The organism is Leisingera aquimarina DSM 24565, from assembly GCF_000473165.1.
In the GTDB taxonomy this organism is placed as follows: Bacteria; Pseudomonadota; Alphaproteobacteria; order Rhodobacterales; family Rhodobacteraceae; genus Leisingera; species Leisingera aquimarina.
In genome coordinates this window covers 3,375,862-4,250,010 of sequence record NZ_KI421504.1, presented here as the reverse complement: position 1 = coordinate 4,250,010, position 874,149 = coordinate 3,375,862, and the positions used below count along the sequence as shown (strand labels likewise).

Annotated in this window: 828 protein-coding genes, 12 tRNA genes, 3 rRNA genes, 1 other RNA gene, 28 pseudogenes and 3 riboswitches (1 of these 875 only partly in view); of the genes and pseudogenes, 443 read left to right on the top strand and 429 right to left on the bottom strand. The window is 61.6% G+C overall.

Translation table 11 applies throughout. From position 1 onward, the window contains the following. From AQUI_RS28885 to AQUI_RS0125345, 7 genes are all read left to right on the top strand, one after another. The coding region (locus AQUI_RS28885; protein ID WP_035920507.1) for an IS481 family transposase at positions 1 to 625 on the top strand (625 nt) is incomplete at its 5' end. Positions 626 to 1,592: 967 nt separating this feature from the next. Beyond that, a 16S ribosomal RNA gene (locus AQUI_RS0125370) occupies positions 1,593 to 3,054 on the top strand. A 170-nt stretch (positions 3,055 to 3,224) separates the two neighbouring features. Beyond that, positions 3,225 to 3,300: transfer RNA gene (locus AQUI_RS0125365), tRNA-Ala, on the top strand. 25 nt (positions 3,301 to 3,325) lie between these two features. Next, positions 3,326 to 3,402, top strand: a tRNA-Ile gene (locus AQUI_RS0125360). Positions 3,403 to 3,815: 413 nt separating this feature from the next. Next, positions 3,816 to 6,646 (top strand): 23S ribosomal RNA (locus tag AQUI_RS0125355). Between the two features lie 127 nt (positions 6,647 to 6,773). Then, positions 6,774 to 6,888, top strand: a 5S ribosomal RNA gene (rrf, locus tag AQUI_RS0125350). The 16S, 23S and 5S rRNA genes sit together here with 3 tRNA genes alongside, the layout of an rRNA operon. Positions 6,889 to 6,934: 46 nt before the next feature. Then, positions 6,935 to 7,011, top strand: a tRNA-Met gene (locus tag AQUI_RS0125345). A gap of 138 nt (positions 7,012 to 7,149) precedes the next feature. Here the strand turns inward: AQUI_RS0125345 and AQUI_RS0125340 are convergent. Next, the gene (locus tag AQUI_RS0125340; RefSeq protein ID WP_156916916.1) at positions 7,150 to 7,566 is read right to left on the bottom strand and encodes a hypothetical protein; all 417 of its coding nucleotides are present in this window, start codon (positions 7,564 to 7,566) and stop codon (positions 7,150 to 7,152) included. A gap of 153 nt (positions 7,567 to 7,719) precedes the next feature. Between AQUI_RS0125340 and AQUI_RS28880 the strand changes: the two genes are divergently transcribed. The 11 genes from AQUI_RS28880 to AQUI_RS0125285 all read left to right on the top strand — a co-directional run bounded on the left by AQUI_RS28880 (position 7,720) and on the right by AQUI_RS0125285 (position 17,318). Then, positions 7,720 to 8,607, top strand: a complete 888-nt coding sequence (locus AQUI_RS28880; protein WP_084294522.1) for an AAA family ATPase — start codon at positions 7,720 to 7,722, stop codon at positions 8,605 to 8,607. Next, complete coding sequence (locus AQUI_RS29535) at positions 8,555 to 9,412, top strand: hypothetical protein (protein WP_027260012.1); 858 nt, start codon at positions 8,555 to 8,557, stop codon at positions 9,410 to 9,412. Before AQUI_RS28880 ends, AQUI_RS29535 begins: the two co-directional genes overlap by 53 nt. A gap of 6 nt (positions 9,413 to 9,418) precedes the next feature. After that, a complete protein-coding gene (locus AQUI_RS0125325) occupies positions 9,419 to 9,787 on the top strand; it encodes a hypothetical protein (protein ID WP_027260011.1) in 369 nt (122 codons plus the stop codon). Between the two features lie 174 nt (positions 9,788 to 9,961). Continuing rightward, on the top strand, positions 9,962 to 10,408 hold the full coding sequence (locus tag AQUI_RS28870; RefSeq protein WP_051371990.1) for a DUF2141 domain-containing protein: 447 nt from the start codon (positions 9,962 to 9,964) through the stop codon (positions 10,406 to 10,408). A gap of 1 nt (position 10,409) precedes the next feature. Further along, positions 10,410 to 11,003, top strand: coding sequence for a TetR/AcrR family transcriptional regulator (locus AQUI_RS0125315; RefSeq protein ID WP_035920202.1), 594 nt, complete (start codon positions 10,410 to 10,412; stop codon positions 11,001 to 11,003). After that, positions 11,000 to 11,251, top strand: a complete 252-nt coding sequence (locus AQUI_RS0125310; RefSeq protein WP_051371989.1) for a hypothetical protein — start codon at positions 11,000 to 11,002, stop codon at positions 11,249 to 11,251. Before AQUI_RS0125315 ends, AQUI_RS0125310 begins: the two co-directional genes overlap by 4 nt. Before the next feature lie 12 nt (positions 11,252 to 11,263). After that, a complete protein-coding gene (locus AQUI_RS0125305; RefSeq protein ID WP_084294520.1) occupies positions 11,264 to 12,418 on the top strand; it encodes an aromatic ring-hydroxylating oxygenase subunit alpha in 1,155 nt (384 codons plus the stop codon). Continuing rightward, positions 12,415 to 13,476 carry a 2Fe-2S iron-sulfur cluster-binding protein gene (locus AQUI_RS0125300; RefSeq protein ID WP_027260007.1) on the top strand — a complete coding sequence of 354 codons (1,062 nt, stop codon included), beginning with the start codon at positions 12,415 to 12,417 and terminating at the stop codon, positions 13,474 to 13,476. Before AQUI_RS0125305 ends, AQUI_RS0125300 begins: the two co-directional genes overlap by 4 nt. Beyond that, complete coding sequence (locus AQUI_RS0125295) at positions 13,469 to 13,996, top strand: hypothetical protein (protein WP_027260006.1); 528 nt, start codon at positions 13,469 to 13,471, stop codon at positions 13,994 to 13,996. Before AQUI_RS0125300 ends, AQUI_RS0125295 begins: the two co-directional genes overlap by 8 nt. Positions 13,997 to 14,639: 643 nt before the next feature. After that, complete coding sequence (locus AQUI_RS0125290; protein ID WP_027260005.1) at positions 14,640 to 16,307, top strand: ABC transporter substrate-binding protein; 1,668 nt, start codon at positions 14,640 to 14,642, stop codon at positions 16,305 to 16,307. 117 nt (positions 16,308 to 16,424) lie between these two features. Further along, complete coding sequence (locus tag AQUI_RS0125285; protein ID WP_245596970.1) at positions 16,425 to 17,318, top strand: sterol desaturase family protein; 894 nt, start codon at positions 16,425 to 16,427, stop codon at positions 17,316 to 17,318. A gap of 74 nt (positions 17,319 to 17,392) precedes the next feature. On the opposite strand, the gene AQUI_RS0125280 is transcribed toward AQUI_RS0125285, so the two are convergent. Continuing rightward, positions 17,393 to 18,322: a LysR substrate-binding domain-containing protein gene (locus tag AQUI_RS0125280; protein ID WP_027260003.1), complete on the bottom strand. Its 930-nt coding sequence runs from the start codon at positions 18,320 to 18,322 to the stop codon at positions 17,393 to 17,395. A 234-nt stretch (positions 18,323 to 18,556) separates the two neighbouring features. Between AQUI_RS0125280 and AQUI_RS0125275 the strand changes: the two genes are divergently transcribed. From AQUI_RS0125275 to AQUI_RS0125245, 6 genes and pseudogenes are all read left to right on the top strand, one after another. Next, positions 18,557 to 20,161, top strand: coding sequence for a long-chain-fatty-acid--CoA ligase (locus AQUI_RS0125275; protein ID WP_027260002.1), 1,605 nt, complete (start codon positions 18,557 to 18,559; stop codon positions 20,159 to 20,161). Then, positions 20,158 to 20,844, top strand: a complete 687-nt coding sequence (locus tag AQUI_RS0125270; protein ID WP_027260001.1) for a dimethylsulfonioproprionate lyase family protein — start codon at positions 20,158 to 20,160, stop codon at positions 20,842 to 20,844. Before AQUI_RS0125275 ends, AQUI_RS0125270 begins: the two co-directional genes overlap by 4 nt. Before the next feature lie 11 nt (positions 20,845 to 20,855). Then, the gene (locus AQUI_RS0125265) at positions 20,856 to 22,976 is read left to right on the top strand and encodes a 3-hydroxyacyl-CoA dehydrogenase NAD-binding domain-containing protein (protein WP_027260000.1); all 2,121 of its coding nucleotides are present in this window, start codon (positions 20,856 to 20,858) and stop codon (positions 22,974 to 22,976) included. Beyond that, positions 22,973 to 24,157 (top strand): acetyl-CoA C-acyltransferase, encoded by a 1,185-nt coding sequence (locus AQUI_RS0125260; protein ID WP_027259999.1) that lies wholly within the window; start codon positions 22,973 to 22,975, stop codon positions 24,155 to 24,157. The genes AQUI_RS0125265 and AQUI_RS0125260 overlap by 4 nt, the downstream gene beginning before the upstream one ends. A 137-nt stretch (positions 24,158 to 24,294) precedes the next feature. Continuing rightward, positions 24,295 to 25,422, top strand: a pseudogene (locus AQUI_RS28865) (IS3 family transposase). 111 nt (positions 25,423 to 25,533) lie between these two features. After that, entirely contained in the window at positions 25,534 to 25,944 is a 411-nt protein-coding gene (locus AQUI_RS0125245; protein WP_027259998.1) for a hypothetical protein, read from the top strand. 293 nt (positions 25,945 to 26,237) lie between these two features. Here AQUI_RS0125245 and AQUI_RS31025 read toward each other — a convergent pair whose 3' ends face one another. Then, the gene (locus AQUI_RS31025) at positions 26,238 to 26,471 is read right to left on the bottom strand and encodes a hypothetical protein (protein WP_156916915.1); all 234 of its coding nucleotides are present in this window, start codon (positions 26,469 to 26,471) and stop codon (positions 26,238 to 26,240) included. A 593-nt stretch (positions 26,472 to 27,064) separates the two neighbouring features. On the opposite strand from AQUI_RS31025, the gene AQUI_RS30370 reads away from it, so the two are divergent. Continuing rightward, positions 27,065 to 27,694 carry a hypothetical protein gene (locus AQUI_RS30370; RefSeq protein WP_245596969.1) on the top strand — a complete coding sequence of 210 codons (630 nt, stop codon included), beginning with the start codon at positions 27,065 to 27,067 and terminating at the stop codon, positions 27,692 to 27,694. 38 nt (positions 27,695 to 27,732) lie between these two features. Here AQUI_RS30370 and AQUI_RS0125235 read toward each other — a convergent pair whose 3' ends face one another. Next, positions 27,733 to 30,291: a DUF3131 domain-containing protein gene (locus tag AQUI_RS0125235; protein WP_027259997.1), complete on the bottom strand. Its 2,559-nt coding sequence runs from the start codon at positions 30,289 to 30,291 to the stop codon at positions 27,733 to 27,735. Next, positions 30,288 to 33,707: a trifunctional glycoside hydrolase family 18/polysaccharide deacetylase/glycosyltransferase family 2 protein gene (locus tag AQUI_RS0125230; protein WP_027259996.1), complete on the bottom strand. Its 3,420-nt coding sequence runs from the start codon at positions 33,705 to 33,707 to the stop codon at positions 30,288 to 30,290. The genes AQUI_RS0125235 and AQUI_RS0125230 overlap by 4 nt, the downstream gene beginning before the upstream one ends. 624 nt (positions 33,708 to 34,331) lie before the next feature. Between AQUI_RS0125230 and AQUI_RS29530 the strand changes: the two genes are divergently transcribed. The 4 genes and pseudogenes from AQUI_RS29530 to AQUI_RS32125 form a co-directional block, all read left to right on the top strand. Further along, entirely contained in the window at positions 34,332 to 35,243 is a 912-nt protein-coding gene (locus AQUI_RS29530; protein ID WP_027259995.1) for a calcium-binding protein, read from the top strand. A gap of 122 nt (positions 35,244 to 35,365) precedes the next feature. Continuing rightward, positions 35,366 to 35,869: a DUF995 domain-containing protein gene (locus tag AQUI_RS30365; RefSeq protein ID WP_084294516.1), complete on the top strand. Its 504-nt coding sequence runs from the start codon at positions 35,366 to 35,368 to the stop codon at positions 35,867 to 35,869. Positions 35,870 to 36,226: 357 nt separating this feature from the next. After that, a protein-coding gene (locus AQUI_RS0125215; RefSeq protein WP_156916806.1) for an IS3 family transposase occupies positions 36,227 to 37,353 on the top strand; the annotation gives its coding sequence in 2 pieces (ribosomal slippage) (positions 36,227 to 36,491 and positions 36,491 to 37,353; 1,128 coding nt in all). 58 nt (positions 37,354 to 37,411) lie between these two features. Beyond that, positions 37,412 to 37,549, top strand: a pseudogene (locus AQUI_RS32125) (IS91 family transposase); the annotation flags it as partial. A 387-nt stretch (positions 37,550 to 37,936) separates the two neighbouring features. Here AQUI_RS32125 and AQUI_RS0125210 read toward each other — a convergent pair. Beyond that, positions 37,937 to 39,568 carry an arylsulfatase gene (locus tag AQUI_RS0125210; RefSeq protein ID WP_027259994.1) on the bottom strand — a complete coding sequence of 544 codons (1,632 nt, stop codon included), beginning with the start codon at positions 39,566 to 39,568 and terminating at the stop codon, positions 37,937 to 37,939. Between the two features lie 20 nt (positions 39,569 to 39,588). Then, positions 39,589 to 40,425 (bottom strand): TauD/TfdA dioxygenase family protein, encoded by an 837-nt coding sequence (locus AQUI_RS0125205; RefSeq protein WP_027259993.1) that lies wholly within the window; start codon positions 40,423 to 40,425, stop codon positions 39,589 to 39,591. Positions 40,426 to 40,515: 90 nt separating this feature from the next. Between AQUI_RS0125205 and AQUI_RS0125200 the strand changes: the two genes are divergently transcribed. The 9 genes and pseudogenes from AQUI_RS0125200 to AQUI_RS0125160 all read left to right on the top strand — a co-directional run. Next, positions 40,516 to 41,454 (top strand): LysR family transcriptional regulator, encoded by a 939-nt coding sequence (locus AQUI_RS0125200; RefSeq protein ID WP_027259992.1) that lies wholly within the window; start codon positions 40,516 to 40,518, stop codon positions 41,452 to 41,454. 394 nt (positions 41,455 to 41,848) lie between these two features. Next, positions 41,849 to 42,604 (top strand): tyrosine-type recombinase/integrase, encoded by a 756-nt coding sequence (locus tag AQUI_RS28855; RefSeq protein ID WP_084294554.1) that lies wholly within the window; start codon positions 41,849 to 41,851, stop codon positions 42,602 to 42,604. Positions 42,605 to 42,649: 45 nt separating this feature from the next. After that, positions 42,650 to 43,929: pseudogene (locus AQUI_RS28850) on the top strand (IS91 family transposase). A 124-nt stretch (positions 43,930 to 44,053) separates the two neighbouring features. Beyond that, a complete protein-coding gene (locus tag AQUI_RS31630; protein ID WP_027259991.1) occupies positions 44,054 to 44,326 on the top strand; it encodes a hypothetical protein in 273 nt (90 codons plus the stop codon). Between the two features lie 223 nt (positions 44,327 to 44,549). After that, positions 44,550 to 46,073, top strand: coding sequence for a sensor histidine kinase (locus AQUI_RS28845; RefSeq protein WP_156916914.1), 1,524 nt, complete (start codon positions 44,550 to 44,552; stop codon positions 46,071 to 46,073). Continuing rightward, positions 46,070 to 46,678 carry a response regulator transcription factor gene (locus tag AQUI_RS0125175; RefSeq protein WP_027259990.1) on the top strand — a complete coding sequence of 203 codons (609 nt, stop codon included), beginning with the start codon at positions 46,070 to 46,072 and terminating at the stop codon, positions 46,676 to 46,678. Before AQUI_RS28845 ends, AQUI_RS0125175 begins: the two co-directional genes overlap by 4 nt. Positions 46,679 to 46,768: 90 nt before the next feature. Beyond that, positions 46,769 to 47,248 carry a GlcG/HbpS family heme-binding protein gene (locus AQUI_RS0125170; RefSeq protein ID WP_027259989.1) on the top strand — a complete coding sequence of 160 codons (480 nt, stop codon included), beginning with the start codon at positions 46,769 to 46,771 and terminating at the stop codon, positions 47,246 to 47,248. Positions 47,249 to 47,304: 56 nt separating this feature from the next. After that, entirely contained in the window at positions 47,305 to 47,979 is a 675-nt protein-coding gene (locus AQUI_RS0125165) for an ankyrin repeat domain-containing protein (RefSeq protein ID WP_027259988.1), read from the top strand. 320 nt (positions 47,980 to 48,299) lie between these two features. Beyond that, positions 48,300 to 48,572, top strand: a pseudogene (locus AQUI_RS0125160) (ABC transporter permease subunit); the annotation flags it as partial. A 468-nt stretch (positions 48,573 to 49,040) separates the two neighbouring features. Here AQUI_RS0125160 and AQUI_RS0125155 read toward each other — a convergent pair. The 9 genes and pseudogenes from AQUI_RS0125155 to AQUI_RS0125110 form a co-directional block, all read right to left on the bottom strand. Next, complete coding sequence (locus tag AQUI_RS0125155; RefSeq protein ID WP_211236073.1) at positions 49,041 to 49,223, bottom strand: hypothetical protein; 183 nt, start codon at positions 49,221 to 49,223, stop codon at positions 49,041 to 49,043. 95 nt (positions 49,224 to 49,318) lie between these two features. Further along, positions 49,319 to 49,977 (bottom strand): annotated as a pseudogene (locus tag AQUI_RS31625) (transposase family protein); the annotation flags it as partial. A gap of 77 nt (positions 49,978 to 50,054) precedes the next feature. Then, on the bottom strand, positions 50,055 to 50,969 hold the full coding sequence (locus tag AQUI_RS0125140; protein ID WP_211236049.1) for a DMT family transporter: 915 nt from the start codon (positions 50,967 to 50,969) through the stop codon (positions 50,055 to 50,057). 22 nt (positions 50,970 to 50,991) lie between these two features. Beyond that, a complete protein-coding gene (locus AQUI_RS29525) occupies positions 50,992 to 51,615 on the bottom strand; it encodes a TetR/AcrR family transcriptional regulator (RefSeq protein ID WP_051371987.1) in 624 nt (207 codons plus the stop codon). A gap of 61 nt (positions 51,616 to 51,676) precedes the next feature. Then, a complete protein-coding gene (locus tag AQUI_RS0125130) occupies positions 51,677 to 52,417 on the bottom strand; it encodes an SDR family NAD(P)-dependent oxidoreductase (RefSeq protein WP_027259982.1) in 741 nt (246 codons plus the stop codon). Between the two features lie 2 nt (positions 52,418 to 52,419). Beyond that, positions 52,420 to 52,842: a hypothetical protein gene (locus tag AQUI_RS28835; RefSeq protein WP_051371986.1), complete on the bottom strand. Its 423-nt coding sequence runs from the start codon at positions 52,840 to 52,842 to the stop codon at positions 52,420 to 52,422. Between the two features lie 91 nt (positions 52,843 to 52,933). Then, complete coding sequence (locus AQUI_RS28830; protein ID WP_051371985.1) at positions 52,934 to 53,929, bottom strand: ornithine cyclodeaminase family protein; 996 nt, start codon at positions 53,927 to 53,929, stop codon at positions 52,934 to 52,936. Continuing rightward, positions 53,926 to 54,792, bottom strand: coding sequence for a PhzF family phenazine biosynthesis protein (locus tag AQUI_RS0125115; RefSeq protein ID WP_027259981.1), 867 nt, complete (start codon positions 54,790 to 54,792; stop codon positions 53,926 to 53,928). Before AQUI_RS0125115 ends, AQUI_RS28830 begins: the two co-directional genes overlap by 4 nt. Positions 54,793 to 54,892: 100 nt before the next feature. After that, positions 54,893 to 55,831 carry a LysR family transcriptional regulator gene (locus AQUI_RS0125110; protein ID WP_027259980.1) on the bottom strand — a complete coding sequence of 313 codons (939 nt, stop codon included), beginning with the start codon at positions 55,829 to 55,831 and terminating at the stop codon, positions 54,893 to 54,895. An 83-nt stretch (positions 55,832 to 55,914) separates the two neighbouring features. Here AQUI_RS0125110 and AQUI_RS28825 point away from each other — a divergent pair, with 83 nt between their 5' ends. The 3 genes from AQUI_RS28825 to AQUI_RS0125095 are packed head-to-tail and all read left to right on the top strand — an operon-like array spanning position 55,915 to position 58,170. After that, a complete protein-coding gene (locus tag AQUI_RS28825; RefSeq protein ID WP_084294515.1) occupies positions 55,915 to 56,955 on the top strand; it encodes a PhzF family phenazine biosynthesis protein in 1,041 nt (346 codons plus the stop codon). Next, a complete protein-coding gene (locus AQUI_RS29520) occupies positions 56,948 to 57,556 on the top strand; it encodes a glutathione S-transferase family protein (protein WP_051371984.1) in 609 nt (202 codons plus the stop codon). The genes AQUI_RS28825 and AQUI_RS29520 overlap by 8 nt, the downstream gene beginning before the upstream one ends. A 20-nt stretch (positions 57,557 to 57,576) precedes the next feature. Further along, positions 57,577 to 58,170, top strand: coding sequence for a carbonic anhydrase (locus tag AQUI_RS0125095; protein ID WP_027259979.1), 594 nt, complete (start codon positions 57,577 to 57,579; stop codon positions 58,168 to 58,170). 369 nt (positions 58,171 to 58,539) lie between these two features. Here AQUI_RS0125095 and AQUI_RS0125080 read toward each other — a convergent pair whose 3' ends face one another. Both AQUI_RS0125080 and AQUI_RS0125070 read right to left on the bottom strand, forming a co-directional pair. Next, entirely contained in the window at positions 58,540 to 58,833 is a 294-nt protein-coding gene (locus AQUI_RS0125080; protein WP_027259978.1) for a hypothetical protein, read from the bottom strand. 816 nt (positions 58,834 to 59,649) lie between these two features. Next, positions 59,650 to 59,937, bottom strand: coding sequence for a plasmid mobilization protein (locus tag AQUI_RS0125070; protein ID WP_027259977.1), 288 nt, complete (start codon positions 59,935 to 59,937; stop codon positions 59,650 to 59,652). Positions 59,938 to 60,526: 589 nt separating this feature from the next. Here AQUI_RS0125070 and AQUI_RS32120 point away from each other — a divergent pair. Next, a pseudogene (locus AQUI_RS32120) lies at positions 60,527 to 61,053 on the top strand (DDE-type integrase/transposase/recombinase); the annotation flags it as partial. Between the two features lie 90 nt (positions 61,054 to 61,143). Here AQUI_RS32120 and AQUI_RS28815 read toward each other — a convergent pair. From AQUI_RS28815 to AQUI_RS31620, 10 genes and pseudogenes are all read right to left on the bottom strand, one after another. Continuing rightward, positions 61,144 to 61,998 (bottom strand): annotated as a pseudogene (locus AQUI_RS28815) (BCCT family transporter); the annotation flags it as partial. A gap of 498 nt (positions 61,999 to 62,496) precedes the next feature. Further along, positions 62,497 to 63,492 carry an Ldh family oxidoreductase gene (locus AQUI_RS28810; protein ID WP_051371983.1) on the bottom strand — a complete coding sequence of 332 codons (996 nt, stop codon included), beginning with the start codon at positions 63,490 to 63,492 and terminating at the stop codon, positions 62,497 to 62,499. A gap of 61 nt (positions 63,493 to 63,553) precedes the next feature. Beyond that, positions 63,554 to 63,973 carry a cupin domain-containing protein gene (locus tag AQUI_RS28805; RefSeq protein ID WP_281172032.1) on the bottom strand — a complete coding sequence of 140 codons (420 nt, stop codon included), beginning with the start codon at positions 63,971 to 63,973 and terminating at the stop codon, positions 63,554 to 63,556. A gap of 57 nt (positions 63,974 to 64,030) precedes the next feature. Beyond that, positions 64,031 to 65,065, bottom strand: a complete 1,035-nt coding sequence (locus AQUI_RS28800) for a mandelate racemase/muconate lactonizing enzyme family protein (protein ID WP_342665622.1) — start codon at positions 65,063 to 65,065, stop codon at positions 64,031 to 64,033. A 149-nt stretch (positions 65,066 to 65,214) separates the two neighbouring features. Continuing rightward, a pseudogene (locus AQUI_RS32115) lies at positions 65,215 to 65,700 on the bottom strand (nitrilase-related carbon-nitrogen hydrolase). After that, the gene (locus AQUI_RS32585; RefSeq protein ID WP_169730831.1) at positions 65,639 to 66,049 is read right to left on the bottom strand and encodes a nitrilase-related carbon-nitrogen hydrolase; all 411 of its coding nucleotides are present in this window, start codon (positions 66,047 to 66,049) and stop codon (positions 65,639 to 65,641) included. Before AQUI_RS32585 ends, AQUI_RS32115 begins: the two are co-directional and overlap by 62 nt. A 1-nt stretch (position 66,050) precedes the next feature. Beyond that, positions 66,051 to 67,361, bottom strand: coding sequence for a TRAP transporter large permease (locus AQUI_RS0125020; RefSeq protein ID WP_027259974.1), 1,311 nt, complete (start codon positions 67,359 to 67,361; stop codon positions 66,051 to 66,053). A 2-nt stretch (positions 67,362 to 67,363) separates the two neighbouring features. Further along, positions 67,364 to 67,870 carry a TRAP transporter small permease gene (locus AQUI_RS28790; RefSeq protein ID WP_051371981.1) on the bottom strand — a complete coding sequence of 169 codons (507 nt, stop codon included), beginning with the start codon at positions 67,868 to 67,870 and terminating at the stop codon, positions 67,364 to 67,366. A gap of 50 nt (positions 67,871 to 67,920) precedes the next feature. Then, complete coding sequence (dctP, locus tag AQUI_RS28785; protein WP_211236069.1) at positions 67,921 to 68,736, bottom strand: TRAP transporter substrate-binding protein DctP; 816 nt, start codon at positions 68,734 to 68,736, stop codon at positions 67,921 to 67,923. Next, positions 68,737 to 68,913: a hypothetical protein gene (locus AQUI_RS31620; protein WP_211236047.1), complete on the bottom strand. Its 177-nt coding sequence runs from the start codon at positions 68,911 to 68,913 to the stop codon at positions 68,737 to 68,739. It lies immediately after the preceding gene. Positions 68,914 to 69,009: 96 nt separating this feature from the next. Between AQUI_RS31620 and AQUI_RS0125005 the strand changes: the two genes are divergently transcribed. Together AQUI_RS0125005 and AQUI_RS0125000 are read left to right on the top strand one after the other, a co-directional pair. Next, complete coding sequence (locus tag AQUI_RS0125005) at positions 69,010 to 70,017, top strand: LysR family transcriptional regulator (RefSeq protein WP_084294513.1); 1,008 nt, start codon at positions 69,010 to 69,012, stop codon at positions 70,015 to 70,017. A gap of 481 nt (positions 70,018 to 70,498) precedes the next feature. Beyond that, positions 70,499 to 71,620, top strand: a complete 1,122-nt coding sequence (locus tag AQUI_RS0125000; protein WP_027259972.1) for an alcohol dehydrogenase family protein — start codon at positions 70,499 to 70,501, stop codon at positions 71,618 to 71,620. 120 nt (positions 71,621 to 71,740) lie between these two features. Here the strand turns inward: AQUI_RS0125000 and AQUI_RS28780 are convergent. The 3 genes and pseudogenes from AQUI_RS28780 to AQUI_RS0124985 all read right to left on the bottom strand — a co-directional run. Next, positions 71,741 to 72,478: pseudogene (locus AQUI_RS28780) on the bottom strand (IS3 family transposase); the annotation flags it as partial. Position 72,479: 1 nt separating this feature from the next. Beyond that, positions 72,480 to 72,701 (bottom strand): annotated as a pseudogene (locus tag AQUI_RS30345) (IS481 family transposase); the annotation flags it as partial. Positions 72,702 to 72,842: 141 nt separating this feature from the next. Further along, the gene (locus tag AQUI_RS0124985) at positions 72,843 to 73,049 is read right to left on the bottom strand and encodes a hypothetical protein (protein WP_027259969.1); all 207 of its coding nucleotides are present in this window, start codon (positions 73,047 to 73,049) and stop codon (positions 72,843 to 72,845) included. 124 nt (positions 73,050 to 73,173) lie between these two features. Here AQUI_RS0124985 and AQUI_RS0124980 point away from each other — a divergent pair, with 124 nt between their 5' ends. Genes AQUI_RS0124980 through AQUI_RS0124955 form a run of 6 tightly spaced genes read left to right on the top strand, consistent with a single transcriptional unit; the run spans position 73,174 to position 78,058 of the window. Beyond that, the gene (locus AQUI_RS0124980) at positions 73,174 to 73,626 is read left to right on the top strand and encodes a c-type cytochrome (RefSeq protein WP_027259968.1); all 453 of its coding nucleotides are present in this window, start codon (positions 73,174 to 73,176) and stop codon (positions 73,624 to 73,626) included. 12 nt (positions 73,627 to 73,638) lie between these two features. Then, a complete protein-coding gene (locus AQUI_RS0124975; RefSeq protein ID WP_027259967.1) occupies positions 73,639 to 74,982 on the top strand; it encodes a cbb3-type cytochrome c oxidase subunit I in 1,344 nt (447 codons plus the stop codon). 3 nt (positions 74,983 to 74,985) lie between these two features. Continuing rightward, complete coding sequence (locus AQUI_RS0124970) at positions 74,986 to 75,780, top strand: CbbQ/NirQ/NorQ/GpvN family protein (protein ID WP_027259966.1); 795 nt, start codon at positions 74,986 to 74,988, stop codon at positions 75,778 to 75,780. A gap of 4 nt (positions 75,781 to 75,784) precedes the next feature. Then, positions 75,785 to 77,662, top strand: a complete 1,878-nt coding sequence (locus AQUI_RS0124965) for a nitric oxide reductase activation protein NorD (protein ID WP_027259965.1) — start codon at positions 75,785 to 75,787, stop codon at positions 77,660 to 77,662. Position 77,663: 1 nt separating this feature from the next. Further along, complete coding sequence (locus AQUI_RS31385; protein WP_169730829.1) at positions 77,664 to 77,837, top strand: hypothetical protein; 174 nt, start codon at positions 77,664 to 77,666, stop codon at positions 77,835 to 77,837. Then, positions 77,834 to 78,058 carry a hypothetical protein gene (locus tag AQUI_RS0124955; RefSeq protein WP_027259964.1) on the top strand — a complete coding sequence of 75 codons (225 nt, stop codon included), beginning with the start codon at positions 77,834 to 77,836 and terminating at the stop codon, positions 78,056 to 78,058. Before AQUI_RS31385 ends, AQUI_RS0124955 begins: the two co-directional genes overlap by 4 nt. Positions 78,059 to 78,177: 119 nt before the next feature. On the opposite strand, the gene AQUI_RS0124950 is transcribed toward AQUI_RS0124955, so the two are convergent. The 9 genes from AQUI_RS0124950 to AQUI_RS0124905 form a co-directional block, all read right to left on the bottom strand. After that, entirely contained in the window at positions 78,178 to 78,426 is a 249-nt protein-coding gene (locus AQUI_RS0124950) for an EF-hand domain-containing protein (RefSeq protein WP_027259963.1), read from the bottom strand. A gap of 426 nt (positions 78,427 to 78,852) precedes the next feature. Next, positions 78,853 to 79,995 (bottom strand): M56 family metallopeptidase, encoded by a 1,143-nt coding sequence (locus tag AQUI_RS0124940; RefSeq protein WP_027259962.1) that lies wholly within the window; start codon positions 79,993 to 79,995, stop codon positions 78,853 to 78,855. Further along, positions 79,985 to 80,401, bottom strand: coding sequence for a BlaI/MecI/CopY family transcriptional regulator (locus AQUI_RS0124935; RefSeq protein ID WP_245596968.1), 417 nt, complete (start codon positions 80,399 to 80,401; stop codon positions 79,985 to 79,987). The genes AQUI_RS0124940 and AQUI_RS0124935 overlap by 11 nt, the downstream gene beginning before the upstream one ends. A gap of 326 nt (positions 80,402 to 80,727) precedes the next feature. Then, positions 80,728 to 81,006: a DUF2160 domain-containing protein gene (locus AQUI_RS0124930; protein ID WP_027259960.1), complete on the bottom strand. Its 279-nt coding sequence runs from the start codon at positions 81,004 to 81,006 to the stop codon at positions 80,728 to 80,730. Further along, positions 81,006 to 81,803 (bottom strand): carbohydrate ABC transporter permease, encoded by a 798-nt coding sequence (locus AQUI_RS0124925; protein WP_027259959.1) that lies wholly within the window; start codon positions 81,801 to 81,803, stop codon positions 81,006 to 81,008. Before AQUI_RS0124925 ends, AQUI_RS0124930 begins: the two co-directional genes overlap by 1 nt. Positions 81,804 to 81,815: 12 nt before the next feature. Next, positions 81,816 to 82,679 (bottom strand): carbohydrate ABC transporter permease, encoded by an 864-nt coding sequence (locus tag AQUI_RS0124920; protein WP_027259958.1) that lies wholly within the window; start codon positions 82,677 to 82,679, stop codon positions 81,816 to 81,818. Next, entirely contained in the window at positions 82,679 to 83,773 is a 1,095-nt protein-coding gene (locus AQUI_RS0124915) for an ABC transporter ATP-binding protein (protein WP_027259957.1), read from the bottom strand. Before AQUI_RS0124915 ends, AQUI_RS0124920 begins: the two co-directional genes overlap by 1 nt. 7 nt (positions 83,774 to 83,780) lie before the next feature. After that, positions 83,781 to 84,857, bottom strand: a complete 1,077-nt coding sequence (locus tag AQUI_RS0124910; protein ID WP_027259956.1) for an ABC transporter ATP-binding protein — start codon at positions 84,855 to 84,857, stop codon at positions 83,781 to 83,783. Positions 84,858 to 85,025: 168 nt separating this feature from the next. Then, the gene (locus AQUI_RS0124905) at positions 85,026 to 86,759 is read right to left on the bottom strand and encodes an ABC transporter substrate-binding protein (protein WP_027259955.1); all 1,734 of its coding nucleotides are present in this window, start codon (positions 86,757 to 86,759) and stop codon (positions 85,026 to 85,028) included. Between the two features lie 277 nt (positions 86,760 to 87,036). Between AQUI_RS0124905 and AQUI_RS0124900 the strand changes: the two genes are divergently transcribed. Beyond that, a complete protein-coding gene (locus AQUI_RS0124900; RefSeq protein WP_027259954.1) occupies positions 87,037 to 88,155 on the top strand; it encodes a THUMP domain-containing class I SAM-dependent RNA methyltransferase in 1,119 nt (372 codons plus the stop codon). Between the two features lie 71 nt (positions 88,156 to 88,226). Here AQUI_RS0124900 and AQUI_RS29505 read toward each other — a convergent pair whose 3' ends face one another. Further along, complete coding sequence (locus AQUI_RS29505; RefSeq protein ID WP_027259953.1) at positions 88,227 to 89,561, bottom strand: hypothetical protein; 1,335 nt, start codon at positions 89,559 to 89,561, stop codon at positions 88,227 to 88,229. 362 nt (positions 89,562 to 89,923) lie between these two features. Here AQUI_RS29505 and AQUI_RS0124890 point away from each other — a divergent pair, with 362 nt between their 5' ends. Both AQUI_RS0124890 and AQUI_RS0124885 read left to right on the top strand, forming a co-directional pair. Then, complete coding sequence (locus AQUI_RS0124890; RefSeq protein ID WP_027259952.1) at positions 89,924 to 90,937, top strand: hypothetical protein; 1,014 nt, start codon at positions 89,924 to 89,926, stop codon at positions 90,935 to 90,937. A gap of 91 nt (positions 90,938 to 91,028) precedes the next feature. Then, positions 91,029 to 91,829 (top strand): TIGR03084 family metal-binding protein, encoded by an 801-nt coding sequence (locus AQUI_RS0124885; RefSeq protein ID WP_027259951.1) that lies wholly within the window; start codon positions 91,029 to 91,031, stop codon positions 91,827 to 91,829. A gap of 201 nt (positions 91,830 to 92,030) precedes the next feature. Here AQUI_RS0124885 and AQUI_RS0124880 read toward each other — a convergent pair whose 3' ends face one another. Continuing rightward, positions 92,031 to 92,873, bottom strand: coding sequence for a 2-dehydro-3-deoxygalactonokinase (locus AQUI_RS0124880; RefSeq protein WP_027259950.1), 843 nt, complete (start codon positions 92,871 to 92,873; stop codon positions 92,031 to 92,033). A 361-nt stretch (positions 92,874 to 93,234) separates the two neighbouring features. Here AQUI_RS0124880 and AQUI_RS29500 point away from each other — a divergent pair, with 361 nt between their 5' ends. The 5 genes and pseudogenes from AQUI_RS29500 to AQUI_RS0124845 all read left to right on the top strand — a co-directional run bounded on the left by AQUI_RS29500 (position 93,235) and on the right by AQUI_RS0124845 (position 98,964). After that, the gene (locus AQUI_RS29500; protein ID WP_051371978.1) at positions 93,235 to 94,251 is read left to right on the top strand and encodes an AraC family transcriptional regulator; all 1,017 of its coding nucleotides are present in this window, start codon (positions 93,235 to 93,237) and stop codon (positions 94,249 to 94,251) included. 123 nt (positions 94,252 to 94,374) lie between these two features. Next, positions 94,375 to 95,399 (top strand): annotated as a pseudogene (locus AQUI_RS30340) (IS5 family transposase). 403 nt (positions 95,400 to 95,802) lie between these two features. Then, positions 95,803 to 96,570, top strand: a complete 768-nt coding sequence (locus tag AQUI_RS0124855; RefSeq protein WP_084294511.1) for a sugar transferase — start codon at positions 95,803 to 95,805, stop codon at positions 96,568 to 96,570. 150 nt (positions 96,571 to 96,720) lie between these two features. Further along, positions 96,721 to 97,581: a CpsD/CapB family tyrosine-protein kinase gene (locus AQUI_RS0124850; RefSeq protein WP_245596967.1), complete on the top strand. Its 861-nt coding sequence runs from the start codon at positions 96,721 to 96,723 to the stop codon at positions 97,579 to 97,581. 132 nt (positions 97,582 to 97,713) lie between these two features. After that, positions 97,714 to 98,964, top strand: coding sequence for a GumC domain-containing protein (locus tag AQUI_RS0124845; protein ID WP_027259946.1), 1,251 nt, complete (start codon positions 97,714 to 97,716; stop codon positions 98,962 to 98,964). A gap of 2 nt (positions 98,965 to 98,966) precedes the next feature. On the opposite strand, the gene AQUI_RS0124840 is transcribed toward AQUI_RS0124845, so the two are convergent. Continuing rightward, positions 98,967 to 100,337 carry an oligosaccharide flippase family protein gene (locus tag AQUI_RS0124840; protein WP_027259945.1) on the bottom strand — a complete coding sequence of 457 codons (1,371 nt, stop codon included), beginning with the start codon at positions 100,335 to 100,337 and terminating at the stop codon, positions 98,967 to 98,969. A gap of 235 nt (positions 100,338 to 100,572) precedes the next feature. Here AQUI_RS0124840 and AQUI_RS0124835 point away from each other — a divergent pair, with 235 nt between their 5' ends. After that, entirely contained in the window at positions 100,573 to 101,781 is a 1,209-nt protein-coding gene (locus tag AQUI_RS0124835; protein WP_027259944.1) for a glycosyltransferase family 4 protein, read from the top strand. Positions 101,782 to 101,958: 177 nt separating this feature from the next. On the opposite strand, the gene AQUI_RS0124830 is transcribed toward AQUI_RS0124835, so the two are convergent. The 8 genes from AQUI_RS0124830 to AQUI_RS0124795 form a co-directional block, all read right to left on the bottom strand. Then, the gene (locus tag AQUI_RS0124830) at positions 101,959 to 102,795 is read right to left on the bottom strand and encodes a glycosyltransferase family 2 protein (protein ID WP_027259943.1); all 837 of its coding nucleotides are present in this window, start codon (positions 102,793 to 102,795) and stop codon (positions 101,959 to 101,961) included. Further along, positions 102,792 to 105,308, bottom strand: coding sequence for a hypothetical protein (locus AQUI_RS0124825; RefSeq protein ID WP_027259942.1), 2,517 nt, complete (start codon positions 105,306 to 105,308; stop codon positions 102,792 to 102,794). Before AQUI_RS0124825 ends, AQUI_RS0124830 begins: the two co-directional genes overlap by 4 nt. Continuing rightward, positions 105,305 to 106,243, bottom strand: a complete 939-nt coding sequence (locus AQUI_RS0124820) for a hypothetical protein (RefSeq protein ID WP_027259941.1) — start codon at positions 106,241 to 106,243, stop codon at positions 105,305 to 105,307. The genes AQUI_RS0124825 and AQUI_RS0124820 overlap by 4 nt, the downstream gene beginning before the upstream one ends. Beyond that, positions 106,240 to 106,929 carry a 4'-phosphopantetheinyl transferase family protein gene (locus AQUI_RS0124815; protein WP_027259940.1) on the bottom strand — a complete coding sequence of 230 codons (690 nt, stop codon included), beginning with the start codon at positions 106,927 to 106,929 and terminating at the stop codon, positions 106,240 to 106,242. Before AQUI_RS0124815 ends, AQUI_RS0124820 begins: the two co-directional genes overlap by 4 nt. Next, the gene (locus AQUI_RS0124810; RefSeq protein ID WP_027259939.1) at positions 106,926 to 111,503 is read right to left on the bottom strand and encodes a MupA/Atu3671 family FMN-dependent luciferase-like monooxygenase; all 4,578 of its coding nucleotides are present in this window, start codon (positions 111,501 to 111,503) and stop codon (positions 106,926 to 106,928) included. Before AQUI_RS0124810 ends, AQUI_RS0124815 begins: the two co-directional genes overlap by 4 nt. Beyond that, positions 111,500 to 112,516, bottom strand: coding sequence for a glycosyltransferase family 2 protein (locus AQUI_RS0124805; protein ID WP_027259938.1), 1,017 nt, complete (start codon positions 112,514 to 112,516; stop codon positions 111,500 to 111,502). Before AQUI_RS0124805 ends, AQUI_RS0124810 begins: the two co-directional genes overlap by 4 nt. Positions 112,517 to 112,521: 5 nt before the next feature. After that, positions 112,522 to 118,953 carry a type I polyketide synthase gene (locus AQUI_RS0124800; protein WP_027259937.1) on the bottom strand — a complete coding sequence of 2,144 codons (6,432 nt, stop codon included), beginning with the start codon at positions 118,951 to 118,953 and terminating at the stop codon, positions 112,522 to 112,524. Positions 118,954 to 119,214: 261 nt separating this feature from the next. Then, positions 119,215 to 120,678 carry a membrane protein gene (locus tag AQUI_RS0124795; RefSeq protein ID WP_027259936.1) on the bottom strand — a complete coding sequence of 488 codons (1,464 nt, stop codon included), beginning with the start codon at positions 120,676 to 120,678 and terminating at the stop codon, positions 119,215 to 119,217. A 193-nt stretch (positions 120,679 to 120,871) separates the two neighbouring features. Here AQUI_RS0124795 and AQUI_RS0124790 point away from each other — a divergent pair, with 193 nt between their 5' ends. Further along, positions 120,872 to 121,624, top strand: a complete 753-nt coding sequence (locus tag AQUI_RS0124790) for a WecB/TagA/CpsF family glycosyltransferase (RefSeq protein ID WP_027259935.1) — start codon at positions 120,872 to 120,874, stop codon at positions 121,622 to 121,624. 151 nt (positions 121,625 to 121,775) lie between these two features. Here the strand turns inward: AQUI_RS0124790 and AQUI_RS0124785 are convergent, their stop codons facing one another. Together AQUI_RS0124785 and AQUI_RS0124780 are read right to left on the bottom strand one after the other, a co-directional pair. Beyond that, on the bottom strand, positions 121,776 to 122,726 hold the full coding sequence (locus AQUI_RS0124785; protein WP_027259934.1) for a glycosyltransferase family 2 protein: 951 nt from the start codon (positions 122,724 to 122,726) through the stop codon (positions 121,776 to 121,778). Beyond that, entirely contained in the window at positions 122,723 to 123,715 is a 993-nt protein-coding gene (locus AQUI_RS0124780) for a glycosyltransferase family 2 protein (RefSeq protein ID WP_051371977.1), read from the bottom strand. The genes AQUI_RS0124785 and AQUI_RS0124780 overlap by 4 nt, the downstream gene beginning before the upstream one ends. 197 nt (positions 123,716 to 123,912) lie before the next feature. Here AQUI_RS0124780 and AQUI_RS0124775 point away from each other — a divergent pair, with 197 nt between their 5' ends. Beyond that, positions 123,913 to 124,863, top strand: coding sequence for a glucokinase (locus tag AQUI_RS0124775; RefSeq protein ID WP_027259932.1), 951 nt, complete (start codon positions 123,913 to 123,915; stop codon positions 124,861 to 124,863). 21 nt (positions 124,864 to 124,884) lie between these two features. On the opposite strand, the gene AQUI_RS0124770 is transcribed toward AQUI_RS0124775, so the two are convergent. Continuing rightward, positions 124,885 to 128,511, bottom strand: coding sequence for a translocation/assembly module TamB domain-containing protein (locus AQUI_RS0124770; protein WP_027259931.1), 3,627 nt, complete (start codon positions 128,509 to 128,511; stop codon positions 124,885 to 124,887). Further along, the gene (locus AQUI_RS0124765; RefSeq protein WP_027259930.1) at positions 128,508 to 130,310 is read right to left on the bottom strand and encodes an autotransporter assembly complex protein TamA; all 1,803 of its coding nucleotides are present in this window, start codon (positions 130,308 to 130,310) and stop codon (positions 128,508 to 128,510) included. The genes AQUI_RS0124770 and AQUI_RS0124765 overlap by 4 nt, the downstream gene beginning before the upstream one ends. 563 nt (positions 130,311 to 130,873) lie before the next feature. Between AQUI_RS0124765 and AQUI_RS0124760 the strand changes: the two genes are divergently transcribed. Beyond that, positions 130,874 to 131,140, top strand: coding sequence for a hypothetical protein (locus AQUI_RS0124760; RefSeq protein ID WP_084294553.1), 267 nt, complete (start codon positions 130,874 to 130,876; stop codon positions 131,138 to 131,140). A 66-nt stretch (positions 131,141 to 131,206) separates the two neighbouring features. Continuing rightward, positions 131,207 to 131,815 (top strand): hypothetical protein, encoded by a 609-nt coding sequence (locus AQUI_RS0124755; protein ID WP_027259928.1) that lies wholly within the window; start codon positions 131,207 to 131,209, stop codon positions 131,813 to 131,815. Positions 131,816 to 131,867: 52 nt separating this feature from the next. On the opposite strand, the gene AQUI_RS0124750 is transcribed toward AQUI_RS0124755, so the two are convergent. The 3 genes from AQUI_RS0124750 to AQUI_RS0124740 form a co-directional block, all read right to left on the bottom strand. Next, positions 131,868 to 132,851, bottom strand: coding sequence for a type I glyceraldehyde-3-phosphate dehydrogenase (locus AQUI_RS0124750; protein WP_027259927.1), 984 nt, complete (start codon positions 132,849 to 132,851; stop codon positions 131,868 to 131,870). A 120-nt stretch (positions 132,852 to 132,971) separates the two neighbouring features. Further along, entirely contained in the window at positions 132,972 to 133,286 is a 315-nt protein-coding gene (locus AQUI_RS0124745; RefSeq protein WP_027259926.1) for a hypothetical protein, read from the bottom strand. Positions 133,287 to 133,366: 80 nt separating this feature from the next. Continuing rightward, positions 133,367 to 134,143: an IclR family transcriptional regulator domain-containing protein gene (locus tag AQUI_RS0124740; RefSeq protein ID WP_027259925.1), complete on the bottom strand. Its 777-nt coding sequence runs from the start codon at positions 134,141 to 134,143 to the stop codon at positions 133,367 to 133,369. Positions 134,144 to 134,355: 212 nt separating this feature from the next. Here AQUI_RS0124740 and AQUI_RS0124735 point away from each other — a divergent pair, with 212 nt between their 5' ends. Continuing rightward, positions 134,356 to 135,804, top strand: a complete 1,449-nt coding sequence (locus tag AQUI_RS0124735) for a glutamine synthetase family protein (RefSeq protein ID WP_027259924.1) — start codon at positions 134,356 to 134,358, stop codon at positions 135,802 to 135,804. Between the two features lie 219 nt (positions 135,805 to 136,023). After that, positions 136,024 to 136,383: a glycine cleavage system protein GcvH gene (gene gcvH, locus AQUI_RS0124730; RefSeq protein WP_027259923.1), complete on the top strand. Its 360-nt coding sequence runs from the start codon at positions 136,024 to 136,026 to the stop codon at positions 136,381 to 136,383. 124 nt (positions 136,384 to 136,507) lie between these two features. Here gcvH and AQUI_RS0124725 read toward each other — a convergent pair whose 3' ends face one another. From AQUI_RS0124725 to truA, 3 genes are all read right to left on the bottom strand, one after another. Beyond that, positions 136,508 to 137,443 (bottom strand): 2-hydroxyacid dehydrogenase, encoded by a 936-nt coding sequence (locus AQUI_RS0124725; protein WP_027259922.1) that lies wholly within the window; start codon positions 137,441 to 137,443, stop codon positions 136,508 to 136,510. Positions 137,444 to 137,544: 101 nt separating this feature from the next. Further along, a complete protein-coding gene (locus AQUI_RS0124720) occupies positions 137,545 to 138,285 on the bottom strand; it encodes an NYN domain-containing protein (protein WP_027259921.1) in 741 nt (246 codons plus the stop codon). Positions 138,286 to 138,423: 138 nt separating this feature from the next. Beyond that, the gene (gene truA, locus AQUI_RS0124715; RefSeq protein WP_027259920.1) at positions 138,424 to 139,191 is read right to left on the bottom strand and encodes a tRNA pseudouridine(38-40) synthase TruA; all 768 of its coding nucleotides are present in this window, start codon (positions 139,189 to 139,191) and stop codon (positions 138,424 to 138,426) included. A 112-nt stretch (positions 139,192 to 139,303) separates the two neighbouring features. Here truA and AQUI_RS0124710 point away from each other — a divergent pair, with 112 nt between their 5' ends. The 3 genes from AQUI_RS0124710 to AQUI_RS0124700 are packed head-to-tail and all read left to right on the top strand — an operon-like array spanning position 139,304 to position 142,157. After that, positions 139,304 to 140,719 carry a YcjX family GTP-binding protein gene (locus AQUI_RS0124710; protein ID WP_027259919.1) on the top strand — a complete coding sequence of 472 codons (1,416 nt, stop codon included), beginning with the start codon at positions 139,304 to 139,306 and terminating at the stop codon, positions 140,717 to 140,719. Then, positions 140,716 to 141,171, top strand: a complete 456-nt coding sequence (locus tag AQUI_RS0124705; protein WP_027259918.1) for a GNAT family N-acetyltransferase — start codon at positions 140,716 to 140,718, stop codon at positions 141,169 to 141,171. Before AQUI_RS0124710 ends, AQUI_RS0124705 begins: the two co-directional genes overlap by 4 nt. Continuing rightward, on the top strand, positions 141,168 to 142,157 hold the full coding sequence (locus tag AQUI_RS0124700) for a YcjF family protein (RefSeq protein ID WP_027259917.1): 990 nt from the start codon (positions 141,168 to 141,170) through the stop codon (positions 142,155 to 142,157). The genes AQUI_RS0124705 and AQUI_RS0124700 overlap by 4 nt, the downstream gene beginning before the upstream one ends. 104 nt (positions 142,158 to 142,261) lie before the next feature. On the opposite strand, the gene AQUI_RS0124695 is transcribed toward AQUI_RS0124700, so the two are convergent. Next, a complete protein-coding gene (locus AQUI_RS0124695; RefSeq protein WP_027259916.1) occupies positions 142,262 to 142,684 on the bottom strand; it encodes a group III truncated hemoglobin in 423 nt (140 codons plus the stop codon). Positions 142,685 to 142,844: 160 nt separating this feature from the next. On the opposite strand from AQUI_RS0124695, the gene AQUI_RS0124690 reads away from it, so the two are divergent. From AQUI_RS0124690 to AQUI_RS0124660, 6 genes are all read left to right on the top strand, one after another. Beyond that, positions 142,845 to 144,152, top strand: a complete 1,308-nt coding sequence (locus AQUI_RS0124690) for an SDR family oxidoreductase (protein ID WP_027259915.1) — start codon at positions 142,845 to 142,847, stop codon at positions 144,150 to 144,152. Between the two features lies 1 nt (position 144,153). Then, the gene (locus tag AQUI_RS0124685) at positions 144,154 to 144,642 is read left to right on the top strand and encodes a DUF2269 family protein (protein ID WP_027259914.1); all 489 of its coding nucleotides are present in this window, start codon (positions 144,154 to 144,156) and stop codon (positions 144,640 to 144,642) included. Positions 144,643 to 144,890: 248 nt separating this feature from the next. Then, complete coding sequence (ileS, locus tag AQUI_RS0124675) at positions 144,891 to 147,833, top strand: isoleucine--tRNA ligase (RefSeq protein WP_027259913.1); 2,943 nt, start codon at positions 144,891 to 144,893, stop codon at positions 147,831 to 147,833. 233 nt (positions 147,834 to 148,066) lie between these two features. Then, the gene (locus tag AQUI_RS0124670) at positions 148,067 to 148,870 is read left to right on the top strand and encodes a hypothetical protein (RefSeq protein ID WP_027259912.1); all 804 of its coding nucleotides are present in this window, start codon (positions 148,067 to 148,069) and stop codon (positions 148,868 to 148,870) included. A 146-nt stretch (positions 148,871 to 149,016) separates the two neighbouring features. Next, complete coding sequence (locus AQUI_RS0124665) at positions 149,017 to 150,096, top strand: transporter substrate-binding domain-containing protein (RefSeq protein ID WP_027259911.1); 1,080 nt, start codon at positions 149,017 to 149,019, stop codon at positions 150,094 to 150,096. A gap of 11 nt (positions 150,097 to 150,107) precedes the next feature. Then, a complete protein-coding gene (locus AQUI_RS0124660; protein WP_027259910.1) occupies positions 150,108 to 151,133 on the top strand; it encodes a transporter substrate-binding domain-containing protein in 1,026 nt (341 codons plus the stop codon). A 2-nt stretch (positions 151,134 to 151,135) separates the two neighbouring features. Here AQUI_RS0124660 and AQUI_RS0124655 read toward each other — a convergent pair whose 3' ends face one another. Both AQUI_RS0124655 and AQUI_RS29495 read right to left on the bottom strand, forming a co-directional pair. Then, positions 151,136 to 151,501 (bottom strand): hypothetical protein, encoded by a 366-nt coding sequence (locus AQUI_RS0124655; RefSeq protein WP_156916912.1) that lies wholly within the window; start codon positions 151,499 to 151,501, stop codon positions 151,136 to 151,138. 103 nt (positions 151,502 to 151,604) lie between these two features. Next, positions 151,605 to 151,991, bottom strand: a complete 387-nt coding sequence (locus AQUI_RS29495; protein ID WP_027259908.1) for a hypothetical protein — start codon at positions 151,989 to 151,991, stop codon at positions 151,605 to 151,607. A 195-nt stretch (positions 151,992 to 152,186) separates the two neighbouring features. Here AQUI_RS29495 and AQUI_RS0124645 point away from each other — a divergent pair, with 195 nt between their 5' ends. After that, positions 152,187 to 152,639 (top strand): methylated-DNA--[protein]-cysteine S-methyltransferase, encoded by a 453-nt coding sequence (locus tag AQUI_RS0124645; protein ID WP_027259907.1) that lies wholly within the window; start codon positions 152,187 to 152,189, stop codon positions 152,637 to 152,639. A gap of 112 nt (positions 152,640 to 152,751) precedes the next feature. On the opposite strand, the gene AQUI_RS0124640 is transcribed toward AQUI_RS0124645, so the two are convergent. Genes AQUI_RS0124640 through AQUI_RS32625 form a run of 3 tightly spaced genes read right to left on the bottom strand, consistent with a single transcriptional unit; the run spans position 152,752 to position 153,974 of the window. Further along, positions 152,752 to 153,462: a CDP-alcohol phosphatidyltransferase family protein gene (locus tag AQUI_RS0124640; RefSeq protein ID WP_027259906.1), complete on the bottom strand. Its 711-nt coding sequence runs from the start codon at positions 153,460 to 153,462 to the stop codon at positions 152,752 to 152,754. Positions 153,463 to 153,501: 39 nt separating this feature from the next. Then, positions 153,502 to 153,714: a hypothetical protein gene (locus tag AQUI_RS0124635; protein WP_027259905.1), complete on the bottom strand. Its 213-nt coding sequence runs from the start codon at positions 153,712 to 153,714 to the stop codon at positions 153,502 to 153,504. A 47-nt stretch (positions 153,715 to 153,761) separates the two neighbouring features. Then, positions 153,762 to 153,974 carry a GDCCVxC domain-containing (seleno)protein gene (locus AQUI_RS32625; protein WP_483805652.1) on the bottom strand — a complete coding sequence of 71 codons (213 nt, stop codon included), beginning with the start codon at positions 153,972 to 153,974 and terminating at the stop codon, positions 153,762 to 153,764. Positions 153,975 to 154,229: 255 nt separating this feature from the next. On the opposite strand from AQUI_RS32625, the gene AQUI_RS28750 reads away from it, so the two are divergent. From AQUI_RS28750 to AQUI_RS0124615, 4 genes are all read left to right on the top strand, one after another. After that, entirely contained in the window at positions 154,230 to 155,246 is a 1,017-nt protein-coding gene (locus tag AQUI_RS28750; protein ID WP_211236001.1) for a tyrosine-type recombinase/integrase, read from the top strand. Then, positions 155,231 to 155,458, top strand: a complete 228-nt coding sequence (locus AQUI_RS32330; protein ID WP_211236021.1) for a tyrosine-type recombinase/integrase — start codon at positions 155,231 to 155,233, stop codon at positions 155,456 to 155,458. The genes AQUI_RS28750 and AQUI_RS32330 overlap by 16 nt, the downstream gene beginning before the upstream one ends. Then, positions 155,452 to 156,477 (top strand): tyrosine-type recombinase/integrase, encoded by a 1,026-nt coding sequence (locus AQUI_RS28745; protein WP_156916911.1) that lies wholly within the window; start codon positions 155,452 to 155,454, stop codon positions 156,475 to 156,477. The genes AQUI_RS32330 and AQUI_RS28745 overlap by 7 nt, the downstream gene beginning before the upstream one ends. Next, on the top strand, positions 156,363 to 157,352 hold the full coding sequence (locus tag AQUI_RS0124615) for a tyrosine-type recombinase/integrase (protein WP_027259904.1): 990 nt from the start codon (positions 156,363 to 156,365) through the stop codon (positions 157,350 to 157,352). Before AQUI_RS28745 ends, AQUI_RS0124615 begins: the two co-directional genes overlap by 115 nt. A gap of 146 nt (positions 157,353 to 157,498) precedes the next feature. Here AQUI_RS0124615 and AQUI_RS0124610 read toward each other — a convergent pair whose 3' ends face one another. The 3 genes and pseudogenes from AQUI_RS0124610 to AQUI_RS30330 all read right to left on the bottom strand — a co-directional run bounded on the left by AQUI_RS0124610 (position 157,499) and on the right by AQUI_RS30330 (position 161,063). Continuing rightward, positions 157,499 to 158,419: a tyrosine recombinase XerC gene (locus AQUI_RS0124610; protein WP_027259903.1), complete on the bottom strand. Its 921-nt coding sequence runs from the start codon at positions 158,417 to 158,419 to the stop codon at positions 157,499 to 157,501. After that, on the bottom strand, positions 158,416 to 159,114 hold the full coding sequence (locus AQUI_RS0124605; protein ID WP_027259902.1) for a DUF484 family protein: 699 nt from the start codon (positions 159,112 to 159,114) through the stop codon (positions 158,416 to 158,418). The genes AQUI_RS0124610 and AQUI_RS0124605 overlap by 4 nt, the downstream gene beginning before the upstream one ends. A gap of 703 nt (positions 159,115 to 159,817) precedes the next feature. Beyond that, positions 159,818 to 161,063 (bottom strand): annotated as a pseudogene (locus tag AQUI_RS30330) (IS3 family transposase). Between the two features lie 125 nt (positions 161,064 to 161,188). Between AQUI_RS30330 and AQUI_RS0124585 the strand changes: the two are divergent. After that, entirely contained in the window at positions 161,189 to 162,727 is a 1,539-nt protein-coding gene (locus AQUI_RS0124585; RefSeq protein ID WP_027259900.1) for a hypothetical protein, read from the top strand. A 176-nt stretch (positions 162,728 to 162,903) separates the two neighbouring features. On the opposite strand, the gene fsa is transcribed toward AQUI_RS0124585, so the two are convergent. Then, the gene (fsa, locus tag AQUI_RS0124575) at positions 162,904 to 163,557 is read right to left on the bottom strand and encodes a fructose-6-phosphate aldolase (protein ID WP_027259899.1); all 654 of its coding nucleotides are present in this window, start codon (positions 163,555 to 163,557) and stop codon (positions 162,904 to 162,906) included. Positions 163,558 to 163,638: 81 nt separating this feature from the next. On the opposite strand from fsa, the gene AQUI_RS0124570 reads away from it, so the two are divergent. Next, a complete protein-coding gene (locus tag AQUI_RS0124570; RefSeq protein WP_027259898.1) occupies positions 163,639 to 165,834 on the top strand; it encodes a primosomal protein N' in 2,196 nt (731 codons plus the stop codon). A 453-nt stretch (positions 165,835 to 166,287) separates the two neighbouring features. Here the strand turns inward: AQUI_RS0124570 and AQUI_RS31605 are convergent. Beyond that, a pseudogene (locus tag AQUI_RS31605) lies at positions 166,288 to 167,414 on the bottom strand (IS3 family transposase); the annotation flags it as partial. A 330-nt stretch (positions 167,415 to 167,744) separates the two neighbouring features. On the opposite strand from AQUI_RS31605, the gene AQUI_RS31370 reads away from it, so the two are divergent. After that, positions 167,745 to 167,903 (top strand): hypothetical protein, encoded by a 159-nt coding sequence (locus AQUI_RS31370; RefSeq protein WP_169730826.1) that lies wholly within the window; start codon positions 167,745 to 167,747, stop codon positions 167,901 to 167,903. 608 nt (positions 167,904 to 168,511) lie between these two features. On the opposite strand, the gene AQUI_RS0124545 is transcribed toward AQUI_RS31370, so the two are convergent. Next, positions 168,512 to 169,573 (bottom strand): YeeE/YedE family protein, encoded by a 1,062-nt coding sequence (locus AQUI_RS0124545; protein WP_035920192.1) that lies wholly within the window; start codon positions 169,571 to 169,573, stop codon positions 168,512 to 168,514. Positions 169,574 to 169,738: 165 nt separating this feature from the next. Between AQUI_RS0124545 and AQUI_RS0124535 the strand changes: the two genes are divergently transcribed. The 3 genes from AQUI_RS0124535 (at position 169,739) to AQUI_RS0124525 (ending at position 172,431) form a co-directional block, all read left to right on the top strand. Then, the gene (locus AQUI_RS0124535; protein WP_027259895.1) at positions 169,739 to 170,974 is read left to right on the top strand and encodes an MFS transporter; all 1,236 of its coding nucleotides are present in this window, start codon (positions 169,739 to 169,741) and stop codon (positions 170,972 to 170,974) included. A 136-nt stretch (positions 170,975 to 171,110) separates the two neighbouring features. Further along, entirely contained in the window at positions 171,111 to 171,983 is an 873-nt protein-coding gene (locus AQUI_RS0124530) for a 50S ribosomal protein L11 methyltransferase (RefSeq protein ID WP_027259894.1), read from the top strand. Between the two features lie 103 nt (positions 171,984 to 172,086). Beyond that, positions 172,087 to 172,431: a hypothetical protein gene (locus AQUI_RS0124525; RefSeq protein ID WP_027259893.1), complete on the top strand. Its 345-nt coding sequence runs from the start codon at positions 172,087 to 172,089 to the stop codon at positions 172,429 to 172,431. A gap of 170 nt (positions 172,432 to 172,601) precedes the next feature. On the opposite strand, the gene AQUI_RS0124520 is transcribed toward AQUI_RS0124525, so the two are convergent. Next, positions 172,602 to 172,820, bottom strand: coding sequence for a DUF1127 domain-containing protein (locus AQUI_RS0124520; protein WP_027259892.1), 219 nt, complete (start codon positions 172,818 to 172,820; stop codon positions 172,602 to 172,604). Between the two features lie 326 nt (positions 172,821 to 173,146). Between AQUI_RS0124520 and ruvC the strand changes: the two genes are divergently transcribed. The 18 genes from ruvC (at position 173,147) to folD (ending at position 189,963) form a co-directional block, all read left to right on the top strand. Continuing rightward, positions 173,147 to 173,644 carry a crossover junction endodeoxyribonuclease RuvC gene (ruvC, locus tag AQUI_RS0124515; protein WP_027259891.1) on the top strand — a complete coding sequence of 166 codons (498 nt, stop codon included), beginning with the start codon at positions 173,147 to 173,149 and terminating at the stop codon, positions 173,642 to 173,644. 13 nt (positions 173,645 to 173,657) lie between these two features. Continuing rightward, positions 173,658 to 174,347 carry a Holliday junction branch migration protein RuvA gene (ruvA, locus tag AQUI_RS0124510; protein WP_027259890.1) on the top strand — a complete coding sequence of 230 codons (690 nt, stop codon included), beginning with the start codon at positions 173,658 to 173,660 and terminating at the stop codon, positions 174,345 to 174,347. 106 nt (positions 174,348 to 174,453) lie between these two features. Then, positions 174,454 to 175,485: a Holliday junction branch migration DNA helicase RuvB gene (gene ruvB, locus AQUI_RS0124505; protein WP_027259889.1), complete on the top strand. Its 1,032-nt coding sequence runs from the start codon at positions 174,454 to 174,456 to the stop codon at positions 175,483 to 175,485. Between the two features lie 361 nt (positions 175,486 to 175,846). Further along, a complete protein-coding gene (locus AQUI_RS0124500; protein ID WP_027259888.1) occupies positions 175,847 to 176,515 on the top strand; it encodes a hypothetical protein in 669 nt (222 codons plus the stop codon). Next, positions 176,515 to 177,057, top strand: a complete 543-nt coding sequence (gene thpR, locus AQUI_RS0124495; RefSeq protein WP_051371975.1) for an RNA 2',3'-cyclic phosphodiesterase — start codon at positions 176,515 to 176,517, stop codon at positions 177,055 to 177,057. The genes AQUI_RS0124500 and thpR overlap by 1 nt, the downstream gene beginning before the upstream one ends. 61 nt (positions 177,058 to 177,118) lie before the next feature. Next, positions 177,119 to 177,502 carry a tol-pal system-associated acyl-CoA thioesterase gene (gene ybgC, locus AQUI_RS0124490; RefSeq protein ID WP_027259886.1) on the top strand — a complete coding sequence of 128 codons (384 nt, stop codon included), beginning with the start codon at positions 177,119 to 177,121 and terminating at the stop codon, positions 177,500 to 177,502. A 105-nt stretch (positions 177,503 to 177,607) separates the two neighbouring features. Next, positions 177,608 to 178,303 carry a protein TolQ gene (gene tolQ / locus AQUI_RS0124485; protein ID WP_027259885.1) on the top strand — a complete coding sequence of 232 codons (696 nt, stop codon included), beginning with the start codon at positions 177,608 to 177,610 and terminating at the stop codon, positions 178,301 to 178,303. 3 nt (positions 178,304 to 178,306) lie between these two features. Further along, positions 178,307 to 178,798, top strand: a complete 492-nt coding sequence (gene tolR, locus AQUI_RS0124480; RefSeq protein ID WP_027259884.1) for a protein TolR — start codon at positions 178,307 to 178,309, stop codon at positions 178,796 to 178,798. A gap of 15 nt (positions 178,799 to 178,813) precedes the next feature. Further along, entirely contained in the window at positions 178,814 to 179,947 is a 1,134-nt protein-coding gene (locus AQUI_RS0124475) for a hypothetical protein (protein ID WP_027259883.1), read from the top strand. Then, positions 179,944 to 181,269 carry a Tol-Pal system beta propeller repeat protein TolB gene (tolB, locus tag AQUI_RS0124470; protein WP_027259882.1) on the top strand — a complete coding sequence of 442 codons (1,326 nt, stop codon included), beginning with the start codon at positions 179,944 to 179,946 and terminating at the stop codon, positions 181,267 to 181,269. The genes AQUI_RS0124475 and tolB overlap by 4 nt, the downstream gene beginning before the upstream one ends. A 91-nt stretch (positions 181,270 to 181,360) precedes the next feature. After that, entirely contained in the window at positions 181,361 to 181,870 is a 510-nt protein-coding gene (gene pal, locus AQUI_RS0124465; RefSeq protein ID WP_027259881.1) for a peptidoglycan-associated lipoprotein Pal, read from the top strand. Between the two features lie 4 nt (positions 181,871 to 181,874). Continuing rightward, a complete protein-coding gene (ybgF, locus tag AQUI_RS0124460; RefSeq protein WP_027259880.1) occupies positions 181,875 to 182,702 on the top strand; it encodes a tol-pal system protein YbgF in 828 nt (275 codons plus the stop codon). Beyond that, positions 182,699 to 183,952, top strand: a complete 1,254-nt coding sequence (gene tilS / locus AQUI_RS0124455) for a tRNA lysidine(34) synthetase TilS (RefSeq protein WP_027259879.1) — start codon at positions 182,699 to 182,701, stop codon at positions 183,950 to 183,952. Before ybgF ends, tilS begins: the two co-directional genes overlap by 4 nt. Positions 183,953 to 184,030: 78 nt before the next feature. Next, complete coding sequence (gene ftsH / locus AQUI_RS0124450) at positions 184,031 to 185,944, top strand: ATP-dependent zinc metalloprotease FtsH (RefSeq protein WP_027259878.1); 1,914 nt, start codon at positions 184,031 to 184,033, stop codon at positions 185,942 to 185,944. 274 nt (positions 185,945 to 186,218) lie between these two features. Then, the gene (locus AQUI_RS0124440) at positions 186,219 to 186,794 is read left to right on the top strand and encodes an MOSC domain-containing protein (RefSeq protein ID WP_027259876.1); all 576 of its coding nucleotides are present in this window, start codon (positions 186,219 to 186,221) and stop codon (positions 186,792 to 186,794) included. A 188-nt stretch (positions 186,795 to 186,982) separates the two neighbouring features. After that, positions 186,983 to 188,659, top strand: a complete 1,677-nt coding sequence (locus tag AQUI_RS0124435; RefSeq protein ID WP_027256635.1) for a formate--tetrahydrofolate ligase — start codon at positions 186,983 to 186,985, stop codon at positions 188,657 to 188,659. A 59-nt stretch (positions 188,660 to 188,718) separates the two neighbouring features. Then, positions 188,719 to 189,024 (top strand): chorismate mutase, encoded by a 306-nt coding sequence (locus AQUI_RS0124430; protein WP_027256634.1) that lies wholly within the window; start codon positions 188,719 to 188,721, stop codon positions 189,022 to 189,024. A gap of 48 nt (positions 189,025 to 189,072) precedes the next feature. After that, on the top strand, positions 189,073 to 189,963 hold the full coding sequence (folD, locus tag AQUI_RS0124425; protein WP_027256633.1) for a bifunctional methylenetetrahydrofolate dehydrogenase/methenyltetrahydrofolate cyclohydrolase FolD: 891 nt from the start codon (positions 189,073 to 189,075) through the stop codon (positions 189,961 to 189,963). Between the two features lie 152 nt (positions 189,964 to 190,115). On the opposite strand, the gene AQUI_RS0124420 is transcribed toward folD, so the two are convergent. The 18 genes and pseudogenes from AQUI_RS0124420 to AQUI_RS0124330 all read right to left on the bottom strand — a co-directional run bounded on the left by AQUI_RS0124420 (position 190,116) and on the right by AQUI_RS0124330 (position 207,913). Continuing rightward, positions 190,116 to 190,523, bottom strand: a complete 408-nt coding sequence (locus tag AQUI_RS0124420) for a PaaI family thioesterase (protein ID WP_027259875.1) — start codon at positions 190,521 to 190,523, stop codon at positions 190,116 to 190,118. Between the two features lie 74 nt (positions 190,524 to 190,597). Next, positions 190,598 to 191,248, bottom strand: coding sequence for a ligase-associated DNA damage response endonuclease PdeM (gene pdeM / locus AQUI_RS0124415; RefSeq protein WP_027259874.1), 651 nt, complete (start codon positions 191,246 to 191,248; stop codon positions 190,598 to 190,600). A 33-nt stretch (positions 191,249 to 191,281) separates the two neighbouring features. Continuing rightward, a pseudogene (locus AQUI_RS0124410) lies at positions 191,282 to 192,486 on the bottom strand (IS3 family transposase). A gap of 115 nt (positions 192,487 to 192,601) precedes the next feature. Beyond that, positions 192,602 to 195,019 carry a ligase-associated DNA damage response DEXH box helicase gene (locus tag AQUI_RS0124400; protein ID WP_027259872.1) on the bottom strand — a complete coding sequence of 806 codons (2,418 nt, stop codon included), beginning with the start codon at positions 195,017 to 195,019 and terminating at the stop codon, positions 192,602 to 192,604. A 96-nt stretch (positions 195,020 to 195,115) separates the two neighbouring features. Then, positions 195,116 to 196,423: an ATPase gene (locus tag AQUI_RS0124395; RefSeq protein ID WP_027259871.1), complete on the bottom strand. Its 1,308-nt coding sequence runs from the start codon at positions 196,421 to 196,423 to the stop codon at positions 195,116 to 195,118. A 152-nt stretch (positions 196,424 to 196,575) separates the two neighbouring features. After that, positions 196,576 to 197,073: a prepilin peptidase gene (locus AQUI_RS0124390; RefSeq protein ID WP_027259870.1), complete on the bottom strand. Its 498-nt coding sequence runs from the start codon at positions 197,071 to 197,073 to the stop codon at positions 196,576 to 196,578. A gap of 3 nt (positions 197,074 to 197,076) precedes the next feature. Next, positions 197,077 to 197,925 carry a tetratricopeptide repeat protein gene (locus tag AQUI_RS0124385; protein ID WP_027259869.1) on the bottom strand — a complete coding sequence of 283 codons (849 nt, stop codon included), beginning with the start codon at positions 197,923 to 197,925 and terminating at the stop codon, positions 197,077 to 197,079. Between the two features lie 29 nt (positions 197,926 to 197,954). After that, positions 197,955 to 198,545 (bottom strand): tetratricopeptide repeat protein, encoded by a 591-nt coding sequence (locus AQUI_RS0124380; RefSeq protein ID WP_027259868.1) that lies wholly within the window; start codon positions 198,543 to 198,545, stop codon positions 197,955 to 197,957. 12 nt (positions 198,546 to 198,557) lie between these two features. Then, positions 198,558 to 199,529: a type II secretion system F family protein gene (locus AQUI_RS0124375; protein ID WP_027259867.1), complete on the bottom strand. Its 972-nt coding sequence runs from the start codon at positions 199,527 to 199,529 to the stop codon at positions 198,558 to 198,560. 10 nt (positions 199,530 to 199,539) lie between these two features. Next, complete coding sequence (locus AQUI_RS0124370) at positions 199,540 to 200,508, bottom strand: type II secretion system F family protein (protein WP_027259866.1); 969 nt, start codon at positions 200,506 to 200,508, stop codon at positions 199,540 to 199,542. Next, positions 200,508 to 201,944 carry a TadA family conjugal transfer-associated ATPase gene (locus tag AQUI_RS0124365; protein ID WP_027259865.1) on the bottom strand — a complete coding sequence of 479 codons (1,437 nt, stop codon included), beginning with the start codon at positions 201,942 to 201,944 and terminating at the stop codon, positions 200,508 to 200,510. Before AQUI_RS0124365 ends, AQUI_RS0124370 begins: the two co-directional genes overlap by 1 nt. A gap of 23 nt (positions 201,945 to 201,967) precedes the next feature. Continuing rightward, positions 201,968 to 203,197, bottom strand: a complete 1,230-nt coding sequence (locus AQUI_RS0124360) for a CpaE/TadZ family protein (RefSeq protein WP_027259864.1) — start codon at positions 203,195 to 203,197, stop codon at positions 201,968 to 201,970. A gap of 154 nt (positions 203,198 to 203,351) precedes the next feature. Next, positions 203,352 to 203,981, bottom strand: a complete 630-nt coding sequence (locus tag AQUI_RS0124355) for an OmpA family protein (RefSeq protein ID WP_027259863.1) — start codon at positions 203,979 to 203,981, stop codon at positions 203,352 to 203,354. A gap of 15 nt (positions 203,982 to 203,996) precedes the next feature. Continuing rightward, positions 203,997 to 205,403: a type II and III secretion system protein family protein gene (locus AQUI_RS0124350; RefSeq protein ID WP_027259862.1), complete on the bottom strand. Its 1,407-nt coding sequence runs from the start codon at positions 205,401 to 205,403 to the stop codon at positions 203,997 to 203,999. A gap of 215 nt (positions 205,404 to 205,618) precedes the next feature. After that, entirely contained in the window at positions 205,619 to 206,476 is an 858-nt protein-coding gene (gene cpaB, locus AQUI_RS0124345) for a Flp pilus assembly protein CpaB (RefSeq protein WP_027259861.1), read from the bottom strand. A 139-nt stretch (positions 206,477 to 206,615) separates the two neighbouring features. Continuing rightward, positions 206,616 to 206,792 carry a hypothetical protein gene (locus AQUI_RS31365; protein ID WP_164982748.1) on the bottom strand — a complete coding sequence of 59 codons (177 nt, stop codon included), beginning with the start codon at positions 206,790 to 206,792 and terminating at the stop codon, positions 206,616 to 206,618. 344 nt (positions 206,793 to 207,136) lie between these two features. After that, positions 207,137 to 207,328: a Flp family type IVb pilin gene (locus AQUI_RS0124335; protein WP_027259860.1), complete on the bottom strand. Its 192-nt coding sequence runs from the start codon at positions 207,326 to 207,328 to the stop codon at positions 207,137 to 207,139. Positions 207,329 to 207,721: 393 nt separating this feature from the next. Then, positions 207,722 to 207,913, bottom strand: a complete 192-nt coding sequence (locus AQUI_RS0124330) for a Flp family type IVb pilin (protein WP_027259859.1) — start codon at positions 207,911 to 207,913, stop codon at positions 207,722 to 207,724. A 355-nt stretch (positions 207,914 to 208,268) separates the two neighbouring features. Between AQUI_RS0124330 and AQUI_RS0124325 the strand changes: the two genes are divergently transcribed. After that, on the top strand, positions 208,269 to 209,078 hold the full coding sequence (locus AQUI_RS0124325) for a lytic transglycosylase domain-containing protein (RefSeq protein ID WP_027259858.1): 810 nt from the start codon (positions 208,269 to 208,271) through the stop codon (positions 209,076 to 209,078). Positions 209,079 to 209,085: 7 nt separating this feature from the next. Here the strand turns inward: AQUI_RS0124325 and AQUI_RS0124320 are convergent, their stop codons facing one another. Then, positions 209,086 to 209,655, bottom strand: coding sequence for a TetR/AcrR family transcriptional regulator (locus AQUI_RS0124320; RefSeq protein WP_027259857.1), 570 nt, complete (start codon positions 209,653 to 209,655; stop codon positions 209,086 to 209,088). Between the two features lie 244 nt (positions 209,656 to 209,899). Here AQUI_RS0124320 and AQUI_RS0124310 point away from each other — a divergent pair, with 244 nt between their 5' ends. Then, on the top strand, positions 209,900 to 210,370 hold the full coding sequence (locus AQUI_RS0124310) for a hypothetical protein (protein WP_245596966.1): 471 nt from the start codon (positions 209,900 to 209,902) through the stop codon (positions 210,368 to 210,370). 72 nt (positions 210,371 to 210,442) lie between these two features. Here AQUI_RS0124310 and AQUI_RS0124305 read toward each other — a convergent pair whose 3' ends face one another. The 5 genes from AQUI_RS0124305 to tldD form a co-directional block, all read right to left on the bottom strand. Beyond that, complete coding sequence (locus AQUI_RS0124305; protein WP_027259855.1) at positions 210,443 to 211,072, bottom strand: 3-oxoacid CoA-transferase subunit B; 630 nt, start codon at positions 211,070 to 211,072, stop codon at positions 210,443 to 210,445. After that, positions 211,072 to 211,794 carry a CoA transferase subunit A gene (locus AQUI_RS0124300; RefSeq protein ID WP_027259854.1) on the bottom strand — a complete coding sequence of 241 codons (723 nt, stop codon included), beginning with the start codon at positions 211,792 to 211,794 and terminating at the stop codon, positions 211,072 to 211,074. The genes AQUI_RS0124305 and AQUI_RS0124300 overlap by 1 nt, the downstream gene beginning before the upstream one ends. Positions 211,795 to 212,238: 444 nt before the next feature. Next, entirely contained in the window at positions 212,239 to 214,866 is a 2,628-nt protein-coding gene (gene topA, locus AQUI_RS0124295) for a type I DNA topoisomerase (protein WP_027259853.1), read from the bottom strand. Between the two features lie 195 nt (positions 214,867 to 215,061). Beyond that, complete coding sequence (dprA, locus tag AQUI_RS0124290; protein ID WP_027259852.1) at positions 215,062 to 216,243, bottom strand: DNA-processing protein DprA; 1,182 nt, start codon at positions 216,241 to 216,243, stop codon at positions 215,062 to 215,064. A gap of 239 nt (positions 216,244 to 216,482) precedes the next feature. Next, positions 216,483 to 217,904 carry a metalloprotease TldD gene (gene tldD / locus AQUI_RS0124280; protein ID WP_027259851.1) on the bottom strand — a complete coding sequence of 474 codons (1,422 nt, stop codon included), beginning with the start codon at positions 217,902 to 217,904 and terminating at the stop codon, positions 216,483 to 216,485. Between tldD and AQUI_RS31360 the strand changes: the two genes are divergently transcribed. The 12 genes from AQUI_RS31360 to AQUI_RS0124225 all read left to right on the top strand — a co-directional run bounded on the left by AQUI_RS31360 (position 217,903) and on the right by AQUI_RS0124225 (position 228,182). Further along, positions 217,903 to 218,199, top strand: a complete 297-nt coding sequence (locus AQUI_RS31360) for a hypothetical protein (RefSeq protein WP_169730768.1) — start codon at positions 217,903 to 217,905, stop codon at positions 218,197 to 218,199. The genes tldD and AQUI_RS31360 overlap by 2 nt on opposite strands. Continuing rightward, on the top strand, positions 218,102 to 218,947 hold the full coding sequence (gene coxB, locus AQUI_RS0124275; RefSeq protein WP_027259850.1) for a cytochrome c oxidase subunit II: 846 nt from the start codon (positions 218,102 to 218,104) through the stop codon (positions 218,945 to 218,947). The genes AQUI_RS31360 and coxB overlap by 98 nt, the downstream gene beginning before the upstream one ends. A 96-nt stretch (positions 218,948 to 219,043) precedes the next feature. Next, positions 219,044 to 219,985, top strand: a complete 942-nt coding sequence (gene cyoE, locus AQUI_RS0124270; RefSeq protein ID WP_027259849.1) for a heme o synthase — start codon at positions 219,044 to 219,046, stop codon at positions 219,983 to 219,985. Position 219,986: 1 nt separating this feature from the next. Beyond that, positions 219,987 to 220,151 (top strand): hypothetical protein, encoded by a 165-nt coding sequence (locus AQUI_RS0124265; RefSeq protein WP_027259848.1) that lies wholly within the window; start codon positions 219,987 to 219,989, stop codon positions 220,149 to 220,151. Continuing rightward, the gene (locus AQUI_RS0124260; RefSeq protein ID WP_027259847.1) at positions 220,151 to 220,738 is read left to right on the top strand and encodes a cytochrome c oxidase assembly protein; all 588 of its coding nucleotides are present in this window, start codon (positions 220,151 to 220,153) and stop codon (positions 220,736 to 220,738) included. The genes AQUI_RS0124265 and AQUI_RS0124260 overlap by 1 nt, the downstream gene beginning before the upstream one ends. A gap of 24 nt (positions 220,739 to 220,762) precedes the next feature. Further along, positions 220,763 to 221,572, top strand: coding sequence for a cytochrome c oxidase subunit 3 (locus AQUI_RS0124255; protein ID WP_027259846.1), 810 nt, complete (start codon positions 220,763 to 220,765; stop codon positions 221,570 to 221,572). Positions 221,573 to 221,691: 119 nt separating this feature from the next. Beyond that, the gene (locus AQUI_RS0124250; RefSeq protein WP_027259845.1) at positions 221,692 to 222,360 is read left to right on the top strand and encodes an SURF1 family protein; all 669 of its coding nucleotides are present in this window, start codon (positions 221,692 to 221,694) and stop codon (positions 222,358 to 222,360) included. Between the two features lie 19 nt (positions 222,361 to 222,379). Further along, positions 222,380 to 223,768, top strand: a complete 1,389-nt coding sequence (thrC, locus tag AQUI_RS0124245; protein WP_027259844.1) for a threonine synthase — start codon at positions 222,380 to 222,382, stop codon at positions 223,766 to 223,768. Further along, positions 223,765 to 225,027 carry a M16 family metallopeptidase gene (locus AQUI_RS0124240; RefSeq protein WP_027259843.1) on the top strand — a complete coding sequence of 421 codons (1,263 nt, stop codon included), beginning with the start codon at positions 223,765 to 223,767 and terminating at the stop codon, positions 225,025 to 225,027. Before thrC ends, AQUI_RS0124240 begins: the two co-directional genes overlap by 4 nt. Continuing rightward, positions 225,027 to 225,617: a GNAT family N-acetyltransferase gene (locus AQUI_RS0124235; protein WP_027259842.1), complete on the top strand. Its 591-nt coding sequence runs from the start codon at positions 225,027 to 225,029 to the stop codon at positions 225,615 to 225,617. Before AQUI_RS0124240 ends, AQUI_RS0124235 begins: the two co-directional genes overlap by 1 nt. A gap of 280 nt (positions 225,618 to 225,897) precedes the next feature. Beyond that, positions 225,898 to 226,722, top strand: coding sequence for an MBL fold metallo-hydrolase (locus AQUI_RS0124230; protein ID WP_035920191.1), 825 nt, complete (start codon positions 225,898 to 225,900; stop codon positions 226,720 to 226,722). Positions 226,723 to 226,763: 41 nt separating this feature from the next. Then, on the top strand, positions 226,764 to 228,182 hold the full coding sequence (locus tag AQUI_RS0124225; protein ID WP_027259840.1) for an FAD-binding oxidoreductase: 1,419 nt from the start codon (positions 226,764 to 226,766) through the stop codon (positions 228,180 to 228,182). Between the two features lie 212 nt (positions 228,183 to 228,394). Here the strand turns inward: AQUI_RS0124225 and AQUI_RS0124215 are convergent, their stop codons facing one another. The 4 genes from AQUI_RS0124215 to AQUI_RS0124200 form a co-directional block, all read right to left on the bottom strand. Next, positions 228,395 to 228,934 carry an adenine phosphoribosyltransferase gene (locus tag AQUI_RS0124215; protein ID WP_027259839.1) on the bottom strand — a complete coding sequence of 180 codons (540 nt, stop codon included), beginning with the start codon at positions 228,932 to 228,934 and terminating at the stop codon, positions 228,395 to 228,397. Positions 228,935 to 229,110: 176 nt separating this feature from the next. Next, on the bottom strand, positions 229,111 to 230,121 hold the full coding sequence (locus AQUI_RS0124210) for a DUF418 domain-containing protein (protein ID WP_035920190.1): 1,011 nt from the start codon (positions 230,119 to 230,121) through the stop codon (positions 229,111 to 229,113). A 128-nt stretch (positions 230,122 to 230,249) separates the two neighbouring features. Further along, positions 230,250 to 231,113, bottom strand: coding sequence for an S-methyl-5'-thioadenosine phosphorylase (locus tag AQUI_RS0124205; RefSeq protein WP_035920469.1), 864 nt, complete (start codon positions 231,111 to 231,113; stop codon positions 230,250 to 230,252). A 477-nt stretch (positions 231,114 to 231,590) separates the two neighbouring features. Beyond that, a complete protein-coding gene (locus tag AQUI_RS0124200; RefSeq protein ID WP_027259836.1) occupies positions 231,591 to 232,193 on the bottom strand; it encodes an imm11 family protein in 603 nt (200 codons plus the stop codon). 300 nt (positions 232,194 to 232,493) lie between these two features. Between AQUI_RS0124200 and AQUI_RS0124195 the strand changes: the two genes are divergently transcribed. Continuing rightward, positions 232,494 to 234,134 (top strand): SulP family inorganic anion transporter, encoded by a 1,641-nt coding sequence (locus tag AQUI_RS0124195; protein ID WP_027259835.1) that lies wholly within the window; start codon positions 232,494 to 232,496, stop codon positions 234,132 to 234,134. Between the two features lie 229 nt (positions 234,135 to 234,363). On the opposite strand, the gene AQUI_RS0124190 is transcribed toward AQUI_RS0124195, so the two are convergent. Beyond that, positions 234,364 to 235,005, bottom strand: coding sequence for a CatB-related O-acetyltransferase (locus AQUI_RS0124190; RefSeq protein ID WP_027259834.1), 642 nt, complete (start codon positions 235,003 to 235,005; stop codon positions 234,364 to 234,366). An 8-nt stretch (positions 235,006 to 235,013) separates the two neighbouring features. Next, on the bottom strand, positions 235,014 to 235,619 hold the full coding sequence (locus AQUI_RS0124185; RefSeq protein ID WP_027259833.1) for a flavin reductase family protein: 606 nt from the start codon (positions 235,617 to 235,619) through the stop codon (positions 235,014 to 235,016). 90 nt (positions 235,620 to 235,709) lie between these two features. Here AQUI_RS0124185 and AQUI_RS0124180 point away from each other — a divergent pair, with 90 nt between their 5' ends. From AQUI_RS0124180 to AQUI_RS0124165, 4 genes are all read left to right on the top strand, one after another. Next, positions 235,710 to 236,228 carry a GNAT family N-acetyltransferase gene (locus AQUI_RS0124180; RefSeq protein WP_425411829.1) on the top strand — a complete coding sequence of 173 codons (519 nt, stop codon included), beginning with the start codon at positions 235,710 to 235,712 and terminating at the stop codon, positions 236,226 to 236,228. 48 nt (positions 236,229 to 236,276) lie between these two features. Next, positions 236,277 to 237,050 carry an EcsC family protein gene (locus AQUI_RS0124175; RefSeq protein WP_027259831.1) on the top strand — a complete coding sequence of 258 codons (774 nt, stop codon included), beginning with the start codon at positions 236,277 to 236,279 and terminating at the stop codon, positions 237,048 to 237,050. A gap of 68 nt (positions 237,051 to 237,118) precedes the next feature. Next, entirely contained in the window at positions 237,119 to 237,631 is a 513-nt protein-coding gene (locus AQUI_RS0124170) for a DUF1178 family protein (RefSeq protein WP_027259830.1), read from the top strand. A gap of 14 nt (positions 237,632 to 237,645) precedes the next feature. Continuing rightward, complete coding sequence (locus AQUI_RS0124165) at positions 237,646 to 238,287, top strand: SDR family oxidoreductase (RefSeq protein ID WP_027259829.1); 642 nt, start codon at positions 237,646 to 237,648, stop codon at positions 238,285 to 238,287. Between the two features lie 243 nt (positions 238,288 to 238,530). On the opposite strand, the gene AQUI_RS0124160 is transcribed toward AQUI_RS0124165, so the two are convergent. Beyond that, positions 238,531 to 240,303: a trypsin-like peptidase domain-containing protein gene (locus AQUI_RS0124160; protein WP_027259828.1), complete on the bottom strand. Its 1,773-nt coding sequence runs from the start codon at positions 240,301 to 240,303 to the stop codon at positions 238,531 to 238,533. Positions 240,304 to 240,560: 257 nt separating this feature from the next. Here AQUI_RS0124160 and AQUI_RS0124155 point away from each other — a divergent pair, with 257 nt between their 5' ends. From AQUI_RS0124155 to glmM, 9 genes are all read left to right on the top strand, one after another. Beyond that, entirely contained in the window at positions 240,561 to 241,502 is a 942-nt protein-coding gene (locus tag AQUI_RS0124155; protein WP_027259827.1) for a glycine--tRNA ligase subunit alpha, read from the top strand. Between the two features lie 16 nt (positions 241,503 to 241,518). Beyond that, on the top strand, positions 241,519 to 242,046 hold the full coding sequence (locus AQUI_RS0124150; protein WP_027259826.1) for a DUF6446 family protein: 528 nt from the start codon (positions 241,519 to 241,521) through the stop codon (positions 242,044 to 242,046). Positions 242,047 to 242,079: 33 nt separating this feature from the next. Then, the gene (gene gltS, locus AQUI_RS0124145; protein ID WP_027259825.1) at positions 242,080 to 243,288 is read left to right on the top strand and encodes a sodium/glutamate symporter; all 1,209 of its coding nucleotides are present in this window, start codon (positions 242,080 to 242,082) and stop codon (positions 243,286 to 243,288) included. Between the two features lie 9 nt (positions 243,289 to 243,297). After that, entirely contained in the window at positions 243,298 to 245,538 is a 2,241-nt protein-coding gene (gene glyS, locus AQUI_RS0124140; RefSeq protein ID WP_027259824.1) for a glycine--tRNA ligase subunit beta, read from the top strand. Between the two features lie 179 nt (positions 245,539 to 245,717). After that, positions 245,718 to 248,294, top strand: coding sequence for a putative PEP-binding protein (locus tag AQUI_RS0124135; RefSeq protein ID WP_027259823.1), 2,577 nt, complete (start codon positions 245,718 to 245,720; stop codon positions 248,292 to 248,294). Between the two features lie 171 nt (positions 248,295 to 248,465). Beyond that, entirely contained in the window at positions 248,466 to 249,119 is a 654-nt protein-coding gene (locus AQUI_RS0124130) for a cell wall hydrolase (RefSeq protein WP_027259822.1), read from the top strand. A 130-nt stretch (positions 249,120 to 249,249) separates the two neighbouring features. Beyond that, complete coding sequence (locus tag AQUI_RS0124125; RefSeq protein ID WP_027259821.1) at positions 249,250 to 250,170, top strand: dihydroneopterin aldolase; 921 nt, start codon at positions 249,250 to 249,252, stop codon at positions 250,168 to 250,170. Continuing rightward, a complete protein-coding gene (folP, locus tag AQUI_RS0124120; protein ID WP_027259820.1) occupies positions 250,167 to 251,162 on the top strand; it encodes a dihydropteroate synthase in 996 nt (331 codons plus the stop codon). Before AQUI_RS0124125 ends, folP begins: the two co-directional genes overlap by 4 nt. Positions 251,163 to 251,184: 22 nt before the next feature. Continuing rightward, complete coding sequence (gene glmM / locus AQUI_RS0124115) at positions 251,185 to 252,531, top strand: phosphoglucosamine mutase (protein ID WP_027259819.1); 1,347 nt, start codon at positions 251,185 to 251,187, stop codon at positions 252,529 to 252,531. Positions 252,532 to 252,542: 11 nt separating this feature from the next. Here glmM and AQUI_RS0124110 read toward each other — a convergent pair whose 3' ends face one another. The 3 genes from AQUI_RS0124110 to ilvC form a co-directional block, all read right to left on the bottom strand. Continuing rightward, on the bottom strand, positions 252,543 to 253,448 hold the full coding sequence (locus tag AQUI_RS0124110; protein ID WP_027259818.1) for a DMT family transporter: 906 nt from the start codon (positions 253,446 to 253,448) through the stop codon (positions 252,543 to 252,545). A 91-nt stretch (positions 253,449 to 253,539) separates the two neighbouring features. Next, positions 253,540 to 254,448 carry a DMT family transporter gene (locus AQUI_RS0124105; RefSeq protein ID WP_027259817.1) on the bottom strand — a complete coding sequence of 303 codons (909 nt, stop codon included), beginning with the start codon at positions 254,446 to 254,448 and terminating at the stop codon, positions 253,540 to 253,542. Between the two features lie 90 nt (positions 254,449 to 254,538). Next, entirely contained in the window at positions 254,539 to 255,561 is a 1,023-nt protein-coding gene (gene ilvC / locus AQUI_RS0124100; protein ID WP_027259816.1) for a ketol-acid reductoisomerase, read from the bottom strand. 132 nt (positions 255,562 to 255,693) lie between these two features. Here ilvC and AQUI_RS0124095 point away from each other — a divergent pair, with 132 nt between their 5' ends. The 3 genes from AQUI_RS0124095 to AQUI_RS0124085 all read left to right on the top strand — a co-directional run bounded on the left by AQUI_RS0124095 (position 255,694) and on the right by AQUI_RS0124085 (position 257,927). Next, positions 255,694 to 256,149 (top strand): Lrp/AsnC family transcriptional regulator, encoded by a 456-nt coding sequence (locus AQUI_RS0124095; protein WP_027259815.1) that lies wholly within the window; start codon positions 255,694 to 255,696, stop codon positions 256,147 to 256,149. After that, the gene (locus AQUI_RS0124090; RefSeq protein WP_027259814.1) at positions 256,146 to 256,604 is read left to right on the top strand and encodes an Lrp/AsnC family transcriptional regulator; all 459 of its coding nucleotides are present in this window, start codon (positions 256,146 to 256,148) and stop codon (positions 256,602 to 256,604) included. Before AQUI_RS0124095 ends, AQUI_RS0124090 begins: the two co-directional genes overlap by 4 nt. Before the next feature lie 198 nt (positions 256,605 to 256,802). Continuing rightward, positions 256,803 to 257,927 (top strand): aminotransferase class V-fold PLP-dependent enzyme, encoded by a 1,125-nt coding sequence (locus tag AQUI_RS0124085; RefSeq protein ID WP_027259813.1) that lies wholly within the window; start codon positions 256,803 to 256,805, stop codon positions 257,925 to 257,927. Here AQUI_RS0124085 and AQUI_RS0124080 read toward each other — a convergent pair. The 4 genes from AQUI_RS0124080 to AQUI_RS0124065 all read right to left on the bottom strand — a co-directional run bounded on the left by AQUI_RS0124080 (position 257,924) and on the right by AQUI_RS0124065 (position 260,962). Beyond that, a complete protein-coding gene (locus AQUI_RS0124080; protein WP_027259812.1) occupies positions 257,924 to 258,628 on the bottom strand; it encodes a M50 family metallopeptidase in 705 nt (234 codons plus the stop codon). The genes AQUI_RS0124085 and AQUI_RS0124080 overlap by 4 nt on opposite strands. Position 258,629: 1 nt before the next feature. Further along, a complete protein-coding gene (locus tag AQUI_RS0124075) occupies positions 258,630 to 259,826 on the bottom strand; it encodes a UbiH/UbiF family hydroxylase (RefSeq protein ID WP_027259811.1) in 1,197 nt (398 codons plus the stop codon). 79 nt (positions 259,827 to 259,905) lie between these two features. Continuing rightward, positions 259,906 to 260,154 (bottom strand): hypothetical protein, encoded by a 249-nt coding sequence (locus AQUI_RS0124070; RefSeq protein ID WP_027259810.1) that lies wholly within the window; start codon positions 260,152 to 260,154, stop codon positions 259,906 to 259,908. A gap of 163 nt (positions 260,155 to 260,317) precedes the next feature. Next, positions 260,318 to 260,962 carry a pyrimidine 5'-nucleotidase gene (locus tag AQUI_RS0124065; protein ID WP_027259809.1) on the bottom strand — a complete coding sequence of 215 codons (645 nt, stop codon included), beginning with the start codon at positions 260,960 to 260,962 and terminating at the stop codon, positions 260,318 to 260,320. 142 nt (positions 260,963 to 261,104) lie between these two features. Here AQUI_RS0124065 and AQUI_RS0124060 point away from each other — a divergent pair, with 142 nt between their 5' ends. Beyond that, positions 261,105 to 261,749, top strand: coding sequence for a GntR family transcriptional regulator (locus AQUI_RS0124060; protein WP_027259808.1), 645 nt, complete (start codon positions 261,105 to 261,107; stop codon positions 261,747 to 261,749). Here AQUI_RS0124060 and AQUI_RS0124055 read toward each other — a convergent pair. Continuing rightward, a complete protein-coding gene (locus tag AQUI_RS0124055) occupies positions 261,709 to 263,574 on the bottom strand; it encodes a glycosyltransferase (protein WP_342665615.1) in 1,866 nt (621 codons plus the stop codon). The two genes, AQUI_RS0124060 and AQUI_RS0124055, sit on opposite strands and share 41 nt — an antisense overlap. A gap of 205 nt (positions 263,575 to 263,779) precedes the next feature. Next, on the bottom strand, positions 263,780 to 264,940 hold the full coding sequence (gene carA, locus AQUI_RS0124050; protein ID WP_027259806.1) for a glutamine-hydrolyzing carbamoyl-phosphate synthase small subunit: 1,161 nt from the start codon (positions 264,938 to 264,940) through the stop codon (positions 263,780 to 263,782). A gap of 179 nt (positions 264,941 to 265,119) precedes the next feature. On the opposite strand from carA, the gene AQUI_RS0124045 reads away from it, so the two are divergent. After that, a complete protein-coding gene (locus tag AQUI_RS0124045) occupies positions 265,120 to 265,593 on the top strand; it encodes a GatB/YqeY domain-containing protein (protein WP_027259805.1) in 474 nt (157 codons plus the stop codon). A gap of 92 nt (positions 265,594 to 265,685) precedes the next feature. Here AQUI_RS0124045 and AQUI_RS0124040 read toward each other — a convergent pair whose 3' ends face one another. After that, positions 265,686 to 266,168, bottom strand: a complete 483-nt coding sequence (locus tag AQUI_RS0124040) for a DUF2244 domain-containing protein (RefSeq protein WP_027259804.1) — start codon at positions 266,166 to 266,168, stop codon at positions 265,686 to 265,688. Positions 266,169 to 266,322: 154 nt separating this feature from the next. Further along, positions 266,323 to 267,996 carry a cytochrome c oxidase subunit I gene (locus tag AQUI_RS0124035; protein WP_027259803.1) on the bottom strand — a complete coding sequence of 558 codons (1,674 nt, stop codon included), beginning with the start codon at positions 267,994 to 267,996 and terminating at the stop codon, positions 266,323 to 266,325. A 235-nt stretch (positions 267,997 to 268,231) separates the two neighbouring features. Between AQUI_RS0124035 and AQUI_RS0124030 the strand changes: the two genes are divergently transcribed. Further along, a complete protein-coding gene (locus AQUI_RS0124030; RefSeq protein WP_027259802.1) occupies positions 268,232 to 268,657 on the top strand; it encodes an HIT family protein in 426 nt (141 codons plus the stop codon). A 351-nt stretch (positions 268,658 to 269,008) separates the two neighbouring features. Beyond that, positions 269,009 to 270,703 carry an alpha/beta hydrolase gene (locus AQUI_RS0124025; RefSeq protein WP_027259801.1) on the top strand — a complete coding sequence of 565 codons (1,695 nt, stop codon included), beginning with the start codon at positions 269,009 to 269,011 and terminating at the stop codon, positions 270,701 to 270,703. Here AQUI_RS0124025 and lipB read toward each other — a convergent pair. Then, entirely contained in the window at positions 270,700 to 271,350 is a 651-nt protein-coding gene (lipB, locus tag AQUI_RS0124020) for a lipoyl(octanoyl) transferase LipB (RefSeq protein ID WP_027259800.1), read from the bottom strand. The two genes, AQUI_RS0124025 and lipB, sit on opposite strands and share 4 nt — an antisense overlap. Before the next feature lie 128 nt (positions 271,351 to 271,478). On the opposite strand from lipB, the gene AQUI_RS0124015 reads away from it, so the two are divergent. The 7 genes from AQUI_RS0124015 (at position 271,479) to AQUI_RS0123985 (ending at position 281,838) form a co-directional block, all read left to right on the top strand. Next, a complete protein-coding gene (locus tag AQUI_RS0124015; RefSeq protein ID WP_027259799.1) occupies positions 271,479 to 273,089 on the top strand; it encodes a peptidoglycan-binding domain-containing protein in 1,611 nt (536 codons plus the stop codon). Positions 273,090 to 273,296: 207 nt separating this feature from the next. Next, positions 273,297 to 274,898 carry a caspase family protein gene (locus AQUI_RS0124010; protein ID WP_035920185.1) on the top strand — a complete coding sequence of 534 codons (1,602 nt, stop codon included), beginning with the start codon at positions 273,297 to 273,299 and terminating at the stop codon, positions 274,896 to 274,898. A 172-nt stretch (positions 274,899 to 275,070) separates the two neighbouring features. Next, a tRNA-Leu gene (locus tag AQUI_RS0124005) sits at positions 275,071 to 275,157 on the top strand. Positions 275,158 to 275,403: 246 nt separating this feature from the next. Then, the gene (locus AQUI_RS0124000; protein ID WP_027259797.1) at positions 275,404 to 277,671 is read left to right on the top strand and encodes a glycosyltransferase family 2 protein; all 2,268 of its coding nucleotides are present in this window, start codon (positions 275,404 to 275,406) and stop codon (positions 277,669 to 277,671) included. A 109-nt stretch (positions 277,672 to 277,780) separates the two neighbouring features. Then, a complete protein-coding gene (locus AQUI_RS0123995) occupies positions 277,781 to 279,349 on the top strand; it encodes a class I SAM-dependent methyltransferase (RefSeq protein ID WP_027259796.1) in 1,569 nt (522 codons plus the stop codon). Between the two features lie 143 nt (positions 279,350 to 279,492). Continuing rightward, on the top strand, positions 279,493 to 280,863 hold the full coding sequence (locus AQUI_RS0123990) for a hypothetical protein (RefSeq protein WP_245596965.1): 1,371 nt from the start codon (positions 279,493 to 279,495) through the stop codon (positions 280,861 to 280,863). A 72-nt stretch (positions 280,864 to 280,935) separates the two neighbouring features. Next, the gene (locus AQUI_RS0123985; RefSeq protein WP_027259794.1) at positions 280,936 to 281,838 is read left to right on the top strand and encodes a hypothetical protein; all 903 of its coding nucleotides are present in this window, start codon (positions 280,936 to 280,938) and stop codon (positions 281,836 to 281,838) included. Here AQUI_RS0123985 and AQUI_RS0123980 read toward each other — a convergent pair. The 7 genes and pseudogenes from AQUI_RS0123980 to AQUI_RS0123955 form a co-directional block, all read right to left on the bottom strand. Further along, the gene (locus AQUI_RS0123980; protein WP_027259793.1) at positions 281,822 to 282,760 is read right to left on the bottom strand and encodes a hypothetical protein; all 939 of its coding nucleotides are present in this window, start codon (positions 282,758 to 282,760) and stop codon (positions 281,822 to 281,824) included. The genes AQUI_RS0123985 and AQUI_RS0123980 overlap by 17 nt on opposite strands. 4 nt (positions 282,761 to 282,764) lie before the next feature. Then, a complete protein-coding gene (locus tag AQUI_RS0123975; RefSeq protein WP_027259792.1) occupies positions 282,765 to 284,075 on the bottom strand; it encodes a TRAP transporter large permease in 1,311 nt (436 codons plus the stop codon). Between the two features lie 5 nt (positions 284,076 to 284,080). Continuing rightward, entirely contained in the window at positions 284,081 to 284,605 is a 525-nt protein-coding gene (locus AQUI_RS32105; protein WP_027259791.1) for a TRAP transporter small permease, read from the bottom strand. 210 nt (positions 284,606 to 284,815) lie between these two features. Then, positions 284,816 to 285,406, bottom strand: a pseudogene (locus tag AQUI_RS32100) (class I SAM-dependent methyltransferase); the annotation flags it as partial. 47 nt (positions 285,407 to 285,453) lie between these two features. Then, positions 285,454 to 286,431: a TRAP transporter substrate-binding protein gene (locus tag AQUI_RS0123965; protein ID WP_027259790.1), complete on the bottom strand. Its 978-nt coding sequence runs from the start codon at positions 286,429 to 286,431 to the stop codon at positions 285,454 to 285,456. 49 nt (positions 286,432 to 286,480) lie between these two features. Then, complete coding sequence (locus tag AQUI_RS0123960) at positions 286,481 to 287,734, bottom strand: NAD(P)/FAD-dependent oxidoreductase (RefSeq protein ID WP_027259789.1); 1,254 nt, start codon at positions 287,732 to 287,734, stop codon at positions 286,481 to 286,483. Further along, positions 287,731 to 288,858 carry an enolase C-terminal domain-like protein gene (locus AQUI_RS0123955; RefSeq protein WP_027259788.1) on the bottom strand — a complete coding sequence of 376 codons (1,128 nt, stop codon included), beginning with the start codon at positions 288,856 to 288,858 and terminating at the stop codon, positions 287,731 to 287,733. The genes AQUI_RS0123960 and AQUI_RS0123955 overlap by 4 nt, the downstream gene beginning before the upstream one ends. A gap of 102 nt (positions 288,859 to 288,960) precedes the next feature. Between AQUI_RS0123955 and AQUI_RS0123950 the strand changes: the two genes are divergently transcribed. From AQUI_RS0123950 to AQUI_RS0123940, 3 genes are all read left to right on the top strand, one after another. Next, positions 288,961 to 289,863: a LysR family transcriptional regulator gene (locus tag AQUI_RS0123950; RefSeq protein WP_027259787.1), complete on the top strand. Its 903-nt coding sequence runs from the start codon at positions 288,961 to 288,963 to the stop codon at positions 289,861 to 289,863. A gap of 95 nt (positions 289,864 to 289,958) precedes the next feature. Continuing rightward, positions 289,959 to 290,651: a GntR family transcriptional regulator gene (locus tag AQUI_RS0123945; RefSeq protein WP_027259786.1), complete on the top strand. Its 693-nt coding sequence runs from the start codon at positions 289,959 to 289,961 to the stop codon at positions 290,649 to 290,651. 9 nt (positions 290,652 to 290,660) lie between these two features. Further along, entirely contained in the window at positions 290,661 to 291,395 is a 735-nt protein-coding gene (locus AQUI_RS0123940; protein ID WP_027259785.1) for an aspartate/glutamate racemase family protein, read from the top strand. A 69-nt stretch (positions 291,396 to 291,464) separates the two neighbouring features. Here AQUI_RS0123940 and AQUI_RS0123935 read toward each other — a convergent pair whose 3' ends face one another. The 7 genes from AQUI_RS0123935 to AQUI_RS0123895 form a co-directional block, all read right to left on the bottom strand. After that, positions 291,465 to 292,397 (bottom strand): AEC family transporter, encoded by a 933-nt coding sequence (locus AQUI_RS0123935; RefSeq protein ID WP_027259784.1) that lies wholly within the window; start codon positions 292,395 to 292,397, stop codon positions 291,465 to 291,467. A gap of 153 nt (positions 292,398 to 292,550) precedes the next feature. Continuing rightward, positions 292,551 to 293,348, bottom strand: a complete 798-nt coding sequence (locus AQUI_RS0123930; protein ID WP_027259783.1) for an MBL fold metallo-hydrolase — start codon at positions 293,346 to 293,348, stop codon at positions 292,551 to 292,553. Then, positions 293,348 to 294,157, bottom strand: a complete 810-nt coding sequence (locus tag AQUI_RS28720; protein ID WP_035920181.1) for a TatD family hydrolase — start codon at positions 294,155 to 294,157, stop codon at positions 293,348 to 293,350. Before AQUI_RS28720 ends, AQUI_RS0123930 begins: the two co-directional genes overlap by 1 nt. 41 nt (positions 294,158 to 294,198) lie before the next feature. Further along, positions 294,199 to 295,317 (bottom strand): DNA polymerase III subunit delta', encoded by a 1,119-nt coding sequence (locus AQUI_RS0123910; RefSeq protein ID WP_027259781.1) that lies wholly within the window; start codon positions 295,315 to 295,317, stop codon positions 294,199 to 294,201. Beyond that, positions 295,314 to 295,961: a dTMP kinase gene (gene tmk, locus AQUI_RS0123905; RefSeq protein WP_027259780.1), complete on the bottom strand. Its 648-nt coding sequence runs from the start codon at positions 295,959 to 295,961 to the stop codon at positions 295,314 to 295,316. Before tmk ends, AQUI_RS0123910 begins: the two co-directional genes overlap by 4 nt. Then, positions 295,958 to 297,178, bottom strand: coding sequence for a D-alanyl-D-alanine carboxypeptidase family protein (locus AQUI_RS0123900; RefSeq protein WP_245596994.1), 1,221 nt, complete (start codon positions 297,176 to 297,178; stop codon positions 295,958 to 295,960). Before AQUI_RS0123900 ends, tmk begins: the two co-directional genes overlap by 4 nt. Continuing rightward, entirely contained in the window at positions 297,156 to 298,091 is a 936-nt protein-coding gene (locus tag AQUI_RS0123895; RefSeq protein WP_027259778.1) for an SPOR domain-containing protein, read from the bottom strand. Before AQUI_RS0123895 ends, AQUI_RS0123900 begins: the two co-directional genes overlap by 23 nt. 241 nt (positions 298,092 to 298,332) lie before the next feature. Between AQUI_RS0123895 and AQUI_RS0123890 the strand changes: the two genes are divergently transcribed. Further along, a tRNA-Ser gene (locus tag AQUI_RS0123890) sits at positions 298,333 to 298,422 on the top strand. Between the two features lie 210 nt (positions 298,423 to 298,632). Here the strand turns inward: AQUI_RS0123890 and AQUI_RS31005 are convergent. Together AQUI_RS31005 and AQUI_RS30305 are read right to left on the bottom strand one after the other, a co-directional pair. After that, positions 298,633 to 298,911, bottom strand: a pseudogene (locus tag AQUI_RS31005) (site-specific integrase); the annotation flags it as partial. A 199-nt stretch (positions 298,912 to 299,110) separates the two neighbouring features. Continuing rightward, positions 299,111 to 299,851 (bottom strand): annotated as a pseudogene (locus AQUI_RS30305) (transposase). A 424-nt stretch (positions 299,852 to 300,275) separates the two neighbouring features. Between AQUI_RS30305 and AQUI_RS31000 the strand changes: the two are divergent. Next, positions 300,276 to 300,476, top strand: a pseudogene (locus tag AQUI_RS31000) (IS5/IS1182 family transposase); the annotation flags it as partial. A 402-nt stretch (positions 300,477 to 300,878) separates the two neighbouring features. Here the strand turns inward: AQUI_RS31000 and cobF are convergent. From cobF to AQUI_RS0123805, 10 genes are all read right to left on the bottom strand, one after another. Further along, on the bottom strand, positions 300,879 to 301,631 hold the full coding sequence (cobF, locus tag AQUI_RS0123850) for a precorrin-6A synthase (deacetylating) (protein ID WP_027259776.1): 753 nt from the start codon (positions 301,629 to 301,631) through the stop codon (positions 300,879 to 300,881). A 73-nt stretch (positions 301,632 to 301,704) separates the two neighbouring features. Continuing rightward, positions 301,705 to 302,208 carry a hypothetical protein gene (locus AQUI_RS0123845; RefSeq protein WP_027259775.1) on the bottom strand — a complete coding sequence of 168 codons (504 nt, stop codon included), beginning with the start codon at positions 302,206 to 302,208 and terminating at the stop codon, positions 301,705 to 301,707. Positions 302,209 to 302,275: 67 nt separating this feature from the next. Next, positions 302,276 to 302,974 carry a CbtA family protein gene (locus tag AQUI_RS0123840; protein ID WP_027259774.1) on the bottom strand — a complete coding sequence of 233 codons (699 nt, stop codon included), beginning with the start codon at positions 302,972 to 302,974 and terminating at the stop codon, positions 302,276 to 302,278. Between the two features lie 4 nt (positions 302,975 to 302,978). Further along, complete coding sequence (locus AQUI_RS30300; RefSeq protein ID WP_084294506.1) at positions 302,979 to 303,149, bottom strand: CbtB domain-containing protein; 171 nt, start codon at positions 303,147 to 303,149, stop codon at positions 302,979 to 302,981. A 34-nt stretch (positions 303,150 to 303,183) separates the two neighbouring features. Next, a riboswitch (cobalamin riboswitch) is annotated at positions 303,184 to 303,400 on the bottom strand. A gap of 133 nt (positions 303,401 to 303,533) precedes the next feature. Beyond that, complete coding sequence (locus tag AQUI_RS0123830) at positions 303,534 to 303,869, bottom strand: DUF1636 family protein (RefSeq protein WP_027259773.1); 336 nt, start codon at positions 303,867 to 303,869, stop codon at positions 303,534 to 303,536. After that, the gene (gene cobA / locus AQUI_RS0123825; protein ID WP_027259772.1) at positions 303,866 to 304,588 is read right to left on the bottom strand and encodes a uroporphyrinogen-III C-methyltransferase; all 723 of its coding nucleotides are present in this window, start codon (positions 304,586 to 304,588) and stop codon (positions 303,866 to 303,868) included. The genes AQUI_RS0123830 and cobA overlap by 4 nt, the downstream gene beginning before the upstream one ends. Beyond that, positions 304,585 to 305,904, bottom strand: a complete 1,320-nt coding sequence (locus AQUI_RS0123820) for a cobyrinic acid a,c-diamide synthase CobB (protein ID WP_027259771.1) — start codon at positions 305,902 to 305,904, stop codon at positions 304,585 to 304,587. Before AQUI_RS0123820 ends, cobA begins: the two co-directional genes overlap by 4 nt. Beyond that, positions 305,897 to 306,691 carry a precorrin-4 C(11)-methyltransferase gene (cobM, locus tag AQUI_RS0123815; RefSeq protein WP_027259770.1) on the bottom strand — a complete coding sequence of 265 codons (795 nt, stop codon included), beginning with the start codon at positions 306,689 to 306,691 and terminating at the stop codon, positions 305,897 to 305,899. The genes AQUI_RS0123820 and cobM overlap by 8 nt, the downstream gene beginning before the upstream one ends. Beyond that, the gene (locus tag AQUI_RS0123810; protein ID WP_027259769.1) at positions 306,688 to 307,065 is read right to left on the bottom strand and encodes a cobalamin biosynthesis protein; all 378 of its coding nucleotides are present in this window, start codon (positions 307,063 to 307,065) and stop codon (positions 306,688 to 306,690) included. The genes cobM and AQUI_RS0123810 overlap by 4 nt, the downstream gene beginning before the upstream one ends. After that, entirely contained in the window at positions 307,062 to 308,246 is a 1,185-nt protein-coding gene (locus AQUI_RS0123805; RefSeq protein ID WP_027259768.1) for a bifunctional cobalt-precorrin-7 (C(5))-methyltransferase/cobalt-precorrin-6B (C(15))-methyltransferase, read from the bottom strand. The genes AQUI_RS0123810 and AQUI_RS0123805 overlap by 4 nt, the downstream gene beginning before the upstream one ends. On the opposite strand from AQUI_RS0123805, the gene AQUI_RS0123800 reads away from it, so the two are divergent. After that, positions 308,245 to 308,985 carry a cobalt-precorrin-6A reductase gene (locus AQUI_RS0123800; RefSeq protein ID WP_027259767.1) on the top strand — a complete coding sequence of 247 codons (741 nt, stop codon included), beginning with the start codon at positions 308,245 to 308,247 and terminating at the stop codon, positions 308,983 to 308,985. The two genes, AQUI_RS0123805 and AQUI_RS0123800, sit on opposite strands and share 2 nt — an antisense overlap. Before the next feature lie 3 nt (positions 308,986 to 308,988). Here AQUI_RS0123800 and cobJ read toward each other — a convergent pair whose 3' ends face one another. The 7 genes from cobJ to AQUI_RS0123765 form a co-directional block, all read right to left on the bottom strand. After that, positions 308,989 to 309,753 carry a precorrin-3B C(17)-methyltransferase gene (gene cobJ / locus AQUI_RS0123795; RefSeq protein WP_027259766.1) on the bottom strand — a complete coding sequence of 255 codons (765 nt, stop codon included), beginning with the start codon at positions 309,751 to 309,753 and terminating at the stop codon, positions 308,989 to 308,991. Continuing rightward, the gene (gene cobI / locus AQUI_RS0123790; RefSeq protein WP_027259765.1) at positions 309,750 to 310,466 is read right to left on the bottom strand and encodes a precorrin-2 C(20)-methyltransferase; all 717 of its coding nucleotides are present in this window, start codon (positions 310,464 to 310,466) and stop codon (positions 309,750 to 309,752) included. Before cobI ends, cobJ begins: the two co-directional genes overlap by 4 nt. 3 nt (positions 310,467 to 310,469) lie before the next feature. Continuing rightward, positions 310,470 to 311,099, bottom strand: a complete 630-nt coding sequence (locus tag AQUI_RS0123785) for a precorrin-8X methylmutase (RefSeq protein ID WP_027259764.1) — start codon at positions 311,097 to 311,099, stop codon at positions 310,470 to 310,472. Between the two features lies 1 nt (position 311,100). Next, positions 311,101 to 312,264 carry a precorrin-3B synthase gene (gene cobG / locus AQUI_RS0123780; RefSeq protein ID WP_027259763.1) on the bottom strand — a complete coding sequence of 388 codons (1,164 nt, stop codon included), beginning with the start codon at positions 312,262 to 312,264 and terminating at the stop codon, positions 311,101 to 311,103. Further along, a complete protein-coding gene (gene cobN / locus AQUI_RS0123775) occupies positions 312,261 to 315,506 on the bottom strand; it encodes a cobaltochelatase subunit CobN (protein WP_027259762.1) in 3,246 nt (1,081 codons plus the stop codon). The genes cobG and cobN overlap by 4 nt, the downstream gene beginning before the upstream one ends. Before the next feature lie 137 nt (positions 315,507 to 315,643). Next, the gene (cobW, locus tag AQUI_RS0123770) at positions 315,644 to 316,678 is read right to left on the bottom strand and encodes a cobalamin biosynthesis protein CobW (RefSeq protein WP_027259761.1); all 1,035 of its coding nucleotides are present in this window, start codon (positions 316,676 to 316,678) and stop codon (positions 315,644 to 315,646) included. A gap of 2 nt (positions 316,679 to 316,680) precedes the next feature. Further along, the gene (locus AQUI_RS0123765) at positions 316,681 to 317,091 is read right to left on the bottom strand and encodes a DUF1636 family protein (protein WP_027259760.1); all 411 of its coding nucleotides are present in this window, start codon (positions 317,089 to 317,091) and stop codon (positions 316,681 to 316,683) included. A 95-nt stretch (positions 317,092 to 317,186) separates the two neighbouring features. Continuing rightward, positions 317,187 to 317,392: riboswitch (cobalamin riboswitch) on the bottom strand. A 50-nt stretch (positions 317,393 to 317,442) separates the two neighbouring features. Here AQUI_RS0123765 and cobO point away from each other — a divergent pair. Continuing rightward, the gene (cobO, locus tag AQUI_RS0123760) at positions 317,443 to 318,078 is read left to right on the top strand and encodes a cob(I)yrinic acid a,c-diamide adenosyltransferase (protein ID WP_027259759.1); all 636 of its coding nucleotides are present in this window, start codon (positions 317,443 to 317,445) and stop codon (positions 318,076 to 318,078) included. A gap of 120 nt (positions 318,079 to 318,198) precedes the next feature. On the opposite strand, the gene glpD is transcribed toward cobO, so the two are convergent. The 11 genes from glpD to hemP all read right to left on the bottom strand — a co-directional run bounded on the left by glpD (position 318,199) and on the right by hemP (position 328,293). Beyond that, on the bottom strand, positions 318,199 to 319,776 hold the full coding sequence (gene glpD, locus AQUI_RS0123755) for a glycerol-3-phosphate dehydrogenase (protein ID WP_027259758.1): 1,578 nt from the start codon (positions 319,774 to 319,776) through the stop codon (positions 318,199 to 318,201). Continuing rightward, positions 319,769 to 320,554, bottom strand: a complete 786-nt coding sequence (locus AQUI_RS0123750; protein ID WP_027259757.1) for a DeoR/GlpR family DNA-binding transcription regulator — start codon at positions 320,552 to 320,554, stop codon at positions 319,769 to 319,771. The genes glpD and AQUI_RS0123750 overlap by 8 nt, the downstream gene beginning before the upstream one ends. Positions 320,555 to 320,693: 139 nt before the next feature. Continuing rightward, entirely contained in the window at positions 320,694 to 321,773 is a 1,080-nt protein-coding gene (locus tag AQUI_RS0123745) for a DUF1513 domain-containing protein (protein ID WP_027259756.1), read from the bottom strand. Between the two features lies 1 nt (position 321,774). Next, positions 321,775 to 322,770: an imelysin family protein gene (locus tag AQUI_RS0123740; RefSeq protein WP_027259755.1), complete on the bottom strand. Its 996-nt coding sequence runs from the start codon at positions 322,768 to 322,770 to the stop codon at positions 321,775 to 321,777. Beyond that, entirely contained in the window at positions 322,770 to 324,332 is a 1,563-nt protein-coding gene (locus tag AQUI_RS0123735) for a di-heme oxidoreductase family protein (RefSeq protein ID WP_051371971.1), read from the bottom strand. The genes AQUI_RS0123740 and AQUI_RS0123735 overlap by 1 nt, the downstream gene beginning before the upstream one ends. Further along, positions 324,289 to 324,777, bottom strand: a complete 489-nt coding sequence (gene bfr / locus AQUI_RS0123730; protein WP_027259753.1) for a bacterioferritin — start codon at positions 324,775 to 324,777, stop codon at positions 324,289 to 324,291. The genes AQUI_RS0123735 and bfr overlap by 44 nt, the downstream gene beginning before the upstream one ends. Continuing rightward, a complete protein-coding gene (locus tag AQUI_RS30295; protein WP_084294505.1) occupies positions 324,725 to 325,018 on the bottom strand; it encodes a (2Fe-2S)-binding protein in 294 nt (97 codons plus the stop codon). Before AQUI_RS30295 ends, bfr begins: the two co-directional genes overlap by 53 nt. Before the next feature lie 211 nt (positions 325,019 to 325,229). Further along, positions 325,230 to 326,243, bottom strand: coding sequence for a porin (locus tag AQUI_RS0123725; protein ID WP_027259752.1), 1,014 nt, complete (start codon positions 326,241 to 326,243; stop codon positions 325,230 to 325,232). Positions 326,244 to 326,335: 92 nt separating this feature from the next. After that, positions 326,336 to 327,604, bottom strand: coding sequence for an imelysin family protein (locus AQUI_RS0123720; protein WP_027259751.1), 1,269 nt, complete (start codon positions 327,602 to 327,604; stop codon positions 326,336 to 326,338). Between the two features lie 28 nt (positions 327,605 to 327,632). Next, on the bottom strand, positions 327,633 to 328,112 hold the full coding sequence (locus AQUI_RS0123715; protein WP_027259750.1) for a hypothetical protein: 480 nt from the start codon (positions 328,110 to 328,112) through the stop codon (positions 327,633 to 327,635). A 10-nt stretch (positions 328,113 to 328,122) separates the two neighbouring features. Further along, positions 328,123 to 328,293, bottom strand: a complete 171-nt coding sequence (hemP, locus tag AQUI_RS30290; RefSeq protein WP_024089159.1) for a hemin uptake protein HemP — start codon at positions 328,291 to 328,293, stop codon at positions 328,123 to 328,125. A gap of 478 nt (positions 328,294 to 328,771) precedes the next feature. Here hemP and AQUI_RS0123700 point away from each other — a divergent pair, with 478 nt between their 5' ends. Next, the gene (locus AQUI_RS0123700; RefSeq protein ID WP_027259749.1) at positions 328,772 to 329,158 is read left to right on the top strand and encodes a VOC family protein; all 387 of its coding nucleotides are present in this window, start codon (positions 328,772 to 328,774) and stop codon (positions 329,156 to 329,158) included. Between the two features lie 128 nt (positions 329,159 to 329,286). Here the strand turns inward: AQUI_RS0123700 and metG are convergent, their stop codons facing one another. From metG to AQUI_RS0123665, 6 genes are all read right to left on the bottom strand, one after another. Beyond that, positions 329,287 to 331,005 (bottom strand): methionine--tRNA ligase, encoded by a 1,719-nt coding sequence (gene metG / locus AQUI_RS0123695; protein ID WP_027259748.1) that lies wholly within the window; start codon positions 331,003 to 331,005, stop codon positions 329,287 to 329,289. A gap of 211 nt (positions 331,006 to 331,216) precedes the next feature. Further along, positions 331,217 to 332,440: an MFS transporter gene (locus AQUI_RS0123690; RefSeq protein WP_027259747.1), complete on the bottom strand. Its 1,224-nt coding sequence runs from the start codon at positions 332,438 to 332,440 to the stop codon at positions 331,217 to 331,219. Between the two features lie 108 nt (positions 332,441 to 332,548). Then, positions 332,549 to 333,154, bottom strand: a complete 606-nt coding sequence (locus AQUI_RS0123685; RefSeq protein ID WP_027259746.1) for a YceI family protein — start codon at positions 333,152 to 333,154, stop codon at positions 332,549 to 332,551. 616 nt (positions 333,155 to 333,770) lie between these two features. Continuing rightward, positions 333,771 to 334,004, bottom strand: coding sequence for a hypothetical protein (locus AQUI_RS32370; RefSeq protein WP_027259745.1), 234 nt, complete (start codon positions 334,002 to 334,004; stop codon positions 333,771 to 333,773). Positions 334,005 to 334,060: 56 nt separating this feature from the next. Continuing rightward, the gene (locus AQUI_RS0123670; RefSeq protein ID WP_027259744.1) at positions 334,061 to 334,855 is read right to left on the bottom strand and encodes an alpha/beta fold hydrolase; all 795 of its coding nucleotides are present in this window, start codon (positions 334,853 to 334,855) and stop codon (positions 334,061 to 334,063) included. Positions 334,856 to 334,876: 21 nt separating this feature from the next. Further along, complete coding sequence (locus AQUI_RS0123665) at positions 334,877 to 335,278, bottom strand: rhodanese-like domain-containing protein (protein WP_027259743.1); 402 nt, start codon at positions 335,276 to 335,278, stop codon at positions 334,877 to 334,879. A 122-nt stretch (positions 335,279 to 335,400) separates the two neighbouring features. On the opposite strand from AQUI_RS0123665, the gene AQUI_RS0123660 reads away from it, so the two are divergent. Continuing rightward, positions 335,401 to 336,444, top strand: a complete 1,044-nt coding sequence (locus AQUI_RS0123660) for an aldo/keto reductase (protein ID WP_027259742.1) — start codon at positions 335,401 to 335,403, stop codon at positions 336,442 to 336,444. A 125-nt stretch (positions 336,445 to 336,569) separates the two neighbouring features. Here the strand turns inward: AQUI_RS0123660 and AQUI_RS0123655 are convergent, their stop codons facing one another. Further along, positions 336,570 to 337,553, bottom strand: a complete 984-nt coding sequence (locus tag AQUI_RS0123655) for a GlxA family transcriptional regulator (RefSeq protein WP_027259741.1) — start codon at positions 337,551 to 337,553, stop codon at positions 336,570 to 336,572. A gap of 133 nt (positions 337,554 to 337,686) precedes the next feature. On the opposite strand from AQUI_RS0123655, the gene bcoG reads away from it, so the two are divergent. The 3 genes from bcoG (at position 337,687) to AQUI_RS0123640 (ending at position 340,939) form a co-directional block, all read left to right on the top strand. Beyond that, the gene (gene bcoG, locus AQUI_RS0123650; RefSeq protein WP_027259740.1) at positions 337,687 to 338,604 is read left to right on the top strand and encodes a 3-dehydrocarnitine:acetyl-CoA trimethylamine transferase BcoG; all 918 of its coding nucleotides are present in this window, start codon (positions 337,687 to 337,689) and stop codon (positions 338,602 to 338,604) included. 107 nt (positions 338,605 to 338,711) lie between these two features. Continuing rightward, complete coding sequence (locus tag AQUI_RS0123645) at positions 338,712 to 340,184, top strand: carnitine 3-dehydrogenase (RefSeq protein WP_027259739.1); 1,473 nt, start codon at positions 338,712 to 338,714, stop codon at positions 340,182 to 340,184. Then, the gene (locus tag AQUI_RS0123640) at positions 340,181 to 340,939 is read left to right on the top strand and encodes an SDR family oxidoreductase (protein ID WP_027259738.1); all 759 of its coding nucleotides are present in this window, start codon (positions 340,181 to 340,183) and stop codon (positions 340,937 to 340,939) included. Before AQUI_RS0123645 ends, AQUI_RS0123640 begins: the two co-directional genes overlap by 4 nt. 144 nt (positions 340,940 to 341,083) lie before the next feature. On the opposite strand, the pseudogene AQUI_RS28695 reads toward AQUI_RS0123640, so the two are convergent. Then, positions 341,084 to 342,149 (bottom strand): annotated as a pseudogene (locus tag AQUI_RS28695) (IS30 family transposase). 114 nt (positions 342,150 to 342,263) lie between these two features. Beyond that, positions 342,264 to 343,124, bottom strand: coding sequence for a helix-turn-helix domain-containing protein (locus AQUI_RS0123630; protein ID WP_027259737.1), 861 nt, complete (start codon positions 343,122 to 343,124; stop codon positions 342,264 to 342,266). A 114-nt stretch (positions 343,125 to 343,238) separates the two neighbouring features. On the opposite strand from AQUI_RS0123630, the gene AQUI_RS0123625 reads away from it, so the two are divergent. Genes AQUI_RS0123625 through AQUI_RS0123615 form a run of 3 tightly spaced genes read left to right on the top strand, consistent with a single transcriptional unit; the run spans position 343,239 to position 345,273 of the window. Continuing rightward, the gene (locus tag AQUI_RS0123625) at positions 343,239 to 343,445 is read left to right on the top strand and encodes a DUF2061 domain-containing protein (protein WP_027259736.1); all 207 of its coding nucleotides are present in this window, start codon (positions 343,239 to 343,241) and stop codon (positions 343,443 to 343,445) included. Next, positions 343,438 to 344,352, top strand: a complete 915-nt coding sequence (locus tag AQUI_RS0123620; RefSeq protein ID WP_027259735.1) for a fatty acid desaturase — start codon at positions 343,438 to 343,440, stop codon at positions 344,350 to 344,352. The genes AQUI_RS0123625 and AQUI_RS0123620 overlap by 8 nt, the downstream gene beginning before the upstream one ends. Before the next feature lie 18 nt (positions 344,353 to 344,370). Continuing rightward, positions 344,371 to 345,273, top strand: a complete 903-nt coding sequence (locus AQUI_RS0123615) for a DMT family transporter (protein ID WP_027259734.1) — start codon at positions 344,371 to 344,373, stop codon at positions 345,271 to 345,273. A 93-nt stretch (positions 345,274 to 345,366) separates the two neighbouring features. Here the strand turns inward: AQUI_RS0123615 and AQUI_RS0123610 are convergent, their stop codons facing one another. Together AQUI_RS0123610 and AQUI_RS0123605 are read right to left on the bottom strand one after the other, a co-directional pair. After that, positions 345,367 to 346,098, bottom strand: coding sequence for an NUDIX hydrolase (locus AQUI_RS0123610; RefSeq protein WP_027259733.1), 732 nt, complete (start codon positions 346,096 to 346,098; stop codon positions 345,367 to 345,369). 4 nt (positions 346,099 to 346,102) lie between these two features. After that, positions 346,103 to 346,525, bottom strand: coding sequence for a DUF983 domain-containing protein (locus AQUI_RS0123605; RefSeq protein WP_027259732.1), 423 nt, complete (start codon positions 346,523 to 346,525; stop codon positions 346,103 to 346,105). Positions 346,526 to 346,725: 200 nt separating this feature from the next. On the opposite strand from AQUI_RS0123605, the gene AQUI_RS0123600 reads away from it, so the two are divergent. The 4 genes from AQUI_RS0123600 to AQUI_RS0123585 all read left to right on the top strand — a co-directional run bounded on the left by AQUI_RS0123600 (position 346,726) and on the right by AQUI_RS0123585 (position 348,700). Further along, the gene (locus tag AQUI_RS0123600) at positions 346,726 to 347,196 is read left to right on the top strand and encodes an EF-hand domain-containing protein (RefSeq protein ID WP_027259731.1); all 471 of its coding nucleotides are present in this window, start codon (positions 346,726 to 346,728) and stop codon (positions 347,194 to 347,196) included. Between the two features lie 67 nt (positions 347,197 to 347,263). Further along, positions 347,264 to 347,845, top strand: a complete 582-nt coding sequence (locus AQUI_RS0123595; protein ID WP_027259730.1) for an RNA polymerase sigma factor — start codon at positions 347,264 to 347,266, stop codon at positions 347,843 to 347,845. Continuing rightward, positions 347,838 to 348,212, top strand: a complete 375-nt coding sequence (locus tag AQUI_RS0123590; protein WP_027259729.1) for a hypothetical protein — start codon at positions 347,838 to 347,840, stop codon at positions 348,210 to 348,212. Before AQUI_RS0123595 ends, AQUI_RS0123590 begins: the two co-directional genes overlap by 8 nt. Further along, positions 348,209 to 348,700 carry a periplasmic heavy metal sensor gene (locus AQUI_RS0123585; RefSeq protein ID WP_027259728.1) on the top strand — a complete coding sequence of 164 codons (492 nt, stop codon included), beginning with the start codon at positions 348,209 to 348,211 and terminating at the stop codon, positions 348,698 to 348,700. Before AQUI_RS0123590 ends, AQUI_RS0123585 begins: the two co-directional genes overlap by 4 nt. 92 nt (positions 348,701 to 348,792) lie before the next feature. Here AQUI_RS0123585 and AQUI_RS0123580 read toward each other — a convergent pair whose 3' ends face one another. Next, positions 348,793 to 350,187, bottom strand: coding sequence for a diguanylate cyclase domain-containing protein (locus AQUI_RS0123580; RefSeq protein WP_027259727.1), 1,395 nt, complete (start codon positions 350,185 to 350,187; stop codon positions 348,793 to 348,795). A 115-nt stretch (positions 350,188 to 350,302) separates the two neighbouring features. Here AQUI_RS0123580 and AQUI_RS0123575 point away from each other — a divergent pair, with 115 nt between their 5' ends. The 5 genes from AQUI_RS0123575 (at position 350,303) to AQUI_RS0123555 (ending at position 355,193) form a co-directional block, all read left to right on the top strand. Next, the gene (locus AQUI_RS0123575) at positions 350,303 to 350,587 is read left to right on the top strand and encodes a DUF3572 domain-containing protein (RefSeq protein WP_027259726.1); all 285 of its coding nucleotides are present in this window, start codon (positions 350,303 to 350,305) and stop codon (positions 350,585 to 350,587) included. A 57-nt stretch (positions 350,588 to 350,644) separates the two neighbouring features. Then, positions 350,645 to 351,334, top strand: a complete 690-nt coding sequence (locus AQUI_RS0123570; protein WP_027259725.1) for an HAD family hydrolase — start codon at positions 350,645 to 350,647, stop codon at positions 351,332 to 351,334. 235 nt (positions 351,335 to 351,569) lie between these two features. Beyond that, positions 351,570 to 353,129: a trimethylamine methyltransferase family protein gene (locus AQUI_RS0123565; RefSeq protein WP_027259724.1), complete on the top strand. Its 1,560-nt coding sequence runs from the start codon at positions 351,570 to 351,572 to the stop codon at positions 353,127 to 353,129. Between the two features lie 430 nt (positions 353,130 to 353,559). Further along, a complete protein-coding gene (locus tag AQUI_RS0123560) occupies positions 353,560 to 354,147 on the top strand; it encodes a heme NO-binding domain-containing protein (RefSeq protein WP_027259723.1) in 588 nt (195 codons plus the stop codon). Next, complete coding sequence (locus AQUI_RS0123555; protein ID WP_027259722.1) at positions 354,144 to 355,193, top strand: GGDEF domain-containing protein; 1,050 nt, start codon at positions 354,144 to 354,146, stop codon at positions 355,191 to 355,193. Before AQUI_RS0123560 ends, AQUI_RS0123555 begins: the two co-directional genes overlap by 4 nt. Before the next feature lie 435 nt (positions 355,194 to 355,628). Here the strand turns inward: AQUI_RS0123555 and AQUI_RS0123550 are convergent. Beyond that, positions 355,629 to 355,703 (bottom strand) — tRNA-Glu (locus tag AQUI_RS0123550). Positions 355,704 to 356,042: 339 nt separating this feature from the next. Here AQUI_RS0123550 and AQUI_RS30285 point away from each other — a divergent pair. Beyond that, a pseudogene (locus tag AQUI_RS30285) lies at positions 356,043 to 357,170 on the top strand (helix-turn-helix domain-containing protein). Positions 357,171 to 357,385: 215 nt separating this feature from the next. Here AQUI_RS30285 and AQUI_RS0123535 read toward each other — a convergent pair. The 5 genes from AQUI_RS0123535 to AQUI_RS0123515 all read right to left on the bottom strand — a co-directional run bounded on the left by AQUI_RS0123535 (position 357,386) and on the right by AQUI_RS0123515 (position 362,212). Then, positions 357,386 to 357,460: transfer RNA gene (locus AQUI_RS0123535), tRNA-Glu, on the bottom strand. Between the two features lie 104 nt (positions 357,461 to 357,564). Continuing rightward, positions 357,565 to 359,304, bottom strand: a complete 1,740-nt coding sequence (gene recJ / locus AQUI_RS0123530) for a single-stranded-DNA-specific exonuclease RecJ (RefSeq protein WP_027259720.1) — start codon at positions 359,302 to 359,304, stop codon at positions 357,565 to 357,567. Positions 359,305 to 359,411: 107 nt separating this feature from the next. Further along, positions 359,412 to 360,398 carry a class II fructose-bisphosphatase gene (gene glpX, locus AQUI_RS0123525; RefSeq protein WP_027259719.1) on the bottom strand — a complete coding sequence of 329 codons (987 nt, stop codon included), beginning with the start codon at positions 360,396 to 360,398 and terminating at the stop codon, positions 359,412 to 359,414. A gap of 156 nt (positions 360,399 to 360,554) precedes the next feature. After that, a complete protein-coding gene (locus AQUI_RS0123520) occupies positions 360,555 to 361,841 on the bottom strand; it encodes a homoserine dehydrogenase (RefSeq protein ID WP_027259718.1) in 1,287 nt (428 codons plus the stop codon). Between the two features lie 116 nt (positions 361,842 to 361,957). After that, positions 361,958 to 362,212: a hypothetical protein gene (locus AQUI_RS0123515; RefSeq protein WP_027259717.1), complete on the bottom strand. Its 255-nt coding sequence runs from the start codon at positions 362,210 to 362,212 to the stop codon at positions 361,958 to 361,960. Positions 362,213 to 362,390: 178 nt separating this feature from the next. Between AQUI_RS0123515 and AQUI_RS0123510 the strand changes: the two genes are divergently transcribed. Continuing rightward, complete coding sequence (locus AQUI_RS0123510) at positions 362,391 to 362,978, top strand: TetR/AcrR family transcriptional regulator (protein WP_027259716.1); 588 nt, start codon at positions 362,391 to 362,393, stop codon at positions 362,976 to 362,978. After that, positions 362,975 to 363,454 (top strand): GNAT family N-acetyltransferase, encoded by a 480-nt coding sequence (locus AQUI_RS0123505; RefSeq protein WP_027259715.1) that lies wholly within the window; start codon positions 362,975 to 362,977, stop codon positions 363,452 to 363,454. The genes AQUI_RS0123510 and AQUI_RS0123505 overlap by 4 nt, the downstream gene beginning before the upstream one ends. Before the next feature lie 14 nt (positions 363,455 to 363,468). Here the strand turns inward: AQUI_RS0123505 and AQUI_RS0123500 are convergent, their stop codons facing one another. Then, the gene (locus tag AQUI_RS0123500) at positions 363,469 to 363,771 is read right to left on the bottom strand and encodes an antibiotic biosynthesis monooxygenase family protein (RefSeq protein WP_027259714.1); all 303 of its coding nucleotides are present in this window, start codon (positions 363,769 to 363,771) and stop codon (positions 363,469 to 363,471) included. Between the two features lie 71 nt (positions 363,772 to 363,842). Next, entirely contained in the window at positions 363,843 to 364,754 is a 912-nt protein-coding gene (locus AQUI_RS0123495) for a pirin family protein (protein WP_027259713.1), read from the bottom strand. A gap of 216 nt (positions 364,755 to 364,970) precedes the next feature. Between AQUI_RS0123495 and AQUI_RS0123490 the strand changes: the two genes are divergently transcribed. Beyond that, a complete protein-coding gene (locus AQUI_RS0123490) occupies positions 364,971 to 366,167 on the top strand; it encodes an adenylate/guanylate cyclase domain-containing protein (protein ID WP_027259712.1) in 1,197 nt (398 codons plus the stop codon). A gap of 31 nt (positions 366,168 to 366,198) precedes the next feature. Here AQUI_RS0123490 and AQUI_RS0123485 read toward each other — a convergent pair whose 3' ends face one another. Next, a complete protein-coding gene (locus tag AQUI_RS0123485; RefSeq protein WP_027259711.1) occupies positions 366,199 to 367,371 on the bottom strand; it encodes a 4Fe-4S double cluster binding domain-containing protein in 1,173 nt (390 codons plus the stop codon). Between the two features lie 47 nt (positions 367,372 to 367,418). Continuing rightward, complete coding sequence (locus AQUI_RS0123480; RefSeq protein ID WP_027259710.1) at positions 367,419 to 368,294, bottom strand: LysR family transcriptional regulator; 876 nt, start codon at positions 368,292 to 368,294, stop codon at positions 367,419 to 367,421. 121 nt (positions 368,295 to 368,415) lie between these two features. Between AQUI_RS0123480 and AQUI_RS0123475 the strand changes: the two genes are divergently transcribed. Together AQUI_RS0123475 and AQUI_RS0123470 are read left to right on the top strand one after the other, a co-directional pair. Further along, positions 368,416 to 369,372, top strand: coding sequence for an NAD(P)-dependent oxidoreductase (locus AQUI_RS0123475; RefSeq protein ID WP_027259709.1), 957 nt, complete (start codon positions 368,416 to 368,418; stop codon positions 369,370 to 369,372). Positions 369,373 to 369,475: 103 nt separating this feature from the next. Further along, a complete protein-coding gene (locus AQUI_RS0123470) occupies positions 369,476 to 369,949 on the top strand; it encodes a hypothetical protein (RefSeq protein WP_027259708.1) in 474 nt (157 codons plus the stop codon). Positions 369,950 to 369,996: 47 nt separating this feature from the next. Here the strand turns inward: AQUI_RS0123470 and AQUI_RS0123465 are convergent, their stop codons facing one another. Genes AQUI_RS0123465 through AQUI_RS0123455 form a run of 3 tightly spaced genes read right to left on the bottom strand, consistent with a single transcriptional unit; the run spans position 369,997 to position 372,707 of the window. Next, entirely contained in the window at positions 369,997 to 370,623 is a 627-nt protein-coding gene (locus tag AQUI_RS0123465; protein ID WP_027259707.1) for a pilus assembly protein, read from the bottom strand. 3 nt (positions 370,624 to 370,626) lie between these two features. Then, positions 370,627 to 371,163, bottom strand: a complete 537-nt coding sequence (locus tag AQUI_RS0123460) for a TadE/TadG family type IV pilus assembly protein (protein ID WP_027259706.1) — start codon at positions 371,161 to 371,163, stop codon at positions 370,627 to 370,629. Beyond that, on the bottom strand, positions 371,160 to 372,707 hold the full coding sequence (locus AQUI_RS0123455; protein WP_245596964.1) for a pilus assembly protein TadG-related protein: 1,548 nt from the start codon (positions 372,705 to 372,707) through the stop codon (positions 371,160 to 371,162). Before AQUI_RS0123455 ends, AQUI_RS0123460 begins: the two co-directional genes overlap by 4 nt. 385 nt (positions 372,708 to 373,092) lie before the next feature. Between AQUI_RS0123455 and AQUI_RS0123450 the strand changes: the two genes are divergently transcribed. The 18 genes from AQUI_RS0123450 to ribD all read left to right on the top strand — a co-directional run bounded on the left by AQUI_RS0123450 (position 373,093) and on the right by ribD (position 390,008). Next, positions 373,093 to 374,523, top strand: a complete 1,431-nt coding sequence (locus tag AQUI_RS0123450) for a Glu/Leu/Phe/Val family dehydrogenase (protein WP_027259704.1) — start codon at positions 373,093 to 373,095, stop codon at positions 374,521 to 374,523. Between the two features lie 270 nt (positions 374,524 to 374,793). After that, complete coding sequence (locus tag AQUI_RS0123445; RefSeq protein ID WP_027259703.1) at positions 374,794 to 376,047, top strand: sarcosine oxidase subunit beta family protein; 1,254 nt, start codon at positions 374,794 to 374,796, stop codon at positions 376,045 to 376,047. A gap of 72 nt (positions 376,048 to 376,119) precedes the next feature. Beyond that, complete coding sequence (locus AQUI_RS0123440; RefSeq protein WP_027259702.1) at positions 376,120 to 376,389, top strand: sarcosine oxidase subunit delta; 270 nt, start codon at positions 376,120 to 376,122, stop codon at positions 376,387 to 376,389. Continuing rightward, entirely contained in the window at positions 376,386 to 379,331 is a 2,946-nt protein-coding gene (locus AQUI_RS0123435; RefSeq protein ID WP_027259701.1) for a sarcosine oxidase subunit alpha family protein, read from the top strand. Before AQUI_RS0123440 ends, AQUI_RS0123435 begins: the two co-directional genes overlap by 4 nt. After that, positions 379,324 to 379,869: a sarcosine oxidase subunit gamma gene (locus tag AQUI_RS0123430; protein ID WP_027259700.1), complete on the top strand. Its 546-nt coding sequence runs from the start codon at positions 379,324 to 379,326 to the stop codon at positions 379,867 to 379,869. Before AQUI_RS0123435 ends, AQUI_RS0123430 begins: the two co-directional genes overlap by 8 nt. A gap of 37 nt (positions 379,870 to 379,906) precedes the next feature. Beyond that, positions 379,907 to 380,245, top strand: a complete 339-nt coding sequence (locus tag AQUI_RS0123425; protein ID WP_027259699.1) for a hypothetical protein — start codon at positions 379,907 to 379,909, stop codon at positions 380,243 to 380,245. A 1-nt stretch (position 380,246) separates the two neighbouring features. Then, positions 380,247 to 382,244: a DNA primase gene (gene dnaG / locus AQUI_RS0123420; protein ID WP_027259698.1), complete on the top strand. Its 1,998-nt coding sequence runs from the start codon at positions 380,247 to 380,249 to the stop codon at positions 382,242 to 382,244. A 134-nt stretch (positions 382,245 to 382,378) separates the two neighbouring features. Further along, the gene (gene rpoD, locus AQUI_RS0123415; RefSeq protein ID WP_027259697.1) at positions 382,379 to 384,364 is read left to right on the top strand and encodes an RNA polymerase sigma factor RpoD; all 1,986 of its coding nucleotides are present in this window, start codon (positions 382,379 to 382,381) and stop codon (positions 384,362 to 384,364) included. 44 nt (positions 384,365 to 384,408) lie between these two features. Beyond that, positions 384,409 to 384,762 carry a hypothetical protein gene (locus AQUI_RS0123410; RefSeq protein WP_027259696.1) on the top strand — a complete coding sequence of 118 codons (354 nt, stop codon included), beginning with the start codon at positions 384,409 to 384,411 and terminating at the stop codon, positions 384,760 to 384,762. 38 nt (positions 384,763 to 384,800) lie between these two features. After that, positions 384,801 to 385,208 (top strand): DCC1-like thiol-disulfide oxidoreductase family protein, encoded by a 408-nt coding sequence (locus AQUI_RS0123405; RefSeq protein ID WP_027259695.1) that lies wholly within the window; start codon positions 384,801 to 384,803, stop codon positions 385,206 to 385,208. Beyond that, positions 385,205 to 385,750, top strand: coding sequence for a DUF4166 domain-containing protein (locus AQUI_RS0123400; protein WP_027259694.1), 546 nt, complete (start codon positions 385,205 to 385,207; stop codon positions 385,748 to 385,750). Before AQUI_RS0123405 ends, AQUI_RS0123400 begins: the two co-directional genes overlap by 4 nt. A gap of 85 nt (positions 385,751 to 385,835) precedes the next feature. Then, positions 385,836 to 386,132, top strand: coding sequence for a hypothetical protein (locus tag AQUI_RS0123395; protein WP_027259693.1), 297 nt, complete (start codon positions 385,836 to 385,838; stop codon positions 386,130 to 386,132). Between the two features lie 106 nt (positions 386,133 to 386,238). Continuing rightward, positions 386,239 to 386,640, top strand: a complete 402-nt coding sequence (locus AQUI_RS0123390) for a hypothetical protein (RefSeq protein WP_035920176.1) — start codon at positions 386,239 to 386,241, stop codon at positions 386,638 to 386,640. A gap of 321 nt (positions 386,641 to 386,961) precedes the next feature. Next, complete coding sequence (locus tag AQUI_RS0123380) at positions 386,962 to 387,369, top strand: hypothetical protein (protein ID WP_035920174.1); 408 nt, start codon at positions 386,962 to 386,964, stop codon at positions 387,367 to 387,369. A 49-nt stretch (positions 387,370 to 387,418) separates the two neighbouring features. Next, complete coding sequence (locus AQUI_RS0123375; RefSeq protein ID WP_027259689.1) at positions 387,419 to 387,844, top strand: hypothetical protein; 426 nt, start codon at positions 387,419 to 387,421, stop codon at positions 387,842 to 387,844. 60 nt (positions 387,845 to 387,904) lie between these two features. Next, a complete protein-coding gene (locus AQUI_RS0123370; RefSeq protein WP_027259688.1) occupies positions 387,905 to 388,321 on the top strand; it encodes a secondary thiamine-phosphate synthase enzyme YjbQ in 417 nt (138 codons plus the stop codon). 122 nt (positions 388,322 to 388,443) lie between these two features. Further along, positions 388,444 to 388,911 carry a transcriptional regulator NrdR gene (gene nrdR / locus AQUI_RS0123365; protein ID WP_027259687.1) on the top strand — a complete coding sequence of 156 codons (468 nt, stop codon included), beginning with the start codon at positions 388,444 to 388,446 and terminating at the stop codon, positions 388,909 to 388,911. Beyond that, positions 388,911 to 390,008 carry a bifunctional diaminohydroxyphosphoribosylaminopyrimidine deaminase/5-amino-6-(5-phosphoribosylamino)uracil reductase RibD gene (ribD, locus tag AQUI_RS0123360; RefSeq protein WP_084294504.1) on the top strand — a complete coding sequence of 366 codons (1,098 nt, stop codon included), beginning with the start codon at positions 388,911 to 388,913 and terminating at the stop codon, positions 390,006 to 390,008. The genes nrdR and ribD overlap by 1 nt, the downstream gene beginning before the upstream one ends. A 99-nt stretch (positions 390,009 to 390,107) precedes the next feature. Here the strand turns inward: ribD and AQUI_RS0123355 are convergent, their stop codons facing one another. The 3 genes from AQUI_RS0123355 to AQUI_RS0123345 form a co-directional block, all read right to left on the bottom strand. Then, positions 390,108 to 392,120: a capsular polysaccharide biosynthesis protein gene (locus tag AQUI_RS0123355; protein ID WP_027259685.1), complete on the bottom strand. Its 2,013-nt coding sequence runs from the start codon at positions 392,118 to 392,120 to the stop codon at positions 390,108 to 390,110. Positions 392,121 to 392,126: 6 nt separating this feature from the next. Next, entirely contained in the window at positions 392,127 to 393,260 is a 1,134-nt protein-coding gene (locus AQUI_RS0123350) for a polysaccharide biosynthesis/export family protein (protein WP_027259684.1), read from the bottom strand. A gap of 95 nt (positions 393,261 to 393,355) precedes the next feature. Beyond that, positions 393,356 to 394,648, bottom strand: coding sequence for a capsule biosynthesis protein (locus AQUI_RS0123345; RefSeq protein WP_027259683.1), 1,293 nt, complete (start codon positions 394,646 to 394,648; stop codon positions 393,356 to 393,358). A gap of 163 nt (positions 394,649 to 394,811) precedes the next feature. On the opposite strand from AQUI_RS0123345, the gene AQUI_RS0123340 reads away from it, so the two are divergent. Next, the gene (locus AQUI_RS0123340; protein ID WP_027259682.1) at positions 394,812 to 395,399 is read left to right on the top strand and encodes a riboflavin synthase; all 588 of its coding nucleotides are present in this window, start codon (positions 394,812 to 394,814) and stop codon (positions 395,397 to 395,399) included. 166 nt (positions 395,400 to 395,565) lie between these two features. Here the strand turns inward: AQUI_RS0123340 and AQUI_RS0123335 are convergent, their stop codons facing one another. Further along, positions 395,566 to 396,618, bottom strand: coding sequence for a proline racemase family protein (locus tag AQUI_RS0123335; protein ID WP_027259681.1), 1,053 nt, complete (start codon positions 396,616 to 396,618; stop codon positions 395,566 to 395,568). 194 nt (positions 396,619 to 396,812) lie between these two features. Between AQUI_RS0123335 and ribB the strand changes: the two genes are divergently transcribed. From ribB to AQUI_RS0123310, 5 genes are all read left to right on the top strand, one after another. Continuing rightward, positions 396,813 to 397,940: a 3,4-dihydroxy-2-butanone-4-phosphate synthase gene (gene ribB / locus AQUI_RS0123330; protein ID WP_027259680.1), complete on the top strand. Its 1,128-nt coding sequence runs from the start codon at positions 396,813 to 396,815 to the stop codon at positions 397,938 to 397,940. A gap of 1 nt (position 397,941) precedes the next feature. Next, positions 397,942 to 398,493: a 6,7-dimethyl-8-ribityllumazine synthase gene (locus AQUI_RS0123325; RefSeq protein ID WP_027259679.1), complete on the top strand. Its 552-nt coding sequence runs from the start codon at positions 397,942 to 397,944 to the stop codon at positions 398,491 to 398,493. Next, positions 398,490 to 398,972: a transcription antitermination factor NusB gene (nusB, locus tag AQUI_RS0123320; RefSeq protein ID WP_027259678.1), complete on the top strand. Its 483-nt coding sequence runs from the start codon at positions 398,490 to 398,492 to the stop codon at positions 398,970 to 398,972. The genes AQUI_RS0123325 and nusB overlap by 4 nt, the downstream gene beginning before the upstream one ends. A 168-nt stretch (positions 398,973 to 399,140) precedes the next feature. Further along, positions 399,141 to 399,470: a hypothetical protein gene (locus AQUI_RS0123315; RefSeq protein WP_027259677.1), complete on the top strand. Its 330-nt coding sequence runs from the start codon at positions 399,141 to 399,143 to the stop codon at positions 399,468 to 399,470. Between the two features lie 353 nt (positions 399,471 to 399,823). After that, on the top strand, positions 399,824 to 400,306 hold the full coding sequence (locus tag AQUI_RS0123310; protein ID WP_035920460.1) for an MmcB family DNA repair protein: 483 nt from the start codon (positions 399,824 to 399,826) through the stop codon (positions 400,304 to 400,306). Positions 400,307 to 400,478: 172 nt separating this feature from the next. Here AQUI_RS0123310 and AQUI_RS0123300 read toward each other — a convergent pair whose 3' ends face one another. Then, positions 400,479 to 400,664: a DUF6324 family protein gene (locus AQUI_RS0123300; protein ID WP_027259675.1), complete on the bottom strand. Its 186-nt coding sequence runs from the start codon at positions 400,662 to 400,664 to the stop codon at positions 400,479 to 400,481. Positions 400,665 to 400,753: 89 nt separating this feature from the next. On the opposite strand from AQUI_RS0123300, the gene AQUI_RS0123295 reads away from it, so the two are divergent. Beyond that, on the top strand, positions 400,754 to 401,260 hold the full coding sequence (locus AQUI_RS0123295; RefSeq protein WP_027259674.1) for a GNAT family N-acetyltransferase: 507 nt from the start codon (positions 400,754 to 400,756) through the stop codon (positions 401,258 to 401,260). A 171-nt stretch (positions 401,261 to 401,431) separates the two neighbouring features. Further along, positions 401,432 to 401,508: transfer RNA gene (locus tag AQUI_RS0123290), tRNA-His, on the top strand. Between the two features lie 346 nt (positions 401,509 to 401,854). On the opposite strand, the gene AQUI_RS0123285 is transcribed toward AQUI_RS0123290, so the two are convergent. Further along, on the bottom strand, positions 401,855 to 402,214 hold the full coding sequence (locus tag AQUI_RS0123285) for a hypothetical protein (RefSeq protein ID WP_027259673.1): 360 nt from the start codon (positions 402,212 to 402,214) through the stop codon (positions 401,855 to 401,857). Here AQUI_RS0123285 and AQUI_RS31595 point away from each other — a divergent pair. Together AQUI_RS31595 and AQUI_RS0123275 are read left to right on the top strand one after the other, a co-directional pair. After that, the gene (locus AQUI_RS31595; RefSeq protein WP_156916909.1) at positions 402,213 to 402,365 is read left to right on the top strand and encodes a hypothetical protein; all 153 of its coding nucleotides are present in this window, start codon (positions 402,213 to 402,215) and stop codon (positions 402,363 to 402,365) included. The genes AQUI_RS0123285 and AQUI_RS31595 overlap by 2 nt on opposite strands. Before the next feature lie 4 nt (positions 402,366 to 402,369). Further along, positions 402,370 to 402,951: a hypothetical protein gene (locus tag AQUI_RS0123275; protein ID WP_027259672.1), complete on the top strand. Its 582-nt coding sequence runs from the start codon at positions 402,370 to 402,372 to the stop codon at positions 402,949 to 402,951. A 10-nt stretch (positions 402,952 to 402,961) separates the two neighbouring features. Here AQUI_RS0123275 and AQUI_RS0123270 read toward each other — a convergent pair whose 3' ends face one another. Next, positions 402,962 to 403,267: a DUF6476 family protein gene (locus tag AQUI_RS0123270; RefSeq protein WP_027259671.1), complete on the bottom strand. Its 306-nt coding sequence runs from the start codon at positions 403,265 to 403,267 to the stop codon at positions 402,962 to 402,964. On the opposite strand from AQUI_RS0123270, the gene AQUI_RS0123265 reads away from it, so the two are divergent. The 3 genes from AQUI_RS0123265 (at position 403,266) to AQUI_RS0123250 (ending at position 406,127) form a co-directional block, all read left to right on the top strand. Beyond that, entirely contained in the window at positions 403,266 to 404,291 is a 1,026-nt protein-coding gene (locus tag AQUI_RS0123265) for an RluA family pseudouridine synthase (protein ID WP_027259670.1), read from the top strand. The genes AQUI_RS0123270 and AQUI_RS0123265 overlap by 2 nt on opposite strands. Before the next feature lie 161 nt (positions 404,292 to 404,452). Continuing rightward, positions 404,453 to 405,349, top strand: coding sequence for an RNA polymerase sigma factor RpoH (gene rpoH, locus AQUI_RS0123260; protein WP_027259669.1), 897 nt, complete (start codon positions 404,453 to 404,455; stop codon positions 405,347 to 405,349). A gap of 508 nt (positions 405,350 to 405,857) precedes the next feature. Beyond that, a complete protein-coding gene (locus AQUI_RS0123250) occupies positions 405,858 to 406,127 on the top strand; it encodes a DksA/TraR family C4-type zinc finger protein (protein ID WP_027259667.1) in 270 nt (89 codons plus the stop codon). A 12-nt stretch (positions 406,128 to 406,139) separates the two neighbouring features. On the opposite strand, the gene AQUI_RS29480 is transcribed toward AQUI_RS0123250, so the two are convergent. From AQUI_RS29480 to AQUI_RS0123225, 5 genes are all read right to left on the bottom strand, one after another. Beyond that, positions 406,140 to 406,601, bottom strand: a complete 462-nt coding sequence (locus tag AQUI_RS29480; protein ID WP_051371968.1) for a DUF995 domain-containing protein — start codon at positions 406,599 to 406,601, stop codon at positions 406,140 to 406,142. Positions 406,602 to 406,717: 116 nt separating this feature from the next. After that, the gene (locus AQUI_RS0123240; protein ID WP_027259666.1) at positions 406,718 to 407,197 is read right to left on the bottom strand and encodes a GNAT family N-acetyltransferase; all 480 of its coding nucleotides are present in this window, start codon (positions 407,195 to 407,197) and stop codon (positions 406,718 to 406,720) included. Beyond that, a complete protein-coding gene (locus AQUI_RS0123235) occupies positions 407,197 to 409,017 on the bottom strand; it encodes a M3 family oligoendopeptidase (protein WP_027259665.1) in 1,821 nt (606 codons plus the stop codon). The genes AQUI_RS0123240 and AQUI_RS0123235 overlap by 1 nt, the downstream gene beginning before the upstream one ends. A gap of 162 nt (positions 409,018 to 409,179) precedes the next feature. After that, complete coding sequence (locus AQUI_RS0123230) at positions 409,180 to 410,142, bottom strand: alpha/beta fold hydrolase (RefSeq protein WP_027259664.1); 963 nt, start codon at positions 410,140 to 410,142, stop codon at positions 409,180 to 409,182. Further along, positions 410,142 to 410,432: an SCP2 sterol-binding domain-containing protein gene (locus tag AQUI_RS0123225; RefSeq protein ID WP_027259663.1), complete on the bottom strand. Its 291-nt coding sequence runs from the start codon at positions 410,430 to 410,432 to the stop codon at positions 410,142 to 410,144. The genes AQUI_RS0123230 and AQUI_RS0123225 overlap by 1 nt, the downstream gene beginning before the upstream one ends. Positions 410,433 to 410,533: 101 nt before the next feature. Here AQUI_RS0123225 and AQUI_RS0123220 point away from each other — a divergent pair, with 101 nt between their 5' ends. From AQUI_RS0123220 to AQUI_RS0123200, 5 genes are all read left to right on the top strand, one after another. Then, entirely contained in the window at positions 410,534 to 411,100 is a 567-nt protein-coding gene (locus AQUI_RS0123220; protein WP_027259662.1) for a tetratricopeptide repeat protein, read from the top strand. A 26-nt stretch (positions 411,101 to 411,126) separates the two neighbouring features. Then, positions 411,127 to 414,054, top strand: coding sequence for a helicase-related protein (locus AQUI_RS0123215; RefSeq protein ID WP_027259661.1), 2,928 nt, complete (start codon positions 411,127 to 411,129; stop codon positions 414,052 to 414,054). Between the two features lie 7 nt (positions 414,055 to 414,061). Beyond that, positions 414,062 to 414,436: an RNA-binding S4 domain-containing protein gene (locus AQUI_RS0123210; protein ID WP_027259660.1), complete on the top strand. Its 375-nt coding sequence runs from the start codon at positions 414,062 to 414,064 to the stop codon at positions 414,434 to 414,436. 62 nt (positions 414,437 to 414,498) lie between these two features. Beyond that, positions 414,499 to 414,837 carry a ferredoxin FdxA gene (gene fdxA, locus AQUI_RS0123205; protein WP_024090808.1) on the top strand — a complete coding sequence of 113 codons (339 nt, stop codon included), beginning with the start codon at positions 414,499 to 414,501 and terminating at the stop codon, positions 414,835 to 414,837. Between the two features lie 301 nt (positions 414,838 to 415,138). Then, on the top strand, positions 415,139 to 415,651 hold the full coding sequence (locus AQUI_RS0123200; protein WP_024090807.1) for a CarD family transcriptional regulator: 513 nt from the start codon (positions 415,139 to 415,141) through the stop codon (positions 415,649 to 415,651). Positions 415,652 to 415,722: 71 nt separating this feature from the next. On the opposite strand, the gene cobS is transcribed toward AQUI_RS0123200, so the two are convergent. Then, a complete protein-coding gene (gene cobS / locus AQUI_RS0123195) occupies positions 415,723 to 416,481 on the bottom strand; it encodes an adenosylcobinamide-GDP ribazoletransferase (RefSeq protein WP_027259659.1) in 759 nt (252 codons plus the stop codon). A 101-nt stretch (positions 416,482 to 416,582) separates the two neighbouring features. On the opposite strand from cobS, the gene cobT reads away from it, so the two are divergent. Then, positions 416,583 to 417,599 (top strand): nicotinate-nucleotide--dimethylbenzimidazole phosphoribosyltransferase, encoded by a 1,017-nt coding sequence (gene cobT, locus AQUI_RS0123190; RefSeq protein WP_027259658.1) that lies wholly within the window; start codon positions 416,583 to 416,585, stop codon positions 417,597 to 417,599. Positions 417,600 to 417,659: 60 nt separating this feature from the next. Here cobT and AQUI_RS0123185 read toward each other — a convergent pair whose 3' ends face one another. The 3 genes from AQUI_RS0123185 to AQUI_RS0123175 all read right to left on the bottom strand — a co-directional run bounded on the left by AQUI_RS0123185 (position 417,660) and on the right by AQUI_RS0123175 (position 421,429). Next, the gene (locus AQUI_RS0123185; protein WP_027259657.1) at positions 417,660 to 419,552 is read right to left on the bottom strand and encodes a cation:proton antiporter domain-containing protein; all 1,893 of its coding nucleotides are present in this window, start codon (positions 419,550 to 419,552) and stop codon (positions 417,660 to 417,662) included. Positions 419,553 to 419,686: 134 nt separating this feature from the next. Further along, on the bottom strand, positions 419,687 to 420,907 hold the full coding sequence (locus AQUI_RS0123180; RefSeq protein ID WP_027259656.1) for a PAS domain-containing protein: 1,221 nt from the start codon (positions 420,905 to 420,907) through the stop codon (positions 419,687 to 419,689). A gap of 66 nt (positions 420,908 to 420,973) precedes the next feature. Beyond that, the gene (locus tag AQUI_RS0123175) at positions 420,974 to 421,429 is read right to left on the bottom strand and encodes an Lrp/AsnC family transcriptional regulator (protein WP_027259655.1); all 456 of its coding nucleotides are present in this window, start codon (positions 421,427 to 421,429) and stop codon (positions 420,974 to 420,976) included. A gap of 153 nt (positions 421,430 to 421,582) precedes the next feature. On the opposite strand from AQUI_RS0123175, the gene hppD reads away from it, so the two are divergent. Further along, positions 421,583 to 422,683, top strand: a complete 1,101-nt coding sequence (gene hppD / locus AQUI_RS0123170) for a 4-hydroxyphenylpyruvate dioxygenase (RefSeq protein WP_027259654.1) — start codon at positions 421,583 to 421,585, stop codon at positions 422,681 to 422,683. 141 nt (positions 422,684 to 422,824) lie between these two features. Here hppD and AQUI_RS0123165 read toward each other — a convergent pair whose 3' ends face one another. Continuing rightward, a complete protein-coding gene (locus AQUI_RS0123165) occupies positions 422,825 to 425,464 on the bottom strand; it encodes a hypothetical protein (RefSeq protein ID WP_027259653.1) in 2,640 nt (879 codons plus the stop codon). Positions 425,465 to 425,640: 176 nt separating this feature from the next. Here AQUI_RS0123165 and AQUI_RS0123155 point away from each other — a divergent pair, with 176 nt between their 5' ends. Next, positions 425,641 to 426,357 (top strand): SIMPL domain-containing protein, encoded by a 717-nt coding sequence (locus tag AQUI_RS0123155; protein ID WP_027259652.1) that lies wholly within the window; start codon positions 425,641 to 425,643, stop codon positions 426,355 to 426,357. 63 nt (positions 426,358 to 426,420) lie between these two features. On the opposite strand, the gene AQUI_RS0123150 is transcribed toward AQUI_RS0123155, so the two are convergent. Both AQUI_RS0123150 and AQUI_RS0123145 read right to left on the bottom strand, forming a co-directional pair. Then, complete coding sequence (locus AQUI_RS0123150; protein ID WP_027259651.1) at positions 426,421 to 427,713, bottom strand: O-acetylhomoserine aminocarboxypropyltransferase/cysteine synthase family protein; 1,293 nt, start codon at positions 427,711 to 427,713, stop codon at positions 426,421 to 426,423. Between the two features lie 201 nt (positions 427,714 to 427,914). After that, positions 427,915 to 428,904: a hypothetical protein gene (locus AQUI_RS0123145; RefSeq protein WP_027259650.1), complete on the bottom strand. Its 990-nt coding sequence runs from the start codon at positions 428,902 to 428,904 to the stop codon at positions 427,915 to 427,917. A 141-nt stretch (positions 428,905 to 429,045) separates the two neighbouring features. Between AQUI_RS0123145 and AQUI_RS0123140 the strand changes: the two genes are divergently transcribed. Next, on the top strand, positions 429,046 to 429,561 hold the full coding sequence (locus AQUI_RS0123140) for a hypothetical protein (RefSeq protein ID WP_027259649.1): 516 nt from the start codon (positions 429,046 to 429,048) through the stop codon (positions 429,559 to 429,561). A 117-nt stretch (positions 429,562 to 429,678) separates the two neighbouring features. Here AQUI_RS0123140 and AQUI_RS0123135 read toward each other — a convergent pair whose 3' ends face one another. After that, positions 429,679 to 430,554, bottom strand: coding sequence for a hypothetical protein (locus AQUI_RS0123135; protein ID WP_027259648.1), 876 nt, complete (start codon positions 430,552 to 430,554; stop codon positions 429,679 to 429,681). A 359-nt stretch (positions 430,555 to 430,913) separates the two neighbouring features. Between AQUI_RS0123135 and AQUI_RS0123130 the strand changes: the two genes are divergently transcribed. Further along, a tRNA-Thr gene (locus tag AQUI_RS0123130) sits at positions 430,914 to 430,989 on the top strand. On the opposite strand, the gene AQUI_RS32575 is transcribed toward AQUI_RS0123130, so the two are convergent. Genes AQUI_RS32575 through AQUI_RS0123115 form a run of 4 tightly spaced genes read right to left on the bottom strand, consistent with a single transcriptional unit; the run spans position 430,952 to position 433,236 of the window. Next, positions 430,952 to 432,094, bottom strand: a complete 1,143-nt coding sequence (locus AQUI_RS32575; protein ID WP_425411842.1) for a recombinase zinc beta ribbon domain-containing protein — start codon at positions 432,092 to 432,094, stop codon at positions 430,952 to 430,954. The two genes, AQUI_RS0123130 and AQUI_RS32575, sit on opposite strands and share 38 nt — an antisense overlap. Next, positions 431,989 to 432,528: a recombinase family protein gene (locus tag AQUI_RS0123125; protein ID WP_027259647.1), complete on the bottom strand. Its 540-nt coding sequence runs from the start codon at positions 432,526 to 432,528 to the stop codon at positions 431,989 to 431,991. Before AQUI_RS0123125 ends, AQUI_RS32575 begins: the two co-directional genes overlap by 106 nt. Next, positions 432,525 to 432,989 (bottom strand): recombinase family protein, encoded by a 465-nt coding sequence (locus AQUI_RS0123120; RefSeq protein WP_027259646.1) that lies wholly within the window; start codon positions 432,987 to 432,989, stop codon positions 432,525 to 432,527. The genes AQUI_RS0123125 and AQUI_RS0123120 overlap by 4 nt, the downstream gene beginning before the upstream one ends. A gap of 22 nt (positions 432,990 to 433,011) precedes the next feature. Next, positions 433,012 to 433,236 (bottom strand): hypothetical protein, encoded by a 225-nt coding sequence (locus AQUI_RS0123115; protein ID WP_156916908.1) that lies wholly within the window; start codon positions 433,234 to 433,236, stop codon positions 433,012 to 433,014. A gap of 401 nt (positions 433,237 to 433,637) precedes the next feature. On the opposite strand from AQUI_RS0123115, the gene AQUI_RS0123110 reads away from it, so the two are divergent. Genes AQUI_RS0123110 through AQUI_RS0123090 form a run of 4 tightly spaced genes read left to right on the top strand, consistent with a single transcriptional unit; the run spans position 433,638 to position 440,336 of the window. Then, positions 433,638 to 436,568: a type I restriction endonuclease subunit R gene (locus AQUI_RS0123110; RefSeq protein ID WP_211236044.1), complete on the top strand. Its 2,931-nt coding sequence runs from the start codon at positions 433,638 to 433,640 to the stop codon at positions 436,566 to 436,568. Further along, complete coding sequence (locus AQUI_RS0123100) at positions 436,565 to 438,043, top strand: restriction endonuclease subunit S (RefSeq protein ID WP_156916907.1); 1,479 nt, start codon at positions 436,565 to 436,567, stop codon at positions 438,041 to 438,043. Before AQUI_RS0123110 ends, AQUI_RS0123100 begins: the two co-directional genes overlap by 4 nt. Further along, positions 438,040 to 438,897 (top strand): hypothetical protein, encoded by an 858-nt coding sequence (locus tag AQUI_RS0123095; RefSeq protein ID WP_156916906.1) that lies wholly within the window; start codon positions 438,040 to 438,042, stop codon positions 438,895 to 438,897. The genes AQUI_RS0123100 and AQUI_RS0123095 overlap by 4 nt, the downstream gene beginning before the upstream one ends. Further along, positions 438,894 to 440,336 carry a type I restriction-modification system subunit M gene (locus tag AQUI_RS0123090; protein ID WP_027259640.1) on the top strand — a complete coding sequence of 481 codons (1,443 nt, stop codon included), beginning with the start codon at positions 438,894 to 438,896 and terminating at the stop codon, positions 440,334 to 440,336. Before AQUI_RS0123095 ends, AQUI_RS0123090 begins: the two co-directional genes overlap by 4 nt. Before the next feature lie 40 nt (positions 440,337 to 440,376). Here AQUI_RS0123090 and AQUI_RS30275 read toward each other — a convergent pair whose 3' ends face one another. After that, positions 440,377 to 441,492 (bottom strand): phosphoadenosine phosphosulfate reductase domain-containing protein, encoded by a 1,116-nt coding sequence (locus AQUI_RS30275; protein WP_084294502.1) that lies wholly within the window; start codon positions 441,490 to 441,492, stop codon positions 440,377 to 440,379. Next, entirely contained in the window at positions 441,489 to 442,109 is a 621-nt protein-coding gene (locus AQUI_RS0123080; RefSeq protein ID WP_027259639.1) for a hypothetical protein, read from the bottom strand. The genes AQUI_RS30275 and AQUI_RS0123080 overlap by 4 nt, the downstream gene beginning before the upstream one ends. 247 nt (positions 442,110 to 442,356) lie before the next feature. On the opposite strand from AQUI_RS0123080, the gene AQUI_RS28680 reads away from it, so the two are divergent. Further along, positions 442,357 to 442,734, top strand: coding sequence for a hypothetical protein (locus AQUI_RS28680; RefSeq protein ID WP_156916905.1), 378 nt, complete (start codon positions 442,357 to 442,359; stop codon positions 442,732 to 442,734). Between the two features lie 91 nt (positions 442,735 to 442,825). Beyond that, the gene (locus AQUI_RS0123070) at positions 442,826 to 443,230 is read left to right on the top strand and encodes a hypothetical protein (RefSeq protein WP_027259638.1); all 405 of its coding nucleotides are present in this window, start codon (positions 442,826 to 442,828) and stop codon (positions 443,228 to 443,230) included. A gap of 822 nt (positions 443,231 to 444,052) precedes the next feature. Here AQUI_RS0123070 and AQUI_RS31590 read toward each other — a convergent pair. Both AQUI_RS31590 and ygfZ read right to left on the bottom strand, forming a co-directional pair. Beyond that, positions 444,053 to 444,295 carry a hypothetical protein gene (locus tag AQUI_RS31590; protein ID WP_211236043.1) on the bottom strand — a complete coding sequence of 81 codons (243 nt, stop codon included), beginning with the start codon at positions 444,293 to 444,295 and terminating at the stop codon, positions 444,053 to 444,055. Positions 444,296 to 444,659: 364 nt separating this feature from the next. Then, positions 444,660 to 445,403 (bottom strand): CAF17-like 4Fe-4S cluster assembly/insertion protein YgfZ, encoded by a 744-nt coding sequence (gene ygfZ / locus AQUI_RS0123060; RefSeq protein WP_027259636.1) that lies wholly within the window; start codon positions 445,401 to 445,403, stop codon positions 444,660 to 444,662. Between the two features lie 88 nt (positions 445,404 to 445,491). Here ygfZ and AQUI_RS0123055 point away from each other — a divergent pair, with 88 nt between their 5' ends. Continuing rightward, a complete protein-coding gene (locus AQUI_RS0123055) occupies positions 445,492 to 446,172 on the top strand; it encodes a TIGR04283 family arsenosugar biosynthesis glycosyltransferase (protein WP_027259635.1) in 681 nt (226 codons plus the stop codon). A gap of 80 nt (positions 446,173 to 446,252) precedes the next feature. Here AQUI_RS0123055 and AQUI_RS0123050 read toward each other — a convergent pair whose 3' ends face one another. Then, complete coding sequence (locus AQUI_RS0123050; protein WP_027259634.1) at positions 446,253 to 448,112, bottom strand: ABC transporter ATP-binding protein; 1,860 nt, start codon at positions 448,110 to 448,112, stop codon at positions 446,253 to 446,255. A 205-nt stretch (positions 448,113 to 448,317) separates the two neighbouring features. On the opposite strand from AQUI_RS0123050, the gene AQUI_RS0123045 reads away from it, so the two are divergent. Then, entirely contained in the window at positions 448,318 to 449,526 is a 1,209-nt protein-coding gene (locus AQUI_RS0123045) for a pyridoxal-phosphate-dependent aminotransferase family protein (RefSeq protein ID WP_027259633.1), read from the top strand. A gap of 30 nt (positions 449,527 to 449,556) precedes the next feature. Here the strand turns inward: AQUI_RS0123045 and AQUI_RS0123040 are convergent, their stop codons facing one another. Together AQUI_RS0123040 and AQUI_RS0123035 are read right to left on the bottom strand one after the other, a co-directional pair. After that, on the bottom strand, positions 449,557 to 449,751 hold the full coding sequence (locus tag AQUI_RS0123040) for a hypothetical protein (RefSeq protein WP_027259632.1): 195 nt from the start codon (positions 449,749 to 449,751) through the stop codon (positions 449,557 to 449,559). Between the two features lie 103 nt (positions 449,752 to 449,854). Continuing rightward, the gene (locus tag AQUI_RS0123035) at positions 449,855 to 450,964 is read right to left on the bottom strand and encodes a pyridoxal phosphate-dependent aminotransferase (RefSeq protein ID WP_027259631.1); all 1,110 of its coding nucleotides are present in this window, start codon (positions 450,962 to 450,964) and stop codon (positions 449,855 to 449,857) included. A 93-nt stretch (positions 450,965 to 451,057) separates the two neighbouring features. On the opposite strand from AQUI_RS0123035, the gene AQUI_RS0123030 reads away from it, so the two are divergent. From AQUI_RS0123030 to AQUI_RS0123015, 4 genes are all read left to right on the top strand, one after another. Then, complete coding sequence (locus AQUI_RS0123030) at positions 451,058 to 452,122, top strand: SMP-30/gluconolactonase/LRE family protein (protein ID WP_027259630.1); 1,065 nt, start codon at positions 451,058 to 451,060, stop codon at positions 452,120 to 452,122. 77 nt (positions 452,123 to 452,199) lie between these two features. Further along, positions 452,200 to 452,985, top strand: coding sequence for a crotonase/enoyl-CoA hydratase family protein (locus tag AQUI_RS0123025; RefSeq protein ID WP_027259629.1), 786 nt, complete (start codon positions 452,200 to 452,202; stop codon positions 452,983 to 452,985). Between the two features lie 447 nt (positions 452,986 to 453,432). After that, positions 453,433 to 453,630, top strand: a complete 198-nt coding sequence (locus AQUI_RS0123020; RefSeq protein ID WP_027259628.1) for a hypothetical protein — start codon at positions 453,433 to 453,435, stop codon at positions 453,628 to 453,630. Between the two features lie 47 nt (positions 453,631 to 453,677). Continuing rightward, a complete protein-coding gene (locus AQUI_RS0123015) occupies positions 453,678 to 453,893 on the top strand; it encodes a hypothetical protein (RefSeq protein WP_027259627.1) in 216 nt (71 codons plus the stop codon). 94 nt (positions 453,894 to 453,987) lie between these two features. Here the strand turns inward: AQUI_RS0123015 and AQUI_RS0123010 are convergent, their stop codons facing one another. From AQUI_RS0123010 to AQUI_RS0123000, 3 genes are all read right to left on the bottom strand, one after another. Continuing rightward, positions 453,988 to 454,890 carry a fructose bisphosphate aldolase gene (locus tag AQUI_RS0123010; protein ID WP_027259626.1) on the bottom strand — a complete coding sequence of 301 codons (903 nt, stop codon included), beginning with the start codon at positions 454,888 to 454,890 and terminating at the stop codon, positions 453,988 to 453,990. An 80-nt stretch (positions 454,891 to 454,970) separates the two neighbouring features. Then, positions 454,971 to 455,303, bottom strand: coding sequence for a DnaJ family domain-containing protein (locus tag AQUI_RS0123005; RefSeq protein ID WP_027259625.1), 333 nt, complete (start codon positions 455,301 to 455,303; stop codon positions 454,971 to 454,973). A gap of 42 nt (positions 455,304 to 455,345) precedes the next feature. Next, entirely contained in the window at positions 455,346 to 456,716 is a 1,371-nt protein-coding gene (locus AQUI_RS0123000; protein WP_027259624.1) for an aminotransferase-like domain-containing protein, read from the bottom strand. A gap of 145 nt (positions 456,717 to 456,861) precedes the next feature. Between AQUI_RS0123000 and AQUI_RS0122995 the strand changes: the two genes are divergently transcribed. After that, positions 456,862 to 457,242, top strand: a complete 381-nt coding sequence (locus tag AQUI_RS0122995; protein ID WP_027259623.1) for a DUF983 domain-containing protein — start codon at positions 456,862 to 456,864, stop codon at positions 457,240 to 457,242. A gap of 162 nt (positions 457,243 to 457,404) precedes the next feature. Here the strand turns inward: AQUI_RS0122995 and AQUI_RS0122990 are convergent, their stop codons facing one another. Next, positions 457,405 to 459,048, bottom strand: coding sequence for a CTP synthase (locus AQUI_RS0122990; protein WP_027259622.1), 1,644 nt, complete (start codon positions 459,046 to 459,048; stop codon positions 457,405 to 457,407). 172 nt (positions 459,049 to 459,220) lie between these two features. Continuing rightward, positions 459,221 to 459,583: a preprotein translocase subunit SecG gene (secG, locus tag AQUI_RS0122985; protein WP_027259621.1), complete on the bottom strand. Its 363-nt coding sequence runs from the start codon at positions 459,581 to 459,583 to the stop codon at positions 459,221 to 459,223. A 170-nt stretch (positions 459,584 to 459,753) separates the two neighbouring features. Here secG and nthA point away from each other — a divergent pair, with 170 nt between their 5' ends. The 5 genes from nthA (at position 459,754) to AQUI_RS0122960 (ending at position 463,562) form a co-directional block, all read left to right on the top strand. After that, entirely contained in the window at positions 459,754 to 460,368 is a 615-nt protein-coding gene (nthA, locus tag AQUI_RS0122980; RefSeq protein WP_027259620.1) for a nitrile hydratase subunit alpha, read from the top strand. Then, positions 460,365 to 461,042: a nitrile hydratase subunit beta gene (gene nthB / locus AQUI_RS0122975; protein ID WP_027259619.1), complete on the top strand. Its 678-nt coding sequence runs from the start codon at positions 460,365 to 460,367 to the stop codon at positions 461,040 to 461,042. Before nthA ends, nthB begins: the two co-directional genes overlap by 4 nt. After that, positions 461,039 to 461,371 (top strand): nitrile hydratase accessory protein, encoded by a 333-nt coding sequence (locus tag AQUI_RS0122970; protein ID WP_027259618.1) that lies wholly within the window; start codon positions 461,039 to 461,041, stop codon positions 461,369 to 461,371. The genes nthB and AQUI_RS0122970 overlap by 4 nt, the downstream gene beginning before the upstream one ends. Before the next feature lie 641 nt (positions 461,372 to 462,012). Beyond that, the gene (locus tag AQUI_RS0122965; protein ID WP_027259617.1) at positions 462,013 to 463,326 is read left to right on the top strand and encodes an adenylosuccinate synthase; all 1,314 of its coding nucleotides are present in this window, start codon (positions 462,013 to 462,015) and stop codon (positions 463,324 to 463,326) included. Further along, positions 463,326 to 463,562: a DUF2842 domain-containing protein gene (locus tag AQUI_RS0122960; RefSeq protein ID WP_027259616.1), complete on the top strand. Its 237-nt coding sequence runs from the start codon at positions 463,326 to 463,328 to the stop codon at positions 463,560 to 463,562. The genes AQUI_RS0122965 and AQUI_RS0122960 overlap by 1 nt, the downstream gene beginning before the upstream one ends. A 134-nt stretch (positions 463,563 to 463,696) precedes the next feature. Here the strand turns inward: AQUI_RS0122960 and AQUI_RS31355 are convergent, their stop codons facing one another. Next, complete coding sequence (locus AQUI_RS31355; RefSeq protein WP_245596963.1) at positions 463,697 to 465,817, bottom strand: chemotaxis protein CheA; 2,121 nt, start codon at positions 465,815 to 465,817, stop codon at positions 463,697 to 463,699. A gap of 119 nt (positions 465,818 to 465,936) precedes the next feature. On the opposite strand from AQUI_RS31355, the gene AQUI_RS0122950 reads away from it, so the two are divergent. Beyond that, entirely contained in the window at positions 465,937 to 466,599 is a 663-nt protein-coding gene (locus AQUI_RS0122950; protein WP_027259614.1) for a thiamine diphosphokinase, read from the top strand. Here AQUI_RS0122950 and AQUI_RS0122945 read toward each other — a convergent pair. From AQUI_RS0122945 to AQUI_RS0122930, 4 genes are all read right to left on the bottom strand, one after another. After that, positions 466,586 to 467,500 (bottom strand): DMT family transporter, encoded by a 915-nt coding sequence (locus AQUI_RS0122945; RefSeq protein WP_027259613.1) that lies wholly within the window; start codon positions 467,498 to 467,500, stop codon positions 466,586 to 466,588. The two genes, AQUI_RS0122950 and AQUI_RS0122945, sit on opposite strands and share 14 nt — an antisense overlap. A 185-nt stretch (positions 467,501 to 467,685) precedes the next feature. Beyond that, complete coding sequence (locus AQUI_RS0122940; RefSeq protein WP_027259612.1) at positions 467,686 to 469,059, bottom strand: L-serine ammonia-lyase; 1,374 nt, start codon at positions 469,057 to 469,059, stop codon at positions 467,686 to 467,688. Further along, positions 469,059 to 469,766, bottom strand: coding sequence for a glutathione S-transferase family protein (locus tag AQUI_RS0122935; RefSeq protein WP_027259611.1), 708 nt, complete (start codon positions 469,764 to 469,766; stop codon positions 469,059 to 469,061). The genes AQUI_RS0122940 and AQUI_RS0122935 overlap by 1 nt, the downstream gene beginning before the upstream one ends. 131 nt (positions 469,767 to 469,897) lie before the next feature. Then, entirely contained in the window at positions 469,898 to 470,674 is a 777-nt protein-coding gene (locus AQUI_RS0122930) for a methyltransferase domain-containing protein (RefSeq protein ID WP_027259610.1), read from the bottom strand. A gap of 143 nt (positions 470,675 to 470,817) precedes the next feature. Between AQUI_RS0122930 and rpiA the strand changes: the two genes are divergently transcribed. From rpiA to AQUI_RS0122900, 6 genes are all read left to right on the top strand, one after another. After that, complete coding sequence (rpiA, locus tag AQUI_RS0122925) at positions 470,818 to 471,606, top strand: ribose-5-phosphate isomerase RpiA (protein WP_027259609.1); 789 nt, start codon at positions 470,818 to 470,820, stop codon at positions 471,604 to 471,606. 185 nt (positions 471,607 to 471,791) lie between these two features. After that, the gene (gor, locus tag AQUI_RS0122920) at positions 471,792 to 473,147 is read left to right on the top strand and encodes a glutathione-disulfide reductase (protein ID WP_027259608.1); all 1,356 of its coding nucleotides are present in this window, start codon (positions 471,792 to 471,794) and stop codon (positions 473,145 to 473,147) included. 81 nt (positions 473,148 to 473,228) lie between these two features. After that, entirely contained in the window at positions 473,229 to 474,383 is a 1,155-nt protein-coding gene (gene hflK / locus AQUI_RS0122915) for an FtsH protease activity modulator HflK (RefSeq protein ID WP_027259607.1), read from the top strand. Further along, positions 474,383 to 475,264, top strand: coding sequence for a protease modulator HflC (gene hflC, locus AQUI_RS0122910; RefSeq protein ID WP_027259606.1), 882 nt, complete (start codon positions 474,383 to 474,385; stop codon positions 475,262 to 475,264). The genes hflK and hflC overlap by 1 nt, the downstream gene beginning before the upstream one ends. Further along, positions 475,264 to 475,458, top strand: coding sequence for a DUF2065 domain-containing protein (locus tag AQUI_RS0122905; RefSeq protein ID WP_027259605.1), 195 nt, complete (start codon positions 475,264 to 475,266; stop codon positions 475,456 to 475,458). Before hflC ends, AQUI_RS0122905 begins: the two co-directional genes overlap by 1 nt. A gap of 259 nt (positions 475,459 to 475,717) precedes the next feature. Continuing rightward, a complete protein-coding gene (locus AQUI_RS0122900; RefSeq protein ID WP_027259604.1) occupies positions 475,718 to 477,211 on the top strand; it encodes a Do family serine endopeptidase in 1,494 nt (497 codons plus the stop codon). 75 nt (positions 477,212 to 477,286) lie between these two features. Here the strand turns inward: AQUI_RS0122900 and AQUI_RS29475 are convergent, their stop codons facing one another. The 4 genes and pseudogenes from AQUI_RS29475 to AQUI_RS28670 all read right to left on the bottom strand — a co-directional run bounded on the left by AQUI_RS29475 (position 477,287) and on the right by AQUI_RS28670 (position 479,860). After that, positions 477,287 to 477,799 (bottom strand): class I SAM-dependent methyltransferase, encoded by a 513-nt coding sequence (locus AQUI_RS29475; RefSeq protein WP_051371966.1) that lies wholly within the window; start codon positions 477,797 to 477,799, stop codon positions 477,287 to 477,289. A 262-nt stretch (positions 477,800 to 478,061) separates the two neighbouring features. Beyond that, positions 478,062 to 478,730: a Crp/Fnr family transcriptional regulator gene (locus AQUI_RS0122890; RefSeq protein ID WP_027259603.1), complete on the bottom strand. Its 669-nt coding sequence runs from the start codon at positions 478,728 to 478,730 to the stop codon at positions 478,062 to 478,064. Between the two features lie 88 nt (positions 478,731 to 478,818). Continuing rightward, the gene (locus tag AQUI_RS0122885; RefSeq protein ID WP_027259602.1) at positions 478,819 to 479,340 is read right to left on the bottom strand and encodes a peptidoglycan-binding domain-containing protein; all 522 of its coding nucleotides are present in this window, start codon (positions 479,338 to 479,340) and stop codon (positions 478,819 to 478,821) included. A gap of 73 nt (positions 479,341 to 479,413) precedes the next feature. Continuing rightward, positions 479,414 to 479,860, bottom strand: a pseudogene (locus tag AQUI_RS28670) (OB-fold nucleic acid binding domain-containing protein). Positions 479,861 to 480,025: 165 nt separating this feature from the next. Here AQUI_RS28670 and AQUI_RS0122875 point away from each other — a divergent pair. The 3 genes from AQUI_RS0122875 (at position 480,026) to AQUI_RS0122860 (ending at position 483,145) form a co-directional block, all read left to right on the top strand. Beyond that, positions 480,026 to 480,349, top strand: a complete 324-nt coding sequence (locus tag AQUI_RS0122875) for a 2Fe-2S iron-sulfur cluster-binding protein (protein WP_027259601.1) — start codon at positions 480,026 to 480,028, stop codon at positions 480,347 to 480,349. Further along, the gene (locus AQUI_RS0122870) at positions 480,349 to 481,155 is read left to right on the top strand and encodes an FG-GAP repeat domain-containing protein (RefSeq protein ID WP_027259600.1); all 807 of its coding nucleotides are present in this window, start codon (positions 480,349 to 480,351) and stop codon (positions 481,153 to 481,155) included. The genes AQUI_RS0122875 and AQUI_RS0122870 overlap by 1 nt, the downstream gene beginning before the upstream one ends. A gap of 226 nt (positions 481,156 to 481,381) precedes the next feature. Next, positions 481,382 to 483,145, top strand: coding sequence for a DUF1217 domain-containing protein (locus AQUI_RS0122860; RefSeq protein ID WP_027259599.1), 1,764 nt, complete (start codon positions 481,382 to 481,384; stop codon positions 483,143 to 483,145). A gap of 62 nt (positions 483,146 to 483,207) precedes the next feature. On the opposite strand, the gene AQUI_RS0122855 is transcribed toward AQUI_RS0122860, so the two are convergent. Continuing rightward, positions 483,208 to 483,675 carry a GNAT family N-acetyltransferase gene (locus AQUI_RS0122855; protein ID WP_027259598.1) on the bottom strand — a complete coding sequence of 156 codons (468 nt, stop codon included), beginning with the start codon at positions 483,673 to 483,675 and terminating at the stop codon, positions 483,208 to 483,210. Positions 483,676 to 484,019: 344 nt separating this feature from the next. Further along, on the bottom strand, positions 484,020 to 485,285 hold the full coding sequence (gene purD / locus AQUI_RS0122850) for a phosphoribosylamine--glycine ligase (RefSeq protein WP_027259597.1): 1,266 nt from the start codon (positions 485,283 to 485,285) through the stop codon (positions 484,020 to 484,022). 135 nt (positions 485,286 to 485,420) lie between these two features. On the opposite strand from purD, the gene xseA reads away from it, so the two are divergent. Next, a complete protein-coding gene (xseA, locus tag AQUI_RS0122845; protein WP_027259596.1) occupies positions 485,421 to 486,914 on the top strand; it encodes an exodeoxyribonuclease VII large subunit in 1,494 nt (497 codons plus the stop codon). 29 nt (positions 486,915 to 486,943) lie between these two features. Here xseA and AQUI_RS0122840 read toward each other — a convergent pair whose 3' ends face one another. After that, positions 486,944 to 487,330, bottom strand: coding sequence for a hypothetical protein (locus tag AQUI_RS0122840; RefSeq protein WP_035920454.1), 387 nt, complete (start codon positions 487,328 to 487,330; stop codon positions 486,944 to 486,946). 174 nt (positions 487,331 to 487,504) lie between these two features. Here AQUI_RS0122840 and AQUI_RS0122835 point away from each other — a divergent pair, with 174 nt between their 5' ends. The 4 genes from AQUI_RS0122835 (at position 487,505) to AQUI_RS0122820 (ending at position 491,015) form a co-directional block, all read left to right on the top strand. After that, positions 487,505 to 488,140 carry a lysoplasmalogenase gene (locus tag AQUI_RS0122835; RefSeq protein WP_027259594.1) on the top strand — a complete coding sequence of 212 codons (636 nt, stop codon included), beginning with the start codon at positions 487,505 to 487,507 and terminating at the stop codon, positions 488,138 to 488,140. Between the two features lie 77 nt (positions 488,141 to 488,217). Next, a complete protein-coding gene (gene ftsY, locus AQUI_RS0122830) occupies positions 488,218 to 489,393 on the top strand; it encodes a signal recognition particle-docking protein FtsY (protein ID WP_027259593.1) in 1,176 nt (391 codons plus the stop codon). A gap of 78 nt (positions 489,394 to 489,471) precedes the next feature. Next, positions 489,472 to 490,374: a DMT family transporter gene (locus AQUI_RS0122825; RefSeq protein WP_027259592.1), complete on the top strand. Its 903-nt coding sequence runs from the start codon at positions 489,472 to 489,474 to the stop codon at positions 490,372 to 490,374. Between the two features lie 29 nt (positions 490,375 to 490,403). Continuing rightward, positions 490,404 to 491,015 carry an inner membrane-spanning protein YciB gene (locus AQUI_RS0122820; RefSeq protein WP_027259591.1) on the top strand — a complete coding sequence of 204 codons (612 nt, stop codon included), beginning with the start codon at positions 490,404 to 490,406 and terminating at the stop codon, positions 491,013 to 491,015. Between the two features lie 115 nt (positions 491,016 to 491,130). On the opposite strand, the gene AQUI_RS0122815 is transcribed toward AQUI_RS0122820, so the two are convergent. Continuing rightward, the gene (locus AQUI_RS0122815; RefSeq protein WP_027259590.1) at positions 491,131 to 491,814 is read right to left on the bottom strand and encodes a glutathione S-transferase N-terminal domain-containing protein; all 684 of its coding nucleotides are present in this window, start codon (positions 491,812 to 491,814) and stop codon (positions 491,131 to 491,133) included. 239 nt (positions 491,815 to 492,053) lie between these two features. Continuing rightward, positions 492,054 to 492,710, bottom strand: a complete 657-nt coding sequence (locus AQUI_RS0122810) for a GntR family transcriptional regulator (RefSeq protein WP_027259589.1) — start codon at positions 492,708 to 492,710, stop codon at positions 492,054 to 492,056. Between the two features lie 171 nt (positions 492,711 to 492,881). Here AQUI_RS0122810 and AQUI_RS0122805 point away from each other — a divergent pair, with 171 nt between their 5' ends. Further along, positions 492,882 to 494,324 carry an NCS1 family nucleobase:cation symporter-1 gene (locus tag AQUI_RS0122805; RefSeq protein WP_027259588.1) on the top strand — a complete coding sequence of 481 codons (1,443 nt, stop codon included), beginning with the start codon at positions 492,882 to 492,884 and terminating at the stop codon, positions 494,322 to 494,324. Positions 494,325 to 494,781: 457 nt separating this feature from the next. Further along, a riboswitch (SAM riboswitch) is annotated at positions 494,782 to 494,861 on the top strand. A 59-nt stretch (positions 494,862 to 494,920) separates the two neighbouring features. Further along, on the top strand, positions 494,921 to 496,111 hold the full coding sequence (gene metZ / locus AQUI_RS0122800; RefSeq protein ID WP_027259587.1) for an O-succinylhomoserine sulfhydrylase: 1,191 nt from the start codon (positions 494,921 to 494,923) through the stop codon (positions 496,109 to 496,111). A gap of 97 nt (positions 496,112 to 496,208) precedes the next feature. On the opposite strand, the gene AQUI_RS0122795 is transcribed toward metZ, so the two are convergent. Next, positions 496,209 to 497,459, bottom strand: a complete 1,251-nt coding sequence (locus AQUI_RS0122795; protein ID WP_027259586.1) for a M24 family metallopeptidase — start codon at positions 497,457 to 497,459, stop codon at positions 496,209 to 496,211. Next, positions 497,456 to 498,244: a HalD/BesD family halogenase gene (locus tag AQUI_RS0122790; protein ID WP_027259585.1), complete on the bottom strand. Its 789-nt coding sequence runs from the start codon at positions 498,242 to 498,244 to the stop codon at positions 497,456 to 497,458. Before AQUI_RS0122790 ends, AQUI_RS0122795 begins: the two co-directional genes overlap by 4 nt. 110 nt (positions 498,245 to 498,354) lie before the next feature. Here AQUI_RS0122790 and AQUI_RS28665 point away from each other — a divergent pair, with 110 nt between their 5' ends. From AQUI_RS28665 to AQUI_RS0122730, 12 genes are all read left to right on the top strand, one after another. Further along, positions 498,355 to 499,209: a LysR substrate-binding domain-containing protein gene (locus AQUI_RS28665; protein WP_051371965.1), complete on the top strand. Its 855-nt coding sequence runs from the start codon at positions 498,355 to 498,357 to the stop codon at positions 499,207 to 499,209. Positions 499,210 to 499,319: 110 nt separating this feature from the next. Next, positions 499,320 to 500,423: a GTP cyclohydrolase FolE2 gene (gene folE2 / locus AQUI_RS0122780; RefSeq protein WP_027259584.1), complete on the top strand. Its 1,104-nt coding sequence runs from the start codon at positions 499,320 to 499,322 to the stop codon at positions 500,421 to 500,423. 292 nt (positions 500,424 to 500,715) lie between these two features. Then, the gene (locus AQUI_RS0122775; protein WP_027259583.1) at positions 500,716 to 501,507 is read left to right on the top strand and encodes a hypothetical protein; all 792 of its coding nucleotides are present in this window, start codon (positions 500,716 to 500,718) and stop codon (positions 501,505 to 501,507) included. A gap of 47 nt (positions 501,508 to 501,554) precedes the next feature. After that, a complete protein-coding gene (locus tag AQUI_RS0122770; protein ID WP_027259582.1) occupies positions 501,555 to 503,003 on the top strand; it encodes a TrkH family potassium uptake protein in 1,449 nt (482 codons plus the stop codon). Positions 503,004 to 503,182: 179 nt separating this feature from the next. After that, entirely contained in the window at positions 503,183 to 504,421 is a 1,239-nt protein-coding gene (locus tag AQUI_RS0122765; RefSeq protein WP_027259581.1) for an aspartate kinase, read from the top strand. A gap of 271 nt (positions 504,422 to 504,692) precedes the next feature. Then, a complete protein-coding gene (gene ptsP / locus AQUI_RS0122760) occupies positions 504,693 to 506,933 on the top strand; it encodes a phosphoenolpyruvate--protein phosphotransferase (protein ID WP_027259580.1) in 2,241 nt (746 codons plus the stop codon). A gap of 177 nt (positions 506,934 to 507,110) precedes the next feature. Next, complete coding sequence (locus AQUI_RS0122755; RefSeq protein ID WP_027259579.1) at positions 507,111 to 509,405, top strand: bifunctional salicylyl-CoA 5-hydroxylase/oxidoreductase; 2,295 nt, start codon at positions 507,111 to 507,113, stop codon at positions 509,403 to 509,405. Next, the gene (locus AQUI_RS0122750) at positions 509,402 to 510,127 is read left to right on the top strand and encodes an SDR family NAD(P)-dependent oxidoreductase (RefSeq protein WP_027259578.1); all 726 of its coding nucleotides are present in this window, start codon (positions 509,402 to 509,404) and stop codon (positions 510,125 to 510,127) included. The genes AQUI_RS0122755 and AQUI_RS0122750 overlap by 4 nt, the downstream gene beginning before the upstream one ends. Beyond that, positions 510,124 to 510,576 carry a MarR family winged helix-turn-helix transcriptional regulator gene (locus AQUI_RS0122745; RefSeq protein WP_027259577.1) on the top strand — a complete coding sequence of 151 codons (453 nt, stop codon included), beginning with the start codon at positions 510,124 to 510,126 and terminating at the stop codon, positions 510,574 to 510,576. The genes AQUI_RS0122750 and AQUI_RS0122745 overlap by 4 nt, the downstream gene beginning before the upstream one ends. Then, positions 510,573 to 511,379: an enoyl-CoA hydratase family protein gene (locus AQUI_RS0122740; protein ID WP_027259576.1), complete on the top strand. Its 807-nt coding sequence runs from the start codon at positions 510,573 to 510,575 to the stop codon at positions 511,377 to 511,379. Before AQUI_RS0122745 ends, AQUI_RS0122740 begins: the two co-directional genes overlap by 4 nt. Before the next feature lie 85 nt (positions 511,380 to 511,464). After that, positions 511,465 to 512,625 (top strand): acyl-CoA dehydrogenase family protein, encoded by a 1,161-nt coding sequence (locus tag AQUI_RS0122735; protein WP_027259575.1) that lies wholly within the window; start codon positions 511,465 to 511,467, stop codon positions 512,623 to 512,625. 1 nt (position 512,626) lies between these two features. Further along, positions 512,627 to 514,240, top strand: a complete 1,614-nt coding sequence (locus AQUI_RS0122730) for an AMP-binding protein (protein WP_027259574.1) — start codon at positions 512,627 to 512,629, stop codon at positions 514,238 to 514,240. 3 nt (positions 514,241 to 514,243) lie between these two features. On the opposite strand, the gene tnpB is transcribed toward AQUI_RS0122730, so the two are convergent. After that, entirely contained in the window at positions 514,244 to 514,672 is a 429-nt protein-coding gene (tnpB, locus tag AQUI_RS30260) for an IS66 family insertion sequence element accessory protein TnpB (protein WP_169730824.1), read from the bottom strand. Positions 514,673 to 514,808: 136 nt separating this feature from the next. Here tnpB and AQUI_RS0122720 point away from each other — a divergent pair, with 136 nt between their 5' ends. Then, entirely contained in the window at positions 514,809 to 515,126 is a 318-nt protein-coding gene (locus AQUI_RS0122720; protein ID WP_027259573.1) for a hypothetical protein, read from the top strand. A gap of 34 nt (positions 515,127 to 515,160) precedes the next feature. Here the strand turns inward: AQUI_RS0122720 and AQUI_RS30980 are convergent. Further along, positions 515,161 to 515,295 (bottom strand): annotated as a pseudogene (locus tag AQUI_RS30980) (IS3 family transposase); the annotation flags it as partial. A gap of 86 nt (positions 515,296 to 515,381) precedes the next feature. Between AQUI_RS30980 and AQUI_RS0122715 the strand changes: the two are divergent. Further along, the gene (locus tag AQUI_RS0122715; protein WP_027258110.1) at positions 515,382 to 516,401 is read left to right on the top strand and encodes an IS110 family RNA-guided transposase; all 1,020 of its coding nucleotides are present in this window, start codon (positions 515,382 to 515,384) and stop codon (positions 516,399 to 516,401) included. Between the two features lie 94 nt (positions 516,402 to 516,495). On the opposite strand, the pseudogene AQUI_RS32090 reads toward AQUI_RS0122715, so the two are convergent. Further along, positions 516,496 to 517,762, bottom strand: a pseudogene (locus AQUI_RS32090) (IS3 family transposase). Positions 517,763 to 518,331: 569 nt separating this feature from the next. On the opposite strand from AQUI_RS32090, the gene AQUI_RS0122700 reads away from it, so the two are divergent. The 4 genes from AQUI_RS0122700 to AQUI_RS0122685 all read left to right on the top strand — a co-directional run bounded on the left by AQUI_RS0122700 (position 518,332) and on the right by AQUI_RS0122685 (position 521,480). Further along, positions 518,332 to 518,937, top strand: coding sequence for a hypothetical protein (locus tag AQUI_RS0122700; RefSeq protein ID WP_027259572.1), 606 nt, complete (start codon positions 518,332 to 518,334; stop codon positions 518,935 to 518,937). 192 nt (positions 518,938 to 519,129) lie between these two features. After that, entirely contained in the window at positions 519,130 to 519,438 is a 309-nt protein-coding gene (locus AQUI_RS30965; RefSeq protein WP_156916902.1) for a hypothetical protein, read from the top strand. 271 nt (positions 519,439 to 519,709) lie between these two features. Continuing rightward, complete coding sequence (locus AQUI_RS28640) at positions 519,710 to 520,246, top strand: tyrosine-type recombinase/integrase (RefSeq protein WP_245596962.1); 537 nt, start codon at positions 519,710 to 519,712, stop codon at positions 520,244 to 520,246. A gap of 370 nt (positions 520,247 to 520,616) precedes the next feature. After that, positions 520,617 to 521,480 carry a hypothetical protein gene (locus AQUI_RS0122685; protein ID WP_027259570.1) on the top strand — a complete coding sequence of 288 codons (864 nt, stop codon included), beginning with the start codon at positions 520,617 to 520,619 and terminating at the stop codon, positions 521,478 to 521,480. A 74-nt stretch (positions 521,481 to 521,554) separates the two neighbouring features. Here the strand turns inward: AQUI_RS0122685 and AQUI_RS0122680 are convergent, their stop codons facing one another. Further along, positions 521,555 to 522,562, bottom strand: coding sequence for a nucleotidyl transferase AbiEii/AbiGii toxin family protein (locus tag AQUI_RS0122680; protein WP_027259569.1), 1,008 nt, complete (start codon positions 522,560 to 522,562; stop codon positions 521,555 to 521,557). A 2-nt stretch (positions 522,563 to 522,564) separates the two neighbouring features. Continuing rightward, entirely contained in the window at positions 522,565 to 523,161 is a 597-nt protein-coding gene (locus tag AQUI_RS0122675; RefSeq protein WP_051371964.1) for a DUF6088 family protein, read from the bottom strand. Between the two features lie 244 nt (positions 523,162 to 523,405). Here AQUI_RS0122675 and AQUI_RS0122670 point away from each other — a divergent pair, with 244 nt between their 5' ends. Continuing rightward, entirely contained in the window at positions 523,406 to 523,660 is a 255-nt protein-coding gene (locus AQUI_RS0122670; protein WP_027259567.1) for a helix-turn-helix domain-containing protein, read from the top strand. Between the two features lie 299 nt (positions 523,661 to 523,959). Next, positions 523,960 to 524,157: a hypothetical protein gene (locus AQUI_RS0122665; RefSeq protein ID WP_027259566.1), complete on the top strand. Its 198-nt coding sequence runs from the start codon at positions 523,960 to 523,962 to the stop codon at positions 524,155 to 524,157. 58 nt (positions 524,158 to 524,215) lie between these two features. On the opposite strand, the gene AQUI_RS0122660 is transcribed toward AQUI_RS0122665, so the two are convergent. From AQUI_RS0122660 to AQUI_RS0122625, 8 genes are read right to left on the bottom strand one after another with little or no spacing between them, the layout of a single operon-like run. Then, on the bottom strand, positions 524,216 to 525,352 hold the full coding sequence (locus AQUI_RS0122660; RefSeq protein ID WP_027259565.1) for a DUF4268 domain-containing protein: 1,137 nt from the start codon (positions 525,350 to 525,352) through the stop codon (positions 524,216 to 524,218). A gap of 39 nt (positions 525,353 to 525,391) precedes the next feature. Further along, entirely contained in the window at positions 525,392 to 527,467 is a 2,076-nt protein-coding gene (brxL, locus tag AQUI_RS0122655) for a BREX system Lon protease-like protein BrxL (RefSeq protein ID WP_027259564.1), read from the bottom strand. A gap of 9 nt (positions 527,468 to 527,476) precedes the next feature. Then, positions 527,477 to 529,972 carry a BREX-1 system phosphatase PglZ type A gene (pglZ, locus tag AQUI_RS0122650; RefSeq protein WP_027259563.1) on the bottom strand — a complete coding sequence of 832 codons (2,496 nt, stop codon included), beginning with the start codon at positions 529,970 to 529,972 and terminating at the stop codon, positions 527,477 to 527,479. Beyond that, the gene (pglX, locus tag AQUI_RS0122645; RefSeq protein ID WP_027259562.1) at positions 529,969 to 533,466 is read right to left on the bottom strand and encodes a BREX-1 system adenine-specific DNA-methyltransferase PglX; all 3,498 of its coding nucleotides are present in this window, start codon (positions 533,464 to 533,466) and stop codon (positions 529,969 to 529,971) included. Before pglX ends, pglZ begins: the two co-directional genes overlap by 4 nt. Further along, a complete protein-coding gene (gene brxC, locus AQUI_RS0122640; RefSeq protein WP_027259561.1) occupies positions 533,466 to 536,984 on the bottom strand; it encodes a BREX system P-loop protein BrxC in 3,519 nt (1,172 codons plus the stop codon). Before brxC ends, pglX begins: the two co-directional genes overlap by 1 nt. A 4-nt stretch (positions 536,985 to 536,988) precedes the next feature. Then, positions 536,989 to 537,591 carry a DUF1788 domain-containing protein gene (locus AQUI_RS0122635; RefSeq protein ID WP_027259560.1) on the bottom strand — a complete coding sequence of 201 codons (603 nt, stop codon included), beginning with the start codon at positions 537,589 to 537,591 and terminating at the stop codon, positions 536,989 to 536,991. Between the two features lies 1 nt (position 537,592). Next, complete coding sequence (locus tag AQUI_RS0122630) at positions 537,593 to 538,207, bottom strand: DUF1819 family protein (protein ID WP_027259559.1); 615 nt, start codon at positions 538,205 to 538,207, stop codon at positions 537,593 to 537,595. Then, a complete protein-coding gene (locus tag AQUI_RS0122625; RefSeq protein WP_027259558.1) occupies positions 538,204 to 539,076 on the bottom strand; it encodes a BrxR family transcriptional regulator in 873 nt (290 codons plus the stop codon). The genes AQUI_RS0122630 and AQUI_RS0122625 overlap by 4 nt, the downstream gene beginning before the upstream one ends. Positions 539,077 to 539,646: 570 nt before the next feature. Between AQUI_RS0122625 and AQUI_RS0122620 the strand changes: the two genes are divergently transcribed. The 8 genes from AQUI_RS0122620 to AQUI_RS0122580 all read left to right on the top strand — a co-directional run bounded on the left by AQUI_RS0122620 (position 539,647) and on the right by AQUI_RS0122580 (position 546,592). Beyond that, positions 539,647 to 540,525, top strand: coding sequence for an ArdC family protein (locus AQUI_RS0122620; protein WP_027259557.1), 879 nt, complete (start codon positions 539,647 to 539,649; stop codon positions 540,523 to 540,525). A 624-nt stretch (positions 540,526 to 541,149) separates the two neighbouring features. Next, on the top strand, positions 541,150 to 541,458 hold the full coding sequence (locus AQUI_RS0122610; protein ID WP_027259556.1) for a hypothetical protein: 309 nt from the start codon (positions 541,150 to 541,152) through the stop codon (positions 541,456 to 541,458). Beyond that, positions 541,455 to 541,658: a hypothetical protein gene (locus AQUI_RS0122605; RefSeq protein WP_027259555.1), complete on the top strand. Its 204-nt coding sequence runs from the start codon at positions 541,455 to 541,457 to the stop codon at positions 541,656 to 541,658. Before AQUI_RS0122610 ends, AQUI_RS0122605 begins: the two co-directional genes overlap by 4 nt. Beyond that, positions 541,655 to 541,879 carry a hypothetical protein gene (locus tag AQUI_RS28635; protein ID WP_035920167.1) on the top strand — a complete coding sequence of 75 codons (225 nt, stop codon included), beginning with the start codon at positions 541,655 to 541,657 and terminating at the stop codon, positions 541,877 to 541,879. The genes AQUI_RS0122605 and AQUI_RS28635 overlap by 4 nt, the downstream gene beginning before the upstream one ends. Then, positions 541,866 to 542,147: a hypothetical protein gene (locus AQUI_RS0122595; protein ID WP_027259554.1), complete on the top strand. Its 282-nt coding sequence runs from the start codon at positions 541,866 to 541,868 to the stop codon at positions 542,145 to 542,147. Before AQUI_RS28635 ends, AQUI_RS0122595 begins: the two co-directional genes overlap by 14 nt. Positions 542,148 to 542,321: 174 nt before the next feature. Beyond that, positions 542,322 to 542,912 (top strand): hypothetical protein, encoded by a 591-nt coding sequence (locus AQUI_RS0122590; RefSeq protein ID WP_027259553.1) that lies wholly within the window; start codon positions 542,322 to 542,324, stop codon positions 542,910 to 542,912. Beyond that, complete coding sequence (locus AQUI_RS0122585) at positions 542,899 to 544,707, top strand: relaxase/mobilization nuclease domain-containing protein (RefSeq protein WP_027259552.1); 1,809 nt, start codon at positions 542,899 to 542,901, stop codon at positions 544,705 to 544,707. Before AQUI_RS0122590 ends, AQUI_RS0122585 begins: the two co-directional genes overlap by 14 nt. Beyond that, positions 544,700 to 546,592 carry a type IV secretory system conjugative DNA transfer family protein gene (locus tag AQUI_RS0122580; protein ID WP_027259551.1) on the top strand — a complete coding sequence of 631 codons (1,893 nt, stop codon included), beginning with the start codon at positions 544,700 to 544,702 and terminating at the stop codon, positions 546,590 to 546,592. The genes AQUI_RS0122585 and AQUI_RS0122580 overlap by 8 nt, the downstream gene beginning before the upstream one ends. Positions 546,593 to 546,685: 93 nt before the next feature. On the opposite strand, the gene AQUI_RS32570 is transcribed toward AQUI_RS0122580, so the two are convergent. The 3 genes and pseudogenes from AQUI_RS32570 to AQUI_RS0122570 form a co-directional block, all read right to left on the bottom strand. Then, on the bottom strand, positions 546,686 to 547,186 hold the full coding sequence (locus AQUI_RS32570) for an E2 domain-associated cysteine-rich protein (RefSeq protein ID WP_425411841.1): 501 nt from the start codon (positions 547,184 to 547,186) through the stop codon (positions 546,686 to 546,688). A gap of 6 nt (positions 547,187 to 547,192) precedes the next feature. Beyond that, positions 547,193 to 547,309: pseudogene (locus AQUI_RS32565) on the bottom strand (E2 domain-containing protein); the annotation flags it as partial. A 179-nt stretch (positions 547,310 to 547,488) separates the two neighbouring features. Continuing rightward, the gene (locus tag AQUI_RS0122570) at positions 547,489 to 549,093 is read right to left on the bottom strand and encodes a hypothetical protein (RefSeq protein ID WP_027259549.1); all 1,605 of its coding nucleotides are present in this window, start codon (positions 549,091 to 549,093) and stop codon (positions 547,489 to 547,491) included. A gap of 128 nt (positions 549,094 to 549,221) precedes the next feature. On the opposite strand from AQUI_RS0122570, the gene AQUI_RS0122565 reads away from it, so the two are divergent. The 3 genes from AQUI_RS0122565 to AQUI_RS0122555 all read left to right on the top strand — a co-directional run bounded on the left by AQUI_RS0122565 (position 549,222) and on the right by AQUI_RS0122555 (position 551,861). Beyond that, positions 549,222 to 550,097, top strand: a complete 876-nt coding sequence (locus AQUI_RS0122565; RefSeq protein ID WP_051371963.1) for a BrxR family helix-turn-helix transcriptional regulator — start codon at positions 549,222 to 549,224, stop codon at positions 550,095 to 550,097. After that, entirely contained in the window at positions 550,076 to 550,960 is an 885-nt protein-coding gene (locus tag AQUI_RS0122560; protein ID WP_027259547.1) for a cyclic nucleotide-binding domain-containing protein, read from the top strand. The genes AQUI_RS0122565 and AQUI_RS0122560 overlap by 22 nt, the downstream gene beginning before the upstream one ends. A 190-nt stretch (positions 550,961 to 551,150) precedes the next feature. Continuing rightward, the gene (locus AQUI_RS0122555; protein WP_027259546.1) at positions 551,151 to 551,861 is read left to right on the top strand and encodes an adenylate/guanylate cyclase domain-containing protein; all 711 of its coding nucleotides are present in this window, start codon (positions 551,151 to 551,153) and stop codon (positions 551,859 to 551,861) included. A gap of 172 nt (positions 551,862 to 552,033) precedes the next feature. On the opposite strand, the gene AQUI_RS0122550 is transcribed toward AQUI_RS0122555, so the two are convergent. From AQUI_RS0122550 to AQUI_RS28625, 13 genes are all read right to left on the bottom strand, one after another. Beyond that, positions 552,034 to 553,032, bottom strand: a complete 999-nt coding sequence (locus AQUI_RS0122550) for a TrbL/VirB6 family protein (RefSeq protein WP_027259545.1) — start codon at positions 553,030 to 553,032, stop codon at positions 552,034 to 552,036. Between the two features lie 20 nt (positions 553,033 to 553,052). After that, entirely contained in the window at positions 553,053 to 553,229 is a 177-nt protein-coding gene (locus AQUI_RS30250; protein ID WP_169730823.1) for a DUF4177 domain-containing protein, read from the bottom strand. Continuing rightward, entirely contained in the window at positions 553,222 to 554,217 is a 996-nt protein-coding gene (locus AQUI_RS0122540) for an ATPase, T2SS/T4P/T4SS family (protein ID WP_027259544.1), read from the bottom strand. The genes AQUI_RS30250 and AQUI_RS0122540 overlap by 8 nt, the downstream gene beginning before the upstream one ends. 2 nt (positions 554,218 to 554,219) lie before the next feature. After that, the gene (locus AQUI_RS0122535) at positions 554,220 to 555,533 is read right to left on the bottom strand and encodes a TraB/TrbI/VirB10 family type IV secretion system protein (protein WP_027259543.1); all 1,314 of its coding nucleotides are present in this window, start codon (positions 555,531 to 555,533) and stop codon (positions 554,220 to 554,222) included. Next, complete coding sequence (locus AQUI_RS0122530; RefSeq protein WP_027259542.1) at positions 555,526 to 556,221, bottom strand: TrbG/VirB9 family P-type conjugative transfer protein; 696 nt, start codon at positions 556,219 to 556,221, stop codon at positions 555,526 to 555,528. The genes AQUI_RS0122535 and AQUI_RS0122530 overlap by 8 nt, the downstream gene beginning before the upstream one ends. 3 nt (positions 556,222 to 556,224) lie before the next feature. Beyond that, positions 556,225 to 556,875: a VirB8 family type IV secretion system protein gene (locus AQUI_RS0122525; RefSeq protein ID WP_027259541.1), complete on the bottom strand. Its 651-nt coding sequence runs from the start codon at positions 556,873 to 556,875 to the stop codon at positions 556,225 to 556,227. 4 nt (positions 556,876 to 556,879) lie between these two features. Further along, entirely contained in the window at positions 556,880 to 557,659 is a 780-nt protein-coding gene (locus AQUI_RS0122520) for a type IV secretion system protein (RefSeq protein WP_027259540.1), read from the bottom strand. Continuing rightward, entirely contained in the window at positions 557,656 to 558,804 is a 1,149-nt protein-coding gene (locus tag AQUI_RS0122515) for a lytic transglycosylase domain-containing protein (protein WP_027259539.1), read from the bottom strand. Before AQUI_RS0122515 ends, AQUI_RS0122520 begins: the two co-directional genes overlap by 4 nt. 143 nt (positions 558,805 to 558,947) lie before the next feature. Further along, on the bottom strand, positions 558,948 to 561,314 hold the full coding sequence (locus tag AQUI_RS0122505; RefSeq protein ID WP_027259538.1) for a VirB4 family type IV secretion/conjugal transfer ATPase: 2,367 nt from the start codon (positions 561,312 to 561,314) through the stop codon (positions 558,948 to 558,950). Next, on the bottom strand, positions 561,304 to 561,582 hold the full coding sequence (locus tag AQUI_RS0122500) for a VirB3 family type IV secretion system protein (protein ID WP_027259537.1): 279 nt from the start codon (positions 561,580 to 561,582) through the stop codon (positions 561,304 to 561,306). The genes AQUI_RS0122505 and AQUI_RS0122500 overlap by 11 nt, the downstream gene beginning before the upstream one ends. 7 nt (positions 561,583 to 561,589) lie before the next feature. After that, the gene (locus AQUI_RS0122495; RefSeq protein WP_027259536.1) at positions 561,590 to 561,880 is read right to left on the bottom strand and encodes a TrbC/VirB2 family type IV secretion system protein; all 291 of its coding nucleotides are present in this window, start codon (positions 561,878 to 561,880) and stop codon (positions 561,590 to 561,592) included. Then, positions 561,880 to 562,458 carry a lytic transglycosylase domain-containing protein gene (locus AQUI_RS0122490; RefSeq protein ID WP_027259535.1) on the bottom strand — a complete coding sequence of 193 codons (579 nt, stop codon included), beginning with the start codon at positions 562,456 to 562,458 and terminating at the stop codon, positions 561,880 to 561,882. The genes AQUI_RS0122495 and AQUI_RS0122490 overlap by 1 nt, the downstream gene beginning before the upstream one ends. Positions 562,459 to 562,522: 64 nt before the next feature. Continuing rightward, a complete protein-coding gene (locus tag AQUI_RS28625; protein ID WP_051371962.1) occupies positions 562,523 to 562,849 on the bottom strand; it encodes a hypothetical protein in 327 nt (108 codons plus the stop codon). A 163-nt stretch (positions 562,850 to 563,012) separates the two neighbouring features. Here AQUI_RS28625 and AQUI_RS0122480 point away from each other — a divergent pair, with 163 nt between their 5' ends. Further along, positions 563,013 to 563,300 (top strand): hypothetical protein, encoded by a 288-nt coding sequence (locus AQUI_RS0122480; protein WP_245596961.1) that lies wholly within the window; start codon positions 563,013 to 563,015, stop codon positions 563,298 to 563,300. A gap of 147 nt (positions 563,301 to 563,447) precedes the next feature. Here AQUI_RS0122480 and AQUI_RS0122475 read toward each other — a convergent pair whose 3' ends face one another. Together AQUI_RS0122475 and AQUI_RS0122470 are read right to left on the bottom strand one after the other, a co-directional pair. Continuing rightward, the gene (locus AQUI_RS0122475; RefSeq protein WP_156916901.1) at positions 563,448 to 564,530 is read right to left on the bottom strand and encodes a hypothetical protein; all 1,083 of its coding nucleotides are present in this window, start codon (positions 564,528 to 564,530) and stop codon (positions 563,448 to 563,450) included. 337 nt (positions 564,531 to 564,867) lie between these two features. Then, positions 564,868 to 565,080 carry a helix-turn-helix domain-containing protein gene (locus AQUI_RS0122470; protein WP_035920163.1) on the bottom strand — a complete coding sequence of 71 codons (213 nt, stop codon included), beginning with the start codon at positions 565,078 to 565,080 and terminating at the stop codon, positions 564,868 to 564,870. Between the two features lie 158 nt (positions 565,081 to 565,238). Here AQUI_RS0122470 and AQUI_RS0122465 point away from each other — a divergent pair, with 158 nt between their 5' ends. After that, positions 565,239 to 565,880 carry a hypothetical protein gene (locus AQUI_RS0122465; protein ID WP_027259530.1) on the top strand — a complete coding sequence of 214 codons (642 nt, stop codon included), beginning with the start codon at positions 565,239 to 565,241 and terminating at the stop codon, positions 565,878 to 565,880. On the opposite strand, the gene AQUI_RS28620 is transcribed toward AQUI_RS0122465, so the two are convergent. Both AQUI_RS28620 and AQUI_RS28615 read right to left on the bottom strand, forming a co-directional pair. Continuing rightward, positions 565,877 to 568,585 (bottom strand): UvrD-helicase domain-containing protein, encoded by a 2,709-nt coding sequence (locus tag AQUI_RS28620; protein ID WP_051371961.1) that lies wholly within the window; start codon positions 568,583 to 568,585, stop codon positions 565,877 to 565,879. The two genes, AQUI_RS0122465 and AQUI_RS28620, sit on opposite strands and share 4 nt — an antisense overlap. 21 nt (positions 568,586 to 568,606) lie before the next feature. Next, positions 568,607 to 568,945, bottom strand: a complete 339-nt coding sequence (locus AQUI_RS28615) for an Arc family DNA-binding protein (RefSeq protein ID WP_035920161.1) — start codon at positions 568,943 to 568,945, stop codon at positions 568,607 to 568,609. A gap of 84 nt (positions 568,946 to 569,029) precedes the next feature. Here AQUI_RS28615 and AQUI_RS32560 point away from each other — a divergent pair, with 84 nt between their 5' ends. The 3 genes from AQUI_RS32560 to AQUI_RS0122445 are packed head-to-tail and all read left to right on the top strand — an operon-like array spanning position 569,030 to position 570,467. Beyond that, on the top strand, positions 569,030 to 569,224 hold the full coding sequence (locus AQUI_RS32560) for an Arc family DNA-binding protein (protein WP_082995993.1): 195 nt from the start codon (positions 569,030 to 569,032) through the stop codon (positions 569,222 to 569,224). Positions 569,225 to 569,247: 23 nt separating this feature from the next. Continuing rightward, positions 569,248 to 569,439: a hypothetical protein gene (locus AQUI_RS0122450; RefSeq protein ID WP_027259529.1), complete on the top strand. Its 192-nt coding sequence runs from the start codon at positions 569,248 to 569,250 to the stop codon at positions 569,437 to 569,439. Then, complete coding sequence (locus tag AQUI_RS0122445; RefSeq protein ID WP_027259528.1) at positions 569,436 to 570,467, top strand: site-specific integrase; 1,032 nt, start codon at positions 569,436 to 569,438, stop codon at positions 570,465 to 570,467. Before AQUI_RS0122450 ends, AQUI_RS0122445 begins: the two co-directional genes overlap by 4 nt. A 68-nt stretch (positions 570,468 to 570,535) precedes the next feature. Here AQUI_RS0122445 and AQUI_RS0122440 read toward each other — a convergent pair. Both AQUI_RS0122440 and AQUI_RS0122435 read right to left on the bottom strand, forming a co-directional pair. Continuing rightward, positions 570,536 to 570,609: transfer RNA gene (locus AQUI_RS0122440), tRNA-Cys, on the bottom strand. Between the two features lie 105 nt (positions 570,610 to 570,714). Continuing rightward, positions 570,715 to 571,428 carry a CbiX/SirB N-terminal domain-containing protein gene (locus tag AQUI_RS0122435; protein WP_027259527.1) on the bottom strand — a complete coding sequence of 238 codons (714 nt, stop codon included), beginning with the start codon at positions 571,426 to 571,428 and terminating at the stop codon, positions 570,715 to 570,717. Between the two features lie 173 nt (positions 571,429 to 571,601). On the opposite strand from AQUI_RS0122435, the gene AQUI_RS0122430 reads away from it, so the two are divergent. From AQUI_RS0122430 to AQUI_RS0122415, 4 genes are all read left to right on the top strand, one after another. After that, positions 571,602 to 571,675: transfer RNA gene (locus AQUI_RS0122430), tRNA-Gly, on the top strand. 167 nt (positions 571,676 to 571,842) lie between these two features. Next, the gene (locus AQUI_RS0122425; RefSeq protein ID WP_027259526.1) at positions 571,843 to 573,642 is read left to right on the top strand and encodes an ABC transporter transmembrane domain-containing protein; all 1,800 of its coding nucleotides are present in this window, start codon (positions 571,843 to 571,845) and stop codon (positions 573,640 to 573,642) included. A gap of 209 nt (positions 573,643 to 573,851) precedes the next feature. Next, positions 573,852 to 575,744 (top strand): acyl-CoA synthetase, encoded by a 1,893-nt coding sequence (locus AQUI_RS0122420; protein ID WP_027259525.1) that lies wholly within the window; start codon positions 573,852 to 573,854, stop codon positions 575,742 to 575,744. A gap of 116 nt (positions 575,745 to 575,860) precedes the next feature. Beyond that, positions 575,861 to 576,787: an alpha/beta hydrolase gene (locus AQUI_RS0122415; protein ID WP_027259524.1), complete on the top strand. Its 927-nt coding sequence runs from the start codon at positions 575,861 to 575,863 to the stop codon at positions 576,785 to 576,787. A gap of 5 nt (positions 576,788 to 576,792) precedes the next feature. Here the strand turns inward: AQUI_RS0122415 and AQUI_RS0122410 are convergent, their stop codons facing one another. The 9 genes from AQUI_RS0122410 to dtd all read right to left on the bottom strand — a co-directional run bounded on the left by AQUI_RS0122410 (position 576,793) and on the right by dtd (position 585,981). Continuing rightward, positions 576,793 to 577,350 (bottom strand): DUF4453 domain-containing protein, encoded by a 558-nt coding sequence (locus AQUI_RS0122410; RefSeq protein WP_027259523.1) that lies wholly within the window; start codon positions 577,348 to 577,350, stop codon positions 576,793 to 576,795. A gap of 68 nt (positions 577,351 to 577,418) precedes the next feature. Beyond that, the gene (locus tag AQUI_RS0122405) at positions 577,419 to 578,255 is read right to left on the bottom strand and encodes an alkaline phosphatase family protein (protein ID WP_027259522.1); all 837 of its coding nucleotides are present in this window, start codon (positions 578,253 to 578,255) and stop codon (positions 577,419 to 577,421) included. 147 nt (positions 578,256 to 578,402) lie between these two features. After that, a complete protein-coding gene (locus tag AQUI_RS0122400) occupies positions 578,403 to 579,227 on the bottom strand; it encodes a DUF2182 domain-containing protein (RefSeq protein ID WP_027259521.1) in 825 nt (274 codons plus the stop codon). A 7-nt stretch (positions 579,228 to 579,234) separates the two neighbouring features. Further along, entirely contained in the window at positions 579,235 to 579,876 is a 642-nt protein-coding gene (locus AQUI_RS0122395; RefSeq protein ID WP_027259520.1) for a DUF1326 domain-containing protein, read from the bottom strand. A 223-nt stretch (positions 579,877 to 580,099) separates the two neighbouring features. After that, on the bottom strand, positions 580,100 to 581,737 hold the full coding sequence (locus AQUI_RS0122390) for an ABC transporter ATP-binding protein (protein WP_027259519.1): 1,638 nt from the start codon (positions 581,735 to 581,737) through the stop codon (positions 580,100 to 580,102). Further along, entirely contained in the window at positions 581,734 to 582,549 is an 816-nt protein-coding gene (locus tag AQUI_RS0122385) for an ABC transporter permease (RefSeq protein WP_027259518.1), read from the bottom strand. Before AQUI_RS0122385 ends, AQUI_RS0122390 begins: the two co-directional genes overlap by 4 nt. Then, the gene (locus tag AQUI_RS0122380) at positions 582,546 to 583,502 is read right to left on the bottom strand and encodes an ABC transporter permease (protein WP_027259517.1); all 957 of its coding nucleotides are present in this window, start codon (positions 583,500 to 583,502) and stop codon (positions 582,546 to 582,548) included. The genes AQUI_RS0122385 and AQUI_RS0122380 overlap by 4 nt, the downstream gene beginning before the upstream one ends. After that, positions 583,503 to 585,086: an ABC transporter substrate-binding protein gene (locus AQUI_RS0122375; RefSeq protein WP_027259516.1), complete on the bottom strand. Its 1,584-nt coding sequence runs from the start codon at positions 585,084 to 585,086 to the stop codon at positions 583,503 to 583,505. A gap of 448 nt (positions 585,087 to 585,534) precedes the next feature. Further along, positions 585,535 to 585,981 (bottom strand): D-aminoacyl-tRNA deacylase, encoded by a 447-nt coding sequence (dtd, locus tag AQUI_RS0122370; protein ID WP_027259515.1) that lies wholly within the window; start codon positions 585,979 to 585,981, stop codon positions 585,535 to 585,537. 207 nt (positions 585,982 to 586,188) lie between these two features. On the opposite strand from dtd, the gene AQUI_RS0122365 reads away from it, so the two are divergent. Next, positions 586,189 to 586,608, top strand: a complete 420-nt coding sequence (locus tag AQUI_RS0122365; protein ID WP_027259514.1) for an Hsp20/alpha crystallin family protein — start codon at positions 586,189 to 586,191, stop codon at positions 586,606 to 586,608. Positions 586,609 to 586,701: 93 nt separating this feature from the next. Here the strand turns inward: AQUI_RS0122365 and AQUI_RS0122360 are convergent, their stop codons facing one another. The 6 genes from AQUI_RS0122360 to AQUI_RS0122335 all read right to left on the bottom strand — a co-directional run bounded on the left by AQUI_RS0122360 (position 586,702) and on the right by AQUI_RS0122335 (position 593,375). After that, a complete protein-coding gene (locus AQUI_RS0122360) occupies positions 586,702 to 587,823 on the bottom strand; it encodes a TFIIB-type zinc finger domain-containing protein (RefSeq protein ID WP_051371960.1) in 1,122 nt (373 codons plus the stop codon). A gap of 84 nt (positions 587,824 to 587,907) precedes the next feature. Further along, positions 587,908 to 589,095 (bottom strand): SPFH domain-containing protein, encoded by a 1,188-nt coding sequence (locus AQUI_RS0122355; RefSeq protein WP_027259512.1) that lies wholly within the window; start codon positions 589,093 to 589,095, stop codon positions 587,908 to 587,910. Positions 589,096 to 589,121: 26 nt separating this feature from the next. Further along, on the bottom strand, positions 589,122 to 589,997 hold the full coding sequence (locus tag AQUI_RS0122350; protein WP_035920441.1) for a DUF2927 domain-containing protein: 876 nt from the start codon (positions 589,995 to 589,997) through the stop codon (positions 589,122 to 589,124). 71 nt (positions 589,998 to 590,068) lie between these two features. After that, on the bottom strand, positions 590,069 to 591,259 hold the full coding sequence (locus AQUI_RS0122345; protein WP_027259510.1) for a toxic anion resistance protein: 1,191 nt from the start codon (positions 591,257 to 591,259) through the stop codon (positions 590,069 to 590,071). Between the two features lie 18 nt (positions 591,260 to 591,277). Next, entirely contained in the window at positions 591,278 to 592,171 is an 894-nt protein-coding gene (locus tag AQUI_RS0122340; protein WP_027259509.1) for a 5-bromo-4-chloroindolyl phosphate hydrolysis family protein, read from the bottom strand. Between the two features lie 175 nt (positions 592,172 to 592,346). Next, positions 592,347 to 593,375: a pseudouridine synthase gene (locus AQUI_RS0122335; protein ID WP_027259508.1), complete on the bottom strand. Its 1,029-nt coding sequence runs from the start codon at positions 593,373 to 593,375 to the stop codon at positions 592,347 to 592,349. Between the two features lie 61 nt (positions 593,376 to 593,436). On the opposite strand from AQUI_RS0122335, the gene AQUI_RS0122330 reads away from it, so the two are divergent. The 4 genes from AQUI_RS0122330 to AQUI_RS0122315 all read left to right on the top strand — a co-directional run bounded on the left by AQUI_RS0122330 (position 593,437) and on the right by AQUI_RS0122315 (position 595,499). Further along, positions 593,437 to 593,886 (top strand): nucleoside deaminase, encoded by a 450-nt coding sequence (locus tag AQUI_RS0122330; RefSeq protein ID WP_027259507.1) that lies wholly within the window; start codon positions 593,437 to 593,439, stop codon positions 593,884 to 593,886. 96 nt (positions 593,887 to 593,982) lie between these two features. Further along, positions 593,983 to 594,564, top strand: a complete 582-nt coding sequence (locus AQUI_RS0122325; RefSeq protein ID WP_027259506.1) for a TetR/AcrR family transcriptional regulator — start codon at positions 593,983 to 593,985, stop codon at positions 594,562 to 594,564. A gap of 21 nt (positions 594,565 to 594,585) precedes the next feature. Further along, positions 594,586 to 594,879: a YciI family protein gene (locus tag AQUI_RS0122320; RefSeq protein ID WP_027259505.1), complete on the top strand. Its 294-nt coding sequence runs from the start codon at positions 594,586 to 594,588 to the stop codon at positions 594,877 to 594,879. After that, positions 594,876 to 595,499 carry a DNA-3-methyladenine glycosylase I gene (locus tag AQUI_RS0122315; protein ID WP_027259504.1) on the top strand — a complete coding sequence of 208 codons (624 nt, stop codon included), beginning with the start codon at positions 594,876 to 594,878 and terminating at the stop codon, positions 595,497 to 595,499. Before AQUI_RS0122320 ends, AQUI_RS0122315 begins: the two co-directional genes overlap by 4 nt. Positions 595,500 to 595,619: 120 nt before the next feature. Here AQUI_RS0122315 and AQUI_RS0122310 read toward each other — a convergent pair whose 3' ends face one another. Further along, positions 595,620 to 596,312, bottom strand: a complete 693-nt coding sequence (locus tag AQUI_RS0122310; protein WP_027259503.1) for a metal-dependent hydrolase — start codon at positions 596,310 to 596,312, stop codon at positions 595,620 to 595,622. Positions 596,313 to 596,488: 176 nt separating this feature from the next. On the opposite strand from AQUI_RS0122310, the gene gatC reads away from it, so the two are divergent. From gatC to AQUI_RS0122270, 7 genes are all read left to right on the top strand, one after another. After that, complete coding sequence (gene gatC, locus AQUI_RS0122305; RefSeq protein WP_027259502.1) at positions 596,489 to 596,776, top strand: Asp-tRNA(Asn)/Glu-tRNA(Gln) amidotransferase subunit GatC; 288 nt, start codon at positions 596,489 to 596,491, stop codon at positions 596,774 to 596,776. 5 nt (positions 596,777 to 596,781) lie between these two features. After that, positions 596,782 to 598,269: an Asp-tRNA(Asn)/Glu-tRNA(Gln) amidotransferase subunit GatA gene (gene gatA / locus AQUI_RS0122300; RefSeq protein WP_027259501.1), complete on the top strand. Its 1,488-nt coding sequence runs from the start codon at positions 596,782 to 596,784 to the stop codon at positions 598,267 to 598,269. A 41-nt stretch (positions 598,270 to 598,310) separates the two neighbouring features. Continuing rightward, a complete protein-coding gene (locus tag AQUI_RS0122295; RefSeq protein ID WP_027259500.1) occupies positions 598,311 to 599,087 on the top strand; it encodes an excalibur calcium-binding domain-containing protein in 777 nt (258 codons plus the stop codon). Beyond that, a complete protein-coding gene (locus AQUI_RS28610) occupies positions 599,087 to 599,788 on the top strand; it encodes an N-acetylmuramoyl-L-alanine amidase (protein WP_035920160.1) in 702 nt (233 codons plus the stop codon). The genes AQUI_RS0122295 and AQUI_RS28610 overlap by 1 nt, the downstream gene beginning before the upstream one ends. 173 nt (positions 599,789 to 599,961) lie before the next feature. Beyond that, positions 599,962 to 600,389, top strand: an RNA gene (rnpB, locus tag AQUI_RS29540) — RNase P RNA component class A. Between the two features lie 107 nt (positions 600,390 to 600,496). Next, positions 600,497 to 600,664, top strand: a complete 168-nt coding sequence (gene rpmG / locus AQUI_RS0122280) for a 50S ribosomal protein L33 (protein ID WP_008554190.1) — start codon at positions 600,497 to 600,499, stop codon at positions 600,662 to 600,664. Between the two features lie 222 nt (positions 600,665 to 600,886). Then, positions 600,887 to 601,288 carry a hypothetical protein gene (locus AQUI_RS0122270; protein WP_027259498.1) on the top strand — a complete coding sequence of 134 codons (402 nt, stop codon included), beginning with the start codon at positions 600,887 to 600,889 and terminating at the stop codon, positions 601,286 to 601,288. Between the two features lie 15 nt (positions 601,289 to 601,303). Here AQUI_RS0122270 and AQUI_RS0122265 read toward each other — a convergent pair whose 3' ends face one another. The 3 genes from AQUI_RS0122265 to AQUI_RS0122255 form a co-directional block, all read right to left on the bottom strand. Continuing rightward, entirely contained in the window at positions 601,304 to 601,753 is a 450-nt protein-coding gene (locus tag AQUI_RS0122265) for a GNAT family N-acetyltransferase (RefSeq protein ID WP_425411828.1), read from the bottom strand. Positions 601,754 to 601,863: 110 nt separating this feature from the next. Next, positions 601,864 to 602,640 (bottom strand): Bax inhibitor-1/YccA family protein, encoded by a 777-nt coding sequence (locus AQUI_RS0122260; RefSeq protein ID WP_027259497.1) that lies wholly within the window; start codon positions 602,638 to 602,640, stop codon positions 601,864 to 601,866. A gap of 197 nt (positions 602,641 to 602,837) precedes the next feature. Next, positions 602,838 to 603,074 (bottom strand): DUF1127 domain-containing protein, encoded by a 237-nt coding sequence (locus AQUI_RS0122255; protein WP_027259496.1) that lies wholly within the window; start codon positions 603,072 to 603,074, stop codon positions 602,838 to 602,840. Positions 603,075 to 603,199: 125 nt separating this feature from the next. On the opposite strand from AQUI_RS0122255, the gene AQUI_RS0122250 reads away from it, so the two are divergent. Continuing rightward, complete coding sequence (locus tag AQUI_RS0122250; RefSeq protein ID WP_027259495.1) at positions 603,200 to 604,081, top strand: LysR family transcriptional regulator; 882 nt, start codon at positions 603,200 to 603,202, stop codon at positions 604,079 to 604,081. A gap of 55 nt (positions 604,082 to 604,136) precedes the next feature. Here AQUI_RS0122250 and AQUI_RS0122245 read toward each other — a convergent pair whose 3' ends face one another. After that, positions 604,137 to 605,105, bottom strand: coding sequence for an NADPH:quinone oxidoreductase family protein (locus tag AQUI_RS0122245; protein ID WP_027259494.1), 969 nt, complete (start codon positions 605,103 to 605,105; stop codon positions 604,137 to 604,139). A 351-nt stretch (positions 605,106 to 605,456) separates the two neighbouring features. Here AQUI_RS0122245 and AQUI_RS0122240 point away from each other — a divergent pair, with 351 nt between their 5' ends. The 3 genes from AQUI_RS0122240 to AQUI_RS0122230 all read left to right on the top strand — a co-directional run bounded on the left by AQUI_RS0122240 (position 605,457) and on the right by AQUI_RS0122230 (position 608,176). Beyond that, positions 605,457 to 605,828: a helix-turn-helix domain-containing protein gene (locus tag AQUI_RS0122240; RefSeq protein ID WP_027259493.1), complete on the top strand. Its 372-nt coding sequence runs from the start codon at positions 605,457 to 605,459 to the stop codon at positions 605,826 to 605,828. 97 nt (positions 605,829 to 605,925) lie between these two features. Continuing rightward, entirely contained in the window at positions 605,926 to 606,717 is a 792-nt protein-coding gene (hisN, locus tag AQUI_RS0122235) for a histidinol-phosphatase (protein WP_027259492.1), read from the top strand. A gap of 118 nt (positions 606,718 to 606,835) precedes the next feature. Beyond that, the gene (locus AQUI_RS0122230; protein WP_027259491.1) at positions 606,836 to 608,176 is read left to right on the top strand and encodes an 8-oxoguanine deaminase; all 1,341 of its coding nucleotides are present in this window, start codon (positions 606,836 to 606,838) and stop codon (positions 608,174 to 608,176) included. Between the two features lie 40 nt (positions 608,177 to 608,216). On the opposite strand, the gene guaD is transcribed toward AQUI_RS0122230, so the two are convergent. Further along, positions 608,217 to 609,503, bottom strand: a complete 1,287-nt coding sequence (gene guaD / locus AQUI_RS0122225; protein ID WP_027259490.1) for a guanine deaminase — start codon at positions 609,501 to 609,503, stop codon at positions 608,217 to 608,219. Positions 609,504 to 609,647: 144 nt separating this feature from the next. Here guaD and mgtE point away from each other — a divergent pair, with 144 nt between their 5' ends. From mgtE to AQUI_RS32320, 5 genes are all read left to right on the top strand, one after another. Next, positions 609,648 to 611,036 (top strand): magnesium transporter, encoded by a 1,389-nt coding sequence (mgtE, locus tag AQUI_RS0122220; RefSeq protein ID WP_027259489.1) that lies wholly within the window; start codon positions 609,648 to 609,650, stop codon positions 611,034 to 611,036. 9 nt (positions 611,037 to 611,045) lie between these two features. Beyond that, the gene (locus AQUI_RS0122215) at positions 611,046 to 611,609 is read left to right on the top strand and encodes a 5-formyltetrahydrofolate cyclo-ligase (RefSeq protein ID WP_027259488.1); all 564 of its coding nucleotides are present in this window, start codon (positions 611,046 to 611,048) and stop codon (positions 611,607 to 611,609) included. Between the two features lie 114 nt (positions 611,610 to 611,723). After that, the gene (locus tag AQUI_RS0122210) at positions 611,724 to 612,536 is read left to right on the top strand and encodes a TIGR00282 family metallophosphoesterase (RefSeq protein ID WP_027259487.1); all 813 of its coding nucleotides are present in this window, start codon (positions 611,724 to 611,726) and stop codon (positions 612,534 to 612,536) included. Between the two features lie 209 nt (positions 612,537 to 612,745). Next, positions 612,746 to 614,524 (top strand): SLC13 family permease, encoded by a 1,779-nt coding sequence (locus AQUI_RS0122205; RefSeq protein ID WP_027259486.1) that lies wholly within the window; start codon positions 612,746 to 612,748, stop codon positions 614,522 to 614,524. Between the two features lie 112 nt (positions 614,525 to 614,636). After that, positions 614,637 to 614,768 (top strand): hypothetical protein, encoded by a 132-nt coding sequence (locus tag AQUI_RS32320; protein ID WP_281172020.1) that lies wholly within the window; start codon positions 614,637 to 614,639, stop codon positions 614,766 to 614,768. Positions 614,769 to 614,810: 42 nt separating this feature from the next. Here AQUI_RS32320 and AQUI_RS0122195 read toward each other — a convergent pair whose 3' ends face one another. Continuing rightward, positions 614,811 to 616,586, bottom strand: a complete 1,776-nt coding sequence (locus AQUI_RS0122195) for an SLC13 family permease (protein ID WP_027259485.1) — start codon at positions 616,584 to 616,586, stop codon at positions 614,811 to 614,813. 122 nt (positions 616,587 to 616,708) lie between these two features. Between AQUI_RS0122195 and AQUI_RS0122190 the strand changes: the two genes are divergently transcribed. Continuing rightward, complete coding sequence (locus AQUI_RS0122190) at positions 616,709 to 617,449, top strand: YebC/PmpR family DNA-binding transcriptional regulator (protein WP_027259484.1); 741 nt, start codon at positions 616,709 to 616,711, stop codon at positions 617,447 to 617,449. A 150-nt stretch (positions 617,450 to 617,599) separates the two neighbouring features. On the opposite strand, the gene AQUI_RS29470 is transcribed toward AQUI_RS0122190, so the two are convergent. The 4 genes from AQUI_RS29470 to AQUI_RS0122170 form a co-directional block, all read right to left on the bottom strand. Next, entirely contained in the window at positions 617,600 to 618,601 is a 1,002-nt protein-coding gene (locus AQUI_RS29470) for a DUF1036 domain-containing protein (protein WP_051371959.1), read from the bottom strand. 88 nt (positions 618,602 to 618,689) lie between these two features. After that, a complete protein-coding gene (locus tag AQUI_RS0122180; RefSeq protein WP_035920437.1) occupies positions 618,690 to 619,526 on the bottom strand; it encodes a COG3904 family protein in 837 nt (278 codons plus the stop codon). A gap of 88 nt (positions 619,527 to 619,614) precedes the next feature. Next, complete coding sequence (locus AQUI_RS0122175) at positions 619,615 to 620,307, bottom strand: nitroreductase family protein (protein WP_027259482.1); 693 nt, start codon at positions 620,305 to 620,307, stop codon at positions 619,615 to 619,617. 16 nt (positions 620,308 to 620,323) lie between these two features. After that, the gene (locus AQUI_RS0122170) at positions 620,324 to 621,208 is read right to left on the bottom strand and encodes a LysR family transcriptional regulator ArgP (RefSeq protein WP_027259481.1); all 885 of its coding nucleotides are present in this window, start codon (positions 621,206 to 621,208) and stop codon (positions 620,324 to 620,326) included. Between the two features lie 89 nt (positions 621,209 to 621,297). Between AQUI_RS0122170 and AQUI_RS0122165 the strand changes: the two genes are divergently transcribed. From AQUI_RS0122165 to AQUI_RS0122150, 4 genes are all read left to right on the top strand, one after another. Further along, positions 621,298 to 621,900 (top strand): LysE/ArgO family amino acid transporter, encoded by a 603-nt coding sequence (locus AQUI_RS0122165; RefSeq protein WP_027259480.1) that lies wholly within the window; start codon positions 621,298 to 621,300, stop codon positions 621,898 to 621,900. 84 nt (positions 621,901 to 621,984) lie between these two features. Then, complete coding sequence (locus AQUI_RS0122160) at positions 621,985 to 622,929, top strand: pirin family protein (RefSeq protein ID WP_027259479.1); 945 nt, start codon at positions 621,985 to 621,987, stop codon at positions 622,927 to 622,929. Between the two features lie 110 nt (positions 622,930 to 623,039). Continuing rightward, entirely contained in the window at positions 623,040 to 623,900 is an 861-nt protein-coding gene (locus AQUI_RS0122155; protein WP_027259478.1) for a DMT family transporter, read from the top strand. Between the two features lie 66 nt (positions 623,901 to 623,966). Further along, positions 623,967 to 624,995 carry a DUF1036 domain-containing protein gene (locus tag AQUI_RS0122150; protein WP_027259477.1) on the top strand — a complete coding sequence of 343 codons (1,029 nt, stop codon included), beginning with the start codon at positions 623,967 to 623,969 and terminating at the stop codon, positions 624,993 to 624,995. Between the two features lie 3 nt (positions 624,996 to 624,998). Here AQUI_RS0122150 and betI read toward each other — a convergent pair whose 3' ends face one another. Further along, a complete protein-coding gene (betI, locus tag AQUI_RS0122145) occupies positions 624,999 to 625,574 on the bottom strand; it encodes a choline-binding transcriptional repressor BetI (protein WP_027259476.1) in 576 nt (191 codons plus the stop codon). A gap of 159 nt (positions 625,575 to 625,733) precedes the next feature. Here betI and AQUI_RS0122140 point away from each other — a divergent pair, with 159 nt between their 5' ends. The 5 genes from AQUI_RS0122140 to AQUI_RS0122115 all read left to right on the top strand — a co-directional run bounded on the left by AQUI_RS0122140 (position 625,734) and on the right by AQUI_RS0122115 (position 632,386). Continuing rightward, a complete protein-coding gene (locus AQUI_RS0122140) occupies positions 625,734 to 626,942 on the top strand; it encodes a choline transporter (RefSeq protein WP_027259475.1) in 1,209 nt (402 codons plus the stop codon). A gap of 125 nt (positions 626,943 to 627,067) precedes the next feature. Then, positions 627,068 to 628,576, top strand: a complete 1,509-nt coding sequence (gene betC, locus AQUI_RS0122135) for a choline-sulfatase (protein WP_027259474.1) — start codon at positions 627,068 to 627,070, stop codon at positions 628,574 to 628,576. A gap of 61 nt (positions 628,577 to 628,637) precedes the next feature. Next, positions 628,638 to 630,095, top strand: coding sequence for a betaine-aldehyde dehydrogenase (betB, locus tag AQUI_RS0122130; RefSeq protein ID WP_027259473.1), 1,458 nt, complete (start codon positions 628,638 to 628,640; stop codon positions 630,093 to 630,095). Between the two features lie 211 nt (positions 630,096 to 630,306). Beyond that, complete coding sequence (betA, locus tag AQUI_RS0122125) at positions 630,307 to 631,962, top strand: choline dehydrogenase (RefSeq protein ID WP_027259472.1); 1,656 nt, start codon at positions 630,307 to 630,309, stop codon at positions 631,960 to 631,962. A gap of 184 nt (positions 631,963 to 632,146) precedes the next feature. Further along, the gene (locus tag AQUI_RS0122115; RefSeq protein ID WP_027259471.1) at positions 632,147 to 632,386 is read left to right on the top strand and encodes an HP1242/YdcH family protein; all 240 of its coding nucleotides are present in this window, start codon (positions 632,147 to 632,149) and stop codon (positions 632,384 to 632,386) included. A gap of 33 nt (positions 632,387 to 632,419) precedes the next feature. On the opposite strand, the gene AQUI_RS30960 is transcribed toward AQUI_RS0122115, so the two are convergent. The 3 genes from AQUI_RS30960 to AQUI_RS0122105 all read right to left on the bottom strand — a co-directional run bounded on the left by AQUI_RS30960 (position 632,420) and on the right by AQUI_RS0122105 (position 635,306). After that, complete coding sequence (locus AQUI_RS30960; RefSeq protein WP_156916900.1) at positions 632,420 to 632,605, bottom strand: hypothetical protein; 186 nt, start codon at positions 632,603 to 632,605, stop codon at positions 632,420 to 632,422. 25 nt (positions 632,606 to 632,630) lie between these two features. After that, a complete protein-coding gene (locus tag AQUI_RS0122110) occupies positions 632,631 to 634,019 on the bottom strand; it encodes a helix-turn-helix domain-containing protein (RefSeq protein WP_027259470.1) in 1,389 nt (462 codons plus the stop codon). A gap of 75 nt (positions 634,020 to 634,094) precedes the next feature. Beyond that, the gene (locus AQUI_RS0122105) at positions 634,095 to 635,306 is read right to left on the bottom strand and encodes a multidrug effflux MFS transporter (protein WP_027259469.1); all 1,212 of its coding nucleotides are present in this window, start codon (positions 635,304 to 635,306) and stop codon (positions 634,095 to 634,097) included. A gap of 182 nt (positions 635,307 to 635,488) precedes the next feature. On the opposite strand from AQUI_RS0122105, the gene AQUI_RS0122100 reads away from it, so the two are divergent. From AQUI_RS0122100 to AQUI_RS0122065, 8 genes are all read left to right on the top strand, one after another. Next, complete coding sequence (locus AQUI_RS0122100) at positions 635,489 to 638,263, top strand: hypothetical protein (protein WP_027259468.1); 2,775 nt, start codon at positions 635,489 to 635,491, stop codon at positions 638,261 to 638,263. After that, the gene (locus AQUI_RS0122095) at positions 638,260 to 638,643 is read left to right on the top strand and encodes a hypothetical protein (protein WP_027259467.1); all 384 of its coding nucleotides are present in this window, start codon (positions 638,260 to 638,262) and stop codon (positions 638,641 to 638,643) included. Before AQUI_RS0122100 ends, AQUI_RS0122095 begins: the two co-directional genes overlap by 4 nt. Positions 638,644 to 638,665: 22 nt before the next feature. After that, entirely contained in the window at positions 638,666 to 639,901 is a 1,236-nt protein-coding gene (locus AQUI_RS0122090; protein ID WP_027259466.1) for a hypothetical protein, read from the top strand. A 167-nt stretch (positions 639,902 to 640,068) separates the two neighbouring features. After that, positions 640,069 to 641,601: an acyl-CoA carboxylase subunit beta gene (locus AQUI_RS0122085; RefSeq protein ID WP_027259465.1), complete on the top strand. Its 1,533-nt coding sequence runs from the start codon at positions 640,069 to 640,071 to the stop codon at positions 641,599 to 641,601. A 79-nt stretch (positions 641,602 to 641,680) separates the two neighbouring features. Continuing rightward, the gene (locus AQUI_RS0122080; RefSeq protein ID WP_035920158.1) at positions 641,681 to 642,109 is read left to right on the top strand and encodes a hypothetical protein; all 429 of its coding nucleotides are present in this window, start codon (positions 641,681 to 641,683) and stop codon (positions 642,107 to 642,109) included. A 128-nt stretch (positions 642,110 to 642,237) separates the two neighbouring features. Continuing rightward, on the top strand, positions 642,238 to 642,609 hold the full coding sequence (locus tag AQUI_RS0122075; RefSeq protein WP_342665611.1) for a DUF6497 family protein: 372 nt from the start codon (positions 642,238 to 642,240) through the stop codon (positions 642,607 to 642,609). A gap of 214 nt (positions 642,610 to 642,823) precedes the next feature. Next, entirely contained in the window at positions 642,824 to 642,964 is a 141-nt protein-coding gene (locus AQUI_RS31340) for a hypothetical protein (protein WP_024089507.1), read from the top strand. Positions 642,965 to 643,033: 69 nt separating this feature from the next. Further along, positions 643,034 to 643,378, top strand: a complete 345-nt coding sequence (locus AQUI_RS0122065; protein WP_027259462.1) for a hypothetical protein — start codon at positions 643,034 to 643,036, stop codon at positions 643,376 to 643,378. A 95-nt stretch (positions 643,379 to 643,473) separates the two neighbouring features. On the opposite strand, the gene AQUI_RS0122060 is transcribed toward AQUI_RS0122065, so the two are convergent. Next, entirely contained in the window at positions 643,474 to 644,616 is a 1,143-nt protein-coding gene (locus AQUI_RS0122060) for a DcaP family trimeric outer membrane transporter (RefSeq protein WP_027259461.1), read from the bottom strand. A 677-nt stretch (positions 644,617 to 645,293) separates the two neighbouring features. On the opposite strand from AQUI_RS0122060, the gene AQUI_RS0122055 reads away from it, so the two are divergent. The 3 genes from AQUI_RS0122055 (at position 645,294) to AQUI_RS0122045 (ending at position 648,325) form a co-directional block, all read left to right on the top strand. Further along, positions 645,294 to 645,497: a hypothetical protein gene (locus AQUI_RS0122055; RefSeq protein WP_027259460.1), complete on the top strand. Its 204-nt coding sequence runs from the start codon at positions 645,294 to 645,296 to the stop codon at positions 645,495 to 645,497. Between the two features lie 131 nt (positions 645,498 to 645,628). Continuing rightward, positions 645,629 to 647,674, top strand: a complete 2,046-nt coding sequence (locus AQUI_RS0122050; RefSeq protein WP_027259459.1) for an acetyl-CoA carboxylase biotin carboxylase subunit — start codon at positions 645,629 to 645,631, stop codon at positions 647,672 to 647,674. 147 nt (positions 647,675 to 647,821) lie between these two features. Beyond that, positions 647,822 to 648,325, top strand: coding sequence for a hypothetical protein (locus tag AQUI_RS0122045; protein WP_027259458.1), 504 nt, complete (start codon positions 647,822 to 647,824; stop codon positions 648,323 to 648,325). A gap of 22 nt (positions 648,326 to 648,347) precedes the next feature. Here AQUI_RS0122045 and AQUI_RS0122040 read toward each other — a convergent pair whose 3' ends face one another. Continuing rightward, positions 648,348 to 648,782, bottom strand: a complete 435-nt coding sequence (locus AQUI_RS0122040; RefSeq protein WP_027259457.1) for a DUF4174 domain-containing protein — start codon at positions 648,780 to 648,782, stop codon at positions 648,348 to 648,350. A gap of 177 nt (positions 648,783 to 648,959) precedes the next feature. Between AQUI_RS0122040 and AQUI_RS0122035 the strand changes: the two genes are divergently transcribed. Together AQUI_RS0122035 and scpA are read left to right on the top strand one after the other, a co-directional pair. Next, complete coding sequence (locus tag AQUI_RS0122035) at positions 648,960 to 649,892, top strand: hypothetical protein (RefSeq protein ID WP_027259456.1); 933 nt, start codon at positions 648,960 to 648,962, stop codon at positions 649,890 to 649,892. Beyond that, positions 649,858 to 651,987 carry a methylmalonyl-CoA mutase gene (scpA, locus tag AQUI_RS0122030; protein WP_027259455.1) on the top strand — a complete coding sequence of 710 codons (2,130 nt, stop codon included), beginning with the start codon at positions 649,858 to 649,860 and terminating at the stop codon, positions 651,985 to 651,987. Before AQUI_RS0122035 ends, scpA begins: the two co-directional genes overlap by 35 nt. Positions 651,988 to 652,111: 124 nt before the next feature. Here scpA and AQUI_RS0122025 read toward each other — a convergent pair whose 3' ends face one another. Next, complete coding sequence (locus AQUI_RS0122025; RefSeq protein WP_027259454.1) at positions 652,112 to 652,552, bottom strand: hypothetical protein; 441 nt, start codon at positions 652,550 to 652,552, stop codon at positions 652,112 to 652,114. Between the two features lie 654 nt (positions 652,553 to 653,206). Here AQUI_RS0122025 and AQUI_RS0122020 point away from each other — a divergent pair. The 6 genes from AQUI_RS0122020 to AQUI_RS0121995 all read left to right on the top strand — a co-directional run bounded on the left by AQUI_RS0122020 (position 653,207) and on the right by AQUI_RS0121995 (position 657,414). Further along, positions 653,207 to 653,815: a VOC family protein gene (locus AQUI_RS0122020; RefSeq protein ID WP_027259453.1), complete on the top strand. Its 609-nt coding sequence runs from the start codon at positions 653,207 to 653,209 to the stop codon at positions 653,813 to 653,815. Continuing rightward, a complete protein-coding gene (locus AQUI_RS0122015) occupies positions 653,812 to 654,333 on the top strand; it encodes a GNAT family N-acetyltransferase (RefSeq protein WP_027259452.1) in 522 nt (173 codons plus the stop codon). Before AQUI_RS0122020 ends, AQUI_RS0122015 begins: the two co-directional genes overlap by 4 nt. A gap of 9 nt (positions 654,334 to 654,342) precedes the next feature. Further along, positions 654,343 to 655,041, top strand: a complete 699-nt coding sequence (locus tag AQUI_RS0122010) for a molecular chaperone DjiA (RefSeq protein WP_027259451.1) — start codon at positions 654,343 to 654,345, stop codon at positions 655,039 to 655,041. Continuing rightward, entirely contained in the window at positions 655,022 to 656,017 is a 996-nt protein-coding gene (locus tag AQUI_RS0122005) for an endonuclease/exonuclease/phosphatase family protein (RefSeq protein ID WP_027259450.1), read from the top strand. The genes AQUI_RS0122010 and AQUI_RS0122005 overlap by 20 nt, the downstream gene beginning before the upstream one ends. Before the next feature lie 182 nt (positions 656,018 to 656,199). After that, on the top strand, positions 656,200 to 656,847 hold the full coding sequence (locus AQUI_RS0122000; protein ID WP_035920157.1) for a glutathione S-transferase family protein: 648 nt from the start codon (positions 656,200 to 656,202) through the stop codon (positions 656,845 to 656,847). A 186-nt stretch (positions 656,848 to 657,033) separates the two neighbouring features. Beyond that, complete coding sequence (locus AQUI_RS0121995) at positions 657,034 to 657,414, top strand: hypothetical protein (protein ID WP_027259448.1); 381 nt, start codon at positions 657,034 to 657,036, stop codon at positions 657,412 to 657,414. A gap of 33 nt (positions 657,415 to 657,447) precedes the next feature. Here AQUI_RS0121995 and AQUI_RS0121990 read toward each other — a convergent pair whose 3' ends face one another. From AQUI_RS0121990 to AQUI_RS0121970, 5 genes are all read right to left on the bottom strand, one after another. Further along, a complete protein-coding gene (locus tag AQUI_RS0121990; protein ID WP_027259447.1) occupies positions 657,448 to 659,004 on the bottom strand; it encodes a Ppx/GppA family phosphatase in 1,557 nt (518 codons plus the stop codon). A gap of 52 nt (positions 659,005 to 659,056) precedes the next feature. Continuing rightward, entirely contained in the window at positions 659,057 to 659,764 is a 708-nt protein-coding gene (locus AQUI_RS0121985) for an HdaA/DnaA family protein (protein ID WP_027259446.1), read from the bottom strand. Positions 659,765 to 659,769: 5 nt separating this feature from the next. Then, positions 659,770 to 660,858: an AI-2E family transporter gene (locus AQUI_RS28600; RefSeq protein WP_035920155.1), complete on the bottom strand. Its 1,089-nt coding sequence runs from the start codon at positions 660,856 to 660,858 to the stop codon at positions 659,770 to 659,772. Between the two features lie 176 nt (positions 660,859 to 661,034). Next, positions 661,035 to 662,009: an isopenicillin N synthase family dioxygenase gene (locus AQUI_RS28595; RefSeq protein WP_035920153.1), complete on the bottom strand. Its 975-nt coding sequence runs from the start codon at positions 662,007 to 662,009 to the stop codon at positions 661,035 to 661,037. After that, complete coding sequence (locus tag AQUI_RS0121970; RefSeq protein ID WP_027259445.1) at positions 662,009 to 663,373, bottom strand: FAD-dependent oxidoreductase; 1,365 nt, start codon at positions 663,371 to 663,373, stop codon at positions 662,009 to 662,011. The genes AQUI_RS28595 and AQUI_RS0121970 overlap by 1 nt, the downstream gene beginning before the upstream one ends. A 240-nt stretch (positions 663,374 to 663,613) precedes the next feature. On the opposite strand from AQUI_RS0121970, the gene AQUI_RS0121965 reads away from it, so the two are divergent. Next, positions 663,614 to 665,215 (top strand): BCCT family transporter, encoded by a 1,602-nt coding sequence (locus AQUI_RS0121965; RefSeq protein WP_027259444.1) that lies wholly within the window; start codon positions 663,614 to 663,616, stop codon positions 665,213 to 665,215. A gap of 233 nt (positions 665,216 to 665,448) precedes the next feature. After that, the gene (gene proS / locus AQUI_RS0121960) at positions 665,449 to 666,804 is read left to right on the top strand and encodes a proline--tRNA ligase (RefSeq protein ID WP_027259443.1); all 1,356 of its coding nucleotides are present in this window, start codon (positions 665,449 to 665,451) and stop codon (positions 666,802 to 666,804) included. An 83-nt stretch (positions 666,805 to 666,887) separates the two neighbouring features. Here the strand turns inward: proS and AQUI_RS0121955 are convergent, their stop codons facing one another. Beyond that, positions 666,888 to 667,376, bottom strand: coding sequence for an HPP family protein (locus AQUI_RS0121955; RefSeq protein WP_027259442.1), 489 nt, complete (start codon positions 667,374 to 667,376; stop codon positions 666,888 to 666,890). A 356-nt stretch (positions 667,377 to 667,732) separates the two neighbouring features. Between AQUI_RS0121955 and AQUI_RS28590 the strand changes: the two are divergent. The 4 genes and pseudogenes from AQUI_RS28590 to AQUI_RS28580 form a co-directional block, all read left to right on the top strand. Then, a pseudogene (locus AQUI_RS28590) lies at positions 667,733 to 668,212 on the top strand (IS91 family transposase); the annotation flags it as partial. Positions 668,213 to 668,719: 507 nt separating this feature from the next. Beyond that, a complete protein-coding gene (locus AQUI_RS28585; protein ID WP_084294548.1) occupies positions 668,720 to 669,541 on the top strand; it encodes a tyrosine-type recombinase/integrase in 822 nt (273 codons plus the stop codon). Positions 669,542 to 669,586: 45 nt separating this feature from the next. Beyond that, a pseudogene (locus AQUI_RS32085) lies at positions 669,587 to 669,826 on the top strand (transposase zinc-binding domain-containing protein); the annotation flags it as partial. Positions 669,827 to 669,950: 124 nt separating this feature from the next. Next, positions 669,951 to 670,814, top strand: coding sequence for an IS91 family transposase (locus AQUI_RS28580; protein ID WP_245596959.1), 864 nt, complete (start codon positions 669,951 to 669,953; stop codon positions 670,812 to 670,814). A 313-nt stretch (positions 670,815 to 671,127) separates the two neighbouring features. On the opposite strand, the gene AQUI_RS0121935 is transcribed toward AQUI_RS28580, so the two are convergent. Further along, positions 671,128 to 671,322: a spondin domain-containing protein gene (locus AQUI_RS0121935; protein ID WP_027259441.1), complete on the bottom strand. Its 195-nt coding sequence runs from the start codon at positions 671,320 to 671,322 to the stop codon at positions 671,128 to 671,130. A gap of 384 nt (positions 671,323 to 671,706) precedes the next feature. Between AQUI_RS0121935 and AQUI_RS0121930 the strand changes: the two genes are divergently transcribed. The 3 genes from AQUI_RS0121930 to AQUI_RS0121915 all read left to right on the top strand — a co-directional run bounded on the left by AQUI_RS0121930 (position 671,707) and on the right by AQUI_RS0121915 (position 674,198). Further along, the gene (locus AQUI_RS0121930; RefSeq protein WP_027259440.1) at positions 671,707 to 672,993 is read left to right on the top strand and encodes a lipoprotein-releasing ABC transporter permease subunit; all 1,287 of its coding nucleotides are present in this window, start codon (positions 671,707 to 671,709) and stop codon (positions 672,991 to 672,993) included. Next, on the top strand, positions 672,986 to 673,669 hold the full coding sequence (locus AQUI_RS0121925; RefSeq protein ID WP_027259439.1) for an ABC transporter ATP-binding protein: 684 nt from the start codon (positions 672,986 to 672,988) through the stop codon (positions 673,667 to 673,669). Before AQUI_RS0121930 ends, AQUI_RS0121925 begins: the two co-directional genes overlap by 8 nt. Before the next feature lie 208 nt (positions 673,670 to 673,877). Next, the gene (locus AQUI_RS0121915; RefSeq protein ID WP_027259437.1) at positions 673,878 to 674,198 is read left to right on the top strand and encodes a bactofilin family protein; all 321 of its coding nucleotides are present in this window, start codon (positions 673,878 to 673,880) and stop codon (positions 674,196 to 674,198) included. A 71-nt stretch (positions 674,199 to 674,269) separates the two neighbouring features. Here AQUI_RS0121915 and AQUI_RS0121910 read toward each other — a convergent pair whose 3' ends face one another. The 6 genes from AQUI_RS0121910 to parE form a co-directional block, all read right to left on the bottom strand. Then, complete coding sequence (locus tag AQUI_RS0121910) at positions 674,270 to 674,704, bottom strand: DMT family transporter (RefSeq protein ID WP_027259436.1); 435 nt, start codon at positions 674,702 to 674,704, stop codon at positions 674,270 to 674,272. 150 nt (positions 674,705 to 674,854) lie between these two features. Then, positions 674,855 to 675,535 (bottom strand): hypothetical protein, encoded by a 681-nt coding sequence (locus AQUI_RS0121905; RefSeq protein WP_027259435.1) that lies wholly within the window; start codon positions 675,533 to 675,535, stop codon positions 674,855 to 674,857. An 18-nt stretch (positions 675,536 to 675,553) separates the two neighbouring features. Next, positions 675,554 to 676,210, bottom strand: a complete 657-nt coding sequence (locus tag AQUI_RS0121900; RefSeq protein ID WP_027259434.1) for a DNA-3-methyladenine glycosylase I — start codon at positions 676,208 to 676,210, stop codon at positions 675,554 to 675,556. 27 nt (positions 676,211 to 676,237) lie between these two features. Next, entirely contained in the window at positions 676,238 to 677,002 is a 765-nt protein-coding gene (locus tag AQUI_RS0121895) for a hypothetical protein (RefSeq protein ID WP_027259433.1), read from the bottom strand. A gap of 914 nt (positions 677,003 to 677,916) precedes the next feature. Next, entirely contained in the window at positions 677,917 to 678,633 is a 717-nt protein-coding gene (locus tag AQUI_RS30955; protein WP_156916899.1) for a hypothetical protein, read from the bottom strand. A gap of 10 nt (positions 678,634 to 678,643) precedes the next feature. Then, positions 678,644 to 680,602 carry a DNA topoisomerase IV subunit B gene (parE, locus tag AQUI_RS0121890; protein WP_027259432.1) on the bottom strand — a complete coding sequence of 653 codons (1,959 nt, stop codon included), beginning with the start codon at positions 680,600 to 680,602 and terminating at the stop codon, positions 678,644 to 678,646. A 354-nt stretch (positions 680,603 to 680,956) separates the two neighbouring features. On the opposite strand from parE, the gene AQUI_RS0121880 reads away from it, so the two are divergent. The 3 genes from AQUI_RS0121880 to AQUI_RS0121870 all read left to right on the top strand — a co-directional run bounded on the left by AQUI_RS0121880 (position 680,957) and on the right by AQUI_RS0121870 (position 684,118). Further along, positions 680,957 to 682,372, top strand: coding sequence for a pyridoxal phosphate-dependent decarboxylase family protein (locus AQUI_RS0121880; protein ID WP_027259430.1), 1,416 nt, complete (start codon positions 680,957 to 680,959; stop codon positions 682,370 to 682,372). Positions 682,373 to 682,575: 203 nt separating this feature from the next. Continuing rightward, positions 682,576 to 683,211, top strand: a complete 636-nt coding sequence (locus tag AQUI_RS0121875) for a DUF1007 family protein (protein ID WP_027259429.1) — start codon at positions 682,576 to 682,578, stop codon at positions 683,209 to 683,211. Position 683,212: 1 nt separating this feature from the next. Beyond that, a complete protein-coding gene (locus AQUI_RS0121870; protein ID WP_027259428.1) occupies positions 683,213 to 684,118 on the top strand; it encodes a nickel/cobalt transporter in 906 nt (301 codons plus the stop codon). Between the two features lie 4 nt (positions 684,119 to 684,122). Here AQUI_RS0121870 and AQUI_RS0121865 read toward each other — a convergent pair whose 3' ends face one another. Next, positions 684,123 to 684,773 carry a TIGR02453 family protein gene (locus tag AQUI_RS0121865; RefSeq protein WP_027259427.1) on the bottom strand — a complete coding sequence of 217 codons (651 nt, stop codon included), beginning with the start codon at positions 684,771 to 684,773 and terminating at the stop codon, positions 684,123 to 684,125. 123 nt (positions 684,774 to 684,896) lie between these two features. Here AQUI_RS0121865 and AQUI_RS0121860 point away from each other — a divergent pair, with 123 nt between their 5' ends. Then, positions 684,897 to 686,279 carry an MATE family efflux transporter gene (locus AQUI_RS0121860; RefSeq protein ID WP_035920431.1) on the top strand — a complete coding sequence of 461 codons (1,383 nt, stop codon included), beginning with the start codon at positions 684,897 to 684,899 and terminating at the stop codon, positions 686,277 to 686,279. Here AQUI_RS0121860 and AQUI_RS28575 read toward each other — a convergent pair. Then, the gene (locus AQUI_RS28575) at positions 686,251 to 686,655 is read right to left on the bottom strand and encodes a DUF1428 domain-containing protein (RefSeq protein ID WP_051371956.1); all 405 of its coding nucleotides are present in this window, start codon (positions 686,653 to 686,655) and stop codon (positions 686,251 to 686,253) included. The genes AQUI_RS0121860 and AQUI_RS28575 overlap by 29 nt on opposite strands. Before the next feature lie 166 nt (positions 686,656 to 686,821). Here AQUI_RS28575 and AQUI_RS0121850 point away from each other — a divergent pair, with 166 nt between their 5' ends. Both AQUI_RS0121850 and AQUI_RS0121845 read left to right on the top strand, forming a co-directional pair. Further along, positions 686,822 to 687,268: a nucleoside deaminase gene (locus AQUI_RS0121850; protein WP_084294494.1), complete on the top strand. Its 447-nt coding sequence runs from the start codon at positions 686,822 to 686,824 to the stop codon at positions 687,266 to 687,268. A gap of 143 nt (positions 687,269 to 687,411) precedes the next feature. After that, positions 687,412 to 688,395, top strand: coding sequence for an NAD(P)H-binding protein (locus tag AQUI_RS0121845; protein WP_027259424.1), 984 nt, complete (start codon positions 687,412 to 687,414; stop codon positions 688,393 to 688,395). A 127-nt stretch (positions 688,396 to 688,522) separates the two neighbouring features. Here the strand turns inward: AQUI_RS0121845 and AQUI_RS0121840 are convergent, their stop codons facing one another. Beyond that, entirely contained in the window at positions 688,523 to 689,386 is an 864-nt protein-coding gene (locus tag AQUI_RS0121840; RefSeq protein WP_027259423.1) for a delta-class carbonic anhydrase, read from the bottom strand. 349 nt (positions 689,387 to 689,735) lie between these two features. On the opposite strand from AQUI_RS0121840, the gene AQUI_RS28570 reads away from it, so the two are divergent. Next, positions 689,736 to 690,386, top strand: a complete 651-nt coding sequence (locus AQUI_RS28570; RefSeq protein WP_156916898.1) for a hypothetical protein — start codon at positions 689,736 to 689,738, stop codon at positions 690,384 to 690,386. A gap of 21 nt (positions 690,387 to 690,407) precedes the next feature. Here the strand turns inward: AQUI_RS28570 and AQUI_RS0121830 are convergent, their stop codons facing one another. Together AQUI_RS0121830 and AQUI_RS0121825 are read right to left on the bottom strand one after the other, a co-directional pair. Further along, positions 690,408 to 690,821, bottom strand: coding sequence for a hypothetical protein (locus AQUI_RS0121830; RefSeq protein WP_027259422.1), 414 nt, complete (start codon positions 690,819 to 690,821; stop codon positions 690,408 to 690,410). Between the two features lie 14 nt (positions 690,822 to 690,835). Beyond that, positions 690,836 to 692,038 (bottom strand): pyridoxal phosphate-dependent aminotransferase, encoded by a 1,203-nt coding sequence (locus AQUI_RS0121825; protein WP_027259421.1) that lies wholly within the window; start codon positions 692,036 to 692,038, stop codon positions 690,836 to 690,838. Between the two features lie 98 nt (positions 692,039 to 692,136). Between AQUI_RS0121825 and AQUI_RS0121820 the strand changes: the two genes are divergently transcribed. From AQUI_RS0121820 to AQUI_RS0121810, 3 genes are all read left to right on the top strand, one after another. Then, entirely contained in the window at positions 692,137 to 692,553 is a 417-nt protein-coding gene (locus AQUI_RS0121820) for a helix-turn-helix domain-containing protein (protein ID WP_027259420.1), read from the top strand. A 7-nt stretch (positions 692,554 to 692,560) separates the two neighbouring features. Beyond that, positions 692,561 to 692,818, top strand: coding sequence for an FAD assembly factor SdhE (locus AQUI_RS0121815; RefSeq protein ID WP_027259419.1), 258 nt, complete (start codon positions 692,561 to 692,563; stop codon positions 692,816 to 692,818). 76 nt (positions 692,819 to 692,894) lie between these two features. Further along, positions 692,895 to 693,392: a MarR family winged helix-turn-helix transcriptional regulator gene (locus AQUI_RS0121810; RefSeq protein WP_027259418.1), complete on the top strand. Its 498-nt coding sequence runs from the start codon at positions 692,895 to 692,897 to the stop codon at positions 693,390 to 693,392. A 290-nt stretch (positions 693,393 to 693,682) separates the two neighbouring features. Here the strand turns inward: AQUI_RS0121810 and AQUI_RS0121805 are convergent, their stop codons facing one another. From AQUI_RS0121805 to AQUI_RS0121795, 3 genes are all read right to left on the bottom strand, one after another. Beyond that, a complete protein-coding gene (locus AQUI_RS0121805) occupies positions 693,683 to 694,111 on the bottom strand; it encodes a VOC family protein (RefSeq protein WP_027259417.1) in 429 nt (142 codons plus the stop codon). A 77-nt stretch (positions 694,112 to 694,188) separates the two neighbouring features. Beyond that, on the bottom strand, positions 694,189 to 695,451 hold the full coding sequence (locus AQUI_RS0121800) for a surface lipoprotein assembly modifier (RefSeq protein ID WP_245596958.1): 1,263 nt from the start codon (positions 695,449 to 695,451) through the stop codon (positions 694,189 to 694,191). Between the two features lie 174 nt (positions 695,452 to 695,625). Then, positions 695,626 to 696,510 (bottom strand): thymidylate synthase, encoded by an 885-nt coding sequence (locus AQUI_RS0121795; RefSeq protein WP_245596957.1) that lies wholly within the window; start codon positions 696,508 to 696,510, stop codon positions 695,626 to 695,628. A gap of 454 nt (positions 696,511 to 696,964) precedes the next feature. Between AQUI_RS0121795 and AQUI_RS0121790 the strand changes: the two genes are divergently transcribed. Beyond that, positions 696,965 to 697,861, top strand: a complete 897-nt coding sequence (locus AQUI_RS0121790) for a thymidylate synthase (RefSeq protein WP_027259414.1) — start codon at positions 696,965 to 696,967, stop codon at positions 697,859 to 697,861. Between the two features lie 451 nt (positions 697,862 to 698,312). Here the strand turns inward: AQUI_RS0121790 and AQUI_RS30950 are convergent, their stop codons facing one another. Next, positions 698,313 to 698,840 carry a hypothetical protein gene (locus AQUI_RS30950; RefSeq protein WP_156916897.1) on the bottom strand — a complete coding sequence of 176 codons (528 nt, stop codon included), beginning with the start codon at positions 698,838 to 698,840 and terminating at the stop codon, positions 698,313 to 698,315. Between the two features lie 277 nt (positions 698,841 to 699,117). On the opposite strand from AQUI_RS30950, the gene AQUI_RS0121765 reads away from it, so the two are divergent. Next, positions 699,118 to 699,597 carry a dihydrofolate reductase gene (locus tag AQUI_RS0121765; protein WP_027259411.1) on the top strand — a complete coding sequence of 160 codons (480 nt, stop codon included), beginning with the start codon at positions 699,118 to 699,120 and terminating at the stop codon, positions 699,595 to 699,597. A 55-nt stretch (positions 699,598 to 699,652) separates the two neighbouring features. On the opposite strand, the gene AQUI_RS0121760 is transcribed toward AQUI_RS0121765, so the two are convergent. Further along, complete coding sequence (locus AQUI_RS0121760) at positions 699,653 to 699,859, bottom strand: cold-shock protein (RefSeq protein WP_027259410.1); 207 nt, start codon at positions 699,857 to 699,859, stop codon at positions 699,653 to 699,655. Between the two features lie 188 nt (positions 699,860 to 700,047). Between AQUI_RS0121760 and AQUI_RS0121755 the strand changes: the two genes are divergently transcribed. Both AQUI_RS0121755 and AQUI_RS0121750 read left to right on the top strand, forming a co-directional pair. Beyond that, positions 700,048 to 700,365, top strand: a complete 318-nt coding sequence (locus AQUI_RS0121755) for an arsenate reductase family protein (RefSeq protein ID WP_027259409.1) — start codon at positions 700,048 to 700,050, stop codon at positions 700,363 to 700,365. Positions 700,366 to 700,407: 42 nt separating this feature from the next. Beyond that, positions 700,408 to 700,776 carry a hypothetical protein gene (locus AQUI_RS0121750; protein ID WP_027259408.1) on the top strand — a complete coding sequence of 123 codons (369 nt, stop codon included), beginning with the start codon at positions 700,408 to 700,410 and terminating at the stop codon, positions 700,774 to 700,776. Positions 700,777 to 700,854: 78 nt separating this feature from the next. Here AQUI_RS0121750 and AQUI_RS0121745 read toward each other — a convergent pair whose 3' ends face one another. The 5 genes from AQUI_RS0121745 to thrS form a co-directional block, all read right to left on the bottom strand. Further along, on the bottom strand, positions 700,855 to 701,418 hold the full coding sequence (locus AQUI_RS0121745) for a DoxX family protein (protein ID WP_027259407.1): 564 nt from the start codon (positions 701,416 to 701,418) through the stop codon (positions 700,855 to 700,857). Between the two features lie 4 nt (positions 701,419 to 701,422). After that, the gene (locus AQUI_RS0121740; RefSeq protein WP_027259406.1) at positions 701,423 to 702,178 is read right to left on the bottom strand and encodes an HvfC/BufC N-terminal domain-containing protein; all 756 of its coding nucleotides are present in this window, start codon (positions 702,176 to 702,178) and stop codon (positions 701,423 to 701,425) included. Beyond that, complete coding sequence (gene bufB, locus AQUI_RS0121735) at positions 702,175 to 703,029, bottom strand: MNIO family bufferin maturase (RefSeq protein WP_027259405.1); 855 nt, start codon at positions 703,027 to 703,029, stop codon at positions 702,175 to 702,177. The genes AQUI_RS0121740 and bufB overlap by 4 nt, the downstream gene beginning before the upstream one ends. Positions 703,030 to 703,097: 68 nt before the next feature. Then, positions 703,098 to 703,403, bottom strand: coding sequence for a BufA1 family periplasmic bufferin-type metallophore (locus AQUI_RS0121730; RefSeq protein ID WP_027259404.1), 306 nt, complete (start codon positions 703,401 to 703,403; stop codon positions 703,098 to 703,100). A 221-nt stretch (positions 703,404 to 703,624) separates the two neighbouring features. After that, a complete protein-coding gene (thrS, locus tag AQUI_RS0121725) occupies positions 703,625 to 705,571 on the bottom strand; it encodes a threonine--tRNA ligase (RefSeq protein ID WP_027259403.1) in 1,947 nt (648 codons plus the stop codon). 280 nt (positions 705,572 to 705,851) lie between these two features. Between thrS and AQUI_RS0121720 the strand changes: the two genes are divergently transcribed. Further along, positions 705,852 to 706,100, top strand: a complete 249-nt coding sequence (locus AQUI_RS0121720) for a hypothetical protein (RefSeq protein WP_027259402.1) — start codon at positions 705,852 to 705,854, stop codon at positions 706,098 to 706,100. A gap of 137 nt (positions 706,101 to 706,237) precedes the next feature. Here the strand turns inward: AQUI_RS0121720 and AQUI_RS0121715 are convergent, their stop codons facing one another. Beyond that, positions 706,238 to 707,245 (bottom strand): Lnb N-terminal periplasmic domain-containing protein, encoded by a 1,008-nt coding sequence (locus tag AQUI_RS0121715; protein ID WP_027259401.1) that lies wholly within the window; start codon positions 707,243 to 707,245, stop codon positions 706,238 to 706,240. Positions 707,246 to 707,377: 132 nt separating this feature from the next. Here AQUI_RS0121715 and AQUI_RS0121710 point away from each other — a divergent pair, with 132 nt between their 5' ends. The 3 genes from AQUI_RS0121710 to AQUI_RS0121695 all read left to right on the top strand — a co-directional run bounded on the left by AQUI_RS0121710 (position 707,378) and on the right by AQUI_RS0121695 (position 709,483). Beyond that, positions 707,378 to 708,127 carry an alpha/beta hydrolase gene (locus tag AQUI_RS0121710; protein ID WP_027259400.1) on the top strand — a complete coding sequence of 250 codons (750 nt, stop codon included), beginning with the start codon at positions 707,378 to 707,380 and terminating at the stop codon, positions 708,125 to 708,127. Between the two features lie 82 nt (positions 708,128 to 708,209). Beyond that, a complete protein-coding gene (locus AQUI_RS0121700) occupies positions 708,210 to 708,635 on the top strand; it encodes a VOC family protein (protein ID WP_027259399.1) in 426 nt (141 codons plus the stop codon). Between the two features lie 122 nt (positions 708,636 to 708,757). Continuing rightward, positions 708,758 to 709,483, top strand: coding sequence for an alpha/beta fold hydrolase (locus AQUI_RS0121695; RefSeq protein WP_027259398.1), 726 nt, complete (start codon positions 708,758 to 708,760; stop codon positions 709,481 to 709,483). On the opposite strand, the gene AQUI_RS0121690 is transcribed toward AQUI_RS0121695, so the two are convergent. Next, on the bottom strand, positions 709,480 to 710,052 hold the full coding sequence (locus tag AQUI_RS0121690) for a DUF6151 family protein (protein WP_027259397.1): 573 nt from the start codon (positions 710,050 to 710,052) through the stop codon (positions 709,480 to 709,482). The two genes, AQUI_RS0121695 and AQUI_RS0121690, sit on opposite strands and share 4 nt — an antisense overlap. A 4-nt stretch (positions 710,053 to 710,056) precedes the next feature. Beyond that, entirely contained in the window at positions 710,057 to 711,331 is a 1,275-nt protein-coding gene (gene phaZ / locus AQUI_RS0121685; protein WP_027259396.1) for a polyhydroxyalkanoate depolymerase, read from the bottom strand. A 133-nt stretch (positions 711,332 to 711,464) separates the two neighbouring features. On the opposite strand from phaZ, the gene AQUI_RS0121680 reads away from it, so the two are divergent. Together AQUI_RS0121680 and AQUI_RS0121675 are read left to right on the top strand one after the other, a co-directional pair. Next, complete coding sequence (locus AQUI_RS0121680; RefSeq protein ID WP_027259395.1) at positions 711,465 to 713,270, top strand: PHA/PHB synthase family protein; 1,806 nt, start codon at positions 711,465 to 711,467, stop codon at positions 713,268 to 713,270. 132 nt (positions 713,271 to 713,402) lie between these two features. Then, on the top strand, positions 713,403 to 713,852 hold the full coding sequence (locus AQUI_RS0121675) for a phasin family protein (protein WP_024089573.1): 450 nt from the start codon (positions 713,403 to 713,405) through the stop codon (positions 713,850 to 713,852). Between the two features lie 98 nt (positions 713,853 to 713,950). On the opposite strand, the gene AQUI_RS0121670 is transcribed toward AQUI_RS0121675, so the two are convergent. Next, on the bottom strand, positions 713,951 to 715,699 hold the full coding sequence (locus tag AQUI_RS0121670) for an adenylate/guanylate cyclase domain-containing protein (RefSeq protein WP_084294491.1): 1,749 nt from the start codon (positions 715,697 to 715,699) through the stop codon (positions 713,951 to 713,953). Between the two features lie 116 nt (positions 715,700 to 715,815). After that, positions 715,816 to 716,685 carry an NAD-dependent epimerase/dehydratase family protein gene (locus tag AQUI_RS0121665; RefSeq protein ID WP_027259393.1) on the bottom strand — a complete coding sequence of 290 codons (870 nt, stop codon included), beginning with the start codon at positions 716,683 to 716,685 and terminating at the stop codon, positions 715,816 to 715,818. Between the two features lie 196 nt (positions 716,686 to 716,881). Between AQUI_RS0121665 and phaR the strand changes: the two genes are divergently transcribed. Then, positions 716,882 to 717,436 carry a polyhydroxyalkanoate synthesis repressor PhaR gene (gene phaR, locus AQUI_RS0121660; RefSeq protein ID WP_027259392.1) on the top strand — a complete coding sequence of 185 codons (555 nt, stop codon included), beginning with the start codon at positions 716,882 to 716,884 and terminating at the stop codon, positions 717,434 to 717,436. 184 nt (positions 717,437 to 717,620) lie between these two features. Here phaR and AQUI_RS0121655 read toward each other — a convergent pair whose 3' ends face one another. From AQUI_RS0121655 to AQUI_RS0121570, 17 genes are all read right to left on the bottom strand, one after another. Continuing rightward, positions 717,621 to 717,815 carry a hypothetical protein gene (locus AQUI_RS0121655; protein ID WP_027259391.1) on the bottom strand — a complete coding sequence of 65 codons (195 nt, stop codon included), beginning with the start codon at positions 717,813 to 717,815 and terminating at the stop codon, positions 717,621 to 717,623. Between the two features lie 53 nt (positions 717,816 to 717,868). Continuing rightward, positions 717,869 to 718,390, bottom strand: a complete 522-nt coding sequence (locus tag AQUI_RS0121650) for a hypothetical protein (RefSeq protein WP_027259390.1) — start codon at positions 718,388 to 718,390, stop codon at positions 717,869 to 717,871. A 92-nt stretch (positions 718,391 to 718,482) separates the two neighbouring features. Then, positions 718,483 to 719,688, bottom strand: a complete 1,206-nt coding sequence (locus tag AQUI_RS0121645) for a DegT/DnrJ/EryC1/StrS family aminotransferase (protein WP_027259389.1) — start codon at positions 719,686 to 719,688, stop codon at positions 718,483 to 718,485. 137 nt (positions 719,689 to 719,825) lie between these two features. Further along, positions 719,826 to 721,136 (bottom strand): NAD(P)/FAD-dependent oxidoreductase, encoded by a 1,311-nt coding sequence (locus AQUI_RS0121640; protein ID WP_027259388.1) that lies wholly within the window; start codon positions 721,134 to 721,136, stop codon positions 719,826 to 719,828. Positions 721,137 to 721,241: 105 nt separating this feature from the next. Continuing rightward, a complete protein-coding gene (locus tag AQUI_RS0121635) occupies positions 721,242 to 722,600 on the bottom strand; it encodes a glutamine synthetase family protein (RefSeq protein ID WP_027259387.1) in 1,359 nt (452 codons plus the stop codon). Then, the gene (locus tag AQUI_RS0121630) at positions 722,600 to 723,280 is read right to left on the bottom strand and encodes a type 1 glutamine amidotransferase (protein ID WP_027259386.1); all 681 of its coding nucleotides are present in this window, start codon (positions 723,278 to 723,280) and stop codon (positions 722,600 to 722,602) included. Before AQUI_RS0121630 ends, AQUI_RS0121635 begins: the two co-directional genes overlap by 1 nt. 83 nt (positions 723,281 to 723,363) lie before the next feature. Continuing rightward, on the bottom strand, positions 723,364 to 724,683 hold the full coding sequence (locus AQUI_RS0121625; protein WP_027259385.1) for a glutamine synthetase family protein: 1,320 nt from the start codon (positions 724,681 to 724,683) through the stop codon (positions 723,364 to 723,366). A 195-nt stretch (positions 724,684 to 724,878) separates the two neighbouring features. After that, the gene (locus AQUI_RS0121620) at positions 724,879 to 725,745 is read right to left on the bottom strand and encodes an ABC transporter permease (RefSeq protein ID WP_027259384.1); all 867 of its coding nucleotides are present in this window, start codon (positions 725,743 to 725,745) and stop codon (positions 724,879 to 724,881) included. Then, the gene (locus AQUI_RS0121615; RefSeq protein WP_027259383.1) at positions 725,742 to 726,626 is read right to left on the bottom strand and encodes an ABC transporter permease; all 885 of its coding nucleotides are present in this window, start codon (positions 726,624 to 726,626) and stop codon (positions 725,742 to 725,744) included. Before AQUI_RS0121615 ends, AQUI_RS0121620 begins: the two co-directional genes overlap by 4 nt. Before the next feature lie 108 nt (positions 726,627 to 726,734). After that, a complete protein-coding gene (locus AQUI_RS0121610) occupies positions 726,735 to 727,442 on the bottom strand; it encodes a transporter substrate-binding domain-containing protein (RefSeq protein WP_027259382.1) in 708 nt (235 codons plus the stop codon). A gap of 46 nt (positions 727,443 to 727,488) precedes the next feature. Continuing rightward, positions 727,489 to 728,268, bottom strand: a complete 780-nt coding sequence (locus AQUI_RS0121605; RefSeq protein ID WP_027259381.1) for an ABC transporter ATP-binding protein — start codon at positions 728,266 to 728,268, stop codon at positions 727,489 to 727,491. Between the two features lie 134 nt (positions 728,269 to 728,402). Continuing rightward, the gene (locus tag AQUI_RS0121600; RefSeq protein WP_027259380.1) at positions 728,403 to 729,176 is read right to left on the bottom strand and encodes a phosphate/phosphite/phosphonate ABC transporter substrate-binding protein; all 774 of its coding nucleotides are present in this window, start codon (positions 729,174 to 729,176) and stop codon (positions 728,403 to 728,405) included. Then, entirely contained in the window at positions 729,173 to 729,613 is a 441-nt protein-coding gene (locus AQUI_RS0121595) for a tellurite resistance TerB family protein (protein ID WP_027259379.1), read from the bottom strand. The genes AQUI_RS0121600 and AQUI_RS0121595 overlap by 4 nt, the downstream gene beginning before the upstream one ends. Next, positions 729,613 to 730,074, bottom strand: a complete 462-nt coding sequence (locus tag AQUI_RS0121590) for a tellurite resistance TerB family protein (protein ID WP_035920426.1) — start codon at positions 730,072 to 730,074, stop codon at positions 729,613 to 729,615. The genes AQUI_RS0121595 and AQUI_RS0121590 overlap by 1 nt, the downstream gene beginning before the upstream one ends. Before the next feature lie 42 nt (positions 730,075 to 730,116). After that, positions 730,117 to 730,410 (bottom strand): DUF1330 domain-containing protein, encoded by a 294-nt coding sequence (locus AQUI_RS0121585; RefSeq protein ID WP_027259377.1) that lies wholly within the window; start codon positions 730,408 to 730,410, stop codon positions 730,117 to 730,119. A gap of 184 nt (positions 730,411 to 730,594) precedes the next feature. Further along, positions 730,595 to 733,651: a valine--tRNA ligase gene (locus tag AQUI_RS0121580; protein WP_027259376.1), complete on the bottom strand. Its 3,057-nt coding sequence runs from the start codon at positions 733,649 to 733,651 to the stop codon at positions 730,595 to 730,597. 355 nt (positions 733,652 to 734,006) lie between these two features. After that, on the bottom strand, positions 734,007 to 735,008 hold the full coding sequence (locus tag AQUI_RS0121570) for a sterol desaturase family protein (RefSeq protein WP_027259375.1): 1,002 nt from the start codon (positions 735,006 to 735,008) through the stop codon (positions 734,007 to 734,009). Positions 735,009 to 735,146: 138 nt separating this feature from the next. On the opposite strand from AQUI_RS0121570, the gene AQUI_RS0121565 reads away from it, so the two are divergent. Beyond that, positions 735,147 to 736,028 (top strand): LysR family transcriptional regulator, encoded by an 882-nt coding sequence (locus AQUI_RS0121565; protein WP_027259374.1) that lies wholly within the window; start codon positions 735,147 to 735,149, stop codon positions 736,026 to 736,028. Positions 736,029 to 736,031: 3 nt separating this feature from the next. Here AQUI_RS0121565 and AQUI_RS0121560 read toward each other — a convergent pair whose 3' ends face one another. Further along, positions 736,032 to 736,469: an Lrp/AsnC family transcriptional regulator gene (locus AQUI_RS0121560; RefSeq protein WP_027259373.1), complete on the bottom strand. Its 438-nt coding sequence runs from the start codon at positions 736,467 to 736,469 to the stop codon at positions 736,032 to 736,034. A gap of 106 nt (positions 736,470 to 736,575) precedes the next feature. Between AQUI_RS0121560 and AQUI_RS0121555 the strand changes: the two genes are divergently transcribed. Genes AQUI_RS0121555 through AQUI_RS0121545 form a run of 3 tightly spaced genes read left to right on the top strand, consistent with a single transcriptional unit; the run spans position 736,576 to position 741,127 of the window. After that, positions 736,576 to 737,727 (top strand): type III PLP-dependent enzyme, encoded by a 1,152-nt coding sequence (locus tag AQUI_RS0121555; protein ID WP_027259372.1) that lies wholly within the window; start codon positions 736,576 to 736,578, stop codon positions 737,725 to 737,727. A 48-nt stretch (positions 737,728 to 737,775) separates the two neighbouring features. Then, positions 737,776 to 740,073 (top strand): xanthine dehydrogenase family protein molybdopterin-binding subunit, encoded by a 2,298-nt coding sequence (locus AQUI_RS0121550; protein WP_027259371.1) that lies wholly within the window; start codon positions 737,776 to 737,778, stop codon positions 740,071 to 740,073. Beyond that, complete coding sequence (locus AQUI_RS0121545) at positions 740,051 to 741,127, top strand: DUF2235 domain-containing protein (protein WP_027259370.1); 1,077 nt, start codon at positions 740,051 to 740,053, stop codon at positions 741,125 to 741,127. Before AQUI_RS0121550 ends, AQUI_RS0121545 begins: the two co-directional genes overlap by 23 nt. Positions 741,128 to 741,189: 62 nt before the next feature. On the opposite strand, the gene AQUI_RS0121540 is transcribed toward AQUI_RS0121545, so the two are convergent. The 3 genes from AQUI_RS0121540 to AQUI_RS0121530 all read right to left on the bottom strand — a co-directional run bounded on the left by AQUI_RS0121540 (position 741,190) and on the right by AQUI_RS0121530 (position 743,217). Continuing rightward, entirely contained in the window at positions 741,190 to 741,705 is a 516-nt protein-coding gene (locus AQUI_RS0121540) for a DUF2867 domain-containing protein (protein ID WP_027259369.1), read from the bottom strand. A 92-nt stretch (positions 741,706 to 741,797) separates the two neighbouring features. Further along, positions 741,798 to 742,283, bottom strand: coding sequence for a PaaI family thioesterase (locus AQUI_RS0121535; RefSeq protein ID WP_027259368.1), 486 nt, complete (start codon positions 742,281 to 742,283; stop codon positions 741,798 to 741,800). Between the two features lie 64 nt (positions 742,284 to 742,347). Then, positions 742,348 to 743,217, bottom strand: a complete 870-nt coding sequence (locus AQUI_RS0121530; protein ID WP_027259367.1) for a methylenetetrahydrofolate reductase — start codon at positions 743,215 to 743,217, stop codon at positions 742,348 to 742,350. A gap of 98 nt (positions 743,218 to 743,315) precedes the next feature. Between AQUI_RS0121530 and AQUI_RS0121525 the strand changes: the two genes are divergently transcribed. After that, positions 743,316 to 744,221, top strand: coding sequence for a LysR family transcriptional regulator (locus tag AQUI_RS0121525; protein WP_027259366.1), 906 nt, complete (start codon positions 743,316 to 743,318; stop codon positions 744,219 to 744,221). 83 nt (positions 744,222 to 744,304) lie between these two features. Here AQUI_RS0121525 and AQUI_RS0121520 read toward each other — a convergent pair whose 3' ends face one another. Then, positions 744,305 to 745,324, bottom strand: coding sequence for an NADP-dependent oxidoreductase (locus AQUI_RS0121520; RefSeq protein WP_027259365.1), 1,020 nt, complete (start codon positions 745,322 to 745,324; stop codon positions 744,305 to 744,307). Between the two features lie 190 nt (positions 745,325 to 745,514). Here AQUI_RS0121520 and AQUI_RS0121515 point away from each other — a divergent pair, with 190 nt between their 5' ends. Further along, positions 745,515 to 746,300, top strand: a complete 786-nt coding sequence (locus tag AQUI_RS0121515) for an inositol monophosphatase family protein (protein WP_027259364.1) — start codon at positions 745,515 to 745,517, stop codon at positions 746,298 to 746,300. A 182-nt stretch (positions 746,301 to 746,482) separates the two neighbouring features. Here AQUI_RS0121515 and AQUI_RS0121510 read toward each other — a convergent pair whose 3' ends face one another. From AQUI_RS0121510 to putA, 3 genes are all read right to left on the bottom strand, one after another. Beyond that, the gene (locus AQUI_RS0121510) at positions 746,483 to 746,863 is read right to left on the bottom strand and encodes a GFA family protein (RefSeq protein WP_027259363.1); all 381 of its coding nucleotides are present in this window, start codon (positions 746,861 to 746,863) and stop codon (positions 746,483 to 746,485) included. A gap of 341 nt (positions 746,864 to 747,204) precedes the next feature. Then, on the bottom strand, positions 747,205 to 747,975 hold the full coding sequence (locus AQUI_RS0121505; RefSeq protein WP_027259362.1) for a rhomboid family intramembrane serine protease: 771 nt from the start codon (positions 747,973 to 747,975) through the stop codon (positions 747,205 to 747,207). A gap of 53 nt (positions 747,976 to 748,028) precedes the next feature. Then, entirely contained in the window at positions 748,029 to 751,442 is a 3,414-nt protein-coding gene (gene putA / locus AQUI_RS0121500; protein ID WP_027259361.1) for a bifunctional proline dehydrogenase/L-glutamate gamma-semialdehyde dehydrogenase PutA, read from the bottom strand. A 125-nt stretch (positions 751,443 to 751,567) separates the two neighbouring features. Between putA and AQUI_RS0121495 the strand changes: the two genes are divergently transcribed. The 4 genes from AQUI_RS0121495 to AQUI_RS0121480 all read left to right on the top strand — a co-directional run bounded on the left by AQUI_RS0121495 (position 751,568) and on the right by AQUI_RS0121480 (position 753,816). After that, a complete protein-coding gene (locus AQUI_RS0121495) occupies positions 751,568 to 752,038 on the top strand; it encodes an Lrp/AsnC family transcriptional regulator (protein WP_027259360.1) in 471 nt (156 codons plus the stop codon). Between the two features lie 133 nt (positions 752,039 to 752,171). After that, a complete protein-coding gene (locus tag AQUI_RS0121490; protein ID WP_051371955.1) occupies positions 752,172 to 752,708 on the top strand; it encodes a tetratricopeptide repeat protein in 537 nt (178 codons plus the stop codon). Positions 752,709 to 752,816: 108 nt separating this feature from the next. Further along, positions 752,817 to 752,902, top strand: a tRNA-Leu gene (locus AQUI_RS0121485). Positions 752,903 to 753,084: 182 nt separating this feature from the next. Then, positions 753,085 to 753,816: a helix-turn-helix domain-containing protein gene (locus tag AQUI_RS0121480; protein WP_027259358.1), complete on the top strand. Its 732-nt coding sequence runs from the start codon at positions 753,085 to 753,087 to the stop codon at positions 753,814 to 753,816. Here the strand turns inward: AQUI_RS0121480 and AQUI_RS0121475 are convergent. The 6 genes from AQUI_RS0121475 to AQUI_RS0121450 all read right to left on the bottom strand — a co-directional run bounded on the left by AQUI_RS0121475 (position 753,793) and on the right by AQUI_RS0121450 (position 758,081). Next, entirely contained in the window at positions 753,793 to 754,479 is a 687-nt protein-coding gene (locus tag AQUI_RS0121475) for a hypothetical protein (RefSeq protein ID WP_027259357.1), read from the bottom strand. The genes AQUI_RS0121480 and AQUI_RS0121475 overlap by 24 nt on opposite strands. Before the next feature lie 239 nt (positions 754,480 to 754,718). Continuing rightward, entirely contained in the window at positions 754,719 to 755,183 is a 465-nt protein-coding gene (queF, locus tag AQUI_RS0121470) for a preQ(1) synthase (RefSeq protein ID WP_027259356.1), read from the bottom strand. Positions 755,184 to 755,201: 18 nt separating this feature from the next. Further along, the gene (gene queE / locus AQUI_RS0121465) at positions 755,202 to 755,909 is read right to left on the bottom strand and encodes a 7-carboxy-7-deazaguanine synthase QueE (RefSeq protein ID WP_027259355.1); all 708 of its coding nucleotides are present in this window, start codon (positions 755,907 to 755,909) and stop codon (positions 755,202 to 755,204) included. Next, positions 755,906 to 756,259 (bottom strand): 6-carboxytetrahydropterin synthase QueD, encoded by a 354-nt coding sequence (gene queD / locus AQUI_RS0121460; protein WP_027259354.1) that lies wholly within the window; start codon positions 756,257 to 756,259, stop codon positions 755,906 to 755,908. Before queD ends, queE begins: the two co-directional genes overlap by 4 nt. After that, positions 756,259 to 756,960 (bottom strand): 7-cyano-7-deazaguanine synthase QueC, encoded by a 702-nt coding sequence (gene queC, locus AQUI_RS0121455; protein WP_027259353.1) that lies wholly within the window; start codon positions 756,958 to 756,960, stop codon positions 756,259 to 756,261. The genes queD and queC overlap by 1 nt, the downstream gene beginning before the upstream one ends. A gap of 230 nt (positions 756,961 to 757,190) precedes the next feature. Continuing rightward, entirely contained in the window at positions 757,191 to 758,081 is an 891-nt protein-coding gene (locus tag AQUI_RS0121450) for a LysR family transcriptional regulator (RefSeq protein ID WP_027259352.1), read from the bottom strand. Positions 758,082 to 758,193: 112 nt separating this feature from the next. On the opposite strand from AQUI_RS0121450, the gene AQUI_RS0121445 reads away from it, so the two are divergent. The 4 genes from AQUI_RS0121445 (at position 758,194) to AQUI_RS0121430 (ending at position 760,780) form a co-directional block, all read left to right on the top strand. Continuing rightward, entirely contained in the window at positions 758,194 to 758,952 is a 759-nt protein-coding gene (locus AQUI_RS0121445) for a class II aldolase and adducin N-terminal domain-containing protein (protein WP_027259351.1), read from the top strand. A gap of 104 nt (positions 758,953 to 759,056) precedes the next feature. After that, positions 759,057 to 760,085: a fatty acid desaturase gene (locus AQUI_RS0121440; RefSeq protein WP_027259350.1), complete on the top strand. Its 1,029-nt coding sequence runs from the start codon at positions 759,057 to 759,059 to the stop codon at positions 760,083 to 760,085. A 36-nt stretch (positions 760,086 to 760,121) separates the two neighbouring features. Next, positions 760,122 to 760,433, top strand: a complete 312-nt coding sequence (locus AQUI_RS0121435) for a non-heme iron oxygenase ferredoxin subunit (protein ID WP_027259349.1) — start codon at positions 760,122 to 760,124, stop codon at positions 760,431 to 760,433. Positions 760,434 to 760,591: 158 nt separating this feature from the next. Further along, a complete protein-coding gene (locus tag AQUI_RS0121430; RefSeq protein ID WP_027259348.1) occupies positions 760,592 to 760,780 on the top strand; it encodes a hypothetical protein in 189 nt (62 codons plus the stop codon). Here the strand turns inward: AQUI_RS0121430 and AQUI_RS0121425 are convergent. Next, the gene (locus tag AQUI_RS0121425; RefSeq protein ID WP_156916896.1) at positions 760,777 to 761,535 is read right to left on the bottom strand and encodes an alpha/beta fold hydrolase; all 759 of its coding nucleotides are present in this window, start codon (positions 761,533 to 761,535) and stop codon (positions 760,777 to 760,779) included. The genes AQUI_RS0121430 and AQUI_RS0121425 overlap by 4 nt on opposite strands. 103 nt (positions 761,536 to 761,638) lie before the next feature. On the opposite strand from AQUI_RS0121425, the gene AQUI_RS0121420 reads away from it, so the two are divergent. The 4 genes from AQUI_RS0121420 (at position 761,639) to AQUI_RS0121405 (ending at position 763,789) form a co-directional block, all read left to right on the top strand. Beyond that, on the top strand, positions 761,639 to 762,004 hold the full coding sequence (locus tag AQUI_RS0121420) for a hypothetical protein (RefSeq protein WP_027259346.1): 366 nt from the start codon (positions 761,639 to 761,641) through the stop codon (positions 762,002 to 762,004). A 65-nt stretch (positions 762,005 to 762,069) separates the two neighbouring features. Beyond that, positions 762,070 to 762,666, top strand: coding sequence for a TetR/AcrR family transcriptional regulator (locus tag AQUI_RS0121415; RefSeq protein WP_027259345.1), 597 nt, complete (start codon positions 762,070 to 762,072; stop codon positions 762,664 to 762,666). A 91-nt stretch (positions 762,667 to 762,757) separates the two neighbouring features. Then, complete coding sequence (locus AQUI_RS0121410; RefSeq protein WP_027259344.1) at positions 762,758 to 763,435, top strand: PspA/IM30 family protein; 678 nt, start codon at positions 762,758 to 762,760, stop codon at positions 763,433 to 763,435. A gap of 66 nt (positions 763,436 to 763,501) precedes the next feature. Further along, entirely contained in the window at positions 763,502 to 763,789 is a 288-nt protein-coding gene (locus AQUI_RS0121405) for a YiaA/YiaB family inner membrane protein (protein WP_027259343.1), read from the top strand. Between the two features lie 35 nt (positions 763,790 to 763,824). On the opposite strand, the gene AQUI_RS0121400 is transcribed toward AQUI_RS0121405, so the two are convergent. Then, entirely contained in the window at positions 763,825 to 764,700 is an 876-nt protein-coding gene (locus AQUI_RS0121400) for a DUF817 domain-containing protein (protein ID WP_027259342.1), read from the bottom strand. A 285-nt stretch (positions 764,701 to 764,985) separates the two neighbouring features. Further along, positions 764,986 to 766,281, bottom strand: a complete 1,296-nt coding sequence (glyA, locus tag AQUI_RS0121395; RefSeq protein ID WP_027259341.1) for a serine hydroxymethyltransferase — start codon at positions 766,279 to 766,281, stop codon at positions 764,986 to 764,988. A gap of 169 nt (positions 766,282 to 766,450) precedes the next feature. Here glyA and AQUI_RS0121390 point away from each other — a divergent pair, with 169 nt between their 5' ends. Beyond that, a complete protein-coding gene (locus AQUI_RS0121390; RefSeq protein ID WP_027259340.1) occupies positions 766,451 to 767,212 on the top strand; it encodes an NAD kinase in 762 nt (253 codons plus the stop codon). Between the two features lie 409 nt (positions 767,213 to 767,621). Here AQUI_RS0121390 and AQUI_RS0121385 read toward each other — a convergent pair whose 3' ends face one another. Then, positions 767,622 to 769,067, bottom strand: coding sequence for an amidase family protein (locus AQUI_RS0121385; protein ID WP_027259339.1), 1,446 nt, complete (start codon positions 769,065 to 769,067; stop codon positions 767,622 to 767,624). 628 nt (positions 769,068 to 769,695) lie between these two features. Between AQUI_RS0121385 and prpE the strand changes: the two genes are divergently transcribed. Further along, the gene (prpE, locus tag AQUI_RS0121375; RefSeq protein ID WP_027259337.1) at positions 769,696 to 771,585 is read left to right on the top strand and encodes a propionate-CoA ligase PrpE; all 1,890 of its coding nucleotides are present in this window, start codon (positions 769,696 to 769,698) and stop codon (positions 771,583 to 771,585) included. A 95-nt stretch (positions 771,586 to 771,680) separates the two neighbouring features. Here prpE and AQUI_RS0121370 read toward each other — a convergent pair whose 3' ends face one another. Together AQUI_RS0121370 and AQUI_RS0121365 are read right to left on the bottom strand one after the other, a co-directional pair. Continuing rightward, complete coding sequence (locus AQUI_RS0121370) at positions 771,681 to 772,082, bottom strand: GFA family protein (protein ID WP_027259336.1); 402 nt, start codon at positions 772,080 to 772,082, stop codon at positions 771,681 to 771,683. A 61-nt stretch (positions 772,083 to 772,143) separates the two neighbouring features. Beyond that, positions 772,144 to 774,417 (bottom strand): NADP-dependent malic enzyme, encoded by a 2,274-nt coding sequence (locus AQUI_RS0121365; RefSeq protein ID WP_027259335.1) that lies wholly within the window; start codon positions 774,415 to 774,417, stop codon positions 772,144 to 772,146. Between the two features lie 207 nt (positions 774,418 to 774,624). On the opposite strand from AQUI_RS0121365, the gene AQUI_RS0121360 reads away from it, so the two are divergent. From AQUI_RS0121360 to AQUI_RS0121325, 8 genes are all read left to right on the top strand, one after another. Beyond that, positions 774,625 to 774,903 (top strand): hypothetical protein, encoded by a 279-nt coding sequence (locus AQUI_RS0121360; RefSeq protein WP_156916895.1) that lies wholly within the window; start codon positions 774,625 to 774,627, stop codon positions 774,901 to 774,903. Between the two features lie 180 nt (positions 774,904 to 775,083). After that, entirely contained in the window at positions 775,084 to 775,476 is a 393-nt protein-coding gene (locus tag AQUI_RS0121355) for a cytidine deaminase (RefSeq protein WP_027259333.1), read from the top strand. Next, positions 775,476 to 776,780: a thymidine phosphorylase gene (locus tag AQUI_RS0121350; protein WP_027259332.1), complete on the top strand. Its 1,305-nt coding sequence runs from the start codon at positions 775,476 to 775,478 to the stop codon at positions 776,778 to 776,780. The genes AQUI_RS0121355 and AQUI_RS0121350 overlap by 1 nt, the downstream gene beginning before the upstream one ends. Further along, positions 776,780 to 777,991 carry a phosphopentomutase gene (locus AQUI_RS0121345; RefSeq protein WP_027259331.1) on the top strand — a complete coding sequence of 404 codons (1,212 nt, stop codon included), beginning with the start codon at positions 776,780 to 776,782 and terminating at the stop codon, positions 777,989 to 777,991. The genes AQUI_RS0121350 and AQUI_RS0121345 overlap by 1 nt, the downstream gene beginning before the upstream one ends. A 76-nt stretch (positions 777,992 to 778,067) precedes the next feature. Then, entirely contained in the window at positions 778,068 to 778,700 is a 633-nt protein-coding gene (gene upp, locus AQUI_RS0121340; RefSeq protein ID WP_027259330.1) for a uracil phosphoribosyltransferase, read from the top strand. Positions 778,701 to 778,884: 184 nt separating this feature from the next. Next, positions 778,885 to 780,237, top strand: coding sequence for an SPOR domain-containing protein (locus AQUI_RS32315; RefSeq protein ID WP_027259329.1), 1,353 nt, complete (start codon positions 778,885 to 778,887; stop codon positions 780,235 to 780,237). Positions 780,238 to 780,459: 222 nt separating this feature from the next. Then, the gene (locus AQUI_RS0121330) at positions 780,460 to 780,891 is read left to right on the top strand and encodes a MarR family winged helix-turn-helix transcriptional regulator (RefSeq protein ID WP_027259328.1); all 432 of its coding nucleotides are present in this window, start codon (positions 780,460 to 780,462) and stop codon (positions 780,889 to 780,891) included. A gap of 73 nt (positions 780,892 to 780,964) precedes the next feature. Beyond that, the gene (locus AQUI_RS0121325) at positions 780,965 to 781,366 is read left to right on the top strand and encodes a hypothetical protein (protein WP_027259327.1); all 402 of its coding nucleotides are present in this window, start codon (positions 780,965 to 780,967) and stop codon (positions 781,364 to 781,366) included. A 49-nt stretch (positions 781,367 to 781,415) separates the two neighbouring features. Here the strand turns inward: AQUI_RS0121325 and AQUI_RS0121320 are convergent, their stop codons facing one another. Together AQUI_RS0121320 and AQUI_RS0121315 are read right to left on the bottom strand one after the other, a co-directional pair. After that, on the bottom strand, positions 781,416 to 782,426 hold the full coding sequence (locus AQUI_RS0121320; protein ID WP_027259326.1) for a hypothetical protein: 1,011 nt from the start codon (positions 782,424 to 782,426) through the stop codon (positions 781,416 to 781,418). 104 nt (positions 782,427 to 782,530) lie between these two features. Next, positions 782,531 to 784,159: an AMP-binding protein gene (locus AQUI_RS0121315; protein ID WP_027259325.1), complete on the bottom strand. Its 1,629-nt coding sequence runs from the start codon at positions 784,157 to 784,159 to the stop codon at positions 782,531 to 782,533. A gap of 76 nt (positions 784,160 to 784,235) precedes the next feature. Between AQUI_RS0121315 and AQUI_RS0121310 the strand changes: the two genes are divergently transcribed. From AQUI_RS0121310 to AQUI_RS0121300, 3 genes are all read left to right on the top strand, one after another. Then, positions 784,236 to 785,159, top strand: a complete 924-nt coding sequence (locus tag AQUI_RS0121310; RefSeq protein WP_027259324.1) for a DMT family transporter — start codon at positions 784,236 to 784,238, stop codon at positions 785,157 to 785,159. Between the two features lie 126 nt (positions 785,160 to 785,285). Continuing rightward, the gene (locus tag AQUI_RS0121305) at positions 785,286 to 785,951 is read left to right on the top strand and encodes a sulfotransferase family protein (RefSeq protein ID WP_027259323.1); all 666 of its coding nucleotides are present in this window, start codon (positions 785,286 to 785,288) and stop codon (positions 785,949 to 785,951) included. 180 nt (positions 785,952 to 786,131) lie between these two features. Continuing rightward, complete coding sequence (locus AQUI_RS0121300; RefSeq protein WP_027259322.1) at positions 786,132 to 786,812, top strand: Hint domain-containing protein; 681 nt, start codon at positions 786,132 to 786,134, stop codon at positions 786,810 to 786,812. Positions 786,813 to 786,888: 76 nt separating this feature from the next. On the opposite strand, the gene AQUI_RS0121295 is transcribed toward AQUI_RS0121300, so the two are convergent. The 8 genes from AQUI_RS0121295 to AQUI_RS0121260 all read right to left on the bottom strand — a co-directional run bounded on the left by AQUI_RS0121295 (position 786,889) and on the right by AQUI_RS0121260 (position 795,422). Next, positions 786,889 to 789,090 carry a 3-hydroxyacyl-CoA dehydrogenase NAD-binding domain-containing protein gene (locus tag AQUI_RS0121295; protein ID WP_027259321.1) on the bottom strand — a complete coding sequence of 734 codons (2,202 nt, stop codon included), beginning with the start codon at positions 789,088 to 789,090 and terminating at the stop codon, positions 786,889 to 786,891. Continuing rightward, positions 789,087 to 789,572, bottom strand: a complete 486-nt coding sequence (locus AQUI_RS0121290) for a cupin domain-containing protein (protein ID WP_027259320.1) — start codon at positions 789,570 to 789,572, stop codon at positions 789,087 to 789,089. The genes AQUI_RS0121295 and AQUI_RS0121290 overlap by 4 nt, the downstream gene beginning before the upstream one ends. Then, positions 789,572 to 790,783 carry an acetyl-CoA C-acetyltransferase gene (locus AQUI_RS0121285; protein WP_027259319.1) on the bottom strand — a complete coding sequence of 404 codons (1,212 nt, stop codon included), beginning with the start codon at positions 790,781 to 790,783 and terminating at the stop codon, positions 789,572 to 789,574. The genes AQUI_RS0121290 and AQUI_RS0121285 overlap by 1 nt, the downstream gene beginning before the upstream one ends. A 10-nt stretch (positions 790,784 to 790,793) precedes the next feature. Then, complete coding sequence (locus AQUI_RS0121280; protein WP_027259318.1) at positions 790,794 to 791,426, bottom strand: glutathione S-transferase family protein; 633 nt, start codon at positions 791,424 to 791,426, stop codon at positions 790,794 to 790,796. Positions 791,427 to 791,698: 272 nt separating this feature from the next. Beyond that, the gene (locus tag AQUI_RS0121275; protein WP_027259317.1) at positions 791,699 to 792,847 is read right to left on the bottom strand and encodes an acyl-CoA dehydrogenase family protein; all 1,149 of its coding nucleotides are present in this window, start codon (positions 792,845 to 792,847) and stop codon (positions 791,699 to 791,701) included. A 28-nt stretch (positions 792,848 to 792,875) separates the two neighbouring features. After that, complete coding sequence (locus tag AQUI_RS0121270) at positions 792,876 to 793,088, bottom strand: hypothetical protein (RefSeq protein WP_027259316.1); 213 nt, start codon at positions 793,086 to 793,088, stop codon at positions 792,876 to 792,878. Between the two features lie 77 nt (positions 793,089 to 793,165). Next, positions 793,166 to 794,947 (bottom strand): acyl-CoA dehydrogenase C-terminal domain-containing protein, encoded by a 1,782-nt coding sequence (locus AQUI_RS0121265; RefSeq protein ID WP_027259315.1) that lies wholly within the window; start codon positions 794,945 to 794,947, stop codon positions 793,166 to 793,168. 73 nt (positions 794,948 to 795,020) lie between these two features. Continuing rightward, positions 795,021 to 795,422, bottom strand: a complete 402-nt coding sequence (locus AQUI_RS0121260; protein WP_027259314.1) for a MerR family transcriptional regulator — start codon at positions 795,420 to 795,422, stop codon at positions 795,021 to 795,023. A gap of 149 nt (positions 795,423 to 795,571) precedes the next feature. On the opposite strand from AQUI_RS0121260, the gene AQUI_RS32310 reads away from it, so the two are divergent. After that, positions 795,572 to 795,706, top strand: coding sequence for a hypothetical protein (locus AQUI_RS32310; RefSeq protein ID WP_281172019.1), 135 nt, complete (start codon positions 795,572 to 795,574; stop codon positions 795,704 to 795,706). Between the two features lie 180 nt (positions 795,707 to 795,886). Here AQUI_RS32310 and AQUI_RS0121250 read toward each other — a convergent pair whose 3' ends face one another. Beyond that, positions 795,887 to 796,255, bottom strand: coding sequence for a MerR family transcriptional regulator (locus AQUI_RS0121250; RefSeq protein ID WP_027259313.1), 369 nt, complete (start codon positions 796,253 to 796,255; stop codon positions 795,887 to 795,889). 124 nt (positions 796,256 to 796,379) lie between these two features. Between AQUI_RS0121250 and AQUI_RS0121245 the strand changes: the two genes are divergently transcribed. Genes AQUI_RS0121245 through AQUI_RS0121235 form a run of 3 tightly spaced genes read left to right on the top strand, consistent with a single transcriptional unit; the run spans position 796,380 to position 798,643 of the window. After that, the gene (locus AQUI_RS0121245) at positions 796,380 to 796,802 is read left to right on the top strand and encodes a PaaI family thioesterase (protein ID WP_027259312.1); all 423 of its coding nucleotides are present in this window, start codon (positions 796,380 to 796,382) and stop codon (positions 796,800 to 796,802) included. After that, positions 796,799 to 797,317: a PaaI family thioesterase gene (locus tag AQUI_RS0121240; protein WP_027259311.1), complete on the top strand. Its 519-nt coding sequence runs from the start codon at positions 796,799 to 796,801 to the stop codon at positions 797,315 to 797,317. The genes AQUI_RS0121245 and AQUI_RS0121240 overlap by 4 nt, the downstream gene beginning before the upstream one ends. Before the next feature lie 6 nt (positions 797,318 to 797,323). Further along, positions 797,324 to 798,643 carry an MATE family efflux transporter gene (locus AQUI_RS0121235; protein WP_027259310.1) on the top strand — a complete coding sequence of 440 codons (1,320 nt, stop codon included), beginning with the start codon at positions 797,324 to 797,326 and terminating at the stop codon, positions 798,641 to 798,643. Between the two features lie 84 nt (positions 798,644 to 798,727). On the opposite strand, the gene arsC is transcribed toward AQUI_RS0121235, so the two are convergent. Genes arsC through AQUI_RS0121220 form a run of 3 tightly spaced genes read right to left on the bottom strand, consistent with a single transcriptional unit; the run spans position 798,728 to position 800,459 of the window. Beyond that, a complete protein-coding gene (gene arsC, locus AQUI_RS0121230) occupies positions 798,728 to 799,069 on the bottom strand; it encodes an arsenate reductase (glutaredoxin) (protein WP_027259309.1) in 342 nt (113 codons plus the stop codon). Next, positions 799,066 to 800,124, bottom strand: a complete 1,059-nt coding sequence (locus tag AQUI_RS0121225) for a quinone-dependent dihydroorotate dehydrogenase (RefSeq protein ID WP_027259308.1) — start codon at positions 800,122 to 800,124, stop codon at positions 799,066 to 799,068. The genes arsC and AQUI_RS0121225 overlap by 4 nt, the downstream gene beginning before the upstream one ends. Beyond that, positions 800,121 to 800,459 carry a DUF952 domain-containing protein gene (locus AQUI_RS0121220; RefSeq protein ID WP_027259307.1) on the bottom strand — a complete coding sequence of 113 codons (339 nt, stop codon included), beginning with the start codon at positions 800,457 to 800,459 and terminating at the stop codon, positions 800,121 to 800,123. The genes AQUI_RS0121225 and AQUI_RS0121220 overlap by 4 nt, the downstream gene beginning before the upstream one ends. Positions 800,460 to 800,621: 162 nt before the next feature. Here AQUI_RS0121220 and AQUI_RS0121215 point away from each other — a divergent pair, with 162 nt between their 5' ends. From AQUI_RS0121215 to AQUI_RS0121205, 3 genes are all read left to right on the top strand, one after another. Beyond that, positions 800,622 to 802,202: a bifunctional metallophosphatase/5'-nucleotidase gene (locus AQUI_RS0121215; protein ID WP_027259306.1), complete on the top strand. Its 1,581-nt coding sequence runs from the start codon at positions 800,622 to 800,624 to the stop codon at positions 802,200 to 802,202. Between the two features lie 188 nt (positions 802,203 to 802,390). Next, the gene (locus tag AQUI_RS0121210) at positions 802,391 to 802,999 is read left to right on the top strand and encodes a glutathione S-transferase family protein (protein ID WP_027259305.1); all 609 of its coding nucleotides are present in this window, start codon (positions 802,391 to 802,393) and stop codon (positions 802,997 to 802,999) included. A gap of 135 nt (positions 803,000 to 803,134) precedes the next feature. Further along, positions 803,135 to 803,443 carry a DnaJ family domain-containing protein gene (locus AQUI_RS0121205; RefSeq protein WP_027259304.1) on the top strand — a complete coding sequence of 103 codons (309 nt, stop codon included), beginning with the start codon at positions 803,135 to 803,137 and terminating at the stop codon, positions 803,441 to 803,443. A 6-nt stretch (positions 803,444 to 803,449) separates the two neighbouring features. On the opposite strand, the gene AQUI_RS0121200 is transcribed toward AQUI_RS0121205, so the two are convergent. Further along, positions 803,450 to 805,198 carry a tetratricopeptide repeat-containing sulfotransferase family protein gene (locus tag AQUI_RS0121200; RefSeq protein ID WP_027259303.1) on the bottom strand — a complete coding sequence of 583 codons (1,749 nt, stop codon included), beginning with the start codon at positions 805,196 to 805,198 and terminating at the stop codon, positions 803,450 to 803,452. A gap of 91 nt (positions 805,199 to 805,289) precedes the next feature. On the opposite strand from AQUI_RS0121200, the gene AQUI_RS0121195 reads away from it, so the two are divergent. Then, on the top strand, positions 805,290 to 805,979 hold the full coding sequence (locus tag AQUI_RS0121195) for an SOS response-associated peptidase (protein WP_035920148.1): 690 nt from the start codon (positions 805,290 to 805,292) through the stop codon (positions 805,977 to 805,979). A gap of 2 nt (positions 805,980 to 805,981) precedes the next feature. On the opposite strand, the gene AQUI_RS28565 is transcribed toward AQUI_RS0121195, so the two are convergent. Then, on the bottom strand, positions 805,982 to 806,473 hold the full coding sequence (locus tag AQUI_RS28565; protein WP_035920146.1) for a MarR family winged helix-turn-helix transcriptional regulator: 492 nt from the start codon (positions 806,471 to 806,473) through the stop codon (positions 805,982 to 805,984). A gap of 175 nt (positions 806,474 to 806,648) precedes the next feature. Here AQUI_RS28565 and mnmH point away from each other — a divergent pair, with 175 nt between their 5' ends. Beyond that, positions 806,649 to 807,701 carry a tRNA 2-selenouridine(34) synthase MnmH gene (gene mnmH, locus AQUI_RS0121185; protein ID WP_027259301.1) on the top strand — a complete coding sequence of 351 codons (1,053 nt, stop codon included), beginning with the start codon at positions 806,649 to 806,651 and terminating at the stop codon, positions 807,699 to 807,701. Positions 807,702 to 807,940: 239 nt separating this feature from the next. On the opposite strand, the gene selD is transcribed toward mnmH, so the two are convergent. From selD to AQUI_RS0121150, 7 genes are read right to left on the bottom strand one after another with little or no spacing between them, the layout of a single operon-like run. Continuing rightward, the gene (gene selD / locus AQUI_RS0121180) at positions 807,941 to 810,103 is read right to left on the bottom strand and encodes a selenide, water dikinase SelD (RefSeq protein WP_027259300.1); all 2,163 of its coding nucleotides are present in this window, start codon (positions 810,101 to 810,103) and stop codon (positions 807,941 to 807,943) included. A 31-nt stretch (positions 810,104 to 810,134) separates the two neighbouring features. After that, positions 810,135 to 810,536 (bottom strand): Na+/H+ antiporter subunit G, encoded by a 402-nt coding sequence (locus tag AQUI_RS0121175; protein ID WP_027259299.1) that lies wholly within the window; start codon positions 810,534 to 810,536, stop codon positions 810,135 to 810,137. A 9-nt stretch (positions 810,537 to 810,545) separates the two neighbouring features. Continuing rightward, complete coding sequence (locus tag AQUI_RS0121170) at positions 810,546 to 810,815, bottom strand: K+/H+ antiporter subunit F (protein ID WP_027259298.1); 270 nt, start codon at positions 810,813 to 810,815, stop codon at positions 810,546 to 810,548. Continuing rightward, positions 810,812 to 811,309, bottom strand: coding sequence for a Na+/H+ antiporter subunit E (locus AQUI_RS0121165; RefSeq protein WP_027259297.1), 498 nt, complete (start codon positions 811,307 to 811,309; stop codon positions 810,812 to 810,814). Before AQUI_RS0121165 ends, AQUI_RS0121170 begins: the two co-directional genes overlap by 4 nt. Further along, positions 811,306 to 812,844 carry a monovalent cation/H+ antiporter subunit D gene (locus tag AQUI_RS0121160; protein ID WP_027259296.1) on the bottom strand — a complete coding sequence of 513 codons (1,539 nt, stop codon included), beginning with the start codon at positions 812,842 to 812,844 and terminating at the stop codon, positions 811,306 to 811,308. The genes AQUI_RS0121165 and AQUI_RS0121160 overlap by 4 nt, the downstream gene beginning before the upstream one ends. Continuing rightward, positions 812,844 to 813,197 carry a Na+/H+ antiporter subunit C gene (locus AQUI_RS0121155; protein ID WP_027259295.1) on the bottom strand — a complete coding sequence of 118 codons (354 nt, stop codon included), beginning with the start codon at positions 813,195 to 813,197 and terminating at the stop codon, positions 812,844 to 812,846. Before AQUI_RS0121155 ends, AQUI_RS0121160 begins: the two co-directional genes overlap by 1 nt. Before the next feature lie 2 nt (positions 813,198 to 813,199). Continuing rightward, on the bottom strand, positions 813,200 to 816,061 hold the full coding sequence (locus AQUI_RS0121150) for a monovalent cation/H+ antiporter subunit A (protein ID WP_027259294.1): 2,862 nt from the start codon (positions 816,059 to 816,061) through the stop codon (positions 813,200 to 813,202). Positions 816,062 to 816,338: 277 nt separating this feature from the next. Here AQUI_RS0121150 and AQUI_RS0121145 point away from each other — a divergent pair, with 277 nt between their 5' ends. Both AQUI_RS0121145 and AQUI_RS0121140 read left to right on the top strand, forming a co-directional pair. Beyond that, positions 816,339 to 816,815 carry a rhodanese-like domain-containing protein gene (locus AQUI_RS0121145; RefSeq protein ID WP_027259293.1) on the top strand — a complete coding sequence of 159 codons (477 nt, stop codon included), beginning with the start codon at positions 816,339 to 816,341 and terminating at the stop codon, positions 816,813 to 816,815. Continuing rightward, on the top strand, positions 816,815 to 817,651 hold the full coding sequence (locus AQUI_RS0121140) for a CE1 family esterase (RefSeq protein WP_245596956.1): 837 nt from the start codon (positions 816,815 to 816,817) through the stop codon (positions 817,649 to 817,651). Before AQUI_RS0121145 ends, AQUI_RS0121140 begins: the two co-directional genes overlap by 1 nt. A gap of 264 nt (positions 817,652 to 817,915) precedes the next feature. Here AQUI_RS0121140 and mdoH read toward each other — a convergent pair whose 3' ends face one another. The 8 genes from mdoH to AQUI_RS0121100 form a co-directional block, all read right to left on the bottom strand. After that, the gene (gene mdoH / locus AQUI_RS0121135; RefSeq protein WP_027259291.1) at positions 817,916 to 819,793 is read right to left on the bottom strand and encodes a glucans biosynthesis glucosyltransferase MdoH; all 1,878 of its coding nucleotides are present in this window, start codon (positions 819,791 to 819,793) and stop codon (positions 817,916 to 817,918) included. Next, on the bottom strand, positions 819,790 to 821,298 hold the full coding sequence (locus AQUI_RS0121130; RefSeq protein WP_027259290.1) for an OpgD/OpgG family glucan biosynthesis protein: 1,509 nt from the start codon (positions 821,296 to 821,298) through the stop codon (positions 819,790 to 819,792). The genes mdoH and AQUI_RS0121130 overlap by 4 nt, the downstream gene beginning before the upstream one ends. Continuing rightward, on the bottom strand, positions 821,295 to 822,554 hold the full coding sequence (locus AQUI_RS0121125) for an OpgC family protein (RefSeq protein WP_027259289.1): 1,260 nt from the start codon (positions 822,552 to 822,554) through the stop codon (positions 821,295 to 821,297). Before AQUI_RS0121125 ends, AQUI_RS0121130 begins: the two co-directional genes overlap by 4 nt. A gap of 24 nt (positions 822,555 to 822,578) precedes the next feature. After that, complete coding sequence (locus AQUI_RS0121120) at positions 822,579 to 823,940, bottom strand: tetratricopeptide repeat protein (protein ID WP_027259288.1); 1,362 nt, start codon at positions 823,938 to 823,940, stop codon at positions 822,579 to 822,581. Positions 823,941 to 824,200: 260 nt separating this feature from the next. Further along, positions 824,201 to 825,400, bottom strand: coding sequence for a CaiB/BaiF CoA transferase family protein (locus tag AQUI_RS0121115; RefSeq protein WP_027259287.1), 1,200 nt, complete (start codon positions 825,398 to 825,400; stop codon positions 824,201 to 824,203). Then, entirely contained in the window at positions 825,387 to 827,000 is a 1,614-nt protein-coding gene (locus AQUI_RS0121110) for a thiamine pyrophosphate-binding protein (protein ID WP_027259286.1), read from the bottom strand. The genes AQUI_RS0121115 and AQUI_RS0121110 overlap by 14 nt, the downstream gene beginning before the upstream one ends. Positions 827,001 to 827,160: 160 nt before the next feature. Further along, positions 827,161 to 827,631: a DUF302 domain-containing protein gene (locus AQUI_RS0121105; protein ID WP_027259285.1), complete on the bottom strand. Its 471-nt coding sequence runs from the start codon at positions 827,629 to 827,631 to the stop codon at positions 827,161 to 827,163. Between the two features lie 154 nt (positions 827,632 to 827,785). Beyond that, positions 827,786 to 829,819, bottom strand: a complete 2,034-nt coding sequence (locus tag AQUI_RS0121100; protein WP_027259284.1) for a PhoX family protein — start codon at positions 829,817 to 829,819, stop codon at positions 827,786 to 827,788. A 271-nt stretch (positions 829,820 to 830,090) separates the two neighbouring features. Here AQUI_RS0121100 and AQUI_RS30240 point away from each other — a divergent pair. Further along, positions 830,091 to 831,047: pseudogene (locus tag AQUI_RS30240) on the top strand (IS5 family transposase). Between the two features lie 55 nt (positions 831,048 to 831,102). Here the strand turns inward: AQUI_RS30240 and AQUI_RS0121090 are convergent. The 3 genes from AQUI_RS0121090 to AQUI_RS0121080 form a co-directional block, all read right to left on the bottom strand. After that, positions 831,103 to 832,161, bottom strand: coding sequence for a YeeE/YedE family protein (locus AQUI_RS0121090; RefSeq protein WP_027259283.1), 1,059 nt, complete (start codon positions 832,159 to 832,161; stop codon positions 831,103 to 831,105). A gap of 20 nt (positions 832,162 to 832,181) precedes the next feature. After that, positions 832,182 to 832,520, bottom strand: a complete 339-nt coding sequence (locus tag AQUI_RS0121085) for an ArsR/SmtB family transcription factor (protein WP_027259282.1) — start codon at positions 832,518 to 832,520, stop codon at positions 832,182 to 832,184. A gap of 61 nt (positions 832,521 to 832,581) precedes the next feature. Beyond that, positions 832,582 to 832,965, bottom strand: coding sequence for a thioredoxin domain-containing protein (locus AQUI_RS0121080; RefSeq protein WP_027259281.1), 384 nt, complete (start codon positions 832,963 to 832,965; stop codon positions 832,582 to 832,584). Between the two features lie 110 nt (positions 832,966 to 833,075). Between AQUI_RS0121080 and AQUI_RS0121075 the strand changes: the two genes are divergently transcribed. From AQUI_RS0121075 to AQUI_RS0121035, 9 genes are all read left to right on the top strand, one after another. Next, a complete protein-coding gene (locus AQUI_RS0121075; RefSeq protein ID WP_027259280.1) occupies positions 833,076 to 833,813 on the top strand; it encodes a cytochrome c biogenesis CcdA family protein in 738 nt (245 codons plus the stop codon). A gap of 19 nt (positions 833,814 to 833,832) precedes the next feature. Continuing rightward, the gene (locus tag AQUI_RS0121070; RefSeq protein WP_156916892.1) at positions 833,833 to 834,414 is read left to right on the top strand and encodes a thioredoxin family protein; all 582 of its coding nucleotides are present in this window, start codon (positions 833,833 to 833,835) and stop codon (positions 834,412 to 834,414) included. 128 nt (positions 834,415 to 834,542) lie between these two features. Continuing rightward, on the top strand, positions 834,543 to 835,019 hold the full coding sequence (soxX, locus tag AQUI_RS0121065) for a sulfur oxidation c-type cytochrome SoxX (protein ID WP_027259278.1): 477 nt from the start codon (positions 834,543 to 834,545) through the stop codon (positions 835,017 to 835,019). 58 nt (positions 835,020 to 835,077) lie between these two features. Further along, positions 835,078 to 835,494 carry a thiosulfate oxidation carrier protein SoxY gene (gene soxY / locus AQUI_RS0121060; RefSeq protein ID WP_027259277.1) on the top strand — a complete coding sequence of 139 codons (417 nt, stop codon included), beginning with the start codon at positions 835,078 to 835,080 and terminating at the stop codon, positions 835,492 to 835,494. Positions 835,495 to 835,538: 44 nt separating this feature from the next. Further along, positions 835,539 to 835,868: a thiosulfate oxidation carrier complex protein SoxZ gene (soxZ, locus tag AQUI_RS0121055; RefSeq protein ID WP_027259276.1), complete on the top strand. Its 330-nt coding sequence runs from the start codon at positions 835,539 to 835,541 to the stop codon at positions 835,866 to 835,868. Between the two features lie 75 nt (positions 835,869 to 835,943). Then, positions 835,944 to 836,795 carry a sulfur oxidation c-type cytochrome SoxA gene (soxA, locus tag AQUI_RS0121050; protein ID WP_027259275.1) on the top strand — a complete coding sequence of 284 codons (852 nt, stop codon included), beginning with the start codon at positions 835,944 to 835,946 and terminating at the stop codon, positions 836,793 to 836,795. A 99-nt stretch (positions 836,796 to 836,894) separates the two neighbouring features. After that, positions 836,895 to 838,592 carry a thiosulfohydrolase SoxB gene (soxB, locus tag AQUI_RS0121045; protein ID WP_027259274.1) on the top strand — a complete coding sequence of 566 codons (1,698 nt, stop codon included), beginning with the start codon at positions 836,895 to 836,897 and terminating at the stop codon, positions 838,590 to 838,592. Positions 838,593 to 838,683: 91 nt separating this feature from the next. Further along, positions 838,684 to 839,955, top strand: a complete 1,272-nt coding sequence (gene soxC, locus AQUI_RS0121040; protein WP_027259273.1) for a sulfite dehydrogenase — start codon at positions 838,684 to 838,686, stop codon at positions 839,953 to 839,955. Beyond that, the gene (locus AQUI_RS0121035; protein ID WP_027259272.1) at positions 839,939 to 840,970 is read left to right on the top strand and encodes a c-type cytochrome; all 1,032 of its coding nucleotides are present in this window, start codon (positions 839,939 to 839,941) and stop codon (positions 840,968 to 840,970) included. The genes soxC and AQUI_RS0121035 overlap by 17 nt, the downstream gene beginning before the upstream one ends. A 121-nt stretch (positions 840,971 to 841,091) precedes the next feature. On the opposite strand, the gene AQUI_RS0121030 is transcribed toward AQUI_RS0121035, so the two are convergent. Then, positions 841,092 to 842,099, bottom strand: coding sequence for a GlxA family transcriptional regulator (locus AQUI_RS0121030; RefSeq protein WP_024089761.1), 1,008 nt, complete (start codon positions 842,097 to 842,099; stop codon positions 841,092 to 841,094). 251 nt (positions 842,100 to 842,350) lie between these two features. Here AQUI_RS0121030 and AQUI_RS0121025 point away from each other — a divergent pair, with 251 nt between their 5' ends. The 7 genes from AQUI_RS0121025 to AQUI_RS0120990 all read left to right on the top strand — a co-directional run bounded on the left by AQUI_RS0121025 (position 842,351) and on the right by AQUI_RS0120990 (position 846,890). Continuing rightward, positions 842,351 to 842,983, top strand: a complete 633-nt coding sequence (locus tag AQUI_RS0121025) for an ATP-dependent Clp protease proteolytic subunit (RefSeq protein WP_027259271.1) — start codon at positions 842,351 to 842,353, stop codon at positions 842,981 to 842,983. 149 nt (positions 842,984 to 843,132) lie between these two features. Next, complete coding sequence (gene clpX, locus AQUI_RS0121020; RefSeq protein WP_024089763.1) at positions 843,133 to 844,401, top strand: ATP-dependent Clp protease ATP-binding subunit ClpX; 1,269 nt, start codon at positions 843,133 to 843,135, stop codon at positions 844,399 to 844,401. A gap of 135 nt (positions 844,402 to 844,536) precedes the next feature. Next, a complete protein-coding gene (locus AQUI_RS0121010) occupies positions 844,537 to 844,899 on the top strand; it encodes a RidA family protein (RefSeq protein ID WP_027259270.1) in 363 nt (120 codons plus the stop codon). 44 nt (positions 844,900 to 844,943) lie between these two features. Then, positions 844,944 to 845,453 carry a hypothetical protein gene (locus tag AQUI_RS0121005; RefSeq protein ID WP_156916891.1) on the top strand — a complete coding sequence of 170 codons (510 nt, stop codon included), beginning with the start codon at positions 844,944 to 844,946 and terminating at the stop codon, positions 845,451 to 845,453. 208 nt (positions 845,454 to 845,661) lie between these two features. After that, positions 845,662 to 846,048, top strand: coding sequence for an NADH:ubiquinone oxidoreductase subunit NDUFA12 (locus AQUI_RS0121000; RefSeq protein ID WP_027259268.1), 387 nt, complete (start codon positions 845,662 to 845,664; stop codon positions 846,046 to 846,048). Between the two features lie 24 nt (positions 846,049 to 846,072). Next, a complete protein-coding gene (gene mlaD, locus AQUI_RS0120995; RefSeq protein ID WP_027259267.1) occupies positions 846,073 to 846,528 on the top strand; it encodes an outer membrane lipid asymmetry maintenance protein MlaD in 456 nt (151 codons plus the stop codon). Continuing rightward, positions 846,528 to 846,890 carry a DUF2155 domain-containing protein gene (locus AQUI_RS0120990; protein ID WP_027259266.1) on the top strand — a complete coding sequence of 121 codons (363 nt, stop codon included), beginning with the start codon at positions 846,528 to 846,530 and terminating at the stop codon, positions 846,888 to 846,890. The genes mlaD and AQUI_RS0120990 overlap by 1 nt, the downstream gene beginning before the upstream one ends. Here the strand turns inward: AQUI_RS0120990 and aat are convergent. From aat to AQUI_RS0120970, 4 genes are all read right to left on the bottom strand, one after another. Continuing rightward, entirely contained in the window at positions 846,854 to 847,486 is a 633-nt protein-coding gene (aat, locus tag AQUI_RS0120985; RefSeq protein WP_027259265.1) for a leucyl/phenylalanyl-tRNA--protein transferase, read from the bottom strand. The genes AQUI_RS0120990 and aat overlap by 37 nt on opposite strands. A 74-nt stretch (positions 847,487 to 847,560) precedes the next feature. Then, entirely contained in the window at positions 847,561 to 848,910 is a 1,350-nt protein-coding gene (gene accC / locus AQUI_RS0120980) for an acetyl-CoA carboxylase biotin carboxylase subunit (RefSeq protein ID WP_027259264.1), read from the bottom strand. Positions 848,911 to 848,919: 9 nt separating this feature from the next. Continuing rightward, positions 848,920 to 849,408 (bottom strand): acetyl-CoA carboxylase biotin carboxyl carrier protein, encoded by a 489-nt coding sequence (accB, locus tag AQUI_RS0120975; RefSeq protein WP_027259263.1) that lies wholly within the window; start codon positions 849,406 to 849,408, stop codon positions 848,920 to 848,922. Positions 849,409 to 849,564: 156 nt separating this feature from the next. Continuing rightward, positions 849,565 to 850,101, bottom strand: a complete 537-nt coding sequence (locus AQUI_RS0120970) for a PAS and helix-turn-helix domain-containing protein (protein ID WP_027259262.1) — start codon at positions 850,099 to 850,101, stop codon at positions 849,565 to 849,567. A gap of 94 nt (positions 850,102 to 850,195) precedes the next feature. Between AQUI_RS0120970 and AQUI_RS0120965 the strand changes: the two genes are divergently transcribed. Then, positions 850,196 to 851,692: a class I adenylate-forming enzyme family protein gene (locus AQUI_RS0120965; protein ID WP_027259261.1), complete on the top strand. Its 1,497-nt coding sequence runs from the start codon at positions 850,196 to 850,198 to the stop codon at positions 851,690 to 851,692. A gap of 8 nt (positions 851,693 to 851,700) precedes the next feature. Here AQUI_RS0120965 and AQUI_RS0120960 read toward each other — a convergent pair whose 3' ends face one another. From AQUI_RS0120960 to AQUI_RS0120925, 8 genes are all read right to left on the bottom strand, one after another. Further along, the gene (locus tag AQUI_RS0120960) at positions 851,701 to 852,255 is read right to left on the bottom strand and encodes a helix-turn-helix transcriptional regulator (RefSeq protein ID WP_027259260.1); all 555 of its coding nucleotides are present in this window, start codon (positions 852,253 to 852,255) and stop codon (positions 851,701 to 851,703) included. 2 nt (positions 852,256 to 852,257) lie between these two features. Next, positions 852,258 to 852,794: a cytochrome b/b6 domain-containing protein gene (locus tag AQUI_RS0120955; RefSeq protein ID WP_027259259.1), complete on the bottom strand. Its 537-nt coding sequence runs from the start codon at positions 852,792 to 852,794 to the stop codon at positions 852,258 to 852,260. A gap of 63 nt (positions 852,795 to 852,857) precedes the next feature. Beyond that, positions 852,858 to 853,121 carry a PepSY domain-containing protein gene (locus AQUI_RS0120950; protein ID WP_027259258.1) on the bottom strand — a complete coding sequence of 88 codons (264 nt, stop codon included), beginning with the start codon at positions 853,119 to 853,121 and terminating at the stop codon, positions 852,858 to 852,860. A gap of 285 nt (positions 853,122 to 853,406) precedes the next feature. After that, on the bottom strand, positions 853,407 to 854,162 hold the full coding sequence (locus tag AQUI_RS0120945; RefSeq protein ID WP_027259257.1) for an ABC transporter ATP-binding protein: 756 nt from the start codon (positions 854,160 to 854,162) through the stop codon (positions 853,407 to 853,409). Between the two features lie 12 nt (positions 854,163 to 854,174). Continuing rightward, positions 854,175 to 854,930, bottom strand: coding sequence for an ABC transporter ATP-binding protein (locus AQUI_RS0120940; protein ID WP_027259256.1), 756 nt, complete (start codon positions 854,928 to 854,930; stop codon positions 854,175 to 854,177). Between the two features lie 12 nt (positions 854,931 to 854,942). Next, the gene (locus tag AQUI_RS0120935; protein WP_027259255.1) at positions 854,943 to 856,145 is read right to left on the bottom strand and encodes a branched-chain amino acid ABC transporter permease; all 1,203 of its coding nucleotides are present in this window, start codon (positions 856,143 to 856,145) and stop codon (positions 854,943 to 854,945) included. A gap of 4 nt (positions 856,146 to 856,149) precedes the next feature. Next, on the bottom strand, positions 856,150 to 857,172 hold the full coding sequence (locus AQUI_RS0120930) for a branched-chain amino acid ABC transporter permease (RefSeq protein ID WP_027259254.1): 1,023 nt from the start codon (positions 857,170 to 857,172) through the stop codon (positions 856,150 to 856,152). Positions 857,173 to 857,314: 142 nt separating this feature from the next. Next, complete coding sequence (locus AQUI_RS0120925) at positions 857,315 to 858,661, bottom strand: substrate-binding protein (RefSeq protein WP_027259253.1); 1,347 nt, start codon at positions 858,659 to 858,661, stop codon at positions 857,315 to 857,317. Between the two features lie 231 nt (positions 858,662 to 858,892). Between AQUI_RS0120925 and AQUI_RS0120920 the strand changes: the two genes are divergently transcribed. The 5 genes from AQUI_RS0120920 to AQUI_RS0120900 all read left to right on the top strand — a co-directional run bounded on the left by AQUI_RS0120920 (position 858,893) and on the right by AQUI_RS0120900 (position 865,118). Then, positions 858,893 to 860,191, top strand: a complete 1,299-nt coding sequence (locus tag AQUI_RS0120920) for a helix-turn-helix domain-containing protein (RefSeq protein ID WP_027259252.1) — start codon at positions 858,893 to 858,895, stop codon at positions 860,189 to 860,191. A gap of 92 nt (positions 860,192 to 860,283) precedes the next feature. Then, on the top strand, positions 860,284 to 860,664 hold the full coding sequence (locus AQUI_RS0120915) for a response regulator transcription factor (protein WP_027259251.1): 381 nt from the start codon (positions 860,284 to 860,286) through the stop codon (positions 860,662 to 860,664). 7 nt (positions 860,665 to 860,671) lie between these two features. Beyond that, positions 860,672 to 861,004 (top strand): hypothetical protein, encoded by a 333-nt coding sequence (locus AQUI_RS0120910; protein WP_027259250.1) that lies wholly within the window; start codon positions 860,672 to 860,674, stop codon positions 861,002 to 861,004. Beyond that, positions 861,004 to 863,682 carry an ATP-binding protein gene (locus tag AQUI_RS0120905; protein WP_027259249.1) on the top strand — a complete coding sequence of 893 codons (2,679 nt, stop codon included), beginning with the start codon at positions 861,004 to 861,006 and terminating at the stop codon, positions 863,680 to 863,682. Before AQUI_RS0120910 ends, AQUI_RS0120905 begins: the two co-directional genes overlap by 1 nt. An 83-nt stretch (positions 863,683 to 863,765) precedes the next feature. Then, on the top strand, positions 863,766 to 865,118 hold the full coding sequence (locus AQUI_RS0120900) for a FliM/FliN family flagellar motor C-terminal domain-containing protein (RefSeq protein ID WP_027259248.1): 1,353 nt from the start codon (positions 863,766 to 863,768) through the stop codon (positions 865,116 to 865,118). A gap of 265 nt (positions 865,119 to 865,383) precedes the next feature. Here AQUI_RS0120900 and AQUI_RS0120895 read toward each other — a convergent pair whose 3' ends face one another. Genes AQUI_RS0120895 through AQUI_RS0120880 form a run of 4 tightly spaced genes read right to left on the bottom strand, consistent with a single transcriptional unit; the run spans position 865,384 to position 867,566 of the window. Then, on the bottom strand, positions 865,384 to 865,809 hold the full coding sequence (locus AQUI_RS0120895; RefSeq protein WP_027259247.1) for a protein tyrosine phosphatase family protein: 426 nt from the start codon (positions 865,807 to 865,809) through the stop codon (positions 865,384 to 865,386). Positions 865,810 to 865,820: 11 nt separating this feature from the next. Next, the gene (locus tag AQUI_RS0120890) at positions 865,821 to 866,255 is read right to left on the bottom strand and encodes a YeeE/YedE family protein (protein ID WP_211236041.1); all 435 of its coding nucleotides are present in this window, start codon (positions 866,253 to 866,255) and stop codon (positions 865,821 to 865,823) included. Next, positions 866,255 to 866,680, bottom strand: a complete 426-nt coding sequence (locus AQUI_RS0120885; protein WP_027259245.1) for a YeeE/YedE family protein — start codon at positions 866,678 to 866,680, stop codon at positions 866,255 to 866,257. The genes AQUI_RS0120890 and AQUI_RS0120885 overlap by 1 nt, the downstream gene beginning before the upstream one ends. Positions 866,681 to 866,702: 22 nt before the next feature. Continuing rightward, entirely contained in the window at positions 866,703 to 867,566 is an 864-nt protein-coding gene (locus AQUI_RS0120880; protein WP_027259244.1) for an MBL fold metallo-hydrolase, read from the bottom strand. 293 nt (positions 867,567 to 867,859) lie between these two features. Here AQUI_RS0120880 and AQUI_RS0120875 point away from each other — a divergent pair, with 293 nt between their 5' ends. Beyond that, the gene (locus tag AQUI_RS0120875) at positions 867,860 to 868,075 is read left to right on the top strand and encodes a hypothetical protein (RefSeq protein ID WP_027259243.1); all 216 of its coding nucleotides are present in this window, start codon (positions 867,860 to 867,862) and stop codon (positions 868,073 to 868,075) included. Positions 868,076 to 868,104: 29 nt separating this feature from the next. Here the strand turns inward: AQUI_RS0120875 and AQUI_RS0120870 are convergent, their stop codons facing one another. Beyond that, positions 868,105 to 868,323 carry a hypothetical protein gene (locus tag AQUI_RS0120870; RefSeq protein WP_027259242.1) on the bottom strand — a complete coding sequence of 73 codons (219 nt, stop codon included), beginning with the start codon at positions 868,321 to 868,323 and terminating at the stop codon, positions 868,105 to 868,107. A gap of 193 nt (positions 868,324 to 868,516) precedes the next feature. Here AQUI_RS0120870 and AQUI_RS0120865 point away from each other — a divergent pair, with 193 nt between their 5' ends. Then, positions 868,517 to 868,780 (top strand): DUF2312 domain-containing protein, encoded by a 264-nt coding sequence (locus AQUI_RS0120865; protein ID WP_024089791.1) that lies wholly within the window; start codon positions 868,517 to 868,519, stop codon positions 868,778 to 868,780. Between the two features lie 94 nt (positions 868,781 to 868,874). On the opposite strand, the gene AQUI_RS0120860 is transcribed toward AQUI_RS0120865, so the two are convergent. Next, positions 868,875 to 870,281 carry a carbon-nitrogen hydrolase family protein gene (locus AQUI_RS0120860; protein WP_027259241.1) on the bottom strand — a complete coding sequence of 469 codons (1,407 nt, stop codon included), beginning with the start codon at positions 870,279 to 870,281 and terminating at the stop codon, positions 868,875 to 868,877. A gap of 197 nt (positions 870,282 to 870,478) precedes the next feature. Here AQUI_RS0120860 and AQUI_RS0120855 point away from each other — a divergent pair, with 197 nt between their 5' ends. The 5 genes and pseudogenes from AQUI_RS0120855 to AQUI_RS30235 all read left to right on the top strand — a co-directional run. Further along, positions 870,479 to 870,790, top strand: coding sequence for a hypothetical protein (locus tag AQUI_RS0120855; RefSeq protein WP_027259240.1), 312 nt, complete (start codon positions 870,479 to 870,481; stop codon positions 870,788 to 870,790). After that, positions 870,787 to 871,206, top strand: coding sequence for a GtrA family protein (locus tag AQUI_RS0120850; RefSeq protein ID WP_027259239.1), 420 nt, complete (start codon positions 870,787 to 870,789; stop codon positions 871,204 to 871,206). The genes AQUI_RS0120855 and AQUI_RS0120850 overlap by 4 nt, the downstream gene beginning before the upstream one ends. After that, positions 871,203 to 872,531, top strand: a complete 1,329-nt coding sequence (locus AQUI_RS0120845) for an FAD-binding oxidoreductase (protein WP_027259238.1) — start codon at positions 871,203 to 871,205, stop codon at positions 872,529 to 872,531. The genes AQUI_RS0120850 and AQUI_RS0120845 overlap by 4 nt, the downstream gene beginning before the upstream one ends. Continuing rightward, positions 872,528 to 873,265 (top strand): SDR family oxidoreductase, encoded by a 738-nt coding sequence (locus tag AQUI_RS0120840; RefSeq protein WP_027259237.1) that lies wholly within the window; start codon positions 872,528 to 872,530, stop codon positions 873,263 to 873,265. Before AQUI_RS0120845 ends, AQUI_RS0120840 begins: the two co-directional genes overlap by 4 nt. 150 nt (positions 873,266 to 873,415) lie before the next feature. Beyond that, positions 873,416 to 874,149 (top strand): annotated as a pseudogene (locus tag AQUI_RS30235) (IS5 family transposase) (it continues 223 nt past the right edge of the window).

The following is an 874,149-nucleotide window of genomic DNA, read 5'->3' as shown; positions in this document are numbered from 1 at the left end:
CAGCCAGGGCACCTATTACCTGGGCACGATGAAGGGAGTGGGACGCATCTGCCAGCAGACCTTCATCGAGACCTATGCGCGGGTGGCGGCCGGTAAGCTCTGCACCGGGAAAACGGCGATCACCGCCGCCGGCCTGCTGAATGACATGGTTATCCCCTTCTTTGCCGGACACGGCATCAGCCTGTTGCGCATCCTGACGGGCCGCGGCACCGAATATTGCGGCAAAGCCGGAAGCCATGCCTATCAGCTCTACTTGGCCGTCGAGGACGTGGACCACACGAGAGCCAAGGCGAACAGCCCCCAGAGTGAGACCGTAAGGCAATCGATCCAGTTGATCGATTGCAGGGCGAACGGGATCTGCGAGCGCTTCCACCGGACCATCAAGGATGAGTTCTGCGACATCGCCTTCCGCAAGAAGCTCTACCGGCCGGTGGAGGAATTGCAGGTGGACCTGGACGCCTGGCCGGCCAGATACAACGAGCAGCGGCCGCATTCGGGAAGATACTGCTATGGCAAGACGCCTATGCAATCCTTCCGCGAAACGCTGCATATTGCCAGGGACAAGACGATCATGGCTTCCGATCCATCGGACAGTCGGCAACCCATTCTCAGCACAGAGAACTGAGATGCCTGTCAGATCAAGTCTGAAGTTTTACAGATAATGAAAGGCGGCCTGATTGGCCGTCCTTTTTTGTTTTGGTCTGTTTCCGCCGCTGTTTTGCGGCGTCTTTCATTTTGACGCGGGTTTGGCCTGCCGTTCTTTCTGGCTGTTGGGCTTTTTTTGTCTGGTTTGGCGTGATTCCGTGCGGGGTGACTCGTTTCCTTGCGGGGTGATTTTCTGTGATTCCGGGCGGTGGGGTTGTGGATAAGCGGGGTTGTTCTGTGGGTAAGTTGTGTTGCGGGGCGTTTTGGGTGTTCTGCGGTGTTTGCGGTTGCGGCATCCGGGTCAGGATTGCTGACTTTTTCGACATGTAAGTCATTGATTTTGTTTTGTTTGTATCTTTTCTTTTCGGAAAGTTCGGTTTTTGCTGTTTTTTGGCTTGCGGGTTGTTGGGAGTAACCTTAGAACCCCCTTCACCGGCAGCGACGAGATGCTGCTGAGACACACCGGACGGGACGGCGGGAACGCAGGACGGGACGGGAAACGCGGCGGAGAGACGCCGGGACGCCTGGAAAGACGGGAGACGGGCCGGAGAGACGGCTGGACGCTCAGGAGAGACTGGGGCNCTTTGATAGATCTGACAGGCGGGCGCGCTGGGGAATACTGGCGCATCGGTCTTGTTTTTGGCCTCTGAGTGTTGCTCTTTGACATTGATGGATAACTGAAGAGATATGTGGGCGGTTTGGTTCATTTCGATGGATCAACGTCTGTATATCAACACTTTTAGGGTTTCGGCCCGATGATGGAGTGTCAGCTTCACTGTTTGAACGGCTCGCGGTTTTCTGATGAAAANTGTGTGCATCAAACAGATGACTTTCAATACGTGCTCAATCCTTAGCCGGGTGGGCATAGGGATCAGCCCCCAAAGCGGTCCTGAGTATTGAAGATGTGCAGAGGTTCGAACGTCAAGGATAAGCTGGCAACAGCTTTTCAACTTGAGAGTTTGATCCTGGCTCAGAACGAACGCTGGCGGCAGGCCTAACACATGCAAGTCGAGCGCTCTCCTTCGGGAGGGAGCGGCGGACGGGTTAGTAACGCGTGGGAACGTGCCCTTCTCTAAGGAATAGCCACTGGAAACGGTGAGTAATACCTTATACGCCCTTCGGGGGAAAGATTTATCGGAGAAGGATCGGCCCGCGTTAGATTAGATAGTTGGTGGGGTAACGGCCTACCAAGTCTACGATCTATAGCTGGTTTTAGAGGATGATCAGCAACACTGGGACTGAGACACGGCCCAGACTCCTACGGGAGGCAGCAGTGGGGAATCTTGGACAATGGGCGCAAGCCTGATCCAGCCATGCCGCGTGAGTGATGAAGGCCCTAGGGTCGTAAAGCTCTTTCGCCAGAGATGATAATGACAGTATCTGGTAAAGAAACCCCGGCTAACTCCGTGCCAGCAGCCGCGGTAATACGGAGGGGGTTAGCGTTGTTCGGAATTACTGGGCGTAAAGCGCGCGTAGGCGGACCAGAAAGTAAGGGGTGAAATCCCAGGGCTCAACCCTGGAACTGCCTCTTAAACTCCTGGTCTTGAGTTCGAGAGAGGTGAGTGGAATTCCGAGTGTAGAGGTGAAATTCGTAGATATTCGGAGGAACACCAGTGGCGAAGGCGGCTCACTGGCTCGATACTGACGCTGAGGTGCGAAAGTGTGGGGAGCAAACAGGATTAGATACCCTGGTAGTCCACACCGTAAACGATGAATGCCAGTCGTCGGGTAGCATGCTATTCGGTGACACACCTAACGGATTAAGCATTCCGCCTGGGGAGTACGGTCGCAAGATTAAAACTCAAAGGAATTGACGGGGGCCCGCACAAGCGGTGGAGCATGTGGTTTAATTCGAAGCAACGCGCAGAACCTTACCAACCCTTGACATCCTCGGACCGGCCCAGAGATGGGTCTTTCACTTCGGTGACCGAGTGACAGGTGCTGCATGGCTGTCGTCAGCTCGTGTCGTGAGATGTTCGGTTAAGTCCGGCAACGAGCGCAACCCACATCCTTAGTTGCCAGCAGTTCGGCTGGGCACTCTAGGGAAACTGCCCGTGATAAGCGGGAGGAAGGTGTGGATGACGTCAAGTCCTCATGGCCCTTACGGGTTGGGCTACACACGTGCTACAATGGCAGTGACAATGGGTTAATCCCAAAAAACTGTCTCAGTTCGGATTGTCGTCTGCAACTCGGCGGCATGAAGTCGGAATCGCTAGTAATCGCGTAACAGCATGACGCGGTGAATACGTTCCCGGGCCTTGTACACACCGCCCGTCACACCATGGGAGTTGGGTTTACCCGAAGGCCGTGCGCTAACTTTTGAGGCAGCGGACCACGGTGAGCTCAGCGACTGGGGTGAAGTCGTAACAAGGTAGCCGTAGGGGAACCTGCGGCTGGATCACCTCCTTTCTAAGGATGATCCTAGTCAGATAAGCTTGCTTATCTCGTGGATCACTTAGCATGGACAGCAAACAAAGCTGTCCGCATTCGGTTGGATTTGCGTGCAAATTCAACTTGGACCGGACCGTCCTCATATCTCTTCAGACATATCGGATCCTGGCGCTGCCGGGGTTCAGCAAGGGGCCTTAGCTCAGCTGGGAGAGCGCCTGATTTGCATTCAGGAGGTCAGGAGTTCGATCCTCCTAGGCTCCACCACTTATGCAAACGGCCCGCACAATATGGGTCGGTAGCTCAGGTGGTTAGAGCGCACGCCTGATAAGCGTGAGGTCGGAGGTTCAAGTCCTCCTCGACCCACCATCCCCTGGCAGGGATGGCCATATGGAAGAACATATCTTCAAGCAGTTTTTGACTGTTTGAACGTCTGTTCTTCAGACGGCAAATTGACATCGTAAAGAGAGATACAATCAACAAGACTGTTGGTCGCCCGAGTGTGGGACTGACCTCAGTCAGGTGCTGATCCTTCTCCGGAAGGGGATGCGAGCTTCAGAATACGTCATGTTTCCTCAGACGTCCTGAAGTCTGCCTGATTGAAAAGACAGTGTTGTCCAAGTCAAGTACACTAACCCGCGCAATCGCACGATTGCGCAATAAGTTCCTGGTCGCAAATGTGGCTGGGAGCGGGATAGTTTGCTTTTTGGTTCAGAATAAAGGCGCCGGTTTCTTACCAGCTTCCGGTGCCGCGGAAGGTAACACTTTCTTTTTCTGGATCAAATCAAGCGCGAGAAGGGCGTTTGGTGGATGCCTTGGCAGTAAGAGGCGATGAAAGACGTGATACCCTGCGATAAGCTTGGGGGAGCCGGGAATAGGCTTTGATCCCAAGATCTCTGAATGGGGGAACCCACCTGAAAGTTTGTTATAATAGCCTTACGGCTGCTTATAATGGGCTTAACCAGGTACTTATAGACTGAATACATAGGTTTATAAGAGCAAACCCGGGGAACTGAAACATCTAAGTACCCGGAGGAAAGGACATCAATAGAGACTCCGTTAGTAGCGGCGAGCGAACGCGGACCAGCCGAGCCTGATGAGTGAGAAGAACATGTTGGGAAACATGGCCATAGCGGGTGACAGCCCCGTATTCTAAGCTCTGAGGGACGTATTAAGTAGGGCGGGACACGTGAAATCCTGTTCGAAGATCGGAGGACCACCTCCGAAGGCTAAGTACTCCTTACTGACCGATAGCGAACCAGTACCGTGAGGGAAAGGTGAAAAGCACCCCGGCGAGGGGAGTGAAACAGTACCTGAAACCGAACGCCTACAATCAGTTGGAGGCCCCTTGAGGGCTGACAGCGTACCTTTTGTATAATGGGTCATCGACTTGGTCTCACGAGCAAGCTTAAACCGTTAGGTGTAGGCGCAGCGAAAGCGAGTCTTAATAGGGCGCATGAGTTCGTGGGATCAGACCCGAAACCGAGTGATCTAGGCATGGCCAGGTTGAAGGTGCGGTAACACGCACTGGAGGACCGAACCCACATCCGTTGAAAAGGATCGGGATGAGCTGTGCCTAGGGGTGAAAGGCCAATCAAACTCGGAGATAGCTGGTTCTCTGCGAAATCTATTTAGGTAGAGCGTCATCCGAATACCCCGGGGGGTAGAGCACTGGATGGGTAATGGGGCCCCACAGGCTTACTGATCCTAACCAAACTCCGAATACCCGGGAGTACTGGATGGCAGACACACGGCGGATGCTAACGTCCGTCGTGGAGAGGGAAACAACCCTGACCTCCGGCTAAGGCCCCCAATTCATGGCTAAGTGGGAAAGCAGGTGAGACGTCCAAAACAACCAGGAGGTTGGCTTAGAAGCAGCCATCCTTTAAAGATAGCGTAACAGCTCACTGGTCTAATCAAGATGTCTTGCGGCGAAGATGTAACGGGGCTCAAGCCATGAGCCGAAGCCGAGGATGCACATAGTGCATGGTAGCAGAGCGTAGTGTGACATAGTTCCATGCGTCCTTATCTTCCTCCGGGAAGAATTGGACGCAAGGAGCTTTCGATGAAGCCGGGGCGTGAGCCATCCGGTGGAGAGATCACTAGTGAGAATGATGACATGAGTAGCGACAAAGAGTGTGAGAGACACTCTCGCCGAAAGTCCAAGGGTTCCTGCTTAAAGCTAATCTGAGCAGGGTAAGCCGGCCCCTAAGCCGAGGCCGAAAGGCGTAGGCGATGGGAACCACGTTAATATTCGTGGGCCAGGAGGATGTGACGGATTGTGAAGGTAGTTCATCCTTATCGGATTGAATGGGCTGCTGATCAGTCCCTGGAAATAGCCCTCCATCAGACCGTACCCTAAACCGACACAGGTGGACTGGTAGAGAATACCAAGGCGCTTGAGAGAACGATGTTGAAGGAACTCGGCAAAATACCTCCGTAAGTTCGCGAGAAGGAGGCCCGGGTCCTACGCAAGTGGAATCCGGGGGCACAAACCAGGGGGTGGCGACTGTTTATTAAAAACACAGGGCTCTGCGAAGCCGTAAGGCGACGTATAGGGTCTGACGCCTGCCCGGTGCCTGAAGGTTAAAAGGAGGGGTGAGAGCTCCGAATTGAAGCCCAGGTAAACGGCGGCCGTAACTATAACGGTCCTAAGGTAGCGAAATTCCTTGTCGGGTAAGTTCCGACCTGCACGAATGGCGTAACGACTTCCCCGCTGTCTCCAACATCGACTCAGCGAAATTGAATTGCCTGTCAAGATGCAGGCTTCCCGCGGTTAGACGGAAAGACCCCGTGCACCTTTACTACAGCTTCGCACTGGCATCAGGATTGTGATGTGCAGGATAGGTGGTAGGCATCGAAACCGTGACGCAAGTCGCGGTGGAGCCTCCCTTGAGATACCACCCTTCGCACTCTTGATGTCTAACCGCGGTCCGTTATCCGGATCCGGGACCCTGCGTGGCGGGTAGTTTGACTGGGGCGGTCGCCTCCTAAAGAGTAACGGAGGCGCGCGAAGGTTGGCTCAGAGCGGTCGGAAATCGCTCGTTGAGTGCAATGGCAGAAGCCAGCCTGACTGCGAGACTGACAAGTCGAGCAGAGACGAAAGTCGGCCATAGTGATCCGGTGGTCCCGAGTGGAAGGGCCATCGCTCAACGGATAAAAGGTACGCCGGGGATAACAGGCTGATACTGCCCAAGAGTCCATATCGACGGCAGTGTTTGGCACCTCGATGTCGGCTCATCTCATCCTGGGGCTGGAGCAGGTCCCAAGGGTACGGCTGTTCGCCGTTTAAAGAGGTACGTGAGCTGGGTTTAGAACGTCGTGAGACAGTTCGGTCCCTATCTGCCGTGGGTGTAGGATACTTGAGAGGAGTTGCCCCTAGTACGAGAGGACCGGGGTGAACGAACCACTGGTGGACCTGTTGTTGCGCCAGCAGCAGTGCAGGGTAGCTATGTTCGGACAGGATAACCGCTGAAGGCATCTAAGCGGGAAGCCCCCCTCAAAACAAGGTATCCCTGAGGGCCGTGGAAGACCACCACGCCGATAGGCCGGAGATGTAAGTGCAGCAATGCATTCAGTTGACCGGTACTAATCGCCCGATAGGCTTGATTTGATCCAGTAACAGACAGTGTTACGGAAAACACCAAACAAGCAAACATCCCTTAATACTAACACTTGGACACGTTGATTGTGACCGGCGCCATTGCTTCGCAACAGCGCCGGAGTTGGATTTTTCTCGGTTTGGTGGCAAAAGCGCAAGTGAAACACCCGGTCCCTTCCCGAACCCGGAAGTTAAGCACTGCAGCGCCGATGGTACTTGGGCTCAAGCCCTGGGAGAGTAGGTCACCGCCAAACCTAGTAAAATCCAATATCTCTCAATACGATCTCAAATAAACCCTGACGCGGGATGGAGCAGCCAGGTAGCTCGTCAGGCTCATAACCTGAAGGTCGCAGGTTCAAATCCTGCTCCCGCAACCAACTTCCGCGAACTTTCCGCATCGTCAATGCCCGCCTCTTCGGCGGGTTTTGCTTTTTTAAGCATGGCGATCAAATTGCCCTGCATGTACAGGATGTGGTTCTTGGCGTCTTGATCATATGACACGACAACACGATCCATCAGTTCGTGAAGCTCATCGCTCGCTCTGCCAGAACACCTTCGTCTGTAAGGGTTGCCACCAGGTTGTCGATATGCCTTCGATACAGCGATGGCATATCATCAGGCAGCGTGATGGGCGTTGGCACCAGCTGATCCCTTGTTGCCTGCAACGTTTTGAGTTCCTGTTCATATGAATTGAGACACTCAACAATCACGTTTGAATGCTGACCGTTCTCTATTGCATCCATCAGGTTCGAGATCTTCTTCTCAAGCTCTCTGGTCCTTTGGTCATGCAGGCGGAGGGCTTCCCCGTTATCCTTCTCCCGGTGTTGCAGGTGATGGAGATACCGCGTTTTGAATTCCTGGAATGCTTCATCTCTCATCAAGTGCTCACGAAGGCTGCTGAGGATGGTCTCTGCGGCAAGATCTTCCCTCATGCGGAGGGTCTGCTTGGCCTGGTCCAAGCAGACCCGTGTTTGAGGAGTTGGTTAGCTCATGACAGGGTAGCTTTCAGAGCTGATCAAGAGCTTTGACATTGCAAGTATTGATAGCTTTCTGTTCGCCGAAGGCCCTAAACGAGGATTGGGAAATTGACCTTCAACTTTACCGTTCCAACCGCAACTGAGTCGAAGCTGTTTCAGTTGGAAACTGGCGAGACGATCATTTTTGTGGGAGCTAATGGCGGCGGGAAAACACGACTGACCGTTCATATTGAAAATGTTCTGGGGATTCAGTCTCATCGGATTTCAGCTCATAGAGCACTTAACCTGAACCCCGGAGTGGCGAAGATCGCGGAGAAGAAAGCTCTGGCTGGCTTGCGAACCGAGCATCCGGACGAGTCATCCCTGCAAAACCCCGGTCGAAGAGCTGGCAGCAGATGGGGGAATAAGCACGCGACGCATTTGCTGAATGACTTTGAATACCTGATACAGGCACTTTTTGCTGACCAGTCAAATACGGCTTTGCAGGCATATCAGCGTCACAAACCGGGTGCAGAGGCGACCGACGAACCATTCCGGACAACGAAATTTGATAAGCTCGAGGAGATTTGGAGAGCTCTTCTTCCTCACCGCAAGCTCCACATTTCCGGCGACGATATCCTTGTCTCAATACCTGGCAGGGACGAAAAATACACCGCCTCAGAAATGAGTGATGGTGAGCGGGCGATTTTCTACATGATTGGCCAAGCTCTCGTCGCGGCAGAAAACACTGTTTTGATCGTCGATGAACCAGAGCTTCATGTTCATAGGTCAATTATGTCCAAGCTTTGGGACGCTATCGAAGCAGCCAGACCTGATTGCGGCTTTGTCTTCATCACCCATGATTTGGAGTTTGCTGCGTCGCGGGCGGCGCAAAAGTTTGTCATCAAGGATTACTCTCCAGTCCCGACATGGGACATTGAAGCTGTGCCTGAAAACACTGGTTTTGCCGATCTTCTTCTTCATAGTCATCGCCATCCACAACGCCGGAACAGGTGATCCGGGTTGGACCGAGAAACCATCCGCCAACCGCGGGCATCAGATCCTGCTGCAGCCTTCGGAAAACCCGCTCATCAAAAGCTATGAGCTTGCCCAGGATCTGGCCGGTGAGGCGTTCGAAACAATTGGGCTCGCCAGGGGAGAGCGCCGTGCCGAGGCCCGGCGCCAGGCGCGGGGAGAGGGAAAACCTCTGCCCGAGAAGCGGCAGCATGTGCCGCCGTCAAAGTGGCGTGCCGAAGAGCGCCGAAAGGCGCAAGCAGAGAAGAAACGCACCCTGGGCGATGCCCAGGATGAGGCAAAGGCGGCCGTTGAAAACGGCCGAGACCTGGCCAAGGCCACGGTTAAAAAATCGCGCAAACGCGCGGTGAAAGAGGCGCGGGCCCGCAAACAGCGGACCGCGCGGGAAACTGCAAAGATGATCCGCCGCCGTGAAACGGCGGAGGCAGAGGCTGTGCAGCATGAAAAAGCGGCTGACGCCGCGAATGCTCTGAAAAGGGAAATTGTGGCTGAGGTCGCGGCATTGGAGCCGACAGTGAAGGGGTATGAGGTAAGGGCAGAGGAAGCTGCAGAAAAGTACCGGGCCGAAACGGCAGCGCGGAAGGCCGAAGAGGAAAAACGCGCGCGGATTATCCAGGAAAGGCAACAGGCCGAGCAGGTGCTGAACGCCACGAAGGCGGAAAAATCTGATCTGGCCGCTCAGCTGCGGCAGATGGTTCAGCACCGCGGCCAGGAAGAGAAAGCCGCTGCTGAGGCTCAGGCTGCCCGGCTGACTGAGGAGAAGAGGCTGCAGGAGGCAGAAGAATAGGTCCGGTTGAAGGCAACGGAGGCAGAAGTCATCACAGATGCGATTGAAAGTGGATTAGACTTGGTTGCTGATGGGGCGGTCTTCTGGCGGGAGGCGTCTGCGGATCAGCAGGCAGGCCTGGCTTGGGGCGCGACCGCTCCCAAGACCAAGGGCGTGCGGGATGAAACGCTAAAAGAAATCCGCCCAGCGATGCGGATGGTCACGCGCATTGCTCAACTGGTGGCCCGGACCGTGAAACGCGTCCTCGCCAAGGAGCGGCAAAAGCTGAAAAGTGACGCGGATTACGTTCGCGGCCTGCGCGAGAAATGGGAGCCGGAAGATGATGCGCGGCTGTCCGGGATCTCGCTTGGTGGGATAGACAGCGGACCGAAATAGGACCGATTGCTGCCTTTCGTTGGGTGACAAGCCAAGGTTTGCTGTGCGGACAAAACTGCCTTTGATGATTTTTCGACGAAAGGCTGCTCATCATGAAGCAATTTAACTGTCACTATTGACAGTTAAATACGCTATCCCTATTTGCTGTCACACTTGACAGTTAAGGAGCGCGCGATGCTTCCCCGAAAGTTAATGATCACCGCTGCAATCGGTTTGTCTTGCACTCTGAGCGCATCTGCCTTGGCAGCTGAAACCGGTGCTCTAACCGCAAGCATTGACGGCATACGCAACTCCAACGGTGTATTGGTCGTTGCGGCCTTTGATGACGCGACCGCGTTTGAAGCGATGGGCGTCATGAACGCTGCGGCCTTGGCCATCGTTCCCGCAAACGAAGGTCGCGTGTCAGTGGCATTCCATGATCTGCCAACCGGTTCATACGCAATTGCGGCTTTGCATGACGAAGATAGTGACGGCGATTTCGACCTCGAAGGAGGGGTCCCGACCGAAGGTTACAGCTTCGCTTCCATGGGCAGGAGCGGTCTTCCACCAAGGTTCGGCGATGCTCTGACAGTCGCGGGACCGAATGCGTCGAGAACGCTCACGCTTCGCTATTGGAACTGAGATGGCTGGTCGTCCGTCAAACCGCGATGATCGCTATGAGCAGGTCATGCAAGCTCTCATTCACTGCGTGGCTCGCTATGGTGTAGAAGGCGCGTCGCTTGCACAGATTGCTGAGGAAGCGGGATTGAAGCGCCCGTTGGTGCGCCACCATCTTGGCAACCGTGAAGACATGATCGCCGCGTTGCAGGACTATGTTTTTCGCGGTTTTACTGAGCAAACTGAATCCATGATTGCCGCGGCGCCCCCGACCCATGGGTCCAAATGGCTTGTTGATATCCTGTTTTCGGAGGCCGGTACGTCGTCACCTGAATACGTTTTGGTTTTTGCGGCGCTGACGGCACGGGCCGCCGAGGACGCTGATCTCCAAGCTGAATGTCGAAGTGTTGTTCTCGATTTCGAAGACGCGGTTTCCACCATTCTACGATCTGATTTCCCTGACGCTGACAATGACCAGTTGCAGGCAACAGCGCATGGCATCGTAGCCGTCTATTTCAACGCAACATCACTAGCTTCATTGAGCATGTCTGTGGGGTGGCAAGCGCGCGCAAAAACCACGGCTCGGATGCTTCTCAACACTTTGAAAGACATGAAATGACCCGCTCTCGACTGCTGAACTACGCAACCTTCGTGATCCTGATGGTCTCAACGGCCCTCGGCTATCAAGCGCTCTGGGGGCTCCTGTTTCTCTATTGGACGATCCCAAACTTCTACTCGGGCCATGCGTTTCTGCTGTCCGATGTGACCCGCGATGAAGACCCGATCCTGTTTTGGCTGATCCAGATTGCTTGGGTGGTCTTAGGCCTTTTGTTGTTCATTCTCGACTTCTTGCCGCAAACTACCTGAGGAGGTCCAGACATGAAACCCATGCTGCATCTTTTGCCCGTCGAAGCCTATACCTCGCAAGCCTGGTATGACCGCGAGATGCGCGACATCTTCTCAAAGACCTGGCGCTATGCCGGTTTCATGGAAGATGTGAGCGAACCGGGCCAGTACATCACCGTTCAAGCCGGTCTGAACAACATCTTCGTGGTGATGGGCCGGGATCGCCGTCTGCGCGCATTCCACAACATATGCCGTCACCGCGGCACACAACTGATCCGTGCAGTTGGTAAGACGCAAAAGGCTTTAACCTGCCCATACCATGACTGGACATACGATCTGGAAGGCAACCTGGTCTCTGTTCCGGAGGAAGAGGAGGAGTTCGGACAGGTGGACAAATCTTGCCTCGGCCTAAAGCCCGCCAAAGTGGATATCTGGAAGTCGATGATCTTCGTGCATCCCGATCCAGATGCGCCGTCAATTGCTGAATGGTTCGGACCCACTGAGCCGCATATCGGACCACATGTTCCTGAGGAGCTTGTCGAATACGAAGAGCTGAACACGAGCTATGAGATCAAGGCCAACTGGAAGGTTGTCGTTGAGAATTACATTGATGTCTATCACCTGAGTCATCTGCATTCGAACACGCTGCAGATGTATGACCACAAGGCGGCCAAGTACCATTGGGAAGGCCCGCACTACATGTTCTGGGAACCACCAGTCGAAGCGTTTCTAAAAGATCAGGAAAGCAAGCTGATCGCTCCGCGTGTGATCCCAAAAGACATGAATGGCGCCTGGGTGCCGATGCTGTTTCCCGGTATTGGGCTGGCGGGGTCGGAAGACGGCTGGAACATCTTCATCATCGAACCGCTTGGTCCCGAATTGGCGCGCGTGACCAATCGCGGGCGTGTGTTCAACAGTTCTGGATGGGAGTTTGCTAAGCAATCCATGAAGTCGTCGAACTTCTGGACCAAGTTCGGCTTGAGCGGCAAATACGAGGCTCATGACGCCGTGGGTGAGGACGATCCGATGGTCGCTGGCGACTTTACCAGAGAGGACATTTACGCCTGCGAACAACAGCAGAAATCGCTGAAGTCGCCTTATTTCGAAACCGGCCCGGCCGCGGTTGGGGAAAGCCCTGTCATTGACCATCAAAAAGTGGTCCTGAAATGGTTGGGAGAGAAAGCATGACCCGTCACTTCCATCCCCTTACAGTTCTAGACACCCGCGAAGAAATCGGCGGCTTGGCCAAGACGGTAATGTTCGACGTGCCAGAAATCTTGCGGGAAACCTTCGCGTGGCGACCAGGTCAGCACCTTTCGTTTCGCTTTGTTGTTGAAGGTGAAGAACAGCGCCGCAGCTACTCTATCTCGTCTTCTCCCTTCACAGGCGATCCGCTGCGGATCACCGTAAAGCGCGTCAAAGGAGGCATCGTCAGTAACCACATCAATGAAAATGTGAAAAAGGGGGACGTGATCGATGTCATGCCCCCGTTCGGCGGGTTTTGCCTTGACCCTGCGCAGGGCGCGCGCCGGACGCACTATTTCTTTGGTGCAGGTTCAGGCATCACTCCCCTCTACGCAATGCTCAGTTCGGTCATGGCTGCGGAACCCAACTCGGCCGCGCATCTGGCGTATGGCAACAACAACGAAATGAGCATCCTGCTTGACGATGAATTGAATGGTATCTGGACAGCCCACCCGGAAAGGATGTCCATACATCATGTCTTCTCAAAGCCGAGTTGGTGGACCAGCGCCGGGTACTGGCGTAAGGGCATTGTAGACAAGGACGCTATCGAAGCTCTGATCACGGAAAACCCGCCTTACGCACAGGACGCTCAGTATTATGTCTGCGGCCCAGGCGGCATGAATAAAGCCGTGAAAACGGCGCTGATGTCGCTGGACGTGCCAACCAACCGCATCCACATGGAAAGCTATGGAGGTACTGCCGACCTCGACACTAGCGTCGAGGGCATTGCATCGTCGATGGAGCTGACGCTCGGCGGTGCCCAACAAACCGTGAGCATTTCACCGGGTCAGACCATATTGGAAGCGGCCAAGGCCGCAGGTTTGAAACCGCCGTTCTCTTGCCAATCAGGGGTGTGCGGAGCATGTCGCGCCAGGCTGGTCTCTGGCGACGTTCACATGCGCGCCCGCATGGCGCTTGAAGACAAAGACATCGCAAACGGTGCGATCCTGACATGTCAATCTTTGCCAACGACCGACAAACTGTCGGTCAGCTATGACTAGAGCGTTCTCCGGTGAAGAAGCCGGGACGTTCTTTCTGGCGAGTATCGGTCTCAGTCTTGTCACGTGGCGCATCAGTTTCACACTCGGTGCTTATGGTGAGGTGTTTTATACAGACTTCTTGTCGATCTGGTTTGTATCCCTTGCCTCTCTCGTCGCTATTTTCGTTGTCGGAAGAACTGCGGACGGAACGCGATATCTGACTTGGTGGGGGACGCTACTTTTCAGTCTGCCCACGGTCGTCATGACCTCCGCCATCTGGTCCACCACTCCGCAGGCACTGTCTTACTTGGCTCTTCTGTTGCTTCCGGCAATTCCGTACACCGCATACATTCTGGTATCTGTCGCCGTGCCCGAGGCCGCGGAGCTTCACAGCAAGCGGCTTTTTCGATGGCTGGTCGTCATCGTCGTTTTCGTCAACGGCGTCAGCTTCTTGGTCGGGAAGTACAATTTCGCCTTTATGACATGCGTTGATTTCAGCATCGCGGGGGACCATTTACCCGAGAACTGCTGGCGCGGTTAGGAAAACTAAATGCACAGAATTACGTTTTCAATGTAGCTGAGATCGCCATAACCGACATTCAAGCATAGCGCGGCATAGGTCGAAATGGGCTCTGACCAAGATTTCGCCGCCACCAGGCCGAACCTCGGCTTTTGGGACGCGGGTGGCAGCACTTCACCGGAAACGTCGCAGGATCAACCCCTTGGCCAGACCTATCGATGGCCGGTCCCTGTACACGCATACCAAGGGTCGTGCTGCGTCGGCATTCGGCGGCTGAGAGCCCAAGTCGGTCAATGTTGCAGTAAGCATGAATAAGTGTGAACGGCGCAAAACAGACATTCACAGGAAGGATGACACCTCCCACAGGTTCTCGGCAGCAGTCGTGCCGGTGCTTATATTCGCCAACTTTGGAACGAGATTACCTGTGCATAAGTTCGCCTCCAACCCGGCACCGGTTACTGATTGTACATGATCTAAAAATCTTTTCAGTTCTTCGAACGCGGGCCTGCCGATACATATTGCCATTACAAATAAGGCATAACTTGGCTTGGACTTTGTTTCACCCCAGGCGTGCCAACGACAATGGGAAGTAAGCGTTCATGATTCCAGAAGCCCTTCCGGCTCTGGTCACGGCGTTTGCCTCCTGCCAACCCGGGAGGAAATCATGAAACTTTACAAGTCCGGCTGTGACATACTGCCCACAACCCTCGAAGACTCTGCTCACAATGCGAAGCGTCGGAATGACGAAGTCAGCCGGCGTGAATTTCTTGCCATGGCGACAACGTTCGGGGCCACTACCGCAACAGCCTACGCCATGCTGGGCATGAATGCGCCGGCGTTCGCGTCAGAAACACCAAAGACCGGCGGAACGCTGCGGATCGGGATGGTTGTTCGGGAAGGCAAGGATCCGCGGTCTTATGATGACAGCCCGCAAGCTAACATCAGCCGGGGCTGGCTTGAGTATCTGGTGCGCTACACTCATCAGTTCACCTTTGAGCCGATGCTTCTGGAAAGCTGGGAAATCAGCGAAGATGCAAAGACCTACATTCTGAATGTGCGCCCCGGGGTGACCTGGCACAACGGCGATCCACTTACCGCGGAGCATGTCGCATACAATATTGAACGGTGGTGCGATAAGGGGGCCGAAGGCAATTCCATGGCGGGCCGGTTCGGGACATTGATTGATCCCGATACCTCAAAGGCGGCTGAGGGAACCATCGAAGTGGTCGACGCCTCGACCGTACGGCTGAACCTGCCGAACCCGGATATTACACTGATCGCCGGCATGGCGGACTATCCCGCAGCTATCGTGCATCCAGACGCCGGCAGTGCAGATCCTTTCAAGGCGCCACTGGGGACAGGTCCCTACACCCTGGAAAGCCATGAAGTCGGCGTTAGAGCCGTGCTGGTCCGCAAAGACGGCCATACTTGGTGGAACGAGGGCCAGGGGGCCTATTTGGACAGGATCGAATACCTGGACGTGGGAACCGACCCGACCACCATCCTGTCTTCCTATGAAGCGGAAGAAATCGACGCCAACTACGAATCCAGCGGTGATTTTGTCGCGGTGCTGACCGGGCTGGGCCTGCAGCAAAACGAAGCCGTGACGGCCGCGACAATTGTCATCCGCCCCAATCAGGTCGCCACGGTGAATGGCAAAAAACCCTATGCAGACGCACGTGTCCGTCGCGCCCTGTCAATGGCGGTGGACAACTCAGTATTGCTCGAGTTGGGGGTCAACGGGTTGGGGATACCGGCGCAGAACCATCATGTCTGTCCTATTCATCCCGAGTATGCCGAAGTGGACCGGATACCTCACGATCCTGCCGGGGCCATGGAGCTTCTCAAAGAAGTCGGCATGGAAGACTATGAGCATGAGCTGATTTCGATCGACGATGACTGGCGCCGTAACACAACCGACGCCATGGCTGCGCAGTTGCGGGGGGCTGGGATCAAGGTGAAGCGAACAGTTGTTCCTGGAGCATCTTTCTGGAATGACTGGGCGAAATTTCCCTTCAGCTCGACCAATTGGAACATGCGCCCGCTCGGCGTGCAAATTCTGGCCCTGACCTACCGGTCCGGAGAAAACTGGAACGAAACCGGGTTCAACAATCCTGAGTTCGACCGTTTGCTGGCAGAGGCACTGGCAACCCCTGATGCGGACAAGCGCAGGGGAATCATGGCCAAACTGCAGAGGATCTTGCTGGACGAAGGTGTTGTGACGCAGCCCTATTGGCGTTCCCTTTACAATCACTGCCGTGAGAATGTGAAAGGAATGGGCATGCATCCGACCTTTGAAATTCACATGGATAAGATCTGGTTGGACCGATAGGAGGCGCCCATGTCGGCCACTGAAAAGCACCTGAAAGCCGGCACAAGCAAGGAATGGAATTGGCATCCAGACTTGCCTGTCGCCGTAACGCCGCTTTTCTCGTGGCCGCCAAGGCCAATGGCCACACTCCGGTGGTTTGCGACCAACTGGCTGCCGATCACCGAATACCTGATCTACGCGCTGATGGCCTGGGCCATCTGGGCTTGGCTGGTGCCACCCTTGGAGCAGATGCAGCGTTTAAGCTGGGGATGGGTTTTGCAGCTTTGGGCGCGCAACCTGATCCTGATGACCTTCTTTGCCCAAGGGCTGCATCTGTGGCTTTACGGATGGAAGAAGCAGGGCGACGACTACAAGTTCGACCGGCGCGGACCAGCCAAGAATGCACGCATCTTCCTGTGGAACGATCAGTATTGGGACAATGTCACCTACGCGCTCCTGTCTGGCGTGACCGTCTGGACATTCTATGATGCCATCGTTTGGACGGCTTACGCCAATGGATGGGCGCCGATGATTACGGCCCGGAGCAATCCGATCTGGTTCTTTGCCCTGTTCCTGTTGTTGCCTGTTGTACAGTCCTTCCATTTCTACTGGCTGCACCGCGCACTGCACATTCCATGGATCTACAAGCGTGTGCATTCTGTTCATCACCGTAGTGTTTCAGTTGCACCGTGGTCAGGCTTTTCCATGCATCCGATCGAGCATGCCGGCTACATGAGTCTTTTGCTGATCTTCCTGGTTGTGCCCGCGCATCCGATCCACTTCCTCTTCATCGGATATTCGTTGGCGCTTGCTTCAGCCACGTCGCATGCCGGGTTTGAAAACCTGGTGCTGGGGGACAAGGCCCACCTGAAGATCGGGTCGTTCCACCACCAACTGCATCACCGGTATTTCGAATGCAATTATGGCGGCCCGGAAATGCCCTGGGACAACTGGTTCGGCAGCTTTCACGATGGCAGCCCGGAGGCAATGGAACGTGTGCGCGAAACCAAAAAACGCATGCACGCCAAATGAGTGGCGTGGTGACAATCCAGGACGGTCAGTGTTGATCTGGAACGCGTTGACCGGTGGTTCCTGAATGACGACGCCTAAACGTCTGCCGGGATGCTTCTCATTGTCGGGTCAGCTTCGATTTCCTCTTCAAGCCACTTGGTGAACAGAGCCAGTTTCGGGTTCGCTGCACTGTTTTTTGGCGTTGCAAGGTACCATTGACTCGGCTCTGGCACGGAGAGACCGAACGGCCGTACCAAGCGCCCTCTCTCAAGGTCACGGACGCAGAACGGCGCTCTTGCCATTCCAATCCCATGGTTTTTCAGGACTGCCTCACGAACCAGCGGATAATTGTCAAAAACGGACCCGAATTTCATGTCGTCGCGGCTGAGGCCTGCCGCCTCCAGCCAGCAAGTCCAGTCATCCACATCTGATGGCGTGGTTGGGACGCCCAGCAGCAAGAAGCTCTCTAATTCATCAAGTGTCATGCCCATGTCCGGATCACTCAAAGCCTCGGGAGCGCACACCGGGTAAATGTCGGTTTCAAACAACGGGCTGTAATTGAATCTCTTGTCAAAAGGCGGGGCATTGAAGATACCCGCGTCAAATCTGTGCGCATCATAGTCACCGTCTTCAAAGGTTGAGATTATGCGCACGCGGGTGTTCGGATTGTCCTGAAGGAAATCAGCAAGCCTGGGCTGCAGCCACATTGTATTGAAACTCGCATAAGACTGAACGAGCAGCACATCGGGCTCGTCCGGCGCCTGTATGCGCCTGGTGGCTTTGATTATCCCCTGAATGTGTTCACGGATTGGCGGATAATACTGTTCACCGGCTGGCGTCAGTTCGACGGACCGGCTTGTGCGTTCAAGAAGTTGAACTCCGATTGACGTCTCCAGCGCCTTGATCTGATGGCTGACGGCCGCGTGCGTCACGCAGCTTTCGTCAGCTGCCTTACGAAAGCTCTTGTGACGCGCCACGGCTTCAAAGGCGCGCAGAGAAACCAATGTTGGCATATGAGTCGTCACCGGCGGGTCTCCTCGATGGTTGCAGCCCGACATCCTTTAGCTTGCCTAACTGGCGGAAAAAATTACGGCGGCGGGTGGCATTGAATATTTGCCCAACTTTACATGCGGTCAAACGGTATTTTCACGCTCAACGCACTGGTTAGAAATCCTTGATGAATGCAAAAATCTTTCAATTCTTCAGCTCGTTGAGAGATGGCAGATTGGCAAGTGAAGAAAGCCAAGGATTCCTTCTGTATGTCCGCCACGTCACCTTCGCTGAATGCATATGGCTACCCCTTGCTGATCAAGCAGCTGCTGGCGCGTTCCAGGCTGGTCTCCGCCAGGCAAGAGATCGTCAGTGGCTCCAATATGCGGCTGACCTATGCTCAGCTCAACGAACGCATCGGCCAGCTTGCCAATGCGCTCAAGGCCAGCGGTATTGGCGAGGGCATGCGTGTTGGTGTCATGGACTGGGATACCCACCGCTATCTTGAATGTTTCTTTGCGGTTCCGATGATGGGCGCTGTGCTGCACACGATCAACGTGCGTTTGTCGCCTGCGCAGGTTCTTTACACGATCAACCATGGGCAGCCGGATCTGATCATCGTGCATCAGGATTTCATGCCGCTTATTGATGAGATCAAATCGGATATTGACCGGGACATCACCATTGTCCCCATCGGAAACGGAGACGGTTACGAAGACTGGATCAGGGGTGCTCCAACCGGGTTTGAGTTTCCTGATTTTGACGAAAGCCGGACCGCAACACTGTTGTATACGACTGGAACCACTGGCAACCCCAAGGGGGTGAGCTATTCCCATCGCCAGCTGGTGCTTCACACTTTGGGCCTGATCGCTGGTTTTGGCGCATTCCCCGGAAACGCCGGGTTTCACCGCGGCGACGTCTACATGCCGCTGACACCTCTGTTTCACGTCCATGGATGGGGGTTTCCATATGCCGCGACGATGATGGGCGTGCGCCAAGTCTATCCCGGCCGCTACACGCCAGACGAAGTTCTGCGGCTGATTGCTGCTGAAGGCGTCACTTTCTCCCATTGCGTGCCCACCATTCTGTCCATGGTGCTCGACCATCCCGGCTGCCCGCAGACAGACCTGAGCCAGTGGAAAGTAATCATTGGCGGGGCCGCTTTACCGCGCGGCCTGCAGGACCGCGCTGCTGCGGCTGGCATATCATTGCATGCGGCTTATGGAATGTCCGAAACCTGTCCGTTTCTGACGGTGGCAGATCTGTCCAGCGATGATTCGGAGAGACAGGCGCAAACCGGCTTTCCCGGCCCGCTTGTCGACCTTCGTGTTGTGACGCCAGATATGAAGGACGTCCCGCATGACGGTGAAACAACCGGCGAAGTTGTTGCCCGGGCACCCTGGCTGACCCAGGGTTATTTCGGTAACGAGCAAGCCTCTGACGAACTGTGGGCTGGCGGGTATCTGCACACCGGGGATGTTGGCTATATCCGTGAGAATGGATCGTTGCAGATCACTGACCGGCTCAAGGATGTGATCAAAACCGGCGGCGAATGGATTTCGTCACTGGCATTGGAAAACATAGCCTCCGCTTGTGCCGGCGTCGAAGACGTGGCCGCGATTGGCCTGCCACATGCCAAGTGGGGCGAAAGGCCGGTGCTGGTTGCTCAGCTTGCAAAGAATGCCGAACCGGATCAGGTGCGCCAAGGCATCCTGGAAGAATTCCAGTCGCGCGCTGACATCGGCGACCTGTCGAAGTGGGCAGTGCCAGACCGAATATTCTTTGTCGAACGGCTTCCCAGGACCAGTGTTGGCAAGCTCGACAAGAAGCTCTTACGGCAAGAGATTTCTACAGGCACGGATGTGAAATCATGACAGACAAGCAGCACCGTATTCAGGCCCTCATCCGAGCCATTGTCGCGTATTTGGAGACCCACCGAAGCGATGCGCCCGGTGTTGATCTGACGCTGGACAAGCTTGCAGCCATGGATCTTTCCTGCAGGCGGCAGCGTGATGTCCCTTCCCAGGGAACCCGTCATGATCAGGTGCTGTCTCAAGCCATCGCTGGCATCACCGAGCCCAAACTGCTTGAAATCGCAAAATGCCTGTCTGCGGCTAAGGATGACCTGGTCTGGCGCGAGGACAACGCGCAGTTCTATCCGCCCGGCGCCGACCTGGGAGAGGGTTATATCAAGTGCAACTTGCATTCCTTGCTGATTGGCGCCGACGCCTGCGGGCATCACCACCCGGACTTTAGCCTGGGTATCTTCATGCTGGGTCCGCGGACGTTGTACCGCGACCATAACCACGACGCGCCTGAGCTTTATCTGAACCTGTCCGAGAGATCCGGCTGGCGGTTCAGATCCGGCGAATGGCAGGACTATGCTGCTGGATCGCTTATCTGGAACGCCGCGGGCGAGCCCCATGCCACCCGGGTCTATGATCAGCCGTTCATCTCGGTCTTTGTCTGGCTTGAGAACGTGAGTTCGCGCTGCAATGTCATCCACTTCGACGACTGGGCCGAGATCGAACAAGGTCTTGCCCAAAAGTTCATCTGAGGTTTCCCAAAATGTTTTCTATAGAACGCAGCGGTAGCGTTGCAGTCATCGAGCTGAACGCCCCGCCAGTGAACGCACTTGGCCTGAAGATGCGGCAAGCGCTCTCTTCGGCCGTTCATGAGTTGGAAGCTGACGAGCAGGTCAAAGCTATTGTTTTATGTTCGGCACTGCCGCTTTTTTGCGGCGGCGCCGACATCGCCGAGTTCCGCACAGGGGCAGTCTGGGACAAACCGGATCTGCCAGACCTGTGCGTAACGATTGAAACCAGCAGGAAACCTGTTGTCGCGGCTATTGCAGGCCCTGCGATGGGTGGCGCACTGGAGATCGCACTTGCCTGTGACTACCGTGTTGCCGCGCCGGAGGCATTGATGGGCCTGCCCGAAATCAAACTGGGGCTGCTGCCCGGTGCAGGCGGGACCCAACGACTGCCACGGATTGCCGGGCTGGAAGCGGCGACACGGATGATCCTTTCCGGTGACCCCGTGAAAGGCGATTATGCTCTGTCCTGCGGGCTGGTCGACGCACTGTTCGAGAGCGGCCAGGGTTTTCGCACACATGTTTTGGAGTTCGCCACCAGGATTGCGCGTGAGGGGGGCCCGAACCGCAGTTGTGCGGATGTAACTGTCGCACACCCTGATCCGAAGGGTTTTCTCGCGGGTTTCCGGATCGAGATCGCGCCAAGATCCAAAAACCTTGTCGCCCCTGAACGATGCCTGAAATCGCTTCAAGCCGCCTGCGAATTGCCGCTGCCCCAGGGGCTGGCACAGGAAAAGGCAGGATTTGCCGAATTGCTCAACACATCTCAATCACGCGCGGGCCGTCACCTGTTCTTTGCAGAGCGTGAATGCACCAAGGTTCCCGGCGTTTCGCGCGGGCAGCGGCCACGTGACATTGCATCGGTCGCCGTGATCGGCGCGGGAACAATGGGGCGCGGCATCGCCATCGCCTTTCTTCAGGCGGGGTTTCCGGTCACGCTTTTGGAAACCACACAGGGGGCGCTGGAACAGGGGCTGGATCAGGTTTCAAAACACTTCCAGCGTGCAGCTGACAAGGGACGGCTCAGTCCCGATCAGGCAGAGGCTTTTGCATCCCGCGCCACCGGGACACTCAGCTTTGCTGACCTTGCAGAGGCTGACCTGATCATCGAAGCAGCGTTTGAAAACATGGATGTCAAACGCCAGATTTTCGAAGCGTTGGACCGGCATGCGAAACCTGGCGCGATACTGGCCTCGAACACCTCGACCTTGGACCTCGATGAAATCGCCGCGTTCACGTCCCGCCCGGAGGATGTGATTGGTCTTCATTTCTTCAGTCCAGCAAATGTCATGCGCTTGCTGGAGGTGGTGCGCGGCGCCAAGACCGCACCCGATGTCATTGCGACGGCCGTTACGGTTGCAAGGAAGATCCGAAAGCTCCCTGTCACGGTTGGCGTGTGCTACGGCTTTGTTGGGAACCGGATGCTGGAACCATACTTCCGCGAAGGGTCCCGTTTGCTACTTGAGGGAGCGACGCCGAAACACGTGGACGATGTCCTTGAGACCTTCGGTATGGCGATGGGCATTCACGCGATGGCAGATCTGGCAGGGATCGATGTGGGCGCCCGCGTGCGTCAGGAGCGGCGAAGTGAAATCGTGCATGATCCGGCATACCAGGCAGTCCAGGACAGGCTTTTTGAATTGGGACGACTGGGTCAGAAGACCGGGCGAGGCAGCTATATCTACGAGGGCCGGACACGGGTTGGAGATCCCGAGGTTGTTCAAATCAGCGAAGAACTGGCCACGCGGCATGGTGTAGCGCACCGGCACATCGACGATCAGGAAATCCTTGAGCGGTGTCTGTACCCCTTGATCAACGAAGGCTTTCTGATCCTAGAAGAAGGCATCGCAACGCGCTCTGGCGACTGCGACCTGATCTGGGTCAACGGCTATGGCTTTCCCAACTGGCGCGGTGGCCCGATGCAGTATGCGGATGAAATCGGATTGCCCCGCATTCTGGACCGCATGAACCACTACCGGCAATCGCTGGGCGCCTATGGCGAGATGTGGTTCACACCCGCGCCTTTGCTGGAGGAACTCGCAAACACGGGAGTGACGCTTGCAGAACACTTTGAGGCCAAAAAGGAAAAATTATGAGAGAAGCCGTTATCGTCTCTACCGCACGAACCCCTATTGGGGTTGCCTTCAAGGGTGCGCTGAACAACATCAAATCCCCAACCATGATGGGGCACGCCATTCAGCACGCGGTTGAACGTGCAGGAGTGGACCCCGGATTGATCGAAGATGTTGTGATCGGATCGGTCCTGACTGCCGGAACAGGAGGGCTGAATGTCGGCCGCTTATCCGCGCTGGCGGCTGGACTTCCTGTCACTGTGTCAGGTCAGACGATAGACAGGCAATGTTCATCGGGATTGATGGCCATTGCGACGGCCGCAAAACAGATCATCGTGGATCGGCAGAACGTTGCGGTTGCTGGCGGGCAGGAGAATATTTCCGCGGTGCAGAATGCCTATCTGAAGTGGGCAGGTGATGAGAAGGACCCAAGCGTTACCGCCCAGTGCGAACATGCCTATATGCCGATGCTGATGACGGCTGAGAATGTGGCCCGGGTATATGGGATAAGCCGCGACACTCAGGATGAATACGCAGCACTTTCGCAAAAGCGGACTGCACGGGCACAAGCCGCTGGCGCCTTTGACGACGAGATTGTCCCGATCACCGCCACCAAGCGGGTCAGGAACCGCGAAACCGGGGAGGAGACCCTGGAAGAGGTGACTTTGTCCAAGGATGAAGGCAACCGGCCAGGCACGACAGCCGAAACACTTGGCCAATTGAATCCTGTTTTGGAAAGGGGCGTCATCACAGCCGGCAATGCAAGCCAGCTTTCCGACGGGGCCTCGGCCTGTGTCCTGATGGAACGGAAAATGGCTGACCAGCATGGCCTTACACCCCTTGGCATCTATCGCGGCATGGCAGTCGCAGGCAATGCACCGGAAGAGATGGGGATCGGCCCAATCCATGCCATACTGAAATTGCTAAAGAATGCAGGTCTCGGTATCGATGACATCGGGCTTTGGGAGTTGAACGAGGCATTCGCTTGCCAGGCGCTCTATTGCCGCGACCATCTTGGCATTGATCCCGAGCTCTACAACGTGAACGGCGGTGCTATATCGATTGGCCACCCCTACGGCATGACAGGCGCGAGACAAGTCGGGCATGCTTTGCTTGAGGGCAAGCGTCGTGGCGAAAAATACGTGGTTACGTCCATGTGTGTCGGCGGAGGCATGGGGGCCGCAGCGTTGTTCGAAGTCACCTGACGCCACTGAAGTAAAATTAAGCGGAGCGTTATCTGACCGAGACATCAACGACCTGTCATCTGCGACGGTCGCCTTCCGCCTGAGCCTCCCCCAATGAAGTGGTCCGCCCCTATGATTAGGAAAGCGGAGGACCATAGATGGCGATTAAGAGACCCAAGCCTGAAGAGATTGTCGTGAAGTTACGGCAGGTTGAAGTGCTGATGGGGCAAGGCATGCCCCGAATAGACGCCATTCGGCAGATCAGTGTGACGGAACAAACCTATTGCCGTTGGAAGAAGAAGTACGGCGGAATGGGCACAGAACAACTCAAGGAACTGAAGCGGCTCCAGAAGGAGAACGAGCGCCTTCGCCGTGCCGTTTCAGATCTTACACTCGACAAACTGATCCTGTCAGAGGCCGCAAAGGGAAACTTCTGAGCCCCTCGCGCCGCCGTGCCTGCATCGATCATGTGCGTAGCCAAATCAAGATTTCCGAACGCCGTGTATGCCGCGTCCTGGGCCAGCACCGATCCACGCAGCGCCGGTTGCCACTTGGGCGTGCTGACGAAGACCGCTTGGTCGAGGACATGATCGAGCTGACACGTCAGTATGGTCGATATGGCTACCGTCGGATTGCCGCTCTGCTGCGAGACGCAGGCTGGCAGGTGAACGACAAGCGCGTCGAACGTTCTATGGCGGCGAGAGGGGCTAAAGGTTCCCATGAAACAGCCCAAGAAAGGGCGGCTCTGGCTCAACAATGGTTCGTGTGTTCGGCTGCGGCCAGAGTATCGCAATCACGTCTGGTCGTACGACTTCGTGCATCATCGAACAGACGATGGTCGAGCGTTCAGGACATTGAATATTCTGGACGAACACAGTCGGGAATGTTTGGCGACCCGGGTGAGGCGGCAGCTGAACTCGACCGAGGTCATTGATGTTCTGACCGACCTGTTCATTCTTCGGGGCGTGCCTGCTTACATCAGGTCTGACAACGGCCCCGAATTCATAGCTGAGGCCGTCAGAGGCTGGATCAAAGCAGTTGGGGCTAAGACCGCATTCATCGAACCCGGGTCACCGTGGGAGAACGGATATTGCGAAAGCTTCAACGGGCGCATGCGCGACGAGCTGCTGAACGGTGAGGTCTTTTACTCGCTGCGGGAAGCCCAGATCATCATCGAAAGTTGGAGAAAACACTACAACACCAGACGACCACACAGTGCTCTGGGCTACCGCCCACCGGCTCCAGAGGCCATTGTTCCGGTAGACCAAAGGCCAACCATGCACTAACTTTCAACTTGGACCACTCAAGCGGGGCCGCTCAACTCCGTTAAGAGCGGACACTTTCCAGCTGCAATAAATGCAAACTTCACAGATCGAGATTTTTTGAAGCGTAGGGTTATGGCAGGCGCTGCGTTAACTAACACCTATAAGATGATGCATGCCAGAAATGGAGCAAGAGATTTAGTTACCAGAGACCTCATATCTGAAAGTGAGTATCTTGCGAACACTTCGACCGCGCAGTTTCATTCCATCCTGTCTAAAAGAGAAATCTCTGAATCTCTCGACGGAGAGTTCTTCTCAGCGAAGTTGTATTCAAACTGTCTACTTCAGAGTTTCGCCTCTCTTGAAAGAAGTGAAGATTTAGCTGAATTAGTTCGGAAAAGATTAAAAACAGGTGATGTTCAAGTTTTGGAAAGCCAGTTCATTCCGGAAAGTGCGGCTCAAGCACTCGTGGAGGGGAATCACCTGAAGTTTCTAATGGATCGAGCGAATGCGATATACACATTCGGGCTAGGGCTTGTTGGGTAACGGTCTCAGTGATGGGAATATGTGGTAGAAGCAGGATGGGACATTCAGTTAGTCAACCGATAGCATTCTGCGCTTTGCGGACGTAATGGGTTGCCCTAGCTGCATGTGCAGCGAAGGGCAACTCTGTCCCGCTGTGTGTGAATTCACTAGGTCCAACATCTCGCAGTCGCTGCGAACGGCAAGAACGGCGGGCTGCAACGCAGCACAAAACCTCGGCTGATTGCGTCAAACCGCCGAGGTTGCAAAGGGCGCTTCCTGCGCAGACTTGCCGTTAGCTGTGCGCTATCATACGTTTATATGACTGCGGAGAGGGCAGGTAGGATACGGCGGTTGCCTGCTCCCGCAACCAACTTTAGCGAACTTTCCGCATCGTCAATTCCCGCCTCTTCGGCGGGTTTTGCTTTTTTAAGCATGGCGATCAAATTGCCCTGCATGTCCAGGATGCTGAAGCGTGTCCAGGAAATAGCTGTTCCCTGCCACGCCTGGAATGCCGAACGTGCGCGGCTCGCTTCCCAGTGCCAGAACAAGGTGATCGTAACCCGGTCAGCAGGGGCAGAGAGTAGCTTAAATTACGCCAGATCCTGTCCAACGATTGGGGAGTAGCTCACTAGGAAGTTTTTGGGAATGTGATGAAAACACCTATTCCGGCTTCTGAAGTAGCTTTCTTCGCTAAAACACTCGTACAAATTGTTGACATCGTGGGGAAATGTCTTTCTGATGATCGAAGTTAGATGTTTACCAGAGCATCTAATCTCCCCCCCCCCCCCCAAAAAAAAAAAGGGGGGGTCAGCGGCTCTGTTCGAATTTGCAACTAAGTTGCAGCTTTTCGATTATCCGCAATCCCTATTTTCCTGTGTTTGGAAAAATGAAAAGCATTCTAGTTGAATGCTCTATGACCGATGGAATTAGAAGCTTTCCATCGAGCCTGCCGGCATCTCTTTCAAGTTGGTTGGATTTCTCTGCGACAGACGCTATGTCGCAAAAGATTTTGAGAATGATAAAACTTTCCCTTTTTATTTAGTGGTTTATTTCCCTTTTGCAGTCATGCTGCATTGGAAGGCAGCTGCGATTTCCAAGTTTTTTGCGGCTTCCTGAGTACCCAGTTAATCAGGATGATATTATGGCTTACAAAGTAACCAGACTTACGCTCATGTTTGGAGCATTGCTTACTGCAGCAGCTTGCAGTGTTAAAGAAAGGGCAAGCGGCGGCGGCGACGGGGTTTATAGTACTCGGCTCGAAGTTGATGAAAGGTTTGCTGGTGAAATTGGTGCAAACTCCAGATATTTAGAAGAACAAAACATGAACATTTTTCTCACTGGCTATAGCTACTGGGACAATACTCCGCGCGGCTCTGCCCAAATTGCCAGGCCAGTGATCCACCGGCGGGCAGGCGGATCCGGGACTTACGAGAATCCGGTTACACTCGCTGTAGGGCATGTAAAGCGAAATGGCCGTAGCTACATGGATTACCCTGCAGGTACCAGATTCTACATAAGAAACCTGCAAAGATACGCGATTGTCGAGGATCTGTGCGGGGATGGGCCGAAACCTCAGTCAGGTCCGTGCCATAGCGGCTATCAGGGGCATGACTGGCTGGACATTTATGTGGGCGGCAAAGGGATCGACGAAAGCTGGGTCGACAGCTGCATGAACCAAATCACCGGAATCCAGACAGTCATTCTGAACCCCCGACCGGGTTACCCGGTTTCCCCAGGGGAAATTGCAGCAAGTGGATGCCTCACTTTCTAGGGCTGTCGCGTAGTCTAGCTTTACCGCGCCTTGTCTGTTCAGAGCTTCCCGCCTGAGCTGACAAGGCGGTGGGCAATCGCCTGTAGAATGACACCATTTGTGTTTAAGTCGGTATAGGTCTCGGTTGGTTGCTCGTTCTTCAAATAGATACTTGAGGCAAAACCATTTTCGGTTCTAGCGACATTTCTGGTGAAGCTTGTGAGTTTTTCTGAGTACTCATGAGGTTGATAAGCGGACCAGAGAAAGGCGGCCTTACTACTGATAGCAAGGTTCTCCTCGCGGAACTCGGGAGTTCGGTACTCCGGCTCTTGGCCGACGGTGTCAAACGCCCAAGTGCGCTTGGGAGCATCGAGCTGCAGCCCCTGATAGAGAAACCAGGGAGATTTATCGATCGGACCTTCGGATACGCAGATCAGCCGACCAGTCTCCTGGAATTCTTCCAGTTGCGCAGCAAACAGCACATCGGCAAGAAAGGCGCTTTCCCTCGACATCCCCAGCTCCATGGCTTCAAGCAAAAGCGGTTCGGCCCCAAATGGTCCGATCCTGGACGCAGCTTCAAGCAGCGCCATGCGGCCGTCGGCTGGAGAGCGGTCGGAAAGTACTTCATAAGGAGATTTGGCTGCCAGCCCCCACCGTCGGAAGGCCAAGGCGGAATAGTGGGCGCTATGCGATACATAGGATGATTGCAGCTCGCCGTTTACCACTGAGTGGACTTCGCCGCCGATGATCACCTTTTGAAGGTCCCAGGAGGCAACAAGTTCCTCCAGCTGATCACCGAAATTGCTGTGCCGACGCAGGTTGTCCAAGGCAGCGAGCAACCGGCCTGCGTCGGAGCCGTCGAAGTTCTTGTTGCCCCACTTGCGGCGGTCAGTGCGTATCCACCCCTGTGGCAGGTGGCGGTTTTGGGACGTCCGGCCCGCGATATTGGGCAGGATTTTGCGGATTGCGGTTTCAAAACCTTGTTGACTTATCAAACTGATCTGCCGAGCTGCTACCAAGCCGTTGATGTGGCTGCCAACATCCCACATGGTGACGGCCTTGTGGTAGCGTCCGCCCGGTGCAAAATTCACTGTTGCCGGACAAAGTCCGGTGGCGGGATCCGAGAACTTTTCAAAGTACTGCCAGGCCACTCGGGCATCTTCAAGCAACTCTTCCCGACCAAGGACAGCAGGATGGCGGCGTTTCTTCAGCAGTTCCGGAGCAGCTGCGGAGGTTTTCCTCTGACGGGAGGGCAGGGGGCCGGCGGGAACGAGAGCGCGGACAAACTGTTCCAGATGCAAAATCTGGGTCCCCTCGTCAATGTGCAAGCCGCGCAACCGGTCCTGCAAGGCTCGCCGATCCGGCGGAAAGGTGAAAGCGTCTGGATGCAAGAATATGGCTGCATCTGCGGTACCGGCCACCGCTTCATTAAATGCCTGAACCGCGCCACCGCCGCTGACAACATGTTTTGGAATCTGCAAAATTCCCGTGCTGCCTAATCCCTGTCTTCCGGCGTCAGTGACCGGGAATGTAACACCAATGCCTGGAATAGCCTGCTGAATCGTACGAAGTGCTGCGTCGCTTGGGCTTCCGGCTCTGATAGGCGACATACCGGGCAGGCTGCCGCCGGAACCGGTTCTTTTCAGAGGCAGTTCCGTTGGAACCCAAAACCCGGCTTCGCGCCCTTTTTCCGAAGGTCTCCCGGTGGAATGGGGGACCCCGGTTTCTTGGAGAAAGGCAGTAAATGCGGAATAGGCTGAAACTTGCGGTTGAATTTGCTTTTGCGGATGCAGCACATGCAAGCAAATCGTTTTCTTGAACCGGTAGTTGTCGCGCAACTGAATATCCGGAACCGGTAGCAAACTCAGATCCCCGTCGAGCTCCCGCTCTGCAAGTGCGCGGGTAAATTGACCGGCAATTTTTTTTAGCCGGTTCAGTGGCTGTTGCGCGAATTCTTTAGCGGACAGGTAAAGTAGATTCTGGCCTGAGCCCTGTTCTGTGAATTTTGCCGGACCTGTGGTCTCCTGAAGTATTTGCAGGCTGCCGCCGAACAGCCTCACAACACCATTATCCCAGGTTTCCGAGCGGACCGGGCCGGGCTCGGCAGGCAGGGTCAAAACGTTGAGAATACCTGCAGAGCGCACACCGCGGGGTGGGTTCGGGTTTGCATATTCGGCACATGCAATGCTTTGCACGGGCAATCCGGATTTTCGAACCAAAAGCGCAGGGCGGAGCATGCTTTTTATCGCGGATACAGCTTCAAAAACTGCCCGGGCCTGAAAATGCTCGGACAGCAGCGATAAATCGTGGACGTAAGGCACGATGTCGAGACCGCTGTTGCCCAGCAGATAGCCGTTCATAACTTGTGCCAGTTTGCTTTCCGGGGACAACGGGTGTCCATCTTTTCCGAAAGGGTCGACCACACATGCAAGAGGAATGCTGCGGTCGACAAAGGCATCGAGGACCGCAATGAGATGAGGTATGGAGAGGTCTTCGTTGAGGATTGCGGCAACCTGAAACGCCTGTGCAGGAGGCCCCCGCAGCAATGAGGCCGTTCCGGGTACTGGGAAAAGGGCCGCGCTTGCGGCTGCTAATTTCAGGAAAGTTCTGCGTTTCATGTGCTTCCAGCTGCCAAACTGTAACTCCGGCCTTGCCGTTTTTGTATACCCCAGCTGGCTAAGTGTCCGGTTACGGCACGCAGGATAGAGCGGATCACCGAAAAATACAGCAGGGGGCGGTAAACCAGCCGTTGCAACGGGAAGAGGCACAGAGACCACATGCTTTCATCCTCATCTGACGAGATGGCAATCGCGGCAATCAGCAGCTCCATTGCCGGCAGGGTCAGATAGGCCCAGAGATACTGCGTTGATTGCACCGTCTGCGAGTTGCCAACCTCTGCAGCCCATCCGCCTGCAGCGAGATTGTAAAGCATTATGACTACAAAGAGATCAGCAATGGGAGCCAGAAGAGGAAAAACATAGCCGAACACAAACATGTCGGTAATGGAGATCAATCCCACCGACCGGCCATCAATGATTGCCCCTTTGTGCTTCCAGGCGCTTTGGAACATGCCGAAGGACCAGCGTAATCGCTGCTTCAGAAGCTGACCCACCTTCTCGGGAACCTCTGTATAGGCCTTTGCCTTGGGTTCAAAGACCACGGCGTAGCCCGTGCGGTTCACCTGGATCGTTAGGTCGGTGTCCTCGGTCAGAGTCTCATCACTGAACAGTCCCGCCTTTCTGAGAGCCTCAACCCGCCATGCGCCGATAGCTCCGGGAACCACCAAAATGCCGTTGATCAGGTCAAACGCCTTTCTTTCGATATTCTGGGCGGTTGCATACTCAAAAGCTTGCAGGCGGGTAAGGAGATTCACCCGGTTGCCCGCGATGATCTTGCCCGCCACGGCGCCGACTTTCGGATCCGTGAAATGCTTCACCAGATGAGTTATCGCGTTCTTATGGATCTGCGTATCTGCATCGATACACACAACAAATTCAGCGTCGCAACTGAGGATCGCGCGGTTCAGGGCGCTCCATTTTCCCTGGTTCGGCTGCGAGATGAGGCGCACTTCGCTTTTGTGCCCAAACTTGAGAACTTCAATGAGCGTGTCATCCGTCGATCCGTCGTCCACGACGATGACCTCAAGGTTTTTGTATCCGGATGCACGGACGCTTTCGACGCTCTGGGCAATCACTTTTGCTTCGTTGTGAGCCGGGATGATCACAGCGACCTTGGGCTGCCGCTGCAACGGTGTGAACCTTTCACGGCGGTTCATGAGTGCGAGAACCAGAATGCCTGTGGAGCGGAGGAGGCCGATTGCGAGCACCGTCCAGAACACAAAGACCAGTGATTTCTGCGCAAACCACACCATTGAAAACGACACACGGTCAAAGGCGGGTGAACCGCCCTCGGCCACCGGCATCAATGCCGCCGGGGTGGTTCCCAATAGATCGGCCAGCGTGGTGAATTCATAGCCTTTTTCCTTCAAGGAGCGGATAATTGGGCGGACCGCGTTGACAGAGGCGGTGCGGTCCTGCCCGCCATCATGCAGTAGAATGACATTGCCATTTCCCTGTTCGACTTGGTCGATCACGAAGTTTGCAATTTGGCTGCTGTCCCAGCCTTCCCAGTCCTTTGGTACGATTTCCATGCCGGCAATAACGAAACCGCGGTCTTCGGCTGCTTCCAGAGAGGCGACCCGCTCGGCGCTGATCGGACCGCCGCTGCGCTGAAAAGGTTCCCGATACAGCATTGTTTTCCGCCCTGCCGCTCCAGCTAGGATTTTGTCCAAGAGGGAGAATTCCAGGTCGACGCGGGTTTGGGAAATCAGATCCATTCTGGGATGGGAGAAACTGTGGGCTCCGATTTCATGGCCTTCGTCCATCATCCGGGCGACCAGATCGGGAGAATCCATGATACTTGTGCCAACGACGAAGAAGGAGCCTGGAACATCTTCCTGCTGTAGAATGTCCAGAATGTCCTTGGTGTATTTTTCGTGCGGTCCATCATCGAAAGTCAGTACCAGCTTTCGGGTGTCGGGCTTGCCGTATCGCTCGATGGAGTAGGGTTTGGGCAACAGGCTGTAGGTCTGGTTGCTGATCCGGCCGGTCCCGGTCTCGAATGCAAGCTGGCGCACGCCGCCCGATGCCCGCTGATCAATGCGGAACATTGCACCCTGGCCTTGATAGTTCACGTAGTTGTTGAGCTCTACAATTTTCAGAGCAGTGTCCAGAACTTCTTTGCCGTCATTCTGATGCTGTAGAATTTTCCAGATCCCCGGGTCTTCCATGCCAAGAGACCAGATTGCGACATTGGCGATGCCAAGCTCTTTAAGGCGGATCAGCTGATTATACGCGGACGCGGCATCCTGCATCCAGATCTTGCGCTGGCGCCCTTGCGCGTCACGGTAGCGGCTCATGCTGTTTGAAGCCTTGGCACTGAAACGCAGGTCTGCACCGGCCGTCCCGATCCTGTGCATAGTTTCTGCAAAGGAGAGAGTTTCCGGATTGCTCACCCCGGACGTCCATTCGACTGAAAAACTGCCAATGGCGACAACGAGCTTGTCCACTCCAATGAATTTGACGGCTTGCGCAGCGGTGTCTTCAAACCAGCCATAGGGAGAGACCGGCCCTGGGACGGATTCTGTCCAGGGCTGATGAAAGAGTTTCAGTATGACCTGGTCAAAAAGCGCCGTCAGATCCGTGTCCTTCCAGACAGTTTGGCTACCGTCGAAAACGGTGCAGGCCGTCAGCTCGCGGGCACGGAATACCCCGGACACACGCGACATCAATGGTTCAAGGCGCCGGAATTTCTCAGGCTTCAGGCCCGTGAAGTCGAGGCAGGCGCCCTGCGCGTTCAAATCCGCCACTGCGTTTGCCAGCCCTTCAGCAAGTGCCTCGGCCTGTTCCGGGGCGGAAATCCCTTCAAGGAATTCATCGTTCTGCCCGCCGCCAACGAGCCGCACGGCGGGCAGCAGCTGCGGGCGGGAAGCCGCGCCTGCAATGTATTCCTCAACAGCAATCCGGGTGTCTTTGCTGATCAGAGAGACTGCGGGGCGGCCCTGCTCTTCAATAATGCTGATCCATTCAGGCACGATGACCCCAGCTTGGCCGCAGCTGTCATCCAGAGATAAGAAAGCCCATTCCGCGGACACAGGCACATGTGCGTATACCCGGGGTACGGATGTATCTGCCATTGCTGAGAAATAAGGCTGTTTGCGGTCCGCACTGCAGTCAGCACTTGCCTGGGGGGAGGGCACCGTGGATGCCAGATGTGCCAAGTTGCGGTAATCGTATGCGTCTACGGAGGCAGGCTGTTGGCTGCTGCCGCTGAGAAACGGGTTCAGCTCACGGATGGCCGATTGCAAAGAGAACGATCCATTCAGAAAAAGTATGGCCCAGCAGAGGATGGCCGTGCTTACAGCGATCAGAACGGCTCTTACACGGCGGATTCTGATCCGCTTGGGATCATCGAACACCCTTGCTGACGACGCGCGGAGTTCCAGCTTGTCCTGATGAAAGGAAAAACGCTTCAAATTCCGGTCCCCCGAGAGAAGCTGGACTGTTTATAAATGGCGGGCAGGCACACACCTGCCAAGCGCCTAAAGACACTGTTGTAAGCCACGGTCCCCCGACCCCCAAGAACGCCAACACCGCCGTCAAATGTGCGCGGGACCTGTCCCCACAATTCCCCAGCGCACATCAAGCAGATCTGGCAATACTGAAGACAATTTCAGCGCTGCTGACTTGCTTGTCAAAATTTTCTCAAATTTTCGTCGAATTTCCCAAATTCAGTCCGAATGGGGGTGACAATTCCCCGTGCTTCGGCGGATTGTTGAGTAGAATACCTAAAGATTGGGCGCGCTCTGGAATTTTAACTGATTCCTGCCTGCCGTCAGAACGTTTGCGAGCCCAGGCCTGAGACCGCAGCGCGTTCGCGTTCTCACCGGTTGTCAGGCCACGCGAATCTTGTCCGCAGGCAGCGCGGGCTAAGTGCAGTTCAGGTATTGGAGACAGTGCGCGTCCAGCGGCCGCTTTATTCAGGAGGTTGGAACAATAAACTTAGTTATTGTGAAGTTTATTAAAAATAGGTTGTTTCTCTGATCAGGGACCCTATCGGTTTAGTCAACCAAGGTTCATCCAGATGAAAGACCCATTCTATGGCAAATGCATATATTGGCAGCTTGAACGGAGCGTCGTCACTGATCAGACTTCTGGCTTTTGAGGACTTCGCCGAGCCTGTAAGCAGTGAGCAGGATAGCTCCAGAATCGAGATGACTGCGCTCGATGGGTCCATACTGTCTTTGACTGGCAACTTTGCTAGCGCAGATCAGGGTGACTGGGAAATCTTTTCCATATCTTATGTTCACAACGAGGTGCCGCTCATCTCGATTTCAGGATTCTCGCTGCCGTTTTCGGATTTCGAGACGATGACTGGACGGCAGCTTTCGCAAAGCCTGTTTTCCGGGGATGACAATATCTCAGTGAATGTGAGTACTGGGTTGGCGATCAAAACTTTTGCCGGAGATGACGTTGTGAGCCTAGGCGCGGGTAACGACACCGCACTCGGTGGTGCCGGCAGTGATACGTTGCAGGGACGCAGTGGAGACGATGAACTGCGAGGCGGCACCGGTGGGGATTTACTGACGGGCGCCGACGGTCAGGATGTCCTTTACGGTGAAAGAGGGAATGATACGCTAAAAGGCGGCTCTGAAGATGACATCTTGTCGGGAGGTAAAGGTAACGACAAGCTAATCGGAGGGGCGGGCAATGATACTTTGATTGGCGGCAATGGCAAAGACACCCTGAGGGGCGGGCAAAGCGATGACGTTTTCACCGGAGGCGGTGGCGAAGACATCTTTGTATTCAAATCGAACGACCACACTGACGTCATTACAGATTTCGAAGTTGGTGTTGATATGATCAGGGTGAAAAGCGGCGCCACCAGCATGGATCAAGTGGATTTTGATCAGCAAGGGGATCACGTGCTCGTCTATTTCGGAAATGTCACGATCACTGTGCAAAATATGACCGTGGAGCAGTTGGACGACGGAGCCAACTTTCTTTTCTGAAGGTAGGTGCCCCTGTTACTGCGCGAGCCTGGGCAAACAATGAGGGGCGTGTGAGAACAGGAAAAATACGCGTAAATGGTCTACGTGGTATTCCACATCGGTCTTACCTTAGGAGGTTTTACATGAAGCTAGCTGCGAAATTAACGGCCGCTGCCCTTTTGGGCGCAATCCCGTCACTTGTTTTGGCAGATCCAAAACCTCGTAGTGCCAAGCCTGTAGACCCGCAAAAGATAGCGGAAATCTACGCTGGAAACACGGATATTTGGGCCAACAACTGCACCGGAGGCATTTATTATGCTCCCAATCAACAAGCCCGCGCCTGGTGTGGCGAAAACAGTGAAAACCTAGGGGCAGGCACGTGGAAAATCGACTCTCAGGGAAGAATGTGCCATCAGCTGTCCTGGTATTGGCCCGATGGAGACGGTGCGGGGGAAAGTCCAGGAGATGAAACGTGTATTTCCCATGTAATCGATCGCTGGGGCACAATTTGGCGCAGCTGGCCTGATGAATCGGAATGGTGGCAATTAGCAGGAAAATTTTCCGGATTAAAGCCGTATTCTGGGATGAAGGAGGGGTACAAGTTTCACAGCAATGTGTTGGAAGTGCGATCCAGGTTGGGGTTGTAGTTAATATTAAAATTCCCGAATAAGGTGGAATTTCACTTTTCTAGTGAAATTTCGGTAATAACCGCACTGCAGAATGACTCGGCTTTCTTTTCTTATGAAAGCAGGCGTATTGGGACAGTGCATGGCAAACAGTACTTTCTGTTTGGCTAACTGTAGCTGGCGAATACGGATCTAAAGAATGCCTCGGAAGTTCTCTAAAACTGCATTTATCGCTCTTCATCCACAGCTGCCCAGCAGTGTTGATCAACTGTCAGTCGCCCATGAGTGGTGTCTGCGTGAAACAAAAGAAAGTGGTGAGCCTGAGCCTCCCCCAATGAAGTGGTCCGCCCCTATGATTAGGAAAGCGGAGGGCCATAGATGGCGATTAAGAGACCCAAGCCTGAAGAGATTGTCGCGAAGTTACGGCAGGTTGAAGTGCTGATGGGGCAAGGCATGCCCCGAATAGACGCCATTCGGCAGATCAGTGTGACGGAACAAACCTATTGCCGTTGGAAGAAGAAGTACGGCGGAATGGGCACAGAACAACTCAAGGAACTGAAGCGGCTCCAGAAGGAGAACGAGCGCCTTCGCCGTGCCGTTTCAGATCTTACACTCGACAAACTGATCCTGTCAGAGGCCGCAAAGGGAAACTTCTGAGCCCCTCGCGCCGCCGTGCCTGCATCGATCATGTGCGTAGCCAAATCAAGATTTCCGAACGCCGTGTATGCCGCGTCTTGGGCCAGCACCGATCCACGCAGCGCCGGTTGCCACTTGGGCGTGCTGACGAAGACCGCCTGGTCGAGGACATGATCGAGCTGACACGTCAGTATGGTCGATATGGCTACCGTCGGATTGCCGCTCTGCTGCGAGACGCAGGCTGGCAGGTGAACGACAAGCGCGTCGAACGTCTATGGCGGCGAGAGGGGCTAAAGGTTCCCATGAAACAGCCCAAGAAAGGGCGGCTCTGGCTCAACAATGGTTCGTGTGTTCGGCTGCGGCCAGAGTATCGCAATCACGTCTGGTCGTACGACTTCGTGCATCATCGAACAGACGATGGTCGAGCGTTCAGGACATTGAATATTCTGGACGAACACAGTCGGGAATGTTTGGCGACCCGGGTGAGGCGGCAGCTGAACTCGACCGAGGTCATTGATGTTCTGACCGACCTGTTCATTCTTCGGGGCGTGCCTGCTTACATCAGGTCTGACAACGGCCCCGAATTCATAGCTGAGGCCGTCAGAGGCTGGATCAAAGCAGTTGGGGCTAAGACCGCATTCATCGAACCCGGGTCACCGTGGGAGAACGGATATTGCGAAAGCTTCAACGGGCGCATGCGCGACGAGCTGCTGAACGGTGAGGTCTTTTACTCGCTGCGGGAAGCCCAGATCATCATCGAAAGTTGGAGAAAACACTACAACACCAGACGACCACACAGTGCTCTGGGCTACCGCCCACCGGCTCCAGAGGCCATTGTTCCGGTAGACCAAAGGCCAACCATGCACTAACTTTCAACTTGGACCACTCAAGCGGGGCCGCTCACAGACCCCGGCCGAACAGGAAACGCAGGAGACTGCTGAGACCGTACCGCTCACCCTGCGCGAGCCGTGCCCTTGCTGCGGCGGCCCGATGCGCATCGTCGAAATCTTCCGGCGCGGGCAAAAACCGATGAGCCGCGCGCCACCCAGGGAGCAGGCCGCATGACGAAACGCCCGTCCACGCCGCGAAGACTGCCCCGGTTCCAATTCGTGCTCCGGAACGCCCCCGGTACGCCCGGTCCTGTGGCTGGCCCGCAATCACCCGGTCAACGGCTCCGCCGGCACACGGAACGCATGATCACACCCCGCTGGACAACCTTTCTAAACCGGCGCTTCCTGCCTGGCTGGCGCTCAGAACCGGCTCTCGCAATCACCCGCAGCATACTTTCCCCATAGACGCCGCCCAGCCTCCCGCAGCTTCCTCCTTGTCAGGTTATTCAACGCGGGCCGGGTTGCACACGAACGCCACCGATGCGCCGCGGCCCGCATCGAAAAACCTTCGACAAAACTGTCTTTTGCTAGGGGCGCAGCAGTAGCCGCTTAGCCATCAGTTTCAGCCATTTGCGGTTTCCATCTTCCATGCCGCCAGCAGTTTCGGCAGCGCTTCGGTCCAGTCCAGCACGCCGACGGCTTGCGCCCAGGCCTGGTACTGGCGGATCAGATCCTTCTCAAAGGCGGGGTTACGGCCTGCAAGGTCGGTTAGCTCGGTGCGGTCCGCCTCAATGTCGTATAGCTCCCAGGGGTAACCATGCAGCCGCACCAGCTTGAACTGGCCCAGCCGGATCGCGGCGTTGCCCTCGTGCTCCCAGAAGATCGGTTGCTCGCGCTGCCAGTTCTTGCCTTGAAAGAGACCCAGCAGCGATTCCCCCTGCAGCGGCTGAATTTCATGTCCGCCCACCTCGGTCTGGTAGCCAGCGCCGGCGGCTTCCAGGATAGTCGGCAGGATATCGACCACATGGCAGGCCGCATGGGCATTGCCGCGCGGTTTGAACCCCTTTGGCCAATGGGCGACCAGAGGGGTCGAGATGCCGCCCTCATGCACATAATGCTTGTAAAGGCGGAACGGCGCATTGGAGACATTGGCCCAGGGCTTGTCATAGCTCTGGAAGGTCTGGGCATCGCCCGGGCGCAGGCCGGTCACATTGCCCATAGTGATCTGCTTTCCGTCGTGTGTTTTGTCCGGGTAGAACTTCGCCCAGCCGTCCTCGGCCATGAACTCGGCGCAGCCGCCGTTGTCGCTGAGGAAGAGGATCAGCGTGTTGCCGAACTGCCCGAGCCGTTTCAGGGCTGTGATCAAAGTACCAATCGACTGGTCCATGCGGTCCACCATCGCTGCATAGGTGGCCATCTTGCTGGCCTCCCAGTCCGGGTTCTTTTCCTGCTCCCAGCCATGCACAGTGCTGTCGCGCCGGGAGATGTCCCAGCTGCACTGGAACACGCTTTGGCCGTTCATCGTTTCGTGGCGCGCGGTGCGGATATGGTCCCAGCCCTTGGCATAGACGCCATCGTATTTTGCGATGTCCTCGGGGTGGGCATGCAGCGGCCAGTGCGGCGCGGTGTGGGCGAGGTAAAGGAAGAAGGGTTTCTCCTCAGCCACCGCACCTTCTATCATGCCGATGGCCTTTTGGGTGATGGCATCGGTGAAGTAGAAATCATCCGGGAAGGTTTCGACTCGGCTGTCATCTTCCAGCATGTAATGCGGCGAGAAGAAATGCGTGGCCCCGTCCATGATCCCGTAGAACCGGTCAAAGCCGCGTTGGCGCGGGGTCGGGTGCTCGACGTCTCCGACCCGCCAACTGTCCACGCTGCGCGGCTCGAAATCACCGGCTACATGCCATTTCCCGGACATCAGCGTGGCATAGCCGTTGGCGCGCAGATGCTCGGCGATTGTGGCGCTGTCGTTGCGCAGGAACCCCTGGTAGGCAGGGGTGCCCAGATTGGCGCCCATATGTCCGACACCGGCGTTATGAGGATACAGGCCGGTGAGGAGCGAGGCGCGCGTGGGGCAGCAGCGGGCACAATTGTACATCGCAGACAGCATCACACCGCCCCGCGCGAGGGCGTCGATGTTGGGAGTCTGGATTTCCGACCCGGTGCAGCCGAGATCGGCAAATCCCATGTCGTCCGCCAAGATCAGGATGACATTGGGCCGGCTGGTTCCTGTCTGGGGGCTGTTGTTGGTCATAACTGTGCTTTCATCAGGGGTCAGGCTGCGGGGGCGGACGCAAGCGGGCCGCCCTCGACGGTGACCCGGTGCATCAGGCGGCGGAAACCGTGATAGTCGTTGATCGCCTTGTGCCAGGTGGCACGGTTGTCCCACATGGTGATGTCACCGGCCCGCCAGCGCACGCGGCATTGAAACTCGGGTTGCTGGCAATGGGCATAGAGCATGGCCAGAAGCGCCGAGGATTCGTCCGGGGTCAGCCCTTCAATGCGGGTGGTGAAGACCGGGTTCACAAAAAGGCCGCGCCGTCCGCTCAATGGATGGGTGATGACAACCGGATGCCGGGCGTCCTGGGTGGCGGCCTCTGTATTGCTCAGACGTCCGGATTTCACGGCCTCGCTGCCCATCGCGGCGGCGCCGAACACATGGCGCGAGGAATGCACGGCCGTCAGACCACCAAGAAACCGGCGCATCGGCTCTGAGAGCGCCTCATAGGCGGCACCCATGGAGACAAACAGCGTGTCGCCGCCATAGGGCGGCATCTCGATGGCGTGAAGAATAGAGCCCATCGCCGGTTCCTGATCATAGGAATGATCGGTATGCCATCCTTCACCAACGGCCTCTGTCTGGTCCTTCTCTTTCAGCACCATGGCAATTTCCGGGTGCCCCTCGACCGGTCGGAAGAACCGGTTGACATTCACCGGTCCAAAACGGCGGGCAAAGGCCAGGTGATCCCCCGGTCCGGCGGTCTGCCCCCGCAGCACGATCACCGAGTATTCCGCAAATGCGTCCCGAATGGCGCTGAAATCCTCGCTGCGGCGGATATCCGCCCCCAGGATTTCAGCGCCCGGCCCACCGGTCATTGGCAAAATGTCCATGATATCCTCCGCTGTCACCTGCAGGCAGCATAGGGTCTGTCCCAAGACTGGAAAAACTGATTTATTCTCCCTCAAAGAAAGATTTTTCCCATGGTTCGCTTCACCCTTCGCCAACTCACCTACCTGACGGAAACCGCGCGGCAGGGCGGTATTGCCCAGGCGGCGCGGCAGCTGAATGTCTCTGCCGCAGCCATCGCCTCGGCACTGGACAAGCTGGAGGCCGCCACTGGTCTGACCCTGTTCGACCGCTTTCCGGCACAGGGCATGCGGCTGACCCGCGCTGGCGAGACGTTTGCCACCCAGGCCGAGGCCTTGCTGGCGCAGGCCGACGCTCTGGACAGGCAGGCCGCGGATCTCGTATCAGGCGGCGCTGGCAGGATCCACATCGGCACCCATCACGCACTGGCACAGCGGATCGTCCTGCCTGCAGTGCTTGCCTTCCGCGAAAGCCATCCCGGCGTCCGTATCGAAGTAAAGGAAGCCGACTATCCAGCATTGGTAGATTCGCTGGATGCTGGCGAAGTGGATGCGCTGGTGGTTTTTGACCAGGGGGAAGACTCCCGCCGGCATGAGTCTGAAATCCTTTTGGAGCTGCCACCCCTGGTTCTGTTGTCAGCGTCACACGCCCTGGCGGTGAAAAGCCGGATCAGCCTGTCCGAACTGACCGGTCTGCCTTACGTTGCGGTTTCACCCGCTGGCCCCGGCCCCAGTTACTTGCAACTGCTGCAGGCCGCGGGCGTCCACCCCGAAGTGCCGTTCCAGTCCCAATCGCGCGAGCTGGTTCAGGCTTACGTCGGCAAGGGGTTCGGGTTCACGCTTGCGGGCTTCCCGCCCAAGCAGGACCGCACTATTGAAGGCGACACCATCGTTGCGCGGCCGCTCAAGGAAAACATTGGGCATTACAGGGTGGTGATTGCTCGCTCGCGCCAAGTAGTGCAGACAGGGCTGATTGACCGGTTTCTAGAGATGTGCAGGTTGTCGAGCTCGACCTCCGGCACCACAGGTGTCCAAGGATCCGTAATTCTGTAGTGCCGTCGTTCGTCTATTCTGTAGCATCGGTCAAAATGGGCTCGAAGCCCGATTTCACCGCTTGTAACGCAAAAGTCCGGCCCTACGATGCGAACGACAGCACATCGAACAAGACAGTGAAAGATCAGAGGCTTGACCTATTCTGCCGATGACTGGTTCCGTTCCATCTGCGCCAAGGTGCCTGCTGCATTAGCCTTCGGCGGCTGAGAACCCTATTTTCCGAATGCCGCAATAAGCATGAACGGGTGCTTTGTGCGCTTGCACTAAATCGCTCCGCGATAGGGGCTCTGCGTGGCCGGTGTTGGACTGAAGCGGGATGTGTTTCGCGGTTTTCGATGTCGGGTGTGTGCTGTTGGCCGAGGTGATTTTGCCTCGGTTGACAGAGGGTTTTGCCATGACCAAGCAGCCTCCTGCACCGGCGGCATCCCTTCGGGCGCGCATGATCGCGGATAGGCCGGCACGCAATCTCGGACCGGCATCGCCGACCAGCCGCCTGCGGGCCTGCAAGCGGTTTGCCTCCTGGCTCGGGCGATCTCTGGAGACAGTCTCACCGGATGACGTGAAGCACTTACAGCTGCATCTGATCGAGACCGGGACCAGCATTTGCACCCGCAACCAAACCATGACCGGGGTGAAGTTTCTGTTCCGGGTCACCCTGCGGCGGCATGATCTGGCAGCCGAGGTTTTCCGCCTGAAGGAACCGGTGAAAGTGCCGCTTGTGCTGAGCCGCAACGAGGTCAGGCGCATCCTCGCCATGGCGCCCGGCCTGAAGGTCGGCGACAGCGTGCCGGAGGCGCGTCTTCGACACGGCGGGGAACAGAAGATCATCCGCATTGTGCAGGCCAAGGGCCGCAAGGACCGCAACATGATGCTGCCCGGGGACATTCTGGGTTTGTTGCGCGAGTGGTGGACCGAACGCCCCGCGAGCCAGAACACGGGCGTGCCCGGACCCGAGCGGGTTCTCTTCCCCGGCTATCGCGGCAAACACCTCTCGGCCCGCCAGATTTCGCGGCTGTTCAAGCAGGCGGCCCGGGCCGCAGGGATTACCAAGCCGGTGACGCTGCACACTTTGCGCCATTCCTTTGCGACGCATCTGCTGGACGATTTGAGGCCGGCCAAGCACAAGAAGGGCAAGAAATGCGCGTCATAGCGCGCCTTGCCCCCATCACATTTGGACGTCGCGGATATCTTCCGCATGCATGGTGCTGCCTGGCGGGCGGCCAATGCGGGCCATATCAGCCTCGATCAGTTGAAGGTGATGAACGCCATCGAGCGCTGCCGCACGGTGGCGCTTGGCGGTCATGCCGCGCGATGTGAAGACTGCGGGCATAAACACATCGCCTACAATTCGTGCCGGAACAGGCACTGTCCCAAATGCCAGGCGGGTGCGGCCAAGGCCTGGCTGGCGGCGCGCGAGGCCGAGCTGCTGCCCGTGCGGTATTTCCACCTGGTCTTCGCGCTGCCGAAGCCAATCGCCGGCATCGCCCGGCAGAGTGAGCCAATGGAACGCCAATGGTCCGAGAGACATTGGCGAACGCGGGAGATCTGCAATCTGCTGATGCGATCAAGCGCGGACACGGTGATCCGGATCGCCGCCGGCCCCAAGCACCTTGGCGCCCGGGCCGGCCTCACATCCGTCCTGCACACATCGTGCCGGAAGCGCGTCTTCGACACGACGGGCTCGGCGATGACGCACCACCCGCATGTCCACATGATCGTGCCCCCCCCTCTCGGCAGATTGCTGCGCAATCGCCTGCCAGGCAGTGGGACGGCGGCCTGTCTGCGGATGGCACCGGTTGGATCGCCTGCCGCGGGAACTTCTTCCTCTCCGTCCGGGTGCTGTCACGCCTGTACCGCCGCCTCATCCTGGACGGGCTGGCCGGGCTGCACAAAGCCGGGAAGCTGCACTTCTTCGGCGATCATGCCGGGCTTGTGGATCGCGCAGCCTTCGACGCGTTTCTGCAACCGCTGCGCAGGATCGATTGGGTCCTGTATGCCAAGGAACCCTTCGCCGGACCCAGGGCAGGGCTGGCATACCTGTCGCGCTACACCCACCGTGCCGCGATCTCCAACAGCCGCCTGATCCGCATGGACGGCCGGGGCCTCACCTTCCGCGTCAAGGATTACCGCGTCCACGGCCCCGGGCGGCAAACCAGCATGACCCTGAAGGCCGGCGAGTTCATCCGCCGGTTCCTGATCCATGTCCTGCCCAAGGGGCGGCATCGCATCCGCCACTACGGCTTCTTCGGGAATGGCAACCGTGCCGCCAATATCGCCAGGATCCGGGAACGGCTCGGGGCCGGGCAGTCAGATCCGGGTCTCGCGCACGATGGCACGGCCGGTGACGCCGATGCACTTGCCCAGGTCCTCGCGCTGCCATGCCCCTGCTGCGGCGGGCGGTTGATCATCGCCGAAACCATCACGCCAGAACGACGCCCCAGGGCGCCGCCAGGAACAGCGAGGGCTGCCGCATGACATGCGCGCCAAAGACCGGAAGTCCAATTGCCGCTGTTCACGATACCGCTTGCGGCCAATCCGGCATGCCTGCAGCCCGGATAGGAGAGGTGCGAAGGTTGCCGAGCCCCGCGAGAGGCGGCGCATGCCCCTCAAAGCTCACAAAATCCGTGCCGAAGCTGCCTGCAACGAGCGCAGTTGGCCCAACCTGCAGAACAAGAACCAAGGCAATCAACCGCTTCAAACCCCCATGGAGCCAGCTGGCCTGCCCAATTCCAGCACTGCGATTTCCCGCTTGCGCGCTTCTCCGACGCCAGGCAAGGCCGCGCATCACTCAAACGTCGCGCGTGGCGTCCGAGAAACCTGCAGCTTTGCCGTCATTGATCGCGGGTGGATTGCACCGACGCAGCCGGATTAGACGGTGTCGTAAAGTGGCAGAGTTGTCATTTGCTCTGGTAGAGGACGGTTACGGGGTAGTCCAGAAATATTCCCATGGTTGCCGCGGGCTAAATCCTCGTGTTGGAGCAGAAATGCCGCAGTGACCGCCGACAGTGCTCAGAAGCAGTCGGCATTCTGGTATGAGCTTATAGCCTTGGAGTTCAAGCGCGCCATGTTAGCCTTGCCCAATGAGCACAACGCAGATGATATCACTCTTCGGGAGCAAGGCAACGCGGCGGGCTTTGTCCACTCTGATGGCGGGGGTTATGGGGCTGGCAGGCCTCGCGGTGATACAGTTTTGGCTTCATTCCGCCCGGCTCGACAGCGAAAGCGCCACACTTCAACGGCTTGCCTCGCAACGGGCTGGTCAACACGATGCACACCTGACGGCTTTGTCGGCCATTGCCGTAGCCGGCGCGGGACAGCGCAACGATCTTTTCCTCGACGTCGCAGCAACAATTTCAAGGTTCTACCCGCGGATCGGCGACGTGCAGCTTGTGCCGTTGGATCCCGCTCGGGACATCGTCGGTGCGATGGTCATTTCGGCCGACACCGCCGAGCAAATCCGCGCTGCCGCCGCGCGCTCCACCGGTGTCCCGGTGATGTTGCCGCACCCGGAAAAAACGCAGCATTACCTGCTGATCAAACGCAGCCCGAACTCGGATCAGGCACTCTATGCCCTGGCGCTCAGCGTCGATGCCGCCCAACTGTTCGACAGCAACGCCGCGTTTTGGGCGCAGGACAAGGCCAGCTTCCGGGTGTCCCTGCCGGATGGCACGGTGCTGGTCCAATCCTCGGGTATGAGCGCGGCGCGGTTCGCAAAATCTCTTGGAAGCGGCTCGCAACCCCTGCTTTTGGAAACTGCAATGCGGACGCGCCCGGCCGATCTCCTGCCGCCCGCGCAGGTCGCGCTTGTGCTGTTGCTGACCGGGCTTCTCTATGCTGCAGTCACCGCTGCATCCCGGCAACGCCGCCGGGTGCGCGCGGCCGAACAACAGGCCAGCCTCAGCCGGATGGAAGCCCAGCTCAGCCATGCTGCGCGGGTCAACGCGATGGGAGAAATGGCCAGTGGCATGGCGCATGAACTGACCCAACCCCTGACCGCGATCCTGGCCCAGGCCCAGGCCGGCAAGCGCCTGTTGGCGCGAGGCGACAGCGATGCCGTGGCCTCGGCGCTCGATGGCACCATCGCCCAAGCCCGGCGCGCCTCGACGATCCTGGAACGGCTGCGCAACTGGTCGCGTCCGCAGCGCGCCGGCACCGCACCGATTGACCTGCGCGATGCAATCGCCAATGTCCGCGCGCTATTGTCGGCCGAGGCGCACCGCCGGGGTGTCACCCTCGAGGCCGCCCCAACAAACCACCCAGTCACGGTGACAGTGAATCAGGTGGAAATCGAACAGGTGATCCACAACGTCTTGCGTAATGCACTCGAGGCGCTTGAGGGTACGCCCCAGGCACGCGTCAAGATCACGCTGCGCAGCAGCGGTGATACTGCTACCCTCGATATTGCCGACAACGGCCCCGGCGTCGCGGCCGGCATGGTGCCCCAGCTGTTCATGCCCTTCATGACAACCCGCGCCGAAGGCACCGGGTTGGGGCTGGCGCTTAGCCAGCGCCTGATCGAACGCGCGGGCGGCACGATTTCCTATGGCGGAGGCAACCCCGGAGCGGTCTTCCGGATCGACCTGCCGTTGACGGCTCCCATTGCGGAGGCCGCGCAATGACACATCCGGTTTATCTGGTCGACGATGACGAGGCAGTGCGCGATGCGCTGACCCTGCTGCTGTCGACCGTCGGCGTGGACGTAACGCCCTTTGCCGATCCTCAGGCATTTCTGGCGCGGCTCGACGGGCTTGCCCCCGGTTGCTTGATCTTCGACATTCGGATGCCGCTGATCTCGGGTCTGAAGCTTCAGGAAAAGCTGGCAGAACGGAACATCGGCTGGCCAACTGTCGTCGTCTCCGGCCACGGCGATATCGAAGCCTGCCGGCAGGCTTTTCGCAACGGCGCAGTCGATTTTCTGTCGAAACCCATCGATGAACAGGACCTGATCGACGCCATTCAGAAAGGCAATGAAATCCTGGAACGGCGCCTGCTGGCGGAGGCTGAAAAGGCTGAGGCGCGCAGCCTCTTGCAATCGCTTACCCCGCGCGAGGCACAGGTGCTTGACCGCATCGCCGAGGGCTTCACATCGAAACAGATCGCTGAGGGCCTCGGCCTGTCGCCGCGCACCATCGAAAGCCACCGTGCCGCGATTTGCGCCAAGCTGGGCACCACCTCGCAGGCCGAACTGACCCGTATATGGCTCGAAGGCCGCGACAGTCCGTAGAACTACGGAGATGCGTGCAAGGTCTACGAATACCGCGCCGGCCCTTCGCGCCATAGTCTCTCTAAATCGATTTTGACAAAGAGACACGCCATGATCCGCAAACTGATCCTCGCCTCCCTTCTGGCCCCCGCCACCCTGGCCGCGCAAGAGCTACCCACTGCCGCCTATCTGCCGCTCGACATGGCCACCAAGGCCGCCCAGGCCGCGCTTGGGGCCTGTGCCGCTGACGGCTACAATGTCAGCGTCGCCATCGTCGCCCGTGACGGTGCAACCAAGGTGCATTTGAAAGCCGACAATTCCGGGCCGCACACCGTAGGCAGCGCCCAGGGCAAGGCTTTCACCTCGGCCTCGATGGGCCGCGACACCGCCGGTCTGGCCAATTTCATCGGTGAAAACCCGCAACATGACGGCCTGCGCTACATGGACCGCCGCATGGTGATCCAAGGCGGCGGCCTGCCGATCAGGATTGGTGGCGCGCTGGTCGGCGGCATCGGTGTCGGCGGCGCCCCCGGAGGCCACCTGGACGAGGCCTGCGCCCGCGCCGGGCTTGATGCCATCGGCGCAAAATGATCCCGTCGGGCGGCCGGTCATCCCTTCGGACTGCCTATCCACATCGGAGACATTAAATGCTCAAATTCCTCCTGTTTTCCGCCATTCTGACCCTCGCGTCGCCCGCCTTGGCCCAAACCGCACCCTCGGCCGCGGAAATTGCCGCTTACGACGGGCTGCACCGCGCAGCCCAGACCGGCGATGTCGCCGGGATTGACCGCCTCGCCGCTGGCGGCGCCGATCTCAATGCACGCGACCGGCGTGGCCGCACCCCCGCCCACGTGGCTGCCTTCGCCTCGCAGGACGCCACCCTGCGCGCCTTGGCCAAGGCCGGGGCGGATCTCAACGCACTCGAAGGGCAGGCCTATGACGTAGTCACCATCGCCGCCGTGGCCGACGACCCCGAATTGATGTCGCTGGCCATCGAACTGGGCAACCACCCCGGCCTGACTACCAGCCCGTATGACGGCACCGCCTTGATCGCCGCCGCGCATCTGGGCTATGTCGAGGTGGTGCGCCGTCTAATCAACGCCGGGGCGCCGCTCGATCATGTCAACAACCTCGGCTGGACCGCGCTGATCGAGGCGGTGATCCTGGGGGACGGTGGCCCGGATCACCAGGCCGTGGTCGAGCTTTTAGTCGCGGCGGGTGCAGATCAAACAATCGGAGACCGTGACGGTGCCACTCCGCGTGACCATGCAGAAGACCGTCAATACCTCGAGATACTGTCCCTGTTGGGCAACCAGAATTGACCCGTGCGAACAAGCGGCAGGTGCTTCAATCCGCTGGTTGTTGGCAATGCCCAGATCCTGCCGCGTCAACGCCTGTACCGCCGCGACCGGCGGCGAGGCACAGTCTCATGTATTGTCCCTCCTGCACCGTTCTGCTGCGAAATTGTGATTCGCACGCCGCGCTATGATCCTGGCTTGCGACCGCCTTCAAAACCCCTGAGAGGCGACTGTCGATGGCAATCGACCAAGGCAGGCTTTCAGTTCTGCGATCCAGTATTTCACTGCCTCATAGAGTGCTGCTCCCGGCCAAACTCACTATCGTGACCGGTGCTTTGCGCCGATATGGGGCAAGCAAAGCACAAATGTTGAAGGATGTAGAAGTGCCGTTGGCTCTGCCATCTATAATGGCGGGCGTTAACCAGACGATCCTTATGTGTCTGTCTATGGTTGTGATGATCTCGCTGATTGGTGGAGGCGGGCTCCGCAAATCAATCCTTGAGGCACTGCAGCATGCGGCCAAGGGCCCAGGCATTCTAGGCGGCTTTGCCATCCTTTTCTGCGCAATCACTATCGACAGGATTGTTCAGGGGGCTTTCTCGGGCAAGCGGCGTTGAACCATTTCGCAAGGCGTATCTTTGGAAAAGGAGAAATGATTGCCTGGATCCTCCGCAACTACTCCGACCGGCGGCCGAGCAGGCGGCCGCCGTGAGCGCCTGAAATCTCGCGCAAATGCGCGCTCCCGGACAGATATGAAACACGGCACAGCAATCCGGCCGCAGTTCAAGGTCCCGGCGGATACCAAATCCATCTGCCAGCCTTTGGGTCACAGATCAAGGGTAACTAAATGCACCCCTAGTGCATCTGACAGTCGAAATTTCTCAAAACAAGCGAGCACCAATGTCTAGGTATTCAGTCCCGGCACCTGGTGGATCGGATTCAAACTGCTTCTCAAGTTCGAGGCGGTATCGGCAGGAATGCTTTTTTCATTCTACAGGTTAAAAACACTCAGCGGGACGTGCTAGTATAAAACGCTGTCCGGCATTTTCGCAATCTGCCTTCAGCTTTGCGCCCATTTGTGCCGTTCATACAGCGGTAACCAACTGCGGTAGGAAACGGCGGTTGCCTGCTCCCGCAACCAACTTTAGCGAACTTTCCGCATCGCCAATGCCCGCCTCTTCGGCGGGTTTTGCTTTTTTAGGCATGGCGATCAAATTGCCCTGCATGTCCAGGATGTGGTTCTTGGCATCATGATCGTATGAAACCACAACCCGATCCAGCAGCTCGTGAAGCTCATCGCTCGCTCTGCCAGCCACACCTTCGTCTGTAAGGGTTTGAACCGCCTCCGGCAAACCCGGGGCGGTTCATAGCCACGGTCCCCAAGCAGCCAACCGGCTTTTGGCAAGCTGCTTAGCAGCGCCCGCGCGCCGATGTCGTCGCTGACCCGCCGCCTGACAGGCGATGTTTGCATCGCCGAGAAGGGGCCCGGCGGTGATAAACAGGCTGAGCGGCCGGCCCTGGCGGTCGCAGATGGCATGCAGCTTCGTGTTCATGCCGCCTTTGGTCCGGCCCCTCTCGGGACATTGCTGCGCAATGCCCTGCCGGGCAAGGGATCAGGCGTCCACTGCCCGGCAGTCGAAACGCAGTTTCGATGAGAGGGGATCATCACAGTCTTCTCTTCCCTGTGACCGGAGGCCGGCCCGGCCATCATTCGAGCGAAGATGCCATTCTCGCTCCAGCGCTTCCACCGGCTGTAAAGCGTTCACCGGGCTGACGCCGCCCCGCTGGGGCGACGGTCCCGCCTCACTGTGCGGACCGTATTCAGCAGGAGCGTCCCGCCAGCGCAATCCATTGCGGTTGATGAAGGTTCGTCGGGAAAACGATTCACTGGATCGTTTTCTGATCCTCCTCACTCCCGCTCAAAACGCGCCGGTCATCGACGCGAGGCTTGCCGGGGGACCTGGGAAAGAAGGGTTCAAGACGCGCCATCTGCGCGTCGCCCAGCCAGAAAAGATCAGACATGTACACCGCTCGTTTTCGAGCTCTGAATCACACGGCGAATCATCACACGGCAAATCGGAAATCAATGCATCCTGACCTTAACGGTTGAAACTATCGGCGATATCCAACCCTTGTCTCTGCTGTGACCGAGGCTGCACCAACCCGACCCCCAACACCATCAGTCCTAAGGAAACAATCAGGGCGGGCGGCGCTGTCTCGTTCAGGAACAGAGTTCCGGACAAGAAACCGCCAATTGTCACGAAATAGGCCACCTGACTGGCAAAGACCGCGCCGGTCCGGGCGAGGATTGCGAAATAAGCTGCGTAGCACAGAACATGCAGCAGGCCGGAGAGTATGAGTGCTGTAAAGGACAGCGAGAGGGTGGCAAGGGCCAGCGGATCGGTGCCGATGCCAAGGACCAGGGGCAGAGCAAGAAGGCAAGACAGGCCGGACGCATAGAGCAGCGTTTCGACAGGGTCGAAGCGGTCGCGAGTGCGGGCGGCAATCACGTTGCTCTCGGCCGCGTAGCACAGCCCGGGCAGCAAGGCGATGGCTATGCCCCAGGCTGCCTGCTGGCCCAGCAGCGTGAGCGAAATGCCCAGCAGCAGGAGGATCGACGTGGCACCTAGGAGCAGACCGGAGCCGCGCCGGAGACTGAGCGTTTCCCGGTCCAGGCCGAGGGCGATCAGGTAGGCTGCCATCGGGGTGACGGCGATGCCGATGGACATCATGTTCGCCTGCACCATGCTGACGGCCGCAAAGCTCAGCCCGTGCGGCAGCAGCGTACCCAGCGACGCAACAATGAAATAGAGACCCCATTGAGATCTGGCTCCTCTGCGCTGCCCTTTCAGCCGCCGGAAAGACTGCCAGGCCAGCAGCAGGGCAAACCCGGCCAGCTGCTGCCAAAAGACCAGGGCAGCAGTGGAATGCCCGCCCGCCACGGCGAGCTTGTTTAGTGGTATGGTTGCTCCCCAGGCCAGCCCCAGGAAGATCAGAAACAGTGTCCAGCGCATCGTGGTTTCTTCCTTAAACACATCAATCATTAAGATGCAGGCTGCTGCTGCTGCCTGCCTGGCAGCGTGCGGCGGGACGGATCAGGGCGCAGAGGCCGCTGAGGTGATCCAGGATGAGGGGTTCCGGGCTGCGCGACCGGATGAGCAGGCCGAGAGTGTACATGCCATTGGCCAGTAGCCCCGCCTTTGCGCGGCGCGCGGGTTCCGTGTCCTCAGGCGCTGCCCGCTGCAAGAACCTGGCAAATCCCTGCGACAGTATCCGGCGATTGCGGGCTGCCAGTTCAGCAGCCTTCTCATCGGTTCCGGACATTTCGACCATGCTGGTGCAGACGAAGCAGCCCAGCGGCTCGCCGCCTGGGGTCAGCCGCTCTCTTGCTCCTTGCAAGGCGCCGCGCAGCCCTTCGGGGCTGGCGCCTGCCCGGGCGATGCTGCGGACCAGCGGGCCGGTTACATCCCGGTTGTAGTGCTCAATAGCGGCCAAGTATAAACCGTGTTTGGAGCCGAAGACTGAATAAAGCCCGTAGTTGTTGACACCGGTGCCGGCGATCAGATCCTTCAGAGAGGCATCATGGTAGCCTTTGCGCCAGAACACCTTGAGCGCAGCTTCCACGGCATCGTCCGGGTCGAATTCCTTGTGCCTTCCCATGAGGCCCTTCCTGTTGATTGAGGCCGCGGCAGGCTGAGGCCGCCCACCGCGGCTGCGGGGATCACCACTTTTCCGCAAAGGGGCGGATTGTGGTCTCAAAGGACCAGGTGGTCCGGTGCTGGTGGGTGAGGTGATAGATTTCCTCTGCGATGCCGTCGGGGTGGGCGAAGAAATCCTCCCGCGCTTGCGGCCAGTCTGCGGGCGGCACCAGCCAGCTGGGGCGCTCTGCGTCGCTGGCGCCCAGCCAGGCCGCGTCGATGGCGGCGTCCACCGACAAGTAGCAGACATGGATACCTTCCGGACCCAGGTCACGTGCCAGTGCTTCGCACAGATTGCGCTGCGCGGCCTTGGTCGGGGCAAACAATGCGTAGTTCGGCACACCGCGGTGCGACGCGGTATTGCCAGTGGCCAGGATTGCCCCGCCGCCGCTGGCGGCCATCTTGTCCGCAAAGAAGCGGGCAAAGACCAGCAAGGCAGTAGTGTTGACCCGGAAGTTCCGTTCGATCTCCAGCGGATCCAGCTCGCGGAACCGTCCAAAACTGTGTGACACCGCATTATGCACCAGTACCCGGGGCACGCCCATGTCCGCCTCGATCCTTGCCAGGCAGGTTTCGAAGGCATGCAGGTCGGAGATGTCGCAGGCATAGGCCTGCGCGCCGGGGAGCTGGTCTGCCAGCGCCTGCAAGCGCTCAGCTTTGCGGGCAATCATGGCAACCCGGTAGCCTTGCGAGAGGAACTTGCGCACGGTGGCGCTGCCAGTGGCGTCGCCGACGCCGGTGATGATGCAAAGAGGCCCGGCCATGGTCAGGCCCACTGTTTTTTGCGGATTTCGGTATAGGGCGCGCCGTATTTTCCGTTCTCCTCACCGGCGGTGATGACGGTCATTATCGCGGGATCGTACTCGTAGGTCCGGATCCACTGGCGGTCGCCCTTTTCCATCAGCATGCGAGAATGAGTCGAGCGCGCACGGCGCGTGTATTCCACCTCCACCATCCGGCAGGACTGGCCGCCAAAGCCATAAGAATATTCATCGGCGCCGGGCTGCACAAAGCGGGCATGATACAGTTTCCAGTACTGGCCATCGTGTTTGTAGATGGCGAAGGTCATCTCGTGGGTGTCGTACTGCCAGTGCCAGGTGCTGTCCTGGTAGATCTTTTCCCAATCTGCCAGCAGGCTGCCGTCCCGGAACGAATGGCCTTCGATTTTCCAGCCTAGAGTGTCGGTCATTTTCGTGTTTCCTTAGGTTTTCACATCGATCATTGTGAAAAGGCGGCGGCAGGTCCCGCTCTCAGCGGCGGGTTCCTTAAGGCCGCCGCCTTTATCCGGTCTTTTGCGCGGGTGCGGAGTTCGTCCGGGGTGTTTCCCAGTTGAATAAGGTTGAAACCGCAGCAAGGTCCTGCACGCCCAACCCGGTTAGGCTGCAGACGATGACTTGGCCTTCGCTGCTGCGCAGCCGGTCATACTTGGCCCAAACAGAGCCCAATTCCTGCATCCCAAGTTCTGCCTCCGGCAGGCCCGAAGACAGGGCTCGGGCTGCATTGCCATAGGCGCGGGATTGTCCGAGGCTGTCGGTAAAGACCCTGTCGGCCTTGGCGAGCAGCTGCGGGGGCAGCTCGCATTTTGTTTCGTCATCGGCGCCGATGCTGATAACTGTCTGGCCGGGCTCCACATCTGCGGCCTGAAACAATGGGTCTGACGCGGCGGTGGCGCACACCACCAGCCTGGCTCCGCGCATTGCCCCGGACGGGCTGCTTGCAGTTGAAACCCGGCTTCCCGGAAGCTCAGCCCGCAAAGCCGCCGCCAGCGAATTGGACGCCCCAGGCCGGCGCGCCCAGATGCGGAGGCTTCGGACCTCCCGCAATTGGGCAAGTGCCTGTATCTGATGGCGCGCCTGCGTGCCGGCACCCAGCAACGCTGCATCCACTGGTCCGGCAGACAGGCAGCTATGCGCGGCCAAAGCGCCGGCGGCGCCGGTCCGGTAGTCGGAAATCAGATGGCCGTCGTGAAGCAATGCAAGCGGTTGGCAGCTCTTGGAATCACAGACCAGAATCAGCCCGCTATGGCCGCTGCCGGTGTCTGCTTTCAGGCTTTCCGACCAGCCCGCGAGCTTGACGGTGAAAATGGGGGTGCCAGGCAGAGCCGCGCTTTTGACATGCACATCGGCGCCCGGCGCAGGGAACAGCACCTGAGCCGCCGACGTTGCCTTTCCTGCGCTGTAGGCGATCATCGCCTGGCGCACTGGAGATAGCAGGGCCGCGTGGGACAGCCGGGCGGAGATTTCTTCGCGGGTGATATGGCGCAGGGCAGGTGTCATGGCAGCACCCCGAACCGGCCGGTGCCCAGGATTGTTACCCGACCACCAACATGGATAGCACTGATCCCATCGGGTCCACTGACGACCTGTACAGAAATACGGCTGGGGCGGCCTGCATACTGCCCCTGCTTAAGTTCCAACGTGTTGGCCGCGTTCAGCAGCCCGTGCTTATGGGCATAAGCGCCGATGACGCCTGCGGCGCTGCCGGTTGCGATGTCTTCGATCTGTCCGTCGTTGGTCCAATGGCGCCCTTCGGTCCGGTGGACGTCGTACAGATAAGCAAACTGAGCGCCTACGTCCGCAAGCCGCTGCTCTAGCTCGGGAACGCGGATAGCCGCCCTGTCCAAACCCTGCCGGACCGGTACCACCAGATAACGCAGCCCGGTCGAGATGACTTCCAGCGGCAGGCCCGGGGCAAGATCCTCAAGCGCCAGCGAGAAACAGCTGGCAAGTTGTCGGGCGGCGGGGCCGTTCAGCTCTGCCAAATACAGAGGCTTTCCCTGATCCATCCAAACGTCAAACCCAGCTGCGCGGCGGGCAGAACGCAGAGTCACCCGGCGTTCTCCTAAGGCAAAGGCAATCTTTGCCGTTACAGCGGGTTGCTCAAGGTCATGCAGCACGGCCGCAGCACCGAGCAGCGGGTGTCCAGCAAACGGCAGCTCCTCTTCCAGGTCGAAAACACGCAATGGCCGGCTTCCGTCCGCGAGTGCCTGCCCGGTTAGGAAAGCGGATTCAAAGTGCTTGAGCTCCCGGGTCAGCTGCAGCATCTGCCGGCCGTCCAGCGCCAGCGCGTCGGGGAATACTGCCAGGCTGTTGCCGGTGAACGGGCCATCCGAGAAGGCATCGCAAAGGACATAGTGCATGCCGCACCCCCGCTGAATTGAGCATCTGCCTGCTGGTTAGCTCAGAAACAGGGCGCGGGGTGAGCCATATGTACATGAGGCTGCCTCATGAATGTGGAGATCAGCCCATGCTGAACATCTTTGATTGCTGTGCGCGAATTACTGAAATTTCCTCATGCATCCACTGCCGCAGGGCCTGATACCCGTCGGTGGCGGCATTGGCCGGCGTGGTGACCAGCCAGTAGCGGGCGCGGGATTTTACCGGCTTGCCGACAGTTTCCAGGAATCCGGCCTCAAGATCATTTTCCACCAGCAGGCTGCGCCCCAGCGCAATACCCATGCCGCCGATGGCGGCCTGAATGGCAAGATCGGCGCGGGCAAAGGCGTTGACCGAGCGCTCGAACTCAATATCCCAGCTGCGGCCGGCGAAATACTCCTGCCAGCTGAAACCGGTGCCGTCGCTTTCGCCGAAGCGATCCACCAGAAGCCGGGCGCCGGGCTGGCGGCAATAGTCCTGCAGAGGCACCGGCCCCAGGTAACCGGGCCGGCTGACTGGCAGCAGAACCGCCTGCAGCAGAGGCTCGGAATGCAGCCCGGGATAAGGGCCCAACCCATAGCGGATTGCGGCTTTGGCCTCGCCTGCGTGCAGATCGACCAGCCGGTCATCCACGTCGACCAGAAGATCCAGCCCGCTGTCCTGCGCGCGCTGCAGGGCGGGCACAACCCATTTCATCGCCACCGAGGAAGAAACCGACAGGCGCAGGCTGCGGCTGGTCTTGAGGTCATGCAGCCGGGTGAGAGCAGCGCGCCAGGCGCTGCCGCTGTGCTGCGCGGCGTCACACAGGATACGGCCGGCTTCAGTCGGCATGATCCGGCGGGTTGTGCGGTCAAACAGCGGCACCCCGAGCGCGTCCTCCAGGGCCTTGATCCTGTGGCTGACCGCCGATTGCTCGATGCCGAGGCGCTCCGCGGCGCGGGTGAAGTTCTGCTCCTCGGCTATTGCCTCCAGCAAGGGCGAGCTCTGGATCAGCTTGGGCAGAAGGGTGTCGATCTGTTTCATGAATCTGGATCATAGTTATATCAATGTATTCCTGGCAAGGGATGGATCATGCTGAAGGCAATTCATGAAAAGGAACCGAAAGCATGACCCGCACTGAAGCCACAGTCACCGCCCGTATCGTCAACGGTTTCGTCACCCTCAAGGATCATGGCGACCCTGAGCTTCTGGAGGCCGGGCGCGACGGGTTGAGCGACGAAGACCTGAAGCGCCTTGGCGAAGGCGGGGCCGCCCGGCCGTACGCAACTGGTGGCAATCCTGCTGGCGTTGTGCTGGATGCGGACGGTCTGAGCGATGCCCAAATGCTTGAAATTGCGCAGAAAGTCGGCCTGTCCGAAACCGCCTTTGTGTCTCTTTCCGAAACCGAAGGCTTCAAACTGGATTTCTTCACCCCGACTCGCCGCATTGCCCATTGCGGCCATGCAACCATCGCCGCCTTCAGCTATCTTGCCGAGCTCGGACGGGTGAGTGAGGGGGAGGCCTCGAAAGAGACCGTGGACGGCCCGCGCAAGATTATCATCCGGGATGGCGCCGCCTATATGGAGCAGCTGGCACCGCGGTACGAAGACCCGTCTGAGTGGGCGGACCGGGGCGTTCAGGAACAGGATGTGCTGAACGCACTGGGGCTGACGCTAGTGGATCTGGATCCGCGCTTCTCTCCCAAGCTGGCCAATACCGGCAACAGTTTTGTGCTGGTTGCAGTCAAAGACGGTGCCGCGCTCAAGGCGGTGAAACCCGACTTTGCGCAGCTCGAGGCCATCAGCGAAGCCTTGGATCTGATCGGCTTTTACGTGTTCACGACGGATCCCGGTGCTACCTCTGCTGACGCCACCGCTCGCATGTTTGCGCCGCGTTACGGCATCAGCGAAGAATCGGCCACCGGCATGGCAGCGGGCCCGTTGGCCTGCGCGCTCTATGACCACCTGGGTGCGCGCAAGCCAAGGCTGCTGATTGAGCAGGGCCACTTCATGGAGCCCGCTTCCCCAAGCGAAATCACCGTTGAGCTGGACCTCAGCGCCGGCCGGATCACCGGCCTGATGGCAGGCGGCCACGGCGCGGTGATGAAGGAGATGCAGATCAGTCTGGACCGCAGCTGGGCCTCAACCGCAGGAGGGGGAAGTGATTGATCTCTACGGCTGGACCACCGGTAACACCTACCGGGTGCTGATCGCGCTGGAAGAAACCGGGCTGCCCTACCGGACGGTTCCTGTGAATCTGCGCGAGCGGGACCAGGACAGGCCGGGGTTCCTGGCGCTCAACCAGATGGGACAGGTGCCGCTGATCATCGACAACGAAGGCCCTTGCGGCCGCAAGATTACCCTGAGCCAGTCCATGGCGATTCTCCAGTATTTGGCCGAAAAGTCCGGCCAGCTGATACCAGCCGCCCGGGCGGAGCGCGCCCGCGCGCTCGAAGCCCTGAGCCTAGTGATGACTGACCTGGTGGCACCCGTCAATTTCGGGCTCAGCCTGGAGCGCGAAGAGGGTAGCAGCGCTGGACTGGCCTTTGGCGAGGCGCGGGCAATGCGCGCGCTCGCTGGCATCGAGCAGCGACTCGGCGCATGCAGCTTTCTAAGCGGCGGCCGTTTCGGTGCAGCTGACTGTGCCGCTTTTCCCATGATCCACCTGCTGGGCGCCGGCCGCCTGAAGGACTTGCCGGCCACCCTGCGCTGGTACCGCGAGGCGCAGGAGCGCGCATCGGTGCAGCGCGCGCTTGCAGCCATTTTCTGACCTGATGAAAGGAGATCAACATGTGTGGCAACCATCAGAACTTCGACGCTTATGCCTTTTCCAAGCAGCCCGGCTTTGACGAAGCGGCGGTGCGCAAGGAATTCGCCAAGGCGGTGCCGCTGAAAACCGTGGTCGTCTATTGCTATGACCCGCGCATCGCCCAAGTGCCGCGGCTGGTGGCCGAAGAGTTCGGCCAAACACACCCCGGGAACATCGTCACCGACGGCAGCGGCAACAAGATCGCTTCGACCACAAATGTCTTCGAGGTTTGCGTGGCCGGCGGCCGGGCCTATGACGCCCTGCGGTCCGTCACAGTGGCGCAGCATCTGTTCGGGATCGAGAACATCGTCATCGTTCACCACACCCATTGCGGCGCCACTTCGTTCACCAAAGAGGGGATCATTGACGCCTACAAGCAGGAACATGAGGCCGAAATTGAACAGCTTTACCCGGCAGAAAGCATTTGCATCAGCGACTACATTGCCTCCCTTGAGCATGATGTCCAATTGATGCGGGACTCCGCCGGAACCCCCAAACACACCAATATCTACGGCTATATGTACGACATCGATGAGGAAAAGCTGATCAAGGTCACGCAATCGCTGGCCGCTTGACTTTTCGGGCCGGCGGCCTGCTGCAGCGCGTGAAGGGTATTGCGTCAGCCACTTGAAAAAATTGGAGGCCGGCATGAGAGAACAGGATGTTGAAGACTAGCTGAAGGCCTATGGCAGGGCCTGGATCGAAGGCGACCCGCGCCCTGTTCACGGTAGCGGCAGAATACCATGAGACCCCTTTCAGAGAACCGCTGATGGGCCGGGATCAGATCAGGCAGTATTAGGAAGCCCTGCGGGGTCCGGCGGCAGCAAAGCTGCCATCGCCGAACATGATGCGCAGCGGGAATCTCCCGTCCTGGCGGGCAATCTGCCAAGAACCGCGACTTGCGCCGATGCAGGCGACGACATGCCACAAGAGGATGCCAAACTTCACTCCAGGGGCAGGTTCTGGATGGTCAGCACGCTGTCGAGCTTTCGTTCGAGGGCGGCCATCTGCTGCTGGTCGGCTTCCTGCTGCTGACGGCCAAGGCGCAGGTCTTCGGAGATCTGGAGAAGCGCTGACAGAAGCCCTTGCGCCAGGGTCTTGGTGTCCCGCTCGGGCGTTTCCAGAAGCGCGAGCAGTGGGTGCAACACTCTGATGTGTTCCTCGTTCCGGATCAATTGGTCGAGAAGCACCTGATGGTCCTGGGGCAGGTGAAGCGTTTTCGGTACGGATGTGGTCATCTATGAACTCCGTGAATTCGGGTCTGTATTGGTTAAGGGCATTGAAAAAACTAGCGGCTTCCAGAAACCTCCGTGCTTCGTCCAATTTGCGGGCGAATTCGAGGCGGCTGCGCAGGTGCCGCGGTTCCCAAGCCGGACCGAGACTTCCGCCTAGCACGCTGCCTGCACCATTCACCCAGAGATCGCTTTTGGTCCTGTGCGTGTTCAGGATCCGGGTGCGCCGAAACTCACCGGGGGCAAGACCCATGGCGGCGTCGAGCTCGGGGAGGGACCGTGGCTGCAGGTGCCGGAACACTGAGTCGAGGTCGGTATGTAACTGGCGGCGGAGGTCGGTGGTCAGGTTCCGCAGCGGCACTGGCGGGGTCAGGTCGGGAATCTTCGGGTCGAAATACACAGGCTTTTCGAGGCCCAGATGCCGTGCCAGCATCCCATGCACCCGGTCGGTGTTTTTTCGGGACACCCGGGGCCTGACCCCCGAACCTGAAAAGGTCCGGGATGCGATGGCCGAATGGACATGGTCGCAACTCTTGCCGGGGTGACGCGCGGCCAGCCACGGGGTTGCGAATTCCGGGAAACCTGTTTCGCGCAGCGTCGTCAGGAAAATCCGGGTCCATTGGCCGCTGCTTGCGCGCAAGCCTTCGGGCAAGGACAGCGTCATATGAATGATGTCATGACCCGCCGCGAGATGTTCGAGATACTGACTAAGCCGACGCCGGGGCAGCACCGGGATCGTGCCGCCAATAATTTCCGCGCCATCGTCGAAGATATAAGCGGCGGCGGCTTGGGCGGTTTTGTGGAAGGTCACGTATGGGCGCATCAGCGTTCCGCCCCGCGCATGGCCAAAGCCTCGGCCAGCTGGCAGACTGCTTCGGCGAGACGGCCGATCCGGGAGGCGGGAACGCGGCCATGCAGCGCGTTGACCGCCAGACCGAGTTTCCCGATCTCCTCTGCAAGGGCCGCATCACCACCGTCTGCCTCCAGTGCTGCATGGCGCAGATAACTTGCTTTTGTTGCAAAGCCGCTCTGCCTGGCAAGCTGTTCCAGCTGCTGATTCTCAGTCTCGCTCAAGCGGAACTTGACCATGTGGGTCCTGAGTTCGGTCATGACCCGTCCTTCTGTTCCCAGGGCAAGCCTTTCCAGTTCGCGCAAACGCGTGTTCAGGCCCTGTCCTGCTGATCTCCGGCATCTGGACAAATATAGGCCAGGAAGGTGAAAATCGGGATGGCCGGAGACAACTGTAATGTGGAAAACCCCATACAAATGTTTCTGCGCCGTGCTCCTTGCCGATGCGGCCAGCTGGCATTCGGCGCGGAGAAATAGGGCCCTGATGCTTAGGTCCTAACTAACGCACGGGAGAAATCCTGAGCTCGATAATACGCCTGACGCAACCGGGACAATCATGCGCTTCCGCATCTGGTCACGGCACACCCATGAATCCGGCTGCGGCCCCAAGTTTGCGTCCCAGGCGACCCGGAGCTGGCTCGAGAAGGTCGGCGTGACCCCAATCCGGATCTTTCCGGGATCAACCTAGGAGAACGAATACAGCGAACGTTTCAATGGAACGCTTCGCCGTGAGATGCCCAATGCCGAAAGGTTGAAGACCACAAAACAGACGCAGATCGTCATTGATTGATGCGTCAGGCAATACAACCACACACGTTCGCATCAAGCGCTCAACATGTGCCCGCCGGTGACGCAGCGGCATCGTCCAAGGGTCCGGGAAGACCAGGCCCGGCTGGTTGCCGAAATGACCGAGCTGGCCCGGCAATATGGCAGCTACCGCTATCGGGGGGCGCCGTGCAGCTGCGAGATCCAGTCTGGCAGGTCAGTTTCAGTTGGATCGAGCGGCTGTGGCGACGGGAGCGGCTGAAGGTGCCGCCGAAACAACCGAAGTCTGGCAGGCTTTGACTTAACGATGGAACATGCATCCGGTTGCAGCCCGAGATCGTAACCATGTTTGGTCGTATTTTCGTGCATTGCCGAACCGGCGATGGGAAGGCATTCCGCGCACTGAATGTCTTGGATGAGTTCAGCCGTGGATGCCCGCCGATCCAAGTGAAGCGGAAACTCAATTCGACTGACGTTATTGATGCCGTGACAGATCTGCTCATCCTGCGCGGGCCGCCAGCACGCGTCAGAAGCGACAATGGGCCGGAGTGTGTTGCCAATGCGTGCGGACCTGGTGTGGGGCTGTCGGGGCAAAAATCCGCCTTCATCGAGCAGGCAGCCTGACAAAACCCTCCTGTGGATTGATTGCAGGAAGAGTGCCCGCAACAGGTCATGCGGGCGCTCCGGGAGCATTGGGTGCCGCTACTCGGCTGGTAACGGGTCCTCATCGTCCACTGTCGATGCGACTCCGGCCGCTTTCCGGCGGCTATCTTTGATGATCGCCTTGATCAGAGCAAAGCCTATCAGCACCATTGCAAAGCTGAACGGCAATGCGGCGATGACCATCGCGGTTTGAATAGCTTTCAGGCCACCGACAACGAGCAAGGCGCCAACGGCCAATGCCAGCGCAACACCCCAAAAGATGATATGGGCGCGCGCCTTGGGACCATCATCACCGGCTGCGTTGATGGTGTTGATGATCAACACGGCCGAGTCCGCTGATGTCAGCAAATAGGTCAGCAGCAAAACGACTACGATGACCGGGAACACCCAGGTCAACCCGTCGCTGAGCAGGACCGAAAGCGTGGCATAGAGCTGATCCGAAATCCCTACGCCAAGGATCGCGTTATCGGCGCCGCCGCTCAGTTCCAGATCAATGGCTGTGCCGCCGATAAAGGCGAACCAGATAAAGCACATGATCGACGGAATGATCATCGCGCCCAGAATGAATTCACGCTCGGTTCTGCCGCGTGAAATCCGTGCCGGGAACGGGCCGACAAACGGCGTCACGGCAATCCACCAGGCCCAGTAGAACACGGTCCAGCCGCCTTGCCAGCCAGCCAGGGCAGCGCCCTGTTCGGTGCCGTCATCGGACCAGACGGTAAAGCTGATGCCGGGCAGCGCGCGCAGGTAGTCTCAGATGCCGACGAAAAACACTTCGAGAGCGAACATCGTGGATCCGAAGATCAGGAAGAACGCTAGCAGGAAGAAGCTCAGTCCCATATTCAGGTTCGACAGCCATTTGATCCCGCGTCCGACGCCGGATACCTGCGCCAGAGGCCATAGTCCCGATGGACCAAAGGCCAACCATGCACTAACTTTCAATTTGGACCACTCAAGTGGGGCTGCTCAATGCGCGGCTGATGCGGATCTCGCTTGGGTGATGGGCAGCGGGCCGAAATAGGACGGATTGCTGCCTTTCGTTGTGTGACAAGCCAAGGTTTGCTGTGCGGGACAAAACCGACCTTGAGTTTCCCAACTTCGCTGACGCAGCATTCTTTCGCATATGCGGCACATTCATTGCTGCGTTGCAGTCGATGTGGCCAGACCGGTAATTGAAAGCCAGTCTGAGGGCGAAATTCAAACCGTCCTTTCGCCGCAACCGGGACCGACCATCGAGACGCGGGACAAAGTGAAAATTCGCTGTAATCTGCTTCAATGGCGGCAAACTGCGCTCATTCCCACCGGCGCTCAGCTGGAAGGCGGGAAGCAGTCGCCCGTCGCGAGCGCGAGCCAACCATACCGGAAATCTGGAAGCCGCCATTCAAGCAGCCCTTAAAATGAGCTGCCCTCTGCGCTGCCAAAAGTAAGTTCCGCGGCCGCAACCACTGAATGATGCCTCCACCCGATTGGAATGCATTTCAGGCTGTCGTAAGGCCGGGAAGGAGCTATTGAAATGCTCATCCAGATGGAATTTCTCCTATGACAGTCAGTCCATATTTGCAGAAAGCTCTTTCCAAAGAGCATCGTTGATGGCGATCTTTTGGGTCTTTTCTGCGTGATCGCGCTTCCGGTGACTTGCCCGGGAAACCGCAGGCCGGTACGGCCAAAATGCGTTTCCAGTTCTTTGAGCGAATTTGTGAAGACCTCAGCGGCAAAATGCGCTGGATTGATTGCCAGGAGAAACTGTCCGATGTTAGGTGTTCCTGCATCCTGACCGGAGAAGGATGGAGCTGATATGCTCAGGTTGGAACCGGTCAGAACGGCGGACAGAATTTCGACAAGCAGCCCGATGTTGGCTCCTTTCTGCTCGCCAAAGGGAAGCAGAGACCCGCGCAGCCCAACCTCCGGATCAAGTGTGGACTGGCCTTCTCCATCCTGCGCCCACCCGGGTGGAATGGTTTCCTGTGCATTCGAGCAGCAGATCCCAATCAGCCCGGCTTCGGCCAAAGGGATCACATGATGAGCCAGGGAAAGCGCATTGTACGAATTGGTGATCCCCGCAGCGGAGACACCGTTTTTTCGCGCGGCCATTTTCAGCGCTTGTGTTGCCAGCTCTATCGCCGGATGGGCAAATCCATGCCGGGCATCGACCACGATCAAGCCGTCCTTGGCCTTCAGGATTTCGGGCAGCGCCTTCCCGTCGACTTTCCCAAGCAGCAACTGTTCCCGGAAAACGGGCAGGTAGAACAATCCGCAAACGAGGTTTCCCTCGGCTTCAGCTTGGACAACAGCCCGGGCAACTGGCGCTGCGGTCTCTGTGATGCATCCGGCGTCAACAAGATAGCGCCGGACCAAAAGCTCCAGTTGATCGCGTGCTATTTCGGGCATCTGCCTCTCCCCTGCACCTTTATTGGTTCTGCCGACCGGCGGCGAGTACTTCCGATCCTGCTCAGTTCGATGGCTCAGTCTCTAGTGCATCAGCGGAGTTTGCGGCTTGCATTAGCTCTTTCCAGTTGCCGGGGTAGACTGTGTAGAACAGCTTGGCTCCTTCGCCGCCGTATTTCAGGGATGTCCCTTTCGGGATCCACATGATGTCCCCGGCCTTGGCTTGGTGAACCTGGCCGCCGCTGGTAAGCGTGAATGTCCCTTCGATGACGTAGATGATTTCATCATAAAGCACGCGCCAGCTGCTCGAACACTTGTCGAATTGCGCGATACCCGCGCCCATAGACGGGCTGAGGTCGGATGAAATCGCCCGCCCGACACGGGCAATGCCAGGAGGTCCGCCGCGATCCCGCAGTTGCAATTCGTTAGATCGTATGACCGTAACGCTCATGGTGTTTTCCCGGTTTTGGTTCGTTGAGAAGATGTTGCGGCAAGAGCTTGTCCTGCCGCAGCCTTGGCCAATGAAAAAAGCGCCATGCTGTTAGGCGTTGCCCTTGGTAAATTGTTCGTGACGCTCCGCAGCCTTGGCGACCATGTCGTGATCAAGGTCGAATCCCAGACCCGGCCGGGGTTCAAATGACAGTTTTCCTTTGATGGGTGTGAGGCCCGGGTTGGACACGATATTGTCCTGCAGCAGCTGCCACATCAGCTGGTTGCCATCATCCAGGTTCGGAATGGCGCGGGCGATATGGTGTTCGGCGCAGGTGGTGATCCCGGTCGTCATGCTGGAATGGATGCAGATATTGAGCCCGGCCCCCTCGGCAATGGCTGCGGCTTTCATCATGGCCCGCAGCCCGCCCACTTCGCGCGGGCCAACGGCGATCATGTCGGGGGCACGGGTGGAGCAGGCCTGATAGACGTCATGAATGGTGAAAACGCTCTGGTCGGCACCAAGCGCGATCGGCGACCGTTCTTTCAGGTGCTTCAGGGCCGGGATGGACCAGCTGGGGGTCGGCTGCTCGACATATTCGATGTTGTAGGGCGCAAAGGCGTTCAGCATGCGCAGCGCCGTGGCTGGATCCCAGGCCTCGTTTGCATCAAGACGCAGGCGGGTGCCGCCGATGGCCTCGCGCACGGCCTTCACCGCAGCCATGTCATGCGCTTCGCCGACCCCAACCTTGAGGTAGATGATCGGATTGCCAGCCGCGACCGCAGCTTTTGCGTCTTCGGCCAGCGCCTCAACCGTTTTACCCTGGAGGAAGTAGAAATAGCCGACCTCGCTGCGTTTGGCCCCGCCCAGCAGATCCCAGACCGGACGGCCGAGGGTTTTGCCCTGCAGATCCAAGGCGGCCATTTCGAGGCCGCAGAACAACTGGTTTGCAAAGCGGGGCATGTTGCCGCCAAAGGTCAGGAAGTTGCCGCGGAAGGCCTCCATTTCGCACATCGCATAGTCGAACACCGAGCGCCCGACGAAGCTGCGTGCCAGCTTTTGCAGCACCAGTTTCTGGCCGTCCGCATCCGGTGCGGTTGTGGTTTCACCATAGCCGATGGTGCCGTCCTCGGCCTCGATCTCGATCAGGTTGATGGTGAAGGAATCTTCGACCCCCTGGGATCAGATGTAGGGGGTTTTGAGTGGCATGCGCATTGGGATGACGCGGATTTCTTTGATGTTCATGGTCGGACCTTCAGATTTCCAAGGGTAATTGTACGGGCGGGAGGCTGGTTTCAGCGTCGCGGGATTTTTGCACTGTCGCTCAGATACGGGATCCGGGAGCGCGCGGCCGCTACTGCGGCAATATCAAGCGCCGCTGTGATGATCTCTTCTTGCCCGCCGGCGCGGGCAAGGTCGCAGCCCAGCGGATCCACGATGCAGCTGTCACCAGCGTAGTCAGAGCTGCTCTCGGCGCCGGCATGGTTTGCCTAGACCATGAAAACCCCGTTTTCGAAGGCCCTCGCCGGGATCACTTGACGCGGCACCAGGCGGTAGCGTTTCACCGTGGCGGTCGGGACCAGCACCACTTCGGCGCCAAGGTTGCAGACATTGCGCACGGCTTCCGGGAATTCGGATTCATAGCAGATCAGGAGGGCGATGCGGATGGACTTGAGAGTGAACAGGGTCAGGCGGCTGCCTGTCTTGTAATAGCTTTCCTCAAAGCCCGGCGGCAGGATCGACTTGCGATGATTGGCAAGCGTGGCGCCATCCGCACCGATGCAGATCGCGGAATTGAAGATCTCCGTGCCGTGCCGTGCCGTTCCGTTCGGGGTAGCCGTAGGCGATTGCAATTTCGGTCTCCTTGGCCAGCGCCCGGACGCGGGAGGCAAAGACGCCATCCGCGGCCTGGGCGTGTTTCGTGATCCGGTCGCCGATATTGTAGCCGGACATGAAGGCTTCCGGACACAGGATCAGATCGATGCTCCGGCCCTGCAAGCCGCGCGCCTGTTGTTCCAGCCACTTGAAACGCTGGCCGGGGCCGGTGAGGGCGGCATCATGCTGCAGCACCGCGACATGAAGGGAGCCTGTGGTGCCGGTCCTGTCCCGGTGTTCTGTCTGATCATTCATCTCAGCCACCATAGATCCCCAAGATTTTCGGGAAAGCCAGGGAGATGGCAGGCACGAATGTGACCAGCAGCATCACCGGAAGGGCCGCAAACAGGATCATGTAGATCGCCGGCATGACCGAATGGTGGATCGACACCTTGCCGATGCGGCAGGCCATGTAGAGGATTGGAGCAACCGGCGGGCTGTTTGCGCCGATCACCACCGAACAGGCAACGATAGAGGCATAGTGAACCGGATCGACGCCATATGCTGCCATGAGCGGCATCAGAAGCGGTGCAATCACGACGGTCACCGAAACGTCATCCATGATCATGCCCACAAAGATCAGGAACGCATTCACCAGCAGCAGGATCAGGATCGGGCTCTCGGTCAGGGCGCTGACGCTTACGGTGACTTGCTGCGGCACCCCCTCGGACACCATGATCCGGCCAATCATGAAAGAGAACAGCAGGATCAGCACGATGGTGCCGGTGGTTTCGCCGGCATCAAGCGGGCTTTGTTTGAATTTGGCAAGCGTCAGATCCTTGTAGACGAAGAAGCCAATCAGGATCGCATAGCCAAGGGCAACAGCGGCCGCTTCCGTGGGGGTGAACACGCCGCCGTAGATGCCGCCCAGAATGATGACCGGCATGAACAGGGCGGGCAGCGCGCGGATCATCGCCTTTGGCGCGGCTTCCGTGGAGGCCTGGGCGCGCAGGGCCGCAAGCCGTTCGGGCGTTTCGTGCAACAGCCGCGCCGTCATGATCTTGTTATAGATCAGCAGGCCGAACATCAGCAGCAGGCCGGGCACCAGGGTTGCCGCAAACAGCGCCGTGATCGACTGCCGGGTCACGACTCCGAACAGGATCAGGGTGATCGAGGGCGGAATGAGAATGCCAAGCAGCGAAGACAATCCCAGCAGCGAGCTGGAATAGCCCCTGGGATAGCCGCGCTCGGCCAGCGGATCGATCATGATGGTGCCGATAGAGGCCACGGCAGCGGTGGCGGTGCCGGAAATCGCGCCAAAGATGCCCGATGACATCACCAGCGCCCCGCCAAGGCCGCCCTTGCGGCCTTTGAGCATGAGTGTCATGAAACCGATGAGCCGGGTGGCGACGCCACCGCTTTGCATCAGGTAGCCGGCAAGAACAAACAACGGCAGGGCCAGCAGGATCACCGAGTCCAAGGACCGGAACCCCTGCAGCAGCAAGGTGCTGCTGCCCACATCGTAAGCCCAGACAAGATAGACATGCACGCCGGCGAAGCTCCAGGCCACCGGGATCCCGATGATCATCAGAAACAGGAGAAGCAGGATTGCAAAGACCGGTTCCATCGTCAGTGAACCTCCGTGTTGCGAATTCGGGAGAAGGCCCGGCACGCGCGAATCGCATCCCGCAGCGCGTAGATTGTTGTGAAGACGGCGGCGGTGACGATGGCGCTTTGCGGGATCAGCAGCGGCAGGGACAGCGCAGGCGTGGTCTGCGGCCTGCGGGTGGCGAATTCCAGCATCCCGCTGGCCAGGAAGATGAAGAAGAAGCCGATTGCAAGCACGATCACCGATGTCACGGCTTCGTGGATGACCTGCAATTTCGGCGATAGGCTTTGGGTCAGGAAATCGACCACCAGATGCTCGCGGTTGCGCATGGCGATGATCGCGCCGGCCATATAAAGCCACATCGCGGAAATCGTGGCCAGTTCGAGCATGCCGACGACCGACCATCCGAACATCCTTGAGGCGACGAGTAACAGGATCAGCGCCATAACCGCCAGGTTTGCGAACACGACAACCGCGTTGAGAAGATGCATCAGCACCCTGTCCGCTATCGAAAGAAGCTTTGTCATTATTGCCCTCCCTGAAAGTGCCCGGAAGGAGCTTCCAGGCACGCTTAGGCTTATTTCGCGCGTTCGCGGATGAGGTTCATGATCTCTGCGCCGACCTCCGGCTCCATCTGGGGCCAGACTTCCGCCCGGACTTTCGCGATGACCGGGCTGAGCTGCGTGTCGTCGAGTTCGAAGTATTGCATTCCGGATTTCACGGCCAGATCGACATATTTCTGGTCCTCCGCGCGGGCGGATTCAAAGCGGGCAGCCATGATCTCGATGGCGGTGCTCTCCACGAGCGCCTGCTGCGCGCCGGTCAGCTCTGCAACCGTTTCGGAATTGGCCAGCAGGTTGCCGGTCACGAATGTGTGCTTGGTGCGCACATAATAGTCCAGGACATCGCGGAAGTACTCGTAGTTCCAGTAGATGACGTTTCCGGCATCGCCATCGACAACACCGGTCTGGATCGAGGTGTATACCTCGCCCCAGTCGATCGAAGCAGTCTGGTAGCCCATGGACTGCAGGATCTGGGGGAACGGAAACAGCGGCGGTGTCCGCACTTTGACGCCGTCGGCGCCGGCCAGGTCGAGCGCATAAGAACTGCGGGTCGCAACGCCGCTGAAGCCTTCCGGCCAGGCGCCATAGTAGGAGAGGCCCAGATCGTTGAACACGACGTTCAGGGTTTCGTTGACCCATCCGCCGGGTTTGTAGGCCTCAAACGCTTCTTCCCACGAGGTGACTATGTAAGGCGTGTTCAGAACGCCGATCCGCTTGTCGTAGGACGTCGAGGGCCAGCTGATCATCATGTCGACTTCGCCGGCGACGAACAGGTCAAAGACCTCGAGCTGGCCGCCCAGTTCGTTCTGATAGAAAAACTGTGCTTTGATCTAGCCGCCGGAGCCGTCTTCGATGGCTTTCGCCCAGGCGGCCAGCGCCATGCCTGACGGTGAGTCACGGTCCCCGGAGTCGGTGGCAAATTTCAGCGTGGTTTCCGCCAGTGCCGGTCCCGCCAGCCCAACGGCGAGCGCGCCCGCCGTCAGAATAGGTTTCAAAGCCCCGTGCATTTCATCCTCCTTTTCGCACAAATTCGTTGTCAACAGCTCCCCGGTCCGACGCTTGCAACCAGCTGTGTGAGCCGGTTTGCGGTGAGTCCCTATTGCATGAAAAATCATCAATCATCACTAAAGCCACATCTAATAATGAATTGTTATAACTTAGAAGGAGGGCTTATGCAGCGTCACAACCTGTCCTCAAACCTGGTGATCAGCTTCCTGACCGTGCTCAGAATGCAGAGCCACACCAAAGCGGCCCAAGTGCTCAACCTGACTCAGCCGGCTGTGTCACAGCATATTTCGAAGCTTGAAGACCTGCTGGACGTGAAGCTGATCGAGCGGAGCCGGGGGGCCATTGTCCCCACCAAGGAAGCGCGTCTGCTCCTGCCGGATTTTGAGCGCCTGGAGCGGTCGGTTGAAATGATGTTCGACAAGGCCCGGACCGCCGCCCGCAAGAGCCCGCACTCGGTCCGGATCGGTGCGCCGACGTCAATGGTGTCGTTCCTGCTTGCTCCGGCTGTGGCCGCCATGCAGTCAGAGAACGACAAGGTGTTTCCGGTGATCCGGGAAGTGGACGATTTCCATGTCTACGACATGATGCGCTCCGGAGAGGTTGACTTCGCGCTGACCTCAATGACCGGGAATGACGCGGAGCTGACGCAGACCATGCTTGTCAAGGATCGCACCTGTGTCGTTTTCCCTGCGGGGCATGAACTGGATCAGAACGGGCACGCCGGGCTTGACTTGGAAGAGATCTTTGACTTCAGCTTCATCCGCCCGTCGGCCGGCACCGCAGCCAACCGGATCCTGGAGGCGTGCGAAAAATCCGCGGGCAGGGAGTTTTCCTATGCGGCGGAGACATCGCGCCTGATGACGATGGAGGTGCTGGCCGGGAGCGGTATCGGCCTTTTGGTCCTGCCGGGGCTGTCGGCGCGGATGATCGCCCGGCAAAACCTGAAGTTCCGCCCTTTGAAAATCGATGCCGCCCACCGTACGTGCAATTTGATCAAATCAAGAAGGAAGCGGTTGTCCCCCGTAGCGCAGAAGCTGGTAGACGGTATTAGGAAACGAGCCAAAGTACTGGCGTCAGAATTCCCCCAGTTGGTAATGACGTGAGACTGACATTCCTTTCACATGATGTGAAAAAACTTGAGTACCAGGCAAAAGCGCGGTTGCAAGGAAATACCGGGTTCTGGCCGATGATCCGACCCTTGTTCCAGGCTCTTCGTTTCGGGGTAACAGCGGGAAGTTGGACTCTTGGCATAGTTTGCCCTCCAATCCTCCCGCCAAGCCCAGACATCAGCACCGCGCTGACGCCTGAATCTTACTGGCGGTTTGAATGGCCGTTGTCCGGTTGCGTGTTCTTTGGGAAACGCCGCGGATGCATTGGGCCGGTCTGAGCCCAGCTTCACCTAATTTTGCACAGTGCGCGAATGCCGACTTTGGCGCCGTTTAAAGCATGACTGCAACGGCAATGGACGTCTCTGGAAAGGACTAACGCGACCGTCTGACATATGTCTAGAATGCTTTTAGACGCTTGGCTTGTGCGGGGAAGTCTGGCACACCCGAAGCGTCGAATGTCATGGAAGGACAGCGAATGACCCGTCATGATACTCTCGATTTGAAAAAGACAATGATGGCCGTCGAGACGACAGGCAACGGGGGATATGACAAGCTTGTCTATCGCGAGGTTCCGACCCCGGTACCCAGCCATGGCGAGGTTTTGATCCGCGTATTGGCAGCGGGCGTGAACAACACCGAAATCAACACCCGCCTTGGCTGGTATTCCTCCAGTGTCACGACTGACACAAGTGCGACCGCACAGGAGCAGAACGTAACCCCTGAGCAAAAGGGGGATGGCGGGTGGAGCGCCGCGACACCGTTTCCCTTGATCCAAGGCACGGATTGTTGCGGGCAAGTCGTTCAGGCGGCTGATGATGCTGGCGCTGCACTCATCGGCAAGCGCGTGCTGGTGCGCGCCTGCATGCGACCCAATGGTTTTGACGATATGGAAAACGTCTGGATGGCTTCGGACTTTAATGGGGCCTTCGCGCAATACGTTAAGGTCCCTGCAAGCGAGGTTTTCGCTGTCGACTGTGATTGGTCCGATGCGGAGTTGGCGACAATTCCATGTGCTTACGGGACGTCCGAAAACATGCTCCAGCGTGCAAACGTGACAGCGAGCGATCTTGTGCTGGTCGCGGGCGCATCGGGCGGTGTCGGATCTGCGACGGTTCAGTTGGCCAAGCGGCGCGGCGCACGTGTCGCTGCCATCACGCGTGCGGACAAAGCCGACGTTTTGCGGAAACTGGGCGCGGATATCATCCTTGATCGGGGGGCCGATCTGGTAGGCGAGCTGGGCGAAATGGCAGTCGATGTGGTGGTCGATAATGTGGCGGGTGACGGATTTCCGAACATGCTGAAGGTGCTGAAACGGGGTGGTCGGTTCGTGTCATCGGGCGCGATTGCTGGCCCGATCGTTAGCCTTGATATGCGGGACATGTATCTGAAGGACCTGACCCTGATCGGCAGCACAGCATGGGACGCGCCGGTCTTTCCCAACCTCATTTCCTATATCGAACGCGGCGAAATCCGCCCGCTACTTGCGAAAGTCTTTCCGCTCGACCAAATCGCTGAGGCGCAGCAGGAGTTTTTGAAAAAAAGCCATATCGGCAATTTCGTTCTAGTGCCTGCGACGCCCGAAACAGCTCTGGTGTGACCAAATAGGATCGGCCAACGGTGCGGTGAAGTGGTCCTGCTTTTCTGGACAGCTTTGCGGCTCAGCTAAGATGTAATCTGGTTGGTTTCATGCCGCCTTTTGAGATCGTTCTGTGTTGAAGAATGCGTCGTCGGGGGATCGTTTGTCGAGGGCCGTTTGGGGCCGCTCCGTGTTGTAGAAGCTGATCCAATCTTTGATCACCCGTTTGGCCTAGAAGCCGTCTTGCATTTCATGCAGATAAACGGCCTCCTGTTTCAGGGATCGCCACAGCCGTTCGATGAAGATGTTGCCGAGGTGGCGGCCCCGCCCATCCATCGAGATTTTGACATCAGCTTCCGTCAAAGTGGTGATCCATGCCGCACCAGTGAACTGCGATCCTTGGTCCGTATTCATGATCTCTGGTTTACCGTATTTGGCGTTGGTCTCATTCAATGCCTCCACACAAAAACTAGCGTCCAGCGTGTTCGACAGCCGCCGGGACAGCACCTTGCGCGTTGCCCAATCCATGATCGCGACCAGATAATGGCAGCCACGTCTGACTGGAATGTAGGTGATGTCACTGCACCAAACATGATTGGGTCGCGTGATTGGCAGCTTTCTCAGCAGGTAAGGGTAAATGCGATGTTGAGGATGCTTCTTGCTCGTGTTTGGACCTTTATAGATGGCCTGCAGCCCCATGATACCCATCAGACGGCGTACACGATGGCGGCCTGCGTGGAGACCATTTCTAGGCAAGTAGGCCGCGGTTTGGCGACTGCCGAAGAACGGGTACTTCGTGAACACCCGGTCAATCTCATTCATCAGTTCCAGCGTCTCAGCATTCACACCAACCGGCGTGTAATACAGCGATGATCGGCTGGTCCACGTCCTCGACGGCCAGGTAGAGCTGATAGGCATGGGTTCCGGCTTTGCCGTAATATTCGGTGCCGCGGTCCGTCAGGATGCGCAACAGGCTGATGCCGTGTCCGGCAAAGAAGGGGATAACCCTGTCATTCAGCAGGCCGGCGGCGGTGACCGCCGTTTTCCCGGTGTAGAGCTTACCGGCCGCCACCCGCGCATAGGTATCGATGAAGGTCTGCTGCTTGCGCTCCAGAAGAGCAGAAATGTCAGATCAAGTCGCGTGTTCTACAACTGAGCTTTAGCTACATTCTTGTCCAATAACCGCTTCAGTGCATTCGCCAATGTTTGCAGATGTCGCTATCTGCGCCAAGTGATCCGCACCTCACCCCATCACCCCTTTCAACTGCTCCCGGAACGCCATCTCCTCAAGCCCGTATTCCTCGCAGGCGTCAATCACCGTGTGGAACGGCGCGATCGGGCAGCCGGGGCAGATCATCTGGCGGCGCATGAACTCGCCCGCGCAGGCGGGCCAGTGGTGGAACAGATCGGATAAGGGCAGGTCGGGATCGTCGAAATCGGGGCGGCGCATGGGGCATCCTCCTTTTCCTGCATCTTGCGTGCAGCAATGCGCGCGGTCTTTGCGCTTGGACAATATCCATGGCGGTGCGGGGGGTTAGGCAGAACCCATCCGCAACTGTACTCAGGACCGCGATATGTCAGAGATACTTACCAAGTCGCGGGCCAGGAACGTGTTCTACGGGGGCTCCTTGTTCTTCGTTGTCGTGTTCGTGGCCATGACCGCGCACAGCCACCGCTACATCGTCAAGACCTCCACCGCTGGCATGGAACTGACCGACGCGGTGCGGCTGGGAAAACATGTGTGGGAGCGACACTCCTGCATCAACTGCCACACCCTGCATGGCGAGGGCGCCTATTTCGCCCCGGAAGTCGGCAACGTGATGACCCGCTGGGGCGTGCTGGACGACGCTGAGGGCGCCTATGAAATGCTGAATGGCTGGATGGAAGCCCAGCCGTCCGGCGTCGAGGGCCGCCGCCAGATGCCGCATTTCGAGATAACCGAAGAAGAAATGCGCGGCCTTGCTGAATTCCTGCGCTGGGCGGATCAGACCGATACCCAGAACTGGCCGCCGAATGACGCGGGCTGAGGGAGAAAAACAATGAAATACCAATCACAAAAGGTGGCCTATGCCTATTTCATGGTGGCAATGGGCCTGTTTGCAATCCAGGTTCTCGGCGGGCTGCTGGCGGGGTGGATCTATGTCTGGCCCAATACGCTGAGCGAGCTGTTGCCGTTCAACATCGTGCGGATGCTGCACACCAACGCGCTGATCGTCTGGCTGCTTTTGGGCTTCTTCGGTGCTGCCTATTATCTGGTGCCTGAAGAATCCGAGCGCGAGCTGTTCTCAGTCAAACTCGCCTATATCCAGCTGGCAATTCTCGTCGTCGGCACTTTGGGCGCGGTCGGCTCCTATCTCGTCGGCATCCACGGCGGGCGGGAGTTCCTGGAACAGCCCCTGTGGGTCAAGTTCGGGATTCTGGTTGCGGCAGTGATATTCCTCGTGAACATCTCGCTAACTGTGCTGGCTGGCCGCAAAACCGCGATCACCAACATCCTGCTGATGGGCCTGTGGCTGCTGTCGCTCCTGTGGGTGTTTGCCTTCATCAACCCCGACAACCTCAGCCTTGATAAGATGTACTGGTGGTTCGTCGTGCACCTGTGGGTGGAAGCCACCTGGGAGCTGGTGATGGCCGCGATCCTTGGCTACCTGATGCTGAAGCTGACCGGTGTTGACCGCGAAGTGGTGGAGAAATGGCTCTATGTCATCGTTGCCCTGGCGCTGTTCTCCGGCATCCTCGGCACCGGTCACCACTTCTTCTGGATCGGCACACCGGGATACTGGCAGTGGATCGGCTCGATCTTCTCGACCCTCGAAGTGATCCCCTTCTTCGCGATGATGAGCTTTGCCTTCGTCATGGTCTGGAAAGGCCGCAAGAACCACCCCAACAAGGCCGCACTGCTGTGGTCGCTTGGCGCCTCCACCGTAGCCTTCTTCGGGGCTGGCGTCTGGGGCTTCCTGCATACGCTGCACGGGGTGAACTACTATACCCACGGCACCCAGATCACCGCCGCCCACGGGCACCTGGCCTTCTACGGCGCCTATGTGGCGATGAACCTGGCGATGTTCACCTATGCGATGCCGCATCTGCGCAACCGCGATCCTTATAACCAGGTGCTGAACATGGCGTCCTTCTGGCTGATGACCGGCGGCATGGCCTTCATGACCTTCGTGCTGACCTTTGCCGGCACCATCCAGACCCACATGCAGCGCATCGTCGGCGACTACTACATGGATGTGCAGGACCAGCTGGGACTGTTCTACCTGATGCGTCTCGGTTCCGGCGCAGTGGTGGTCCTTGGCGCACTGCTGTTCATCTACGCAACTGTGGTGGTCCGCCGCGAAGTCATCAAACCCGGCCCCGCGGCCGTACCGGGAGAGTAAGCCATGAACGCAATGAACATGCCTTCCGTGCCCTTCTACCGTCCCGCTGGCGATGAATGCACCGTCTTCGAGATGGCCCAAGCCAACGGTCTGCCCCTTCTTTTGAAGGGGCCCACCGGCTGCGGCAAGACGCGGTTCGTGGAACATATGGCAGCCCGGCTTGGGCTGCCCCTCCACACCGTTGCCTGCCACGATGATCTGTCCGCCGCCGACCTGATCGGGCGCTACCTGCTGAAAGGCGGAGAAACGGTCTGGGTCGACGGCCCGTTGACCCGCGCGGTGCGCGAGGGCGGCATCTGTTACCTGGATGAGGTGGTCGAAGCCCGGAAGGACGTGGCCGTGGTGCTGCACCCGCTGACCGACGATCGCCGCCGTCTGGTGATCGACCGCACGGGTGAGGAACTGGCGGCCCCCAAGCCCTTCATGCTGGTGGCCAGCTACAATCCCGGCTACCAGAACATCCTGAAGAAGCTGAAGCCCTCGACCCGGCAGCGCTTCCTGTCGATCAGCTTCGACTTCCCCGAAGCCGCTGCTGAGACCGCCGTGGTTGCCGCCGAGAGCGGGCTGGACGAGGGCCGCTCCGCCGCGCTGGTGCGACTGGCGGGCCATATCCGCAAGCTCTCCGGCATGGATCTGGAGGAAGGCGTCTCTACCCGCCTCTTGATCTACGCCGCGACGCTGATCGCCAAGGGCATGAGCGTTGAGCGGGCGGTGGAGGCCGCCATCATCGAACCCCTCAGCGACGAGGCTGACGTGAGCCAGGCGCTGCGCGACCTCGCGGCCAGCGTCTACGGGTGATGCCATGATCCACGCTCTCGACCTTCTGGAACCCGAAGAAACGGTTGGCAACCTGTGGCACGGCATGGCCACACGGATCGGTGCCGCAGAGGACGGAACCGAACATATCGTTCGGTTCGAGGACATGCGCGCCAGCGTGGCGGCGCTGTTCCGGGCGCTGGGCGGGGCCGGGGGCGTGGAAATCCAACCGGCACCCGCGGTGCTGTCGGACCACCGCCCGGACCGGCTGCGCCGCATCGGCACGCCGCGGGAGATAGTGAATATGGCCAGTTTCGACGGCGAGCGTTTGCGTCTGCCGCCGGAAATGGCTGCCTTTCCCAGCCGCGAGCTGAACCGCAAGGCCTATCTGTGGCTGGCTGCAATGGCTGCCACGATTGAACTGCCGGATCGCAACGAGGACCGCTATCAGGCGGACCAATTGGAAATCGCGGCCAATGCCCGCGCAGCCGATCAGGTGTTTGCCGCCTGTCCGGGGCTGCGGTCTGCCTATGGCGCGTTCTGCGCCCATACCGCCGAGACCCGCAACCGCAGCGGCCTGCCGCGGTCCGAGGCGCGGATTGAGCAGATGGTGCTGGACCAGATCGGTTCCGACTGCCGTATTGCCGAGCCCTGCACCTGCACCGAACCGCGCGGCTACCGGACCTATCAGCCGGTGCCGTTCTGGCTGCGCCTGCCGGTGCCGCAGGCGGGCAGGGGGGCCGCTCCCGATGCCGAGGAGATGAAAACCCCCGGCCTCGCGGTCTCCACCCGCAAGACGGCCAAGCGGCAGGACCAGGACCAGACCACCCGCAAGGACAGCTTCATCGTCCACCGGTTCGAATCCATTCTGTCCTGGGCCGAAAGCCTGAACATCAACCGGATGGTCGATGACGACGACAACGAAAACGCTCAGAAGGCGGCAGAGGATCAGGATAACCTCACCCTCTCGCAGCATATGAAGCGGGCGGCGTCCCGGTTGCGGATCTCGCTGGACCTGTCACCACAGGACGCCGAACACGAGCGGCTGGCGGGGCAGTTCACCTATCCCGAATGGAACCACCGCCTGGCCAAACACATGCCCGATCACACTTGTGTACTGGAGGCCGAAGGCAAGCCCGCCGGCAGCTTCCTGCCAGACCCCAAACTGGTCGCCCGCGTGCGCCGCCAGTTCGCGCCGCTGCACCCGCGCCGGGTGATGCTGCCGCGGCAGCTGGACGGCGACGAGCTGGATCTGGAAGCGGTGGTGAAATCCCACGTTGACCTCGCTTGCGGCCACCAGGGCAGCGACCGGGTCTGGCAGGCCAGCCGCCCGATGGCGCGCGATCTCAGCGTTGCAGTGCTGATGGATTGCTCCCGCTCGACCGAGGCCACGGTCGGCGACCGCCCGGTGATTGAGACCGCCCGCGAGTCGCTTGCAGCCCTCGCAGGCGGCATTGCCACCGCGGGCGACCGGCTGGGTATCTGGGGCTTTTCCTCCCTGCGCCGCGACCGGGTGTTCCTGACACGCGCCAAGGGGTTCGAGGACCCGATGTCAGAGGCGGTCACTGCCCGCATCGGCGGCTTCAAACCCGGCCACTACACAAGGCTCGGCGCCGCAATCCGCCATGCTTCCGCCCAGCTGGCCGAGGAAGGCTCTGAACGCCGCCTGCTCCTGGTGCTGACCGATGGCAAGCCGAACGATCTGGACCATTACGAAGGCGTGCACGGCATTGAGGACAGCCGCATGGCGGTGCGCGAGGCCCGCGCCCTGGGCCAGTCGGTGCATGGCGTGGTGATCGACGCCGACGGGCAGGACTGGTTTGCCCGCATCTTTGGCCGTGCCGGTTTCACCCTGCTGCCTGACCCGGCCCGGCTGCCGCGCGCGCTGCCGGAAATCTATCAATCCCTGACCATGGAGCACTGAGATGAAACGCTTCTTTGCCCTCGCCCTGCTTGCCCCCTCCAGCGCCTTTGCCGCCAGTTTCGAGCGGCCGATCCCGCAGCCGCAGACCGAAGCCGCCGAGTTCTGGTTCCTGGCCGCCTCCATCGCGCTGATCATCAGCCTGGGCCTGGTGCAATACCTGGTGAGCCGGCGATGACACCGCAGCCCTCCTGGCGCCTGTTGGCAGCGCTTTACCCCTTTGGCGCGGGGGCTGCAGGGGTCAACATATTCTTTGCCTCGCTGATAAGCAGCTGGATCGGCTGGCGGGTGCTCAGCCCCTATGAAGCTGTCGCCTGGGGGCTGCTGCTGGGCCTGCCCGCCACATTTGTTTTCGCCCGCCACATTGCCCGGCTGATGCAACAGGCTGACAAAGGCTAAGCAGCATTATCACACGTAAAAGGCCCCGCAACGCGGGGCCGTGGCACCATTTAACAGTGGGGGAGGCACAAAGTGGCAAGGCGGCCCGGTTTCGGGGGGAGAGCCGCCTTGCCGCGGGTTCAGCCGGCCGCTGCCAGCAGGCCGGCATCCGCCGCTGCCTTCACCTCGGCCAGGTCAGCCTCGCCATCGGCATTGGCGTCGATGGTGGCAAAGGTTTCTGCTGTCAGATCAGGAAAGGCCGCCTGCAGCTCTTCCAGCGAATAGGTGCCGTTGCCGTCCACGTCGGCCTCGGTGATGGATTCCATTGCGGCCAGCGGCGCAGCGGTCAGAACAGCAAAGGCGGCGGCAGTCAGCGCGAATTTTTTCATGTGAGACACTCCATTCGTTTGTTTGGTTCGTTACCAGCGGCCACGGTGTTCCGTGTGCCGTGGCATAGAGCTAGGCTGCCGCAGAGCCAGGTTCTATCCCCTTGAGCCATAGGCGCAATTTCCGGCGCCGGACTGCCTGAACATGCCTGTCTCCTAGGCGCTTTGCCGCCCTGGATTTTTCCTGGTCCTTTCTCCGCTCAAGCCCTGGGGCCCGGCCTGCAGAACTCTGCCTGTACCGGCTGCGATCCCTGGCCGCGTCTTGAAACCTGAGGGCGGGGAACTGCTGTGCCCTGCCTTGGGGACTCGGACAGCAAACTGGCCTTAAGGCGGCATCAAGCAACCGTTGCCGGGTGCTGAAGGCCGGGCGGGCGGTGTATTTCTGAAAGGTTGGGACGGCTGTACCGGCCGGTTCCGGGAACTGCCTGCTTACTGGGAGGGAACGGCAAAGCCACCGTTCAGCGCGCTGACGGCAAGCGCGGGCGAGGTGCTGCGGCTGGCCATGCGTTCCAGGTTGACGATGGTCGACAGCATGATGCGGTCATGGCTCCAGTCGCTGGGCCGCTGCAGCAGCATGGCTGTGGCCAGCACCACCCCGGCCATGGCCAAAGACACCAAGCCCCAGCCCAAGGAGTTCTTCCCCTGCGGCTGTGCGGCTGTTACCGCGATGATACGGCGCTGCAGGGCAGCGCCGCGGCGGGTTTCGCGGCGGTCCACCAGGGCGACTGCCGGGCTGCGGCGGGTGAACAGCGCGGGCCCGCGGGCGGCATGGGCGCAGGCGCGGATCAGGCATTCGCAATAGGCCCGGACATCGAACTCGGGCCGCGCCATCAAGGCCTGGTCGCAGGCAAATTCGCGCAGCAGCCGCACTTCGTGCCGCCACAGATAAAACGCCGGATTCCAGAACAGCAGCGGGCGCAGCATCTCCAGCAGGAATTCGCATTCGATATCGCGCTGGCGGAAATGCTGCAGTTCATGCGCAACGGTCAGGCGCAGATCGCGCGGATCGCTCAGCAGTGCCGAAGGCAGCACCACATAGCGGCAAAACAGCCCGCGGGTGGAATAGGCAACGCGGACTGTGTCAGAGACCATCAGCTGCACCCGCCCGATCCGTTTCCAGACAAAGGCGCAGCTCAGGTTCTGGCGCAGGCGGAAAATGGAGACAGCCACATGGGCCAGGCAGATCAGCGCCCCTGCGGCAAAACCCGCGGCAAGGACCTGCGCCCAGAGCGGTTGCAGGCTGGTGAGGCCGCGCACGGCATCCTCGCGCAGGCCCAGCAGCGTCTCGAACGTGCCCGCGCTCATGCTGACATTGCCTTGCAAGTATTGCGAGACCAGCATGTCGGAGAAATTCGGCGGATGGGGGAGGACGAAATGCGTGAAGGCAATGATCAGCACCGGCGTCGCCGCCAGCAGTACCGTCATCCCGTTCAGCAACCGCAATTGCGGGCGGTATGCGCGGCCAAGTTTGCTGCGCGCCAGCAGCTTGCGCGCTGCAAGCCACAGTACAGCCCCTGACAGCAGCAGGATATTCAGGTCAAAATAGGCATTCAGCAGAGCATCAGTTGGCATTGTCCCCCAGCCTTTCCTCCAAGAGCGCCCGCATCTCTTCGAGCATCTCGTCGGTCACATCCTCATCATCGACCAGCCGTGCCACCAGGGCCGCCGGCGCGCCGTTGAAAAGCTTGCTCGAAAGGTTTTTCAGAGATGTTTTTTGATACTCTGCCTTGGGAACGACGGGGCGGTAAACCAAAGAGCGGTCCTTGCGCTCGCTGGTGAGGAAGCCCTTTTGCTCCATGATTTTAAGAACCGTTGCCACCGAGGTATAGGCGCGTTCCTGTGCCTTGTTCAGTTCGGCCAGGATATCGCGCACGGTGCCGCCGCCCATGTCCCAGACGGCGGTCATAAACTCCAGCTCCACTTCGGTGAGCAGGGAATGGTCGTGTTTCTTGCGCATTGCCTCGGCTGTCCGGCTCATTTGTTGGTTCCAGTCATGCTAGGGGAAGGGGGCTCCCATGAAAACTATTTTTTTAAGAGACGCGCAGCGGCTGAGGCCGGGGGTGTCAAATTGTGCGCTTCCGCGCGCTCTTATTCTGTGTGCTGAGACGTGACGTACCGGCCTTGGGAGCGGGGCTTGGCGTATCCGTTGGTGTTTTGGCTGAGAAGGCCTTGAAGGGCAGGTTTGCCTTCAAGGCCTGTCCCGATTGTGTTTGGGTTTCGCGCGTCAATGGCAAGCCGCCTGCGGCGGGGCCTTCGGCCCCCTTGACCCGCAGGGGCAGTATCAGAACTGACCCGCAGGGGCCGTCAGACCTTCCAGAAGCAGAAGACGCCCCAGGCGATTGCCAGTCCCAACGGCCACCAAAGCGGCATTCCCACCAGGCCCAGCCAGGCCAGGAAGATGTAGGAGGTGCCCAAGAGGCTGATGAACAGCCGGTCGCCGCGGGTGGTTGTGAGGCCGAGCACCCCCTTGCGGGCGGCGCCGCCGGGGTGGCGGATTTCCACGGCGATCAGCACGCCGATGGCGCTGAAGATGCCGATGAACAGCAGGGCTGTGGGCCAGGTCCAGGCCATCCATGAAAACATTACACCCTCCCCATCGCGAAACCCTTCGCGATGTAGTTGCGGACAAACCAGATCACGATGGCGCCCGGAATGATTGTCAGAGTTCCCGCAGCCGCCAAAAGGCCAAGTTCATAGCCCGCAGAGGACGCGGTTTTGGTCATGGTGGCGGCAATCGGTTTTGCGGCGACGGCGGTCAGGGTCTTGGCCAGCAGCAGTTCCACCCAGGAGAACATGAAGCAGAAGAAGGCTGCCACCCCCACGCCCGCCTTGATCGACGGGATGAAGATCGTGGCAAAGAAGCGCGGGAAGGAATAGCCGTCGACAAAGGCCGTCTCGTCCAGTTCTTTCGGAATGCCGCCCATGAAGCCTTCAAGGATCCAGACCGCAAGCGGGATGTTGAACAGGCAGTGCGCTAGAGCTACCGCCAGGTGGGTGTCGAACAGCCCCACCGCGGAATAGAGCTGGAAGAACGGCAGCGCAAACACCGCGGCCGGCGCCATCCGGTTGGTCAGCAGCCAGAAGAACAGCTGCTTGTCGCCCAGGAACCGGTAACGGCTGAAAGCATAGGCCGCAGGCAGGGCAACCGCGATGGAGATCACCGTGTTGATCGACACATAGGCAATCGAGTTTATGTATCCCCAGTACCAGCTGGGATCGGTGAAGATGGTCGCGTAATTCTCCAGCGTGAAGGTCTGCGGGAACAGCGAGAAGCCCGACAGGATTTCGTTTGTGGTCTTGAAGCTCATCGCTACCAGCCAATAGATCGGCAGCATGAGGAACAGGATATAGATAATGGGGACGATGGATCGTTTCTGCATGTTCCCCTCCCTTTAGTTCAGATCGTCCTTGGTCATCAGCGTGTAGAACAGCCAGGAGACCAGGAGCGTGATTGCGAAATAGATGAGCGACATGGCGGCGGCAGGGCCGAGATCGAACTGGCCAAGCGCGATTTTCACCAAGTCGATGGACAGCAGCGTGGTGGAGTTGCCGGGGCCGCCGCCGGTGAGCACGAAAGGCTCGGTGTAGATGTTGAAGCTGTCCATGAAGCGCAACAGGATGGCGATGGTCAGCACCGTCTTCATCTTCGGCAGCTGGATGAACCGGAATACCGCCCAGCTGGAGGCTCCGTCGATCTTGGCCGCCTGATAATAGGCGTCAGGGATCGACACCAGGCCGGCATAGCTCAGCAGCACCACCAGCGAGGTCCAGTGCCAGACATCCATGGTGACAATCGTCACCCAGGCCGCAACCGGATCCTGCGTCATGTCATAGTTGATGCCCAGCGTGTGGTTCAGAAAATAGCCCAGCAGGCCGATGTCGGGCAGGGTGAAGATGTTCCACATCGCGCCCACCACGTTCCACGGGATCAGCATCGGCAACGCCATCAGCACCAGGCACACCGGCACCCAGAAGCCGCTGCGCGGCATCGACAGGGCAATGGCGATGCCCAGCGGCACCTCGATGATCAGGATCAGGAAGGTGAACATGAACTGGCGGCCAAGGGCTGCGTGGAACCGGTCCGAGCGCAGGATCTGCTGGAACCAGTCCAGCCCCTGCCAGAAGAACACATTGTCGCCAAAGGTTTCCTGCACCGAGTAGTTGACCACCGTCATCATCGGAATCAGCGCGTTGAAGGCCACCAGCAGCAGCACCGGCAGCACAAAGAACCAGGCTTTCTGGTTTTCGGTTTTCATCAGGCTGCTCCTTGTTCGTCTGCAGCGGGGGAGGTGGCAAGCCAGCCATCCACGTAAAGCCGGGTCATGTCCTGGCGGAAGGCAAGATGCACAGCGCTGCCCTTGGCCGGGGCGTTGGCTTCTACAACGGCATTGACGCGCTGGCCGCCGGCCTCGCATTCCACCACCGTATGGCGGCCCACGTCGGAAACTTTGGTGACCGTGGCGGGCAGGCCGTGGTCCGCCAGCGCGACAAATTCCGGACGGATGCCGATTTCAGTCTTGCCGTTTGCAGCACCCTGAATGGGGCCTTCCAGCGCAACAGCCTGGCCCGCAAACATCGCAGTACCCTGCTGCAGCTCACAGGGCAGGATGTTCATCCCCGGAGAGCCGATGAAATGGCCGACAAACGTATGGGCGGGGCGTTCGAACAGCTCCACCGGCGTGCCGATCTGGACCACCTCGCCCAGCTCCATCACCACCACCTGATCGGCGAATGTCAGCGCCTCGGTCTGGTCGTGGGTGACGTAGATCATCGTCGCCTTCACCCGCTGGTGCAGTTCTTTCAGCTTGGAACGCAGCTTCCACTTCAGGTGCGGGTCGATCACGGTGAGGGGTTCGTCGAACATCACCACGTTGACGTCCTCGCGCACCAGCCCGCGGCCCATTGAGATCTTCTGCTTGTTGTCCGGTGACAGGCCGGCGGCCTTCTGATCCAGCATCTCGGTGACTTCCAGCATTTCGGCAATTGCCATCACGCGTTCGTGCACTGTTGCCTCGTCCCGGCCGCGGTTGCGCAGCGGGAAGGCCAGATTGTCGTAGACCGTCATGGTGTCGTAGATCACCGGGAACTGGAACACCTGGGCAATGTTGCGCTGGTCCGGCGGCAGGGCGGTCACGTCGTTTCCGTCAAACAGGATCTGACCCTCGGAGGGCACCAACAGCCCCGAGATGATGTTGAGCAAGGTGGATTTGCCGCAGCCCGAAGGACCCAGCAGCGCATAGGCGCCGCCATCGTTCCAATCCAGATCGATTTCCTTCAGCGCGTAGTCCGAGTCGGATTTTGGCGCTGACAGATAGCTGTGGCGCAGTTTTGAGAGTGTTATTTTAGCCATTGATGCCTCACGCCGCGCGGCTGCCGTCAGGGGCAAAGAAGTATGCCTGCGCGGGGTCCATGTAAAAGTCGTGCGCCTCACCCACGCGGTAGGGGTGAACGCCGTGGGCCAGCGATACCCAGCTGCCAGTATCCGTTCCTGTGCCCATATCGAAATGGGCTGAGCTTTCAGAGCCGGAAAGTTCGGTTACCTGCACCTGTCCCGACAGCTGCACCTGGGCGCCGTTTTTCGCCACAGGCAGCACATGGTGCGGACGGATGGCGATGGTGTAGGTGCCGTCTGTCAGACCGGCAGCGTCGCCGCTCAGCTCCCAGGTGACGCCAGTGCCCAGGCGGGCCATGCTGCCCTGCTTGGTAATCTCGGCGGTGTTTATCGGCGGGTCTGAGAACACCCGCGCCGCATCGACATTGCCGGGGTTGCGGTAGATCTCGGCGGTGGGGCCGAACTGGGTGACGCGGCCGTCACGCATCAGCGCGGTCTTGCCACCCAAGAGCAGCGCCTCTTCCGGTTCGGAGGTTGCGTAGACCACCACCGCGCCGCGCCCTGCAAACAGCTCGGGCAGTTGGTCGCGCAGCTCCTCGCGCAGTTTGTAGTCGAGGTTCGCCAGCGGCTCATCCAGGAACACCGCGCGGCTTTCCTTGGCAATCGCACGGGCCAGCGCGCAGCGCTGCTGCTGGCCGCCGGACAGCTCATGCGGGCGGCGGTGCAGCATTGGTTTCAGCTGCAGGATATCTGCGGCTTCCTCAACCCGGCCGGCGATTTCCGACTTGGCCATCCCGGCCACTTTCAGCGGCGATGCGATGTTCTCGTACACCGTCATATGCGGGTAGTTGATGAAGAACTGATGCACCAGGCTGATGTTGCGTTTCTGGGTGCTGAGACGGCTGACATCCTCGCCGTCCATGATCACCTGGCCGCTGGCCATCGGGTCGAGGCCCGCCATCAGTTTGATCAGTGAGGTCTTGCCGGAGCCGGTGGCGCCGAGAAGGACGTTGAAGTGACCGGGTTCCAGCACCAGCGAGGTGTCCTTGATGTGCTGAATAGCGCCGACGCGCTTGGTCACACCCTTAAGTTCGAGTGCCATCTTGCTTTGACTTTCTGGCAGGCGGCCTGTTTGCGCCCAGGTGCATGCGGGGGGGCGGGGGCGCGCAGTCTTTTGGGGAAGAAGGCCCCGAAGACGGGAAAGTGTCTCCGGGGCCCTGCAAAGCCCGGCCAATTGATGGGGATCGTTGGCCGGACCGGGAGGAGAAGTTTACTCAGTCGCCCAGCGGGCTACCAGCTCGTCATAGTTGACGGTCTGGCCTGCGGGCTTCTCGTTCTCCAGCGGGGGCTTGGCGCCGCCATTGGCGTACCACCACTCCGCGTCCTTTTCTTCGTTCAGGCGCGGGCCGCAGCCGCCATAGACGCTGGCCTGCTCGTCCGCACGTTGCATCCGGGCCATGGTGATGTCCATTTCCTCGGCCAGACGGTTCATCGCTTCCTGCGGGGTGAAGGCGCCCGAGTTAACGTCACCGATCTGCTGCCACCAGATCTGGGCCAGCTTCGGATAGTCAGGCACGTTAACGCCGGTCGGCGACCATGCCACACGGTCGGGCGAGCGGTAGAACTCGACCAGGCCGCCCAGCTTGGGGGCACGCTCGGTGAAGCTTTCGTGGTTGATCGAGCTGTCGCGGATGAAGGTCAGACCCACATGCGATTTCTTCACGTCCACGGTTTTCGACACCACGAACTGGGCATAAAGCCAAGCTGCCTGCGCGCGGTCGACGGGCGTGGACTTCAGGAAAGTCCAGGACCCCACGTCCTGATAACCGACCTTCTGGCCTTCTTCCCAGTAGGGGCCATGCGGCGAGGGGGCCATCCGCCACAGGGGCGTGCCGCTCTCGTCTACGGTGTTGTTGCCTTCGGACTGCGGTTTTACCATATCGGCGGTGAACGCAGTGTACCAGAAGATCTGCTGCGCCACGTTGCCCTGTGCCAGTGCCGGCAGCGACTGGTAGAAGTCATAAGACGCAGCACCCGGAGGCGCGTATTTGCGCAGCCACTCGTCCCACTTGCGAATCGCATAGACAGCAGCCGGGCCGTTGGCAGCACCGCCGCGGCTGACGCTGGCGCCCTGCGGGTTGCAGGTGCCGGCTTCCATGCGGATGCCCCATTCGTCGATCGGCACTCCGTTCGGCTCACCCTTCGATCCCGCGCCGGCCATCGACAGCCAAGCATCGGTCATCCGCCAGCCCAGGTCCGGCGCGCGTTTGCCGTAATCCATGTGGCCATAGATCGCGGTGCCGTCGATTTCCTTCACCTGCGTGCTGAAGAACTCGGCGATGTCCTCATAGGCGGACCAGTTGACCGGCACACCCAGGTCATAGCCGTATTTTTCCTTGAACGCGGCCTGCAGGTCTTCGCGGTCGAACCAGTCCTTGCGGAACCAGTAGAGGTTCGCAAACTGCTGGTCGGGCATCTGGTACAGATCGCCATCCGGGCCGGTAGTGAACTGGGTTCCCATGAAGTCGCCCAGGTCCAGACCGGGGTTGGTCACGTCCTTGAAGTCGCCTGCCATCATGTCGGTCAGGTTATAGGCCAGCTGCAGACGCGAATGGGTGCCGATCAGGTCGGAATCATTGACATAGGCGTCATAGAGGTTCCGCTTGGTCTGCATCTGAGTTTGCACGGCCTGAACCACTTCGCCCTCGCCGAGGATCTGGTGGTTCACCTTGATGCCGGTGATTTCCTCAAAGGCTTTGGTCAGCACTTCGGATTCATACGAATGCGTTGGAATGCCTTCCGACAGCACGTTGATTTCCATGCCGCTGAACGGCTGGGCTGCCTGAATGAACCACTGCATCTCAGACAGCTGTTCATCCTTGGTCAGCACCGACGGCTGGAATTCTTCATCAATCCATTTTTTGGCCGCCATTTCGTCGGCATAGCCATTTGATCCGGCAACCATCGCGCAAACGGCAGCTGCGGACAAAAGATACTTACGCATCTTTTCCTCCCTGAAAGTCGCTTAAGGCCAGTTGTGCATGCACTGCACCTGACTGCTATAGAGCTTTCATAGGTTGGAATATGTTGTCAAACTAATTTTTTAGTAATGCATATGCGTCTGTTTTTAATTGGAAATTATTACTCTCCGCGGCCGGAATTGATGCGCGGAAAGCATGCCGCATTGCAGCATCAACGGTTGTGGCGCCACGGTACTTTCCGCTTATGCGGTTGCGGAAAAAACAGTCGCCGCGCGCAGGCTTTGCAGCTAAGGAGGCGGCATGACGCAAGAAAGCACATTCGAGATTTTCCTGACCGCAGCGCCGGGACTGGAACAGGCGCTGCTGGCCGAGGCCAAGGAACTGGGCTTTGCCGCCCCCAAGGCGGTTCCGGGCGGGGTCACGGTGCAGGGGGGCTGGCCCGAGGTCTGGCGCGCTAACCTGTCGGTGCGCGGCGCCGCCCGTGTGCTGGCCCGGATCGGCGAATTCCGCGCCTTCCATTTGGCCCAGCTCGACAAACGCGCGCGCAAGTTTCCCTGGGGCGACGTGCTGCGCCCGGATGTGCCGGTGAAGGTGGAGGTCGCCACCAACAAGAAGTCCAAAATCTACCACGCCGGCGCTGCTGCCCAGCGGGTGGAAAAAGCAATTTCCGAAACCCTCGGCACGCCTGTCGCCAAAGACGCGGAGGTGACGGTCAAGCTGCGGATCGAGGACAACCTCTGCGTCTTCAGTGTCGATACCTCGGGTGAGGGGCTGCACAAGCGCGGCCATAAATCTGCTGTCGGCAAAGCCCCGATGCGCGAAAACCTTGCGGCCATGTTCTTGCGGGAATGCGGCTATACCGGGGATGAGCCGGTGGTGGACCCGATGTGCGGTTCCGGCACCTTTGTGATCGAGGCGGCAGAGATCGCCAAAGGCCTGATGCCTGGCCGCAGCCGCAGCTTTGCGTTCGAAAAGCTGGCCACGTTTGACGTCGGCGCCTGGTCCGCGCTGAAGCAGCAAGGTGAAGCTAGCGAGACAGATCTGTTTTTCCACGGCTCCGACCGCAATGAAGGCGCGGTTGAAATGGCCGCGGCCAATGCGGGCCGCGCCAGCGTGGCGGATTGCACCCGGTTTCTGCAGGCGGCAGTCAGTGATCTGCAACGCCCGGACGGCCCGCCCGGCCTGGTCATCGTCAACCCGCCTTATGGTGCGCGGATCGGCAACAAAAAGCTGCTGTTTGCCCTTTATGGCGCATTGGGACAGGTGCTGAAGGAACGGTTCTCCGGCTGGCGTGTGGGCATTGTCACCTCGGAAACCGGGCTGGCCAAGGCGACCAATCTGCCGTTTCTGCCCTTTGGCGCCCCGGTCGCGCATGGCGGCTTGAAAATCCGCCTGTTCAAGACGGATCCGCTGCCCTGATAATGTTTTAAACGTCAAGAGGGCGCCCTGCTGCGCCCTCTTGCTGGATGTGCGGCACAGGTCAGGCCGGTTCAAGCGATCTCATAAAGATCTTCCGCACCGCCCTCGGTTCCGTTGCCGGGCATGGTGCCGCCCACCGGCTGGTTCATCAGCGCCATGACATCCTCGGTGCCGGCCTCGGTGCCGTTGCCCTGGAACTGGCCGGTCAGGTTGGCGTCATACCAGTTGCTCAGTCCGTCACCGGTCACCCCGCCATTGGCATAGGATGCACCGCTGCTGGCCGCCGCCGCCGGATCGTACCCGCCCTCCAGCACCTGCTGCGAGCCGTCCGGGTTGCTGACTACCAGCGACATGCTGCTAAGGTCGATATCCTCCAGCGTCAGCCCGGCGTCGGACCACAGGGTAAAGTTGGCATTGTTGACGGTGCCGTCGGTGCTGTCCGGCGTCTGGCCGAATTGCACCATGCCGTCAAAATTGCCGGGCACGGTAGTGCCGGTGTCCAGCGCATTGACTGCGTTGGCATTGGCCGCATGGCCTGTGACCGGCAGCGCGTTTTCATCCGGGAAGAAATTCAGCCCGTCGACGCTGGCGTCATCCGCCATGTTGAAGAACAGCCCGTCGATATCGGCAACTTCGCCATTCCAGGACGTCGGCTCCATCTTGATGAACAGCTGCCCCTGCGGGGTCTGCAGCACCTCGACAGAGACTCTGGGGTCGCCATTGCCGCCGATCTCAAAGGTGACAGAGGTTTTGCCGGTATCGCCACCGCCATCTCCGGTGCCCTTGGTTCCGCCAGTTCCCTTAGTCCCGCTGCTCCCTTTGGTGCCGCCTGTGCCCGAGCCGCCTGTTCCCGAACCACCAGTGCCCGAACCGCCCGTGCCAGTGCCCTTTGTGCCGGAGCCGCATCCATGCGTGCCACCGGAACCTCCGGTGCCGCCAGATCCACCGCTTCCATGGCCGTTCCAATCGTCTTCTTCACGGTGCCACCAGTGTTTCTTGCCGTGGTGGCCCTTGCCGCCCCAGCCCTTGGTTCCACCGCAGCCTTTGGTGCCGCCGGAGCCTTTTGTGCCATCGGACCCTTTGGAGCCGCCGGAGCCTTTTGTGCCATCGGACCCGTTGGAGCCGCCGGAGCCTTTGGTGCCACCGGACCCATTGGAGCCGCCAGAACCCTTAGTCCCACCGGATCCCTTGGTGCTTCCGGTTCCGTCCTGGTCCTTGTCTTGCCACCAGGCTTTGCTGTCCTTGCCTTTCCAGCCATAGCGGTCAGAGAGGTTGCTGTTGTACCAGCGTCCGAAATGCCCGCCTTGCACGCCGCCGTTGTAATAGCTGTTGCCGCCGCAAGCCTGCTTGCCGCCCCAGGACGCATTCCCGCGCCCCCAGCCATATGAAGAATGTCCCCGGCCCATGTTTTTCTACCCCCAGAAGAATCTTGAATCACAGTGGCGCTGCAGCTTTTCGCGAGCTGCAAACGCGGATTGAATGAGAGTAGGGAAACCGGCAGGAGAGGCCAAACTTACGCCGCATTTTAGTCAATATTTCAAAGAACGGGGTGGCGCGCGGAAACAAACAGCCTGATGGGGGCGCCATTGTTTTAATCTCGCCGCTAATTGACCCGTGCGGGCCAGCCGCCGCCGTCCGAATCGGCCATCCAAGCACGGGAATTGCCCAAATCTGTCCCGAAAAGCGCCGCCTTTTGCTGCCAGGGTGTTAACTCTCAAAGGGGAATCCGCACCGGTTTCGGGCGGCAGGCTGGAAAAGGGTGCCAGGGATGGCTGATGGCAGATTTGACAACCGCTCTGCATATATCACGGGGGCGGCCTGGGAAGTTCTGGGCGAGGAGCCGCAGGATATCTCGGCGCCGGGCGGGAAGTCGCGGTCCTCCTTGCGGCTGCATTTCAAGGACCGCACCGTGATCGCCACCCTGCGCGCCAATTTCCGCCGCACCCATCTGGAGGCCTTCGTGCTTGAGCAGCTGGCCCCCCATTGCGATGACATTCCGCAGGTGCTGGGTGTTCACAACGATGTGCTGTTCCAATCAGACACCGGTCAGACCCGGCTCAGCGAAGAGATCATCGAACATGAGCCGGGCGACCAGCTGGAACTGGCGGCAGAGGCCTGCGCCGCAATCTTCCGCATCCAGGCAGCAGCCCGCAAAACGGACCTGCACAGCGTCCTGCCGCATCTTGGCGCCAACCGCAGCTGGATCCGCAATTTTGTAAGCTCAGTCGGGGCACTGGAAGCCTTTTCCATGGGCATCCCCGATTCATTCGACTATCCGGCAGTGGCCGAATTCATGGAACAGCCCGGAGTTCAGTTTCTGAAATGGGACTGCCGTGCAGGCAATGCCGCGATCGGGGACGACGGGTTCGTGCGCTGGTTTGATTTCGAATATGCGGGCCTGCGCCACGGGGCCGAGGATTTCGCCTGGCTGATCGGCGACGAGACCTGGCCGGTCGCGCCTGACAAGATGGCCGATGTGATGATCGAGACTTTTGACCCAGGCTGCGGCCATGAGATCGGCGCGTATTTGGAGTATCTTTCGGCCTACACCGCCTTGCATTGCATCCAGCGGCTGGAGCTGATTCGGAAAGAGGTCAAGAGCCGCGGCTGGCTCAGCCAGGAGCGGGTGCGCAAGTATGATGACGCCGGCGTGCATCCGGAGTTCGCCGCGCAGCTGTGCCGCACCGGCGCCTATTATGCCGCGCAGTCCAAGCTTACCGCGCCGCTCTGCCGCAACTTCGAGGCTGCCGGGCGCGCATTCCGGTCAATGTCCGGGGTCTGAACGCCTTTCTTCCGTTTGTGACGTGTAGTCCAGGGTTCTGGCCTGATGGCCCTGCCGCTAGTCTGCCGCTGAACGCAACCGGGGAACAGACATGCAGCAGGCCGAAGATTTCCGTGCCGAAAGCCGCGCATTGGCGGCCATTCTGGAGGATCTGCCAGAGGCGGGCTTCCACCGCGCGACCCAGTTCAAGGGGTGGACCATTGATCATGTGTTGGGGCATCTGCATCTGTTCAACGCCGCGGCGGAGGCGGCGTTGCAGGGAGACGAGGCCTTTGCCGCCTTTATCGCTCCGGTGCTGCGGGACATGCAGGAGGGAAAGCCCATCCTGAACTGTCAATTTCCCTGGCTGAACGGCCTGTCGGGCCGGGCGCTGTTTGAAGTCTGGCGGCTCGGGGCGGAGACTTGTGCCGATGCGTTTGCCAAGGCGGATCCCAAACAGCGGTTGAAATGGATCGGGCCGGACATGAGCGCGCTCAGTTCGGTCACTGCCCGGCAGATGGAGACCTGGGCGCATGGACAGGAGGTGTTTGACCTGCTGGGGCGGGAGCGGCAAGAGCAGGACCGCATCCGCAACATCGCGCATCTGGGGGTGGCAACCTACGGCTGGAGTTTCCGCAACCGCGGGCTGGAGGTGCCGGAGCCTGCGCCGTTTGTGCAACTGACCGGGCCGTCCGGGGCGGTCTGGGACTGGAACGCGCCGCAGGAAACGGGATTTGTCAAAGGCACGGCGGTGGAGTTTGCCCGGGTGGTCACGCAGGTGCGCAGTCTTGCCGACACCGGTCTGCAGCTGTCAGGCGAGGCCGCCGCCAGCTGGATGCGCATCGCCCAGTGTTTTGCGGGCCCGCCGGAAACTCCGCCCGGCAAGGGAAACCGTTATAAGGCAGAAACTTGAATAGTCCCGGTAGCCGCGGCGCGCTCCCGCCCGGCTCCGGCCTTCCTGACGGAAAGCCTGTGCCCGTTGGGCGTGGCACAGCCGGCACATCTGCAGGCGCGGGAGGGCTTCGGTGTGTCTTGGAACTTCCGGGTTTTCTGCCTTGATGAAACAGTCTTGGACGCTGACTGCCGCGGCGGCGAAGGCTGGCAGGCGGTACATTTAACCTGGCCAGGCGCCGATCAGCCCTTGCAGCGTCATGCGGCCAGGGTCCGCCAAGGTGACCGGCAGCGCTTGCGCACCCAAAGCCGCGGTATAGAAAGCCTGCAGAGACGGATCGGCAATCAGGGTCAGGTTCTGGCCCAGCCAGTAAGGCCGGGCAGCTGCCAGTTCGGCTCCCAGAAGATGGCCCCAGATCTGCGCCCGCGCAGCTTCATCAGGCATCTGCCTCAGCGCCGCTGCCGCCTGAACCGAAGCCAGCCGCGCCGCCAGCTGCTCGGGTTTGGCAATGCCGTCTGCCACCGCCTCTGCCAATACTGCCCTGTCCCAGGCTCCTGCCGCCTCCAGCGCCATGCCCTGTATCGAAACTTGTGCCAGTTGAGCGGTCAGAGCACTTTGAAAACTGACAGCTTCGCGCGCGCTCACCTGCACCCAATGGGTCACCATGCCCGGCAGGCAGATGACCCCGTCCCAATCCGGGTTCAGCCGCAAGAAGCCGCTGACAGCAGCCACGGGGCCCTGCATCAGCCCGCAGGGTGCGGCCTGGCTCAGCCCTGGCAGGACATGAACCGGCATGCCGTCTAACACCGTTTTGGCCACATGCAGCTCCGCCGGCCGCACCGGTGCCGGATGCGGCGCCGCCAGGGCAGTGCCGCCCAGCAGCACCGGGCGCGGCGTGCCGCCCAGGACCTGCCGCAACGCTGCCGCCAGCGCAGGCGGGTGGCTGTCCTGCAGGCGCAGCACTTGGGCCGGCCCCGCTTTGCTGCCGGCCATTTCCCAGGCCGAAAGCGTGTCTCCGTCCAGATTTGCGGCCAGCCAGCCGGTGCCGTTGCGGGGAGACTGCATGATGCCCTCACTTCCTGTGCCATTGCGTTGCCGGGCTTATGGCGCTGATTCTCTGTTCCGGCAAGCGGGCACCCCGCCCGCCGGTATCGGCCTGAATACCCGTATGGCGAAGGTGCTATCCGCAAGTATACGCGCCATAGGCTAACGCGCCCGGGATTTATGCAAAAGACAGGGTGTCCAGCTCTGCGCCCGGTCCGCAAAATCCATTAGTGTTAAGGCATCGTCGGCCTTGCACTCTGTCAATCCCGTACAGCCCCGGCCAGGGGCGGCGGTGCGAATCGCGGGAACCGGAAGCCCGGTGGCTTGTGCCGCGCCGGACACAGGCGGCGCACGCGTAATAGTGACAGGAGGTACTGCCAAGATGTCCGCCACTCCGGCACCGCATAATGCCATTTTTGCCCAGCTGGCCGCGCGCCATCTTCTGGCCCGCGACTATACGCCTGCGGCAGTTTTTGCCGGAACCGGTTTTGGCCAGGCGCTGCTGAACCAGGAAGATCCCGCAGCGCCTTTTGCCGCAATTGCGGGTTTTTTCGAACGGGCGGCGGAACTGACCGGCGACCCCTTATTCGGATTCCGCCTCGGCAGTGCAACGGATCTGCGCCAGGCCGGGCTCTTGGGCTACATCGCGCGGAGTTCGCCGACTGCCGGCTGCTTTTTGCGCAACATCGCGCGTTATGCCGGCGTCATGAGCGATGTCTGGGAATTGGATACATCCCGCCTTGCCTCGCACGGCGAGTTCACCTGGACGTGCAGGGCGGAGCCTGGTTTGCAAGCACATCAGTATATCGAATTTCTGGCAGCGGTGTTCTTTGCTGCCCTTCGTGATGGAACTGAAGCCCGGATTGAACCGCAAAAGGCAGCCTTCAGCCATCAGCGCAACGGCGGAAGGGATGAAGTCTCGGCATTCTACGGCTGCCTGGTGGAGTTCGGCGCCCCGGCCAGCCGGTTTGTCTTCAGACCGGAAGATCTGGAGCTGCCGCTGACCAGCGCCGACCGTGTTCTGCTGCGCGTGCTGCGGTCCTATGGGGATCAGCTTCTGGATGGGCAGGCGCGGGGCCGCAAAAACACAGGTCTTGCAGCACAGGTCGAAGACGCAGTTTCTGCGCGGTTGTCCAGCGGATCGGCCACGCTTGGCGCTGTGGCAGCGGATCTGGGGATGAGCCCGCGGACTCTGTCGCGCAAACTGGCGCAATCGGGGACCAGCTACTTCACCATTCTTGAGGACCTGCGCAAGGCGCTGGCAATACGTTATCTGCGGGAAAGCGGCCTGGCCTTGGCCGAAATCGCCTTTCTCCTAGGTTACTCCGGGCTGAATAGTTTCAGCGACGCCTTCCGGCGCTGGACAGGCCAAAGCCCGGGGCAGTTCCGGGGTAAATAACCCGGCCTGTGGCGCCGCAGATCCTCGGTTTCCCAAACCGGTATCTCACTCCCATGTGGCGTTGTTGCAGAACTCTGACTTCTGAGGATTCACATCAGGAATCCATGCGCTTGCACGGTCCGCATGAGCAAACCATCCCCTCCCGCGATCGCACAACGAACTGGTCCAGCCACAACGCTGCGTTGCGCAAGCGGGGCTCACTGCTGATCTGGGTGGACAAGGACATGACTTGGCGCGCGCCGCAGGAATGCCGCCCGGGCCCCCCTGCGGTCTTTTCCGACGCGGCGATCCAGTTCTGCCTGTCGATCAAAGCGCTGTTCAAGCTGCTCTTGCGGCAGACCGCCGGGATGGCGTCGAACCTGCTCCGGCTGGCAGGTCCGGATTGGCCCGTGCCCGGCTCCTCCACCCTCTGCCGCAGGCAGAAGACACTGGCGGTGCAGATCCCGTATCGCCGCATGGACGGCCCGCTCAACCTGCTGGTCCCCTCTCGGGGCATCACTCTGTGATGCCCTGCCGGGCAATGGACAGCACCGGGATCAAGTTGCTTGGGGATGGCGAATGGCAGGCCCGCAAGCACGGGGTGCAGGGCCGCCGCCAATCCCTGCCCGGCAGTTGATTGCAAAGCAATCAATGAGAGGGGCGCAAGGTGCATCTGGCCATGGACACGGCGACCTCCGGCATGCGCGCTGTGGAATTCACTCCAAGCCGCGACGGCGACAGTCCTGTGCTGCCGGCCTGTGCTGCCGGACCTGCTCGGTCAGATCCCCGAGGCCGAGCAGATCGGCACCGTGACCGCTGACCGGGCATATGACACGCGCCGCTGCCACACCGCCATCATCGGCCGGCAAGCCACCCCGGTCATCCCGATCCGCAAGAACGGGCGCGCGCGGAAAGAGGATTGCCCGGCTGCGCGGGTCCGCGACGAGACACTGCGTGCCACCCGCCACTACGGCCGGGCGTTCTGGAAGCGCTGGACCGGATACCACGCCCGAAGCCGCATCGAAGCCAAGATGCGCCGCCTCAAGGCTTTCGGCGAGCCCATCGCCGCAAGAGACCCCGAGCGCCAGGCCGCCGAGATCCACATTCGCATCGCTCTTATGAACCGCTGCAACGCGCTCGGCACCGACGAGACCGTCCGCGTGGCATGAAGTCAGTGGGGAAAGGGGAAGTCACACCTCACGTGTGAGTTCTGCAACAATGCCCCCTCCGTGTAAACAATGACTTGCCAAAAGCGTGAATTGTCTCCGGCCAATCTGTATTTAAATGGGGTTTTAGGGATTTTTCAGCCGTTTTTCATATTTTGCGCCGAATTTCTAAAAATTGCTTTAAATAGGACGGGCTGCAGAAAGGTGCAGCACAGAACTGCCGCCGGGGAATTGGGCGGTTTCCAAAAATGAGGCGGGCGCGTGGGGGCGTGCCCGGTTCTCAATCTGAAAATCAGTAATGGCATTGCGCGGTCAAAGATTTGCGGAATGCGGGGTTGAGTTTGAGCGGCCGCCTGTTGAGGCGGCGGTCCAGCAGGATTTGAGGCTGGAGAGCGGGGGTTCTTAAATGAAAGATATGGTTCCCGGAGGGGCGGGGCTGTCTTTTATGCAGGCTGAAATCGAACGGCAGCGGCCAGCAATGACCGCGCGTCCGATGCAAACAGCCAACATAAATGCGGCTTTGAAGGGCATCGCGCAGGCGGGACGGTCCAGGCGGAATTCAGGCGGGGCCTATGCAGCAGCCGGCAAGCGGGGGCTGGATCTGCTGTTGGTGTTTCTAAGCCTGCCGTTGGTGCTGCCGCTGATTGCGCTGTGTGCGGCAGCGCTTTGGCTGGAGGGCGGCCGGCCTTTTTACACACAGGTCCGCCTGGGCCGCGGCGGGCAGGTTTTCCGTATCTTGAAGCTGCGCACCATGGTGCGTGATGCAGACCGGCTGCTGCAGTATTATCTTGAGACCAGCCCGGCGCTGCGGCAGGAATGGGACGAGACCCAAAAGCTGAAGAACGACCCGCGTATCACAGGGGTTGGCCGTTTTCTGCGCGCGGCCTCGCTGGACGAGCTGCCGCAGCTGTGGAACGTGGTCGTTGGCGACATGAGCCTGGTCGGCCCGCGCCCGATGATGCCAGAACAGCTGTCGCTGTACGGTGATGCCAGCGCTTATAACGAGCTGCGCCCGGGCATCACTGGCATCTGGCAGGTTTCGGTCCGCAATGAAGCCGGCTTTGCCAGCCGCATGCGCGCAGATACCGAGTACCGGCGCAACCTGTCGCTGGGCCGGGATCTGGGGCTGATCTGGCGGACGGCGGGCGTGGTGCTGAAAGGGACGGGATATTAATCATTGCCTGATCCGCTGCAGGCCTCAGCCCGAGTGCCCGCTGCAGCCCGGTCAGCCATTGCGGGGAACGCGGTTGTGAAGCATTTTGCACTATCAGGGGCATGTGCTGCCGGTCCGGCAGCCAGCCCGCAGGAGGGAGAACAGAACGGCATGAGCGAGCAGGGCTTCAGACGGTTCCGCCGCCGCAGCGCTCCTGCGGATGCCATGCCTTTTGCTGCTGACGATGGTGGCCGCCAGCCTTCAGCGGCGCCTCTCGCGGCCACTGCCTCTGCTGCTGCGGCGCCTGCACAATTGCCCGCTACCCTGCCAGAATCCTGGGACAGGATCCGCCAAGTGCCATTTGACGCTGCAGCACAGGTTCAGGCGCGTCTGCCTCTGGTCAGCCGGTTCCGCGCAGATCCTGCGGCCAAGTCTTTTGACCTTCTGCGCACCCGGCTGTTGCACACGCTGAAGGCCCGCGGCTGGAAACGGGTAGCGGTTACGGCGCCCGTTGCCGGGTGCGGCACCACCTTTACGGCGGTGAACCTGGCGCTGAGCCTGGCGCGGGTGCCGGACAGCCGCACGGTGCTGATGGATATGAACTTCCGCCGCCCCGGTGCCGCGCAGGCCTTGGGAATGACCGCGCCAGGGGAACTGGCGGGCTTTTTGTCCGGCCAGGTGCAAATGGAGGATCAGCTGCTGCGCCCGCTGCCGTCGCTGGCAGTCGGGCTGAACAGCGCCGCGGATCAAGATGCCGCCGAAATCCTGCATGGCCGCAGCTGTGCCGGGGTGCTGGAAGACATGATGCTGCGCTTGGGCGCCGATACCGCTCTGTTCGACCTGCCGCCGGTGCTGGAGCATGACGACACTGCCGCCCTCCTGCCGCAGGTGGATGGGGTGCTGCTGATTGCGGACGGCACCCGCACCACTGCCGCCCAATTGGCCGCCTGCGAGAAGATGCTGGTGGGCCATACGCAAATGCTGGGTGTGGTTTTGAACCGGGCACGCAAGACGGACAGCCCGCTGAACTGACGGCCAGGGCAGCCGGGGGTCATAGTTTTGCCCGGTTGCTGTGGTCAAAATCCGGGCAACGGCGGCCGGAGGGCTGCCCGAAGGCATGGATGGTAACCGGCTGGCAAGCACCGGCCGCTAGAGAGCAGACAGATGGGCCCGATTTATTCGCTTGGCGATTTCCTGGACATGGTGCGGCGCAGGCTGTTCACCATCGCTTGCGTCTTTATTCTGGGCTGCTTGCTGTCGCTTTGGTTTGCCGCCCGGCAGCAGCATGAATTTGAAACCGCTGAAGTGCTGCAGATCACCCAGCCGCAGATTGCCGGTGATCTGGCCAAGTCAACGGTCGAAGGCTCCTCTGCCCGCCGGATGCAGCTGATCGAACAACGGCTGATGGCGCGCGGCACGGTGCTGGAAATCATAGAAAAATTCGACCTGTACGCAGATATGGGCGCGCTGACCCCCTTGCAGAAGGTGGCACTGCTGCGGGACTCGGTCCGCATCACCGGCGTCGCCGCTGCCCGCGAAGGCTTTGCCGATGACGGCACCATTTCGGTGCTGACTATCTCCGCCCGGATGCCCGCCGCCGTGCAGGCGCAGCAGGTCGCCAGCGAATTCGGCCGCCGCACCATCGAACTCAGCGTTGCCACCCGCATTGACCAGGCCCGCGAAACCCTCAGCTTCTTTGCCGAAAAGGAGGCCGCACTTGCGGATCAGGTTGCGGCCCTGGAAGACGAAATCGCGGCCTACCGGAATGAAAATGACGTGACCTTGCCCGGCACCATCGAATTCCGCAGGGCCGAGATCGCCACGATGAACGAGGGCCTGCTGGAGATCGCCCGCGAACGCATCGAAATCCGTCGCGGCGCTGACCAGGCCCAGGCCACGGAACGCCCTGCCACTGCCCGCCGATTGCTGGCGGAGGCTGAACAGCAGCTGGCCACGCTGAACGCCCAGGAGCAGCTATTGTCCCAGCGCAAGAGGGGGCTGGAAGCCTCCTTGCAAACCACTCCTGAGGTTGAACGCCGGCTGGGCGCTTATGACCGCCGCCTGGAGCAGGCGCAGGGGGAACTGGCGCAAATGACTGCCCGTCTTAACGAAGCCGAGGTCGGCTTTCGCCTGGAAACCGGCCGCAAGGCCGAGCGGCTGACGGTGATCGAACCCGCACCGCTGCCGGACTTTCCTGTAACTGGTGCCCGCAAGACCAAGGCCCTTCTGGGCGCCGCGGCCAGTGTCATCGCGGCGCTTCTGGCGGCTTTCCTGCAAGAGCTGCGCCACCCGGTTTTGCGCACTGCCGCGCAGATGGAGCGGGAAACCGGGTTGATGCCAGTGGTCTCAATTCCGGTAATGGACGTCCGGCGGCCCCAACGCGGGCTGTTCAGACTGTTCAGGCGCGGAGGCTGAGGTCAGGAAGAGCTCATCGCGGCTGCCATGGCCGTTACAGCATCCCAGTGCCAGTGCAGCGCGGCACCGCCGGCCGCAAGGGTCAGCAGCCCATAGACCGCATCATGCAGCGGGTCCCAGACATGGTGCCGGCGCGCCAGCCGCACCAGCACCGGATAGGCCGCCAGCATCGCCAGCCCAAGCGCCGCAATGCCGCCTGCCAGCCCGAACCAGGCCACGCCGCCCAGGAACATCCCCGTTTGCAGGCAGGCCCGGGCAGCCGAAAACATAAAGAACCCGCGGCTGTCGCCTGTTGCCAATGCCGCCTGATCATAGGTCATCGTGATCACCGCAGGCGCCAGTGCCAGTGCGATCAGCACGATCATCGGCCCCGCTTGCAGGTACCGGTCATCATACAGGAACTGAACCAGCCAGGGTCCGGCCCAGGCCATTGCGATCAGCGCTGCCAGGATCCCCGCCGTCAGCCCCGTGCGCAGCTGCCGCTGCCGCCGCAGGTTTGCCGGCCCTGCCTGTGCGGGCTTGTCGCGGTAAACCGGGATCATCAACCGCTGGTTCACGGCATGGCCCAGCAGCATCGGAAAGCTCGCCAGGAAATAGCCGATGTTATAGATGCCCAGCACCTCCAGCGGGACGAACTTGCCCAAGATCGCCCGGTCCCCCTGCGAAGTCAGGAACCAAAAGGCTGTCGACAGGAAAATCCACTTGCCGAAATGGATCAGCTCGCCCGCCGCAGCCCTTTCCCAGCGGAACCGGTTTGCAGCGCCGGGCAGCCCGTAGTGGCACAGCAGCAGCTTGGCTGCCGCCTGGATCACCCCGCCCAGAACCAGCGCAATTACCGACTGGGTGGCCAGCGCCAGCGCAATCACCGCAGTCAGCCCGATGACCTGGCCCGCCAGATCCAGCGCCGTGACACGCCCCGCCAGCAGATGCCGGTGTGCGGTTTCGATCCGGGTCGGGTTGAAGCCCGCAATGGCCAATCCGGCACCTGCAATGGGCAGATAGATCAGCAGCTCCGGCGCGCCATAGAACTGCGCCGCAGGCCAGGCCAGCAGCGCTGTCAGCACCCACAAGCCAAAGCCGCGGACCACTTGGATGGTCCAGGCCGTGTTCAGAAACCCCGGATCATCGCCGCGTGTGTTCTGGGCAATCGATGGCCCGATCCCTACGTCCGAAAACAGCGACAGCCCCACCGTTACCACCGAAACCAGCGCCATCAGGCCAAAAGCTTCGGGGAACAGGATGCGGGTCAGGATCAGGTTGGAGGCCAGCCGCAACGCCTGGCTGCCGCCGTATCCGATCATCAGCCAAGAGGCCGAGCGCAGCACCCTTGCCATCATCCCCTGGCCGGTAAAAAGCGAAGCAACCCGCTGCATGTCAGCGCCAATCCCCAAACGTCCGGTTCCGCAGGCTAGGCGGCAGGGCAGGGGGCGTCAATCGCAGGGTCGTTTGCAGCTGAAATGCGGGGTGCAGGGGCGAAAATTCCATAACAATCATGACGCCCACACCGTATTCTCCACGCCTGCGGGACAAGCGCGACAGGATGCTGGGCAAGCCGCTCAACCGCCGCTAACCTGCCGGGGAACCAAGACTTGAACGGAATTTACCGCGTTGAAAATTGCCTATGTCCTGAACACTTATCCGCAGCCCTCGCACAGTTTCATCCGGCGTGAGCTGCAGGCGCTGGAGCATGAGGGTGTGGAGGTCCTGCGCCTGGCGATGCGCCCCTCGGCCGCGGCTTTGGTGGACCCCAAGGATCAGGCTGAGGCCGCGCGCACCGGATATGTGCTGCGGGTCGGCGCCGGGCGCCTGCTTGCTGCCCTAGCCAGGGAGCCAGCCGCAGCCCCCGGCCGCTTCGCCCAAACGCTGCGGCTGGCGGCGATATTGGCCCGCGCATCGGACAAGGGCCTCCTGCGGCACCTGATCTATCTGGGTGAGGCTGCCTATGTGAAACAGCGGTGCGCCGCGGAAGGCGTGCAGCATATGCACGCCCATTTCGGCACCAACGCTGCCGCTGTGGCGATGCTGGCCCATGCGCTGGGCGGGCCTGGCTACAGTTTTACCGTGCACGGGCCGGAAGAGTTTGACGCGCCGCACACGCTGTCGCTGGGCGAAAAGATCAACCGTGCGGCTTTTACTGTGGCGGTCAGCAGTTTTGGCAAAAGCCAGCTGAGCCGCTGGGCTGCCTTTGGCAAGTGGGACAGGCTCAAGGTGGTGCATTGCGGAATTGAGCCGAAGCGGTTTGCCGATCTTGCGCCGTTGCCGCAGGGGCCGCTGCGGCTGGTGGCGATCGGGCGGTTTGTGGAGCAAAAAGGCCAGATGGTGCTGGTGAAAGCCATGGCGCGGCTGGTGCGGGACATTCCGGATTTGCATCTGTCGCTGATTGGCGACGGCGATATGCGGCCTGCGCTGGAAGCCGCTATTGCGGCGCATGGCCTGCAGGACAGTATCACGCTGACCGGCTGGCTCGCCGAAGACCAGGTGCAGGCAGAGCTGGCAAGTTCCCACGCGCTGGTGATGCCGTCATTTGCCGAAGGCCTGCCGATGGTGGTGATGGAGGCAATGGCCGCGGCGCGCCCGGTGATTGCAACATACATCGCAGGCACGCCCGAACTGGTGCTGCCGGGGCAAACCGGCTGGCTGCTGCCGGCCGGGGATGAAGACGCCCTGGCACAGACCGTCATCACCCTTGCGCAGACCCCGCATTCGCAGCTGACCGCCATGGGCCAGGCGGGCCGCAGGCGTGTGCTGGAGCGTCATGACAGTGCTGCAGAGATTGCCAAACTCATCGCGCATTTCCGCAAGGCCATCACCGGATAAAACCGGCGCACTCCCGCCCGTCGCCGGCGCATCTGCAGATGCGCCGCTTCCGTTGGGCGTGGCCCGGCGCAAAGGCGCCGGGCCACGCCCAAGGCTGCCAAGGGTGCGCTGGCGCAGCCTGGGCACCCTGCGAGCGCGGGAGCACCACCGGGACAGGCCAGCAGCAATACTCAGGGCTCAGCGGCCGCGGGTCCAGCGGCTGGCTGAGGCAAACAGCGGTGTTTTTGTGGCCAGACCGACCAACGCATAGATCACAAAACCGGTTGGATCCGCCAGCAGCAGCTTCCGCACGGCGCCGGCGCTTGGCGGGATTTTGTCCTCGTTCTGCAGTAAGCCCGGGAATTTGGCTGCCACCTCGGCCACGCCTGCGTTTTGCCGCCGCCGCACCCGGACCAGGTTGCGGAAGCCTTCCACCATCGGCCAGCTGTAAGCAGCAGGCGCTTTGACCCGTTCGGACGGGGCGAAATTCAGGCGGGCGAAAACGTCATCGGCGATGATATCAGGCCAGTCCCCCCAGCGCTGCCGTCCGGCCCGGTTCATGGCGAACACGCCAAATCCGGGAACACCGCCGGTGACAAACGGCAACCGGGTCCAGAGCCGTGCATAGGCACGGGTCACCGCACTGCGCGCCAGCGCCACCTGCGGACAGCCGCTGGCGTAACGCGGCGCATTTTCCGCCAGTGCTGCCGTGATTTGCGGGATCAGCGCCGGGCTGACCGCCACATCCGCATCCAGATAGATCAGTATATCGCCGCAAGCCGCCGCATCGCCGGCATTCAGCGCGCCAAGCTTGCCGCCCTCCGGCAATTCCAGCACTCGCAGTTTCCAGCCCGCAGATGGTTGCTGCGCGCGGGCCAATGCGGCCGTTTCATCGCGGCAGCCATTTGCCAGCACCAGAACCTCGGCCGCCATGCCCGCAGGCAGCGGATCCGAGGCAAAAACCGCTTGCAGGCACCCCGCGATATACTCCGCTTCATCATGGGCCGGGATCAGAACCGAAACACCTGTGGTCACTTCACGGCCTCCAGCGCATCCCAGCGCGGGTTCTCGTCGCTCAGAACCCGCAAGGCGCCCCAACTGCCCCACTTTCCAGGCGCCCCGACGTCGGCATAGGCGGCGAACAAGCCCCCGCCAAGGGCGCTCCAGCCTGCCAGAAGTTCCCGGTACAGCCTGCCCATCTCGGGCGTATAGTTGAAATGGGTGAAGAACCGGGTCAGAGTCTCATCCTCCACCAATGGGCCGATACCGACCACATGGCTGCCGCCCTCATACATGATCAGCTCCAGCCCGTGTTTCTGCGCAATTCTTGCATGATAGGGCAGCACACGCCCCAGCAAGTCGGTCAATGTATCGGTGCCGTCTCCCGAGATCAGCCCGTCGCGCAGCTCCGCTCCGGCCTGGGCTGTCGCTGCATCATATTGATGTTCCTTTGCAAATGCGCTTGCCGCCGGGCCTGCCAGCCCGCGTTCTGCCGCCACCGCCCGGGCCTGCTCTTTGCTGTCCGCGATCCAAGCGCGGACGTGTCCGGCACGGTCTGTGACGCCAAGGATGCCGCCGAAATAGCCGGTCACCGCATAGGCATCGAAGTAGGCCGCCGGGCCTTGGCGCCCCGCCTGTTCTGCTTTCCACAGCGGCGCTGCCAGAACCTGCTCTTCCAGTCCCAGCCAACCGGTCTGCGAAGAAATCACCCGCACCAGCCGCCGGCTTTCCTCGCCAAAAATTTGCGTCCAAATCTGCGCAATCTCCGCTGCGCGGCCGCCGTAGAACTGCATCCACAGACCCTCGCCGCCCCAGCGTGCCTGCGCCTGCGCATCTGCCCAGGCGGCCTGCTGGAACTGCCAGTTCCAAACCTCGTTGGAATATTCCACATAGGCGCGCAGATCCTCGTCCAAGCCGCGCTCTGCCAGCCGGGCGAATTGCCGGACATAGCTGTCGTCCGCCATATGCGGCATGGTGAACCAGGGATCAGCCCCCAGCGTGTTGGCCAGCTCCAGCATGATCTCTGCCGGAACGCCCTTCAGCGCCCAAGTATACTCCGGAACCCGCGGCCGGTCTTCCCAGCCGGTTTGGGCGGAGTCATTGGTGGCCATCCAATCCATGAACCGCAGCGCGGCAAATCCATCCAGCCGGTCCAGCCACAGCGGGTTGAACAGTGCACCTTGCTCATAGGCCTCCAGGTGCTCTTCCTTCATCACCCGGATGTTGCGCACATAGTCATCGCCGTTCCCGCTGCGCCGCCCTGTCCGCTGGATGCGGATTTCCACCGGGCCGGGGCCGGGGGTGAAGTCAAACCGCACTTCGCCCTTACCATAGCGCACATTCTCTGCCCGGCCCGCAACCTCGACAATGCCCTGACCGTCGAACCGCAGCACATAGCGGCCCGCAAGCGAGACGGCCTCCTCCGGCAAATCGGTCAGGATCACCGTGCCGATAGACGTCAGCTCAGACGGGATTGCGGTGGGCCAGCCCTCCGGATCCAGATACCCGGCGGCCAGAAGATCCTGGTGATTCGCACCGCCCCAGCGTTTCGGCAGATGCCCGATCCAGGGGCGCGCGGATTTGAAATGATCCAGGAACGGCGCCTGGGTGCTCCAATCCGCGATTGCAGCCAGATTGATGGCGACGGGCTGCCGGGCGGGGCTGGACAGCGGCGCGGTTCTGTCCGCAGTCTTTACCGTGTTAAGCGCGGGCAGGGCAGGCTCACGCGGACGCGCGGCAGGCTCCGGCGGCAATGCAGCGGTGCGCACCTCTGTGCCTTGGGCCGCAGCCCAGGCAATGTCCTGCAGCCGTGCCGCCAGTTCAGGGGACGGCGCGGGATAGGGCTTGCCCCAGCGGTCGCTCAGCTGATGCGGCAGGCCTGTTGGGTTCTGTCCGGTCAGCACCGCATATTGCAGCAGCGCCAGGAAATAGAACCCAGTGGCGTTGGGGTGGATATCATCGGCGAACACGTCGTGGATACTGCCGAGTCCGGGCATGGTGCCCGCCAGAATCGCATCTTCCAGCCGCGCCATGGCTTGCCCCGCGGGCAGCAGTTTCACGGCGCCGCTGGTGGCCGCATTAACCTCTTCGACCACCGCTTGCCAGCGCAGCAGGTCCTGGCTGATCCTCTCGCGCCAGGGCACATCCGCCCCCTTGTCAAAGGGCACCTCGGCCCCGGTGCCGCTGTCCAGGCTGTGCCAGGTTTCCTGCAGGTAAAAGTCCACATCCGGGTTTGCGGCCCGCGCCAGCTCGTAGAATTGGGTGACAGCGCCTTCGGTATCGCTCCACTTCAGGTGATTGGCCAGCGGAATGGCTTCGGTCACAATCACCGCATCCGCCGGCCGGCGCAGTCTTTCACGTGAATCAACGCCCTCGGCGGTACTGCTGTGCTGCCAGTTATAGCTCAGCGGCGCGCCATTGATAATCTGCGCCTCCACCGTGGCCCGTCCGCGCGCATCCAAAAGCTGGTCCAGCATCTGCGGGTTGTCCGTCCCGAACAGCGAATGGCCGATCACGACAACCGATGTAATCAGCGCCTCCAGCGTCATGCCGACGCTCCTGCGGCGGCAACACCGGTGCGGGGCAGGGCGCGCACCACGTCCCAGACGATCTGCTGCACCTTGGCGGCGGCTTCTGCCGGAAACGCCTGGGCCGGGATGCCATCGGCGCGGGTCAGCTGATGCGGCAGGCCCAGGGGGGAGCGCTGGTACAGAACCGCGTAATGGGTCAGCGCAACCGCATAGGCCCCCAGATCATTGATATGTATCGTGTCCAATTCCCCCGCGGGCGTGCGGGCAAACAGCGATTCACGTGAAGCCAGGCCAGCGATTTTCCCTGCCTCCGCTGCCCGCGCCACCGCCGCCAGAACCTGTCCGCCGGGGATCAGATAGACCGGATGCTGCGGGTTGCGGCGGCTGTCCGGACCCAGCAGTTTGTTCACCCACAGCGTTTCCAGATCGCCGTCGATCCGGTCCAGCCAGCCATCCGGGTCGTCCAGCCTGTGCCAGGTCTCATACAGATATATACGTGTGCCGGGTGACGCCGCCCGCGCAAGCCCGGCCCAATTCGCGACGTATTCAGCAGCGCCGAAATAGCGGAGGGCGTCGCGCAGCTCAACCATCTCGGTCAGCACCACAGCAGTGTAGTCACCGGTCCCGACGGCCTCCCGCGCGTCCCGGTAAACGGGCGGCTGGTTGGCGGTTGCGAAATCGAGGATGTCTTCATCCGGTTCCCAATGCGCCCGCAGCGATGTGCCCGAGCCCAGCTGGCTGTTGTACCCATGCCCCGCAGGCGCCAGCTGCGTCAGCATGTGCGGCATATCCGGGCCGACCAGAGAATGGCCCAGATGAAACACCTTCAAAGGGGCATCAGGCGGCGAGAGAGGCGGCGGAACCGGCACGCTGCGGCTGCGTGTTGCAAAGGCCATAAGCCCCAGCGCTGCACTCAGCGCGCCACACACCAGAAACCCGCGCCGCCCCATCATCCGCGCCCCCGGATTTCCGCCGTAGTGATGATCAGCCCGGCACCAATCACGAAGCGCCCGCAGACCGCCTCGCCGCGTGCAAACGGCGGCCGGCCGGCAGTGAACACGGCCTGATACGCGCCTGCCGCCAGTTCGAACTCCAGCTCCATCCCGTCGAACCCATAGAAGGCCCGGCTCAGCGTGTACTGGCATTTGTAGGCGGCTTCCTTGGCGGAAAAGATCACCTTGGCCATCTGTCCGGGATTATCCTGCCGCTTCAGCCAGGCCCGTTCGCGGTCCGAACAGATCGCAGGCAGCAGCTCGTCCTTCAGCGGCGTGTCCTCTTCCACGTCGATCCCCAGACCCTGAACATTGCCCTCTTGCGCCAGCACCGCCATGGCGCAGCTCTTGGTATGGGTGATCGAGCCGGCCAGCCCCGCGGGCCAGACCGGCGCCCGGTCGCGGCCCACGGGCACCGGAGCGGCGGGCAGGCCCAGTTGCCGCATCGCCTGATGCGCGGCACTGCGCCCCGCGGCAAATTCGTTGCGCCGCTTGGCGACCGCACTGGGCGACAGGCCCGCGGCTTCCTCTGCCAGCGGTACGGGCAGGGCACCCAACGGATCCGCCCCCGCTAGCGCCACATCGGCGGCAAAAAGCGGCCGGACCAATGCCAGCCGCTCTGCCAGTTTGTTTTCGGCCTCTGTCATCCGGTCCTTGCTCTGCGGTTTGCACGCATTGCCCGCCGCTTCGACATGGTGCCGGCGCGGTCGGGTCCTTCGCTGTCCTGCGGCTGTTCTTCCGCATTTGCCGGGGTGCCTGCAAGCCCTTCGATATGGGCTGCCAGCCCGGCCAGCGTCGGAAAGCGGAAGATATCCGTGATCGACAGGCTCGCATTGCCCAGCGCCTCGCCCAGTTCTTCGCGCAGCTCCCTGTGCGCCTGCACCGCCAGCAGCGAATGGCCGCCAAGTGCAAAGAAGTTGTCCTGCGCACCAATGCCGCTGACACCCAGAATGCGGCTCCAAACCGTGGCGATCCTGGCCTGCGCGCCGGCATCAAGCGGAGCAGTCTTCGCGGCTTCGGCCCGCGCCGGCTGCGGGTCCGGCAGCGCCTTGCGGTCGATTTTCTTGTTTGGGGTCAGCGGGAAGGCCTCCAGCGTGACGATATGGGCGGGCACCATCACCTCTGCCAGCCTCGCGGTCAGCGCCTGTTTCACGAGGGTCTCTGAAACAGGTGCGGAGGCCGTGACATAACCTGTCAGTTGCTCGCTGCCGGCATCGCCGCGGGGCACCACCACAGCCCCTGTCACACCAGGGCAGGCTGTCATCGCGGCCTCGATCTCGCCCAGTTCGATCCGTTGGCCGCGGATCTTCACTTGATGGTCGGTGCGGCCCAGGAAGGCCAGGGTGCCGCCTGCCGTCCAGCGCACCAGATCCCCGGTGCGGTAAAGGGGGGTGTCAGCGAACAGAGTGTTCACGAAGCGTTCAGCAGTCATCTCTTCCCGTTGCCAGTAGCCTGCGGTGACTCCCGCTCCACCGATATACAACTCGCCGGGTGTCCCCGCGGGGACAGGCCTTTGTTTTTCGTCCAGAACGTAAACCTGCGTGTTGGCAATCGGCGTGCCAATCCCGGCTGTCCCCGCAGGGGCAGCGCTGATTTTTTCCACCGTCGACCATATCGTCGTCTCGGTCGGGCCGTACATGTTGAGGATCTCGGCGTTGGTTATCCCCTGCAGCGCCTGCACCAAATCGCCCGGCAGTGCCTCGCCGCCTACAAGCAGATGCTGCAACCGGCCCAGACAGGCCCTGGCGTCTTCATCAGCGGCAATCATCCGCGCCATCGACGGGGTGCACTGCATATGGCTGACCCCATGACGCACGATCTGGGCGGCCAAAGAGAAGTCATCCGCCGCCAGCTGCTGCGGGGCGTTCGACAGGCGCAGAACCTCAGCCAAGGGTTTCAGCCCCTCCAGCACCACGTCCGGCGCGATGCCGTAATCGATCAGGCAGGCGATCTCATCCACACCGATGCGTTTCAGCTGCTCCACCCGCTGGCAGGCGTTCTGAATGGTGCCGAACAGCCCGGAGTCCTCAAAATACCGTTCGAATGCGAAGTCGAGGATGGCCTCCAGCTCCTCCTCTGACAGGGACCCCAGGTCCATCTCAAACGGGTTCTTCACCCCTTCGGGCTTCTTGAAGGCCGGGAAGGCCCAGGCGTATTGCTTGATCAGTCCGGCGGCGGATCGCAGGTAATCCTTCATCGGCTCCCGTGCCACCCGGCGGGCTTCCTCGCGGGTTCCGGCCAGATAGCTGTGCAGCATCAGCGTGACCTTGAAATCCGCGGGGTCATGGCCGGCCTCGCGCAAGGCGTCGTGGTAGAGACGGATCTTGCCCGCGACCTCGTCAACGCTTTGGCCCAGAAGATGGGTCAGCACATTTGCCCCAATTGCGCCGGCCTCGCGCCAGGTTTCCGGGTTGCCTGCAGTGGTGACCCAGACCGGCAGTTCCTTGGAGACGGGGCGAGGCTGTGTGACTACACTGTGTTCGCTGCCGTCCTTGCGCGGGAAGGCAACCTCCTCGCCGCGCCAAAGCTTGCGCACGGTTTCAATGCTTTCAAACAACGCGGGCTTGTTGGCAGGCGGTGTGTTTTCCGGCCGCAGGACAAAGTCGTCCGGCTGCCAGCCCGAGGCAAAACCGATCCCGGCGCGTCCTGCGGTCAGGTTGTCGATCACCGCCCATTCCTCGGCAATCCGCGCGGAATGGTGCAAGGGGGCTACGCAGGAGCCGGCCCGCACACCGATGTTCTGCGTCACCGCCGCGACCGCGGCACCGGTTACCGAGGGGTTCGGGTAGGGGCCGCCAAAGGCGTGAAAGTGCCGTTCCGGCGTCCAGACTGCGTTGAAACCATGCTGGTCGGCGAACTTGGCGCCTTCCAGCAGCAGGTGGTATTTCTGCTGCCCCGGCCCATCGTCATTGCCCCAGTAGAACAGGTTGAAATCCATCTTGCGGCTGCTGAGGGCCACCGGCCCCTTGGACAGCTCCAGCCGGCTTTCGTCGCTGGACAGCACCAGCTTGAAGCCGCGCGACAGGGTCCAGAACAGCTCCAAAACCGAAATGTCAAAGCTAAGGCTGGTGACCGCCAGCCAGGCATCGCCGGGTTGATGCGGGATGCGGGCGTCCATACCGGTGAAGAAATTCGTCACGTTGGCATGGGTGACCATCACCCCCTTGGGCAGGCCGGTGGAGCCGGAGGTATAGATCATATAGGCCAGATCGTTGCCGGCAGCACCGCCATAGGTGTTTTCTGCGTCTGTCCCCGCGGGGACCATTTCGATTTCCAGCACCTTGGCGTCTAAGGCGGGCAGGCTGCCGGCCAGTGCGGATTGCGTCACAATCACCTGCGCCCGGCTGTCACTGATGTAATGCGCAATCCGGTCAGCAGGGTAAGCGGGATCCAGCGGCACATAAGCGCCGCCGGCCTTCATGACACCTAGGGCGGCAAAGACCAGCTCGGGCGTGCGGCGGATATGGATGCCCGCATGCGTGCCAGGTTTCACGCCCATTTCACGCAGACGTGCGGCCACAGCATTGGCGCGAGCGTTCACTTCGGCGTAGGTGAAGCACTGGTCCTCGAACACCAGCGCCGCGGCGTTCGGGGTGCGGGCTGCCTGGGCTTCAAACGCGGCGTGGATGGTCAGATCCGCGGGGGCGTCCGCAGCGGTCTGGTTCCAGTCCTCCAGCAGCAGCTTGCGCTCGGCCTCGGGCAGAATGGGTAGGTCTGCGACCAGTTGGTCTGAATCATCGGCCAGGGTGTTCAGAACCAGAGCCAGCCGGGCGGCCAGCAATTCAGCGGTCTGTTCGTCCAGCCGGGCGTTGTCTGTATGCAGCGCCAGTGTGCCATCACAGAGTGTGACGGTAGCGGTGCAGCCCTGAACTGGGCCGTCCTTATCCAGAGACAGACCTATGGCCGGGTGAGAGAAGGCGGAGATCTCCGGGGCGCGGGCTGCCAGGTCTTCGGCGAATCCGCCGTATTTTCTTGCTGTTTCAATATCCTGAACGGTTCTCGCCTGGAGGCCGGAGACCGTCTCCTCCCGCCGCGCCTGCAGCGGTACCCAATCGGAGATCAGCCCCGGCAGCGCGATCGTGCCATCAAACGAAAGCGCCACATCGGCAGCGCTTTCGCCGCTGCTGAGCAAGGCCCAAGCCAGAACCCTGGCGGCCGCCTGTTCTTCGCTGAGGGCGGCGGGTAAGGCAATCTGCTGGCGGGTAATTCCTGCGCCCCGGGTATCTGTGGCAAGCGGCACTTGGACCGGCTGCATCGCGGCAAGCGTCTTGCGCCAGTGGCTATCACCGCGCTGTGCGGCGGCCATCTGTGCGGTGATGGTCCGGGCGTCTTCCGGCGGCAGCGCCGGCAGCATGTCCCCGGCTTTGAACAGACTGGTTGCGTCCAGCGGCTTGCCTGTCGGCGTGGTCAGCCGGGACAGCGCCAGCGCGCCATCCGCGGTGGCAATTGCCACGCTGTCTTTACGGACGTCCAGCACTGTGCCAGGGGCGCCGGAGCCAACGGCCACCTCTGCAGCGCCAGTCAGTACAATTGCCCTGTCCGCGCGCAGCTTGGCGGCGCACAGCGGGTTCCAGTAGCCGCCGGTGTCCAAGGCACGGACCAACCGTGCCAGTTCGGCAGCGGGGCGGGAGAAGTCCAGCAACCCGCCTGCGGCAGGGCGGTCGGATTTGGCGAACACGCGGCGCTGCCTCAGGTCCTGCGGTTGCCGGTTCAGGTCGCCAGTTTCCAGCTGCGCGATCACCTCGCCAAAGCTGTCCATCGCGGCGGCGTAGCATTTGGAGTTCAAGCTGAAGGCGGTTTCGTCCGCGGCCACATCGAACATCCGCTGGGAAAGGATATCGCCCTCGTCCACGCCGCCTTCGATCAGGTGCCAGGTGATGCCGTGCTGCGCTTCGCCGTTGATCAGCGCCCAGTTCGGGGTGTTGAGGCCCGCGTAACGGGGCAGGGGGCCGTCGTGGAAGTTCACCGCGCCTTGGTCGGCCAGTGTCAGAACGTCCTGCGGGATCACCGTCAGGTTGGCGATTGACAGCAGCCAGTCGAACCCGTCTTGCAACTGCTGCTGGGTGTCCAGCAGGGGCAGCCCCTTGGATTTGGCCCAGCTGCGGATATCAGGGTCTTGCGACACCACGGCCCGGATCTGGTGACCTCGCGCCAGCAAGGCATCGGCGCAGCCGATCAAAAGGGATTCATTGCCAATCAGGGCACATGTGAAGGACGTCATTTCTGCTCCTTTGCAATCGGAGAGGGCGCGCGCGTTTCTTGTAAGGGTTTTGGCCGCGGCGCGGCCATCGCACGCAGGCCGTGCAGGACCAGATCGCGCAGGAAATGCGGCGGATCCACCTGCGGCTTATTCTGGATAAGGCGGCGCAGGCCATAGATCAGGCTGCCGGCGGTCCGTGCCAGCGTGGCGGCGGCGGCGTAGGCGCGCCCGTGGTGTTTCACGAAGTAATGCCGCCGCGAGTCGAACCAGTATTGCGGCGTGCGCTGCCAGCCTTTCATCCCAGTGGAGGCCGAGCCGACGTGGGCGATTTTGCTGGCAGGCACATAGTGGGTGCGCCAGCCTGCGCGGGCGGCACGGCGGCAGAGATCGGTTTCCTCGAAGTAGAGGAAAAATGTTTCATCAAAGCCGCCAACGGCCTGGATGACTTCGCGGCGGATCATCAGGCTGGCGCCGGCGGTCCAGTCGACCTGCACCTCATCCATGGGCATATCCATGGCGACCACCCAGGGTTTCAGCAGCCGGGTGAAAATGCCGGTGCGCACGCTGGCCTCGAATTCCCCCGCAATTGAAGGAAAGCGGAAGGCGGTGCGATGAGGCACACCATCGGTGCCGCGCACGTAAGAGCCGGCCAGACCTGCGCCGGGGCGTTCCAGCAGGAAATCGCGCAGGGTGCGGATGGTGCTGCCCTGCACAAAGGCGTCGGAGTTCAGCAGATAGTAGAGTTCCGGCGCGCTGCCGTCGGAGAGGCCAGTCTTCAACCCCAAGTTCATGCCCGCTCCAAAGCCGCCGTTCACCGGTGAGGCGACCACCCGGAGCCGCCCGCTGCCGAGCCAGCCGCGCGAGTCCGCTGCCGCGCGGATCTGCTCATAGGAGCCATCGCCGGATCCATTGTCGATGATCAGCAGCTCGCCCGGCAGGCCCTCCATTTCGCGCAGTGCGGCCTCGGCGGCCTGCAGGGTCATCTCCGGCGTGCGGTAGTTGAGGACGATGGTGAGAATGCGCTGCGGGTTCATGGGCGTCACTCCGCGGCCGTGGCATAGCGGGGCCGGCCTGCCGCCGCATCGGCAGCGTCCAGCCGGGCTTTGACACCGGCGGCCAGCACGCTGACGTTCGGCACCAGCACCATGCTGTCATGATCGCCCGGCACTTCGGCCACCTCTGTCTGCGCGGCCCAGCGGGTCCATTCGTTGTCATCAAACACATATTCGCGCGCTGCGCTGACCCAATTGCCGCTACTGACCTGCCATTTGCGGTCCAGCGGCGGGCGGAACAGGGTGAGGGGGCCGGTCCAGGGGCGCAGAGCATAGCTTTCAACGGCGGTGCGGAAGGCCAGTTCGATCTTGCGGTTGTTGAATTCAGGCAGGGCGCCGGTCTCTGCCGGGGCGGCACGGCGTTTCTCAACCTCCCAGGCGATGCGGTTCTTGGCCCATTCGCCAATGTAGCCAGCCCCCTTGCTGCGCAGCTCTGCCAGTTTGATCAGAGCCTTGTCGCGGCGGCTGAGCGGCGGGCGCACAGGCAGAGGCGTGTCCAGCAGGATCAGCGCGGCGGTATCCTGGCCCTGATCCTTCAGCTGCTGCGCCATTTCATAGGCGGTAATGCCGCCGCCGGAGAAGCCGCCGAGCAAATAAGGGCCTTCGGGCTGGATCTGGCGGATCTCATCCAGGCAGCTTTGGGCGGCGTCCTCAATCCGGCTGTGCGGGGCGTCATTGCCGACCAGCCCCTTGGCCTGCAGGCCATAGACCGGACGGTCCTTGCCCACCAACAGGGCCAGTTGGCGCAGGTTCAGCACATTGCCGAACATGCCCGCCACCAGGAAGAACGGCCGCCGTCCGGTACCTTCGCCCGGATGCAGCTGCACCAGATGGGTGTATTGCGGTTTGTCTTCCGCCGCGGCGGCGGGACTGCCCGGTTCCGTGGCGACTCCGCCGCCTGTGCGCTCGATGATCCGCTCCGCCAGTGCGGCGACGCTGGGGGCCTCGAACAGAACCGACAGGGGAAATTCCACGCCAAAGCCGCGTTTGACCTGCGCAAACAGCCGGACTGCAATCAGGGAATGGCCGCCGAGATCAAAGAAACTGTCCTCGATCCCCACTTGCGACACCCCTAGGAGGGCGGCAAAGAGCTTGGCCAGTTCCTCCTCCACCGGGTTGCGGGGGGCAACATAGTCGGTGTCGAGCTGCGGGCGTTCAAACGCCTGGGCCTCCTCCACGGCGGCGGCGGTTTGCCCCGCCTGAGCAATCAAGGCGGGCAGGTCCAGAGAGGAGACCACCACCTGCGGCAGGCCGGTGGCCAGGGCACGGGCCAGCGCCTCGCCGCCTTCCGCGGACGTGATGCCATTGGAGATGTTCAGCTGAAGGCGGCGTTCTTCGGGCGACAGGGGCTGGATGCCGGCGGCGGGTTCCAGGCCCAGCTCTGCGGCGGTGGCGTCGGCTTGCCCTTCGGCCGCTGTGGCGTCGAACCCGGCGGCCAGGCGCTGCATCCGGAAGCCTTCGATCTGAACCAGTACAATGCCTTCGGGATCGGTCAGCGTGATGTCAAAGGCGGCAGAGCTGCCATCCGGCGCATCAGCCAGCCGCACATGGCTGCAGATGCTGGAGGTGAGCGGCGCGAAAATCCGGATCAGCCGGTAAGACACCGGCACCCAAAGCGCGCTGGCGTGATAACCTGGGATCAGACCCATCGCCCAGCCGGTGGCCAGGTCCAGCAGACCGGGATGAAGCAGACAGCCGTCCTGTGCCGCGATGTCCGGGAGTGAGAGAGAGGCGAGGCCTTCACCGTTTCCCAGGGCCGCGCGGTTCAGCACATGCCAGCGCGGACCAAAGCGCAGATGCGCCTCCTGCGCGGAGCGCAAGCGCCCGTTGAATGGCGCCTGCTGCTCCGGGCATCGGGCGGAAATCGTCTGGAGGTTGAGTGCGGCGGGGCGTTCTGCCGCCGCCGCGGAGGCCAGCATAGCCTGACTATTCAGAGAGTAACCTTTTGTACATTCCGAGTAAACAAACAGTTCATAACCATTTTCATTAGCTTCAAGTTTTGCCGCAACCTTTGCCGGGGTACTGTCTTTTGCAATCAGGGGGTGCATGAAATAAAGGTCGCGGATTTCGACGGGCCCTTCGAAGCCGGTTTCGGCCAGCGCCTCGGCTGCCATTTCGATATAACCGGTGCCGGGCACCAGAGCGGTTCCATCGGCGGTGCGGTGTTCGTCCAGCAGCCAGTCAGCGGTTTCAAAGCGCGGTCTGAAGATGCGGTTGCCGGCAGAGTCATACCCGCACTCCTGCAACAGCGGCTGCTGGCAGGGTTCCGGCGTGCCGGCGACGGTGGCTCCGTTACGGCTGGCCATGGCGTCGGCAGCCATGCCGGTATCGGACCAGACGCCCCAATCCACTGCCATCACACGGGTGAGGCCGCCAGCGCAGTGCTTGGCCCAGGCGTTGAGGAATTCATTGGCTGCGATGTAATCCACCTGACCCGCAGGCCGGATCACCGCGGAGGAGGAGGAAAACAGCACCATCAGCTCCAGGCTGCCATCGGGGAAGACCGTATCCAGCGCCCGCAACCCGCTGACCTTGGGGGCCAGAACCCGGGCGATCTGATCCTCATCCTTGGCCAGCAGCGGGCCGTCATTGATGACGCCGGCGCCGTGGATCACGCCAGTGACGGGGCCCAAGGCAGCCTCGGCCTGTTCGCGCGCCGTGCGCAGATCGCCGCTGTTGCAGACGTCGGCGGCCAGCGGCAGCACCTGGCCCTTGCCACCTGTCTCCAATGCCATGACTGCACGTATGCGCTGGGCGGTTCGGTTGGCTGGGCTGTGACTGCTGAGCCAGCGAGCCCAGGCATTGCGCGGCGGCAGGCCTTCGCGGGAAATCAGCGAGACCTTCGCGCCGTATTCGCGCATCAGGTAGCCCGCGATGCTCAGGCCGATGCCACCGTATCCGCCGGTGATCAGATAATGCCCGCCTTGTTTGAAGGGTGGGGTCTCCGGTTCGGGCAGCGGCTGCGGGCGCCAAGTGAGTTCAAACCGTTTTTCACCGCGCCAGGCGGCGGAGGCGTTTGCGGGTTCCGCCATCAGGTCTTCCAGCAGGCGCGGCGTGATGTCCGGGGCCTCAGCCGGTTTCCGGAATGCAAACAGTCCTTGCGGTATTGGCGGCAGTTCAATGTCGATGGTGGCGCATGTCAGCCCTGGCAGTTCACGCGGGATGACCCCGGCGGGGCCTGCAATCATCGCTTTTTCCGGGTAGAGCAGTGCTTCGCTGCGCACCTGGGCGGCGCCGGTGGTGAACACGCTGATATGCGCGGGGCCGGGCAGATCGGCATTGCCCAGTTCCTGAGCCAAAGCGGTGAGGGAATGAAACCCCATTTCAAGATTGCGGTCAAAGAAGGAGGAGCCGGGGCGATAGGTTTCGGCGTCCGTTACCAGCCAGAAATGGGCGATGCGGTCCGGCAGCAACGCGGCCTCTGCCAGATCACCTAGCAGCATGCCATAAGCAGCGCGGCCCTGTTCAGGCGGCAGTAAGTAGGAGGTTGGGGACAGCTGCGCATAGGTGTCCCCGGCGCGGACGCGGACGACTCTGTGGCCTGCGGCCTGCAACTGGTCCGCGGTGCGGGCGGCATGGCCTGTTTCATCCTCGAAAATCAGCCAGGCATGCGGCTCCTGGTCCAGTTCCAACATCACATCCAGCGCGCAATCGGCCAAGCGTGGACGCCAGGCTGGGCGGTAGCCCCAATCTGCCAGGTTTTCATGCCGGGCCGGGGCGGTGTCTTCCTCAACTGCGGGTTTGCCGGGTTCAATGAAATAGCGGCTGCGCTGGAAGGCATAACCGGGCAGGGGCAGGCGGTTGCGCCGTGCTTCGCCCCAGATCTGTTCCCAATCAGCCTCGACTCCGCAGGCCCAAAGGCGGCCGATGACGCCGAAGAAGTAGCTGTCATCCATCACGTCCTGATCCGGGTGGCGCAACGAGCTGAGCACCTGGCCCGACTGCACGGCGGGCGACATTTGCGCCAGCGCGCTGAGCGCCTTGCCGGGGCCGACCTCCAGGAACACGCGGTTCGGAGCTTTGGCGAGGGTCTCGATGCAATCGGCGTAGCGCACGGTGTTGCGCAGCTGGCCGACCCAGTAATCTGCATCGGTGGCCTGATCCGCCGTCAGCGGTGCGCCGGTACGGTTGGAGATCACCGGCAGGTTCGGGGCCGACAGGGTCAGCGAGCGGATGAAATCGCCGTATTGCTGCAGGATGCCGTCCAGCATCCGCGAATGGGCGGCAATGTCGATCTGGATGCGCTGATGCTCGACCTCGCGCGCAGTAAGATCTGCCGAAAGACGGTCCAGTGCGTCTTGCGGCCCGGACACGGCGGTGAGCGCGGGCGCGTTGACGCTGGCAATGTCCAGATCCTCGGTGAGAATGGCCTCAACCTCTGGCAGGGGAAGGGCGATGGACAGCATGCCGCCGGCGGGCACGGTATCAAACAGCCGCCCGCGCAAGAGGACCAGATCAATGCAATCCTCAAATGACATGACACCGGCCAGGCAGGCTGCGGTGTTTTCGCCCATCGAATGGCCCGCCATCGCGGCGGGGTTCACACCCCAGCTGATCCACAGCTGCGCCAGCGCGTATTCAACGATCATGATCAGCGGCAGTTGCACCGATGGTTGCTGGAGGCTAGCGTTGGCCGCGTCCTCTTCGCCGTCTTCCGGCAGCCAGATGGCGCGGATATCATAATCCAGGCTCTGTTGCAGGTGGTCCAGCCCGCTGTCCATCCAGTCGGCAAAGACCGGCTCGGTCTCGTAAAGATCACGCGCCATGCCTGCGTACTGCGCGCCGCCGCCGGGGAACATGAAGACCACCTCGGGCGCATCGCCGAGGCGGTCATGGGTGAAGACCTTGCGCGGATCGTTTTCTGTCAGCAATGCAGCGGCTTCCGCGGCGGTTTCCGCCACCAGAACGCGGCGTTTGGCAAAGCCCCGGCGGCCCTCCTTCAGCGTATAGGCCACGTCGGCCAGTTCGGCATCGGGGTTTGCTTTCAGATACGCCGCCAGTTCTTGCGCATTTGCGTCCAGCGCAGGTTTGGACTGGCCGGAGACACAAAGGATCTGGAACGGGAAGTCGCTTTCTTCTGACGGGGCACGCTCCGGCGCTTCCTCAAGGATCACATGGGCATTGGTGCCGCCGACGCCCAGTGAGTTGATGCCGGCCCGGCGCGGCCCCTTATGCGGCTGCCATGGCATGAGGGCGGCGTTCACGCGGAATGGCGAAGTCTCAAAATCAATCGCGGGGTTCGGCGCCTCATAGCCCAGCGAGGGCGGGATTTCCCTGTGGTGCAGCGCCAGCGCGGTTTTGGTCAGGCTGGCGACCCCCGCTGCGGTGTCCAGATGGCCGATGTTGGTCTTGACCGAGCCGATGCTGCAATAGCCGCGGTCGGTTGTGCCGGTGCGGAAAGCATCGGTGAGCGCGGAAACCTCGATCGGGTCGCCCAGATAAGTGCCGGTGCCGTGGCACTCGACGTAATCAATGGTCTCCGCCGGGGTGCCTGCGGCCTGCAGCGCGGCCTGCACCGCTGCCGATTGGCCGCCGACCGAGGGCGCCAGGTAACCGGCCTTGTCCGCGCCGTCGTTGTTGATGGCGGAGCCTTTGATAACGGCCCAGATGTGGTCGCCGTCGGCCACTGCATCCTCCAGCCGGCGCAGCGCCACGGCACCGGCGCCAGAGCCAAAAACCGTTCCTTGCGCCCGGTGATCAAAGGCGTGGCAATGGCCGTCCGGGGACAGGATCTCGTTTTCCTTGTAAAGGTAGCCGCGGCCCTGCGGCAGCTCGATGGTGACGCCGCCTGCCAGTGCCATATCGCATTCACTTTCGCGCAGGGCCTTGCAGGCATAGTGCACGGCGACCAGCGAGGTGGAGCAGGCGGTCTGCACGTTGACTGAAGGCCCATGCAGGTCAAAGACATGGCTGACGCGGGTCGACAGGAAATCCTTGTCGTTGCCGGTATGGCGCAACAGGAACATGCCGACGTCATCGACCAGCGCGGGGTTCGAGCAGATGTTGAAGTAGAAATAGCTGCCCATGCCGCAGCCTGCATAGACGCCGACGGGGCCAGCGATGCTTTCGGGCGGATGGCCCGCATTTTCCATCGCGCCCCAGGCGACTTCCAGGAATTTGCGGTGCTGGGGGTCGAGGATGGCGGCTTCCTTGGGGCTGAAACCAAAGAATTCGGCGTCGAATTCATCAAACTTCTGCAGCCTGGCGGAGGCAGGCACGTAGTTCGGATCGGCCAGCACGGAGGCCCGTTCGCCAGCCGCCAGCAGGGTGTCGCGGTCCAAAACCTCAATCGATTCAATGCCGTCGCGCAGGTTCTGCCAGAAGACCTCGGCAGAGTTTGCGCCGGGGACTGTCACTGACAACCCGACAATTGCTATATCTCCGGCAGCGCCCCCCGCTGCGGGTTTCCCATCCTGCATCGCCAATACCTGACCCCACTGACCCTTCAAAGACAGCCCGGCGCACTGCGGCCAGTCTGCTTTGCAGAGCTGGCAGCCGTCCGCCGGACGGGTTGATTTATGGTGCCAGGGTTTTCCCCGGCGGTTTGTCCCGGCCTGTCTGCACCAGATCCCCATCTGTGCTGCAACCCGGTTTCAATCTGTTTATTCTCGTCAACCCATAGGGCCAGCCTGTGGACGCATTGTGTTGAATTGAGCCTGAAAAGCGGAAAGATTGCGGCATCACAGAATACTGCGCCTCTCTGGTCCCGCGGTGTCAGGCATCAGTACTTGCGCCCCGCCGAACAGGGCTGGTTTCCTGCCGAATAAGCCCGGGAAAAGCAACCGCTCGGCGTAGCCCAGCACCGAGCCTGCGCACATCCAGGTGATCGGAATCAGGGTGGCGTTGAGCAGCATATCCACCATGGTGGCCGCAAGGATGAGGGCAATAGGTGCGGCATACGGCGAGATGCTGCCCCGCGGCGCGCGCCGCGCGGCTTGTGCCAGAAGAACCAGGGGCGCTGCCAGCAATCCCATTTCGGCGGCATAACCCAGCCAGCCGAAGGTGCCGAAAACGATGATCCATCGCCCGTCAGGGATCGACAGGATCTGCCCGGTCTCGGCGTGGCGCACCAGGTTGCGGCCCCAGCCGCCCCAGCCGAACCAGGGTTTCTCCGCCGCCCGCACCAGCAGTTGTGTCTCGTTTTCGAACCTGTAGTTCAGCGAATGCGCCCGCTCGGCGCTGATTGCCTCGGCCTGGGCCACCAGCGCCTCTGTCGGCACCAGCCCGGTATTGCGCAGCATCGGATAAACCACTGCGATCAGCGCCAGCAGCAGCGCGGCCCGCAGCTGCCATCGCAGGGGCGCCAGCGCCACCACTGGTGTGAAGGCCAGCGCATAGGCAAGCGAGGCGAGGCTCTTGCACAGCACCAGAACAGCAAACAGGTAAACCGCTGCCAGGATCAGGCGAAGCCTTTGGCCGGTTGCGGCCGCCCGCGCCAGGGCCGTGGCGGCCAGCAGCGCCGACATCATGAAAAACGCCAGCCACAGGGCATGCGGCAGGAATACGATCGGGCGGAAGCCGCCCTGGCGGATCATCTGGCTGAAGTCATGCTGAAAGAAGCCGTAGATCCAGACGTTCATCTGCGGGCTGAGCCGGATTTCAATGAGGGACGGGACGGTATAGGCCAGCCCGCCGATCATCAGCGCCAGCAGCAGCTCGCGCTGCGTTTCGGGGGTGGACAGGTAACGCCGTGCCAGCAGAAAAGGTATCAGCACGATCATCTGGTTGATGATCACTGATCCCAGGTCACGCCAGCGCAGCCCCGGCAGCTGATTGGTCAGAAAGATGATCGGTTCGGAATTGGCGATGCTGCGGAACAGGACCGGTTCGCCATTGGTCAGCACCGTCGGGATGACGCCGAATACAAACAACAGCACTAGAACCCGCACCGCCGGATGCCGCGGCAGCAGCGGCACCGGCCGGCGCAGCAGCAGCAGGCACAACAGGAACGCCATCACCGAAGGAATGGCAAACTTGTCCATATCCGGCACCAGCGGCAAGTCGAACTCGGCCAGCGGCGGCAGCAGCAGGTACCCTGCGATGAGGCACCACAGGATCGCCCGCTCCAGCGGCAGGCGCCGGAACAGGATCAGGCTGGCCAGCGGCCAGGCCAGCAGCATGAGATAAGCCAAAGCGTTGGGCAAAGCCCTGGTGCCCCCTCAATTCCCCGGATTTGCATCAAAGTTTACCGGTTGCGGACGGCCCTGTCCCGCGGAATTGCAAGAAGAGGTAAACAGCGTGCAGCTTTGCCACGCTCAAGGGGCAGCGGACGCGAGGCCGCTGGCCTGGCCGCCGTGCCGGCGGTATGAGGAGACGGCATTGTCGTTGGAGGCAGCATTGTATTTCGAATTTCATGGCCGCCGGGTTGCGGTGAACATGCCGGCGCGTTCCATGCTTGAAGCCGAGGTCCGGGCCCGGTTCAAGGCCTCGCAGGGGTTTGCGCTGGCCACGGTCAATCTGGACCACCTGGTCAAGATGGCGGAGTCTCCGGGCTTCCTGGCTGCTTATCAGGCGCAGGATCTGGTGGTCGCAGACGGGCGTCCGGTTGTCTGGCTGTCGCGGCTTGCCCGCCGCCCGGTGGCGCTGATGCCTGGCTCGGACATGGTGCTGCCCTTGTGCCGCCTGGCGGCAGAGGCCGGGGTTCCGGTGGCCCTCGTGGGCAGTACGGATGCGGCGCTGCAGGATGCCAGGGCCGCATTGCTGGCAAAGGTGCCGGGACTGAACATTGCCTGGATACATGCGCCATCGGGCCGGTTTAACCCGGACGGGCCAGAAGCGGATCAAATCCTGCATCGCCTGGAAGGGACCGGCATCGGCTTGTGTTTCCTGGCGCTGGGTGCGCCAAAGCAGGAACGCTTCGCCCAACGCGGCCGCCGGATGACGCCGTGCACGGGGTTTGCCTCCGTCGGTGCCGGGCTGGATTTCCTGGGCGGCCACCAGAAACGGGCGCCTGCCTGGGTCAGGGCAATTGCAATGGAATGGCTGTGGCGGGCGCTGTCCAGCCCGGCGCGGCTGCTGCCGCGCTATGCCAAATGCCTGGCGATCCTGCCTGGCCAGATGCTCAGGGCTTGGCGCATCCGGGCGCGGTGACGGCCGGCAATGCCCAGTCTTTTGGCGAGGCTATGCCGCGTGCCCAGGGAAATTTAAAGGCCAGATGAAGACTGGATCCTTTATTCTTCTGGCCGTAAATATCCTGGGGTGAATTGGCCGCGAGGCCAAGAGGGGCAAAGCCCAGCCGGCGCTACTTATACTCGAGAATGCCGCGAGCCCTGCCACGCCAGCGACGCCAGTAGAACTCCGCAGCGCCGGCAGCTTCGGCGAATTTTCCGATGACGGCAAACAGCGCTTGCGTGTATCCCATGCGACTGGCCAGGCGCAGAAACTGCGCCGGATAGATCAGTATAGCAATCATCAAGAGCGGGTTCACCAGACCAGCTATGATGATACCCGCCGGCAGCGCCGCCCCCCAGAACAGCGCGCGGCGGGTTTCGGCCACCCAATGGCGTTCCGGCCCCGCCCCATGCAAGGCGGCGCCTTCGGCGAATGCATGGCCGGCCCGGCGGCTGCGCCGCCACCACTGGCCAAAGTGCTGCATCTGCGCGTCATGCAGGGTCATCTCCGCATCAATCCGCCAGATCTGCCACCCGCCCCGCCGCAGCCGCAGGCACAGTTCCGGCTCTTCCCCGGCGATCAGGCTTTCGCGGTATCCGCCCGCCGCCCGGACAGCCGCAACCCGCATCAGCGCGTCGCCGCCGCAGGCCTTGGCCTCGCCAAGGGGCGTGTCCCATTCCGTATCGCACAGCCGGTTATAGACCGAGGCATCGGGAAACCGCTCGCGCCGCCGCCCGCACACCACGGCTGCCCTGGGGCGGGCCTGCAGGACGGCCGCCGCGGTGGCGATCCAACCCGGGTTCACCTCGCAATCGCCGTCCACGAACTGCACGTAGCCGGCTCGCTCACCCAAAGCTGCCAGCCCGGCATTGCGCGCCCGTGCCGCAGTGAACGGCCTGGCGAGGTCCAGATCCACTACCTCGGCGCCAAGCGCCCGGGCTGCAGCTGCCGAGCCGTCGCTGGAGCCGCTGTCCACATAGATCAGCGGCTGCGCCTGACCTTGCAAGGAGCGCAGACAGCGGATCAGGCGCTCGCCCTCGTTGCGGCCGATGACCACTGCAGCGACGGAGGGCGCGGTCATGCGCCGCCGCCCGCCAGAAAGGCGCTATAGTCAGCCGCCCGGCGCAGGAAACCGCGCTGCTGGAGGCTTTCTATACCGGGGTTTTCCAGAGCTGCATCCGACCACAGGCTCAGGTCAGGCTGGACCTGCAGCAGACCGGCGCGCAGCCTGTCTTCTCCGTGTTCGGACACGGCTTCGGCCTGGGTTTGCAGATCACGCGCCAGGCTGTCACCGGCAAATTTGTAATGGCGGATCAACCCGTCCATATCCGCCAGCCGCACACCGGCAGAGAGATGCGGATGCACTGCCGCTTGCACCTCTGGCCCGTTGAACACTAGCGGATGCTTGCTCAGGCAGCAGTTCTCGCCGAAAACCTTGCCGCGCACGCCGCCGTACAGCATCTTTGCGTCGCCTGGCGGCAGGCGGTTCTGGCGCAAGTAATAGGACAGCCCCGTATCCTTAGACCCGTAGTCCGCCGCCCGCACCGCACTGATGTCGGCATAGCGGAAGACGTCCACAGCCTCGGCGTAGTTGAGACTTCGGGCCGCCGCCAGCGGGCCTTTGGGAAACATCTCCAGCATCTGTGCCTGCAAGGCGGTATAGTTTTGCGATGCCATGTAGCGGGTCAGGCCGGCCAGCCCCGCGGTGCTGCTGCCTTCGAAATCAAACAGCTCGTCCATGTCGGCAAACAGGCACCAGCGGTCCCGGCCATAGCGGTTGGCGGCATAAGCGCGGAAGGTGTTTTCATAGTCCAGCCAGGGCCGGGCCGAGCGCAGCACCGCCGTGTCCGCTTCCTGCCGGATGCGGTTCAGCGTGCCATCGGTTGAGCCATTGTCGAAGAACACAAAAGACGAGACGCCCAGCCGCCGGTAATGCTCAAAGAACACATCAAGGTAGAAGGCGCCGTTGCGCACCAGGGCAATCAGCACCACCTGATCCGCTGCGGCAAAGCGGCGGGCAGGCCCATGCAGATGGCGCAGCGACACGCGGAACCTTGCGGCATGTGCCATGCGCCCGCTGCGGGCTGCCAGCCTTTGGCCGAATGATCTTTGCACACTGCGTTCCGTCTTGCGGTTGCCTGGAATTTCCCTGTTAAAGTGCAGACTTCCGCCGAGGGCCGCAAGCACTGCAGGTGCGCTCAATTGTAATTGCGGCTGGAATGCTGCAGTCTTGATGGCACGAAAATGATCAGAAAGGACCGCGGCACATGGCGGCTGAGCTGACCGTTTTGGCTGGCGATGTTGGTGGCAGCCGGACCCGGCTGGCCCTGGCGGCCCCTGGCATCGGGGTCACCGCACTGCAGAGCTTTGCCAATGACAGTTTCACCAGTTTGGAAGATGTGCTGAAGGCCTATTGCGCGCAGCCGGGATTTCCGCCCTTGCAGGGGGCATGCCTGGCGGTGGCGGGACCGGTCCGGGAGGGGCAGTTTCACCTCAGCAACCGCAATTGGCAGGGGGATGCAGACAGCATAACAGCCGCATTGCAATTGCCAGCAAGTGCCAAGGCCAATGTAGTTAACGACCTTGCAGCCCTGTGCCATGCCTTGCCTGCGCTGATCCCGGGGCAGCTGTCCTGTCTGCAGCCGGGGCAGCACGGCGGCGGCCAGGCACTGGTTGCAGGCATCGGTACAGGGTTCAATGTCTCAGCCTCGCTGAACGGCGGGGTGCTGGCGGCCGAACTGGGCCGGGCCAGCCTGCCGCAAGCCGTGTACCGCCGCCTGCAGGAACTGCTGGACCATGAGCCGGAGAACGCGGCCAGCATAGAAATGCTGTTCTCAGGTGCTGGCTTGGTGCGGTTTCACCAAGCCCTGACCGGCTCGGCAGCCAGCAGTGCAGAGGGGATCGTCGCCACCTGTCTGGCAAGCCCGGACTCGCCGGAGGCACGGACGGTCTGCGAATGGGCGCATTTGCTGGGCCTGATGGCGCGCGAGCTGACAGCGGCCTACCTGCCGGCGCAGGGTCTGTTCTTTGCCGGCAGCGTAGCGCGCGGCGTTTTGAACACCCCCGCGCGGTCCCGTTTCCTGGAGAGTTTTACGGCGCCGGGCGGCCAGTTGGGGGCTGTCTGTGCCGGTACGCAGTTGTGGCTGATCACGGATGATGCTGCAGGTGTCGGCGGAGCTGCGCGCGTAGCGCTGGCTGCCGCCGGGGCAGATGTGTGAAACACGCCGCCGGGCCGCCCGTCAGTAGTCGCGTTTGAAGAACAGGCCGAATCCGGTTTCGCCCTCGCTGTCCACCGTGCCTTGCACCGTCAGGCTGTCCGTCATGTCGAGGTTGATGCTCAGCTCGCTGTCGCCGCGGGTGTTGACGTTGAAATCGGTATAGACGTTCTCGGCCACATAGCCGCCGAGGCCAAGCTGCCCGGCGCCCAGATTGTCGGCGCCGATATCGACGTCATCCGCCCCGGTGGCGTTGCGCAGCTTGTTTTGCGCACCGCCGCCGCGTCCGCTGAGGGTCAGCGCCGAGCCGGCCAGACGGGCCAGCGCCAGCGGTGAGATGTCCTGGATATTGTCGCCGAACAGCAGCAGCGCCAGGGCTTCCTCGCTGGGGCGGGGCGGGTCCGAGGTGACCTTGATCTCGGGCGCATCGACCCGGCCCGAGATTTCCAGCGTTGCTGTGCCCTGGTCGGTCGCAGCAGAGGATTTGAACTCCAGATAGGGTTTCAGGTCGCCCAACAGGGTAATCCGGCCTTCATCCAGTTCCAGCCGCCGGCCGAGGATATCAAAGGTGCCGCGGATCAGGCTGATCTGGCCGGAGGGCGACAGCCGTGCGGTGGTGCCGCGCAGGCGGATTTCGCCGCCCAGTTCCGAGCGCAGCCCGCGGCCGCGGGCAAAGATCCTGGAGGGCGCGCTGATCAGGATGTCCAGTTCGGTTCTGCCGGACCCGCTGGCGCCGCCGCTGCTGCCAGTCAGCCCGGCGCGCGCCAGGGTCCGCCGCACATCGCGCGGCGCGCCCGTATGGCGGATCGGCGGGATCGGGGCAGCGGAGACCGAACCGCCGGCGGTGTTGAGGTTGATATTGGTCTCGCCCACATCGATCCGTCCCTCGATCCGGTTGCTGCCGGCCATCGCACCCGACATTGCCAGGCTGCCGTTCAGCAGGGTTTCGTAAGAAAGGTGGTCGGTCACCACCACGCTGCCGATGGCAATCTGCAGATTGCCGTTGAAGGGCGGCAGCAGCCCCACCGGGCCGCTGATCCGCACCGTGCCGCCGTCGCGCGGGCGGGCTGAGACCTGCAGCTGCGCGCTGGAACGGGCGATGGAAACGGTGGCGTTGATATCATCCACCCGCTGCGCTGCCGCCGGAATGGCCAGCGAGGCGCCGGGCACCGAGATGGTGCCGCTCACACCGTCCAAGGCCGGAGTGCCTTTCAGCGCGAGGTCAAAGTTTGCAGGCCCCTGCAACAAGTTGGGAGAGATGAACGGGTTAAGCCCCTCCAGCCGCAGCGTGCCCTTGGCGGTCACATCGGCGGTGCCTTTGGCCTCGCTCCAGCTGCCGGCAACGCGGCTGTCGATGCCAGCGGGGCCGCTGGCCGTGCTGTCGATGGTCCAGATGCCGTCCCGCCGGGCCGCAGTGCCCTTGGCGGCGAGGCGGCCGGGCAGGTCGGGGACCAGCCGCTGCAACAGGCCGATCGCGGCATCAAAGCGCAGATCGGTGCTGCCGTTGCTTTCGGTAAAGCGGCCTTCGATATCCGCGGCGATGGCGGCAGGACCCGCCGCCTGACCCGCAATCTGCCATTCTCCGTTGCGGCGCGCGGCGGTGCCTTGGGCAGTCAGCTTGCCCGCCAGCTGCGGCACAAACCGCTCCAGCTCGTTCAGGGCTGCGGCAAAGGTGAAGTCGGCGTCGCCCTCCAGCGTCACCGATCCGTCCAGTTTGGCGCTTGAGGTGTGCGGACCATTCAATTCTGCCACCCCGCTGAGGATGTCGCCATTGCGGGTGAGGGTGGTGGCCAGCTCCAGCGTGCCGGGGGTTTGCGGCAGCAGCACCTCTAGCCGGTTCAGCTTGGCGCCGATCTCCATCCGTCCGGCATCGCTGTTGAGCGTGCCTGCGGCGCGGGCCTCCAGCGTGCTGCCAGCCAGTTCGAAATGGTCGATGGAGATGCCGGTCTCATCGCGCGCCGCCTTCAGCGCCAGTGTGGCGGTCCCGGCCAGCAACTCATCCGCCTGGGCAATGCCTGCCGACAGGTCCTGCGCCCGCATCGACAGGTCGGTGTCAAACGCACCCGAAAGCGGCGTGAAGGAGCCTTTGACCGCAGCCTGCACCGCGCCGCCCAGCGGACGCCCGGCCAGGTCCGAAAACCGGGCCAGATCCGCCAGGCCCGCGGTCAGGTCAGCGCTGACTTTCAGGCCGTCTTCCAGACCGTCAAAACCCACGTCTCCTGCGGCTTGGTAGCCGCTGCCGCGCAGTTCCATATCCGTGATCCGTAGAGCGCCGCGGCCTTCGGTGCCGAGCGTGCCTTCAAAGCGGATTTCGTTGCCGATGGCCTTGGCCAGCGCCGGATCGCGGAGCTGGAAACCACTGAGGCCGGCGGACAGCCGCCCTTCCAGCGCAAAGCCGCTGTTCTGATCCAGCGTGCCCCGGCCGGCAATCTTGGCCCGGTCCACCAGGGCTCCGGGGTGGCTCAGCTGGTCCAGCACCCCGTCCAGGGTCCAATTGCCCCCGGTGGTCTTTTTCAGTTGCAGATCCGCTGCCGTCAGTGTCGTCAGCCCGCCTCCAAAGGGCAGGGCGACGGCGGCCTGGCCTGGGGGCGGGCTGATGGCGGTTTTCAGATTTGCAGTGTCCAGCTTGCCGCCCGCATCCAGCGCCGCGGCGCCGGTGACCTGCAGCGCATTGCTGCGCAAGACCAGTGTATCCAGCGCCACCGCGCCGCTGCCTGCGCGTGTGCCTTTGACGTTGAGCCGCAGACCGGGGCCAAAGAACGGCCGGTGCACCGGCGGCAGCAGAACGTCGATGTTACCGCCCATGTCGGCGGAAAAGCCGATATCGCGGGAGGTGTCCGGTGCGGCGCCGGCGGGCAGAGGCTGGGCGGCCAGCACCACCTGGCCTGCCAGCCGTTCCTTACCATTGGTGCTGAAGCGGATATCAGCGTTGAAATCGCTGACCGGGCCGTTGCCTTTGGCGGTCAGTTGCAGGTCCGGGCGGCCTGGCAGATCCAGGCTGCGCGAGATCAGACCGCCCGCAGCCTCATCCACGGCCAGATCCAGGGTGATCTGCTGGGTCTCGTTGGCATAGCCCGCCTCCAGCCGGAAGTGATCGCCTGGCTTGTCCAGCCGGGTCGCGGCGAGCTTGGTATCCAGCGTCCCGCCTGCCAGCATCAGCGAGCCTTCGACCGACAGGCTGGCTGCGGTGCCGGCCAGGTCCCTGCCCAGTTCGATCCGGGCTGCCTTGATTTGGCCCAGCTCAATCGCCACCGGCAGTTCCGGCAGGGCAAAAGGCGTGGCCTCAGGCTCTGGCAGTTCGGGGTCTGGCGGCAGCGGTTTGGGCGCGCGCGCCACCGCGATGCGTTCTGCCGACAGTTCATTGACCGAAAACCGCCCGCTCAATAGCGCCAGCCGGTTCCAGTCCAGCTCGGCGCCCTCAACGGTCAGCCAGATGCCGTCTTCATCCGCCACCGTGATCTGCTTGATCTTGGCCTGCGAGGAAAACGCGCCCTCAAGACCTGTCACACTTATATAGCGGCTGTCGCCGGACAGGGTATCCTCCAGAAATTCCACCAGCAGCCCGCCGGCATCTGCCGTTGTGGTGTCCTGCGCCGCTGCCGGTGCAACCGTCAGCCCAAGGGCAAGGGCAAGGCCAAGAAACTGTCTCAAAATGCCTGTCCTATCCCGATATAGAATTGCAGCCCGTCTTCGGACCCGCCGTCCACCGGATAGGCGAGGTCAAGCCGGATCGGGCCGATGCCTGCCACATCATAGCGCAGGCCAAAGCCCGCGCCGGCATGGCGCGCTGAAGAGCCGGAAACGAAACTGTCCGCATCGACAAAGCCAAGGTCGTAAAACCCGACCAGGGAAATCTTGTCGGTGACCTTGCCCCGGACTTCGCCAGAAAGCGCCAGAAAGCCGCGCCCGCCGGCGGTGCCGCCGTTTGCAGGTACGCCCAGAGACTGGAATTCATGCCCGCGCACCGATCCCGCACCGCCTGAGAAGAACAGCAGGGTGGGGGCGGTTCCGCTCAGGGACGGTCCGATCACCGATCCCATCTGCAGCCGCCCGGCCAGCACGATCCGGTCATCAGCGCCCAGCCCGTAATAGGCACGTCCGTCCGCCTTAAGCTGCAGGCCGGTGTCGCTGCCGTCAATGCCGATGAAAGGGATTGCGCCGCCCCGCAGGAAATAGCCGCTGCTAGGGTTCACCCGGCTGTCGCGGCCGTCGTATTCCGCACGGATCCGGCCCGCCAGGTATTTGAAGCGCCGCTTGCCGAATACATCCTCTGCCAGGATGGACGTTACGCCCAAAGCAGCCTCGGCATAGAACTGGTCCGAAAACGTCCGCCGCACGCCGACGGCCCCCAGCACCTGGGTGGCGCTGTAGTGTTCCTCGTCCAGGCGTTCGGCCTCGGCCAGATAGAAGATGCTGTCATCCGGCCCCAGTGCTGCGGGCCGGTCCAGACGCACCGCAATGCGTCCGTCAATGTCATTGCTGCTGCCGATGCCGCTGAGCCGCGCCTCGATCCGTAGCTTTTCCGCGGCACCGAACAGGTTGCGGTGCATCCAGCTGCCCGACAGCTCAACCCCGTCGGAGGAGCTGATCTCGGCCCCGAAGGTCAGGCGGCGCGGCGGCAGATCCTCGACCCGGGCCACAAAATCCAAGGTGCCGTCCGCATTCGGCTGCTCGGCCTCGCGCAGGACCACGGTGGAAAACGTGCCGGTGCGGCGCAACCGGGTTGAGGATTTGGAGACCAGATCGGGGTGGAACGCTTCGCCTTCCGGGAAGCCGGCGATCCGGCGGATGGCATCCTCACGGACGTTGGTTTCGCCTGTGATCCGCAATTGCCCGAACCGCAGCTGCGGCCCCGGCGCCAGCCGCAATTGCGCATCAAGCCGCGCTTGCACATGGTTGGCGGTGATTTTCTGATCTGCCACCGTTGCCTTGGCATGGCCGCTGCGGCGCCAGGCGCTCACACCGGCAATAGCCGCGTCGCGGATCACTCCGGTGCTGGCGGGCTGCCCAGGGGCAAAGCCTGCGGGGATCTCCACTTCACTGGTTCGCGGCAGCGGCGCCAGATCTGCCGTGCCAAAGTTGAACCGCGGGCCGGGCTGTACGGTGATTTCCACCTTGCTGACGTTCTTCGGCGGGTTCAGCGGCTGGATCCGCGCCGCCTCGCGCCCGTCCAGACGGATATTCACCACCGGCGAAAAATGACCCGCATCATACAGCACCTGCACCAGTGTGCGGTAATCCGACAGGGCCGCTGCCAACAGCTCCTGCACATTGGTTTCACCGCTGGCGGCCACCGAAGAGGAGGCGCTGCGCAGCCGCCCGGCCAGGGCCTCGTCCGCACCGGGCGCTTGCAGCGTCGCCTCGGCGCCAATGGCGGCAGGCGGCAGAAAGGTCAGCAGGTTGAAGGCAATGATGCCCGCCGAAAGTCGCGGGCGGAAAGGAAAATCCATGTCTGCTCCCGGCGGCGGGCGGAAAAATCTGCCTCTAAGCCCGGTAGGGCCGCAGGCGGCTGGGTCAAAGCCTAACACGGGAAAATTGCAGGATGGAACCGGCAAAGCAGCAGCTTTCCGCCGGGGGCCGGCCTCCACCGGCCGGCGGCGGATTGCCGCGCATGGCAGCGGCTGGCAGGCGGCGGCACTGGAGGGGGAGTGCAAAGCCGCGGGCACAATCCCGCCGGTTTGGCGTATGCACAGTAAAATTGGCTGCAAAGGTGATTGGAAACCGGTAAAGAAACTGTACTATTTAGTTCAGCTCCGGCAGTTGAATCTGCCGGAGCTGGCACTGGTTAACAAAACTACTTCGAGTAAACGTCAGGCGCTGCCACCACTCACATGCAGCCTCGCCTGTCGGGAATGATACCACGCGGAATTGAACTGTCCAGATAATTGTCGGATTGATAATTTTCGCGTGGTGTCATCTTATACTGGCAGATTAAATGGTGCTGGAGCAGCAGTTTGGGTTCCCCGGAGGTGCAATTGTGGATCGGTTAAAGTCAATTTTTGAACTTCGGGATATGCTCCATATTATGGAACGCGACATCGGTCTGGATCGGCTAAGCAGAGCCGAGAGGGATGTGCTGCTGGCCGCGCATGCGCTGACCTGCGTGCCCGGCGCCCCGGTTCAGTCCGAGCAGATCCGCAGCCACCGGCTGGTGAGGGAAATTGCCCAGGCGACCTTTCACCGGACACTGAAGTCGCTGCTAGACCTGGGGCTGCTGGAACGGGCGGGCGGCAGCAAGGCCAAGCATTATGTGGTCTGCTTTGACCCCGCGGCAAAGTGACAGCGCAGCGTAATCAGCACACTCACGCGATTGCAGGTGCCGCCGCTCCTGTCTAAGGGGGGCGGCATGATACGAGTTTTGCAGTTCCTGCCCGGGTTTCAGAGTTTTGCGGTGATCACCGCGGCCTATGTCATTTGCCATGGTCTGACGGCCTGGGCCGTCACGCCGGTGCAGAAATTGTTTCTGCCGGAGATCACCGTCTTTGCCAGCCTGATCTACTTGCCGCACGGGGTGCGGGTGCTGAGCGTCTGGCTGCTTGGCTGGAAAGCGGTTCCGCCCCTTGCGGCCGGTGCGCTCCTGTCGGAGCTGATTTTCACCTCGGCAAATGTGCGCCAACTGATGGAGCCGGTGCTGCTGGAATCCATCGCGGTTGGCGCCTTTTCCGCATATGCGGCCTTTGAAATCGCATGGCTATTCGGCTGGAACCTTTATGCCGGCCAGGCGCGCCGGATCGCCTGGACCGGGTTGCTGGCCCTGGGCGCGCTGGCCTCGGTGATCAATTCGCTGGGGCAGTCGGTGGTGTTCTCCGGTCTGATCTTTCCCAGTGATCAACTGCCGATCATGGTAGTTTATGCGGCTGGCGATTTGATCGGGCTAGCGGTCTGCATGGTAGCACTGATGCTGATTTTCCGCTGGATCCGACTGACCGGAACGGGGCGGAAACCGCAGGAATAGCAAAGCCCGCCAGCGGCGGGCTTGCAAACCGGTCTTCGGACAAGGGCGGACTTTATCCCGCCATCAGCCTGGCCACATCCAGCATCCGGGCCGAAAAGCCCCATTCATTGTCGTACCAGCCGAACACCCGCGCCTGATGCTCGCCGGCCATGCGGGTTTCCGGTCCGGCAATCACCAGCGATTCAGGCCGTGCCCGCAGGTCCGAGGAGACCAGCGGCATATCGGTCCAGCCCAGCACCTTGGAAGCTGCCACGCCTTCGCGCAAGGCAGCGGTGAATGCGTCTTCGCTCATCGGGGTCTTCAGTTGCGCCACCAGATCCACCGCCGACACGCTGGCCGTCGGCACCCGCACCGCGGCGCCGCTGACCCGACCTTTCAGATGCGGCAGCACCTCGTGGATCAGATGCATCGCCGAGGTGGTGGTCGGCACCATTGATTGCGCGCCGCCGCGCGAGCGGGCAAAATCACCGCGCGGTGCGTCCACCATCGGCTGCGAGTTGGTGTAGCAATGGATCGTGGTCATATGCGCAGTATCAATGCCGGCGATCCGGTCCAGCAGCTTAACCAGCGGAGTGAGGCCATTGGTGGTACAGGAGGCGTTGGAGACGATGCGCGCATCCCCTAGGCTTTCCTCATTGGCCCCCAGTACCACAGTCAGCTCTGCCGCCGGGGAGGGGCCGGAGATCAGCACCTTGGACGCACCCGCCTTGATGCCGCGTTCCGCCACATCAGAACTCCGCGCGATGCCCGTGCATTCCAGCACCAGGTCGACGCCGGACAGGTCTACCGATGTCAGGTCCGGTTCATGACTGACGGGGATCGAGCGCCCCATTACCTGCAGCGCCCCGCCGCCATGCTCCACCGGGTGGGCAAAGGGGCCGAATGTACTGTCGTACTGGAACAGATAGGCGCACATGTCCAAGGGTGCGATGTCGTTGATCCGCACCACTTCGATGCCGTCGCCGCGCGCGGTGGTCAGAATCTGGCGCAGGATGGCGCGGCCAATGCGGCCGAATCCGTTGATAGCAAGTTTCATGCGCAATCTATGGCAGGCGCGCCGGGGCCGCTCAATCCATCGCTTCCCGGAAAATGATCACATTTCCCAAGGGGATGTTTCAGAAAAACGCTGCAAACCGCAGAGCCGTCAGGCGCGTTCTTATTTGCGGCAGATCACTTGGGCGTAATAGGTGCTGTTGATGCTGCGCACCATCGTGTCCATGTTGACGCTGCAGCCGGTGGCCGCGCGCAAGGCCCGCACCGCCTGGCGCGCGGTCAGCACCGCAGGCGGGCGGAAGGGCAAATGCTCCAGGTTCATCCGCGTGGCGCTGTAGCGGCCCGGAACGTCCGCGACCGGGAAAACCGCCCAGTCGCGGCCCAGAACGGAAACCATGGTGCCTTCGGCGTCTTTGGCCGATGCGGCCGGGGCAAGCGCGGCGCACAGGGCCGCCGCCAATGCAGTCTGTTTCATCATCGAAATGCTCCTGCGGAAATATCTGGTTTCAGCCTAGCAAGGGCAGGCTGCAATGCAAGGATGGGATTCCGCCAGAGGGGTTAAAGATGATCCACCGCCTCAACCTGGCGCAGTTCTGCGGCGCAAAGTTGCAGCCCGCGCAGCAGCCGCTCTGCGTCCGCCTCCGGCTGCAGCCCGCGCGGCGCTGAACAGCCGGCGACAATCGGTGTCTGGCCGGGACGCGAGACGGGCACGGCATAACCGGTGATCCCGGCCTCGAACTCGCCGCTGGTCAGGCAATAGCCCTGCGTGCGGGCCTCGGCCACGCGGTCCAGAATGCTGCCGGGATCTGTGAGCGAGGCTTCGGTATGGCGTGGAATTTCTGTTCCGGTCAGCACCGCAGCCGCCTCGGCCTCCGGCAGCCCGGCCAGCAGCATCCGCCCCAGGCTGGTATGGGCCAGCGGAATATGGGAACCCGCGGTGAAGCCATAGGTGATATGGCCGTGCTCGACGGTGGATTGCGCTAGCAGCAGCACCCTGCCCTGATCCAGCATTGCCAGCGTCACCTCGATTTGCATCTGCCGCGCGTGGCGGTTCAGAACCGGTTGCACCCGGCGGCCGAACTGATTGGCTTGCAAAAAACCGCCCGCCAGCGCCAGCACCCGCGGGGTCAGTGACAGCATCCGCCCGTCCTGGCGCAGATAGCCCGCCTGCACCAGCGTCAGCGCCCCGCGCCGGGCGGTGGCCCGGTCCTGGCCGGTGCGCCGGGCGATTTCGGCCAGGGTCATGCTGGGGGAGGCCGCGTCAAACACCGCCAGAACTGCCAGCCCTTTGGCAAAGCTCGACGAAATATTCCTGTCCTGTTCAACTGCCGTCATCTGAAACCGCTGTCCTGATCTTGTCTGGCACCGCTTGGGGCCGTGGTCTTGTGCGAATGTTCGACACAATGTTCGCTCTGCGAATGCTGTCAAGGCGCAAATCCCCCGCAATATCCAGATTGCGCATCGGTTTGCGTCAAAATCCGCCGTGGACTGGACGCTGGGGTAATTCCGGTGCAATTTCAATCAGCTCGCTAGCCAAGAGGCCGCCCATGGCACAAGACTTCACATCCGGCAAACTGGCCCGCCTGGGGCTGCTCGGCGCCGAAGAATGCCGCAAGGCAGCCGAGATCACATCCCGCGCGCAATTCGACGGGATAGAAACCGTGCGGGTGCTGTTTCCCGACCAGCACGGGATCCTGCGCGGCAAGACAATGATGGCCGAGGCCTTCGCCAGTGTTTTTGACCGCGGTCTCAACATGCCGGCGACCCTGCTGCTGAAGGACACGTCCCACCGTACCGCCGTATCAGTATGGGAACACGGCACCGGCCTGTCTGGCCCGATGCAGGGCGCCGGCGACGTGCTGCTGGTACCACGCCCCGAAACCTTCCGCGCGCTGCCCTGGTCCGGCCATTCCGCCTGGATTTTCTGCACGCCGGTCTATCCGGATGGCAGCCCGGTCCCCTTTGCCTCTGACGGCGTGCTGCAGCGGGCAGCCGGCGCACTGGAAGGACAGGGGATGGCGGTCAACTTTGGCTTGGAGGTGGAATTCCACATTTTCGAGCTGGCGGACAAGGCATCGGCCCATGATCAGGCCACCCGTCCCGGCGGGCCGGTTCAAACCCGCAACCTGACGCAAGGGTATCAGTACCTGAGCGAAACCCGCTATGGCGAAGTTGAGGGCGTGCTGGACCTGTTGCGCCGCAACGCCCAGAAACTGGGTCTGCCGGTGCGGTCCGTGGAAATTGAAATGGGTCCCAGCCAGGTTGAATTCACCTTTGCCCCGGATGGCGCCATGGCCCAGGCGGACGCGATGGTGATGTTCCGTACCATGGTCAAGGAGGTTTGCGCCCGCAACGGGTTGCACGCCAGTTTCATGGCCAAACCGCGGCTGGCGGGTGCCATGGCAAACGGCTGGCACGTGCATCAGTCGCTGCTGGATTTGGCCTCGGGGCGCAACCTGTTCATGCCGGAAACCGCCGGGCTGCTGTCTCCGCCTGCCAGCGCGTGGATGGCGGGCCTGCTGAAATACGCCCCTGAGACCTCGTTGATGATCGCGCCGACGGTGAACAGCTACAAACGCTATCTGCCCTATCAACTGGCCCCCAGCCGCATCGGCTGGGGCGAAGACAACCGCGGCGCCATGCTGCGGGCGCTGATGCAGCCGGGTGATACTGCCAGCCGGATCGAGAACCGCGCGCCGGACAGCACTGCCAATCCTTATTACGCGCTGGCCGCCCAGATCATCGCAGGCATGGCCGGGATCAATGAAGGGCTGGAGGCGCCCAAGCCCACATTGTCGCCCTACAGTGAAAACGCGGACCGCCTGCCGCGCTCGCTGGGCCAGGCGCTGGAGGGGTTCGGCGGCTCCCAGATGTGCCGTGCAGCGCTGGGGGAAGAGACCGTCAGCTACCTTCTGCAGCTCAAGCAGTTCGAATGGGAACGTTACCTGGACACTGTCAGCGAATGGGAGCAGGCGGAGTATTTCAATCTGTTCTGACTGCACAGGGCATCAGGGACTTGCGCCCCAAAAAACGCAGGAAACCCATGATTTGCCATCTTGATCGGAGACCGGCACCGTTGATAGCGTATGCCTGCGTATACAGGGCCCGGCAGGACCGGCTTTCTTCTTTCCGCGGTATCCGTTACGGCGGCAAAATCCGCACTGAATACCGTCCCGTACTGAAAACCCAAGCCTCTTCCAAGGGAACAAACGATGATGAAATACACCGAAGAACACGAGTGGCTGCTGCCCGAAGACGATCTGATCACCGTTGGCATCACCGCCCATGCCGCGGAACAGCTGGGCGAAGTGGTCTTTGTGGAGCTGCCGGAAGTCGGCACCGAGGTCTCCAAGGATGAAGAAATCGTGGTGATTGAATCGGTCAAGGCGGCCTCCGACATCCTGGCGCCGCTGGACGGTGAAGTGGTCGAAGTGAACGAGGCGCTGACCGATGATCCCGGCAAGGTGAACGAAGACCCCGAAGGCGGCGCCTGGTTCTTCAAACTCAAGCCCTCGGATCTGTCGCCGATGGACGATTACATGGATGACGCCGGCTACAAGGATTTCATCAGCTGATCCGCGAGCGGCCCAATCGGGGCTGCCGCTGAATTCCGCCTTGTTCCCTGCTGGGAACAAGGCGGTGCCTCCGGCGGGAGGTATTTGTAACCAGAAAGAAGCCGGGGGGCTGCCCCGGTCCGGCTCAATAGCCGCGCTGCCGGTCCACTTCGTGCAGCAGCTCTTCGCCGGCCTCCAGCCGCCGGTAATTCTCCACCACGTCCCGAAGCGCATCGCCCAGATGCCAGCCTGACACATGCGGCGTGACCGTTACCTGCGGATGCGTCCACAGCGGGCTGTCTGCGGGCAGGGGTTCCTGGCTGACCACATCCAGCACCGCATGGCCCGGCGTACCCTTGTCCAGAGCGGCAGCAAGCGCGGCTTCATCCACCAGATCGCCGCGGCCTGCATTGATCAGCGTCGCGCCCGGCTTCATCGCTGCCAGCATCCGGGCTTCCATCAGCCCGCGGGTGGCCGGGGTGGAGGGCAGAATGGCGCAGACATAGTCGCATATCCCCAGCATCTGCGGCAGCGCCGCCTCGCCGTGGCGGCAATCCACACCGGTGATCTCCTTGGGGGAGCGACTCCAGCCTAGCACCCGGAACCGCATATCGCGCATCAGCCGCGCGGACATGCCGCCGATATGGCCGAGGCCCAGCACGCCCACTGTGGTTTCTGCGGCGCGTTTCGGCGCCTGCGGCGCCCAGGCGCTGCGGGATTGGGATGCTGCGTGTTCCGCCATGTTCCGCTGGCTGCGCAGCACATAGGCGAGGCAGTATTCGGCGATCTCCTGCGCGGGCTCCAGCGGCTTCAGCCGGGTGACGCGCACATGCGGCGCAACGCTGGGGTGTGCGACGATGCTGTCTACCCCCGCACCCAGCTTTTGCACCAGTTGCAGGTTCGGCAGCTGCGCGGCCAGATCGCCCTTCAGCGCCGAGACCGCCAGCATGGTGATGTCTTCCAGGTTTCCGGGGGCGGATATCGGCCGGATATCGGCGCCTGGGTCTATGGCCCGCAGTTCTTCTGCCAGCTGTTCCTCGGTGTACCATCCGTCGTGGCCGATGCTGATCAGTAATGCCATGCGCGTTCTCCCTGTCCGCGTCCCTTTTGCCGGACTAAGCCACGGTTCAGGACCAAGGGAAAGCGGTATTCGCACAGGTATTCTGCCCGCGCTGCTGCGCTTCAGTCCAGACGCCGCACCAGGATCTGGTTGCCGTCTCCGCGTTTGGTCTCAAACAGTTTAAGCGAGGCAATCAGGTCGCTCAGCTTGCGCTTGCCATAGCTGCGGGTGTCGAAGTCCGGTGCGGCTGCGGTGATATACTGGCCGATCTGGCCCAGCGTGAACCATTCGTCATCCTGATCGATCGCATCCATCGCCCGGACCACCAGCTTGGTCGGATCCGCTAGCCCTGCCGGTGCGTTTCCGTTGCCGCCGCCATCCTCTTTCTTGGGTTTCGGCTTGGGTTTGCCCGGCTCCTCCAGCAGGTTTTCCACATAGATGAACCGCTTGCAGGCCTGCACGAATGCCGCCGGTGTTTTGCGCATGCCCATGCCGAAGACATCCACGCCTTGTTCGCGGATACGGCTGGCCAGCCGGGTGAAATCGCTGTCCGAGGAGATCAGCACAAAGCCGTCAAAGCGCCCTGAATGCAGTATGTCCATCGCGTCGATCACCAAGGCTATGTCCGAGGCATTCTTGCCAGTGGTATTGGCGAACTGCTGATGCGGTACAATTGCCAGCGCTGCTAGCTTCTCCTTGTTCCACCCTTGCGGGCTGCCGCCGGCAAAATCGCCATAGATGCGGCGGATGCTGGCCTCGCCGAAAGAAGCGATCTCCTCGAACATCGCTTCGGCATATTTGGCCGAGATATTGTCGGCGTCGATCAGGACGGCCAGAAGGGGAGGTTTGGTTGGGTTCGCCATAGGGGGTCTGCCTGTGTGTTCTACGGGCAGGCCGCCAGCGTCTGAGCTGCCGAAAGGCCCTGAAGGGGTGGGTGCGCCGATTATGCGGTGTGCCCGCGGTTATGCAAGCGGGCTGCGGCTGCCGGTGCCGGTGGCGGTTCAGGCAAAAGGGTCTTCCGGGTAACCCACCCGTTCCAGGTAGAGGCCGTGTCCCGGACATACCGGCCCGCAAGCGGCGCGGTCGCAGGCCTCCAGCGCGGCCTTCACCTCCGCTGGCTTCCAGGCACCGGCGCCAACCCGTTCGAGCGTGCCGACAAAGCTGCGGACCTGATTGTGCAGGAAGCTGCGGGCGCGGACGTGGAAATGGATCTCCGGCCCCGAGAACCCCTGCACGCGTTCCACCGTCAGCTCATCCAGCGTCTTGACCGGGCTCGCCGCCTGGCAGATCGAGGAGCGGAAGGTGGTGAAATCATGGTTGCCGATCAGATAGTCGGCGGCTTCCTGCATGGCGTCCGCGTCCAGGTCATGGCTCAGCTGCCAGACTTGGCCCGCCTCATGGGTTGCAGGCGCACGGCGGATCAGGATGCGGAACAGATATTGCCGCTCCACGGCTGAGAACCGGGCGTGCCAGCCGCCGCCCACCCGCGCGCAGTCCACAATCGCAACCGGATCGGGTTTTAGGTGATAATTCAGCGCCTCTGACAGCCGGAACGGATCCCAGTCCTTGGCCATGTCGCAATGCGCCACTTGTCCCAGCCCATGCACGCCGGTGTCCGTGCGCCCGGCGGCAGCAATCGTGTGCTCACCCGGCTCCAGCCGCGCCAGCGCAGCCTCGATCGCGCCCTGCACCGAGGGCTGATCCTTCTGCCTTTGCCAGCCGGCAAAAGGCTTCCCGTGATATTCGACTTTTAAAGCAAAACGCGGCATGGGCGGGCAACTAGCAACAGGGCCGGGCCGGGGCAAGCCCCGCGTGCGCTCTGGTATCTCAGCAACATGCTGCCTATCTTGTCAGCAGCAAGAACAGAGCAGGATCAGGGCCTTGGTGATAACCTCCCTCGCAGACGGGGTGATGAGCAGCGTGGAGCGTGCTGCCAGCGGTGTCTCCGCGGCTCTGTTCGACCGGCCCTTGCGGCTGGGGGTCACCGGCCTGGCGCGCTCCGGCAAGACCGTGTTTATCACCTCGCTGGTCGCCAACCTGATGGACCGGGGACGGATGCTGCAACTGGGCGCCGCGCGTGAAGGGCGGGTTGAGGCCGCATTTCTGCAGCCCCAGCCTGACGACACCGTGCCGCGGTTCGACTATGAAAACCACCTCGCGGCGCTGACCGGGCCGTCACCCCATTGGCCGGACAGCACAAGGGCGGTGTCTGAGCTGCGTCTCAGTCTGAAGGTGCGGCCCGCCGGCCTTCTGTCGGGGCTGCAAGGGCCGCGCACGCTGCATCTGGATATTGTCGACTATCCGGGCGAGTGGCTGCTGGATCTTGCGCTGCTGGATAAATCCTACGGCGAATGGTCTGCCGATGTACTTTCCCGCATTGCCAGCCGCCCCCAGGCGCAGGCGTTTCTGACGGAGAAATCACAGGCTGTCCCCGCGGGGACACATGACGAGCCGCAGGCCCAGGCGCTTGCTGCCGCCTTCACGGACTATTTGACCGCCGCCCGCGCCGCCGGGTTCTATGACTGCACCCCGGGCCGTTTCCTGCTGCCCGGTGACCTTGAAGGCTCGCCGGTGCTGACGTTTGCGCCGCTGCCGCCTGCGGCTAGCCCGCCGCGCGGCTGCCTGTGGCGCGAGATGGAGCGCCGCTTTGACGCCTATAAATCCAAGGTCGTCAAACCCTTCTTCCGTGACCACTTCGCCCGCATCGACCGGCAGGTGGTTCTGGTGGATGCGCTATCGGCAATCCATTCCGGCCCGCAGGCCGTGGAGGATCTGCGCCGCGCGATGACCGATATCCTCAGCGCCTTCAAGCCGGGCCGCAACCGCTTCCTCACCCGGCTTCTGGGCGGAAAACGGGTGGAGAAGATCCTTTTTGCCGCCACCAAGGCCGACCACTTGCACCACGCCCAGCACCCGCAAATGACCGCCATCATCGAGGCACTGACCCGCGAAGCGCAGGACCGCGCCCGATTTGCCGGGGCGGAAACCGCAGCGCTGGCGATGGCTTCGCTGCGCACCACAACCGAAGAAATGCGCGCCCATAACGGAACTGATCTGCCCTGCGTGCGCGGAACCTTGCAGGAGAACGGCAAGCAGGCGGCGTTCTATCCCGGAGCCTTGCCCGAAGATCCCGCGCAGCTGCTCACCCCTGCGCGGCAGGGGGCTGAGAAATGGCTGGAAGGCGACTATCAGGCGATGGCCTTTGCGCCGGCACCGCGTACCCTGAAACACGGCAGCGGCCCGCCGCATATCCGGCTGGACCGCGCCGCAGAATTTCTGATCGGAGACGCCCTGTGACACTCTCCTTGCGCCCCGCAACACCCCTTGACGCCGGCGCCGTTGGCGAGATCCTCTACCGTTTCCAGCAGGGCACGGAATGGATGCCTGAACTCTATACTTGGGCCGAGGTGATCGCCTTCTGCGGCGTCATGATTGACCGGGGCTGGGTCACAGTGGCCGTGCGGGATAACGGCGTGCAGGGCTTTCTGGCTCGTGACGGCGCGGAGGTCTGCGCGCTTTACCTGGCGCCGGGCGCCTGCAGGCAGGGGGCGGGCAAGGCGCTGCTGGACACTGCCAAGGCGGCGGTGCCGCGGCTGACGCTGCGGACCTTCGCAGCCAACGAAATGGCGCAGCGGTTCTACCGGCGCGAGGGCTTTGCCGAGACAAGCCGCGGCGACGGCACAGACAACGAGGAAGGCTTGCCCGACATCGCCTATGAATGGCACAGCAGCCAGGAGGCGGCAGCATGAGCAAGAAGCCGGTTCTGTTCGATCTGGAAGAGGAGGTCGAGGCGCCCTCTGTAGCCGAAGCGCCGCCGGTGCCGGACCCGGTTTCCCCATCCGCGCAGCCCTCTGCCATGGAGCAGGCAGCCCGGATAGCCGCCCGCCGCCCCTCGCGCCTGGCGCGCTGGTTCTGGGCGTTGCTGGCAGCGGTCATTGGTGCCATGACCTCGGTTGCAGCCTGGGATTTTGCCGCTGGGCTTATTGCGCGGGTGCCGGTGCTGGGCTGGGTGGTTACCATCGGGCTGACGGTGCTGGCTATGCTGGCGCTTTCGATGGCTTTGCGTGAACTTGCGGCGCTATCGCGGCTGCGGCGCGTCGATGCGTTGCGCCACCAGGCAGAGGAGGCCGCAGACCTCGCCACGGCCCGCGCTTTCACAGCCCGGCTGGAAAGCTTCTACAAGACCCGCGAGAATCTGGCCTGGCATCAGGCCCGGCTGACGGAGCGCAAGTCAGAAGTAATGGACCCCGATGCCCTGTTGATGCTGGCCGAGGAAGAGCTGCTGGTGCCGCTTGACGCTTTGGCCCTGCGCGAGGTGGAGGCTGCCACCCGGCAGGTGGCGACGGTGACGGCGCTGGTACCTATGGCGCTGGCGGATGTCCTGACGGCGCTGGTCTCCTCCCTGCGGATGATCCGCCGGGTGGCCGGGATCTATGGCGGGCGGCCCGGATTCTTCAGCTCCTGGCGGCTGACCCGCGCGGTGCTGGCGCATCTGGCCGCCACCGGCGCGGTGGCTGCGGGTGATGACCTCTTGGAGCCGGTGCTGGGCGGATCGGTGCTGTCCAAACTCTCCCGCCGCTTCGGCGAGGGGCTGGTCAATGGGGCGCTGTCCGCGCGCGTCGGCATAGCGGCCATGGAGGTCTGCCGACCGATGCCGTTTTCACCGCGCCACAGACCCGGGACGCGCAAAGTGATTCAGCGGGCGCTGACGGGGCTGTTTTTCAAGGAGAAGTAGCGCGCTTCCAGGCTCATGCGCAGCATGAGCTATGCCCAAGGCTGCTGAGGTGTTCTGGCATGGCCAGGACACCAGCAGGCACGGGAGCGCCCCGCTGGCGGTGCTCAGAACAGTTTCGGCGGCTGGTCTGCTGGCTGGCGCATCGCCACGATGCCGGTGCGGAAACCCTCGCCGATCCGGTCCGCCAAAGCGCCCCACTGCAGCGCGGTGCGCTCCGGCAGTTCGCCGCGCAGCACCTCGTGGAACAGGCTCAGCCACAGCGGAAAATGCTCTGCCTTCACATCCGGGCGGGAGACATGCACCCGCATCGGATTGCCGCTGTAGCTCCGCTCCCGCAGGATCGCATTGCGCCAGAAGCCCGCAATCTTTTGCTCATGCTCCACCCAGTCGGTGACATGGGCGGCAAAGACCGGCCCCAGCACCTCATGGGTTCGCACTTGGGCATAGAAGACGGCCACCACGCGCGAGATTTCCTTTGCGGTGATGTCAAACCGCGCCAGCGGATCTGCGGTATTTGCGTCGGTCATCGGATGCTCCGGTCTGAGTGGCCAGAGACAAAAATAGGCGCAAGCCGGGGAAAGAGGAAGAGGCCGGGCGCATCTGTCGCAGAAACGGGAGACGGCCTCACTGGCGCTGGGCGGCATTGGCACTATGGTGGGCGGGAGATTTGCCAAAAGGTATTGAATTATGGCGGAGAAAATCGGGCGGGTTCTGGTTCTCGGCGCCTATGGTTTTATCGGCGCTGAAGTGGTCCGGACCTTGCAAGCCTCTGGGTTTGCGGTGACGGGCCTTGGCCGCAGTGTTGAACAGGCGGCGAGGGTTTTGCCGGGCGTGCCGTTCGTGGAAGGCAATTTGCTGCAACTGCCGAAGCCCGAAGACTGGACGCCGCTGCTGCTGGGTATGGACGCGGTAGTGAATTGCGCGGGCGTCTTGCAGGACATGGCGCCGGGAGAGCTGGAGGCTGTGCATCACTCAGCTATTGCCGCCCTTGCTGCAGCTTGCGCTGACCGTGGCACAAAGGTGGTGCAGGTCTCCGCTGCCGGGGCAGGGCCGGGGGCTGCAACGGAATTCATGTGCAGCAAGGGTCGGGGCGATGCCGCCTTGCGGGCCTCCGGTGCAGCGGCCTGGATCCTGCGCCCCGGGCTGGTGATCGGGCAGGGCGCCTTTGGCGGCACCCGGCTGTTGCGGATGCTGGCAGCGGTGCCTCCGGTGCAGCCGGTGGCGTTGGGCCAGGCACCGGTCCAATGCACCGGGATGGCGGATTTGCCGGCCGCGGTGGTTGCGGCACTCGGCGGCAAGCTGCCTCAAGGCACCTATGATTTGGTGGAGGATCAGGTGAATACGCTGGAAGAGGTGCTGACAGAGACCCGCAAGTGGCTGGGGTTTGCACCTGCCCGGATGGCACTGCGGGTGCCGGATTGGCTGCTGCCGCCGATTGCAGCCTGCGCCGATGCTCTGGGCCGCCTCGGCTGGCGCTCGCCAATGCGCAGTACAGCGATTGCTGAAATCCGGAGTGGCGTGTGCGGTGACCCGCAACCCTATCGCGCGGCGATGGGGGTGGGGTTGGCCCCTTTGCAGGCTATTTATCACTCGCTGCCTGCGGGCCGGGAACAGCGGTTGGATGCGCGGATGGCACTGATGATGCCAATTGCCGTGGCAGTGCTGTGCCTGTTTTGGCTGGCGTCGGGCCTGATTGGCCTTTGGCAGCTGGAGGCGGCGGCGAATGTGCTGCTGGCCAAGGGCTGGGGAAGTTTCCCGGCCAAGACAAGTGTTGTATTCTGGTCGCTCGCAGATATTGCCTTGGGGCTGGCGATTCTCTGGCGGCCCTGGGCGGCGCGGGCCTGCCTGGGGATGGCAGGGGTCTCGCTTTTCTACATGCTGGCAGCAAGCGTCTTTACACCGCAGATGTGGGCGGATCCGCTGGGACCTCTGGTCAAGGTGCTGCCAGGCATCGTTCTGGCGCTGATCACCCATCAATTGCTGCAGGAGCGCTGAGATGGATGCGGATCTGATCCTGCGCTGGCTGCATGTGACCGGTGCCTGTGTGCTGCTGGGCACCGGGGCAGGGATCGCCTTTTTCATGCTGATGGCGCACCGCACCTGTGATACGCGACTGATTGCCCATACCGCAGGCGTGGTGGTTCTGGCGGACCTGCTGTTCACCGCTACGGCGGTGATTGCGCAGCCCATCACCGGCGGTTTTCTGGCCTGGCGGTTGGGTTGGCCGTTCAGCGAAGGCTGGCTGGCGTTGTCGCTGGGGCTATACGTGCTGACAGGAGCGTTCTGGCTGCCCGTGGTCTGGATCCAGCTGAAGCTGCGCGACCTGGCCCGGGCAGCCGCAGCGGCAGGCGAGGAACTGCCTGCGCGCTATCACCGCTTGTTTGCGATCTGGTTTGCTTGCGGCATTCCTGCCTTTGCGGCAGTGCTGGCAATTCTGTGGCTGATGCTGGCGCGGCCGGATCTGGGCGTCTGGCTTGTGCGCTGACGGTGCCGCGGCCGGCAGAATGGGCGTTTCCGCCCGCTGCCGCCCTCGCCAAAATGCGGCACATCTGCCGCTTTACCCTCCGGCGGGACCACCCTATAAGGCCTTACATGTCCCTATTCGCGGCCATCATTATTCGAATTATATCCCCGGCGCTCTGAACACGTGAGCCGCCGGGCAAAGGCGCTTGAGCCATCGCGCCGAACCGAATATCCCCATTTCCGACCTTGATCATCCAAAGGACGCCCCCGATGTGCGCCGACACGCCTCAGACGCCTGACTACAAAGACACCCTGAACCTGCCCAAAACCAACTTCCCAATGCGCGCGGGCCTGCCCAAGCGCGAGCCTGCCTGGCTGCAGCGCTGGGCGGAGATCGGGGTCTATGACCGCCTGCGCGACAAGGCCGCCGCAGCCAAGGGCTCTGATGAAGCGCGCCAGCCCTTCACCCTGCATGACGGCCCGCCCTATGCCAACGGCCACCTGCACATCGGCCACGCGCTGAACAAGACCATCAAGGACATGATCGTCCGCAGCCACCAGATGATGGGTTTCGACAGCCGCTATGTGCCGGGCTGGGACTGCCACGGCCTGCCCATTGAATGGAAGATCGAGGAGCAGTACCGCAAGAAGGGCAAGAACAAGGATGCGGTGCCGGTAGTCGAGTTCCGCCAGGAATGCCGCGCCTTTGCCGACAGCTGGGTTGATATCCAGCGCGAGGAGTTCAAGCGGCTGGGCATCACCGGCAACTGGGATGATCCGTACCTCACCATGAACTACCACGCCGAGGCGGTGATCGCGGATGAGTTCATGAAATTCCTGATGAACGGCACGCTGTATCAGGGCTCGAAACCCGTGATGTGGTCGCCGGTTGAGAAAACCGCGCTGGCCGAGGCCGAGGTTGAGTATCACGATAAAGAGAGCTTCACCATCTGGGTGAAGTTCAAGGTGGCTGAGCCTGCGGACCACAAGCTGGCGGGAGCCAATGTGGTGATCTGGACCACCACCCCCTGGACCATGCCGTCGAACAAGGCTGTCGTGTATGGCGAAGAGATTTCCTATGGCCTTTATGAAGTGACCGGCACCCCGGATGAATGCTGGGCCGCGGAGGGCGAGAAGTACATCCTGGCCGACAACCTGGCGGCGGATGTGTTCAAGCGCGCGCGCCTGGGCGAGGGCCAGTACACCCGTGTGGCTGACGTGCCTGCCGCTGATCTGGCGGGCATCGGCCTGACCCACCCGCTGGCGGGCGCCGAGGGCGGCAATGGCGAATGGGACGATATCCGCGACTTCCGCGCGGCGGATTTCGTGACCGACACCGAAGGCACCGGCTTTGTCCACTGCGCGCCGTCGCACGGGATGGAGGAATTCGAGCTCTACCGCGATCTGGGAATGCTGGAACAGGTCATCACCTACAACGTGATGGATGACGGCGGCTTCCGCGCCGATCTGCCTTTCTTTGGCGGCAAATACATCCTCAACCGCAAGGGCGGCGAGGGCGATGCCAACAAGGCGGTCATCGACAAACTGACCGAGGTCGGCGGTCTCTTGGCGCGCGGCAAGATTAAGCACAGCTACCCGCATTCCTGGCGCTCCAAGGCGCCGATCATCTACCGCAACACACCGCAGTGGTTTGCCTCTGTCGACCGCAAGATGGACGACGGCATGGATCAGATGGGCGACACCATTCGCGAACGCGCCCTGCGCTCGATCGATGAGCTGGTGAAATGGTGGCCGCAAACCGGCCGCAACCGCCTGCATTCGATGATCGAAAGCCGCCCCGACTGGGTGCTGAGCCGTCAACGCGCCTGGGGTGTGCCGCTAACCTGCTTCACCAAAAAGGGTGCACTGCCGACCGATGCGGACTTCCTGCTGCGCAATGACGAGGTGAACAAACGCATCGTTGCCGAGTTCGACGCGCATGGTGCGGATGTGTGGTATCAGGACGGCTTCAAGGCCAAGGTGCTGGACGGCATCGTCGACGCCGGCGCCTATGACCAGGTGTTCGACGTGCTGGACGTGTGGTTCGATAGCGGCTCGACCCATGCATTTGTGCTGCGCGACCGCGAGGACGGCACTGGGGATGGTATCGCCGACGTCTATATGGAAGGCACCGACCAGCACCGCGGCTGGTTCCACTCGTCCTTGCTGCAGGCCTGCGGCACCAAGGGCCGCGCGCCCTACCGCAATGTGGTGACCCACGGTTTCACGCTGGACGAGAAGGGCATGAAAATGTCCAAATCGCTGGGCAACACCATTGTGCCCGAGAAGATCGTGCAGCAGTATGGCGCGGATATCCTGCGCTTGTGGGTGGCGCAGACCGATTACACCTCGGACCAGCGGATCGGGCCGGAGATCCTGAAAGGCACCGCTGACAGCTACCGCCGCCTGCGCAATACCATGCGCTATATGCTGGGGTCGCTGGGGGATTTCAGCGAGGATCAGCGGGTCGCGCCCGCCGACATGCCGGAACTGGAGCAGTGGGTGCTGCACCGCCTGGCCGAACTCGATCACCGGGTGCGCAGCGGCTATCAGTCGTTCGACTTCCAGGGCGTGTTCTCGGCGGTGTTCAACTTTGCCACCGTGGACCTGTCGGCCTTCTACTTCGACATCCGCAAGGATGCGCTGTACTGCGACGGCGACACCCTGAACGCCCGCGCCGCGCGCACCGTGCTGGACATCCTGTTCCACCGGCTGACCACCTGGCTGGCGCCGATCCTGGTGTTCACCATGGAAGAGGTCTGGCTGGAGAAATACCCGGGCGAGGGCAGCTCTGTCCACTTGCAGGATATCCCCGACACGCCTGCCGACTGGCTGAACGAGCCGCTGGCCGCCAAGTGGTCCAAAATCCGTCAGGCGCGCCGGGTGGTGACCGCGGCGCTGGAGGTGCAGCGCACCGACAAGGTGATCGGCGCCTCGCTGGAGGCCGCCCCGGTGGTGCATGTGCGCGACGCCGAGGCGCTGGCGGCGCTGAACTCGGTGAACTTTGCCGATGTCTGCATCACCTCGGACATCCTGCTGACCGGTGATCCGGCACCAGCTGAAGCTTTCCGGATGCCGGAGGTGGATGGCGTCTCGGTGGTGTTTGAGAAGGCCGACGGCGGCAAGTGCCAGCGCTGCTGGAAAATCCTGCCGGATGTGGGCAATCACGTCCATGAGGGTGTTTGCGGCCGCTGCGATAGCGCGCTGGGATAATCCGGCTTTCAACTTTGACTTGTGCATGGCGCCCGGTTTAATTGCCGGGCGTTATCATTTTTGCGCTATTGTTGCGGGATTTCCTGCACTTTTCCGGGTGCGGCCTTGTGTATTGGCAAATTGAATTCCTCTAGATGTTGACCGGTTTTATACAATTGGTTAAGAATTCGTTAATTCCATGTAGGTTTTCAGCCGACTTAAAAATATGGCATGGGGCAGGGGAGCAGTTTATTATGCTGAAGCGGAAAGCGGACGCGCAACCGGTAGGCGAGCCGGGCAAGCCGCGCGGTGCATCTATCCGGATTGACGGGGTATCGGCACCAAAGAATATGAAAATCGGGCTGGTCGCGGACAGCTCCGGGTTCAAACCGGAACCCGCGGCGGCAATTGCAAAGCCTGCCTCTTCAAAAACTGCTGCCGTCAAAACGGCCAAATCTGCCATGGCGGCGAAACCCGCCAGTGCAGCAGCGGATGAGCAGAAAATTGTTCCAGGTCCGCAGCCCGTTGCGCCGGTGCAGGCGGACGGTGGCAGCGCGCTGCCGAAACTGGGCTTGGCCGCAGCGGGTCTGGCAGTCGCTGCGGCGATGCTTTTGTATTTCCAGTTCAGCGGCGGAACCCCGGCTGAACCGGCTGAAAGGGCTGAGCAGGCCAGCCTGCAAACACCGGCAGCAGCGGATGCCTCTGCCGGCACCGTGCAGCCGGCCGGTGCCGCCGCGGCGGCCGGCCTGCAAAAGGACGGCGCCAGCGGCGAAGACGCGATGGTCGCCCGTATCACCGCCGGAACCCTGGCCGCGCTGCGCAGCAGGCGGGCAAATCCTGAAAGCCTCAATCAGGCGGCAGCTGCGGCCCCGGCCGAAGGAACCGCGCTTTACAAAATGGTGCTGACTGCCGCGGCGCAGGGCCAGTCCGAGGCCTATATCGACCAGCTGGTGAACGGTGCCTACGAACGTAAGGAAATCACCTTGCCTGCCAGCCTGATCGGGGCTGACGGACGGGTCGACACGGCCACCTTGCTGGCGCTGTTCGTCGGCAACTGATCTCGGCTCCGGTATCCGCGCCGGAGCCGTTCCCGTTTGAGCAGCCGGCAGGATGCCGGCGCCGGCCGGGGACTACCCATAACAACCAGAACACGGGCGCTGCAGACCGGAGCCGGCTGCGGTGCAGACTATTTCCCGGGGGGACTATGAAGAATTACATTGCAGCCGCTGCCATGGGCCTTTTTGCCCTTGCAGCCAATTCCGCTGCGGCCGAGACCTGCGGCGGGGTCTATGCCGTGCAGCCGGGCGACAGCCTGTCGGTGATCGCTGACAAACTGTACAAGGATGCGGGCAAATGGAGCGCGATCCACAGCCGCAATATCGGCACCATCGGCCCCAAGCCCAGTGCCCTGCGCGTCGGCATGAAGCTGTCGCTGGCCTGTCTTGAGGGCCTCCCCCTGGGCCTGGAAGGCGGCAAGGAAATCTCTGCCAGCGTGCCTGTGGCTGCCAAACCGGTGCGGATCGCCTCGGGCAGCGCCGAGGTGCGTCACCGCATCAACCTGCTGACGGCGGATGATTTTGCCCCCTTCACCGGCAAGGATCTGCACAACGGCGGCATGATGACCGACGTGCTGAACGCCGCAATGCGCCACGCCGGCCCTGAGCAGGGCTACGCGGTCCATTGGGTCGACCTGTGGACGGCGCATGAAGAGCCGCTGCTGTCGAATGCGCTGCTGGATGCGGGTTTCCCCTGGTACAAGCCCGACTGCGAAAACAGCCCCGAAGAACCGCGCTGCAAGAACTTCCTGTTCTCGGATTCGCTGTTCGAAGTGCTGGTGCTGATGTTCACCGACAAGGCGCGGCCATTGACCTTCACCAAGGAAGAAGACCTGTTCGGCAAGACCTTCTGCCGCCCGCAAGGCTATGAGACGTATCTGTTCGAGCAGCAGGGCCGCCACTGGCTGCGCGATGGCAAGGTTGAGGTGGTGCAGCCGCTGACCACTGCCGAATGCTATGAGATGGTGCTGGAAGGCAAGGCGGATGCGGTGGTGATGAATGAATTCACCGGCCGCGCGCAGATCAAGGAACTGGGCCTGTCGGGCCGCTTTGACGCGGTGCCCGAACCGATCTCGATCCAGGCGCTGCACGTGATCGTGCACAAGACGCATCCCGAGGCGCAGCAGATGATGGACATGGTCAACGCCGCATTGCGCGGCATCCGCGAAGATGGCACCTATCAGGCGATCATCGAAGACCACATGGCCAGAGTGTGGGCCGGATATTGAGGGGGAAGAGCATGCTGAACAGCTTCTGCCGCCACTTGCTGGGCCTGGGGCTGCTGCTGGGGCTGCTGCCCTCGGCGGCCCAGGCGATCTGTGACGTGGAATATGTCGTGCAGCCGGGGGACAACCTGTTTTCGATCGCCGAGACTCATTACGGCGACCGCGAGCGCTGGACCATGATCTACTACCGCAACCAGGATGTTCTGGTCGGCTCGTCGGTGGTGCCGGGACGCAAGCTGCAGATCCCCTGCATCAAACAGGCGACCGCCCCGGACGCCACCCCGCTGCGCAGGCAGGAAGCCGAGATGACGCTGCTGACCGGCGGCGGCTATGCGCCCTTTACCGACAGGAGCCTGCCGGGCCAGGGCATGGTGACCGAACTGGTCAATGCGGCGCTGGAATTGGCACCCTCGCCAGTGTCTTATGCGATCAGCTGGGAGGACGATTGGTCCAAGCATCTGTTTCCGATGCTGGACCAAAAGGAGTTCGATATGGGCTTCCCTTGGTTCAAGCCCGATTGCAAGGCGGAACCCGGCAATGAGCGCTGCGTGAATTTCCACTTCTCCGAACCGGTGATGGCGCTGCCGATCATGCTGTTTGTGCGGGTGGAGGATCAGTTCGCCTTTGCAGATGACACCGACGTCGAAGGCAAAACCCTGTGCCGCCCCAAGGGCTATTTCACCCACGATTTGAACCGGCAGGGGCGCCGCTGGCTGGATGACGGCAAGATCACCCTGGTGCAGCCGCATTCACCGGCCGACTGTTTCCGCATGGTGTCCGAGGGTCAGGTGGATGCGGTGGCGGTGAACTTGTTTCTGGGCGCCAGCACCATCGTCCGGGAAGGTCTGCGCGACACCGTTCTGCCGTTGGAAAAACCGCTGTCCGAGGAAGGCCTGCATGTGGTGATCTCCAAGCGCCACTGGCGCGGCACCTCGCATCTATACCGGATCAACGCAGGCCTGAAAAAGCTGCGTGAAAGCGGCCGCTTCGAGGAAATCATGTCACGCCATCTGGAGCTGTTCTGGGCTCAGCTGCAGTAACTTCAGGCCTGCCAGGCCGACGCGGTCCTGGCAGCCTCATAGCCATGGCAGGCAGCTTCGGATCCCATCTCGGGATCCGGGCCTTTGCGCTTCGCACGTTGCAGCAGCAGATACGCAGACAGGACGGCGTTTTCCTGAAACAGGGTCGGCCTCCGGTCTGTATCGCGCTGATACTCTCCCGCCCGGGCACGGCGGCTGCCCTGATCGCCGGAGGGGGCTCGCGAGTGGCTGTCCGGGTCCCGTTCACGCGGGCTGGTGCTGGCGGATTCGCTGCGCTCCGGATCGTCCGAGCGGACAACCGGGCGGGCGGTCAAGAGACCGCGGTTCGGTTTGGCAGGATCTACCCGTCCTGAAACTGGTATAAACATTGAGCGGAACCTTCGCGGTGGCTGAGAACCGGTCTTGCAGGAAGGTTAACATAACGCGCTTAACGGCGGGTTAATGCAGTCCGCAGCGCGCCGGCAGGGCGGATCAGCCGGTGATGCGCCGGGCCTTGGCATACAGGTTTTCCGCCTCAAGGGCACTGACCGGCTTGGGGCCTGCCTGGCAGCCGCTGGCCAGATCCAGGAAATAGGCGGCCATGTCGATACCATTTATCTGCCTGAGGTCCAGCGCCGCGGAGCGGGCTGCTGCGCGGGCAGGGCCGACGTACTGGGCTGTCAGGGCATCCGGGCGTTCGCCGCTCAGCGCCTGTTCCCGGGCAGCGGCCCGGGCCAGCCCTTGGGCAGAGCCCTCGATCAGCGGTGCATCCACGGGCTGGCCGCCTGCTTGCGCGACTGCCGGCTGGCGCTGATAGGCGGCCTGCATCTGTTTCATGCTGTTGTACAGGCTGGCGGTGCTGGAAACTGCAGTAATCATCTTGCTGACCTTTAGGATCGTTCTTGAAACTCACTTTATTACAATTTGATGCAATGTGGCGGCGAAACCTTAACACTGGTTAATATAGTGTTAATGCGGTGCGGCGGGGGTGCGGCCGGCCGGGCAGAGGCGCCCTTGCCTCTGATGCCATTCCTGCAGAAGATGCGCAGGCAGAAGACGCTCCGGGGAGGACCCATGATTTCAGCGAGCCTTGATTCACCCGTGGGTGCGCTCAGCGTGACAGAGCGGGACGGCGCGATTGTGCGTCTGGCCTGGTCAGCTCAGGCGGACGGGCAGTCAGCGCTTCTGGACAGCGCTCTGGCGCAGTTGCGCGCCTACTTTTCCGGAGAGTTGACGGTCTTTGATCTGCCGCTGCATGTGGAGGGCTCGGACTTTCAGCGCGCGGTCTGTGATGCGATGCTGGCAATCCCGCTTGGCGAAACCCGCACTTATGGAGAAATCGCCAAGGATCTCGGCGCCCCGCCGCAGCCGGTTGGCAATGCTTGCGGCGCCAATCCGATCCCGGTGATCATTCCCTGCCACCGGGTGCTGAGTGCCACTGGCTTGGGTGGCTTCTCGGGCCATGGCGGGGTGGAAACCAAGGTCGCGCTTTTGAAACATGAAGGCGCTGCGGGCCTGCTGATCTGAACGCACGGTCCGGCCTGCAGCGCTCCTGCAGCTTCTTCTGGCCGGAAGTATCCCGGGGTGATTGCGTCCTGCCAAGGACGCAGAGGGGCAGCGCCCCTCTATCAGCTAAGCATCAAACCGCTGTGGATTTACGCTGCCGTTCCGGCACGATCTGCTGGGCAATGCCGACAAACAGCAAGTAGACCGAGGTTACCACCAGCCCCCAGTGCGCCCAGCTGGCGGGGTGGAAATCGACCCAGGCGGCCCAGCCGGCAAAGAAAGTCCAGGCCAACGCCATGGGCAAAGACACCTTGCGCCAGCGCACTGTGCGCACCGGATGAATGAATTTCAGCGGCAGGAACATTGCCAGGGACAGCAGCGTCACCAGAACCAGGCTGGTCCAATGGCTCGGCTCCAGCGCAAAGATCACCAGCACCAGCATATTCCAGCAACCGGGAAAGCCGGCAAAGGAATTGTCCTTGGTCTTCATCCTTGTGTCAGCAAAATACATCGCGCTGCCAAAGGTGATAACGATGATTGCAAACCAGCCGGTCCAGCCCGCCATCAATCCTGATTGGAACAGCGCAAAGGCCGGGATGAAGACATATGTCAGATAGTCGATGATCAGGTCCAGCAGCACCCCGTCGAATTCCGGCGAGTAGCGTTTGACATGGTAGTGGCGGGCCAGCGGACCATCAACGCCGTCAACGGCAAACGCGACCACAAGCCAGACAAACATAAGGCTCCACTTGCCATCCGCGGCGGCCAGCATCGCCAGCATGGCGAACACGGCGCCGGTTGCAGTCAGCAGATGAACGGAAAGGGCGCGGATCTGAGGTGTCATGCGCCCCTGATGGCGAATTTGGCCGAATCCCGCAAGTATTCAATGCAGCTTTGGGCGGAATTCCGTACCCTTGGAGAACTGGATGCGGGCCATGCGCTGGCCAAAGGGTGCTGGGTCGGTGATGTCAGGCGAGGAGAAGGGCGCTTTGGAAGGCAGATCGCGTGCCCGCTCCCAGGGGGGCGTCCCGGGCGGCGGAGCAGGAGCGGCAGGGGCGCCATCGGCAAACAAGGCAGAAATGCCGTTACAGGTCATAGCAGAATCCTTTCTGGATCGGTTTCTGCCATCAAGCCCGCAGCGCCTTAACAGCAGCTTTCCCGCTGTCGTAAAAATTGAGCGCATTTTAACAAAAGCAGGTGCACCGCAGCGCTAGCCGCAACAGTTGCTTCCGGTCTGCACCGGCGGGCAGGGATGCTGCCGTAGGAGCAGAAAACGCAGCAATCTCCGGGTTTTGGCCGCAACAGGGTGCGGCAGGCCGGGCATTCATGAAACCATTGGCAGGCGTTTTGCGGCATCTCTTCTGCGGCCTCATGCCCGCAAGAAGGACAGGTGAGGACACTGGTCAGGGCGGGTATTGCGGGTTCAGTTGCAGACATGCGGCAGGCCTCCCTGATTTCCGCAACTATGTGGCGACGATTATTATGCGGAGCCGTGTACATCGCCTCTTGGATTGTGGCTTTTTTACAGCCGGTTAGGCAGAACAAACAGGCACATGCGCCCCGCATAACTATGCTCTCCCGCGATGGTTTCACACCTTGAGGAGAGAGAAGATGACTGACCAATACCGTAATCGCTGGTTCCTGGATCCGGGGCCGGTTTCGTTGTGGATCGATCAGTTCGCGGACGAGCTTGGCGCTCAGAGGTATTCGCCGCTGACCATTGAAGGCTACAGGGCATCGGCACGCCATTTCGCGGTTTGGCTGGAAAGCACCGGCATACCGATGGTCAGCGTCGATGATGGAGTTGTTCGTCGCTTCGCCGAACACCAGTGCCAATGTCCCGGCGGGCGGCGATGGCAGCATGTCTCACCAAAGTATGCGCGACGTGCCAGAAGGTTTGTTGTTTTCCTACAAGGTGCGGGCGTCGCACCTCCGCCGTTGAAGGCCGCGCCAGAATTTCCCTTGCTTGACGACTATCAGCACTGGCTGCGTTTGCATCGGGGTTTGGCGGAACGGACAGTTTCCCGTCATCTCCGCATCCTCAATAAGCTGTTGCCGGAACTCGGTACAGCGACCCACGATTATGATGCTGCCCGGATACGTTTTGTTGTCCGCAAATGGCGGGGGCAAACCGGTCCGGCCGGCCTGAGAACCATAACAAGCGCCTTGCGAAGCTATCTTCGCTTTCTCGCCGGCGCGGGCTTGTGCCGTCCCAACCTCGATCACGCCATTCCGCCGGTCATACAATGGCGTCTTTCGTCGTTGCCGCGGTATCTGGCAGCCGCAGATGTGGAACGTGTCATTGCATCCTGCGATCAGCTTGCCCGGGGGCGCCTGCGGGACCGGGCGATCCTGCTCCTTCTGGCGCGCCTGGGGGTGCGGGCCGGGGATGTCGCTGGTCTCAGACTGGGCGATATCGACTGGAACGCCGGTATCCTGAAGTTGAGTGGCAAGGCGCGTCGCCAGGTTCGGCTGCCGTTGCCGCAAGATGTAGGCGATGCGCTTCTCGCGTATATCGAACAGGAACGCCCGCGCATGCCTCAGGACGCGGTCTTTCTCATGATGGTCGCCCCTACCGCTCATTTGAGCAATCATGCCACGTCTCGGCCATTGTGGCGCTGGCATTAAAGCGCGCCGGCATTTCCGATCCGCCATCGAGCGGAGCGAGCTTGCTGCGCCACTCCGCGGCAACTTCGATGCTGCGGTCGGGGGCCACATTGGAAGCTGTCGGCACGGTTCTGCGCCACCGCTCGCTTGATATGACTGCGCATTACGCCAAGGTCGGTATCGCGATGCTGGAACAGATCGCTCAACCCTGGCCGGGAGAATTGACATGCTGAGTCAACTCCTCGCCGATCATGTCGCGCTGCACCAGGCGCTGGGGTTGAAATTCCGTACCCAAGGCAGTCTTCTACGCAACTTCGTTGCCTTTGCCGAGAGCCGCAGTGAGCATGTCGTAACAACAGCCACCGTGCAAGAATGGGCACTACAGGCATCTTCTCCAGAACAACGTCGCAACCGGCTTTTGACAGTACGTCGCTTCGCGCGCGCGCTTAATGCCGAAGATCCGAGCCATGAAGTTCCCTCCGCCGATCTCTTCGGCCGTGCCAGCCGCAAGCGGCGCACGCCTTACATCTACAGTCCCAGTGATATCCAACGGCTGATCGACGCCGCCCAGAGGCTTGGCCCCGCTGGCTCGATCCGGCCGCTCACCTACGCCACGATGTTCGGGTTGATTGCGGCAACAGGCATGCGCGTTTCAGAGGCCATCGCCATTCGATTGCCGGACGTGACCGATGACGGCCTGATCATTGCCCAGACCAAGTTTAAGAAGAGCCGGCTGTTGCCACTGCATCCAACGACTCGACGCGCTCTTGACGGGTATCTTACGATGCGTCTGAAGGCGGCCAGCCCGAGCGGCACACTTTTCCTTTCGCATCAGGGCACGCCGCTCGCCTATTCGACAGTCGCAACGGTATTCCTCCAGATCACGCGGTCAATCGGCTTGCGCGGTGCGGCAGGAACACCGGGCCCCAGGATTCATGATCTGCGCCACACATTTGCTGTTCGCTCCCTTGAGGCCTGTGCGCACGATTCCAAAGCCGTGGCGCGGCATATCACGGCCCTCAGTACCTATTTGGGGCATGCCCATGTCACCGATACATACTGGTATCTCGAGGTAACACCCGAGCTGATGACACACATGGCAGCTGACGGCGAGAGGCTGCATTGCGGGGNGACGGCATGGCCCAGCTTGCCCAGCNCCTCGCCGCCTTCCTGCGCAACCATCTTCCCAATGAAAGACGCGCAAGCGTTCATACCTGCGATGCCTATGCCTACAGCTTCCAACTGCTGGTGACATTCGCCGCCGGGCGATTGAGAAAGCGGCCGTGCCTGCTGCAGATCGAAGACATCGACGTGCCCACGATCCTTGCCTTTCTCGAGCACATCGAACAGACGCGAGGCAACAAGGCCCGTACGCGCAACGCAAGGCTGGCAGCCGTAAAGTCCTTCTTTCGCTATCTCGAGCACCGAGTACCTGCCGTGCTGGACCAGGCGCTTCGGGTGCATGCCATTCCGATGAAGAAGGTTGATCAGAGGCTTGTAGCGTCGCTTTCGAGGACAGAAGTACAAGCGCTGCTCGATACTCCGGATCGGAGGACAGCATCGGGCATCCGTGATCGAGCCATGCTGCATCTGGCTTTTGCCGGAGGGCTGCGCGTTTCCGAACTCATCAGCGCCGGGCTCAACCAGTTTGACGGGCGGTCCCCTGCCAGCATCCATATCATTGGCAAAGGACGAAGGGAGCGCGTGCTGCCGCTCTGGCAGGAAACCGCTGCCGCAATTCGCGCCTGGATCGCGATCAGACCCGAAGTCGGCGACACCGCGCTCTTCCTGAACAATGCCGGTCGAATGATGACGCGTGCCGGTTTCGAATACATTCTCGAGAAACATGCCAATACGGCTGCCCGCATCGCGCCCACCCTGGCGGCCAAATCGATAACGCCCCATGTTCTGCGGCACAGCTGCGCAATGCACATGCTTCAGGCGACCCGGGACATTCGCAAGGTCGCACTGTGGCTTGGTCACGCCACGCTCCAGAGCACCGAGATCTACTTGCGCGCCGGCCCAACCGAAAAACTCGAGATGCTTGACGCTCTGGAGCCGCTCGGCATCAAGCCGGGCAAGTTCCGGCCACCGGACAAACTGCTCGCGATGCTTTCCGCGCGGTAGAATAGTTATGCGGAGTCAATGTAGGCGGAACCGTCCGAAAAAGTGCCGGTCTGCTTCTTCGGCTCCGCATAATAATCGTCGCCACATAGTTGCGGTTATGCAGAGGACTGCATAACCGCAAAGGCCAGCCAGGACCTTGGATCAAGTCATGCCTTGGGGTGCGCACGCATGTAGACGTCCATCAGATGCGTGGTGTCGACCGCTGTATAGGCCTGGGTGGTCGACAGGGACGCGTGTCCCAGCAATTCCTGAATGGCCCGCAGATCGCCGCCTGCCTCCAGAAGATGGGTGGCAAAGCTATGCCGCAGCGCGTGCGGCGTTGCAGTCGCGGGCAGCCCCAGCTGGACCCGGGTTCGGGCCATCACCGCTTGGATTTGGCGCGGGTTCAGCGCGCCGCCCCGCACTCCGCGGAACAGCGGTGCTTGCGCCTCCTGCGGATGCGGGTTCAGCGCAAGGTAGCGGTCCACCGCGTCGCGCGCGGCCGGCAGCACCGGCACCACGCGTTCTTTTTTGCCCTTGCCCAGGATACGCAGGACCGGCGGCAGCGGCGCGTCGGCGCCCGTCAGCCCCAGCGCCTCAGAAATCCGCAACCCGCAGCCGTAAAGCAGCGTCACCACCGCCACGTCGCGCGCCGCCACCCAATCGGTTTGCGATTGCAGCTCCACCGTTTCCAGCACCGCCTTGGCGGCATCCGGCGCCAGAGGGCGGGGCAGTTTCTTTTGGAACTTCGGCGCCTTGGCAGAAAGCACCGCGGCAGGCTCAAACCCTTCCCGATCCGCCAGCCAGCGGTAAAAGGTCTTTACCGCGGACAGCTTGCGCGCCAGCGAGCGGGCACCAGTGCCAGAGCCGCGCTCCGAGGCCATCCAAGCGCGCATATCCGCGGTGGTGATCCGGGCCAGCGCACCCAGTCCCTGGGGGCCGCCTGAATGCGCTGTCATAAAGGCCAGAAAGGCGCTGACATCGCTGCGGTAGGCGGTCAGGGTATTGGCAGAGGCATCCTCCAGCCCGCCCAAGCGCTCCAGCCAAAGCTGCAGGGCATCACGGCAGGCCGGGGAGATCAGGGTCATGACAGCCAGCAGCGCATCGCGCGTTCAAAGACACCGGCGAAGAAAGCCAGCAGATCCGTGCCTTGCATCGGCGAGAACTGATGGGGGTCTTCGGACCCCATCACCAGCATGCCGGGCAGGCGGCCGTCGCCCAGGTCCAGCATCAGGCAGGCCTCGGAGCGGATCCATTCGGCCTTTTGCCCATAGACGCGCGGGCTGCCGCCCTGGGTCTGGCGCAGAGTCACAATGCGCTGGCTGCCGGGCTGGCCGGCATAGCTTTCGGTGAAGCCGGGGCCGGACAGCTTCAAGGTGCCGGACTTGCGTTCTATCTCGGCGCCGCCGGGCTGGGCGGTCTCGAGCACCAGCGCCAGGGACTGCACGCGCAGGATCTCCGGCATCTCCTGTTCCAGGCAGGCCAGAAAGGCGGCGAAATCCTGCGGCTCCAGCAGCCGCAGCACGGCGCGATGGATCAGGTTGGTGCCAGCCAGATTGTCATAAGCCGCAGCAATCACCGAACGGTGGGTATCTTCCAGCCGGTCGAGCCGCGCGGCCATCCGTTCCATCGCGATACCGCGCAGGTCAACGACATTGGAACCCATCGCACGCTCATTGGCGGCGACAAGCGCATTCATCAGGTGCTGGTCTTGCAGCACGGCATCGGGTTTGGCGAGGATCGCCTCGCGCAACTGGTCTTCCAGGCTGGCTGAACTGCTCATGTTTGAAACTCTTGCGGGTCCGGACCTCTGACGGGTTTGGACCGTGTATAGCATGGGAACCGGGCTTTGCTGCGGAAAAATGCAGTTGCAGCGGAAATTGCAGCGGCGGCGCGCCGCAGGCGCGCTGCCGGGCCCAAGCCCCCATGCGGTCCGGCGTCAGCCGGGCAGTGCAGGGACGCGGGAGTGCTTCGCTGCAGTTATGAAGGTGCTGGTAAAGACACTGGCAGTAACGGTCGCAAAGAAAAAGGCGCCTTGATCAGGTGACGCATTCCGCCCTGTGGGACATAGCCACCATCAAGCCTGTCGCGGAAACGCGTCAGGCTATTGATTTGTTCTGAGATTTTAGTCGCGTCCGGGATGCCGCAATTGAAACAAGTGCGAGAAAATAGTCTCGCACGCATCGGGCAGCATCCTGCCCGAAAAAAAACGAGCCGTTTCGGAACTTTTTTCTTCTGATCCAGAACATAGAGCCAATATTCTTGCCCTGCAAGCTTGACCGTTCTCTTCGGAGAACACGCGGAGATTTCCGCATTGTGAGACTCCTAACCCCGCGGAAAATCTGTTCTTTAGTCAGAAAAACGACTCTAGGCGGAACCGCGAAAGACGAGGTTCCGAATGGCAGGTTTGGCAACATTCAATTTTAGGCTCTCCCAGCTTTACCCAGGGGTAATCCCCCGTTTTGCGGGGGGCTTGGTCGTAGAATTTACGCGACCATCTTCAGTTTCTGTGCAGGTGTCATCCCGCCGTTGCCCATGTTGGGGCGTTCATGGTTGTAGGACCACAGCCACCCGGTGGCAATCTGCTGCACCTCCTCGATGCTTTCGAAGATGTAGAGGCCAAGCCATTCGTGCCGGACCGTCCGGTTGCAGCGCTCGACATAGGCGTTCTGCTGGGGCTTTGCGGGCTGGATGTAGGCCAAGGCAATGCCCCTGTTCTCAGCCCATTCCATGAGGGTGCCACTGACGTATTTCGGGCCGTTGTCGACTCGAATTGTCCCAGGGGCACCACGCCATTCGATGATCTGGTTCAGGGCTCGAACAACCCGTTCCGCAGGCAGTGAAAAGCCGATCTCAATGCCCAACCCTTCGCGGTTGAAGTCGTCCAGAACGTTCAGCAGCCGGAATTGCCGTCCATCCTCCAGCCTGTCGGCCATGAAGCCCATCGACCGGACCTCATTCGGGGCCTCAGGCACAGCCAGTTCGTCCGGCTTTTCCCGCTTCAGACGCTTGCGCGGCTTGATCCGCAGGTTCAGCTCCAGCTCGCGGTAGATCCGGTAGACGCGCTTGTGGTTCCAAGCGTGGCCCTGCACGTTGCGCAGATACAGGAAACACAGGCCAAAGCCCCAAGTCTTCCTTGCAGCCGCCAGGCCGCGGAGCAAGTCGGCGATTTGCTCGTTCTCCTCGTCCAGCTCCGGGCTGTACCGATAGCACGTCTCACTGACATCGAACGCCCGGCATGCCAGCGCAATGCTGACGCCCTTCATCGCCACCGCTTTCACGGCCAACTCTCGGCGTTGACCCTCTCGGGACATTGCTTCGCAATGCCCTGCCGGGCAATGGATGGCCGGATCGTTCGATCCTTCTCTCGAACCAGTGGCGTTCAGGATCTTACTTATCCGAGCGCCTCCTTCAGCAGGTCGTTCTGCATGCTGACGTCAGCGTACATGCGCTTCAGCCGCCGGTTCTCCTCGGCCATCGCCGCTCGCCATTGCCCTCGGATCAATGGCGGACAAAGGCTCGCTCTCACTGATGAGACTGGCGTCCATGCCGCCGTACTTCGCTCGCCACTTGTACAGCGTGGCGCTGGTTCGGCGGGGAATTGATCCACTGGATCAATTCCTATTCCACCTCACTCCCGTGCTCGCGGCACAGCTCGGCGGCAGGCACACCGCCCTCCATCTGGCGCAGCACACCCATGATCTGGGCTTCTGTGAATCGGGTCTTCTTCATCGGAATCTCCTCGTTCATCCTGCCGAGAAAATTCTACTTCCGCATCCCCTTAAAATCGGGGGGGATGACCCGCGCAGCTCAACTGCGCCATCACGGCGGACGCAAAGAGCGGGTATGTATATCGCATGGATGTCGACTTCGACCCACGGGTAAAACCGCTCGATCTTTTCAACAACACCTACACCGGCGGCCAAGGAAACCCGCAGAACTTGTTCCAGAGCTACCCCGGGAGCAAGTTCGGATCTGCGCCGAAGTTCTCCTGGCAGCGACCAACCGGCCGCCTACATGAACCTCAGTTCTTCGCGGCGTGCATCAATGAGCTGGATGCCTTCCGCGTGAGGGCGCAGCGCCGAATGCCGAAGAAACTAAAGGCCGACGCCAAGGCCAGAAACGATCTCACCGTCCGCCTAAACGGAATGAAAGAAGACATTCGCGTCATTGCCGAAGACTGGTTCGGTTTTCCTGCTGACACCGATGCGGAACGCGGTTCCTTCGGGGGAATGACCACAAACGACTTCTACGCGAAGGCCGCGCACTTTGTTCTTCTCAAAGAGATGCTGCCGAAGGGGCGGATTGTCCTGACGACGGAACAGGTGGCCATGCTCCCAAATATCCTTCCGCACGTATTCGAAGAGGAAATCTTGGCGGACCGCTTCGTTTGGCTGGCGATGAAGTTCAAGGAAAAGACGACAAAGCCAGAAAAGCTCGGAAAAGTGAAGGTATACAAGAAGTCGCGCCGTCAGTTTCACAACGACGGCATGTATGCCGGTCGCTTCTCTCCTGAGACTGATGCCCGCACCGTCACGGAAGCCTACATCGCGGACCATATGGCACCCGCAATGCACGGGACCCGGCCGTATCCCGGATCGAACTACCAGATCCCCACATTTCCAAAGCTCTGGATTTCTGCGCCGACGCAGGCGAGCGGAGAGCTCGACAAGGTCGTCGGATTCCCGATCCTGCCGGGGCATCTGCGTCAGAAGGTGAAGAACATCCCGTTCGATGGTCCTCTTGACACCGATATTCGCGAGGAACTGGCACCCTGGGTCTACAAGGCGACCCTGCAACCGGCGAGCACCTTCATGAACTCGCTACGAGAACGCCTCAGCCTGGCGGACAGAGCAGGCAGCGGAGGCGCCCGGATTGGAGGTTCCTATGTTCAGGGGGCTATCTTCAATCCTGCGATGTTGATCTCGATCATCAACATCTTCCGGATCAAATACAACTTCTTCGAACCGAGGGTCTATACGGCGCCATACGAAGAAATCGACGGCTTCGGGAAAGCGGCGAAACTGATGCCGCGCTCCCTCCGCATCCCGGGGACAGACGAGTTTATCCAGCGAGCGCCTCGCGCGCGGCGCTCGCCGCAGAAGCGCATTCCAGCAATGCGCCACGGCCTGGATGCGCGCAAACTCCGAAAGGGCGGAGACGAAGATATGCCTGATCTCTACCGCGTACTCTATCGACCCTGGCTCAATGCCGGCGCGAAAGTGGGTGCCAAGCTGGACCGGTCATGGAAAGCTCCCGCAAGCAAAGCGGAAGTCCCGCCGACGGATCAGGCGGAAATCGTCGCCCCGAACCCGGAAGTCGTAGCGATTCCCGATAAATTGAGCGTGCGGCCCGACTTGCAGCGCCATGAGGAGCCGGGGCCGGGTCAAACATGATCCTGCCAGAACTCATCATATTGTGCGGCGCGTATTTCGCACCACAAGAAATGGCCGCGATGAAACTCATCGCGGCCACTCTTTGCCAAGGCGGCCCTCTATGATGCGTGTCCCACCAAGCGGAATGCGTCATCGATCAGGGGCACCTTTCACTGTCCTGGATCCGCTAAGCGGGATCAGAGGATCTTGATCTCTGCCGCCTTGATATCGGCGAGGAACGCATCCAGGCCTTTGTCGGTCAGCGGGTGGTTCACCATCGATTTGATCACGGCCGGCGGCGCGGTGATCACATCGGCGCCGATGCGGGCCGACTCCAGCACGTGGTTCACCGAACGGATCGAGGCGGCCAGGATCTGGGTTTCAAAGCCATAGTTGTCATAGATGGTGCGGATGTCCTCGATCACCTCCATGCCGTCCAGGTTGATATCATCCAGACGCCCGATAAAGGGCGAGATGAAGGTGGCGCCTGCCTTGGCCGCCAGCAGCGCCTGGTTGGCCGAAAAGCACAGGGTGACGTTCACCATTTGGCCATCGTCGGACAAGGTTTTACAGGCTTTCAGCCCGTCCCAGGTCAACGGCACTTTCACCGCGATGTTCTCGGCGATCTCCACCAGCTTGCGGCCTTCGGCGATCATGGTTTCCGCGTCCGTGGCGGTGACTTCCGCCGACACCGGGCCGTCGACGAGATCGCAGATTTCCTTGGTTACTTCGATAATGTCGCGGCCGGATTTCTTGATCAGCGACGGGTTGGTGGTGACACCGTCCACCATGCCCAGATCGTTCAGCTCGGCAATCGCGTCGATCTCGGCGGTATCTACGAAGAATTTCATGGGGCAGTCCTTTGGATGGGTTGGCCTCGGTCGCCACAGCCTTTACCTCATGGGATTACGGGCGGCAACATGGGCAGCAGCATGAGCGGGCAGGAGTTCTATCAGGCAGGCGAACGGGTCGGGGTTCTGACCACGCAACCCCTTGACCGGCTTCTGGATTACCGGGCGCCGGAAGGCGGCTGTTTCCTTGGCGCTTATGTCGAGGTGCCGCTGGGTCCGCGCAAGGTGCTGGGCGTGGTCTGGGGGCCGGGCGCCGGTGATTTCGATTCGGCCAAGCTGCGCGCTGTGATCCGGGTGCTGGACGTGGCCCCGATGCGCACCGAGATGCGCCAGTTTTTGGGCAAAGCGGCTGATTACACCTTGACGCCGATGCCCGCAATGCTGCGGCTGGCGACCCGCGCGCCGGGGCTCAGTGATCCGCCGTCGATGCGCAAGATTCTGCGCCAGGGCGAGGGCGTACCGGACCGGATGACCGAGGCCCGCACCCGGGTGCTGGAGGTGCTGGAGCAATATGGCGGCCTCGCCTTCACCCCGCGCGAGCTGGCGGATATGGCCGATGTGACGCCTTCGGTGGTGAAGGGGCTAGTGAAGCAGGGCGCCCTGCGCGAGGAGGAAGCGCCGCGTGACACGCCCTATCCGCATCTAGACCCTGAGCTGCCCGGCAAACAGCTGACCGAGGATCAGGCAAATGCCGCCACCGCCTTGGCCGAAGGCGTCCACAGCGGGTGCTACGGCACCACGCTGCTGAAGGGCGTTACCGGTTCCGGCAAGACCGAGGTCTATTTGGAAGCGGTCGCCGCCGCCTTGCGCGCCGGGCGGCAGGCGCTTGTTCTCTTGCCGGAGATCGCGCTGACAGCTGAGTTTCTCACCCGCGTTGAGGCCCGGTTCGGCGCCAAACCCGCTGAATGGCATTCTGGCGCGACGATGACCGAACGCCGCCGGGTGTGGAAAATGGTCGGGCAGGGGGCGGCGCAGCTGGTGATCGGCGCGCGTTCGGCCCTGTTCCTGCCGTTCCGCGACCTCGGCCTGATTATCGTCGATGAGGAACACGATACCTCCTACAAACAGGAAGACGGCGTTCTGTACAATGCCCGCGACATGGCGGTGCTGCGGGCGGCGATGTGCTCGGCGCAGGTGGTGCTGGCCTCCGCCACACCCAGCCTGGAAAGCTGGGTCAACGCTGAGGCGGGCAAATACAAACGTCTGGATCTGACGGCTCGCTTTGGTGCCGCGGTGCTGCCGGAGATGCGCAGCGTCGATATGCGGTCAGAGGAACTGCTGCCCTCTACTTGGATCTCGCCAACGCTGAAGCAGGCGATGAAACTCAGGATGGAGCGGGGCGAGCAGTCGCTCTTGTTCCTGAACCGCCGTGGCTTTGCGCCAGTCACCATCTGCCGCGCCTGCGGCGCCCAGGTGGCTTGCGATCATTGCGACGCGCGGATGGTCGAACACCGCTTCATGAAGCGGCTGATGTGCCACCAATGCGGTGAGACCAAGCCGGTGCCCGAGGCCTGCCCGTCCTGCGAGGTGGAGGGCAAGATGGCGCCTGTCGGTCCTGGCATTGAACGGCTGGCGGAGGAAGCCTCCGCCCTGTTCCCCGAGGCCCGGATAGCGGTTCTCAGCTCCGACCTCTTCGGCTCCGCCCGCGCCCTGAAGAGCCGGATCGAGGAAATTGCGAAAGGGGAGGCCGACATCATCCTCGGCACCCAGCTGGTGGCCAAGGGGCACAACTTTCCGCTGCTGACGCTGGTGGGGGTGATCGACGCCGACCTTGGTTTGCAGGGCTCCGACCTGCGCGCGGCGGAGAGGACGTTTCAGCTGATGCGGCAGGTGGCAGGCCGGGCGGGGCGTGCCGAACGGCCGGGCAAGGCCTTGATGCAGACTTTTCAGCCGGAACATCCGGTGATCCGGGCGATTCTGTCGGGGGACGAGGAGAGCTTCTGGAAAGCCGAGGCTGCTGAGCGCCAGGCCGCAGGCGTGCCGCCTTATGGGCGGATGGCGGGCATCATTCTGTCGGGGCCGGACTTGGCAGCAGTCTTTGATCTGGGCAATGCGATGGCCCGCAATGACGGCCCGCTGCGCCGGGTTGGCGCCCAGCTGTTCGGCCCGGCGCCCGCACCGATTGCCCGCGTTCGGGGCCGCCACCGGGTGCGGCTGCTGATCAAGGCGGCAAAGGGCGTGCCGCTGCAGGACGCCATCGCCCGCTGGACCGCGCCCCTGCGGCTGAAAGGCGACTTGCGGCTGAGCATTGATATTGATCCTCAGAGTTTCTTTTGATGAAGGGATGAAGGGGGCTCTGCCCCGGCCTGCGGCTTCCCCCGGGATATTTGGGGCCAGATGAAGAGCGGGTCCTTTATTCATCTGGCCCCAAATATCTACCGTGCTGCTTCGGTCAATACATTGCACACCTTGAGCCTGGGCAAGGAGCGTGAAGACCTCAGATATCGGAACGCTCTTTGGTTCAGATGATTTCTGTAGAGCTGTCGTTCGTCTCTTGCGCGGAGAATGCCGACGAAGAGCCCAACCCGGACTTAGCGACTTCTCGCTGCGCGCTCTAGGGTCAGGATTCATAACCAGTAGATTACTAGAGCTGCGAGGACGATGGCTGACAGGAAGACCTATGTATGATCTACTTCCCAATCGCTGGACAGTTTCCGGCGTAGATTGAGCTACTCTCTGCCCCTGCTGACCGGGTTGGGTTTCGTCTTTTCTCAGCCAATGGACCACGGCTGGCGGTCTGCCGCCAAGGGCGGAATGCGGGCGCTTCCGATTGTAGAATCCCACCCACTTTCCGACGCCCGCCCTTGCCTCAGATCCGGTTTCCCAAGCCTGCAGGTAGACGCATTCGTATTTCAGGGTGCGCCACAGCCTCTCGATGAAGATGTTGTCGAGGAACCGGCCTTTTCCATCCATCGAGATGCGCACGCCAGCTCTGCGCAGCCGGTCCGTCCAGGCGAAGGAGGTGAATTGCGAGCCCTGATCGGTGTTCATGATGCCGGGCGGGCCGAAGCGGTGGATTGCCTCGTTCAGCGCCTCGACGCAGAAGCCGGCTTCCAGCGTATTCGAGATGCGCCAGGCCAGCACCTTGCGCGTGTGCCAGTCAAGGACCGCCACCAAATACAGGAACCCCTTGCGCATCCATTGCCCGGCAGGCGATTGCGAAGCAATCTGCCGAGAGGGGCAGGTAGGTGATGTCGGCCGCCCAGACTTGGTTTGGGCGGGTCACGCTCAGACCGCGCAACAGATAGGGGTATGTCTTGCGTCCCTTTGCCGCCTTGCTGGTGTTGGGCTTCTGATAGATCGGCATCAAGCCCATGAGGCGCATCAACCGTCTGATCCGCTTCTCATTCACCAGATGGCCCTCGTTCCGCAGATGCCACGTCATCTGCCGGACACCGAAGAACGGCGTTTCCAGAAACCGCTCGTCGATCAGACGCATTAGCGCCAGGTTCAGCGCCGTCTCGCCCTTGGGCGTGTAATAGAACGACGACCGCAGGATCGACAGCAGCCTGCATTGCTTGCCGATAGACAGCTCAGAATTGGCAGGTTCGACCATCTTGCGCCTCACTTGCCGATCCACGGCTTGCGCTTTCGTGGCAAAAAATCGTTGGCAACTGCCAGCTCCCCGATCTTGGCGTGCAGTTCTCTACACTGCTCTTCTTCGATCTCCGGGCCTTTCTTGCTGCCACGCTCGAACACACCGGATGCCCCTCCAGTAGCGCCCGCTTCCAGCTGTGGATCATCGTTGGGTGACCGCCAAACTGGCTTGCCAGCTCAGCGACAGTCCGTTCGCCTTTCAAAGCCTCAAGCGCGACCTTGGCCTTGAACTCAGGCGAATGGTGCTTCCGTTTCGACATCTCTGATCTCCTCTTCGTCGAAGATCAGCAGACAGCAAATCGTAGCTCACGTCAGTGTCCGAAACTCGGGGGAGGGTAGCTCACATGCCTGTGCCCCCGCAGGGTGCTGGAATCCCGTGCAAAGGGCGCAGGCCCAACGATGGATGCAGCCTCTCCCTTCGTCAGGTCGCCCAGTTCCGGCACATACGCCAGACAGGCCGCCGCTGTCTTCGGCCCGATCCCCTTGATGGATTGCATCAGCCTGGATTTGTGCCGGGATGCCGGCGTTGCGGCAATGAGGTCTTTAATCCGTTTGCCCAGGTCATCCATTTCGCGCGACCTGGACCGGACATGACACTGCAGAGAAAGGCGTATTGCTCTGATTTTGGCATGCTCCAAGCGGTTTTGTTCTACCCTGGCAATCTTCGCGAGGTCATCCCGGCGGCGGCGCAGCGCGCGCAATTCCTCGGCTTCCGGGTCAACGGGTTTCCAGAGCCGCACCCCGTCTGATTTCTGAGCAAGCAACGCAAGCATCCAAGCATCTGTTTTGGACGCAAGTCCAAGATATCATGCGAAGTTGCGGGTTCGGGCGCCATGTGACCGATACGGGGGCAACCCGGCATCCGCGCAACGCGAAAGCACATGCCGTTCATAGCCGCCGGATGCCTCGCAGATGGCGAAAGATGCTTCCAGCTTGCCGGCTTGCCGCGGCAGTTTCCTGATTGCGGCAGGAGTGTTGTTAATCATCACTTGCCGGTCATCCGGCGGGGCATGCACCGTCAAACTGGCTTTAGAGGCTTCAAATGCGATGATACGCTCTGGTGCGGGTGGGATGCCTTGTCCATATGGGTATCCTGTTCCTCGATTATGTTCGGCTGCGAAGACCCTTCTACCCTTCTACCCTTCCACCGTTCGGATGGGCGGCTATATGGTGTGGCGGGTGGCAAGATATTTGACCGCCGTAAGCTATCCGCTCAGGTCATCGGAGCGCCCGCCACCGCTGCCCCGGTCGGCCAACTGGAGCAGCGACCGCCCCAGCTTCCTTGCACGGGAAAATTGGGGCAATAGCAAACACATAACCCCGGAGCGCGAGGCAGAGCCTCGCATGAGACATTGGCTCAGGCCGCTGCGGGTTCAGCTGGAGCGCGGGTCAGGATGCTGGTGGCCATGGCGCCGGTCCACATGCAGAACAGCGCCGCCCAGGCAGTGCCAACAAAGATCGAGCCGCCAGTAACCCCGGCGCCAATGGCGCAGCCGCCGGCCAGCATGCCGCCAAAGCCCATCAGCGCGGCGCCGGTCATTGCCTTGCGCATGGTGGCGGCATCGTCGAATGCCTGCAGCCTCATCTCTCCGGCCAGCGTCGCGGCCAGCATCGCGCCGATGAACACGCCGGGCACCAGGCCGATGTCGAACTCCAGCACCGCATCGCGGTCCAGGAAATACATCAGGGTATGCGCAGAAGGCCCGGTGAAGGTGGCGCTTTCAATTTGCACCGGGTCAAAGGCCACCTGGCTGAGCGCATAGGTCAGCACCCATCCCAGAGCCACCGCAAAGCCAACGCCGGAGGCAAAGACCAGCCGCGCAGCACCAATGCGGTTGCAGCGTGCCAGCACCAGCGCCAGGGCCGCCGTAACCGCTCCCAGGATCAGCCCGCCCGCTTGCGTCAGGCCTAGGGCGGCCAGCAAATCCAGGTTGCGCCCGCCGTCGGTGATCCAAAGCCTGGCCAGCCAGTCCCGTGCGGGCGACAACAGGCCGGAGAGGCTCATCTGCGCCACCACGGCAAAGATCAGCCCGGACACCACCGACCGCAGGTTTCCTGTGGCGGCCAGCACCAAGAGCCGCCCGGAACAGCCGCGCGCCAGTACCATGCCGCAGCCGAACATCAGCCCGCCGAGAGTAGCACCGGACCAACTGCCGGGCACTGCCATCATCCGGGCATCGGCGCTCTCCATCAGACCCGCGAGCTGTGCCGCCTGCACCCAGACAACCGCGGTGGAGAAGGTCAGCAGCCAGACCGCGACCTTGTCCCCCAGCCGGCCGGAGGCGAACTCCACCGTGGCAGCCCGCAGGCAAAAGCGGGACCGCTGCGCCGCCACCCCGAACAGGATGCCGGTCACCAGGCCCAGCAGCGCCGCTGCCGGGGCTTCGCCAATACGTTCAACCAGGGGAACCAGATCCATCACGCATCTCCAAATTCGCTAAGTTGCATATGTGATGGCGGGAGAGTCTGTCTTGATGCAGATCAGAAACCGCCAGGCCGTCGGCTTCTGCGCGCTGATGCGAGGGTCCATGTGCAAGCGCTCTTTGCGCTCGCCAAACCCGCTGCACAGGCGTAGATGCTGAATATGTTCAAACCCATGCCCCTACTTGAGGCGCAAGGCCTCCCGTTCTGGCGCCGTCCCACGGTGCTGCTGTTTGTGATGGCGCTGGCGATGCCGATCGCCTTCAACGCCTGGAGCGCGCTGCTCAACAACTTTGTGATCGAGGCGGCGCAATTCGACGGCGCCGACATCGGCCTGCTGCATACGGTGCGGGAAATTCCCGGTTTCCTGGCGGTAGGCGTGATTGCGGTGATCCTGTTTGTGCGGGAGCAGGTGCTGGGGCTGATCTCGCTCATCCTGCTGGGGATGGCCACGGCTGTCACCGCCTGGTTCCCGTCGCTGGGCGGCCTGCTGATGGTGACGCTGCTCAGCTCGATCGGGTTTCACTACTATGAGACGGTGAACCAGTCGCTGCAGCTGCAGTGGCTGTCCAAGGAGAAAGCGCCGCAGACGCTGGGCTGGCTGGTGGCGGCGGGGTCAGCGGCGACGCTGGTGGTCTATGGCCTCATTGTGCTGACCTGGGACCGGTTTGATCTGGCCTATAACACCGTCTTTCTGGCTGCAGGCGGAGCGACGGCGCTGATTGCCCTTTTTGCGCTGTTTGCCTATCCGCAGTTCGATGCGCCGCATCCGCAGACCAAGAAGCTGATCCTGCGCAGACGTTACTGGCTGTACTACGCGCTGCAATTCATGGCCGGTGCACGGCGGCAGATCTTTGTGGTTTTTGCCGGTTTCATGATGGTCGAGAAGTTCGGTTTTGACGTGCATGAGCTGACCGGGCTTTATCTGATCAACCTGGTGATCAACATGATAGCAGCGCCAATGCTGGGCAAAGCCGTGGCCATGTTCGGCGAGCGCCGCACGCTGATCCTGGAATACACCGGACTGGCGATTGTCTTTGCGGCCTATGGCGGGATCTACTGGTTCGGCTGGGGCGTGGCGGTTGCGGCGGTGCTCTACGTGATCGACCATGTGCTGTTTGCTCTGGCGCTGGCGCTGAAAACCTATTTCCAGAAAATCGCCGATCCGGGCGATATTGCACCGACGGCGGCAGTGGCCTTTACCATTAACCATATTGCAGCGGTGTTTCTGCCGGTGCTGCTGGGTCTATTGTGGGTCTTTTCGCCCGGAATGGTGTTTGTCCTGGCGGCGGCTATGGCGCTGGTGTCGCTGTGCCTGTCGCTGCTGATCCCGCGACATCCTGAACCTGGGAACGAGACCATCTTCAGCAAATACGCAAGCCCGGCGCCGGCCGAGTAACCCGGCAGCCCCTTCGGGGCGAGCGCCCGCGCACAGTGTGAGCGCGGGCGCTGCCTGGCCGTGAGGCCAGGCGCTGGCGCTTGACGCGGGCGGCGCGGCGGCCTAGGCGCTTGCCAACAGTTTCAGGAGAGACGCCATGCCCACATTCACCGCCCTCACCACGCTCACCGGAAAAACCCAGGCCGAAGCGCTGGGCGAGGCAATGGAGCGTTTGAACCCGGAACCCAGCGGCGTGGGCGTCTTCGAGATGGAGGACGGCTCGGGCCTGTGGGAAGTCGGAGGCTACTTTACGGATGCTCCTGATGCAGCCGGCCTTGCCCTGCTGGCCTCGATGCATGACGCCAAGCCTTTTGTTGTCTCGGAACTGCCGGAAACCGATTGGGTCGCCCATGTGCGCCGCGAACTGGCACCGGTCGAAGCGGGCCGCTTCTTTGTTTACGGCTCGCACGATGCTGACAAATTGCCTGCAGACCGCATCCCGCTGCTGATCGAAGCGGCGATGGCATTCGGCACCGGCCACCACGGCACCACCCTGGGCTGCCTCAAGGCGCTGGATCACCTGCTGGACCAAGGCTTTCGTGGCGAAAAAGTGGCCGATATCGGCTGCGGCACTGCGGTGCTGGCAATGGCGGCAGCGCGGGTCTGGGACGGCACCATTCTGGCCAGTGACATCGACCAGGTGGCGGTCGAAGTGGCCGAAGCAAATCTTAAGGCCAATAGCATGGAGGGGCAGGTTGCCTGTGTGGAAGCCGCCGGTTTTGATCACCCGGATCTGCAGGCGCAGGCGCCATTTGACCTTATTTTCGCTAATATTTTGAAGGGGCCTCTGGTGGCTTTGGCTCCGGATGTTGCCGCGAATCTGCGCACCGGCGGCTATGCGATTCTCTCCGGAATCCTGAACGAACAGGCCGAGGACGTGGTCAGCGTTTATACACAGAACGGCATCAATCCCGAGCGCCGGGATGAAATTGGTGAATGGACAACGTTACTTCTGCGTAAAGCGGCGTAATTAAAACAACTTTGCGGCGAATTTTAGAGGCTTGCCGCATTTTCGCCCCAATTCGAGCCAAAGATGGGCCATCCGCTGGTGGGGGCCAGTTCGGAGGCTCGTAATGGGCGAATATCGTGATCAGTTCCAGGCGCGTTTGAAGCACATCAACCGCAAACATGAAGCCCTGTCTGCGGGCTATTCCGCAAAGCTGCGGCCGGACGGGCTGCTGGTGGTGAAGCCGCACAGGCTGCAGTCCCGGGTTTCGGGGCGCTCCATTGTTTTCTTTGTTGCGGCGTTCCTGCTGTTCAAGGGCTTCCTGATGGCCGCGCTTGGCTTTGGCAGCTATGACGAGCGGGTGCAGACCCTGGCCGGCGGCAGCGGCATTGAACGCGCGGGCGCCTTCCTGATGCAGGCTGACCCGGTGTCGGTTTTCCTGGCTCAGAAAATCGGACCCGTTCTGCGCTGACGCTTTAGCAGGGCAGGGTGTAAAAGGCCGTTGGCAGGGGGAGCCGGCGGCCTTTTTCTATGGCGCGGTGCTTCGGCGCCATCCAGCAACAAAAAACGCCGCGGCCTTGTAAGGTCCGCGGCGTTTCCCTAGTCGCCCCGAGGGAGGAGGCAGGGCGTTAAAAGGGGGTCTCAGTAAACAGTTTTGCCGGCGGCAACGGTCTCGATGTCGCCGCGCGACATGCCGATGTCGGCCAGCTCGCGGTCGGTCAGGCCCGACAGTGCGTTGCGGGTTGCGCGGGCATCATTCCAGGCAGCAAACATGCCGGTTGCGGTTGCAACCAGCGCGCCGAAGCGGCCAAACAGGCCGGTGGAACCATAGGTGGTGCGGGTGGTGTCAAATGCGGCCATATCCGTGTCCTCTGATCTGGTGTTGGCTTTCGTCGCGTCGTTGCGATGGCGGGCATCTAGTGAGGAAAATCCGGCACGGCAAGGCCCGAAAATGCATGTGTCATATGCGCTGCGCGCATAGCTTTGCGCCTTATAAACAAGGGGAAAGCACTCGGTTGCCAAATTGCGGCAAAAGTGTCGGTGCAGCGTAGGCAACAGGTCGGTTTCAGACTTCAGACGGGCCGCTGAGCAAGTGCTGGATGTGTGAAAGCAATTGGACATGTTCGCGTTTTGTGCTAGCCGTGAGAAAAATAATACTGAACCAGCGGGCAGGGACCGGGCACATCATGCGGATTTTGGGAATTGATCCGGGGTTGCGGAACCTCGGATGGGGCGTGATCGAATCAAATGGCTCCCGGCTGAGCCACGTGGCCAACGGCGTCTGCACCTCCGATGGCGATGATTTGGGGGAGCGGCTGCTGTCGCTGCACAATCAGGTCACCGAGATTATCGAGGCCTATGCCCCGGACCAGGCCGCGATCGAACAGACCTTTGTGAACAAGGACGGTGCCGGCACCCTGAAGCTGGGCCAGGCGCGCGGCGTGGCGCTTTTGACGCTGGCCAAGGCCGGGCTGCCGGTGGGGGAATATGCGCCGAACCGGGTCAAGAAAACGGTGGTGGGAGTCGGCCACGCCGAGAAGGAACAGGTCATGCATATGGTCAAGCTGCAGCTGCCTGGATGCCTGCCTAAAAATGCCGATGCCGCCGATGCGCTGGCGATTGCGATCTGCCACGCCTATTACGGGGGCACGCAGCAGAAACAACTGAGGGAGAAACGCGCATGATCGGCAGGCTGGCATGATAGGCAAATTGACAGGCCGCCTCGACTACCGGTCGCAGGATCACGTGCTGATCGACGTGCGCGGTGTCGGTTACATCGTCTATTGCTCCGAGCGCACCATGGCGGTACTGCCGGGCACAGGCGAGGCGGTCGCGCTTTATACCGAGATGGTGGTGCGTGAAGACCTGATGCAGCTTTATGGTTTCACGTCATTGGTAGAGAAGGAATGGCACCGGCTGCTGACCTCGGTGCAGGGAGTCGGGGCCAAGGTCTCGCTGGCCATCCTCGGCGCGCTGGGGCCGGACGGGGTGAGCAGGGCGATCGCTTTGGGCGATTGGGCCTCGGTTAAGGCGGCCAAGGGCGTCGGCCCCAAGACCGCGCAGCGCATCGTGCTGGACCTCAAGGACAAGGCGCCGGGTGTGATGGCCATGGGAGGAGCTGTGGCGGATGCGATGGACGGCCCCGGGCTGGAGGTGCTCGAGGACGCCGGGCCGGCATCTGCGGCCAAGCCTGCCCGCAAGGCGCCGCCAAAGAAACCCACAGGCGCGGCTGCAGCTTCCGCGGGGGCGCTGTCGGCTTTGGGTAATCTCGGCTATGGTCCGTCAGATGCGGCGGCAGCGGTGGCAGAGGCGGCGGCGACCTATCCGGATGCGGATGAAGCAGAGCTGATCCGCGCCGCGCTGCGGTTGCTGGCGCCGAAGGGATGATCGGGATGGCGAACAATCATGAAGGGCAGCGCCCGCCGGTCAAACCGTGGGTTTGCCTTTGGCAAAACGGGGCGGGCCGCCGGAACTCTGCTGCGGGGTGGTCGAAATGATTGACGCCGATCCGGCCCTCCGCCCTGATCCTATGCCGGAAGACAGTTCAATTGACGGCGACCGTGCCCTGCGCCCGCAGGGCCTTGGCGAATTCATCGGGCAAGCCGAAGCCCGGGCCAACCTGAAGGTCTTTATTGAATCCGCCCGCCGCCGCGGCGAGGCGATGGACCACACGCTGTTCCACGGTCCGCCTGGCCTCGGCAAGACCACATTGGCCCAGATCATTGCCCGCGAGCTGGGGGTGAACTTCCGCATGACCTCCGGCCCGGTTCTGGCCAAAGCCGGAGATCTGGCAGCGATCCTTACTAACCTCGAAGCCAGCGACGTGCTGTTCATCGACGAAATCCACCGGTTGAACCCTGCAGTCGAGGAAGTGCTTTATCCGGCGATGGAGGATTTTGAGCTGGACCTGGTGATCGGCGAGGGGCCGGCCGCACGCACCGTGCGGATCGAGCTGCAGCCCTTTACTCTGGTCGGGGCCACCACCCGCATGGGTCTGCTGACCACCCCGCTGCGCGACCGCTTCGGCATTCCGACCCGCCTGCAGTTTTATACAATTGACGAGCTGTTCGAGATTGTCCGCCGCAATGCCCGCAAGCTGGGGGCACCTGCGGATGATGCAGGCGCCCGCGAGATCGCGCGGCGCGCCCGCGGCACCCCCAGGATCGCCGGGCGGCTCTTGCGCCGCGTTGTGGACTTTGCGGTTGTGGAGGGCGATGGCACGATCACCCGCGAACTGGCCGATGGAGCACTGACCCGCCTGGGAGTGGATCAGCTGGGGCTGGATGGCGCTGACCGGCGGTATCTGACTCTGGTGGCCGAGAATTACGGCGGCGGACCAGTGGGGATCGAGACCATCTCGGCCGCCTTGTCCGAAAGCCGTGACGCGCTGGAGGAAGTGATAGAGCCCTACCTCTTGCAGCAGGGCCTGATCCAGCGCACCCCGCGCGGACGGATGCTGGCGCAAAAGGCCTGGACCCATCTTGGCATGGCGCCGCCGCGCTCACGGAACGATTTGTTCGGGTAGATAGCGGACAATCTACTATAAGTGTGTCATCATTCCTGACGCAATGTTTCGCGCGCGAAACATTGCGTCAGGAATGATGACCTATACTGCGGGGGCGGAAGGCAGAGGCGATGCCTCTGTGATGCTCGGGCCGGACGCTGCGTTGCAGCGCGGCGTTGCCTCCGGCGGGGGTGTTTTTGACCAGAAAGAAGCCGGGCCGCATCCGCTTGACGCGATGCTGGATGCGCCGCGCAAGCGGCGCCCGGCCCAAGGTTGTTTCCGGCCCTCTGGCGCAGCCAGGGGGCCGGACAGGCGCGGGAGCCTTCCCCTTGCCGCCGCGCGGCACAGACGGCATAGACTAGGCAGGATCAAGGAGACGTATATGACCACCCAGCTGCCAGACCTGACGCCCGAACAGATCGAAGCCCTGTTCACCCGCCATGACGGCTCATACGCCTGTGCCCGCTGGGGCCGGCCGGTGGCGCCGATCGTCTTCGGGGTTCAGGACGAGACGCTGAAAACCGTAAAGGGCGCGTTGGAGGCGGTGATGATGCTGGCGGGCCATCAGATGGCCGAGACGGACCCTGAGCTGGGTTCGAACCTGATGTTCTTTTTCTTTCTGGACTGGGATGAGTTGCTGGAGGTGCCGGATCTGGACAGGCTGATCCCCGGGCTTGCGCCTTTGGTTGCCCGGCTGAAGGATGCGGAGGCCAACCAGTACCGCGCCTTCCGGTTTGATGATCAGGGCGGCATCAAGGCGGCGTTTGTGTTTCTGCGGATGCAGGGGGCGATGGCGCAGATGCCCGCCGAGACATTGGCGCTCACCCAAGCGGTGCAGGTGGTGCTGATGTGGGGCGATGCGGCCTTTGCCGAGGCCTCGCCGCTGGCGGTGCTGCCGGAGACCGGCGCCACCATTCTGCGGCCGGAGGTTGCGGGCGTGATTGCCGCAGCATACGACCGGATGATGCCGGTGGCGGCTGACGACAAGTCGCACGCCCTGCGTCTGTTCGCGCGGCTGCAGGCGCCGGCGGCGGAACCGCCGCAGTCCTGATGCGCGCCTTCGTGGGCCTGCCGCTGCCAGATGAGGCCTTGGAGACGCTTGAACACGTGCAGGAGGGGCTGACCGTGGGCCGGCATGTCCCCGCGGAAAACTTGCACCTGACGCTGGCTTTCTTGGATGACCAGCCTGAACCGGTGCTGCAGGCCCTGCATCAAATTCTGGCAGAGATCAGTGCTCCTCCGTTGCAGTTATCCTTTCGCGGGCTTGATACTCTTGGCGGCAAGCTGCCGCGAGTGTTGGCGGCGGAGGTGCAGAAGACACCGGAGCTGGGCCATTTGCGCGACCGTGTCCGCAGCGCCTGCCGGACTGCCGGGATCGAGTTGTCCCGCGAGCGATTCCGCCCGCATGTGACGCTGGCACGCTTTCCCAGGCATTTGGAGGCGGGGCAGGTGGAAAAGATTGCCCGTTTCCTGGCCGCGGCAGCGGGTTTCGGGCTGGGGTGGGAGGCGGACAGTTTTGCGCTGTTCCAGTCCACTTTGGCGCCGGAAGGCGCGCGCTATGACGTGCTGGCGGAGTACAGGCTGCAAGGGTGAACCGCTTGCAGCGGTTGGGCACCGCCCATAGGGTGCGCGAGCAAAAGCAGGAGCGCAGGTAATGAACCATCATTTCCCTGTCCGGGTCTATTACGAGGACACCGACATGGGCGGGATCGTCTATCACGCCAATTACCTGCGCTTCATCGAACGTGCGCGCAGCGACTGGGTGCGTGGCATCGGCGTTGATCAGAACGCCATGCGCGAGGCCGGGCTGATCTATGTGGTGCGCCGGATCGAGGCGGATTATCTGGCGCCCGCCAAATTCGACGAGGAACTGCTGGTCATAACCTCAGTGCACAATGTGACTCCGGCCCGGATGACCCTGATCCAGGAGGTGACCCGCGGCGGCCAGCCACTGTTCCGGGCCCAGGTCACCATTGTCTGCATCACCATAGGCGGCAAGCCTGCGCGGCTTCCGGCAGAGATTCGCGCATTGCGGTAACATTTGGCGCCGTGGCGGCTGTTTTAATGGCCTTTGACATTGAACTGGGCTAGCCTTTGGCCAAATAAGGCCGGAGAAACGGCCGGGAAATCGTAGAGCAGGCGAATGGAAGCAGAAACTCTGGCGCTGGCGCAGGAGATTGATTTCTCCATGTGGGGCCTTTTCGCGCGGGCCACCGTAACCGTGAAACTGGTGATGCTGATGCTGGTCGGGGCCTCGATCTGGTCTTGGGGCATCATCGTTCAGAAGATGATCAACTACCGTCTTGCCCGCAGGGAAGCCGATGCCTTTGACCGCGCCTTCTGGTCGGGCAATCCGCTGGATGCGCTGTTTGATCAGATCGGCGCAGAACCCCCTGGGCAGGCGGCCCGGATCTTTTCCGCAGGGATGACGGAATGGCGGCGCAGCCACCGCAGCGACGGCGGGCTGATCCCCGGCGCGCAGGCGCGCATCGACCGGTCGATGGATGTGGCCATCGCCAAAGAGACCGAGGGGCTGCAAAGCGGCTTGTCGATCCTGGCCACCGTCGGCTCTACTGCGCCCTTTGTGGGGCTGTTCGGCACCGTCTGGGGCATTATGACCGCCTTTATCGAGATTGCAGAGCAGCAGAACACCAACCTGGCCGTAGTGGCGCCGGGCATTGCCGAGGCGCTGATGGCGACCGGTCTGGGCCTGCTGGCGGCGATCCCGGCCGTGGTTTTCTACAACAAGCTGAGCGCGGACAGCGACCGTATCATCGGCGGCTATGAGGCCTTTGCCGATGAGTTTGCAACCATTCTTAGCCGTCAGTTGGATTCCTGAGTTATGGGCGCCGCTGTCCAGCAGCCGCAGGGAGGCGGCAACCGCCGCCGGGGCCGCCGCCGCGGACGCGGGCGGCCAATGTCGGAAATCAATGTCACGCCCTTTGTGGACGTGATGCTGGTGCTGCTGATCATCTTCATGGTGGCTGCACCGCTGATGACTGTCGGCGTGCCGGTGGAGCTGCCCAAGACCGCTGCGGGTGCATTGTCCGGTGATGAGGAAGAGCCGCTGACCGTCACTATGACCGCCGAGGGCGGGGTGGAAATCCAGACCACGCCGGTGGCGCGCGATGAACTGGTGCCCAAGCTGCGGGCAATTGCAGCCGAGCGCAACTCGGACAGGGTGTTCCTGCGCGCCGACGGGCGGATTGCCTATGCGGATGTGATGCAGGTGATGGGTGCGCTGAATGCAGGCGGGTTTTCCAATGTTGGGCTGGTGACGGACACCGGCGGACCGGCCCTGGACGGGCAGCCGTCTGAGGGCGCAGGGCAATAAGCGGGGACGCGGGCGGTGCAGACCGGAACCAGGATCTCTCTTGCCGGACACGGGCTGTTGATGGGATGGGTTGTCTTTGGCGCCTGGTTCCCGTCCGAACCCTTGCCGTCCCGTGTGCAGCAGGTCGCGCTGATTTCGGCAGAGCAGTTTGAAAAGCTCAGTCAGCAGCGTCAGGCGCCGCAAGTCGCGCCCGAACCTGCGCCGTTGGATGAACCTGCCGAAGTGCAGCCCGCGCCCGAGCCAGCACCGCAGCCGGATCCTGAGCCGGAAACCGTTCAGCCCGAACCGGTCGCGCCGGCGGCGCCGGATCCGCAGGTGACAAAGATCCCAGAGCCGCAGCCCGAGCCGGATGTGCCGGCTACTCCGCCTGCAGCGGTTGAGGCGCCGGAGATTGCGGCGCTGGTGCCGCAGCTGCGCCCTGAGACCGCGCCGCGCCCGGTGGACCGGGTCGCGCCTGAGCCTGTCGCGCCGCCTGAGCCGGACACCCGTGTGGATGACATCGCCCAGCCGGAAGTGTCGCCAGAAGAAGGTACGGAAACCGAGCAGGAGGCGCAGGAAGCGACCGCGCCTGAGGCTGCCAGCGACAGGATCGTGACCGAAGAGAATGAAGGCGAGGAGGTTGCAGCCTCTGCTGCGCCGGAAGTGTCTGTGCGGCCCAAAACACGGCCCGCGCGCCCGCAGCCGCAGCCGGAAGAGGCCGTGGAAGCGGCCCAGCCGGCAGAACAGGAGCAGCCGGAGACGGCGGATACGCCCTCCGCGGTGGAGGATGCTTTGGCAGAAGCCCTGGCAGGGGGGGCCGATGTCGAGGCGCGGGAACCTTCGGGGCCGCCGCTGACGCTGGGCGAAAAGGATGCCTTGCGCGTTGCGGTCTCGCAGTGCTGGAACGTGGGCTCGCTGTCGACTGATGCGTTGAACACCACGGTGGTGGTGGCGGTGTCGCTGGCACAGGATGGCAAGCCGGACAGCGGCAGCATCCGGATGCTGTCCAGCACCGGCGGCTCGTCGTCGGCGGCACAGCAGGCCTTTGGGGCCGCCCGGCGGGCAATAATCCGCTGCGGAGCCAAGGGGTTTCAGCTTCCCCCTGAAAAATACGCGCAATGGCGTGATATTGAGATGACATTCAATCCTGAAAGGATGCGGATCAAATGAGGAAAATTCTGGCAGCTCTGCTGATCGGGGCTTCGGCACTGGCCGGGGTGGGCGCCGTTGCGGCGCAGACCGGCCCGCTCCGCATCGAGATCGATCAGGGTGTGATTGAGCCATTGCCCTATGCGGTGCCGGATTTTGTGCCGGAGACCCCTTCGGCTGCTGAACATGCGGCGCAGATCGCGCGGGTGGTGGCGGCGGACCTCAGCGGCACCGGGCTATTCCGCGAAGTGCCCGCCAGCGCCCATATCTCCAAGGTGACCGGCTTTGACAATCCGGTGAAATACGCGGACTGGAAGGCGGTGAACGCGCAGGCGCTGATCACGGGCGCCGTCAGTGTCACCGGCAACCGGCTGACGGTGCGGTTCCGCGGCTATGACGTGTTTGCGGAAAAGGAGCTGGAAAGCGCGCTGCAATTTTCCGGCACCACTGGCGGATGGCGGCGGATGGCGCATAAGGTGGCTGATGCCATCTACAGCGAGATCACCGGCGAGAGCGGTTATTTCGACAGCCGGGTGGTTTATGTCTCTGAAAGCGGCCCCAAGAACGACCGCCGCAAGCGGCTAGCGATCATGGACTACGACGGCGCCAACGTGCAGTACCTGACCAACAGCGCCGCGCTTGTGCTGGCACCGCGGTTTTCGCCCACCGGCGACCGGGTGCTTTACACCAGCTATGAAAGCGGTTTTCCGCAGATTCATGTGCTGGACGTCGGCCAGGTGCAGCGCAAGATTCTGTCTAGCGGCGATGGCATCATGAGCTTTGCGCCGCGGTTTGCCCCGGACGGGCGCACGGTGGTCTATTCGCAGACCCAGGGCGGCAATACGGACCTGTTCTCGATGGATATCGGGACCGGAGCCAAGACCCGGCTGACCTCGGCGCCCTCGATCGAGACCGCGCCATCGTTTTCGCCTGACGGGTCACAGGTTGTCTTTGAAAGCGACCGCTCGGGCAGCCAGCAGCTATATGTGATGCCCGCCAGCGGCGGCGAGGCGCGCCGGATCAGTTTCGGCCAGGGGCGCTATGGCACCCCGGTGTGGTCGCCGCGCGGTGATATGATTGCCTTTACCAAACAGAACAAGGGCCGGTTCCATATCGGTGTTATGCGCACCGACGGCAGTGAAGAACGTTTGCTGACGGCTTCGTTCCTGGATGAGGGGCCGACCTGGGCGCCAAATGGCCGGGTGATCATGTTCACCCGTGAAAGCCAGGGCAGCACCGGGCGGGCGCTGCTCTATTCGGTGGACATCACGGGGCGCAATCTGAAGCCGGTGAGGACGCCGGACGGGGCCTCGGACCCGGCCTGGTCGCCGTTGCAAAGGTAAAAGGGCCGTTAAGGCGGGGATACCCGCATAGAACCACCCCCGGGCTTATGCTAGTTTCGGGTCAAGAAACGCAAAGGGATAGGCAGACGATATGAGCGGATTGAAATTGGCAATGGCGGCGGTGGCCGTTCTGGGGCTGACAGCCTGCAGCAGCAACCCATGGAACGACGATTTGAACGGCGGCGGGGCCGGGGCAGGCGGTGCTGGCGCCGGCGCTGGCGCGCTGGATCCGGCCAGTCCGGCCTATTTCCAGCAGACCGTGGGCGACCGGGTGCTGTTTGCAATCGACCAGTCCACCCTGTCGCCTGCGGCCCAGGCAACGCTGCAAGGCCAATCGCAATGGCTGGCCCGCAACGCCGATTATGTGGTCACTATCGAAGGGCACGCGGACGAGCAGGGCACCCGCGAATACAACCTAGGCCTGGGGGCGAAACGCGCCAATGCAGCCCGCGAATACCTGATGTCCCAAGGAGTCGCCGGCAGCCGCATCAAGGTGGTAAGCTTCGGCAAGGAACGCCCGCTGGAAATCTGCTCGGACGAGGTCTGCTATTCCAAGAACCGCCGCGCGGTGACGGTGCTGGCAGGCGGGTTGACGGGGTAACGCCATGAAACCTTTGCGCATTGCGCTTTTGGCCACTGTACTGCTGCTGCCGTTGCCGCTGGCCGCCCAGGATCCGCAGACCCTCGCGGACATCCGCCAGGAGCTGACAGTTCTGCATATCGAGATCCAGCGGCTGAAGCGGGAACTGTCGACCACTGGTGCGCCCTCGGCGGAACTTTCGGGCAATACCGTTCTGGACCGGGTCGGTGCGATTGAAAGCGAGCTGCAGCGGCTGACCCTGCAGACCGAGGAGATGGGCCACCGGATCGACCGGATTGTCACCGATGGCACCAACCGGATCGGCGATCTGGAATTCCGGCTGGTCGAGCTGGAAGGCGGCGACATCGGCGCCTTGGGCGAAACAACAACCCTGGGCGGCGGCGAGCTGCCGATTGCCGGTGCAGGCGCTGTTGCAGCTGCTGAGGACAGCCCGGCCAGCGGCGAGCTGGCAATTGGCGAGCAGGCGGATTTCGATGCCGCTGAAAAGCTGCTGTCCGAAGGGCTGTATCAGGATGCGGCGGAGAAGTTCGCGGCGTTCAATCAGGTCTATCCGGGCAGCCCGCTGGCGCCGGCCGCCGAATTCAGCCGCGGCAAGGCACTGGATGGTCTCGGTGACACCCGCGAGGCGGCGCGGGCCTATCTGGCGGCCTTCACCGGTAATTCTGCCGGTCCGGTGGCCCCCAAGGCGCTGCTTGAGCTGGGCTCGGCGCTGGGCCGCCTTGGTCAGACCGATCAGGCCTGCGTCACGCTGACCGAGGTCGGTGTGCGCTTTCCGGGTGCTGCAGAAGAGGCCGAGGCCTCGGCGGAAATGGCCAAGCTGGGCTGTTCTTGACGGGCGCGCGGCAAAATATCCTGCCCCTGGTGCGGAGCCAGTTCCGCTCCGCCCTTCCTGACCGGCTGGGGATTGCGATTTCCGGCGGCGGTGATTCGATGGCGCTGATGCATCTGCTGCACGATTGTTTCACCAACGGCGAAGTGGCGCTGTTTGCCGCCACTGTGGACCACGGGTTGCGCCCGGAATCAGCGGCAGAGGCCGAGGCCGCGGGAGCGGCAGCAGCCCGGCTTGGCATCAGTCACGAGGTGTTGCGCTGGGAGGACGGCCCCCAGGAAGGCAATTTGCAGAATCAGGCCCGTGACGCGCGGTACGACCTGCTGACCGGCTGGGCGCAGCGCCACTGCATTCCGGTGCTGGCACTGGGCCACACCGCCGATGATCAGGCTGAAACGGTGCTGATGCGGATGGCGCGCGCCTCGGGTGTGACCGGGCTGTCGGGCATGGCAGAGCGGCGTACGCACAACGGTGTGACGCTGCTGCGGCCGCTGCTGGATGTGACCCGCTGCGAATTGCGCGACTATCTGCAAACCCGCGGCATCGCTTGGTCTGAAGACCCGAGCAACGAGGATACCAGGTTCGAGCGGGTCAGGGTGCGCCGGGCGCTTGAGGAACTTGCGCCGCTGGGGCTGACCGCTGCTGTTTTGGCTAAGATTGCCCGCAATATGGCCAAAGCCCGTGAAGCACTGGATTGGTATGTGTTTCTTGCCGCCCGCGACCTGGCCCATGTGCAGGCGGGGGCGGTTGTTCTGTGTCAGCGCAAATTTCGCACTTTGCCCAGTGAAATCAGCCATCGGCTGCTGGTGCGGGCCTTTCAGTGGATTTCCGGCACCGCTTACCCGCCGCGGCGGGTCCCGATGGAAAAAGCCGTTCTGGCGGCCCGCAGCGGCGGATCGGCCACATTGGCGGGCTGCCGTCTGGTCACTACCAGCAAACAGATATGGATCTGCCGTGAATATAATTCCGTGCGCGGGGAGGCGTCCCGGCCGGGGCAGGCCTGGGACAGAAGATGGGAAGTTTATGGCGCCGACGCAAAGGGTTGCGAGGTTCGTGCGCTAGGCCAAAAGGGGCTGCAACAGTGCCCGGACTGGCGTGCCACCGGGGTGCCGGGTGCCGTTCTGCAGGCCACTCCCGCGGTATGGCAGGGCCGGGAATTGGCGGCTGCACCAGCGGCTGGATTCGCCAATGGCTGGTCAGCGGAATTGGCTGGAACCGAAGAAGAGTTCTTTGCATCCCTTTTATCGCATTGAACCTGCCCGAATGATCCTTATTTTAAGCACAACGCAGGCGGCCCGTGTGGCGCGCCTATCTGATAGGGAGAACTTTCCTTGGGCAACGCTCGCAATATCGCCTTCTGGGTTGTTCTGTTTCTGCTGATTCTGGCGCTGTTCAATTTGTTCAGCGGTTCCGGCAGCACGATGCAGAGCCGTGAACGCACTTTCTCGGACTTCGTCAGCTCGGTTGAGACCGGCAAGGTCAGCACCGTCACTTTGGACGGGGAGCAGGTGCGCTACACCACGACCGATGGGCAGAATTATGTCACCATCAAACCGGCCGATGCTGAAGTCACTGCGCTTCTGATCGACAAGAACATTCCGGTACGCGCCGAAAAACAGCAGCAGTCGGGCTTTCAGTCCTTCCTGATCACGCTGCTCCCTTTCATTCTGTTGATTGGCGTCTGGATCTATTTCATGAACCGGATGCAGGGCGGCGGCAAAGGCGGCGCCATGGGCTTTGGCAAGTCCAAGGCCAAGATGCTGACCGAAAAGCATGGCCGGGTGACCTTTGACGATGTGGCCGGCATCGATGAAGCCAAGGAAGAGCTGGAAGAGATCGTGGAATTCCTGCGCAACCCGCAGAAATTTTCGCGCCTCGGTGGCAAGATCCCCAAGGGCGCGCTGCTGGTGGGCCCTCCGGGCACTGGTAAAACGCTTCTGGCCCGCGCCATCGCAGGCGAGGCCGGGGTGCCGTTCTTCACCATTTCAGGTTCCGACTTTGTGGAAATGTTTGTCGGCGTTGGTGCCTCCCGTGTGCGCGACATGTTCGAGCAGGCGAAGAAAAACGCGCCCTGCATCGTCTTTATCGACGAGATCGACGCCGTCGGCCGCCATCGCGGCGCAGGCTATGGCGGCGGCAACGATGAACGCGAACAGACGCTCAACCAGCTGCTGGTCGAAATGGACGGCTTTGAGGCCAATGAGGGCGTGATCATTCTGGCGGCGACCAACCGCAAGGACGTTCTGGACCCGGCGCTGCTGCGCCCTGGCCGCTTTGACCGCAACGTGACTGTTGGCAACCCCGACATCAAAGGCCGCGAAAAGATCCTGGGCGTGCATGCCCGCAAGACTCCGCTGGGCCCGGATGTGGACCTGCGCATCATCGCTCGCGGCACGCCTGGTTTCTCGGGTGCGGATCTGGCCAACCTGGTCAACGAGGCCGCGCTGATGGCCGCCCGTGTCGGCCGCCGCTTTGTGACCATGGAAGATTTCGAATCGGCTAAGGACAAGGTGATGATGGGGGCTGAGCGCCGCTCGATGGTGCTGACCCAGGATCAGAAGGAAAAGACCGCCTATCATGAAGCTGGCCACGCGGTTGTCGGCCTGAAACTGCCGGAATGCGATCCGGTCTACAAGGCGACAATCATTCCGCGCGGTGGCGCGCTGGGGATGGTTGTGTCCCTGCCGGAAATGGACCGGCTGAACTGGCACCGCGATGAATGCCAGCAGAAGCTGGCCATGACGATGGCGGGCAAGGCGGCTGAAGTGATCAAATACGGCGAAGATCATGTGTCCAATGGCCCGGCCGGCGATATCCAGCAGGCCAGCCAATTGGCCCGCGCCATGGTGATGCGCTGGGGGATGTCCGACAAGGTTGGCAATATTGATTATGCAGAAGCGCATGAAGGCTACTCGGGCAATACGGCCGGCTTCTCGGTCTCGGCCCATACCAAGGAGATGATCGAGGAAGAAGTCAAAAGCTTCATCCAGTCAGGCTATGACCGCGCCTTTCAGATCCTGACCGACCATCACGATGAATGGGAACGCTTGGCGCAGGGGCTGTTGGAGTACGAGACGCTGACCGGTGACGAGATCAAACGCGTCATGAACGGTGAACCTCCGCAGGCGGGCGATGACGAGGACAACGGTGAGGACCCGGGCAATGCTTCGGTCACCGCAATTCCCAAGGCCAAGCCGAAAAAATCCCCGCCGGAAGGCGGCATGGAGCCTGAGCCGACGGCTTAAGGATTCAGATCTGAAAATGAAACGTCCCGGAAGCCGGTTGCGGTTTCCGGGACGTTTGTTTTTTGGAAGGGAGGCGGGGGCCGCGGCAGGCAGCAAAGCTGCCTGCCGCGGCCCCCGCCTGGATCGGATCGCATTGGCGATCCGATCCTTTGGCCGGCTGCGCCATTCCCTCGTCCGGAAACAAAGGGGTAGCAGGCGCTTTCGCGCTGGCAACCTTTGCCAAAGCGTGTAGCCTCCGCCGGGATTGATTAAATTTCAGCAGGAGAAACAGGCAATGCCGGTATTACGGGACAGCGGGTTCAAGGGCGAAATCACATGGCTGGGCATGGTTCTGGCCGGCGATAGTCTGCAGTCCGAGCCGTCTGACCGGTTGCGCTTGGGGTTTTGCGGCATTGCCGGTGAACGCCACGAAGGGGAGAACCGCGCCTCCTGCGTGCGGGTCCGTAATCTCTATCCGGAAGGCACCGAAATCCGCAATGTCCGCCAGCTGACAATTTTGTCCGAGGAAGAGATGGCGCTGATCGCGGCGGATATGGGAATGGAGCGTCTCGATCCTGCTTATTTGGGCGCCACAATCATCCTTCGCGGCATCCCGGACTTTACCTTTGTGCCGCCTGGATCCCGGTTGCAAGGACCGGACGGAGTGACCTTGACTGTTGACATGGAAAACCGGCCTTGCGTTCTGCCAGGGCGGGAGATTGAAAATGATCACAGCGGATATGGCGTCCGGTTCAAGCCGGCCGCAAAGAATCGCCGGGGAATCACCGCCTGGGTAGAACGGCCGGGAAGTCTGTCTCTGGGCGGCGAATTCACCCTTTTTGTGCCGGATCAACGTGCCTGGGCGCCGTGAGTTCCTTCTTTTAGGGGAAAGCGTTTCCTTTAAGGAACCGTGCTGGGGGCTGCGAGTGGCCCTACGCCGCTTCAAGGCAGGATAATGTCGGAAATCAAGCGCGTGATTTGCCGCATATTGGCTAAGTCTATCGCGAAACCGGCATTTGTTTGCCGGCGATCGTATGCAAACTCAGCAGGAACTTTGCCATGAGCTACAAGAGTGACATCGAGATTGCGCGTGAAGCGCAGAAGAAGCCGATCCAAGAGATTGGTGCGAAGATCGGGATTTCGGACAGCGATCTGCTGCCCTACGGCCACGACAAGGCAAAGGTGTCTCAGTCCTTCATCAACTCGGTGCAGGGCAAAGAAGACGGCAAGCTGATCCTGGTGACTGCGATCAACCCGACGCCTGCGGGCGAAGGCAAGACCACCACCACCGTGGGTCTGGGCGACGGTCTGAACCGGATCGGCAAGAACGCGATGATCTGTATCCGCGAGGCGTCCTTGGGCCCGAACTTCGGCATGAAGGGCGGCGCGGCCGGCGGCGGTTATGCGCAAGTGGTGCCGATGGAGGAAATGAACCTCCACTTCACCGGCGACTTCCACGCCATTACCTCGGCGCATTCGCTGCTGTCGGCAATGATCGACAATCACATCTACTGGGGCAATGAGTGCGAGATCGACACCCGCCGCGTCGCATGGCGCCGTGTGGTCGACATGAACGACCGCGCCCTGCGCACCATCACCGCGTCCCTGGGCGGCGTCTCCAACGGGTTCCCGCGCGAAGCCGGTTTTGACATCACCGTGGCCTCGGAAGTGATGGCGATCCTGTGCCTCGCGAACGACCTCAAGGACCTGGAAAAACGCCTGGGCGACATCATCGTGGCCTACCGCCGCGACAAGACCCCGGTCTACTGCCGCGACATCAAGGCAGAGGGCGCAATGACCGTTCTGCTGAAGGACGCGATGCAGCCGAACCTGGTGCAGACCCTGGAAAACAACCCGGCGTTTGTGCATGGCGGCCCGTTTGCCAACATCGCCCACGGCTGCAACTCGGTTATTGCCACCAAGACCGCGCTGAAAGTCGCTGACTATGTGGTGACTGAGGCAGGCTTTGGCGCCGATCTGGGTGCCGAGAAGTTCATGAACATCAAATGCCGCAAGGCAGGCATTGCTCCTTCGGCGGTGGTTCTGGTTGCCACCGTGCGGGCGATGAAAATGAACGGCGGCGTGGCCAAGGCGGACCTCGGCGCCGAGAACGTCGACGCGGTCAACGCAGGCTGTGCCAACCTCGGCCGCCACATCGAGAACATCAAATCCTTCGGGGTGCCGGTGGTGGTTGCGATCAACCACTTTGTCACCGACACCGATGCCGAAGTGGACGCTGTCAAAGCCTACGCCGCCACCCATGGCGTCGAGGCGGTTCTGTCGCGCCACTGGGAGCTGGGCTCGGAAGGTTCTGCTCCGCTGGCCGAGAAAGTTGTGGAAATCGTCGATGCAGGCCAGGCCAACTTTGCGCCGATCTACCCGGACGAGATGTCGCTGTTCGACAAGATCGACACCATCGCCAAGCGCATCTACCGCGCCGACGAGGTGCTGGCGGACAACAAGATCCGCAACCAGCTGAAGGAATGGGAAGATGCGGGCTACGGCAACCTGCCGGTCTGCATGGCGAAGACCCAGTATTCCTTCTCGACCGACCCGTCCCTGCGCGGCGCACCCACCGGCCATTCGGTTCCGGTGCGTGAGGTCCGCCTGTCAGCGGGTGCCGGCTTCATCGTCGCGGTCTGCGGCGAGATCATGACCATGCCGGGCCTGCCGCGCAAACCGGCGTCGGAAACCATCCGTCTGAATGACGACGGCCAGATCGAAGGCTTGTTCTAAACGGCGATATGCGACATTCACGGCCCGGGACCCATCCTGGGCCGTGAGAGTTTTAAGACATGAGCACACGCACCCCGCCAGATGCCTGCAGCGATATGGCCAGCCTCCGGCTTCAGATCGATCATCTGGACCGGGAGCTGGTGGCGCTGCTGGCGGAACGGGCCGGCTACATTGACCGGGCGATTGCGCTGAAGCAGGCAAACGGCTGGCCGGCGCGGATCCCGGAACGGGTTGAAGACGTGGTCATGAAGGCCCGCGCCGCCGCTGAGAGCCAGGGGCTGGACCCTGATCTGATCGAGCGCCTGTGGCGGCAGCTGGTGGAGTGGTCGATTGCCCGCGAGGCGCGGGTGATCCGTGAGGAATAGGCAGGCGCCAGGGGCGATCCGGGCCTGCGGCAAAGAGGAAGAGATCAAATGGCAGCAACTCTGATTGACGGCAAGGCCTTTGCGGCCAAGGTGCGCGGCCAGGTGGCCGAACACGTGGCGCGGCTGAAAGAAGAAAACGGCATCACCCCGGGCCTCGCCGTGGTTCTGGTGGGCGAAGATCCGGCCTCCCAGGTCTATGTGCGCTCCAAGGGCAAGCAGACCGTCGAGGTCGGCATGAACTCGGTTGAGCACAAGCTGGATGCGGACACCTCGGAAGCGGATCTGCTGGCGGTGGTTGAGCAGCTGAACAACGACCCCTCGATCCACGGCATTCTGGTGCAGCTGCCGCTGCCGAAGCATATGAACGAGGATCTGGTGATCAACTCGATCGCGCCGGAAAAGGACGTGGACGGCTTCCACATCTCCAATGTGGGCCTGTTGGGCACTGGCCAGAAATCGATGGTGCCCTGCACGCCGCTGGGCTGCCTGATGATGCTGCGCGACCACCATGGGTCGCTGTCGGGCATGGATGCGGTTGTGATCGGCCGTTCCAACATCGTCGGCAAGCCGATGGCGCAATTGCTGCTGGGCGACAGCTGCACCGTGACCATCGCGCATTCGCGCACCAAGGACCTGCCGGATGTTGTGCGCCGCGCCGACATCGTTGTGGCCGCCGTGGGCCGTCCGGAAATGGTGCCGGGCGACTGGATCAAGGAAGGCGCCACGGTGATTGACGTCGGCATCAACCGGATCGAGCGCGACGGCAAGACCAAGCTGGTGGGCGACGTCGATTTTGCCTCTGCAGCCGAACGCGCCGGCGCCATCACCCCGGTGCCGGGCGGCGTCGGCCCGATGACCATCGCCTGCCTTCTGGCCAATACCGTCACCGCCTGCTGCCGCGCCAACGGTCTGAAAGAGCCCGAAGGCCTGACCGCCTGAAACCGCGCCGCACAACAGCATTGGCTGAGATTACCTGCTCCCGCCGGACGCCTCCGGCGGGAGTATTTGTTCTAAGATAGAAAAAGGGCGGGGCGTTTCTTCTGGAGCCTGGCTGAGCCTCTGTGAAAACGTGAAGAACGCGGGTCCGTTCCTCAGGACGCGACAGGAACCATCGTGCCCTGGAGGATGGCAATCAGCTTTTCCTGGCTGCCCTGCAGCGCGTGGACCTCAGCTGTGACGATGACCAGCCGACGCCCTGGTTTGATGACCTTGCCGGTCGCCCGCAACGAGTCCCCGGCACCCGGCGCCAGCAGGTTGATCTTCATCTCAGCTGTCATCACTTCGCTGTCTTCCGGCATTTTTGTCAGAGCCGCATACCCGGCAGCGGTGTCGCCGATTGCAAAGCTCAGTGCAGCATGAGCCGCATCGTGCTGCTGGCGGCTGCCGGGCAGGATCGGCGCAGTGATCACCACTTCGCCATCCGAGACGCTTTCGATATTTGCCCCCAGGGTTTGCATCATGCTTTGCCTGGCGAAACTGCTGCGGATGCGGTGTTCCATTTCGAATGTCCTTCTTTTGCTGAGGTCAAGCATAGAAGAAGAGAGACGATCCCATGGCGGTGACGCTGCGCCACTTAGCGGGGCATCGGTATGGGCAGGGCTTGCGGACCGGTCAGAATGGCCAAAGCATTCGGCGCCATCAATGATGTAAGGGCCGGATCGGTGCTGCGCAACCCGCCGGTATAGGTGCCGAATGCCGGCAGGATCAGGCGGGAGGCGTCCAGCAGGAAACAGGGGCGTGAATTGCTGCGGACGCGGGCCTTGGGATGGTAGTGGCCGGAGATTTCTGCCGTTGCCGGCGGATCAGCAATGTGGCGGAAGGTGAGGGGGCCAACCCGCAAGTCCGCCAGATGCTCCCCGCCTCGACTGGTGGGGGCGGGGTCGTGGTTTCCCTCGATCCAGATCCAGCGGCGGTTTTGCATCAGGTCTTGGGTTTGGTTCCTTTCCAGGGCCGGCAATGCTGTGGCTGCGGCATCATCGTCGAAACTGTCGCCGAGGCAAACCACGGTTGCCGGGTCGAGGTCTGCGACCAGTCTCTCAAGGCGGTTGAGTGTGTCACGGCCTTCGTAAGGGGGCAGGGCACTGCCGCCGCGCCGCGCATGGCGTTCGGATTTTCCCAGATGCAGGTCGGAAACGCAAAGCAGCCGGTGCTCGGCCCACCAGAGCGCACCAGCGCCGAGCGCGGTGAGGTGGGCGCCTGCAAGAGTGAAATCAAATCCAGTCATGCTGTGTGATCCAGCCCCCGTTTAACCGGACACCTAAGCGGTTTCGGTTTTGGCTCTAATGAACTCGCGGGGCGAGCGCCATATCAAGCCGGAATGCGGATGGTTTTCGGTATAGTCTTCGATCCGTTTTCCTATCAATGACAGAACAGTTTCAGCGTTAGGCAGTGGATTGACCCGGACGCAGTCTCGCTTCAGCGTTTTCACAAAAGCTTCTGACATGCCGTCGGACTGCGGGCTGGCGGCCGGTGTGAAGCAGGGCTTCGAGCCGAGCTGGCGGGCAAAGATGCGGGTGCCCTTCGCCGTGTAAGCGCTGCCGTTGTCGGAGAGCACCTCGATCACCTCGGGCGCGCGGTATGTGCCCAAGCGTTTCTCGACAGCCTCCAGCAGCATGTCACGCACATCCGAGCCGCGGATCCCGGCATTTGCCACGGCGCGCCAGGAGATGATCTCGCGGCCATGGGCATTGATCAGGAAGGCTGCCCGGATGACATTGCCATTCCAGCAGGTGAATTCCACCCCATCGCTGCACCAGCGCAAGTTCGAGCGCATCATCACGGCCTTGCCGTCATGGCGGCGCTCGGGCCGGTCGAACCCGGATCGCTGCAACAGCAGGTTGTTGTTTTTCATGATGCGATCGACGCGCTTGCGGTTCACAGGCGCGAGCCCTGCGGTCCTGAGTTCCCGGTTCAGAACCGCCGTAATCCGGCGGCAGCCATAGGTCGGGCGCTTTGCCACCAGCCGTTCGATATGCGGCGTCGCGCTCCCACTCAGCCGTTTGTGCAGGTTCGAGCGGGACACGCCCAAAGTTTCAGTGACGGCTTTCATGGCAAATCGTCCCGTTTCAGCGACTGCGCAAGCAAGGCCGGTTTTTTTAACCGTGACTTGTCGAGCGCTTCCTTCAGGATCTCGACTTCAAGCGTTTTGCGCCCGAGCTGGCGTTCGAGCTCCCGGATGCGAGCCTCCATCTCCCGCACCGTCTTGTTGACCCCTCTCGGCAGATTTGGCTTTACCAAATCGCCTGCCGGTCAGCGGGTGACACTGTCGTCTCCTGTCACGGCGGTACTGCCCCCCTTCAAGCATCAGTTTGCGCCAACGATACTGCAGATTGGGCGCCACGCCATTGCGCCGCGCAACGGCGGAAATGCTCTCGCCGTCATACAAGGTCTCTTCCACGATCCGCAGCTTATCAGCCGCAGACCAGCGCCGCGACGGCGGCCGCCGTCGGTGATGATTTCAATCTCAGACGCATGTGCTTAAGGTTCTCCTTAAGCCTCCAGGCTCAGGCCGAGGTGTCCGGTCGAAAAGGGGGCCAGTTCACTGTAGTCTTAGACGTGCGGGCTGAACAGGCAAGCGCTATTGCACCAGCCGGTCCAGACCGGATTGCCGCATCAGCGCTTCGGCCTCGCGTTGCAGCAGCTTTTCCTCGGCGGCGCCCTTGACCGGAACCTTGCCAACCTCCAGCAAGAGCGGCGCTGCGAGCGGAGAGATCCGGTCCAGCGGCCGCAGAGTGATCCTGCCGTTGATCCGCGCCAGCATCTGTTCGATGCGGCCAAAGTCCACCAGCCCGCGCAGGGCTTCGTCGCGGGTGATGCCTATCAGCAGGTGGTCCGGGTCGTATTTCCTGAGCGTGTCATAGAGGATGTCGGAGGAGAATGCCGCCTGGCGCCCGTTCTTGCGTTGCCCGGGCGAGTTGCGTTCAATCAGCCCGGCGATGGTCGCCGCGCCGCGGAAGGCGCGTTTCATCACCGCGTTGCCGGCCAGCCATCCCTCCAGCCCTGCGCGCAGGGCCGTGACATCGAACAGCGGGCCCGGGTCTGTCAGCGGCTCCAGCCCCCAGATCAAAGTGGCGTAGTCCGTCGAGACAAAGCCAAGCGGGTCGAGGCCGAGTTCTTCCATCCGCTTGGTCAGAAGCAGCCCCAGCGTTTGCTGTGCGTTGCGGCCGGCAAAGCCATAAATGCAGGCATGCTCGCGCCCGTCGTGGGGGAAGCTTTCGATCAGCAGCGACCCGGCGCGGGGAAGGTCCGAGACTTCGCGCTGCAGTTCCAGCCATTCGGCGGTGTGGCGGGGCAGGTTTGGCCAGCTATCCTGTTTGAACATCTCCAGGATGCGGGCGCTGAGCTGAGTGGAGGTGGCGAATTTGGTGCCGGAGAATACTGCGATCTTCGGTTTTCTTCCGGGGCAGCGGGTGACTTCGACAGTCATTTCGCGCAAGCCCTCGTATCGCACGGTCTGGCCGCCGATCAGGAAGGTGTCGCCGGGGGTGAGGGTGGCGGCAAAGGCTTCCTCGATCTCACCCAGAGGTTTGCCGCCGCGGCTGCGCTTCAGGCGAACCTTGATCAGGTCGGCGTCCTGAATGGTGCCCAGGTTCATGCGGATGCGTTGGGCGGCGCGCGGGTCGCGCAGCTGCCATTTGCCGTCCGGGCGTTGCAGCAGGCGCTGCCATTGGTCATAGGCTTTCAGCGCGTAGCCGCCGGTGGCACAGAAATCCAGACAGACATCGAAACCGGCGCGGGTGAGGGTGGCATAGGCGCCGGCGCTGGTTATTTCGGTGTAGAGTTCATCCGCAGAAAACGGCCCGGCGCAGGCTGCAATCAGGATGTGCTGGCAGAGGACATCGCGAGGAGCGGGGCCGCGCGCCTCGCCGTCCAGATCGCCTGCACGGACGGCGTCCAGCGCGGCACGGCATTCCACCACCTCGAACCGGTTGGCGGGCACCAGAAGCGCCTTGGAAGGCGCGTTGTAGCGGTGGTTGGCGCGGCCGATGCGCTGCACCAGACGCTTGACGTTCTTGGGCGCGCCGATCTGGACCACCAGGTCCACATCGCCCCAATCGATGCCAAGGTCCAGCGAGCCGGTGCAGACAATAGCGCGCAGTTCGCCGCGGACCATAGCAGCCTCGACCCGTTCGCGCTGGTCCCGGTCGAGCGAGCCGTGGTGGATCCCGATCGGGAGCGCGTCGTCATTGGCGAGCCAGAGATTGCGAAAGAAGATTTCGGCCTGGGCGCGGGTGTTGTGGAAGATCAGCGTGGTTTTATGTGCTTTGATCTGCTCCATCACCGCCGCGATGGCATAGGCCGCACCGCCGCCGGCCCAGGGCGGAGCCTCGTTGGTTTCCAGCATCCGGATGTCTGGGGCGGGGCCGGGGTCTGCCTGCACGATTTTGCAGGCGTCCGGGTGGCAGGCCAGATAGCTGGCAATGGCCTGCGGGTCGTCCACGGTAGCTGACAGGCCTACCCGGCGCAGATCAGGGCAGAGCGTTTGCAGCCGCGCCAAGGCCAGCATCAGCTGGTCGCCGCGTTTGCTTTCGGCCAGCGCATGGATTTCATCCACCACCACCCGCTTCAGCCCTTTGAAAGTGCGGGCCGCATCCTCGTAGGAGGTGAGCAGCGCCAGGCTTTCCGGTGTGGTCAGCAGAATATGCGGTGGATCGGCGCGCTGGCGCCGTTTGCGGGAGGAAGGTGTGTCGCCGGTGCGGTCGTCGATGCGGATGGGCAGGCCCATGTCCGTGACGGGCGTGCGCAGGTTGCGCTTGATGTCGGCAGCGAGGGCCTTGAGCGGCGAAATATAGAGTGTGTGCAGCCCGTCATGAAGACTTTCTGCCAGATCGGCGAGGGTGGGCAGGAAGCCGGCCATGGTCTTGCCGCTGCCAGTGGGCGCAATCAACAGGCTGGCCGGATCCCCGGCACATTCCAGCATGGTGTGTTGATGCGGGTGGATGGACCAGCCGCGGGCGGAAAACCAACTGTGAATGACCTTAGGAAGCTTCGTCATTCGTTCCTTTTAGGGGAAAGCCCAAAACTTTTCGAAAAGTTTTGGCAAGAGTTTTGAAAACTCTTGCTGCCGGAACCGGTTGAGCTAGTTGCCGGGTCACTTCACGATGTCTTCGTCCTTAACGAACATGTTGGCCCAGGCGCGGTCGATCAGCTCGGGGGACATCTGATAGGGGATGCCCTCAAACTCGCAGATCGCGATGATCTGATCGATCAGGAACACCGGCTGGTAGTTCGCATAGACGTTGTCGATCGCCGGGTATTTCTTTTTCAGCAGATGCACCAATGCGCCTTCGTCCAGCGGCATGCCTTTCTTGCGGGCCACCATGGCAAAGATCTTGAGGTAGTTTTCCTGGTCCGGCCCGTCGATCTTGATCTTGAAGAAGATCCGCCGCAAGGCTGCCTGATCGAAGATCTTGTTCGGGTGGAAGTTGGTGGAGAAGATCACCAGGGTGTCAAAGGGGACCTCGAATTTTTCACCAGACTGCAGCGCCAGGATGTCTTTGCTTTCTTCCAGCGGCACAATCCAGCGGTTAACCAGGGATTGCGGCGGTTCCGCTTGGCGGCCGAGGTCGTCGACGATGAAAATGCCGCCGGTGGACTTCAACTGCAAGGGCGCCTGATAGGTGCGGGCCGTGGGGTTGTAGACCAGGTCCAGCATGTCCAGCGACAGCTCGCCGCCGGTGATCACGGTGGGGCGCTGGCACATGACATAGCGTTCGTCGAACCGGCGGCGGCGGCGCAGGGCGTTGGGATCTTCGGGTTCCTGCGCGACTTCGGTATGGACGATAGGGTCATAGACCGTAATCACCTGGCCCGAGTATTCTATGGCGCGCGGCACATAGACGTGATCCCCCAGGGCGTCGCGGATGCCGTTGGAGATTGAAGATTTACCATTGCCCGGCGGGCCGTACATCAGGATCGAGCGGCCCGCGCTGACGGCGGGGCCGAGGTGGTCCAGCAGGCTGTTTGGCAGGATCAGATGCCCCATGGCATTGGTCAGCTGGTCGCGGGACACTTGGATGTTGCGGATTGATTGGCGTTTCACCTGCTCGCGGTAGACGTCCAGCGGGACCGGCATGGCCCCGAAGTACTCCGACTGGCTGAGCGCATCCAGCGCCCGCGATTTGCCCGCATCGGTCAGCTGGTAGCCCATCTCGTTGCCGCTGTTGGCGTTAAGCGTGCCGGTGGCCTCCAGCAGCTTTTGCTCGCGGGCGATGTCCACCAGTTCTTGGGTGACGGCGCCGGGCAGGCAAATTGCCTCGGCGATTTCGGTGACGTTCTCGACGTTTTTGCGGAAGATAGTCTTAAGCAGGATATCCCGCATCATCACAAGCGGCAGCTGCATCTGCGCCAGCCCCTTGGGGGCGGGAGGGGCCATCACGGTGAGGTTCTGCATGTTCATGGCGGTGCCTGTCCCTGAGATCGGATCCGTGCCCCGGCGGCCGGGGCGTTCAAGGAAACAGACTATTCAGGACTGTGGCAACAGCGGGGCAGAGCTGCAGCAATTCCGCGGAGGCAGCGGATTTCCGGTGCTGTTTTACGCAGCGCCGGCTGTCAGCTGCCGAACAGTGCCGCCAGCGCCAGATAAAGGGCCAGGGTGCCACCCAGGCACAGGCCCATCGGGAAGCTTTTTCCGGTGTTCCAGCTTTGCCATTGCGGCGCCAGACGGCGCAGGGGGGTGTATTTGGCGATCCGGTGGGCGGTGAACCCAGCCAGCAGGGTGGCAGCAAAGATGATCATCAACAGCCGCAAGTCGCCAAGCGCAAAGAACGGCGCAGCGGCGCCGGCAAATTTGGCGTCGCCCGCACCCACAGCGCCGGCAGCATAGAACAAGTAGCCCAGGCCGATGCCGACCGGCAAGTGCAGCAGGTGCCAGCCGTAATCGGCCCAGCTGGGCATCACGATCGCACCTGCAACAACATAGATCACGGCCAGCAAATCGACGGCCCAGTTGGGAATGCGCATGCCGCGCAGATCCGTCAGCGCAACCGTGTAGCACAACGGCAGCACAAAGGGCAGGAACCACAGGGCAGCATGGGCCGGGAACTGCATGGATCAGCCGTTCTCCAGCGCCGCCAGCGAGCGCGAAGCTTCTTCAAAATGCTGCGGGTGGGTCTCGATGGCTTCGCGCAGCAGGTTCTCGCCAATCTTGACGTCGCCCTGCTTTACAGCCGACAGCGCCAGCGTGTGCAGCAGCAGCGCGCGTTCAGTCTGATCCATCGGGATCACCGGCAGAGTGTAATTCCGCTGAGCGCCGCGGGCCAGAACCAGGTTGTTCTTGGCCGTGAACAGGCCGTGATTCTGGCGGATCGCCTCGCCGAACAGCCGTTCGGCGCCAGCAAAATCACCGCGTGTCAATTTGGAATAGCCCCAGTTATTCATAACCTTGGCAGGTTTTGTCGTCAGCCCGGTGGCAATTTCATAAAAGCTGTCGGCGCGCTTCCAGTCCTTGCCGGCATCGGCGACCACGGCCTCCAGCCGGTAGCGCTCATAGGTTTCGTGGGTGGGGGGGACCTGATCCAGCTCGGCCTTGGCCGCGTCCCATTCACCGCTCCGCACCAAAGCACCTGCCAACTGCACATGGTCTGCGCTGGTGGCTCCCTTCATTGACACCACTTTCTTCCAGGCGGCGGTGCCTTCGGTGGTGCGTTTGGCACGGATCAGGGAATGCGCCAGTCCGCGTTGCAGCTCAATCCGGTCCGGGCTGCTTTTCAAGGTGCGCTGGAAATGGGCGACCGCCTCATTCGGGTCGGCCACTGTCAGCATCACATCGTTGAGATTGCTCTCGTCGATGACGTTCACTTCCTGAAAGGCCCGTTCCACGGTTTCATCGGCTTTCTCCGCGCAAGCCGACAAGACCAGCGCCCCTGCCAGAGAAGCGAATAGAAATAACTGCTGGCGCATTGGTGCGTCCTTTTACTGCTCTGCCTCTGTCATGGTGCCTGGCTGATCAGGTAGCTGCCGCCGCCTTGCCGCACCAATTTATAATCTTGATTTTGAGGGTCAGTATGCGCAGGATTTTCAAGCTTTGCGAGGGCCAGCCTTAAATTATCGCGGATTGCGTCACTTTCGCCATTGCCAAGCGCATAGGCGCGCTGGAACACCTGTACCGCTTCGGCGGTTTTGCCGCGCTCCATCAGCACCACGCCCAGGTTGTTCATCGGTTCCGGCCAGGAGGCGTCCGCATCCACCGCCTGGCGCAGCAGCCCTTCTGCCTGGCCCAGCCGCCTGAGGCCTAGTTTGGCACTGCCCATTCCGGACAGAACCTCGGGCGTCAGCCCGTGGTCAAGTGCTGCGCGGGTGAAGGCGTCGAGGGCCAGTTCATGCTCGCCGGCCGCCATCAGCCGATGGCCGACCACCAGGCCGTCCTCTGCCTGCTGGCGGTGGTTGTCGCCTGGCGCCCAAGGGCTGCCCTTGTCCTGTTTCAGCCCGCCCGGCGTGCAAGCTGCCACCAGCGCAACAACGCTGGCGGCAGCAAAACCACGGCAGAAACGGGCAGGCCCGGCCCCTCCTGGTGCGTTCATGTTTCGGTTGCCTCAATTGCCCATGTTCATGATGCCCTGCACCGACGGGCCAACCAGTATGATCAGCAGCGGCGGGACTGTCAGGCCCATTGTGGCAAGGGTCATCTTCACGGGCAACTTGTTTGCGGCCTCTTCCGCGCGCATCACACGCTTATCACGCATTTCCCCGGCATAAACCCGCAGGGCGTCTGCGATCGAGGTGCCAAAGCTGGCGGACTGGATCATCACCGTGACAAAGGAGGAGACATCCTGCACCCCGCAGCGGGTGGCCATGTCACGCAGGACCTTGTCCTTTTCCTTGCCCGCTTTCATCTCATGCGCGACAACCTCGAATTCTTCGGCCAGATCCGGGAAAGAAGCGTGCAGCTCCTTGGCGACGCGGACAATCGCCTGGTCCAGCGACTGGCCGGCTTCGACACAGACCAGCATCATGTCCAGCGCATCCGGGAACCCTTCGGTGATCTTCTGCTTGCGCTCTTCGATGCGGCGGGTGATCCAGTATTTCGGCAGCATGTAACCGGCTGCGCCGGGCCCGATGATGCGGATCGCCATTTGCTGGCTGTCATAATCGATATCGGCCTTTAGCACGTAGACAAAGAACAGCCCCGCCAGCAGGCCCAGAATGCCCAGAGCAAACTGCAGGAAATGGAACAGGCGCACCGAGTCCTTGGAATGATACCCCGCCTGGCGCAGCTTCAGTTCCATCGCAGACAGTTCGTCTTCGTTCTGCGGTTCCAGAAAGCCCGCGAATTTTTGCAACTGCTCGTTGCGGTCGGCCTGGCGCAGCCGCTGCTTTTGCGGTTTGCTCCGGGTTTCGGGCGCCATGTTCTTTTGCAGCTTCTTAAGCGGGTCCTCGGGCTGGTTCAGAAGCAACGGAACCGCAAGCAGGATCATGAACAGCCCGGCAATGCCAAGCGCCAGGAGCGGGCCGAACTCGCCGAACTGCGATGTCAGGTAATCGTTTATTCCGGTCAGAAATTCCACGGTCCCCTCCTTACACTTTGATGTTGGTCAGCACGCGCATGACGATCAGATTGGCTGTCAGCATCACGCCCACCGCAAAACAGGCGGGGATGAACCAGGGATGGTCCAGCACGCCGTCATAGTAATTGGGGTCCTTGACTAGGATCCCGATCAGGCAGAACAGCGGGAAACCTGACAGGAATTTACCCGACCACTGAGCCTCGGCGGTGATCGCCTTGACCCGGCGGAACAGGCGGAAGCGGGCGCGGATCACCTTGGCCAGACCTGCCAGAACTTCGGCCAGGTTGCCGCCTGATTGCTGCTGGATGGTGACGGCAACGGCCAGAAAGCGCATGTCCTGCATGTCCAGCCGTTCCGCCATTTCCTTGAGCGATTCGCCGACATCGCGGCCATAGGCGCATTCATCGGAGATAATGCCGAACTCGGTCGCCAGGGGATCATCGACCTCATTGGCGACGATCTGCACCGCCGAGGTGAACGGATGGCCGACGCGCAAGCTGCGCACCATCAGTTCCACCGCATCCGGCAGCTGCTCTTCGATCATGGCCATCCGCTTGGCGGCTTTCTTATTGACCCAGAAGAACACCGCACCGACGCCGATGATGACCGACCCCAGGATCCGGACGGGCAGGGGGGCCGAAGTGCCGATGCTGAGGCCGGCAAAGGCCACCGCAGCCAGGGCAGCCATAATCAGGATCAGCTGTTTGGGCGAAAAGGCAATTGCAGCTTTCTGCGCACGTTCCGACAGCAGCGAATAGAGCGGGATCGTTTGCGACTTGGCATGCTGGCCCAGCTCCTTGCGCAGCTGCTCCAGCACCTGTTCGCGGTTGCCACCCTTCTCCATCATCTCCAGCCGGCGGTTCACCTTGCTGTTGAGACTGATCGATTTGCCGAAGGTGAACAGATACAGGCCTTCGACCAAGGCCAGAACCCCAAAGAAGATCGCGCCATAAATTAGCGGTTCGGCACTCAGTTGCATCAGCGTGCCTCCATCACGGTGGGCTCATAGATCGACGGCGGCAGATCAAAGCCCCAAAGGCGGAAGCGCTCAGAGTAGTGGCTGCGCACGCCGGTGGCAGTGAAATGGCCGATGATCTTGTTGTCCGGTGTCAGCCCGACCCGCTGGAAACGGAAGATTTCCTGCATCGAGATCACATCGCCCTCCATCCCGGTAATCTCGGTGATCGAGGTCATGCGGCGCGAACCGTCCTGCAGGCGGGAGGCCTGAACGATCAGGTTCACGGCCGAGGAGATCTGGCTGCGCACAGCCTTGATGGGCATTTCGATGCCTGCCATTGCAATCATGTTTTCCAGACGCGAAACGCCGTCGCGGGCCGAGTTGGCGTGGATCGTGGTCATCGACCCGTCATGGCCGGTGTTCATGGCTTGCAGCATGTCGATCACTTCTTCGCCGCGGGTCTCGCCGACGATGATGCGGTCAGGACGCATCCGCAGAGCGTTCTTCAGGCAGTCACGGGGGGAGACCTCGCCCTTGCCTTCAACGTTGGGCGGGCGGCTTTCCATCCGCCCCACGTGGGTCTGCTGCAGCTGAAGTTCCGCCGTATCCTCGATCGTCAGGATCCGTTCGGCATTGTCGATGAAACTAGACAGCGCGTTGAGCGTGGTGGTTTTACCCGAACCGGTACCGCCCGAAACAATGACGTTCAGCCGGGTCGAAACTGCGGCTTGCAGATAGGCGGCCATCTCTTCGGTGAAGGCGCCGAAATTCACCAGGTCGTCGATACCCAGCTTGTCTTTCTTGAACTTCCGGATCGACACTAGCGAGCCGTCCACCGCTACCGGCGGCACCATCGCATTAAAACGCGAGCCATCGGCGAGGCGGGCGTCCACATAGGGGTTGCTCTCATCGACACGGCGGCCCACAGCCGAGACAATCTTGTCGATGATCCGCATCAGATGCTTCTCATCCTTGAAGGTGATGTCGCTGATCTGCAGCTTGCCATCGCGTTCAACAAAAATCTGCTGCGGGCCGTTCACCAGGATATCGCTGACCGTTTCGTCCTGCAGCAGTGCCTCGAGCGGGCCAAGGCCGGTGACCTCGTCATACAGTTCCTTGTTCAGCTGCTGGCGGTCTTCGCGGTTCAGGACGATGCCTTTTTCCGCCAGGATCTCGGTTGCAATCGTGGCGATCTCGGATCGCAGCTCCGCCTCGCCTGCACGTTCCAGCGCGGCCAGGTTCAGGTTTTCCAGAAGCTCCCGGTGCAACTGGATCTTAATCTCGCCCAAGCGCTCCTTGCGCTTGCGGTCCTTATCCATCGGCTGCGCCTCGGCGGCCTTGCGCTGGACCGGCCGCCGCAGACTGGCAGCAGGCGCGGCAGCGGCCGTCGCAACCGCAACCGGCTCAGGTGCAGGCGCGGCAGATTTGGCCGCTTGTTTCTTGTACTTGGAAAACATCAACTCACCCCCGGTTAAGCCGCTTAGGCGGCTTCGGCTTCACTTCGGCCCAGTGCGTGCAGCGAGGCTGCAAGCTTGGCGATTTCTTTGCGCAAGGGGTTCTTCGCTGCCGAAACGGCCAGCGGCAGCCCGTGGTCGCAGCTCTGCAGAACCTGCTTGCCGCCATCGGGTAACTGCAGGTCGATAGAGATGCTAAGGGATTCGGCCATCCGTTTGACCCGGCTTTTGCCGGCAAGGTCGGTGAACTTCGGTGCCCGGTTCAGGGCAAAGCGCAGTTTCTCGAACGGCAGATCTTCGGACTGCAGCGCCCGTTTCATGCGCAGAGCGTTCTGTGCCGAGCGCATGTCCAGCTCGATCATCGCGAAGTAAACATGCGCCATGTTCAGAACGGTTTCAGACCATTGCACCAGCGTATGGGGCATGTCGACGACAACAAAATCGAAGTGGCTGCGCGCCATCCCGATCACCCGTGTGATATCCTCGGGCGACAGCAGATCCAGCGGCACCAGTTCGGACGGTGCCGTCAGAACCTGCAGCTTTTCCTGGAACGGCAGCAGTGCTTGGCCGAACAGATCCGCGTCCATGTTTTCAGTTTCGCTGAGCATTTCCATCACCACCTCGCGGCGGGGCAGGTCAAGGTAGGTCGAGACCGAACCGTGCTGCAGATCCAGATCCAGCAGGCACACTGTTGGTTCATCATGTTCGCTGAGCGCTGCAAGCTCCCAGGCCAGGTTGACAGCCATGGTGGTCGATCCGGTGCCGCCTGCCAGCCCGTGACAGACAATCACCGCGCCTTCGCGCTGGCTGCCGGACTGCAGCTGGTGCGGGTTCTGCGCGACTTCCGGTTCAGGTGCCTGCAGCCGTTCTATGGCAGCCTGCAGTTCCTGTTCAGGCAGCGGGTAGGGCACAAATTCGTCTGCGCCCTGGCGCAGCAGAGTATGCAGTGCCGCAGGGGTCACGTCTTCGGCGATCAGGATCACCTTGATACCGCGCGATTTCGCCTGGCTGATAATCTCTCCCATCAGCGGCAAATCGCCCTCATCGGCGCTGTCGATGGCCAGGGCGACAAACTGCAGCGGCTCTGCCTCAGTCTGGCCAAAGAAGGCCAAGGCCTCGGTAAAGCCCAGATCGCCCCAGGCCTCTCCCAGGATAGATTCCATGTCTTCGATAAGGAGGTCGAAATTCTGCACGTCCCGGCTGATCGTGCAGGCAACAATCGCAGGTGTGTCTGTTTGCGGCATTCCGCTGCTCATCGCCATCATCCTTGTTCACTTGGGCAGACCGGGCTTTGCGCACAGTCCGCCTCTTGGAAACAATGTCGGTGGCAATCTAGGCGATATTGGGGCCAAAAATCCCCAAATCTGGGGAATTGTTACTACTTCGTAACCAGCTGGCCGCGGCTTCTGCCTACTGCAGCGTGCGCTCCAGCGACTGCTGTTCGGTCAACGTGGTGGCGGGAACTGCGCTTTGCAGGTATTCGCGATAGACGATCTGGGCGTATTTGCCGTCCAGCACCGTCGGGTGGCGTTTCAGGAAACCGCTTACCTCAGTCACCGTCCGGCGGTTGCGGCGTTCGCGTTCAGGTGTCGGGATCAGCGGCTGGGTTTCGCCGTGTGAGACCACTGCTTCCAGCCGGCTGCGGCTGATGCCGCGCGAAACCAGGTAGTTCACAGCCGCGCGGGCCCGTCGCAGGCCGAGGGATTTGTTATAGGCATTGCTGCCGACCGCGTCGGTGTGGCCGAAAACGCGGAAGCGCACTTCGGGGAATTGCTTGATCCAAACCGCCTGGTTGTCCAGAACCGATCGCGCGGTCTGGTCCAGCCGGGCGCTGTCAAAATCAAAATTGATCGTCGTGGGCACTTCCTTGGCGAACCGGCTGGCCAATTGGATGGCAAAACTGCGTTCACCGCTCATTACAGCCGCATTGTTGAGGGTCGCCTCACCAAAGTCTCCTGAGCGGTTCAGCTCACGGCCGGCCTCCCGTTCGCAGGCGGCCACGGCCAGAAGAATGCCGAAAATTGCAGCGGTTCTGATCATTTGTGCCACTCCCTATCAGTCCAGCACGTAGCCGTAAGAGCCGTTGAAATCCTGCTTGGCCACTTCGGCCGCCGGGCCGTTTTTGGTGCGGGAGGTGCGCCCGAACAGGAACAGATCCTTTTCGCTCGGCGGCGCCACCCGGTCGGTCGGCAGCGTCAGCGCCTCGCCGCGGGTCGGGGTCACCAGATGAGCGCTGACGATAATCACCAGCTCGGTCTGCTCGCGCTGGTAGTCGGCGCTGCGGAACAGCGCGCCCAGCACTGGCACGTCGCCCAGCCAGGGCAGCTGCGAAGAGTTGTCGAGGAATTCGTCGCGGATCAGCCCGGCAATGGCAAAGCTTTCCCCATCGCGCATCTCCACCGTGGTGGAAGTTTCCCGGCGCGTGAAGGCGTCGATGGTCAGGCCGCTCAGCTCCAGAGCATTGGAGGGGTCGATGGCCGACACAGCGGCATTCAATTCAAGATTGATTAGATCGCCGTCTATCACTCTGGGGATGAAGTTCAGCTCGATCCCGAAGGGTTTGAATTCAACAGTAATGACGCCGCCTTCTTGAGCAATCGGTACCGGGTACTCGCCGCCAGCGAGGAATTTTGCCTCCTGTCCCGACAGGGCGGACAGGTTGGGTTCCGCCAGGGTGCGGACGACGCCCTTTTGCTCCAGCGCTTCTAGCAACAGGCTGACCTGGACAGAACCTGCGTTGAAGCCGAACAGGAAGGCACCGGTGTTTTCGTTGGCGGCAGGGATGTTGCCGGCCAGCGAGTTGGCCAGCGCGCCGGATGTGTTCAGCGTGTTGATGCCGCCGGTGCGGCCATTGCCGGTGCCGCCGTTAAAGCCCAGCGAGGCGCTGAGGGATTTTGAGACCGAGCGCTGCATTTCGGCAAAGCGGACTTTAAGCATGACCTGCTGCACACCGCCGACCGACATCAGATTGCTGACCCGTTCCGGTGCATAACGCTCTGCCAGGTCCAGCGCCCGCTGCAGCCGTATTGCGCTGGACACGGTGCCGGACAGCACGATGCCGTCATTGGCGGTGCGGACTTCGATTTTTTCATTGGGCAGGATCTGGCGCAGACGTTCCTTGAACTCGGTCACATCCGCGGCCACCCGCACATCGACATTGGTGATCAGCCGGCCGGAGCCGTCCAGCAGCGTCAGTGTGGTCAGGCCGGGTGATTTGCCCAGCACATAGATCGTGCGGTCGGAAAGGGAGGAGATATCAGCAATACCGGGATTGGCGATGCTGAGCTCAGCAAAAGGGGTTTCGCTTTCAACCACCACGGCGCGGTTCATCGGCACGTCCAGCCTGGATGCCGTGCCTTTTTTCACCACTCGCAAGGATTGCGCTGATGCCCCATCTGCCTGAGGCATACCAACAAGCGATAGCCCCAGCAGGGCCGCCGCTACGAACCGTCCAATTGCCATGTGACCTGCCTTTCCGATCACGCCTCAAAATCCGGGTCTTTTTGCCCGCTCTTTCGGGCACTGTGGTGCAGATCCCGAATTATTGCAAGAATCAATGGCTTCGGGGATGTTCCTGACCGGAGGCCATTGTGGGGGCTGCGCAACAGGCAGAACAGCCGCCCTTCGCTGAAAAGGGGCGGCTGAGCCTGTTAACCGTCTGCGCAGAAATGAATTTCCTAGTTGGTGCATGGGATCGGAATTTCCACCACCTCAGCACCGCGGCGGGTGCGGATGGTGCATACTTTTTCCTTTTCCACCTCTTGCGGCGCTTCCAGTGCGCCCAGGCCCAGAAGCGTGCGCTGGTCCACTTCAACAACCGAAGCGATGGTGTCATCCCCGGCGCCGACCAGGGCAAGCGACAGGCGTCCGGTGGTTTGCGCCTGTGCCAGCGCGGCGACTTGCCTGGGGTGGGCCGCAACGGTAACGGTCCGGGCGATGATGGCTTCGTTGATGTCGCCGCCGGCGCTTTGATCCACGGCCACCAGTTCCACGTTGGTCTGAATCAAGCGGGTGACCTCACCGCGGTCGCCGGCCGATCCCGGCATCATACCGGTCCAATAAACGTCCACTTTGTCTCCAGGCCGCAGGAAACCCGAAACGCCTGAGGAGACATCGACCTTGATTGCAAAGGCACGCATGCCGCGCTGCAACCGCGATGTGATGCCAGCGTCTTTTCCAGGTGCCGTGACCTTGAGGGCCATGATGGCCTCATCCGTCTCCATGGCGCGCAGCACCACCCGCAGATCATCACCGTTATGCGGCGGAAACAGCTCTTCATGGGTGGTAAAGGCACCTTCGGGAATAGCATCTTCGGGCCAGCGCACAGTGCGCACTGCGTCCTGAGATAGCCGCTCGCCGTATTTCAAGGGCTTGGTGGCGACAAAAACATCTACCAATGGCACCGCTTCGGCGCGGGCAGCGCGTTCGCGCGCCAGTTCATTCTGATAGGCCGAGATATAGTTTTTGGCCATCATGACGGCGCCGCCCGCGAGGGCCACACCGACGATCAGTACAAGTCCGAAAACTGCACGCATTGTGTTACCTCTCATAGATTTCAGCCGGCGCCCCGTGGGGCGGAACCGGCTGCTGGATCACTCGAACTGTGGCGGCATTGCCTGCCCGCTTGCCGGACCTGCGGCGGGGCAGGCGGCAATTGGTGGTGTCCGCCAAGCCTCAGCCAAAGTTCCAGTTGCTCATAAAGTCTGCCAGCCCCTGGGCCAGTCCAAGCGCGCCGTCTTGCGTCATTCCGGCAATCAAAACAGCAAGCCCGATTGCGGCGGCGGCCAGGATAACCCAGTCAACGGTTATCGCCCCGTCGTCGCTGGCAATGAATGACCATAGTTTCTTCATGTGGCGGACCTCGCTGCCCAAAGGGGGTCAAGGGATAGGATCGCCTGCTGAGAGCAATCCCGTGTTAGTATCATTAAGCTTCATGAATGGGGCGTTAATGGGGCGTAATCCTGAGTTTTTTGCCTAATAGCCTATTAATGTGAGAGGTCAGAAAGGAAGCCTTTTTCGGCACAGAGTTCGTCTTGCTTCCTACGTCCTATGCTCATCAAAATCGGCTGAATTCGCCACTAAACTTTACGGGGGATCGGCCTCATTGCAGAGGTGCCGAATAAATAAGGCCGCCCTCCGTAGAGAGCGACCCGAATTGCTGCGCCGCGGTGCGGATTAAATGCCGCCGCCTGCGATCAGGTCGGCTTCTTGCCTTTCAGGTAGGAACCGGTGTCACTGGCCAAGGTGGATGCGCCATCCTGAACAGCTGTGTAGACCACGCCGCCCAGTGCAGCGACAGCTGCGGTCAGCACGACCCAGTCAACGGTCACGGCGCCGGATTCGTCTTTGCGGAAGTCCTTGCGGAATTTGGTGAAGAATTTGATCATGGCTGGTCCCTCCAAAGGATCTATGAATAGGTGTTGTCTTTCCGTTGCGTCAGGGTCTGCTCTCTCACCTGCTGGACCACTGACCGGCTTGGGTAAGTACATATAGCCAGCGGAGCATGGCAGGATTGGGGCGAGAATTCGGAATTGGCTGCCCAATTTTAACTTTTTGGCAAGAAGCTGCATGCGTCAGGCAGGGCGTCTGCTGCGGCTATGCGGAAGAAACATTGCGGGTTTGGCTGATCTTCCCGCGTGCCTGGACTTCCAAAGTTCCAGCCGGTTGAAGACGCAGGTCCGGGCTTTCCCGCAAGGGACCGGAAACGAAATAGGCCGCCCTCCGAAGAGAGCGGCCCGAACTGCGGTGTCACGATGCGGCTTCGATGCCGCCGCCTGCGATCAGGTCGGCTTCTTGCCTTTCAGGTAGGAACCGGTGTCGCTCGACAAGGTGGACGCGCCATCCTGAACGGCGGTGTAGACCACGCCGCCCAGTGCGGCGACAGCGGCGGTCAGCACAACCCAGTCAACGGTCACGGCGCCGGATTCGTCTTTGCGGAAGTCTTTGCGAAAGCTTTTGAAAAACTTGATCATGGTTCGGTCCCTCCAAAGGATCTCTGAATGTGTAATCCCGCCATCTCGCCAGGGTCTGCTCTCTCACCTGCTCGACCACTGTCCGGCTTGGATGAATACATATAGCCAGTGCAGCGTGGCAGGATTTGGGCTGAAATCCGGAATTAGCCGCCCAATTTTTACTTTTCGGCAATAACTTTCATATCTCGTTGTTTTTGCGGTGTTAATTTTTTATTACCGCAACGTGCTCCGTGATATTTCAGCGCCAGTCCGGGGCAAATAAGGCGGTTGCGCCAGATTCCGGGGCAGGAATACTGGCCTTCTGGCGTTAATTTTCACAGATTGGAACGAACTGGAACCACAGGCAGGCAGGGCAATGTCATTCGGGAACGCTGTATTGGCACTGGCAGCCTGTGCCATGCCACTGGTTGCAGTGGCGCAGGAGGTGCAGCCCCGGCCTTTTCCGCAGTTCGAGGCAAAACGCATCAAGCCGCCGGCGCCGGGCACAGGCAAGCGCATTACAATACAGATTGAGCCGGAACCTGAGCCAGCCCCCATGGCGCTCGCTGCGGAGACTGCCGCAGACAGCGGTGCAAAGCCGGCCGGCCGTTATGGCTGGTTCTGGGATAAGGTTGCCTTTGGAATAGAGGGATCGGGGCCGGGGCGTCTGGATGACGCCCTGCAGGCCTTGAGCGGAGCCAAAGGCCTGGCGGCCCCGCGGCTGCAACTGATGCAGGATATTGTGCAGGAACGCGGTGTGCAGATCCTGACCGAAAGCCTGGGCACCGAGGTGTCGCCGGCCTTGGTCCTGGCAGTGATCGCTGTCGAATCCGCCGGCAAGTCCGATGCGGTCAGCTCTGTCGGGGCGCAGGGGCTGATGCAGCTGATGCCCGATACTGCCAAACGTTTTGGGGTGAGTGACGCGCTGGAGGCGCGGCAGAACATTGCTGGCGGTATTCAGTATCTCGACTGGCTGATGGGGGAATTCGGCGGCGATCCGATTTTGGTCCTGGCAGGCTATAATGCCGGCGAAGGGGCTGTGCGCTCGCATCAAGGGGTGCCGCCCTTTGCCGAGACACGCGACTACGTGCCCAAGGTACTGGCCGCCTATCAGGTGGCGCGCGGCCTGTGCATGACACCGCCGCAGTTTTTGTCCGACGGATGCGTTTTCAGGTTGGGCAAGTAAGGCGCGGTCAGCTGTCTTTCAGATAAGGCTGCAACAGCATCTGGGCGGTTTGCAGCGCGTCGCCCGCCGGGTCAGGGGTGACTGACATCGCGGCCAGGACAATGGCACCTTCCTTCAGCATCAAAAGCTGCCGGGCCAATGCCGCCGGATCAGGCACCCCGGCTGATTGGGCCAGCGCTGTGAAATGGTCCAGCAGCATCTGTTTGTGTGCGCTGGACTGCCGGTACACCGGATGGGCATGGTTTTGAAATTCGGAGCTGGCCTTTACAAACATGCAGCCGGCAAACTCGGGCTTGGCGAACCACTCTCCTAGAGCGGTGAAAACACCGATCAACTGTCCCGCCGGTGTGTTCGACAGGTCCTCCATACGGCCAAAGAGCCAGTTGCGGAAGTTCTCGTCGCGCAGCTGCAGCACAGCAATGATCAGGTCATCCTTGGTGCGAAAATGCTTGTACATGGAGGTCTTTGAGACGCCGGTTTCCTTGACCAGCGTGTCCATTCCCGTCGCGTGAAAACCGCTGCGGTAAAACACGTCCAGGGCTTTGCTGACCAATTCGTCTCGTTTGTTCGGGCGCATAATCCATCTCTGTGTGTACCGGTCTGTTCATATTGGCGGAGGATGGGGCAGGCAACTCAAATCAGTTTGACAAGCGAAAGCAGGGCATAACCGGAGTTCTGCCAGCCGCCTGTCCGCAATGTCTTGAAATGGTGCGTTTTCTGCAAAGTTTTTGTCCTATTCCTGCCGCTGCCGCTATGGTGCAGGAATTGACAGGATTAAGCCGCTTCATTTGGCTTTGAGAGATTGGAGACAGGAATTGGATTTGGGAATTGATCCGGCGGCTCTTGCCGCGGGTTCACAAGAGGCCACCAGCACACTTGCAATGCTCGGCCTGATTGCTTTTGCCGGGATATTCGGGCGGATGGTGTTTGTCGCCTTTGCTCCGGGACTTGCAAAGGTCAACCCGTTCCGGAATTTCTCGGGCCTGGGTTTTGTGCTGCTGGCCGCAGGCCTGTTTGCTGGCGCTTTGTATGTTTCGGGTAAGCAGACCAAGGCGATTGTACTGTTCAACCGGCATTTGGTGGATCCGGTCACCGTTACCCTGCTTGGCCGCGACAGCTGTGATCCGGCCATGGGCAGTTATTGCGTGGTGGTGTTCGAAGACGGCCAGGAGAAGATCGTCAATTGGTACGATAAGCGTGTCTACATGTATGAAATCGTCAACCCGCCCGAAGGCGCTATCTGGCACACGCAGCGTCCGCGCGCACGGCCTGGGCCTGCTGCCGGGGTTTGACTGCCAACCGGATTTGCAAAGAAAAGACCCGCCGGAAACCGGCGGGCCCTGATTATCAGGTCTAATCCGGGATCAGTCCACCAGGGTGGCCTGGGTCGCGCTGCGGATATCGTCTTCGCTGACACCATCCGCCAACTCAACGATCTTCAGGCCGCCATCCACGACGTCCAGAACCCCCAGATTGGTGATGATCCGATCCACCACGCCCTTGCCGGTCAACGGCAGGGTGCAGTCCTTCAGCACCTTGCTGTCGCCATGCTTGTTGGTGTGGTCCATCACCACAACCACGCGGCCGACGCCTGCCACCAGATCCATGGCGCCGCCCATGCCCTTGACCAGCTTGCCGGGGATCATCCAGTTGGCCAGGTCGCCGTTCTCGGCCACTTCCATCGCACCTAGAATCGCCATCGCGATCTTGCCGCCGCGGATCATCGCGAACGACTGCGCCGAGTCGAAATAGGCGGTCTGCGGCAGCTCGGTGATGGTCTGCTTGCCGGCGTTGATCAGGTCGGCATCCTCCTCACCCTCAAAGGGGAAAGGGCCCATGCCCAGCATGCCGTTTTCCGATTGCAGGGTCACTTCCACACCTTCGGGGATGTAGTTGGAGACCAGGGTCGGGATGCCGATGCCGAGGTTCACATACCAGCCGTCCTGCAGCTCCTGCGCGGCGCGTGCTGCCATTTGATTACGGTCCCAGGGCATTATGCTTCCTCCCGCTTGCGCACGGTGCGCTGTTCGATGCGTTTCTCGTGATCGCCTTGGATGATGCGGTGCACATAGATGCCGGGCAGGTGGATCGAATCCGGATCCAGAGAGCCGGTGGGCACGATTTCCTCAACCTCAACCACGCAGGTTTTGCCGCAGGTGGCGGCAGGGGCGTTGAAGTTGCGGGCGGTCTTGCGGAACACCAGGTTACCGGTCTCGTCCGCTTTCCAGGCCTTGACGATGGCGAGGTCGGCAAAGATGCCTTCCTCCATGATGTAGTCCTCCATGGCGCCGTCGGGGCCGGTAGGGAACTGTTTTTCGAATTTACCTTCAGCGATCACGGTGCCAACACCGGTCTTGGTGAAGAAACCGGGGATGCCTGCGCCGCCCGCGCGCAGGCGTTCAGCCAGAGTGCCTTGCGGGTTGAATTCCAGCTCCAGCTCACCGCTCAGGTATTGGCGCATGAACTCCGCGTTTTCGCCCACATAAGACGAGATCATCTTTTTCACCTGCCGGGTCTGCAGCAGGATGCCAATGCCGAAATCATCGACGCCGGCGTTGTTGGAGGCAAAAGTCAGATCCTTGGTGCCTGCGTCCTTGATCGCCTGCAGCAGCAGCTCGGGGATGCCGCAGAGGCCGAAACCGCCCGCAGCGATGAACATGCCGTCGTGAAGCAGCCCGTCGAGCGCTTCAGCAGCGTTGGAATATACCTTCTTCATGGAGTTCTCCCAGTATGCCGGTTGCGGGATTTCTGGCTGCCGGCTGGAGCAGAGTCAATGAATACGGAGACGGGCACGTATTTCTACGGAGAACAGAGAGGGGGAGGCTCCCGCGCCTTCCCGGAGCATTTGCCTCTGGCAAATGCTCCATCAGCCTTGGGCGTGGCGCCGCTCTACGGCGCAAAAGAAAGTCTTGCTGAGAAGCCCAATAAGGGCAGCTATGCACTTATTGGGCATTCGCGAGAGTGAAACTGTTCTGCGCCGCGTCAAGGGCAAGCCGCTGACGCAGCGGCAGAGCCGCCCTTGACCCGCTGCAGAACAGAGAAGGAAGCGCGCAGGACATGGTTCACGCCGCGTTAGCGGCGCCGGGCCCAACGGTAAGGGCGCATGTCAATGCGCCTGGAACCGGCGGGAGCGCCCCGCCTAGATCCATGCCGCTGGGAGTCAGTCTTTGGCGGCTGCCTTTTTGGCGGCTGCCTTTTTCTTGGCTGCGGGCTTTTTGGCCGCGGTTTTTTTCTTGCCGCCTTTTGCGGATTTTTCCGCAATCAGCTCCATCGCCATCTCCATGGTCACGTCCTTGGGCTCCACGTCCTTGGGCAGGGTGGCGTTGACCTTTTCCCATTTGACATACGGCCCGTAACGGCCATCCATGATGTTGATGGCGCCGCCGCTGTCGGGGTGCTCGCCCAGCTCCTTCAACGGTTTGGCCGCAGCCCGGCTGCCGCGTCGGCCCGGGTTGGCGCGCTTTTCTGCCAACAGTTCTACCGCCCGGTTCATGCCGATTTCAAAGACGTCGTTGGGGTCCTTGAGGTTGGCGTAAACCGGTTTTTCCTCTTCCGGCAGCTGGTGCATCAAATAGGGGCCGAAGCGGCCGAAGTTCGAAGAAATCACACCGCCTTCGGGATGATCGCCGATCTGGCGCGGCAGGCTGAGCAGGGTCAGCGCCTTTGCCAAGTCCATATCGTCCTTGCTCCAGCCCTTGGGCAGGCTGGCGCGCGGCGGCTTCTTGATCTCGGGCGTTGCTTCGCCGCGCTGCACATAGGGCCCAAAGCGGCCGGCCTTCAGGTGGATTTCATCTTCGCCGTCCATGCCCAGCAGCCGCTCGTCGCCATCAGCGCCTTCGCCGGCAATGGGGCGGGTGTAGGTGCATTCCGGGTAATTGCCGCAGCCGACAAAACCGCCGGTTCGTGAGGTTTTCAGATGCAGCTGGCCCGCCCCGCATTTGGGGCAGACGCGCGGGTCGGTGCCGTCTTCGCGCGGCGGATAGAGCTGCGGTGCAAGTGCCGCGTCCAGCACATCCAGCACTTCGGTGATACGTAGCTCGGAGGTTTCCGAAATGGCCGCCGAGAAATCGCGCCAGAACTTGCCCAGCAATTCCTTGTAGTCGCCGTTTCCGGCGCTGACGTCATCCAGCTCTTCTTCCAGGTTGGCGGTGAATTCATAGCCGACGTATTTGCGGAAGAAATTCAGCAGGAAGATGGTGACGATCCGGCCCTTGTCCTCGGGGAACAGGCGGTTCTTGTCCTTGCGGACATACTCGCGGTCCTGGATCGTGGTGATCACGGACGCATAGGTCGAGGGGCGGCCGATGCCAAGCTCTTCCATCCGCTTGACCAAGGTTGCTTCGGTGTAACGCGGCGGCGGCTGGGTGTGGTGTTGCAGCGCCAGCACAGCGCCGTCATCAGAGAGCACGGACGCCTCTTTGCCGGCCTTGTCAGCCTGCGCGGCCAGCGAGGATGCAAACTTCAGCGCTTCGCCCTGCATGATCTGCGGCAGGCGCTTGTCGTCTTCGTCGGCGACATCATCGCGGCCTTCCTCGTAGACGCGCATGAAGCCGTCAAACAGCATCACCTGGCCGGTGGCGCGCAGCACCACCTGTTTGTCATCCGAGCCGATATCGACGGTGGTGCGCTCCAGCCGGGCACCTTCCATCTGGCACGACAGCGTGCGCTTCCAGATCAGGTCATAGAGCTTGCGCTGATCATCATCCGTCACCTTCAGGCTGGCCGCGTCGCGGCTCATATCCGTGGGACGGATACATTCGTGCGCTTCCTGGGCGTTCTTCGCCTTGTTTTTATAGATCCGCGGCGAGGAGGGCACATATTCAGCGCCGTAGCGGGTTTCGATCTCGGCACGGGCGGCCTGCACCGCCTCGGGCGCCATGTCGATGCCGTCGGTCCGCATATAGGTGATGTGGCCCGCCTCATACAGGCGCTGCGCGGCATTCATGGTCTGGCGCGCACCCATGCCGAACTTGCGGCTGGCTTCCTGCTGCAGGGTTGAGGTCATGAACGGGGCAGAGGGGTTGCGGGAAGCGGGTTTTGCTTCGACCGACAGCACCGACAGCTGGCGCGAGGCCACGGCCTGCACTGCGAGTTCGGCAGCGGTGGAAGTCTTCAGGCTGTATTTGTCCAGCTTGTCGCCGCCCAGCACCGTCAGGCGGGCTTCGAACTCCTGGCCGCGCGGGGTCGCCATCTGGGCCCGTACCGACCAGTATTCCTGCGCGTTGAAGGCTTCGATCTCCATCTCGCGCTCGACGATCAAACGCAGGCAAACGGATTGCACCCGGCCCGCGGACCGCGCGCCCGGCAGCTTGCGCCACAGAACCGGCGACAGGTTGAAGCCCACCAGATAGTCCAGCGCGCGGCGGGCCAGATAGGCCTCGACCAGCGGCATGTCGACTTCGCGCGGGTTCTGCATCGCCTCGGTCACCGCTTCCTTGGTGATCGCGTTGAAGGTCACCCGGCTGACCGCGGTGTCTTTCTTGATCGAACGCCGTTTGGTCAGCGCCTCCTGCAAATGCCAGCTGATCGCCTCTCCCTCGCGGTCAGGGTCGGTGGCGAGAATCAGCGCATTGTCCTCTTTCAGCGCGTCGGCGATTGCCTTGACGTGCTTGCGGGAATCATTGCCGACCTCCCAGGTCATGCCGAAATCAGCTTCGGTATCGACCGAACCATCCTTGGCCGGCAGGTCGCGCACATGCCCGTAGGACGCCAGAACCGTATAGTTGGAGCCAAGATATTTGTTGATTGTCTTTGCTTTGGCCGGGGATTCGACAACGACTACTGGCATAAATTCTGTAACCTCTTCGGACCGCTTCTGCGGGTTCTATGGCGGCGCAGGATGTGGGGCGCAAGGGGAGATTGTCAATCCAAGTTCAATGGACGGGGCCGGGAACAGGCCGTTAACGGTAGTATTCCAACGGATCACGGCAGCCTGTTCCTGCAGTCCGGGGAGGAGGGCAGGGGCAAAGCGATACGCGCAGGTTCAGTCTTTTTCCTCCGGAAAGACCTTGGACAGCAGCCCGCCCGGCTGGCGCCGGATTGCGCCTTCAAGCTCCAGATCGGTCAGCGCCGGGGCCAGTTTCTGCGGTGGCAAGGAGAGGTCTCGCAGCAGGTCGGTCTCAGACGTGGGAGAGGGTCCCAGTCTGCCGAGGATCTGCTGATGCAGGGCGTTGGTTTGCGTCAGGCTGCGCCGTTCGGGCGGCTGCGGCGGCAGGCCGGCCAGGATCTGCTGCTGGCTGCCTGCTGCAGGCGCATCTTCCTGAGGCTGGCATTGCGGCGGCAGCGCCTCCAGCACGTCGGCGGCATTGCGGACTAGCAGGGCGCCGTCGCGGATCAGCCTGTTGCAGCCCGAACTACGCGCATCAAAAGGGTGTCCGGGGACCGCCAATACCTCGCGCCCGTAATCCAGCGCGTCCCGGGCAGTGATCAGGCTGCCGGATTTGGCGGCCGCCTCCACCACCACAACGGCACGGGACATGCCGGCAATGATCCGGTTGCGTTTGGGAAAGTCCCGAGCCTGCGGTGTCTTGCCCATCGGCTGCTCTGACAGGCGCAGCCCGGATCCGGTAATGTCTTCGGCAAGCCGTGCATTTTCTGCCGGATAGATCACATCGGCGCCGCCAGCCAGAATAGCAATTGTTCCTGTTTGCAGCGCTGACTGATGTGCGGCGGTATCGATACCGCGAGCCATGCCGGAGACGACAGTATAGCCAGCCTCGCCCAGGTTGTGCGCCAGCGTTCTGGCCATGCGCAGCCCCAGGGATGAGGCGTTGCGGGCGCCGACCATGGAAATCATCGGACGCTGCAACGCCGCAAGGTTGCCAATGGCCCACAACAGCGGCGGCGCATCTTTCAGGCTCCTGAGGAGTTCGGGGTATTCGGGATCAGAAAAGCACAAAAGCCGCGCTTTGGCGGCTTTTGCGGTCTTTATTTCAGCGTCCACCGCTTTGGCAGGGCATGTTTCATACCCTTTGATACCTGCGGAACGTGCCACTTCGGGCAACGCATCCAGCGCGTTCTGCGCTGAACCATATTCGGCGAGCAGCCGGTGGAAGGTCACCGGGCCGACCCGTTTGGAGCGCAAAAGGCGAAGCCAGGAAAACCGGGTATCTTCCGTGGTGGGTGGGAGTGGGGGGTGAGTGGAAGAATGTGCTTCTTCAGTCATCCGCAGCTCCGCCTGTTTGCAGAACCAGAATTAACCTTAAGGGGGTTAACAGGTGGTGAACGTCAGAATGTTTTTGGGCAATTTCCCGAAAATTATCCTAAGTAGCCAGATTAAATGGAAAATTGCAGTTCCCATACGGGTGGCGGCGGTGTGCTTGACAGCGAACCGGGCCGGAAACATTGGCCTCCGGCCCGGTTTTTCAGGGGCAAAACATAGCTTTATCGATATTTTGCGCTGCCTCAGGCCGCTGAGCCGCCCACCGTCAGGCCGCCCATCAGCACCGAAGGCTGGCCGACGCCGACCGGCACCCATTGGCCCGCCTTGCCGCAATTGCCCATGCCAGGATCCAGCGCCATGTCGTTGCCAAGCCCGCGAATCTGTTTCAGCGCAGTTGCGCCGTCGCCGATCAGCGTGGCGCCCTTGACCGGTGCGCCGACCTTGCCGTCCTTCACCCTATAGGCCTCGGTGCAGGAGAACACGAACTTGCCATTGGTAATGTCCACTTGGCCGCCGCCGAATCCCACAGCCCAGATGCCGTCCTTGATCCCCGCCACCAGATCGCCCGGATCAGCCTCGCCGCCTAGCATATAGGTATTGGTCATCCGCGGCATCGGCGCATGGGCATAGCTTTGGCGCCGCCCGTTGCCGGTGGGAGAGACCCCCATCAGCCGCGCGTTCTGGCGGTCCTGCATGAAGCCGACCAGCACGCCGTCCTCGATCAGCGTCGTTTTCTGGCTGGGGGTGCCCTCGTCGTCCACCGTGATCGAACCGCGCCGGTCCGGGATGGTGCCGTCATCCAGCACGGTGACCCCCTTGGCGGCAATCTGCTGGCCCATCAAACCTGCAAAGGCCGAGGAGCCTTTGCGGTTAAAGTCGCCCTCCAGCCCGTGGCCGATCGCCTCATGCAGCAGAATGCCGGGCCAGCCGGGGCCAAGCACCACATCCATCTCGCCCGCCGGTGCCGGAACCGCGTCCAGATTCACCAGCGCGATCCGCAATGCCTCCTGCACCTGGGCGTGCCAGTGTTCAGGGTCGACCAGCCCGTCAAGCCCAAGCCGCCCGCCGCCGCCGGCCGAGCCGCCCTCGCGGCGGCCGTCCTTTTCGACGATCACCGACACGTTGAACCGTGCCATCGGGCGGATGTCGCACACCCGTGTTCCGTCCGCCCGCAGGATTTCCACCTCCTGCAGCGAGGCGGCCAAAGACGCAGATACCTGAACCACGCGTTGATCCAGATCACGGGCATAGGCATCGACTTCCCGCAGGGTCTCCACCTTCACTGGAAACGGCATGGCGCTGATCGGGTCGGCATCGGTGTACAGCTTGGCGTTGGTGGCCTGCGGTGCATCCGAATAGGTGCCGCCGCCGGTTCCGATCGCCAGCTGGGCCGTTTCTGCCGCCCGCTTCAGCGACGCAATGGAGACGTCGGTAGAATGGGCATACCCGGCTACATCACCGTTCACCGCCCGCAGGCCAAAGCCTTCGGAGGCATCATAACTGGCGCTGCGCAGCCGCCCGTCATCAAAGGACAACGCTTCGGATTTGCGGCGCTCTGCAAAGATCTCCCCATCCTCCGCACCGTTCAGGGCATCGCGCAAGCTGGCGAGGGCCTCATCCTCGGGGAGCGCGGTTTCAAAGGGACGGAAGGCTGGGTTTTCCATGGCACGGTCCTCGGATTTTTTTGATCTAAATCAAGAAAGCGACGGTTTGACGCTTGGCTGCCTCTTTATCTGTGTCCCCGAATATGATTTTAACCAGCGTCAAAGACAACGGGGCAGGTGCGTTTTGTGGGAATCAATGATTCCCCTGCATTTCGTGCTGCCGCAAGAACAATGCGATCAACCGATCAGGACAGAACATGAAAAACGCTTTGATGCTTTCGGGCCTTTTCGCCGGCCTTTCAAGCCTTCCAGCAATGGCGCAAGAAGGCCTGAAAACCATTGGCAAGCCGGTTGACGGCGGCCTGAACTTCCAGCCGGCGGCGACCTCGCTGGCGGATGGTCTGCAGAAACTGGATTACATGATCCTGGTGATCATCACCGTGATCTGTGTTTTTGTTGCTGGTCTGATGCTTTACGCCATTGTCCGCTTTAACAAGCGGGCCAACCCGACCCCGGCAAAGTTCACCCACCACACCCCGGTTGAGATCGCCTGGACCATTATCCCGATCCTGGTGCTGGTGTTTATCGGCTCCTTCTCGCTGCCGCAGCTGTTTGCCCAGCAGGAAATCCCCAAGGCGGACATCACCATCAAAGTGACTGGCTACCAGTGGTACTGGGGTTATGAATACACTGACCACGAATTTGGTTTTGAGAGCTTCCTGCTGCCGAAAGAAGAGCTGGCTGCAAACGGCTATGCCGAAGACGAGTGGCTGCTGGCCACCGACACTGCCGTTGTGGTGCCCTCGGGCAAGACCGTTGTGATGCAGGTGACTGCGGCTGACGTGATCCATTCCTGGACCATTCCGGCGTTCGGCGTGAAGCAGGATGCGGTTCCCGGCCGACTGGCGGAACTGTGGTTCAACGTCGATGAAGGCAAAGAAGGCATCTACTTCGGCCAGTGCTCTGAGCTGTGCGGCAAGGACCACGCCTATATGCCGATCACCGTCAAGGTTGTGACCCAGGCAGAATACGACGCCTGGCTGGAAGGCGCCAAGGCAGAATACGCGGGTCTGCCGCAGGCCTACCAGGTCGCCTCCAACTGAGAACTGGCTTTGTGAAGCTTGAGGGAGCTTCATAGGGTATAGTGAAAAGACCAGGGTGCGCAGCTTTGCGCACCTGTTGCTGCCAAAGGACCCAAGATGAGCGACGCAAGCATCAACGCAAGCCGGGCGTATGAGGACGAGGCCAGTTTCGGCGATTACTTCGCCCTGCTGAAACCCCGTGTCATGTCGCTGGTGGTGTTCACCGCTTTGGTCGGGCTGCTGGCGGCGCCGGTGGGTGTGCATCCCGTCATCGGCTTTTGTGCCATCCTGTTCATCGCCATCGGCGGCGGTGCCTCCGGTGCGCTCAACATGTGGTGGGACGCCGATATCGACAAGGTGATGAAGCGCACCCGGGGCCGCCCGATCCCGGCCGGTAAAGTCGAGCCGGGCGAGGCATTGGCGCTGGGTCTGGCGCTGTCGGGCCTGTCGGTGATCATGCTGGCGCTGGCCGCCAATGTCTTTGCCGGCGCCTTCCTGGCCTTCACCATTTTCTTTTACGTGGTGGTCTACACCATGTGGCTCAAGCGCGCGACGCCGCAGAATATCGTGATCGGCGGTGCTGCGGGGGCCTTCCCGCCGGTGATCGGCTGGATTGCCGCCACCGGCACAATGTCGGTTGAGCCCTGGCTGATGTTCCTGCTCACCTTCATGTGGACACCGCCGCATTTCTGGGCGCTGGCGCTGTTCATGCGCTCGGACTATGACGATGCCGGCGTGCCGATGCTGACCGTGACCCACGGCCGCCGCGCCACCCGCGTCCATATCCTGGTTTACACCGCGCTGCTGGCTGTTCTGGCCGTTGGCACCGCGTTCTCGGGTATCGGCGGCCCGCTGTATCTGGCCGCAGCGCTGGTCATGAACGCGCTGTTTCTGCACGGGGCCTGGAAGATCACCCGCCGCGATGAAGACGACTCCGAGGCGGACAACTTCAAGGTCGAACGCAGCTTCTTCAAACTGTCGCTGCTGTACCTGTTCCTGCATTTCGGTGCGATCCTGGCTGAAGCCCTGCTGAAGCCCTACGGACTGGGAGGCTGGTAAGATGGCTTTACGCAAAGAACATGAGATCCACAAACGCCGCTCTGGCCTCAACAAAGGGGTCGGCATCCTGCTGGGCGCCTTTGTGGTGCTGGTGATGGCGCTGACCATGGTCAAGGTGACTTCCGCCAGCTTCAAATTCCCGGACGCCCAGGGAGAGCAGAACTGATGGCGCTGCAGGGGCCGCAGAAAACTGTTGTCCAGCTGGTGGGCGTTGTTGTCCTGATGGGCGGCCTGTCCTGGGCCTCGGTGCCGTTTTACGACTGGTTCTGCCGGGTCACCGGTTTCGGCGGTGTCACCCAGGTGGCCAATGCCGGTTCCGATACTGTTCTGGATCAGACCATCACGGTGCGCTTTGACGGCTCCAAACAGCGCGGCATGCCGTGGGAGTTCAAGCCGTCCCAGCGCGAGATGGAGATCAAGCTGGGTGAAACCGGATTGGCCTTTTACGAGGCCTATAACCCGACCGACCGCCCCGTTGCGGGCCAGGCGTCCTACAATGTGACGCCTTATCAAGCCGGGTATTTCTTTGAGAAAATCGACTGCTTCTGCTTTACCGAGCAGGTGCTTCAGCCGGGGGAGCGGGTGCAGATGCCCGTGACCTTCTATGTTGATCCGGAAATCATTGACGACCGGGACGCAAAATACGTGCATACGATCACGCTTTCGTACACGTTTCATGAAATCGATCTGCCCGAGGGTTACGCAGCCCTCGACACCGGGGATAACACCGGGGCAGGTTCAACCACGAACTAGGCCGCTTTGGTGAGGGACACTTGAATGGCGCACGCTAAAAATCACGATTATCATATTCTGCCGCCGTCGATCTGGCCGCTGGCCGCATCGCTGGGCACTTTTGTCATGCTGGTCGGCGCGGTTTTCTGGATGAAGGGCATCACTGCCTGGGCGTTCTGGATCGGCTTTGTTGCGGTTCTCTATTCTGCCTTCGCCTGGTGGTCCGAAGTCGTCGCCGAAAGCAAAGTCGGCGATCACACGCCAGTTGTCCGCATCGGTCTGCGTTATGGCTTCATCCTGTTTGTGATGTCCGAGGTGATGTTCTTCTTCGCCTGGTTCTGGTCGTTCTTCAAACACGCCATTTACCCGATGGAGACCTATATCGGCACCGAGTACATCGCGCCGGAAATCGTGGCTGTCGATCCGTTCCACCTGCCGCTGATCAATACGCTGCTGCTGCTGCTGTCCGGCTGTGCCGTGACTTGGGCACACCACGCGCTGGTCCATAACAACGACCGCAAGGCGCTGGTCCAGGGCCTGGCCATCGGTATCGCTTTCGGCATCGCCTTCACCGCGCTGCAGGGCTATGAATACTATCACCTGCTGCACGAAGGCTGGAAGTTCGGCGAAGATGAGTTTTACTCGAACTTCTTCATGGCCACCGGCTTCCACGGTTTCCATGTTGTGATCGGCACCATCTTCCTGACTGTCTGCCTGATCCGCGCGATGAAGGGCGACTTCACCCCGGAACAGCACGTCGGCTTTGAGGCCGCGGCCTGGTACTGGCACTTTGTGGACGTCGTCTGGCTGTTCCTGTTTGTTGCCGTCTACATCTGGGGCACCTCGGGCTTTTGATCCCGGGAATGTAATGGTTACATGTTTGCGGTTCCAAAAACCGCGGACAGACATTAATGAGCAAGGCGCGCAGGGCAGCAGGCTCTGCGCGCCTTTACTATTGAAGCGGAGCAGCCCGGATGCGGCGTGTCATCTTCCTGTTGATCATCAGCGGCGCGGGCCTTGCCATTCTTATCGGCCTGGGCACCTGGCAGCTGCAGCGCATGGCCTGGAAAGAAGATATCCTCGCTACCATCGAGGCACGGATCGCGGAAGAACCCGTAACTGTGCTTCCCTCAGACTTTGATCCTGAAGTGGACAAGTACCGCCCCATTCGTCTTTCCGGCGACATCGGTGAAAATGAGCTGCACGTCCTTTCTTCGTTTAAGGACCTGGGGCCAGGGTTTCGTGTGGTCTCCGATTTCACCTTGGCGAACGGCCGTAAGGTTCTGATCGACCGCGGGTTTGTAACGCAGGCTGACAGGCCGGATGACCGTTACTTTGGCCCCGCGGAGATTGAAGGCAACCTGCACTGGCCGCAAGAAACCGACAGCTACACGCCTAAACCGGATTGGGTGGATAACATTTGGTTTGCCCGTGACGCCGAACAGATGGCCGATTATCTTGGTACCGAGCCTGCCATGATTGTTCTAAGGCGCAATCCCCAAGGCGAGGCCGACTTGTTGCCAGTGCCTGTCGACACGGCCTCCATCCCGAACAACCACTTGCAATATTCGATCACCTGGTTTTCGCTGGCCTTCATCTGGGCCGCAATGACCGTCTACTTCCTGCGGCGCAGCCGCCCTTGAACCAGAAGAGCTGAAGGCGATGAAATATATCTCGACCCGGGGCCAAGCGCCCGAGCTGACCTTTGAAGACGCAATGCTGACCGGCCTCGCGCGCGACGGCGGCCTGTATGTGCCGGCCGAAATCCCGCAGATGCCCCAGGATGAGATCGCGGCACTGGCGGGCCTGTCCTATGAGGAAACCGCCTTCCGCGTCATGCGCCCTTTCATCGGCGATTGCTTCACCGACGAGGAATTCCGCGCCATCATCGCCCGCGCTTACGAGGGCTTCGGCCACGCCGCCCGCGCACCGCTGAAGCAGCTGGCACCGAACCACTTCCTGCTGGAATTGTTCCACGGCCCCACGCTGGCGTTCAAGGACTTCGCCATGCAGCTGATCGGCCAGCTGTTCCAGGCTGCTCTTGAGCGGCGCGGCGACCGGGTGACCATTGCGGGCGCGACATCCGGCGACACCGGCTCGGCAGCGATGGAGGCCTTCCGGGGCCTCAGCAACGTTGACGTCTTCATCCTGTATCCGCACGGCCGGGTCTCCGAAGTGCAGCGCCGCCAAATGACCACCCCGCAGGATGCCAACGTCCATGCGCTGGCCGTTGATGGCGACTTTGACGACTGCCAGGCGCGCGTCAAAGATATGTTCAACGACTTCGATTTCCGCGACGGCGTGAAACTGGCGGGCGTGAACTCGATCAACATCGCCCGCGTTCTGGCGCAGGTCGTTTATTACTTCTCCGCCGCCGTCTCTCTGGGGGCGCCGGACCGCAAGGTGAGCTTCACCGTGCCGACTGGAAACTTCGGCGACATCTTCGCGGGATTCATTGCCAAGCAGATGGGCCTGCCGATCGATCAGCTGGTGGTTGCCACCAACCAGAACGACATCCTGCACCGCTGCCTGTCGGGGCAGGGGTACTACAAGGGCGACACCCAACCCTCGATCAGCCCGTCGATGGACATTCAGGTGTCGTCGAACTTCGAGCGTGCCCTGTTCTACGCCTATGGCCAAGACAGCAAGGCCATTGCCCAGTTGATGGATGAGCTGAAGAACGGCGGCTTCGACGTGTCGCAAGGGGCCATGCAGGCGCTGAGCGAAACCTATGCCTCGGGCCGCACCTCTGAGGAAGAAACCCTGGCCACAATCAAATCCGAACTGGCTGCCTCGGGCGAGCTGCTTTGTCCGCATGGAGCCGTTGGCGTGAAGGTCGCGAACGAGCACCGCGAGGCGGATGTGCCGATGATCACGCTCGCCACTGCCCACCCGGCGAAATTCCCGGCTGCCGTAGAAGATGCCAGCGGCATTCATCCGCCTCTTCCTCCGCGGATGGCAGATCTGTATGACAGGCCGGAACGGGTAACCCGGATCAGCAGTGATCTGGCGGCCCTTGAGGATCACATCAGAAAGAACATCGCGAATTGACAGTTCAGCAGCACACACTCGCCAACGGGTTCCGCATCGTCTCCGAGCATATGCCAGGGCTGGAATCCGCGGCGGTCGGGATCTGGGTCAACGCCGGCGGCCGTCACGAGCGGCTTGAACAGAACGGCATTGCCCACTTCCTGGAGCATATGGCCTTCAAGGGCACCAAGACCCGCTCGGCCCTGCAAATCGCCGAAGAGATCGAGGATGTAGGCGGTTACATCAACGCTTACACCTCGCGTGAGGTGACGGCGTATTACGCCCGTGTGCTCAAGGACGATGTGCCGTTGGCCGTGGATGTGATCGGGGACATCCTGCTGAACCCGGTGTTCGATCAGCGCGAAATCGAGGTCGAGCGCGGCGTGATCCTGCAGGAGATTGGCCAGTCGCTGGACACGCCGGATGATGTGATCTTTGACTGGCTGCAGGAAGAAAGCTACCGCGGCCAACCTTTGGGCCGCACCATTCTGGGCCCGGCAGAGCGCGTCAGCAGCTTCAGCCGCGAAGACCTGCAAGGCTTCGTGGGTGAGCACTACGGTCCCGGCCAGATGATATTGGCGGCCGCTGGCGGCGTCGATCACGATGTCTTGGTGAAACTAGCCGAGCGGTTGTTTGGCCATATGGAAGCCAAGCCCGATTTCAACGCCGAAGGCGCGCTGTTCACCGGCGGCGAAGCGCGGCAGGTCAAAGACCTGGAGCAGGCGCATTTTGCGCTGGCGTTCGAAGGCCCCAGCTACCGCGACCAGTCGATGTACACCTCGCAGATCTATGCCAGTGCGCTTGGCGGAGGCATGTCCTCGCGGCTGTTCCAGGAAGTGCGCGAAAAACGCGGCCTGTGCTACACTATCTTTGCGCAGGCCGGATCTTATGCCGATACTGGCGCGATGACTGTCTATGCCGGCACCTCAGGCGATCAGCTGGAAGAGCTTGCAGGCATCACCATCGACGAGATGAAACGTGCCGCCGACGATATGACTGAGGCCGAGGTCGAGCGCGCCCGCGCCCAGATGAAAGCCGGGATGTTGATGGGGCTGGAAAGCCCGTCGAACCGGGCTGAACGTCTGGCCCGCCTGGTGCAGATCTGGGGCAAGGTGCCGTCACTGGAACACACGGTTGAGCGGATTGAGGCTGTGAGCACCAAGGATGTGCGCAGCATGGCTGAGGAGATGGCGGTTTCCGCGCCGGCGGCACTTGCGCTTTACGGTCCGGTCGCAGATGCCCCGGCGCTGGAGAGGCTGCAGGAGAGGCGCGCCGCCTGATGCTGCTGAACCGCCGCAAGGTCCGCATTGAAACCGAACGCCTGACTCTCAGGCCGCCGGTGCATGCGGATTTTCACGGCTGGGCAGCGCTGCGGCTGCAGAGCCAGCCGTATTTGACGCCGTGGGAGCCCAGCTGGGCGGCGGACCACCTCAGCCGCAAGTCGTTCACCAACCGGGTCTATTGGGCCCGCCGTTCGGTGGCTGGGGGCACGGCGCTGCCGCTGTTCCTGATCCGGCGGTCCGACAATATGCTGGCGGGTGCAATCACGCTGGACAACATCCGCCGCGGACCGGCCCAGGCGGGAACGCTGGGGTACTGGACCGGGTTGCCCTTTGCCCGCCACGGCTACATGCGCGAGGCGATCGGCGCGGTGGTGCATCATGCCTTCAGCAAGCTGGATCTCAGCCGGATCGAGGCCGCCTGCCTGCCAGAAAACGAAGCCTCCCGCGGTCTCTTGGAAAAATCCGGCTTCAAATACGAAGGCGTTGCTCAGTCCTATCTTCAGATCAACGGCCGGTGGCGGACCCATGTTTTGTACGCTTCGCTGCGCCACGACCGGCGGGGCAAGACACTGGCCGGGCAGGCCTGATCGCAGAGGCACAGGCAGCCGGGCGCTCCCGCCCGTCGCTGGTGCATTGAAATGCCCCGCTCCCGTTGGGGGTGGCGCCGCACCTGCGGTGCGGCGCCACCCGGTCTTTCGGCCGGAAAGAGCTTCGCGGCCTGCCATGGCTGCGCCGGGCCGCAGGCCCGGCGCCACGCCCAACTGAGAGGCAGAATTTTCAATTCTGCTGGAACAGGCGGGAGCGCGCCCGGCGCGATTTTCCGCCCTGGGGGCTGACAACTGCGGTTTGCGCCCTAGAACCTGCTTCATGCGCGGCTTTTGCTGTCTCTTTTGGCTGATCCTCTGTACCACTGCCCTCCAGGCCCAGGAGCGGCGGGCAAGCCATTGTATCGCACTGGCCGGGGCAACCCCTGGCCTGGAGTATCTGCACCAAGCCAGTTGGCAGGACCCGGTTGCCCAGGACAGCGTGCAGATCCGCTACATCGCGCATGCCTCCTTCCTGCTGCGCACCGAAGGCGGGCTGAATGTGGTTACCGATTTCACGGGCTTCACTGGCGCTGCGCCGCTGATCCCGGATGTGGTCACCATGAACCACGCCCATGAAACCCACTGGACGGCGCATCCCGATCCAGCCATTCCCCATGTGTTACGGGGCTGGGGGCCGCTTGGGGGCGGGATAGAACACCATCTGGACCTTGGCGAAATGCTGATCCGCAATGTCTCCACTGACATCCGCAACATGTTCGGAGGCGTGGAAGCGCAAGGCAACTCAATCTTCGTTTTCGAGGCGGCTGGCCTCTGTATCGGCCATTTGGGTCATCTCCACCATGTGCCGACCCCGGAACAATATGCGGCGCTGGGGCGGCTCGACGTGGTGATGGCGGCGGTGGATGGCGGCATAACCCTGCCGCTGGATCAGATGCTGGAAGTTCTGGGGCGGCTGCGTTCCTCCGTCATAATTCCGATGCATTGGTTCAGTGACGCATCGCTGCAGCGCTTCCTGGCCCGGATCGGGCCTGAGTTTGATGTCGTGAATGAAGGCAACAGCGCCCTTACGCTCTCCCTGCGCAGCCTGCCCAGCCGCCCGACGATCCATGTGCTGCAGCCGAAGTACCTAGCTGAAGAAGAGTGACCTGCCTTGCCAGCCCGTGCCACTTACGGCATGGATAGGGCATGATGCTGAACCCCGCAGATACTGCCTTTGCCAACCATCTCTCGAACCTGCTGCCGGAAGGCGTGCTGCGGCCGCCAGAGCCGCGTTATCTGGAGGAACCGCGCGGGCGCTACCAGGGGCAGGCGGGGGTGCTGGCCTTGCCGCAAACAGCTGAGCAAGTCTCACTTCTGATTCGCGAAGCCAGTGCCGCTTGGGTGCCGGTTGTGCCCTATGGCGGCGGCACCAGCCTGGTCGGTGGCCAGGTAATGCCGGACGGCCCGGCGCCACTGGTGCTGTCGCTGGAACGGATGGCGGCAATCCGGTCCGTTCACCCGCAGGAAAATGTCCTGATTGCCGAAGCAGGAGCCATTCTGGCGGATGTCCAGGCCGCGGCAGAAGGGGCAGGGCGGCTGTTTCCCCTGTCGCTGGCGGCAGAGGGATCAGCCCGGATCGGCGGGAACCTCTCGACCAATGCCGGCGGCGTTAACGTGCTGCGCTACGGCAATGCACGCGATCTCTGCCTGGGGTTGGAGGCGGTGCTGCCCTCGGGAGACATCTGGCACGGGTTGTCGCGTTTGCGCAAAGACAACACGGGCTATGACCTGAAAAACCTGCTGATCGGAGCCGAGGGCACGCTGGGGGTGATCACTGCCGCCACGCTGAAGCTGTTGCCGGTCCCTGTCGCGCAGGGAACCGCGCTGTTCACAGTGAAGGACGCTGCTGCTGCCATTGCGCTGCTGGCTCTGGCCCGTGATCACGCCGGTGAAACTGTCAGTGCCTTTGAACTGATCCACCGGCAAGGTCTGGCGTTTTTGGCGGAGGCTCTGCCGGAGATCCGCCAGCCGTTTGCCGAGGCGCCCGAGTGGTGCGTGCTGATCGAATTGGGATTGCCGCAGGGCGTGGTCGCTGAGGACGCTCTGGCAGATTTGTTCGAAGCCGCCGAAAAGGCAGGACTGGTTGCGGATGGCGTGATTGCCCAGTCCGGATCCCAGCGGCAGGCGCTGTGGGCGGTGCGCGAGAATATTCCGCTGGCCAACAAGGCAATCGGATCGGTTTCCAGCCACGACATCTCAGTGCCGATCTCGGATATTCCCGCCTTCATCGAACGGGGCAGAGAGGTGGTCGCAGGCCTTGGCGATTTCCGCATCAACTGCTTTGGCCATCTGGGGGACGGCAACCTGCATTACAATGTGTTCCCGCCAAAGGGGCAGTCCCGCGACCAGTTCAGGCACATGCGTGAAGCAGTGAAAACGGCGGTGCATGATCTGGTTCATGCCTTTGGCGGCTCTTTCAGTGCTGAGCACGGGGTCGGGCGGATGAAAACGGGTGACCTGGAACGCTATGGCGACCCGGCCAAGCTGGCGGCCATGCGGGCAATCAAGCAGGCACTGGACCCCAACGGCATCATGAATCCTGGCGCGGTGCTCAGGGCCGGCTGACCCGCCCGGGCATTCCCAAGATCTCCCGCAGCTGCATCAGCCCGGCTGCGCCGGACCGCCTGGCGGCTTTGGGCCCTGCGCCGCGCATCTGCGCGGCGTGCCCTTTCAGGCCCTTGCGGGGCGGAAAGGACTAGGCCCAACGGGAAGAGCCGTTCGCAAGAATGGCGTTTGACCGGCGGGAGCCCCCGGACCGGGCGCTGTCCTTACAGTGCTCAGAGGCCGTCGAATTCGCACAGCACATGCACATCCATGCCCATGTCCTCCAACAGCTTGCGGCCACCCAGTTCCGGCAGGTCCACGATGAAGGAGCAAGAGACAATTTCGCCGCCCAGCCGCTCAATCAGCTTAATGCCCGCGCCCGCAGTGCCGCCGGTGGCCAAGAGGTCATCAACCACCAGAATCTTCTCGCCCGGCTTAATGGCGTCGTCGTGGATTTCGACAATCGCCTCGCCGTATTCCAGCTTGTACTCTTCGCTGATGGTGGTGCCGGGCAGCTTGCCTTTCTTGCGGACCGGCACAAAGCCGACGCTCAGCTGATGCGCTATCGCGCCGCCCAGGATAAAGCCGCGTGCTTCAAGACCCACCACTTTGTCGATCCGTTCCCCGGCATAGGGGTGCAGCATCTGGTCGATTGCCATGCGGAACCCGCGCGGATCAGCAAACAGCGTGGTCACGTCGCGGAACAAGATCCCTTCATGCGGGAAGTCGACGATGGTGCGGATGTAATCCTTGACGGCGGGCTTCTTGGGCATCGGCTTGGCTCCCCTTGGCGCAACTGAGACAGCAGCCCGGCAGCGTTACCAGGCCATGGGCGGTTTGGCCGATGCAGCGCTGTCATGCAAGGGGGAACCGTGAGCATGCGGTTCGGGGCTGCGGCAGGAGGCCTGCTGGAACTGGCCGCGGGCCGGGGCAGCGGCGCTGGGAGGAGTCACCGGGGAAAACGGGTGCTCCAGCGCATCAGCGCTTCCAGCGGCCCGTTGTTCGCAAAGATGTTCCAAACCCAGACCAGCACCATCGAGAGAGCGCAGAAGCCAAGCGAGTAGCCGAAGATCTGAGAGGTGTCGAGAGAACCGTCGAGCTGGCCCATGGCTTCCAGTGTGCCCATTCCCAACAGGATATGCGCCGCATAGAGGCTCAGGGCTTGCCGGCCCGGCGCCGCCAGCCATTCACCCAGTCCAGCCTTGTCCAGCGCAGGGCCGATTGCCAGCATCAGCCCGGTCACGGCAACCGCGGTGCCGGAGGCTGCGATAATGTAGAACGGTCCAGGGGGAATGGCGCTGGTGCCGAAGAGTTCGGCCAGCTCCGGATCCTGCAGCAGCATCCCGGGCAAGGCGCCCAGCACTGCCGCTGCCGCGCCCCAGAAGACCATGCGGGCCTGCACCCGGCGGCTGGCCAGATCCAAGCGGCCGATCCACATGCCCAGAAACAGGAAAGCGACCCAAGGAAACACCGGATGCCAGCCATTGAAGAAGGAATGGCGCAGAAAGCCTTCCAGCGTCCAGAATTCCGCGTAGGTCAGTGTGTCCCAGTTCCAATGTGCCTCGTAATCCAGCACCAGCAGCCCTGCCAGCCCGATTGCCAGCGTGCCCGCAGCGGCCCAAAGCAGCGTCCGGCTGGAGGCCGTCAGGAACGGCAGCGCCACCAGGAAATACAGCGCATAGAAGTGCAGGATGTCGGCGTCGAATATGGTCAGGTTCAAGAGGCCGATCACAAACAGGAACACAGCGCGCCGGAACATCGTTGCCCGGTCCGGTTTGCCCAGCGATACCCCGATCCCCGCCAGCACCACAAACAGCGCGGCAGCGCGGCCCTCCAGGCTGTTGGTGAACAAAGATACGGCATCGGTTCCCGGCGCCACCTGCGCCGCAATGCGGAAGTTAACCAGAACCATGCCGCAAAAGGCAAGGAAGCGGGCGATGTCCAATCCGTGAAGGCGCATGAAAGAGATCCTGAAATCTGCAACGTCGAAGCAAGGTCTGCAGAAGGATAAAGGGACGCAACCCGGCAAAGAAAAGAGGCGGCCCTGCGAAGACCGCCCCGATAGTTCAAAACTGTTGCAGCCTTGGATCAGTCCAGAACCCGGCCCGCCACGGCGTCCAGCTTGGCCAGCAGAGCAGGATCGCGTTTCTCGGGTGCAGTCATGATGGCATATTCCAGCGCTTTGTCGCAGCCATGCGGGCACTCCGCACGATCCTGGCCCAGCAGACCAGGCAGGCGGCGGACCAGTTCGCGGGCATTGGCAGAGTTGCCCTGCAATGTTGCAATGATATCAGTGATTTCCACAGCGCCGTGCTCCGGATGCCAGCTGTCGTAATCGGTGACCATGGCAATGGAGGCGTAACACAGCTCAGCCTCGCGGGCGAGTTTGGCTTCGGGCATGTTGGTCATGCCGATCACATCGCAGCCCCATTGCTCGCGGTACATCTTGCTTTCCGCCATCGAGGAGAACTGCGGCCCCTCCATGCACAGATAGGTGCCGCCGCGGTGGATGTTGATGCCTGCATCCTTTCCCGCTGCTTCGGCCGCGTCCGAGAGCCGCTCGCAGGTCGGGTGCGCCACGCTTACATGGGCCACGCAGCCGGTCCCGAAGAAGCTCTTTTCGCGCGCGAAGGTCCGGTCAATGAATTGGTCCACAACAACAAAATCGCCCGGTGCCATTTCCTCGCGGAAGGATCCGCAAGCCGAGACCGAGAACACGTCCGTCACCCCCAGCCGCTTCAGTGCGTCGATGTTGGCGCGGTAGGGGACCTCGGTCGGCGAATGCACATGGCCGCGGCCGTGGCGGGGCAGGAAGGCCATTTTCACCCCGTCCAGGGAACCGGTCAGGATTTGATCCGATGGCGCCCCCCAAGGCGTTTCGACCGAGACCCATTCGGCGCCTTCCAGCCCGTCGATCTCATAAATACCCGAGCCGCCGATCACGGCAATCATGGTTTCACGGGGTTCTGCTGCGGTCACGTGCTGCCCTCCTGATGCTGTTGTCTTGGATATGCGCAAGCGGCGCCGGATTTGGCAAGAGCAAGGTGATAAACCGGGGGTGGCAAGCGTGCATCCTCTGTGCACCGCCCGTGCACCGGGAGGGGGCCGCGGGCGCGGGAGCCTCCGGCGGAAGTATTTTCGGCAAGATGAAAGAGAGAAGGGTATTTGCGCCGGATGATCCCGGTCAGCGCCGCCGCGCCGAGGGCGGTGGCGATCCGGCCAGCGTTAATAACATCTAGTGCGGTTGCCAGAGCTGCTTTCTGCGCCAAATTTGCCCGGGCTTGCTGCAATGGCCGTTCCGCTGCATTGAGGGTTTCACGCTTGGCCCTTGTAGGCAGGGTTCAGACCTCGGACCAGATCGAGTCGGCGCGGAAATAGGAAATTCCTGCTTCTTCCATCGACGCAAATAGGGAAACAGAAACGAACACCCTACGCCCTGAAAAGTATCGCAAATCGAGCCAAGCTGTTAGGCCGCTGACCGCGGATTTCCGCAACTTTAGACGTACTGGATTTTTTCCCAATGTGTGTCCAGCGATGTTTGCCATCCACTGGTCCACCTACCGTTTTTATGCCTTCCGACGTTGGATCAATTGCATCAACGACCTTGTGAACCCACCAAATATAGCGGGTGCCGTGTACTGATCCGTCCTTGTTCAGAATCTCGACTGGAGAGAATAGCCAGCCATCGTGCTCTGACTGGTGGTTTTCGATCACCGACTTGAGCTTTGAGCTCACCAAACTACCGTGTGAGTATTCATTTTTGCAGCCTGGAATTGACTTTGTATAGTCCGGTAACTCCTTGCCTTTGGTCATGCATAGTTTTTGAGGCAAGAACTCCGCCCGCCAAGGACGCTCTGAGCGCCGGAATTCAATTAAGTAGCCGTCGTGGGTTTCCTCCAAAGCGGCCATTTCTTCGGCTTTGAGCCAATCTTTACCGGCTTGGACCCGCAACTGATCCGCAGGGTCACAGAGTTCCAAACGAAACTTGCCGTAGAATTTGGGATCGCTGCTTTCTCGCAGAACCTTTGCCATTGCGCTTTCTCCCGTTGAGCTCGAATTGACCCCGCTGTTTAGGAGGTTGAAGCACATTGGCTGGTTGACCGCAATCTGGGCGGTTGGCTTTGATGATTAACAAGCGCTAAAGTTTAGCGCTAGCGCTTTTGACTAAATGTTTCGCGCGCGAAACATTGGGGCAATATTGCTGACCTGTTTGCGGCTTTGCGGTGCGGACCCCTTTGCGGAGGGGGCGCCAGCACCCCGCGCCCTTGCCCCGTTGGCGTATTTCCGCTAGGGGCGGGCGCAACACCCTTCCTCCCGAGTACAGGTACCCCCATGAGACGCGCAGCCATGGCTTTGCTGGCCAAGCAGATTTCCCCGCCCAACCTCTCCATCATGCAGGACGAGGGCTTTACCGTGGCCCGCGTGCGCACTGAATTGCTGTCGGGCCTCACCGTGGCACTGGCGCTGGTGCCCGAAGCAGTGGCCTTTGCCTTTGTTGCGGGCGTGCATCCGCTGGTCGGGCTTTATGCGGCCTTCATGGTGGGTCTGATCACCGCAGTGTTCGGCGGGCGGCCGGGGATGATCTCGGGCGCGACGGGTGCCTTGGCGGTGGTGATGGTGGCGCTAGTGGCGCAGCACGGGGTGGAATACCTCTTTGCCACAGTGGTCCTGATGGGGATCCTGCAGATCATCGCGGGTGTGATGCATTGGGGCAAATTCATCCGGCTGGTGCCGCACCCGGTGATGCTGGGTTTTGTGAACGGCCTGGCGATCGTGATCTTCCTGGCGCAGCTGACCCAGTTCAAGGATCCGGAGAACACCGAGGCCTGGCTGGCAAGCTCGCAGTTGGTGATGATGCTGGGGCTGGTGGGGCTGACTATGCTGATTATCTGGGGCACGCCAAAGATCACCGCGATCATTCCGGCACCGCTGGCGGGGATCGGCATTGTTGCAGCACTGGTGATTGCCGTTGGAATTGATGTGCCGACCGTAGGAGACATGGCCTCGATCAAGGGCGGGTTCCCCTCCTTCCATAATCCTTTTGGAAGCGGCGAAGGCCTTTATGGCGCTGCCCTGGCGCCGTTCACGCTGGAAACACTATGGATCATCCTGCCTTATGCGGTGATCCTGGCCGCCATTGGCCTGATCGAGAGCCTGCTGACCCTGAACCTGGTGGGCGAGATCACCGGCAAGCGCGGCGGTGCCAGCCAGGAGTGCATTGCGCAGGGCGCGTCCAATGTGGTGACCGGCTTTTTTGGCGGCATGGGCGGCTGCGCAATGATCGGCCAGTCAATGATCAACGTGAAATCCGGTGGCCGGACACGGATCGCGGGCATTGCTGCAGCGCTGTTCCTGCTGGCGTTTATCGTTGTGGCTTCGCCGCTGATCGAGCAGATCCCGCTGGCGGCGCTGGTGGGTGTGATGTTCATGGTGGTGATCGGGACCTTTGCCTGGAACAGTTTCAAGGTGATGACCAAGGTGCCGCTGATGGATGCCTTTGTCATTGTGCTGGTGACCGTGGTGACGGTGATGACCGACCTGGCGATTGCGGTTGTGGTGGGCGTGATCGTCTCGGCGCTGGCCTATGCCTGGAACAATGCGCGCCGCATTCATGCCTATACCCGCGAATCCGAAAGCGATAAGGGCGCCAAGGTATATGAGATCGAGGGGCCGCTGTTCTTTGGCTCCACCGACGGATTCATCGAGTTGTTTGACGTGGCGGGGGATCCGGATCATGTGATTGTGGACTTTGCCCGCAGCCGGGTGGTCGACCAATCAGCCTTGCAGGCAATCGAAGCGCTGGCGGGCAAGTATGAGGCCGAGGGCAAATCGCTGGTCCTGCGGCACCTCAGCCGCGACTGCCACCAGCTGTTGACCAAGGCGGGGCATCTGATGGTCGATAGCGATGACGATCCGGATTATGAGGTTGCGGTGGATTACTCGGTCAAGACCGGGATCCTGGGCGGCCATTGACGCCTGATCGTTTGAAAGAGAAACCCGCGGGTCTTGCGAGCCGCGGGATTTTTTTGTTTGAAAGGGGCTCTGGCTCACCATACCAGCAAACGCTGGTCCGGATCCCCCATCCCCTGATCCTTGCCTGCCACCCGGTCCGCACCGAGCCAAGGAAAATAGCCGTCTCCCCGCGCGGCTGTCCGGTCTCAGGCGACGGCGGCTCCGGACCAGCAAATACTTGGGGCGGGGTTCAGTCGGGGGCGAGAGTTTCGAGCATGTCGAGGTCGCCTGTGAGCAGGGCGGGCTCGGCGCGGGTTATCAGCTCGGGCGGCCAATCCCACCATTTGAGGCTGAGCAGGCGGACGATCTGCGGTTTGGAAAAGCGGAAGCTCTGCACCGTGCCGGGGTTGCCGGTGACGATGGCGTAAGGCGGGATGGAGCCGCGCACCACGGCGCCTGCGCCGATGATGGCGCCGTCGCCGATGCGCGCGCCTGGCAGGATCAGCGCGTTGTAGCCGATCCAGACGTCATTGCCGATCACCGTGTCGCGGGTGTCGGGCTGGTAGCCCGCCATTTGCGCAGGGTTGAACACCGGGAAGGGATAGCAGCTGAGCCCGTCCTGGGCGTGGTTGGCCGAGGCGGTGATGAAGCGCACCCCGTGCGCGACCTGGCAGAAGCGGCCGATTTGCAGCCGTTCGCGGGCGCCGGGGAACAGGTAGGGCGCCAGGTGCTGTGCCCAGTTTTGCGGCGGGTCGAAATCCGAGGCGTAGCTGTAGTCGCCCGCCTGGATGTTGGGATGATCCAGCACCTGGGCGAGCATCACGGTGCCCGCGTGCGGGGTGCTGTCCGGCAGGATGATCGGATTGCGCTTGCGGGGATCAGGAAGCGGCATCGAGGACCTCACTCGCCGGGGCGGGACAGGGAAAACAGGTCGCGCACCACCGAATAGTCGCGATATCCGAGACGGGCCAACGGCTGAAATGCGGTCACGTCGAAGGCGCCGTCGCGCAGGCAATCATCGCGCAGATGCACGCCGGTTACTTCACCGAAGACCACCTTGTTGGCCTCGCCCGGCAGGGTGACGATTTGGGTGAGCCGGCATTCCAGCGCGGCGGGGGCTGCGGCAACGCGGGGGCAGGCAATGGTTTCGCATTCCACGGCTTCAAGCCCTGCGTGGGCGAACTCGTTCGTCTCTTTGGGCAGCGCGCCGGAGCTGGCGTTCATCGCGTCGCGCAGTGCGTAAGAGACCACGTTGACGCAGAACACGCCGGTTGCCTCGATATTGGCCACACTGTCCTTGGTGCCTTCCTGGTCCGGCTTGCTGCTGGTGGAGGCAAACATGACCTGCGGCGGGGTGTAGGCGACCGCGTTAAAAAAGGAATAAGGCGCCAGGTTGTTCACTCCCTCTGCGGAGCGTGACGAAATCCAGCCGATCGGCCGCGGCGTGACAATGGCGTTGAACGGGTTGTGGGGCAGGCCGTGGCCGTCCTCGGGGCGGTAGAACATTCTTGCTTCCTGCTTTGGGGTTTTCAGGGGCTTAGGTGTTTGCCCAAGGCTTACGCGCGTGTTAGGCCGAATGCCAGCCTGCAGGGAAGAATGCGGAGGCCGGAACAGGGGCGTGGCGGCGTGATCGAATTGATGGCAGAGCAGCCGGACGACCGGTGGGAGGTTGAGGCGCTGTATGACCTGTGCTTTGCGCCGGGCCGCGAGGCGTTGTCGTCTTACCGGTTGCGCGACGGGGTGCCGCCGGTTGCAGGGCTGAGCGAGGTGGCCCGGGACAGCGACGGGATCCTGGCGGCGGCGATCCGGTATTGGCCGGTTCTGGTTGGCGCAGCGCCCGCACTGCTGCTGGGGCCGGTTGCGGTGCACCCGACGCGGCAGGGCGAGGGGCTGGGCGGGTCTTTGATTCGCGACAGCGTCGCCAAGGCGGAGGAAACCGGCTGGGCGCGGGTGATGCTGGTGGGCGATGTGCCCTATTACCGGCGCTTTGGGTTCACCAAACTGACAGGGGTGGAAATGCCGCCGCCGACCAACCCGGACCGGGTGCTGGGACTGGCGCTGCAAGAGGCGGCCTGGGACGGCGTTCAAGGGCAGGTGCGCCGCTGGCAGGGTTGAATTTCCGCCCTTGGCTGCCGATCTTCTGGATAGGCAGAGGAGGCGCATTTGACGGACGTTCTATCAACAGCACGGGAATTCACCCCGCAGGAAATCGAGTCTGAGCTGGACGCGCTGGCGCAGCGCCACCGGGCGGCGGGCGGTATTGGCGTGGATTTGCTGAACCGGCTGGGCGGCAGCGGCGAAAGCCTGCTGGAGCGGCTGCCGGAACCGGTGCGGGCCGGGCTGACAGGCGCCACTGAGACCGCGCTCAGGGTTGCCATGAAGGGGGCCAGCCAGTCACGCCGTCTGGTGGCGGATCAGAAACCGGGCGTCGACCGGGTGGTGAGCGCGGCCATGGGCGCTGCGGGCGGCGCCGCGGGCCTGCCGGGCGCACTGGTGGAGCTGCCTGCGACAACGGCGTTTTTGCTCCGGACTATTCAGGGCGCCGCAGCTGCGGAGGGGTTCGATCCGGAGGCCGAAAGCGTGACCTTTGACTGCATCCAGGTGTTTGCGGCGGCAGGCCCTTTGGCCGGGGATGACGGCGCGGATCTGGGCTTTGTCTCGGTGCGGCTGGGGCTGCCAGGAGGCTTGCACAAGCTGATTGCCCAGGTGGCGCCCAAGCTGGGTGCAGTGCTGGGGCAAAAGCTGGCAGCCCAGGCGGTGCCGATTGCGGGGGCTGTGGCCGGGGCCGCGGTGAATTACGTCTTTGCAGGATATTACCGCGAGATGGCGCATGTGCATTTCGGACTTCGGCGGCTGGCGGTGGATGCAGATCTGCCGCAAGAGGAGCTGGCAGCAAAGTTGCGGCAGCGGCTGCAAAGTCCGGGTGCGGCACAGTAGATACAACAGACCTCTTGCACTTGCCTGAGAGGGAGATTTAATCATCCCTTCCTGTTAAGAGGGAAAGCATGATTCAATACAGCCTCAAATGCACCGATGGCCACAGTTTCGACAGCTGGTTCCAATCGGCTGCGGCGTTTGACAAGCTGGCGGCGGCCGGCCTGGTGTCCTGCGCTGTCTGCGGCGGCGCGCAGGTGGAGAAAGCCATCATGGCGCCACGGGTGCGCCCCGGACGCAAGGCGGTGTCTGCCGTCGGCGAACCGGAACCGCAGACAACTGCGCCGGCCGCTCCCGTTCCGGTGCCGTCAACCGCTCCGGCGACTCCCCCTGCAGGCCCCGGCTTGCTGAGCCGTCCTTCGGGTGAGGTCGAACAGGCTATTGCCGATCTGCGCAAGAAGGTTGAGGAAAACTCCGATTACGTCGGCGGCAGTTTTGTTCAAGAGGCACGGGCAATGCACCTGGGCGAGGCGCCGGAGCGGGCGATCCATGGCGAGGCAAAGCTGGAAGATGCGCGGGAACTGATCGAGGAAGGCGTGCCGGTGATGCCGCTGCCGTTCCGTCCCGGGCGCAAAACAAACTGAAGGGCAGAGCAAAAATGCATGCAGTTGTAACAGGAACCAGCCGCGGCATCGGCAAGGAGCTGGTGAAGCGGCTGCAGGAGGCGGGCTATGAGGTGACAGGCACCTCGCGCGATCACTCCTCGGGCGTCAAGCTGGATGTCTCCGACCCCGGCCAGCAGGCGCGCTTTGCGGCCCAGATCAAGAACCGGCCGGTGGATCTGCTGGTGTGCAATGCCGGGGTCTATATCGACAAGGCGATGGGGCTTGAAGACTACTCAGCCGAGGTCTGGGCCAAGACCCTGGCCGCCAATGTGACCGGCGTGTTTTTGACGGTGCAAGCGATGCTGCCCAATTTGCGGCTGGCACAGGAACCCAAGATCGCGATCCTGTCTTCGCAGATGGCCAGCCAGGCGCGGGCGCCGGGGGGCAGCTATGCCTATCGCGCCTCCAAGGCGGCAGCGCTGAACATCGGACGCAATCTGGCGACGGATCTGCAGCCGGAAGGGATCTCTGTGGGGATTTATCATCCCGGCTGGGTGCGCACCGATATGGGTGGTCATGAAGGCGATATCACGGTGGAAGAGTCTGTCGCCGGGCTAATCAATGAGTTCGCGGTGCTGAACCTGGATACCACCGGCTGTTTTCACACTTGGGACGGCCGCATACACCCCTATTGAACCGGCTGCGGCAGAGCAGGCCGAAGCTCCCGCGCCCGCAGGTGCCTGGCTGCGCCAGCCCCCTTGGCGGGTTTGGGCCGGGCGCCGCGCAAATGCGCGGCGCGGCACCGTGCACTGGCACGGTGCTATGCCCAACGGGCATAGGGCCTGATAAGGCCCGTTGCCGGGCGGGAGCACCTGCCTGTGATTGAGCTGCCGCCCTTTGAAGGCACCGCGGGCATGACACGAATGACGGCCAGCCGGTCACTCCCAGCAGCTGACCAGCACGGTCATACCGGACGCCAGCCGGGTCATAGCGGCATTGGGCAAGCTGCCTGCTGACGCGCTCTTTGCTGCCGGGGTCATGCCTGCGGTGTTCAGCGCACTGCGGATGGCTTCGGCGTTGACGGCAAAGCTGACGCCTTCGGGCAGTTGCTTGCCTTCGATTGTGCGCGGCAGCAGCATCCCCAGAACAGCGCCGGTGCTGTCCAGAACCGGACCGCCTGCATCGCCGGGCTGGGCTGCCAGCTCCAGGCGGGCAACGCCGGTGTCGCCATCCAGGCTTTTGACGTCTGCGACCTTGCCCCAGGTCAGGCTTGGTGCGCCCAGGACGCCCTCGTAGGAAAAGCCGGAAACAGCGATCTCAGACTGCAGCCGCGGCGAGGCGGCGCTGAGTTCACCAACCGCGGCAGGCGCCAGCGCCTGGACGGGGCGCAGGATGGCGATGCCGTCTGCGGTGTTGTTAGCCGCCACTTCCGCCTGATAGCCGTGGTCCAATGTGATCCGGGTACAGCCCGCCACCACGTCGGAGGTGGTCAGCACGCTGCCGTCGCCATCGACAAAGAAACCGGAACGCGACAGTTTCGGCTTGCGGATTTCCAGGCCCGAGACCAGATCAATGCTCTGCACCGCATCGCCGCCAGCTGCCGGGTCCAGCACCCCTTCGAGGCGGGTGAAGCTGGCTTGCATCGCCGCAAGAACGCGTGTGCGGCGGTCTTCGTCGCCGGCCGGCCAGATCAGGGTGAAGCCCTTCACTTCGCCGTTTTTCAGGCTGGCCTGGGTAAAGGAGACGATCTTGCTGTTGCGGCCTTCGATGGTGAAGCTGTCCTTGCCGCGCTGGCGCGGACCTTCCAGCGGCACGATCTCAAGCGTCTGCATAATGTCATAGAGGCCGAACAGCGTGCGCTTATCGCCGGGCTGGCTGATCAGCAGCACCTCGGCGCCCAGATCGCCCTTGGCGGCGTAGTGGGCAAACGGTGATTCATAGCGGTCGAACGCGACCTCATCCGCCGGGATCTGCAGGGCGATGCCTGCTTTGGCATCTTCCACCCGCGCCATGCCGACCGAGATCAGCGGCGCGTTGTATTCATCCATCAGGACCTGGCGCTGGGCGGTGGTCAGCACACCGGTGGGTTCAAAGCCGCGGGCCGTCTGCCAATCGCTCATCGAGCCGCGGGTGCCACGGCCAAAGGCTCCGTCAATGGACGAGCTGTAGAAGCCTGCGGCCTTCAGGGCGACCTGCAGCTCCATCCGCTGCTCACGTGACAGCGCGCGTTCGCTGCGCTGCGCCTCGGCGGGGGTCTCATCCGGCAAGTTCGACTGCACGGCGGCCTGTTGCTGCGGCGCGGGATTCGCCGCCGCAGGGGCCGCCGGTGCGGGGGCGGGCGCCGGTTGCTCCGGAGCAGTTGCATCTGCCGCCACCGGGTAGAACTGGTTGCGCAGGTTGCGGCGGAACGCGATGAAGCTGTCGCGCGGGATCTGGCCCTCGGCGCGGTAGACCTGCAGCACCCGTTCGGCGTCGTCGCGGGCGTAGGGGCCCAGAACCACACCGTACCAGCCGCCGCCCAGCGCATAACCGGAGACATCCGGCAGGCGGGCGGCATAGGTGCGGGCCTCGCCCTCGGCCTCGCGCAGGGAGGGGCGGGCGGCGATCTGGATCCAGACCGCATCGCGGCTGCTTTGCGCCGAAACAGGCGCGGTGAACGCAATGGCCAGCGCAATCAGCGGCAGCGCCAGAGCGGCAAACAGTTTTTTCATTGTCAGGGCCTCGTATCCCGGAAGATCTCTTATTCTTTGCCGCGGAGGTTAAGCATTTTGGCACGGCAAAGGGAACTCCTCATCGCAGGGGGAATTCCAGCCCCGTTGCCGCATTCCTGCACTTTTGTTGCCGATGCGCTGCAGGGTGCAGGCCCTGGCTGCCCTGCACAAAGGCCAGAGGGCGTTGACCCTGCCCATTGCCTTGCATAGGAAGATCCCCGCAATTGCTGCCCCAGATGCCCCCAAAGGGATACGAGATGACCCAGACCAACGGCGCGCCGCGCTCCTTCCAAGAGATTATCCTGAGGCTCCAGAATTACTGGGCCGCCAAAGGCTGCGCGGTGATGCAGCCCTATGACATGGAAGTCGGCGCCGGGACCTTCCACCCGGCGACCACGCTGCGTTCGCTGGGGTCCAAAGCCTGGGCCGCGGCCTATGTCCAGCCGTCGCGCCGTCCGACCGACGGGCGTTATGGTGAAAACCCGAACCGGCTGCAGCATTACTACCAGTATCAGGTGCTGATCAAACCCTCGCCGCCGAACCTGCAGGAGCTGTATCTCGGCTCGCTTGAGGCCATCGGTGTCGATATGGCGATGCATGATATCCGCTTTGTCGAGGATGACTGGGAAAGCCCGACGCTGGGCGCCTGGGGCCTGGGCTGGGAAGTCTGGTGCGACGGCATGGAAGTTTCGCAGTTCACCTATTTCCAGCAGGTCGGCGGCCATGACTGCCATCCCGTGTCTGGCGAGCTGACCTATGGTCTGGAGCGTTTGGCGATGTATGTGCTGGGTGTCGATCACGTGATGGAAATGCCGTTCAACGATCCGGATGCAATGATCCCGCTAACATATGGCGATATCTTCAAGCAGACCGAGGAAGAATACGCCCGCTGGAACTTTGACGTGGCCAATACCGAAGTTCTGCTGCGCTATTTCGAAGAAGCCGAGGCCGAGTGCGCCGCCATTCTGGCGCAGGAGCATCAGGACCCGAAGACTGGCAAGCGCATCATCATGGCGCATCCCGCCTATGACCAATGCATCAAGGCCAGCCACATCTTCAACCTGCTGGATGCGCGCGGTGTGATCTCGGTCACCGAACGGCAGGCCTATATCGGCCGGGTCCGTGCGCTGGCCAAGCAATGCGCCGACGCTTTTGTGCTGACCGAGGCTGGCGGTTTTACCGCCGGGAACGCGGCCTGAGCGGGGAAAGCACGGTATGGGGAAAGTTCTTGCTTTGATCCTGATCCTGTCGGCGCTCGCCGCCGGCGGAGCGATGTATTACCTGCAGATCTACGCGTTCTACGATAACGTCGAGCTGCAGCCGGGCCGCGACGTGATGCTGGTGCCGCTGGACGGCGGTGAGGCGCAGCCCGTGGCCTATTCGGACTTTGAGGCGATTGACGCCGGCAGCTCGCCGATCCGCTACCGCGCCTGTTTCACGACCAAGGTAAAACCGGACGCGCTGGCGCAGCTGTTCACCTTGACGGACAAGCTGGAACCGCGCAACGCGCCGGGTTGGTTCGAGTGCTTTGATGCCGCTGCTATCGGCGCCAAACTGGCAGATGGCTCGGCCAAATCCTTCCTGTCGGTCAAGAACATCTCATTCGGTGTCGACCGGGTTGTTGCCGTCACCGACGAGGGCCGCGGCTATGTCTGGCACGAGCTGAACAAATGCGGCCAGAAAGCCTACGACGGCACCGTGGTGGGCGAAGAATGCCCGGCCCGGCCCGAGCCGGGCGAATAACCGGAACATTGAGAGGCGCAGGCCGCGCGGGACATGGAAACGCATATCACCATACCTGATTTCATCTCGGTAACACTGGGGTTTGCGGTCTTTCTGCTGGGCGCACGCCTGAATGCCAAGGTTGCTGTGCTGCGCAGGTTCAATATCCCGGAACCGGTGACTGGCGGGCTGGCCGCCTCGGTTGCAGTGCTGCTGGTCTACAGCCTGACCGGTCTGCAAATCGAGTTCGAGATGCAGAGCCGCGACTACCTGCTGGTGCTGTTTTTCGCCGGCATCGGCCTTAATGCGCGGCTTCCCGACCTGGTGGCCGGCGGCAGGCCTCTCGTTATCCTGTTGGTGCTGACCCTGCTGGCCATTCTGGCCCAGAACGTGATCGGCGCGGCCGGAGTCGTGATGTTCAGCTATCCGGTTCAGGCAGGTGTCCTGTTCGGTTCGGCCGCGCTGATTGGCGGGCATGGTACAGCCATTGCCTGGGCGCCCGATGTGGTCGCCGCTGCAGGGCTGGATGGTGCTGCCGAATTGGGCGTGGCGGTGGCCACCCTTGGGCTGGTGCTGGCAGCACTCGTGGGCGGGCCGGTTGCCCGGCACCTGATCAACCGGCATGGGCTGACGCCTGCACGGCCGGAAGAAGAACAGACCGTCGGGCTGGCGCATGAGGATACTGAGACGGCAAGCGTTGGCCACCTCGATCTGATGCGGGTGATGCTGTACCTGAACCTGGCGATCATTCTGGGGTATTCTGCTTACCTCGGACTTGATGCTGCGGGGGTGAAGCTGCCGCTATTTGTGCCCTGCCTGATCGCCGGCATTCTGCTGGCCAACCTGCGCAGCCTGATTGCGCCCAGTGCCGCCCCGGTGGCCCGCACCCCGGCGCTGGCTCTGATCTCGGAGTTCTCATTAGGCGCCTTTCTAGCCCTGTCTCTGATGGCCTTGCAGCTGTGGACCATCGCCGGGCTGGGACTGGCCATTGCCGTCATCATGCTGGCGCAGACGCTGTTCACGGTGGCCTTTGTGCTGTTTGTTCTGTTCCCGCTGCTGGGCCGCGGCTACCGGGCTGCGGTGCTGGCCGCCGGGTTCGGCGGCTTTGCGCTCGGCGCGACCCCCACTGCCATTGCCAATATGACCGCTGTGACCAAACGCTACGGGCCGTCGCCTATTGCCTTTGTTGTGCTCCCCCTTGTATCCGCCTTCTTTGTTGATATCGCCAATGCCATCGTCATTCAGGCGATTGTGAATTTCTGAGGACCCCCGATGCCCGATCTGCTGATTGAACTCTTTTCCGAAGAAATCCCGGCCCGCATGCAGGCACGCGCGGCTGAGGATCTGAAGAAACGCGTAACCGATGGCCTGGTCGGGGCGGGTCTGACCTATGCCGGTGCCGCAGCGCTGTCGACGCCGCGCCGCCTGACGCTGGCGGTGGATGGCCTGCTAGCAGAAAGCCCCACCATCCGCGAAGAGCGCAAAGGCCCCAAGGTCGGCGCCCCGGACAAGGCCATCGAAGGCTTCCTGCGCGGTTCGGGTCTGACCCGTGATCAGCTGGAGGAACGCGACACCCCCAAAGGCGCGGTCTATTTCGCCTTGATCGAAAAGCCGGGGCGTGCGGCAGCAGAGATTATCGCCGAAGTGCTGGAAGACTGTATCCGCAATTTCCCCTGGCCCAAGTCGATGCGCTGGGGCGCAGGGAGCTTGCGCTGGGTGCGGCCGCTGCATTCGATCCTCTGCATCCTGTCGGATGAGGCCGGGGCATCAGTTGTGGATCTGGACATCGACGGCATCAAATCGGGCAGCACCACCCGCGGCCACCGCTTCATGGCGCCGGAAGAGATCACCGTCACCGGCTTTGACGACTACGCCGCCAAGCTGAAGCGCGCGCATGTGGTGCTGGACCCCCGCGAACGCGCTGAGGCGATCTGGCAGGAAGCCGCCAATCAGGCCTTTGCCAACGGTCTGGACGTGGTCGAGGACAAGGGCCTGCTGGCCGAGGTCGCCGGCCTGGTCGAATGGCCGGTGGTATTGATGGGCGCCATTGACGAAGAATTCCTGGAGCTGCCGCCGGAGGTTTTGCAGACCTCCATGAAGGAGCATCAGAAGTTCTTCTCGGTCAGGAATCCTAAGACGGGCCGGATTGAGAAGTTCATCACCGTTGCCAACTGCGAGACCGCGGACAATGGCGCGACTATCCTGGCGGGTAACCAAAAGGTTCTGTCGGCGCGTCTGGCCGATGCCAAGTTCTTCTGGACAAACGACTTGCGCGTGGCCAACTCCGAGGCGGGCATGAGCGCCTGGGTCGAGAACCTCGGCAACGTGACCTTCCACAATAAGCTGGGCACCCAGGCCGCACGCATTGACCGCATCGCCGCGCTGGCCCGCGAGATCGCGCCGGTGGTGGGTGCCGATGCGGATCTGGCAGAGCAGGCAGCACGGGTGGCCAAGGCCGACCTTAGCTCCGAGATGGTCTATGAATTCCCGGAGCTGCAGGGGCTGATGGGCCGCTACTACGCTGAAGCCGCTGGCCTGCCGCAGGAAGTCGCCAACGCCTGCGAAGCGCATTACTCACCGCTGGGTCCGGGCGACGATGTGCCGTCGGAGCCGGTGTCTGTTGCCGTGGCGCTTGCGGACAAGCTGGACACGCTGACCGGCTTCTGGGCGATTGATGAAAAGCCGACGGGGTCGAAGGATCCGTTTGCCCTCCGCCGCGCGGCGCTGGGGGTGATCCGGCTGGCGCTGGAAAATGAGGTGCGGATGCCGCTGGACAGGTTCTTTGACAGCCAGCTGCTGCGGACTGAGATGAATGTTAATCATTCTGAAGGATCGATGGGTCAGGCAATGCTCAATGATCTGATCGCCAAAATTGCTAAACACGGGGTGTTTGGAGCGGCATTTAAGGAGGTGCAAGCCAGTGCTCTTGGGGGGACAGATTTGCCATCTCCAATAGAGGGGCTAGACACAAAAGTTCCGGACATCTCCGCCAACCTTCTCTCCTTCTTCCACGACCGCCTCAAGGTCTTCCTGCGCGATCAGGGCATCCGCCATGACGTGATCGACGCCTGTATCGCGATGGACGGCAATGACGACCTCACGCTGCTCGCCAAACGCGCCCGCGCGTTGGAGGATTTCCTGAAGACCGAGGATGGCACCAACCTGCTGCAGGGCTTCAAACGCGCCAACAACATCCTGTCCCAGGCCGAGGAAAAGGACGGCGTCGAATACTCCTATGGCGCTGACCGCAAGTTTGTCGAAGACGCCACCGAGACCGCGCTGTTCGATGCGTTGGAGGCAGGCGGGGCGGCGATCTCTCCGGCCATAGAGGCCGAAGATTTCGCGGCTGCCATGCGGGGCATGGCCGCCCTGCGCGCGCCGATTGATGCTTTCTTTGATGCAGTGCAAGTGAATGCGGACAGCGAAGTGGTGCGCCGCAACCGTCTGAATCTCCTGAGCCAGATCCGCCAGGTTTGCGGGCAGGTCGCGGATCTCACCAAGATCGAAGGCTGAACGGACACACCAGCCGCTTCTTTCTGGTTCCAAATACCTCCGCCGGAGGCACCGGCCTTTCCGCAAGGGAAGGCCGGTTTTTCTTTGCTTCGAAGCCTTCAGCCGTCACTGCCCAGTTACAAGACCCTTGCGCCATCGCGTCTTCCCCTTATGGTGACTTTCAAAGGAGACGTGCTGCAGTGCAGAAAGATTTTGAACAGATCCCGCCGGCTTCCCTCATCACCGCGACCGCACCGATTGCCACCGCCACCCATGGCGGGCGGGCGAAGTGCCTGCAACGGCTGGAACGGCTGGACCTGCCTGTGCCGCGCACGGTGGCGCTGTCTTTTGACGCGGTGCATTCTATTGCCGAAGGCCAAATACCGGACCTGACAGCGGTGCTGAGCGAATTCGACCCGGAGGCACTGCTGTGCGTGCGCCCATCCTCGGAAGACCCCGACTGGGGGGGGCCGGGCGCGATCCTGAATATCGGCATGAACGACGCGCGCTATGTGGACCTGTGCGACAGCCTGGGGCGACAGGCCGCGGCGGCGCTGTATCTGCGGTTCGTGCAATCCTACGCGGTGCATGTGGCGCGGCTGGATCCGGATGTGTTCGACGACGTTGAAGACGGCGGCCCGGATGCGCTGAGCGAGATCCTGCATGCGTATGAGGCGGAAACGGATGAACCTTTCCCGCAGGATCCGGGCGAACAGCTGGCGGCGGTGCTGCGGTCGATGGCGCGGGCCTGGGAAGGCACCTCGGCGCGGATTCTGCGTCAGGCCAAAGGCGCGCCTGCAGATGCGGGGCTGGGGCTGGTCGTGCAGGAAATGATCCCCGGCGTCGGCCAGGGCGAATGCGGCTCAGGCGTGCTGCAGCTGGTGAATTCAACCACCGGCTGCCCGCAGCTGACCGGCCGTTATCTGAGTCAGAGCCAGGGGCGCGATGCGCTGGGGGCGGGTGCCAAGGCGCTGTATCTGGCCAAGGACACGCGCGGGCTGTCGCTGGAGGAGCTGGCGCCGGAGGCCTTTGAGAACCTGCAATCCCACGCGGCGCTGATGCGTAAGAAGCTGCGTGAGGAAATGCAGCTGGAATTTGTCGTGGAAAGCGGCCGCGTGCATATCCTGGACGGGGTGCGGGTGGCGCGTTCGGCGCAGGCTGCGGTGCGGATCGCTGTGGCGCTGGCCGAAGACGGCATCATCCCGCAGGAAGAGGCGCTGATGCGGGTGGATGCGCATATCCTGAACGAGATGCTGCACCGCCAAGTGGCGCCGGATGCGGAACGCGACGTGATCGGCCGCGGCATTGCCGCCAGCCCAGGCGCGGCGACCGGCAAGCTGGTCTTTACTGCGGCCGGCGCGCAGGCAAGCGCGTCCCGCGGGGAGCCCTGTATTCTGGTGCGCCGGGAAACGTCGCCCGAAGACGTGCGCGGGATGCATGCCGCTGCCGGTGTGCTGACCGAAAAGGGCGGCATGACCAGCCATGCGGCGGTGATCGGCCGCGGGCTGGGGCTGCCGTGTATAGTCGGTGCTTCGAACATGAAGTTCCACAGCAAGCGCAAAATGCTTGAGGCTGCCGATGGCCGGGTGTTCCGGGCCGGCGACATCATCACTATCGACGGCAGCAGCGGTCATGTGCTGGCGGGCCAGCCGGCGATGCTGGAGGCGGCTCAGGACGGGGCGCTGCAAACCTTGCTGACCTGGGCGGACGATGCCCGCGACATTGGCATCCGCGCCAATGCCGATACGCCGGAAGATGCTGAAACGGCAAGAAGATTCAATGCGCAGGGCATTGGCCTCTGCCGGACGGAGCACATGTTTTTTGAACCCGGCCGCCTGACGGTGATGCGGGAGATGATCTTTGCAGAGACGCCGTCGGGCCGCGAAGCGGTGCTGGAGCGGCTGCTGCCGATGCAGCGCGACGATTTCCGCGAACTGTTCCGGATCATGGAGGGGATGCCGGTCTGCATCCGCCTATTCGACCCGCCGCTGCATGAATTCCTGCCTGCCACCAGGACCGGCCAGCGGGAACTGTCCGAGGCACTGGGCATCCCGGTCAGCGATGTCACCCGCCGGGTTGAGGAAATGGGCGAATACAACCCCATGCTGGGCCTGCGCGGTGTGCGGCTGGGGGTCACGGTTCCGGAAATCTATGACATGCAGGCGCGCGCGATCTTTGAAGCCACATTGGAGGCCTCGGAAGAAGGCGAGCCTGTGGTGCCTGAAATCATGATCCCGCTGGTCTCGGCCAAGCGCGAAGTGGAACTGGTCAAGGCCCGCATCGATGCGGTGGCCGCGGCAGTCAAAGCGGAGCGCGGCGAGGACTTCACCTACCGTCTTGGTGTCATGGTGGAAACACCGCGCGCGGCGCTCAGGGCGGGCGAGATTTCACCGCATACTGCGTTCCTCAGCTTTGGCACCAATGACCTGACCCAGATGACCTATGGGCTGTCGCGCGACGATGCCGGGCGGTTCATGTCGGACTATGTGAACCAGGGGGTCTTTCCCGAGGATCCGTTCCATGTGCTGGACACTGACGGGGTGGGGGAGCTTCTGAAACTGGGTGTGCAGCGCGGCCGGGCGGAAAACGGGGAGATCACCCTGTCAATCTGCGGCGAGCACGGCGGCAACCCCGAATCGATTGCCTTTTGCCGTGATGCGGGCTTTGATTACGTTTCGTGTTCTCCCTTCCGGGTGCCGGTTGCGCGTTTGGCCGCAGCCCAGCTGGCAATTTCCGGAAAGACCGGGCAGACGGCGCCAACATACACAAAATATTAAGAAAATCTGGGCCATTCAGCAGCCGCCGGTGTGAGACCGGCGGTGTGAGTGTGTTCCCCAAGGCTGCGGTTGTTGCCCGAACGCTGGACGTTTCGGGTCTTTTCCCTTAAGGGATGCGACCGCATGTGCTGGGGGAACCGGGCACAAGCTGCTAGGACGGGGGAACCCTGAATGAAATTGTTGACTATGATTGCCGTGATGGCTGCCACCATCACGATGGGTAAGAGTGTTGCTGCCGAAACCGGTCTGGGTACGCTGATCGAGCGTGAACAAGCCAGTTTGAGTGCAGTGCCGGCGCGGAAGTTCAGCGGGTTTTTCGGAATCCGCAACAACGCGTTCAAGAGCCGTAAAGCACGACCGCAGATCGAATACAGCAAGGCCTGGTTGGATGCACAGCCAAAAGCTGCCGGCGGTGAGCAATTCGCTTGTCTGGCCGAAGCGCTGTATTTCGAGGCCCGCGGCGAAACTGTCAAAGGACAGTTCGCAGTGGCCGAAGTGATCCTGAACCGGGTCAAGAGCGCGCAATTCCCGAATTCGCTTTGCGGTGTGATCAAGCAGGGAACCGGGCGCAAATACCAGTGCCAGTTCACCTACACCTGCGATGGCCACAAGGAAGTGATCAATGAAAAGAAGGCGTATCAGCGCGTGGCCAAAGTGGCGCGTGCCGCGCTGGACGGGCTGAAGTCAGAGCTGACTGGAGGCGCGACCTACTATCATACCACCGCGGTCAGGCCGCGCTGGAGCCGCACCTTCACAAACACAACGCGCATTGGTGTTCACCTGTTCTACCGGGACGAACGTTACCGGACGGCGCTGAGCAACTGACCGCCTGAAGGCGCCACACCAGTGCCGCTTTCGGCCACTGGCGTGGCGTTTGCGGGCCTGTTATGACGGCGCTGAAATACTATTGTTGGGTCCCATCACCTGACACTGCCAGCCAAAGGCCCGTTTTCCCATGCCCTCTGAAATCCGCCTTGCCTTTGCGCACCCGTCCGAGCGTTCTGTGGCCACTGCCGCGCCGGGGCCGCTGGACCGTATTTCCCTGCGGGACCACACGGTCGAGGTAGAGATCGGCGCGTTTCAGGCAGAGCGCGGCACCACCCAGCGGATCTGTTTCAATGTGGTGGTGGAAATCTCGCCGCTGCCGAAGGATCTGGATGACGATGTCGACCGGATCCTGTCTTATGACAAAGTGTCTGAGGCGATCGCGCATGAGCTGGCAGCCGAACGGCTGAACCTGCTGGAAACCCTGGCCGAGCGTGTGGCCGAGCGGATCCTGCTGGAGCATCAGGCGGTGCGCGCCTTTGTGCGGATCGAGAAGCTGGACCGCGGCCCTGGCGCGCTGGGCGTCGAGGTGGTGCGTTCCAAGGACCAGATCACCCATCCGGTGGATGAGGAAGAGCGCCCGCATCCGCGGCTGATGTATCTCTCGAACGACGCGATCGACAGCGGTAACCTGACCGCCTGGATCGACCAGATGGAATGCCGCCAGCGGCCGCTGATCCTGTGCGTTGGCGCCCACCTGCTGGAAGTTCCCGCCACCGGCCACAAATGGACCCAGCGCCGGATCGATCTGCTGGCAATCGAACAGAATGCCTGGCGCCTTGCGGCCAAGGATGACCGTTGCGTGGTGGTCTCGACCCGGACAGAGCTGGACTGGGCGATGAAGAACGGCCAGATTTGCGTCTGGGCGCCTTCCAAGATCGTGCTGGATGCGGTGGAAGGCCCTTCGGCGCCACCGTCGAACTCGGTTGCGCTGGCGGCCTGGTTTGCGGCGACTTTTGAAGCGGGCGAAATGATTGTGCTTGGCGGGGATTTGCCTGATAATCCCGGTGTCCCCTTACGGGCCGTCAGCGTGGAGCAAACACTACTGTGATATATTACCGGCCATTGGTTCAGCATGGCGAGGCGCGCCCCGAAGGTGCGGTCCTGCTGGCAGGCAGTGCCCTGTGGTTTACCGAGGTTGAAATCCTGAGCCGCGACGCACCGCCTCGGATCGCGCCGGCAGGGCTGGTGCCTGAAAAGGAACGCCGCCGCTTAAGCGCGCGGCGTGCGTCGATCGCCGGGCTGGATATGACCCAGCCGCAGATCATGGGCATTCTCAATGCGACTCCGGACAGTTTTTCGGACGGCGGCCGGCATTCCGGTGTCGAAACCGGCAAGGCGGCAGCCCTGCGGATGGTGGAAGAGGGCGCCGCGATCATCGACGTAGGCGGCGAATCCACCCGGCCGGGCGCCGAAGAGGTTTCCGAAGCCGAGGAAATAGACCGCACCGCGCCGGTAATCGCAGCAATCCGGGCGGCCAGCCCGGTGCCGGTCTCCATCGATACCCGCAAGGCCACCGTGGGCATGGAAGCGCTGGAGGCGGGGGCGAACCTGTTGAATGATGTCTCCGGGTTCACTTTCGATCCGGCGCTGGCGCCGTTGGCGGCCCAGGCCAGCGTGCCGGTCTGCATCATGCATGCGCAGGGCGATCCGGCCACCATGCAAGAGGCTCCGCATTACGCCAATGTGCTGCTGGACGTCTATGATTTCCTGAGCGATCAGATCGACCGGTTGGAAGCCATCGGGGTGGTCCGCGAACAGATCGTCATTGATCCCGGCATCGGCTTTGGCAAGACGCAGGTGCATAATCTGACGCTTTTGCGCAATCTCAGCCTGTTCCACGGGCTTGGCTGCCCTATCTTGCTGGGCGTGTCCCGCAAGGGGTTCATAGGCAAAATCGGCAAGGAGCCGCGCGCTGATGCCCGTGCGCCGGGCTCAATTGCCGTAGGGCTTGCGGCCCTGGGGCAAGGCGTGCAATTCCTGCGGGTGCATGACGTTGCTGAAACGGTTCAGGCCCTGCGACTTTGGCAGGCCGTCCGCTGAGGCTTTTGGCAGGAAAAGCATAATGCGTAAACTCTTTGGCACTGATGGCGTGCGCGGCACTGCCAATACCCATCCCATGACCGCCGAGATGGCGCTGCGCATCGGCGCTGCAGTCGGACGTTACTTCCGGCGTGATGGCACTGGCGTGCACCGGGTGGTGATCGGCAAGGACACCCGGCTGTCCGGCTACATGTTTGAGAACGCATTGACGGCTGGGCTGACTTCGACCGGTATGAATGTGCTGCTTTTGGGGCCGGTGCCGACGCCCGCGGTGGGGCTGATGACCCGTTCGATGCGGGCCGACCTGGGGGTGATGATCTCGGCTAGCCACAACCCTTCCGAGGACAACGGCATCAAGTTCTTCGGCCCTGACGGGTTCAAACTGTCGGACAGCGCCGAGATGGAGATCGAAGCCCTTATCGATGCGGGGGTAGAACCCGCGCAGGCTGCCAATATCGGCCGCGCCAAGCGGATCGATGATGCCCGTTTCCGTTACGGTGAGCGGGTCAAAAGCTCTCTGCCGCGCAACCTTGGCCTCAACGGGCTGAAGGTGGTGATCGATTGCGCCAATGGTGCGGCCCACCGGGCAGCGCCTGAGGTCCTCTGGGAGCTGGGCGCTGAGGTTATTCCGGTCGGCGTGTCCCCGGACGGGTTGAACATCAACCGCGGCTGCGGCTCGACCCAGCCGCAGACCGCAGCTGAGGCGGTTGTGGCGCATGGAGCCCATGTTGGCATTTGTCTGGATGGCGATGCTGACCGGGTGATCGTGATCGACGAAACCGGCACGGTGGCCGATGGCGATCAGCTGATGGCCTTGCTGGCCACCCGCTGGGCGGAGCAGGGCCAGTTGGCAGGCGGTGCGCTGGTCGCGACGGTGATGTCGAACCTCGGACTGGAACGGCACCTGGAAAGCAAGGGCCTGGGCCTGGAGCGCACAGCCGTTGGCGACCGCTATGTGGTGGAGCGGATGCGCGAGGGCGGCTTCAATCTCGGCGGCGAACAGTCCGGTCATATCGTGATGTCGGATTATGCCACTACCGGCGACGGGCTGATGGCAGGGCTGCATTTCCTGGCTGAGATGGTGCAAACCGGGAGGAAAGCTTCAGAGCTGGCCCATCAGTTCCAGACCGTGCCGCAGCGGCTGCGCAATGTGCGGTTCCGGACTGGCCAGGCGCCGCTGGAGGATACCCGGGTGCAAGAGGCCATTGCCGCCGCTGAGAAAGCATTGACCGGCCAGGGGCGCCTGTTGATCCGCAAATCCGGCACCGAGCCGCTTGTGCGGGTGATGGCGGAGAGCGAGGATGCCGGGCTGATGGCACTGGCTGTTGACAGCGTGGTCGCTGCGGTCGAGGCTGCCGTCTCGGAATGAGGCTGGAGCGCTCAGCCGCCTCTGCCGAACAGACGGCTCAGCTTGCCGAACTGGCTGAGGCCAAGCCCGCCCAGGATCATCCCCATTGCCAGCAGCATCGAGGGCGGTAGATCCTCGCCCAGGAAGACGGCGCCCAGCACCACGGCCCAAACCGGCACTTGATAGTTGGTCAAGGTCATGAAGGTTGGCCCCGCTTCCCGCACCACGATGACCCGCAGCAGGTTGGCAGCAGCGGTGGGGATCAGGCCGAGGATGGCGGCAATCGCCAGTGTCGTTGTGTCCGGCATCACCGGCGGGCCTTCGGTGAGCCAGGCTGCCGGGAAGATGATGAAGCAGCCGATCACCAGGAAAATTGCAGCCAGCCCCAGCGGGTCCACTGGTGGCAGGCGCCGGGTCAGGATCGAGCTGACCGAGTAGCAGGCTGCTGCCGACAGGCAGGCCGCCCGGCCATAAGGCTCCAGCGCGGCGCCGCTGGTTTCAAACGCCTTGCCGCCGATCAGCAGCGCGACGCCTGCAAAGCCGATGGCAAAGCCGATCAGGCGGCGCAGGGTCATCTGCTCTCCTGGCACAAAGAAATGCGCCAGCGGCAGCACCATCAACGGGTTTGCCGCCATGCTGACGCCGGTGAAGCCGGAGGAGACATGCTGCTGGCCCCAGGAGATCAGCATGAAGGGAAGGGCGGTGCTGAGGATGCCGATGATCACCAGTGATGGCCAGTTGGTTTCAGATTTGAACAGCTTGAACCCGCGCCAGCCCCAGATTGCGCCGAGCAAAAGCGCAGCAAATCCGATCCGCCCGGCGGCCAGCCAGAACGGTGTGATACCCTCTAGTGCCAGCTTGATCAGCAGAAAGGTGGCACCCCAGACAAAGCCAAGGGCAGCAATCATCATCCAATAACGCGGGGCGATGCCGGGCACGGTCTTCTCCTGCGGTTCACCGCGCGACAAGAACCCGCCGGGCGGGCGGGGTCAACGGAATTGCTTTGTTATGTATCGAAGTGTTTGCGTGTCAGACCGCGCGTGAGCGGCGGCGGCGGCTGAGGAGCAGGCCGCCAAGGATCAGCGCCAGCGCGGCAAACAACTGCGGCGGCAGGGTCTCGCCCAGGAGGGCCGCGCCGAAGATCACCGACCAGACCGGCACCTGATAGTTCACAGTGGACAGGAACGCAGGGCCGGCGCTGCGGGCGACCTGGACCAGCAGCACTTGCGCCAGCGCCGTGGGCAAGAGGCCGAGGTAGATCACTGCGCCCAGCGGCAGGGCGGCAGGCAGCTCGGGCACGCCTTCGGCCCAGAGTGCCGCCGGGGTCATCATGGCTGCGCCGCACAGGAGCGCTGCGGCAGAGAGCGACAGCATGTTCACCTGCGGGCAAAGCCGGGTGATGATCGAGCCGATGGCATAGCAGAGCGAGGCCCCAAGGCAGGCAAGGCGGGCAAGCGACTCAAAATCGCTGCCGGCGGAACGGAAAGCATCCAGCCCGATCAGCACGACGACGCCCGCAAAGCCGATGAGGAAGCTGATGGTGCGGCGCAGGGTCATATGCTCGCCCGGTACCAGGGCATGCGCCAGCGGCAGCACAAACAGCGGCACGACTGCCATGCAAACTCCGGCAAAACCGCTGGCCACGTAAGTTTGCCCCCAACTCAGCAGTGTGAAGGGCAGGGCGTTGGAGAAGAACCCCATGCCAATGGCACAGGCCCAGATGATCCGGCCTTCGCGGCTGCGCAGGGAGGGCAATCCGATCCCCATCGCAGAAATCACCGCCAGCAGGCATAGCGCGCCAATTGAAATCCGCAATGCGGCGATGGTCATCGGCGAAAAGCCCCGCAGCGCCAGCGACACGGCCATGAAGGAGGCACCCCAGATCACACCGAGGAACAAGAGCTTGGCCCAATTGGCGGCACCGGGAGAGTCTGGCATCGGAAAATCTCAGTCAATTCAAATGAATAGGGCGCTCCATAGTGGAGCGCCCTGCAGAGGAAACTGGCTGCGGATATTCCCGCGGGCGCCTTAGTTTTTCTCTTTGTCGACCATCTTGCCGGCCGAGATCCAGGGCATCATGCCACGCAGCTTGGCGCCGGTTGCCTCGATCGCGTGCTCGTCGTTGGCACGGCGGGACGCTTTGATGGTCGGCTGGCCAACCGCGTTCTCCAGCATGAAGTCGCGCACGAACTTGCCCTGCTGGATGTCGTTCAGGACTTCCTTCATGCGGGCTTTGGTTTCGTCATACTTCAGGATCCGCGGGCCGGTGACGTACTGGCCGTACTCGGCAGTGTTGGAGATCGAGTAGTCCATGTTGGCGATGCCGCCTTCATAGATCAGGTCAACGATCAGCTTCACTTCGTGCAGGCACTCGAAATAGGCCATTTCCGGGGCGTAGCCGGCTTCGACCAGGGTCTCGAAACCGCAGCGGATCAACTCAACCAAGCCGCCGCACAGAACCGCCTGCTCGCCGAACAGGTCGGTTTCGCATTCTTCGCGGAAGTTGGTCTCGATGATGCCCGAGCGGCCGCCGCCAATGGCGGAGCAATAGGACAGGCCGGTTTCCAGCGCTTTGCCGGTGGCGTCGTTGTGAACCGCAACCAGACAGGGCACGCCGCCGCCTTTGGTGTATTCGCCACGCACGGTGTGGCCGGGGCCCTTGGGCGCCATCATGATGACGTCGACGCCTTCTTTCGGCTCGATCAGGCCGAAGTGCACGTTCAGGCCGTGGGCGAATGCGATGGCGGCACCCGGACGGATGTTGTCGTGGACGTATTTCTTGTAGGTCTCTGCCTGCAGTTCGTCGGGCATGGTGAACATGATGACATCGCACCAGGCGGCCGCTTCTGCGATGCCCATGACCTGCAGGCCTTCGCCTTCGGCTTTCTTCGCGGAGGGGGAGCCTTCGCGCAGAGCGACGACAAGGTTCTTGGCGCCGCTGTCGCGCAGGTTCAGCGCGTGGGCGTGGCCCTGGGAGCCATAGCCCAGGATGGCCACTTTCTTGTCCTTGATCAGGTTCACATCGCAATCGCGGTCGTAATAAACGCGCATGATCCACGTCCTTTCGTTTGGTGTTTGAGGGCATCATAGGGAAGTGCGCGGGGAAGGCGATTGCTGTTCTGCGTGATTTCAGCAGTTTCTTTGCGATAGTTATTCGTCAAAGTGTATGTTACTGATGAAATCATGCTTGATGACCTCGACCGGCGCATTCTGCGCCATCTGCAAAGCGACCCGGCGCAATCGATTCCGGATTTGGCTGAACACCTCGGGCTCACCGCCTCGCGGCTGTCGCGACGGCTGGAGAAGCTGCGCGAGGGGGGCGTGATCCTGGGCCAGCGGGCGATAATCGACTGGCGGGCGCTGGGGTATGAGGTGGAGGTGTCGCTGCGGGTGACGCTGGACAAGACTAACCCGCGCGCATTTGACGAATTTATTGAATCCGCCCGCGGCATTGCCGAGGTGATCGAGATCCAGACATTCCTTGGCCAGGTCGATGTGCGGCTCTCGGTGATCGCACGGGACATGCCGCATTACCAGCAGATATACCGCGCCGCCATTCTGAACCTGCCGCATATTACCGATATCGAAGCGCTGATGCATGTGGCGCGGATCAAGTCGGACGAGGTGCTGCCGCTATGAATACGCTGGATGATCTCGATTTTGCCCTGCTGCGGGCGCTGTCCGAGGACGCGACCTTATCTGCGGGTGCATTGGGACGGCAGCTGGGCCTTAGCCAGCCGGCCACTTGGCGGCGGATCAAGCGGTTGCAGGAGGCAGGTATAATCGCCGGACGCAAGCTGGATCTCGACAAGGAGAAACTGGGGTTTGGCGTCACTGTCTTTCTTGGCGTGAAGCTGGCCACCAAGGGAAGGGTCAGCCTGGAGGATTTCGAACGCGCGGTTTCGGCCATTCCCGAGGTGCAGACGGTGGAGCATGTGCTGGGCATGTATGACTACCGGCTGCGGGTGACGGCGCGGGACATCTCCGATTTCGAACGGGTGCTGCGGCGCCGGGTGATGACCCTGCCGGGGGTGGGCAATGTCGAGGCCAATGTGCTGCTGAGCGAGGAGCGCCGGCCGGGGCCGCTGGGCTGAAGCGGCACTTTTGTTGCCGATGTGAAACCGCCATGGCGCAAATGCGGGTGTTCTCTGTCGTGCTTGGGCTGTCTTTTTGCCGGGCCGCAGTCAATATCACGCTTCGGAGAACGGCTGCTCCGTTGTATGCCAACGCAGGCTTTGCCAAACCCCGTGGCACCGGCTAGCCGTTTCATGAAGAATCTCAGGGAGGCCAAGATGGCATTGCTCGATACCGTTGACCCGCAGGGTCTGGATGAATTCTCGGTGGTTTTCACCGACCGTTCGCTCAACCATATGTCCAAGACCTTCCAAGGCGTGATGCTGGACATCAATGAGATGCTGAAAGAGGTGTACAACGCCGAAGCCGTGGCGCTGGTGCCCGGTGGCGGCACCTATGCGATGGAAGCGGTGGCGCGCCAGTTTGCCCGCGGTGCAAATGCGCTGGTAGTGCGTAATGGCTGGTTCTCCTACCGCTGGAGCCAGATATTCGAGGCCGGCGGCTTTACCGCGTCCTCGACCGTGATGAAGGCGCGCCGGACCGGCAATGAAACGGCCTCGCCGTTTGAGCCTGCGCCGATTGCCGATGTGGTCGCCGCGATCAAAGAGCAGAAGCCGGATATCGTCTTTGCCCCGCATGTGGAAACCGCAGCCGGTGTGATCCTGCCCGACGACTATGTGATCGCCATGGCGGCGGCTGCGCATGAGGTCGGCGCGCTGGTGGTGCTTGATTGCATCGCCTCGGGCTGCGCCTGGATCGACATGAAGGCCACCGGCGTAGACGTGTTGATCTCTGCCCCGCAGAAGGGCTGGAGCGCGTCGCCTTCCGCAGGTCTGGTGATGTTTTCGGAGAAGGCGCTGGCGCGGCTCGAAGAGACCACCTCGGACAGTTTCGCCATCAACCTGAAACAGTGGCGCACCATCATGAAGGCCTATGAAGACGGCGGTCATGCCTATCACGCCACCATGCCGACCGATGCGCTGAAGGCCTTCCGCGACACCATGCTGGAGACCAAGGAGTACGGGTTTGTCCGCCTGCGCGATGCGCAATGGGCGCTGGGCGATGGTGTGCGGGCGCTGCTGAAGGAAAAAGGCATCACTTCGGTTGCGGCGGACGGTTTTGGCGCGCCGGGGGTGGTGGTGAGCTATACCTCTGACCCCGATGTGCAAAACGGCAAGAAATTCCTGGCGCTGGGCACCCAGATCGCGGCTGGCGTGCCGCTGCAATGCGATGAGCCTGCGGATTTCCGCACCTTCCGCCTAGGGCTGTTCGGTCTGGATAAGCTTTATGACGTGGACGCCACCATCGCGCGGCTGAAGACCGTCGTGGATCAGGTGCTTTAACGAAGGAACTGGATTGGGCTGCGCAAGGGGATATTGCTTGTGCGGCCCAGCCCATGGCGCAGGGTGAGCCAGATCACTCCGAGGCTGATTGCCAGCCACACGCCTCCCCACAGCATTGTTGTGCCGCCGAACTCCTCGGCCATCATCCGCGCGTCGGAGCGCAGATAGGAGCGCGCAATAGTGTCGTCCCAGATGTCCAGCGGCGCATAGATCATGCTGCTGATCCCGATCACCCGCAGGATCATGTCATTGATATTCAGGCTTAGATACCGGGATGCCGCCAGCATCAGTGCGCCGGTGGCGAGGGTGAAGCCAAGCCCAAAGAGGTCGCGGACATAGAAAGCGGCAACAGCGAGGGTGATCGCACCGAAGACGGCGAGCACCTTGCGGTCCCAATCGGTGCGCAGGGCAATCACGAACAGGGCAGAACCGATCAGCAGCGAGCCGGTGTAGCCAGCCGTGAGCGTCAGGAACCGACTGCCGCCGCGCGAGATCACCCTGCCGCCCTCATAGGGGTCGATGGTCAGGCTGACCACATCTCCACCGGTGAGCAGGGTTGCTGCCGCGTGTGACAGTTCGTGCAGGAATACGGTGAGGATGCGCAAGGGTAGCAGCGCCGGGGTTTGCCAGAGGATGGCAATGGCCAGGGTCAGGCAGAGAAGCTGCCAGTGGCCTTTGAGGAGGCGTCCGGCTGCCCGCATGTTATTTCACACCAAGCCCCATCTGCATCAGCGTCCGGCGTACCGGGGTCAGCGAATACAGCGCGTTGAGGCCGAAGGCGCGCAGGTCGCGCAGGGGGCGCGGCGCCAGCATCGAGGTGCGGTTCAAAAGGTCGATGCCCTTCACGCGCAGCATGATCTCGTTGTGACGGGCCTTGTGGTAGGCCGCCAGCATCTGCGCATCGCCCAGACCTTCGGGGCGGGCCTCGGCCAGTTCCAGCAGGCTGCGCAGATCGCCCAGCGACATGTTGAGGCCTTGCGCGCCAATCGGCGGCACCACATGGGCGGCTTCGGCCATCAGCGCCAGCCGTTCGCCATTCAGCCGCTCTGCCGACTGGCTGATGATCGGCCAGATGGTGCGGCGCGAGGCCAGTTTCAGGTCGCCGAACAAACCGCAGCTGCGTTCGGTCATGGCGGCCTCAAAGGCGGCTGGCTCCAGGTTTAAGAGGTCCTGCGCCTTGGGGCCGCGTTCCATCCAGACAATCGCGGAGGACGGCTGCCCACGGTAATCGGGCAGCGGCACCAGAGTGAACGGCCCGCCGGAGCGGTGAATCTCGGTTGAGACATTTTCATGCGGCACCACATGGGTGACGGCAAAGGCCAGCGCCTTTTGCCCGTAGCGGGTTGTCTTGACCGGAATGCCCGCCGCCTCGCGCATCGGCGAGTTGCGGCCGTCGCAAGCCACCACCATTTTTGCGGTCACTTGGCTGCCATCGCTGAGGGTGACGCGTGCCTCATCGGTGCGGGTAAACAGGCCGGTGGTGCCGGTGCCAAAGCGCAAATCGACATTGGGCAGCTCTGCCAGCCGGGCAATCATCTCGCGCCGCAACAGCCAGTTGGGCAGGTTCCAGCCAAACGGCTGGCCGGAGATATCGGCGGCATTGAAATCCTTAACCACCCGCGGTTCGGGCAGCGCGCCGCCGGCATCGACGATGCGCATGATCTGCAAGGGGGCGGCGTGGTCCGCCAGCCGCGCCCAGATCCCGCAACGTTCCAGCAGTGCTTGGGCGGGCTGCAGAAATGCGGTGGTGCGCAGGTCGGAGCCTTCGGCGTCGCGCTCGGTCACCGGCGGGGCAGGATCGGTGCAGATCACACTGAAGCCGCTGGAGGCAAAAGCGGCGGCCGCGGTCAGACCCGCAATGCCGCCGCCGGAAATCAGGATATCGCAGGTATCGGCCATCTCGTCAGCCCTCCGTTCTGCCGCCAGAAATAGGCCCGGACAGCAGGGGAAGACAAGCCGATAGCCGCAGATAGGTCGGTTAGCCGCGGGTAATGGTGATCAGCAGGGTGAACACGACCGGCACCATGCAGACTGCCGGGATGTAGAGTCCGGGAATACCGAACAGCAGGATCGAACAGCCCCAAAGGCTGACCAGCGTTGCAATGGCGTAATAAAGGTTCTCTTCCGGACCATAGGCGACCTCTTTGATCATCCGCCCCAGCAGCGGAACGGCAAACAGCGCGCGCTGCATCAGGGTCAGGCGTTCGGGAAGGGCATATGCGCTCATCGGTCGGGCTCCAGGCATTCGGTTTCGGGGCGCATATAGGGAGGAAAACATGCGGCAAACAGGTATATTTTGCCGCAGTTGCAAAGATTTGCCGGTGTGCTGTTGTACACATCCTTGGAAGCGGCAAAGGACGCCTGAATGCGCCGCCTGCAGAGACGGGAACTTAGGCCAGAGCAGCCAGAAAACCCGCCAGGTCGACCGAATGGTGATGAATGTGCGCAGCTTGCACCGGTTCCGGCGCCACATGCACAGTCCGCATTCCCATCTGGTGCGGGGCGGCAAGGTTGCGTGCGTCATCCTCGAACATTGCCGCCTGTTGCGGGATTACGCCGGCGCGGGCAAAGACCCGGTCAAAGGCGCGTCGTTCCGGCTTGGGGTGGTAATCGGCGTGCTCGACGCCGAAGACGCCGTCAAACAGCCCCGACAGCCCGCGTGCGGCCAGCACCCGCTCGGCATAGGGGGCGGAGCCGTTGGTATAGACGATCTTCTTGCCTGGCAGGTTACGGATGTTCGCAGCAAGGGCTGCGTCCTTTTCAAGTGGCTCCATCGAGATGTCATGCACCGCAACCAGATAGGGTTCCGGATCCAGATCATGCTCGCGCATCAGCCCGGCCAATGTGGTGCCGTGTTCGCGCCAGTAATGGCTGCGCAGGTGGTCAGCCTTGGCTTTATCCACGCCAAGGGCCTCCATAACATAGGCGGTCATCTTGACCTCGATCTGGTCAAACAGGCGTGCCGACGGCGGATACAGGGTGTTGTCGAGATCGAACACCCATTGGGTGACATGGGAAAAGGATTGCTTGGGCATGGTGCCGGATTAGGGGGCGGATGCCGCCATTGCAATTAAAAGCGCATTTTGACTGCGGGTTTTCAGCGCTTTAGCGCCATCAGGGTTGATTGCTGCCCCTTGGGCTGTAGAGATTGGCAAACCGGAAAAGACAGGAAGACCCATGAGCCAGAGCCGCAGCAATCAGAAAGATGCCTATGCGCTGATCCTAGAGGCGATCGACGTTGGCGTTTACAAGCCTGGCGACCGGCTGGTGGAGAGCGATCTTGCCGAACGCTTTGGCGTCTCGCGCACCCCGATCCGCGAAGCCCTGCAGCGGCTGGAGACGCAATCGCTGCTGGAGCGTGACGGGCGGTCGCTGATCGTCGCCTCGCTGGACCACAACCAGATGGCCGAGCTGTATGTGGTGCGGCGCGAGCTGGAAGGCCTGGCGGCACAGCTGGCGGCGCGCCATGCCACCGAAGAAGAGATCAAGGTGCTGAAGGAAATGGTCGAGGCCGATGACCAGCTGATCGGCGATCCGTCGGCGCTGTCCAAGGCCAACCGCCGGTTCCATGAACAGATCCATTTGGCATCGCACAACCGCTATTTGGTGCAGCAGCTGGACCTGGTGCACCGGACCATGGCGCTGATGGCAACAACCTCGCTGGCTGCCGAAGGGCGCAGCGAGATTGCCCAGTCCGAACACAAGGGTATTGTTGACGCGATCGGCCGCCGCGACGAGGCAGCGGCGGGTGAGGCGTTGAAGGAACATATCTCTATCGCTTTCATGACCCGTCTGAAGCAGGATGCCAGCGGGCGGGGATAAGCCGCCAAAGCCCAAGCCAGAGTTCTGGCCAGAAACCAGGCCGGTGTACGCAGCGGGGTTTGGCAGCAGGTTTGATGCCGTGCGCTGTCTTGTCCCAGAAAAAGGGACGGACGAGCAGCTCATGCGCGGCCTTGGTGACGGCAACGGCCCCCATTGGAAAGTACAGGATCATCGCCGGCGCCCAGGCGGCCAGCCAGGGCCGCCCCATGGCAAAGGCGGCGGTGGCGCTGATGACCAGCCCGAGCAGTTCAAAGAACACCAGCGCCGCGGCCGCCAGCGACAGCAGCAGCGGCGGCACGCTGCCGGCGCTGGGGTGCGGCAGGCCAAGCGCAATCAGCCAGAACGACCACAAAACCGGCGCAAACAGGAACTGCCCGATGGTGCCCAGAAAGAACGCCTGAAACCCTAGGAACCGCTTCCATCCAAGCTCTGCCAGCAAGCGCAGCGGCTGGCGCATATGCACCAGATAAGTCACCATGAACCCTTTCAGCCAGCGCGAGCGCTGCTTGACCCAGGGCCAGGGGCGGCAGTTGGCCTCTTCAAACGTGGTGCTTGGCAGCATTCCGGTGCGGTAACCGGCGCGGTAGAGCCGGACACCCAGATCCGCATCCTCGGTAACGTTATGGGCATCCCAGCCGCCCAGTTCCTCCAGCACCTTGCGGCGGATGAACATTGTCGTGCCGCCCAGCGGCACCACCAGGCCAAGCCGGGAAATTCCGTGCAGAACGATGCGGAACCAGCTGGCATATTCCAGCGTGAAGCAGCGGGAGATCCAGTTGGTGGCGGGGTTGTAGTAGTCAAGAACACCTTGAAAACAAACAGTGTTTCTGCCAGCGCGGGCAAAGGCCTGCGCCACCCGGTCCAGCTGATCCGCCTGCGGCGCGTCCTCGGCGTCCCAGACACCGATGATGTCGCCACGGCAGAAATTCAGCGCATAGTTCATCGCCCGCGGCTTGGTGGTTAGCCCGCCAAAAGCCGGAACCTCCACCACCCGGATCCAAGGCGGCAGCCGGGTGCCTGCAAGGGCAGCTCGGGTGACAGTGTCATGTTCCTCAAGCACAAGGATCACATCGGTCAGGGCCGGAGGGTAGCTGAGCTTACGGATACGGGTGAGCAGTGCCCGGCTGATCTCGGCCTCTCGGTAGAGCGGGACCATGACAGAAATCACCGGTTGCGAAACCTGGCCGGGTGAAAGGGGAGCAAGCCGCGGCACAGACGGGTTCCGGCGGGCTCTGGCAGACCAGTAAGATGCGAGGCCGCACAGTTTCAGAGCGGTGAACAATAGAACCGACACCAGCGCCATCATGCTGAGGGCAGTGAACACTGCTGCAGGGGCGGTCAAGGCCAGGTAGAGTGCTGGCAGGGCGCAGGCTGTCAGCACGGCCCGTCCCCTATGCGGCTGCAACGTGCGGCAGCTTTGCCGCGGGATTACACTACAGCTGGCCTGGCGGACCAGAACAGGACTGAAATGCGCGGTCAGCAATGCAGTGATCTGCGCCTCGCAGGCGAGTACCGGCGTTACGGTGCTGAAACTGTCCTGCAATTCTTCCTTCAGGGCTTCGAACCTGTCGGGGCAGGCAATGGCAATGGTCACAGTCTGGCCCAGCTGCATCCAAGGTATGGCGCAATGGCGGAGCCAGAACTGGGCCGGCTTGCGGGCCAGTAGCCGGGGATTGGCGACCTGGCCGCTGAGATCGGCCCGCTGCATCCGGTATTGCCGGGCCAGGGTGTCCTGGACCTGGTCTTCACTGGCCAGCCCCTCGGCCACCAGCACCCGCCCAAGGGCGGCCTTCTGGTGCTGGCGCAGCACCAGCGCTTTCATCATGCTGCGGCCATTCACCGACGGCGGCAGCCCCGGAGATCGCTCCCCGGCGGGCTGCGGCGGCCGGAACTGCCGCAGCGGTTGAGACACAAAACCCATCGCCACCCCATAACAAAAACACCTGAGGGCTTCAGGCTGGCGGTGGGGGTTTAAGAATTGGTAAATGCAGCGTTAACCATGCCGGCGGGCGGCATGGTTAATATCTTTTTTACGCAGATTTGCGCGCAGCCATGGCCTCGGCAAAGCGTTCGAACAGGTAGAAGCTGTCCTGCGGGCCGGGGCTGGCTTCGGGGTGGTGCTGCACCGAATAGACCGGGCGGCCGGAGATTCGGATGCCGCAGTTGGAGCCGTCGAACAGCGAGACATGGGTCTCTTCGACGCCTTCCGGCAGGGTTTGCGCGTCCACCGCAAAGCCGTGGTTCATCGAGGTGATCTCAACCTTGCCGGTGGAATGCTCCTTGACCGGGTGGTTGGCGCCGTGGTGGCCGTGGTTCATCTTGACGGTCTGGGCGCCAAGCGCCAGCGCCAGCATCTGATGGCCCAGGCAGATGCCGAAGACGGGCAATTCGGTTTTCAAGACGTCCTGAATCATCGGCACCGCGTATTCACCGGTCGCTGCGGGGTCGCCAGGGCCGTTGGACAGGAACACCCCGTCGGGATTATGGGCCAGAACCTCTTCGGCAGTGGCGGTTGCGGGCAGCACAGTGACGTCGCAGCCAGCCGAGGCGAGGCAGCGCAGGATGTTGCGCTTGGCGCCATAGTCGATGGCCACAACCTTGTGCGCAGGCGCTTCCTGGCGGGCAAAGCCGTCCGGCCAGGCCCAGCGCATTTCGTCCCAGCGGTAGCTTTGGGCGCAGGACACATCCTTGGCCAGGTCGAGGCCGACCAGGCCAGACCAGTCGCGCGCTTTGGCAACCAGCGCCTCAACGTCGAAGTTGCCTTCGGGGTCATGTGCCAGGGCCACATGCGGCGCGCCCTGCTGGCGGATCGCGCGGGTCAGGCGGCGGGTGTCGACACCGCCGATGGCAATGCGGCCGGTGCGGGCCAGCCAGGATTTCAGCTCTTCCGTGGCGCGCCAGTTAGAGGCCAGGGTCGGGTCCCACTTCACCACCATGCCGGCCGCGACGGGGTCGCCGGTCTCGTCATCCTCGGGCGTCACGCCGGTGTTGCCGATATGCGGGAAGGTGAAGGTGACGATCTGGCCGGCATAGGAAGGATCGGTCATGATCTCCTGGTAGCCGGTCATCGCGGTGTTGAAGCAGAGCTCGGCCACGGTGTCGCCGGTGGCGCCGAAACCGGTGCCGTAAAAGACGGTGCCATCTGCGAGCGCCAGGCATGCGGTGGGCTTGGACGGGGCGGAAGCGGCCATTGCGCGAGTCTCCATGCGGTGAAATTCATGGGCTTGTAAGGGGAGCGCCCAAGCGGGTCAAGCCTGCAGCAGCGGGCAGGCTGACGCCGGGTCCGGAATAGGAAGTTTATAGTAAACTTGCACAGCGGGTGCAGAATGGATAACCATCGGTGTCCGGCAACCATGGGATGCTTATTACGATGGATACGCGCACACAGGTCAATCAGGCCTTGAAGCAAGCGATGAAAGACAAGGCGGCCGAGCGGCTGTGTACGCTGCGGCTGATCAACGCGGCGATCAAGGACCGGGAAATCGCCGCCCGCGCCGATGGCGAGGAGGGCGGCATTGACGAGGGGGAAATCCTTGCCATCTTGGGTAAGATGACCAAGCAGCGCAACGAAAGCGCCCGTGCCTATGAGGAGGGCGGGCGGCTGGACCTGGCGGAGCGGGAACTGGGCGAAATCTCCATCATCGAGGAGTTTCTGCCGCAGCAGCTGAGCGACGAGGAGGTCGGAGAGGCGATCACCACGGCGGTGGCGGAAACCGGCGCCGAATCGATTCGCGACATGGGCAAGGTGATGGGTGCGCTGAAGGCGAAATACACCGGCCAGATGGATTTCGGCAAAGCCGGGCCATTGGTCAAGGACCAGCTTTGCAGCAAAGGCGGCTGCTGATAGCAAGGCGCGCTGGCGCGCTGCCTCCGGCGGGAGTATTTTTGCAAAGATGAAATGGACAGGTCCGCATTGCGGGCCTTTTCTTTTTCCGGTCAATGCGCAAAGGCTGATTTGAGGTCGCCGTAAAGCGCGACCCGTTCGTCTTCGGACAGGAAGGCCCCGATCTCCACTTCGCGGCCGCCGCCCTGCAGGGTGACATAATGCGGCACCGGGCCGTCATGGTCATGCATCTCGACGCGGGTCCAGTAGCGGTTGCAGCGCCAGTTTTGACGGCCGCCATCGGGATTGATGCGCTCCAGATGGGCCTCTTCTTTCCCGATGGTCAGCACCTCAATGATCTGATGGTCGCGGCGGTTGCGGTCCAGCGCCCATTTCATTCCGAACAGCGCCAGCAGCAGGAAGGGCAGCAGCCCCCACAGCAGAAAAGACCCCAGAACGGGTATCAGCGGCACGCAGATCAGCGCCGCAGTCAGCCCCAGGAACCGCACATAGCCATGGGGCGGTAGCGATTGATGCGGCCAGAGGTGCAGCTCGCGCTCGGCGCCGTGCTGCGGACGGGTCCAGTTGTAGGGCATCTGTTCAACGCCTGTTGACTAAAATGGGTTCTATTAAATGATGTGCCGGAAATGTGGGATTTCCACTGCGGGTTTTTACCGCGGAGCGTGCGTATGAAAAAGGCCCCGGTGCATCTGCGCCGGGGCCTTTTATTGATGTCAGTATCGCAACCGCTTAGTGGGAATGCGAGCGGTCCCAGTCTTCCTGCTTGGGCAGGATTTCAAAGGTATGCTCAGGCGGCGGAGAGGGCAGGGTCCACTCCAGCGTGTCCGCGTATTCGTTCCAATAGTTGTTCTGGGTAATACGGGCGCCGCGCAGCAGCGAATAGATCACCACGCCGAAGAACAGCAGGAAGGATGCAAAGGACAGAAACGCGCCGTACGACGAGATCTTGTTCCAGTAAGCAAAGCCTTCCGGATAGTCGATGTACCGGCGCGGCATGCCCTGACGGCCCAGGAAGTGCTGCGGGAAGAAGGTCAGGTTGGCGCCGATGAAGAACATCCAGAAGTGGATCTGGGCGCCCAGCTCGTTGTACTGGCGGCCGGTCATCTTGCCGAAGTAGAAATAGATGCCCGAGAAGATCGCGAAGACAGCACCCAGCGACATCACATAGTGGAAGTGCGCAACCACATAGTAGGTGTCGTGATACGCGCGGTCCACGGAGGCCTGCGACAGCACCACGCCGGTCACACCGCCGACGGTGAACAGGAACAGGAAGCCGAAGGCGAACATCATCGGGGCTTTGAACTCGATCGAGCCGCCCCACATGGTGGCGATCCAGGAGAACACCTTCACGCCCGTTGGCACCGCGATCACCATGGTGGCCAGCATGAAGTAGGCCTGCTGGTTCAGCGACATGCCGACGGTGTACATGTGGTGCGCCCAGACGACAAAGCCCAGCACGCCGATCGCGATGATCGCCCAGACCATCGGCAGGTAACCGAAGACCGGCTTGCGTGCGAAGGTTGCGATCACGTGGGAGATGATGCCGAAGCCCGGCAGGATCACGATGTACACTTCCGGGTGGCCGAAGAACCACAGGATGTGCTGGTACAGGATCGGATCGCCGCCGCCGGCTGCATCAAAGAAGGTGAAGCCGAAGTTGCGGTCCATCAGCAGCATGGTGATGGCGCCTGCCAGAACCGGCAGGGACAGCAGGATCAGCCAGGAGGTGACGAAGATCGACCAGGAGAACAGCGGCACCTTGAACAGGGTCATGCCCGGGGCGCGCATGTTCAGGAAGGTGGTGATCATGTTGATCGCACCCAGGATCGAAGACGCGCCCGAGACGTGCACGGCAAAGATCGCCAGGTCCATCGAGTAGCCGCCCTCGTTCACGGACAGCGGCGGGTACAGAACCCAGCCGACGCCGGAGCCCAGCTGGTCATTGCCGCCCGGGGAGACAACCGAGAGGACCGCCAGCGAGGTGCCTGCGACATACATCCAGAAGCTGAGGTTGTTCATCCGCGGGAACGCCATGTCCGGCGCGCCGATCTGCAGCGGCATGAAGTAGTTGCCGAAACCGCCGAACAGCGCCGGAATCACCACGAAGAACATCATCAGGATGCCGTGGGCGGTGATCATCACGTTCCAGAGGTGGCCGTTCGGCGTACATTCCGCAGAGGCGTCTGCGAACATGCGTGCGCCTTCCAGGCACATGTACTGAACGCCGGGATCCATCAGCTCAAGCCGCATGTAGACGGTGAAAATAACGGAGATGAGACCTGCGATCGCCGAAACGATGAGGTAGAGAATGCCGATGTCTTTATGGTTCGTGCTCATGAACCAGCGGGTGAAAAAGCCCCGCTCGTCCTCGTGGCCGTGACCATGAATGGCTGCGTCTGCCATTTATGTGCCTCCTGCTGCATAACGAAAGGCCCCCGGAGACGGACTCCGGGCGGCCTGGATTCCTTGGAGTATTAGAATGGCGTGCCGGGGCCTTCAATGGCGGAGTTTGATCTGGATCAAGATTTATTGCCGCAGGGGCTTGAATGCCATGCAGGCAGCATCGCCCTGGGGTGCTTGACCTGGCCGCACGGCGCGCGCACAACCGCAGCAATGCCAAAATCAGGAGGCCAGACGCATGCCCGCTTATGATCCCGACAATATCTTCGCTAAACTCTTGCGCGGTGAGATTCCCTCTGCCCGTGTCTATGAGGATGACGATACACTGGCCTTCATGGATATCATGCCGCGCAGCGACGGGCATCTTCTGGTGATCCCGAAAACCCCGTGCCGCAACCTTTTGGACGCCAGCCCCGCGCAAATGGCAGCGGTGATGCAGACGGTGCAGAAACTGTCGCATGCGGTGATCAGGGCCTTTGGCGCGGACGGGGTGACCGTGCAGCAGTTCAACGAGGCCGCGGGCGGGCAGGAGGTCTTTCACCTGCACATGCATGTGCTGCCGCGCAAGGAGGGCGACCGGCTGCGCCCGCCGGGAACTATGGGGGATCAGGCGCTGATCCAGGCGCAGGCGGAACAGATCCGCGCAGCACTCGCCGGGCACTGATGCGGACCTGGCGGCAGGACCTTTGAGAAACTGAAATCACCGCTGGAATTACGGCGGTGATTTCAATGCGAATTTGTGCATCCGAAATAAATGTTGAATTTTAGTTGAATTTGATCATAGCTGTTTCGCAAATTAGTTGTAGGTCAAAGAGGGCGCCCGCGCCCAAGCGTATGGGGACCCAAGAATTGGGTGGTCCGGCACGGTATGCCAGCCCGGATTAGGGCGGCATCAGCCGGGAATTTTCAGTTGCCAGGCTGACAGCCTGATACAAGCGGGTGAACGCCCGTGCCCGAACGTATGCTTGCAGGGCGCCGTCTAATTGACGCGGAAAGCAGTATTGGAGGGAGCGGAGTGACGCTCTTGTGCCGTGCGCAGGCCTTGTCGCAGGATCAGGTTGTTGCCGCAATTTATGAAACGATGATCCGGCCGGAGCAATTCGACCGGTTTTCTGCTAGTCCGACGGCCGGGCGGGACGCCGGAGAGGATCTTGGCCGCTGGGGCGCATTTGCGAGGCCCAGGGCTGTGCCGACGCTCAAGGCGCATTTCTCACGGGCAGCACAGATTCAGGAACAGCAGTGGGAGCGGGCAGGGCGGCCGCATCCCGGTGAATATTCAGGCGATTGCAGCCGGTTCTGGCTGTTGGCCGGTGTCGGATCCGAGGGGCGTCTGCTGAATGCGTCGCGGCGCGCTGCCCGGCAGCTTGTCAGCGGCGGAGATCTTCCCGCGGCCATGGGGCTGACGCGGGCCGCAACAGACCGGTGGAGCATCTTTCTGGAACAGGTGCGCGAGGGGGAGTTTGCCTGGCAGGATGTTCTGTTTCTCGGCACCGGCCGCCCGGGCGAGCGGTTTTTATGCCGCCCTGTCCGGCTGGAAGGGCCAGACGGACCTGTCGCAGCCGTCATGGCGGAGCGGCTGGATTGTGAATGGAGCGCAGAGGCAGCAGGCCCCGTTGCTGCTGCCTTCGGGCTGCAGAAATCCGATCTTGACCCGCTGAAGACGGTGATGAGTGGCGCCGGCGGCCGGGTGGCAGCGGAGCTAGAGCAGATTGCGGCCAGCGCCGGGGCGCCGGGAATGGCAGAGCTGATCCGGCTCGCCGCATTCCTGATCAACGAGTATGTGCGGGATTTGAAAATTGCCCGGGGCGAGCTGCTGCCGCCAGCTGAGGAAATTGAAGACAGAAATGGGCGGCGCAGCCAGTTTTTCCGGTTTGGCGCGGATACCGGACAGCCGGTGATATTTGTGCACGGGATTCTGGACGGGATAGTGCCGCTGCAGCGCCTGCAGCCGCAGCTTAGGACACTGGGATTCCGGGTCTACGCGCCGATGCGCGCGGGCTACGGCGGCTCGGCGCCGCTGCCGCTCGGGCAGGACCCGGTGGATGCCTTTGTGCAGCAATTGGATGCGCTGATCACCCGCGAAAACCTGCAAAGACCGGTATTGCTCAGCCACCGGGGCGGCGCATTGTACGGCTGCGCGGCAGCCAACCGGCTGCACAGCCGGATCTCCGGGCTGGTGGCCGTAGCCTCGAACTGTTCAATCACCTCGCCGCGGCAGTTCTCCGGCCTCAGCGGTTATGCCTGGCTGGTTGCCTTTTCCGCTGCCCGTGCCCGCTGGATGCTGCCCGTGCTGATGAAGGCCTGGTCAGGGGCCTTGCACTGGTACGGGCACAAGGCGCTGCTGAAAGTCCAGACTGCGCGCAACAGCCGGGAGAGGGCCATGCTGGATCAGCTGGACCTGTTGCCGCTGCTTAAGCAAAGCCAGCTGCTGTTCCGGCAGCAAGGCGGTGCCGGCTTTCTGGCAGATGTGCAGATGATTCGGCAGGGGACGCAGAAAATGGCGCTGACACTGCATACGCGGGCAGTTTTTGTGCATGGCGGCGAGGACCAAGTTGCGCCGCTGTCCGGTATCCGCGTTACTTTCGGCGGTCAGAAAAACGCTCAGCTCTGCGTCAGCCAGGAGGCGGGCGCACTGCTGTTTTACACCTTTCCGGAATTGGTGCTGACGGCGCTGCAGGACTGCGTTTCAGCAGCACAGGGCAAGGGTTAGCCGCCAAACACATGTTCAAAGCTGCGCCTGAGGGCGACGTCCACATCCGCCATCGTAACCGGCAATCCCAGATCAACTAGGCTGGTCACCCCGTATTCGGTGATGCCGCAGGGCACGATGCCGGTGAAATGCTCCAGCTCCGGCTCCACGTTGATCGAGATGCCGTGGAAGCTGACCCATTTGCGCAGGCGGATGCCGATGGCGGCGATCTTGTCCTCGGCCATGCCGCCCGCAACGGTTTGCGGCTTGTCCGGGCGCTCGACCCAGACGCCGACCCGGCCGTCGCGGATATGTCCTTTGATGTTGAACTCATCCAGTGCTGCGATCACCCAGCTTTCCAGCTGCTGCACGAAACGGCGCACGTCGTGGCCGCGCTGGCCCACGTTCAGCATCACATAGACCACCCGCTGGCCCGGCCCGTGATAGGTGTATTGGCCGCCGCGTTTGCTGTCATAGACCGGGAAACGGTCCGGGTCGGTCAGATCTTCGCGCTTGGCTGAGGTGCCGGCGGTGTAAAGCGGCGGATGTTCGACCAGCCAAATGCATTCTTCCGCGGCGCCCGTTGCGATCGCCGCCGCGCGCTCTTCCATGAAGGCAACCGCTTGATCATACTCAACAAGGCCGTTCGATGCGATCCATTCAACCATGGCTCTTGCTATTCCCTTCCGTAATCCTTTGGGCGCCCGCCGGTAAAGGGGGCGTAAAATCCCTAGGTGCCAGCCCCGACTGTGGAGTATCCTGATTCCATTGTTAGTATCCATAGGGGGCGAGTATCATGCTTTCCAAGCCGCTTAAGCCGGCATTGACGGCCGCTTTTCTGGCGACGTCATTCACCAGCCCTGCGACCGCGAGCGAATTGGGCGCCGCAATTGTCGGAGGGGTGATCGGCGGGGTTATCGTTAATGAAGTTCACAGGAATAAACAACGCCAGCGCCGTGCCACCACCTACCGCCGCGCACCGGCAAGTTCCGCAACCAGGGCGCAGAACCGTGAAACCCAGGTTGCCTTGAACTATTTCGGTTTTCATGCTGGCACGCCGGATGGGGTGCTGGGGCGGCGGTCCCGCGCGGCCGTTTCCCAGTATCAGGTTCACATGGGCTATCCGGCCACCGGCTATCTGGCCCCGTATGAGCGTAACTTCCTGGTCAGTTCCTACAGCCGGGCGCAAATCGGCGGCCCGCAGGTGATCAAGGCCATGCAAGGCCCCAACGGAGTGCGGGGTTTGCTGCACAGCTGGCGGGATGAGGCCGCGGGCGTTAGGACCGCAGGAAGCGGCTACAGCGGCGGCGGCTACGGCGGGTTGCCGTCCGAAGTCAGCCAGGCGGTGGAAGAAATCGCCGCCAGCTCCGAGCCGACCGGAGAACAGCTGCTTCAGCGCACCGGCTTCATGCAGCTGGCAGATCTGAACGGCGATGGCCGGAACGATTATGTGCTCGACACTTCGGTCTCCGGCAGCTCCTTCTGGTGCGGCGCCTCGAACTGTTCGGTGATGGTGTTTGCCTCCACCCCGCAGGGGTATCAGCGCAATGACTTTCTGGCGCGCGGCGTGACACCCGCCAGTTTTGCCTGTCACCAGGGCACCTGCCGAATGGCGGACACGGGCGAAACCGCTCCAGTCCAAGCGGCGCAGCAGAACCGCAGCACAGTGACAGCCTTTGCCGGGCAGGAAAGCGCCTCGCTGGGCGGCATCACCCTGTTTGACCAGCCGGCGCAAAGCGCCTCGCTCACCAGCTATTGCAGCAAGGTCAGCCTTCTGACCAGCTCCAACGGCGGCTTCATGACGGCGGCAAGCATGACTGATCCGGAACTGGCGCTGGGCGAACAATTCTGTCTGGCCCGTACCTATGCCATCAATGCGGGCGAGACCCGGGCCGGCAAGGTTCAGGGGGTTTCGCAAGCACAGATCGACAGCCAGTGCGATGCATTCGGCCCGGCAGTGCAGCCTTTCCTGGCCAAGCTGGGAACTGCGGGCAGCGGCGAAGTGATGGGCGATGTGCAGAAGTTCGTGCTGCAATCCGGCATGTCGCTGGAGCAGTTGGCCAATACCGCCGGAATTTGCCTGTTTTCCGGTTACCGCCGCGATGACATGGATGTGGCGCTGGGTGCTGCGCTGATCCTGACCGGCATAGGCCAGCGTCCCTATGCCGAACTGATCGGCCACCATCTGGCACTGGGCTTTGGCGCGCCGGTCACGGCAGTGCGGGCGCAGGACTGGTACGGCATGGCCGTGATCTCGCTGGAAGGCGGCGCTGCACCTGTCTTTGCCCCTGGACAGCCTGAGCGGGCAGAGCTGATCAAGACTGCGTCGGCCAAGCTGGCAGGCGGCCGGGTGCAGCCGGTGCAGGCTTCCGGCGGCACGGCCCTGCCGTCGTTCTCCTCTGACTGACTGCTGTTTGCTGCAGCTGTTGAATGCAAGTGGCCGGCAGAACTGCCGGCCATTTTTTGCGTTGAATTTCTATGCTGCCGGCCTCTTGGGGCGTTCTGGCAGCTGTGGTCGGGTTTTTCCATTAAATGCTGGAATTCCGGCTTTGACACCGCGCGGTCTTGAATGCAAATTGTGCAATTAAAAAGTGCATTGTCTTAGGGGTTGATTATGCGGTTCAAGCTGCTTTCCACATTCATTATCTGTTCTTCACTGGCGTTGACGCCGGCTGCCCGTGTTTCTGCGGATGCGGGCGACTTTGCTGCCGGTGCCATCCTTGGCGGCATCATCGGCGGCGCCCTGTCCAAGAACCAGCGGCGCTCAGGCGGCAAGGCGCCCCGGCGTTCCCGGCTGCCGTCCACTCAGGAAGGCCGACAGATTCAGGAATCGCTGAACTACTTTGGCTTCCCGGCGGGCGCGGTCGACGGGCAGCTGGGGCGTAAAACGCGCGAGGCCGTTTCCACCTATCAGGCATACCTGGGCTACCCAGTCAGCGGGCAGCTGAATGATTTCGAAAAGGATCTGCTGATCAGCTCCTTCCAGCGGGCGCAAACCAGCGGTTATCTTGCCAGTCAGCAGGCGATGGCACATCCCGATGGGCCGCGGGGGCTGCTGAAGATCTACTTGGCCGAGCGGATGGCGCCGCAGCCTCAGCCGCCGCAGCCTTATGGCCTGCCCCAGGCCACGATGGCCGGGAACAGCACCGGCACCTACGGCGTGCCGCAGCAGTACGGGCAGAGTGCGCAGCAGCAATACGGCCAGCAGCAGATGGGGGTTGCAGCCATTACGCAGACTTATGGCATCCCGCAGCCTTGGGTTCAGGGGCAGCAAGGGCAGTTCGTGCCGCAATCTCAGGTGCAGGGCCAATTTGTGCCCCAAGGCCAGTTGCCGCAACAGGGGCAGTTCGTGCAGCAGGGACAGGTAATGGCCGCCGCGCAGGCCCAGGCGCTGATCCAGAACGGCACGGCCGTCCAGGGCAGCGGCGCTGCGGCAACCCCGGTCCTGCAGCAGAGGAACGATCTGGCAGCCCCTCTGATCAGCCGCCGCGCATTGGTGATCGGTGTCGACGGTTATCAGAACCTTGCAGCGCTGCAAAAGGCGCGCAACGATGCGCTGGCGGTCAGCAATACGCTTGCGGCGCTCGGCTTTGACGTGACCACGCTGTATGACGCGGGGCGCCGCGACATCAACAGCGCGGTTTCGACCTTTGCCAACCAGATCAAGCCGGGGGATGAAGTCCTGTTCTACTTTGCCGGCCACGGGGTTGAAGTCGACGGGCGCAATTATTTGCTGCCTTCGGATGTGCCGATGGTGAATTTCGGTGATGAAAGCTTCCTGACCGGGGAAAGCATTGCCGCTGACCGGGTGCTTGGGACTTTCCAGCGCAAGGGCGCGCGTTCAACCATCATGATCCTGGACGCCTGCCGAAACAATCCCTTCCCGAAGGACGGCCAGCGTTCGGTCGGCGGCACCCGCGGCCTGGTGCGGATGGAACCGCCGGAGGGCGCCTTCATCCTCTACTCGGCCGGGGCGGGGCAAACCGCGCTGGACCGGCTGTCGGACAATGACACCAATCCGAACTCGGTGTTCACCCGCGCGCTGCTGTCGCGTCTGAACCAGCCGGGCATGACGCTGCACCAGCTGGCCAAACAGGTGCGCCGGGATGTCCAGGATCTGGCTGCCACTGTGAACCACGATCAATTCCCGGCCTACTACGACCAGATGTCGGGCGAGATGGTGCTGCGCCGCCAGTTGGCAGCCCAGGGCAACTGAGACTGCTCCCAAGGCGTGTTGAGAAACCGGAGGCAGCCGGAATACCCGGCTGTTTTCCGGCGCTTATGCGGCGTGGCCTGCCACGGCGCACATTCTGCCCCAAAAAGATGATTTTCAGCTTCACATCGCATCCGGGCTGGTCTATACGCCTCGACACCAAGCCTAAGACAGTGCGGTCGTGGCGGAATTGGTAGACGCGCAGCGTTGAGGTCGCTGTTCCTTAACCGGAGTGGAAGTTCGAGTCTTCTCGACCGCACCAACTTTCCAGAAAAAATTGACAGATGGCGTGCGTGCGCATGCGCTGGCCGTACAGGCATGATTCTGGCTGTTGCGGGAATATCAGCTGCCGGACCCTTTGGCGGGTGCCAACGGCGTTTCCCGGTTCCGGCAGGTCTGCGGGCCGGCTATAACCGGCCGCGTTCCTTGTGCCTCGCATTCGGAGCCAACAATGCCAAAAACGTGATGCAGCAGTATGCCCAGTTCAGACCACGGAAATTGCGACGGCATGATCCTTGAACGCGAACTCAGCGCGTTGTCCCTGGCAGGAAGTACCCTGCTGGACGCCGTGGTGCTGCGTGCATCCAACGGGCGGATTGCCCGCCTGTTCTTCAAATCCGGAACCTCGCGGGAGGGGCTTGGCCTTGTGTCTCCGGCGGGCAAGACAGTTCTGCACAACTATGGCGGCGCACCGGTTCTGGAGGCTGAGATTTCGGACGGTCCCAGCGCGGTCACAGTCTCCGCTGAGGGGGCGCTTTACAATGTTCCGCTCCACCCGGAGGAGACGGAACTGTTTGCCGGACTCAATGTATTGGCCGCTGTCCGCAATGGTGAAACAGCCCGAACAGCGGCCGAATGGCTGCGGTTCCATGCGGCGCAGCATGGTCTGCAGGGGGCTGTCATCCTCGATCGGGCGAAACCGCAAGACAGCCGCTGTTTTATAGAGGAATTGCAAACGCTTGCTGGCTCCATTAAGGGGCTTGAACGGGTCGTGGTCGTGCATTCCAAACTGCCCTTGGGCAAGGATGGCCTGCCGGAGGAGGCGCATCCTTTCAACGTGCCGGGCGCCCCTGGCAAGGACCGGATGGAGATCCCGCCTGCCGATCCTTGGCGGGCGCCGTTGGGTGAGTTTCTGATCTATGAGATCCTGCGTGCCCGCTTTCTGGCGCGGGCCCGCGCGGTTGCCAATATCGATCTGTTTGATCTGCTGGCCCCGAACGATGGTACAAACGATGGCCCAGGTGAGGGGCTGAATGTGTTTGACCGGGCCGTTGCCGCGCCGACGGGCTGTTTGCGCTTGGGCGGGGTGCAGGCCTATCCATGGCGGGTGCGCAAGGGCGACCAGGCGTCTTTTGCGGACCACATCTGCACGCAGTTTGATGCCACCGGGCTGCGGCCGCGCTGGTGTCTGGCACCGGTTACGACCCGCGGGAACTGCATTTGGCGGTTGATCCGGGTGGTTGGAGCGGAGGCTGATCCGGCGGAGGATCTGCGGTTCTACCGCTGCATGGCCCTGCGGCATCCGACCGACACGGTGTCCAAGATCGTGCCGAAGACCAGCCTGGTGGAAACACCGGAGCTGCTGGCACTTGCCACGGGCTATTTTAACGCCAAGCCCGTGCGTATCCCTCCGGAGGATGCGATCAAGCGGCGCCGTGGCAAGCCCAAGACCACTATCGTCACCACGATGAAAAACGAAGGGCCGTTCATTCTGGAATGGCTGGCCTATCATCGGGCTATCGGGGTGGATGACTTTCTGGTCTACACAAATGACTGCACTGATGGCACCGACACAATGCTGCAGATGCTGCAGGGCAAAGGTATCGTGCAGCACCGCGAAAACCCGTTCCGCAACACTGATCTGAAGCCGCAGCACGCGGCACTGCAGGCGGCGGAGGAGGAGCAGGTGATCCGGGACGCCGACTGGCTGGTCTGCATGGATGTGGATGAGTTCATCAACATCAAATGCGGCGAGGGGCGGTTGCCCGATCTGTTTCAGGCCGTGGGCGGCGCCAACATGATCGCAATGACCTGGCGGCTGTTCGGCAACAATGACGTGCGCGATTTCACCGGCGATTTGATCCTGCGCGAATTCACCCGCTGCGCTTTTGAAGTCACTCGCAAGCCGCATCAGGCCTGGGGCTTCAAGACCCTGTTCCGCAACACAGGTATCTTCAAAAAGCTGGGGGTTCACCGCCCCAAGGGGCTGAAGCCGCAGCTGTGGGAGGATATCCGCTGGGTCAACGGCTCCGGCCAGGACATGCCGCGGGAGATGTTCCGCAACGGCTGGCGCTCCTCGATGAGCACCTATGGCTATGACCTGGTGCAGCTCAATCATTACGCCGTGCGCAGCGCCGAAAGCTTTCTGGTCAAGCGTGACCGCGGCCGGGTGAACCATGTGGACCGCGATCAAGGGCTGTCCTACTGGTTCCGGATGAACAACAACGCTGAGGAGGAACGCTCAATCCAGCGCATGATCCCGGCTCTGGAGGCAGAGATGGCGCGGCTGCTGGCAGATCCTGATATCGCAGCTGCGCATGAATACGCCAGCCGCAAGCACCGCGAGAAAATCGAAGAACTAAAAACCCGGGATGACATGTTGGCGCTGTTCCAGGAGCTGACGGGCGATAAACTGTGCAAACTATCGCGGATGCACGCGCATTTCGGCGCCAATGTGTTCCTTAGCGGCCCCGGCGTGATCCCGGACGGAATCGCCGAACACGAGCCCGGCAGCGATTTTTGGTTCACAGTGGAGCGCGGCGAGACCAACCATTGAACCCCGCCGCCCTGTACGTTGACAGGGCGTGAGGGTGCAGGTTAAAATCCGTTAACAAAAAAGCGCTGTTAAACAGCTGCATTAATTGGTTCTTTGAGGGGCAGTCATCATGGCACTTCCGGCCATTGCGTCACTTTGGGTGGGCCCAGAACTCAGCTGGCTGGAGCAGCTTTGCCTTCAATCTTTTGTGGATCATGGCCACGAAGTGGTGCTGTTCACTTACGACGAGGTCAAAGGCGTGCCCGACGGGGTGCAGGTGGCGGACGCCAATGAGATCCTGCCCGCTGACCGCATCATCCGCCACGCCCGCACCGGCAGCCCGGCGTATCATGCCGATGTCTTCCGTCTGCATTTGCTGCGCAAGACCAACTACATCTGGGCCGATACCGATGCCTATTGCTGCCAGCCCTGGGATATCAAGGGCAAGCATTTCCATGGCTGGATCTCTGACGACAAGCCGATGGTCAATAACGGGGTGCTGCGGCTGCCCAAGACCTCCAAAACCCTGGCGGCGATGTTGCGCTTCACCAGCGATGAATACCCTGTTCCGCCCTGGTACAGCGCTGAAAAACAGGCCGAACTGCAAGCGTTGAAAGACAGCGGGCAGGGGGTGCATGTTTCGCTTTTGCCCTGGGGGGTCTGGGGGCCGGACGCGCTCACCTGGTTCCTGCAGGAAACCGGCGAAGTCAAGAATTCCCGGCCAGGCCATGTGATTTATCCTGTACCGTTCAAGCGGGCCGGTGTGGTGCTGAACCCAAACCGCCCGAACCAGGCACGCGGCCATATCCGCGACGATACGCTGTCGATCCATTTCTGGGGCCGCCGCTTCCGCAACATCGCGGCCAAATACGGCGGCGTGCCCGCTGAAGGCTGCTATGTCCATGACTTGCTGGCCCAGCATGGGATTGATGCGGAAAAAACCCGCCACCTGCTGCAACCGGCCCCTGAACCGGAAGAGATACCCGTGGAAAAAATCGACCCGGCAGCGCTGGATTACTCGATGTTCAGCGATCAGGACGTCGCCAACATCCTGCTGCAGCGTTCCGAACTGGCAAGCTCAGGACAAACCATCAAGGATTGGATGGCAGGTGACGAAGAACAGCTGCTGGCTGAAGCCCGGTCGCAGCGGCAGCACATTCTGCATGAATCGATCCGGATCGCGGAACGGGAGTGCGATTTTTTCCTGAAGGCCACCGATCCCATAGCGCCCGAACGGGCCGCGGACATCGGCTGCGGGTATGCCTTTGCCAGCCTGCTGCTGCACCGCCGCTATGGCTGCAGCATCGCGCTGATCGACATCGAAGAAGGCAACAGCCGCCATTTCGGCTTTGAGGGGGAGGGCGCAGGCTATACCAGCCTTGAGACCGCCCGCGCGTTTCTGGAAAAGAACGGCGTGCCTGCTGGAAAAATCACCACCATCAACCCCAAGACCGAGGACACCGCCGCGCTCGGTGCCTTTGATCTGGTGATCAGCCTGGCGTCTTGCGGGTTCCACTATCCCGTCGGCACGTATCAGGATTTGTTCAGCAGGCAGATCAGCCCGGGCGGCGGTATCGTCCTGGATATTCGCAAGGGGTCCGGTGGTATCGGCGCCATGAAAAGCTTTGGCACCGTCAAGGTGCTGGCCAAGCACGGCAAATATTCCACAGTCCTGACCCGTGCCGGAAAGGAGCCGTGACCGGTAACCGGATCCTTAATCCTTTTCGGATAATACAACGCAAAAGAGGGCTGCGGTATTGCGGTGTTTTCCGCGGGCAGATGATGACCGGCACGGGGCAGCCCGGTGCCGGTGTTTCCCTGAAGGGCAGTTGACGACGCATGATGAGTGAAGGATTTGATTTCAAAAGCGTGCTGCCGGCACTGGATGCCGACGACGTTCGCACAGGTGCCGATATCAACGGCCAGGCGCCAGAGCTTTGCATTCTTCTGTATCAGCGCTACGGCTGCAGTATCGATTTTGTCTCCTGCGACCGCAAGGGGCAGGCCAAGCCCCCCGATCCGGCGCAGCTGCAATCCTGGCAGGCCCGGCTGGAACAGGGCGGCGTGGACCGGGACGCGATCCGGGTTGTAAGCCGGCCGCGTGATCTGGGCAGCTATGACGTGATCCTGGCGCTGAACAGCTTTGGTGCACGGCACAAGATCCAGAACGCTAAGCCCATGCTGGACCGGGCGCTGCATCCGCTCAGCCGGCTGGTGATTGAAATCCGCAAAGGGTCTGGCAGCTACCCGTTCCTCAAGGCCTATGGCAGCTGTAACACTCTGGTGCCGCCGGAGGCAGGCAAGAACGGCCTGGCAATTCTCTCTGCCGAGCCGCAGGAGGTGCTGCCGCCTTCGGGGGAGTGGTCCAAGGTGGCCCGCCAACTGGCCGGCAAGGAAGGGTTCTTTGACGAATTGGAAGAGCACTCCTTCCTGTTCATGCCGCGCGGCGGCACGCTGGTTGTGACCTTTGACAACCTCGACATTGCCATGACCAAACGCGATGACCGGCGGCCCTGGGGCTTCAGCTTCATCGAGGCGCAGGGCTGGTCGATGCTGGGGGTGATGGCCAATGGCTGGACCTGGTTCCGCCACCAGGAGGTGTCCGCCAAATTCGAGGCGCTGCGCGACAGCGGTTTCTTTGAACAGTTTTCCCGGGTGGTGTTCTACGGCGCCTCGATGGGCGGCTATGCAGCGGCGGCCTTTGCGGCGGCGGCGCCCGGATCGACAGTGTTTGCAATCAGCCCGCAATCCACCCTCGACAAGACGCTGGTGCCTTGGGAAATGCGCTACAAGAAAGTCTGGGACAGGGACTTCTCCGGGCCGTTCGGGGATGCCTCCCTGGCCAGCCAGGCGGCAGGCGACGTGCATATCATGTTCGACCCTTACGTGGTGCCGGACGCGGCCCATGCGGCGCGGTTTTCCGGGGCAAATGTCACCTTCTGGCGCTGCCCGCTGCTGGGCCACCGGCTGGGGTCCTCGCTGCAGCAGATGGGCGTCCTGCAGGAGATTGCCCGCGGTGCCATTTCCGGCGAATTGACACCGCACCGGTTTCACCGCCTGCTGCGCAAACGCCACGAATTCCCCCGGTTTCAGCGGGAGCTGGCCAATCTGGCCCTGGACCGTGGCCATCCGCGCCTTGCCAAACAAGCCTGCGCTTATATTTTGCGCCAAAGAGATGACCGGTTTTTCCGCCGGATGAAGGCACGGTTATGACCTGTGCAATCCGCCAGACCGCGTGCCGGGACCGGATGCGGAACAGGGAAAGGGCAAAGGCCGGACGGGACGATGAACCAGGCAAAAGCTGACATGCGGGACATTACACTCGCTTTCCACATCGGGGCGCCAAACACCGATAACGGCCAACTGATCTGGTCGCTGCGCAAGGATGCGCAGCGGCTGCTGCAACACGGTGTGATGATCCGCCGTCCAGGCACTTATATGGCGGCTGTCAATCAAATGCTGCGCAAGCAGAACCAGGAGTTTGTCACCGATCAGGAACGCGCGGCGCTGCTGGCCGGCATCGTCAAGGACCAGAGGGTTTCGCGGATCATCTTGACCAACTCCGGGTTTCTCGGGGTGCCGGGCTGGATGCTCAGCGGCGGGCGGCTCTGCCGCAATGCGGGCAGCAATACCGCGGCGCTGAGAGGTGTTTTTCCGGGCAATCCGTGCGAGTTTTTCCTGGGCTTGCGCAATCCGGCCACGCTGATCGGGCCGGTGTTCAAATCCCAGTCCAACCGGACCTGGGAGCAGTTCACTGCAGGCACGGATTTCGTGCATCTGCGCTGGTCGGATGTAGTTGCGGATATTCAGGACAGCAATCCCGGCTGCCGCATTACAGTCTGGTGCAACGAAGAAACGCCGGTGATCTGGCCCAATATCCTGGGGCAGGTGACGGGGCTGGGCGACGGCTTTCGTTTTGACGGCGAATTGGACATTACCCGCGGCATCATCTCGGAGGCGGGATATGAGCGGCTGGAAGCCTATCTGGCAAACCGCCCCGGCCTGTCGGAAGACCAGCGAGAGCGGGTGCGCGCGCTGTTCCTCAGCTACTTCCACTCGGAGGAGGCGATCGAAGAGGAAATCGATCTGCCGGGCTGGTCGCAGGCGCTGGTGGACGACATGAGCGAGACATACATGGCCGATGCCGAGCTGATCCGGCATATGCCGGGGGTCACCTTCCTGTCCTGAGCTCTGTGCGGCCGTATAGCGGCTTCATCAGGATTGCGGTCAGATACATCGGGATCTGGTAGCAGCCGAGGAAGATCAGCAGCGGATCGGTGGTGGCCGCGGGCAGGGCGATCAGGAACAGCGCGAAGTTCCGGTTGCCGGCGACCACGGATACGGGCACCGCGCCGCTGCCCGCGCGGCGGCGCAATACGGCGAACACCAGCACCTGCAGGCCAAGGTTGGCAGCCAGAGCAAATCCCAGCCAATGCAGGACCAGTACGGGGTCCGTCCGCAGCGCAGGCCCCAGCGCGGCCATCAGCCCCACCACAATCACCGCCAGCGCAATCACGGTCAGCCCGTCTATGGCCCTGGCCTGTTCCTCGCGCATTACCGGCAGCGTCAGGCGGCGCAGCAGGAAGGCTGCCGCCACAGTGAGGCCAATCGCTCCGATCAGCCGACCGGCGGCGCGCAGCACCTCGGCCAGGTCACCCAAGCCGGGCGCCAGCAGGAACACCGGGACTACTGTCAGCGGCATCAGCGCGGTCCCGGTTATCAGCAGGCGGAAGGCAGGTTCCGGCGCGTGACCCATAAGTGCGGTGATATTGGGGCTGCCGGTCACCGAGGGCGCGCTCAGCATCAGGATCAGCGCAACGGCGGCGGGACTCTGTGCCACTCCGAACAGCGCGGCGATCCCCAGAGCCAGCAGCGGCAAGGCGACTTGCAGAAGGGCAATGGCCTTTAGCGTGCCGATCCCCTCGGCCAGCCCGCCTGCAGCCTTGCGGAGGCCGATCCGGTAGGCGTTCAGAAACAAAAGCCCGGCCACCATTTCGGGCAGCCAGGGCTGAAGGGCTGAAGCGAGGCCGGGCAGCAGCAGCCCGGCCACAAGCCCCAGGACCAAGGCGGCCCGCCCGTGCCGGGCGGCAAAGGCGAGCGCGCTGAACATGAGGCTAGACTGGGCCCGGCCTGAGGTTGTTGGGCAGATAGGTCGCCAGTTCGGGGAAGGCGATCAGCACAAACACCATCAGAACCATGATCAGGAACATCGGGATGGCCGCACGGGCGATATAGCTCATCTCGTGGTGGGTCATGCCCTGCATCACAAACAGGTTGAAACCGATCGGTGGGGTGATCTGCGCCATTTCCACCACCACCACGATGAAGATGCCGAACCAGATCAGGTCAATGCCCGCCTGGCGGATCATCGGCTCCACCACCGCCATGGTCAGCACCACCGAGGAGATGCCATCCAGGAAACAGCCCAGCACGATGTAGAACACCAGCAACACCATCAGCAGCTCGATACGCGACAGCTCCCAGCCCGCAATCAGGTCCGCCAGCCCGCGGGGCAGGCCGGTAAAGCCCATCGACAGAGACAGGAACGCAGCCCCCGCCAGGATCAGCGCAATCATCGCGCTGGTGCGGGTGGCGCCCATCAGACTCTCGGTGAAAGTCTTCCAGTTCAGCGAGCCTTGGCCAAGCGCCAGCAGCAGTGAACCGATGACCCCGAATGCCGCCGCCTCGGTCGCAGTGGCAAAGCCCAGGTACATTGAGCCGATCACCACCACGATCAGCGCAATCACCGGCGCCAGGAAGCGGGAGTTGCGGATCTTCTCAGCGAAGGTCAGCTTGGTTTCGGGATTCGGCTGCCAGTCTTTGCCGAATTTGGAATAGATCGCCACATAGCCCATGAACATCGCCGCCAGCACCAGACCGGGCAGGATGCCGGCAAAGAACAGCTTGGTGATCGATTCATTGATGGTGACACCATAGACGATCAGCGTCAGCGACGGCGGGATCATAAGGCCCAGCGTGGCCGCACCAGTAAGCGTGCCGATAATCATCTTCTCCGGGTAGTTGCGCTTGCGCAGTTCCGGGATCGACATCTTGCCCACCGTGGTCAGCGTCGCGGCAGAAGAGCCAGAGACCGCGGCGAACACCGTGCAGCCGACGATATTGGTATGCACCAGACCGCCGGGCAGGGGCGCCATCCAGGGGGAGAGCCCCTTGAACATGTCCTCGGATAATCGGGTGCGATAGAGGATTTCACCCATCCAGATGAACATCGGCAGCGCCGTCAGCGTCCAGCTGGAGGAAGCCGACCAGATCGTGGTCAGCATCACGTCGCCGACGGGGCGGGTGGTGAACAGCTCCATGCCGACCCAGGCCACGCCCATCAGCGCCAGACCCACCCAGACGCCGCTGCCCAGAAGGGTGAACAGCACGAAGAGAAACAAAATGATGACTGAGATATTTTCCATGGGGCTTACTCCGCGTGGCTCTGGTCTTCCAGATCCCGGGTGATGCGGTGGTCGCCGCGGAAAATCACATGGATCAGGTGGTCGGTGAGGGCGATGGCCAGGACGACGGCACCAAACAGCATGGCGCTTTGCGGTATCCACAGCGGCGTGCGGTCCTGGCCCTGGCTTACGTCGTTGAACTTCCAGCTCCAGTAGACAAAGCGGTAGGCGTAATAACAGAAGTACCACATCACCGCAGTGCCGATGCCGAAACACCAGATTTCCAGTACCCTGCGGAAGCGGTCAGGCACAGCGTTCAACAGGATCGACACCCGGATATGGCTGCCCCGGTTCAGCGCATTTGCAAAGGCCAGGAACGAGGCCGCCGCCATCGCATAGCCCGCAAAATCCGGCGCGCCGGGGAAGACCTCTCCGGTCCAGCGGGCCAGCATCTGGACCACGATCAACCCCAGAATGGCAATCAGGCAGAGGGCGGCCAGCACCCCCGCCGCAAGGTACAGCCCGTCCAGGGCGCGTCTCAGCATCAGCATGGTTTTTGTCCTGTGAATAGCAGGCTTGGCATCGGCCTCATAGCCTTGGGTTGTCCGGTAGGGCTGCATGGCGGCGTTGATTTCCTGTTGCAGCTGATCCTGCACGTCCGGATCCTGCGCTTGCACGATCAGTGGCACCCGGACGCCAAAGCTCAGGAAAAAGTCAAAGAAATCCCGGCCGTTTGCCAGCAGAACTGTGTTCAGCCTCCGGAACTCGATGGCTTCAAAGCCCGCGTTAAACATCAAGCCCTGCGCGGCCTCCGGGTCCGAAAGCGCATAGGCATCCGGGGCCGGATCTGCGCGGCTCATGTCAGCGGTCTTGGCGATGATGGAAAACAGAATCCGGTAGAGGTCCGATTCACGGGGCGCAGCCCATTGGCTGAATGAAAACCTCCCGCCAGGTACAAGTACTCTGCAGGCTTCGGACATGGCTCGGGCTGTATCGGTGACATGAAAAAGGCCCATGTTGTTGCTGACGGCTTCAAAGCTTGCGTCTTCAAAGGGCAGAGCCTCAGCGTCACCTTCATAAAACCCCGTACCCGGAAAACGGGCCTTTGCCTGTGCAATCATTGCGGGCGCAAAGTCTATGCCGCATGCCCGGCAGCCAAGCGCCGAGGTTGCCGCAGCAACATTGCCGGTGCCGCAGGCAACATCCAGCAGCCGCATTCCGGGCCGCAGGCGCAAGGCGTCCAGCATCGCCGGAGCGATTTGCAAAGTGGCCAGGGCGGTGTGGCTCTCATATAAACCAGCCCGCGCATTCCAACCTTTACGTTCTGCGTCTTTGAAGGAAGAAAAATCCATTGTGCTTTGCAGGGGCGGCGCCGTTTCCGGCACCGCCATTGCTCCACTTACTGCGCGGCCTGGAATGCGTCGACGATGGCCTTGCCTTCGTCGCCCGCCGCTTCCAGCCATTCACTGGTCATGGTGACGCCGATGTCCTTCAGCTCGGCGGTCAACTGCTCGGATGCCGGGCCGACGGTCATGCCGCCGTCACGCAGGCCCTGCAGGGTGAAACCGGTGTATTCCTTGGCGCGCCAGTTGCCCGCGTATTCCGCCAGTTTGGCGCAGCCCTGGATCACGTTCTGACTGGCCTCGGAGGTGCCGTTCCAGATTTCGGTGTTCACAAACACATAGTTGCGCGGCAGCCAGGCGTCCACTTCGTAGAAATAGTTCAGGCTTTCCCAGACCTTGCGGTCATAGCCGGTGGAGCCGGAAGACACCATCGAGTCCGCAACGCCGGTGGCAAAGGCCTGGCTGATTTCAGCCGCCTCAATCGTCACCGGCAGCATGCCGGTCAGCTCGGCCAGCCGTGAAGTGGCGTTGTTGTATGAGCGGAACTTGATGCCCTTCATCTCGGCGACCGAATTTACTTCGTTCTTGAAATACAGCCCCTGCGGCGGCCACGGCACGGCATAAAGCAGCGTCAGGTTCTGCTCGGCCAGCAGTTTCTCGAGCGCCGGCTTGGCGGCCTTCCACAGCTTGTCGCTGTCATCGAACGAGGTCGCCAGGAACGGGATCGAGTCAAAGCCGAACAGCGCATTTTCGTTCTGATGGCCGGACAGCAGCCGCTCGCCAATGGGGGCCTGGCCTGTCTGCACCGCGCGCTTGATGTCGGCACCCTTGAACAGCGAACCCGACGGGTGGGTCTTGATCTCAACTTCGCCGCCGGTGCCGGTGGTCACGCATTCAGCAAACTCGGCGCCTGTGGCCGAGTGGAAGTTGGAGGCCGAATAGGCCATCGGCATGTCCCAGGTTTCCGCCGCAGCGGGCAGGGCGGCAGCCGCCGTCAACGCGGTGGCGGCCAGCAGTCTGGTCAGTTTCTTCATGGTCTTCTCCCTGTTTCAGTTTCGGCCCCTTATGGGGCACTGGTTGGTTTCAAATCGCATAGCGCGCCGGGTCATAGGCGCTTATGTCCATATTCGGGGTGCGGCCCGAAATCATCTGCGCCAACAGGCGGCCTGTTTTTGGCCCGCCGGTAAGGCCAATATGATGATGGCCAAAGCCCACAAAGGCGCCTCTCAGGCCCGGCACCTCGCCAATCACCGGGATCGAATCTGCAGGCGCCGGGCGGTAGCCCAGCCATTCCTCTTCGTGTTTCCAGGTGACACCGGGCAGGATGCGCCGCGCGTTCCTGCGCAACAGTTCAAGCGGGGCTTTTGACGGTCCGGCCTCCAGCCCGCCGAATTCCACAATGCCCGCAATCCGGATCCGTCCCTTCATCGGGGTCACCACGCATTTGGCCGCTGCCACCATGACAGGCGCCTTTGGCATCGCCGAAGGCTCCCACAATTCAAGATGATAGCCGCGTTCTGCTTCCAGTGGTACGGAAATTCCCAATCTCTCTGCCAGCGGTTTGGACCAGACACCGGTGGCAACAACAACGGCATCGCAAGCAATGGTCTCACCGCCCGCCCGCACGCCGGTCACTTGCCCGTTTTCGCGGGCCACATCAGTAACAAAAGCCTGGATCAACTGGCCGCCATTGGCCACCACATGTGCCGCCAGATCCTTCACATACTGGCCGGGATCCGAGATGATGCCGTGATCCTTCAGCCGCGCGGCAAAGCCAAGCTCCGGCGCATAGATATCATCATAGGCCCGGACATCCGCACCCTCCAACTCATCCCAGTTAAAGCCGTGTTTCCTCCGTAAACCCCAGCCAAAGGCGTCCTCTCCGAAATGCGCCCGGTCATTGTAGAGGAACAGGTAATCGGACGGCTTCAGGTGCCGTTCCGCCCCAGTCCCAGCCGCCAGCGCCTGATGGTCCGCCAGCGAATCCCCGACGATGGGCGCCAGCGCAGCGGCAATGCGGGCGGTATCTTCGGCATTGGAATGGCTCATGTATTTCATCAGCCAGGGCGCCAGCCTGGGCAGGTATCCCCAGCGCATGAACAAGGGCTGGTTCGGGTCCAGCAGCATCTTCGGCGCCTTCTTCCACAGCCCCGGGCCGGTGACCGGCACGATCGAGCAGGAGGCCAGAATGCCGCCGTTGCCGTGGCTGGTGCCTTCACCCGGTCCCTTGCCGTCGATCAGCACCACATCATGGCCGTCGCGTTGCAGCTCGATCGCAGCCGAGACGCCGACAATGCCGGCACCGATGATGGCAACGGTTTTCTTCTCCGCCGTCATGCCGCGGCCTTCTTGGACACCGCATAGCGGTCCAGCTTACCCACGTCAGGTTTGATGCCCAGCCCTGGCCCATCCGGCACCACCACCTGGCCGTCCCTGACCTGAAAGGGGGTTTCCAGAATGTCTTCCTTCAGGAAATAGATCGCCTGATAGAACTCGCAGCCCAGCCTGATTTCCGGCGTGGCCGCAATCATGTGGGTGCCCGCCAGATGTGCCAGACCCGCCTCGAACATGTCGCCGCCATAGGCCGACAGCCCGTTGGCCGCGGCAATCCGTGCCACGGTCTGCCCGCGTGTAAGACCGCCCGATTTCATGATCTTGACCGAGACGCCGTCGCAGATCCCCTCGCGGGCTGCGCGCACCATGTCCTCGGGGCCGAATACGCTTTCATCCGCCAAAAGCGGCACATCAATCATCCCGCGCAATTTGGCCATCATGCCAAAATGGTGGAACCGGACCGGCTGCTCGATGAAATCCGGCTTGAACTGCGCGACATCCCGCACCTGGCGCGGCGCATCTTCAATGCTCAGGCCCTGATTATAGTCCACCCGCACCCGGAATTCCGGGAAATCCTTGGCGATCCGCTCCAGCCGCATGATGTCGAACGCGTGATCCTTGAACCCGGTCTTCAGCTTGATCAGTCCCACCTTGTCAGCACGCAGCCGGTGCAGCAGGTCGATGTCCTTGGCAAAATCCGGATCGGCAATCGAACAGCTGAGCGGGATGGTATCGCGGCACTTGCCGCCCAGCAGCGCCCAGACCGGCGCCCCGGTAATCCGCCCGGTCAGGTCCAGCAGGGCGCTTTCCAGCGCTGCCTTGGCCTCGGTGCAATGGGCGACGGCTTTGCCCGCGTCTTCCATGATGGCCGCGCGGTCCGCCACCCGGCGGCCCTCCACCAGCGGGCGGATGTAGCGGTCAAGTGCTGCCAGGCTCGCTTCCGGCGTGCCGGTGAACACCGACCAAGTCGACGCCTCGCCGAACCCTTCGGCGCCGCTTTCGCTGCGCAGCCGGACAATCACAACCTCGCAGGAGCCCTCGACAGAGCCGATCCCGTGGTCGCGGCGCGACATCACCGGCAGCGCGAGATGCCACAGATCCATCCCGGCAATCTTTTGTTCCAGCACTTTGCTCTTCCTCCCAAAAGCTGGGCAAAGCTTGCCTTGACTTGATCATCATTACCAATACAAAGAACTCGATATACTATCATAAAAAATGATGTGCTGCCGATGTCCCTCCGCTTCCGCCAGTTGCAGGCATTCCACGCGATTGTCGAAACCGGCACCGTCACCGGCGCGGCCGAGCAGCTGGGCATCTCGCAGCCCGGTATTTCCAACCTGCTGTACCAGCTCGAACGCCAGACCCGCCTCAAACTGTTCGAGCGCAGCAAAGGCCGTCTGATCCCGACACCCGAAGCAGGCGTCCTGTTTCAGGAGGTCGATACCGTGGTGCGTGGTTTTGACCATGTGGCACAGGCGGTAACCGACCTGCAGAATAAACAGGCAGGGCAGCTGCAGGTCGCTTCGCAGCACTCCTTGTCCTTCGGTTTCATGCCCGCGCTGATCGCCCGCTTCTCCCGCACAAGGCCGGACCTGTCGATCTCCTTTCAAGCGCAGTATTCGCTGAAGATCCAGGAATGGGTGATCGCGGGCCTTTTCGAAATCGGTGTTTGCGAAATGCCCCTGATCCACGATGGGCTGGAGGCGCATCCTATCAACGTCGAAACCCTGCTGGCGATGCCCGCGGACAGCCCGCTGGCGGAACATGACGTGCTGACGCCGGAACTTTTGGAAGGCGTGCCGTTCATCGTCATGGGCCCGGATCACATGACCCATCGCCGCACCCGCGAGGTGTTTCAGCAGGCCGGTATCCCGTTGAAAACCCGTGTGCATTCGCATTTGTTCAAGAACCTCCTCAGCTTTGTGCAGGAAGGCATGGGGGTCTCGATCCTGGACCCCTTTGTGCTGAATTTCGAGAGCGGCGGCGGCTTTATCTCCCGCCCGTTCCGGCCGCGGATCATGATGGACATGGCGGTCATCACCTCCAAGTCGCGCCCCCTGTCAGCAGTGGGGCAGGAGTTCCTGGCGCTATTGAAACAGGAGCTGGCGCCCTATTCGGAAAACGGTCTTTGATCCGCCCTCAAAACTGTATGCAGCTCCGAATTCAATATTGCCAAGGGACGGGTGCCGCCGTACCTTGCACCGCGGATTGAACAAATGGCGGGAACATGGCCAAACGCGAAAGCAATGTGGACAGGGTATACGAGGCATTGCGCCGGATGGCGGCGGATTTTGCCTTCAAGCCCGATCAGCGGATCAACGAAAGCGCCTTGTCCGAAGTGCTGGGTGCCAGCCGCACGCCGCTGCGCGAGGCGCTGAACCGGCTGGTGGCCGAAGGGTTTCTGACCTTCCAGAACAACCGCGGCTTCTTCTGCCGCCCGCTGACGCCCAGCTATATCATGGACCTGTATGAGGCCCGCGTGGCGGTGGAATGCGAGGCGGTGCGCTTTGCCTGCACCCGCGCCCCGGATGACGACATCGCGGCGCTGGCGGACTACCTCAACCGGATGGAGCCGGAGTACCAAAGCGCCACCGATCCGGAGGCGCTTCTGGCGATGGATGAAAGCTTTCACGCCCGGCTGGCGCAGCTTTCGGGCAACAGCGAGCTGCAGCGAATCCTCAACAATCTCAATGGCCGGATCCGCTATATCCGCCTCATTGACCTCAAACGCATGCGCGACCGGGCAGGGGGCAAGGCGCCGGGCGATACCTCGGCCCACCGTCAGATTGTCGAGGGCATCGCTGCCCGCGACACGGAGGCTGCCGTATCGGCCATGCGCAGCCATATCGAAAAACGCCGGGAAGAGGCGACGGAAGCTGTCCGCATCGCATTCTCCCAGCTCTACGTGCCGGACGAATAGGGGATCCTCATGGAACGAGGCGGAAAAACAGTCTTTGGCGCCGCGGTTGGCATCCTGATGCTGGAAACGCGCTTTCCCCGTATCCATGGCGACATGGGCAACGCGATGACCTGGGATTTCCCGTTGCATTACAAGGTGGTGCGCGGTGCCAATCCGGAAAACGTGGTGCGGGGTAATCCCAAGGAACTGGTGGAGCTGTTTGTCGAAGCGGGCCGCGATCTGGTCGCCATGGGGGCCGACGGCATCACCACCAACTGCGGCTTCCTGGCGCTGATCCAGGACGAAGTGAAACAGGCGCTGGGGGTGCCGGTGGCGACCTCCTCTCTGATGCAAGTACCGATGGTGCAAACCCTGATGCCCGCAGGCAAACGCTGCGGCATCCTGACAATCTCCAAGGCCACGCTGACGCCTGCGCATCTGCAGGCCGCAGGCGTGCCGCCGGATACGCCCATTGCCGGCACCGACGGTCTCCGCTGTTTTACCCGCGATATCCTGGGCGATGCGCCGGAAATCGACTTTGCGGCTTGCCGCCTGGACATGATCGATGCCGCCCGCGCGATGGTGGCGGATATCCCGGACCTTGGCGCCATCGTGCTGGAATGCACCAATATGGTGCCCTATGCCCGTGATGTGCGCAAAGCCACCGGGCTGCCGGTGTTTTCGATCCATTCCTTTGTCAGCTGGTTCCAGGCGGGCCTCTTGCCCAAGGGGTTCCCTCTGGAGCTGGATGATCCGCGTTGGTGAGGCCTTATAGAGGCGCAGTGATAATTTCTTAATGAAATCATGAGTTTAAGGTTAGAACCTCTGCCCATTTCAGGTCAGTACCAGCAGCCAGAACCACACGGTCAAAATGCTCGCCCCGGTGGCAATCAGCACCGAAGACGCCGCCACCCGTTTGGCCCGGCCGTACATATTGGCAAAGATGTATCCGTTGAATCCGGTCGCCATCGCGGCGTTCAAAACACCCGAGCGGAACAGATCCTGCGGCAAATCCAGCGCCGAACCCAGCACCCATACGATTGCCGGATGGATCATCAGCGAGGTGAAGCAGACAAACAGGATCGCCCGCAAATCGCCCTCAGGCCGGTACTTCACCAGCACGCCGCCTAGGGCGAACAAGGCGCAGGGCAGGGCCGCCCGGATGATCAGCGACAAGGCCTCATCCACCACCATTGGAATGGCCAGACCGGACAGATTCACCGTAAACCCCAGCGCAATCCCCAGGATCAGCACATTGCGGAACATCGCATTCAGCACCGCCGAGACGGTCTTGATCCCGCCCGCACCGCGATTGCGCACGATTTCCATCACGGTGATGCCGACGCCGTAACAGAACGGCGAATGGAAGGCGATGATCGCGTAGTTGCCGGTCAGGTTTTCCGGCCCAAAGGCGCGCTCGGTGATTGGCAGGCCCAACAGCACCGAATTGGAGAACAGGCAGCAGAAACCGATGGCTATACAGTCCTCCCACTCCCGCTTGAACAGCGCCCGCGCGCCGAATACGCCAATCAGGAAACAGGTAAAGGCGCCGGTGTAGAAGCTCCCCAGCAGCCGCGGGTCAAAGCTGGCGGACAGGTCCAGTTCCGCCATTGCCTTGAACAGCAGGCAGGGAATGGCAAAGCCTTGTGCAAACTTCATAACGCCTTCGATGTGCGCTTCGCTCAGCACTCCCCGTGCGGTGGCGGCATAACCGGCACCAACAACTAGGAAAACCGGCAGGATGACGTCAATCAGGCTTTGAAACATCAGCCTGCCCCTTGAAGGCAAGGGATGCTGCCGTTCAGGGGACAGCGCCTGGCTTCTGAACGCAGATGCCTCCGGCGGGAGTATTTGTGCAAAGATGAAGTCTGCGGTCTGCCCAACGAGCCTGGGCGCACGGCGGCAGACCTGGCCATTGCGCTATAGCTCAACCCGGATCACCATGCCGTCATAGGCTGGCGTGATATGGTCCGGGGTTTCGGCCTCAACCTTGGCGTAATCCATGTCGATATGCATGTTGGTGATAATGCCGCGTTTGGGCGTCATCTTTTCAAACCATTCCAGCGCTTCGGTGTAGCTGAAATGGGTCGGGTGCGGGGTGCGCCGAAGCCCGTCCAGGATCCAGACATCCAGCCCCTCCAGCTCCGGCAGGGCGGCGTCCGGAATTCTGGACACATCCGGCAAATAGGCCAGTCCGCCAATGCGAAACCCCAGCGCATCGATTGAGCCATGGCTGACCTCGAAAGGGCGGAACGAGATCCCGCCGCCAGGGCCTTCAATGGTGAACGGCCCGCCGATGGTCTTCAGGTCCAGGATCGGCGGATAGGGGGAGCCGTCCGGCTGCGCAAAAGCATAGCCGAACCGGTTCAAGAGGTCGTTCTGGGTGGCCCCGTCCGCATAAACCGGGATCCGCTGGCGCATGTTGAAATACACCATGCGCAGGTCGTCTATACCGTGCAGGTGGTCGGCGTGGGAGTGAGTATAGACCACTGCGTCCAGGCGGCTGACCTCAGCATCCAGCAGCTGGCTGCGCATGTCCGGGGTGGTGTCGATCAGCACGGATGTCGTGCCGCCCGTTTCAACACGCTCCACCAGCATCGAACACCGCTGGCGCCGATTCTTGGGGTTCTTCGGGTCGCAGTCACCCCAATGGCCGCCAATCCGCGGCACCCCGCCCGAGGATCCCGAACCTAGGATCGTGAACCGCATCTCAGCCATCAGGCGGCGGCCTCATACTGGGCAGCCTTCCAGAACAGCCGGTCGAAATTCGCCTGGGTTTGCGCCGCAAAATCCGCGTAGTCCATGCCGAACACCTCCGCGCCGACCTTGGCAGTAAAGGCGGTGTAAGCAGGCTCGTTGCGTTTGCCGCGGTAGGGCGGCGGCGCCAGATAGGGGGCATCGGTCTCGACCAGAATGCGTTCCACCGGGGCGGCGGCAAAGATATCACGCAGCTCCTGGCTTTTGGGAAAGGCGGCGATGCCGGACATCGATAGGTAGAACCCCATGTCCAGTGCTGCACGCGCCAGCTCTGCCGAGGAGGAGAAGCAGTGCATAACGCAAGAGTATGCGCCGTTCGTCATCTCCTCGCGCAGGATGCGGGCCATGTCGTCATCCGCCGCGCGGGCGTGGATGATCAGCGGCAGCCCGGTTTCACGGGCCGCAGTGATATGGATGCGCAAGGACTCTTGCTGCACGTCCTTGCTGTCGGCAGTATAGTGATAGTCCAGCCCGGTTTCGCCGATGCCGACAAATTTCGGATGTTTCGCCGATGCCACCAGCTCATCAACCGAGACCATCGGCTCATCCGCCGCACTCATCGGGTGGGTGCCCGCGGCATAAAAAACCGGCGCGTGCGCTTCGGCAATAGCGCGCACGGTGGCTTCGTTTTTCATCTTGGTGCAGATCGTCACCATCCGGGTCACGCCGGCCTCAGCCGCGCTGGCAATCACCTCATCCAGCCGCCCCTCGAAATCGGGGAAGTCCAGGTGGCAATGGCTGTCCGTAATCTGGGGAGTCGTCTCGGTCATCTATCCTCTGCCGCCGTAAGTGCCGCGGGGCCTTGCCGGCCTCAGCGCGACGCGGTTTCCTGCATCTTGAAAACCGTATCTAGGACAAGCGCGGCAGGGTCAAGGTTCACCGCCTGCCCGTGGCGGGCGCGGGCAGTTACTTCTGCTGCGAGGTCAGCCCAGGCGCGCGCCTTGCGCGGGTCAGGCGACAGCCGCGACAGCATCGCCGCCTCCTGCGGTGCCGCTTCCGGCTCTGGTGGCGCGCCGGTTGCGCCTGTGCGTGCGAGCCGGGCCAGCGCCATCTCGGTCAGCGACAACAGCAGTTCAAAACGCGCGGAGGCCCCGCGCTGGGCCGCGGCCTCGGCCAGGACGATGGCGCGCTGGCGGTCCAGCCGCGGCATGGAATTGAGGATCTGTACTAATTCAGCATAGATCTTCAGCCCGCCCAGATTGATCAGCCGCAGCGCAGCACCCACGGAACCGCCGGCCAAAGCGGCGAGATTCTCCATGTTCTGAGGCAGTTCAACGCCGGATTGCGCCAGCGCAGCCTCCATATCCGGAGCTGACAGAGGCCCCAGCCGCAAGGTGCGGCAGCGCGACCGGATCGTCGGCAACAGACGCGAAGGCTGGTGCGAAATCAGCAGAATCGTGGTGCGGGCCGGCGGTTCTTCCAGCATTTTCAGCAGCGCGTTGGCCGCACTCACGTTCATGTCGTCGGCAGCATCCACAATCACCACCCGGCGCCCGCCATCCGTGGCCGACAGGCCAAAGAAACGGTTCAGTTTTCGGATGTCATCCACCACGATCTGGCTGCGCAGCTTGCCCTTGTCGTCGTAAGAGCGTGTGATCGGCGCCAGCCCCGGCTCCGCCAGCGCCTGAATGCGGTGCGAGACCGGGTATTCGGGATCAATGTCCAAGGTCCGGGGCGGGGGCGGGGCGCCGAACAGGCCTTTCTCTGCCGGGGGTGTGGCCAGCAGAAAACGGGCTATCCGCCAGGCCAGCGTTGCCTTGCCGACGCCCTGCGGGCCGGTCAGCAGCCAGCCGTGGTGCAGCCGGTCGGAGGTGTAGGCGGTCAGGAAATCCTGTTCCGCCGCGTCCTGGCCGATCAGCCGCTGGGTTTCGCGCGGATGCGGGGCGCCTTCCGCCTGATCGGCGCGCGGCAGATCGTCGTCAGCGCTCATGCCCCGGTACCTTTCAGGGCGTTATCCGCCAGCCGGCACACATCCGCGGCAACTGCATCCACCGCTCGGGCGCCATCGACAACCCGGAAACGGTCCGCAAACTCCTGCGCCAGCGCCAGGAAACCCGCCCGCATCTTTTCCTGCAGTTCGATGCCGAAATCCTCGAACCGCTCTTCCTTGCCCTGCCGCCCCTTGGCGCGAGCAAGCCCGGTGGCCGGGTCCATGTCGATAAGCAGGGTCAGGTCCGGCTCGCGCCCGATCATCAGTTTGTGCATCTGGTCAACGGCGGGGCGCAGGTCGCCGCGCGACACCCCCTGATACATTCGCGTGCTGTCAGCAAAACGGTCGCAGATCACCACTTTGCCCGCCGCGAGGGCAGGCTCGATGGTGCGCTCCAGATGGTCGCGCCGCGCTGCCATGAATAACAGCAGTTCGGTCTCTGCCGACCAGCGGTCGGGGTCGCCTTCCAGCACCAGCCGGCGGATCTCTTCCGCGCCGGGAGAACCGCCCGGCTCGCGTGTCAGCACCACATCACGGCCTGCGTCCTGCAGGGATTCCGCCAGCAGGCGGCACTGTGTTGATTTCCCGGACCCGTCGATGCCTTCAAAAGTGATGAACAGGCCGCTCCCTGCGCCAGCCGTCACAGCGCCCCCTCGGGACCGGTCAGAAACTGCTTGATCAGCACCAGCGCGGCGGTCTTCACACGGACTACAAAACCGCCGGCGGGCACGTCAGCTTCGGCCACCAGCGGCAGCCGGACCTCCGGCAATTCCTCGGGCTGCAAAACCAGTTCTGCCAGGCGCTGGCCCTTCGCGACCGGCGCCTCGATCGGGCCGTTATAGACAACTTCGCCTTGAATGGTTTTGGCTGACAGCGACGGCAGCAGAATCTCCAGATCCTTGGCTGGCACCAACCCTACCGATTGCTCGGCCCCGCGCCAAACTTCGGCTTCGGCGATGGCGACGCCCTCCTGGGCAACGGTTTTCTTGGTAAATTGGCGAAACGACCAGTTAACGAGGGCTTCCGCCTCCTCAGCCCGTGCGCGTTCGCTGTTCAGCCCGGAGACCACAAAGATCACCCTCCGGTCGCCCTGCAGCGCAGAGCCGACCAGGCCATAGCCTGCTTCTTCGGTATGGCCCGTCTTCAGCCCGTCCGCGCCAATGCCCAGTTTCAACAGCGGGTTGCGGTTGCGGGTGTTGGAGGGCGCGCGGCCGTCGAACTCGAAATGGGTTTCGGCAAACAGCGGGTAGTACTCGGGGAAGTCCTCGATCAGCCGCTCCGCCAGGATTGCCAGGTCATGCACCGACATCCGGTGGCCGGCGGCAGGCCAGCCGTTGGAATTGGCAAAGGTCGAGGCGGTCATGCCCAGATCCTGGCCGCGCTTGGTCATGTAACGGGCAAAACCGGCCTCGGTTCCGTCCGGGCTCAGCGCCTCGGCGATCACCACGCAGGCGTCATTGCCGGACAGCACGATGATGCCGCGCAAGAGGTCCTCAACCCGCACCCGGTCCTGGGTGTCCAGGAACATGGTGGAGCCTTTGTAGCTCATCGCGTGCTCGCTGACCGGCAGCGTCTCGTCCAGCGTCAGCCGCCCGTCGCGCAAAGCTTCAAACGCCACATAAAGCGTCATCAGCTTGGACATGGAGGCAGGCGGCAGCGGCACGTCGGCGTTCTTGGACAGAAGCACCGTGTCGGTGCCTGCGTCCAGCACATAGGCGGCCTTCGCCTTGGTATCGAAGGCGAAGGCCGGCAGCGCCGGCAGGCTGACCGCCAGGCCCGCGGCCAAAGCCAGCTGCAGCGAAGAGATCAGAGTGCGCCCCAGGCGCGTGGCGCCGGGATTAATTGGTGACAGCATAGGCATCCGCAAATCCGGTTTCCTTTACGCTTTTCAACAGCTGGCTGCGTTCAGACTTGTTCTGCGCCGGGCCAACCAGCACCCGCCAGAACGCTTTGCCGCTGGAGGCTTGCTCGCGCACCACCGGCACCATGCCGGCGCTGCGCATCATGTTGGCCGTCCGCTTGGCATTGGCTTCAACACTGAAGATTCCGATCTGGATGTAGGGTTTGCCCAGGGCGGATTTCTGCGCTTTGGCTGCCGGGGCGGCAGCAGGCTCTGCCTGTGCAGGCGCTGTTTGCGCCGGGGCAGGCGGGGCAGCCGGGGCAGAGGCCTCAATCGCAGCAGCGGCGCCGGCAATCGGATCCAGCGGCGTTTCCGAGATTTCCTGCCCGGCCGCTGAGGCCAGCACTTCGGCAGCATCTGCCCCGGCTTCTGCCGCGGGCAGCTCAGCTGTCTGATCCTCAGCCGGGCTTTCATTGCTGACTTCTTCGCGCCGCAGGGCGGTGACGTTCAACTCAGCCGGGGCGCCTGCCAGCATTCCCAGCGCGGCGGCAGCGTCAGAGGATACCTGCAGCCGCGGACCCGGAATTTCCCGCTCGCGCCGGAACAGGGCGCCGATCACAAACTGGCCATTGGCATTGTTGCGGATGATCACCCGCTCCGGGTCCTTGGTGTCAGGATGCGCCACCCAGACCCCGCCGATCGACGGACGCCCGTCCCACAGCCCCGCTTCGGTCACTTGGAACACGTCCGGGGCTTCCACGTCGCGCTCGACCAGCTTGGTGCTGCTGGAGGCCTGAACTGCCCCTTCGGCTTTGGCTTTGGGCTGCAAAAAGGCCAGTTTCGGCCCGTCTTCACAGCCTGCCATCAACAGCAGGCCCAAGACCGCCGCGGCAATCCGCGGGGCCGTCTTTGCTGTCGACATGGTGTCTTTCATGCTCTCATCCTTGCCTGTGCCCGCGGCGCTTTTGCGCCCCCGCCGGAATGCCCGGTCTTCTTGATTTGGCGGCATGATAGCCTGCGCATACGCCCATGAAAACCCTGACGGGCCGCGGCACAAAGGAAACCTGCAAGGGTGGCATGAATCCGCGCGGCGGGCGGAGGCCCGGGCTTTTCCCTTGCACTGCAGATTTCCCCTTGCCTCACCCGGTTTTGCGTCCTAAACCGCTGATCGGACCGGGGAGGTGGCAGAGTGGTCGAATGCGGCGGTCTTGAAAACCGTTGAACGTGAGAGCGTTCCCAGGGTTCGAATCCCTGTCTCCCCGCCACAAAATCAATAACTTAGCTGCCAGCTGACAAGACCGCCTCGAGGCGGTGGTTTTGGGGTTTCCCGAAAAGTTTCCCACGTTCACGATCTGTTTTTTGTTCCGTTCTCTGAGGTCCTGGGCTTCTTTGGCCAGGCGTTTCTGGCTGGCGCCCTTCGAGTATTTCTGGACCATCGAAAGGCTTTTGTGCCCCGTAGTGGCCGCGATCTGCTGATTTGTGCATCCGGCTTCCGCGAGTTCGCCAGCCGCGCTGTAGCGAAGCCCGGGCAGCGAGTATTCGGTCAGACCTGCCGCTTTTCGCACGGTCATCACTTTCTTTTGCAACTGGTCATAGTTCAGTGCCCGGCCGAATTCGTCAGCAAAGATATAGCGCAAGCTGGTTCGCTTAGTGTCGGCCAGTGTTGCAGCCAGACGGGCGGTGATCGAAGATCGTAAAGGCCATGAAACCAACGTGTTCAAGTTGAAACCGGCCGTCCTGCCTGCCCAAGGCATGGAAATTCTGGTGACCAAGGCGAAAGGCTGACCCATGGGCGTGATTGAAGAACTCAAAGAAGAAAACCGAGCGTTGCGCCAGCTGCTGGACCAGTTCCAGTGCGCTGAGCGCGCGATACCATTCCAACCATCACCGGCGGTTCTGGCAACGCAGCTAGAGAGGTAATCCCCCATTTTTGCGGGGGCTTGGTCGTAGAATTTACGCGGCCATCTTCAGTTTCTGTGCAGGTGTCATCCCGCCGTTGCCCATGTTGGGGCGTTCGTTGTTGGAGGGCCACAGCCACCCGGTGGCAATCTGCTGCACCTCCTCGATGCTTTCGAAGATGTAGGGGCCAAGCCATTCGTGCCGGACCGTCCGGTTGCAGCGCTCGACATAGGCGTTCTGCTGAGGCTTTCCGGGCTGGATGTAGGCCAGGGTGATGCCCCTGTTCTCAGCCCACTCCATGAGCGTTCCGCTGACATGCTCCGGGCCGTTATCGACTCGAATTGTCCTGGGTGCGCCGCGCCATTCGATGATCTGGTTCAGCGCGCGTACAACCCGCTCAGCCGGTAGCGAGAAGTCCACCTCTATGCCCAGCACGTCTCGCTGATGCCGAACGCCCGGCACGCCAGCGCGATGCTGCCCCCCTTCATCGCCACCGCTTTCACGGCCAACTCTCGGCGCTGAGCCGACCGTATCATTTTTTTCCAAGAGCCTCCTTCAGCAAGTCGTTCTGCATGCTGACGTCGGCGGACATGCGCTTCAGCCGGCGGTTCTCCTCGGCCATTGCCTTCATCTCGCTGATAAGGCTGGCAACCATGCCACCATACTTGGCGCGCCATTTATAGACGGTGGCGCTGTTCATGCCGTGCTCCCGGCACAGCCCGGACACCGGCACCCCATGCTCCATCTGCCGCAGGATGCCATGATCTGGGCCTCAGTGAAACGTGTCTTCTTCATCGGAAACTCCTCAGTCATCCTGCCGAGAAAATTCCACTTCCGCATCCCCTAAGATCGGGGGATTACCGGGTAAGTCTATCCAGCTCCACTCCCTTTGGATCGCTTGCAACGTAGACATTGAAAGCTTCCACGAGATCACGGAGCGCCGTTGCTACCGCACTATCCAGCTTTTCTGGATGCATTTCATTTTGATCTGCGACGGCGTCGTGGCCGCGCAATGTGCTACGAAGGCCCTTGCCCCGGGTCCAGATTGTAACAATTGAAGCAGCGGCCCGATCTTCGGGGATCGCGTCGCTAAATCGTTGAATTTTTATATGTGATATCTCCGAGAAAGTTGTGCCCGAGGCCAAGCGTGTCCGCACATTTGACACGCAATTCTGCATGCAGTTCGTCCAGTTCTGCGGCAGGTCCAATACGCTGAACGTACCGTCGGGCGTTCTGGAAGCGCTGGACCGGATACCACACCCGAAGCCGCATCGAAGCCAAGATGCGCTGCCTCAAGGCTTTCGGCGAGCCCATCGCCGCAAGAGACCCCGAGCGCCAGACCGCCGAGATCCACATTCGCATCGCTCTTATGAACCGCTGCAACGCGCTCGGCACCGACGAGACCGTCCGCGTGGCATGAAGTCAGTGGGGAAAGGGGAAGTCACACCTCACGTGTGAGTTCTGCAACAATGCCGTTCACAGACCTGGACGATATGGGGGGCGAGGGCGTTTTTTCGGCGTCTCAGGCTCAGGAAATCATCAAAATTATGCACACAATCAACCAAGAAAAGGCAGCTTGAACTGCCCTATAGGCGCAAAAGAAAGGCCATCGTATGAGCCCCAGGAAAGGCAGGTCCATCGAATTATTTTTCCACGATGGTGATCCGGATGGAATGGTAACAGCCACTATTCCCTTTCAATGGACTGGGCACGTGCTGCGTGTGCCCCGCGGAAAAATTGATGAAGGGCTGAAGGAACCTGAGGCCAACCAGCCAGGAATTTACTCCCTGAGCGGGCAAGGACGCGCTGCTGACAGCGGCAGTTACCGCCGCCGCAGCAGGTAGATATCCATGATCCAGCCATGCTCGGCCCTTGCCTTGGCGCGGGTTTCAATGATCTGGTCGGCAACCTCCGCCAGCGGGCCTGCCACGGAAATCTGGTTTTCCATGCCCGCGTAGGCGGTCCAGAAGATCTCTGCCTCTTGCGCATCAATGGACTGGAACGAACATTCCCCGTCCAGCATGATCACCAGCGTATCAGCGCTGTCCGGCCAGCCGTTTTCGCGCAATTGCCGCCCGGTGGTGATGGTGAAGGGGGCGCCGATCTCGTTCACGGGAATCGCTTGCGCCGCGGTCAGTGCCTGGATCGAGGTGATGCCGGGGATCACTGTCAGTTTGATGTCCGCCAGCGTCTTCAGCCGCTCAGCAATCCGCATGGTGCTGTCATAAAGCGATGGATCGCCCCAGACCAGAAAGCCCGCCTTGCCGCCTTCGGGCAGGTTCGCGGTGATGTTCTGCCACCAGATTTCCGCGATGGCGTCGTGCCAGTCGTCCACCCGCCGACGGTAGCTTTTGGTGGCCTCGTCGCGCACCGGCAGGGCGAATTCGACGATCTTCGGGCTGCCGCCCCGGATCGCCCGGGTGCAGATCTCGCGCCTGAGCCCCGCCAGATCATCCTTGCCCGCGCCCTTGTTGGGGATCAGGATCAGGTCTTGCGCATTCAATGCGTCGATCGCCTGCAGCGTCATGTGCTGCGGGTTGCCGGTGCCGATGCCGATCAGGGAAAGCTCAATCATCACGGGGCCTCTCACATGAAAACACGGCCCCCTATGGGGCCGCGCGCTGTTGTCTGCAAGCCTGCAATTGCGGTCAGGAGCCTTCGCTGTCGGACGGGGCGGTCACCTTGGCTTCGACCGGCACGCCGTCGACCATCAGCGGGCTGTGGCTGTTGGTGTTCAGCGAAACTTTCACCTCGGCGCCTGCGGGCAGAGACGCAATATGCATCCAGTCGGCGTACAGGCGGGCGAGTTTTTCGCCATTGATATAGACATGCGCATGGCCTTCGCCGTCTGCATCCGCGGCAGAGGCGTTCCAGGGCGCAAAGCGGAAATTCTGCGGCGTGACCTGCAGGTTCCAGCCGGCCATCGGGTCTTTGTGCAGCTGGACCGCAACACCGGGCGCATCCGGGCCCGCCGCCAGGTCGACAGCCTGAGAGTGGTCATGGGCTGCCATTTCGGCATTGCCGCCGCCAAGATGCGCAGGATCGCCATGGTCATGGCCGTCAAAGGTGATGCCATTGCCGGCAGCCGTCACAAAGCCGGCGCCGCCGCCGAACACCAGGCCGATAGCAAAAAGAGCGAGAGAGCGGGACATCTTGTCATCCTCGGAAAAAAGAATGCCCCCGCCGGTTCCGTGCCGGCGGGGAGCAAGAGGGGCGGGATCAGGCAGCGGCGTCCGTGCGCTTGCCTTCAGCCTGCCAGAAGTAGCCTGCAAAGCTGCCCAGCAATACCCAGGCGGCCATGCCGATGCCAAAGGCACGGGCGGCAAACAGGGCGCCGATCTCGGTCGGAACCGGGCCTGAGAACGTCTCCGGCTCAGGCGCGCCGATGATATGCGGCGCCATCAGCAGCAGGGCTGCAACCAGATAGCTCACCAGATTGCCGCCAAAGGCGATCAGCCCCATGGCCACGCCGGCCGCGGCCACCGTGATGGTCCACCAGATCTGGCGCACGCCCACGTCGGCGGCCGCCACACCGGGCACTTCCGGCGCCAGCGACAGGCCGGGGGCGAAATGGAAGGCGACAAAACCCGCCAGGCCCCACATCAGGCCGGTGCGGGCGTTGATCTCATGGCCTTGGCGCTCGGCCACCGACATCAGCGCGGCCAGCACCAGCCCATAGCCGGTATAGGTCAGCATGGTGAAGATGATGCTGAGACCATCGCGCACCGGTTCGGCAAACATGCCGGGCAGGTCGGGATGAGCGGTGACGGGATCAGCGCCGAAATGCACCAGCTCGCCGCTCTCGTAGAGTTCGGCGTGGAGCAACACGGGCTGCACGAAATAAAGCTGCAGCAGGGCGGTAATCAACCCTGCTGCAGCGCCAGCGAACAAGCCGCTGGTCAGAATGCGACTGTACATGGCCTTAGTGGCAGGGGAAGCCGGTAGCGTGGCGCACATCATGAGCGGCATCATGCAGGGCCGAAGCCTGAACATGGCCGGTCAGGGTGATGATCCCCAGGCCCAGTACCACAGCAAACACTGCAGGCAGGAAAGAAGTGCCGGCGGCGGATGCCTTGATCGTTTTCGTCGTCATTTTAGTCCTCCTTGCCGTCACACCCGACGGCGTAAGTTGCGTCCTTTACACGGCCGGTCTCCTGACTCGCGGGTCGCTGCTGCCCTCCTCCTTCCCGGCGCGCTCACGCCAGTGGATATTGGAAGGCCGCTCGCCGCTCACAGTCGCGGGGGCGGTTGAGGCTTCGGTGCCGCGATTTGGTCCACCGTCCTCATTCCCGTTTCAGTCCCAGTGCTTAGGCACTATCAGACACCGTATCTTACGTTAATGCCTGCAGGGGATATTGCGGGTCAAGGAGGAAACCGCCAGATTCATGCTCTGCAGCGTCATACAGTGTCATGCCGCGTCTTACGGTGTGATGCAGGGGATGCAGGAGAGTGCGCAAGCCCCGCGCGCAGCGGTGGCTCAGCCGGCTTCTGCCGGGATCCGGGCAATGGCCTTGAACCGCAGCCTGCCCAGGGCGCGGGCATCTGCGAAATTGCCGTCGGCGCTGTCCCGGTACAGACGCAGGAATGTCAGCAGATCCGGAAGATCCCCGGCACTGATTTCACCAAACAGATAGGCGGTCTTGCCGCTTTGGCGCACCGCCAGGGTCTGCGGCCGCTTGCAACCGGACATGCAGTCTACCTGCTGCAGCCGCGCCCTCACCCCGGCGCCCTGCAGCGCCTCCGAAACTTGCCCGAACAGGGCGGGATCCGCATCGTGGCAAATGCGGCACAGGGTGAGGGTGGGCAGGCTCATTCCGGGTCCGCCAGCGGCCCGTATAGGATCAGCACCGGAGCGGTGGTCTCCATTTCCCGCAGCAAGGCCGGCAGCTCGCCCACAGTGTGGCGGTGCAGCGCCTGTTCCGGTGTTGACACGCCAAGCGCCACCAGCGCCGGTGTGGTGTCCGGCAGACCGGCCTCCATCAGCTTTTCCGACAGGCCGGCAAAGGTGCGCTTGCCCATATAGACCACCGTGGTGGCCTCGGCATCGGCCAGTGCGGCCATGTTCAGGCTGTCCGGCAGTCCGCCGGTCACGTCATGGCCGGTGATATACTGCAGCCGCCGCGCGGTCATGCGCCGGGTCAGCGGGATGTTCGCCGCCGCCGCCGCCGCCGAGGCTGCGGTCACGCCGGGCACGATCTCAAACGCGATGCCTGCTTCGCGCAGTGCGGTGATCTCTTCTTCCAGCCGTCCGAAAACGCCGGAATCCCCGGACTTCAGCCGTACCACATTGAGGCCGGAAGAGGCATAATCCACCAAAAGCCGGCTCACATGGTCCTGCTTGGGCGAGGGACGGCCCGCCCGTTTGCCGACACCGACCAGATCGGCGTCTTCGCGGGCGTGGCTCAGGATCGGCCCCGAGGACAGATCGTCAAACAGCACCGCATCCGCCGCGGCCAGCCGTTTGACCGCTTTGACGGTCAGCAGCTCCGGGTCGCCGGGGCCGGAGGAGACAAAGCTCACAAAACCGCTCATGCGTGTTCTCCAGTGATCAGGTGGAAGAAGGTTCCGGTGACATTGCCTTTGATCGAGCCGGTTTCCGGCACCGGCCCGCCGTCAGCGTCCATGACGTTGGCCAAGGGCGCGTCGGGTTCTTCCAGAATCGTGGAATAGTGAAACTCATGCCCGCGCAGGGCAGTGCCCGCGCCAAACCCCGGCATGCCCGCCTGCAGGATCGCCCTGCGGTAGCCGAGGTGGAATTTGCGCTTCTCGTAAGAGGTCACAAGGCCCAAGAGGCCCAGCATCCGGTGGCGGTTACCCTCCTTGTCGATCAGCGCCTCGCCTAGGGCCATGTAGCCGCCGCATTCGCCATGTACCGGCTTGGTTTCGGCATGTCTGAGCAGGCCGGCGCGGAAAGTCTCCGCCGCCGCCAGGGTGCCGCCGTGCAACTCCGGATAGCCGCCGGGCAGCCAGACCAGATCGGCATCCGCTGCGGGTGCTTCGTCCGCGAGCGGCGAGAACGGCAGGATTTCCGCCCCTGCCGCGCGCCAGCCGGTCAGCAGATGCGGGTAAGTAAAGGAAAACGCCGCATCCCGCGCCAGCGCAATCCGCTGCGCGGGCGGTTTGGGCAGGCTTGCGGGCGCGGGCGCCTGGCCCGCCAAGGCTGCTGCCTTGATCGCCTCCAGATCCACATTCTCGCGCAGAAACGCCGCATAACCGGCAATCGCCGCTTCCAGATCGGGATGCTCCACCGCCTGTATCAGGCCCAGATGGCGTTCGGGCAGGGTCAGGTCGCCGCGCCGCGGCAGGGAACCGAGCACCTTGATACCCGCCTTCTCCATCCCCAGCCGGGTCAGCCGTTCATGCCGCGGGCTGGCGACCCGGTTCAAGATCACCCCGGCAAAGGGCACCTCGGTGTCGTAATTCTTGAACCCCAGCGCGGTGGCAGCCGCGGATTGCGCCTGGCCGCCAACATCAACCACCAGCACCACCGGCCAGCCCATGCGCTTGGCGGTCTCGGCTGAGGAGCCAAAACCCGACTGGCCCCGCGTCGCCACCCCGTCATACAGCCCCATCGAGCCCTCGCCGATACAGATTTCCGCACCTGCCGCCTGGCTGGTGACCGCGTCCAGCAGACCGCCATCCATCGCCCAGGTGTCGAGGTTGAAACTTGGCCGTTTCGCCGCCGCCAGATGGAACGCCGGGTCAATATAGTCCGGCCCGCTCTTGTAGGGCTGCACCACGAGGCCGTCTTCGGCCAGCGCGCGCAGCAGGCCCAGCATCACCGTGGTCTTGCCGGTGCCCGAGGAGGGCGCCGAGATCATCAGTCCGGGAGGGTTCATATCAGTCATCGCCATGGCTCCAGCTTGACCACGGGCTGTCGGCGCTTTGCGGGCGGTAGCGGCGGTCGTATTCGGTGGAATAGAGGCAGCTTTCGTCAAACCCTTCGCCCTTCAGCACCGGCCCCACCAGAATGAGGGCAGTGCGGGAGATCTTCTCGTCCAGCGTTGCTTTGAGCGTGTCCAGCGTTGCCCGCAGGATCTGCTGATCCGGCCAGCTGGCGCGGTACACCACCGCTACCGGGCAATCACCGCCGTAATGCGGCGTCAGGCTGTCGACCACATGGTCCAGATTGCCGATCGACAGGTGGATGGCCAGCGTGGCGCCGGTCTTGGCAAAATTCTCCAGCGACTCGCCTTCCGGCATCGAGGACGCGCGGCCCGGGGTGCGGGTCAGCACCACCGACTGACCAAGGCCGGGCAGCGTCAGTTCGGTCCCCAGCGCCGCCGCCGCGGCGGCAAAGGACGGCACACCGGGGGTGACGCTCACCGGAATGCCCTCGGCCTTCAGACGGCGCAGCTGCTCGCCCATCGCCGACCACACCGACAAATCGCCGGAGTGCAGGCGGGCGACGTCCTGGCCTGCCTCATGCGCCGCCTTGATCTCACCCACGATGGTCTCCAGATCCATCGCCGCGGTGTTCACGATTTTCGCGTCCGCCGGGCAGTGGCTCAGGATTTCCTCCGGCACCAGCGAGCCGGCGTACAGGCACACCGGGCAGGCGGCGATGATGTCGCGCCCGCGCAAGGTCAGAAGGTCGGCAGCGCCCGGTCCGGCGCCAATGAAGTGAACGGTCATGGCTCAAGTCTTTCTGCTATGGCCGCGGTGGCAAGCCCATCCGCGGTGACAACTCTGGGGGCGAGGAGGCGCGCCCGCGCGCCCGCTGCCCCATGGCGCGCCCCGGCCAGCGCCGCGGCTTCCGCCAGCGATCCAGTACCGAACCGCGCCTTGATTCGGGGTGAACAGGTCAGCGTCTTCTCCCCGGCAACATCTTGTTCTTGCAGCGTAATCACTGGCAGTCCGGTGTTTCGCGCAAATTCTTGCATTGCAGGCGCGGCAGCCTTCTCCGCGACAGAGGCCAGCGCATCCACCCGCACCCCGGTCAGCGCAAGTGCGGCCTGCAAATCCACCGCCGTGGCAGCGCCGCGAAATCCGATGCCCGCCACTTTCATCGCGTGACACTCCACTGCATGACAGGCCGCGCCCGGCGCCAGTCGCGCATGGATCCCAGCGGCCCGGCCTCGGCAATCTCCGCCTTCAGCAGATGGCCGCCGCGCGTGGCCTGGGCCTGCATCAGCAGGGTCTCGGTCTCCAGCGTCACACCATTGGCGACCAGCCGCGTGCCCTCGGGCAGCAACTCCCACAGATGGTCCAGCAGCGCTTGGCTGCCGCCGCCGCCAATGAACACGCAATCGGGCAGAGGCTGCCCTTCCAGCACATCCGGCGCCTTGCCCAGCACGGTACTCATCCGGTGATCCAGCCCAAACGCCGCCGCATTGGCGCGGATGTTTGCCAGACGGCTTTCGCGCGGCTCAAACGTGATGGCCCGCGCAGCCGATGCGGCCAGGCACCACTCCACGGAAACAGACCCGGAGCCGCCGCCAATATCCCACAGCACTTCTCCCGCCCGCGGCGCCAGCGCTGACAGCGTCAGCGCCCGGACGGGCCGTTTGGTGATCTGCCCGTCGCTGGCGAAATGCGCATCGGCCAGCCCCGAAGCCTGCGGCAGCCCGGGCCGCATGGCCTCGATGGCCATAAGGACCGGAGCCCCCCCCGGCGGCACATCCCATTCTCCGGCAGTGGTACGGAACATCCGTTCCTTGGGGCCGCCAAGCCGCTCCATCACATGGAGCTGCGCATCGGGCTGGCCGTTCTGAACCAGCCACTCTGCCAGTTCCCCAGGGGCCATCCCGTCCCGCAGGGTGCAGATCACCCGCACCCCCCGGGCCAGCAGCGGCAGCAGCCGCGCGTAAGGCGCCGCGTGCAGTCCAAGGCACAGCACCTCTTCCAGCTTCCAGCCCAGCCGGTTTGCCGCCAGCGCAAAACACGATGGCGCCGGGTAAGAGACCCATTCACCCGCCTCCAGATCCCGCATCAGCGACCCGCCCGCCCCATGCCAGAACGGATCGCCAGAGGCCAAAACAACCACGCGCCGCCCGCGCATCGCCAGCACAGGGGCGGTCGAAAACGGCACCGGCCAGGGCTGCCCCTTGGCGCCTGCGCCAGCCAGTTCCAGATGCCGGGGCCCGCCGAAAATAACCTCGGCCTCCGCCAGCGCCTTCCGGCTTGCATCACCCAAGCCTTCCAGTCCATTTTCGCCCAGACCGATTATCGTAAGCCACGGGTTAGACATGACACGCATCCTTCTTCTGGGCGGCACCAGCGAGGCTTCGTCGCTCGCCAAGACGCTCGCCGAATCCGGCGCGGATGCGGTGTTTTCTTATGCCGGCCGCACGGCCAAGCCGGTCAGCCAACCGCTGCCCACCCGTGTTGGCGGCTTTGGCGGCGTGGACGGGCTTGCAGCCTATCTGAAAGCCGAAGCCATCACCCATGTCGTCGATGCAACCCACCCGTTCGCAGCGCAAATGAGCACCAATGCAGTGCAGGCTTGCGAAACAGCGGGCGTGAACCTCTGCGCCTTTGAACGCCCGGCCTGGCAGGCGGGCGAGGGTGACACTTGGGTTCACGTCGGGACTATTGGTGAAGCCGTCGACGCTCTGCCCGAGGCCGCGGCGCAGGTGTTTCTGGCGATCGGTAAACAGAACCTCACCCAATTCGCGGCCAAACCCCAGCACCACTACCTGCTGCGGCTGGTCGATGAACCGGAGGCGCCTTTGCCGCTGCCGCACACCACGGTCGAGATAGCCCGCGGCCCGTTTGATGCGGTGGATGACACCGCACTGATGCAGCGCCATGGCATCACCCATGTGGTCGCGAAGAACGCCGGTGGCATGGGCGCCGCGGCCAAACTCACTGCCGCGCGAGGCCTTGGCCTGCCGGTCATCTTGATCGGCAGACCGCAGGTGCCCGTGCGGCCCATTTTGGGCAGCGTAGCAGAGGTTATGGCCTGGCTGTCGCATACCGCTGGCTAACCCCTAGGTCTCGGCCGCATAGCGGGGGGTATAGACGTAATTGCCAATGCGCCGCGTGTCGCGGTTGCCAACAATCACCACGGTGCGCATGTCGGCCATCTCAGGCGTTGCGTCCTTCAGCGGCACGGTCAGCAGCTCCTGGCCCGGCTTGGTCACGTCGCGGGCAAAGGTGATGAGGGTGTCCTGACCGCAAGCCTCCCGCAGGATCTCCAGCGCCCGGGCAAACTGATGCGGCCGCGACTTGGAACGCGGGTTATAGAACGCCATCGCCAGCCCGGCTTCGCCAACCAGCTGCAGGCGTTTCTCGATCAGGCTCCAGGGTTTCAGGTTGTCGCTGAGGTTGATGGCGGCAAAGTCATGCCCCAGGGGGGCGCCGATGGCGGCAGCAGCAGCCAGCATCGCGGTGATACCGGGCAGCACCTTGATCTCCAGATCCAGCCATGCGGGATGGCTTTCTGCGTTGTTTTCAAGCGCTTCGAACACGGCAGAGGCCATGGCAAACACCCCGGGATCGCCAGAGGAGACCACCACAACCCGCTTGCCCTCGGCTGCCATCTCCAGCGCATGAGTGGCGCGGTCGACCTCGACCCGGTTGTCGGTGGCGTGCAGGGTCAGGCCGTCGCGCGGCTCGATGCGTTTGACATAGGGGATGTAGCCAACGATATCAGTGGCTTCACCGATGACATCGCGCACTTCCTGGGTCACCAGCGTCTCGTTGCCCGGCCCCAGGCCGGCAATCACCACCCAGCCGTTTTGCGATAATTTCATGGCCGGCGCCCCTGTCCGTGAACCAATACGATGGAGAAATAAGGCACCTCGCCGGCGATCTCTGAGAGCTTCTGCACGGTTTGCCCCGGCATGGTGCCGCGTTCAACCAGCCAGGCGTCTTCGGCGCGGCCCGCACGCTCCAGCGCGCGGCGCAGCTTGGGTAGGTTGCGGCCGATCTTCATCACCACCAGCGCGTCGGTTTCTGCCGCGCGTTTGGCCAGCTCATCCTCGCTGAGGGTGGCCATGGCCACAGTCAGCACATCGTCGCCCCAGGTGATCGGCTGGCCGGAGGCGGTCCAGCAGCCCGACATGCCGGTGATGCCGGGCACGATCTCCTGCTCCGCGCGGCCCTGCAACCGGGAGTAAAGATGCATGTAGGAGCCATAGAGGAAGGGGTCGCCCTCGCAGAGCACCACCACGTCTTCGGTCTGCGCGATCTCGGCCAGGGTATCGGCCCATTGATCATAGAACGCGCCCAGCACCCGGTTGTACTCGGGGTCCGAGAAATGGATCTCGGTGGTAACCGGATATTCCATCGCGTGTTCGGTGACACCGTCTGCCAGCATGCCTTCGACAATGGCGCGGGCCTGGCCCTGACGGCCTGCTTTGCGGAAAAAGGCGATGTGGCGCGCGCCGGAAATCATCCGGTGCGAGCGGACGCTCATCAGGTCGGGATCACCGGGGCCAAGCCCTGCGCAGATGACTTTACCCATGGGTTACTCTTTCCAGCTCGCCAGCGCGTTCACGGCGGCGACGGTGATGGCAGAGCCGCCAAGGCGGCCTTTGACGATCATCGAGGGGACCGGCAGGTCCTCCATCAGCGCGTCCTTCGACTCCATCGCGCCGACAAAACCCACCGGGCAGCCGATGATGGCGGCGGGGCGGGGGCAGGACGGGTCTTGCAACATGTTGAGCAGATGGAACAGCGCGGTCGGCGCGTTGCCGATGGCAACGACGGCGCCTTCCAGTTTCGGCCGCCACAGTTCGAGGGCTGCAGCGGAGCGGGTGTTGGACATTTCCTTGGCCATCTCCGGCACGCGTGCGTCGCGCAGGGTGCAGATCACCTCGTTATCCGCTGGCAGGCGCGGGCGGGTGATGCCTTCGCTGACCATGTAGGCGTCACACAGGATCGGTGCACCCTTGGCCAGCGCGGCGCGGGCGGTTTCCGCCATGCCGTCGGAGAAGCGCACGTGTTCTTCCAGCCCCACCATGCCGGCGGCGTGGATCATGCGCACGACGACGCTTTCCTCGTCCTTGCTGAAGCGCGCCAGATCAGCCTCGCGGCGGATGGTGGCAAAGCTCTCGGCATAGATCGCGGCGCCGTTGGTCTCATAGGTGTGGAGCATGTCAGCTGCCCTCTTTCAGAAGTTCGGGAGCGGCGCGTAAGGCGCGGGCGCTCAGGCGGGTCTTTAGCGGCTGATCCGCGGCAGTGCCATTGCGGATCAGGGAGAATTCGTTTTCACCCGTCGCGGTCAGGGTGAGCGGGGCGGTTCCGGGGCAGGCGCAGCCCTTGGCGCAGCCGGAGATATGCAGCTTTGTCCCTGCGGGGACATGCCGCGCCAAGTCCCGCGCCAAGTCCCTGGTGGAGGAAAGCGCCTGCAGGCAGCCGGGTGCCCCGGTGCATGCAACCACTTGCAGGCGCGGATCCGTTGCATCGAGGATCAGGCCGGGCAGGGGCGGCAGGCTGGCGGCGCCTTCCACCAGCAGTGCGCGCCAGGGGGTGAGGCGGATTTCGCCGTGTTCTGCGAGCTGCGCCAGCGTGGCAGCGGGCATTTGCCCGAATTCCAAAGCGGCAAGTGTCCCCGCGGGGACAGCGCCAGGTTTTGCGCAAAAGCCGGCCTTTGCCATCGGTGCGGCATGCGCTGGCGGCGGCCCGCGGCGCGCGATGAGACGGTGCATCCTGCCACGGCCTTCGGGCGCGCCGCCTTGGGTAAGGAACCAGCGGGCCAGGGCGAGGGCTTCGGGAACGGCGGATTCACGTGTGACGAGTTTGACGGTTTCTGCTCCGTCGGCGCGCAGGATCAGGGTCTCGCCTGCGCGCTCAACGCGGATGTCGGCGGCGGTGTCCTGCAGAACCGGCGCCGCGCCGCAATCGACGGCAAAGCCGAACTTCCCGGGCAGGGAGAGGTCCGTTGCGGCGGTCAGTGCGGCGCTGAGCTCAGTGGCGATGGTGTGGGTGTCGTCTTCCTCTGCCCAGAAGGGGGCGAGGAGGACGTTGCGGCGGGCTTCGGCCTGCGTATCCGGGTCAATCACGCCAAGGTCCCGCAGGCCCGCAATTAGGTCTTCATGCGCATCCTCGCGGATGCCGCGCATCTGCAGGTTGGCGCGGGCGGAGATGTCGAGGAGGCTGTTGCCGAACTCTTGCGAAAGTCTTGCCACGCCGCGCGCCTGGGCAACGGAGAGTTTACCAAGCGGCGCGCGCACCCGCACAACCAGACCGTCGCCCGACATCATCGGCCGCAGCGCACCGGGGCACCAGCCGTAGACTTTGGGTTCGGGCGCGCCATTCATGCGGCACCTTCCAGATCGGCCATGATCGAGTTGCGGCGGGTGCTCCAGAGGCCTGCGTCAAACAGCGCCCGGAAGCGGCCGCGCATGGCCTGCAGTGCCTCCGGGTTTTCGCGCTCCATGAATGCCGCCAGATCGTCGCGGCCCAGGGTGGCCTCGAAATAGAGGTCGAACAGATGCGGCTGCACCACCTGCGCCAGATGCGCAAAGGCGGCCATGTGGTCGAGGGTGGCGGCGATCTCGGCGGCGCCGCGGAAGCCGTGGTTCATCATCGAAGTGGCCCAGTCCGGGTTGACGGCGCGGGCGCGGGTCACGCGGGCGATTTCCTCGCCCAAGCTGCGCGCCTGCGGCTTGTCCGGACGGGTGGCGTCCATGTGGTAGAGCGCGGGCGCGGCCTGGCCTATGCGGGCCATGGCGGCGGCAAAACCGGCCTCGTGCGCGGCATAGTCCGAGGCGACCAGAAGGTCGGTTTCCGGCAGATCCTGCAGATGCACAAAGCTGTCTGCGGTTTGCAGCCGGGTTTCCAGCGCTTCGCGGGCGTCGCTGATCGCGCCCTTGGCGTCGATGGCGTGGGAGGAGGCGTTAAGCCAAGCCTCACCTGCCGCCGCGCGCGCCTCATCTGTGTAGTCATCCAGATGCGGGTTCATCGACAACCCGTATTGGCCCGGCTTGGGGCCGAAAACGCGTGGGGTTTCGGTGAGGTAGGGGTTGTCCGTTTGAGTTTCTTCGCGCTGAGCGAGGGCGGCGGCGGCGGTTTCGAACATTTGGGCAAGGCCCGGGAAGACGTCGCGGAACAACCCGGAGACGCGCAGGGTCACGTCGATGCGGGGGCGGTTCAGAATCGACAGCGGCAGCACCTCGAAGCCGGAGACGCGCTCGGAGCCTTCGTCCCACTTAGGGGCAAGGCCGGCGAGGTGAAGCGCCATGGCGAACTCCTCGCCCGCGGTGCGCATGGTGGCGGAGCCCCAGAGGTCGATCACCAGCCCCTTGGGCCAATCGCCGTGATCCTGAAGGTGGCGGCGCAGCAGCTCTTCCGCGAGTTTCACCCCTTGCGCCTGCGCCGCCCGCGACGGCACCGACCGCGGGTCGGTGGTAAAGAGGTTGCGCCCGGTGGGGATCACATCGGCGCGCCCGCGGAACGGCGAGCCGGAGGGGCCGGGGGGGACGATCTGGCCGTTGAGAGCGGCAATCAGGCCGGCGCGCTCCTCCGCCCCGCATTGGCCGGTGCCGAAGATGTGCAGCCCTTCACCGTACTGGCTTTCCTTGATGTCGCAGACAAAGGCGTCGATGCGGGTGATGGCCTCCGCCGGGGACGTATCGGGGGTAAGGCCGAGGTCAGCCTCGACGCCGGTGCCTTGCGCCTCGGCGCGGATGTCGCCGATCAGCCGGTCGCGGCGGGCGGGGTCGAGGCCATCGGCGGTGGAATACTCGTCCAAGAGGCTTTCGAGCCGGGCCATGCCTTCGGGCAGGGTGGTTTGCGCCAGGGGCGGCGGCAGGTGGCCGATAGTGATAGCGCCGATGCGGCGCTTGGCCTGGGCGGCCTCGCCCGGATCGTTGACGATGAAGGGGTAGGCAACGGGCAGTGGGCCGGTCAGCACCTCGGGCCAGCAGGCGCCGGAGAGCGCCACTGCCTTGCCCGGCAGCCATTCCAGCGTGCCATGGGCGCCGATGTGGACGAGGGCGTCGGCTTGCCTGCGCAGCCACAGGTAGAAGGCGACATAGGCGTGGCGCGGGGTGCGGTCGAGGTCGTGGTAGTCGTCGACGCGGGTTTTGACTTCGCCGCGTTCGGGCTGCAGCGCGACCAGGGCGTTGCCCGCGCACAGGGCCTTGAAGTGGAAAGCGTTGTCGCGGCAGCCGGGGTCTTCCGCCGGGGGGCCCCAGGCCTCTGCCAGGGTGTCCTGCAGGTCTTGCGGCAGGGTGGCAAGGGCGGTGCAGTAGTCCGCCAGCGGGACGCTGAGGGTTTCGTGCATCAGCCGCAGGCCGGTGTTTTCCTGCGGCTCCACGGTATAGCCCTGGTCCCACAGCGCGCGCAGGATCTCATCGCAGGAGGCCAGCGCGTCGAGGCCCACGGCATGGGCAAGGTTGTGGTCGCGGCCCGGATAGGTGGAGAGGATCAGGGCGAGGCGTTTCTCTGCATTCGGCAGTTTGGCAAGGCGCAGCCAGCCCTCGACGCGGTCGACGGCGGCTTTGATGCGGTCCGTATCGGGACGGTGGGCAAAGCGGGAGTATTGCAGGTCCGGGTCTTTCTTTCCCGGGGATTTGAAGCTGACAACACCTGCGAAGATGCGCCCGTCGACCTCGGGCAGGACGACATGCATGGCGAGGTCGGCAGGCGACAAACCGCGATCGGCCTCGGCCCAGTCTTTCTTACGTGCAGTGGAGAGGGCGACCTGGAACACCGGGCAGCCGGTTGTGGAGAGCGGCGAGGCGCTGCCGTCGGTGCCTTGGGCTGAAAAGGCGGTGGCGTTGATGATCGCAGCCGGGACCAGCGCCGGGAGGGTTTCGCGCAGCCAGCCGGCGGCGGCTGGGGCTTTGAGACTGGCGGCAAAGACGCCGTAGGCGGCGTAGCCGCGGCTGCGGAGCTCCTTGATCAGCGCATCCACCGGGGCGGTGTCGGCGGCAGTGAGGTAGGAGCGGTAAAAGCTTACCAGAACCAGGGGTTTGTCCTGCGGCGGAAGGTCGGCCAGCACGCCCTTGTCCGGGTCATAAAACCCGTGCTGCGGCATGGATTTGAGGCCGAGGACGGGGCCGGCATAGAGGCCTGCTGCGAGGGACAGCTGGGCGAGTGCGGCCTGGGCGGCAACGGCGCCGCCGGCATCGCATAGCGCCTGAAGGCGGCGCAGGGTGGAGACGGGCAGGGTGGACAGCTCATCCAAACGCGTGTCTTCGCGCCCGTCTGCGGGCAGAATCGCCAGCGCAATGCCCTTGCGGCGGGCAAGGTCCTGCAGAGTGGCGAGGCCGTAGGACCAGTAGCTTTCGCCGCCAATGAGGCGGACAAGGATGCCCTTGGCGCCCTCCAGCGTCTGTTCCGCGTAGACGTCGACCGACAGCGGGTGCTTGAGCGCCACCAGATTGGCAACCCGCAGGGGGGGCAGCTTGCCGTCTGCCCGGTGCCAGCCCGCCGCAAAGGCACCGAGGTCGCTGTCGGAAAACGAAAGCACCACGAGGTCCGCGGGCGTCTGCCCGAGGTCCTGGGGTGTATCGGTCTCGTCGAGGCCGTGGCTTTCGCGGAAGACGACGTGCATGGGTCAGGCTCCCTGCCTGTAGAGGGATTTGGAAAAGGGGAGGGCAGCGCCCGTCCCGGCGGCGGGCGGGACGGGCGCTGCCCGGCATTGCAGCCGGGCGGTGCCGTCAACAATCTGACACTTCGCCAGCAACAGCCTCAGGCCCCCAGCTCGGCGCGGATGGCCTGTTCGTCGATGTCGTCATGCTCGGCGATGACCACCAGTGCGGTCTTGCGCGGCTGCGCGCCCCAGGGCTGATCGTATTGGGCGCGCAGGCGCTCGCCCACGGCCTGAACCAGCATCCGCATCGGTTTCCCCTCCACAGCCACATAGCCTTTGACGCGCAGGATGTTGCGCTCGCGGGCGAGTTTCACGATAGCATTCTGCAGCGCTTCCGGGTCGGATACTTCGCCCATTTCGACAACGATGCTTTCAAAATCGTCATGCTCGTGGTCGTGGTGGCCGTCGTGGTGGCTGGGGCGGGCATCCAGATCGTCCTCGGCAGCCGCACCCAGGCCCAGAATGATGCGGGGGTCGATGACGCCCTCGCTCATCGGCAGGATCGGCAGCTTGCGGGGGGCCTCGGCCTCGATCACCGCGCGGGCTTTTTCGACGCCTTCGTCGCCGGCCAGATCGGCCTTGGACAGAAGCACGATGTCGGCGCAGGAGATCTGGTCCTCGAACACTTCGGACAGCGGAGTTTCGTGGTCGATGCTGTCGTCCGCCTCGCGCTGGGCCTGCACGGCGTCTAGATCGGGGGCGAACTGGCCTTTGGCCACCGCCTCGGCATCGGCCAGCGCAATCACGCCGTCCACGGTGATGCGGGAACGGATTGCGGGCCAGTCGAAGGCCTTCAAGAGCGGTTTCGGCAGGGCCAGGCCGGAGGTCTCGATCACGATGTGGTCAGGTTTCTCAGGCAGGGCCATCAGCTGTTCGATGGTGGGGATGAAGTCATCGGCCACGGTGCAGCAGATGCAGCCGTTGGCCAGTTCCATGATGTTCTCGGCCGGGCAGTTGTCATCGGCGCAGGATTTCAGGATGTCACCGTCCACACCGGCGGTGCCGAACTCGTTCACCACCACGGCCAGACGCTTGCCCTGCGGGTTCTGCATCAGGTGGCGGATCAGGGTGGTTTTGCCCGCGCCAAGGAAACCGGTGATGACGGTGACGGGGATCTTGTTGAGGTCGCTCATGATTACTCCTCGGAGAAGAACTTGGCCGGCGGGATGCGGGCAACGGATTGCTTGCGGAAGGTCTGCGGGCGTTCGCGCCACGGCACGACACCGTCAGCGGTGCCGGCATAAGCCGCCGCGCCTTCCAGGATTTCGGGGACATGCTGGTCCGGGTCGAGGTCGCCGTAGACATAGGTCCAGCGCTCGGCGCCGCCGATCAGCGCAACAGCGCAGCCGCGCTTGCAGGAGGACAGGCATTCGACACCGCGCAAGGAGACTCCTTCGGGCATTCCGGCTTCTTCCAGGGCTGCGTGCAGGATGGCGCCGGGGCGGGCGGCCTCCGGGTCGGCGCCGTTGCGGCGGCAAGTGAGGCACACGGTCAGCGTGACCGGTCCCGGGGTGCTGGCGGGGGTGCCCGCCTGTTCGTCAGCCATCAGCGCGTCTCCTGTCGCGGCAGGCATGCGGGATGGCCAGATAAGAGCAGTGTCGTGCAGCCCCTCACCCGGTCGCAGAACACCCCGTCTGCCCGTTGATCTCTCTCACGCTGGCAGGTCTCCCGGCTTGCGGATGCCAAGGCGTGCGCCTTGCCGGCCATCCTGCCTTCCCGGGGGTACCCAGTGGCATGGCGGCCTCATCCGGTCACGGTCGCGGGGGCGGCTGTGCTTGAGCCCTTTCGGGGGCCTTCACATTCCCTCTTCGCCTGTTTTCACAGGAACCAGCTGAACCCCCTTGCGCTATCGTGCCCTTCTTTGTCAAGACATGGGGCAAGCAGCAGGAGAGCCCCCATGAGCGAAAAGTCTGAAACCGGCATCTCAGAGGAAGAAGCCGCCCGTCACGCCTCCAAGATGGCCAAGAAGAAAGCCGCGCGCGACCGGATGATGAAGACCAAGGAGGGCGAGAAGGGCCTGATCATTGTCCACACCGGGCCGGGCAAGGGTAAATCCTCGTCGGGGTTCGGGATGATCATGCGCTGCATTGCGCATGGGATGCCGTCGGCGGTGGTGCAATTCATCAAGGGCGCCTGGCAAACCGGCGAGCGCACGCTGATCGAGGAAAACTTCAGCGATCTGTGCCAGTTCTACGCGATGGGCGAAGGCTTTACCTGGGAGACGCAGGATAAGGCGCGTGACATTGCCGCCGCGCAGAAGGGCTGGGAGAAGGCCAAGGAGATGATCCTGGACGAGAAGAACACCATGGTTCTGCTCGATGAGATCAACATCGCGCTGCGCTATGAATATCTGGACCTGGAAGAGGTGCTGGAGTTCTTGGTGGAGCAGAAGCCGCCGATGACCCATGTGGTTCTGACAGGCCGCAATGCCAAGGAAGAGCTGATCGAGATCGCCGATCTAGTGACTGAGATGGGGCAGATCAAACACCCGTTCCGCGCCGGGGTGAAGGCGCAGAAGGGCGTGGAATTCTGAGATGTTTGGCCCGGCCAAGAGGCCGGGCCGCGCCCGCCCCTCCCGTCAAACCGAAGGTTTTCCTCCGGCAAAACGGGAGGGCGCTTCGCACCCATCCAGGCTCGGGCGCAGCCCTAAGCGTTATGCCGCGAGCTGTGCCGCTTTGCCTTGGATATAGGCATCCACCGCTGCGCGCTGGGCCTCATCCAATCGCAGCCCCAGCTTGGTGCGCCGCCACAGGTAATCGTCGCCTGCGCGCACCCACTCGCGGGCAATCGCCCAGTCGAGCTCCCGCGCGGTGATGGTGGCGCCGAAGTCCTGGCCCAGATCACCGGCGGTCATGGCGTCCCCCAGCACCTCCCAGGCCTCGGTGCCATAGGCGCGGATCATCCGGCCCGCCCAATAGGGCGTGAGGAACGGGTAATCCGCGGCTAGTTTGTCTTGCAGTTTTTTCACATCCTCCACCGGAAAATCGCCGCCGGGCAAGGCTACGTCTGCGGTCCAGTCGGCGGGCAACTGCGGGAAGACTTCGCCGATCTTTGACAGCGCGGCTTCAGCCAGCTTGCGGTAAGTGGTGATCTTGCCGCCAAAGACATTCAGCAGCGGCGCCTGCGCCTGGTCCAGTGTCAAAACATACTCGCGGGTGGCGGCGGTGGCAGAACTGGCGCCGTCGTCATAAAGCGGGCGGACGCCGGAATAGGTCCAGGCAATGTCCTCGCGGCTCAGCGGTTGATCGAAGTATTGAGATGCGAAATTAACCAGATAGTCCTGCTCCGACTCGGTGCACTGCGGTTTAATGTCCGGGTCCGCATGGTCGGCGTCGGTGGTGCCGATCAGGGTGAAATCCTGCTCATAGGGGATGGCAAAGATGATCCGCCCGTCGGTGCCTTGGAAAAAGTAGCAGCGGCCATGATCAAACAGCTTGGGCACCACGATATGGCTGCCGCGCACCAGGCGCACGTTCTCGCGGCTGTTCTGGCCCAGCTTCTGGTGCAGCACGTCGGCAACCCACGGGCCGCCGGCATTGACCAGCATCTTGGCGCGGTGCTCCTGTTCGGCGCCGGTGGCGTGGTTCTTGGTGCGGATCACCCAGTGACCGGCGTGGCGCTCGGCTGAAATCACTTCGGTCCGGGTCAGGATTTCTGCGCCGCGGAACTGTGCGTCGCGGGCGTTCAGCACCACCAGCCGGGCGTCTTCGATCCAGCAGTCGGAGTATTCAAAAGCGGTTTTGAACTTGGCCTTCAGCGGCCTGCCAGCGGGGTCGTGCGACAGATCCAGCTTGGCCGTGCCGGGCAGGATGCCGCGTTTGCCAAGGCTGTCATACAGGAACAGCCCCAGCCGGATCAGCCAAGCCGGGCGGCGGCCCTTCATCCAGGGCATGAAAGTGGTCAGCAGTTTCGACGTCGGCGTTTCGCTGTCAAACCGCATCTCCTTGTGGAACGGCAGCACAAACCGCATCGGCCAGGAGATATGCGGCATCGCTTTCAGCAGCACTTCACGCTCGATCAGCGCCTCACGGACCAGGCGGAATTCGAAGTATTCCAGGTAGCGCAAACCGCCGTGAAACAGCTTGGTCGAGGCGGAGGATGTGGCGGAGGCGAGGTCGTTCATCTCGGCCAGGGTGACGGAAAGGCCGCGGCCGGCGGCGTCGCGGGCGATGCCGCAGCCGTTGATGCCGCCGCCGATGATGAAAAGGTCCGTTACGGGCGTGTCAGTCATTTTCGCTGCTTTCGTTTTGTCCTGCGGTCAGGATCCGGGTGCCAGCGGTCTGCGCCGCCTCGGCAAATTCAGGGGGGACGGGGCGGTCGGTGATCAATACGTCCAGCTCTGCCACGTCGCAGATCCGCACCGGGGCAGAGCGGGTGAACTTGCTGCCGTCGCAGACCAGAACACGCTGGCGGGCGTTTTTCAGAATCGCGCGGGCGACGGACACCTCGCGGGCGTCGTGGTCCATCACCGAACCGTCCGCATCCAGCGCCGAGGCGCCGATGACGGCGAAATCCACCTTGTAGCGGGACAGGAACTCCACCGCGTCCTCGCCGACGATGGCGCCGTCGCTTTGCCGCACGGTGCCGCCGGCCAGGATCAACTCCTTGGCCTGGCCGCCCATCATCAGGTTGATAATGTTTATGTTATTGGAAATCACCGTCAGTCCGCTGTGGCCCGACAGTGCCCGTGCCACTTGTTCTGTGGAGGTGCCGATGTTGAGCGTGAGCGAGCAATTGTCAGGGATCAGCTCGGCGGCGAGGGCGGCCATGGCCAGCTTGTTGCCGGCGTTCAGCTTGCGCCGGTCCTCGTAGCCCTGGCTGGCGGCGGAGCTGACCCGGACGGCACCGCCATGCACACGTGACAAGGCGCCGCGCGCAGACAGGTCGCGCAGGTCGGCCCGCACCGTTTGCAAGGACACGCCAAAGCGCTGGGACAGGTCGTCGACGTCTACCCGGTCCCGCTGGTTCAGCAGGGTGATGATTTCGTTCTGACGGCCTGTGGCATCCATTTGCTTTCCTTTTGCTGCGATTCTTTAGTGGAAGACGTGAGAAAAGTCACCCGGTGTTTTCGTTTTGATTTCGTGAACTGCAAAAACGAAAAGGCGCACCGCGAACGGCGCGCCTTGACTGAGCCCTGTTCCGGCTGGCTCAGCTGAGCGGGATCAGGTGGTTGTCCCAAGCGAGGTCTGCGCGGTGCAGCCGGTGCTGGCCGGTGTCCGAAATCGCGAAGAACCGGCCGGTTCCGGTGCTGGCTGTGAAGCCTCGGGGGGCGGCGGCAAGGCCGCAGACGTCGTGCATCCTGTGCTCTTTCAGCAACGCTCCGCCGACAGTGTCCAGCACCTGCAGCACCCCGCCGCGCGGGGAGGTGACGCCGATCTGGCTGCCATCAGCGGAAAAGGCGATGGAGCCGCCGTAGCCGTTCATGTTCAGAACCCGGGGGTCATCTTCGGCCAGCAGACGCGCAGGGCTGCCGGGCTGGTGCAGGCCGGCGGTGGGGACCTGTTCGCCCAGATCGCCCTGCCATTGCATGGCAAAGCCGACGGTGCCGTCTGGGCGCATGGCCAGATGGCGGATCGAGTTCAGATGCAGCTCCTTCGGCAGTTCCATCTGTTCTTCCAGAGTTCCGTCCAAGTTCAGGTAGCTGAGGTTCGGGCGCATGTCCGGAAGGTTCAGCTTGGTGCGGCCGCTGTCCGGATGTGTTTCAATGCCGCCATTGGCCACCACCAGCCCCGGCGCGTCCCGGCGCAGAAGCATATCGTGCGGACCAATGCCGCCGGAGGCAAAGGCGGCAATGCGTTTATAGCCGCCGGATGCGTCCCAGACGCCGATCACACCGCGGGCGTTTTCATAATCGTTTTCGGTGGTGAACAGGCGGCTGCCATCGGGAGAAAAGGCGCCGTGGCCATAGAAATGTTGGCCAGCGGGTGGCTCCAGCCGGGCGATGGCCGCGCCGCTGCGGCAGTCGATCACATCGGCAAAGCGACCGGGCCGGCGGGCAAAGGCAACCGCTTCGGGACGGGACGGGTGGGCTGCCGCCGCGTGGCCGCGGGCGGGCAGCGGGTGGCGGAACAGAACCTCGCCGTCTTCTGTGAGGCCCGCAAGCAGGAAGGCGCCGCCGGCGTCCTTGCCGGCAGACAGGAAAGCGGGGCTGCCGGCGCTGGCCCAACTGGCCTGCGGGGCGAGGCCTGCGGCCAGAAGGCCGGCCAAAAAGCCGCGGCGGGAGGCCATATCAATCGCCGTCCAGAGCGTTGAAACCTGCCTCGACTCCCAGGGTCGGGCCCAGTTCCCCGGTCACCAGCCTGCGCAGGTCCTTGATCTCCTGCTGCAGGGATTCGATGCGGAACCGGCTGGCGGGATCCGCCACGCCTGCAAAGACCGGGTCGTTCAGAGACTCTGCCTTCTCGCGGGCCTTGGCAAAACCGGCAGTGATCTTGGCCTGCAGGTCCGTGTGGTTGTCTGCCAGCGCCAAGGCCAATGGTTCCAAAGCGTTCAGCGACACCAGTACATGGTGCAGGCTGCGCCCCGAACGGCGGGCTTCGGCGCGGTTGGGGCGGGGGCGGTCAAAGGTGCCAAGCGGGCGGCCCAGGCGCATGTCGTCCAGCACTTGCAGCCCGGTGGTGAGGGCCTTGAGCAGTTCCTGGATGATCTCCGCGTCGCTTTGGTAGCGATTGGCTGGGCTGCGCATTTCGGCGGCGTAGTTCTGTTCCCAGTCCATTTTGATGTATTGGGTTGTGGACGCGATGTCGGTGCTGATGGCGCGGGTCAGGGCGCAGCGGTATTTGTCGCTGCCTTCGGTGGAGAGCTGAGGGTCAAAGAGCAGGTACTCCAGCGCATAAAAACCGCGGGCGGCGATTGAGTAGCTGGAGAACTTCGCTGGGTCAGCGATGCCTGGGTCTTCGCTGCGGATCAGATTGGCCAGCGCCTTGGGCGTTTTACTGCGGCTGTCGGGCCAGAAAGCCAGCGCAAAGGCGCGGCTGTCAGTTTCCGTCGGCCCGAAACGGTAGGAGCTGGCGGCGACCCAGGCTTCGAAAGCATCGCCATAAGCCGCGCGCAGGGTTTCTGATTGCGGATGGCAATCCTTCGCCGCCGCCTTGTTCAATGCCTTGCTGTCTGCTGCCAGCTCTTGGAAAGCCGGGAGGATCAGTTGACCGGTGATCGTGCTGGACAGTTCCGACGCCGCGGCAGGAGCTGCGGCCAGGGTAAGAGTCAGGGCAAGGGCACGCATCAGAGGCTCTCCAGGAAGATGATCAGAGTGGCGCGGTCCTCTGGCGGCAGATCCACCACGCGGGATTTGGCGGCCTCTGCCTCGCCGCCGTGCCACAGGATCGCCTCCAGCAGGGTGCGGGCGCGGCCGTCGTGCAGGAAGGTGGCGCGGGGTGAGACCTGCTGCGTCAGGCCAATCCCCCACAGCGGCGGCGTGCGCCATTCGCTGCCTGTGGCGCGGGCTTCGGGGCGGTTGTCGGCCAGGCCTTCGCCCATGTCGTGCAGCAGCATGTCGCTGTAGGGCCAGATCAACTGAAAGCTTTGCTCAGCACGGTCGGCCAGCCGGTGGGTCACGTATTTCGGCACATGGCAGGAGGCGCAGCCGGTGTCATAGAATACCCGCTTGCCGTCCAGCACCTGGGGGGCGTCCGCGCCCCGGCGGGCAGGCACGCCAAGGTTGCGGCTGTAGAAGGTGACCAGATCCATATTGGGCTGGTCGATCTCGGTTTCACGGAAATCAGCACCGCCATGCGGGGCGGATTGGCATGCGGCTTGCAGATCGGTGCATTCGCCCGCATGGGCCGGGAACAGCGGGGTAGAGATGCCGATGTCACCGGAAAACGCGCCTGCGGACTGCTGATGCACGGTGGGGGCGCCGGCCTTGAGGCCGAAGCGGCCCAGCATGATCCGGTTGAATTCAGGCGACCAGACCAGATTAGCGCGGCCCGAGATGCCGTCGCCATCGGCGTCCGCCTCATCCGCATGGGCCAGGATGTCGGAGGCAGGGATCGCCTCCAGCAGGCCAAGGCCGATCATCAGGGGCGCGACGCGGGGCGACAGCATGGCGCCCTCGGCCAGCGGACCATAGGCGAGGTTTGCCGCGGTGTAGCTAGGGCGGCGCAGAGTGGCGGTCTCATTGCCGTTCAGGGCGACTTCGAACTCCTCGTAGTCCACCTGCAGCTTGTATTCCGGGATGATGCCGGGCGCCGAAAAGTCCTGCAGCTGACTGCCATAGTTCGGATCGGGCGCGGTGCCGATGTAATCCGTGATCTCCTGCAGCTCGGGCGGCACCGGGCCGGGGGTGGAAACCCGCAGGAACATGGTAGTGGAGGCGTAATCCGGCTGCTCCGGCACATGGCCGCGGCCGTCCTTCAGGTGGCAGCGCTGGCAGGAGCGGGCGTTATACAGCGGACCAAGCCCGTCTGACGCCTTGGTGGAGGAAGGCGAGAACACCCAGATCTTCTTGAACAGACCGTTGCCGAGTTTGAATTCCAGCTCCTGCTCGAAACTGAGGTTGGCAGAGTGCTGGGAGAACGCCTCGTCATCCGCCCGGGCGCGCACGGTTGCGGCACCAGCGGGCAGATCCTCGAATTGTTCGGGTGCAGAGAAATCGGTTGCAGGCGCTGCCACGGCGTTAATCCGGGCGCGTTCGGCATCGGTGCGGGGGAGGGGGGTGAGGTGCGGCTCTGCCTGGTATTGGCTGGCCAGGTCCAGCGCCGCAACGGGGCCGGCCGCCGCAAGAGCAGCAGCCAGAAACAGTTTAGTCTTCGATCTCTGCCATCTTGGTGGCGTTGAGCTGGGCATAGTTTTCGGCGCCGATCCGGTCGTGCAGTTCAAGCTGCGTTTCGAGGAAATCAATGTGGCCTTCCTCATCCGCCATCAAGTCTTCAAACAGCTTTTGCGTGACGTAGTCACCCGCTTTGTTGCAGGCATCGCGGGCTTCCTTGTAGAGCGCGCGGGCGTCCACTTCGGCGGCAAGGTCGCATTCGAGGGTTTCTTTCGGGGTCTGGCCGATCCGCAGCGGGTCAAGCTTCTGCAGGTTCGGGTGGCCGCCGAGGAACAGAATCCTTTCAATCAATTTGTCCGCGTGCTCCATCTCTTCGATGGATTCTTCGCGGCTTTTTTTGGCCATGCTGCCCAGGCCCCAATCGTCCTGCAGCCGGTAGTGCAGCCAGTACTGGCTGACCGCTGTCAGCTCATGTCGCAGCGCCTTGTTGAGATAGTCGATTACCTTGGCGTCGCCCTGCATATTCACTCTCCTGAATTCGGCCTGCGCCTAAATTCTGAAGCTGCGCAGGGACTTCCAGATTAGCATTCGCGCGCATGGTGTCGAGGAAAAGCGGCATGCATCCGCCGCAATCAGCGGCTTTCCCCAAGGCGTGATAAATCTTGCCAGGGGTGATTATCGTTTCGGGATCGGCATTTCGCATCCAGTCGATGGCTGCGCGGATGTCGTGGTCCGAGATCTGTGTGCAGTGGCAAACGATCATGCTGCTCGCGTCCTTGCCCGGTGGCGCAAAGGCCAAGTGATTCCGTTGGGAAATATATCCGACAGAATTACTGGGGTTTCAAGGGATATCCAGAGTAAAATGCTTAGATATACGTCGCGGGCGGGACCCGGACGGGTAAAAAAAGGGGCCGCAATACGCGGCCCCAAGTCAGGTTCTGTTCAGGGGATGCCAAACGTCACCGAGGGAAGTCTTACTCACCCAGCGGGATGATCAGGTTCACGCCGAAGATGGTGCTTTTGGTGCCGGCCTCATCCACGCGGGCCAGGCCGCCGCCGAGGGTGGCGCCGCTTTCGAACTCGTAATCCGCGCCGATGGTGATCAGGTCGGTCTTGCCCGCGCTGTCCAGATCCCGGTGCACCAGACCGCCGGACAGGGTCACGTTGCCGATGGTATAGGCGCCGGTCAGGGTGGCATACAGCGCATCATCCGCCGAGCCGCCGGCGTTCGAGAAGGAGGCCACCTCGCCGTAGAGGTCGAAACCGCCATCAAAGGAATGCGCAAGGCCTGCGACAAAGCCCTGCTCATCATCCGTGTCGTCGGCGCCGACGCTCAGGTGGCGGGCGCCGATGTGGTAACGGGTGCTGCCCGCCTCTTGCGTCCACTGAATGGCAAAGTTGTCCAGCTCGCCGGTGTTGCCTGCGCCGCCGTCTGCGGTGGTGGTGCGGCCGCGCCGGTACCCGACGGAGCGGCTGAGGCCGGAATCATCCGCATAGAACACGCCAAAGGACAAGGTGCCCGCGCCGTTCAGCTCGACATCGGCCAGGATGCCGATCTGCTCGACCAGTTCGTAATCCTCTGCGATGGAGCTGCCGAAATAGCCGGCCGCATCATCCCAGGCGGTGCCGAAGACGGGCGCGAGCTTACCCGCCGAGACGGTGGTGGCTGCGCCGATGCCGAAGGAGACGCCCAGCTCTTCGATATAGACGCCCATATCGTCAAAGGTGCGGTCATCGGCGGCGTCGGTCAGCGACTCGGCGGTGACAGTGGCAAACAGCTCCACGCCGTTGCCAAAACTGTAGGCGCCGGAGGCCGTGATCACGGCAAAGGTGTCGCGGATCTCGGCAGTGGCGTCATCGGAGGAGACAACGCTTTCATTGGCAAGCTCGATTTCACCTTCCCAGCTGAAGCCCTGGGCCAGGGCTGCGTTTGCGCACAGGAAGACAGGGGCGCTGAGGGCCAGCGCCGCGGAAGCTTTGATTTTCATTGGGGAATTCTTCTTTCTGGTGAGGAGCCTGGCTGCTGGTGCCGGCCGGGCTCCTCCAATTTTGATTCTGTTATGTTATTACGTACCGCACCCTATTCGAAGACTGCAGAGGGATTGTCAAGGCTGTCGGAGCCTTCGATGGCAACGCCGCCCAGATCCAGGGTTATGACAACGCGCTCGATCGAGCGGGTCTGATCGATCAGCCCGTTCACACCACCCATCACCAGTGCTTCGCCGGCTTTGTTGCCCTGCGCCAGCATCTGGTCATAGGACAGGCCTGCCTCGGCTGCGGTCTTGATACGGCCAAGCGCCTGCATGGTGGTCGACAGCTTGCCGCGCATCTCAGTGTCCAGACCGGCGTCCTTGGCGGCGACCAGATCGGACAGCGACGCACCCGAGACCAGTTCGCCGTTCACCCGGACGTATTCGCCGAGATAGACATTCTGCACGCCCAAACCATCATAATAGTGGCTGTTGTGGGTGTTGTCGGAGAAGCAGTCATGCTCTTCCTCCGGGTCGTTCAGCATCAGGCCCAGGCGCATACGTTCGCCGGCCTGCTCGCCATATGACAGCGACCCCATGCCGGTCAGCATCGCGGTGATGCCGGCGTTTTCATCTGCCAGCAGGGTGGTGCGGGCGTTGCCTTCGGCGGCCCACTGTGCGGCGATCCATTCCAGGTCATTGATCAGCAGCTCGGTTGCCGCCTGCAGGTATTCGCCGCGGCGGTCGCAGTTGCCGCCGGTGCAGGCGTCGCCTGCCGCATAGTCGGTCCAGGGGCGGTCGCCGGCGCCATGTTCGGTGCCCTTCAGGTCCTGGCCCCACAGCAGGAATTCAATGGCGTGGTAGCCGGTGGCGACGTTCGCCTCGACCCCGTCAGCCTCGTGCAGGGCGCCTTCCAGCAGGTCCGGGGTGATCTTGGCGGCGTCGATGGCTTTGCCGGACAGTTCAAAGCTGGGGTTGGCAATGATGTTCAGCGACGCCAGGGTGTTTTCATCGGTCGGGCCGCCGTATGAGGCGTCAACATAATCGATCAGGCCTTCGTCCAGCGGCCAGGCGTTCACCTTGCCTTCCCAGTCGTCGACGATGGCGTTGCCGAAACGGAAAACCTCGGACTGCTGATAAGGCACGCGGGCGGCAATCCAGGCGGTGCGGGCGGCTTCCAGGTTTTCGGCTGAGGGATGCGCGACCAGCGCGTCAATAGCGGCCTTCAGTACCTGGGCTGTGGCCAGGCTGTCCTGGTACTTGGCCTCGGCGATATTGGCATAGTTGGTCAGCACCGCAGCCTTGTCGGCGGCAAAGGCTGTGGTGGCGCCAAAGGCGAGACCGGCAAGGGCAGTGCCCGTGAGAAACAGGGATTTCATCAGCTAATTCCTTAGTTCAATGTTGAATTCAGTGGAGAGTGACAGTGGCGGGGCGGGCCGGTCGCAGCAGTGGGCGCGGCCTCATGATCTGCTGCATCAGCAGGCCGCAGTCAGATGCCAGCTGCGTCAGTTCAGAGGCTTTGCGCGGGGTGACGATCAGCGAGGCAAGGATATGCGCATCGTCCTTCTGGCCCTCGGCAGCACAGGCAAGGAGGTTGGCAAAGCAGTTCTCATCCGCGCCAAGGCATTTGCAGGTCATGCCGTGGCGCACCAGCGGGCGGCGGCCATGGGTGGCGCAGAAATTGCAAAGATAGCCAAAGGCCTCAAACGCGGCCGTGGCCATTTCCGGGCCGAAGTTCATCTCGAAATCGCGGCGCATCTGGCCGCGGGTCTCGGCGCCGGAAAACCAGTGGCGCAGATAGATCACCGCGCCGGCTTCCAGCGGCGGCAGGTCGGACAGGGTGCCGACGGTCACGCCGCCGCGGGGAGAGGATTGCACAGTGCTCATGCCGGTGTGCTCACTTGGTCAGGATCAGCTTGCCTGCGCGGGTGATGCGCAGCGAATAGATCTGCCCGTTCAGCAGAATACGGGCCTGCGCGCCGCCGCGGGTCAGATCCTCGGCGTGGTAGGTGGGAAACACTTCGGTGGTTGCGGTGGTCGGCACCGGCTTGGAGGCAATCTGGTTCATATCTTCCGCCCATTGCTGAATTCCGCCCTGTCCAGAAGCCATTCCAGACAAAAACCGGACAGAGCGCCGGACGGCGCAAAGACCTGCGGCCACAATTGGCGCATGTCTTCGGGCTCCAGCTCATTTGTCTGCGGGCCGCGGTGGCGGCTGTCTCTGGTCGGCATGGGGGGCGATCTCGGTTGATTACACGTCGCTCGGGCTCGCCTGATCCGAGTCAGGCTGGCTGGAATGCTGTATACCTGAATTATTCACTCAGGTATGTCAATCTGAGTTTTTTACTAAGAAATAAAAACCCCTTGCGCGCAAGGAGATGCCTTTGAAAACAGCGTGCCAAGGAGGGCTTTCGCATAGGCAAAGTCAGCCACTCAGCAGGAGGCGCTGTGGCTGATCCTATTGGTTCCTCACCGGCCAGCCGCTGCTTTGCAAAAGACGCGGGTCGGCATAAGGTCGGTCTTGTTCCGCTATCAGGGAGGGGACAGTGATTGATCACGTGACTTTCGGCGTAACCGGTTTTGACCGTTCAGCTGCATTTTACGACAGCGCCTTTGCGCCCCTGGGGGTTGCGCGGCTGTTCACTGTTCCGCTCGAGCACACGGATGGCGTCAAGGTTGCCGGGTACGGCGACACCCGCCCGTGGTTCTGGCTCGCTGAAGAAGACGCAACAACCGGTAAGCTGCATATCGCCCTGACGGCCCGTGACCGTGCCAGTGTGGATGCATTCCATGCCGCCGCCCTTTTGGCGGGCGGAACAAACAATGGGGCGCCGGGCCTCAGACCGCATTATCATCCGGGCTACTATGGCGCGTTTGTCCTGGATCCTGACGGGCACAACATCGAAGCGGTCTGCCACACACCTGCAGCATAGCCTGCCTGTTCCGCTGTCTGCTGAAACAGGGAGACAAGACAAGCCGGGCAAAGCAAAACCCCGCCATACTGACGGGGTTCGCGCAATCTCAGGCCGCCTCGCCGGGGCGGTTCATGCGGTCTGGGGGCTCAGCTGCGGGTGCCGGAGAAGCGCGCCTGCCAATCCTCGCGCTGCTCGTCGGTGATCTTGGCAAAAAGCACTTCGGGCACGGTGAAGCTGTGGCCCGCGGGCAGGGCGGCCAGGGCTGCTGCCGCATCTTCGGGCCAGTTGCGGTCGTCCGAGTTCATAGCGGCCATCAGCGTGTCCGAAGCCTGCGGGATGAAGGGGGCCGAAAGCACCGCGTAAAGGCGGATCAGGTTCAGGCCCAGACGCACCTGTGCGGCGGCGCGGTCAGGGTCTTGCTTGAACACCGACCAGGGTGCCGCGGACTGCAGATATTCGTTGCCCGCGACCCAGATCGCCCGCAGCTCCTGCGCCGATTTGCGGACCTCCATCGCCTCCATATGGCGCTCATAGGCGCGGATGCGGGTGGTCAGCTCGTTGATCAGTGCCTGTTCCTGTTCGCCGTATTCGCCAGCTGCCGGAACTTCCTCGCCGAACTTGGAACGGCAGAATTTGGTGATACGTGAAACGAAGTTGCCCAGCACGTCCGCCAGATCCTTGTTCACCGACTGCTGGAAGTTCTCCCAGGTGAACTCGGAATCGCTGCTTTCCGGTGCATGGCTCAGCAGCCACCAGCGCCAGTAGTCCGCAGGCAGGATCTCCAGCGCCTGGTCCATGAACACGCCGCGCCCCTGGCTGGTCGAGAACTGGCCGCCGTCATAGTTCAGGTAGTTGAACGACTTCAGGTGGTCGACCATCTTCCACGGCTCGCCGGAGCCGAGGATGGTGGCCGGGAACGACAGCGTGTGGAAGGGGACGTTGTCCTTGCCCATGAACTGGACGTATTTGACGTCCTCGGCGCCCTTGTCGGTGCGCCACCAGCGCTGCCAGTCGGCGTCGGATTTGCCATTGGCTTCGGCCCATTCGCCAGCGGCGGCGATGTATTCGATCGGTGCGTCGAACCAGACGTAGAAGACCTTGCCCTCCATGCCGGGCCAGTCTTCGCCGCCCTTCTTGACTGGCACGCCCCAGTCCAGATCGCGGGTGATGCCGCGGTCCTGCAACCCGTCGCCGTCATGCAGCCACTTCTTGGCGATCGAGGTGGTCAGGATGGGCCAGTCGTGTTTGCTGTCGATCCAGGCGTCCAGTTGGTCCTTCAGCTGCGACTGGCACAGATACAGGTGCTTGGTCTCGCGCACTTCCAGATCGGTGGAGCCGGACACGGCGGAACGCGGGTTGATCAGGTCGGTGGGGTCCAGCTGCTTGGTGCATTCCTCGCACTGGTCGCCGCGGGCGCGCTCATAGCCGCAGTTGGGGCAGGTGCCCTCGATATAGCGGTCGGGAAGGAAGCGGCCGTCAGCGTTGGAATAGACCTGCTTTTCGGTCACTTCGCGGATCAGTCCGGCCTCGGCCAACTTGCCTGCGAAATGCTGGGTCAGGGCGTGGTTCTGCGGGCTGGAAGAACGGCCGAAATGGTCGAACGACAGCGCAAAGCCCTTGGCAATCTCCGACTGGACGGCGTGCATTTCGGCGCAGTATTCCGCAACCGGTTTGTCCGCCTTGGCAGCGGCCAGTTCGGCGGGCGTGCCATGCTCGTCAGTGGCGCAGAGGAACATCACCTCGTTGCCGCGTCCGCGCTGGAACCGGGCGTACAGGTCGGCCGGCAGCTGCGAGCCCACCAGGTTGCCCAGATGCTTGATCCCGTTGATGTAGGGAATCGCCGAAGTGATCAGAATGCGTGCCATGCTATCCATCCAGGTAATGCGTCAAAGGTCCGTCTACCGCATGGCGCAGGCGGCGGAAACCCCTGGTGTGCGCCGGGCGGGACACAGCTGGCGGAGAGACAGGCAAATTGCTCGCCCTGCGCAGGGCGGCAATTTGCCCACTGCCCCCGGCGTTGAGATTTTCGGGAAGGAATGCTGTTTGTAAACATATCCTTAAAAGGTTCTGACCTCTTTACCGGCGCTTGCGGGAGCGTTTCAAAAGGCGGCCGATGGTGAAGGAGGTGCGCGGCGCATAGACATAATTGGTGCGTTCTTCGGGGGTCGGGCGCACTTTCATCCGGCTGAGTCCGAAGGCGATCAGCAGCACATGGCCGCAGGCCACATAGGCAAACAGGGCAGGGGGTCCGTAAAAGCTGATCAACGCTGAGGAGACATAGGGGCTGGCGATGGCGCCCAAAGCAAAGAAGAACATCAGCGCTGCGGCCAGCTCCACCCGCTCTTCCGATGTCGCAAAGTCGTTGGCGTGCGCGGCGGAGACCGAAAAGATCGGGAAGGTAGTGAACCCGAAGAACCCCGCCGCCAGCATCACCCCCAGGGTGCCGGTGCCGCTGGCAGCCATGGTGACAGCGCAGCTGAAGATGGCAGCCACGGAAAGCCAGATCAGCACCCATCGGCGGTCGTATTTGTCGGCCAGCCAGCCCATCGGGTATTGCGCCAGCGCGCCGCCCAGCACGAAGGAGGCGAGGAAAAAGGCGATCTGGCCGATCTCCAGCCCGACTTCCTGGCCATAGACCGGGCCGACCATCCGGAACGAGGCAGAGCTGAGCGCGGCCACGATCACCCCCGCCACCGCCAGCGGCGAACAGCGCCAGGCCAGTTTGGGGCGCAGCCGCGGCGCATCGGGGGTTTCCGGCTGGCTGGCTTTGGTCAGGGTCAGGGGCAGCAGCGCCGCGCAGCAAACCACCGCCAGAAGGTTGTAGGAGATATAGACCGCAGGCGGCAGCACCGCGATGATCAGCTGCGCCGCCAGCGAGGCGCTCATGTCTGCTATCCGGTAGGTGCCCATGGCGCGGCCGCGGTTTTCATTGGTGACCTTGGCGTTGAGCCAGGCCTCGATCACCGTATAGGCGCCGGCCACGCAGAGGCCGGAAGCAATCCGCATTGCCGCCCAGGCATAGGGGTTTTCGGTGAGCGTGTGGCCCAGCAGCCCCATCGCCCCAAGTGCTGTGCAGACCGCAAAGGCGCGGGAATGGCCGACATTGCCCATCAGCCGTGGCGCCCACCAGCAGCCGATGAAGAAGCCGAAGAAATGGGCCGAGCCGAGGAGGCCGATCTGCTCTTTGGTGAAATTCAGCGTCAGGCCTGAGATGGCATCGAGCGGGCCGACGCCTCCGGTCGACAGCTGCAGCAGGATGACGGAAAGGAACAGGGCGGCAAAGGAGATGATCAGGCGCATAACGGCCCGACCATGACAGGCTGCGGCGGCATTGCCAGCCGGTTTCCGCCATTGCCGTGTCGTATTCTTGCGGGGCGGTGTTTTTCGGCACCGGGCGCGGCCCAAGGCTCAGCCCGCCAGGCGGATGCGGGCCTTGATGGCGAGGGTCACCTGGTCGGCAACCAGATCCGGATAGCCGACGGCGCCGAAGGCCTTGCGGCTGAGGCTGCCGCTGAGATGCACGTCCAGTTCGCGCAAGTCATCCGCAGCGGTACCGGGCCGGCGGTAGAGCGCGGATTGCAAGGCCAGCGGCCGGGTGGTTCCGCGCAGGGTCAGTTCGCCGCAGATCTGCGCGCCGCCGGAGAGCCGCCCGTCAGGCCCGAGGCGGACGCGGGTCGAGCGGAAGCGGATCTCCGGGAAACGTGCGGTGTTGAGCACGCCGGGGCTTTTCAGTGCTTCGGTGGCAAAGATCAGCCCGGTCCGGGCGCGGCTGGCGTCGAGGGTGATATCGGCCTGGCTGCGGGCCAGGTTCTGCGGATCAATCCGGATGCGGGCGGTTCGCACCGGGATCCTTCCATGCTGCGGCTGGCCGCTGAGCCGGAAGGTGAATCGCACCTCGGTGGCATCTGGCATCAACCGGTAAGGCAGTGCCGCAGCCTGCAGCCTGTATGGGGCCAGCAGGCCTGCGGCCAGGCAGGTGATCAGGGTCCGCCGGTGCATCCAGGGGGGGCTCATGCGGGGTTTTCTTCTCTGCTATCCATGCTGCGCTCTGAGCTTATCCGGGTTTTCCGCTGCAGGCTGTTCACTTTCGCGGGTGCGCCTGTGAAGCGCCGGTGTGCTCCCGCCAGGCTTCAGCTTTCTGGCAAAAGCTTCAGCCTGTTGGGCCCGGCACCGGGCTCTGCCCGGTGCCGGGCCCAAGGCCGCTAAGGCGGTGCTGGCGCGGGAGGGCATCGTCTTAGTGCCGGGACACGGCTTGGGCGTGCGGGGCTGCGGTGCGGGTGGCAGGATGGCACGAAGCAGGCCGGAGCAGGCTGCTGCCAGAGGCCTGGGCGATCTGCCAGCTGCAAGGCGGCAGGGTGCGGGCGCGCAGGCGCTGCATGGTCTTGCACTTCCGGTTTTTTGCTGCGCCATCCCCGGCTGGGCGGGCCACCCGGGGCTGTGTGCAGGCAGGTCATGGGGTAAGAGATCATGAGAGAAAGGGGTATGGGCAGGCGCCAGGTGCCAGCGGCTTTCGATGCCCTGGGCGCCGCCTGCGCCAGGGGGCAGCAACAGGCCCAACGGCGCCGGGCCGAAGCGCCCGCCTGCCTCTGCCGCCAGATGCAGCCGCCGCACCGGGGTGATGGCGGGCGGCTCAGCCGGTTCCGCCGCCACCAGCGCCGCTGCGCAAGGCTTCCTCCATGGCCCAAAGCTGATCCTCGGTCCGGGCCGCCTGCACGAACAGGACCCGGGCGGGGCCGGCAAATTCCGCCATCCCGTCCGGGTTCAGCTGCTTGCCGCCTTGCGGCGGCGGCAGCCACAAGGGCGGGATCTGTGGCGGCGGCGGATGAGCAGGTGAGCCGGCATGAGAATAAGATGCGTGTTCCATTTTTGCTCTTAAGCGCTGAGCCAGGCCGGGCTTGCGGCAGGCCAGCACAGATGCCGTCAGGTCAGGGCAAGCGTGTCCTCAAGCGCCTGGAAGAAAACAGCTCTCGCATGGTCCTCAATCCAGGGCTTGTGGCCGCAGCGCTGCAGCAGGCGGAAGCTGAAATCCGGAAGGATCTTGCGCAATGGCAGCTCCACGCCATTTGCCGGGTGGGGGTCGTGATCACCATGAAGCGCCGTAACCGGGCAACGGATCCTGGTCGCCTCGCGCAGCAAAGCGCCGGACCGGCGCAAGTCGGCAGCCTCCGGCCAGACGCGGTTGAAGATCTTCCGGTCAAAAGAAATGGCGGGGCGGGGAAGATCCGGCAGCGGTTTGCAAGCTTCCGATTTCTCCAGAAGGTGCAAGGCCTGCGCCAGTCCCGCCGCCGTCTCCATGCCGGAACCGTGCAGTAAGGCGTTCAATTGCTGCCATTCTGCAGGCTGCAAACGGGCCCGCCGCGCTGTTTCGATACCTGCGGCGTGCCGGGCAGTAAACGGCGGGCAGCCCACCAGCACCAGCTTTGAGACCCGCGCCGGATGCCGGGCCGCCAGCAGACAGGCCAGCCAGGCGCCCCAGGAAAAGCCGATCAGAACCGCCGGGCCGGTACAGGCTGTCTCCAGTTGCTGCCGCAATTCGGAAATCTGTCCGGCAATGGATGCTTCCGTTTGCAGCAGTTCCAGCACGCCATGCCCGCGGGTCGCCAGTTCCTGCGCCACAGGCGCCATTTCTCCGGCCGCACCCGGGCCGCCATGCAGCACGGCAGCCGTGAAGGGCGGGGCGCCGTGCCGCCGGGTGGTGCGGGAGACCGGTTTCATCCGGTAAAACTCCGGCTGTGCTTAGCCCTCGCGGGGGGCAACCGGGCCGCCCTGTTTGGCCCATTCGGTAAAGCCGCCCTCCAGATGCACAACCGGCTTCAGACCCATCTCAATCGCGGCTTTGGCGCTGAGCGCCGAGCGCCAGGCGCTGGCGCAGTAGAACACATAGGTTTTGTCCTGATTGAACACCGGCTTGTGATAGGGGCTGTCCGGGTCGATCCAGAATTCCAGCATGCCGCGCGGGCAGGAAAACGCGCCGGGGATCATGCCGCTGCGCTGCAGCTCGCGGATGTCGCGCAGGTCGATGAAGACGTAATCCTCGTCCAGAACCTTCTGCTTGGCCTCCTCGACAGCCATGGTTTCGACGAGGCTGTTTGCCTCGGCCAGCAGCGCCTTGACGCCCTTGGTTATGGTCTGCGGCATCGGGTATCCTTTCCTTAAGTTGCACAGAGGCTGGCCGGTTTGCCGCCTATGTGCAAGCGGCTTGCACTTCCCGGGCAGGGCCTTAGGGTCGCAGGCAAATCCAGGACAGGGGAGCGCGCGGCATGAAACTGAACCCATTGGGACGCACCGGCATGATGGTGTCCGAACTGTGCCTGGGCACGATGACTTTCGGCACCCAGACGCCGGAGGCCGAGGCCCATGCGCAGATCGGCCGCGCGCTGGAGGGCGGCGTGAACTTTGTTGATACCGCCGAGATGTATCCGGTCAATCCGGTGAGTGCAGAGACCCTGGGCAACAGCGAGCGGATCATCGGCAATTGGAATGCGCAGACAGGGCGGCGGGGCGAATACATCCTGGCAACCAAGCATTCCGGCGCGGGGATGCAGCATGTGCGCGACGGGGCGGCGATTTCCTCCAGGACCATCGCGCCTACGATCGAGGAGTCCTTGAGGCGACTGAAGACCGATTACATCGACCTCTACCAGTTTCACTGGCCGAACCGGGGCAGCTATATGTTCCGGCAGAATTGGAGCTATGACCCCTCGGGCCAGAACCGGGAAGAGACGCTGGCCAATATGGAGGACTGCCTGGAAGCGCTGCAGCGCGAGGTGGCGCGCGGCACCATCCGCGCCTTTGGCCTGTCCAATGAGAGCGCCTGGGGCACCGCGCAATGGCTGCGGATCGCGCAGGCGCGAGGCGGGCCGCGGGTGGCGTCGATCCAGAACGAATATTCCCTGGTCTGCCGGATGTATGACACCGATCTGGCGGAACTGAGCGTCAATGAGGATGTGGGCCTGCTGGCGTTTTCGCCGTTGGGCACCGGATTGCTGACCGGCAAGTATCAGGACGGGGCAGTGCCCGAAGGCTCGCGCAAAGCAATCAACCCGGAACTGGGCGGTCGCCACAGCCCGCGGGTTTACGATGCGGTGTCGGCCTATCTGGAGATTGCTAAGCGGCACGGGCTGGATCCGGTTCATATGGCGCTGGCCTGGTGCCGGACTCGGCCGTTTATGGCCTCGGCGATCTTTGGTGCCACCCATATGCCGCAGCTGGAGCATGTGCTGAAATCGGTGGAGCTGGAGCTGAGCCAGGAGGTGCTGGATGAGATCAACGCCGCGCACCGGGCGCACCCGATGCCGTATTGAGCGGCGGCGGCAAGGGGAGAGGCGCCGACCCCTCTTGGCCTTATGGCCAATTCACCCCCGGGATATTTCCAGCCAGGTGAAAGAGATTCTGGCTTTTGCGGCGGCTTTGACCGCGGGCGTTCCGGTCAATGCGCGGTGGGCCTTGCCTGCTCCTGGCGCAGGTCGCGGGCCGAGGTGCCATGCGCAGTGCGGAAGGCGCGGGCGAAGCTCGATTGCGAGGTGAAGCCGGTGGCAATCGCCACCTCCATCAGCGGCAGATCGGTGTCGGTGACCAGGCGGCGGGCCTCGGCCAGGCGCAGCTGCAGGTAGTGGTCCTGCGGCGTGGTATTGAGCCGCAAGCGGAACTGCTGCTGCAGGCTGCGCGGGCTGGTGCCGAGGGTTTCGGCCAGCGCGCTGAGCGGCAGCGGCTCGTCCAGGGCGGCCTCCATCAGCGCATTGGCCTTGGCGGTGAGCGCGTTGTGCTTGTGGCCGCCCAGGCGGCTTTGGGCGCGCGGTTCTGCGGCGGGGCCGTCATACAGGAACAGCCCGGCGACGCGAGCGGCAAAGCCGGCGCCGTGGCGGGCGCTGATGATATGCAGCATCATCTCGATCGCCGGGGTGGCGCCGCCCGAGGTCAGGCGGCCATCGGAGACGGTGAAGCGGTCGTTGCGGACGTCAACCTCGGGGAAGCGGCTGGCGAAGTTTTCCAGATCCTCCCAGTGATTGGTCGCCGGATGGCCGTCCAGCAGCCCGGCCTCGGCCATCAGCCAGGGGCCGCCGTCGATGCCTGCAATGGTGGCGCCGGTGGCGGCAATCCGGCGCAGACCCGCTAACAGGCTGGGGGTGGCATGGCGCGCCAGCTGGAAGCCGGCCACGATGATCAGCAGCTCGCAGCCCTGCAGCCGGGCCAGCGGAAAGCTGGGCACGGTAAGGCCGCTGGTCAGCATCGGCGGCTCATTCGTGGCGCTGACATAATCCCAGTCAAACGCCGCCCGCCCGGCCAGCCGGTTGGCGGCGCGCATCGGGTCAACGGCAGCCGCAAAGGACAGCGTGTTGCATTCATCCAAGACCAGCACCGCGGTTTTCAGCGGCTGATGCTCGGGCTGGAGGATGTTTTTTGCGGATTTCATCAACTTCGATTCGCCTGGTGTAAACTATGCTGCAAAAGGCTGAGGCAGAGTCGCTGCCAGCGCAAATCAGAATCTGGGGAAGAGCCTGGGGATAACCCGCGGCAAAACCCTGTACATTGAAGGGAAAATAAAAATGCCTCTGGAAATGAACCGGGACGTCTTCATTACCTGTGCTGTGACCGGCTCTGGCGGTACCCAGGATCGCAGCCCGCATGTGCCGCGTTCGCCCAAGCAAATCGCCGACAGCGCCATTGCCGCGGCCAAGGCTGGCGCCGCCGTGGTGCACTGCCATGTGCGCGATCCGGAGACCGGGGTGCCAAGCCGTGATCTGGCGCTGTACCGTGAAGTGACCGAGCGGATCCGCGACGCGGAGGTGGACGTGGTTCTGAACCTGACCGCGGGCATGGGCGGCGATATCGTCTTTGGCGGGGTCGAGAACCCGTTTCCGGTGAATGAGGCAGCGACCGACATGATCGGTGCCTCTGAGAGGGTGGCGCACATTGCCGAGTGCCTGCCGGAGATCTGCACGCTGGATTGCGGGACCATGAACTTTGCCGAGGCCGACTACGTGATGACCAACACCCCCGGCGCGCTGCGGGCGATGGGGCAGATGATGACCGATCTGGGTGTGAAGCCGGAGATTGAGGCGTTCGACACCGGCCATCTGTGGTTTGCCAAGCAACTGGTGAAAGAGGGCATTCTCGACAGCCCGGCGCTGGTGCAGCTGTGCATGGGGGTGCCCTGGGGCGCGCCGAATGACCTCAACACCTTTATGGCGATGGTCAACAATGTGCCGGCGGACTGGAACTGGTCGGCGTTCTCGCTGGGCCGGGATCAGATGGCCTATGTGGCGGCGTCTGTTCTGGCGGGCGGCAATGTGCGGGTCGGGCTGGAGGACAACCTATGGCTGGGCAAAGGCCAGCTGGCGGAGAACTGGCAGCTGGTGGAGCGGGCTGGCACCATCATCGAGAACATGGGCAGCAAGCTGATGGGACCGGCGGAGGTGCGCGAGAAGCTGGGGCTGACCAAGCGCGCGCCGGCGGCGCAGTAAGCGGCGACCAGCGGTTTCGTTGAATTGGAGGAATTGGGGGCTGGCCCCCAAGCCCCCAGGATATTTTGGGCCAGAAGAAGAGCCGGGCGGCTCTCAAAGGGAAGCAGATGAAAACAGCAGCAATCATTGGCGGCGGCGTAATCGGCGGCGGCTGGGCCGCGCGGTTCCTTCTGAACGGCTGGGATGTGCGGGTGTTCGACCCGGACCCGGAGGCGGAGCGCAAGATCAGCGAAGTGCTGGGCAATGCGCGGCGCTCTCTGCCCGGTTTGGGCAATGTGGCGCTGCCGGCAGAGGGCAGCCTGACGTTCCACGAGACCATTGCCGAAGCCGTGGACGGCGCGGAGTGGGTTCAGGAGAGCGTGCCGGAGCGGCTGGATCTGAAGCAGAAGGTCTATGCGCAGTTGCAGGCCCATTGCGCGCCGGATGCGGTGATCGGCTCTTCGACTTCCGGCTTCAAGCCGTCGCAATTGCAGGACGGGCGCGAAGCGCCGGGGCAGATCGTGGTGACGCATCCCTTCAACCCGGTCTACCTATTGCCGCTGGTGGAACTGGTCACAACGGCGGCCAATCCGGCAGGTGTGATTGAACGGGCCAAGGAGATCATCTCGGGCCTGGGCATGTACCCGCTGCATCTGAAGAAAGAGATCGACGCGCATGTGGCAGACCGGTTCCTGGAGGCGGTCTGGCGCGAGGCGCTGTGGCTGGTCAAGGACGGCATTGCCACCACCGAGGAGATCGACAACGCCATCCGCTACGGCTTTGGCATCCGCTGGGCGCAGATGGGGCTGTTTGACACGTACCGCGTTGCGGGCGGCGAAGCGGGGATGAAGCATTTCATGGCGCAGTTCGGCCCTTGCCTGTCGTGGCCCTGGACCAAGCTGATGGATGTGCCCGAGTTCAATGACGAGCTGGTGGATCTGATCGCAGGCCAGTCGGATGCGCAATCCGGCCATCTGCCGATCCGCAAGATGGAGCAGATCCGCGACGACAATCTGGTCGGCATGATGCGGGCCCTTGGCAACAACGGCTGGGGTGCGGGTGCGCTGCAGAATGCCCATGACTTTGGCCGCGAAGGCGAGGCCGGGCTGGTGCGCTTGTTTGACGACCTGGAAGATCTGAGCCAGCCGGTGCTGACCCAGAGCCGCGTGGTGCCGCTGGACTGGACTGATTACAACGGCCATATGACCGAGAGCCGGTACCTGGATGCCTTTGCCCAGTCCACCGACCGGCTGATGATAATCATCGGCTGCGATGCGGAGTATATTGCCAATGGCGGCAGCTACTTCACCGCCGAGACCCATATCCGCCATATTGACGAGGTGCATGCGGGCGATCCGATCCAGGTGCGGTCCCGGGTGATCATGGGCGCGGGCAAGAAGATGCATCTGTGGCACGAGATGTTCTCCGGCGAGCGGCTGCTGGCGACAGGGGAGCACATGCTGCTGCATGTGGATCTTGCGACCCGGCGCTCCGCCCCGCCTGCGCCGCATATCGAGGCCAATCTGGTGAAGTTGGCCGAAGCCCATGCGGCACTGCCGGTGCCGGACGGGTTGGGCCGTGCGATCGGAGCGCCGAGATGAGCCGGGTTTTGGTTACCGCCGGCGGTTCCGGCATCGGGTGGGCGATGGCAGAGGGTTTTGCCGCCGCCGGGCATCAGGTCTGGGTCACAGATGTTAGTGCCATGACGCTGGCGGATGTACCGGCAGGCTGGCGCAGCACAGCGGTGGATGCCACCGACGAGGCCGGGGTCAAGGCATTGTTTGCGGAGATCGCCGAGGTCTGGGGCGGGCTGGATGTGCTTTGCGCCAATGCAGGTGTCGCCGGGCCGACTGCGCTGATTGAGGATATCGCGCTAGAGGATTGGCGCAAATGCGTCAGCGTCAACCTGGAGGGCTGCTTTCTGGCGGCAAAGTATGCCGCACCTTTGATGAAGGCGGCGAAGGCCGGGTCGATCATCGTGACGTCCTCGACCGCGGGGCAGTACGGCTATCCCAACCGGGCGCCGTATGCTTCGGCGAAATGGGCGGTGATCGGGCTAATGAAGACATTGGCGATGGAGCTTGGCCCCTTTGGCATCCGCGCCAATGCGGTCTGCCCCGGCGCGGTGGAAGGGCCGCGGATGGAGGGCGTGCTGGAACGCGAGGCGGCGGTCAAGGGAATGACCCGGGACGAGGTCTATGCGGGCTATGCCTCCGGAACCTCGATGGGGCGGTTTGTGGAGGCCGGCGATATTGCCAATATGGCGGTGTTCCTCGGCTCGGACGCGGCGCGGCTGGTGTCGGGGCAGGTTATTGCCGTGGACGGTCATACGGTGAACCCGGACCCGAAGGTGTGAAGCCGGTTGCAATAGAACGGAGACCGCACTTGGCGGGGCGTTTTCCTTTTCGCCTTTCCTGTGCCTTAGGCGGGTAACGTTTCCCGGCGCGGGAAAGGTCCCGGAAAACATGTGTTTCTGTGAGCGACACCTGAACCGCGGCACCTATTGCCTCTGAGGGTTGGGGGAGCGGCCCAGTTCTTCCATCATCTTCTCTCTGAAGACCTCCGCGGGCGTCTTCCACCCAAGGCATTTGCGGGGCGTGTTGTTAAGGCGGTCGCAAATTACTTTCATGTCGTGATCTGAGAGCTGCCGGATATCTTGCTTCCGCGGAAGCCATCGCCGGGCCCGCCGGTTGGTGTTCTCAACCGTGCCCTTTTGCCAAGGCAAGGAGGGGTCGCAAAACCAAGTCTGCGTACCGGTCTGTGCTTGCAGATGCGGCCAGGACACGAATTCGGTGCCGCGGTCGAAAGTGATGGATTTGCGGGCAGCCAGAGGCAAGTCGCTGCTTGCTTTCATGATCTTGCCCCTCTCGGCAGATGGCTTCGCAATCGCCTGACGGGCAAGGCATAACCGGTTTGATACGCTTGTCCGGGTTCTTTAAGAGAACCGTGAAGCGGCTGACGCGCTCAACCATTGAGGTCGCGCTGGACTGTCCAAGGCTTTGTTCGACCAGCATAAGATCTGCTTCCCAGTGGCCGGATTGACGCCTGTGCGCTACGGCGCCGGGCCGGAACAGGATACTGGCATCACGATGGAATTTTGCCTTCTGGCGCTTGCGGGCCCGCCTCGGCCTGCGGGCCGTACGGTGGGCAGGCAGATACCACCAAAGCTCCTGCGCCATACCTTCCTTGGAATAGATGTAGCGGTAGATGGTTTCCTGGCAGACCCGCAGCCTGGCGCCTTCATGGATCATCCGGTTGCCGATCTGTTCTGGCATCCAGCCATTCTTCAGCCGCTCGACGACACGGCGGCACAACTCCGGATGACGGATCAGCTTGCGTTGCCTCGCGCGCCGGCCGGCCGCCATCAGCTGGGCTGCGGCGCCATAACAGCCATCACATTTCGGCAGGCAGGGATCCGAGAAATGGTTCCGCTTCAACTCCCGGAATACCGTCGATCTGCAGCGCCCGAGGGCACGCGCCATCTCGTTCACAGGGACCTTCGCATGCCTCCAGCGTTCAATCTTGCGTCGTTCCGCGATACTCAGCTGGCTGTAAACAGCTCCCATTTCGTTTCCTCTCGTCAGGCAACATGCTGTTTTCTAACAAGAGTCGCAGTTAGGGGGAGCGCGCGCCCTCCAAGCCGGAATTATCGCATAATTCCGGCGCCCCTGCGGGAACGTTCAGGAAATCGCCGCCCTGAGCGCCCTGAGCCGCCCCGGCAATTGCCGCGCCGTGATATCCGCCTCGCGCACCAGATTGTCGAAATGGCTGGTGAAGGTCGCAATCCGCTCCTTGTCGCGGAAGGCCAGGTAATGCGTGCCGGCGTAGAACACACACAGCAGCGGGCCGAAGAGGGTGATCGGTGAGGAATAAAGCCGCTTGGCGTCAAACAGGTAGATGCGCAGGCGGGGGTAAAGCTGCTCGCAGAGGCGTTCGAACTGGGTGAGCTGTTCCAGCCGGACCTCCAGCGGCAGGCCTTCGTAATATCCCACGCCATGGGCAAAGCTGTCGAGCTCATAGAGCGGCATCGCGATTTCATAGTCGGACGGTGATTGGCGCATCCAGGTGAGGCGGTCTTCAGACGCGCCAATGGCCTGATCGGCGGTGCGGCCCAGATGCGGCGCGTATTCCCACTCCAGCAAAGCGCGGGTTTTCAGCATGTCGGGCAGGGCGGCGGGGACGTGACGGATCTTGTAGCCTTCGGCTTCCTGGTGCCAGTCAAAGATTCGCTCATCCACCAAGGCGCGGGGCGCCTCAGAGAGGGTGAGGCTGGAGGCCAGCAATTCCGCCGCACTTTCGGGCCGGTCGGAGAGGCTGAGCAGCCAGTCGGCAGAGACCCCAAGGGCGCCTGCGCAGGCGCCGACCACATGGGCGTTGGGCAGGCGCGCGCCCTCGTCCGTCAAGAGTTGCGAGATGGTAGAGCGGTCGACGCTGACTGCGCGGGCCAGGGCGCTTTGGCTGAGGCCGCTGTCGCGCAGCGCCCGGTTCAGTCTTTGCCGGAACTGCTCAGCCCGCAGACGTTTGTCTATATTTTCTATCATGTGTTTGAAATTATCACATTTGCTGTATTTTGTTAACTACATTCGGAATTCTGAACAGGGCGCGGCTGCGGTAGTTTGGGAACAAGCACTTAGCAGAACTTATCCGGAGGCAGAATGGAAACGCGCAGGCGCTCAATCGTAAAGGCGGTGGTCTGGAACATCCTCGGGCTGGCGACAATGACGCTGGTGGGGCTGATCGCCACCGGATCTGTTAAGGCAGGCGGGATGATGGCACTGGTCAATACCGCCATCGGTTTCACCATCTATCTCATCTACGAGCGCGCCTGGGCAAAGATCACCTGGGGGCGCAGCCATGTCTGAGCGCTGCAGGGAATACATGCCTCGCGGTGTGGAATGGTGCACGCTGTCGCTGATCCTGGCCTGCCATGGCGGCTGGCTAGCGGCGCTGTGGCTGCTGCCATCGGTCAGTCTGGGGCTGACGGTGCTGGCGCTGGGCGTGATGGCGGCGCTGCATTCCTCGCTGACCCATGAGGCACTGCATGGGCATCCGTTCCGCAGCCGCTGGCTGAACGAGTCGCTGATGTTCTTTCCGCTGAGCCTGGCGATCCCCTATGGCCGGTTCCGCGATACCCATCTGGCGCATCACGAGGATGAGCGGCTGACCGATCCCTATGATGATCCGGAGAGTAATTTCCAGGATCCGGCGGTCTGGGCCAAGCTGCCGGGCTGGCGCAAGGGACTGCTGCGGATCAACAACACACTGCTGGGCCGGGTGCTGCTGGGGCCGCTTATGGGGCAGGTCTGCTTCATGGCGGGCGATTGGAAACGGGCGCGCAAGGGCGCGCCGGGCATCGCGCGGGACTGGGTTTTACATGTTCTGGGTCTGGTACCGGTGATCTGGGTGGTGCTGCAGTCGCCGGCGCCGCTGTGGGCTGCGGTGCTGGGTGCCTATCTGGGACTGGGGCTCTTGAAGATCCGCACCTTTCTGGAGCACCGGGCGCATGACTCCGCCAAAGGCCGTACTGTGGTCATCGAGGACAAGGGGCCTTTGGCCTTGCTGTTCCTGAACAACAACCTGCATGTTGTGCATCACATGCATCCGGGCGTGCCCTGGTATGCACTGCCTCGGCTGTATCATTCCCGTAAGCAAGCCTTCCTGGCGGCCAACGATGGCTACTTCTATCGCAACTACATGCAGGTTTTCCGCAACTACCTGCTGCGGGCCAAGGACCCGGTGCCGCATCCGCTCTGGCAGCAGGGAGAGTAAAGGCGCATAAGCGGGCGCATGTTAGCCTGGATTCCCGTATCGATTGCCGCCGCCGCATTTCAGACCGTGCGGTTCATGCTGCAGAAGGTTCTGAGCAGCGTAACCTTGTCGCCGGGCGGAGCCACCTTCGCCCGGTTTGTCTATTCGGCGCCGTTCATTCTGGCAGGGCTGGCGGTGTATATGGCAGTCACCGGGAGAGCACTGCCTGAGCCGGGACCGAAGTTCTGGATGTTTGCCGCCATTGGCGGCACCGCACAGATCCTGGCAACGGTCTGCGTGGTTGCCCTGTTCAAGCAGCGCAATTTTGCGGTGGGGATCACCTTCAAGAAAACCGAAGTCATCCAGACTGCCATCGTCGGGCTGGCAGTTCTGGGCGATCCGGTCTCCTTTGGCGGCTGGGTGGCGATCCTGATCGGGCTGGCGGCGGTTCTGGTTCTGTCCCGGGCGCCGGACGCAGCCGGCCCCTGGTGGCGGCATCTGACCAACCGCGCCTCGAAGCTGGGGCTGGGGTCGGGGGTGCTGTTTGCCTTTTCCGCGGTCAGCTACCGCGGCGCTTCCCTGCAATTGGGAGATTTGGAGCCGGTCTTTCGCGCCGGAGTGACCTTGGCGGCGGTAGTCAGCTTGCAGACGCTGTTTATGGCTGCCTGGCTGGGCCTGCGGGACAGGGGCGAGATTGCCCGGGTCTGGGCCGCCCGCCGGGTAGCGGTCTGGGTGGGGCTGACCAGCATGGGCGGGTCGTTCTGCTGGTTCTGGGCGTTCACGCTGCAGAATGCGGCCTATGTAAAGGCGGTGGGGCAGGTGGAATTGCTGCTGTCGCTGCTGGCCTCAATCCTGTTTTTTAAGGAGAAGGTCACGGCCCGGGAACTGATAGGCATGGGACTGCTGGTTCTGTCAATCCTGGCGCTGGTGCTGGCCATTTGAACGACTGCGATTGCCGCAAGGCTGCCGGAATTATGCGATAATTCCGGCTCGGAAAACACGCGTTTTCCGGGACGTTTCCCGGGCCGGGAAACGTTACCCGTCTGCGGGCATCGGGTAGCCTTTGAGACGCAGGAACAGGCTGGCTTCGTCGTTGTTGTGGAAATAGGGCACGCTCTGCGGTGGCTCGGCGTCCCGAACGCGGGCGGTGACTTCGGCCAGGACCACCTCGGTGATGAAGGGCAGATCAAAGCTGCGCACCTGGCTGAGCGGGATCCACTGCAGATGCGACAGCTCATCCGCGGCGCGGGAGAAATCATCCAGGTTGCCGGTGATCTGATCGGCATCAATCAAAAAGAACCGCGCATCAAACCGGCGCGGACGGCCCGGCGGGGTGAGGGCGCGGAACACGAATTGCATCGCCTTGGCTGATGGCACATGGCCAGTGGCGGCGAACTCCTGCCAGTCTTCGGGAATGTCTCCCTGCCACTTACCTGGTTCCCCCAGGATCAGGCCGGTTTCCTCCCACAGCTCGCGCACCGCTGCGACGCTGAGAGCATGGTGCACCCCAGCGGGCGCCTTGTCTGCGAGGCGTTCCTGGCAGACGGGCGGGATTGGCGAGGCCAGAGGGACTTGCGCGTCCTCCACGTCCACGGCACCGCCGGGGAAGACGAATTTGTTTGGCATGAAGGCCGCCTTGGCGCCGCGCTGGCCCATCAGCACCTGCGGGTCATCGGACATCCGGCCGCGCATGGCAATCACCGTTGCCGCATTGCGGATGGCGGTTTTGTCGGTGGTGGTCTTACCACAGATAAATGTGTCGCTCATCGTCTTACTGCCCTTGTCCTGCTGGGGAATCCTTGTCGAAGCCGTGCATCCGCCTGGCCCATTGATAGGCAATGACGATCCCCTTCATCCGCGGCAGAAGATAAAGGGAAGAGGCGACGCAGCCAATCGTGAAAACCGTGAACATCACCAAGGGTTCGGGGCGCCAGGAGAAATAGACCACGTGCATCAAAGGCGCCATGATGTGGCCGACGATCAGAATGGTGAGGTAGGCCGGACCGTCATCGGCGCGCGCATGTGTCAGATCCAGACCGCAGTTGCTGCAGCTGTCGTTCACCTTGAGATAGGAATGCAGCAGCTTGCCCTTGCCGCATTGCGGGCATTTGCAGCGCCAGCCCTTGGCCAGGGCGGGCATGGTGGGGCGGTCTGTTTCGGTGCCGGAGGCCGTCGCGGCTGAAGACTCGGTCATGGCAATATCCTGTGTGTTGGGCATATCTTTGCGCGCATCGGGAGAGGGCGAAAGGGGAAAGCCCAATTTCTGCGCCGGTTTGCCGCAACGGGACGGCGGTAGAAACTTTTTTTGCATTTCTGCGACGGAAGCGCGGATCTGGGGCGTTTTTTCTGTGCATCGGGCAGCAAGAGGCTGCCGCAGAACAAAGGAAAGACGACATGAAACACGTCAACTTCATCGCCGTGATTGTTGCCGCTGCAGGTGTGGCCGCGGGCGGCGCGGCCCTGGCCAAGGGCTATGGCCACCACGGGCCGAAGATGTCCTTTGAGGAAATCGACACGGACGGCAATGGCGAAGTCACTAAGGCGGAAATCCAGGCCATGAAAGAGGCCCGTTTCAGCAAGGCGGACGCCGACGGCGATGGCAAGCTGACGTTGGACGAGATGCAGGCGCATGCGCAGGCACGGGCCAATGAGCGCGCCGCCCGGATGCTGGAACGTTTTGACAAGGATGGCGATGGCGCGTTGAGTAAGGATGAGATGCCGCAACCGCGCCGGGCTGGCAGAATGTTCGACCGGATGGATGCCGATGGCAGCGGCGGGATTTCGAAAGAGGAATTCGAAGAGGCCCGGGCTCGGCACGGCGGCAAGCGCTGGCATGGCCACGGGGATGAAACGGAGCAGAACTGATCGCTGAGACGTGCTGCAAAACGCGGAAATATCGCGGCGCCGGACCCCTGATGCGGGGCCGGCTGCCATGAACGCACCGGCGGCGGAGGTTTCGGACGATGCGCTTTTGGTGCTGTATGCCAATGGTGATAGTCGAGCCGCGGCGGAGCTGACCGCACGGCTGGGGTCGCGGGTCTTTGGCGTGGCGATGCGGGTGATGGGGATCCGCGCCGAAGCCGAAGATGTGACCCAGGAGGCAATGCTTCGCTTATGGAAGATGGCGCCGGAATGGCGGCCGGGGGAGGCGCAAGTCTCGACCTGGCTGTACCGGGTGGCAATGAACCTGTGCATTGACCGCAAACGGCGTGCCCGTGGCGGTTATGTGGATCTGGATGTGGTGCCCGAGCCGCCTGACCCGGCCCGCTCGGCCGCCGAGGCGCTGCAAGAGGGGGCGCGGCAGGATGCGCTGCAGGCGGCCCTGATGCAATTGCCGGAACGGCAGCGGCAGGCAGTGGTGCTGCGGCATCTGGAAGAACTGTCCAACCCGGAAATCGCCGGGATCATGGACATCAGCGTCGAGGCGGTGGAAAGTCTGACCGCCCGGGGCAAACGGGCGCTGGCCGCGGCATTGGCCGGGCGGCGCGAAGAGTTGGGGTATAATGATGGCTGACACGGATAAAGCACTGCAGGAGCTGGACGATCTGTTTGCCGTGGCGCGCAGTGAGCCGCCGGCGCTGCCGGACCGTTTGAATGCGGCTATCCTGGCAGATGCAGTGCGGGCGCAGGCGGGCTTTCAGGCTGCGGCGCCGGCGCAGGCGCCCCGGCAGCCGCTGTGGCGGGAGCTGATCGAAGCGCTGGGCGGCTGGCCCGCGCTGGGCGGGCTGGCAGCGGCCAGTGCGGCGGGGTTGTGGATCGGGGTGGCGCCGCCCTCCTTTGTGCCGGATCCGATGGCGCTGGCGGGGTATGAGGACAGCAGCACCGCGGTCCCCTATGACAGTTACGACATGGCGGTGGTGCTGAGTGAGGACCTGCAATGAGTGCGGAGGAAAAGCCTGGAATGAAGCTGTGGCTGAAACTGTTGCTGGCGGGGTCGCTGGCGCTGAACCTAGCGGTGATCGGCATCGCGACCGGAACGGCCTGGCGGTTCAGCGGCAAGGACAGGCACTGGCAGCGGCCGCCGTCGGTCGGGGCCATGATCTTCCGCGAGCTGGACCGCGACACCCGCAAGGCGCTGCGGCAAGAAGCGGGCGGCGCTCATGGCAGCTATTACAAGCGCCGCCAAGCAGAGGGTGAGGCGGTGATCGGAATGCTGCGTAGCGCAGACTTCGATGCGCAGGAGCTGCTGACGATACTGCAGATCCAGGCAGCGACGCGCCGTGCCTTTCACACTAAGGTACAGGAAGCCTGGGTGCGCAAGCTGGAAGCGATGACGGCGGAAGAGCGCGCGGCCTTTGCCAGCCGCATGGAAGAGCGGATGCAGCGGCGCGGCGGGCGTTGGCATGAACGGCAGAACGGGCGGGATTAAGCCGGCGGCGTGCAGCTGCGGGTCGCTTCCCGAGGTGCCAACCACAGAAGGCAGCCTCTGGCGGCTGCCAATTCCGGGATCGGCTGAGGACCTCAGGCTGCTTGGGTGCATTCCGGCGACAAGGTCACCTGATTGCGGCCCGCATCCTTGGCGTTGTAGAGGGCCTGATCGGCTTTCTCGACCAGCGCGGCGGTGCTGTCTTCATTGCCGCCGCCGCCCATGACTGCGCCGATGCTGATGGTGATCCTGACCGGATCGGCGGCGCCGGGCACCTGAAACGGAGTGCTGTTGATCGCATTGCACAGGGCGATGGCGGCCAGGCCTGCCTCGGCCTCGGTGGCGCCGGGCAGCACCGCCATGAATTCTTCGCCGCCGACGCGGGCCAGCAGGTCCGCCGGACGCAGCACCGCCTGCATCCGGCGGGCGGCCTCGATCAGCACGGCGTCGCCGGCCGGGTGGCCATAAAGGTCGTTGATCCGCTTGAAATGATCGAGATCGGCCAGCATGACGGCAAACTTTTCGCCAGTTGCGGTGGCGGAATGGGCCACCCGGTCCAGGAACGGCTTGGCATAGCGGCGGTTGTAAAGACCTGTCATCGGGTCCAGCACGGCTGCGCGCAACCCGTTGCGGACGCTGTCGCGCAGCCGGTCCTTGCGGGCCTTCTGCTGCAGCTGGGCGGTGAGGCGCAGCTGCAGTTCCTCAATATCAAAGCCGGATTGCAGCACGTCATGGGCGCCGCGGTCCAAGGCCTCGGCGGCGATATGCGGATCCGCCGGGTTGGGCACGGCAATCACCACCGATTTGCGGGTGGCAGCGCGGGCGCGCAGGTCAGCCAGCAGGCGCAGGCCGGGGCCGGCCGAAGCCTCTGTCAGTTCGATGATGATGGCATCGGCCACCGGCGCCTGCATCAGCCCTTGGATGTCGCTGATGGAATGGGTGCGCAGGTCATAGGGCAGGCGGCCGGCAAGCCGGTCGCGCCAGGCCCTAGCGGTGCGGGGATCCTGCGCCACCAGGGCAACGGAGGCATTGCGCAGATCCTCGGCGCATGTGCGGTCGCTGAGCGGCAGGATGAAGCCGTTTGAGGCATCGCGCTGCAGGTTCAGTTCTTCGGTGCTGCTGCGGGCGCGCAGCAGGCTGCGGATGCGGGCCTGCAGGATCACGTCATCCACCGGCTGCTGCAGTACATCGTCGATGCCCGCGGCCAGTGCGGCGAGCCGGGCTTTGGGTCCTTCCCAGTCGGAGACCGCGATCACCGGCAGATCGCCCAGTGCCTCATCCCCGGCCAATTCGCGTTTCACATCCGCGGCGGAGCCATCGGGCAGCGACATTGCGGAAAGCACCAGATCAGGGCGGTGGCGGCGGGCGGCCTGCAGCACTTCAGCCAGGCTGCCGGCTTGGACCACATCGTAATAGGCAGCCGCCAGCTGCACCTTCAGCATGATGCGGTTGGTGGAGACGCCGTCGATGACCAGGATAGTGCCTTGCACGCGGTATCCTTTCGCCCCTTGCAAATCCTATGACTGGAAGTTTTGCTGAGACTGGTTAAGAAACCCTTTCGGATTTTTACTAAATTGGCCGCAATGCGGCAGGAGTGTGGAGAACATGCGGAATTCCGCCGATGGAGCAGAGACGCTGGCGCTGAAGGCTTTGGCCTGGCTGGCCGGAAATGATGAGCTGCTGCCGGTGTTTCTGGGGGCAACCGGCGCCAGCGAAGCGGATCTGCGGGCGCGGGCGGCGGAGCCGGAGTTCCTTGGCTCGGTGCTCGATTTCTTAACGATGGACGACAATTGGGTGATGCAGTTCTGCGATGGCGAGGGGCTGGCCTATGAGGCGCCGCTGCAGGCGCGGATGTCGCTTCCGGGCGGTGAACAGGTGAACTGGACTTGAGATTGGCGGGCCCTGTGCCTAGGGTCCGGCCAGAATCCAGAGGAAAAAGGACCTGCCATGCCTGTTGATGCTCTTCTGTTCGATAAAGACGGGACCTTGTTTGACTTTGCTGCGACCTGGGATGGCTGGGCTGCAGACCTGCTGGAATCCCTGTCCAATGGCGATCAGAACGCCAAACAGGCAATGGCCAAAGCGATCAGCTATGACTTGGAGCGTGAGGCATTCAATCCGGACAGCCTGGTGATTGCCTGCTCCAATGATGAAGTGGCAGAAGCCCTTGCGCCTTATGTTGCGCATATGGATCTTGCCGAGCTGACGGATTACCTGGCGGAAAGCGCTGCCGGGGCAGAGCTGACGCCGGCAGTGCCGCTGGCGGCGTTTCTCGACAGCCTGCTGTCGCGCGGCAAGGTGCTGGGGGTGATGACCAACGATGCTGAGAGCTCTGCCAAGAGCCAGCTGAAGCGGGCAGGCGTGCTGGACCGCTTTGCTTTTGTCGCGGGATGCGACAGCGGCCATGGGGCCAAACCGGCGCCGGATCCGCTTCTGGCCTTTTGCAAGGCTGCGGGCGTCTCTCCCGGCCGGACGGCAATGGTGGGCGACAGCCGCCATGATTTGGAAGCGGGCGCGGCTGCGGGAATGCAGCGGATCGGCGTCCTGACCGGCATGGCCCTGCGCGAGGAGCTGACGCCGCACGCCGATATAGTGCTGCCCGATATCGGCCATATCCCGGCCTGGATGGACCGCTGAGCATCCACTGATTCCCGCGTTTTGAAACGGGGACGCTCGTTTTTGCCGGCGTGCAGTCTTGTGCGCCGGTTTTTGCTGCGGCATACTAGGCACAAGTGTACAGAAATATCCTGAACCGCCGGATCGCACAGCAAAAACGACAGCGATAGTCGGGTTTGGACTGTTTCCAGCGGCAGGGATTGGCACAGTGGGTGGCTATCGGCAATTTTGAAATTCGGACCCAGGGGAGACCGGCATGGCAGACACAGGCGCGCGCAAGAAGCGGGGCGGAGGCAGGGCAGGCGCAGCAGCCCGGCGCGGCAGCGCTGCGCTGGAGCAAATGCCTTGGCAGATCCCGGTTAACACCGACCGGCCGACCGAGCCATTGAGCGAGGACGGCGTGCAGGCGATCCACGAGGGGGCCATGCGGATCCTGGAAGAGATTGGCGTGGTCTTTCTGAACCCGGAAGCGCTGGAGATCTTCAAACAGGCCGGCGTCAAGGTCGAAGGCGAGCTGGTCAAGATGGACCGGGATTTTGTGATGGAGATGGTGGGTAAGGCGCCCCGCGAGTTCTCGATCACCCCGCGCAACAAAGACCGGACCATTCCGCTGGGCGGCAATCACATCTTGTTCGGCAATGTGTCCTCGCCGCCGAACTACTGGGATATGGAGCTGAACAAAAAGGTCGCCGGCAACCGTGAGCAATGCCGCAACCTGCTGAAACTGACCCAGTATTTCAACTGCATCCACTTTGCTGGCGGCTATCCGGTGGAGCCGGTGGACATCCATGCCTCAGTCCGTCACCTGGATGTGCTTTATGACAAACTGACCCTGACCGATAAGGCGATGCACGCCTACTCCCTTGGCAAGGAGCGGGTCGAGGATGTGATGGAGATGGTGCGGATTGCCGGCGGGCTCAGCCATGAGGAGTTCGACTCCAAGCCGCATATGTACACCAACATCAACTCCACCTCGCCGCTGAAGCACGACTTTCCGATGATCGACGGCTGCCTGCGGCTGGCGCGGCGCGGTCAGGCCATCGTGGTGTCGCCGTTCACGCTGGCGGGCGCGATGGCGCCGGTGACCATGGCCGGTGCGGTAGCGCAGTCGATTGCCGAAAGCCTCTGTGCCATTGCGCTGTTCCAGTATGTGCGTCCCGGCACGCCCTGCGTGATTGGCACCTTTACCTCCAACGTCGACATGAAGTCGGGCGCGCCGGCATTCGGCACGCCGGAATACATGCGCTCGACCCAGATGACCGGGCAGATGGCGCGGTTCTATGGCCTGCCGATGCGCTCCTCAGGCGTTTGCGCCGCCAACGTACCGGACGGGCAGGCGATCTGGGAGACCTCCAATTCGCTGTGGGCTGCAGTGCAGTCAGGCACGAATATGGTCTACCACGCGGCCGGCTGGCTGGAGGGCGGGCTGATTGCCAGCCCGGAGAAATTCATCATGGATTGCGAGATCCTGCAGCAGATCGAACGCTATATGCAGCCGCAAATCTCGGCGACCGGACCGGAGGAAATTGCGCTGGATGCAATCAAGGAAGTCGGCAATGACGGCCATTTCTTCGGTATTCAGCACACCCAGGACCGCTATTCCGAGGCCTTCTATCAGCCGTTCCTGAGCGACTGGCGCAATTACGAGGCCTGGGAGGCGGCAGGTGCGACCTGGACTGCTGAGCGCGCCCACAAGCTGTTCAAGGAGATCATCGCCGATTTCGAGGAGCCGCCGATGGACGCAGCAGTTCGCGACGAACTGGCGGATTTCGTCGCCCGTCGCAAGGCCGAGGGTGGCGCGCCGACAGATTTCTGAGGCACCGGCCTATCACCAGCAGGAAAAGCGGAGGCAGCCCCTCCGCTTTTTTATGCGCGGGTTGCAGGTTTGGCACACAGCGTGCCGGCGGCAGGTTGGAAGCCGCCGGTTTGGCGCGGATACAGAGCTGCAGGCTTGCCTCCTGGCGCCAGCCGGTCCAGTAGGGAGGGGCGCCTGAACGGTCCAATGCGGGAGTGCTGGTGCGTGCAAATTTGAAGTAGGTATCAGATGCGGCTGGCTGCAGGGCCGGCTGCCAGACCATGGCCGCGCTGCGCACATAGCCGGTTTCTGCTGCTGAGGGTGCAGGGTTCGTGCAAGAGTTGAAAATTACACAAGAAACGCGCGCGCCTTATCACGCAAATCAGCTTTGTTGGTTCTTTCTTAACCTGCAGGCGTCAAGACTGTGGCAAAGGCAAAGAGGGGCCATTGTATGCACGGTCTGATCAATAGGGCGATTCAGGCTTTTGTGACCAGTACCTACGGGGCGGACCGCTGGGAAGAGGTTATGGAAGAGGCCGGGCTTGGGTTTACCGAGTTCGAGGCGATGCTGTTCTATTCTGAAGAGCAATCGAGCCAGATGCTGACGGCGATGGAAAAGGTTCTGGCGCGCCCGCTGCCGGAGATGCTGGAGGATATGGGCACGTTTCTGGTGTCCAACCCGCAAGTGGAGGCGCTGCGGCGGCTGCTGCGTTTCGGCGGAGTGAATTACGTTGAATTTTTGCATTCGCTGGACGACTTGCCGGACCGGGCCCGGCTGGCAGTGTCGGATTTGCACCTGCCGGGGCTGGAGCTGCTGGAACAGGCGCCGGAACAGTTCGAGCTGGTTTGCCAGCCTGGGCTGCCTGGCTATGCCTATGTTCTGATGGGGGTTCTGCGGGCGATGGCAGATGATTACGGTGATCTTGTTTTCCTGGACCACAGCGGCACTCAGGACGGGGCGGAGGTGATTGCGATCACTCTTGTTGAAACCAAGTTCGCCGCCGGGCGTGAATTTGATCTGGGGGCGCATTCGTTATGATGACTCTCGAGCAGCTGACACAGATGGCCGGCGTGGTCTGCCCGATGTACGTGATAGCCGATGCCAAGGGGCGGATCGTTTCTGCCGGGCCGACCCTGAAAAAACTGCGCCCGCAACTGAACTGGGAAGGGCGGCGGTTCTTCCGGGTGTTCGATCTGTCGCGGCCGCGTTCTGTACGGTCGATGGAGGATCTGGTGAGAACCTCTGGGAGCAAGCTGCATCTGCAGTTCCGGGACGGGCCGCAAACCGGCCTGAAAGGCGTTTGCACGCCGCTGCCCGATGGTCAGGGCGCCTTCATCAATCTGTCCTTCGGGATCTCCGTTCTGGAGGCCGTACGCGACTACGATCTGACCAGCGCTGATTTTTCGCCAACTGATCTGACCATCGAAATGCTCTATCTGGTGGAGGCAAAATCCGCCGCGATGGAGGCGTCCCGCCAGTTGAACACGCGGTTGCAAGGGGCCAAGATCGCGGCCGAGGAACAAGCCTTTACCGACACGCTGACCGGATTAAAGAACCGCCGGGCGATGGATCATGTGCTGGGCCGACTGATCAACAGCGGCCGCGAGTTTGCGCTGATGCATTTGGACCTGGACTATTTCAAACAGGTCAATGACACGATGGGCCACGCGGCTGGTGATGCGGTGCTGCAGCAGGCAGCGCGGATTATGGTGGAATGCACCCGCCAGTCCGATACCGTCGCCCGCGTCGGCGGCGATGAATTCGTTATGATCCTCGAGGGTGTTCTGGACACCGCCAGGCTGGCTGTCATCGCCAAACGGCTGATCCAGCGGCTGGAAGAGCCGGTTCCGTTTGGCGCCTTGACTTGCCGGATCTCCGCCAGTGCAGGCACAACGCTGTCCACCTGGCAAAAAGTTCCGGATGCTCATCAACTGCTGAACCAAGCGGACTTGGCGCTGTATGCAGCCAAGCGCGCCGGACGGGCGCAGCACTTCTTTTACCGCGAAGGCATGGAGAAAGAAGAAGCATGCAGCACCGGCGAGGCTGGTCAGCCGCATACAGCGGCACGGGGCCCGGCAACCTGAAGGCTTCCGGTTTGTGAGGCTGTGAGCAGACGGCGCAGCGGCTGTCCGCACCGGCCTTTGATCTCAGGGCCAGGGGAGAGAAATTTTCCTGGATCTCAGCAGCACGGGTGCGCTTTGCGGCTGCATCTTGTGCGTCACCCGGGGGGCGGTGGCAAGCGCTGCGCTGAGAGCTGCAATGCCATTCTTCCTGTGGAAGGTTTCGGGCCTTGTTGGTTTCCAGCATTGAGAACACCCGGCACAAGATCGGGCGCCGGTGCCGAAAGTGCCCCGGATACGCAAGATGGCGAAACCCATGGCGTGATCAGCCGCAAGGGTGATGCACATAGTGTTTCCCGGGCCTGGGACAGCGGCTTGAACCATAAAACAGCTAAGCATTCCTGCATCAAACGCTTGGACGCAGCGCGTGTTCAGCTTGACGCAATATGTCAGGAAGAGTGGCAGCCCGTAGGGGAATCGAACCCCTCTTTCCAGGTTGAAAACCTGGCGTCCTAACCGATAGACGAACGGGCCACGCTGTCTGTGTAGCGGTGTTTACTGATTGCCATGGCCGGGCGCAAGAGGTTTTATTGCGGAGGTGCAAAGTTTTTCCATATCCCGTGTTCAGCAGTTAAGCGGATGAAAAAAAAGACAAAACCAAGCCGCGGCGGCTAAGATAATGCGTCACTCATATGTGGGGAAAGTGGCAGGCCTTTCGGGAGAAAGTTCGAACTCTCTGTTTAAGGCGCTGGGCGAATGGGAAAGCCAGATTGAAGCTTTAAAAAAATAGGCCTGAGAAGCGTTTACCTGTAGAACACGCGACTTGATCTGACATTTCTGCTCTTCAGGAGCGCAAGCAAGGAGTGCCGATCAATGACGAGTATTCAGAACAAGATCATCAAGCCGAAGCTGGGGCTGCTGGAGCTTGCGAAGCAGCTCGGCAGCGTTTCGCAGGCCTGCAAGGTGATGGGGTGCAGCCGGGACAGCTGCTACCGCTTCATGGAGCTCTGTAAACAGGGCGGCGGGCAGGCGCTGATGGATCTCAGCCGCCGCAAGCCGATCCTGAAGAACCGGGTGCCGGAGCACGTTGAGCGGGCGGTGATCGAACTGGCGATTGAAAACCCGGCGCCGGGGCAGAAGCGCGCCTCGCGGGAACTCCGGCAGCAGGGCATCATGGTGTCATCTTCCGGCGTCCGCTCGATCTGGCTGCGCAACGGTCTGGAGGCCATGAAGAAACGCCTCAAGGCATTGGAAGGCCCGTGCCGCCCAGGACGGCATCCTGCTCACCGAGGCGCAGATGGCCGCGCTGGAGAAGGCCCGGCAGAAGAAGGGGGCGCATGGCGAGATCGAAAGCCGCCATCCGGGCTATCCCGGCAGCCAGGGCACCTATTACCTGGGCACGATGAAGGGAGTGGGACGCATCTGCCAGCAGACCTTCATCGAGACCTATGCGCGGGTGGCGGCCGGTAAGCTCTGCACCGGGAAAAACGGCGATCACCGCCGCCGGCCTGCTGAATGACAGGGTTATCCCCTTCTTTGCCGGACACGGCATCAGCCTGTTGCGCATCCTGACGGGCCGCGGCACCGAATATTGCGGCAAAGCCGGAAGCCATGCCTATCAGCTCTACTTGGCGGCCGGGGACGTGGACCACACGAGAGCCAAGGCGAACAGCCCCCAGAGTGAGACCGTAAGGCAATCGATCCAGTTGATCGATTGCAGGGCGAACGGGATCTGCGAGCGCTTCCACCGGACCATCAAGGATGAGTTCTGCGACATCGCCTTCCGCAAGAAGCTCTACCGGCCGGTGGAGGAATTGCAGGTGGACCTGGACGCCTGGCTGGCCAGATACAACGAGCAGCGGCCGCAATTCGGGAAGATACCGCTATGGCAAGACGCCTATGCAATCCTTCCGCGAAACGCTGCATATTGCCAGGGACAAGACGATCACGGCTTCCGATCCATCGGACAGTCGGCAACCCATTCTCAGCACAGAGAACTGAGATGCCTATCAGATCAAGTCTGAAGTTTTACACTTCAGGGTTTTTGACAAGCCCTTGGAAATATTGGGTAAACGGTTCGTTGGAGGTTAAGCATTTGGTGCTTAGGCTAACATTTCAGGAACCAATAGATTTTCAGCGTGGAAAAGGTCGTCGAACCCCCAAAACCACGTTTCCGCTCAAGGTGTTAGGTGTGCTTTCCGAGAGCGTGGGTAAAGTGGCAGCCCGTAGGGGAATCGAACCCCTCTTTCCAGGTTGAAAACCTGGCGTCCTAACCGATAGACGAACGGGCCACTCTATGCATGAGCGGGTGTTTAGTCGCAACAGCCGGATCCCGCAAGGGGAAAAACGGGCCACAGTAAAGTTTCTTATCCACAGGGGGTAAGTCTTTGAAAATTTAGGCTTCTGCGGCGTCTTCCAGGCGCAGTTGCGGGCTTTGACGACCGCCCCAACTGTTGACTTCCAGCCGTCCGGCAAAGTGGAAGCGGGCGCCGCCGTGTTCCAGCAGGCGGGGACCAAGCGCGGTGTCGAAGGCGCCAAAGCAGATCCCGTCCACACCGCCGCCCATACCGTCACTGAGAGAAATCTTCAGATGGCTTTCCCCCACCTTCTTGGCAAAACGCACCTGCAGATCCGGCAGCGCATAGCGCGGGGCAGGGGCGCCTGCGCCAAAGGGGCCTGCCTGTTCGATCTGGTCGATCAGGTCCACCGTGGCGGCACCGGGCATCAGGGCGCCGTCCAGCTTCAGATCGGCCGGGCCGCCCTGTCCTGCGCCTTGTTTCTCCAACAGCTCCGACAGCCGCGCCATCGCTGGTTCCAGTTTGTCCCGCATGACGGTGAGACCTGCCGCCATTTTGTGGCCGCCGCCCTTGACCAGCAGCCCCTCGGCCGCCAGCCGCTGGATCGAGGCGCCCAGATCGACGCCGGACACGGACCGGCCAGATCCCTTACCCTCATCGCTGTCAAAGCCGATCACAACTGCGGGCCTGTTTGCGGCTTCCTTCAGGCGCGAGGCAACGATGCCGACCACGCCGGGATGCCAGCCCTCGCCAGCGGCCCAAACCAGCGGAGCCTCCAGCCCGCGGTCTTCCGCTTGTTGCAGGGCGGCGGCCCGTACCGCGTTTTCGATGTCGCGGCGCTCGGTGTTCAGCTCATCCAGCCGTTCGGCCAGGGCGGCGGCCTCATGCGGATTGTCAGTCGACAGCAGCCGCGCGCCGAGGTCCGCCTTGCCGATCCGCCCGCCGGCATTGACCCGCGGTCCCAGCAGAAAGCCAAGGTGATAGGTGGAGGGCGCCGAATCCATGCGGGAGACATCGGACAGGGCCACCAGACCGGGACGTTTGCGCGCGCCCATGACCTTCAGCCCCTGGCGCACCAGCGCCCGGTTGGCGCCGATCAGCGGCGCCACATCGGCAACGGTGGCCAATGCCACCAGATCCAGCAAGGCCATCAGATCCGGCCCCTTGGCTCCTGCCTTGCGAAGCTGCCGTCCAGCCTCGACCAGCATCAGGAACACCACACCTGCCGCGCAGAAATATCCCAGATCACCGCTTTCGTCCTGCCGGTTGGGGTTCACCACCGCCTCGCAATCGGGCAGAGTCTCACCGCCCAGGTGGTGGTCCAGCACAATCACATCCGCGCCCTTGGCAGCGGCAATCGGCTCGTGGCTGAGGGTGCCGCAATCGACGCAGATGATCAGGTCATGGGCCGCGGCCAGTTCCTGCATCGCGGGCACATTGGGGCCATAGCCCTCATCGATGCGGTCTGGGATGTAAAGCGTGGCCTGCAGCCCCATCTGCCGCAGCCAGACCAACAGCAGCGCGGCCGAGCTGCCGCCATCGACGTCATAATCGGCAAAAACCGCTATCCGCTGCTTCAGCTGTACCGCCTCCAGAAAGCGCGTGGCGGCGGGCTCCATATCCTTCATCTCGCGCGGATCCGGCAGCAGGTCCTTCAGCCTGGGTTCCAGAAACCCTTTGGCCTCCATCGCAGGCACGCCGCGCCGGGCCAGCACCTGGCAGACAGATCGGGGCAGGCCGGTCTGCTGTGCCATCATCTCGGAGGCGCGGTCGATCTCCACACCGGGACCTACCCAGCGCCGCCCGGTCAAGGACTGCTCAACACCCAAAAAGCTCATGCGTTTCCCCCATGTGCAAAGGCCGGACCCAAACGGACCCGGCCCTTCTTCTGGCTTCAAATATCCCCGCCGGAGGCAGCGGCGCAAGCCGCTTCCCGGCGGAACGCTCAGCCCTGATGCGGCGCCAGCGGCGTGCGGTAGGACATGCGCCGCACCGAACCGGTTTTTGAGCGCATCAGCAGCGTGGTGGTCTCAACCCAGCCAGGTGTGCGCTTGATGCTGGGCAGAAGAGAGCCGCCGGTGACGCCGGTGGCGGCAAAGATCACGTCCTGGGTGACCATCTCGTCGCGGGTATAGACGCGGTCCAGGTCGGTGATGCCTGCTTTGGCGGCGCGGCCCTTTTCGTCGTCGTTGCGGAACAGGAGGCGGCCGAAAATCTGTCCGCCCATGCATTTCAATGCAGCGGCTGCCAGCACACCTTCAGGCGCGCCGCCCTGGCCCATATACATGTCGATGCCGGTAATCTCAGATTCAGCGCAATGCATGACGCCGGCCACGTCGCCGTCGGTGATCAGGCGGATCGAAGCGCCGGTTTCGCGCACTTCGGCGATCATCGCCTCATGGCGCGGGCGTTCCAGGATGCAGACGGTGATGTCAGAGGGCGCGCAGCCCTTGGCCGCGGCCAGGGCTTCGACACGTTCGCGCGGGGACATGTCCAGAGACACAACGCCCTCTTCATAGCCCGGACCAATTGCCAGTTTGTCCATATAGGTGTCCGGCGCGTGCAGCATCGAGCCGCGCGGGCCCATGGCGATCACGGTCAGAGCGTTCGGCATGTCTTTGGCGGTCAGCGTGGTGCCTTCCAGAGGGTCCAGGGCGATGTCGACGCCGGGGCCGTTGCCGGAGCCCACTTCTTCGCCGATGTACAGCATCGGTGCCTCGTCGCGTTCGCCTTCGCCGATTACGACAACGCCGGCGATGTCCAGCAGGTTCAGCTGTTCGCGCATGGCGTTCACGGCGGCCTGGTCGGCGGCCTTCTCATCGCCGCGGCCGATCAGCGAGGCAGAGGCCAGCGCGGCCTGCTCGGCAACGCGGGCGAGGCCCAGCGACAGCATGCGGTCATGAAAGGGCGCGTCAGAGGTGTTCGATGTCATACCGGAAATCCTGTCTCAACGGGTCAGATGTGAATTGGGCGTTTAAAGCCGAATAGCGCGGGGCAGGGCAGGCTCGCAAGGGGCGATAGCGTTCACCGCGGCAGGAAAATCCAGCCGCAGTGACCAAAACCGCTGATTTTCGGCGTATCGCGAGGTTCAAACCTCTTCAATGCGCAGCGCAACCGGAGTGCCGTCAACCACATCGGTGGCGGCGAGGCCTTCCAGCGCGGCATCCAAAGTGGCGCGGGTGCATTTGTGGGTGACGATCAGCACCGGCGCGGTCGGTTCGGAATGGCCGTACTGTCGCATCCGGTCGATGGAGACGCCTGCATCGCCCAGCACAGCGGCAACTTTGGCCAAAGCGCCGGGTTTGTCCAGCAGCCCCATGCGCAGATAGAACGGCGCGGGCAGACCGGTCTGGGCGGCGGGGACTTCCTGCAGCGTTTCGGCGGGCTGGCCAAAGGTCGCGATCCGCAGGCCGCGCGCGAGGTCCAGGACATCGCCCATCACCGCGCTGGCAGTCGGGCCTTCGCCGGCACCGGGGCCGCGCAGCACAACTTGTTCGATGGAATCGCCTTCGATCACCACCATGTTGGTGCCGCCTTCCAACTGGCCCAGCGGTGAGTTCGCAGGCACCAGGCAGGGCGACATACGCTGCTCCAGCCCGCGGGCGGTGCGTTGCGCCACCCCCAGCAGTTTGATGCGGTATCCCATATCGGCGGCGGCATTGATGTCTTCCAGCTGGATGCGTTGGATGCCTTCCAGTTGCACGTCATCAAAGGCCGGTTTGGTGCCAAAGGCGATTGAGGACAGCAGCGCCAGCTTGTGGCCCGCGTCGATGCCGCCCACATCCAGGTTAGGATCGGCCTCCAGATAGCCCAGGCGGCCGCATTCCTCGAACAGGGCGTTGTAACCCTGGCCGGTGGCCTGCATCTGGGTGAGGATAAAGTTACAGGTGCCGTTCATCACGCCCATGACGCGGGTAATCTCATTGCCGGCCAGACCTTCGGTCAGCGATTTGATCACCGGGATGCCGCCGGCCACAGCAGCCTCGAACCGGATTACGCGGCCCGCGTTCTCGGCCTGTTCGGCCAACGCCTGGCCGTGGATCGCGAGCAGCGCCTTGTTGGCGGTGACCACATCCTTGCCTGCGGCAAGTGCGGCCTCGGTTGCCGCTTTGGCGGCGCCTTCATGGCCACCCATCAGTTCGACAAACACATCCACGTCATCGCGTACCGCCAGCGCCACCGGGTCGGTTTCCCAGGCGAAGTCCTTCAGCGAGACACCACGGTCCTTATTGGCGTCGCGGGCAGACACCGCCGTGATCACAATGGGGCGTCCGGTTCGTGCCTCCAGCAGCGCAGCATGGCGGTGGATGATCTTCACCACGCCGATGCCAACCGTGCCCAAACCTGCAATCCCAAGACGAAGCGGTTCTGTCATAGCTGGAGGTCCTTTGTTCCGAAATGCTCAGGCCCCGCCTTAGCGGGTTCGGCGCGGGCGTGCAACGCTGCTGCCGCCTGTGTGCGGCACATGCGGAAGGGAAAGCCGGGAACGGTCTAAAATTCGGCGTTTTTCACGGCCTCGGCGCGGCGTTTCAGCCGGGCGCTGCGGGCGTCAAGCTCATCCTGCAGGTCTGAGCTGGCCTGCTGCGGCGGGTCGAGCGGCTCCAGCGCGTCATCCAGCGGCAACAGTTTCGGGTAACCCGCGCCGCGCAGGTCAGGAGTCAACCGGTCCTCAAGCTCGGGCACGCGGGTGCAGGCGGCTGCGGCTGCCAAAACCAGAAGAAATGTGATCCGGGCCCAAGCCTGCATTGAACGAAATCCTGTATCTAGCCTTGCATGGTTCTAGGGCGTCCGGGGCCGCCGCACAATTGCTTTCCCGCCTGCCGGTACGGGGATTGGCTTTGCCGGGTCATAGGGGTTTAGGCCAGACCATCTTTTCGGCATTCCCGCTCTTTTTTCTGAACGTATGTTCAGTTACGGTCCGGTCATGGCACGTACCCAAGGCTCCCATTCCGATATCACCGGACCCAAAATCCGCGAGGCCGCTTTGCGGTTGTTTGCGCAGCATGGCTATGCCGCCGTCTCAATGCGCCAGATCGCCAAGGAGGTGGGGGTGCAGGCCGGGGCGCTGTATAACTACACACCGGACAAGCAAAGCCTGCTGTTCAACCTGATGCAAGGACATATGGCCGAGCTTCAGGCCGCTTGGGACGCGGTGCCGCGCGCCGACGGGGCGGTAGAGCGGCTGCGGGCCTTTACCGGCTTTCATATCCGCTTTCACCTGGAGCGACCGGATGCGGTGTTCATCGCCTATATGGAGCTGCGCAACCTGACGGATGAAAATTTCATCGTCCTCGAATCGCTGCGCCGGGATTACGAAAACGGCGTGGAGGCGATCCTGAAAGAGGGTGTGGAGCAGCGTGTGTTCCGCATCCCCGACACCAAAATCGCCACTCTGGCGGTGATTGCGATGCTGAACGGGGTTAACACATGGTACCGTTCCGAGGGGCGCCTGACGCTGGATGAGGTGGAGAACGTCTATTGGGACATGGTGCAAAAAGCGGTCAGCGCATGAGTCTTTTGACCTTGCAAACCAAGCGGCTGAGCGCCGGGCGCTGGCGGAACCTGACTGATGCCGAATTGGCGGATCTCTTTGCGCCGAAAGTGGTGCAATGGCTGCCCGCCGGGTTTCAGACCCCAGAAGACGACGGCGCCCGCCGGGCCTTTCTGGAGGCGGTCTCGCAACAAGCCGAGGTGATTGGCCTGCGCGAAACTGCGGGGCAGGGTATCGGGCTGGTTATTCTTTCCTTTCCTGACGAAGGCGCAACCATCCGGAACCTTGGCTATCTGTTTGCCGAAGCTGCCTGGGGCCGAGGGCTGGCCAGCGAGCTGCTTGGTGGCTTGCTGGCTCTTTTCCGCGGCAGCGGCGTGACGCTCAGCGGCGGAGTCATGCAGGAGAATGCGGCCTCGGCCAGGGTGCTGGAGAAAGCCGGTTTCACACCGGAGCCTTCGGGCACCGAAACGGTTTACAGCTGGCGTGCCGACGGCTGACCCCGGCAGGTCTGTCAGCTCAACAGCCCGATCATATCATAATGGTCAATCTGGCGGCTCAGCACCATTGGGTCTTCCTCCGGCAGCACATGCGGCTGCTCCCAGTCCTCGCCTGCAAAGGCCTGCAGCGCCTCGATGCTCTCCCAGACCATGACGACGCAGAAGGTGGCGGGCGAATCCGGCCGCGGCAGCCCGGCGGTAACCGAGACCAGCCCCGGCTGGCGGCGCACATGCGGCACCGCGCTGTCGGTCAGGAAAGTCTTGAAGTCCTGGATCTTGTCTTCACGGACAGTGGTACGGAACACCCGGATAATCATCTCTCCCCCCATCTGATTATTGGACGGAGGGAGTATAGCACATCGAGGCCGGATTGGCGGCCTTCAGCGGTTCAGTGCGCAGGTTTAATGAAGGTTCCGTTGCGCAGCTCGCGAAACGCCTGGTGCAGCTGTTCTTGCGTGTTCATTACGATCGGCCCGTGCCAGGCCACCGGCTCATTGATCGGCGCGCCGGAGATCAGCAGGAAACGCACGCCCTCGGGGCCCGCCTGCACGGTGATTTCATCGCCGGTGCCAAAGCGGACCAGGGTGCGGTCGCCGGACAGGTCGCGGATGTTGACCTCTTCGCCCGCAACTTCTTTTTCCAGCAATACACCTTGCGGAGCAGAGGCATCGGCAAAGGCCGCTTCGCCTTCGAACACATAGGCAAAGGCACGCCGGTAGGTGTCGATCGGCAGGGTCTTTCTGACGCCCGCCGGGATGAACACATCCAGATACTGCGGATCGGCGGCAATGCCGTCCACCGGGCCGCGCTTGCCCCAGAAATCTCCAACAATCACTTTCACCCTTGTGCCGTCATCGTCGGTGATTTCGGGGATCTCCGCACCCTTCACATCCTGGTAACGGGGGGCGGTCATCTTCTCGCTGGCAGGCAGGTTGCCCCACAGCTGGAAGCCATGCATCTGGCCCTGGGCGTTGCCCGAAGGCATCTCCTGATGCAGGATGCCCGACCCTGCGGTCATCCATTGCACGTCGCCTGCGCCCAGGCTGCCCGCATTGCCCAGCGAGTCGCCGTGCTCGACCGAGCCTGCCAGCACATAGGTGATGGTTTCAATGCCACGGTGCGGATGCCAGGGGAAGCCGCGCAGGTAGTCTTCGGGGTTTTCATTGCGGAAGTCGTCGAACAGCAGGAACGGGTCCAGCTCGGACGGGTCCTGAAAGCCGAAGGCGCGGTGCAGCTTGACCCCGGCGCCTTCGGTATGGGGCTGTGCCGGGCGGGTTTCGAGTATCGGTCTGAGGGACATCTGCCTGTCTCCTGATTTTCGTTGACTGCAGCCAAGATAGGCTGTGCGCGGGTGCGGTGAAACCAGCCGTGCCTCACGTGTGATGTGCGCCAGTGAACAGGGTATCCCGCAGCCCGCAGGGCTGCCCGGCCCAACGGGACGCGGCGCCGGAGGCGTCAAGGACGGGCGGGAGCTCCCCCGTTGCCTGGGGCAAACCGGACGGGTTAGCCTGCGCGCATGACACATATCTCCGATCTTCTGCTGAACCTGACGCCGGACCGTCTGGAGGGTGCCTTGCGCCTGATGTCCTACATGCTGGGGGAGGCGCGGGACGTCGCCGATGCGGATGAGGTGCTGACGCGCATGTCAGAGCTGATCCGCGCAGGCGGCGTGCCGTTGGACCGGGCCACCTCCATTGTGCCGCTGCTGCATGCCGAGGCTGTGGCCAGCGCCCGCTTCTGGGAACGCGGCAAGGGCGCGCGCAGCTATCTGTTTCCGTTCAACGAGGAAAGCGGCCAGGGTTATGCCCATTCCCCGGCCGCGGATGTGCACAAGTCCGGCGAGTGGGTGGTCCTGTGGCTGCCGGACACATCCGGCGACCGCTACGGCATCGTGCCTGAGCTGAAGGCGGACGGCTTTACCCATTATATCATGGCGCCGGTCTTCATGCGCAGCGGCATGGCCGGCACTTTCAGCTTTGCAACGCAAGCGGCTGAGGGATTTTCCCAGGAGGATATCATCTTCCTGCGGGCTGTATTCCCGGTGCTCTCCGCCTGCCAGGAGATCCTCGCCACCGCTCGCGCCATGCAGGAGGCGCTGCGGATCTATGTCGGCGAAGAACCGCAGCGGCGGATCATCTCGGGCGATGTGCACCGGGGCGAGGTGATGCATATCCGCTCCGCCATCCTGTTTGCCGACATGCGCCGGTTCACCGAATTGACCGCAGATATGAACGCGGAACAGGCCACCAGCCTCTTGAACGCCTACTACGACTGCATCGTGCCGCCCATCGAGGACGCAGGCGGCGAAGTGCTGAAACTCATCGGCGACGGCGTCCTGGCGGTATTCCGGGCCGGGGAAGACGGTGCAGAGGCTTGTTTGCGGGCGCTCAAGGCATCGCGCGGCGGGCTGGCGCGGGTTGCGGCCCGCACGGAGCAGCCGCAGTTCGATGTCGGCACAGCGCTGCACTTTGGCGAGGTGGCGTTTGGCAATGTGGGGTCGGGAATGCGGCTTGATTACACAGTGATCGGACGCGACGTGAATCTGGCGGCGCGGGTGGCCGGACTGTGCAGTGCAAGAAATGAACCGCTGCTGGTGTCTTCGGAATTCAGGCAGAGGGCGCGGCTGGAAGGCAGGTCTTTGGGAGAACAGAGCCTGAAAGGGCTGCAATCGCGGGAAGAGGTATTTGCGGTGTCTTTGGCGGAGGATCCTTGAGGCCCGTCCGGGAGGCGGGACGGCGCGGGGTTTAAGCCTTGCCCCACCATTCCGCCGGTTTCCGCCGCTGCCCGTGCTTCGCAGCCAGCCGAAGCGCCAGCTTGCGCATCGGCCCAAGCGCCAGATTCAGCCACAGCCGGTTGCGCCGCTTGGAATAGTCGCGGTTGAACGGGCAGACCCGCATGCAGATGGCGCAGTCCGAGGCCATCTTGGCCCAGAAGGGAAAGCATTTCTCGGCATTAGACGTCCATTTCCTCACCCCCTTGATGGCCGAGACATTGGCGGTCACGGTGGAGGGCGGGCCGTAAGGCAGCGCCTTGACCGGGCAAGCATCGGCGCATTTGGTGCAGATATCGCAGAACGCCTTTACTCCTTGCGGCTGCGGTGCGTCATGGGTCAGCGGCAGATTGGTGAAGATCTTGGAAAACCGCAGGCGCGGCCCGAATTCCGGGGTGATCACCATCTGGTTGCGGGCATATTCGCCCAAACCCGCCTTGACCGCAAAAGGGATCACCAGCCCGGTATCATTCATCGACGGCACCGCCTCATACCCCAGATTGCGGATATAGGCGGCAAACTGCATCACGATGGCAGCCTCATGGCTGTATTCCCGGCCGGTCGCGGCCCCCGCCAGCGCCGAGGGGTAGGTGGCGACCAGTTCCTTGTCCATCTCATGGCCCAGAACGATCACGCTGGTCAGGCCTTCGGGCAGATCATGCGGCGCTTCGGACATGTCGCGGGTGTCAACGCGGGCGGTGTAGATCCAACGCTCGTCCAGATCGGTGATGCCGCAAAGATCGGCGCCGAAGAACTTGGCGATACGCTTTACTTCTGCGGACATTCTGGCGGGATTATCGATTTCCAGCGCCTCCTTGGCCACCGGAGTGTCGGGGCGTATGGCGGCCTGAAACCCTTCGCGGATGCCCTCCTGCGCCCGGCGGCCTGAGACGACGTCGGAGATCAGCCAGGCGGCGTTGCGCAGGGCAAAATCGCGCTGGCTGAAACCGTCGCCGCGGCGCGGAGCCGCCTCCATCCGGTAGGAGGAGAAGAATTTCATCGTGTGCTTGGATTTCACCCGCTTGTCCCAGAACGCGCGGGTAAAGATGTCGTTGCGCTGCGAGAACCGCTCGAAATCATCTGTGACTTCGATCCCTGCGGCTGCATCGCCGTCGCGCTGGGGCGGTGTGTTCTGTGGCCAGGGCATGGGCGGACGCTATCCGGCAATTCCGGCGCGGGCAAGAGGAGGGGCGATCAGCTGAACAGGGACACGATCCAATCGCGGACCATGGAGACCTCGGCGCTGTTCGGGGCCTCTCCGGCGGCGGGCATCAGGTAGTGGCCCTGACCCATCGGAATCTCCGCGCCCAGCACCGGGGCCAGGCGGCTTTTCGACAGCGGCAGTTCTGCATAACGGCGCATCAGCATGGCGACGCCTGCACCGGAGGCGGCAATCTCAACCGCCGCCAGCGACGTGTCCACATACAGAGGTGCACTGCGGTCCTTCAGCGGCACGCCTTCTTGTTCGGACAGCCGCAGCCAGTGGTCCTGATAGCCGTGGATATGGATCAGCGTCTGGTCGAATAGCTGATCCACCGTTTGCAACTGCCCGGCCAGCAGCGGCTGCGCCACGGGGATCACGGTCTCAGTCGAGAGTAGATGCGCTCGGCGGCCGAACCAGCCGGATGGCCCGAGCCGCAGGTCGATATCCACGTCCTCGTCCTGGGTGCTGTCGGCCCAGACGGCAGAAATCAACCGGATGCGGATGTGCGGGTTGGCGGCGTGGAACGCCCCCAGCCGCGGCGCCACCCACAGGACGGCAGTTGAGACCGGTGCCCGTATTGTCACCGTACGGGTCTGCGCATGCCCCAAGAGGCCGCGGGTGGAGTACGCGATATCCGTCAGCGCCTGCGCGACCGACGGGTAATAGGCATGGCCCAGCTCTGTCAGCTCCAGGTGACGCGACCGGCGGATAAACAAGGTGATGCCAAAGCTTTTCTCGAGGCTGCGCACCTGATGGCTGACGGCGGCCTGGGTCAGCCCCAGTTCCTCCGCCGCAGCGGTGAAGCTTTGCAGGCGGGCGGCGGCCTCAAAGGCGCGCAACCAGACGAGATTGGGCAGATCGGACATTTGTGTTGCAAAAATTCCTGAGGTCAGACCGCGTTATTATTCGTTTTTGTTTTGGCAGAGGTCAAGCTAGCCATAGGGCAGACGCATACCCCGGGAGGAGAGACTCGACATGGCAACTGATCTGAAAGTGGGCTTCATCGGCCTTGGCAACGTGGGCGGCAAACTGTCCGGCAGCCTGCTGCGCAACGGCGTGGACCTGACGGTGCACGATCTGGATGCGGATCTGGTGCAAAGCTTCGTGGACAACGGCGCGGTCAAGGGCGAAAGCCCGGCGCAGATGATGCGCGACTGCGATGCGGTGATCACCTGCCTGCCGTCGCCTGCGGCCTCGGACGCGGTGATGATGCAGATGCTGCCGGAAATCACCGAAGGCAAGATCTGGATGGAAATGTCCACCACCGACGAGGCCGAGGCCAAACGTTTGGGCGCCATGGTGATCGAGCAGGGCGGCCGCGCGGTGGATTGCCCGGTTTCCGGCGGTTGCCACCGGGCGGGCACCGGCAATATCTCGATCTTTGCGGGCTGCGACCGCGGGACTTTTGACACCATCCTGCCGCTGCTTACCACTATGGGCCGCCGCATCCTGCACACCGGCGGTCTGGGCTCGGCCTCGGTGCTGAAAGTGGTGACCAACTATCTGGCCACCGTGCATCTGGTCGCCAACGCCGAGGCGCTGGTCACCGCTAAGGCAGCGGGCATGGATCTGAACATTGCCTATGAGGCGATCAAGATCAGCTCGGGCAATTCGTTTTCGCATGTGACCGAAAGCCAGGTAATCCTGAACGGCAGCCGGGATATTTCCTTTACCATGGATCTGGTGAAAAAGGACGTCGGCCTGTTCCAGGAGGTGGCCGACCGGGCAAATGTGCCGCTGGAAGTCAGCCCGCTGATGGTGAAGATCTTTGAGGACGGCATCACCCGCTATGGCGACCGCGAGCTGTCACCGAATATCATCCGCCGCCTGGAAGATGCCACCGGTCTGGACATCCGGGCGCCGGGCTTCCCGCCGGAAATGGTGGACGATGAACCAGAAGAGCCGGGCTACGAGGTTGTCGTGCACCGCGCTGCAGCGGAATAAGTTTCCCTGAACTGCACGGCCGCATCCAGCCCCCGCTTCGGCGGGGGCTGTTTTCTTTGCCAGATCCGGTTTATGCCCGGTGCAGCAGCAAGGGGAGCAGCGGATGAACAACGAGGTCCTGGCCACAATTGAAGCCTCCGGCGGGCGGCGGATCATGGGCACGGCGATGCTGGGATTGACCGGCTGCCTGCTGCTTTATGTGGCATTTGCGGCGCCGCCGTCGCCTGCATGGCTGGTGTTTCTGCTGGCGGTTGGCGCAGCGGCACTGTGGCTGGCAGCCCGGATGTGGCAGGCAACCGTGCACCGGATCGAGCTGACCGCAGAGGAACTGCGCTGTTCAAACGGCCAGCTGATTGCCAGGGTTGAAGATATCAAAGCCATCGACCGCGGCTTTTTTGCCTTTAAGCCGTCCAACGGGTTTTTGATCCGGACCGGCGTGCAAGGCTCTAGGGTCTGGATGCCCGGGCTGTGGTGGCGGTCAGGCCGCCGGATCGGTATTGGCGGGGTAACGCCGGGATCGCAAGGCAAGGCGATGTCGGAAATTCTGGCCGCGATGCTCGCGCAGCGCGGCCGCTAGGCTAGGCGCAGGATTTACAGGTCCTGTCCCTAGGGCCGCGCCGGGGGTTAGTCGGTGCCTTCACCGCCGTCATCGTGGCTGCCGGAACCCGTGGCGCTGCCTTCGAAGACGACAAGCGGGGCAAAACGCGGGCGGGTGAAGATGAAATTGTCCAGGTTCAGCGTCGGCAGGCCGACATTGAAGGCAGGCTCCATCTCGTTGAAGGTTTCCACCAGAATGACCCGTTCCTGATCCGGCATGTCCGGAAGTTTGCCGGAGACAGTGTTGATGGTGGTGTCAGTCCATGTGGTATCGGACGTGCCGCGAACTTCGGACCAATCTACATAGTATTTGGCGTCATCTTCGTCCCAGCGCACCACTGATACCCGAAGGCCAAGCTGCGAATCCTGCCGGATCAGGAGTTGCGCCATTTCGTACATACTGTCGATATAGTCGTCGTTGATCGCCGTTGTTTCGCGCGAGATCAGGTCTGAGATGGTGTAAGCAGCTTTGAGATTGACACTGTCGCGGCGGAAGGCGTCAAAGAACGTGTAGATGGAGGCAAACAGGGCCAATAACAGGGGGGCATAGAGTGCGAATTCGACCGATACGCTACCCTCGGTTCTGCACCGGAAGATGTGCAGATAGCGGGGCAGGGCTTGGCCGGAAAATTTCGGTATCAGGGCAGTCAGCATGGCTCACCTCGGTTCCTGAACAAATGCGGATGCGGCGGTCAGGCTGATCCGGCCGTCATCATCCTTGGATAGGCTTTGTCCCAATCCCCAGGTTGGCAGGATGGGCTTAAACTTCATGCAGGCACGGATCAGCATCAGCTCATTGGATTGCCCGTGTTCGAAGGTTACGTCTGGGTTCACTTCTTCGATCCGGTTGATGCAATCCGGATCTGGATCAATCCCTGTCCAATTGAACGGGTCGGCTCGCACCATTTCAAGCTTCAGAGATGACGCGCAGTCGTCTATGAACCCGGAAAGTTCGCAGATTTCGTCGCGGATTTGCGTGTGGTCTTTATTGGTGCCGGTGTTCAGGCGAATGTCGCGTACAGTTAGGTCCAGGGCGCGTTCCAGCTGCGAATGGCGCAGATTGATCAGCCCCAGCTCCACCGTCGACATCAATGCCAGTAGAAAGGCGGGGATGACGATGGCGAACTCAACAGAGGCGTTGCCATCGTCGAGTGCCCTGAACCGGCGCAGTTTCTGTGTGATGCAGCGGATCATTGGGTCAGCCTCAGTTGGCGGATTGAGGTTGCGATGGAGGAAAAGGCATCGGCGATCTCCAGACCTTGCACGTCGAAATAGTGGGAGTCGGAGCTGGCGCAGTCCTGCAGCACCGCCACCCCGTTGCTGGGTGCTTCGAAGCCAATGGTATAGACGATGATGCCCTGATCCTTGGCCGCTTCGCAGATGCTGCGGGTACGGGCATTCTTGGTAGAGTTGCCATAGTAGTCGTAGACGCCGTAGTACCACTCGCTGCGGGCGGCAGAGGAGCCCATCCAATCGGCATAGAGGTTGTAATAGAGATACTTGAGCGGTGTCTTTGCAAACAGGTCCACATAGGTGAGACGCTGGGCACTGCCGTCGCCTTTGGGCGTGTCATGCCAATAGGGGTAGCCGTCGCGCCGGAATTTTCCGGTAGAAGGGTTGAGCGTGGAATACACGCCGCTAGCCGCATCGTACCAAACGTTGGAGTAACCCTCGCGGTGATCGTTCTCGACATAGTATTGCGAAGTATTCTGGCCATCTGTCATCAGCACGATGACCTTGACCGTATCTGTGTCGGTATAGGCGGACGGGCGGGCGGAAAAGTCGCTCGGAACGATCGCGCCGGCACCGGTGGAAAGGGCGCTGATGGCCGGGCGTGCGGAAGGATCTAGCAAAGCCGCGCCCCATTTCATACCAATATCGATGGACGTGTTTCCGCGCCCCACAAGACCGTCGATGAAACCTTTGAGGGTCGTGGCATCCTTCTGGAAAAGCATCATTTCCCGGTGCGCATGTTCTTCGCAGACCGGGTAGCCGACCAGTCCTGGCCGGTCATCCCAGCGGTCCCAGGGAGAAAACTGCATCGTTTGCTCCAGGGAGGCCGAAGTGGACAAGCCGGCCGAATTGAAGTCGGAGGCTGAGAAATTCACGCAGTTTGAATAGGTATGCAGCCTGTCGAGGTTGTACTGATCCAAAAGCTCTTCAGGTGCAGAGACCTGGGTTGCGTACGGCACAATGGAAATCGACATTTTGCCATCGGTGGTGTTGGCCACCATGGTGTCGACAAAATCCTTGGCTGCAGCCTGCAGATTGGTCAGACGGCTGTTACGGGTCATCGACCCGGATACGTCCAGTACCAGCGAAATCTCCAGACCGTCGATGCTCTCTTCAGCTCGGGAGGTGGCGTAAAGCGGCATTTCGTCGACACCGGCAAAACCCAGCATGTGGGTGGGAAAGGTTGTGTCGATCGTGGCCTGTACTTTCTTGAAACCCAAGCCGGCTTCCCACCAGGGCGCCTGATAGTACTCCTGAAGACCGGATTTCGAGAGATAGTCCAGCACGACTGCATCAGGTAACTTCTCTTGGTCCAGGTCCGCCGCTGCCAGTGCCGCCCTGTCAAGCGTGTACTGCAGCATGGTGCGGTCGCGTTCCATCCGCATCAGGTCCACGCCAATTCCACCCACCGCGACCATGGCCAGGAAAGTACCGATCATCGGTTTGGCCAGAACACCATCTTCTCCCCGCAGGTAGGCTTGTGCACCGGCCAGACAGCGCTGCATGAGCGGGCTGCTCAGTGCTGTGGAATCCTTGTGTCGTCTGCGCATTTAAACACCCCTCCGCCGGTTCTTGAACAGATCAGCCCGGCACTAGACGCGGAATTTACACATAATTAATGGTCGCTGAACGTGGCGGAATTGGGGCGGGCTCGGGTCGAAAAACATGTGATTGTAGTGAACTGTGTTTTCAATTGCCGCGTATTCTGATCGGTTGTCGCGGGTGTGGGGACAATGGTTCCGGATGCAGCGCCGAATCGAGCCGCCTTGGCTAAAATGCGAATCTTTTTGGCAGGGAATGGTCAAAAAGGTCGCACTCCTTAATCTTCTCTGCATAGAGTGAAGGCACCATCGGCATCGAGTCGATGTTTGAGCACGGAGAAGATTTTAGATGAGCAGCCGCACAGAGCCGAGCTTCCGCGAGAGCGTGGACCTGATGTTTAACCGGGCCGTGTCCCTGATGGATCTGCCGCCGGGGCTGGAGGAAAAGATCCGGGTCTGCAACGCGACCTATACGGTGCGGTTCGGGGTGCGCCTGCGCGGCGCCATGCACACATTCACTGGCTACCGCTCGGTCCATTCCGAACATATGGAACCTGTGAAGGGCGGCATCCGCTATGCCACCGGCGTAAACCAGGACGAGGTCGAGGCGCTGGCGGCGCTGATGACCTATAAATGCGCTCTGGTGGAGGCGCCGTTCGGTGGCTCCAAGGGCGGGCTTTGCATTGACCCCCGCGAATATGAAGAACACGAGCTGGAATTGATCACCCGCCGCTTTGCTTATGAGCTGGCCAAGCGCGACCTGATCCACCCCTCGCAGAACGTGCCTGCGCCCGACATGGGCACCGGCGAGCGCGAGATGGCCTGGATCGCTGACCAGTACGCCCGCATGAACACCACCGACATCAATGCCAAGGCCTGTGTCACCGGCAAGCCGCTGAATGCCGGCGGCATCTCCGGCCGGGTGGAGGCCACGGGCCGCGGCGTGCAATATGCGCTGCAGGAATTCTTCCGTTACGAGGAGGATAAGGCGGCGGCCGGCCTCACCGGTAAACTTGATGGCAAGCGGGTCATCGTTCAGGGACTTGGCAATGTGGGGTATCACGCGGCCAAATTCCTGTCCGAGGAAGATGGTTCGCGGATCACTGGTATCATCGAACGGGATGGCGGGTTGTCGAACCCCGATGGTCTGGACGTTGAGGCGGTGCGCAACTGGATTGTTAAGCATGGCGGCGTGTCCGGCTACCCGGATGCCCAGTATGTGGAAGACGGCGCTCTGCTGCTGGAAGAAGACTGCGACATCCTGATCCCGGCCGCGCTGGAAGGCGTGATCAACCTGTCCAACGCCGAACGCGTGAAGGCACCGCTGATTATCGAGGCTGCAAACGGCCCGGTGACTGCCGGTGCGGACGACATCCTGCGCAAGAAGGGCTGCGTGATCATTCCCGACATGTATGCCAACGCGGGCGGTGTGACGGTGTCCTACTTTGAGTGGGTGAAGAATCTGTCCCACATCCGTTTCGGCCGGATGCAGCGCCGCCAGGAAGAGGCGCGCCACCAGCTGGTGATTGACGAGCTGCAGCGTCTGGACAACGTGATGGGGGACACCTGGTCGATGTCGCCAAACTTCAAGGACAAGTACTTGAAGGGCGCCGGCGAGCTGGAGCTGGTGCGCTCGGGACTGGATGACACCATGCGGGTGGCGTACCAGTCGATGCGCGAAGTCTGGCACAGCCGCGATGACGTGACCGACTTGCGCACTGCCGCCTATCTGGTGTCGATCGACAAGGTCGCCAAAAGCTATCACGCCAAGGGCCTCTGACCGGCCTGCAGGCGCATAAGACCATAGCCGGGACGGAGGGGAAACTCTCCGTCCCGTTTTTTTGTGAGTGAACCGGAATACGTCACGGCCTGTCGCAATTACTACTAGACACAAGTGATTAGTTCGTGTGATTTGCGGCAAAGCCGTGCTGAACTGCCGCAAGTTGATCCTTGGGGCTAGGAGCAGCAGGCGAAAGCGGGTAGCAATGCCGCCAGGGTCCGGGTCACCTTTTTTCCGGGCATCGGAAGTGATTTGACGGGGAGGGACGACATGCGGTTTTCGGGATGGCGTGTGCTCAAAGAGGGGCTCACCGGAAACAAGGGCTGGACGCCGCACTGGCGCGACCCCGAGCCCAAGTCGGAATATGACGTGGTGATCATCGGCGGCGGCGGCCACGGTTTGGCTACCGCCTACTACCTGGCCAAAGAACACGGCATCACCAATGTCGCGGTGCTTGAAAAGGGCTATCTCGGCGGCGGCAACGTGGGGCGCAACACCACAATCGTGCGCGCCAACTACTACCTGCCTGGCAACTCGGAATTCTATTCCCACTCGCTGAAACTGTGGGAGGGGATGGAGCAGGACCTGAACTACAACGCGATGATGTCCCAGCGCGGCATCCTCAACCTGTACCACAATGACGGCCAGCGCGACGCCGCCGTGCGCCGGGGCAACTCGATCATCAACCAGGGTGACGATGCTGAGATCCTGAGCCGCGAGCAAGTGCGCGAGCTGGCGCCGTTCCTGAACTTCGACAACAACCGTTTCCCGATCATGGGCGGGCTGATGCAGCGGCGGGCGGGCACTGCGCGCCATGATGCCGTGGCCTGGGGCTATGCCCGCGGTGCCGACATGTGCGGGGTGGATCTGATCCAGAACTGCGAAGTGACCGGCATCGACGTTGAAAACGGCAAAGTCACCGGTGTGCAGACCGCGCGCGGCCCGATCCGCGCCAAGAGGGTGGCGCTGGCGGCCGCGGGCCGCTCCGGCCAGGTGGCGGCGATGGCCGGCCTCACCCTGCCGATCGAAAGCCACGTGCTGCAGGCCTTTGTGTCGGAGGGGTTGAAACCCATCGTCGACCACGTGATCACATTCGCCGAAGGGCATTTGTACATCAGCCAGTCGGACAAGGGCGGATTGGTCTTCGGCAGCTACCTGGATTTTTACAGCTCCTACGCGGCGCGGGGAAACCTGCCGATGGTGGAGCACACGATGGAAAGCTTTGTGGCGATGGTGCCGGCCGTCAGCAAGGCGCGGCTTTTGCGCAGCTGGGGTGGTATCATGGACATGACCCCGGATGGCTCGCCCATTATCGATCATTCGCCGATTGATGGCCTCTACCTGAACTGCGGCTGGTGTTACGGCGGTTTCAAGGCGACGCCGGCGTCGGGCCATGTCTATGCCCACCTGATTGCCACGGACCGCCCGCACGGGGCGGCCACGAAACTGAAGCTGGACCGCTTCCGCAGCGGTCATGGCCTGATGGATGAGGAGGGGACCGGTGCACAGCATAACCTGCATTGATTTTCTGTCTGCCCCCTCGGCCTTGCGGCCTCACCCCCGGAGTATTTTTGAAAAGATGAAGGAGCGCCGGTCATGAGGATCACCTGTCCGCTCTGCGGTGAAAGGGACCGCCGTGAATTCTATTATAAGGGTGCAGCACTGGTGCGCCCGGCTGAAGGCGCGGATCTGGATGCCTGGCATGAATATGTGAACCTGCGGGAGAATCCGGCGGGGCCACTGGATGAGCTGTGGTATCACGAGATGGGCTGCAATTCCTGGCTGAAGGTGACCCGCGACACCGCGACCCATGAGATCCTGGACGTGCAGCTGGCCTCTGAGGCCGGGCTGGGAGGTGAGACATGAGACTTCCCGGCAAAGGTTTGAACCAGGGCGCAAAGCCCATCACCTTCTCTTTCAATGGCCGTCATATGATGGGGCTGGAAGGCGATACGCTGGCCGCGGCGCTGCTGGCCAATGATGTGCATCTGATGGGACGGTCGTTCAAATACCACCGCCCGCGCGGGGTGCTGACGGCGGGCAGCGAGGAGCCAAACGCGCTGGTGACCACCGGCACCGGCGGTGAGCAGGATCCGAACGTCCGTGCGACCCAGCAAGAAATTTTCGAGGGGCTGGAGGCGCGCAGCCAGAACTGCTGGCCCTCGGTCGAACGCGATGTGATGGCGGTGAACGATCTGGCAGCGCCGTTCTTTACTGCTGGTTTCTATTACAAGACTTTCATGTGGCCCGCGGCCTTCTGGGAGAAGTTGTATGAGCCGATGATCCGCAATGCGGCAGGCCTGGGCGCACTGTCGGGCGAGGCGGATCAGGACCGGTACGAGAAGGCCTTTGCCTTTTGCGATGTGCTGGTGATCGGTTCTGGCCCTGCCGGGCTGATGGCGGCGCTGACTGCTGGCCGGGCCGGCGCCGATGTGATCTTGTGCGAGGAAGACAGCCGCATGGGCGGGCGCCTTCTGGCGGAGCGTGAGGAGATCGGCGGCAAGCCGGGCCATGACTGGGCCGCCGAAGCGCTGGCCGAGCTGGACGCGATGGACAATGTGCGGCTGATGACGCGTACTGCTGTCACCGGCGCCTATGACCAGGGCACCTATGGCGCGCTGGAGCGGGTCTCGCATCATCTGCCGCAAAGGCATTCGCTGAAAGGCAGCCACCTGCCGCGCGAATGCTTCTGGCGGATTGCGGCCAAACACGCGGTGCTGGCGGCGGGTGCGATTGAGCGCCCGGTGGCGTTCCGCAACAATGACCGCCCCGGCATCATGATGGCTGGCGCCGTGCGTGCCTATCTGAACCGCTGGGGTGTGGCGCCGGGCGAGCGGGTGACGCTGTTTGCCAACAACGACCAGGCGCATCGCACTGCTCGCGATTTGGCAGAGGCAGGCGTGCATATCGCGGCGGTGATCGACAGCCGCCATGAGGCACCGGACGGCGGACCGTATCAGGTGATCAAGGGCGCGCAGGTCTGCGGCAGTGCAGGCCGCCAGCGTGTCGAGAGCATCACTGTGCGCTCGATCAAGGGTGAGGAGAAGATCCAGACCGACTGTCTGGCGATGTCCGGCGGCTGGAACCCTTCGGTGCATCTGACCTGCCACTTGAACAGCCGCCCGGTGTGGAAGCGCGATGTGCTGGCCTTTGTGCCTGCGGAAGGCGCGGTGCCGGGCATGGTCACGGCGGGGGCCTGCAACGGCACGCTCTCTACCGCGGGTGCATTGCGCGAAGGTGCGAATGCCGCGGCCAAGGTGCTGGAGGCCCTGGGCCTGAACGCCGCCGCCGCTGACCTGCCGGATGCGGAGGATGATCCCTACCGCATCGCCGCTTTGTGGGCGGTGCCGGGCAAGGGGCGCGCCTGGCTCGACTTTCAGAACGACGTGACCGTCAAGGATGTGAAGCAGGCCGCGGTCGAGAACTTCCGCTCGGTCGAGCATATGAAGCGCTACACCACCCAAGGGATGGCGACCGATCAGGGCAAGAACTCCAACGTTGCGGCATTGGCGGTGCTGGCCGATGCGACGGGGCGGACGATCCCCGAGACCGGCACCACCACTTTCCGGCCGCCGTTTGTGCCGGTGGCGATTGGTGCCATCGGGGCAGGCGCCACGGATGAGGGGTTCAAGCCGCAGCGCTTCCTGACCTCGCACGCCGAGAGCGAGGCGCGCGGCGCCCATCAGCTGGAGGTCGGCCTGTGGTACCGTGCCGCCTATTACCCGAAGCCGGGGGAGACCAGTTGGCGCCAGTCCTGCGACCGCGAGGTCACTTTGGTGCGCAATGCGGTGGGCATCTGTGATGTCTCCACCCTGGGCAAGATCGACGTCCAAGGCGCGGATGCGGGCAAGCTCCTGGATCATCTCTATACCAACACTTTCAGCACGCTGAAGGTGGGCAAGGTCCGTTACGGCCTGATGCTGCGCGAGGACGGTTTTGTCATGGACGATGGCACCACCGCGCGGCTGGATGAAAACCACTATGTGATGACCACCACCACCGCCGCGGCGGGGCAGGTGATGGCGCATATGGAGTTTGCCGCCCAGGTGTTGCACCCGGATTGGGATGTGCGGTTCACCTCGGTGACCGAGCAATGGGCGCAGTTTGCCGTGGCCGGACCAAAGTCTCAGGAACTGCTGAACGGCCTCGTGGCGGAGGACGTGAACGGCGAGACCTGGCCGTTCATGGGCTGCGGCGAGGCGACTGTGCTGGGGGTCAAAGGGCGGCTGTTCCGGATATCCTTCTCGGGCGAGCATGCTTATGAGGTGGCCGTGCCTGCGCGCTATGGCGGGAGCCTGTTCCGTGAGCTGCTGAAACGGGCCGAGGCCATGGGCGGCGGTGCCTATGGCATGGAGGCGCTGAATGTGCTGCGGATCGAGAAGGGGCTGATCACCCATGCCGAGATCAACGGCACGGTAACGGCTTTTGACCTCGGGATGCAGGGGATGATGTCCAAGAAGAAGGACTTCCTGGGCAAACCCATGTCCACCCGCGAAGGCCTGATGGCCGAAGACCGGATGCGCCTGGTCGGGCTGAAGCCTGTGGGTGCGGCCAAGGAAATCACTGCCGGAGCGCATCTGTTCACGCCGGGTGATCCGGTGGAGCGGATCTATGATCAGGGCTATGTGACCTCGGCGGGCTATTCGCCGACGCTGGGGCATCCGATCGGCCTTGCTTTCCTCAAGGAAGGCCCGGACCGTCTCGGCGAGACCGTGCGCCTGGTCGACCATATGCGCGGCGTTGATACCCTGTGCGAGGTTGTTTCCCCTGTGTTCTTTGACCCCGAAGGAGACCGTGCCCGTGGCTGAACTGATTGCAAAAAGCCCCTGTGAAGGGCTGGTTCCCGCAACCATCGGCGGCATGAGCCTGACCGAGGAGCACCCTGGTGCGATGTGTGCCGTGGCGCCATTCAAGGGGCAGCAGAAGGCGCTGAGCAAAGCGCTGGAAGCGGCGCATGGCATGGCCTTCCCGGCGCCGAACCGTGCGACCGGCAAGGCCGGCAGCCGGGCGGTATGGTTCGGGCGTGACATGGCGTTGCTGATGGGACCTGCGCCCGATGCCACGCTGGCTGAACACGCCGCGCTGACCGATCAGAGCGATGCTTGGGCTGTTGTGAAGCTGGACGGCAAAGACGCCGAGGACGTGCTGGCGCGTCTGGTGCCGGTGGATCTGCGGAACCAAGTGTTCAAGCGCGGCCATACCGTGCGGGTCGAGCTGAAGCACATGATGGCCTCGGTGACCCGCACTGGTCCGCAGGCGTTTCAGATCATGGTGTTCCGCTCGATGGCGAAAACGCTTGTGCATGATTTGAAAACAGCGATGGAAGCTGTCGCGGCGCGGGGGTAACCTTCGGGGATCACCAACTGATTCCCGGAGCGCATCTATGATCCGCATTGCCCTTGCAGCCGCCTTATTGGCGGCTCCGGCCTATGCTTCTGAAGCCAAAGAACAAAGCTGCAAGTATCAGGGCCGGGTCATGGCCGCCGTGCAGCAGGCGCGGCTGGACCGGGTGAAACAGGAAGAGGTGGAGCAGGTGATTCTGGACAGCGAGCCGGAGTGGCCTGAGACTTATTCCAAGGCGATCCCGCAGCTGACGAGCCATGTCTATGCGATGAAACGGCGCGACCTGAAGGACGCCGACCTCGGCGCGCTGTTTGAAGAACAGTGCCTGCAGAACTGGGATCAGATCCAGGCCATGCAGAAACAGCTGAAGTCGAACTGATATGTCCCTGCCGCCCGGCTTTCTGGATGAATTGCGCACCCGCATCAGTATCTCTGATGTTGTCGGGCGCAAGGTCATGTGGGATCAGCGCAAGTCGCAGCCGGGCAAAGGCGATTTTTGGAGCCCGTGCCCCTTTCACCATGAAAAGACCGCGTCCTTTCATGTCGAGGACCGCAAGGGATTCTATTACTGCTTCGGCTGCCACGCCAAGGGCGACGCGCTGAAGTTCGTCCAGGAGACCGAGAACGTCGGTTTCATGGAGGCAGTGGAGATCCTGGCGCAAGAGGCGGGCATGGAGATGCCCAAGCGCGATCCCCGCGCGCAGGAGAAACAGGACCGCCGCACGCTGCTGGCTGAGGTGATGGAGCAGGCGGTGCAGTTCTTCCGCCTGCAACTCAAGACCGGCGCGGCGCAGGATGCGCGTTCTTACCTGCAGCGCCGCGGGCTGACGGCGCAGGCACTGGACCGCTGGGAGATCGGATTTGCCCCGGATGGCTGGCAGAATCTGTGGGACGGCTTGCGCGGTAAGAACGTGCCCGAAGACCTGATCATCGGCGCAGGCCTGGCCAAACCCTCGAATAAGGGCGGCAAGCCTTATGATACGTTCCGCAACCGGATCATGTTCCCGATCCGCGATGCGCGTGGCCGGGCGATTGCCTTTGGCGGCCGGGCGATGGACCCGAACGACAACGCCAAATACCTGAACTCGCCCGAGACCGAACTGTTCGACAAGGGCCGCAGTCTCTATAATCACGGGCCCGCACGGTCCGCTTCGGGGCGGGGCTCTACGCTGGTTGTGGCCGAAGGCTATATGGATGTGATCGCGCTGGCAGAGGGCGGTTTTCAGTCCTCTGTCGCGCCGCTGGGCACCGCGATCACCGAAAACCAGCTGCAGATGCTGTGGCGGATGTCGGATGAGCCGATCATCGCGCTGGACGGCGACAAGGCGGGCATCCGCGCCGCCATGCGGCTGATCGACCTGGCGCTGCCGTTGCTGGAGGCAGGCAAATCCCTGCGCTTTGCCATGATGCCCGAGGGCAAGGACCCCGATGACATGATCCGCAGCGAAGGGCCGGAGGCGGTGCAGGCTGTGCTGGATCAGGCGATGCCGATGGTCAAACTGCTGTGGCAGCGCGAGACCGAGGGCAAGGTGTTCGACAGCCCCGAGCGCAAGGCGTCGCTGGACAAAAGCCTGCGGGAGAAGATCAAGCTGATCCGCGACCCTTCGATCCGTAAACATTACGGCGAAGACGTCAAGGAGATGCGCTGGCAGCTGTTCCGCGGCAGCCGCAGCGGCGGCGAAGGCAGTTTCCAGCAGCGCGGCTCCCGCGGAAGCGGTTTCCGAGACGGCAGCCGCCCGCCCTGGAAGCCCGGCAAGGGTTTTGGCCCGATCCCGCAGCCGCGGGCAACCACGCGCGCTTCGCTGGTGGCCGGTGCCGAGGACGAATACTTTGCCGCCATGCGCGAAGCGGTGATCCTGGCTACGGCGATCACAACCCCGGCTGTGATCCCCGAATTTGAAACCAGCCTGGAGCGCCTGCAATGTGCCGACCCGGATCTGGCGGTGCTGCGGGATATGGTGCTGCGTCACGGTATTGGTGCGCCGGAGCGTCTGCGCGAGGAAATCGACTGGTCTTTGGGGCCGCATGCCCTTGAAAACCTCTTTGGCCTTCGCCATGTCGCAATTACCCCCTGTCTGCGCAAACCCGGCGACACCGAGCTGGCCAGCATGACCCTGGCCGAGGAGCTTGCAAAGCTTGAGGCGCGGCGCGGGCTGGACGCGGAACTGGCAGAGGCCGAAGAGGATCTGGACGGGCTTGCTGATGAGGCGCTGACCTGGCGGCTGCGGCAGGCAGCCGAAGCTAAGAACAAGGCCGTGCGCAGCGAGAATGAGGACCAGGCGCAGTATGATGTGGGCGAGAACGGCGCGCGGCTCAACCGGGATGAGCGCGACGCATTCGGCGCTCTTTTGGACCGGATCGGCTTTTCCGGCAAATGACACAGATTGCCTGATTCTGCGTTTTGCTAAGGAAGAGCACAGGAAAATTGGGTAAACGGGGTGACGAATCAGAGAATCGCGCTAATGATTCGCGCGACCCGAATCGCCCCGCAGCCCCTGAGTAGGAGCAATGAATGGCCGCCAAAGACACCGACGACCGCAAACCTGACGATCAGGACGCCGAAATCTCACTCGACATGAGCCAGACTCAGGTCAAGAAGATGATCGCGGAGGCCCGTGAGAAAGGCTACATCACCTACGATCAGCTCAATCAGGTTCTGCCGCCGGATCAGGTCAGCTCGGAACAGATCGAAGACGTGATGTCGATGCTCAGCGAAATGGGCATCAACATCATCGAGGACGAAGAAGCCGAGGAAGAAGAGAACAAGGGCACAACCGACCTTGTGACCACCGAAGGCCCGCGCGAGGTTGCGCTGGCCGGCGCCCAGGCTGAAAAGCTGGACCGCACCGATGACCCGGTGCGCATGTACCTGCGCGAAATGGGCTCGGTTGAGCTGCTCAGCCGTGAAGGCGAGATTGCCATCGCCAAGCGGATCGAAGCCGGCCGCAATACGATGATCCTGGGGCTGTGCGAAAGCCCGCTGACCTTCCAGGCGATCACAATCTGGCACGACGAACTGCTGTCCGAGGATATTCTTCTGCGCGACGTCATCGACCTGGAGGCCACCTTTGGCAACCAGATGGACGAAGACGGTGAAGAGGAAACCCCGGTTGTCGATACCGCGGCTGTTGCTGCGGCCAAGCCGGTCAAGGAAGAAGGCCCGGAGCTGGACGCCGACGGCAACCCGATTGCCAGCGATGACGACGATGATGAAGATGAACAGGCCAACATGTCGCTGGCCGCAATGGAGGCCGCGCTTAAGGACCGGGTGCTGGTCACGCTTGAGCGGATCTCGACCGACTTTGCGCAGCTGTCCGAAATGCAGGACAGCCGGATCTCGGCGACCCTGAACGAGGATGGCTCCTTCAGCACTCAGGACGAGGCGACCTATCAGGCGCTGCGCTCGGAAATCGTTGAGCTGGTGAACGGGCTGCACCTGCACAACAACCGGATCGAAGCGCTGATCGACCAGCTGTATGGTATCAACCGCCGGGTGATGCAGATCGACAGCTCGATGGTCAAGCTGGCTGACCAGGCCCGCATCAACCGCCGGGAGTTCATTGATGCCTATCGCGGCCGCGAGCTGGACCCGAACTGGCTCGCTGACATGGGCGGCAAGCCAGGCCGCGGCTGGCAGATGTTCATCGAACGCTCCACCGACAAGGTCGAAGAACTGCGCGCCGACATGGCCCAGGTCGGCCAGTATGTCGGTCTGGACATCTCTGAATTCCGCCGCATCGTGCAGCAGGTCCAGAAGGGCGAGAAAGAAGCCCGCCAGGCCAAGAAGGAAATGGTCGAGGCCAACCTGCGCCTGGTGATCTCGATCGCCAAGAAATACACCAACCGCGGCCTGCAATTCCTGGATCTGATCCAGGAGGGCAACATCGGCCTGATGAAGGCGGTGGACAAGTTCGAATACCGCCGCGGCTACAAGTTCTCGACCTACGCGACCTGGTGGATCCGTCAGGCCATCACCCGGTCCATCGCGGATCAGGCCCGTACCATCCGTATTCCGGTCCACATGATCGAGACCATCAACAAGCTGGTCCGTACCGGCCGCCAGATGCTGCACGAGATCGGCCGCGAGCCGACCCCGGAAGAACTGGCCGAAAAGCTGCAGATGCCGCTGGAGAAAGTCCGCAAGGTGATGAAGATCGCCAAGGAGCCGATCAGCCTTGAAACCCCGATCGGGGACGAGGAAGACAGCCAGCTGGGCGATTTCATCGAAGACAAGAATGCCGTGCTGCCCTTGGACAGTGCCATTCAGGAAAACCTCAAGGAAACCACCACCCGGGTTCTGGCGTCCCTGACGCCGCGTGAGGAACGGGTTCTGCGGATGCGCTTCGGCATCGGTATGAACACCGACCACACCCTTGAGGAAGTTGGCCAGCAGTTCAGCGTGACCCGAGAACGGATCCGCCAGATCGAGGCGAAGGCGCTCAGGAAACTGAAGCACCCCAGCCGCAGCCGCAAACTGCGCAGCTTCCTGGATCAGTAATCAATGGGCGCCCCGCGGGGCGCCTTTTTATTTGTGAGGGGCCAATGGCGACCAACGAGTTTTGGGCAAATCTAATTTTCTCTGAATACGTCAAGCTGCGGCAATCAAGTGACAAGGTTTTTGTTACATATGGAGACTTGGCCGAACTGATTGGGCGGCAAGGGGAGCACAGACTGCTGGGAGCTCCTTTAGATCTGGTGCGGGCGATCTGTGAACGTGCAAACCTTCCCGACGTTGCAACTGTTGTCGTGGAACAGCAGAGTTTGAGGTCGGGCGAAATCAAGCCATCTCCGAAAGCTTTGGAAAAGTACGGTGGATGGCCCGGTCTAAGGGCTGAGCAAGGACGCGTGGTGGCGTTTGATTGGGCTGCGATCGACGTTGAAAAGGTAATTGGCTGAAAGAGATGGCGAACGACGGGGAACCCCCTGCCGGAAAAATGAACCTCATCGTCTTCGACGGCGAATGCGTGCTGTGTTCAGGCTTTTTCCGCTTCATGCTGCGCCATGACCGTGCACGGCAGTTCTCCTTTGCCACCGCACAGTCGCCGCTGGGGCAGCTGCTTTACCGCGAACACGGTCTGCCCACCGATGACTTCGAGACCAATCTGGTGATCGTCAATGGCCGCACCTATCAGCGGCTGGATGCCTTTGCCGCGGCGATGCGGGCGCTGCCCTGGCCCTGGCCGGCCTTGTCAGTCTGCCGGTTCCTGCCGGGGCGGCTGAAGAATGCGCTGTACTTCAGCATCGCCTGCAACCGGTACAGGCTGTTCGGCCGCTTTGACACTTGCATGATCCCAAGCCCCAAAGTGCGCGAACGGTTTGCCGACGGGGGCTTTGACGGATGAGGGATGCCTTTGGCGACATCGTCGCGGCGCAAGAGCTGGAGGTGCCACCGGTCCTGCTGCGGTTTCATGCGCAGCCGCCGGAACGCAGCCACGGCATGGTCAAGGTTGAGGGCGGCGGCCGCTGGGCCCGGCTGCTGGCGGGGCTTGCAGGCTTCCCGCCGCCAATGGCCGAAACCCGGTTCCGGCTGGACGTCACGCCGCAGGGCAACGGCCATGTCTGGCGGCGCAGTTTCGGGAAATTCCTGACCCGCTCGCACCTGCGCTACGATCCGCAAAAAGGCCGTGCAGTGGAACGCTTCGGCTTGGTCGAACTGGACCTGGCCGTATCGGTCCAGCAAGGCGCAATGGTGGTCTCGGTGGAGAAGGCCCGGCTGTTCGGGCTGCCGCTGCCCCAAGCCCTTTGCCCGCAAAGCGCCTCTACTGAATTTGAAACGCCGGAGGGGCATCTGGGATTTGACATCTCCGCCAGCCTGCCGCGCATCGGTCTGCTGGTGCGCTACAGCGGGTATCTGGTGCTGCCGGAGCTGAACCTGAGGCGTTAACCATTTGCTAACCCTGTCATTGTCCGGCGCGGCATCGGCCCTTAAAATCGATGCTGTTGCCCATTGGCCTTCCGGGGGGAAGAAGATGTCTGCACATACCGATATGAATACGGCTCTGTTGGCGCTGACTGCAAAGCTCCAGTCGCTGAATGATCTGGTGACTGCCAACCAGTTCATGGTCGAAGCTTTGGCGGATCAGGGGGATGCGCTTAAGCAAATGGACGGGGTTGAGACCAAGGATATGCTGCGCCGGCAGGCGCGCGAAAAGTTCCACCCGGACACTGGGACCGTCCCGAATGCGGCAGCGCTGGCCATTCTGGAAGGGGTGCTGAGCCATCAGCGCGACAGTGCAGAGATCATTCCGTTTCCGGCCCGCGCCTAAGCCGGGCGTTCACACATCTGCGAGAGGTTGCGGCAAAGGCGGCACCGGCCTGTTGGAGCCGCTGCGGAAAATCCCTATGTTGAAGCGAACACAGGGATATTTCCGAATGAAAAACCTCCTTTGCGCAGCAAGCCTGGCTTGCCTTTCCGGCATTCCCGCAACTGCGGATAGCTTTACCACCACCCGCGGCGTGCGGGTGCTGACGGTCAATGACACGGTCTATGAAGTGGTGCCGCGCGGATCCGGCGGCACCTGGGATTACTGGTGCGCAGCTGCCGAGTACGCCCGCCGCGAGCTGGGCGCAGGCTGGATGGATCGGTTTTACGTGGTGCGGGGACGGGATGTCAGCGTCACCACCGGGCGCCGGTCCTCGGTTCAGTTCACGCTTTACCCGAAGCGGAGCGGTGTCGAACCCAAGACAGGCTGGCTGTCGCTGGGTTTTCGTCCGGGGGAAAGCATGTCGGTGCAGCAGGGATATAGCTATTGCGTGGAAGCAGCAGCCTTTTGAGGATGCGGTCACATTGTTCCACAAAGATGTGTCTTACCGCGTGAACAGCAAGCCGGAGCAGCCCGCCGGTGCCGCCGCGCAGGGCGGGCTGTTTGTTCGGAAAGGGGAACATCAACCCGTCCCGCTGGACCTAGGCCAAGGTTCTGAAAATACCGGCTTTACGCTGCCGGCGGCGGCGCCGAGTGAGGTCGGCCGGAGTTGCCAGGCGGCGCTTGCCAGCCCTTGCACGGCAGTGTGACTGGCTTGTGTTTCAAATTTCCCTACCCTTGGAGAGGCGCAGCCTGACCGGGCATGCGCCCCGCTGAACGAAAGGGAAATGACATGAAACTTGCCGCCGTCGCACTTTTTGCAACGTCTTTGATGATGGCCCTTCCAGACAGTTCAGCTGCCAATTCCAGCCGCCACAGTATCCGGGTCAATCCGGTATCCGAAGGCGTATTCGAAGTCATCCCGAACACCGGCAACGGGTATCTCTTCTGGTGCGGGGCGGCGGATTATGCGCAGCGCGTGCTGCGGGTGCCCTGGAACAGCAATCTGCACATCACCCGCGGGCTGGGCCCCAGCGAAACGACCGGGCGCCGCTCGGCAGTTCAGTTCACGCTGGACGCAAATTTGGCGGCAGCGGCGCCGGCTGGCGGATACGGGTCTGTCAACAGCCTGCAATCTGGTGATACAATGCGTGTTCAGGAGGCATTTGGATATTGCTTCATACCGTTCGGGCGGCCGTGAAATCAGAATGCTCCGCTGCCAGTCCGGGCCGGAGAAGAGGGAGGTTGAGATGACGCGCAAAAGACCGTGGCTGACAGGGATGCTGGCCTTGGCTCTGGCTGTCCCAATGCCCGCGTCCGCCTGGCGGGCAATCAACCGCCATGAAGTGCTGCCAGTGTCCGAAGGCGTCTGGGAAGTGGTTGCCCGGGTCGGGACCGGCGCACAGGATTATTGGTGCGGTATCGGCGATTTTGCGATCCGCCAGCTGCGGGCGCCGGTGAACCAGCGCATCTATGTCTGGCGCGGGGTCGGGCCTTCGGTCAACCGGCCGGGGCGCAAATCGGTGCAATTTGCCTTTGGCCTGCCGCCTGGTGTTTCTGACCGATCCTCCAGCCTGTCGCTTAATGTGCGCGAGGCAGGTGACAATCTGCATGTGACGGCTGCGCAAACCTATTGTTATGACCGGCTGCCCGGGCGGGACCGCTGGTTGCCCTAATTTCCAGGTTCACTAGCTGACCCTGTTGCTGGCCGGGCTGTGTTCAGCCAATAGATCTGCATGAAGCATGAATTCACCATTCCGACGCGCGGGCAGGGGCTTTATGAGTTTACCCGCGGCGTGCGGGCCTGGGTTTCCGGGTCCGGTCTGCAGGATGGGCTGCTGACCCTGTTTGTCCGCCATACGTCCTGTTCTTTGCTGATCCAGGAAAATGCTGACCCCGAGGTGCAGACCGACCTTCGGGGCTTCTTTGCGCGCCTGGTGCCGCCTTCCACGGATCCTGCAATGGCCTATCTGCGCCACACCTATGAGGGGCCGGACGACATGCCCGCCCATATCAAAGCGGCGATGATGCCGGTAAGCCTGTCAATCCCTGTCAGCCGCGGCGCGCCGGTGCTGGGCACTTGGCAAGGTATCTACCTGTTTGAACACCGCGATCGTCCGCACCAGCGGCATGTGGCTGCGCGTCTGGCCTGACCCTCTTTATCTAGCGGCTATAAATCACCTCTACCCAAATTCTGGAGGGTAGCCTATAGTTGTGGATAACCGGGTAAACACCGGCACAAACAATAGGCTGACAGGATTGAGGGAGCAGGCGGATGCGCTGCCCATTTTGCGGAAATATCGACACTCAGGTCAAGGATTCACGTCCTGCCGAAGATCATGTTTCGATCCGGCGGCGCCGGTTCTGCCCGGCTTGCGGCGGCCGTTTCACCACCTACGAACGGGTGCAGCTGCGCGATCTGGTGGTGATTAAGACCAGCGGCAAGCGCGAGGATTTCGACCGCGACAAGCTGGAACGCTCGATCCGTATCTCCATGCAAAAACGCCCGATTGAGCCTGAACGCATTGATCAGATGATCTCGGGCATCGTGCGGCGGCTGGAAAGTATGGGCGAGACTGATATCGGTTCGAAGAAAATCGGCGAAATCGTGATGGAGGCGCTGGCCCGGATCGACACCGTGGCTTACGTGCGCTTTGCCAGCGTTTACAAAAATTTCCAGGCGGCGGATGATTTCGAGGATTTTGTTCACGAGCTGCGCCCGCCAGTTGCACCGGAAGAATAATGGACGCCGATCACCGTTTCATGGCGCTGGCGCTGTCCCTGGGACGGCGCGGGCAGGGCAATTGCTGGCCCAACCCGGCAGTGGGCTGTGTTATCGTGCGGGGCGGACGCGTTGTCGGCCGCGGCTGGACCAGGCCGGGCGGCCGCCCCCATGCAGAAACCGAAGCACTGGCCCAGGCAGGCGGGGCCGCGCGCGGTGCCACGGCTTATGTGACGCTGGAACCTTGCGCCCATCACGGCGAAACGCCGCCTTGCGCACAGGCGTTGATTGATGCCGGGCTGGCGCGGGTTGTTGCTGCGATCGAGGACAGCGATCCGCGGGTGTCGGGGCACGGATTTCAGATGCTGCGCGATGCGGGCATCGAGGTTGCCACCGGAATATGGGGGGCACAGGCGGCGCGGGATCATGCTGGATTCTTTCTGAAGACTGAGCAGGGCCGCCCGCTGGTGACCTTGAAGCTGGCAGGCAGTTTCGACGGGCGCATAGCCACGGGCTCGGGCCAAAGCAAATGGATCACTGGACCGGAGGCCCGGCGCGCCGTGCACGCGATGCGCGCGCGTCATGATGCGGTGATGGTCGGCGGCGGGACTGCGCGTGCTGATGATCCCTCGCTGACCGTGCGCGATCTGGGGGTGGAGCATCAGCCGGTGCGGGTGGTGATCTCGCGCCACCTGGACTTGCCGCTGATGGGGCAACTGGCCCGCACCGCCAAGGACGTGCCGGTTTGGCTCTGCCATGGCCACGGCGCTGATCATGAACGCATTCAGGCCTGGGAAGGGCTCGGTGCCAAGCTGATCCCCTGTGCGTCGCACGGGGTACAGCTGGACGCGGCGGATATGCTGCAGCAGCTGGGGCAGGCGGGTCTGACGCGAGTGTTCTGTGAAGGCGGCAGCGCGCTGGCAGCCTCGCTGCTGGCTTTTGATCTGGTGGATGAGCTGATCGGCTTCACTGCTGGTCTGGGGATTGGTGCCGAAGGGCTGCCGTCGATCGGTGCGCTCGGCATCGGCCGGCTGGAGGAAGCGCCGCGGTTTGAGCTGGTTGAAACCCGCCCCCTCGGCAAGGACATCCTGCACCGCTGGACCCGCGCGCTGCGCTGACTATCCTTTTCCTTGCAGAACCGGCTCTCCCGCCCGTCGCAGGAGCATGTTTCATGCTTCTCTCCCCTTGGGAGTTCCCCGGCTCCGTTTGGGGGCCGTTCAGCGCCACAGATGGGCGTAGGTGGCGAACAGGCCTTGCAGTTTGGAGAGCAGACGGTTGCCGATCCCCGGGTGCGGCAACTGCCCTTTGCGCAGGCGCATCACCGCCACTTCCGCCGGGCAGTGCTGGCCGGTCACCGGGTCGAAGTAGCGCGGGTAGTCGATCAGCGCCGCATGGGCGAGGCCCAGGAGCGTGACGCGGGCTTGCCGCCACGGCGGCGCCGGAGCCAGATCGGCAGTCAGGCCCCAGCCTGCATAAAACGGTGTTCCCAGCGTGGTTACCGGCACCTCGCGCAACAGGGCTTCGAACCCCAGAAGAGAGGTCATCGTCCAGACCTCTTGCACTTTAGCCAGTAGGGCCATGGGGTCCGCATGGGAGGCAACCGCATCCGCCAGCCCCTCTGCCGCAACCTGGCCTTTGCGCAAGCCCGCCTCCACATCCGGGTGCGGTTTGTAAATAATCACCGCCTCCGGATTGGCCTTCCGCACGGCCCGCAGAAGATCCAGATTGGTCCTCACCTCTCCGGCTCCGCAAAGAATCGAGGCGTCATCCTCCACCTGGCCCGGAACCAGGATCCGATGGCCCTCGGGTAGGGCAGGGGCGGTGCCGCCAAGATTGTATTTCGACACGCCGTCCTGGACCAGAGACCGCACCAGATGCTCGGCCCGCAACGCCTGGGCCTGGGTCATCTCAACCCGGCGGGCAATCAGCGTGTCCAGATCCGACGGCTGGCGCGGGTCGTAGTAGATCCCCTGTCGGTCGGTCACCAGCGACAGCGGCGGCACCAGTTCCGCCCCCAGCCCGCGGGACCGCAGAAAGCCGTCCTCGACCCGCACAGCGCCATCATGCGCCGCATTCGCGTTGCTGGCCCAGACCATCCGCATGCGCCCGCTTGCCTGCGCCTTGGCCGGATCCTCAGTGAACAGGACCCGCTTTTCGGCGCCAAAAAATGTCTGCAGCGGCTTGCGCTTCCACATCCGCATGCCTGAGGCTGCCCAGCCGCGATGGTCGTCCCGCCAGGCCCGCACCCGCGCCTCCATGTTGTCCAGCACCGTTTCCAGCTCGCATAATTCATCCCGGAACGGATCGTACCACTTCGGATAGAGGATCATAGATGCCGCAAACAGCTGTGCCCGCGTCAGCCGCCGCTGCCTGCGTGCAGGCGGGGCGTCGTCGATGCTCAGCCCCCAGCCCGCGTAAAACGGCTGCCCGAAGACCCGTGGCTTGTGGCCTGCCAGAATTGCCTCAAACCCCAGTTGCGAAGATACTGTATAGAGGCCCACGGCGCCTTCCAGCAGTGCCCAGGGCGACAGGCTGCCGGTGAACAGCTCAACCCGCCCCTGTGCGTCCTGCGCATCATAATACCCCGCCCGGTAACCGCGCAGCGTCTCTGGATGTGTCTTGATCAGCACCCGCGCGCCGGGGTGTTCCTCCTGGGCAAAGGCGAGCATTTCCAGAAACCGCGCCCGGTCCGCGCGCGACGCGGTGACAGAGGCATCATCTCGCGCCTGATCCACGACCAGCACATAACCCGGATCCGGCACCGCAGCCGCAGCATCAAAGGCGTTGTATTTGCTGAGATGCGCGGCTTTGAGACGAGCAATTGCATCCCGTGCCCGGCGCATCAGATGCGCGTCATCCAGCGGGTGGCTGGCCAGCAGCGCCTCCAGATCCGAAGGCGTGGCAGCATCAAAATGCACGCCGGACCGGTCCAGCAGCAGCCCTATGGGCGGTTCGCCTGCGCGGCCAGGGTGAAGCGAGCGCAGAAAGGCATCCTCAACCCGCAACAATCCGCAGCCACTCCGTTCTGCGACGGCAAGACCCCGGTGCGCCGTGGGCGAGGCGCCCCAGATGCCAACCAGATCGTTGCTCTGCGGCAGGCCCAGCCGGATATCATAGCCGGATAGCTGCAGGATCCGCCGCACCTGGCGCTGGGTCAGAAAACCACCGTTGTAAACAAAAAGCCGGGAGGCTGGGCTCCCGGCTTTGTTCCGGCCTGGGGTCAGGCGCATGGTGTGTCAGCCGTCAAGCGCGGTGGAGACGCTGGACAGCGATCCGACCGGGGTCACAAGCAGCGAGATGGTTTTGGTCCACTGGGTATACGGCGCCTCGGTGACATACAGCGTATCATCGTCGCGGATCACGAAGTCGCGGGCAACAAACAACCCGTTCGGCTGGGTCAGGTTCAGCACATAGACCAAACGCTGCGCGCCGATCAGATCATCGCGGCCCAGCACCTGATTGGCAATCTCGGCAGGCTCGTTGCGCAGCACAAAGACGCCGGTCGGGTCGGAGGCGGTGGAAATCAATCCGCCCACCTGGGCAATCGCTTCCAGCGCTGACAGGTCCTGACTTTCAAACGGCACCCGCGCCTGGGCTGAGGTTGCACCCAGGGCAGTGAACGAGCGGGTGTCTTCCTCGACAAGAATACGGTCGCCGCCGCGCAGGGCTACATCCAGCTCCGGATGGTCAAACAGGTCCTGGAACCAGATCTTGCCCTTTTCCTGGCCGCGGATCACGGTGACCTGGGCAATTTCCGGCTGGATTGTCACGCCGCCGGCCTGTGCCAGCATGGACGCCAGGGTGCGGGTCGGGCGTTCGATCGGATAGACACCCTGGCCGCCCACGGCGCCCGTCAGGCTGACGGTGGCGCCGTCACCGGCCAGACGTCGCACCTGCACCTGCGGGTCGGGGGTTTGGTCTTCGAGTTTCTTAGTGATGGTCTCGCGCAGCTGGTCCGGTGTGTTGCCGGAGGCGCGCAGGCGGCCCGCGTAGGGCACAAAGATATAGCCGGCGCTGTCGACCTGCACTTCTTCCAGCACGGTGGAGTTGGTGGCCTCGGCGGCCAGCAGCCCGTCATCCACGTTTTCCCAGACCGTCAGGCCCAGCACGTCTCCAGGACGGATGGTGTCCGAGGTCAGCCGGCCCGCAGAGGTAAAGCCGGAAGAAAAGCCAAGGGCCGGCACAACGGCGGTGGCACGGGCGACGCGGTCGTTGACGGAGACGATGAATGCATCGCCTTCCCGCTGCACGGAACCGGCAAAGATCTGGCGCTTGTTGGGGCCGACCTTGGGCAGCCCGCAAGAGGCCGCAAGGGCCAATGCTGCCAGCATCGCCACTGGACGCGCCCAGCGAAGGGGAACGGATTTCACTGCTCGGTCTCCTCGACCAATTATTGTTTGCCTCAAGTTTTAGGGGCAACCTAACCTGCCGGCAGGGAAAAATCCAGTCTTTGGGCGCAGCTGCGTCAGGTCACCAGACGCAACTGTTGCCGCGGTGCCGCTGTGCCCAGGCGCAGCGCGTCATAAGGATCTTCGTCCGCCAGCATCATGTCGGCCACCTGGCGCAGCAACTGGCGCCGCCCCTCGCGGGAGTAGTAGCCGCCGGGCACTTGCGAGGTTTCCAGCAGGAACCGCCGGTAATCCTTGTAGGCGCGGCTGTCAGGGCGGCTGGCGGCGGCAAAAAACTCGGCCATGGGCTGCTCGGACACAAACTCAGGCTTGCCATAAACGGCCCGCCCGAACACCCGCAACGGAATGCCGCGCCACAGCACTTGCTGGCCGGCGGTGGAATTGACGGTCACAGCCGTGCGCGCCTCGTTTAGCAGCTGTGCCAGCTTGCCGCCGCGCACATAATGCACCCGGTCTTCGATGCCGTGCTCGCGCGCCAGCCGGCGCAGGGTGCGGCGCACTTGGGCGCGGCCATCCTCCAGCGGATGCGCCTTGATCACCAGGTGATGGTGGCGCGGAGCGCCTTCGGCAAAGCCGCGGATCACCTCCTCCAGAAACTCACCCATGCTGGAGAAGGGCGAATGCATCTGGAAGGAGCTGTCATGCTCCAGCTGCAAGAGCGCCAGATGATAGGGAAACCCGCCATTGCGGATACGCCGTTCTGCCAGCCGCCGCTCCAGTGCCTGGGCAGGCATCAGCAGCAACCGTTTCAGATACAGTTGGAATTCCTTGGTCACCGTCAACGACCGGTGCGGGCGGAAATTGCGGTACTTGCGGTTCCGGAACATCACGAACCAATGGTACAGCGCGCCATAAAACACATGCTGGCGCATGTCGCCCCAATGGGCCGGCGGCAACGGCGCCTCCATGTCGGACAGTGCCAGTGCCTCCTGCATTTCTGGAACAGTCATCTGCATCAACCGCGAATGGCCATTGGCGCCGCCGCGCTCGTAAGTCACCCAGTAGGGGCGCAGATAGCCTTCCTCGAAAACATGCACGGTTATGCCGCGCTGCTGCGCGGCTTCGATGGCGCTGGCATGAATGGGGCGGGTGTCGCCATACAGCACGATGTCGGTGATGCCGCGGCTTTGCAGCAGCCCGGCCAGCACCTCAGGCCAGTCCTGCTGGCTGCCGGTGAAGGGGAAATAGCTGTCCTTGCCGCGCCAGAAGACCTGATCGCCGGCATTGAACCCCACCCGGACCACATCACAGCCCGCGGCCTGCAGCATCCGGCCAAGGGCGGCGAAAAACGGCCCGTGCGGGCCTTGCAGGAACAGAAAGCTGCGATGTTTCATAAGGTGGCGTGACATCCCGGTTTCAGAAATACGGTGGCAGTCTCAAGGATTGATTAACAATTGACTGGGGCGAAACTATGGCCGGGCGGCAGGGTAAGGCAAGCCGGGGCTTGTAGAGCGCGCGCAGCTTGGCTACCTCTGCGGCAGCTTTGACATATCACCTGCGGGGAGCGGACCCATGTTTACTGGCATTATCACGGACGTAGGCACCATCGCCGAACTGGAGCAGCAGGGCGATCTGCGTGCCCGCATCCTCACCTCTTATGACACGGCAACCATCGACATTGGCGCTTCGATCGCTTCCGACGGGGTCTGCCTGACAGTGATTGCGCTGGGTGAAGACTGGTACGATGTGCAGATCTCGGCCGAAACTGTGTCCAAAACCAATCTGGACAGCTGGACCACGGGCAAGCGGATCAATCTGGAGCGCGCTTTGAAAGTGGGGGACGAGCTGGGCGGCCATATTGTGTCCGGCCATGTGGACGGCGTTGCTGAAGTGGTGGCCATGACGGACGAGGGCGACAGCACCCGCGTCACTCTGCGCGCGGCCAAGGAACTGGCCCGCTTCATTGCACCCAAGGGGTCGGTGGCGCTGAACGGCACCTCGCTGACTGTGAACGGTGTGGACGGTTGCGATTTCGGCATCAACTTCATTCCGCATACCAAAGAGGTCACCACCTGGGGCGATGTGAAGCTCGGAGATCGCATCAACCTGGAAATCGACACCCTGGCCCGTTACGTCGCGCGTCTGCAGGAGGCCGGTTAAAATGGCACAGCCACTTTCATCTTTCTAAAAATACTCCGGGGTGAGGCCAGAGGCCGAGGGGCTGCGCCCCTCATGGCCCGGTTATCCAAGCGCTCCCGCTCCTTTGGCCTGCATCATAGATGCCGTCTAAAGGGTTGGGCCCGGCGCGCCGCTGGCGCGGCGCGCGTCACCACATGTCGCCAACGGTATAGCCCTCGGGGAAGGGGTCGCTGGGATCCAGCGTGTAGCTGGACAGCCCATAGATCCAGCCCTGGCCTGACAGCGCTGGGACGATAGCCTGGTAAGGACCGACTCGCGTTTCCTCCAGAATGCGGCCGGTAAAGGTCGTGCCCAGCGGCCCGGCATTCACATAGTCCTGCCCAACATCCAACTGCCCGCGGGCGTGCAGCACTGCCATCTTGGCGCAGGTGCCGGTGCCGCAGGGGGAGCGGTCGAGAATGCCGCTGGCATCCTGCGGGCGCGTCGGGTCGAACGGTCCGGTCGAAAGGGTGATCGCTCCGCGGCCGTGGGTGCCCTGCGCCACCGGTACGCCCCACAGATTGGTGATCGTCGGGCCGGTGATTTCCGGGTTTTCAGGATGCGCTACGGGCAGCTGCTCGGCAGTGGCATGGCGGATCGCTTCCGACACCCGCACGATCTCGGCGCCGTTTTCTGCGTCGAGGGGAACCCCCAGCGTTCCGGCCTCAGCCAGAACAAAGAACATCCCGCCCCAGGCCACATCCACCGTGACGGTGCCAAGCCCCGCAACCTCCACCGGCGCATCCAGATGCACTGCAAAGGCCGGCACGTTCTTGAACTCCACCCGGGTCACCTTGCCGTCGCGGCAGTCCGCACGCACCCGGATCAGCCCGGCCGGGGCCTCCAGCACCAGCTCCGTCACCGGCTCCGCCATCGGCACGGCGCCGGTCTCCAGCAGCACCGTCACCACGCAGATCGTGTTTGAACCCGACATCGGCGGATACTCGGTCTGCTCGAAGATGATGAAGCCGGCGTCGGCCTCCGGGTGGCAGGGGGGGACAATCGCATTGCCGCAAAGTCCCGGATTGCCGCGCGGCTCGCGCAGCATCTGCAGGCGGATATCATCATGATTGGCCGCCATGTCCTGCATCTTTTCAAACACCGTGCCGCCCTTCAGCAGCGGCATGCCGCCGGTGATCACCCGGCCGGGCTCTCCCTCGGCATGAGCCTCAACAGCCTGGATAATGCGGGATGCGCGCATCTGTCTTTCCCTTCCCAATGAAACCCCAGACCCAAGGATTGGATCCAATGTCATTTGTGCACAGATGCACAGGCCGCGTCCAGACCCCTCTGTGCCGTTTGCGGGACTGGCATTTGCCCCGTCTGTGGGCTATCTGGCAGGGAAAGAACCCGCAGCGCCAGGCGTGCTGCCTTTGCGCATCGAAAGGCTGCTACATGAGCTTTGAAACACCGGGGCCGGTTGAGGCGCAATTGCGCGATGCCATCAGCCCGATTGAAGACATCATCGAAGAGGCCCGCCAGGGCCGCATGTTCATTCTGGTCGATCACGAGGATCGTGAGAACGAAGGAGATCTGGTGATCCCGGCGCAAGCTGCGGATGCGGCGGCGATCAACTTCATGGCCACCCATGGCCGCGGGCTGATCTGCCTGACGCTGCCGGCCGAGCGGATCGAGGAACTGGGCCTGCCGATGATGGCGCTGCACAACTCCTCGCGCCATGAAACCGCCTTTACCGTGTCGATTGAAGCGCGCGAAGGCGTGTCTACCGGTATTTCCGCTGCCGACCGGGCACTGACCGTAGCCACCGCCATCGACCCCGACAACACCGCTGCCGATATTGCCACCCCCGGCCATGTCTTCCCGCTGCGTGCGCGCCGGGGCGGGGTGCTGGTCCGTGCGGGCCACACAGAGGCCGGCTGCGATGTGGCCCGGCTGGCCGGCCATTACCCGTCTTCGGTGATCTGCGAGATCATGAAGGAAGACGGCACCATGGCGCGGCTGCCCGATCTGGTGGACTACGCGCAGAAACACGGGCTGAAGATCGGCACCATTTCCGACCTGATCACCTACCGCGCGCGCAACGACAACCTGGTGGCGGAAACCTCGCGCGAGACCGTGACCTCGGAAATCGGCGGCGAGTGGGAAATGCGCCTGTTTACCGACCAGACCCACGGCATCGAACATGTGGTAATGATCAAGGGCGACATCACCACGCCGGAGCCGGTTCTGGTGCGCACCCATGCGCTGCATGAGGCAACGGACATCCTGGGCCTTGGCCCGAAATCGGCCCGCCAGCTGCCCCGCGCTATGGAGATCATCGCCGAAGAGGGCCGCGGTGTGGTGACCCTGTTCCGCCAGCCGCGCAACGCGCTGTACGCCAATGAGGAAGACGGCGCACGGACAGTGACCATCAAGCAGACCGGCATCGGCGCCCAGATCCTTTCAAGCCTGGGATTGAACGAACTGGTGCTGCTGACCGACTCGCCCTCGACCAAATATGTCGGGCTGGATGCCTATGGGCTGTCCATCACCGGCAGCCGCCCCATTCTGAAGGACGATTGATATGGCTGGACATGAAACCCACTACACCCTGCCGCGTGCCGAGTTCGACAAGCCGGTAAAGATGCTGATCGTTGTGGCGCCTTACTACAAGGATATCGCCGACAATCTGGTGACCGGTGCCGCGGCTGAAATCGAAGCCGCAGGAGGAACTTTCGAGATCGTCGAAGTGCCCGGCGCGCTGGAAGTGCCGACCGCAATCGCCATCGCCGACCGCACCTCGAATTTCGACGGCTACGTGGCGCTGGGCTGTGTGATCCGCGGCGAGACCACCCATTATGACACCGTCTGCAACGACAGCAGCCGCGCAATCCAGCTGATGGGCCTGCAGGGTCTGTGCATCGGCAACGGCATCCTGACCGTGGAAAACCGCAAACAGGCCGAAGTGCGCGCTGATACCGCTGATCAGAACAAAGGCGGCGGCGCTGCAGCTGCGGCCTTGCATCTGATCGCACTCACGCGTAAGTGGGGCGCCCAGACCAAAGGCATCGGTTTCAAGGCGCCCACCGGGGCGTACCAGGTCGCCGGTACAGACAACGGATCCACCAGCGCATGAGCACCCAGGACAGCCGCCCCAAGGGCAACGGCAAGAATCAGATGAGATCGGCAGCGCGGCTTTATGCTGTGCAGGCCTTGTTCCAGATGGAGCAGAGCAGCCAGACCTTTGACAAGGTGATCGTCGAGTTTGAGGACCACCGGTTCGGCGCTGTCTATGAAGGCGATGAAATGGCGGAAGGAGATAACAAGATCTTCCGCAAGCTGGTGCGCGAGGCTGTGAACCACCAGGCGCAGATCGACCAGATGACCGACCGCGCCCTGGTGGCGAAATGGCCGATTGCCCGGATCGACCCCACGCTGCGCGCGCTGTTCCGCGCTGCGGGTTCCGAACTGACGCAATCCGACACCCCGCCCAAGGTTGTGATCAACGAGTTTGTCGATATCGCCCGCGCCTTCTTTCCCGAAGGCAAGGAGCCGAAGTTCGTCAACGCTGTGCTGGATCACATGGCGCGTGAAGCCAAGCCGGAAGCGTTCTGAGGCGGAAAGCTCCAGTATCAATTGAAAAAGGCGCACTGCAGGGGCGCCTTTTTTGTTTGGTGGCCATAGGCCCGCAAAGGGTGCGACAAATTCCGCTCAGTCCTTCCGGAAGCGCTGGACGGCGCCATAAAGACTGGTAACCTCCTATTGCATTTCTGGAGGACACAGATGCCTGAACTGGTTAAGATGTACATCCGTAACGTTGTGATCGGCTTCTGTATTGCTGCCGCATTTGTGGCGGTGCTGCTGTGGTTCAACGTGATGAACCTTTGGGGGCTGGTTGCCGGCTCTGATGCCGGGTTGCTGGCTGTGTTCCTGTTGTGGTTCATGCATGGCATCGTTTTTGCCGGCGTGCAGTTTGCCTGGGCCGTGATGGCAATGGCGGAAAAGGATGGCGGCCCCCGCCGCGGCACTCCGGTGGTCAATGAATTCCAGCCGGTGCGGGTTCCGGCTGACGCGCCTTCCCAGCGTAAGCGCCAGCTGCACCGCCGCCGCTGACCCGCAGGCAGGCTGAGCATTCCGCCCGCGCTTTCCACTCGGAAGGCGCGGTTTTTCTTTGGCGGCAGGAAAAAATGCGGCGGGACCACCAATCAACCGTGCGGCTTTGATTCCCGGGGACCTGTATGTACAGGTGGGCGCCAGGTAAACGGACCAGGGTCCGAACAGAGCCAGCTCCCGTGGAATTGCTTAAGGCCACTGGAATGCTGCCTGTCACAAGAAGGGCAGAACCCGCCAAACCCGTAAGTAGTCCGACTTGGGTGCTGTTACAAGGGGAACGCAGCACAGGCACGTCAATTCCGGTCAAAACCGCAGGATTGCAATCTGTTCCCTTATTGTTCACATTCTCCCGCATGATGGACGATCTGCAGCCCGGACAGAAACTCGCCCGCGGGGTGTCGCGCTATCTGCGCTCGCTGGGCTATGCGCCGCTGGAGGAATTTGTGCCGGTCCGCGGGCTGCGCGTCGATGTGATGGCGCTGGGGCCGAAGGGGGATCTGTGGGTGATTGAGTGCAAATCCAGCCGCGCCGATTTTCAGTCCGACAGCAAATGGGCGGGCTATCTGGAATGGTGCGACCGCTATTTCTGGGCGGTGGATACGGAGTTTCCAACCGAGCTGCTGCCGGACGGCACCGGGCTGATCATTGCCGACCCTTATGATGCCGAGATTATCCGCATGGCGCCGGAGGACAAGATGGCACCAGCACGCCGCAAGAAGCTGATTCAGAAGTTTGCCATGGATTCTGCCCGCCGCCTGCAATCCTTGCGCGATCCGCGCCCTGGCTTGGATGGGGTGCTGCTGGGTGGGGCAGGGGGCGACGCGCCGGAAGCCTGACCGCGGGCGGGGAGGCTCCCGCGCCTACAGGTGCCCCGGCTGCGCCGCGCCCCCTTGGCCGCCTTGGGCCCGGCAGCGCGCCTGCGGCGCGCTGCGCACGCTTGTGGCGCTGTCTTGGCAGGCCATTGCGTTCAGTGCAGGGAGGCGGGTGCGGAGTGCCGGAACGACTGCGTTACTTGACGCTGCGCGCCGCTTGCGCAGCGGCGCGGATCTCTTCGGCGATTTCCTCGGCTTCTTCCGGGTCAAAGTCCATCGGGATTTCAATGCTGCCGGTATCAATGAAAATCCGCACCATGCCCTGATCGGTCGGACCGATTTGCATGTTTGCCTCGATGTCGCGTTCGGTGTTGATACTCATTGCACACTCCAATGCCGGTCAGCGGATTGCAGCCGGTGCTAGCCCGGGGCAGGCTGAAACGCAAGCCGGCTTTGCGCTATGCTGTTTGCATGATGGATGTGACCCTGCGCCGATTCGCCCCTACCGACATGCAATGGCTGGCGGCCCGCCACCAGGATCTTTACGCCCGTGAAGCGGGGTTTGATGAAACCTTTGGTCCGCTGGTCGCCGATATCCTGCACAGTTTCTGCGCGGGCCACGATCCCGCCTGTGAACGCGGCTGGATGGCGGAAAGCGGCGGCGAGCGGCTGGGCACGGTGTTTTGCATGAAAAAGGATGCCGCCACAGCGCAGCTGCGGTTGTTCCTGCTGACGCCTGCGGCGCGCGGCAAGGGGCTGGGCAAACGGCTGCTGCGCGAGTGCATGGAGTTTGCCCGTGCAGCGGGGTACCGGGGCATGATGCTGAAAACCCATGAAAGCCACCAGACCGCCTGCGCGCTTTACCGGGCCTTCGGCTGGCAGTTGACGGACAGCCATCCGGTGCACAGTTATGGACAGGACCTGGTGGAGCAGACCTGGCGGTTGTCTTTCCCGGAACCAGAGGATGGAGCGCTCTGAGCGAAGCGGGAAATTACGCATGATTGCAAGCGGTTGTGGATAACTTTCAGTCGGCGTCATGGCCGGGTCGGGGCCGTCGCGCCGGGCAATCTGATGCGGCAGATTTCTGCAGCGGAAAGGCAAAAAAACTTCTTGCGCGCCTCCGGGACGTGCTATAAATGACCCCACAGTGCCGCCTTAGCTCAGTTGGTTAGAGCGCCTGATTGTGGATCAGGAGGTCCCCCGTTCGAGCCGGGGAGGTGGTACCACTCAATCAAACATCTTGGGCAGTCTCAGCTGCGGCACCGGTCTGGCGCTTCTGCCGGACATGATTTTTGCAGTCTCAAATTCTACTGCGGATTCCGGTCAGTCCAAGTTGCACTGGCCGCTGAGCAGCCGACTCGCTCACGCCTCCCGTTGGGTGCCTACAGCCGGGACTGAGGTTGTGATGCTTTTCTGGTGATTAACCCTGAGGCCGCGCAATTCGGCGCGGTCCAGGGATCTGCCGCAAGCGGGGCGGGCTAAAGCAGCGGAGCTATGCTAGCTGGTGCATGCCGTTCTGCTGGAGCACGCAATACAAGTGCTCCAACAGCCCCAGGCAAGCGGAACCTTGCCTCAATCGGTTGTGCTGGTGGTCGTAGTCGTTGTTGTGGTCGATGTGCCACTATCATCATCGGCGATCAGAACCAGGAACAGCACCCCTGCAACCGCTCCGGCGGCTGCTCCGGCGGACAACCCGGTTTCCGGCAGGCCGCTTGCGGCGGCCTGGGCCACAGCCTCGGCGCCCGGTGCCTGGCAGGTCACCTGCAGCGTGCCGTTTGCCAGATAGGTGGCGGAGACCGGAACACCGGCGCCGCAGGCCACACGCCGCTTGGCTTCGTTCAGCGCGGCGTCCGCGGTCTGGGTAAATACGGGCTGTCCGGTAATAGACAGGGGGATAATCAATGCCGCAGCCCGCAAGATACTGGTGTACATGATAAAACAACCTTATGCTTTGGAACATCTTAAGGTTAATGAAGGCCCGGGCGCCAAGCAACATGGCGGCGCCGCAGCGGTGATGTTCCGGCAAGATGCCGCGCAGCTGCGGTTCCGCTATGAGCGGTTCTTCGGGGAAATGCGAGGGTAACGATATGTTTAAGACAGCCGTCAAGGGCTTGACCGCAGGGGTCTCCTGCCTGGGTCTGGCCGCAGCACCCGCTCTGGCACAGGGCGCTGGACCCCTGACCTATACAGTCGTAGTTCCCGCCGGAGAATTCGGTTCAGCTGCCTTTCTGACCGAGCTGCTGGGCACCCTGTCCGCAGCCAAGGCCTTCTGCCGCGCCACCGGTGATTCGGCGCTGCAGGTCGATTGCCTCTCTGAACGGCTGGAAGCAGCCGCAGATGGCATCCCGCAAGGGACCGATTACGACGAGGTGCGTGACGTGCTGGAGGATACCTCGGCCCGGCTGAAGCGGCTGGTCCGCCAGAACAGCGACCCGGGCCGGAGCCGGGTTAGCGTCACCAGCTCCGCAAACCCGGCTGAACGCACCACCAGACCGCTGACGCCTGTCAGGCCGTCCGCTCAGGCTGCAGTGAACCGGGAAGCTGCCCGCATATTCGAGGACGCAGGCACAGTCCTGTTGCGCAGTGCTGAATCTGCGCGGGAACGGCAGGCGCAATACGCCCAGATCGCCGCGGCGATCGATTCAAATAAGGTGCTGCTCAGGTCCTGACCCCGCTGGGTCAGTCCTTGATCCGCACTTCCTGGCGGAGCGCGCCGGACTCGCGGTCGAAAATCAGGATGCGGTTGTCTTGGCTGACCACAGCAATCCAATCGCGTCCCAGGGTCACTGCTTGGGCCTCAACCCCGTCGGGCAGGGCGATTTCTGCTGGCAGCGGCGCATCGCCTGCCTGCAAGCGGATGACAAGCAGCGAGATTATCACTACAAGCCCGCCAATCATCACCACGGTCAGCGTGGTCACAAGCCGCCGCAGGAACCGGATCTGCGGCGGCTCTGTTTGGATTTCGGTCTCGGAAGGATCAGTCATGGGCAGCCGCCGGATTGAGTTTGTCATCGCGGAAAACCCGCCTAAGCGGCTTGATAAAGCGGTTTCGCGCGATGTGCCAGAGGAGGCATCGCTGTCGCGTACCCGCCTGGCCCGGCTGATCGAGGAGGGCGCGCTGACGGTGGATGGCGCCATGGTGCAGGACGCCAAGGCCAAGGTTGAGGCCGGCGCGCAAATTGCGATCACCGTGGAAGAGGCCGAAGACAGCCACATCGGCCCCGAAGACATCCCGCTGGAAGTTATTTTCGAGGATGATGATCTGATCGTCATCAACAAACCCGCAGGCATGGTGGTGCACCCGGCGCCAGGCTCGCCCTCGGGTACATTGGTTAATGCGCTGCTGCACCATTTCGGCGGCCGTCTCTCAGGCGTGGGCGGCGTCAAACGCCCTGGCATCGTGCACCGCATCGATAAGGAAACCAGCGGCCTGCTGGTGGTGGCCAAATCCGATGCTGCCCATCAGGGGCTGGCGGTGCAATTCGAAAAACATACGGTGGAGCGCTACTATCAGGCCATCTGCTACGGCGTGCCGGACGGCAACGACCCGCGGCTGCGCGGCGTCAAGGGTGCCAGTTTTGAACCCGGCAATATCCTCAAGCTCACCACCCAGCTGGCCCGACACAAAACCGACCGGCAGCGCCAGGCGGTGCTGTTTCAGGGCGGCCGCCATGCGGTGACCCGGGCTCGCATCTGCGAGGGGTTCGGCAACCCGGCCTGCGCGGCGTTGATCGAATGCTGGCTGGAAACCGGCCGCACCCATCAGATCCGGGTGCATATGGCCCATGCCGGCCACGGCCTGGTGGGGGATCCCACTTATGGCGGGCGCCGCAAACTGGCGGCCAAGGCCTTGAACGAAGTTGCGCAGGCGGCTGTGCAAACGTTCCCGCGCCAGGCGCTTCACGCTGCTGTCTTGGGATTCAACCACCCGGTGACGGGCGCGCCGCTCAGGTTTGAGGCCCCACTGCCGCAGGATATGGCGGAATTGCTGGCAGCATTGCGCCAGTAAATTGCCAGCAAATAAGCGTGTTCATGCCTGTGATGCAATTCACAGACGTGTTCCCCCAGGCTAACATACAAGAATTCCTTAAGCGGTCCTTGAAAAGGATTTGGCGCTAACACATATGCGCTAATGTTAAGTCCTTATACATTTTGGGAGGGACACTTTATATGGCGAATTATGCAAACCTGCCTGCCCCGACGCCTGAAGGCGGTCTGAACCGGTATCTCCAGGAAATCCGCAAGTTTCCACTGCTGGAGCCGGAAGAGGAATACATGCTGGCCAAGCGCTGGGTCGAAGAACAGGATGCAGCTTCGGCGCACAAGATGGTGACCTCCCATCTGCGGCTCGCGGCCAAGATTGCCATGGGTTACCGCGGCTATGGCCTGCCGCAGGCAGAAGTGATTTCCGAGGCGAACGTCGGCCTGATGCAGGCGGTTAAGAAGTTCGATCCTGAAAAAGGCTTCCGGCTGGCGACCTATGCGATGTGGTGGATCCGCGCGTCGATCCAGGAATATGTCCTGCGGTCCTGGTCGATGGTCAAACTGGGAACAACCTCGGCGCAAAAAAAGCTGTTCTTCAATCTGCGCAAGGCCAAGGCCCGCATTGGCGCGCTGGAAGATGGCGATCTGCGCCCCGAAAACGTCAAGCGGATTGCCACCGACCTCGGCGTGACCGAGGACGAGGTGATCTCGATGAACCGCCGCATGTCGGGCGGTGATGCATCGCTCAATGCCACCGTCGGCTCCGAGGGCGAGGGCACCATGCAGTGGCAGGACTGGCTGGAGGATGAAGATGCCGACCAGGCGGGCGATTACGAAGCCCGCGATGAGCTGGAGGCCCGCCGGGAGCTTCTGGCTGCGGCACTGGACGTGCTTAACGATCGCGAGAAGGATATCCTGACCCAGCGCCGCCTGATGGACCAGGCGGTGACGCTGGAGGAGCTAAGCACGCAATACAATGTCAGCCGCGAGCGGATCCGCCAGATCGAGGTGCGGGCGTTTGAAAAGCTGCAAAAGAAGATGCGCGACCTGGCGATGGAAAAGGGCATGCTGACCGGCGCATGATCCCCAGGCCCGGCAGTAGACTGTAAAGGCGGTGCTTGGCACCGCCTTTTTTTGTCAGCTGGCAATGATGCTGGCTTTACGGCAGCGGCCCTGCCGGATTGTTTCGCGCGCGAAACATCGGGTCAAAAAGACTGACCTGAAATGCTGGCGGAGGCTGGCTGCAAAACCTGTCTGGCGCGGGCCTGGCAAAATGCTGGGTGCGTAGCTGAATGGGGGCTGGCGGAAATGCTGGCTGACAGTCATGCGCGTGGCTGGCTGAAATCACTCTGGTTGCTGGCGTCGCTTGCGGTCTGGCTGTCCCGAAGGAGGGCTGGCTGCTTGCGGCCTGATGATTCTGGCTTGCGTGCAATTTCTGCATCCTGTGTAGCCGCACCCAAGTTTCTGGTCAACGGAAAATGTAATGAAATCAAATAGTTGATAGATTTACTCGGGAATCGCTCCCGGGCAGCCCTAGGCAGCGCGCCTGTGCGGCCTTACATTCACTCCCTCTGGCAAAGGAGGACGGTCCATGGCAGGCGGCTGGGCGCAGGACGGCGCGGTGAATGAACAGATTGAAGCCTCGATCAATGACGAACTGGCGCGGCTGAAGGCGGTGCGGCGCCCGGTGGGCGAAAGCCTGACCCATTGCGCCGAATGCGAAGAGGTGATCCCCGAAAAACGCCGCGTGGCCATTCCTGGCGTCAAGCTCTGCATCGATTGCCAGCAGGAGCGCGACGGCGCCCATCAGGCACGCGGGGGTTTCAACCGGCGCGGCTCGAAGGACAGCCAGTTGAAGTGAATCATTGGGTGATCAGATGCCGTATTTTCTGCGCAGCTTTCGGACTTGTGACCCGATCTTGTTGCCAGGCTTAATGCGCTCCGCGAATTCTTTTCTTGGCTTGTACCAAGACTTGTCCTTTTCGCTGTATTTCCACAGTTGCCCTTCGCTGTCGGCTACATGCCGGTAGCATTCTTTACGTGGTGCGCCGGGAACACCCTTTTGGTAATACCAATTGGCTTCATAGCACAGGCTGCCCTTAGACGTCGCATACCACTTCCCAAGCCCGACGTTGTCTTCCCAGATTGCCTGAAAACTGCCGTCCGGTGCCCAGTAGGAGCCTCCCTTGCTCCAGATCCAGGTTTTCCCCGCATATAATTCCGCAGTGGTTTGACCGCTGACAGGTTTTTTGCGGTCCGGGCCGGCCGCGATAGGATTGGTGGCGGTCAGGGCAACGGCAATTGCGGTCACTGTGATCTTTGGAAACGGTACCATAGTAACTACTCCCCTACTGGTTAACGGGCTTAGTTTACCATAAATAGAATTTATATTCTAAAATTTACCCCTAGGCGGTGATCAATTGCACGCAATGGGAAGGGGTGTTGTGCTGCTCAAGGTTTTATAAGCCCCATCCGCAGGATGTGCTGCGGGCCGGCAATGCCGTGGGGATGGATGCCTCCGGTGTCTTCAAAACCGCCCTTGCGGTAGCAGCGGATGGCGCCGAAATTCTGCATGTTGACGGTCAGAACCACCGCGCGCCGCGCCGGATACTGCGCGGCCAGATAGGGCTTCAGTGCGGCAACGGCAGCTGTGGCATAGCCTTTGCGCTGCTCATCCCGGTCGATCATGAAGGCACGCAGGCCCAGCTCATCCGGCCCGGCAAAGCTGTAGGTTTCGTGATACAGCCGGTCGATCTTGAAGAACCCGACTACTTGGGAGCCGTCAAGGATGGCGTGAAAATCCACGCCGTCCTCGTTTTCTTCAAACGCCTGCGCCACAGTGCCGCTATAGCGGATCTGATCCAGCTCCACCTGAATATGGGAGACCAGATCAAATTCGCTGCGGGCCACCGGACGCAAGCAGAGGCGCATCAGCCTTCCATCGCTTCCAGTTCATCAATGAAGCCGGAGATCATCGACAGGCCCTTGTCCCAGAACTTGGGGTCGGAGGCGTCGAGGCCGAAAGGCGCCAGCAGCTCCTTGTGGTGCTTGGATCCGCCTGCTTTCAGCATTTCGAAATACTTGTCCTCGAAACCCTCGCCTCCCTCGGCGTAGACCGAATAGAGCGCGTTCACCAGCCCGTCGCCAAAGGCATAGGCGTAGACGTAGAAGGGCGAATGCACAAAGTGGGGGATATAGGCCCAGAAGGTCTCATAGCCTTCCATGTACTCGAAAGCTTCGCCCAGGCTTTCGGCCTGCACCGACATCCAGATGGCGTTGATGTCATCCGGCGTCAGCTCGCCTTCGCTGCGGGCAGCATGCAGTTTGCATTCAAAGTCATAAAAGGCGATCTGGCGCACAACCGTGTTGATCATGTCCTCGACCTTGCCGGCCAGCAGAACCTTGCGCTGCTCCTGGGTTTCTGCCCCGTCCAGCATCTTGCGGAACGTCAGCATCTCGCCGAACACGCTTGCGGTTTCCGCCAGCGTGAGGGGGGTGGAGGAGAGCATCTCCCCCTGTTCTGCCGCCAGCACCTGGTGCACGCCGTGGCCCAGCTCGTGTGCCAGCGTCATCACGTCGCGCGGTTTGCCCAGATAGTTGAGCATCACATAGGGGTGGACATTGGTGACGGTGGGGTGGGCAAAGGCACCCGGTGCCTTGCCGGGTTTCACGCCGGCGTCGATCCAGCCGTCCGAGAAGAACGGCGCCGCAATCTCGCCCATGCGGGGATCGAAGGCGTTATAGGCGTCCATCACGGTTTTTTCCGCCTGATCCCAGGTGATGGTGCGGGGGTCTTCCAGCGGCAGGGGCGCGTTGCGGTCCCAGACCTGCATCACGTCCAGACCCAGCCATTTGCGTTTCAGCTCGTAGTAGCGGTGGCTCAGCTTGGGGTAGGCGGCAACCACGGCTTCGCGCAGGGCCTCGACCACTTCCGGTTCGACATCGTTGGACAGGTGGCGGCCAGTCTGGGCGCTGGGCATGCCGCGCCAGCGGTCGATGATTTCCTTTTCCTTTGCTTGCGTGTTGTGGACGCGGGCAAAGGTCTTGATGTTTTCACCGAACACACGAGCCAGCTCCCGCGCCGCCGCCTCGCGTTTGGCGCGGCCGGGGTCGGTCAGAAGGTTCAGAGTGCCTTCAATGGTCAGCTCTTCGCCATCGACGGTGAACTGCAAACCGGCGATGGTTTCGTCAAACAGTTTCTCCCAGGCATCGCCGACGATGCCAAGGTCATGCATGAACCGTTCCAGCTCATCCGACAGTTGGTAAGGTTTCATGGCGCGGATGCGGCGGAACACGCTGGCATAGCGGGCAAGGTCCGCATTGGCGGCCAGGTGGGCCTGCATCGCGCCGTCCTCGATGCGGTTCAATTCCAGCGTGAAGAACACCAGCGGAGTGGTGGCGACCGTCACCTTTTCCTGGCAGTCCGACAGAAAGGCGGCACGGTCCGCGTCGGTGGTCAGCTGGTAATAGCGCAGGCCCGCAAAGGACATGATGCGGCCGGCGATGTTGTTGATCTTCTCGTTGCGCTCAACACATTTCAGCAGGCCGGCGGCATCCAGGTCCGCCAGTTTGCCCTCGTAATCGGCGGCGAATGCGGCGCATTCCTCTTGCAGCCAGTCCAGGTCGCGGGCCAGTTCGGGGGCGTCCTCGGATTTATAAAGGTCGCTGAGGTCCCATTCCGGCAGATTGCCAAGGCTGCCGGAACCGGCAGAGGCGTTTGCGTCGCGAACGGGGAAGGGAAGCTGGAACATGGGGGCTCCTGTTATGAGAAATGCTTTGACCCAACATCTAAGAGGCGGCTGCCGGGATCACAAGCAGGCGGGTGCTGATCATCTGCAGATCACCGGGAGTTTAGCGACAGCTGGTAAGGGGCGGATAAAGGTGCCGCGCTCACTCGGCGCGCCGCCTGGCAATCAGCCGCCGTATTGTTGAAACAGGCGGCACATGCTGGAAAACACATGTGCGCGGATCTCTGGGGTTTCCATCATCACTTCGTGCTGGGCGCCCTTGATCAGGTCCAACTCGCCGCCGGGCCAGCGCGCCATCCGGTCGTGGATGGCATCGGTGTTGACGATCTGCTCGTCCGAGCCAAGGAGGGTGATGCAAGGCAGGGCGGGCGATGGCTGCTGCGCCAGCCAGGCGCAGTCCTGCAGGCTGACGCGCAGCCATTGGATGGTCGGGCCGCCAAGCGCCAGATCAGGCTGTGCGGCCAGCTGGGCATGCATCATCCGGTACATATCCGGATCGGTGGTCAGCGTGTTGTCCTCAAACGGCGTGATCTGCACATATTGTTCCAGCGCCGTTGTTGGCAGCAGTAACTTGTCCAGACGCAGAAACGGCGCAACGCCGCTTAGAAAACTGGCCAAGGGGCGCAGCAGCGGCGGGATCTGGATCCCCCACATTGGTCCGGTAAAACAGCAGGCGCTGACCTGCAGCCCCTGCATCAGCGCGCGCAATCCAATGGCGCCGCCCATGGAATGGCCGACCAGAAACCAGGGCTTCGGCAGTTCCAGCTGTTCGCCAAGGCGGATCAGTGCCTGCACGTCCTTCTGGAAGTCGCTGAAGTTTTCGACATGGCCCAGGCGGCGGTCTGCCAGCGTCCGATCCGCCAGCCCCTGGCCGCGCCAGTCCACCGTGAGGGTGGCAAAGCCGCAATCCGCAAATTCCGCAGCAGCAAGACCGTATTTTTCGATATATTCGGTGCGTCCGGGGAACAGCAGGACAGTGCCTTTTGCCTCTCCTTCCGGGCGCCAGTGGCCTGCACGAATGCGCAGGCCGTCCGAGGTCTGCACCCAGTGGGCCGCACCGCCCGCAGGCCCCTGCGCGATATCCGCGAACAAGGGTGCAGGCTGCAGCTCCATCGGGGCGCCGTCCATCAGGACAGGGCCGAGGCCAGCTTCATCGCGGTGCCCATGTCACCATCGATGGTCAGCTTGCCGGACATGAAGGCAGCGGTGGGGTTCAGGTCGCCCTCCAGGATCGACTGGAACGTATCGGCATCCGCTTTCATGGTGACATCGGTCTCTTCGTCGCCGACGCGTGCGCCAGAGCCGTCGAGCACGATGGAGCCCAGCCCTTCGATTTCGAATTTCGCGGAGGCGTCAAATTCGCCTGCGTCCAGTTTGCCGTTCAGGGCTTCTGCGGCCTGCGCAAGGGTATCGCTCATTTCAGTCCTCAATCTGTTTTGCGCGCTTCATAGCACAAACCTGTGAAGCATTTGCATCCAATACTGGAAATTGCCGCGCGCTGGATTACACTGGGGGCATCATGCTGGCAAATCTCCCAAAGCTCAAAGCTATCGTGGCGGCAACGGCAGTCACAGTCACGTTTTCCCTGCCTTGTGCCAGCGCGGCACAGCAGCTTTCCGCCGATGCGCTGCTGCAGAACCTGGCCTCGTCGGAGCAGTCCGAGGCAGCGGCCATCGACCGCGAGCTGCAGGCGCTCTGGGCCAAGAGCGGCTCGCCTGCGATGGATCTGCTGCTGCGGCGCGGCACCGATGCGCTGGAGCGTGGCGATTTGCAGCAGGCAGCTGAGCATCTGACCGCGCTGACCGATCATGCGCCGGACTTCGCCCGCGGCTGGTATGAGCGCGCGCGGACCTATTTTGCAATGGGGCTCTACGGGCCGTCGGTTGCGGATTTGGAACGCGCGCTGGCGCTGAACCCGATGGATTACAACGCGATCTACGCGCTGGGCGCGCTGTTCGAACAATTCCGCAAACCCGAGCGCGCCTATCAGGCCTACCAGCGGGCCAAGGCTATACATCCGCACCACGAGGAAGTAAGCAGCGCCCTTGAACGATTGGCGCCCTTGGCCGAGGGCCGGGAACTGTAAGCCCCATCGGGGCGGGGGCTGAAGCAATGGCAAGCGCATCGCGGATCGTGGCCGTTCTGGGCCCGACCAATACCGGAAAAACCCATTATGCCATCGAACGGATGCTGGGCTACCGCACCGGGGTGATGGGATTCCCGCTGCGGCTTCTGGCGCGCGAGGTCTATGACAAGGTGGTGGCGGCGCGCGGGCCGTCGGTGGTGGCGCTGGTCACCGGCGAGGAACGCATCGTACCGCCGCGCGCGAAATACTGGATCTGCACGGTGGAGGCGATGCCCGAGGGCATGGGCTGCGACTTCCTGGCGATCGACGAAATTCAGCTCTGCGCGGACCCCGAGCGCGGCCATGTCTTCACCAACCGCCTGCTGCGCGCCCGCGGCACGCTGGAGACGCTGTTTTTGGGTGCCGACACCATGCGGGGCCCGATTTCGGCACTGGTGCCGGGGGTGGAGTTCCATCGTCGCGAGCGAATGTCCGATCTGATCTATGCAGGTTCGAAAAAGATAAGCCGGATGCCGTCGCGGACCGCAATCGTTGGGTTTTCGGTTGATAATGTCTATGCAATTGCTGAGCTGATCCGCCGCCAAAAGGGCGGCGCAGCGGTGGTGATGGGCGCGCTGTCGCCCCGGACACGCAACGCCCAGGTGGAGCTGTATCAGAATGGCGAGGTGGACTATCTGGTGGCCACCGATGCCATCGGCATGGGGCTGAACCTTGATATCGATCATGTGGCGTTTTCCTCGACCCGCAAATTCGACGGCCGCCGGATGCGCGAGCTGGCCCCGAATGAGCTGGCGCAGATCGCCGGCCGCGCCGGCCGGGGGATGAGTCACGGCACTTTCGGCGTCACCGGCGATGCAAGGCCGCTGGATGAGGGCACCGCCTCGGCCATCATGAACCATCAGTTCACGCCGCTGAAAAAACTCAACTGGCGCTCTGCCGATCTGCAGTTCGGCACGGTTGAAGCGCTGATCCACTCGCTTGAGGCCAGCCCTTCGGATGAGAATCTGATCAAAGCGCGCGAGGCGGATGATCTGGGCGCGCTGAAACTGCTGTCGCGCGAATCCGCGATCATTTCCCGCAGCACTAATGCGCAATCGGTCCGGCTGTTGTGGGATATCTGCCGGATCCCGGATTTCCGCGGCATCTCGCACGCCGAGCATGCCTCGCTGTTGGGGGTGATTTTTGAACACCTGCATGGCGGCGGTGTGGTGCCGGATGACTGGATGGCGCGCCAGATCAAGCGAATTGACCGCACCGACGGCAACATCGACACATTGTCGAAAAGATTGGCATTTATCCGCACGTGGACATATGTCGCGCAAAGGAATGGCTGGCTGCGTGACGAAAGCCATTGGCGCGGGGAGACGCGCGCTGTAGAAGACAGGTTGTCAGATGCGCTGCACGAGCGCTTGACGCAAAGATTTGTGGACCGGCGCACGTCTGTGCTGCTGCGCCGGCTCAAGCAGAAGGAGGCCCTTTTGGCCGAAGTGAATGACAAGGGTGAAGTGACGGTTGAAGGCGAATTCGTCGGCCGTCTCGAGGGGTTCCGGTTCAGCCCGGACAAAAGCGCGCAGGGTGCCGAGGCCAAGGCCTTGAAGGCGGCCTCGCTGCAGGCTTTGGCGCCGCAATTCCATCTGCGTGCGGACCGGTTCTATAACGCGCCCGATACCGAGATTGATTACACCGAACAGGGCGGCCTGATGTGGGGCGAACATGCGGTGGGCAAGCTGGTGGCCGGCGCCGACGCGCTGGCCCCGCAGATCGAGGTCTTTGTGGACGAGTCCGCCGGGCCGGATGTGGCTCAGAAGGTTGAGCGCCGCCTGCTGCATTTCATCACCCGCAAGATCAACGCGCTGTTTGAGCCGCTGCTGGCCTTGCAAAAGGACGAAGAGCTGACCGGTCTGGCCCGCGGCTTTGCCTTCCGCATGGTGGAAAATCTTGGCGTGCTGCCGCGTGCCAGCGTGATGCAAGAGGTCAAGGATCTGGACCAGGACGCCCGCGGCGCGCTGCGCAAGCATGGTATCCGTTTCGGCCAGTTCACCATTTTCATGCCGCTCCTGCTGAAACCGGCGCCGACCCGTCTGCGGCTGGTGCTGTGGTCGCTGGCAAACGGTCTGCAGGATTTCCCCGAATCTCCGCCTCCGGGTTTGGTCACCGTGCCCTCCGCCAAGGACGCACCTGAAGGCTATGACACCATGTCCGGCTACCGCGCGGCGGGTGAGCGGATGATCCGTATCGACATGCTGGAGCGTCTGGCCGACATGCTGCGCGGCGAAGACAGCCGCGGCGGCTTTGAAGCCAAGGCTGACATGCTGTCGATCACCGGCATGACGCTGGAACAGTTCGCCGACCTGATGCAGGGTCTGGGCTATAAGGCAGAGAAGGGCGAGCGCCAGAAGGTGAAGCCGGTTACGGCGGAAGCCGGGGCCAAGCCTGCTGAAGCTGAAGCCAAGCCTGCTGAGGCAGCTGCTGAATCCGCGCCTGCAACGGAAGATCCGGCTGCTGAAACCGCTGCAGAAGCCGTGGATGCGGTGCCTGCTGAGGATGCCGTTGCTGAAGCTCCCGCCGCTGAGGCCGAGGCGGCGCCTGCACAAGACACTGCAGAAGCCAAGCCCGAGGCGGCGGCTGATGCGGATGCCGCTGCCGAACCGGAAATGGAAGTGTTCTTCACCTTCACCTGGGGCGGCAACCGCGGCGGACGCCAAGGCGGCGGCCAGCGCCAGCAGAACCGCCGTCTGCAGGGCGATGGCAAACCTGCCGGCAAGGGCAAACCGCGCGGTGCCAAAGGCGGCGACCGTGGCGGCGGCCCGCGCGGCAAGCCGGGCCGCAAGGGCGGTCCGCGTCAGGATCAGGGCGCCAAAACCTATTCCGCGCGTCCCGCGAAAAAGGAAAAGCAGATCGACCCGGACAACCCCTTTGCAGCTGCGCTGATGGGGCTGAAACAGGGCGACTGATCCTGCCATGACCGAGGGCGCGCCCAAGATCCGCATCGACAAGTGGCTATGGCATGCGCGGTTTTTCAAGACCCGCAGCCTGGCCGCCAAACAGGTCAGTGCGGGTCATGTGCGCCTCAATGGCACCAAGACCTTGAAGCCGGCTCAGAACGTCACCCCGGGTGACGTTCTGACCTTCGCCCAGGCCAAAGTGATCCGGGTGGTGCGGGTGGAGGCCGTCGGCGAACGCCGCGGCCCGGCGCCTGAGGCACAGGCACTGTACTTCGATATGACGGAAAAGCAGGAAAAAATTCCGGCCAATCCCAAGTTCGAAGGAAAAGGCCGGCCGGACAAAAAAGCCCGCAGAGCGCTTGATCTTACTCGCAAGCAGGATACCCTTTGACGGCTTGAAGCCGTCGCCGGTCTGGATTAGCTAGGCGCAAACGGATAACGGGACTCGGTACTATGACCTATGTCGTGACGGAAAACTGCATCGCCTGCAAATACACCGACTGTGTCGAGGTATGCCCGGTGGATTGCTTTTACGAGGGCGAGAACACCCTGGTGATCCACCCCGACGAATGCATCGACTGCGGCGTCTGCGAACCGGAATGCCCGGCGGATGCAATCCGCCCGGATACCGAACCGGACATGGACAAATGGGTTGAGTTCAACCGCAAGTACTCTGAACTGTGGCCGGTTATCGTTTCCAAGAAAGACCCGATGCCGGGCTACGAGGAACGCGACGGCGAAGAGGGCAAGATGGAGAAGTATTTCTCCGAGGCGCCCGGCGAAGGCGGCTGATTCTCTGCCAGATAGGGGCGATGCCGCAAATTTGCAGGAAACCGCCGTATCGCATGGGGTTTTAACGGACCCTGGTTTGCAGGCCGCCTTTCGGGCGGCCCTTTTTTGTGGTATGCTCAAAACACAAAAGACATAAACAATCGGAGTCCGCCCCTGGCGCACGCCAGCAGTGGTGCGCAGATTGGGCGGTATTTCTGCGGATAAAATGTCCTGGGGGCTGGTCAAATCAAACTGACCGGGGCCGGGCATTTTGTTCGCTAAAATGCCGGAGCCGCCCGGCAATGAGTAAGGAACAACCTGTATGACCAAATCGAAGAAGCTCGAATTCCGCCCCAATGAGTATGTAGTCTACCCGGCGCATGGGGTGGGACAGATCATCTCGATCGAGGAGCAGGAAGTGGCCGGCTTTGCGCTGGAGCTTTTCGTGATCACCTTTGAGAAAGACAAGATGACCCTGCGGGTGCCGACCAACAAAGCAACCGAAGTGGGCATGCGCTCGCTCAGCTCGCCGGACGTGATTGCCCAGGCGATGAAGACGCTGAAAGGCAAGGCGAAGGTGAAGCGCGCGATGTGGTCGCGCCGCGCCCAGGAATATGAGCAAAAGATCAACTCCGGCGACTTGATCTCAATCGCCGAAGTGGTGCGGGACCTGCACCGCACTGATGACCAGCGCGAGCAAAGCTACTCCGAACGCCAGCTTTATGAAGCAGCGCTTGAGCGTTTGACCCGCGAAGTCGCAGCTGTGTCCGGCAATGACGAAATTGCTGCCGCCAAGCAGGTGGATGAGGTTTTGACCTCCCGCGTTGCCGCGTAAGCATCTGCTGTAAACAGTAATTGAAAGGCCGTGCCCCCTAGGGTGCGGCCTTTTTCATGCACTGGTCCGGCTCAGCTGCAGAGTGCGAGAAGCGTAAGCAGGCCGGAAATCTCGGCAATTTGCTGAGATGCTCCCAGAATATCCCCGGTTTGGCCGCCGATCTTAGCCTTGGCCAGCGCCCCCAAACCCAGGGCAGCCAGGCCCATGGCCAAGGCCGCGGCCAAGGCCGCAGCGCCAATCAGGGGCAGCGACAGGACAATGGCCAGCAGGGCCGCCAGCACACAGGGCAGGGCGCGGGGGCGGCCCACGGTTTGCGACAGGCCGGCGGCGCGCGCATTGGGCAGGGCCGACATCAGCGCAGGCATCACTGCCCGGCTCAGCATGGCCAACGCCGGCAGGGGCCAGGCACCTGCTGCAGCGATCAGCGCGGCCAAGGCGCTCCAGCGCAGGCCAAAGCCGAGGATCAGGGCAATCACTCCATAAGCGCCAATGCGGCTGTCCTTCATGATCTCCAGCCGCCGGTCCCGGGTGAAGCCGCCCCAAAGGCCGTCTGCGGTATCGGCCAGCCCGTCCTCATGCATGGCGCCGGTTAGCATCACCTGAACCGCCAACGCTAGCCCTGCGGCCACTGCGGCAGGCAGGCCTATGTGCATTGCAAAAGTTACAGCCAGCGCCGCTGGCAGGCTGACGGCAAGCCCGACCAGCGGGAACGCCCAGACCGCCTTGGCCTGCCGCTGGAACGCTTCGGACGGCAGAGGCGGCAGGGGCAGCCGGGTCAGCAGCACCAGCGCCAGCAGGATGTCTTTTGCCTGGATGTCGTTTTTTCGCATTTACGGGCCTATTGCGGGGCTTGCGGCACTGCCGTCAGCCGTTAAACAGATTGTCATCCGCTTTATCCGCGTCCCCCGCCCAGATGCAACGAGGCTTTCACATGCTGCCACAGCTTTCCTCCCTTGATGATTTTCGCGCCGCACTGGCCAGCGCACCCGTGCAGGACCAGGCTGCGCTTGATGGTGCGGCTGCGCGCAATACCCAGCTGACCAAACCTCCGGGCGCTTTGGGCCGGCTTGAGGAGCTGGCCATCTGGTATGGGGGATGGCGCGGCAGCGATAGGCCGGAAATCACCGCACCGCAGGTGATTGTCTTTGCGGGCAACCACGGCGTGACGGCACAGGGTGTTTCGGCCTTTCCACCGGAAGTCACCGCCCAGATGGTGATCAACTTCGAACACGGTGGCGCGGCCATCAACCAACTGGCCAGGCTGGCCGGCGCCCGCATGGATGTGCATGCGCTGGAGCTGGAGCGCCCGACGGGTGATTTCACCCAAGGACCGGCAATGAGCCGGGAAGATCTGCTGGCTGCGCTGAAAACCGGCTGGGATGCAGTGGACCCAAGCGCTGATCTGCTGGTGGTCGGCGAAATGGGCATCGGCAATACCACCCCCGCCGCCGCCCTGGCCTGTGTCCTGTTCGGCGGCGAGGCAGTGGATTGGACCGGGCGCGGCACCGGTGTGGATGAAGCCGGGCTTGCGCATAAAACCCGCGTGGTGGCCGAAGGTGTTGCACTGCATCGGGGCAGAATCAACGACGGGCTGGATGCGCTGGCCTGCTTGGGCGGACGCGAGATTGCTGCCATGGCGGGCGCCATTGCTGCCGCCCGTGTACTGTATATCCCGGTGATCCTGGACGGGTTTATCTGCTGCGCTGCAGCGGCCTGCCTGCTGCAAACCGCTGACGGCGCGCTGGACCACGCAGTGGCCGGCCATCAAAGCGCCGAAGGGGCGCATCCGGCGCTGCTGGCGAAGCTGGGCAAGCAGCCGCTGTTGTCGCTGGGCCTGCGTCTGGGCGAGGCCTCCGGTGCGGCGTTGGCGATTCAGGTTTTGAAAGGCGCTGTCGCCTGCCACAGTGGCATGGCGACCTTTGCTGAAGCGGGCGTCTCCGACGGCTGAGCGGGCCGCCGGCGGAAAGAAGGATCAGGAACAAAGCCCCGGCCTGCGCCGGGGCTTCTGTCATTCTGCGGCTTTTGCGGATTTCTTGCGCTTGCGTTCGGCCATCTCGAAAATCGCGCTTTCGATGGCTTTCTCCAGCTCCCGCGCGCGGTCTATATAGGCCGGGTTCTGGCTGGCAGGCACGCCGGGGATCCAGTGCTGGGCGAGGTCACGGAGGTTGGCACGGTCATGCGCATAAAAGGTCTGCGCCGCCTGTGCCGCCTCATATTCGCTGAGACCGACGTTCTCCAGCACATAGCGGCCTGCACGCACGGAGCTGTCGAACATCTCGCGCACAATGTCATCGGCGCCGGCCTTGTACAGCTCATAGACATGGTTGCGGTCCTTGGCTCGGGCGATGATGTGCAGATCCGGATAGGCCCGGCGCACATAGGTGACCATCTTGACCACGCCTTCCGGGTCGTCCAGCGCCACCACAAAGACCTTGGCCTTGGCGATTCCTGCAGCTTTCAGCAGTTCCGGCCGGGTGGGATCGCCAAGGAAGCTTTTCACCCCGAACCGGCGCATCAGCTGCACCGCTTCCATATCATGGTCCAGCACCACAGTCTTGAAACCGCTGGCCTGCACCAGCCGGTTGACGATCTGGCCAAAACGGCCAATGCCCGCGATGATAACCGGCCCTTCCTCGTCGATCTCATCCGGCTCGTGCTCTTGTCGGGCGTCGCCCATGCGTTTGGACAACAGGTCATAGGCGATGAACAGCAGCGGGGTGATCAGCATCGACAAAGCAATCACCAGTAGAAGCTTTTCTGAAAGCGCTGCTGGAATCACGTTGAGCTGGGTCGAAAAAGCCAGCAGCACAAAGCCGAACTCCCCGGCTTGGGCCAGACTGAGGGTGAACAGCCACAAGCGGCGGCGGCGCAGGCCAAAGGCGCGGCCGACGGCAAACAGCACCACGCCCTTGGCAAAGATCACCAGCAGCGCCAAACCGATCAGATCGCCCGGGTCGGCCAGAAACTGGCGGTAGTTGATGCCCGCGCCGACAGTGATGAAGAACAACCCCAACAAAAGCCCCTTGAAGGGGTTAAGGTCGCTTTCCATCTCGTGCCGGAATTCGGAGTTGGCCAGCACGACCCCGGCCAGAAAGGCGCCTAGGGCGGGGGAAAGGCCGACCAGCGTCATCAGGAAGGAAATGCCGACGACAATCATCAGCGCCAGGGCGGTGTACATCTCCCGCAGGTTGGAGGCGTGGATAAACCGGAACAGCGGCCGCGTCAGGTAAATGCCCGCCAGGATGATGAAGGCGATGGCGGCCAGGGTGACCAGCGCCACCGCCCAGCCGGGCAACCCGTCCACCAGCGACAGCGACCCGTGGCCGCCGCCGTGGCCGCCTGCGCTATCACGGCTGATGGAGCCATCGGAGGCAAACTGGGGGATCGCATAGCTGCCCAGCAGCGGCAGAAAGGCAAGGATCGGGATCACCGCGATATCCTGGGTCAGCAGCACAGAAAAGGCTGAACGGCCGCCGCCGGTGCGCATCAGCCCCTTTTCCGACAGTGTCTGCAGGACAATCGCAGTGGAAGACAGCGACAGCGCCAGTCCGACTGCCAGGCTGACATGCCAGGGTTCGCCCGCAGCCATGGCAGCGCCCATCAGAACAGCCGTCGAGGCTGTGACCTGCATGCCGCCCAAGCCGATCAGCTTATCCCGCATGGCCCAAAGCGCGCGCGGTTCCAGCTCCAGCCCGATCAGAAACAGCATCATCACCACGCCGAACTCGGCGAAGTGGCGCAAATCCTCGGTTTCGGTGCCGGTCAGGCCAAAGATCGGGCCGATGGCAATGCCCGCCGCCAGGTATCCTAGAACCGAGCCAAGCCCAAGGCGCGCAGCCAGAGGCACCGCAATGACTGCGGCGCCCAGATAAATGGTTGCTTGGTAAAAAAACTCTTCCATGTTTTAGGTATCGCAAGCCTGCCGGGGCCTTGGCAATGGCTTTGCCGGCCGCGGCGGGCTGTTACGGCAATACGGTGCCTGCCAGCAGCAATCATTGATGGGTTTTCGGTCGAGCTTGTTGCTTTTCGGGCCGGCTATTGTTCGAGCAGGCGGATCTCTTCGCTCAGCTTTCCGATCCGGTCAAGCCGCCGCGAAATCCGTTCCTGAAAACCGCCCAGCTGGTCGATGATATCAGCCAGTGTTTCGCCGGAATCGGTCAGCCGTGCGCTTTCGATTTTGAGCAGCACCCGAGTGGAGCTGAGACCAAGGAAGTGCCGGTGCATGATCTGGCAGGCGCTGGTGATGCGCGCGGCTTCTTCGTCGACTTCTCTCATACCGTTTTGCGACCGCTTGACCTGGTCCTTGGCCAGATCGGCCAGGATGCCGCGTTCGGTTTCCATGTCGGGCTCGCCGAGATCGCGGCGTTCCTGTTGCAGCTGGTTGTCGCATTCGATCAGGATGCGCGCCATGCCTTCGACAAACAGGCTGCTGTTCACCGAAGCCTTGATCTTGGCAAAATTGCTGTTCTCACCCATCACATGGGCGCCGAACCAATCCGACATCTCGCGTGACATCGAGCCGTAGTTCTGCGACAGCACCGTGACCGGGCCGCCCGATGGTTCAATCCGCGAGGCCAGCACCCGCAGGTTATGCGGGATCGTGTGCATTGCATCGAAATCGGTGATCAGCCCTTCGGTCTCTTCCACCAGGGTTTCAGCGTTGCGCAGCATGCCCGTCAGCTCTTGGATCCGGGCGTTGGGCGGCTGGTTCAGGCCCTTGTCTCGGGAGATCAGTTCCTGGCTCAGTGCGTGGGCGGCAAACTCGTGGTAGTTCTCATAGCCCTGGCTGTTCAGCCAATCGAGCAGGTATTGCGCGCTGTCCTCCGGAGTGATGCCCTCTTCGGTCTCCCGCTTAAGCACCTTCGCATAGAAATTGCGCACCTCGGTAAACAATGCGCTGCTTGGCTTGATGCGGGCGGAAAGGTAGCCGTCCTGGCAGGGCACCACCACGGCAAATACCCAATAGTACAGTCCGTCCTTGGACTTGTTCTTGACGTAGGCGCCCATGAATTCGCCACGCTGGATGGTGTCCCAGAACAGCGAAAACACCCCCTTGGGCATGTCCTGGTGGCGGATCACCTTGTGCGGGGCGCCGATCAGTTCTTCCCAGGGGTAGGCGCCGACACGGCGGAACACATAGTTGCCGGCCTGAATGACACCGCGGCTGTCGGTTCTGGAAAAGAACACCTCATTGAGGCCAAACGGCGCCTCGCCGCTGCTCGGGCGCGTTTCAATTCGGCGGTCAACAATAGACACGGCACGTTCCACTTTCGGTTACAGAAATCGTTAGGGCATCTTTACCGCCAATTCCTTCCCGGATGGTTAAGTCGGCAGCGGTGCATCGCGTTTTAATTGTGCCATAACGATCTGGCTCTGGACCCTGGAAACGGCGGGGTGGGGCAGCAGGATGCCGTGGATGAGCGTATTCAGCGCCTCCAGATCGGCGCAATAGACGCGCAGCAGGTAGTCGGCCTCTCCGGTCATCGTCCAGGCCGAGGTGATTTCCGGCTGGCTGGCCACCAGCCGGGCAAACCCCTTGGATTGTTCGGGGCCGTGACTGCCCAGATGAACCTGCACAAACCCCTGCACTGACAGCCCCAGCCTGGCGGGGTCAAGCCGGGCCGAATACCCTTGGATATACCCTTCTGCCTCCAGCCGCTGCCGCCGCCGCCCGGCCTGGCTAGGGGAAAGGTTGAGCATCTCGCCCAGCTCCTGCGCGGTGAGATGCGCATTTTTCTGAAGAGCTGCGAGCAGCTTGGTGTCTGTTGGGTCCAGCATGCGTGTTTTTTCCATTTTTGGCCACCATGGCGCGAATGATACGCACATTTCAAGTTTCCGGTGCGAAACAACGCGGAAAACCTGCGCTGGATATGCGGTATTCTGGATGTAAGAATTCACTTGGCTTCCCGCATGATCCGAAGGAGACACGCAATGGGTCCTTTCCCGCATAACGCCCCGAAATCCGTAATCACCCCGGAAAACCCGGCTGGCACCGATGGTTTTGAATTTGTTGAATTTGCCAGCCCGGAGCCGGACGAGCTGCGGGCGCTGTTCACCCGCATGGGGTATGAGTTGACCGGCCATCGCAAAAACCAGCCGCTGGTGGAACTGTGGCAGCAGGGCGATGTCACCTATATCCTGAACGCCGACCCCGAAAGCTTTGCTGCGAAATTCGTGGAAGAGCACGGCCCCTGCGCGCCGGCGATGGGCTGGCGGGTGGCGGACGCTCAGAAGGCATTCGAACACGCTGTGTCCAAAGGCGCCGAGGCTTATGACGGGCCGGGCAAAGTGATGAATGTGCCTGCAATCAAGGGGATTGGCGGCTCGCTGATTTACTTCATCGATCAGTATCACGACACCTCGCCCTACAACGCGGAATTCACCTGGCTGAAACAGTCCAAACCGCGCGGCGACGGGTTCTTCTACCTCGATCACCTGACCCACAACGTCTACAAGGGCAACATGGATAAGTGGTTCAAGTTCTACGAGGAACTGTTCAACTTCAAGGAGATCCGTTTCTTTGATATCCAGGGCAAGTTCACTGGACTTCTCAGTCGCGCGCTGACCTCGCCCTGCGGGCGGATCCGGATCCCGATCAACGAAGACCGGGGCGAAACAGGTCAGATCGTTTCTTATCTGAAAAAATACAACGGCGAAGGCATCCAGCATATCGCAGTCGGCTCGGACGACATTTATGCCAGCACCGATGCAATCGCGGAAAAGGGCCTGAAGTTCATGCCTGGCCCGAATGACGCCTACTATGAAATGTCCAAAGAGCGGGTTCACGGACATGACGAACCGCTGGACCGGATGAAGAAACACGGCATCCTGATCGACGGCGAAGGCGTGGTGGACGGCGGCGAGACCCGGATCCTGCTGCAAATCTTCTCAAAAACCGTGATCGGGCCGATCTTCTTTGAGTTCATCCAGCGCAAGGGCGATGACGGCTTTGGCGAAGGCAACTTCAAGGCGCTGTTTGAATCGATTGAGCGTGAGCAGATCGAAAGCGGCGAGATCCAGGCCGCAGAATAACAGGACCTGAGAAACGGAAAAGGCCGGGCCTGCCATGCGGGTCCGGCCTTTTTTGCGTGCGGCGGCAAGGCGGCCTGCAACAGGCCCATCCTCCGGAGCTGCGGTTTTATGAATTACGCGCAGGAAGGGAAGGGCTTGATCCTATCCCTTGGGCATTTCCAGGGTACGGTTGCGGCCGCCTTTCTGGTACTGCAATTTGCTTTCACCAATGGCAATTACCCGGCCGCCGTCGATACGGTCGCCGACCTGCACCTTCTTGTAGCGGCCTGAGGGCAGACGGACCAATGCGCGGCGGTCCGAGGCGGTGCCGTAAACCCCGATCAGATTCAGCTTGCGCAGGTTGATGGCGTTGCTGACGGTGGCGCGGCGGGCAACCGATGCGGCCGTCGGGATGCGCGGTGCCGCCGCGGCTGCAGCGGCGGGCACGGCAGCGGCGATCTGCGCCTGGTTTTGCGGATTGCGCCGGGCGCGGTCAACCAAATTGGCGAAATTGGCGGGCCGGGCGCGCGGAACCACCGAGGCGGCGATGGCTTGGGCGGTGACCGGCAGCTGCTCTTCCCCGGCGGGCTTCAGGCTGGCAGGGCGCTGGCGCGGGCGCATGCTGGCCAGTTCTGTCCGGCTGAGACCGCCAAGCTGCGCCCGTTCCACCAGTTCTTCCAGATCTGCAGGCCGCGGCTTGGGGCGTTTGCGCGACAGCACCTGATTGCGGGCCACTTCCTCAGCCAGCGCTTCGGCGGCGGGGTCGCTGCGATCCGGAGCGGGCGGCGGCACGTTTTTCGGGCGGCCAAGGTAGACTGTGATGCCATCGGGATTAACCGTGCCTTCGGGGGTGGCTTTGACCAGCCCGCGCGCGTCCAGATCAAACGCAGACCCTGCCGCAGCAGGCGAGGCAATGGCGCCGGGTTCATCATCCCCGGCAAAGGTTTCTGGCTGCGGCAGGGCCACCGCGTCGGCGGCGATTTCAGTACGGTCAATGGAGGCAGTATAAAGCTCGTCCAGGCGGGGCGCGGCGGGGATGTCTCCCAGGCCAGGAGCAACCGGCCAGACCCCGGTCGCGGCATAGCGCGCGGCCTGGGCCAAGTCATCCAGCGGCCCTGCAGTCAGAGACTCAGCGGGCGCCGGGGCCGGTTCGGGTCCCTCTGTGCCGCTGGGCTGCAGAGCAGAGGGGTCCAAAAAGGCGGTGTCGGTGCCCTCTTCGGGCAGATTCACACCATCGGCGGCGGCCTCATCCTCGACCGAAGGGAGCGCGCCTGTGCCGCCGGCCTCAGCCAACGCGGTGTTTTCCTGCGTTTCGCCCTCTGCGGGCGCTGCGCCGGCCTCCTGCAGTCCGGGATCGGGCTGGCCTGCCAGGACGCTTACCTGCGGAGCGATGGCGGCAGGGGCGGTATCTGAGCCGGGGCTGCCTGCCGCGGCGGGCGCCGCCGGCCGGGGGGGGGCTGCATCCGGCTGCCCGTCTTCGGATCTGACCGCAGGGGCGGGTGCCAGGCCGGGATCCTGATCGGGGGCTGCAGCAAAAAATCCGCCTTCGCCAAACACAGCCCAGACCGCAACTGTTGCCATGAACAGCAGCAGAACGGCTGTCAGGATCACCCCAAGGTAGCGCGGCTTGCCCTTGGCGGCCTTTTCGGGGGCCGGAGACTGTGACGCCGCGGGCGCGGCGGCTGCCGGGGCGCTGTCCCGCAATGCTGCCGGCGCCGGCGGAATTGGCAGAGGAGAAGCCGCACCAGTTGGCAACGGAGCTGGCGGTATTGGCAAATGGGCCGCCGGAGTGTCCGCGGTGTCAGGTTTCTGGGCCGCAATTGCTGCGCCGACCGGCTTCACGGCAGCTGGAGCTTTTGGCACTTGGCGCCCGGCGGCCAGCGGAGCGGAGGCTTGCGCGGACGATTTTACAGACGCTGCCTTGTTCTCTTGGCTGAGAAGGCCTGAAACATCTGGTAACGGCGCGCCCGAAGCGTCAGAAGGCGGCGAAACAAGCGGTGGCAGGCTTGCAGGCTCCTCGGCCCCGGCTGCCTGGGCAGACGGGGGCACCGGAGTGTCCTTGGGGGCATCCAGCGGCGCGCCGTCCCGTTCAGGTGGTTGTTTGGCAGCTGCAGCCATCTCTTCCGCCTCAACAAGAGCCGCCGGTTCTGCTGGCTCTGTCAAGGGTTCCGTGACAGCGGCAATCGCTGCCGGTATTGCGCTGTCTTCCGCCAGTGCTAGGGCGGCGGGGTCATCCGCACGGTCTTCGGTCAAGAGGGCCGGCAGTTCTGCAGGTCCGATCACCTTGACAGCCGTATCGTCCGGCTCAACCTCGGTGCCGCGGATTGCCCGTGTGGTGCCAAAGAACGGTTCACCCTGAAAACCGCTGTCTTCCGGCGCCGCGACAAAACTGACCGGGCCGAACCCGTGCTCGACCGCAAAGGTCTCGGCCTCGTCCAGGGTTTCCAGCGCCACCGCCGCAACATGGGTCCGGCTGCCGTCGATGGAGATATCAAAGGCCAGCTCATCCACAGGATAAGGCGTGGCGCCTTCCAGCGCCTGCCGGGCCGCTTCAATCCGCGCCTCAACGGGCAGATCACCGGTCTCGGCGGTCAAATAGCGGATCTGGTCATTGGGCAGGATCAGCTTGCAGAAGATGCCGCCGGGTGCCAGCTGCAGCGCATCCGCGCGCATTGCGGCCAATGCGGCAGGCAGATCATCGGCGTCAAACGGGGTGCTGGCCACGCTGCGCCAGCCATCTTTCGCGCGGTAGATCAGTTCGATGCCATCTGAGGAAAGCGAAAGCGCAAACGCCGGTTTCATGCCTTGGGTCAAACCATCAAAATCCATACTGCCCGGGGCCGCCTGACGCGCCCGGTGTTTTGCCGCGGACCTTAAAGCAGGAACCTGCCGAGTTAAAGGAAAAGACGTCTGCCAGGACTTGCAGGCGGCAGTTTGCCATCCCCATCTAGAAGACATTGCAAAAGGAGCTTTTCCGTATGAAGGCAAAGAAAATTCTGGCAGCCGCGCTGATGCTGTCGATGAGCGCCGGTACCCTGGCAGCAAGCGAGGCCACGGCGTTGCGTCAGATCACCGTAAACGGCGAAAGCATGCTGCAAGTGGCGCCGGAACTGGCGACCATCACCCTGGGCGTCACCGAAGAGGCCGAGGAAGCGGCGATGGCAATGGCGGCTGTGTCCGAGGCAATGGGCGCTGTGATTGCACGGCTTAAGGACGGCGGCATTGCTGCTGCGGACATGCAGACCCGGCAGATTTCCATGCATCCGGTCTGGTCGCAGGACCGCTCCTATGACAGCGGCGGGCGGCGCGAGATCACCGGTTTCCAGGCGTCGAACACGCTGATGGTGCGGGTGCGCGACCTTGACCGGCTTGGCCCGGTGCTGGATACGGTGCTGACGGCGGGCGCCAATCAGTTCCAGGGGCCGAGCTTTGGTGTGGAGGACCCTTCGGCGGTCACCGACCAAATCCGCGGGGAGGCCGTCAAGGACGCCATCCGCAAGGCGCAGCAGCTGGCCGAGGCTGCCGGCATGGAACTGGGACCGGTGCGCTCGATCAATGAGCGCGGCGGCGGCGGACGTCCCATGATGGCGATGGAAATGGCCCGCAGCGATGCGATGCCCATTGAAGCCGGGGAACTGACTTTCAGCCACAATGTCTCGGTTGTCTTCGATATGACTGTGCCAGGCAGCGAGTAACCTGCGGCAACAAGAAAGGCCGGGCAGGACGCCCGGCCTTTCTGCTGAATTGCTGTTGGCGCCTCAGCCGCAGGTTTTGTCCAGCGCCTGGTCCAGATCGCGGATCAGGTCGTCTGCATCCTCGATTCCGATGGAAACGCGCACTACATTCGGACCTGCGCCTGCTGCTTCCTGCTGCTCGGGCGACAGCTGCCGGTGGGTGGTGGAGGCAGAGTGGATGATCAGCGAACGGGTGTCGCCGAGGTTGGCCACATGGCTGAAGATCTCCAGAGAATCCACCAGTTTGATGCAGGCCTCATAGCCGCCCTTGACCGCAAAGGTGAACAGGCCGCCGGTGCCCTTGGGATAGCAGGCCTGGGCGCGCTCATAATAGGGCGAGGACGGCAGGCCCGCATAGGTCACGTAGTCAACGCGGCTGTCATTCTCGAGCCAGGCAGCGATTTTCTCGGCGTTCTCGCAATGTTTCTGCATCCGCAGTGAAAGGGTCTCAACCCCCATCAGCGTGTAATGCGCCCCTTGCGGGTTCATCGTCATGCCAAGGTCGCGCAGGCCGATGGCAATGCTGTGGAAAGTGAATGCAAGCGGGCCGAAGGTCTCGTGGAACTTGAGGCCGTGATAGGCATCCTCTGGTGCTGACAGAGACGGGAACTTGTCATTTGCCGACCAGTCGAAATTGCCGCTGTCGACCACGCAGCCGCCGGTCACGGTGCCGTTGCCAGTGAGGTATTTGGTGGTGGAATGCACAACCAGCGTCGCACCCTGGTCAATCGGCTTGCACAGGTAGGGCGTGGCAGAGGTGTTGTCGACGATGAGCGGGATACCGGCGCCATCGGTGATATCCGCCAGGGCGCGGATGTCGGTCACATAGCCGCCTGGGTTGGCCACGGATTCGCAGAATACCGCGCGGGTGTTTTCGTCGATGGCAGCGTTCACGGCGTCCAGATCATCGGTATCGACGAATTTCGCAGACCAGCCGAAGCGCTTGATGGTCTGGCTGAACTGGGTAACGGTGCCGCCGTACAGGCGGGTTGAGGCGATCACATTGCAGCCCGGACCCATCAGCGGGAACAGCGCCATGATCTGCGCCGCATGGCCGGAAGAGCAGCAAACCGCGCCAACACCGCCTTCCAGTGTTGCCAGACGTTCCTGCAGCACCGCGACGGTGGGGTTGGTCAGACGCGAATAGATAAAGCCGACTTCCTGCAGGTTGAACAGCGCGGCGGCGTGTTCGGCATCGCGGAACACATAGGCAGTGCTTTGGTAGATCGGCGTCTGCCGCGCGCCGGTGGCCGGGTCCGGCTTGGCGCCGGCGTGGATCTGCAAGGTGTCAAAACCGTATGTCGGAACGTCGGTCATGAATGGGTCTCCCTGAAAGCTCTGTTATTCCGGGCGCACAACAGCATGGCTGCGCTAGGAAGGCAATTGCGGGAATGCCGCAGCGGAAGGCTCCCGCCCGCCGCCGGCCCCTGGCGGCGCCGGGCCCAACTGCAAAGGGTCTCCGCCGGAGGCCCGTGAGCAGGTGGGAGCCCTGCGTTTTCTTAAGCCCGAAGGCCGGGATCAGCGCATCCAGAAGCCTTCGGATTTGATCCGGTTGCGGATTGCCTGTTCGCGGCGGGGCAGGTTTGCGCGGTCAAACAGCGCCCGCACCTTTTCACCGCGCCCCTGATAGATCATGCGCTTGATCGGCTCGTAGCCCTTCAGCACTTTCTTGATCCGGTTCGGCGCTGCGATCTCCTGCAGTATTTCCACCACCCAGTCGTTCTCCCGCGCGTAAAGCAGCGGAAACAGCCGGTAATGGCAGCTTGTTTGCCCGTCCAGATAACCGCCGGGCAGCGCATCGCGTCCGCCGCCAAAGGAGTGGATCACCAGTGGCAGCACTATCTGGTCCAGCCAGGGCTCCAGTGTCTGGCCGGTCAGCGCAAGCGGCGGGTCGTTGCGGACAGATTGCGCATAGACCAGGAACCGCTTGCCAAAGGCCCGCGGGCAGGCGCCGTAGAAGAAGCCTGCGTTGAAGTAGAGGTAGCGTTTCCAGTATTCATCCGGCTGGCTGAGGTCGAGGCTGGACAGAAAGTCGAGGCCGAAACGGCTGTAGAGCGATTGCCAGATCCCGCTGTAGCCAGGCCCGTACAGGGTCGGCTTGGGCCAGGTCCCCTCCACCCGCAGCGAGGCCGAAGGGCGGCTGAAATCAAACGGCACATCCGCCAGCTCTCCGGTGATCAGCGTGTCGGTGTCGAAAAACACAAACGGCTCGCCCTTGGGCATCGCCTGCAAGGCTTCGATCTTGTTACCGTAAGGGTAGGCGCCGCCGAAGGTTTTGTTCTCGAACGGCAGGATCTCGGCGCCCAAATCTGCCAGCGCTTGCAGAACGTCCTGCTTGCGGATGGCGGGGTCCTTCTCCCACAGCGGCCCTGGTTGCGGCACCGCCACAAACAACCGTCCGGAAAACCCGGGCGAACAATGGCGCAGCGAGGCGGCGAACAGCAGCGCCTCATACTGCAGCCGGCCGGCTTGGCCCACGATCATCACATTGAAGGGGGCATTTGCCATGGTTTTCCCCGTTTTCCGTCTCTTCCGGGCGGATAGGACTGCCTGATAGTTTAGCTACAAGCCTGCAAGGCGCCGCGCAACCGGCCTGCTGGCGATTACAAGCGGTTCTGTGCTGTTCAGGGCGCAGACCGGGGAGAGACAATGATGATTGACGTGATCCTGGCCATTTTTGCGGCATCAGCGCAGCCCAGTGTGCAACCCGGTGCGCTGGACCGCGCAGCCGCCGCCGCGCCGGCACAAACTGCGGCGGGGCAACCTGCATCAGCGCAAACGAGATTGGCAGCAGAGCCGCAACAGGCCACCGGCCGCTTTACTACCGCGCTCGAAGTGAAGCCGATCCTGGCAGCGACCCAGACCAACTGGATCCATGTGCGCGAATTCAACGGCCAGGATCTGCTTTATGTCACCCACCTGTGGTCCTGGCGCTGCGGGCTGGCGCAGGTCAAGCTGGGGGTGAACGGCAACCCGCCGGAGATCTGGCCGCTGCCGGATTGCCACCTTGAGGAAGGCTTCCCAAACATGATCAAGGACGAAGACGGGATGCCATACCGAAGCTATCCGCTTGGCTCCATCCAGCAAGTCGCGGTCGAGGTCACCTATGATGACCTGAGCAGCGAAAACCTGACCTTCGGCCGCAACGGCCAGCCTCTGCGTTAAGCGGGGGTTCCGCATCGCTTTGCTGCTGCTCTGAGAGCGCAATTGCAATCTGTTCACGCAGACTGCACAAACCGCGTCGAGGGTGCTGTTCAGCCGCGGCGCGGGGCTGGCCTGCAATCATGGCGCAATCAGGGTGACGCCGGGCATCCGCTGGATAACATAGAGGTCTTCCTCGTAACGCTCGCTCATCTCCTCCACTAGCGCGCTGGTCCAGCCGGGGAGGTCCAACTCCTCCTCGAGCGCGTCTTCCAGTGCGAACTTGTCCAGAAAGGCGGCATAGACACGGCGTTTGTGGATTTCCGTAAGATCCGGGTTTTCTGCAAGATAGGCGCGCAACCGCTCCACGCCGGCAGGCTGCATCAAGGTGGCCAGCAGGTCCATCCCGCCTGTGAGGGGGGCGTTGACCTCCATTCCGCCTAGATCCCGCAGTACCTGGCTCCAGATCAGCGGCAAGTCTTCGTAGCACCAGACAGTGACCGGCATGCCCGGCACCATATCCCGCATCTGCGCCAGCAGCCCGGACCAGCGCAGCTGCACCGGGTCGCAGCCCTTCAGAACGTTCCGCACAATGGCCCGGCTGGACTTCGCAAGCATCGCAGGCAGGAACGTGGCCGGGTTGCGCAACGCCATGAAGATTTCCGGCTGATCATAGGGAAACAGCGCCTGCAGCGCCTGCAGCCGTTCACCCGCCTCTGGGTAAAGCCGTTCGCCCTGCAGCGTATGCCGCGGCGAGCCGAAGAAATGCGGATTGGAGAGAATCACCCGGTCTGCCTGGCGGTCATCCAGAATTGCGTCCCACAAAACCTTTGGCGCGTCCTTGGCGGCGCTGCCGTTCTTCATCGCCGCCAGGCAGTCCTTCAGCAAGGACCGGTAGCGGCCGGGTCCTGGCACTGCGGTGCCCTGTTCCGACAAAGCGCCGGCATTTTTCAGCAGCGCCTTCAACAGCAGATCTTCTTCAGTGGCATGTGCCCCGCAGTGAATGATGACCTGCATGATCCGACCTGTTTTTCCGGGTTTCTTGCCTACAGAAGTAATGCGGAGCGGCCAGGAGGTCAAACCTACGGTTTGCGCTGATTTTGCGACGGGGGAGCGTTGAGGGGGCTGTGGTGCTTGCCGAAGCGGCAAACCTCTGTATTCAACCTGTCCCGCGGAGGGCAGCTGAGGGCGGTTTTGCGCATCCCGGCGAGGGGTTTCCGCAGTTTCGCAATTTGATTTTTCAAACCGGCTTGACGGTCATTCTGTACTTTAGTACCAGTCGCCCAGCAGGCCCGGCGGGGAAGACATTTTCCACCGGACACTCAGGGTTCATGGCCGTGCGCCGACCCCGGATCCGGAAGTTTGCGATTGTGAGTGCCCCTATAGCTCAGCTGGTAGAGCAACTGATTTGTAATCAGTAGGTCCGCGGTTCGAGTCCGTGTGGGGGCACCATTTCACTTTTTCCGCAGCCGACGCCTTCCAACACTTTGAAAGGTAAGGCTGTTTTTGGTGTTCGATACCCCTCTTTTTTGCAGTATTTGAGAGGCTCTGAAAATGCCAGTCGAAGAACCGCTCGCTTCCAGGAGAAATCGGAATTTTTCCATATTTTATAGGGGTTTCCGAGGAATCTGATAGATGGTTCGAACACATCCTTGAATGCTGGCTGAGATTCACCCAGATTGGCAGATTTTTGAGCTAAAACTTCCTTTGTGCGCAGCAGATCCTCGATCTTTTTTTCGTATAGACCTGCAGCCGTGGGGTTGGTCGCGTTGGCAATCATCTCGATGAAGTCATCAATCTTCTTTTCAACTTGGTATATCTGCCTTTGATAGGCGCTTTGGTCAGCCTTTACCGATTTTCGCTTTGCCTCCCAGATGTCGCGGAACATAGCTTCAGCCGCAGTCAATAGCTCCTCTGATGGCTCGAGTTTTTCGAGGAGTTCAACGAACTGATTTTCCATTACCTGCTTAGGGATGGACTTGCCTTTGTTTTCACAGCCGCGTTTCTGACAGAGGTAGTAAGGGTAACTCTTTTTTCGTCCCTTGGACCAGCATCCAGTTAGTGGTCGTCCGCAGCTGTCGCACAGAACTGAGCCCCTTAGGGGGAAGTCTTCGCTGGTGTCCCGACGAAGGGCAGCTTTGGGTTTCGCGGACAGGCGTGCTTGGTTTTTCTCGAAGGTTTCGAGATCAATGATGGGTTGGTGTTTTCCTTCGCGGAATGACACGTTCCATTCACGCCCCTCTCTGCTTTTCATGTAGCTAATGTAGCCCGCGTAGATAGGACGTGTAAGCAGATCTTTAACCTTTTGTATCCGGACAAAATCTGCAGATATGGTGGCCATGAAAATGGGTTTGCTTTCAAAAAAACGTGCCAGTTCTCCCTGACTTGCGAACCTGCCTGAGGAATACCCTTCCAACCCTTCTTTGAGAATTGACGCGACGGGCTCATCTTTTACGAGAAGCTGACCATGTCCGGGAGTTTTTTCAACTTGTATCCAATCGGTTCGCGAAAGACCCAATATCCGCCCAAAAGACGGGCCCTCATTCGGTCGAAACATGTTTCGCCATTTCTTTGGCTATGGTGTTGTGAAACAGCCGCCATCATGTTCTCGATCAACCGAGGGCCGGAGCTTTCCCCGAATTCTAAGTTGGGGCTCTCAATGCTTGCTCCAACGGCCGCGATCTGGTCGCGTATTTTCCAGTGGGTCGGAACATTGCGAGCGAGGCGGGAGATGTCATCAATAATTACAACATGGGTGTTGTTGGCCTTCTTCTTCAGAAAACTCATCATTGCATTCATGCCAGGCCGCTTTTCAACGCGGCCTGTTATTTCATCTGTAAAGACCGCCGCAACATTGTAACCCTTCTGCTCTGCAAACTCGCGACATCGTGTTATTTGGCTTTCGAGACCATGCCCCTCTGCCACCTGTTTCACGTGAGAAACGCGAGCATAAATTGCGACGTTTTGAAAGCTGCTATGTCCTTGTTTCATTTGGTTTCCTTTTTGATGTTTTTGCGGCGGCGGATCAGGGATGCTTCGCGTTTGCTTGCACTCTGGAGTGCCGAGATTAGTTTTTTTGTAAGGCTCCCGAGTTCTGGTAACTCGCCACCGAAGGCGCAAAAATGGACGGCGACACCAGCGCTATTGAACGATTTTAGAAGGCTTTCGTAGTAGCCTATGTTTCGAGACAATCGCGCTGGGTCCTCGGTCACTAAGTGAACAGTTTCATTGGACATTTTCTGAATGTCACTTAGTAGCTCTTTCATCCCCGGGTGGTCATCAGAAATACCTGAGCCTGTATCCAGGTAGATTTTTTTTACGAGCCACCTGTTCTGAAAAGCATATGCGATTCCTGAACAGATTTGCGGATAAAGCCCGAAGCTACTGCTTAGCCCGGCATCTCTGGCTGTTCGCGCGTAAATTAGCGCGTAGGTGTCTTGCGACGTGTTCATGTATGCTTGTTCCTTTTTTATTTCAGTTAGACTTTTGGTGGGAGCAGACTGTGAAGCCGAGTTCGACCAAGCAGAAGATCATTGACCAAAGCGTTTTGAGCAGCTCTTCCTTTTGCTGATCCGACAGTTCAGGTGCTTCGAGAAAATGCTGATAACGTTCGATATCGAGCGTCACTGTTGGGGCTTGGTTGGGATTGCTTGCTGTGCCCGAAACGTGGAACTTTGCCGTATCTAAGAGCTTACTCATCGCCATCTCCTTTTTTGATGGCCGTTAGCCATCAACCTTTGGGTGCCACCACTTGGCACCTGACAAGACGACGATGTGTGAGCGCGTTTCTGGCCTTCCTGAGCGCTCTGTGAACAATAGATTGGCCAGTTTTCCAGAAACCAAAGTCCGACATCGAACTTTTTTGCGCGTTACCTGGCAACTGAACGGGGGGCAGTGAATTTTTGCTGGAGGCAATGGTATCTGCATTCATGGCACCTTCGTGAGGGCCGCTCCAAGCAAGAGCCGTAAGTTGCCCATCAGGGCCAATTACGCGAACTTGGATACGGTTCCGCCGAAAGCGCGCCTCGCGCCATTCTTTCACTCCAGTGCCCGGCTCTGCAGCTCTTCGTTCGAAGAGCTTCCCTGACTTGCAGTCGACGATGCCCTTCGCATCGGGGTTAGCAGCTGAAGTTCGACGCCCAAATAATCCAGCTTTCCGCCTCAGAATTCAACTCCCAGATTTTCAGCCCAAACATGGTCCAGTTTTACTTGAGGTTGTGCTGGTAATCGGTAGGTTGGAAAAAATTGTTCTTTTTTCCGAGGTAATTATGCCCACCCCTGAAGAATTCGCGCGGAAAAAAATAGACGAGGCATTGAACCTTGCTGGCTGGGACATTCAGGACAACCAGGACTTCAATCGTAACGCAGCCCTTGGCGTGGCTGTTCGGGAATTTCAATTGAAGTCAGGGCCTTGCGACTACCTACTGTTCATCGGTGGCAAGGCGGCTGGTGTGATTGAGGCGAAAAAAGCCGGTGTAACCTTGAGCGGAGTAGCGGAGCAGTCGGAAAAATACATGGCTGCGCTTCCCGAGCACTTGGCCAAATGGGACAGCATTCTTGTCTTCGATTACGAAAGCACGAGTGACGAGACTTTTTTCCGATTTTTGAGGGATCCCAAGCCCCGTTCGCGCCGCGTTTTTTCCTTCCACAAACCCGAAACGCTTCTCGAATGGGTGAAGGATGATGGCACTTTGAGGGGCCGTTTGCAGTGGCTACCACCCCTTGATTCGTCCGGCCTTCGAGACTGCCAGATTGACGCGATCCAAGGCTTGGAAAAATCCCTCGCAGAAGACCGCCCTCGGTCGCTGATCCAACTTGCCACTGGCGCTGGAAAGACCTTTACCGCATGTTCTTTCAGCTACCGTCTGATCAAGCATGCAAAAGCCAAGCGGATTCTGTTTCTGGTCGATCGAAACAATCTCGGTGACCAGACCCTCAAAGAGTTTCAAAACTACCAGCCACCAGGTGCAGCAAACAGGTTCACAGATACATACATTGTGCAGCACCTCCACTCTCATCGGATCGACCCCGATGCAAAGGTCGTCATCACTACCATCCAGCGTCTTTATTCGATGCTTCGGGGTGAGGAAATCGAGGGCGATCAGGAAGAAACATCCGCCTTCGAGACTTGGGAGCAAGAAGAGGGGGAAATCCCCCCGATCAAATACAACCCTCAGATCCCAATCGAGACGTTTGATTTTATCGTCACAGATGAGTGTCACCGCTCCATCTATGGCCTATGGCGACAGGTTCTTGAGTATTTCGATGCCTCCATTATCGGCCTGACCGCTACGCCATCAAAGCATACGCTTGGTTTCTTCAATCAGAACCTCGTGGCCGAATACCCCTATGAACGTTCGGTGGCGGACGGGGTGAATGTGGGTTACGAAATCTATTCGATCCGCACCAAGGTGACTGAAGAAGGCAGCAAGGTGGAGGTGCAGGACAGTGCTTTCCAGGTGCCCGTGCGCGACAAACGCACACGCGCAGTCAGGTATCGCGAGCTGGATGCCGATCTCGAATACACAGCCAAGGAGCTCGACCGCTCTGTCGTAGCTCCAAACCAAATCCGCACCGTGCTGCAGACCTACAAGGACCGTGTGTTCAGTGAACTTTTCCCAGATCGCACTGGTGAATGGCTGCCCAAAACCCTGATCTTCGCCAAAGATGACAATCATGCAGAAGAAATCGTGCACATCGCGCGTGAGGTCTTTGGTGAGGGCAACGACTTTGCCAAGAAGATCACCTACCGCAATACGGGCAAAGACCCCAAGGCGATGATTAAGGCGTTCCGTGTCGATCCGTTCCCTCGGATTGCTGTGACCGTCGATATGATCGCAACTGGCACCGACATCAAACCCGTCGAAGTCCTGATCTTCATGCGAGACGTGAAGTCGGAGGGTTACTACGAGCAGATGAAGGGCCGTGGCGTGCGCACCATCCCGGATGCTGACCTGAAACAGGTAACGCCGGATGCCCAAACCAAAACCCGTTTCATCCTGATCGACGCAGTCGGCGTGACCGAGACCAAGAAGAATGCCAGCCAGCCGCTGGAGCGCAAGAAATCCGTCAGCTTTGACAAGCTGATCGACCAGATTGCTCAAGGTCGGCGGGACGAGGATGCACTTTCTTCCCTGGCTGCGCGTCTTGCGGTGCTGGATCGCAAACTGGAGGATGAGGATAGAAAACGCATCGCTGATATAACCGGTGGTAAGACACCACGAGACCTGTCCAACGCGCTTCTTGATGCCATCGACCCGGACAAGCAGGCAGAGGTCATTCAGGCCAAGCATGGCTACGCACCCACACCGGAGCAGGAAGCTCAGGTGATCGAAGACCTCACCGATGCCACCTGCGCGCCCTTTGATGATCCCAAGGTTCGCAATCTAATCAAGGATATCAAGCAGAAGACGGAAATGATCATCGACGAGGTCACGACCGACGAATTGCGCACGGCCAAATTTGACGTCAAACATGCTGAGGAGCGGATCACCTCATTCAAGACCTTCCTGGATGAGAACAAGGATGAAATCACCGCGCTGCAGATCCTCTACAACCAACCATCAGGCAAGCGCCGCCTGACTTATGCGCAGATCAAAGAACTGACGCAGAAGATGAAGGATCCGCCACGCTATCTGCAAACCGCTGATGTCTGGCAGGCCTACAAACGGGTGAATGCCGCCGTGGTCAAAGGAGCCCCGGTGGACAAACAGATGACCGAGGTCGTGGCGCTTGTCCGCTTCGCCCTGGGGTATGACAAGGAACTCACACCATACGGCGACAGCGTCAAACAACGCTTCAATCTTTGGATTGGACGTGAGAAAAAGGCCGGGAGAGACTATACGGCGGAACAGATGGACTGGCTGCGGCTGATCGCAGAATTCATCGCTGCCAATGCAGAAATCACGCCACGCGATTTCATGGAAGTGCCGAGCCTGTCGGACAAGGGCGGCATTCTGAAGGCGCGGGCGTTGTTTGGGAACGAATTGAATACCATGCTTGATGAGCTACAAGGGGCATTGGTGGCTTGAAGCGACATGATGAAACAGAACTTCCGAAACTTGCACAAGGTTGGTCCTGGGCGACGCTTCCGATGCTTGGCGAGTTTGGAAGGGGTAAGTCCAAACATCGCCCTCGCAACGATGAACGCCTTTACACTGATGGAAAGTATCCATTTTTTCAAACTGGACGTGTCCGGAATAGTGACGGGTCAATTCGTGAGTATGACAAGCTATATAGCGATTTTGGACTTGCACAGTCTAAGCTTTGGCCAGCCGGCACCGTGTGCATAACCATTGCGGCAAATATAGCGGAGTCGGGCATCCTAAAATTCGATGGCTGCTTTCCCGATAGCATCGTAGGGCTTGTTCCTCATCCTGAAATAAGCGGATTGTTCGTCGAAGCATTTATTCGAACAGCGAAAGAAGATCTCGATCGCTACGCTCCGGCCACGGCCCAGAAAAACATCAATTTAGAGATTCTTAGCTCAGTTTCAGTTCCTATTCCGCCTGCCAACGAACAGCAACGGATCGTTGAGAAGATCGAGACCCTGTTTGCGCGGTTGGACAAGGGGGAAGAGGCGGTGCGGGAGGTTCAGAAGCTTCTGAAACGCTACCGCCAATCCATTCTCAAATCCGCTGTCACCGGTGAGCTCACTGCCGACTGGCGGGCTGAGCGCAAAGGAGAGCTTGAAAGCGGTGCCGACCTTCTGGCGCGAATCCTCAAAACCCGCGAAGAAAACTGGCAAGGCCGCGGCAAATACAAAGCACCTTCCGAGCTGAACACTGATGACCTGCCGGGTCTGCCTGAGGAATGGACTTGGGCTTCGGTCGACACTGTTGGCGCGGTTTCCACGGGCACAACTCCGCCTAAGTCTCAAGAGAGCAGATTTTATGGCGGGAACATTCCGTTTTTGAAGCCAACCGACTTAGATCAGGGGTTCTCGGTGAGTGATTGCAGAGAATATCTGACAGATGAAGGGTTGAAAAAATCGAGGGTCGTAAAAGCGGGTGATGTAATGGTTACATCTATCGGTGCGACCACCGGTAAAACTGGTGTGTGCAGAGTCCCGGTCGCTGGATTCAACCAGCAAATTAACACAATTTCTCCATTCAAAGGCGTAATTTCAGGTGATCTGCTTTATTGGATTGTAGTCGAGGAAGGGTTCCAGCAAAGACTATGGGCAGATGCGGCAGCGACAACTCTGCCCATCATCAATAAGTCGAAATTTAGTCGTCTAATGGTCCCCTGTCCTTCAGTGGAAGAACAGGAAGAAATTCTTACGCGTGTTGAAGAAAAAATGAGTTTGGCTAAGACCCTTTCCAAAGCCTGCGAAACTGAACTCAAACGTTCCGCCGCCCTCCGCCAGTCGATCCTGAAAGACGCTTTCTCAGGCAATCTTGTCCCCCAGGACCCAGATGACGAACCCGCCTCAGCACTGCTGGAACGGATCAAGGCAGCCAGAGCTACTGAGCCAAAGAAAACCTCCAGAAAGAAATGCGCATGAGTAGTAGATTGCCAAACATAGGCCGAGGTGCTGTTGTTACGGCTTGTGACTTGTTGGAGGGCATTCGGACAAACGCCGAGATCGAAACTATTTTGTTGGAACTTGGTTTGGATGACTATGTGCCAAGCCAGGGCTCAATCGCAAAGACGCTGCTCAATCTGAAGAGATTTTCATCACGAAATGCGGATTTCGAAGTCGAGACCGATTTCGGAACGAAGGCATTAGGTTGGGTTTTGATTGAGGTGGCAATCAAAAAAATTGACTACCACCATGGCACTGCCGCGAAATGGGACAAGCTTGAACGCTACTTGAACATCAGTGGGTTCGCTTTGACGAAAGAGATCGAGACGTGTGCTTGGGCAGACGATAAGGTCAAAATTTCCGGTATTTGCATCGGGGCACCGGTATATGCAGCGATACCTGAGACGTTCTCGGAAGTGGACATCTTGTTGTCACGGTTTGGCATGTCCATACCGGAAACACATCTAACCAACGCCAAAGAAACCTACCTTCAGGGTAACTGGGAAGCGGCGAACGGACAGATCCGAACGTTCTTTGAGGCGCTAACGGATACAATCGCTGACAAGTTGTTTCCAAGTGAAGCTTCCTCGAGAAAGGGCGGTTTGCACAAGCGTCAACTCCTTGCGGATAAGGGTTTCCTTTCACGGGAGAAACATGAGTTCAGTGATGGCAATGGGCACGCCTTTGTTCCGGGCTTGGCGAAGCTACTGCACCCCGATGGTGCGCATCCAGGCGTAACAACTAAGGATGATGCCCTGTTCCGTATGCAGATTGTTGTTTCCACGGCTCACTGGCTGCTGAAAAGATTTGAAGAGGCAATTAGAACGCGATGACCAATGAACAGCTTGTCTCCAAGGTTTGGAACTATGCTCATGTCTTGCGGGACCAGGGCGTGTCCTATGGCGACTACATCGAGCAGATCACATATCTTCTGTTTCTGAAGATGGACCAGGAACGCGTGGACTTGCTTGGTGAACCCTCAGCAATTCCAACTGACTGGCAATGGTCTCAGCTGTCCGGCAAGACCGGTGACGAGTTGGAGCTCCATTATCGCCATACGCTCGAAGCGTTAGCCAAAGAAGGTGGGTTGATTGGCACGATCTTCCGCAAGGCCCAAAACAAACTGTCGGACCCAGCGAAACTCACCCGCGTCGTGAGCCTGATCGACAAGGAAGGTCCCTGGATCGGCATTGGCGTCGATGTGAAGGGGCAAATCTATGAGGGTTTGCTTGAAAAGAATGCTTCTGAAGTGCGTTCCGGAGCCGGGCAATACTTCACACCGCGTCCAGTAATTGATGCGGTTGTTGAGTGCGTTGCCCCGAAAATTGGCGAAACCGTCTGTGATCCAGCCTGTGGAACGGGTGGGTTCTTGCTCTCTGCCTACGATCACATGAAAGGCCAAACGCAAGATCGCGATAGATTGCGTGACCTGCGACATACGTCATTCACCGGCGTCGACATCGTGGACGAAGTTGTTCGCCTCTGCGCGATGAACCTGTATCTACACGGGGTCGGCAACGGCGGGAGCCCTGTCTACCAGGGAGACGCTCTATCTGGTGACAACGGCAAACGCTTTGATGTGGTTTTGACCAACCCACCATTTGGGAAGAAATCCAGCTACAAGGTAGTGGGCGAAGACGGGCAGGTTTCAACTGAGCGCGAGAATTACGAGCGCGAAGATTTCAAATTCACGACATCGAACAAGCAGTTCAACTTCCTTCAGCACATCATGACGGTGATGGAAGCCCACGGGCGTGCAGGAGTTGTGCTGCCCGACAACGTGCTTTTCGAAGCTGGCCGTGCTGGAGAAGGTATCCGGAAACGTCTGCTCGAAGGTTTCAACTTCCATACACTGCTGCGGCTTCCCACAGGCATTTGGTATAGCCCTGGCGTCAAAGCGAACGTTCTGTTCTTTGACAAACGACCTGCGTCGAAGGAGGTGCAAACAAAAGAGCTTTGGGTCTACGACTACAGGACAAATATCCATAAAACACTCAAAACCAAGCTACTGGTTCGCTCAGACTTGGATGACTTTGTGCGTTGCTACCAAGAGCGGAAGGAAACTGAGCGTTTTAAGCGATTTACCTATGATGAGCTGGTCGCAAGGGACAAGCTCAACTTAGATATCTTCTGGCTCAAAGATGACAGCCTCGCAGACATTGAAGCCCTTCCAGCTCCCGATGTCTTGGCGGCAGAAATCGTGGAAAACTTGGAGGCTGCGTTGGGGCACTTCCGGTCAGTAGCTGAAGAACTCGGCGTGGTGGAAGAGTGATATGTTGGTAGTTCCGCTATGCATGCCGTTCTCCAGGAACTTACGCTGAAATTAGAATAGGCATCGACTTGGTCCTTTGGCTTTGAATTCTCCGCCGCTGGGAAATAGGACAAGTTTTGGGTCTCAACCCAAGCTCATGTTCTATGTCGTAGTCACGCTCCCAGAGCATGAAGATGTGTTCAAGCTCCCCATCGGCAAGGATCTCGGTTCCAGTCGTCCGTTCGAGGTGAAACAAGCCCATGAGAATTTCTTCTCGTGCGGCTATTGAGAAAGGCCCCGGCCTCTCAACTCCATTGCGTCGAACTGGCCAACGACGTTTTTCATCATTCCGGACTTCGGCAAGCCAGTTTCGGAACTCCAAAAAAGGTTGTAACTCAGAGTAGCCCGCATCTACCATTTTCGTTGCTGAATGGTCTTTGCGCACCACTGTGCATGTCCAGCATCCAAATCGCCCGCTGCCGCAGGGGGGAGAGTTGGGGGACTTAAGCACAGGGCATTCTCCCGAGGCATCTCTATAGATGCCTTCGATTTCACGAGCGTCTATCGAAGTCGGCGTTCCAAGGCAAAATACGGCATCCCAAACGTCCGAAATTGAGAAGTCCAGTATTGGCAAATAGATCGTTGCTGAAGATCCACCTTGCTTCTGCCAATAATCGTCGCCATTTTTTTGGATTGACCGTTTCCGTTGCTGGCTCTCGTCGCGCCGACTGCCAAGGACCACGATGGTGTCATCTGAACCGAAGGATCGCATATACTTAGTAACGGGATTTATTCGTAGAGCTTTCGTGCACCAGCGAAAACTGTTGGTAGGCGTTGGGTAACCACGACCCACGACCTTGGCAAAGAACCGATCCTGAACGGGCGCGCTTAGAATATCCACACTAAGTGGAACCTTCGCGTCTTCAGCCTCTCGACGGATATTTTTCAGAGTGCGTTTTACATACGAGTCTATGACTGGATTTTCTACGCCGGTATCGCAATAAATTAAGGAAATTCGTAATGGTTTTCTCTCTGCTTTCTGAAACGCTGCCAAGAACACCTTCAGGGTAGCAGTGGAATCCTTGCCTCCTGAGTATGCAATGACCCAGTTCTTGTCTGGGTATTCTTCTATGGCCGATTTCGTGCGTTGGATGGCGGGCAATATCTGCTCACTCATTTCTTGAAAAACTCTTTGACTTCGCTGGAGTGAAAGGAGCGAATGATTTCTATTTGCTCGTCGCCAATTCTCTTGTGCATTTCCGTCAATGCCCACGAAATTGGCCACGTCACGGCGGCGATTGCAGAAAATACAACCACTCCCATCAGAGCTCCCTGTGAATCAAAAACGAAGTGGTATGCGACAGATATGATCGTAAATATGATCGAGATTACTCGCGCGTCGGCTGATGATGTCCACAACAAGCCATTGAACATTGCTCTTCTGGACTGGATGGTGAGGCTGTCATCTGCATTGACTAATCTGTAGAACAGCGGCTTGATTTGCTGCCAACTTGACTTACCCGGGTTCCCACCATCGCTTCCAATTTTTATCAGCGCCTGTGTAATGTTTGAGTTCACGGCGTCGTAATTTCGACGATTGGCCCAATTTCGCAACGGCAGCACATAATACAGCAACCCGAGGACAAATGCGGAAGCAGTTTTCCCTACCTCGTCCGGGGCAAGAGATGTCTGAACCTTCCAGTCTCCGGTGAAGCTTCCAAGCATCGCCCAAAAGAAAAAGATGATGATGCCTGGCACGAGAAATCTAAGATTTTTGAGCGTTTCAATCGACATGTTTGAACTTCAGTTGAGTGAATAGAGTATGAGGCGAGTATCGCCCTTCTCACTACACCCTATGATGGACGGGCGCTATGGGGATTGGATCAAGATTAAAGAAGTTTCTCTTTTCCGCTTTGGTTTCAGAAATTTGGCCAATCTCAACTTTGGAAGCCAGTGAAACCGAAGAACCAATCTTTCTCAGACTCTGTGTTTCCTCTTGAAGTCGGCCAAGAGTTGGGCGGCAAAGCACAGGAGATCAACCATGTGCATTTTTTCACTGAACCCGCTTCGTGAAGTCCAGGACTTTGCCTACCAGCACGATCAGGCGCTGCAGAGCGCATCGCTCGTCCTGGCAGGACAGTTTGCGTTGAAACGCACCCAATCTCTGTTGGATGAAATCCGCAGTGCAAAGTCAATGACGCGCCGTCTTCAGCGTGGCATCGTGGAGCTGCACAAGCTGCTTTCACTCTACTACGTGCACGACGAAAACCGCATCGAGGCGGCATACTTTGCGGATCTGGATCCAAGCGATCCGTATGTCGAAGAGATTTGCCTCCTGACTGAGGCTCTGACCGATCTTCTGTATCGCATCGACTGCGCCCCTGAGCAGCCGCTCTCTGACTACCTTCTTGCTGCCTGAGGCAGTGTTTCCGGTCGGTTCACCACAGCCGACCGCTTGAGAATTCGGCCTCCCGCTGGATTCACCAAAACGGGTAGAAAAGGAGACATCCATGTCCCGCGATAAAATTGAAGAAATGGCGTATCATTGCCTCGTGACAGGCAATGATTTTGCCAAGGCCATCGAGCTACTGGAGCTACCGATCGAGCCATCGTTCGACCTTTCTTACCGAAGCCTTCTGGGGAAGCTGAAGAATGGTGATGTTCTGGGGAAATCAGATCTGTTCACGGTTGAGCAAATTGGTGACATTCTTCGGGCCGAGATGAATGCAATGAGAACCGGATATGGTGACCGAGCGTTCGAATGCTACACCGACGAAGATGTAATATTCGACCGTGATCTGGAGCTGATGCGGCGTGCAGCTGTTTGCTATCGGTGTCTTATGTCAGCCAATCGAGCTTTGCGCGATCTGTCGAACGCCCGCCGGTGGGTTTGCTCGCTGGAAACAAGAGGATAAGGCGGTCAATCGAAAAATACACTGGGTAGCATTATCAAAACACGGACCGCGAGACTTTCGCGGTCCGCATTCTCAGATTGCCCCCTGTTCGTGTTGCTCGACGCCTCTTAAGAACACATGAGACATAGGAGAGTAATGATGATGGTGCCCCGAAACTCTGCAAGCCCAACGCTTAACGATAGCATTCCGCTCATCCTGGCTACTTTTCAGTTTGGGGCAGCGCCTCGCGGAGAATGTGAGGCGCTGAACGACACCATTCTACAAGGGCCAGTTCAGGCCGTTTAGTTGGTCCTCCCAGTCAAGAAGAACTTCAAAGAGAGTGTTCGAACTTTCTCCCGTGGGGGGCACCATTTCAATCTACAAAATGTAACAAAAATAGTGCCTTAAGCTTTATTTGGTGTGTGTCGTTACGCTATTTGTCCGCAACGAGCTTGTCGGTTGTTGCGTTTAGTTTCAGGTAGCGGATCTGGCGGGTGCTTCGGCGAAAAATGCTGGGTGTCGCCTACAGTTCAACTGCCTGGCATCCAAAACACCCACGAACACTAGGCACTTGGGCGGTTCCCACTCCTTCGAAACGAGTGCCAGCCAATTTGGTCGAAGCACCGAGCGCGGCCATCCTGCTCATGGTTGAGGTGTTCAAAGGTGATCCAAAATTGCCCGAGGCTTCCATGAGAAGCTCGAGCAAAATATGGATCCCAAATCTAGGCATACCTAAGAGGCCTTACGTCTTAGCCATTCAAACTTATCATTTCCTATACGGCCACCTTGCGATGCGAGCGCGGCCTGTGCCTCCGCCGCATAGTGGGGCTTGAGTTCAGCGACTCAGGTAAAACATTCGCCTTCATCGCTGTTGAACGTTTTGGGATCTGCATCGCTTTCAATCTTACTTGTTCTCACATCCCGACTACTGTCATCTGGCGCGAAGCTTACCATTTGTACGTCAGAGAGTTTGAACGACGTGGTCAAACCTTCAAAAGCACCAGCTTCCGTTATCGGAAAACGAAATTTTTCAGAAATGCTGACTTTCCGCAACTTGAGCAGTGGGAAGTAGGTCGGTCTCTTCAATCGAACTGCGTCACAGAGTGGTTGCACACAAAGAAGGTAATGGATTTCACCGTTTTCAGGGTCAGTTTTGCTCAGAATTGTGCCTGACTTTAACTGATAGCTCTGATCGAGCTCCTTTGGGTAGCTCGACATTTTATCAAGAAAAGCAATGCGCGCGAGGTCTTGATCTGAAGTATGGCCAAATGTGATCGGTATCTCAGCCCGTTCGAATTTCTTGGTTTGCGACTTGTCCAGTCCAAACCCGTCTTTGATGGATTTTCGTAGGCGCTGATGTCAGACATACCAAGTCTGTCGCCGCCATGCCGCGGCTGGGCGCGTGATTGCTCCGCGCCCAGAAGAGAAAGAACTGCGTCCGCCAGCCCGATCACACCTGCCAGGTGACGCGGGCGTCTGCGGCCAGCATCTCCCCCTTGGCGCGGTCAAGCCGCAGATAGGCAATCCCCTTGCCACCGGACTGGGTGAACAGCGTGCCCACGGGTTTGCCTCCGGCAGTGATCTCAGTGCCAACCGGCGCCGTGCCCTCAACCTCCACCGTGCGGAACCCCTTGCGCAGCTCGGTCTTGTGCTTCATCCGCGCCGTCACCTCCTGGCCAACATAGCAGCCCTTGCGGAAATCAACGCCGTTCAGCGCTTCGAACCCGGCCTCCAGAATATAGCTCTCCGGCCCCAGTTCGACGCTGGTCTCAGGGATGCAATGGGCGACCCGCACCGCATCCCAATCACTGCCGTCATCGCCGCCTTCAGCGCCATAGAGCCGCCAGCCCATCGCCGCATGGCGCGGATCACTCAGGGCGCTCTCAGGCGCTGGACCTGTGCCGCGTTTCACTTGCAGACCGGTCATCTCCACCTGCACATCGGCGCGCAGCCGGTACATGTTCAGCCGCTTCATGAGGCCCTCCGCCAGCGACGCCTCCACGTCCAAGAGCACCGCATCGCCGTCCGGCGCCAGAAAGAAATCCGCCATATACTTGCCCTGCGGCGTCAGCAGCGCGGCATAGACCAGCCCGCCGTCCGGGCTGTCCAGCCGGTCCACGTTATTGGTCACCAGCCCCTGCAGAAAGCTGCGGGCGTCGGAACCACTCAGGCGCAGGATGCGGCGGTCGCTCATTTCATGTCTCCGGTGTGTGTCAGAGGGCGTTTCATAGTTCCGCCCAGTGATATAGGAAGCAGGGTGGAAGAAAACAGGAAAACCATCCATGCCCGCGCCGGTCAGCATCGTGATCCCCACTCTGAACGCAAGCGAAGAGCTGCCCGCCACGCTGGAATACCTGATGGAGGGGGTGGCAGCGGGCCTGATCCGCGAACTGGTGATCACCGACGGCGGCTCCGCCGACGCCACCCGAACCATCGCCGATGGTGCAGGCGCAGAGTGGATCAGCGGCGCCTCCTCCCGCGGCGGCCAGCTGCGGCGGGGCTGTGCGGCGGTCAAGGGGGACTGGCTTTTGGTGCTGCACGCCGACACTCACCTGGAACCCGGCTGGGCCAAAGCTGTGGCGCAGCATCTGCAAAAGGGGCAGGGCAGCCCCGCCTGTTTCCGCCTGCGCTTCAGGGCGCGCGGGCTGATGCCCGCCTGGGTTGCGGGCTGGGCCAATCTGCGCACGCGGCTGTTCGGGCTGCCCTATGGCGATCAGGGCCTGCTGATCCGCCGGGCGGCGTATGAGGCCGCAGGCGGTTATCCCGACCAGCCGCTGATGGAGGACGTGGCGTTGGTGCGCCGCTTACAGTGTGTGACGATTCTGCCAAGCGCGGCGCTGACCAGCGCCGCGCGCTACCAGCGCGCGGGCTGGCTGCGGCGCGGAGCACGCAACCTGTGGACGCTGATGCGGTATTTTCTTGGGTGGGATACAAGAAAGCTGGCTGCTTCTTACCGGAAATAGAGGAGAGAGCAGGGTTCGTCCGCGGGCGGAAGCGAAGCGCCCGCCCATGGGGGGCAGACGGGCGAAATATTGAAAGATACTCAGCCAAACACCTTGCGGGAAAACCGGCGGAACCAGCGTTCCTTGCCACTCTTTGCACCGCCCGGCACTTGCTCGGCCTGGGCGGCGATGCCTGCGGTATCCACCACCGTCTTGCCGTCCTGAAACTGCAGCCGGTATAGGTCGGCATAAACACCGCCGCGCGCCAGCAGATCGTCATGCGTGCCCTGGTCCAGTACCCGGCCGCGGTCCATTACCACAATCTTGTCGGCGTTGCGGATGGTCGACAACCGGTGCGCAATCACCAGCGTGGTGCGCCCGCCGGCCAGCTTGTCCAGCGCCTGCTGCACCACCTTTTCAGACTGCGCATCCAGGGCCGAGGTCGCTTCGTCCAGCAGCAGCACCGGCGTGTTGCGCAGCAAAGCCCGCGCAATCACAACCCGCTGGCGCTGACCTCCCGACAGGGCTGATCCGCGCGGCCCCACCCGGGTCTCCAGCCCATGCTCCAGCTTGGGCAGGAAATCCGCCACATGCGAGGCCTCCAGCGCGGCTTGCAGCTCTGCGTCGGGTACATCGGTGCGCCCGAGCACGATATTCTCAAGCAGGGTCTCGTCGAACAGCATCGCATCCTGCGTCACCACGGAAAACAGGCTGCGCAGATCGGCGGTGTTCAGATCGGTGACCTCAACCCCGCCCACGGCGACCGACCCCGCCTGCGGATCCACCATCCGGGTCAGCAGGTTGAAGATCGTCGATTTGCCCGCGCCCGAAGCCCCCACCAGCGCCGTGGTCTTGCCGGCTTCGGCCTCCAGCGTCAGCCCGTGCAGGATCTGCGCATCGCCATAGCTCAGCTCGACACCGCTCAGGCTGATGGCAGGGAGGCCGGCTGGCGCGGCCTTGGGGTTTTCCGGCTCGCTCAGCAGAATAGGTGCATCCAGCAGCTCCTTGATCCGCTCAAGGGCTGCCGCCGCGCCCTGCCAGACACCGGAAATATTGGCCAGCCGCCGCATCGGCTCGAAACTCAGCCCGATCGAGGTGAAAAAGCTCATGAACTGGCCGACGGTCTTTTCGCCGGCAATGATCTCGTTGCCGCCATAGAGCAGCACCGCCATGAAACCGACGCCGGCCATGATATCGGTCATGCCCGAAATCGACGAGGTGCCAAAGGCCGCCTTCACCTCAGAGCCGACAAAATCATCGGTGCGGTCAGAGAACCGGCGGACCTGATACTCCTCCAGACGGTTCAGCTTGACCGGCACGATGCCGTGAAAAATCTCGTCCAGACGGGTTGCCAGATCGGCGCCCAGATCCCGCGCGCGCGACGCCTTTTTGCGCACATAGCGCTGGATGGTGGAGATCGGCAGCAGCAGCACCGGCACCCCGACAAGCAGGATCAGCGTCCAGCGCCAATCAATGCTGAACGCCACACCCAGCACCGCCATCAGCGCCACCAGATCGCGCCCGGCGCCGGTGATCACCGCCTGCCAGACCGCGTTGATGGCATAGACATCCGATTGGATCCGCTGGATCAGCAGCCCCGGCGGGTGCTGCTGGTGAAACGCCGGATCCTGCCGGATCAGCCGCGCCAGCATGTCCTTGCGCAGATGCGCGGCAGAGGTCTGCGAGACCTTGCTCAGCAGAACCTTCTGGGTAACGCTGGACACGCCGCGCAGGGTGAAGATCGCCAGAAACGCCAGGCTGACCCAGACCAGCGCATTTGAATTGCCTGCGACAAACACCAGATCGAACATCGGCTGCATCATATAGCCAAGCGCGCCCATGGTGGCGCCTTCGATCAGCATGAATACCGCGGCAATGCCCAACAGCCCGATGTAATGGCGCAGATAGCCGCGCCACAGCCAGCCGAACAGCTCGCGCGAGGATTTGTGAGGCTTGCTCATGCGGGGAGGGTCCGGCAGGGAGTTCGGGTCATTTTGCGCCTTTTCTGACATGCCGCAACCATTTAAGCAGCTGGGCTGCAGGGCGCAAGCACTTCGCCGTGACCCTGCGTCCGCGGCAATTGACCATGCGAATCCGCCGGCTACTGTGCCGTCAAGGTTCAACCGCGGCGGCATTCCCCCGCCCGCGCTGCAAGGAACATTGCCCATGAGCGGATCTGTAAACGTATCAGCCGGCCGGCCCTATCTTGCCATTCCCGGCCCTTCGGTGGTGCCGGATCCGGTACTGCAGGCGATGCACCGCCCGTCGCCGAATATTTATGCCGGTGAGCTGGTCGAGATGACTGCCACCCTGATCCCGGATCTGCGGCGGGTGGCGCGCACCGCTCATCAGGCTGCGATCTATATCTCCAACGGCCACGGCGCCTGGGAGGCCGCTTTGCAGAACACCCTGCAGCCGGGCGACCGCGTGCTTGTGCCCTCCTCAGGCCGCTTTGCCATCGGCTGGTCGGAAATGTCCCAAGGGCTGGGCGTCGAAACCGAAGTGCTCGATTTCGGCACCAGCGCGCCTTGGGACATGGACCGCATCGCCGATGCGCTGGCCGCCGACACCGCCCACCGCATCAAGGCAGTCCTGGGCGTGCATGTGGACACCTCCAGCTCGATCCGCAACAACATTGCGGGGCTGCGTCATCTGCTGGACGAAACCGGCCACCCGGCGCTCCTGATGGCAGACTGCATCGCCTCGCTTGGCTGTGAGCGGTTCGAGATGGACGCCTGGGGCGTCGATGTGATGGTCAGCGCCAGCCAGAAGGGGCTGATGGTGCCGCCGGGCCTTGGCTTTGTATTTTTCAATGACAAGGCCGCCGTTGCCCGCAAAGCGCTGCCGCGGATCAGCCGTTATTGGGACTGGGCGCCGCGCGCCAACCCGCAGGAGTTCTACCAGTATTTCGGCGGCACCGCGCCCACGCACCACCTCTACGGCCTTCGCGCGGCGCTGGACATGATCCACGCCGAAGGGGTTGAAAACACCTGGGCCCGGCATGCCCATCTGGCCCGCACCATCTGGGCCGCTTGCGAGGCCTGGGGCGCTGACGGCCCGTTGCGCATGAACGTGCCGGAGCGGTCCTTGCGTTCCCATGCGGTCACCGCCTTGCGGATCGGGTCGCCGCTGGGAACCGAGCTGCGCATGTGGCTGGAACAGAGCCTGGGCCTGACGCTGGGCATCGGCCTTGGCATGGCGCCGTCAAGCAGCCCGGAATGGCACGGCTTTTTCCGACTGGGCCATATGGGCCATGTCAACGGCCATATGGTCATGGGCCTGCTGGGCGGTATCGAAACGGGGCTGAGGGCCCTGAATATCCCGCATGGGCCTGGCGCGCTGGAAGCCGCCGCAGCAGCAATGGCCGGGCACTAGCAGCCCCCCGGAAACAGGCAGAAGGCGGAGTCACGCCTTCTGCGAATTCAGACGTATTTCCAGCCTGGTGATAAGATGATTGATCAGCACCGCCAGCACCAGAACAGGCACCATTCCGTACATCACCCAGACCACAAAGAAGATCCACATCAGGTTGATCCCGGCAAAGGTGATTGCGGCAGTGAAGAAATCCGGCATGTTGGCCGGCAGTTCAGGGTCACGCATGACAATTCTCCCGGTTCTACGTCTAAATGGTAGCCCAGGAGTGGTGAATGTCCGGTAAAACCGCCGCGATCAGGCGGGAGTTGGCAGGTTTCAGCCGCCCGCTTCAGGCGGTCTGCGCCGCCGCAAGCGCCCGCGGCAGCGCCGCGGCAAAGGCATCCAGCTCCGCTTCCGGCCCGCAGCTCACCCGGATGCAGCGGTTTTGCGGTTCGGCAAAGGGCATCCGCACAAAGATCCCCTGATCCACCAGCGAGCCCAGCACCGCCTTGGCAAACATCCCGTCCCGGCCGCAATCAATCGCCACGAAATTGGTGGCCGAGGGCAGGGCGCTCAACCCGTTTTCCGCCGCGATCCCAGCAATCCGGTCCCGCGCGCCGCGGATCTGCGCCAGCACCTGCGCCAGCCAGTCCTGATCCTGCAAGGCCGCCAGCGCCCCCGCCTGCGCCGCCCGGTTCATGCCGAAATGGTTGCGCACCTTGTTGAAGGCGGAAATCAGCTCCGGGTGGCCGATGGCATAGCCCACCCGTGCACCGGCCATGGCATAGGCCTTGGAAAAGGTCCGCATCCGGATCACCCGCACATCATCGGCGCTGATGGGCGCCGCGGTGCCTTCCGGCGCGCATTCCACATAAGCCTCGTCCAGCAGAAGCAGGCAGCCCTCCGGCAAGTGGTCCAGCGCCACGGCAATATCTGCGCCGTTGTGCCAGCTGCCCATCGGATTGTCCGGGTTGGCCAGGTAGACGATCTTGGCATCCACCTCCGCCGCCCTGGTAAACAGAGCGGCCAAATCCTCACGGTCGTCCTTATAGGGCACGGTGTGGATCACCCCGCCAAACCCCGCCACATGATAGTTGAACGTCGGATAGGCCCCCAGCGAGGTCACCACCGCGTCACCTTCGCCCACCAGCAGCCGCACCAGATAGCCGAGCAACCCGTCGATGCCTTCACCGACGAGGATATGCTCCGGCGCCACCCCGTGATGCGCCGCCAGCGCGTGGCGCAGATCATGGCTTTGCGCATCGCCGTACTTCCAGATTTCCGCCGCCGCTGCGCCCATCGCCTCAACCGCCTTGGGCGAGGGGCCGAAAATGTTCTCATTCGCCCCCATCCGCGCGGCAAAGGGCGCACCACGCTCGCGCTCCTGTGTCTCAGGGCCGACAAAGGGCACGGTGGCGGGCAGGGATTGCGCAAGCGGGGTATAGCGGGGACCAGTCATGGCCGCAGATAACCCCAAGCCCGCGAAGGGGGCAAGGCTTGCGTCCCCTCAGCCGCCCGCGCAGTCTGCGCCAGACCTTTAAGGGATTCTTTCATGCGCATTGTCTTTGCCCTGCTGGCCGCCGCTTTGGCCTATCTGCTGTTCTGGCCCGTCCCGGTGGACCCCATCGCCTATGACCCGCCCGAGGCTCCGGGCTTTACCGGCCCTTATGCTGAAAACAACGCTTTGGATGCGGCGGACCTTATCACGCTTCCGAACGGCGGTCTCGGGCCGGAGGATCTGGCTCAAACGCCGGACGGCGCGGTCTATACCACCAGCCTTTCCGGCAATCTCTACCGCATCGACGGGGCGGAGCCGCAGCTGATCGACCGCTTGGGCGGCCGCCCGCTGGGCCTCAAGGCCGGGCCGGACGGTGCTCTCTATATCGCCGACAGCTTCCGCGGCATCCTGCGCTGGACCGGCCCCGGCACGCTGGAAGTTCTGACCGACAACATCGGCGGCGCCCCGATCCTCTATGCCAACCAGCTGGATGTTGCCCGCGACGGCACCGTTTATTTCTCCAACTCCTCCAACCGGTTCGACCCGGAAACCATGGGTGGCACCAAGCCGACCTCGATCCTCACCATCTGGGAGCAGTCGGACACAGGCTATGTCGCCCGCTTGGCGCCAGACGGCACCGTCGAAAAACTCACGGACGGCTTTGTCTACACCAATGGCATTGCCCTGTCGCCGGATGAGGAGTTTCTGTTGATCAACGAAACCGGCCGCGCCCGCGTCCACCGGCTCTGGCTCAAGGGCGAGTGGGCAGGCCAGCGCGAGGTCTTTCTCGACAACCTCCCTGGCTACCCTGACAATCTCGAGGCGCAGGGCGACGGCACCTATTGGCTCGCCTTCGCCAGCCCGCGCCTGCCGTCGGAAAAGCTGATGCCGTACCCGGCCTTACGCAAACTGATCTGGCGCCTGGGGCCAATGGTGCGACCGGCACCGGTGCATCGCGGCATGCTGATGCAGTTCGACGGGCAGGGGAACGTCCTGCGCACGCTGCAGGACCCGGACGGGCGCCTCGGCGTCACCACCGGCGGCAAGGTAGCGGGAGGGCAGCTTTATGTGATGACGCTGGACTCGCCCTGGTTCGCCCGTATGCCGCTGCAGCCCTGACCCTTCCCCCACGTCGGACTGGCAACCCGTCCGCTGCCGGGGCAGGCTGGAGCCACACCAGCAGCGGAGAGCACACCATGGCCAAAGTCACCACCGGCTACAAGGACCACATCGCCTATGTCACGCTTGCCCGCCCGGACAAGCACAACGCGCTCGACGAAGAGATGATCGAGGCGATCATCGCCGCAGGCCAGGAAGTCGCCGCCTCGGACGCCCGTGCGGTGGTGCTGGCCGGATCCGGCAAAAGCTTCTGCGCCGGTCTCGACATGGCCGCGCTGGCCGGGTTTGCGCAGCGCGACCTCAGCACCCTGGTGATGGAACGCACGCACCACGACGCCAACGCGTTCCAGGAGGTGGCGATGGTCTGGCGCCGGGTGCCGGTGCCGGTGATCGCCGCCATCCATGGCGCCTGTTTCGGCGGCGGCTTGCAGATCGCGCTGGGTGCCGACATCCGCATTGCCCACCCGGAGGCGCAGCTGTCGGTGATGGAAATGAAATGGGGGCTGATTCCGGACATGGGCGGCATGGCACTGTTGCCGCGGCTGCTGCGCTCCGACGTACTGCGCCGCCTGACCTACACCGCCGAGAAGGTCGGCGCGCAGCAGGCGCTGGGCTGGGGCCTGCTGAGTGAGTTGGCAGACAGCCCGCTCACCCGTGCCCAGGAACTGGCCACCGTCATCGCAGCAAAAAGCCCCTCCGCCATCCGCGCTGCCAAACGCATGATCGCTTTTGCCGAAAGCGGTGCAGGCCAGGCCGATGTGCTGCTGGCCGAAAGCGCCGAGCAGCTGGAACTGATCGGCAAGCCGGATCAGATGGAGGCCGTCGCGGCGCAGCTGCAAAAACGCCCGCCAGATTTCGGCTGAACCCTGCCAGGACGGTTTCTTTTCCGCCCCTGTACCGCCGCCCGCGTGGTGCTGAACCGGAATTCCAACAGCTTCTTCTGGCTGTAAATATCCCCGCCGGAAGCAGCGCCCGGAACGGGCGCTTCGCTGCCTGCCTGCCGTCAAAAACCGCAACAGCGGAATTTCGCCAATTTTTCCGAAAATCCGCCGATGCCAGCGGGAAACCGCCGCCTGCCGGCAGAAAAATGCCGCGTAAAATCAACAGAAACACCTGTTAACCTTTTGGCAATACCTGCGGGCGAATTCTGCCTTTAGCAGGGCGCGAGAGAGGCCAATCCAGTATTTGGAAATCTGCTGCCGGGAGGCCCGCACGGGCACCGGATGGCTGCTTGCGCTCTGAAGACCTGCAGTAGACCCGGCTGAGGCAGACGCTGTCTCAAGACCGGACTTCAGAAAGGAGTGAGGCTGATGCAACTGGTGCAGAAAAAATGGTTCATCTTGTTTGAAAGCGGCGGCCTGCTGTCCCGGACCGGGGACCGGATCACCTATTTTTATGACGAGGCCCTGTGCTTCGGGGACCGCGAGGAGGCGCGGCGCTATCTTGCGGTCAATGAAAACAAAGTCAGCTATACCGGCCTGCGCCCGTCGCTGACCGAAGCGGCGTGAGCGGATGGCTCGCCGCCAGCCGCAGGCCCGCAGCGGCAGAGGCCGCGATGCCTAGCTCGGTACGCTGGCTGCTCGCCTTCAGCGGGGTGATGATCTCCGCCTCGGCGCTGGTGTTCTGGGCCTGGCTCGGCGGCGCGGGCCAGGCCGCGGAGGATCAGCCCGGCTGGTTCACCCTGACTGCATTGCGGTTTTTCTGGCTGCCCTTCTTCAGCGGCGCCGGACTGGTGCTGGCGGTCTGCTGCGCCGGGCGCTCCGGTCTCTGATCCTGGCTTTTGATCCGGGCCTCTGACCTTCCGGCCATAAAAAAGCCGCGCCCTGTACAGGCGCGGCTTTCAAATCAACAGATCTGCGGACGGCTTACAGCGACGCGTCGTAGATCTTGGAGATATTCGCGCCCAGAGCGGCATCATAATCCGCATCGCTCATAGCCACGTTCAGCCCTTCGGTCAGGGCGCGGCTGAAGGAGGCGATCATCTTGGCGTTCTGCGACAGGCGGGCGCAGGCGTCATCGGTGGTGTAGCCGCCCGACAGTGCCACTACCCGCACCACATTGGCGTGATCCGCCAGATCATCATACAGGCCTGCCTTGGACGGGATGGTCAGTTTCAACGCCACCTTGCAGTCCGCGGGCAGGGCGTCCAGCTGCGCCTTGACCTCCGCCTTCAGGATGTCTTCGGCTTCGGCTTTGGTCGCGGAATTGATGTCCACTTCCGGCTCGATGATCGGCACCAGCCCGGCCGCGACGATTTGCTGCCCGACTTCGAACTGCTGGGCGACAACCGCCTTGATGCCCTCGGCATTGGCGTCCTTGACCACAGACCGCATCTTGGTGCCGAAGATACCCTTGGTGCAGGCGCGCGCCAGCAGCGCGTCCAGCTCCGGCATCGGCTTCATCATCTGCACGCCGGCCGCCTCATCCGCCAGGCCCTTGTCGACCTTCAGAAACGGCACCACGCCGCAATCGCCCCACAGGAAGTCCGCGGTTGGCTTGCCGTCGATCTCGCCATCCATGGTCTTCTCGAACAGGATCGCGCCCAGGATGCGCTCCTTGCCGAAGCTCGGCGAGGTGATGATGCGGGTGCGCATCTTGTGAATCTCGGCGAACATCTCGTCATCGCCGGAGTAGGCGTCTTCGGTCACGCCATAAAGCGCCAGCGCCTTCGGGGTCGAGCCGCCGGATTGGTCCAGCGCCGCAATGAAGCCATTGCCGGTGGCGATGCGGTCGAGTTGTGCCTGCTGTACGGAAGCGTCTTTTGCCATAATGCGTCACTCTTCTTGGGAATGGTCTGTCTTGGCGCTGTCTATAGCGCGAATCTGCTGGGAAACAACGGGGTGTTGCGCTAACGGAAGAAGGATTTCCGCGCATCCCGCGCCATGTTATAGCGCATTTCCAGATCCGAGATCCGCGCCATCGCCGCCTTGCGCGCCTCTGGATCTGCCAATCCTGCATATTCCCTGCGCGCTGCGGCCAGCTGGTCCTTCAGTGTGAACTCCTCCGGCACCACGCCGGCCTGAGCCATGATCCGCATCCCTGCCGCCAGCCCCGCATCCACATGCGCCTCGCTGCTGCGGTCGGGCAAGGGCTTGCCTTCACCTTCCAGCCCCTGCAGCTGCCCCTCAGCCTGCGCTTTGGCCAGCTGGCGTTCAATGAGATTTCGGAATGCGCGGATCATACAGGGCCTCTTGCGTTGCGCCGGGATCTTATCAGCCGCAGCTCAGCCCAGCCAGTCCTTGCGGGTGACCGCATCATTCAGGGCAATAAGATCCTCGTGCAATTCGCCCAATGCAATGGGGCCGCCCAGGCAGACGCGCACTGCTTCCTCCGGCAGCCCGGTCACGGTAAAGGCATCGCTTGGCATGATTCCGATCTGACGGCCTGCCATACGGCCCATCACCTCGGCCCGGCTGGTGCCGCGCGGCAGGGTGAGCCAAAGGTTGAATGCCAGCGGGTCCGCATCGGTAAAGCACTCCTGCAGCACCTCCGCCGCCAAGGCTTGCCGCTGCGCCGCCGCCTTGCGGACAAAACTTTGGATTTCCGTTGCAGTGCCATCCTCGATCCAGCGGCCCAGCAGCGCCAGGTTCAGCGGCGATACCATTACATGCATCGACCGCAGCGCTTGTGAAAACTGCCCCATCAGGCCGCGCTTGGGCACGGTCGTATAGGCCAGCCGCAACCCGGCGCCGAAACATTTGGAGAGGCCCGCGATATGCCAGCTCAGATCCGGGATCAGGCTGCTGATGGCGGCAGGCGCATCCTCGGCAACGAAGCAATAGGCGTCGTCTTCGATCAGCGGCAGGTCATGTTTTTGCAGCACTGCCGCCACCTCCTGCCGCCGGTGGCTGGGCATGGTCCGGGTGGTCGGGTTCTGCAGGGTCGGGTTCAGGTACAACGCTGCCGGCCAGTGATCGGTGACCGCCTTCTCCAGCGCATCCGGCAGGATGCCGCCCTGGTCCCCCGCCAGTCCGATCAGCCGGATCCCCAGCCGGGCCGCAATCGACCGCAACCCGGGATAGGTCACATCCTCGCACAAGATGGTTGAACCAGGCTCGCACAGCACCGTGAGGATCGCATAAAGGCTGGCATGGGAACCTGGGGTGATTGCCAGCCGCTCCGGCGCGCACGGCAGGCCGTTTGCCTGCATCCAATCCGCCGCAATGGCCCGGTCCTGCGGGCTGCCGGTCACCGATTGATAGCGCAACAGCGGCAGCAGATTGGCTGAGACATGCTCCAACCCCTTTTGCATCCGCGCCAGCAAGGCCGGGTCGTCCGGCTCCGGTGGCATGTTCATCATCGGGTCTTCTTCCAGCGCCCGCCGCGGATCGGGGCGTTCCGGCAGCGCGTCCGGTGCCTTCACAAAGGTGCCGCGGCCGACAAAGCTTTCGATGTAGCCGCGCCGCACTGCTTCGGCGTAACCGCGTGACACGGTTGAGAAATCCACCCCCAGATCCTGCGCCACCCGCCGCTGCGGCGGCAGCCGGTCGCCGGGTGCCAGCACGCCGGTGTCGATGTCGGATTTGATCGCCTCGGCCAGTTCCAGATAGCGGGGCTTTGCATTGGCCAGACGGGCCGGGGTCCACTGCTTCATCTGCAGAATCTCCAGGGGTGATTGTTCCGTAATTGATTGGTTCAATGGCTGACCGCGTCAATAAATACAATATATATGATTGCAAATTGATTGCAATCATTCTTGGAATCGCGGTATCTGGCCGCAAACCCCAAGGAGACGTGCGATGACTGGGATGGATGTTTTGCAACAGGATCAGCGGGAAATGAAACCTGCCTTGCTGAAGGGGCTGCGGCTGCGCTGCCCGAATTGCGGTGAGGGCAAGCTCTTGCACAGCTATCTCAAGGTGAACGACAGCTGCAGCGAATGCGCCCAGGAGCTGCACCACCAGCGCGCCGATGACGGCCCGGCCTATCTGACCATCCTGGTGGTCGGCCACATCCTCGGTTTTGCGCTGCACATCGTCTACACCCAGCTGCGGCCGGATCCCTGGACACTGGCAATCATCATGTCGGTGATCACGGTGGGGGCCTCGCTGGTGATGCTGCCGCGGATGAAGGGGCTGGTAGTGGCCTATCAATGGGCCAAGCGGATGCACGGGTTCTAACCCGGCCTGAAACCAATCAATAAAAATGTAAAAGGCGGGCCATTGGCCCGCCTTTTTCCGTATTCTCCCTGCGCCGCGAAGCGGCGCAGGGCCCAACGGGCGCGGCTCATGTGTCATGAGCCAAGCGACGGGCGGGAGAAGACCCGCCTGCCGCACAAAACCTCAGACCAGCCGCGAAGTCTCCTTGGCGGCGCGGACGAAATCGTCAAACAACGGGTGCGGCGCAAAGGGCTTGGATTTCAGTTCCGGGTGGAATTGCACGCCGATGAACCACGGATGGTCTTTCCATTCCACAATTTCCGGCAGGCGGCCGTCCGGCGACATGCCCGAGAAGTTCAGCCCGCATTCTTCCAGCTTCTCGCGGTATTTGATGTCCACCTCATAGCGGTGGCGATGGCGTTCTTCGATATGGGTGCTGCCATAGGCGCCGGCCACTTTGGACCCTTCGGCCAGCGCCGCGTCATAGGCGCCCAGACGCATTGTGCCGCCCTTGTCGTCATCCGCCTTGCGGCTGACCTTGTGGTTGCCCTGTACCCATTCCTTCAGGTGATAGACCACCGGCTCGAACCGTTTCTTGCCGGCCTCGTGGTCGAATTCTTCCGAACCGGCCTCGGTGATGCCCGCCACATTGCGGGCGGCCTCGATCACGGCCATCTGCATGCCAAGGCAGATGCCCAGGTAGGGGACGTCGTTTTCCCGCGCATACTGCGCTGCCTTGATCTTGCCCTCGGTGCCGCGCTCGCCAAAGCCGCCGGGCACCAGGATTGCATGGTAGCCCTGTAGATAGGGAGCGGCGTCTTCCTTGTCGAACAGCTCGGCATCGACCCATTCGATCTTCACCTTCACCCGGTTTGACATGCCGCCGTGGGTCAGCGCCTCGGCGATGGATTTATAGGCGTCTTCCAGCTGGGTGTATTTGCCGACAATGGCCACCTTCACTTCGCCTTCGGGGTTGTAGATGCGGTCTGCCACATCTTCCCAGCGGGCCAGGTTCGGCTTGGGGGCAGGGGAGATGCCGAAGGCATCCAGAACCGCCTGATCCATGCCTTCGCGGTGATAGGCCAGCGGCGCCTCGTAGATGGATTTCAGATCCTGCGCGGCAATCACGCTGTCGGGGCGCACGTTGCAGAACAGAGCCAGCTTTTCGCGCTCTTTCTTCGGGATCGGCCCTTCGGAACGGCAGACCAGAATGTCCGGTGCCAGCCCGATCGAGCGCAGCTCCTTGACCGAGTGCTGGGTCGGTTTGGTCTTCAGCTCGCCGGACGCCTTGATATAGGGCAGCAGGGTCAGGTGCATGAACAAGCACTGGCCGCGCGGCTTGTCCTGGGCGAACTGGCGGATGGCTTCAAAGAAGGGCAGCCCTTCGATGTCGCCGACGGTGCCGCCGATTTCACACAGCATGAAGTCGACCTCATCCTCGCCGATGGAGATGAAGTCTTTGATCTCGTTGGTGACATGCGGAATGACCTGGATGGTCTTGCCCAGGTAGTCGCCGCGGCGCTCTTTCTCCAGCACGTTGGTATAGATCCGGCCTGACGAGATCGAGTCGCTCTTGCGCGCAGGCACCCCGGTGAACCGTTCGTAGTGGCCCAGGTCCAGGTCGGTCTCGGCGCCATCGTCCGTGACAAAGACTTCGCCGTGTTCAAACGGGCTCATGGTGCCAGGATCGACGTTCAGATAGGGGTCCAGCTTGCGCAGGCGGACCGAGTAGCCCCGCGCCTGCAGAAGGGCGCCAAGCGCGGCCGAAGCCAGGCCTTTGCCCAAGGATGAAACAACACCGCCGGTGATGAAGATAAAACGCGCCATATGTATTCGGCTGCCCCCGTGAGAAGTCAGATTTCAGCTGCCCGGCGGTGATTGGAATCACCCCAAAAACCGCAGCATCACGGGACTTCATATATAAAGGATTCGCGCAAACAACGCAAGGGAACCGCAAGATGCTGTTGCGGTTCCTAAAACCCTCTCAAGGTGTAGTGTGTCAGTCTGCGCTGGGAACCAGCGGAGCGTTGTCGCCTTCGCTTGGAGGCAGCAGATCGCTGCCCAGCGGTGCGGCCGGCGCATCGCCCTGCTCTTCGGCCTGCGGCACAGCCAGACGGTCGGTGACCGAGGCGCCTGCGGATTTCTGCGCGGCCATGATGGTCAGGGTGATCGAGGTGCAGATGAAGGCAATGGCCAGGATCCAGGTCAGCCGGCCAAGCGCGGTGGCTGCCGCGCGGCCGGAGACAGCACCGCCGCCGCCACCGCCCATGCCAAGGCCGCCGCCTTCGGAGCGCTGCAGCAGAACCACGGCAATAAGGCCGAGAGCCAAAAGAAGATGGATGATGAGAACAACGTTTTCCATGGGCCCCTGCGGCGGTTGGCTGAGTATCGGGCGGTAAATAGGCAAGAATGACCGGGGGGGCAAGGGCGGAGTTTGCTTCTTCAGGGGGCAGGTGCGTAACGTGCGGTCAGAGGTCCTGTGCGGTGCATTGTGACTGGACGCAAGCACTTGCGGCAGGGCAGAGTTTCTTCATGCCCCATGATCATCCGGACCACCCGCACGCCCTTTTGCCGCCCGATCCCGCCTTGCGGGTGAAGGCGCTGGAAACGATTCTCATCCAGAAGGGGTTGATTGATCCCGCCGCGCTGGAGGAGATCATTGATACCTATCAGAACAGGATCGGCCCGCAGAACGGCGCCCGCGTTGTTGCCCGCGCCTGGAGCGATCCGGAGTTCAAGGCGGCGCTGCTGGCGGATGCTGATCCGGTACTGGTAGAGCTTGGCTTCTATGGCCGTCAGGGTGAACATATGGTGGTGGTGGAGAACACGGCCCTGCAGCACAATATGGTCGTTTGCACCCTGTGCAGCTGTTACCCTTGGCCGCTTTTGGGTATTCCGCCGGGCTGGTACAAATCCGACGCCTACCGTGCCCGTGCGGTGCGTGAGCCGCGTAAAGTTCTGGCGGAATTTGGCGTGACCCTGCCCGAAGGGACGTCTGTGCGGGTCTGGGATTCGACGGCGGAGGTCCGTTATCTGGTGCTGCCGATGCGCCCTGAAGGCACCGAGGATCTGAACGAGGAAGACCTGGCCGCGCTGGTGACCCGCGACAGTATGATCGGCACGAGTCTGGCAAAGGTGCCGTCATGACCCGGGTGCATGACATGGGTGGACGATTCGGCGACGGACCGGTTGTGCCTGAAGCCGAAGACGCGCCGGTCTTTGCCGAGAACTGGCACGCCCGCGCCCTGGCGGTGACGCTGGCCTGCGGCGCGCTGGGGCAGTGGAACATCGACACCTCCCGCCATGCCCGCGAGCGGCTGTCGCCCAAAGATTACACACGGTTTTCCTATTACGAGAAATGGATCTCGGCGCTGGCGGATCTGCTGGTTGAGAAGGGCGTGCTGACGCGCGAAGACCTGCAAGGGCAGGGCGCTGCGGGACTGCATGCGCTGGCGGAGCGGGCCTTGAAGGCCGATGCTGTTGCCGCTGCGCTGGCCAAGGGCGGACCGGCAAGCCGCGAGGGCGGGCCGAAGCCGAGGTTTCATCCGGGGCAGGCGGTGCGGGTGCGAATCCCTGCTGACAGCGCGCTGGTGGATGGCGGCCACACCCGGCTGCCGCAGTACGCCGCCGGGGCGCATGGCTATATCCTGTGGCTGCATGGCACCCATGTGCTGCCGGACAGCAGCGCGCATGGTTTGGGCGAAGCGCCGGAGCCGCTTTATGCAGTGCGCTTTGCCGCGCGCACGCTGTGGGCGCACGCCGAACATCCCGAAGACGAAGTGGTCTTGGACCTGTGGCAAAGCTATCTGGAGCCGTTATGAGCAGCTGTCCCGAGGCGGCTGCGCCGGAGCCGGTCTTTTCCGAGCCTTGGCATGCGCAGGTCTTTGCGCTGACGGTGCATCTGAATGAAGCCGGACGGTTTACATGGAGCGCGTGGGTGGAGCGGTTCTCGGCCACTTTGCGGCGCCACGGCCTTAGCCGCGAGCTGGATGGCGGAGAGGATTACTTTCGCGCCTGGCTGGAAACGCTGGAGATGTTTCTGGCCGAGGAGGGCGCGGCGTCGCCTGCCGAGGCGGAGGTGATGCGCAGCCGCTGGGAGGCGGCCTATCTGTCGACCCCGCATGGCGCGCCGGTCCGGCTAAGCGATTGACCGCGCAGCAGGTTCTGCCGGCGGGGCCATCCGGTTGGGCGGTGTGACGTGTCTTTCTTCGCCTGTTTGAGCGCTGATCCGGATAAGGATGGCGGCGGCGCCGGGTGGAATTGGACAGACCCTCTCGGGACCTGCTCGGACAGGATTTCCTGAGCGACCCCCATTTTTATCAGGGCCGGTCTACGGGTATTGCCCAGGCAGCCTCACAGATGCCTGGGCCTTGTATCATGGCGCCGCGCGCGGCGCCATGGCGGGTGATCTCGATCAGCTCGCTGTCTGGCATAGGGGCGTGAGGATGGCGTGAAAGGGGCGTGCGCTAGTTGCGCAACACCCTGCGGTGTGCCGCGTTGTTGGCTTGATGCTGAGGGCGGGCGCCTGCCCGCGGGGTGGCGCTGCAACGGCTGTGTATGGCAATTTATCCATGCAACGTCCGAACAAGCCGGCAAGGGCGAACCGCCCTCTCGAAAGCGCCAGCCCGGAGGGGCGGGCAGACGTTCGCCCGGCGCCTGCGGCTTGATTCCGGGCGGGGAAGGCGCTGTGCCCTGTGAATTAGCGCCAACTGCGGCGAATTTGCGGTTCCACTGCTTGCGCAGCATCGCTATATGAGCGTGGGTTTGAACCAAGACTGTAAAGGACCGGATATGGCCAATGTCGTCGTAGTCGGCGCCCAGTGGGGCGACGAAGGGAAAGGCAAGATCGTGGATTGGCTGAGCGAGCGTGCAGACGTCATCGCGCGCTTCCAGGGCGGCCACAACGCCGGCCATACGCTGGTCATTGACGGCAAGGTCTACAAGCTGCACGCGCTGCCTTCGGGCGTGGTGCGAGGCGGCAAGCTGTCGGTCATCGGCAATGGTGTGGTGCTGGACCCCTGGCACCTGATGAAAGAGATCGCCACGGTTCAGGCGCAGGGTGTTGAGATCACTCCGGAAACCCTGATGGTTGCGGAAAACACACCGCTGATCCTGCCGCTGCATGGCGAATTGGACCGGGCGCGCGAAGAGGCAGCCTCGAAAGGCACCAAGATCGGCACCACCGGCCGCGGCATTGGCCCGTGTTACGAGGACAAAGTGGGCCGCCGTGCGATCCGTGTGGCCGATCTGGCCGATGAGGCGACGCTGATTGCCCGCGTTGACCGCGCGCTGCAGCATCATGATCCGCTGCGCAAGGGACTGGGTGTTGAGGCAGTTGACCGTGATGCACTCATTGAGCAGCTGAAAGAGATCGCACCGAAAATCCTGCCCTATGCCGCACCGGTCTGGAAAGTGCTGAACGAGAAGCGCAAGGCGGGCAAGCGGATCCTGTTTGAGGGTGCACAGGGCGCGCTTTTGGACATTGATTTCGGAACCTATCCGTTTGTGACCTCGTCGAACGTGATTGCGGGCCAGGCGGCAACCGGCGTGGGCATCGGGCCGGGTTCGATCGACTATGTGCTGGGCATTGTGAAGGCCTATACCACCCGTGTGGGCGAAGGCCCGTTCCCGACTGAACTGCTGGATGCGGACGGCAAGCCGGATGCGGATGGCGACCGGCTGGGCACCCGCGGCCATGAGTTCGGCACCACCACCGGCCGCCAGCGCCGCTGCGGCTGGTTTGATGCCTGCCTGGTGCGCCAGACCTGCGCCACCTCCGGCATCAACGGTATTTCGCTGACCAAGCTGGATGTGCTGGACGGGTTCGAGACCCTGAAGATCTGTGTGGGCTATGATCTGGACGGCGAACGCCTGGATTACCTGCCGACAGCTGCCGACAGCCAGGCTCGCTGCACGCCGGTCTACGAGGAAATGCCCGGCTGGAGCGAGAGCACCGAAGGCGCGCGCAGCTGGAATGACCTGCCGGCCAATGCGATCAAATACGTGAAACGCGTGGAAGAGCTGATCGAATGCCCGGTAGCCCTGCTGTCCACCAGCCCGGAGCGGGACGACACCATTCTGGTGACCGATCCCTTTGCCGACTGATGGCTGAGGGAAATGGTCTGAGCTACAAGGCCCGGCGGCGCTGGGCGCTGGTGATCCTGCTGGTCGGGATGCCGGTTTACATCGTGGCTGCGGTCACGGTGATGAACTGGCTGGATCGGCCGCCACTGTGGCTGGAGCTGCTGATTTATGTGGCGCTGGGGGTAGTCTGGGTGCTGCCGTTCAAGTTTGTGTTCCGCGGCGTCGGCAAGGAAGATCCCGACGCGGATCAGAAATAAGGATGGGCGCTGCCCCTCTTGACCTGGCGGTCAATTCACCCCGAGGTATTTGAGACCAGAAAGAAGCGGCTTTGGTTCTGGAAATGAAAAAGGCGGCCTCGCGGGGCCGCCTTTTCTGTTAGTCCTGCCCGGGATCAGCCCGCGGCGCGTTTGCCGGGCTTGAAGCCGATGTCGCCGGAGGCGGTGAACTGGCCGTTGCCGGAGCGTTCGATCTTGCCGTCGCGCAAGAGCTGGCCGAAAGACCGCAGCCCGTCTTCGCGGTTGAAGTCGCTGCTGCCGGCGCTGCGCACCTTGCTCATCAGTTGCGGGCGCGAGAAGTGGTCGCGGCCTTCGACAAAGCTCATGTAGGCGGCTGCCGCTTCCAGCAGCTCCTGCAGTTCTGCGGCGCCGCGTTCGGCGGCGTAGGAGGCAAAACCGCTGCTGCCGCCGTCGCTCTCATCGCCCAGAACCGCAGCCGAGACCCGGCGCGGGCGCACCGGCTGCTGCGGAGTGCTGCCTTCGTCAATGCGCTGTTCAGCCACCAGTTTCAGCGGAGCCGGGCGGGAGGCCGGGCTGGCCGGGCGTTCCGAGGCGTTCGAACGGGGTTCCGGGCGGCGCGGGCGGACCACGCTGGCCAGGTCTTCGCGGTAAGGCTTGGCGCCATCGCTGCCGGCGGTGCCGCCTGCGGAGCCTTCGGCCTTGGTAGCGGCGACAGCGCCGCGCAGCTGGCTGTAGGCCTCGCGGGAAGAGGCGGTGTCCGGATCCTCGAGTTTTTCGTCGGCGGCGGCCATCAGCCGGGAGACATCGCTGTCCGCCAGGCTGGCTGCTGTGGCCTGGGCCGGGGACTCCCCGGCGGCGGCGGGCGTTCCGGCGGCGTTCTGACCCTCGGAAGCGGCCAGAATTTCTGCCTCCACCTCTGCCAGTTCGCGCATCAGGTCGGCTTCGTCTTCCTCCGACAGCGGCGGCTGCCCGTGCGCGGGGGCTTCGCTGGCTTTGGTCTCCTCCAGCCGACCGGACGCGACGGCCTTGTCAAAGTCGGCGCGTTTCACCTTGGTAATGCGCACGCGCGCCGGACGGGCCGGGGCAGGTTTGGCAGCGGCCGCTTCGTCCTCGGTGCTGCCGGCCAGGAGGTTTTCGGGGCTGCGGGTGTCTGTGGTTTCTGCGGAGTCCGCAGCAGCCGGCGCGATGTCTTCATCCTGCAGGCCGGCAAACAGGCTGTCGCTGCCTTGTGCCGGGTCACCGCTTGCAGAGCCGGCGGCCCCGGTGTTCAGGTCCAGGCGGTCCAGTGCCTTGGCGATTGCATCGTCGCCTTCATCTGCGAAGTCCGGTGCGCCGTCGCCGTCATCCTCCAGCAGCGCGTTGGAGATGTCCTCGGCGGCGCTTTCCAGCACGTCGTCGGCATGTTCGTCTTCAGTGAAGTCTTCGTCCGGGGTCTGTGCCACCACCGCACGGATGCGCTGCAGTTTGGCGGCGATGCTGTCGGCGGCGGGGGCGGCAGCCGGGGCTTCTGCCTCGACCGGTTCTGCCTCGTTCAGATGTTCTTCTGCTTCTGCTTCCGCCTCCGCTTCGGTGAGCCCGGTCTCGGCTTCGGTAACTTCGAGCAGTTCAACGGCGGGGGCCGGTTCTTCTTCGCTTGCGGTTCCCAGCACAGCGGCGATGGTTTCTTCGGCTTCGGCTTCGGCTTCGGCTTCGGCTTCGGCTTCGGCTTCGGCTTCGGCTTCGGCTTCGGTGATGACGTCCGCAGTTTCTTCTGCTTCGGCCTCAGTCTTTGCCGCGGCTTCCTCGATCTCTGTTGCTGCGGCCTGGGCTTCCTCTGCGACGGCTTCGGCGGCGGAATTGGAGGCTTCGGCAGCAATCGTGTCTGCCGCTGCGGTTTCCTCTGCGGCGGCTTCGGGCACGGCAGGTTCTGCTGGTTTCTCTGCCGGGGCGGGTTGTGCTGCAACCGGTTCCGCGGCTGGTGCCGGAGCAGGGGCTTCAGCTGTAGCGGCACCAAGCGCCGGGGTGGCGGCGCGCAGGTGAATGCCGCCGTCGCTGGTGCGGGCCTCAACCTGGCGGGCGATCTCGCGCTGGGCGATCCGTGCCAGCATGTCGGCGTCAGGCTGAGGCGGTTCGGCGCCAAAGTAGCGGTCATCGGAGGCCAGGTCGCGGAAATACTCGGCAATGGCCTTCATTGTGCCGAAGGAATCCTCAAACCCTTCCAAAGTGCAGGAAAAGGTTCCATAGGATACGGTCAAGACTTTGTTGTTATGTACCATCAGCTCGCTCGTCTTCGTCACATCAGTTGTCATTTACCATATTGGCTTGAAGGACCAATTTTGCTCGAATCCGTGCAATTGATCGTATCATTTTGTGTTCACATTGTGACTTGTTTCCGAAACTGCCAGGAATGCGCCCCATGAACCGTCTGATTGTTGATGTATCGGAACCAATCACCCTGGTTGGCGGCGGTGAGCTTGGATCCGGCGATCTGGAGGAGGCGCTGGCACTGGCGCCGGTGCTTGTGGCGGCCGATGGCGGGGCTGCTGCGGCACTGGCCGCGGGGCATGTGCCAAGCGCGGTGATCGGTGATTTCGACTCGCTGGCAGAGGATGCGCGCGCGCAGCTGCCGCCGGGCAACTTGTTTCCGGTGGCGGAGCAGGACAGCACCGATTTCGATAAGGCCTTGCGGTCTGTTGCAGCGCCGGTGGTGCTGGCGGTGGGGTTTCTGGGCGCGCGGGTGGATCATCAGCTGGCGGCGTTCAACACGCTGGTGCAGGGGCATGACACGCCGTGTGTGCTGATTGGCGGGACCGAGGTGATTTTCCACCTGACCCATGCAGTTGAACTGCCTGCGGAGGCGGGGGAGGTGATTTCGCTCTTTCCGATGCAGGCGGTGACGGGGCGGTCCGACGGGCTGGAGTGGCCCATTGACGGCCTGCAGATGTCGCCGATGGGGCGGATCGGCACGTCGAACCGGGCCTTGGGGCCGGTGCGGCTGGTGCCGGAGGGGCCGGGGCTGCTGGCGATTGTGCCGCGGCGGCTGCTGCCGGATGTGATGGCTGCGGTCAGGCGGGGTTGATGCGTTCTTCAGTTTCAGAGGCCTTGCGCTCGCGCATCACTGCATAAAGGCCCGCGCTGATGGTCAGGAGGATGCCGAAGGCTGCCAGCATGTTCGGGAGTTCCGCAAAGATCAGCCAGCCGAAGAATACCGCCACCGGGATTTCCAGGTATTGCATCGAGGCAAGGGTGGAGGTGGGGGCAAAGCGCAGGCTCCAGGTCATCATCAGATGCGCCACGGTGCCAAGGGCGCCCGCGGCGGCCAGCAGGCTCCAGGTGTCTTGCGGCGGCGGGCTGGCGGAGAGGGCAGGCAGGCTGATGGCATCGCCGATCAGGAACACCGGCGCGAGCAGCACCGTGCCCATGGCGCCGGCCACGGCCTGCAGCGAGATCGGGTCAGTTTCCTTGGCGATCTTGCGGGTGACCAGCATAAAGAGGGCAAAGATCACCGCCACCAACAGCGGCCAGAGCGCGTTCCAGCCGACGGCGGCAAAGCTGGGCTGGATCACCAGCAGGGTGCCGGCGAAGCCGACAACGCAGGCGCCGAGGCGGCGCAGGCCGACCTGTTCCTTCAGCACGTATTTGCCAAGGAGCAGCATCAGGAAGGGCATCACAAAGGCAATCGCCACCGCGTCGGCCAAGGGCAAGTAGCGGAAGGCGGTGAACATCGCGGCGATGCCGCCCATTTGCAGCAGGGTCCGCAGGAACAGCAGCGGCGCCACCCGGCGCGACAGGCTGAGCGGCAGCCGCATGGCCAGCGCCAGGGGCAGCAGGAGTGCGGCCTGGGCGGCAAAACGGATGAAGACGATTTGTGCGACCGGCACCCGGTTGGTCAGCAGTTTGGCGATAGCGTCGCCAAGCGGGATCACCATGCAGAAACCCAGCATCAGGGCAATGCCGAGGAGGGGGCGGTCCTGTGTCATGGCGCCACGCTAGGCCTGCGAGATGTGCGGCGCAAGCGGGAGTTGCTGGCAAAAGACGGAACGCAGTGTCTGTTTGGGCCGTGTCGCGCAGCGGCACGGCCCGCGCCTGACCTTCCCCGCGGGAAGGCGCTTTTGCGCCCTCCCAAGGTCAGGCACGGGCCTTGTGTTGCGTTAGTTTACCCAATTCAGCAGTTCGGCACGTTCACCGCCAGGCCGCCGAGCGAGGTTTCCTTATACTTGTCATGCATGTCGGCGCCGGTCTGGCGCATGGTCTCGATGCAGGCATCCAGCGGCACAAAGTGCTGGCCGTCGCCGCGCAGAGCGAGGGATGCGGCGGAGACGGCCTTGATCGCTGCCAGGCCGTTGCGCTCAATGCAGGGGACCTGCACCAGGCCCTTCACCGGATCGCAGGTCATGCCGAGGTGATGCTCCAGTGCGATTTCGGCGGCGTTCTCGACCTGTTCAGGCGTGCCGCCCATCACGGCGCAGAGGCCCGCTGCGGACATGGCGGCGGCCGAGCCGACCTCGGCCTGGCAGCCGGCTTCGGCGCCCGAGATCGATGCGTTGTATTTGACTAGGCCGGCAATCGCGGCGGCGGTCAGCAGGAAATCCTCCACATGGGTCTCGGACGCACCTGGTACATGGTCGAGGTAATAGCGGATCACTGCAGGCAGGGTGCCGGCCGCGCCATTGGTGGGGGCGGTCACGACCTGGCCGCCGGCCGCGTTTTCCTCGTTCACCGCCATCGCATAGACGCTCATCCAGTCGTTGATGGTGTGCGGCGCTGTCAGGTTCATGCCGCGTTCGGCCATCAGCGCGTCATGGATGCCCTTGGCGCGGCGGCGCACGTTGAGGCCGCCGGGCAGGATGCCATCGCGCTCCAGCCCGCGGTTGATGCAGTCGTTCATCACCTGCCAGATGCGGGCGGTGCCCTTGGCGAGGCTGTCCTCGCAGCCGCGGGCGATCTCATTGGCGCGCTTCATGTCCGCGACGGATTTGCCGCTGGATTTCGCCATTTCCAGCATCTCGGCGGCGGACTTGAACGGGAAGGGGACCGGGTCGCCTTCGTCGGTTGCCTTGCCCTGGGCCAGTTCTTCCTCGGTGACGACAAAGCCGCCGCCGATCGAGTAGTAGACCTGTTTCAGGATCACGTCGCCCTGGGCGTCAGTGGCCATCAGGATCATACCGTTGGAATGGCCCGGCAGCGCATGATCATAGTCGAAGATCATGTCGGCCTTGGGGTCGAAGCGCAGTTCGCCCAGCCCCTCGGGGTGCATGGTATGGGTCTTGTCTAGCTCCGCCAGGAAGGCCTCGGCCTTGGCGTCATCATAGTCATGGGCGACAAAGCCGCCGAGGCCGAGGATGGTGGCGCGGTCGGTGGCGTGGCCGACGCCGGTGAAGGCAAGCGAGCCGTGCAGCGAGGCGCGCAGACCGTGGAATTCAAACGGCGAGGCGCGCATCAGGTCGAGGAAGCGCGCGGCGGCGACCATCGGCCCCATGGTGTGCGAGGAGGACGGGCCGATGCCCACTTTGAACATGTCGAAAACGGAGAGGAACATCAGGTGGCTGATCCTTCTGGGGGATTGGCGTAGGCCGGGAATGTGAACGGGGTGGCGCCGAGGCCCTCGGCCTCGCACGCTTTGGCAACGGCGGGGCGGTGTTCGAGCCCGGCGCAGAGGCGCTGCAGGCTGGGGTAGTCTCCGGTACGGAACCAGGATCTGTCCGCATCGGCAGGGTAAAGCCCCATCCAGCGCATCTGGCAGGCCAGGTAGTAGTCCAGCACCGACGGTTGCGGCGCGCCGAGCCAGGCAGGCCGTTCTGCGGCGGCGCGGTCGAGACTGGTCAGATGCTGATGCAGCCGCTGACGGATGACGGACTGCAGCTGGGCCTGCTGGGCGCGGTCATCACCGATGTATTTTTGCGGATAGAACAGCATCCGCAGATCAGCATGCAAGGTGTTGGAGGCAAAGAACAGCCATTTCAGGAATGGCGCGTAATCCGCGGACCCTGCTGCCGGGGCCATCGCCCCATGCCGGCCGGACAGCCACAGCAGGATGGCGGCGGTTTCAAACACCGGGCCATCGGGTGTTTCAAGCACCGGGATCAGCCCGCTCGGATTAAGCGCCAGGTATTCGGCGCTGCGCTGTGCCTTTGCCTTGCGGTCGACGAGAGCGGTGTCAAACGGCTGGCCAAGCTCCTCCAGCACCAGCCGGATGACCAGTGAAGCATTGTCGGGGGCGTAGTGCAGGCGGTATTCGGGTTTCATGACGCAATATTATGACGCAGACGCCCGGAATACGTGTTCGTTTCCGGCGTTTCCAATAGGAAACCCGCCTTTGTGATGCATGTTTCGCTGCCGGCGCGCCGGAGGGGGGGTCCTGTCTGCGCTTCAGGTGGCTATTGCCGCCGGGCGGTGCAGACAAAATGGGTGAGCGACATGAAGAATCTGCCCTCGGCGGCCAGTTCCTGCTGTTCTTGTGCCCAGGCGGCGGCATCGTCGGGGTCGGTGGAGCCGATGTCCACCGCAAAGGCGCGGATCAGCTGGATCATCATCGCTGCCAGCCCGTCCGGGCGCAGGGTGGTGTCGCAGACGGCAAGCGGCTTCACTTGCTGGACTTCGAACCCGCAGCTGCGCATTTCGAACGGCAGTTTTGCAGGCAGATCGCGCACGGCCATGTGGCGGCTCCAGGCCTCCAGCATCCGGTTCATGCGGGTGGTATTGTCGCTGTGCCAGGCCAGGGTGTCCCAATGCATGTCACCAACCACCAGCCGCCCGCCGGGCTTCAACGCCTTATGCAAGGCGCGCAGAGCCGGGCGGCGGTCGGTCAAATACTCGAACACTTGCAGCGAAACGGCTTTGTCAAAGCTTTCCGGTTCAAACGGCAGCCGGGCAGCATCGCCCTCGGCCAGAGTGGTATTGGCGCGCCCCTCCAGGCGGTTGCGGGCGGCGGCCAGCATGTCGGGGCTGGCGTCCAACCCGGTCACATGGCCTGCGGGGCCGACAGCGCGGGCCAGTTCCAGCGTCAGCAGCCCGTTGCCGCAGCCCAGATCCAGGATGCGGTCGCCGGGCTCGGGCGTCAGCGCGTCGAAACTGGTCCGCCGCCGCTGCGACACATCAGCGCCCTGATAGGCATCTTCCAGCACGCGGGCGGTGTCTTCGTCGAATTGCAGCATGGTTTTGATCCCCCGAGTTGAAAACCAATAGCCCGGCCGCCGCGCATTTCCAGCCGCGGCGCCGGAATCCGCTGCAAGCCCCCTCGCACAGAGGCGGCAAACCGCTTATAACCGCAGCAAACGCGTATTCATGGAGTCACCTGATGACCGGAGAGCTGTCGCCCATCGACAAGGCGAAATTTGTTGCTGCCAAACGGGCGGCTGAAATGGTTGAGGATGGTATGCGGGTTGGTCTTGGCACCGGCTCCACCGCCGCCTGGCTGGTGCGCTGCCTGGGCGAGATGGTGAGCCGCGACGGGCTGAAGATCACTGCAGTGCCGACCTCCAGCCGCACCGCCGCGCTGGCACGGGACGTGGGCATCAATGTGGTGTCGCTGGACGAGGCCAAATGGCTGGACATGACCATCGACGGCGCGGATGAATTCGACGCCGATCTGAACCTGATCAAGGGCGGCGGCGGCGCGCATCTGCAGGAGAAGATCGTGGCCACCGCCTCGGACCAGATGGTGGTGATTGCGGATGCCAGCAAGTCGGTTGAGACCCTGGGTGCCTTCCCGCTGCCGGTTGAGGTGCTGCCATTCGGCTGGCAGAGCAGCCAGGCGCTGATTGAGGAGACCCTGGTGTCGATGGATGTGATGGGCCGCACCACGACGCTGCGGATGAACGGTGATGCGCCGTTTGTGACCGACGAGGGCAATTACATTCTTGATCTGCATCTGAAACGTATCGGCAATGCCCGCCAGCTGGCGCTGGTGATGAACCAGATCCCCGGGGTGATCGAGAACGGGCTGTTCATCGACATCTGCGACACAGTGGTGATCGGTTTCGGCGACGGAAGGGTCGAGGTGCGCGATATCAACGAAGGCACGGTTGAGAAGGACAAGCTGGACTTTGTCGAGAACGACAACCTGTTCACCGATCTGCAGGATTGATCGGTCTTTGCCCGGCCGGCAGGCCGGGCAGCGCCTTAACCGCAATGATGGTTTTCTGCCTCACAACCCCGCGTGTTTGTGCAGCAAAAGGTTGAAAGCGGCTGAATAACGCCCACTTGGGCATATGGCGTTTGGTGGTCCGTTATGGGATACACCTGCACAAGACATGCAAAGGGCGGAAATTCATGAGCTTTGATTACGATCTGTTTGTCATCGGCGGCGGCTCGGGCGGGGTGCGCGCCGCGCGCGTTGCGGCACAGGAAGGCGTCAAGGTGGCGCTGGCCGAAGAGGACCGCTATGGCGGCACTTGTGTGATCCGCGGCTGCGTGCCGAAGAAGCTGATGGTTTTTGCCTCGGAATATTCCGGCATGGTTGAGGACGCCCGGGCCTATGGTTGGGATATCAAGGCAGGCGCCTTCAACTGGGATACTTTCAAGGGCAAGCTGCACAGCGAGCTGGACCGGCTGGAAGGCATTTACCGCAACATATTGAAGAACAACGGTGTTGAGAGCTTTGACCAGCGCGCCAAGCTGGCCGATGCGCACACCGTTGAGCTGGCCGATGGCACTCGCAAGACGGCCAAGCATATTCTGGTCGCGACCGGCGGCTGGCCGACCGTGCCGGAATTTCCGGGCTCGGAGCTGGCGATCACCTCGAACGAGATTTTCCACCTGGATACGCTGCCCGAAAGCCTGCTGATTGTCGGCGGCGGTTATATCGCGTCTGAATTTGCGGGCATCATGAATGGCTTGGGCGTCAGGACCACGCAATTCTACCGCGGCCCGCAGATCCTGCGCGGCTTTGACGAGGAAGCGCGCGGCGTGATCGCAGAAGGCATGGTGGAGGCCGGCGTGGACCTGCAGCTGAACACCAATGTCACGGAAATGCGCGCCGAGGGCGGCAAGATCCGGGTGACTGATACGCACGGCAATGAACATGTGTTCGACAAGGTGATGTATGCCACGGGCCGCGCGCCCAATGCGGACAATCTGGGGCTTGAAAACATCGGCGTCGAGCGCGGCAAGGGCGGCGCCATCATGGTCGATGCCTACAGCCAGACCGGCGTGCCGTCAGTCTTTGCGGTGGGTGATGTGACCGACCGGGTGAATCTGACGCCGGTGGCGATCCGCGAAGGCATGGCCTTTGTCGAAACAGTGTTCAAAGGCAACCCGACCAGCCCCGACCACGAGCTGATCCCGACGGCGATCTTCACCCAGCCGGAAATGGGCACTGTGGGCCTGAGCGAAGAAGACGCGGTCAAGCAGGAAGCGATCGAGGTTTATGCGGCCTCCTTCAAGCCGATGCAGCAGGCCTTTGCGGGCCGGGCCCAGAAAGTGCTGATGAAGCTGGTGGTGTCAAAAGCCACGCGCAAGGTGCTGGGCTGCCACATTGTCGCACCGGGTGCCGGAGAGATGATCCAGCTGGCCGGAATTGCCGTAAAGATGGGGGCAACCAAGGAAGATTTCGACCGCACGGTTGCGGTCCACCCGACAATGTCGGAAGAGTTGGTAACGCTGAAGACTCCGGTGCGCACGACCTGATCGGGCGGACCGGCAACAATTTAGACCTCATGCCGCCCATTGTGAAACATTCATGGGCGGCAGCAAACGGATAGGAGACAAATGGCGGGCAATAGCGGTGGCCCATGGGGGGGCGGTGGCTCCTCTGGCGGCGGAGGAGGCAACCGGGGCAATAACGGCGGCAACAATGGCGGCGGCGGCGGCCGCAAGCCGGAGGACCCCCAGATCCCCGAGATTGACGAACTGGTGAAGAAAGGCCAGGAGCAGCTGCGCGTCCTGATGGGCGGGCGCGGCGGTTCCGGCGGACGGGGCGGCCGGGGCGGCGGCTCTGGCGGCAACGGGCCGCTGTTCACCAAGGGCACATTGGGGCTGGCCGTTGTTGCGGCAGCTGTGCTGTGGGGCTTTGCCAGCTTTTACACCGTGAAGCCGGAAGAACAGTCGGTTGAGCTGTTCCTGGGGGAGTATTCCTCGACCGGGCAGCCGGGCCTGAACTTTGCGCCCTGGCCGCTGGTGACCAAGGAAATTCTGCCGGTGACCCGTGAACAGACCGAAGACATCGGTGTTGGCGGCGGCCGCGGCTCGGAAGCCGGGCTGATGCTGACCGGGGACGAGAATATTGTGGACATCGATTTCCAGGTGGTCTGGAACATCAACGATCCGGCGAAGTTCCTGTTCAACCTGCGCGACGCCCGCACCACCATCCGGGCGGTGTCGGAATCGGCGATGCGCGAGATTATCGCCCAGTCCGAACTGGCGCCGATCCTGAACCGGGACCGGGGTGCGATTGCCTCGCGGCTGCAGGAGCTGATCCAATTCACGCTGGACGACTATGACAGCGGTATCAACATCATCCGCGTCAACTTTGACAAGGCCGACCCGCCCGCGTCAGTGATTGCGGCCTTCCGTGATGTTCAGGCTGCGGAACAGGAACGCGACCGGCGTCAGAACGAAGCGGACGCCTATGCCAACAATGCGCTGGCTGAAGCTCGCGGCCAGGCTGCGGAGCTGCTGGAACGCGCCGAAGGCTACCGCGCCCGTGTGGTCAACGAAGCCCAGGGTGAGGCCAGCCGGTTCTCGGCGGTTCTGGCGGAGTATTCCAAAGCTCCCGAAGTCACCCGTAAGCGCCTGTATCTGGAAACCATGGAACAGGTTCTGGGCCGGGTCGACAAGATCATCCTCGATGAGCAATCCGGCGAAGGCCAGGGCGTCGTGCCTTACCTGCCGCTGAATGAACTGCGCCGCGGAGGAAGCAACTGATGCGTAAGACAACTCTTTTGCTGCCGGTGCTGGTGATCGCTGCCATCACCGCGCTGTCGTCGCTGTTCATTGTGGACGAGCGTGAAAAGGCGCTGGTGCTGCAGTTCGGCCGGGTGGTCTCGGTCAAGGAAGATCCGGGCCTGGCGTTCAAGATCCCGCTGATCCAGGAGGTGGTGCGCTATGACGACCGCATCCTGAGCCGCGATATCGACCCGCTGGAAATCACCCCGTCGGATGACCGCCGTCTGGTGGTTGACGCCTTTGCGCGCTACCGGATTGTGGATGTTAACCGGTTCCGTCAGGCGGTTGGTGCCGGCGGTATCGCCACTGCGGAAAACCGGCTGGATTCGATCCTGCGGGCGCAAACCCGCGAGATCCTCGGCTCGGTCAGCTCCAACGATATCCTGAGTTCCGACCGGGCGGCGCTGATGCTGCGGATCCGCAACGGCGCCATTGCCGATGCGCGTGCGCTGGGAATTGCCATCATCGACGTGCGGCTGAAACGCACCGACCTGCCGTCCGAGAACTTGGACGCGACGTTTGAGCGGATGCGGGCCGAGCGGGTGCGCGAAGCCACCGACGAGCGCGCCCGCGGTAACGAAGCCGCACAGCGGATCCGGGCGCAGGCCGACCGGACCGTGGTCGAGCTGGTGTCGGAAGCGCAGCGCGAGGCGGAGATCATCCGCGGTGAATCAGATGCCGAACGCAACGCGATCTTTGCCCAGGCTTATGGTGCGGACCCGGAGTTCTTTGAATTCTACCGCAGCCTCAACGCCTATGCGAATTCTCTGCTGGCAGGGAATTCCACCATGGTGCTGTCGCCGGACAACGAGTTTTTCAACTACCTGAAATCCTCGGACGGCAAGCCGGCTGGGCAGTAATGGGGTTCATCCTCCTGGCTCTTGGGCTGGTACTGATTGCAGAGGGGCTGGTGTACGCACTGGCCCCTTCGCTTGTGGAGCGGCTGCTGGAAATGCTGCGGGCCTTGAGCGAGGAGCAGCGCCGCAATGCGGGGCTGGCGGCGCTGGCGCTGGGTTTGATCCTGGTCTGGCTGGCGTTCAGGTTTGGCATCTGAGGCGCCGTTTCCCCCCCCCCAGATTTTCAGCGAAAACGTAATTTTTCCCTGCTAGGATGCCTGCAGCAGGACGCGCCCCCGCTGTTGCGGGCTGAAAACCCGGTCACAGCGGCTTTATTCCTTGCAACATTTGTTGCGGGGCGGGCGGAAGTTCCTACATTGGGTCCATAAGACTCCGCCCGGCTGTTCCGGTGTTGGCGCCGGTCAGGGGCGGACAAGAAGAATTAGAAGTGACTTAGAAGTGACAAGGAGTAGATCCGTGCAGCCACAGGCAATTGCAATTTCCGGCCGGGCAGGCGGCAGCAGCGCGATGATGCGCATGATCTGGCTTGCGGTGCTGAGCATGGCCGTCCTGCTGATGCAGGCAGTGGTCGCGATGGCGCGCCCCGAGAGCCTGGCGCCGCTGGCCGATCAGGTCAGCCCGGCGGTGGTCAACATAACCACCACCACTGTGGTCGAAGGCCGCACCGGCCCGCGGGGCATCGTGCCCGAAGGCTCGCCGTTTGAAGATTTCTTCCGCGAATTCCAGGACCGCAACGGCAATGGCAATGGCAACCGCCCGCGCCGGTCCTCGGCGCTGGGCTCGGGATTTGTGATTTCCGAGGACGGCTATATCGTTACCAACAACCACGTGATCGAAGGGGCCGATGAGATTGAGATCGAGTTCTTTCCCGGCGACGGCCAGCCCAAGGAGCTTTTGCCGGCCAAGGTGATCGGCACCGATCCTAACACCGATATCGCGCTGTTGAAGGTGCAGGCGCCGGCGCCGCTGAAATTCGTCAAGTTCGGTGACAGCGACACGGCGCGCGTCGGCGACTGGGTGGTCGCCATGGGCAATCCGCTGGGGCAGGGGTTCTCGGTTTCCGCAGGCATCGTGTCGGCGCGCAACCGCGAGCTTTCAGGCTCTTATGACGACTACATCCAGACCGATGCGGCGATCAACCGGGGCAACTCAGGTGGGCCGCTGTTCAATATGGATGGCGATGTGGTCGGCGTGAACACTGCGATCCTGTCGCCCAATGGCGGTTCCATCGGCATCGGTTTCTCTATGGCGTCCAATGTGGTGGTCAAGGTGGTCGACCAGCTGAAACAGTTCGGCGAGACCCGCCGCGGCTGGCTGGGTGTGAAGATCCAGGATGTGGATGCGGATCTGGCTGAGGCGATCGGCTTGGACAAGGCGCATGGCGCGCTGGTGACGGATGTCCCAGAAGGCCCCGCCAAAGAGGCCGGTGTGCTGGCGGGCGATGTGATCGTTAGTTTTGACGGCGGCGAGGTGAAGGACACCCGCGGCCTGGTGCGCCAGGTCGGCAATGCAGAGGTCGGCAAGACCGTGCGGCTGGTGGTTTACCGCGAAGGCAAGACTGAAACCCTGCGGGTGACCTTGGGCCGCCGCGAGGATGCCGAACGCGGGCCGTCCAGCCAGCAGAACGGTGATGGTGGATCCAGCCAGACGGAAAAGGAACTGCTGGGCCTGTCGGTCGGAGTTCTGACTGACCAGATGCGCGGTGAGCTTAGTGTAGGCGAAGATGTCGAAGGGCTGGCGATTCTTTCAGTGGATGAGACGTCGGAGGCCTGGGAAAAAGGCTTGCGCGCCGGCGATGTGATCACCGAGGCGGGCCAGGAAAAAGTCACCTCGATCAGCGAGCTGGAGACCCGCGTTGCCGAAGCCAAGGAGGCGGGCCGCAAGTCGTTGCTGCTGCTGGTGCGCCGCGGCGGCGAGCCGCGCTTTGTGGCGCTGAACCTGGCGGAGTAAGAGCCGTCAGGCAGAGTAAGAAAGAACAATTAAAGGCCGGGCATTCTCCCGGCCTTTTTTGCTTCCGCAGGGGGGCTATGCGCGTTTCATGAACAACACACCGCGACTGTCCTGTTCGGTGTGCCAGGCACCCGGTTCTGCGGCAAAAATCCGGCGGAAATCCTCTAGGTTGCCTTTTTCATCGGAAATCAGAACCCAGCCGCCCGGACGCAGATGCGGCAGGCTGCGGGCCAGGACCGCCCGCCGGTCCGGCGCGGCCAGCATGTGCAGGGTCCGGTCGAACAGCAGGATGTCATAGTCCTCCTGCGGCTCCCAAGCGGTGAGGTCGGCGGCAATGCCGGTGATGTCCAAGCCTTCCTGCGCGGCGGTGGCCAGCATGCCCTGGATGCCATGCGGGGACAGGTCCACGCCGGTCACCCGGTGGCCCAAGCGGGCGATGAACAACGCGTCCCGCCCCTGGCCGCAGCCGGCGTCCAGAACCTTTAATCTCTTGGTGGGCAGCCCGTTGAAAAAGGCGGTGAAGACCGTGGAGGGCGCGCCGAGCGCCTCAGGTGTTTCGCGGTAAAGCTTGTCGTAGTCATATGCCATGCGGGGCACAGTACCGGCCCGGTTCCAGGAAGGCTAAGTGAAATATTTCGTGAGGTCCCGGGGCCGGGGCGGGAGCCGGAAAAGGGAAGAGCCATGCGCTGGCGGGCACATGGCTCTTTGGGGACAGGCAGCCATTGGGATGGAACGGATAATGGCTGTCTGTATCCGGTTATCGCCAGCTGCGAGCGCGCGTTCTGTAACCCGGATTACAGAACAGGAATTTTCTTGCAGGTTTAGAACAGATTTCCGCGGGCAAGCGCCCTTAGATCGAGTCCGGCTCGGCCAGCACCGCCAGCTCGTCCCGGTCCAGGATCTGCACGCCGCCGCGGCTGATGCTGACCAGGCCGTTGCGCTTCCAGGCGGCCAGGGTTTTTGAAACCGCCTCGCGGGTGGCACCGACGAATTCAGCCAGCTCCGCTTGCGACAGCGCGACGCGGCCGTCGCGGCCTTCCGGTGCGAGATACAGCAGCTTGCGGGCCAGCCGCACCGGCATCGGCAGAAAGACCTGTTCGTTCAGCTGGGTGTTCATCCAGCGCATCCGCTGCCCCGCCAGCCGCAACAGGTCGGCAGCCAGATCCGGATGCTGGCGGATCTGTGCCAGCACATCGCCGCTGCGCAGCCGCAGCACCCGGCTGGGTTCGGCGGCGATGGCGGTAGCGGTGCGCTCCCCCGGATCGAACAGGGTGATCTCGCCGAACACCGCGCCGGGGCGCATCATGTCGAGCGACAGTTTGCGCCCCGAAGCAGACAGCACCGAAAACTCCAGCGCCCCCTCGGCAATTGCATAAAGCGCGTCGCCTGCATCGCCCTGTTCAAACAGAACTTCGCCCTGGTGCAGCTTTACTTCTGCGGCCTGGCTTTCCAGCATGCGCCTGAGCGGACCGGAGGCGCCGGAGAGAAAGCCGGTATCGGGCAGGCGGGTTGTCAGCATGGCCAAATCTCTTTGCGTCTGGTGCCCAGTCCGGCGGACCTTAGCAGAGGCATGGACACCGGGGAACCGGGGAGCTGAACCGGTTGGTTCAGCCCTCCACGGCGACCAGTCCCAGCTTGCGGGCGGAGGTGAGTGTCAGGGTGCCGCTGTCCAGCCCCAGCGGTGCCTGATAGCGTTGCACAGCCTTGCGGGTGGCGGCGTCCATCTGTCCGTGAAGGGGGCCGCGGTAGATCGCGCGGGCGGCCAAGGCGCGTTGGATTGTCCGGATAAAGTCCGGCGTCATCATTGCGGGGCAGGGGATTTCGATCCAGCGTTTCTGCCGCGGTTTTACGATTTGCTGGCGGGTCTCGGTGCGGAAGGCGGCGGGGCGGATGATCTGGCCGTTGCTGCCGGTTAGCGCCGGTTCTGCCAGGATCTGGCTGGTGACGGTCTCGATCACCGCGGGGGAGGTGTGCGTGCTCCAGCAGGTGCCGGGCGCCGCGCCGGGCGGGGCATAGCGGCCGGCGCGGGAAACGTCGCCGCCGGTCGACGGCTGGACACAGGCCGCCAGCAGTGCCAGCAGCAGCCCGGGCCAAAGCCGGCGGCTGATATCGAAAATGCTCGGCGTCATGCCCGCGTGCCTTTGTCACTGTGCCTCTGCCGGCGCGCATGTCAGTTCCGGGCGCCGGTGCTTTGACGGCAGGTTAGCCCAGTTCCGGCCCTTGCGCAAAGGCGGGATCATCCCGGCGGCCTTGTTCCGCCAGCAACAGGTCAAGCATCGGCGAAATGTCCTCAACCGTCCCGGCAATCACATGGGGACGGAATGCGCCCGCTGCAGCCGGCCGGTGACGCGCAAGAGCCGGCCGGAGATCACCGCACGGTGGAAAGCCTCGTAAATCTTACGCCTGACGATGACGTTGGCGATGCCGGTTTCATCCTCAAGCGTGACAAAGATCACCCCTTGGCGGTGCCGGGGCGCTGGCGCAGGATCACCAGCCCGGCGACGGTGATGCGGGCGTCCTGGAGCGGTTCCTGCAGCCGGGCAGCCGGGCGGCGGGCAGGCAGTGCGGCGGGCGCGGCCAGGGCTGTGAACTGTGCCCGTCTGCTGCGCAGGCCGAGGCAGAGGTTGGAGCGAGGGCGGGAGCTGGCATGAGGAAAACGGCTCTGCAGTTGAAAAATATCCGACGTGAACGAATAAAGAACATCCACTCAAAAAGTCCAGCTGCGGCAGGGCGGGGTCGCAATTGGGGGTGGCACCGGCGCAGGGGCTTGGCTACACAGTCGCGCAAGTACCGGAAAAGGGAAGAGAGCTGACAATGGCAAAGATCACTTACATCGAGCACAACGGCACCAGCCATGTGGTGGACGTCGCCAACGGGCTGACCGTGATGGAAGGCGCGCGCGACAACAACATTCCGGGCATCGAGGCCGATTGCGGCGGCGCCTGCGCCTGCTCGACCTGCCACGTCTACATCGCGCCGGACTGGGTCGAGAAGCTGCCCGCCAAGGACGACATGGAAGAGGACATGCTGGATTTCGCCTTTGAGCCGGATCCTGCCCGCTCGCGCCTGACCTGCCAGATCAAGGTGAGCGACGCGCTGGAAGGGCTGGTTGTGCACATGCCCGAAAAGCAGATCTGATGACCGCGGGGGCAGCGGCGCGGCGTCTGAGGATGCGCGCCCGGCCCCGTTCCGCCCGCCGCGCATGGCGGGCGTTGTGCCTGGGGCTGGCCTTGGCTGGCCCTTCTGCACTGGCGGCTGAGGACAGGGTGGTCTCGGCGCGTTACGGCGATCCCACCACCCGCTACGGGCACGGTGTGCTGGGTGATGATGTGGAATACGGGACGCTGGTGCTGACCGTAGAAGGCACGGATGAGGTCGGGCTTACTAACAAGACGGTCCACCGGAAGTCCAAAATTCTAATCCGCCTGCCGCAGGATCATGTGTTCGAGGACACCGCGCCGCGGCTGGCGGATGTGGACGGCGATGACAGCCCCGAAGTCCTGGTGGTCGAAACCGATGTGGCGCAGGGTGCCCAGCTGGCCATTTATGACGCGCGTGGGGAGAAAATTGCCGCTACTCCGCATATTGGCACCCGCAACCGCTGGCTGGCCCCAATTGGCGCCGCGGATCTGGATGGCGACGGGTATGTGGAGGTAGCCTATGTCGACCGGCCGCACCTGGCGAAAACCCTGCGCATCTGGCGGTTCAAGGACGGCGCGCTGACTGAAACAGCCAGCCAAGCCGGGCTGACCAATCACCGGATCGGCCAGGGCTTCATCACCTCCGGCATCCGCAATTGCGGGCAGGGACCGGAGCTGGTGACGGTCAGCGGTGATTGGCGCAGGATCATCGCATCCCGTCTGCAGGACGGCAGGATCGCCAGCCAGGACATCGGCCCTTTCGGTCAGGGAACGCGTCTGCAGGCCGTACTGGCCTGCCGCTAGGCGCTGCCCGCGCCGCGCCCAACTGGGAAGCGCATCTGCAAGAGTGGGCTGGAGCAGGCGGGAATGCTTGCCGCCTCTGCCGCCCGGAAAGACAGGCTTGCTGCACCGCGTCCAACCCGGTTTTTGCGCGGTGTTTCATATTTATTCATCACCTTTAGTTATGTTGCCCCTGACGAACGGCGCCAGGCGGCTATCTGTCTGGGCCGGTTTTACAGGAGACAGGCGCGTGAGCTTTACACCCTATGTGTTGGGCACCGGTATCAGCGGGTGGACCTTCCTGCAGCGGACCCGCGACCAGCAGCAGGAAATTTATGAGAAATCGCCGGTCATCGACCGGACGGTGCAGGACTTCAATCAAAAAATCACCAGCATTCAGACATCGGACGAGCTGCTGGATGACTACAATCTGCTGACCGTGACGCTGGGCGCCTTTGGCCTGGACGAGGATATCGGCAACAGGGCGTTCATCAAGAAAGTGCTTGAATCCGACGTCAGCGACTCGGGATCTTTTGTGAACCGGCTCAACGACGTCCGGTATCAGGCGCTGGCGGCCACCTTTGGTTTCAACAATCCGGATGGACCAACGCTTCCCTCTGCCAAGGGTGGCGCTGAATTTGCCAGCGTCGCCTCGCCGGATGATTTGCTGGCAAACGGCACCCTGCTGCGCAAGGCGCTCGGCAATGTCGGAATGGAGGGGTTTGAGAACAACCCGTTCTTTTTGCAGAAAGTTCTGGAATCCGACCTGGAAGACCCGGCCTCCTTTGTAAACAGGCTGAGCAATCCGAAATATGCCGAGTTTGCCCGGCAATTCAGTTTCAATGCACCGCCGGTGTATGAAAACAGCATTCAGGCGCTGGTCGGGGAGTTCAATGACCATGCCGAAGGCCTGGCAAGCGCGGATGATCTGCTGGAGGATAAGAATCTTCTGCAAGCCGTCATTGAAACCTTCGATCTGGAAAGCTCCAACCCCGTTTTTCTGCGGCGCGTTCTCGAATCGGATACAACCGATCCAGATTCCTTTGTGAACCAGCTGGAGGACACAAGGTATCTTGCGGTTTCAGAGGCCTTTGCATTCGGCTGGCCGGATATCAATGAAATGACCGACCCGGATGAGCTGTTGTCAAACTCGGAGGTGCTGGAGCATGCGCTGGACACATTCGGCCTTCTTGGCAGGGACGAGGCCGAGCTGCGTCAGATTCTGGAATCCGACCTGTCAGACCCGAACTCCTATGTGAACCAGCCGGAAAATGCTGCCTACTATGACTTTGCTGATGCGTTCCAGAACGGCTGGCCGGATCATGTCAGCAAGATGCAGGTGTTTTCCAATGAGATCACGGACAAATTGGGCACCTTCTCCGATCCAAGGGAGCTGGTCTTTGATATAAGCTTGTTCAATGCGACGCTGGACATTTTTGGGCAAAGCAAACGGAGTTTGGAGTTTGACACAGTGATTCGCGTCTTTGAATCTGACCTGTCGTCCAGCACGTCATATGCAAACTTGCATTATGACTCGGGCCTGAAAGCCATGGCGCATGCCTTTTCTTTCAACGAGGGAGAAACCAGCCGGGAGTATCCCGAAGGCTTTGCCGAGCAACTTTCAGAGCTTTACACCACCCGCCAGTTTGAAATTGAGATCGGCGAGAGCGATCAGAACATGCGCCTGGCGCTGGCCTTTGAGCGCGAGCTGCAGACCGTTGCTGACGCAGGCGGCAGCGAAAACGCCCATTGGTACGGCATTATCGGTTCGCCGCCGCTGAAAACGGTTTTTGAAAGCGCGTTGGCGCTGCCGTCTGGTTTCGGCCAGCTGGATGTGGACAGGCAGGTGGAGGAAATGAAGGAGCGTTCGTTTGCTGCATTTGGAACCACCCATCCTGCAGATTTTCTCGAAGCCGGAAAACTGGATGAATTCCGCAACAGGTTCCTGATGCTGGCGGATCTCAACGCACCTTTGAACACAGGCGTCAGCGATCCGATTTTGTCGCTGTTCTGACCTAGCGGATGAGTCTTGGCCTTATGAACGGCCCAGGCACTGCCCGGCTTTGAGGTCTGGCGCTAAAGCGTCATGCGCATGGTGATGTCCGTCACCCTGTTGTGACCGGGATGGGAGCTTTCTGCGGTCTTGACGAATCCCAGCCGGGCGAATGCACGGTGGTTTTCCACCAGTTCGATCCTCGTCTGCAGCTCAAGCGCAGGCAGGCCAAGATCGCTGGTGCGCCGTGCCGCCAGATCCACCAACTGCCTTGCCAGGCCTGACCCGCGGTACGCCTGATCGACTGCCAGTTTGCCCAGATACAGGCAGTCCGCCTTTGGTGTCAGAAATATGCAGGCCACAGGCGGGCTGCCGGCAGCCCAGATCTCGCCGCCGGCCTCACAGTGATCTTTCATTCGATCCACCGTCAGCCGGTGCATGGAAGAGGGCGGATCAATGCGCCCGTCCATATAGGCAAAGCTGCGCCGGATCAGGGCCAGCACGTCGGCAAGCCGCGGATCGTCAGCATTGATCCGGCGGGGCAAATTCATAGCTGGGTCTCCCTGAGGGTGGGCCGGAAATACTCCCGGCTGGCCAATAGCAGAAGGCAAGCCGTGCAGACGGTATGTGAGGCTGTTGGGAGGGAATGGCAGCTTCCCTGCAGGTGCTGACCTTTGCCGCCTTGGACAGTTCTCATCGTGTCACTGCATCTCGCTTCTGATTGAAGTCCAGAATACCGCAATGCACTGGCTAGGGATACCGCCGGCTGGTGGAACAATGGCCGGCCGGGCAATGCCGCCGCGCCGGGCGCATTTGCGCCCGGCCACGCCCAACTAAGACTGTCAATCTGCGATTGACTGGAAACAGACGGGAGAGCCGCCGCCGGGACAGACGCTCAACCCAGCGCGCGCCAGCCGATGTCGCGGCGGAAGAAACCCTGCGGCCAATCTACCCCGTCCACCATTGCATAAACGCGGTCGCGGGCCTCTTGCAGGGTTTCACCGCGGGCGGTCACGTTCAAAACCCGGCCGCCGGCTGCCAGAACCTTGCCGTTTTCCGCTTTGGTGCCGGCGTGGAAGACCATGTTGCTGCTATCCTCGGGCAGGGCCTTCAGCCCCTTGATTTCCGAGCCTTTTTGGTAAGACCCGGGATAGCCCTCAGCCGCCATCACCACCGTGATTGCATGATCGTCGCCCCAGTTCACCTGCGCCTCGCCCAGACGGCCTTCAGCCGCGGCATGCATCAGGTCCAGCGCCTGCGCGCCAAGCCGCATCATCAGCACCTGGCATTCCGGATCGCCAAAGCGGACGTTGTATTCCACCAGCCGCGGCTGCCCGTCCTTGACCATCAGGCCCGCATAGAGCACGCCCTGATAAGGCATGCCGCGCTCAGCCATCACCCGCATGGTGGGCTTCACGATTTCTTCCATCGCGCGGGCCTCAACCTCTGCCGACAGCACCGGCGCCGGGGAATAGGCGCCCATGCCGCCGGTGTTGGGGCCGGTGTCGCCTTCGCCTACCCGTTTGTGGTCCTGGGCAGAACCGATCGCCAGCACATCCTCGCCATCGACCAGCACAAACAGTGAGGCCTCTTCGCCTTCCATGAATTCCTCGATCACCACCTCGGCGCCGGCCCCGCCAAAGGCGCCGCCGAACATATCGTCGATGGCGGCGATGGCCTCTTCTTCGGTCATGGCGATGATCACGCCCTTGCCGGCCGCCAGACCGTCGGCCTTTACCACAGTGGGCGCGCCGTGTTCGCGCACATGCGCCTTGGCAGCCTCTGCCTTGGTGAAATGGCCATAAGCGGCGGTGGGCGCTTTGGCTGCGTCGCAGACCTCTTTGGTAAAGCTCTTGGAGGCTTCCAGCTTCGCCGCCGCTTCCGACGGGCCGAAGACCAGCAGGCCTGCCTCGCGCAGGCGGTCGGCCACTCCTGCGGCCAGCGGCGCCTCCGGGCCGATGATCACGAAATCAATGGCGTTTTCCTCGGCAAACCCGGCTACCGCGCCGCCATCCTCGATATCAAACGATGCGCAATCGGCGATCTGCGCGATGCCGGCATTGCCCGGCGCCACGATCAGCTTGTCGCATTTGGGGTTCTGCATCACCGCCCAGGCCAATGCATGTTCGCGCCCGCCGCTGCCAAGGATAAGGATGTTCATCTGCGTCTTCTCCGATCTGCCTGAGCCGAGAGGCGCCCCGGTCCTGTCCGGGGCTTGCCTTGCTTGCGGCGGGTTCTATGCTGCGCGCGAATTCAAAACAAGACCAGCCTCAAGCCGCAGGAGAGCAGCCCCGCAATGTCCGACCTGTTTGACGACCCGCAACCGGGGCAGAACGCGCCCGAATTCACCGTCTCGGAAATCTCCGGCGAGGTGAAGCGCACGCTGGAGGGCACCTTCGGCCGCATCCGGGTGAAGGGCGAGGTGGGCCGGGTGTTCAAGGCGCGCTCCGGCCATTTGTATTATGACATCAAGGACGACCGCTCGGTGCTGGCCTGCACCACTTGGAAAGGGCAAGTGGCGGGTCTGTCGGTGGTGCCTGAGGAGGGGCTGGAGGTTGTCGTTACCGGCCGGCTGACGGCATTCGGCGCCCAATCCAAATACAACATGAATGTGGATGAAGTCGCGGTTGCGGGCCAGGGCGCGCTGATGGCGCTGCTGGAGAAACGCAAGAAACAGCTGGAGGCAGAGGGGCTGTTTGCCTCCGAGCGCAAAAAGCCGCTGCCATATCTGCCACAGATCATCGGGGTGGTGACGTCGCCCTCAGGCGCGGTGATCCGTGATATTCTGCACCGCCTTCGCGACCGGTTCCCGCGCAAAGTGCTGGTCTGGCCGGTTGCGGTGCAGGGCCAGAACTGCGCGCCGGAAGTGGCGCGCGCCATCGAAGGATTCAACCGGCTGACGCCGGGCGGCGCGCTGCCGCGGCCCGATCTGATCATCGTCGCCCGCGGCGGCGGTTCGATCGAGGACCTGTGGGGGTTCAACGAGGAGATTGTGTCGCGGGCTGCCGCCGCCTCGCAGATCCCACTGATCTCAGCCGTGGGGCATGAGACGGATACGACGCTGATTGATTTTGTCTCTGACCGCCGGGCGCCGACCCCGACGGCGGCGGCGGAACTGGCGGTGCCGGTACGGCTGGAACTGATGGCCTGGGCCGAGACCCAGGGGGCGCGGCTCACCCGTGCCGCGGGGCAGGCGGTTCAGCTGGGACGCCAGCGGCTGAACGATCTGGCCCGTGCATTGCCCAAGCCCGATACCCTGCTGGAAACCCCGCGCCAGCGGCTCGACCGGATATCCGACCGGTTACCGGGCGCGTTGATCAGCGGTGTGCAGCGCCGCCGAGTGCATCTGAGTGAAACTGCCGCCAGCTTGCGCCCTTCCACCCTGCGCCAACTGGTGCAAGGGCGCCGCGACCGGTTGCAAAACCTGTCCTCCCGTCTGACCCTGCGCCCGATCCAGCGCGAGATCACAGCCCGCAACGACGCGTTGGGCCGTCTTTCGCAACGCCTGGATGCCGCGCAATCGCTGCGTCTTGACCGTCAGCGCCAAAGCCTCTCCGCCGCAGGCCGCCAACTGGAGATCCTCAGCTACAAGGCTACGCTTGAGCGCGGCTATGCGGTGGTGCGTTCGGGCGCGGAGATCCTCACCACCAGGGATGCAGCAGCCAAGGCCGGCCCGCTGCAGATCGAATTTGCCGACGGCACGCTGGATCTGGAGGAGGGCACTGCTGACTCAGCCGCCAAGACCGCCGCGCCGAAACCGCCCGGCGGCGGCCAGGGTTCGCTGTTCTAGCCTGAATACTCATTGCGCCGCAGTCGGCCTCAGACCCCGACGTCAGGGCCGTAGCACAGCATTTCCTCGCCGATGTCTTCGGCCTCGTACAATTCGGTCGAGGCTGGGTCATCCTCAAACCGGGCGGTCAGCCCGCCGGGGGTGAGCTCAAAGCTCCAGCACTGCGGATCGCCCCTGTTTTCATAGATAAAACAGATCCGGCCTGCGTCCTCGTACCAGATGCCCTCCTGGCATCTGCCGTCCAGAAAAGACCAGATCACCCGCCGTCCGGGCAGGTAGCGCTCCACCCCGTACATGCTGCCGCCGAAACCGTAAAACAGGGTGCGGCCCTGGGTGTAGCGGTCGAATTGCTCGGCGTTCAGCGGCTCGGCAGCCTGCAGCGGCCCATTCAGGGCGGCAATCAGGGGAATCATCATCAAACAGCGCATGGGCTCACTGTGCCAGAGTGTCCGGGTCCCGGCCAAGGGAAACACAACGGGCGCAAACAGGCCGCAAAGCGGAGCGGCGCTGCCAAGCTCCCGTTTGGTCACCTTTGACCCGGCGGGTGTCTTGCGGCCAACTGGCGCAAACGGGCAGGGGGCAGGAACGTGATGATGCAATGGACTGCAGCAGGGGCCGTGCTCTGCGCCGCCGGGTATTTGTTTTTGACCGTGCAGTCGCCCGGTATTCTGCGCAGCCTGGCAAAAACCGCGGCGGTTGCGCTTCTGGCTCTTGGCGGCGGGCTGGCGGGGGCGCCGCTGCTGCTGGTGCTGGCGCTTGGCCTTTGCGCGCTGGGCGATCTGTTCCTGTCGCGCAACGGCGAAAGCGCCTTTATGGCGGGGGTGGGGGCCTTTGCCGCAGGGCATCTGGCTTATGCGGCGCTGTTCCTGACCCGCCCGGACAGCGACCCTGTGCGGGTCATGCAAATGCCGGCTGCAGCGGTTGCCGCCGTGCTGCTGGTGCTGGGCCTGATCATGATACGCGTTCTGGCGCCGCGGGCGGGGGCGCTGAAAGCGCCGGTGCTGGCCTATATCCCGATCATTCTCGGCATGGGGGCGGCAGCGCTGACCCTGCCGTTTGGCACTTGGGTCTTTGCTGCCGCCTGTGCCTTTATGCTGTCGGACATGATCCTGGCAGCGGAAACCTTTGTTCTGAGCGAGGAGCACCCGCTGCGGCGGATCACGCCATATGCTGTCTGGGTGCTGTACTGGGGAGCGCAAGCCGGGTTTCTCGCTGCATTTTCCTGAACCCGGCGGTGCCTTGCGCTTTGCACTCCGGGTAAATCCGCATTAGGTGAGGTACAAACCCTTTTGCGGAGACCAAGATGGCGTTTTTCTCAAAGCTCAAGGAACGGCTGTTCAAATCCTCCTCCAAGCTCGAGCAGGGGCTCGATGCAATTGTCGAGGAGGGGGCCGAGAGCGGTGCGGCTGAAGCCCTGGCAAAGGCCCCGGCAGTGACGCCGGAGCAGCCCGCCCCGGCACCTGTTCCGCAGCCGGAAGCTGTTGCCGATCCGGAGCCTGCGCCCGAACCTGAAACCGCGCCTGCGCCGCAGCCGTTGGCGGCGCCCGAGCCTGCCCCCGCGCCGCAGACTGCACCGGAGCCTGAGAAAAAATCGCCGGGCTTGCTGGGCCGTCTGATGGGCCGCACCGCCGCCGCCGAGCCGCGCCGGGCGCTGGATGACGACATGCTGGAGCAGCTGGAAGAGCTGCTTATCGCCGCCGACATGGGCGTGGACACGGCGCTGCGGGTGACTGCCAACCTGGCCGAGGGGCGGATGGGCAAGAAGGTCTCCAGCCGTGAGATCAAGGAGCTTCTGGCACAGGAAGTCGCCCGCATCATGGAACCGGTGGCGAAGCCGCTGCCGATCTATGCAAAGCGCCCGCAGGTGGTGCTGGTTGTGGGGGTCAATGGCTCCGGCAAGACCACCACCATCGGCAAGCTGGCCAGCCAGTTCAAAGGCGCGGGCAAGAAGGTGGTCATTGCCGCAGGCGATACATTCCGCGCTGCCGCAGTGGAGCAGTTGCAGGTCTGGGGCGACCGGGCCGGGGTGCCGGTGCTGACAGCACCCGAAGGCTCCGACCCGGCCTCGCTGGCGTTCGATGCCATGACCAAGGCGCAGGAAGAGGGCGCAGATCTCTTGATGATCGACACCGCGGGCCGTCTGCAGAACCGTGCGGATCTGATGGAAGAGCTGTCGAAAATCGTTCGCGTGATCCGCAAGAAGGATGAGACCGCGCCGCATAACACCCTGCTGGTGCTGGATGCGACCACCGGGCAGAACGCGCTGTCACAGGTGGGTACCTTCCAGAAGCTGGCGGATGTTTCCGGCCTGGTGATGACCAAGCTCGATGGCACCGCCAAGGGCGGCGTGCTGGTAGCTTTGGCCGACAAATTCGGCCTGCCTATTCACGCCATCGGGGTGGGCGAGCAGATCGACGATCTGGCGCCGTTTGATCCGGAAGAATTTGCCGCAGCCCTGACCGGCCTGGAAAAGACCTGATCCTGTCTTCATCTGGCTAAAAATATCCCCGGGGGCAGGCAGCCCCCGGCGCTCTCCTCCCGCGCAAAGGCATTTGATTTGAGCGATTGGCTGATCTCCCTGGAGGGCACCGAAGCGGGGCATCAAGCCGCGCTGTTTCTGGCCATCTGGGCGGCTTTCCTGCATGCGGTCTTTGGCGCGCTGCAAAAGGGGCGCCATGATCCCTGGCTGTCGCGCGGAGCGATCGACTTTTCCTACTGCGTGATGGCGGCGCCTTTTGCGCTGTTCGTGGTGCCCTGGCCGGAGCCGCATATGTGGCTGATTTTCGCTGTCGCCTGGGGGATCCACGTCTTCTACAAGCTGTTCCAGGCGCTGGCCTATACCAAGGGCAGCTACACCGTGGTCTACCCGGTGGTGCGGGGCACCGGGCCGCTGTTCACGGTGATCGGCTCCTTCTTCCTGTTCGGCGAGGTATTCACCCCGGTGCAATGGCTGGGGGTGGCGGTGCTGCTGGCGGGGATCTTCGGACTGGCGGGGTACAACTACCGCTATTTGACGGTGAACCGCGACACGCTGGGAATTGCACTGGGGCTGGCGGTGGTCACCGGGTTGTTTGTGGCCGCCTACACCACATATGACGCCTATGGCATCCGGGCGACGGCGGATCCGTTCACCTTCCTCGCGTGGTTCTTCATGATCGACGGGCTGGTGTTTCCGGTGATTGCCTTCACCCGTTGGCGGACCATGCCCGCGCGGCCGGCGCCGGGGCCGCTGATGGTCCGGGGGGTCTTTGGCGGGCTGGTCGCCTTTGCGTCCTTTGGCGCGATCATGCTGGCCACAAGGCTGGACAAAGTGGGGGAGGCGGCGGTGCTGCGCGAGACCTCCACAGTCTTTGCAGCCCTGATCGGCTGGCTGGTGCTGAAGGAAACTGTGGGGCCGCGCCGGATTGCCTTGATGGCTTTGATCGCGCTGGGCGCCGTGATAGTGGAAATGGGCGGCTGAGACCGCGCGCAGAACTGACAGGAGGCCCCATGGCCGCAAAGAAGATCAACCCGACCCTGAAGATGCTGTTGGAACTGGGCCCGGTCGTCCTGTTCTTCATCGGCTATCTGAAGCTGAAGGATGAGGTGTTTCTGATCGGTGGCAGCGAGTATCAGGGCTTCATCGTCATCACCGCAGCGTTCATTCCGCTGATGGTGGCGTCCACGCTGGCCTTGTGGAAGCTGACCGGGCATCTGTCGCGGATGCAATTTGCGACCCTGGTGCTGGTGGTGCTGTTCGGCGGCATGTCGGTGTGGTTCAACGACGACCGCTTCATCAAGATGAAGCCGACGATGCTGTATCTCTTGTTCGGCGGCTTGCTGGGCATCGGCCTGTTGCGTGGGCAGAGCTGGCTGAAGGTGGTGATGGAGGAGCTGATGCCCTTGAAGCAGGAGGGGTGGATGATCCTGACCCGGCGGATGTGCGCGTTCTTCTTTGGCTTGGCGGTGGCGAATGAGTTGATTTGGCGGACCCAGAGCACCGAGACCTGGGTCTATTTCAAGACCTTCGGCCTGCCGGTGGCGATGTTCGCATTTTTTATGGCTCAAGGGCAGCTGCTGCAGAAATTCGGGCTGGAGGAAGAAGCTGGCCCGGCGGAGTAATCGGCGGCCGTCAGCGGAGGGCTCCCGCGCCTTGGCACCTCATCAGAGATGAGATGTAAAGCCTTGGGCCGGGCAGCGCACCTGCGGTGCGCTGCAGGTGCGCATCCGGCTAACGTTAATTGCCAAACAGCACCTGCTGGGCCTTGGTATCCGACCGGTCGCTGCGCAAGTCCGCATGCAGCGCGCGGCCAGCGATCACGCCGGGACGGGACCACATCAGATCCAGCCAGCGGGCCAGATGCGGCTTGTCTTCCAGTGTTTGCTGCTGGCCTTCCCACAGTGAGGCCCAGGGCCAGATCGCCATGTCGGCAATCGTATAGCCTGCTCCGGCCACATAGTCATTCTCCGCCAGCTGCCGGTCCAGCACGCGATAAAGGCGGGCCACTTCGCTGCGGTAGCGGTCCTTGGCATAGGGCAGATCCTGGGCAGCGTATTTCAGGAAGTGATGTGCCTGGCCCGCCATCGGGCCGACGCCGCCCATCTGCCACATCAGCCATTGATCCACCATCAGCCGCGCGCGTTCATCCGCGCCATAGAACCGCCCGGTCTTGCGGGCGAGGTATTGCAGGATGGCGCCGCTTTCGAACAGCGGGACCGGCGCGCCGTCCGGCCCGTCCGGGTCGATAATCGCGGGCATCCGGTTGTTGGGAGAGATCTTCAGGAAATCCGGTGCGAACTGATCGCCCTTGGTGATGTCGATCAGCGTGGTCTCATAGGGCAGGCCCATCTCCTCCAGCGCGATGGAGATTTTCCAGCCGTTCGGCGTGGGCCAGTAGTGGAGCTGGACCGGATCCTGCATCTGTTTCCTCCGTCAGGTTACCCGGCCACAGGAACACGGCGGGCGCCGGGTGGGCAAGAGGCGTCTGCCCTCACTCGGCTGTGACCGTTTTGGCCCGGGCGGCTTGACTGGAGCCTGTAACATCCGGCGTGCCCGGGCATCGCATTGCGGCGAAAGCCATCTTGCTTGCTGCGCGTCCGAAACGCATAACCTTCGACGCTTCGCGGCAGCCGTTTCCAGGGCGAGCCGGGTGCTGAAGATCAGGTGACGCCCCACCATCGCAGGGTCTGCGCATAGTGATGCTGGATTGCGCTGGTTGCCGCGTCAGCTTCGTGGCGTTCAAGGGCGTCTATTATGGCGAGATGTTCCTCCATAGCCGATAGGATCCGGTCCTGGAGGAAAGGGCGGGCGTTCTGGATAATGGCAGTCCGCATCCGGTTGGCTGCATACGCGGCCGCCAGCTGGGGATTGCCAAGTCCAGCGGCCAGGAAGTCATGCAGCGAGAGGTCAACTTCTATGGCGCCCTCCGGTGTGCTGCTGGCCTCGCTCCGCCGCGCGGCGTCGCGAAAGGCCTGATGCCGGTCCCGAAGTGCATCCAGGCCGGTCAGATCATCGCTGGATATCCGCCGCCGTGCTCCCTCCTGGTCCAGCACCATCCGGAAGTCGAGGCAGTCGCGGATCGTTTCGGGGCGCGCCTCCATCACCTGGATCCCGCGCTTCGGCAAAGTGATCAGCAGGCCTTGCGAGCTGGCGTGCTTTACCGCTTCGCGGACCGCGGACAGCGGGAAGCCGAGCATGGTAACAAGCTGAGACATCGACAGAAACTGCCCGTCGCGCAGCTGCCCGTTGCGCAGCGCCGCCGACAGGGCTTTTTGCGCCTTCACCGCCAAAAGCTGAACATCTTGAGACTGGGTCATCCGGCTGTCCTTAGCGGGCATTACCTCCGGTTTCAATAAGGTGCTATCTGAAATTCCTAACAGACTGCCACATAGAATACCTGCTAACATGTTAGTTGCAAGTTTAGATTGCCGCGCTGTTTGGGAGGGGCACGAAGCCGCCAGCCGCGGAACAGCATCAGGGAGGAAAAAATGACTGCAACAGACGATGTGCATATCGCACACGGGGGGACACTCGACCCCGAAGGCAATGCGCTTAACCCCGTTGGCAGCGACGAAAAAACATGGGGATGGTTCGCCATCTTCAACATCTGGGCCAATGACGTGCAGTCGCTGTTCGGCTATTCGCTGGTGGCGTCGCTGTTCATTTCCTATGGCGTCGGCGGCTGGACTGCCTTTGCGGCCCTGATCTGCGCCGGGCTGTTCGTGATGTGGATGGTGAATCTCTCCGGTGCAGCGGGCGAGAAATACGGCATACCCTATCCGGTTCTGGCGCGCGCCAGCATGGGGACCCAAGGGGCCAAACTGCCGGCCATTCTGCGCGCAACGGTGGCGGTGTTCTGGTACGGGGTCCAAGTCTACTTCGCCTCAACCGCGCTGGCGCTGCTGATCCGCTCGCTCACCGGTGCCGCTGGCGGCACCGAAATTCTCGGCCTTACCAGTATCGACTGGCTCTCCTTCGTGGTCGTCTGGGGTTTTCATATCCTCATCTTCTGGCGCGGCATGAGCTGGGTGGAAACCTTTCTCAATATCGCGGGCCCCTTCGTGTATCTGGTGATGATCGGCCTCGTCATTGTGCTTTGGCAGCGTTCGGACGGTCAGTTGCTCACCGCCACGGCCACGATCTTTGCCAACCCCGAAGGCACCTATTGGAGCGAACTCAAAGGGTTTATTGCCATAGTCGGCACCATGGTGGCCTATTTTGCCGCCGTGATGATCAACTTCAGCGACTTCTCGCGGTATGCCAAGGACAAGCGGGCCATGGTCTTGGGCAACTTTGCCGGGTTGCCGTTCAACATGATTCTGTTCTCGGCCCTGGCCTTGCTGACCACCGGCGGTGCGGCTGTCGTCTTTGGTGAAGAGATCATCAATCCGACCGAGATCGTTGAGCGGACCGACAGTGTGCTGCTGGGTATCATTGCCGCAATCACTTTCTTTGCGGCGACTGTCGGCATCAATCTGGTCGCCAATTTCATCCCGGCGGTGAATGGTATTGCCAATCTGGCCCCCGAAAGGATCAGCTTCCGCAAGGCTGGTCTGATCACCTCGCTGTTTGCGCTGGTCATCGGCGGCTTCTGGAGCAGTTTCATCAGCCAGTTCGGCATCAGCGGCTTCGTCAACACGCTCGGCGCGACGCTGGCGCCGATCTTCGGCATTATGATCGTCGACTACTATCTGCACCGGCAGGAGCAGCTGAACGAAGACGACCTCTACAACATGGAGGGCGGCATCTACCACTATGACAACGGCTGGAACAATGCCGCGGTCAAAGCCTTTGCGGCGGCGGCCATCTTCTCGGTCGCGACTGTCTGGGTTCCGTGGTTCGCGTTCTTGTCCGGCTTCAATTGGGTGATTGGCGCAATCCTCGGCGGACTGGCCTTCAACTTCTTTGCCAGGCATCAGGCAAAAGCCTGAGGGTATTCCGAGGCTGAGGCCGGTGGAGTTGGGTGTTCCACCGGCAAGCTGTCTGACACTACTTGCAGCAAGCACGACCCTGTGATTACGTCGGACATCTGGGCTGTCCCGCTGCCGGTCAAGGAACGGCCAGCCCTGCAACCCAGGCCGAGGATGCGGGCTCCAACATGGAGGTTCAGACCGTTTGCTGGGCAAGTCATCCGGCCTTGCAGGCCGTATTCGGCCTTGCATGACCGGGCTTTTCTGCTGTATTCCCGCGTAATCCTTCCCGGTGCCTGGACCATCCAAATGGCCCCAGGCAGCCAAGTTCGCCAAAGCATGCCGCAAGGCTTGAAATTCAGCTTTCAGGCATGCCCAAGCGGGGAGGGAGGAGAGGCGTTAGGGTCGTGGCAAAGATCCTTCTAGGGAAATGATCAGTGTATTGTTTTCTTTAGGCCGTATAAATCCTGAGGGTTGCCGCCTTGGGCGTGCGTGATTTGTTACCGGATTGCGGGCCACGTAAAACATTCCCGCTAAAGAGGTCAGGACGTGAAGGACCCCCTTTCGCTTGGCCGATTGGGGTTTTTTTATGCGCGATTGGCGCGAGGAGACAGAAGATGAGCGACAACTGGAACAGCCGTACCAAGCTGGTTCACGCAGGCACCCGCCGCAGCCAGTACAACGAGGTGAGCGAGGCGATCTTCCTGACCCAGGGCTTTGTCTACGACAGCGCCGAGCAGGCTGAGGCGCGGTTTATCGAGACTGGCCCGGATGAGTTCATCTATGCCCGCTACGGCAACCCCACTGTCGATATGTTCGAAAAGCGCATCGCGGCGCTGGAAGGGGCCGAGGATGCCTTTGCCACCGCCTCCGGCATGGCGGCGGTCAACGGCGCGCTGACCTCGCTGGTGAAGGCAGGGGATCACATCGTGTCGGCCAAGGCGCTGTTCGGCTCCTGCAGCTATATCCTGGCGGATGTGCTGGGCCGCTTCGGGGTCGAGGTGACGTTCATCGACGGCACCGATCTGGAGGCCTGGCGGGCAGCTATGCGCCCGGATACCAAGGCCGTGTTCTTTGAAAGCATGTCGAATCCGACGCTGGAGGTGATCGACATCGCCGCGGTTGCGGAGATCGCCCATTCGGTTGGCGCCACGGTGGTGGTGGACAACGTGTTCTCGACCCCGGTGTTCTCGAATGCGATCAAACAGGGCGCCGATGTGGTGATTTATTCTGCCACCAAGCACATCGACGGCCAGGGCCGGGCGCTGGGCGGGGTAGTGCTGGGCACCAAGGACTACATCCGCGGCACGCTGGAACCCTATATGAAACACACCGGCGGCTCGCTCAGCCCGTTCAATGCCTGGGTGATGCTGAAGGGCCTGGAAACCCTGTCGCTGCGGGTCAATGCCCAGGCCGAAACCGCGCTGAAGATTGCCGAGGCGCTGAACTGCCATCCGGCGCTGGAGCGCACCATCTATCCGGGGCTGAAAGATCATGCGCAGAACGCGCTGGTGCAGAGCCAGCTGGGCGGCAAGGGCGGCACTGTGCTGTCGCTGGATCTGAAGGGCGGCAAAGAGGCGGCGTTCAAGTTCCTGAATGCGATGACCATCCCGGTGATTTCCAACAACCTGGGCGACGCCAAGTCCATCGCTACCCATCCGGCGACCACCACCCACCAGCGGCTGACTGACGAGCTGAAGGACGAGTTGGGTATCACCCCGGGCCTGGTGCGCTTCTCGGTCGGACTGGAGGATGCAGATGATCTGATCGCCGACCTGGCGGCGGCGCTGGAAGCCTCGCAGGCCTGAGAGGCTGCCGGAAAGCCGCTTCTTTCTGGCCGAAAATACTCTCGGGGGTGAATTGAGCCGTAGGTTTAAGAGGGGGCTGTCTGCCCCCTCTCTTTTTTCACATTTCCCAGGGGAAACTGTCGAGCCGCACCGGGCCATCCGCGGTGACCAGCACCTGGGTTTCCAGCTTGATCGACTCGGATCCCTTTTCGCCGATCAGGCTTTCGATGCAGATCACCATGTTTTCTTCGAACCCGCCGCCGTGGGCGCCGTCGAAGTCCACATGCAGCGGCACCACCGGCCATTCATCGGCCATGCCGACACCATGGGCCGCCAGTGAATACCGGTAGGGCTGATAAGGCTCCGGGATTTGCCAGCTCCTGGCGTTGAACTCGGCAAAGCTGAGGCCGGGCTGCAAGAGCGCCATGTTGTGGTCGATCTGCTCCCGCGCAGCCGCATACAGACGTTTCTGGGTATCGTTCATCGGCTGATAGCCGCAGGTCCAGCTGCGCGAGAGATCGGCGCAGTAGCCGTAGGGGCCGATCATGTCGGTATCGAAACTGATCATTTCCCCTAGATGGCATTCGCGCTGCGAGCATTCCCTGTACCAGGGGTTGGTGTTGGGGCCGCAGGTGAGAAGCTTGGTTTCCAGCCATTCGCCGCCTGAGCGCGCATTCTCGAAATGTAGATGCGCCCAAAGCTCCTGTTCGGTCACGCCGGGCACCGAATGCTCATAAATCCGCGCCATGCCGGCCTCGCAGACGCGGATGGTCCAGCGCATCAGCTCGATTTCATCCGCCGATTTGATGGCGCGGGCGGTCTCGGTGATTTGGCCGCCATCGATGACTTGGATGCCGTGCTCCGACAGGGCATGCACGCCCTCGGGCTCCATCCGGTCGACGCCGAGGCGCAGGTTTCCGCCACCGTGTTGCTTGATCTGATCCGCGATCTCTGCGGCCCAGGGGGCAAGGCGGTCCGCGGCCTTGTCGCCGGCGCACATGAACATCCAGCCGATGGCGTTGCGGATCTCGTCAATGCCGGGCAGCCCGTCGTTCAGATGCTCGCAGCCCTTGAATTCGAACATGATGCCAGGGCCGTCGTTCAGGATCAGCGCGTAGCGGATCGGGTTGTGGGCGGTCCAGATCGACATGTTGGAACAATCAAACGCATAGCGGATGTTGACCGGGTCATAGAGCAAGAGGCCCGCCACGTCCTGACGCGCCATTTCATCGCGCAGCCGCTGCAAGCGGTACGCTCGGGCGCGGTCCAGAACGTCCTGGCCCAGCGGTGACTTCAGCGGTTTGTCGGCGCCTGAGGCATTCAGGAAGGTGCGTTTGCGTTCGTCCTTGAAGATGGCCAGTTCCGTCATGACGCACGGCCATAAAAGCCGATATTTTCCTCGTCTGAGAACCGCACGCCCGGGTTTTCGTAGAAGGTGAAGACGGCGATCACCCGCGTCTTGTCCCCTTTGACGGTGCCGACGCGGTGGGGAGAGTTTTTGCCGCGGAAGATATTCAGCGTGCCCGGCGCCAGGGTAATTGAGCGCATGTTCGGGTCCGCGCCGGCCAGCAGCCGCTCGACACCGCTAAAATTCGGATCGTTATCCGTGCGCAACTCCGGGCTGTAAATGAACTCCCCGCCTTCATCCGGCGCCTGCAGTAGCATGGTGGTGGTGAATTCAGACCGGTCGAAGTGCCAGTTCAACGCCTGCTCGGCGCCATAGGACATGATGTTCAGCCGCGCCAGCGGGTCGTCCATGGTGTAAAGCGCAGGTTTGTCCATTGTGGCGGCCAGGAACTGCGCAAAGGGAGGCCAGTCGTACAGGCGCAGCACCGGTGAGCCTTGGAACTGGTCGGCGCAGAGGGTGAAGTTCGAGGTCTCGACCTTTTGCAGGGCAGGGTGGTCCGGGGCCAGGCCTTCGACGCTGTCCTTGAAATAGATATTGTGCCAGCGCTTGTGGTGGAAGCTTTCGGTCTGAAACTTGCCCTTCAGCGCATCGGCGGCGCCCTGGGCCACTTCCGGGTTCATCAGCCCCTCCAGGCTGAACATGCCGCCCTCGGCCAGCTCGGCGCGGCAGCGGTCCACTAGCGTTTGCCATTCCGGGGTGCCCGGGCGGTCGAGCGGGTAACGGTCGAGATCAAGAATGTCGCGCATGGGGTGTTCCTTAGGGTCTTTTGAGCTTTTCCCAAGACTGCGCTCCGGGCGGGGTTCTGACCACTACAAAATATCTTGGCGAGCATAAGATTTTCTTGCACTGTGCTGTCATGAAACTGCCGCCCCTCAATGCCCTTCGCGCCTTTGAGTGCGCTGCCCGCACCGGGAGCTTTTCGGCTGCCGGGGCGGAGCTGGGTGTCAGTTCGGCAGCGGTGTCGATGCAGGTGAAGAACCTGGAGGAGTGGCTGGGGCTGAAGCTGTTCACCCGCCGCGCAAACCAGGTGCGGCTCACGGATGCCGGGCGTGACTACTACCAGAAGGCGGCGATGTCGCTGGCGGAGATTGCCAGTTTCACGGAAGCACTGACCGAAGGCGGCGCCCGGCGCCCGCTGGTGATTTCGGCAACGCCAGCGCTGGCGCAGCTGTGGCTGCCGGAGCGGCTGAAGGCCTTTGCCAGGCTGCGGCCCGATGTGCCGCTGCGGCTCAGGATCGAGGATGACCGGATCGACTTGGAGGCGGAGGGTATTGATGCGCGGCTGACCTATGGCGGCGAGCATCCGGAGCACCGGACGCAAGCCCTGTTCACGGATCAAATGGTGCCGGTCGGCATGGGCCCGCAGATGGACATGCGGACGGCGCCGCTGGTGGAAGTCAGCTGGGGCGAGACGGTCTCCTCCGTGCCGGGCTGGCGGCAGTATTTCGGCCAGCACGGGATTGCGCGCGAAGACACGGCGGTGGCGGTCATCGGGCAGTCTGTGCCATCGGTGGTGGCGCTGGTGCAGGCGGGGCTGGGAATTGCGCTGTTGCCGACGCAGGTCGTGGCCGGTGAAATCCGGGCGGGCAGGCTGCACCGGCTGGACGGGCCGGTGCTGGAAATGCCGCGGCCCTATGTGCTGGTCACTGCGCATTACAAGTCGCGTTCACGCCGCCTGCGGACCCTTGCGGAGGTGCTTGGGGTCCGTTAAGGCGCCGGTTCTGCCGCAAATGGCGGATCCGTTTTGAAAATTGCCGCGTAACAGTATATGAGGGTGGCCTGCCGCACCCTATATGGGCCGTATCACTGGGGGAAACGCCGATGAACATTCATAACCGCGACGCTGCCGAGGCGCCGGACCGCGAAGCTGCGGCTGCTGCGCTGGATGTGCTGCGGGCCTGGGCCGGCACTGTGACCGAGACCGAGATCGCCGAGCTGGACCCGGCCGTGGCGCGGTTGCTGCCGGGCCGCGAGGTGGGCAATTACCCGGAACTTTCGCGGCAATACCCCGAGGGTTTCAAATCCGACGAAGCCTACCGCGCGACGCTGCCTGACCTGCAGAACGGGCCGACCAGCCTGATCCGCGGCGCCAAGGAGCAGATCCAGCATGTGGGGATCTCCAACTTCCGGCTGCCGATCCGCTTTCACACCCGCGACGACGGCGACCTGACCCTGGAAACCAGCGTGACCGGCACCGTGTCGTTGGATGCGGGCAAGAAGGGCATCAACATGTCCCGGATCATGCGCACCTTCTACAAGCACGCGGAGCGCACCTTCAGCTTTGAAGTGATGGCATCGGCGCTGGATGACTACCTGAGCGATCTGGACAGCCCGGACGCGCGCATCCAGATGCGGTTCTCCTTCCCTGCAAGGGTGGAAAGCCTGCGCTCGGGCCTCAGCGGCTATCAGTATTACGATTTTGCGCTGGAACTGGTGGACCATGACGGTGTGCGTGAGAAGATCATGCACCTGGACTATGTCTATTCCTCGACCTGCCCGTGCTCCTTGGAGCTGTCGGAGCATGCCCGCCAGTCGCGCGGCCAGCTGGCAACGCCGCATTCGCAGCGGTCGGTGGCACGGATTTCGGTTCAGTCTGTGCCGGGCAGCGATTGCCTGTGGTTTGAGGATCTGATCGAGCTGTGCCGCAAGGCGGTGCCGACCGAGACCCAGGTGATGGTCAAGCGCGAGGACGAGCAGGCCTTTGCCGAGCTGAACGCCGCCAATCCGATCTTTGTGGAAGACGCGGCGCGGCTGTTCTGCGAGGCGCTGCAGGGCGACGCGCGGATCGGCGATTTCCGGGTGGTCGCCAGCCACCAGGAAAGCCTGCACAGCCATGACGCCGTCAGCGTGCTGACCCAAGGCCCGTTGTTCAAGGCGATGAGTCTCGATCCGAAACTGTTTTCGACCCTGATCCACCAGGGGTAACTTGCCGGGCTGACGTGCCCGGTTTGAAGGCAGGCACACGGCTGACCTCCTGTAATTTCTGCGTTGCCGCATTTTTTGTGCTGCTGTGCAGCGAAGCATGGTAATATCCAGGCTGTCGCCTGGAGGATTCTCCAGGTGTTGTGGGGAGCCGTTGCGCATGGGGCAGGGAACTTACACCCGATTGCCGCTGCTGCAGGCCCGGATCAGCTCCGGTGCCGCGCCTCTCCTTCTTTTGCCCGGCCGCAACACGAACAGGCAGGGTAAAACCGGTGCATGAAGTAAGGAGTATCTGATGAGCAGTTTTCACCAGCATGGCGCATTCTCAGCCTTGGCGCATGAATGGGCAGGCTATACGGCAGGCACGCAGCTGAAGCTGTGGCGGCAAATGACCGAAGCAGTGATTGCGACGCCGATGGGGCAGATGCGGGCCGCGCATTCCTTGTTTGAATTGCAGCGGACAATCCTTGGCCTTGCGGTGCCGCAGCCGGCATGGCAGAAAACTGCAACGCCGCAGAATGCGCAACCGGCAGCGCCTGTGAAAGAAAGCACATTGGTTTCGCCCGCAGTGAAAGGCACGCAACCGCCCGCCGGGCAATCAGACGCAAAGCCTGCTGCTAAAAGGAAGGCGATTGCCAGAAAACCGGCAGTGCGTAAGACCGCGGAACAAAGGCCGGCCGCGCGGGCTGCTGCAGGAAAGGCCGCTGGTGAAAAAACCGTGCCAGCCGAGGCTGCAGTTGCGACGCCGGAAGTGTCAAAGCCGGTGGCGGTGAAAGCAAATCAGGCAAAGGCAAGCGCAACTGGAAAGCCGGACACAGATGCGGCTGCGGAGCCAGCTGCAGTATTCCGGGGATCCGCCGCCAGCCGCCGCAGCCCGGAAAAACAACAAAACACGACGCAGTCTGCCGCAGTGGCGGCGGTGACAAAGTCATTCGCTGTGAAAACGCCCGTTCCGGAAACAGAGCCTCTGGCCGCCAAACCAGCGCAATCAGTGAAGGCGGCGCCAGGAAAACGCCCGCGCAAGCCGTCCAAGCCGCGGAAGATGCCCGCGCGCAACGCAGGCAAAGCCGGTGAGAGCAAGGAATAGCGTCGCAGGCTTGACACTTAGCGCGCGCAGGTCCAACGCTGCCCCGCATGTTGGATCTGCGCCCGGTTGGATATGTCATTGGCCTTTTGGTCGTCATCTTGGGAGCCATGATGCTGTTCCCGCTGCTGGTCGACCTGCTGGATGGCCGCGGCGAATGGCATGTGTTTCTGGAAAGTGCGGTGTTCACCATTCTGGTCGGCGGGCTGCTGGCCTTAAGCTGCGCCAATGGCGTCAAGGAAGGGCTGACGATCCGCCAGACCTTCCTGCTGACCACCACCGTGTGGCTGGCGCTGCCGCTGTTCGGGGCGATCCCGCTGATGCTGGGGGCAACCGAGCTGCGGTTTGTCGATGCGTTTTTTGAGGCGATGTCAGGGCTCACCACCACCGGGTCGACGGTGATTTCCGGCCTCGACGGGCTGCCCCGCGGCTTGCTGTTGTGGCGCGGTATCCTGCAATGGCTGGGCGGTATCGGCATCATTGTTGTGGCAATGGTTTTCCTGCCCGAGCTGCGGGTCGGCGGCATGCAGATCTTTAAATCGGAAAGCTTTGACACTTTTGGCAAAATCCTGCCGCGGGCGCAGGCGATCGCCAAGCAGATCTCGTTGATCTACGTGTCGCTGACCATGGCCTGCATGCTGGTCTACATGGTGATGGGCATGGGGCCGTTTGATGCGCTTGTGCATTCGATGACCACCATCGCCACCGGCGGCTTTGCCAATTACGATGCCTCTTTCGGGGCCTTTGCCGGGCCGGTGGAATATGCGGCGGCGGTTTTCATGATCCTCGCAGCACTGCCGTTCGTGCGTTATGTGCAGCTGATCAACGGCCATGGCGCGCCGATGCTGCGGGACAGCCAGATCCGCGGCTTCATGATGACGCTGGGCATTCTGGTCGCGGTTGCAGCCGGAGTTCTGTATTACGCCAATCCGCACAGCGGTGAAGAGGCGCTGCGCTCGGCCTTGTTCAACATCACATCGATCATGTCCGGCACCGGTTATGCCAGTGCGGATTACATGCAATGGGGCAGCTTTCTGGTGATGATCTTCTTTTTCACCGGGCTGATCGGCGGCTGTGCGGGATCGACCGCCTGTTCCGTCAAGATCTTCCGCTACCAGCTGCTGCTGGCCTCGGTCAGAACGCAGATCCAGCGCATCCGTTCGCCGCATGGGGTGTTCTTTACCCGCTACGAGGGGCGCCCGGTGGACGCTGAGGTGCTCAGCTCGGTGATATCTTTCTTCATGTTCTTCATTGTGACACTGGGCATGGTGGCCTGGGCGCTGGCGCTGACGGGCCTGGATTTTGAAACCGCGGTGTCCGGTGCGGCCACCGCCCTGGCGAATATCGGTCCCGGCCTGGGAGACATCATCGGGCCTGCAGGAAATTTCTCCACCCTCAATGATCCGGCAAAATGGATCCTGAGCGCGGCGATGCTGATCGGGCGGCTGGAGCTGATGGCGGTCTACGCGATGCTGACTGTCCGCTTCTGGCGCAGCTGATCACCCGGCGGATTGGCAAATATTGCGCCGCCTGATCCTTGTGGCGGTTTGCCGCGCTGAAACGGCAGCCTGAACCGCAGCTTCCTTGCCCGATGGGAATGCATGCTCTTGCTCTCCAGGGACCGCTCGCATATGAGGCACGGGACTGAAACCCGCAAGCGCAGGGAGACCCGCTCCATATGCCCGTACTTGTGATGAAATTCGGCGGCACGTCTGTCGCCAACCTGGACCGTATCCGCCGCGCTGCCAAACGCGTCGGCGTTGAAGTGGCCAAGGGCTATGACGTGATCGTCATCGTGTCGGCGATGTCCGGCAAGACCAACGAGCTGGTCGGCTGGGTTGATGAGACCTCGCCGCTGTATGACGCGCGCGAATATGATGCGATTGTGTCCTCGGGCGAGAACGTGACCGCCGGCTTGATGGCGCTGACGCTGCAGGAAATGGATGTTCCCGCCCGCAGTTGGCAGGGCTGGCAAGTGCCGCTCAAGACCACCTCGGCGCACAGCCAGGCGCGGATCGAGGAGATCCCGCCGGAAAACATTCGCGCCAAGTTTGATGAAGGCATGAAAGTGGCGGTTGTGGCCGGCTTCCAGGGCATCAGCCCCGAAGGCCGCATTACCACGCTGGGCCGGGGCGGTTCGGACACCACCGCGGTGGCCTTTGCCGCAGCGTTTGAGGCTGAGCGCTGCGATATTTACACCGATGTGGACGGTGTTTATACCACTGACCCGCGGATCTGCGACAAGGCGCGCAAACTGGACAAGATCGCGTTTGAGGAAATGCTGGAGCTGGCGTCGCTGGGCGCGAAAGTGCTGCAGACCCGTTCGGTTGAACTGGCGATGCGCTATAAAGTGAAGCTGCGCGTGCTGTCCAGTTTCGAGGAACAAAGTGACGAGGCCGGTACCCTGGTCTGTGCCGAGGAGGAAATCATGGAATCCAATGTTGTGGCCGGTGTGGCCTATTCCCGTGACGAGGCCAAGCTGACCGTGCAGTCGGTGGCCGACCGCCCCGGCATCGCGGCGACCATCTTTACCACGCTCAGCGATGCGGGGGTGAATGTCGATATGATCGTGCAGGATATCTCGGACGAGGGCCGCACCGACATGACCTTCTCCTGCCCGACTGACCAGGTGGCGCGCGCTGAGCAGGCGTTGCTGGCAATCAAGGAAAAGGGCGAGCTGAACTATGCCGAACTCTTGGCCGACAAGGATGTGGCCAAGGTTTCTGTGGTTGGCATCGGCATGCGTTCGCAGTCCGGCGTGGCCGCCAAGATGTTCAAAGTGCTGTCGGATGAGGGCGTCAACATCAAGGTGATCACAACTTCCGAAATCAAGATATCGGTGCTGATCGACCGCAAATACATGGAGCTGGCCGTACAGGCGCTGCATGATGCTTTTGAGCTGGAAAAAGTCGGCTAAGCGCCCAACGGGAAACAGTTATCTGTAAGTTGCAAAGGCGCCGATCCGGCGCCTTTGTTGTGTCTGGCCTGCTGCTGGCGGTATTTTGCGCAATGCCGTGACAGGTTGCTCTGATTGCGGGCAATGCTGCAAAAACACTTGGACTTTTTCCGCTGGGGTGGGACAAGTGGGTGGAGGAGAGAGCACTGGCGTACTGCTCTGAGGGGTATCCGTTCTGCGGAGATCAGTCAGGGCGGCGGTGCGCGAGAAATGGCCTCGGGAGAGGGTGGCAATGGCTGACACGACAGAATCCGAAAGCAGGAAGCTTCTGGTTCGCTTGCGCGAGGCGATGGCGGGCGATGATGCCGGCCAGGCGCGGCTCGACAAAATCACCCATCTGATCGCCGACAGCATGGGAACCGAGGTGTGCTCGGTCTATCTGTTCCGCGACGAGGAAACGCTGGAGCTGTGTGCGACCCAGGGTCTGAACCGCGAATCGGTGCACCAGACCCGGATGCGCATCGGCGAGGGCCTGGTGGGCCGGGTGGCGAAATACGGCAAGGTGGTGAACACCCCGGATGCGCCCAATGCCAAAGGGTTCCGCTATATGCCCGAGACCGGGGAGGAGCGGTTTTCCTCTTTCCTTGGGGTGCCGGTGCAGCGGCTGGGCGAGATGCTGGGCGTCTTGGTGGTTCAGTCCAAGGAGGGGCGCGAGTTTTCAGCCGATGCGGTCTATGCGCTGGAAGTGGTGGCGATGGTCATCGCGGAGATGACCGAGCTGGGCGCCTTCGTCGGCGAAGGCGCGGCCCTGTCGCCGTTGCACCAGCAGCCGGTTCTGATCCACGGCACCTCCGCCCAGGAAGGCGCGGCAGAAGGCCACGTCTGGCTGCACGAGCCGCGGGTGATCGTGACCAATCCGATTGCCGACGATCCCCAACGTGAGCTGGAGCGGATGAACAGCGCAGTCGAGGAACTGCGGGTCGGCGTTGACAAAATGCTGGAAGTCTCCCGCAACGGAGACAAAGACCAGCTGCAGGTTCTTGAGGCCTATCGTATGTTTGCCAATTCCAAAGGCTGGATGCGGCGGATGGAAGAAGACATCGCCCGCGGTCTGAGCGCCGAAGCCGCAGTGGAAAAAGAGCAATCCCAGGCCCGCGCCCGGATGAGCCAGGTTCAGGACGCCTACCTGCGCGAACGTCTGAGCGACCTGGATGATCTCTCGAACCGCTTGCTGCGGATTCTGACCGGGCAGGGGGCAGACACTGGTGCCGAGTTGCCGGATAACCCCATCCTGATCGCCCGCAACATAGGTCCGGGGGATCTTCTGGAGTATGGCCGCGGCCTGCGGGGCATCGTGCTGGAGGAGGGCTCGGTCGGATCTCACGCCGCGATTGTCGCGCGGGCACTGGCCATTCCGCTGGTAGTGAATGCCAAGCGGGTCACCACCGAGGCGCTGAACGGCGACCACATCATGGTGGATGGCGATCAGGGTGTGGTGCACCTGCGGCCCGATGAAACAGTTGTCGGCGCCTTCCGCGACAAGATCGCGATGCACGCCCAGGCGCAGGAGCGCTATGCCTCAATCCGCAGCAAGCCGGCGGTCACCACCGACGGTCAGCGCATCAATATGGTGATGAATGCAGGTCTGATGGCGGACCTGCCGTCGCTGGATAGTTCTGGTGCTGAAGGTGTGGGGCTGTTTCGCACGGAATTGCAATTTCTAGTGCGGAATCAGATGCCCAAGCGCTCGGAATTGGTTGCTTTGTACAAGCGGGTTCTGGATGCAGCCCATGGCAAACCGGTGATTTTCCGCACTCTGGACATCGGTTCCGACAAAGTTCTGCCCTATATGAAACCTACGGATGAGCCAAACCCTGCGCTGGGCTGGCGGGCGATCCGGGTGGGGCTGGACAAGCCTGGCATCATGCGGATGCAGTTGCAGGCGCTGTTGCGCTCGGCCGAAGGGCGGCCGCTGTCGATCATGTTCCCCTTTGTTGCCCAATTCGAAGAATACCGCGCGGCCAAGGCCGAGGTGGACAAGACCATCGAGCGCGAGCGTATTCTGGGCCATGTGCTGCCAGCTGAGCTGGAGATCGGCGCAATGCTGGAAACACCCTCGCTGGCCTATGCGCCGCAGAAGTTCTTTGACGAGGTTGCCTTTATCTCGATCGGCGGCAATGACCTCAAGCAATTCTTCTTTGCTGCCGACCGCGAGAATGAACGGGTGCGGCGCCGCTATGACACGCTGAACGTGAGCTTTCTGAGCTTTATCGAGCGGATCGTGGAGCGCTGCGCAATCTCAGGCACGCCGCTGAGCTTCTGCGGCGAGGATGCGGGCCGCCCGGTCGAGGCCGTGTGTCTGGCTGCCATGGGTATTCGCACGCTGTCGATGCGCCCGGCCTCCATCGGGCCGGTGAAGTCGCTGCTGCTGCGGGTGGATCTGGGTGAGCTGCGCAAGATCATCTCGGATGCCCGCCACCGCGGCGATCAGGCGGTGCGCCCGGCGGTGATGAAATACCTGCGGGAACTTTGACCGGCGCGGCCTCCCGAGTCCGGCAGATGATTTCATTGGAAATTTGAGCAGGCCCGGCAGGGGCTGTGCTAAAGCTTCGTGCCGATTTGCTTCAAGCTTAAAACTTTATACTTGAAGTTTTTTGGGACCTGCTTATCCTGACCTTCAGAGACGTGCGCTGAGCGGGAAGGGATGATCATGAAAGTCGCCTGTTTGGGAGGAGGGCCTGCGGGTCTTTACTTTGCTATCTCGATGAAGCTGCGCCAGCCCGAGACTGAGGTCACGGTGATTGAGCGCAACAAACCTGATGATACCTTTGGCTGGGGCGTGGTGCTGTCGGATGATGCGCTGGAGAACCTCAGCGCTAACGACCCAAAGAGCGCGGAGATGATCCGCAAAAACTTTGCCTATTGGGACGATATTGCGGTTGTGCACTATGGCACCCGCACGGTGTCCGGCGGGCACGGGTTTGCCGGGATCGGGCGTAAGCAGATGCTGCTCCTGCTGCAGGACCGGGCGCGCGAACTGGGGGTCGACCTGCAATTTGAAACCATGGCCAAATCCGCCGTGGAATATCAGAAAGACTATGATCTGGTGGTGGGCTGCGACGGGTTGAATTCCAGTGTTCGCAATGAGTTCGCGGAACACTTTGAACCGGAAATCGACGTGCGGCCTTGCAAGTTCATCTGGCTCGGCACCCATCAGAAGTTCGACGACGCCTTTACCTTCATCTTTGAGAAGACACAGCACGGCTGGATGTGGATCCACGCCTATCAGTTCGATGCGGACACCGCGACGGTGATTGTCGAATGCTCTGCCGAGACTTGGGAGGCCTGGGGGTTCAAGGGCATGAGCAAGGAGGAGACCGTCCGTACCTGCGAGGCGATCTTTGCCGGTCATCTGGGTGGGCACCGGCTGATGTCGAACGCTGCGCATTTGCGCGGTGCGGCTGTGTGGATCAATTTCCCGCGGGTGCTGTGCGAGAAGTGGCACCACGAGAACGTGGTACTGCTTGGCGATGCCTCGGCCACCGCGCATTTCTCCATCGGGTCGGGATCGCGGCTGGCCTTTGACAGCGCCATCGCGCTGGCGGAGCTGGTCAGTGCCGAGCCGACGCTGGAGCGCGCGTTTGAGCGGTATCAGGAGGAGCGGCGGCTGGATGTGCTGCGGCTGCAGTCGGCGGCGCGCAACTCGCTGGAATGGTTCGAGGAGGTTGAGCGCTACCTGGACATGGATCCGGTGCAGTTCAATTACTCGCTGCTGACACGGTCGCAACGGATTTCACACGAGAACCTGCGGCTGCGCGATCCTGACTGGCTGCAAAGCGCCGAGAAGTGGTTTCAGGGCAAGGTCGGAGCGCCTGCCAATGCGCCGGTGCGGCCGCCGATGTTTGCCCCCTACCGTTTGCGCGGGATGGAGCTGCAGAACCGCATCGTGGTCTCCCCCATGGCGCAATACAAAGCGGTGGAGGGGTGCCCCACAGACTGGCACCTGATCCACTATGGCGAGCGCGCCAAGGGCGGGGCGGGGCTGGTCTATACCGAGATGACCTGTGTGTCAGCTGAGGGCCGGATCTCGCTGGGCTGTCCTGGGCTTTATGCACCGGAGCATGAGGCGGCGTGGAAGCGGCTGACGGATTTCGTCCATAGCGAGACCAGCGCTAAGATCTGCTGCCAGATCGGCCACTCGGGCCGCAAGGGCTCAACCCAGCTGGGCTGGGAGGAAATGGACGCGCCCTTGCCTGACGGGAATTGGGAAACGGTATCTGCGTCGGCCATCCCGTGGTCGGACAACAATCCGGCCCCGCGGGAGATCACGCGGGCGGAAATGGATGGGATCAAGGCCGAATTCGTGGCGTCTGCGCAGATGGCAGAGCGCGCCGGATTCGATATGATCGAACTTCATGCGGCGCACGGCTACCTGATTTCGTCCTTTGTATCGCCAAAATCGAACATTCGGGGTGATGAGTACGGCGGTAGCCTGGAAAACCGCCTGCGCTATCCGTTGGAGGTGTTCCAGGCCATGCGCGCGATGTGGCCGGAGGGAAAACCGATGTCGGTGAGGATATCTGCCAACGACTGGGTGGGCGATGACGGCGTCACCCCGGAGGACGCGGTGGAGATTGCCAGGGCCTTCACCGCGGCGGGTGCGGATATCATTGATGTTTCCGCCGGGCAGACCTCAACGCAAGCGCAGCCGGTCTATGGCCGGATGTTCCAGACGCCGTTTTCCGACCGCATCCGCAACGAGGCCGGGATTGCCACAATGGCGGTCGGCAATATCTATGAGGCGGACCATGCCAATTCGATCCTGATGGCGGGGCGGGCCGATCTGGTCTGCGTCGGCCGCCCGCATCTGGCCGATCCCTATTGGACGCTGCATGAGGCCGCACGGATCGGCGACCGGTATGGAAACTGGCCGCTGCCCTATCACGCGGGGCGGGATCAGGCCTGGCGCCTTGCTGACCGTGAAGCGGAGGTGATCCGGGCATGACACGCAGGGTTCTGGTAACAGGCGGCGGTACTGGCATCGGCAAGGCAATTGCCCATGCCTTCGCCGCGGAAGGATACCATGTCACCATCGCCGGACGCCGCCAGGCACCGCTCGAAGCGGCAGCGGAAGGGCTGAATCTGGATGTCCGGGAAGCGGATGTGACGGATGAAACGCAGGTGGAGGCGTTGTTCGATGCACCTTACGACGTGGTTATTGCCAATGCCGGGACCGGAGTTGCGGCCCGCATTGAGGATGTTGACCTGAAGGATTGGCAGCGGACTCTGACGGTGAACATGACGGGTACGTTCCTGACCTTCCGGGCCGCGCTGCGGGCGGGCATGGAACCGGGCGGGCGGCTGATTGCCATCGCCTCCACTGCGTCGTTGCAGGGCGGAGCGCAAATTCCGGCCTATGCCGCCTCCAAACACGGGGTGCTGGGGCTGGTGCGGTCGGTGGCGCAGAGCGTGGCCAAGCGGGGGATCACCTGCAATGCGATCTGCCCGGGGTTTGTCGACACCGAGATGGCGGAGAGCGCGATCAGCGGGCTGATGACCCGGCATGATATTGCGCGGGAAAAGGCGCTGGCGATGGTAGTGGGCGGCAATCCGATGCAGCGGCTGATTGCACCGGAAGAAGTGGCCGCAACGGCAGTGTTTCTGGCATCCGAGGGTGCGTCCTCGATCAACGGGCACGCGATGAGCGTTTCGGGGGGAGAGATTTGAGCACGACATCAAAAGACCGGCTGCGGCTGTGGCTGAAGGTGCTGAAGGCCACCAAGGCGGTGGAAAGCGACGTGCGCGAGAACCTGCGGCGAGATTTTGCAACCACGCTGCCGCGGTTTGATGTGATGGCGGCGCTGATGCAGCATGAAAAAGGCCTGAAGATGAGTGAGTTATCGGGCGTTCTGAAAGTGTCGAACGGCAATGTCACCGGCATTGTCGAGCGGCTGGTCGAGGACGGCCATGTGTTGCGCGAGAAGGTTGAGGGCGACCGGCGCGCCAATCTGGTGCGACTGACGGCGGCCGGCCAGACGGAGTTTTCGCACCAGGCCGAGGCGCATGAAGGCTGGATCAATGCGGCCTTCGATGGGCTGACAGCAGATGAGGCGCAAGCGATTGCGGAAAGCTTGGACGCGGTAGCGCGGCGGTTGGACGAGGGAGGTAAGGCATGAAGGTGAACACGGAGCCGAAGCATTTTCTGTGCCGGATCGAGGAGGGGGTTGCCACGGTTTCGCTGGACCGGCCGGAGCGGAAGAACCCGCTGACATTCGGCAGTTACGCCGAGCTGCGCGACTGGTTCCGGGATTTGCACTATGACGACAGCGTCAAAGCGGTGGTCTTTGCCTCCAACGGCGGCAATTTCTGCTCGGGCGGCGATGTGCATGACATTATTGGGCCGCTGACGCGCATGAGCATGAAGGAGCTTCTGGCCTTTACCCGGATGACCGGCGATCTGGTTAAGGCGATGGTGACCTGCGGCAAGCCGGTGATTGCGGCGATTGATGGGATCTGTGTTGGCGCAGGCGCGATTATCGCCATGGCCTCAGACATCCGCATCGCCACACCGGAGGCCAGGACCGCATTCCTGTTCACCAGGGTTGGTCTGGCGGGCTGCGATATGGGTGCCTGCGCGATCCTGCCGCGGATCATCGGCCAGGGGCGGGCGGCGGAGCTGCTCTATACCGGCCGGTCGATGAGCGCCGAAGAGGGGCATGCCTGGGGTTTTCACAACACGCTGGTTGCGGCGGATGAATTGGCGGGTGAGGCGCAGGGCTGGGCGGAGCGGATCGCAGCCGGTCCGAACTTCGGCCACATGATGACCAAAACAATGCTGGCGCAGGAATGGTCGATGTCGATCGAACAGGCGATCGAAGCCGAAGCGCAGGCGCAGGCGATCTGCATGCAGACGGCGGATTTTGAGCGCGCGTTTCATGCCTTTGTGAACAAGGAAAAGCCGGTGTTCGAGGGCGATTGAGCCGCATTTGGCCGCGGGCCGGAGGAGGGTATGGGAGCCTCCGGCGGGAGTATTTGAACAAAGGTGAAACAGGGAGGGCCGCGCCATGGCGGACAAGTCGTTTCTGAACTGGCCGTTCTTTGAGGATCGGCACCGGGCGCTGGCGGAGGAGCTGGAGGCCTGGGCCGGGGCGCATCTGGCGGGCATCGATCATGCGGACACGGATGCCGCCTGCCGGGCGCTGGTTGCAGCTTTGGGCGCGGGTGGCTGGACGCAGCACTCCGGCGCCATGGCAGGCGAGCGGTTGGACGTGCGCACCCTGTGCCTGATCCGCGAAACGCTGGCGCGCCATGACGGGCTGGCGGATTTTGCCTTTGCTATGCAGGGCTTAGGCACCGGCGCCATTTCGCTGTTCGGCACACCGGAGCAGCAGGCGGAATGGCTACCGCTCACGCGGGCAGGCAAGGCAATCTCCGCCTTTGCCCTGACCGAGCCGCAGTCGGGATCGGATGTGGCAAATTCCACCATGACCGCCACGCTGGACGGCGATCATTATGTGCTGAAGGGGGAGAAGATCTGGATCTCTAATGGCGGGATTGCCGATGTCTACACGCTGTTTGCCCGTACTGGCGAGGCGCCAGGGGCAAAGGGGCTGAGTGCTTTTGTCGTGCCCGCAGGCCTGCCTGGGTTCGAGGTTGTCGAGCGGTTGGAAACCATTGCGCCGCATCCGCTGGCGACCTTGCGGTTCACGGATTGCCGGGTCCCTGAAACCGCCTTGCTGGGGCAGCCGGGGCAGGGCTTCAAAATCGCCATGTCGGTGCTGGATGTGTTCCGCTCCACCGTGGCGGCGGCAGCGCTGGGGTTTGCCCGCCGGGCGCTGGACGAGGCGCTGCTGCGGGTGACGGAACGCCAGGTGCAGGGGGCGCCGCTGTTTGATTTGCAGATGGTGCAGGGGCACATTGCCGATATGGCTCTGGATGTGGATGCCAGCGCACTGCTGGTTTACCGCGCGGCCTGGGCCAAGGATGCAGGCGCCGCGCGGGTCACTCGGGAGGCCGCGATGGCCAAGCTGTTTTCCACTGACCAAGCACAAGCTGTGATCGACAAGGCGGTGCAGCTGCATGGCGGCGACGGCGTGCGCCGGGGCCAGAAAGTGGAGGAGCTGTACCGCGAAATCCGGGCGTTGCGGATTTATGAGGGCGCCTCGGACGTGCAGCGGGTGGTGATTGCCCGCCAGACTCTTGGCGCCTTTCAGCGGGGGAACTGAGATGCTGGGACCAACCGCGCATGCGGACACCTTTGCCCGGGACAACCTGCCGCCGGCGGATCAGTGGCCTGAGTTTCTGTTGGAGGGGTTTGAGTACCCCGAGTACCTGAACGCCGCGGTCGAATTGACCGATGCGATGGTGGAAAAGGGGTTCGGCGACCGGACCGCGCTGATCGGCAACGGCCGCTACCGCACCTACAAGGAGCTGGCGGACTGGACCAACCGGCTGGCGCATGTTCTGACTGAGGATCTGGGCGTAAAGCCCGGCAACCGGGTGCTGATCCGCTCCGCCAACAATCCGGCGATGGTGGCCTGCTGGCTGGCGGCGACCAAGGCGGGTGCGGTGGTGGTTAATACCATGCCGATGCTGCGCAAGGGCGAGCTGGCCAAGATCATTGACAAAGCCGAGATTTCCCACGCGCTGTGCGACACTAGACTGAAGGACGAATTGGTGGCCTGCGCCAAGGAGTCGAAGTTCCTGAAGACGGTTGTAGGCTTTGACGGCACCTCCAACCATGATGCGGAGCTGGACCGGCTGGCGCTGGAAAAACCTGTGACTTACGAGGCGGTGAAAACCGGCCGCGATGACGTGGCGCTGCTGGGCTTCACTTCCGGCACTACGGGATCGCCGAAGGCGACGATGCATTTCCACCGCGACCTGCTGATCATTGCCGACGGATACGCGCGCGACGTTTTGGACGTGCAGCCCGAGGATGTGTTTGTCGGCTCGCCGCCGCTGGCCTTCACCTTTGGTCTGGGCGGGCTGGCGATCTTCCCCTTGCGGTTTGGTGCCGCGGCGACGCTGCTGGAAAATGCCACGCCGCCGAACCTCATTGAGATCATCGAGAAATATAAGGCAACCGTCTGCTTTACCGCGCCGACGGCCTACCGGGTTATGCTGCGGGCGATGGAGGAGGGGGCGGATTTGTCCTCGCTGCGCGCGGCGGTGTCGGCCGGCGAGACCTTGCCCGCACCGGTCTATGATGAGTGGATGCAGAAGACCGGCAAACCGATGCTGGACGGGATCGGCGCGACCGAGATGCTGCATATCTTTATTACCAACCGGTTCAGCGATCACCGGCCTGCTTGCACCGGCAAACCGGTAGGCGGCTATCAGGTAAAAGTGTTGGATGCGGATGGCAACGAGGCCCAGCACGGCGAGGTCGGGCGGCTGGCAGTCAGGGGGCCCACAGGGTGCCGATACCTAGCTGATGACCGGCAGGCTGAATACGTGCAGGACGGTTGGAATATCACAGGCGACAGTTTTATCCGTGATGACGGCGGGTATCTGCATTTTGCCGCCCGCAACGACGACATGATCGTCTCGGCGGGCTACAACATTGCGGGCCCTGAAGTGGAGGCCGCCCTGCTGGCGCATGAAGCGGTGGCGGAATGCGCGGTGATTGGCGTCCCGGATGAAGCGCGCGGCGAGATCGTGCAAGCGCATGTAGTGCTGGCCGATGAGCAGGCGGGGTCGGATGAATTGGTCAAGCTGCTGCAGGATCACGTGAAGTCGGAAATCGCGCCTTACAAGTATCCGCGTTCAGTGGTATTTACCGCAGCATTGCCGAAGACCGAGACAGGCAAGATCCAGCGTTTCAGGCTGAAGGCCTAGCTGTCAGGGCGTTTCCTGGGGCTTATCCTGCTGGTGTCTGTCAAGCCGCTGGCCGGGAAGCTGCCGCACCCGCCGCCAGTCCAGCCTGGCAAACAGCGCCTCGAATTGGGCACGGTTTAAGGTCATCGCCCCGTCACGGATGGCGGACCGGGTGAACGTGCTCTCCTCAAGGCGCTTGTATGCCATGACGAGGCCGCTGGGCTCCGCCCGTTTGGCGCGGACCACGAAGACCCTGCCGGTGAACGGATCTTCCGCTAGCGCTGACTGCACGAGCGCAGCCAGGCCGTCATGGCCTTTGCGGAGCGAGCCTTGGGCGCCATTGGTTTGAGCCCAATGGCGAGCCACCGGTTTCGCTGCCACCAGAATCCGGATGCCCTGTGAGGGGCGTTGTTGCAGAACTCTGACTTCTGAGGATTCACGTAAGGAATCCATACGGTTACACGGTCCGCATGAACAAACCATCCCCCTCCCGCGATCGCACAACGAGCTGGTCCAGCTACAACGCCGCGTTCTCAACACGCCGGGCATTGGATCAGTTCCGTTTGGTCCTGACGGCGGTGCGCTGTTTATGCCCGAGATCATGGCTCTCACCGCCGAAGTCGAACAGCACAATGTGCCCATGACTTCGCTTGGCTTTCTGTCAAATGCCAAAGTCAAAGCGCTCCTTCTGTCCACGCAGAAAATGGCAAATGGTAGTGGTGCAATTCTCAGCGCAGACAACGACGGCTTCAATATCGGCGGTACGCGGGCCGCGTTCAGCAACAATGTTCCCAGCGACCTTACCAAAGGGTCAGGGACGGGCCTGTCCGCGCTGATCTATGGTGCTTGGGGTGAGCTGTTGATTGGCCAATGGGGCGGCATCGACCTCATCGTTGAGATGTGGTAATCCCCCGTTTTTGCGGGGGCTTGGCCGTAGAATTTTACGCGGCCATCTTCAGTTTCCGTGCAGGTGTCATCCCGCCGTTGCCCATGTTCGGGCGTTTATGGCTGTAGGACCAGAGCCACCCGGTGGCAATCTGCTGGACCTCTTCGATGCTTTCGAAAATGTATAAGTCCGGATGGAGTGGATGGCTCCTGCTCCCCCGGCGTCGCAATGCGCCATAATGCAGTTGTCATGGCCTGCCAGGAGAGGAGCCACCCTATGACAGTTAAAACAGTCGGCCTGGATTTGGCCAAGGATGTGTTTCAGGTTCACGGAATTTCCGAGAATGGACGCGTGATTTTCAAGAAGACAATTAGGCGGGCGAAGCTGCTGACATTTTTCGAAACCCTGCCGCGCTGCACCGTTGGCATGGAAGCGTGCGGATCGGCACATTACTGGGGCCGTGAGCTGCGCAAGCTCGGGCACGATGTCCGCCTGATGCCAGCGTTCTATGTCAAACCTTATGTGAAGCGCGGCAAGACCGATGCGGTTGATGCTGAGACGATCTGCGAAGCAGTCCGGCGGCCATCAATGCGGTTTGTTGAGATAAAGTCGAAGGACCAACAGGCATTCCTTACCGTGCATCGCACCCGCGACCTCGTGGTCCGGCAGAGAACTCAGGTTGTAAACACGATCCTTAGCATCCTGCGAGAATTTGGGCATGTTCTGCCGGCAGGCGTAGAAGCCGTGAACCGCTTTTCGCAAAGCCATATGGATGGGGATCAATTGGACATGCCCGAGTTAGCCAACGGTATTCTGGGAACGCTGTGCTATCAGCTGCTGGGGCTCAATGCGCGGATCGACGGATACACCCAGCTCATCAAACGACATGCGTTGCTTGACGCAAACTGCCGCCGCCTGACGCGCATACCGGGTGTCGGGCCAATTACAGCGTCAGCCATGGTCGCGACAATTGGCGACGGGCACCAGTTCAGAACTGGTCGGGATCTTGCTGCATGGCTGGGCTTGACCCCGCGCAACAAGTCCAGCGGTGGCAAAGAGAAGCTCGGCAAGATCACGAAAATGGGCGACAGGTACCTCCGCAAGTTGCTGGTCGTTGGTATGACGTCGCGCGCCTTGCAAGCCAAAACCCATCCCGAGCGCGCCGACCGGTGGACCGCTAATATCCTCGTACAAAAACCATTCCGGCTGGCGACCATTGCGATGGCCAACAAGTCAGCGCGGGTTATCTGGGCAATTCTGACAAAAAAACAGAACTACCGGCAGCCCGTCGCATAACGCGGCAGCGCCGCCACGAGATGCAAGACGAAAGAAGTGATGACGCGGAACAAGTCAACCAAGAGCCAGGACACTCCGGCGAATGGCGTGAACCTCAGAGTTCGTTAACCCGATTGGAACCTCGCTTGCGGAACACATCAGGGCCAGCAGTATTTTGAAAATGCTGCGCAAACAGGCCGGACAGACGACTGTACTGACAGACCACCGTTGAAGTCACAATAAACTCTTGCAATGCAGGAGCCATCCGCAGAAGCCATTCGTGCCGGACCGTCCGGTTGCAGCGCTCGACATAGGCGTTCTGCTGGGGCTTTCCGGGCTGGATGCAGGCCAGGGTGATGCCCCGGTTCTCGGCCCATTCCATGAGGGTGCCACTGACGTATTCCGGGCTGTTGCCGGCTCGAATTGTCCCAGGGGCACCACGCCATTCGATGATCTGGTTCAGGGCTCGAACAACCCGTTCCGCAGGCAGTGAAAAGCCGATCTCAATGCCCAACCCTTCGCGGTTGAAGTCGTCCAGAACGTTCAGCAGCCGGAATTGCCNTCCNNCCNCCAGCCTGTCGGCCATGAAGCCCATCGACCGGACCTCATTCGGGGCCTCAGGCACAGCCAGTTCGTCCGGCTTTTCCCGCTTCAGACGCTTGCGCGGCTTGATCCGCAGGTTCAGCTCCAGCTCGCGGTAGATCCGGTAAACCCGCTTGTGGTTCCACCTATGACCCTGCACGTTGCGCAGATACAGGAAACACAGGCCAAAGCCCCAAGTCTTCCTTGCAGCCGTCAGTCCAAGAAGCAGGTCGGCGATTTGCTCGTTCTCCTCGTCCAGTTCCGGGCTGTACCGATAGCACGTCTCACTGACATCGAACGCCCGGCATGCCAGCGCAATGCTGACGCCCTTCATCGCCACCGCTTTCACGGCCAACTCTCGGCGTTGACCCTCTCGGGACATTGCTTCGCAATGCCCTGCCGGGCAATGGATGGCCGGATCGTTCGATCCTTCTCTCGAACCAGTGGCGTTCAGGATCTTACTTATCCGAGCGCCTCCTTCAGCAGGTCGTTCTGCATGCTGACGTCAGCGTACATGCGCTTCAGCCGCCGGTTCTCCTCGGCCATCGCCGCTCGCCATTGCCCTCGGATCAATGGCGGACAAAGGCTCGCTCTCACTGATGAGACTGGCGTCCATGCCGCCGTACTTCGCTCGCCACTTGTACAGCGTGGCGCTGGTTCGGCGGGGAATTGATCCACTGGATCAATTCCTATTCCACCTCACTCCCGTGCTCGCGGCACAGCTCGGCGGCAGGCACACCGCCCTCCATCTGGCGCAGCACACCCATGATCTGGGCTTCTGTGAATCGGGTCTTCTTCATCGGAATCTCCTCGTTCATCCTGCCGAGAAAATTCTACTTCCGCATCCCCTTAAAATCGGGGGGGATGACCGGGCTTCCCAACCTACGGTCCGGGTGACCAACTTAATGTTAGGCAGGGAAGCATTAGCTCCCTGACTACCAAGAGCGCTGTGCCTTTGATTGAGGTGTCTCAAATGCTCGGACAAGGGATGTCCGGTGGTCCCTTAATGACCGAAGATTACTCCGTATTGGGCATCATCCACAAAGGCGGCCCGGTAGCCTATGTTGCAAAAAATAGTAGCGTTTCACCTCAACGGCAGCTTGCTGTTGCGATTTCCGAATTGAGCGCTTGGGTTTCGACCCTCCCTTAACTTGGCAAATGCCGCGAGTAATCTCCTCATACTGGTATGCAAATTGACCATGTCCGCTTATGGCTGGAAGCGGGTATTCGCGGTACTTTGCTGAAAAATCTGTTGCGCTGTACGCAGGTAGCGTCACGATGAGGGGAAATTTGCGCAACAATGCTCTGCCTATGGTAATGGAAGCACCATGTCTGTTGTGATTTAACTCAACTGGAGGTAGCTTGAACCATGTCAGACAACGCGCTTTACTTTCCTGCCGACAAGGCTCTTGAAGCGATGGGGAACACTTCCCGCCGCTGGCAGAACCATCTGGAAACGAACAAAATCCATGTGGCCGCTGAGGTGAACTTCGTTTCGTCGTTCGGGCCGGGGCGCGGGAAACACCGTCATATTTCGATTGAAGCCATTACGCAGGGGGCCATCGCATTCGCCTTGATCGACTGTGGGGTTGAGGTGCGGAGTGCCTACCTTGCTGGCGCGGAATTCGCCTTCCCAGGCGAGCTTGGCGGGGCCTATGGATATGATGAAAGCGCACCTCTGGACCCTGTTTTAGACCGCATGCCGGGGCGCTTGTATGCCGAAGGTGAGACGTTCCTGATTTACTCGGTTGGCGAGGTCAAGCCTCACAACAAGCGGCTGACATTCGTTTCTGACAGAAATCCTGTCTTTGCGGCAAAGCGGGGCATCAGCGATCCGGCAATGATCGTACATGCGGTTGAAGGCGGCGGCAGTGTCGCTCCGCGTATCGTGCTGAATGTTTCCCAGCTTTGCCGCAGGATCGCGTCATCCTTCGGTATCTGCTTCACAGCCGCCTTCATGACGGAGGCCGGGTGATGGAGCCGCTAGGGACACTGGGTATTGAACTGGTTTCATCTGAGGATCTGGCTTCCCGCTTAGGCTACTCGGGAACCAATGCAGCTTTTCGGGGCTGGTGCGTTTCAATGAGGATCACACCTGTTCCGGGCCGCAGGGGATACTTTGATCCGGCTTTAGTGCGCAGAAGGCTTGATGAGGCACAGAGATTGCTTGCGGCGCAATCTGGTGAGGCCGAAGGATTTGTTGCAGCACGGAGAGCGCGCCGTGCCACGAGGTAATCTGCCTCCCGAGGTCCATCGTGTGCGGGCTAAGCTCGCCGATGGCTCGGTGTGCTTTTACTTCTCTTTGCGTGGCCGCAAGGGAACCGGGTTTTGGAAAGATGCCCGCCCGTTTCCCAAGGTCGCAGAATTCTTTTCGGCCTATACGGCGGCGATGGAAGCAGCCCAGCCGAAGACACGCGGCCAGATGACCGAGGCACTGGTGATGCCTATTTGCAGTCGGCTGAATTTTTGGCTCTGAAACCGCGTACTCAAGCCGACTAAAGGAAATGGGCCTTGAGGTTCTCCGAAGAGTTCCGGGATGACCCCTCCGCTATGTTTGAAGAAGCTGCCTCACGGGCAGAAGTGAATGATTGGCACACTCTCCGAAACAGTATGACTACGCGGGGACCGTTGTAACACGGACACTGAACTGGGCGCGGGAAGCCGGTAGGATTGCGGAGCACCATCGCAGTTTCAAAAAGGTCTACCGCTCTGACCATTCTGATGTTGTTTGGGTGCCGGAGCATGTCATGGCGATACGAAAGATTGCGCCGGAATGGGTGGTCAGAATTCTTGTGACGGCGTGCGAAACCGGAATGCGCCTCGGTGACCTTATTCGGCTTTCCCGCGCCCATATTGAACCCACACCGGGCGGGCGGCGGATTCGTATCAAGACCAACAAACGGGGCAAATCAGCATTTGTGTCCGTTAGTCAGGCCATGGCTGAGATTATCGACGGCACCCCATCTGACCGTCTTTTGATCCTCACCAATGCGAGCGGCAACCCGTTGACTGAACACAGGGCCTCTGAGGGCGTACGGCAATGGCCGGACAAGGCCGGAATGACGCCGGAACGGCTTGGCTATGACCTGCGCCTTTATGATGCGCGTGGCACCGCCGCGACCCGCCTGCTTCGAGCCGGTCTTTCGCTGTCCCAGATTGCAGGTTGCATGGGGTGGTCGCTACGTACAGCGGCAGCAATGATTGAGCGGTACGCACAGGTTTCCCCGAGTGAAACCGGTGACGTTTTGACCCTTTTGAGCGCTGCGCGGGAGGGTAATGCATGAACGGAATTGTAAAATGGGATGTAAAATGCCCGGTCTGTTCCGAGCGTTTCACGTTTAAGTGATTGATTTTGTTTGGAGGCGAGTACCGGAATCGAACCGGTGTACACGGATTTGCAATCCAGAAAGAGCGCAAGCGAAAACAACAGGTTAAGGGTGCAAAACACCCCCTGACAAAAAGTGAACAAAAAGCGAAAGTTTCAAAGCCAATTTCGCCGGTTCAAAACGAAAAAGGCCCCGTCACAGCGGCAACTGTGAACCGAGGCCAAATAGAAAAAGCGTGTCAGCTTTCGAAGCACATTAGCACGGGTCAGCGCCACACCGCAAACGCTCAGTCGGACTTTTCGTTGCCTCTGACCGGTGAGGTGGTTCAATGAGCTGGCGCATCGCAAACGAATGCGCCGAGCGCCGCTTTGGCAGCGCCGCGCGAAAGCAGATCATTATGTTCCTGGCCGACAAGGCGAGCGACGACGGCTCTGGTATCTGGTGTTCGAAGGGGACGATCCAGCGCCACACAGAGCTCAGCGAGAGCACGGTAAAGCGCACGATCATCGACTTCTTGCGCGAGGGCATTCTGATCGAGACGGGGCGGCGGCAGTGCAAGAATGGCTACACCGTCATTTACCGCATCGTTCTGGAGCGCGTGGCCGCGCTCGAATCCACGGCTGAGCCCGACATTGAGACGGGGGTCACCGTGAACCCCGTCCAGTCTGAACCTGGTACGGGGTCCACGGTGAACGGGGTACGGGGTTCACGGTGGACCCCAAACCATCCTAAAACCATCCATAAACCACCTACGCGCAGGCGCGAGGCGGCGGAGGGGGTTGAAGATCTTGAAGCTGAGAAGATCTTGGCGGCCTATCCCGAGGACAGGATCCGAGACCGGCGGACCAGTCTGCGCCTGATCGCAGCGGCTGTGAAAGCCGGGGTAGAGCCCGATGACCTGCTGCAGGCGGTCAAAGCCTATGCCAAGGAAAGCGAAGGCTACACGCGCAGCAAGGTCTGTTTCTCCGACAATTGGTTCAAGATGCGACGTTGGGAAAAGGGGCTGGCCCAGATACAGGCAGATCGTGAGAAAGCGCGAGAGGCCGAATCCAAAGGACGCGCCAGCCTCGCCGAGTGGATCCACGAGCGCCATCCTCTATGCCGCCACATCACAAACCGGCAGATCGAGGATTTGGTCACATCAAAACTGGTGACGCCCGAGCAGGTGCGCGCTGCGGGGTTGCAGGCGTGAAAAGGATCGGCGTGAACAGTGCGTTTCGTGCGCTTGAACTCAGGGCAAAGCCGTTGAGAATTTGCGTCCTCTGGTCAGCTGTTGATCTCGGTCTCGAAGGTCTCGATCGTAGCGATGATTTCATCGAAGGTTGGTGCGTCACCGATGATCATTTCCCGCATCCCAGCATAGTCTTTTCGAAGAGCGGCAGTGAGATCGGCGTTTGGGGTCAAGCGCAAGGAACCGGGCTTGGCCTCATCGTAGTTTGCCCAGGAGGATTTGAAGAATACCGATTTGTGATGAGCGACTTGGGTCAGCAAATCGAGCTTTTCGAGGGCACGTTTTTTGGCTTCATGCCCAATCAGCTGCGCCATATCGTAGTAATGGCGGGACATACGATCTGCGAGGGGTTTGGTTGCATCTTGATGAAAGAGCATATGCAAAATGGTGGCTTTCTCCCAGAACGTGCGCTCGACCCCTAACACTTTCACGCCGACCAGACCGTCTGCCAGAAGATCGGGAAAAGCCTGATGCAGGTATGGCGCAATGTCGATCTGCTCTGCAGGCAGTTGGACGCCACGGGCACCGAACTCAAAGCGTACAACCGGTTTGACATAGCCCGAATCGTTTTCTGCCAACGCGGGGTAGGCAAAGAGAATGGTTTGCGGGTCACTTGGGTCGACCGATAGCGTGAAGCTTTGTTCTAGACTGGAGCCAAACACTGTTTGAATCTCGGCCAGCAGTTGGCCTCCTACGGCTTCTTTCGCCGCTTCCTCCAGTTCCTGAAGCAACTTTTTCTTCTTCTTGCCCGATAGCTCCGGGTCTTCTGGGTCGCGGTCGCCTACAAATCCGAGTTGTTCGCGGTCTAGCGAGAGGTCCACATCCTCGGAGAAGCGGTGGATCACGTCATAGGCTTTGGACAGGGATGTTCCGCCCTTGAAGATCATTTGCTCGCCAAAAGATGGCAGTGCAAAGAGCTGCTTTAGGGACCAGCAAACCCAAAAGTCTTTTTCGATGATTGCCTTCGATATTCCAAGCTGCGCTGAAGTTTCTTGAAAGGCCTCATCTCTGAGTTTAGGCGCGTCGTTGGCGAAATTTTCCATGCTTAAGCGTGTGCAACAATCTGTTGCACGACTGGGTGCATCCATGCAGGTACGTGTCTGCTTTGCTTTGCCAAGAGCTTCCGATCATTGTCGTCCAGTGCGCGTGCAAGGCGGTCGACGATTTGACTGTCCACACGGTCCTTGCCGACATAACGCAACGCCTGGAAGACGACCCCAGTCTTATGTCCTGCGCCGACCAATGTTTTTGGGGATGCCTTGCGGAACTGGATGACTTGCCGCCCAACTTTCTTAGTGCGGGTTGGGCCGTCGGTCATATAGGTCGGCTTGGATGGTACCTGAGTGGAAAGGCCCAACTGATTGGCAGCCATCGAAGGAGAAGGTTGCAAGATCTGACCGTCCTTTCGAGCAACAGCTTTTGCGATGTCATCGGCGGAAGGCGACAGAAATCCGAAGCGCGGGCTCTTCTTCGGGTAGTCATACAGCCCCCGCGTCAGTCGGCGGATCACACCCTGATCAGCAAGGCGTGACAGGGCCTGATCTACGCTTGCGCGGGATCCGATGTCGAGAAAATCGGTCGGCGCAAAGATTGCGCCGCGACCTTTTCCGATGATGCGTTGCTTGATGTTTGACGTAATCATATTCGAACTCCTTGTCAGAAAATATGTTATGTTTTTCTGAAAGTCAATGGACCATAGAGCACCCCCTAGGTAGGTGCGGCTGGCATAGGGCGAAGAGAAGCACTGATGTGAAATTTACGCTGCAGCGCAAAATTTGGAAAATTACGCCGCAGCGTAAGTTGTCGCGGACTAGACTGCTGATCCTATGGTCTTTAGATCATATGGAGGCATTATGATCTAAAGATCATAGGAGCAGGAGGCAGGCTTGCAGAACTTCGTTCGAATTCCCAGAGATCTTGGGCATGCGGTCCGTCAGGCTCGTCGAGAGAAGAACTGGACGCAGTCCGATCTCGCCACGCGCAGCGGTGTTTGGCAAGAAACGATATCGAAAGTTGAGGCCGGGCGGGGTGGCACAAAACTCGACACGATCCTGGCGCTGCTGGCAGCCCTCGACCTAGAACTATTGGTCAGAACGCGCAGTAAGGGCTCTGCATCTGATTTTGACAACATATTCGACTGAAGTTCCGCGGTGAAGGAGTGACAGCTGTTAAGCCGCATCGGTTACTTTAAGGTCTTCAGCTCTTGCGACGCAGCATGACGAGACCGTTCAGTTTGTGAGTGCTGAAATCAAATCCTCAGCGCCGTGTTTCCGATTGCTGAACATAAGCGGGCAGCCGTGTCAGACGCGGGGCAGTCCCCACTTCAACAAGAAAATTCCCCTGCGCCAGCGCATTCCTCGCGAGGCAAGTTTCTCGCTGACAGCCCCTTGGTGCCAGCTTTGGTCATGTTCATCGAAACACTCAAAGTGAGGATCAAAAAATGGCTACTCAAACTCTGAAACTGAACGTCAAATCCGGCGAAAAAGACGGCAAGAACTTCTGGGATCGCTGCGGCGTCCTCTTCGTCAACACCGACGACAGTGGCAACATCACCTCGATCAACGTCAAACACAGCATGTTCCCCGATGTCGAAATGGTCGCCTTCCCGCGCCGCGATGAAGATTCGGTCACGGAATGACTGAGCGCCAGGGCGGCTTTCCCGTCCTGGCCTTCATCCCTGAAAACTGGATCCTCAGCTAAGTCGCTTCATCTTGCGACCGAACCTGACGGTTCAGGCGCGAAAGGGGTTCACTGAAGGCCGCTTCCAGTTTTTGGATATGAGCCGCAAGCCAACCAATCATCTCGGGCCACGCTTCCCTGTTGAAGCCGTCAAAGGGCTGAGCGTAGACAATGCGGCTGGCCTTCTTATCGTCCATGCGCCGCCAATCGAGTTCGGCCCCAAACGCTGCTTCGATCGCATCTTTCTGGCCATAGAGCTGATCGAACAGCCATTTGTTCTCTGCAGTTTCAGAGCGCTGCAAGCTTATCTCGACGCGCGCTTCATCTCGCGAGAAGATCATCTGATAAGGGCAAGACCGCGTCCCAGATCCTGCGCTGAGCCAGTGATCCTTCGTCGGACTGATATTTTGGTATAGCGTAACGCCTTCAATGCGCAGCTGTTCAAGGGCAGCTTCCCAGAAGTCCAAGCGTAGCTTGTGCCGCTTTTTCTGCGTGTCCTGGATGGCTTTCTCTTCGTTTTCTTTGCTCGACATTCCGATCATGAAGTCCGCCGCCTCAGGCGTGGGAATAATCTGTTGAATGTCGACCATCAGCTCGTCGCCAAACGAATACGGAGTCACCTTGAAGCATTGTGCGCGAATTCCGCGGCTGAGGAGCCAAAGGACCGTTGCCGTGACCTCACGCCGAAAATTGGCTGCGATAAAAATCATGCGCTGGTCATTGCCGGGGTTCAGGACGGTCTCCTCTAACTCCTCGACTTCCATGAACTCGCAGATCCGCACGGCCGCATTGCCGCCGCCCGCATAGCGGTCGAGGTATTGCTGATAGATATCGACGATCTGCGTCTTGGTCAGGCCGGAGACGTAGGCGGTGTACTTCAACGCCTGCCAGGTCACATCTCTCCCGCTGTCATCGAGTTTGTTCTCGATCACAACGAGGTTGCCGTCTTTGTCGAGCGCCAAGAGATCCAGGCGTTCGCGGGTTTCATCAAACCCGTCGAACTCCTTCTGAATGATCAGCAATTCCTCCCCGAGGGCATCAGGTTGGTTGGCCAGCCACTCCTGCAAGTGGTCACGCTCGCGCAGGTTCAAGTCGGAAAAGCGCTTCTGGGTCAGGCGTGACAAACGGTTTTGGTTCAAATCAACGCGGAACATGGCTTTGCTCTTTTCTGAAAAATCTACTCAGTTTCACCGTTAGTCTTGCCGCACATAGGTCACATAGAAGTTCTTTAGCATGCGGTGCTCCTGCAGGCGGTCGCCTAGGCTGAACCCGTCGCGTCGCATGGGCGCTTGGAAAATATCTAGACCGCGATCTAGAACGATTTTCCAGCCGGTGTCAGTGACGATATCTCTGGAATGAGCAGTCCCCGAACCATCAAATGCCCAGGTGAAATTAACCCCTGAACCGATGCATGCTTCGGTAATGCTCTCGAGCAATTCGCGTTGCTTTTGGACGTTTCCGTCATCAGGCCCCGTGACAAGATGGATGGCCACTTGATCTTCTAACGCCTTGCGCTGGATGACCATCTCGACGAATTCCATCATGTTCTTGATCTGGTAAAAATAGCGAATGTAGGGGTCTGTCACTACGATCCGCGATGCACCGTCCAGATAAGGCCCAAACAGTTTATCATAGCTGACGCCCTTTCGGTTTTCGGCGAATACGTGGTGACCCTCTTCGGCGCGTGACTTGGTGGGCGCTGAGGTCTCCGATGTCTCGCGTGGCTCATGTTCGACTTCGATGACGTCATCTTCGAGAGCATCAGTGGATTGATCCTGCTGCTTCGGGTCTAAGGCAGGTTTCAGATAGTAGAATTGGGGGAACTCTTGCTCTTCGACGGTCTGGACGCGCCGCTTTTCCCCATCAGAGCCAGTGTAGAAGAAGTCCACATCTGGATAGGTCGCATCGATCCGAAACAGTTGGTCCTTTACGCGCTTTCGGCTTTCAAGTGCGAGCTGCAAGAGCTCTTCAACGTCATCGGCTGTTTCATCTCCGGCAGGGAAAATCACCTTCAGGAAGCCCGACATGGTTTTGTAGACGGCGTCCCGATCACGGGTTGAAATCTTCTCGCTAACTTTGAAATGCAGGTCCGGCCGGTTGGAGAAGTCTTCTTGGCGCAAATGGCGAAGGATCTCGGCGAGGTAGTCGACAATGAACCCGTAGCCAGTGGTGAACATCTCACCTCGGATCACGTCGATCTCCCAGCCAGGCAGGTATGCGTGGAGACGGTCAATGAATGCAGAGTCATGGAACTGTGGCGGCAGGGCTTCGAACAAGTCGCTGTTCTTGAGCATGAACGGTACGTTATGGTCTGTGTTGCCGACAAATGCGAAGCTCGCTTCTGCCCCCATGGGGTTAACTCCGCGCGAGAAGGTCTTGTTTGCCATGTAGTTTTTCATGATGTCGACCAGGGCCTTGTTCGCAGTTTTCTCGCGCCCTGCAAATTCATCAAAGGCCACGACATCCCAATATCCGACCAGTCCGATCCTCCCATTCGAGTTGTTTACAAACAGCTTCGGGATGGTCACTTCGCCTCCGGAGATCAGCTGCCCGTGTGGCGAAAACTCAGAGTAGATATGCGATTTACCCGTACCCTTTGGGCCAAGTTCGATGATGTTGTAATTTCGCTCGACGAAGGGGATCAGGCGCATCAGCTGCAGGAGCTTGCTTCGGCGGCCGAAGGCTTCAGGATTGAAGCCGATCGACTGCATCAGGAGATCGATCCACTCTTCTTTGGAAAATTGCGCGCGCGCCTCCTTGTACCCCTCGTAATCGACCTTTGCGATCTGAATGGGTTTGATGGTCTCGAGCACCCACGGAGATGTTCTTGCGTCCTCTGAAAACTCGTATTGGACATCGGCAATACACCATACGCCGGTCACAAGCAGCTTTGGGTGCGCTTTGACCGTTCCGCTATCCACCGCAACCTTTTTGATGCCCAGGTTGTCGAACGTGGCTTCGTAACTGTCTGTTTTTTCGTTCAGTGAGACGCTGATCTGATCGATGACCTTGTAGCGACCCTTTTCCTTGATCGTGGATTGGATCAGTCCCGCTTCGCTTCTGTGAACGTAGTGCTTTCTAAGGATTTCTTTGACGGTTTCGATGCCGCTCTCGATCGATGCTTCGTCGTCAGTCGCACAGTACTGCCCAAGCAGGTATTCGAGGACATATGTTGGAACGATCGCGTTGCCTTTGACCGCTTTAACAAGGTCTTTGCGGACCACGTAGCCCGCGAAATGCTCGTTAATCTTTTCGTCGAGTGCGCTCATGATAGGTCCTTAAAAGTCGAAATCTGTCGATATGCCACGACGCAGTTGGAAACGGTGGCTTGTGTAATCTTCGAAGTGGCTCGTTTTGCCGATACGTTCGCGAAGCTTGAGGAAGACGTCCTGGTTGTTGAACCGATCAGCATCGCGAGAAAGCAGGAACTTGATGGGCAGCTCCCGTTCGCGTGCATTTTGCGAGGTGTAGTCAAAGGTCAGCGGGTGCTCATCTGAGATGAGCGTGCCGTCCGAAGCGTAAATCCCAGCAAGAACATTACGCTGTTGCTGCTTCTCTGAAACTGGCTGAGTTTGATAGAGAGTGACGGCCGTTTGGCCGGAAGAGATCAAGCTTTTTCCAGTGACGATGATCTGCACTTCAACTTTTTCAACATCGGCTTCGCGTCGTTTGCCGACACGGAGTACGGGAACAATGACCTCTTGAAGCGTGGCCCCGCCATGTACGAACCGGCTTCCCGCTCCCTTGACGCGCATACGATTGATCGAATTGGGCAACAGAACGTCCAAGTTGCCTGATAGACCCAGATTTGCGGATGAGAACTTCTTCATTCCAGATGTCGCATCAAGGTCTCGCCCGATGATAAATCGACGATTTTTAACAAGGATTTCCGCACCAGCAGGCACCGCTACCGAAAAATCTGTCTCATCCAACGCGCGGTGCTGATAGATGAAGCCGTGATCGGCCGTCACAAGAATGTTGGAAAAGTTGGCGGTTGTGAGCTTGCGGACCAGTTTGGTCAGATCTTCGACAGCGACTTCTGCAGCCTCTGTCACGCGTTCCTCGGTGGCAAGCTTGTCGCCAACGATGTCGATCCTGTTGTGGTATAGGTAGAGAATGTCATGATCGCGGAAAATCTCTTTGCCGTCGTCCGCTTTCAGGCTCATGAAATCATCGGCCTTCATGGCTTTGACACGGTCTCCGGCGCGCCCCATGCCCAGAACCTTTTCGCGGTTAGCGGTTCCCTGAGTAGGCAAGCCAAACGAAGACACGTTGCCGTCCTCCGACAGCTCCAGATCCTTGTTCGGTAAGAGCGCAGCCATGCCGAGTTGCGTGTAGCTGGGCAAAGCAGAAATCATCGGCTTTAGATCGGCGTCGAACCGGTTCAGTTTACGGATCTCGCGCAGGGCTTCTTCTGCAACCTCATAGCGCAACGCGTCAGAGATGATTACCACCACCTTCTGATCGCGGCGGCGGAATTCGGCGGCCTGGTCCATATAGAAATCGGTCTGATGCGCAAATCCCGATATCTTCCAATCGCTCAGTCCAGCGATCTGATCTTGCCAGGCGTCATTGACGGCAGACAGGAAGTTGGTCGTGTAGCGGTTCTCGACGCTTTCGAACAACGCGCTAAGCAGAGAGGACTGACCGCTCTTTTGCATATGATAGATGAATTTGCGGTAGAGTTGGTCGATCTTGTACCAATGCGAAACATAGCGCTTCACCCCCTCAGCGGGGGAGGTCATGCTCAGGTTCGCCTCAGCCAACGCTTGCTGGAATTCTGTGGCATAGCCGATGGCTTGATAAATATCCTCATAGGTCGGGTACCAATGGCTTTGCCGCCTCTCTCGCACGGTCTTCAGCACCTCGGCCGACGATACCGTCTGGCTCGCCATCTCACGCACCAGAGAGCGAATGATCTGCCGGTCGATCTCTTCAAAATGGTCGATGGCACGCAAGGCCTTGATGTCGCGCTCTTGCACGTCTTCTGGGATCCGCAGGATTTCCTGGTACTTCCCGCTCAGCGTTTCAAACGCCTTCGCCCCCAACCGGTTGTTCTTCCAGCGGCGGAAGACAAGTAACGCCTCTCCGTTCAGTTTGCCATCTTCGCCCAGGGCGCGGGCATAGCAGGACTGGAACAGGGTGATCGCGAAGTCCTCGAAATCTGGCGCATCGCTGACATAGCCATAGGCATTCTCAACCTGCTTCCAGAAGAACTCTGTCAGGCCGGAACGCTCCATCAGGCGCATCGCATCGTCGCGCTCGTCCGCGAGCTCGGCCAGCAGATCCTCAATCACCGTGTCCAAGGCTCCCTCGGCCCCGACGCAGACGGCCAACATGCGGCGTAGCACATCGGTCTTCGTGTCGGATGGCGTAATCATCTGCTTCAGCGCCTCGATGCGGCCCTTGGCGCGGTAGAATTCCATGTGGTCGCGCACCACGTCTTCGAACTGCAGCGGCAAGCCCAGTTCGGCCAGCCAGATCGCCGCTTGATCGGCCTTAAAGACGCCGCAGGCGAAATAGAGATCCAGCAGCCAATTGTCGGCCATCTCGGGCGCGGGGCCGTCGTGGAAGACCAGAAACTTCTGTTTCGGCTCTTGCCTCAGCATGCGGTACTTCAGGCCGAACTCGTTGTTCGCGATCTCGACCTTTTCCACATCCGGAAGATCCACGGCGTCATATGCGCTCCGCATGTCGCGCGCGGCGTCGTACCAGAAGACGATCCGGTGATCGATGAACAGCCGCTCTAGGCCCGTCTTGATCCGGTCAGTCATGACAGCCCCGCGATCTTCTTCAGCGCGGTGCCGAACTTCGGATAATTCGCCTTCACCCCGTCATCCAGATCGATCTCGATCTTCTGCTGCGCCAGCGGGAAGATCACGTCGCGCTCCCATTCGTTCAGCTCGTCGATCTGCTTGGCCACCGCCGCCACATCTTTCAGCGCCTTGGTCTTCTGGCCTTGCGTTGCGGTTGGGTCATCGGACAGCTTTTCCAGCCGGGCGCGCTCGCCCTCCAGCTTGGTGATGAACTCGCGCAGGTAGTCGTTCAGCAGGACCGACACCGTGTCGGGCCGGTAGCGGTGCATGTAGATCAGGGCGTTGAACGTGCCCTTGGGGCTGGAGAACATCCAGTAGATCGGGCGCTTCTTGTAGCGCTTCACGTGGTCGGCGTAGAAATCGCGGGTGAAATACTTGCGGATGTCCTTGCCAAGGGTGTCCTCGATATAGCGCAGGTTCTCGCGGAAATGCGCCTCGCCGAAGGTCACGCGCAGGAACAGGCGGAAGCGGTCTGTGATGTCGTCGGGGAACCAGTCGGCGTCGAGCACGGGGATGACATTGTCTTCGTCCGGCATGAAGCTTGGCTCAGGGATACGGGCGAGGTAGTCGGCCAGCGTCTCGCCCTGATTGGCGAGGATCAGGCCGGGCGCATCAAGGCTGTAGCGGCCGAACATGCAGGCCACGGCGTAGGAGAGGAACTCGGCCATGGTGTCAGCGCGCAGGCGAGCCTCGTTGGCCTCGGCGTCGTTCTTGATACCATAGCGGTAGGCGGGGTTGCAGGTGAGGGTGATCTCGTTGAGCGGCACCTCGGGGGTCAGCTCGTCTTGAAGGCCATAGGCGTCGATGAAGATGCGGTTGTTCTCTTCCTCCAGCTGCTGCATCTCGTCCGTCATGGACCGCCAATGGGCGCGCAGCGTGGCAAAGCTGTCCGCCAGCGTCTCGCCGCGATGCTCGGGCGAGAGCAGCGGGAGCGTGGTGAAATCCCAGGAGGTTTCGTAGGCGTCCCAGTCGGATTTGTGATTTTCAATCAGAGATCTGACGGCTGAATTTGCAGTGGCAGATTCAGCCAATTCCGTTTTGAAAGGCGCTTTGGCAATATCGCCAGAGTTGAAGTTCATGGTAGGGTTGAGTGTCTTTATTATTCGCTGAAATACGCTTGAATTCAGGAACGAAGCGACCGGCGCGACGAGGTTTTCTTTCGGGAATGCTGATGGACCGCCCACATCAAACAAATGCCCTTGCGGGGATACTCTTGCTGCAAAGGATGCCGAAGTTACCATTCCCCACGTGACAGATGGCCGAAAGTAGTAGGAGATATTTTTGATAGTTCTTGTGGGAGAGCCGTATAGCTCGGCGGCGTATCCCATAACGTCAGCCCCGTTGTTTTCCCAGTTCACTAAATATTCGTGGTTTCCATACCACTTCCGAAACTGACCGCCTTTGTTTGTCGGGAACCATTTCGCTAGTGATCGAGCCGCGTCTTCGTGGTCAGTCGCGTGAAGGTTTGTTTTGTCTCCGCTCACCTCGAACCACAGCTTCAGAAATCGACCAACGTCTGAAGTCGCCATGCCTTGGCGTGGCTCGGCGATTTCTTCGAGACGAGCTTCTTCAGAGAAGCACTTGAGAAATTGATCGGAGAGCCAGTAAGCTACCGGACTACCGGGAATTTTTTCAAAATCCGAAATTGAGGCGCGCGATAGTCGCTCATTACGTGGTGGAAATTCCAGAGGAACACCAAGATTATCAGTTTCGAAGTATCTGACACAGCAGAACTGACCGCGGAAGGACTTGTCCTGTTTCTTCTCCGTTACAAAGGCAACCGTGCCAAAATTGATCCCCATACTTGTTCCACCTTTCCCAAGGTAGGGCATATGGACCAAAGATTGGATCACCGTTTCATCCAAAATACTCTGCCGAAGCTGTTCAAGGGAAGACAGGAACATCCAGCTTTCCATGGTCACCATGGCGCAGAATGCTCGATCAGAGACCAGCGCAAGCCCTCTTTCAATAAAAGCTGCAAAAAGGTCTGATTTGCTCTTTGGGTGATTATCTTTCAGCCACCCAACCAGTCGCTCATTAAGGCCTTTAGCCCCAGCATACGGCGGGTTGGCCACCACTACGTGATACTTTGGCGACAGCGCCTCGGCCATGCGCAGCACTGCGATGACGCGCGCCTGCACCTCCTTCAGCAGCAGATCGCCGCCGAAATCCCGCGCCTCGACCACCCGCAGCGTCTCTGCCGGGTCGCGCAGTTTCGGCACGATCAGTGAGCCGAAGTTCTTGGCCTGCTCGAACTGCCCCAGCGTCTCGCGCAGCTCATCGGTGAACAGATCCTTACCCACCACGGCGGCGACGTCCTGCATCTCGGCCTCAGTAAAGGCCACGTTTTGCAACACGCAGATGTCGGGCTTCGCCTCCATCCGCAAAAACCGCCGCCGCCCCAGCCGCGCCGCTGCCTTCATCGCCAGCGCAAAGGCGGCCAGAGCCCCCGCGCGGTCGTCGATCTCCACCCCGGTCAGGTTGTGCTGCAGGATCAGTGCGGGGATCTCGGTCGCGTCATATCCCTCTTCCTCGTAGATGGCGTGGAGCAGGTCGAAGGCATAGGTCAGCATGTGCCCCGAGCCCGCCGCCGGATCGCAGATGCGGATCTCTTCTGGCTTGGTGATTTTCAGGAAGTCCGTCTCGGGCTCTTCGGGCGCGATGTAATAGTCCATCTTGGCCGCCAGCCCGCTGTGCGGATTGTTCAGCAGCCAGAGCCGCCCCAACGAGTTCTCCACCAGATAGCGGACGATCCAATGAGGGGTGAAAAGCTGTGTCGCGGCGGGGATGTTTTCGGCGGTGATCTTCTGGTTCTTCTTGAGACCCGCAAAGACCTGATCCTTTTTCTCAGAGATGTAGAACTGGTAGAGCCAGCCGATGATCTCGACGTCCCTACAGGCGTCCTCGGTCATGACCTTGCGCAACTCGGCAAGGATGGAGGTCTGCGACAGCAGATCCTCGGGCATCAAGAGTTCGGTGTAGTCGTCGATCTGTTCGAACAGGAACGGCATGGGGCCGTGCCATTGGTTGCAGGTATGGACGAGCAGGAGGCGATAGGCCTCGGCCTGTGGGTCATGAGACGGCGTGCGCCCGTCGAGGAGGGACTGGATGGTCGTGGGGGCACCGTCCGGCAGGTTGCCCGCCATCGCTTCTGACAGAAGCTCTGGCCGCGTGGCCCCGTCAGCGGGGGAGACGGTGCGCACCTGCGTGTAGCCGTTGGCATCCATGAAGCGCAGGGCGGTGAAGCGGTTGAACCAGGTGTAGGCGACCTGTTCGATGACCTGCTGTTTGTCGGCTTTGGCGATGGCGTTTTCGAGGTCTTTGATGGCCTTGGGGGCCTCACGCCGCGCGGCGCTGCCCTCGGCCAGCACGACGTCGAGCTTGGAGGTGACCTGATCGATCAACAGGTTGCGGGCGGCCTGGGCAAATTTCTTGAGCGCGTTGGTATCCATTACACAATAACTTTCTTACCCGCGCGGATTTCGGCCAGCAGGGTCTTTTTCATTTCTTCAAGGTATTGGTCGACGTCCGCTTCATCGGTCAGCAGCGTCTTGGGGGCTGTGACCTTCAGCTGCGAGGCGAGGACTGTAGTGGGAGGCTGCGGCGCGGGCGCAGGCCGGTCCGACATGCCGGGCTGCGGCTCGGGCGCAGGTGTCGGTCTCGCGAGACGGTCGAGTTCGGTGACAACGTCCGACAGCAGGTTGGTGCGCGCGCCATTGGCACGGTCGCGCAGCACAGGGATCAGCGTGACCGTATCGAGGCCTGCCTTATGGCTCTCGATGCGCGTGGTGATGCGGGCCTGTTTGTCCGGGTCGAGCGCCTGGAAGTCCGGCATTTGTGCGATCTTAGCGGAGACGTCTTCGACCTCTGCGATGACGGCTTTGCGTTCCTCAAGCACCTTGAGTTCGACCTTGTTTTTCAGATCAAACAGGTCGGATTTGAGGTTCTGGATCGATGACCCCTTAAAGCAGCCCGGGTCCTCCAATGCGGCGCGCAGCTTCGCCCCGGCATCAGGATCGACATAGTCGATGTTGGCAGATTGGCTGGCAAGCATATCGCGGGCATCGTCGTAGATGCCTTTTTGTGCGCCACCCATGAAGGACTTTACCTTGTCCAGGATATCCTCCTTCGCGTTCAGAAGGTCATCCTCGCGCTTGGGCGCGTCGGAAATATACCAGTTCGCTGGTTTGCCCTTCATGCCCCGTAGCAGTTCATGGAACGGCTCGAGCGCGGTCAGGAAAGGGTAGCGGTGCGACTGGCGAACAAGCCCGTCGACCTCGGCTTCCAGTGTATCAATGCTTTTGGCCCACTCTGCGCCCAAACTGCGCGCATCTGTTCCTGATGAGGGATGCGCAAAGAGTTCCTGATAAAGTTCTTTCGCCCGACGAATATCAGCAGCGGAGAATTCCGTCTGAGGGGTTAGCAATATGTTCGTTAGCGCGTGACTGTTGTTCAACGCCTTGGCGAGATCCAGCCCTTCCTTGATGGCGCTGTCGACGCGCGCTTCGATTTTTCCTTTGGCGACCAAGCTGCCTGCAAGGCAAAGGACTGCGGTTACTGGCCAGCCGTAGGGTTTGGATGTGAACCGATCAGCCAGATATTTGACGGAGACCTTCACCCCGTTGCGTGCCTGCGCATTGATGAAGCTGAGGACGTCTTGTTCTGGTTCGGTTAGGCCGGTTCCTTCATCCCCAAATAGATTATTTTCTGCTTGGACGTGTTTGTTGATATCAGCTTCTGTAAAAGATGCGCCGCGCAGCATCGGGAGATTGGTGTAGACTTTGTCGACCAGGGACTGGAACGCCTTGCTGATCCGCTCTTGAGCATCCTCTCCACCGATCTCCAATTCGTCACCCCTGACGAAAAGTCGCGCGCTTCCCATCAGCTTGCGGAGCCGCATTTCAAGGTCTTTTGCACGGCGGCCGTTTTGTTCGCCTTTTTCTGCGACGATACGGTCTCGGCCCGGCTGCGGAGAACCGCTGCGAGACTGGCGGATGAACTTGTCCGTTTGCTTAAACAGGATCAGGTCGCGGACGAAGTTGGCATCTGGTTTCATGGCAACCGCTAGCTCTTCCCGAGACATGGTTTTCATTCGAATGCCATCGGGGCTTTCAACCTCGTCGCTGAGGGGCGAAACGAGATTGATTGCCAGTTCGTACTCGCGACCAACCGCGTGATCATCGAGTTTCCGGGTAAAGGCATATTCGCTATTCGTTGCGAGATGCTTGATCTTGCGATGACGCAGAATGGTATCGAATGCGAGGGTTTCGAGTTCTTTCGAGAGCTCAGAAGGGTCTATGTCGAGGGCTTTGATTTCCGCTTCGACATCCTTTTCCTCATTGGTGAGGAACTCATAGACCTCACCGTTCCGCTGGATGTAGGTTTCCCTTTCCAGACGGCTCAATGCTTCCTCGATCTTGCGGCGTTGGCTCGTCTGGTCCGCCTCAAACTCTGACAGCAGCAGAATTCCGATGTTTCGAACCGATGGTTTGAAGCCTTTGACGTATTTAACGAGAAACAAGGATTTCAAAACCCGAACGGCAAAAGGATCGTCCAGGTTTTTTTCGGCAATCTGAATACTCTGTTGAACCGAAGATTTCAGTGCGGTGCGGATCCCTTCGAACATGAGATCGAAAGTGGCCAGCCCTCCAACTTCTTTGTCTTTCAGCTTCTTCGAGACCTCTTGGAAAACGCCCAACATCGACCGCTCGCCGACCGAGCTGTGTTTGCCTTCAAATGCGTTGTGCTCCGACAAAGACGTGATCGCCATTTGAAAGAGGTCATACTGATAGGGGGGGAAAGGATAACTTGAGATGAAGTGGTCGCGATCCCGGTAGTTTTTGAGCTTCATCGAGCCGTCAGCAAAATCGAACAGGGTCTTGAGGTTGTTTTCTTCGCGGTCATGAAGGTTGCCAAGCGTTACTTGCCCTTCCGACGTCTTGGCGAGGAGGCGGCGCTGGATCACTTCGGCGACATCGGCCGAGTTCAGCGGCATGCGGTTGCTGAAACGGGCCTGGATTTTGGAGAAGTCATTCTCTTGCTGTTGCGTCATGTCGCCGATAACCGACGCCATGTCTTGCTGCGCAGTTACTATGATCCAAGCTTGCCCTTTGCATTTGGTGTTAAGGCTCTCTGCAATAGTTTGCAGGTTGGTCATGAGTTTTACATTGTCCGCAATATACTGGCCGACTTCGTCAACGAAGAAGTTGAGCCGGAAGCCTTTGGGCTGGTCATCGATCCAAGCTTTGACTGTTCCAGCGAAGTCCTCAATCGAGACGCGTGTATCCTTCCGGTATTGGCTCAGGATGTCTTTTGCATCCGAAGGATCACCACCGGTTGCTTCTGCAAACGCTGTCGCAATGTTCTTGGCTTCGAGTAGCGCCTGTTCTCGACCGCGCTCCCAGTCTTTCCCGGCAGCGCTTCGAAAAGCTTCTTTGAATGCCTCGAATTGCCCACGCCCCTGCAAGTCGCGTTCGAATTGCGCGATATGAGGCTGTTTGCCATAAAACCCGCAGGCTTCGTCAAAGACCTTTTGGAAGACAGATAGAAGCGCATCTACATCCGTTTTTGAGATCACATCTGCCTTCTGGTCGATATTGAACAAGATCGATTTCGACGGGATGGAAACGGCCTTGTTGAGTGCGCCTGCCAGCATTGGCTCGCCTTTGAGCTTTTCAGCGAAGATCTCGTGAGCGGTTTTGCCGTCGACTTCACGATTTTCAAGCAGTAGAGCCAGCATCTTCAGCAAGTGCGACTTACCAGAGCCAAAGAAGCCAGATATCCAGACGCCATTTGAAGTGTCATAATTGTTGTAGGCTTCGAGGAACTGTTCCAGCCGTTGGCCGATCTCCCCTGTGATGACGTACTCGTCGAGTTCGACGCGAAGGCTTGCCTCGTCATCGGCCTTAATGACGCCGTCAATGGCGCGATCAACGGGTTTCTCAAAAATGTCTTTTAGCAGCTGGGCCATGGGCTTAGACCTCGTAATTCAGAATGTTGAAGGCGCGGTAATACTTGTCGTCATGAAGCTGACCAAAGAGATCCAATGACGCGCCAGTCGCCAAAGCATGGGTATAGCTTCCTGGGAAGAAGAGAACGGTTGGTGCTTCTTTCGCCGTGCTTTGCAGGTTGTTCAGCACGTTGTGAGATCGGATGTAAGGATAAACTTCACCGACGCCTGACAAGAAAATGACGTCATGTGGGGTCGCTCGGATCGCCTGGCCAATATGCGGGATCAGATGAGCCTGTGGGTCCAAGACGCCCTGTAGAAGTTCCTTGATCTCACCCTTGCTACTGTCGGCCTCAATTTCGAGAACTTGCTCTAAGATTCCGCGCTCTGAAAGTATGTCGAGCGCGAGATCGTAAAGGTTCAGGTCCAACACTCGAGTGCCGGAGTGCTGGATTCGGGTCACAAGATCTTCACGATCCTCAACCATGGTGAGCCCTTCCTCAGCGGGAAAGGGATAGATGAAAAATGGCACTTCATTCCCTAGGCCTTGTTTGGTCAGGAAGCGTTCACTCGTGATCACGCGGTAGAGGTGCTCGGCCCGCTCTTTCCGGTTTAGTTCTCGTTTCAAATTAAGCTCCCTCAACCGGAACGCTGGGGAAAATCGCCAGCTCGCCGGGGTTGTGGTCTTCAATCATGTGTTTCAAACGTGTGGAAATAATCGCGGTTTGAATGCGATCATCTTCTGAAATGATCCCGGCTTCACGCATCATGCGAAACATGATTTGACGAAGTTTCAGGCGGGTCGACCGACTTAATCCGGCCAGTCCTTCATCCCATTCAGCTTTTGCCTCAAAAAGAATGTCAAAGCTTTCGAGCGGTAAATCGAGTTGGTAAGATAGGTATCGCTCTCTCACCACTTCCACCGCAAATTCACGAACGAACCGATATGCGCGGCACGTGGCGATCCACAACATCGCCTGCTGTTCGGAACGGTCAGCCTCTTCCACAAGGTAAGCGCGTTCCTCATCTGTAAGAGTAAGCAGGCGGTTAGAAATTTCGCGCAACGATCGACGGTTCGATGCTGATTTCGGTAGGCTGGTTGTGCCTTCCTCCATGGCTCTGAGAATTGTGTCTTCCCAAGCTTCACCGTCTTCATGCAAGCGCGCGACTTCCAGGCTTTCGTTCAGGAAGAGCCCGCCGGTGCTGAATGACATCTTGTAGTCTTGTCTCGCGAAAGCACTCATCGCCGCCCCCTTTCGAGAGCAGCGCGGACTTCTCCGTCATTGATCAAAACTATGTGCTGATCCTGTGGGGCGCGGATACTAGGATCAACGTCAAGGCCAAGCCGCTTTAGATTGTAGAACAACAGGCACTTTCGCACTGAAAGTTCTGCCGCCCCGTCATTCATTGCATAGTCGAGCTCGACAATCCTGCGTTGGTTTCCAGACAGGCCAGGGTGCGGTGCGATTTTGAGCGTTATTGTTTGGTGCCAGTCTTCATCTGTACCGGCGTCGACATCTGATTGTTCCCCCAATGCGCTTTTCAGTATGCGTCCGAGAACAAAGTCTTTGAAGACCTGGTCTTTTGAGCATAGCGCTCTCGCATGCCAACGAAATCCGTCATGTGCGAGGGCATGAGGAATGATAACGCGATCTTCTGGATCGGGGGACGACATCGACTGATAGCTTATTTGCAGCTCTTTGCCCTGTTCACAGGCTAATAAGACGTTGCGAAGCGTTAGCGCGCTAAGTCCGCGCCCAGGCACAGTGGTTGCCAGAATGTCCGGCTGATAGACAATCCAGTCTGCAGTGGGGACTGAACCGCCCCGTGAGATCGACAGGAGATCATCAAGATACTCTGACGGATCAAGCGCAGTGTAGTGTTCTTCGAACTTCGGGCCCAGAACGTAGGTCTTGGCCGTTTTATCGTAGATGATGTGTTCGGGATGATCATTGATGTAGCTATTGAGGTCTTTCGAAGCTTGAGCCCGACTAAGGCCCATAACGTCCATCAGATCCGCAAGGCCGACACGTCCACGCCAAAAGACCCTGTGCTCAATGAATGCACGGCGATCCTGCTGCCATCGTGAAAGACTATTCGATTCGCTTGTCATAGCTTAAGTCTAGTTCAACCTAGAGGATGGGTCTACATTTAAGAACCATATACTCAGCGGACCGTTTGCGATATCTTGTAATTCTGTCAGCGGGTTGTGGGACTGCTTTGGCTTTGTATCGCGCGCGGCCTGGGAAGTATCGCATGGTTTCAGAAGAACCCGCGCTTAAGCGCGCGGGCAACATCTCCCAGTAGACTGCACCGAGGCTCAACGGGCCTTTGGCCCGCTCACCCCGATCCAGGCATCATTCAATTTGATTGGTCCGCCCAACATCCCTGACCGTGGCGGTCAACCTTAGTCCATCCCCAAAATCAGCCACCAATTTCCCCTGTCTCGCGGGCGAGCCATTCCTCGCGGCTCAAATTGGCGTCTGATTTTGGCGCAGACATTTTCTTCGCAAATGTGGCCGATTGACAGCCCCGTTCAGGGCCGTGGGTCGGGCTTTGCCCTCTCCCACTCTGTTCCGCCGAATACATGCGTATTCGGTCAGATCAGGTGGCCGAGGCGCAGCCCATCGGCGGAAGGGGGCGCGCTGCCTCACCCGCGTCACTTTGATCGAGGAGGCCACAAATGGCACCGAAGTTTGATGTTTATGCCCATGTCACCGAAACCATTATTGCAGAGATCGAGGCAGGCACGCCGCCATGGCGCAAGCCGTGGACCGGAAGCGCGTCGGGCATTGCCCTGCCGAGCCGACATAACGGGGAGGAGTATCGCGGTATAAATATCCTGATGCTCTGGGTCATGGCAGCAAAGCATGGCTATGTGTCCAGCCGCTGGATGACCTACAAACAGGCGCAGGAACTTGGCGGTCAGGTCCGCAAAGGCGAGACGTCGTCGACTGTGGTCAAATACGGGACGTTCACCCGAGAGAACGAGTTGGGCATCGAGGAGGAGCTTCCCTACGCGCGCGCCTACCGCGTCTTCAACGCGGATCAGATCGAAGGTTTGCCGGAGGATTATTACATCCGGCCCGAGGCTCCGCGCGATCTTGGCACGGCGGAGGACCCGGAGCTTGAGGCGTTTTTCAGCCGGACAGGGGCGGAGATCCTCACCAGCGACGACCCGCGCGCCTATTACAGCCCCGCCAAGGATCACATCCACATGCCGCCAATTGCCACGTTTCACAATGCGGTAGGCTACTATGGGACTTTGGCTCATGAGGTGATCCATTGGACTGGCAGCGAAAAGCGGCTTGAGCGGATCAAGAAATTTGCGAACCGCGAAGCCTATGCCTTTGAAGAGCTGGTGGCGGAAATCGGTGCTTGTTTCCTTGGTGCTCAGATTGGCGTCGCGCCGGAATTCGACCAAAGCGCCGCCTACGTTGAAGGCTGGTTGAAAGCGCTCAAAGAAGACAAACGGGCGATTTTTCGCGCGGCGTCCGAGGCTCAGAAGGCAGCCGATTTTGTCCTAGCAGCCGCAGGTCAGTCGAAAGCGGCCGCAGCATGAGCGGCCCAGCAATCCTGCCCCCGATGACGTGCCGCAAATGCGGCGCGTCAAACCCAGTGATCTTTCTCGCGCCGGTCATCGTGAAAGGCAGTTGCTCCTGTATTTGCTTGGATTGCGCCGAGGCCCGTTCCTGGCTGGATCCGGACGGCAACTTGAAAGCCGGTGTTGAGCTTTAAACGTCTGCGCTCCGCCTCATGTGGCAGGGCGCAGGCCTTGGGGGATGAGACGAGAAATTGTGGCCCGTGCTGCTACGCACGGGCCGCTCTGAGAAGTGGGCTGTGCGGAGGATCGACTGGCTTTCAGCCCGCTCACCTCCTTCAGGCTTCTTTCAATTTGATTGGTCCGCCCAACATCCCTGTCGCCTCCCGTCAATGGGCAAGCGCCGCGCGGGCGCGTCGTCAAAGCCTGCAACCCGTGTCCTCGCGCGGGGCGCGCTGCGGGCCGCACCAGTTGCTGGCTTCGACCCTTTGACTGGCCGCTCCAGGGCCGTGGGTCGGGCTGTGCCCCCACCCACTCTGTTCCGCCGAATACATGCGTATTCGGTCAGATCAGATTGGCCGGTGTGCAGCCCATCGGCGGAAGGGGAGCCAAGCCCCAACCGCAGCACCCAAGAGGAGTCCACAAATGGCTCACAAGTATCAGCCCCCGAAATTCTGGACTTGCGACTGTGATCGCACGACCGGCGGTCACATCATCGACGGGCTCTATAGCACCTGCGTCTATTGCGGGAAGCACCGGCACGAGCTGAAGGAGATCGTTGTTCCGTCAGGTTTGGGCGGCGTGTTCTGTGTCGAGATCCTCTGCGTCGAGGATGATTGCGCCAAGGTGAAGGTGGTCAAGAGCTCGAATGGCTTTGACGCGCTGCCGCCCTACACTGTGCCGTTCAAAGACATCGCCCCGCGTTGGAAACACAAGGCGGGAGAAATCCGATGACCCCTGACTATCACAGCGATGATTTTTCGACCGCGCGTCTGGAAGATACCGTCAGCTTGCGAAGCGCAGCCCGCGAGGCGCGCGCCACGCTTTACGCGGTGTTGAACCGGCTGGAGCTGAACGATCTGGAAGGCGAAGAGCAGCCCTATATCGACGATTGTCTTGGGGCTCTCGCAATCCTTGAGGAGGCGTTGCGATGACTTTGGACGAGATCAAAGCAGCAGTGGACGCGGGTAACCGCGTTCACTGGGTCAACAGCGGGTATGTGGTGACGCGTGATGACCTCGGGCAATACCTCATCACATTCACGCGGAACGGGTCGGCTATCGGCTTGACCAGTTGGGATGGCGCTCGCCTGAACGGCAGGCCTGACGAATTTTTCATCGAGGAAAGTGCAGAGGTTCGCCATGAAGTATTCTGACATCAGGCAGGCGGCCCGAGATGGCCGCGCCAGCGTTCATCTGCATGGGTTCTGTAATCTGCCCGATGGCGGGCAGGAGTATTGTGATGATCCAGCACTGATCGATGGCTGGGCGATCTATGTCCGGGTCGAGACCCCGGACGACCCGCAACAGCCTTTTGATCTGCACGAGCTGCCCGACCATCAAACCTATGCCAGCGCCGAAGGCGCGGCCCGCGCAATAGCGCTGCAATTGCTTGGCGATGCTGAGGCATGGAACCACGATTAGTGGTGCCATGCCTTGCGCATGAGGCCGGGCTTTGCCCGGCGGTCGCAGCCTAGGGCTGCTCCAAACGGAATACAGGCAGTTGATGCAATATTATAATATTGAATCAATTATGGCGAAATGCCATAACAGGGCTGCCTGTATGATGCTGGCAAGAAATAGGGGTGATTACTTCACATGGGCGGACCGCGCGCACCACGGCACAAGCGCCTGACGCAAAACCAGCGTTTTGCCATCGTGCGCAAGCGTGCAGAAGGGGTGCCGATCGAGGATCTGGCCCGCGAATTCGGCGTCACGACCCGAAGCATCTTCTACACGTTGAAGGCCGATCAAAGCCGCAAACTCGACGCGCGCGTGCGCTCCGAACTGGTAAATGTCCGGCTGACGCCAAAGGAGCTCGCGAGCTTCGATGCGATGCTGACGCGGCATGAAATTGCCAGCCGCGCCGAGGGGTTGCGGCGGCTGATCTATGCGTCGAACGATCTATTTGTTCCCGACGATGAACTGGCCAACCAGATGCAGGGGTTATCGGCCTCTCTCAATCGCACCGGCAACAATATCAACCAGATCGCGCAGCGCCTGAACGAGGCAAAGCGCCAAGGCAAGACGCCACCTTATGGCAATTCCGCCCATGCTCAGGTCCGCGCTTTGGCCGGGCTGATCTTCGACATCGCCGACCAGGTTCAGGACATGGCGCAGCGTCGACGCAGCGCGCTGTCTGGCGAAGTTGCCCGCGTACTAGGAGGCTTTGTCGATGGCCCGGAATAGCGCCGTTGCCGCCGCGCAGGAGGCCTTCTTTGATCGTGACTGGAGCCGCATTCGCGGCAGCGTCCCGCGCGCCCGTGCCAAACAGATGGCCCGGGCGGCGATGGGGCATTCCCCCGCGATCTTCAAAGCCATTCGAGACGGCGGAACACACAACAAGACTCAGCTGCGCAACCAGCTGGAGTACCTGACCACCAAGTCGAGCTTTATCATCGACAGCCGTGGCACCTATGACGGCCAAAGCGTCTTGTCCGCGAAAGAGATCGAGCAGGTCACACGCCGGTTTTCCGCGCAGTGGAATGAGGGATTCCATCCCAAGCTCGGACATACCTCGCACCTCTTGATGGCCTTCCCGATTGGCACGCGCGGCGAGCATGTTGCCGAGATCACGCGCGAGATCTGCGAGCGGTTCTTTCAGGGCGAAGGCAGCCACTTTGACTACATCGCAGCCGTGCATGAGGATCGGGATCACCCGCACGCGCACATCGTTCTGAACCGTCGCAGCAAGGACGGGGAGTTCTTCTTTCTGAAGGAAGGGCACCACTTCAACTACGACAGTTTTCGCGAAGCGATGGTGGAGGTATCGGACCGCTATGGGCTGCGCCTTGAGGCGACCCGAAAGCTCGAACGTGGGATCACGACGAAGAGGCCAAGCGATGCAGACCAGCGTCGCACGGAAGCCACGGGCCAGAAGCTGACCGAACGTGAGCGCGTGGGGCCGGAGCTTGACCGTGCCTTGGCTGAGGTGGCGCATAACGCGCGGCTTTATCGCGGCCTGGCCGCCGAGGCCTCTCGCGAGAACCAGCATGACATTGCAGCAGCCTTGGACAAGGCCGCGCGGCTCTTGGCGCATGGCAAACCGATTGAAGCAGATGGAAAGGTATATGGGATGGCCGAAGAACAGCATTCTTTTGATGAGGTCGTGGATGCATTCCATGAAAAGATCAACCAAGCTGAACGTATTGTGGCGGACGCCCCGGTGGAGCGGCGTGCCGCGCTAGAGCATGAGCTGAACGACATCTATCGCTCCTTGTCCCATCTGAGCCCAATGGGAACGCAGTCCCACACCTTGCTCGAAGATGCGTCCAAAAGTGGGATCTATTCCGCTGCGAATATACGGGCCGAGGCCCAAGGCGCTTTGCAGGATCCAGCTCTGGCAGACCGTCTGCAGCAGGCTTTGAAAGGCACCGGCATTGACGCGCAGGATGTGACGCGTCGCGTCGAAATCGGCGCAGGTAATGCCGCGCTAGAGCGGCAATGGCTTGGCCAGGACTTGAAGGCGATTGCCGAGAAGGAGGGTTTTGACCTGTCTCGCACCGATGAGCTCGAGAAAGCAATCGACCGTCTCGATCAGTTGCACAGTGATCTGGGCCGTTTGTTGGCCGATGGCGATGTTCTCAAAGACAGTGGGGCGGTGGAGGCCGACCGGCAGGAAGCCATCATCGATCGGCTGCCGCCGACCACGGCTGAAATCCTGAGCCGTTTGAGAGATGATCCGACCGCAGAGCCATTCCGCAGCGATCTGGAGCGCGAGACCTTGAGGGCCGAACTGGAGGATCTGGTCGGTGAAGAAAATACCCCTGACTTGGCGATTGGCGATGAGACCGCGCTGGACGCACATATCGAAGACCGCCTGGATCGGCTCTATGCGGCCAAAGCCTATCTGCAGAGCGATGCCGCTCTGGCGAGCAGCGTGGCGATGGAGCACGTCCTCGACGAGATCGCCAATGAAGAAATTGATGTTCAACGCGAGCGGCATGTCGATGCCGACGGCGAAAAGGGCGTGACGCATGGGTAAGGCTCGGATCGCACTCGGCGTCATGAGCTTTGCTCTTCTGGGCGCAGTGCTCGGGTATGTTTTGGCGTCGGCCTTTCTGACGTTCCGCTGGTTCGGGGTTGGGGCGGATATCGACTTCCTGATGCTGGCGCGCGGTTACGGGGATCTTCGAACGACACATCCGAGCGATATGCAGATTGTTCACCTGATCGTGGGGATCAGCACCGGTGTCGGTGTTTTGCTCAGCGCCGTCTTGATGAACGATGCGCTGACCAAATTTGGGGAAACCCACTGGCAGCACATGTCCGAGATGAAACGGAACGGCTTTTTTGGCAAACCAGGCCACGGCTTTGTCCTCGGTAAAATGGGCAAGCCCAAGGGTCGCAAACCCTACGTGATGTCTAAGGTGTTCCCTCATGCTTTGATCGTAGCCCCGACCGGCCGCGGTAAAACAACGGGTTTCGTCATTCCGAACCTCCTGACCTACCAGGGCAGTGCCGTGGTTCTGGACGTGAAGGGAGAAAATTTCGAGGCGACGGCGCGCCATAGGGCTGCGCAGGGCGACAAGGTGTTCCGGTTTGCGCCCACTGATTGGAAGGACGGCCGCTCGCACCGCTACAATCCCTTGCTGCGAATATCGGCGCTGGAAAACGTTGACCGCCAGCAGATGGAGCTGCAACTCTTGGCCTCCCTGTTTCTGCAAGCAGATAACGACCGCGTCCAAGGGCTCCTCGACGGCGGTATCGATCTATTCGTGGCGGCAGGGCTTTTAGCGTTCGAGCGCAAGAGACCGACCCTGGGCGAGATTTACCGCATCACCGCATCTGGCGGGGACAAGCAGAAGGAATATCGCCGCCGCGCGGATGAAGTGGTCAATCCAGCCGCCAAGCTGATTTTCATGCGCATGGCCTCGACCAACAACGACACGCTGACGTCTTACCTGTCGCTTCTCATGACCTCGGGCCTCAAGCAATGGTCGAACCCCGCCATCGATCGGGCGACCGCAACGTCAGACTTCGATTTTCGCGACATCCGAAAGACGCCGTTTTCGGTCTATCTCGTGGTTGAGCCGCTCATGGTGAAGCCCCTCGCGCCGCTGATCCGCTTGTTCTTCTCGGATTTGCTGGCATCGCTGCAGGACCATGAACCCGGCAAGGAAGAACCCTGGCCGGTGATGATTATGCTCGATGAGTTCAATCGCCTGGGCAAAATGCCGATCGTGCTCGACAGCATCGAAACCCTGCGGTCCTACCGGGCCAACCTTGCGATCGTCACACAGACGATCCCGGCTTTGGACGAGATCTACGGCGAAAATGCCCGTCGCGCCTTGCAGGGCAACGCGGGTATCAAGCTCTATCTGACTCCCTCGGATGAGAAGACCATCGAAGAGCTGAGCAAGGCCGTCGGCAAAACCACCAAGCGCGTTGTGACCCGCTCGCGCTCAGTCGGCCGCAACCCATTTGCCGGGCGTAGCATGTCTGAGCGGACCGAAGAAACCGCGTTGCTGCCCGAGGATGAAGCGCGGCGCATGGATCTTGATGACATCGTTCTGGTGGTCGACGCGCAAATGCCTGTGCGAGCCAAGCGGATCAAATACTATGAGGATTGGTTTTTTCAGCAGATCTTCGACAAGCAGGCAGGCGATCTGCCATATCCATCGGCTGGGGACCAGGTGCGCGGCCTGCAAGGGCAGATCAAGGCGTTGGAGGCGAAGATCGGGGCGTTGGAAGTGCCAAGAGTGAATACCGACAATGCCTTTGAAGGTGGTGGAAAACGGCGCGATGAGATTGAAGAATTGGCGTCCGGTAGTCAAAATACACAGTCAGGCGATCAAGCCAGTTTGGGTGATTATCATGCCGGGACTGAAAGGGTGGAAAGATTTATGGAAGAGGCTGTTCGAGGATGACAGATGGGAAGCGGTCATTTGCTGCGCATGCGAAGCCATCACCTTCTATGCAAAAAAGCAGATGCATCGACCCACTGCAACGTGGGTCAGGTTTCAGCCCGCCATATCCTCTCGAAGAGGGCAATTCTTCATGGTCCCACAGCATTGGGTCTTTTTCTCTCTCAGATCAGCAACTATCGCTGCCTCAATCGCCCGTCTTCGATGTTCTCGCAGCACGATTTCTTCAATGATCTGCCGATTTGGGCAATTTGCACGAAGTACCGGCTTGTGCGGCTTCCGACAGCCCGTTTCACAGCTATCCGTTTCGCAAGAGTTTTTCCGCAGAGATTTATGCTTCCAAGTGCAACCGCGAGGGCAAGGCGATCTTGCATTCACGACACGATCTAACTTCTTCGTCGCTCGCGGGAGTTTCTGAGCAAGCCACCCTCGACTACGAAACATCCCCCCCAGAAGTTCGTCTGTCCAGCCCAAAGGCTTGGCGAGCTCTTCCATGGCGAGCTGTTCGATAGCGGCTTCACCGTGGCTTAGACCCGCAGCGAGCGGCCATTCCCCGTGTTTTGCGGCGTACTCTTGGTTATGAAGAAAGGTCTCCAAGCTGGACCACCATCGATTGGCCGCATCGATATCGCCAAGCCGGTCTTCCGACCCATATTCGAGGCAGAAGGTGCCACCTGGATTGATGTGACGCTCCATACAGAATTCAGGAAATCGGCGATGTTTTGGCTGCTCCCTGACGGTGACCCCGCCCTTATCTGTGAGCGCGAGGTCGAGGCAGTAGTGAACCGGATCAACACTGCCAGCCAGCGAAGGCGCGACAACTAACGTTGCGTGGTCGCTACTCTTATTCTGGATTTCAACCCATATTGGGCAGTTCTCGAAGAGGAGCCTTAGCGAGTTCATTCTGATTTGAAATGCGCTCGTGGCGCTGCTTGAGGTTCGGCAATGTGCGCCCGTGCATAGGTCGGGCTGGCGACGGTCGCTGGCACGGCAGAAAGGCAAACCGCGATTTCACCGTAGTCGAGTTCGCGGGCATACCCATTATCATCCATCAGATCGAACAGCGCAGTCGGGGCAACCTTAAGGGCATCAGGACCCAACTTTAGCCCCTCGTCGTCATTGCATTCGCGTTGCATCCTCTCGGAAACTGTTGTCGCTACGCTTGATGCAACCCGCACCGACCGTTCACCCCGAATACCAATCCTGGAAATCGGCGTGAAACCGAGCTCTAGCCCGATGGCAAGGCCGAGATCATCAAGATTTCCAAGGAGAGTCTTGCAGAGCCTAAACGAAGCATGGAGACCGCCAGCACACTGCGTTCCCAGACTCACACTGGCGCGGTTATCGGTTTCGGTTTTCGTGCCTTCAGCGATCACACCTTGAATGCAATCGCCAATGAACCTGACCTTCCGCCCTCCGAAATCCTGTTCAACGACATTCTGAAACTCTTGGCGAATGACATGGAGCGCGCGGACAGCATCCCGAATTCCGCCGTTCTGGACGGCGCTATCGATGTAGTCCGTGTATCCCGACAAGTCAGCAAAAAGGGAAACTACAGGCATCCGAATAGACCTGCTCGGTTTCAAATCGGCGTAGTCAATCTTACTAAGCGGCGGCTGCTGGTAGAAAAACTTGAACACGGGTGTCGTGAAATCGGGAAATTCACCGCGACGAATTTCGTCGCGCCATCCACCGACTACTTTTTCGGTGAAGGCCTGCCGGTCTTGAACGCCAAACACGAGTTCGCCCTCAAGATCACGACGCGCTGCATTCATGGAGAGCTGCGTCTCTTGCAGGCCAAACATACCACCAAGATCACCAAGTTCCGGCAAACCAAGCAGGTGACGAACACGGTCGGAAACGTAGATCCCAGGCTCAGAGCCGTCTGCGAGTTTTGCGGCATGGTTGGCCGCGCTACCAAGGAACATCGGCTCTTGTTCCAAACCAGTTCCGTTGTTGATCGCCACGCAGGTACCGACATCGACACCAATCCGAAAGCGTGCATCGAACTCATTGTTGGCAAGCTCTCGGTTGGCCGCATCGGCAACACGCTGGAAGTCTTCAATAAAGGCGAATGCCTGCGCCACAGTCTCTTGCGAGACTCCCCCACTTCCGCGCTCCAGAACAACGGCGTGAACACGACCACCATGGAAGTCGACACGTTGGGCCGCAGACGTCTCGAAAACGCGATCAGCTGCGCTGTAATACAAATGCAGCAGTCGCATCGCTCGATCATGGGAAGCCTCGGTTTCCCGCTTATCCTCAAGGCGGTAGTCATCGTAGTTGGTGATGCCGATATAGATTTGCACCGTATCCACGACGACCGCCTTGCCCCTCGCAAGGTCGAAGAGCGGCGGCGACGACGGCTTCCGCTCTGAGGACAACGCGATTTGCCGCTCCTCGTAAATCGGCCAATAATCTTCGAAGCGCTGTACGTCAAATGTGGGCGCATCCCCCATGAGTTTGTTGATGCGCTCGCGCGCGGTCTTTTCGCTCCAAGGCATCTTGGGGTCCTTCCTTTGTAAGACTCAAAGAATCGGCGTAGGTCAAGAATTTATATTACTATCCTATATTTTGGGACTATCCGTTAAAATGTCAAGATGCTAGAATTTGATAAGGGAGGAGAACGTCAATGAAGCAGGGGAAAATGAAGCCCGCACTTAGGCACCGATACGAATTCATTGAATTCCAACTCTTGTGGGAGGGGGTGATTGGCCGCCAGCTCTTGAAAGACAAATTTGGGATTTCTCTTCAGCAGGCGACACTGGACCTTACGTCCTATCTCGACCTTGCCCCCAAGAACATGGAGTACGATCCGCGCCAGCGCACCTATGTAGCGAGGACTTCGTTCAGTCCTGCCTTTATCAAGGGGGACGCGTCCGAGTACCTTGTCCACCTTGAGATGCTGCGTCAGGGCTACAGGGAAGTCTCCGAGATTTGGCCGTCGACCATACCCGCATTTGACGCTGTAACCGTCTGCAACAGAAAGACAGATGCCAAGGTGCTTCGAAATGTGCTTCACGCCATTCGGGAGGAAAGAAGCGCTGAAGTCAGCTACGTGTCTCTAAGCTCAGATTCGGAGAAGCCCAGAGAGTTGTTTCCGCGAGCGATTGCGAATGATGGACACCGCTGGCACATGCGCGCTTATGATGCGAGTAAAGAGCGCTTCTCTGATTTTGTGCTGTCACGCATCGAGAAGATTTCCGTCAAGAACAGCAACAGCAGAGACGTGCCTAGAGATGAGGCATGGGAAACCTATGCCACACTCCAACTCCGCCCATCGCCAAAGCTGAACGAGCGCCAGAAACGGCAGGTCGAAATCGAATATGACATGATTGATGGCAAGATGACAGTCGAAGTGCGTAAGGCCATGCTGTTCTACTACCTTCGCTTCTATGGGTTTGATCCCTACGAAATGGAGGATGGAAAAATCCGAAACAAGAGCAGCTTTGCCTTGAGCATAGTGAACCTGGATGAGGTTGAAGAGTGTATTGGACGGCGAAAATAGCACGGGCCCTCGGGCGAGAACCTGAAGCACAGCTCCCAAGCAGATTTGGAGGTGATGCTGGTCAGGAGCAGGCGCGGTCTGTTCTCTTAAACAATCCTGCGGTAGGAGGTGACGAAGACGTTGCTAATCGGCTTCTAGCGACGGGGAACGTTACCTTTTTTCGGAGGGGAAATCTTCTCATCAAGGAGGGCGATCTCGACAACGATGTGTACTTCCTCTTGGCGGGCGAGGTGGACATTGTGTTTGGTACGCGCCTCGGATCAATTCGAAGTTCACCCAATCAAATTGGAGAAATGGCCGCGATTGACCCTGGTCAAAAGCGTTCCGCCAACGTGATCGCGAGATCGGACGAGGTTGCAGCCCTTCGCGTGTCTGGAGCTGAATTCAATAAGATCCGAAATTCAAGCAATGATTTTCAGAGCAGATTGCAGCGGGAAATGTCGGACAGACATCGCCAACGCATAAACGCTGCAAAAGTCGCAAAGCAAAACAACTCCCTTTCTTGGTTCTTCATTTCAATCGGAGCGGGGATTGCGAGTGGGGCAGCCGCTTGGTTCGTGTGGCCCAATGATTGGACCGTGACTGCACAAAGCGTTGCCGCGTGTGGCGCTGGCCTCCTGATTTTCGTTTTCACGCTTCTGCATAATCCTGCATTTTTTTGGCGAAGATGCGTCGGTTTGTCGCTTTCGGCAATGCTGGGTTTGATGATGATCGACCGCTTTCTGACCTTCAAGATAGAACAAGGTTTTGGCAGTCTCAGTGTTGGATTTGGGGGCTCGGGAGGGCCTGTTGACTGGAAAATCGTGTTTGGCCTTTTGGTGGCGATGGCAATCTGCGCCTACAAAGATCGTTCAGGGGGATGAGAGCAACGTCCAAGACTCGACATCGAGCCATCTCAATAGCCCTCGGCTTGCCAATTTATCGTTCTCATGGCTTCATCCTGCGCCGCAAGGACTCGGGCCTGGACACCCAAATTGGCTGCCTGATTTCGGCGGGTTTTTCTGGATCTATGGGATTGCGTATTCATCGAAAGAGGTTTGATCGGAGACATAAATGGCAACCAACGAAGCGTTCTTGAAGGATCGCATCGACACACTGTTTGGAACGAATTTCCAACAGAGAGATGGCCGGATCGTGCCGTCCTCGTCCGACGTCACTCTGAAAGACGGCGCCGTGAAAGTCGATGCTGTGTTCTTGTACTCAGATCTGGCCGGTTCAGCGTTGCTTTCCCAAGCGTGCCCGTGGACAACAACGGCGAAGGTTATTCGTTCGTTTTTGGATTGCGCAACCCGCCTCATCATTAAGCACGGCGGTGCCGTGAGAAGCTTTGATGGCGATCGCGTTATGGGCGTATTTATGGGGGACCGAAAGAATTCCAATGCGTCGATTTGTGGCAGAGAGATTCATTGGGCTGTTCGAAAAATCATTCAGCCCGCCGCAGAGAGCAAGTTCAAATCGATCAAAGATAACGGAATAGAGATACGCAACTGTTCCGGGCTGGACATAGGCGAAGTCCGCGCCGTTCGATCAGGTATCAGGGACAACAATGATCTTATCTGGGTCGGGAAGGCGGCAAGTTTTTCTGCCAAACTCTCCGACGTAAGAGAAACCGGCTACCACACCTTTATTTCCAAAAGGGTCTACAATGCCTTGGCCGATGACGCGAAGTTTAATGACGGGGAGAATATGTGGACTTCCTCTAGTATTAAGTTCGCTGGCAAAACGGAAATCGTATACAAATCCAACCATTGGAAGAAGCCGTAGTAGGGTTTGGGAGTTGACCCGAAGCTTTGTGAAAATCATGAAAGATTCCTGAAAGCTCGAGGCTCCGAACTTAGGGCGACCAAGCCATGCTGCACGATGCCATGGATGACCGGTTCGGGGAAGTTGTATGGCAGCGACGGGCTGCCCCATGAGCGGCAGCAAAGGGCCGATTTCACACCAGCCTCTTGGCCCGGTCAGCAACCTTCTGAACCATAGAAACAGAAGCGCCACCTGCCTGCCGTATTCCAGCCCCTGCGGTCTCTGCATTTGACCTCGTCCCAAACCTTGCTCGCGCCCGTGACCCCTTGGTGCCGATCAAACCTTTGGCAAATCCGCCTGGGCCTGGAATGTTCGGCGGTCCGGCCATCATGAAGTTGCCCGAGATTGAGCGGACGATCAGTGGGGTTGCGATAATCATTCCGCCTGCGAGAAACATCATCATAAAGAAAGGCACCAGCGCGCCGATGTTGCTTGCGCCGGAAGGATCTCCAAGTTCGGTCATCAGCGAGCGTGACATACCGACCACGGTGGAAAACACGCCTGCGATCACAAGAGGGTACAGCGCGTAGGACACCGTGCTGGAAAGCCAGCGATGGAAATAGTCCTTGCTGACATCGAACAACGAAAGCGCGATCATGATTGGGGCGATGCCGATCATGAAGGCCAGCATGATCTTCGCGAAAATCAGGACCAGGCCGCAGAGCGCGCCGATGACGCCGAGGAGGAACGCACCAATCGCGCCGATCAGGGCTCCGGCCATCCAATGCATGTTGTCACCGGCCGCGTTCAGGTAGTCACCAAATTCTTCGATGAGGTCGTCAAAGGCCCCGGCAAAGTAGGATGCACCTGCACCGCCGCCGCCAAGCCCTGCCACCATGCCGCCCGCGAGCTGGTCGAGCCCGTTGATAAGGGCGCTGGCTACTGCGTTGAATTGGATCCAGTTCATCGCGAAGAGGGAGATCAGCATCAGTTTGAGGGCGAACCAGAAGGCGGTCCGCCCATCCATGGATTTGTATTGAAACACCATGTTGAGGAAGACGCCGATCACCGCGAGCGTTGATGCCACGGCAATGACGCCGCCAAGCTGACCCGCGACGTTGCCAAAGGTGGTTTGAGCCGCGTCTTCCAGAAAGCTGTCGGTTGTTTCTACCATCCAGGTGACGACGCCCATCGGATCTTCCTCGGTCTGCTTTAGGCGCTCGCGCTGGTGCGACGTTTCATGAAGGCCTTCAGAATATGTTCGCCGTCGAAATCCGGCACCACCGACACCAGCTCCCAGCCATCCTGACCAAGGGCCGTCAGCTGCGCTTCGATCTTCGGTGGCTTGGTTTTGGCGGTGTTGATCTGTTCAATCTTGTATTCAAACATGGGCTGTTTCCTTTGAATGGGCCGGATCAACCGGTAGGTAGAATTCGGTGATGCCGCGTGCGCCTTCATGGCGACCGGCCTGGATGATCACATCGATCGAGCGAGTGATGTAGTCGTTCATGTCATGGTAGGTCATGGGCATGTCGGTTTTCAGGGCGGCGATGGCGAGACGCTGAACCGCCAGCTGAGGGGTTTCAGCGTGCAGCGTGGTGAGTGAGCCACCATGGCCGGTGTTTATAGCCTCAAGGAAGGTCATGGCCTCTTTGCCGCGTACTTCGCCCAGGACGATACGGTCCGGCCGCATTCGCAGGGTGGAGGTCAGCAGGACATCAGCGCTGCGTGTGGCTTCGTCGCGATCAGACATCAGCGTGACGACATTGGGCTGCGTCGGACGCAGTTCAGCGGCCTCTTCGATCGTGACGATACGCTCGTCGGCGGGCACGAAGGAGAGGATTTTACGTGCCGTGACGGTCTTGCCGGTCGAGGTGCCACCAGAGACGATCATGTTGAGCTTGTGCGTGACGCAGAACTTGATCGCCGCATCGATGTCGCCGGTGGCCACGACATCGCGCAGCTCGGCGTTGCGCTTGCGCCGCGCACCTTCATTGTTGCGTTCTTTGCCGAAGAGATAAGACAGTTTGATCTGGTCCAATGGTAGGTCCGCAAAGAACCGCAAAGAAATCGCATAGCCGCCATCGACAGCGGGGGGCTGAATGACTTGCGCGCGGATTGGGCGGTCACGGTAGGTGATGCTGACCGACACGATGGGCTTGGTCCGGCTGAGCGTGGTGTTTGCGGCCGAAGCAATCTGATTGCCCAGGTCTTTGATTTCGTTGGGCGAGAGCGGTCGATTGACGGACCGCATAAAGTGATCCCCCTGAAACTCCGCCCACAGCGTGCCGTCGGGGTTGATGCAAAGCTCGATCAGCTTTGGATCACGCGCTTCGGGGATCTTGTCCATCGAGCTTTGCAGATAGCTGGCCGCCATGATCAGAAAATCTCCAGATCGCGGTCGACCATCACGGTGACGCGGGCACCTTGATCGACATAGATCACGGGTGAGACGGAAAGATATTCGCCAATCACGCTTTGCGCGCTGTCTCGCAGATCTTCGCCAATGCCCTCGAGGACATCCGAAGTAATCTCATCTTCGGTGTTTTGCGCGGCGACGGCGGGCAAGGCTCCGATCAGCGATATCAGGGCGGCAGAACCGAACCGCGTGCCAAAGCGGCTGTCGACGAAACCGGTCGTTCCGGAGCGGCCCAGTTCATCGCCTCCGAAGGCGCTGATTTCGACGGTCTGATTGCTGGGCAGAATGATCCGGTCCCAGGCGATCGTCACGCGTTGCTGCGCGATATCGAGACCAGATTGATACCGCCCGATCAGACGCGCGCCGCGGGGGATCAGGATCCGCGAGCCGTCATAGGCGTGGACATCTTCAGACACCATCGCGCGGACCTGACCGGCGAGCGAGCTGTCGATCGCTGTCTCGAGCACGGCCTGGATCATCGTGCCCTGAACAACCGTGTTTGACGGGTTCACGATCAGCTGGGCCTGCGTCACCTCAGCGGGTTCAGCGCCGTTGCGAACAAAGTCTGTATCGCCATCAAGTCGACGCTGCTCGGCGGCGGTATCATTGTTGCCGCTTCCAGTGCCGCCAAAAGCGATAATTGGGCTGGCAATACGCGCTTGCAGTTCCTCAAGCTCGGCTTGCCGCCGCCGCTCGAGCTCTTGCATACGCAGTTCCTCGGCCGTGGGGCCGGTTGGTGCGGGCGTGCCCGGGGTTTCCAGGCGCGCAAGCTCCAAATCATTTTGAAGTCGCTGGATTTGCCGTGCGCGCTCTTCCAACTCTTCGCGCAAGGCGGCTTGCGTAGCAGCGGCCTCACTGCGCAGGGCATCGATCTCTGCACCCAAGGTCTCCAATGCTTCAGTGTTGACGGCTGGGACTTCAGGTGCGGATGCGTTGCGCAGGGCTTCGAGCTCGGTGCGCATAGCGTCCATTTGCGCGCGTAGCTCTTCCGTTTCGCTATCTGGTTCCGGCTCCGGCGGCGGAGTTGTGTCAATCGGTGCAGGCGTGGGCTCGAGCGCACCAAAGCCCGGTCCCGCTGCTTGGAATTCATCCGGGGAGGCGGTTTCCAGGCTGTCGGGTTCAGAACCGCCAGAGAACAATAGCAAGAGGCTGCCTAGAGCGGCGATTGCCCCAATGCCTAGGGCAATAGTGACAACGGACGGTCGCGATTTTCGGTTTTGTGGTTTGCCTTCAGCCGCTTCGAGGCGTTTCTTAAGCTCAGCTGTTTCACTCATTGTGGTTTGCCTCGCTCATCTCTTGGACGCAGATTTCGTCATCACCAAGCCTGAGAACCCATCGAGTGCTGACACCCGATACGCGGATCACGCCGTCTGGCCGGGCTAGAGCATTGACACTGCGCTCATTGCCACCGGACCAGCGAAAGATCGCGGGCAGCGGCGCGTTTGCGGCAAAGCGGAAATAGGTGAAGGTGCCGTCATCCCAGATTTCGCGTGGGGTGATCTCTGATCGAGCGCTGACGCCGTAGGCATGGTTTGCAGGTTGGCTTGCGGCCACTCGAGACTGCTGAGGGACAGCTTCAGGATAGGTGAAGCGAATAACGTAGAAGGTCGGCGAACTCGCCTCGGTCACGTTGAAATAATAGCTTCGCCGGTTGGTATAGACGGTGATGTTGGTATGCGCGCCGCCCGTGACGGGCTTGATGGCAAAGGCTTGGCTGCCGGGCACGCCGTCCAGAAGGAATCCTTCGGTGTCACCTGCAATGATCGAGCGGATGGTCTCGCCCTGGCCGAATTCAATGCTGGTCACATGGGTCAGGCTGGTGCGGATGCGATAGACCTGCCCATCCTGATAGGTGGCCAGCCGGACACGGGCATCATAGGGGCCTTGGCGCGGCTGCGTTTCTGCATAGGCGATGCCAGCAAGCGGAACGAGGAAAGTGAGGATCAGGAACAGGCGGCGCATTGGTTACTCCAGACGATCCGAGCGGATCGCGTATTCGGTGACGGTGAAGCCGAAAGGGTTCTGCCAGACGTCGTCGATCGACCGGCTGTTCTCGGGCCGAAACTCAAACATCAGGGTTGCGGTGAAGAGCCCGTTTTGACTGCCGCGCGGTGAGTTGAGCCGCTTGCGAAGACGCACCTGGGCACGGTTGGCGCTGATATGGGTGATCGATAGAACCTCGACATCAAGCCGCGCATCTGTGCCGTAGCTGTCCGGCGGATAGGCCTCATGTCCGCTGGTCCACAATGCGCGCAGTCCTGCGGCGGCCGCTCCGTCCGACTGGTCCAGGACCCGCCGCACACGCACATCATTGTTGAGCTGATTGTATGTCTCTCGATCAATGACATAACGGTAGACCTGTGCCTCAATGATAGCGGGGCGTTCCGTGAGTGAGACCGCTTCAACCACGGCATTGGGGAGGGCCATGCCGGTTTCGCTATCAAAGGGCACGATCATGGGCGGCGGGTCCACGTCGAACAAGGCAACAAGAGCAGCGGAGAGGCAACCTGCCATGCCAAACGCCAGGCCTGTCAGCCCCAGTTTCTGCCACATGAGCTCGCGTCGTCGTGCGCCGTAGACGAGCTCCTCTTCGATGATTTCGGCCTCGCTGTTCATGGGATCAGTCCGCGCGCAGGTCTGGCAGTGTGAAGTCCATGTAGCGGCGCTCTTCTGCCAGCGTGGCGGCATCCACCACGCCGGATTGACCTGCGCCGACAGTCTGAATGGCTTCAAGCTCCCACATGCGCGTCATGGCGATGGCCAGCTCGGCCGTGACGCGGGTGTTGTGATCGACAGCTTCCTTGAGCGTTTCCATGTCTGGGATCAGCGAAACAAGCTGCTCGACCCGCACAAGAGATTGCGCGGCCTCGTCGTAGCTGTTCTCGGCCGCCGCTGACATGACGGCTCCGGTGCCTGCTTGGCTGGCAATTCGCTCAGCCCCCGGATTGCCGCTGCTGGCCATGTCGGACAGGCTGTCTTGGTCAAAGCCTGCATCCTCCAAGGCTTGCGTCATTCGACCTTCCATCTGAGGGGCCGCGTTGCCGATGAGGCCGCTGAAGTCGCCGCTTTGGATTTGCCGGATGGTGCCAAGGAGATCGCCGAACTCCTGATCGAGTAGCCCGTCGAGATCGCCGCCCATGGCCATCTCGATGATGTCCGTCGCACCGGTCAGGGCTGCGTAAGTCTCGTTGAGAGTGTCGAGTTGCTGCTGCACGAGGTCGAGCTGTTCGAGAAGCGTGTCGAGCTGATCGGTCTGTATCCCGAAATCATCAAGCATCTGCTGCAGCTGACGAATTTCCTGCGCGATGTTGCGTGTGTCGACCGTGGGAACGCCTTGGGCAGACAGGGGTGAGGCAACCAGCAACGCGCAAGTGGCTACGGTGGAAAAAAAGCGGATCATTGGAGTGCCTCCAGATCAAATTGCATGAAGTCTTGTTCGCGCGCTTGCGCGGCGGCCATGGCCAGCTCGGTCGCGCTGAGCGGGCGGGTGTGGGCGGCTTTGAGGCGCGTGCGGATGGCGATCAAGCGGGCGAGTTCGGCCCGCGCGTAGGTGTCGAGCGACATGGCCGCGTGAATGTCATCTGTCTCGCCAATGCGGCTGATGATGTCCTGCACGCGCAGCGCGGCCGCTTGCACCGACACCAAGGAGTAATCGCCATAGATCCCTGCGCCGAACGAGGTCAGGCTCATGGTAGAATTGGCGAGCAGAACCGGATCGATGGTGCCAAGCGCATCAACGCCGCCGACGCGGGCAAGGTAGAGATTGTAGCGCTCGGGGATCACCTGAACGTAGTGTTGTGTTTCGGCAAAGGGCGGCACGCCGCCGTAGCGCTGCACATTGCCGGGACCGGCATTGTAGGCCGCGAGCCCGTGAATGATGTTGCCATCAAACATTGCCAGCATCTGCGCCAGATAACGCGCGCCGCCCGTGACCTGGATATAGGGGTTTTCATAATAGGCCGGATAAATCCCAAGATCCTGCGCCGTGCCGGGCATGATCTGGGTCAGGCCGAACGCGCCGACGGGGGAGCGCGCGCCGATGGTGAAGCGGCTTTCTTGCCAGACCAGCGCCTGCAAAAGACAGCGCCATTGCCTGGGTGACAGGCCCGCCGCGCGCACGCCGGGCATATGGTGCGTTTCTTGCGCGGCACGAATGATCAGCTCTTCGATCGAGACGGATGCATCGCCGAACATCTGGGCTGCGCCGGGGTTTGGGTCGACCGAACCATAGAGCGTATCTGCGGCGCTTTCAGGTGATGAACCAGCTTCCAGGCTTGCGACCAGTGCGCCTGAGTTCCCGCTGGCAAGCGTCGAGGCATCGAGAATATCTTCTAGCGCTTGGAGTTGTTCTTGTTCGAGCTCTTCAAGCTCTTCTTCTTTGGACAGCCGGTCCCGTTGCAGCGCCAGATCATGCTCGCCCTGCTGCAACACGCCCTCGCGCTGCAAGAACATGCCCGCATCAAAGGTCGGCACGCCTTGGGCGAAGGCCATTGGCGCGTTGAGCCACACCAGACCCGCAAGGATATGCGGGCGGAGGCTATTCATGCAGCGAACCAATCGGCCCGAGCAGCTCGAAATTGCAATTACTGCCGCTGACCTCAGCAAAAGAGTTGAAGCATTCGGCTTCAGACGGCCGGTATTCCGCGCAGGCTGTCAGGGTCAAAAGGGTGAGGGTCAGCACACAAATGCTACGCATCAATCTGTCTCCAAAATTCGGGGTTCTGGCGGTAATCCGCGCCGACCAGCGCCTCGCCTTTTTCCATGCCGCCAAGGATCGTGAGGTAGGGGCCAAGGGCGCTGAGATCGGCGTCGATCACCACCGAACCTTGATCATCGCGCACCAGCGCCAGACGGGAATTGCTGCCTGTGCCGAGCAGGACGCTGAGCTCTTTCTCAGAAAGGCCCAGCATGGTGTAATCACTGGCCGAGGCCCGAATGTTGGGAAGCAAAAGCTGCGTCGGCACAGCCTCGACAATCGTTTTGCCGGTGCGAGTTTTCTCGAGTTGGCTTGCGTATTGGGTCATCATCACGACGACAGCGTTCTGCTTGCGCGCAGTCACGAGCCAATTGCTCAGCCGGTCTGCGAAATATGGGTTGTCGAGCGCCTTCCAGGCCTCATCGATGATGATCAGCGTCGGTTTGCGATCCTCGATCACGCGCTCCACCCGCCGAAACAAATAGGACAGGACGGCCATGCGTTCCTTCTCGCTTTCGCTGTCGAGAATGCCGGTCAGGTCGAACCCGACCACGTCACCATCGAGGGAGAAGGAATCCTCCGCGCTTTGCCCGAAGATCCAGCCGTAGCGGCCATCCGCCGTCCACTCCTGAATCCGTTCGAATAGATCGCCTTCGTCCGCCCCGGCCACAAAGAGTGAGGCCAGATCCTGCCAGTTGCGAAGCGCGGCATCGCTCGCCCCGGAGTTCTGGCGCACCACTTCTTGGATGCGGTTAATCTGAACAGGGCTCAGGGGCTTGTCGGCGCGATGTAAGAGCGTCGCCAACCAATCCGACAACCAGGTTTGCCCGCGCCCGTCGATTTCTGTGCGCAGTGGGTTGAGACCGGTTGCTTCACCTGCCTTGATGGCGCTGTAGCGCCCGCCATTGGCCCGCACGGCCATTTCCATGCCTGCGCGATAATCGAAGACAAAGACGCGCGCGTCGCAGCGACGGGCTTGGGTCATGAGGAAGGCCGACAGCACTGACTTGCCTGAGCCAGGACGACCGAGGATCAAGGTATGCCCACCGGTCGGTTCTTTGTCCGGCTGACCTGTCTCATGATAGTTGAACAGGAAGCCTGAGCGTTCAGGCGTCGGGAAAAGGGTAATCGGTTTGCCCCAAGGCACTCTTTCGCCGAGCTTGCCCAGTTGACCGCGATGCAGCGCTGCGAGATCGGCAAAGTTCGTGTTGGTGATGGCGGCCTTGCGGCTGCGCATCTGTCCATTGCCCGGATGCTGCGCAAAATAATGGGTGCGCGCGGCAAAGCTCTCATTCACCAGATTAACGCCTTCACTGGCCGCGATGTTGCGCACCTCGGCGGCGATGGTTTCTAGCTTTTCTTCGGTCTCGGCGAAAACCGTAACCGTCATGTGATGATCGCCAAAGCTGAGGCGCTTCGACTCCAGATCGTCCAGTGCGTCGACCAGTTCTTCAGCAAGAGAAATCGCGCCATCATCACTGGCCTTCATCAAGCGCTGTTGCCGTTTGATCCGGCTGGCCATGATGTTGCTGTTGATCGGCGTGAAGGAATGCGTGACGACCATGTCGACGGGCAGGTTCAGCTCATCGAACATGGTGCAGCTAGTTTTGGCCGGATAGGTCTTGATGGCAAAGCTGGTGCCAAACCGCTTGCCCGCCGTTCCGCCGTCTAGCGTGAAGCTCCGCCCCTGAAACCTGACGCGGGTGTTGGCCACATCTTCGGCAATGACGCCAAATCGCGATTTTGCGAAAAGCGGCCGTTCCTGACCAATGTTGAGCGCCCCGAGGAAACCAAGCAGTTCGCCGCTTTCGGCTCCAAGAAGGCGCGGGTTCATCTCTGCAAAAGACGACAGTAGGAAACCGACGACCTCCTCGAGCTTGCGCAGCTGTTTGGCCGTCTGGTCTTTCAGCTGTGCGATTGAGTCCGAGCGCTTCAGTCGCAGCCGCGCGCCGAGGGGCGGACGTTTCAGCACTGTGAGCGTAAGCGTCTTGTCCCGCAGACCCGCCCGCGCCATGGCCAGCTGCCAGCGGGTATCCAGCGCTCGCGCAAACCCTTCCTCGCGAACCGGTGGCAAGGCCGTCTCGATCGCTTTTGAAACCTTGTGCACGTAAAAACTGTAGTCAGGCCCGATCTGCGCGATGATCGCCGCGAAGAGCGCGCGGATCTTCTCCAGATGCGCGTCATCGCTTGTCATGCTGTTAACGCCATCAAGGCGGATGCACTGGAACAGTGCGTTGCCGCGTGTGCGGATCGTCACGTCATTCACGAGGCTGACATAGGGCAGCATGCTGGCCATTGGACGCTCTTTGCGCGCCCAGTCTGGCAATATGGCAAGATCATCGGAAGAATCACGCAGCATAGCTGTCCCCCGAATGGATCTTGCGATTTGGCGTCGGGGGCGTTTCCTGCAGCGCGGTGACCATCACCTCAAGAAAGGCCGGGTCCCAGTCAGCGGCTTTCCACAGCGCGGGATAGGCCAGAGCGGCGATGATGATCACCGGCCAGCTCTGGACCCACAGAAACAGCAACACAAACCCGAAGAGCCAAACCATGGCATACATGATCGGCAAGCCGATGAGCTTTGGCGGCCGGATCAGGCCCAGGAAGAGGCGGGTTTGCGTTGCCATTTCAGATTTACGCGCCCCAGATGGCGGTCACGATGGTCGGCGCAGCTGCGATGCCCGCAATGGCCACCAGCACCCAAAGAGCCTGGCGGAAATCCAGAATGCCGAAGAGCCAGGAGAGGAACACACCGATCAGGGCCAAGGTGCCGATGACTATGCCCAAGGGGCCGGTAATCGTGTCGACGATGCCCTGCAAAAGGTTCTGCACCGGCGAAAGGTCAATGCTCTGCGCAAAGGCCGGGTTGGCAATCATCAAGCTGGCCAGAGCCAGCAACAGGATCGTGCGGAATTGAATGTGCATCAGGAGGCTCCAGTCAGTCGATCACGCACGGCCATGACGCGGCGCACGTGATTTTGGGTTTCTCGGTAAGGAGGTATGCCGCCATAGCGCGCGACCGCGTCAGGCCCCGCGTTGTAGGCAGCGAGCGCGAGTTCGGGCGTGCCGAACTGCGCCAGCATCATCAGAAGGTAGCGGGCTGAGCCATCGAGGTTGGCCTGCCAGTCATGCGGATCAACGCCGAGCTGCACGGCCGTAGCTGGCATTAGTTGTCCGAGGCCGATCGCGCCTGCCGAGCTGCGCGCAGTCGGTCGATAGGCGCTTTCGATCTCGATATTGGCTTGGAAGAGCGCCTGCCACTCCGTCACCGACAGACCGGCGCGGCGCAACGCAGGGTGTCCGCCGTATCGATGCGCGGTGCTTTCAACGGCTGCCAGGATCTCGGGGCGGGGAACTGCGCGGGCGGGTGAAGGAGTGGGAGCTTCAGGTTCCGGCGCTGCGAATACGATCAGCTCTGGTGGGTTTGCGCCAATTCCATCGACGTAGCTTTGTGCAAAACCGGATTGGGGAGCTTTGGTTTCCAGTTGGCCATCGGCCCGCATGGAAAGCACGAAGCCTTCAGAATAGGCGGGCGCAGCAAGGAATGCCGCGAGGGTGGCAAGTGTCTTAGCCTGCGTCTTCCAATTTGTGCGAGGCGATCTTGCCTTCGAGCATGGGGATCGAGACGATCGAAACGCCAAGGCCAGCCAGGAAGCTGGATAAGCCGTTGATTGTCTTGAATTCTCGGGCAGCCATGTTGTTGCGTGCAGTGACGAGCAGGCGACGCGTCTCGCCATCTGGCGAGACGCAATGCACGGTCCAAACTCCGGACCACTGAGCACCTGTACGTTTGGGCGTAACCCGGCACACAACATCCGCCGAATGACCCTCGGCAAGCAGCGTGCGCAGCCCGTCTTCACTGACAACATTGGGGGCGTCTTGCATCAAATTCATAGGATCGAGCCTTGCAGAATTGTGCATTGGCCCGGCAGTCCCTCATGGACTACCCAACCGATACAATATTATAATCTTGCAATCAATAGGTGCAATTTGCGATATTGCGCCCTTCATGCGTTGAAACAAATTTACTGCAACGGAGTGGCTGAGCCAAGATAATATGGCGATTTTGAAACGAACATGGGCGGTTATGGTCGTTGTGAGCTGGGGATCTGCCGCGATTGCGGGCACTTGTGTGCCGCCTACGCCGCCTTGGATGCCAACCAATGCCGACGACGTGCGGGCCTATGCTGACCTGTTGAGGCACGATGCGGAGACGTATTTTACCGATGTCGAGCGCTACTTCCGTTGCCTGGATCAGCAGCGGCGAGAGGTCTTCGAACAAGCGCGCGAGGTCAGTGGAGACTATGCGCGCGTTCTGGAGTTCCTGGACGACATGAGGAATTGAAATCAGCCCTCATGTAGAGAAAGCTGTCGTTCACTAAAGCGGCGAAGGTCGCGAACGCTGAGTTGCGAGCACTTTTCCGTAGATTGCAATTCGCCGTTTGCGTTGAAGCGTGTCTTAGGGAAATTCGCTACCGCTGGCCGGGTCCAGCTACCGCATTAAGCTCCTCAGATTATTCGCCAGCCATTCAGCAGCATTGTCCTCGTTGGCAAGCGCTTTCTCAGTGAACTCTTTCATCAGGATTACATAGTCTGGCTCACTATGTGTGGGCGGTCCAGTTCTCCCCTCCATCACCTCAATTAGGTGACCCGCACAGCAGTTCACCCGCGTTCGCACTTCCCAATCGTCTTCAGCTAGTGCGGTTGGCAAATGCGAAACGATCTTATCCTTTACCGCTTGAACTTTGTTAGCGTGCTCGCGAGCGAGGCTAGCTTCGGTTTCGCATTCTGCAATGTATGCTTTGACGTCGTTTGGCAAGGACGCCCACAAGCGAGGAATGAGTCTCTCGACTTCATCACTCGCGGTAGGGAAAATCCAGCCCACGGGGATTTCGTCGCGCAGCATCGACAAAGCCAGGAGCGTGACGTAGCCACGGTCTTCAGCTGCGATCTCGCAATGATCCTCAGCTTTGATTTTTAAGACATCGGCCACCACCTGATGAAGCGGAAGCTCAACGTTTTCGGTGAGAAACGAGCGTTCATAGAAGTCTAAAACGGCTTCTGCAGCCTCGGAAATATCGTAGCCACGCATGTCGAGTTCGTCTTCGTCGTCTCGCGGCAATGGTTCGCTAGCGTAGGGAAGCTTTTCAAGAAATTGCTCCGGGTCAAGCTCTTTCCACCCCTGCGTTGGGTCTACATGAGATATCCCGCTCCAAAATAGGTCGGTTCGAGCTTTCGAAAATTTAAGCCGACCAGATTGAAAGCCATTGAAAATCGCCGGATCCAAAAGTTCTTTAGACGGCAAATCGCCACTGAAATGCATTGCAAGAACAAGAGAGAAGTTTTCAGCATCTTTTCGTTTCTCAAAATAGACGCCTGCGTCACCGAGAACAATTCTACTTAAGCCGGTGAGGCCCTTACCAAGAAGGCTTCCTCGTCTAATTATCCGATAGCCTGAAGCTGTGTCACCTTCGACTTCAATACTGCCTTGCGGATGGGAGCCGGTCTCATCCCAGATGTTCAGCCAGACATTTCCAGACTTTTCTTCGTGGCTTTGGTATTTATTTTTATGCACGTCAGCACCTCCCACCTAGTCGCGACGCTACTCGTAACAAAGCAACAAGTTCAAGGTTGGCAATTCTGCGGATAGCCGCGATGCTTCGGGCTCTAGGATCGCCACTTGGGATACTGTGCAAATAACTCCGGCCTCTATCCTCGTTTTACGCCTATGTCCGGTTCAAGGGGGGGATCTGAGCAGTGTGGTGTCATGGGATTGCTGTCATCGTATAATGCAGCCTGAGTTTCACCGTTGTCCCACTGGTACAATAGGCCGATTTCTTCACCTGTTTTGATGCATGAAATACGGCCGATGGCTTCGGCCGTCGTGCGAACACTCTCAAGTTCGGGCAAAACTAGCCCCTCTCGTTAAACAATTCCTTTGGGGCAACATCGAGGGCAAGCGCAATCTGCTCCAGAATATCGATTGATGCTGAATTCTTGGCGAGTTCGATCTCGCTGATGTAGCTGCGGTCCACGTCCGCAGCCAAAGCTAGTTGTTCTTGGCTCATACCTTTGGAATTTCTTAGATTCCGGATGTTTAGCCCTACTTGTTCCCTCAATTTCATGGCCTGTATTCGGCCAGATCATAGGAACCGCTCTACGGAATATATTCCACAAAACGCACGCGAACATCACAAACGCAATGCTCGCATATGGTGTGAAGGTCGGGATTGGAGGTAGTGTATCAATAATGCAATAATGTAATCAAAAGGCATTGATTGATATGCGGTACAAACTTATCAGGAATTGGACTGCCGGAGTTGCTTTGGCTCTGCTTTCAACCGTGGCTCCACAAGCGGCAAAGGCCTATCAGGTTGACTGCGCCATTCTGCTTTGCTTGGCTGGTGGGTGGCCCGCGTCCGCAGAATGTGCCCATGCCCGCGCCGTGTTTATCCGTCGGATCACGCCCTGGCCGATTGAGCCGCCGTTGCAAATCTGGCGTTGCCCGATGGGTGTTTCTGAACGTGCGCCCCTGCAAAGCAGAGCCCCTAAAATCTGGGAGGCCAGCAACCAAATCGGCCAGACACTTGGCGAAGTCATTCTGGCACAGGTGGTCGAAGGCGGTGCCGATATCGACATCAGTAGCTTGGAATTCGATTTCGTGCGCTCGATCCGTGTCTGGGATGTTCGGCACTACAGCCATCGCGAACGTGGTCGCGACGATGATTGTTCTGAGAGCTACAATATGCGCCTCGGGACCTATGGCACGCAGGGCGAATTCGGTTGGCAGCGCACGACACCAGCTGCTGCCCCGCAATGGGTTCTGCCGTCACGGCGCTGTTCGTCATCAAATTGGCGGCGTGGCGTCGGCGTCGAATGGGAAGATCACGAAGGCAACCACGGATATGAGTGGGTGGCCTACTAATGCCTAGTACCCCTTTTTCCGTTCCCGTTTTGCCGTTTGGTGACTTGTGCTGTTGTTCGACAACGAGGGAAGGAAGAGCACCCAAGGAACGGTTTGTCGTCTGGCCCCATTCGGAGAACCATGGTGCCTTGACTGCATGTTGGGCATTTCGCCCCTTCAGCTATGGGGTCATTTAGTCGAATGGATTTCACCGCAGAAGCGCTGCCTCTACCAACCGAAAGTAGTCGCTTGGTATAATCACATTCTGGATGCGCGCTGCACGCTTCAAACGGTCCAAATCGCCCGTTCTTTTGGCTGAGTGTGCCAGCCCCGCATTTTGGGCAGACCTTCAACGTAGCCTTTTCGCTTTTGATCTCGGTGTGGCCGTCTTTGGCGAGCTCGACAACAAAACGCGAAGGCTTGTCCTGCAATGTATAGATACGCGTTTGTCGGCGTGCGCGTGTCAGGGCAACATAGAAAAGGCGGCGCTCCTCAGCCAGTGGGAAGTCATCGGGCTCTGGCATCGCGAGCTGCAATGCAGGGTCGTCAACGATTTGGCTTGGAAAGCCCATCAAGCCTTCGGCGACATTGAGAAGCATCACATAGTCAGCCTCGAGGCCTTTTGCGGCATGGGCAGTAGAATAACTGAGCTCAAGTTGATCGCCATAGGCGCGCTTCCAACTGTTGAAGCTGGCGGGCTTATCCTTGTGATAACGGCCCAAGAGCATGATGGTGATTTTGTTGCCGTTGGGAACGTCAAGCTGGCCATTTTTGGCGGCACAATGCAGCTGCCTAAGATCTTTCTCGATGCGCTCAAGAGCACCACTCATCGTCTCAGCTGCAAATGTGTGAAGTCCGGCTCTTTCATAAGTGTTGGTGGTTTCAACGGACTTTTTTATTTGGATCGGGTTCTTCTGGATGAAGTCGCTCGATGCTTCGCACAAAACCTGAGGGCATCGGAACGTTTTGCTTAGTGTGAGCTGTGTGGCGTTCGGGAATGTTCGGTCGAAACCGGTCATGACAGAAATATCGGCACCAGCGAAACGATTGATCCCTTGCCAGTCGTCGCCAACAACGCACAAGCTTGCGGAAGTCCCTGCGCTTCCTATGAGGGCTTTGAGTAAACGCAACTTCGCCTGAGAAACATCCTGAAACTCGTCCGCAAGAACCATGTTGAAGGGGCTTTGATATGTTCCCTCTTTCAGGTGCTTGATCGCATCGAGCAACATGTCATCGAAATCGATGCAGTTTTCGACAGCAAGACGCTGCTGCCATTCCTCGGCGACTCTTTCGTAGAGTTTAACGAAGCGCGTTAGCCGGTCGCGGTGGCCACGCTCATGATCAGCAATCTTCTGGTGCAAGTCCCTCGGGCTCAGTCCATTGCTTTTGACATGCTGCTGGAAAGCACGGATCGTCGAGGCTAGTTGCTTGGTTGGAATTGGCTCTTGGCCGGTGGATTTGCGGTTTTCGTCGAACTCTAGAACCTCGCCGTGTTTCTCTAGTTCGGATTTCAGCCGATCTAGGTCGTTACCGTGTCGCAAGCCATGCGAGGTGGTTTCGAATAGCTGGGTTCCTTTTTCGTCGTGTAGCTCCCTTTTCCAGAGGACACCCGAAACATAGTCGCCGGAAAAATGGGCCGGTGCCTTGCCATCCGCGTCTAGCGCAAAATGCTCGTGGTAGAGGTGCAAGCGGGGGTAATAGAAGTCAGGATGGTATTGGGAGTGCTCTTCTGTGGCAGTGTCGTGTTCGTATGCTCGTTCATACTCATACGGCACGCCGTGGTAGAAGAGAAAATCGCAGATCATGCGCTCTTCTTGGCTCTTAACCAGTTTCCCGTCTGCGGTTGGAATGCTGCCTTTACCTATCACATCGCTTTGCGGTTGTTTGAGGTTGTCCCACTCATCGATGCCGCGACCGTAGACCGTTCTGAACAGGTCCCAGTCAAGCCGGAAGCGGGGATCGCGTTGGCGAATATCTTCCACGATGTCTGAGATGGCTTGAACGTCTTTGCCTGGCCCAACCCAGTCAGCCAACCTTGGCTTTCGCCCGGTGCTCTTTCCGATTACCTCAAGGCCGAAAGCATTGAATGTTTTTACATTAATGCGTTGAACATTGGGAAAATCACTAAGGCGCTCTTTGATGCGAGCTTCCAGTTCGTCCTTTACGGATCGGTTGAACGCAAGAATCAAAATCTCCTCAGGGGGGACCAGGCCTTCCTTTAGCGCATACCCAACACGTGCAACGATCGTTGATGTTTTCCCTGATCCTGCAGCGGCAACGATTTGGAGCGCGTTGTCCATGCAGATGCAGCAGTCCATTTGCTCATCGGTGAGAGGATTTCGCTCGACTGACGAAAAAAATTCGCTCAATCGCTCTTTCTGTTTTTTGCCAAAAACGGCGTTGGCCGCATCGAACTCCCTTGCAAGAGCCTTCTGAAAATGTGGATGCTGCGAAGTGGGTTCAGCTTCTTCGCTCCCGTTCTTAAATGGTGGAAAGCGTAGGACAATGTTCTCGGCTGCACCTTTGGGGATCCATCTATCTGGGTCAACTGCGCCTTCCCACTTTGCTCGCCAAGCGGAGTATTCAGAGTCTTTGGCTATTGAAAGCGTTGGCTCCACTAGCTTTAAGCTAGTGCGTGCCAATTTGGGGCCGGGGTCTTTCGACTGCCCTTTGCCACCAAATAACAAGCCGCCGAGTACGGCCGTTCCAATAATCCACTCAATCAATTCGAGCTCTTTCCTGCGTGCTTAGCCGCGCTCGTTCTTCGCATCGCCGCGCTCTATAGCGACCATCCGCGTTACTATCTCGTTGGCGATTGTTTCGTAGAGCGCCGCCTGGCGCTCCCTCGCTGAACCAGGTTTGGGCGTTCTGCGTCGTATTCTTTTGGCAAGCCAATAAAGAAGCCTTGCAGCAGGATCGGTGACGTTTTCCGGCACAGGAGCCGGATAGTTTTCTTCGAGGAGGGCAACGACCTCAGCATTCATACTGCGGTGGTTGGCCTCAGCCGCGAGGCGTATCCGATCGCGAAGACCGTCGGGCAGCCGTACAATGAATTTATCCTGATTTTGAGAGCTTTGTTCTGGCATGACGGCACTGTGCCATAAAAAGCAATTGACGCAATAGTGGCTAAGTGCCACTAACAGGTTGTGGTTTCAACCTGGAGGCGTTTCATGAAAAGTCGTAAACCAATGCAACTTCGGCTTCCGCAAGAGCTCAAAGAGTGGATCAAGGCGGAGTCAGATCGCAATGGAAACTCCCAAAATTCAGAAGTGATCCGCGCCATTCGCGCGGCGAAAGACAGGAGGTCCACACTCGGATCAGTTGGAAATATCAATATGGATCAGGGTGATAGTGCGCGTTGTTAACGATTAAGAGAGGTGTCGATCATATGACCAAAGCAAGTGTACAGACAAAGGCGAGACAGGCAGCCTCCGCCTTCATCCGCGAGGCGCGGGAGGCAGGTTGGCAGCGGGCAAAATTTGAGATCAAGCCTGATGGCAGTGTCATCGTCGATGCCAACATGGTCGCGCCAGAGGCGGCAGACGACTTTCTCAACAGTGACCTGAGAATGGGCGAATGACTCGTAAAAGCTTGCCCAAATACGTCTACAATGACCGGGGGTATCTCCGGTTCATCCGGCGTTCGCGCGGTATCTCGGTCATGATGCACGAGGAAGCGGGCACCCCGGAATTTTGGGATCACTACAATCGCCTGCTGAAGGGAAAACCAGCGCCTGCGCCGGTGAAACGCAATTTTGAGGCGTTGATTCTCAGCTACTACGAAAGCGACGCCTACAAGAAGCTGAAGCCCCGGACGAGATCCGACTATCGGCGGTATATCAGCCACATTCGCGAGATCTGGGCCGACAAAGACCCGGCTAGGATCGAAACCCATCACATTTATGAATTGCACAGGGCCAATGCGGATCATTGGCGGCAAGCCAATTATCTCGTCCAAGTCATGGTCGTCCTGATGAATCACGCCCGGTTGATCGGCTTCATCAAGAAAGAGCACGGCAATCCGGCGAAGGGCATTCCGCTCTTCAAGCAGCAGAGCGACGGCTGGGAGCCCTGGCCGGACGATGTTCGCGCAGAGTTTGAAGCGCTGGCTTCAAAGCGGGCACGGCTGGTCTATGAGCTTTGCGTTGGAACAGGCCAGCGCATTGGCGATGTCGTGAAGATGAAATGGGAGCACTTCTCCGATGAAGGTTTCGATTTCACGCAGGGAAAAACCGACAAGCCGCTGTGGATCCCGCTCACCGACCGCTTGAAAGCCCATCTCGACGGGCTCGCACGAACGGACGGCACCGTTGTGACCGACGCCAAGGGTCGACCAGTGAGCTACCGTATCGTTGCGGAGGAAATGCGCACCATCAAGAAGAAGATGAAGCACGAGAAGGCGAGCTACTACAAAACGCACGGGCTCAGGAAAAATGCGACGATCGAGCTGTATCTCGCTGGATGTGATGACGAGATGGTCAAGGCTGTTACCGGCCATTCAGGCGTCGAGATGCTGAAAAAGTATGGTGGGCCTATCCGGCAAAGGGAACTCGCGAAGCGGGCGCAAGAGGCAAGAAATCAAATGGAACGAAGCAAGACCGAAACGTGAAAGTTTCAAAGGTTGTTTCAAAAATGGCAGTGAAGGAGAGTAAGGATGACGCAAGTCATTGATTTTATTGGAGGCGAGTACCGGAATCGAACCGGTGTACACGGATTTGCAATCCGCTGCGTCACCACTCCGCCAACTCGCCATCCGTGGTGTAGAAAGTGATTAATCATATGCCCGCGGCCGGTGCAAGAGGCGTTTTGCCGCTGTCAGGGCCAAATTTTGCTTTTCTTTCCGGAAGGCTGGAATCTCACCCTCCTGCGCTTTGGTCAAGTGCTGCCACGCGGATGGCTTCGGCGATCAAGGCGGGAATACCGGGCAGCGCACCCGTGACGGGCAGTAAAATTCCTTGGAAACCGGCAGTCTCAAGCGCTTGGGGGATGTCTTGTTTCACATGGTCACCGGCTTGGGCAAAGAATGGCAGGCAAATGGAACGGGCGGGCAAGGGTGTTGCGGCTGCATCAACCCGGGGGGGCTGTTCCACATAGCCCGGCGAGAGTGCGCAGCCGGGCAGTAAAGGACGCAGGTGGGCTGCAAAATGCTCTGCGGCCTCTGCCGCCTTGGGGCCGCGGGCAGAGCCGTGCGCGGCAAGCAGAAGATGCGTTTCCGTTAGCGGCCAGCTTAGCTTTTCTGCGGTCTGTCGGATGGCCTGTGCCGCAAGGGCGGGAAGGGCAGCATCCAGACCAAAAGGCGGGGCCATGCGGTAGCTGCGGCCCTGCAGGCGGTCGGGCAGAACCTTGGCCGTGAACCATCCCTGCGACATAAAAAACGGGTAGATCACCGCGCCTTCGGAGATTTCCTGCTCCAGCCGTCCAGGCGTAGCGAGGGTGGCAGAGCGCACATCCCAATCCGGCAGAAGCGCCGCAACCTCTGCCGCAAGACCGGCCAGGGCTGCTTCTGCCGGAGCTGGGTCGGAAGGCTGGCCATGGGCCGTTATGACGGCGGTGCGTGTGGTCTTCGTCAAGGTGGAGGTCCGGATCGTTGAAGTTGCTGACGTTGGCAGGATTGTTACTATATTTGGGGGCCTTGCCGGGCATTCCGCAAGGCATGGAGAGGTTTTTTCTGCGGTCTGTTGAGAAACGAAACCAAGGTGGTTGACCTTCCCCTGTGCTTCACCTAAATCAGCAAACACTCTGAGCGGGTATGGTGAAATGGTATCATAAGAGCCTTCCAAGCTTAAGGTGCGGGTTCGATTCCCGCTACCCGCTCCAGATCTATCCTGGATAGCCATTCTGCTACCCCGTGACGCGGGATGTTCGTGCGATCATGTGCCTTTTCCAACGGCTCAACGCTTGACGCGCGGGGCCTGCAGGGCCATGAACCTTGGCGAATGCGCGGGGTTTCATACCCGCCAGCCCATAGTGCAGAAGGATCCGGAATGGCGCGGAGACAAGCGGCCCCGAATGCGGAACAGGAGCGCGAAGGCTCCCGGAAAATTGGCGTGCTGTCGGCGTTGTGGCCGTTCATGCGGCCATACCGGCTGCTGATGCTTGCCGCGACCTGCGCGCTGGTGATGACGGCCGGGCTGTCGCTGACGCTGCCTTTGGCGGTGCGCCGGGTGGTGGACAATTTCCGGATCTCGGATTCTGAATTGCTGAACCTCTATTTCGGTGCGGCGCTGGGGATTGCCGCACTGCTGGCGGCTGGCACCGGCGTGCGTTATGCGCTGGTGACCCGGCTGGGCGAGCGGGTGGTGGCCGATATCCGCAAGGCAGTGTTCGACCGGGTGATCGGGATGAGCCCTGAGTTTTACGAACGGGTCATGACCGGCGAGGTGCTGAGCCGGATCACCACAGACACCACGCTGATCCAGTCGGTGCTGGGATCCTCTGTTTCGATCGCGCTGCGCAACTTGCTGATTTTCCTCGGCGGCATGGTGCTGATGCTGCTGACTTCGGCCAAGCTGACGATGATGGTGCTGCTGATCGTGCCGGCTGTCATTGTCCCGATCCTGGTTCTGGGCCGCCGCTTGCGGGCGATCAGTAAGGAAAACCAGGACTGGATCGCCGCCTCCTCGGGCAATGCGGGCGAGGCGCTGGGGGCGGTGCAGACTGTGCAGGCCTTTACCCATGAGGCCGCCAGCCGCCTGAAATTCGGCGAGATGACCGAAACTGCATATTCCGTTTCCTGCCGCCGGATCCAGACCCGCGCCTATCTGACGGTGATCGTGATTTTCCTGGTGTTCTCCGGCATTGTCGGTGTGCTGTGGATGGGCGCCAATGATGTGCGCGCAGGTGTCATGTCCGAAGGCACGCTGATCCAGTTTGTGATCTATGCTGTGCTGGTGGCGGGCTCGGTTGCGGCGCTTTCGGAAATCTGGAGCGAACTGCAGCGCGCTGCCGGCGCAACCGAGCGTCTGGTGGAGCTTCTGAATGCGAAGGATACCGTGCTGGATCCGGTTGCCGCACAGGTGCTGCCAGCGCCAGTGAAAGGCGAGATCACGTTCGACAACGTGTCGTTCCGCTATCCGTCGCGCCCCGATGTCTCGGCGCTGGACGCGGTGTCCCTGGCAGTAAAGCCGGGCGAGACTGTTGCTTTTGTCGGACCTTCCGGGGCGGGCAAGACCACCATCATTCAGCTGCTGCAGCGGTTCTATGATCCAAACCAAGGCGCGGTGAAGCTGGACGGCGCAGCGCTGACGGCGCTGCAGCGGGATGAGTTCCGCCGCCACATCGCGCTAGTGCCGCAGGATCCGGTGATTTTTGCAGCTTCAGCGCGCGAAAACATCCGGTTCGGCCGGCCAGAGGCCACGGATGCCGAGGTCGAGGCGGCGGCCCAGGCTGCCGCCGCGCATGACTTCATCTCAAAACTGCCGGAAGGCTATGACAGCTTTGTCGGCGAGCGCGGAGTGATGCTGTCGGGCGGTCAGAAACAGCGGATTGCCATCGCCCGTGCCATTCTGCGCGACGCGCCGGTGCTGTTGCTGGACGAGGCGACCTCGGCACTGGATGCCGAAAGCGAGCGTCTGGTGCAGGCCGCGGTGGACGAGCTGAGCCAGGGCCGCACCACGCTGATTGTGGCGCATCGCTTGGCGACGGTGAAAAAGGCCGACCGGATTGTTGTAATGGATCAGGGCCGGATCGTGGCCACCGGCACCCATGATGAACTGGTGGCGCAAGGCGGACTGTACGCGCGTCTGGCCAAGCTGCAGTTCACCGAAGGGCTGGCGGCGGAGTAAGCGCCAAATCCAGCCGGACACACAGCACCCCGGACCGGTTCCGGGGTGTTTTTCGTTCTGGAAACTGCAAAGGCTTGGAAACTGGCGCCACGTCATGCCGCAAACTGCCTTGGCGTGACCCTGCACCGGCGCTTGCGCAATTGCGCGTTTGCAATAGTCTGGGGCGCAAACAGAACACCCCATGCATTGGGGGAACGGGGAGGAGATTTATGGGATTTTCCGGAGTCGCAGACCGCGACGCGCTGCAGAATGAAATGCCGTGGGAGGTGCGGGATCTGCCGGCCACGCTGTACGGGCTGCTGTCACGCACGGCGGGCAAGTACCCGAACAGCAAGGCGGTCAGCTATCAGATTTTTTCCGGCCCCCAGGACAAGGCGGAAACCCTGACCTGGAGCACGCTGAAGGATCAGGTGAGCCAGGCGGCAAATATGTTCCGCGCTCTGGGGATCGGAGAGCAGGATGTGGTCGCCTATGTGCTGCCAAACTGCCACGAGACGCTGGTCACCATGCTGGGCGGTGCTGTGGCGGGGATTGTGAACCCGATTAACCCGTTGCTGGAGCCAGAACAGATCGCCTCGATCCTGCGCGAGACCAAGGCCAAGGTGGTGGTGACCCTGCGACCGTTTCCCAAGACGGATGTGGCCCAGAAGGTGGCCGAGGCGGTGCGCCACGCACCGGGTGTCAACACGGTGCTGGAAGTGGATCTGAACCGCTATCTGACACCGCCCAAGTCCTGGATCGTGCCGTTGGTCCGGCCCAAATTGGATAATCAGGCCAAGGCGGCCCATGCGGATTACCTGAATTTCTCCAAGGAGATGGCGAAACAGCCCGCCACACTGAATTTCCCAGACTGCGACGGCGACCGGGTTGCCTGCTATTTCCACACCGGCGGCACTACCGGTATGCCTAAGGTGGCGCAGCATAAATATTCGGGGCTGATCTATAATGGCTGGCTGGGGGACACACTGCTGTTCACCGAAGAAGACAATATCATGTGCCCGCTGCCGTTGTTCCATGTCTTTGCGGTGCATGTGATCATGATGGCGGCGGTGTCCTCTGGCGCGCATGTGGTGTTCCCGACGCCGCAGGGCTACCGGGGCGAGGGGGTGTTCGACAACTTCTGGAAGCTGATCGAACGATGGAAGATTACCTTTATCATCACCGTTCCCACGGCGGTTTCAGCGCTGATGCAGCGGGAAGTGGACGCTGACATTTCCTCGGTGAAGACTGCGTTTTCCGGCTCGGCCCCCATGCCGATGGAGCTGTTCAAGCGGTTTGAGGCGGCTTCGGGTGTGACCATTGTCGAGGGTTATGGCTTGACCGAGGCGACCTGCCTGGTTTCCTGCAACCCTCCGGGCGGTGAAAAGAAGGTTGGCTCGGTTGGGATCCCGCTCCCCTATACGGACGTGCGGATCATCAAGCAGACCGCGGATGGCCCGCTGGAATGCGGTGCCGATGAGGTGGGGGAAATCTGCATTTCCAACCCCGGCGTTTACCCTGGCAACACCTATACCGAAGCTGACAAAAACGCAGACCTCTATTATCAGAACAAATACTTGCGCACCGGCGACCTGGGGCGGATCGACGAAGATGGCTACCTGTGGATCACCGGGCGCGCCAAGGATCTGATCATCCGCGGCGGCCACAACATCGACCCGGCGGAGATCGAAGAAGCTCTGTTGGGGCATGAAGCGGTGGCATTTGCCGGTGCAATCGGCCAGCCGGATGCCCATTCGGGCGAGCTGCCATGCGCCTTTGTTGAACTGGTGGGCGGCGCCTCGGTCAGCGAGGAGGAACTTCTGGAATACTGCAAGATCCATGTGCATGAACGCGCGGCGATCCCCAAGCATCTGACGGTGCTGGATGAGCTGCCGAAAACCGCCGTGGGCAAAGTGTTCAAGCCGGATCTGCGCAAACATGCGATCACCCGTGTTTACAACGGTTCGCTGGAAAAGGCCGGACTGGCCGCGCGGGTTGTCAGCGTGATTGATGACAAGAAGCGCGGTCTGGTGGCTCAGGTGGCGGCCAATGGCAGTGCGGAGCCTGAAATCTCCGGTGTTCTGGATAATTTCACCCGGCCCTGGGAGCCGGCGGCGGCCTGAACCGGCCGGCAAACGTGAGATAAAGGGCGCCCTCAGGGGCGCTTTTTCATTCAGGCATTCCATTTGCGGGAATCTCTGCCTAGGCTCTGAAAACAGGCACGCAGGGAGGCTCGCGGATGGATTATGAACGGCTGATCGACGAGGAGACCTGGGACTTCATTCAGAAGACCGGGGAGCTTTATCCCGATGATGCCGTTGAGATGTCCATTGAGGAGCAGCGCCGGATCTACGATTGCATGGCACGCGAGTTCCGGGTGCCGCGTCCGGATGTGGTCTCGGTCACGGACACCTCGGCCAATGGTGTGCCGGTCCGGGTCTATACCGCAGGCGATCCGACCCGCACGGTGCTGTTCTGCCATGGCGGCGGGTTTGTGGTTGGCGGCTTGGACAGCCACGACGATGTCTGCGCCGAGATCTGCGCCCAGACCGGTTACCGGGTGGTGGCCGTGGATTACCGCCTGGCACCTGAACACAAGCACCCGGCCAGTTTCGAGGATGCCTGGACCGCTTTGGAATGGGTGGAGGCCGCTTACGGCAAGGGCATTATCCTGACGGGCGACAGCGCCGGTGCGAATCTTTGCGCTGCGGTTGCCCACCATGCCCGGAACCGGACGGAGGCGATCCTGGGGCAGGTGCTGATCTATGGCGCCTTTGGCGGCGATGTGAACCAGGGGTCCTATATCGAACACGCCCAGGCACCGATGCTGACCCGCGAGGATGTGCTGTTTTACCTGGATATCCGCACCGAAGGCGAGGCGCCAAAGGATGATCCGCTTTTAACGCCGCTTGCCGACAGCGATTTTGCCGGCCTGCCGCCGACTGTGCTGGTGACGGCTGATTGCGACCCGGTGCGCGACGACTCCCGCGATTACCGCGACCGCATTCAGAAAGCAGGCGGCAAGGCGCATTGGATCAACGAGCCGGGCCTGATTCACGGATACCTGCGCGCGCGCCACACTGTGGGCCGGGCGCGCGACAGTTTTGAGCGGATCTCAGTTGCGGTTGAGGCGCTGGGGCAGGGGATCTGGGGCTACGATGACTAGCTGCCCTAGCCGGCAACCTCGCGGCATTGCTCCTGAACCAGCGATGTATTCAGCCAGCCACCGCTGATAGCTTGCCAATCCGGGCCGGAGGTTGTGACATAGGTCCAGCTGCCAACCGGGATGTGCGAATAGCTGACATAATCCCCGGCAACGATCTGACCGACCAGCGGTGCATCCGGGCGGTGTCCAGCCCGCAGGCCGGTCACCGGACCCAGCCAGCCCAGGCAGGCGCTTTCGAATTCATCCCGCACAGGCAAGTCCCACAGCTGGTATCTGAGGAACAGATCGTCCAGATCCAGATAGGTCTGATTGTTGTTCACCCGGCAGCCAAACCGTGCCTCCATTTCCTTGACCAGTGCCACCATCCGTTCGGAATGCGGCGGCAGGGATACGGATTTTCCTATGCAATCGCCGTTGTTGAACACCGCCCGGCCCAGCGGCGAGCCGAAACAATACCCGGCCCGGTCGATAACAGCGTTCCTGGTGAACCAAAGGTCGTGGCAGGCATCGCTGGCCAGTACCGGGGACGCCAGCAGGCACAGCGCGGCAGCAAAAGATTTCATGGCAATCGTTCCTGACGAATGAAAACGGCGGCTGAGGGCTATTCTAGCACACAACCGCCGAATTCGCGTTATCTCAGGAATGGTTCCGCCTTCATGGTGTCAGCAAGGGGGGCGCCAAGCCGCCTGAGGATGGTGGGAGCCAGCTGGCGCTGGTCGATCACCTCGCCATGGTCGGGGCCGTCTGCCTCGCCGAAGTAATAGAGCGCGGTTTCCTGCTGCAGCGGCCCGCGGCCGCCATGATGGCCGCGTTCGTCCTGGCCGTGGTCGGCGGTGACGATCACCTCGTACCCCAGGTCACGCCAGCGGGTGATGAAGGGGGCCAGCATCTCGTCCATCACGAAACAGGCGTGGTCCATCTCCTGGCAGTCGTGGAAATAGCGGTGGCCCATGCTGTCCAGCGTGCAGGTGTGCAGCATGCCGTAGTCGAGGCCAAAGCGCAGGCAGAGGTTGGTCAGCGTGCCGAACAGATCGACATCCGACGGGGTCATCTGGTTGTCCTTGCCGTAGCCGGTCATGGAATGAAAACGGCCATGGTTGATGGTCTTGCTTTCCGGCTCGTCATATTCGATGTCGCGGACGTAGTCGAAGGGATGGCGGTTGAAGAAGGAAGACCAGTAGCTGTGCGCCACGGCACCGGTCACACGGCCTGCTTCGCGCACCTGGCTGAACACGTCCTTTTCCTTCAGCCGGAACACATTGGCATTGCCGGTGCAGCCATGGATCGCGGGTGCCACACCGGTATGGATCGAGGCATAGCAGCTGGCCGAAATTGACGGCAGCACAGCGCGCAGCTTCCAGACGCGGGCATCGCCGCTCTCGACCCAGCCTTCCAGATTCCCGAACAGGCGGCGGAAATTGCGCCAGGGCACGCCGTCCAGAATGATGAGCAGGAGTTTGTTGTCCATTCGCCGAATCCCTTTTTTCGCGCAGACCTCGGTGCCGTATCATCGTGAAGGTTTCTTGAATTGCCATTCAAAAAACGAAAAGATGGTCAGAAACCGGCATTCCGGCGGGATGTTCCCTTGCTTTACCGGCGAGGCGCCGGGCGGGGCTTAGAATGCTGTAGCAAGGACATAGAAACCGGCAAGCAGCAGAAGCCCGCCAGTGGTAGAGGCAAACAGGCGCGGGTTACGGACATGTTTTTCCGCCAGCACATATAGCGCAAGCCCGGCAATCCAGTAGAGGTTCATGATGCCGCCGGCAAACAGCAGCAGCATCAAAGCCCAGCAGCAACCCAGGCAAAAAACGCCGTGATGGGCGCCCATCAGTACAGCACCATCCAAACCTGTGCGGTTATGCGCGGTCAGAAATTGTACCGGCATACGGCAATGAAGTAGGCAGGCGTGCTTGTAGGGGGTAAACTGATAGGCGCCCGCCGCCAGCAACAACGCACCGCCAAGCGCGCGGCTGCTGAGCGACATCATGGGACCATCAGAAAGGCCCCACGATTCCAGCCACCATTGCAGGCCGGTGGCGATAATTGAAAAAACGGCCCAAGCTAGCAGATAACCGCTGAGGAATGCCAAACTCAGCAGCGGCGCCTGGTGCGGCCGGGAGCCGGCCTTTTTGATGGCCGTGTAGAGCAACAGCACAGGTGCCGCACTGGGGGTCATCATGGCGACCATCATGATCCACCACATCAGGAAGATCAGCGCGGTATAGGCTGGTGTCCAGGCACTGCCCGCGCCCATCTGCATTGGCTTGCCGATCGGACGGGCCATCCGCGTCATCTCTACCGCGGTCATGTCCATGCCGATGCCGAAGACAGTGTAGACCACGCTCAGCAGCACAATCAGGGCCACGGCACCCAGCACCACCGCCTGGTCGCGGCGGGCCAGCCGTTCCGCCACCCCCTTTGTGTGCTGCATCGGTGCCATGGCGGTGTCAGGCCGCGCGCTCAACGCCTCTGCCGGTCAGATGCAGATCGGCGATATGGGCATGGGTTCCGCTGTTCTTGTCCAGGCTGATCGCTGCATTGCGTGTCACGGTCGCGCCGCTGGCCATGGCTGCCTCGGCGAATTCGAACCCTTTCGGCAGCGCGATGCTGATGAAATGCGGATCCCCCGAGACGATGTTGGGGATCGGCTGCACGTTGGTTTCCGCGTAATCGCCGGCCTTGGCCGATCCGATGCCGGTTTCGCTATCGTAATCCAATGAGATCGCGGCACTTAGCGTTTCATGCTTGGTAGGGCTCATCAGGCTGAACACATAGAACATGGTGGCGAATTCATCGGTGTCTTCACCTGTCATGATCGCCTCCAGCGCGGCCCGCTGATCTGCAGTGGCGCGTTCGTCGATGATCATCTGCATCTGGCCGTTGCCTTCGTGCACGGCACCTGGCCATTTGTAGATCACTGCCGCATACAGCCCGTCGAGCTGGACATTGCCGTAATGCCCCGTGTCGATGCGGTAGGTCAGCATGGCCTCGCAGGTGCCGTCCGTGGGCAGTTGCGAGAACTGGCACGGGCATCCCGGATTGCAATTGCAATTGCCGATTTCCTGTCCGTGAATGGCCCAATCTGTCATAGCAGTCCCTCCAGCCTGATGCAGTCAAAACAAAACTGCCTGATGACTTCAGGTTGGCCTGCAAAGCAAAACAGCTGCACTCAGAAACAAAACACTTATTGGCGGCTGAACCCGCCGCATTTCCCCGTCCCGATAAAATATCACAAAACCGTATGAAGCAGAAAAGAAAATGCCCCCGCCCGGAACCGGGCAGGGGCGTATTGCATCGCAAAAGGCTGCCGGATCAGTTTCCGGCGCTTTCCATCTTGCGGTTGGCAATCACCTCTTCCAGCCAGCCCAGCTTCATCTCGGGGACAGAGCTCAGCAGCAGGTCGGTGTAATCGTCAAACGGCGGGCTCAGCACCTTGGACTTGCCGCCGTAACGCTGCACCTTGCCCTGGTACATCACCGCGATGTTGTCCGAGATGGCGCGCACCGTCGCCAGGTCGTGGGTGATGAACAGATAGGCCACGTCCTCGATCTTCTGCAGGTCCAAGAGCAGCTTCAGGATGCCGTCTGCCACCAGCGGGTCCAGCGCCGAGGTGACCTCGTCGCAGATGATCATCTTGGGCTTGGCCGCCAGCGAGCGGGCGATGCAGACACGCTGCTTCTGGCCGCCCGACAGCTCTGCCGGATAGCGGTCCATGAACTTCTCGCCCAGCTCGATCTCGTCCAGCAGCTCGATGATCCGCTTCTTCTTCTCGGCGCCGCGCATGCCAAAGTAGAATTCCAGCGGGCGGCCGATGATGGTTCCGACGGTCTGGCGCGGGTTCATCGCGACATCTGCCATCTGGTAGATCATCTGCAGCTCGCGCAGATCCTCGCGGCTGCGCCCCTTGAGGTCGCCTGACAACGTGCGGCCGGCAAATTCGATCTCGCCTTCGCGCGGGGGCAGAAGCCCGGTGATGACGCGGGCGAGGGTGGATTTGCCAGAGCCGGATTCACCCACCACAGCCAGCGTCTGGCCGGGATAGAGATCAACATTGACATTGTGCAGCACGTCGAACTGGGTGCCTTTGTAACGTGCAGTGATATTGCGCACGCTCAGCACAGGGTCCGGCGTCGGGGCTTTTTCTTCATGCTCGATGGAGCGGACCGAGACCAGCGCCTGGGTGTACTCCTCCTGCGGGTTGTTGATGATCTGGTCGACGCTGCCGTATTCAACGGTATTGCCCATCTTCAGCACCATGATGTCGTCGCTCACCTGGGCCACAACCGCTAGATCGTGGGTGATGTAGAGCGCGGCAACACCAGTGTCACGGATCGCTTCCTTGATCGCCATCAGAACGTCGATCTGGGTGGTCACGTCCAGTGCTGTGGTCGGTTCGTCGAACACCACCAGATCCGGCTCCGGACACAGCGCCAGCGCGGTCATGCAGCGCTGCAGCTGGCCGCCCGACACCTGATGCGGGTAGCGTTCGCCGATGTTGTCCGGGTCCGGCAGGCCCAGTTTGGCAAACAACACCCGTGCCCGAGCTTCGGCATCCTTGCGGGAGAACTTCTTTTGCTCCACCGCCGCCTCGACCACCTGATCCATGATCTTCTTGGCCGGGTTGAAGGAGGCCGCCGCCGATTGCGAAACATAGGTCACTTCGCCGCCGCGCAGGGAGCGCACATCGCGTTGGCCAGTCTTCAGGATGTCGCGCCCGTTGACCCAGACTTCGCCGCCGGTGATCTGCACGCCGCCGCGGCCATAGGCCATGGACGCCAGACCGATGGTGGATTTACCCGCCCCGGATTCGCCGATCAGACCCAGCACCTTGCCGGGCGCGAGGTCAAAGCTGACCCCGTGCACGATTTCGATGTCGCGGGGACGTTCCCCGGGCGGGTAGATGGTCGCGCCGATTTTCAGGTCGCGGACTTTCAACAGAGTATCGCTCATCCGCGGCCTCCTTTCAGCGAGGTTGTCCGGTTCAGCACCCAGTCAGCCACCAGGTTGACCGAGATTGCCAGGGTGGCGATGGCAAAGGCCGGGATCAGGGCCGCAGGAATGCCGTAGACAATGCCGTCCTTGTTTTCTTTCACGATGCCGCCCCAGTCAGCCGCGGGCGGCTGAACGCCGAGACCCAGGAAGGACAGGGTGGAGACGAACAGCACCGCAAAGATGAACCGCAGGCCCATTTCGGCCACCAGCGGTGACAGCGCGTTGGGCAGGATTTCGCGGAAGATGATCCAGGAGGTCTTCTCGCCTCGTAGACGCGCGGCCTCGACGTAGTCCATCACCTCGATGTCGACCGCAACCGCGCGCGCCAGCCGGTAAACCCGGGTCGAGTCCAGCAGGCCCATCACCACGATCAGGGTGGGAATGGTCACCGGCATGACCGACAGCACCACGAGCGCAAAGATCAGCGTCGGGATCGACATGAGCAGGTCGACAAACCGCGACATCGCCTGATCCAGCCAGCCGCCGGCCTCGGCGGCGATAAAGCCCAGAATGGAGCCGGTGGTGAAAGACAGCATGGTTGCTGCGGTGGCAATGAAGATCGTGGTCTGGCCGCCGTAGATCATCCGGGTCAGCAGATCGCGGCCGATGTTGTCGGTGCCCAGCAGAAAGTCGGCGCTGGCAGGCTCCCAGACGTCACCGACCACTTCGCCCACCCCGTAAGGGGCCAGCAGCGGCGCAAAGATCGCGCCGAGAAAGTACAGGGCCGTGAAGAACAGCCCGATGAGTGCGGAAATGGGGATATTCTTCATTTCGGATGCCTCAGGCGCGGGTTGCTCAGAATTGCGACGATATCGGCAATCATGTTGAGGCCGATATAGACAGCGGCAAAGATCAGGCCGCAGGCCTGCACCACAGGCACGTCCCGCTTGGACACATGGTCCACCAGATACTGGCCCATGCCGGGGTAGACAAACACCACCTCGATCACCACGACGCCGACCACCAGATAGGCGAGATTCAGCATCACCACGTTGACGATAGGGGCAATCGCGTTGGGGAAGGCATGGCGGTAGATCACCTGAAAGGCATTGAGGCCCTTCAGCTCGGCGGTCTCAATATAGGCCGACTGCATCACGTTCAGGATCGCCGCACGGGTCATGCGCATCATATGCGCCAGAACCACCAGGGTCAGCACGGCGATGGGCAGGGCGATGGCGTTGAGTTTTTCGAACAGGCTCATGTTGTCGTTGATCATCGCCACCGACGGGAACCAGCGCAGCTGCACCGCGATGAGATACATCAGCACGTAGCCGATCAGAAATTCGGGAATGGAGATCGAGGCGAGGGTGACGCCAGAGATCAGCTTGTCGGGCCAGCGGTCCTTGAAGCGGACGGCGAGCAGGCCCAGGAAGATGGCCAGCGGCACCGCCACCACGGCAGCCCAGAAGGCGAGGAACAGGGTGTTCCAGAAGCGGCTGGCGAGGGCTTCGGAAATATCCTGGCCGCTGGTGAGCGCGGTGCCTAGGTCGCCCTGAATGGCACCGAACAGCCAGGCGAAATAACGCTGCACGGGCGGATCGTTGACGCCAAGCTCAGCCCTCAGGTTGGCAAGCGCTTCCGGGGTTGCCGATTGGCCCAGAATCGACTGGGCGACATCGCCGGGCAGCACCATCGTACCCGCGAAGATCACCACTGAAATGAGCAGAAGAAGGAGAAGGCTCAGCGCGATGCGCTGAGCCAAGAGTTTGAAAATAGGCGACATTTAGGCTTTAACCCACAGCTTGCTGGCGGCATAGCCATTCATCAGGACCTGGCCCGGGATGCCTTCGACCCAGCCGTCCACATTGTCGGTGGTTGCCTCGACAAAGTCGTTGAACATCGGGCAGATCAGGCCGCCTTCGTCGCGCAGGATCGTCGACATGTCGGCATACATCTGGGTCCGCTTGGCGACGTCCAGTTCGCCGCGTGCAGCAACCAGAATCTGGTCGAACTGCTCGTTGTTGAAGCGGGTGTCGTTCCAGTCCGCGGTAGACAGATAGGCGGTCGTGAACATCTGGTCCTGGGTCGGACGGCCACCCCAGTAGCTGGTGCAGAAGGGCTTGTTGTTCCAGACTTCCGACCAGTAGCCGTCGTTCGGCTCGCGCTTGACGTCCAGCTTGATGCCGGCGCTGTTAAGCGACTGCTGGAACAGGGCAGACGCATCTGGCGCGCCCGGGAAGGAGTTGTCCGAGGTGCGCAGCAGGATGCCGCCGTCATGGCCGGACTTCTTCAGATGGAACATTGCCTTGTCCGGGTCGAACTGGCGCTGCTCCAGCTCAGTGTACATCGGATAGGAGGCGTTGATCGGCGTATCGTTGCCCACGGTGCCATAGCCGTTCAGGATCTTGTCCACCATTTCCTGGCGGTTGATGCCGTACTTCAGCGCCATGCGCAGGTCGTTGTTGTCGAACGGTGCCGTGTTGCAGTGCATGATGAACACATAGTGGCCGGCAGCAGAGGTCGAGTGCACCGTAATGTTCGGCGCGCGGTCGACCAGTTTCGCGGTGCGCGGGGGCACCCGGTCGATCACGTCCACCTGGCCGGACTGCAGGGCAGCGACACGGGCGGTGTCATCGTTGATGACAATGATTTCAACGGTATCCGCATTGCCCAGATCGCCCCAGTAGTTCGGGTTCTTCTCGGCCACGAAGCGCACGCCCATGTCGGAGGACTTCATGATGTAAGGGCCGGTGCCGATGGCCGCCGCGGGATCGTCATTGCCACCACCCGGCTGGATGATCAGGTGATAGTCTGCCAGCAGATAGGGCAGGTCGGCGTTCGGGCTGTCGAGCTCGAAGACAACGCTGTCGCCATCTGCACGCACGTCCTTGATGCCGCGCATGATCCCCAGAGCTCCGGACTTGGTGTCCTCGCCGCTGTGGCGTTCCATGGTCTTGACCACGTCTTCAGTGGTGACGTTCTGACCGTTCGAGTAGGTCACGCCCTGGCGCAGCTTGAAGGTCCAGGTACGGGCGTCCGCCGAGGCCTCATAGCTTTCGGCAAGCTTGCCTTCGATGCCGCCATCGTCGGCCAGTTCGACTAATGTCTCACCCCACAGGCGGGTGACCATCAGGCCAACGGTGTTGGTGACCAGTGCCGGATCCAGGCTGTCGGTGGTGGAACCGCCCTGCAGGCCCAGGCGGATAGTGCCGCCTTTTTGCGGGCCGGCCGCCTTGGCGGCGCTGGACAGCAGCAGGTTGGCGGAGACGGCGGTAAAGCCCAGTGCGGCGGCTTTGCCCAGGAAGTCACGGCGCGACAGTTTGCCTGCCACAGCCTGACTGGCCAGATGCTTCATATGATTGTTCATTGATTTCTCCCGATTGATTGCGGTGCTGCAAGCACCCGTTTTTTGATTGGTGGTTCAAGATTTGCGCATTTGCTGCCACCTCGCAAGCGTTATTCGCGAAACCCTTGGCAGGGGGAAACGAGGACCTGTGAGGCTATTGCAGGGGGCGTCGCCTTTTTCAAGTAAGGTGCCGTTTTTAGAGGTAATGCCGCTTGTAAATCAAAAAAGCATCCGGAATGCGACAAGAAATTTTTGTGCCTCGGAATGACGGAATTTTTATGAATCTGCCACGATGGGGCAAGAGGTCCGGTTCGAATTTGGAAAGAATCGATGCTTTGAGGTCCAAAAACGTCTTCCGCACCGCAAAAGGACAAGTCCTGGCCTTTTTCTACGATGAGTGACGGAGCCACCTGGGGAAAACCCCGAGGCCGGTTTGCCGCACGCCGGATGGCAGCGTCCCGGCGCTGGGTCAGACCTGCTCTGTGTCCATCCAGACAGTGACCGGGCCGTCATTCAGCAGCCGGACTTTCATGTCGGCACCGAACTGTCCTTTTGCAATTTCCACACCTAGCCGGGGCAGTTGTTCTGCAAAGTATTCATACAGCCGTTCGCCTTCTGCAGGGGCGGCGGCGGCGGAAAACCCGGGCCGGTTGCCGCGGCGGGTGTCGGCCGCCAAGGTGAATTGGCTGACCACCAGTGCACTGCCGCCGGTATCCAGAACCGACCGGTTCATCTTGCCGGCCGCGTCTTTGAAAATCCTGAGCTTGGAGATTTTGACGGCCAGCTGATCCGCCTGTGCTTCGTTGTCGCCTTCCATGGCGCAGATCAGGATCAGCAGGCCGGGTCCGATTTCACCGATGGTCTTGCCTTCAACGGTGACCGAGGCCTCACTGACCCGCTGGATAAGTGCGCGCATGTCCGTTCCCCCTTTAACCTGCCCAGAAACCTGCCCAGACCGGCCGGGCTTTGGCCGGCAGGTCTGTAACACCTTTAGTTCTTTTGCCTGGCACAGGCGAGACTGGCGGCTGAAAATTTCCGGTGCACGACCCGGTCTTGCGCCGGATCAAAGCGGTGACGCGGTGACGGAGATACAATGGGACGCAGCTAGAAAGGAGGCTGAACAATGGTTGAAAAGACCGAACATGGCGGTTTCTGGCCGTCGCTTTACGATCCTTTCCGCAGCTTCGGTGCCCGGCTCGCCGACTGGCTTACCCCGGCAACCGAAGCATCCTCGGGCAAGGAGGCTTATGACATCGCGATGGAGCTTCCGGGCGTCGCGCTGGCGGATGTGGAACTGACTGTGGACAGTGGCGTGCTGACGATCCGCGGCGAGAAAAAGACACAAACGGAGAAGCAAGGCGACACTTGGTACTTCAGCGAGCGCCAATACGGCGCGTTCCGCCGGTCGTTCCGGCTGCCGGAGGATGCGGACGGGCAGGCGGCCTCTGCCCGGATGGAGGACGGTGTGCTGCATATCGCAGTGCCGAAGAAGGCTCTGGAACAGCCTGAAACCACCCGCAGGATCGAGATCAGCAAGGGCTGACAGGGAGGCCGGTCTTGGTTCTGGCTCAGATCCGGGGAAAGGAACCAGCCGGTTCAGGAAGGGGACGGCAGCGTCCCCTTCCGCTTTGAAGGGTTACTGCTGGCCGGCCAGCAGGGCGATGCCAGCGCCGATGGCCAGAGCCAGAAGCACGGCAAAGGCAATTTTCCAGGCTGAATAGGGCCGTTCGCCCTGTACGCGGCCGGACTGACCGTTCACCACAAACCGGTAGGTCTTTCCGCGGTACCTGTAGGCCGCGAGCCAGACTGGCAGCAGGATATGCTTGAAAGTCACATCTGAAACCTGAGTGTCGATGTTGCCGATCCGCTGCCGGTCACCGCCAATATCAAAGCGCACATCGCGCTCAATCACCCGGTCCATCTTCTGGCCCGCCTCGGCAAAGCCGGTTTCCAGATCCACCGTGTAAGCCTCGGCCCGGAAACCCGCCAGATACTGCGGCTGGTAAGGTTCCAGCTGAGACAGATCCCAGGGCTCCAGTGCTTCGGTATAGCGTTTGGGCAGGCTGTTGGAGGCCAGCACCAGCACATCGTCGAAGAACCGCTGCAACCGGCCAGACACCGGCGTCCAGCGCACCTTGGACACCTGCCGGGTCTTGGTTTCGCCATCCTGCTGGTAGGTTTCGGTCACGTAATAAACCGTGCCGCGCTGACCGGAGTAGCGGCTGCGGGTCTGGGCGTCATAGGTCCAGTAGGGCACATAGATCCCCTGCATCCGCCGCCCCTTGCGGGCGTATTCCCTCAGGCCGCCCGGGGCAAACCACAGACCGCCCAGCCAGTCGGTCATTGCCTTGTGCGCGGCGCGCTCGGGCACTGCGAAGGGCAGCACGCCCTTGGGTTTGATGTGGCGGTTTGCACCCGTACCGGTGACAACAGGCGTGGCGCAGAACGGGCATTCCCTGGCATGGGTGTCCGGGTCGAACTCCACCTGCGCCGCGCAATTGGCGCAGGTGGAAACGCGGGTCACTTCGATCTCCGCCTCTGGCAGCCGGTCTGCGGCGGCCGCGCGGAAGTCCAGCTCCTGAAGCGCAGTCCCTTTCCACGGCCCGCTGTGGATGCTTTCGGAATGCCCGCAGTGGCTGCAGGTCAGGGTGCCCGCGGCCGGGTCATAGGTGTAATCCGCACCGCATTGTTCACAAGGGAAGCGATGAGTTTCTTCCTCGGCGGCGGGCATGGTTTCAGCGGGCGGCGGCGGGGGCATCGTCACTTGCGGCAACCTGTCAGGTAAGGAGTCAGAGTATGGGGCCGGCAGCAAAACGCTTGGGGTTGCTGCCTCGGCGCGGTGTTAACCGGCAGGCGGCGGCGGGGGGGGCGGCGGCAGGATAGTGAAGAGCTGCGCCAGTTCCATCACGTCGCCAGCCCGCTTCCAGCCATCCTGGCCAGGGGTCCAGACATGGCTCTCCCGTGTCAGCGTGCCGTCCTGCGCCATCCGTCCCATTCTTGCTTTTGAGTAGGGGCCGGAGGTCTGCCCGTCTGCGGCAATGTGCCAGACATGCTCGACCGGCGGCGGGGGCGGGGCAACAGGTGCGGCCTGCGGAGCTGCGGCAGGCGCTGCCAGTGCCGCTGCAGCGGGGGCGGGGCGGGCGCCCCAAGGGCCTGCGGGCTGACCCGCTGCTCCGTTGCCGAACTGATTGCCCATCTGCTGCGCCATCGCCAATCCCATGCCCATTCCCATGCCGGCGCCCATGCCGCTGTTCGGGGTCTGCGCTGCTGCCGTCATCGCTTCGGCAGCTGAGAACTGGGTGTAGCGGCCAAGATCGCCCAGCACCCCCATCTGGGTGCGCTTGTCCATCGCCTCCTCCACCGCGGGCGGCAGCGAGATGTTTTCGATGTACAGCTCAGGGATCGACAGGCCGTATTCGGCGATTGTTCCAGAGATTTCTGCCGCCACCAGCTTGCCCAGGTCCGCGGTATTGGCGGCCATGTCCAGCACCGGAATGCCGGAGCCAGCGACCACGCGGGAGAACTCCTGCACGATGATGTTACGGACTTGATAGGAAATCTCGTCCATGGTGAATTCACCATCGGTGCCGACGATCTCGGTCAGGAAGCGCGCCGGGTCCGCGACGCGCACGGTATAGGTGCCAAAGGCGCGCAGCCGCACCGGGCCGAATTCCGGGTCGCGGCAGATGATCGGGTTCTTGGTGCCCCATTTCAGATCGCTGAAGCGGGTGGTGTCGACAAAATAAACTTCCGACTTGAACGGCGACTGAAACGCGTGGTCCCAATGCTGCAGCGTCGTCATCACCGGCATGTTGTTGGTCTCAAGCATGTACAGACCGGGCGTGAACACATCCGCCAGCTGGCCTTCATGCACAAACACTGCGGCTTGGCCCTCTCGCACTGTCAGCTTGGCGCCATATTTGATCTCATGGCCCTCGCGCTCAAACCGCCAGACCATGGTGTCATGCGTGCCGTCCACCCAATGGATGACGTCAATGAATTCGCCTTTGAGAAAATCGAAAATTCCCATCTGTCAGGTCCTCTTTCTTTGGCGGCCTACAGTTCCTGGCCCATCGCCTCGCGGGCGAGAATGCGGATGATAGGGCGGGCGTTTTCGGCGCTCATCCCCGTTTTCAGTCTTGGATCATACAGCATCTGCAGCAGTTTTTCGTCAAAGCTGGTCAGCAGCGCAAATTCGTCGTCGTCGTTAAAGATCGAAGGCCGCGCCCGCGGGCTGTCATTCCTAAGGCCAAGTCCTTGCGCCACTTCCTCATGCACACAGCTTTTGCGCACCAGACCGGGGTGCTCGGCCCGGATCAGCGCCACGCCGCGGGTGTAGGACAGCGGATCGCTTTGCGGACCGCCGGCAACAACAAGGCAGTAGTAGCTGCGGGGCGGGGCGGCCAGCAGCGACAGGTCCCGGGCGCTGATCGCGGGCAGCAGTTCGCGCACCCGCTCGGCGACAAAAGCGCTGTCATCAAGGCTGGCAAAGATCACGTGGAAGTTTGCCCGGGACGCCACAGTGCTGACCGGATGGCTGGTGATCCGGGCCAGCCGTGCGGCATAAGCTGTGACCGTTTCCCTGTCCGCCACCCGCTGGGCTGCGGGCACCGAGGGGCCGAATTCGGCGCTGATCCGCACCGGCCCGGCCCAACGGCCCAAGCCGCCGGAAATGCCGGATCCGCCGTATTCGTCATAAAACGCCAGTGCCTCAAAACTTTTTGCCAGATCCTCGGCATCATAAGGCGTGTCCGGCCCGCCGCCATCAGTGCGCAGCAGTCCGCGGGTCAGCAGGTCTCGCTGCAATGCGTTATAGTAATAGGCCAGCTGGGCACTGTCGGCAGAGGGTTTGTAGACCGCCGGAGCCACCACCGCCGGGCGGGCTTGCGGTACAAGCGATTCAGGCTGGGCATAAGGCAGGCAAGCAGACATGGCAGCCAGCCCGGCCAGGGCTGCTGTGCTTTTCCAGACGGCTTTCGTTGCCTGCACGCCTGCCACTCCGTTCAGGTCGGCACAGCGGTGCCGGCGGTGTCGCCTACCCCGTCGCGGCGCGACTTGGCAGAGGCCAGCGTGTCGCGCAACTCGGCTTCCATCTTCTGCAGATCGGCCTCGGCAGCGGCGCGTTTGGCCTTGCCCTCGTCAGCAATGCGCAAGCTGTCCTGAATGGTGCCGATCAGATCGGCATTGGCCTGCTTCACCGCCTCGATGTCAAACACGCCGCGCTCCATCTCCTGACGGATCATCTCGTTTGACTGGCGCAGGTTGGCGGCGTTGGATTTGAGCAATTCGTTGGTCAGGTCATTGGCATCACGCACCGCTGCCGCCGCTTGGGCTGAACGCTGGATGGTCAGCGCCTGGGCCAGCTGGGTCTCCCACAGGGGCACGGTGTTCACCAGGGTCGAGTTGATCTTGGTGACCAGCGATTTGTCGTTCTCCTGCACCAGCCGGATTGAGGGCAGCGACTGCATAGTGACCTGACGGGTCAGTTTCAGGTCATGCACCCGGCGTTCCAGATCATCGCGGGCCGCGCGCAGATCGCGTAGCTCCTGCGCCTTCATCACCTGGTCGCCTTCAGGTGCTGCCTGCACTTCGGCTTCCTTGGCGGGGATATCGTCGGCATCCAGCTTGGCCAGCATGGCCTCGCCCGCGGCGATGTACAGCGCCAGCTCGTCATAAAAGCTCAGCGTCTTCTCGTAGAGCATATCGAGCGATTTGATGTCCTTCAGCAGGGTGTGTTCGTGTCCCAGCAGGTCATCGGTGACCTTGTCGATCTGCCCCTGCACGGTTTCATACCGCGCGGTGAACTTGGCAAAGGGCGCAGCCTTGCCCAGCAGCCGCTCCCAGAACGTCGGCTTGCGGCGAACGTCCAGCTCGGAAACCGAGAAACCGCGGATGGTGGTCACGATATTGCGCAGGCTGTCGCCCGCAGGCCCCACGTCCTTGTTGCGCACATCGGCCAGCATTGCCTGGCTGATCGTCTGCAGTTCGCTTTGCGCGGCCGAGCCGAAATGGATGATCGAATTGGTGTCGGCCATGTCGATCTGATCCATCCGCACCCGGATCGCCTCGCCGGTGGGGGCGTCGGCTTGCTCCAGCGGCTGTATCTCTCCGGCGGGTTCAGGCAGTTCGATCGCCGTGACCTCGTTGACCAGGGCCTCGGCTTGGGCGGCTTTCTGTTGCACGGCTTCGGACATGAACGGCTTCCTCGCTAATCAGTTTTGGTCCAGATGGACCCCTTCACGCTGCAAACGGTCACGCAGCACATCAATTTGAATAGTCAGATCCGCACGGTCCTCCACCAGCATCTTGCGGGTGCGTGCGGCAAAATTCTGTTCCAGATCGTCCAGCAGGGCCATGTAATCGGCGCGGGCCTGGGTGTCCTGGCTGCGGGTATAGATATCGGCGAATTTCACCGTCGCATCGCGGGCGCCTTGTAAATACACGGTAAGATACTTGCGCGCTGCAGTCAGGTCGCGGGGATCTTCCTCCACCGTGCGGAACAGGTCGCGGGCCACGGTTTGAAACTGCTCCACCCGGGCTTCGATCTTGCGGTCGCGGGCGCGCAGGGCGGCGTCTTTCATTGCAGCAAGGCTCGCTTCAGCCTCGTCCACTGCGCGGGCCACGCGGGACTGCTGGAATTCATCGATGCCCTCGGCGCCCTTGTCCTGCAGGGGGTCGATCCCGAATGCGGCAATGTGCAGCCCAAGTGTTGCGGCGCCATAGATAGCTGCGGTCAGGACGCCGGGTTCGGCCTTCCACGCTGCCAGCACCGCGCCTGTGCCTGCCAGCAAGGCCGCCAGGATCTTGCGGGGGAGGGCGGGTTTGCGGGCCACTTTGCGCGCAGCAAAGGCCGCCTCGGCCTTCAGCCCTTCGCGCAGCAGGAAGGCTCCGCCGGTCCACAGGCCTGCGCCAACTAGTCCCAGCGCCAGCCCGGTTGCACCGTCATTCAAAGACAAAAGCGTCAGGATCGCAGGCGGCACGAACATAAAGTTGGCGCGTATGCCAACAGGGTCTACTTGCGCATTGCGAAAGGATTGCGCGGGTTCCGAGGGCTGCTGCGCGGATTTTCCAACGGGGCTGTATTTGCCGCCATATCGCTGTGCCATGAGATCAGCCCCCTGCAATCCAGCCGGTGCTGAGGCCCAGCATCAGGATTAATAGGGCAGCATAGGCAAGTTTCTGCACGCAGGTCCCCCCCCAGAACGGCCAGCAAAGATTAACTGATTGGAAATCTAGGGGATAGCTGGCGGTGTTGCTAGGGGGAAGTCTGCGGGAAATGGCTCAGCGGCGGGGATTCTTGCCGACCGGACGCTTGCCGACGCCGCGCGGGGCGGTGTCGCTGCCGCGGGATGCTGGCGGCTTGCCAGAGGGTTTGCCCGGTCTTCCTTGCGCCTTTTGCCCGGGCTTTCCGCCCGGTTTGCCCATTGGTCTTCCTGCCGGTTTACCGCCAGGCTTGCCGCCGCGGGAGCGGGTCGGCCGGCCGGCCGGCTTTTCCTCCTCCGGCTCCAGCCCCAACTGATCGCGCACCACACGCGAGCGCAATTCTTCTACCTCGCCAGGTTTCAGCTCGCCCAGTTGGAACGGGCCATAAGACACCCGCAGCAGCCGGTTCACGTTGAAACCGATATCCTCCATCGCGCGGCGGATCTCGCGGTTCTTGCCTTCACGCAGGCCCACGGTCAGCCAGGCATTGGCGCCTTGCTGGCGGTCCAAGGCAACGGTCATCGGCTGAAACCGTTCGCCCTCGATCACCAGGCCTTTGCGCAGAGTGGCAAAATCCTCGTCCTTGGGGCGGCCGTTGATCCGCACCCGGTAACGGCGCAGCCAGCCGGTCGAGGGCAATTCCAGCTTGCGCTTGATGCCGCCATCATTGGTCAGCAGCAGCAGGCCTTCAGAATTGATGTCAAGCCGCCCGACCGTCATCACCCGCGGCATGTCTTCGGGCAGCTCGTCAAAGATCGTCGTGCGCCCCTTTTCGTCGCTGTTCGAGGTTACCAGGCCGATAGGCTTGTAATACAGCCACATCCGCGGCGCCTCGGCCTCGGGCAGGGGCTTGCCATCGACGCTGATCCGGTCCGCGGCGGTCACGTTCAGCGCCGGGCTGTCGATCTTCTCGCCGTTCACCGACACGCGGCCCTCGGCGATCATGCGCTCGGCCTCCCGGCGCGAGGCGACGCCTGCGCGCGACAAAACCTTGGCGATGCGGTCGCCCTCGGGCGAGGCGCCGGCATCGGGCGCTGCAGCTGCAGCTTTGCGGGGCTGGGGTTTCGGGCCGGGTTTGCCCTTGGGGGATGCGGGTGTTTTGCTCATGTGCGTGCCATAGAGCATTCCGCTGCCTTGCGAAAGCGCGCAATCGCGGGCAGGAAGGGGCATGGCATTCAAATCGCATATGGACAAGGCGCTGGAGCAGGCGCGTAAAGCGGCAGACCGCGGCGAGGTGCCGGTCGGCGCCGTTCTGATCGCGCCGGATGGGCAGGTCGCCGCCCTGGCGGGCAATCGCACCCGCGAGCTGAACGATCCCACCGCCCATGCCGAAATCCTGACCATCCGGGAGGCCTGTGCGAGCTTGGGCAGCGAACGGCTCGGTGGCTATGACCTCTATGTGACGCTGGAACCCTGCGCCATGTGCGCCGCCGCCATTGCCGCCGCCCGCATCCGCCGGGTTTACTATGGCGCCTCCGATCCCAAGTCGGGCGGCGTGGCGCATGGCGCCTGCGTCTTCTCCCATCCGCAGGCGCACCACGCGCCTGAAGTTTATGACGGCATCGCCGAAGGCGAAGCCAGCGCATTGCTTAAGGACTTTTTCGCGGAAAAACGCTGAGCGGGTGCCTATGATCTTCCGCCGGTATTCTAGTGGTTGCAGAATTAGGTCATTTGCCCTAGAGAGTGGTATAGGTCATTTGTCCTAGGGGGTTGGATGACGCAGGAAACAACCAAAGACCGGATTGCAGAAGCCGCCGATCAGCTGTTCTATGAACGCGGGTTCGAGGCAACGTCATTCGCGGATATCGCTGCTTCAGTTGGCATCTCGCGCGGCAATTTCTACTATCATTTCAAGACCAAGGACGATATTCTTGAAGCGGTGATCGCGCGCCGCATGGCCAGTACCCGCGCCATGCTGAACGAGTGGCAGGCGGAGGGCAGCAGCCCCGAGCAGCGGATTGCCTGCTTTATTCGCATCCTTATCGCCAATCAGGCCAAGATCACCCTCTACGGCTGCCCGGTCGGCACGCTGGTGGCGGAGCTGGGCAAACTGGATCACGCCGTCCGGGATAAGGCCAATGCCATCTTCACCCTGTTCCGTGACTGGCTGTGCCACCAATTTGAGGAGTTGGGCTGCGGTGAAGGGGCGGACGCCCTGGCCATACACCTGCTTGCCCGCAGCCAGGGGGCGGCAACGCTGGCACAGGCGTTTGGCGACGTGGAATTCATCAATAGGGAAGTGGCGCTGATGCTGGATTGGCTCCGGGATCAACTGCCAGGGGATCAGCCCGCCTAACACTCATCACAGGAGACACGCATGTATTTTATTTTGCTTTCATTCGCGGCGCAGAAGGACCGCCTGGCCGAGTTCCTGGAGGGCCACAAGGCCTGGCTGCAACAGGGGTTCGAGGACGGGGTGTTCCTTGCTGCCGGGTCAATGACCGATGGCGAAGGCGGCGCGATCCTCGCCGTGGGCGAAGGCGAAGAGGAACTGGCCGCCCGCGTCGCGCGGGATCCTTTTGTGACCGGCGGCGTGGTGGAACCGGAAATCATCGGCGTGGCGCCCACCATGATGGACCCCAGGCTTGATTTCCTGCGGGGCGGGGAATGAGTCCTATCTTCACTGCCGCCGACGGTCTTCCCCGCTGCGCCTGGAGCGCTACGGCCCCGGATTTCCTGCGCTATCACGACGAAGAATGGGGCTATCCCGTCGGCGACGACATCCGCCTGTTCGAGAAGGTCTGCCTGGAAAGCTTCCAGTCCGGCCTCAGCTGGCGGACCATTCTGGACAAGCGCGAGAACTTCCGCGCTGCTTTTGCCGGTTTTGATTTCTATGAGATGGCCAAATTCGGCGCAGCGGATGTGGAGCGCCTGCTTCAGGACAAGGGTATCATCCGCCACCGTGGCAAAATTGAAGCGGTGATCAGCAATGCGGCCCGTGCCCAGGAGCTGGTGGTTGAGGCCGGCTCGCTTGCGGCGTTTTTCTGGAGCTTTGAACCAAAGGTGGAAGACCTGCCGGAACCGCAGACGGCCTCAACCAGCCCGGACTCGGTGGCGTTGTCCAAGGCGTTGAAGAAACGCGGCTGGAAATTTGTCGGCCCCACCACGGCCTTTGCCTTCATGCAGGCAATGGGATTGATCAATGACCACGCCCGCGGCTGTATCTGCCGCGAGAAGGCGGCAGAGGCGCGCAAGACCTTTACAGCACCACGGCTGGAGGCATCTGGCTGAAAACCTATGAGTGAAGCGCAACCGCGCCGGGCCATGAGGCCCGGCGCCTGGCCCAACGGGCGCCGATCTGCCTTGCTGATCCTGCGCCGGGCGGGAGTGCTCAGGTGCGCCCCAAGGCGGCTACAGCTCGATCGCCTTCATTACCTCCGGTTCAATGACCTCAACACCTGGCAGCTCTTCGATCAGGTCTGATGCGTCCTGCTCCAGGACCGGGAAGCTTTTGTAGTGGCAGGGGATCACTGTCTTGAAGTTGAAATAGCGCTTGGCCGCATAGGCAGTTTGTTTCATGTCCATGGTGAAATGCCCGCCCGCAGACAGGATGCCGATATCGGGTTTGTAGTAATCCCCCATCCAGTCCATGTCTGCCATGATCGCGGTATCGCCGGACAGGTATACTGTCTTGCCCTCTGCCATCAGCATGTATCCGACCTCAGACCCGCCGGTGCGCAAGCCGTCCTGCGTGTTGAAGGTTGAGCTGTGCGAGGCGGGCACCATTGCAACCTTCACCCCGTCCAGATCCACCGTGCCGCCTTTGTTGAAGCCCACGGTCTCCACCCCTTCGGTTTCGCCCCACAGCCCCATCAGGTCGTATTGCCCGATCACCGGCGCCTCCAGCCTTTTTGCCAGCGGCAGCACATCCACCACATGGTCGAAATGCACATGGGTCAGCAGGATATGGGTGGCACCCGCAATTGCGGCGTCATGCTGATCCTCCGGTAAAACCGGATTGCCGCTGAGCCAAGGGTCCACCAGCAGCACCTGGCCGCCTGTTTCGATGCGGAATGAGCCGTGGCCCAGCCAAATGATCTTCATCGGTTTTTTCCTCCCATTGCCCTTGCCGGGAGCCTAGCAGGCTGAGGGCGAAAAGGAATGCGGACGTGCCGGCAAGTTTTCCCTGCAGGCTCGATTGCCGGGCAGCCGCACCTTGCAGGCTTGCAGGCGGCGCAGCGCAGCGGTAAATGCCTATCCAACACCAGATGAGGGTTCCCATGTCGATTGACCAAAGCACCGCCGCCAAGGTGGCCAAACTGGCCCGGATCAAGGTTGAGGACGCAGCACTTCCGGCGCTGGCAGACGAGTTCAACACTATCCTGGGCTTCATTGAGCAGCTGAACGAAGTGGATGTTGAGGGCGTTGAGCCGATGACCTCGGTCACGCCGCAGCGTCTGAAACGGCGGGTGGATGAAGTCACTGACGGCAGCCAGCAGGACAAAGTGCTGGCCAATGCACCCGATGCCCGCGAAGGCTTCTTCGCAGTGCCCAAAGTCGTGGAGTAAGAGACATGAGCGATCTGAACAAACTGGGCCTGGCAGAGGCCCGCGACGCGCTGCGCAAGGGCGATACCACCTCGGTCGAGCTGACTGAAGCCTGCCTCAAGGCGATTGATGCCGCTGACGCGCTGAACGCCTTTGTGCACAAGACGCCGGAGATTGCCATGGACCGCGCCAAAGCTGCGGACGTGCGCATCAAGGCGGGCGAGGCCCCCTCAATGTGCGGCTTGCCGGTCGGCATCAAGGATCTGTTCTGCACCAAGGGGGTGCCGTCGCAGGCGGCCTCAGGGATTCTGGAAGGCTTCAAGCCGGAATATGAATCCACCGTCTCGCAGAAGCTGGCCGATGCCGGTTCCGTCATGCTGGGCAAGCTGAACATGGATGAATTCGCCATGGGCTCGTCAAACGAAACCTCTGTCTACGGCAATGCCGTCAGTCCCTGGCGCCGCGGCAATGATGACGCCCAGCTGACGCCCGGCGGCTCCTCGGGCGGTTCTGCGTCTGCTGTTGCTGCCGACCTTTGCCTTGCCGCCACCGGCACCGACACCGGCGGCTCGATCCGCCAGCCTGCCGCCTTTACTGGCACCGTCGGCATCAAGCCGACCTACGGCCGCTGTTCGCGCTGGGGCATTGTTGCCTTTGCCTCCTCGCTGGATCAGGCCGGGCCGATGACCAAATCGGTCCGCGATGCTGCGATCATGCTGGAAGCCATGTGCGGCTATGACCTCAAGGATTCGACCAGCGCCGAACTGGCGGTGCCGGATTTCGAGGCGATGCTGACCGGCGACATCCGCGGCAAGAAAATCGGTATCCCCAAGGAATACCGCATGGACGGCATGCCGGGCGAGATTGAAAAGCTGTGGTCTGACGGCGCCGAAATGCTGAAGGCCGCAGGCGCCGAGATCGTCGACATCTCGCTGCCGCACACCAAATACGCGCTGCCTGCCTACTATGTGATTGCCCCGGCTGAGGCGTCTTCGAACCTGGCCCGCTACGACGGCGTCCGCTATGGTCAGCGCGCTGCGCTGGAAGCCGGCGATGGCATCACCGAGATGTACGAAAAGACCCGCGCCGAAGGTTTCGGCCACGAGGTTCAGCGCCGGGTGATGGTTGGCACCTATGTGCTGTCGGCAGGCTTCTATGACGCCTATTATAACCGCGCCCGCCGCGTCCGCACCTTGATCAAAAAGGACTTCGAGGATGTCTTTGCAGCTGGCGTTGATGCGATCCTGACCCCGGCCACCCCGTCGGCGGCCTTTGGCTTGGGCGAGATGACGGATGCGGATCCGGTGCAGATGTATCTGAACGACGTCTTTACCGTTACCGTGAACCTGGCAGGCCTGCCGGGGATTGCGGTGCCCGCGGGCCTGGACGGCCAGGGCCTGCCGCTGGGCCTGCAACTGATTGGCAAGCCCTGGGATGAGGGCGATCTGCTGAACACTGCTTATGCGCTGGAGAATGCGGCCGGCTTTGTAGCCAAGCCGCAGCAATGGTGGTAATGCTCTGCTCAATGAGTTGAGCAGAAGTGACAGGTAACCCCATGCGCGCATTCGCATCTTACGCCGCTGCAGGCAGCCTTCTGGTTATGGCTGCCTGTTCCCCTCAGGTCCCCGACAGTGCCGCAAACGTCGGCATTGACGGCGATCCTTTTGCACCGCCGCCCGCCGCGGGCACCACAATTACGGGTGAGCCGCTGGTGCCGCCTGCGCGGGTCTCCACCGAGCCGTATCAGGTAAGCCCGGCGCCGCGAAGCCCAGGCTCGGTTGCGGCGGCAGGCACCTTCACGTCTTCCGCTCCCGCCGCGGGCAGTGATGCCGACATCGCCCGCGAAACGGCTGCGGCCCTTGCGGCGTCACAGTCGAATTCCGGGGTCGAGCCGCTTCAGGCCAGCCCCTCCAACCCGGCGCCGCAACCGGGCGGGAATGCCAGCATTTCGGATGAGAACGACTTCCAGGCGGTCTCCTCCCGTCAGTCGATCGAAAGCGATGCCGCCCGGCTGGAGCGCCAGCGGGCGCAATACCAGCAGGTGCAGCCGGTGGCAATCCCGCAGCGGACCGACAGCGCCAGCCCCAACATCGTGCGTTACGCGCTGACTACCAGCAATCCCAAAGGCGCCCGCCTTTACAGCCGTGCGGGCATCAACCTGCAGGCGCGCAGCAAGCGCAACTGCGCCGAGTTTGCCTCACCTGATCAGGCCCAGACCGCATTCCTCGAGGCAGGCGGCCCGCAGCGCGACCGCAAGGCGCTGGATCCGGATGGCGACGGCTTTGCCTGCGGCTGGGATCCGGCGCCGTACCGGCTGGCCATCCAGAATTGATGGCCCCGGATCCACGCGGGCCTGATCATCCGGGCGCCAGCTGGCACCCCAGCCCGAATTCAGGGTCGCGCAGGGACGGTCTGACGCCGTCCCTGATTGTGTTGCATTATACTGCTATGGATGGGGCGCAGGCCGCGCTTGAGCGGCTCTGCGACCCCGTAGCCGAAGTCTCGGCCCATTACCTGATCGGAGCGGATGGCACGCTCTGGCAAATGGTAGCTGAGGAAAGCCGCGCCTGGCATGCCGGGGCAGGGGAGTGGTGCGGCCAGGCGGACATAAATTCCCGCTCCATCGGCATAGAACTGGACAATCGTGGCACGCATCCCTTCAGCGCAGCGCAGATGGCGGTGCTTGAAGATCTGATGCACGGTATCATGCAGCGCTGGTCTATCGCTCCAGCCGGGGTCATCGGCCATTCCTGCATGGCGCCAGGGCGCAAATTCGATCCCGGCCCGCATTTCGACTGGCAGCGCCTTGCACGCCAAAAGCTTGCGGCTGAGGGAGGCCATGGCGAAGGTCCGCAGAATGCATCGAAGCAGCCGCAGCTGTTCCGCAATCTAGCGCGCGATGCGGGTTTTACTGCGGATGTTGATGACAGCACACTGCTTCAGGCTGTCCGTCTGCGGTATCAACCCTGGTTGAAAGGCCCGCTGCAGCCAGCCGATTTTTCTCCCTTGGGAACAGCTTGCAGCTGGACCTAATGCTTGCGGAGCTCTTCCGGGTGCTCCGGGAGGCTGTCAAGGGGGCGGGCCCGGTCTTCTTCTGGCTGCAAGTATCCTGGGGTGAATTGGCCGCAGGCCAAGAGGGACAAAGCCCCTGCCGCCTGCACTATCCGCTTGACGCCGCGCGCCGATGTTTCTACGCCTCCTTTCGCGCAGAAGGCTGGACGGCCGCGTGGGGTTCCGGCCCCGCGAGGAAAGTCCGGACTCCATGAAGCAACGGTGCCGGGTAACGCCCGGGCGGGGAAACCCGACGGAAAGCGCCACAGAAAACAGACCGCCCGCCGGACCGGAGGTTCGCCAACGGAGCATTCGGCGGGTAAGGGTGAAACGGTGGGGTAAGAGCCCACCGCGCCGCTGGCAACAGGGGCGGCACGGCAAGCCCCACCGGGAGCAATGCCAAATAGGGCCCCCGCGCAGGCAGGTCCCGGAAACGGGAAACCGCTGCTAGGCACGCTTCAGCCGAGAGGGGCCGGGTTGGCAGCTAGAGGCACGCAGCAATGCGCGCCCCAGATGAATGGCCGTCGAGCCCGGGATTACGGTCCCGGGGGGACAGGATCCGGCTTACAGGCCTTCTGCGCATAAATACCCCCGAATCCTATTGACTTGGGGGCTGGGGCAGGTACAAGCCGGGCTTCAGATAGGAATTTACCGAGAGGCCCCTGCCTTTTCGGACGCAGGAGAAGCACCATGGCGAAGCCGACCACAATCAAGATCCGCCTGAACTCGAGCGCGGGCACCGGCCACTTCTATGTGACCAAGAAAAACGCGCGTACCATGACCGAAAAAATGGTTGTGCGGAAGTATGACCCGGTTGTGCGCAAGCATGTCGAGTACAAAGAAGGCAAAATCAAGTAAGCCTTTCATTTGGAATGATTTCCGGAAACGGGTCGCGCCTGGCGCGGCCCGTTTTCTTTTGGACTGGCCTGGCACCTCGCATGGCTGCTTCAAATTCTTTGAAAATGCCAGGCTGATTCCGCCGCGCGGCCGGCTGCCGCGGCACGTTTGCGCCCCAATTCCGGTCTAGCCTTCAGCCCGTGGGTTAATGAACAAACGGGTGGATGTGCTGTGAGGGTTTACATGATTGCGGCTGCATTGGCAGCGGCCGGGGCGCCGGTCTCCAGTTCCTTTGACGCGGGGACGGCGGTGCCGCCGCCGCCTGCAGTCGAGGCACAGCATCTGCAGACCGCATCGCCAGCCCGTGCTGGCGGTCAGCGGGCGGTGGTGGACAAAATCGTGCACCTGCAGGGACGCAGGCTGGCGTTGTGCCTGGTCCGCTCAGGCAGTGCAGGAATGGCGGTTCTGAGCGTCCCGGAGGACAGCGCAATGCCCAGCCTGCCGGAGATCCCGGCGGCTGAGTTCCTTGATTTGGTCACGGATGCTTCCGGCTGCCGCCCGGACGGCGAAGTGCGCGAGGTGTCGAGCCGCCGCGGCACAATTGCCATCTCCGCCGGGCTGGACTGCACGGCCGCCGGATCCTGACGTCAGAGGCGTACACTAGGCGCGCCACTCGGCCATTGTCAGCACCGGATCCATTCCCATGCCCTGCAACAGCGCGGCTGAGGCGGTGTTGAAGGGCGCATAGGTGGCTGCAACCACTGTGGCGCCGGCCGCCAGTGCCTGCGCCCTCATCGCCTCTACCAGTGCCTTGCCGGCGCCCATCTGGCGCCAGGCTTCGGTCACCGAAATATGATGCAGCATGGCGCGGGTCTCAGCCGCGCGGATGGGCAGCGCCGGGCGGTTCTGCAGCTCATAGATTAAATAGCCCAGCAGCGCCCCTTGCGGGCTTTCTGCGGCCAGGGCAACGATGTTCTCTTCCCGCAGCCACACCTGCAACCATACGGCCAGATCGGTGCTGCCGAGGGGCGGGGTGTGGCGCGCTGGCTGATGCGCGGCGTGCGATGCATGCAGGTCCTGCAACAGCGGCAGCAGGCGGTCTGCCTCCACTGCGGGAACCTCGATAATCTTTATGGGGTCATCCCACTTATTGTTGTTGAAATGAAAAGGGGCGGATCGCTGTGACCCGCCCCTCGATAACTTTGGAAAACTTTGAGTGCTTATTCGCGGTTTCCAAGCAGCTGGAGCAGCATCATGAACATGTTGATGAAGTCCAGATAAAGGCTGAGTGCGCCCATGATGGCCGACTTCGCCAGCCATTCCTGGTCGCCCGAATGTGCCATCTGCAGGTAGTCGTTCTTGATCCGCTGGGTGTCATAGGCGGTGAGGCCTGCAAAGATCAGCACGCCGATCACGGAGATCGCAAAGGCCATCGCCGACGACGCCAGGAAGATATTGACGATCGAGGCCACGATCAGGCCGATCAGGCCCATGATCAGGAAGGCGCCCATGCCGGACAGGTCTTTCTTGGTGGTGTAGCCCACCAGCGACAGGCCCGCAAATGCGATGGAGGTGATCAGGAACACCTGCACGATGCTCTCGCCGGTGAAGACTAGGAAGATCGAGCTGATCGACAGGCCCATCACCGTGGCAAAGACATAGAACAGCAGTTGAACGCCGGCCGCCGACATGCGGTTTGCGGCAGCGCCGATGCCGAACACAAAGGCCAGCGGTGCAAACATGATAACCCATTTCAGCGGCGAGGCATAAAGCGCATAGCCGATATTGGTCAGGTATTTGTCCGCGCTCAGCTGGGCCACGGCATTGGCCGGGTCGGCAGTGACGGCCAGGCCGGAAATGGCCCAGGCTGCGAGGAAAGTGATGAACGTGCCTGCGGCCATGGTGCCGTAGACCTTGTTCATATGGGCGCGCAGGCCCTCATCAATCTGCGCGGCGCGGGCGCCGGCTGCAGACCGGATGGTGTCGAATTGTGCCATCTTGGGTGGTCTCCGTAAATTACTCCCTTGCTGCCGGAACACGAACCGGGCCGCGGCCGGCAGCTTTCCCGCTAAATATCGGGGGAACTGCGTTCCGGTTCAAGTATTTCGGGGCAATAAATACATGAAAAACGAGGAAACGGGCCGCCGGCTGGCGGCCCGCCTCAAATGCGGGCGTCAAATCGGGCTGCAGACGCTCAGCGGGTCCAGTGATCCGGTGCGCTCCAGAACCCGCGCCGGGCCTCGGCGTCGGCCTCGGCGCGGGTCACGCCGATGTCGTCCAGTGCGCGGGCGTCCAGCTTGGCCAGCTGGCGGCGCTGCCGCCATGCCGATACATGCAGATGCAAGCGGGCGGTCAGTGACAGCGGCGGCTTTGCAGTGGGGCACGAGGGGGTGCAGGACGGGGCGTTGCAGGAAGAGGTTGCAAAGGTCATAGCGCGGATCCTTCAGTTGAGTTTGTGATGCGTCCCTTTTGGGTGATCAATTGTGTTGATGAATATGGTGTCTTGTGGCACATTTTAAAAACGAATGTTTTTGATCTAATGCATCAGGTGCTGTGATGGTAAGGAATCTCGATATCACGACGCTCCGCTCTTTTGTGGCGGTGGCGGACAATGGCGGCGTGACCCGGGCAGCCGGTTTTCTGCATCTCACCCAATCGGCGGTCTCCATGCAGATGAAGCGGCTGGAGGAGCTTTTGGGGCTGAGCCTTCTGGACCGCTCCGCGCGCACTATTGCGCTGACAGCGGAAGGCGAGCAAATGCTTGGGTATGCCCGCAGGATGGTGGCGCTGAATGACGAGGTGATCGGCAGGCTGACAGACCAGGCCTTTGAGGGCGAGGTGCTGCTGGGGGTGCCGCATGACGTGGTGCATCCGGTCATCCCGCAAGTGCTGAAGCGGTTCAATCTCAGTTACCCGCGGGTGAATGTGAACCTGTGCACATCCAACACCCGCGACCTCAAAGCCGAATTCGCGCGCGGCGCGTTCGACCTGATCCTGACCACGGAAAACGGATCAGGCGGCGGCGGCGAGACGATCCACAGCATGCCGCTGCGCTGGGTCGGCGCGCCGGACGGGTCGGTCTGGCGGCAGCGTCCCCTGCGGCTTGGCTTCTGCCGCAACTGCAGTTTCCGCCCTGTGGCCACGGCGGCGCTGGATGAGGCGGGTATCGAATGGGAGATGGCGCTCGACAGCGATTCCGACCGGACCGTCGAGGCAACGGTCAGCGCCGATCTGGCCATCGGTGTGTTGCTGGAGGGGACCCAGCCCGGTTATCAGGAACTGGTCGAACAGGGCTGCGGCTTGCCGGATCTTCCCCTGCAGCACATCAACCTCTACGGGGCCGAGCGCGTGCGCGCGCCCTATGTCGAGGAACTGGCCGAATTCATCCGTCAGGCCTTTCAGGGTCTGTGGTCCGCGCCGCTGCGCGCTGCCAGTTAACGGGCTGATGCTGTGGCCGCGGGCGGGAGAGGTCCTGCCACGCGGTTGCTGCTGGTCAGCTGTTGCTGCCCAAGGTGATTACCACCTTGCCGGTGGACTTGCGGCTGCGCAGCAGGTCCAGCCCCTCGGCAGCGCGGTCCAGCGGCAGGGTGTGGCTGATATGCGGCTTGATGCGGCCTTCGCCGTGCCAGGCAAACAGCGTCTCAAAGGACCGGCACACCGCTTCGGGCCGAAATTTCATGTAGCCGCCCAGATAAAACCCGATCACCGTCAGGTTCTTCACCAGCAGGTGGTTGGCCGGGATTTGCGGCACCTCGCCGCCGGCAAATCCGACCGGCAGCAGCCGCGCGCCCGGATTGGCGGAGCGGAAGGCGGCTTTCCACACCTCGCCGCCCACGGCGTCATAGACCACATCTGCGCCGCCCAAAGCCTTCACAGTGCTGCGCAGGTCTTCGCCGGCATCAACCAGATGATCCGCACCGGCGGCAGCCGCCACTTCCAGCTTCTCCTGCCCGCGGGCCTGGGCAATCACTGTCGCGCCCATCAGTTTGCCGATCTCAACAGCCGTTAGCCCGACGCCGCCGGCGGCCCCCGTTACCAGCAGCGTCTCGCCCGGCTGCAGGCGGGCGCAATGATCCAGCGCCATATGACTGGTGCCATAGGCGATCTGCATTGCCGCGGCGTGCTCGAAGCTCATCGCATCGGGGATCCGGATCAGCTGGGCCGTGTTGAAAACCCCGGCTTCCGCCAGCCCGCCGGAGCCGCCGAACACTGCGACCCGGTCTCCCGGAGCAAACCCTTTTGCGCCATCGCCCAATTCCGTCACCACGCCTGCCGCTTCCAATCCCAGGGTAAAGGGGGGCTCGGGCGTGTCCTGATAGCTGCCCTTCATCATCAGCAGGTCGGCAAAGTTCAAACCGCAGGCCCGCAGCGCAACGGCTGCTTCTCCGGGCCCCGGCGGCGGGACGTCTATTTCCGTCAGCGACGCCGGACGGTCAAAGGCTGGAACTTGGAAAGCCTGCATATTTTTTCCTCACCTTCTGCGGGAATCTGTGTGATTCGCGCCCTCACACTGGCGGGTTGCTGCGCCTGGCTGCACCTCGCTATTTCTGGGGAGGTACGTGATCGTCAGCCGCTTGGCAACAAAACCTTTAGAAAAATGATACATGAAATCATGCGCTTGAACGTGCGGGCTGCGCATGGGGCGACGGCAGCCTTGCAATCAATCGCAAGGGTTGTACACTTTTGCTCAGAGGTTGAGCTTAGATCGCTCTGATGGGGAACCGTGTTCCGGCAAAGATTTGAAGCAGCCAGAACAGGTTATAGGAATGCAGCGGTCCGGGTTGCAGCCGGATTTTGGACTTAGGAGAAACGCATGGCTCATCCAGTTGACGTGCATGTGGGAAAGCGCATCCGCCACCGCCGGTGGCTGATCGGCATGACGCAGCAGCAACTCGCCGAGCAGGTCGGCATTAAATTTCAGCAAATTCAGAAATACGAGACCGGTGCGAACCGGGTCAGCGCCTCGCGGCTCTGGGATATTTCCGACGCGCTTGAGGTGGCGGTGAGCTTCTTCTTCGAAGGGCTGCAGGAAGAAGGCAAAGCCCCCGCGGAGAAAGCCTCCGTTCCGGAAGACCTGATGGGCGACAAAGAGGCCCTTGATCTGGTGCGCTCCTACTACGCGATCCCGGAAAACCAGCGCCGACGCCTGTTTGAACTGGCACGTGTGCTAAGCGACGTCGCCTGAAATCCGGACGGCGAATGAAAAGTATTTGCAAGCGCAAAACCTGCGATGGCGGGGTTTGCGCTTGCAATCGTGCCGGGCGAGTGGCACCCGTCACGATATGAAACAGGCCGCTTTATCTGATCTTGACGTTGCACACAGACTGGCAGACGCAGCACGCGCTGCCATCTTGCCGCATTTCCGCACATCTTCGCTGACGGCTGAAAATAAACTCGAAGACGGGTTTGATCCGGTCACTGTTGCGGACCACGCTGCCGAGCAGGCGATGCGGGCGGTCTTGGCGGATACGCGCCCCGATGATGGAATACTGGGAGAGGAGTTCGGCACCAAACCGGGCATCTCTGGACGAACCTGGGTGCTGGACCCGATTGATGGCACCCGCGGCTTCATCAGCGGCACGCCGACCTGGGGCGTGCTGATTGCGCTGTCAGATGAAAACGGCCCGTTCCTGGGCGTTATCGATCAGCCCTATACCGGTGAGCGTTTCTGCGGCGGACCGGAAATTGCCGCCATGACCGGACCGTTTGGCGAAAGACCTTTGCAGACCCGCGCCACTGCGGCGCTGGAAGACGCCATCCTGTTCACCACTTTTCCGGAGGTCGGCACACCGGATGACCGGGCTGCGTTCGAACGGGTCTCGGCCCGCGCCAAACTGACCCGCTATGGCACCGACTGCTATGCCTATGCGCTGGTGGCGGTAGGACAAGTGGATCTGGTGATAGAAGCCGGTCTCAACGCTTATGATATTCAGGCGCCGATTGCGCTGATCCAGGCAGCAGGCGGCATGGTCACTGACTGGCAGGGCAACCCGGCCCATAATGGCGGCCGTGCCCTGGCCGCGGCCAACGCGGAAATCCACGCGGCTGCGCTGGAACTGCTGCGGCAGACGTAAACGGGTTGAAACCGGCGCCCCCTGCCTGTAGTTTTCCCGGCAGGCCGGTTCTTCGCCCGTTTTCCATCGGCCAATCACACATTCCTCTGAAGCGGGCTGTCTTTTGGAGTGTGTGAAAATGACAGAGATTCTTATTCAAAATGCCGATACCATCCTGACAATGGATGATACGCGCCGTGTGCTGCACGGCGCCGATGTGCTGATCCGCGGCGGCGGGATTGCCGCCGTGGGGCAGGGGCTGCAAACCAGCGGAGACATTGTTTCAGGCCGCGGCTGTGTGGTGACCCCAGGGCTGGTCAACACCCATCACCACCTCTACCAGAACCTGACCCGCGCAGTGCCCGGCGCCCAGGATGCGCTGCTGTTCGGCTGGCTGCAGCGGCTCTATCCCATCTGGGCGCAGTTCACTCCGGACGAGATGTTCGTCTCTGCCCAGCTGGGGCTGGCGGAACTGGCGCTCTCCGGTTGCACGCTCAGCTCCGACCACCTGTATCTCTACCCCAACGGCTCCCGTCTGGAAGACACTATTCACGCCGCCCGCGAGGTGGGCCTGCGCTTCCACCCGACCCGCGGTGCCATGAGCATCGGCGAAAGCGATGGCGGTCTGCCGCCCGACAGCCTGGTTGAGAAAGAGCAGGCCATTCTCGATGACATGATCCGCGTGGTGGACGCTTTCCACGATGCCGGCGAGGGGTCCATGTGCCGCGTCGGCCTGGCGCCATGCTCGCCCTTTTCGGTCAGCCGCGAGCTAATGCGCGATGCGGCGCTGCTGGCCCGCGACAAAGGCGTGATGCTGCATACCCATCTGGCCGAAAATGACGAGGATATTGCCTATTCCGAGGCCAAGTTCGGCTGCCGCCCCGGCCAGTATGCCGAAGAATTGGGCTGGACCGGAGAGGATGTCTGGCACGCCCATTGCGTGAAGCTGGACGTGCAAGAGATTGATCTTTTTTCCAGAACCCGCACCGGGGTTGCTCATTGCCCCTGTTCCAACTGCCGCCTGGGCAGCGGCATCGCGCCTGTGCGGGCAATGCGCGATGCTGGGGTTCCTGTGGGGCTGGGCGTGGACGGCTCCGCCAGCAACGACATGGCCAGCCTTAGCGCTGAGGCGCGTCAGGCCATGCTGCTGCAGCGGGTTGCCAACGGTGCCGATGCGATGAGCGCCTATGAAACGCTGGAGATCGCCACCCGAGGCGGCGCCGATGTGCTGGGCCGGCCCGATTGCGGCCGCCTGGCGCCAGGCAAGCGCGCCGATGTCGCCGTCTGGGATACCACCGGCATTGCGTCCAGCGGCAGCTGGGATGCTGCCGCCCTGCTGCTGGCCGGCCCGACCCAGGTCAAACACCTGTTTGTCGAGGGCAAGCAGATCATCCGGGGCGGCGAAGTCACCACCCTCGACCTGCCGCGTCTCATCGAACGCCACGGCCGGCTAGCGCAGTCTTTGGCTTCTTCTTTTTGAAAGTACTCCTGCCGCAGGCAGAGGCGCGCCAGCGCCTCTCCTATACCCGCCTGCCACCGATCCAGACTTCGGCGACCGCGCGGTCATCCCCCATCATGATGGTCGGGAACACCGCTTCCCACAGGTCCTCGGCGCGTTCCGCACGCTGGGCGATGGCAGGGGTGGAGGCAAGGTCCAGCACCACCAGATCCGCCTCCATGCCTGCGGCGATATTGCCGATCTTTGCCTCCATCCGCAGCGCCGTGGCGGATCCTTGGGTCGCCAGCCACAACAGCTGCGCCGCCTGCAGCGGCGTGCCGCGCAGCTGGCCGATCTCATAGGCCGCCGCCATCGTGCGCAGCATTGAAAAGCTGGACCCGCCGCCGGTATCGGTGGCAAGGCCGATCCTCTGCCCCTCAGCCATCAGCCCGGCCATATCGAACAGCCCGGAGCCGATAAAAGTGTTCGATGTCGGGCAATGGATCAGCGCCGCGCCAAAGTCCCGCAGCCGGTGCCGTTCACGCTCCTCCAAATGGATCGCGTGACCGTAAAGACCCCTAGCGCCCAAAAGGCCGAACTCCTCATAGGTGTCCAGATAGTCGCGGGCCTGCGGAAACAGCGATTTCACCCATTCGATCTCATCAATCTGCTCGCTCAGATGCGTTTGCATCAGACATTCCGGGTGCTTGCCCCAAAGCGCGCCCATTGCCTCCAGCTGTTCCGGGGTGGACGTGGGGGAAAACCGCGGGGTGATCGCATATTCCAGCCGGTCCACCCCGTGCCATCGCCCGATCAGCGCTTCTGAATCGTCATATGCAGATTGGGCCGTGTCCCGCAGCCCATCCGGTGCGTTGCGGTCCATGCAGGTCCTGCCCGCAACCACCCGCTGCCCGCGGCCTTGCGCCGCCGTGAAAAACGCATCCACGCTTTCGGAATGAATGGTGCAATAACTGCAGACCGTGGTGGTGCCATGGGCGGCTGTCAGGTCCAGATAGCGATTGGCAACTTCATCAGCATAGGCGCGGTCGCCGAACCGCATCTCCTCTGGGAAGGTATAGCTGTTCAGCCAGTCGATCAGCCGCTTGCCCCAGCTGGCGATGATGGCGGTCTGCGGATAATGCACATGGGCGTCCACAAACCCGGCCATAATCAGCTTGCCGCTGTGATCCACGGCTTTCGCCTCAGGCAGCAGTGCCTGCATTTCTGCCAGCGGACCGGCACCCGCGACCTTGCCGTCCTGCACCGCCACCGCGTCCTGCAGCCGGACGGCATCTTCTGGCTGGCCAGCGGTGAAGGGAGAGCCGGCAAAAGACAGCACGTGCCCTTTCAGGATGTAATCGGTGCCCATTCTTCCAACCCTTTCCTTGCAAAATGGCTCCGGGCAGGATACCCGCCGCATCAGCTCCGGTAAATTATGCCGATGACATTGTTTTCCGGTAGCCGCTTCTTCTATTTTGCAGGCAAACACTCACAAAATACCCGGGGGCATCACATGAGCAGCGGCGACAACATCACCGGCGACCTGTCTCAGGACGACTCCTATGACCTGGACCGCAAATTGGTTGCCCAGATTCTGGGTGCGGTGGAGCAGGGCGATCAGCAGACGCTGACGGATCTGCTGGAAGACCTGCACGCCGCCGACATCGCCGACCTTTTGGAACAGATCGATGCCAGCGACCGGGCGCGGCTGATCCGCCTCTATGACCGTGAGTTCGACGGTGAGATCCTGTCCGAACTGGACGAGTCGATCCGTGAAGAGGTTATCGAAACGCTGAACCCGCTGGTTCTGGCCGATGCGGTCCGGGAGATGGAAAGCGACGATGTCGTAGACCTTCTCGAAGACCTTGAGGTGCCGCAGCAGGAAGCCATCCTGGATGCGCTTGAAGACGCCGATCGGGTCGCGGTTGAGCAATCTCTGAGTTATCCGGAAAACTCCGCCGGCCGCTTGATGCAGCGCGAAGTGGTGATGGCACCCGAGCATTGGAATGTCGGCCAGGCCATTGATTTCATGCGCAACTCAGATGATCTTCCAGAGCAGTTCTATCACGTGGTCCTGGTTGATCCGCGTCTGCATCCGATTGGCAATGTCACCCTTGGCCGGATAATGGCCACCAAGCGTGAAGTGCCGCTGAGCGAACTGGTCGAGGACACCTTTCAGGTGATCCCCGCCGATCAGGACGAGGAAGACGTGGCCTATGCATTCAATCAGTACCACCTGATTTCGGCGCCCGTGACCGACGCTGAGGGGCGACTGGTCGGTGTGATCACCATCGACGATGCGATGATCGTGCAGGATGAGGAACACGAGGAAGACATTCTGCGCCTGGCTGGCGTGGGCGAGGAAAGCTCGCTGGCTGACCGGGTGATCGAAACCACCAAGCGCCGCTTCCCCTGGCTGGCGGTGAATCTGGTGACCGCGGTGCTGGCCTCGCTGGTCATTGCCCAGTTCGAGGACACCATCGCCCAGTTCGTCGCCCTTGCGGTGCTGATGCCGATTGTTGCGTCTATGGGCGGCAATGCCGGCACCCAGTCGCTAACGGTTGCGGTGCGCGCGATTGCCACCCGCGACCTGACCGGTTCCAACGTCTGGCGGGTGATCCGCCGGGAAGTGCTTGTGGGGCTGGTCAACGGGGTGATCTTTGCCATTGTGATGGGGCTGGTGGGCTTGGCCTGGTTCGGTTCGCCAATGCTGGGGGTGGTGATTGCCGTCGCTATGGTGATCAATCTGGTCGTGGCGGGGCTGGCGGGCACGGTGATCCCGGTTCTATTGGAGAAAGCCGGTATTGACCCGGCGCTGGCCTCAGGCGCATTTGTGACCACTGTGACCGATGTGGTCGGGTTCTTTGCCTTCCTCGGGCTTGCCGCCACCGTTTTGCTGTAGGAGACCGCGATGACGGATCTGACCGAGATTAAAGCCGCCGCCCGCAAGGCCGCCTTTGCCCGCCGCAAGGAAGCGCATGCCCGCAATGTTCCAGGTGCCGCAGGCGGTCTGTCCGAGGTGCTGGCCGGCTACCGCGGTGTGCCGTTGTCTGGCTTTCTGCCGATCCGGACAGAAATCGACCCGGTGCCCGCAATGGCCGAAGCCGCCGCGCACGGGCCTGTGGGCGTACCGGTGATCATGGGGGCAGGGCAGCCGCTGAGATTCAGCCGCTGGCAGCCCGAAGTCCCGCTGCGCGACGGCCCCTTTGGAGCCATGGTTCCCGAAACGGATGATTTTTTCGAACCTGAGATCCTGATCGTGCCGCTGGTTGCCTTTGATGCCAAGGGCGGGCGTTTGGGGTACGGCGGCGGCTTCTATGATCGCACGCTGGAACTGCTGCGCGGCAAACGGGCGACGCTGGCGATTGGCTTTGCTTTTGACGCGCAAGAGGCCGAAGACTTGCCGCTGGAACCCACCGACCAGCCGCTCGATATGCTGGTGACCGAAAGCCGGATCCTGCAATTCAGCCGCTGACGCAGGCCAAGCAGCCAAGATTTTGTGGAAAAATCTTGGCAGAACTTTTCAGAAAAGTTTTGCACGCCTGCCGCGGGCCTTGTTCTGCCGGGCGCAACGGCGTACCACGCGCACATGCGAATTTTGTTTCTAGGCGATGTGATGGGCCGCGCGGGGCGCAGTGCCATTTCTGATAATCTGCGGCGATTGCGCCAGGACTGGCGGCTCGATTTTGTTGTGGTGAATGGCGAGAATGCCTCCAACGGCATGGGGCTGAGCGGCGAGCACGCCAAGCTGCTGCTGGACGCGGGGGTCGATTGTCTGACATTGGGCGACCATGCCTTTGACCAGAAAGACATGCTGCAGTTCATCGAAAAGGAACAGCGCATTATCCGGCCGCTGAACTTTGCCAAAGGTGCGCCGGGCCGCGGCTACCGGCTGTTCCAGGCGCCGGGCGGACGCAAGGTGCTGGTGGTGCAGGTGCTGGGCCAGGTGTTCATGAAACGCGCATTCGATGATCCCTTCGGCGCGGTCGAGGCGGTGCTGAAATCGCACCCCCGCGGCGGGCTGGCACAGGCGATCATCGTCGATATGCATTGCGAGGCCACTTCCGAGAAGATGGCAATGGGCCACTTTTGCAATGGTCGCGCCTCGCTGGTGGTGGGGACCCATACCCATGTGCCGACAGCGGATGCGCAGATCCTGTCCGAAGGCACCGGCTATCTCACCGATGCCGGGATGTGCGGCGACTACAATTCGGTTATTGGGATGGACAAAGCCGAGCCGATGCGCCGCTTCCTGACTGGAATGCCCAAGGCCCGTTTTACCCCCGCAAATGGTGCGGCTACCCTTTCCGGCGTATTTGTCGAGACCGACGACCGAACGGGTGCTGCCAAGCAGATTCGCATGGTGCGCAATGGCGGCTTGCTGCAGGAAGCCGCCCCTTAAGGCCGCGCCCCTGCGCAATGCAGCCTGGGGCGGGATGATTTGCCGTTGCAGCCGCGATTTTCCGCATAAATTCCCGAATCCAGGCCCTCGAAACTTTGCTGATGCGGAAATTCTTGCTCAGGCGAAAGGTTTCAGGGAAACTGCGCGATGGCGAAGCGTGCAGCAGCACGCTAAATCCGCCTGAAACTATATGGACATCATCACGGTAAATGCAGTTCTTCCAACTAGGTGAAACCGGCAGCGCGGTCCTGGCGATTGCCATTGTCCTGGCCATGTTTGTGGCTTTCCTGCGCGAAACCTATCCCACCGAAGTTGTGGCGCTGACCGGCGTTGCGGCAATGCTGGCCACCGGCGTTCTGCCCTACAATCAGGCGCTGCCGGTGCTGTCCAACCCGGCGCCTTGGACCATTGCGGCGATGTTCATCATCATGGGCGCTTTGGTGCGGACAGGGGCGCTGGATGCCTTTACCCAAATTGCCAAGAAACAGGCCGAGGTGAACCCCAAACTGGCGGTTGCGCTGCTGATGGCCTTTGTGGTCGCGGCCTCTGCCGTGGTGTCAAACACGCCGGTGGTTGTGGTGATGATCCCGGTTTTCATCCAGATTTCCCGCACCCTGAATGTGTCCGCCTCCAAAATGCTGATCCCGCTCAGCTATGCCGCGATCCTGGGCGGCACGCTGACGCTGATCGGCACCTCGACCAATCTGCTGGTGGATGGCGTGGCGCGGGCGCAGGGCCTGAAACCCTTCACTATTTTCGAAGTCACCCCGCTGGGCGTGATCTTGGTGGTCTATGGCATGGTCTATCTGCGCTTCATCGCACCGCGGTTGCTGCCGGACCGCGACAGCATGGCGATGCTGCTCAGCGATAAATCCAAGATGAAGTTCTTCACCGAAGCAGTGATCCCGCCTGAAAGCAACCTGATCGGCCGCGAAGTCACCGGCGTGCAGCTGTTCAAGCGCCCTGGCGTGCGGCTGATCGATGTGATCCGCGGCGATGAATCGCTGCGCCGCAACCTCAAAGGGGTGGAACTGCAGGTCGGCGACCGCGTGGTGCTGCGCACCCGAATGACCGAGCTGTTGAGCCTGCAAACCAATAAGGAGCTCAAGCGGGTGGATCAGGTTTCCGCCGTCGAGACCGAAACCGTCGAAGTGCTGATCACCCCGGGCTGCCGCATGGTCGGCCGCAGCCTTGGCGCGATGCGCCTGCGCCGCCGCTACGGCGTCTACACGCTGGCGGTGCACCGGCGAAACCAGAACATCGGTGTGCAGCTGGACGACCTCGTGGTGCGGATCGGCGACACCCTGCTGCTGGAGGGCGCGCCGGCTGATATCCAGCGTCTGGCCTCCGATATGGATCTGGCCGATGTCTCGCAGCCGACCCAGCGCGCCTACCGCCGCAGCCACGCGCCGATTGCCGTTGTTGCGCTGCTGGGGATCGTTCTGCTGGCCGCCTTTGGCGTCGCACCTATCCTGATGCTGTCGCTGCTGATGGTATCGCTGGTGTTCGTGACCCGCTGTATTGATGCGGATGAGGCGTTCTCATTTGTCGATGGGCGTCTCTTGGCGTTGATTTTTTCGATGCTGGCCATCGGGGCGGCGCTGGAAAGCTCCGGTGCGGTTGCCCTGATCGTCAACGCCATTGCGCCCGCCTTGTCGATGCTGCCGCCGTTCCTGCTGGTCTGGGCGGTCTATCTGCTGACCTCGGTCCTGACTGAGCTGGTCTCCAACAATGCTGTGGCCGTTGTGGTTACCCCGATTGCCATTGGCCTGGCCCAGGCGATGGGGGTGGATCCGCGCCCCTTGGTAGTGGCCGTCATGGTCGCCGCCTCGGCGTCTTTTGCCACTCCGATCGGCTACCAGACGAACACCTTGGTGTACGGTCCAGGCGGTTATAAGTTCACCGATTTTCTGCGTGTCGGCATCCCGCTGAACCTCAGCGTCGGGATGGTTGCGTCGCTGATCATTCCATTTTTCTGGCCGCTCTGATCGCACTGGATGCCTTTGGCGATGGCGATTTTTCGCCTTGCCAGATCCTGTTTACGTGAAATTGTTAAAGCCATGCCCATATGAAACAGGGGAGTATTTCTAGGGGTGGCAAATGGATTTCAAAAAACTGTTCCTGATTGGGGTCCTGGGCGGATCAACAGCCATTGTGCTGATGTCGCAGGCCTGGGCGGACCGGCAAGCACAGCCTGCAATGGTCTCCGCACAGGCCGCAAAATCCTTGTGAAAGGATTTTGGCAAAACTTTTCCGCAAAAGTTTTGGTCCTCGCTACAATGGCCAGAACACCAGGATTGCCGGAATAGAGACGGCAATGACCAGAGCCTCCAGCGGCAGCCCCATCCGCCAGTAATCGCCAAAGCGGTAACCGCCGGGACCCAGAACAAGCGTGTTGTTCTTATGCCCGATCGGCGTCAGGAACGCCGCCGAGGCGGCAACCGCCACCGCCATCAGGAACGGATCAGGAGACACCCCCAGGGACTCCGCCATCTGAATGCCCACGGGTGCCGCGACAATGGCCGTTGCGGTATTGTTCAGCACATCCGACAGCGTCATGGTGACGACCATCAGCACCGTCAGCACAGCCCAGGCGGGCAGGCCTGCGGTCAGGCCCGTCAGCGCATTGGCAATCAATGCGGTGCCGCCTGAACTGTCCAGTGCCGCCCCTAGCGGGATCATCGAGCCCAGCAGCACCACCACCGGCCATTCCACGTGGTCATAGATCTCTGCCACCGGCAGGATCTTGAGCAGGACATAGCCGATCGCAACCAAGCCCAGGGCCACCGGCAGGTAGATCAACCCGGCAGAAGCCGCCAGAACGGCGGCGGCAAACAGACCGATGGCGGCCCAGGTCTTGTCATTTGCCGTTACCGCCAGCCCGCGCTGCGCCAGCGGCAGGCAGCCCAGCCAGTCGGTGACATCGGCACTGCGTCCGCGCGGGCAGAGCAGCAGCAGAATGTCCCCTGCTTCAATTTCAGTCTGGCGGATGTGTTTGGTGATCCTCCTGCCCTGACGGGAAACCCCCAATAGCACGGCGCTTTGCCGCCAGGCCAGGCCTATGGATTGGGCACTGCGGCCGCGCACACGGGCAGATTCCGGCACCACAACCTCAACCAGTTCCAGCCCGTCGCCTGCAGCCGTCACTTTTTCCTGCCGTGCGGCGTCGGCAAAATCCAGTTTCAGGGCGCTGCGGAACTCATCCAGTGCTTCCGGTTCGGCCTCGATCACCAGGGCATCCCCGTCCCGCAGCATGGCAGCGCTGGAGCGGCCATAGCGGCGCTTGCCATCCCGGATCAGCCCGATGATCGCCACATCCGCCTTCTCAGCCTCTTCATCCAGCTCGCCCAGCCGTTTGCCGATCAGTTCCGAGTCTTCGCCCACGGTCAGCTCGGCAATATAGGGCGCCAGCTGCGCCTCGGAAGCTCCTGCTGCATTCTCCCGCGCCGGGATCAGCCGCCAGCCGATAAGCGCCACAAAGCCAAGCCCAGCCAGCGCCGCAACGCCGCCCACCGGGGCAAAATCGAACATCCGGAACGGCTCTCCCAGCCGCTCCTCCCGGATCGCCGCGATGATGATGTTTGGCGGGGTGCCGATCAGGGTCGCCATGCCGCCCAGAATGGTGGCAAAGGACAGGGGCATCAGACTCAGCCCAGGTGCGCGTCCCGCCTTGCGCGCGGTCTGGATATCCACCGGCATCAGCAGCGCCAGCGCCGCGACATTGTTCATGAAGGCTGACAGCACCGCACCGACCCCGCCCATCAGCGCGATGTGGCCGCCAAGGCCCCGGGCGCTGTCCACCAGCGTCCGGGTGATCAGGAACACTGCCCCCGAGCGCACCAGCCCTGCGGACACAATCAGCACCAGCGCCACCACTAGCGTTGCCGGATGGCCAAACCCGGCAAAAGCGTCGCCAGCAGGCACCACCCCCAGCACCACCCCTGCCATCAGCGCGGCAAAGGCCACCAGATCATACCGGTAGCGCCCCCATAACAGCAGGGCAAAGACGGCAGCAAATAACGCAAATAAAACAGCTTGATCATATGTCATCGGGCCAGCTTAACCCCGAAACCCCGCCGAGCAAGGGCCAAGCCGGGGCAGGGCGCTTGAAACCCGGCACCCGCACGGGCTATATGAGCGCCAATTCAGATATTCAGCAGCAAGGATGCACCATGGCAGGCCATTCAAAATGGGCAAACATTCAGCACCGCAAAGGCCGTCAGGACGCGGCGCGGTCGAAACTGTTTTCCAAGCTGGCCAAGGAGATCACCGTGGCCGCCAAGATGGGCGACCCTGATCCCGACAAGAACCCGCGCCTGCGCCTGGCCGTCAAGGAAGCAAAATCGCAGTCCGTCCCCAAGGACGTGATTGACCGCGCGATCAAGAAGGCCGTGGGCGGCGACGCTGAAAACTATGACGAAATCCGTTACGAGGGCTATGGTCCTAACGGCGTTGCGGTGATCGTCGAGACGATGACCGACAACAAGAACCGCACCGCCTCCAACGTCCGCTCCACCTTCTCCAAGAACGGCGGCAATCTGGGCGAGACCGGTTCGGTCGGTTTTATGTTCGACCGCAAGGGTGAAGTCACCTATCCGGCTGCCGCTGGCGACGCCGACACCGTGATGATGGCCGCCATCGAAGCCGGCGCCGAAGATGTCGAAAGCTCCGAGGACGGCCATATCATCTATTGCGCCGATACCGACCTCAACGATGTGTCGAACGCATTGGAAGCGGAGCTGGGTGAATCCGAGAGCACCAAGCTGGTCTGGAAACCGGGCACCACCACCGAGCTGGATCTCGAAGGCATGCAAAAGCTGATGAAGCTGGTTGATGCGCTGGAGGACGATGACGACGTGCAGCGCGTCACCACCAACTTTGAAGCTTCCGACGAGGTCATGGCGCAGCTTTAAGCCGCTGCTGTTGTTTTATGCTCTAGGCCCGCCAGCCCGGCGGGCCTTTCTTTTGTCCGGCGGCCGCTGCTTCTTTCTGATCTTAGGTACCGCGGGGGTGAGGCCGCAAAGCCGAAGGGGCAGCGCCCCCTCCCTCAAGCTGTGCCAGGGTCAGTCCAGCTTGCGGTAGCGCAGGATATTGCCGCGCGGCAGATACATCAGCGTCAGCTCCAGGTGATCCACATAGTCGATCACATAGCAGTAGTCCTCGCCGGTCTCTTCCTCGCGGGCATAGAGATATGGCCCGCCGCCCTCGAAATTGAAACACTGCTCCGAGACGGCCAGATAGTCCCGCCCGGCATAGGCACCGTCATAGCTGTTGTCCCGCTCCGCCCCCAGAACGGTAAACTGCACATTGGGATCGTCCTCCGAATACCAGTGCCCCTGCAGCTTGTTCAGCAGACCGTCATGTTCGTTCCATGACCGCACCGAGACATCCCGCAGCACAACATCCGCGGTCCGGTCGTAAACCGCTTCCAGATCGCCCTCCACTGTCATTGGCGTGCCGGTGTCCAGCGTTTCCATGACCGAAAAGACAAACTGCGGCGTGCGCCCGTCATCGCGAACAAAGAACTTGGTGCCGCCAGCGTGGAAACTGCACTCCCGCTGGCTTTCGGAGGAACAGCCCTGCAGGGTCACATTGTCCGAATAGGGCTCGCCAAAGGTGCCCGGCGTGCTGCCTTGCGGCTGGGCCGGGGCCTGTTTGGCCGACGTTTCAGCCGCAGCATTCAGTGTCAGAGTGAAATGCGTGGCGGTTTCGCCGGTGTCCAGCTTGCGAAACCCCTGCGTCTCATACCCGCGCGGACCGCATTGGGTGTCGCCGTGAATGGTAAAAGGCTCAGATGATGTGCAGAATGTGTAATCACCGCTGGCAAAAGCCCTGCCCGATGCATTGGCCCGGTAATAATAATAACGTTTCTTCAAATCACCGCTGACCGGCGTTTTGCACGCCCCCGCCGGAATGTTCCACCAGCCTTCCGAAACCCAATCTCCGTCGCTGGAATAGCCGATGGCCAGACTCAGGCTTTGCCCGGCTTTGTTGCAGACCTCCAGCCCGGCAAAAGCAGGCAGTGCTGCCAGCCCCAGGCCCGCAGCAATTAGAATATGCTTCATGCAAAAATGTCCCTCGGTTGCTGGCTGAAACGCTAGGGGGCAATGGCGGAGGCGGCAAGAAAAACCCGGTTGCACGGCGGCTGGCCGGTCAATCGGTGACGACACCGCCAATTCGCAGGGCCGTGGCATCCGGTATCCATATCTCCCGGTGGGGGATGGCAAAGACCCTGTTTGCAAACTCGGCGCTCACCCCTTGCTGCAACAGAAAGGCGCGGTCCTTTTCCTGCTCCCTTTCCAGGTCTATCTGCGGCAGGCCGCTTTCGAACTGCAAAGCATAGCTGTGAAAACCAAGCTGTCCGTCCCCGCCGAGGCTGCGCCGGGGGCCGGCTGCGAACATTAATGTGCAAGCTGAAGCACACAAACCTTCTGCACGGGTGGCAAAACCGTGTTCGCGGATCAGTCTGGCAGCGCCCCGGGCCTCGGCAATCAGACCGCCGGGGCTGGTCAGGGTCATTCGATGCAGGCCGGGGTGCTGGCTGGCCATCTGCGCAATCCGCCGCGTGAGACCAAAGGTGATCTCACCTTCAAATATCAGCGCACGGCCGTCATTGGAAACTGTCAGCCTGTAAAGCGCTTCGCGCGCCTGCCGCCGCTGTTCGGCATAATTGGGTTCCTCCTCCGTCCGGGCGATCAACTGCGCATCCCACCACAGGGTGATCGCGGTGAAACCCGCAAACAGCAGCACCAGATAACCACCCCAGACTGGGGCCATCGCCCCGGTGCTGCGTACATGCGCATCAGCGCTTAGCAGAAAGGCACGGGCCTGCCACAGCAGAAACAACCCGTCCGCCGCCATCAGAATAAAGACCAGCGGCACCGGCAGGCGAACCCATTGGTTCAGCGCCAGCCAGATCAGCACAATCCCTGCGCGCGGCAGCAGCACTTGCAGGCCCAGGCTGCGGTGCAAGGAGGCAGGCGCGGGCATCAGCCGCACCGCCCGCCGCAGGCGGCACAATTTTCTTGCAAGAAAATTGGCCGGAAAATTGGAATTTTCCGGGTGCCGGCGGCCGGGGTTACTCTAAAAATGCCGAAATCTCCTCCAGCGGTTTTTTCAGCTTGGCCACGGATGGCACGGTCGCGTCCTCTGCCGGATGGCCCACGGCGATGATCATCGTCGGTTTTTCCGATGCCGGGCGGCCCAAGGCGCCATTCAGGAACTTCATCGGGTTCGGTGTGTGGGTCAAAGTGCACAGCCCGGCCGTATGCAGCGCCGTCAACAGAAGGCCGGTGGCAATATTCACGCTTTCCGGCACATAATAGTTCTTGTAACGGCTGCCGTCCTCAAAGGCGCCCCAGCGCTGGGCAAAGACCACGATCAGCCAGGGCGCGGTTGTCAGATGCGGCTTGTCGGCATTGGTGCCGATCGGCTCCAGCGCCTTGATCCATTCATCGCCAGCACCGCCGGCGTAGAACTTCTTCTCCTCTTCCTCAGCCGTGGCGCGGATCTGTGCTTTCAGCTCGGGATTGGCGATCGCGGCAAAGAACCAAGGCTGGTGATTGGCCCCCGAGGGTGCCGTGCCGGCGGCGCGGATACATGTTTCGATCACCTCCCGCGGCACCGGCTGATCCGTAAAGTCCCGCACCGTATGCCGCCGTCGCATATGGGCCAGGAATTCCGCCGCCTTTTCCAGCATTTCAGCGTCGGAATACCCCGCACTGTCCGGCAAGGGCAGCGGATCATAGCTCAAGGTGTCTTTTGAAAACATCGGCGGGCTTTCCTGTTTAGCTTTGCGTCAAATACTGCCTAGCAGATTTCTGCACCGCGCGGGTCACCTCCGCAAGGGCAGGGGCCATCACCCGCGCCACTTGCCAGGTCAGGGGCACAGGCAGTGCGGTATCCGGGATCAGCGGCACCAGCCGCCCGCTGCGGATATCCTCTGCGACCATGGCCAGCGGGTTCATGCCCCAGCCCAGACCCGCCGCGGCGGCATCAATGAAGGCATGGGTTGAGGGCAGGTAATGGGCGGGCGGGGCCAGCTGCGGCGCCACATTCCGCTCCAGCCACAGCCGCTGCAGATTGTCCTTTGCGTTGAAGATCAGGCAGGGCGCGCAGGCGGCAGCCTCCGGCGTCACCCTCTTCGGAAACCAGCGCGCCATGAAGTCCGGACTGGCGGTTGCCACATAGTTCAGCGTGCCCAGCGGATAGGCATCAAACCCGGTCACGGGCTTGGAACTGGCGGTCACCGCCGCCGAAACCTCTCCCCGTTTCAGCCACTCCGCGCTGTGGTCCTGATCATCCACCAAAAGGTCGAACAATACCCCGTCCACCTCTGCCATTGCCTCGATGAACCAACTGGCCAGGCTGTCGGCATTGACCGCGACCCGCAACCGCACCGGGCCGTGGCCCGCCTCCAAAGATAGCTCACGCGCCAGCTGCGCCTCCAGCAAGCCGATGTCCTCGGCATGTTTGGCTATCCGCAATCCCGCTCCCGTCCCGGTGCAAGGCGACCCGCGCAGCACCAGCGCAGTGCCGATACGGTCCTCTAGCGCTTTGATCCGCTGCGAAATGGCCGAGGGTGTCACGAGCAAGGAATGCGCCGCCGCCTCAAAACTGCCAAGGCGCAGCACCGTGCTCAATGCGGCGAGTTGGCTGGGATCCATCTGCATTAGCAACTCTAATCTGGCGTAAAGTTCTTTAACTGGATTAAAGCCACGGCGGGCATTAGTCAAACCACAGCACAACAATGGAGACCGTGATGCCCCCCAGCCTGCTTGCCGGATTTGCCCTTGGCCTCAGCCTGATCATGGCGATCGGCGCCCAGAATGCCTTTGTCCTGCGCCAGGGGCTGCGGCGCCAGCATGTATTCTGGATCTGCCTCACCTGTGCCGGCTCTGATGCGCTGCTTATCACCGCAGGTGTCCTTGGCTTTGGCTCGCTGGCGCTGGCAGTGCCGTGGTTCGAACAGGCGATGCGGCTTGGCGGTGCGGCTTTCCTGCTTTGGTACGGCGCCCGTGCCCTGCGCAGCGCATGGCAGGGCGGCGAAACCCTGGACACGGCGGGCGAGGGCGCAGGTGCTGCTCTGCTGCCGGTGCTGGCGACGGTTCTGGCACTGACCTGGCTGAACCCGCATGTCTACCTAGATACAGTTGTTCTCCTTGGTTCGATCTCGGCACAATACCCCGAGCCGCTGGTCTTTGCCGCCGGCGCTGCCATTGCCAGCTTCACCTTCTTCTTCACGCTCGGCTATGGCGCCAGCCTGCTGGCTCCGGTCTTTGCCCGCCCGCGTGCTTGGCAAGTGCTGGACGCCATTGTCGGCCTGACCATGTGGGCGATTGCGCTGAAGCTGCTGCTGATGTGACGAACAGCCTCTGTGCACAGGCCGCCCTAACGCCTGCGCAAAAAAACGCTACCTTCCTTCTGAAGCCGCCAACAGGAGAGAAGGATGAGCTGGAACCCGGCACTGGAACCTCAATGCCCCGATGCGGGCAGCCTTGACGCTATCGAGACGGTGATCATCCCGCGCGCCCGCGACCTCGGCGGATTTGAGGTCCGCCGCGCCTTACCCGCACCGCGCCGCCAGATGGTCGGGCCGTTCATCTTCTTCGATCAGGCCGGACCTGCAGAATTCCTGACCGGGCAGGGCATCGACGTGCGCCCGCACCCGCATATCGGCCTTGGCACAGTGACTTACCTCTATCAGGGCGAATTCGAACACCGCGATTCCCTGGGCACCCACCAGATGATCTATCCGGGCGAGGTGAACTGGATGGTGGCAGGCGAGGGCGTCACCCATTCCGAACGCACCTCGGCCACGACCCGCCAGAACCCAAGCAGCCTGTTCGGCATCCAGACCTGGATTGCGCTGCCCGACAGCCACGAAGACACGCCCGCCGCCTTTGAACACCACGGCAAGGACGCACTGCCGCTGTTGGAAGGCGAGGGCAAGGCCGTGCGCCTGATCCTCGGCACTGCCTGGGGTGAGAAAGCCCCTGCAACACTTTATTCCGAAACCTTTTATGCGGATGCGGTGCTGCAGGCGGGTGCCAAGCTGCCGCTGCCCTCGGATCACGAGGACCGGGGGCTGTATGTCACGCAAGGATCGGTCGAAATCGCCGGTGAAACATTTGAGGCCGGCCGCATGATGGTGTTCCGGCCCGGTGACGAGATCACCGTGACCGCGGGTGCCGAGGGCGCCCGGCTGATGGCGCTGGGCGGGGAGACGCTGAACGGTCCGCGCTATATCTGGTGGAATTTCGTCGCCTCCTCCCGCGACCGGATCGAAGATGCCAAGTCCGCCTGGGCCGCTGGCGACTGGCAGCAAGGCCGCTTCCAGCTGCCGCCTGGCGATGATGAGGAATTCACCCCGTTGCCGGAGAAGCGGAAATAATTCACATGTGAAGCCTTGCGCCGCCGCCCGAACGGGTGTTCTGTCCGGCCATGTCCCAATCCGTCAAATCCGACCAAACCATGCAAAACCCGCTCCGAGGGGTGTTCTGGATGGTTGTCACCGGCCTTTGCTTTGTGGCGGTGACGGCGCTGGTCAAGCATCTCGGCACCCGCATCCCGCCCGCCGAAAGCGCCTTTCTGCGGTACTTGCTGGGGCTGGTGTTTCTGATCCCGATGGCCGGGGCCTTGCGCCGGGCGCGGCTGACCCCGCGGCTTTGGGCACTGTTTGCAGGCCGCGGCGTGGTGCATTCGGCGGGAGTTATCCTGTGGTTTTACGCCATGACCCAGATCCCGCTGGCCGAGGTTACTGCGATGAACTACCTGTCGCCGGTCTATGTCACCCTGGGGGCGGCGCTGTTTCTGGGGGAAAAGCTGGCTTTCCGCCGGATATCGGCAATTGCCGTGGCCCTGATCGGTGCGATGATCATTCTGCGCCCGGGCTTCCGCGAGGTCTCGCCCGGCCATATCGCCATGCTGTTCACCGCCGTGTCCTTCGGGGCCTCTTACCTGATCGCCAAGTTTACTGTCGGCAGCAACAGCCCGGCGGTTGTGGTCGGCATGCTGTCGGTCTTTGTCACTCTGGGCCTGGCCCCCTTTGCCCTGGCGGCCTGGGTGACGCCCACGCTGGCCGAGCTTGCAATTTTGTTCGGGGTCGCCTGCTTTGCTACCGCGGGCCACTACACCATGACGCTCGCTTTTGCTGCGGCGCCTGTGGCGGTGACGCAGCCAGTCACTTTCTTGCAGTTGATCTGGGCGACGCTGCTTGGCGCCCTGGCGTTTGGTGAGCCGGCTGACATCTGGGTGATGTCCGGCGGCGGGCTGATCCTGGCTGCTGTCAGTTTCATTTCTTGGCGTGAAGCCAGAACAAAAAAGAAGGCTCTTACACCTTCCAGTAATGCGGCTGGTGTTTGATCGTCTTATGGATGTTACAAACCCGGAGTAATCTCCCGCTCTTCCTGATGCTGTCGGAGACCGCGCATGGCGAATTGGCTTTGGCCCACGGCATTGCTGCTGGCGGCCCTTTTTGATCTGCCGGCCGCCCAGGCCGGCACCAGTATCTGCAACGATACGGAGGCCTTGCATCAATTGGCCGTCACTCTGCGGGCCGATGGCCGCTGGGTGGTGAAGGGTTGGCAGCAGCTGGCCCCGGGAGCCTGCGTCGAGCCGGTCCCCGAAGGGTATCAGGGCCGGTTCTTCTACTTCCGCGCCGAAAGCCCCGGATACGGTTTCCGCGACGACAGTGTGCGCTTCTGCACAGGCCAAGGCCGGTTCCGGATTGAGGACGGCAGCGATTGCTCCACGCAGGGCTATGCCGAGCAGGGGTTTGCCAAGGCTGTCACGGGACCTGACCAACAGCAGATCCAGCTTAGTACCCGATCGAAGCCCGAGCGCCGGAAGGCCGCGGTGGCTGCCGCCGGGGACGGGCATGATGCAACAGAAGACGAGTTTCACTACGCCGCTGAGGTGGTCTTCCAAGGCTGCGAGCAGCAAAAAAGCCCGGGCGCCGTCACCTGCAGCTTTGTTGGCGGCGGCATGGAGATCGGTGCCGTGGGCAAGGTCCGGATCTCCGATCCGGTCTTCACCTTCCTGCTGGGGCTGGTGCGCGGCACCCCGCTGAAAATTGACGGTGAGATAATCACCCGTTTCGGCTCCTTTGCAGAGCTGGAGTTGCACAGCGTAACGCCGCGCGTCCCGAACCGGTTCGACAAGATGCTGCAGCACATGCAGGGAGAGTGGCGGTCCGTGCAAAATCCAAAGGACCGGTTTGCCATTTCCGGCGCCGTGCGCCAGGTACGTTACGGCGGAAGGGAAATGACCCCGGAGTTTGTCACGATCCAGCAAAGCTGCCGCGGCATGGGGTTTACGGGTGACTTCCTGATGGCCTGGGACAGCCAGAGCGGCACCAGACTGTGTTATCAGATCAATTCTCTGACCCGCGACGGGATGACCCTCATATATTTGCCACGCGGAACCCGGCTGGACTACGAACGGATGCCTGGCGGCTAAGCCTTAAGGGATCACAAGATCCACAACCAGATGTGCTGCGGCACGCGCGGCCTTGGGGTTCAGCGGATCTTCCGACTGCGCGGCCTGCAGCCAGACCCCGTCCATATAGCATTGCAGCGCCTGGCGGGCGGTTTCCAGCTGTCCGCCCGGCAGCAGCGCTCGCAACTCGGCCAGGACATGGCTGCGCACCCGGGCGCGGTTGATTCGGTGCAGACGGCTCAGCCGGGGCGAATAGGGGGCATTTGCCCAGAACTGCATCCAGATACTGCACTGGGGCACGGTGAACAGGTCGTCGGCAAAATTCGCATCCATCACTGCATAAAGCCGGTCGCGCGGGGTGCGTGCGGTGGCATAGCCAACCGCCATTGCCCGCCGCAGCTTGCCTAGAAGATGCAGCATAGTGGCTTCCATCAGCCCTTCCTTGGAGCCGAAATAATAGTTTATCGAAGCCGCCGAAGCGCCGGCCTCCCTGGCGATTTCCGCCATGGTTACAACACCGTAACCGCGTTCATGCACCGCAACGATAGTGGCTTCGATCAGCTCTTCGTTGCGGATATCCCGGATGCGTTTCCTGCTCATGATAAAGTTGTGCGGCAATTGGGGCGCCGTTTCAACTGTTGTTAGCACGATTTTAAATCTTGAATGACTGTTTAAAAAACTGTTTGGCGCTTCAGTGTGCTGTGATATGTACCCGTCCCATGTCTTAGGGCGGGAACCGCCTGGAAATGGGAGGGACATATGACTTCAATCATTTCATTCGGGATTCTGCTGGCCTTTGCGCTGGTGGTGTTCTGCGTGATCAAGTGGTGGAACGTCCGCAATGTCGGCGTGACCCCGGTCCACTTGTTCACCTTCATCGCAATTCTGTTCACCTCGGGCCTGGACGTCGGCCTGATCATGTTCCCGCTGGCCTGGGACTTCCCGCTTTATGCCGACACCGCGGCAGAACCCGCCTATGGGTTCACCAACCCGCTGGCGCTGGAATTCGGCTTTTGGGGCTTTTTGATCTGGGGCTTCTACTTCCTCACCACCTTCTACTTCTGCGTGGTTGAGCCGCGGGTGAAGTTCTTTGAGATCCCGCTGGTGAAATGGATCAACAACATTGTGATCATCGGGACCTGCGCCTTCACCGGCGCGCTGTTCCTGATCTACCTGCCGTATTACGCCACGTTCCTGGGCGACGGTGAGAGCGTGATCCCGGAATTCTATGTCATCACCTTCCTGGTGATCCTGTTTGCCGCCTTCTCTTCCACCGACATCAAATACGTGCGTATCCTGTCGGTCGGCTCCACCGCGCTGTTCCTGGCACTGATCCTGGGCATGTGGGCCTATGCGGGCATGGGCCTGGGCGCCTTTGCCGACACTGCCTCCAACATCGGCGGCTACTTCGGCAACATCCACAAGTTCATCCTGCCGCTGACCGACTATCATGAGTTCTACCTGTTCTGGTGGTTCGCATGGTCGATCATGATCGGCCAATTCACCTCCCGCTTTGTCGGCGGCCTGCGCACCTGGCAGGTGCTGGCAGCACTGCTGATCTTCCCGTCGATCCCGCTGGGTGTGTGGTTCTCGGTGCTGTACTATTACCACCTGAACAGCATCGAGACGACGCTGCTGATCAACGTCTCCATGGTCGCGGTGGGCATCATCTTCGTGGTCAACTCCTTTGACTCGCTGATCCGCCTGTACACCGACAACCTGAACTTGTCGGCCAAGCGTTTCGGCACCATTCCGTACGTTGTTGGCAACGCGGTTGTGCTCTTCGGCCTGACCCTGGCTTTCCAAAGCCAGTGGCTGCAGATCCAATGGATCGGCACCGTGGTAATCGGCATCTATGTCGCCTGCCTTGGCTACATTGTGCTGTTCAAGCGCAGCGAAGTGATGAGCATTGATGCCTCGCCCGAGGAAAACACGCTCGACTTTGAAAAGATCAAGACTGCCCACTAAGGGCGGTCTCCCGGCTGGTTCCGTGTTTCCCCGAATGTTGGGGCCAGCCACCAACTGCCTGGCGGTGCCTGAGGGCCTGCCGGGCGCCTTTCGAAGAAACATCGCTTTATACTGGGAGGTCCGCGATGAGTGCCCCGAATATCCTGATCCTGATGGTTGACCAATTGAATGGGACACTCTTCCCGGACGGCCCCGCCGACTGGCTGCATGCTCCGAACCTCAAGAAACTGGCGGAGCGTTCGACCCGTTTCGCCAACGCCTATACTGCGTCGCCCCTGTGCGCGCCGGGCCGCGCCTCCTTCATGTCCGGCCAGCTGCCGTCGCGCACCGGCGTCTATGACAACGCGGCTGAATTCCGCAGCGACATCCCGACCTACGCCCACCACTTGCGCCGCGCGGGCTATTACACTTGCCTCAGCGGCAAGATGCATTTTGTCGGCCCCGACCAGATGCACGGGTTTGAGGACCGCCTGACCACCGACATCTACCCGGCTGATTTCGGCTGGACCCCGGACTACCGCAAGCCGGGCGAGCGGATCGACTGGTGGTATCACAACATGGGTTCGGTCACCGGGGCAGGGGTCGCCGAAACCTCCAACCAGATGGAGTATGACGACGAGGTGGCCTATAACGCCACCGCGAAACTCTATGAGCTGTCGCGCGGCCTGGACGACCGTCCCTGGGCGCTGACCGTCAGCTTCACCCATCCGCACGACCCCTATGTGGCCCGCCGCAAGTACTGGGATCTCTATGAGGATTGCGAGCACCTGCTGCCCGAAGTCCCGGCCATGGCATACGAGGACCACGACCCGCACGCCCAGCGGATCTTTGACGCCAACGACTGGCGCAGCTTCGACATCAGCGAAGAGGACATCAAACGCTCCCGCCGCGCCTATTTCGCCAATATCTCCTATCTGGACGACAAGATCGGCGAGATCCTGAACGTGCTTGAAACCACCCGGCAGGAGGCGGTCATCCTGTTTGTCTCCGATCACGGCGACATGCTGGGCGAGCGCGGCCTGTGGTTCAAGATGAGCTTCTATGACGGTTCCTCCCGCGTGCCGCTGATGATCTCGGCGCCGGACCTGCCTGCGGGCCTGATTGAAACCCCTGTCTCCACCTTGGACGTGACCCCGACGCTGGGCGCGCTGGCCGGTGTCGGCATGGCTGAAATCGAACCCTGGACCGACGGCCAGAACCTGGTTCCGCTGGCCACTGGGACCGAACGGACCGAACCGGTCGCCGTGGAATACGCGGCTGAGGCGTCCTATGCGCCGCTGGTGTCGCTCCGCTATGGCAAGTGGAAGTACAACCGCTGCGCCCTGGACCCCGATCAGTTGTTCGATCTGGAGGCCGACCCGCACGAACTGACCAATCTGGCGGATGACCCGGCTCATGCTGGCACGCTGGAAACCCTGCGCGCCAAATCCGAGGCCCGCTGGAACCTGGAGACCTTCGACGCAGAGGTCCGCGCCAGCCAGGCCCGCCGCTGGGTCGTCTACGAGGCCCTGCGCCAGGGCGGCTACTACCCCTGGGACTACCAGCCGCTGCAAAAGGCCTCCGAGCGCTACATGCGCAACCACATGAATCTCGACACCCTCGAGGAAAGCAAGCGCTTTCCCCGCGGTGAATAACCCTCACACCCGCTCAGCATCTTCCTCTTGCTGAAAATATCCCCGCCGGAGGCATAAAATCATGACTCATCCCGCTCAACCTGAAGCCAGCCATTTCATCAATGGCGAATACGTCGAAGACACTGCAGGCACTCCGATCCCGGTGATCTATGCCGCCACCGGCGCGCAGATCGCCACCGTCTACGCCGCCACCCCGGCGATCGTGGAGCTGGCGCTGTCCACCGCGAAAGAAGCCCAGAAAGCATGGGCGAAAATGACCGGCACCGAGCGCGGCCGCATCCTGCGCCGCGCCGCCGACATCATGCGCGAACGCAACCACGACCTCAGCGTGCTGGAAACCTACGACACCGGCAAACCGCTGCAGGAAACCCTGGTGGCCGACGCCACCTCCGGCGCCGACGCGCTGGAATATTTCGGCGGTCTCGCAGCCTCCCTCACCGGCGAACACATCCCGCTGGGCGAGGACTGGGTCTACACCAAGCGCGAAGCGCTAGGCCTTTGCGTCGGCATCGGCGCCTGGAACTACCCGACCCAGATTGCCTGCTGGAAAGGCGCCCCGGCGCTGGCCTGCGGCAACTCGATGGTGTTCAAGCCGTCCGAGACCACACCGCTCTGCGCCTTGAAAGTGGCAGAAATCCTGATTGAGGCCGGGGCCCCCGCAGGCGTGTTCAACGTCGTTCAGGGCATGGGCGAGGTTGGCGGCGCACTGGTCACCGATCCGCGCGTCGACAAGGTCTCGCTCACCGGCTCGGTCCCGACCGGCAAGAAGGTTTATGCCGCAGCCGCCGAAGGCATGAAGCACGTCACCATGGAGCTGGGTGGCAAGTCGCCGCTGATCATCTTTGACGACGCCGACATCGACAACGCTGTCGGCGGCGCCATCAACGGCAACTTCTACTCCTCCGGCCAGGTCTGCTCCAACGGTACCCGCGTGTTTGTGCAGAAAGGCATCAAGGAAAAATTCCTCGCCCGTCTGGCCGAACGCACTGGCAACGCTATCCTGGGCGACCCGATGGACGAGGCCACCAGCTTTGGCCCGATGGTGACCGAGAACCAGATGAACATCGTGCTGGGCTACGTCGAGAAGGGCAAGGAAGAAGGCGCCCGCCTGATCTGCGGCGGCAACCGTGCGGACATGGACGGCTACTTCATTGAGCCCACAGTTTTCGCCGATGTGACCGACGACATGACCATCGCCCGCGAAGAAATCTTTGGCCCGGTGATGTCCGTTCTGGACTTCGAAACCGAAGAAGAAGTCGTTGCCCGCGCCAACGACACCGAATTCGGCCTGTCCGCTGGCGTGTTCACCAAGGATTTCACCCGCGCCCACCGTGTGATCGGCAACCTTGAGGCCGGCAGCTGTTTCATCAACTCCTACAATGACGCCCCGGTTGAGGCGCCGTTTGGCGGCGTGAAGGCGTCCGGTGTTGGCCGCGAGAACTCGAAAGAGGCGATCAAGCACTTCAGCCAGGTGAAATCCGTCTACGTCCGCATGGGCGATGTCGAAGCGGCGTTCTGATTGCCCTTTTGGGCAACGCCCACCCACCCGCCCCGTTGCCCAAAAGGGCAAGAGGGAAGGGCTTGCTGAGAGGTCTGCTGAGGGTGCTTTGCGTCCTCAGCAGACCAGAACAATGATGAGGCAGATTCGGGATGTCTCAAGGACAAGCCGCGCCAAGGCGCAGTGCCCAAGGCATCCTTGACCCAACCCGAATCCGCAATGGAGAGAAGAAATGAACGCGGATTATGTGATTGTCGGGGCCGGGTCTGCCGGCTGTGCCATGGCCTACCGGCTGTCGGAGGCCGGCAAAAAGGTTCTGGTGATCGAACACGGCGGCACCGATGCCGGGCCGTTCATCCAGATGCCGGGCGCGCTCAGCTACCCGATGAACATGCCGCTTTACGACTGGGGCTACAAATCCCAGCCCGAGCCGCATCTGGGCGGACGCGAGCTGGTCTGCCCGCGCGGCAAGGTGATCGGCGGCTCCTCCTCGATCAACGGCATGGTCTATGTGCGCGGCCACGCCGGCGACTACAACCACTGGGCCGACAGCGGCGCGGCCGGCTGGTCCTACGCCGACGTGCTGCCGTACTTCAAACGCATGGAAACCTGGAATGACCGCGGCCATGGCGGCGACCCGGACTGGCGCGGCACCGACGGCCCGCTGCATGTGACCCGCGGTCCCCGCGACAACCCGCTGCATGACGCCTTCGTCAACGCAGGCGCGCAGGCGGGCTACCCGGTCACCTCCGACTACAACGGCGAGCAGCAGGAAGGTTTCGGCCCGATGGAGATGACGGTCTACAAGGGTCAGCGCTGGTCCGCCGCCAACGCCTATCTGCGCCCGGCGCTGAAACGTGAGAACTGCAACCTGATCCGCGCCTTCGCCCGCAAAGTGGTGATCGAGGACGGCCGCGCCGTCGGGGTCGAGGTTGAACGCGGCGGCAAGGTTGAAGTGATCCGCGCCAATACCGAAGTGATCCTGGCCGCCTCCTCGCTGAATTCCCCCAAGATGCTGATGCTTTCCGGCATCGGCCCGGCGAAACATCTGGCCGAACACGGCATCGAGGTGGTTGCCGACCGCCCCGGCGTGGGCCAGAACCTGCAGGACCACCTGGAATTCTATTTCCAGTTCGCCTGCAAACAGCCGATCACCTTGTTCAAATACTGGAACCTGTTTGGCAAGGCGCTGGTAGGGGCGCAGTGGCTTTTCACCAAGACCGGCCTTGGCGCCTCGAACCAGTTCGAAAGCGCCGCCTTTGTCCGGTCTGGCAAGGGGGTGGACTACCCGGATATCATGTATCACTTCCTGCCGATTGCCGTCCGCTATGACGGTCAGGCCGCGGCTGAGGGCCATGGCTTCCAGGCCCATGTCGGCCCGATGCGCTCCGGTTCGCGCGGCGAAGTCACGCTGAACTCCGCAGATCCGAAAGACGCGCCAAACATCCTGTTCAACTACATGTCTACCGAACAGGACTGGATCGACTTCCGCAAATGCATCCGCCTGACGCGTGAGATCTTCGGTCAGGAAGCGATGAAGCCCTTCCTCAAGCACGAGATCCAGCCCGGCGATGCGCTGCAATCCGACGAGGAGCTGGACGGCTTCATTCGCGAGCATGTGGAAAGCGCCTATCACCCCTGCGGCACCTGCAAGATGGGCGCCGTGGATGATCCGATGTCCGTGGTCGATCCGGAATGCCGGGTGATCGGTGTCGAGGGCCTGCGGGTTGCCGACAGCTCGATCTTCCCGCGCATCACCAACGGCAACCTCAACGGCCCCTCGATCATGACCGGCGAGAAGGCGTCGGACCACATTCTGGGCCGCCGCCTGCCGTCCTCGAACGCAGAACCGTGGTTCAACCCGAACTGGCGCCAGGCGCAACGCTGATCCTGTTGCGCTGCCAGCAAGCCGCCCGCCACCTCCCCGTTGTGCGGGCGGCTTATTTTTTGAAATTCCGGCTTGAAATCAGGCCTGAAAATCAGCGTGGCCGCCGCATCTTTTGATCCGCGTCAAAGTGGCGGGGCAGCGCTGGGCATAACCTGCAACCGACCCTAGGAAAAGGAGCGAGCAGGTGTCCAATACCCCCCATGAACTGGCCGAAGAATTCCCTGAAAAGGCCGCGCAGATCAGTCAGCTGAAACAGGCAGATGCCCATTTCGCCAAGCTGTCGGACGAATACCATGCGGTGAACCGCGCCGTGCACCGGGCGGAAACCAACGTGGAACCGGTGAGTGCTGATGCCGAAACCGGCCTGCGCAAACAACGGGCCGCGCTGAAGGACGAGATCTGGAGCATCTTGTCGAAGGCGTGAAGGCTGTGAATGGTCAGAGTAGGAGGAGGGGTATCAACGATACCCCTCTCTCTTGTAAATGCCTTTGGCCGCTTGGCAGACACGGACGAAGCCGTTGGCGCGGCATTGGCGCATATGCTTTGCTGGTATAAAGCGGCAGCCACCAGCGTAGCGGCGCCATCCCACGAGCAGGCGTCCGGCGCCAAGGATTTTCTGAAAATATTTGGCAATTTTCTTCATAAGAAAATTGCGCCTTCAGTCGCCCTCAGCTCACCTCATACGGCAGCACACCGCGCTGGTCCGTGTTGATTGTCAGCCGCCGCTCCAGCGGCGGAACCGAGCGCTGGTGGCAGTCCTTGCGCTCGCAGATCCGGCAGGAAATGCCGATTGGCTCATAGGCGCTGTCCTGGCTCACATCCATTCCGTCCGCATAGACCAGCGCATCCGCGTGGCGCACCTCGCATCCCAGCGCAATCGCATAGCGCCGCACTGGTGACCCGAACGAGCCGCCCGGTTTCGACACATCCCGCGCCAGCGAGATATAGCGCACCCCGTCCGGCGTCTCTGCCAGCTGGCGCAGGAACCGGCCCGGGGTCTCAAACGCCCGGTGCACGTTCCACAGCGGGCAGGCGCCGCCGAAACGGGCAAACTGCAGCCGCGTCGCCGAGTGCCGCTTGGTGATCGTGCCGGCCTGATCAACCCGCACGAAAAAGAACGGCACCCCCTTGGCGCCGGGCCGCTGCAGGGTCGACAGCCGGTGCGAGATTTGCTCAATCGAGGCGCCAAAGCGGATCGCCAGCAGCTCCAGATCATGACGGCAGGCCTGTGCTGCCTCCAGAAAGCGCCCATAGGGCATCAGCGCGGCTCCGGCGAAATAGTTGGCAAGGCCGATCTTGGCGATGGCGCGGGCCTCTTCGCTCTGGAACTTTGCAAAATCCAGTGTCGCTTCCAGCAGCGCATTCTGGCGCAGCAGCGCCACCTGCAGCAGCATCTGAAACAGCTGCGTCTGCGGTGCTGAGCGGTTGGACAGATACAGCACGCCTGTCTCCGCATCAAAACTGCGCAAGCCTTCCATTTCGGACTGGCGCACGGTCACGCCGCCGCGCTCCAGCTCGGCCACCGCGGCGGCGCGAATATCGCTGGTGGCGGCAAAATGCTCTGCCGCGTGGTCCACCGCATCGATGTAGTTGTCGCAGTAGTGGAAGAAATCCCGAACCTCTTCCCAAGGGCTGGCCTGAATGCGCGCATCCTCCCGCCCCAGCGCCTCATCCAGCGAGGCCAACCGTTCATGGGTTTGCCGGTAGGCGCGGTGCAGCGACAGAAATGCGCGGGCCAAAGCCGGCGCGTTGGAGGCGGTCAGCCGCAGATCCGCCAGCGGCGGCGCGTCATCGGCAAAGACCGGATCCGCCATCGCCTCGCGCATGTCGCTGACCAGCCGCTCGCTGTCGCCCGCGCTCAGCTCGGTCACATCCATGCCGAATTCCTGTGCCAGCGCCAGCACCACCGTGGTCGACACCGGGCGGTTGTTGTTCTCCATCTGGTTCAGATAGGGCAGGGAGACCCCCAGCTTGGCCGCAAAATCCTTTTGCGTCAGCTCCAGCCGCTGCCGCATTTCGCGCAGCTTGGCGCCGGCGTATAGTTTCTGGGTGGCCATGGGGCGTACCTTTGCAAATCTAATCCTTGCGAATGGTATAATTGCAAACCCGCACCCGCAAGCCGGCGGCAGGCGTTATGCGCCGATCTGCCGCTCCCGCCAGACCACCAGCAGGATTGCCACCAGCCCGCAGATGGCAGTGGCGAACATGATCGCCAGCAGCGGCACCGCGGTTGATCCCGGCACCAGCAGCATGCCCGCAAAGGCGCTGAGCGCGGCACCCGCACCGATCATGATCGCGCCGCTGAGGCCCGATGCTGTGCCTGCCAGATGCGGCCGCACCGAAATCGCGCCTGCGGTCGCATTGGGGATCGCCATGCCGTTGCCCAATCCGACAAAGCACATCAGTCCGAAGAAGGTATAAACCGTATCCGCCCGGCCCATCGCGATCAGCAGCGACAGCAGTACCCCGCCGCCATTAATTATACAGCCCCACAGCACCATGCGGTTGACCCCGATCCGGGTGGAAAACCGTCCGGATAGGAAGTTGCCAGCAAAGTACCCCACCGCCGGGGTGGAGAAATAGACCCCCAGCTCTGCCGTGCTCAGCCCATAGACCTCGGTGCCGACAAAGGGCGCGCCGCCCAAGTAAGCAAAGAAGGCGCCAGACGCGAGGCCCGAGGATAGTGAATACCCCCAGAACCGGGGCGAACGCAGCAGCTCCGGATATTCACGGAACTGGGCCATCAGCGTCTTGCCGCTTTTATGGGCGGTCTCTCCGAAATCGGTGAAGGTGATGGCCAGCGTCGCCGCACCCACCAGAAACAGCAGCCAGAAGTTGGCTTGCCAGCCCATCCACTGATCCAGGAAACCGCCGATTGCGGGACCGATCATCGGCACGATTGCCATGCCCATGGTGACATAGCCGATCATGCTGGCGGCCTGGTTGGTGTCATACATATCGCGCACCGCGGCGCGGCTCAGCACCATGGTGGCGGCCACCACCGTCTGTGCGATGCGAAACAGCAGGAAGGCCTCGGCTGTCGGCGCATAGATGCAGCCCAGGGTTGCCAGCAGGAACAGCACGATGCTGACCAGGATCACCGGCCGCCGCCCCATCTGGTCCGAGATCGGCCCGACAAAGATCTGCACCACCGCATTGCCCGCCAGATACAGCGCCACTGACAGCTGCATCACCCGGTAATCGACCGCATAATACTCGGCCATCCCCGCCAGCGACGGCAGATGCAGGTTCATGCCAAGCGCCGACAGCCCGGCAAGCAGGATCAGGGTGAAAATGCGCGGAGGCGTCCGCTGGCCGGACACGCGGGAATTATATGTGGACATACCATCCGGTTAGAGCAGTCCGCCGCCCTTGTCCATCAGTCCTCTGCGCGGCTGGGCGTAAGGTTGCCGCAGCGTCAAAAGACACTTGCATGAAATTCAACGCCTCACCTATGGTTGCTTAAGCACTCCATTTTTTCCCGCGTTTCCCGAAGGCCCGGCCTTTAAATCTGTTGAGGTGGCACATGGCCAATACCCCTGATCCGCTTGCCAACAATCCGGATATCCGGAAATGGGCCGAACGGTTTTACAGCCTCAAGGCCTGGGATATGCCGGACCTCCCTGATCCCGGTGATGAGGCGCTGGAGCTGCGGCGCACGGCGGCTCTGTCGGAACTGAACAAGATTTCCGTCCCCGCTGATCTCAGCTCAGGTGCGCGGCGCAGTCTGGCCGGCGGGCGCAAGGCGCTGAAAAAGGAAATCCTCAGCGCGGCTGAGGCGGACGCTTTTGACAAGATTGACAGCGATATCTCCGATCTGGCCAGCCAGATTGCCGCCCAGCTGGCCGTTGCGGCGGCGCGGGACAAGGCACAGACCGCCCTGGCCGCAGCAGAGGATAAGTTTGCATCGGTGCGCGGCAGTCTGGATCAGGGCGCCTTCGCTTATGTGGAGGGCCTGATCAAGGCCGCGCAAAAATCCATGGCTGCCGACGTCACGGACACCGATTTCGAGGCGGTGGAGGCGGCGGCAAAGGATATTGCCGCCAAGGCGGAAGACGCCAATAAATACGGCCTCTTCTTCGGCAATTGGACGCACGCCACGCTGTCGCTGATCAATCCGATGACCGATGGCACCAAGGACGCCGCCGAAACCGACCGCAGCGCAAAGATGAAAACCGCGGCCGGACATTCCAAGGCCGGGGATTTCGGCGCCGCCAAGTCGGCGCTTGAGGCCTGGAAAACCAACCTGGGCGATGAGGATGATCTGGCAGTGGCGCTCAGCTTTGCGGCGCTGATGGACGACTACATGGCGAAAACCCATGACCGCTGCGAGTTTATCCTCGTCAGCTCGGTGCCGGACGCCAGGGATTTCCGCAACCACCTGAAGAACGCCAAGAAGAAAGCCTATAAGGATCAGAAGTTCGGCGAGGCCAAAGTGATGCTTCAGGAGCTGATCGACTACAGCTCCAAGGACCGCGGCAAACTGGCCCGCTACATGCGCGGCTTTGACGGCTCCCTGCGGGCAGACGAAGGGTTCCGCAATGCTTTGGCCGCTGCGGACACCAAGCAGAAGTTCAAGGGCACCAATGATCCCGCAGGCGCGCAGGCGGACCTGAAGGCCTGGGAAAAGGCCAACCGTGCCCTGATGCGCAAGAGCCATTCCAAACAGATCGTCAAAGCGCTGGAAAAGAAATACGACGCCCTGAAAAAGGTCCTGACCGAGCCGGAGCTGAGCGACCTGACCACCACCTGGGACGCGCATAAACTGCTGGCCGATGCGGATAATTTCGACAAGAAAACCGGCGCGCCGCAGTATCACGTCAAGCTTAATCAGCTGTTCCAGCTTGAAAAAGCGGTGGATGACCGGCGCGAGATGGCGCAGATCCTGGCCCGGCACCCAGGCGCTGCGGGATATGATTTCCTGAAACCAGTGACGGATGCCATTACGGCGCAGAAATACCCAGAAGCCATTGCTGCTGTGCCTGCTGCGCTGGCGCTCTTGCGCGCAATGCCGGCCTATCTGACCGCCAAACAGGCCGCCGAAGATCTGCTTGCAGTGCTGCCCGGCGACGCGGATGCTCTGAAGGACACGCTGGATGACGCGGTCAAGGCCGCGGAACTCACAGCCCGCGGCGGTGATCCAGCCAAAGCTGCAGGTGATCTGCAGGCAGTTCTGGATGGCACCGACTTCATGGATCTGGTGCTGGCCATGGCGGATTACCGCGCCAAGCTGGCCAAGGTCGAAAAACAGCACGATCGGACCAAGAAATACCTCAAACTGCCGGCCGCAGAGGGCAAACTGGACGAAGCCCTGCAGGCGGCCAAGGACCGTGCCGGAACAGACAAGGAATACGGCGACGCCTTCCTGATGCTGGACACGTATGAAAAGCTGCTGACGACGGTCAAACCGATGGCCACCGCCCGCTTCCAGGTGCAGGGTATCATCGGAGCACTTAAACGCGCGGGCTTGGAGGCAGAAAAACTGGATCCGCTGGAGATCCGGGTCTCCTCTGCTGAGGATGAGGCAAAGAAGCCGGACTTTGAAAAGGCCAAGACCGCCTTTGACGGTATCCGCACCGACCTCAAGGGGCTGAGCAATGAAGCGGCGGAAGCCTATGAAATGCTGGACGGTGTCGGCAGCAACGCCGGCCATTCGCTGGACCGCCACGGCCCGGACGTCAGCGACGAGGACCTGATCATCCGCCTGAAAACCGGCAAGCCGCCCAATGCGCATTCCGACGACGAACGCTCCTACACAGGCGCATCTTCCAAGTTTCACAGCCCGCAGGACTGGCTGGCAGGCCGCGAGATTGCCGCCGAGGCAGCGCTGGCCAAGGGTGTTGATATCACTGAAACCGAAATGACCTTCACCGGGGATCCGCTGACTGATCCCGACGAAAGCGCCGATTTCACCGTCGAGCACGGCCGCCCCATCGACAAGGCCTATATCGGCCAAAAGAAACAGGTGCGCTCCGACGACAGCGGCGAGCCGGTCGCCGACAAGACCTATGAAAGCTTCGAGGAGGTCGAGGGCCTGACCCGCGCCTATGTGAACTTCATCTGGGAGCCGGAACCGCTGCCGGCGGAAACCACAGACCATCCCGATCCTGCGACGGTCTACGGCGAGGAGAAGGCGCAGGATAACGCCGACTATGGGGCGAAATACACCACCCGGCACGGCGCCGCACCGGCCAAAATACCGGGCCGCTGGGTGATGATGCAGCAATACCCGGTCGCTGATGGCTGGGACAACGAAACCAAGACCTACACCAATGGCAATCCGGGGAACATGATCCCATGAAAATCCGCAAGGAACTGATCGCGGGCTACCTGCGGCTGCTGACCATGGGCCGGGCGGTGAACGCGCCCGATCCGATGGCTGATCTGGCCCAGTTCGATGCCGACATCCGCAGCATGCACAAACGCGCCTACAAGGAGGGCAACCTCGACTGGCTGCGGCTGGCGCTGGACTCGCTGATCGCCAGCCCTGCGGGGCGCATCGGCCAGTTCGCAGGTCAGCAATACCCCTTTGACGATGCCGAACTGCAGGCGCTGTTCCGCCGTGCTTACGGGATGATCTGGCCCGACCAGCCGCTGTCCGAGCCGGGCGACGAGGCCGATCTCGACTTTGTGGAAATGAGCGCTGAGGACTGGGACGCCTTCACCGGCACCGCCAGCTAGGAGCCAGCTTAGGAGACCTGCCATGCCTGACCAGGCTTTTGACGCGGACGCCGTCCTGAAACTTCTGAAAAAGGCCAAGGCCTCCGGCAAGGAGCTGCCGTTTGCCTTCGGCCTTGCGGGCAAGCCGGAAGACTGCGGGCTGATGATCGACCTGCGCAAGCCCGGCAAGGTGCTGCGCGGCGATCTGAAAAGGGCGCCGGGGATCAAGAAATCCTGCTTTGGCACCCTGCGGGTTGAGGAAAACGAAGTTCTCCTGCAGCCGGAAAAGCCGCTGAAGGGCATCGTCAAGCAGCTGAAGAAAAAGTTCATGAAGGAGGGCATGGTCAAGTTCAAGCCGGTGCTTGTCGGCCCGGACGGCGGCGTCATCGACGAAGACAGCCTGCCGGATGACGACGACGACACCGCAGGGACCAGCCCTGAAATCTCTCCCGCCGAGGAAAACACGCCTGATGCAGGCGCTGCTGCAGCCTTGAAAACCCGCATCGCAGCGGCGGCTGAGGCGGTCAAGGCGCTGGGCAATCCGGACTTGGCGGGCAAGCTCGCCCCGGAAATCAAAGCCAGCGTGAAATTGCTGGGCCAGGGCGATCTCGACGCTTGCGCCGCGCGGCTGGACCGGCTTGAGGCGGCGCTTGCCAAACTGGGCGGACAACCCAAACCGCCGCCTGCAGACCCGGCCCAATCCGAACAGGCCGCGAAACTGGGCAAGCTGCTGACCGCTCAGGCGGCCAAGCTTAAAGCCCTGCCACCGGAACAGGCGGCGCCTTTGGCCGAACAGGCCCGCACCATCGCGGCCAGTCTGAAATCCGGCGCGCTGCCCGAGGCTGCGGAGGGGCTCAAAGCGCTGATCAAAGCGATTGAGGCTCCGGCGGAGACGGACCAGCCTGCGATGGATCCAATGGAAATCTGGCAGGCCGCCAAGGAGGGCGTGGACCGCGGTGTTTCCGGCCTGCAGGACGCGCTGAAATCCCAGAACCACCCGGTACTGGCGCAAATCGCCGATGCCGGTCTTGCAGGTGTCACGGACGGCAACCAGACCGCGCTGATGAAGGCGCTGTTCGAAATGAAATCAGCCACTGGCGACGCCCGCAAAAAGGCCGCGCAGGCCCTGCTGGCCCAGATCGCCGCCTACCTGAAGTTCCTCAAGGACGACCCGGTGATCGCCATGGTCGAAGACAACCCCTTTGGCGTTAAGGCCCCGGTCAAAACGCCGCTGACCAATGCCCTGCGGCAGATGGCCGAGATCGCCAAAGCCGCCTGACGCTGCTCATCCGGCCCCTGGGAGGGGCCGGTATCCGAGCTGAAACTTTGCTAGTTTACTGGTTTGCACCCTGCGTATGCAAACGATTTGCAAATTTGCGATAATGTTCTTTGGCTTCGCTGCAGCGCAATATATGGTCCCGGTGAAATCTACAGGGGACATGTGCCATGAAAGACATCCTTTCCGAGCTGGAAGACCGCCGGCAGGACGCGCGGCTGGGCGGCGGCCAGCGTCGCATTGATGCGCAGCACGGGCGCGGCAAACTGACAGCCCGCGAACGGATCGAACTGTTGCTGGACGAAGACAGCTTTGAAGAGTTCGACATGTTCATCAGCCACCGCTGCACCGATTTCGGCATGGAAGACAACAAACCCGCAGGCGACGGCGTTGTCACCGGCTGGGGCACCATCAATGGCCGCCAGGTCTATGTTTTCTCCCAGGACTTTACCGTTCTGGGCGGCTCGGTCTCGGCGACCCATGCCCAGAAGATCTGCAAGATCATGGATATGGCCGTGCAGAACGGCGCGCCGGTGATCGGCATCAACGATTCCGGCGGCGCTCGGATCCAGGAAGGCGTCGATGCGCTTGCGGGCTACGCCGAGATTTTCCAGCGCAACATCATGGCCTCCGGCGTGATCCCGCAGATCTCTGTCATCATGGGGCCGTGCGCGGGCGGTGCGGTCTATTCCCCGGCGATGACCGATTTCATCTTCATGGTCAAAGACACGTCCTACATGTTCGTGACCGGTCCCGACGTGGTGAAAACCGTGACCAATGAGGTGGTGACTGCTGAGGAGCTGGGCGGTGCATCGACTCACACCAAAAAATCCTCAGTCGCGGATGGTGCCTTTGAAAACGACGTCGAGGCGCTCGCCGAAGTCCGCCGCCTGGTCGACTTCCTGCCGCTGAACAACCGTGAAAAGCCCCCGGTGCGCCCGTTCTTTGATGAACCTGGCCGGATCGAGACCAGCCTCGACACTCTGATCCCGGATAACCCCAACAGCCCCTACGACATGAAGGAGCTGATCACCAAAGTTGCGGACGAGGGTGACTTTTACGAGATCCAGGAAGATTTCGCCAAGAACATCATCACTGGCTTCATCCGCCTTGAAGGTCAGACCGTCGGCATCGTTGCCAACCAGCCGATGGTGCTGGCGGGCTGCCTCGACATCGACTCGTCCCGCAAGGCCGCGCGCTTCGTGCGCTTCTGCGACTGTTTCGAAATTCCGATCCTGACCTTTGTGGACGTGCCGGGCTTCCTGCCGGGCACTTCCCAGGAATACGGCGGTGTTATCAAACACGGGGCCAAGCTGCTGTTTGCCTACGGCGAAGCCACAGTGCCCAAGGTCACCGTGATCACCCGCAAGGCTTATGGCGGCGCCTATGACGTGATGGCCTCCAAGCACCTGCGCGGCGATTTCAACTATGCCTGGCCGACCGCCGAAATCGCGGTGATGGGTGCCAAGGGCGCAACCGAGATCATCCACCGCGCCGACCTCCAAGACGCAGACAAGATCGCGGCACACGCCAAGGACTATGAGGACCGCTTCGCCAACCCCTTTGTGGCGGCGGAACGCGGCTTCATCGACGAGGTGATCATGCCCCAGTCCACCCGCCGCCGCGTTTCCCGCGCGTTTGCATCTTTGCGCGGCAAGCAGCTGAAAAACCCGTGGAAAAAGCACGACAACATTCCGCTGTGAGGCAAATGTTGAGCGGGGGCTGTCTGCCCCCGCACCCCCGAAGGTATTTTTGACCAGAAAGAAGAGAGAGGCTTCGGATTTGCGTAGCAACCGTTGGCATATCACACGGGATGAAGGAGGGCTGACGCTGTCGCGCCGCTTGCCTGCGCAGTTCGACGTGGCAGCGGAAGCCATGTTGCCTGCGGGTGATCCGATGCGGCTGGCGCATCAGATCCGTCAGGACATGTGGCGCAAGCTGCAAGGCTTGCGGGGCTTCTCCCCGGTGGTGGAAGTCACGGCCAAGGGTCAAGGGTTGCGGGTCCGTGCGGGCGGGCAAGTGATGGGCCGGGTGCCCTCCAATGCGGCCGGGCTGATTGCGGATGTGCTGGAAAACCCCGCCAACCGGGCCCGCTGGCTGCGCCATGCTGTGCGGCGGCGAGGCGCAACATGCCTGGAAACCGGGCCAAATGCGAAGAATGCGCCCGAAATTACGGCAAAAATTGACATGAAGGACGAATCAGTCTCATGATCCGCGTCAGCCGAATTCAGACAGCGTGCGCGTTTAGCGCTGCGCCAGCAGCCCCGGCCGGAGGAGCCTGGGAAACCGGGGGCCGGGGCTGCGGATATTTGGCGGTTATCCCCTTTGCATTGTCCGCTTTGTCCGCTTTTGCGGCTGAGCCGGTTGCGGTTCCCTCGGGCCAGCCCGTGACCCTGGCCGAGGTGCTGCTGGATGACGCTCCGGGGCAGGCGGGCCAGGCAGGCTCAATCTGGGCGCGGTTCCGCTTTGTTGCGCCGGAAATCGCCCGCGAAACCGGCACTGTCAGCTATGACGCTGCAGCCCCCGACATGGACCACCTGTGCGAAACCCATGCGCTGCCGTATCTGGCCGAACACCGGATCACAGCAGCCAAGGTGGTTATTTCTCTGTCGGACCGGGCCGTGCCCTTTGGCGCGCAGGACCCTGCTGCCACACAGTTTTTCGAGGCCTACCGCCCCGAAACCACGGGCTGCATGTGGGAGGCTTTCTGATGCATCCACAATATCTTGCGGGGCGAACTTCAGATCGGCGGATTCTTGCGGCATTGCAGCCACAGCGCCATCAATTGCCGCTATTGCCATGTGACTCGGATGCAAACCCCGCTATCCTTGGCGCGGGCAGCCCGCGGGCTGCCTTCACATTGAGGTTGAGGCACGCGGCGGGCGAAGCTGCCGCAGGTTTCGCACTTTTTATCAGGAGACAGAAATGTCCAAGAGCATCAAGCTTATCGCCCTGGCAGGCCTGCTGGCCGCCGTCACTGCCTGCGCCCAGCAGGAAGAAGAATTCGTCGTGGTCGAGCCCGAGCCGATCTCGCAAGAGCCGGAATTCACCGGCAAGTACAAGTAACGACCACAAGGGTCCGGCCCTGCGGCCGGCCCTTACCCGCCCGCAGGGTGCCGGACAGGAGGCACCCAAATGCTGAAACACCGCGGGTTCCCGGGCCGTATGCCCGGCACCGATTTCCAATTCACCATCCGCCGCCCCAACCCCAAAGGGGTTACGCCGCTAACCCGGCGCGAGCGTTTTGCCGATCGCAAGAACGTCGACCGCCGCGTCGACGCGACCTTTATGCAGGCGCTATGGGAACAGTTCGGCGATCAGCCCTTTGAGCGCGGCAATCTGGACGCTGGCCGTCTCAGCTGGCTGTTCGGCCGCGAAGTGATCGCCGCCGAAGATCCGTTTGATCCGGCAAGCTATGAGGCGCTGCTGGTCATTGACGTGGCTGTCGCGCAGGCGTCTTTCCCGGACGCGTTCACCTGATGGCGCGGCCCTGGACGCATATCACAGGGCAGGCACCGCGGATCGCTCCGCGATGCCTGCCGCAGCGTCCGGGGCACCGCCTGTCTGACAGCCGGTCAGAAGTTCAGCTGCACCGCCAGCTGCACCCGGTCGCCGTCAAATGTGTTGCCGGAGACCGCGTCATTGCGCTCGCCAAAGATGTATTCAGCGCTCAGCGTCAGATTGTCGGTGGGGTTGAAGAAGGCATTGACGTGAATGGTCTCCAGCTCGGTGAAGGACAGCGTGCCCGTGGAGGTCGCCAGATCGTAATCCTCGCGCCCGTAGCCGATGCCGACGTTCCATTTGTCGCCGATGTCCTGGCGGAACTCGAGGGTGTATCCCTCCACGTCATTGGCCTGGCCGCCGACCACCGCATCGCCCAAGCCGATCAGCAGCGGCCCCAAGGCCTCGCCGTCGACATAGGTCGCCTGGAACAAGCCGCCTTGCCAGGGCGTGATGGAGCCGGAGAGGGTAACACCGGTTTGATCAACGTCAACGCCGCCGCTTTGGACGGTGCCGGCAAGGCCCGCTACACGCGCGGTGAACAGATCGTTGCTGTACTGGAACGCTGCTGTGGCCACCGGATCACTGGAGGCGGCAGTGTTTTCTTCCAGCGACAGGCTGTAGTCGAAACCGTCGCCAAAGCTATTGCTGTAGCGGACCTGCGGCACCCGGGCAAAGGCGATGCCGACCGGCCCGTTGAATTCCACACTGGCGGGGTACTGGCCCAGCGGCATGAAGTTGGTCCAGGTTTGGCCGATCAGCCAGTGATCGCCGATCTGCACATTAGCGTGGCGCAGCCGCAGCTCGGAGGTGCCGCCCGAGGCGAACAGGTCGAACTCCAGCTGGCCCTGCAGGGTGCCGATGCCGCTTTCGGTGGTGGTGCGGATGCCCAGCCGCGACTGGCGCACTGTGGCGCCGAAATCACCGTCGGTGGCATTCACCGGCTCGCCGATATTGTTGACAAAAGCCGTGTCACCCTGGACGAAGTCGAAGTCGTAGAAAAAGTCGGCCTTGACGTAGCCGTAGATATCGACCGCGGTATTGCCCAGGCGGAAGTCGCCGGGCGCGCCGGTCACCTGCTGGCTCTCTGCCTCCAGCACCTCGACCCGGTTGCGCAGGTCCTGCAGCTCGGACTGCGTATCCGCGTGGGCCAGGCCAGCGCTGCCGGCAAGTGCAGCAGCAGCCAGGGCAAACCGCCCTCTATGCACTTTACTCATGGGGTTATCCCTCCTCCTTACGTGATGTGCGGCCACGCTTCCACGGACGGCAAACAGGGGGAAATGACGTTGAAGCGAGCCGCTGTGAGAATTTGCGCCCGCAAAAGTGACGGATTTTCACGGGCAGATAACGCCGGGGTGTCCGTGCCGGGTAAGATACTGTCAGAACGGCACAACTTCCTGTGTGCAGGGCGCCGCCGTTCACAGCGCGTTCCGGGGGGCACCAGACCTAAAACGGAACAGCGCCACGGCTGTAACAGCGATGTGACAGGGCTGATGCGTTCCAGCGCCACCGGGCGGGCAGCCAAGCGCAATTTCGGCGTGAAATCGCACAGCTGCTGCGCAAGTCAGCAGGAATCTGCCCAAATCCGCAGCCTTGCATTTCAGGGGCTTACAGCAGCGCCGGGGCTGTGCATCGTGGGTCAAGCAGCGCAGCCACGCTGCTGTGCCGAGCATCTGTTCCGGCCCCTTCGCCTGAACGGGCAGGTCTGCGCCCCCATCCGCGGCCTGCCCGTCTTTTATCCCCTTCAGGCGCCGGCGGAAGCTTGCCGTATACCCCCCCCAATGCGGCAAGCCTCCGCCCAACTGAAGGGCCGGGCCTGCACTGCATTGCGCGGCCGCGCCCTGGCTGCAAATTCCGCAGGGACACTGACGTCCCCGGAAGAAGGAAACTGGACATGCGGGCAAAAACTTTCATCGCGGCCCTGTCGCTCTGCGGCCTTGCGGCGGCCTGCGGCGACACCACTGGCGAACGTATTGTATACGGTGCAGGCGCGGGTGCCGCAGGCGCTGCGCTGCTGGACGGCAGCCTGGTCACCGGCGCAGCCGTCGGCGTTGCCGCAAACCTGGTCTATTGCCAGCAAAACCCCCGCAAGTGCTAAGGCCGCTGCCGCTGCACTGCTGAACATCCGGCCCGCTGCGGCCGGTGCAAAAATCGCGCAAACGCCGTGCCTGGGTCCGCCCCGGGCGCGGCGTTTTGCATTCCTGAATACCAAGGAACAAGGGACTGCCTATGTTTGATAAGATCCTGATCGCCAACCGGGGCGAGATCGCCTGCCGCGTGATCAAAACCGCGCGGAAAATGGGCATCAAGACGGTTGCCATCTACTCCGACGCTGACAAGCAGGCCCTGCATGTGCAGATGGCGGATGAAGCCGTCCACATCGGCCCGCCGCCCGCCAACCAGTCTTATATCGTCATCGACAAGGTGATGGAGGCGATCCGCGCAACCGGCGCCCAGGCGGTGCATCCGGGCTATGGCTTCCTGTCGGAAAACTCCAAATTCGCCGAGGCCCTGGCCGCCGAAGGCGTCGCCTTTGTCGGCCCCCCGGTGGGCGCGATCGAAAGCATGGGCGACAAGATCACCTCCAAGAAAATCGCCCAGGAGGCCGGCGTCTCCACCGTGCCCGGCTACATGGGCCTGATTGCCGATGCCGACGAAGCGGTGAAGATCTCCAACCAGATCGGCTATCCGGTGATGATCAAGGCCTCCGCCGGCGGCGGCGGCAAGGGCATGCGGATCGCCTGGAACGACGAAGAGGCCCGCGAAGGTTTCCAGTCCTCCAAGAACGAGGCCGCGAACTCCTTTGGCGACGACCGTATCTTCATCGAGAAATTCGTCACCCAGCCGCGTCACATCGAAATCCAGGTGCTCTGCGACACCCACGGCAACGGCATCTACCTGGGCGAGCGGGAATGCTCGATCCAGCGACGCAACCAGAAAGTCGTGGAAGAAGCCCCGTCGCCCTTCCTGGACGAAGAAACCCGCAAAGCCATGGGTGAACAGGCCGTCGCTCTGGCCAAGGCCGTCGGCTATGCCTCTGCCGGCACTGTGGAATTCATCGTTGATGGCGACAAGAACTTCTACTTCCTGGAAATGAACACCCGCCTGCAGGTGGAACATCCGGTGACCGAACTGATCACCGGCGTTGATCTGGTGGAACAGATGATCCGGGTTGCCGACGGCGGTGAGCTGCCGCTGCGCCAGGAAGACGTGAAACTCACCGGCTGGGCGATTGAAAACCGCCTCTATGCCGAGGACCCCTACCGCGGCTTTCTGCCCTCCATCGGCCGCTTGTCGCGCTACCGCCCGCCGGCAGAGACCGCCGCAGGTCCGATGCTGATCAACGGCAAGTGGCAGGGCGATGCCCCCGCAGGCGAGGCCGCCGTGCGAAATGACACAGGCGTCTATGAGGGCGGCGAGATCTCGATGTACTACGACCCGATGATCGCCAAGCTCTGCACTTGGGCGCCGACCCGGGACGCAGCGATCGATGCCATGCGCATCGCGCTGGACAGCTTCGAGGTCGAAGGCATCGGCCACAATCTGCCGTTCCTGTCGGCAGTGATGGATCACCCGATCTTCATCGACGGCACCATGACCACCGCCTTTATCGAGGAACAGTATCCCGAAGGCTTCGAGGGTGTCGAACTGCCCGAGGCGGACCTGCGCAAGATCGCGGCCTCCTGTGCGGCCATGCACCGGGTTGCCGAAATCCGCCGCACCCGCGTGTCGGGCCGGATGGACAACCATGAACGCAAGGTCGGCACCGATTGGACCGTCTCGCTGCAGGGCCAGTCCTACAATGTGGTGATTGATGCCGACCGCGACGGCGCCACCGTGCGGTTTGACGATGGTGCCGAACTGCGGGTTGCCTCCGATTGGACACCGGGTGATCAACTGGCTACCCTGGACGTGGATGGCGAGATCCTGGTGCTGAAGACCGGTAAGGTCACCCAGGGCTTCCGCATCCGCTCCCGCGGGGCTGACCTCAAGGTCCATGTGCGCACGCCGCGTCAGGCCGAACTGGCCCGGCTGATGCCGGAAAAGGTCGCGCCGGACACCTCAAAAATGCTCCTGTGCCCGATGCCCGGCCTCATTGTGAAGGTCGACGTCGAAGTGGGGCAGGAGGTCCAGGAGGGCCAGGCTCTTTGCACCGTCGAGGCGATGAAGATGGAAAACATCCTGCGCGCCGAGAAAAAGGGTGTGGTGTCCAAGATCAACGCGAGCGCAGGCGACAGCCTGGCGGTCGACGATGTGATCATGGAATTCGAATAATGCACCACGGGGCAGGCATATGCGCGGGCGGGCAGGCGGTTTTTTCCGCCGGCACCCGCATGCCTGCCCCGGACCGCATGGCTGCGTGCACCGAATCTTCAGGACTCTCTGTCAGTCTGCCTGGGTTGAACTTCCTCAAGGTGCCGTATGTTCCGCTTAATGACCGGTCTGCTTTCGGGCTTGCTCTTGCTGACGGGCTGCACGCTCGACAAGGAAGAGGAGGTGCGCGTGCTGCTGTCCGATTGGACCGAGCTGGGCGAAACCTTCTTTTTCCAATCCTCGTCCACCTGCACCGCTGCGGTGTTTCATACAACGGAACAGCCGCGGATCACTTCGCTGCTGGACAGGGCACGGTCCGTCAACACGGGCATGAAAATGCTGGCAGACGGCAAGCCGGTTGTGTTCCGGGTGGCAGGAAAGTCCCCCAATGCGGTGACCGAAGCGATCATGTCGCGGGACCTGCCGCAGGGCATCGGGATCCTGAATTCGGGCCTGGCCGGCGTCAATTGCATGACCGAGATCGTCAAGGGTGTCTACTACAGGGCCATCCTGAACCCGCAATCCAATCTCGTCTTTGTGCCGGACACCCATGCCATGGTTGTGCTCGACAAACAGGCGATGGCGCTGATCTACGTTCGCGGCAACAGCTGACAGCAGGCGCTGCAGGGCCAGTTCAGCCGCCGCGCCGCTCTTCCACTTCGCGCAGGCGTTCCGGAAACTTGTCGATGGTGCGGGACAATTCGCGCGCCGTCCAGGGCTGCGGTTTGCGCAGCTTCACGCCGCCGTCCTTGCCAACCAGAACCAGCATGAAACCGCGCGGCCGCAGCTTCTTGCGCAGTGCGGATTTGGCCGCTGGGTCGGTGTCGGTCAGCACCACCACGTCGCGGTCCTTCAGCGCCTCGGCGCCTTGCATCAGACGCTCCATCTGCTCGTGGAAGCGCGGATCTTCCGGACTGTCGGCAAACACCACCACCGGACGGTTCGTCCACTGGAAATCGTCCAGGTCCGCGTCGTACCCGGGCCGGACCCAATCAGGCGCACTGCCGTCGGCCGCCAGGGCCGCAAGCGGAAGAAAACCCGCCAAAACAACGGTTAGGATTGCTCTCATGATCTCTCCTGTCCCGTTGAATATATGTGCCGCGGCAGCAAATGCGACCGGGAAATCCGGCACTTGGCCAAAAAACATCATCGTTAACGGGATAATGAGGGGTTGCCGGCCATGATTGTGCCATTCCCCTTGACCGGGCTGCGGCCTGCGGCCCTCCAGAAGAGGTCCCGAAGCACGATGAAAGTGATCCTTCATACCGGCGCGCACCGCTGCGCCACCACGTCGTTCCAGGAATACATGCGCCAGAATGCCCAAGGGCTTGCCAGGCAGGGCATCGGGTTCTGGGGGCCGTTCCGCACAAGGGGCGGGTTGTTCCACGGCATCCAGCCCGGGCCTGCACGGGTGACCGGCCGCGATCTGGCCCTGCGTGCCCGCGGGCGGCTGCAGATCCAGATTTCCGGGTGCCGCGAGCAGGGCATGCATCAGCTGCTGGTGAGCGAAGAGAACATGATCGGCTCCATCCGCGGCAACCTGCGGCTTGGCGATCTTTACAGCGGAGTGGGGGAGCGGATGGCGCGTTTTTCCCAGGCCTTTGGCAGCGCTGTGACAGACGTGGCGCTCAGCATCCGCAGTCTGGACGGCTACTGGACCTCGGCGCTGGCCTATGCGGTTGCCCGCGGCCATCGGGTGCCCTCTGCGGCGCAGCTTGACCGTCTGGTGCAGGCGCCGCGCAGCTGGCGCGATGTGATCACCGATATTGCCTGCGCGGTGCCCGATGTGCGCCTGCATGTGCTGCCGTTTGAAACCTTCGGCACCAGGCCCGAGGCAGGGCTGACGGCCCTGACCGGGGCAGAGGCGCCGCGCAGCCATGCGCGGGTGCGCCTGAACGCCTCGCTCTGCCTGCAGGACCTGCGCGCCAGCCTGCCGTCCTCCGCGGCGGCCAATCTGCCAGAGGGCTTCGGCCGCTGGCGCCCCTTTGACGACGCGCAGACCGCAATCCTGCGCGAACGCTATGCCGACGACATGATGTGGCTGGCCAGCGGGGCCGACGGCCTCGCCGCGCTGGCACACGACCCGGATAAACAGGCGGCGGGCACGAACCCGCCCCGTATCGCACTGACAAGAGGAAGACCTGATGACAAACAAAGACGAATGGCGGGCTCTGGCTGAGAAAGAGCTGCGCGGACGGGCGGTCGACGACCTCAATTGGCAGACGCTGGAAGGCATCGAGGTCAAGCCGCTTTATACCGAAGATGACACCAAGGACCTGCCGCATATGGGCACTTTGCCCGGTGTTGGCCCGTTCACCCGCGGGGTGAAGGCCACCATGTACGCCGGCCGGCCCTGGACCATCCGCCAGTATGCGGGTTTCTCCACCGCCGAGGAATCCAACGCTTTCTACCGCCGCAACCTGGCCGCCGGCCAGCAGGGCGTCTCGGTTGCCTTCGATCTCGCCACCCACCGCGGCTATGACAGCGACCACCCCCGCGTGGTCGGCGATGTCGGCAAGGCCGGCGTGGCGATTGACAGCGTCGAGGACATGAAAATCCTGTTCGACGGCATCCCGCTGGACAAGGTCTCGGTCTCGATGACCATGAACGGCGCGGTGGTCCCGGTGCTGGCCAGTTTCATCGTCGCAGGCGAAGAACAGGGCCACGACAGATCGGTCCTCGCGGGCACCATTCAGAACGACATTCTGAAGGAGTTCATGGTCCGCAACACCTATATCTATCCGCCCAAGCCCTCGATGCGGATCATCTCGGACATCATTGAGTACACCTCGAACGAGATGCCCAAGTTCAACTCCATCTCGATCTCCGGCTACCACATGCAGGAGGCCGGCGCGAACCTGGTGCAGGAGCTGGCCTATACCATCGCAGACGGGCGCGAATACGTGCGCGCCGCATTGGACGCCGGTATGGACGTGGACAAATTCGCCGGCCGGCTGTCGTTCTTCTTTGCGATCGGCATGAACTTCTTCATGGAAATCGCCAAGCTGCGCGCCGCCCGCACCCTGTGGCACCGGGTGATGACGGAGTTCGGCGCCAAGTCCGAACGCTCTAAGATGCTGCGCACCCACTGCCAGACCTCGGGCGTCTCCTTGCAGGAGCAGGACCCCTACAACAACGTGATCCGCACCGCCTATGAGGCGATGAGCGCGGTTCTGGGCGGCACCCAGTCCCTGCACACCAACGCCCTGGACGAAGCCATTGCGCTGCCCACCGATTTCTCCGCCCGCATCGCCCGCAACACCCAGCTGGTGCTGCAGGAGGAAACTGGTGTGACCAATGTGGTCGACCCGCTGGCCGGCTCTTACTATGTCGAAAGCCTCACCAATGATCTGATCGAACAGGCCTGGGCGCTGATCGAAGAGGTGGAGGAAATGGGCGGCATGACCAAGGCGGTCGAGAGCGGCATGCCCAAGCTGCGCATCGAAGAAAGCGCCGCCCGCCGCCAGGCGATGATCGACCGCGGCGACGAGGTTGTGGTCGGCGTCAACAAATACCGCAAGGACAAGGAAGATCCGATCGACATCCTGGATGTCGACAACCACGCGGTGCGCGACGCCCAGATCGCCCGTCTGCAGAAGATGCGCGATACCCGCGACGAGGCCGCCTGCCAGGCCGCCCTCGATGAACTCACCCGCCGCGCCCAGGCGGGCAGCGGCAACCTGCTGGAAGCCGCAGTCGAAGCCGCCCGTGCGCGGGCCTCAGTCGGAGAGATCTCCATGGCGATGGAAAAGGAATTCGGCCGCCACCGTGCGGAAGTGAAGACTTTGGCCGGCGTCTATGGCGCTGCGTATGAAGGTGACGAAGGCTTTGCCGCGATCCAGAAATCCATCGAGGATTTCGCCGAAGAAGAAGGCCGCCGCCCGCGTCTGCTGGTGGTGAAGATGGGCCAGGACGGCCACGACCGCGGCGCCAAGGTGATCGCGACGGCCTTTGCCGACATCGGCTTTGACGTCGACGTGGGTCCGCTGTTCCAAACCCCTGCAGAGGCCGCACAGGATGCCATCGACAACGACGTCCATGTGATCGGCATCTCCAGCCAGGCCGCGGGCCACAAAACCCTCGCGCCGCAGCTGGTCGAGGCGCTGGAAGCTGAAGGCGCAGGCGACGTTATCGTGATTTGCGGCGGCGTGATCCCGCAGCAGGATTACGAGTTCCTGTACTCAAAAGGCGTCAAGGCGATCTTCGGCCCCGGCACCAACATTCCGGAAGCCGCCCAGGACATCCTGCGCCTGATCCGCGAAGCGCGCAGCTGAACAGAGCAGGGGGGCTGTCTGCCCCCCTGACCCCCCGAAGGTATTTGGGACCAGAAAGAAGGGGCGGCGCCTGCGAGGGCGGCGTGTCTTTTCGGGCCCGGATGTGGTTTTGCAGAGGCGCGGGCTACCCGCCCCAGCCAAGAGAGACGTTATTGCCGGCATCGAAACAGTGATAGTTCGGAAACTGCGGATCGAAGGCGTTCTTTTCATACGGATACCTGAGCGCGGCGTGAAATGCGCTCCGGGCTGGCGCCGGAAGACGGCTGTAGCCGCGCCACTGTTTTTCGAATCTGAACTCAGCGTTTGACCGCTCATCCAAAGTGCGGACCGCATCCAGCAGCAGAATTGCGGTGCTGGGGAGCCAGCCGGTGTGCCCTTGGACGTGAGAGATCAATTCAATAACTTCAGCAGGAAACCACAACCCATTTGGCGGGTAAGCCAGTGTTGGGCTGTTCCGCAGATCGAAAAGGGCTCTATTGTGCTTTTCGATGTCCATTCCATAATCCGCGGTGGCGGCGCATTCGATTTCAGCCGGGATCATGCTCCTGGCAATCGGGGTCAGCATCTCTTCTACTTCAGTCCGGTCTCGGGTCGGCAAGTCTTCCACTGAAGGCCTGCAATCACCCGGCAGCAGGCAATGGTGCCTCAACCGTACGAACCCGTTCATCAATGCGGCCCGGACAGGCGGCGCTGCGGTCCGGAATCGTCCGCTGGAGCCCTCCCAGCGCCAGCTCAGACCCAGGACGTATTCCCGGCTCGCAAGCGCATTCATAGTCAAGACAGACGTGGCAGTCAGGAAGGCGTCGTGGTGGGTTTCGGGTGACACTGCCGCCATCCAAAGCGCGTCATTCACGGCTTGTGAATCCCGCGTGCCGGAGGACGCGCCGGTTCCTTCAGGAATCCGGAAAATTCCTCCAGAAGGGCGTTGTCTCCCTGCGTGATCGGAGCAAGGGATTCTGGCCCAAGGAACCTTTGCGCGCGGCTCAGATCGGCCAGGGCTTGGTGTGTTCTGAAGTCGAATAGATTCATTGGGCAAACACTTTGTGGGAGAAGCCGAAGTAATGCGCTGAAGCACATCACAATTATGGGGAGAGTTCCAGGGCGCGGCCGGGAGAAGGTGGAAATGTTGGCTTCCGGGCCGGTGCGGAGTATCCTGAAATTCCCGCCTTGCACCCCGCCGCTGTCTGGCTAGTCTCTGCGCCAATCCGGAGGGGCCGACATGATACTTGATCACCTGGCTGTGGCAGGCGAAACGCTGGAAGAGGCCGTAGCGCATACCGAAGAAGCCCTCGGCGTCCCGCTTGGTCCCGGCGGCGCCCATGCGCGCTATGGCACACATAACCGCCTCATTGGGCTGGAGGACGGGCTGTACCTCGAAGCCATCGCCATCGACCCCAATACCCGGCCGCAAGAGCAGCCGCGCTGGTTCAATCTCGACCGCTTCAACGGTCCTGCACGGCTCAGCAATTGGATCCTGCGCAGCCAGGACCTGGAAGCGGAGAAACCCCTGCTGCCGCCCCATGCGCAGCGCCATGTGGCCATGCGGCGCGGGGACCTCAGCTGGCTGATGACGGTGCCTGCGGACGGGCTGCTCGCATATGACAATATCTTTCCCGCCGTCTTGCAGTGGCAGGCCGCTCCGCCCGCCGCTAAACTGCCGCAGTCACACTGCCGTCTGACCCGCCTGATCCTCAGCCACCCGGAGGCCGCAGACTTGCAAGCTGCGCTGGACCGCATCCTCGCCGACCCGCGGATCAAGGTGGAGCAGGGGGCACCTGCCATGATTGCGGAATTCGACACGCCCCATGGCAAAAGGCAGCTTAGATGATCATCCGCCCCGCCCGCGAAGAAGAAGCCGAAGCTGTCTGCGCCATTGCCAACTGGGTGATCCGCGACACGCTGGCGACCTTCAACACCGTTGAAAAGACACCGGAGCAGGTCCGGGATCAGATCACCGCCAGCGACGGCGCCTATCTGGTGGCGGAGCAGAATGGCGAAATCCTCGGCCACGCGTATTTCTTCCCGTTCCGCTCCGGCCCCGGCTACCGCTTTACCGCGGAACACACCATCCACCTGCTGCCCGCGGGGCAAGGCCAGGGTGCAGGCCGCAAGCTGATGCAGGCGCTGGAGGAGAAGGCGAAAGCAGCGCAGATCCATGTGCTGATCGCCAGCGTCAGCAGCGCTAACCCTGCGGCCATTGGTTTTCACGCCGCCTTGGGATATGCGGAAACCGCCCGGATGCCGGAACTGGGCTGCAAGAACGGCCGCTGGCTCGACACTGTTTTCATGCAGAAAATCCTGACACCGGGTATTCCCGCCCCTGACAATCCCGGCAAAGACGCATAGGCTGATCCCATGTCACTCTGGACCCGCATATCCGACGCGCTGGCAGCCCTTGCCGCAGGCGAAAGCCTGTCTGAAGTCTTCGACCGACTGCGCGCACCGCCCGAACGCACCGTGGCCTTTGCCATTGCCGTCATCGCCCTTGGCGCCAAGATGGCCAAGGCCGACGGCCAGGTCACCCGGGATGAGGTCACCGCCTTCCGCGAGGTGTTCCAGATCGCCCGCGATGACGAAACCGGTGCTGCCCGCGTCTTTGACATGGCGCGCACCGATGTGGCCGGCTACCAGGAATACGCCCGCCGCATCCACAGCATGTTTGCCGATGATCCCACCACGCTCTGCGACCTGATGGAGGGGCTGTTCCATATCGCCATGGCGGATGGGTTCTATCACCCCGGCGAGAATGAATTTCTTGAGGAGGTAAGCCGCATCTTCGGCCAGACGCCGCAGCAGTTCCAGGCGCTTAGGGCGCGTTTTGTGCCGGATGCGCCCAAGGATCCCTTTACCGTGCTCGGCGTCAGCCCCGACATGACCAAGGACGAGATCCGCAAACACTGGCGCAAGCTGGTGCGCGACACCCACCCGGATGCGATGATCGCCCGCGGTGTGCCGGAAGAGGCGGTGCGGCTGGCGGAGAAGCGGATGATCGACATCAATCGCGCTTGGGATGAGATCAACGGATGCTGCGGCAATGCGGCTGGCAACCTATAATATCGAATGGTTCGCCTATCTGTTTGACAAGAACGACAGGCTGATGCTGGATGCCAAACCTTCGGGGGTGCATGGCGTTGACCGGTATACGCAAGGACGCGCAATTGCCCATGTGCTGCAGCGGATCGACGCCGATGCCATCATGATCGTCGAAGCCCCCAACACCGGCCGCACCCAGCGCACCACCCGGGCGCTGGAGGCTTTTGCGGCAGAGGCCGGCCTGCGTGCCTGCGAGGCGGTCAGCGGCTATCCGACCGACACCCATCAGGAAATCGCGTTGCTTTACGACCCGGACGTGCTGGACGCAGTGCATGATGCGCGCTCCAGCGCCGCCGCGCCGCGCTTCGACGGGGCGTTTGAAATCGATCTCGACGTGGACGAGAGGCTGGACAAAGTGGAATTCTCCAAACCACCGCTGGAGCTGGCCGTCACCACCAAGGGCGGCACGCCGCTGCGGATGATCGGCGCGCATCTGAAATCCAAGGCGCCGCATGGCGCCCGGTCCAAGGATGAGGTGACCGCCGTCTCAATCGCCAACCGCCGCAAGCAGCTGGCGCAGGCGATCTGGCTGCACCGCCGGGTCGAGGAGCATGTGGCAGCGGGCGAGCATGTAGTGGTGATAGGCGACCTCAATGACGGCCCCGGCCTGGACGAATTTGAAAAACTGTTCGGCCAGTCCTCGGTTGAGATCGTGATGGGCAGCCTGCTGAACGACCCCCACGCGCAAAGCCTGAAACAGCCGCGCGCTACTGCGCTGCCCAGCACGTCCCGGTTCTACAATCCGGAAACCAAACGTTATTTCGGCGCACTTCTGGATTATGTGATGATCTCGCACAGCCTGATTGGGCTGCGCCCGCAGTGGCGCATCTGGCATCCGTTTGAAGACGCGGAATGCATCGGCGATGATGAGATGCGCATGGCACTGCTGAATGCATCCGACCATTTCCCGGTGACGTTGGATCTTGATCTGGCCTGAACGGTCTGGTTCAAATCCGGCTTTACAGGTGCTGTCCGACGTTCGAAGCGCTGAAGTCCTGGACTTTCAGGCCGCGGGATGAGCGACCCCGCATAAGCATTCCGCTTTGCCCCTTTCATTCATCCAGAGGGCGGCGCAAACTGCCTGGAGAACTTCCGAGGTCTAAGCTGCTGGATCGGACCATGAAACTCATCGCCGCCGAATACTGCCCGTTCAGTTTGCGTTGCGTGCTCGCGCTTCGGGAAAAACGCAAAAGGTTCGAACTCGTCACGGTCGACATGGCAGAAAAAACGCAATTCGGCGAACTTCTTTCACCATACGGCCGTGTGCCGGTCCTCGAGCATAAGGAAAGGCCGATCTATGAGAGCAGCGTGATCAATGAGTATTTGGAGGAGGTTTTTCCCGAACCTGCGCTGCTTCCAGAGGATCCTTATGATCGTGCTATCGCTCGGTTTTGGATCGATTTTTGCAACACGCGGTTCATGCCCGCCTATTTCAATCTGCTGAAGTCAACGCCCGGTAAAAAGCGGGATGCACTGCGTGCGGAATTGCTGGAACATTTAACATTTATCGAAGATCAGGGCCTGTCGCCGCGGCCAGCGGATCAGCCGTTCTGGCTGAGCAATGGTATTGGGCTCGTGGACTTTGCCTTTTATCCCTTCTTCGAGCGCTTCGCGGACGTTGAGGTTTTCCGCAATGTCAAAGTCCCGGACCAACTCACTCAGCTGCGGAAGTGGCTGAAAACCATGCGCTGCCTGCCGTCAGTTCAATCCATTTCGCGTTCAAGGGCACACTACATCGAGTATTTTCGTAAATTCTACGCTGACTAAGGCCCCGCGATTGGCAGATTTCAGCTTTGCTGTATGGGTGGCATTTCAGGACCGGGACAATTGAATTTGATGCCAAACGACTGCAAAGCCTTGCAAAACAGCCGCCCCGCGGGCAAGCTCACCCCGGCGTGGCATGGTTTTGCACTCCCCCTGTTACCTCCGGCAAACCAACCCTATATTGGCGCCATGAAACAGATCCTTCTGCCCGCCGCCCTCATCGCGCTGATATCCGCGCCGCTTGCCGCCCAGGAAACCGGGGAAGAGGACAGCGGCCCCTCGCTGATGGAGCGCGGGGCGGAGCTGTTCTGGGAGGGGCTGCGCGAGGAGATGGCCCCCGCCTTGGACGACCTGCAAGGCATGATGGCACAGATCGGCCCCTCGATGGCGGAATTCCTCAGCGAAATGGGTCCCGCCCTGGCCGAGATCGCCAAGGAGGTGGAGGATTGGAGCGCCTATGAGCTGCCCGAGATCCTGCCCAACGGCGACATCATCATCCGCAAGAAACCCAAGGACAACGCGCCCGCGGACAAGGACAAGGGTGAAGAGGAAGGCGTCACCGAAATCTGACGCCCTGCGGCAGGCCCTCAGGCTGCGGGCGGCTCAGCCGGTTTTTTTGAAACTCAGCACCACTTCTGCCGCCAGGGCCTTGCCCAGCGACTGCAGGCGGGATTCGGCCACTTCGCCGTATAGCGGCCGCGACGCCTCCGGCAGTTCGGCATGCAAAATGCGTTTGCGCGGCTGCCAGCGCAAGGACCCGATATCACCGCTGCTGGTCAGCATCAGCATGGCGCCGAACCGCATCGCCTTGCCCAGCTGCTCGGCCTCATGCTGGCCTTTTTCATCCAGCAACCCGTAGAGATGCTCAAAGGTGCTGCCCTGCCGCTTGTTGCTGTAGCGGTGCAGCAGTGCCAGTCCCAGGAATACCCGCTCGGAATGTTTCAGCCCGCCCAGGTTGGCGCGGGTGGCATTGTCGAAACAGACCTCGGCGCGGTAGTCGGGATGGGCGCGCCAGCTGACGTCGTGCAACAGGCAGGCCGCCTTGACCAGCCGGCGTTTGCTGTGACGGGCGCCGCTGAACAGCGGGCTGACAAATTCATACAGGGTGCCGCCGAACCCGGGCACGCGGGCGTCCTTGGCTTCGGCAAAGCGCGAGGCCTCGATCAGCGGGTCGCGGGCGCGCAGCCGCTGCGGCATCTGCTCATACAGCAGGCCCTCGCGGATGCCATAGCTGGAGACGGCGATATCCTTGGGTTTGAAGGTCTTGACCAGCCGCGACAGCACGTCGATCGCATAAGGCACCAGCGACATCCGGCTGGAGGAGATACCGCAGGCGTCGCGCAGCTTGTCCAGATTGCAGGTCTCGATGTAGCGGGCGGTTTCGCGCACATCCTTGGCCGACATCCGGTATTCGTGCAGCACCTTCAGCGGATAGCTGCGCCGGTGCATGTCGATGCGGGCAATGGCGCGCCAGCTGCCGCCGACCAGGAACAGGCGGTCGCGCTGTGCGCCCATCTCGCCTTTCAGCTGTTCGATCACCTCCTTGATGTGGGCTTTGCGGCCCTTGCGCCCGCCCTTGATGTCGCGCAGCTTCAGCGGCCCTAGGGATGATGTGACCCGCCGCCCGACCGAGTTCTCCTGGATCTCCGCCAGCTCCATTGACGAACCGCCGATATCGCAGACCAGCCCATAGGCGCCGGGCCAGCCCAAGAGCACCCCCTGGGCTGACAGCCTGGCTTCTTCGCGCCCGTCGATGACGTGGACTTTGAGGCCCGTCTCGCGCAACACCTCGGCGCAGAATTCCGGACCGTCCTCGGCATCACGCACCGCGGCGGTGGCGACGGCGGACAAGGGCGGCAGCCCCATGCCCTTGGCCAGATGCTGGAACCGGCGCAACGCCGACAGCGCCCGCTCGCGGCCTTCGGGGTTCAGGCGGCCGGATTCCGACAGGCCGGCCCCAAGCGCGCACATGATCTTTTCGTTATAGAAATAGGCCGGGCTGCGGGCGGCGCCGTCGAACACCACCAGCCGGACCGAGTTGGAACCGACGTCGACCACCCCCACCCGCGACAGCGCCCGGGCTCTGGGGTCATCAAAGATCGGGCGGCCGAAGGGCCCCCAATCGGCATTGGCGGCGGCGGGGTCCTGGGTGACGTTCATGAGGGCTCCGTCTGGCAATCCGCGGTCAGGATGGTCGAAGGGAGGGCAGCGGTCAACCGCTTGCGGATGCGTCATTTTCCGCGGCCTCCTGGCGGATCTCGGACAGCACCCGCACCGCCAGCGGCCGGGACAGGCTGCGTTTTTCCGCCAGTGACAGCCGGTCCAGCCGCCCGACAATCCGCGCCGCGGCGGCGAATGAGCGGTCCATATGCGCCACCAGATAGGGAATCACATCCGGCTTCGGGGTGATCTGGCGGTCGTTGAACAGTTTGGCCAGCACCACCGCCAGCAGCTGGTCGTCCGGCGGCTGCAGCTCGGCATGGGTGGCGGCCTGCACCCGGCTTTGCAGATCGGGCAGGGTCAGCCCCCAGAGGTTCGGTGCGCCGCGGCCGGTCATCACCAGCGAATACCCGTTTGCCAGCACCATATTGTGCAGATGGAACAGGGCGTTCTGCTGCGCGCTTTCCCCGGCAATCTGCGGCACGTCCTCGACCACGACGGGGCTTTGCGCCAGCTCCGGCACGGCCTCGGCTGTCAGCTGTGCCGCCGGCAGGATTCGCGCGCCCGACTGGCTGGCCCAGACATGCGCCAGATGGGTTTTGCCCGCGCCCTTGGGACCGGTCAGCACCAGCTTGCCGCTGGGCCAGGCAAAATGGGGATCCAGAAGCGCCACAGCCATCGCATTGGACGGGGCGACAAAGAAATCCTCCCGCCCCAGCGCAGGTTTTGCCGGGAGGTCAAAGCTCAGCTGCTGTGCCATGTGCCTTATTCCGCCCCTGCGTCCCGCTTTACGACACTGGGATGGCTTTGCCCCTGATACAGGCGGCTGTCCAGATACTGCTCGGTCAGGAAGCGGGCCACTACCCCCAGCGCGGCGGCGACAGGCACCGCCACCAGCATGCCGACAAAGCCGAACAAGGCGCCGAATACCGACAGTGCCAGCAGCAGCCAGACCGGGTGCAGGCCCACCGAGCCGCCGACCAGCTTGGGCGTCAGGAAGTTACCCTCCGCCACCTGGCCGATGGCAAAGATGATGCCCACCAGCCCGATCGACAGCCAGTCGCCCCAGAACTGGAACAGCGCCAGGCCGATGGCCAGCGCACCGCCGATGAGGGCGCCGAGGTAAGGAATGAAGGTGATGAGGCCCGCGATGAAGCCGACCGCGAGGCCGAAGTTCAGCCCCACCAGCATCAGCGCCACCGCGTAATAGGTGCCGAGGATCAGGCAGACCGTTCCCATGCCGCGGATAAACGACGCCAGCACCGCGTCGATCTCGCTGGCGATGCGGCGGATCACCGGCTGGTGGTCGCGCGGCAAGAGCTCGTCGATGCGTTCGACCATCCGGTCCCAATCCAGGAGCAGGTAGACGGCGACCACCGGCACGATCACCAGCAGCACCACGATGTTGAGGAAGGAGGCGGCGCCGCCCAGCAGGGATTGCAGCATGCCCACCGCACGCGATTGCAGCGTCTGTGCAAAGGAAGTGACCGCCTGGTGAATGCGGCTGTTCTCCTCGATGATCGAGGGGAAATGCTCGATCGCAAAGGCGCGGGCATCGCGCACCAGCTGCGGCAGCACCTGCGCCAGGTCGATCATCTGCGCAATCAGCGTCGGCACCACCACCAGAAGCAGCAAGAGGAAGATCAAGAGCGCCCCCACGGTGATGGTGGCGGTGGCGCCGGTGCGGCTCATGCCCCAGGCCTCCAGCCGGTCGGCGACCGGGTCGATCATATAGGCGATGGCAGCGCCCAGGATGAAGGGCATCAGCACATTGCCAAGCGCCCACATCACCACAGCAAAGACAACGGCGGCAATGCCCCAGTACTTCAGCTGCTGTTTCGCCGGTAATGCCATGGTCCGCGTGCCGCCTCTGGTCCGTTTGCGTCAGGATCTTGGCGCCAGTCTTTCCTGATGGGGCAGTGGCTTGCAAGGGGGCAGGGCGATTCCCCTGTGGGCAAGGCGGGGATAAGGCGGAAAAGGCCGGGGGCAAGTCACGGAAACCGACCGCCCCGGTGGGGCGGGGCGTGCCCTCAGCTATGAATGGTGCCCAGCTCCGGGGTGTCTGCGCCTGCGTCTTCGCCCGGCCAGTTGGTGCGCCAGATCTCAGCCGACCAATGGCCGCAATGCACCGCGGGGCGGTCGAAGCCTGGAACCGGCGGCAGCAGCGGCTGCACCGCCACGTCATGGCGCGGCACCGCGAAATAGGGGAAGGAATAACGCTCCCGCCCGGTCTTGTTCACCACCCGGTGCGGGGTGGAGACCAGCCGCCCGCCGGACCACAGCTCCAGCATGTCGCCGATATTGACGACAAAGCCGCCGGGCGGGCAGTCAGGGGTGATCCAGCCGCCATCCCTGGTCTGCACTTCCAGCCCGCCCACCGGGTCCGGCGCGATGATCGTCAGCGCGTCGGTGTCCTTGTGCGGGTGGATGCCGAACCCTTCCTCTTCCGGTGCCTGCGGCGGGTAGTGCAGCAGGCTCATGTTGGTGAGGGGTGTTTCGAACGGCTGCTGAAACGCCGCCGGCTCCAGCCCCAGCCCCTCGGCCAGCGCGCCCAGAAGCAGGTGAAAGACGCCGTCCAGCTCTGCCCAGTAGCCCAGGATCACCTCGCGCGCCTCGGGCACCTCCACCGGCCAGCGGTTGGGGCCGTAGAGAGCACAGTCGCTGCGGATGGGATCCTCCGCCGCCACCTCATAGTGCAGCTTGTAGCCTTCGTATTTGTCCGCAGTGCCTGAGCCGTCGTTCGGCGTGAAGAACCCCATCGGGATATAGCCGCGGTAATTGTCCCGCGTAATCGCCTGATCCCATTTGGACTTCTCCGGAATGGCAAAAATTGCGCGCACCGCGTCCCGCACCGATTCCACCGTCTCTGGCTGAACACCGGTGCCGGTGACCGACAGGAACCCGATATCCTCAGCCGCCGCCAGAATGGCCCGGATGGTGTCGTGCCGCTGCGGGTGTCCAGCGTCGCGCAGGGGAGAGATGTCGATCGTGGAGATGCATTGCATCACAAATACCTCACGCCCTGGCGTTTCAGCTCAGTCTGAACGGCAGTGATGTTCACCGCGTCGAAGTCGCAGCCGGATTTCACCGACAGCGCTGCGGCAATCCCGGCGCCCTGACCGGCCACAGCGCAGCAGGCCATGTTGCGGGTGGCGGCATGGGCGATCCTGTCGCCGCCGATGGCGCGGCCCGTCACCAGCAGGCCCTGAACGCCCTTGGGCAGCATCGACCGATAGGGGATCTGCATGTAGCGTCCGGTGGTGGGCAGGATCAGCACGCCGTAGCCGTCGATGAACTCCGGGTAGATGCCGATGGTATCCTCGAACCGGCCCTGATTGCGGGTCTCGTCTTCGGTAATGTTGTGATGGGCGTTGATCTTGCGGGTGTCGCGGATGCCGATGGTCATGCCGAAATTCCGAAGCCGCGCGCCTTCGCAGCCCGGCGTATAGGCGCGCAAGGCGTCAATCGCATGCATTGCCTGTTTGCGGCCCTCGATCTCGCCCTTGGTCATGCTGTCGGGGTCGGTGCCGTCGATCCCGGCCAGATGCACCAGGTTCATATAGGTCATCTCGCCCGAGTCATGCACCGCGCCCCAGGTGCCGCCGATGGTGTTCAAATGCGCCGGGATCACCCCGTCGCGGATCGCCTGCCCGAACGGCTTGGCCAGAAAGGGCGAGAACATTTCGTCTTCCTTGCCCGAGGTCTCCACCTGCCATTCGCCGGTGGACCAGTTGGCATAGGTCTGCGGATCGGCCTTCACGCCCTCCATGAATTTCTGCTTGTCGACGCCGGCAATGTGGAACATCACGCTGGCCGCCTGCATTTCCTCGACCGGCGTTTTCACGCAGGGCGCCCCCATCATATGGGCAATGTCAGCATCCCCCGTGGCGTCGATCACTCGCTTTGCCAGCACCGCCTCGCGGCCTGCTTTGCTTTCGACAATCACACCGGTGATCCGGCTGCCCTCGCGGATCGGCGCCACAAACACCCGGTGCAGCATCGGGTGGATGCCGGCTTCTTCGACCAGCTTGTCCGCGACCAGCTTGAACCCCTCACTGTCCAGCTCGTATGACAGCGACTGGCTTTCGGGCACTGCGGCGCCCATCATCTTGGCGCGCTCTTCGAATTCCCAGCCGATGCCGCCAGCCTCGACCGTTTCCGCGTGACGGTACCAGGCGAACCCTTCGACCCCGACAGTAGTGATATTGCCGCCGAAACAGCCGAACCGGTCGAGCAAAGCCACCTCTACCCCAGTCCGTGCCGCCGCCAAGGCCGCCGCCAGCCCGCCGGGGCCGGAGCCCACAACCAGCACTTCGGTTTCATGAATGACCGGTATCTCGCGGGCCGGCTCAAGGATGGTTCTTGCCACGTCTGTCTCTCCCTTGTCCCTGCTGAGGGCGCTGTTTCCGGTAACACTTTCGAATCTTGTACGGCGATTCAAGTTCCTTTGCGCCAAGATGCTGTAAAAGCGACATGCGCGGGCAGGCGGAACCGGCTGCTTTGCGCACTGTGCCGCCTGCAGCAAAGCCCTGCCCGGCAGATGGATTAGGAGATTTCCGTATTTAATGCGACACTTGGCGAATGGTTAACGAGTATAAGGGGAGGCGTCATGCCAGAGACAAAGAAAATGCTCGATCCCGACCCGAGGGTCTGGGACTTCGAGACAGAACATGAGCTGGGACAGGACAACATCCGGCCGTTCGGCCTGGATATTCATAATCCGGTCTTTCTGATCTCCAGCGTTTTGATCGCGGCTTTTGTGCTGATTGCGCTGGCCAATCAGGAAGCCGCGGCGGCCTTTTTCGGCTGGCTGAGGCCCTGGCTCACCAGCACCTTCGACTGGTTCCTGGTCTTGTCGGTGGATGCCATCACTCTGTTCTGCCTGGCGCTGATCGTGCTGCCGGTCGGTTCGGTCCGGATCGGCGGCCAGGATGCGACACCGGACTATTCCTACGCCGGCTGGATTGCGATGATGTTCGCGGCCGGCATCGGCATTGGCCTGCTGTTCTTCGGCGTGCTGGAACCGGTTTATTACAACTTCTCTGAAGGCGGGGCTGCGCGGCCGCTGAACATCGACATCACGCAGCCGGGCAATGAATACATCGGCATTGTCGGAACCATTCACCACTGGGGGCTGGAGGGCTGGGCGGTCTATGCCGCAGTCGGCCTGTCGCTGGCAATCTTCTGCTACAACCTCGGCCTGCCGCTGACCCTGAGGTCGGCTTTCTACCCGATCCTGGGCGAACGGGTCTGGGGCTGGTGGGGTCATGCCATCGATACGCTGGCGGTCTTTGCCACCTTGTTCGGGCTGACCACCTCGCTGGGCCTAGGCGCACAGCAGGTGGCGGCCGGGCTCTATGAGGTCTTTGGCATCGAGCCATCCCCGACAGTTGTGGTTCTGCTGATCATCGGCATCACCGCGATTGCGCTGGGCTCGGTTCTGATGGGCATGGATGCCGGCGTTAAACGCCTGTCCGAGATCAACATGGTGATGGCGGTGGCGCTGTTCATCTTCGTGATCCTGGTCACTGGCATCGGCACCGCAATTTCACGTTATTTCAGTGTGATGGTGGACTATGTTCAGCTGCTTCCGGCGCTCTCAAACCCGTTCGGGCGCGAGGACACCAGCTACTTCCACGGCTGGACCACCTTCTACTGGGCCTGGTGGATTGCCTGGTCGCCCTTTGTCGGCATGTTCATCGCCCGCATCTCCAAGGGCCGCACGGTGCGCGAGTTCGTGCTCTGCGCGCTGATCGCCCCCACCGCCGTTTGCGCGCTGTGGATGTCGACCTTTGGCGGCGGCGCCATCGACATGCTGAATGCCGGCGGCGCCGAAGGCGTCAAAGCCACCGTGATCGATGCTTACAAACCCGAAGGCGCGCTGTTCGGCTTCCTGAAGGAGCTGCCGCTTTATTCCATCGTGGCCCCGGTCTCGCTGGTGCTGATCGTGATCTTCTTTGTGACCTCGTCGGACTCCGGCTCGCTGGTGATCGACACGATTACAGCGGGCGGCAAGATGGACGCGCCGGTGATCCAGCGGGTATTCTGGTGCACGCTGGAGGGTCTGGTGGCGATTGCCTTGCTGCTCGGCGGCGGATTGTCGGCGCTGCAAGGTGCTGCGGTGTCCACCGGCATCCCCTTCACGCTGGTAGTGCTGATCATGTGCTACTGCCTGTGGCTGGCGCTGCGGGCTGAACGGGCGAAGATGTAGGCTGCTATTAAAAGCATTCTGAAACTGCTGCGGGCGTTCCGGCGCCCGCAGTTTTTCTTTTGGGACGTGGCGCGCAGCGGCACGGCCCGCGCCTGACCTTCCCCCCGGTCAGGCGCGGGCCTTGTGTTGCGGCAGTGCCGCATCCCGGCAGGGCTGGATCATCCCCTTGCCCGCACCCCCATCACCCACTAAACCGGGCGGGAACTCGAACCCACATCACCGATGGAGCCAAGATGCGCCTGTCCCGCTATTTTCTGCCGGTTCTGAAAGAGAACCCCTCGGAAGCCCAGATCGTCAGCCACCGGCTGATGCTGCGCGCCGGGATGATCAAGCAATCCTCCGCCGGGATCTATTCCTGGCTGCCGCTTGGTTTCAAGGTCCTGAAAAAGATCGAAAGCATCGTCCATGACGAGCAGATCCGCGCCGGCCACATCCCGATGCAGATGCCGACCATGCAGTCGGCGGACCTGTGGCGCGAGTCGGGCCGCTATGAGGCATACGGCCAGGAAATGCTGCGGATGAAGGACCGGCATGACCGCGACATGCTGTTCACCCCCACCGCCGAAGAGCTGATCACCGATATCTTCCGCGCCCATGTCAGCAGCTACAAGGACCTGCCGCTGACCATGTACCAGATCCAGTGGAAATTCCGCGACGAGATCCGCCCGCGTTTCGGTGTGATGCGGGGCCGCGAATTCTATATGAAGGACGGCTACAACTTCGACCTGACCAAGGAAGACGCGCTGCACGCCTATAACCGCCACCTTGTCAGCTACCTGCGCACCTATGAGCGCATGGGGCTTCAGGCGATCCCGATGCGTGCGGACTCCGGCCCGATCGGCGGCGATGACACCCATGAATTCCTGGTGCTGGCCGACACCGGTGAATCCGAGGTGTTCTATGACAGCGCCGTCACCGATCTGACCTTCGGCGACCGCGAGATCGATTATGACAGCGTTGAGCAGTGCCAGGGCGTGCTGGAGGAGTTCACCTCGAAATACGCGCGCACCGATGAAACTCATGACGAGGCGGTCTTTCTGCAGATCCCGGAGGAGCGCCGCCGCGTCGCCCGTGGCATCGAGGTGGGTCAGATCTTCTACTTCGGCACCAAGTATTCCGATGCGATGGGCGCCACCGTGCAAGGCCCCGATGGCAAGAACGTACCGGTCCACATGGGCTCCCATGGAATTGGCGTCTCCCGCCTCTTGGGTGCGATCATCGAGGCAAGCCACGACGACAAGGGCATCGTCTGGCCCGAGGGCGTGACCCCGTTCCACTGCGGTATCGTGAACCTCAAGCAGGGCGACGAGGAGGCCGACGCGGCCTGCAACCAGCTCTATGCGGCGCTGACGGCGGCCGGGCTGGATCCGCTTTATGACGACCGCAAGGAACGCGCCGGCGGCAAGTTTGCCACCATGGACCTGATCGGCCTGCCGTGGCGTATCACTGTCGGTCCGCGGGGGTTGAAGAACGGCGTGGTGGAGCTGACCTCGCGGCGCACTGGCGAGAGCGAGGAGCTGTCGCCGGAAGAGGCCGTTAAGAAGGTGGTTGCAGTCTACAAAAAACACCCGACCGGACGCGGTTTCTGATCCGGGCCAGAGATTGGAAAAGAAAGACCCCGCCGGCGCTGCCCGGCGGGGTCTTTCTTTAGGCGATTTTCAGGCTGGCGTGCTTAGCTGTGTTTCAACGGATACTCATGCCCGGCCAGGCGGTGGAACAGCGCGGCGATGGCGACCAGGGCCACCGCGCCGGCCAGCACCGGAAACAGCAGGAAAGAAAAACCGGGATCGGCTGCAAAAACCATCAGCGGATCAGCGCCTGCAGGCGGATGCGTCAGCCGCAGCGCTGCCATCACTGCAATTGCCAGCCCCACGGCCAGCGCCAGCGCCCACCAGGTTTCCGGCAGCACGGCATTAAGGCTAAGACTGATAGCAGTGGCCAGCAAGTGGCCGCCGACCACATTTGCAGGTTGCGACAATGGGCTTTGCGGCACTGAGAACAGCAGGACGCAGCTGGCACCGAAGGGGGCAATCAGCAGCAGCAGATTGGCGTGGGTGGTAAGCAGGGAAAGTGCTGCAATTGCCAGGAAGGCGCCCAAACCGGCAGTTATCACACTCCGCGGCGATGGATGCGGCAGCGCGCGTTTGAAATACTTGTCCATGTTGTCCCCGGTTCCTTGAGAGGCGGCAAGCAGCCCGTTAAAGCCTGCAGGCAGGAGGAGGCAAGGCAATATCCAAATCCGGCATGAACCTGTGCCGTTCCGTCGGCGTGCTGCCAGACGGCCGGGACCAAGAGTTTTAATAAAGACTCTTGGCAAATCTTTTTGCAAAAGATTTGCACCCCGCCTGCAGGCGGGGGCTTTGCCCAAGGCTTTTGTTCAGAGGATGTCAAAGTTGGCAGTGCTCAGGTCCTCAAAGTCCACGCCGCGCAGGCCAGCTCATTTTCTTCAGCGATCTCGATCTCTTGGCACAGGCGAATGCCTTTGCGAAATGGCTCGCCCGGTTCCGCAGCTCCAAATGGGTTGTCTATGCCAAACCGCCCTTCGGCGGGCCGGAGGCGGTTCTGGCCTGCCTGAGCCGTTACACCCACCGGGCCGCCATCTCGAACGCCCGTCTGATCACCGCCGATGCCGGTACCGTGGCCTTCCGCTGGAAGGATTGCCGCATCAAATCCGGTGATCGCCCAAAGGCCATGCGGCTGGCCACGTTCGAGTTCATCCGCCGCTTCCTGATGCATGTTCTACCTGACGGCTTCCGCCGCATCCGGCACTATGGCCTTCTGGCCAGCCCTGCACGCAAAGCAAACATCACGAAAATCCGCGCTTTGCTCTGCGTCCAACGCGTTGAACAAGCCGCCACGCCAGAGCCCGAAGCCGAGATCGCTCCGCTCTCCTTGCGCGAACAATGCTCCTGCTGCGGCGGCCCCATGCGCATCGTCGGGATATTCCGCCGTGGCCGGAAACCGATGTCGCGCGCGCCACCAAAGGAGCAGGCCGCATACACGATGCTTGCCCATCCAATCCAACGAGCACTGGCCGCTCCTGGACGGACGGCCCAAGCCCGCTGCGCCCGTCATTCCGGATGATCGCTGCAAATATCCGGCGCTCCTTCACTCAATGAGATATCCGCTGCGAATGGCTGCTGCTGACGCACGCAAATAGATCAGAGGTGCGCTGGTGGCAGTGTTGCCATCAACCGCAATTCCTCTTCCCCATAGACAACGCCCAACCCCCGCGGCTTCCTCCTTCCGAGGTTTGTCAACGCCGGCCGCAGGCCGCGCCAGAAAGCAATGCGGCACCCCGGCCCGCATCGAAAAACCTTCAGGAAACCGGCCAATCCAGCTCTGCCATCTGCAGCATGCTGGATACCAAGCACTAGATCGCTCCGCGATAGGGGCTCTGCGTGGCCGGTGTTGGACTGAAGCGGGATGTGTTTCGCGGTTTTCGATGTCGGGTGTGTGCTGTTGGCCGAGGTGATTTTGCCTCGGTTGACAGAGGGTTTTGCCATGACCAAGCAGCCTCCTGCACCGGCGGCATCCCTTCGGGCGCGCATGATCGCGGATATGCCGGCACGCAATCTCGGACCGGCATCGCCGACCAGCCGCCTGCGGGCCTGCAAGCGGTTTGCCTCCTGGCTCGGGCGATCTCTGGAGACAGTCTCACCGGATGACGTGAAGCACTTCCAGCAGCATCTGATCGAGAGCGGGACGAGTATCTGCACCCGCAGCCAAACCATGACCGGGGTGAAGTTTCTGTTCCGGGTCACCCTGCGGCGGCATGATCTGGCAGCCGAGGTTTTCCGCCTGAAGGAACCGGTGAAAGTGCCGCTTGTGCTGAGCCGCAACGAGGTCAGGCGCATCCTCGCCATGGCCCCCGGCCTGAAGGCGCGCGTAATGCTGTCGCTCGCCTATGGCTGCGGCATGCGCGCGGGCGAGGCCGTCCGGCTGAAGGTCGGCGACAGCGTGCCGGAGGCGCGTCTTCGACACGGCGGGGAACAGAAGATCATCCGCATTGTGCAGGCCAAGGGCCGCAAGGACCGCAACATGATGCTGCCCGGGGACATTCTGGGTTTGTTGCGCGAGTGGTGGACCGAACGCCCCGCGAGCCAGAACACGGGCGTGCCCGGACCCGAGCGGGTTCTCTTCCCCGGCTATCGCGGCAAACACCTCTCGGCCCGCCAGATTTCGCGGCTGTTCAAGCAGGCGGCCCGGGCCGCAGGGATTACCAAGCCGGTGACGCTGCACACGTTGCGCCATTCCTTTGCGACGCATCTGCTGGACGATTTGAGGCCGGCCAAGCACAAGAAGGGCAAGAAATGCGCGTCATAGCGCGCCTTGCCCCCATCACATTTGGACGTCGCGGATATCTTCCGCATGCATGGTGCTGCCTGGCGGGCGGCCAATGCGGGCCATATCAGCCTCGATCAGTTGAAGGTGATGAGCGCCATCGAGCGCTGCCGCACGGTGGCGCTCGGCGGTCATGCCGCGCGATGTGAAGACTGCGGGCATAAACACATCGCCTACAATTCGTGCCGGAACAGGCACTGTCCCAAATGCCAGGCGGGTGCGGCCAAGGCCTGGCTGGCGGCGCGCGAGGCCGAGCTGCTGCCCGTGCGGTATTTCCACCTGGTCTTCGCGCTGCCGAAGCCAATCGCCGGCATCGCCCGGCAGAGTGAGCCAATGGAACGCCAATGGTCCGAAGAGACATTGGCGAACGCGGGAGATCTGCAATCTGCTGATGCGATCAAGCGCGGACACGGTGATCCGGATCGCCGCCGGCCCCAAGCACCTTGGCGCCCGGGCCGGCCTCACATCCGTCCTGCACACATCGTGCCGGAAGCGCGTCTTCGACACGACGGGCTCGGCGATGACGCACCACCCGCATGTCCACATGATCGTGCCCCCCCCTCTCGGCAGATTGCTGCCGCAATCGCCTGCCAGGCAGTGGGACGGCGGCCTGTCTGCGGATGGCACCGGTTGGATCGCCTGCCGCGGGAACTTCTTCCTCTCCGTCCGGGTGCTGTCACGCCTCTACCGCCGCTTCATCCTCGGCGGGCTTGCGGATCGCGCGGCCTTCGACGCTTTCCTGCAACCGCTGCGCAGGATCGATTGGGTTGTGTATGCCAAGGAACCCTTCGCCGGACCAGGGCCGTGCTGGCATACCTGTCGCGCTACACCCACCGTGCCGCGATCTCCAACAGCCGGCCTGATCCGCATGGACGGCCGGGGCCTCACTTTCCGCGTCAAGGATTACCGCGTCCACGGCCCCGGGCGGCAAACCAGCATGACCCTGAAGGCCGGCGAGTTCATCCGCCGGTTCCTGATCCATGTCCTGCCCAAGGGGCGGCATCGCATCCGCCACTACGGCTTCTTCGGGAATGGCAACCGTGCCGCCAATACCGCCAGGATCCGGGAACGGCTCGGGGCCGGGCAGTCAGATCCGGGTCTCGCGCGCGACGGCACGGCCGGTGAGGCCGAGGCACCCGCCCGCGTCCTCGCGCTGCCATGCCCCTGCTGCGGCGGGCGGTTGATCATCGCCGAAACCATGGCGCCAGAACGGCGCCCCAGGGCGCCGCCAGGAACAGCGAGGGCTGCCGCATGACACGCGCGCCAAAGACCGGAAGTCCAATTGCCGCTGCTCGCGATACCGCTTGCGGCCAATCCGGCATGCCTGCAGCCCGGATAGGAGAGGTGCGAAGGTTGCCGAGCCCCGCGAGAGGCGGCGCATGCCCCTCAAAGCTCACAAAATCCGTGCCGAAGCTGCCTGCAACGAGCGCAGTTGGCCCAACCTGCAGAACAAGAACCAAGGCAATCAACCGCTTCAAACCCCCATGGAGCCAGCTGGCCTGCCCAATTCCAGCACTGCGATTTCCCGCTTGCGCGCTTCTCCGACGCCAGGCAAGGCCGCGCATCACTCAAACGTCGCGCGTGGCGCCCGAGAAACCTGCAGCGAAGCTGCTGTCCTCGGCCAGCGCCTCAAGCCCGGCCGAGGCCGCTTCACCGCGGTTGTAGAGATCAAAGCTGCCGTCGTGGGCGGCAAACCAGAAAGGCGTCAGAAAGGTGCCGCCTTGGTCAGAGGTGTTGGTGGCAACAATGCGGATACCGGTCATGGGGTGTCCTCAAATTGAAATGACGCAAGGGCACCCTGGGGCGGGAAACTCTGTTCGCATAGCTTTGCAGCCTTCACGGAAGTTCAACTGGAGGCGGCCTTGCCGTGAGGTCAGGCGAAGGTCATTTGGGTTAATGGCGGGAGGGCGGCGCTGCCGGAGCCAAGGCATTTGCGGGGCGCAGCGTTGCCGGAATTTTCTTGCAAGAAAATTGTCTGCGGCCCGAGGGGGCAACGCAGGGCGCCGTGCGGCGGCATCTGGCAGGCGAAGCTGCGGCAAGCCCAGCGGCGCCGGCAGCAGCGGAAATCGGGCCGGACCGGCAACCACACCTTGACCCCGGGCGCCCGGCAGCACAGGTTGCAGCAAAATCTCCGGGCAGGACAGCATATGGCCACGACACCTCCGCCGTTTTCACGATTTGAATGGATTATCGCCTGGCGGTACTTGCGCGCCCGCAAGGCCGAGGGCGGGGTCAGCGTGATGACCTGGATCAGCCTCATCGGTATTACCCTGGCGGTGTTTGCTCTGATTGCCACGCTGGCGGTGCGCTCGGGCTTCCGGTCGGAATTTGTCGGCACCATTCTGGGCGCCAACGCGCATGTGACGCTCTATTCCTATGGCGAGGTGACTGAGACCGGCGTTCTGGACCGCTCGCTGAAAGACTATCAAGCGCTGGCTGAAACAGTGGCCGCGGTGCCCGGCGTCACCCGGGCGGCCCCGCTGATCAAAGGACAGGTGATGGCCAACCGGCGCCAGCGCAATGCAGGTGTTGAGGTGTTCGGCATCTCAGCGGCTGATATTCAAGGCATCCCCGGTGTCGCCCAAAGCGAGGAAGCGGTGGGGGATCTGGCGCGCTTTGAGGCCGGCATCGCCATCGGTTCCGGCGTGGCACGCGAACTGGGGGTGAGCGTGGGCGACAAGATCAAGCTGATATCCCCCAATGGCGTCAAGACTGCCTTTGGCACCAGCCCGCGGGTCAACGCCTATGAGGTGGTCTATGTCTTCACCGCCGGACGCTGGGACATTGACCGCACCCGCGTTTATCTGCCGTTTGCCGAGGCGCAGGGTTTTTTCAACCGTGAAGGCGTTGCGGATGAGATCGAGGTGATGGTGGAGGATCCGGAGGACGTTGATGCCATGGCGGTTGCGATCCTGGGCGCGGCAGGCGGCGCTGCCGGAGTGTGGACCTGGCGCGATGCCTCGGGCGGGTTCCTGCGGGCCTTGGAGGTCGAGGACAATGTGATGTTCATCATCTTGTCGATCCTGGTGCTGATTGCGGCGATGAATATCGTCTCGGGACTGATCATGCTTGTCAAGAACAAGGGCCGCGACATCGGAATCCTGCGCACCATCGGCCTCAGCGAAGGGTCGGTGATGCGGGTGTTTTTCATTTGCGGCGCCTTTACCGGGGTGCTGGGCACGGTGTTCGGCGTGCTGCTGGGGTGCCTGTTTGCGCTTTACATCGATCCGATCTTTTCTTTCGTGAACTATCTGATGGGCGGCGGCGTCTGGGACCCGTCGATCCGCGGCATCTATGCGCTGCCGGCCGAGCTGCGGCCAGGCGATGTTCTGTCGGCTGTTGGCCTGTCGCTGGGACTGTCGTTTTTCGTGACCATTTTCCCGGCCCGCCGCGCGGCTCGGCTGAACCCGGTGGAGGCACTGCGATATGAGTGAGATCACGCTGGAGCTGACGGGGATCAGCAAATCCTATCTGCAGGGCACGCCCGGCCAGGTGGATGTTCTGCGCGGGGCTGATCTTACCTTGCGGGCAGGCGAGGTTGTAGCGCTGGTGGCGCCGTCTGGCGCGGGCAAGTCGACGCTGCTGCATATCGCTGGCCTGCTGGATACGCCGGACACGGGCGAGGTGCGGGTTGCGGGCGAGGATATCACCCGAAAGGGGGAGCGCCGCCGCACCCGGGTCCGGCGCCAGGAGGTGGGGTTTGTCTACCAGTTTCACCATCTGCTGCCGGAATTCACGGCGCTGGAAAACATCGTGCTGCCGCAACTGGCCAATGGCGCCTCGCAAAAGGCAGCAGCGGCGCGGGCGGCGGATCTGCTGGGCACTGTGGGCCTCGCTGGCCGGGCCGGCCACCGCCCTGCGGCCTTGTCCGGCGGCGAGCAGCAGCGGGTTGCGTTTTGCCGTGCGCTGGCCAATGCGCCGCGGGTGCTGCTGGCGGATGAGCCGACCGGGAACCTGGATCCCGGCACCGCTGACCAGGTGTTTGCGGCGCTGATGGAATTGGTGCGCGGCACCGGTCTGTCGGCGCTGATTGCCACCCACAATCTGGAATTGGCCGCGCGGATGGACCGGCAGGTGAAGCTGCAGGATGGGCTGCTGGTGGCCATATGAGCAAATTGCGCCTTTGCCGCGCAAGGCCTTCGGCGAGAGTATTTGCGAAAAGATGAAGGCGGCGGAGAACGGCAGCAAGCGGCGGCAGGCGGAAGTTTGCCGGGGGCATCAGGCCCAGGCTATGGCCGGGCGCGGCGGTTTGCTATCAGGTGTTCAAACCGGCCCCGGCAGGTTAGGCTGGCCGGGAATGCGCAGAAAGGGCTGAGACGTGGTGAATTCCGTAATCGAAAAAGATGTGACTGTTGAGGGCAACATCACCTCCAGCAAAGGCAGTGTCGAGGTCCGGGGCCGGGTGGTCGGCGATCTCTCGGCGCAGGCGGTAACAGTGCATCAGGGCGGCACGGTTGACGGCGCACTGAGCGCGCAATCTGTGACCGTTGAGGGCAACTACAGCGGCAAGATCCAGTGCGAGGACTTGCGGCTGGCGGCAAGTTCGCAAGTGAAGGCGGATGTGTCTGCCCAGAGCATGGCCACCGAAAGCGGTGCACAAGTGGAAGGCACAATCCGGATCGTCGGCAAGAAGGGGTAGGGGCAGGCAGCAGCCTGCCGTTGCAGTGCTGTGCGGATATAGCGAAAGTTTCCGCACAGCCCCTGTCGGCGTCACGCGATCTGGGTGATCCAAACCCCTAGCGCCATCACCGAAATGCCTGCCGCGCGTGTCAAGGTCAGCGGGCTGACCTGGGCGCCGAACCAGCCGAAATGGTCGATTAGTGCAGCCGAGATCAGCTGGCCGATCAGCACAAAGAACACCGCATTGCCAACGCCGAAATGCGGCGCCACATGGGTGATTGACAGAACGTAAAAGGCCACCAGAACGCCCGCCAAAAGCAGGTGTTTCGGTGCCGCCGGGATTTTTGCCAAGGCCTGCGGTCCGGCGATCAGGCAATAGATAAGGGTCGAAATCAGCGCAATCAGGAACAGTACAACAGCGGCTGAGGCCGGGGAGCCGATCAGCTTGCCCAAGGCGGCGTTCAGGGCTGCCAGCACCGGGATGCCAAGGCCAGCGGCCAGCATGATGAGGGCGTATTGTGTCATGGGCCTGTGCCTTTTCATGGTTGCGGGACTGTTCTGGACGCATTCGGTCCGCGGGGACAAGTGCTACGTTGCGGCGCCGGAATCCGGCGCGGTTTCCGGCCCTGAAAAATTGATTTTTCAGGGCCGTTTTCATTGCATGGAAACGGCGGGTCAGTCGCAGATGCCGCGCAGTTCAGCGTCTTTCCAGGGCAAGTAGACATCACTTTCGCGGTTTTGTGGCAGGGCGCTGACCGGCATTGCTGCAGCCAGCATCCCGTGCAGCCGGCGGGTTCGCGCCGCCTGCGGGGCCAGGGCGCGGCAGCAGACGTATTCTTCGATGATGGCGCCCTGCTGCTCAAAGCCATAGGTTAGAAAATCCGGCTCACCTTCCAGGTCGAACAGATAGGGATCGCGGCGGCCGCCATGTTCGGCAGCCGCGCGCAGCGGGTGGTAGCCGGTGCGCTTGCGGTTTTGCCACTGCCAGACATGGGTCGCCTCATGCGCCAGCAGCATCGCCTCGACCAAGTGCAGTTTGTCCGGATAGTCCGGCAGGTAGTTCTCCGTGTACCAGTCCCGGACAAAAAAGATGCGGTTGAACAGCGCGACGGCAGCGGGAGAGGAGGTGACGACCTCGTCCGTGACAGGCGGCAGGATGCGTTCGCGGCAGGTGACGCGCGGGCGCTGCGTGCGGCGGAAGGTGATGGCGGCAACCGGTGCGCCCTTTACAATGCGGACCTTGCCGGCGTTCAGGCTGGGCCCGTGCAGCCCGGCCAGATAGGCGCGTTCGGTCTCTGTCAGCGGACGGCCGCAGGCGGAGAGAGCCAGCAGGGCAAGAAGCAGGACGCGGATCATGTGTGCATTGCCATCCGGTCAGCAGCTCATTGCCAGCACGCGGCTGATTTCGGTCAACGTGCGGCCCGATTGCTCCATCCAGGTGTTGAAAGCGGCTTGCACGGATTTCAGTGCGGTTTTGGAGGTTGCGGGCTTGTCGATCACCCCTTCGGCGATCAGGCGGGCGGTGACGTCCTGGGACAGGATGAAACTGTCGCGGCCGGCAAAGCGCATGGCGTATTGGCCGGTATTGCCGCCCAGGCGGGCGCCGCGTTTTTTGAGCATTTCCAGAAGCCCGATATAGTCGGTAGAGGGCCAGCCGCCCAGTACCTGGCCCGCGCCGCCCTCGTCACGCAGCTCCATCAGAAAGGCGGCGTTGGCGCGTACGGTGGCGAGCTTGGCACCGTTCCTGACCACGCGGGAGTCGCCAAGGACCCGGTCGAATTCGTCCTCGTTCATGAAGGCGCAAGGGCCTGGGTCGAAGCCGTGAAAGACCTCTTCGAAGCCGTCCCATTTCGCTTCGATCACTTTCCAGTTGAAGCCCGCCTGGAAGATGCATTTGGTCATGATAGCGAGCCAGCGGTCCTCCGGCAGCTCTGTGATCTTGGGGGCGGGTTTAGTGAGCTTTTCCTCCAGCGCTGCGGGGCCGCCGTGGCGGTCTGCAGAAATGGCGTGGATCTCGTCAAAGCTGCGCATGGCGGGTCCTTTTGGCGTCGGTTCAGGTTAGCGGGGCCGGCGCAGCTCGACAATGGATTTGCCGAGGCGGAAGGGAGCGGCGAAGCTGACGAGGCAAAGCGCGATGATCTGCAGCACCAAGATATGCGCATTGTCCTGCAGGTATTCCCATTCGTCTTTGAGCTTTGCGACATGGGCGACCAGATCGTCATAGGCCCGCGCGATGATCAGGAAATCGCCGGCAATGGCCGGCACCTTGCGGCGCATATTGTCGACCGCTCTTTGCGCGGGGCCGTCGAGCGCGGTGAAGACCAGGAAAGCCTCAGGGTCGAAGGCACTGGCCTGGGCCTCCATGTCCTTCATCTCGTCCATGTCCGAGCGGGGGGTGCCGAACAGGAAGCTGAGGCCCTGCAGCGGCGCGACCTCATCCGTCACCGCGATGAACAGGGGCAGTTCGGCGTTGCCCGCGGTGGAGGCGGAGAGGAATTCGACCTTTTCGCAAAGGACCGCGATGTCGGCGTCATAGGCGGGGTCGCAGAAGCGCAGCCGGAAGCGGGCGGCGTCGCGGTCGAAGGCCGCCGTTGCGGCATAGGCGATGTCGATCTGGCGTTCGAGTTTGGAGCTGTCGGCGGCGTAGATGCCGGAGATCACCGCGACCAGCGCACCGAAACCGCCAAGGACCACCCACACGAGGTCCGCCAGTTTCCAGGCGCGGTGGCCCGCCGGTTTGCGGAACAGAAAGGCGGTGCCGATGAGGCCCGCAAGGAAGAACAGCAAAAGCAGGGGCAGCTGGTTGTTTGCGATGAAATTCATGCCCGCTCTCTTTGCTGTGATTGGCTGGCGTGACCATAGGAAGGGAAAGGGGTTTCAGGCAACAGGCCTCACGGATGTGTCATGCGGCGCGCAGCGCGCATGGGTTTGGCCCGGCGGGAGGGGATCCCCGTCCGGTTGGTTTGCTGTTTTGGGGGCCGGTTGGGCCGTTATGTGCTCCTGGCCGAAAGGTCTGGCCGGGTAAGAGGTGGCGGCGCCGCCAGGATGGCGGAGGACCGGCAGGGGATCGCAAATCCCCATATCCGCTCGAAAGCTCTCGGTCTGCGGAGAACCCCTGCACCCAATGAAGAGGAGGGTCTTGGGGGGTCCCGTATCTCCTGCTGGTGCGGGGTGTCAGTCCGCACCTTGTGTCGCGACGGTTGGGAGTATGGCAGAGCGGGGTTAAAGGAGCGAAAGCGGGGCGTGCGGAGGTTTGGGGATTGGCGCAACGGGGGCGTGCCGTCCGGGCCGGATCGCTTGCGGCAAATCGCAGGATGCCTCCGGCGGGGATATTTTCGGCAAGAGGAAGGGGGGGAGGCTGTTGATCCCTTTGGGACGTTGGGGGGCGGGGTATGCGACTGATTAGGCTTCGCCCGTTTCGGCCTGAAACTGTCTGCTTGGATAGCTTCCTAGCCGGTCTCAATTTCCTTTGAGAGTTCGCGCCGGTTTCCCGCAGGGACAAACAGTCCGGGGGACTGTTTGCGGCGTGGACGGGCGGAGCCCTTCGCACCCAGCCGCGCAAATTAAAGAGCGGCGCTGGCAGGATTTCACCTGGGACGTGGCGCGTAGCGGCACGGCCCGCGCCTCACCTTCCCCCCGGGAAGGCGCTTCACGCCTCCCCAAGGTCAGGCGCGGGCCTTGTGGTGTAGGAGGTGTGCAGGAAGATTCCTAGGGTTCCTTGAACCATCAAGGCAAACTCAAAATTCCCATGCAACTATCGTCGCTAGGTATTCATGAATTACGGATCTGATTGTAACACCGTGATCAAAATCTAGTCTAAACCTGTAGACTTCAGGCTGAACGACATAGAAGCTTTGGTCGTCGAATCCACTTTCCGCAATAAGCCGCTGCATCCATCGGCTTCCGACTTCTGGCCAAACATCGAAGTGCTGCAGCGGGAATATTGCATCTAACTGTTCGTCACTAGCTGTTTGCAGTGGAAATACATCGCAGAAAATCGGTTCTTCAAATTTTGGTTCACCGTTTTCAAAGAAAACATGACCACGAGCGTTTTTGATAGCAACGTTTTTGACACGATCAACTTCCGGCTCAAACAGTGTTACCCTCTCTCCACCAATTGTTAGGTACTCTCGCTTGCTACGTTCAATTCGGCCGCGAAGCTTCGGATCCTTAAGAGCACTTTTGCCAGCATTATTTACCTGCAGATTAGGATCCGTGGTTCCGGACAATACTGCGGATAAAAAAGCAATAAAGTACTGTTCGTCCAGAGAATAGCTCTCGTTGCATTTTGCGCAAACTGCAGCAACCGGCAAGTTCTCTGGATATGGTTTTGTCAGTATGTTCTTTGTTGGAATGTGCTCCCGATTGGTTTCTCTAGAACCCAAAGTTCGGGAGCAATGATAGCACCAGCTATTATGGCGCTGATCAGAATGATCAGTGAAAACCTTTACCACTTAGGCTCCCTCAAACATCCAGCTCCTCCACGAACTTCGCGTTTTCCTGAATATACTGGTAGCGCAGCTCGGGTTTCTTGCCCATCAGCTGTTCGACCAGCTCGCCGGTCTCGCCGGGTTCGTCCTCGTCGATGGTGACGCGGATCAGCTTGCGGGTGGTGGGGTCCATCGTGGTCTCTTTCAGGTCCTTGGCGTCCATTTCGCCAAGACCCTTGAAGCGGGAGACGTCGATCTTGCCCTTGCCGCCCAGGCCCTTTTCCAGCCACGCATCGCGCTCGGCCTCGTCCAGGCAGTAGACGCGGCGCGCGCCCTGGGTCAGGCGGAACAGCGGCGGGCAGGCCAGATACAGGTGGCCGCCGTCGATCAGCGGGCGCATCTGGGTGAAGAAGAAGGTCATCAGCAATGAGGCGATATGGGCGCCGTCGACGTCCGCATCGGTCATGATGATGATCTTGTCATAGCGCAGATCGTCAAGGTTGAACTTGGTGCCGGTGCCGACGCCCAAAGCTTCGCACAGGTCGCGGATTTCGGCGTTGGTGCCGATCTTGTTGGAGGCGGCACCCAGCACGTTCAGGATCTTGCCCTTCAGCGGCAGCAGCGCCTGATTGACCCGGTTGCGCGCGCCCTTGCCGGAGCCGCCGGCCGAGTCGCCCTCGACGATGAACAGTTCGGTGCCGGAGCGGTCTTTGGAAGTGCAGTCAGTCAGCTTGCCGGGCAGGCGCAGTTTCTTGGTGGCCGATTTGCGCTGGGTCTCTTTCTCCTGCTTGCGGCGCAGGCGCTCCTCGGCACGCAGCACCAGGAAGTCGAGGATGGCGCCCGCGGATTTGGTGTCGGCGGCAAGCCAGTTGTCGAAATGGTCGCGGACCGAGTTTTCCACCATCTTGGAGGCGGCCTCAGTCGAGAGGCGGTCCTTGGTCTGGCCCACAAATGCCGGGTCGGCGATGAAGCAGGAGATCAGCGCGCAGCCGCCGGCCATCAGGTCGTCGCGGGTGATGTTGCCGGCCTTCTTGTTGCCGACCAGCTCGCCGTAGGCCTTGATGCCCTTGAGGATCGCGGACCAGAAGCCGGCCACATGGGTGCCGCCCTCGGGGGTGGGGACGGTGTTACAGTAGGACTGGGTGAAACCGTCGCGCGACGGGGTCCAGTTGATCGCCCATTCGACATAACCGGGCGCGTTGAATTTCTCGCGGAACTCGACCTTGCCGGCAAAGGGCGCGTCTGCATAGACCGAGGATTTCCCCAGCACTTCGCCCAGGTAGTCGCGCAGGCCCCCGGGGAAGTGGAAGGTGGCCTCGGCCGGGGTTTCGCCGTCGTCGATATGGGTTTTCCAGCGGATTTCGACGCCGGAGAACAGATAGGCCTTGGAGCGCACCAGGGTCATCAGGCGCTTGGGCTTGAACCGGTGGTGGCCGAAGATCTGCTCATCCGCGTGGAAGGTCACAAACGTGCCGCGCTTGTTGGGGGCGGCGCCGACCTTTTCCACCGGTCCCAAAGGCAGGCCGCGGGAGAAACGCTGTTCGAACAGTTCCTTGTTCTTGGCCACTTGCACCACCAGCGAATCCGACAGAGCGTTCACCACCGAGGAGCCGACGCCGTGCAGACCGCCGGAGGTCTGGTAGGCCTTGCCGGAGAATTTGCCGCCCGCGTGCAGGGTGCAGAGGATCACCTCAAGCGCGGATTTGTCCGGGAACTTGGGGTGCGGGTCGATCGGGATGCCGCGGCCGTTGTCGGTGATGGTGACGGAATAATCCGCGTTCAGGGTGACTTCGATGCGGTTGGCATGACCCGCGACGGCCTCGTCCATCGAGTTGTCGAGGATCTCGGCCACCATGTGGTGCAGCGCGCGCTCATCGGTGCCGCCGATATACATGCCGGGGCGCTGGCGGACCGGTTCGAGGCCTTCCAGAACTTCGATCGAGGAGGCGTCATAGGTGTCGGCTGCAGGCGTGCTGAGGAGGTCGTCGGCCATATGCGGGAACTGCTCTTCCTTGGTGTTGATTGGCCGCCATTATGGCAGGTGTTGGGGCCGGGTGGAAGAGGGACGCAAGGGGCTGTGGATAAGGCGGGTCGGGGCTTTTCTAACGCCAGGGAAAAGAGCGGTCAGGGCAGTGCCTGGCCCCGGGGTGGGCGAAAAGCACACCCCCGTTTTGCCGCCGGGCGGCAGCGGATGCACGGGAAGGCTCTGATTACTGTGCGGGCCAGAGTGAGTTTTCAAACCATCGAAGGTAAGTTCCGATAATCCGGGTGCGTCGATATTTTCCGTGCGGTGCAGGGGGCTGAGAGGTAGACCTCGACCAGCGAATGGCATGAGGAGGGCGCACGGGTGGCTGACAAGGGGATCAGGACGCAGGATTGGGTGGCGTTCCGGGCGGAGGCGCAGCGGATGCTGGAGGCGGCGCTGGACCAGATGCAACAGGCCGCGGAGCGCCCTTGGCAGCCGGTGCCTGACGACATTGATGCGCGCTATGCGGTGACGGCGGAGGCGCAGGGGCCGGAAGCGGCGGTGGACCGGATTATCCGCGACGTGCTGCCCTATCATGGCGGCAACACCCATCCGCGGTTCTGGGGCTGGGTGCAGGGATCGGGGCTGGCGACGGACCTGATCGCTTCGGTCGCGGCGGCAGCGGTCAATGCTAATATGGGCGGGCGCGATCACGGAGCGAACTATATGGAGCGTGCCGTTGTCGGCTGGACCCGTCAAAAGATGGGGATGCCCGAAGGGGCCAGCGGGTTGCTGGTGACCGGCACTTCGCAGGCGACGGTGATTGCTTTTCAGGCAGCGCGGCTGCGAGTGATGAAGGATCTGCGCCAGCGTGGTCAGGGTGACGTGCGGCTGACGGCCTATGCGGGTGAGGGCGTGCATAACGCGACCCTGAAGGCGGTGGAGCTGCTGGGCATCGGCTCGGACAACCTGCGCAAGGTGCCTTTGGCTGGCGGGCGGATCGACTGCGCGGCTTTGGCGGCGATGGTTGAAGCCGACAAGGCCGCCGGGGCGCTGCCCTTCCTGGTGGTGGGCACCGCCGGATCGGTGGATCTGGGATTGTATGATGATCTGAATGCGCTGGCGGATGCGGCGGCGGATCTGGGGCTGTGGCTGCATGTGGACGGGGCATTTGGCGCCTGGACGCGGATTGCGGCGGAGCCTTGGCGGTCCTTGTCCGACGGGATCGGACGGGCCGACAGCATTGCGCTGGATTTCCACAAGTGGATGTATGTGGGCTATGACTGCGGCATGGCGCTGCTGCGCAACGAAGACGAGCACAGGGCGGCGTTTTCGGCCCGGCCATCGTATCTGGAGGGGGCCGAGCGCGGGCTGGCGGGTGGCGAGCCGTGGTTCTGCGATTACGGCATCGACCTGAGCCGCGGCAACCGGGCGCTGAAGGTTTGGACCGCGCTGGAAACCTATGGCGAGGCGGCGTTTTCGGAAGCCATTACGGGGAACTGCGCGCTGGCGGCATTCATGGCGGCAGAGATTGAAGCACGGCAGGATATGGCGCTGGGGGCGCCAGTGGTGTCGAACGTCTGCGTGTTTACTGCCCGCAGTGATCTGGAACCTGAGGCGCAGTCCGAGGTCAACGCGCGCGTTGCCCAGACCCTGCAGGAGAGCGGCGAGGCGGTGTTTTCCACCACCCGGTCGCAGGGCCGGGTGATGCTGCGCGCCGCGATCACCAACCACCGCAGCCGCGAGGCGGATGTGCGGGCGGCCATTGCGGCGGTGGCGCGGGAGGCGGCTGCATAGGCGGTTTGCCATGCGCCCGGCCGGATGCCGGGGGCGGGGCTGGCCGGAGGCGTGAAGCTGAAGCAGAGAAAAGGGGCGTTGCCCCTCGGCCCTCCGGCCTCACCCCAAGGTATTTCTGACCAGAAAGAAGCGGCCAGGCTGAAGCCTGCCGGTGAGGCGCGCGGCTGTTGCGGGGGGGCGGATTGGGGCGTAAAGCTGTAGCCATGAAACGTATTGTTCCTTTGCTTTCGTTTGCGCTGATGGTGCCGCAGGGCGCCGGATCGCATCCGCATATTTTTGTCGATACCGCGCTGAAAGTGAGTGTTTCGGACACCGGGCAGTTGCAGGCGGTGGAGATCACCTGGGCTTATGACGAGTTTTACTCGTTGCTGATTTTTGAGGATCAAGGGTTGGACAGCGATTACGACGGTGCGCTGACAGCCGCGGAACTGGCCGGGCTGCAAGGGTTTGACATGGTTTGGACCGACGGGTTCCAGGGCGACACTTATCTGACCCGTGAGGGGGCTGCGCTGGCGCTGGGGGGGCCGGAGCATGTGTCCACTGAGGTTGCCGAGGGGCGCATCACCACCCGCCACCGGCGCGTTCTGCTGCAGCCGCAGGCAGCGGACGGGGTGGTGATCAAGGCCTATGATCCAACGTATTACACGGCCTATACCCTGACCGGCGGGCTGGAGGTTTCGGGCGGCTGCCAAGGGCGCGTCACCCCGCCGGATCTGGATGCGGCTTATACCAAAGTTGAAGAGCTGCTCTATGCGATGCCCGCGGATCAGGCAGAGGCGGCTTATCCTCAGGTTGGCGAAGCCTTTGCCGATACTGTGCAATTGAGCTGCGGGGCGTAAAGTGCGGGCTTTTCTGGCAGTTACAGCGCTGGCTGTTGCGGCTTTCGCAGCGTGGCTGTGGGGCTTTGGCGGCGCCGGTGTTGTTGCCGCCTGGGCGGGCGAAGGCCAGCGCGAGGCGCAGACCGCGATGGCACGGGGGTTGCGGGCCTTGCGGTCCGGTGAACCCGGGGCGCTGACTGGGCTGCTTGCTTTGTGTTTTGCCTATGGGTTTTTTCATGCCGCAGGGCCGGGGCATGGCAAGCTGGTGATCGGCGGTTACGGCATGGGCAAGCCGGTGCCCCTGGCACGGCTGGCCGGGCTGGCTGTGGCGTCCTCGCTGGCGCAGGCAGCCACCGCGGTGCTGCTGGTGGCGGGCGGGTTGCTGCTGCTGGACTGGGGGCGGGAACAGCTGACCAGCGCCGCCGAGGATGTGCTGGCGCCGGTGTCTTACGGGCTGATTGCGCTGGTGGGGCTGTGGCTGCTGCTGCGCGGTGCGCGGCGGCTGGCGGGCAGCCGGGCCGATGCGGCGGGAGAGCACCGCCACCATCATCAGCATGAAGATGTCTGCACCTCCTGCGGGCACCGGCACGGGCCCACAGCGGCGGAGGCGGCCAATGTCTCCTCGCTGCGTGATGCGCTGGCGATCATTGGCGCGGTGGCGTTGCGGCCCTGCACGGGGGCGGTGTTTCTGCTGCTATTGACCTGGCGCATGGGCGTGCTGTGGGCCGGGATTGCCGGGGCCTTTGCCATGGGGTTTGGCACCGCAACGGTGACTGTGGCGGTGGCGGCGGCAGCGGTCACCCTGCGCAAGGGCGCGCTGGCTCAGATGCAAGGGACGGGTGCGCTGCGGGCCGCGGCGGTGCTGGAGATCGCCGCAGGCGCAGTGGTGGCGGTGCTGGCCGGCCAGATCATGCTGCGGGCATTGTAAAGGATCACGCGGTCAGGGCGCTGTCCAGCAGGGCAAACATCGGCTCCTGGGTGAGATAGGCTGACATCAGGGCCTGCATCGGGGCGGCTTGTTCACGCGCAGTCATCTCGTGCCAGAAAGTCAGGGACTTGCGCTGCAGCAGGTGTCCGTGCGGGTGGGCCTTGCCATAGGGGGCGGGCACGCGTTTCAGTTCGGGGTCTTTGACGGCAAACCCTTTGAGCGCCAGTATATCCGTCAGCGCTGCGATCTCGTCGCCATAGGCGCCGTCGATGGCAGCACGCCAGCGCGGCAGCTGCGGCTTGCTGAAGCCCATAATACCGCCGCCTGCGGTGCAGTAATCCGGGGCAAGGCCGAAGAACAGCGCGCAACCGCTGCTGTTCAGCGTCCACATCAGGTGCAGATGGGTGGTGTAGGGCGTCTTGTCCTTGGAAAACCGCACGTCGCGCTGCGGGCGGAACAATTTGCCTGTCACCGGAGCGCCGCTGCGCCGGGTGATGGCTTGGGAAATCTCGTCCAGCAGCCGCAGCGCTGGGGATTTCAGCTCGGTTTCATATCTGTCCTTCTGCGCGGTGAACCAGTCCCGGCTGTTGTTCTGCGAAAGCGCCGCCAGAAAGGCGCGGGCATCGGGGATCAGCTGGGCAAAGGTGTCGGTCATCGCAAAAAAGCTCCTGGCAAGCGGGCGGAAAACCCGCCTGTGCAGTTTATCACCATAGGCCTGTGCAGGGGCAAGGAAACTCCGCTCTTGCGGGGGGGCACGCCCAAGCCTAAGGCTGACAGCATGAACACATTGGCGAGTAAACACACAGAGATGTCCCTGCGCGGCCATGCCAGGGCGATTGCCATCCTGGGGCTGCCGCTGATCGGCGGCCATGTGGCGCAGTTTGCCATCGGGCTGACCGATACCGTGATGCTGGGCTGGTACGGGGTAGAGGCGCTGGCGGCGGTGACGCTGGGGGCGACCTATTTCTTTTCCATCTTCCTGCTGGGATCCGGTTTTGCCTTTGCGGTGATGCCGATGGTGGCGGCGGCCGCGGGTGCCGGGGAAGAGCGGCAGATCCGGCGCTCGACCCGCATGGGGCTGTGGCTGTCGCTGGTCTATGGGGCGGCGGCGATGCCGCTGTTGTGGTGGTCGGAACCGATCCTGCTGATGCTGGGGCAAAAGGCGGATATTGCCCATGCGGCGGCAGAGTATCTGCGGATAGCCGGCTGGGCGATCTTTCCGGCACTGCTGTATATGGTTGCCAAATCCTATCTGGCAGCGCTGGAACGCACCCAGATCGTGTTGTGGCTGTCTGTTTTCGGGGCCGTGCTGAACGCGCTGGTGAACTATGCTCTGATCTTTGGCAACTGGGGCGCGCCGGAGCTGGGGATCACCGGGGCGGCGATTGCGTCGCTGGTGACCAACGGGGTGTCCTTTGTGCTAGTGCTGGCCTATGCGCTGAAGGTGCTGCCGGAGCATGAGCTGCTGAAGAACTTTCAGCGCCCCGACTGGGATATGCTGGGACAGGTGTTCCGCATGGGGGCGCCGATCGGGCTGACCACCCTGGCTGAAACCAGCCTGTTTGCCGCCTCGGCGATGATGATGGGCTGGCTGGGCACGGTGCCGCTGGCGGCGCATGGGATTGCGATCTCGCTGGCGGGGCTGACGTTCATGGTGCATCTGGGGCTGTCCAATGCGGCTACGATCCGGTCGGGCAATGCGTTCGGGCGGCGCGACCGGGCGCATATGGCGCGCGGCGGCAAGGTGGTGACGGTGATGTCGCTGGTGGTGTCTGTGGTTGGGATCACTCTGTTTCTGACCGTTCCGGACCCGCTGATGTCGCTGTTCCTGGATCCGGCGGATCCGCAGAAGAAGGAAATTCTGCTGATCGGTGCAGGTCTGTTGGCGGCGGCGGCGCTGTTTCAGATGATGGACGGGATGCAGGCGATTGCACTGGGCCTGCTGCGCGGGGTGCAGGACACCGGCGTGCCGATGGTGATTGCCGTGCTCAGCTATTGGGCGGTTGGGATACCGGCGTCCTATGTCTTTGGCTTTGTGCTGGAGTGGGGCGGTGTTGGCGTCTGGGTGGGGCTGATTGCGGGGCTGTCCGTTGCAGGTCTGTTCCTGATGGCGCGCTTTTGGAAGCAGTCGATCAAGACGGTGGGTGCTGCGGCGGCATAAGGGGGGCGGGTGCGTGCTGCCCGGCCCGGCCCATTGTATGGACCGGCGAAAACGCGCCCAGGATCATACGCCTGTGGTCAAAGGGAATGTCCGCCGGGATGTCAAAGCGGGGGTCTTTGGCGATCCGGGCTTCGGCGGCTTCCATCTCAGCCTTGCAGGGCCAGACCTGCCAGGCAAACACGATCCGCTCACCAGGCCGGGCAGCGACGGCGCGGCGGAAATCAGTCTGGCTGCCGTCCGGTACGTTGTCTTCCCAGGAGTCGACAGTTTCCAGGCAGCCGTATTCCTTGAACAGCGCGGCGCTGGACTTGGCCCAGGCTTTGTAAGCCTCGAAGTTCTCCTTGGGGACGGGGACCACAAATCCGGCGACATACATGGCGGCTCTTCCAAATGGCGGCGCGGGCAGCATCCGGCCTGACCATGAGTGTGCCACAGCGGAGCGCTGCGCTCCAGACCTGGGGCGGTGCGGGGTTGACCGTGTTTTGCCCCGCGGGCAGGCTGCCGGAACAGCTTTGTATTCATTCAGAAAGAGGCCGTTTCAGATGATGACCGATGCCGACACACGCCTTCTGCGCATTGCCTATGAGGAAGCTAGGGCAGGGTTTGACGAGGGCGGTTGCCCGATTGGTTCAGTTCTGGCGCGCGGCGGCCAGGTGGTGGCGCAGGGGCGCAATCAGCGGGTGCAGAAGGGAGATCCGATTGCCCACGGCGAGATGGACGCGCTGCGCAAGGCGGGGCGGCAGAAATCTTATGCTGACACGGTGCTTTATACCTCTTTGTCGCCCTGCATGATGTGCAGCGGCACCATTGTGCAGTTCGGCATCCCGCGGGTGGTGATCGGCGACACCAAGAATTTTGGCGGCAACGAGGATTTCCTGCGTTCGCGCGGTGTTGAAGTGGTGATTGCCGAGGATCCGGACTGCATCGCGCTGATGGAACGGTTCATCCGGGAGAAGCCTGAGCTGTGGGCGGAAGATATTGCCGAGTGACAGTGGTCTGAGGTCTGACGAAACCATGGCATTTTGCGTCGGGTTTCGAAGGCTTGGCGCAGGGAGTTCGCTGTAGGGTCTGTGCAGAATTGCAATATATGCGCGCACCGTTCGGACGGTGCGCGGCAGCAGGAGGCTCCCCAATGTCCAAACCCGTTGTTCTCATCACCTCGGCCACCGGCCGTATCGGCCGCGAGCTGGTGGCGCGTTTGGCCGCCGCAGGCGGGTTCACCGTGCGTGCCTGCTATTTCAGCGAGGCCAAGGCAGACCAGCTGACCGCGCTGGGCGCGGATGAGGTTGTGAAGTTCGATCTGTCGGAACCGGCCACCTGGGAGGCGGCGCTGGACGGTGTTTCGGCGGTCTATTCCGCCTCGCTGGATCCGATGCTGGAGGGGCATCTGAACTTTGCCAAGGCGCTGGGCGCGCGCAAGGATCAGATCAAGCATGTGGTGCGGGTGAGCTGCATGGGGGCTGATACCAATACCGCCGATTATGACGCGGACACCCATGCGTCGCGCGCAGGCGCAGGCATTCCGCTGATGCTGCAGCACTATTGGTGGGGCGAGAAGGCGCTGATTGACGCCGGGCTGAACATGACCGCGCTGCGCAACAACTTTTTCATGAACCACCTGCTGAAGACCGATTGCGACACCATCGAGGCCGAAGGCTGGTTCGCCAACCCGCTGGGCGGCATGCGCAATTCCTTTGTCGCCACCCGCGATATTGCGGAAGCTGCGGCGGTGGTGCTGGCCGAGGGCCCGGAGCGGCATGGCAACAAGTTCTATGACATCACCGGCCCGGCGCCGCAGTCGATGGCAGAGATCGCCGCTGATCTGGGCCGCGCCATGGGCAAGGAGATTGAATACCGCGCCCAGTCTATGGAGCAGTTCGAGGCAGATTTCGGCAGCACCCGCGCTGAGTTCTTTGAATATCTGACCAATGGTTTCTACACCCGCTGCAGCCCGGATTTCTATAACATCACCGGGCACAAGCCGACCTCCTATTATGACTATCTGACCACCAAGGGCGCCAGCGGTGAAACGGGCCTTGAGGAGCTGTGGCAGGGCAACCTTTGGAAGAAGGGTGTCGATGCGATGAAAGACGCGGCCGCCGCCACAGGGTCCTGAGCCGCAGCGGGCCGGTTGTCAGCCTGAAGGAAAAAGAGGGGCTTCGCGCGGGCAGCGCGAAGCCTCTGGCCTGTCCTGCGTGGGGGGACTGCGCGGGCAGGCCTTCATCGGCGCTGAGCCGGCGGTACTAGCGGCTGATGCCTGACAGCAGATCCGGGTTCGTGATCAGGTTGCAAACACCGTGGGCGTGATCCTCCAGAAAGACATTGTCTTCCAGCCACTTTCCAACCGAATGAATGTTCACCTTGGCGACCTTGGGGCGCGCACTCCAGGAGACTTGGAAGGGGGAGCCGTCCTCGTCATAGCCGGGGCCGGTGGTGGAGCCGGCATATTGCACCGGTGTGCCGGTATCGCTGGGAATATTGCTGGCCTGATGCAGCCCGTTTGCTTTGCCCAAGTGGGCCAGTGCGCCGAAGTCGAGCGCATTTTCGTCGTTCACCAGCACAAAAACCTGCGCTTCGACCCGCAGCTGCGGGTTTTTGATCGCATCGCTGAGGCAGGACCCAAGGGTCGGGCCGGGCTGCACCTGGGCGGTCGAGTGGACGTAATGCACCTCGATCGTGTCTCCGGGCTGCAGGTCGCCGTGTTCGGTTGCGCCGATGGGATGGTCGAGCGATGCCAGTTCTGCGGCGGTCAGCGTGCCGCCGTATTTGTAGCCGGTGCCATAGCCGTGGCCGTCGCCATTGCCGGCGAAAGTAGTGAATTCACCGCCGCGGTGTTCGGCGTTTTCGTGAAAGTGGATGTTGCACAGGTTCATTTCTGCATAATCCGGGGCCGCCTCAAAGCTGCGCGTGTTGCTGCCAGCGGCGGCGTCTAGGTCGCGCGGTGACTGGGGACCGGAACCTGCGCCCTTGGTCTTGGCCGCGAGGGCTGCGCGCTGTTCGGCAATCACACTGTCCGCAACGGCACCCGCGCCGACAGCATTGGCTGCAGTCCCGGCAAGCAGGGTGGAAACAGTTGCGGCGATCAGAGACAGAATGGGTTTTTGCATAAGGATTCCTGTTGAAACTGAGAACAAAAGCGGGATGTACCGGTGCACCTCGGGTTCTGCGGGTGCGGGGCTGCTCAGGCAGCAGCGGTCAAGATGTGATGCTAGGATTGCGTCAATTGGAAATGAAGCAACTTATAGTTGCTTCACGGGCTCGCTGCATCCGCTTCGGCGGTGTGATATGCTGGTTGGAAACACTGCCACTGGCGACAAGGAGGCACCTGTTATGGCAAGCTCCGTTCCCTGTCCCGTTTTTCCGGCGTCTCTTAGGGGCGTTTTGCTCGCCTGCCTGGTTTTGGTCGCCCTGGCTGCGGGCGCCGCGGCAGAGACTGAGCGGCCCCGGAGCGGGCTGATGTGGAACAGAACCGGACTGCCGGCCGTTTTTCCGTTGCAGGTGAAAAGCCCGCCGGGGGCGGATTATTATCTGGTGCTGAGCAGTGAAGAGAGCGGGGACGAGGCGCTGGCGGCCTATTTCAAGGGCGGCGCGTTCTTTAAAGTGCTGGTGCCGCCGGGCCGTTTCGTGCTGCATTTTGCCAGCGGATCCGGCTGGCAGGGCGAGCGGCGGCTTTTTGGCCCCGAAACGCGGGTCTTCAAGCTGCCGGATGTACTGGAATTTGCCATCCGCGGGGCAGGGATCAAGGGCGGGCACAAGATCACCCTGACGCGGAGCGGCGCCTATTTGCAGGCGGCGGTCAAGGAGCAGTACATCTGTCAGGTTGCGAGTCTGGACGGGCCGGTGCCGGAGCCCCGCCCGCTGCAGGAAACCGGGCATCTGTTCCGCCTGGGCGGTGACCGTCATGAAAGATGGGATCTGCATCTGCGGTGGCGGCTGGGGCTGCGCGCGCCTGAGGCGGGCACGGCGGAACAATTGTGGCAGCGCAGACGGTTTGTGCTGGGCAGCCCGCTGTTGCCCAGGCGCCGGGTGATCCGGCACGACCCGATCACCCGGCAGGCGGAGACCCGGTTCCGGTCTTATTCGGTGCGGTCGCTGTTCTGCGGCTGAAGCGCCCTTGCGGGCCGGAGGTCAATCTCCGCCGCGGTCTTTCATCAGCCGGTCGGCCTTTTTGCGCACCAGCACGCCGCGCAGGTCGTGCATGGCCAGCAGCAAAGCGTCGGTGACGTCTTCCAGCTGCGCATCCGTGGCGCGGCTGTTGGCCCAATGGGCGGTGAGGTTCAGGTGATCGATGGCGCGGTGGATATCGTCGGTATCACGGGCCGCAATGGTGGCGGCGCGGTCTTCCATCCAGGATTTGATCTCGGCGATGTCCTGTTCAGACAATTCGCGCTGGCCATGCGCTTTGATCTCGCCGTTGCGGATGTTCACAACGGCGATCTGGTCCATCTCAATCCGCCGGTTGCGGTTCTCGGTGTCCACGCGAAAGACAAAAGCGCCGTTCTCACGGACGCGGAAATAATAGTCCGGCAGATCGGCGCTCATCTCTTGTTCTCCCGTTACGTCAGCGCGGCGCAGAAGGCCTGGATGCGGCTGCAGGCCGTCTCCAGCGCCGCGTCGGATGTAGCGTAGCTGACGCGGAAGTTGGGCGACAGCCCGAAGGCGGCGCCAAAGACCACGGCCACGTCGGCCTCTTCCAGCAGGGCGGTGGCAAAATCCTCGTCCGTTTCAATCACCTTGCCCGCGGGTGTGGCCTTGCCGATCAGCCCGGCGATGGATGGATAGACATAAAACGCGCCTTCGGGCGTGGGGCAGGAGATGCCGTCAATCTGGTTCAGCATCCGCACCACCAGATCGCGGCGGCGGACAAATGTCTCGTTGTTGGGCGCCAGGAAATCCTGGGTGCCGTTCAGCGCCTCTACTGCGGCCCATTGGCTGACGGAGCAGGGGTTGGAGGTGGATTGCGACTGCACCTTGCGCATGGCGGCGATCAGCTTCTCCGGTCCTGCGGCATAGCCGATGCGCCAGCCTGTCATCGCATAAGCCTTGGAGACGCCATTGCAGGTGAGGGTGCGGCCGTACAGCGCCGGTTCCACTTCCGCCGGGGTGCAGAATTCGAACCCGTCATAGGCCAGATGCTCATACATGTCGTCGGTCATGATCCAGACATGCGGGTGGCGCAGCAGCACATCAGTCAGTTCCTTCAGCTCCGCCCGGCTGTAGCCCGCACCGGTGGGGTTGGAGGGGGAATTGAAGATGAACCATTTGGTTTTCGGGGTGATCGCAGCCTCCAGCTGATCGGCGGTCAGCTTGAAATTGGCCTGGATCGAGGTCTCGGCAATCACCGGCGTGCCGCCGGCCAGCAGCACCATGTCCGGGTAGCTGACCCAATAGGGGGCAGGAATCACAACCTCGTCGCCGTCGTTCAAGGTCGCCATCAGCGCATTATAAAGCGTCTGCTTGCCCCCCGTTCCGACCGAGACCTGAGCGGGCGTGTAGTCCAGCCCGTGGTCGCGCTTCATCTTGGCGCAGACCGCCTGTTTCAGCTCGGGGATGCCATCGGGGGCGGTGTATTTGGTCTTGCCCGCAGCAATGGCGGCGACCGCCGCGTCCTTGATGTTCTGCGGCGTGTCAAAGTCCGGCTCGCCGGCGCTGAGGCCGATGACGTCGCGTCCTGCGGCCTTCAGTTCAGCCGCCTTGGCGGTCATCGCGATGGTCGGTGACGGTTTTACGCGGGATAAGGTCTTGGACAGGAATGACATGGGGGCTAGGCCTTGGTTTGTATGTTTCGCAGAACTGTCATAGGGTGCGGCTAAACGGCGATCAAGCCGCGTCGAAACTGGATTTAGGAGAACTGGCAATGACGGAGCAGAACACAGACTGGTACGGTCCGGATGCGGCAACTTTCGGCGACCGTGTGGCGGCTGCACGGGAAGCCGCAGGGATGACCCAGGGCCAGCTGGCGCGCCGGCTTGGCATCAAGAAATCCACTCTCAGCGCTTGGGAGCGGGATCTGGCGGAACCGCGCGCCAACAAGCTGACCATGCTGGCAGGTGTGTTGAACGTCTCCATGTCCTGGCTGCTGACCGGCGAAGGCGAAGGCATGTCGGAACCGGCGCCCCTGGAGCTAGACGCTGGCGATTTTGCAAGTGTTCTGAGCGAATTGCGCGATCTGCGCAGCGAAATGCGCCAGAATGCGGAGCGTGCGGCGCGTTTGGAGAAAAAGCTGCGGACGCTGCTGCAGGTCAATGAGAGCCAGGCAACTGAAGCTGCCTGAGACCGGGATGCAGGAAGACCGTGCCACCCGTCTGAAGCGGCTGCAGATGCGTTCGATGCGCCGGGGTATCAAGGAAATGGATATCCTGCTGTCGGCCTTTGCAGCCGCGAATCTTGCGCAGATGGACGAGGCGCAGCTGGATCTTTACGACCAGCTGCTGCTCGAAAATGATCAGGATCTGTATCAATGGGTCACCGGTCAGGCGGCACCGCAAGAGCGGTTCCGCGCCCTGGTTGCGGATATATCGCAAACGCACCAAAAATAATAAAATACCGGCTTAACTGATTTTTCGGGAATTGTTGGCATCTTGTCTCAAGAGCAAATTCGAGTCGGAGATGCGAATGAGTATGGAAATGCCAATCGGCCAGACGGACCGCAAAGGGTTCATGACTGGTTACCTGGAGGCGCTGGGTCTGCTTGAGCGCCTTCATCGTCTGCTGCTGGACGTCATCAAGGACGAGTTTGAACGCGTCGGCGTGCTGGAGATCAATGCGGTCCAAGCGCTGCTGCTGTTCAACATCGGCGACAATGAAGTGACCGCCGGGGAATTGAAGACCCGCGGCTACTATCAGGGCAGCAATGTCAGCTATAACCTGAAGAAGCTGGTCGAGATGGGCTATATGCACCATCAGCGCTGCGAGATCGACCGCCGGTCGGTGCGCGTCCGCCTGACCCAGCGGGGCCGGGAAATCCGCGATATAGTGTCGGCGCTGTTCTCGCGCCATGCGGAAGGGCTGGAGAACAAGGATGTGATCTCCTCCGAGGGGATCGACGATATCTCCACTGCGCTGAAGCGGATGGAGCGGTATTGGTCGGACCAGATCCGCTATATTTACTAAGCCGCCGGTTGGGATGTGAAATCCCAGCGGGCAACAGGCCGGCAGAGCCGGGGAAACACCGGCAGGCCGCAGACAGGGCATGAGGGGAAACCGTGCTCTGGACGTATTGAAGGGCAAAGCGCCAGGACCCGCATAATGGTCAATGGCAGATGGCTGCAGAAGCGGCCGCCCTTGTTACCGGGTTTGATGGGGTGCAGGAAACCTAAGAGCGGCTGCAGATGCCGCACGGAACGGGCAGCACCAAGGCGGTGCTGCGCCGGGTTTTCTGCGTTGCAGAACGGGGTTTTAAATTACCACTGGCCGGTGTTTTCCATGCCGGCCCAGGGTTCTGCCGGAGCCAGCGCCTCGCCGTTCTGCAGCAGTTCGATCGAGACATTGTCGGGCGAGCGCACAAAGGCCATGTGCCCGTCGCGGGGCGGGCGGTTGATGGTGACGCCATTGTCCATCAGGTGCTGGCAGGCGGCATAGATATCATCAACACCATAGGCGAGATGCCCGAAATGGCGGCTGTCATCAGGCAGCGCATCATCGCCGTCCCAGTTATAGGTGAGCTCCAGCGGCGCCTCCTCCTGGCCCGGAGGAGCCATGAAAACCAGGGTGAACCGGCCCTGTTCATTCTCCCATCGGCGGGTCTCGCGGAGGCCCAGAAGAGAGTAAAATGCCATCGATTTTTCCAGATCCTTCACCCGAACCATGGTGTGCAGATATGTGAGGGGCATGGCGGTTTCTCCTGTCTGTGTTTGCAGGGATTTAATCGGGGCGGTGCGCAATGGCCAGCGAAAGCGCCAAGGCGCTCTCAGAATTTTGATTCGATGCCCAGGGAGACAGAGAATTCCGAGCTTTCAAAGCGGCTATGGTTCGAGAATTTTTTTCCGGCACGCAATCGCAGCATCGGCGCAAAACCGGCATAGTCATAGTCTTCAAAGAATAGGTTCAAATCGGCGTAAGCGGAATGGTCCTGCCGCCCGCCAGGAATAGGAACCCAGTCTGTTCCATTGTTGAAGATATAGGTGGGGTAGTCGGCGGCCCCTAGGATCAGCCCAGTGCTGACCTTAACCGGCCCTACTTTCTGACCAAAGGTATAGCCGACCCTGAGTGTTGCGGATTTCGTGGTGGAGCTGTCGCTTTCCGCGTGGGTATCGCGCAGGCCAAGTGTGAAGTTCAGGTTGTCACCATTGGCCAGTTTCCGGGAGAGCGAAGCGCCTAAGCCAAACACATCTGCGTCCAAAGAAGCATACCGAGGATTCAGACGGTGTTCGGCGCTTCCGTCAAGAGTGAAACGCATCTGCGGTGATAGCGCCCAACTGCGTGCGGCGGTCAGCTTTGCCAGATCATAGCTCCGTTCCCCGCCATACCAGGAAGTTGCACTGGTCACGGAAATCCGGGCGCTGCCTCCCTTATTCTTGGGTCCTGCGGCAAAAGCATGGGTTAAGGTGATTTCACCATAAGTGGAGCCGAATTCGGAGTTGCGCGGCACCGTTGTGCCAGTAAGCCGGGCCAATTCAGCGGCCTTTGCTTTGGCATTGGACGACAGAGCCACACGCTGAATATAGAGGCGGCCACTTAAGGTCGTCAGGCTTGTTTCGTTTTGCCTCAAGCGGCGGCTGATGCCTGCGTCCAGCGTACCGGTAACACCTGACAACGCAACGGCTCTTGGCCCAAGCCTGTTCACATGGGAGGAGAGCCCGTCAATCTCCTGCGTGGCTGCATCCGAACCGCCGTTAACATTATTTGATGGCTTCACCCCACCGCTTAGCCGGAAGGACCAAGGATTTATGCGCCGGAGGGTCTCGTAATCCTTGGCGATCAGGGTTTCGGCTTTGTCGTCGGGCGCGTACACAGCCGTGCGGCGCAGCCAGTATTGCGACAAAGTCGGGCTGCCGCTCTGAAAAGCCAGGCGGGAAGCAAGCTGCGCCATCTGGTACTTTGCAGCGCCGTCCGGTGCAAAGCGGAAGGCGCGTGCGGCGGATTTCCGGCCTTCGCCGGGTTGGCCGATTTTAGCATGGGCGGCGGCCTGCAGGTGCCAGGCCGCATGGTTTTTACGGTCGGCCTGCAGCAAGGCGTTGGAGATCCGCAAGGCCAGTCGGGGATTGCCGGAGTTCAGCGCATGCGCACCCAAGGCGTGCCCTTGCTGGACCGACAGATGCATCTGCGGCGCTGGTGCTTCTTGCGCGTGGGGCTGCGCCGTTGCCAGGGTCAGCCCAAAGAGAGCCGCGGTGGCCTTGTGCATGGTTTAAGGGTCAGGCTGGTTGCAGACCGGGTCGGGACTGGCACCATCGCAAGAGCCGAGCACAAAGACCCCGTACTCCTCGATCGGGGGGGTATTCCCCGAAAAGGCTCCAATATGGCCTGTCGCGTGGACCGATCCCGCCACCGCTGCGGCATCCGTACCCGAAAAGACGCCGCCGTATTCGCCCACGCTTGTGCCTCCAGCATTGACAGCGCCTGTAAACGAACCGTCTGACGCAATCGCCGTGTTCATGAGGGTCAGATCCTCGACGGCTGTTGCAGGCAGGTCGGTGATCCGGCGATTGTAGATCCGGCCTTTGACCTCACTGTCCTGTGTGAAATCGGCATTGATGAAGGCATCACCGGTAACTTCAGCGGATTGGCCGGGGAGAATTGAAGGGTCGGTGCCGGGAGCCGGAGTGAGCAAGTCGCCGCCGTCGCCGTCAATGTTCAACAGGCCCACATAGGTGCCGGCATAGCTGACGATACCGCCAGCCCCCGCGTCCGTATCGGGAGCGGAAAAGCTGCCGGTGCGCCCGTAGGTCGTGCCGCCCTGGTAAGTGCCGAACTGTCCGCCTGTCACAACGACAGCAGCGTAACCACCTTCTGTCTGACGCACATAGGCAGTCGAGTGCTCAGTCAATGCGTTATCCTGAACGGCATAGGCCTCGTAGCCATTGCGGTCTAAAGCAGGCTTGCGGACATAGGTCGCGGTAAAGGGCGTTTCATCCAAGCCAACACCAGTAACAGTCAGTGTTTGGTTGCCTGGGTCATAATCGACGCTCTCGAGGTCGTTTGCCAGTGCTTCGGGGATGGTGGTGGTCGGATCATCTGTGGGGTCATCCGTCGTCGTGATGAACGGATTGCCGCCGCCGCATGCGGACAGCACGGACGCTGCCGCGAGCCCTAGCCAATAGCGCCTCATCTGCCTCTACCTCAATATGTTTTATCGTTTTGCGCTACCTTCGGTCCGCGCTGGCCTGTTGTCAATTGAGCCGTTGGCATTTGGACGCAACCGTGGCGGATACGCTACCTGCATGTAGCTCGAATTCAGGCCAGGCTGCGCATATGTTGTATGAAAGGAACGGCGTGGAGGTGTTTTTTGATCTTGGCGCCTGATGGCGCAGCCGATATGCCGGGGTGTGAATTTCGGGTGCATGTCGAGGAAAGCAGCCATGCATCGGTATCTGGGCCGGCGCCGCGGCTTTCTGTTTCACAAAGCGTTGTGGAACGTCCTTGGGACAGAAGAATGAGCTATCGCCTGGCACGTGTTATTCATTATGATTGAGAAGGGCTGCCACACAGTTTTCTGTTGATGGCAAAAAAAATGTGGAGACAGAGGCATGCGGCACCCGGAATACCAGTACCTGGACCTGATCGAACGAGTCCTTGAATACGGGGATGAGCGGGTTGACAGAACGGGAGTCGGCACCCGCTCGCTGTTCGGCGCCATGGTCCGCTTTGATCTGTCGGATGGCACTGCGCCTATTCTGACGACCAAGCGCGTCTATTGGAAAACCGCAATCAAGGAAATGCTTTGGTTCCTGACCGGGGGAACCAATATCCAGCCGCTGCTGCGGGAAAATGTCCGGATCTGGACAGACTGGCCGCTGGCGGCTTATCGCCGCGAGACAGGCGAGGATATCACGCAAGAGGACTTCGAGCGCAGGGTTGCCGAGGACGACGGTTTTGCCGCCCGATGGGGTGAGCTTGGCCCCGTATACGGCAAACAGTGGCGGCGCTGGATGGGATCTGATGGCCGCGAACATGACCAGATCGAGACGCTGATCCGTTCGCTGCGCGAAACCCCTGCGAGCCGGCGTCTGCTGTTCCACGGCTGGAACGTTGCGGAACTGGAAGAGATGGCGCTGCCGCCTTGCCATATGGTTTATCAGTATCATGTGACCTCCGATGGGCGCCTGAATTGCCTTTTGTTCCAGAGGTCGGTCGATTTGCTGCTGGGTGCTGCCTTCAACTATGTGGGGGCTTCTGCGCTTCAGCTGATGCTGGCGCAACAAGCGGGGCTTCGCCCCGGTGAATTGGTTTGGGTTGGTGGTGATGTGCACCTCTACCGCAATCATTTCGATCAAGCGCGGGAGCAACTGGCACGTGACCCCCGTCCTTTGCCGAAAATATCGCTGACCAAACGTGCGGAGAGTATCGACGACTACCGGATTGAGGACTTTGAAGTCGAAGGTTACGACCCTCATCCTCACATCAAGGCCGACGTTGCGGTGTAAGGTTAAACCGGCTGACGAGGCTGGTTCCCCGTGGCAGCCACGGGCTGCCTCAAGCGGATCCAAGCCGGCCGGGAAGGGCAGGGGGATGCGTCCCAGCGTTCCCGGTGGACTTACGATCCACCCGCAGGTGCTGCAGGCAGCGCGGCATCTGCGGGAGTTCGGTCTGCGGGCATCAGCACGACGACACCGGCGCCGACCGCAGCATATCGCTGGCATAAGTGCTCCGCAGCTGCGCCGCATCCTACAGTCGCCTCAGCGGACCGGTGTGCTTTTGATGCAGAGACACCTCGGTCAGGCTCAGAAGCTTTCGCTCCGCGTCCAGTTCCGCCAGCAGCGTAAGCTGGCAGAATATTATGAAGACCGGTGATCCCAAAAAACACGCAACCATCCAGCCCCCGCTCAAGCACCGCCCTGTCGATCGCGCGCTGTGCCGGAACCGGATCGGCGCCGGTCATCGCCGGGCCGGTTGGTGTACACCTCCCCGGCGGCGCCCATTGTCTTGGCGCTGAACATTTCCGTGAAGGCATTGGTCGGGAAAACAAAGACGCCCGGTGCAGCCATGATGTCCTGCGTCGGCAGCGCGGATTGCGTCGCCGCGCCAAAAGGCGCTCTCGTCCTGGCCGTTCAATTCGGCAACCAGCCCGATTTCAGAGCGGTATGCCTGAACGGTTTGTGCGATGGTGGTCCGGCTGGCGGTGTTGACAAAGCCCAGCCGGATCATCGTGCCCCCGGCGCCACCACCCTGGAGGCTTTCCCGGTGCGGATGTTCGAGATCGCCGGCAGAGTGGCCGGGGTATGCGTCACCAGCCGTGGAAACAGGTTGCCGATCAGCAGCGAAGGGGAAAGGATTGAAATCGGGTTGAGAAGGCGCGGCGGGCGCTTGAGTTGTTTGAGAGCGCTGCGCCAACCGCGCTTGCTCCCCCGGAAACCGGCGGCTATGAAATGCACATACAAAATAGTCCGGTTTGATCAGATCCAAGCGGGCGGGGCACTGGAAGGGCTGAGAAAAGGTTGCGGGCTGTGGCAGGCATCCTTCAGAGGAAGAGCGAACCAGGGCAGGCGCGGGATTAGGCCATAGCGGCAACAGCCAATTCGAAAAGGACCGGAAAACCGTTCAATATATGTGTCATATGCCGGTCAGGCGGCAGGCCGGCGCATTCTTCGATTTCATCGCCGGTGATTTCAGGATCCTGAATTATGATCCCGGACCGGACGTCAAGGCACCGGTTGCAATCTGAACAGCAAGGAAGACACTCATGATTACCCTGATCGCTGCGCGGGCGCGCAACGGGGCCATTGGCAAGGACAACGATATCCCTTGGTTTGCGCCTGAGGATTTGAAAGCGTTTCAGCGCGAGACGCTGGGTGGCGCCATTATCATGGGGCGCAACACCTGGGACAGCCTGCCGGTGAAACCGCTGAAGAACCGGCTGAATCTTGTGGTGTCGTCAAATCCGCAGGCGGCAGAGATTGTGCTGCCGTCGATCGAAGCGGCAGTGCAGGAGGCCTATGCGCAGGGCTACCGCCGGGTCTATGGCATTGGCGGTGAAGGCATTTACCGGGGCATGCTGGAGATGGCCGACCGGCTGCTTGTTACCGAAGTGGATCTGACCATCGAGGATGCAGATGCCTTTTTTCCGGAGTTTCAGGCAGGGCAGTGGGCCAAGGCCGGGGAAACGGTTTTGCGCGGCAGCGATCCGGCCTGTGTAATGGCTGAGTATCTGCGGCGGGCCTGACGGGCTGTCTTTGCCTGCGCCCAGTCTGATCCCGGGCGCAGTGCAGATCAATCGGTCAAAGCTCTTTCAGCTCTGCGGCCATTTGGCGGCCATCGCGGCCTTCGGACAGCTCATAGCCAACTTTCATGTTGTCCGCGAGGCCGGCCATGCCCGACCGTTCCACCGCGGAAATGTGCACAAACACATCCTTGCCGCCTTGATCGGGTTCAATAAACCCATACCCTTTGGTGGTATTGAACCACTTCACGGTGCCACTTGGCATTTCCCGCGTCTCCTTCTACTTTGCACGTCGCCTTGAGGCTTCCCAAGACATCCGGCCCTCTCTGTCGTCTGGAGCGAGTAAGGTGAGGCCAGACAATTTTAAGTTTTACACGGGCTGCTCGAAAATCAAGAGAAACCGGCGCATTCCACCATAAATTGTGCGAGGTTCCCGGGGAGTATGGAGGATTTATGAAAATCTATGGGCTGAAAAACTGCGATACCTGCCGTAAGGCGTTGAAGAGTATCGAAAACTCAACCCTGATCGATATCCGCACAAGCGGCATGCCTGCGGGGATGCTGGAGGCGGCTTATGCACAATTCGGCGCGAAACTGGTCAATACGCGGTCAACCACGTGGCGTGGTTTGAGCGAGGAGGATCGTGCAGGCGAGCCGCTGGCCCTGTTGCGGGAACATCCTGCATTGATGAAGCGGCCGCTGATCGACCGGGACGGGGAATTATTCCTGGGTTGGGATCAGAACGTGCAGGCGGCTCTTGGCGGATCTTAAACCGCTGCCTATGTCGTTACCGCAAGTTTAGGGAGAGGCATTATGCGCAACGCAGCCCTGGTATTGGGGATCATCGCCGGTGTTTTCGGCATGATCGTGGGCTTTTTCGGCTATGGCTACACTGCGGCGGTGGAGCATTTCGGCGAGGTCGAAGGGCTGGCTGAACAAGTCGGTAACGTGGAACGGCTGCGGCTGCTGGCGGTGCTGTCGCCGCTTTTGGCGATTGCCGGAGGTGCGATGGCGCGGGCGCGCGCATTGTGGGGCGGGATCCTGCTGCTGGGATCAGCTGCGGGGATGTATGCAGGGTTTGGCCTCAACGTCTTTACCATCTTCCCGCTGAGCTTTGCCGCGGCGGCCGGGTTGATGGCGCTGGCAGCCGGGAAACCGGACGAGCCCAAGGCTCATTTCTAAGATACGCCGCTCTTTCATGAAAAAGGCGCCGCTGCCGAGGGCAGGGCGCCTTTCCTGTTTTAGGGGGAAATGCCTGGTTCAGGCGATTGCTGGCTCCATCCGGCGGCGCAGCAGCGCGTCCACCGACAAGGCGCCTGCGCCTTTCACCACGAGATAGGTCAGCACGAAGATCCAGAACAGGCGCTGATCCAGGATTACGGCATCCGGGAAGCGGTCGAACAGAGCGCCAAGGGTCTTGTCGTCCGTGGCGCCATGCCCGATGACATCGGTCAGGGACTGAACGATGATAAAACCGATCATGCCGAAGGACGCCAGGCGCGTGGCCAGACCGATCACGATCATCAGCGGCAGGATAAACTCGGCGTAAGTGCCTGCGAGCACCACAAGTTTCTGGAACAGGCCGAATTGCGAGACGTCATAGCCTGCGGCCTCCAGCTGTTTCGGGAAGATCTGGCTGTAGGCGCCGATGGAGGGGCTGAACAGGCCAAAGATGCCGTCGCCCAGCTTGGTCAGTCCGGAGTTCCAGTAGTAGAGCAGCAATGTGGAGGCGAAGACAAAGCGCGCCGCGAGCGGCATCAGCCAGTCGCCGGCCTTTTCCACCAGGCCGAAAACTGCGTTGTGAATGGAGACAAGTGCGTGCATGGTCTTACCCTTTGCTGTCCAGTCCGGTGATCGCGCCGCCCTGCAACAGCAGGGCCAGCGTGGCACCCAGGTCGAATGTTTCATCTTCGGCGGCGGCCTGTTCCAAGGCTTCGCCGATGCTGGCGCCCCCCATCAGGGCGCGGATCCAGGCTGCGCCCGCGGGCGGCAGGAGCTGGGGAATGGGGTCGAACTCGGGGCGGGTGATCAGCACGTCCTGGGCTTGCGCCTCGGGCTTGGGGGCGCCGTCTTCGCTGTTGTAGCGCCACAGGCCATGAATGGGCCAGGGTGAGCGCAGGAGCAGCACCGCAGGGGCCAGGGCCACGCGCGTGTTCATCAGGTCCTGGGGCGTCAATGCGCCCAATGCTTCGGGTGCGATGGGCGCTGCATCCGCGGCGTGGTAGGCGCGGCGCAAGGCCAGTTCCAGCCGGGCCACATCACCCAGATAACCAAGGTGCTTGAGTTGCTCCATGCCCTCCAGAAAGGCGGGGAAGTGTTCGCCATAGAACATCATCAGCGGCGAGGACGGCGGATGCTGGCGCAGGTAGATGCCGGCAAGCCCGTCCATGTTCTGTTTGCCCAACAGCTTAGCAATCACCGGAAAGGCGCTGTGCATGGCCTCGGTCAGGGAGACCGCGATATTGTTGCGGTAGACGCTGAAGCGGCGCCCGGCGGGCTGGGCCTGATGATCTATTAGCCCATCCGGTACCTGCTGTCCCGCATCCATCATGGCGCGGGTGAAATTTGCCTGGGAGACACTCATGCCGGAATGCGCTCCAGCGCGGTTGCGGCGCGGGCAGCCTCTGTCTCCAGCACAGGCCAGTCCGGCACGTCGTTGTCCCATTCGACCAGCACCGGCTTGGGGCCGGATTTGGCGAGGGTATAGTCCAAAAGTGCCCAGACCGGGTCCACTACTTCGGCGCCATGGCTGTCGATCAGGAGGGGATGGCCGTGCTCGTCCTCATCCTCGTCATGGCCGCCGAGGTGGATTTCACCCACTTTGTCCAGCGGAAAGGCGTCAATGTAGCCCTGCGGTGAGAAGTCGAGATTGGTGGCCGAGACAAAAACGTTGTTCACATCCAGCAGCAGCCCGCAGCCAGTGCGGCGGGAGATCTCGGACAGGAACTCAGGCTCGGACCAGGTGCTTTCCGCAAAGGCAAGGTAGCTGGAGGGGTTTTCCAGCAGCATCCGCCGCCTGATGGTGCCCTGCAATTCGTCAATGTGGTCGCAGATCCGCTGCAGGCTGGCATCCGTGTAGGGCAGCGGCAGCAGGTCGTTGTAGAAATGGCTGTCGTGGGTGGACCAGGCCAGATGTTCGGAGAAGCTGGCGGGGTGCAGCCAGGTGACCAGATGCTTGAGCCGGGCGAGGTGGTCTGTGTCCAGCGGCCCTTCGCCGCCGATCGACAGGCCCACGCCATGCACCGACATGGCAAAATCTTCGGCAAGGCGGCGCAGCTGCGCAATCGGGCGTCCGCCGTCCCCCATGTAGTTTTCTGCGTGGATTTCCAGCCATTTGACAGTGCCCGGATCGGCAGTGATCTGGGCAAAATGCTGCGGCTTGTAGCCAACGCCGGGGGCGGCAGGCAATCTGTCATGTGCAGCGGCGTCAAGCATGGGAAGTCCTGTTTCCGGGTGCAAAAAGGGCGGGAATTCACACTCCCGCCCCCATATTCAAGCGGCGCTTATGCCGGCAGGTCGCGCTCCAGCGGTTCCAGCGAGCCGCTGCGGGCAGTGCCGTCAGCCATGGCCGGGAGTTCCAGGCCTTCGCAGGTGCCGGCGTCAACCAGCGTCCAGGCGTTGCCCTGGTAGTCGGTGGTCGAGGTGCCAGCGCAGGTGGTGCCGGGGCCGGCCGCACAGTCGTTCTGGCCGGCCAGCGAAACGCCGTAGCACTTTTCCTTGGTGGCGGCTGCGGCGGGCATGGTCGAAGCGGCGGTCAGAGCGGCGGCTACGGCGCCTGCAACGGCCAGGGATTTTGCGGTGTTCGACATCTCGTGAATTCCTTTCGGTTTAACATGCGGTGTCGTGATGACAGGGAGACCCTAACCTGTGGTCTCCGGGACTTTAAGTCACGACCCCGTGTCTCACGCCTGCGTCAGCGTATGTGACCGCGGAACGCCGGGTAAAGAGCTGATTTCAGTGTTATTTGCCGGTGTTTGAAACAAAACGGCCCCCGAATGGGGGCCGTTGATGCTGATCTTGAAGAGAAATGTTACAGAAGGTCCGGCGGGGTCGCTTCCACCGCCAGCGCCTTTGTAACATTTTCCAGGGTATCGACCTTGGTTTGTTTTTCTCCAAGACGGCGCACCGAGACCGTGCGTTCCTCCACCTCGCGGTGGCCGACGGCGAGAATGACCGGCACTTTGCCCACAGAATGCTCTCGGACCTTGTAGTTGATCTTCTCGTTGCGGATGTCGGCCTCGGCGCGCACGCCGGCCTTTTGCAGATTGGCAACAACCTCCTGCACATAATCATCCGCGTCCGAGGTGATCGAGGCGACGACAACCTGGCGCGGCGCCAGCCAGAACGGCAGCTTGCCGGCATGGCTTTCGATCAGGATGCCGATAAAGCGCTCAAAAGAGCCCAGGCAGGCGCGGTGCAGCATGTAGGGGCGGTGTTTGGAGCCATCTTCACCGATGTAATTGGCGTTCAGGCGTTCCGGCAGATTGGGGTCCACCTGAAAAGTGCCGCACTGCCATACCCGGCCGATGGCATCGGTCAGTTTGAAGTCCAGCTTGGGTCCGTAGAACGCGCCTTCGCCGGGATCCAGCGTATAGGCGTTGCCGGTTTTCTTGATGGCGTTTTCCAGCGCCGCCTCGACGTGATCCCAGCTTTCTTCGGAACCGACCCGCTTTTCCGGGCGGGTGGCGAACATGATTTCGAATTCCACGAACCCCAGGTCCTTGTAGACCGACGACAGAAAATCGATGAACTTGGCGCATTCCGCTTCGATCTGCTCTTCGGTGCAGAAGATATGCGCGTCATCCTGGGTGAAGCCGCGCACCCGCATGATGCCGTGCAGCGCGCCCGAAGGCTCATAGCGGTTGCAGGAGCCGAATTCGGCCATCCGCAGCGGCAAGTCGCGGTAGGATTTCAGGCCCTGATTATAGACCTGCACGTGGCAGGGGCAGTTCATCGGCTTCAGCGCGTTGATGGTTTTCTCGCGCGCGTGCTCCTCGTCCACTTCGACGATGAACATGTGCTCCTGATACTTGTCCCAGTGGCCCGAAGCTTCCCACAGTTTGCGGTCGACCACCTGCGGAGTGTTGACCTCGACATAGCCGTCGGCGCGCTGTTTGCGGCGCATGTAGTCCTGCAGCTGGGTGTAGATGGTCCAGCCGTTCGGATGCCAGAAGATCTGACCGGGGGCCTCTTCCTGCATGTGAAAGAGGTCCATCTCGCGGCCCAGTTTGCGGTGGTCGCGTTTGGCGGCTTCTTCCAGCATGTGCAGGTGGGCTTTGAGCTTTTCCTTGCCGGTGAAGGCAACGCCGTAGATCCGTTGCAGCATGGCGCGGGAGCTGTCGCCGCGCCAGTAAGCGCCGGCGATCGACATCAGTTTGAACGCATCGCCCGGCAGCTGGCCGGTGTGCTGCAGGTGCGGGCCGCGGCAGAGATCCTGCCAGCCGCCATGCCAGTACATGCGCAGCGGCTCGTCGCCGGGGATGCTCTCGATCAGCTCGACCTTATAGGGTTCGCCAAGGTCGGTGTAATGCTGGATCGCGCGGTCGCGTTCCCAGACTTCGGTGCGGACCTCATCACGCTTGTTGATGATCTCCTTCATCTTCTTTTCGATGGCGCCGAGGTCTTCGGGGGTGAAGGGTTCCACGCGGTCGAAGTCGTAATACCAGCCGTTTTCAATGACCGGGCCGATGGTGACCTTGGTGTCGGGCCAGATTTCCTGCACCGCGCGCGCCATGACGTGCGCCAGATCGTGGCGGATCAGCTCATTGGCCTGAACCTCGTCCTTCATGGTGTGGATGGCGATGGTCGCATCTGCATCAATCGGCCACTGCAGGTCCCAGTGCCGACCGTCGACGGTGGCGGAGATGGCCTTTTTGGCCAGCGAGGTGGAAATGCTGGAGGCCACCTGCGCAGGGGTTACGCCTGCGTCATAGGAACGTGCATTGCCATCGGGGAAGGTGAGAGAGATTTGGGCCATTGTCTGGCTGCTCCTCGTCGGTTTGGCGCCCACAGAACGCCCGGTTGCGGGTATGTGTTTGGTGCGCGCGTTTTGCGGTCAAAGCGGGGTCAAGTCAAGACGGGTTTGCATGTGTCTGTTATTGCCCTGGAAAATTCCTTTGTGTGCCAATGCATGCGGTTGTACATATATGTATACAGGTAAGCAATTGAAAAATAACAAAAAAACTGTTGCTATGAAGCCGGGCCCGGGGCAGTGTTGCCGAAACCTTAGGCCCAATGGACATACCAGGAGTGTTCCGATGACCCGCCCGAACCCGAACTTTGATCTGACGGTTGAAGATGTGGACCTGATTGAAACCGCGCTGTGCCAGTCCAGGGAAATCCTGTCGCAACGCCGTCTGTCCTATGAACATTGCGCACATGTCGAAGGCGGGCCGAGCCGGGAGAAGGCACGGCTGACAGGTGAGGCATTGACCCGGATACAGGATTTGCTGGGGCGCTTGAGCACTCAGAAAGACTACGGCAGCCAAACTGCCGGAGTTTTGTAACAGGGGCCGAAAAAGATTCGTGAACAGGTTCGCAACGGGGCCAGCAGGTGTTCACTGAACCCGATTGCAAACAGAAAACGGGCGAGGGGCTGGCCCCTCGCGCTCCCCGGAGTATTTTAAACCAGAAAGAAGCTGGATCAATTCGATACGAAAGCGGGGATGCCTTGGCGGATCATTTGGGAATAATCCGGGGTCACGCCGTGGGCCTGGGCAATTGCTGTGATGCTTCCTAGGGCACGCAGTTTTTCGACCGTGCGGGTCTGGTCCAGCACGCCCCGTTCCCATGCATAATCCGGCAGATAGCCGTTTGCCAGCACTCGCCAGTCCAGCGGGACTTCGTCTGCAAAGGCGCGGATCATTGTCATCACCACGGTGGTGCAATTGGTGGTGAGTGAATTATACCACTGCGGCCGGGCGGCGAGGCTGTTGGCCGCATCAACATATTGCATCAGCAAGGTGCGGGCGGTCTCGGGGCTGACGTCAATGCGGAACAGCTGCACGTTCTCGCCGCGGGCATTGGTGCGGGTGCCAACCACGTCGCGTTCATCGGCGGCAAGGATCACCAGAGTGTTGGATTTGAACAGGTCGGCAATGGGTGAGAAGCCGCCGCCGAGCTGGCGCCGCACCTCGACCGACCAGGCTATGTGTTCGCCGTTTTTAAAGCCGAAGCTGACGATCATATGGGCCATTTGCGGGCCGGCCCAATAGGACATGAACAGATCCACAGTGTCGAGCGTGGTCAGGTCATAGCTGCGGGTCTCCCAGCTTTCGCTGAAGTCTTCAGGGGATTGCCAGGCGAAATTGCGCACATCGGTGAGCGTGAGAGTGTCGCCCTCTATCTGGCCGGTGACCTGGCGGGCCACGTCAGGGGCCCAGTTGCGCGCGTCCGGCGGTGTGAGGGTGGACCACCACAGGATCACTGCGGCCAGTGCCAGCGTGAATGTGGTCAGCGCGCGCGCGGCACGCCTGCGGAACAGGCCGGCAATAACGGTGACGCCCAGGAAGGCAAACCCGCCTGCCAGCAGGCCGCGCGGTACCGTGCCAAAGGGCAGCCGGTACCACAACGCCAGGGCGGCCCAGGCGGTGGCCAGTGCCACGGCCAGGATGGCGGTGGCGATCACAATGCCCTTGATGAGTCTGAACATGCCCAAGGTCCCTTGAAAATTTTCGCGGACCATAAGGAGGCAGGCGGGGGGCTTGCAAGCAGGGAGTGCCGGCGCTTGCGGGGCAGGCGCTGCCATGCCACATCTTGGGGAAAAGGACAGGAGACCAACGACATGCCCGCCACATCTTTTCTCGACACCGCCCAGGGCCGCCGGATTGCATATCACAAGAGTGAGGGGCAGGGGCCGTGCGTGGTGTTCCTGGGCGGCCTGAAATCCGATATGGAGGGCACCAAGGCGGTACATCTGGAGGCATGGGCCAAGGCGCGCGGGCTGGCCTTTCTGCGGTTCGATTACTCCGGCCACGGCGAAAGCTCGGGCACGTTTGAGGAAGGCTGCATAGGCGATTGGCACGAGGACACGCTGGAGGCGGTGGCGCATCTGACCGAGGGGGAGATTATCCCTGTCGGGTCGTCTATGGGCGGTTGGCAGGCGTTGCTGCTGGCGCGCGAAATGCCCGAGCGGATCAAGGGTTTGGTGACCATCGCTGCGGCGCCGGATTTCACCGAGGACGGGTACTGGGCCAATTTCTCGGATGCGCAGAAGGCCGAGCTGGACAGCCGCGGCTATGTGGAACTGCCCAGTGACTACATGGAACCCTATCATATCTCCAAGCGGATGATCGAGGATGGCCGCAAACGGCTGGTCCTGCGCACGCCGCTGTTCCTGCCCTTCAAAGTCCGCTGCCTGCAGGGGACCGCGGATACGGCTGTATCAACGGAAACCGCGCTGCGGCTGGTGGATCACGCGACCTGTCCGGACATGCGGCTCAACCTGGTGAAAGATGCCGATCACCGGTTCTCGGACGAGGCTTGCTTGAAGATGATGGAAGACGCGGTTCTGGACGTTCTGGGCGGCACCTGATGCGGCGGTTCTCGCCCTGGGGCGGCCTGGCGGCTGGCGCAGCGGACATAGCAGAGTGGTTGAAAGTGCAAAGGATTGAATGATGGAACAGAGGGTGAGCCTGATTACGCTGGGCGTGCCGGATATGGCCAAAGCAGCTGCCTTTTATGAAGCTTTGGGCTGGCAGCGTGCAGAAAGTCCGGACGGGGTGATTGCCTTTGATCTGATCTCGCAGACCTTGGGGCTGTATCCGCTGGCAGCGTTGGCAGCGGAAACCGGTCTTTCGGAAGCAGAATTGGGCACCGGTGCGATGACGCTGAGCCACAACACCCGCAGCAAGGAAGAAGTGGCTGTGCTGCTGGCGGCAGCTGAGGCAGCTGGCGCGAAGGTTCTGAAGCCTGCGCAGGATGTGTTCTGGGGCGGGCACCACGGCTATTTCCGCAGCCCGGACGGGCATATATGGGAGATTGCCTTTAACCCCTTGGCCCCCTTGGCGGAGAATGGCGCGTTCCGCTGGAACGGCTACTAGGCGTGGCACAGCAGCGGCAGCAGCTTTCTAAATCCCTGCCGCGGAGAGGTTTTCCTTGATCCCAGGGGCTGTTCTCCGCAGAGTTGAAGCATCGGGTGGAAGGCAAACCGCGAGGGCAGGATATGCCTTATGACCAGCAACCTTGCCGCGAACCTTTGGTTCTGCTGCCGGGGATGATGTGCGACGGCCGGATTTTTGACGCTCAGGTCAGGAGTTTTTCCGGCAGTATGCCGGTGATGGTGCTGCCGCTGGCGGGCGGCGACACGGTGGAAAAGATCGCCGCGCGGATGCTGGCCCACCTGCCGCCGCGGTTTTCCCTTGCAGGTGTGTCGATGGGCGGGATCCTGGCGATGGAACTGCTGCGCCGCGCACCGGACCGGATCAGCCGGCTGTGCATTATGGGAGCCAGCCCGTTGGCCGAGACGCCGGATCAGGCTGCCGATCGGGAGCCGCAGATTGTTGCAGCCCGCGCCGGACGGCTGGAAGACGTGCTGCGCGAGACGATGCCAATGGAGGCATTCGCACCCGGACCTTTGCGGCTGGAAGTTCACAACATGTTCTGCCGGATGGGATTGGAACTGGGGCCGGAGATGTATGTGGCGCAGGCGCGTGCCCTTCAGCGGCGGCCGGACCAGCAATCCACGATGCGGCGGGCGCATGTGCCTACGCTGGTTCTGGGTGGAGAACACGACACGATTGTGCCGCCAGCAAAACTGGATCTGCTGGCGCAGCTGATCCCGGAGGCGCGGCTGAAGATCGTGCCTGAGGCTGGGCATTTGCCGGTGCTGGAACAGCCCGACGCTGTCAACCGGGCGTTGCTGCACTGGCTGGCCGTGCCTGTGTCCTAAGGGGAGAGTTTTGCGCGCTGGTCTTTGCTGAGCAATTCGGGCTCGGCCACCGGTTTGCCGGTTTGCGTGGCGAAGAACGGCGTTTCCCTCCAGCGGCCGGACAGGCGCGACGTGATCATCCGGCTGAGGATGCCCCAGGCCATCACCCCGCCACCCTTGGTCCGGGACTGTTTGCCTGTAACCGGGAGGAAAGCCTTGGCGCGGATTTTGCCAAGCGCGGATTTATCTTTGAACACGTCTGAGCGTATCCCGGCAAAGGGCAGCGTGGGCTTGGCCAGCGTGTTTGCAAGTGGCGTGCCGCAGCAGGATGCGTACCAGCGCAACGGCCCGCGAGGGCCAAAGCGCAAGGCTTTCAGATGCGCGGCGCCTTGGCTGATGGAGATGCTGTCCGGCGCCAGCTGGAACAGGTCCACCGGATCCGGCGCTGGGTCGGGCTGGCCGTGGTACAGTTCATTGGCGCGGCAGTCGGCGCAATAGCAGACAACACGGGTGCCGCCCTTGATGCCTTGCGCGGAAACTTCACCGCGCAAGGTCCCGCAGTTGCAGGAAAAAGCCAGCCCGCCGCCCATGCGGTCAGGCAGCCGTGTTTTTGTTGGCAGGCTTGCGGGCCGGTTTGCGGCGGCTGTTGGCGTTCATGAAATCAATCACCAGCGGGCGGATGTTGTCACGCCAGCTGCGGCCGGCAAAGATGCCATAGTGGCCGGCACCTGGCTCCAGATGGCTGGCCTTCATGTTTTCAGGCAGGCCGGTGCAAAGATCCAGCGCCGCGACGCATTGGCCGGGGGCAGAGATATCATCTTTGGCGCCTTCGACAGTTTTCACCGCCACATTGGTGATCTTGCCAATATCAACCTTGTGGCCGTTCACTGTGAATTCGTTGCGGGCGATTTCGCGCCGTTTGAAAACACGTTCGACAGTGGACAGGTAGAATTCGGCCGTCATGTCCATGACGGCAAGGTATTCGTCGTAGAAACGGTTGTGGGCGTCATGATCCGAAGCCTCCCCGCGGGAAACACGCTGGATCTGATCCATGAAGGCCTTGGAATGGCGCTCGCCGTTCATCGACATGAAAGAGGAAAGCTGTAACAAGCCAGGGTAGACCTTGCGCCCCACGCCTTTGTATTTGTAACCGACGCGCTGGATCATGGTTTCTTCCAGCTGGCCCATGGTGACGCGGCGGCCGAAATCCGTGACCTCGGTCGGGGTGGCATCCGGATCCACCGGGCCGCCGATCAGGGTCAGCGAGGAAGGCTGCGCCTTGGGGTCCTGTTCGGCCAGATAGGCGGTGGCGGCCAGGGTCAGTGGCACCGGCTGGCAGACCGCGACAACATGCGTGTCAGGGCCCATTTCGCGCATAAAGTCGACCAGGTAAAGCGTGTAGTCCTCGACGTCGAATTTCCCAGCGGAAACAGGAATGTCGCGGGCGTTATGCCAGTCCGTCACGTAGACTTCACAATTGACGATCAAGCTTTTGACAGTGGAGCGCAGGAGGGTGGCGTAATGGCCGGACATCGGGGCAACCAGCAACACCTTGCGCGGCTGTTCCTCGCGCCCGTTGACTTTGAAATGGAGCAGATCGCCAAACGGACGTTCGACCACAGTGTCGATATCCACCAGATGGTCCTTGCCGTCTTCGCAGGTGAAAGTGCGGATACCCCAATCAGGTTTCACCACCATCCGCTGGTAAGTACGTTCCGTCACTTCACCCCAGGCGGCCATCCAGCTGAGCGCAGGGTTTGGCAAGGCGGAGAAGACCGGGTAAGATGCCATGGAGAGGGCGGTGGCGCCCAACCATTGGTTGGTGTTCCGGACGGTCTCCATCAGATCGTAGGTCATCATGTATCGCATGCGTGTCTCCTTCGGGCTCTGCCCCTGCGTCATCGGACCATCAAATCCGGAACATTGGACCAATCGCCGCTTTGCCCTGAAAAATGCAGAAGAGTATTCTGCATAGCAGAAAGCCTATGAGGGATTCATTTATATGACAACTAGTGACGAATTATCCGCAGCGGCCAATTCTGAGAGCATTGAAAAGCTTAAGGAAAACATGAACCGTGTTGAGGAGTTGAGCAAGCGTCTGGCCGATGTCATGTCCCGGAAGACCCCGCACAACGCAGCTTTGGACGGTCCGAATCAAGAGCTTTATGCGCGTGCAGCAACCGCCTATTGGACGGAAGCGATGCAAAACCCTGCCAAGATCCTGGAGCAGCAGGTCGAATACTGGAGCAAATCGGTTCTGAATTTCGCCGAAGCGCAAAAGACTCTGGCCGGACAGATGGGCAGCGCAGATGACGGCGGCGGCGCCAAGGACCGCCGGTTTTCGAATCCTTTGTGGGAGAGCAGCCCGTATTTCCACTTTGTGAAGCAGCAGTACATGACCAACGCCGATGCGATCCGCAAAGCGGTGCAGGATGCGAGCGAGCTGGACGGCAAGGACAAGCAGCGGCTGACGTATTTCGCCGACCAGATCATCGAGATGATGTCGCCGACCAATTTTCTGCCCACAAATCCGGATGCGCTGGAAAAGGCTGTTGCGACCGAAGGCCAGTCGCTGATCGACGGGCTGGAGAACCTGGTCACCGATCTGGAGGCCAACAATGGCGAACTGGTGGTGCGGCTGGCGGATGAGAGCGCCTTTGAGCTGGGCGGCAACATCGCGACCACGCCCGGCGATGTGGTTTACCGCAACCGGATGATGGAACTGATCCAGTACAAACCCGCGACGGAAACCGTGCATGAGACCCCCATCGTGCTGTTTCCGCCCTGGATCAACAAGTTCTATATCCTCGACCTGAAGGCGCAGAACAGCCTGATCAAATGGGTGACCGAGCAGGGCTATACCCTGTTTGTCGTCTCCTGGGTCAACGCCGATGCCAGCCATGCAGACGTGGGAATGGAAGACTATATGCAGGAGGGTTTCCTGACCGCGATTGAGACGGTCAAGGATATCTGCAAGGTCAAGCAGGTGAACGCGGTGGGCTATTGCATTGCCGGCAGCACGCTGAGCCTGACATTGTCGCTGTTGAAGCAGCGTGGCGACACTTCGGTAAAATCGGCAACCTTTTTTACCACGCTTACCGATTTCGGCGATCAGGGTGAATTCACGCCGTTCTTGCAGAACGATTTTGTCGACGGGATCGAGGCGCAGGTGGAAGAGGAGGGGCTGCTGCGCTCCTGGGTGATTGCGCGGACCATGTCATTCTTGCGCTCCAAGGATCTGATTTATGGCCCCGCCGTCAAAAGCTACATGATGGGCGAGACCCCGCCCGCCTTTGATCTGCTCTATTGGAACGGCGATGGCGCCAACCTGCCGGGCCGGATGGCGGTGCAGTATCTGCGGGGCCTATGCCAGAACAATGAATTTGCTCGCGACGGGTTTGAGCTGATGGGGCACAAGCTGCATATCAAGGATGTGGATGTGCCGCTGATGTCGATCACCTGCGAGACCGACCACATTGCCCGCTGGAAAGACTGTTACCGCGGCGTGCAGCAGATGGGATCGCGCAGCAAGAGCTTTATCGTGTCTGAGTCCGGCCATATCGCGGGCATCGTCAACCCGCCCAGCAAGAAGAAATACGGCCACTACACCAATACCGATCTGAAAGGCGACAGCGAGGCCTGGATGGAAGGTGCGGAATACCACGAAGGCTCCTGGTGGCCGCGTTGGAATGAGTGGCTGAAGAAGCGGTCCGGCAAGCAGGTTCCGGCCCGTGAAGCCGGGGATTCGGGCTACCCCTCTTTGATGCCTGCGCCTGGTTCCTATGTAAGGGTCAAGGCAAACCGTTGATTTGACGGGGTTTACGATTTTTTTCTGCACTGCAGCATTAAAAGTCTTGAAATGCTGCGGTGCGGCACGCATATTCCTCTCATGCTAAGAGCGCAGGATGGTCCTGCTGCAGCTTTCTGAGGAATTAGAACTATGGCAAAGACCCAAGACTTCACCGCGATGATGAAAGACTTCATGGGCGCATTCCCGGTCGACACCAAAGCGATGGAAGACGTTTTCAAAAACACCGCAGCCCTGAACGAGAAGCTGTCCGCCGTTGCGCTGGACGCTGCCGGCAAATCCGCCGAGATCTCGAACAAGTGGACCAAAGAAACCATCTCCAAGCTGGGCGACGTGTCCAAAGTCAAAGCCGACCCGGCCGACTATGCCAAAGCCGCAACCGATTTCGCCTCTGCTTCCGCTGAAGTGGCTGCTGAAAACATGGCTGCCTTTGCTGAGATCGCCAAGAAGGTCCAGATGGAAACCGTTGAACTGGTTATGGCTGCCGGCAAAGACATGGGCGAAGAAGCCACCGCAGCTGTGAAGAAGGCCACCGACGAAGTGACCTCTGCTGCGAAAAAAGCTTCGGCTGCTGCGAAGTAAGATCGACCACAGACCGGCCCTGGCTCTCCTCCCTGACGGAGCCGGACTGTGAGAAAGGGCAGGCCGCAAGGCCTGCCCTTTTGCTGTTCAGGGGGCGCTCACTCCGGCAATCCGGCCCGCCGCAGCCCATCGCAGTAATGCTCCAGATCTGCTGCTCTGACGAAGGGGAGGGTCTTGCTGATGCGGGCGAGCGAAAACTCCGGCTCCAGGCCAAGGATACGCCCGCATTCCCGTGCCGCCGCAGCCCTGTCTCCCAATTGTGCGTAGCAGGCAGCCAGATGGCGGTGCGGGGCCGGAAAACCTGGAAACAGCCCGACAGCCTTGTTCACTTCTGAAATGCCGGGCTGGTACTCCCGGCACATGTACAGCGCCAGCCCCCTGAACCAGTGGAAATAGGTTGGATGGAACGGGTTGCGGCCAGAGGCTTGATCCAATTCGGCAAGGGCCTTTTCGGGCTGGCCCCGGTACACATAGGACAGGCCGCGGAAAGCCATCGCGTCAGTGTCGTTGGGATTCAAGGCAAGGGCGCGCTGGAAGTGGTCCTCCGCCAGGGGAAACTCTCCCTTGAACAGATGCATGACGGCCAGCCGGCGTTGCACGACGCTGTCCAGCGGGTCGATACGGGCTGCGCGGCGCAGATATGGGAAGGCCTGATCCAGGGTGTCTTCTGGGGACAGGCCCCAGCCGCTCATCCATTCAACCAGATATGTGAGCGCCAATCCGGAATAGGCCGACGGATTCCCTGGATCGCTGGCACAGGCTTTCTGGTACAACTCCCGGCACTGATACAGAGTCTTCCGGGTGTCGAGGATCAGAGCTTTGGCTTGCAGGACCAGTTCCTTGGATGTCCAGGGGCCGCCGCTGGCCAACACTTCGGCTGATTTGCGTTTTGCAGTGGCCTGCAACTGTCCGGCCAGGATTCGGGTGATCTGGCGGGCCAATGCGTCCTGGTGGCTGAAACCGGCCTGATTTTCCTGGTCGTATTGTTCACTTAGCAGCGAGGTTCCGCTGTAACCATCTGCCAGCGAAACAGCGACACGCAGGTGTCCGGACCGTTGCCGCACCGTGCCCTCAACCAAGTAACGGACGCCCAGTTCCACTGCAGTAAGGGATGTTTCAGATGCGCTGCTGGCAAAACGAAGTGCAGTGGTGCGGGAAATGACGCGCAACTCGCGGAACCGGGAAAGACCGATGGTAATGTCTTCGGTCAGGGTTTCGGCCAGACTGTCTGCGCCGGGTGCAGCGGGGGATTTGTTCAAGAAAGGCAGAACGGCTACGGACACTTCGTAGGCGGGGCCTTCTGCTTCAAAGCGCGGCATCGGGTTTTCGGCTATGCGGAAGATCCGCACCGGGTGAGAGATGTTGCGGATAACCTGCAGGCCGAGGTCGTCAAAGGCAGCATTGATCCTGCCGCGGACCTGTTCTTGAACCGTGCCGGAAACACAGATTTCACCGGGGCCTGCAAGGCTTTCGAGGCGGGCGGCGATGTTGACGCAATTGCCGAACAGATCGTCCCCGGCAGCAATGACGGTTCCTGTGTGAATTCCCATTCTCAGGTGCAGATGGGGCGGAGGGCGGCTGGCAACCGCGGCCGCGGTCAGCTTGGCAATCAGCAAGGCGGCTTTCACCGCTTGCACAGAGGTTTCGAACTCCAGCAGAAAGCCGTCGCCCAGTGTTTTGACAAGCTGACCTGAATACTGCTGTGCGGCCGGCACGACGATATCGTCCGCAAGAGTGCGAACGGCAGCGACCGCTTCCGCTTCCCCGGTTTCAACCAGTGCGGAAAACCCGGCCACATCAGCGATTAATACAGCAGCTTGTCTTTGTCTGTCCCCTTGGTCAGCCATCGTTCCCGCTACCACAGACTCAAAAGACTCTGCCTGAATTATATCACGTTGAGAGTTTTTTGCTGCACCTCAATTGCAAAATGTTCGATATTTGTTCATGGGAGGCTGTCTTGAGGTCAAAACTGCGCATTGCGGAAACTGGTGTATTGCGGCTCCCAGCCGGTCATTTGGCGCAGTTTTGCAGACCCCATCTGCTGGTCCAATGTCGGACCCTCGGCCCAATCGCCGTATTTAATCAGCACGTGTTTCAGGCTGCGCACAACATAGCTGGCATCATGGCCGTGGCGCCGGGCGATCTCGCGGGTGATCTCTGCAACGGGCACGCCGGTTTCGGCACTGGCATTGAAGTGGCCGTTTAGCTTGGGGTGTTCCATCAGCAGCCGGTAGGCGCAGGCTAGATCTGCACGCTCGACCAGGGGCCAACGGGTTGCGACACTGCCCCAGATCTCAAACGGCATCATATGACGGGCGGCCTCCAGGTAGCGGGAAAACACACCGCCTTCAGGGTGGTAGACCATCGCCGGGTGGATCACCGCGGCGGAAACGGCGGGGGCAGCAAGAGCGGCACGGGCATTCTTCTGCATCCAGGCAAAGGGTTTGATCGGCCGCATGGGGCTGACCTCATCGGCGATCCGGTTACCGGTGGCGCCGTACAGCCAGCAGCCCCCGGTATAAATCAAGCGCAGAGGGTCCGGGCGCAGGGCCGCCTGGCGCAGGATGGCGCCCATGGCGGCGGTGTCCGCCTCTGCCATGTCCGGGCCGAAGGTGGCCGCAAGCTGGATCAGCCCGTCCACATGGGCGACCTCGCGGACCCAGCCGCCGGGGCGGTGCAGATCTCCGCGCAAGGGGTGGGCGCCCATAGCCGCCAGTTTGCGGTCCGAGGCGTCCGAGCGGCTGAGGCCGGTAACGTCATGCCCGTGCCGGACCAGGTTTTGGGTGACGGCAGTGCCGATGGATCCGGTGCCGCCGAGGATAAAGATTTTCATGTCCCGCGTTGTCCTGCTGCAGATTCTGTCGCGGAGTCCTTTGTGAAATCTCAAGCCGGGTTGAGGTCAAGCGTCCTGAATGCAAGCGCAGCAGGGCTGTAGGGAACAAATGTTGCGGAAACCATGCGGAGGCTTCCCTTTTGTTCTGCGCTGGCATAGGCTTTGCTGCAATGCGTCATGACCGGGGAGGGATTACATGGCAGAGCAGGACAAACCCTTGCTGATCAAGCGGTACGCGAGCCGCAGGCTTTATAACACTGAGACCAGCGATTACGTCACGCTGGAGGATATCGCGGGGTTCATCCGGGAAGGGCGCGAGGTTCAGATCGTCGACCTGAAGACGGGCGATGACCTGACACGGCAGTATCTGTTGCAGATCATTGCAGAGCATGAAAGCCGCGGCGAGAATGTGCTGCCGGTGAATGTGCTGAACGATCTGGTGCGCAGCTATATGGTGCCCGGTGGCGGGGTGATGCCGCAGTTTCTGCAGTCTTCCTTTGATATGCTGCGCGAAAGCCAGTCAAAGATGATGGAAAACATGAGCGCGATGAATCCAATGGCCAAGATGCCGGGGTTCGAAGCGATGAAGGCACAGCAGGAAGCGTTTCTGAAGGCGATGACTGGCGGCCTTGGCACGGCCGGCTGGACCGGCGGCGCACCCGGGGAAGAGAAATCCGAAGGCGGCGAGGACTTGGACGATATCAAGAAGCAGCTGGCTGCGCTGCAGGAAAAGCTGTCGAAGATGAAGTGAGGCGATTGGCGGCAGCGGGGGGGCGGAGCAACGAGGGGCTCCCGCCTGTTCGCAAACAGTCTGCGACTGTTCCTCACAGTTGGGCGTGGCACCGCGTTGCGGTGCCATTCTTTTTTGTGAAGTTTCTGTGTAAGAATTGCAGCACCCGTGTGCTGCGCCGGGGTTCAGACGCCAGGTTCGGCTGTCAAGCGCCCGGTTTGATTTTCAGGATATTGTGCAGCCGGTGATACGGCGCATTCCTGACGATTTTGTCCAGATCACCGGTTTCCGGCTGCGGTTTGGAGCGATAGAACAGATAGACGCTTGCAGCAAAAGACAGGGTGCAGGCCCCGGCAATTGCGCTGACGATGACGGTTTCCATTCCCATAGCTTCAAACATGCTGTTCTCCGGTTTCAGGACCAATATAGGCATGGAGTGTTGAAGTTTCCATATCACTTTGCACTGCCTGTGTTCTTTGCGGCTTCCAGCACATGGCGGGCCAGTGTTTCCGCGGCTTCGCGTTCTTGCGTTTTGGTCCGCCGCCGCGCCCGTCCGCCGAGGCGGGACGCGGTGGCGAAGATGAAGCCGGAAAAGGATAGCAGCGTCAGGCCAAAGGCAAGACCGCCCGTTACTGTGCCTGCAATAGCAGCGCCGAAGCTGGCCAGCAGCGCGCCGGCGGCCAGGCGTTGCGACCATTGGCCGATCACCTGATCGGCATCCTGTGCCTGGGCTTCAGCATTTCCGGCCCGGGTGGCAAAGGCGGTCAGCAAGTCAGCCGCCGTAACCCCGGTTTCCGGGTTGTTCGCGGCCCCGATAGCGGCCAGAAGCGCAGCCCGCTCACCGCTGCTGGCGGCAACCGCGCGGATGATCTGCGTCAGGTCTTCCTCGTTGATCGGATCACCCAAGCTAAGCGCATTGGCCATTGCCACCAATGCGGTGGCCGGGCGCCGTTCGAATTCGGGAAGCGGTGTCATGGCGGTAAACTGGAGGGCACAAGCCAGGATTGCAATCACGAAAAACCCCGGCGCGTGGCCGGGGCTGTACCTTGTTCAATCAACTGTGGTGTTCAGGCCGCGGCCCTGCCCATGCTTTCCTCCGCCGCAGCCAGCAGGATGTCTGTAACCACATCCAGTTCTGCACGGGTCAGACGCACTGGCAGGCGCACGTCGCAGGCCTTCATCAGCATGGAGCGGGTTTGGGGCAGGTCGGGCTGGTCGCCCAGGAATTGCCAGTTCCAGAAGGCGCGGGCGTTGTCGGTGGAAAGACCGAAGACCTGCACCTTGACGCCTTTGGATCCTGCAGCAGCAGCAAAGGCACGGGTCTGTGCCTCGCTGAGGCCTGCAAGGTTGAACTGGATCGAATCCGGCGCGCGGCGTTCAGGGGCCAGCGGTGCGGGCACGTCGAAGAAAGGGGAGGCATTGAGGCGTTCGGCCACATAGTCATGGTTGGCCAGCCCGTCGCGCACCCGGCGCGCCAGTTCCGGCAGCTGCGGGCGGATCACCACAGCGGACAGATTGCTCATCCGCAGGTTATAAAGCGGCAATTGGTTCTGCCACTTGGCAAAGGCCTGCTCCAGGTCCGGGGTGTTTTCCCCGTGCGGGCCCTTGTGCTTTTTCCAGTTGTGCTCATAGGCGCCGGACATGATCGCGGCGCGCGCAACCAGGTCGGCGTCGTCGGTGATCAGGATGCCGCCTTCGCCGGCGTTGACCATTTTGTAGGACTGGAAGGAGAAGCAGCCGACCTTGCCGATGGTGCCGATGTTCTTGCCGCTCCAGGTGGTGCCCAGCGAATGGGCCGCGTCCTCGACCACCGGGATGCCGCGGGCATCGCACAGCGCCATGATTGCATCCATGTCGGAGGTATGGCCGCGCATATGGCTGATGATCACCGCCTGCACGCTGTCCAGCTTGGCCTCAAAGTCACCCATATCGATGCGGTAGTTGTCGCCGACTTCACACAGCACCGGCACGCAGTCGGCATGAACGACCGACGACGGCACGGCGGCAAAGGTGAAAGCGGGGATCAGCACCCGGGCGTCGCGGGGCAGGCCAAGCGCCTTCAGCGACAGGAACAAGGCCGCTGAGCAGGAGGAGACTGCCAGCGCGTATTTACTGCCCAGCAGTTCAGCATATTCCTGTTCCAGCAGCGTAACGGGCGCGTCTTCGGGCGCGGTGTAGCGAAACAGATCGCCCGACTGCATCAGGGCCTCGATTGCCTCAAGGGCGGCTGGGGGAATGGGTTCAGCGTCATGAACGTTGGGCGGCAGAGCCATATTTCAAAATCCTGAATTGTTGCTTCAAGAAATGTAAAACTAGTAGCCGAAAATGCCAAGAGGCGACGCTGCGGAAAATGCCGAGCAGGCAAAATTTCACAGAAATGTTGCGGAGTTGCGCGGAAACCGGCCTGGAGTCAGATCCCCAGCCGGTCGCGCAGGGCAAACCAAGTCATTGCCAGCACCAGGAGGGGCGAGCGCATCCGCGGCCCGCCCGGGAAGCGCGGGGCAGGGACGCGGGCCAGGGTATCGAACCCTTGTGCCTGTCCCTGGATCGCCTGCGCCATCAGCTGGCCCGCATGGGTGGCGGTGCCGACACCATGGCCGGAGTAGCCGGAAGCAGTCAGCACATTGGGCGCCAGCCGGGCCAGATAAGGCATCCGTTTCATGGTGATGCCCAGGGTGCCGCCCCAGGCGTAATCGACCCGAACGTCCTTGGTGTGCGGGAAAATCTGCTGCATCGGTTTGCGCACTGTGGCCTCGATATCGGCTGGAAAGCGGTAGCCATAGCTTTCACCGCCGCCGAACAGCAGCCGCTTATCATGGCTGAGCCGGAAATAATTCACAACGAACTTGGTATCCGCCACAGCGACATCGCGGGCGAGCACCCGGGCCGCGTCTTCGCCCAGGGGTTCGGTTGCCACGATGAAATTGTTGATCGGCATCACCCGCGCGGCGACCTGATGGTTCAGGCCGCCAAGATAGCCGTTGCAGGCCAGGATCAAGTGGCCGGCAGTTACCGTCCCGCCTGCAGTCCGCACGCGGACGTGCACGCCTTCCTGGATGTCCAGAACCTCGCTTTGCTCACAGATCTGCGCCCCGGCACCAGCGGCCGCCCGGGCCAAGCCCAGGGCATAGTTCAGCGGATGCAGATGTGCGGCACCCATGTCCAGCGATCCGCCCATATAGGCAGGAGAGGGGCAGATGGCGTGCAAGCCGGCCTCATCCAGCGGCTGGATCTGATCGTATCCGTAGCAGTTTTGCAGGTGTTCGGCATAGGCGTGTTCATGGGCTGCTTCGCTTTTGGAGAAACAGGCATGGGCAATGCCGGGTTTCAGGTTGCAGTTGATGCTGTGACGGACAATCAGGGATTTCACCAGATCCTTGGCGTCTTCGCCCAGCTGCCAGAGCTTTTGCGCGTCTGCTTTGCCCATCAGCGCTTCCAGCCCGTCCTGTTCCATCCGCTGGCCGCTGCCGAGCTGGCCGCCGTTACGGCCCGAGGCGCCAAAGCCCACGCGGTGCGCTTCCAGCAGCACGACGGACAGGCCGGCCTCGGCCAGATGCAGCGCCGCGGACAGGCCTGTATAGCCGCCGCCAACGATGCAAACATCTGCAGTTGCATCGCTGGTCAGGGCCGGGAAGCGATCCATCGGTGTGGCTGTTGCGGCATACCAGCTGTTTGGATGTTCGCCCTGGCGGTCATTGGAATAAAGCAGGTTCATTGCCATCCCGCACCTCTTTTGCAAGCAGGCAGCCGTGCGGGCGTCCTGCGCTTCATCTTTTCAAAAATACTCAATTGTACCGGCGCTGCACCCGGGCGCAGCGCCGGAGCTTTACACGTTCATCAGCAGATGCTCGCGCTCCCAGGGAGAGATCACCTGCAGGAACTCGTCATATTCCGCGCGTTTCACGATGGAGTAGACGCGGGCGAATTCCGGACCAAGAACCTCATGCAGTTCGGTGGCTTCGTCAAAGAGATCCAGCGCCTGACCCATCACTTGCGGAATATCGCCTTCGCCCTCATAGGCGTCGCCTTTGAACTGCTTGCGCGGCCGCTCCTCGTTGATCAGGCCAAGATAGCCGCAGGCCAGCGACAGCGCGATGCCCAGGTACGGGTTGCAATCCATGCCGGCGATGCGGTTTTCCACCCGCCGCGCCCCGGGACCCGACAGCGGAATGCGGATGCCGGTGGTGCGGTTGTCGCGTGCCCACTCCAGATTGATCGGAGCCGCGTGGTCCTTCACGTACCGGCGGTAGGAGTTCACATACGGCGCCATTACTGCCAGGCCCGCGGGCAAGTGGTTCTGGAACCCGGCAATGTAGTTGTAAAACGCGTCCGTCTCGCCGCCCTGCGGGCCGGAGAAGATATTCTCGCCGGTTTCCATATCCAGAACCGAATGGTGGATGTGCATGGCTGAGCCCGGCTCATCTTCGATCGGCTTGGCCATGAAAGTGGCAAAACAGTCGTGACGCAGCGCCGCTTCGCGGATCAGCCGTTTGAAATAGAAGACTTCATCTGCCAGTTTGACCGGGTCGCCGTGGAGCAGGTTGATCTCCAGCTGCCCGGCGCCGCCTTCCTGGGTGATGCCGTCGATTTCAAAACCCTGAGCCTCGGCAAAGTCGTAGATGTCGTCGATCACCGGGCCAAACTCGTCCACCGCGGTCATCGAATAGGCCTGGCGCGCTGCAGCCGGGCGGCCGGAGCGGCCCATCATCGGTTTGATCTCATGCGCAGGATCAATGTTGCGGGCGACCAGGAAAAACTCCATCTCCGGGGCCACAACTGGCTTCCAGCCCTTGTCATGATAGAGCTGCACCACGCGCTTCAGCACGTTGCGCGGGCTGTAAGGGATCGGTTTGTCGTGCCTGTCATAGGCGTCATGGATCACCTGCAGGGTCCAGTCGCCGGTCCAGGGGGCTGCGGTGGCCGTGGACATGTCCGGCTTCAGCGTCATGTCCTTTTCGATCCAGCCGTCCTCATCCGCGGCATCGGCCCAGTCCCCGGTGATGGTCTGGTAGAAGATGCTGTCGGGCAGGTGGAAATAGTCGGTTTTTGCGAATTTGGATGCCGGCACCGCCTTGCCACGGGCGATACCGGGAAGGTCCGAGATAACGCATTCAACTTCGTCGAGACGACGGCCCTCCAGATAGGTTTTTGCTGCTTCGGGAAGGGCGTCGAGCCAGGCTGACATTACGTCCTCTCTTTCCTGTAAAATTCTGCGAGGAGGGTTGCGATTTCTTGGTTGTCCACGGGGGCGTCCAGCTCAGCGGCTGCACGGTCCAGCAGGTTGTCCGGCACCACGCCGCGACCGCGTTTTTCGATCAGGCCGCCGACAAAGGCGCTGGGGAATTCAGGATGCGGCTGCCAGGAGATGATGTGGTCGCCGTAGGCCAGGATGCCGTTCTGGCAAAAGTCGTTGCCGCCGAGCACACGGGCGCCTTGGGGCCGTTCCACCACTTGGTCCTGATGCCAGGCATTGAGGGTCAAGCCCTTGCCGTCCACCTGATAGGTGACACGGCCCACGGCCCAGCCACCCTCGTACTTTTCGACCTTGCCGCCAAGCGCCTGAGCGATGATCTGGTGGCCGAAGCAGATGCCGGCCAGCGGCTGTTTCCTGGCGTTGATTTCGCGGATCAGTGCTTCCAGCGGCGGGATCCAGGCGTGATCTTCATAGGCACCATGCTTGGAGCCGGTGATCAGCCAGGCGTCTGCCGCATCGGCGCTGTCCGGCAGCACCCCGTCCACCACGGCCCAGGTTTGAAATTCAAAGCCGTTGCCGTCCAGCATGTCGCGGAACATGCCGTCGTAATCTCCAAAAGGGCCGAACAGGTCTTCGGGGGAGTGGCCGGTTTGCAGGATGCCGATTTTCATGAGTCACCAAATTTGATCAAATTGAGCCTGGCTAAGGGGGTGAAGCAGGCAAGCCCTAGCCAAACCCCTCAAGCAAGGCGGCTCTATACCGCTTCCAGCCAAGACAGCCAATGGCTCTCCCGGGGGCGCTCGGCAAAGCCTTTCAGCTCCTGCCGTTTGGTCATCACCAGGTTTTGGATGGCAAGTTCCGGCAGCACACGGGCGATCAGCGGGTCGGTCTCAAACCAGTTGATTGCAGTCTCCCAGTCGGCGGCCAGCTGCGGTAGGCCTTCGATCTCGTAGATGTTGCCCTCAGACGAGGCGGGGGGCTGCATCCGGTCTTCGATCCCGGCCAAGGCAGATCCAAGCACAGTTGCAAGCATCAGATAGGGGTTGATGTCGCCGCCGGCGACGCGGTGTTCAATGCGGCGTGCCCTGGGACTGCCGCCAGGGATGCGGATGGCAGCGGTGCGGTTCTCGTAGGCCCAGGCAGCACTGACGGGCGCATGGGCGCCAGGCACCAGCCGGTCATAGGAGTTACCGTGCGGGGCAAAGATCAGCGAGCTGGCAGGCATTGCCGCCAGACAGCCGGCCACCGCGTGCATCAGCAGGTCCGAACCCTTTTCGCCGCCGTCGTCAAAGACGTTGTTACCGTCTTTGTCCTCGACCGAGAAATGCACGTGCATTCCGTTGCCGGCTTCCTCGGAATACGGTTTGGCCATGAAGGTTGCGGCAAAGCCGTGTTTGCGCGCAAGCCCTTTTACCAAAGCCTTGAACAGCCAGGCATCGTCTGCGGCGCGCATGGCTTCCTGATGGTTCAGGTTGATTTCAAACTGGCCCAGGCCAGCCTCGGAAATTGCCGACTGAGCGGGAATGCCCATCATCTCGGCGCCGTCGTAAAGATCGGTGAAGAAATCGTCAAAGGCGTCCAGCTCTGCCACCGACAGCACCGATTGCTGATCCAGTTCGCGTCCCGTTTGCGGGTCGATCGGCGGAGCCGGGCGGGGGCCGCTGTCATCGAGCAGGCTGAACTCCATCTCAGTGGCAGCCACGACGTTCCAGCCACGTGCCGCATAGCGCGACAGTACATCAGCCAGCACATGGCGGGGATCGCCAAGGAAGGCAGAGCCATCTTCCCAGTACATCGCCATCGGCACCAGCGCGGAGGCGCTTTTGAGCCAGGGCATCGGCACCGCGCCGCGTTCGGTCGGCAGCATCACCCCGTCGGCGTCGCCGGTTTCAAACACCAGCGGATTGTCTTCCACATCGCGGCCCCAGAGATCGACATTGAGGGTGGAGATCGGCATCCGCGCCGCGCCGCTGTCCAGCTTGGCCGCCATACCCGCAGGCAGGCGCTTGCCGCGCATCTGGCCGTTCATATCACAGGCGGCAATGCGGATGGTCTTTAGTCCGGACAAGTCCATAGGAGGCTCCATGAGTGCGTTGCGCCAACCCTAGCGCAGAGAATTCCATTCGCCAAGATAATTTGATCAAAAGTTTGAGATGACACTCCGGCGGCTTTAGTTTCCGGGAAAGCACCCTGCGGATTGAGGCACAGAACGCGCCCGGCACGATCCGGCATTTCAAAAAAAATGGCTCCCGAGGGAGCCATTCTGAATTCAGCGGATCAGGTTGAGCTTCAGCTTGGGTTTGCTGCGCCGCTCTTGCGGCAGGTGCTTGTTCAACCGTCGGTTCACAAAGCCGAAGATCGAAATGATCACCAGCGTCAGCAGGATGAAGTAGAAGGCCAGGATCGGGTAGGGGACAAAGGGGTTGAAGGTCTTGTCCGCAAAATAGCTGGCGTAATAAAGCGCGTCGCCCTTCTGCCGCCAGGCCGGGAAGCCTGAGAAGAACACCAGCGTGGTGGCATGGAACAGGAAGATCGCCTCATTGGTATAGGCAGGCCAGGCCAGCCGCATCATGGTCGGGAAGGTGATGCGGCGGAACCGGGTCCAGCCGGTCATGCCATAGGCATCCGCGGCTTCGATATCGCCCTTGGGTATCGACAGCAGCGCACCATAGAAGATCTCGCCCGAATAGGCGGCGGTGTTGCAGAACAGCACGATCAGCGCGCCCAGCCAGGCCGAGGTGAACGGATCGAAAAAGCTGGAAATCTGAACGAGCATTGCTTCGCCCGGTGTGAGCGGGGCCGACGGGTCAATGCCCTTAGAGACGCTTTTCAGGCTAAGGAAGCAGGCGTATGCAAAGAAGAACTGGATGAACAGCGGGCTGCCGCGGAAGATGAAGATGAACCACTCTGCCGGCTTGCGCCACATCGGGTTGGGGCTGGATTTGCCAACCGCCAGGGCGACCGCCAGGAAGAAACCGGTCAGCAGCGCGACAATGCCGAAATAGACGTTCCAGATCATGCCGGAGCCGATCAGGGTGAAGTGCTCGCACAGGGTGTATTCGCCCTTGGGCAGCAGCCGTTCGCCAAAGCCCAAGGAACGAAAGGCATAGGCCTGAATGGTTTCAACGCAACTCATGCCGCTGCCTTTCTTTGTGCTTCGCCTGCCGCGGTGGCCTGGCCCTTGGTCAGGCGGGTCATGATGCGGTCCAGAACCACCTCAGACACTTTGGTGAAGCAGAGGTAGAAGACCAGCAGTGCGGCGAAGTACCAGACATGCCAGTTCGGGTGCGGGTAGTCGGTGAACCTGGCGGTCTTGGTGCCGCCCAGTTCCCGCGCCCAATAGACGATGTCCTCAACCCCCAGCAGGAACAAGAGTGGTGTGGATTTAATCAGCACCATCCACAGGTTGGAGAGCCCCGGCAACGCATAGACCCACATCTGCGGGACCAGAATGCGCCAGAAGGCCTGGCGGCTGGTCATGCCATAGGCCTCGGCGGTTTCGATCTGACCGCGCGGTACGGCGCGCATGGCGCCAAACAGGACGTTGGCGGCAAAGGCGCCGAACACGATCGAGAAGGTCAGAACCGCCAGGAAAAACCCATAAGTTTCATGTACCCATTGCGGCGAGGTGGACAGCGGCAATTTCGCGGCATCGCAGACCACGAAGTCGATGCCCTGGCGGATCGGCTGGTCCCAATCTGGGCATTTCACCTTGTGGCGCATCCACTCGAACGCCTGGTCGAGCGCGATGACGAAAAACAGGAAGAAGGCAATATCCGGAACACCGCGCACGATGCTGGTATAACCCTTGCCGAACCAGCGCAGCGGCAGAAACTTGGAGCGGGCAGCGCTCGCGGCGCCGAATCCGAACATCAGCGCGACAGGGGCGGTGATGGCCAGCAGGGTCAAGACCACAAAGACCGAGATATAAAGGTTCAAATGCTTGCCGGTGGTCAGGTAGCAGCTGAGCCAGCTCAGCCCCTCAAGCGTCGATGGGTCCGTGCAATAGGAAAACATAAGTGAGCCCGTCTTTCTCTGTTCACGCCCGGTGCGCGGCACCGGATGAGAAGGAATGAGGCCCGCGCGCCGCGGCGGCGGGCCTGCAGATCCTGCAGCAGGATCAGATTACCACTGGGAGGAGACTTCCCACTTGGCGATCAGTTCGTTCAGCGTGCCGTCATCCTTCATCGACTGGATCGCCGCGTCGAGCTTTTCGCGGAGTTCCTGGTCGGATTCGCGGATGCCGATGCCAACACCGCCGCCGAGGGCTTCAGTGCGCTCTAGCATCACCAGGTCGTCACCCAGCACGGTGTCGAGGAAGCTCTTGTCGGCCAGAACCGCATCCGCTTCGCTGTTGCGCACGGCGGCGATGGTTTCTTCCGGGGTGGCGAATTCGACCAGGGTCCAGCCCTGTTCAGCCACAAACGCAGCCTGGATGGTGGTGGCCTGGGCTGCAATCACGCCGGAGCCCAGATCGACGTCGGAGGACAGCGCGACATAGGCGGACGGATCCGGCGGCGTGTAGGGCTGGGTGAAATCGATGACCTCGTCCCGCTCGTCGGTGATCGACATGCCGGCGATGATGGTGTCGTAGTTGCCGGAGACCAGGTTCGGAATGATCGAATCCCAGTCGTTCTTGACCCATTCGCAGGTCAGCTCGGCACGTTTGCACAGCTCATCGCCCAGTTCGCGCTCAAAGCCGTCGATCTCGCCGGCGTCATTGACGAAGTTCCACGGCGCATAGGCGCCTTCAGTGCCCAGGCGCACGGTCTCCGCCAGGCCCATGCCCGCGGTCAGCGCCAGGGCGGCGGTGCCAAGGATCAGTGATTTCATGAGTTTACTCCCGTTCTGTTTGGTTATTGGACTTGTTTGTTATTGCTCAATGCGCGTGGCGGGTCGAGGACAGGAAGGCGCGCAGCCGCTCGGAGCGGGTGCCGCCGAACACTTCGTCCGGGGTTCCTTCTTCTTCGATCAGCCCCTGGTGCAGGAAGACGACGTGGCTGGAGACATCGGCGGCCATTTTCATGTCGTGGGTCACGATCATCATGGTGCGGCCTTCGGCAGCCAGGTCCTTGATCACCTTGATCACTTCCTGTTCCAGTTCCGGATCAAGCGCGGAGGTGGGTTCGTCGAACAACAGCGCTTCAGGCTCCATGCACAATGCGCGTGCGATGGCGGCGCGCTGCTGCTGGCCGCCTGACAGCTGGGCCGGGTAAACATCGCATTTGTCGCCAATGCCGACCTTGTCCAGGTAATAGCGGGCTTTTTCCTCAACCTCAGCCCGGTTGCGGCCAAGCACGGTGACCGGCGCCTCCATCACATTCTGCAGGATGGTCATATGGGCCCACAGGTTGAACTGCTGGAACACCATGGAAAGGTTGGTGCGGATGCGCAGGATTTGCTTGGCATCCGACGGGCGGCGCGCCAGCCCCTGGCCGGACCAGGTGATCGGCTCGCCCTTGAACCGGATTTCGCCTTGCTGGCTGTCTTCCAGCAGGTTGCAGCAGCGCAGCAGGGTAGACTTGCCTGAACCCGAAGACCCGATCAGCGAGACCACGTCGCCCTTGTGGGCGGTGATATCAACGCCTTTGATCACTTCCAGCTCGCCATAGGATTTATGCAGGCCGCGGATTTGCAGAACGGGCGAAGTATCGGTCAAGGTGTCTTTGTCCCTGTAAGTGGAAATTCGTTCTTATTGGACCGAAAAAAAGACCGAATGCAACGTTCAAACCGCACAAGCCGGCTCTGCAGGCGTCAAAATGACGGGCTGAGCCGCCATTTCGGAAGGGCGCGCTACGTCAACTCAGCAGCACGGATGCGCTGTTCGGTCAGCACCGGGCCGGGCGGTGTCGGCACTGCCAGGTAGTCTCTGGGGGCAAACTGCACCAGCCCTTTCAGATGCAGCTGGTTGCGGCTGTCCTCGTCCAGCCCGCGGATGGCGGATTCAACAGCGGAAAACAGTATTTGAGGGTCCTGGCCCAGGGCCGTGATGTAGGGCAGGGTCGGGGTCGGGTCAGTGCGTTCAATTTCCGTCAGCCCGGCAGCGAACCCATCGTATTCTTTGACCAGTTCCCAGGTCAGCGCGTCCAAGGCCGCGAAATCGGCCCGGCCCTCGGCAACGGCTTGCGCCGACAGGCTGTGCCCGCCGGTTTCCACCAGCGCACCAGGCAGAATATTGCGGTCGTGCAGATGCACCATCGGTGCGGCCCAGCCGGACTGCGACAACGCCTCGTTATATGCAAACCGGCGCCCGGCAAAGGCAGAGAGCGGCAGGCCCGCGTCCGCGCTGCGGGCGATAAAGACGCTGTTGTAATAACCAGGCGGGCAGCCCGGCAGGCCGTAGTCGGGTGTGCCGATCAGCTCCACCTCGCCATAAAGCCGGGTGCGGTAAGGGCAACCGCAGGTCTGTGACAGCAGCAGCTCCGGCGATTTCCAGACCTCCCAGAAGTCGGCGCCGCGGGTCAGGTCTTCGGGGCCGCCGCCCAGATGCGCGCGGATTGAGGTCCAGAACCGGTCGTTTGCCGCAGCCGTTTCCGGACGGTCGTACATTCCAAGATGAGCAATCATAAAGCAGCCTCTGCCCGTTTGCGCGCCAGTGCGCTGTCCACATCCGAAACCCCCAGCAGATTGGCGGACAGCCGCAGCAGAGCATCTTCATTTGCATCTCGGTGGCCATCGGCAAGTGCGACCTGCCACAGCGCCTCGATCACGCCGGTGCGGTCTTCATAGGCCACGGCACCCTTGATCGCGCGGGTGAAGCGCACGGTGTCGGGGGCCTCGGCCTCCATTGCCTCAGCCTGTTCGCGCAGGATCAGCGTCCCGCCTGTGTCCAGCCGGTAACGGGTGGACAGGATCCTGTCGATCCGGTCCTTCTCCACTTCGGAGTAATTGTGGTCCGAGCGGGCAATCCGCACAAGCAGAGCAGTCAAGGCAAGCCGCGCACCCTCGTCATCCAGCGGCGCAGGTGCAGGTTCCAGCAACCGTTGCAGAAGCTCCTTGAACATCAGCTGTCCTCCGCTGTGCCGCTGAATTTCTCAACCGCGCGGGCGCGGGCTTTCTGGCTGTCGGCATAAGACAGGCCCATTGCCTTGCGGGCCTCTTCGACGATGGTGACTTCACCCGCGTGCTCGTTGCCGTCAGCCAGCACCACTTCCCACAGCGCATCCATCGCCGCCAGCCGTTCCTCCAGCCCGGTGGTCTCGCGGATCAGCCGCCCGAAGGTGTCGGTTTCCGGCGCTGCGGCGTGCAGCTTTTCGCAGGTGGCGCGCACCTTGGCGGCCTCGATTGCGTTGTGCTGGTAGAGCCGGGCCAGGATCCGGTCGATCAGGCTGATTTCCTCCAGCTGATAATCGCGGTCGGATTGCGCCACCCGCACCAGCAGAGCCCCCAGGGCCAATTCGGCATCCGGGTCCGGCAATTCCGGGCGCTCAGTCGGGCGGAACGCTTGGAAGAATTTCTTAAGCAGCGGCATCAGAAGACCTCGGTCAAAGCGGCTGGGCAGGCGGGGTTAATCGCCGTACCCTTCGATGATTTGCATATCACCCGCCGAGACCAGATCGCGAAAGGCCTTGGCGTCCTGATAAGCCATGGAATCATAGCAGGCTTTTGCGGTTTCGAAATCCTTGAATTCGAGGACAACAGTGCGCGAGCGGAACGCGCCTTCGCGCACCTCGCGTTCGCCGCCGCGTATCAGGAACTTTGCACCGAACTGGGCCAGCACCGGCTGGGCCGCGGTCTTGTAGTCCTGATAGCGCTCCATGTCCTGCACATCCACATGGGCCACCCAGTATCCTTTGGGCATGGGCTGCAGCCTCCCTTCTTTTTATGGTTGAGTGCAGGCTGATACAAAAGCGCGGTAAAGACAATGGGGCGGTTGTTAAGAATTTCCCCGTTCCGCAGAATTTGCACCTGCTTCAATGGTTTGCCGAGAAATGCAAAACGCCCGCCGGTGAGGGCGGGCGTTTGAATCATGCTTAACAGCCGGCTCAGCCGATCTCAGCCAGGCGCGCCAGCGCTTCCTTGACCTTGGCTTCCTCTTCTTCACGCGCTGCGAGGTTAGCCTTGGCTTCCGCAACCACGTCTTCCGGGGCCGAGGCCGCGAATTTCGGGTTGTTCAAACGTCCGCGCAGGCCTCCCAGTTCCTTGGCCAGCTTGCCCAGAGACTTTTCCAGCCGCGCCTTTTCGGCGTCCACGTCGATCACATCCGCCAGCGGCAGGCCAAAGGCGGCACCGGGCGCCGCAACGCTTGCGCAGCCCTTGGGGAAGCTCTCGACCTGTTCCAGAGAAGTGATGCGGGCCAGTTTCTGAATCATCGCCTCGTTCTTCTCCCAGGCCGCGCGGGCCTGATCGGAGAATTCCGTCACCACCATCGGGATCTTGGCGCCCGCGGGCACATGCATCTGCGCGCGGGTGGAGCGGATGTTCTCAATCGCGGTGATCACCCAGTTCATTTCGCGGTCGGCATCGGCATTCACCAGCTCAGTGCCGTAGGCGGGCCAATCGGCATGCACCAGCATCTTCTCGCGCTTGGCAGTGTTGCCCCACAGTTCTTCGGTGATGAAGGGCATGATCGGATGCAGCAGGATCATGCACTGATCCAGCACCCAGCCCAGCGTCTGGCGGGTCTCAGCGATCACGGCTTCATCTTCCGAGCCGAACAGCGGCTTCGACAGCTCGATGTACCAGTCGCAGACCTTGCCCCAGACAAAGGCATAAAGCGCATTGGCCGCGTCGTTGAAACGATAGGCCTCCAGGGCCGCGTCCACTTCAACCCGCACCTTGGCGGTCTCGCCGATGATCCACTGGTTCACGGCCGCCTTGGCATCCGGGCAGGCATAGGCAGGTACAGTTTCATCATAGACATTGTTGAAATGGGCAAAGTTCACCGCATTCCACAGCTTGGTGCCAAAATTCCGGTAGCCCTTGAGGCGCTCCATATCCAGCTTGAGCACGCCGCCCAGGGCTGCCATCGCGGCGGAGGAGAAGCGCAGCGCGTCGGCGCCGAATTCGTCGATGATCTCCAGCGGGTCGACCACGTTGCCGGTGGATTTCGACATCTTCTTGCCTTTGGCGTCGCGCACCAGCCCGTGCAGGTAGACGGTGTCGAAGGGGATCTGATCGACGACCGCCAGCTGCATCATCATCATCCGGGCAACCCAGAAGAACAGAATGTCCTGACCGGTGACCAAGGTCGAGGTCGGGAAGTATTTCCGCATCTCGGCCGTGTCTTCCGGCCAGCCCAGCGTGCCGATCGGCCAGAGACCGGAGGAGAACCAGGTGTCCAGCACGTCGGGGTCGCGCCGAAGAATGATGTGTGGAGCAGAGGAAAGGTCAGCCTGCGCGGAAAGGCCTGCACCAATTGTGCCTAAATCAACAGGCTTACCCGAGTCCTTCATTGCTTCTGTGACGATGAGTTTCTTGAAACCCAGCTTCTGATAAGCAGCTTGTAGGGCTTCTTCTTCTGTTGCCGCACAAAACATCTCTTCGAGGTCTTCCTCGGCGTCGCCGTCAACGGCGACCGCGAACCAGACCGGGATCTGGTGGCCCCACCACAGCTGGCGCGAGATGCACCAGGGCTCGATGTTCTCCAGCCAGTGGTAATAGGTCTTCTCACCCGATTCCGGCAGGATCTTCACATCGCCGTTCTTCACGGCATCCAGCGCCGGGGTGACAACCTTTTCCGCGTCCACGAACCACTGGTCGGTCAGCATCGGCTCGATCACCACCTTGGAGCGGTCGCCAAACGGCTGCATGATCGGCTTGTTTTCGACGTAAGGTTCCTGCACCTCGACGTCTTCGCCGGTGTCCGGATCTGTCTTGGTGACGGTGTGCATCACCGCCAGGCCTTCGCTGGTGATCTGCTCCACCACCAGTTTACGCGCCTCGAACCGGTCGAGGCCACGCAGGTCGTCCGGCACCAGGTCGACGGCGTCGGCCTCGTTCTCACTCAGGGTCTGCTCGCCCTTGGCCACCGCCATGGCGATGCCCGCGGCCTCGGCATAAGGCGCGCCGTCGGCCCGCATCTGGCCCTTGGTGTCCATCAGGCGGTACATCGGAATGCCGCCGCGCTTGGCGACCTGGTAATCGTTGAAATCATGCGCGCCGGTGATCTTCACCGCGCCCGAGCCGAAGTCCTTGTCCGGGTATTCATCGGTGATGATCGGGATCAGGCGGCGGTGCTCCTTGGGGCCGACCGGGATTTCACACAGCTTGCCAACGATGGGCGCATAGCGTTCGTCCGAGGGGTGCACAGCCACCGCGCCGTCGCCCAGCATGGTTTCAGGCCGGGTGGTGGCGATGGAGATGTAGTCGCGCTCTTCTTCCAGCGTGACGTTGCCGTCTTCGTCCTTCTCCACATAGGTGTAGGTGGCGCCGCCTGCCAACGGGTATTTGAAGTGCCACATGTGGCCCGCAACCTCGATATTCTCGACCTCGAGGTCGGAGATCGCGGTCTCAAAATGCGGGTCCCAGTTGACCAGCCGCTTGCCGCGGTAGATCAGCCCCTTGTTGTACATTTCCACAAAGACCTTGATCACGGCGTCGTGGAAATTGGGGGAGTTCTCGTGGCCGGTGCGGGTATCGCCCTGCGCGCCGGCCATGGTGAAGGCGGTGCGGGAGAAGTCGCAGGAGGCGCCAAGGCGTTTCAGCTGCTCGACAATGGTGCCGCCGGATTTCTCTTTCCATTCCCAGACTTTCTCCAGGAACTTCTCGCGGCCCAGCTCGCGGCGCGACGGCTGCTGTGTCTTGGCCAGCTCACGCTCGACAACCATCTGGGTGGCGATGCCCGCATGGTCGGTGCCCGGCTGCCACAGGGTGTCGAAGCCCTGCATGCGTTTCCAGCGGATCAGGATATCCTGAAGCGTGTTGTTGAAAGCATGGCCCATGTGCAGAACGCCGGTGACGTTCGGCGGCGGGATCATGATGCAATAGGCGGAGGCCTCCGGCTTGGCATTTGCGCCGGCTTGGAAACAGCCTGCTTCTTCCCAGGCCTTGTAAAGGCGGCTTTCGGCTTCCGCCGCGTTGAACGTCTTTTCCATCGCCATCCGTCTAGATCCCTCATGCAGTTGGGCGATCAATTACCCAAAGGTGGCGCGGAGGGGAAGGCGGATATAGGGTTTTCTTTGCCGCTGGCCCAGTGTGGGCAGGCGGATGGCGGTGCAATGGGTATTTAAGACCAGAAAGAAGCAGGTCCGAAGCGCCCCTTGCAACTGGCCGTCCATTCGCCAGGGAATACGCAATGCCAGGAGCAAGGGGCAGCTTCTTCCTGGTGCGGTCATCGGCTCCCCAGCCTGTACCGCTTAGGGAGAGTGCGGCGATTCTGGTTAACGGCTCCTTACCGCTTCTTTCTGGTTTCAAATACCCAAATGCGAAACGAAAAGCCGCCGTGTGGACGGAAAGTCAGCCGGAACTCCAGATCTTGCGGCGGCGTTCCTTGACCATCTCGTTGCCCTCGTTGGTGCCGTCATGAAAGGTGTTGAACCACTCGTCCCAGGGCGTCTCCCAGGTGCCGTAGTTGCAGTCGAAGAACCGGTGGTGCAGCTGGTGGAAGAAGTCGCCAATCAGGAACTTGGTCTTGTTGCCGAACTTCAGATGTTCAAACCCTGCGTGCGAGGTGGGGGCGCCGATGCCGTGGTGGAACAGCAGGAAAATCGCCAGGACCGGGTGCGACGGCAGCAGGAAGAAAACCATCGTGTCGAACATCAGGAAAAAGCTTTCGACCGGGTGCATCGCCAGGCCGGACCACGGGCCGGTATTGATGTTGCGGTGATGCCAGGCGTGCACCTTGGTATAGAGCACGCCCACATGCAGCAGCCGGTGCAGCCAGTAAAAGTGGAAGCCCGCCCAGACGGGGATGAAGATGGTCATCAGGATCAGGGTGACCGGGTTGCTCTCCAGCGTGATCATCGTCACCCAGCCATTGGCATAGGCGTAAAGGATGAAGCTCTCCCAGAAGGTCCAGAAGGCAAGAGCCGGGCCAAGCGTCCAGAACATGTTGTCCCAGACCTGGTTCTTGAAGGTGAATACCTTGGCGCCTTTCATCATCGGGCGCATGTCATAGCGGTACTCGTCCGCTTGCGTGCGGAACTTCCACAGTGCCATATGCAGGCCGCCGGCCACCACCATCAGGATGCAGAAGTTACGCAGCCAGATTTCGGCCACCCAGTCCCAGCTGAGCGTTGCAATGCGGTCCAGAGAAGGGGTGAGAAAGGTCCAGGTGATGATCGCAAAAACCAGCAGCAGCGCCCGCAGTGCCAGCGGATTCCAACTTTGCAGCAAGTATTTGACCGAGGCCAGCGGCTTCATCGGCCAGTCCCAATAGGGAGAGGTCTGGATCGGCAGCTGGGGGGTGAAGTTCCATATTTTCCGCTTGGGGCGCGGCGCGCCTTCGGGACTTGTCATGTCTCGTCTCTCATCTGGCTGGTGGGGGAGGCTGCGCTAGGCGCGTCTCTGATCGCTGACTTGGACCCTAGGGCGGCGGTGGAGATTCCCAGCACGGTATGTCTTGCCGGTTAGGCTAAGTTCTGCTTAGTCTGCCGCATGACGACCCGAATACCCTCTCTCAACTGGCTGCGTGTGTTTGAAGCGGCGGCGCGCACCGAAAGCTTTGCCCGTGCGGCAGTCCAGCTGAACATGTCAGCGGCTGCAGTCAGCCAGCAGGTGAAAGCGCTGGAGGCCCAGCTGGGCACGCCGCTGTTTCACCGCCACGCCCATGCGGTGACGCTGACCGAGGCCGGGCGGGCCTATCTGCCGTCGGTGCAGCAGTCGCTGTTGATGCTGGAAACAGCCACCACCGGCCTGTTCGGCGAAAGCCGCGAGCAGCGGCTGTTTGTGCAGTCGGTGCTGCTGTTTGCCCATGGGGTGCTGGCGCGGGGGCTGCCGCAGTTCCAGGCGGCGCAACCGCAGATCAACCTGGCGCTCAGCACCGGCAACATGGCGGCGGATTTTGCCAACCGGTTCACCGATTTGCAGATCGTGTTTGGCAACCCGTCGCTGTTTGGCACCGAAGGGGACGAGCTGCTGCGGGAGGTGCTCTATCCGGTGGCTCCGCCGGAGATTGCGGCTCAGGTCCGGACACCGCAGGATCTGTTCCGCTTTCCGCTGATTGAAGTCTCGACCCACCGGGCCAGCTGGGTGCAGCTGTTTGATGCCTTGCGGCTCTCGCACGGGCAAGCGCGCTATTTCTTTGCCGATAACTCGCTGATGGCGGCGGAGCTGTCAGTGCAAGGTGTGGGCATTGCGCTGGCGCGGGCGCCTGCGTCGGACGCGGCGGTCAGTGCAAGCGGGCTGGTGCGCTGCCTGCCGGAGGTCGGGGTGCCGGGGCAGGAGGCGTATCACCTGATTTATCCCGACCGCGGCGCCCTGCGCCCGGCGGCGCGGTTGTTCAGGGACTGGCTGCTGGATTATGTGAGGACCGTCTGACCCTTACTGCCCTGTCCGGTCCAGTTTTGTTGCCAGATGGATCAGGCTCTCAGATGAACGCACCCCGCGCGCTTCGGCGATGTGGTCGATGGTGTTGTCCAGCTCGGTTGTGCTTTGCGCCACCACCTGAGCCAAAAGGTCGAACCGTCCAGAAGTCGTATGCACGACCTCCACTCCGGGCAGGCTGCGCAGACGGGCAAGCACCTCCGGACCCGAGCGCGGTTCGATTGACATCAGAACGGTCGCCTGAAGCGGCGGGCGGGAGGCGGCGGAGGACTTAAGTGTATAGCCGGTGATAACCCCGGTTGTTTCCAGCCGTTCGATACGCGCCTGTACTGTGGTGCGGGCAAGGCCCAGGTGCCGGGCAAGTTCCGCCACTGGACGGCGGGCGTTTTCCCGCAACAAGGTGACAAGACGCTGATCAGTATCGTCGGTTTGCATGCTTTCCCTTCGAAGTGACGTTCTTTTTCGTCACTATAGGAGAACTGACGAGCGAAATCGACCGGGTTTCATCGGAAAATATGCAAAACGAACGAGGCTTTTTCCGATGCAGCAAATTCCACCGCTTTGGCTTTCCCCTGAATCCCACCTGGCCCGCAGCACACCGGATCATCCGATCCTGTATTTCTCGCCGCGGGTTCTGCATGAGGTGGCAGGGCGGTTCCGTGAAGGGTTTCCGGGGCTGGTGACCTATGCGGTAAAAGCCAACCCGCACCCTGCCGTGCTGTCCAATCTGGTGGCGGCGGGGATCACTGCATTTGATGTCGCTTCGCCTGCAGAAATGGCTGCAGTGCGTGCCGCCAGCCCTGATGCGGTGATGCATTACAACAACCCGATGCGCTCCAAGGCGGAGATCACCGCGGGGATTGAGCATGGTGTTGCCAGCTGGTCGGTGGACGAGCTGAGCGAGCTGGAAAAGCTGGGCGCAGTGCCGCGCACGTGCGAGATTGCGGTGCGCTTTGCCTTGCCGGTTGCTGGCGCGGCCTATGATTTCGGCAGCAAGTTCGGCGCTGCCCCGCAGGAAGCCATAGAGCTGCTGAAACAGGTGGCGGCGGAAGGCTGGACGCCTGCGCTGTGTTTCCATCCGGGCACCCAGTGCGAAGACGAAAGCGCTTGGGTGGAATATGTTCACGCTGCCAAGCGGATTGTGGACGCGGCAGGTGTGCAGATCGCCCGCCTGAACGTTGGTGGCGGGTTTGCGGCCAACCGGGACGGTGTGGCTCCGGATCTGGAGAAGGTCTTTGCCGCCATATCCAAAGCTGCCGACACGGCGTTTGGCATAGATAAGCCCACGCTGATCTGCGAGCCGGGACGGGCGATGGTTTCCGAAAGCTTCACCCTGGCGGCGCGCATCAAGGGGATGCGGAAAGGCGGCGAGGTGGTGTTTCTGAATGACGGCATCTATGGCGGGCTGGTTGATATCCGCGACATGGGGCTGCCGGGCCGGGTGGAAGTTGTCGGAGGGGATGGCGCCCATCGCACGGGCGAGCGAAAACCGCGTGTGGTGTTCGGGCCCACTTGTGACAGTCTGGACCGTTTGCCGGACGGGTTGCCGCTGCCCCGTGATGCCGCACCCGGCGACTATGTGCTGTTCCCGGGGCTTGGCGCTTATTCTTCTGCCATGAGCACGCAATTCAATGGCTACGGCCTGTCTGACGTGGCGACGGTTATTGAGTTGTCTGGACAAGCCGCCCGCTGAGGTTAGTCTCGCCCCGAAACGCCAGCCAGCGCGAATGAGGGGGCAAGCATGGACAAATTCGGTAAAAGCCAACCGGTAAAGCGGGTCGAGGACCGGCGGTTTCTGACCGGTCAGGGGCAGTACATCGAGGATGCGGCCCCGGCGAATGCCCTGCGCGCCTGGGTATTGCGCAGCCCGGTGGCGCATGGCGTGATCACGGCGCTGAACGTTGAGGATGCGCGCGAATGCGAAGGTGTCCATGCGGTTATCACCCTGGCGGATCTTGAGGCTGCCGGCATCGATGTGTCCATGGATGGCACCACTGTGAAGAACCGGGATGGCTCCAGCGGCGCCGCGCCCGAACGCCCGATGCTGGCGCGGGACCGCGTGCGCTATGTGGGGGAACCGGTGGCGGTGGTCATTGCGGAGGCGCTGGATCAGGCTCGCGATGCGGGGGAACTGATCGAGCTCGACATTGATGATCTGCCTGCGAAGTTGGACGTTTTGCCGGGTGGTGAGCCGCTGCATGCAGAGGTGCCGGGCAATCGCGCTTTTGACTGGGGGCTGGGGGATGAGGCTGCAACAGCCGAGGCGTTCCGCACCGCTGCCCATACCGTCGCGCTGCAGGTGGATGATAACCGTATTATCGTCAATTCGATGGAACCGCGCGGCTGCTTTGCGGAATGGCACGGGGGGCGGCTGCATTTCACCTTTGGCGGGCAGGGGGTCTGGGCGATCAAGTCCCAGCTGGCGGCCAAGTTGCGCTTGGATGAGGCAGACGTCAAAGTCACGATTCCGGATGTGGGCGGCGGCTTTGGTATGAAGGCCTTTCCTTACCCGGAGTATTTCGCTGTCGCTCACGCAGCCCGTGCGCTGGGCCGCCCGGTGTTCTGGATCGCCGACCGGACCGAGTCGATGCTGAGCGACAACGGCGGGCGGGATCTGACCTCGCTGGCGGAACTGGCCTTTGACGCTGATCTGAAAATTACTGGTTACCGCGTCAGCACCCGCTGTAACCTTGGCGCTTACAATTCGCATTTCGGCCAGCCGATCCAGACCCAGTTGTTCAGCCGGGTTCTGGCCGGTGTCTATGACATCCAAACCGCCTGGCTGCAGGTGGAAGGGATCTATACCAACACCACCCAGGTGGATGCCTACCGCGGCGCCGGGCGGCCCGAGGCGATCTATGTGCTGGAACGGGTCATGGACCGCGCGGCGCGCGAGCTGGGGGTCGATCCGCTGGAGCTGCGGCGGCGCAACTTCATCAAGCCGGCGGACTTTCCCTATGGCACCGTGACTGGTGAAACCTATGACGTGGGCGACTTCGATAAAGTTCTGAGCCGGGCTGCGGAAGAGGCGGATCTGAAGGGATTCGCCGCCCGCCGCGCCGCAGATGGTAAACGCGGCAAGTACCGGGGCGTTGGGGTCTGTTACTATATCGAAAGCATTTTGGGCGATCCTTCAGAAGGCGCGGAAGTGGAGTTTCTGGAGGGTGGCCGGGTGAATATCTATGTCGGCACGCAAAGCAACGGGCAAGGGCATGAGACCGTCTATGCCCAGTTCCTGGCCGACCAAAGCGGTATCCCGGCGGAAAACATCCATGTTATCCAAGGCGACAGTGACCGCATTGCCACGGGCGGCGGCACCGGTGGATCGCGGTCTGTGACAACACAGGCGAACGCCACGCTGGCCGCAGTGGATGCGATGATTGCCGCCTTCATCCCCTTCCTGGCGGAGGAGATGGGTGTGGACGAAGTGGCGGTCGAGTTTGACGGCGAAACCTTCCGGGCACCGGGATCGAACCTGACCCCCACGATGCTGGAAGCGGCAGAGATGGCCCGCGCGCAAGGGCGGCTTGATCTGCAGCGTCACGCGGCGCGGGCCCGGCTGCCGGGGCGGTCGTTTCCGAACGGCGCGCATATTGCCGAAATTGTTATCGATCCGGAGACTGGGCAAGCCGACGTGGAGCGCTACACTGTAGTTGACGATTTTGGTAATCTGATCAACCCGATGCTGGCCGAAGGGCAAGTGCATGGCGGGGTGGCGCAGGGGCTGGGACAGGCCATGCTGGAACGTGTTGTCTATGATTCTGACGGACAACTGCTCACAGCTTCGTTCATGGACTATGCCTTGCCGCGGGCCAGCGGCGTCCCCATGATTGGTTTTACCTCCGAGCCTGTGCCGTCGACCCGGAATCCGATGGGGATGAAGGGCTGCGGCGAGGCAGGCACCGTTGGCGCGCTGGCTGCTGTTGCAAATGCGATGCAGGACGCGGTCTGGGATCGCGGCGTGCGGCAAGTGGACATGCCGTTCACCCCGCTGAGAGTTTGGGAAGTGCTTAGGGATGTTTCTGACGCAGCTGAGTAAAAGGGTTTTAGGGTGGCTCGGGCGGCCGCTGCGCTCGGAGCATTCCGGCGAAACCAAGCTGCGCGGGCCGCAGGCTCATGTGATCATTCTGGACGGCACCATGTCGACACTGGAAGAAGGGCACGAAACCCACGCCGGCCAGCTGTTCCGGCTGTGCCGGGAAATGGGTGGTCAGGTTTCGGTCTTTTATGAATCCGGGGTTCAGTGGAAAGGCTGGGGCAGCGCGCCTGATGTGATGATGGGGCGTGGCATCAACCGGCAGATCCGCCGTGCTTATGGGTATCTTGCCTCCCGCTACCGGCCTGGCGACCGTATCTATCTGTTCGGCTATTCCCGCGGGGCCTATGCAGTGCGCTCGCTGGCGGGAGTGATCGACCGGATCGGCCTGCTGAAGGCGGAACATGCCACCGTGCGCAACATACGCACCGCTTACCGGCATTACCGGCTGAACGGGCGGTATAAGACCTCGGGCGCTTTTACCGCGGTGCATTGCCACGAAGACATCGAGATTGAGATGGTCGGCGCCTGGGATACTGTCAAGGCCTTGGGATTGCGCCTGCCGCTGCTGTGGCGCTGGGCGGAAAACCGGCACAACTTCCATAACCACCACTTGGGCCACCACGTTAAAAGCGGCTACCACGCGCTGGCGCTGGATGAAACTCGCGATGTTTTCAAACCAGTGTTGTGGGATTGCCCCAAAGATTGGGGCGGACATGTGGAGCAGGTCTGGTTCCGCGGCGCCCATGGTGACGTCGGCGGCCAGCTTGGCGGCTATGAGGAAGCCCGGCCCAAGGCCAACGTCTCTTTGGTGTGGATGCTGGAAAAGGCCGAAGATCGCGGGCTGCCGCTGCCGCTGGATTGGCGGATGCGGTTTCCGGTCGATCCCAAGGCGCCGTCTGTCGGCACTTGGCGCGGCTGGGGTAAGATTTTCCTGTTGCGCAGCCGCCGCCGGGTTGGTCTGGATGGCAGCGAGCGCTTGCACAGCAGCGTCAGCACGGGCACCATCCCCGATGGGTCGGCTGGCGGCTGGCTGACCAGGTTCTCCAAGACCTGAAGGGCGGGCCTGGCGTTCTCCAGTAAACCGATAGCGGATGAAACCGGGCCTAGGCGGCAATATCAGCCGGCAACTGCGCGGCGGTCAAACTCCCGCCGAAGCCGTTTCAAGGACAACGCCACAATCAGCTTGTGGGCGGGCCGGACCGGGATCATGTAAATCCGGCCAAAGAGGTTGTGTGTTTTGACGGATGACGTCACCGACAAAACACCGCTGCTGGAAGAAACACAGGTCATAACATCCAAGTGCTGGTCCCGGACCGTAAGGGTCATCACCTCGTCCGACAGGGCCTCTACCAGAAAGAAATCCAGCTTATCGCCTGTTTTGACGGCCGCTTTCGGTGCTCGGGAAATGCCGCCGATGCGTTTAACCCCGAAGCAGGCGGAAATGGCGTCGCGCAGCTGGAAGGCCAGCTTCATGCCCGGCAAAGGCTTTGCGTGCATGATGTTCCAGGCTTCCAGCGGGGTGACAGGCGCCGGCAGAACAACGGATTGCGTATCCAGAAAATCCAGCTCCTTGGCAGGGGCCAGGATTTGAATGCGGGCTGTGGCGGCCCGGCCGAGACTGTTTGGCGGCATGATCAGTCCTCTTTCCGGTTTTCCCGGAGTCCTGCTGGAGCATAAACGGATGAAAGCGGCGGACAAGCCCGGAAGGCGCAATTGCCAAAGGGTCAGCCTTGGGCGATCCGCATCACAATGCAAGTGGTGGAGCCGGTGGCATAGAGACGTCCGTCTTCCAGTCCGCGGATTTCGCCATGCGCGACACCGGTGGAGCGGCCTACGTGGTCGATGCTGCCGCTGCAGTCGATGGTGGTGCCCAGCGGGATCGCCCGCAGGATATTGATCTTGTATTCCAGCGTTGTGTAGACCGAACCCGCGGGAACTTTGGTCATCACAGCGCAGGCCATGGCGCTGTCCAGAAGCGTGCCGTACCAGCCGCCATGAACGGTGCCCATCGGGTTGCAGACGGAAAACTCCGGCGTGCCGCGGAACACAATCCGACCGTCTTCAACGCTGTGCAGATGATATCCCAGCGTTTCGGCAATCGGGGGACCGGGCAGGCGGCCGTCCAGAATACCTTGCATGAAGTCCAGACCGGAAATCCGGGTGATCTGCTCCATTGTCAGCAGGTCGGCGGGGTTTTTAGCGTAAAACATGGCGCGCGGGTCCTTGGAGGGGAAGGTCCCTCCATTAGAAACCGCGCGCCGGGGGCTGCAAGGCTTACGCCACGTTCGACAGAGCCACCTTGGGGGTGACGCCCAGGGCAAAGCAAACATCGCGGGTCAGCTCGGGGCGGTTCAGCGTGTAGAAGTGCAGCTTCTCCACGCCGCCTTCCAGCAGGTCTGAACACAGCTCGGTGCAAAGGGCTGTGGCCAGCAGTTCCTCGCGGTCGTCACGCAGCGCCTTGGCAAAGGCGTTTTCGACCCAGTCCGGAATGATGGTGCCGCAGCGCTTGGCAAAGTTGCGCGCGCCCTTCCAGTTCTCGATCGGCAGGATGCCGGGGGTGAGCTTGCTGCCGTCGATCCCGGCCTTTTCACAGGCATCGCGGAAGCGGAAGAAGGTCTCGGCCTCGAAAAAGAACTGGGTCAGCGCCTCATCCGCGCCGGCGTCCAGCTTGCGCTTCAGCCATTCTACGTCTGCGGCCTGATCTGCGGCGTCCGGGTGGCGGTCCGGGTAGGCGCCGACCTTGATGTTGAAATTGCCGCGCAAGGCCAGCCCTTTGATCAGCTCCACCGAATTGGCAAAACCGTCGGGATGCGGGATGAACTTGCCTTCACCTTTGGGCGGGTCGCCGCGCAGCGCAACAATCTCGGTCACGCCAGCCTCGGCAAACTGGTCGGCAATTTCCAGCGTTTCGGCCTTGGAGGCATTCACGCAGGTCAGATGCGCGGCCACGTTCAAGCCGGAGGATTTATGCAGTGTCGACACTGCGTCCCGGGTCAGCGTGCGGGTGGTGCCGCCGGCACCATAGGTCACCGAGACAAAGCGCGGATCCATCGGCGCAAGGACTTGCACGGTGTCCCAAAGCCGGAAGGAGGCTTCGAGATTCTGCGGCGGGAAGAATTCAAAGGAAATCTTGGGCGTCGTCATCTCAGGTCTCTCGCTAGGTTGATTTCAGCTCTTGTTGCACGCGCAGCATTGTGAGACAATTTCATAATCCTCAAGAACAACATGAGCGCAATTGAATAATGCATATTGAGTTCCGTCACCTCCGTACCATCAAGGCTATTCACGAGGCAGGCGGGTTGGCCCGCGCCGCGGATCAGCTGAACATCACCCAAAGCGCGCTGAGCCATCAGGTGAAAGGGCTGGAGGAGCAAGCGGGGGTAGAGCTGTTCATCCGGCGCTCCAAGCCGATGAAACTGTCGCCGGCGGGACTGCGCCTGTTGCGGCTGGCAGAGCAGGTTTTGCCGCAACTTGAAGCAGCACAAGCAGAATTTTCCTCTTTGCGGGATGGCAATACAGGGCGGATGCATATCGCCATCGAATGCCACGCCTGCTTCGAATGGCTGTTCCCGGTGCTGGAAGGGTTCCGCAAGAACTGGGGCGATGTGGATGTGGATATCCGGCCCGGTCTGGCGTTTGACGCGCTGCCCGCGCTGCAGAAAGAGGAGGTGGATCTGGTGGTCTCCTCCGATCCCGAGGACATCGCCGGCGTCGAGTTTATCGAGCTGTTTGATTACAATGCTGTGTTTGTTGCCTCGGCTCAGCATCCCTTGGCGGAGAAACCATTCGTTGAGGCGGCGGATTTCATCGGTCAGAACCTGATCACCTACCCGGTGGACAAGACCCGGCTGGATGTGTTCAGCCAGCTGCTGATCCCGGCGGGGATTGAGCCTGCCTCGATCCGGCAAGTGGAGCTGACGGCGGTAATACTGCTGCTGGTGGCGTCAAACCGCGGCGTGTCGGTGCTGCCGGACTGGGTGGTTCGGGAGGTGAAATATTCCTCGGATTACGTGACCCGGCCGTTGACCAAGTCCGGGATCACCCGGCGGCTTTACGCAGCTATCCGGACCGAGGATCGCGAGAAGCCTTACATGCAAGAGCTGATCCGCTTGGCCAAGGTCGAGGCGCGCAAACTGCAGCATGTTTGAGGCGGCGCAGAGCGGCCGGGCGCCGTTCCGGCTTCCGTGCCCGCTCCGCGCAGTTGCGCGATGCGCCGCCGCTGCGCCCTGCCTCAGACCAGCTTGACGATTTGCTTGCCGGTATTGCCGCCCTGCATCATCGACAGGAAGGTCTTGGGCGCGTTCTCCAACCCTTCGGCGATGTCTTCCAGGTATTTGATCTGGCCGCTGGCGATCTTGGGGGCAACCTCCTGCAGGAACTCCGGGTAGCGGTCGTAGTGGTTGAAGATGATGAAGCCGTTCACGGACAGGAATCTGGTCAGCACCGAGCGCCAGATGGCGGGGGCGGTCAGATCGGTTTCAGCGCTGTTGTACCAGGCGATCATGCCGCAGACCGGGATCCGGCCGAAGTTGTTCATATTGGGCAGCACCGCTTCCAGCACCTTGCCGCCGACGTTTTCGTAATAGATGTCGATGCCGTGCGGGCATTCAGAGGCCAGGGCTTCGCTGAGTGTTTCGGCCGATGCGTAAGCGCGGTGGTCGAGGCAGGCGTCAAAGCCGAAGGTCTCCACCGCCAGCTTGCATTTGTCAGCACCGCCCGCAATGCCGACCACGCGCAGGCCTGCCTGCTTTGCCAGCTGGCCAACCATTGACCCCACCGGGCCGGTGGCAGCCGCGACCACCAAGGTTTCACCGGCCTGCGGGCGGCCATAGGCCTCTAAGCCATGCCAAGCGGTAAACCCCGGCATGCCGAGAGCGCCAAGCGCTGTCGTAAGCGGCGCCAGCTGCGGGTCCAATTTGCGGATTTCAGACGCAGGAACGCAGGCATGGCTGGCCCAGCCGAACATGCCAAGGGCAAAGTCGCCGGCCTGGAAATCCGGGCTGTTCGATGCAATCACTTTACCAACGCCGCCGGCGGTCATGATTTCCCCGATTTCGACTGGCGGGGCATAGGACTTGCCCGCATTCATGCGTCCGCGCATATAGGGGTCCAGCGACATATAGTGAACGTTTACAATGACTTCGCCTTCGCCGGGTTGGGGCAGGTCCACCGCCTCAAGGCGGAAATTGTCTTCGCTGGCCTGGCCTTCGGGGCGGCTGGCCAGCACGATACGCTGCATCTGGTCGGGCATGGGAATATTCCTTGATCTGATTGCTTTGGAGTTTGGGCGCGGCGATGCGGGAATTCAACCGCCCTGGCTGCTGTAACCGGACGTCAGGCCAGGAACCCTCATTGCGGCAAAGCCCCTTGGCAACTGCGGGCAGGGGGCGTATAGGCACGGTTTGACCGGCATCTCCCCGACGTGACAGGATACTGCAGACATGATTGGCAGCGCAAACCTCAATGTGATGATCAAGGCCGCCCGCAAGGCTGGCCGTTCCCTTGTGAAAGACTTCCGCGAGGTGGAGAACCTGCAGGTGTCGATGAAAGGTGCCGGGGACTTTGTCTCCAAGGCCGACATCGCCGCCGAAAAGATCATCAAGGAAGAGCTGCGCAACGCACGCCCGACTTATGGCTGGCTGGCCGAAGAGGGCGGCGAGGAAGACGGCGAGGATCCGACCCGCCGCTGGATCGTCGATCCGCTGGACGGCACCACCAACTTTCTGCACGGGCTGCCGCACTGGGCGATTTCCATCGCGCTGGAGCACAAGGGCAAGATCGTTGCCGGCGTGGTTTATGACGCTGCTAAGGACGAGATGTTCTTTGCCGAAAAGGGCGCCGGCGCCTGGATGAACGATACTCGGATCCGTGTGTCGGGCCGCCACCGGATGATTGAATCGATCTTTGCCACCGGCGTGCCGTTTGGCGGCCGCGCCGACCTGCCGCTGACGCTTCAAGATCTTGCCCGCCTGATGCCCGCCTGCGCCGGCGTGCGCCGCTGGGGCTCTGCCGCTCTGGATATGGCCTATGTGGCCGCAGGCCGCTATGAGGGGTTCTGGGAACGACGCCTGAACGCCTGGGACCTGGCCGCAGGCATCATCATCGTGAAAGAGGCCGGCGGGTTTGCCGAGGCGATTGATCCCGATGCGGGCATTATCGATTCCGGTTCGGTTGTGTGCTCGAACGAGCCGATCTTTGATAGCTTCGCCAAGGTGATCCGCGGCTGAACTGGTCCGTGAGACTGAGAATATGAAACGCGGCCATTGCGCCGCGTTTTTTGTTTTGTGTGATTGGATGGGGCTGCGCCCGAGCCTGGGAGGGGCGCATGCGCCCTGCCGTTTTGCCGGAGGCAAACCTTTGGTTTGACGGGAGGGTTGGGCGCTGCCCGGCCTATCGGCCGGGCAGGAGGTTATTGCTGATCAGACGGGTGGTTAACCCCGTCGTTCCAGGGGATCTCGCCATAGGTTTCAGGGTGCGTCCGCGGATTGGCGCCTTCGATACAGCCGAGATTGACGCCGCATTCCTTGGGGTCTGAGCGGCGCTGGTGGTGGGTGTAGATGCCGCAGGTCTTGCAGAAGTAATGTTTCGCGGTATGAGTGCCCCAGGTGTAGAGACTGAGATTTTCCACCCCTTTCAGCACCTTCAGGCTGGCGGCAACGGCGGTGACGGCAGCCGCCCCGCGGCGGCGGCAAAAAGAACAGTCGCAACGCGCGGCAGAGGCGAGGCCTTCGGGAAAATCCGCTTCGATCTCAACGGCGCCGCAGTGGCAGGTTGCGTTCAGTTGGGGCATTTTGAGTTCCTCTGCTGGACATAGTCTTTTGCTGCCCTACATCCCCGGACATCCCGGTGTTGTTCTGGGGGGATGAGAACCGGGGGAGAGCGGTCTGCATTACTTTTAGTTTATTTTCACTGCAGGCCGCTCGACGATCAAACGGCCATCTTCCTCCACCCGGCTGCATCAATTCAAACACTACACAATAAGGCTCTGCGTTCCGGTTTTAGAACAGCCTTTAAGTTCTTTGATAGGACAGTCTTTCTTTGTGGCCGTTGCAATCCTGCCTCGGCTTATCGAGTTCGCCTGTGGGGACATCAATTCCGGCATATCCTTGATGCGAACCTCTTGCCGTCTTTCTACTTCCCCCAAGGCCCCGGCCGCCGCTTCTTGCGCGGCAGTTTGGGGATGCGGCTGGCGGCGTATTCATATTCGTTTTCCGGATGCGGCGGGGCGCCATGGGTTTTGTTCCAGAACGCCGGGCCGCCGCGCCGCAGCCACAGCGGCAGGCACATCACCAGCCCGACGGCAAAGCCGCCGGCATGGGCCCAATAAGCCACGCCGCCCTGGTCGGGGTCGGCGCCGAGGCCGCCAAAGAACTGCATCGCCAGCCAGACGCCCAGCATCACGAAGGCGGGGATGGTGAAGATGCGGAAATAGATGATCAGCACCAGCAGGATATCAACGCGGGCCTTGGGGAACATCAACAGGTAGCCGCCCATGACGCCCGCAATGGCGCCGGAGGCCCCCACTGTTGGCACCATGGAACCGGGGGCCGACATCACATGGATCAGCCCGGCGCCGATACCGCTGACAAGGTAGAACGCAAGGAAGGGGAGATGCCCCATCTCGTCTTCCAGATTATCGCCGAAGATCCATAGGAACAGCATGTTGCCGCCCAGATGCATCAGCCCTGCGTGGATGAACATGGAGGTGAACAGGGTCTCGAACCCGTAGCCGTGGCTGATCTCGGCTGGCACCACCGCGTAAGCGTCATAGAAATAGGCCAGCGCGCGGGGGGAGGCATAGCTCGCCGTGTAGTAGAAATACGCCAGGATATTCACCGCCATCAGCGCATAAACGACATAGGGCCTGCGGCCGGACGGGTTGTGGTCGCGGATCGGAAACATGGGGAAACGCTGGGCCGGAAACGGCCCAGCGTCAAGCACTTATCGGGCGCAGTTCAGGCGTTGCCTCCCAGCAGGTCCGCGTTTCCCCCCGAGGCGGTGGTGTCGACGCAGACGTGGCGCTCGGCCAGGACGCGGGCGCGGTCGGGCTTGCCGGGGATCAGCGGGATGATCGGGCCGTCGCGTTTGGCGAGCCACTGTTCGATCTCGCGGCCCGTTGCCTCGTCGCCCCACCACAGCACGCCGGCAATGCCCTGAATGGCCTCAAGCCGGTGCAGGTCGAACATCCCGTGCGCCTCAATCGCTGTGCCGCCGAGGCCGATCACTTCCTTGGCTTGCTCTGCCGCGGCCTCCGGTCCCGGACCCATGCATAACAGCGGGGGGCGGGCAGAAACAGTCAGGCGGTTCGATTCACCGGTCGGGCCGGGCAGGGTGGTGGTCACAGGACGCACAGGCACGCCGCTTTCCCCAGGCAGTTCGGCAAAGGTGGTTTCCCACTGGGCTTGGCTTTGCTGCCGGTCCGGCGCGCAGAAACGGCTGAGGTAGTAAGGGCCGCCCGCCTTGGGGCCGGTGCCGGACAGTCCTTCGCCGCCAAACGGCTGGCTGCCGACAATGGCGCCGATCTGGTTGCGGTTCACATAGATGTTGCCCGCATGGACCCGGTCGCAGACATGCTGCACCCGGTCGTCGATGCGCGTGTGCAGCCCGAAGGTGAGGCCGTAACCGGTTGCGTTGATGTCGGAAATCACCTGATCCAGCTGTTGGGATTTGAACCGCACAACATGCAGAACGGGGCCAAAGATCTCTTCCTCCAGCGCGCTGATGCCGGGGATTTCGATCATCGTCGGCGCGACAAAGGTGCCGCCTTGCGGCGCGCGCATTTCCTTCAGTACCCGACCCTCGGTGCGGGCCTTGGCAACATGGGCCAGGATGCCTGCGCGGGCGCCTTCGTCAATCACTGGTCCGCTGTCGGTGGACAGAAGCCAGGGGTCGTCCAGATGCAGGCAGTCCATCGCGCCTTTCAGCATTTTCAGCACGGTGTCGGCAATGTCCTCCTGCAGGTAGAGGCAGCGCAAGGCCGAGCAGCGCTGGCCGGCCGACTGAAAGGCGCTTTCGATCACGGCCTGCACCGTTTGTTCCGGCAGAGCGGTGGAGTCGACAATCATCGCATTGAGGCCGCCGGTTTCCGCAATCAGCGGCGCACCGGGCTGCAGGTTGTCAGCCATCGCCTTGCGGATGCGCATTGCGGTCGCGGTGGAACCGGTGAAGGCAACACCATTGACCCGCGGGTCCGAGGTGATGGCGGCGCCAACCACGCTGCCGCGTCCAGGCACCAGCTGCATGGCGCTGCGTGGCACTCCTGCCTCATGCATCAGCTGCACGGCCCGGTGCGCGATCAGGGGCGTCTGGTCGGCAGGTTTGGCCAGCACCGCATTGCCAGCCGCAAGTGCGGCCGCAACCTGCCCGGTGAAGATCGCCAGGGGGAAGTTCCAGGGTGAGATACAGGTGAAAATACCCGCAGGCGGCGCGTCAGAAATGCGGGACGCATAGTAGCGCAGGAAATCCACCGCCTCGCGCAGCTCAGCCACGGCATCGGGGATGGTTTTGCCGGCCTCACGGGCGAGGATGGCAAACAGCTCCCCGAAGTTTTCCTCATAGAGGTCGGCGGCCTTATTCAGGATCGCGGTGCGTTCCGCTGCAGGAGCATCCCAAGGGTCGGCTAGCGCCAGCGCCAGCTCGACATCTTCGGGGCTGCACTGGCTGACGGAGCCTGCAACACTCAGATCGGTGGGGCTGGTCACATCCTTGGCGGTCTCGGGGCGGGCATCGCCTGCCAGCAGCGGTCCGGCCCGCCATTGATGCGTGCGCCAGGGCGCGCGGGCCTCTTCAATCTTGGCCAGTGTGGGCGCATGTCCCAGGTCGAAACCCTTAGAGTTCGGGCGTTCCGGCGCATAAAGCTCTGGCCCTGTCGGGATATTGCGGCTGATATCGGCAACCGCAGCGAAGGGATCCGCGGCGACGATATCCGGAGAGACGTTCTCATCAACGATCTGGTTCACGAAGGAGCTGTTGGCGCCGTTTTCCAGCAGACGCCGGACCAGATAGGCCAAGAGATCGCGGTGCGCTCCGACGGGCGCATAAATCCGGCAATTGGTCTTGTTCTGCTCCAGCACCATCTGGTGCAAGGTTTCGCCCATCCCGTGCAGGCGCTGGAATTCGTATGCGGCGTTGTCCTTGTCTGCAGCCATATGCAGGATCGCTGAAACAGTATGCGCATTATGGGTGGCGAACTGCGGGTAGATCCGGTCCGTCATCCCCAGCAGCTTGCGGGCGTTGGAGATGTAGGAAACATCAGTCAGCGCCTTGTTTGTGAACACCGGGAAGCCATCCACGCCTTCGACTTGCGCCAGTTTGATCTCGGTATCCCAATAAGCGCCCTTCACCAGCCGCACCATAAAGCGGCGATCGTGCTTCTCGGCCATTTCATGCAGGGCATCGATGGCCAGGCCGGTGCGCGGACCATAGGCCTGCACCACCACGCCAAAGCCGTCCCAGCCTGCCAGAGAGGGGTCCGAGACCACCGCGTCGATCACTTCCAGTGACAGCGACAGGCGGTCAGCTTCTTCGGCGTCAATGTTGAGGCCCATTTTCGCGGCTTTGGCCAGCAGTGCCAGTGCCTTAAGGCGCGGTACCAGATGCTCCATCACGCTGTTTTCCTGCGCCAGCTCGTAACGCGGATGCAGGGCGGAGAGTTTCACCGAAATACCGGGGTTTTTGCGGATGTCATCACTGTTGCAGGCGGCAGCAATGGCCGAGATCGCCTTGGAATACGACAGGTGGTAGCGGGCCGCGTCAGCCTCTGTCCGGGCGGCTTCTCCCAGCATGTCGTAAGAGTAAGTGTAGCCCTTGGCCTCCATTCCGGCGGCGCGGTCCATGGCGCTTTCGATGGTTTCACCCAGCACGAACTGGCGGCCCATTTCCTTCATCGCGCGGCTGACGGCGGTGCGGATCACCGGCTCCCCCAAGCGTTTTATGGCGCCGCGCAGGGCACCGATGGGGCTGCGCTCCTCGTCCAGCACTTTGCCGGTCAGCATCAGCGCCCAGGTAGAGGCATTGACCAGCGAGGAGGTAGACTTGCCCAGATGCTTGCCCCAGTCGGAAGGCGCGATCTTGTCCTCGATCAGCGCATCAATGGTGTCGGCATCCGGCACCCGCAGCAACGCCTCGGCCAGGCACATCAGCGCGACGCCCTCGTCAGTGGACAGGCCGTATTCCGCCAGGAAGACCTCCATCAGACCAGGCGCCGAATGGCCGCGGATATCGCGCACAAGGGCGGCGGCGTTAGAGCAGATGCGGCTGCGGTCAGTGTCAGATAAGGCCACTTGGGCGATCAGCTGATCGCGCATTGCGGTTTGATCTGTATAGGTGCCGGTATCAATCCGGTCGCGCAGCTTGGGTTGGGTGGTCATGCAGGTAACTCCACAATGAGTGTGCAGGGCTTTTGCTAAGGGTACACGCATTCATTCGGGACAATCGCCTGAAGATGTGGGATCCTTAGGCAAACTGGCGTAATTTTTACCAAAAGGAAGTCCAAATGAGCTTTCAGGACCTTGATCGGTTCGACCGGGCGATTCTGAATGTGCTGAGTGAGGATGGGCGGATATCCATTGCGGATCTGGCCCGTAAAATCGGCTTGTCCAAGACGCCCACTCAAACACGTCTCAGGCGGCTTGAGGCCGAGGGCATCATTACCGGGTACCGGGCGTTGGTGGATCCGATCCGGCTGGGTCTGGATCACGTCGCTTTTGTAGAGGTAAAGCTGGATGACACGCGGGAGGCGGCGCTGGTTAAATTCAACGCAGCCGTGGCGAAACTGCCGGAGATCGAACAAGCCTATATGATGGCATCGCATTTCGACTACCTTCTGAAGGTGCGGACCCGCTCGATGACGGACTACCGGTCGGTTCTTGGCGAAAAGATTTCTTCGCTGCCGCATGTCTCCTCAACTTCGACCTATGTGGCGATGGAAGCGGTAAAGGAAGATGGTGCATTGGCGCCTTTGTGAGGCAAATTGAATGCGCGCACGGGCAGTTGACTTGATTGAATGCCGAAATATGCCAGCATAGGGCATGCTCTATGTTTTGTTACGCTCACCGTTTCGCTTTACCGGACTTGCTGCGGTCTTCGCCGCTTTAACTATGTCTGCCCCTGTGCAGGCCTCTGAGTGCCCGGTTGCTCCAGACCATAGTGCCCGGCTGGAGGGGTTGATGCACGAGGTGCAGAAGGCCGCCACTGAAGGTCAGGCCCGCGAAATTGCCAACCGGATGTGGGAGTTCTGGGCCGACGCGCCGGATGCGCAGGCTCAGGCGATGCTTGACCGCGGGATGACCAGGCGCACGTCCTTTGATTTTCTGGGGGCTTTGGAGGATTTCGATCAGCTGATCGCTTACTGCCCGGACTATGCAGAGGGCTACAACCAGCGCGCTTTTGTGCATTACCTGCGCCGGGACTTTACCGCCGCGCTGCATGATCTGAACCGGGCGCTGGAGCTGTCGCCCCGCCATATTGCTGCGATGAGCGGACGGGCTCTGTCGCTTTACGGCCTGTCGCGGCTGGAGGAAGCACGCGCGGCCTTGGCCGAGGCGCTGGCGTTGAACCCCTGGTTGCCAGAGCGTTATCTGGCCGACCCCGGCGGGCCATTGGCACCTGCAGGAGCGGGGGATACGGAGTTGTAGCCGCGCCCGCACTGCGGGAAAAATTCCAGCAAAACGCTGAAAACCGATTGTCCGCATGAATTCAGAAGGCTAGACCTGCAGCTAAGGCGCCGCACGGCAGCGCCTTGTGCGGACGTGGTGGAATGGTAGACACCGGAGACTTAAAATCTCCTGGCCTTATGGCCGTGCGGGTTCGAGTCCCGCCGTCCGCACCAGAAACTTTCCAGTAGCAGAAACATGCAGCAGACTAGGCTGTTTGACTTGTGCCGGTGTGATATCCGGCAGGATGTATTCAGCCAGCGCCTGCAACGGTGCTGAGAATATCGCGCATAGACTGCATTGCCCTGCCGGTTGTTTTGTGCAAGATATTTCATGAAATGTGAAAGATTTTACGCATATGGCGCTTATCCACAAAAAAATCTCAGCGCTTTTGACGGATATGAACCTGTCCAACCGGCAGGCGGCGCTGAAATGCGGTATCCCCTATGGCACTTTCAACAGCGCGCTTAAGAACGAGCGGGAAATCGGCTGGAGCATGCTGGATGCGCTGGCGCGCGGGCTGGGGGTGTCGTTTCATTATTTCTCGTCGGACACTGCTGGGCTCGAGCTGCTGCCGAACCGCCAGGCGGGGGAGGCAGGACGCAAGGCCTTTGAAATCCTTAATGCCCAGTTGCAGGCGGCTGCCCGGTCCCGCCAGTACCGCGGCTGCGACGTGTCGCTGCAGGATTTCCTGGACTGGTGGTTTGCCAACAGCGGCCGCCTGGAAAGCTTTGACCAGCTGCAGCATCAGGTGGACTTGTTCAATCCGCCGGACGCGGAAAAAAACCGCATCCAGCCGATCAAGTCAGGCCCGGCCAGCCTGGCGTCCGTTTGCTTTGAAGTGGCAAGCAGCGATCAGCTGCGGGACACGCTGAACGGGTTCAGCGACAGGCTCAACGCTGATCTGGTGATGGCGCACAGCGAAGCGATCAGCCGCGGCGAGCCGGTGATCACCCATCCATCGATCGATGTGAAGCTGTTGAACGGGCGCCGCTTTACCCGGCAGTACCGGCGGGTTCTGGCGCCGGTCTATCTGCCTGACGGCAAACTGCTGGTGGTCAATTTTTCACAAGACATCAAATTTGGCTAAGTCGCTTTGCAGCATGTGCTCCATTTCCAGCCGGGATGCGCCGACAAACCATTCGGTGCTGCTGCGCACCTCCGGTTCCGGATCGCGCCACTTCTGCGCCCGCGGAATTGCCCGGCTGAAACCGTAGACCAGATCCAGCCGGGCCTGCATGTGGCGGTCCGGTATGAAGGCATAGATCCAGTCCACATCCCATTTCTGGATCGCCAGGATTTGAAAGATCCGCATGAAGGGTTCCAGCCGTTCCGCTCGTTTGCCGCGATGGCCGGGCATAAAATTCAGCTCGCCGATATAGGCCAGCCGCCCGCTGACTTCCCGCGCCAGCGGTTCGGCGACACTCTCAACTCCGCCGCCTGCATCATTGGGAAACTGGTGCCGTGAGGTGCGCAGCAGAAACTCAGCCAGGGTTTCGCGGCCCAGATCCTGCAGCATGGAGGCCGCACCGCCGATATAGCTGTCCCCCTCCTTCAAGAACAGCCAGAAGGCAGAGTTCCGGGTGTGGTCGGCCCGTTCGATGGCAAAACCCGGCATCTGGAACTGGCGGCCGGTTTCGGCGGCGGCTTCGGGTACTTTCTCAAAATCCGTGAACATTTCAACCTGAAGGCCGGCCTGCGAAAGCGTGTTTAAATACCCGGAAAGCGTTTTGCCCAAATCCAGAAAGTTCATAAAGGTCCCCCGTCACAAAATTATGTATCCGGATAGCCCGGATCGTCTCCTGACGCCGCCTCAGAGTGCAGGTTCTGTAAAATCTTAACTACTTTTGTGGTAAATTGTTCGAATTTCAAACTGAACTCACCAGCTCTTGCAGCCTGATTGCCAAGGCTGGGGTATAGCCTGTATTAAATAGCAAAAGCCCGGCAACTGCGCTGCCGGGCTGAAACGTGTCAAAGGTACTCTGGGTTGTGTCAGCCGCGGCCGCGATAGGGCGGCACGCCCTGGTCGGGGATCCAGACGCCCTCGGGCATCGGGCCGGTCTGCCAGAACACGTCAATCGGAATGCCGCCGCGCGGGTACCAGTAGCCGCCGATGCGCAGCCATTGCGGTTCCAGGAAATCGGCCAGGCGGCGGGCGATGGAGACGGTGCAATCTTCGTGAAAGGCACCGTGGTTGCGGAAGGAGGTGAGGAACAGCTTCAGCGATTTGCTCTCCACCAGCCATTCTCCGGGTACATAGTCGATCACCAGATGTGCAAAATCGGGCTGGCCTGTCATCGGGCAGAGCGAAGTGAACTCCGGCGCGGTGAAGCGCACATTATAGGCCACGTCGGCTTGCGGGTTCTGCACCCGCTCCAGTTCTGCCTGTTCCGGGCTGGCGGGTACGATGGTATCGCCGCCCAGCTGCTTCAGGTTGCTGTAGATGCTGTCAGACATATCGGGATTCCTATCCAATCAGACGCCGCGCTTGTTGCCCCAGACCAGCACATGCAGCTGGGGCAGGACACGGGGGGTGAACCAGCCGTCGCCGGTCACTTTTTCAATCAGCCACAACAGCCGCTCGGTGGCCTGGTTCAGATCGACGGGCAGCTCCGGGTCGATTTCGGGGTTGCCGGGCTGCAGATACAGCGGCAGGTCCGGGTGGCGTTCGGCAGCGGCCTTGGCCCAGGCGTAATCCTTGTCGTCGAAGATCACGATCTTCATCACCGCCTGGCCGCAGCCCTTGGCGGATTCAAGGCATTGATCGAAGGCTTTCCAATCCACAGTTTCACCGCTTGAGGGCGGCTTGGGGCTGAGAACCAAAGTGTCGAGATCCGAAAACCACGGCTTGCTGACGGACCCTTGGGTCTCGCAGGCAAAACGGTAGCCTTCGGCTTTGCCGTAGGCAATCACTGGTGCAAAGTCCTGGATCGCCGGGTTGCCGCCGGAGATCGACACCGTCAAAGGTTTGCCGCCGGACAAGCGCCGGACCTCGCCCATGACCTCTTCGGGGGCCATCACTGCCCAGTCATGGCGGTAGGCGCTGTCGACCGCATGCATGCTGTCGCACCACGAGCAGCGGTAATCGCAGCCGCCGGCGCGGACAAACACCGTGGGTTCCCCGATCAGTGCGCCTTCACCCTGGATCGTAGGGCCGAAAATTTCCGCGATGCGTAAGCTCATGGCCGGTACTCCGCCCAGGTTTTCGGGGTCTCCGAGACCTTCACGGCGGCGACTTCCGGCCAGCGCGCGTAGCACCAGTCGTAGAAATGCTTGGCCATGTTTTCAGCGGTCGAATGCCCCTCCAGCACGTCATTCAGATGCCGGTGGTCAAAACTGCCGTCGATATACGCCTTCAGCGGCTTCAGCTCGTGATAGTCGCGCACGAAACCGTCTGCATTCAGCTCCTTGGCCGCCAATTCCACCACCACGACATAATTGTGCCCGTGCAGGCGGGCGCATTGGTGGTCGGACGGCAGGTGCGTCAGCTGGTGGGAGGCGGAGAAATGGAACTCCTTGGTGATCCGGAACATCAGGCGCTCTCTTTCCCGGCAATCGCCTGCTGCCAGAAATCCGGGTCGGCATAATCCGTTGGATCTTCGACCCCGGCCAGATGGAAGGCCTCGCGCCGCTCCACACAGGTGCCGCAGCGCCCGCAATGCTTTTCACCGCCTTTGTAGCAGGACCAAGTGTCGGCAAAGGGCGTGTTGTGCTTGGCGCCGGCAGTGACAATGTCGCCTTTGGTGCGGTGCACAAACGGCGTGTAGAGACGCACGTCAGCGTACCCATCCAGCGCTGCGCGCTGCATGGTATCAAACGCCTCGGTAAAGGCCGGGCGGCAGTCCGGGTAGATAAAATGATCCCCGCCGTGCACAGCTGTGGCCACGGCGTCGTCGCCATTGGCAGCGGCAATGCCATAGGCAATGGTTAGCATGATGGCATTGCGGTTCGGCACCACGGTGACCTTCATGCTTTCTTCTTCGTAGTGGCCGTCCGGCACGTCGATGTCATCGGTTAGGGCGGAGCCCGAGAGTGCGGCACCGATGGCGCGCATATCAATGATGCCATGCGGCACGCCGAGCCGTTCAGCAGCGGCGGCGGCGTAGTCGAGCTCCTTGCGATGGCGCTGGCCATAGTCAAAGGAGACAAGGCGGGTCAGTTGCTGTTCTTCAGCAACCATATGGGCCAGCGAAACAGAATCGAGCCCGCCCGAGCAGATAACGATAGTCTTCATATTTGAACCCTTGTTTTGGTGACCGGGTAGGCTGCGACCGGTGCCGCGCATATAGCGCTGCGGGTGGTATCGCGCAAGAGGCGGGCGGATAGCGCAGTTTTTGCAGGTGATGTTGGAGATTTTTGAAAATGTCCTTTGGGTCGGGCCAGAGGCCCGGCCCGCGCCTGACCTTCCCCCAGGGAAGGCGCTTTCGCGCCCTCCCAAGGTCAGGCGCGGGCCTCATGTTGGTGCTATACAGGAGGCATCTCACCTTCCAGCCATTCCAGAAAGGCACGCGAGGCCGGGGTGCTGGCATGGCTGGAAGGTGGCAGCAGGAAGTAATTCTCCAGCAGTTCTGCGGAATGGTCGCTGGGTTTGACCAGCTGTCCGTTCTCTAACAGCCCGCCCGCCAGCGTGTCATGCGACATCGAGATGCCAGCGCCATTCACTGCCGCTGTCATGGCAATCACATAAGTGGAGGCCAGCTGGATCTCATGGTTGCGCTCAAACGGTTTCTCCTGCGACTTGAACCATGCGCCCCAAGAGCCTGTCACGCCTGCACAATCCAGCAAGTGGGCCGTGCTGAAATCCACCGCACCGCCTTGATAGCCCGGCGCGCAGACTGGATAGAACCGGTCGCGGGTCAGCCGGATCGCCGCCGCCGACATGTCATTGGGACGGCCAAAGCGGATCTCGGTCCCAGCGGAACTGGCGTGGCGCTCCGGGTCCCAGATCGGCGTCACGATGTTCAAGACCAGCCAGGGGAACCGCTCGTAGAGCCGGGGCAGGCGCGGCGACAGCCAGAACACCGAGAACGCCATATTGCACTGCAAGACCAGATGCCGCCCCTGGTCGCCGCCAGTAAAGGCCTGGGTGCCGGCCGCAATCAGGTCAAACGCTTCGCGCACGATGGGCATGTAATTGGCGCCGGCCTCCGACAGCTCCAGCGCGCGGGTTTTGCGGATGAACAGTTCGCGCCCCAGGAAGTTCTCGAGGCTGCGCACATGCTGGCTGATTGCTGATTGCGTCAGATTCAGCTCCGCAGCGGCGCGGGTGAACGACAGATGGCGCGCACTGGCTTCAAAGGCGCGCAGCCAGGTGAGCGGGGGCAGGGAGGAAGAGGGCGAGCCGGGGGAAGACATGGACGCATGACCTATGCATTAGTTCAGTTAATGCATTACGCGTGAATCAATCGTTTGTCAGCAGCGATTACGGCTGGCACCAATAGCGCAGCAACTTTTGGGAGGCGCCAGAATGAACAAGCAAGCGGATTTAAGCCCGAACCTCACCCATTGGCAGGAGCGCGTCGACATGGCCGCGGCCTTCCGCTGGACCGAACGGCTGGACATGCATGAGGCCGTGGCGAACCACTTCAGCCTGGCGGTGAACGAGGATGGCAGCCAGTTCCTGATGAACCCGAACCAGGTGCATTTCAGCCGCGTCAAGGCCTCGGACCTGTTGTTCCTGGACGCCAATGACCCCAAGACCATGGACCGCCCCGACGCGCCGGACCCGACCGCCTGGGGCCTGCACGGCTCAATCCACCGGCTGTGCCCGCACGCGCGCTGCGTGATGCATGTGCATTCGATCCACGCCACCGTGCTGGCCTGCCTCGCTGACAGTTCGCTGCCGCCGATCGACCAGAACACCGCCACCTTCTACAACCGCTATGTGGTGGACGGGGAGTTCGGCGGGCTGGCGTTCGACGATGAAGGCGCCCGCTGTGCCTCGATGCTGACTGACCCTAAGGTCAAGGTCATGATCATGGGCAATCACGGGGTGCTGGTGATCGGCGACAGCGTCGCGGACACGTTCAACCGCCTCTACTACTTCGAACGCGCAGCCGAGACCTATATCCGGGCACTGCAAACCGGCCAGAAACTGCGGGTGCTGAGCGACGCGGTCGCCGAGAAGACCGCGCAGGAATTGGAGGATTACCCGGATCAGTCCGAACGCCACTTGGCCGAGCTGAAGGCGATCCTCGACGACGAAGGTTCCAACTACGCCAGCTAACGCAGGCTTTCAAAGCAGGCACTAAAACCACGGGTAGTTCAGCGAACTGCTTGGCGGTTTGCTGCATCCATCAGAAAAAACTTCAGCCATCCAGAAGGCTCCAGATGCCTGGTTACGTTCCAACAAATGCCGCGTCCTCGGGTGTGAAGCTCGACAAGAAGACGCTGAAATCAATCGCCGCCCGCAGCGACAGGCCCGGTTTGATCTACATTGCGCAATGGCTGACTTTCCTGGCAGCCACCGGCACGCTGGTTTGGGCCACGCTCGGCACGCTTTGGATGTGGCCCGCAATGCTGCTGCATGGCATCTTCCTGACAGTGCCCGCTTACTCCTTCAGCCATGAAACCGCGCATGGCACCGCCTTCCGCAGCCGCTGGCTGAACGAGGCGGTGCTGTGGGTCACCTCGCTTCTCTATATGGAGGAGCCGCTGCACCGGCGCTACACCCACACCAACCACCACACCCATACCTGGTGGGTCGGCAAGGACAGCCAGATGCCGTTCGACACGCCGATGGGTTTTGGCGGCTGGCTGGCTGAGATCACCGGCACCGCGCTGTTGCGCTTTCATATGCAGGTGTTCTTGCATCTGGCGGCCGGTCGTTACACCAGCACCATGAAGATGGTCACGCCAGAGAGGGAATTCTCCAAGATGACCCGCAACGCGCGCATCATGCTGTTGATTTATGCGCTGATCGCTGCGGCGCCGTTTTTTGGCATCTGGTGGGTGGTCTGGTTCTTGGTGATCCCACGTATCCTGGGCGCGCCTGTCATGCTGCTGTTCACCCTGATCCAGCATGTGGAGCTGCAGGAGAACTCGCCCTCGATCCTGGAAAGCACCCGCTCGTTCCGCAGCAACTGGCTGGCCGAATTCCTCTATATGAAGATGAACAACCACGTTGAGCACCATCTCTATCCGCAGGTGCCGTTCCACGCGCTGCCGAAACTGGCGGAGGCGGTGCAGGACCAGCTACCGGCGCCGGATCCGGGCTTCTTCAAGACCAATCTTGAGGTGATGTCGGTGGTGCTGCGCCGCTCGCTGGGCCGCCCGACCAAGGCCGCCACCATCCGGCAGGCGCCGCATATGATCACCGAAGGTGGCCCGGTTGAGCGCATTGCGCAGCGGACAATGTAACTCTTTTCAAGAATATTACGAACCAGGAGCCGCAACATGAGCCAATGGATTGACGCCTGCGCCACCGATGACATCGACGAGGAGGACCTGATCGCTTGGGAGCATGAGGGCAAATCATACGCAATCTACAACACCGAAAAGGGTTTTTTTGCCTCGGATCTGATGTGCACCCATGAGGAGCAGAGCCTGGAGGACGGTCTGGTGATCGACTGCGTGATCGAATGCCCGCTGCATGGCGGACGGTTTGATATCTGCACCGGCAAGGCGCTGTCGGCGCCGGTGCATCAGGACCTCAAGACATATCCTGTCAGGGTCGAGAGCGGCCGGGTGTTTGTTGAAACCGGCTGATAGTTTCCGCCCCGGAGCATTAGTTTCCGGCGGTCCTCGGGGGTCGCTTTTTTTCGCTCTTCTTTCACAGGCTTGCCATCTGATCCTGATCAAGGCGGATGCGGATGCGAAACCCTATGCCTGACCTCAGAGAGATTCGACAGGCATAGGAGATCCCCATGTTGCGCCTTGCATCCGTTCTATATTCGTTGATTGGTTCCAGCCTTGCAGGCGTGGGCGTCATCGCGGTTCTGGTAGCAGGGCTTGTGTCGACGCAGGCCATTCTGGCCTCGGCAGCTATCGGTGCGCTGGCCGGGGTGCCGGTGGCCTGGCTGGTGGCCAAACAGCTTTATTCCCGCGGCGCCTAGGCGTTCAGGAACACCCGCGCGGCGGCTTCGAACTCCCGCGGCTTCTCGGCGTGCAGCCAATGCCCTGCGCCGGGCAGCTTGGCAAAACGGGCAGCGGGGAAGCGCGCACGGATCTCATCCCGGTGTTCAGTCAGCACATAGTCCGATTCAGCCCCGGACAGGAACAGCGCAGGCCCCTCCCACGCGGCGTCCGTCTCAGGGAAGGACATGATGTCCGGCATCTGATCCGCCAGCGTGTCCAGGTTCAGCTTCCAGCGCTTGTTCGGGATATCGAGCGACTGGGTGAAAAAGCTTTGCAGCGCAGGTTCCACCCCGGCCTCGGCCAGCTGAGCTGCGGCCTCGGGGCGGCGCTGCAGCGTATCCAGATCCACGGACCGCATGGCGTGAATGTATTGGATCTGGGTATGGCCATAAGCAACCGGCGCAATGTCAGCCACCACCAGGCGGCGCACCGCCTCAGGGTGGTTCAGCGCCAGGGTCATCGCCGCCTTGCCGCCCATCGAATGTCCGATCACGTCCATCTGCCCGCCGTGGGCGGCAATCACCTCGGCCAGGTCTTCGGCCAGTTCCGGATAGCTGTGGCTATCGGTCCGCGGGCTGTCGCCGTGGTTGCGCATATCCACTGCGACGACCAGACGCTCATCCGACAGGCGTTTTGCGATGACACCCCAGTTCCGGGCCGAGCCATAAAGGCCGTGGGCAATCAGCAGCGGGGCTTTGTCGGTGGCAGTGCCATGTGTGATCGTGTTCAGCATAGGGTCTTGATACCCGCCCAGGCAAAGGCTTGCCACCCCCATTGAGACGGGCGCGGGCGCAGGTTAGGGTGGCAGCGAACGGCAGCTGAGGGAGAGTGCCAGAATGGCCGCCAGTCTGGATCAGGACATCGAAGAGATCCGCACGCTGCTGAAAGAGCGTGAGCATGCCTCCGGGGATCTCGCCGCCGCATTGAAACGCGCCCGCCGCCGCCTGCCGCGCCGGGTCTATAAGCAGGGCATGAAACTTGCCGATGCGCTGCCGATGCTGGAACATCCCAAGCTGCGGCCGACCGTAGACGAGAAACCGCTGCGCGGTGCCGCGCGCGAAGTTAAGGCGTATCTGCAGAAAATCGACCTGGCCGACCGGCGCAAAGGGTTCTGGCTGGGGGTGCTGGGCAGCATGGGGTTTTCCGTGCTGGTGGTGCTGATCCTGCTGGTTGTGGTCCTGCGGTGGCGCGGTCTGATCTGATTTCCCGCTTTACGCCGCCGCTGCCTGCGGTATTTTGAACGTGGTTCAAGATAGAGTGGGGCGCCATGGCAGGCAAGGTAGAGGCGCGCAAGGCAGCGCTGCGGGAAAAACTGGTGGACGCGGCAGAGATCCGCATCGCACGCGACGGGGCAGGGGCCTTGCGTGCCCGTGATCTGGCCCAGGATGCGGGCTGTGCCCTGGGAGCGATCTACAATGCGTTCGACGATCTGAACGCCATCATCATGGCGGTGAACGGCCGCACGTTCCGCGGGCTGGGCGCTGCCGTCAGGGCGTCTGTGGAGGATGCGGACGCAGAACCGCCGACCCGCCGCCTGATCCTGATGAGCAACGCCTACCTGCACTTTGCCATCGCGAACACCAACCTGTGGCGGGCGCTGTTTGATTTGCAGATGACGGCAGAAGGGCCGGTGCCGGATTGGTATCTGGAAGCCTTGGAGGGCCTCTTTGCCAATATCGCTCGTCCGGTGGGGGAACTGTTCCCGGGGATGGGGGCAGAGGAAACCGGCTTGATGGTGCGGGCGCTGTTCTCTTCGGTGCATGGCATTGTGCTGCTGGGGCTGGAACGGCGCATCTCGGGCGTTCCTCCGGAACAGATCGAAACGATGATTGCCCAGGTGCTCCGTCAAATCGGCAGATCTTGATTTTTTGAACACTGTTCAAATTAATTCTTGAACGATGTTCAGATTTGTGCGATCACCCTCCTTGTGAACGATGTTCAAGTTGGAGGAAGAGATGTTCGCCACTCTGAAGACCCTGATCACCGGTGCCAATGCCCGGGCCGAAGAGCAGCTTCGGGAGACCTATTCGATCGAATTGATCACCCAGAAGATCCGCGAGGCCGAAGGCAATCTGAAGGCGGCCAAGCTGACCCTGGCCAGCCTGATCCAACGCCAGCGCGCCGAACAGCGCCAGATCGAGACCTTGCAAACCCGCGTTCAGGACCTGATGGCCCGGGCCGGTGAAGCGCTGGAAGGCGGGCGCGAGGATCTGGCGCAAAGCGCAGCCCAAGCGGTGGCCGAGATGGAGAACGAGCTGACGGTCCGCCGCCAGACCCTCGACCGGCTGGAAACAAGGATCCTGCAGCTGCGCCAGTCGGTGGAAACCGCCAGCCGCCGCATCACCGACCTGAAGCAGGGCGCCATTGCCGCCCGCGCTACACGGCGCGAGCAAGACATCCAGCGCCGCCTGCGCCGTCATACAGGCGGCGACAGCCCGGCCGAAGAAGCCGAGGCGCTGATCAGCGAAGTTCTGCAGCGCGATGACCCGTTCGAACAGGGCGAAATCCTGCGCGAAATCGACGGTGAGTTGAGCAACAGCACCATTGCCGGTGATCTGGCGGATGCCGGTTTCGGCCCCCGCAGCCGCAGCACTGCCGCCGATGTGCTGAACCGGCTTAAAAGCAGCAGCTAAACAGGCTTTGCCCTGGTCCGGTCCGCCGGCCCGCATAGACCAACTTGTATTTTCTGGAGAAACGACATGTTTACCGACAACACTGACAACAAACTGATTATCTTTCTGAACTCTGCCGGCGTCGCTATCGCCTATGCAATGCTGGGGATTTCTCTGTGGCTTTCAACTGAGGTGCCGCTGGCAACCAAAGGATTTTGGGCGATGGCGGTGCTCTTGCTGACACTGAGCCTGGTCAACGTGGTGAAATACCGGTTTGATCACCGCTCCAGCGAAGACCGCATCCGCAAGATCGAAGAGGCCCGCAACGAACGGCTGCTGGAAGACGCGTTGCTGGACGCCAAACAGGATCTCTGATCCGTTTTAAGTAAACCCGGCCCGGCGCCCGCCCTTTATTGGCGGGCGTTTTGCATCTGCCGGGCAGGGGTTGCCGTGGGCGACAGCGCCTCGCGGAACACCAGCGTCACGGTGACAAAACTGACGTACAGCAGCAGATACCAGGACCCCATCTTGGCCAGGCTCACCCATTCGCCGCTGGCCTGACCATTGTACAGCCAGGTCTTGGTGCTGGTGCCGATGTTTCCTGCCAGCCACAGAAAGAAACTGGACAGAAACGCAGCCACCGGCAGCGGCATCCAGTAGCTGCGCTCGCCAATGCGGAACCAGATGCGGGTGCGGGCAAACAGCAGTACGGTGGCCGCAAACAGGCCCATCCTGATATCGGGCAGAAAATGATGGGCGTAGAAGTTGCCATAGATGGCAACGGCCATCAGCACCGTGGCCCGGAACGGCGGGTAGGGGGCAAAGCGCATATCAAACAACCGGATAACCCGTGCCATGTAGGAACCGACCGCTGCATACATGAAACCGGAAAACAGCGGCACGTCATAGAGTTTGATCGCGCCGCCGCCGGGATAGCCCCAGCTGCCCGCCTGCACCTTGAAGATCTCCATCGCGGTACCAGTCAGGTGAAACAGCAGTATGACCCGCACCTCACGCCAGCTTTCCATGCCGGTGGCCAGCAGCAGCGCCTGCAGCGCCAGCGCATAGATCAGCAGGGCGTCATAACGGGCAAGCGCCCAGTCCGGCTGCCAGATCCAACCTGTTACGATAAGCCCGCCCAGCAGCAGGATGCCGAAAATTGCGGCCCAGCCTTGTTTCAGGGTGAACATGATGAATTCGCTGAGCGCCAATGGAAGATGCGCGCGCATCCTGTCGCCAAGGCGGCGCTCCAGGCGGCGGGTGCGGTTTGAATTTCTGCTGTTCATAAGGCGTTTAGATCAAACGCAGCCGGAGGTGAAAAGGTGAAAGCGGCCACCAGCCGCTCCCGCCCCTTTCCAGCCTGCCGGAGGCAGACCTGAAAGCGTTGAGCATGGCGCCGCGCGGGTGCACGGCGCGCGCAGCGCCCCAATGGGGCGCTGCCGGGCCCAAGGCCCGTGCCGGGGCATCTTTGATGCACCTGCGGGGCGCGGGAGCCTCGCCTTTGCGGCAACGGAAAACCGCCGCGGCTGTGTGGGGCCGCGGCGGTCCTTTTCTCTCAATCCTGCAGGGGCTTACAGGTTCGGGTACAGCGGGAACCGGGCGCAGAGACCGGCCACTTTGGCGCGCACCGCGGCTTCCACATCCGCATTGCCGTCTTCACCGTTGGCGGCCAGGCCGTCGATCACCTCGATGATCAGGTCGGCGATCTGGCGGAACTCAGCCTCGCCGAAGCCGCGGGTGGTGCCTGCGGGCGTGCCCAGGCGCAAACCGCTCGTCACGGTGGGCTTTTCCGGGTCGAACGGGATGCCGTTCTTGTTGGTGGTGATATGGGCGCGCCCCAGCGCCTTGTCGGCGATGTTGCCGGTGACGCCCTTGGGGCGCAGGTCGACCAGCATCACGTGCGTGTCTGTGCCGCCGGTGACGATGTCCAATCCGCCCTGGATCAGCTGGTCTGCCAGCGCTGCCGCGTTGGCACGCACCTGCTTCTGGTAGATCTTGAACTCCGGCTTCAGCGCCTCGCCAAAGGCGGCCGCCTTGCCTGCGATCACATGCATCAGCGGACCGCCCTGGATGCCGGGGAAGATCGCCGAGTTCACTTTCTTGGCGATGGCCTCGTCATTGGTCACGATCATGCCGCCGCGGGGGCCGCGCAGGGTCTTGTGGGTGGTGGTGGTGGCCACATGCGCATGGGGGAACGGCGAGGGGTGTTCACCCGCCGCGATCAGACCCGCGATATGGGCCATGTCGACCATGAAATAGGCGCCGACGCTGTCGGCGATTTCACGGAACTTGGCAAAGTCGATCTGGCGCGGGATGGCGGAGCCGCCGGCGATGATCAGCTTGGGGCTATGCTCGGTTGCCAGCGCCTGGATCTGGTCGTAGTCGATCAGGTTGTCGCTTTCGCGCACGCCGTAATGCACCGCATTGAACCACTTGCCGGACTGGTTCGGACGCGCGCCGTGGGTCAGGTGGCCGCCGGAGGCCAGATCCATGCCCAGGATGGTGTCGCCGGGCTGGATCAGCGCCTGGAACACGCCCTGGTTGGCCTGGCTGCCGGAGTTCGGCTGCACATTGGCAAATTCGCAGCCGAACAGTGCTTTGGCACGGTCGATCGCCAGGTTTTCGGCCACGTCCACATACTGGCAGCCGCCGTAATAGCGGCGTCCCGGGTAGCCTTCGGCGTATTTGTTGGTCAGCACCGACCCTTGCGCTTCCATCACCGCGGCGGAGACGATGTTCTCGGAGGCGATCAGCTCGATCTCGTCGCGCTGGCGCCCCAGTTCGGCTGTGATCGACGCATAAAGCTCAGGATCGCGCTCAGAGAGGGACTGGGTGAAAAAGCCGGGGTCACGGGTCGCTTCAGTCATGGTGGCTCCGTTGGAGTAAGGATCAGAATTGAGGGATTTCCTATCGGAAACATCCTTGCGCCGGAAGCCTGTAAAGCGACATTTCCCTGCGACAGAACGGCAACTATGGTCTTTGCGGGAAAGCTGTGATTGTTTCGGAACCAGATGCCTAACACCGGAAACAGATTTCATGAGTTTGAGAATCGCCTTTCTGGCCAGTGAGGCCGATGTTGCGCAGGATGCCCTGGGTACCCTGCGAAAGAGATACGGTCATGTGCCGCCCGCCGAAGCCGGTATTGTTGTGGCGTTGGGCGGGGACGGTTTCATGCTGCGCACGCTGCTTGCGATGGTGGATCACCCGGCGCCTGTTTACGGCATGAACCGCGGTACCGTTGGGTTTCTAATGAATGAATACCGTGAAGACGGGCTGATCGAGCGGCTTGAAGAAGCCGTGCAGGAAATCATCAATCCGCTGTCGATGACCGCCATGGACCGCCGCGGTGCGGTGCATAAGGCGCTGGCCATCAACGAGGTGTCTCTGCTGCGGGCAGGACCGCAGGCGGCGCGGCTCAGAATATCTGTGGACGGCCGTGTGCGGATGGAGGAGCTGGTCTGCGACGGCGCTTTGGTCTCCACCCCTGCAGGGTCCACGGCCTATAATTACTCCGCCCATGGTCCGATTCTGCCGATCGGGGCGGATGTGCTGGCACTCACCGCGATTGCAGCCTTCCGGCCGCGGCGCTGGCGCGGCGCGCTTTTGCCCAGTAACGCGATGGTGCGTTTTGACGTTTTGGAAGCGGGCAAGCGCCCGGTGATGGCTGATGCGGACTCGAATTCTGTGGCCGATATTGATTGGGTTGAGATCCGTACCGATCCGCAAATACGCCATAAAATTCTGTTCGATCCCGGTCATGGCCTGGAAGAAAGGCTTATTTCCGAGCAGTTTACGTAGGCGTTTAACGAAGGGTTCACGGATTTGTAAACTTACCGGTAACGATTCCGTGCGATGATTTACCCACAGGCGGATGTGGATGGTAGCTGCCAAAGGGCAAAATGCCACAGATCCGTACCGGCGTGTTTTGTGCGTTCCAGTTTTTTAAGTTCCCTGCCGGTTACGACCACGGAAGCTGTGCCAAACGCCGGGTTCGCAGAATGCGACAAGGCGCGCGCTGTTATTAGTGAGTGACCTAGGTATGGAAGTTCCCCGGGGGCGGTTCAATCCGTTCCCCGGGACCTTAAGCGGGCCGGGTGTGACGATGAATACTTGCTCCACTGCACCCTTTCGAACTCCCTATAGGGACCTTCTCCAAGTCGAACGTATTGAGGTGGTTCATGCTGCCGTTTGCCGGCTGACCGCAATGTCAGGTGCTTCCTCCGGCTTGCATCTGGTCCCACAGCGGCAGGCACATGCGGCCTGCACGGGCTTCAATCGCAGCGCAGGCGCCCACCGCAAGATCCTCTCGCCAGCGGCGGGCGGCGATCTGCACATTGATGGGCTGCGGCCCGTTCGGCAGCTGCGCCAGCCGGGCAGGGACTGAGGCGGCAGGCAGGCCGAGAAAGTTCATCGCGTAAGAATAAACTGCGCAACCCAGCACCTCATGCACACCTTCGGCGCCTTCGGTGTCTCGGTCCGGCTTGAAAAAGGGCTGCGGCAGGAAGGGCGACAGCACCAGCGGGTATTCCTCCATGAACAGGGACCATTGCCGCGCGTAATGGGTGCGCTTGGCCATCATCTGCAGCAGCTCATCGCCGGCAAAGGGCGGGAACTCCTGGAAATAGACGGCAAAGATATCGCGCACGGTCCGGGAGCCCGCCGCGTCCACATCCCCCTTCATCAGCGCATGGATCTCACCCATCAGTGCGCGGTAACCGGTGCGTCCGGCCTCGAACGCATTGGGCGGCTCCGCGTCCTCAACCAAATAGCCTGCGTCGGTCAGCGCCGCGCGGGCGAAATCCAATGCGGCCTCGACTTCGGGGTGCAAATCATAGCCATGGGTGTTCTTGGTGAAGGCCACTTTGATCGGGGCGTCCAGGGTTTCCCCGCGCCAGGGCATCGGCACATGAAAGGGGTCGCGCGGGTCTGCGGCAATCAAGGAGGGCATTGACAGATGCAGGTCTTCTGTCGAGCGGGTGATCAGCCCCTGCACTGACATCAGCTGCGCGAGCAGCCCGCGTTCGGCGGATTGGCTGGGGTTCCAGGCTGGCACCCGGCCCAGGCCAGGTTTCACTGTCACCGCGCCATTGGCAGCGGCCGGAAACCGCAAGGAGCCGCCAATGTCATTGCCATGGGCCATTGCGCCGATCCCGGCCATCACTGCAGCCCCTGCGCCGCCAGAGGACCCGCCGGGTGAGATATGCCGCCCCCAAGGGTTATGTGTGCGGCCATGCAGCGGGTTGTCGGTGTCGGCGCGGAAGGAAAACTCCGGTGTATTTGTCCGTCCGATCACAACCGCCCCGGCCTTTTGCAGGTTCTCCACCACCGGAGCGTCCGCAGGCGCTATCAAGTCCTTCAGCGCCGGGACTCCGTTGGAGGTGGCATGGTCCTTCTGATCAACGTTTATTTTGATGGTGACCGGCACACCGTGCAGCGGGCCGGGAACAGCGCCGCCTGCGTGTGCCGTGTCGAGCGCGCGGGCGCGCTTCAGTGCCTCGGCGCTCAGGTCTTCAACAACGGCATTCAGCGCCGGATTCACCGCGTTCATTCGATCAATGGAGGCTTGCACGGCATCTTCGGCGCTCAGATCTCCGGTGCGTGTCAGTTTTGTCAGTTCCGTTGCACCCAGGCGCCAGATATCCGGTTTTGTCATGCTCAAGCCTCCCTGGCCGCAGCCTAGGAGGGCAGGGCGGAGTTGCAAGGGAAACCGGACGGCAATGGGCCGGAAATCTGCGGGAACTCTACCGAGGTTCAAGACCTATTGGCTTGTCTGTCAGCGTGACAGGTCGCTTTAAAGCGCGCGATGATATGTCTGGTTGAGCCACGTGCCGTTGGCACGTCTTACACCTCGCTTCCCCAAGCCCGTGGCAGGCGGCGCGAAACGAAAAACGCAGTAAAAGAGGCGAAACCGGCTCCAGTTCATGCTTGGCAGAATCTAGGGTTGGCGGAGCACGGCCAGCCGGCGCGACAGAAGCCCAAAGGTCTTTTCTCGGTCAGTGCTCTTGCCGCAGCGGTTGATTCCCGCATCGCAGCCGCCATATCCTTCGGGGAGGTTTGCAAATTTGCAATTCCGGCGCGGCTTTCCTGAATATTCTCCGGCAAAGACCTGTTTGCAAAGCGGATTGGATGCAAATCGCAAACCATGTGTAAATTCTGTGAATTCAGGCTGGTCTCCTGGCTGGAATCTGTAAATTTATTGACCAACCTTGCGTGCCGCGGCAGCAAAACTTGCCCGTTTGCCGCTTTCTCGCCTAGGCAAAGAGCAGGAGGAGATGATCACTATGGGATATCAGGATATTTATGCCGACTGGAAACAGGACCCGGAAGGGTTTTGGATGGAGGCCGCACAGGCGATTGACTGGGATGAAGCCCCGAAGCAGGCGCTGTTAGATAAGGGCGATGGCCTTTATGAATGGTTTTCCGATGCCAAGGTGAACACCTGCTACAACGCCGTTGACCGCCATGTGGAACAAGGCCGCGGCGAACAGACCGCGATCATTTATGACAGCCCGGTCACCCATACCAAGCGTGAAATCTCCTATGTCGAGCTGCGCAATCGCGTCGCCACACTGGCCGGAGCATTGCGCGCCAAGGGCGTCGAAAAAGGCGACCGGGTCATCATCTACATGCCGATGATCCCTGAAGCGCTGGAGGCGATGCTGGCCTGCGCCCGTATCGGTGCTGTGCATTCGGTGGTGTTCGGCGGATTTGCTTCCAACGAACTGGCGGTGCGGATTGACGATGCCAAACCCAAGGCGATCATCGCCGCCTCCTGCGGGATCGAGCCGGGCCGTACAGTGCATTACAAACCGCTGCTGGATGGCGCCATCGACTTGTCGGAGCACAAGCCGGAGTTCTGCGTGATTTTCCAGCGCGAACAGGAAGTGGCGGATCTGATTCCGGGCCGGGACGTGAACTGGCATGGCTTCCAATACGGTGTGGAACCCGCCGAATGTGTGCCCGTGGAAGGCAACCACCCGTCCTATATCCTCTACACCTCCGGCACCACCGGCCAGCCCAAAGGCGTGATCCGCCACACCGCGGGCCAGTTGGTGGCGTTGAACTGGACGATGAAGAACATCTACAACGTTAATCCCGGCGATGTGTTCTGGGCTGCTTCCGATGTGGGCTGGGTCGTTGGCCACAGCTACATCTGCTATGCGCCGCTGATCCACGGCAACACGACAGTTGTGTTTGAGGGCAAGCCGGTGGGCACGCCGGATGCGGGCACATTCTGGCGGGTGATCTCCGAGCATAAGGTCAAGAGCTTCTTCACCGCCCCCACTGCCTTTCGCGCGGTGAAGCGGGAAGATCCCAAGGGCGAATTCGTCAAGAAATACGATCTGAGCTGCCTGCAGCAGGTTTATCTGGCCGGCGAGCGCGCCGATCCCGACACCATCACTTGGGCGCAGGAACAACTGAAGGTTCCTGTGGTGGACCATTGGTGGCAGACCGAAACCGGCTGGTCGATTGCCGCCAATCCGCTGGGGATCGAAGAACTGCCGACCAAGCTTGGTTCGCCTGCAGTGCCGATGCCCGGCTATGAAGTCGATATTCTGGACGAAGGCGGCAACCCGGTAGCGCCGGGCGAGCTGGGCGCCATCGCGGTCAAACTGCCGCTGCCGCCGGGCACCCTGCCGACGCTGTGGAATGCCGGGGAGCGGTTCAAGAAAAGCTACCTCACCACATTTCCCGGCTACTACGAGACCGGCGATGCGGGCATGAAGGATGAAGATGGCTATCTCTACATCATGGCACGCACCGATGATGTCATTAACGTCGCAGGCCACCGGCTGTCGACCGGCGGCATGGAGGAAGTGCTGGCGGGCCACCCGGATGTCGCCGAATGCGCCGTGATCGGCGTGGCGGACAGCCTCAAGGGCCAGATGCCGGTTGGCTTCCTCTGCCTGAACGCCGGTGCCGATCGCGATCATGGCGAGGTGGTATCCGAGGTCGTCCAGCTGGTGCGCGAGAAGATCGGCCCGGTTGCCGCATTTAAACTGGCGGCGGTGGTCGACCGGCTGCCCAAGACCCGGTCCGGCAAGATCCTGCGCGGCACTATGGTGAACATCGCGGATGGCACCCCGTGGAAGATGCCTGCCACGATTGACGATCCGGCTGTCCTGGACGAAATCAAGGATGCCCTGCAAACCATCGGTTACGCCCGCTAAGCGCACGCCGGTTCCCTGCATGGAAGCCGCTAGGAAATCCCGTGATCTCCTAGCGGAGCGGGAAATATTGATGTCCGCCCACTAACCCCGTCTAGCTACCGCGCATCTTGTTCACTGCCCCGGCTGTAGCGGGGCAGCTTGTCTTTCAGCTCCAGCCAGCTCACATGGTCGGAGTGGAAGACATGGAACTTGGGGGGCACATCCCCAGGGCATTCCAGAGTTGCCGTGTACATATGGATGTTCACTGCATCCCGTGCGGTGCGATAGGCCATCTGGGTGCCGCAGGCACCGCAGAACAGCCGCTCGACACCGTCAGAGGAATTGTAGATTTGCGGCTTTGAACCGGACCACGCGACCGCCTCATGCGGCAGTCCGAAAAATGCGGTGACAGGTGCTGCGCAATTGCGGCGGCAATCGGCGCAGTGGCAGTAGCAGCTCCAGGCCGCCTCGGCCTGGCTCTCCCAATGCACGGCGCCGCAGTGGCAATGCCCTTTCATGGCTGGTCCCCTTTGCTGGCCTCCCCGGATGGGCGGCCAGCGGAAATTCCCAGCCGCAGGATTAACCGTAGTGCGCCACCGGGGTGCCGGCAATGGCGGCCATGTTCAAAAGCCCGCGCGCGGTGATCGAAGGGGAAACGATATGGGCGCGGTTGCCCATCCCCATCAGGATCGGACCAACCTCCAGACCTCCCGCCCGCATCTTCAGGATATTGCGCACCCCCGAGGCGGCATCGGCATGGGCGAAGATCAGCACATTGGCCGCGCCCTCCAGGCGCGAATTCGGGAAGATTCGTTCGCGCAGCTCAGGATCCAGCGCGCAGTCGATGTTCATTTCGCCCTCATAGGCAAAATCCCGGCGTTTCTCGTCAAGGATCTCCAGCGCGGCGCGCAGCCGGCTGCCGGTATCGCAGGCGATATTGCCGAATTGCGATTGCGAGCACAGCGCAATCTTCGGATCCAGGCCGAAGCGGCGCACATGGCGGGCCGCGCCGATGACGGTTTCTGCGATCTGCTCGGGCGTCGGCTCGATCCGCACATGGGTGTCGGCGATGAACAGCGGCCCGTCCTCCAGGATCATCAGCGACAGCGCCCCGTGCGGCGAATAGCTGTTGCCGCCCAGAACCTGCTCGACATAGTTCATGTGCCAGCGGTATTCGCCAAATGTGCCGCAGATCAGGCTGTCGGCTTCGCCCCGGTGGACCATGATGGCGCCAATTGCGGTGGTGTTGGTGCGCATGATCGCCTTGGCCAGGTCAGGGGTCACACCGCGGCGCTGCATGACCTTGTGATAGCTGTTCCAGTAATCGTAGTAGCGGGGGTCGTTCTCCGGGTTCACCAGCTGAAAATCGCGCCCCGGCCGCACGTCCAGCCCCAGCCGCTCACAGCGGCGCTCGATCACTTCCGGACGGCCAATCAGGATCGGGGTCTCGGTGGTTTCCTCCAGGATCGCCTGGGCGGCACGCAGCACCCGCTCATCCTCGCCCTCGCTGAACACGATCCGGCGGGACGCGGCGCGGGCGGCCTCAAACACCGGGCGCATCAGCAGGGCAGATTTGAACACCGTCTGGTTCAGTTTCTGCTTATAGGCCTCGATGTCCTCAATCGGCCGGGTCGCCACGCCGCTGTCCATCGCCGCCTTGGCAACGGCAGAGGACACCACGGCCACCAGGCGCGGGTCGAACGGTTTGGGGATCAGGTAATCGGCGCCGAAATTCAGCTGCTCCCCTTTGTAGGCTGCCGCGGCTTCGGCACTGGTTGTGGCGCGGGCCAGTTCGGCAATACCTTCAACGCAGGCGATCTGCATCTGGTCATTGATCTCGGTTGCCCCCACATCCAGCGCGCCGCGGAAGATGAAGGGAAAGCACAGCACGTTGTTGACCTGGTTGGGAAAATCGCTGCGGCCCGTGGCGATGATCGCCTCGGGCGCCACCTTGCGCGCGGCCTCTGGCATGATCTCGGGTGTCGGGTTTGCCAGCGCAAAGATGATCGGGCGGTCTGCCATTTTTGCCACCATTTCGGGCTTCAGGACGTTCGGGCCGGAGAGGCCGAGGAACAGATCCGCCTCGTCCATCACCTCATCCAGCGTGCGTTTATCCGAAGCCTGGGCAAAGGCCGCCTTCTGCGGGTTCATGTCTTCTTCGCGGCCCTCATAGACCAAGCCGTGAATGTCGCAGAGCCAGATGTTCTCGCGCTTCACTCCCAGTTTCACCAGCATGTTGAGGCAGGCAATCCCCGCCGCACCGCCGCCGGTAGAGACGATCTTGATCTCCTCAAACGACTTTCCCGCCACATGCAAGGCGTTCGTGGCGGCTGCACCGACCACAATTGCGGTGCCGTGCTGGTCGTCATGAAATACCGGAATGTTCATCCGTTCGCGGCACAGCTTCTCCACCACAAAACAATCCGGTGCCTTGATGTCCTCCAGGTTGATGGCGCCGAACGTCGGCTCCAGCGAGCAGACGATATCTGCCAGCTTTTCCGGATCGCTTTCGTTCACCTCGATGTCAAAACAGTCGATGCCCGCGAAATTCTTGAACAGGACCGCCTTGCCCTCCATCACCGGTTTCGAGGCCAGCGCGCCGATATTGCCCAGCCCCAGCACTGCCGAGCCGTTTGTCACAACCGCTACCAGATTGCCGCGCGAGGTATAGCGCGCGGCATTGGCGGCGTCCGCTTTGATCTCGGTGCAGGCCTCTGCCACGCCGGGTGAATAGGCACGTGCCAGATCGCGCCCGTTGGCCATCGGTTTGGTTGCGCGGATCTCCAGTTTGCCGGGCTGAGGAAACTCGTGATAGTTGAGCGCGGCTTGGCGCAGGTTCTGTGAATCGGACATCTGGCGCTCCTGAAAATCGATATTGTTTAGTGTTAAACCATTTTTCCTGCCGGAAACCTAGCCCAAACTGACGCAAATGAATGCGGCGGCAAAGCGGTTGGCGGTGTCTTGCTTGAACTCTGCCCTGCGGCCCAAGCAAACGCTAAATGAAAAGGGAGTGAAAGCTGAGCCAGTCAGTCACCGCTCCCCGCTTCGGTGTTATGGCGTTTGCGCAATGACTTTACCTTTTACGCCAGGGTTTTAGGTGTGTTCTTTTGGTGGAAAATGATCTCGATGCGGCCCGGCTTTCGGGCTGCGGGCTATGGCTGCGGTGTAAAGCAGGGGCAGGGAAGCCCAGAGATTAACCACATTTCTCTTGAAGATCCTGATGGTTCTTCAGAAAGCCCGCGCCGCCTGAACCAAGCTGTTGGTGTCAGGGCTGAGATTTTCCGGCAGTACATGCTGACGGTGGAGCAGGGCGTTCTCGCAGCTTTGCCGTTTCGCTAGGCTGAACGATCCGGGGCCGCGACCCGGTAAACTGCCCGCAATTTCTGGAGATGATCCTGACGGCGTGTCCAGCGCCAAGAGGGATAGACTTGGAACTGCATCCGGGGGCTTCCGCTCCCCGGGGCAATTCAGCTAGGCTGCGGCATTCTGACCAGATGATCAAAAACCGGGGAATCGCCCATGAGCCTCAAAGCCGCCGCAACCGCCGTCCGCGAAAACGCCCACGCGCCGTACTCTAATTTCAAGGTCGGCGCTGCAATCCGCTCGTCCACCGGCCAGATCTACGTCGGCTGCAATGTTGAAAACGTGGCCTATCCCGAGGGCACCTGCGCCGAAGCCGGGGCTATCGCCGCCATGGTCGCCGCGGGGGAAAGGGAGCTGGCGGCGGTCTATGTGATTGCCGACTGCCCCTCTCCGATCCCGCCCTGCGGCGGCTGCCGTCAGAAGCTCAAGGAGTTTGGCACAGGAGAGGTGAAAGTGACCCTGGCGACCACTGACGGCGCTGAGAAGGACACCACCATCGGCGACCTGCTGCCGGGCGCTTTTGACGTGGACCATATGGAGCGCAGCTGATGGACGCCCGCGCCATCAATGCAACACTCCGGCGCGGTGAAACACCGGGCGAAGACGCGCTGCACTGGTTTGCGGAAGGGCTGGCCAACGGTGGGGTCTCGGACGCGCAGGCCGGAGCCTTTGCCATGGCGGTCTGCCTGCAGGGCCTCAGCGTCGAGGGCCGCCGCGCCCTGACCCTGGCGATGCGCGACACTGGCGATGTGCTGACCTGGAATCTGGACGGCCCGGTTCTGGACAAGCATTCCACCGGTGGGGTGGGGGACTGTGTCTCGCTGCTGCTGGCACCGGCGCTAGCGGCCTGCGGTGCCTATGTGCCGATGATCTCGGGCCGCGGGCTGGGCCACACAGGCGGTACTTTGGACAAGCTGGAAGCGATCCCCGGTGTTTCCACCAGCGTCAGTGAGAACCACCTGCGCCGCATGATGCAGGACATGGGCTGCGCCATTGTCGGCGCCACCGCCCAGATTGCCCCGGCGGATAAGCGGCTCTATGCGATCCGCGACGTCACCGCGACGGTGGAAAGCCTTGACCTGATCACCGCCTCGATCCTGTCCAAGAAACTCGCCGCCAGCCCGGATGCGCTGGTGCTGGATGTGAAAATCGGCTCCGGCGCCTTTATGAAGACGGCAGATGACGCCCGCGCGCTGGCGCAGTCGCTCTGCGATACCGCCAATGCAGCTGGCTGCCGCACTTCGGCGCTGGTCACCGACATGAACCAGCCTCTGGCACCGGCCCTTGGCAATGCGCTGGAAGTAGCCGAGGTGATGCGGGTGCTGACAGGGCAGGCGGCTGGCTCGCTGGCAGAGATTTCCGCGGTTTTGGGCGGCGAGCTGCTGGCCCACGCCGGTCTGGCCGCGGACGCAGATGAAGGTGCGGCGCAGATCACCGCAACTCTCACCGATGGCCGCGCGGCAGAGCGGTTTGCCCGTATGATTGCCGCCATGGGCGGCCCTGCTGATTTCGCCGCCAAATGGCAGGATCATCTGCCGGGCGCAGAGGTCGTGCGGGCGGTCAAGGCCTCCGGCGCCGGGCGTGTCTCTGCCATGAACGGCGAAGCACTTGGCTTGGCTGTAGTTGCCCTGGGCGGGGGCCGGATGGTGGAGAGCGACAGGATCCACCCCGGCGTTGGTATCTCGGGCATTGCCCGCCTGGGCCAGCCCGTCGGGGCAGGGGACACCCTTGCCTGCATCCACGCCGCCAGCGATGATGCGGCAGATATGGCAGAGGCTGCCTTCCTCGCCGCCATCGCCATTGGCGATGCGTCGGACGCCCCGCCGCCGCTGGTTCACGAAAGGATCTCCTGATGCCCCGTGCCTTCCTTGTGGTGATGGACTCCGTTGGCATCGGCGGCGCGCCGGATGCCGGGACGTTCTTCAACGGCGATCTGCCGGACCTTGGCGCCAACACGCTGGCCCATATCACCCAGGCCTGTGCCGCGGGTGAGGCCGAGGAGGGCAGAAGCGGCCCGCTGCACGTACCAAACATGGAACGCCTCGGCCTTGGTTCATCCATGCGGCTGGCGTCCTCGGTGCCGTTTCCGGGGCTGGATTCAGAACCGCAGGGCCGTTGGGGCTGTGCCAGAGAAGTTAGCCGTGGCAAGGACACGCCCTCGGGTCATTGGGAACTGGCGGGCCTGCCTGTGCCCTGGGACTGGCATTATTTCCCCGATCGGGCGCCGTCCTTCCCCGAAGACCTCACGGCCTTTGTAGCGGAGCAGGCCGGCACCGATGGCATCCTCGGCAATTGCCACGCTTCAGGGACTGTTATCCTCAACGACCTTGGCGCCGAACACATGCGGACAGGCAAGCCGATCTGCTACACTTCCGCCGACAGCGTCTTTCAGATCGCCGCACATGAGGAGACCTTTGGTCTCGACCGTCTCCTGAAACTTTGCGAGGCTATCGCTCCGCGCCTGCACGCGATGAAAGTGGGCCGGGTCATTGCGCGGCCCTTCCTGGGCTCAGCAGAGGAGGGTTTCACTCGCACCACCAACCGGCGCGATTTTGCAATTACTCCGCCGGCACCAGTGCTGACCAACTGGGTGCAGGATACAGGCGGCAAGGTCCACGCCATCGGCAAGATCGGCGACATCTTCTCCATGACCGGTATCGACACCCTGAAAAAGGGTGCGGATGCCCAGCTGATGCAGCACCTGTTCGATGCGGTGGAAACGGCAGAAGACGGCAGCCTGACCTTCGCCAACTTCGTCGAGTTCGACAGCATGTACGGCCACACCCGCGACTTCTCCGGCTATGCGCGGGCGCTGGAGTGGTTCGATGCGGAGTTTGGCCGGCTGCTGGCGAAACTGCGCAACGGCGACATGCTGGTGCTGACCGCCGATCACGGCAATGACCCAAGCTGGCCCGGTTCCGACCACACCCGTGAACAGGTGCCGGTTCTGATTGCCGGGCTTGACGCAGGCCCCATCGGGCAGGTCAAATTCGCCGATGTGGGCGCCTCGATTGCGGCCCATCTGAACGTCCCGGCCCAAGGCCCCGGCAAGAGCTTTCTTTGACCCAATGATCAAAACACGCTTGCCTGCTGTGGCCAAGCCCGTAAAAGCGCGCAAAAGCAAACTTTAGGAGTGCCCCATGACCGACCACCTGACCGTTGTTGATCACCCGCTTGTGCAGCACAAGCTGACCCTGATGCGGGACAAGGGCACGTCCACCGCGGGTTTCCGCCGCCTGCTGCGCGAGATCACCCAGCTTCTGGCCTATGAAATCACCCGCGAAATGGAGCTGACTACAACCAACATCGAAACCCCGATGGAGGAAATGGACGCGCCGATCCTGGCCGGCAAGAAACTGGCATTGGTCTCCATCCTGCGCGCGGGCAACGGTATGCTGGACGGGGTGCTGGAGCTGATCCCCTCGGCCCGCGTTGGTTTTGTCGGCCTCTACCGGGACGAGGAAACCCTGGAACCGGTGCAGTATTACTTCAAAGCACCCGAAGCGCTGGAAGACCGGCTGGTGATCGCAGTGGACCCGATGCTGGCCACCGGCAACAGCTCTGCCGCCGCTATCGATCTGCTGAAAGAGGCCGGCGCCAACAACATCCGCTTCCTCTGCCTTTTGGCCTCGCCCGAAGGCGTTGCGCGGATGAAAGAAGCGCACCCGGATGTACCTATCGTCACCGCTTCGCTGGACCGGCAGCTGAATGAGAAGGGCTACATTCTGCCCGGTCTGGGCGATGCCGGCGACCGGATGTTCGGCACTAAATGATCTGAACGCAGCGGCCAAGGCAGCGCTGATTGCCTTGGCCGGAATGCCCGGCTGCCGCCTGCGGCAAGCAAACAAGTTCCAATTTGAGCAAAAATTGCCGCCTTGCGGCCTTATTGTTGCCGCAGAATCTTTACTCACAGGCCGGATTCGGGCATCCTGCAGCCATATTTTGTGGGGCTCAGGAATGAAAATAACTAGAATTATTGCACTGGCCATCATCGCGGGGACAACAGGAGCGGCAGGTATACAGGCACAAACCCTGCGTGAAACCAGCCCGCCCTCCGAATTTCCGCCTGCTTCCTATAAAGGCAAGCAATATGTGGACAGCCGCGGCTGCATCTACATCCGTGCAGGCATTGACGGCAATGTCACCTGGGTTCCACGGGTCTCCCGCTCGCGCAAGCAGATCTGCGGCTATGCGCCAACCAAGCTGGCAGGCGCCACGAGGCAGCAGCCGGCAGCCCCGGCGCCGGAGCTGATCACGCTGGAGCCAGGCCAGCAGCTGGCACAACCGGCTGCAGCTGCGCCCGCAGCAGCAAAACGACCGTCCACCGCTGCCAAGCCCGCCGCCGCAGCGCCCGGGATCGTCACCACGGCCAAGCCGCGCCGTACACCGCAATCCACCAGCGCCCAGCCCGCCGCTGCTGCTCCGGCGCCGAAACCGGCACCTAAGAGAGTCGTGCGTGTGACGCCCAAGCCAATCCCGGCCCCAGCAGCACCCGCTCCGGCTGCAGTGCAGCCCGCAAGCAGCGGTGCGTGTGCCGGTCTTTCGGATATCAGCCGCCAGTACACCAATGCCACCGGCGCGCGCTGCGGCCCGCAAACTGTTTCGCCGGTGACCTACGGGGGTCAGGGCAGCGGCCCGCAATCCTCCCTGCGCCTCACCCCGAATACGCGTGTGGTGCAGACGCACATCTACCAGGACCGCCGCCTCAGCAACAGTTTCTCGGTGCCCGAAGGCTATCGCCCGGTCTGGACCGATGGGCGGCTGAACCCGCAGCGAGCGGTGCGTACCGTGCGCCCGGCAGTGGTGACCGGTTTTGCCCAAGCCCCGGCCGGCTACCTGGCAGTGGAGCGTGAAGACGACCGTCTGAACACGATGCGCGGCGTGCGCACATCCGAGGGCGATGCGCAGATGGCGCAGGTCTGGACCAAGGGCGTGCCGCGCCGCCTGGTGCAGCTGCCGCTGGACCGTGCCACGCTGACACTGCCGCGCAATGTGCGCCGCAGCCCGGCCGAAGCGCAGCCGTCGGGCCTGCGCCTGTCCACCCGCTCTGCACCGGATGCGGCGGCGCCGCAGCAAGCCGCATCGCGACGGTATATTCGCGCCGCAACCTATGCCGGTGCCGCTGAGGCCAAGGCCGCAGCGCGGCGGCTTGCCGCTGCCGGTCTGCCAGTGCGCCTTGGCACTGTCAGCCGCAGGGGGCAGCCCTATAAGGTTGTTCTGGCAGGCCCGTTTCACGCCCATGACCAAGCCGCTGCAGCCTTGGCCAAAGCCCGCAAGGCTGGTTTTGCCGGGGCGCGGATCAGCAAGTAAAGCCAGGGCAGAGGCCTGACCGTCCCGGCTCCGGCTGCTGAAAAGACGGTCTCTCCCCTTCGCAGCCAGAAGGTGAAAGGCACCGAAGAGCATTTCGAAGCCCGTTCCAGACAGTTTCAGGGGCGGGCTTTGTGCTTTTGCCGCCGGCAATGTCCGGGCTTGCCCTCTCTTGACTTCTTCCGAAAGTTCATTAGTTAGGCTTCCAGACTAACTGGAGACAGCATGACCTTCGCGCAACTGATCGAATTGGCACACCGCCACGCACACCGGCACTGGGCGAGGGGCGGCGCCCGGATCGGGCTCAGCCACAGCGAGTATGAATACCTGCGCGCCATCAAGGAGCAGGAGATCAAACAAACCAGCAAAGACGACCACGGCCAGCACCTGCAAGACGTGGTCGAGGATCTTGGCGTCAGGAAAGCCTCGGCCAGTGCGATGGTTGTCAAGCTGACCGAGCGCGGATTGGTGGAGCGGGTGCCCTGCCGCTACGATGCCCGTGCCCAGCATATTCTGCTCACGCCTCAGGGGCGCGAGATGCTGCAAACAGGAGAGGAGATGTATCAGGCCGCTGCCCGGAGTTTCCTGTCTGAAGCACCGGGCCTGGACGGCGACGCTCTCGCAGCCGCGCTGGCAGAAAAGTCTGAGACCGGCTGAAGGGTCGGCGCCTTTTTGCGCAGTAAGGTAAGTCTAGCTAACTAACAATCGAAATCCGCGAAAGGAAAAACCCATGACATTCGAACCTGTTCTGATCGGAACCGCATTGCATATCCTGATCTGGGAAAAACTCCCGGAGTGGGGGACCTGGTTCAACAGGCTGCTGGCGATGCTGCCGCGGCCGCTGCAGTCGCTCTATGAGCAATGGCATTGCCCGTATTGCGCCGGGTTCTGGATTGCGCTTGTGCTGCATGCGCTGACCGGTTTCTGGACTATTCCGGCGCTCTCGGCGCTGCCAGGACATCTGGGCGCAGCGGCGGTGCCTCTTGGATGGATGCTGGATGCCCTTGCCACTGCAACGCTGATCTACGCATCGGTGATCGCATTGAAAGCAATCGGCCTGCCCGCGATGAAGGCGCACATGATGAAAGCCGACTTCATGAAAGCGGCCTTTGACAGCAGTCAAAAGGGCTAAGTGTTTTCTGCCGCGCAAAACTGCGGCTGGGCGCAACAGAACCGGGCGTCTAGCCGCAGATGTTCTGCAGTTGCACCCAGTCGCGGTCATTCAGCAGCGGCTCCTGATCGCGGCCTGCCATCGGGTCCGCTTCGATCAGCCCCAGCACCGTCTCGCCGGTGATGTCCAGCGCATAGGCATAAGGCGAGGAGGGCAGCGCCGCGCGGGCAAATTCCGCCAGAAGCACCTGATCCGGCAGTGCCGGACGGGGGCTGGCCAGGGTGGTTTCGGAATAGGCATCCAGGGCTGCGCGGTCCAGCTCGCCCGTGGTCAGCAATTTGAAGGCGGCCATAACTCCGCCGGCCTCCAGCAGTTCGAACATCGGGTCGCTGGCCTCAGCCCGGGCGCGTTCCGCCAGGATGGCGCCGGCCGCGACTGCGGGATCCTCGAAATCCTCAACAAACGAACGGTTCAGCAGCACGATGCCGCCAGGCAGATGCAGGCTGCCGGGAATGCCTGAGCGCAGCACGGCCAGCTGCCGCACCCCGGTGCGTTGCGCCAGATCTCTGAGGATCGGTGCGGCTTCCGGCGTCGCGCAGGCGGGTCCCGACACGCGCTCGATCCGGCCCAGCAATGCTTGGCCGATCGCCTTGCGCTTAATGTCAGGAACCACGCTGACAGCATGCCGGGTGACAGCACCGGGCAGCCACAGGACCAGCAGTGCCAGCATCAGCGCACAGGCGCCCAGGATACTGACGGCCCGCAGCCGGCCGGGCCGCGCGCGGGAGCGGCCGATTGCGGTTTGCACCCGGGCAATCGCATCCAGCATGGCGGTCTCGTCCTGAGCCAGTTCCAGTGTCTCGCCGGGGTCGCCATCGGGATGGAACAGGGCCGGGAACTCTCCGGGATTGGCGCGCTCTACCGCTGCCAGCGACCAATGCGCCAGCGGCCGGTCGTTCATACTGGCAATCGTCAGCGTCGCATCCCCCAGCGAGATGATCACATCCCGCCGCTGGGCCTCCCGGTCCGCGCGCCACAAGCCCGCAGCCTCCAGCCGCTCAAATTCCCTCAATGCCGTCATGCAGCCAGCCCGGCCCCCGTTCTTATCGTTGCCGCCAGAATAATCACATAAAACAGGGGCAGCAAATTGCTTTGCTGCCCCGGATGCCGTTTCGCCGTGAAAAGTTACAGGTTCTTGGCGGTTTTCCTCAGTTCGAACTTCTGGATCTTGCCGGTGGAAGTCTTGGGCAGCTCCTGGAACACCACTTTCTTGGGCGCCTTGAAACCTGCCAGCGTCTCGCGGGTGAAAGCGATCAGTGCTGCGGCATCTTCCGCGGCACCGGCTTTCAGTTCGACAAAGGCGCAGGGCACCTCGCCCCATTTCTCGTCCGGCATCGCAGCGACCGCAGCCAGCAGCACATCCGGATGCGCCATCAGCACGCCCTCCACCTCGACCGAGGAAATGTTCTCGCCGCCCGAGATAATGATATCCTTGGCCCGGTCGGCAATCTGGATATAGCCGTCGGGGTGCTGCACCGCCAGGTCGCCGGAGTTGAAATAGCCGTCCTTGAAGGCTTCGGCGGTGGCCTCCGGGTTCTTCAGGTATCCTTTCATCACCACATTGCCGCGCAACCCGATCTCTCCCTGGCTTTCACCGTCCTTGGGCAGGATTTTGTGGTCGCTGTCGCGCACCACCACTGGTTCCAGCATTGGCATGGCAACCCCTTGGCGGGATTTCTTCGCGGCGATGCCCGCCTTGTCCAGCCCGTCCCATTCTGCGGCTTTCCAGTAGCATTCGGTGACGTGGCCATAAGTCTCGGTCAGCCCGTAAACATGGGTGACGTTGAAGCCCAGATCCTCGATCTTCGACAGGGTTGCGGGCGCTGGCGGGGCGCCTGCGGTGAACACCTCCACCGTGTGGTCAAAGGTGCGGCGCTCCTCGTCCAGCGCATTGACCAGCATGTTCAGCACAATCGGCGCACCGCCGAAATGGCTGACGCCCTCGTAATGGATGGCGTTGTAGATGTTCTGCGCGGTGATATCCCGGCAGCAAACCAGGGTGCCGCCCACCACCGGCATCATCCAGGTGTGGTTCCAGCCGTTGCAGTGAAACAGCGGCACAATGGTCAGGTAGACCGGATGCAGCACCATGCGCCAGGAGATCACCGTGCCCGTGGTCATCAGATAAGCGCCGCGGTGGTGATACACCACGCCCTTTGGCCGCCCGGTAGTGCCGGAGGTATAGTTCAGCGCCAGGCTTTCCCATTCATCCTCGGGCATGATCCACTGGAAATCCGGGTCGCCGCTGGCCAGCAGCGCCTCGTACTCCATGTGCCGGCCGGTGGCGTGCCAGGTAGCCTGATCATCCGCCACTTCGATCAAAACCGGGGCGGGGCCTTCCATTTCCTCGACGGCGGCCTCGGCCAGTTCCAGGAATTGCGGATCAACCAGCACCGCCTTGGCCCCGCCATGGTCAAAGATGTAGCCAACTGTGCTCACATCCAGCCGGGTATTGATGGTGTTCAGAACCGCGCCGCAGGCAGGCACCCCGAAATGCGCTTCGGCCTGGGCCGGGATGTTCGGCAGCAGCGTGGCCACCACGTCGCCCGGCTTCACCCCCAGCTTGACCAGCCCCGCGGCCAGCCGCGTGCAGCGGTCGTGGTATTCGGCATAAGTCTTGCGGTGTTTGCCATAGCTGACCGCCAGATGCTCCGGAAACACCTGCGCCGCCCGCTGCAGATGCGACAGCGGCGTCAGCGGCACATAATTCGCGGCGGTCTTCTCCAGACCGGTTTCATCCGCCATCCACCCCATCAGTTTCCTCCCCTGAATCACTTTGGTGTCGCTTAGAGAACAGATATTGCGGAAAGTTGCGGGCAATGGGAAGGGTATGAAACAAACAGCAGTCCTTTCCGCAGAAACCGGCAGCCAGACGGCCGCTGCGCATGCCATGCTTGCGGCGATGCTGATTATCGGCATCACCGACAACGCAGTGCCGCTGATGGCCGAACAGATCGGGCTTGGCCAATTCTATCTGCTGCGAAGCTTTGTCGCGCTGCCTTTTTTGTGGCTGATGGCCCGGGCCGGGCTTGGCGGACTGGCGCCAAGCCGGTTCGGGGCGGTGCTGCTGCGGGCGGTGCTGGTGGCGGTCGCGATGGTGTTCTACTTTGCCGCAGTCGCGCTGATGCCGATCGCCCAGGCGCTGGCAGGGCTGTTCACCTCGCCGATTCTGATCGTGGTGATCTCCGTGCTGTTCCTGAGGATGCGGATCGGCTGGATCCGGGTTGCCGCAGTGCTCTGCGGTTTTGCGGGCGTCCTGATGGTTCTGCAGCCGGACCCGGCGGCCTTCAACTGGCTGATCCTGGTGCCGGTTGCTGGCGGGCTGTTCTACGCACTGGGGTCGCTGGCAACCGGCCTTTTCTGCCAGGGCGAAAGCACCGTGGCGATGCTGTTCATCTATCTGCTGGTGCAGGGCGTGCTGGGGGCGCTGCTGCTGACGGGTCTGGAGATCTGGCCGCAGCCGGTGGCCGATGGCGCCGACGGTTTTGTGACCCGCGGCTGGGTCTGGCCGCTGTGGGAAATCTCGCACCTGATCCTGCTGCAGGGCTGTGCGGCGGTGGGCGGCGTGTTTTTGATCACCAAGGCCTATCAGCTGGGCGAAGCGTCTTATGTCGCCGTCTTTGAATACTCGGTGATGATTGTCGGGCCGGGCGTTGCCTGGGCCTTTTGGGGGCAGGCGCTGAACATCTGGCAGATGCTGGGGATCGCGCTGATCATTGCGGCCGGCGCCACCATTGCGCTTCGCTCGAGGTAGCAGGGGCGCTGCCCCTCTTGGCCCTGAAGGGCCAATTCACCCCGAGGTATTTGACACCAGAAAGAAGCCGAAAGCCTGGCGCAGATCGGTATTTCCATACACAGATCAATCGCCTAGGGTCAGATCATGATCCTGTCCCAAGGCCGCCGATACGTTTTTATCCACATCCCCAAGACCGGCGGCACGGCGCTGGCGCTGGCGCTGGAGGCGCGCGCCATGGCGGATGACATGATGCTGGGGGACACGCCGAAAGCGCTAAAACGCCGCCGCCGCCTGCAGGGTGCCGAAACGCGAGGGCGGCTGTGGAAGCATTCCTCCCTGGCCGACATCGAAGGGCTGGTGCCAAAGGACACCCTGCGCGGACTCTTTGCTTTCACCCTGGTGCGCAACCCCTGGGACCGGGCGGTCAGCTATTACCACTGGCTGCAGGAACAGCGCTTCAGCCATCCGGCCATCCAGCTTGCGCAGAGTCTGGAGTTCCGCGGCTTTGTGCAGCATCCGCAGATTGCAAGCGCGTTCCAAGGCAGCCCCGCGGCGTCTTACATGCGCCGTGCGGACGGCGCCGAGCAATGCCAGCTCTTTATCCGCCTGGAGCATTTCCAGGAGGATGCCCGGCCGTTGTTTGACCATCTCGGCTTTGTCCTCGACTTGCCGCGGGTCAATGAAAGCGGCCGGCTGCGGGACTGGCGGGCCTACTATGACGATGCCGCTGCCGAAGCCATCGCACGGGCCTGCGCTGCAGACATCGCGCAATTTGAATACTCTTTTAACGATTCGCGCGTATCCCAGTGACATGAAACAGCGCTGAGCCTGCCGGATCTGGATCAATCCCGGATCGAGCAAGCGGATTGGCGCAGCGACGTGAACAGTGACTGGTTTTTGCCGCATTTCCGCACCGTTAAAGCCGCGGGAACAGGCAATAACCGGAAACCGGCCAGAGGTTCAAACCTTGGCTGCAGGAAAGGAACACGGATGCTGGATTGGCTCCTGAAACGCACGCAATCCCCGGCGGGGCGGGCTTTGAACAGCGGCTTCCCCCTGGTCCCTGCGGGGCAAGGCGGTCTTCTGGCAGGCACCCATGTTGCGTCGAACCTGGGCTGGCGCCCGGTTGAGGCGCTGACGCCGGGCGACAAGGTGCTGACATTCGATCATGGCATGCAAACGGTTGTGGAACTGCAGCGCGAAACTATCGTTCCGGGCGACGGCGGTCTGGATCCGGCCCGCTGTCCGCTGCTGGTGCCGCGCGATGCGCTGATGAACCGGGTGCCGTTGTGGCTGATGCCGGATCAAGGCGTGCTGCTGGAAAGCGACCTGGTGGAGGATGTTCAGGGCGATCCTTTTGCGGTGGTGCCTACCGCCGCGTTGGAGGGCTACCGCGGCATCCGCCGGATGCATCCCGGCGCGCAGCTGGAGCTGGTCATGCCGCGTTTTGCCCAGGATCAGGTGATTTACCTTGAAGCCGGAATGCTGGGGTTTGCAGCCGCACCGGTCAATTTGATGTGCGGGCGTATCTTTACCGAGGAAAGCGCCTATAGAGTGCTGCCGCCGGATGAGGCGCGGGGCCTGGTTTTGTCGATGATGGCCGAGGAAGAACGCTGGCGCGCGCCGGGCCCGGCATCCGCTGCGGCACGGTATCATCCACCGGTAAACTGAGCCGGCAGCACTTCTTTCGGAACAAATGAAAACGGCCGGGAATGCCCCAGCCGTTCTTTTTTGTTTTCCGCAGCCGTCAGGCGGCCGCGGTTTTCTCCGGGTCGAACCGGCCATAGAAGCTCTGGCCCATGTCCGCCATGTCCCGCAGCAGATCCGGGCAGGCAAAGCGATCGCCGTACTGTTCTGCCAGCTGATCGCAGCGTTCTGCCGCATAAGGCGAGCCGATGATATCCAGCCAGCTCAACGGACCGCCGGACCAGGGGGCAAAACCCCAGGCCAGGACTGCGCCGACGTCGCCTTCGCGGATGTCTTCCAGCACCCCTTCCTCCAGCGCGCGCACCGCTTCCAGCACCTGCGCAAACATCAGCCGTTCCTGCACTTCGATAAGCTCAGGCTGCTCGGCGGCTTGCGGGTACTTTTCCTGCAGGCCTTTCCAGTACTCAACCCGCTTGCCCTTGTCGTCATAATCGAAGAAGCCGGCATTGGCCTTGCGCCCCAAACGGCCCTGTTCTTCCATCCAGAAGATCAGATCGTCCGAGGGGCTTTCAGGATAGGCATCGCCCATCGCCGCCTTGGTTGCCCGCGCGATCTTGGCTCCGAGATCGATCGAGGTCTCATCGGTCAGCTGGATCGGCCCCACCGGAAAGCCCAACTGGCGCGCAGCGTTGTCGATCAGAACCGGAGACACACCTTCGGCGATCATCCGCACCCCTTCGTTGATGTAAGGAATGATGCAGCGGTTGGCGTAGAAGAAGCGCGCGTCATTCACGACAATCGGCGTCTTGCGGATCTGGCGCACATAATCCAGCGCCTTGGCCACCGCCCGGTCGCCGGTCTCCTTGCCCTTGATGATTTCCACCAGGAACATCTTCTCAACCGGCGAGAAGAAGTGAATGCCGATGAACTGCTCCGGGCGGCTTGATGCCTTGGCCAGCTCACTGATCGGCAGGGTGGAGGTGTTGGAGGCAAAGATGCAGTCTTCGGGGATGATCGCCTCGACCTTTTGGGTCATCTCGGCCTTGACGCCGGGATCTTCGAACACCGCTTCGATGATCAGGTCGCAGCCCTTCAGCGCGTCCAGATCCGGGGTCGTGGTGATCTGCGTCAGCAGTGCCTCTTTCTTCTCCTCGGTCGCCTTGCCGCGTTTGATGCCCTTGTCCATATAGGCGGCAGAATAGGCCTTGCCCTTGTCGGCAGCCTCTTGATCGCGGTCGATCAGAACCACTTCCATGCCGGCCTGGGCCGAGACCAGCGCGATGCCTGCGCCCATCATGCCTGCCCCCAGCACGCCGATCTTCTTCACTGACTGGTCCGGCACATCCTTGGGCCGCACCGCGCCTTTTTCCAGCGCCTGCTTGTTCAGGAACAGGCTGCGGATCATGGCCGAGGACGACGGGTTCATCAGCACATGGGTGAACCAGCGGGCCTCGATCTTCAACGCTGTGTCAAAATCAACCAGCGCGCCTTCATAGATCGAGCTGAGCAGCGCCTGGGCTGCCGGGAAGGCGCCCTGGGTCTTGCCGTTGATCATCGCCGAGGCGCCGACAAAGGTCATGAAGCCGGCGGGATGGTATGGCGCGCCGCCGGGCATCTTGTAACCCTTGGCATCCCAAGGCTTGACCAGATCCGCAGGTTTGGCGTTCAGCACCCAGTCCTTGGCTGCAGCCAGCGCATCGTCCGCAACCGCGTCGATCAGCTGCGCCCCCTTGGCCTTTTTCGGGTCCAGCATCTTGCCTTCCAGCAGCACCGGGGCTGCTGCCATGGCGCCGACCATGCGGGAATAGCGTGTGGTGCCGCCGCCGCCGGGGAAGATGCCGATCATGATTTCCGGCAGGCCGATCTTGGCCTTGGGATTGGAGGTCATCACCCGGTGATGGCAGGCCAGGGCAATCTCGGTGCCGATGCCGGCACAGGTGCCGTTAATCGCGCAGGCCACCGGCTTGCCGCCCTTCTTGGTCTTGGGGTCCATGCCCGCAAGTTCCAGTTTGCGCAGGATGCGGTGGCCGCCCATGGTGAAATCGAACAGGCCCTGCGCCGGATTTTCACCGGATTCTTCGCGGATGGTGGCCAGCACGTTCAGGTCCATGCCGCCGGCAAAGTCCTTCTTGCCGCTGGTGATCACGATGCCCTTCACGGCCTCGTCTTCCAGGGCGCGGTCCACATATTCCTCCACCAGGCCAAAGGCCTCGCGGGTGAGGACGTTCATGGATTTGCCTTCGGCGTCCCAGGTGATGATTGCGACGCCGTCCGCGTCCACGTCGTATTTGAAATCGCTCATGTGTCTTCTCCGGTCTGGTCAGCCGTCAGCGGGCTGCCGTCCTTGCGGGTGAATGTGAACTCGCCGCGTGCGAATTTCACCATCATGTCCAAATCGCTGTAAAAGCCGGTCTCACTCGGGGTGCGGGTACCCACCACCAGGAACGCGGCAGGCTTGTCCGAGCGGTTCACCAGGTGGTGGCCGTTCTCATCGCCCGCAGCAAAGGCTGCGCAGTCGCCCGGCAGCATCTCATGCGCGCCCTGATCGTCGATCAGGGTGCAGGTGCCCTCGGTCACCATCACGAACTCGTCCTGCTCCATGTGGTAATGGCGCAGGGATGAGGCCGCACCCGGCTCCAGCCGCACGATGTTGACCCCGTACTGGGTCAGCCCGCCGGGGTCGCCCAGCGGCTGCACGCTGCGGCCCGCGCAGGCGTCGGCCAGCTTGCCAGGATAGCCCGACCCGGTGCGCCAGGTCAGTTGAGAAAGGTCCAGCTTCGGCATCAGACGCGCTCGATGATGGTTGCTGCACCCATGCCCGATGCAATGCACAGCGTGGCGAGGCCGCATTCCTTGTCCTGCCGTTCCAGCTCATCCAGCAGCGTGCCAATGATGATCGCCCCGGTGGCGCCCAGCGGGTGGCCCATGGCGATGGAGCCGCCATTCACGTTCACCAGCTCCGGATCCACGTCAAACGCCTGCTGGAACCGCAGCACGACCGAAGCAAAGGCCTCGTTCACCTCAAACAGATCCAGATCACTGATCTTCATGCCGTTGTCGGCCAGGATCTTCTCGGTCACCGGCACCGGGCCGGTCAGCATGATGGTCGGATCGGTGCCGATCTTGGCAGTCGCCTTGATCCGCGCCCTCGGTTTCAGCCCGTGCTTCTCGCCGAATTCCTTGTTGCCGATCAGAAGTGCCGCGGCGCCGTCCACGATGCCAGAGGAGTTGCCCGCGTGGTGGATATGATTGATCCGCTCCAGATGCGGGTATTTCATCATCGCCACCTTGTCGAATCCGGGCATCTGCTCGCCCATCATCTGAAAGGCCGGGTTCAGGGATCCCAGCGCCTGCATGTCGGTGCCGGGGCGCATGTATTCGTCATGGTCCAGGATCGGAAGACCGTTCTGGTCGCGCACGGTGATCACCGACTTTGCAAACCGGTTGTCATCCCACGCGGCCTTGGCACGGCGCTGCGATTCCATCGCCAGCGCGTCCGCCTGATCGCGGCTGAAACCGTATTCGGTGGCGATGATGTCCGCCGAAATGCCCTGCGGCACAAAATAAGTGTCCATTGCCAGACTCGGGTCAACCGCAATCGCAGCGCCATCCGAACCCATAGCCACCCGGCCCATCATCTCAACACCGCCGGCGATATAGGCATCGCCCGCACCGCCCTTTACCTGGTTTGCGGCCAGGTTCACGGCTTCCATCCCGCTGGCACAGAAGCGGTTGATGGCCAGCCCCGGAATACGCTCGTCCAAGTCCGAGGCGAGAACAGCCGAACGCGCCAGGCAGCCGCCCTGTTCCATCACCTGGGTCACGTTGCCCCAGATCACGTCCTCAACCGCATGGCCTTCAAGGTTGTTGCGTTCCTTGATCGCGTTCAGCGTCAGGGCAGAAAGGCGCACCGAGGTCACCTCGTGCAGGGATCCATCCTTGCGGCCCTTGCCGCGCGGGGTGCGCAGGGCGTCATAGATATATGCGTCTGTCATTTTGCTCTCCTCACGCCCGGTCCGACGGGTTGCCGGGCATCAAATCATAGGGGTGTTTCCAGCCGGGAACCGCGCTGATGCGGGTCAGCCAGGCGTCGATATTGGGCCATTCGGCCCGGTCAAAGCCGAAGGGTTCTGGATAATACAGATAGCTGCAGCAGCTGATGTCGGCATTGGTCAGCTCGCTGCCCGCAATCCATTCGCGCCCCTTCAGGTGGTGTTCCAATGTGGCATATGCCGCTTTCAGGCGGCCTTGCATGAAAGCAATCACTCCCGGCGGCCGGTGTTTTTCCGGCAGGAAGTTGATCAGGAAGCGGGTCATGCCGGCCTGGCTGGACATTTTGTGATTGTCCCACAGCACCCAGCGCAGAACCTCGTATTTGTCTTCTGGCGCGCCGCCGAACTTGCCGGTCTTGTCGGTGATATACTGCTGGATCGCGCCGGACTGGCTGAGCGTCAGATCGCCGTCCACCAGCACCGGTGCCTCAGCCATGGGAGTGAAGTCGCGGAATTCTTCGGTGCGCGCCGCGCCGCTGAAAAAATCTACAAAGACCGGCTCCCAAGCAAGACCCGACAGTTCCAGTGCCAAGGCCGCCTTGTAGGAGTTGCCGCTTTCGCCGAAGCAATGCAGTTTTATTGTCATCTGCTGTTCCCTGTTTCTGCTGTTGGAGCGGGGGTTTCACACCCCCGAACCCCCGTGGAGTATTTTCGAAAAGATGAAGGGCTTCAGGTCCTGTAAACCAGGATGGCTGTATCGTGGCAGCGCGGTACAGGCTGGAGAGCCGATGACCGCAAAAGGTGAAGGCGTCCCTGTCTTGCGGAACCTGCAGGGCAGGGGCGCATCGGCAGTTTCATCTTTTTCCAAATACTCAAACCCATGGCTTTTCTCCCGCGGTGCCGCAGCGGCTCTTGCGCCTACAGTGCCCTCGCAATCAGCTCCTTCATGATCTCATTGGTGCCGCCGTAGATCCGCTGCACGCGGGCGTCGGCCCACATTTCACCCACCGCATATTCTTGCATGTATCCGTAGCCGCCGTGCAGTTGCAGGCACTCATCCAGCACTTCGCCCTGGGTGTCGGTGATCCAGAATTTTGCCATTGCTGCCTTCTCTACCGTCAGCTTTCCCTCCAGATGCTCGCCAATGCAGTCATCCAGAAAGGCGCGCGCCACTTTGGCTTTGGTCTGGCATTCGGCCAGTTTGAAGCGGGTGTTCTGAAACTGCAGGATCGCGCCGCCAAAGGCTTCGCGTTCCTTGCAATAGGCGATGGTGCGGTCCACTGCGCCTTCCATTGCGCCAACTGCACCGCAGGCTATGATGAGGCGCTCTTGCGGCAGCTGCTGCATCATCTGGTAAAAACCCTGACCCTCGGCTCCGCCCAGGATGTTTTCTGGCGGGATTTCCACATTGTCAAAGAACAGCTCGGACGTGTCGGCCGCATGGCAGCCGATCTTGTCGAGGTTGCGGCCGCGGCTGAAGCCTGCCGCACCGTCGGTTTCCACCGCCACCAGCGAGACCCCCTTGGCGCCCGCCGCGGGGTCGGTCTTGGCGGCCACAAGGATCAGATTGGCGTGCTGGCCATTGGTGATAAAGGTCTTCTGCCCCGACAGCCGGTAGCCGTTGCCGTCGCGCAATGCCTTGGTCTTGATCGCCTGCACGTCTGATCCAGTGGAGGGTTCCGTCATCGCCAGGGCGCCGACCAGTTCGCCGGTCACCATCTTGGGCAGCCAGCGCTGTTTCTGCTCTTCAGTGCCATAGGCCAAGATATAGTGGCCAACAATGCCGGAATGGATGCCCTGGCCCCAGCTGGCCAGATTGGCACGGCTGCCTTCCATCAGGATCACCGCCTCGTGGCCGAAATCGCCGCCGGCGCCGCCGTATTCTTCGGGAATGGACGGGCAGAGCAGGCCGAGGTCTCCCGCCTGGTTCCAGGTCTCCCGGTCCATCATGCCCTGCTTGCGCCAGGTCTCGAACTTGGGCGCCCATTCATTGGTGATGAACTGGGCGGTCATTCCGGCGAGCATCTGATGCTCATCCGTCATCCATGCAGAGCGAGTCTCGGTCATCTTTCTCCCTTTGGCCGCCTTTCGGGCCTTATCTTTTGCGCGCCTCCAGCTCGGCGTTGAACAGCCGCAGCCGGTGGCTCAGGTTTTCAAAGTCCGTCACACTGTCGAAATTTTCGAACAGGAAGGACAGTGCTTCGCCTTCATCCAGCCCCGCCTCCTGGGCAAACTTCCTGAGCTTGCGGTAGCCGTCCTCGGTCATCGCAACCGGGAAGCGGCGGGTCAGGCGGAAACGTTTTGGCATCATGTGGTCCTTTGCATGTCAAAGCACCGGCCGGGGCTGGGCCGGGCGTTCCCGTCAGGGGAACACCCGGAAAGGCATCAGAAGGCGTCCGCGTCCAGCGCCATCACCGTCGCCGCACCGCTTTCGATGCGGGCCAGGTGCAGTTTGGTCGCGGGCAGCCGCCGTGCCATATAGTACCGGCCGGTTGCGAGTTTCGTCTCATAGAACGCCGCGTCAGGGGACCCGGCGTCAAGCGCTTCTTGCGCCGCCTTGCCCATCTTTGCCCACATCAGCCCCAGGCAGACCTGCCCGAACAGATGCATGAAGTCGTAAGAGCCCGCCAGCGCGTGGTTGGGATCCTTCATGCCGTTTTGCATGAAGAACATGCCGGCCGCTTGCAGATCTTTCGAGGCCGCCTTCAGCGGATCGACGAAGCCTTTGCCGAAAGTCTCTGAAACATCTTTGTTTTCCTGGCAGAAGGTTTTCACCAGATCGAAAAAGGCGAGAACGTATTTTCCACCGTGCTGACCCAGCTTGCGGCCCACCAGATCCAGCGCCTGCACGCCGTTGGCACCCTCATAGATCATCGCGATGCGGGCGTCGCGGGTGTATTGCGACATGCCCGTTTCTTCGATGTAGCCATGGCCGCCATAGACCTGCTGCGCCTGCACGGTCATGTCGTAACCCTGATCGGTCAGGAACCCCTTGATCACCGGCGTCATCAAGGAGATCAGCCCGTCGGCGTCTTTGTCGCCCGCCCGGTGCGCCTGGTCGATCAGCGTGGCGCCCCACAACAGGAACGCACGCGCACCCTCGGAAAAGCTTTTCTGATCCATCAAAGAACGGCGGATATCAGGATGCACGATCAGCGGATCGGCGGGGCCGTCCGGGTTCTTGGCGCCGGTCACATCGCGGCCCTGCAACCGGTCCTTGGCGTATTCCACCGCGTTCTGATAGGCGGCCTCGGCCTGCGCCAGGCCCTGCATGCCGACACCCAGACGCGCCTCGTTCATCATGGTGAACATGGCACGCATGCCCTTGTGCTCTTCACCCAGCAGCCAGCCGGTGGCACCGTCATAATCCATCACGCAGGTCGAATTGCCGTGAATGCCCATCTTCTCTTCGATCTTGCCGACCGAGACACCGTTGCGTTCGCCCGGTGTGCCATCTTCTTTGACGATGAACTTAGGAACGATGAACAGGCTCACACCTTTGATGCCTTCGGGACCGCCGGGGATCTTGGCCAGAACCAGATGGATCACGTTTTCCGCCATGTCATGGTCGCCGGAGGAGATAAAGATCTTCTGCCCCGAGATCTTATAGCTGCCGTCGCCCTGCGGTTCCGCCTTGCTGCGCATCAAGCCCAGATCGGTGCCGCAATGGGGCTCGGTCAGGTTCATGGTGCCGGTCCACTGGCAGCTGACCATATTGGGCAGATAGGTGGCCTTCTGTTCATCGGTGCCATGCACCAGAATGGCCGAGGCGGCGCCGTGGGTCAGCCCCTGATACATGGTGAACGCCTGGTTTGCAGAGGAGAAAAACTCACCCACTGCGGTGCCCATCACATACGGCATGTTTTGGCCGCCGAATTCTTCGGGCATGTCCAGCCCGGTCCAGCCGCCGTCCTTGACCTGCTCAAAGGCCTCCTTGAACCCCTTTGGGGTATAGACCACGCCGTTTTCCAGCCGGCAGCCTTTGGTATCGCCCACGACGTTCAGCGGGTGCAGCACCGCGCTGGCAATCTTGCCGGCTTCCTCCAGCACCGCGCCGGTGAACTCCGGTTCCAGTTCGCTGTATCCGGGAATACTGCTGTCCGATACTTTCAGCACGTCATGCAGGATAAACTGGGCGTCTTTGGCGGGGGCTGTATACGAAGGCATTGCGGTCCTCTTCAGGGGTCTTGTTGCTCGTGGTCGATGCCGGGCAAGCCGGCGGAAAGGGCGGGGCGGCTGCCTATTGGGCGGCCTCCTGCTTGGCCTTCATCGAGGCGATCATCTTTTCGCCCCAGGCCAGCTGGTCTTTCAGGTCCTCGATCGCCTCGGTCAGCTCTTCGCGCTGGCGTTCCATATCGGCAAGCCGCTCGCGGCCGACCTCATAGGTCTTGGTCAGCTGTGTCACCTGCTGGTCGCCGACATGGTACAGATCCAGCAGCTGGCGGATTTCCTCCAGGCTGAACCCGAACCGCTTGCCGCGCAGGATCAGCTTCAGCCGGGCGCGGTCGCGTTTGGTGAACAGCCGCTTCTGGCCGTCGCGGATCGGAAACAGCAGTTCCTTGGCTTCGTAGAACCGGAGCGTGCGGGGGGTTACGTCATAAGCCTCGCACATCTCGCGGATGGTCATGGTTGTTTCGGTCATCATCGTCACTCTTACGGCTTGGTGCAGGACCAAGCTGGGCGCATCCGGTTTTTCGATCAAGACTGACTTTACGTTTACGTAAGTTGTACGTTGCGTCACTTTCGGGAGGATGAAAGGTTCGTAAAACGAACATAAAGTGACGCAGCGTTATGATTTTGGGAGAGGCGCCGGAGCAAGGTTCTGCAGCATCTGACGAGCGTTTGCAGGCGAATCCAACAGCCCTGAAACAAGGCAAGGCTGCCGGGCAGGAGCCTGCCGGCAATGCATTCAAAGACAATTCATGAGAGGCCGCCCAAAGGGGCCGGTGCTGTCGCAACCTATTTGCACATTTGAAAATGCAGCGCGGCTTGGCTGGGATTTGGCTGAGGCAATGTGGCAGGCACACCGTGACGGCGCCACCCCGCGGGCAGGTGCCTGCCCGGCTGAATGAAACGGGATTGGTCTACGTCACGCGTTGAAGGAGGTTACTTCAGCAGCGCCCGGGTGCTTTCGCGCAGCTCACTCAGCTCTTCAATGGCCTCATTGATCTGCTCGCGCTGCTTTTCCAGCTCGACCAGCTGGCGGTCGGCCATGTCCATGAACGCATGGTTCTGAGCGTCATTGCTCTCTTTTTCATAGATCATGAGCCACTGGCGGATCTCTTCCAGCTGAAAGCCGAACTTGCGCCCGCGCAGGATCAGCTTCATCCGCGCCCGCTCCCGCGCGCCATAGAAACGCGACCGGCCTTCGCGGTCCGGCTGCAGCAATTCGATGTATTCATAGTAACGCAGTGTCCGTGGCGTAACCTCGAACTCGGCGCACATTTCCTTGAATGACAATCTGTTGTCGGCCATCCGTCTTCTCCCTTGCCGGGAACCTATGCACTTGCAGCGAACAGTGCAACCTCCGCGGCGGCACTCTTGCGCTTTCACCGGGGCAGGGCCAAAGATGAGACAGACAATCCAAAGGGACACTCCCATGGCCGACAAGACCGACCTCGCGCGCCAGTTCATCGAAGCGATCCCCCATGCCAAGCAATTGGGAATGAAGCTGACAGAGATCGGCGACGGCACTGCCGAGATCCGCATGGCCTATGACGAAAAGCTGATCGGCGACCCGGCCACCGGCGTCATTCACGGCGGCGCGGTCTCGGCGCTGATGGATACTTGCTGCGGTGCCGCGGTGATGAGCCACCCGTCCGCCCCCGGCGGCACGGCCACCATTGATTTGCGTATCGACTACATGCGCCCGGCGACCCCGGGGCAGGCGATCACCACCCGCGCCACCTGCCATCAGATAACCCGCAGCGTTGCCTTCGTCCGCGCGGTTGCGATGGACGAGGATACAGACCGCCCCGTCGCCACCGCCGCAGGCGCCTTTACCGTGGAGAAAAAGTTTTGAACCGTCCCCGCCCTGAACCGATCCAGGTGGTCAAGAAGCGCCGCGATGCAGCCCTGTCGGCGCTGGTGGATTCGGTGCCCTACATCCGCTTCCTGAACGTCACCTTTGAGCGCCGCGGCGATGAGCTGACGGCGCAGCTGAATTTCGACGACAAGCTGATCGGCAACCCGTTCCTGCCCGCCATCCACGGCGGGGTGACAGCGGCCTTCCTGGAAATCACCGCGATGATCACGCTGAACTGGTCGCATCTTTGGCAGCGCATCGAATCCGGTGACCTGGACCCGGCTGAGATGGCCAAAGGACACCTGCCGCGCCAGCCCAAGACCATTGATTTCACCGTCGATTACCTGCGCTCTGGCCTGCCGCGCGATGCCTATGCGCGCGCCCGCGTGAACCGTTCAGGGCGCCGCTATGCCTCGGTGCATGTGGAGGCATGGCAGGACCACAAGGACAAGCTGTTCGCCCAGGCCACCGGCCACTTCCTGATGCCGCAGGACCAGAACGGCGAAGGCTAGACGGCCATGACCAGCGCGGACACCGAAATCACCCACAAACGGGTGCTCACGATTGCATTGCCGATTGTGCTGTCGAATGCCACCGTGCCGATCTTGGGTGCCGTGGACACCGGTGTGGTTGGCCAGATGGGCGAGGCCGCGCCCATCGGCGCCGTCGGCATCGGCGCGGTGGTCCTGGCGACGATCTACTGGATTTTTGGTTTTTTGCGGATGGGCACAACCGGTCTTGCCGCGCAGGCGCGCGGGGCAGGGGACTGGGGTGAGACCGGCGCACTTTTGATGCGCGGCCTGCTCTTGGCCTTTGCTGCCGGTGCTATCTTCATCATCGCGCAAGCTGCCGTGTTCTGGGGCGCGTTTGCACTGGCGCCTGCCAGTGCTGAGGTCGAAAGCCTGGCCCGCGATTACCTGCAGATCCGGATTTGGGGCGCACCGGCCACGATCGCGCTTTATGCGGTCACCGGCTGGCTGATCGCGGTAGAGCGCACTCGCGGCGTGTTCCTGCTGCAGGTCTGGATGAATGGCCTCAACATTGCCCTGGACCTGTGGTTTGTGCTCGGCCTCGGCTGGGGGGTAGAGGGCGTCGCCATCGCCACGCTGATTGCCGAATGGACCGGGCTGGCGCTGGGGCTGTACCTGTGCCGTGATGCCTTTGCCGGAGATCAGTGGCGCGACTGGGCACGGGTGTTTGATCCGGCACGGCTCAAGCGGATGATGCAGGTCAATGGTGATATCATGGTGCGTTCGGTGCTGCTCACCGGGTCCTTCACCACCTTTCTGTTCATCGGATCGGGCATCGGCGACGTGAACCTCGCCGCCAATCAGATCCTGCTGCAATTTGTCGAGATCACAGCCTTTGCGCTGGACGGTTTTGCCTTCTCGGCTGAGGCATTGGTGGGCGGAGCGGTTGGCGCAAAGGCGCGTGAACGCGTAAGGCGGGCTTCAGTGATCACCTCGCAATGGGGCGTGGGCGGTGCGGTTTTGCTTGGCATCGCTTTTGCTGCGGGCGGCCCATGGCTGATCGACTTGATGTCAACCTCGCCCGAGGTGCGCGCGGCGGGGCGGGTATTCCTGGTGTGGGCCGCGGTGCTGCCGGTCCTCAGTGTTGCCAGCTACATGTTCGACGGCATCTATATCGGCGCCACCTGGACCCGCGACATGCGGTGGGCGATGCTGCAATCGGTGGCCATCTATGTGATGGCGCTGCTGCTGCTGGTGCCGGCTTTTGGCAATCACGGCCTTTGGGCGTCGCTGATCGTTTTGAACATCGCCCGCGGCGTCACGCTGGGCCTGCGCTATCCGCGTCTGGAGGCGCAGGTCGGAGTGTGAGCAAGCCGGAATTCTGCGAGAATTCCGGCCCGGAAATCACGTGATTTCCGAGACGTTTTCCGGGCCGGAAAACGTCGCCGGTTGCTAAAGCAGTGCTGCAATTGCCTCGGTCGGCCGGCCAATCACAGCTTTGTTGCCTTTGATGGCAATCGGACGCTCGATCAGGATCGGATGCGCCGCCATCGCCGCCAGCAGATCTTGCTCCGGGCTGTCCTTCGTCAGGCCCAGCTCCTTGAAGACTTTCTCGCCGGTCCGCATCAGGCCAATAGCAGCAACACCAAGTGCCGCCTGCACGGATTTCAACTCCTCCACCGAGGGAGCATCTTCCAGATAGACCCGTGTCCGGACCTCCGCACCGCGTTCTTCGATCAACGCCAGTCCGGCGCGGGATTTCGAACATTTCGGATAATGCCAATAAGTGATCACAGCCAGTCCTTCCGTTTGGTTCCAACCGCTTGCGCGACATTCTCGAACCCGTCCCGCGCCAGAAGCGCGTCCAACCCGCGGGCAATATCCCCGGCCAGCGACAGCCCGCCATAGACCATTGCCGTATAGAACTGCACGGCGCAGGCCCCGGCGCAAATCTTGGCATAGGCCTGCTCGGCGGTGCTTATGCCGCCAACGCCAACCAGCGGCACCTTGCCGTCCAGCAGTTCCGACAGCTGCGCCAGAACGCGGGTGGATTTCTCGAACAAAGGTGCGCCGGACAGACCGCCGGCCTCGCCCTTATGCGCGCTTTGCAAGCCCTCGCGCGACAGAGTGGTGTTGGTGGCGATCACCGCATCAATGCCGCTGTCCACGGCGACGGCGGCGATGTCCTCGATCCCTTCGCGGTCCAGATCCGGCGCGATCTTCAGAAACACAGGCACCCGGCGGCTGAGGCCCTCGCGGGTCTCAAGAACCCCAGCCAGCAGCGCCGACAGCGCCGCCTTGCCCTGCAGGTCGCGCAGCTTTTCGGTGTTGGGAGACGACACATTGACGGTGGCAAAGTCCAGATGCGCGCCGCAATGGGCCAGCACCTTGGCGAAATCCGCAGCGCGGTCTTCGCTGTCCTTGTTGGCGCCCAGGTTCAATCCGATGACGGTATCACGCGGGCGCTGCGCCAGCCGCGCGCCGATTGCCTCCATGCCTTGGTTGTTGAAACCGAAGCGATTGATCGCCGCCCTGTCCTCAGTCAGGCGGAACAGGCGCGGTTTCGGGTTGCCGGGCTGGGCGCGCGGTGTAGCGGCGCCAGCCTCAAGGAAACCGAAACCGGATTTCGCAAGCGGCGCCAGCGCCTCGGCGTTCTTGTCATAGCCGGCGGCGAGGCCAACGGGGTTCGGCAGATCGATTCCCGCCAGAGTTGTCTTGAGTCTTGCCGTTGTCACCGGGCCGGGCGCCGGGGCCAGTCCCATGGTCAGCGCCTTGATGGACAGACCGTGGGCAGCTTCCGGGTCAACCTTGTGCATTGCTGCCAGAGCCAGCTTCTCGGTTAGTTTCATGCCATTTCCTCCGGGAACTGATGCGCGCCTTCGACCAGCGGCAGCGGTTTGGCCCAGACCACATCCGGCATGCGGATGTTGCGGAACAGATGCGGGAACTTGGCGCCGCCGCGGGAAACTTCCCACTTCAGGTCATCGCCCATCGCATCCGCGTCGCAGGCCAGGAGGGTCAGCCCCTCGGCCCCGGCGAAATGCTTGGCGGCAGTTTCAGCCGCCTGGGTTGCGGTGGAGAAATGAACGTAACCATCCGCCACATCAATCGGCGCGCCTTGTGTTTCGCCCGCCGCCTGCAATGCGGCCCATTCGTCCGCCCGGAAAATCTTGTAAATCAGCATGAGCGCCTGATGCCCTGTGTTTGCAGGTGAATCAAGGGGGATTGGCCGCAGTGGCCGGGCAGGGCTGACGCAAGGGGAGGCCACGGCGCGGCTTTTCCCCTTTGACCGGCGCGGCCCTTGGGCGCAGGCTCCCCTTAAAACAGAACAACGGGAGCGCTCCTCATGATTGCACGCATTCTCACATCGGTTGCAGCCCTGGCCCTGACTGCCGGCGCGGCGGCGGCAGAGTACAAGCTGACCATCCTGCACACCAACGACTTTCATTCACGGTTTGAGCCGATCAACAAATACGACAGCACCTGCGACGGTGAGGATCAGGCCGAAGGCAAGTGTTTCGGCGGCACCGCGCGGCTGGTGACGGCCATCGCAGACGCGCGGGCGCAGGCGGAGAACGCGATCCTGGTGGATGGCGGCGACCAGTTCCAGGGCTCGCTGTTCTATACCTATTACAAGGGCAAGGCCGCGGCGGAATTCATGACCAAGCTGGGCTATGACGGCATGACCGTGGGCAATCATGAGTTTGACGACGGACCGGAAGTGCTGCGCGGGTTCATGGATGCGGTGGGCTTTCCGGTGCTGATGTCCAATGCCGATGTTTCCGCGGAACCGGCCTTGGCGGATGTGCTGAAGAAGTCCACGGTGATCGAGCGCGGCGGCGAAAAGATCGGCCTCATTGGTCTCACGCCGGAGGACACGCACGAACTGGCGAGCCCCGGCAAACACGTGCATTTCTCTGATCCTGTGGCGGCGGTGCAGGCAGAGGTGGACAGACTGACCGCGGAAGGCGTGACCAAGATCGTGGTGCTGAGCCACTCCGGTTATGGCGTCGATCAGCGGGTGGCGGCGGAAACCACCGGCGTTGACGTGATCGTTGGCGGCCATAGCAACACCTACCTGTCCAATGTGTCGGAGAAGGCTGCCGGCCCGTACCCGACCGTGGTGAACGGGGTGCAGATCGTGCAGGCCTATGCCTATGGCAAGTTTCTGGGCGAACTGAATGTGACATTTGACGATGCCGGCAAGGTGGTCAGCGCGATTGGCGAGCCGCTGATCATGGATGCCGCCGTCAGCGAGGATTCGGCCACCCTGAACCGGATCGCGGAGCTGGCCCAGCCGCTGGATGAGATCCGCAACAAGGTGGTGGCGGAAGCGGCTGAACCCATCGAAGGCAGCCGCGATGTCTGCCGGGTGCAGGAATGCCAGATGGGCAATCTGGTGGCTGACGCGATGCTGGACCGGGTGAAGGATCAGGGCGTAACCATCGCCATTGCCAACTCAGGCGGCATCCGGGCCAGCGTGGATGCGGGCGAAGTCACCATGGGTGAGGTGCTGACCATCCTGCCGTTCCAGAACACTCTGTCGACCTTTGAGATTGACGGCCGGACCTTGGTCGAAGCGCTGGAAAACGGCGTCAGCCAGGTGGAGGACGTAAAGGGCCGCTTTCCGCAGGTGGCGGGGCTCAAGTTCAGCTGGGATGCATCAGCCGCACCCAATGAAGGCCGCATCGGGCAAGTACTGGTGGCCGAGGGCGGGGGCTTTGTGCCGATTGATCCGCAGAAGACCTATCTGGTGGTGACCAACGACTATGTGCGCAACGGCGGGGATGGCTATGCGATGTTCGAGGGCGACGACAAGAACGCCTATGACTATGGCCCGGATGTGGCCGATGTGCTGGCGGAATATCTCGCCGCACAAGGGGCTTATGCGCCATATACCGATGGGCGGATCACCCGAGGGAAATAGGCCAGCAGTTCCACCCAATGTTTCGCGCGCGAAGCATTGGGGCAGGATTGCTTACACATTTTATTTATTGAATATTAAAATTCCCAACCGTATGCGGGATGGATGTCGGGGGTGCCCAGCCTTGACGCAGGGATCTGGATCCGTTATTTAACCAAAGTGTTAATAAATTGATCCAGAGAGGCAGCCCCATGAAACTGTATGTTTTCCCTCCGTCTCCAAATTCACGCAAGGTGTTGACCACAAACAATTTTTTAGGTTTGGATCTGCCGGTCAATATCGTGGACCTGCAGGCTGGCGACCAATTTCATGAGGCGTTTGCGGAACTCAACCCCAATGCCAAGGTGCCGGTGCTGGAGGAGGACGACGGATCCTCGCTGTGGGAATCCAACGCGATCGTCAACCGGCTGTGCACCGATCAGGACACGCCGCTGTGGCCGCGCTCGAACCAGCGCTATGACATAATGCGCTGGCAGTTCTGGGAGGGCTGCCACTGGACGCCTGCCTGCAGCAAGTTCATCTCGCGCCACTTTTTCGGGCGGGAGGATATCGACATGGCGGCGGCGGAGGAGGACTTCCACAAGTGTGCCAAGGTGCTGGACGGTCATCTGGACGGGCGCAACTGGCTGTCGGGGGAGGCGATGACCACGGCGGATGTCTCGGTGGCGGCGATCCTGTGTTACCGCGAGTCCTGCCAGTATCCGGTTGAGGGCTACGGCAATATCTTGCGCTGGATCGCCCGGATCGAAGCACTGGAGGCCTGGAAAACAGCAAATCCGACGCCGCAGGCGGCGGAATAAGGCAGCCCCGCCCCATGCGGGAGGGGGCGAGCGCTTGCCCCCGTGGAGTGGGCAAGCGCTGCCTGGCCTGCCGGCCAGGCGGGCGCAAGCTGCAAAGGGTTTTACTTGCCGTGCGGACGTGGCAAAATATCTGCCATGGACCACCCGCTGATCGACCTCATCAATGCCCGGATCGACGCCGCCGAAAAGGACGGCGCCTTTGACAATCTGGCTGGCGCGGGCAGGCCGCTGCCGGAATGCGAAGACCCGGAGAATGAGCTGTTGAGCCGGCTGGTGCGCGAAAGCGGCGGAGTGCCGGAGTTCGTGAGCCTGTCGCGCGAGCTGCAGCGCCTGCGGGCGGAGCTGCGCGAGGCCGGCGACCGCAGCCGCCGGCAGGAGATCCTGAAAGAGATGTCGATGATGGATGCGCGGCTGGAACTGGCGCGCAAGGCTTACACGAAATAGGCCGATTTACCCTTTGATTTCCGGCCAGATTTCCGGGTCCAGCCCGTCGATGAACGGCGCCAGAACATCGGCGTATTTTTCCCACTTGCCGATTGAACGCGTGTGCGCCGTCTGCCTGACTTGGGTGTTCGACAGCGTCAGCACCTGGCCCTCGTGCCGTTCCGGGTGGGCCATGTCCTCAACCCAGTCCAGCCCGCAGAATTCTGCCAGCTTGCGGCTTTCTCCCTCGATGTCCGCAACCAGGTTTTCATAGCGCAGATCATAAATCCGCCCCGGCATCACCCGGCGCCAGTGCTGCATCAGCCGGCCATAAAGGTTGAAGCGGTGCGCCATTGCCTTCAGATCATAGGCATAGGTGAGCGAGCTGCCGGAGAAATAGCCGCGCCAGATCGACAGCGCCACATCGCGCGGGTCGCGGCAAAGATGAACAAACCGTGCATCGGGGTAAGCGGTCAGCAGATGGCCCAGCAGGCGGTAATTGTCGGGCATCTTGTCGACATAGGCTGCGGTGCCCTCGGGCATTTCCGGCAGGCGGCTGATGTCCTCGGACACGAATGTGCGGGCGGCCTCGGGGGCGAAGTCCTGATCCTTGTCCAGGTAGGGATGCAGCAGGAAGGCCGGTACGCCGCGCTCGCCCAGCGGGAACACGTCGGGGTGCAGGCCGATCACGGTTTCGGTGAGGGTGGTGCCGGAGCGCGGCATCCCCACCACATAGATCGGGCGCGGGCTGTCAGCTTCAGTCTCCGCCGGGGTGATCGCCTCCGGGAAGGCGGCCATGAGGCGGCTGAACTGGCGTTCGCTGTCCTCGTAATCATAGGGGTTCTGCGCCGCCATGCAGGCGTTGGCCTCGTCGTTGTGGGACGCAAAGGCATCCTTGCCGCCCGCCTGATCGGCGATCCGGGCCAGGGCAAAGCTGACGTTGGCCCGGTCCTGCGAGTGCGGCGGGGCCGCTTTCAGCGCCTTTTGCGCCACCGGCAGCAGCTCTGCGTTCTGTTCACGGCTGTTGAGCCGGGCCAGCATTTCCAGCACCTGGCTGTCTTTGGGGGCCAGATCCAAAATCGCCAGGCAGTGCGCGCGGGCGGCATCGGATTCTCCGTTGGAGATCAGCTGGCTGGCCAGCCGCCGCCGTGCCTCCAGGTTATCGGGCGCCAGGGCAACCGCTTTCTGCGCGGCTTCTGTGGCCTCGTCCTGCCGCATCAGCCTGGCCAGCGGCAGGCTGATATTGGTCAGCGCATCCACGTCATTGGGGTTCAGGCGCAGGGTGGCCTGATAGTCTTCCAGCGCGGCCTTTTCGTCGCCCAGATTTTTCCAGGCCATGGCCCGCAGCCGCAGCATCCGCGGTTGTTTGCCATCGCGGGCGATCGCATCGTTTGCCGTGGCGATGGCCGCCTCGGGATCGTTCTGCACCAGCTGCGCCTGCGCCTTCAGATACAGCGCACCCTGATCAGCGGGCAGATCCGCCAGCACCCGGTCCAGCAGTTTCATCGCGGTCTCGCCCTGCTGCAGGAACAGAAGCGTCTGGGCCAGGTTCTTGCGGGCGTCATGAAAGCCGGGCGCCAGGGCCAGCGCTTTCTTGAAATGGGGCACCGCATCACGGTGTTTGCCAAGTCCGGACAGGGAGATGCCCGCGATGTTCTGAAAATCCGGATGGGTCTTGTGCCGCTTGATCCCGGCTTTGGACTGTTTCAGCGCCTGTTTGAACTTGCCCTGATTGAGAAAGCCGAACGCTGCCTGGAGGTCGTTCTGAAGAGTCATGTGGCCTATCCGTCTCTTGGTGTCAGGGCGGTTGCCTCCCGGATGTGCGCAGGCACTTTGCGCGGGGGCAGTCCTGGGTTAGAAAATCAGCATGTGCGGACGATTTGCCATAACCCTGCCCAGTGATGCAATGGCGCAGCTGTTTGCGGCGCAGCCTGCGAACGATCTGCCCCAGATGCCGGACTATAACGTTTGCCCGACCAACGCGGTCCATGCGGTACAGGCCGGCGATAGCGGGAGGCAGTTGGTCTCTATGCGCTGGGGGTTTCTGCCGGATTGGTACAAAAGCGAAAGTGCCGGGCCGCTGCTGATCAATGCCCGGGCGGAAACCCTTGCGCAAAAGCCCGCATTTGCTGCGGCCTGCCGCGAGCGGCGCTGTCTGATCCCGGCAACCGGGTTCTATGAATGGACCAAGGCCGGGGATGGCGCCCGGCTGCCCTGGTACATTCACCGCAGCAACGCGGCCCCCATGGCCTTTGCCGCAGTTTGGCAGAGCTGGGGAGCTGACGATCCCATCAAGACCTGCGCCATTGTCACGACAGCGGCAAATGAGACGCTGTTGTCCCTTCATCACCGGATGCCATTGGTTCTGGAACCGCAGGACTGGGGCAGATGGCTGGGCGAGAACGGCCACGGCGCGGCGCGGCTGATGCAACCGGGTGCGGCGGGCATTCTGGATTTCCACCGGGTGGATCCTGCGGTGAATTCCAACCGGGCCAGCGGGCCGGAGCTGATTGAGCTGTTTGAGAACGGAGATATCCCGCGCGGCCGGCTGATCTGAATTTACTCGACGGCCTGGCAGGAGGGCAAATCGCGTTGCGGCGCGCGGCTCAGGTCGTTTGCGGCGATGGCCGCCTTTTGCAGCAGGGCGACAAAGGTTTCCCGTTCTGCCTTTGTAAGGCCGCTCAGGATGCCTGGCTGTGCGGCCCGCACAACCGGCAGGATCCGTTCCAGAAGCGCCTCGCCCTCACGGGTCAGGCTGACCTCGCGGGCGCGGCGGTCAGCGCTGGAGACCCGGCGTTCCACCAGCCCCTTCTCCACGAGCCGGTCCACCACCTTGCCCAAGGTGGCCCGGTCATAGGCGATGAGCCCCGCAACGGAGGCCTGGTCAATGCCGGGGTGGCGGTGGATCGCGGCCATGGCGGAGAACTGCACCGGGGTAAGGTCCGTGCCTTCCTCAGCCATCCGTTCCATAAACTGAGCGACCGAGATCTGATGCAGCCGCCGGATCAGGTGGCCGGGCAGGGTGTGAATGTCCAAAGGGTCGCTGTTCATGGCCTTCTGGTCCTTGCCGGCCTGTTGGGGCCGGTCTGCTGGTGCAGGCCTTCTGCCCGCGGGTCTGTGCACCTTGACTGCCATACTGCCCTGTGCGCCATGCGTGCAAGTTTTATTGCCGCAACTGCGGCATTTGCGGCTTTTCCTTGCTTAGTGCGCGGGGTAGGCATGGGCCATGGCGCTGAAATTCACCTCCCTGCAAGACTTCTATGCCCACGGGTTCGACACTGTGATCGACGTGCGCAGCCCGGCGGAATATGCTGAAGACCATGTGCCCGGCGCAATCAGCTTGCCGGTGCTGGACAACGCGGAACGCGCCGAGGTCGGCACAATCTATGTGCAGGACAGCCCCTTCAAGGCGCGCAAGCTGGGCGCGGCACTGGTATTCCGCAATGCCGCAAACCACATCGAGCAGAGCCTGAGCCACCACGAGGGCGGATGGAAGCCGCTGGTCTATTGTTGGCGCGGCGGCCAGCGGTCGGGGTCCTTCACCTGGATGCTGCAGCAGATCGGCTGGCGCGCCGAGGTGGTGGAAGGCGGCTATCAAAGCTACCGGCGGCTGGTGAATGCGGCGCTCTACCAAACCGCGCTGCCGCACCGGATGGTGGCGCTGGACGGCTATACAGGCTCGGCCAAGACCGAGGTGCTGAAGCGGGCCGGTGCTTCGGGCGTGCAGGTGCTGGACCTGGAAGGGCTGGCCAATCACCGCGGCTCGCTTCTGGGGGACATGCCCACGCCGCAGCCATCGCAGAAGGGGTTTGAATCCGCAGTGGCGGGCGCCTTGATGCGGCTGGACCCTAGCCGCCCGGTGCTCGTGGAGGCGGAATCGAGCAAGGTTGGCCAGCGGATCATTCCGCCTTCGGTCTGGGAGGCAATGAAGCAGGCTCCGCGGATCGAACTGCAGGTACCGGCTGCGGCCCGCTGCCGTTATTTGGTGGCGGCCTATGACGACATCCTGTCAGACGCGGACAGGTTGCGTGAAAAGCTGGCCCCCCTGCGCGCGTACCGCTCGGGCGCGGTGGTAGATGGGTGGTTTTCTGCCATTGACACAGGTGACAAGGCCGGGCTGACCGAGGCGCTGATGGCCGAGCATTATGACCCCGCCTACCGCAAGTCCCGCACCGCTATCGGTGCGGTGATTGCAGCCACGGTGGAGGCTGATGCGCTGGACGAAGCGGGCCTGGATGCCGCAGCGGCGCAGGTGGCTGCGCTCATGTCCGGTCTCTGACAAAGGTTCTCCCGCCGGTCGCCGGAGCATTTGCGATGCCCCGCTCCCGTTGGGTGCAGCGCTGCGCTGGCGCGCAGCGTGCCTCCGCTCCAGGTGGTAAAGCTGCCTGCCGGGCAGCGGGACGGGAGTAATTTCACAAGGGTGAAGCACCGGAACCGGGCTTCTTTCTGGTTGAAAATACCTCGGGGTGAATTGGTCCGCAGGGCCAAGAGGGGCTGGCCCCTGTTCGCCGGGCGCCGCTAGGCACTGAGGGTGATGGTGCCGGGGCTTGACGTTGCCTTGCCGACGAGCGCAGCCGGGTACCCGGCTGCGCGCAGCTGGTCCAGCAAATCATCAGCCTGATCTGCGGCCACTGCAGCCAGCAGGCCGCCCGCGGTTTGCGGGTCATACAGCAGGTCCTGCCAGCCGGAGGTTTTCAGTTCCGGCATAGCTGCCTGATTGGCGGGAAACAGCGAGGAGCGGATACCGCGGCCGGCGAGTTCAGCCGCGCCTTGCATCAGAGGGATCTTGCTGGTGTGCAGTTCCGCTCCGGTACCGGACGCCTCGCAGATGCCCAAAAGGTGGCCGAGCAGGCCAAAGCCGGTCACGTCGGTCATCGCATGCGCATCCTGCAGAATACGGGCAGCGGTGGCCTGCGGCTGGCTCATCTGCGCCAGCGCGGCGGCCACCCATTCTCCCTTGGACTGGCCTGCCATTTCCGCGGCCATCAGCACGCCGGAGCCGATGGGCTTGGTCAGAATCAGCGCGTCGCCCGGCCTGGTGCCCGCAAGGGTGATCGCGGGGCGGGGGCAGAGGCCGGTGACGGTGAAGCCGATGGTCAGCTCATCGCCCAGCGAGGTATGGCCGCCGATGATGGCGGCGCCGGCCTGTTGCATCACGTCCGAGGCGGCACCCATGATTTCCTGCAGGGTGCGGGACTGAAGTTCTGGCGACATCCGCGGCAGGATCAGATTGGCGGTGGCGGCCTGCGGCTCGGCCCCCATTGCCCAGATATCTCCCAAGGCATGCACGGCGGCGATGCGGGCCATCATTACCGGGTCATTGCAAAAACTGCGCAGGTGGTCGGTGCTGATCACCTGACGCGTGCTGCCGGTGGTCAGCAGTGCCGCGTCATCGCCGGGCAGCGGGGTAATGTCCTCGCGGTCCGCATGGCTAAAACCGGCGAGCGTGCCGAGCAGGGCATCGCGCCCGACCTTGGCACCGCAGCCGCCGCACATGGGTTTGTCACCCAGCGCTTCCTCCATGCCCAATGTATGTTCGGCAGGCAGGCCCGGCGGATCCATCGCAGGAAAGTCGCGGAACTTCTCCATGAAGGCCTGGTCGATGCGGTCCTTCCAGCTCCACATCAGCGGGCCTGCGAGGGTGGTGCCGAAGCGTTCGCCAAGCGCTTCCTTGGCGCCCATGGAGATCAGTTTCAGATAGTCTTTTTGCGGCTTGTATCTGCGCAGGGGGTCGCCGGTCAGCAGGGCGCGGAGATTGTGGTAGAGCACCGGCGCCTGGCGCACTGCATAGACGCCGGCCTTGGGGCGCGGGGCGAAATCCATATGGGCGCAGTCGCCGGCGGCCAAGACATTGGTGGCGGAGCTTTGCAGGGTTTCGCCGACCCGGATGAAACCGTCTTGCAGGTCCAGCCCGCTGTCTGCCAGCCAGCCATAGGGGCGGGCGCCGGCGGCACCGGTGGTGAAGTCCGACAAGATCTCGCGCCCGTCCTGCAGAAGGATATGGTCGGCCTCGATCCGTTCGATCCGGGCATTTTCCTCGAGCCGGACACCTTGTTCGACCAAAGCGCGGCGCAGTCTGTGACGGGCTTTTGCGCCAATCGCGCGCAGGGCCTGATCGCTGTCGATCAGAGTCGCCTGGGCCAACCGGCCGCGGGATCTGAGGGCAAAGGCCATCGCCAGGATCAGTTCCACGCCTGCAACGCCGCCTCCGATCACGGCGACGTAGGCGGGGGCATCGCCCTCGCGGAACGTTCCCCACTGCGCGGCGAAGCTGCCCAGCGGTTTGGCCGGGGTGCCGTGGCCGGCAAAGCCCCGCAGGTCCGGCATGGCGGAGGTGATGCCGACATCAACGGAGGCGACGTCATAGGCGATGGGCGGGCGGCCCGGCACATGTACAAGCTGGGCCGTGGTGTCGATATGGTCCGCCGCGCCCGGCACCACGCGGGCACCGGCAAACCGTGCCAAGCGCACCAAGTCGATGTCCAGCTCATCGCGCGCATAGTGGCCTGCGACGAAACCGGGCAGCATACCCGAGTAAGGCGCGGTCGAGCCGGGGTTGATGATGGTCAGACGGGCACCGGGCAGGGACCGCATGCCCCATTTGCGCAGCACCAGCGCGTGGGTATGGCCGCCGCCGATCAGCACCAGATCGCGGGTCAGCGGCAAGCGGGAGGTGTCCATCACGGTTCAGGCCTTCCTGAGTGGTGTGCGTTCAGTCTTCGGTGGGCGGGGTGAGGGTCGGGTGGCGGCGTTCCTCGTCCTCGGGCGTGTCATGGGTGGCCCAATGATCGTCGCCGCCGGCCTCTGGCATGGTGTCGCGGGTTTCCTGCCGGTGAATATGCACCTTGGCAATGAAATTCGCGGTGATCGGCGCGGTGAGGAACAGGAACAGGGTGATCATCAGCTCATGCACCGAGAAGTATTTCTCAAACGCCGCCGCATGCAGCATCGAGGCCAGCAGCACGCCGCCGACGCCCAGGGTGGTCGCCTTGGTCGGCGCGTGCAGGCGCGACATCGGATCGTTGAGCTTGAGCAGGCCGAAGGAGCCGACAAAACCGAAGACCCCGGCGATCACCAGAAAAGCGGCAACGAGGAATTCAAACAGGCTTTCCATCTTCCCTCCTCACTCGATGATATTGCCGCGCAGGATAAAGCGCGCATAGGCCACAGTGGAGACAAAGCCGAGCATGGCGATGATCATTGCAGCCTCAAAGAAAATCTCACTCCCCAGCGCCATCCCGTACAGCACCATCAGTGCGATGGCGTTGATGAACATGGTATCCAGCGCCAGGATGCGGTCGGCCACGTCGGGGGCGGTGACGACCTTCCACAGGTTCATCAGCATTGCCAGGGCAAAGCAGGCGAAGGCAAAGGTGGCAGCACTTTCGATCATTCGAAAATCTCCATCAGCCGGCGCTCGTAGCGCTGTTTGATCTCGTCCCGCACCGCGTCGGGGTTGGGGGCGTCCAGGCAGTGGACCAGCAGGGCGTGGCCCTCGTCCGAAACATCCGCTGACAGGGTGCCGGGGGTCATGGTGATTGTGCCGGCCAGGGCTGTGATTGCCTCGGGCGTTTTCAGGTCCAGCGGGATGGTGATCCAGTTGGGCCGGCGGTCGGCATTGGGTTTGAACAGCACGATGCGGGCGACGATGATATTGGCCTGCACGATGTCCAGAAGCACCACCAGAATGTATTCCGCGATCTTCAGCGGGTGGCGCAGCTTGGGCCGGTTGGGCCAGTACGGCTGGGTCACGAAGGGGATCAGCACACCCAGCAAAAGGCCAAATACCAGCGAGTTCAGCGACCAGCCGTTGACCAGCAACAGCCAGGTGACAGTCAGCAGAAGCGTCAGCAGGGGGTGCGGGAACAGCCGCCAGATCAGTTTCATTCTTGCGTCCTCCCAAGCACGGTGTCGATATAGGCCGCGGGCGCATAAAGTTGCGCTGCCGTCGCCTCGGCATAGCGCGTGGCGGGGCCGGCAAAGACGGTGAGCGCGACCAGCCCGCCCAGCAGGCCGAAACAGGCCACAAAGGGCAGCTGCGCCGACCGTGCGGCCAGATCTTCCTGCGGCGGTTCGGCGCTGGTATCGGTGTCCTGCGGCGGCAGGCCGTGGCCTTTCCAGAACAGCAGGGAGCCGGCGCGGGCCATGCCGATGATGGTGGTCAAGGATCCGGCCAGGATCACAGCCCAGATCCAAGGTGCGAGATCAACGCCCCGGGTGGCGTCCAGCACCAGCAGTTTGCCCAGGAAGCCCGACAGCGGCGGCATGCCCGCAAGTGCAATGGCGGCGGCAAAGAACAGGGCCGAGATCAGCCCGGTCTGCGGCATCGGCATTTGCGGCAGGATCCATTGTCCCTGGCGTTCCATCACCAGATCGGCAACCAGAAACAGCAATGCCGCGGCGAGGGTGGAATGCACGAGGTAATAAAGCGCAGCCGCCGCAGCGGTCTGGGTGAACAGCGAAATGGCGATCAGCAGCGTGCCCATCGAGGCAATGGCACCAAAGGCCGCGAGACGGCCAAGTTTTTTGGACCCCAGCACGCCGACGGCGCCCGCGCCAAGGGTCAGCAGGGCGGCCGGCAGCAGCCAGGCCTCGGTCAGGCCGGCGGTGGCTTCCACATCGGGGCCGAAGATCAGCGTGTACATGCGCAGGATCGAATAGGCGCCGACCTTGGTCATGATGGCAAACAGCGCCGCCACCGGCATCGGCGCATTGGCATAGGCCGACGGCAGCCAGAAATGCAGCGGCAGGAGCGAGGCCTTGATGGCAAAGACCAGCAGAAGCATCACCGCGCCGACACGCAACAGGGCGGTGTCCTCTGCTGGGATCTGCGCAACCTTCACCGCAAGGTCAGCCATGTTCAGGGTGCCGGTCACCGAATACAGCGTGCCAAGCGCAAACAGGAACAGGGTGGAGCCCAGAAGGTTGAACACCACATACTGCACCCCGGCCTGAAACCGGCGGGTGCCGCCGGAGTGGATCATCAGCCCGTAAGAGGCGATCAGCAGCACCTCGAAGAAAACAAACAGGTTGAAGGCGTCGCCGGTCAGGAAGGCGCCCATGATGCCCATCAGCTGGAACTGGAACAGCGCGTGGAAGTTGGCGCCGCGGGTGTCCCAGCCGGACCCGATGGCATACAGCAGAACGGGCAGCGCCAAGAGCGACGTCAGCACGATCATCATCGCCGACAGCCGGTCCAGCACCAGCACAATGCCAAAGGGCGCGGGCCAGTCGCCCAGCTCATAGACCTTGACGGTGCCGTCCAGCGCCTGGGCCGCCAGGGTCAGCGACACGGCGGCCAGCAGCACCACGCTGGCCAGCGAAAAGATCCGCTGCAGGTCCAGATGGTGGCGTACCGCCATGATGATGAAGGGCGCCACAAGCGCGGGCAGCACCACCGGCGCGATCAGAAGATGCTCCATCATGCGTCTTCCTCTGCGCCGTCTGCCTCAACCGGCATAGCGGTGCTGTCATCGCGTGATGAGAGGTAAGCCCCGAGCGCGATCATCACCACCACAGCCGTCATCCCGAATGAGATCACGATGGCGGTCAGCACCAGCGCCTGCGGCAGGGGATCGGTATAGGCGACCTCCTCGTACTTGTTGAGGATCGGCGGGGCGCCGGTTGCCAGCCGTCCGGTGGCGAACAGGAAGACGTTGACCGCATAGGTGATCAGCGACAGGCCCAGGATCACCGGAAAGCTGCGGCGGCGCAGGATCAGGTAGATGCCGGCCGCGGTCAGGATGCCGACGGCCGAGGCGACGAGAAGTTCCATATCTATCCCTCCGTCCCGGTCTTGTCCGCGTCATCGCGCGCCGGGTTGATGTCCATCGCGTGCTCGGTGCTCATGCCCGGCTGCCAGGCAAAGCGCGACAGGCTTTCCAGCGCCAGCAGCACCGCACCGACCACCGCCAGGAAAACGCCGAGGTCAAAGAGCGCCGCGGTGGCCCATTCGAACTCCTCCAGCGGCGGCCAGTGCAGATAGCCGAAGTCGCTGGTCAGGAACGGCATCCCGTTGAACCAGGCGCCCATGCCGGTGGCAGCAGCAATCAGCACGCCCGAGCCGATGATGGCGTGATAGGGGTAGCGCTGCCGCTCGGTCGCCCAGGCAAAGCCCGAGGCCATGTATTGCATGATGATTGCAATTGCCGCGATCAGCCCGGCGATAAAGCCGCCGCCCGGCAGGTTGTGGCCGCGGAAGAAGATATAGGCTGCCACCATCAGCGCCAGCGGCATCATCACCCGGGTTGCCACCACCATCATCAGCGGATGCGCGTCGCCGGCCTGCGGCAGGTCCGGTGTGCGGTTCAGAAGATGGGCGCGCACACGGCTGTTCAGCACCGCTTCGGTCAGGGCAAAGATCACCATGGCGGCAATGCCCAGCACGATGATCTCGCCGAACGTATCATAGCCCCGGAAGTCGACCAGGATCACGTTCACCACATTGGTGCCGCCGCCGCCCTTGTAGGAGTTGGTGAGGTGGAAATCGGAAATCGTCGGAAAGGCAAAGTCGCGCATCAAAAGCGCATAGATCAGCCCGCCCGCCCCCAGCCCCGCGACCACCGAAATCGCGCCATCGCGGATGCGGGTCAGGGCCGGGGTTTCAACCGGGGTTTCCTTGGGCATGAAGTTCAGCGCCAAGAGCATCAGGATGATCGTCACCACCTCGACCGAGATCTGGGTCAGCGCCAGATCGGGCGCCGAGAGGTAGTTGAACGACATCGAGACCACCAGCCCCACAACGCCGATCAGCACCAGCGACAGCAGGCGGTTGCGGTGCTTGGCAACGATGAACAGTGTCGCCACCACAAGGGCAAACCAGCCGAGCACTGGCAAAAGGCCCGGTTCCTGCAGTTCGCGCGTCGCCGCGCCCATGGTGCCGCCCTGATAGGCGTAATAGGCGATGGCAACGGTGAAGGTGACCATGACTGCCGCATAGCGGGTCAGGACGCCATTGTGCAGGCCTTCAGTCACCCCTTGGCTGAGACGGGTGAAGGCGCCAATCAGGGCCTCGAAAATGACTTTGGCTTCGGGGCGGGGCAGGGCGTTCCAGATCCGCTCCAGCGGCCTGTGCAGCGCCAGCAGCACCGCGCCGCCCAAAACGGCAAACAGCGACATATACAGCGCCGGGGTCAGCCCGTGCCACAGTTTAAGCGAGTAATAGGGCAGCTTTTCGCCGCCGATCACGGCACCTGCTGCTGTGGCGACCATCGGTCCTGCGATCTTGGCCGAGGCAAAGCCGATCAGCACAACGAGAACAACCAGAAAGGCAGGCCCCATCCACATGCCGGTGTTGGGGTCATGCGGGTGGCCGGGATAGTCCTCGCGCTTGGGGCCGTGGAAGACATGCGCGATGAAGCGGAAGGAATAGGCTGCCGAGAACACCGCCGCTGCCGCGACCAGCGCGGGTACAATGATGTGCGAGCCGTTCCAGATGGTGTGGGAGGCTTCCTCCAGCATCATCTCCTTGGAGAGGAAGCCGTTCAGCGGCGGGACGCCCGCCATCGACAGCGCCGCCACCGTGCCGATGGTAAAAGTGACGGGCATCAGGTGGCGCAAACCGCCAAGGCGCTTGATGTCGCGGGTGCCGGCCTCGTGGTCGACGATCCCTGCGGTCATGAACAGCGCCGCCTTGAAGGTTGCATGGTTGATGATGTGAAAGACTGCCGCCACCGCGGCGAGTTCAGTGCCGAAGCCCAGGAGCATGGTGATCAGGCCAAGCTGGCTGACGGTGGAGAACGCCAGGAGCGCCTTCAGATCATCCTTGAACAGCGCAATCACCGCGCCCAGCAGCATGGTCACGAGGCCGGTGGTGGCAACGATATAGAACCACTCCGGCGTGCCTGCGAGGACGGGCCAGAGGCGCGCCATCAGGAACAGCCCGGCTTTCACCATGGTGGCAGAGTGCAGATAGGCCGACACCGGTGTCGGCGCGGCCATAGCGTGGGGAAGCCAGAAATGGAACGGGAACTGGGCCGACTTGGTGAAGGCGCCCAGCAGGATCAGGATCAGCGCGGGCAGATAGAGCGGCGAGGATTGGATCGCCTCCTTGTTCTGCAGGATCACGCTGAGGTCATAGGAACCCGCGATATGGCCCAGCAGCAGCATCCCCGCAATCATCGCCAGCCCGCCGGAGCCGGTTACTGTCAGCGCCATGCGCGCGCCCTGTCGGCCCTCGGGCAGGTGTTTCCAATAACCGATCAACAGGAAGGAGCTGAGCGAGGTTAGCTCCCAAAACACCAGCAAAAGCAGGATGTTGTCGGACAAAACGATGCCAACCATCGCGCCCTGGAACAGCAGCAGATAGCTGTAGAACTGCCCCATCGGGTCTTCGCGCGACAGGTAGTAGCGGGCGTAAAGGATGATCAGCAGGCCGATGCCCAGGATCATCGCCGCAAACAGGAAGCCCAGCCCGTCGAGAAAGAAATTGGCATTCAGGCCCAGTGCGGGCAACCAGTCCACGGAGGCATGAACGGTCTCACCCCGGAACACTGCCGGGATATGCAGCATCAGCCCGATGAAGGCGAGCAAGGAGGTCAAACCAGCGGCTGAGGCTGCCGCATTGCGTCCCGCGCGGATCAACAGCGCTGGGAAGACGGCTCCGAGAAAGGGCAGGGCCGCAATCAAGAATAGGGACACGTGCAGGTCTCCTGTCGGGTTGGCGCGTCGTTTTTGGACCAGTGCTAAGCAATTTTCTTGCCCAGAACCACCCCCGCCAGCCTGGATGCGGTAATAATGACGCAGTCAGCGGCGGGAATCTTACGCTCGTTAGGGCCATAATTGGGCAGTGTCCGTCCAATAACAAGAACTTGACCGGGGGTACTGGCCTGTTTCTGGTGATTGCGGCGGCCCGGCCTGCTAAATCATGGGGCAAAGGCCCGGTTCCGGGCCGCCTGGACAAGGGGAACGTGGCTGGATGGCAGTGCAGAATACCATAGGCAAGCATGGGGTGTCCCGCCGTTTGGCGCTGCTGGGCGGTGTTGCAGCGGCTGCCGGTGCGGGCATCTGGTGGCAGCGCAGACAGCCCCCGGATCATGATCACCCGAGGCTGACTGTAGCAGAGGCCTTTGCCCAGGCGCAGGCGGGGGAGATTACCCTGATTGATATCCGCACGCCGCAGGAATGGCGCGCCTCCGGGGTGCCGGTCGGCAGTCATCAGATCGACATGCGGCGCGATGATTTTATCGCAGCCTTGCAAAGCGCGGCGGGGCCGGACCCGTCGGTGCCTGTGGCGCTGATCTGCGCCCGCGGAGTGCGGTCGGCCCGGCTGACGCTGGCCTTGGCCCAGGCGGGATTCAGCAACGTGATAGACGTGCCCGAGGGCATGCTGGGGTCAGGTGCAGGACCAGGCTGGATTGCCGCCAACCTGCCGGTGGCCCGATGGGAGGGATGATGAATCCATGGAAATCAGCTGCCGCAGCAGCGCTGCTGTCTGCGGTGTGGAGCGGCGCGGCTGTTGCGGGCTGCGGGCCGGAGGCCGGTGCTTGTGAGGTTGCGGATGGGGCTTATCACATCGCGCTGCCCGCTGATGCGAACACGCCGCCGCCGGTGGTGATGTTCCTGCATGGTTACGGCGGCAGCGGCGCGCAGGTGATGCGCAACAAGGCGCTGTCCGAGGGGCTGACAGAGCGCGGCTATGCGGTGATTGCTCCGGAGGGGCGCAAACGCGGCGGCAGCGGCCCGCAGTCCTGGGGGTTCGGACCGTTTACCGAAGGCCGGGATGAGGGGGCGTTTTTTGCGTCGGTGCTGACGGATGCCGCGGCCCGGTTCGGCACATCGTCAGCGCAGACGGTTCTCGCGGGGTTCTCAGCGGGTGCCTTTATGGTGCATTATCTGGCGTGCAGCGATCCGGCGGCGTTTGCCGCTTATGCACCGGTCTCCGGTGCGTTCTGGCGGCCTCAGCCCGAGACCTGCGAAGGGCCGGTACGTTTGTTGCAAACCCACGGCTGGCGCGATGAAGTGGTGCCGCTGGAGGGGCGTATCCTTGGCGGCGGGCGCTGGGAGCAGGGCGATGTCTTTGCTGGTCTGGAGGTTTGGCGCGAGGCCAACGGCTGCGCGTCGCACGCGCCATCAAAGGCCTGGGGCGAGGGCGGGTTGCTGCACCGCCGCTGGACTTGCGGCGCGGGTGCAGAGATCGAACTGGTGCTGTTTGACGGCGGCCATACTGTGCCCAAGGCTTGGGCGGGCCTGATGGCCGATTGGTTCGAAGATGAACCGGCCGTGCGCTGACGTTACGGTTGTGCCTGCAAAAAGCGGAGCGCTCCCGCCCTTTTGACCGAAATCAGAGATTTCCATCAAAGTGTTGGGCCAGGCAGCGCGCCCTGCGGGCGCGCTGCTGTTGCATGCCGCCGCGAGGCTGGCACTTGAGGATAGCAGCGGACATTTGCGCAACCGCGCCGCGCGTCAGCGCGGCGCCCGGCCCAAGACCGCCAAGGGTGTCCCGGCGCAGCCGGGGATCCTGCGGGCGCGGGAGTTCCTGGCCGGCTTGCCAGCTTACTCTGCCGGAGTGCTGCGGGCGGTGTTATTGTCCAGCATGGCTTTGAGATCAGCCCGCGCAACCCGGGCGGCGCGGGTGATCTGGGGTTCGCTGAACTCCTCCCGCGTGGCCATCCAGTTACGGATACGGTTCACCGTCCTTACCCCGGACAGCGCTGAAAGCGGCACCGCCAGAACCAGCGACAGGGCGATGGGCGCCAGCCACAGCGACACCGTGCCCGACAGGATCCCGGCCCAGAGCGTCACACCGCTGACGGTTTCCAGCGCGTGACAGGCAGCCAGCGTGCGCAAGGAGTAGCTGCCGCCGTCGCGGGCCTGCGGTTCCCAGCCGCGTTGCAGCCCCAATGCCGTGCGGAACACCGCGATCATCTGCTGCACCATCAGGATCGGCGCATAGAGGATCGCCAGCAAAACTTCGGACACAAATGACAGTGCGAAATGCACCGGGCCGCCGTATTCCGAAAACCGGCTGCCGGTCAGCGGCAGCGCCACTGCGGCCAGCATCTTGGGCGCGAGCAGCATTGCGTAGATCAGCAGGATCACCAGCACATGCTTGGGCTCGGACATGTCCGGCCAGCTGGGGCGGAAAGGGTTGGCTTCGCTGAAGTAGCTGATGACAGACGCCTCCTCGCTGCGGCCGATCACGGCCCAGAGCACCAGCAGGGCAAACCACACGGGCGCCATCAGATAGCCGATCGCGCCGGCAAAGAGGTGAAAGCGCGAGATCGCCCGGAAGCCCTTGGCGTGCAACAGGTTCAGGTGCTGCAGGTTTCCTTGGCACCAGCGCCGGTCGCGCAGGATGTGGTCGATCAGGGTGGCGGGGGTTTCCTCATAGGAGCCGCGGATGCGGGGCAGGAAGCGCACCGACCAGCCGGCCCGGCGCAACAGGCCCGCCTCGACAAAATCGTGGCTCATGATCAGCTTGCCGCCGCGGCCAAAGCGCGAGCGCAGCAGCGGCAGACCGGCACAGGCGGCAAAGGCGCGGGTGCGGATGATGGCGTTGTGTCCCCAATAGTTGCCCTCGTGACCGGCCCAGCGGGCCAGGCCTTCGGCAAGCGCAAGGCCATAGACGCCGTTGGCAAACTGCTGCATGCGGCCAAAGACCGACTGCGCGCCAATCAGCTGCGGATAGCTTTGGATCAGCCCGGCGCTGGGATCGCGCGCCAGCGCGTCGGTCAGCCGGGCAATGGCGCGACCGCTCATCAGGCTGTCGGCGTCCAACACCAGCATCGCCTCGTAATCGGCGCCCCAGCGGCGCACCCAGTCGGAGATATTGCCGACCTTGCGCCCCTCATTGTCGGCGCGGCGGCGGTAGTAGAGCTCAGCCCCTTCCGGCAGCATGGTCCGCAGCGCCTCGACACTGGCGCGTTCCTGTTCGGCAATGGCATCGTCGCGGGTGTCCGAGAGGATGAACATCGCGTAGTCATGCTGGCCGCCGCGGCCATGAAGCTCCTGCAGCATGGTCTGGGCGTTGCCCAGCACGTACCAGGGAACCTCGTTATAGACCGGCATCAAGAGCGCCACCTTCATCGGGCGCGCCGGGCCGCGGGCAACAGTCTTTTCCCGGCGCGACAACCCGTAAAGGCCCAGCAAAACGGTAGAAACGGTAAAGGCGATCCAGAAAAAGTTGAAGGCAATCAGGGCCAGCAGGATCAGCTCCAGCAGCGAGAACCCGTCGGCGGTGAACCAGCCCCGCATCACCCAGGTGAGGACACCGGTCGCCAGCATCGCAGGCGAAAACGCCAGCAGCCGCCACAGCGCCACCTGCCGCGGGGCGGCACCGCCGGGGGCTTCGGCGTCGCGGAAGCCCTTGCTGAAATCCTGTTCCGGCATTGCCAGCGGCTGTTCCGGGGGCATCAGGTCACATGTGTTCATGCGGTCCACCTGTAAAGCCAGACCTCGGAAGCGGCATTGCCGTCTTTCCTGAGCTGGGCGCGAAGTTCGACGTGATCCCGCTCGCCGGGATCAAAGTAGAAGGCCAGCCGCAGACCGCCGGTTTCCGGGTTGCGCTGCAGCACGCCTTCGCTGGTCGCCACATGGGGGGAGTGGATGTGGACGTCAAGAGTCTCCGGGCCGCCGTCGAATAGCGGATGGGCATCAAAATCGATGGTCATGATCCGGCCCGGCCCGCCAAAGATTCGCGCACCCTCTGCCGTGTCGATGACCCGCGGCATCGACAGCACCGGTTCTTCGCCCCAGGTGAGGCGGTAATTCAGGTTCACCTCGGACCCGGCGGCATAGGGTTCACGCGGCCGCCAGTAGGCAACGATGTTGTCGTAGATTTCCTTGTCCGCCGGGATCTCAACCAGAGTGACGGCACCTTTGCCCCAGTCTTCCTTGGGTTCGACCCACAGGCAGGGGCGGTTGTGATAAAAGGCTTCCAGGTCGTTGAATTCCGACAGCCTGCGCGGGCGCTGCATCAGGCCGAACCCTTGCGGGTTTTCATCGACGAAGGACGAGACCTGGAGCCGCGTGGGGTTGGCCAAGGGCCGCCACAGGGTTTCGCCATTGCCGTTCAGCACCAGCAGCCCGTCGCTGTCATGCACCGCCGGGCGGAAGTCGTCGAAACGGTTGCGGTTGGTGGCGTCGAACAGGAACATCGAGGTGAGCGGCGCAAGACCTGCATGGCTCAGCTCCTCGCGCGCGAACAGCGTCGCTTCCACATCCATCACGGCGCTGCTGCCGGGGGTGATTGTGAACCGGTAGGCGCCGGTCGCGGAGGGCGAATCCATCAGCGCATGCACCACCATCGAACGCTGGCCGGGGGCAGGGGCTTCCAGCCAGAATTCGATGAACTCAGGGAATTCCTCACCTTCGGGGTCAGCGGTTTTCAACGCCAGCCCGCGGGCCGACAGCCCATAGGCGTTGCCGGTGCCGATGGCGCGGAAATAGCTGGCGCCCTGGAAGACGCAGAATTCGGTCTTTTTGTCCCGGTGATCCAGATCGGTGCGCAGGCGCAGGCCGGAATAGCCCAGGTCGCCCTCGGTCGTCAGATCCGGCGCCTTATCGTTTTTGTCGAACAGCGACAGGTCAAAGCCTATCCGCTGCGCCATGCCATCTGTCACTGTGTTGATCTGGATGGCGCGCGGGAAATAGAGGCCGGGCAGGAAGAAATCGACGTTATAGCTGCGGTCGGTCTTGGACCACAGCGCATCCTTGGTGCGGAACCAGCGGGATTTATAGTCGTCATAAGACTGGTCCAGCCAATCCTGCGGCACCATCGGGCGTTCGGCATAGGGTTTCGCAACCAGCGCGCGGGCCTTGGCCACCACCACATTGCGGGTAAAAGGCGTGGCTTCGCTTGCAAGGGCCGGCACTGCCGCCAGGGCGGTGCTGCCAAGCGCGGCGGCCAGAAAGGTACGGCGGGAGAAAGAGCTCATTTCTTGGCTCTCCATGGCTGGGACTTGAACCAGGCAGCGCCGTAAGCGCAACCAATGATTAGGAAAAAGCCAAACAGATTGGCGAATGCCGTGGTCATAACTGCGCGGTCGGTCTGGTCAAGCGCAAAGCCGATCAATCGGGCCAGCGCCATGGAGAAGACAAACACCGCAAGCGATTGCTGGCCGACTTTGGTGATGATCTGCAGCAGCACCGCCCAGATACGCGCCGCGGCAGAAGTGCCGGATGCGATCAGCCGCTTGCCGCCTTCCCCCGCGGCGACCCAGCCGAGATAGGCCAGCGCCAGGAAGTGGGTATAGCGCAGCAGGCCGAAGTCGGTTTTTTCGCGCCACTCGCCGATGGCGTCGCGGCCCGGCTTGATCAAATCAGCCAGTTCCGGGCTGGCGGCTTTGACCCAGGTAAAGACTTTCCACGAGCCATAAGGCGCCGACAGGATTAGGAACGCGGCGGCCAGCACGATCAGCACTTTGGAGGCCGGCGGCTTCGGCAGCCAGCCTTTCATAAAGGCAAAGCCGGTGAAGAACAGCAGCTGCCAGCCGAAGGGGTTGAAGAACCATTCCCGTTCCGACCAGGGTTCTGCGGGCAGCGACAGGCCATCAGGACCCAGACCGATCATATAGGGGTTTGCGGTCAGCCAGATCAGCACGGATACGGCGGCCACAGCCCAAAGCCCTACTTTCTCCAGCGCCATCATCAGCGGCATCAGCATCAGCACCACCAGATACATCGGCAGGATGTCAAAGTAGTTCGGCACATAGGTCAGGGTGAACAGCCCCACCAGCTGCGGCGCCGGGTCCTTGAAGAAATGGCCCAGGTTCAGCGAGTTGATATAGCTCTTTTCAAACCCGCCATAGACATCGATCGCCGCCAGCGACATGGCGATGAAGAAGAACAGGCCGATATGCGCCCAGAACACCTGCCAGCAGCGAAAGGCAACGCGAGCCGTGCCCAGCCACCAGCCCTGTCGTGCAAAGGAGCCGCCAAAGGCAATGGCCGAGGCCATGCCGGAACAGAACACAAAGATCTCGGTTGCGTCCGAAAATCCGAACCGCGCCGGGATCCAGCCGGTCCAGCGGTTGCCCGGAATATGGGCCGTCAGGATAATGAACATCGCAATGCCGCGGTAAAAGTCGAGCCGCGGGTCGCGCACACGCGGCTGCGCCGCTTGCGGCGGGGGGGCTGCGCGGTTGGCAGCCGGGTCTTTCTGAGGCCCGGGGAAGGGCGCAACGCTGGACATCTGTGTTTTTGGTCCTTGAAGGTCTTATTCAGCAGGAACGCTTGCAGCACCGGGAGCGTTCCGGCCTTCGGCGATCAGGGTGCGGCGGGCAAGTGCATAATTGTCTTCGGCGCCGCCGCGTTTGGCACGGCGGTCATCCAGGATTGCCTCGACCGCGTCAAGCTGTCCTGCGCGCAGGCCAGCATCAATGGTAATGCGTTCGAAAACATCGCGTTGCGCGTGGCTGCCGCCGGCCAGCTGCATGCCGCCGCGGGCCGCGGACAAATGGTTGAAAGCGGATTTGTAATTGCCGTCGCCAAAGGCTTCAAGGCCATCGGCGGCAGCACAGCCAGGATTGCCCATGCGTTCGCAGGCCTCAGACCCGCCCTGTTCGGCGTCGGCGTGAATGCGCTGAACCAGCTTGTGGGCGTCTTCCTTGCGGTGGCCGGTAAGGGCCAGAAGATAGTGCAGATCGGCAAAAATCAGGCTGCCGTCTTCGGTGCGGTTGGCACAGAGTTCCGACAGCTCCTCCCAGCGGGTGCCGGCATTGACGCCTTCCAGCTCCAGTCGCGCCAGCAGCGAAGTGGCATTGGAGATGTCGCGGTAATCGTCGGTCTTATCTTTGCGCACTTCGGTATCATACAGCGCCAATGCTTCGTCCATCTGGCCCAGGTCCAGATGCATCAGCGCCTTGTGCCACCAGACGTGATAGCGGAAGTTGTTGCAATGGGCCCAGGCCTCCTCGCGGCCATGCAGCCATTCCAGCCCCGATTTGGCGTTGCCGGTCATGTCATGCACATGCGCCACCGCATGCAACCCCCAGGCATCGTCGGGTGCCATCCACAGCGCCTGGCGGCCTGCATTGGCCGCGCGTTCAAATTCGCCGGTTTCCTCCAGCGAAAAGGAGTGGCAGCCCAACAGATAACCGCGGCCCGCGTGATCCGGCGCGTAAGCCGGTATCACCCGCTCAACGGAAGCACGCATCCCTTCCGGGTCGCCAAGAATAAAGCGGATACCGTGGCTGAGCTTCATCGCCAGTGTGTCCTGCGGGAACATATCCAGCACTTCTTCCATCCGCCGGATTGCCTGGCTGGGGCGGCCGGCCAGCCAGTTTTCCAACGCATCAACATATTTGCGCTCGCGCGGCAAAGCGCCCTCGTACTGCGCCTTGGCGTCGCGCAAGGCCTCCTGCGCGGTCGGCAGCAGTTCCCTGCGGCCCAGCATCAGCAGGGACAGCCCCTTGATCGCATGGGCCAAGGCAAACTCAGGCGCCGACTTCAGCACCGCGCCAAGATGATCTGCGGTGACAGCGGCGTGGGCCAGAACCCCCATCTGCACGGCATTCCAATCCTGCAGCGCCGCTGCATCGGTCAGGCTGCTGTCTTGGCCGAAAATATCATGCATCATGGGAGTCCAATCTTTCTCAAATTAAGCGCGGGTTCCGTGTCCTGATGAAAGAGTAGTTCATCGGATTGGTCCGGGCGAACCCCGCTCGCGGTTTGGTGATGGCCTGTGTGTGCCTGACAGTCAAATTCGCCGGATGTGTAAGATTTCCGGGGAAATTTTTGCAAGCGGAAGGGGTAACGGGCGGCGAAATCATCGCCGTTTTGGCGGTGATTTGCCGGAAATTGTAACACTTGGCGGAAAGCCGCCGCGGATCTGCGTGGTCACGGGTCTCCAAAGGGGGCGCTTGCCCCCAGAATCTCCTCTGTCGCCTCGCCGCAGCGGGGCGGCGCATGGCGGTATGTTACCGGCGTGCGGGAGAAATTCAGCGGGTTGCCCAGCAGTTTGACCGGGCCGGCTGCGGTATCCATGCCGATGGCCATTTCGCGGGCCGCGACCTGACCGGTGGCAAACAGCGTCTCCAGATTCTGCACCGGGCCGGCGGAAACCTTGCGGGCGTCCATCGCGCCCAGAACCTCATCCGTGGTAAAGCGCTGCACCGAGGGGATCAGGATCGCATTCAACGCGTCACGGTGCTGCAGCCGGGCCGGGTTGGTGGCAAAGCGCGGATCCTCGGCCAGGCCTTCCAGCTTGAGGAATTCCATGAAGCGCTGGAACTGGCTGTCGTTGCCCACCGCAAGGATCACATGGGCGTCCGAGGTCTCGTAAACGCCATAGGGCATGATGCTGGGATGCTCATTGCCGCGGCGTTTGGGGTTCTGGCCTGTGTTTAGATAGGCGACGCCTTCGTTGATCAGCCAGGCGATCTGCGCATCGACAAGGGCGAGATCAATCTGCTGGCCTTCGCCGGTCTTTTCGCGGTGGTGCAGGGCGCTGAGGATGCCGATACAGGCATACATGCCGCACATGACGTCAGCAATGCCAACACCGGCCTTCATCGGCTGGCCCTCTGGTTCGCCGGTCAGAGACATGATGCCGCCAAAGCCCTGCGCCATGATGTCATAGCCGGGCTTGTGGCTGTTGGGGCCAGTCTGGCCATAGCCGGAGATTGAGCAGTAGATCAGGCCCGGCAGTTCATCCTTGAGGCTGGCATAGTCCAGCCCGTATTTCGCCAGTCCGCCGGGCTTGAAATTCTCGATCAGGATGTCGGCTTCTGCTGCCAGGCGGCGGATGGCCTGCTGGCCGTCTTCTGTTGCGATATCAATGGCAACCGAGCGTTTGTTGCGGTTGGCGGCCATGAAATAGGCCGACAGGTCGGATAGATTGCCGTCTGCATCGGTCACATAGGGCGGGCCCCACTGGCGGGTGTCATCGCCGCCGGTCTTTGGGTTTTCCACCTTGATCACGGTGGCGCCGAGGTCACCCAGAAGCTGGGTGCAGGTGGGGCCTGCCAAGATGCGGGAGAGATCCAGCACCTTGACGCCTTTGAGGGCGCCATGGGGAAGAAGATCAGATCCGGCCATCATAGCCTCCGCGCTCGATCACTGCCGAAATGACGGTGAATGTGTTTGCTTTCATCGCGTCCTGCAGGGCGGCGCGCAATTCCGCACGGTTAGTGACCGTCACCCCGTTGCCGCCAAAGGCCTGGCCCATGGCGGCAAAGTCATGCTCTGCGAAATCCACTCCGCCATTGGCGAACTGGCGCTGGCGCTGTTTCAACTCGATCAGGGCAAGGCTGGCATCGGCGAAGACCACGAAGATGGGCGCAACGCCAAGTTCTGCTGTAGTGGAGAGTTCCCCTGCCACCATCAGGAAGCCGGCATCGCCGGAGAAGCTGACAACGGGCCGGTCCGGCTGCGCCAGTTTGCGCCCGATTGCCATCGGCACCGCGCAGCCCATGGTGCAGAGCGCCGAAGACTGGATCAGCCCGCGTGGTTCAGAACACTCCCACATCTGGCTCAGCAGGATCCGGTGTGCGCCGCTGTCGGCAGTGGCAAGGGTCTCCGGCGGCAAGGTGGCGCTGCATTCGGCAATGACGCCCGCTGGACCCCATGCGTCGTCGCGAGGGAAGGCGCCGGCCAGGGCCGCTTTCACGGCGGCGGGGCGGCCATTGGCCCAGGTTTCGCGTGGGGCCGTGTCTTCGGAGAGAGCCGCCAGCGTTGGCGCGATGGCGGTCAGGAAGTTCAGTCCGGCCTGATGCATGTAGTGTGTGTTGGCCTCTGGCGCGATGTCGATCACGTTTTGGGTCTCCACCTCCCAGACATTGCGCCAGCCGGGGCGCATCTCAATCGGGTCATAGCCGATGGAGAGGATAAGATCGGCCTCTTGCACCAGCGGCAGCAGGTGTTTGTCCGCCAGCGGCGACAGGCCCGTGCCGCCAAGGCACAGCGGGTGATCTTCAGGAATGACCCCCTTGGCCTTGTAGGTGGTGACAAAAGGGACCTGGTGTTTTTCGATGAAGGAACGGATGGCGGCGCTGGCGTTTTCCTGCAGCGCATCCAGGCCGATCACCGCCAGCGGGCGCTCTGCCGCTGTCAGCCAGGACTGCGCCTGCGCCAGGGCTTCGCCGCTTGGCACGGCTGCACTTGCGGGCGCGCGGCGGACGTTCCGGTCCCTGGCCGGCGCATCTGCCACTGAGATCGGCACGTCGATATGCACCGGGCCGTTACGTGCCTCGGTTGCGATGGCAACAGCCTTGTCGGCGATCAGATCGGCAGCTTCGGCGTCTAAACGAAAGGTTGCCTTGGTGATCGGCGTGAATACTGCCCTGTGGTCGAGCACCTGATGGGTATAGCTCTGCTCCTCCGGCGCATCGATGCAGCCTGTCAGAACCAGCATGGGCACCCGGTCCTGATGGGCATTGGCAACCACATTGATGCCGTTCAGCGCGCCGGGGCCAAGGGTTGCAACCAATATGACCGGTGCGCCATCGGCGTGATGCACCCCTTCGCCGATGAATCCTGCGCAGTTTTCATGCTTGGCCAGGTGAAAAGTGATGCCTGCGCGTGTCAGGGCATCCACCAGAGTCAACACCTCGCCGCCAGGCATTCCAAAGGCATGACGGCAGCCCGCCTCATACAGGCGCCGGGCGAGAACATCGGCAGCGCGAAGGGTCTCTGTCATCTTGTCCGTCCAATCCGTTGATTTACCGCCAGATTGCCGAGGATGCGGCGGCGCGCAAGCCCTCTCACGCCAGTGTGAGAAATGCTGCGGCGGATTTTGGCGCATTTCATGCGCCATGCCTCCGGCAGAGGTATTTTTGACCAGAAAGAAGCCGGGCGGGTTACTGGATTGCCTGCCTTGCGATCCGTGCAAAGCGCTGGTCCAGCTGGTTTGCCAGGGCGGCCAGCGCGTCTCCGCCCTCGTCCGCGTAGGGTGCAAAGACATGAGAGGGCAGTTTGTAGGCGAGCGTTGCACTGCCGTTCTCTTCCCCGGTGACATACAAGCGTACCGGCGCTTCGATCATTGCGGCGGTGGAGAGCGCCAGGATTTTGACCGCGAAATCGTTGTTGAACAGACCGATCACCCGGTTTCCGGGTATGGTAATGCCGCGGGCGGCAGCGGCCTTGGTGGGGCCTGCCTGGGTCACCACCCCCAGGCCCTCGGCCTTGGCTGCGGCTTTGACGTCCTGGATCAGCTGTTCATAAGGCTTGGACGTCTCATGCACGGCCCAGCCGTCGCGTGGCGCGATATTTCCGGCTGCGGCGGCAGAGGCTGCAAGGATCAGGGCAGTGGCCAGGCGTTTCAAATGCATCACGGACCTCCAGTTGGCATTCCTTGCTTTACGGCACAGCAGGCGGCAGGTGTCTCACAATCGCGTGCGTCTGGCAGCAGCCGGCCCGTCAGGGCGAAAACCTGTGCGCGCCCTGGCAGGGGTGCGCTCCGCTTGGAAACGATTGAACTTCATCTCAGGCGGCGATTTTGCCGCCGCCCTGTCTGGTCACCACTACCACCGCGGGGCGGGGCGGCATTTCCGGGTCGAAATCCGGCCAGCGTGTGGCGGGATCCTCAAATGTCGACGCGCGCTCAAACCCTTCCAGCGCCTTGGTGCCATCGGTGCCCGGATGCTGCACCGCCAGAAACAATGTCTCGCCATCCGGCGCGAAATAGGGGCCGCACAGCTCTCCGCCTGCCGGACAGCGGAAGAACAGCTTGGAATGGCCGCGCAGGCTTCCTTCGGTCTCAACCCCGTACAGCCCGTCCGACTTGCCGGTCTTGTCCCACTTCCGTCCTTGGTCGGTGGCGACCCAGAGGCGGCCATCAGCGTCAAAAGCGCAATTGTCGGGTGATCCGAACCAGCCGTTTTCCGAGGTTTCCGGGTTCCATGCAGCGCCCACTTCGGCAATCTGCGGATCCCCGCATTTCACCAGGATCGACCACCTGCCGCAGGTTGCTGCATGGTCACCGCCGTCTTCCTTGATTTCGATGATATGGCCGAAGCGCGACTCTGCCCGCGGGTTGGCTGCATCGGTCCGGCCAGCTTCGCGGCGGGCGTTGTTGGTCAGCATGATATAGGCAGTGCCGTCGCCGCGGGGGGCTGCGTCTTCGGGGCGGTCCATCGGCGTCGCCCCCAGCGCATCCGCCGCCAGGCGCGCGTCGATCAGAACGTCACCCTGGCTGGCAAAGCCGTTCTCAGCCGTCAGCGGACCCTCGCCATGCACCAGCGGCAGCCAGTGAACACTGCCGTCTGCGTCAAAACGGGCTGCGTAAAGCGTGCCGTCGCGCAGCAGGTTTGAATTGGCCGCCGGGTCGTCCGACACCACGCCCGTGGAGACATATTTGTATTGGTAGTCGAACCGCGCATCATCCCCCATGTAGACCACCAGATGGCCATCCTTGGAGGTCGCCGTCTCCGCGCCTTCGTGCCGGAAGCGGCCCAGCGCAGTGTGTTTGACCGGCTTGGCCTCCGGATTGCGCGGATCAACCTCGACAACCCAGCCGAAACGGTTGGCCTCATTGGGTTCCTTGTCGATGTTGAAGCGGTCGTGGAATTTGCCCCAGGCATACCAGCGGCCTGGCACACCATAGCGTTTCATCTGCGCGGCCTCAGGCTGATCCGACAGGTCCGGATTGCCGTCTGCGTCTAGCTTGTCCGTCCAGAAATAGCCGTGGAAGTTCTCCTCGGCCATCAGCCAAGTGCCCCAGGGGGTCATGCCGCCGGCGCAGTTGTTCAATGTGCCGATGACCTGTGCGCCGCTGGGATCTGCAATGGTTTGCATCCGGGCATGGCCCGCAGCGGGCCCGTCAATGGTCATCACGGTGTTCAGCGGCGAGATGCGGCGGTTCATCCTGGCGTCCCGGACCACGGCCCATTTGCCGTCCGCGCCGCGGGCGATTTCCACCACCGAGCCGCCATGCGCAGCCATTTCGATATCCACCAGCTCGCGTGTCATGCCGGAGAAGTCTGCTTTGTCCTGGCGGCCGAGGGCGGGGAACATCACCTCTTCATTGGTGTATTCGTGGTTCACGCACAGCAGCCCGCGGGTGCCTTCGGCGTTCAGCGGGGTAAAGCCGACATAGTCGTTGTTGTAGCCGAACTGCTGCAGCTGGGCCCCGGCCGTCTGGTGCATCACGTCGAAGTCCGGCGCATCGGCAGTGACCGGGTCGCCCCAGCGCAGCAGGATATCTGCGTCATAGCCCTCGGCCACATGGTGGGTCTTGTCATTGCCCCAGGCCAGTTCATCAAAGGCATAGCGGCTTGTACCAGCCGTGCCGGTTGCGGTGGCCTGGCGCGGCGCTGTGAGGGCGGTGGCGCCGAACAGGACGGTGGAGGCTGAGACCCCCAGCATGCCTTTCAGCATCTCCCGGCGGCCATAGCGGCTGGCGATCACATCGCCGATGGTGCGGCCGAGGTTCGGGTTGGCAGGAATATCATCAAAGGCTTCAAAGGCTTCCGCCTTGTTGCCGTTCTGCTGGGCATCAATGATCTGCTTGCGGTCCATCGCGGGCTCCAAAATCTCAACAGTCTTTGCCGCAATGCTGCGGACCCGGGTCATCATGGGCAGGCTTGTAACAGGTGCATAGTGGTTAATGAGTCTTTACCATATTGTCACATGCGCCGGGCTTTGGAAGCTGCTTTGGGGGTCCGGGGGCCAGCCCCCGGACCCCCGGGATATTTCCGGCCAGAAGAAAAGCGGCTGTTTTCTCCTAGGGTCAGGATGCATTGATTTCCGATTTGCCGTGTGATTCAGAGCTCGAAAACGAGCGGTGTACATGTCTGATCTTTTCTGGCTGGGCGACGCGCAGTTGGCGCGTCTTGAACCCTTCTTTCCCAGGTCCCACGGCAAGCCTCGCGTTGATGACCGGCGCGTTTTGAGCGGGAGTGAGGAGGATCAGAAAACGATCCAGTGAATCGTTTTCCCGACGAACCTTCATCAACCGCAATGGATTGCGCTGGCGGGACGCTCCTGCTGAATACGGTCCGCACAGTGAGGCGGGACCGTCGCCCCGGCGGGGCGGCGTCAGCCCGGTGAACGCTTTACAGCCGGTGGAAGCGCTGGAGCGAGAAAGGCATCTTCGCTCGAATGACGGACGGGCCGGCCTCCGGTCACAGGGAAGAGAAGACTGTGATGATCCCCTCTCATCGAAACTGCGTTTCGACTGCCGGGCAGTGGACGCAACTTATCTGAAAGCCCATCGGACAGCGACCGGTACGGGCGTGAAAAAGGGGGGCGTGGACGCCTGATCCCTTGCCCGGCAGGGCATTGCGCAGCAATGTCCCGAGAGGGGCCGGACCAAAGGCGGCATGAACACGAAGCTGCATGCCATCTGCGACCGCCAGGGCCGGCCGCTCAGCCTGTTTATCACCGCCGGGCCCCTTCTCGGCGATGCAAACATCGCCTGTCAGGCGGCGGGTCAGCGACGACATCGGCGCGCGGGCGCAGCTAAGCAGCTTGCCAAAAGCCGGTTGGCTGCTTGGGGACCGCGGCTATGACGCCGGCGGGTTCAGGGAAGCGTTAAAAGACAAAGGAGCGCGGCTGTATCCCCGGTCGAAAGCAGCGCAAGAAGCCTGTGAAATACGGCAAACGCCGCTACAAACGGCGCAACCGTATCGAGATCATGTCCGGCAGGCTCAAGGATTGGAGGCGCGCCGCAACACGCTGCGACAGGTGCCCCGAGGTATTCCTGTCAGCAATCGCCCGCGCGGCGTTAGTCATTTACTGGTTATGAATCCTGACCCTAGGTAACTGCGGGTATTGCGGCCTGTCCCCGCGGGGACAGCGGGTTATTCTGCCGGGCGGAAGCCTTCGATCAGCTGGCGCAGGCCAATTGCGGCACCTGCAAAGATTGCCAGCATGGTGACGGGCGCCGAGACTGCCAGCAGCGAAAACGCGCTGAGGCCTTGACCGACGGTGCAGCCCATGGCGATCACAGCACCCGCACCCATGATGGCGGCGCCGATGATCTGGCGGCGCAGCTCGCGCGGGTCCTCACAGGCTTCCCAGCGGAAGTGCCCCTTGAGGAGCGACCCGATGAAGGCGCCGGTCCAGACACCGGCGATGGAACCAACGGCAAAGGACAGCGGGCGTAAAGATCCGGTCATGGTCCAAAGGATCGTCTCGCCCAAAGGGGCCGAGAAGGAATGCGAGACAACCGGCAGCGCGTCGAACCCTTCGGCGTTGATCAGGGTCGTGCCAGCCCAGCCGGAGGTGATGGCCAGTCCGACCACGGCAGACCAGAACAGCGCTTGCCTGTCGGCGCGCAGTTCTGCGTTGGCGAGCGTGGCCAAGAGGATCAGCACGCCCGCGGTGACACCAATCGCAGCAACAGGCAGGCCGCTCCAGGCGGCGGCGTAATGGGCCAGTCCCGGCGGGATTTCGGAGGTGACCTCCTGTTGTTCGAAGAACAGGTTGCGCAACGGGGCGAGGGGGCCAGCCAGCACGACATAGGTGGAGACGCCCATCACCAGCACAATCACAAAGCTGCGCAAGTCACCACCGCCCAAACGGGCGATGGCGCCGTATCCGCAGTTGCCGCTGAGGGCCATGCCGTAGCCGAACATCAGCCCGCCAAGGATCGAGGCAGCGGGCATCCAGCGGATCGACAGGTAAAAGGACTGTCCGGCATCCACCAGCCCCAGCCCGATCAGGGTAAAGCTGGAGGTGACCGCAACCCCGATGGCCACACCCCACATCCGCATCCGCAGGGACGAGCCACCGTACAGCAGATCCTCGATCGCGCCTAAGGTGCAAAACCGCCCCAGCCGTGCAGCAAGACCCAGCAGCACACCGCCCAGCAGCCCGATGCAGGCGGCCAGCTGGTGTTCTGTCAGGAGATCAAACATGCGGGGATTTCAATCAGGCCTCAACCGCTGTCCTTGCAGAACAGGTCATAGACCGTTTCCAGCATGCGGCGGGGTTTGTCGTCGGCGAGACGGTAGAAAATGGCTTTGCCTTCCCGGCGGGGAATGACCAGGCCCTCCAGCCGCAGACGGGACAATTGCTGGGAGACGGCGGCCTGGCGGGCCGACAGCAGCTCTTCCAGTTCGGTCACCGATTTTTCACCCGAGACCAGATGGCACAGGATCATCAGCCGGCCTTCGTGGCTGATCGCCTTGAGGAAGTTGGAGGCCTTGGTGGCGTTGTCCACCATCCTGTCCATTTCTTCCGGTTCCATATCGGCGGAAAACTGCGGTAATGCCATCTGTTGTCTCCTGAGCGGCGCGCTGGCGCCGCACTCCTCTGCTTGACCCCTGCCGGGACGGTCAGCTGCCGCCCGGATTGTTCGTATTATCAACATATCCCGTATGAGCGCTTAACAAATCTGCAAGCAAGGGCCAAAAGAAATCTTCACCCGGATAGCCTTCAAGCCGGGCCTGTTCCTGGCCGTCCTCAACAATCAGGAAAGTCGGGGTGAACATGACCCGGCGGGCAATCTGCAGATCATCGGGCAGGGCGCGCAGATCCACCCGGCGCAGGGGAGCGAATTTGCCCTCGGCCGTTTTGGGGTAGATCGGGGCGATGTCTTCGTTCCAGCGGGCGCACCATTCGCAGCCTGCCTGTTCAACCATCACCAGTTCAGCCGCCCAGGCGGGCAGGGAAAACCAGACCGCCGCTGCGGCGGCTGCCAGTTGCCGAAGGTGGCGCATACGTGTCATTCCATCTGTTGACGGCTGCTATTGAAACAACATAATTCGAATATGTGAATGACACAAGCCGGGCCCGGATAACGTTCGCGTGGGTCCGGATGGGGGACGTGATGCTGGAAATAACCCTGTTTGGCGCCTTGATCGCTGGTTTGCTGAGTTTTTTCACCCCCTGTATTTTGCCGATGGTGCCGTTTTACCTGTGTTACATGGGCGGGCTGTCGATGGCCGAGCTGCGCGGGGACGGGGCGATAGCTGCCGGCGCGCAGCGGCGGCTGCTGGTGTCTGCTGTCTGTTTTGCCGCCGGGGTCACCACGGTGTTCATGCTGATGGGCATGGGGGCGACCGCGCTGGGGCAGCTGTTCGGGCAGTATCTGGAGGTGCTGTCTTATGGCGCGGCGGCTTTGCTGCTGCTGTTCGGGCTGCATTTCCTGGGGGTGGTGAAGATCCCGCTGCTGTACCGCGAGGCGCGGATGGAGAGTTCTGCGGAGCCGTCGACGGTGCTGGGCGCCTATCTGATGGGGCTGGCGTTCGGCTTTGGCTGGACGCCCTGCGTGGGGCCGGCGCTGGCGTCGATCCTGATGATTGCTTCGGGACTGGGGGATATCTGGCGCGGCGGGGTTTTGCTGCTGGTTTACGGGCTGGGCATGACCGCGCCTTTTGTGGTGGCGGCGCTGTTTGCCAGGCCGTTTCTGGGATGGGTGGCGCGGCACCGGGCTGCCTTTGCCTGGGTGGAGAAGGGCATGGGGGCAATGCTGGTGCTGTTTGCGGTGCTGATCGCCACCGGCGGGGTGCGGCTGATTGCCGAGGCGATGATCCGCTGGATGCCGGGTTTCGGTTCAATAGGTTAAGTGAGATCAGGGAGGCAAAATGCTGAAAAGTATTGCGAAAGTGTTAATGACGGTGGCGCTGGCCGCGCCCCTGTCAGCGGCGGAAATGGGCGATGACGGGCTGCACAAAACGGCCTGGATGCGGGACACCTTCAAGGACCTGCGCGAGGACCTGGAAGAGGCCAATGGCGAAGGCAAACGGCTGGCGCTGATCTTTGAACAGCGCGGCTGCATTTATTGCACCAAAATGCATGAGGAGGTCTTTCCCCTGCCTGAGATCAGCCAGTACATTGACGAGAATTTCTTTGTCGTGCAGCTGAATTTATACGGCGATGTCGAGGTCACCGATTTCGACGGTGAGGCGCTGGCGGAAAAGGACATGGCGCGCAAATGGGGCGTCTTGTTCACGCCGACGATTCTGTTCCTGCCGGAAGACGTGGGCGAAAACGTCACAGCCACCGAAGCAGCGGTTGCTATGATGCCGGGCGCATTTGGCGGCGGAACCACGCTGGACATGTTTACATGGGTCAACGAAAAGCGGTATGCGCTTGATAATGATGAAGACTTCCAGCGTTACCACGCGCGCCGGATTCGCGAGCGCAACAATGGATCTGCGGATTAGGGTCTGGCGCATGATTTGGAAAAATTCACAATAATGAATTTGTTGTTGCGTATTGGATGGCCGGTGCCCTACGGTATGCAGCAGCTAAGCAAGCCGCCAGGTACAAGCGGCAGCCAATGGGAGGACACATGAAACTTACATCTCTGACACTGGCGCTAAGCCTGGCCGGGAATGCGGTTTGGGCCGGGGAGGTTGCTCCGAAAGCGGTTCAGTATGGCGAGGATGGTGAAGTGGCCGCGTCGCTGAGCGGCGTTGCGGGCGATGCCGTCAATGGCGCGCTGGTCGTCGGCACCAAATCCAAGGGCAACTGCGTGTCCTGCCACCAGCTGACCGCGCTGGCGGATGTGCCGTTCCATGGCGAGATCGGTCCGTCGCTGGATGGCGCTGGTGACCGCTGGACCGCGGAAGAGCTGCGCGGGCTGGTGGCCAACGCCAAGATGACGTTTGAGGGCACGATGATGCCGGCCTTTTACAAGGTCGATGGCTTCATCCGGCCGGGCGATGCCTATACCGGCGATGCCGGGACCGAGCCGCTGCCGCCGATCCTGACGGCGCAGGAAATTGAGGATGTGGTCGCATTCCTTGCGACGCTGAAAGAAGAGTAAGGCGCGGGCGGGGCCCTGCGTGCCCTGCAGCGTTTAGAGAATTCAAAGGAGAGATATGATGGAGTTCTCACGCCGTGAGGCCCTGGCGATGGGCCTGGGTGCTGCCATGGTTACCGTGCTGCCGTTCCGCGTTAACGCGGCGGCGGATGACCGGATTGCCGCCTTTACCGGCGGTGCGGATATCGCCGAGGGCGGCGTTACCCTGACCGCGCCGGAAATCGCTGAAAATGGCAATACCGTTCCGGTGTCCGTGGCCGCCGAAGGCGCCACTGCGATCATGGTGCTGGCGACAGGCAACCCGACACCGGGCGTGGCGACGTTCAATTTCGGCCCCGGTGCTGCGGCGCAGTCGGCCTCGACCCGGATCCGCCTGGCGGGCACCCAGGACGTGGTTGCCATTGCCAAGCTGGCGGATGGTTCTTTCGCCAAGGCCAGCGCCACCGTCAAAGTGACCATCGGCGGCTGCGGCGGCTGAGGCCGCGCGCAGCCTGAACGGAATTCTTAAGGAGAATTAAAGACATGGCATCCGGTGTTAAACCCCGCGTCAAGGTCCCGAAAAAAGCAGCCGCCGGTGAGGCGGTCACCATCAAGACCCTGATCAGCCACAAGATGGAAAGCGGCCAGCGCAAGGACAAGGAAGGCAACCTGATCCCGCGCTCGATCATCAACCGCTTCACCTGCGAATTCAACGGCGCGATGGTGCTGGACGTGGCGATGGAGCCTGCGATCTCGACCAACCCGTATTTTGAATTCGACGCGACCGTGCCGGAAGCCGGTGAGTTTGTCTTCACCTGGTATGACGACGACGGCGCCGTCTATGACACCAAGAAGAATATCGCCATCGGCTGATCCGTTCCGGATCTTCAGGCACGCGTCCTGTCCGGTTTGATCCGGGCAGGGCAGGCACCCAAGGGAGGACAGGGAATGAACAAGAAGGCAATCACAGCAATTGCCGCCGTGCTGGCGCTGCCGATGGCCGCGAGCGCAGGCCCCGACGATGACACGCTGGTGGTCAACGAAGAGATCGAGATGGTCACCAAGACCGCGGCACCTGCGCATATCGCGGATGTGATCGATGAGGTGATGTCAGGCTGGCACTTCCGCAAGGATGAAACCCAGGCCCTGCAGATGGACGACTTTGAGAACCCGGCGATGATCTTTGTCGATCAGGCGATCGACACTTGGAACACTGTCGAGGGATCCGAAGGCAAGTCCTGTGCCTCCTGCCACGATGATGCGGAGGACAGCATGGTCGGCGTGCGGGCTGTATACCCGAAGTGGAACGAGGCCGCCGGCGAGGTCCGCACTCTGAACATGCAGATCAACGACTGCCGCGAAAACCAGATGGGCGCCGAGAAGTGGAAGTACTCCGGCGGCAAGATGGCCGCGATGGAAGCGCTGATTTCCGTCCAGTCCCGCGGCATGCCGGTCAACGTAGCCACCGACGGCCCGGCCCAGTCCACCTGGGAGCAGGGCAAGGAGATGTATTACACCCGCACTGGTCAGCTGGAGTTGTCCTGCGCGAACTGCCATGAAGACAACTATGGGAACATGATCCGCGCCGACCATCTGAGCCAGGGGCAGATCAACGGTTTCCCGGTGTACCGGTTGAAGAACACCAAGCTGAACACGGCGCATGCGCGCTTTAAGGGCTGCATCCGCGACACCCGCGCCGAAACCTACAAGCCCGGCTCGGCAGATTTTGTGGCGCTGGAGCTGTATGTCGCATCGCGCGGTAACGGGCTGTCGGTCGAAGCGCCCTCTGTCCGCAACTGATCTTTGCGCCCCGCGCCTGCTGTCAGGTGCGGGGCGTCTCTCTTTTGAAACATTCATTCACGTGAATATATCGCGTGAGCACACAGGATACTGGTACTCATGATCTCGCGCCGCGATTTTCTGCAGGTTTCCATGGCGGCATCAGCCATGGTGGGGGCGTCAGGCTTTGCCAACTGGGCGCGGCTGGCTGCGCAGCAGTCACTGACGCAGGACCAGCTGTTGCAGTTCGACAGTTTTGGCAACATCAGCCTGATCCATGTGACCGATATTCATGGGCAATTGAATCCGATTCATTTCCGCGAACCCTCGGTCAATCTGGGTGTGGGCACGAACAAGGGCCATGTGCCGCATATCACCGGTGCCGATTTCCGCAAGGCCTATGGCATCGCCGATGGCAGCCCTACGGCCTATGCGCTGACTTATGATGATTTTGCGTCGCTGGCCAAAGGATACGGCCGTGTTGGCGGGCTGGACCGGATGGCGACGATCATCAACGCGATCCGCGCCGACCGCCCCGATGCGCTGCTGTTTGACGGCGGCGACACCTGGCATGGCTCCTACACATGCCATCACACGGCGGGCCAGGACATGGTTAACGTGATGAACGCGCTGAAACCGGATGCGATGACGTTCCATTGGGAGTTCACGCTGGGGTCGGAGCGGGTGAATGAGATTGTCGAGGGCCTGCCGTTTGCCGCACTTGGCCAGAACATCTTTGACGCTGAATGGGACGAGCCGGCCGAGCTGTTCAAACCCTACAAGTTCTTTGAACGCGGCGGTGCCAAGGTTGCGGTGATCGGCCAGGCCTTCCCCTATATGCCGATTGCCAATCCGGGCTGGATGTTCCCGGAGTATTCGTTCGGCATCCGCGACGAGAACATGCAGGCCATGGTGGATGAGGTCCGCGCCGCGGGCGCTGATCTGGTGGTGGTTCTCAGCCACAACGGCTTTGACGTGGACAAGAAGATGGCGGGCAAGGTGCAGGGCATCGACGTGATCCTGTCGGGCCACACCCATGATGCGCTGCCCGAGCCGGTGCTGGTGGGCAAGACCCATATCATTGCGTCCGGGTCCAACGGCAAGTTTGTCTCGCGCGTTGATCTGGATGTGCGCGATGGCCAGCTGATGGGCTTACGGCACAAGCTGATCCCGGTGTTCTCGGATGTGATCGCGCCGGATCCGGTCGTGGCGCAGCTGATCGAGGCCGAACGCGCGCCCTACAAGACGCAGCTGGAGGAGGTGATCGGTCAGACCGATACGCTGCTGTACCGGCGCGGCAACTTCAACGGCACCTGGGATGATCTGATCTGCGATGCACTGCTGAGCGAGCGGGAGGCGGATATCGCCATGTCGCCGGGCGTGCGCTGGGGGCCGTCGCTTGTGCCGGGCGACGACATCACCCGCGAGGATATCTGGAACGTGACCTCGATGTCCTATGGGCAGGCGTACCGGAGTGAGATGACCGGTGAGTTCATCAAGGTGATCCTGGAGGATGTGGCCGACAACATCTTCAACCCCGACCCCTATTACCAGCAGGGCGGCGACATGGTGCGGGTCGGCGGCATGGGCTACCGTATCGACATCACCAAGCCGCAAGGCGAGCGGATCAGCGAGATGACCCTGCTGAAGAGTGGCGAGGCAATTGATCCGGCGAAATCCTATGTGGTGGCCGGTTGGGCCAGCGTGAACGAGGGCACCGAAGGGCCGATGATCTGGGATGTGGTCGAGGATCATATCCGCAAGCTCGGCACCGTGACATTGAATCCGAATACCTCCGTGCAGGTAGCAGGCGCTTAAACAGCGCCCGCTCCCGGCGGGGTTAAGACAAAAAAATTTGCACAGTTGAATTCACGAACGTGAATTTATCTATGTAAGGAGGCAAAGAAGAATGAGTGATGACGCTAAAGGCTTGACGCCCTCGCGCCGCCAGTTCCTGACCGGGGCGGCGGCTGCCGGGGCCGGGGCGGTAGCGGCAGGTGCTGCCAAGGCCGCAACACCGGATCCGCTGATTACCGAAGTTCAGGACTGGGCGAGCGGATTGGGTGAGGGGGTGGATGCCACGCCTTATGGCTTGCCGATCCAGTACGAGAGCGATGTGGTGCGCCGCAATGTAGAGTGGCTGACGGCGGATACCATCAGCTCGATCAACTTTACGCCGATCCATGCGCTGGATGGCACCATCACGCCGCAGGGCTGCGCGTTTGAGCGGCACCACTCGGGCGCCATCGAGCTGCGCAAGGAAGACTACCGGCTGATGATCAACGGGCTGGTCGATACGCCGCTGGTGTTCACGTATGCGGATCTGGAGCGTTTTCCGCGCGAGAACCGCGTCTATTTCTGCGAGTGTGCAGCGAATTCGGGCATGGAATGGGCCGGCGCGCAGCTGAACGGGGCGCAGTTCACACATGGCATGATCCACAATATGGAGTATTCCGGCGTTTCGTTGCGGACGCTGCTTGAGGAAGCAGGCGTGAGCCCCAAGGGCACGTGGGTCTATGTGGAAGGGGCGGATGCGTCCTCGAACGGGCGTTCCATCCCGCTGGAAAAGGCGATGGACGACGTGCTGGTTGCCTTCAAGGCCAATGGCGAGGCGCTGCGCAAGGAACATGGCTATCCCGTGCGGCTGGTGGTGCCGGGCTGGGAAGGCAACATGTGGATCAAATGGCTGCGCCGGATTGAGGTGACGGATCAAGCGATCGAGAGCCGCGAGGAAACCTCAAAATACACTGATACGCTGGAGAATGGCGTCAGCCGTAAATGGACCTGGGAGATGGATGCGAAATCTGTCGTCACCAGTCCCAGCCCGCAATCACCGATCAAGCATGGCAAGGGGCCGCTGGTGATCACCGGGCTGGCCTGGTCGGGGCGTGGAGCCATCACCGGGGTGGATGTGTCGGTTGATGGCGGCAAGAATTGGCAGGAGGCGCGGTTGGCCGCGCCCGGCACGGACAGAGCGCTGAGCCGGTTTTACCTGGATGTCAATTGGGACGGCTCGGAGATGCTGTTGCAGAGCCGGGCCAGGGATTCCTCTGGCTATGTGCAGCCAACCAAGGCGCAGCTGCGCGCGGTGCGGGGGCTGAATTCGATCTATCACAACAACGCCATCCAGACCTGGTGGGTCAAGGCAAACGGGGAGGCGGAAAATGTCGAGGTTTCCTGATTTTATTGCGGCAGCTGCAATTGCAACGGCCATTGCGGCACCGGCCTATGCGGAAAAATTCGGCCTGGGCCGCCCGGCGCTGCCGGAGGAAATCGCAGCGTGGGATCTGGACGTGGCCCCCGACGGCACTGGCCTGCCCCCAGGCTCGGGCGATGTCTTCACCGGAGAGGAGGCCTTTGCCGAAAAATGCGCCGTCTGCCATGGCGATTTTGCCGAGGGCGTCGGCAACTGGCCCAAGCTGGCAGGCGGGCAGGGCACGCTGGACCATGACGATCCGCTGAAGACCGTGGGCAGCTACTGGCCGTATCTGTCAACCACCTGGGACTATGTGAACCGCTCGATGCCGTTTGGCGATGCGCAGTCGCTGACCCCGGATGAGGTTTATGCCATCGTGGCCTATATCCTCTATTCCAACGATCTGGTGGATGATGAGTTCGTGCTGTCGGATGAGACCTTCAAGGCGGTCGAACTGCCGAATGCCGATGGTTTCATCCTGGATGACCGGCTGGAGGCGGAGAAGCATTTCTGGAACCCGGAACCTTGCATGGGGAATTGCAAGGCGAGCGTTGAGATCACCATGCGTGCCCTGGTGCTGGATGTGACGCCGGAGGAGGAAAGCGCCGAAGCGTCTGCCGAAGCCGAACCGGTTCAGGAGGCGGCGGCGGAGCCCGTTGAAACCGCTGAGGCTCCGGATCCGGAACTGGTGGCCAAAGGCGAGAGGGCTTTCAAGAAATGCAAGGCCTGTCATCAGGTCGGGGACAGTGCCAAATCCAAGACCGGACCCATTTTGAACGGTATCGTCGGCGCCCCCGCCGGTCATGCAGAAGGGTTCCGCTATTCCAAGGCGATGAAAACCGCAGCTGAGGACGGGCTGGTTTGGGACGAGGTTGAGCTGGCGGCCTTTCTGGCCAAGCCGAAGAAATACATGAAGGGGACCAAGATGTCCTTTGCCGGGCTGAAGAAGGACGGCGATATCGAGGCTGTGATCGCCTATCTGCAGTCCTATTCGCAGTAGCCGGCGGCTTGCCGGAAAACAGAAGGGGCGCCTCGCGGCGCCCCTCTTTCATTCGGTTTCTTCAGCGCGCCGGTGCGCCGCCTTTCCCTTAGACGATTTCCGCCGGGTCGAATTGCAGCAGTCAGCTCCATCCTTTGCGGAAGAAATGCGGACTGGCGCCGAACTTGCGTTTGAACTGGCGCGAGAAATGGGTGGCTGAGTTGAAGCCCGATGCCAACGCGATCTCGGTGACGCTCATAGAGGTTTCGTTCATCAGCGCAAAGGCGTGACTGAGGCGCATGTCGAAATAGACGTGCATCGGGCTTTGGTTCAGGTAGCGCGAGAACAGCCGCTCCAGCTGGCGGCGGGAAATGTCGAGCCGGTCGCAAAGTTCGCCAATCGACAGCGGCTCCTCGATCGATTCCTGCATCAGCTGCAGCGCGTTCAGCAGGCGCTGGTTGCGGCTGCCGATGGCCACCGCATAGTTCGATTTCTGCGGCGCGGCCTGGCCGCCTGAGCGCACATGCAGGCACATGTCGGCGACGATGATCGCCAGCTGCTTGCCGTGGCGCTCCTCGATCAGGTGCAGCATCATGTCGGTTGCCGCATTGCCGCCGCCGCAGGTCATCAGCGGGCCGGAGATTTCAAAGATATTGGGCGACGGCTCCAGGTTCGGGTAGCTTTCCAAGAATCCCGGCTGGTTTTCCCAGTGCAGGGTGAACTTGTGGTTTTTGATCAGTCCGGACTGGGCCAGGGCAAAGGCCCCGGTGCAAATGCCGCCGATGGAGCGGCCAAATCGGCTTTCGCGGCGCAGCCAGTTCAGGGTCACTTCGCTGGCCGCGTTGTGGGGTTCGACACCGGCGCAGACAAAGCCCAGCGAATCCGAAGGCAGCGGCTGCAACGGCGTGTCCGGGGTGATCACCATGCCGTTGGAGCAATGCAGTGGCTGGCCGTCTTCGGTCATGATGTACCAGCGGTACAGCCGGGTGCCGGTCACCTGATTGGCAATGCGCAACGGTTCGATGGCGGCGGCCACCGGCAGCATCGTCGCCTTGGGCAGCAGCAGGAAGTAAAAATCCTGCGGCTCGCCTTCGAAGGGAACGGCGAGATTGGCGGCAGCGCCTTTCTGAACGAAACTGTCATCGGCCATGGCGGAACCCCAGCACGGCACCCGGGATTTGGCCCCGGGTGGAATTCGGACTTGAGTTTGTTTCCTAAGGCGCTGACGGGCGCCGCAGCCCGAGAATAGCGACAGCGTTCCAGCAGATTGCGACACCTGGTGCAGCTTTGCGGCAAGGGAAAATGGCTGCCGCCCCTTGCAGCTCAAAAGTGGCGATACTAAGACTCAGGTAACACACTGTCGGGTATGGTGCCGGACATAAACAACGCAGGCAGGTCGAAATGATTGATCCCAGAGAAACATACATGAATACCCTGGTCCCGATGGTGGTGGAGCAGACCAGCCGGGGCGAGCGGGCCTATGACATTTTTTCCCGCCTGCTGAAGGAGCGGATCATCTTTTTGAATGGTCCGGTGCATGACGGTATGAGCTCGCTGATCGTGGCGCAGCTGCTGCATCTTGAGGCGGAAAACCCGTCCAAGGAAATCTCGATGTACATCAACAGCCCTGGCGGTGTGGTGACCTCGGGCCTGTCGATTTATGACACCATGCAGTACATCAAGCCCAAGGTTTCGACCCTGGTGATCGGCCAGGCGGCCTCGATGGGGTCGCTGCTGCTGACTGCCGGCGAAAAAGGCATGCGGTTCAGCCTGCCCAATTCCCGCGTGATGGTGCACCAGCCCTCTGGCGGCTTTCAGGGCCAGGCGACGGACATCATGATCCACGCCGAGGAAACCCTGAAGCTGAAGAAGCGCCTGAACGAGATCTACGTCAAGCACACCGGTCAGGAATACGACAAGATCGTCGACGCGCTGGAACGGGACAATTTCATGTCTCCGGAAGACGCCAAAGAGTTCGGCCTGATCGACGAAATCGTTGAAAACCGCGCCAAGGGCGACGAAGAGCAGGCGTAACGCCTGGCGTTGTGAACAGCCGTGTGCCCCGTGTTTGTCTTGGGGCGCACTTTCACATTGTGGCGGCCTAAGCACTCGCTTAAGCTGGCAGAAAGTTGAGAAGCCCCGCAGTGCGGGAGCAGCGGACCGGGCGGACTGAAAGGTAGACCATGGCGACGAATTCAGGCGGCGACAGCAAAAACACTCTTTACTGCAGCTTCTGCGGCAAGAGCCAGCATGAAGTGCGCAAGCTGATCGCAGGCCCCACCGTATTCATTTGCGATGAATGCGTTGAACTGTGCATGGATATCATCCGTGAAGAAACCAAGGCTTCCGGGCTGAAGGCCACCGACGGGGTGCCGACACCCAAGGATATCTGCCAGGTTCTGGATGATTACGTGATCGGTCAGGCCACCGCCAAGCGGGTGCTGTCGGTTGCGGTGCACAATCACTATAAACGTCTGAACCACGCTCAAAAGGCCGGGTCGGACATTGAACTGGCGAAATCGAATATCCTGCTGATCGGTCCCACTGGCTGCGGCAAGACGCTGCTGGCACAGACACTGGCGCGGATCCTGGATGTGCCGTTCACGATGGCGGATGCCACCACCCTGACCGAGGCCGGTTATGTGGGTGAAGATGTCGAGAACATCATCCTGAAGCTGCTGCAGTCGTCCGAATACAACGTCGAACGCGCGCAGCGCGGCATCGTCTATATCGACGAGGTCGACAAGATCACCCGCAAGTCGGAAAACCCCTCGATCACCCGCGACGTGTCGGGCGAGGGCGTGCAGCAGGCGCTTTTGAAGCTGATGGAGGGCACCGTCGCCTCGGTGCCGCCGCAGGGCGGGCGCAAGCATCCGCAGCAGGAATTCCTGCAGGTGGACACCACCAATATCCTGTTCATCTGCGGCGGTGCGTTTGCCGGGCTGGACAAGATCATTTCGGCCCGCGGCAAGGGCTCGGCCATGGGCTTTGGCGCCGATGTGCGCGACAATGATGACCGCGGCGTCGGCGAAGTGTTCCAGGAGCTGGAACCGGAAGATCTGCTGAAATTCGGCCTGATCCCGGAATTTGTCGGCCGTCTGCCGGTGCTGGCAACGCTGGAGGATCTGGACGAGGACGCGCTGGTCATCATCCTGACCCAGCCCAAGAACGCCCTGGTCAAGCAGTATCAGCGCCTGTTCGAGCTGGAAGACACCGAGCTGGACTTTACCGAAGAGGCGCTGAGCGCGATTGCCCGCAAGGCAATCGAACGCAAGACCGGTGCGCGCGGGCTGCGCTCGATCATGGAGGATATCCTGCTGGATACCATGTTCGACCTGCCGGGCATGGACAGTGTGACTAAGGTGGTTGTCAATGAGGAGGCGGTGACCTCGGACGCGCAGCCGCTGATGATCCACGCGGATGCGGAGAAGGAGCCTGCGTCGGCAGGCTGACCGGGACATTGTTTCAGAGCGGCGCGGTTTTCCGCGCCGTTTTTTTTGGGGGCGGGGCCGGCCGGGGGCGCTGCCCCCGCAGCGGCAGGCCGCTGCTCCCCCGGGATATTTTTGGCAAGAAGAAGGAACTGGAAGATGATCAGGCGGATTTCCTCGGGCGGGGAGTTTGAAGCCAAGGCGGGTTATTGCCGCGCTGTTGTCGCAGGAGGGTTTGTGCATGTGGCTGGCACTGTCGGCCAGGGCGATGATGTGGTGGCGCAGTGCAAGTCGGCGCTGGAAACCATCCGCTGGGCGCTGGAGCAGGCGGGGGCCGGTTTTGCGGATGCGGTGCGCGTGAACTACTATCTGCCGGATGCGGCGGAGTTTGAGCCTTGCCTGCCGGTCCTGGCCGAAACCTTTGGCGCCAACCCGCCGGCGGCTACGATGATCGAGTGCAATCTGATTGATCCGAAATTCCGGATCGAGATCGAGCTGACGGCGCTGGCACCACAGGGGTGAAGCGGGGCACCTTCACCCTGATGCGCCAGGCAGGCAGGAGGGCATTGGCGCTCCTGCTTATTACTCCGATCCTAGTCTCGGTTCTGGTGTTCGCCATACCCATCAGCAGCATTGCCAGTTTGCTGTTTTTAGCGGCAATCACCATTGGGCAAAGTGTTTTGGCAGCCCTTCCGCACAGGCTGGACTTTGATGGGCAGATTCCAAATAGCTGGGTTATCGAACGGTCTGGTCCTCTAGGTGTGTGTGAATTCGAAATTGTCCGGCTGCCTGAAGACGCGCAGCCAACCCCCTTTATTGCGGCCAAAGGCGACAGGGACTGGATCCCAGACGGAACAGTGCGGGAGGATTGGACGGCAGCGCCTGGGGGTTTTCATTGGGCTGCGACTGACGACAAACTGGGCGAACTTTGCGGAATGTCATCGGAAACCGTCGCGCAGCTTGCTGAGGCGCTTGAAAACCCTGGTTCTTGGGTGCTTCATAAGGGGTATAGTCCTACCTACGATTATGTGTACTCCGCGCCGGAACGTCTCGCCGCGAGGGTCGTTGTGGACTGAGTTTCTGGGAATTTGCGTATTTCTTAGAGAGAGATCTGTCCGTACCTTTCCGGTCGAATAGCAATTCGTGAACAAGGTGGTAACCAGTCCGTAACTGGAATGCGGCAAAACTGCCATTTCCCGCCGGGGAGAGCGCCGGTGGCTCCAAGCCACTGGACCCCGGCGGGAATTTGGGCCATATCAGAGCTGGAAAAATCCGGAGGCACCCATGGGAATCCTGAACACTCTACTGCGCGCTGTGACCTGGTGGAACGGGTCTACCCTGAACACCAGGATCTTCACCGCCCGCAAGGGCATCAAGGTGGGCGAGGATGATCAGGGCAATGTGTTCTACCGCAATGCCGATGACAGCAAACGCTGGGTGATGTTCAATGGCGAGGTCGAAGCCTCGCGCGTCAGCCCCGACTGGCACGGCTGGCTGCACCGCACCTTTGACGAGCTGCCCAGCGAGAAGCCCTTGAAGCACAAGGCCTGGGAAAAGCCGCATCAGGAAAACCTGACCGGCACCATGATGGCCTATGCGCCGGCCGGGTCGATCCGCGCAGGCGGCGAACCCAAGGAACGCCGCGATTATGAGGCCTGGGTGCCCGAATAAAACATCTGCCAGAAGGCTGATTTCATGTCCCACAATCCTACCGAAGTTTTCGCCGGCGGCGTCGTGCTGGCTGCTGCAGTTGCTTTTGCTGTCTATGCCGGTCAGGCGGCCGGCCTGTCGCGCGGCGGCTCGACTTACGACTTGAACGCCTCTTTCCGGTCTCTGGAAGGGGTCAGTGTTGGAACCGACGTTCGGCTGGCCGGAGTCAAGATCGGAACCGTGACCGGCGTCGGCCTGAACCCCGAAACCTTCCGCGCAGATACCATGTTCTCTGTCAATGAAGGCATCGAAATCCCGGATGACAGCGCGGTGGTGATCTCTTCCGAAGGGCTGCTGGGCGGTAACTTTGTTGAGATCATGCCCGGCGGCTCGCCCTTTGCTTTTGAAGCGGGCGATGAGATTGAGGATACCCAGGGCGCGGTCAGCCTGATTTCGCTGCTGGTCAAATTTGTCGCCGGCGGCGGCGAGGGCGATTCTTGATGCGCTTTGCGGCGGCGGCGGTGGCTTGTGCGCTGGCCATGCCGGCCTGGGGCCAGGAGCAGCCGGCGGCGCAGGGCAGTGCTGCGGTGCTGAGAGCGCTGGACAAGGTCAACGGCCATACCATGGATGCGGAAGTGGCCATCGGTGGCAGTTCGGAAATGTTCGGCCTGCTGGTGACCGTGTCGGACTGCCGCTATCCGTCGGAGAACCCGACCGGGGATGCCTTTGCCTATCTGACCGTGCGGGACCCCGATGATGGCGCAACGCATTTCCAGGGCTGGATGGTGGCCTCCAGTCCGGCACTCAACGCGCTGGACCACAACCGTTATGATGTCTGGGTCATGCGCTGCAGCAGCAGCTGAGGCCCGGGCACAGCCGGCCGGGCAAAATCCGCATCCGTCTTCAGGGCCTCGTGCAGTAAAGCCCGGTAGCGCGCGCGGGTGACTTCAATCCCGCCAAGAGACGCAAGATGCGCGGTCAGAAACTGGGTGTCGCACAGCCTGTAGCCGGCCTGCCGCAGCCTGTCCGTCAGATAGGCCAGCGCCACTTTGGAGGCATCCCGGCGGCGAGAGAACATACTCTCGCCGAAAAAGGCGCCGCCCAGCGAGACACCATAGGTGCCACCGGCCAGAACACCGTCCTGCCAAACCTCAAGCGAATGCGCGTTGCCCATCAGGTGCAGATCCAGATAGCGGTCGCGGATTTCGCCGTTGATCCAGGTTTCCGCCCGATCGGCGCAGCCGTCCACCACGCCGCCGAAATCCCGGTTCACGGTGATTTCAAAGCCGCCGTTGCGGATCCGTTTGGCCAGTGAGCGTGAGATGCGGAATCCGTTCAGCGGCAGGATGCCACGCCGCTTGGGGTCGACCCAGAACACTTCGGGGTCGTCGCGGTGTTCGGCCATCGGGAAAACACCGGCAGAATAGGCGTGCAGTAACAGATCCGCAGTCAAGCTCATGGTGTTGGCCAGTATAACGGGAAAATGCGGGTAAATGTAAAACGGGGCGCAGCCTGTGGCGCGCCCCGCTGAATTTATCCGGGCTGGTTTTCTTCCAGCCAGCGTTCCAGCCAGTGGATGCCGTAGTCCCCGGTGTGGATGTCCTGTTCCTGCAGCAGCGCATGGAACAGCGGCACCGTGGTGTCGATGCCGTCGATGATCAGCTCGCCCAGGGCGCGGTTCAGCCGGGCCAGCGCCTCGGTCCGGTCGCGGCCATGCACGATCAGCTTTCCGATCAGCGAGTCGTAGTATGGCGGGATCGAGTAGCCGTCATAAAGTGCTGAATCCATCCGCACACCCAACCCGCCGGGGGCGTGGTACTGGGTGATCTTGCCGGGGCAGGGGGCAAAGTTCGGCAGTTTCTCGGCGTTGATCCGGACCTCGATGGCGTGGCCGTTGATCTCCAGATCGTCCTGGGTGAACGACATCGGCAGGCCTTCGGCCACCCGGATCTGTTCGCGCACCAAGTCGACGCCAAAGATCGCCTCGGTCACCGGGTGCTCCACCTGCAGGCGGGTGTTCATCTCGATGAAGTAGAACTCGCCGTCCTCATAGAGGAATTCAACGGTACCGGCGCCGGAATAGCCCATTTTGCCAATGGCGTCGGCGCAGATCTTGCCGATGTGGGCGCGCTCTTCCGGGGTGATGCAGGGGCCGGGGGCCTCCTCGAACACCTTCTGGTGGCGGCGCTGCAGCGAGCAGTCGCGTTCCGCCAGATGGATGCCGGTCTCCTTGCCGTCGCCAAAGACCTGCACTTCGATGTGACGCGGCTTCTGGAGGTATTTCTCCATGTAGACTTCGTCATTGCCAAAGGCAGCCTTGGCTTCTGAACGGGCGGTGGAGAAGGCGGTCGTCAGCTCTTGTTCGTTCAGGGCCACTTTCATGCCGCGGCCGCCGCCGCCGGCGGTGGCCTTGATGATCACCGGATAACCCATGTCTGCTGCGGCTTTCTTGGCCGCGGCAATGTCAGGCACGCCGCCCTCAGATCCCGGCACTACCGGGATGCCAAGGTTCTGGGCGGTTTCCTTGGCGGTGATCTTGTCGCCCATGATGCGGATATGCGCTGCCGAGGGACCGATGAAGGTCAGCCCGTGGTCTTCGATAATCTGCACAAAGTTGGCGTTTTCCGACAGGAAGCCATAGCCCGGATGAATCGCCTGGGCGCCGGTGATCTCGGCGGCCGAGATGATGGCCGGGATCGACAGGTAGCTTTGGGTGCCGGACGGCGGACCGATGCAGACCGATTCATCGGCCATGCGCACGTGCATCGCATCGGCGTCCGCAGTGGAATGCACCGCAACCGATTTGATGCCCATTTCCCGGCAGGCACGGATGACGCGCAGGGCAATCTCGCCGCGGTTGGCAATCAGGATCTTGTCAAACATTGCAGATCCTTACTCGATGATGGCCAGGGGGGTTCCGAATTCAACGGCGGCGCCGTCTTCAACCAGAATGCGCTTCACGGTGCCCGATTTCGGCGCCGGAATGTGGTTCATGGTCTTCATCGCTTCGACGATCAGCAGGGTGTCGCCTTCGCTGACCTGCTGGCCCACGGAGATAAAGGCGGGCGAGCCGGGCTCGGCCTGCAGATAGACGGTGCCGACCATCGGCGAGGGCACGGCGCCTGGGTGGCTGGCCGGATCGTCGCTGGCGGCGGCGGGGGCTGCAGCGGCGGCAGCTGCTGCAATCGGAGCAGCTGCTGCGGCAGGCACGGCAACCTGCACCGGAGCAGCCATGGCGGTCTGGCGGGAGACACGCACATTCAGGCTGTCGTCGTCGCCATAATCGCGTTTGACCTGCAGCTCGGTCAGGTCGTTTTCGCGCAGCAGTTCCGCCAGCGCCTTGATGAATGCCACGTCAGCTTCGTGAGATTTGTTTGTCATATTGTCCTCAGCCAATTCCGACAGGCCCGCCAGGGCAGGCGGGCCGGAAATTAGGGCGCTTATAGGGCAAGGATTACCGCAAGGAAAGCGCCGTCGATCCGGGCTGTAACATGGAGGCAGATTGCCGGATTTGCAATTGCCGGACTGTTTTTTGTCTCACAACGGCATGCCGGTGAGTTTCGCCACCAGTTCCGGCAGCTTGCGGGCGCCGAATTTCCGCAGCAGATGCGCGCGGTGGCTTTCCACTGTGCGGTAGGACAGATCGAGTTGCTGGCCGATTTCCTTGGCCGACAGCCCTTTGCAGGTGAGGATCGCCACTTCACGCTCGCGCGGGGTAAGCGAGACCACCGGGCGGTCCTCGGAGATATCGGCAAAGGACCAGATGCCGGTCTGAAACGGCGTCTCGGGCGTCACTGAACGGCCGCGCACCCGGCACCAGAACAATTCCCCGGCGCGACGGCGCATGATGCGCTCGTCGCTGTAGCTGCCGCTTTTGGCCTCCGGCTGCTGCAGCAGGGCGCCGATGCGGTTGAAATCCTCCTGACTGGGGTAAAGCTCGGCAATTGGACGGCCGGTGTATTCTGCGGCTGCACCGCCGAAGGTGGCGGCAAACTGCAGGTTGCACCGCGTGATGACGCGGCGTTCCAGCACGGCAAGGCCCACAGGGGCATGGTCAAAGGCAAGATCGCTCATATGGTGTTTGTATCCCGGCCTTTCTGCGGAATTGAAGGGGCAGTTTACGTGCCGTGTTGCATGCTGAGAGCGGCAAGCCGGAGGGGAGAGGCGAATGAACATTGCAGTGTGGTTGCAGCGCATGGCGGCGGCGGACGCAGGCCGCCCTGCGTTGTTTCTGGGGCAGGAACCGGTTGCGGACTATTCAGGCTTTCACGCCCGCGCGGCATCTGTGGCGGGCTGGCTGCAGATGCAGGGCGTGCAGCCGGGGGACCGGGTCGGCATCTTCATGAAGAACTGCCCGGATTACCTGATCACGCTTTACGGCATTTGGTATGCGGGGGCGGCGGCGGTGCCGATCAATGCCAAGCTGCACGGTAAGGAAGCAGAGTTCATTCTGCAGAACTCCGGCGCCAATCTGGTGTTCACTTCGCCCGGGCGGACTGAGGCTGTTGACGGGACCGCGGCGGAAGTGCGCTGTGTGGACATCGCCGGAGCGGAGTACGCTGAAGCCATGCAGGCCGTGCCGGTGTCCGGGCCTGCCTTCCGTGCGCCTGGGGATTTGGCCTGGCTGTTTTACACTTCCGGCACCACCGGAAGGCCTAAGGGGGTGATGATCACCCACCGGATGCTGATGACCATGGCAATCGCCTATTTCGCCGATGTGGACCAGGTCAGTGCTGAGGATCACGCGCTTTATGCGGCGCCGATGAGCCACGGCGCGGGCATTTATGCAATCCAGCATGTGCTGGCTGGTGCGCGGCATGTCTGCCCGGTCTCGGGCGGCTTTGACGAAGCGGAGATTTTCGACCTGGCAGCCCATTTCGGGCGCGTGCATATGTTTGCCGCACCTACCATGGTTACAAGGATGACTTCGCAAGCGAAGCGGCTGGGCCGCAGCGGTGAGGGGCTGCGCACAGTGGTTTATGCGGGCGGTCCGATGTATGCTGCGGACATCGTTGAGGCGGAAGAGCATTTCGGCCCCAAGTTCGTGCAGGTCTATGGTCAGGGCGAATGCCCGATGGCGATCACCGCGCTGCCGCGCCACGATGTGCAGGACCGCAACCATCCGCGCTGGCGCGAGCGGCTGGCCAGCGTTGGCAGAGCGCAAAGCGCGGTGGAGGTGCGGATCGGCACGCCGGCGGGGGAGTTTCTGCCCGTTGGCAGCCACGGCGAAATCATGGTGCGCGGCGATGCGGTGATGCCCGGTTACTGGAACAATCCGGAGGCCACCGCCAAGACACTGGTAGATGGCTGGCTGATGACCGGTGACATGGGGGTTCTGGACGCGGACGGCTACCTGACGCTGCAGGACCGGTCCAAGGACATGATTATCACTGGCGGCTCCAACGTTTATCCGCGCGAGGTGGAGGAGGTGCTGCTGTTGCATCCGCAAGTGCGCGAGGTCTCGGTCGTGGGCCGGTCCCATGCGGACTGGGGCGAGGAAGTGGTGGCCTTTGTCGTCGGCGATGCGCGCGAGGCTGAACTGGACGATCTGTGCAACAGCCGGATTGCGCGGTTCAAACGCCCCAAGGCCTATATCCGCATCGAAACCCTGCCCAAGAACAACTATGGCAAAGTGCTGAAAACCGAACTGCGCAAGATGGTTTGAAACCGGGGTCAGACGGTGCGGGGGCTGGCGTCAGTTTCCGCACTTCCTGCAGGCTGCCGCTGTCCCATCAGCGTATCGATCAGCAGGCTCATCAGCTCGGCCCGATTGCTGGTGCCCGACTTGCGGTAAATCGCGTTAAGCTGTGCCTTGACGGTGCCCTCGGCGCTGCCGCGCATGGCGGCGATCTCAGCAGTGGACAGCCCCTTGACTAGAAAGGTCGCCACATCCAGTTCCGCCGGAGTCAGGCGCCAGTTGGCAAATTCCGCGCTGATGATGTCTTGAACCGCGGCCTGGGCTGCGCTCAGGCTCTCCTCCAGCTGCGCCTTGCGCCGCAGCAGCCACATCAAGATGCGGGTCTCGATCACGATGGCAGCCAGCAGGGCAATCGCTGCGAGCCCTTCGATATAGGCATGGGGGCCTTCAGCCGGCCCGGTATCCCCGGTGTCCATTCCGGCAAGATCTGCAAACATGTCGCCCAGGAAAATCGCCGCGCAAAGGGCTTGCACGGCGATCACGGCTATCAGGATCCAAGGCTGCGCCGGGCCGTGCAGGTTCTGGCTCATCGTCAGGTCTCCGCTGAACTGTCAGGCAAGTTCTTGTAACCGGTGATCATGGCGCGGGCCAGTCTGACTTTGGTGCGGCGGGCCTCGAACAGCACTGCACCCACATGCAGCAGGGCCGAGGCTTCCGCCCAATAGACGAGTGTTTCATGCAGCTCCTCCGGCCAGCCGGCGCTGTGAAACGGCGGCAGAGTCAGCAGCCATCCGGTAAGAACAATGCCCAGCAATGTCAGCAGCAGGTTGTAGATCATCAGCGCGCCTAAGGGGGAATGGCCCTTGTGGCTGTTTCGGCGCCTGGCGGCGATGTCTGCAAGCTGGCGGGTTGCAGCCTTCAGGTCGGGCGGAAAGCTGGAAAAGCGCGCATAGCGGCTGCCCGCCAGCCCCCAGAGCACACGCACGCCGATCAAGACGGTGATAAAGTAGCCAATGTAATGGTGAAGAGTTCCGTCAGGATCGGTGAACAGCGCATTGGCGGCAAAGCCCGCCGCCAGCAGCCAGTGAAACAGCCGCACCAGGGGATCCCAGACATATGAATTGTGCATGTTGCATCCTTCCGCCCCGGACACCGCCAAAGCGGGCCCGGAGCCGTTTCAAGCAGGTTGGGATCAATCGTCGTCTTCGCTGTCTTCGTCGATCTTCACGATCTCAAGCCGGTCGTTCAGGGTAAACTCGTATTCCTTGCCGTCCTTGGTGGCCTCGGCTTCGAACATCCCGTTTTCGGCTTCGATTTCTGTGACCTCATAACCCTGGCCGGTCAGCAGCTCCTGCAGCTTGGCCTCGGTCTCAGAGCTGACGGCCGTGCCGGAGGCCAGGGCCGCCGCGGCGGGCAGGGTGAGGGCGAGGGCCAGGAGTTTCACGGGGTTACGCATGATCATGTCCTTTCTGCGGTTTGTTGGCCCTGCACCGGAAGGTGCGGGCTGCAGCAGCGATTTCGGGGCCGCGGCAGCAAAACAGAATAGGCGCTGGGTTGGATGCAGGCAGAGAACGCTGGCATACAACCGGGGTTTATGACCGGAATTCAGGGGTTTCCTGCGCGCCGCTCCTGAGCCAGCCAGCAAAAAAAAAGAGGCCAGCCCTGGGAAAGAGCCGGCCTCAGTCAGCCAGTGCCGGCACGCGGGTGGCCGGCACGACGGAGATAAATTCTTGGGGTGTCCTTAGATGGCCAGGTATTCGGCGCGCAGTTCCTCGTTTTCCAGCACCTCGGCGGCAGTGCCGTCAAAGACGATGCCGCCGGTATCGAGGATCACTGCACGGTCCGCCAGTTCCAGGGCGCGCACCGCATTCTGCTCGACAATGATGGTTGTCATGCCCTGTTCCTTGATGTGGATGAGGGTCTTTTCGATCTCGTCGACGATCACCGGGGCGAGGCCCTCATAGGGTTCATCCAGCAACAGAACTTTGATGTCGCGGGCCAGCGCCCGGGCAATTGCCAGCATCTGCTGCTCGCCGCCCGACAGGGTCACACCCTCCTGTTTGCGACGTTCGCCGAGGCGCGGGAACAGATCATAGAGCCGTTCCAGCGACCAGCCGACGGGCGGCGCGATCTGTGCCAGCTGCAGGTTTTCCTCGACTGTCAGGCCGGGGATGATGCGGCGGTCTTCGGGCACGAGGCCCAGGCCTTCCGTCGCAGCCTCATGCGAGGCCATCTTGTGCAGAGGTTTATGATCCAGCCAGATTTCGCCGCGGGTCACCAGCGGCGAGCCGGTGCGGGCGATGGAACGCAGGGTTGAGGTCTTGCCTGCGCCGTTGCGGCCCAGCAGGGCCAGGATCTCGCCCTCGTGGACGTTGAAGCTGATGCCTTGGACAATATAGCTCTCGCCGTAGTAGGCGTGGACATCCCAGACCGACAGAAAGGCCGGGGCGGTGGTGGCCGCATTGGCGTTTTTGGAGAAATCGGGTTTGACGTTCATCTTGGTTCCTCCTTACGCGCTTTCGCCCAGATACGCTTCGCGCACCTTGGGGTTGCCGCGGATGTTCTGCGGGTCGTCTTCGACCAGCGGGGTACCCTGCGCCAATACAGTGATCCTGTTGGCGAGGCTGAACACCACATGCATGTCGTGTTCGATGATGGCGATGGTGATGTCGCGCTCGTCCGAGATCTGTTTCAGCAGGTCGATGGTGTTGTTGGTGTCAGCCCGCGCCATGCCCGCTGTAGGTTCGTCCAGCAGCAGCAGCCGGGGTTCTTGGCTCAGGCACATGCCGATCTCCAAGCGCCGCTTGTCGCCGCGGGACATGGCGGCGGCGTGCATGTGCCGCTTGTCCGCCATGTTCATCTCTTCCAGCATATGTTCGGCCTTTTGCAGGATGTCTTTCTGCTTCAGCACCGCGGACAGGGCGTTCAGTTCAAACGCGCCGTCCCTTTTGGCAAAACAGGGGATCATCATGTTTTCCAGCACCGTCAGATCGCCGAAGATCTCGGGCGTCTGAAACACGCGGGAAATGCCCATCTGGTTGATCTCGTAAGGGGCGCGGCCCAGCACAGACTTGCCGTCGAACATGACCGATCCGGTGTCGGGGATCAGCTTGCCCACCAGGCAGTTGAGCAGGGTGGACTTGCCTGCACCGTTCGGTCCGATAATCGCATGGACCGAGTTTTCCTTAACGCTGAGGTTCACCTCGGACAGTGCCTGCAAGCCGCCGAACCGTTTCCCCACATTTTTGACTTCAAGGATACCCATTGTTCTGTCTCCTTACTCCGCGGGGTTGGTTTCGCCGGACGTATTGCTGTCCTTGGCCTTGCGGCGGCTGAGCCAGCCTTTGATCCGCTGGCCGCCTTCGACCAGACCGCCGGGCAGGAAGATCACCACCAGCATGAACAGGATGCCCAGCGTCAGGTGCCAGCCTTTGCCGATGAAAGGATGCACGATGAAGACCAGCGCGTCTTCCATCCCGTCGGGCATGAAGCTGAACCAGCTGTGCAGCACGTTGTCGTTGATTTTCGAGAAGATGTTCTCGAAGTATTTGATGAAACCAGCACCCAAAACCGGGCCGATCAGCGTTCCGGCTCCGCCGAGGATGGTCATCAGAACCACTTCGCCGGAGGCGGTCCACTGCATCCGCTCAGCGCCTGCCAGCGGGTCCATTGAGGCCATCAGCCCGCCTGCCAGACCCGCATACATGCCAGAGATCACAAAGGCCGCCAGGGTGTAGGGCCGGGTGTTGAGACCGGTATAGTTCATCCGCTGCTGGTTCGACTTCACCGCCCGCAGCATCATGCCAAAGGGCGAACGGAAGATGCGGATCGACAGGTAAAAGGCCGCCAGCAGGATCAGCGCGCACAGGTAATAGCCCACGTTGAACTGGAAGGCCCAGGGGCCAATGGCCATCTCGAAGGTAGAGCGCATCTCAAGCCCGAACAGGCTGGTCACGGGGATCGAGCCGTCCGCGGTGGCGGAGACGCCCAGGATGCGGGGGTCGTCCAGGGTCAGCTGCAGGCCGGTCTCGCCATTGGTGATGGGCGTCAGCACCGAATAGGCCAGGTTGAACGACATTTGCGCAAAGGCCAGCGTCAGGATCGAAAAGTAGATCCCTGAGCGGCGCAAGCTGACAAAGCCGATCAGCAGCGCAAACAGGCCTGCGACAATGACCGACAACAGGATCGCCGGGATCACGTTCATGCCTACCAGCTTGAACATCCAGACGGCTGAGTAGGAACCGGCGCCCAGGAAGGCCGCATGGCCGAAGGACAGGTATCCGGTGAGGCCAAACAGGATGTTGAATCCGATGGCGAAGATCCCGAAGATCACGAACCGTTGCATCAGGTCCGGGTAGCCCGCGTTGAACTGCGCCATGGCGCTGTCCGTGGGAAAGGGGTTCAGGATGAAGGGGGCGAACAGCGTCAGACAGGCGACGATGATCAGCATAGAGGTGTCTTTTTTATCCAGTCCGAACATTGTCTTAGTCCTCCATCACGCCTTTGCGGCCCATCAGGCCCCGCGGGCGGGTCAGCAGAATGATGATTGCGACCACATAGATGATGATCTGGTCGATGCCGGGGATCAGCGATTTGATCTCGTTCATCGAAGCAAAGCTTTCGAGAACCCCCAGCAGGAAGCCCGCCAGCACCGCACCGGGCAGCGAGCCCATGCCGCCGACAACCACCACCACAAAGCTGAGCACCAGGAAATCCATGCCCATGTGGTAGTTGGGGGAGTTGATCGGGGTGTACATGACACCGGCCAGCCCAGCGACGGCGGCGGCAATGCCGAACATGATGGTAAAGCGGCGGTCGATGTTGATGCCCAGAAGACCCACGGTCTCGCGGTCGGCCATGCCGGCCCGCACCACCATGCCGAAGGTGGTGAACTGCAGGAAGCTGAAGATGCCGCCGATGATCAGCACCGCGAAGAAGAAATAGACCACGCGCCAGACCGGATAGATGATGTCCATGCCGATGAGGGCGCCAAGGTTCATCACCCCGTTCAGCGCATCCGGCGCCGGGGTCTGGATCGGGTTGGCGCCGTAGAAATACTTGATGACTTCCTGCAGCACGATGGCAAGGCCGAAGGTCACCAGGATCTGGTCGGCATGAGGGCGCTTGTAGAAATGCTTGATCAGCCCGCGTTCCATCACATAGCCGACGCCGATCATGATCGGGATGGCAAAGAGAATCGCCAGCGGCACGGCCCAGTCGATGATAGAGCCGCCGACTTCGGGGCCGAACCAGGCCTCGACGTAGGGGGTTTTCACCTTCAGCGGGTTGCCCAGAAAGTCGGTCTGGGTCTCGTCGACGGTTTCAAAGCTGAGGTTCAGAATACGCTGCAGGGTGACGGCGCAGAAGGCGCCGATCATGAACAGGGCCCCGTGGGCAAAGTTCACCACGCCCAGCGTGCCGAAAATGAGTGTCAAACCCAGCGCGATCAGCGCATAGGCCGAGCCTTTGTCGAGCCCGTTCAAGATTTGCAATAGGATTGCGTCCATGGGTCCCGCCCCCGGGTTAGTCTGGGTGGAAGAGATAGATTCCCGCTGTTCAGTGGCCTGAAGCCGCTGTGCTGACGGTCTGCGTCAGGCTGCCGGGAATGCGATGGGCCGGGCGCAGGGCGCCCGGCCGGAACCACTGGGCTTAGGCGCCCGGGTTGCAGGCACCCAGGTTGCCGCCGGCAAACATCGGGTGGTCCGGTGCGTATTCCACCTGTGCACGCGGCGTGACCTCGACCACTTCCAGAAGGTCGAATTCCGAGGTCGGGTTCTCCTTGCCGCGCACAACCAGAACGTCCTTGAAGCACTGGTGGTCTTCGGCGCGGTACAGGGTCTTGCCATTGCCCAGGCCGTCAAACTCAAACCCTTCCAGCGCTTCGACAACGCCACAGGGGTTGAACGTGCCCGCACGCTCGACTGCATCGGCGTAAAGCAGGGTCTGGCAGTAGGTGGTATGGGCAGCCTGGCTCGGCGGGAAGCCGTATTTGGTGCCGAAGGATTTCACAAAGGCCTTGGAGCCTTCATCCTGCAGCGTCCAGTGCCAGTTGGTGGAGCCGTGAATGCCTTTCACGTTGGCACCGGCGCCCTTGGCCATCAGGCGGGAGTAGAGCGGCACCACGATTTCGAAGTTCTTGCCGTTCACCACCTTGTCGCGCAGGCCGAACTGCACCGCGTTGGTCAGCGAGTTCACCATGTTGCCGCCATAGTGGTTCAGCACCAGCACGTCGGCGCCGGAGTTCAGCACCGGCGCGATGTAGGAGGAGAAGTCGGTTGCCGCCAGCGGGGTGCGGACCTTGTTCACGGTGTTCCAGCCCAGCGCTTCGGTGGCGGCTGCGATCGATTCCTCCTGGGTCCAGCCCCAGGTGTAGTCGGCGGTCAGGTGATAGGCAGTCCGGTCCGAGCCGTAGAGGTTCTTCAGCACCGGCGCCAGCGCCGCGCCCGACATGTAGCCGTTGAAGAAGTGGCGGAAACCATTGGCCTTTTTGTCCTTGCCAGTGGTGTCGTTCGAATGGGTCAGGCCGGCCATGAAGATCACGCCTGCCTCCTGGCAGAGGCCCTGCACCGCGATGGCAACGCCCGAGGAAGAGCCGCCGGTGATCATCACCGCGCCGTCTTTTTCAATCATCGATTTGGCTGAAGCGCGGGCAGCGTCGGATTTGGTCTGGGTGTCGCCGGTGACATATTCCACCTTCTTGCCCAGGATGCCGTTGCCCTGCAGCGCTTTGGAGCTGAAGGTGTTCATCATGCCGCCGTCGCCGCCGCCGTTCAGATGCTCAACCGCCAGCTCATAGGCGCGCAGCTCGTCGGCGCCCTCGTCAGCATAAGGGCCGGTCTGGGGCACGTTGAAGCCCAGGGTCACGGTGCCGCCGGTCGGCTCGTTGGTAAAGGCTGCGGCGGAAGAGGCAGTAAAGATTGTTGGCAGCGCCACACCGGCGCCTGCGATTGCGCCGGTCTTCAAGACTCTGCGGCGCGATGCGTCAAATTCAGACATGTATTCCTCCCTAATATGAATGGTGCCTTGCAGCTCCTCACTTCTGCTCGGTACCAGCACAATTTGTGCAAAGTCAGTATGAGTGCGGGGTGTAAATTCTGGCAATAAAACCCTTTTAAGGCTTGAAAATTCTGTAAACAACTGAACAGTATCCTACGGCATTCTGTAAATTTTGTTATATTGCAATGCAGAAAGCTGTTGAAAAGACAGTATTTTGGGAGGCCCCTTAGAATGGCACGCGATACCCTGACCGGCAGCCGGATCCGCGAACGCAGGCTGATCCTTGGAATGCGCCAGGCGGAACTAGCGCGCGCGACGGGGATTTCCGCCTCCTACCTCAACCTGATCGAACACAACCGGCGCAGAATCGGCGGCAAGCTGCTGGTTGATATCGCTGGGGTTTTGGGGGTGGAGCCTTCGATGCTGAGCGAGGGAGCGGAGGCGGCGCTGATATCTACCCTGCGGGAGGCGGCGGCGGACAGCGGCGTGCCGGTGGCTGAACTGGACCGGGTTGATGAATTTGCCGGCCGGTTTCCCGGCTGGGCCGAGGTTCTGGCAACCGGCCATCGCCGCATTGCCACGCTGGAGCGCACGGTGGAAACCCTGTCGGACCGGCTGACCCATGACCCTAATCTGGCGGCCTCGGTGCATGAGGTGCTGTCGACCGCTGCGGCGATCCGCTCCACCGCGTCGATCCTGGCGGAAACCGGCGAACTGGAGCCGGAATGGCGCGACCGGTTCCACAAAAACCTCAACGAAGATTCCCTGCGCCTGTCGGAGAGCAGCCGGGCACTGGTGAATTTTCTGGACGAGGGCGACACCAGCGACGACCGCCGTGGAATGCCGCAAGAAGAGGCCGAAGTCTTCTTTCAGGAAAACGGGTTTCACTTTCCTGCACTTGAAGATGGCTCCGCTGGTGCCGAGCAGCTGATCCAGACTGCCCCTGCTTTGACAAGCCCGGCGGCCCGCAGCCTGGCGCAGGCCGCCTTGACGCAATACCAGGCAGATGCCCGGGCCATGCCGCTGCACGCGCTGGAGGAGGAAATCCAGGCAAAAGGGGTTGCTCCGGTGGCGATTGCGCGCCGCTTTGCATGCGGGCTTTCTGCCGTGCTGCGCCGTTTGGCGGCGCTGCCGGAGGAGGTGCTGGGGCAAGAGGCCGGGCTGGTGGTCTGCGATGCCTCTGGCACGCTATTGTTCCGCAAGCCTGTGACCGGATTCGCGATGCCGCGGTTCGGGGCGTCCTGTCCGCTATGGCCGCTGTACACGGCGCTGGTGCATCCGAATGTCCCGGTGCGGCGCAATGTGCTGCAACAGGGGCGCAATGCGGCAGCCTTTGACTGCATGGCGGTGGCTTGGCCGCAGGAGATGCCGGATTTTGGCGCTGATCCTATGTACCGGGCGGTTATGCTGATCCTGCCCGGCGCCAAGGATGCCGAAGATCCGCAGCTGGTGGGCGCCAGCTGCCGGATATGTCCGCGCCAAGGCTGTCCGGCACGGCGCGAGCCGTCGATCCTGAAGGAAGAGTTTTGACAGTCACACAGCCGCGGGGCTAACCTGCACAAAAATGAATGCGTCTGCGGACCGGCCCGGCCGGCGGGCAGCGCCGGGAGGGAATTCTGCTGATGGGCAGGCATGTTGTTCTGATCGAAGACGAGCCGAATATCACCGAGGCCATCCGGTTTCTGCTGATGCGTGACGGCTGGAGCGTGGATGCGCATACCGATGGCGCCACCGCTGTGGAAGTGATCCGCGATGCCAATCCGGATCTGGTGATTCTGGACCTCATGCTGCCGGGCAAAAGCGGTCTGGAAATCGTGCGTGAGCTGCGCATGGAGGGTGGCATGGGCGCACTGCCTGTGCTGATGCTGACGGCCCGAGGCCAAATGCGAGACCGGGAAATGGCGGAAAAGGCGGGGGTGACGCGGTTTATGACCAAGCCCTTCTCCAATGCCGAAGTGCTGACGGCGGTGCGCGACCTGCACGCCCAGGCCGGCCAGGGATAATGCTGGGATGATCCGGGATGGTGACGCAGAAAAGCAAACGGGCACCCGCACGGAACGCCAGACCTACCGCCGCCGCAGGCTGATGGACATTGCCCGCCTGCTGCCGGTTCTGGGCGCATTGCTGCTGGCGCTGCCGCTGTTGTGGCCCGAAGCCTCCACCCATCCTGCCACGCGCGATGGTGTCACTATGTCTTCGGCCATCATCTATGTATTTGCCGTCTGGACAGGCCTGATCGGCGCTTGTTTTGCCTTTAGCCTCGCAGTGCAGCGGTGGGCGGATCACTGGACTGGCGGCGGGCCGGACAGGGCCGGGTCTCCGGACGGGGCAGAGGACAGCTGATGGCCTCCCTCAATGTGCTTGCCGTTGTTTGTCTCGCCTATGTGGCGTTTCTGTTTTTCATTGCCTTCTGGGCCGATCGGATGGCAACCCGTGGCAAAAGCGCCGCCTGGATGCGCTCGCCGCTGATCTATACGCTGTCGCTGTCGATCTATTGCACCGCCTGGACCTTTTACGGCGCCGTCGGCTATGCGGCGCGGTCAGGTCTGGAGTTCGTGACGATCTACCTTGGCCCCTCGCTGGTTATGATCGGATGGTGGTGGGGCCTGCGCAAATTGGTTCGGATCGGGCGCAGCCAGCGGATCACGTCTATCGCGGACCTGTTGTCGTCGCGATATGGCAAATCGAACCTGCTGGCGGCCGGCGTGACAATCCTCGCGGTGATTGGTGTCACGCCCTATATTTCGCTGCAGTTGCAATCCGTCACGCTGTCCTTTGCCATATTCGCCGAAGCCGACCCGTTGCGCAGCTACAATGAGACCTACACCGTGTTCTGGGTGGCGGCAGGGCTGGCGGTTTTTGCTATTCTGTTCGGCACCCGCAATCTGAACGCCAATGAACGCCACCACGGCGTGGTCACCGCGGTAGCGCTGGAGGCCATCGTCAAACTGGCGGCGTTGCTGGCGGTTGGGGTTTTTGTGGTTTGGGGCGTCGCCGGCGGTGTGGGTGAGACGCTGCAGAGAATAGATGCCTCGCAAATCGGCCAGTGGAACGTCGATGGCAGCCGCTGGGCCACCGTCACCTTTCTGGCCGCAGCGGCCTTTGTCTGCCTGCCGCGGATGTTCCAGGTGATGGTAGTGGAGAACGAGGATGAGCGGCATTTGCGGATCGCTTCCTGGGCGTTTCCGCTCTATCTGCTGCTGATTTCGATGTTTGTGGTGCCCATCGCTGCGGTGGGTCTGGAGTTGCTGCCCGCAGGCGCCAATCCGGACATGTTTGTACTGACAGTGCCGCTGCAGCAGGGGCAGCAGGGATTGGCAGTCCTGTCCTTCCTAGGCGGTTTTTCCTCGGCAACGTCGATGGTGATTGTGGCCGCCATGGCACTGTCGACGATGGTGTCGAACCATATCGTGATGCCGGTCTGGCTGCGGCTGCAGAACCGCCGGGCGTCGGTCTCTGGCGATGTGCGCAATGTAGTGCTGCTGTCACGGCGGGTGTCGATCGCGGTGATCATGGCGCTGGGGTATTTCTATTACCACCTGTCCGGCGGTGCCGCGGCACTGGCCGCCATCGGTCTGATCTCCTTTGCCGGTGTGGCGCAAATTCTGCCCGCGCTGGTTGGCGGGTTGTTCTGGCGCGGCGCCACCCGCAGCGGCGCACTGGCCGGGCTTTCGGTGGGGTTTGCCATCTGGCTCTACACCATGCTGCTGCCGGCATTGGGCGGCGGGCTTTTACCAGAGCATATCCTGCGCGATGGTCTGTTCGGCCTCAGCTGGCTGCGCCCGGAGGCGCTGTTCGGGATCGAAGGGATGGATCCGACGGTCCATGCCGTGATGTGGTCGATGAGTCTGAATGCGCTGGTGTTCTGCCTGGTGTCGCTGATGAGCTTTCCCAGCCCGCTGGAGCGGCTGCAGGGCGCGCAATTCGTCAATGTCTTTGATCATTCCGCCGGCCCGCGCGGCTGGACCGGATCGGTGGCGCAATGCGAAGACCTGATGATCATGTCGCAGCGGATTCTGGGTGCTGCAGAAGCGCAAGCGTTCTTTCAGCGCGAGCGGCTGCGGCAGGGCGGCCGCGGCCCGCTGCCGGAGCCGACACCGGCTTTTCTGGAACGGTTGGAGCGCGAGCTGAGCGCCTCCATCGGCGCGGCGGCAGCACACGCAATGATTGGCCAGATCGCCGGCGGCTCCTCGGTTTCGGTTGCGGATCTGCTGGCGGTTGCAGATGAAACCGCCCAGATGCTGGAGTATTCCAGCCGCTTGGAGACGCAATCGGCAGAGCTGACAGCGACAGCACGCAAGTTGCGGGAAACAAACGAGAAGCTTACGCAAATCTCCGAGCAAAAGGACGCCTTCCTTAGCCAGGTCAGCCATGAGTTGCGCACGCCGATGACCTCGATCCGGGCGTTTTCGGAAATTTTGCGCGATGACGGGCAGCTGAGTGGGCAGGATCAGCGCCACTATGCCGGGATCATCCATGACGAAACGCTGCGGCTGACCCGGCTGCTCAACGATCTTCTGGACCTCAGCGTGCTGGAGAACGGCCAAGTGAGCCTTAACATGTCGGCGGGCGCGCTGCCGGACGTGCTGGACCATGCGGTTGCTGCCGCACTGGCGGGATCGGACCGTCCGCTCAAGGTTCGCCGCAATCCTGCAACAGAAGGGTTCCGCATATCTTCCGACCTCGACCGGCTGGCGCAGGTCTTTATCAACCTGATCGCCAACGCCCAGAAGTATTGCGATGCCGCGGAGCCGGAGCTGTCCATTTCCGCCTCCGCAACCAGCGGGTGGCTGCAGATCGACTTCACCGACAACGGCAGCGGCGTGCCGGCAGAATTTCAACAGATGATTTTCGAGAAATTCTCGCGCGTCAGCCCCGAGCGGGCAGGCGGGGCCGGGCTTGGCCTCGCAATCTGCCGGGAGGTCATGCAACGGCTGGGCGGCAATGTTTCCTATCTGCCGGGGCACGGCGGCGGCGCATTCCGGGTTTCCTTACCCGCGGCAGGCGAAAAGGCTGCGTAACCCGCCTGAAATACAGGAGTTGTTAACCCCCTTTCGGGTAAAACCGGGGAAACGGGACGCGCAAGGGGCAGGTTAAACAGCCTATGTCTGAAATAGAAGCAGCAGAGGCAGGCAGCAGCAAGCAGGGTGTGCTTGCACGCAAGCTGGCAGCGACAAAGGAAGGCGTGGGGGCGCTTGCCAGCTCCCTGACGCTGAAGGCTTTGCGCCGGTCGGTTGCGCGGGCGGCTGCGGACCTGTGCGGTCTGCCGGTGGCAGTTCTGGCTGCCCGGCAATCCAACCGCATTCCCGAGGATCTGGCTGACCAGCTGTCGGATAAGGATCTTCTGGTGGTGCTGGACTGCCCGCATGGCAGAATGGGTGCGGCCAGCATGGATGCGGCCACGGTAACTGCGCTGATCCAGCAGCAGACCATCGGCACGGTGATGGGCAAAGCACCGGACGAGCGTCACTATACCCCGACAGATGCAGCCATGACGGCAGAGTTTCTGGAACGCACCTTTGCCAAGGTTTTCGCGATGCTGGATGGGCACGCGGACCAGACAATCTTCACCGGTTACCGCTTTGGCGCACAGGTTGAAAATGTGCGCAGCCTGGTGCTGGGCATGGAGGCTGAGGATTACCGGGTGATCGAACTGAACCTGGACCTGGCCTGCGGCGCCATGCAGGGCGTGATGAAGCTGATTCTTCCGGAACCCACTGCCGAAGAGCTGCAGGACGGCCAGGGGAACGGTGCCCAAGGTCCATCTCTGGGCCGCAACCTGGGGGCAATCCGGGCGGAGCTGTCGGCAGTTTTGTGCAAGATGCGGGTGCCCTTGAGGGATTTTGCCGGTCTCAAAGTCGGCGATTCGCTGCCGCTGGATTCCGCCTACCTGTATGAAACCGACCTTCTGACCATTGGAGGCCAGTCGGTTGCGCAGGGGCGCCTGGGCCAGATGAACGGCGCGCGCGCGGTCCGGCTGAATCAGTCCGGGGCCAGGCTGGCAGGCGATGCCGGGGCAGAAGGAATGGGGTTCTCCGACGGGGCAGGCACCGATCTGATGGGCGGCGGACCTCCCGCACTCGATATGGGAATCGCCGCGCAGGGCCTGCAGGACCCGATGGACGACACGGGCCTGCCTGCGTTGGAAGCGGCACCGGGACTGGGCGGCGGCGGTCTTGGTATGGACAGCGATGGGCTTCCTGCGCTGGGTGACGGCGGATTTGACGGCGGCATGGGGGGCATGGGCGGCCTGGACGACGCCATGGGCGGAATGGGCGCAATGGATTTGCCAGGTCTCGGCGACGATGGCGCTTTGGGCATGGATGGGCTGGACGGCGGTTTGCCTGACTTGCCTGATCTTCCTGCTGTCGACTTGGGGGATTTTGACCCAGGGGATGCGGCGGCAGAAATCTCGCAATTGGCCGGGCTGGATGGCGCATTGCCGGGAAGCAACTGATTTATTCGGTTCTCCGCGCTGCGCGCGGGCGCCAATCGGCCCTGAAATCCAGGACCTTTGCCGGGAGCCGCCGCGGGCAGCCATACCCTCTTAGTCGTTCCAAACCTAGGCTGCCTGCGCAACTATCCAGGGCAGGCTCCTAGTGCTGTTGACGCACGGCGCTGCGCCCAAGGATGATCAGAATTGGCGGGATCCGGGTTTCCTGCGCTGGCCAACGGCTTGGCCGCTGCCTGCAATGTCTCACGCAGGCAGTATTTTCACAGGATTAATTGTCAGCCAGGGAATCTAGTGCTGGCCGCAACCCGTCCAGCTGATAGCCGGCCGCTGCGGTTTTTTGCAGAATGTCATCGGCGCACATATCGCAGGCCTGGCTGAGCGCCCAGACCACCGAACAGCGGGTGCCGGACGCGCAATAGGCCAATACCGGGCCTTCGCAGCCTTCATACAGCGCCCGCTGGCGGGCCGCGTTCTCGGGTGTCATGGTCTGATGGGTGAGCGGCAGAACCTCGAACCGCAGCCCGGCGGCTTCGGCGGCTGCGCGGATCGCCTCTGCCTGATGGCTGGGCGGCACTTCCGCGTCCGGCCGGTTGCAGATCACTGTCTTGAAGCCGGCGCCGGCAATGGCGGGCAGGTCCTCAGCCGAAATCTGCGGCGAGACTGAATAGCGGGGGGTGATTACGCGTGCATCCATATCCTGAGTCTTTACGCTTTTGCAGCGCGCCGGTCCAGATGCCGGCTGAGCCTGGGAGCGGCTACCATGCCGCAGGCCATCGCCGCCAGGAACAGCGCGCCCTGCCAGCCGTTATAGCTGAGCGAGGCCATTGCGGGGCCGGGGCAAAGCCCCGCCAGGCCCCAGCCTGCGCCAAACAGAACAGAGCCTATGATCAGCCGCCGGTCCAGCTCCGTTTGCGGCGGTGCAGGGAAGCTGCCGCCGGCCGCGGGCTTGCGCCCCTCTATCAGCCGCCAGGCCAAGGCCATTGGCAGCAGCGCGCCGCCCATCACAAAGGCAAGGGTTGGGTCCCAACTGCCAAAGATATCCAGCCAGCCCTGCACTTTGGTGGTGTCTGTCATGCCCGACAGCATCAGACCTGTGCCAAACAGGCTGCCTGCAACCAGCGCCAGAACAATCCGCAGCATCAAATCATCCCCAGGATTTGGCGCAGAACCGCCAGTGTCAGAATACCGGCCAGCATGTAGACCCCTGTTGCCGTGATGCCCCGCAAGGACAGCCGCGAGATGCCGCAGACCCCGTGGCCGGAGGTGCAGCCATTGGCCATCCGCGTGCCAACGCCGACCAGCAAGCCCGCAGAAATCAGCACGATGGGGTTGCTGCTGGCATAGGTTGCAGGAGTCCCGGCCAACAGGCCAACCAGCAGCGGCATGAAAATTACGCCTGCGATGAAGGCCAGCCGCTCGGCTGCGGAGTTGCGACCGCTGCCATCCAGCAGCCCGCCCAGGATGCCGCTGGCGCCCATGATGCGGCCGTTGCCGAAAAGATAGACGGCACCGCCGAGCCCGATCAGCATGCCGCCCGCGAAACCCTGAATCCAATCCGTTTCCATGATCGTCTTCCGCCTGCTCCGGTCAGATTTTGTTGACCGGGATCTTCAGGAAGACATCGCCCTGATCATCCGGTTCCGGCATCTGGCCCGCGCGCATATTCACCTGCAGCGACGGCAGGATCAGACGCGGCATGCCCAAGGTCGCATCACGGGCGTCGCGCATCCGGGTGAATTCCTCGATGCTGCGCCCTTCGCCTATATGCACGTTCAGCGCCTTTTGTTCACCTACGGTGGTTTCCCATTCGTAATCATCGCGGCCCGGTGCCTTGTAATCATGGCCGACAAAGATGCGGGTGTTGTCGGGCAGCGCCAGGATCTTTTGGATCGAATTATATAAATCGATTGAAGACCCGCCGGGAAAATCACAGCGGGCGGTGCCGAAATCAGGCATGAACAGCGTATCGCCGACAAAGGCTGCGTCCCCGATCACATAGGTCAGGCAGGCGGGCGTGTGGCCCGGCGTGTGCAGCACTTCGCCGCGCATCTGGCCGATCATGAATACATCGCCTTCACGGTACAGGCGGTCGAACTGGCTGCCGTCGCGCTGAAATTCGGTGCCTTCATTGAAGATTTTGCCGAAGGTGTCCTGAATTACGGTGATCTGGGCGCCGATGCCGATCTTGCCGCCCAGCCGGTCTTGCAGGTAGGGCGCGGCAGACAGATGGTCGGCATGCACATGGCTTTCCAGGATCCACTCTGTCCGCAGGCCTTCCTTCTTGATCCAGGCAATGATGGCATCCGCTGATGCCGTGCCGGTGCGCCCGGCTGCCTGGTCGTAGTCCAGCACAGAGTCGATAATGGCACAGGCGGAGCCTTCAGGTTCACGCACCACATAAGAAACGGTGTTAGTGGCTTCGTCGAAGAAGGCCTTGACGGCGGGGGTCATCTGTTGCTCTCCCTTGATTTTGGATAATCATATATTGGTTGGCGAATATGTTTCAAGGATGCCGGTGCGCAGACCGATGGTGCCATTGAAATCATCGCAGCCAGTTGACCCGTGTCAAGGCAGGGCAATGTTGCGCTGCAGTATGCTTGGCAGGCGTGGGTGACACCTGCAGAACCATCAACCGGCCGGTAAATCTGCACAAATAGGCGGTCGTGCGCCTAAATTCTGCGGGCCTTCACGCGGCTGTTGTGAAATACCAGTATAGCCCCATCATGATCCAGGGAGGACTGCCAATGACACAAGAAGATCTGCTGCACACTGTCGAGAATCTGGAAACCCGGATTCTTGGAGAGACCGGTACCGCCCGGCTTGCCATGCGGCCTGAGTTTATCCGGTTGCTGGATCACATGCGCAAGACTGGCGCTGCTGTGCCAGGCCGGTTCCGCCGTCTGGAAGCCGCACTGTGCGAAGAAGCGGTGGAGGAGATGTTTGACAATATGCCGGTCTAGCCGGACTGTCAGGCAAGGCGTCCGAGGCTTCAGCCCAGGAAAATGCCCGTCATAACCAGCATCAGCCCCAAAACGGACAGCAACAGGGCGCCCAGATTGTAGGGCAGTACTGATTGCACAACGGCACGCAGAGCTTCGTCGTTCAGTTTCTGGCGGCGCGCACGCGCAACGCGGACAATGCACCAGACCAGGCCCAGCAGACCGGCGATGGACAAGGCGGCTCCGGCCCAGACGATGAGTTCGAACATGTGCGTGCTCCTGCGGTTTTCGCGCTGCGCCGCGCCTAGCCGATCCCGGCTCTGCGCGCAAGCTGCGAGGGGGCGGGCGCCGGTTTTTGCCGCTCGGCGCGTCTCTGCGGCTTTCCCTGCTTGCGGCGCAGCGGGCGGGGCGCTATCCCCTTGCTCCGACAGCAATTGACAGCATGTGCCGACGGAGCCGCAGATGGATATCACCGAAGACGAAAAAAGCGAAAACTACCGTGTGACCGCTGGCGAGTTGCGCCAGTTCATCGAGCGGTTCGAGCGTTTGGACGAAGAAAAGAAGACCATCGCCGAACAGCAGAAAGAGGTGATGGCCGAAGCCAAAGCACGCGGCTATGACACCAAGGTCATGCGTAAGATCATTGCCCTTCGCAAGCGCGATCAGAACGACATCGACGAAGAAGAAGCGGTGCTGGAAATGTATAAGGAAGCCTTGGGTATGTAAGCCACGCGGGACTGCGGTCCCGCGAGAGTTTCCGCTGGTGCCGGAGGGGTTTGCCCGCTTGCGGCACCAGCCTGCTGATGCTGAGCCTTCGGGCCTATTGAGAGCTGCCAGTCTCTGGCAAAGGTTTCATCCGGGAGCGCCGGGCCAGCCGTCGTGCACGCCGGCCTGCCTCTTGGAGCACCACCGCATAAAGCCCCCAGAATAACGGATGCAGCGTGTATCTCATCCGCTCTTGTTCCGGCCCGTTCACCGCATGGGCTACGCCCAGGAACAGCACCACCGACAGCAGCATCACCTGAAAGAAGGCCCGGCGTGTGTCGTCCTGATCCCGGCGGGCAAGTTCCGCCAGGGCGATCAGCGCGAACAGGTTCAGCGCCAGGGTCAGGAAGCGCGACAGGCTGGGGTCGATTATGATCTTATTGTCCGCCGTCAGCACCCGCTTGGTGTCGGGGATCTTTGGGAAGCGGTCCCAGTTCAGCGGCGGGTAAAAATATTCGTTCGGCCACAGCGACAGGCTGGTGAAAGCCCGCACCGCGACGCCGGCCGCATATTGCACCGGGCTGGCAGCGACGACCTCGATCGATTTCTTCAGGCAGGTCTTGGAATAGGGGATCATCCGCGGATCATTCAGCGCTGTGCCGGTATGCTGACCGATCAGCCCATGGACTTCGGCAAATGTTTTGAATGAGCAGCCTTCGACCGGCTCAGGCGCTGTTTGCGACGCATTGAGGCCGAGCCAGCTGCCGGAGCTGAAGATGCCGAACACCGCCTTGTTCTTCACCGACGGCAGCAGTGTGACAATCAGCGTGAGGGCCAGGATGATCAAACGGGCAGGGTTCGCTGCGGTCTTGAACAGCAGCAGCCCGGCCACCAGCAGGATGTAGATCGGGTGGAACAGCGTCCAGGTCAGCGACAGCACCGCAAGGCAGGCGCAGAATTGCAGGAAATAGAGCGTCCTTTGCGTCTTCAGAAACAGCAGGGCACACAGGCAGGACAGGGCAAACAGCGCTGAGGTGAAATGCGCATAGAGAATGAAGTTCTCATAGTAAAACACGGCGGGCGACAGGATATAGGCCAGGGGCAGCAGCCAGGCCAGGCGTCGCGATTGCGCCATCAGGCGCAGGGCCGCAAACATGCAGGCGGCGGTCAGGACGCTCAGCGCCAAGTGGCTGCTCCAGATCAGCTGGATCATGCAAGCACCTTGAGCGCCGCAAGCCTTGGCGGCGATCCCCAGCAGAAAATTCCAGAACGGAGGCTGGGAGTGCAGGGTTAGCAGGGCATCCAGCAAACCGTCATGCAGCTGCTGCGCCGGGAGGTGCTGGTAGGAACCGTCCAAGTGAATGGGGTCGGGGCGAATGTCGAGCAGGCCAGCTGCCAGCAGCCTGGAGGTAAGGATGATGACAGCTGCCGCCACCGCAAACAGCGCTGTCTCGCGCGGCAGCGCAGCTCTGTCTGATGCACATGCGGCCGGCTTGGCGGAAGGATTCGAATGAAATGTCATGCCCGTCCTCAGTGTTTTTTTATGCCCTTATAGGTTATTCTGGCGCAGTGTGAAATTCCCCGCAGGTTCTGGCCGGCAAGGCGGGCCAGGCAGCGGGCAGTTTGACACCTAGCCAAAAAGTGATGGTGCTGATATAAATCGGACCGGAAGTAAAAGCATCTTTCGGTTGATTTCATTTGACGACAGATTCATCGCTTATGACCGGCCAGCCCGGTATGCTTGCCGTCGATTTGGATGGCACTCTGCGGCGCAGCAACATCCTGTATGAAAGCTTCTGGTCCTCCTTCGGGCGGGATTGGAAAAGCCCATTCACCTCGGCAATTGCGCTGTTTCAGGGGCGGGCAGCGCTTCTGCTGGGCACTGTGACGTTGCTGGCGGTTTTGCCGGTCAATCTGATTGCCTTCAATGTTTGCGTGGTGACTGATCTGCTGGACCTGAATGCTGCCCGCGGCCGCCATCTGTGCTTTTTGACTGTCCTGGCGGTTGCAGTCTGGAGCAGTATGTCATGATCTTGCAGCAGCTTCTGATCCGCTACACTGTCTTTGCGGTTGTTGCTACTGCGGTCAACCTCGCCACCCAGCGTGCGGTCCTGCAATTGGGGGAAGGTGCAGCACATTTCACCGCCGCCATGGCGGCGGGCACCCTTGCTGGGCTGGTTGTCAAATACCTGCTGGATAAGCGTTGGATCTTTTTTGACCAGCACAGCGGCCTTAAGCACCAGGGGCGGACATTTACGCTGTATGCCTTGATGGGTATCGCAACCACAGCGGTGTTCTGGATTACCGAGACCCTGTTCTGGATCACCTGGGGCACGGATGCCGCGCGCGAGGCCGGGGCTATTCTCGGGCTGGTGATAGGCTATACGGTGAAATACCAGCTGGACCGGCATTTCGTTTTCACTCGAGGCGCAAAGGAGACGGAATGACAATGCTGTCAGGCTGGGGGAACTACCCGGTGGCCCGGGCACAGCTTCTGGCCCCCCGCAACGAGACAGAGCTGCAAATCCTGATCGCCGGCAACTCCTCGGTCATCGCCCGCGGCAATGGCCGCGCTTATGGCGACAGCGCTATCGGCCTGCCGGCGACGTTGCACATGCGGCATTTCAACCGGATGATCTCGTTTGACGCCGAAACCGGGCAATTGGTTGCTGAAAGCGGAGTGTTGCTGGGCGATATCATCTCGGCCTTCCTGCCGCGCGGCTGGTTTCCGGCGGTGGTGCCGGGCACCAAGTTTGTGACCCTTGGCGGAGCGATCGCGGCGGATGTGCATGGTAAGAACCACCATAAGGAGGGCAGTTTCCGCAATTGCCTGGACTGGGTGGATGTCATGGGGCCGGACGGCACGCTGCGCCGTTGCTCGGCGCAGGAAAACAGCGATTTGTTCGGCTGGACTGCTGGCGGCATGGGGCTCACCGGGATCATTGTCAAGGCCGCGATCAGGCTGCGGGCGGTGCCGTCGGCCTGGATCCGGCAGCAGACACTGCCGGCTGCAAATCTGGATGCCGCGATCGAAATCTTCGAGCGGTCGGCCAGCGCAACCTATTCGGTAGCGTGGATTGATTGCCTGTCGGAAGGCAACACACTGGGCCGCTCGCTTGTTATGCTGGGCGAACATGCGGATTCACGGGACTTGAGCGCGCAACAGGCGGCCACCCCCTATGCCATCGCCAGTGCAAAGACCCGGCAGGTGCCGCCGGTGTTTCCCTCCTTTCTGTTGAACCGCTTCAGTGTCCGGGCCTTCAATTCCGCCTACTACTGGGCAGGCGCCCGAAAGGCCGGGTTGCTGATTACCGACTGGAACCGCTACTTTTTCCCGCTTGATGCATTGCTTGGCTGGAACCGGATTTACGGGCGCAAGGGCTTTGCCCAGTTTCAATGTGTGCTGCCGCTCGACAGCGCCCGGTCCGGCCTGCGCAGGCTGCTGCAGGCGATCTCGGCTGCCGGACAGGGATCTTTTCTGGCGGTGCTCAAGCGGCTGGGACCGCAGGACAGCCCGTTCTCCTTCCCGATGGAAGGCTACACGCTGGCGCTGGATTTCCCTGTCAATCGCCGCAGCCTGGCGCTGATGGAGGAACTGGACCGGATCACCATCGCCCATGGCGGCCGGTTCTACCTGGCCAAGGACAGCCGGATGCACGCGGATACCTTGCGCGCGGCGGACCCCAGGGCTGCGGGCTTCACCGGAATGCGGCAATCCTCCGGGCTGCACCCGTCCTTTCAGTCCGCACAATCGCAAAGGCTTTCGCTATGACAAAATCTCCTGTTCTGATCCTTGGCGCCCGTTCGGACATCGGCCTGGCCGTGGCCCATGCTTTTGCCTCACAAGGGCATCCTGTGCAGCTTGCCGCCCGCCGGGCAGACACGCTCGGGGCTGAAAAAACGGATCTTGAGCTGCGCCATGGCGTGCCGGTGAGCCTGCATGATTTCGATGCGCTGGCGCTGGAAAATCACGAGGGTTTTGCTGATGCACTGCCTGAGCTGCCGGGCATAGCCGTTTGCGCTGTCGGGTATATGGGCGATCAGGCGGAAAGCGAACGGACGCCTTTGCAAGCAGCCCAGGTGCTGCGCAGTAACTTTGAGGGGCCGGCAAGCATTCTGGCGGTTCTCGCCAACCGGTTCGAGCAGCGCGGCTCCGGCACGCTGGTGGGCATCAGTTCAGTCGCTGGCGAGCGCGGCAGAGCATCCAATTATGTCTATGGGGCGGCCAAGGCCGGCTTTACCGCCTTTTTGTCCGGGCTTCGAAACAGGCTGGCCCGCAAAGGCGTTCATGTTGTCACCGTGCTGCCCGGGTTTGTCGCCACGCAAATGACCGAAGGCATGGACTTGCCGGCCAAGCTGACCGCTCAGCCTGAAGAGGTGGCAAATGCCATCGCCGCCGCCGCATCCAAAGGCCGGAATGTTGTGTACGTGCGGCCTGTTTGGCAGCTGATCATGCTGATTATCCGTAACATTCCCGAAGCGATCTTTAAGAAGACAAGTATCTGAGCACGGGCGATCCTTCTTTGGGGCGATTTTCCATTTAAATTGTCGCCTTGCAGCCCTTGGCTGTATAGAATTGAACACTTTTCCTTAGGGTCAGGATGCATTGATTTCCGATTTGCCGTGTGATTCAGAGCTCGAAAACGAGCGGTGTACATGTCTGATCTTTTCCGGCTGGGCGACGCGCAGATGGCGCGTCTTGAACCCTTCTTTCCCAGGTCCCCCGGTAAGCCTCGCGTTGATGACCGGCGCGTTTTGAGCGGGAGTGAGGAGGATCAGAAAACGATCCAGTGAATCATTTTCCCGACGAACCTTCATCAACCGCAATGGATTGCGCTGGCGGGACGCTCCTGCTGAATACGGTCCGCGCAGTGAGGCGGGACCGTCGCCCCGGCGGGGCGGCGTCAGCCCGGTGAACGCTTGACAGCCGGTGGAAGCGCTGGAGCGAGAAAGGCATCTTCGCTCGAATGACGGACGGGCCGGCCTCCGGTCACAGGGAAGAGAAGACTGTGATGATCCCCTCTCATCGAAACTGCGTTTCGACTGCCGGGCAGTGGACGCAACTTATCTGAAAGCCCATCGGACAGCGACCGGTACGGGCGTGAAAAAGGGGGGCGTGGACGCCTGATCCCTTGCCCGGCAGGGCATTGCGCAGCAATGTCCCGAGAGGGGCCGGACCAAAGGCGGCATGAACACGAAGCTGCATGCCATCTGCGACCGCCAGGGCCGGCCGCTCAGCCTGTTTATCACCGCCGGGCCCCTTCTCGGCGATGCAAACATCGCCTGTCAGGCGGCGGGTCAGCGACGACATCGGCGCGCGGGCGCTGCTAAGCAGCTTGCCAAAAGCCGGTTGGCTGCTTGGGGACCGCGGCTATGACGCCGGCGGGTTC

Excerpts from the sequence above, each read along its gene's own strand:
- AQUI_RS0125340 (WP_156916916.1), bottom strand. The coding sequence starts at position 7,566 with ATGAGGGAAGATCTTGCCGCAGAGACCATCCTCAGCAGCCTTCGTGAG.
- AQUI_RS28870 (WP_051371990.1), top strand. The coding sequence starts at position 9,962 with ATGCTTCCCCGAAAGTTAATGATCACCGCTGCAATCGGTTTGTCTTGC.
- AQUI_RS0125315 (WP_035920202.1), top strand. The coding sequence starts at position 10,410 with ATGGCTGGTCGTCCGTCAAACCGCGATGATCGCTATGAGCAGGTCATG.
- AQUI_RS0125310 (WP_051371989.1), top strand. The coding sequence starts at position 11,000 with ATGACCCGCTCTCGACTGCTGAACTACGCAACCTTCGTGATCCTGATG.
- AQUI_RS0125305 (WP_084294520.1), top strand. The coding sequence starts at position 11,264 with ATGAAACCCATGCTGCATCTTTTGCCCGTCGAAGCCTATACCTCGCAA.
- AQUI_RS0125300 (WP_027260007.1), top strand. The coding sequence starts at position 12,415 with ATGACCCGTCACTTCCATCCCCTTACAGTTCTAGACACCCGCGAAGAA.
- AQUI_RS0125295 (WP_027260006.1), top strand. The coding sequence starts at position 13,469 with ATGACTAGAGCGTTCTCCGGTGAAGAAGCCGGGACGTTCTTTCTGGCG.
- AQUI_RS0125290 (WP_027260005.1), top strand. The coding sequence starts at position 14,640 with ATGAAACTTTACAAGTCCGGCTGTGACATACTGCCCACAACCCTCGAA.
- AQUI_RS0125285 (WP_245596970.1), top strand. The coding sequence starts at position 16,425 with ATGGCCACACTCCGGTGGTTTGCGACCAACTGGCTGCCGATCACCGAA.
- AQUI_RS0125275 (WP_027260002.1), top strand. The coding sequence starts at position 18,557 with ATGTCCGCCACGTCACCTTCGCTGAATGCATATGGCTACCCCTTGCTG.
- AQUI_RS0125270 (WP_027260001.1), top strand. The coding sequence starts at position 20,158 with ATGACAGACAAGCAGCACCGTATTCAGGCCCTCATCCGAGCCATTGTC.
- AQUI_RS0125265 (WP_027260000.1), top strand. The coding sequence starts at position 20,856 with ATGTTTTCTATAGAACGCAGCGGTAGCGTTGCAGTCATCGAGCTGAAC.
- AQUI_RS0125260 (WP_027259999.1), top strand. The coding sequence starts at position 22,973 with ATGAGAGAAGCCGTTATCGTCTCTACCGCACGAACCCCTATTGGGGTT.
- AQUI_RS0125245 (WP_027259998.1), top strand. The coding sequence starts at position 25,534 with ATGGCAGGCGCTGCGTTAACTAACACCTATAAGATGATGCATGCCAGA.
- AQUI_RS30370 (WP_245596969.1), top strand. The coding sequence starts at position 27,065 with ATGGCTTACAAAGTAACCAGACTTACGCTCATGTTTGGAGCATTGCTT.
- AQUI_RS0125235 (WP_027259997.1), bottom strand. The coding sequence starts at position 30,291 with ATGAAACGCAGAACTTTCCTGAAATTAGCAGCCGCAAGCGCGGCCCTT.
- AQUI_RS29530 (WP_027259995.1), top strand. The coding sequence starts at position 34,332 with ATGGCAAATGCATATATTGGCAGCTTGAACGGAGCGTCGTCACTGATC.
- AQUI_RS30365 (WP_084294516.1), top strand. The coding sequence starts at position 35,366 with ATGAAGCTAGCTGCGAAATTAACGGCCGCTGCCCTTTTGGGCGCAATC.
- AQUI_RS0125210 (WP_027259994.1), bottom strand. The coding sequence starts at position 39,568 with ATGACCAACAACAGCCCCCAGACAGGAACCAGCCGGCCCAATGTCATC.
- AQUI_RS0125205 (WP_027259993.1), bottom strand. The coding sequence starts at position 40,425 with ATGGACATTTTGCCAATGACCGGTGGGCCGGGCGCTGAAATCCTGGGG.
- AQUI_RS0125200 (WP_027259992.1), top strand. The coding sequence starts at position 40,516 with ATGGTTCGCTTCACCCTTCGCCAACTCACCTACCTGACGGAAACCGCG.
- AQUI_RS28855 (WP_084294554.1), top strand. The coding sequence starts at position 41,849 with ATGACCAAGCAGCCTCCTGCACCGGCGGCATCCCTTCGGGCGCGCATG.
- AQUI_RS31630 (WP_027259991.1), top strand. The coding sequence starts at position 44,054 with ATGCCCCTCAAAGCTCACAAAATCCGTGCCGAAGCTGCCTGCAACGAG.
- AQUI_RS28845 (WP_156916914.1), top strand. The coding sequence starts at position 44,550 with ATGATATCACTCTTCGGGAGCAAGGCAACGCGGCGGGCTTTGTCCACT.
- AQUI_RS0125175 (WP_027259990.1), top strand. The coding sequence starts at position 46,070 with ATGACACATCCGGTTTATCTGGTCGACGATGACGAGGCAGTGCGCGAT.
- AQUI_RS0125170 (WP_027259989.1), top strand. The coding sequence starts at position 46,769 with ATGATCCGCAAACTGATCCTCGCCTCCCTTCTGGCCCCCGCCACCCTG.
- AQUI_RS0125165 (WP_027259988.1), top strand. The coding sequence starts at position 47,305 with ATGCTCAAATTCCTCCTGTTTTCCGCCATTCTGACCCTCGCGTCGCCC.
- AQUI_RS0125140 (WP_211236049.1), bottom strand. The coding sequence starts at position 50,969 with ATGCGCTGGACACTGTTTCTGATCTTCCTGGGGCTGGCCTGGGGAGCA.
- AQUI_RS29525 (WP_051371987.1), bottom strand. The coding sequence starts at position 51,615 with ATGGGAAGGCACAAGGAATTCGACCCGGACGATGCCGTGGAAGCTGCG.
- AQUI_RS0125130 (WP_027259982.1), bottom strand. The coding sequence starts at position 52,417 with ATGGCCGGGCCTCTTTGCATCATCACCGGCGTCGGCGACGCCACTGGC.
- AQUI_RS28835 (WP_051371986.1), bottom strand. The coding sequence starts at position 52,842 with ATGACCGACACTCTAGGCTGGAAAATCGAAGGCCATTCGTTCCGGGAC.
- AQUI_RS28830 (WP_051371985.1), bottom strand. The coding sequence starts at position 53,929 with ATGACACCTGCCCTGCGCCATATCACCCGCGAAGAAATCTCCGCCCGG.
- AQUI_RS0125115 (WP_027259981.1), bottom strand. The coding sequence starts at position 54,792 with ATGCACTATGTCCTTTGCGATGCCTTCTCGGATGGCCCGTTCACCGGC.
- AQUI_RS0125110 (WP_027259980.1), bottom strand. The coding sequence starts at position 55,831 with ATGAAACAGATCGACACCCTTCTGCCCAAGCTGATCCAGAGCTCGCCC.
- AQUI_RS28825 (WP_084294515.1), top strand. The coding sequence starts at position 55,915 with ATGACCCGCACTGAAGCCACAGTCACCGCCCGTATCGTCAACGGTTTC.
- AQUI_RS0125095 (WP_027259979.1), top strand. The coding sequence starts at position 57,577 with ATGTGTGGCAACCATCAGAACTTCGACGCTTATGCCTTTTCCAAGCAG.
- AQUI_RS0125080 (WP_027259978.1), bottom strand. The coding sequence starts at position 58,833 with ATGACCACATCCGTACCGAAAACGCTTCACCTGCCCCAGGACCATCAG.
- AQUI_RS0125070 (WP_027259977.1), bottom strand. The coding sequence starts at position 59,937 with ATGACCGAACTCAGGACCCACATGGTCAAGTTCCGCTTGAGCGAGACT.
- AQUI_RS28810 (WP_051371983.1), bottom strand. The coding sequence starts at position 63,492 with ATGCCCGAAATAGCACGCGATCAACTGGAGCTTTTGGTCCGGCGCTAT.
- AQUI_RS32585 (WP_169730831.1), bottom strand. The coding sequence starts at position 66,049 with ATGAATGATCAGACAGAACACCGGGACAGGACCGGCACCACAGGCTCC.
- AQUI_RS0125020 (WP_027259974.1), bottom strand. The coding sequence starts at position 67,361 with ATGGAACCGGTCTTTGCAATCCTGCTTCTCCTGTTTCTGATGATCATC.
- AQUI_RS28790 (WP_051371981.1), bottom strand. The coding sequence starts at position 67,870 with ATGACAAAGCTTCTTTCGATAGCGGACAGGGTGCTGATGCATCTTCTC.
- AQUI_RS31620 (WP_211236047.1), bottom strand. The coding sequence starts at position 68,913 with ATGCACGGGGCTTTGAAACCTATTCTGACGGCGGGCGCGCTCGCCGTT.
- AQUI_RS0125005 (WP_084294513.1), top strand. The coding sequence starts at position 69,010 with ATGAAAAATCATCAATCATCACTAAAGCCACATCTAATAATGAATTGT.
- AQUI_RS0125000 (WP_027259972.1), top strand. The coding sequence starts at position 70,499 with ATGACCCGTCATGATACTCTCGATTTGAAAAAGACAATGATGGCCGTC.
- AQUI_RS0124985 (WP_027259969.1), bottom strand. The coding sequence starts at position 73,049 with ATGCGCCGCCCCGATTTCGACGATCCCGACCTGCCCTTATCCGATCTG.
- AQUI_RS0124980 (WP_027259968.1), top strand. The coding sequence starts at position 73,174 with ATGTCAGAGATACTTACCAAGTCGCGGGCCAGGAACGTGTTCTACGGG.
- AQUI_RS0124975 (WP_027259967.1), top strand. The coding sequence starts at position 73,639 with ATGAAATACCAATCACAAAAGGTGGCCTATGCCTATTTCATGGTGGCA.
- AQUI_RS0124970 (WP_027259966.1), top strand. The coding sequence starts at position 74,986 with ATGAACGCAATGAACATGCCTTCCGTGCCCTTCTACCGTCCCGCTGGC.
- AQUI_RS0124965 (WP_027259965.1), top strand. The coding sequence starts at position 75,785 with ATGATCCACGCTCTCGACCTTCTGGAACCCGAAGAAACGGTTGGCAAC.
- AQUI_RS31385 (WP_169730829.1), top strand. The coding sequence starts at position 77,664 with ATGAAACGCTTCTTTGCCCTCGCCCTGCTTGCCCCCTCCAGCGCCTTT.
- AQUI_RS0124955 (WP_027259964.1), top strand. The coding sequence starts at position 77,834 with ATGACACCGCAGCCCTCCTGGCGCCTGTTGGCAGCGCTTTACCCCTTT.
- AQUI_RS0124950 (WP_027259963.1), bottom strand. The coding sequence starts at position 78,426 with ATGAAAAAATTCGCGCTGACTGCCGCCGCCTTTGCTGTTCTGACCGCT.
- AQUI_RS0124940 (WP_027259962.1), bottom strand. The coding sequence starts at position 79,995 with ATGCCAACTGATGCTCTGCTGAATGCCTATTTTGACCTGAATATCCTG.
- AQUI_RS0124935 (WP_245596968.1), bottom strand. The coding sequence starts at position 80,401 with ATGAGCCGGACAGCCGAGGCAATGCGCAAGAAACACGACCATTCCCTG.
- AQUI_RS0124930 (WP_027259960.1), bottom strand. The coding sequence starts at position 81,006 with ATGTTTTCATGGATGGCCTGGACCTGGCCCACAGCCCTGCTGTTCATC.
- AQUI_RS0124925 (WP_027259959.1), bottom strand. The coding sequence starts at position 81,803 with ATGCAGAAACGATCCATCGTCCCCATTATCTATATCCTGTTCCTCATG.
- AQUI_RS0124920 (WP_027259958.1), bottom strand. The coding sequence starts at position 82,679 with ATGAAAACCGAAAACCAGAAAGCCTGGTTCTTTGTGCTGCCGGTGCTG.
- AQUI_RS0124915 (WP_027259957.1), bottom strand. The coding sequence starts at position 83,773 with ATGGCTAAAATAACACTCTCAAAACTGCGCCACAGCTATCTGTCAGCG.
- AQUI_RS0124910 (WP_027259956.1), bottom strand. The coding sequence starts at position 84,857 with ATGGCACTCGAACTTAAGGGTGTGACCAAGCGCGTCGGCGCTATTCAG.
- AQUI_RS0124905 (WP_027259955.1), bottom strand. The coding sequence starts at position 86,759 with ATGCGTAAGTATCTTTTGTCCGCAGCTGCCGTTTGCGCGATGGTTGCC.
- AQUI_RS0124900 (WP_027259954.1), top strand. The coding sequence starts at position 87,037 with ATGACGCAAGAAAGCACATTCGAGATTTTCCTGACCGCAGCGCCGGGA.
- AQUI_RS29505 (WP_027259953.1), bottom strand. The coding sequence starts at position 89,561 with ATGGGCCGGGGACATTCTTCATATGGCTGGGGGCGCGGGAATGCGTCC.
- AQUI_RS0124890 (WP_027259952.1), top strand. The coding sequence starts at position 89,924 with ATGGCTGATGGCAGATTTGACAACCGCTCTGCATATATCACGGGGGCG.
- AQUI_RS0124885 (WP_027259951.1), top strand. The coding sequence starts at position 91,029 with ATGCAGCAGGCCGAAGATTTCCGTGCCGAAAGCCGCGCATTGGCGGCC.
- AQUI_RS0124880 (WP_027259950.1), bottom strand. The coding sequence starts at position 92,873 with ATGCAGTCTCCCCGCAACGGCACCGGCTGGCTGGCCGCAAATCTGGAC.
- AQUI_RS29500 (WP_051371978.1), top strand. The coding sequence starts at position 93,235 with ATGTCCGCCACTCCGGCACCGCATAATGCCATTTTTGCCCAGCTGGCC.
- AQUI_RS0124855 (WP_084294511.1), top strand. The coding sequence starts at position 95,803 with ATGAAAGATATGGTTCCCGGAGGGGCGGGGCTGTCTTTTATGCAGGCT.
- AQUI_RS0124850 (WP_245596967.1), top strand. The coding sequence starts at position 96,721 with ATGAGCGAGCAGGGCTTCAGACGGTTCCGCCGCCGCAGCGCTCCTGCG.
- AQUI_RS0124845 (WP_027259946.1), top strand. The coding sequence starts at position 97,714 with ATGGGCCCGATTTATTCGCTTGGCGATTTCCTGGACATGGTGCGGCGC.
- AQUI_RS0124840 (WP_027259945.1), bottom strand. The coding sequence starts at position 100,337 with ATGCAGCGGGTTGCTTCGCTTTTTACCGGCCAGGGGATGATGGCAAGG.
- AQUI_RS0124825 (WP_027259942.1), bottom strand. The coding sequence starts at position 105,308 with ATGACGCTGGAGGCGCTGATTACATCGGTTGTCGTGATCGGCCATTCG.
- AQUI_RS0124820 (WP_027259941.1), bottom strand. The coding sequence starts at position 106,243 with ATGATGGGGCGGCGCGGGTTTCTGGTGTGTGGCGCGCTGAGTGCAGCG.
- AQUI_RS0124815 (WP_027259940.1), bottom strand. The coding sequence starts at position 106,929 with ATGACAGAGGCCGAAAACAAACTGGCAGAGCGGCTGGCATTGGTCCGG.
- AQUI_RS0124810 (WP_027259939.1), bottom strand. The coding sequence starts at position 111,503 with ATGACGTCCTTCACATGTGCCCTGATTGGCAATGAATCCCTTTTGATC.
- AQUI_RS0124805 (WP_027259938.1), bottom strand. The coding sequence starts at position 112,516 with ATGAACCCGCAGCGCATTCTCACCATCGTCCTCAACTACCGCACGCCG.
- AQUI_RS0124800 (WP_027259937.1), bottom strand. The coding sequence starts at position 118,953 with ATGCAGGATGGGAAACCCGCAGCGGGGGGCGCTGCCGGAGATATAGCA.
- AQUI_RS0124785 (WP_027259934.1), bottom strand. The coding sequence starts at position 122,726 with ATGACCGCGCCCTCCGTCGCTGCAGTGGTCATCGGCCGCAACGAGGGC.
- AQUI_RS0124780 (WP_051371977.1), bottom strand. The coding sequence starts at position 123,715 with ATGGCACATGCCGCAAGGTTCCGCGTGTCGCTGCGCCATCTGCATGGG.
- AQUI_RS0124775 (WP_027259932.1), top strand. The coding sequence starts at position 123,913 with ATGGCGGCTGAGCTGACCGTTTTGGCTGGCGATGTTGGTGGCAGCCGG.
- AQUI_RS0124765 (WP_027259930.1), bottom strand. The coding sequence starts at position 130,310 with ATGGATTTTCCTTTCCGCCCGCGACTTTCGGCGGGCATCATTGCCTTC.
- AQUI_RS0124760 (WP_084294553.1), top strand. The coding sequence starts at position 130,874 with ATGCTCCATATTATGGAACGCGACATCGGTCTGGATCGGCTAAGCAGA.
- AQUI_RS0124755 (WP_027259928.1), top strand. The coding sequence starts at position 131,207 with ATGATACGAGTTTTGCAGTTCCTGCCCGGGTTTCAGAGTTTTGCGGTG.
- AQUI_RS0124750 (WP_027259927.1), bottom strand. The coding sequence starts at position 132,851 with ATGAAACTTGCTATCAACGGATTCGGCCGCATTGGCCGCGCCATCCTG.
- AQUI_RS0124745 (WP_027259926.1), bottom strand. The coding sequence starts at position 133,286 with ATGATGAAACAGACTGCATTGGCGGCGGCCCTGTGCGCCGCGCTTGCC.
- AQUI_RS0124740 (WP_027259925.1), bottom strand. The coding sequence starts at position 134,143 with ATGACGGCAGTTGAACAGGACAGGAATATTTCGTCGAGCTTTGCCAAA.
- AQUI_RS0124735 (WP_027259924.1), top strand. The coding sequence starts at position 134,356 with ATGGCACAAGACTTCACATCCGGCAAACTGGCCCGCCTGGGGCTGCTC.
- gcvH (WP_027259923.1), top strand. The coding sequence starts at position 136,024 with ATGAAATACACCGAAGAACACGAGTGGCTGCTGCCCGAAGACGATCTG.
- AQUI_RS0124725 (WP_027259922.1), bottom strand. The coding sequence starts at position 137,443 with ATGGCATTACTGATCAGCATCGGCCACGACGGATGGTACACCGAGGAA.
- AQUI_RS0124720 (WP_027259921.1), bottom strand. The coding sequence starts at position 138,285 with ATGGCGAACCCAACCAAACCTCCCCTTCTGGCCGTCCTGATCGACGCC.
- truA (WP_027259920.1), bottom strand. The coding sequence starts at position 139,191 with ATGCCGCGTTTTGCTTTAAAAGTCGAATATCACGGGAAGCCTTTTGCC.
- AQUI_RS0124700 (WP_027259917.1), top strand. The coding sequence starts at position 141,168 with ATGAGCAAGAAGCCGGTTCTGTTCGATCTGGAAGAGGAGGTCGAGGCG.
- AQUI_RS0124695 (WP_027259916.1), bottom strand. The coding sequence starts at position 142,684 with ATGACCGACGCAAATACCGCAGATCCGCTGGCGCGGTTTGACATCACC.
- AQUI_RS0124690 (WP_027259915.1), top strand. The coding sequence starts at position 142,845 with ATGGCGGAGAAAATCGGGCGGGTTCTGGTTCTCGGCGCCTATGGTTTT.
- AQUI_RS0124685 (WP_027259914.1), top strand. The coding sequence starts at position 144,154 with ATGGATGCGGATCTGATCCTGCGCTGGCTGCATGTGACCGGTGCCTGT.
- ileS (WP_027259913.1), top strand. The coding sequence starts at position 144,891 with ATGTGCGCCGACACGCCTCAGACGCCTGACTACAAAGACACCCTGAAC.
- AQUI_RS0124670 (WP_027259912.1), top strand. The coding sequence starts at position 148,067 with ATGCTGAAGCGGAAAGCGGACGCGCAACCGGTAGGCGAGCCGGGCAAG.
- AQUI_RS0124665 (WP_027259911.1), top strand. The coding sequence starts at position 149,017 with ATGAAGAATTACATTGCAGCCGCTGCCATGGGCCTTTTTGCCCTTGCA.
- AQUI_RS0124660 (WP_027259910.1), top strand. The coding sequence starts at position 150,108 with ATGCTGAACAGCTTCTGCCGCCACTTGCTGGGCCTGGGGCTGCTGCTG.
- AQUI_RS0124655 (WP_156916912.1), bottom strand. The coding sequence starts at position 151,501 with ATGTTTATACCAGTTTCAGGACGGGTAGATCCTGCCAAACCGAACCGC.
- AQUI_RS29495 (WP_027259908.1), bottom strand. The coding sequence starts at position 151,991 with ATGATTACTGCAGTTTCCAGCACCGCCAGCCTGTACAACAGCATGAAA.
- AQUI_RS0124645 (WP_027259907.1), top strand. The coding sequence starts at position 152,187 with ATGATTTCAGCGAGCCTTGATTCACCCGTGGGTGCGCTCAGCGTGACA.
- AQUI_RS0124640 (WP_027259906.1), bottom strand. The coding sequence starts at position 153,462 with ATGACACCTCAGATCCGCGCCCTTTCCGTTCATCTGCTGACTGCAACC.
- AQUI_RS0124635 (WP_027259905.1), bottom strand. The coding sequence starts at position 153,714 with ATGACCTGTAACGGCATTTCTGCCTTGTTTGCCGATGGCGCCCCTGCC.
- AQUI_RS32625 (WP_483805652.1), bottom strand. The coding sequence starts at position 153,974 with ATGCCGCAAAACGCCTGCCAATGGTTTCATGAATGCCCGGCCTGCCGC.
- AQUI_RS28750 (WP_211236001.1), top strand. The coding sequence starts at position 154,230 with ATGACTGACCAATACCGTAATCGCTGGTTCCTGGATCCGGGGCCGGTT.
- AQUI_RS0124610 (WP_027259903.1), bottom strand. The coding sequence starts at position 158,419 with ATGACCCTGATCTCCCCGGCCTGCCGTGATGCCCTGCAGCTTTGGCTG.
- AQUI_RS0124605 (WP_027259902.1), bottom strand. The coding sequence starts at position 159,114 with ATGAGCAGTTCAGCCAGCCTGGAAGACCAGTTGCGCGAGGCGATCCTC.
- AQUI_RS0124585 (WP_027259900.1), top strand. The coding sequence starts at position 161,189 with ATGGATGTCGACTTCGACCCACGGGTAAAACCGCTCGATCTTTTCAAC.
- fsa (WP_027259899.1), bottom strand. The coding sequence starts at position 163,557 with ATGAAATTCTTCGTAGATACCGCCGAGATCGACGCGATTGCCGAGCTG.
- AQUI_RS0124570 (WP_027259898.1), top strand. The coding sequence starts at position 163,639 with ATGAGCGGGCAGGAGTTCTATCAGGCAGGCGAACGGGTCGGGGTTCTG.
- AQUI_RS31370 (WP_169730826.1), top strand. The coding sequence starts at position 167,745 with ATGACACTGCAGAGAAAGGCGTATTGCTCTGATTTTGGCATGCTCCAA.
- AQUI_RS0124545 (WP_035920192.1), bottom strand. The coding sequence starts at position 169,573 with ATGGATCTGGTTCCCCTGGTTGAACGTATTGGCGAAGCCCCGGCAGCG.
- AQUI_RS0124535 (WP_027259895.1), top strand. The coding sequence starts at position 169,739 with ATGTTCAAACCCATGCCCCTACTTGAGGCGCAAGGCCTCCCGTTCTGG.
- AQUI_RS0124530 (WP_027259894.1), top strand. The coding sequence starts at position 171,111 with ATGCCCACATTCACCGCCCTCACCACGCTCACCGGAAAAACCCAGGCC.
- AQUI_RS0124525 (WP_027259893.1), top strand. The coding sequence starts at position 172,087 with ATGGGCGAATATCGTGATCAGTTCCAGGCGCGTTTGAAGCACATCAAC.
- AQUI_RS0124520 (WP_027259892.1), bottom strand. The coding sequence starts at position 172,820 with ATGGCCGCATTTGACACCACCCGCACCACCTATGGTTCCACCGGCCTG.
- ruvC (WP_027259891.1), top strand. The coding sequence starts at position 173,147 with ATGCGGATTTTGGGAATTGATCCGGGGTTGCGGAACCTCGGATGGGGC.
- ruvA (WP_027259890.1), top strand. The coding sequence starts at position 173,658 with ATGATAGGCAAATTGACAGGCCGCCTCGACTACCGGTCGCAGGATCAC.
- ruvB (WP_027259889.1), top strand. The coding sequence starts at position 174,454 with ATGATTGACGCCGATCCGGCCCTCCGCCCTGATCCTATGCCGGAAGAC.
- AQUI_RS0124500 (WP_027259888.1), top strand. The coding sequence starts at position 175,847 with ATGACCACCCAGCTGCCAGACCTGACGCCCGAACAGATCGAAGCCCTG.
- thpR (WP_051371975.1), top strand. The coding sequence starts at position 176,515 with ATGCGCGCCTTCGTGGGCCTGCCGCTGCCAGATGAGGCCTTGGAGACG.
- ybgC (WP_027259886.1), top strand. The coding sequence starts at position 177,119 with ATGAACCATCATTTCCCTGTCCGGGTCTATTACGAGGACACCGACATG.
- tolQ (WP_027259885.1), top strand. The coding sequence starts at position 177,608 with ATGGAAGCAGAAACTCTGGCGCTGGCGCAGGAGATTGATTTCTCCATG.
- tolR (WP_027259884.1), top strand. The coding sequence starts at position 178,307 with ATGGGCGCCGCTGTCCAGCAGCCGCAGGGAGGCGGCAACCGCCGCCGG.
- tolB (WP_027259882.1), top strand. The coding sequence starts at position 179,944 with ATGAGGAAAATTCTGGCAGCTCTGCTGATCGGGGCTTCGGCACTGGCC.
- pal (WP_027259881.1), top strand. The coding sequence starts at position 181,361 with ATGAGCGGATTGAAATTGGCAATGGCGGCGGTGGCCGTTCTGGGGCTG.
- ybgF (WP_027259880.1), top strand. The coding sequence starts at position 181,875 with ATGAAACCTTTGCGCATTGCGCTTTTGGCCACTGTACTGCTGCTGCCG.
- AQUI_RS0124440 (WP_027259876.1), top strand. The coding sequence starts at position 186,219 with ATGCCGGTATTACGGGACAGCGGGTTCAAGGGCGAAATCACATGGCTG.
- AQUI_RS0124435 (WP_027256635.1), top strand. The coding sequence starts at position 186,983 with ATGAGCTACAAGAGTGACATCGAGATTGCGCGTGAAGCGCAGAAGAAG.
- AQUI_RS0124430 (WP_027256634.1), top strand. The coding sequence starts at position 188,719 with ATGAGCACACGCACCCCGCCAGATGCCTGCAGCGATATGGCCAGCCTC.
- folD (WP_027256633.1), top strand. The coding sequence starts at position 189,073 with ATGGCAGCAACTCTGATTGACGGCAAGGCCTTTGCGGCCAAGGTGCGC.
- AQUI_RS0124420 (WP_027259875.1), bottom strand. The coding sequence starts at position 190,523 with ATGGAACACCGCATCCGCAGCAGTTTCGCCAGGCAAAGCATGATGCAA.
- pdeM (WP_027259874.1), bottom strand. The coding sequence starts at position 191,248 with ATGACTGGATTTGATTTCACTCTTGCAGGCGCCCACCTCACCGCGCTC.
- AQUI_RS0124400 (WP_027259872.1), bottom strand. The coding sequence starts at position 195,019 with ATGACGAAGCTTCCTAAGGTCATTCACAGTTGGTTTTCCGCCCGCGGC.
- AQUI_RS0124395 (WP_027259871.1), bottom strand. The coding sequence starts at position 196,423 with ATGAACATGCAGAACCTCACCGTGATGGCCCCTCCCGCCCCCAAGGGG.
- AQUI_RS0124390 (WP_027259870.1), bottom strand. The coding sequence starts at position 197,073 with ATGCAGTTCCCGGCCCATGCTGCCCTGTGGTTCCTGCCCTTTGTGCTG.
- AQUI_RS0124385 (WP_027259869.1), bottom strand. The coding sequence starts at position 197,925 with ATGCGCCAGCAGTTATTTCTATTCGCTTCTCTGGCAGGGGCGCTGGTC.
- AQUI_RS0124380 (WP_027259868.1), bottom strand. The coding sequence starts at position 198,545 with ATGAACGCACCAGGAGGGGCCGGGCCTGCCCGTTTCTGCCGTGGTTTT.
- AQUI_RS0124370 (WP_027259866.1), bottom strand. The coding sequence starts at position 200,508 with ATGCAACTGAGTGCCGAACCGCTAATTTATGGCGCGATCTTCTTTGGG.
- AQUI_RS0124365 (WP_027259865.1), bottom strand. The coding sequence starts at position 201,944 with ATGTTTTCCAAGTACAAGAAACAAGCGGCCAAATCTGCCGCGCCTGCA.
- AQUI_RS0124360 (WP_027259864.1), bottom strand. The coding sequence starts at position 203,197 with ATGAGCAGCGGAATGCCGCAAACAGACACACCTGCGATTGTTGCCTGC.
- AQUI_RS0124355 (WP_027259863.1), bottom strand. The coding sequence starts at position 203,981 with ATGATCAGAACCGCTGCAATTTTCGGCATTCTTCTGGCCGTGGCCGCC.
- AQUI_RS0124350 (WP_027259862.1), bottom strand. The coding sequence starts at position 205,403 with ATGGCAATTGGACGGTTCGTAGCGGCGGCCCTGCTGGGGCTATCGCTT.
- cpaB (WP_027259861.1), bottom strand. The coding sequence starts at position 206,476 with ATGCGTGCAGTTTTCGGACTTGTACTGATCGTCGGTGTGGCCCTCGCG.
- AQUI_RS31365 (WP_164982748.1), bottom strand. The coding sequence starts at position 206,792 with ATGAAGAAACTATGGTCATTCATTGCCAGCGACGACGGGGCGATAACC.
- AQUI_RS0124335 (WP_027259860.1), bottom strand. The coding sequence starts at position 207,328 with ATGATCAAATTCTTCACCAAATTCCGCAAGGACTTCCGCAAAGACGAA.
- AQUI_RS0124330 (WP_027259859.1), bottom strand. The coding sequence starts at position 207,913 with ATGATCAAGTTTTTCAAAAGCTTTCGCAAAGACTTCCGCAAAGACGAA.
- AQUI_RS0124325 (WP_027259858.1), top strand. The coding sequence starts at position 208,269 with ATGTCATTCGGGAACGCTGTATTGGCACTGGCAGCCTGTGCCATGCCA.
- AQUI_RS0124320 (WP_027259857.1), bottom strand. The coding sequence starts at position 209,655 with ATGCGCCCGAACAAACGAGACGAATTGGTCAGCAAAGCCCTGGACGTG.
- AQUI_RS0124305 (WP_027259855.1), bottom strand. The coding sequence starts at position 211,072 with ATGCCCTGGGACCGTAATCAAATGGCAGCACGCGCCGCGCAGGAGCTG.
- AQUI_RS0124300 (WP_027259854.1), bottom strand. The coding sequence starts at position 211,794 with ATGAAGAAGGTATATTCCAACGCTGCTGAAGCGCTCGACGGGCTGCTT.
- topA (WP_027259853.1), bottom strand. The coding sequence starts at position 214,866 with ATGCCAGTAGTCGTTGTCGAATCCCCGGCCAAAGCAAAGACAATCAAC.
- dprA (WP_027259852.1), bottom strand. The coding sequence starts at position 216,243 with ATGACTGAAGAAGCACATTCTTCCACTCACCCCCCACTCCCACCCACC.
- AQUI_RS31360 (WP_169730768.1), top strand. The coding sequence starts at position 217,903 with ATGGCACGGTCCTCGGATTTTTTTGATCTAAATCAAGAAAGCGACGGT.
- tldD (WP_027259851.1), bottom strand. The coding sequence starts at position 217,904 with ATGGAAAACCCAGCCTTCCGTCCCTTTGAAACCGCGCTCCCCGAGGAT.
- coxB (WP_027259850.1), top strand. The coding sequence starts at position 218,102 with ATGAAAAACGCTTTGATGCTTTCGGGCCTTTTCGCCGGCCTTTCAAGC.
- cyoE (WP_027259849.1), top strand. The coding sequence starts at position 219,044 with ATGAGCGACGCAAGCATCAACGCAAGCCGGGCGTATGAGGACGAGGCC.
- AQUI_RS0124265 (WP_027259848.1), top strand. The coding sequence starts at position 219,987 with ATGGCTTTACGCAAAGAACATGAGATCCACAAACGCCGCTCTGGCCTC.
- AQUI_RS0124260 (WP_027259847.1), top strand. The coding sequence starts at position 220,151 with ATGGCGCTGCAGGGGCCGCAGAAAACTGTTGTCCAGCTGGTGGGCGTT.
- AQUI_RS0124255 (WP_027259846.1), top strand. The coding sequence starts at position 220,763 with ATGGCGCACGCTAAAAATCACGATTATCATATTCTGCCGCCGTCGATC.
- AQUI_RS0124250 (WP_027259845.1), top strand. The coding sequence starts at position 221,692 with ATGCGGCGTGTCATCTTCCTGTTGATCATCAGCGGCGCGGGCCTTGCC.
- thrC (WP_027259844.1), top strand. The coding sequence starts at position 222,380 with ATGAAATATATCTCGACCCGGGGCCAAGCGCCCGAGCTGACCTTTGAA.
- AQUI_RS0124235 (WP_027259842.1), top strand. The coding sequence starts at position 225,027 with ATGCTGCTGAACCGCCGCAAGGTCCGCATTGAAACCGAACGCCTGACT.
- AQUI_RS0124230 (WP_035920191.1), top strand. The coding sequence starts at position 225,898 with ATGCGCGGCTTTTGCTGTCTCTTTTGGCTGATCCTCTGTACCACTGCC.
- AQUI_RS0124225 (WP_027259840.1), top strand. The coding sequence starts at position 226,764 with ATGATGCTGAACCCCGCAGATACTGCCTTTGCCAACCATCTCTCGAAC.
- AQUI_RS0124215 (WP_027259839.1), bottom strand. The coding sequence starts at position 228,934 with ATGCCCAAGAAGCCCGCCGTCAAGGATTACATCCGCACCATCGTCGAC.
- AQUI_RS0124210 (WP_035920190.1), bottom strand. The coding sequence starts at position 230,121 with ATGCGCCTTCACGGATTGGACATCGCCCGCTTCCTTGCCTTTTGCGGC.
- AQUI_RS0124205 (WP_035920469.1), bottom strand. The coding sequence starts at position 231,113 with ATGATTGCCGTGATCGGCGGCTCGGGTATTTATGAGATCGACGGGCTG.
- AQUI_RS0124200 (WP_027259836.1), bottom strand. The coding sequence starts at position 232,193 with ATGGCAAAGGTTCTGCGAGAAAGCAGCGATCCCAAATTCTACGGCAAG.
- AQUI_RS0124195 (WP_027259835.1), top strand. The coding sequence starts at position 232,494 with ATGAGACGCGCAGCCATGGCTTTGCTGGCCAAGCAGATTTCCCCGCCC.
- AQUI_RS0124190 (WP_027259834.1), bottom strand. The coding sequence starts at position 235,005 with ATGCCGCTTCCTGATCCCCGCAAGCGCAATCCGATCATCCTGCCGGAC.
- AQUI_RS0124185 (WP_027259833.1), bottom strand. The coding sequence starts at position 235,619 with ATGTTCTACCGCCCCGAGGACGGCCACGGCCTGCCCCACAACCCGTTC.
- AQUI_RS0124180 (WP_425411829.1), top strand. The coding sequence starts at position 235,710 with ATGCGGAGGCCGGAACAGGGGCGTGGCGGCGTGATCGAATTGATGGCA.
- AQUI_RS0124170 (WP_027259830.1), top strand. The coding sequence starts at position 237,119 with ATGATTCAATACAGCCTCAAATGCACCGATGGCCACAGTTTCGACAGC.
- AQUI_RS0124165 (WP_027259829.1), top strand. The coding sequence starts at position 237,646 with ATGCATGCAGTTGTAACAGGAACCAGCCGCGGCATCGGCAAGGAGCTG.
- AQUI_RS0124160 (WP_027259828.1), bottom strand. The coding sequence starts at position 240,303 with ATGAAAAAACTGTTTGCCGCTCTGGCGCTGCCGCTGATTGCGCTGGCC.
- AQUI_RS0124155 (WP_027259827.1), top strand. The coding sequence starts at position 240,561 with ATGACCCAGACCAACGGCGCGCCGCGCTCCTTCCAAGAGATTATCCTG.
- AQUI_RS0124150 (WP_027259826.1), top strand. The coding sequence starts at position 241,519 with ATGGGGAAAGTTCTTGCTTTGATCCTGATCCTGTCGGCGCTCGCCGCC.
- gltS (WP_027259825.1), top strand. The coding sequence starts at position 242,080 with ATGGAAACGCATATCACCATACCTGATTTCATCTCGGTAACACTGGGG.
- glyS (WP_027259824.1), top strand. The coding sequence starts at position 243,298 with ATGCCCGATCTGCTGATTGAACTCTTTTCCGAAGAAATCCCGGCCCGC.
- AQUI_RS0124130 (WP_027259822.1), top strand. The coding sequence starts at position 248,466 with ATGAAATTGTTGACTATGATTGCCGTGATGGCTGCCACCATCACGATG.
- AQUI_RS0124125 (WP_027259821.1), top strand. The coding sequence starts at position 249,250 with ATGCCCTCTGAAATCCGCCTTGCCTTTGCGCACCCGTCCGAGCGTTCT.
- glmM (WP_027259819.1), top strand. The coding sequence starts at position 251,185 with ATGCGTAAACTCTTTGGCACTGATGGCGTGCGCGGCACTGCCAATACC.
- AQUI_RS0124105 (WP_027259817.1), bottom strand. The coding sequence starts at position 254,448 with ATGCCAGACTCTCCCGGTGCCGCCAATTGGGCCAAGCTCTTGTTCCTC.
- ilvC (WP_027259816.1), bottom strand. The coding sequence starts at position 255,561 with ATGCGCGTTTATTACGACCGCGATTGCGATGTGAACCTGATCAAGGAC.
- AQUI_RS0124095 (WP_027259815.1), top strand. The coding sequence starts at position 255,694 with ATGCTTGATGACCTCGACCGGCGCATTCTGCGCCATCTGCAAAGCGAC.
- AQUI_RS0124090 (WP_027259814.1), top strand. The coding sequence starts at position 256,146 with ATGAATACGCTGGATGATCTCGATTTTGCCCTGCTGCGGGCGCTGTCC.
- AQUI_RS0124085 (WP_027259813.1), top strand. The coding sequence starts at position 256,803 with ATGGCATTGCTCGATACCGTTGACCCGCAGGGTCTGGATGAATTCTCG.
- AQUI_RS0124080 (WP_027259812.1), bottom strand. The coding sequence starts at position 258,628 with ATGCGGGCAGCCGGACGCCTCCTCAAAGGCCACTGGCAGCTTCTCTGC.
- AQUI_RS0124075 (WP_027259811.1), bottom strand. The coding sequence starts at position 259,826 with ATGGCCGATACCTGCGATATCCTGATTTCCGGCGGCGGCATTGCGGGT.
- AQUI_RS0124070 (WP_027259810.1), bottom strand. The coding sequence starts at position 260,154 with ATGAGCGCATATGCCCTTCCCGAACGCCTGACCCTGATGCAGCGCGCG.
- AQUI_RS0124065 (WP_027259809.1), bottom strand. The coding sequence starts at position 260,962 with ATGCCCAAGCAATCCTTTTCCCATGTCACCCAATGGGTGTTCGATCTC.
- AQUI_RS0124060 (WP_027259808.1), top strand. The coding sequence starts at position 261,105 with ATGAGCCAGAGCCGCAGCAATCAGAAAGATGCCTATGCGCTGATCCTA.
- AQUI_RS0124055 (WP_342665615.1), bottom strand. The coding sequence starts at position 263,574 with ATGATGAAAGCGCTGGTGCTGCGCCAGCACCAGAAGGCCGCCCTTGGG.
- carA (WP_027259806.1), bottom strand. The coding sequence starts at position 264,940 with ATGGCCGCTTCCGCCCCGTCCAAGCCCACCGCATGCCTGGCGCTCGCA.
- AQUI_RS0124045 (WP_027259805.1), top strand. The coding sequence starts at position 265,120 with ATGGATACGCGCACACAGGTCAATCAGGCCTTGAAGCAAGCGATGAAA.
- AQUI_RS0124040 (WP_027259804.1), bottom strand. The coding sequence starts at position 266,168 with ATGCCCTACAACTGGACCCGTCCGCAGCACGGCGCCGAGCGCGAGCTG.
- AQUI_RS0124035 (WP_027259803.1), bottom strand. The coding sequence starts at position 267,996 with ATGGCAGACGCAGCCATTCATGGTCACGGCCACGAGGACGAGCGGGGC.
- AQUI_RS0124030 (WP_027259802.1), top strand. The coding sequence starts at position 268,232 with ATGCCCGCTTATGATCCCGACAATATCTTCGCTAAACTCTTGCGCGGT.
- lipB (WP_027259800.1), bottom strand. The coding sequence starts at position 271,350 with ATGGTTGAATGGATCGCATCGAACGGCCTTGTTGAGTATGATCAAGCG.
- AQUI_RS0124015 (WP_027259799.1), top strand. The coding sequence starts at position 271,479 with ATGCTTTCCAAGCCGCTTAAGCCGGCATTGACGGCCGCTTTTCTGGCG.
- AQUI_RS0124010 (WP_035920185.1), top strand. The coding sequence starts at position 273,297 with ATGCGGTTCAAGCTGCTTTCCACATTCATTATCTGTTCTTCACTGGCG.
- AQUI_RS0124000 (WP_027259797.1), top strand. The coding sequence starts at position 275,404 with ATGATCCTTGAACGCGAACTCAGCGCGTTGTCCCTGGCAGGAAGTACC.
- AQUI_RS0123995 (WP_027259796.1), top strand. The coding sequence starts at position 277,781 with ATGGCACTTCCGGCCATTGCGTCACTTTGGGTGGGCCCAGAACTCAGC.
- AQUI_RS0123990 (WP_245596965.1), top strand. The coding sequence starts at position 279,493 with ATGAGTGAAGGATTTGATTTCAAAAGCGTGCTGCCGGCACTGGATGCC.
- AQUI_RS0123985 (WP_027259794.1), top strand. The coding sequence starts at position 280,936 with ATGAACCAGGCAAAAGCTGACATGCGGGACATTACACTCGCTTTCCAC.
- AQUI_RS0123980 (WP_027259793.1), bottom strand. The coding sequence starts at position 282,760 with ATGTTCAGCGCGCTCGCCTTTGCCGCCCGGCACGGGCGGGCCGCCTTG.
- AQUI_RS0123975 (WP_027259792.1), bottom strand. The coding sequence starts at position 284,075 with ATGGAAAATATCTCAGTCATCATTTTGTTTCTCTTCGTGCTGTTCACC.
- AQUI_RS32105 (WP_027259791.1), bottom strand. The coding sequence starts at position 284,605 with ATGCTGATGCTGAGACGCGCCCTGGACGGGCTGTACCTTGCGGCGGGG.
- AQUI_RS0123965 (WP_027259790.1), bottom strand. The coding sequence starts at position 286,431 with ATGAAGAAACTGACCAGACTGCTGGCCGCCACCGCGTTGACGGCGGCT.
- AQUI_RS0123960 (WP_027259789.1), bottom strand. The coding sequence starts at position 287,734 with ATGACGGCGGAGAAGAAAACCGTTGCCATCATCGGTGCCGGCATTGTC.
- AQUI_RS0123950 (WP_027259787.1), top strand. The coding sequence starts at position 288,961 with ATGTCCCTCCGCTTCCGCCAGTTGCAGGCATTCCACGCGATTGTCGAA.
- AQUI_RS0123945 (WP_027259786.1), top strand. The coding sequence starts at position 289,959 with ATGGCCAAACGCGAAAGCAATGTGGACAGGGTATACGAGGCATTGCGC.
- AQUI_RS0123940 (WP_027259785.1), top strand. The coding sequence starts at position 290,661 with ATGGAACGAGGCGGAAAAACAGTCTTTGGCGCCGCGGTTGGCATCCTG.
- AQUI_RS0123935 (WP_027259784.1), bottom strand. The coding sequence starts at position 292,397 with ATGTTTCAAAGCCTGATTGACGTCATCCTGCCGGTTTTCCTAGTTGTT.
- AQUI_RS0123930 (WP_027259783.1), bottom strand. The coding sequence starts at position 293,348 with ATGGCTGAGATGCGGTTCACGATCCTAGGTTCGGGATCCTCGGGCGGG.
- AQUI_RS28720 (WP_035920181.1), bottom strand. The coding sequence starts at position 294,157 with ATGACCGAGACGACTCCCCAGATTACGGACAGCCATTGCCACCTGGAC.
- AQUI_RS0123910 (WP_027259781.1), bottom strand. The coding sequence starts at position 295,317 with ATGAGCGCTGACGACGATCTGCCGCGCGCCGATCAGGCGGAAGGCGCC.
- AQUI_RS0123900 (WP_245596994.1), bottom strand. The coding sequence starts at position 297,178 with ATGCCTATGCTGTCACCAATTAATCCCGGCGCCACGCGCCTGGGGCGC.
- AQUI_RS0123895 (WP_027259778.1), bottom strand. The coding sequence starts at position 298,091 with ATGAAAGACACCATGTCGACAGCAAAGACGGCCCCGCGGATTGCCGCG.
- cobF (WP_027259776.1), bottom strand. The coding sequence starts at position 301,631 with ATGATTGAGCTTTCCCTGATCGGCATCGGCACCGGCAACCCGCAGCAC.
- AQUI_RS0123845 (WP_027259775.1), bottom strand. The coding sequence starts at position 302,208 with ATGTCCCGCTCTCTCGCTCTTTTTGCTATCGGCCTGGTGTTCGGCGGC.
- AQUI_RS0123840 (WP_027259774.1), bottom strand. The coding sequence starts at position 302,974 with ATGTACAGTCGCATTCTGACCAGCGGCTTGTTCGCTGGCGCTGCAGCA.
- AQUI_RS30300 (WP_084294506.1), bottom strand. The coding sequence starts at position 303,149 with ATGACGACGAAAACGATCAAGGCATCCGCCGCCGGCACTTCTTTCCTG.
- AQUI_RS0123830 (WP_027259773.1), bottom strand. The coding sequence starts at position 303,869 with ATGAGCCTGCCCACCCTCACCCTGTGCCGCATTTGCCACGATGCGGAT.
- cobA (WP_027259772.1), bottom strand. The coding sequence starts at position 304,588 with ATGAGCGGTTTTGTGAGCTTTGTCTCCTCCGGCCCCGGCGACCCGGAG.
- AQUI_RS0123820 (WP_027259771.1), bottom strand. The coding sequence starts at position 305,904 with ATGACTGATATGAACCCTCCCGGACTGATGATCTCGGCGCCCTCCTCG.
- cobM (WP_027259770.1), bottom strand. The coding sequence starts at position 306,691 with ATGACCGTTCACTTCATTGGCGCCGGACCGGGCGCTGCCGACCTTCTG.
- AQUI_RS0123810 (WP_027259769.1), bottom strand. The coding sequence starts at position 307,065 with ATGAAAGTGGCGGGCATCGGATTTCGCGGCGCTGCCACGGCGGTGGAT.
- AQUI_RS0123800 (WP_027259767.1), top strand. The coding sequence starts at position 308,245 with ATGACACGCATCCTTCTTCTGGGCGGCACCAGCGAGGCTTCGTCGCTC.
- AQUI_RS0123805 (WP_027259768.1), bottom strand. The coding sequence starts at position 308,246 with ATGTCTAACCCGTGGCTTACGATAATCGGTCTGGGCGAAAATGGACTG.
- cobJ (WP_027259766.1), bottom strand. The coding sequence starts at position 309,753 with ATGAAATTATCGCAAAACGGCTGGGTGGTGATTGCCGGCCTGGGGCCG.
- cobI (WP_027259765.1), bottom strand. The coding sequence starts at position 310,466 with ATGGGTAAAGTCATCTGCGCAGGGCTTGGCCCCGGTGATCCCGACCTG.
- AQUI_RS0123785 (WP_027259764.1), bottom strand. The coding sequence starts at position 311,099 with ATGCTCCACACCTATGAGACCAACGGCGCCGCGATCTATGCCGAGAGC.
- cobG (WP_027259763.1), bottom strand. The coding sequence starts at position 312,264 with ATGAATGGCGCGCCCGAACCCAAAGTCTACGGCTGGTGCCCCGGTGCG.
- cobN (WP_027259762.1), bottom strand. The coding sequence starts at position 315,506 with ATGCACGTCGTCTTCCGCGAAAGCCACGGCCTCGACGAGACCGATACA.
- cobW (WP_027259761.1), bottom strand. The coding sequence starts at position 316,678 with ATGAGCGACCTCAACAAGATCCCCGTCACCGTCATCACCGGTTTCCTT.
- AQUI_RS0123765 (WP_027259760.1), bottom strand. The coding sequence starts at position 317,091 with ATGGCTGACGAACAGGCGGGCACCCCCGCCAGCACCCCGGGACCGGTC.
- cobO (WP_027259759.1), top strand. The coding sequence starts at position 317,443 with ATGAGCGAAAAGTCTGAAACCGGCATCTCAGAGGAAGAAGCCGCCCGT.
- glpD (WP_027259758.1), bottom strand. The coding sequence starts at position 319,776 with ATGACTGACACGCCCGTAACGGACCTTTTCATCATCGGCGGCGGCATC.
- AQUI_RS0123750 (WP_027259757.1), bottom strand. The coding sequence starts at position 320,554 with ATGGATGCCACAGGCCGTCAGAACGAAATCATCACCCTGCTGAACCAG.
- AQUI_RS0123745 (WP_027259756.1), bottom strand. The coding sequence starts at position 321,773 with ATGGCCTCCCGCCGCGGCTTTTTGGCCGGCCTTCTGGCCGCAGGCCTC.
- AQUI_RS0123740 (WP_027259755.1), bottom strand. The coding sequence starts at position 322,770 with ATGCGTGCCCTTGCCCTGACTCTTACCCTGGCCGCAGCTCCTGCCGCG.
- AQUI_RS0123735 (WP_051371971.1), bottom strand. The coding sequence starts at position 324,332 with ATGCCCAGCTCAACGCCACCAAGATGGCAGAGATCGAAGACTAAACTG.
- bfr (WP_027259753.1), bottom strand. The coding sequence starts at position 324,777 with ATGCAGGGCGACGCCAAGGTAATCGACTATCTCAACAAGGCGCTGCGA.
- AQUI_RS30295 (WP_084294505.1), bottom strand. The coding sequence starts at position 325,018 with ATGATCGTTTGCCACTGCACACAGATCTCGGACCACGACATCCGCGCA.
- AQUI_RS0123725 (WP_027259752.1), bottom strand. The coding sequence starts at position 326,243 with ATGAAAATCAAAGCTTCCGCGGCGCTGGCCCTCAGCGCCCCTGTCTTC.
- AQUI_RS0123720 (WP_027259751.1), bottom strand. The coding sequence starts at position 327,604 with ATGAAATCCCTGTTTCTCACGGGCACTGCCCTTGCCGGTCTCGCCTTT.
- AQUI_RS0123715 (WP_027259750.1), bottom strand. The coding sequence starts at position 328,112 with ATGAGCACTGTGCAATCCTCTCCCCGCGGCGGCGTGACCGTCGGCACC.
- hemP (WP_024089159.1), bottom strand. The coding sequence starts at position 328,293 with ATGAACCAGATTGCCTCCAAGCCGGTGCCGACCACCGCAACCACCGAA.
- metG (WP_027259748.1), bottom strand. The coding sequence starts at position 331,005 with ATGGCACGCATTCTGATCACTTCGGCGATTCCCTACATCAACGGGATC.
- AQUI_RS0123690 (WP_027259747.1), bottom strand. The coding sequence starts at position 332,440 with ATGCGCCTGATCATCTCCTTTGCCGCCCTGTTCCTTTCCGTCATCCTG.
- AQUI_RS0123685 (WP_027259746.1), bottom strand. The coding sequence starts at position 333,154 with ATGAGCCCCCCCTGGATGCACCGGCGGACCCTGATCACCTGCCTGGCC.
- AQUI_RS32370 (WP_027259745.1), bottom strand. The coding sequence starts at position 334,004 with ATGGAACACGCATCTTATTCTCATGCCGGCTCACCTGCTCATCCGCCG.
- AQUI_RS0123670 (WP_027259744.1), bottom strand. The coding sequence starts at position 334,855 with ATGAAACCGGTCTCCCGCACCACCCGGCGGCACGGCGCCCCGCCCTTC.
- AQUI_RS0123665 (WP_027259743.1), bottom strand. The coding sequence starts at position 335,278 with ATGCCGCAGACCATAACCAAGGGCGTCAAGGCGCTGCTGGCCGAGGCA.
- AQUI_RS0123660 (WP_027259742.1), top strand. The coding sequence starts at position 335,401 with ATGAAACTGAACCCATTGGGACGCACCGGCATGATGGTGTCCGAACTG.
- AQUI_RS0123655 (WP_027259741.1), bottom strand. The coding sequence starts at position 337,553 with ATGAAATCCGCAAAAAACATCCTCCAGCCCGAGCATCAGCCGCTGAAA.
- bcoG (WP_027259740.1), top strand. The coding sequence starts at position 337,687 with ATGCCTCTGGAAATGAACCGGGACGTCTTCATTACCTGTGCTGTGACC.
- AQUI_RS0123645 (WP_027259739.1), top strand. The coding sequence starts at position 338,712 with ATGAAAACAGCAGCAATCATTGGCGGCGGCGTAATCGGCGGCGGCTGG.
- AQUI_RS0123640 (WP_027259738.1), top strand. The coding sequence starts at position 340,181 with ATGAGCCGGGTTTTGGTTACCGCCGGCGGTTCCGGCATCGGGTGGGCG.
- AQUI_RS0123630 (WP_027259737.1), bottom strand. The coding sequence starts at position 343,124 with ATGATAGAAAATATAGACAAACGTCTGCGGGCTGAGCAGTTCCGGCAA.
- AQUI_RS0123625 (WP_027259736.1), top strand. The coding sequence starts at position 343,239 with ATGGAAACGCGCAGGCGCTCAATCGTAAAGGCGGTGGTCTGGAACATC.
- AQUI_RS0123620 (WP_027259735.1), top strand. The coding sequence starts at position 343,438 with ATGTCTGAGCGCTGCAGGGAATACATGCCTCGCGGTGTGGAATGGTGC.
- AQUI_RS0123615 (WP_027259734.1), top strand. The coding sequence starts at position 344,371 with ATGTTAGCCTGGATTCCCGTATCGATTGCCGCCGCCGCATTTCAGACC.
- AQUI_RS0123610 (WP_027259733.1), bottom strand. The coding sequence starts at position 346,098 with ATGAGCGACACATTTATCTGTGGTAAGACCACCACCGACAAAACCGCC.
- AQUI_RS0123605 (WP_027259732.1), bottom strand. The coding sequence starts at position 346,525 with ATGACCGAGTCTTCAGCCGCGACGGCCTCCGGCACCGAAACAGACCGC.
- AQUI_RS0123600 (WP_027259731.1), top strand. The coding sequence starts at position 346,726 with ATGAAACACGTCAACTTCATCGCCGTGATTGTTGCCGCTGCAGGTGTG.
- AQUI_RS0123595 (WP_027259730.1), top strand. The coding sequence starts at position 347,264 with ATGAACGCACCGGCGGCGGAGGTTTCGGACGATGCGCTTTTGGTGCTG.
- AQUI_RS0123590 (WP_027259729.1), top strand. The coding sequence starts at position 347,838 with ATGGCTGACACGGATAAAGCACTGCAGGAGCTGGACGATCTGTTTGCC.
- AQUI_RS0123585 (WP_027259728.1), top strand. The coding sequence starts at position 348,209 with ATGAGTGCGGAGGAAAAGCCTGGAATGAAGCTGTGGCTGAAACTGTTG.
- AQUI_RS0123575 (WP_027259726.1), top strand. The coding sequence starts at position 350,303 with ATGCGGAATTCCGCCGATGGAGCAGAGACGCTGGCGCTGAAGGCTTTG.
- AQUI_RS0123570 (WP_027259725.1), top strand. The coding sequence starts at position 350,645 with ATGCCTGTTGATGCTCTTCTGTTCGATAAAGACGGGACCTTGTTTGAC.
- AQUI_RS0123565 (WP_027259724.1), top strand. The coding sequence starts at position 351,570 with ATGGCAGACACAGGCGCGCGCAAGAAGCGGGGCGGAGGCAGGGCAGGC.
- AQUI_RS0123560 (WP_027259723.1), top strand. The coding sequence starts at position 353,560 with ATGCACGGTCTGATCAATAGGGCGATTCAGGCTTTTGTGACCAGTACC.
- AQUI_RS0123555 (WP_027259722.1), top strand. The coding sequence starts at position 354,144 with ATGATGACTCTCGAGCAGCTGACACAGATGGCCGGCGTGGTCTGCCCG.
- recJ (WP_027259720.1), bottom strand. The coding sequence starts at position 359,304 with ATGAGCTTTTTGGGTGTTGAGCAGTCCTTGACCGGGCGGCGCTGGGTA.
- glpX (WP_027259719.1), bottom strand. The coding sequence starts at position 360,398 with ATGACATCGAACACCTCTGACGCGCCCTTTCATGACCGCATGCTGTCG.
- AQUI_RS0123520 (WP_027259718.1), bottom strand. The coding sequence starts at position 361,841 with ATGACAGAACCGCTTCGTCTTGGGATTGCAGGTTTGGGCACGGTTGGC.
- AQUI_RS0123515 (WP_027259717.1), bottom strand. The coding sequence starts at position 362,212 with ATGCAGGCTTGGGCCCGGATCACATTTCTTCTGGTTTTGGCAGCCGCA.
- AQUI_RS0123510 (WP_027259716.1), top strand. The coding sequence starts at position 362,391 with ATGGCACGTACCCAAGGCTCCCATTCCGATATCACCGGACCCAAAATC.
- AQUI_RS0123505 (WP_027259715.1), top strand. The coding sequence starts at position 362,975 with ATGAGTCTTTTGACCTTGCAAACCAAGCGGCTGAGCGCCGGGCGCTGG.
- AQUI_RS0123500 (WP_027259714.1), bottom strand. The coding sequence starts at position 363,771 with ATGATTATCCGGGTGTTCCGTACCACTGTCCGTGAAGACAAGATCCAG.
- AQUI_RS0123495 (WP_027259713.1), bottom strand. The coding sequence starts at position 364,754 with ATGTCCCTCAGACCGATACTCGAAACCCGCCCGGCACAGCCCCATACC.
- AQUI_RS0123490 (WP_027259712.1), top strand. The coding sequence starts at position 364,971 with ATGACACATATCTCCGATCTTCTGCTGAACCTGACGCCGGACCGTCTG.
- AQUI_RS0123485 (WP_027259711.1), bottom strand. The coding sequence starts at position 367,371 with ATGCCCTGGCCACAGAACACACCGCCCCAGCGCGACGGCGATGCAGCC.
- AQUI_RS0123480 (WP_027259710.1), bottom strand. The coding sequence starts at position 368,294 with ATGTCCGATCTGCCCAATCTCGTCTGGTTGCGCGCCTTTGAGGCCGCC.
- AQUI_RS0123470 (WP_027259708.1), top strand. The coding sequence starts at position 369,476 with ATGAACAACGAGGTCCTGGCCACAATTGAAGCCTCCGGCGGGCGGCGG.
- AQUI_RS0123465 (WP_027259707.1), bottom strand. The coding sequence starts at position 370,623 with ATGCTGACTGCCCTGATACCGAAATTTTCCGGCCAAGCCCTGCCCCGC.
- AQUI_RS0123460 (WP_027259706.1), bottom strand. The coding sequence starts at position 371,163 with ATGATCCGCTGCATCACACAGAAACTGCGCCGGTTCAGGGCACTCGAC.
- AQUI_RS0123455 (WP_245596964.1), bottom strand. The coding sequence starts at position 372,707 with ATGCAGCGCTGTCTGGCCGGTGCACAAGCCTACCTGCGGGGAGAAGAT.
- AQUI_RS0123450 (WP_027259704.1), top strand. The coding sequence starts at position 373,093 with ATGAGCAGCCGCACAGAGCCGAGCTTCCGCGAGAGCGTGGACCTGATG.
- AQUI_RS0123445 (WP_027259703.1), top strand. The coding sequence starts at position 374,794 with ATGCGGTTTTCGGGATGGCGTGTGCTCAAAGAGGGGCTCACCGGAAAC.
- AQUI_RS0123440 (WP_027259702.1), top strand. The coding sequence starts at position 376,120 with ATGAGGATCACCTGTCCGCTCTGCGGTGAAAGGGACCGCCGTGAATTC.
- AQUI_RS0123435 (WP_027259701.1), top strand. The coding sequence starts at position 376,386 with ATGAGACTTCCCGGCAAAGGTTTGAACCAGGGCGCAAAGCCCATCACC.
- AQUI_RS0123425 (WP_027259699.1), top strand. The coding sequence starts at position 379,907 with ATGATCCGCATTGCCCTTGCAGCCGCCTTATTGGCGGCTCCGGCCTAT.
- dnaG (WP_027259698.1), top strand. The coding sequence starts at position 380,247 with ATGTCCCTGCCGCCCGGCTTTCTGGATGAATTGCGCACCCGCATCAGT.
- rpoD (WP_027259697.1), top strand. The coding sequence starts at position 382,379 with ATGGCCGCCAAAGACACCGACGACCGCAAACCTGACGATCAGGACGCC.
- AQUI_RS0123410 (WP_027259696.1), top strand. The coding sequence starts at position 384,409 with ATGGCGACCAACGAGTTTTGGGCAAATCTAATTTTCTCTGAATACGTC.
- AQUI_RS0123405 (WP_027259695.1), top strand. The coding sequence starts at position 384,801 with ATGAACCTCATCGTCTTCGACGGCGAATGCGTGCTGTGTTCAGGCTTT.
- AQUI_RS0123400 (WP_027259694.1), top strand. The coding sequence starts at position 385,205 with ATGAGGGATGCCTTTGGCGACATCGTCGCGGCGCAAGAGCTGGAGGTG.
- AQUI_RS0123395 (WP_027259693.1), top strand. The coding sequence starts at position 385,836 with ATGTCTGCACATACCGATATGAATACGGCTCTGTTGGCGCTGACTGCA.
- AQUI_RS0123390 (WP_035920176.1), top strand. The coding sequence starts at position 386,239 with ATGAAAAACCTCCTTTGCGCAGCAAGCCTGGCTTGCCTTTCCGGCATT.
- AQUI_RS0123380 (WP_035920174.1), top strand. The coding sequence starts at position 386,962 with ATGAAACTTGCCGCCGTCGCACTTTTTGCAACGTCTTTGATGATGGCC.
- AQUI_RS0123375 (WP_027259689.1), top strand. The coding sequence starts at position 387,419 with ATGACGCGCAAAAGACCGTGGCTGACAGGGATGCTGGCCTTGGCTCTG.
- AQUI_RS0123370 (WP_027259688.1), top strand. The coding sequence starts at position 387,905 with ATGAAGCATGAATTCACCATTCCGACGCGCGGGCAGGGGCTTTATGAG.
- nrdR (WP_027259687.1), top strand. The coding sequence starts at position 388,444 with ATGCGCTGCCCATTTTGCGGAAATATCGACACTCAGGTCAAGGATTCA.
- ribD (WP_084294504.1), top strand. The coding sequence starts at position 388,911 with ATGGACGCCGATCACCGTTTCATGGCGCTGGCGCTGTCCCTGGGACGG.
- AQUI_RS0123355 (WP_027259685.1), bottom strand. The coding sequence starts at position 392,120 with ATGCGCCTGACCCCAGGCCGGAACAAAGCCGGGAGCCCAGCCTCCCGG.
- AQUI_RS0123345 (WP_027259683.1), bottom strand. The coding sequence starts at position 394,648 with ATGTCACGCCACCTTATGAAACATCGCAGCTTTCTGTTCCTGCAAGGC.
- AQUI_RS0123340 (WP_027259682.1), top strand. The coding sequence starts at position 394,812 with ATGTTTACTGGCATTATCACGGACGTAGGCACCATCGCCGAACTGGAG.
- AQUI_RS0123335 (WP_027259681.1), bottom strand. The coding sequence starts at position 396,618 with ATGCGCGCATCCCGCATTATCCAGGCTGTTGAGGCTCATGCCGAGGGA.
- ribB (WP_027259680.1), top strand. The coding sequence starts at position 396,813 with ATGAGCTTTGAAACACCGGGGCCGGTTGAGGCGCAATTGCGCGATGCC.
- AQUI_RS0123325 (WP_027259679.1), top strand. The coding sequence starts at position 397,942 with ATGGCTGGACATGAAACCCACTACACCCTGCCGCGTGCCGAGTTCGAC.
- nusB (WP_027259678.1), top strand. The coding sequence starts at position 398,490 with ATGAGCACCCAGGACAGCCGCCCCAAGGGCAACGGCAAGAATCAGATG.
- AQUI_RS0123315 (WP_027259677.1), top strand. The coding sequence starts at position 399,141 with ATGCCTGAACTGGTTAAGATGTACATCCGTAACGTTGTGATCGGCTTC.
- AQUI_RS0123310 (WP_035920460.1), top strand. The coding sequence starts at position 399,824 with ATGATGGACGATCTGCAGCCCGGACAGAAACTCGCCCGCGGGGTGTCG.
- AQUI_RS0123300 (WP_027259675.1), bottom strand. The coding sequence starts at position 400,664 with ATGAGTATCAACACCGAACGCGACATCGAGGCAAACATGCAAATCGGT.
- AQUI_RS0123295 (WP_027259674.1), top strand. The coding sequence starts at position 400,754 with ATGATGGATGTGACCCTGCGCCGATTCGCCCCTACCGACATGCAATGG.
- AQUI_RS31595 (WP_156916909.1), top strand. The coding sequence starts at position 402,213 with ATGATAAAACAACCTTATGCTTTGGAACATCTTAAGGTTAATGAAGGC.
- AQUI_RS0123285 (WP_027259673.1), bottom strand. The coding sequence starts at position 402,214 with ATGTACACCAGTATCTTGCGGGCTGCGGCATTGATTATCCCCCTGTCT.
- AQUI_RS0123275 (WP_027259672.1), top strand. The coding sequence starts at position 402,370 with ATGTTTAAGACAGCCGTCAAGGGCTTGACCGCAGGGGTCTCCTGCCTG.
- AQUI_RS0123265 (WP_027259670.1), top strand. The coding sequence starts at position 403,266 with ATGGGCAGCCGCCGGATTGAGTTTGTCATCGCGGAAAACCCGCCTAAG.
- AQUI_RS0123270 (WP_027259671.1), bottom strand. The coding sequence starts at position 403,267 with ATGACTGATCCTTCCGAGACCGAAATCCAAACAGAGCCGCCGCAGATC.
- rpoH (WP_027259669.1), top strand. The coding sequence starts at position 404,453 with ATGGCGAATTATGCAAACCTGCCTGCCCCGACGCCTGAAGGCGGTCTG.
- AQUI_RS0123250 (WP_027259667.1), top strand. The coding sequence starts at position 405,858 with ATGGCAGGCGGCTGGGCGCAGGACGGCGCGGTGAATGAACAGATTGAA.
- AQUI_RS29480 (WP_051371968.1), bottom strand. The coding sequence starts at position 406,601 with ATGGTACCGTTTCCAAAGATCACAGTGACCGCAATTGCCGTTGCCCTG.
- AQUI_RS0123240 (WP_027259666.1), bottom strand. The coding sequence starts at position 407,197 with ATGCGCCTCTGCTTGCGTCCGGTGGCCCGCAGCGAATTTGATCTGGTC.
- AQUI_RS0123235 (WP_027259665.1), bottom strand. The coding sequence starts at position 409,017 with ATGTTCCAGCTTCCCTTCCCCGTTCGCGACGCAAACGCCTCTGCCGGT.
- AQUI_RS0123230 (WP_027259664.1), bottom strand. The coding sequence starts at position 410,142 with ATGGACGGCGCCCCGATGGAGCTGCAGCCTGCACCCTTGTTCGCGGAT.
- AQUI_RS0123225 (WP_027259663.1), bottom strand. The coding sequence starts at position 410,432 with ATGAGCGATACCCTTGCGCAGGCCGCAGAAGCCCTGAACGGCAAACTG.
- AQUI_RS0123220 (WP_027259662.1), top strand. The coding sequence starts at position 410,534 with ATGCTGGCAAATCTCCCAAAGCTCAAAGCTATCGTGGCGGCAACGGCA.
- AQUI_RS0123215 (WP_027259661.1), top strand. The coding sequence starts at position 411,127 with ATGGCAAGCGCATCGCGGATCGTGGCCGTTCTGGGCCCGACCAATACC.
- AQUI_RS0123210 (WP_027259660.1), top strand. The coding sequence starts at position 414,062 with ATGACCGAGGGCGCGCCCAAGATCCGCATCGACAAGTGGCTATGGCAT.
- fdxA (WP_024090808.1), top strand. The coding sequence starts at position 414,499 with ATGACCTATGTCGTGACGGAAAACTGCATCGCCTGCAAATACACCGAC.
- AQUI_RS0123200 (WP_024090807.1), top strand. The coding sequence starts at position 415,139 with ATGACCAAATCGAAGAAGCTCGAATTCCGCCCCAATGAGTATGTAGTC.
- cobS (WP_027259659.1), bottom strand. The coding sequence starts at position 416,481 with ATGCGAAAAAACGACATCCAGGCAAAAGACATCCTGCTGGCGCTGGTG.
- cobT (WP_027259658.1), top strand. The coding sequence starts at position 416,583 with ATGCTGCCACAGCTTTCCTCCCTTGATGATTTTCGCGCCGCACTGGCC.
- AQUI_RS0123185 (WP_027259657.1), bottom strand. The coding sequence starts at position 419,552 with ATGGAAGAGTTTTTTTACCAAGCAACCATTTATCTGGGCGCCGCAGTC.
- AQUI_RS0123175 (WP_027259655.1), bottom strand. The coding sequence starts at position 421,429 with ATGCTGGACCCAACAGACACCAAGCTGCTCGCAGCTCTTCAGAAAAAT.
- hppD (WP_027259654.1), top strand. The coding sequence starts at position 421,583 with ATGGGTCCTTTCCCGCATAACGCCCCGAAATCCGTAATCACCCCGGAA.
- AQUI_RS0123165 (WP_027259653.1), bottom strand. The coding sequence starts at position 425,464 with ATGAAACCGGCGTTTGCGCTTTCGCTTTCCTCAGATGGCATCGAACTG.
- AQUI_RS0123155 (WP_027259652.1), top strand. The coding sequence starts at position 425,641 with ATGAAGGCAAAGAAAATTCTGGCAGCCGCGCTGATGCTGTCGATGAGC.
- AQUI_RS0123150 (WP_027259651.1), bottom strand. The coding sequence starts at position 427,713 with ATGACCGACGTTCCGACATACGGTTTTGACACCTTGCAGATCCACGCC.
- AQUI_RS0123145 (WP_027259650.1), bottom strand. The coding sequence starts at position 428,904 with ATGGCAAATGCCCCCTTCAATGTGATGATCGTGGGCCAAGCCGGCCGG.
- AQUI_RS0123140 (WP_027259649.1), top strand. The coding sequence starts at position 429,046 with ATGATGATTGACGTGATCCTGGCCATTTTTGCGGCATCAGCGCAGCCC.
- AQUI_RS0123135 (WP_027259648.1), bottom strand. The coding sequence starts at position 430,554 with ATGCAGGTCATCATTCACTGCGGGGCACATGCCACTGAAGAAGATCTG.
- AQUI_RS32575 (WP_425411842.1), bottom strand. The coding sequence starts at position 432,094 with ATGTTTCGACCGAATGAGGGCCCGTCTTTTGGGCGGATATTGGGTCTT.
- AQUI_RS0123125 (WP_027259647.1), bottom strand. The coding sequence starts at position 432,528 with ATGAAACAAGGACATAGCAGCTTTCAAAACGTCGCAATTTATGCTCGC.
- AQUI_RS0123120 (WP_027259646.1), bottom strand. The coding sequence starts at position 432,989 with ATGAACACGTCGCAAGACACCTACGCGCTAATTTACGCGCGAACAGCC.
- AQUI_RS0123115 (WP_156916908.1), bottom strand. The coding sequence starts at position 433,236 with ATGAGTAAGCTCTTAGATACGGCAAAGTTCCACGTTTCGGGCACAGCA.
- AQUI_RS0123110 (WP_211236044.1), top strand. The coding sequence starts at position 433,638 with ATGCCCTTCGCATCGGGGTTAGCAGCTGAAGTTCGACGCCCAAATAAT.
- AQUI_RS0123095 (WP_156916906.1), top strand. The coding sequence starts at position 438,040 with ATGAGTAGTAGATTGCCAAACATAGGCCGAGGTGCTGTTGTTACGGCT.
- AQUI_RS0123090 (WP_027259640.1), top strand. The coding sequence starts at position 438,894 with ATGACCAATGAACAGCTTGTCTCCAAGGTTTGGAACTATGCTCATGTC.
- AQUI_RS30275 (WP_084294502.1), bottom strand. The coding sequence starts at position 441,492 with ATGAGTGAGCAGATATTGCCCGCCATCCAACGCACGAAATCGGCCATA.
- AQUI_RS0123080 (WP_027259639.1), bottom strand. The coding sequence starts at position 442,109 with ATGTCGATTGAAACGCTCAAAAATCTTAGATTTCTCGTGCCAGGCATC.
- AQUI_RS28680 (WP_156916905.1), top strand. The coding sequence starts at position 442,357 with ATGTGCATTTTTTCACTGAACCCGCTTCGTGAAGTCCAGGACTTTGCC.
- AQUI_RS0123070 (WP_027259638.1), top strand. The coding sequence starts at position 442,826 with ATGTCCCGCGATAAAATTGAAGAAATGGCGTATCATTGCCTCGTGACA.
- ygfZ (WP_027259636.1), bottom strand. The coding sequence starts at position 445,403 with ATGAGCGACCGCCGCATCCTGCGCCTGAGTGGTTCCGACGCCCGCAGC.
- AQUI_RS0123055 (WP_027259635.1), top strand. The coding sequence starts at position 445,492 with ATGCCCGCGCCGGTCAGCATCGTGATCCCCACTCTGAACGCAAGCGAA.
- AQUI_RS0123050 (WP_027259634.1), bottom strand. The coding sequence starts at position 448,112 with ATGAGCAAGCCTCACAAATCCTCGCGCGAGCTGTTCGGCTGGCTGTGG.
- AQUI_RS0123045 (WP_027259633.1), top strand. The coding sequence starts at position 448,318 with ATGAGCGGATCTGTAAACGTATCAGCCGGCCGGCCCTATCTTGCCATT.
- AQUI_RS0123040 (WP_027259632.1), bottom strand. The coding sequence starts at position 449,751 with ATGCGTGACCCTGAACTGCCGGCCAACATGCCGGATTTCTTCACTGCC.
- AQUI_RS0123035 (WP_027259631.1), bottom strand. The coding sequence starts at position 450,964 with ATGACTGGTCCCCGCTATACCCCGCTTGCGCAATCCCTGCCCGCCACC.
- AQUI_RS0123030 (WP_027259630.1), top strand. The coding sequence starts at position 451,058 with ATGCGCATTGTCTTTGCCCTGCTGGCCGCCGCTTTGGCCTATCTGCTG.
- AQUI_RS0123025 (WP_027259629.1), top strand. The coding sequence starts at position 452,200 with ATGGCCAAAGTCACCACCGGCTACAAGGACCACATCGCCTATGTCACG.
- AQUI_RS0123020 (WP_027259628.1), top strand. The coding sequence starts at position 453,433 with ATGCAACTGGTGCAGAAAAAATGGTTCATCTTGTTTGAAAGCGGCGGC.
- AQUI_RS0123015 (WP_027259627.1), top strand. The coding sequence starts at position 453,678 with ATGCCTAGCTCGGTACGCTGGCTGCTCGCCTTCAGCGGGGTGATGATC.
- AQUI_RS0123010 (WP_027259626.1), bottom strand. The coding sequence starts at position 454,890 with ATGGCAAAAGACGCTTCCGTACAGCAGGCACAACTCGACCGCATCGCC.
- AQUI_RS0123005 (WP_027259625.1), bottom strand. The coding sequence starts at position 455,303 with ATGATCCGCGCATTCCGAAATCTCATTGAACGCCAGCTGGCCAAAGCG.
- AQUI_RS0123000 (WP_027259624.1), bottom strand. The coding sequence starts at position 456,716 with ATGAAGCAGTGGACCCCGGCCCGTCTGGCCAATGCAAAGCCCCGCTAT.
- AQUI_RS0122995 (WP_027259623.1), top strand. The coding sequence starts at position 456,862 with ATGACTGGGATGGATGTTTTGCAACAGGATCAGCGGGAAATGAAACCT.
- AQUI_RS0122990 (WP_027259622.1), bottom strand. The coding sequence starts at position 459,048 with ATGGCGCGTTTTATCTTCATCACCGGCGGTGTTGTTTCATCCTTGGGC.
- secG (WP_027259621.1), bottom strand. The coding sequence starts at position 459,583 with ATGGAAAACGTTGTTCTCATCATCCATCTTCTTTTGGCTCTCGGCCTT.
- nthA (WP_027259620.1), top strand. The coding sequence starts at position 459,754 with ATGCCCCATGATCATCCGGACCACCCGCACGCCCTTTTGCCGCCCGAT.
- nthB (WP_027259619.1), top strand. The coding sequence starts at position 460,365 with ATGACCCGGGTGCATGACATGGGTGGACGATTCGGCGACGGACCGGTT.
- AQUI_RS0122970 (WP_027259618.1), top strand. The coding sequence starts at position 461,039 with ATGAGCAGCTGTCCCGAGGCGGCTGCGCCGGAGCCGGTCTTTTCCGAG.
- AQUI_RS0122965 (WP_027259617.1), top strand. The coding sequence starts at position 462,013 with ATGGCCAATGTCGTCGTAGTCGGCGCCCAGTGGGGCGACGAAGGGAAA.
- AQUI_RS0122960 (WP_027259616.1), top strand. The coding sequence starts at position 463,326 with ATGGCTGAGGGAAATGGTCTGAGCTACAAGGCCCGGCGGCGCTGGGCG.
- AQUI_RS0122950 (WP_027259614.1), top strand. The coding sequence starts at position 465,937 with ATGAACCGTCTGATTGTTGATGTATCGGAACCAATCACCCTGGTTGGC.
- AQUI_RS0122945 (WP_027259613.1), bottom strand. The coding sequence starts at position 467,500 with ATGACACAGGACCGCCCCCTCCTCGGCATTGCCCTGATGCTGGGTTTC.
- AQUI_RS0122940 (WP_027259612.1), bottom strand. The coding sequence starts at position 469,059 with ATGTTCCTCTCCGTTTTCGACATGTTCAAAGTGGGCATCGGCCCGTCC.
- AQUI_RS0122935 (WP_027259611.1), bottom strand. The coding sequence starts at position 469,766 with ATGAAACCCGAATACCGCCTGCACTACGCCCCCGACAATGCTTCACTG.
- AQUI_RS0122930 (WP_027259610.1), bottom strand. The coding sequence starts at position 470,674 with ATGCTGCAATTCGACGAAGACACCGCCCGCGTGCTGGAAGATGCCTAT.
- rpiA (WP_027259609.1), top strand. The coding sequence starts at position 470,818 with ATGACCGGAGAGCTGTCGCCCATCGACAAGGCGAAATTTGTTGCTGCC.
- gor (WP_027259608.1), top strand. The coding sequence starts at position 471,792 with ATGAGCTTTGATTACGATCTGTTTGTCATCGGCGGCGGCTCGGGCGGG.
- hflK (WP_027259607.1), top strand. The coding sequence starts at position 473,229 with ATGGCGGGCAATAGCGGTGGCCCATGGGGGGGCGGTGGCTCCTCTGGC.
- hflC (WP_027259606.1), top strand. The coding sequence starts at position 474,383 with ATGCGTAAGACAACTCTTTTGCTGCCGGTGCTGGTGATCGCTGCCATC.
- AQUI_RS0122905 (WP_027259605.1), top strand. The coding sequence starts at position 475,264 with ATGGGGTTCATCCTCCTGGCTCTTGGGCTGGTACTGATTGCAGAGGGG.
- AQUI_RS29475 (WP_051371966.1), bottom strand. The coding sequence starts at position 477,799 with ATGGCATATGACTACGACAAGCTTTACCGCGAAACACCTGAGGCGCTC.
- AQUI_RS0122890 (WP_027259603.1), bottom strand. The coding sequence starts at position 478,730 with ATGCTGACAACCCGCCTGCCCGATACCGGCTTTCTCTCCGGCGCCTCC.
- AQUI_RS0122885 (WP_027259602.1), bottom strand. The coding sequence starts at position 479,340 with ATGACGCCGAGCATTTTCGATATCAGCCGCCGGCTTTGGCCCGGGCTG.
- AQUI_RS0122875 (WP_027259601.1), top strand. The coding sequence starts at position 480,026 with ATGGCAAAGATCACTTACATCGAGCACAACGGCACCAGCCATGTGGTG.
- AQUI_RS0122870 (WP_027259600.1), top strand. The coding sequence starts at position 480,349 with ATGACCGCGGGGGCAGCGGCGCGGCGTCTGAGGATGCGCGCCCGGCCC.
- AQUI_RS0122855 (WP_027259598.1), bottom strand. The coding sequence starts at position 483,675 with ATGAATTTGCCCCGCCGGATCAATGCTGACGATCCGCGGCTTGCCGAC.
- purD (WP_027259597.1), bottom strand. The coding sequence starts at position 485,285 with ATGAACATCCTTATCCTTGGCAGCGGCGGGCGCGAACATGCATTGGCC.
- xseA (WP_027259596.1), top strand. The coding sequence starts at position 485,421 with ATGTCCGACCTGTTTGACGACCCGCAACCGGGGCAGAACGCGCCCGAA.
- AQUI_RS0122840 (WP_035920454.1), bottom strand. The coding sequence starts at position 487,330 with ATGATGATTCCCCTGATTGCCGCCCTGAATGGGCCGCTGCAGGCTGCC.
- AQUI_RS0122835 (WP_027259594.1), top strand. The coding sequence starts at position 487,505 with ATGATGCAATGGACTGCAGCAGGGGCCGTGCTCTGCGCCGCCGGGTAT.
- ftsY (WP_027259593.1), top strand. The coding sequence starts at position 488,218 with ATGGCGTTTTTCTCAAAGCTCAAGGAACGGCTGTTCAAATCCTCCTCC.
- AQUI_RS0122820 (WP_027259591.1), top strand. The coding sequence starts at position 490,404 with ATGGCCGCAAAGAAGATCAACCCGACCCTGAAGATGCTGTTGGAACTG.
- AQUI_RS0122815 (WP_027259590.1), bottom strand. The coding sequence starts at position 491,814 with ATGCAGGATCCGGTCCAGCTCCACTACTGGCCCACGCCGAACGGCTGG.
- AQUI_RS0122810 (WP_027259589.1), bottom strand. The coding sequence starts at position 492,710 with ATGACCCAGTCTCAAGATGTTCAGCTTTTGGCGGTGAAGGCGCAAAAA.
- AQUI_RS0122805 (WP_027259588.1), top strand. The coding sequence starts at position 492,882 with ATGACTGCAACAGACGATGTGCATATCGCACACGGGGGGACACTCGAC.
- metZ (WP_027259587.1), top strand. The coding sequence starts at position 494,921 with ATGAGCGACAACTGGAACAGCCGTACCAAGCTGGTTCACGCAGGCACC.
- AQUI_RS0122795 (WP_027259586.1), bottom strand. The coding sequence starts at position 497,459 with ATGACGGAACTGGCCATCTTCAAGGACGAACGCAAACGCACCTTCCTG.
- AQUI_RS0122790 (WP_027259585.1), bottom strand. The coding sequence starts at position 498,244 with ATGCGCGACATTCTTGATCTCGACCGTTACCCGCTCGACCGCCCGGGC.
- AQUI_RS28665 (WP_051371965.1), top strand. The coding sequence starts at position 498,355 with ATGAAACTGCCGCCCCTCAATGCCCTTCGCGCCTTTGAGTGCGCTGCC.
- folE2 (WP_027259584.1), top strand. The coding sequence starts at position 499,320 with ATGAACATTCATAACCGCGACGCTGCCGAGGCGCCGGACCGCGAAGCT.
- AQUI_RS0122775 (WP_027259583.1), top strand. The coding sequence starts at position 500,716 with ATGAGCAGTTTTCACCAGCATGGCGCATTCTCAGCCTTGGCGCATGAA.
- AQUI_RS0122770 (WP_027259582.1), top strand. The coding sequence starts at position 501,555 with ATGTTGGATCTGCGCCCGGTTGGATATGTCATTGGCCTTTTGGTCGTC.
- AQUI_RS0122765 (WP_027259581.1), top strand. The coding sequence starts at position 503,183 with ATGCCCGTACTTGTGATGAAATTCGGCGGCACGTCTGTCGCCAACCTG.
- ptsP (WP_027259580.1), top strand. The coding sequence starts at position 504,693 with ATGGCTGACACGACAGAATCCGAAAGCAGGAAGCTTCTGGTTCGCTTG.
- AQUI_RS0122755 (WP_027259579.1), top strand. The coding sequence starts at position 507,111 with ATGAAAGTCGCCTGTTTGGGAGGAGGGCCTGCGGGTCTTTACTTTGCT.
- AQUI_RS0122750 (WP_027259578.1), top strand. The coding sequence starts at position 509,402 with ATGACACGCAGGGTTCTGGTAACAGGCGGCGGTACTGGCATCGGCAAG.
- AQUI_RS0122740 (WP_027259576.1), top strand. The coding sequence starts at position 510,573 with ATGAAGGTGAACACGGAGCCGAAGCATTTTCTGTGCCGGATCGAGGAG.
- AQUI_RS0122735 (WP_027259575.1), top strand. The coding sequence starts at position 511,465 with ATGGCGGACAAGTCGTTTCTGAACTGGCCGTTCTTTGAGGATCGGCAC.
- AQUI_RS0122730 (WP_027259574.1), top strand. The coding sequence starts at position 512,627 with ATGCTGGGACCAACCGCGCATGCGGACACCTTTGCCCGGGACAACCTG.
- tnpB (WP_169730824.1), bottom strand. The coding sequence starts at position 514,672 with ATGGATTCCTTACGTGAATCCTCAGAAGTCAGAGTTCTGCAACAACGC.
- AQUI_RS0122720 (WP_027259573.1), top strand. The coding sequence starts at position 514,809 with ATGCCCGAGATCATGGCTCTCACCGCCGAAGTCGAACAGCACAATGTG.
- AQUI_RS0122715 (WP_027258110.1), top strand. The coding sequence starts at position 515,382 with ATGACAGTTAAAACAGTCGGCCTGGATTTGGCCAAGGATGTGTTTCAG.
- AQUI_RS0122700 (WP_027259572.1), top strand. The coding sequence starts at position 518,332 with ATGTCAGACAACGCGCTTTACTTTCCTGCCGACAAGGCTCTTGAAGCG.
- AQUI_RS28640 (WP_245596962.1), top strand. The coding sequence starts at position 519,710 with ATGGCGATACGAAAGATTGCGCCGGAATGGGTGGTCAGAATTCTTGTG.
- AQUI_RS0122685 (WP_027259570.1), top strand. The coding sequence starts at position 520,617 with ATGAGCTGGCGCATCGCAAACGAATGCGCCGAGCGCCGCTTTGGCAGC.
- AQUI_RS0122680 (WP_027259569.1), bottom strand. The coding sequence starts at position 522,562 with ATGGAAAATTTCGCCAACGACGCGCCTAAACTCAGAGATGAGGCCTTT.
- AQUI_RS0122675 (WP_051371964.1), bottom strand. The coding sequence starts at position 523,161 with ATGATTACGTCAAACATCAAGCAACGCATCATCGGAAAAGGTCGCGGC.
- AQUI_RS0122665 (WP_027259566.1), top strand. The coding sequence starts at position 523,960 with ATGGCTACTCAAACTCTGAAACTGAACGTCAAATCCGGCGAAAAAGAC.
- AQUI_RS0122660 (WP_027259565.1), bottom strand. The coding sequence starts at position 525,352 with ATGTTCCGCGTTGATTTGAACCAAAACCGTTTGTCACGCCTGACCCAG.
- brxL (WP_027259564.1), bottom strand. The coding sequence starts at position 527,467 with ATGAGCGCACTCGACGAAAAGATTAACGAGCATTTCGCGGGCTACGTG.
- pglZ (WP_027259563.1), bottom strand. The coding sequence starts at position 529,972 with ATGACTGACCGGATCAAGACGGGCCTAGAGCGGCTGTTCATCGATCAC.
- pglX (WP_027259562.1), bottom strand. The coding sequence starts at position 533,466 with ATGGATACCAACGCGCTCAAGAAATTTGCCCAGGCCGCCCGCAACCTG.
- brxC (WP_027259561.1), bottom strand. The coding sequence starts at position 536,984 with ATGGCCCAGCTGCTAAAAGACATTTTTGAGAAACCCGTTGATCGCGCC.
- AQUI_RS0122630 (WP_027259559.1), bottom strand. The coding sequence starts at position 538,207 with ATGAGTGCTTTCGCGAGACAAGACTACAAGATGTCATTCAGCACCGGC.
- AQUI_RS0122625 (WP_027259558.1), bottom strand. The coding sequence starts at position 539,076 with ATGACAAGCGAATCGAATAGTCTTTCACGATGGCAGCAGGATCGCCGT.
- AQUI_RS0122620 (WP_027259557.1), top strand. The coding sequence starts at position 539,647 with ATGGCACCGAAGTTTGATGTTTATGCCCATGTCACCGAAACCATTATT.
- AQUI_RS0122610 (WP_027259556.1), top strand. The coding sequence starts at position 541,150 with ATGGCTCACAAGTATCAGCCCCCGAAATTCTGGACTTGCGACTGTGAT.
- AQUI_RS0122605 (WP_027259555.1), top strand. The coding sequence starts at position 541,455 with ATGACCCCTGACTATCACAGCGATGATTTTTCGACCGCGCGTCTGGAA.
- AQUI_RS28635 (WP_035920167.1), top strand. The coding sequence starts at position 541,655 with ATGACTTTGGACGAGATCAAAGCAGCAGTGGACGCGGGTAACCGCGTT.
- AQUI_RS0122595 (WP_027259554.1), top strand. The coding sequence starts at position 541,866 with ATGAAGTATTCTGACATCAGGCAGGCGGCCCGAGATGGCCGCGCCAGC.
- AQUI_RS0122590 (WP_027259553.1), top strand. The coding sequence starts at position 542,322 with ATGGGCGGACCGCGCGCACCACGGCACAAGCGCCTGACGCAAAACCAG.
- AQUI_RS0122585 (WP_027259552.1), top strand. The coding sequence starts at position 542,899 with ATGGCCCGGAATAGCGCCGTTGCCGCCGCGCAGGAGGCCTTCTTTGAT.
- AQUI_RS0122580 (WP_027259551.1), top strand. The coding sequence starts at position 544,700 with ATGGGTAAGGCTCGGATCGCACTCGGCGTCATGAGCTTTGCTCTTCTG.
- AQUI_RS0122570 (WP_027259549.1), bottom strand. The coding sequence starts at position 549,093 with ATGCCTTGGAGCGAAAAGACCGCGCGCGAGCGCATCAACAAACTCATG.
- AQUI_RS0122565 (WP_051371963.1), top strand. The coding sequence starts at position 549,222 with ATGAAGCAGGGGAAAATGAAGCCCGCACTTAGGCACCGATACGAATTC.
- AQUI_RS0122555 (WP_027259546.1), top strand. The coding sequence starts at position 551,151 with ATGGCAACCAACGAAGCGTTCTTGAAGGATCGCATCGACACACTGTTT.
- AQUI_RS0122550 (WP_027259545.1), bottom strand. The coding sequence starts at position 553,032 with ATGGGCGTCGTCACCTGGATGGTAGAAACAACCGACAGCTTTCTGGAA.
- AQUI_RS30250 (WP_169730823.1), bottom strand. The coding sequence starts at position 553,229 with ATGTTTGAATACAAGATTGAACAGATCAACACCGCCAAAACCAAGCCA.
- AQUI_RS0122540 (WP_027259544.1), bottom strand. The coding sequence starts at position 554,217 with ATGGCGGCCAGCTATCTGCAAAGCTCGATGGACAAGATCCCCGAAGCG.
- AQUI_RS0122535 (WP_027259543.1), bottom strand. The coding sequence starts at position 555,533 with ATGAGTGAAACAGCTGAGCTTAAGAAACGCCTCGAAGCGGCTGAAGGC.
- AQUI_RS0122530 (WP_027259542.1), bottom strand. The coding sequence starts at position 556,221 with ATGCGCCGCCTGTTCCTGATCCTCACTTTCCTCGTTCCGCTTGCTGGC.
- AQUI_RS0122525 (WP_027259541.1), bottom strand. The coding sequence starts at position 556,875 with ATGAACAGCGAGGCCGAAATCATCGAAGAGGAGCTCGTCTACGGCGCA.
- AQUI_RS0122520 (WP_027259540.1), bottom strand. The coding sequence starts at position 557,659 with ATGATCCGCTTTTTTTCCACCGTAGCCACTTGCGCGTTGCTGGTTGCC.
- AQUI_RS0122515 (WP_027259539.1), bottom strand. The coding sequence starts at position 558,804 with ATGAATAGCCTCCGCCCGCATATCCTTGCGGGTCTGGTGTGGCTCAAC.
- AQUI_RS0122505 (WP_027259538.1), bottom strand. The coding sequence starts at position 561,314 with ATGCTGCGTGATTCTTCCGATGATCTTGCCATATTGCCAGACTGGGCG.
- AQUI_RS0122500 (WP_027259537.1), bottom strand. The coding sequence starts at position 561,582 with ATGGCAACGCAAACCCGCCTCTTCCTGGGCCTGATCCGGCCGCCAAAG.
- AQUI_RS0122495 (WP_027259536.1), bottom strand. The coding sequence starts at position 561,880 with ATGCACATTCAATTCCGCACGATCCTGTTGCTGGCTCTGGCCAGCTTG.
- AQUI_RS0122490 (WP_027259535.1), bottom strand. The coding sequence starts at position 562,458 with ATGCGGGCCGATGGCCAACTGGAAACCAAAGCTCCCCAATCCGGTTTT.
- AQUI_RS28625 (WP_051371962.1), bottom strand. The coding sequence starts at position 562,849 with ATGAATTTGATGCAAGACGCCCCCAATGTTGTCAGTGAAGACGGGCTG.
- AQUI_RS0122480 (WP_245596961.1), top strand. The coding sequence starts at position 563,013 with ATGGCGATTTTGAAACGAACATGGGCGGTTATGGTCGTTGTGAGCTGG.
- AQUI_RS0122470 (WP_035920163.1), bottom strand. The coding sequence starts at position 565,080 with ATGAAATTGAGGGAACAAGTAGGGCTAAACATCCGGAATCTAAGAAAT.
- AQUI_RS0122465 (WP_027259530.1), top strand. The coding sequence starts at position 565,239 with ATGCGGTACAAACTTATCAGGAATTGGACTGCCGGAGTTGCTTTGGCT.
- AQUI_RS28615 (WP_035920161.1), bottom strand. The coding sequence starts at position 568,945 with ATGCCAGAACAAAGCTCTCAAAATCAGGATAAATTCATTGTACGGCTG.
- AQUI_RS32560 (WP_082995993.1), top strand. The coding sequence starts at position 569,030 with ATGAAAAGTCGTAAACCAATGCAACTTCGGCTTCCGCAAGAGCTCAAA.
- AQUI_RS0122450 (WP_027259529.1), top strand. The coding sequence starts at position 569,248 with ATGACCAAAGCAAGTGTACAGACAAAGGCGAGACAGGCAGCCTCCGCC.
- AQUI_RS0122445 (WP_027259528.1), top strand. The coding sequence starts at position 569,436 with ATGACTCGTAAAAGCTTGCCCAAATACGTCTACAATGACCGGGGGTAT.
- AQUI_RS0122425 (WP_027259526.1), top strand. The coding sequence starts at position 571,843 with ATGGCGCGGAGACAAGCGGCCCCGAATGCGGAACAGGAGCGCGAAGGC.
- AQUI_RS0122420 (WP_027259525.1), top strand. The coding sequence starts at position 573,852 with ATGGGATTTTCCGGAGTCGCAGACCGCGACGCGCTGCAGAATGAAATG.
- AQUI_RS0122415 (WP_027259524.1), top strand. The coding sequence starts at position 575,861 with ATGGATTATGAACGGCTGATCGACGAGGAGACCTGGGACTTCATTCAG.
- AQUI_RS0122410 (WP_027259523.1), bottom strand. The coding sequence starts at position 577,350 with ATGAAATCTTTTGCTGCCGCGCTGTGCCTGCTGGCGTCCCCGGTACTG.
- AQUI_RS0122405 (WP_027259522.1), bottom strand. The coding sequence starts at position 578,255 with ATGGACAACAAACTCCTGCTCATCATTCTGGACGGCGTGCCCTGGCGC.
- AQUI_RS0122400 (WP_027259521.1), bottom strand. The coding sequence starts at position 579,227 with ATGGCACCGATGCAGCACACAAAGGGGGTGGCGGAACGGCTGGCCCGC.
- AQUI_RS0122395 (WP_027259520.1), bottom strand. The coding sequence starts at position 579,876 with ATGACAGATTGGGCCATTCACGGACAGGAAATCGGCAATTGCAATTGC.
- AQUI_RS0122390 (WP_027259519.1), bottom strand. The coding sequence starts at position 581,737 with ATGAGCGATACTCTGTTGAAAGTCCGCGACCTGAAAATCGGCGCGACC.
- AQUI_RS0122385 (WP_027259518.1), bottom strand. The coding sequence starts at position 582,549 with ATGAAGAATATCCCCATTTCCGCACTCATCGGGCTGTTCTTCACGGCC.
- AQUI_RS0122380 (WP_027259517.1), bottom strand. The coding sequence starts at position 583,502 with ATGTCGCCTATTTTCAAACTCTTGGCTCAGCGCATCGCGCTGAGCCTT.
- AQUI_RS0122375 (WP_027259516.1), bottom strand. The coding sequence starts at position 585,086 with ATGAACAATCATATGAAGCATCTGGCCAGTCAGGCTGTGGCAGGCAAA.
- dtd (WP_027259515.1), bottom strand. The coding sequence starts at position 585,981 with ATGCGCGCACTTATCCAGCGGGTCAGTGAGGCCTCGGTCACCGTTGAA.
- AQUI_RS0122365 (WP_027259514.1), top strand. The coding sequence starts at position 586,189 with ATGGTTGAAAAGACCGAACATGGCGGTTTCTGGCCGTCGCTTTACGAT.
- AQUI_RS0122360 (WP_051371960.1), bottom strand. The coding sequence starts at position 587,823 with ATGCCCCCGCCGCCGCCCGCTGAAACCATGCCCGCCGCCGAGGAAGAA.
- AQUI_RS0122355 (WP_027259512.1), bottom strand. The coding sequence starts at position 589,095 with ATGGGAATTTTCGATTTTCTCAAAGGCGAATTCATTGACGTCATCCAT.
- AQUI_RS0122350 (WP_035920441.1), bottom strand. The coding sequence starts at position 589,997 with ATGTCTGCTTGCCTGCCTTATGCCCAGCCTGAATCGCTTGTACCGCAA.
- AQUI_RS0122345 (WP_027259510.1), bottom strand. The coding sequence starts at position 591,259 with ATGTCCGAAGCCGTGCAACAGAAAGCCGCCCAAGCCGAGGCCCTGGTC.
- AQUI_RS0122340 (WP_027259509.1), bottom strand. The coding sequence starts at position 592,171 with ATGGCACAGCGATATGGCGGCAAATACAGCCCCGTTGGAAAATCCGCG.
- AQUI_RS0122335 (WP_027259508.1), bottom strand. The coding sequence starts at position 593,375 with ATGAGCAAAACACCCGCATCCCCCAAGGGCAAACCCGGCCCGAAACCC.
- AQUI_RS0122330 (WP_027259507.1), top strand. The coding sequence starts at position 593,437 with ATGGCATTCAAATCGCATATGGACAAGGCGCTGGAGCAGGCGCGTAAA.
- AQUI_RS0122325 (WP_027259506.1), top strand. The coding sequence starts at position 593,983 with ATGACGCAGGAAACAACCAAAGACCGGATTGCAGAAGCCGCCGATCAG.
- AQUI_RS0122320 (WP_027259505.1), top strand. The coding sequence starts at position 594,586 with ATGTATTTTATTTTGCTTTCATTCGCGGCGCAGAAGGACCGCCTGGCC.
- AQUI_RS0122315 (WP_027259504.1), top strand. The coding sequence starts at position 594,876 with ATGAGTCCTATCTTCACTGCCGCCGACGGTCTTCCCCGCTGCGCCTGG.
- AQUI_RS0122310 (WP_027259503.1), bottom strand. The coding sequence starts at position 596,312 with ATGAAGATCATTTGGCTGGGCCACGGCTCATTCCGCATCGAAACAGGC.
- gatC (WP_027259502.1), top strand. The coding sequence starts at position 596,489 with ATGTCGATTGACCAAAGCACCGCCGCCAAGGTGGCCAAACTGGCCCGG.
- gatA (WP_027259501.1), top strand. The coding sequence starts at position 596,782 with ATGAGCGATCTGAACAAACTGGGCCTGGCAGAGGCCCGCGACGCGCTG.
- AQUI_RS0122295 (WP_027259500.1), top strand. The coding sequence starts at position 598,311 with ATGCGCGCATTCGCATCTTACGCCGCTGCAGGCAGCCTTCTGGTTATG.
- AQUI_RS28610 (WP_035920160.1), top strand. The coding sequence starts at position 599,087 with ATGGCCCCGGATCCACGCGGGCCTGATCATCCGGGCGCCAGCTGGCAC.
- rpmG (WP_008554190.1), top strand. The coding sequence starts at position 600,497 with ATGGCGAAGCCGACCACAATCAAGATCCGCCTGAACTCGAGCGCGGGC.
- AQUI_RS0122270 (WP_027259498.1), top strand. The coding sequence starts at position 600,887 with ATGATTGCGGCTGCATTGGCAGCGGCCGGGGCGCCGGTCTCCAGTTCC.
- AQUI_RS0122260 (WP_027259497.1), bottom strand. The coding sequence starts at position 602,640 with ATGGCACAATTCGACACCATCCGGTCTGCAGCCGGCGCCCGCGCCGCG.
- AQUI_RS0122255 (WP_027259496.1), bottom strand. The coding sequence starts at position 603,074 with ATGACCTTTGCAACCTCTTCCTGCAACGCCCCGTCCTGCACCCCCTCG.
- AQUI_RS0122250 (WP_027259495.1), top strand. The coding sequence starts at position 603,200 with ATGGTAAGGAATCTCGATATCACGACGCTCCGCTCTTTTGTGGCGGTG.
- AQUI_RS0122245 (WP_027259494.1), bottom strand. The coding sequence starts at position 605,105 with ATGCAGGCTTTCCAAGTTCCAGCCTTTGACCGTCCGGCGTCGCTGACG.
- AQUI_RS0122240 (WP_027259493.1), top strand. The coding sequence starts at position 605,457 with ATGGCTCATCCAGTTGACGTGCATGTGGGAAAGCGCATCCGCCACCGC.
- hisN (WP_027259492.1), top strand. The coding sequence starts at position 605,926 with ATGAAACAGGCCGCTTTATCTGATCTTGACGTTGCACACAGACTGGCA.
- AQUI_RS0122230 (WP_027259491.1), top strand. The coding sequence starts at position 606,836 with ATGACAGAGATTCTTATTCAAAATGCCGATACCATCCTGACAATGGAT.
- guaD (WP_027259490.1), bottom strand. The coding sequence starts at position 609,503 with ATGGGCACCGATTACATCCTGAAAGGGCACGTGCTGTCTTTTGCCGGC.
- mgtE (WP_027259489.1), top strand. The coding sequence starts at position 609,648 with ATGAGCAGCGGCGACAACATCACCGGCGACCTGTCTCAGGACGACTCC.
- AQUI_RS0122215 (WP_027259488.1), top strand. The coding sequence starts at position 611,046 with ATGACGGATCTGACCGAGATTAAAGCCGCCGCCCGCAAGGCCGCCTTT.
- AQUI_RS0122210 (WP_027259487.1), top strand. The coding sequence starts at position 611,724 with ATGCGAATTTTGTTTCTAGGCGATGTGATGGGCCGCGCGGGGCGCAGT.
- AQUI_RS0122205 (WP_027259486.1), top strand. The coding sequence starts at position 612,746 with ATGCAGTTCTTCCAACTAGGTGAAACCGGCAGCGCGGTCCTGGCGATT.
- AQUI_RS32320 (WP_281172020.1), top strand. The coding sequence starts at position 614,637 with ATGGATTTCAAAAAACTGTTCCTGATTGGGGTCCTGGGCGGATCAACA.
- AQUI_RS0122195 (WP_027259485.1), bottom strand. The coding sequence starts at position 616,586 with ATGACATATGATCAAGCTGTTTTATTTGCGTTATTTGCTGCCGTCTTT.
- AQUI_RS0122190 (WP_027259484.1), top strand. The coding sequence starts at position 616,709 with ATGGCAGGCCATTCAAAATGGGCAAACATTCAGCACCGCAAAGGCCGT.
- AQUI_RS29470 (WP_051371959.1), bottom strand. The coding sequence starts at position 618,601 with ATGAAGCATATTCTAATTGCTGCGGGCCTGGGGCTGGCAGCACTGCCT.
- AQUI_RS0122180 (WP_035920437.1), bottom strand. The coding sequence starts at position 619,526 with ATGCCCGCGCCTGCCTCCTTGCACCGCAGCCTGGGCCTGCAAGTGCTG.
- AQUI_RS0122175 (WP_027259482.1), bottom strand. The coding sequence starts at position 620,307 with ATGTTTTCAAAAGACACCTTGAGCTATGATCCGCTGCCCTTGCCGGAC.
- AQUI_RS0122170 (WP_027259481.1), bottom strand. The coding sequence starts at position 621,208 with ATGCAGATGGATCCCAGCCAACTCGCCGCATTGAGCACGGTGCTGCGC.
- AQUI_RS0122165 (WP_027259480.1), top strand. The coding sequence starts at position 621,298 with ATGCCCCCCAGCCTGCTTGCCGGATTTGCCCTTGGCCTCAGCCTGATC.
- AQUI_RS0122160 (WP_027259479.1), top strand. The coding sequence starts at position 621,985 with ATGAGCTGGAACCCGGCACTGGAACCTCAATGCCCCGATGCGGGCAGC.
- AQUI_RS0122155 (WP_027259478.1), top strand. The coding sequence starts at position 623,040 with ATGGTTGTCACCGGCCTTTGCTTTGTGGCGGTGACGGCGCTGGTCAAG.
- AQUI_RS0122150 (WP_027259477.1), top strand. The coding sequence starts at position 623,967 with ATGGCGAATTGGCTTTGGCCCACGGCATTGCTGCTGGCGGCCCTTTTT.
- betI (WP_027259476.1), bottom strand. The coding sequence starts at position 625,574 with ATGAGCAGGAAACGCATCCGGGATATCCGCAACGAAGAGCTGATCGAA.
- AQUI_RS0122140 (WP_027259475.1), top strand. The coding sequence starts at position 625,734 with ATGACTTCAATCATTTCATTCGGGATTCTGCTGGCCTTTGCGCTGGTG.
- betC (WP_027259474.1), top strand. The coding sequence starts at position 627,068 with ATGAGTGCCCCGAATATCCTGATCCTGATGGTTGACCAATTGAATGGG.
- betB (WP_027259473.1), top strand. The coding sequence starts at position 628,638 with ATGACTCATCCCGCTCAACCTGAAGCCAGCCATTTCATCAATGGCGAA.
- betA (WP_027259472.1), top strand. The coding sequence starts at position 630,307 with ATGAACGCGGATTATGTGATTGTCGGGGCCGGGTCTGCCGGCTGTGCC.
- AQUI_RS30960 (WP_156916900.1), bottom strand. The coding sequence starts at position 632,605 with ATGAAGAAAATTGCCAAATATTTTCAGAAAATCCTTGGCGCCGGACGC.
- AQUI_RS0122110 (WP_027259470.1), bottom strand. The coding sequence starts at position 634,019 with ATGGCCACCCAGAAACTATACGCCGGCGCCAAGCTGCGCGAAATGCGG.
- AQUI_RS0122105 (WP_027259469.1), bottom strand. The coding sequence starts at position 635,306 with ATGTCCACATATAATTCCCGCGTGTCCGGCCAGCGGACGCCTCCGCGC.
- AQUI_RS0122100 (WP_027259468.1), top strand. The coding sequence starts at position 635,489 with ATGGCCAATACCCCTGATCCGCTTGCCAACAATCCGGATATCCGGAAA.
- AQUI_RS0122095 (WP_027259467.1), top strand. The coding sequence starts at position 638,260 with ATGAAAATCCGCAAGGAACTGATCGCGGGCTACCTGCGGCTGCTGACC.
- AQUI_RS0122090 (WP_027259466.1), top strand. The coding sequence starts at position 638,666 with ATGCCTGACCAGGCTTTTGACGCGGACGCCGTCCTGAAACTTCTGAAA.
- AQUI_RS0122085 (WP_027259465.1), top strand. The coding sequence starts at position 640,069 with ATGAAAGACATCCTTTCCGAGCTGGAAGACCGCCGGCAGGACGCGCGG.
- AQUI_RS31340 (WP_024089507.1), top strand. The coding sequence starts at position 642,824 with ATGTCCAAGAGCATCAAGCTTATCGCCCTGGCAGGCCTGCTGGCCGCC.
- AQUI_RS0122065 (WP_027259462.1), top strand. The coding sequence starts at position 643,034 with ATGCTGAAACACCGCGGGTTCCCGGGCCGTATGCCCGGCACCGATTTC.
- AQUI_RS0122060 (WP_027259461.1), bottom strand. The coding sequence starts at position 644,616 with ATGAGTAAAGTGCATAGAGGGCGGTTTGCCCTGGCTGCTGCTGCACTT.
- AQUI_RS0122055 (WP_027259460.1), top strand. The coding sequence starts at position 645,294 with ATGCGGGCAAAAACTTTCATCGCGGCCCTGTCGCTCTGCGGCCTTGCG.
- AQUI_RS0122050 (WP_027259459.1), top strand. The coding sequence starts at position 645,629 with ATGTTTGATAAGATCCTGATCGCCAACCGGGGCGAGATCGCCTGCCGC.
- AQUI_RS0122045 (WP_027259458.1), top strand. The coding sequence starts at position 647,822 with ATGTTCCGCTTAATGACCGGTCTGCTTTCGGGCTTGCTCTTGCTGACG.
- AQUI_RS0122040 (WP_027259457.1), bottom strand. The coding sequence starts at position 648,782 with ATGAGAGCAATCCTAACCGTTGTTTTGGCGGGTTTTCTTCCGCTTGCG.
- AQUI_RS0122035 (WP_027259456.1), top strand. The coding sequence starts at position 648,960 with ATGAAAGTGATCCTTCATACCGGCGCGCACCGCTGCGCCACCACGTCG.
- scpA (WP_027259455.1), top strand. The coding sequence starts at position 649,858 with ATGACAAACAAAGACGAATGGCGGGCTCTGGCTGAGAAAGAGCTGCGC.
- AQUI_RS0122025 (WP_027259454.1), bottom strand. The coding sequence starts at position 652,552 with ATGCTGACCCCGATTGCCAGGAGCATGATCCCGGCTGAAATCGAATGC.
- AQUI_RS0122020 (WP_027259453.1), top strand. The coding sequence starts at position 653,207 with ATGATACTTGATCACCTGGCTGTGGCAGGCGAAACGCTGGAAGAGGCC.
- AQUI_RS0122015 (WP_027259452.1), top strand. The coding sequence starts at position 653,812 with ATGATCATCCGCCCCGCCCGCGAAGAAGAAGCCGAAGCTGTCTGCGCC.
- AQUI_RS0122010 (WP_027259451.1), top strand. The coding sequence starts at position 654,343 with ATGTCACTCTGGACCCGCATATCCGACGCGCTGGCAGCCCTTGCCGCA.
- AQUI_RS0122005 (WP_027259450.1), top strand. The coding sequence starts at position 655,022 with ATGCGGCTGGCAACCTATAATATCGAATGGTTCGCCTATCTGTTTGAC.
- AQUI_RS0122000 (WP_035920157.1), top strand. The coding sequence starts at position 656,200 with ATGAAACTCATCGCCGCCGAATACTGCCCGTTCAGTTTGCGTTGCGTG.
- AQUI_RS0121995 (WP_027259448.1), top strand. The coding sequence starts at position 657,034 with ATGAAACAGATCCTTCTGCCCGCCGCCCTCATCGCGCTGATATCCGCG.
- AQUI_RS0121990 (WP_027259447.1), bottom strand. The coding sequence starts at position 659,004 with ATGAACGTCACCCAGGACCCCGCCGCCGCCAATGCCGATTGGGGGCCC.
- AQUI_RS0121985 (WP_027259446.1), bottom strand. The coding sequence starts at position 659,764 with ATGGCACAGCAGCTGAGCTTTGACCTCCCGGCAAAACCTGCGCTGGGG.
- AQUI_RS28600 (WP_035920155.1), bottom strand. The coding sequence starts at position 660,858 with ATGGCATTACCGGCGAAACAGCAGCTGAAGTACTGGGGCATTGCCGCC.
- AQUI_RS28595 (WP_035920153.1), bottom strand. The coding sequence starts at position 662,009 with ATGCAATGCATCTCCACGATCGACATCTCTCCCCTGCGCGACGCTGGA.
- AQUI_RS0121965 (WP_027259444.1), top strand. The coding sequence starts at position 663,614 with ATGCCAGAGACAAAGAAAATGCTCGATCCCGACCCGAGGGTCTGGGAC.
- proS (WP_027259443.1), top strand. The coding sequence starts at position 665,449 with ATGCGCCTGTCCCGCTATTTTCTGCCGGTTCTGAAAGAGAACCCCTCG.
- AQUI_RS0121955 (WP_027259442.1), bottom strand. The coding sequence starts at position 667,376 with ATGGACAAGTATTTCAAACGCGCGCTGCCGCATCCATCGCCGCGGAGT.
- AQUI_RS28585 (WP_084294548.1), top strand. The coding sequence starts at position 668,720 with ATGACCAAGCAGCCTCCTGCACCGGCGGCATCCCTTCGGGCGCGCATG.
- AQUI_RS28580 (WP_245596959.1), top strand. The coding sequence starts at position 669,951 with ATGCGATCAAGCGCGGACACGGTGATCCGGATCGCCGCCGGCCCCAAG.
- AQUI_RS0121935 (WP_027259441.1), bottom strand. The coding sequence starts at position 671,322 with ATGACCGGTATCCGCATTGTTGCCACCAACACCTCTGACCAAGGCGGC.
- AQUI_RS0121930 (WP_027259440.1), top strand. The coding sequence starts at position 671,707 with ATGGCCACGACACCTCCGCCGTTTTCACGATTTGAATGGATTATCGCC.
- AQUI_RS0121925 (WP_027259439.1), top strand. The coding sequence starts at position 672,986 with ATGAGTGAGATCACGCTGGAGCTGACGGGGATCAGCAAATCCTATCTG.
- AQUI_RS0121910 (WP_027259436.1), bottom strand. The coding sequence starts at position 674,704 with ATGACACAATACGCCCTCATCATGCTGGCCGCTGGCCTTGGCATCCCG.
- AQUI_RS0121905 (WP_027259435.1), bottom strand. The coding sequence starts at position 675,535 with ATGATCCGCGTCCTGCTTCTTGCCCTGCTGGCTCTCTCCGCCTGCGGC.
- AQUI_RS0121900 (WP_027259434.1), bottom strand. The coding sequence starts at position 676,210 with ATGCGCAGCTTTGACGAGATCCACGCCATTTCTGCAGACCGCCACGGC.
- AQUI_RS0121895 (WP_027259433.1), bottom strand. The coding sequence starts at position 677,002 with ATGAATTTCATCGCAAACAACCAGCTGCCCCTGCTTTTGCTGTTCTTC.
- parE (WP_027259432.1), bottom strand. The coding sequence starts at position 680,602 with ATGGCCGACGACCTCCTCAGCACGCCTGCAGCCGACACCTATGACGCC.
- AQUI_RS0121875 (WP_027259429.1), top strand. The coding sequence starts at position 682,576 with ATGAAACGTATTGTTCCTTTGCTTTCGTTTGCGCTGATGGTGCCGCAG.
- AQUI_RS0121865 (WP_027259427.1), bottom strand. The coding sequence starts at position 684,773 with ATGACCGACACCTTTGCCCAGCTGATCCCCGATGCCCGCGCCTTTCTG.
- AQUI_RS0121860 (WP_035920431.1), top strand. The coding sequence starts at position 684,897 with ATGAACACATTGGCGAGTAAACACACAGAGATGTCCCTGCGCGGCCAT.
- AQUI_RS28575 (WP_051371956.1), bottom strand. The coding sequence starts at position 686,655 with ATGTATGTCGCCGGATTTGTGGTCCCCGTCCCCAAGGAGAACTTCGAG.
- AQUI_RS0121850 (WP_084294494.1), top strand. The coding sequence starts at position 686,822 with ATGATGACCGATGCCGACACACGCCTTCTGCGCATTGCCTATGAGGAA.
- AQUI_RS0121845 (WP_027259424.1), top strand. The coding sequence starts at position 687,412 with ATGTCCAAACCCGTTGTTCTCATCACCTCGGCCACCGGCCGTATCGGC.
- AQUI_RS0121840 (WP_027259423.1), bottom strand. The coding sequence starts at position 689,386 with ATGCAAAAACCCATTCTGTCTCTGATCGCCGCAACTGTTTCCACCCTG.
- AQUI_RS28570 (WP_156916898.1), top strand. The coding sequence starts at position 689,736 with ATGTGGAACAGAACCGGACTGCCGGCCGTTTTTCCGTTGCAGGTGAAA.
- AQUI_RS0121830 (WP_027259422.1), bottom strand. The coding sequence starts at position 690,821 with ATGAGCGCCGATCTGCCGGACTATTATTTCCGCGTCCGTGAGAACGGC.
- AQUI_RS0121825 (WP_027259421.1), bottom strand. The coding sequence starts at position 692,038 with ATGTCATTCCTGTCCAAGACCTTATCCCGCGTAAAACCGTCACCGACC.
- AQUI_RS0121820 (WP_027259420.1), top strand. The coding sequence starts at position 692,137 with ATGACGGAGCAGAACACAGACTGGTACGGTCCGGATGCGGCAACTTTC.
- AQUI_RS0121815 (WP_027259419.1), top strand. The coding sequence starts at position 692,561 with ATGCAGGAAGACCGTGCCACCCGTCTGAAGCGGCTGCAGATGCGTTCG.
- AQUI_RS0121810 (WP_027259418.1), top strand. The coding sequence starts at position 692,895 with ATGAGTATGGAAATGCCAATCGGCCAGACGGACCGCAAAGGGTTCATG.
- AQUI_RS0121805 (WP_027259417.1), bottom strand. The coding sequence starts at position 694,111 with ATGCCCCTCACATATCTGCACACCATGGTTCGGGTGAAGGATCTGGAA.
- AQUI_RS0121790 (WP_027259414.1), top strand. The coding sequence starts at position 696,965 with ATGCGGCACCCGGAATACCAGTACCTGGACCTGATCGAACGAGTCCTT.
- AQUI_RS0121765 (WP_027259411.1), top strand. The coding sequence starts at position 699,118 with ATGATTACCCTGATCGCTGCGCGGGCGCGCAACGGGGCCATTGGCAAG.
- AQUI_RS0121760 (WP_027259410.1), bottom strand. The coding sequence starts at position 699,859 with ATGCCAAGTGGCACCGTGAAGTGGTTCAATACCACCAAAGGGTATGGG.
- AQUI_RS0121755 (WP_027259409.1), top strand. The coding sequence starts at position 700,048 with ATGAAAATCTATGGGCTGAAAAACTGCGATACCTGCCGTAAGGCGTTG.
- AQUI_RS0121750 (WP_027259408.1), top strand. The coding sequence starts at position 700,408 with ATGCGCAACGCAGCCCTGGTATTGGGGATCATCGCCGGTGTTTTCGGC.
- AQUI_RS0121745 (WP_027259407.1), bottom strand. The coding sequence starts at position 701,418 with ATGCACGCACTTGTCTCCATTCACAACGCAGTTTTCGGCCTGGTGGAA.
- AQUI_RS0121740 (WP_027259406.1), bottom strand. The coding sequence starts at position 702,178 with ATGAGTGTCTCCCAGGCAAATTTCACCCGCGCCATGATGGATGCGGGA.
- bufB (WP_027259405.1), bottom strand. The coding sequence starts at position 703,029 with ATGCTTGACGCCGCTGCACATGACAGATTGCCTGCCGCCCCCGGCGTT.
- AQUI_RS0121730 (WP_027259404.1), bottom strand. The coding sequence starts at position 703,403 with ATGTCGAACACCGCAAAATCCCTGGCCGTTGCAGGCGCCGTAGCCGCC.
- thrS (WP_027259403.1), bottom strand. The coding sequence starts at position 705,571 with ATGGCCCAAATCTCTCTCACCTTCCCCGATGGCAATGCACGTTCCTAT.
- AQUI_RS0121720 (WP_027259402.1), top strand. The coding sequence starts at position 705,852 with ATGACCCGCCCGAACCCGAACTTTGATCTGACGGTTGAAGATGTGGAC.
- AQUI_RS0121715 (WP_027259401.1), bottom strand. The coding sequence starts at position 707,245 with ATGTTCAGACTCATCAAGGGCATTGTGATCGCCACCGCCATCCTGGCC.
- AQUI_RS0121710 (WP_027259400.1), top strand. The coding sequence starts at position 707,378 with ATGCCCGCCACATCTTTTCTCGACACCGCCCAGGGCCGCCGGATTGCA.
- AQUI_RS0121700 (WP_027259399.1), top strand. The coding sequence starts at position 708,210 with ATGGAACAGAGGGTGAGCCTGATTACGCTGGGCGTGCCGGATATGGCC.
- AQUI_RS0121695 (WP_027259398.1), top strand. The coding sequence starts at position 708,758 with ATGCCTTATGACCAGCAACCTTGCCGCGAACCTTTGGTTCTGCTGCCG.
- AQUI_RS0121690 (WP_027259397.1), bottom strand. The coding sequence starts at position 710,052 with ATGGGCGGCGGGCTGGCTTTTTCCTGCAACTGCGGGACCTTGCGCGGT.
- phaZ (WP_027259396.1), bottom strand. The coding sequence starts at position 711,331 with ATGCGATACATGATGACCTACGATCTGATGGAGACCGTCCGGAACACC.
- AQUI_RS0121680 (WP_027259395.1), top strand. The coding sequence starts at position 711,465 with ATGACAACTAGTGACGAATTATCCGCAGCGGCCAATTCTGAGAGCATT.
- AQUI_RS0121675 (WP_024089573.1), top strand. The coding sequence starts at position 713,403 with ATGGCAAAGACCCAAGACTTCACCGCGATGATGAAAGACTTCATGGGC.
- AQUI_RS0121670 (WP_084294491.1), bottom strand. The coding sequence starts at position 715,699 with ATGGCTGACCAAGGGGACAGACAAAGACAAGCTGCTGTATTAATCGCT.
- AQUI_RS0121665 (WP_027259393.1), bottom strand. The coding sequence starts at position 716,685 with ATGAAAATCTTTATCCTCGGCGGCACCGGATCCATCGGCACTGCCGTC.
- phaR (WP_027259392.1), top strand. The coding sequence starts at position 716,882 with ATGGCAGAGCAGGACAAACCCTTGCTGATCAAGCGGTACGCGAGCCGC.
- AQUI_RS0121655 (WP_027259391.1), bottom strand. The coding sequence starts at position 717,815 with ATGTTTGAAGCTATGGGAATGGAAACCGTCATCGTCAGCGCAATTGCC.
- AQUI_RS0121650 (WP_027259390.1), bottom strand. The coding sequence starts at position 718,390 with ATGACACCGCTTCCCGAATTCGAACGGCGCCCGGCCACCGCATTGGTG.
- AQUI_RS0121645 (WP_027259389.1), bottom strand. The coding sequence starts at position 719,688 with ATGGCTCTGCCGCCCAACGTTCATGACGCTGAACCCATTCCCCCAGCC.
- AQUI_RS0121640 (WP_027259388.1), bottom strand. The coding sequence starts at position 721,136 with ATGGCAATGAACCTGCTTTATTCCAATGACCGCCAGGGCGAACATCCA.
- AQUI_RS0121635 (WP_027259387.1), bottom strand. The coding sequence starts at position 722,600 with ATGTCAGCCTGGCTCGACGCCCTTCCCGAAGCAGCAAAAACCTATCTG.
- AQUI_RS0121630 (WP_027259386.1), bottom strand. The coding sequence starts at position 723,280 with ATGAAAATCGGCATCCTGCAAACCGGCCACTCCCCCGAAGACCTGTTC.
- AQUI_RS0121625 (WP_027259385.1), bottom strand. The coding sequence starts at position 724,683 with ATGGACTTGTCCGGACTAAAGACCATCCGCATTGCCGCCTGTGATATG.
- AQUI_RS0121620 (WP_027259384.1), bottom strand. The coding sequence starts at position 725,745 with ATGAGTTGCGTTGAAACCATTCAGGCCTATGCCTTTCGTTCCTTGGGC.
- AQUI_RS0121615 (WP_027259383.1), bottom strand. The coding sequence starts at position 726,626 with ATGTTTTCCTATTGCACGGACCCATCGACGCTTGAGGGGCTGAGCTGG.
- AQUI_RS0121610 (WP_027259382.1), bottom strand. The coding sequence starts at position 727,442 with ATGAAATCACTGATCCTTGGCACCGCCGCCCTGGCGCTGACCGCGGGC.
- AQUI_RS0121600 (WP_027259380.1), bottom strand. The coding sequence starts at position 729,176 with ATGATTGCTCATCTTGGAATGTACGACCGTCCGGAAACGGCTGCGGCA.
- AQUI_RS0121595 (WP_027259379.1), bottom strand. The coding sequence starts at position 729,613 with ATGTTCAAGGAGCTTCTGCAACGGTTGCTGGAACCTGCACCTGCGCCG.
- AQUI_RS0121585 (WP_027259377.1), bottom strand. The coding sequence starts at position 730,410 with ATGCCCAAAGGATACTGGGTGGCCCATGTGGATGTGCAGGACATGGAG.
- AQUI_RS0121580 (WP_027259376.1), bottom strand. The coding sequence starts at position 733,651 with ATGGCGATGGAAAAGACGTTCAACGCGGCGGAAGCCGAAAGCCGCCTT.
- AQUI_RS0121570 (WP_027259375.1), bottom strand. The coding sequence starts at position 735,008 with ATGACAAGTCCCGAAGGCGCGCCGCGCCCCAAGCGGAAAATATGGAAC.
- AQUI_RS0121565 (WP_027259374.1), top strand. The coding sequence starts at position 735,147 with ATGACGACCCGAATACCCTCTCTCAACTGGCTGCGTGTGTTTGAAGCG.
- AQUI_RS0121560 (WP_027259373.1), bottom strand. The coding sequence starts at position 736,469 with ATGCAAACCGACGATACTGATCAGCGTCTTGTCACCTTGTTGCGGGAA.
- AQUI_RS0121555 (WP_027259372.1), top strand. The coding sequence starts at position 736,576 with ATGCAGCAAATTCCACCGCTTTGGCTTTCCCCTGAATCCCACCTGGCC.
- AQUI_RS0121550 (WP_027259371.1), top strand. The coding sequence starts at position 737,776 with ATGGACAAATTCGGTAAAAGCCAACCGGTAAAGCGGGTCGAGGACCGG.
- AQUI_RS0121545 (WP_027259370.1), top strand. The coding sequence starts at position 740,051 with ATGTTTCTGACGCAGCTGAGTAAAAGGGTTTTAGGGTGGCTCGGGCGG.
- AQUI_RS0121540 (WP_027259369.1), bottom strand. The coding sequence starts at position 741,705 with ATGCCGCCAAACAGTCTCGGCCGGGCCGCCACAGCCCGCATTCAAATC.
- AQUI_RS0121535 (WP_027259368.1), bottom strand. The coding sequence starts at position 742,283 with ATGTTTTACGCTAAAAACCCCGCCGACCTGCTGACAATGGAGCAGATC.
- AQUI_RS0121530 (WP_027259367.1), bottom strand. The coding sequence starts at position 743,217 with ATGACGACGCCCAAGATTTCCTTTGAATTCTTCCCGCCGCAGAATCTC.
- AQUI_RS0121525 (WP_027259366.1), top strand. The coding sequence starts at position 743,316 with ATGCATATTGAGTTCCGTCACCTCCGTACCATCAAGGCTATTCACGAG.
- AQUI_RS0121520 (WP_027259365.1), bottom strand. The coding sequence starts at position 745,324 with ATGCCCGACCAGATGCAGCGTATCGTGCTGGCCAGCCGCCCCGAAGGC.
- AQUI_RS0121515 (WP_027259364.1), top strand. The coding sequence starts at position 745,515 with ATGATTGGCAGCGCAAACCTCAATGTGATGATCAAGGCCGCCCGCAAG.
- AQUI_RS0121510 (WP_027259363.1), bottom strand. The coding sequence starts at position 746,863 with ATGCCCCAACTGAACGCAACCTGCCACTGCGGCGCCGTTGAGATCGAA.
- AQUI_RS0121505 (WP_027259362.1), bottom strand. The coding sequence starts at position 747,975 with ATGTTTCCGATCCGCGACCACAACCCGTCCGGCCGCAGGCCCTATGTC.
- putA (WP_027259361.1), bottom strand. The coding sequence starts at position 751,442 with ATGACCACCCAACCCAAGCTGCGCGACCGGATTGATACCGGCACCTAT.
- AQUI_RS0121495 (WP_027259360.1), top strand. The coding sequence starts at position 751,568 with ATGAGCTTTCAGGACCTTGATCGGTTCGACCGGGCGATTCTGAATGTG.
- AQUI_RS0121490 (WP_051371955.1), top strand. The coding sequence starts at position 752,172 with ATGTCTGCCCCTGTGCAGGCCTCTGAGTGCCCGGTTGCTCCAGACCAT.
- AQUI_RS0121480 (WP_027259358.1), top strand. The coding sequence starts at position 753,085 with ATGGCGCTTATCCACAAAAAAATCTCAGCGCTTTTGACGGATATGAAC.
- AQUI_RS0121475 (WP_027259357.1), bottom strand. The coding sequence starts at position 754,479 with ATGAACTTTCTGGATTTGGGCAAAACGCTTTCCGGGTATTTAAACACG.
- queF (WP_027259356.1), bottom strand. The coding sequence starts at position 755,183 with ATGTCTGACAGCATCTACAGCAACCTGAAGCAGCTGGGCGGCGATACC.
- queE (WP_027259355.1), bottom strand. The coding sequence starts at position 755,909 with ATGAGCTTACGCATCGCGGAAATTTTCGGCCCTACGATCCAGGGTGAA.
- queD (WP_027259354.1), bottom strand. The coding sequence starts at position 756,259 with ATGTTCCGGATCACCAAGGAGTTCCATTTCTCCGCCTCCCACCAGCTG.
- queC (WP_027259353.1), bottom strand. The coding sequence starts at position 756,960 with ATGAAGACTATCGTTATCTGCTCGGGCGGGCTCGATTCTGTTTCGCTG.
- AQUI_RS0121450 (WP_027259352.1), bottom strand. The coding sequence starts at position 758,081 with ATGTCTTCCCCCGGCTCGCCCTCTTCCTCCCTGCCCCCGCTCACCTGG.
- AQUI_RS0121445 (WP_027259351.1), top strand. The coding sequence starts at position 758,194 with ATGAACAAGCAAGCGGATTTAAGCCCGAACCTCACCCATTGGCAGGAG.
- AQUI_RS0121440 (WP_027259350.1), top strand. The coding sequence starts at position 759,057 with ATGCCTGGTTACGTTCCAACAAATGCCGCGTCCTCGGGTGTGAAGCTC.
- AQUI_RS0121435 (WP_027259349.1), top strand. The coding sequence starts at position 760,122 with ATGAGCCAATGGATTGACGCCTGCGCCACCGATGACATCGACGAGGAG.
- AQUI_RS0121430 (WP_027259348.1), top strand. The coding sequence starts at position 760,592 with ATGTTGCGCCTTGCATCCGTTCTATATTCGTTGATTGGTTCCAGCCTT.
- AQUI_RS0121425 (WP_156916896.1), bottom strand. The coding sequence starts at position 761,535 with ATGCTGAACACGATCACACATGGCACTGCCACCGACAAAGCCCCGCTG.
- AQUI_RS0121420 (WP_027259346.1), top strand. The coding sequence starts at position 761,639 with ATGGCCGCCAGTCTGGATCAGGACATCGAAGAGATCCGCACGCTGCTG.
- AQUI_RS0121415 (WP_027259345.1), top strand. The coding sequence starts at position 762,070 with ATGGCAGGCAAGGTAGAGGCGCGCAAGGCAGCGCTGCGGGAAAAACTG.
- AQUI_RS0121410 (WP_027259344.1), top strand. The coding sequence starts at position 762,758 with ATGTTCGCCACTCTGAAGACCCTGATCACCGGTGCCAATGCCCGGGCC.
- AQUI_RS0121405 (WP_027259343.1), top strand. The coding sequence starts at position 763,502 with ATGTTTACCGACAACACTGACAACAAACTGATTATCTTTCTGAACTCT.
- AQUI_RS0121400 (WP_027259342.1), bottom strand. The coding sequence starts at position 764,700 with ATGAACAGCAGAAATTCAAACCGCACCCGCCGCCTGGAGCGCCGCCTT.
- glyA (WP_027259341.1), bottom strand. The coding sequence starts at position 766,281 with ATGACTGAAGCGACCCGTGACCCCGGCTTTTTCACCCAGTCCCTCTCT.
- AQUI_RS0121390 (WP_027259340.1), top strand. The coding sequence starts at position 766,451 with ATGAGTTTGAGAATCGCCTTTCTGGCCAGTGAGGCCGATGTTGCGCAG.
- AQUI_RS0121385 (WP_027259339.1), bottom strand. The coding sequence starts at position 769,067 with ATGACAAAACCGGATATCTGGCGCCTGGGTGCAACGGAACTGACAAAA.
- prpE (WP_027259337.1), top strand. The coding sequence starts at position 769,696 with ATGGGATATCAGGATATTTATGCCGACTGGAAACAGGACCCGGAAGGG.
- AQUI_RS0121370 (WP_027259336.1), bottom strand. The coding sequence starts at position 772,082 with ATGAAAGGGCATTGCCACTGCGGCGCCGTGCATTGGGAGAGCCAGGCC.
- AQUI_RS0121365 (WP_027259335.1), bottom strand. The coding sequence starts at position 774,417 with ATGTCCGATTCACAGAACCTGCGCCAAGCCGCGCTCAACTATCACGAG.
- AQUI_RS0121355 (WP_027259333.1), top strand. The coding sequence starts at position 775,084 with ATGAGCCTCAAAGCCGCCGCAACCGCCGTCCGCGAAAACGCCCACGCG.
- AQUI_RS0121350 (WP_027259332.1), top strand. The coding sequence starts at position 775,476 with ATGGACGCCCGCGCCATCAATGCAACACTCCGGCGCGGTGAAACACCG.
- AQUI_RS0121345 (WP_027259331.1), top strand. The coding sequence starts at position 776,780 with ATGCCCCGTGCCTTCCTTGTGGTGATGGACTCCGTTGGCATCGGCGGC.
- upp (WP_027259330.1), top strand. The coding sequence starts at position 778,068 with ATGACCGACCACCTGACCGTTGTTGATCACCCGCTTGTGCAGCACAAG.
- AQUI_RS32315 (WP_027259329.1), top strand. The coding sequence starts at position 778,885 with ATGAAAATAACTAGAATTATTGCACTGGCCATCATCGCGGGGACAACA.
- AQUI_RS0121330 (WP_027259328.1), top strand. The coding sequence starts at position 780,460 with ATGACCTTCGCGCAACTGATCGAATTGGCACACCGCCACGCACACCGG.
- AQUI_RS0121325 (WP_027259327.1), top strand. The coding sequence starts at position 780,965 with ATGACATTCGAACCTGTTCTGATCGGAACCGCATTGCATATCCTGATC.
- AQUI_RS0121320 (WP_027259326.1), bottom strand. The coding sequence starts at position 782,426 with ATGACGGCATTGAGGGAATTTGAGCGGCTGGAGGCTGCGGGCTTGTGG.
- AQUI_RS0121315 (WP_027259325.1), bottom strand. The coding sequence starts at position 784,159 with ATGGGGTGGATGGCGGATGAAACCGGTCTGGAGAAGACCGCCGCGAAT.
- AQUI_RS0121310 (WP_027259324.1), top strand. The coding sequence starts at position 784,236 with ATGAAACAAACAGCAGTCCTTTCCGCAGAAACCGGCAGCCAGACGGCC.
- AQUI_RS0121305 (WP_027259323.1), top strand. The coding sequence starts at position 785,286 with ATGATCCTGTCCCAAGGCCGCCGATACGTTTTTATCCACATCCCCAAG.
- AQUI_RS0121300 (WP_027259322.1), top strand. The coding sequence starts at position 786,132 with ATGCTGGATTGGCTCCTGAAACGCACGCAATCCCCGGCGGGGCGGGCT.
- AQUI_RS0121295 (WP_027259321.1), bottom strand. The coding sequence starts at position 789,090 with ATGAGCGATTTCAAATACGACGTGGACGCGGACGGCGTCGCAATCATC.
- AQUI_RS0121290 (WP_027259320.1), bottom strand. The coding sequence starts at position 789,572 with ATGCCGAAGCTGGACCTTTCTCAACTGACCTGGCGCACCGGGTCGGGC.
- AQUI_RS0121285 (WP_027259319.1), bottom strand. The coding sequence starts at position 790,783 with ATGACAGACGCATATATCTATGACGCCCTGCGCACCCCGCGCGGCAAG.
- AQUI_RS0121280 (WP_027259318.1), bottom strand. The coding sequence starts at position 791,426 with ATGACAATAAAACTGCATTGCTTCGGCGAAAGCGGCAACTCCTACAAG.
- AQUI_RS0121275 (WP_027259317.1), bottom strand. The coding sequence starts at position 792,847 with ATGACCGAGACTCGCTCTGCATGGATGACGGATGAGCATCAGATGCTC.
- AQUI_RS0121270 (WP_027259316.1), bottom strand. The coding sequence starts at position 793,088 with ATGCCAAAACGTTTCCGCCTGACCCGCCGCTTCCCGGTTGCGATGACC.
- AQUI_RS0121265 (WP_027259315.1), bottom strand. The coding sequence starts at position 794,947 with ATGCCTTCGTATACAGCCCCCGCCAAAGACGCCCAGTTTATCCTGCAT.
- AQUI_RS0121260 (WP_027259314.1), bottom strand. The coding sequence starts at position 795,422 with ATGACCGAAACAACCATGACCATCCGCGAGATGTGCGAGGCTTATGAC.
- AQUI_RS32310 (WP_281172019.1), top strand. The coding sequence starts at position 795,572 with ATGATTTTGGGAGAGGCGCCGGAGCAAGGTTCTGCAGCATCTGACGAG.
- AQUI_RS0121250 (WP_027259313.1), bottom strand. The coding sequence starts at position 796,255 with ATGGCCGACAACAGATTGTCATTCAAGGAAATGTGCGCCGAGTTCGAG.
- AQUI_RS0121245 (WP_027259312.1), top strand. The coding sequence starts at position 796,380 with ATGGCCGACAAGACCGACCTCGCGCGCCAGTTCATCGAAGCGATCCCC.
- AQUI_RS0121235 (WP_027259310.1), top strand. The coding sequence starts at position 797,324 with ATGACCAGCGCGGACACCGAAATCACCCACAAACGGGTGCTCACGATT.
- AQUI_RS0121225 (WP_027259308.1), bottom strand. The coding sequence starts at position 800,124 with ATGAAACTAACCGAGAAGCTGGCTCTGGCAGCAATGCACAAGGTTGAC.
- AQUI_RS0121220 (WP_027259307.1), bottom strand. The coding sequence starts at position 800,459 with ATGCTGATTTACAAGATTTTCCGGGCGGACGAATGGGCCGCATTGCAG.
- AQUI_RS0121215 (WP_027259306.1), top strand. The coding sequence starts at position 800,622 with ATGATTGCACGCATTCTCACATCGGTTGCAGCCCTGGCCCTGACTGCC.
- AQUI_RS0121210 (WP_027259305.1), top strand. The coding sequence starts at position 802,391 with ATGAAACTGTATGTTTTCCCTCCGTCTCCAAATTCACGCAAGGTGTTG.
- AQUI_RS0121205 (WP_027259304.1), top strand. The coding sequence starts at position 803,135 with ATGGACCACCCGCTGATCGACCTCATCAATGCCCGGATCGACGCCGCC.
- AQUI_RS0121200 (WP_027259303.1), bottom strand. The coding sequence starts at position 805,198 with ATGACTCTTCAGAACGACCTCCAGGCAGCGTTCGGCTTTCTCAATCAG.
- AQUI_RS0121195 (WP_035920148.1), top strand. The coding sequence starts at position 805,290 with ATGTGCGGACGATTTGCCATAACCCTGCCCAGTGATGCAATGGCGCAG.
- AQUI_RS28565 (WP_035920146.1), bottom strand. The coding sequence starts at position 806,473 with ATGAACAGCGACCCTTTGGACATTCACACCCTGCCCGGCCACCTGATC.
- mnmH (WP_027259301.1), top strand. The coding sequence starts at position 806,649 with ATGGCGCTGAAATTCACCTCCCTGCAAGACTTCTATGCCCACGGGTTC.
- selD (WP_027259300.1), bottom strand. The coding sequence starts at position 810,103 with ATGGACACCTCCCGCTTGCCGCTGACCCGCGATCTGGTGCTGATCGGC.
- AQUI_RS0121175 (WP_027259299.1), bottom strand. The coding sequence starts at position 810,536 with ATGGAAAGCCTGTTTGAATTCCTCGTTGCCGCTTTTCTGGTGATCGCC.
- AQUI_RS0121170 (WP_027259298.1), bottom strand. The coding sequence starts at position 810,815 with ATGATCGAAAGTGCTGCCACCTTTGCCTTCGCCTGCTTTGCCCTGGCA.
- AQUI_RS0121165 (WP_027259297.1), bottom strand. The coding sequence starts at position 811,309 with ATGAAACTGATCTGGCGGCTGTTCCCGCACCCCCTGCTGACGCTTCTG.
- AQUI_RS0121160 (WP_027259296.1), bottom strand. The coding sequence starts at position 812,844 with ATGGAGCATCTTCTGATCGCGCCGGTGGTGCTGCCCGCGCTTGTGGCG.
- AQUI_RS0121155 (WP_027259295.1), bottom strand. The coding sequence starts at position 813,197 with ATGGAACTTCTCGTCGCCTCGGCCGTCGGCATCCTGACCGCGGCCGGC.
- AQUI_RS0121145 (WP_027259293.1), top strand. The coding sequence starts at position 816,339 with ATGGCAGTGCAGAATACCATAGGCAAGCATGGGGTGTCCCGCCGTTTG.
- AQUI_RS0121140 (WP_245596956.1), top strand. The coding sequence starts at position 816,815 with ATGAATCCATGGAAATCAGCTGCCGCAGCAGCGCTGCTGTCTGCGGTG.
- mdoH (WP_027259291.1), bottom strand. The coding sequence starts at position 819,793 with ATGAACACATGTGACCTGATGCCCCCGGAACAGCCGCTGGCAATGCCG.
- AQUI_RS0121130 (WP_027259290.1), bottom strand. The coding sequence starts at position 821,298 with ATGAGCTCTTTCTCCCGCCGTACCTTTCTGGCCGCCGCGCTTGGCAGC.
- AQUI_RS0121125 (WP_027259289.1), bottom strand. The coding sequence starts at position 822,554 with ATGTCCAGCGTTGCGCCCTTCCCCGGGCCTCAGAAAGACCCGGCTGCC.
- AQUI_RS0121120 (WP_027259288.1), bottom strand. The coding sequence starts at position 823,940 with ATGATGCATGATATTTTCGGCCAAGACAGCAGCCTGACCGATGCAGCG.
- AQUI_RS0121115 (WP_027259287.1), bottom strand. The coding sequence starts at position 825,400 with ATGGCCGGATCTGATCTTCTTCCCCATGGCGCCCTCAAAGGCGTCAAG.
- AQUI_RS0121110 (WP_027259286.1), bottom strand. The coding sequence starts at position 827,000 with ATGACAGAGACCCTTCGCGCTGCCGATGTTCTCGCCCGGCGCCTGTAT.
- AQUI_RS0121105 (WP_027259285.1), bottom strand. The coding sequence starts at position 827,631 with ATGCATTTGAAACGCCTGGCCACTGCCCTGATCCTTGCAGCCTCTGCC.
- AQUI_RS0121100 (WP_027259284.1), bottom strand. The coding sequence starts at position 829,819 with ATGGACCGCAAGCAGATCATTGATGCCCAGCAGAACGGCAACAAGGCG.
- AQUI_RS0121090 (WP_027259283.1), bottom strand. The coding sequence starts at position 832,161 with ATGTTTGATCTCCTGACAGAACACCAGCTGGCCGCCTGCATCGGGCTG.
- AQUI_RS0121085 (WP_027259282.1), bottom strand. The coding sequence starts at position 832,520 with ATGGCATTACCGCAGTTTTCCGCCGATATGGAACCGGAAGAAATGGAC.
- AQUI_RS0121080 (WP_027259281.1), bottom strand. The coding sequence starts at position 832,965 with ATGCGCCACCTTCGGCAACTGGCAGCCGCCGCAGCGGCGGTCTGGTTT.
- AQUI_RS0121075 (WP_027259280.1), top strand. The coding sequence starts at position 833,076 with ATGCTGGAAATAACCCTGTTTGGCGCCTTGATCGCTGGTTTGCTGAGT.
- AQUI_RS0121070 (WP_156916892.1), top strand. The coding sequence starts at position 833,833 with ATGCTGAAAAGTATTGCGAAAGTGTTAATGACGGTGGCGCTGGCCGCG.
- soxX (WP_027259278.1), top strand. The coding sequence starts at position 834,543 with ATGAAACTTACATCTCTGACACTGGCGCTAAGCCTGGCCGGGAATGCG.
- soxY (WP_027259277.1), top strand. The coding sequence starts at position 835,078 with ATGGAGTTCTCACGCCGTGAGGCCCTGGCGATGGGCCTGGGTGCTGCC.
- soxZ (WP_027259276.1), top strand. The coding sequence starts at position 835,539 with ATGGCATCCGGTGTTAAACCCCGCGTCAAGGTCCCGAAAAAAGCAGCC.
- soxA (WP_027259275.1), top strand. The coding sequence starts at position 835,944 with ATGAACAAGAAGGCAATCACAGCAATTGCCGCCGTGCTGGCGCTGCCG.
- soxB (WP_027259274.1), top strand. The coding sequence starts at position 836,895 with ATGATCTCGCGCCGCGATTTTCTGCAGGTTTCCATGGCGGCATCAGCC.
- soxC (WP_027259273.1), top strand. The coding sequence starts at position 838,684 with ATGAGTGATGACGCTAAAGGCTTGACGCCCTCGCGCCGCCAGTTCCTG.
- AQUI_RS0121035 (WP_027259272.1), top strand. The coding sequence starts at position 839,939 with ATGTCGAGGTTTCCTGATTTTATTGCGGCAGCTGCAATTGCAACGGCC.
- AQUI_RS0121030 (WP_024089761.1), bottom strand. The coding sequence starts at position 842,099 with ATGGCCGATGACAGTTTCGTTCAGAAAGGCGCTGCCGCCAATCTCGCC.
- AQUI_RS0121025 (WP_027259271.1), top strand. The coding sequence starts at position 842,351 with ATGATTGATCCCAGAGAAACATACATGAATACCCTGGTCCCGATGGTG.
- clpX (WP_024089763.1), top strand. The coding sequence starts at position 843,133 with ATGGCGACGAATTCAGGCGGCGACAGCAAAAACACTCTTTACTGCAGC.
- AQUI_RS0121010 (WP_027259270.1), top strand. The coding sequence starts at position 844,537 with ATGATCAGGCGGATTTCCTCGGGCGGGGAGTTTGAAGCCAAGGCGGGT.
- AQUI_RS0121000 (WP_027259268.1), top strand. The coding sequence starts at position 845,662 with ATGGGAATCCTGAACACTCTACTGCGCGCTGTGACCTGGTGGAACGGG.
- mlaD (WP_027259267.1), top strand. The coding sequence starts at position 846,073 with ATGTCCCACAATCCTACCGAAGTTTTCGCCGGCGGCGTCGTGCTGGCT.
- AQUI_RS0120990 (WP_027259266.1), top strand. The coding sequence starts at position 846,528 with ATGCGCTTTGCGGCGGCGGCGGTGGCTTGTGCGCTGGCCATGCCGGCC.
- aat (WP_027259265.1), bottom strand. The coding sequence starts at position 847,486 with ATGAGCTTGACTGCGGATCTGTTACTGCACGCCTATTCTGCCGGTGTT.
- accC (WP_027259264.1), bottom strand. The coding sequence starts at position 848,910 with ATGTTTGACAAGATCCTGATTGCCAACCGCGGCGAGATTGCCCTGCGC.
- accB (WP_027259263.1), bottom strand. The coding sequence starts at position 849,408 with ATGACAAACAAATCTCACGAAGCTGACGTGGCATTCATCAAGGCGCTG.
- AQUI_RS0120970 (WP_027259262.1), bottom strand. The coding sequence starts at position 850,101 with ATGAGCGATCTTGCCTTTGACCATGCCCCTGTGGGCCTTGCCGTGCTG.
- AQUI_RS0120965 (WP_027259261.1), top strand. The coding sequence starts at position 850,196 with ATGAACATTGCAGTGTGGTTGCAGCGCATGGCGGCGGCGGACGCAGGC.
- AQUI_RS0120960 (WP_027259260.1), bottom strand. The coding sequence starts at position 852,255 with ATGAGCCAGAACCTGCACGGCCCGGCGCAGCCTTGGATCCTGATAGCC.
- AQUI_RS0120955 (WP_027259259.1), bottom strand. The coding sequence starts at position 852,794 with ATGCACAATTCATATGTCTGGGATCCCCTGGTGCGGCTGTTTCACTGG.
- AQUI_RS0120950 (WP_027259258.1), bottom strand. The coding sequence starts at position 853,121 with ATGCGTAACCCCGTGAAACTCCTGGCCCTCGCCCTCACCCTGCCCGCC.
- AQUI_RS0120945 (WP_027259257.1), bottom strand. The coding sequence starts at position 854,162 with ATGAACGTCAAACCCGATTTCTCCAAAAACGCCAATGCGGCCACCACC.
- AQUI_RS0120940 (WP_027259256.1), bottom strand. The coding sequence starts at position 854,930 with ATGGGTATCCTTGAAGTCAAAAATGTGGGGAAACGGTTCGGCGGCTTG.
- AQUI_RS0120935 (WP_027259255.1), bottom strand. The coding sequence starts at position 856,145 with ATGTTCGGACTGGATAAAAAAGACACCTCTATGCTGATCATCGTCGCC.
- AQUI_RS0120930 (WP_027259254.1), bottom strand. The coding sequence starts at position 857,172 with ATGGACGCAATCCTATTGCAAATCTTGAACGGGCTCGACAAAGGCTCG.
- AQUI_RS0120925 (WP_027259253.1), bottom strand. The coding sequence starts at position 858,661 with ATGTCTGAATTTGACGCATCGCGCCGCAGAGTCTTGAAGACCGGCGCA.
- AQUI_RS0120920 (WP_027259252.1), top strand. The coding sequence starts at position 858,893 with ATGGCACGCGATACCCTGACCGGCAGCCGGATCCGCGAACGCAGGCTG.
- AQUI_RS0120915 (WP_027259251.1), top strand. The coding sequence starts at position 860,284 with ATGGGCAGGCATGTTGTTCTGATCGAAGACGAGCCGAATATCACCGAG.
- AQUI_RS0120910 (WP_027259250.1), top strand. The coding sequence starts at position 860,672 with ATGATCCGGGATGGTGACGCAGAAAAGCAAACGGGCACCCGCACGGAA.
- AQUI_RS0120905 (WP_027259249.1), top strand. The coding sequence starts at position 861,004 with ATGGCCTCCCTCAATGTGCTTGCCGTTGTTTGTCTCGCCTATGTGGCG.
- AQUI_RS0120900 (WP_027259248.1), top strand. The coding sequence starts at position 863,766 with ATGTCTGAAATAGAAGCAGCAGAGGCAGGCAGCAGCAAGCAGGGTGTG.
- AQUI_RS0120895 (WP_027259247.1), bottom strand. The coding sequence starts at position 865,809 with ATGGATGCACGCGTAATCACCCCCCGCTATTCAGTCTCGCCGCAGATT.
- AQUI_RS0120890 (WP_211236041.1), bottom strand. The coding sequence starts at position 866,255 with ATGCTGCGGATTGTTCTGGCGCTGGTTGCAGGCAGCCTGTTTGGCACA.
- AQUI_RS0120885 (WP_027259245.1), bottom strand. The coding sequence starts at position 866,680 with ATGGAAACGGATTGGATTCAGGGTTTCGCGGGCGGCATGCTGATCGGG.
- AQUI_RS0120880 (WP_027259244.1), bottom strand. The coding sequence starts at position 867,566 with ATGACCCCCGCCGTCAAGGCCTTCTTCGACGAAGCCACTAACACCGTT.
- AQUI_RS0120875 (WP_027259243.1), top strand. The coding sequence starts at position 867,860 with ATGACACAAGAAGATCTGCTGCACACTGTCGAGAATCTGGAAACCCGG.
- AQUI_RS0120870 (WP_027259242.1), bottom strand. The coding sequence starts at position 868,323 with ATGTTCGAACTCATCGTCTGGGCCGGAGCCGCCTTGTCCATCGCCGGT.
- AQUI_RS0120865 (WP_024089791.1), top strand. The coding sequence starts at position 868,517 with ATGGATATCACCGAAGACGAAAAAAGCGAAAACTACCGTGTGACCGCT.
- AQUI_RS0120860 (WP_027259241.1), bottom strand. The coding sequence starts at position 870,281 with ATGACATTTCATTCGAATCCTTCCGCCAAGCCGGCCGCATGTGCATCA.
- AQUI_RS0120855 (WP_027259240.1), top strand. The coding sequence starts at position 870,479 with ATGACCGGCCAGCCCGGTATGCTTGCCGTCGATTTGGATGGCACTCTG.
- AQUI_RS0120850 (WP_027259239.1), top strand. The coding sequence starts at position 870,787 with ATGATCTTGCAGCAGCTTCTGATCCGCTACACTGTCTTTGCGGTTGTT.
- AQUI_RS0120845 (WP_027259238.1), top strand. The coding sequence starts at position 871,203 with ATGACAATGCTGTCAGGCTGGGGGAACTACCCGGTGGCCCGGGCACAG.
- AQUI_RS0120840 (WP_027259237.1), top strand. The coding sequence starts at position 872,528 with ATGACAAAATCTCCTGTTCTGATCCTTGGCGCCCGTTCGGACATCGGC.